At 73.1% G+C, this 914,640-nt stretch carries 847 protein-coding genes, 7 tRNA genes, 2 rRNA genes, 1 other RNA gene, 9 pseudogenes, 2 riboswitches and 1 other annotated feature (2 of these 869 only partly in view); of the genes and pseudogenes, 335 read left to right on the top strand and 531 right to left on the bottom strand.

What is annotated here, in order from left to right; all coding sequences use genetic code 11:
• Positions 1-333 carry the end of an N-acetylglucosamine kinase gene (locus ML5_RS20390; protein WP_013475961.1) on the top strand. 657 nt of this gene lie to the left of the window's left edge, so only the last 333 of its 990 coding nucleotides appear in the window; its start codon lies beyond the left edge, outside the window; its stop codon occupies positions 331-333.
• Positions 334-488: 155 nt separating this feature from the next.
• Here the strand turns inward: ML5_RS20390 and ML5_RS20385 are convergent, their stop codons facing one another.
• From ML5_RS20385 to ngcE, 4 genes are all read right to left on the bottom strand, one after another.
• Positions 489-1,181 carry a hypothetical protein gene (locus ML5_RS20385; RefSeq protein ID WP_013475960.1) on the bottom strand — a complete coding sequence of 231 codons (693 nt, stop codon included), beginning with the start codon at positions 1,179-1,181 and terminating at the stop codon, positions 489-491.
• A gap of 85 nt (positions 1,182-1,266) precedes the next feature.
• Positions 1,267-2,211: a carbohydrate ABC transporter permease gene (locus tag ML5_RS20380; protein ID WP_013287343.1), complete on the bottom strand. Its 945-nt coding sequence runs from the start codon at positions 2,209-2,211 to the stop codon at positions 1,267-1,269.
• Entirely contained in the window at positions 2,208-3,116 is a 909-nt protein-coding gene (locus ML5_RS20375; RefSeq protein ID WP_013287344.1) for a carbohydrate ABC transporter permease, read from the bottom strand. Before ML5_RS20375 ends, ML5_RS20380 begins: the two co-directional genes overlap by 4 nt.
• Positions 3,116-4,531, bottom strand: a complete 1,416-nt coding sequence (gene ngcE / locus ML5_RS20370) for an N-acetylglucosamine/diacetylchitobiose ABC transporter substrate-binding protein (protein WP_013287345.1) — start codon at positions 4,529-4,531, stop codon at positions 3,116-3,118. Before ngcE ends, ML5_RS20375 begins: the two co-directional genes overlap by 1 nt.
• Positions 4,532-4,694: 163 nt before the next feature.
• Here ngcE and ML5_RS20365 point away from each other — a divergent pair, with 163 nt between their 5' ends.
• Positions 4,695-6,119, top strand: coding sequence for an acyltransferase (locus ML5_RS20365; protein WP_013475959.1), 1,425 nt, complete (start codon positions 4,695-4,697; stop codon positions 6,117-6,119).
• Between the two features lie 3 nt (positions 6,120-6,122).
• Here the strand turns inward: ML5_RS20365 and ML5_RS20360 are convergent, their stop codons facing one another.
• Positions 6,123-7,418, bottom strand: a complete 1,296-nt coding sequence (locus tag ML5_RS20360) for an aspartate aminotransferase family protein (protein WP_013475958.1) — start codon at positions 7,416-7,418, stop codon at positions 6,123-6,125.
• A gap of 103 nt (positions 7,419-7,521) precedes the next feature.
• Between ML5_RS20360 and ML5_RS20355 the strand changes: the two genes are divergently transcribed.
• Positions 7,522-8,484 (top strand): hypothetical protein, encoded by a 963-nt coding sequence (locus tag ML5_RS20355; RefSeq protein WP_013475957.1) that lies wholly within the window; start codon positions 7,522-7,524, stop codon positions 8,482-8,484.
• Between the two features lie 57 nt (positions 8,485-8,541).
• Here the strand turns inward: ML5_RS20355 and ML5_RS20350 are convergent, their stop codons facing one another.
• Positions 8,542-9,228, bottom strand: a complete 687-nt coding sequence (locus tag ML5_RS20350; RefSeq protein WP_013287349.1) for a hypothetical protein — start codon at positions 9,226-9,228, stop codon at positions 8,542-8,544.
• A gap of 349 nt (positions 9,229-9,577) precedes the next feature.
• Between ML5_RS20350 and ML5_RS20345 the strand changes: the two genes are divergently transcribed.
• From ML5_RS20345 to ML5_RS20335, 3 genes are all read left to right on the top strand, one after another.
• Entirely contained in the window at positions 9,578-10,333 is a 756-nt protein-coding gene (locus ML5_RS20345) for a TetR/AcrR family transcriptional regulator (protein ID WP_013475956.1), read from the top strand.
• A gap of 183 nt (positions 10,334-10,516) precedes the next feature.
• Positions 10,517-11,146 (top strand): DUF6230 family protein, encoded by a 630-nt coding sequence (locus ML5_RS20340; protein WP_013287351.1) that lies wholly within the window; start codon positions 10,517-10,519, stop codon positions 11,144-11,146.
• A 1-nt stretch (position 11,147) separates the two neighbouring features.
• Positions 11,148-11,678 (top strand): DUF6114 domain-containing protein, encoded by a 531-nt coding sequence (locus ML5_RS20335; protein ID WP_013475955.1) that lies wholly within the window; start codon positions 11,148-11,150, stop codon positions 11,676-11,678.
• Position 11,679: 1 nt separating this feature from the next.
• Here the strand turns inward: ML5_RS20335 and murD are convergent, their stop codons facing one another.
• The gene (murD, locus tag ML5_RS20330) at positions 11,680-13,026 is read right to left on the bottom strand and encodes a UDP-N-acetylmuramoyl-L-alanine--D-glutamate ligase (RefSeq protein ID WP_013475954.1); all 1,347 of its coding nucleotides are present in this window, start codon (positions 13,024-13,026) and stop codon (positions 11,680-11,682) included.
• 83 nt (positions 13,027-13,109) lie between these two features.
• Between murD and ML5_RS20325 the strand changes: the two genes are divergently transcribed.
• Positions 13,110-14,459, top strand: a complete 1,350-nt coding sequence (locus ML5_RS20325; RefSeq protein WP_013475953.1) for a hypothetical protein — start codon at positions 13,110-13,112, stop codon at positions 14,457-14,459.
• Positions 14,460-14,602: 143 nt separating this feature from the next.
• On the opposite strand, the gene ML5_RS20320 is transcribed toward ML5_RS20325, so the two are convergent.
• The 3 genes from ML5_RS20320 to ML5_RS20310 all read right to left on the bottom strand — a co-directional run bounded on the left by ML5_RS20320 (position 14,603) and on the right by ML5_RS20310 (position 18,853).
• Complete coding sequence (locus ML5_RS20320; protein WP_013475952.1) at positions 14,603-16,402, bottom strand: PucR family transcriptional regulator; 1,800 nt, start codon at positions 16,400-16,402, stop codon at positions 14,603-14,605.
• 142 nt (positions 16,403-16,544) lie between these two features.
• On the bottom strand, positions 16,545-17,996 hold the full coding sequence (gene argG / locus ML5_RS20315) for an argininosuccinate synthase (RefSeq protein ID WP_013475951.1): 1,452 nt from the start codon (positions 17,994-17,996) through the stop codon (positions 16,545-16,547).
• Between the two features lie 44 nt (positions 17,997-18,040).
• Positions 18,041-18,853, bottom strand: a complete 813-nt coding sequence (locus ML5_RS20310; RefSeq protein ID WP_221488565.1) for an RNA methyltransferase — start codon at positions 18,851-18,853, stop codon at positions 18,041-18,043.
• Between the two features lie 102 nt (positions 18,854-18,955).
• Here ML5_RS20310 and ML5_RS20305 point away from each other — a divergent pair, with 102 nt between their 5' ends.
• The gene (locus ML5_RS20305; RefSeq protein WP_013475950.1) at positions 18,956-20,788 is read left to right on the top strand and encodes a thiamine pyrophosphate-requiring protein; all 1,833 of its coding nucleotides are present in this window, start codon (positions 18,956-18,958) and stop codon (positions 20,786-20,788) included.
• A gap of 4 nt (positions 20,789-20,792) precedes the next feature.
• Here ML5_RS20305 and ML5_RS20300 read toward each other — a convergent pair whose 3' ends face one another.
• Positions 20,793-21,353, bottom strand: coding sequence for a dihydrofolate reductase family protein (locus tag ML5_RS20300; protein ID WP_013475949.1), 561 nt, complete (start codon positions 21,351-21,353; stop codon positions 20,793-20,795).
• A gap of 121 nt (positions 21,354-21,474) precedes the next feature.
• Here ML5_RS20300 and ML5_RS20295 point away from each other — a divergent pair, with 121 nt between their 5' ends.
• Positions 21,475-22,137 carry a thymidylate kinase gene (locus ML5_RS20295; RefSeq protein WP_013475948.1) on the top strand — a complete coding sequence of 221 codons (663 nt, stop codon included), beginning with the start codon at positions 21,475-21,477 and terminating at the stop codon, positions 22,135-22,137.
• 14 nt (positions 22,138-22,151) lie between these two features.
• Here the strand turns inward: ML5_RS20295 and ML5_RS20290 are convergent, their stop codons facing one another.
• The 4 genes from ML5_RS20290 to ML5_RS20275 form a co-directional block, all read right to left on the bottom strand.
• Positions 22,152-24,353 carry a transglycosylase domain-containing protein gene (locus ML5_RS20290; protein WP_236619239.1) on the bottom strand — a complete coding sequence of 734 codons (2,202 nt, stop codon included), beginning with the start codon at positions 24,351-24,353 and terminating at the stop codon, positions 22,152-22,154.
• 102 nt (positions 24,354-24,455) lie between these two features.
• On the bottom strand, positions 24,456-25,259 hold the full coding sequence (locus ML5_RS20285) for a hypothetical protein (protein WP_013475946.1): 804 nt from the start codon (positions 25,257-25,259) through the stop codon (positions 24,456-24,458).
• Between the two features lie 129 nt (positions 25,260-25,388).
• Complete coding sequence (locus tag ML5_RS20280; protein WP_013287363.1) at positions 25,389-26,495, bottom strand: SPFH domain-containing protein; 1,107 nt, start codon at positions 26,493-26,495, stop codon at positions 25,389-25,391.
• A 5-nt stretch (positions 26,496-26,500) separates the two neighbouring features.
• On the bottom strand, positions 26,501-26,974 hold the full coding sequence (locus ML5_RS20275; RefSeq protein WP_013287364.1) for an NfeD family protein: 474 nt from the start codon (positions 26,972-26,974) through the stop codon (positions 26,501-26,503).
• 98 nt (positions 26,975-27,072) lie between these two features.
• On the opposite strand from ML5_RS20275, the gene ML5_RS20270 reads away from it, so the two are divergent.
• Entirely contained in the window at positions 27,073-28,383 is a 1,311-nt protein-coding gene (locus ML5_RS20270; RefSeq protein ID WP_013475945.1) for a serine hydrolase, read from the top strand.
• A 402-nt stretch (positions 28,384-28,785) separates the two neighbouring features.
• Here the strand turns inward: ML5_RS20270 and ML5_RS20265 are convergent, their stop codons facing one another.
• Complete coding sequence (locus tag ML5_RS20265) at positions 28,786-29,598, bottom strand: DUF3097 domain-containing protein (RefSeq protein ID WP_013475944.1); 813 nt, start codon at positions 29,596-29,598, stop codon at positions 28,786-28,788.
• A gap of 161 nt (positions 29,599-29,759) precedes the next feature.
• Between ML5_RS20265 and ML5_RS20260 the strand changes: the two genes are divergently transcribed.
• Complete coding sequence (locus tag ML5_RS20260; RefSeq protein ID WP_013287367.1) at positions 29,760-30,554, top strand: hypothetical protein; 795 nt, start codon at positions 29,760-29,762, stop codon at positions 30,552-30,554.
• 17 nt (positions 30,555-30,571) lie between these two features.
• On the opposite strand, the gene ML5_RS20255 is transcribed toward ML5_RS20260, so the two are convergent.
• The 7 genes from ML5_RS20255 to ML5_RS20220 form a co-directional block, all read right to left on the bottom strand.
• Positions 30,572-31,351 carry an HAD-IIA family hydrolase gene (locus ML5_RS20255; protein ID WP_013287369.1) on the bottom strand — a complete coding sequence of 260 codons (780 nt, stop codon included), beginning with the start codon at positions 31,349-31,351 and terminating at the stop codon, positions 30,572-30,574.
• 33 nt (positions 31,352-31,384) lie between these two features.
• Complete coding sequence (locus ML5_RS20250) at positions 31,385-32,416, bottom strand: ferrochelatase (RefSeq protein WP_013287370.1); 1,032 nt, start codon at positions 32,414-32,416, stop codon at positions 31,385-31,387.
• Positions 32,417-32,551: 135 nt separating this feature from the next.
• On the bottom strand, positions 32,552-33,319 hold the full coding sequence (fabI, locus tag ML5_RS20245) for an enoyl-ACP reductase FabI (RefSeq protein WP_013475943.1): 768 nt from the start codon (positions 33,317-33,319) through the stop codon (positions 32,552-32,554).
• Between the two features lie 23 nt (positions 33,320-33,342).
• The gene (gene fabG, locus ML5_RS20240; RefSeq protein ID WP_013287372.1) at positions 33,343-34,047 is read right to left on the bottom strand and encodes a beta-ketoacyl-ACP reductase; all 705 of its coding nucleotides are present in this window, start codon (positions 34,045-34,047) and stop codon (positions 33,343-33,345) included.
• Positions 34,048-34,614: 567 nt separating this feature from the next.
• Positions 34,615-35,565 (bottom strand): VWA domain-containing protein, encoded by a 951-nt coding sequence (locus ML5_RS20230; RefSeq protein WP_013287373.1) that lies wholly within the window; start codon positions 35,563-35,565, stop codon positions 34,615-34,617.
• On the bottom strand, positions 35,562-36,509 hold the full coding sequence (locus ML5_RS20225; RefSeq protein WP_041784230.1) for a DUF58 domain-containing protein: 948 nt from the start codon (positions 36,507-36,509) through the stop codon (positions 35,562-35,564). Before ML5_RS20225 ends, ML5_RS20230 begins: the two co-directional genes overlap by 4 nt.
• A complete protein-coding gene (locus ML5_RS20220; protein ID WP_013287375.1) occupies positions 36,488-37,594 on the bottom strand; it encodes a MoxR family ATPase in 1,107 nt (368 codons plus the stop codon). The genes ML5_RS20225 and ML5_RS20220 overlap by 22 nt, the downstream gene beginning before the upstream one ends.
• Before the next feature lie 254 nt (positions 37,595-37,848).
• Between ML5_RS20220 and ML5_RS20215 the strand changes: the two genes are divergently transcribed.
• The 3 genes from ML5_RS20215 (at position 37,849) to ML5_RS20205 (ending at position 40,338) form a co-directional block, all read left to right on the top strand.
• Positions 37,849-38,058 carry a hypothetical protein gene (locus ML5_RS20215; RefSeq protein WP_013475941.1) on the top strand — a complete coding sequence of 70 codons (210 nt, stop codon included), beginning with the start codon at positions 37,849-37,851 and terminating at the stop codon, positions 38,056-38,058.
• A 73-nt stretch (positions 38,059-38,131) separates the two neighbouring features.
• Positions 38,132-38,659: a PH domain-containing protein gene (locus ML5_RS20210; RefSeq protein ID WP_013287377.1), complete on the top strand. Its 528-nt coding sequence runs from the start codon at positions 38,132-38,134 to the stop codon at positions 38,657-38,659.
• 314 nt (positions 38,660-38,973) lie between these two features.
• Positions 38,974-40,338 carry a PH domain-containing protein gene (locus ML5_RS20205; protein WP_047893420.1) on the top strand — a complete coding sequence of 455 codons (1,365 nt, stop codon included), beginning with the start codon at positions 38,974-38,976 and terminating at the stop codon, positions 40,336-40,338.
• Positions 40,339-40,425: 87 nt separating this feature from the next.
• Here the strand turns inward: ML5_RS20205 and ML5_RS20200 are convergent, their stop codons facing one another.
• On the bottom strand, positions 40,426-41,496 hold the full coding sequence (locus ML5_RS20200; protein WP_013287379.1) for a phosphatase PAP2 family protein: 1,071 nt from the start codon (positions 41,494-41,496) through the stop codon (positions 40,426-40,428).
• Between the two features lie 115 nt (positions 41,497-41,611).
• Between ML5_RS20200 and ML5_RS20195 the strand changes: the two genes are divergently transcribed.
• Both ML5_RS20195 and ML5_RS20190 read left to right on the top strand, forming a co-directional pair.
• A complete protein-coding gene (locus tag ML5_RS20195; protein ID WP_013287380.1) occupies positions 41,612-42,016 on the top strand; it encodes a thioesterase family protein in 405 nt (134 codons plus the stop codon).
• Positions 42,013-42,840, top strand: coding sequence for an MBL fold metallo-hydrolase (locus ML5_RS20190; protein WP_013475939.1), 828 nt, complete (start codon positions 42,013-42,015; stop codon positions 42,838-42,840). The genes ML5_RS20195 and ML5_RS20190 overlap by 4 nt, the downstream gene beginning before the upstream one ends.
• 13 nt (positions 42,841-42,853) lie before the next feature.
• Here the strand turns inward: ML5_RS20190 and ML5_RS20185 are convergent, their stop codons facing one another.
• Both ML5_RS20185 and ML5_RS20180 read right to left on the bottom strand, forming a co-directional pair.
• A complete protein-coding gene (locus ML5_RS20185) occupies positions 42,854-43,756 on the bottom strand; it encodes an aminoglycoside phosphotransferase family protein (protein ID WP_013475938.1) in 903 nt (300 codons plus the stop codon).
• A gap of 7 nt (positions 43,757-43,763) precedes the next feature.
• Positions 43,764-44,264: a MarR family winged helix-turn-helix transcriptional regulator gene (locus ML5_RS20180; RefSeq protein WP_013475937.1), complete on the bottom strand. Its 501-nt coding sequence runs from the start codon at positions 44,262-44,264 to the stop codon at positions 43,764-43,766.
• An 82-nt stretch (positions 44,265-44,346) separates the two neighbouring features.
• Between ML5_RS20180 and ML5_RS20175 the strand changes: the two genes are divergently transcribed.
• A complete protein-coding gene (locus ML5_RS20175; protein ID WP_013475936.1) occupies positions 44,347-45,573 on the top strand; it encodes a multidrug effflux MFS transporter in 1,227 nt (408 codons plus the stop codon).
• A gap of 119 nt (positions 45,574-45,692) precedes the next feature.
• Here the strand turns inward: ML5_RS20175 and ML5_RS20170 are convergent, their stop codons facing one another.
• Positions 45,693-46,622: a carbohydrate kinase gene (locus tag ML5_RS20170; RefSeq protein ID WP_013475935.1), complete on the bottom strand. Its 930-nt coding sequence runs from the start codon at positions 46,620-46,622 to the stop codon at positions 45,693-45,695.
• Positions 46,623-46,950: 328 nt separating this feature from the next.
• On the opposite strand from ML5_RS20170, the gene ML5_RS20165 reads away from it, so the two are divergent.
• Positions 46,951-48,084 (top strand): lytic polysaccharide monooxygenase, encoded by a 1,134-nt coding sequence (locus ML5_RS20165; RefSeq protein WP_176739886.1) that lies wholly within the window; start codon positions 46,951-46,953, stop codon positions 48,082-48,084.
• A gap of 59 nt (positions 48,085-48,143) precedes the next feature.
• On the opposite strand, the gene asnB is transcribed toward ML5_RS20165, so the two are convergent.
• Positions 48,144-50,105, bottom strand: a complete 1,962-nt coding sequence (asnB, locus tag ML5_RS20160; RefSeq protein WP_041784229.1) for an asparagine synthase (glutamine-hydrolyzing) — start codon at positions 50,103-50,105, stop codon at positions 48,144-48,146.
• A gap of 113 nt (positions 50,106-50,218) precedes the next feature.
• On the opposite strand from asnB, the gene ML5_RS20155 reads away from it, so the two are divergent.
• From ML5_RS20155 to ML5_RS20145, 3 genes are all read left to right on the top strand, one after another.
• Positions 50,219-51,694 carry an aminopeptidase P family protein gene (locus ML5_RS20155; protein WP_013475932.1) on the top strand — a complete coding sequence of 492 codons (1,476 nt, stop codon included), beginning with the start codon at positions 50,219-50,221 and terminating at the stop codon, positions 51,692-51,694.
• A gap of 266 nt (positions 51,695-51,960) precedes the next feature.
• The gene (locus ML5_RS20150; protein ID WP_013475931.1) at positions 51,961-53,721 is read left to right on the top strand and encodes a hypothetical protein; all 1,761 of its coding nucleotides are present in this window, start codon (positions 51,961-51,963) and stop codon (positions 53,719-53,721) included.
• A gap of 284 nt (positions 53,722-54,005) precedes the next feature.
• Positions 54,006-55,892, top strand: a complete 1,887-nt coding sequence (locus ML5_RS20145; protein WP_013475930.1) for a hypothetical protein — start codon at positions 54,006-54,008, stop codon at positions 55,890-55,892.
• Positions 55,893-55,961: 69 nt separating this feature from the next.
• Here the strand turns inward: ML5_RS20145 and pulA are convergent, their stop codons facing one another.
• On the bottom strand, positions 55,962-61,457 hold the full coding sequence (gene pulA, locus ML5_RS20140) for a pullulanase-type alpha-1,6-glucosidase (RefSeq protein ID WP_013475929.1): 5,496 nt from the start codon (positions 61,455-61,457) through the stop codon (positions 55,962-55,964).
• A gap of 142 nt (positions 61,458-61,599) precedes the next feature.
• A complete protein-coding gene (locus ML5_RS20135; RefSeq protein WP_013475928.1) occupies positions 61,600-62,289 on the bottom strand; it encodes a cellulose binding domain-containing protein in 690 nt (229 codons plus the stop codon).
• Between the two features lie 153 nt (positions 62,290-62,442).
• On the opposite strand from ML5_RS20135, the gene ML5_RS20130 reads away from it, so the two are divergent.
• Positions 62,443-63,042 carry a GNAT family N-acetyltransferase gene (locus tag ML5_RS20130; RefSeq protein ID WP_013287393.1) on the top strand — a complete coding sequence of 200 codons (600 nt, stop codon included), beginning with the start codon at positions 62,443-62,445 and terminating at the stop codon, positions 63,040-63,042.
• A gap of 39 nt (positions 63,043-63,081) precedes the next feature.
• Here ML5_RS20130 and ML5_RS20125 read toward each other — a convergent pair whose 3' ends face one another.
• The gene (locus ML5_RS20125; RefSeq protein WP_013287394.1) at positions 63,082-63,735 is read right to left on the bottom strand and encodes a GPP34 family phosphoprotein; all 654 of its coding nucleotides are present in this window, start codon (positions 63,733-63,735) and stop codon (positions 63,082-63,084) included.
• 198 nt (positions 63,736-63,933) lie between these two features.
• On the opposite strand from ML5_RS20125, the gene ML5_RS20120 reads away from it, so the two are divergent.
• The gene (locus ML5_RS20120) at positions 63,934-65,445 is read left to right on the top strand and encodes an APC family permease (RefSeq protein WP_013475927.1); all 1,512 of its coding nucleotides are present in this window, start codon (positions 63,934-63,936) and stop codon (positions 65,443-65,445) included.
• A gap of 52 nt (positions 65,446-65,497) precedes the next feature.
• Here the strand turns inward: ML5_RS20120 and ML5_RS20115 are convergent, their stop codons facing one another.
• Positions 65,498-65,887 (bottom strand): hypothetical protein, encoded by a 390-nt coding sequence (locus ML5_RS20115; protein WP_013475926.1) that lies wholly within the window; start codon positions 65,885-65,887, stop codon positions 65,498-65,500.
• Positions 65,888-65,927: 40 nt separating this feature from the next.
• Positions 65,928-66,743: a hypothetical protein gene (locus tag ML5_RS32560; protein ID WP_013475925.1), complete on the bottom strand. Its 816-nt coding sequence runs from the start codon at positions 66,741-66,743 to the stop codon at positions 65,928-65,930.
• On the opposite strand from ML5_RS32560, the gene ML5_RS32050 reads away from it, so the two are divergent.
• Together ML5_RS32050 and ML5_RS20105 are read left to right on the top strand one after the other, a co-directional pair.
• Complete coding sequence (locus ML5_RS32050; protein ID WP_143766944.1) at positions 66,742-66,933, top strand: hypothetical protein; 192 nt, start codon at positions 66,742-66,744, stop codon at positions 66,931-66,933. The two genes, ML5_RS32560 and ML5_RS32050, sit on opposite strands and share 2 nt — an antisense overlap.
• Before the next feature lie 41 nt (positions 66,934-66,974).
• Positions 66,975-67,739, top strand: coding sequence for a hypothetical protein (locus tag ML5_RS20105; RefSeq protein WP_236619238.1), 765 nt, complete (start codon positions 66,975-66,977; stop codon positions 67,737-67,739).
• Between the two features lie 399 nt (positions 67,740-68,138).
• Here the strand turns inward: ML5_RS20105 and ML5_RS20100 are convergent, their stop codons facing one another.
• On the bottom strand, positions 68,139-68,792 hold the full coding sequence (locus ML5_RS20100; RefSeq protein ID WP_013475923.1) for a DedA family protein: 654 nt from the start codon (positions 68,790-68,792) through the stop codon (positions 68,139-68,141).
• Between the two features lie 24 nt (positions 68,793-68,816).
• The gene (locus ML5_RS20095; RefSeq protein WP_013287401.1) at positions 68,817-69,173 is read right to left on the bottom strand and encodes a VOC family protein; all 357 of its coding nucleotides are present in this window, start codon (positions 69,171-69,173) and stop codon (positions 68,817-68,819) included.
• 156 nt (positions 69,174-69,329) lie between these two features.
• Between ML5_RS20095 and ML5_RS20090 the strand changes: the two genes are divergently transcribed.
• Positions 69,330-72,185: an aconitate hydratase gene (locus tag ML5_RS20090; protein ID WP_041784228.1), complete on the top strand. Its 2,856-nt coding sequence runs from the start codon at positions 69,330-69,332 to the stop codon at positions 72,183-72,185.
• A gap of 66 nt (positions 72,186-72,251) precedes the next feature.
• Here the strand turns inward: ML5_RS20090 and ML5_RS20085 are convergent, their stop codons facing one another.
• Positions 72,252-72,566 (bottom strand): hypothetical protein, encoded by a 315-nt coding sequence (locus ML5_RS20085; RefSeq protein WP_013475922.1) that lies wholly within the window; start codon positions 72,564-72,566, stop codon positions 72,252-72,254.
• A gap of 88 nt (positions 72,567-72,654) precedes the next feature.
• Between ML5_RS20085 and ML5_RS20080 the strand changes: the two genes are divergently transcribed.
• Complete coding sequence (locus ML5_RS20080) at positions 72,655-73,422, top strand: DUF5753 domain-containing protein (RefSeq protein WP_013475921.1); 768 nt, start codon at positions 72,655-72,657, stop codon at positions 73,420-73,422.
• On the top strand, positions 73,413-73,598 hold the full coding sequence (locus ML5_RS20075; protein WP_013475920.1) for a DUF397 domain-containing protein: 186 nt from the start codon (positions 73,413-73,415) through the stop codon (positions 73,596-73,598). Before ML5_RS20080 ends, ML5_RS20075 begins: the two co-directional genes overlap by 10 nt.
• A gap of 6 nt (positions 73,599-73,604) precedes the next feature.
• Here the strand turns inward: ML5_RS20075 and ML5_RS20070 are convergent, their stop codons facing one another.
• Positions 73,605-74,120 (bottom strand): GNAT family N-acetyltransferase, encoded by a 516-nt coding sequence (locus ML5_RS20070; protein ID WP_013475919.1) that lies wholly within the window; start codon positions 74,118-74,120, stop codon positions 73,605-73,607.
• Positions 74,121-74,399: 279 nt separating this feature from the next.
• On the opposite strand from ML5_RS20070, the gene ML5_RS20065 reads away from it, so the two are divergent.
• Both ML5_RS20065 and ML5_RS20060 read left to right on the top strand, forming a co-directional pair.
• The gene (locus ML5_RS20065; protein WP_013287407.1) at positions 74,400-75,365 is read left to right on the top strand and encodes a serine protease; all 966 of its coding nucleotides are present in this window, start codon (positions 74,400-74,402) and stop codon (positions 75,363-75,365) included.
• Positions 75,366-75,447: 82 nt separating this feature from the next.
• Positions 75,448-75,654, top strand: coding sequence for a hypothetical protein (locus tag ML5_RS20060; RefSeq protein ID WP_013475918.1), 207 nt, complete (start codon positions 75,448-75,450; stop codon positions 75,652-75,654).
• Positions 75,655-75,824: 170 nt separating this feature from the next.
• Here the strand turns inward: ML5_RS20060 and ML5_RS20055 are convergent, their stop codons facing one another.
• Positions 75,825-76,055, bottom strand: coding sequence for a hypothetical protein (locus ML5_RS20055; protein ID WP_013475917.1), 231 nt, complete (start codon positions 76,053-76,055; stop codon positions 75,825-75,827).
• 96 nt (positions 76,056-76,151) lie between these two features.
• Between ML5_RS20055 and ML5_RS20050 the strand changes: the two genes are divergently transcribed.
• Positions 76,152-76,853 carry a TetR/AcrR family transcriptional regulator gene (locus tag ML5_RS20050; RefSeq protein ID WP_013475916.1) on the top strand — a complete coding sequence of 234 codons (702 nt, stop codon included), beginning with the start codon at positions 76,152-76,154 and terminating at the stop codon, positions 76,851-76,853.
• Positions 76,854-76,866: 13 nt separating this feature from the next.
• On the opposite strand, the gene ML5_RS20045 is transcribed toward ML5_RS20050, so the two are convergent.
• Positions 76,867-77,271, bottom strand: coding sequence for an SRPBCC family protein (locus tag ML5_RS20045; RefSeq protein WP_013475915.1), 405 nt, complete (start codon positions 77,269-77,271; stop codon positions 76,867-76,869).
• A gap of 82 nt (positions 77,272-77,353) precedes the next feature.
• Here ML5_RS20045 and ML5_RS20040 point away from each other — a divergent pair, with 82 nt between their 5' ends.
• Both ML5_RS20040 and ML5_RS20035 read left to right on the top strand, forming a co-directional pair.
• On the top strand, positions 77,354-77,830 hold the full coding sequence (locus ML5_RS20040; protein ID WP_013475914.1) for a YfbM family protein: 477 nt from the start codon (positions 77,354-77,356) through the stop codon (positions 77,828-77,830).
• Between the two features lie 111 nt (positions 77,831-77,941).
• Positions 77,942-78,721 (top strand): hypothetical protein, encoded by a 780-nt coding sequence (locus ML5_RS20035; RefSeq protein ID WP_013475913.1) that lies wholly within the window; start codon positions 77,942-77,944, stop codon positions 78,719-78,721.
• A 10-nt stretch (positions 78,722-78,731) separates the two neighbouring features.
• On the opposite strand, the gene ML5_RS20030 is transcribed toward ML5_RS20035, so the two are convergent.
• Positions 78,732-79,463, bottom strand: a complete 732-nt coding sequence (locus ML5_RS20030; protein ID WP_013475912.1) for an SDR family NAD(P)-dependent oxidoreductase — start codon at positions 79,461-79,463, stop codon at positions 78,732-78,734.
• A 95-nt stretch (positions 79,464-79,558) separates the two neighbouring features.
• On the opposite strand from ML5_RS20030, the gene ML5_RS20025 reads away from it, so the two are divergent.
• A complete protein-coding gene (locus ML5_RS20025; protein ID WP_013475911.1) occupies positions 79,559-80,407 on the top strand; it encodes a LysR family transcriptional regulator in 849 nt (282 codons plus the stop codon).
• A gap of 9 nt (positions 80,408-80,416) precedes the next feature.
• Here ML5_RS20025 and ML5_RS20020 read toward each other — a convergent pair whose 3' ends face one another.
• The 8 genes from ML5_RS20020 to ML5_RS19985 all read right to left on the bottom strand — a co-directional run bounded on the left by ML5_RS20020 (position 80,417) and on the right by ML5_RS19985 (position 88,725).
• Positions 80,417-80,896, bottom strand: a complete 480-nt coding sequence (locus tag ML5_RS20020) for a GNAT family N-acetyltransferase (protein WP_013475910.1) — start codon at positions 80,894-80,896, stop codon at positions 80,417-80,419.
• Positions 80,897-80,925: 29 nt separating this feature from the next.
• Positions 80,926-81,534: an ATP/GTP-binding protein gene (locus ML5_RS20015; RefSeq protein ID WP_013287415.1), complete on the bottom strand. Its 609-nt coding sequence runs from the start codon at positions 81,532-81,534 to the stop codon at positions 80,926-80,928.
• Positions 81,515-81,904, bottom strand: coding sequence for a DUF742 domain-containing protein (locus ML5_RS20010; RefSeq protein ID WP_013287416.1), 390 nt, complete (start codon positions 81,902-81,904; stop codon positions 81,515-81,517). Before ML5_RS20010 ends, ML5_RS20015 begins: the two co-directional genes overlap by 20 nt.
• Positions 81,901-82,326 (bottom strand): roadblock/LC7 domain-containing protein, encoded by a 426-nt coding sequence (locus tag ML5_RS20005; protein WP_013287417.1) that lies wholly within the window; start codon positions 82,324-82,326, stop codon positions 81,901-81,903. Before ML5_RS20005 ends, ML5_RS20010 begins: the two co-directional genes overlap by 4 nt.
• 66 nt (positions 82,327-82,392) lie before the next feature.
• Positions 82,393-84,879, bottom strand: coding sequence for a nitrate- and nitrite sensing domain-containing protein (locus ML5_RS20000; protein WP_013475909.1), 2,487 nt, complete (start codon positions 84,877-84,879; stop codon positions 82,393-82,395).
• Between the two features lie 80 nt (positions 84,880-84,959).
• Positions 84,960-86,519: a prenyltransferase/squalene oxidase repeat-containing protein gene (locus ML5_RS19995; RefSeq protein WP_013475908.1), complete on the bottom strand. Its 1,560-nt coding sequence runs from the start codon at positions 86,517-86,519 to the stop codon at positions 84,960-84,962.
• The gene (locus ML5_RS19990; protein ID WP_013475907.1) at positions 86,516-87,391 is read right to left on the bottom strand and encodes a terpene synthase family protein; all 876 of its coding nucleotides are present in this window, start codon (positions 87,389-87,391) and stop codon (positions 86,516-86,518) included. The genes ML5_RS19995 and ML5_RS19990 overlap by 4 nt, the downstream gene beginning before the upstream one ends.
• On the bottom strand, positions 87,388-88,725 hold the full coding sequence (locus tag ML5_RS19985) for a cytochrome P450 (RefSeq protein WP_176739885.1): 1,338 nt from the start codon (positions 88,723-88,725) through the stop codon (positions 87,388-87,390). Before ML5_RS19985 ends, ML5_RS19990 begins: the two co-directional genes overlap by 4 nt.
• 311 nt (positions 88,726-89,036) lie before the next feature.
• Here ML5_RS19985 and ML5_RS19980 point away from each other — a divergent pair, with 311 nt between their 5' ends.
• Positions 89,037-89,285 carry a DUF2630 family protein gene (locus tag ML5_RS19980; RefSeq protein WP_013287422.1) on the top strand — a complete coding sequence of 83 codons (249 nt, stop codon included), beginning with the start codon at positions 89,037-89,039 and terminating at the stop codon, positions 89,283-89,285.
• A 51-nt stretch (positions 89,286-89,336) separates the two neighbouring features.
• On the opposite strand, the gene ML5_RS19975 is transcribed toward ML5_RS19980, so the two are convergent.
• The 3 genes from ML5_RS19975 to ML5_RS19965 all read right to left on the bottom strand — a co-directional run bounded on the left by ML5_RS19975 (position 89,337) and on the right by ML5_RS19965 (position 92,028).
• A complete protein-coding gene (locus ML5_RS19975; RefSeq protein WP_013475905.1) occupies positions 89,337-90,266 on the bottom strand; it encodes a serine protein kinase RIO in 930 nt (309 codons plus the stop codon).
• Positions 90,267-90,478: 212 nt separating this feature from the next.
• Positions 90,479-91,123 carry an HAD family hydrolase gene (locus tag ML5_RS19970; RefSeq protein WP_013287424.1) on the bottom strand — a complete coding sequence of 215 codons (645 nt, stop codon included), beginning with the start codon at positions 91,121-91,123 and terminating at the stop codon, positions 90,479-90,481.
• A gap of 59 nt (positions 91,124-91,182) precedes the next feature.
• A complete protein-coding gene (locus ML5_RS19965; protein ID WP_013475904.1) occupies positions 91,183-92,028 on the bottom strand; it encodes a carbon-nitrogen hydrolase family protein in 846 nt (281 codons plus the stop codon).
• Between the two features lie 104 nt (positions 92,029-92,132).
• On the opposite strand from ML5_RS19965, the gene ML5_RS19960 reads away from it, so the two are divergent.
• The 6 genes from ML5_RS19960 (at position 92,133) to mug (ending at position 96,457) form a co-directional block, all read left to right on the top strand.
• Positions 92,133-92,705, top strand: a complete 573-nt coding sequence (locus ML5_RS19960; protein ID WP_013475903.1) for a TetR/AcrR family transcriptional regulator — start codon at positions 92,133-92,135, stop codon at positions 92,703-92,705.
• A 104-nt stretch (positions 92,706-92,809) separates the two neighbouring features.
• On the top strand, positions 92,810-93,727 hold the full coding sequence (locus ML5_RS19955; RefSeq protein ID WP_013475902.1) for a TIGR04222 domain-containing membrane protein: 918 nt from the start codon (positions 92,810-92,812) through the stop codon (positions 93,725-93,727).
• Positions 93,724-94,542 (top strand): DUF692 domain-containing protein, encoded by an 819-nt coding sequence (locus ML5_RS19950; RefSeq protein WP_013475901.1) that lies wholly within the window; start codon positions 93,724-93,726, stop codon positions 94,540-94,542. The genes ML5_RS19955 and ML5_RS19950 overlap by 4 nt, the downstream gene beginning before the upstream one ends.
• Positions 94,539-94,985 carry a hypothetical protein gene (locus ML5_RS19945; protein ID WP_013475900.1) on the top strand — a complete coding sequence of 149 codons (447 nt, stop codon included), beginning with the start codon at positions 94,539-94,541 and terminating at the stop codon, positions 94,983-94,985. The genes ML5_RS19950 and ML5_RS19945 overlap by 4 nt, the downstream gene beginning before the upstream one ends.
• 31 nt (positions 94,986-95,016) lie before the next feature.
• Positions 95,017-95,778 (top strand): SDR family oxidoreductase, encoded by a 762-nt coding sequence (locus ML5_RS19940; protein WP_013475899.1) that lies wholly within the window; start codon positions 95,017-95,019, stop codon positions 95,776-95,778.
• 58 nt (positions 95,779-95,836) lie between these two features.
• Positions 95,837-96,457 (top strand): G/U mismatch-specific DNA glycosylase, encoded by a 621-nt coding sequence (mug, locus tag ML5_RS19935; RefSeq protein WP_013475898.1) that lies wholly within the window; start codon positions 95,837-95,839, stop codon positions 96,455-96,457.
• Here the strand turns inward: mug and ML5_RS19930 are convergent.
• The 3 genes from ML5_RS19930 to ML5_RS19920 all read right to left on the bottom strand — a co-directional run bounded on the left by ML5_RS19930 (position 96,454) and on the right by ML5_RS19920 (position 99,607).
• A complete protein-coding gene (locus ML5_RS19930) occupies positions 96,454-98,436 on the bottom strand; it encodes an ABC transporter ATP-binding protein (RefSeq protein WP_030274200.1) in 1,983 nt (660 codons plus the stop codon). The genes mug and ML5_RS19930 overlap by 4 nt on opposite strands.
• Before the next feature lie 132 nt (positions 98,437-98,568).
• Entirely contained in the window at positions 98,569-99,336 is a 768-nt protein-coding gene (locus tag ML5_RS19925) for an enoyl-CoA hydratase/isomerase family protein (RefSeq protein WP_013287433.1), read from the bottom strand.
• A gap of 43 nt (positions 99,337-99,379) precedes the next feature.
• Positions 99,380-99,607 (bottom strand): helix-turn-helix domain-containing protein, encoded by a 228-nt coding sequence (locus tag ML5_RS19920; RefSeq protein ID WP_007072022.1) that lies wholly within the window; start codon positions 99,605-99,607, stop codon positions 99,380-99,382.
• Between the two features lie 304 nt (positions 99,608-99,911).
• On the opposite strand from ML5_RS19920, the gene ML5_RS19915 reads away from it, so the two are divergent.
• The gene (locus ML5_RS19915; RefSeq protein ID WP_230650820.1) at positions 99,912-100,514 is read left to right on the top strand and encodes a cadmium resistance transporter; all 603 of its coding nucleotides are present in this window, start codon (positions 99,912-99,914) and stop codon (positions 100,512-100,514) included.
• A 126-nt stretch (positions 100,515-100,640) separates the two neighbouring features.
• Here the strand turns inward: ML5_RS19915 and ML5_RS19910 are convergent, their stop codons facing one another.
• A complete protein-coding gene (locus tag ML5_RS19910) occupies positions 100,641-102,248 on the bottom strand; it encodes an ABC-F family ATP-binding cassette domain-containing protein (RefSeq protein ID WP_013475896.1) in 1,608 nt (535 codons plus the stop codon).
• Positions 102,249-102,495: 247 nt separating this feature from the next.
• On the opposite strand from ML5_RS19910, the gene ML5_RS19905 reads away from it, so the two are divergent.
• Positions 102,496-103,410, top strand: a complete 915-nt coding sequence (locus ML5_RS19905) for a neutral zinc metallopeptidase (RefSeq protein ID WP_013475895.1) — start codon at positions 102,496-102,498, stop codon at positions 103,408-103,410.
• Positions 103,411-103,480: 70 nt separating this feature from the next.
• Here the strand turns inward: ML5_RS19905 and ML5_RS19900 are convergent, their stop codons facing one another.
• From ML5_RS19900 to ML5_RS19845, 13 genes and pseudogenes are all read right to left on the bottom strand, one after another.
• Complete coding sequence (locus ML5_RS19900) at positions 103,481-104,698, bottom strand: RCC1 domain-containing protein (RefSeq protein ID WP_013475894.1); 1,218 nt, start codon at positions 104,696-104,698, stop codon at positions 103,481-103,483.
• 163 nt (positions 104,699-104,861) lie between these two features.
• Positions 104,862-105,500 carry an acVLRF1 family peptidyl-tRNA hydrolase gene (locus ML5_RS19895; RefSeq protein ID WP_049800103.1) on the bottom strand — a complete coding sequence of 213 codons (639 nt, stop codon included), beginning with the start codon at positions 105,498-105,500 and terminating at the stop codon, positions 104,862-104,864.
• A gap of 85 nt (positions 105,501-105,585) precedes the next feature.
• Entirely contained in the window at positions 105,586-106,434 is an 849-nt protein-coding gene (locus ML5_RS19890) for a hypothetical protein (protein WP_013475892.1), read from the bottom strand.
• A pseudogene (locus ML5_RS32860) lies at positions 106,435-106,536 on the bottom strand (hypothetical protein); the annotation flags it as partial. It lies immediately after the preceding gene.
• A 44-nt stretch (positions 106,537-106,580) separates the two neighbouring features.
• A pseudogene (locus ML5_RS31830) lies at positions 106,581-106,769 on the bottom strand (lysine transporter LysE); the annotation flags it as partial.
• A 695-nt stretch (positions 106,770-107,464) separates the two neighbouring features.
• Positions 107,465-107,917: a metal-sulfur cluster assembly factor gene (locus ML5_RS19880; RefSeq protein ID WP_013475891.1), complete on the bottom strand. Its 453-nt coding sequence runs from the start codon at positions 107,915-107,917 to the stop codon at positions 107,465-107,467.
• On the bottom strand, positions 107,914-108,387 hold the full coding sequence (gene sufU / locus ML5_RS19875) for a Fe-S cluster assembly sulfur transfer protein SufU (protein ID WP_013287442.1): 474 nt from the start codon (positions 108,385-108,387) through the stop codon (positions 107,914-107,916). The genes ML5_RS19880 and sufU overlap by 4 nt, the downstream gene beginning before the upstream one ends.
• Complete coding sequence (locus ML5_RS19870) at positions 108,387-109,691, bottom strand: cysteine desulfurase (RefSeq protein ID WP_013287443.1); 1,305 nt, start codon at positions 109,689-109,691, stop codon at positions 108,387-108,389. Before ML5_RS19870 ends, sufU begins: the two co-directional genes overlap by 1 nt.
• A gap of 8 nt (positions 109,692-109,699) precedes the next feature.
• Positions 109,700-110,473: a Fe-S cluster assembly ATPase SufC gene (gene sufC, locus ML5_RS19865; RefSeq protein WP_013287444.1), complete on the bottom strand. Its 774-nt coding sequence runs from the start codon at positions 110,471-110,473 to the stop codon at positions 109,700-109,702.
• Positions 110,473-110,817 carry a non-heme iron oxygenase ferredoxin subunit gene (locus ML5_RS19860; RefSeq protein ID WP_013475890.1) on the bottom strand — a complete coding sequence of 115 codons (345 nt, stop codon included), beginning with the start codon at positions 110,815-110,817 and terminating at the stop codon, positions 110,473-110,475. The genes sufC and ML5_RS19860 overlap by 1 nt, the downstream gene beginning before the upstream one ends.
• Positions 110,817-111,959, bottom strand: a complete 1,143-nt coding sequence (gene sufD / locus ML5_RS19855; protein ID WP_013475889.1) for a Fe-S cluster assembly protein SufD — start codon at positions 111,957-111,959, stop codon at positions 110,817-110,819. Before sufD ends, ML5_RS19860 begins: the two co-directional genes overlap by 1 nt.
• A 59-nt stretch (positions 111,960-112,018) precedes the next feature.
• Positions 112,019-113,449: a Fe-S cluster assembly protein SufB gene (gene sufB, locus ML5_RS19850; protein ID WP_013287447.1), complete on the bottom strand. Its 1,431-nt coding sequence runs from the start codon at positions 113,447-113,449 to the stop codon at positions 112,019-112,021.
• On the bottom strand, positions 113,446-114,222 hold the full coding sequence (locus ML5_RS19845; RefSeq protein ID WP_041784227.1) for a metalloregulator ArsR/SmtB family transcription factor: 777 nt from the start codon (positions 114,220-114,222) through the stop codon (positions 113,446-113,448). Before ML5_RS19845 ends, sufB begins: the two co-directional genes overlap by 4 nt.
• Before the next feature lie 98 nt (positions 114,223-114,320).
• Here ML5_RS19845 and ML5_RS19840 point away from each other — a divergent pair, with 98 nt between their 5' ends.
• Positions 114,321-115,283 (top strand): heme A synthase, encoded by a 963-nt coding sequence (locus tag ML5_RS19840; RefSeq protein WP_176921736.1) that lies wholly within the window; start codon positions 114,321-114,323, stop codon positions 115,281-115,283.
• Positions 115,284-115,356: 73 nt separating this feature from the next.
• A complete protein-coding gene (locus ML5_RS19835; RefSeq protein WP_013475886.1) occupies positions 115,357-117,024 on the top strand; it encodes a right-handed parallel beta-helix repeat-containing protein in 1,668 nt (555 codons plus the stop codon).
• Between the two features lie 25 nt (positions 117,025-117,049).
• Here the strand turns inward: ML5_RS19835 and ML5_RS19830 are convergent, their stop codons facing one another.
• Positions 117,050-117,766 carry a CPBP family intramembrane glutamic endopeptidase gene (locus ML5_RS19830; RefSeq protein WP_013287451.1) on the bottom strand — a complete coding sequence of 239 codons (717 nt, stop codon included), beginning with the start codon at positions 117,764-117,766 and terminating at the stop codon, positions 117,050-117,052.
• 62 nt (positions 117,767-117,828) lie between these two features.
• On the opposite strand from ML5_RS19830, the gene ML5_RS19825 reads away from it, so the two are divergent.
• A complete protein-coding gene (locus ML5_RS19825; RefSeq protein WP_013475885.1) occupies positions 117,829-118,422 on the top strand; it encodes a TetR/AcrR family transcriptional regulator in 594 nt (197 codons plus the stop codon).
• 40 nt (positions 118,423-118,462) lie between these two features.
• Here ML5_RS19825 and ML5_RS19820 read toward each other — a convergent pair whose 3' ends face one another.
• From ML5_RS19820 to ML5_RS19810, 3 genes are all read right to left on the bottom strand, one after another.
• Positions 118,463-119,380, bottom strand: a complete 918-nt coding sequence (locus tag ML5_RS19820) for a RimK family alpha-L-glutamate ligase (RefSeq protein ID WP_013475884.1) — start codon at positions 119,378-119,380, stop codon at positions 118,463-118,465.
• A 10-nt stretch (positions 119,381-119,390) separates the two neighbouring features.
• On the bottom strand, positions 119,391-119,723 hold the full coding sequence (locus ML5_RS19815) for a hypothetical protein (protein WP_013475883.1): 333 nt from the start codon (positions 119,721-119,723) through the stop codon (positions 119,391-119,393).
• 219 nt (positions 119,724-119,942) lie between these two features.
• Positions 119,943-120,902 carry a heme o synthase gene (locus tag ML5_RS19810; protein WP_013287455.1) on the bottom strand — a complete coding sequence of 320 codons (960 nt, stop codon included), beginning with the start codon at positions 120,900-120,902 and terminating at the stop codon, positions 119,943-119,945.
• 263 nt (positions 120,903-121,165) lie between these two features.
• Between ML5_RS19810 and tkt the strand changes: the two genes are divergently transcribed.
• The 6 genes from tkt to pgl all read left to right on the top strand — a co-directional run bounded on the left by tkt (position 121,166) and on the right by pgl (position 129,587).
• Positions 121,166-123,304 carry a transketolase gene (gene tkt, locus ML5_RS19805; protein WP_013475882.1) on the top strand — a complete coding sequence of 713 codons (2,139 nt, stop codon included), beginning with the start codon at positions 121,166-121,168 and terminating at the stop codon, positions 123,302-123,304.
• 16 nt (positions 123,305-123,320) lie between these two features.
• Positions 123,321-124,499: a transaldolase gene (gene tal, locus ML5_RS19800; RefSeq protein WP_013475881.1), complete on the top strand. Its 1,179-nt coding sequence runs from the start codon at positions 123,321-123,323 to the stop codon at positions 124,497-124,499.
• A gap of 101 nt (positions 124,500-124,600) precedes the next feature.
• A complete protein-coding gene (locus ML5_RS19795) occupies positions 124,601-126,169 on the top strand; it encodes a glucose-6-phosphate isomerase (protein WP_013475880.1) in 1,569 nt (522 codons plus the stop codon).
• Positions 126,170-126,219: 50 nt separating this feature from the next.
• Positions 126,220-127,734, top strand: coding sequence for a glucose-6-phosphate dehydrogenase (zwf, locus tag ML5_RS19790; RefSeq protein WP_013475879.1), 1,515 nt, complete (start codon positions 126,220-126,222; stop codon positions 127,732-127,734).
• The gene (locus tag ML5_RS19785) at positions 127,731-128,747 is read left to right on the top strand and encodes a glucose-6-phosphate dehydrogenase assembly protein OpcA (RefSeq protein WP_013475878.1); all 1,017 of its coding nucleotides are present in this window, start codon (positions 127,731-127,733) and stop codon (positions 128,745-128,747) included. The genes zwf and ML5_RS19785 overlap by 4 nt, the downstream gene beginning before the upstream one ends.
• A gap of 69 nt (positions 128,748-128,816) precedes the next feature.
• On the top strand, positions 128,817-129,587 hold the full coding sequence (gene pgl / locus ML5_RS19780) for a 6-phosphogluconolactonase (protein ID WP_013475877.1): 771 nt from the start codon (positions 128,817-128,819) through the stop codon (positions 129,585-129,587).
• A 67-nt stretch (positions 129,588-129,654) separates the two neighbouring features.
• Here pgl and ML5_RS19775 read toward each other — a convergent pair whose 3' ends face one another.
• From ML5_RS19775 to rapZ, 8 genes are all read right to left on the bottom strand, one after another.
• Positions 129,655-129,999: an RNA polymerase-binding protein RbpA gene (locus ML5_RS19775; protein ID WP_013287462.1), complete on the bottom strand. Its 345-nt coding sequence runs from the start codon at positions 129,997-129,999 to the stop codon at positions 129,655-129,657.
• 130 nt (positions 130,000-130,129) lie between these two features.
• Entirely contained in the window at positions 130,130-130,390 is a 261-nt protein-coding gene (gene secG, locus ML5_RS19770) for a preprotein translocase subunit SecG (protein WP_013287463.1), read from the bottom strand.
• Positions 130,391-130,485: 95 nt separating this feature from the next.
• Positions 130,486-131,277, bottom strand: coding sequence for a triose-phosphate isomerase (gene tpiA, locus ML5_RS19765; protein WP_013287464.1), 792 nt, complete (start codon positions 131,275-131,277; stop codon positions 130,486-130,488).
• Positions 131,278-132,477 carry a phosphoglycerate kinase gene (gene pgk, locus ML5_RS19760; RefSeq protein ID WP_013475876.1) on the bottom strand — a complete coding sequence of 400 codons (1,200 nt, stop codon included), beginning with the start codon at positions 132,475-132,477 and terminating at the stop codon, positions 131,278-131,280. It abuts the gene before it with no gap.
• A 52-nt stretch (positions 132,478-132,529) separates the two neighbouring features.
• Complete coding sequence (gene gap, locus ML5_RS19755; protein WP_013287466.1) at positions 132,530-133,534, bottom strand: type I glyceraldehyde-3-phosphate dehydrogenase; 1,005 nt, start codon at positions 133,532-133,534, stop codon at positions 132,530-132,532.
• A 264-nt stretch (positions 133,535-133,798) separates the two neighbouring features.
• Complete coding sequence (whiA, locus tag ML5_RS19750; protein WP_013287467.1) at positions 133,799-134,779, bottom strand: DNA-binding protein WhiA; 981 nt, start codon at positions 134,777-134,779, stop codon at positions 133,799-133,801.
• 54 nt (positions 134,780-134,833) lie between these two features.
• Complete coding sequence (gene yvcK, locus ML5_RS19745; RefSeq protein ID WP_013287468.1) at positions 134,834-135,838, bottom strand: uridine diphosphate-N-acetylglucosamine-binding protein YvcK; 1,005 nt, start codon at positions 135,836-135,838, stop codon at positions 134,834-134,836.
• Positions 135,835-136,746 (bottom strand): RNase adapter RapZ, encoded by a 912-nt coding sequence (gene rapZ / locus ML5_RS19740; protein ID WP_221488539.1) that lies wholly within the window; start codon positions 136,744-136,746, stop codon positions 135,835-135,837. The genes yvcK and rapZ overlap by 4 nt, the downstream gene beginning before the upstream one ends.
• 200 nt (positions 136,747-136,946) lie before the next feature.
• On the opposite strand from rapZ, the gene recQ reads away from it, so the two are divergent.
• Positions 136,947-138,800, top strand: a complete 1,854-nt coding sequence (recQ, locus tag ML5_RS19735; RefSeq protein WP_013475875.1) for a DNA helicase RecQ — start codon at positions 136,947-136,949, stop codon at positions 138,798-138,800.
• A 161-nt stretch (positions 138,801-138,961) separates the two neighbouring features.
• Here the strand turns inward: recQ and ML5_RS19730 are convergent, their stop codons facing one another.
• The 5 genes from ML5_RS19730 to rsgA all read right to left on the bottom strand — a co-directional run bounded on the left by ML5_RS19730 (position 138,962) and on the right by rsgA (position 147,246).
• Positions 138,962-139,612: a C39 family peptidase gene (locus ML5_RS19730; protein ID WP_013475874.1), complete on the bottom strand. Its 651-nt coding sequence runs from the start codon at positions 139,610-139,612 to the stop codon at positions 138,962-138,964.
• 764 nt (positions 139,613-140,376) lie between these two features.
• Positions 140,377-142,326 (bottom strand): excinuclease ABC subunit UvrC, encoded by a 1,950-nt coding sequence (gene uvrC / locus ML5_RS19725; protein WP_013475873.1) that lies wholly within the window; start codon positions 142,324-142,326, stop codon positions 140,377-140,379.
• 83 nt (positions 142,327-142,409) lie between these two features.
• The gene (locus ML5_RS19720; protein ID WP_013287473.1) at positions 142,410-142,898 is read right to left on the bottom strand and encodes a Rieske (2Fe-2S) protein; all 489 of its coding nucleotides are present in this window, start codon (positions 142,896-142,898) and stop codon (positions 142,410-142,412) included.
• A gap of 118 nt (positions 142,899-143,016) precedes the next feature.
• Positions 143,017-145,959 carry an excinuclease ABC subunit UvrA gene (uvrA, locus tag ML5_RS19715; RefSeq protein ID WP_013475872.1) on the bottom strand — a complete coding sequence of 981 codons (2,943 nt, stop codon included), beginning with the start codon at positions 145,957-145,959 and terminating at the stop codon, positions 143,017-143,019.
• A 207-nt stretch (positions 145,960-146,166) separates the two neighbouring features.
• Positions 146,167-147,246: a ribosome small subunit-dependent GTPase A gene (rsgA, locus tag ML5_RS19710; protein ID WP_013475871.1), complete on the bottom strand. Its 1,080-nt coding sequence runs from the start codon at positions 147,244-147,246 to the stop codon at positions 146,167-146,169.
• A gap of 237 nt (positions 147,247-147,483) precedes the next feature.
• On the opposite strand from rsgA, the gene ML5_RS19705 reads away from it, so the two are divergent.
• On the top strand, positions 147,484-148,200 hold the full coding sequence (locus tag ML5_RS19705) for a maleylpyruvate isomerase family mycothiol-dependent enzyme (RefSeq protein ID WP_013475870.1): 717 nt from the start codon (positions 147,484-147,486) through the stop codon (positions 148,198-148,200).
• 8 nt (positions 148,201-148,208) lie between these two features.
• Positions 148,209-148,862: an MBL fold metallo-hydrolase gene (locus ML5_RS19700; protein ID WP_041784581.1), complete on the top strand. Its 654-nt coding sequence runs from the start codon at positions 148,209-148,211 to the stop codon at positions 148,860-148,862.
• A 45-nt stretch (positions 148,863-148,907) separates the two neighbouring features.
• Here the strand turns inward: ML5_RS19700 and ML5_RS19695 are convergent, their stop codons facing one another.
• Both ML5_RS19695 and ML5_RS19690 read right to left on the bottom strand, forming a co-directional pair.
• The gene (locus ML5_RS19695) at positions 148,908-149,516 is read right to left on the bottom strand and encodes a DedA family protein (RefSeq protein ID WP_036311610.1); all 609 of its coding nucleotides are present in this window, start codon (positions 149,514-149,516) and stop codon (positions 148,908-148,910) included.
• Between the two features lie 98 nt (positions 149,517-149,614).
• The gene (locus ML5_RS19690; RefSeq protein ID WP_013475868.1) at positions 149,615-150,289 is read right to left on the bottom strand and encodes a methyltransferase; all 675 of its coding nucleotides are present in this window, start codon (positions 150,287-150,289) and stop codon (positions 149,615-149,617) included.
• Between the two features lie 180 nt (positions 150,290-150,469).
• Between ML5_RS19690 and ML5_RS19685 the strand changes: the two genes are divergently transcribed.
• Entirely contained in the window at positions 150,470-150,673 is a 204-nt protein-coding gene (locus ML5_RS19685; protein WP_013287480.1) for a cold-shock protein, read from the top strand.
• A 49-nt stretch (positions 150,674-150,722) separates the two neighbouring features.
• Here ML5_RS19685 and ML5_RS19680 read toward each other — a convergent pair whose 3' ends face one another.
• The 5 genes from ML5_RS19680 to ML5_RS19660 all read right to left on the bottom strand — a co-directional run bounded on the left by ML5_RS19680 (position 150,723) and on the right by ML5_RS19660 (position 155,916).
• Positions 150,723-151,997, bottom strand: a complete 1,275-nt coding sequence (locus ML5_RS19680) for an MFS transporter (protein WP_013475867.1) — start codon at positions 151,995-151,997, stop codon at positions 150,723-150,725.
• Positions 151,994-152,569 carry a helix-turn-helix transcriptional regulator gene (locus ML5_RS19675; protein ID WP_013475866.1) on the bottom strand — a complete coding sequence of 192 codons (576 nt, stop codon included), beginning with the start codon at positions 152,567-152,569 and terminating at the stop codon, positions 151,994-151,996. The genes ML5_RS19680 and ML5_RS19675 overlap by 4 nt, the downstream gene beginning before the upstream one ends.
• Positions 152,570-152,666: 97 nt before the next feature.
• The gene (locus tag ML5_RS19670; protein ID WP_013287483.1) at positions 152,667-153,575 is read right to left on the bottom strand and encodes a hypothetical protein; all 909 of its coding nucleotides are present in this window, start codon (positions 153,573-153,575) and stop codon (positions 152,667-152,669) included.
• A 170-nt stretch (positions 153,576-153,745) separates the two neighbouring features.
• Positions 153,746-155,395: a CocE/NonD family hydrolase gene (locus tag ML5_RS19665; protein ID WP_013475865.1), complete on the bottom strand. Its 1,650-nt coding sequence runs from the start codon at positions 155,393-155,395 to the stop codon at positions 153,746-153,748.
• A 2-nt stretch (positions 155,396-155,397) separates the two neighbouring features.
• A complete protein-coding gene (locus ML5_RS19660; protein ID WP_030274141.1) occupies positions 155,398-155,916 on the bottom strand; it encodes a MarR family winged helix-turn-helix transcriptional regulator in 519 nt (172 codons plus the stop codon).
• Positions 155,917-156,052: 136 nt separating this feature from the next.
• Here ML5_RS19660 and ML5_RS19655 point away from each other — a divergent pair, with 136 nt between their 5' ends.
• A complete protein-coding gene (locus tag ML5_RS19655) occupies positions 156,053-158,179 on the top strand; it encodes an MMPL family transporter (protein WP_013475863.1) in 2,127 nt (708 codons plus the stop codon).
• A 54-nt stretch (positions 158,180-158,233) separates the two neighbouring features.
• On the opposite strand, the gene ML5_RS19650 is transcribed toward ML5_RS19655, so the two are convergent.
• Positions 158,234-159,103, bottom strand: coding sequence for a lytic transglycosylase domain-containing protein (locus ML5_RS19650; RefSeq protein ID WP_013287487.1), 870 nt, complete (start codon positions 159,101-159,103; stop codon positions 158,234-158,236).
• A 32-nt stretch (positions 159,104-159,135) separates the two neighbouring features.
• Positions 159,136-160,608, bottom strand: a complete 1,473-nt coding sequence (locus tag ML5_RS19645; RefSeq protein WP_013287488.1) for a DedA family protein — start codon at positions 160,606-160,608, stop codon at positions 159,136-159,138.
• Positions 160,609-160,739: 131 nt separating this feature from the next.
• Here ML5_RS19645 and typA point away from each other — a divergent pair, with 131 nt between their 5' ends.
• Positions 160,740-162,608, top strand: coding sequence for a translational GTPase TypA (typA, locus tag ML5_RS19640; protein ID WP_013287489.1), 1,869 nt, complete (start codon positions 160,740-160,742; stop codon positions 162,606-162,608).
• 123 nt (positions 162,609-162,731) lie between these two features.
• Here the strand turns inward: typA and ML5_RS19635 are convergent, their stop codons facing one another.
• Positions 162,732-163,397 (bottom strand): class I SAM-dependent methyltransferase, encoded by a 666-nt coding sequence (locus ML5_RS19635; protein ID WP_013287490.1) that lies wholly within the window; start codon positions 163,395-163,397, stop codon positions 162,732-162,734.
• Between the two features lie 73 nt (positions 163,398-163,470).
• On the opposite strand from ML5_RS19635, the gene ML5_RS19630 reads away from it, so the two are divergent.
• The gene (locus ML5_RS19630; RefSeq protein ID WP_013475862.1) at positions 163,471-164,337 is read left to right on the top strand and encodes a serine hydrolase; all 867 of its coding nucleotides are present in this window, start codon (positions 163,471-163,473) and stop codon (positions 164,335-164,337) included.
• Between the two features lie 5 nt (positions 164,338-164,342).
• Here the strand turns inward: ML5_RS19630 and ML5_RS19625 are convergent, their stop codons facing one another.
• A complete protein-coding gene (locus tag ML5_RS19625) occupies positions 164,343-165,140 on the bottom strand; it encodes a tyrosine-protein phosphatase (protein ID WP_013475861.1) in 798 nt (265 codons plus the stop codon).
• A gap of 44 nt (positions 165,141-165,184) precedes the next feature.
• Between ML5_RS19625 and ML5_RS19620 the strand changes: the two genes are divergently transcribed.
• Positions 165,185-166,282, top strand: coding sequence for a mandelate racemase/muconate lactonizing enzyme family protein (locus ML5_RS19620; RefSeq protein ID WP_013287493.1), 1,098 nt, complete (start codon positions 165,185-165,187; stop codon positions 166,280-166,282).
• 57 nt (positions 166,283-166,339) lie between these two features.
• Positions 166,340-167,380, top strand: a complete 1,041-nt coding sequence (locus ML5_RS19615) for a C40 family peptidase (protein ID WP_013475860.1) — start codon at positions 166,340-166,342, stop codon at positions 167,378-167,380.
• 59 nt (positions 167,381-167,439) lie between these two features.
• Here the strand turns inward: ML5_RS19615 and ML5_RS19610 are convergent, their stop codons facing one another.
• Entirely contained in the window at positions 167,440-168,438 is a 999-nt protein-coding gene (locus ML5_RS19610; RefSeq protein WP_013287495.1) for a TerC family protein, read from the bottom strand.
• A gap of 390 nt (positions 168,439-168,828) precedes the next feature.
• On the opposite strand from ML5_RS19610, the gene ML5_RS19605 reads away from it, so the two are divergent.
• Positions 168,829-169,122, top strand: a complete 294-nt coding sequence (locus tag ML5_RS19605; protein WP_013475859.1) for an antibiotic biosynthesis monooxygenase — start codon at positions 168,829-168,831, stop codon at positions 169,120-169,122.
• Between the two features lie 108 nt (positions 169,123-169,230).
• On the opposite strand, the gene ML5_RS19600 is transcribed toward ML5_RS19605, so the two are convergent.
• From ML5_RS19600 to uvrB, 4 genes are all read right to left on the bottom strand, one after another.
• Positions 169,231-170,130, bottom strand: coding sequence for a DUF5753 domain-containing protein (locus ML5_RS19600; protein ID WP_013475858.1), 900 nt, complete (start codon positions 170,128-170,130; stop codon positions 169,231-169,233).
• 85 nt (positions 170,131-170,215) lie between these two features.
• Positions 170,216-170,584: a VOC family protein gene (locus ML5_RS19595; protein WP_013475857.1), complete on the bottom strand. Its 369-nt coding sequence runs from the start codon at positions 170,582-170,584 to the stop codon at positions 170,216-170,218.
• A 25-nt stretch (positions 170,585-170,609) separates the two neighbouring features.
• Positions 170,610-171,446, bottom strand: coding sequence for a helix-turn-helix domain-containing protein (locus ML5_RS19590; protein WP_013475856.1), 837 nt, complete (start codon positions 171,444-171,446; stop codon positions 170,610-170,612).
• 25 nt (positions 171,447-171,471) lie between these two features.
• A complete protein-coding gene (gene uvrB / locus ML5_RS19585; RefSeq protein WP_013287500.1) occupies positions 171,472-173,577 on the bottom strand; it encodes an excinuclease ABC subunit UvrB in 2,106 nt (701 codons plus the stop codon).
• A 297-nt stretch (positions 173,578-173,874) separates the two neighbouring features.
• On the opposite strand from uvrB, the gene ML5_RS19580 reads away from it, so the two are divergent.
• Complete coding sequence (locus tag ML5_RS19580) at positions 173,875-175,500, top strand: hypothetical protein (protein WP_236619236.1); 1,626 nt, start codon at positions 173,875-173,877, stop codon at positions 175,498-175,500.
• A gap of 51 nt (positions 175,501-175,551) precedes the next feature.
• On the opposite strand, the gene coaE is transcribed toward ML5_RS19580, so the two are convergent.
• Complete coding sequence (coaE, locus tag ML5_RS19575; RefSeq protein ID WP_013475854.1) at positions 175,552-176,730, bottom strand: dephospho-CoA kinase; 1,179 nt, start codon at positions 176,728-176,730, stop codon at positions 175,552-175,554.
• A 160-nt stretch (positions 176,731-176,890) separates the two neighbouring features.
• Complete coding sequence (gene rpsA / locus ML5_RS19570) at positions 176,891-178,417, bottom strand: 30S ribosomal protein S1 (RefSeq protein ID WP_047893869.1); 1,527 nt, start codon at positions 178,415-178,417, stop codon at positions 176,891-176,893.
• A gap of 312 nt (positions 178,418-178,729) precedes the next feature.
• Between rpsA and ML5_RS19565 the strand changes: the two genes are divergently transcribed.
• The 7 genes from ML5_RS19565 (at position 178,730) to ML5_RS19535 (ending at position 182,899) form a co-directional block, all read left to right on the top strand.
• A complete protein-coding gene (locus ML5_RS19565) occupies positions 178,730-179,533 on the top strand; it encodes a class I SAM-dependent methyltransferase (protein WP_013475853.1) in 804 nt (267 codons plus the stop codon).
• 107 nt (positions 179,534-179,640) lie between these two features.
• The gene (locus ML5_RS19560) at positions 179,641-180,192 is read left to right on the top strand and encodes a Uma2 family endonuclease (RefSeq protein WP_013475852.1); all 552 of its coding nucleotides are present in this window, start codon (positions 179,641-179,643) and stop codon (positions 180,190-180,192) included.
• Between the two features lie 41 nt (positions 180,193-180,233).
• Positions 180,234-180,452: a DUF2945 domain-containing protein gene (locus ML5_RS19555; RefSeq protein ID WP_013475851.1), complete on the top strand. Its 219-nt coding sequence runs from the start codon at positions 180,234-180,236 to the stop codon at positions 180,450-180,452.
• On the top strand, positions 180,439-180,786 hold the full coding sequence (locus tag ML5_RS19550) for a DUF3140 domain-containing protein (protein ID WP_013475850.1): 348 nt from the start codon (positions 180,439-180,441) through the stop codon (positions 180,784-180,786). Before ML5_RS19555 ends, ML5_RS19550 begins: the two co-directional genes overlap by 14 nt.
• Before the next feature lie 41 nt (positions 180,787-180,827).
• Entirely contained in the window at positions 180,828-181,694 is an 867-nt protein-coding gene (locus ML5_RS19545; RefSeq protein ID WP_013475849.1) for a CPBP family intramembrane glutamic endopeptidase, read from the top strand.
• Positions 181,695-181,734: 40 nt separating this feature from the next.
• Positions 181,735-182,484 carry an SDR family NAD(P)-dependent oxidoreductase gene (locus ML5_RS19540; RefSeq protein ID WP_013287509.1) on the top strand — a complete coding sequence of 250 codons (750 nt, stop codon included), beginning with the start codon at positions 181,735-181,737 and terminating at the stop codon, positions 182,482-182,484.
• A 7-nt stretch (positions 182,485-182,491) separates the two neighbouring features.
• Entirely contained in the window at positions 182,492-182,899 is a 408-nt protein-coding gene (locus ML5_RS19535; RefSeq protein ID WP_013287510.1) for a MerR family transcriptional regulator, read from the top strand.
• Between the two features lie 41 nt (positions 182,900-182,940).
• Here ML5_RS19535 and polA read toward each other — a convergent pair whose 3' ends face one another.
• From polA to ML5_RS19480, 11 genes are all read right to left on the bottom strand, one after another.
• Positions 182,941-185,640: a DNA polymerase I gene (gene polA, locus ML5_RS19530; protein ID WP_041784226.1), complete on the bottom strand. Its 2,700-nt coding sequence runs from the start codon at positions 185,638-185,640 to the stop codon at positions 182,941-182,943.
• A gap of 72 nt (positions 185,641-185,712) precedes the next feature.
• The gene (locus tag ML5_RS19525; RefSeq protein WP_168168232.1) at positions 185,713-186,465 is read right to left on the bottom strand and encodes an amino acid ABC transporter ATP-binding protein; all 753 of its coding nucleotides are present in this window, start codon (positions 186,463-186,465) and stop codon (positions 185,713-185,715) included.
• A gap of 53 nt (positions 186,466-186,518) precedes the next feature.
• Positions 186,519-187,496, bottom strand: coding sequence for an amino acid ABC transporter permease (locus ML5_RS19520; RefSeq protein WP_013287514.1), 978 nt, complete (start codon positions 187,494-187,496; stop codon positions 186,519-186,521).
• Between the two features lie 4 nt (positions 187,497-187,500).
• A complete protein-coding gene (locus ML5_RS19515) occupies positions 187,501-188,406 on the bottom strand; it encodes an ABC transporter substrate-binding protein (protein ID WP_013475846.1) in 906 nt (301 codons plus the stop codon).
• Between the two features lie 27 nt (positions 188,407-188,433).
• Complete coding sequence (locus ML5_RS19510) at positions 188,434-189,144, bottom strand: ABC transporter ATP-binding protein (protein ID WP_013475845.1); 711 nt, start codon at positions 189,142-189,144, stop codon at positions 188,434-188,436.
• On the bottom strand, positions 189,134-189,979 hold the full coding sequence (locus tag ML5_RS19505; RefSeq protein WP_013475844.1) for an ABC transporter ATP-binding protein: 846 nt from the start codon (positions 189,977-189,979) through the stop codon (positions 189,134-189,136). The genes ML5_RS19510 and ML5_RS19505 overlap by 11 nt, the downstream gene beginning before the upstream one ends.
• Positions 189,972-191,111: a branched-chain amino acid ABC transporter permease gene (locus ML5_RS19500; protein WP_013475843.1), complete on the bottom strand. Its 1,140-nt coding sequence runs from the start codon at positions 191,109-191,111 to the stop codon at positions 189,972-189,974. The genes ML5_RS19505 and ML5_RS19500 overlap by 8 nt, the downstream gene beginning before the upstream one ends.
• A complete protein-coding gene (locus ML5_RS19495) occupies positions 191,108-192,058 on the bottom strand; it encodes a branched-chain amino acid ABC transporter permease (protein WP_013475842.1) in 951 nt (316 codons plus the stop codon). The genes ML5_RS19500 and ML5_RS19495 overlap by 4 nt, the downstream gene beginning before the upstream one ends.
• 105 nt (positions 192,059-192,163) lie before the next feature.
• On the bottom strand, positions 192,164-193,324 hold the full coding sequence (locus ML5_RS19490) for a branched-chain amino acid ABC transporter substrate-binding protein (protein WP_013475841.1): 1,161 nt from the start codon (positions 193,322-193,324) through the stop codon (positions 192,164-192,166).
• 257 nt (positions 193,325-193,581) lie between these two features.
• Positions 193,582-194,799, bottom strand: coding sequence for a hypothetical protein (locus ML5_RS19485; RefSeq protein WP_013475840.1), 1,218 nt, complete (start codon positions 194,797-194,799; stop codon positions 193,582-193,584).
• 37 nt (positions 194,800-194,836) lie between these two features.
• Positions 194,837-195,457 (bottom strand): ANTAR domain-containing response regulator, encoded by a 621-nt coding sequence (locus ML5_RS19480; RefSeq protein ID WP_013287522.1) that lies wholly within the window; start codon positions 195,455-195,457, stop codon positions 194,837-194,839.
• Between the two features lie 104 nt (positions 195,458-195,561).
• Here ML5_RS19480 and ML5_RS19475 point away from each other — a divergent pair.
• A tRNA-Leu gene (locus ML5_RS19475) sits at positions 195,562-195,635 on the top strand.
• A 35-nt stretch (positions 195,636-195,670) separates the two neighbouring features.
• Positions 195,671-196,420 carry a hypothetical protein gene (locus ML5_RS19470; RefSeq protein ID WP_013287523.1) on the top strand — a complete coding sequence of 250 codons (750 nt, stop codon included), beginning with the start codon at positions 195,671-195,673 and terminating at the stop codon, positions 196,418-196,420.
• Between the two features lie 36 nt (positions 196,421-196,456).
• Here ML5_RS19470 and ML5_RS19465 read toward each other — a convergent pair whose 3' ends face one another.
• Positions 196,457-197,632 (bottom strand): PLP-dependent aspartate aminotransferase family protein, encoded by a 1,176-nt coding sequence (locus ML5_RS19465; RefSeq protein ID WP_013475838.1) that lies wholly within the window; start codon positions 197,630-197,632, stop codon positions 196,457-196,459.
• An 83-nt stretch (positions 197,633-197,715) separates the two neighbouring features.
• Here ML5_RS19465 and ML5_RS19460 point away from each other — a divergent pair, with 83 nt between their 5' ends.
• Complete coding sequence (locus ML5_RS19460) at positions 197,716-198,195, top strand: Lrp/AsnC family transcriptional regulator (RefSeq protein WP_013475837.1); 480 nt, start codon at positions 197,716-197,718, stop codon at positions 198,193-198,195.
• Between the two features lie 61 nt (positions 198,196-198,256).
• On the top strand, positions 198,257-199,252 hold the full coding sequence (locus ML5_RS19455) for an LLM class flavin-dependent oxidoreductase (RefSeq protein ID WP_174361724.1): 996 nt from the start codon (positions 198,257-198,259) through the stop codon (positions 199,250-199,252).
• A 167-nt stretch (positions 199,253-199,419) separates the two neighbouring features.
• Here ML5_RS19455 and ML5_RS19450 read toward each other — a convergent pair whose 3' ends face one another.
• The 6 genes from ML5_RS19450 to ML5_RS19425 all read right to left on the bottom strand — a co-directional run bounded on the left by ML5_RS19450 (position 199,420) and on the right by ML5_RS19425 (position 206,923).
• Positions 199,420-201,702 carry a cellulose binding domain-containing protein gene (locus tag ML5_RS19450; RefSeq protein ID WP_013475836.1) on the bottom strand — a complete coding sequence of 761 codons (2,283 nt, stop codon included), beginning with the start codon at positions 201,700-201,702 and terminating at the stop codon, positions 199,420-199,422.
• A 510-nt stretch (positions 201,703-202,212) separates the two neighbouring features.
• On the bottom strand, positions 202,213-203,274 hold the full coding sequence (locus ML5_RS19445) for a sulfite exporter TauE/SafE family protein (RefSeq protein WP_013475835.1): 1,062 nt from the start codon (positions 203,272-203,274) through the stop codon (positions 202,213-202,215).
• Positions 203,275-203,406: 132 nt separating this feature from the next.
• Positions 203,407-203,877: an Rrf2 family transcriptional regulator gene (locus ML5_RS19440; RefSeq protein ID WP_013287529.1), complete on the bottom strand. Its 471-nt coding sequence runs from the start codon at positions 203,875-203,877 to the stop codon at positions 203,407-203,409.
• Positions 203,878-203,948: 71 nt separating this feature from the next.
• Complete coding sequence (locus ML5_RS19435; protein ID WP_013287530.1) at positions 203,949-204,818, bottom strand: acyl-CoA thioesterase II; 870 nt, start codon at positions 204,816-204,818, stop codon at positions 203,949-203,951.
• Between the two features lie 11 nt (positions 204,819-204,829).
• Positions 204,830-206,278, bottom strand: coding sequence for a pyruvate kinase (gene pyk, locus ML5_RS19430; RefSeq protein WP_013287531.1), 1,449 nt, complete (start codon positions 206,276-206,278; stop codon positions 204,830-204,832).
• A gap of 279 nt (positions 206,279-206,557) precedes the next feature.
• Positions 206,558-206,923 carry a YciI family protein gene (locus ML5_RS19425; RefSeq protein WP_013287532.1) on the bottom strand — a complete coding sequence of 122 codons (366 nt, stop codon included), beginning with the start codon at positions 206,921-206,923 and terminating at the stop codon, positions 206,558-206,560.
• A 164-nt stretch (positions 206,924-207,087) separates the two neighbouring features.
• On the opposite strand from ML5_RS19425, the gene ML5_RS19420 reads away from it, so the two are divergent.
• The gene (locus ML5_RS19420) at positions 207,088-207,954 is read left to right on the top strand and encodes an aldo/keto reductase (RefSeq protein WP_013475834.1); all 867 of its coding nucleotides are present in this window, start codon (positions 207,088-207,090) and stop codon (positions 207,952-207,954) included.
• 90 nt (positions 207,955-208,044) lie between these two features.
• On the top strand, positions 208,045-209,637 hold the full coding sequence (locus ML5_RS19415; RefSeq protein WP_013475833.1) for a GMC family oxidoreductase: 1,593 nt from the start codon (positions 208,045-208,047) through the stop codon (positions 209,635-209,637).
• 82 nt (positions 209,638-209,719) lie between these two features.
• Here the strand turns inward: ML5_RS19415 and ML5_RS19410 are convergent, their stop codons facing one another.
• From ML5_RS19410 to ML5_RS19395, 4 genes are all read right to left on the bottom strand, one after another.
• Complete coding sequence (locus ML5_RS19410) at positions 209,720-210,523, bottom strand: alpha/beta fold hydrolase (protein ID WP_013475832.1); 804 nt, start codon at positions 210,521-210,523, stop codon at positions 209,720-209,722.
• Positions 210,524-210,690: 167 nt separating this feature from the next.
• Positions 210,691-210,954, bottom strand: coding sequence for a DUF6244 family protein (locus tag ML5_RS19405; RefSeq protein WP_013287536.1), 264 nt, complete (start codon positions 210,952-210,954; stop codon positions 210,691-210,693).
• Positions 210,955-211,112: 158 nt separating this feature from the next.
• Entirely contained in the window at positions 211,113-211,892 is a 780-nt protein-coding gene (locus tag ML5_RS19400; protein ID WP_013475831.1) for a hypothetical protein, read from the bottom strand.
• Positions 211,889-214,405 (bottom strand): FtsK/SpoIIIE domain-containing protein, encoded by a 2,517-nt coding sequence (locus ML5_RS19395; protein WP_013475830.1) that lies wholly within the window; start codon positions 214,403-214,405, stop codon positions 211,889-211,891. The genes ML5_RS19400 and ML5_RS19395 overlap by 4 nt, the downstream gene beginning before the upstream one ends.
• A 183-nt stretch (positions 214,406-214,588) precedes the next feature.
• Between ML5_RS19395 and ML5_RS19390 the strand changes: the two genes are divergently transcribed.
• Positions 214,589-216,001: an alkaline phosphatase PhoX gene (locus ML5_RS19390; RefSeq protein WP_013475829.1), complete on the top strand. Its 1,413-nt coding sequence runs from the start codon at positions 214,589-214,591 to the stop codon at positions 215,999-216,001.
• A gap of 271 nt (positions 216,002-216,272) precedes the next feature.
• Here ML5_RS19390 and ML5_RS19385 read toward each other — a convergent pair whose 3' ends face one another.
• Positions 216,273-216,854, bottom strand: coding sequence for a TetR/AcrR family transcriptional regulator (locus ML5_RS19385; protein WP_030271987.1), 582 nt, complete (start codon positions 216,852-216,854; stop codon positions 216,273-216,275).
• A 274-nt stretch (positions 216,855-217,128) separates the two neighbouring features.
• Here ML5_RS19385 and ML5_RS19380 point away from each other — a divergent pair, with 274 nt between their 5' ends.
• The gene (locus ML5_RS19380; RefSeq protein WP_013475828.1) at positions 217,129-218,589 is read left to right on the top strand and encodes an MFS transporter; all 1,461 of its coding nucleotides are present in this window, start codon (positions 217,129-217,131) and stop codon (positions 218,587-218,589) included.
• Positions 218,590-218,764: 175 nt separating this feature from the next.
• On the opposite strand, the gene ML5_RS19375 is transcribed toward ML5_RS19380, so the two are convergent.
• From ML5_RS19375 to ML5_RS19370, 3 genes are all read right to left on the bottom strand, one after another.
• Positions 218,765-221,236: a hypothetical protein gene (locus ML5_RS19375; protein WP_236619234.1), complete on the bottom strand. Its 2,472-nt coding sequence runs from the start codon at positions 221,234-221,236 to the stop codon at positions 218,765-218,767.
• On the bottom strand, positions 221,224-221,436 hold the full coding sequence (locus ML5_RS32850) for a hypothetical protein (RefSeq protein ID WP_013475826.1): 213 nt from the start codon (positions 221,434-221,436) through the stop codon (positions 221,224-221,226). Before ML5_RS32850 ends, ML5_RS19375 begins: the two co-directional genes overlap by 13 nt.
• Before the next feature lie 114 nt (positions 221,437-221,550).
• A complete protein-coding gene (locus ML5_RS19370) occupies positions 221,551-222,336 on the bottom strand; it encodes an SGNH/GDSL hydrolase family protein (protein WP_013287543.1) in 786 nt (261 codons plus the stop codon).
• A 197-nt stretch (positions 222,337-222,533) separates the two neighbouring features.
• On the opposite strand from ML5_RS19370, the gene ML5_RS19365 reads away from it, so the two are divergent.
• Positions 222,534-224,069 (top strand): M1 family metallopeptidase, encoded by a 1,536-nt coding sequence (locus ML5_RS19365; protein WP_013475825.1) that lies wholly within the window; start codon positions 222,534-222,536, stop codon positions 224,067-224,069.
• A 107-nt stretch (positions 224,070-224,176) separates the two neighbouring features.
• Here the strand turns inward: ML5_RS19365 and ML5_RS19360 are convergent, their stop codons facing one another.
• Both ML5_RS19360 and gltB read right to left on the bottom strand, forming a co-directional pair.
• Positions 224,177-225,682 carry a glutamate synthase subunit beta gene (locus ML5_RS19360; protein ID WP_013475824.1) on the bottom strand — a complete coding sequence of 502 codons (1,506 nt, stop codon included), beginning with the start codon at positions 225,680-225,682 and terminating at the stop codon, positions 224,177-224,179.
• Positions 225,675-230,342, bottom strand: a complete 4,668-nt coding sequence (gltB, locus tag ML5_RS19355; RefSeq protein WP_013475823.1) for a glutamate synthase large subunit — start codon at positions 230,340-230,342, stop codon at positions 225,675-225,677. Before gltB ends, ML5_RS19360 begins: the two co-directional genes overlap by 8 nt.
• A 145-nt stretch (positions 230,343-230,487) precedes the next feature.
• Between gltB and ML5_RS19350 the strand changes: the two genes are divergently transcribed.
• Complete coding sequence (locus ML5_RS19350; RefSeq protein WP_013475822.1) at positions 230,488-231,330, top strand: GNAT family N-acetyltransferase; 843 nt, start codon at positions 230,488-230,490, stop codon at positions 231,328-231,330.
• Positions 231,331-231,451: 121 nt separating this feature from the next.
• Here the strand turns inward: ML5_RS19350 and ML5_RS19345 are convergent, their stop codons facing one another.
• Entirely contained in the window at positions 231,452-232,639 is a 1,188-nt protein-coding gene (locus tag ML5_RS19345) for an NAD(P)/FAD-dependent oxidoreductase (RefSeq protein ID WP_013287548.1), read from the bottom strand.
• Between the two features lie 11 nt (positions 232,640-232,650).
• Positions 232,651-233,892, bottom strand: coding sequence for a prolipoprotein diacylglyceryl transferase (gene lgt, locus ML5_RS19340; protein ID WP_041784224.1), 1,242 nt, complete (start codon positions 233,890-233,892; stop codon positions 232,651-232,653).
• A gap of 102 nt (positions 233,893-233,994) precedes the next feature.
• On the opposite strand from lgt, the gene ML5_RS19335 reads away from it, so the two are divergent.
• Entirely contained in the window at positions 233,995-234,546 is a 552-nt protein-coding gene (locus tag ML5_RS19335; RefSeq protein ID WP_013475820.1) for an NUDIX hydrolase, read from the top strand.
• 202 nt (positions 234,547-234,748) lie between these two features.
• Here the strand turns inward: ML5_RS19335 and trpA are convergent, their stop codons facing one another.
• Genes trpA through trpC form a run of 3 tightly spaced genes read right to left on the bottom strand, consistent with a single transcriptional unit; the run spans position 234,749 to position 237,621 of the window.
• Complete coding sequence (gene trpA / locus ML5_RS19330; protein ID WP_013287551.1) at positions 234,749-235,552, bottom strand: tryptophan synthase subunit alpha; 804 nt, start codon at positions 235,550-235,552, stop codon at positions 234,749-234,751.
• A gap of 4 nt (positions 235,553-235,556) precedes the next feature.
• Positions 235,557-236,783: a tryptophan synthase subunit beta gene (gene trpB, locus ML5_RS19325; protein WP_013475819.1), complete on the bottom strand. Its 1,227-nt coding sequence runs from the start codon at positions 236,781-236,783 to the stop codon at positions 235,557-235,559.
• 34 nt (positions 236,784-236,817) lie between these two features.
• A complete protein-coding gene (gene trpC, locus ML5_RS19320) occupies positions 236,818-237,621 on the bottom strand; it encodes an indole-3-glycerol phosphate synthase TrpC (protein WP_041784223.1) in 804 nt (267 codons plus the stop codon).
• Between the two features lie 445 nt (positions 237,622-238,066).
• Between trpC and ML5_RS19315 the strand changes: the two genes are divergently transcribed.
• A complete protein-coding gene (locus ML5_RS19315) occupies positions 238,067-238,342 on the top strand; it encodes a hypothetical protein (protein ID WP_013287554.1) in 276 nt (91 codons plus the stop codon).
• On the opposite strand, the gene ML5_RS19310 is transcribed toward ML5_RS19315, so the two are convergent.
• From ML5_RS19310 to ML5_RS19295, 5 genes and pseudogenes are all read right to left on the bottom strand, one after another.
• Complete coding sequence (locus ML5_RS19310; protein WP_013475817.1) at positions 238,335-238,892, bottom strand: Trp biosynthesis-associated membrane protein; 558 nt, start codon at positions 238,890-238,892, stop codon at positions 238,335-238,337. The two genes, ML5_RS19315 and ML5_RS19310, sit on opposite strands and share 8 nt — an antisense overlap.
• Positions 238,889-240,442 (bottom strand): anthranilate synthase component I, encoded by a 1,554-nt coding sequence (locus ML5_RS19305; RefSeq protein ID WP_013475816.1) that lies wholly within the window; start codon positions 240,440-240,442, stop codon positions 238,889-238,891. Before ML5_RS19305 ends, ML5_RS19310 begins: the two co-directional genes overlap by 4 nt.
• A complete protein-coding gene (gene hisI, locus ML5_RS32845; protein ID WP_030271963.1) occupies positions 240,439-240,852 on the bottom strand; it encodes a phosphoribosyl-AMP cyclohydrolase in 414 nt (137 codons plus the stop codon). Before hisI ends, ML5_RS19305 begins: the two co-directional genes overlap by 4 nt.
• A gap of 180 nt (positions 240,853-241,032) precedes the next feature.
• Positions 241,033-241,683, bottom strand: a pseudogene (locus tag ML5_RS32840) (phosphoribosyl-AMP cyclohydrolase); the annotation flags it as partial.
• 162 nt (positions 241,684-241,845) lie between these two features.
• Positions 241,846-242,235 (bottom strand): MerR family transcriptional regulator, encoded by a 390-nt coding sequence (locus ML5_RS19295; protein ID WP_013287558.1) that lies wholly within the window; start codon positions 242,233-242,235, stop codon positions 241,846-241,848.
• Between the two features lie 110 nt (positions 242,236-242,345).
• Here ML5_RS19295 and ML5_RS19290 point away from each other — a divergent pair, with 110 nt between their 5' ends.
• Genes ML5_RS19290 through ML5_RS19280 form a run of 3 tightly spaced genes read left to right on the top strand, consistent with a single transcriptional unit; the run spans position 242,346 to position 244,413 of the window.
• Positions 242,346-243,068, top strand: coding sequence for an ABC transporter ATP-binding protein (locus ML5_RS19290; RefSeq protein WP_013287559.1), 723 nt, complete (start codon positions 242,346-242,348; stop codon positions 243,066-243,068).
• Positions 243,065-243,820, top strand: coding sequence for an ABC transporter permease (locus tag ML5_RS19285; RefSeq protein WP_013287560.1), 756 nt, complete (start codon positions 243,065-243,067; stop codon positions 243,818-243,820). Before ML5_RS19290 ends, ML5_RS19285 begins: the two co-directional genes overlap by 4 nt.
• A complete protein-coding gene (locus tag ML5_RS19280; RefSeq protein ID WP_013475814.1) occupies positions 243,817-244,413 on the top strand; it encodes a TetR family transcriptional regulator in 597 nt (198 codons plus the stop codon). The genes ML5_RS19285 and ML5_RS19280 overlap by 4 nt, the downstream gene beginning before the upstream one ends.
• Positions 244,414-244,477: 64 nt before the next feature.
• Here ML5_RS19280 and ML5_RS19275 read toward each other — a convergent pair whose 3' ends face one another.
• Positions 244,478-245,209 carry a DUF2470 domain-containing protein gene (locus ML5_RS19275; protein WP_013475813.1) on the bottom strand — a complete coding sequence of 244 codons (732 nt, stop codon included), beginning with the start codon at positions 245,207-245,209 and terminating at the stop codon, positions 244,478-244,480.
• Positions 245,210-245,276: 67 nt separating this feature from the next.
• Here ML5_RS19275 and rpsD point away from each other — a divergent pair, with 67 nt between their 5' ends.
• The gene (gene rpsD, locus ML5_RS19270; protein ID WP_013475812.1) at positions 245,277-245,885 is read left to right on the top strand and encodes a 30S ribosomal protein S4; all 609 of its coding nucleotides are present in this window, start codon (positions 245,277-245,279) and stop codon (positions 245,883-245,885) included.
• 28 nt (positions 245,886-245,913) lie between these two features.
• Here rpsD and ML5_RS19265 read toward each other — a convergent pair whose 3' ends face one another.
• Both ML5_RS19265 and ML5_RS19260 read right to left on the bottom strand, forming a co-directional pair.
• Positions 245,914-247,704 (bottom strand): ABC transporter ATP-binding protein, encoded by a 1,791-nt coding sequence (locus tag ML5_RS19265; protein ID WP_013475811.1) that lies wholly within the window; start codon positions 247,702-247,704, stop codon positions 245,914-245,916.
• Between the two features lie 55 nt (positions 247,705-247,759).
• Positions 247,760-249,628 carry an ABC transporter ATP-binding protein gene (locus tag ML5_RS19260; protein WP_225319626.1) on the bottom strand — a complete coding sequence of 623 codons (1,869 nt, stop codon included), beginning with the start codon at positions 249,626-249,628 and terminating at the stop codon, positions 247,760-247,762.
• 193 nt (positions 249,629-249,821) lie between these two features.
• Here ML5_RS19260 and ML5_RS19255 point away from each other — a divergent pair, with 193 nt between their 5' ends.
• The 3 genes from ML5_RS19255 to ML5_RS19245 all read left to right on the top strand — a co-directional run bounded on the left by ML5_RS19255 (position 249,822) and on the right by ML5_RS19245 (position 253,498).
• Positions 249,822-250,451, top strand: a complete 630-nt coding sequence (locus tag ML5_RS19255; RefSeq protein WP_013475809.1) for a TIGR03085 family metal-binding protein — start codon at positions 249,822-249,824, stop codon at positions 250,449-250,451.
• A 131-nt stretch (positions 250,452-250,582) separates the two neighbouring features.
• Positions 250,583-251,533 carry a terpene synthase gene (locus tag ML5_RS19250; RefSeq protein WP_013475808.1) on the top strand — a complete coding sequence of 317 codons (951 nt, stop codon included), beginning with the start codon at positions 250,583-250,585 and terminating at the stop codon, positions 251,531-251,533.
• 138 nt (positions 251,534-251,671) lie between these two features.
• On the top strand, positions 251,672-253,498 hold the full coding sequence (locus tag ML5_RS19245; RefSeq protein WP_013475807.1) for a long-chain fatty acid--CoA ligase: 1,827 nt from the start codon (positions 251,672-251,674) through the stop codon (positions 253,496-253,498).
• A 63-nt stretch (positions 253,499-253,561) separates the two neighbouring features.
• Here the strand turns inward: ML5_RS19245 and ML5_RS19240 are convergent, their stop codons facing one another.
• Complete coding sequence (locus ML5_RS19240) at positions 253,562-254,833, bottom strand: low temperature requirement protein A (protein WP_013475806.1); 1,272 nt, start codon at positions 254,831-254,833, stop codon at positions 253,562-253,564.
• Between the two features lie 111 nt (positions 254,834-254,944).
• Positions 254,945-256,396, bottom strand: a complete 1,452-nt coding sequence (locus ML5_RS19235; RefSeq protein WP_013475805.1) for a PLP-dependent aminotransferase family protein — start codon at positions 256,394-256,396, stop codon at positions 254,945-254,947.
• A gap of 59 nt (positions 256,397-256,455) precedes the next feature.
• Here ML5_RS19235 and ML5_RS19230 point away from each other — a divergent pair, with 59 nt between their 5' ends.
• Together ML5_RS19230 and ML5_RS19225 are read left to right on the top strand one after the other, a co-directional pair.
• Positions 256,456-257,091 carry a YitT family protein gene (locus ML5_RS19230; protein WP_013475804.1) on the top strand — a complete coding sequence of 212 codons (636 nt, stop codon included), beginning with the start codon at positions 256,456-256,458 and terminating at the stop codon, positions 257,089-257,091.
• Positions 257,092-257,207: 116 nt separating this feature from the next.
• On the top strand, positions 257,208-257,669 hold the full coding sequence (locus ML5_RS19225; protein WP_013475803.1) for a hypothetical protein: 462 nt from the start codon (positions 257,208-257,210) through the stop codon (positions 257,667-257,669).
• A gap of 8 nt (positions 257,670-257,677) precedes the next feature.
• Here the strand turns inward: ML5_RS19225 and hisF are convergent, their stop codons facing one another.
• The 12 genes from hisF to hisD all read right to left on the bottom strand — a co-directional run bounded on the left by hisF (position 257,678) and on the right by hisD (position 265,918).
• Entirely contained in the window at positions 257,678-258,445 is a 768-nt protein-coding gene (gene hisF, locus ML5_RS19220; RefSeq protein WP_013287573.1) for an imidazole glycerol phosphate synthase subunit HisF, read from the bottom strand.
• Positions 258,446-258,531: 86 nt separating this feature from the next.
• Positions 258,532-259,539, bottom strand: a complete 1,008-nt coding sequence (locus ML5_RS19215; RefSeq protein WP_013475802.1) for an NADP-dependent oxidoreductase — start codon at positions 259,537-259,539, stop codon at positions 258,532-258,534.
• Between the two features lie 52 nt (positions 259,540-259,591).
• Positions 259,592-260,017, bottom strand: a complete 426-nt coding sequence (locus ML5_RS19210) for an organic hydroperoxide resistance protein (RefSeq protein ID WP_013287575.1) — start codon at positions 260,015-260,017, stop codon at positions 259,592-259,594.
• Between the two features lies 1 nt (position 260,018).
• Positions 260,019-260,465 carry a MarR family winged helix-turn-helix transcriptional regulator gene (locus tag ML5_RS19205; RefSeq protein WP_013287576.1) on the bottom strand — a complete coding sequence of 149 codons (447 nt, stop codon included), beginning with the start codon at positions 260,463-260,465 and terminating at the stop codon, positions 260,019-260,021.
• A gap of 81 nt (positions 260,466-260,546) precedes the next feature.
• Positions 260,547-260,972: a Rid family hydrolase gene (locus tag ML5_RS19200; RefSeq protein ID WP_013475801.1), complete on the bottom strand. Its 426-nt coding sequence runs from the start codon at positions 260,970-260,972 to the stop codon at positions 260,547-260,549.
• Complete coding sequence (gene priA / locus ML5_RS19195) at positions 260,969-261,697, bottom strand: bifunctional 1-(5-phosphoribosyl)-5-((5-phosphoribosylamino)methylideneamino)imidazole-4-carboxamide isomerase/phosphoribosylanthranilate isomerase PriA (protein WP_013287578.1); 729 nt, start codon at positions 261,695-261,697, stop codon at positions 260,969-260,971. The genes ML5_RS19200 and priA overlap by 4 nt, the downstream gene beginning before the upstream one ends.
• 19 nt (positions 261,698-261,716) lie before the next feature.
• The gene (locus ML5_RS19190) at positions 261,717-262,037 is read right to left on the bottom strand and encodes a hypothetical protein (RefSeq protein ID WP_013475800.1); all 321 of its coding nucleotides are present in this window, start codon (positions 262,035-262,037) and stop codon (positions 261,717-261,719) included.
• Between the two features lie 31 nt (positions 262,038-262,068).
• A complete protein-coding gene (hisH, locus tag ML5_RS19185) occupies positions 262,069-262,689 on the bottom strand; it encodes an imidazole glycerol phosphate synthase subunit HisH (protein WP_013475799.1) in 621 nt (206 codons plus the stop codon).
• The gene (locus ML5_RS32390; protein WP_013475798.1) at positions 262,689-262,856 is read right to left on the bottom strand and encodes a hypothetical protein; all 168 of its coding nucleotides are present in this window, start codon (positions 262,854-262,856) and stop codon (positions 262,689-262,691) included. Before ML5_RS32390 ends, hisH begins: the two co-directional genes overlap by 1 nt.
• Before the next feature lie 58 nt (positions 262,857-262,914).
• Complete coding sequence (hisB, locus tag ML5_RS19180) at positions 262,915-263,526, bottom strand: imidazoleglycerol-phosphate dehydratase HisB (protein ID WP_013475797.1); 612 nt, start codon at positions 263,524-263,526, stop codon at positions 262,915-262,917.
• The gene (locus ML5_RS19175; protein WP_013287583.1) at positions 263,523-264,596 is read right to left on the bottom strand and encodes a histidinol-phosphate transaminase; all 1,074 of its coding nucleotides are present in this window, start codon (positions 264,594-264,596) and stop codon (positions 263,523-263,525) included. Before ML5_RS19175 ends, hisB begins: the two co-directional genes overlap by 4 nt.
• Entirely contained in the window at positions 264,593-265,918 is a 1,326-nt protein-coding gene (hisD, locus tag ML5_RS19170; protein WP_013475796.1) for a histidinol dehydrogenase, read from the bottom strand. The genes ML5_RS19175 and hisD overlap by 4 nt, the downstream gene beginning before the upstream one ends.
• A 108-nt stretch (positions 265,919-266,026) precedes the next feature.
• Between hisD and ML5_RS19165 the strand changes: the two genes are divergently transcribed.
• Positions 266,027-266,731, top strand: a complete 705-nt coding sequence (locus ML5_RS19165) for an LON peptidase substrate-binding domain-containing protein (RefSeq protein ID WP_013287585.1) — start codon at positions 266,027-266,029, stop codon at positions 266,729-266,731.
• On the opposite strand, the gene ML5_RS19160 is transcribed toward ML5_RS19165, so the two are convergent.
• From ML5_RS19160 to mraZ, 25 genes are all read right to left on the bottom strand, one after another.
• A complete protein-coding gene (locus ML5_RS19160; RefSeq protein WP_013475795.1) occupies positions 266,697-267,536 on the bottom strand; it encodes a DUF2567 domain-containing protein in 840 nt (279 codons plus the stop codon). The genes ML5_RS19165 and ML5_RS19160 overlap by 35 nt on opposite strands.
• A 48-nt stretch (positions 267,537-267,584) precedes the next feature.
• Complete coding sequence (locus tag ML5_RS19155) at positions 267,585-269,126, bottom strand: ATPase (protein WP_013287587.1); 1,542 nt, start codon at positions 269,124-269,126, stop codon at positions 267,585-267,587.
• Positions 269,127-269,266: 140 nt separating this feature from the next.
• Positions 269,267-270,112, bottom strand: coding sequence for a hypothetical protein (locus tag ML5_RS19150; RefSeq protein ID WP_013475794.1), 846 nt, complete (start codon positions 270,110-270,112; stop codon positions 269,267-269,269).
• A 1-nt stretch (position 270,113) separates the two neighbouring features.
• Entirely contained in the window at positions 270,114-271,058 is a 945-nt protein-coding gene (locus ML5_RS19145; protein WP_013475793.1) for an RluA family pseudouridine synthase, read from the bottom strand.
• The gene (lspA, locus tag ML5_RS19140; RefSeq protein WP_013287590.1) at positions 271,055-271,657 is read right to left on the bottom strand and encodes a signal peptidase II; all 603 of its coding nucleotides are present in this window, start codon (positions 271,655-271,657) and stop codon (positions 271,055-271,057) included. The genes ML5_RS19145 and lspA overlap by 4 nt, the downstream gene beginning before the upstream one ends.
• A gap of 66 nt (positions 271,658-271,723) precedes the next feature.
• Positions 271,724-272,143 carry a TraR/DksA C4-type zinc finger protein gene (locus ML5_RS19135; protein WP_013287591.1) on the bottom strand — a complete coding sequence of 140 codons (420 nt, stop codon included), beginning with the start codon at positions 272,141-272,143 and terminating at the stop codon, positions 271,724-271,726.
• A gap of 224 nt (positions 272,144-272,367) precedes the next feature.
• Positions 272,368-273,873 (bottom strand): potassium/proton antiporter, encoded by a 1,506-nt coding sequence (locus ML5_RS19130; RefSeq protein WP_013475792.1) that lies wholly within the window; start codon positions 273,871-273,873, stop codon positions 272,368-272,370.
• A 22-nt stretch (positions 273,874-273,895) separates the two neighbouring features.
• A complete protein-coding gene (locus ML5_RS19125; RefSeq protein WP_013287593.1) occupies positions 273,896-274,201 on the bottom strand; it encodes a DUF167 domain-containing protein in 306 nt (101 codons plus the stop codon).
• Between the two features lie 2 nt (positions 274,202-274,203).
• The gene (locus tag ML5_RS33195; RefSeq protein WP_276315987.1) at positions 274,204-274,812 is read right to left on the bottom strand and encodes a hypothetical protein; all 609 of its coding nucleotides are present in this window, start codon (positions 274,810-274,812) and stop codon (positions 274,204-274,206) included.
• A gap of 300 nt (positions 274,813-275,112) precedes the next feature.
• Positions 275,113-275,916, bottom strand: coding sequence for a DivIVA domain-containing protein (locus ML5_RS19115; RefSeq protein ID WP_013287595.1), 804 nt, complete (start codon positions 275,914-275,916; stop codon positions 275,113-275,115).
• A 41-nt stretch (positions 275,917-275,957) separates the two neighbouring features.
• Positions 275,958-276,263 carry a YggT family protein gene (locus tag ML5_RS19110; RefSeq protein WP_013287596.1) on the bottom strand — a complete coding sequence of 102 codons (306 nt, stop codon included), beginning with the start codon at positions 276,261-276,263 and terminating at the stop codon, positions 275,958-275,960.
• 28 nt (positions 276,264-276,291) lie between these two features.
• A complete protein-coding gene (locus ML5_RS19105) occupies positions 276,292-276,993 on the bottom strand; it encodes a cell division protein SepF (protein WP_013287597.1) in 702 nt (233 codons plus the stop codon).
• A gap of 193 nt (positions 276,994-277,186) precedes the next feature.
• Positions 277,187-277,933 carry a YggS family pyridoxal phosphate-dependent enzyme gene (locus ML5_RS19100; RefSeq protein ID WP_013475790.1) on the bottom strand — a complete coding sequence of 249 codons (747 nt, stop codon included), beginning with the start codon at positions 277,931-277,933 and terminating at the stop codon, positions 277,187-277,189.
• Positions 277,934-277,942: 9 nt separating this feature from the next.
• Positions 277,943-279,058, bottom strand: a complete 1,116-nt coding sequence (ftsZ, locus tag ML5_RS19095; RefSeq protein WP_013287599.1) for a cell division protein FtsZ — start codon at positions 279,056-279,058, stop codon at positions 277,943-277,945.
• A gap of 228 nt (positions 279,059-279,286) precedes the next feature.
• Entirely contained in the window at positions 279,287-280,105 is an 819-nt protein-coding gene (locus ML5_RS19090; RefSeq protein ID WP_013475789.1) for a cell division protein FtsQ/DivIB, read from the bottom strand.
• A complete protein-coding gene (gene murC, locus ML5_RS19085; protein WP_013475788.1) occupies positions 280,102-281,583 on the bottom strand; it encodes a UDP-N-acetylmuramate--L-alanine ligase in 1,482 nt (493 codons plus the stop codon). Before murC ends, ML5_RS19090 begins: the two co-directional genes overlap by 4 nt.
• A gap of 31 nt (positions 281,584-281,614) precedes the next feature.
• The gene (gene murG / locus ML5_RS19080; protein WP_013475787.1) at positions 281,615-282,721 is read right to left on the bottom strand and encodes an undecaprenyldiphospho-muramoylpentapeptide beta-N-acetylglucosaminyltransferase; all 1,107 of its coding nucleotides are present in this window, start codon (positions 282,719-282,721) and stop codon (positions 281,615-281,617) included.
• Entirely contained in the window at positions 282,721-284,223 is a 1,503-nt protein-coding gene (locus ML5_RS19075; protein WP_013475786.1) for an FtsW/RodA/SpoVE family cell cycle protein, read from the bottom strand. The genes murG and ML5_RS19075 overlap by 1 nt, the downstream gene beginning before the upstream one ends.
• Positions 284,224-284,375: 152 nt before the next feature.
• Complete coding sequence (gene mraY, locus ML5_RS19070; protein WP_013287604.1) at positions 284,376-285,503, bottom strand: phospho-N-acetylmuramoyl-pentapeptide-transferase; 1,128 nt, start codon at positions 285,501-285,503, stop codon at positions 284,376-284,378.
• Complete coding sequence (murF, locus tag ML5_RS19065) at positions 285,500-286,909, bottom strand: UDP-N-acetylmuramoyl-tripeptide--D-alanyl-D-alanine ligase (RefSeq protein WP_013475785.1); 1,410 nt, start codon at positions 286,907-286,909, stop codon at positions 285,500-285,502. Before murF ends, mraY begins: the two co-directional genes overlap by 4 nt.
• Positions 286,906-288,468 (bottom strand): UDP-N-acetylmuramoyl-L-alanyl-D-glutamate--2,6-diaminopimelate ligase, encoded by a 1,563-nt coding sequence (locus tag ML5_RS19060; protein ID WP_201766700.1) that lies wholly within the window; start codon positions 288,466-288,468, stop codon positions 286,906-286,908. The genes murF and ML5_RS19060 overlap by 4 nt, the downstream gene beginning before the upstream one ends.
• A gap of 52 nt (positions 288,469-288,520) precedes the next feature.
• Entirely contained in the window at positions 288,521-290,734 is a 2,214-nt protein-coding gene (locus ML5_RS19055) for a penicillin-binding protein 2 (protein WP_013475783.1), read from the bottom strand.
• Between the two features lie 3 nt (positions 290,735-290,737).
• The gene (locus tag ML5_RS19050; RefSeq protein WP_013475782.1) at positions 290,738-291,319 is read right to left on the bottom strand and encodes a hypothetical protein; all 582 of its coding nucleotides are present in this window, start codon (positions 291,317-291,319) and stop codon (positions 290,738-290,740) included.
• On the bottom strand, positions 291,316-292,425 hold the full coding sequence (gene rsmH, locus ML5_RS19045; protein WP_041784578.1) for a 16S rRNA (cytosine(1402)-N(4))-methyltransferase RsmH: 1,110 nt from the start codon (positions 292,423-292,425) through the stop codon (positions 291,316-291,318). Before rsmH ends, ML5_RS19050 begins: the two co-directional genes overlap by 4 nt.
• 204 nt (positions 292,426-292,629) lie before the next feature.
• Complete coding sequence (gene mraZ / locus ML5_RS19040; RefSeq protein WP_013287610.1) at positions 292,630-293,061, bottom strand: division/cell wall cluster transcriptional repressor MraZ; 432 nt, start codon at positions 293,059-293,061, stop codon at positions 292,630-292,632.
• A gap of 355 nt (positions 293,062-293,416) precedes the next feature.
• Between mraZ and ML5_RS19035 the strand changes: the two genes are divergently transcribed.
• From ML5_RS19035 to ML5_RS19025, 3 genes are read left to right on the top strand one after another with little or no spacing between them, the layout of a single operon-like run.
• Entirely contained in the window at positions 293,417-294,664 is a 1,248-nt protein-coding gene (locus tag ML5_RS19035; RefSeq protein ID WP_013475780.1) for a MurT ligase domain-containing protein, read from the top strand.
• Positions 294,654-295,376 carry a type 1 glutamine amidotransferase gene (locus tag ML5_RS19030; RefSeq protein WP_013475779.1) on the top strand — a complete coding sequence of 241 codons (723 nt, stop codon included), beginning with the start codon at positions 294,654-294,656 and terminating at the stop codon, positions 295,374-295,376. The genes ML5_RS19035 and ML5_RS19030 overlap by 11 nt, the downstream gene beginning before the upstream one ends.
• A 29-nt stretch (positions 295,377-295,405) precedes the next feature.
• Positions 295,406-296,089, top strand: coding sequence for a TVP38/TMEM64 family protein (locus tag ML5_RS19025; protein WP_369752291.1), 684 nt, complete (start codon positions 295,406-295,408; stop codon positions 296,087-296,089).
• Positions 296,090-296,134: 45 nt separating this feature from the next.
• Here ML5_RS19025 and leuS read toward each other — a convergent pair whose 3' ends face one another.
• Positions 296,135-298,975: a leucine--tRNA ligase gene (leuS, locus tag ML5_RS19020; RefSeq protein ID WP_013475777.1), complete on the bottom strand. Its 2,841-nt coding sequence runs from the start codon at positions 298,973-298,975 to the stop codon at positions 296,135-296,137.
• Between the two features lie 397 nt (positions 298,976-299,372).
• Between leuS and ML5_RS19015 the strand changes: the two genes are divergently transcribed.
• The 3 genes from ML5_RS19015 to ML5_RS19005 are packed head-to-tail and all read left to right on the top strand — an operon-like array spanning position 299,373 to position 304,210.
• Entirely contained in the window at positions 299,373-300,428 is a 1,056-nt protein-coding gene (locus ML5_RS19015) for a MoxR family ATPase (RefSeq protein WP_013287615.1), read from the top strand.
• A 1-nt stretch (position 300,429) separates the two neighbouring features.
• The gene (locus ML5_RS19010) at positions 300,430-301,728 is read left to right on the top strand and encodes a DUF58 domain-containing protein (RefSeq protein ID WP_013475776.1); all 1,299 of its coding nucleotides are present in this window, start codon (positions 300,430-300,432) and stop codon (positions 301,726-301,728) included.
• 16 nt (positions 301,729-301,744) lie between these two features.
• Entirely contained in the window at positions 301,745-304,210 is a 2,466-nt protein-coding gene (locus ML5_RS19005) for a DUF3488 and transglutaminase-like domain-containing protein (protein WP_013475775.1), read from the top strand.
• 794 nt (positions 304,211-305,004) lie between these two features.
• On the opposite strand, the gene ML5_RS19000 is transcribed toward ML5_RS19005, so the two are convergent.
• The 9 genes from ML5_RS19000 to ML5_RS18960 all read right to left on the bottom strand — a co-directional run bounded on the left by ML5_RS19000 (position 305,005) and on the right by ML5_RS18960 (position 315,595).
• Positions 305,005-305,406, bottom strand: a complete 402-nt coding sequence (locus tag ML5_RS19000; protein WP_013287618.1) for a DUF3040 domain-containing protein — start codon at positions 305,404-305,406, stop codon at positions 305,005-305,007.
• A gap of 115 nt (positions 305,407-305,521) precedes the next feature.
• Complete coding sequence (locus ML5_RS18995) at positions 305,522-306,781, bottom strand: DNA polymerase IV (RefSeq protein WP_013475774.1); 1,260 nt, start codon at positions 306,779-306,781, stop codon at positions 305,522-305,524.
• Between the two features lie 110 nt (positions 306,782-306,891).
• The gene (locus ML5_RS18990) at positions 306,892-308,067 is read right to left on the bottom strand and encodes an alkaline phosphatase family protein (protein WP_236619448.1); all 1,176 of its coding nucleotides are present in this window, start codon (positions 308,065-308,067) and stop codon (positions 306,892-306,894) included.
• Between the two features lie 44 nt (positions 308,068-308,111).
• Positions 308,112-308,843: a methyltransferase domain-containing protein gene (locus ML5_RS18985; protein WP_013475772.1), complete on the bottom strand. Its 732-nt coding sequence runs from the start codon at positions 308,841-308,843 to the stop codon at positions 308,112-308,114.
• A 31-nt stretch (positions 308,844-308,874) separates the two neighbouring features.
• Complete coding sequence (locus ML5_RS18980; RefSeq protein ID WP_013287622.1) at positions 308,875-309,054, bottom strand: hypothetical protein; 180 nt, start codon at positions 309,052-309,054, stop codon at positions 308,875-308,877.
• A 96-nt stretch (positions 309,055-309,150) separates the two neighbouring features.
• Positions 309,151-312,501, bottom strand: a complete 3,351-nt coding sequence (locus tag ML5_RS18975) for an error-prone DNA polymerase (protein WP_013475771.1) — start codon at positions 312,499-312,501, stop codon at positions 309,151-309,153.
• Between the two features lie 18 nt (positions 312,502-312,519).
• Complete coding sequence (locus ML5_RS18970; protein WP_013475770.1) at positions 312,520-314,193, bottom strand: DNA polymerase Y family protein; 1,674 nt, start codon at positions 314,191-314,193, stop codon at positions 312,520-312,522.
• The gene (locus ML5_RS18965) at positions 314,190-314,951 is read right to left on the bottom strand and encodes a hypothetical protein (protein WP_013475769.1); all 762 of its coding nucleotides are present in this window, start codon (positions 314,949-314,951) and stop codon (positions 314,190-314,192) included. Before ML5_RS18965 ends, ML5_RS18970 begins: the two co-directional genes overlap by 4 nt.
• Positions 314,952-315,091: 140 nt before the next feature.
• Positions 315,092-315,595 (bottom strand): SAV_6107 family HEPN domain-containing protein, encoded by a 504-nt coding sequence (locus ML5_RS18960; protein WP_013475768.1) that lies wholly within the window; start codon positions 315,593-315,595, stop codon positions 315,092-315,094.
• Between the two features lie 563 nt (positions 315,596-316,158).
• On the opposite strand from ML5_RS18960, the gene ML5_RS18955 reads away from it, so the two are divergent.
• The 6 genes from ML5_RS18955 to ML5_RS18930 are packed head-to-tail and all read left to right on the top strand — an operon-like array spanning position 316,159 to position 321,410.
• The gene (locus tag ML5_RS18955) at positions 316,159-316,647 is read left to right on the top strand and encodes a YbaK/EbsC family protein (RefSeq protein WP_013287627.1); all 489 of its coding nucleotides are present in this window, start codon (positions 316,159-316,161) and stop codon (positions 316,645-316,647) included.
• A complete protein-coding gene (locus ML5_RS18950) occupies positions 316,644-317,372 on the top strand; it encodes a monooxygenase (protein WP_013287628.1) in 729 nt (242 codons plus the stop codon). The genes ML5_RS18955 and ML5_RS18950 overlap by 4 nt, the downstream gene beginning before the upstream one ends.
• Positions 317,369-317,923, top strand: coding sequence for a GNAT family N-acetyltransferase (locus tag ML5_RS18945; RefSeq protein WP_013475767.1), 555 nt, complete (start codon positions 317,369-317,371; stop codon positions 317,921-317,923). The genes ML5_RS18950 and ML5_RS18945 overlap by 4 nt, the downstream gene beginning before the upstream one ends.
• A gap of 56 nt (positions 317,924-317,979) precedes the next feature.
• Complete coding sequence (locus tag ML5_RS18940) at positions 317,980-318,786, top strand: carotenoid biosynthesis protein (protein ID WP_013287630.1); 807 nt, start codon at positions 317,980-317,982, stop codon at positions 318,784-318,786.
• On the top strand, positions 318,783-319,910 hold the full coding sequence (locus tag ML5_RS18935) for a glycosyltransferase family 2 protein (protein ID WP_013475766.1): 1,128 nt from the start codon (positions 318,783-318,785) through the stop codon (positions 319,908-319,910). The genes ML5_RS18940 and ML5_RS18935 overlap by 4 nt, the downstream gene beginning before the upstream one ends.
• 12 nt (positions 319,911-319,922) lie before the next feature.
• Positions 319,923-321,410 (top strand): NAD(P)/FAD-dependent oxidoreductase, encoded by a 1,488-nt coding sequence (locus ML5_RS18930; RefSeq protein ID WP_013475765.1) that lies wholly within the window; start codon positions 319,923-319,925, stop codon positions 321,408-321,410.
• 110 nt (positions 321,411-321,520) lie between these two features.
• On the opposite strand, the gene ML5_RS18925 is transcribed toward ML5_RS18930, so the two are convergent.
• Positions 321,521-322,210 (bottom strand): CDP-alcohol phosphatidyltransferase family protein, encoded by a 690-nt coding sequence (locus ML5_RS18925; protein WP_013287633.1) that lies wholly within the window; start codon positions 322,208-322,210, stop codon positions 321,521-321,523.
• Positions 322,211-322,254: 44 nt separating this feature from the next.
• Positions 322,255-323,172, bottom strand: coding sequence for a methylenetetrahydrofolate reductase [NAD(P)H] (metF, locus tag ML5_RS18920; protein WP_013287634.1), 918 nt, complete (start codon positions 323,170-323,172; stop codon positions 322,255-322,257).
• A 226-nt stretch (positions 323,173-323,398) separates the two neighbouring features.
• Between metF and ML5_RS18915 the strand changes: the two genes are divergently transcribed.
• Both ML5_RS18915 and ML5_RS18910 read left to right on the top strand, forming a co-directional pair.
• Positions 323,399-324,847 (top strand): helix-turn-helix transcriptional regulator, encoded by a 1,449-nt coding sequence (locus tag ML5_RS18915; RefSeq protein WP_013475764.1) that lies wholly within the window; start codon positions 323,399-323,401, stop codon positions 324,845-324,847.
• 62 nt (positions 324,848-324,909) lie between these two features.
• The gene (locus ML5_RS18910) at positions 324,910-325,992 is read left to right on the top strand and encodes a polyprenyl synthetase family protein (RefSeq protein ID WP_013475763.1); all 1,083 of its coding nucleotides are present in this window, start codon (positions 324,910-324,912) and stop codon (positions 325,990-325,992) included.
• 161 nt (positions 325,993-326,153) lie between these two features.
• On the opposite strand, the gene ML5_RS18905 is transcribed toward ML5_RS18910, so the two are convergent.
• Complete coding sequence (locus ML5_RS18905; RefSeq protein WP_013287637.1) at positions 326,154-326,534, bottom strand: Rv2175c family DNA-binding protein; 381 nt, start codon at positions 326,532-326,534, stop codon at positions 326,154-326,156.
• A gap of 142 nt (positions 326,535-326,676) precedes the next feature.
• Here ML5_RS18905 and pknB point away from each other — a divergent pair, with 142 nt between their 5' ends.
• Positions 326,677-328,662 (top strand): Stk1 family PASTA domain-containing Ser/Thr kinase, encoded by a 1,986-nt coding sequence (gene pknB / locus ML5_RS18900; RefSeq protein WP_013287638.1) that lies wholly within the window; start codon positions 326,677-326,679, stop codon positions 328,660-328,662.
• A 23-nt stretch (positions 328,663-328,685) separates the two neighbouring features.
• Positions 328,686-329,528 (top strand): deoxyribonuclease IV, encoded by an 843-nt coding sequence (locus ML5_RS18895; RefSeq protein ID WP_013475762.1) that lies wholly within the window; start codon positions 328,686-328,688, stop codon positions 329,526-329,528.
• Between the two features lie 59 nt (positions 329,529-329,587).
• Here ML5_RS18895 and ML5_RS18890 read toward each other — a convergent pair whose 3' ends face one another.
• The 4 genes from ML5_RS18890 to ML5_RS18875 form a co-directional block, all read right to left on the bottom strand.
• Positions 329,588-330,607, bottom strand: a complete 1,020-nt coding sequence (locus ML5_RS18890; RefSeq protein ID WP_041784577.1) for a low specificity L-threonine aldolase — start codon at positions 330,605-330,607, stop codon at positions 329,588-329,590.
• Between the two features lie 28 nt (positions 330,608-330,635).
• Positions 330,636-332,042: a class II 3-deoxy-7-phosphoheptulonate synthase gene (locus ML5_RS18885; protein WP_013475760.1), complete on the bottom strand. Its 1,407-nt coding sequence runs from the start codon at positions 332,040-332,042 to the stop codon at positions 330,636-330,638.
• 57 nt (positions 332,043-332,099) lie between these two features.
• Positions 332,100-332,627: a hypothetical protein gene (locus ML5_RS18880; protein ID WP_013475759.1), complete on the bottom strand. Its 528-nt coding sequence runs from the start codon at positions 332,625-332,627 to the stop codon at positions 332,100-332,102.
• A 173-nt stretch (positions 332,628-332,800) separates the two neighbouring features.
• Entirely contained in the window at positions 332,801-334,435 is a 1,635-nt protein-coding gene (locus tag ML5_RS18875; protein WP_013475758.1) for a glycosyl hydrolase family 18 protein, read from the bottom strand.
• Positions 334,436-334,578: 143 nt separating this feature from the next.
• Between ML5_RS18875 and ML5_RS18870 the strand changes: the two genes are divergently transcribed.
• Positions 334,579-335,067 (top strand): glutathione peroxidase, encoded by a 489-nt coding sequence (locus tag ML5_RS18870; protein WP_013475757.1) that lies wholly within the window; start codon positions 334,579-334,581, stop codon positions 335,065-335,067.
• Positions 335,068-335,140: 73 nt separating this feature from the next.
• Here ML5_RS18870 and ML5_RS18865 read toward each other — a convergent pair whose 3' ends face one another.
• Both ML5_RS18865 and ML5_RS18860 read right to left on the bottom strand, forming a co-directional pair.
• Positions 335,141-335,944 carry an SGNH/GDSL hydrolase family protein gene (locus ML5_RS18865; RefSeq protein ID WP_013287645.1) on the bottom strand — a complete coding sequence of 268 codons (804 nt, stop codon included), beginning with the start codon at positions 335,942-335,944 and terminating at the stop codon, positions 335,141-335,143.
• 194 nt (positions 335,945-336,138) lie between these two features.
• Positions 336,139-336,489, bottom strand: coding sequence for a DUF2203 domain-containing protein (locus ML5_RS18860; RefSeq protein WP_041784221.1), 351 nt, complete (start codon positions 336,487-336,489; stop codon positions 336,139-336,141).
• A 215-nt stretch (positions 336,490-336,704) separates the two neighbouring features.
• On the opposite strand from ML5_RS18860, the gene ML5_RS18855 reads away from it, so the two are divergent.
• Complete coding sequence (locus ML5_RS18855; RefSeq protein WP_013475756.1) at positions 336,705-338,393, top strand: metallophosphoesterase; 1,689 nt, start codon at positions 336,705-336,707, stop codon at positions 338,391-338,393.
• Positions 338,390-339,316 (top strand): HAD family hydrolase, encoded by a 927-nt coding sequence (locus ML5_RS18850; RefSeq protein WP_013475755.1) that lies wholly within the window; start codon positions 338,390-338,392, stop codon positions 339,314-339,316. Before ML5_RS18855 ends, ML5_RS18850 begins: the two co-directional genes overlap by 4 nt.
• Here ML5_RS18850 and ML5_RS18845 read toward each other — a convergent pair.
• The 11 genes and pseudogenes from ML5_RS18845 to ML5_RS18795 all read right to left on the bottom strand — a co-directional run bounded on the left by ML5_RS18845 (position 339,274) and on the right by ML5_RS18795 (position 349,870).
• Entirely contained in the window at positions 339,274-339,894 is a 621-nt protein-coding gene (locus ML5_RS18845; protein ID WP_013475754.1) for an SLATT domain-containing protein, read from the bottom strand. The genes ML5_RS18850 and ML5_RS18845 overlap by 43 nt on opposite strands.
• Before the next feature lie 245 nt (positions 339,895-340,139).
• Positions 340,140-341,780, bottom strand: a complete 1,641-nt coding sequence (locus tag ML5_RS18840) for an ammonium transporter (RefSeq protein ID WP_013475753.1) — start codon at positions 341,778-341,780, stop codon at positions 340,140-340,142.
• A 13-nt stretch (positions 341,781-341,793) separates the two neighbouring features.
• A complete protein-coding gene (gene yut / locus ML5_RS18835) occupies positions 341,794-342,828 on the bottom strand; it encodes an urea transporter (protein ID WP_013475752.1) in 1,035 nt (344 codons plus the stop codon).
• 18 nt (positions 342,829-342,846) lie between these two features.
• A complete protein-coding gene (locus ML5_RS18830; protein WP_013475751.1) occupies positions 342,847-343,764 on the bottom strand; it encodes an urease accessory protein UreD in 918 nt (305 codons plus the stop codon).
• Entirely contained in the window at positions 343,761-344,390 is a 630-nt protein-coding gene (ureG, locus tag ML5_RS18825) for an urease accessory protein UreG (RefSeq protein ID WP_013287653.1), read from the bottom strand. The genes ML5_RS18830 and ureG overlap by 4 nt, the downstream gene beginning before the upstream one ends.
• A 29-nt stretch (positions 344,391-344,419) precedes the next feature.
• Complete coding sequence (locus ML5_RS18820; protein WP_223201363.1) at positions 344,420-345,097, bottom strand: urease accessory protein UreF; 678 nt, start codon at positions 345,095-345,097, stop codon at positions 344,420-344,422.
• 18 nt (positions 345,098-345,115) lie between these two features.
• Positions 345,116-345,679 (bottom strand): urease accessory protein UreE, encoded by a 564-nt coding sequence (ureE, locus tag ML5_RS18815; protein WP_013475749.1) that lies wholly within the window; start codon positions 345,677-345,679, stop codon positions 345,116-345,118.
• A gap of 59 nt (positions 345,680-345,738) precedes the next feature.
• On the bottom strand, positions 345,739-347,457 hold the full coding sequence (locus ML5_RS18810; RefSeq protein WP_013475748.1) for an urease subunit alpha: 1,719 nt from the start codon (positions 347,455-347,457) through the stop codon (positions 345,739-345,741).
• A 221-nt stretch (positions 347,458-347,678) separates the two neighbouring features.
• Positions 347,679-348,014: pseudogene (locus ML5_RS18805) on the bottom strand (urease subunit beta); the annotation flags it as partial.
• A 43-nt stretch (positions 348,015-348,057) separates the two neighbouring features.
• The gene (locus ML5_RS18800; RefSeq protein WP_013287657.1) at positions 348,058-348,360 is read right to left on the bottom strand and encodes an urease subunit gamma; all 303 of its coding nucleotides are present in this window, start codon (positions 348,358-348,360) and stop codon (positions 348,058-348,060) included.
• A 94-nt stretch (positions 348,361-348,454) separates the two neighbouring features.
• A complete protein-coding gene (locus ML5_RS18795) occupies positions 348,455-349,870 on the bottom strand; it encodes a sugar porter family MFS transporter (RefSeq protein ID WP_013475746.1) in 1,416 nt (471 codons plus the stop codon).
• 137 nt (positions 349,871-350,007) lie between these two features.
• Between ML5_RS18795 and ML5_RS18790 the strand changes: the two genes are divergently transcribed.
• Positions 350,008-350,736, top strand: coding sequence for a YoaK family protein (locus tag ML5_RS18790; protein WP_236619233.1), 729 nt, complete (start codon positions 350,008-350,010; stop codon positions 350,734-350,736).
• Positions 350,737-350,755: 19 nt separating this feature from the next.
• On the opposite strand, the gene proC is transcribed toward ML5_RS18790, so the two are convergent.
• The 4 genes from proC to ML5_RS18770 all read right to left on the bottom strand — a co-directional run bounded on the left by proC (position 350,756) and on the right by ML5_RS18770 (position 353,918).
• Positions 350,756-351,568, bottom strand: coding sequence for a pyrroline-5-carboxylate reductase (proC, locus tag ML5_RS18785; protein ID WP_013475744.1), 813 nt, complete (start codon positions 351,566-351,568; stop codon positions 350,756-350,758).
• A gap of 77 nt (positions 351,569-351,645) precedes the next feature.
• On the bottom strand, positions 351,646-352,674 hold the full coding sequence (locus tag ML5_RS18780; protein WP_013475743.1) for a 6-phosphofructokinase: 1,029 nt from the start codon (positions 352,672-352,674) through the stop codon (positions 351,646-351,648).
• A gap of 178 nt (positions 352,675-352,852) precedes the next feature.
• A complete protein-coding gene (locus ML5_RS18775; protein ID WP_013287662.1) occupies positions 352,853-353,356 on the bottom strand; it encodes a pyridoxamine 5'-phosphate oxidase family protein in 504 nt (167 codons plus the stop codon).
• A gap of 58 nt (positions 353,357-353,414) precedes the next feature.
• The gene (locus ML5_RS18770) at positions 353,415-353,918 is read right to left on the bottom strand and encodes a polyadenylate-specific 3'-exoribonuclease AS (protein WP_013475742.1); all 504 of its coding nucleotides are present in this window, start codon (positions 353,916-353,918) and stop codon (positions 353,415-353,417) included.
• Between the two features lie 247 nt (positions 353,919-354,165).
• Between ML5_RS18770 and ML5_RS18765 the strand changes: the two genes are divergently transcribed.
• Entirely contained in the window at positions 354,166-354,858 is a 693-nt protein-coding gene (locus ML5_RS18765; protein WP_013475741.1) for a Crp/Fnr family transcriptional regulator, read from the top strand.
• 78 nt (positions 354,859-354,936) lie between these two features.
• Here the strand turns inward: ML5_RS18765 and ML5_RS18760 are convergent, their stop codons facing one another.
• Positions 354,937-355,179, bottom strand: coding sequence for a hypothetical protein (locus tag ML5_RS18760; RefSeq protein WP_013287665.1), 243 nt, complete (start codon positions 355,177-355,179; stop codon positions 354,937-354,939).
• A gap of 139 nt (positions 355,180-355,318) precedes the next feature.
• On the opposite strand from ML5_RS18760, the gene ML5_RS18755 reads away from it, so the two are divergent.
• Entirely contained in the window at positions 355,319-358,786 is a 3,468-nt protein-coding gene (locus tag ML5_RS18755) for an adenylate/guanylate cyclase domain-containing protein (RefSeq protein WP_083816947.1), read from the top strand.
• Between the two features lie 2 nt (positions 358,787-358,788).
• On the opposite strand, the gene ML5_RS18750 is transcribed toward ML5_RS18755, so the two are convergent.
• A complete protein-coding gene (locus tag ML5_RS18750) occupies positions 358,789-359,484 on the bottom strand; it encodes a 1-acyl-sn-glycerol-3-phosphate acyltransferase (RefSeq protein ID WP_013475739.1) in 696 nt (231 codons plus the stop codon).
• Between the two features lie 186 nt (positions 359,485-359,670).
• Between ML5_RS18750 and ML5_RS18745 the strand changes: the two genes are divergently transcribed.
• Both ML5_RS18745 and ML5_RS18740 read left to right on the top strand, forming a co-directional pair.
• Positions 359,671-360,510, top strand: a complete 840-nt coding sequence (locus ML5_RS18745) for a DUF308 domain-containing protein (protein ID WP_013287668.1) — start codon at positions 359,671-359,673, stop codon at positions 360,508-360,510.
• Positions 360,511-360,680: 170 nt separating this feature from the next.
• The gene (locus ML5_RS18740; RefSeq protein WP_013475738.1) at positions 360,681-362,099 is read left to right on the top strand and encodes a trehalose-6-phosphate synthase; all 1,419 of its coding nucleotides are present in this window, start codon (positions 360,681-360,683) and stop codon (positions 362,097-362,099) included.
• Positions 362,100-362,114: 15 nt separating this feature from the next.
• Here ML5_RS18740 and ML5_RS18735 read toward each other — a convergent pair whose 3' ends face one another.
• From ML5_RS18735 to ML5_RS18710, 6 genes are all read right to left on the bottom strand, one after another.
• Positions 362,115-362,942 carry an alpha/beta hydrolase gene (locus ML5_RS18735; RefSeq protein WP_013475737.1) on the bottom strand — a complete coding sequence of 276 codons (828 nt, stop codon included), beginning with the start codon at positions 362,940-362,942 and terminating at the stop codon, positions 362,115-362,117.
• Positions 362,939-364,345, bottom strand: a complete 1,407-nt coding sequence (locus ML5_RS18730; RefSeq protein ID WP_013475736.1) for an NAD(P)/FAD-dependent oxidoreductase — start codon at positions 364,343-364,345, stop codon at positions 362,939-362,941. The genes ML5_RS18735 and ML5_RS18730 overlap by 4 nt, the downstream gene beginning before the upstream one ends.
• Positions 364,346-364,778: 433 nt before the next feature.
• Complete coding sequence (locus ML5_RS18725) at positions 364,779-365,477, bottom strand: endonuclease/exonuclease/phosphatase family protein (protein WP_013287672.1); 699 nt, start codon at positions 365,475-365,477, stop codon at positions 364,779-364,781.
• Between the two features lies 1 nt (position 365,478).
• Positions 365,479-366,426 carry an ROK family glucokinase gene (locus tag ML5_RS18720; protein ID WP_013287673.1) on the bottom strand — a complete coding sequence of 316 codons (948 nt, stop codon included), beginning with the start codon at positions 366,424-366,426 and terminating at the stop codon, positions 365,479-365,481.
• A gap of 73 nt (positions 366,427-366,499) precedes the next feature.
• Positions 366,500-367,135 carry a hypothetical protein gene (locus ML5_RS18715; protein WP_013475735.1) on the bottom strand — a complete coding sequence of 212 codons (636 nt, stop codon included), beginning with the start codon at positions 367,133-367,135 and terminating at the stop codon, positions 366,500-366,502.
• Between the two features lie 41 nt (positions 367,136-367,176).
• Positions 367,177-367,632 (bottom strand): SRPBCC family protein, encoded by a 456-nt coding sequence (locus ML5_RS18710; protein ID WP_013287675.1) that lies wholly within the window; start codon positions 367,630-367,632, stop codon positions 367,177-367,179.
• Positions 367,633-367,798: 166 nt separating this feature from the next.
• Here ML5_RS18710 and ML5_RS18705 point away from each other — a divergent pair, with 166 nt between their 5' ends.
• From ML5_RS18705 to ML5_RS18685, 5 genes are all read left to right on the top strand, one after another.
• Positions 367,799-369,601: a long-chain fatty acid--CoA ligase gene (locus ML5_RS18705; RefSeq protein WP_013475734.1), complete on the top strand. Its 1,803-nt coding sequence runs from the start codon at positions 367,799-367,801 to the stop codon at positions 369,599-369,601.
• A 14-nt stretch (positions 369,602-369,615) separates the two neighbouring features.
• Positions 369,616-371,310 carry a GAF domain-containing sensor histidine kinase gene (locus tag ML5_RS18700; RefSeq protein ID WP_013287677.1) on the top strand — a complete coding sequence of 565 codons (1,695 nt, stop codon included), beginning with the start codon at positions 369,616-369,618 and terminating at the stop codon, positions 371,308-371,310.
• Between the two features lie 7 nt (positions 371,311-371,317).
• Positions 371,318-371,986, top strand: coding sequence for a response regulator transcription factor (locus tag ML5_RS18695; RefSeq protein WP_013287678.1), 669 nt, complete (start codon positions 371,318-371,320; stop codon positions 371,984-371,986).
• 196 nt (positions 371,987-372,182) lie between these two features.
• The gene (locus tag ML5_RS18690; protein ID WP_013475733.1) at positions 372,183-372,995 is read left to right on the top strand and encodes an SAM-dependent methyltransferase; all 813 of its coding nucleotides are present in this window, start codon (positions 372,183-372,185) and stop codon (positions 372,993-372,995) included.
• Positions 372,996-373,071: 76 nt separating this feature from the next.
• Positions 373,072-374,748, top strand: a complete 1,677-nt coding sequence (locus ML5_RS18685; RefSeq protein WP_225319615.1) for a bifunctional diguanylate cyclase/phosphodiesterase — start codon at positions 373,072-373,074, stop codon at positions 374,746-374,748.
• A 141-nt stretch (positions 374,749-374,889) separates the two neighbouring features.
• Here ML5_RS18685 and ML5_RS18680 read toward each other — a convergent pair whose 3' ends face one another.
• The 4 genes from ML5_RS18680 to ML5_RS18665 all read right to left on the bottom strand — a co-directional run bounded on the left by ML5_RS18680 (position 374,890) and on the right by ML5_RS18665 (position 379,346).
• Entirely contained in the window at positions 374,890-376,014 is a 1,125-nt protein-coding gene (locus tag ML5_RS18680; protein ID WP_013475732.1) for a glycosyltransferase family 4 protein, read from the bottom strand.
• Entirely contained in the window at positions 376,011-377,270 is a 1,260-nt protein-coding gene (locus tag ML5_RS18675; protein WP_013475731.1) for a M48 family metallopeptidase, read from the bottom strand. Before ML5_RS18675 ends, ML5_RS18680 begins: the two co-directional genes overlap by 4 nt.
• A 246-nt stretch (positions 377,271-377,516) precedes the next feature.
• Positions 377,517-377,738 carry a hypothetical protein gene (locus ML5_RS18670; protein WP_013287683.1) on the bottom strand — a complete coding sequence of 74 codons (222 nt, stop codon included), beginning with the start codon at positions 377,736-377,738 and terminating at the stop codon, positions 377,517-377,519.
• Positions 377,739-377,948: 210 nt separating this feature from the next.
• Positions 377,949-379,346, bottom strand: a complete 1,398-nt coding sequence (locus ML5_RS18665) for an NYN domain-containing protein (RefSeq protein ID WP_013475730.1) — start codon at positions 379,344-379,346, stop codon at positions 377,949-377,951.
• Positions 379,347-379,473: 127 nt separating this feature from the next.
• On the opposite strand from ML5_RS18665, the gene ML5_RS18660 reads away from it, so the two are divergent.
• The 5 genes from ML5_RS18660 (at position 379,474) to ML5_RS18640 (ending at position 384,924) form a co-directional block, all read left to right on the top strand.
• A complete protein-coding gene (locus ML5_RS18660) occupies positions 379,474-381,228 on the top strand; it encodes a DEDD exonuclease domain-containing protein (RefSeq protein WP_013475729.1) in 1,755 nt (584 codons plus the stop codon).
• Between the two features lie 129 nt (positions 381,229-381,357).
• Positions 381,358-383,145 (top strand): bifunctional (p)ppGpp synthetase/guanosine-3',5'-bis(diphosphate) 3'-pyrophosphohydrolase, encoded by a 1,788-nt coding sequence (locus ML5_RS18655; RefSeq protein WP_013475728.1) that lies wholly within the window; start codon positions 381,358-381,360, stop codon positions 383,143-383,145.
• A gap of 39 nt (positions 383,146-383,184) precedes the next feature.
• Positions 383,185-383,712, top strand: a complete 528-nt coding sequence (locus ML5_RS18650; RefSeq protein WP_013287687.1) for an NUDIX hydrolase — start codon at positions 383,185-383,187, stop codon at positions 383,710-383,712.
• Entirely contained in the window at positions 383,709-384,584 is an 876-nt protein-coding gene (locus tag ML5_RS18645) for a sugar phosphate nucleotidyltransferase (RefSeq protein ID WP_013475727.1), read from the top strand. Before ML5_RS18650 ends, ML5_RS18645 begins: the two co-directional genes overlap by 4 nt.
• Before the next feature lie 52 nt (positions 384,585-384,636).
• Positions 384,637-384,924: an Lrp/AsnC family transcriptional regulator gene (locus ML5_RS18640; RefSeq protein ID WP_013287689.1), complete on the top strand. Its 288-nt coding sequence runs from the start codon at positions 384,637-384,639 to the stop codon at positions 384,922-384,924.
• Between the two features lie 61 nt (positions 384,925-384,985).
• On the opposite strand, the gene ML5_RS18635 is transcribed toward ML5_RS18640, so the two are convergent.
• The 5 genes from ML5_RS18635 to ML5_RS18615 all read right to left on the bottom strand — a co-directional run bounded on the left by ML5_RS18635 (position 384,986) and on the right by ML5_RS18615 (position 390,154).
• A complete protein-coding gene (locus ML5_RS18635; RefSeq protein ID WP_013287690.1) occupies positions 384,986-385,654 on the bottom strand; it encodes a DUF4142 domain-containing protein in 669 nt (222 codons plus the stop codon).
• 210 nt (positions 385,655-385,864) lie between these two features.
• Positions 385,865-387,496, bottom strand: coding sequence for a cytochrome b N-terminal domain-containing protein (locus ML5_RS18630; RefSeq protein ID WP_013287691.1), 1,632 nt, complete (start codon positions 387,494-387,496; stop codon positions 385,865-385,867).
• Positions 387,493-388,581, bottom strand: coding sequence for a ubiquinol-cytochrome c reductase iron-sulfur subunit (locus ML5_RS18625; protein WP_013287692.1), 1,089 nt, complete (start codon positions 388,579-388,581; stop codon positions 387,493-387,495). The genes ML5_RS18630 and ML5_RS18625 overlap by 4 nt, the downstream gene beginning before the upstream one ends.
• Positions 388,582-388,648: 67 nt before the next feature.
• Complete coding sequence (locus tag ML5_RS18620) at positions 388,649-389,482, bottom strand: cytochrome c (RefSeq protein ID WP_013287693.1); 834 nt, start codon at positions 389,480-389,482, stop codon at positions 388,649-388,651.
• Between the two features lie 72 nt (positions 389,483-389,554).
• Positions 389,555-390,154, bottom strand: coding sequence for a heme-copper oxidase subunit III (locus ML5_RS18615; RefSeq protein ID WP_013287694.1), 600 nt, complete (start codon positions 390,152-390,154; stop codon positions 389,555-389,557).
• A gap of 108 nt (positions 390,155-390,262) precedes the next feature.
• Here ML5_RS18615 and ML5_RS18610 point away from each other — a divergent pair, with 108 nt between their 5' ends.
• From ML5_RS18610 to ML5_RS18595, 4 genes are all read left to right on the top strand, one after another.
• Positions 390,263-391,216, top strand: a complete 954-nt coding sequence (locus ML5_RS18610; protein WP_013475726.1) for a cytochrome c oxidase assembly protein — start codon at positions 390,263-390,265, stop codon at positions 391,214-391,216.
• 104 nt (positions 391,217-391,320) lie between these two features.
• Positions 391,321-391,719, top strand: coding sequence for a hypothetical protein (locus ML5_RS18605; protein WP_013287696.1), 399 nt, complete (start codon positions 391,321-391,323; stop codon positions 391,717-391,719).
• Positions 391,720-391,800: 81 nt separating this feature from the next.
• Positions 391,801-392,847 carry an anthranilate phosphoribosyltransferase gene (gene trpD / locus ML5_RS18600; RefSeq protein ID WP_013475725.1) on the top strand — a complete coding sequence of 349 codons (1,047 nt, stop codon included), beginning with the start codon at positions 391,801-391,803 and terminating at the stop codon, positions 392,845-392,847.
• Between the two features lie 145 nt (positions 392,848-392,992).
• Positions 392,993-393,202, top strand: a complete 210-nt coding sequence (locus ML5_RS18595; protein WP_013287698.1) for a hypothetical protein — start codon at positions 392,993-392,995, stop codon at positions 393,200-393,202.
• Positions 393,203-394,056: 854 nt separating this feature from the next.
• On the opposite strand, the gene ML5_RS18590 is transcribed toward ML5_RS18595, so the two are convergent.
• A complete protein-coding gene (locus tag ML5_RS18590; RefSeq protein WP_013287699.1) occupies positions 394,057-394,485 on the bottom strand; it encodes a cytochrome c oxidase subunit 4 in 429 nt (142 codons plus the stop codon).
• Positions 394,486-394,495: 10 nt separating this feature from the next.
• Positions 394,496-395,467: a cytochrome c oxidase subunit II gene (coxB, locus tag ML5_RS18585; protein ID WP_013475724.1), complete on the bottom strand. Its 972-nt coding sequence runs from the start codon at positions 395,465-395,467 to the stop codon at positions 394,496-394,498.
• 171 nt (positions 395,468-395,638) lie between these two features.
• Between coxB and ML5_RS18580 the strand changes: the two genes are divergently transcribed.
• A complete protein-coding gene (locus ML5_RS18580; RefSeq protein ID WP_013475723.1) occupies positions 395,639-396,790 on the top strand; it encodes a cysteine desulfurase family protein in 1,152 nt (383 codons plus the stop codon).
• A complete protein-coding gene (locus ML5_RS18575) occupies positions 396,787-397,005 on the top strand; it encodes a sulfurtransferase TusA family protein (protein ID WP_013287702.1) in 219 nt (72 codons plus the stop codon). The genes ML5_RS18580 and ML5_RS18575 overlap by 4 nt, the downstream gene beginning before the upstream one ends.
• Positions 397,006-397,071: 66 nt before the next feature.
• Here ML5_RS18575 and ML5_RS18570 read toward each other — a convergent pair whose 3' ends face one another.
• From ML5_RS18570 to ML5_RS18555, 4 genes are all read right to left on the bottom strand, one after another.
• Positions 397,072-397,623 carry an ATP-binding protein gene (locus ML5_RS18570; protein ID WP_013287703.1) on the bottom strand — a complete coding sequence of 184 codons (552 nt, stop codon included), beginning with the start codon at positions 397,621-397,623 and terminating at the stop codon, positions 397,072-397,074.
• Positions 397,620-398,594 (bottom strand): carbohydrate kinase family protein, encoded by a 975-nt coding sequence (locus tag ML5_RS18565; RefSeq protein ID WP_013287704.1) that lies wholly within the window; start codon positions 398,592-398,594, stop codon positions 397,620-397,622. The genes ML5_RS18570 and ML5_RS18565 overlap by 4 nt, the downstream gene beginning before the upstream one ends.
• Before the next feature lie 179 nt (positions 398,595-398,773).
• Positions 398,774-399,142: an iron-sulfur cluster insertion protein ErpA gene (gene erpA, locus ML5_RS18560; protein WP_013287705.1), complete on the bottom strand. Its 369-nt coding sequence runs from the start codon at positions 399,140-399,142 to the stop codon at positions 398,774-398,776.
• Between the two features lie 140 nt (positions 399,143-399,282).
• On the bottom strand, positions 399,283-400,443 hold the full coding sequence (locus ML5_RS18555) for a glycerate kinase (protein ID WP_013475722.1): 1,161 nt from the start codon (positions 400,441-400,443) through the stop codon (positions 399,283-399,285).
• A gap of 43 nt (positions 400,444-400,486) precedes the next feature.
• Here ML5_RS18555 and nadA point away from each other — a divergent pair, with 43 nt between their 5' ends.
• The 3 genes from nadA (at position 400,487) to ML5_RS18540 (ending at position 403,952) form a co-directional block, all read left to right on the top strand.
• The gene (gene nadA / locus ML5_RS18550) at positions 400,487-401,662 is read left to right on the top strand and encodes a quinolinate synthase NadA (protein WP_030273033.1); all 1,176 of its coding nucleotides are present in this window, start codon (positions 400,487-400,489) and stop codon (positions 401,660-401,662) included.
• Positions 401,663-401,876: 214 nt separating this feature from the next.
• The gene (gene murA, locus ML5_RS18545) at positions 401,877-403,232 is read left to right on the top strand and encodes a UDP-N-acetylglucosamine 1-carboxyvinyltransferase (RefSeq protein ID WP_030273035.1); all 1,356 of its coding nucleotides are present in this window, start codon (positions 401,877-401,879) and stop codon (positions 403,230-403,232) included.
• A gap of 114 nt (positions 403,233-403,346) precedes the next feature.
• Positions 403,347-403,952 (top strand): DUF3043 domain-containing protein, encoded by a 606-nt coding sequence (locus ML5_RS18540; RefSeq protein ID WP_013287709.1) that lies wholly within the window; start codon positions 403,347-403,349, stop codon positions 403,950-403,952.
• 69 nt (positions 403,953-404,021) lie between these two features.
• Here the strand turns inward: ML5_RS18540 and ML5_RS18535 are convergent, their stop codons facing one another.
• Positions 404,022-404,330, bottom strand: coding sequence for an AzlD domain-containing protein (locus ML5_RS18535; RefSeq protein ID WP_013475721.1), 309 nt, complete (start codon positions 404,328-404,330; stop codon positions 404,022-404,024).
• Positions 404,324-405,112 (bottom strand): AzlC family ABC transporter permease, encoded by a 789-nt coding sequence (locus ML5_RS18530; RefSeq protein ID WP_013475720.1) that lies wholly within the window; start codon positions 405,110-405,112, stop codon positions 404,324-404,326. The genes ML5_RS18535 and ML5_RS18530 overlap by 7 nt, the downstream gene beginning before the upstream one ends.
• Positions 405,113-405,179: 67 nt before the next feature.
• On the opposite strand from ML5_RS18530, the gene ML5_RS18525 reads away from it, so the two are divergent.
• Positions 405,180-405,740: a helix-turn-helix domain-containing protein gene (locus ML5_RS18525; protein ID WP_013287712.1), complete on the top strand. Its 561-nt coding sequence runs from the start codon at positions 405,180-405,182 to the stop codon at positions 405,738-405,740.
• On the opposite strand, the gene ML5_RS18520 is transcribed toward ML5_RS18525, so the two are convergent.
• The 4 genes from ML5_RS18520 to ML5_RS32045 all read right to left on the bottom strand — a co-directional run bounded on the left by ML5_RS18520 (position 405,724) and on the right by ML5_RS32045 (position 409,971).
• On the bottom strand, positions 405,724-406,701 hold the full coding sequence (locus tag ML5_RS18520) for an ATP-binding cassette domain-containing protein (RefSeq protein ID WP_013475719.1): 978 nt from the start codon (positions 406,699-406,701) through the stop codon (positions 405,724-405,726). The genes ML5_RS18525 and ML5_RS18520 overlap by 17 nt on opposite strands.
• Positions 406,698-407,498, bottom strand: coding sequence for an ABC transporter permease (locus tag ML5_RS18515; protein ID WP_041784219.1), 801 nt, complete (start codon positions 407,496-407,498; stop codon positions 406,698-406,700). The genes ML5_RS18520 and ML5_RS18515 overlap by 4 nt, the downstream gene beginning before the upstream one ends.
• Before the next feature lie 28 nt (positions 407,499-407,526).
• Entirely contained in the window at positions 407,527-408,378 is an 852-nt protein-coding gene (locus tag ML5_RS18510) for an ABC-2 family transporter protein (RefSeq protein ID WP_013287715.1), read from the bottom strand.
• A gap of 1,152 nt (positions 408,379-409,530) precedes the next feature.
• The gene (locus tag ML5_RS32045; RefSeq protein WP_143766943.1) at positions 409,531-409,971 is read right to left on the bottom strand and encodes a hypothetical protein; all 441 of its coding nucleotides are present in this window, start codon (positions 409,969-409,971) and stop codon (positions 409,531-409,533) included.
• 2,451 nt (positions 409,972-412,422) lie between these two features.
• Between ML5_RS32045 and ML5_RS18500 the strand changes: the two genes are divergently transcribed.
• Positions 412,423-414,345, top strand: coding sequence for a WG repeat-containing protein (locus ML5_RS18500; RefSeq protein WP_236619446.1), 1,923 nt, complete (start codon positions 412,423-412,425; stop codon positions 414,343-414,345).
• Positions 414,346-414,425: 80 nt separating this feature from the next.
• On the opposite strand, the gene ML5_RS18495 is transcribed toward ML5_RS18500, so the two are convergent.
• Positions 414,426-414,905 (bottom strand): cupin domain-containing protein, encoded by a 480-nt coding sequence (locus tag ML5_RS18495; protein ID WP_013287719.1) that lies wholly within the window; start codon positions 414,903-414,905, stop codon positions 414,426-414,428.
• 80 nt (positions 414,906-414,985) lie between these two features.
• Here ML5_RS18495 and ML5_RS18490 point away from each other — a divergent pair, with 80 nt between their 5' ends.
• The gene (locus ML5_RS18490) at positions 414,986-415,645 is read left to right on the top strand and encodes a TetR/AcrR family transcriptional regulator (RefSeq protein WP_013287720.1); all 660 of its coding nucleotides are present in this window, start codon (positions 414,986-414,988) and stop codon (positions 415,643-415,645) included.
• A 44-nt stretch (positions 415,646-415,689) separates the two neighbouring features.
• Complete coding sequence (locus tag ML5_RS18485; RefSeq protein ID WP_013287721.1) at positions 415,690-416,688, top strand: aldo/keto reductase family protein; 999 nt, start codon at positions 415,690-415,692, stop codon at positions 416,686-416,688.
• A 52-nt stretch (positions 416,689-416,740) separates the two neighbouring features.
• Here the strand turns inward: ML5_RS18485 and ML5_RS18480 are convergent, their stop codons facing one another.
• Positions 416,741-417,535: a site-2 protease family protein gene (locus tag ML5_RS18480; protein WP_013475714.1), complete on the bottom strand. Its 795-nt coding sequence runs from the start codon at positions 417,533-417,535 to the stop codon at positions 416,741-416,743.
• Positions 417,532-417,732, bottom strand: a complete 201-nt coding sequence (locus ML5_RS18475; protein ID WP_013287723.1) for a hypothetical protein — start codon at positions 417,730-417,732, stop codon at positions 417,532-417,534. Before ML5_RS18475 ends, ML5_RS18480 begins: the two co-directional genes overlap by 4 nt.
• 269 nt (positions 417,733-418,001) lie before the next feature.
• On the opposite strand from ML5_RS18475, the gene ML5_RS18470 reads away from it, so the two are divergent.
• The 3 genes from ML5_RS18470 (at position 418,002) to ML5_RS18460 (ending at position 422,100) form a co-directional block, all read left to right on the top strand.
• The gene (locus ML5_RS18470) at positions 418,002-419,984 is read left to right on the top strand and encodes a bifunctional adenosylcobinamide kinase/adenosylcobinamide-phosphate guanylyltransferase (protein WP_013475713.1); all 1,983 of its coding nucleotides are present in this window, start codon (positions 418,002-418,004) and stop codon (positions 419,982-419,984) included.
• Positions 419,974-420,747 carry an adenosylcobinamide-GDP ribazoletransferase gene (gene cobS, locus ML5_RS18465; protein WP_013475712.1) on the top strand — a complete coding sequence of 258 codons (774 nt, stop codon included), beginning with the start codon at positions 419,974-419,976 and terminating at the stop codon, positions 420,745-420,747. Before ML5_RS18470 ends, cobS begins: the two co-directional genes overlap by 11 nt.
• Positions 420,748-420,810: 63 nt before the next feature.
• Entirely contained in the window at positions 420,811-422,100 is a 1,290-nt protein-coding gene (locus ML5_RS18460; protein WP_013475711.1) for a DUF2314 domain-containing protein, read from the top strand.
• Positions 422,101-422,110: 10 nt separating this feature from the next.
• Here the strand turns inward: ML5_RS18460 and gcvT are convergent, their stop codons facing one another.
• A complete protein-coding gene (gene gcvT, locus ML5_RS18455; RefSeq protein ID WP_041784217.1) occupies positions 422,111-423,235 on the bottom strand; it encodes a glycine cleavage system aminomethyltransferase GcvT in 1,125 nt (374 codons plus the stop codon).
• Positions 423,236-423,401: 166 nt separating this feature from the next.
• On the opposite strand from gcvT, the gene ML5_RS18450 reads away from it, so the two are divergent.
• On the top strand, positions 423,402-424,970 hold the full coding sequence (locus ML5_RS18450) for a leucyl aminopeptidase (RefSeq protein ID WP_013475709.1): 1,569 nt from the start codon (positions 423,402-423,404) through the stop codon (positions 424,968-424,970).
• Positions 424,971-425,044: 74 nt separating this feature from the next.
• On the opposite strand, the gene ML5_RS18445 is transcribed toward ML5_RS18450, so the two are convergent.
• Positions 425,045-425,374 carry a hypothetical protein gene (locus tag ML5_RS18445; RefSeq protein WP_013287729.1) on the bottom strand — a complete coding sequence of 110 codons (330 nt, stop codon included), beginning with the start codon at positions 425,372-425,374 and terminating at the stop codon, positions 425,045-425,047.
• A gap of 179 nt (positions 425,375-425,553) precedes the next feature.
• On the opposite strand from ML5_RS18445, the gene lpdA reads away from it, so the two are divergent.
• Both lpdA and sucB read left to right on the top strand, forming a co-directional pair.
• A complete protein-coding gene (gene lpdA, locus ML5_RS18440) occupies positions 425,554-426,945 on the top strand; it encodes a dihydrolipoyl dehydrogenase (RefSeq protein ID WP_013475708.1) in 1,392 nt (463 codons plus the stop codon).
• A 66-nt stretch (positions 426,946-427,011) separates the two neighbouring features.
• The gene (gene sucB, locus ML5_RS18435) at positions 427,012-428,853 is read left to right on the top strand and encodes a 2-oxoglutarate dehydrogenase, E2 component, dihydrolipoamide succinyltransferase (protein WP_013475707.1); all 1,842 of its coding nucleotides are present in this window, start codon (positions 427,012-427,014) and stop codon (positions 428,851-428,853) included.
• A gap of 62 nt (positions 428,854-428,915) precedes the next feature.
• Here sucB and ML5_RS18430 read toward each other — a convergent pair whose 3' ends face one another.
• On the bottom strand, positions 428,916-429,851 hold the full coding sequence (locus ML5_RS18430; RefSeq protein ID WP_013475706.1) for an SDR family NAD(P)-dependent oxidoreductase: 936 nt from the start codon (positions 429,849-429,851) through the stop codon (positions 428,916-428,918).
• A 147-nt stretch (positions 429,852-429,998) separates the two neighbouring features.
• On the opposite strand from ML5_RS18430, the gene ML5_RS18425 reads away from it, so the two are divergent.
• The 4 genes from ML5_RS18425 (at position 429,999) to ML5_RS18410 (ending at position 433,997) form a co-directional block, all read left to right on the top strand.
• The gene (locus tag ML5_RS18425; protein WP_013475705.1) at positions 429,999-430,565 is read left to right on the top strand and encodes a TetR/AcrR family transcriptional regulator; all 567 of its coding nucleotides are present in this window, start codon (positions 429,999-430,001) and stop codon (positions 430,563-430,565) included.
• Positions 430,566-430,609: 44 nt separating this feature from the next.
• The gene (locus tag ML5_RS18420) at positions 430,610-431,944 is read left to right on the top strand and encodes a low temperature requirement protein A (protein ID WP_013475704.1); all 1,335 of its coding nucleotides are present in this window, start codon (positions 430,610-430,612) and stop codon (positions 431,942-431,944) included.
• A gap of 83 nt (positions 431,945-432,027) precedes the next feature.
• Positions 432,028-432,975, top strand: a complete 948-nt coding sequence (locus ML5_RS18415; protein ID WP_013475703.1) for a TIGR03621 family F420-dependent LLM class oxidoreductase — start codon at positions 432,028-432,030, stop codon at positions 432,973-432,975.
• Between the two features lie 11 nt (positions 432,976-432,986).
• Positions 432,987-433,997, top strand: coding sequence for an aldo/keto reductase (locus tag ML5_RS18410; RefSeq protein WP_013475702.1), 1,011 nt, complete (start codon positions 432,987-432,989; stop codon positions 433,995-433,997).
• Between the two features lie 28 nt (positions 433,998-434,025).
• Here the strand turns inward: ML5_RS18410 and ML5_RS18405 are convergent, their stop codons facing one another.
• Positions 434,026-434,574 carry a PIN domain-containing protein gene (locus ML5_RS18405; protein WP_013475701.1) on the bottom strand — a complete coding sequence of 183 codons (549 nt, stop codon included), beginning with the start codon at positions 434,572-434,574 and terminating at the stop codon, positions 434,026-434,028.
• Between the two features lie 11 nt (positions 434,575-434,585).
• Positions 434,586-435,056: a helix-turn-helix domain-containing protein gene (locus ML5_RS18400; RefSeq protein ID WP_013475700.1), complete on the bottom strand. Its 471-nt coding sequence runs from the start codon at positions 435,054-435,056 to the stop codon at positions 434,586-434,588.
• Between the two features lie 123 nt (positions 435,057-435,179).
• Between ML5_RS18400 and ML5_RS18395 the strand changes: the two genes are divergently transcribed.
• Entirely contained in the window at positions 435,180-436,079 is a 900-nt protein-coding gene (locus ML5_RS18395) for a TIGR01777 family oxidoreductase (RefSeq protein WP_041784216.1), read from the top strand.
• A 28-nt stretch (positions 436,080-436,107) separates the two neighbouring features.
• Here the strand turns inward: ML5_RS18395 and ML5_RS18390 are convergent, their stop codons facing one another.
• Positions 436,108-437,349 carry a PHB depolymerase family esterase gene (locus ML5_RS18390; protein WP_013475698.1) on the bottom strand — a complete coding sequence of 414 codons (1,242 nt, stop codon included), beginning with the start codon at positions 437,347-437,349 and terminating at the stop codon, positions 436,108-436,110.
• Positions 437,350-437,522: 173 nt separating this feature from the next.
• Here ML5_RS18390 and ML5_RS18385 point away from each other — a divergent pair, with 173 nt between their 5' ends.
• The 3 genes from ML5_RS18385 to ML5_RS18375 all read left to right on the top strand — a co-directional run bounded on the left by ML5_RS18385 (position 437,523) and on the right by ML5_RS18375 (position 440,448).
• Entirely contained in the window at positions 437,523-439,334 is a 1,812-nt protein-coding gene (locus tag ML5_RS18385; RefSeq protein WP_041784215.1) for a DUF2079 domain-containing protein, read from the top strand.
• A gap of 74 nt (positions 439,335-439,408) precedes the next feature.
• Positions 439,409-440,050: a lipoyl(octanoyl) transferase LipB gene (lipB, locus tag ML5_RS18380; protein ID WP_041784214.1), complete on the top strand. Its 642-nt coding sequence runs from the start codon at positions 439,409-439,411 to the stop codon at positions 440,048-440,050.
• Between the two features lie 5 nt (positions 440,051-440,055).
• Positions 440,056-440,448: a VOC family protein gene (locus ML5_RS18375; RefSeq protein ID WP_013475695.1), complete on the top strand. Its 393-nt coding sequence runs from the start codon at positions 440,056-440,058 to the stop codon at positions 440,446-440,448.
• Between the two features lie 443 nt (positions 440,449-440,891).
• Here ML5_RS18375 and aspS read toward each other — a convergent pair whose 3' ends face one another.
• Positions 440,892-442,178, bottom strand: coding sequence for an aspartate--tRNA(Asn) ligase (gene aspS, locus ML5_RS18370; RefSeq protein WP_013475694.1), 1,287 nt, complete (start codon positions 442,176-442,178; stop codon positions 440,892-440,894).
• A 412-nt stretch (positions 442,179-442,590) separates the two neighbouring features.
• Between aspS and lipA the strand changes: the two genes are divergently transcribed.
• Positions 442,591-443,580 (top strand): lipoyl synthase, encoded by a 990-nt coding sequence (gene lipA / locus ML5_RS18365; protein ID WP_013287743.1) that lies wholly within the window; start codon positions 442,591-442,593, stop codon positions 443,578-443,580.
• Positions 443,581-443,640: 60 nt separating this feature from the next.
• Positions 443,641-445,485, top strand: coding sequence for a DUF423 domain-containing protein (locus tag ML5_RS18360; protein WP_236619232.1), 1,845 nt, complete (start codon positions 443,641-443,643; stop codon positions 445,483-445,485).
• Positions 445,486-445,653: 168 nt separating this feature from the next.
• On the opposite strand, the gene ML5_RS18355 is transcribed toward ML5_RS18360, so the two are convergent.
• Together ML5_RS18355 and ML5_RS32380 are read right to left on the bottom strand one after the other, a co-directional pair.
• Positions 445,654-448,578 carry an AAA family ATPase gene (locus ML5_RS18355; protein WP_236619231.1) on the bottom strand — a complete coding sequence of 975 codons (2,925 nt, stop codon included), beginning with the start codon at positions 448,576-448,578 and terminating at the stop codon, positions 445,654-445,656.
• Positions 448,579-448,790: 212 nt separating this feature from the next.
• Complete coding sequence (locus ML5_RS32380) at positions 448,791-448,961, bottom strand: hypothetical protein (protein ID WP_013475691.1); 171 nt, start codon at positions 448,959-448,961, stop codon at positions 448,791-448,793.
• A gap of 213 nt (positions 448,962-449,174) precedes the next feature.
• Between ML5_RS32380 and ML5_RS18350 the strand changes: the two genes are divergently transcribed.
• Positions 449,175-449,864, top strand: coding sequence for a DUF4191 domain-containing protein (locus tag ML5_RS18350; protein ID WP_013287747.1), 690 nt, complete (start codon positions 449,175-449,177; stop codon positions 449,862-449,864).
• A 61-nt stretch (positions 449,865-449,925) separates the two neighbouring features.
• On the opposite strand, the gene ML5_RS18345 is transcribed toward ML5_RS18350, so the two are convergent.
• Positions 449,926-450,381: an RDD family protein gene (locus tag ML5_RS18345; protein WP_013475690.1), complete on the bottom strand. Its 456-nt coding sequence runs from the start codon at positions 450,379-450,381 to the stop codon at positions 449,926-449,928.
• A gap of 129 nt (positions 450,382-450,510) precedes the next feature.
• On the opposite strand from ML5_RS18345, the gene glnA (ML5_RS18340) reads away from it, so the two are divergent.
• Both glnA (ML5_RS18340) and ML5_RS18335 read left to right on the top strand, forming a co-directional pair.
• Positions 450,511-451,935, top strand: coding sequence for a type I glutamate--ammonia ligase (gene glnA, locus ML5_RS18340; RefSeq protein ID WP_013475689.1), 1,425 nt, complete (start codon positions 450,511-450,513; stop codon positions 451,933-451,935).
• 164 nt (positions 451,936-452,099) lie between these two features.
• On the top strand, positions 452,100-452,639 hold the full coding sequence (locus ML5_RS18335) for an ATP-binding protein (RefSeq protein ID WP_013475688.1): 540 nt from the start codon (positions 452,100-452,102) through the stop codon (positions 452,637-452,639).
• Here the strand turns inward: ML5_RS18335 and mptB (ML5_RS18330) are convergent.
• Together mptB (ML5_RS18330) and mptB (ML5_RS18325) are read right to left on the bottom strand one after the other, a co-directional pair.
• Positions 452,629-454,110, bottom strand: coding sequence for a polyprenol phosphomannose-dependent alpha 1,6 mannosyltransferase MptB (gene mptB / locus ML5_RS18330; RefSeq protein WP_013475687.1), 1,482 nt, complete (start codon positions 454,108-454,110; stop codon positions 452,629-452,631). The two genes, ML5_RS18335 and mptB (ML5_RS18330), sit on opposite strands and share 11 nt — an antisense overlap.
• Before the next feature lie 11 nt (positions 454,111-454,121).
• Complete coding sequence (gene mptB / locus ML5_RS18325) at positions 454,122-455,534, bottom strand: polyprenol phosphomannose-dependent alpha 1,6 mannosyltransferase MptB (protein WP_013475686.1); 1,413 nt, start codon at positions 455,532-455,534, stop codon at positions 454,122-454,124.
• 36 nt (positions 455,535-455,570) lie between these two features.
• Here mptB (ML5_RS18325) and ML5_RS18320 point away from each other — a divergent pair, with 36 nt between their 5' ends.
• Positions 455,571-457,334, top strand: a complete 1,764-nt coding sequence (locus ML5_RS18320) for a hypothetical protein (protein WP_013475685.1) — start codon at positions 455,571-455,573, stop codon at positions 457,332-457,334.
• A 185-nt stretch (positions 457,335-457,519) separates the two neighbouring features.
• Here ML5_RS18320 and ML5_RS18315 read toward each other — a convergent pair whose 3' ends face one another.
• The gene (locus tag ML5_RS18315; protein ID WP_013475684.1) at positions 457,520-460,543 is read right to left on the bottom strand and encodes a bifunctional [glutamine synthetase] adenylyltransferase/[glutamine synthetase]-adenylyl-L-tyrosine phosphorylase; all 3,024 of its coding nucleotides are present in this window, start codon (positions 460,541-460,543) and stop codon (positions 457,520-457,522) included.
• 2 nt (positions 460,544-460,545) lie between these two features.
• Positions 460,546-461,313 carry a type 1 glutamine amidotransferase gene (locus ML5_RS18310; RefSeq protein ID WP_013475683.1) on the bottom strand — a complete coding sequence of 256 codons (768 nt, stop codon included), beginning with the start codon at positions 461,311-461,313 and terminating at the stop codon, positions 460,546-460,548.
• Between the two features lie 112 nt (positions 461,314-461,425).
• Here ML5_RS18310 and ML5_RS18305 point away from each other — a divergent pair, with 112 nt between their 5' ends.
• The gene (locus tag ML5_RS18305; protein ID WP_369752289.1) at positions 461,426-462,310 is read left to right on the top strand and encodes an LD-carboxypeptidase; all 885 of its coding nucleotides are present in this window, start codon (positions 461,426-461,428) and stop codon (positions 462,308-462,310) included.
• Positions 462,311-462,361: 51 nt separating this feature from the next.
• On the opposite strand, the gene ML5_RS18300 is transcribed toward ML5_RS18305, so the two are convergent.
• Positions 462,362-463,255, bottom strand: coding sequence for a streptogramin lyase (locus ML5_RS18300; protein ID WP_013475681.1), 894 nt, complete (start codon positions 463,253-463,255; stop codon positions 462,362-462,364).
• Between the two features lie 181 nt (positions 463,256-463,436).
• On the opposite strand from ML5_RS18300, the gene ML5_RS18295 reads away from it, so the two are divergent.
• Positions 463,437-463,985, top strand: coding sequence for a hypothetical protein (locus tag ML5_RS18295; RefSeq protein ID WP_013475680.1), 549 nt, complete (start codon positions 463,437-463,439; stop codon positions 463,983-463,985).
• 130 nt (positions 463,986-464,115) lie between these two features.
• Here the strand turns inward: ML5_RS18295 and ML5_RS18290 are convergent, their stop codons facing one another.
• The 5 genes from ML5_RS18290 to glnA (ML5_RS18270) form a co-directional block, all read right to left on the bottom strand.
• Positions 464,116-467,142, bottom strand: a complete 3,027-nt coding sequence (locus tag ML5_RS18290; RefSeq protein WP_013475679.1) for a carbohydrate binding domain-containing protein — start codon at positions 467,140-467,142, stop codon at positions 464,116-464,118.
• A 207-nt stretch (positions 467,143-467,349) separates the two neighbouring features.
• On the bottom strand, positions 467,350-467,715 hold the full coding sequence (locus ML5_RS18285) for a VOC family protein (RefSeq protein WP_013475678.1): 366 nt from the start codon (positions 467,713-467,715) through the stop codon (positions 467,350-467,352).
• A gap of 97 nt (positions 467,716-467,812) precedes the next feature.
• A complete protein-coding gene (locus ML5_RS18280; RefSeq protein ID WP_013475677.1) occupies positions 467,813-468,505 on the bottom strand; it encodes a YafY family protein in 693 nt (230 codons plus the stop codon).
• Positions 468,506-468,537: 32 nt separating this feature from the next.
• Positions 468,538-468,963, bottom strand: coding sequence for a DUF350 domain-containing protein (locus tag ML5_RS18275; RefSeq protein ID WP_013287762.1), 426 nt, complete (start codon positions 468,961-468,963; stop codon positions 468,538-468,540).
• Positions 468,964-469,043: 80 nt separating this feature from the next.
• The gene (gene glnA / locus ML5_RS18270) at positions 469,044-470,393 is read right to left on the bottom strand and encodes a type I glutamate--ammonia ligase (RefSeq protein WP_013475676.1); all 1,350 of its coding nucleotides are present in this window, start codon (positions 470,391-470,393) and stop codon (positions 469,044-469,046) included.
• A gap of 204 nt (positions 470,394-470,597) precedes the next feature.
• Between glnA (ML5_RS18270) and ML5_RS18265 the strand changes: the two genes are divergently transcribed.
• Complete coding sequence (locus tag ML5_RS18265) at positions 470,598-472,358, top strand: NAD+ synthase (protein ID WP_013287764.1); 1,761 nt, start codon at positions 470,598-470,600, stop codon at positions 472,356-472,358.
• 119 nt (positions 472,359-472,477) lie between these two features.
• Entirely contained in the window at positions 472,478-473,323 is an 846-nt protein-coding gene (panB, locus tag ML5_RS18260) for a 3-methyl-2-oxobutanoate hydroxymethyltransferase (protein ID WP_013287765.1), read from the top strand.
• An 86-nt stretch (positions 473,324-473,409) separates the two neighbouring features.
• Here panB and npdG read toward each other — a convergent pair whose 3' ends face one another.
• The 4 genes from npdG to ML5_RS18240 all read right to left on the bottom strand — a co-directional run bounded on the left by npdG (position 473,410) and on the right by ML5_RS18240 (position 476,704).
• Positions 473,410-474,108 carry an NADPH-dependent F420 reductase gene (gene npdG, locus ML5_RS18255; RefSeq protein WP_013287766.1) on the bottom strand — a complete coding sequence of 233 codons (699 nt, stop codon included), beginning with the start codon at positions 474,106-474,108 and terminating at the stop codon, positions 473,410-473,412.
• 66 nt (positions 474,109-474,174) lie between these two features.
• Complete coding sequence (locus ML5_RS18250; RefSeq protein ID WP_013475675.1) at positions 474,175-475,611, bottom strand: RNB domain-containing ribonuclease; 1,437 nt, start codon at positions 475,609-475,611, stop codon at positions 474,175-474,177.
• Between the two features lie 62 nt (positions 475,612-475,673).
• Complete coding sequence (locus ML5_RS18245) at positions 475,674-476,423, bottom strand: histone (RefSeq protein ID WP_236619230.1); 750 nt, start codon at positions 476,421-476,423, stop codon at positions 475,674-475,676.
• A 77-nt stretch (positions 476,424-476,500) separates the two neighbouring features.
• Positions 476,501-476,704 carry a hypothetical protein gene (locus ML5_RS18240; protein WP_030273123.1) on the bottom strand — a complete coding sequence of 68 codons (204 nt, stop codon included), beginning with the start codon at positions 476,702-476,704 and terminating at the stop codon, positions 476,501-476,503.
• A gap of 195 nt (positions 476,705-476,899) precedes the next feature.
• Here ML5_RS18240 and ML5_RS18235 point away from each other — a divergent pair, with 195 nt between their 5' ends.
• Positions 476,900-477,517, top strand: a complete 618-nt coding sequence (locus tag ML5_RS18235) for a M48 family metallopeptidase (RefSeq protein ID WP_049800102.1) — start codon at positions 476,900-476,902, stop codon at positions 477,515-477,517.
• Positions 477,518-477,534: 17 nt separating this feature from the next.
• On the opposite strand, the gene ML5_RS18230 is transcribed toward ML5_RS18235, so the two are convergent.
• Complete coding sequence (locus ML5_RS18230) at positions 477,535-478,500, bottom strand: hypothetical protein (protein WP_236619229.1); 966 nt, start codon at positions 478,498-478,500, stop codon at positions 477,535-477,537.
• On the bottom strand, positions 478,494-478,820 hold the full coding sequence (locus tag ML5_RS18225) for a PadR family transcriptional regulator (protein WP_013475671.1): 327 nt from the start codon (positions 478,818-478,820) through the stop codon (positions 478,494-478,496). Before ML5_RS18225 ends, ML5_RS18230 begins: the two co-directional genes overlap by 7 nt.
• Before the next feature lie 238 nt (positions 478,821-479,058).
• Here ML5_RS18225 and ML5_RS18220 point away from each other — a divergent pair, with 238 nt between their 5' ends.
• Both ML5_RS18220 and ML5_RS18215 read left to right on the top strand, forming a co-directional pair.
• Positions 479,059-479,430, top strand: coding sequence for a hypothetical protein (locus tag ML5_RS18220; protein ID WP_013287772.1), 372 nt, complete (start codon positions 479,059-479,061; stop codon positions 479,428-479,430).
• Entirely contained in the window at positions 479,427-479,912 is a 486-nt protein-coding gene (locus tag ML5_RS18215) for a roadblock/LC7 domain-containing protein (protein ID WP_013287773.1), read from the top strand. The genes ML5_RS18220 and ML5_RS18215 overlap by 4 nt, the downstream gene beginning before the upstream one ends.
• 189 nt (positions 479,913-480,101) lie before the next feature.
• Here ML5_RS18215 and ML5_RS18210 read toward each other — a convergent pair whose 3' ends face one another.
• From ML5_RS18210 to ML5_RS18195, 4 genes are all read right to left on the bottom strand, one after another.
• A complete protein-coding gene (locus ML5_RS18210) occupies positions 480,102-481,058 on the bottom strand; it encodes a threonine/serine dehydratase (RefSeq protein ID WP_013287774.1) in 957 nt (318 codons plus the stop codon).
• A gap of 179 nt (positions 481,059-481,237) precedes the next feature.
• A complete protein-coding gene (locus ML5_RS18205; protein ID WP_013475670.1) occupies positions 481,238-481,633 on the bottom strand; it encodes a VOC family protein in 396 nt (131 codons plus the stop codon).
• A gap of 69 nt (positions 481,634-481,702) precedes the next feature.
• Positions 481,703-482,047: a DUF6331 family protein gene (locus ML5_RS18200; RefSeq protein ID WP_013475669.1), complete on the bottom strand. Its 345-nt coding sequence runs from the start codon at positions 482,045-482,047 to the stop codon at positions 481,703-481,705.
• 185 nt (positions 482,048-482,232) lie between these two features.
• Positions 482,233-482,571 (bottom strand): immunity 51 family protein, encoded by a 339-nt coding sequence (locus ML5_RS18195; RefSeq protein WP_013287779.1) that lies wholly within the window; start codon positions 482,569-482,571, stop codon positions 482,233-482,235.
• Positions 482,572-482,701: 130 nt separating this feature from the next.
• Here ML5_RS18195 and ML5_RS18190 point away from each other — a divergent pair, with 130 nt between their 5' ends.
• Positions 482,702-483,049 carry a hypothetical protein gene (locus tag ML5_RS18190; RefSeq protein ID WP_013475668.1) on the top strand — a complete coding sequence of 116 codons (348 nt, stop codon included), beginning with the start codon at positions 482,702-482,704 and terminating at the stop codon, positions 483,047-483,049.
• Between the two features lie 387 nt (positions 483,050-483,436).
• Here ML5_RS18190 and ML5_RS32040 read toward each other — a convergent pair whose 3' ends face one another.
• The 4 genes from ML5_RS32040 to rnpB form a co-directional block, all read right to left on the bottom strand.
• A complete protein-coding gene (locus ML5_RS32040; protein WP_013475667.1) occupies positions 483,437-484,270 on the bottom strand; it encodes an RIP homotypic interaction motif-containing protein in 834 nt (277 codons plus the stop codon).
• Between the two features lie 111 nt (positions 484,271-484,381).
• A complete protein-coding gene (locus ML5_RS31565) occupies positions 484,382-484,768 on the bottom strand; it encodes a tyrosine-type recombinase/integrase (RefSeq protein WP_236619228.1) in 387 nt (128 codons plus the stop codon).
• A 112-nt stretch (positions 484,769-484,880) separates the two neighbouring features.
• Positions 484,881-485,114, bottom strand: a complete 234-nt coding sequence (locus tag ML5_RS18180; RefSeq protein WP_013475666.1) for a hypothetical protein — start codon at positions 485,112-485,114, stop codon at positions 484,881-484,883.
• Positions 485,115-485,509: 395 nt separating this feature from the next.
• An RNA gene (rnpB, locus tag ML5_RS31320) (RNase P RNA component class A) lies at positions 485,510-485,918 on the bottom strand.
• A 233-nt stretch (positions 485,919-486,151) separates the two neighbouring features.
• On the opposite strand from rnpB, the gene ML5_RS18170 reads away from it, so the two are divergent.
• On the top strand, positions 486,152-486,913 hold the full coding sequence (locus tag ML5_RS18170) for a sulfite exporter TauE/SafE family protein (RefSeq protein ID WP_013475665.1): 762 nt from the start codon (positions 486,152-486,154) through the stop codon (positions 486,911-486,913).
• A 24-nt stretch (positions 486,914-486,937) separates the two neighbouring features.
• Here ML5_RS18170 and ML5_RS18165 read toward each other — a convergent pair whose 3' ends face one another.
• Positions 486,938-488,161, bottom strand: coding sequence for an MFS transporter (locus tag ML5_RS18165; RefSeq protein ID WP_013475664.1), 1,224 nt, complete (start codon positions 488,159-488,161; stop codon positions 486,938-486,940).
• A gap of 56 nt (positions 488,162-488,217) precedes the next feature.
• Here ML5_RS18165 and ML5_RS18160 point away from each other — a divergent pair, with 56 nt between their 5' ends.
• Complete coding sequence (locus tag ML5_RS18160; RefSeq protein WP_013475663.1) at positions 488,218-488,685, top strand: MarR family winged helix-turn-helix transcriptional regulator; 468 nt, start codon at positions 488,218-488,220, stop codon at positions 488,683-488,685.
• Between the two features lie 55 nt (positions 488,686-488,740).
• Here the strand turns inward: ML5_RS18160 and mctP are convergent, their stop codons facing one another.
• The 7 genes from mctP to ML5_RS18125 form a co-directional block, all read right to left on the bottom strand.
• A complete protein-coding gene (gene mctP, locus ML5_RS18155) occupies positions 488,741-490,393 on the bottom strand; it encodes a monocarboxylate uptake permease MctP (protein WP_013475662.1) in 1,653 nt (550 codons plus the stop codon).
• Positions 490,393-490,635 (bottom strand): DUF3311 domain-containing protein, encoded by a 243-nt coding sequence (locus ML5_RS18150; protein ID WP_013475661.1) that lies wholly within the window; start codon positions 490,633-490,635, stop codon positions 490,393-490,395. Before ML5_RS18150 ends, mctP begins: the two co-directional genes overlap by 1 nt.
• Positions 490,636-490,762: 127 nt before the next feature.
• Positions 490,763-491,911, bottom strand: a complete 1,149-nt coding sequence (locus ML5_RS18145) for a bifunctional RNase H/acid phosphatase (RefSeq protein ID WP_013475660.1) — start codon at positions 491,909-491,911, stop codon at positions 490,763-490,765.
• A gap of 5 nt (positions 491,912-491,916) precedes the next feature.
• Entirely contained in the window at positions 491,917-492,654 is a 738-nt protein-coding gene (locus ML5_RS18140; protein ID WP_013475659.1) for a zinc ribbon domain-containing protein, read from the bottom strand.
• Entirely contained in the window at positions 492,644-493,516 is an 873-nt protein-coding gene (locus tag ML5_RS18135; RefSeq protein WP_013287788.1) for a Nif3-like dinuclear metal center hexameric protein, read from the bottom strand. The genes ML5_RS18140 and ML5_RS18135 overlap by 11 nt, the downstream gene beginning before the upstream one ends.
• A gap of 94 nt (positions 493,517-493,610) precedes the next feature.
• On the bottom strand, positions 493,611-494,192 hold the full coding sequence (locus ML5_RS18130) for a flavoprotein (RefSeq protein ID WP_013475658.1): 582 nt from the start codon (positions 494,190-494,192) through the stop codon (positions 493,611-493,613).
• Positions 494,189-495,418 carry a helix-turn-helix domain-containing protein gene (locus ML5_RS18125; protein WP_013287790.1) on the bottom strand — a complete coding sequence of 410 codons (1,230 nt, stop codon included), beginning with the start codon at positions 495,416-495,418 and terminating at the stop codon, positions 494,189-494,191. The genes ML5_RS18130 and ML5_RS18125 overlap by 4 nt, the downstream gene beginning before the upstream one ends.
• A 217-nt stretch (positions 495,419-495,635) precedes the next feature.
• On the opposite strand from ML5_RS18125, the gene ML5_RS18120 reads away from it, so the two are divergent.
• Positions 495,636-496,307, top strand: a complete 672-nt coding sequence (locus ML5_RS18120) for a bifunctional DNA primase/polymerase (RefSeq protein ID WP_013475657.1) — start codon at positions 495,636-495,638, stop codon at positions 496,305-496,307.
• 512 nt (positions 496,308-496,819) lie between these two features.
• Here ML5_RS18120 and ML5_RS18115 read toward each other — a convergent pair.
• The 5 genes from ML5_RS18115 to ML5_RS18095 form a co-directional block, all read right to left on the bottom strand.
• Positions 496,820-497,545 carry an FAD:protein FMN transferase gene (locus ML5_RS18115; protein WP_013475656.1) on the bottom strand — a complete coding sequence of 242 codons (726 nt, stop codon included), beginning with the start codon at positions 497,543-497,545 and terminating at the stop codon, positions 496,820-496,822.
• Between the two features lie 86 nt (positions 497,546-497,631).
• Positions 497,632-498,225 (bottom strand): FMN-binding protein, encoded by a 594-nt coding sequence (locus ML5_RS18110; RefSeq protein ID WP_013475655.1) that lies wholly within the window; start codon positions 498,223-498,225, stop codon positions 497,632-497,634.
• Positions 498,226-498,239: 14 nt separating this feature from the next.
• Entirely contained in the window at positions 498,240-499,655 is a 1,416-nt protein-coding gene (locus ML5_RS18105; RefSeq protein WP_013287794.1) for a ferric reductase-like transmembrane domain-containing protein, read from the bottom strand.
• A complete protein-coding gene (locus ML5_RS18100; protein WP_236619445.1) occupies positions 499,652-501,025 on the bottom strand; it encodes a DUF1501 domain-containing protein in 1,374 nt (457 codons plus the stop codon). The genes ML5_RS18105 and ML5_RS18100 overlap by 4 nt, the downstream gene beginning before the upstream one ends.
• A 14-nt stretch (positions 501,026-501,039) precedes the next feature.
• Positions 501,040-503,085, bottom strand: a complete 2,046-nt coding sequence (locus ML5_RS18095; RefSeq protein WP_013475653.1) for a DUF1800 domain-containing protein — start codon at positions 503,083-503,085, stop codon at positions 501,040-501,042.
• Positions 503,086-503,535: 450 nt separating this feature from the next.
• Here ML5_RS18095 and ML5_RS18090 point away from each other — a divergent pair, with 450 nt between their 5' ends.
• Positions 503,536-503,793, top strand: coding sequence for a DUF3040 domain-containing protein (locus ML5_RS18090; RefSeq protein WP_013287797.1), 258 nt, complete (start codon positions 503,536-503,538; stop codon positions 503,791-503,793).
• 82 nt (positions 503,794-503,875) lie between these two features.
• Here the strand turns inward: ML5_RS18090 and ML5_RS18085 are convergent, their stop codons facing one another.
• Positions 503,876-504,922, bottom strand: a complete 1,047-nt coding sequence (locus ML5_RS18085; RefSeq protein ID WP_013475652.1) for an SWIM zinc finger family protein — start codon at positions 504,920-504,922, stop codon at positions 503,876-503,878.
• Positions 504,919-508,329, bottom strand: coding sequence for a DEAD/DEAH box helicase (locus ML5_RS18080; RefSeq protein WP_013475651.1), 3,411 nt, complete (start codon positions 508,327-508,329; stop codon positions 504,919-504,921). The genes ML5_RS18085 and ML5_RS18080 overlap by 4 nt, the downstream gene beginning before the upstream one ends.
• Before the next feature lie 86 nt (positions 508,330-508,415).
• On the opposite strand from ML5_RS18080, the gene ML5_RS18075 reads away from it, so the two are divergent.
• Complete coding sequence (locus ML5_RS18075) at positions 508,416-509,276, top strand: carbohydrate kinase family protein (RefSeq protein ID WP_013475650.1); 861 nt, start codon at positions 508,416-508,418, stop codon at positions 509,274-509,276.
• A gap of 4 nt (positions 509,277-509,280) precedes the next feature.
• On the opposite strand, the gene ML5_RS18070 is transcribed toward ML5_RS18075, so the two are convergent.
• Positions 509,281-509,802, bottom strand: a complete 522-nt coding sequence (locus tag ML5_RS18070; RefSeq protein WP_013475649.1) for a DinB family protein — start codon at positions 509,800-509,802, stop codon at positions 509,281-509,283.
• Positions 509,803-509,887: 85 nt separating this feature from the next.
• Here ML5_RS18070 and ML5_RS18065 point away from each other — a divergent pair, with 85 nt between their 5' ends.
• On the top strand, positions 509,888-510,094 hold the full coding sequence (locus ML5_RS18065; RefSeq protein ID WP_013287802.1) for a hypothetical protein: 207 nt from the start codon (positions 509,888-509,890) through the stop codon (positions 510,092-510,094).
• Between the two features lie 9 nt (positions 510,095-510,103).
• On the opposite strand, the gene ML5_RS18060 is transcribed toward ML5_RS18065, so the two are convergent.
• Both ML5_RS18060 and ML5_RS18055 read right to left on the bottom strand, forming a co-directional pair.
• Positions 510,104-511,249: a polysaccharide pyruvyl transferase family protein gene (locus ML5_RS18060; RefSeq protein ID WP_013475648.1), complete on the bottom strand. Its 1,146-nt coding sequence runs from the start codon at positions 511,247-511,249 to the stop codon at positions 510,104-510,106.
• Positions 511,250-511,323: 74 nt separating this feature from the next.
• On the bottom strand, positions 511,324-511,902 hold the full coding sequence (locus ML5_RS18055) for a TetR/AcrR family transcriptional regulator (protein WP_013475647.1): 579 nt from the start codon (positions 511,900-511,902) through the stop codon (positions 511,324-511,326).
• Between the two features lie 92 nt (positions 511,903-511,994).
• On the opposite strand from ML5_RS18055, the gene ML5_RS18050 reads away from it, so the two are divergent.
• From ML5_RS18050 to ML5_RS18040, 3 genes are all read left to right on the top strand, one after another.
• Positions 511,995-512,570 (top strand): dihydrofolate reductase family protein, encoded by a 576-nt coding sequence (locus ML5_RS18050; protein WP_013475646.1) that lies wholly within the window; start codon positions 511,995-511,997, stop codon positions 512,568-512,570.
• A gap of 41 nt (positions 512,571-512,611) precedes the next feature.
• Positions 512,612-513,544 carry a phosphotransferase gene (locus ML5_RS18045; RefSeq protein WP_013475645.1) on the top strand — a complete coding sequence of 311 codons (933 nt, stop codon included), beginning with the start codon at positions 512,612-512,614 and terminating at the stop codon, positions 513,542-513,544.
• 395 nt (positions 513,545-513,939) lie between these two features.
• Positions 513,940-515,019: an IS110 family transposase gene (locus ML5_RS18040; protein ID WP_013473518.1), complete on the top strand. Its 1,080-nt coding sequence runs from the start codon at positions 513,940-513,942 to the stop codon at positions 515,017-515,019.
• Between the two features lie 48 nt (positions 515,020-515,067).
• On the opposite strand, the gene ML5_RS18035 is transcribed toward ML5_RS18040, so the two are convergent.
• From ML5_RS18035 to ML5_RS18015, 4 genes are all read right to left on the bottom strand, one after another.
• The gene (locus tag ML5_RS18035) at positions 515,068-516,282 is read right to left on the bottom strand and encodes an ROK family transcriptional regulator (protein ID WP_013475644.1); all 1,215 of its coding nucleotides are present in this window, start codon (positions 516,280-516,282) and stop codon (positions 515,068-515,070) included.
• Positions 516,283-516,425: 143 nt separating this feature from the next.
• Positions 516,426-517,304, bottom strand: coding sequence for a hypothetical protein (locus ML5_RS18030; RefSeq protein ID WP_013475643.1), 879 nt, complete (start codon positions 517,302-517,304; stop codon positions 516,426-516,428).
• A 14-nt stretch (positions 517,305-517,318) separates the two neighbouring features.
• Positions 517,319-519,502, bottom strand: a complete 2,184-nt coding sequence (locus tag ML5_RS32035; RefSeq protein WP_143766942.1) for a hypothetical protein — start codon at positions 519,500-519,502, stop codon at positions 517,319-517,321.
• Positions 519,503-519,609: 107 nt separating this feature from the next.
• The gene (locus ML5_RS18015) at positions 519,610-520,404 is read right to left on the bottom strand and encodes an adenylate/guanylate cyclase domain-containing protein (protein WP_013475641.1); all 795 of its coding nucleotides are present in this window, start codon (positions 520,402-520,404) and stop codon (positions 519,610-519,612) included.
• A 169-nt stretch (positions 520,405-520,573) separates the two neighbouring features.
• Here ML5_RS18015 and ML5_RS18010 point away from each other — a divergent pair, with 169 nt between their 5' ends.
• Positions 520,574-521,080 (top strand): hypothetical protein, encoded by a 507-nt coding sequence (locus ML5_RS18010; protein ID WP_041784207.1) that lies wholly within the window; start codon positions 520,574-520,576, stop codon positions 521,078-521,080.
• 122 nt (positions 521,081-521,202) lie between these two features.
• Positions 521,203-521,949, top strand: a complete 747-nt coding sequence (locus tag ML5_RS31560; protein ID WP_143766993.1) for a Crp/Fnr family transcriptional regulator — start codon at positions 521,203-521,205, stop codon at positions 521,947-521,949.
• Between the two features lie 71 nt (positions 521,950-522,020).
• On the opposite strand, the gene ML5_RS18005 is transcribed toward ML5_RS31560, so the two are convergent.
• On the bottom strand, positions 522,021-522,896 hold the full coding sequence (locus tag ML5_RS18005) for a universal stress protein (RefSeq protein ID WP_013475639.1): 876 nt from the start codon (positions 522,894-522,896) through the stop codon (positions 522,021-522,023).
• A 104-nt stretch (positions 522,897-523,000) separates the two neighbouring features.
• Between ML5_RS18005 and ML5_RS18000 the strand changes: the two genes are divergently transcribed.
• Positions 523,001-523,459 carry a MarR family winged helix-turn-helix transcriptional regulator gene (locus ML5_RS18000; protein ID WP_013475638.1) on the top strand — a complete coding sequence of 153 codons (459 nt, stop codon included), beginning with the start codon at positions 523,001-523,003 and terminating at the stop codon, positions 523,457-523,459.
• Between the two features lie 74 nt (positions 523,460-523,533).
• Entirely contained in the window at positions 523,534-525,063 is a 1,530-nt protein-coding gene (locus tag ML5_RS17995; RefSeq protein ID WP_013475637.1) for an MFS transporter, read from the top strand.
• Here the strand turns inward: ML5_RS17995 and ML5_RS17990 are convergent.
• Together ML5_RS17990 and ML5_RS17985 are read right to left on the bottom strand one after the other, a co-directional pair.
• Positions 524,985-525,782: an alpha/beta fold hydrolase gene (locus ML5_RS17990; protein WP_013475636.1), complete on the bottom strand. Its 798-nt coding sequence runs from the start codon at positions 525,780-525,782 to the stop codon at positions 524,985-524,987. The two genes, ML5_RS17995 and ML5_RS17990, sit on opposite strands and share 79 nt — an antisense overlap.
• A 52-nt stretch (positions 525,783-525,834) precedes the next feature.
• A complete protein-coding gene (locus ML5_RS17985; protein WP_013287812.1) occupies positions 525,835-526,419 on the bottom strand; it encodes a helix-turn-helix domain-containing protein in 585 nt (194 codons plus the stop codon).
• 80 nt (positions 526,420-526,499) lie between these two features.
• Here ML5_RS17985 and ML5_RS17980 point away from each other — a divergent pair, with 80 nt between their 5' ends.
• From ML5_RS17980 to ML5_RS17950, 7 genes are all read left to right on the top strand, one after another.
• Positions 526,500-527,456 (top strand): NAD(P)/FAD-dependent oxidoreductase, encoded by a 957-nt coding sequence (locus ML5_RS17980; protein WP_013475635.1) that lies wholly within the window; start codon positions 526,500-526,502, stop codon positions 527,454-527,456.
• 75 nt (positions 527,457-527,531) lie between these two features.
• A complete protein-coding gene (locus tag ML5_RS17975; protein WP_013287814.1) occupies positions 527,532-529,379 on the top strand; it encodes a glycoside hydrolase family 15 protein in 1,848 nt (615 codons plus the stop codon).
• A gap of 200 nt (positions 529,380-529,579) precedes the next feature.
• Positions 529,580-531,292, top strand: coding sequence for an ABC-F family ATP-binding cassette domain-containing protein (locus tag ML5_RS17970; RefSeq protein ID WP_236619226.1), 1,713 nt, complete (start codon positions 529,580-529,582; stop codon positions 531,290-531,292).
• A gap of 326 nt (positions 531,293-531,618) precedes the next feature.
• The gene (locus ML5_RS17965; protein ID WP_013475633.1) at positions 531,619-532,077 is read left to right on the top strand and encodes a hypothetical protein; all 459 of its coding nucleotides are present in this window, start codon (positions 531,619-531,621) and stop codon (positions 532,075-532,077) included.
• Positions 532,078-532,144: 67 nt separating this feature from the next.
• Positions 532,145-532,948 carry a hypothetical protein gene (locus ML5_RS17960; RefSeq protein WP_236619225.1) on the top strand — a complete coding sequence of 268 codons (804 nt, stop codon included), beginning with the start codon at positions 532,145-532,147 and terminating at the stop codon, positions 532,946-532,948.
• A gap of 131 nt (positions 532,949-533,079) precedes the next feature.
• The gene (locus tag ML5_RS17955; protein WP_013475631.1) at positions 533,080-533,433 is read left to right on the top strand and encodes a hypothetical protein; all 354 of its coding nucleotides are present in this window, start codon (positions 533,080-533,082) and stop codon (positions 533,431-533,433) included.
• A 55-nt stretch (positions 533,434-533,488) separates the two neighbouring features.
• Positions 533,489-533,887: a hypothetical protein gene (locus tag ML5_RS17950; protein WP_013475630.1), complete on the top strand. Its 399-nt coding sequence runs from the start codon at positions 533,489-533,491 to the stop codon at positions 533,885-533,887.
• A gap of 229 nt (positions 533,888-534,116) precedes the next feature.
• Here the strand turns inward: ML5_RS17950 and ML5_RS17945 are convergent, their stop codons facing one another.
• The gene (locus tag ML5_RS17945) at positions 534,117-534,347 is read right to left on the bottom strand and encodes a hypothetical protein (protein ID WP_221488010.1); all 231 of its coding nucleotides are present in this window, start codon (positions 534,345-534,347) and stop codon (positions 534,117-534,119) included.
• A 103-nt stretch (positions 534,348-534,450) separates the two neighbouring features.
• On the opposite strand from ML5_RS17945, the gene ML5_RS17940 reads away from it, so the two are divergent.
• Positions 534,451-534,783, top strand: a complete 333-nt coding sequence (locus ML5_RS17940; RefSeq protein ID WP_236619224.1) for a hypothetical protein — start codon at positions 534,451-534,453, stop codon at positions 534,781-534,783.
• A gap of 44 nt (positions 534,784-534,827) precedes the next feature.
• Here the strand turns inward: ML5_RS17940 and ML5_RS17935 are convergent.
• From ML5_RS17935 to ML5_RS17915, 5 genes are all read right to left on the bottom strand, one after another.
• Positions 534,828-534,902 (bottom strand) — tRNA-Val (locus ML5_RS17935).
• 83 nt (positions 534,903-534,985) lie between these two features.
• Positions 534,986-535,453 (bottom strand): peroxiredoxin, encoded by a 468-nt coding sequence (locus tag ML5_RS17930; protein WP_013287822.1) that lies wholly within the window; start codon positions 535,451-535,453, stop codon positions 534,986-534,988.
• Between the two features lie 81 nt (positions 535,454-535,534).
• Positions 535,535-535,969, bottom strand: a complete 435-nt coding sequence (locus ML5_RS17925) for a DUF3052 domain-containing protein (RefSeq protein ID WP_013287823.1) — start codon at positions 535,967-535,969, stop codon at positions 535,535-535,537.
• Positions 535,970-536,079: 110 nt separating this feature from the next.
• Entirely contained in the window at positions 536,080-538,545 is a 2,466-nt protein-coding gene (locus ML5_RS17920) for a transketolase C-terminal domain-containing protein (RefSeq protein WP_041784205.1), read from the bottom strand.
• A 62-nt stretch (positions 538,546-538,607) separates the two neighbouring features.
• Entirely contained in the window at positions 538,608-539,078 is a 471-nt protein-coding gene (locus ML5_RS17915; RefSeq protein WP_013287825.1) for a MarR family winged helix-turn-helix transcriptional regulator, read from the bottom strand.
• A gap of 186 nt (positions 539,079-539,264) precedes the next feature.
• Here ML5_RS17915 and ML5_RS17910 point away from each other — a divergent pair, with 186 nt between their 5' ends.
• Complete coding sequence (locus tag ML5_RS17910) at positions 539,265-540,908, top strand: alkaline phosphatase (protein ID WP_013475627.1); 1,644 nt, start codon at positions 539,265-539,267, stop codon at positions 540,906-540,908.
• Positions 540,909-540,949: 41 nt separating this feature from the next.
• Here the strand turns inward: ML5_RS17910 and ML5_RS17905 are convergent, their stop codons facing one another.
• Entirely contained in the window at positions 540,950-541,354 is a 405-nt protein-coding gene (locus ML5_RS17905) for a secondary thiamine-phosphate synthase enzyme YjbQ (protein ID WP_030271630.1), read from the bottom strand.
• A 189-nt stretch (positions 541,355-541,543) separates the two neighbouring features.
• Here ML5_RS17905 and aceE point away from each other — a divergent pair, with 189 nt between their 5' ends.
• Positions 541,544-544,288 (top strand): pyruvate dehydrogenase (acetyl-transferring), homodimeric type, encoded by a 2,745-nt coding sequence (gene aceE, locus ML5_RS17900; RefSeq protein ID WP_013475626.1) that lies wholly within the window; start codon positions 541,544-541,546, stop codon positions 544,286-544,288.
• 138 nt (positions 544,289-544,426) lie between these two features.
• On the opposite strand, the gene ML5_RS17895 is transcribed toward aceE, so the two are convergent.
• Positions 544,427-544,873: an SRPBCC domain-containing protein gene (locus ML5_RS17895; RefSeq protein ID WP_013287829.1), complete on the bottom strand. Its 447-nt coding sequence runs from the start codon at positions 544,871-544,873 to the stop codon at positions 544,427-544,429.
• A 202-nt stretch (positions 544,874-545,075) separates the two neighbouring features.
• Here ML5_RS17895 and ML5_RS17890 point away from each other — a divergent pair, with 202 nt between their 5' ends.
• From ML5_RS17890 to gltX, 3 genes are read left to right on the top strand one after another with little or no spacing between them, the layout of a single operon-like run.
• Entirely contained in the window at positions 545,076-546,389 is a 1,314-nt protein-coding gene (locus tag ML5_RS17890) for a GH1 family beta-glucosidase (RefSeq protein ID WP_041784204.1), read from the top strand.
• On the top strand, positions 546,386-547,663 hold the full coding sequence (locus ML5_RS17885; RefSeq protein WP_013287831.1) for an MFS transporter: 1,278 nt from the start codon (positions 546,386-546,388) through the stop codon (positions 547,661-547,663). The genes ML5_RS17890 and ML5_RS17885 overlap by 4 nt, the downstream gene beginning before the upstream one ends.
• 49 nt (positions 547,664-547,712) lie before the next feature.
• A complete protein-coding gene (gene gltX / locus ML5_RS17880; RefSeq protein WP_030271635.1) occupies positions 547,713-549,122 on the top strand; it encodes a glutamate--tRNA ligase in 1,410 nt (469 codons plus the stop codon).
• A gap of 169 nt (positions 549,123-549,291) precedes the next feature.
• Here the strand turns inward: gltX and ML5_RS17875 are convergent, their stop codons facing one another.
• Positions 549,292-549,894 carry a copper resistance CopC family protein gene (locus ML5_RS17875; protein WP_013475624.1) on the bottom strand — a complete coding sequence of 201 codons (603 nt, stop codon included), beginning with the start codon at positions 549,892-549,894 and terminating at the stop codon, positions 549,292-549,294.
• A gap of 192 nt (positions 549,895-550,086) precedes the next feature.
• On the opposite strand from ML5_RS17875, the gene ML5_RS17870 reads away from it, so the two are divergent.
• Positions 550,087-550,749: a hypothetical protein gene (locus tag ML5_RS17870; RefSeq protein WP_013475623.1), complete on the top strand. Its 663-nt coding sequence runs from the start codon at positions 550,087-550,089 to the stop codon at positions 550,747-550,749.
• A 55-nt stretch (positions 550,750-550,804) separates the two neighbouring features.
• Here ML5_RS17870 and ML5_RS17865 read toward each other — a convergent pair whose 3' ends face one another.
• Positions 550,805-551,134 carry a hypothetical protein gene (locus ML5_RS17865; RefSeq protein WP_013475622.1) on the bottom strand — a complete coding sequence of 110 codons (330 nt, stop codon included), beginning with the start codon at positions 551,132-551,134 and terminating at the stop codon, positions 550,805-550,807.
• Between the two features lie 105 nt (positions 551,135-551,239).
• On the opposite strand from ML5_RS17865, the gene ML5_RS17860 reads away from it, so the two are divergent.
• From ML5_RS17860 to fabF, 5 genes are all read left to right on the top strand, one after another.
• Positions 551,240-552,514 carry a CdaR family transcriptional regulator gene (locus ML5_RS17860; RefSeq protein WP_269635915.1) on the top strand — a complete coding sequence of 425 codons (1,275 nt, stop codon included), beginning with the start codon at positions 551,240-551,242 and terminating at the stop codon, positions 552,512-552,514.
• A gap of 97 nt (positions 552,515-552,611) precedes the next feature.
• Complete coding sequence (locus ML5_RS17855) at positions 552,612-553,781, top strand: acyltransferase domain-containing protein (RefSeq protein ID WP_013475620.1); 1,170 nt, start codon at positions 552,612-552,614, stop codon at positions 553,779-553,781.
• Positions 553,782-554,726, top strand: a complete 945-nt coding sequence (locus ML5_RS17850) for a beta-ketoacyl-ACP synthase III (RefSeq protein WP_013287838.1) — start codon at positions 553,782-553,784, stop codon at positions 554,724-554,726.
• Positions 554,727-554,809: 83 nt separating this feature from the next.
• Entirely contained in the window at positions 554,810-555,049 is a 240-nt protein-coding gene (locus ML5_RS17845; RefSeq protein WP_007072348.1) for an acyl carrier protein, read from the top strand.
• 2 nt (positions 555,050-555,051) lie between these two features.
• The gene (gene fabF / locus ML5_RS17840) at positions 555,052-556,278 is read left to right on the top strand and encodes a beta-ketoacyl-ACP synthase II (protein ID WP_013475619.1); all 1,227 of its coding nucleotides are present in this window, start codon (positions 555,052-555,054) and stop codon (positions 556,276-556,278) included.
• Between the two features lie 101 nt (positions 556,279-556,379).
• Here the strand turns inward: fabF and ML5_RS17835 are convergent, their stop codons facing one another.
• From ML5_RS17835 to ML5_RS17825, 3 genes are all read right to left on the bottom strand, one after another.
• Complete coding sequence (locus ML5_RS17835; protein WP_013287840.1) at positions 556,380-556,601, bottom strand: hypothetical protein; 222 nt, start codon at positions 556,599-556,601, stop codon at positions 556,380-556,382.
• A gap of 71 nt (positions 556,602-556,672) precedes the next feature.
• Positions 556,673-558,397 (bottom strand): glycoside hydrolase family 3 protein, encoded by a 1,725-nt coding sequence (locus ML5_RS17830; protein ID WP_013475618.1) that lies wholly within the window; start codon positions 558,395-558,397, stop codon positions 556,673-556,675.
• Positions 558,398-558,430: 33 nt separating this feature from the next.
• Positions 558,431-558,922, bottom strand: a complete 492-nt coding sequence (locus ML5_RS17825; protein WP_013475617.1) for a DUF3145 domain-containing protein — start codon at positions 558,920-558,922, stop codon at positions 558,431-558,433.
• A 327-nt stretch (positions 558,923-559,249) separates the two neighbouring features.
• Between ML5_RS17825 and ML5_RS17820 the strand changes: the two genes are divergently transcribed.
• The gene (locus ML5_RS17820) at positions 559,250-559,579 is read left to right on the top strand and encodes a hypothetical protein (protein ID WP_013287842.1); all 330 of its coding nucleotides are present in this window, start codon (positions 559,250-559,252) and stop codon (positions 559,577-559,579) included.
• A 37-nt stretch (positions 559,580-559,616) separates the two neighbouring features.
• Here ML5_RS17820 and ML5_RS17815 read toward each other — a convergent pair whose 3' ends face one another.
• Positions 559,617-560,240: a carbonic anhydrase gene (locus ML5_RS17815; RefSeq protein WP_013475616.1), complete on the bottom strand. Its 624-nt coding sequence runs from the start codon at positions 560,238-560,240 to the stop codon at positions 559,617-559,619.
• Positions 560,241-560,388: 148 nt separating this feature from the next.
• Between ML5_RS17815 and ML5_RS17810 the strand changes: the two genes are divergently transcribed.
• The 4 genes from ML5_RS17810 (at position 560,389) to ML5_RS17795 (ending at position 565,914) form a co-directional block, all read left to right on the top strand.
• Positions 560,389-561,303, top strand: a complete 915-nt coding sequence (locus ML5_RS17810) for an alpha/beta fold hydrolase (RefSeq protein ID WP_013475615.1) — start codon at positions 560,389-560,391, stop codon at positions 561,301-561,303.
• Positions 561,304-561,427: 124 nt separating this feature from the next.
• Positions 561,428-563,542, top strand: a complete 2,115-nt coding sequence (locus tag ML5_RS17805; protein ID WP_013475614.1) for an AAA family ATPase — start codon at positions 561,428-561,430, stop codon at positions 563,540-563,542.
• 104 nt (positions 563,543-563,646) lie between these two features.
• A complete protein-coding gene (locus ML5_RS17800) occupies positions 563,647-564,561 on the top strand; it encodes a cation diffusion facilitator family transporter (protein ID WP_013475613.1) in 915 nt (304 codons plus the stop codon).
• Positions 564,562-564,705: 144 nt separating this feature from the next.
• Positions 564,706-564,836, top strand: a riboswitch (cyclic di-AMP (ydaO/yuaA leader).
• Positions 564,837-564,840: 4 nt separating this feature from the next.
• On the top strand, positions 564,841-565,914 hold the full coding sequence (locus tag ML5_RS17795) for a hypothetical protein (RefSeq protein WP_013475612.1): 1,074 nt from the start codon (positions 564,841-564,843) through the stop codon (positions 565,912-565,914).
• A gap of 25 nt (positions 565,915-565,939) precedes the next feature.
• Here ML5_RS17795 and ML5_RS17790 read toward each other — a convergent pair whose 3' ends face one another.
• Both ML5_RS17790 and ML5_RS17785 read right to left on the bottom strand, forming a co-directional pair.
• Entirely contained in the window at positions 565,940-566,392 is a 453-nt protein-coding gene (locus ML5_RS17790; protein WP_013287848.1) for an SRPBCC family protein, read from the bottom strand.
• A 103-nt stretch (positions 566,393-566,495) separates the two neighbouring features.
• Positions 566,496-566,855 carry an STAS domain-containing protein gene (locus ML5_RS17785; protein WP_013475611.1) on the bottom strand — a complete coding sequence of 120 codons (360 nt, stop codon included), beginning with the start codon at positions 566,853-566,855 and terminating at the stop codon, positions 566,496-566,498.
• Positions 566,856-567,273: 418 nt separating this feature from the next.
• On the opposite strand from ML5_RS17785, the gene ML5_RS17780 reads away from it, so the two are divergent.
• The 4 genes from ML5_RS17780 (at position 567,274) to ML5_RS17765 (ending at position 569,620) form a co-directional block, all read left to right on the top strand.
• Positions 567,274-567,678 (top strand): hypothetical protein, encoded by a 405-nt coding sequence (locus tag ML5_RS17780; protein WP_013287850.1) that lies wholly within the window; start codon positions 567,274-567,276, stop codon positions 567,676-567,678.
• A gap of 160 nt (positions 567,679-567,838) precedes the next feature.
• Positions 567,839-568,513: a BON domain-containing protein gene (locus ML5_RS17775; RefSeq protein ID WP_013475610.1), complete on the top strand. Its 675-nt coding sequence runs from the start codon at positions 567,839-567,841 to the stop codon at positions 568,511-568,513.
• Positions 568,514-568,571: 58 nt separating this feature from the next.
• Positions 568,572-569,069 carry a redoxin domain-containing protein gene (locus ML5_RS17770; RefSeq protein WP_013475609.1) on the top strand — a complete coding sequence of 166 codons (498 nt, stop codon included), beginning with the start codon at positions 568,572-568,574 and terminating at the stop codon, positions 569,067-569,069.
• Positions 569,066-569,620, top strand: a complete 555-nt coding sequence (locus ML5_RS17765) for a thioredoxin domain-containing protein (protein ID WP_013475608.1) — start codon at positions 569,066-569,068, stop codon at positions 569,618-569,620. Before ML5_RS17770 ends, ML5_RS17765 begins: the two co-directional genes overlap by 4 nt.
• A gap of 3 nt (positions 569,621-569,623) precedes the next feature.
• Here the strand turns inward: ML5_RS17765 and ML5_RS17760 are convergent, their stop codons facing one another.
• Positions 569,624-572,419 (bottom strand): LuxR C-terminal-related transcriptional regulator, encoded by a 2,796-nt coding sequence (locus ML5_RS17760; protein ID WP_013475607.1) that lies wholly within the window; start codon positions 572,417-572,419, stop codon positions 569,624-569,626.
• 155 nt (positions 572,420-572,574) lie between these two features.
• On the opposite strand from ML5_RS17760, the gene ML5_RS17755 reads away from it, so the two are divergent.
• The 5 genes from ML5_RS17755 (at position 572,575) to serS (ending at position 578,255) form a co-directional block, all read left to right on the top strand.
• On the top strand, positions 572,575-573,018 hold the full coding sequence (locus tag ML5_RS17755; protein ID WP_013475606.1) for a hypothetical protein: 444 nt from the start codon (positions 572,575-572,577) through the stop codon (positions 573,016-573,018).
• Positions 573,015-574,151 (top strand): alcohol dehydrogenase catalytic domain-containing protein, encoded by a 1,137-nt coding sequence (locus tag ML5_RS17750; protein WP_013475605.1) that lies wholly within the window; start codon positions 573,015-573,017, stop codon positions 574,149-574,151. The genes ML5_RS17755 and ML5_RS17750 overlap by 4 nt, the downstream gene beginning before the upstream one ends.
• Positions 574,152-574,182: 31 nt before the next feature.
• Positions 574,183-575,358, top strand: coding sequence for a trans-acting enoyl reductase family protein (locus tag ML5_RS17745; RefSeq protein ID WP_013475604.1), 1,176 nt, complete (start codon positions 574,183-574,185; stop codon positions 575,356-575,358).
• A 31-nt stretch (positions 575,359-575,389) separates the two neighbouring features.
• Positions 575,390-576,544: a MerR family transcriptional regulator gene (locus tag ML5_RS17740; RefSeq protein ID WP_013475603.1), complete on the top strand. Its 1,155-nt coding sequence runs from the start codon at positions 575,390-575,392 to the stop codon at positions 576,542-576,544.
• A 427-nt stretch (positions 576,545-576,971) separates the two neighbouring features.
• Positions 576,972-578,255, top strand: coding sequence for a serine--tRNA ligase (gene serS, locus ML5_RS17735; protein WP_013287859.1), 1,284 nt, complete (start codon positions 576,972-576,974; stop codon positions 578,253-578,255).
• Here the strand turns inward: serS and ML5_RS17730 are convergent.
• Genes ML5_RS17730 through ML5_RS17715 form a run of 4 tightly spaced genes read right to left on the bottom strand, consistent with a single transcriptional unit; the run spans position 578,242 to position 582,988 of the window.
• Positions 578,242-579,225, bottom strand: a complete 984-nt coding sequence (locus ML5_RS17730) for a cytochrome c biogenesis CcdA family protein (RefSeq protein WP_013475602.1) — start codon at positions 579,223-579,225, stop codon at positions 578,242-578,244. The two genes, serS and ML5_RS17730, sit on opposite strands and share 14 nt — an antisense overlap.
• Complete coding sequence (locus ML5_RS17725; protein ID WP_013475601.1) at positions 579,222-579,809, bottom strand: redoxin family protein; 588 nt, start codon at positions 579,807-579,809, stop codon at positions 579,222-579,224. Before ML5_RS17725 ends, ML5_RS17730 begins: the two co-directional genes overlap by 4 nt.
• Before the next feature lie 15 nt (positions 579,810-579,824).
• Positions 579,825-581,291, bottom strand: coding sequence for an NADH-quinone oxidoreductase subunit NuoF family protein (locus ML5_RS17720; RefSeq protein WP_013287862.1), 1,467 nt, complete (start codon positions 581,289-581,291; stop codon positions 579,825-579,827).
• The gene (locus ML5_RS17715; RefSeq protein ID WP_013475600.1) at positions 581,288-582,988 is read right to left on the bottom strand and encodes a hypothetical protein; all 1,701 of its coding nucleotides are present in this window, start codon (positions 582,986-582,988) and stop codon (positions 581,288-581,290) included. The genes ML5_RS17720 and ML5_RS17715 overlap by 4 nt, the downstream gene beginning before the upstream one ends.
• A 290-nt stretch (positions 582,989-583,278) precedes the next feature.
• Here ML5_RS17715 and ML5_RS17710 point away from each other — a divergent pair, with 290 nt between their 5' ends.
• Together ML5_RS17710 and ML5_RS17705 are read left to right on the top strand one after the other, a co-directional pair.
• Positions 583,279-584,724, top strand: coding sequence for an alpha-amylase family protein (locus ML5_RS17710; RefSeq protein ID WP_013475599.1), 1,446 nt, complete (start codon positions 583,279-583,281; stop codon positions 584,722-584,724).
• Between the two features lie 73 nt (positions 584,725-584,797).
• Positions 584,798-585,688, top strand: coding sequence for a L,D-transpeptidase (locus ML5_RS17705; protein ID WP_013475598.1), 891 nt, complete (start codon positions 584,798-584,800; stop codon positions 585,686-585,688).
• A gap of 40 nt (positions 585,689-585,728) precedes the next feature.
• On the opposite strand, the gene ML5_RS17700 is transcribed toward ML5_RS17705, so the two are convergent.
• On the bottom strand, positions 585,729-586,472 hold the full coding sequence (locus ML5_RS17700) for an SDR family NAD(P)-dependent oxidoreductase (RefSeq protein ID WP_013287866.1): 744 nt from the start codon (positions 586,470-586,472) through the stop codon (positions 585,729-585,731).
• A 139-nt stretch (positions 586,473-586,611) separates the two neighbouring features.
• On the opposite strand from ML5_RS17700, the gene ML5_RS17695 reads away from it, so the two are divergent.
• The 3 genes from ML5_RS17695 (at position 586,612) to ML5_RS17685 (ending at position 588,177) form a co-directional block, all read left to right on the top strand.
• The gene (locus ML5_RS17695) at positions 586,612-587,463 is read left to right on the top strand and encodes an alpha/beta hydrolase (protein ID WP_013475597.1); all 852 of its coding nucleotides are present in this window, start codon (positions 586,612-586,614) and stop codon (positions 587,461-587,463) included.
• Positions 587,464-587,551: 88 nt separating this feature from the next.
• Positions 587,552-587,761 carry a type II toxin-antitoxin system VapB family antitoxin gene (locus ML5_RS17690; RefSeq protein ID WP_013475596.1) on the top strand — a complete coding sequence of 70 codons (210 nt, stop codon included), beginning with the start codon at positions 587,552-587,554 and terminating at the stop codon, positions 587,759-587,761.
• A complete protein-coding gene (locus ML5_RS17685) occupies positions 587,758-588,177 on the top strand; it encodes a PIN domain nuclease (RefSeq protein ID WP_013475595.1) in 420 nt (139 codons plus the stop codon). Before ML5_RS17690 ends, ML5_RS17685 begins: the two co-directional genes overlap by 4 nt.
• A 182-nt stretch (positions 588,178-588,359) precedes the next feature.
• On the opposite strand, the gene ML5_RS17680 is transcribed toward ML5_RS17685, so the two are convergent.
• Positions 588,360-588,614 carry a hypothetical protein gene (locus ML5_RS17680; protein WP_013287870.1) on the bottom strand — a complete coding sequence of 85 codons (255 nt, stop codon included), beginning with the start codon at positions 588,612-588,614 and terminating at the stop codon, positions 588,360-588,362.
• Complete coding sequence (locus ML5_RS17675) at positions 588,611-588,925, bottom strand: DivIVA domain-containing protein (protein WP_013475594.1); 315 nt, start codon at positions 588,923-588,925, stop codon at positions 588,611-588,613. Before ML5_RS17675 ends, ML5_RS17680 begins: the two co-directional genes overlap by 4 nt.
• A 366-nt stretch (positions 588,926-589,291) precedes the next feature.
• Here ML5_RS17675 and ML5_RS17670 point away from each other — a divergent pair, with 366 nt between their 5' ends.
• Together ML5_RS17670 and ML5_RS17665 are read left to right on the top strand one after the other, a co-directional pair.
• Complete coding sequence (locus ML5_RS17670) at positions 589,292-590,170, top strand: helix-turn-helix transcriptional regulator (protein ID WP_174361729.1); 879 nt, start codon at positions 589,292-589,294, stop codon at positions 590,168-590,170.
• The gene (locus ML5_RS17665) at positions 590,163-590,363 is read left to right on the top strand and encodes a DUF397 domain-containing protein (protein ID WP_013287873.1); all 201 of its coding nucleotides are present in this window, start codon (positions 590,163-590,165) and stop codon (positions 590,361-590,363) included. The genes ML5_RS17670 and ML5_RS17665 overlap by 8 nt, the downstream gene beginning before the upstream one ends.
• A gap of 55 nt (positions 590,364-590,418) precedes the next feature.
• Here ML5_RS17665 and ML5_RS17660 read toward each other — a convergent pair whose 3' ends face one another.
• Positions 590,419-590,700, bottom strand: a complete 282-nt coding sequence (locus tag ML5_RS17660) for a type II toxin-antitoxin system RelE/ParE family toxin (RefSeq protein ID WP_083395318.1) — start codon at positions 590,698-590,700, stop codon at positions 590,419-590,421.
• Positions 590,697-590,966 (bottom strand): type II toxin-antitoxin system prevent-host-death family antitoxin, encoded by a 270-nt coding sequence (locus tag ML5_RS17655; RefSeq protein WP_174361730.1) that lies wholly within the window; start codon positions 590,964-590,966, stop codon positions 590,697-590,699. The genes ML5_RS17660 and ML5_RS17655 overlap by 4 nt, the downstream gene beginning before the upstream one ends.
• 94 nt (positions 590,967-591,060) lie before the next feature.
• Between ML5_RS17655 and ML5_RS17650 the strand changes: the two genes are divergently transcribed.
• Positions 591,061-592,200 carry a site-2 protease family protein gene (locus ML5_RS17650; protein ID WP_013475593.1) on the top strand — a complete coding sequence of 380 codons (1,140 nt, stop codon included), beginning with the start codon at positions 591,061-591,063 and terminating at the stop codon, positions 592,198-592,200.
• A gap of 1 nt (position 592,201) precedes the next feature.
• Here the strand turns inward: ML5_RS17650 and ML5_RS17645 are convergent, their stop codons facing one another.
• On the bottom strand, positions 592,202-593,428 hold the full coding sequence (locus ML5_RS17645) for an FAD-binding protein (protein ID WP_013475592.1): 1,227 nt from the start codon (positions 593,426-593,428) through the stop codon (positions 592,202-592,204).
• Positions 593,429-593,495: 67 nt separating this feature from the next.
• Here ML5_RS17645 and ML5_RS17640 point away from each other — a divergent pair, with 67 nt between their 5' ends.
• Positions 593,496-593,951: a hypothetical protein gene (locus ML5_RS17640; protein WP_013475591.1), complete on the top strand. Its 456-nt coding sequence runs from the start codon at positions 593,496-593,498 to the stop codon at positions 593,949-593,951.
• 186 nt (positions 593,952-594,137) lie between these two features.
• On the opposite strand, the gene ML5_RS17635 is transcribed toward ML5_RS17640, so the two are convergent.
• Positions 594,138-595,067: an LLM class F420-dependent oxidoreductase gene (locus ML5_RS17635; protein ID WP_013475590.1), complete on the bottom strand. Its 930-nt coding sequence runs from the start codon at positions 595,065-595,067 to the stop codon at positions 594,138-594,140.
• An 87-nt stretch (positions 595,068-595,154) separates the two neighbouring features.
• Here ML5_RS17635 and ML5_RS17630 point away from each other — a divergent pair, with 87 nt between their 5' ends.
• Together ML5_RS17630 and ML5_RS17625 are read left to right on the top strand one after the other, a co-directional pair.
• On the top strand, positions 595,155-595,463 hold the full coding sequence (locus tag ML5_RS17630) for a metalloregulator ArsR/SmtB family transcription factor (RefSeq protein ID WP_013475589.1): 309 nt from the start codon (positions 595,155-595,157) through the stop codon (positions 595,461-595,463).
• Between the two features lie 3 nt (positions 595,464-595,466).
• Positions 595,467-595,997: an SRPBCC family protein gene (locus tag ML5_RS17625; RefSeq protein ID WP_013475588.1), complete on the top strand. Its 531-nt coding sequence runs from the start codon at positions 595,467-595,469 to the stop codon at positions 595,995-595,997.
• Positions 595,998-596,006: 9 nt separating this feature from the next.
• Here ML5_RS17625 and ML5_RS17620 read toward each other — a convergent pair whose 3' ends face one another.
• Positions 596,007-596,390, bottom strand: a complete 384-nt coding sequence (locus ML5_RS17620) for a hypothetical protein (RefSeq protein WP_013287882.1) — start codon at positions 596,388-596,390, stop codon at positions 596,007-596,009.
• Between the two features lie 80 nt (positions 596,391-596,470).
• Complete coding sequence (locus ML5_RS17615) at positions 596,471-597,232, bottom strand: GNAT family N-acetyltransferase (RefSeq protein WP_013475587.1); 762 nt, start codon at positions 597,230-597,232, stop codon at positions 596,471-596,473.
• Positions 597,233-597,392: 160 nt separating this feature from the next.
• On the opposite strand from ML5_RS17615, the gene ML5_RS17610 reads away from it, so the two are divergent.
• Together ML5_RS17610 and ML5_RS17605 are read left to right on the top strand one after the other, a co-directional pair.
• Positions 597,393-597,860: an SRPBCC family protein gene (locus ML5_RS17610; protein WP_013475586.1), complete on the top strand. Its 468-nt coding sequence runs from the start codon at positions 597,393-597,395 to the stop codon at positions 597,858-597,860.
• 369 nt (positions 597,861-598,229) lie between these two features.
• Positions 598,230-598,664 carry a hypothetical protein gene (locus tag ML5_RS17605; RefSeq protein ID WP_013475585.1) on the top strand — a complete coding sequence of 145 codons (435 nt, stop codon included), beginning with the start codon at positions 598,230-598,232 and terminating at the stop codon, positions 598,662-598,664.
• A gap of 144 nt (positions 598,665-598,808) precedes the next feature.
• Here ML5_RS17605 and ML5_RS17600 read toward each other — a convergent pair whose 3' ends face one another.
• Both ML5_RS17600 and ML5_RS17595 read right to left on the bottom strand, forming a co-directional pair.
• The gene (locus ML5_RS17600; protein ID WP_013475584.1) at positions 598,809-599,294 is read right to left on the bottom strand and encodes a hypothetical protein; all 486 of its coding nucleotides are present in this window, start codon (positions 599,292-599,294) and stop codon (positions 598,809-598,811) included.
• Complete coding sequence (locus tag ML5_RS17595) at positions 599,291-599,797, bottom strand: SigE family RNA polymerase sigma factor (RefSeq protein WP_013475583.1); 507 nt, start codon at positions 599,795-599,797, stop codon at positions 599,291-599,293. Before ML5_RS17595 ends, ML5_RS17600 begins: the two co-directional genes overlap by 4 nt.
• A gap of 136 nt (positions 599,798-599,933) precedes the next feature.
• On the opposite strand from ML5_RS17595, the gene ML5_RS17590 reads away from it, so the two are divergent.
• The gene (locus ML5_RS17590; protein WP_013475582.1) at positions 599,934-600,725 is read left to right on the top strand and encodes an aminoglycoside N(3)-acetyltransferase; all 792 of its coding nucleotides are present in this window, start codon (positions 599,934-599,936) and stop codon (positions 600,723-600,725) included.
• 24 nt (positions 600,726-600,749) lie between these two features.
• Here the strand turns inward: ML5_RS17590 and ML5_RS17585 are convergent, their stop codons facing one another.
• The gene (locus tag ML5_RS17585) at positions 600,750-601,190 is read right to left on the bottom strand and encodes a DUF732 domain-containing protein (protein ID WP_225319569.1); all 441 of its coding nucleotides are present in this window, start codon (positions 601,188-601,190) and stop codon (positions 600,750-600,752) included.
• 73 nt (positions 601,191-601,263) lie between these two features.
• Here ML5_RS17585 and ML5_RS17580 point away from each other — a divergent pair, with 73 nt between their 5' ends.
• A complete protein-coding gene (locus tag ML5_RS17580; RefSeq protein ID WP_236619223.1) occupies positions 601,264-601,734 on the top strand; it encodes a hypothetical protein in 471 nt (156 codons plus the stop codon).
• Positions 601,735-602,078: 344 nt separating this feature from the next.
• Positions 602,079-602,753 carry a hypothetical protein gene (locus ML5_RS17575; protein WP_013475579.1) on the top strand — a complete coding sequence of 225 codons (675 nt, stop codon included), beginning with the start codon at positions 602,079-602,081 and terminating at the stop codon, positions 602,751-602,753.
• 874 nt (positions 602,754-603,627) lie between these two features.
• Here ML5_RS17575 and ML5_RS17570 read toward each other — a convergent pair.
• The 4 genes from ML5_RS17570 to ML5_RS17555 form a co-directional block, all read right to left on the bottom strand.
• Positions 603,628-603,704: transfer RNA gene (locus ML5_RS17570), tRNA-Ile, on the bottom strand.
• A 120-nt stretch (positions 603,705-603,824) separates the two neighbouring features.
• A complete protein-coding gene (locus ML5_RS17565) occupies positions 603,825-605,060 on the bottom strand; it encodes an NAD(P)/FAD-dependent oxidoreductase (RefSeq protein WP_013475578.1) in 1,236 nt (411 codons plus the stop codon).
• A complete protein-coding gene (locus tag ML5_RS17560; protein WP_013475577.1) occupies positions 605,053-607,188 on the bottom strand; it encodes an MMPL family transporter in 2,136 nt (711 codons plus the stop codon). Before ML5_RS17560 ends, ML5_RS17565 begins: the two co-directional genes overlap by 8 nt.
• Before the next feature lie 176 nt (positions 607,189-607,364).
• Positions 607,365-607,437: transfer RNA gene (locus ML5_RS17555), tRNA-Asn, on the bottom strand.
• A gap of 267 nt (positions 607,438-607,704) precedes the next feature.
• On the opposite strand from ML5_RS17555, the gene ML5_RS17550 reads away from it, so the two are divergent.
• Both ML5_RS17550 and ML5_RS17545 read left to right on the top strand, forming a co-directional pair.
• Positions 607,705-608,091 carry a hypothetical protein gene (locus ML5_RS17550; RefSeq protein ID WP_013475576.1) on the top strand — a complete coding sequence of 129 codons (387 nt, stop codon included), beginning with the start codon at positions 607,705-607,707 and terminating at the stop codon, positions 608,089-608,091.
• Positions 608,092-608,187: 96 nt separating this feature from the next.
• On the top strand, positions 608,188-609,372 hold the full coding sequence (locus tag ML5_RS17545) for an ROK family transcriptional regulator (RefSeq protein WP_013475575.1): 1,185 nt from the start codon (positions 608,188-608,190) through the stop codon (positions 609,370-609,372).
• A gap of 4 nt (positions 609,373-609,376) precedes the next feature.
• Here ML5_RS17545 and ML5_RS17540 read toward each other — a convergent pair whose 3' ends face one another.
• The 17 genes from ML5_RS17540 to ML5_RS17460 all read right to left on the bottom strand — a co-directional run bounded on the left by ML5_RS17540 (position 609,377) and on the right by ML5_RS17460 (position 631,590).
• Positions 609,377-610,387 (bottom strand): sugar phosphate isomerase/epimerase, encoded by a 1,011-nt coding sequence (locus tag ML5_RS17540; protein ID WP_013475574.1) that lies wholly within the window; start codon positions 610,385-610,387, stop codon positions 609,377-609,379.
• 173 nt (positions 610,388-610,560) lie between these two features.
• Positions 610,561-612,669 (bottom strand): ThuA domain-containing protein, encoded by a 2,109-nt coding sequence (locus ML5_RS17535; RefSeq protein ID WP_013475573.1) that lies wholly within the window; start codon positions 612,667-612,669, stop codon positions 610,561-610,563.
• A 17-nt stretch (positions 612,670-612,686) separates the two neighbouring features.
• Entirely contained in the window at positions 612,687-615,521 is a 2,835-nt protein-coding gene (locus ML5_RS17530) for an RICIN domain-containing protein (RefSeq protein ID WP_013475572.1), read from the bottom strand.
• A 275-nt stretch (positions 615,522-615,796) separates the two neighbouring features.
• On the bottom strand, positions 615,797-616,864 hold the full coding sequence (locus ML5_RS17525; RefSeq protein WP_013475571.1) for a polyprenyl synthetase family protein: 1,068 nt from the start codon (positions 616,862-616,864) through the stop codon (positions 615,797-615,799).
• Positions 616,861-618,255: an alkaline phosphatase family protein gene (locus ML5_RS17520; protein ID WP_013475570.1), complete on the bottom strand. Its 1,395-nt coding sequence runs from the start codon at positions 618,253-618,255 to the stop codon at positions 616,861-616,863. The genes ML5_RS17525 and ML5_RS17520 overlap by 4 nt, the downstream gene beginning before the upstream one ends.
• Positions 618,252-619,439, bottom strand: a complete 1,188-nt coding sequence (eboE, locus tag ML5_RS17515) for a metabolite traffic protein EboE (protein ID WP_013475569.1) — start codon at positions 619,437-619,439, stop codon at positions 618,252-618,254. The genes ML5_RS17520 and eboE overlap by 4 nt, the downstream gene beginning before the upstream one ends.
• Complete coding sequence (locus ML5_RS17510; protein WP_013475568.1) at positions 619,439-620,290, bottom strand: TatD family hydrolase; 852 nt, start codon at positions 620,288-620,290, stop codon at positions 619,439-619,441. Before ML5_RS17510 ends, eboE begins: the two co-directional genes overlap by 1 nt.
• A gap of 1 nt (position 620,291) precedes the next feature.
• The gene (locus tag ML5_RS17505; protein ID WP_013475567.1) at positions 620,292-620,897 is read right to left on the bottom strand and encodes an EboA domain-containing protein; all 606 of its coding nucleotides are present in this window, start codon (positions 620,895-620,897) and stop codon (positions 620,292-620,294) included.
• 34 nt (positions 620,898-620,931) lie between these two features.
• Positions 620,932-621,828, bottom strand: a complete 897-nt coding sequence (locus ML5_RS17500) for a sugar phosphate isomerase/epimerase (RefSeq protein ID WP_013475566.1) — start codon at positions 621,826-621,828, stop codon at positions 620,932-620,934.
• Complete coding sequence (locus tag ML5_RS17495; RefSeq protein ID WP_013475565.1) at positions 621,825-622,733, bottom strand: SCO3242 family prenyltransferase; 909 nt, start codon at positions 622,731-622,733, stop codon at positions 621,825-621,827. The genes ML5_RS17500 and ML5_RS17495 overlap by 4 nt, the downstream gene beginning before the upstream one ends.
• Positions 622,730-623,878: an inositol-3-phosphate synthase gene (locus tag ML5_RS17490; protein WP_013475564.1), complete on the bottom strand. Its 1,149-nt coding sequence runs from the start codon at positions 623,876-623,878 to the stop codon at positions 622,730-622,732. The genes ML5_RS17495 and ML5_RS17490 overlap by 4 nt, the downstream gene beginning before the upstream one ends.
• A gap of 210 nt (positions 623,879-624,088) precedes the next feature.
• Positions 624,089-625,261 (bottom strand): Gfo/Idh/MocA family protein, encoded by a 1,173-nt coding sequence (locus ML5_RS17485; protein ID WP_369752285.1) that lies wholly within the window; start codon positions 625,259-625,261, stop codon positions 624,089-624,091.
• A 53-nt stretch (positions 625,262-625,314) separates the two neighbouring features.
• Positions 625,315-626,367, bottom strand: coding sequence for a substrate-binding domain-containing protein (locus tag ML5_RS17480; protein ID WP_013287910.1), 1,053 nt, complete (start codon positions 626,365-626,367; stop codon positions 625,315-625,317).
• A gap of 93 nt (positions 626,368-626,460) precedes the next feature.
• Positions 626,461-627,549 carry an ABC transporter permease gene (locus tag ML5_RS17475; RefSeq protein ID WP_013475563.1) on the bottom strand — a complete coding sequence of 363 codons (1,089 nt, stop codon included), beginning with the start codon at positions 627,547-627,549 and terminating at the stop codon, positions 626,461-626,463.
• Positions 627,546-629,114, bottom strand: coding sequence for a sugar ABC transporter ATP-binding protein (locus tag ML5_RS17470; RefSeq protein ID WP_013287912.1), 1,569 nt, complete (start codon positions 629,112-629,114; stop codon positions 627,546-627,548). Before ML5_RS17470 ends, ML5_RS17475 begins: the two co-directional genes overlap by 4 nt.
• On the bottom strand, positions 629,111-630,289 hold the full coding sequence (locus ML5_RS17465) for an ROK family protein (RefSeq protein ID WP_013475562.1): 1,179 nt from the start codon (positions 630,287-630,289) through the stop codon (positions 629,111-629,113). Before ML5_RS17465 ends, ML5_RS17470 begins: the two co-directional genes overlap by 4 nt.
• A 209-nt stretch (positions 630,290-630,498) precedes the next feature.
• Positions 630,499-631,590, bottom strand: coding sequence for a YihY/virulence factor BrkB family protein (locus ML5_RS17460; protein WP_013475561.1), 1,092 nt, complete (start codon positions 631,588-631,590; stop codon positions 630,499-630,501).
• A 1,026-nt stretch (positions 631,591-632,616) separates the two neighbouring features.
• On the opposite strand from ML5_RS17460, the gene ML5_RS17455 reads away from it, so the two are divergent.
• The 5 genes from ML5_RS17455 (at position 632,617) to ML5_RS17435 (ending at position 639,658) form a co-directional block, all read left to right on the top strand.
• Positions 632,617-634,908 (top strand): TRAP transporter fused permease subunit, encoded by a 2,292-nt coding sequence (locus tag ML5_RS17455; protein ID WP_041784203.1) that lies wholly within the window; start codon positions 632,617-632,619, stop codon positions 634,906-634,908.
• Positions 634,884-635,903, top strand: coding sequence for a TAXI family TRAP transporter solute-binding subunit (locus ML5_RS17450; protein WP_013475559.1), 1,020 nt, complete (start codon positions 634,884-634,886; stop codon positions 635,901-635,903). Before ML5_RS17455 ends, ML5_RS17450 begins: the two co-directional genes overlap by 25 nt.
• Before the next feature lie 64 nt (positions 635,904-635,967).
• A complete protein-coding gene (locus tag ML5_RS17445; protein WP_013475558.1) occupies positions 635,968-638,304 on the top strand; it encodes a nitrate- and nitrite sensing domain-containing protein in 2,337 nt (778 codons plus the stop codon).
• A complete protein-coding gene (locus tag ML5_RS17440) occupies positions 638,301-638,693 on the top strand; it encodes a roadblock/LC7 domain-containing protein (protein WP_013475557.1) in 393 nt (130 codons plus the stop codon). Before ML5_RS17445 ends, ML5_RS17440 begins: the two co-directional genes overlap by 4 nt.
• Positions 638,690-639,658 carry a TAXI family TRAP transporter solute-binding subunit gene (locus ML5_RS17435; protein ID WP_013475556.1) on the top strand — a complete coding sequence of 323 codons (969 nt, stop codon included), beginning with the start codon at positions 638,690-638,692 and terminating at the stop codon, positions 639,656-639,658. The genes ML5_RS17440 and ML5_RS17435 overlap by 4 nt, the downstream gene beginning before the upstream one ends.
• 15 nt (positions 639,659-639,673) lie before the next feature.
• Here ML5_RS17435 and ML5_RS17430 read toward each other — a convergent pair whose 3' ends face one another.
• A complete protein-coding gene (locus tag ML5_RS17430; RefSeq protein WP_013475555.1) occupies positions 639,674-640,213 on the bottom strand; it encodes a GNAT family N-acetyltransferase in 540 nt (179 codons plus the stop codon).
• A 78-nt stretch (positions 640,214-640,291) separates the two neighbouring features.
• On the opposite strand from ML5_RS17430, the gene ML5_RS17425 reads away from it, so the two are divergent.
• From ML5_RS17425 to ML5_RS17405, 5 genes are read left to right on the top strand one after another with little or no spacing between them, the layout of a single operon-like run.
• Positions 640,292-641,215 (top strand): ABC transporter ATP-binding protein, encoded by a 924-nt coding sequence (locus tag ML5_RS17425; RefSeq protein ID WP_013475554.1) that lies wholly within the window; start codon positions 640,292-640,294, stop codon positions 641,213-641,215.
• 36 nt (positions 641,216-641,251) lie between these two features.
• Complete coding sequence (locus ML5_RS17420) at positions 641,252-642,043, top strand: ABC transporter permease (RefSeq protein WP_013475553.1); 792 nt, start codon at positions 641,252-641,254, stop codon at positions 642,041-642,043.
• On the top strand, positions 642,040-642,597 hold the full coding sequence (locus ML5_RS17415; protein ID WP_013475552.1) for a TetR/AcrR family transcriptional regulator: 558 nt from the start codon (positions 642,040-642,042) through the stop codon (positions 642,595-642,597). The genes ML5_RS17420 and ML5_RS17415 overlap by 4 nt, the downstream gene beginning before the upstream one ends.
• A gap of 33 nt (positions 642,598-642,630) precedes the next feature.
• Positions 642,631-642,885: a type II toxin-antitoxin system Phd/YefM family antitoxin gene (locus ML5_RS17410; RefSeq protein ID WP_013475551.1), complete on the top strand. Its 255-nt coding sequence runs from the start codon at positions 642,631-642,633 to the stop codon at positions 642,883-642,885.
• Positions 642,882-643,256, top strand: a complete 375-nt coding sequence (locus ML5_RS17405; RefSeq protein ID WP_013287925.1) for a type II toxin-antitoxin system VapC family toxin — start codon at positions 642,882-642,884, stop codon at positions 643,254-643,256. Before ML5_RS17410 ends, ML5_RS17405 begins: the two co-directional genes overlap by 4 nt.
• A 3-nt stretch (positions 643,257-643,259) precedes the next feature.
• Here the strand turns inward: ML5_RS17405 and ML5_RS17400 are convergent, their stop codons facing one another.
• The 10 genes from ML5_RS17400 to ppdK form a co-directional block, all read right to left on the bottom strand.
• A complete protein-coding gene (locus tag ML5_RS17400) occupies positions 643,260-643,802 on the bottom strand; it encodes a hypothetical protein (RefSeq protein ID WP_013475550.1) in 543 nt (180 codons plus the stop codon).
• The gene (gene dnaG / locus ML5_RS17395; RefSeq protein ID WP_013475549.1) at positions 643,802-645,697 is read right to left on the bottom strand and encodes a DNA primase; all 1,896 of its coding nucleotides are present in this window, start codon (positions 645,695-645,697) and stop codon (positions 643,802-643,804) included. Before dnaG ends, ML5_RS17400 begins: the two co-directional genes overlap by 1 nt.
• Positions 645,698-645,770: 73 nt before the next feature.
• Positions 645,771-646,016 carry a helix-turn-helix transcriptional regulator gene (locus ML5_RS17390; RefSeq protein WP_013287928.1) on the bottom strand — a complete coding sequence of 82 codons (246 nt, stop codon included), beginning with the start codon at positions 646,014-646,016 and terminating at the stop codon, positions 645,771-645,773.
• Positions 646,017-646,026: 10 nt separating this feature from the next.
• Entirely contained in the window at positions 646,027-646,878 is an 852-nt protein-coding gene (locus ML5_RS17385; RefSeq protein ID WP_013287929.1) for an ABC transporter permease, read from the bottom strand.
• Complete coding sequence (locus ML5_RS17380; RefSeq protein WP_013475548.1) at positions 646,875-647,849, bottom strand: ABC transporter ATP-binding protein; 975 nt, start codon at positions 647,847-647,849, stop codon at positions 646,875-646,877. The genes ML5_RS17385 and ML5_RS17380 overlap by 4 nt, the downstream gene beginning before the upstream one ends.
• A 44-nt stretch (positions 647,850-647,893) precedes the next feature.
• The gene (locus ML5_RS17375) at positions 647,894-649,528 is read right to left on the bottom strand and encodes a BCCT family transporter (protein WP_013475547.1); all 1,635 of its coding nucleotides are present in this window, start codon (positions 649,526-649,528) and stop codon (positions 647,894-647,896) included.
• 57 nt (positions 649,529-649,585) lie between these two features.
• Positions 649,586-650,422, bottom strand: coding sequence for a siderophore-interacting protein (locus ML5_RS17370; protein WP_013475546.1), 837 nt, complete (start codon positions 650,420-650,422; stop codon positions 649,586-649,588).
• 48 nt (positions 650,423-650,470) lie between these two features.
• Positions 650,471-651,697, bottom strand: a complete 1,227-nt coding sequence (locus ML5_RS17365) for a deoxyguanosinetriphosphate triphosphohydrolase (RefSeq protein WP_013475545.1) — start codon at positions 651,695-651,697, stop codon at positions 650,471-650,473.
• A gap of 49 nt (positions 651,698-651,746) precedes the next feature.
• Positions 651,747-652,100, bottom strand: coding sequence for a VOC family protein (locus tag ML5_RS17360; RefSeq protein ID WP_013287934.1), 354 nt, complete (start codon positions 652,098-652,100; stop codon positions 651,747-651,749).
• Between the two features lie 115 nt (positions 652,101-652,215).
• Positions 652,216-654,924 carry a pyruvate, phosphate dikinase gene (ppdK, locus tag ML5_RS17355; RefSeq protein ID WP_013475544.1) on the bottom strand — a complete coding sequence of 903 codons (2,709 nt, stop codon included), beginning with the start codon at positions 654,922-654,924 and terminating at the stop codon, positions 652,216-652,218.
• 310 nt (positions 654,925-655,234) lie between these two features.
• On the opposite strand from ppdK, the gene ML5_RS17350 reads away from it, so the two are divergent.
• Both ML5_RS17350 and ML5_RS17345 read left to right on the top strand, forming a co-directional pair.
• Positions 655,235-656,959: a beta-N-acetylhexosaminidase gene (locus ML5_RS17350; protein WP_013475543.1), complete on the top strand. Its 1,725-nt coding sequence runs from the start codon at positions 655,235-655,237 to the stop codon at positions 656,957-656,959.
• A gap of 833 nt (positions 656,960-657,792) precedes the next feature.
• On the top strand, positions 657,793-658,440 hold the full coding sequence (locus tag ML5_RS17345) for a C39 family peptidase (RefSeq protein WP_013287937.1): 648 nt from the start codon (positions 657,793-657,795) through the stop codon (positions 658,438-658,440).
• Positions 658,441-658,512: 72 nt separating this feature from the next.
• Here ML5_RS17345 and dusB read toward each other — a convergent pair whose 3' ends face one another.
• The gene (gene dusB / locus ML5_RS17340; protein WP_013475542.1) at positions 658,513-659,676 is read right to left on the bottom strand and encodes a tRNA dihydrouridine synthase DusB; all 1,164 of its coding nucleotides are present in this window, start codon (positions 659,674-659,676) and stop codon (positions 658,513-658,515) included.
• 178 nt (positions 659,677-659,854) lie between these two features.
• Between dusB and ML5_RS17335 the strand changes: the two genes are divergently transcribed.
• Positions 659,855-660,817 carry a type IV toxin-antitoxin system AbiEi family antitoxin domain-containing protein gene (locus ML5_RS17335; protein ID WP_013475541.1) on the top strand — a complete coding sequence of 321 codons (963 nt, stop codon included), beginning with the start codon at positions 659,855-659,857 and terminating at the stop codon, positions 660,815-660,817.
• Between the two features lie 65 nt (positions 660,818-660,882).
• Here ML5_RS17335 and ML5_RS17330 read toward each other — a convergent pair whose 3' ends face one another.
• From ML5_RS17330 to ML5_RS17320, 3 genes are all read right to left on the bottom strand, one after another.
• Positions 660,883-662,262: a glycine--tRNA ligase gene (locus ML5_RS17330; protein WP_013475540.1), complete on the bottom strand. Its 1,380-nt coding sequence runs from the start codon at positions 662,260-662,262 to the stop codon at positions 660,883-660,885.
• A 113-nt stretch (positions 662,263-662,375) separates the two neighbouring features.
• Complete coding sequence (locus ML5_RS17325) at positions 662,376-662,849, bottom strand: hypothetical protein (RefSeq protein ID WP_013287941.1); 474 nt, start codon at positions 662,847-662,849, stop codon at positions 662,376-662,378.
• Positions 662,850-662,943: 94 nt separating this feature from the next.
• Positions 662,944-663,285, bottom strand: coding sequence for an antibiotic biosynthesis monooxygenase (locus tag ML5_RS17320; RefSeq protein WP_013287942.1), 342 nt, complete (start codon positions 663,283-663,285; stop codon positions 662,944-662,946).
• Positions 663,286-663,312: 27 nt separating this feature from the next.
• Between ML5_RS17320 and ML5_RS17315 the strand changes: the two genes are divergently transcribed.
• The 7 genes from ML5_RS17315 to ML5_RS32375 all read left to right on the top strand — a co-directional run bounded on the left by ML5_RS17315 (position 663,313) and on the right by ML5_RS32375 (position 667,431).
• A complete protein-coding gene (locus ML5_RS17315) occupies positions 663,313-663,576 on the top strand; it encodes a DUF6703 family protein (RefSeq protein WP_013287943.1) in 264 nt (87 codons plus the stop codon).
• Positions 663,577-663,664: 88 nt separating this feature from the next.
• Positions 663,665-664,612, top strand: coding sequence for a metal ABC transporter substrate-binding protein (locus ML5_RS17310; protein ID WP_013475539.1), 948 nt, complete (start codon positions 663,665-663,667; stop codon positions 664,610-664,612).
• Complete coding sequence (locus ML5_RS17305) at positions 664,609-665,373, top strand: metal ABC transporter ATP-binding protein (RefSeq protein WP_013475538.1); 765 nt, start codon at positions 664,609-664,611, stop codon at positions 665,371-665,373. Before ML5_RS17310 ends, ML5_RS17305 begins: the two co-directional genes overlap by 4 nt.
• A gap of 1 nt (position 665,374) precedes the next feature.
• A complete protein-coding gene (locus ML5_RS17300; protein ID WP_013475537.1) occupies positions 665,375-666,250 on the top strand; it encodes a metal ABC transporter permease in 876 nt (291 codons plus the stop codon).
• A gap of 43 nt (positions 666,251-666,293) precedes the next feature.
• Positions 666,294-666,596, top strand: coding sequence for a metalloregulator ArsR/SmtB family transcription factor (locus tag ML5_RS17295; protein WP_013287947.1), 303 nt, complete (start codon positions 666,294-666,296; stop codon positions 666,594-666,596).
• Between the two features lie 52 nt (positions 666,597-666,648).
• Positions 666,649-667,254 carry a hypothetical protein gene (locus ML5_RS17290; RefSeq protein WP_013287948.1) on the top strand — a complete coding sequence of 202 codons (606 nt, stop codon included), beginning with the start codon at positions 666,649-666,651 and terminating at the stop codon, positions 667,252-667,254.
• Between the two features lie 9 nt (positions 667,255-667,263).
• On the top strand, positions 667,264-667,431 hold the full coding sequence (locus ML5_RS32375; protein WP_013475535.1) for a hypothetical protein: 168 nt from the start codon (positions 667,264-667,266) through the stop codon (positions 667,429-667,431).
• Between the two features lie 57 nt (positions 667,432-667,488).
• Here the strand turns inward: ML5_RS32375 and ML5_RS17285 are convergent, their stop codons facing one another.
• From ML5_RS17285 to ML5_RS17270, 4 genes are all read right to left on the bottom strand, one after another.
• A complete protein-coding gene (locus ML5_RS17285) occupies positions 667,489-669,462 on the bottom strand; it encodes an acyl-CoA dehydrogenase family protein (RefSeq protein ID WP_013475534.1) in 1,974 nt (657 codons plus the stop codon).
• Positions 669,463-669,570: 108 nt separating this feature from the next.
• Positions 669,571-670,071 (bottom strand): DUF6328 family protein, encoded by a 501-nt coding sequence (locus ML5_RS17280; RefSeq protein WP_013287951.1) that lies wholly within the window; start codon positions 670,069-670,071, stop codon positions 669,571-669,573.
• A gap of 91 nt (positions 670,072-670,162) precedes the next feature.
• Positions 670,163-670,912 (bottom strand): sugar isomerase domain-containing protein, encoded by a 750-nt coding sequence (locus tag ML5_RS17275; RefSeq protein ID WP_013287952.1) that lies wholly within the window; start codon positions 670,910-670,912, stop codon positions 670,163-670,165.
• Positions 670,909-671,745 carry an alpha/beta fold hydrolase gene (locus tag ML5_RS17270; protein WP_176739780.1) on the bottom strand — a complete coding sequence of 279 codons (837 nt, stop codon included), beginning with the start codon at positions 671,743-671,745 and terminating at the stop codon, positions 670,909-670,911. The genes ML5_RS17275 and ML5_RS17270 overlap by 4 nt, the downstream gene beginning before the upstream one ends.
• A gap of 76 nt (positions 671,746-671,821) precedes the next feature.
• A riboswitch (TPP riboswitch) is annotated at positions 671,822-671,928 on the top strand.
• 75 nt (positions 671,929-672,003) lie between these two features.
• Here ML5_RS17270 and ML5_RS17265 point away from each other — a divergent pair.
• The 3 genes from ML5_RS17265 (at position 672,004) to ML5_RS17255 (ending at position 674,921) form a co-directional block, all read left to right on the top strand.
• A complete protein-coding gene (locus ML5_RS17265; protein ID WP_013475532.1) occupies positions 672,004-672,594 on the top strand; it encodes an ECF transporter S component in 591 nt (196 codons plus the stop codon).
• Between the two features lie 96 nt (positions 672,595-672,690).
• Positions 672,691-674,124, top strand: a complete 1,434-nt coding sequence (locus ML5_RS17260; RefSeq protein WP_013475531.1) for an ABC transporter ATP-binding protein — start codon at positions 672,691-672,693, stop codon at positions 674,122-674,124.
• Entirely contained in the window at positions 674,121-674,921 is an 801-nt protein-coding gene (locus ML5_RS17255; RefSeq protein WP_013475530.1) for an energy-coupling factor transporter transmembrane protein EcfT, read from the top strand. The genes ML5_RS17260 and ML5_RS17255 overlap by 4 nt, the downstream gene beginning before the upstream one ends.
• 266 nt (positions 674,922-675,187) lie before the next feature.
• Here the strand turns inward: ML5_RS17255 and ML5_RS17250 are convergent, their stop codons facing one another.
• A complete protein-coding gene (locus ML5_RS17250; protein ID WP_013475529.1) occupies positions 675,188-675,484 on the bottom strand; it encodes a hypothetical protein in 297 nt (98 codons plus the stop codon).
• Positions 675,485-675,850: 366 nt separating this feature from the next.
• Between ML5_RS17250 and gndA the strand changes: the two genes are divergently transcribed.
• Entirely contained in the window at positions 675,851-677,293 is a 1,443-nt protein-coding gene (gndA, locus tag ML5_RS17245) for an NADP-dependent phosphogluconate dehydrogenase (protein WP_013287958.1), read from the top strand.
• A gap of 27 nt (positions 677,294-677,320) precedes the next feature.
• Here the strand turns inward: gndA and ML5_RS17240 are convergent, their stop codons facing one another.
• The 4 genes from ML5_RS17240 to recO form a co-directional block, all read right to left on the bottom strand.
• Positions 677,321-677,545, bottom strand: coding sequence for a hypothetical protein (locus ML5_RS17240; RefSeq protein ID WP_013287959.1), 225 nt, complete (start codon positions 677,543-677,545; stop codon positions 677,321-677,323).
• A gap of 121 nt (positions 677,546-677,666) precedes the next feature.
• Positions 677,667-677,852 carry a hypothetical protein gene (locus ML5_RS17235; protein WP_013287960.1) on the bottom strand — a complete coding sequence of 62 codons (186 nt, stop codon included), beginning with the start codon at positions 677,850-677,852 and terminating at the stop codon, positions 677,667-677,669.
• Between the two features lie 68 nt (positions 677,853-677,920).
• On the bottom strand, positions 677,921-678,697 hold the full coding sequence (locus ML5_RS17230) for an isoprenyl transferase (RefSeq protein ID WP_030274649.1): 777 nt from the start codon (positions 678,695-678,697) through the stop codon (positions 677,921-677,923).
• A gap of 32 nt (positions 678,698-678,729) precedes the next feature.
• Positions 678,730-679,602, bottom strand: coding sequence for a DNA repair protein RecO (gene recO / locus ML5_RS17225; RefSeq protein ID WP_013287962.1), 873 nt, complete (start codon positions 679,600-679,602; stop codon positions 678,730-678,732).
• A 102-nt stretch (positions 679,603-679,704) separates the two neighbouring features.
• On the opposite strand from recO, the gene ML5_RS17220 reads away from it, so the two are divergent.
• Entirely contained in the window at positions 679,705-680,538 is an 834-nt protein-coding gene (locus ML5_RS17220; protein ID WP_236619222.1) for a DUF4097 family beta strand repeat-containing protein, read from the top strand.
• A 39-nt stretch (positions 680,539-680,577) separates the two neighbouring features.
• Here ML5_RS17220 and ML5_RS17215 read toward each other — a convergent pair whose 3' ends face one another.
• From ML5_RS17215 to ML5_RS17180, 8 genes are all read right to left on the bottom strand, one after another.
• Positions 680,578-681,753 carry an acyltransferase gene (locus ML5_RS17215; protein ID WP_013475527.1) on the bottom strand — a complete coding sequence of 392 codons (1,176 nt, stop codon included), beginning with the start codon at positions 681,751-681,753 and terminating at the stop codon, positions 680,578-680,580.
• Between the two features lie 150 nt (positions 681,754-681,903).
• The gene (gene era, locus ML5_RS17210; protein ID WP_013287965.1) at positions 681,904-682,800 is read right to left on the bottom strand and encodes a GTPase Era; all 897 of its coding nucleotides are present in this window, start codon (positions 682,798-682,800) and stop codon (positions 681,904-681,906) included.
• Positions 682,797-683,183 carry a hypothetical protein gene (locus ML5_RS17205; protein ID WP_013287966.1) on the bottom strand — a complete coding sequence of 129 codons (387 nt, stop codon included), beginning with the start codon at positions 683,181-683,183 and terminating at the stop codon, positions 682,797-682,799. Before ML5_RS17205 ends, era begins: the two co-directional genes overlap by 4 nt.
• The gene (locus ML5_RS17200; protein WP_174361814.1) at positions 683,176-684,585 is read right to left on the bottom strand and encodes a hemolysin family protein; all 1,410 of its coding nucleotides are present in this window, start codon (positions 684,583-684,585) and stop codon (positions 683,176-683,178) included. Before ML5_RS17200 ends, ML5_RS17205 begins: the two co-directional genes overlap by 8 nt.
• Entirely contained in the window at positions 684,561-685,034 is a 474-nt protein-coding gene (gene ybeY, locus ML5_RS17195) for an rRNA maturation RNase YbeY (RefSeq protein ID WP_013287968.1), read from the bottom strand. Before ybeY ends, ML5_RS17200 begins: the two co-directional genes overlap by 25 nt.
• Positions 685,035-685,073: 39 nt before the next feature.
• Positions 685,074-686,132, bottom strand: coding sequence for a PhoH family protein (locus ML5_RS17190; RefSeq protein WP_041784202.1), 1,059 nt, complete (start codon positions 686,130-686,132; stop codon positions 685,074-685,076).
• Positions 686,133-686,266: 134 nt separating this feature from the next.
• Positions 686,267-687,643: a serine hydrolase gene (locus ML5_RS17185; protein ID WP_013475525.1), complete on the bottom strand. Its 1,377-nt coding sequence runs from the start codon at positions 687,641-687,643 to the stop codon at positions 686,267-686,269.
• A complete protein-coding gene (locus tag ML5_RS17180) occupies positions 687,640-687,984 on the bottom strand; it encodes a histidine triad nucleotide-binding protein (RefSeq protein ID WP_013475524.1) in 345 nt (114 codons plus the stop codon). Before ML5_RS17180 ends, ML5_RS17185 begins: the two co-directional genes overlap by 4 nt.
• Positions 687,985-688,077: 93 nt before the next feature.
• On the opposite strand from ML5_RS17180, the gene ML5_RS17175 reads away from it, so the two are divergent.
• Positions 688,078-688,839, top strand: coding sequence for an SDR family NAD(P)-dependent oxidoreductase (locus tag ML5_RS17175; RefSeq protein WP_013475523.1), 762 nt, complete (start codon positions 688,078-688,080; stop codon positions 688,837-688,839).
• Between the two features lie 116 nt (positions 688,840-688,955).
• On the opposite strand, the gene ML5_RS17170 is transcribed toward ML5_RS17175, so the two are convergent.
• From ML5_RS17170 to hrcA, 3 genes are all read right to left on the bottom strand, one after another.
• Complete coding sequence (locus ML5_RS17170; protein ID WP_013475522.1) at positions 688,956-689,690, bottom strand: 16S rRNA (uracil(1498)-N(3))-methyltransferase; 735 nt, start codon at positions 689,688-689,690, stop codon at positions 688,956-688,958.
• A 1-nt stretch (position 689,691) separates the two neighbouring features.
• On the bottom strand, positions 689,692-690,837 hold the full coding sequence (gene dnaJ, locus ML5_RS17165; protein ID WP_030274641.1) for a molecular chaperone DnaJ: 1,146 nt from the start codon (positions 690,835-690,837) through the stop codon (positions 689,692-689,694).
• Positions 690,838-690,910: 73 nt separating this feature from the next.
• Positions 690,911-691,933, bottom strand: a complete 1,023-nt coding sequence (gene hrcA / locus ML5_RS17160; RefSeq protein WP_013287975.1) for a heat-inducible transcriptional repressor HrcA — start codon at positions 691,931-691,933, stop codon at positions 690,911-690,913.
• A gap of 232 nt (positions 691,934-692,165) precedes the next feature.
• Between hrcA and ML5_RS31555 the strand changes: the two genes are divergently transcribed.
• Positions 692,166-692,777: a DUF4870 domain-containing protein gene (locus ML5_RS31555; RefSeq protein WP_013475521.1), complete on the top strand. Its 612-nt coding sequence runs from the start codon at positions 692,166-692,168 to the stop codon at positions 692,775-692,777.
• A 39-nt stretch (positions 692,778-692,816) separates the two neighbouring features.
• Here ML5_RS31555 and hemW read toward each other — a convergent pair whose 3' ends face one another.
• On the bottom strand, positions 692,817-694,040 hold the full coding sequence (gene hemW, locus ML5_RS17150; protein WP_176739779.1) for a radical SAM family heme chaperone HemW: 1,224 nt from the start codon (positions 694,038-694,040) through the stop codon (positions 692,817-692,819).
• A 19-nt stretch (positions 694,041-694,059) separates the two neighbouring features.
• On the opposite strand from hemW, the gene ML5_RS17145 reads away from it, so the two are divergent.
• Both ML5_RS17145 and ML5_RS17140 read left to right on the top strand, forming a co-directional pair.
• Positions 694,060-694,845 carry an enoyl-CoA hydratase-related protein gene (locus ML5_RS17145; RefSeq protein WP_013287978.1) on the top strand — a complete coding sequence of 262 codons (786 nt, stop codon included), beginning with the start codon at positions 694,060-694,062 and terminating at the stop codon, positions 694,843-694,845.
• 111 nt (positions 694,846-694,956) lie between these two features.
• Entirely contained in the window at positions 694,957-695,817 is an 861-nt protein-coding gene (locus ML5_RS17140) for a hypothetical protein (protein WP_030274634.1), read from the top strand.
• Between the two features lie 13 nt (positions 695,818-695,830).
• On the opposite strand, the gene ML5_RS17135 is transcribed toward ML5_RS17140, so the two are convergent.
• The 7 genes from ML5_RS17135 to ML5_RS17105 all read right to left on the bottom strand — a co-directional run bounded on the left by ML5_RS17135 (position 695,831) and on the right by ML5_RS17105 (position 702,749).
• Complete coding sequence (locus tag ML5_RS17135) at positions 695,831-696,664, bottom strand: carbohydrate ABC transporter permease (RefSeq protein ID WP_013287980.1); 834 nt, start codon at positions 696,662-696,664, stop codon at positions 695,831-695,833.
• The gene (locus ML5_RS17130; protein ID WP_013287981.1) at positions 696,661-697,647 is read right to left on the bottom strand and encodes a carbohydrate ABC transporter permease; all 987 of its coding nucleotides are present in this window, start codon (positions 697,645-697,647) and stop codon (positions 696,661-696,663) included. Before ML5_RS17130 ends, ML5_RS17135 begins: the two co-directional genes overlap by 4 nt.
• A complete protein-coding gene (locus ML5_RS17125) occupies positions 697,644-698,936 on the bottom strand; it encodes a sugar ABC transporter substrate-binding protein (protein ID WP_013287982.1) in 1,293 nt (430 codons plus the stop codon). Before ML5_RS17125 ends, ML5_RS17130 begins: the two co-directional genes overlap by 4 nt.
• A 223-nt stretch (positions 698,937-699,159) precedes the next feature.
• Positions 699,160-699,444 (bottom strand): GlsB/YeaQ/YmgE family stress response membrane protein, encoded by a 285-nt coding sequence (locus tag ML5_RS17120; RefSeq protein ID WP_013287983.1) that lies wholly within the window; start codon positions 699,442-699,444, stop codon positions 699,160-699,162.
• Positions 699,445-699,698: 254 nt separating this feature from the next.
• Positions 699,699-699,986, bottom strand: a complete 288-nt coding sequence (locus ML5_RS17115) for a GlsB/YeaQ/YmgE family stress response membrane protein (protein ID WP_013287984.1) — start codon at positions 699,984-699,986, stop codon at positions 699,699-699,701.
• A gap of 222 nt (positions 699,987-700,208) precedes the next feature.
• A complete protein-coding gene (lepA, locus tag ML5_RS17110) occupies positions 700,209-702,086 on the bottom strand; it encodes a translation elongation factor 4 (RefSeq protein WP_013287985.1) in 1,878 nt (625 codons plus the stop codon).
• 126 nt (positions 702,087-702,212) lie between these two features.
• On the bottom strand, positions 702,213-702,749 hold the full coding sequence (locus tag ML5_RS17105) for a DUF4240 domain-containing protein (RefSeq protein WP_013287986.1): 537 nt from the start codon (positions 702,747-702,749) through the stop codon (positions 702,213-702,215).
• 75 nt (positions 702,750-702,824) lie between these two features.
• Here ML5_RS17105 and ML5_RS17100 point away from each other — a divergent pair, with 75 nt between their 5' ends.
• Both ML5_RS17100 and rpsT read left to right on the top strand, forming a co-directional pair.
• Positions 702,825-703,829 (top strand): aminoglycoside phosphotransferase family protein, encoded by a 1,005-nt coding sequence (locus ML5_RS17100; protein ID WP_083816945.1) that lies wholly within the window; start codon positions 702,825-702,827, stop codon positions 703,827-703,829.
• A gap of 205 nt (positions 703,830-704,034) precedes the next feature.
• On the top strand, positions 704,035-704,301 hold the full coding sequence (rpsT, locus tag ML5_RS17095; RefSeq protein WP_013287988.1) for a 30S ribosomal protein S20: 267 nt from the start codon (positions 704,035-704,037) through the stop codon (positions 704,299-704,301).
• A gap of 599 nt (positions 704,302-704,900) precedes the next feature.
• On the opposite strand, the gene ML5_RS17090 is transcribed toward rpsT, so the two are convergent.
• The 10 genes from ML5_RS17090 to pepN (ML5_RS17045) form a co-directional block, all read right to left on the bottom strand.
• Positions 704,901-705,398 (bottom strand): hypothetical protein, encoded by a 498-nt coding sequence (locus ML5_RS17090; protein WP_013475516.1) that lies wholly within the window; start codon positions 705,396-705,398, stop codon positions 704,901-704,903.
• Complete coding sequence (holA, locus tag ML5_RS17085; RefSeq protein WP_013475515.1) at positions 705,395-706,375, bottom strand: DNA polymerase III subunit delta; 981 nt, start codon at positions 706,373-706,375, stop codon at positions 705,395-705,397. The genes ML5_RS17090 and holA overlap by 4 nt, the downstream gene beginning before the upstream one ends.
• A gap of 122 nt (positions 706,376-706,497) precedes the next feature.
• Positions 706,498-708,849, bottom strand: a complete 2,352-nt coding sequence (locus ML5_RS17080; RefSeq protein ID WP_013475514.1) for a ComEC/Rec2 family competence protein — start codon at positions 708,847-708,849, stop codon at positions 706,498-706,500.
• A gap of 188 nt (positions 708,850-709,037) precedes the next feature.
• Positions 709,038-709,823, bottom strand: coding sequence for a ComEA family DNA-binding protein (locus ML5_RS17075; protein ID WP_262420820.1), 786 nt, complete (start codon positions 709,821-709,823; stop codon positions 709,038-709,040).
• 484 nt (positions 709,824-710,307) lie between these two features.
• Entirely contained in the window at positions 710,308-711,084 is a 777-nt protein-coding gene (locus tag ML5_RS17070) for an SDR family NAD(P)-dependent oxidoreductase (RefSeq protein WP_013475512.1), read from the bottom strand.
• Positions 711,085-711,093: 9 nt separating this feature from the next.
• Positions 711,094-711,948: a DegV family protein gene (locus tag ML5_RS17065; protein WP_013475511.1), complete on the bottom strand. Its 855-nt coding sequence runs from the start codon at positions 711,946-711,948 to the stop codon at positions 711,094-711,096.
• Between the two features lie 48 nt (positions 711,949-711,996).
• Entirely contained in the window at positions 711,997-712,644 is a 648-nt protein-coding gene (locus ML5_RS17060) for a histidine phosphatase family protein (RefSeq protein WP_013287995.1), read from the bottom strand.
• Complete coding sequence (rsfS, locus tag ML5_RS17055) at positions 712,641-713,045, bottom strand: ribosome silencing factor (RefSeq protein WP_013287996.1); 405 nt, start codon at positions 713,043-713,045, stop codon at positions 712,641-712,643. Before rsfS ends, ML5_RS17060 begins: the two co-directional genes overlap by 4 nt.
• Before the next feature lie 110 nt (positions 713,046-713,155).
• Positions 713,156-713,752 (bottom strand): nicotinate-nucleotide adenylyltransferase, encoded by a 597-nt coding sequence (gene nadD / locus ML5_RS17050; protein WP_013475510.1) that lies wholly within the window; start codon positions 713,750-713,752, stop codon positions 713,156-713,158.
• 82 nt (positions 713,753-713,834) lie between these two features.
• Positions 713,835-716,351: an aminopeptidase N gene (gene pepN / locus ML5_RS17045; protein WP_013475509.1), complete on the bottom strand. Its 2,517-nt coding sequence runs from the start codon at positions 716,349-716,351 to the stop codon at positions 713,835-713,837.
• Between the two features lie 66 nt (positions 716,352-716,417).
• Between pepN (ML5_RS17045) and ML5_RS17040 the strand changes: the two genes are divergently transcribed.
• Entirely contained in the window at positions 716,418-716,636 is a 219-nt protein-coding gene (locus ML5_RS17040) for a DUF397 domain-containing protein (protein ID WP_013287999.1), read from the top strand.
• A gap of 7 nt (positions 716,637-716,643) precedes the next feature.
• Here the strand turns inward: ML5_RS17040 and ML5_RS17035 are convergent, their stop codons facing one another.
• The gene (locus ML5_RS17035; RefSeq protein ID WP_013288000.1) at positions 716,644-717,030 is read right to left on the bottom strand and encodes a hypothetical protein; all 387 of its coding nucleotides are present in this window, start codon (positions 717,028-717,030) and stop codon (positions 716,644-716,646) included.
• Positions 717,031-717,268: 238 nt separating this feature from the next.
• On the opposite strand from ML5_RS17035, the gene ML5_RS17030 reads away from it, so the two are divergent.
• Together ML5_RS17030 and ML5_RS17025 are read left to right on the top strand one after the other, a co-directional pair.
• Complete coding sequence (locus tag ML5_RS17030; protein ID WP_013475508.1) at positions 717,269-718,552, top strand: cytochrome P450; 1,284 nt, start codon at positions 717,269-717,271, stop codon at positions 718,550-718,552.
• 129 nt (positions 718,553-718,681) lie between these two features.
• A complete protein-coding gene (locus ML5_RS17025; protein WP_013475507.1) occupies positions 718,682-719,767 on the top strand; it encodes a glycosyltransferase family 2 protein in 1,086 nt (361 codons plus the stop codon).
• Between the two features lie 64 nt (positions 719,768-719,831).
• Here ML5_RS17025 and ML5_RS17020 read toward each other — a convergent pair whose 3' ends face one another.
• From ML5_RS17020 to ML5_RS17010, 3 genes are read right to left on the bottom strand one after another with little or no spacing between them, the layout of a single operon-like run.
• A complete protein-coding gene (locus ML5_RS17020; protein ID WP_013288003.1) occupies positions 719,832-720,470 on the bottom strand; it encodes a DUF3618 domain-containing protein in 639 nt (212 codons plus the stop codon).
• Entirely contained in the window at positions 720,467-720,919 is a 453-nt protein-coding gene (locus ML5_RS17015) for a phage holin family protein (protein ID WP_013475506.1), read from the bottom strand. The genes ML5_RS17020 and ML5_RS17015 overlap by 4 nt, the downstream gene beginning before the upstream one ends.
• A gap of 31 nt (positions 720,920-720,950) precedes the next feature.
• On the bottom strand, positions 720,951-721,736 hold the full coding sequence (locus ML5_RS17010; RefSeq protein WP_013288005.1) for a hypothetical protein: 786 nt from the start codon (positions 721,734-721,736) through the stop codon (positions 720,951-720,953).
• 208 nt (positions 721,737-721,944) lie between these two features.
• On the opposite strand from ML5_RS17010, the gene ML5_RS17005 reads away from it, so the two are divergent.
• Together ML5_RS17005 and ML5_RS17000 are read left to right on the top strand one after the other, a co-directional pair.
• Positions 721,945-722,409: a DUF4383 domain-containing protein gene (locus ML5_RS17005; protein ID WP_041784560.1), complete on the top strand. Its 465-nt coding sequence runs from the start codon at positions 721,945-721,947 to the stop codon at positions 722,407-722,409.
• Positions 722,410-722,494: 85 nt separating this feature from the next.
• Positions 722,495-723,154, top strand: a complete 660-nt coding sequence (locus ML5_RS17000) for a DUF6766 family protein (RefSeq protein WP_013475504.1) — start codon at positions 722,495-722,497, stop codon at positions 723,152-723,154.
• Positions 723,155-723,157: 3 nt separating this feature from the next.
• On the opposite strand, the gene ML5_RS16995 is transcribed toward ML5_RS17000, so the two are convergent.
• The 10 genes from ML5_RS16995 to ML5_RS16950 form a co-directional block, all read right to left on the bottom strand.
• The gene (locus tag ML5_RS16995) at positions 723,158-723,607 is read right to left on the bottom strand and encodes a GNAT family N-acetyltransferase (protein WP_013475503.1); all 450 of its coding nucleotides are present in this window, start codon (positions 723,605-723,607) and stop codon (positions 723,158-723,160) included.
• A gap of 59 nt (positions 723,608-723,666) precedes the next feature.
• On the bottom strand, positions 723,667-725,118 hold the full coding sequence (obgE, locus tag ML5_RS16990) for a GTPase ObgE (RefSeq protein WP_013288009.1): 1,452 nt from the start codon (positions 725,116-725,118) through the stop codon (positions 723,667-723,669).
• Positions 725,119-725,208: 90 nt separating this feature from the next.
• Positions 725,209-725,463 carry a 50S ribosomal protein L27 gene (gene rpmA, locus ML5_RS16985; RefSeq protein ID WP_013288010.1) on the bottom strand — a complete coding sequence of 85 codons (255 nt, stop codon included), beginning with the start codon at positions 725,461-725,463 and terminating at the stop codon, positions 725,209-725,211.
• 11 nt (positions 725,464-725,474) lie between these two features.
• The gene (gene rplU, locus ML5_RS16980) at positions 725,475-725,789 is read right to left on the bottom strand and encodes a 50S ribosomal protein L21 (protein ID WP_013288011.1); all 315 of its coding nucleotides are present in this window, start codon (positions 725,787-725,789) and stop codon (positions 725,475-725,477) included.
• Between the two features lie 302 nt (positions 725,790-726,091).
• Entirely contained in the window at positions 726,092-729,361 is a 3,270-nt protein-coding gene (locus ML5_RS16975) for an Rne/Rng family ribonuclease (protein ID WP_013475502.1), read from the bottom strand.
• Between the two features lie 130 nt (positions 729,362-729,491).
• Entirely contained in the window at positions 729,492-730,211 is a 720-nt protein-coding gene (locus tag ML5_RS16970; RefSeq protein WP_083395316.1) for a TIGR03936 family radical SAM-associated protein, read from the bottom strand.
• Positions 730,212-730,544: 333 nt separating this feature from the next.
• Positions 730,545-731,987, bottom strand: coding sequence for a type VII secretion-associated serine protease mycosin (mycP, locus tag ML5_RS16965; protein WP_013475501.1), 1,443 nt, complete (start codon positions 731,985-731,987; stop codon positions 730,545-730,547).
• Between the two features lie 10 nt (positions 731,988-731,997).
• Entirely contained in the window at positions 731,998-733,473 is a 1,476-nt protein-coding gene (locus tag ML5_RS16960) for a hypothetical protein (RefSeq protein WP_013288015.1), read from the bottom strand.
• A gap of 13 nt (positions 733,474-733,486) precedes the next feature.
• Positions 733,487-733,924, bottom strand: a complete 438-nt coding sequence (locus ML5_RS16955) for a hypothetical protein (protein ID WP_013288016.1) — start codon at positions 733,922-733,924, stop codon at positions 733,487-733,489.
• A 169-nt stretch (positions 733,925-734,093) separates the two neighbouring features.
• Positions 734,094-736,079, bottom strand: a complete 1,986-nt coding sequence (locus tag ML5_RS16950; protein ID WP_013288017.1) for a TIGR03960 family B12-binding radical SAM protein — start codon at positions 736,077-736,079, stop codon at positions 734,094-734,096.
• 205 nt (positions 736,080-736,284) lie between these two features.
• Here ML5_RS16950 and ML5_RS16945 point away from each other — a divergent pair, with 205 nt between their 5' ends.
• Positions 736,285-738,153, top strand: a complete 1,869-nt coding sequence (locus tag ML5_RS16945; RefSeq protein WP_013475500.1) for a hypothetical protein — start codon at positions 736,285-736,287, stop codon at positions 738,151-738,153.
• Positions 738,154-738,157: 4 nt separating this feature from the next.
• Here ML5_RS16945 and ML5_RS16940 read toward each other — a convergent pair whose 3' ends face one another.
• From ML5_RS16940 to ML5_RS16930, 3 genes are all read right to left on the bottom strand, one after another.
• Complete coding sequence (locus ML5_RS16940) at positions 738,158-738,865, bottom strand: 1-acyl-sn-glycerol-3-phosphate acyltransferase (protein WP_013288019.1); 708 nt, start codon at positions 738,863-738,865, stop codon at positions 738,158-738,160.
• Between the two features lie 157 nt (positions 738,866-739,022).
• Positions 739,023-742,169, bottom strand: a complete 3,147-nt coding sequence (gene ileS, locus ML5_RS16935; protein ID WP_013475499.1) for an isoleucine--tRNA ligase — start codon at positions 742,167-742,169, stop codon at positions 739,023-739,025.
• 398 nt (positions 742,170-742,567) lie between these two features.
• Complete coding sequence (locus ML5_RS16930; protein ID WP_013475498.1) at positions 742,568-744,127, bottom strand: alkaline phosphatase; 1,560 nt, start codon at positions 744,125-744,127, stop codon at positions 742,568-742,570.
• 195 nt (positions 744,128-744,322) lie between these two features.
• Here ML5_RS16930 and ML5_RS16925 point away from each other — a divergent pair, with 195 nt between their 5' ends.
• A complete protein-coding gene (locus ML5_RS16925) occupies positions 744,323-744,763 on the top strand; it encodes a carboxymuconolactone decarboxylase family protein (RefSeq protein ID WP_013288022.1) in 441 nt (146 codons plus the stop codon).
• 60 nt (positions 744,764-744,823) lie between these two features.
• Here ML5_RS16925 and ndk read toward each other — a convergent pair whose 3' ends face one another.
• The gene (gene ndk, locus ML5_RS16920; protein WP_013475497.1) at positions 744,824-745,249 is read right to left on the bottom strand and encodes a nucleoside-diphosphate kinase; all 426 of its coding nucleotides are present in this window, start codon (positions 745,247-745,249) and stop codon (positions 744,824-744,826) included.
• 145 nt (positions 745,250-745,394) lie between these two features.
• Between ndk and ML5_RS16915 the strand changes: the two genes are divergently transcribed.
• Positions 745,395-746,819 (top strand): VOC family protein, encoded by a 1,425-nt coding sequence (locus ML5_RS16915; RefSeq protein ID WP_013475496.1) that lies wholly within the window; start codon positions 745,395-745,397, stop codon positions 746,817-746,819.
• Between the two features lie 72 nt (positions 746,820-746,891).
• Here ML5_RS16915 and ML5_RS31190 read toward each other — a convergent pair whose 3' ends face one another.
• From ML5_RS31190 to ML5_RS16900, 3 genes are all read right to left on the bottom strand, one after another.
• A complete protein-coding gene (locus tag ML5_RS31190; protein WP_013475495.1) occupies positions 746,892-747,497 on the bottom strand; it encodes a DUF4233 domain-containing protein in 606 nt (201 codons plus the stop codon).
• Positions 747,494-748,765 (bottom strand): folylpolyglutamate synthase/dihydrofolate synthase family protein, encoded by a 1,272-nt coding sequence (locus ML5_RS16905; protein ID WP_221488380.1) that lies wholly within the window; start codon positions 748,763-748,765, stop codon positions 747,494-747,496. The genes ML5_RS31190 and ML5_RS16905 overlap by 4 nt, the downstream gene beginning before the upstream one ends.
• Positions 748,766-748,833: 68 nt before the next feature.
• Positions 748,834-751,452 carry a valine--tRNA ligase gene (locus ML5_RS16900; protein ID WP_013475493.1) on the bottom strand — a complete coding sequence of 873 codons (2,619 nt, stop codon included), beginning with the start codon at positions 751,450-751,452 and terminating at the stop codon, positions 748,834-748,836.
• Positions 751,453-751,521: 69 nt separating this feature from the next.
• Here ML5_RS16900 and ML5_RS16895 point away from each other — a divergent pair, with 69 nt between their 5' ends.
• On the top strand, positions 751,522-752,199 hold the full coding sequence (locus tag ML5_RS16895) for a hypothetical protein (protein ID WP_013288028.1): 678 nt from the start codon (positions 751,522-751,524) through the stop codon (positions 752,197-752,199).
• A 671-nt stretch (positions 752,200-752,870) separates the two neighbouring features.
• Here ML5_RS16895 and rrf read toward each other — a convergent pair.
• Both rrf and ML5_RS16885 read right to left on the bottom strand, forming a co-directional pair.
• Positions 752,871-752,987: ribosomal RNA gene (gene rrf, locus ML5_RS16890) — 5S ribosomal RNA — on the bottom strand.
• 5 nt (positions 752,988-752,992) lie between these two features.
• Positions 752,993-754,919: a sequence feature (23S ribosomal RNA rRNA prediction is too short), on the bottom strand.
• Positions 754,920-755,294: 375 nt separating this feature from the next.
• Positions 755,295-756,810: ribosomal RNA gene (locus tag ML5_RS16885) — 16S ribosomal RNA — on the bottom strand.
• Between the two features lie 636 nt (positions 756,811-757,446).
• Here ML5_RS16885 and ML5_RS16880 point away from each other — a divergent pair.
• Positions 757,447-757,668, top strand: a complete 222-nt coding sequence (locus tag ML5_RS16880) for a hypothetical protein (protein ID WP_013288029.1) — start codon at positions 757,447-757,449, stop codon at positions 757,666-757,668.
• Between the two features lie 6 nt (positions 757,669-757,674).
• On the opposite strand, the gene ML5_RS16875 is transcribed toward ML5_RS16880, so the two are convergent.
• A complete protein-coding gene (locus ML5_RS16875) occupies positions 757,675-758,472 on the bottom strand; it encodes a carbon-nitrogen hydrolase family protein (RefSeq protein WP_013475492.1) in 798 nt (265 codons plus the stop codon).
• Between the two features lie 39 nt (positions 758,473-758,511).
• On the bottom strand, positions 758,512-759,345 hold the full coding sequence (locus tag ML5_RS16870) for an EamA family transporter (RefSeq protein WP_013475491.1): 834 nt from the start codon (positions 759,343-759,345) through the stop codon (positions 758,512-758,514).
• Between the two features lie 41 nt (positions 759,346-759,386).
• Between ML5_RS16870 and ML5_RS16865 the strand changes: the two genes are divergently transcribed.
• A complete protein-coding gene (locus tag ML5_RS16865) occupies positions 759,387-760,010 on the top strand; it encodes a helix-turn-helix domain-containing protein (RefSeq protein ID WP_013288032.1) in 624 nt (207 codons plus the stop codon).
• Between the two features lie 26 nt (positions 760,011-760,036).
• On the opposite strand, the gene clpX is transcribed toward ML5_RS16865, so the two are convergent.
• The 5 genes from clpX to ML5_RS16840 all read right to left on the bottom strand — a co-directional run bounded on the left by clpX (position 760,037) and on the right by ML5_RS16840 (position 764,620).
• A complete protein-coding gene (gene clpX, locus ML5_RS16860) occupies positions 760,037-761,329 on the bottom strand; it encodes an ATP-dependent Clp protease ATP-binding subunit ClpX (protein WP_013288033.1) in 1,293 nt (430 codons plus the stop codon).
• Between the two features lie 227 nt (positions 761,330-761,556).
• Positions 761,557-762,219, bottom strand: coding sequence for an ATP-dependent Clp protease proteolytic subunit (locus ML5_RS16855; RefSeq protein ID WP_013288034.1), 663 nt, complete (start codon positions 762,217-762,219; stop codon positions 761,557-761,559).
• Positions 762,220-762,233: 14 nt separating this feature from the next.
• On the bottom strand, positions 762,234-762,875 hold the full coding sequence (locus tag ML5_RS16850) for an ATP-dependent Clp protease proteolytic subunit (protein ID WP_013288035.1): 642 nt from the start codon (positions 762,873-762,875) through the stop codon (positions 762,234-762,236).
• A 175-nt stretch (positions 762,876-763,050) separates the two neighbouring features.
• Entirely contained in the window at positions 763,051-764,397 is a 1,347-nt protein-coding gene (tig, locus tag ML5_RS16845; protein WP_013288036.1) for a trigger factor, read from the bottom strand.
• 149 nt (positions 764,398-764,546) lie between these two features.
• Positions 764,547-764,620 (bottom strand) — tRNA-Pro (locus ML5_RS16840).
• Positions 764,621-764,872: 252 nt separating this feature from the next.
• Here ML5_RS16840 and ML5_RS16835 point away from each other — a divergent pair.
• Positions 764,873-764,946: transfer RNA gene (locus ML5_RS16835), tRNA-Gly, on the top strand.
• A 118-nt stretch (positions 764,947-765,064) separates the two neighbouring features.
• Here ML5_RS16835 and ML5_RS16830 read toward each other — a convergent pair.
• The 7 genes from ML5_RS16830 to ML5_RS16800 form a co-directional block, all read right to left on the bottom strand.
• Positions 765,065-765,577, bottom strand: a complete 513-nt coding sequence (locus ML5_RS16830) for an O-acetyl-ADP-ribose deacetylase (protein ID WP_085983666.1) — start codon at positions 765,575-765,577, stop codon at positions 765,065-765,067.
• A gap of 51 nt (positions 765,578-765,628) precedes the next feature.
• A complete protein-coding gene (locus ML5_RS16825; protein WP_041784201.1) occupies positions 765,629-766,042 on the bottom strand; it encodes a contact-dependent growth inhibition system immunity protein in 414 nt (137 codons plus the stop codon).
• A 35-nt stretch (positions 766,043-766,077) separates the two neighbouring features.
• Positions 766,078-766,665, bottom strand: a complete 588-nt coding sequence (locus tag ML5_RS16820) for a hypothetical protein (protein ID WP_013475488.1) — start codon at positions 766,663-766,665, stop codon at positions 766,078-766,080.
• Between the two features lie 126 nt (positions 766,666-766,791).
• Positions 766,792-767,562, bottom strand: coding sequence for a hypothetical protein (locus tag ML5_RS16815; protein ID WP_013475486.1), 771 nt, complete (start codon positions 767,560-767,562; stop codon positions 766,792-766,794).
• A gap of 107 nt (positions 767,563-767,669) precedes the next feature.
• Positions 767,670-768,095, bottom strand: coding sequence for a nucleoside deaminase (locus ML5_RS16810; RefSeq protein WP_013475485.1), 426 nt, complete (start codon positions 768,093-768,095; stop codon positions 767,670-767,672).
• 15 nt (positions 768,096-768,110) lie between these two features.
• The gene (locus ML5_RS32030; protein WP_013475484.1) at positions 768,111-768,581 is read right to left on the bottom strand and encodes a questin oxidase family protein; all 471 of its coding nucleotides are present in this window, start codon (positions 768,579-768,581) and stop codon (positions 768,111-768,113) included.
• Positions 768,582-768,674: 93 nt separating this feature from the next.
• Positions 768,675-769,322, bottom strand: coding sequence for an MOSC domain-containing protein (locus tag ML5_RS16800; protein WP_013288040.1), 648 nt, complete (start codon positions 769,320-769,322; stop codon positions 768,675-768,677).
• 130 nt (positions 769,323-769,452) lie between these two features.
• On the opposite strand from ML5_RS16800, the gene ML5_RS16795 reads away from it, so the two are divergent.
• Both ML5_RS16795 and ML5_RS16790 read left to right on the top strand, forming a co-directional pair.
• Entirely contained in the window at positions 769,453-772,389 is a 2,937-nt protein-coding gene (locus ML5_RS16795; protein ID WP_013475483.1) for an Hsp70 family protein, read from the top strand.
• A gap of 77 nt (positions 772,390-772,466) precedes the next feature.
• A complete protein-coding gene (locus ML5_RS16790) occupies positions 772,467-774,587 on the top strand; it encodes a M14 family zinc carboxypeptidase (protein WP_013475482.1) in 2,121 nt (706 codons plus the stop codon).
• Positions 774,588-774,664: 77 nt separating this feature from the next.
• Here the strand turns inward: ML5_RS16790 and ML5_RS16785 are convergent, their stop codons facing one another.
• The gene (locus ML5_RS16785) at positions 774,665-776,575 is read right to left on the bottom strand and encodes a propionyl-CoA synthetase (protein ID WP_255348700.1); all 1,911 of its coding nucleotides are present in this window, start codon (positions 776,573-776,575) and stop codon (positions 774,665-774,667) included.
• A 364-nt stretch (positions 776,576-776,939) separates the two neighbouring features.
• On the opposite strand from ML5_RS16785, the gene ML5_RS16780 reads away from it, so the two are divergent.
• Positions 776,940-777,419 carry a hypothetical protein gene (locus ML5_RS16780; RefSeq protein WP_013288044.1) on the top strand — a complete coding sequence of 160 codons (480 nt, stop codon included), beginning with the start codon at positions 776,940-776,942 and terminating at the stop codon, positions 777,417-777,419.
• Between the two features lie 54 nt (positions 777,420-777,473).
• On the opposite strand, the gene ML5_RS16775 is transcribed toward ML5_RS16780, so the two are convergent.
• A complete protein-coding gene (locus tag ML5_RS16775) occupies positions 777,474-778,013 on the bottom strand; it encodes a hypothetical protein (RefSeq protein ID WP_013288045.1) in 540 nt (179 codons plus the stop codon).
• A 98-nt stretch (positions 778,014-778,111) separates the two neighbouring features.
• Between ML5_RS16775 and ML5_RS16770 the strand changes: the two genes are divergently transcribed.
• Both ML5_RS16770 and ML5_RS16765 read left to right on the top strand, forming a co-directional pair.
• Entirely contained in the window at positions 778,112-779,332 is a 1,221-nt protein-coding gene (locus ML5_RS16770) for a GNAT family N-acetyltransferase (protein WP_236619221.1), read from the top strand.
• Between the two features lie 183 nt (positions 779,333-779,515).
• Complete coding sequence (locus ML5_RS16765; protein ID WP_041784200.1) at positions 779,516-779,929, top strand: hypothetical protein; 414 nt, start codon at positions 779,516-779,518, stop codon at positions 779,927-779,929.
• A gap of 15 nt (positions 779,930-779,944) precedes the next feature.
• Here ML5_RS16765 and ML5_RS16760 read toward each other — a convergent pair whose 3' ends face one another.
• The 4 genes from ML5_RS16760 to ML5_RS16745 all read right to left on the bottom strand — a co-directional run bounded on the left by ML5_RS16760 (position 779,945) and on the right by ML5_RS16745 (position 782,968).
• On the bottom strand, positions 779,945-780,415 hold the full coding sequence (locus tag ML5_RS16760; RefSeq protein WP_013288048.1) for a ribose-5-phosphate isomerase: 471 nt from the start codon (positions 780,413-780,415) through the stop codon (positions 779,945-779,947).
• A gap of 72 nt (positions 780,416-780,487) precedes the next feature.
• Positions 780,488-781,687, bottom strand: a complete 1,200-nt coding sequence (locus ML5_RS16755) for a DUF1015 family protein (RefSeq protein WP_013475478.1) — start codon at positions 781,685-781,687, stop codon at positions 780,488-780,490.
• Between the two features lie 133 nt (positions 781,688-781,820).
• Complete coding sequence (locus ML5_RS16750) at positions 781,821-782,165, bottom strand: hypothetical protein (protein WP_013288050.1); 345 nt, start codon at positions 782,163-782,165, stop codon at positions 781,821-781,823.
• Between the two features lie 179 nt (positions 782,166-782,344).
• The gene (locus tag ML5_RS16745; protein ID WP_013475477.1) at positions 782,345-782,968 is read right to left on the bottom strand and encodes a DSBA oxidoreductase; all 624 of its coding nucleotides are present in this window, start codon (positions 782,966-782,968) and stop codon (positions 782,345-782,347) included.
• A 227-nt stretch (positions 782,969-783,195) separates the two neighbouring features.
• Here ML5_RS16745 and pepN (ML5_RS16740) point away from each other — a divergent pair, with 227 nt between their 5' ends.
• Positions 783,196-785,742, top strand: coding sequence for an aminopeptidase N (pepN, locus tag ML5_RS16740; protein ID WP_030273313.1), 2,547 nt, complete (start codon positions 783,196-783,198; stop codon positions 785,740-785,742).
• Positions 785,743-785,881: 139 nt separating this feature from the next.
• On the opposite strand, the gene ML5_RS16735 is transcribed toward pepN (ML5_RS16740), so the two are convergent.
• The 3 genes from ML5_RS16735 to ML5_RS16725 form a co-directional block, all read right to left on the bottom strand.
• Positions 785,882-786,295, bottom strand: coding sequence for a DUF5130 family protein (locus ML5_RS16735; protein ID WP_013475476.1), 414 nt, complete (start codon positions 786,293-786,295; stop codon positions 785,882-785,884).
• Positions 786,282-786,566 (bottom strand): hypothetical protein, encoded by a 285-nt coding sequence (locus ML5_RS16730; RefSeq protein WP_026268244.1) that lies wholly within the window; start codon positions 786,564-786,566, stop codon positions 786,282-786,284. Before ML5_RS16730 ends, ML5_RS16735 begins: the two co-directional genes overlap by 14 nt.
• A 70-nt stretch (positions 786,567-786,636) precedes the next feature.
• A complete protein-coding gene (locus ML5_RS16725) occupies positions 786,637-788,109 on the bottom strand; it encodes an amidase (protein ID WP_013475474.1) in 1,473 nt (490 codons plus the stop codon).
• Between the two features lie 209 nt (positions 788,110-788,318).
• Here ML5_RS16725 and ML5_RS16720 point away from each other — a divergent pair, with 209 nt between their 5' ends.
• The gene (locus ML5_RS16720; protein ID WP_013288056.1) at positions 788,319-789,251 is read left to right on the top strand and encodes a dienelactone hydrolase family protein; all 933 of its coding nucleotides are present in this window, start codon (positions 788,319-788,321) and stop codon (positions 789,249-789,251) included.
• A gap of 45 nt (positions 789,252-789,296) precedes the next feature.
• Here the strand turns inward: ML5_RS16720 and ML5_RS16715 are convergent, their stop codons facing one another.
• From ML5_RS16715 to ML5_RS16665, 11 genes are all read right to left on the bottom strand, one after another.
• Complete coding sequence (locus ML5_RS16715; RefSeq protein WP_013475473.1) at positions 789,297-790,292, bottom strand: amidohydrolase family protein; 996 nt, start codon at positions 790,290-790,292, stop codon at positions 789,297-789,299.
• Between the two features lie 3 nt (positions 790,293-790,295).
• Positions 790,296-790,820 (bottom strand): 3-hydroxyanthranilate 3,4-dioxygenase, encoded by a 525-nt coding sequence (locus ML5_RS16710; RefSeq protein ID WP_013475472.1) that lies wholly within the window; start codon positions 790,818-790,820, stop codon positions 790,296-790,298.
• The gene (locus ML5_RS16705; protein ID WP_013475471.1) at positions 790,813-791,238 is read right to left on the bottom strand and encodes a RidA family protein; all 426 of its coding nucleotides are present in this window, start codon (positions 791,236-791,238) and stop codon (positions 790,813-790,815) included. Before ML5_RS16705 ends, ML5_RS16710 begins: the two co-directional genes overlap by 8 nt.
• Before the next feature lie 119 nt (positions 791,239-791,357).
• Positions 791,358-792,131, bottom strand: a complete 774-nt coding sequence (locus tag ML5_RS16700) for a 2-keto-4-pentenoate hydratase (RefSeq protein WP_013288060.1) — start codon at positions 792,129-792,131, stop codon at positions 791,358-791,360.
• Positions 792,128-793,183, bottom strand: coding sequence for a 4-hydroxy-2-oxovalerate aldolase (dmpG, locus tag ML5_RS16695; RefSeq protein WP_013475470.1), 1,056 nt, complete (start codon positions 793,181-793,183; stop codon positions 792,128-792,130). The genes ML5_RS16700 and dmpG overlap by 4 nt, the downstream gene beginning before the upstream one ends.
• The gene (locus ML5_RS16690; RefSeq protein WP_013288062.1) at positions 793,180-794,115 is read right to left on the bottom strand and encodes an acetaldehyde dehydrogenase (acetylating); all 936 of its coding nucleotides are present in this window, start codon (positions 794,113-794,115) and stop codon (positions 793,180-793,182) included. The genes dmpG and ML5_RS16690 overlap by 4 nt, the downstream gene beginning before the upstream one ends.
• Entirely contained in the window at positions 794,112-794,909 is a 798-nt protein-coding gene (locus ML5_RS16685; protein ID WP_013475469.1) for a 2-keto-4-pentenoate hydratase, read from the bottom strand. Before ML5_RS16685 ends, ML5_RS16690 begins: the two co-directional genes overlap by 4 nt.
• Positions 794,910-794,983: 74 nt before the next feature.
• Complete coding sequence (locus ML5_RS16680) at positions 794,984-796,465, bottom strand: 2-hydroxymuconic semialdehyde dehydrogenase (protein WP_041784551.1); 1,482 nt, start codon at positions 796,463-796,465, stop codon at positions 794,984-794,986.
• Positions 796,466-796,485: 20 nt separating this feature from the next.
• Entirely contained in the window at positions 796,486-797,814 is a 1,329-nt protein-coding gene (locus tag ML5_RS16675; protein WP_013288065.1) for an NAD(P)/FAD-dependent oxidoreductase, read from the bottom strand.
• Entirely contained in the window at positions 797,811-799,091 is a 1,281-nt protein-coding gene (kynU, locus tag ML5_RS16670) for a kynureninase (RefSeq protein ID WP_013475467.1), read from the bottom strand. The genes ML5_RS16675 and kynU overlap by 4 nt, the downstream gene beginning before the upstream one ends.
• A gap of 14 nt (positions 799,092-799,105) precedes the next feature.
• Positions 799,106-799,990 carry a tryptophan 2,3-dioxygenase gene (locus ML5_RS16665; protein WP_013475466.1) on the bottom strand — a complete coding sequence of 295 codons (885 nt, stop codon included), beginning with the start codon at positions 799,988-799,990 and terminating at the stop codon, positions 799,106-799,108.
• 142 nt (positions 799,991-800,132) lie between these two features.
• Between ML5_RS16665 and ML5_RS16660 the strand changes: the two genes are divergently transcribed.
• The 3 genes from ML5_RS16660 (at position 800,133) to ML5_RS16650 (ending at position 802,045) form a co-directional block, all read left to right on the top strand.
• Complete coding sequence (locus tag ML5_RS16660; RefSeq protein ID WP_013288068.1) at positions 800,133-800,573, top strand: Lrp/AsnC family transcriptional regulator; 441 nt, start codon at positions 800,133-800,135, stop codon at positions 800,571-800,573.
• 78 nt (positions 800,574-800,651) lie between these two features.
• Positions 800,652-801,161, top strand: a complete 510-nt coding sequence (locus ML5_RS16655) for a hypothetical protein (RefSeq protein ID WP_013475465.1) — start codon at positions 800,652-800,654, stop codon at positions 801,159-801,161.
• Between the two features lie 14 nt (positions 801,162-801,175).
• Positions 801,176-802,045, top strand: coding sequence for a class F sortase (locus ML5_RS16650; RefSeq protein WP_013475464.1), 870 nt, complete (start codon positions 801,176-801,178; stop codon positions 802,043-802,045).
• A 9-nt stretch (positions 802,046-802,054) separates the two neighbouring features.
• Here ML5_RS16650 and ML5_RS16645 read toward each other — a convergent pair whose 3' ends face one another.
• Positions 802,055-802,594: an HNH endonuclease gene (locus tag ML5_RS16645; protein WP_013288071.1), complete on the bottom strand. Its 540-nt coding sequence runs from the start codon at positions 802,592-802,594 to the stop codon at positions 802,055-802,057.
• A gap of 228 nt (positions 802,595-802,822) precedes the next feature.
• Here ML5_RS16645 and ML5_RS16640 point away from each other — a divergent pair, with 228 nt between their 5' ends.
• From ML5_RS16640 to ML5_RS16630, 3 genes are all read left to right on the top strand, one after another.
• Complete coding sequence (locus tag ML5_RS16640; protein WP_030273292.1) at positions 802,823-803,878, top strand: mechanosensitive ion channel domain-containing protein; 1,056 nt, start codon at positions 802,823-802,825, stop codon at positions 803,876-803,878.
• Between the two features lie 233 nt (positions 803,879-804,111).
• Entirely contained in the window at positions 804,112-805,485 is a 1,374-nt protein-coding gene (locus ML5_RS16635; protein ID WP_030273289.1) for an MFS transporter, read from the top strand.
• Positions 805,486-805,563: 78 nt separating this feature from the next.
• Positions 805,564-805,950, top strand: coding sequence for a globin (locus ML5_RS16630; RefSeq protein WP_174361815.1), 387 nt, complete (start codon positions 805,564-805,566; stop codon positions 805,948-805,950).
• A gap of 7 nt (positions 805,951-805,957) precedes the next feature.
• Here ML5_RS16630 and ML5_RS16625 read toward each other — a convergent pair.
• From ML5_RS16625 to ettA, 4 genes and pseudogenes are all read right to left on the bottom strand, one after another.
• Positions 805,958-806,541, bottom strand: a pseudogene (locus ML5_RS16625) (YbjN domain-containing protein).
• 131 nt (positions 806,542-806,672) lie between these two features.
• Positions 806,673-807,335, bottom strand: a complete 663-nt coding sequence (locus tag ML5_RS16620; protein ID WP_013288076.1) for a hypothetical protein — start codon at positions 807,333-807,335, stop codon at positions 806,673-806,675.
• The gene (locus ML5_RS16615; RefSeq protein WP_013288077.1) at positions 807,332-807,775 is read right to left on the bottom strand and encodes a thioesterase family protein; all 444 of its coding nucleotides are present in this window, start codon (positions 807,773-807,775) and stop codon (positions 807,332-807,334) included. The genes ML5_RS16620 and ML5_RS16615 overlap by 4 nt, the downstream gene beginning before the upstream one ends.
• 13 nt (positions 807,776-807,788) lie before the next feature.
• Positions 807,789-809,465: an energy-dependent translational throttle protein EttA gene (gene ettA / locus ML5_RS16610; RefSeq protein WP_013288078.1), complete on the bottom strand. Its 1,677-nt coding sequence runs from the start codon at positions 809,463-809,465 to the stop codon at positions 807,789-807,791.
• A gap of 379 nt (positions 809,466-809,844) precedes the next feature.
• On the opposite strand from ettA, the gene ML5_RS16605 reads away from it, so the two are divergent.
• Both ML5_RS16605 and otsB read left to right on the top strand, forming a co-directional pair.
• Positions 809,845-811,245 (top strand): trehalose-6-phosphate synthase, encoded by a 1,401-nt coding sequence (locus ML5_RS16605; RefSeq protein WP_013288079.1) that lies wholly within the window; start codon positions 809,845-809,847, stop codon positions 811,243-811,245.
• Positions 811,242-813,842 carry a trehalose-phosphatase gene (gene otsB / locus ML5_RS16600; protein ID WP_013475463.1) on the top strand — a complete coding sequence of 867 codons (2,601 nt, stop codon included), beginning with the start codon at positions 811,242-811,244 and terminating at the stop codon, positions 813,840-813,842. Before ML5_RS16605 ends, otsB begins: the two co-directional genes overlap by 4 nt.
• Positions 813,843-814,006: 164 nt before the next feature.
• Here the strand turns inward: otsB and cobA are convergent, their stop codons facing one another.
• From cobA to cobC, 3 genes are read right to left on the bottom strand one after another with little or no spacing between them, the layout of a single operon-like run.
• Positions 814,007-815,257 (bottom strand): uroporphyrinogen-III C-methyltransferase, encoded by a 1,251-nt coding sequence (cobA, locus tag ML5_RS16595; RefSeq protein ID WP_013475462.1) that lies wholly within the window; start codon positions 815,255-815,257, stop codon positions 814,007-814,009.
• Positions 815,254-816,327: a nicotinate-nucleotide--dimethylbenzimidazole phosphoribosyltransferase gene (gene cobT, locus ML5_RS16590; RefSeq protein WP_013475461.1), complete on the bottom strand. Its 1,074-nt coding sequence runs from the start codon at positions 816,325-816,327 to the stop codon at positions 815,254-815,256. Before cobT ends, cobA begins: the two co-directional genes overlap by 4 nt.
• A complete protein-coding gene (gene cobC / locus ML5_RS16585) occupies positions 816,327-817,409 on the bottom strand; it encodes an Rv2231c family pyridoxal phosphate-dependent protein CobC (protein ID WP_013475460.1) in 1,083 nt (360 codons plus the stop codon). The genes cobT and cobC overlap by 1 nt, the downstream gene beginning before the upstream one ends.
• A gap of 121 nt (positions 817,410-817,530) precedes the next feature.
• Between cobC and ML5_RS16580 the strand changes: the two genes are divergently transcribed.
• Entirely contained in the window at positions 817,531-819,663 is a 2,133-nt protein-coding gene (locus ML5_RS16580; RefSeq protein WP_041784198.1) for a transglycosylase domain-containing protein, read from the top strand.
• A 112-nt stretch (positions 819,664-819,775) separates the two neighbouring features.
• Here the strand turns inward: ML5_RS16580 and ML5_RS16575 are convergent, their stop codons facing one another.
• Together ML5_RS16575 and ML5_RS16570 are read right to left on the bottom strand one after the other, a co-directional pair.
• Complete coding sequence (locus ML5_RS16575; RefSeq protein WP_013475458.1) at positions 819,776-820,345, bottom strand: GNAT family N-acetyltransferase; 570 nt, start codon at positions 820,343-820,345, stop codon at positions 819,776-819,778.
• Complete coding sequence (locus tag ML5_RS16570) at positions 820,342-821,712, bottom strand: cobyrinate a,c-diamide synthase (protein WP_013288086.1); 1,371 nt, start codon at positions 821,710-821,712, stop codon at positions 820,342-820,344. Before ML5_RS16570 ends, ML5_RS16575 begins: the two co-directional genes overlap by 4 nt.
• A 134-nt stretch (positions 821,713-821,846) precedes the next feature.
• Between ML5_RS16570 and ML5_RS16565 the strand changes: the two genes are divergently transcribed.
• Positions 821,847-822,665, top strand: a complete 819-nt coding sequence (locus tag ML5_RS16565; RefSeq protein ID WP_013288087.1) for an SURF1 family protein — start codon at positions 821,847-821,849, stop codon at positions 822,663-822,665.
• A gap of 81 nt (positions 822,666-822,746) precedes the next feature.
• A complete protein-coding gene (locus ML5_RS16560; RefSeq protein WP_013475457.1) occupies positions 822,747-823,493 on the top strand; it encodes a hypothetical protein in 747 nt (248 codons plus the stop codon).
• Between the two features lie 4 nt (positions 823,494-823,497).
• Here ML5_RS16560 and ML5_RS16555 read toward each other — a convergent pair whose 3' ends face one another.
• The 4 genes and pseudogenes from ML5_RS16555 to ML5_RS16540 all read right to left on the bottom strand — a co-directional run.
• Complete coding sequence (locus tag ML5_RS16555; protein ID WP_013475456.1) at positions 823,498-825,081, bottom strand: ATP-dependent DNA ligase; 1,584 nt, start codon at positions 825,079-825,081, stop codon at positions 823,498-823,500.
• Positions 825,082-825,169: 88 nt separating this feature from the next.
• Positions 825,170-825,376 (bottom strand): hypothetical protein, encoded by a 207-nt coding sequence (locus ML5_RS16550; RefSeq protein WP_030273275.1) that lies wholly within the window; start codon positions 825,374-825,376, stop codon positions 825,170-825,172.
• A 78-nt stretch (positions 825,377-825,454) separates the two neighbouring features.
• Positions 825,455-826,819 carry a dipeptidase gene (locus ML5_RS16545; RefSeq protein ID WP_013288091.1) on the bottom strand — a complete coding sequence of 455 codons (1,365 nt, stop codon included), beginning with the start codon at positions 826,817-826,819 and terminating at the stop codon, positions 825,455-825,457.
• Positions 826,794-827,494 (bottom strand): annotated as a pseudogene (locus ML5_RS16540) (uridine kinase); the annotation flags it as partial. The pseudogene ML5_RS16540 and the gene ML5_RS16545, both read right to left, overlap by 26 nt.
• A gap of 111 nt (positions 827,495-827,605) precedes the next feature.
• Between ML5_RS16540 and ML5_RS16535 the strand changes: the two are divergent.
• Positions 827,606-828,007, top strand: a complete 402-nt coding sequence (locus ML5_RS16535; RefSeq protein WP_013288093.1) for a rhodanese-like domain-containing protein — start codon at positions 827,606-827,608, stop codon at positions 828,005-828,007.
• Here ML5_RS16535 and ML5_RS16530 read toward each other — a convergent pair.
• The 3 genes from ML5_RS16530 to ssb all read right to left on the bottom strand — a co-directional run bounded on the left by ML5_RS16530 (position 828,001) and on the right by ssb (position 831,503).
• A complete protein-coding gene (locus ML5_RS16530) occupies positions 828,001-829,545 on the bottom strand; it encodes a cobyric acid synthase (protein WP_013475454.1) in 1,545 nt (514 codons plus the stop codon). The genes ML5_RS16535 and ML5_RS16530 overlap by 7 nt on opposite strands.
• Positions 829,542-830,567, bottom strand: a complete 1,026-nt coding sequence (locus ML5_RS16525) for a cobalamin biosynthesis protein (RefSeq protein WP_013475453.1) — start codon at positions 830,565-830,567, stop codon at positions 829,542-829,544. The genes ML5_RS16530 and ML5_RS16525 overlap by 4 nt, the downstream gene beginning before the upstream one ends.
• Positions 830,568-830,654: 87 nt before the next feature.
• Entirely contained in the window at positions 830,655-831,503 is an 849-nt protein-coding gene (gene ssb / locus ML5_RS16520; protein ID WP_013475452.1) for a single-stranded DNA-binding protein, read from the bottom strand.
• A gap of 285 nt (positions 831,504-831,788) precedes the next feature.
• Between ssb and ML5_RS16515 the strand changes: the two genes are divergently transcribed.
• Together ML5_RS16515 and ML5_RS16510 are read left to right on the top strand one after the other, a co-directional pair.
• Entirely contained in the window at positions 831,789-832,199 is a 411-nt protein-coding gene (locus ML5_RS16515; protein WP_013475451.1) for an HPF/RaiA family ribosome-associated protein, read from the top strand.
• A gap of 153 nt (positions 832,200-832,352) precedes the next feature.
• Positions 832,353-833,369 (top strand): alpha/beta hydrolase, encoded by a 1,017-nt coding sequence (locus tag ML5_RS16510; protein WP_041784197.1) that lies wholly within the window; start codon positions 832,353-832,355, stop codon positions 833,367-833,369.
• A gap of 66 nt (positions 833,370-833,435) precedes the next feature.
• On the opposite strand, the gene ML5_RS16505 is transcribed toward ML5_RS16510, so the two are convergent.
• The gene (locus ML5_RS16505) at positions 833,436-834,170 is read right to left on the bottom strand and encodes a hypothetical protein (RefSeq protein ID WP_013475449.1); all 735 of its coding nucleotides are present in this window, start codon (positions 834,168-834,170) and stop codon (positions 833,436-833,438) included.
• Positions 834,171-834,340: 170 nt separating this feature from the next.
• On the opposite strand from ML5_RS16505, the gene ML5_RS16500 reads away from it, so the two are divergent.
• Positions 834,341-834,413, top strand: a tRNA-Arg gene (locus ML5_RS16500).
• Positions 834,414-834,497: 84 nt separating this feature from the next.
• Here ML5_RS16500 and ML5_RS16495 read toward each other — a convergent pair.
• Positions 834,498-835,058, bottom strand: a complete 561-nt coding sequence (locus ML5_RS16495; protein ID WP_013475448.1) for an AAA family ATPase — start codon at positions 835,056-835,058, stop codon at positions 834,498-834,500.
• Positions 835,059-835,695: 637 nt separating this feature from the next.
• Here ML5_RS16495 and ML5_RS16490 point away from each other — a divergent pair.
• Positions 835,696-836,163, top strand: a complete 468-nt coding sequence (locus ML5_RS16490) for an NUDIX domain-containing protein (RefSeq protein WP_013475446.1) — start codon at positions 835,696-835,698, stop codon at positions 836,161-836,163.
• 57 nt (positions 836,164-836,220) lie between these two features.
• Here ML5_RS16490 and ML5_RS16485 read toward each other — a convergent pair whose 3' ends face one another.
• The 3 genes from ML5_RS16485 to ML5_RS16475 form a co-directional block, all read right to left on the bottom strand.
• Positions 836,221-836,757, bottom strand: coding sequence for a barstar family protein (locus ML5_RS16485; protein WP_041784549.1), 537 nt, complete (start codon positions 836,755-836,757; stop codon positions 836,221-836,223).
• 107 nt (positions 836,758-836,864) lie between these two features.
• On the bottom strand, positions 836,865-837,419 hold the full coding sequence (locus tag ML5_RS16480; protein WP_162881447.1) for a GrpB family protein: 555 nt from the start codon (positions 837,417-837,419) through the stop codon (positions 836,865-836,867).
• A gap of 110 nt (positions 837,420-837,529) precedes the next feature.
• Positions 837,530-838,258, bottom strand: a complete 729-nt coding sequence (locus tag ML5_RS16475; protein WP_013475443.1) for an SDR family oxidoreductase — start codon at positions 838,256-838,258, stop codon at positions 837,530-837,532.
• A 75-nt stretch (positions 838,259-838,333) separates the two neighbouring features.
• Between ML5_RS16475 and ML5_RS16470 the strand changes: the two genes are divergently transcribed.
• Complete coding sequence (locus ML5_RS16470) at positions 838,334-838,693, top strand: MerR family transcriptional regulator (protein WP_013475442.1); 360 nt, start codon at positions 838,334-838,336, stop codon at positions 838,691-838,693.
• Positions 838,694-838,719: 26 nt separating this feature from the next.
• Here the strand turns inward: ML5_RS16470 and ML5_RS33100 are convergent, their stop codons facing one another.
• From ML5_RS33100 to ML5_RS16455, 3 genes are all read right to left on the bottom strand, one after another.
• Positions 838,720-839,568 (bottom strand): hypothetical protein, encoded by an 849-nt coding sequence (locus ML5_RS33100; RefSeq protein ID WP_013475441.1) that lies wholly within the window; start codon positions 839,566-839,568, stop codon positions 838,720-838,722.
• A 137-nt stretch (positions 839,569-839,705) separates the two neighbouring features.
• On the bottom strand, positions 839,706-840,116 hold the full coding sequence (locus tag ML5_RS16460) for a TIGR03618 family F420-dependent PPOX class oxidoreductase (protein WP_013475440.1): 411 nt from the start codon (positions 840,114-840,116) through the stop codon (positions 839,706-839,708).
• Positions 840,117-840,158: 42 nt separating this feature from the next.
• Positions 840,159-840,599, bottom strand: a complete 441-nt coding sequence (locus tag ML5_RS16455) for a hypothetical protein (RefSeq protein WP_013475439.1) — start codon at positions 840,597-840,599, stop codon at positions 840,159-840,161.
• 73 nt (positions 840,600-840,672) lie between these two features.
• Here ML5_RS16455 and ML5_RS16450 point away from each other — a divergent pair, with 73 nt between their 5' ends.
• The 5 genes from ML5_RS16450 (at position 840,673) to ML5_RS16430 (ending at position 845,487) form a co-directional block, all read left to right on the top strand.
• A complete protein-coding gene (locus ML5_RS16450; RefSeq protein WP_013475438.1) occupies positions 840,673-841,473 on the top strand; it encodes a class I SAM-dependent methyltransferase in 801 nt (266 codons plus the stop codon).
• Between the two features lie 148 nt (positions 841,474-841,621).
• Entirely contained in the window at positions 841,622-842,797 is a 1,176-nt protein-coding gene (locus ML5_RS16445; protein WP_013475437.1) for an ATP-binding protein, read from the top strand.
• Positions 842,787-843,983: a hypothetical protein gene (locus ML5_RS16440; RefSeq protein WP_013475436.1), complete on the top strand. Its 1,197-nt coding sequence runs from the start codon at positions 842,787-842,789 to the stop codon at positions 843,981-843,983. The genes ML5_RS16445 and ML5_RS16440 overlap by 11 nt, the downstream gene beginning before the upstream one ends.
• A complete protein-coding gene (locus tag ML5_RS16435) occupies positions 843,953-844,669 on the top strand; it encodes a response regulator transcription factor (RefSeq protein WP_013475435.1) in 717 nt (238 codons plus the stop codon). The genes ML5_RS16440 and ML5_RS16435 overlap by 31 nt, the downstream gene beginning before the upstream one ends.
• A 74-nt stretch (positions 844,670-844,743) precedes the next feature.
• Positions 844,744-845,487: a hypothetical protein gene (locus tag ML5_RS16430; RefSeq protein ID WP_013475434.1), complete on the top strand. Its 744-nt coding sequence runs from the start codon at positions 844,744-844,746 to the stop codon at positions 845,485-845,487.
• Positions 845,488-845,529: 42 nt separating this feature from the next.
• On the opposite strand, the gene ML5_RS16425 is transcribed toward ML5_RS16430, so the two are convergent.
• Positions 845,530-846,282: a 1-acyl-sn-glycerol-3-phosphate acyltransferase gene (locus tag ML5_RS16425; RefSeq protein ID WP_013288130.1), complete on the bottom strand. Its 753-nt coding sequence runs from the start codon at positions 846,280-846,282 to the stop codon at positions 845,530-845,532.
• A gap of 99 nt (positions 846,283-846,381) precedes the next feature.
• On the opposite strand from ML5_RS16425, the gene ML5_RS16420 reads away from it, so the two are divergent.
• A complete protein-coding gene (locus tag ML5_RS16420) occupies positions 846,382-847,041 on the top strand; it encodes an alpha/beta hydrolase (RefSeq protein WP_013475433.1) in 660 nt (219 codons plus the stop codon).
• A 9-nt stretch (positions 847,042-847,050) separates the two neighbouring features.
• Positions 847,051-847,440, top strand: coding sequence for a VOC family protein (locus ML5_RS16415; protein WP_013475432.1), 390 nt, complete (start codon positions 847,051-847,053; stop codon positions 847,438-847,440).
• A gap of 6 nt (positions 847,441-847,446) precedes the next feature.
• Here the strand turns inward: ML5_RS16415 and ML5_RS16410 are convergent, their stop codons facing one another.
• From ML5_RS16410 to ML5_RS16380, 7 genes are all read right to left on the bottom strand, one after another.
• On the bottom strand, positions 847,447-849,507 hold the full coding sequence (locus ML5_RS16410; protein WP_013475431.1) for a glycogen debranching N-terminal domain-containing protein: 2,061 nt from the start codon (positions 849,505-849,507) through the stop codon (positions 847,447-847,449).
• Positions 849,507-849,878, bottom strand: a complete 372-nt coding sequence (locus ML5_RS16405) for an SCP2 sterol-binding domain-containing protein (protein WP_013475430.1) — start codon at positions 849,876-849,878, stop codon at positions 849,507-849,509. The genes ML5_RS16410 and ML5_RS16405 overlap by 1 nt, the downstream gene beginning before the upstream one ends.
• A gap of 158 nt (positions 849,879-850,036) precedes the next feature.
• Positions 850,037-850,453 carry a CBS domain-containing protein gene (locus tag ML5_RS16400; RefSeq protein WP_013475429.1) on the bottom strand — a complete coding sequence of 139 codons (417 nt, stop codon included), beginning with the start codon at positions 850,451-850,453 and terminating at the stop codon, positions 850,037-850,039.
• 64 nt (positions 850,454-850,517) lie between these two features.
• Positions 850,518-851,186, bottom strand: coding sequence for a TMEM175 family protein (locus tag ML5_RS16395; RefSeq protein WP_013475428.1), 669 nt, complete (start codon positions 851,184-851,186; stop codon positions 850,518-850,520).
• A 101-nt stretch (positions 851,187-851,287) separates the two neighbouring features.
• The gene (locus ML5_RS16390) at positions 851,288-852,310 is read right to left on the bottom strand and encodes an aspartate-semialdehyde dehydrogenase (protein WP_013475427.1); all 1,023 of its coding nucleotides are present in this window, start codon (positions 852,308-852,310) and stop codon (positions 851,288-851,290) included.
• A 97-nt stretch (positions 852,311-852,407) separates the two neighbouring features.
• Positions 852,408-853,751, bottom strand: a complete 1,344-nt coding sequence (locus tag ML5_RS16385; RefSeq protein WP_013475426.1) for a pitrilysin family protein — start codon at positions 853,749-853,751, stop codon at positions 852,408-852,410.
• A complete protein-coding gene (locus ML5_RS16380; protein ID WP_013475425.1) occupies positions 853,751-855,040 on the bottom strand; it encodes a pitrilysin family protein in 1,290 nt (429 codons plus the stop codon). The genes ML5_RS16385 and ML5_RS16380 overlap by 1 nt, the downstream gene beginning before the upstream one ends.
• Before the next feature lie 85 nt (positions 855,041-855,125).
• Between ML5_RS16380 and ML5_RS16375 the strand changes: the two genes are divergently transcribed.
• Positions 855,126-855,839, top strand: a complete 714-nt coding sequence (locus ML5_RS16375; protein WP_013475424.1) for a hypothetical protein — start codon at positions 855,126-855,128, stop codon at positions 855,837-855,839.
• On the opposite strand, the gene ML5_RS16370 is transcribed toward ML5_RS16375, so the two are convergent.
• Entirely contained in the window at positions 855,814-856,035 is a 222-nt protein-coding gene (locus tag ML5_RS16370) for a hypothetical protein (RefSeq protein WP_013288141.1), read from the bottom strand. The genes ML5_RS16375 and ML5_RS16370 overlap by 26 nt on opposite strands.
• A 253-nt stretch (positions 856,036-856,288) precedes the next feature.
• Between ML5_RS16370 and ML5_RS16365 the strand changes: the two genes are divergently transcribed.
• From ML5_RS16365 to ML5_RS16355, 3 genes are read left to right on the top strand one after another with little or no spacing between them, the layout of a single operon-like run.
• Positions 856,289-857,386 carry a 3-deoxy-7-phosphoheptulonate synthase gene (locus ML5_RS16365; RefSeq protein ID WP_030271308.1) on the top strand — a complete coding sequence of 366 codons (1,098 nt, stop codon included), beginning with the start codon at positions 856,289-856,291 and terminating at the stop codon, positions 857,384-857,386.
• Between the two features lie 40 nt (positions 857,387-857,426).
• On the top strand, positions 857,427-857,660 hold the full coding sequence (locus ML5_RS16360) for a hypothetical protein (protein WP_018786980.1): 234 nt from the start codon (positions 857,427-857,429) through the stop codon (positions 857,658-857,660).
• A 27-nt stretch (positions 857,661-857,687) separates the two neighbouring features.
• Complete coding sequence (locus ML5_RS16355) at positions 857,688-857,897, top strand: hypothetical protein (RefSeq protein ID WP_013288144.1); 210 nt, start codon at positions 857,688-857,690, stop codon at positions 857,895-857,897.
• A gap of 58 nt (positions 857,898-857,955) precedes the next feature.
• Here the strand turns inward: ML5_RS16355 and ML5_RS16350 are convergent, their stop codons facing one another.
• Genes ML5_RS16350 through ML5_RS16340 form a run of 3 tightly spaced genes read right to left on the bottom strand, consistent with a single transcriptional unit; the run spans position 857,956 to position 859,146 of the window.
• Positions 857,956-858,495, bottom strand: a complete 540-nt coding sequence (locus ML5_RS16350; protein ID WP_013288145.1) for a DUF1360 domain-containing protein — start codon at positions 858,493-858,495, stop codon at positions 857,956-857,958.
• Positions 858,496-858,529: 34 nt separating this feature from the next.
• Complete coding sequence (locus tag ML5_RS16345) at positions 858,530-858,847, bottom strand: hypothetical protein (RefSeq protein WP_013288146.1); 318 nt, start codon at positions 858,845-858,847, stop codon at positions 858,530-858,532.
• The gene (locus tag ML5_RS16340; RefSeq protein WP_013288147.1) at positions 858,847-859,146 is read right to left on the bottom strand and encodes a DUF6158 family protein; all 300 of its coding nucleotides are present in this window, start codon (positions 859,144-859,146) and stop codon (positions 858,847-858,849) included. The genes ML5_RS16345 and ML5_RS16340 overlap by 1 nt, the downstream gene beginning before the upstream one ends.
• Positions 859,147-859,269: 123 nt before the next feature.
• Here ML5_RS16340 and ML5_RS16335 point away from each other — a divergent pair, with 123 nt between their 5' ends.
• Positions 859,270-859,728 carry a hypothetical protein gene (locus ML5_RS16335; protein WP_041784196.1) on the top strand — a complete coding sequence of 153 codons (459 nt, stop codon included), beginning with the start codon at positions 859,270-859,272 and terminating at the stop codon, positions 859,726-859,728.
• Positions 859,729-859,753: 25 nt separating this feature from the next.
• Positions 859,754-860,083 carry a DUF3817 domain-containing protein gene (locus ML5_RS16330; RefSeq protein ID WP_013288149.1) on the top strand — a complete coding sequence of 110 codons (330 nt, stop codon included), beginning with the start codon at positions 859,754-859,756 and terminating at the stop codon, positions 860,081-860,083.
• Between the two features lie 7 nt (positions 860,084-860,090).
• Here ML5_RS16330 and ML5_RS16325 read toward each other — a convergent pair whose 3' ends face one another.
• Positions 860,091-860,609: a DUF6232 family protein gene (locus ML5_RS16325; protein ID WP_013288150.1), complete on the bottom strand. Its 519-nt coding sequence runs from the start codon at positions 860,607-860,609 to the stop codon at positions 860,091-860,093.
• Positions 860,610-861,024: 415 nt separating this feature from the next.
• On the opposite strand from ML5_RS16325, the gene ML5_RS16320 reads away from it, so the two are divergent.
• Positions 861,025-861,990 carry a C40 family peptidase gene (locus ML5_RS16320; protein ID WP_013288151.1) on the top strand — a complete coding sequence of 322 codons (966 nt, stop codon included), beginning with the start codon at positions 861,025-861,027 and terminating at the stop codon, positions 861,988-861,990.
• 72 nt (positions 861,991-862,062) lie between these two features.
• On the opposite strand, the gene ML5_RS16315 is transcribed toward ML5_RS16320, so the two are convergent.
• From ML5_RS16315 to ML5_RS16305, 3 genes are all read right to left on the bottom strand, one after another.
• Positions 862,063-863,052, bottom strand: a complete 990-nt coding sequence (locus ML5_RS16315; RefSeq protein WP_041784543.1) for an RNA polymerase sigma factor RpoD/SigA — start codon at positions 863,050-863,052, stop codon at positions 862,063-862,065.
• Between the two features lie 482 nt (positions 863,053-863,534).
• Positions 863,535-864,482: an N-acetylmuramic acid 6-phosphate etherase gene (gene murQ / locus ML5_RS16310; protein ID WP_013288153.1), complete on the bottom strand. Its 948-nt coding sequence runs from the start codon at positions 864,480-864,482 to the stop codon at positions 863,535-863,537.
• Complete coding sequence (locus ML5_RS16305) at positions 864,479-865,393, bottom strand: MurR/RpiR family transcriptional regulator (RefSeq protein WP_013288154.1); 915 nt, start codon at positions 865,391-865,393, stop codon at positions 864,479-864,481. Before ML5_RS16305 ends, murQ begins: the two co-directional genes overlap by 4 nt.
• Before the next feature lie 257 nt (positions 865,394-865,650).
• On the opposite strand from ML5_RS16305, the gene ML5_RS16300 reads away from it, so the two are divergent.
• Positions 865,651-866,328: an SDR family NAD(P)-dependent oxidoreductase gene (locus tag ML5_RS16300; protein WP_013475422.1), complete on the top strand. Its 678-nt coding sequence runs from the start codon at positions 865,651-865,653 to the stop codon at positions 866,326-866,328.
• Here ML5_RS16300 and ML5_RS16295 read toward each other — a convergent pair.
• The gene (locus ML5_RS16295) at positions 866,313-867,059 is read right to left on the bottom strand and encodes a dTMP kinase (RefSeq protein WP_013475421.1); all 747 of its coding nucleotides are present in this window, start codon (positions 867,057-867,059) and stop codon (positions 866,313-866,315) included. The genes ML5_RS16300 and ML5_RS16295 overlap by 16 nt on opposite strands.
• A 150-nt stretch (positions 867,060-867,209) precedes the next feature.
• Here ML5_RS16295 and ML5_RS16290 point away from each other — a divergent pair, with 150 nt between their 5' ends.
• From ML5_RS16290 to ML5_RS16275, 5 genes and pseudogenes are all read left to right on the top strand, one after another.
• Positions 867,210-867,791, top strand: a complete 582-nt coding sequence (locus ML5_RS16290; protein WP_013475420.1) for a nucleotidyltransferase — start codon at positions 867,210-867,212, stop codon at positions 867,789-867,791.
• A gap of 56 nt (positions 867,792-867,847) precedes the next feature.
• On the top strand, positions 867,848-868,057 hold the full coding sequence (locus ML5_RS16285) for a hypothetical protein (protein WP_236619442.1): 210 nt from the start codon (positions 867,848-867,850) through the stop codon (positions 868,055-868,057).
• A gap of 10 nt (positions 868,058-868,067) precedes the next feature.
• A pseudogene (locus tag ML5_RS16280) lies at positions 868,068-868,848 on the top strand (metallophosphoesterase).
• A complete protein-coding gene (locus ML5_RS32370; protein ID WP_013288160.1) occupies positions 868,839-868,985 on the top strand; it encodes a GPGG-motif small membrane protein in 147 nt (48 codons plus the stop codon). The pseudogene ML5_RS16280 and the gene ML5_RS32370 overlap by 10 nt, the downstream one beginning before the upstream one ends.
• Before the next feature lie 151 nt (positions 868,986-869,136).
• Positions 869,137-869,634 carry a TspO/MBR family protein gene (locus ML5_RS16275; protein ID WP_013475418.1) on the top strand — a complete coding sequence of 166 codons (498 nt, stop codon included), beginning with the start codon at positions 869,137-869,139 and terminating at the stop codon, positions 869,632-869,634.
• 43 nt (positions 869,635-869,677) lie between these two features.
• On the opposite strand, the gene ML5_RS16270 is transcribed toward ML5_RS16275, so the two are convergent.
• Positions 869,678-870,454 carry a M23 family metallopeptidase gene (locus tag ML5_RS16270; protein WP_013288162.1) on the bottom strand — a complete coding sequence of 259 codons (777 nt, stop codon included), beginning with the start codon at positions 870,452-870,454 and terminating at the stop codon, positions 869,678-869,680.
• Positions 870,455-870,691: 237 nt separating this feature from the next.
• Here ML5_RS16270 and ML5_RS16265 point away from each other — a divergent pair.
• From ML5_RS16265 to ML5_RS16245, 5 genes and pseudogenes are all read left to right on the top strand, one after another.
• Positions 870,692-872,031: pseudogene (locus tag ML5_RS16265) on the top strand (ABC transporter substrate-binding protein).
• A 71-nt stretch (positions 872,032-872,102) separates the two neighbouring features.
• Positions 872,103-873,149 carry a carbohydrate ABC transporter permease gene (locus ML5_RS16260; protein WP_013288164.1) on the top strand — a complete coding sequence of 349 codons (1,047 nt, stop codon included), beginning with the start codon at positions 872,103-872,105 and terminating at the stop codon, positions 873,147-873,149.
• A gap of 1 nt (position 873,150) precedes the next feature.
• On the top strand, positions 873,151-874,110 hold the full coding sequence (locus ML5_RS16255) for a carbohydrate ABC transporter permease (protein ID WP_013475417.1): 960 nt from the start codon (positions 873,151-873,153) through the stop codon (positions 874,108-874,110).
• A gap of 61 nt (positions 874,111-874,171) precedes the next feature.
• Entirely contained in the window at positions 874,172-875,242 is a 1,071-nt protein-coding gene (locus tag ML5_RS16250) for a LacI family DNA-binding transcriptional regulator (RefSeq protein ID WP_013475416.1), read from the top strand.
• 41 nt (positions 875,243-875,283) lie between these two features.
• Positions 875,284-876,927: an alpha-amylase family glycosyl hydrolase gene (locus tag ML5_RS16245; protein WP_013475415.1), complete on the top strand. Its 1,644-nt coding sequence runs from the start codon at positions 875,284-875,286 to the stop codon at positions 876,925-876,927.
• 58 nt (positions 876,928-876,985) lie between these two features.
• On the opposite strand, the gene ML5_RS16240 is transcribed toward ML5_RS16245, so the two are convergent.
• From ML5_RS16240 to xylA, 3 genes are all read right to left on the bottom strand, one after another.
• Positions 876,986-878,419 (bottom strand): MFS transporter, encoded by a 1,434-nt coding sequence (locus tag ML5_RS16240; RefSeq protein ID WP_013475414.1) that lies wholly within the window; start codon positions 878,417-878,419, stop codon positions 876,986-876,988.
• Between the two features lie 109 nt (positions 878,420-878,528).
• Positions 878,529-879,971, bottom strand: a complete 1,443-nt coding sequence (xylB, locus tag ML5_RS16235) for a xylulokinase (RefSeq protein WP_013475413.1) — start codon at positions 879,969-879,971, stop codon at positions 878,529-878,531.
• 11 nt (positions 879,972-879,982) lie between these two features.
• Entirely contained in the window at positions 879,983-881,170 is a 1,188-nt protein-coding gene (gene xylA, locus ML5_RS16230; RefSeq protein ID WP_013475412.1) for a xylose isomerase, read from the bottom strand.
• 53 nt (positions 881,171-881,223) lie between these two features.
• Between xylA and ML5_RS16225 the strand changes: the two genes are divergently transcribed.
• The 3 genes from ML5_RS16225 (at position 881,224) to ML5_RS16215 (ending at position 885,312) form a co-directional block, all read left to right on the top strand.
• On the top strand, positions 881,224-882,483 hold the full coding sequence (locus ML5_RS16225) for an ROK family protein (RefSeq protein WP_013288171.1): 1,260 nt from the start codon (positions 881,224-881,226) through the stop codon (positions 882,481-882,483).
• Positions 882,484-882,562: 79 nt separating this feature from the next.
• On the top strand, positions 882,563-884,284 hold the full coding sequence (locus ML5_RS16220) for a PP2C family protein-serine/threonine phosphatase (RefSeq protein WP_236619422.1): 1,722 nt from the start codon (positions 882,563-882,565) through the stop codon (positions 884,282-884,284).
• Positions 884,281-885,312 (top strand): B12-binding domain-containing protein, encoded by a 1,032-nt coding sequence (locus ML5_RS16215; RefSeq protein ID WP_013475410.1) that lies wholly within the window; start codon positions 884,281-884,283, stop codon positions 885,310-885,312. Before ML5_RS16220 ends, ML5_RS16215 begins: the two co-directional genes overlap by 4 nt.
• A gap of 1 nt (position 885,313) precedes the next feature.
• Here the strand turns inward: ML5_RS16215 and ML5_RS16210 are convergent, their stop codons facing one another.
• A complete protein-coding gene (locus ML5_RS16210; RefSeq protein WP_013288174.1) occupies positions 885,314-885,829 on the bottom strand; it encodes a MarR family winged helix-turn-helix transcriptional regulator in 516 nt (171 codons plus the stop codon).
• Between the two features lie 94 nt (positions 885,830-885,923).
• Here ML5_RS16210 and ML5_RS16205 point away from each other — a divergent pair, with 94 nt between their 5' ends.
• Positions 885,924-887,054, top strand: a complete 1,131-nt coding sequence (locus ML5_RS16205; RefSeq protein WP_013475409.1) for a PP2C family protein-serine/threonine phosphatase — start codon at positions 885,924-885,926, stop codon at positions 887,052-887,054.
• A 10-nt stretch (positions 887,055-887,064) separates the two neighbouring features.
• Here ML5_RS16205 and ML5_RS16200 read toward each other — a convergent pair whose 3' ends face one another.
• The 7 genes from ML5_RS16200 to ML5_RS16170 form a co-directional block, all read right to left on the bottom strand.
• The gene (locus ML5_RS16200) at positions 887,065-888,546 is read right to left on the bottom strand and encodes a sugar transferase (RefSeq protein ID WP_013288176.1); all 1,482 of its coding nucleotides are present in this window, start codon (positions 888,544-888,546) and stop codon (positions 887,065-887,067) included.
• A 212-nt stretch (positions 888,547-888,758) separates the two neighbouring features.
• Positions 888,759-890,513, bottom strand: a complete 1,755-nt coding sequence (locus tag ML5_RS16195) for a substrate-binding domain-containing protein (RefSeq protein WP_049794844.1) — start codon at positions 890,511-890,513, stop codon at positions 888,759-888,761.
• Positions 890,514-890,690: 177 nt separating this feature from the next.
• Positions 890,691-891,725, bottom strand: a complete 1,035-nt coding sequence (locus ML5_RS16190; RefSeq protein WP_201766727.1) for a lactonase family protein — start codon at positions 891,723-891,725, stop codon at positions 890,691-890,693.
• A 101-nt stretch (positions 891,726-891,826) separates the two neighbouring features.
• Positions 891,827-892,429, bottom strand: a complete 603-nt coding sequence (locus ML5_RS16185; protein WP_013288179.1) for an ATP/GTP-binding protein — start codon at positions 892,427-892,429, stop codon at positions 891,827-891,829.
• Positions 892,410-892,799: a DUF742 domain-containing protein gene (locus ML5_RS16180; RefSeq protein ID WP_013475407.1), complete on the bottom strand. Its 390-nt coding sequence runs from the start codon at positions 892,797-892,799 to the stop codon at positions 892,410-892,412. The genes ML5_RS16185 and ML5_RS16180 overlap by 20 nt, the downstream gene beginning before the upstream one ends.
• On the bottom strand, positions 892,789-893,211 hold the full coding sequence (locus ML5_RS16175) for a roadblock/LC7 domain-containing protein (RefSeq protein WP_013288181.1): 423 nt from the start codon (positions 893,209-893,211) through the stop codon (positions 892,789-892,791). The genes ML5_RS16180 and ML5_RS16175 overlap by 11 nt, the downstream gene beginning before the upstream one ends.
• On the bottom strand, positions 893,211-895,559 hold the full coding sequence (locus tag ML5_RS16170; RefSeq protein WP_013475406.1) for a nitrate- and nitrite sensing domain-containing protein: 2,349 nt from the start codon (positions 895,557-895,559) through the stop codon (positions 893,211-893,213). The genes ML5_RS16175 and ML5_RS16170 overlap by 1 nt, the downstream gene beginning before the upstream one ends.
• Before the next feature lie 303 nt (positions 895,560-895,862).
• Between ML5_RS16170 and ML5_RS16165 the strand changes: the two genes are divergently transcribed.
• The 5 genes from ML5_RS16165 to ML5_RS16145 all read left to right on the top strand — a co-directional run bounded on the left by ML5_RS16165 (position 895,863) and on the right by ML5_RS16145 (position 900,117).
• On the top strand, positions 895,863-896,468 hold the full coding sequence (locus ML5_RS16165; protein ID WP_013475405.1) for a hypothetical protein: 606 nt from the start codon (positions 895,863-895,865) through the stop codon (positions 896,466-896,468).
• A gap of 13 nt (positions 896,469-896,481) precedes the next feature.
• On the top strand, positions 896,482-897,534 hold the full coding sequence (locus ML5_RS16160; protein WP_013475404.1) for a hypothetical protein: 1,053 nt from the start codon (positions 896,482-896,484) through the stop codon (positions 897,532-897,534).
• A 125-nt stretch (positions 897,535-897,659) separates the two neighbouring features.
• Positions 897,660-899,318: a sodium:solute symporter family protein gene (locus ML5_RS16155; RefSeq protein ID WP_013475403.1), complete on the top strand. Its 1,659-nt coding sequence runs from the start codon at positions 897,660-897,662 to the stop codon at positions 899,316-899,318.
• A gap of 17 nt (positions 899,319-899,335) precedes the next feature.
• Positions 899,336-899,659 (top strand): hypothetical protein, encoded by a 324-nt coding sequence (locus ML5_RS16150; protein ID WP_013475402.1) that lies wholly within the window; start codon positions 899,336-899,338, stop codon positions 899,657-899,659.
• Positions 899,660-899,733: 74 nt separating this feature from the next.
• Positions 899,734-900,117: a hypothetical protein gene (locus ML5_RS16145; RefSeq protein ID WP_013475401.1), complete on the top strand. Its 384-nt coding sequence runs from the start codon at positions 899,734-899,736 to the stop codon at positions 900,115-900,117.
• A 108-nt stretch (positions 900,118-900,225) separates the two neighbouring features.
• Here the strand turns inward: ML5_RS16145 and ML5_RS16140 are convergent, their stop codons facing one another.
• Positions 900,226-902,034 (bottom strand): glycoside hydrolase family 6 protein, encoded by a 1,809-nt coding sequence (locus tag ML5_RS16140; RefSeq protein ID WP_013288188.1) that lies wholly within the window; start codon positions 902,032-902,034, stop codon positions 900,226-900,228.
• A gap of 631 nt (positions 902,035-902,665) precedes the next feature.
• On the opposite strand from ML5_RS16140, the gene ML5_RS16135 reads away from it, so the two are divergent.
• Positions 902,666-903,898 (top strand): hypothetical protein, encoded by a 1,233-nt coding sequence (locus tag ML5_RS16135; protein ID WP_013475400.1) that lies wholly within the window; start codon positions 902,666-902,668, stop codon positions 903,896-903,898.
• Positions 903,899-903,977: 79 nt separating this feature from the next.
• Entirely contained in the window at positions 903,978-904,781 is an 804-nt protein-coding gene (locus tag ML5_RS16130) for a class F sortase (RefSeq protein WP_013475399.1), read from the top strand.
• Between the two features lie 64 nt (positions 904,782-904,845).
• Here the strand turns inward: ML5_RS16130 and ML5_RS16125 are convergent, their stop codons facing one another.
• On the bottom strand, positions 904,846-909,909 hold the full coding sequence (locus ML5_RS16125) for an NAD-glutamate dehydrogenase (RefSeq protein WP_013475398.1): 5,064 nt from the start codon (positions 909,907-909,909) through the stop codon (positions 904,846-904,848).
• 288 nt (positions 909,910-910,197) lie between these two features.
• On the opposite strand from ML5_RS16125, the gene ML5_RS16120 reads away from it, so the two are divergent.
• The gene (locus tag ML5_RS16120) at positions 910,198-912,165 is read left to right on the top strand and encodes a penicillin-binding transpeptidase domain-containing protein (RefSeq protein ID WP_013288192.1); all 1,968 of its coding nucleotides are present in this window, start codon (positions 910,198-910,200) and stop codon (positions 912,163-912,165) included.
• Between the two features lie 26 nt (positions 912,166-912,191).
• Here ML5_RS16120 and ML5_RS16115 read toward each other — a convergent pair.
• The 3 genes and pseudogenes from ML5_RS16115 to ML5_RS16105 form a co-directional block, all read right to left on the bottom strand.
• A pseudogene (locus ML5_RS16115) lies at positions 912,192-913,345 on the bottom strand (arginase family protein); the annotation flags it as partial.
• A gap of 58 nt (positions 913,346-913,403) precedes the next feature.
• Positions 913,404-914,321, bottom strand: a complete 918-nt coding sequence (locus tag ML5_RS16110) for a tetratricopeptide repeat protein (RefSeq protein ID WP_013475396.1) — start codon at positions 914,319-914,321, stop codon at positions 913,404-913,406.
• A gap of 180 nt (positions 914,322-914,501) precedes the next feature.
• Positions 914,502-914,640: the end of a methylmalonyl-CoA mutase gene (locus ML5_RS16105; protein ID WP_013288195.1), read on the bottom strand. 1,550 nt of this gene lie beyond the right edge of the window; 139 of the gene's 1,689 nt are visible here — the last part of the coding sequence; its start codon lies beyond the right edge, outside the window; its stop codon occupies positions 914,502-914,504.

Below are 914,640 nucleotides of genomic sequence, written 5' to 3'. Positions count from 1 at the left end.
CGGCTCGCGCCGCTCGTGGTGTCGTCGGCACGGGACGGGGAACCGGCAGCCGCCGCGCTGATCGCCGAGGCCGCGGCGCTGCTGGCCGAGAGCGTGTCCCGCATCCGCCCGCCCGGCGCCACCGAACCGGTGGTGCTCGGCGGCGGGCTGCTCACCGGTGACACCCCGCTGGCCGGCGCGGTACGCGCGGAACTGGCCGAACGGTGGCCCGGCGCACCGCTGCACGGCGCCGGGGACGGGGCGGCCGCCGCGGCCTGGCTCGCCGCCCGCGACCTGCCCGAGGTGACCGACCCGGCGGCACTGCACACCCGCCTGGTGCCCCCGCCCACCTGACCCGCCCTGCTGGCCGCCCCGCCGCGCTGGCCGCCGCGCTGCGGCGGCCGCTGTTGGGTGGAACGCCATGGGTGTCAAAACGGCGGTTTGACACCCATGACGTTCCACTCGCGGCTTCCGGCAGTTCTCGGCGTGAGCCGGGGCGCTCCGGCTGATCAGTATCGGTCCTGCGAACCCGGCTGAGCCTGGTGCCAGCCCTGCGGCGCGGGCTGACCCGGGTGCCCCTGCGGCGCGGGGCCGTACTGCGTGGGCTGACCAGGGTGGCCCTGGGGCGCGCTGCCCTGAGGCGCGGGCGGATTCGGGTACCAGCCCTGCGGGGCGGGCTGACCCGGGTGCCCCTGCGGCGCGGCGCCGTACGGTGCGGGCTGACCCGGGGCGTGCTGGCCCTGGGCGGGCGGGAACGCCGGGCCGGGCTGACCGTGCCCCGCCCCCGGGTACATGCCGGGCTGCTGCTGCCCACCCGGGTACTGCGGCGCGCCCGCGAACTGCTGCTGCCCGCCCGGGTGCTGCTGACCACCCGGGAACGACGGTCCGCCCGGGTACTGCTGGCCGCCCGCGAACTGCGGTCCGCCCGCGAACTGCTGCGCGGCGGCCTGCTCGCGCGCTTCCTTGCGTGCCTTCACCGCGCGCACGATCAGCAGGATCGGCAGCACGAAGACGTAGAAGAAGATCCGGTAGCTGTCGCCGTCGAAGAGGAACAGCAGATAGAAGCCGTACCCGAAGAAGGCCAGGCCGATCACCACGTTGAGGATCCGGGAGCCGGTCCCCTGTTCCTTGACCGCCACACCGACGGCGATCATCGCGATGCCACCGAGCAGCAGCAACAGCGTGTAGAGGAGGAAGAACATGAGATTCCTGTCGATAGATGAGCGTGCCGGCCCACCCTAGGTCAGCTCGATCTTCCCCACTGTCCCGTTGCCTGTGGCAACCACCTCACTTGAGCTGCCCGGCGGTCAGTCCGGACTGGACCTGGCGCTGGAACGCCACGTACACCACGAGCACCGGCAGCACCGCGATGGTCAGGCCGGCGAACAACTGGGCGTAGTCACCGGCGTAGCCCTGGCTCACCGCGAGCGAACTCAGCCCCTGGGCGAGCATCCGGTCCTGGCCGTCGCCGGGCAGGAGCACCTGCGGCAGCAGGAACTGGTTCCAGTGGCTGAGGAAGTTGAAGATCCCGACACTGATCAGTCCCGGTCTCGCCATCGGCAGCATCACCCGGAAGAACAGCCGGAAATGCCCGCATCCGTCGATCAGCGCGGCCTCCGCCACCGACGTCGGCAGCGTCCGGAAGAACGCGGTCAGGAAGAACACGGTGAACGGCAGCGAGTACGCGGTGTAGACCAGGATCAGGCCCGGCCAGGTGCCGAGCAGACCGACGCTGCGGACCACGAAGAACAGCGGCACCAGCGCCAGGAAGACCGGGAACATCATGCCGCCGACGAACAGGTAGTAGACGACCTGCCGGCCGCGGAACTCGTACCGCGCGAAGACGTACGCGGCGGTGGCGCCGAGCAGCATGGTCAGGCTCAGCGAGCCGGCCACCACGACCAGGCTGTTGAAGAAGAACCGGCCGATGTGGGCGCTGGTCCAGGCGCGCGACCAGTTGTCGAACCGCAGCGCCTCGGGCAGCCCCCACGGCTCGGCGATGATCTCGCCGTTGCTCTTCAGCGAGCTGAGCACCATCCAGGCCAGCGGCAGGACGGTCATCGCCGCCCAGAGCAGCAGGAAGCCGTGCGAGAAGACGTTCGCCACGCCCAGCTCGCGGCGCGGCGGCCGGTCGGCGGATCGGCCCGCGCCGGCCGGGTGGGTCGCGTCGTCCGGGCGGGTCGTGCCGGCGGTCGTGGCGCCGGTCGCCGCACCGGGGTCCACTGTGGTCACGAGTACTCGATCCGATCACGCCGGGCGGTGCGCAGCGCCAGCACCGCCACCGAGAGGGTCAGGAAGAACATCGCCACACCGATCGCCGAGGCGTACCCGAACTTGTTCTCGCTGCCGAACGACGTGTCGTACATCCGCAGCCCGATCACGTCGGAGGAGAAGTTCGGTCCGCCGTTGGTCATGAGCTGGACCAGGATGAAGCCGTCCAGCGCGGCGATGGCGAGGTAGATCCAGGCCACCTGGATGGTGTCCCAGAGCAGCGGAATGGTGATCTTCCGCAGCATCGTGGTGCGGGACGCGCCGTCGAGCAGCACCGCCTCGTAGATGTCACGCGGGATGGCCTGCATGGCGGCGCCGAAGAGCACCACGTAGAAGCCGACGTTGCTCCACACCATCACCGCCAGCACGCACCAGAACGCGAAGCGCGGGTCGCCGAGCCAGGCCGGGGTGGCCAGCCCGACGGCGCGCAGGGCGCCGTTGAGCAGGCCACTCGTCGGACTGTAGATCTCCTTCCAGAGCAGCGCGATGATCACCACCGAGAGCACCTGGGGGAAGAAGTAGACGAGCCGGTAGACCGAGGTGCCGCGCACCCCGGTCACACCGGCCCGGCCCTTGCGGCCGCCCATGGTGAGCATGCTGGCGAAGAACAGGCCCAGCCCGATCGTCACCACCGGCACCACGGCGAGCAGGATCGCATTGTTCTTCAACGCGTTCCACACGTACCCGTCGTGCAGCAGCGTGCGGAAGTTCGCCATGCCGACCGGGTCGGCCTGCGCGGAGTAGCCCATCCAGTCGGTGGTGGAGATCTGAAAAGCCTGGAGGTACGGCGACAGCACGAAGATGCCGTACAACGCCAGTGGTGGCAGCAGGAACGTGAGGATCAGGGGGAGGCGGCCCTGTCGCATCACGCGGACCGCTTGTACTTCTTGACCGAGTTGTCCTGGGCGATCGAGTCGGCGCCCTTCTGGCACTGGTCGAGGAACTCGGCCGGGGAGATCCGGCCGCTGAAGAACTCGCCGCAGGCCGCGTCGACCAGGTTGCGCTCCAGCTTGCGGTAGTAGTTGTTGTAGACCCAGTTGAAGCCGTTGGACCCGGACGCGTCGAGCGCCTTGACCACGGTGCTGAGCCCGTACGGCAGGTCGATGCCCTCGGTGGCGCCGGCGACCACGGGCAGGCTGGCGACCTTCTTGGTGAAGTCCTGGGCGCCCTTGCGGGACAGCATGGTGCGGAAGTACTCCAGGCCGCCGGCGACGTTGCGCGCCTTCGCCGGCACCATGAACGGCTCGCCCGCGGTGCCGCGGATCGCCTCGTACGGCAGCTTGTCGCCGCTGCCCAGGCTCGGCGTGGGCGCGACCGTCATGTTGAAGCCGGCCGGCGTGACGTCCTTCTGCTCGCTCTCCAGCCAGGAGCCGCAGGAGATGAACGCGGCCTTGCCCTGGCACCAGGCGGTCTGCGACTGCTTGTGGTCCAGGCCCGGGGAGCCGTCGAGGATGAACTTGTCCTTGACGATCTGGTGCCAGGCGTCGGCGGCGGTCTTCATGGCGTCCGACTTCCAGGCGTTGGGCTCCAGGTTGTCGATCGCCAGCGCGACGGACGGGCCGCCGAGCTTGATCGCGGTGGAGATCAGCGGCCAGCTCATGTAGCGGGGGTGCACACCGGCGTACGTCCAGGGGGCGATGCCCGCGGCCTTGATCCGGCGGCAGAGCGCGATGTGGTCGTCCCAGGTCTTGGCGTCCTCCCAGCCGCGGTCGGCGAACAGCTTGGTGGAGTGCCAGATGCCGTACACCGTGTAGGTGTAGTTGAGCACCAGGAACCGGCCGTCGTAGGAGCCGACCTCGACGGTGCCGGGCAGCAGCGTGTCCTTGACCGTCTTGCCGGGCGTGTCGAGGCTCGGCGCGGCGAGCAGCTCGCCCAGGTCGGCGAGCGCGTTCTGGGAGACCAGGCCGTTGAAGTCGATCTGACCGGCGCCGGAGTTGTTGACCACGTCCGGCGGGCTGCCGTCGACGAAGCGGGGCTGGAGCGTCTTGCTGATCTCCGCGGTGGCCGAGTGCTTGATCTCCGCCTTCGGGTAGCGCTCCTTGTACATGGCCTCGTGGGCCTTGGCGTAGTCCTCCCCGAACCCGCCGTTGAAGATCACCACCTCCAGCGGGGCGTCCTCGGCCACGCCGAGCGGGTTCTGCTCGCTCTTGGTGCCCTTGTACGCGCCCTTGTCGCCCTCGTCGCCCCCACCCGACGTGGCGCAGCCGGCGAGCAGCCCGGCGGCGGGGGTGGCCAGCAGACCGGCGGCGGCGCTGCGCCGTAGGATCTCACGCCTGTTCATCGCATCTCCTCGGTCCGGGTACGCGCGGTGAGCACCCTGTCGCTTGTCTTCACAAGACGCATTTCCAATGAAGAATTTCTACGACAGTGCGACGGGGACCACAAGACCTCTCGACCGATCCGTTATCCGTACCGGTCGGGCCCGGCTGGCCTAGCCTGAGCCCATGCGCCGCCTGCGGCAGCTCGCGCAACGCACGCCGCCGGGGCGGGAGCGCTACATCGACCTGCTCCGGGCGCTGGCCATCACCATGGTCGTGCTCGGCCACTGGGGTGTCACAGCCATCGGGTACGACAACGGCCGCCCCGCCGGCCACTCCGCGCTGGCCGACCTGCGCTGGGCCTGGCCGCTGACCTGGGTGGCCCAGGTGATGCCGGTGTTCTTCCTGGTCGGCGGCTACGCCAACGCCGCCTCGCTGGCCGCCCGCCGGCGCCGGGGCGGGTCGGCAGCCGGGTGGCTGGTGGACCGCAGCGCCCGGCTGGTCCGCCCCACCACCGTGTTGCTGCTGGTCCTGTCAGCGGGCGCGGGGATCGCCACGCTGCGCGGCGCCGACGCGGGGCAGGTGCGCACAGTGGTCTGGTTCGCCACCATCCCGCTGTGGTTCCTGGTCGCCTACGTCGCGGTGGTGGCGCTGACCCCGCCGATGTACGCGCTGCACCGCCGGTTCGGGCTCGCCGTGCCGACGGCGCTCGTGGTGCTGGTCGCGCTCGGCGACCTCGGCCGGCTCCTCGGCCCGGCCGCGCTCGCCGACGGCAACTACCTGTTCGGCTGGCTGGCCGTCCATCAGGTCGGTTTCGCCTGGTACGACGCCGCCCGGGCGGACGCCCGCCGCACCGGCGACGCGGCCGGCGCCGACGCGGCCGATGCTGGTGAAGCCGGACCTCGGGGCCTGTTCCGCCGCGGGCTGCCGCTGTCCGGCCGGGCCGGCGCGGTCCTGCTGGGCGGCGGCCTGGTCGCGCTGGTGCTGCTCACGGTGGCCGGGCCGTACCCGGTGGCGATGCTCCACGTACCGGGCGAGCGGCTGGACAACGCGGCACCGCCGAGCCTGGCGCTGATGGCCGCGGCCGCCGCCCAGCTCGGCCTCATCCTGCTGCTGCGACGCCCGGCCGGGCGCTGGCTGCGCCGGTCCGGCCCCTGGCAGGCGGTGCTCGCGGTCAACGCCGTGGTGCTCACGCTGTTCCTCTGGCACCTGACCGCCGCGGTGCTGCTCGTCGGCCTGTTGGACGCGCTCGGCGTGCTGCCTGCTCCCCCGGTCGGTTCGGCGGCCTGGTGGGCGTGGCGCGTACCGTGGCTGCTCGCGCTGGCCGCGGTGCTGGCCGTGCTGGTCGCCGTCTTCGGTCCGGTCGAGGCCCGCACCCGCCGCCCGGTCGCGACCGGGCCGGCCGGGGCGGGTGGCCGGCGGCTGCGCGCCGGTCTGGCCGTCGCCGGGTACGCGGGCGTGCTGCTCGGCCTGCTGCTGAACAGCCTCGCGCCCAAGACGGCGCCGGAGCCGCTGGGCCTGCCCGCCCCGGCGCTGGTGGCGTACCTGGCCGGGGCGGGTCTGCTGCGGCTGCTCAGGTCCGGACGGGCGGGACGGCGCCGGCCGGGTTGACGCTCACGCCTCGATCGAGGCGCGGATCGCGTCGACCATGATCGTCAGGCCCTCCCGGGCCTCGTCCTCGGTGAGCGTCAGCGGCGGGCCCATCCGGATCACGTTGCCGTAGAGGCCGCCCTTGCCCACGAGCAGGCCGCCGGCCCGGCACGCCTCGAAGACGCGGGTGGTCAGCTCCGCGTCCGGCTCGACGGTGCCCGGGTGGACGAACTCGACGGCGAGCATCAGGCCCTTGCCGCGTACCTCGGCGACCTGCTCCAGCCCGGCGACGGCGGCGCGCAGGCCGTCGCCCAGGATCGCGCCGACCCGGGCGGCGTTGCCCTGCAGGTCGTGGTCGAGCAGGTAGTCGAGCACCGCGTTGCCAGCGGCGGTGGAGACCGGGTTGCCGCCGAACGTGGAGAAGCTGATCGCCGGCACCGACTCCAGCACCTCGGCCCGGCCGACCACCCCGGCGAGCGCGAACCCGTTGCCGATGCCCTTGGCGAACGTGAGCAGGTCCGGCGTCACGCCGTGCGCCTGGTAGCCCCAGAAGTGCTCGCCGGTACGCCCCCACCCGGTCTGCACCTCGTCGCTGATCAGCAGGATGCCGTGCTCGTCGAGCACCTTCTTCCAGGCGGCGAAGAGCCCGTCCGGTCCGTGCACGAAGCCACCGACACCCTGCACCGGCTCGGCGATCAGGCAGGCCACGTCGCCCGCGGTCTGGGTGGCGAGCACCTCGCGCAGGTCCTCGACCGCCGCGTCGACCCGGTCGGCGGCGTCGAGCCGGGCCAGCAGTCCGCGCAGCCGTTCACCGGAGTGCAGCCAGGCCACCTGCAACGGGTTGAGGGCGCTGGCCGACCAGCCGCGGTTGCCGGTGACGCCCATCGTCGCGTACGACCGGCCGTGGTAGCTGTTGCGCACCGCGAGGATCTGGTGCGAGCGCCGGTGGTTCGTGGCGACCAGCAGCGCGGCCTCGTTCGCCTCGGTGCCGGAGTTGGTGAAGAACACGCGGGCGTCCGGGATGCCGGAGAGCCGGGCGATCTTCTCGGCCAGCTCGACCTGCTGCCGGATCAGGTAGAGCGTCGAGGTGTGCACGAGCCCGGTCCGCAGCTGTCGCTCGACCGCCTCCCGGATCTCCGGGATGTCGTGGCCGACCATCGTGGTCAGCACCCCGCCGAAGAAGTCCAGATAGGTCCGGCCGGCCGCGTCGGTGACCCGGCGGCCGGAACCGGCGACGAGTTCCAGCGGTTCGGCATAGTAGAGCGGCATCCAGGAGGGGAGCACGGCCCGGTGCCGGGCCAGCAGGTCGTCGGAGGTCATCGGCGCACCCTTCAGCGGAGGTGGATCCCCGCACGCTCCCACCGCGACCGGGGCAGAAACAACTGTCCCGGGCGGTAGCATCCGCCGGGTGCGGACGGATCAGGTGACGCTGCCGGGCGGCGCGGCGGGCACGACGCGGGCGCAACTCCTGGCCGGGGTCCGGTCCTGGGTGGAGTCGGCGCCGGTGCGGCGTCTCGTGGCGCACTTCGGCGGTGACTGGCCCGGCGGCGACCTGGCTGCGGTGCTGGCCGGGCTGGACGCGTTCTCCGCCCGCCGCTGGGACTTCCGGCAGGGACGGGAACGCCCGGACGCCCGGGAGCCGGCGTTCGACCCGGCCACCGCCGGACTGGTGCTGAGCGCCGCCGCCGCGCTGGGCCTGGTCCGCGCCGTCGCGCCGGCCCGATCCGGGTACGCGCACCTGCTGGTGCTCGGCGGGCTGGCGCACGCCTGCCTGCGGCGTACCGCGTACGCGGCGGTGCTGGCCCGGACGGCGGCCGAGGTGACCGGCGAGGTGGCCGTGCTCGGCAGCTTCCGGCCGCTGTCAGCGGCCGAGTCCCGCACGCTCGACGCCGCCGGCCTGTCCGGCTGCGCCACCGAGGTGGACGTCCTCGACGCCGGGGTGCGGCTGGCGTTCGGGGTAAACGAGCCGGACGACGAGCGCGGCGAGCCGGCCGATCATCCGCACCGGGCCTGGTCCTCGCGCACCTACCGGCCGGCCGGGCTGCCCCCGGTACGGGTGCTCGCCGCGCCGTCGAGCGAACCGGACCGCCGTCGCGCGCACACCGCCGACACGCAGCGGTTCTGGGCCGAGCATGTGCGGCTGCGCGCGGACGACCCGGTGCTGATGGTGACCGCCCCGATCTACGTGCCGTTCCAGCACTGCGACGCGCTGCGGACGCTCGCCGTGCCGTACGGGTGCGGCATCGAGACGGTCGGTGTGGACCCGGCCGCGCGTGCCGCGGTGGCGGTACCGGAGCCGACCCTGACTCCGGGCCGCTACCTCCAGGAGATCCGGTCGGCGCTGCGGTCGATGCGCGCGCTGCACGCGACGCTGACGGCCGGCTGAACCGGCGTGCGGGCCGGCGCCCGGCGAATCGCCGCGCACCGGCCCGAGAGCCGGGTGTCAGTTGACGTAGACCGCCGGGCTGCCGGTCTTGCTGGTGTCCTTCACCGGCGAGTACGACGCGGTGAAGTACGCGGTGCCGAAGCACAGCGACGGGCCGGAGAACTTGGTCAGGGGCTGGTTGGTGAAGCTGATCGAGTTGGTGGCGTTGGACGCCGTGCCGGTCAGCGAGTTCGTGCTGGTGCGGTAGACGCAGGTGATCGCGCCGAGCAGCGAGTTGAGCACGACTGTGCTCTGGATCGGCGCCGCCGTCGTCCCGGAGATCTTGACCACGCCGGCGCTGGTCACCGAGGTGGTGTACGGCAGGTTGTTGACCGTGACGCTCTGCACGCCGGTGGTGCCGAAGACGTTCGTCGTGCAGCTGGTGAACGACTGCGCGGTGAGGCTCTCGGTCGCGGTTCCGGGTGCGGTCGGGTTGGTCAGCACCTTGGCGCTGAAGCTGGACGCGGCGCACTTGATGCCGGTGGTGCCGCTGGTCGAGGAGTAGAACGTGGCGTTGGTGCCGCTGCGCAGGCTGGCCTGGATGACGTCGCCCACCGACACGGCGGTGCCGGCGACGGTCGGGTAGGTCAGCACGGCGCTGGCGAGCGAGGTGGAGGGTGCGGCGGTGGCGGGGGCGGCGCCGACCAGACCGGTCAGCAGCGCCAGGGCGGCGAGGCCCGCGCCGATGCGTCCGTACCTGGGCATGGTTGTTCCTTCCGGCGGTGGGACAGGAAACGGTGCCGGCGGCGTCCGGCATGGACGGAGCCGGTGGGTGCGGCGGCCGGGATCGGGCCGCCGCAGGTGGTGGTGCGCCGCTGCGGCCTCAGCGGGCCGGGCGGCGTGGCGCAGTGCGGCGACGCCGCGTCACCTGGATCTCTCCGGCCTTGGGGGGACGGGTGCGCGCGGCGATAATGGCAGCCATCCGGCCCTCCTTCGACGCGTTCGGGTGACCGACGAGAAGAGATCACCAGCGGTGACGAGGCGTGAACTGAGCGTGTCGAAAGTTATAAACCTCGGAGGGTCGTAAAGTCAACGCATCAAGAAAGGTCGATGAGTGACAGTCCCGAGCCCGCCGTCGCCGGCGCCCGTGCCCCTGCCGGGTGCCCGCCACGGCCGCGACCCGGACCGCGCCATCAAGCGCGGCCCGCGACGCGTGCCGGCCGAGGAGGTGGCGGCGACCCAGCGCGACCGCCTCTTCGACGGGCTGGTCCGGGAGGTCGCCACCCGGGGGTACGACAACGCCCGGGTCAGCGACATCTGCCACGCCGCCGGGGTCACCCGGCCCGCGTTCTACGCGCTGTTCAGCGGCAAGCAGGACGCGTTCCTGGCCGCGTACCGGCACGGCATCGCGGTGGTGTCGCACCTGATGGAGGACGCCTACCGCGACGCCGGCCCGGACTGGCCGGAGGCCGCCCGGGCGGCGCTGCGCACGCTGCTCGACGTGCTGGCGAGCGTGCCCGCCTTCGCCCGGATGGCGCTGGTCGAGGTGGACGCGGCCGGCCCCGACGCACGCCGGGAGCGCGACGCGCTGCTGAGCAGCTTCCGCCGGTTCTTCGCCGACGCCGGGCCGGATCCGGCCGGCGTGGACCGGGACGCACTGTTGTCCATTGTGGTCGGCGGCATCCACGCCACCATCCGTGAGCGGGTGGCGCAGGGGCGGGCCGAGGAGCTGCCGTTGCTGCTGCCGGCGCTCACGTACGCGGCCACCGCGCCGTTCCTCGGCCCGCGGGAGGCGGGCCGTGTCGCCCGGGCGGCCCGGGCGGACGACGGCCCGGCCGCGACCGCGCCCTGCGCGCCCAGCCAGCCCTGAGCGGTGGAAAACCGCAGCGGTTTTTCACTTTGGCCGCTTTTGGCAAATGCCGCCCAACGATCTGCTACAGGCAGTTGACCGCCCCTTTACTCAGCGGTAACTTCGGCCTGCGCCCCTCGGCGCGCACATCCTGCGAAGCCAATTCACATCGTCGCAGATGAATTGATCTCGAAAGGGGCCGGCATGTCGGAGCAGATCGAGCAGATCGAGACCGATCAACCGAGAAGCGGCGTACGCTGGCGCCGGTTCGCTGTCACGTTCGGCGCCGTGGCGGCCGGCGCGGCCGGCATGGTGGTGCTGACCGCGCAGGGTGTGCTCGGCGCGCAGTTCGCCATCTCGGGCATGCCGTTCACTGTCACCGCCGACAAACTGGAGGGCACCGGGTTCGAGCAGTTCGCCACGCTCGACCAGATGATCCCGGACAGCCCCAACCAGGGCGACACCGGCGGGCAGGTGCTCGTGATCGTCTCGGCGATCGACAAGGCCGAGCTGACCAATCTCTGCCAGAGCATCAACCTGGGCGGGACCAACCTGCGGATCACCGCCGGCAATTCCGGCAAGCCGGTGACCGCCCGCACGCTCGTGGTCGACGGCGACGAGATCGCCGGTAACGCCTCCTTCAAGAACATCGACGTCGGGCAGGACGCCAGCACCGTCGACAAGGTCCCCGGGGTCAAGGGCAACCCGGGCGTGTTCGCCCAGCAGGCCGACACCGTGACCATCACCAACCTGCGGCAGAACAACTACGCCACCACCGCCGCCGTCTTCACGCTGCCCAACCTGCGCATGGGCTTCAGCTCCGAAGGGTGCTGACGTGACCGCAGGACAGCACTCGGCGCCCGCCGCCGGCGTCCGTACACGCTGGCGGCGCTGGCGCCGGGCGCGGCCGTTCACCGCCGGGCTGCTCATCGCGCTCGGCGGCGCGGAGATGCTCGTGACGCTGCGCGCGCCGCTCGGGGTGCTGCTGCACGTCGGGCCGCAAGGGCTGGCCGCGTACCTGGTCCCCCTGATCCTGGTGATCTGCGGCGTGCTGCTGATCACCACGCCGCAGCAACGCGTCTTCTACGCGGTGCTCTCCCTCGTGCTCGGGCTGGTCTCCTGGCTCACCTCGAACCTGGGCGGGTTCCTGATCGGCATGCTGCTGGCGCTCGTCGGCGGCGCGCTCGCGTTCGCGTGGACGCCGGTCAAGCGGCGGGCGACCGACGTCGGCCCGGCGGCCGCGCCCACCGAGGTCGCGCCGGCACCGCGCGAGCCGGTCGACAGCTCGGCACCCACCGAGTCCCTCGACGCGATCCTGTCGGCCGAGCCGGGGCCGCCGCGGCACACGCGGGCGGAGCGCGGCTGACTCAGCGGGCGGTGTCGGCGACCGCCTGCGCGAACACCTCGGAGCGGTGCTCGAAGTTGCGGAACCGGCCGTAGCTCGGCGCCGCCGGGGACAACAGCACCACCCCGCCGGCCGGGGTGAGCTTGCGGGACAGCCCGACGGCGGCGACCAGGTCGTCGGCCAGTTCGGTACGCACCGACGGCAGCCCGGACAGCGCCTCCACGATGCGGGGGCCGCTGTCCGGCACGCCGATCACTGTGATCTCCCGGCCGGCCAGGTGCGCACGCAGCGGGCTGTAGTCCAGCCCTCGGTCGGCCCCGCCGACGATCACGGTCAGCGGCCGTCCCTCGTACGCGTCGATCGCGTGCATGGCCGCGTACGGGCTGGTGGCGAGCGTGTCGTCGACGAACGTCAGCCCGGACGGGTCGGCGATCTCGGTGAGCCGGTGCGCCAGGCCCTGGAACTCGGCGACCGCCACGGCGAGGCTGTCCTTGCGCGCCACCACATCGACGCCGAGCGCGTCCAGCACCGCCAGCGCGACGCAGAGGTTGCCCTCGTTGTGCCGCCCGACCAGCGGCAGCACGGCGCGCGGGAACAGCGGCGTGTCCCGCAGGTGGAACCACTGCGTGCCGTCCGGCCCGGTGGCCACATGCGTGGTGTCCGGCGAGCCGGCGCGTACCGCCGCACGGTCGCCCAGCTCCGCCGCCAGCCGCGGGTCGGCGCCGTTGACCACCACGGCGTGCGGGCCGTGCGCGATCAGGTTCAGCTTGTCCCGGTAGTACTCCCGCTCACCGCCGTGCGCGTCCAGATGCTCCGGGAACAGCGCGGTCACCACCGCCACCCGCGGCGAGTCGGTCAGGTCGGAGCACTGGTAGCTGGACAGCTCCAGCACGTACAGCTCCGCCTCGGGCAGGTCCAGCAGCGGCACCCCGATGTTGCCGCCGAACACGTTCGGCCGGTCCATCGCGGTGAGCAGGTGACTGATCAGGCTGGACGTGGTGCTCTTGCCCTTGCTGCCGGTCACCCCGACGGTCCGGTCCGCGTGGTCGGCCATCCACAGCGCGCTGCCCTGCGTGACGGGCACTGACCGGCGGCGCAGCTCCACCATCCACGGGTGGGTGTTCGGCACACCCGGCGAGCGGACCACCACGTCGGCGGCTGCGAGGCGCTCGAATCCCTCCTCGCCGGTGACGAGCGGCGCGGCGGCGGCCAGCGGACCGTCCCAGGGCAGGGTGAGGAAGTTGGCGCTGTCGTCGACGACGACCAGGCCGGCCGGCCCGTGCGCGGCGATCGCGGTCACCGCGGCCCGGCCCTCGCGGCCGGCGCCCCAGACGGCGACATGACGTCCGCGCAGATCAGACAGGCGCACGGGCTCTCCTCGGACTCGGTCGACGGCGGGCAGGGTCCGGCCCAGCCGGACACGGACGGACGAACCAGGGCCTAGTATGGCGTGTGCCCAACGAGCAGCTGCGGCGGATGGACGCCTTCACCTTCCCGTCCTACTCGATCGACTTCGCCACCGGCGAGGTCCTGTTCGACTACGCCCTGACCGGTCCCGACGGCGAGCAGCGGTTCACCGAGGTGATCACGCTTCCGCTGCCGGCCGAGCCCGTCTCCGACGCCACAGCGGCCACCCTGGCCCGGGTGCTGGAGCTGCTGCACGTGGTCGCCGGCGTCAGCTACTACAAGGCCGCCGCGCCGCCCCGGCTGGTGCTGCCCGCACCGCTGGGCGCCGCCGCCGTCGCGCTGGTCACCGCCGTCTACACCAAGGGCCTCGCCGAGTACGCGTACCGCAACGAGCTGCCGCACGTGCTGGAACTGCGTCCCGAGGTGCCGTCCGGCACCGTGGACCCGGCGGTGCCGGTGGACAACTCCGACCGTCGTCCGCTGTCGGCGGTGGGCGGCGGCAAGGACTCCATCGTCACGCTGGAGGCGCTGCGCCGCGCCGGCCTCGACCCGGTGCCGTTCTCGGTCAACCCGAACCACGTGATCGTGTCGGTGAACGAGGCGTCCGACCTGGTGCCGCTGGCCGCCCGGCGGCGGCTCGACCCGGTGCTGTTCGAGCTGAACGCGGCAGGGGCGCGCAACGGGCACATCCCGGTCACCGCGATCAACTCACTGATCGCCGTGGCCACCGCCGTCCTGCACGGGCTCGGCCCGGTGGTGATGTCGAACGAGCGTTCCGCGTCCGACCCGAACCTGATCTGGAACGGCCACGAGATCAACCACCAGTGGTCGAAGGGCGTCGAGGCGGAAGGGCTGCTGCGCGCGGCGCTGGCCGAGCACGCCGGGCTCACCGAGCCGTACTTCTCGTTGCTGCGCTCCCTGTCCGAGCTGCACATCGCCCGGCTGTTCGCCGAGATCGACCGGTACGACGCGGTGGTGACCAGCTGCAACGCGGCGTTCAAGCTGCGCGACGCGAGCGAGCGCTGGTGCCGCGACTGCCCGAAGTGCCGGTTCGTGTTCCTGGCCATGGCGCCGTTCATGCCCCGGGAGCGGCTGACCGGCATCTTCGGCGGTGACCTGCTGGCCGACGAGTCCCAGATCCCCGGCTACCGGGAGCTGCTCGGCATCGACGGGCACAAGCCGTTCGAGTGCGTGGGCGAGGTGGAGGAGTCGGTGGTCGCGCTGAGCCTGCTCGCCCAGCAGGACCAGTGGCGCGACGCCCCGGTGGTGCGCGCCCTGGTGGCGGCACTGCCCGACACCGCCTGGCAGGCGGCGGCCACCTCCGACGTGTTCACCCCCGGCGGCGACAACTACGTCCCCGCCCTCTACGCCAAGACCCTGACCGCCCTGACCTGACCGCCCACACGTCATCGATCTTGGAGTTGTGGCACCGCGCAGACCTCGCTTCAGGGGCATTACGGGCGCCACAACTCCAAGATCAACGCGGGACAGCGCGGAGGGGCGGAGGGCGGGACGGGCAGGGTTTGGCCCGGGCGGCGTCAGGGGGTGCGGATGGCGTCCAGGGCGAGCAGGGCCACGTGCAGGGACAGGCACCTGTCCACCGAGTCGAGGTCGGCGTCGAGGATGCGGCCGATGCGGGCCAGCCGTTCGTAGAACGCGGGCCGGGACAGGTGCGCGGCGGCCGCGCCGGCCGACTTGTTGCGCCCCTGCTCCAGGTACGCCCGCAGCGTGCCGAGCAACTGCTCCCGCGGGTGCTGGGCGTCGTAGGCGAGCAGCGGCCCGAGTTCACGCTCGACGAACGTCTGCAACCGGGGCTCGTCACGCAACAGGTGCAGCAGTCCGGCCAGCCCCACGTGCGGCAGCCGGTAGCAGGGCAGATCCCGGGGATCCCGCCGCGCCGCCTCCGCCACCTGCCGCGCCTCGATCAACGACCGGCGTGCCTCGCGCAGGCTGCCCACACCGGACCCGGCCGCCACCACGATCGCGGCTCGGGGCGGCGCGTCGACCGGCCGCGCGCTCCCCGACGCGGCGGCCCGTCCGGCGGGCCGGTCAGGCGACTCCGACGGGCGGGACGCCGGGCGGGCGGCGGGGGCGGCGTCGAGGCGTACCCGGCGCAACGCCGCGGCGAACGCGGACAGTGCCTTCTCCTCGGCGGCCGGGTCGGGGAGCGCCAGCAGCGCGCCCACGGCCTGGTCGTCGAGCGGGCTGGTCAGCGCGGTGAGCTTGGCGTCCCGGACGGCCTGGCTGACCGCCTCGGCGAGGTCGCGCAGCCGGGCCGGGCCGGCTTCCGGGTCCTCGGCGTCGGTGTCGCGGCGCGCGCCCCGGCGGGCGGCGGCCGGCTCGTCGTCGGGGGCGCCCGCGTCACCGGACGGCTCCTCGGCGCGGTGCCGGACCACGACGCCGACCAGGTGGCGGCGGTCCAGGACGACGCCGAGCGCCTTGGCGCGCAGCGCCACCTCGTCCACCGGACGGGTGTGGTCGATCAGGGCGGTCAGCAGCGTACGGTGGATCTGCCGTTCCAGGCCCTCGGCGTCGCGCCGGATCAGCCGGCCCAGCGCCAGCGTGGAGGCGGCCCGTTCGATCAGGATGGTCAGCCGGGTCGGCGGGGTGGACTCGGTCGCCGGCCAGCGCAGCAGCAGCCGTCCCCAGTCCTGTCCCCGCGCGCCCACTGTGGTGACGAGCCAGCCGCTGTCCGGGTCGTACGCGGTGCGCCCGGGCGGGCGGATCTGCCGCGAGTGCCGCTCCCAGCCGTCCAGCAGCAGTTGGGCGTTCTCCCCCGCCGGGTCGTACGCGAGCACCTGCCGGGACAGGTTCTCCAGCACCATCGGGCAGCCGGCCAGCTCGGCGGCCTGCCGCAGCACCTCAGCCGGTTCGGCGCCCTCCACCGACAGTTCGGTGAACCGCTGGTGGATCTCCTCGGTGGCGCGCAGCTCGGTGAGCTGGGCGTCCACGATCAGCGCGTGCACCGCCTCGGTGATCCGGACGAACGGTGTGCCCCGGCGCAGCTCGATCAGGGGCAGGCCACGTCGTTCGGCGGCGGCGGCCATCACGCGTGGTACTCCGCTGACGTAGCGGCGGCCCAGTTCGACCACCAGCCCGGAGACGCCGACGTCGGCCAGGGCGCCGATGAACTCGCGGAGCCCGGCGTCGTCGCCCGGCAGGCCGATCCCGGTGGTGAGGACCAGTTCCCCGCCGCCGAGCAGGGTGGCGATGTCGGGCACCTCGGCGATGTGCACCCAGCGCACCGACCGGTCCAGCCCGGCGTTCCCGGCGACCAGGCGCGGCGCGCCGTGGCGCACGGGCACCAGGTCCAGCACCTCACGCACGGTAGGGAACACGGGCGATACGCTACCCTGCGTCACCACCGTTGCCGAAAGCCACACCGCCCGCCGGCCCGCGGGGAGGCGGGACCGGCGGGCGGTCAGTGAGACGAGCCGCGGACCGCTGCCCGGAGGGACGACGGTCCGCGGACGGCGGCGATCAGTCGACGCCGAACTCCATCGCGGCCCGGTCGAGCGCCTCGTCCTCGGCGGTGGGCACGCCCCGGGAGGCGATGGCCTCCGCGCCGCCCTGCGGCATGGCGCCGATCAGCCCGGTCGAGGCCGCCTGGGCGGCGCCGACGATCCGCTGCGGGGTGCCGCCGCCGACCATGCCGACGGAGGCGTACTGCTCCAGCTTGGCGCGGGAGTCGGCGATGTCGAGGTTGCGCATGGTGAGCTGGCCGATCCGGTCGGCCGGGCCGAACGCCGAGTCCTGGGTGCGCTCCATCGACAGCTTGTCCGGGTGGTAGCTGAACGCCGGGCCGGTGGTGTCGAGGATCGAGTAGTCCTCGCCCCGGCGCAGCCGCAGCGTGACCTCGCCGGTGACCGCCGTGCCGACCCAGCGCTGCAACGACTCGCGCAGCATCAGCGCCTGCGGGTCCAGCCAGCGGCCCTCGTACATGAGGCGGCCGAGGCGGCGGCCCTCGTTGTGGTAGTTCGCGAGCGTGTCCTCGTTGTGGATGGCGTTGACGAGCCGCTCGTACGCGGCGTGCAGCAGCGCCATGCCGGGGGCCTCGTAGATGCCCCGGCTCTTGGCCTCGATGATCCGGTTCTCGATCTGGTCGGACATGCCCAGGCCGTGCCGGCCGCCGATGGCGTTGGCCTCCAGCACCAGGTCGACGGCGCTGCCGAACTCCTTGCCGTTGATCGTCACCGGCCGGCCCTGGTCGAAGCCGATGGTGACGTCCTCGGCCGGGATCTCCACGGACGGGTCCCAGAACTTCACGCCCATGATCGGCTCGACGGTCTCGATGCCGGTGTCCAGGTGTTCGAGCGTCTTGGCCTCGTGGGTGGCGCCCCAGATGTTGGCGTCGGTGGAGTACGCCTTCTCGGTGCTGTCCCGGTAGGGCAGGCCGCGCTCCAGCAGCCACTCCGACATCTCGGTGCGGCCGCCCAGCTCGGTGACGAAGTCGGTGTCCAGCCACGGCTTGTAGATCCGCAGCTGCGGGTTCGCCAGCAGGCCGTACCGGTAGAACCGCTCGATGTCGTTGCCCTTGAACGTCGAGCCGTCGCCCCAGATCTGCACGTCGTCGGCGATCATCGCGCGGACCAGCAGCGTGCCGGTCACGGCCCGGCCCAGCGGCGTGGTGTTGAAGTAGGCCCGCCCGCCGGAGCGGATGTGGAAGGCGCCGCAGGTCAGCGCTGCCAGCCCTTCCTCGACCAGGGCGGCGCGGCAGTCGACGAGGCGGGCGACCTCGGCGCCGTAGCTGAGCGCGCGGCCGGGCACCGAGGCGATGTCGGGCTCGTCGTACTGGCCGATGTCAGCGGTGTAGGCGCAGGGGACGGCGCCCTTGTCGCGCATCCACGCGACGGCCACCGAGGTGTCGAGGCCGCCGGAGAAGGCGATGCCGACACGTTCGCCGATGGGCAGGGAGGTGAGAACCTTGGACACAAGGAAGATTATGCACGGTCTCGCATGGTCATGCAAGCCGTACGTCAGAGCGCGTCGTCCCGCCCCAGCTCCCAGAACGCCACCGCCGCGGCGGCCGCCACGTTCAGCGAGTCCACGCCGCGCCGCATCGGGATCACCACCCGCACGTCGCTGGCGGCCTGCGCCGCCGCGGTCAGCCCCGGCCCCTCCGCCCCGAGCAGCAACGCCGCCCGCTCGCGCTGCGCCGGGGTCAGCCGCTGCATCGGTACGGCATCAGGCGCCGGCGTCATCGCGAGCACTGTGAACCCGGCCGCCCGGACCTGGTCCAGCCCGCCGGGCCAGCTGTCGAGCTTGGCGTACGGCACCGCGAACACCTCGCCCATGCTGACCCGTACGCTGCGCCGGTACAGCGGGTCGGCGCAGGTCGGGGACAGCAGCACCGCGTCGACGCCGAGCGCTGCGGCGCCCCGGAAGATCGCGCCCAGGTTCGTGTGGTTGTTGACGTCCTCCAGGATCACCACCCGCCGGGCGGCGGCGAGCACCTCGTCGGCGGAGCGCAGCGGCTTGCGGTGGAACGAGGCGAGCACGCCCCGGTGCACGTGGAAACCGGTGGCGCGCTGGAGCACGTCCGGCGTCGCCGCGTACACCGGCGCGTCACCGGTGTCCAGGTCGGCGAGCTGGTCCACCCGCTTGGCGTCGACCAGGTACGACCGGGCCGGGTAGCCGGCCCGCAGCGCCCGCCGCAGCACCAGCTCCCCCTCGGCGATGAACAGCCCGTGCGGCGGTTCCCAGCGGGTACGCAGCTCCACGTCGGTGAGCGCGCGGTAGTCGGCGATCCGGTCGTCGTCGGGGTCGGTGATCTCGTGGACGGGCACCAGGCGATTCTGCCCGGCCCGCCCGGTCGCTCCGGCGCGGGCCGGGTTTCCGTCGTCCCGGGCGGGGAACGGAGCCGGAAGGCCGACGGTGACGGAGGGACCACGATGGGCGCGGATCACGACGGCAACCTCCCCCGCGACGCCACCGTCGCCGACTACCTGGTGGCCCGGCTCGCCGAGTGGGGCGTGCACCGCTACTACGGCTACCCGGGCGACGGGATCAACGGCATGACCTCGGCGTTGCAGCGGGCCGAGGGGCGGGCCCGGTTCATCCAGGTCCGGCACGAGGAGACGGCCGGTTTCGCGGCCGGCGCGCACGTCAAGTACGGCGGCGGCCCGCTCGGATGCGTGGTGGTGACCAGCGGCCCCGGCGCGATCCACGCCCTCAACGGCCTCTACGACGCGAAGCTCGACCACCAGCCGGTGGTGGCGCTGCTCGGGCACACCGCGCTGCCCGCCGAGGGCGGCGGCTACTACCAGGAGGTGGACCTGCTCTCCCTCTACAAGGATGTGGCGTCGGCGTTCCTGGCCCAGCTCGACGACCCGTCGCAGGCCCGGCACCTGGTCGACCGGGCCTGCCGGACGGCGCTGGCCCGGCGTACCGTGACCGCCCTGGTCCTGCCCTCCGACGTGCAGGACCTGCCGGCGGTGCCGCACCCGCCGCACGCCCACGGCTACTACCACACCAGCGCGGTGCCGAGCAGCGAGCCGACGGTGCCGCCGGAGGCCGACGTGCGCCGCGCCGCCGAGGTGCTGCGCGGCGGCGAGCGGGTGGCGATGCTGGTCGGGCAGGGCGCGCTGGGCGCCGAGGACGAGGTACGCCGGATCGCCGACCGCCTCGGCGCCGGGGTCGCCACCGCGCTGCTCGGCTTCACCGCCGTCGACCACCGGCAGCCCTGGGTGACGGGCGCGATCGGCCTGCTCGGCAGCCGCCCGAGCTGGCAGCTCATGCGCGAGTGCGACAGGCTGCTGATCGTCGGCAGCCAGATGCCGTACTCGGAGTTCTACCCGCCGGAGGGCCAGGCCCGGGCGGTGCAGATCGACATCGACGGCACCCGGATGGGGTTGCGTTACCCGACCGAGGTGAACCTGACCGGTGACGCCGGGCCGACGCTGCGCGCCCTGCTCAAGGAGCTGGGCCCGGGGCCGGGCCCGACCGCCTGGCGGGCCACCCTCACCGACGCCACCGGCAAGTGGGGGGCCTCGCAACGCGAGGTCGCCGCCCAGCCGGCCGACCCGGTCAACCCGCAGTCGCTGTTCACCTCGCTCGACGACGCGCTGCCAGGCGACGCCATGCTCGCCGTGGACTGCGGCACCGCCACCGCCTGGTACGCCCGGCACGTGCGGGTCCGTCCCGGCATGCTGGCCAGCCTCTCCGGCACGCTGCTCTCAATGGGCGGCGGCATGCCGTACGCGCTGGCGGCGAAGTTCGCCCACCCGGACCGGCCGGTGATCGCGCTGCTCGGCGACGGCGCGATGCAGATGAACGGCGTCAACGAGCTGATCACGGTGGCGAGGTACTGGCGGGAGTGGGCCGACCCCCGGTTCGTGGTGCTGGTGCTCAACAACCGGGATCTGGCCTTCGTCAGCTGGGAGCAGCGGTCCGGCGAGGGCACGCCGATGTTCCCGGACAGCCAGGACCTGCCGGACGTCGCGTACCACAGGTGGGCCGAGGTGCTGGGCCTCGGCGGTGAGCTGGTCGACTCCCCCGACCGGGTGGACGGCCTGTGGCAGCGGGTGCTCGACGCGGACCGCCCGGTGGTGGTGAACGCCGTGGTGGACCCGGCCGAGCTGATGCTGCCGCCGCACTTCACCGTCGAGCAGGCCCGCAAGACCGCCGCCGCGGTGCTGCGCGGGGACAGCGACCGGGCCGGCATCATGCGGCGCGGCGTGCCGGCCGCGCTCGCCACGTACCGGCCCCGCCGCCGGGGCCGCTGAGGCGTCAGGCCCGCCCGTAGCGCAGCAGCACCGACCGTCCGTCGAACGTGCGCGTCTCGACCAGCCGCAGGCTCTGCCGGGCCAGGCCGGGCAGCACCTGCCGTCCGCCGCCGAGCACCACCGGGTGCACGATCACCTCGTAGGTGTCGACGAGCCCGAGCGCGGCCAGCGCCGTCGCCGCGCCGGTGCCGCCGGTGACCAGCAGGTCGCCGGGGAACCGCTCACGGACCTCGGCGAACTCCTTCGCCAGGTCGCCGCCGCCGACCACCACGGCGCCGTGGGAGGCCTCGGCGAGCGTGCGGGAGACCACGATCTTCGGGGTACGCCGCCAGATCGGCGCGAACGCCAGGTCGTGCGGGTGGTCGGAGATCGACTCGACCTGCGGCCAGTAGGAGGACATCATCTCCCACACCCGCCGCCCGTAGACGAAGGCGTCGGCCCGCTCGGCCAGCCCGATCGAGTACGCGGACAGCTCCTCCCCCATCTCCGGCCAGTCGAACTCACCGTTCGGGCCCTCGATGAAGCCGTCGACCGACACGTGCACCCCGTAGACGACGTTGCCCATGCGCTGCTCCTCCGCGTATCGGCGCGTCCCGGTCGGACACGCTCACCGGTGGGTCGGAGCCGCCCGGCCGGATCCGACACGTGCCGTGGAGAGTTGTCCGGGTGCGTTAGCGTCCGGGCCCATGGGCCGCCCCGTGATGATCGCGCTGATCGGCGTCGACGGCTCCGGCAAGACCACCCAGGCCAGGGCTTTGGCGGCGCGGCTGCGCGAGCAGGGCGTCCGGGCGCGGTACTTCGAGAACGCCGGTGGGCGGCCGCTGTGGAACCGGCTGGCGCGGGCGCTCGGCCGCGCCGACGGGATGGCGCTGTTCGGCCGTACCGTCTATCCGGCGCTGGAGGCGACGGTGCGCGCGGCGGCGATGGCCCGGACCGTCGCGGTGGCCCGCCTGACCGGACAGGTGGCGGTGCTGGACCGGTGGACCTGGTGCCAGGACGTGATCATGGCGGCCCGCGGCGACCGGGGACGGCGCGCGGTACGCGCCGTCTACGCGGTCTTCCCGCGCCCGGCGGTGGTGTGTTTCCTCGCCACCTCGCCCGGGGTGGCGCAGCGGCGGGTGGCCGCGCGGGGCATCGACACCGAGGAGCTGGCGCACCTGCGCGCGCTGGACGGTGCGTACCGGGCACTGCCGGAGTTCGGCTCGTTCGTCACGCTCGACGGCGACGGCACCCCGGACGAGGTGGCCGCCGCCCTCGACGCGGTCGTGGACGCGGCCGTCGACGCGGTTGCGGGTCCGGCGCCGCGGCGCGGCGTTAAGAAGGGGCCCTTCCTCTACCGGAGGCGTTAAGAAGGGGCCCTTCCTTACCCGCGGCCGCGCAGCCAGCGCAGCACGTCGGAGGGCAGCTCGCTCTCCTGGCGCTGCTCGCGGCGGTCCGGCTCGGTCCGGCGGGGCGGCTGCGGGCGCTGCGGGTCGCCGACCAGCGCCCGGCTCGGCGCGGTGAAGTCGGCCACCGGCTTGCCGGCGAGCGCCGTCTTGATGGTCCGGGCCACCGCGTCGATCACCTTGGCCTGCACGGCGGAGCCGACCAGGTCGGTGACGTCGTCCGGGTTGGCGGCGATGCCGGCGACCGCGACCTGCGGGGTGTAGCCGACGAACGTCTCGGTGGCGTTGCGCTCCGAGCTGCCGGTCTTGCCGGCCACCGGGCGGCCCACGATCCGGTCGACGGCGGTGGCGGTGCCGCCGTTGCACTGGTCGAACGCGGACTGCTGGCCGACCGGGCAGCGGGCCGCGTCGGTGGCGGCGCGGGCCACGTCGGGTTCGAGCACCCGCTTGCAGGACGGCTGCGCCACGTCGACGGCGTCGCCGTCCGGCGCGGTCACGGAGACCACCGGCAGCGGCGTGCAGTACGTGCCCTCGGCGGCCACCGTGGCGTACGCGTTCGCTAGGTCCAGCGGGGTCGTGGCGGCGACGCCGAGCGTGAACGCGCCCCAGTTGGCGGCGTTGTCGCGGGCGAACGCGGCGTCGGAGTCGGCCCGGAAGGTGATGCCGAGGCGCTGGGCCATCTCCACCACCTTGTCCTCGCCGACCTGCTCGGCCAGCCAGACGAAGTACGTGTTGACGGAGCGGCCGAAGCCGTCCCACATCATCCGGTAGCCGTTCATCCACTGCGGGTTGGCGTTCGCCGGGCACCACGTGCCGTCGCAGTTGCCCTCGTCGTCCGAGGCGTACCGGGTGGGCAGCCTGCTGGGGGCGTCGAAGCCGGTGGACAGCGGCTTGCCGGCCTCCAGCGCGGCCAGCATGGTGAACATCTTGAACGTCGAGCCGGCCTGGTAGCCGTCGACGCTGGCGCCGCCGGAGATCAGCGGGTTGACCGTGTTCGGGTGGTTGGCCTGCCCGTCCGGGTTGGCGTCGAGGCTGTAGTGCCGGTTCACCGCCATGGCGAGCACCCGGCCGGTGCCGGGCTCGACCGCCGCGATCGGCAGCGCCCGCTTGTTGCCGTACCCGTAGACCTTGGTGGCCTGCTCCTGCGCGGTCTGCTGGATCTCCGGGTCGAGCGTGGTGACGACGCGGTAACCGCCCCGGCGCAGTGCCTGCTCCCGCTCCTCGGGCGTGCTGCCGAAGGCCGGCTGGGTGAGCCACCAGCGGCGCAGGTAGTCGCAGAAGAAGCCCCAGTCGTCGTGTCCCTGGGCGGTGGCGGTGCAGCCGTTGGGCTGGGCGGTCGGGCGCAGCGTCAGCGCCTCGGTCTTCGCCGCGGCGGCCTGCTGCGCGGTGATCGCGCCGGTCTCGGCCATCGCGTCGAGCACGTACCCGCGCCGGGCCAGCGCCTGGTCCTTGTCGCCGTCGATCGGGCTGTACGCGTCGGGCGACTGGACCAGGCCGGCGAGCAGCGCCGCCTCGCCCAGCGTCAGGTCGGCCGGGGCCTTGCCGAAGTAGCGCTGGCTCGCGGCGGCGACGCCGTACGCGCCGGAGCCGAAGTACGCGATGTTGAGGTAGCGGTTGAGGATCTCGTCCTTTGAGAGCGACTGCTCCAGCGCGTTCGCGTACCGGATCTCCTGGAGCTTGCGCCCGACGGTCTGCTCGGTGGCGGCCTGCCGCTCCTCGGGGGTGCGGTTCGGGTCGGTCTTGAGCACGTTGCGGACGTACTGCATGGTCAGCGTGGAGCCGCCCTGCTCGGTGCCGCCGCCCTTGACGTTCGCCACCAGCGCGCGGGCGATGCCGCGCAGGTCAGCGCCGCCGTGCGAGTAGAACCGCCGGTCCTCGGCCGCGATGATCGCCTGCCGCATCACCGGGGCGATCTCGTCCAGCGACACGTCGGTGCGGTTCACGTCGTAGAACGTGGTGATCAGGGTGGTGCCGTCGTTGGCGTAGAGGTAGGAGCGCTGCGGCTGCACGGGGGTGCGCAGCGCGTCGGGCAGGTCCGCGTACGCGCCGAGCGCGGCCCGCGCGGCGAACCCGCCGAGCAGGCCGCCGGGAAGCGCGGCGAGCGCGAGGACGAGCCCGGCGAGCAGGCCGGCCAGCAGCACGGTGAACAGCCGCGACAGCGGCGACCTGGGAGACGGCATGGACGCAAGGATTGCCACGAAAGCCGCCTACCGGCCACCTCGCCAGGCAACTGTCAGTTACCTCACGGCAACCGTTCAGCTCCCGGCGGCCGGACGAACCGGTCATCCGGCGCCGAGCGGGCCCTTCGGTGACGTCGGCGGCACCGGTGCGGCGGCGACGCTGGCGGCTGCGGCGTCCCGGGCGATGGTCTCGGGCACCAGGCGGCCGCTGCGGTAGCCGATGCCGATGCCGGCGACCAGCACGAAGATCGCGCCGAACGTCTGGAGCGAGCCGATCAGCGCGCCGCCCAGGCCGAGCAGCGGGGCGGCGATCATCAGCATGGTCCCGTCGCCGTAGGAGAACATCCCGGACCGGGCGACCGACCAGCCGGTCAGGAACCAGCCCACGCTGTAGAGGGTGGCGCCGAACAACACGATGCCGCGCGCGGTCACGCCGAACACCGGCGTCTGCTCGGCCAGCCCGGCGAACGGCAGCATCAGCACCATCCCGCCGATGCTCGCCAGCAGCCCGGCCAGCGCGACGCGGCGGCAGCGGGTGGCGGCGAGCAGGCCGGTGAGCGCGAGCAGGGCGAGCAGCCCCAGCCACACCGAGGCGACCCAGCCGACCAGGTAGAGCGGCCGGCCGTCGGCCGGATACGGGTCGTTGCCCACACCGCCGTCGCTGGCCATCGCCACCAGGCCGTAGAGGACCGCGTACGCCGGGAGCAGCCAAACCGCCGCGCGGGCGAACCGGCGGATCGACCAGGCCCAGGTCGCGTCGGTCGCCGGCGCTCCCGGACCGGGTTCGGAGACGAACGGCAGGACCCCGAAACCCCCTCCGGTACGCCGGGAGCCGATCGGACCGGCGGGGTCGTGCGCGCCGGGGACCGGGGTACGGGAGAACAGCCGGTTCGCCGGGTCCTTCATGCCTCACCTCGTTCGCGCCACGGGCGGCCCGGGACGCGCAAACGGCGCTCCGGCCCTGCTCACCACCCGTCCTGGAACCGATGGTGGCAGTCGCCGGAGCGCCGTATGAGGGATTCTCGGATTTGCCGGTCAGCCCCGCTCGCGCTGGTCCGCCGGGTCGTTCACCAGGCTGGCCGGGGACACCGGCTCCGGCGCGGGCAGACCCTTCGGGTTGTTGCCGCCGGTGGCCTGCGCCTCCGCCACGCGTACCTCGTCGTGGATCTCCTGGGCCGCGACGGCCGCGGCCTGGGCGGCCTCGGCGGCCTCCCGCTCGACCTCGCCGGCGCTCTTGGCGGCCTCCGGCGACGGCACGTCGCCGGCCATGTTCGCGAGCCCGCCCAGCGCGCCGCCCATGCCCTCCAGGGCCTTGGTCAGCTCGGTCGGGACGATCCAGACCTTGTTGGCGGTGCCGTTGGCGATCTGCGGCAGCGCCTGGAGGTACTGGTAGGCGAGCACCTTCTGACTCGGGTTGGCGGTGTGGATCGCGTCGAAGACGGTACGGATCGCCTTGGCCTGGCCCTCCGCCTGGAGGATCCGGGCCTGCCGGTCACCGTCGGCACGCAGCACCGCGGCCTGCTTCTCACCCTCGGCGGTGAGGATCTGCGACTGCTTGTGCCCCTCGGCGTTGAGGATCGCGGCACGGCGGTCCCGCTCGGCGCGCATCTGCTTCTCCATCGAGTCGCGGATGCTCGGCGGCGGCTCGATCGCCTTGATCTCGACCCGGGTCACCTTGATGCCCCAGCGGCCGGTGGTCTCGTCCAGCACGCCGGACAGGTGCCGGTTGATCTCCTCGCGGCTGGTCAGCGCGCGCTCCAGGTCGAGCGAGCCGATCACGTTACGCAGCGTGGTGACGGTGAGCTGCTCGATGGCCTGGAGGAAGTTGGAGATCTCGTAGGTGGCGCGAACCGAGTCGACCACCTTGAAGTAGAGGACCGTGTCGATCGAGACGACCAGGTTGTCGGAGGTGATCACCGGCTGGGGCGGGAAGCTGACCACCTGCTCGCGCATGTCGACCTTGGTGCGCACCGCGTCGACGAACGGCACCAGCAGGTTGAGGCCCGGGTTCAGCGTGCGCTTGTACCGGCCCAGCCGCTCCACCACGTCCTGACGCTGCTGCGGCACGATCCGCACCGCCTTGAACAGCGTCACCACACCGATCAACGCCACCGCGATCATCAGGATCGCCAGAAACTCCATACCGTTCACCTTTTCGCTTCGGGCAGCTCACCCGGGGTGGAAATGTCGTCCTGCCATACCAGGGCGGTAGCGCCCCGGACCTTGATCACCTGCACCCGCTCACCCTCGGCGTACGTGCGCGTCGCGTCGTACGAGCGGGCCGTCCACAGCTCACCATCGATCTTGACCATGCCCCGGTCGGCGTCGACCGGCTCCAGGACCACAGCGGTGGCCCCCTCCAGCGCCTCGACCCCGAACGGCTGTTCCCCGGTCTCCAGCGTCGGCCGGGCGTGCCGCCGGACCACCGGACGGACCACCGCCACCGACAGCGCCGACACCGCCGCGAAGACCACCGCCTGGAGCGCCACCGGCGCACCGAGCGCCGCGGCGCCGGCGGCGGCGAACGCCCCGACCCCGAACATGATCAGGAAGAGCGTCGTCGTGAAGATCTCGGCGACCGCTAATACCACACCCAGAACGATCCAGAACACGGCGTCCACGAGAACAATCCTGACACGTCAACGCACGTGTCATCGAACTGTCATGATCGCTAGGCTCGGCACGGCGTACCGCGGCACCCGCCGACGAGGAGGACGACATGCCCCTGCTGCCCGAGACCGCGCGTCAGGTGGACCTGCTGGTCGCCCGGGCCCAGGCCGAGGGGCGCGGTCCCTCGCTCGCCCTCGGCGTGGTCCGCGACGGCCGGCTGGCGCACCTGGCGGTCGTCGGTGAGACGCCCCGCCCGGACGGCGACCTCCAGTACCGGGTCGGCTCGATCACCAAGACCATGACCGCGGTGCTGGTGATGCAGCAGCGCGACGCCGGCCGGGTGGCGCTCGACGACCCGCTCGACGCCCACCTGCCCGGCACCCCGGTCGGCGCGGTGACGGTGCGCCACCTGCTCGGGCACGTCAGCGGCCTGCAACGCGAGCCGGACGGCGACTGGTGGGAGCGCGCCGAGGGCACGGACCTGGACACGCTGCTGGCCGGGCTGACGCCGGACAAGATCGCCCATCCGCCGCACTTCGTCTACCACTACTCGAACCTGGCGTACGGGCTGCTCGGCGCCGTGCTGGAACGGATCACCGGCACCCCGTGGGCGGACCTGCTGACCGAGCGGCTGCTGACACCGCTGGGCATGCGCCGCACCACGTACCACCCCACCGAGCCGTACGCCCCCGGTTACGTCGTCCACCCCTGGCACGAGACGCTGCGGGAGGAGCCGCGTACCGACACCGGGGCGATGGCCCCGGCCGGGCAGCTCTGGTCGACGGTCGAGGACCTGGGCCGCTGGGCGGCGTTCCTGGCCGACCCGGACCCGGCGGTGCTCTCCCCCGCCACGCTCACCGAGATGTGCGCCCCAGTGGTGATCAACGACCTGGACTCGTGGACCGGCGGCCACGGCCTCGGCGTGGAGCTCTACCGGGTCGGCGACCGGGTGTACGTCGGGCACGGCGGCTCCATGCCCGGGTACGTCGCCGGCCTGGCCGTGCACCGGCCCACCCGCACCGCCGTGGTCAACTTCGCCAACGCGTACGGGCTGCGCGGCCACCACATCGGCGCGCTCGGCCGGGAGGCGCTCACGCTGGTGCTGGACGCCGAACCGGCCGCGCCCACCCCCTGGCGCCCGGCCGGCCCGCCCGCCGCCGACGTGGCCGCGCTGACCGGCCGCTGGTGGTGGATGGGCGGCGAGTACGAGTTCCGCGTCGACGCCGCCGGTGACCTGGTCGGCGGTCAGGTGGGCAGGCCGGTGCTCCGCTTCACCCCGGAGGGCCCGGACCGGTGGCGGGGCCGCTCCGGCTCCCAGGACGGCGAGATCCTCACCGTCATCCGAGACGGTTCCGGCACCCCGGTAGCCCTGGACATAGCCACCTTCGTCCTGACCCGCACCCCCGACGAACTCCCCTGACAGCCCCACCCGCCCACGCCCCACCCCACCCCGCCTCGCCTCGCCCCCGTCGATCTTGCACTTGCGGCCCGCACTTCGCCCCATATGCCCGATCCACACGGACCACAACTGCAAGATCGACGCACACTCCGGCCACCCCACCCCGGTGATCAAGGAGTTTGTGTCGGCGTTGATCTCCGATACGCCCACAAACTCCTTGATCAACCAGGCGAGAGCGCCCGGGACCGGGGACGAGGGGTTCGGGGCGGGCGGCGTTGGTGCACGGCGGGTCCGGGGGCGACCGTGACCGGCGCAGGGATCAAGCCTGACCGCCCGGAGCCGGGCACGGTCGCCCCCGGACCCCGACCGCAACCGCAACCGCAACCACAGCCCTGACAGCAACCACGACCGGGCAGCGACGGATCACCCGGGCTCGGTGACGAAATCGATCAGGCGCTCCATCGCGTTGATCAGCGGCGTCTCCACGTCGGCGAAACTGTCCACCCGGGACAGGATGTGCCGCCACATGTCGGCCGGCTCGCCCACCCCGAGCGCCGCGCAGACGCCCTCCTTCCAGGGCCGCCCCGGAGGCACCACTGGCCACGCCGCGATACCCAGCGCCGCCGGGCGTACCGCCTGCCACACGTCGACGTACGGGTGCCCGGTGACCAGCACGTGCGGCGAGTTGACGCGGGCCACGATGCGGCTCTCCTTCGAGCCGGGCACGAGGTGGTCGACGAGCACGCCGAGCCGGTGCCCCGGGCCGGGGCCGAACGCGCGCACCTCGTCGGCGAGCGCGTCGATGCCGTCCAGCGGTTCCACCACCACGCCCTCGATGCGCAGGTCGTCACCCCAGATCCGCTCGACCAGCGCGGCGTCGTGCACGCCCTCCACCCAGATCCGGCTGGCCTTGGCGACCTGCGCTCGTACGCCGTCCACAGCGATCGACCCGGACGCGGTACGCCGGCGCGCGGCGGGCACCGGGACGCGGACCGGCCGTCGTAGCGTGACCGGCTTGCCGTCGAGCAGGAACGCGGCGGGCAGCAGCGGGAAGTTGCGCCGCCGGCCGTGCCGGTCCTCCAGCACCACCGCGCCGGAGTCGAAGCCGACGACGGCGCCGCAGAATCCGGAGTCGGCGTCCTCGACCACCAGGTCGGGTTCGGCGTCGACCTCGGGGGTCACCTTCCGTCGTCGCCAGTCGCCGGCCAGCACGTCCCCGTCGTATCGCCCCGCCATGCCGCTGACGCTAACCAGTGCTCCGGCGTGTCGCCCGGCGACGCGCCGACCGGGCCGTCATCCGTCGGCACGAAACGGTGCGAAGGGGGTAGTTGGGGCCAGGTCGCGCCGCCGGTGCGGCAGCCGAGACAGCAGCGGCGCGGAGCACGTACCCTTTCCGCATGTCCTCCCCCGCAACGGGCGCGGCCACGCTGGCTGCGCGCCGGTCGAGCCGGTTCGTCGCCTGGGTGCGTGCCTGGCGAGCCGGTCTGGTGCCGTTCGACGAGGTGGCCGACGCCGTCGCCGGCGACGAGGAGCACCTCGTCGCCGACGCCCCCGGCACCTGGACCGACGTGTCGCTGCGGGAGGCCCTGCCCAGCCTCGCCAAGCATTCACCCGACGACATCCGCCTGGTGCTGCCCGCGCCCGGCGACCCGCGCGGCCTGCCCGGCCCGGGGGCGTTCGCCGGGGCGGCGCTGGTGGCGGGCGAGGCGGTGGTAGCGAGCGGGATGGGGCTGGTGCCCGAGGTCCGCACGCACACGTCCGGCTCGGGGATGACCTGGGAGACGGTGCTCTGGCGGGTCCATCCGCTGCCGGCGGACGCACCGAAGGCGTCGCTCGCCACCCCGGGTGCGGCGGAGGCCGAGGCCGAACTCGCCGCCGTGCTGGCCGAGACCACCGCGACGCTGACCCGGCTGGACGTCGCGCAGTGGCGGCCGGAGCTGGCCGGTGCGCTCGCCGCGCTGCGCCGCCCGGACGGCGCCACCGACCTGCCGCCCGGCTTCGATCCGCGGGCCCGCCGCCTGTTCGCCCGCGCCGCGGTCCTGGACCGGGTGCTCGCGCTGGCCGGCGAGAGCGCACCGGGCGGCGCGGTCAACACCTACGAGGCGCAGCAGCGGGACGCGGCGCTGCGTCCGCTCACCACCGCGTGCCGGCAGGCCCTGGTGGCCGCCTGCAACGCGCCGCTGCGGCTCTAGCACCGCAGGCCCCCGGCTCAGACCTCGTCGATCAGGTCGGCCACCGAGTCGACGATCCGCGACGGACGGTACGGGTACCGCTCCGCCTCGGTCCGGCTGCTGATGCCGGTGAGCACCAGGATCGTCTCCAGCCCGGCCTCCAGGCCGCACAGGATGTCGGTGTCCATCCGGTCGCCGATCATCGCGGTCGACTCGGAGTGCGCGTCGATGGTGTTCAGCGCCGAGCGCATCATCATCGGGTTGGGCTTGCCCACGAAGTACGGGTCGACGCCTGTCGCCTTCGAGATCATCGCCGCCACCGAACCGGCAGCCGGCAACGCGCCCTCCACCGACGGGCCGGTGGCGTCGGGGTTGGTGCAGATGAACCGGGCGCCGTCGTTGATCAGCCGGATCGCCTTGGTTATCGCCTCGAAGCTGTAGGTGCGCGTCTCCCCCAGCACCACGTAGTCCGGGGCGAAGTCGCTCAGGATGTACCCCACCGCGTGCAGCGCCGTGGTCAGGCCGGCCTCACCGATCACGTACGCGGTGCCGCCCGGCCGCTGGTCGGCCAGGAACTGGGCGGTGGCCAGCGCCGAGGACCAGATCGCCTCCTCCGGCACGTCCAGCCCCATCCGGGCCAGCCGGGCCTGGAGGTCGCGCGGGGTGTAGATGGAGTTGTTCGTCAGCACCAGGAACGGCTTGCCGGAGGCGCGCAGCTTCTTGACGAACTCCGGGGCGCCGGGCACCGGCTGCCCCTCGTGCACCAGCACGCCGTCCATGTCGGTGAGCCAGCTCTGCACCGGCTTGCGGTCAAGCATCGTGTCGTCCCCAGGGGTGTCGTCGGGTCGGGCTCAGGGCCGGCGGGCCGGGGGCACGCAGCACAACGCCGGGCAGGTGTCCCAGGCCGGCAGCTCGCCGAGGCGGCGGCGCAGCCGCTCCCCGTCCGGGGCGGTGCGCTCTCCGACCAGCTCGCGGACCATCGCCACGAACCGCGGGTCGACCCCCGGGGTGCCGGCGCGGACGAAGTCCAGGCCGAGCTGCTTGGCCGTCTCCAGCGCCTCGGTGTCCAGGTCCCACACCACCTCCAGGTGGTCGGAGACGAACCCGATCGGGCTGACCACCACGCTCGTCACGCCCTGCTCGGGCAGCGTGGCCAGGTGGTCGTTGACGTCCGGCTCCAGCCACGGCACCTGCGGCGGCCCGGACCGGCTCTGCCAGACCAGGTCGTACGCCAGGTCGGGCGCGGCCGCGGCGTGCACCAGCCGGGCGACCTCCTCGAGCTGGGCGGTGTAGCGGCCGCCGTGCGGGCCGGCGGTGGCCGCCGCCGACATCGGTACGGAGTGCGCGGTGAAGACCAGCCGGGTGCTGTCCCGCTTCGCCGGGTCGAGCTGGGCCAGCGCGGCGCGGACCGCGTCGGCGTGCGGCTCGATGAAGCCGGGGTGATCCCAGAACTGGCGCAGCTTCTCGATCAGCGGGGCGTCCGGGCCGACCGCGGCGCGGGCCGAGGCGATGTCCTCCTGGTACTGCCGGCAGGACGAGTAGCCGCCGTACGCGCTCGTCACGAACGCCAGCGCCCGGGTGATCCCGTCGTCGCGCATCCGCGCGACGGTGTCGGCGAGCATCGGATCCCAGTTGCGGTTGCCCCAGTAGACCGGCAGGTCGACGCCGTTGGCGGCGAAGTCCTCGCGGATCGCGGCGAGCAGGTCGCGGCACTGCTGGTTGATCGGCGACACCCCGCCGAAGTGCAGGTAGTGCTCGGCGACCTCGGCGAGTCGCTCCGGGGGCACCCCCCGCCCCCGGGTCACGTTCTGCAGGAACGGGAGAACGTCCTCGGGCCGCTCCGGGCCACCGAAGGAGACCAGCACCAACGCGTCGTACGCCATGAGGCCATTCTTCCTCGCCCGCCGTCACGGCGTGGCGACGCCCCCTGGTCGGTGTGGTGACCACCCGGGCCGCGACGTGTTAAGAAGGGCCCCTTCCGCTGCACGAGGCGTTAAGAAGGGGCCCTTCCTTACATCTCAGGCGCCGATGGCGTGGTAGCCGCCGTCGACGTGGACGATCTCGCCGGTGGTGGCCGGGAACCAGTCGGACAGCAGCGCCAGGCAGGCCCGCGCGGCGGGCTCCTGGTCGGTGAGGCTCCAGCCCAGCGGGGCGCGCTCGGTCCAGGCGTCCTCGAACCGGTCGAAGCCGGGGATGGACTTGGCCGCGATGGTCCGCAGCGGGCCGGCCGCGACCAGGTTGCTGCGGATGCCCTGCTTGCCCAGGTGCAGCGCCAGATAGCGGGAGGCGGACTCCAGCCCGGCCTTGGCCACGCCCATCCAGTCGTAGACCGGCCACGCCTTGGTGGCGTCGAACGTGAGGCCCACCACGGCGCCCCCGGCGGACATCAGCGGCAGCGCGGCCATGGCGAGGGACTTGTACGAGTAGGTGGAGACCTGGAGCGCTGTCGCCACGTCCGCCCAGGGGGCGTCGAGGAAACCGCCGCCGAGGCAGCTCTGCGGGGCGAACCCGATCGAGTGCACGACGCCGTCCAGGCCGTCGACGTGCTCGCGCACCTTGTCGGCCAGCCCGGCCAGGTGCTCCTCGTTGCTGACGTCCAGCTCGATCACGGGCGCCGGCTCGGGCAACCGCTTGGCGATCCGCTCCACCAGGGAGAGCCGGCCGTAGCCGGTGAGCACGACCTGGGCGCCGTTCTCCTGGGCGAGCTTCGCCACCGAGAAGGCGATCGACGCGTCGGTGATGACGCCGGTGACCAGCAGCCGCTTACCGGCGAGAAGTCCGGACATTGCGTGTCTCCTCCGTGCTCTGCTCAGTGGCCCATGCCGAGGCCGCCGTCGACCGGGATGACGGCGCCGGTGACGTATCCGGCCGCGTCCGAGGCGAGCCAGGTGACGACGCCCGCGACCTCGTCCGGGGTGGCCATCCGGCCGGCCGGGATCGACTTGCGGATCTCCGCCTTGCGCTCCTCGGGCAGGCCCGCTGTCATGTCGGTGTCGATGAAGCCGGGCGCCACCACGTTCGCGGTGATGTTGCGGGTGCCCAGCTCGCGGGTGATCGAGCGGGCCACGCCGACCAGGCCGGCCTTGCTGGCCGCATAGTTGACCTGGCCCGCGCCGCCGGAGAGGCCGACCACCGAGGAAATGAAGATCATCCGGCCCCAGCGGCCGCGGAGCATCTTCGTCGAGGCCCGCTTGGCGACCCGGAACGAGCCGGTCAGGTTGGTGTCGAGGACGCGCGCGAACTGCTCCTCGGACATCCGCATGATCAGCGTGTCGTCGGTGATGCCGGCGTTGGCGACCAGCACCTCCACCGGGCCGAGTTCGGCCTCGATCGCGGTGAACGCGGCGTCGACCGACTCGGCGTCGGTCACGTCGCACCGCACCCCGAACAGGCCGTCGGGAGCCTCGCCGCTCCGGTACGTCACCGCCACCCGGTCGCCCTGCTTGGCGAACGCCTGCGCGATGGCCAGGCCGATCCCCCGGTTCCCGCCGGTCACCAGCACGGTTCGGGCCACGGATCCCCCTCTGCTCCAGTGATCTCTCGGTCGGTCGGAGCCTAGGGGTTACCGACAGGTAAGCGCTAACCCGCGCAGGTCACAGGGCCCACCCCGGCCGACGTCGGCGGGGGTCCGGGGAGGCTGCCGGCCGCGCGCGCGACACCCACACCCCCGGTGTACGATGATCGCGTCTACGGGCCGCTCCGTGCCCGCTCCGGGCCCCGCCGACCGCAGGAGGTGATCGCTGTGCGAGATAGCGATCCTCCCAGTCGTGGCCGGGCCCACCGTCAGCCCCGCTGAGCCACGGCTCGGTCCACCCGGCTGACCCGCTTCCCGCCCTCCGCACCGCATCCGCTTCCCGGCGACCACGCCGGGGTGTGGCCTGCCGCGCGGCGGAGCACCCGGTCACGACTTCGTGCGCGTACGCCCCGACCCCCCACGGCCCTCACCGGCCGACCGTCGCCACGGAGCACACTCATGAGCCGTTACGTCGCCCCGCTGGGCTTCACCCTCGCCGCCGTCTGGGTGGCCGTCCTGTTCGTGCTGGCCGGCGGCGGTCACTGACCACCGCCGGCCGGTTCCGGCTCAGACCAGCCGGGACGTCCAGAGCAGACTCAGCCCGCCCGCGCACAGCGCCAGCAGCAACGCGATCCCCGCGTACCACTGGGTGATCTCGCGCGGCTCGGTCCGGTAGCCGATCGAGCTGCCCATGTCCTGGTAGACCTGCTTCAGTTCGCTGGCCGACGCGGCCTCGTAGAAGAAGCCCTGCGTGGTCTCCGCGAGCTGGGACAGCGCGGTGCGGTCCACCGGCACCCGCTGGAGCTGCCCGCCGATGTCGACCTGCCCGGAGTCGGTGCCGAACGCGATTGTGGACACCGGCACGTTCGCCGCCTGCGCCGCCGCGGCGGCCTCCTCGACCGAGCGGCCCGACGTGCGGTAGCCGTCGGACAGCAGCACGATCCGGGCCGGCGGGATGCCGGCGGCGCCGTCGGCCGGCACCGAGCGGATCGCCTCCAGGCAGGTGAAGACCGCCTCGCCGGTGGCGGTCGCCTCGGCCAGCACCAGCCCGTCGATGGCGGTGGTGACGGCGGCCCGGTCCTTGGTCGGCGGCACCAGGACGTTCGCCGACTTGGCGAACGAGACGAGTCCCAGGTTGTAGCTCTCCGGCAGCTCGCCGACGAACTGCTTCGCAGCCTCCTGGGCCGCCTCCAGGCGGTTCGGCGACACGTCGTCGGCCTGCATCGACAACGACACGTCGATGGCGAGCATCACCGTGGCCCGCTCCAGCGGCTCCCGGGTGTCGATCGCCGGCCGGGCCAGCCCGGTCGCCAGCACCAGCAGGCAGAGCAGGAACGCGGTGGCCGCGACGTGCCGCCGCCAGCCCAGTCCCTTGGGCGCGACGGTACGCAGCAGGTCGACGTTGGTGAACCGCAGCGCGTACTGCCGGCGGTGCAGTTGCCGCCAGACGTACGCGGCGGCGAGGGCGAGCACCGGCAGCACGGCGAGCAGCCACCACGGTTGCAGAAAACGGATCATCGCGTCGTCCCTCTGGTGCGGGCGTGCCGCTGCGCGGCGACGAAACGCACCATGTCCAGCAGCCAGTCTCGGTCGGTACGCAGGCGCAGGTGGGCCGCGCCCGCGGCGCGCAGCTCGGCGGCGATCGCCCCGCGCTGGGCGGCCGCCGCCTCGGCGTACCGGCGGCGCAGGCCCGGGTCGGCGGTCTGCACCTCGTGCAGTTCACCGCTCTCCGGGTCGACCACCGGCAGCACCCCCACGTCGGGCAGTTCCAGTTCCCGCGGATCGACCACCTCGACGGCCAGCACGTCGTGGCGGACCCGCAGCTTACGCAGCGGCCGGCCCCACTGCTGCGGCGGCGCGAGGAAGTCGGAGATCACCACCGCCACGCCGCGCCGCCGGGGCGGGCGGTTGAGCATGTCGACGAGCGCGCCGAGGTCGCTGCGGCCGGGCCGGATCTCGGCGCCGGCGACCGCACGCAGCAGCCCCTGGGCCTCCTTGCGGCCGGAGCGGGCGGGCAGCCGCAGCATCGTCCCCGGCCCGCCGGTGCCGACCACCGCGCCGATCCGGTTGCCGCCCCGCACGGTGAGGTGGGCCAGCGCGGCGACCGCGGCGACCGCCACGTCCCGCTTGAGCCACCGGCCGGTGCCGAAGTCCAGGCTGGCCGACATGTCGACGGCCAGCCAGGTCTCCAGTTCGCGGTCGGCCACCGTACGCCGGACGTGCGGCATGGTGGTGCGGGCGGTGACGGGCCAGTCCATCCGGCGCACGTCGTCGCCGGGCCGGTACTCCCGGGACTCCCCCGCCTCGCTGCCCGGTCCGGGCAGCAGCCCGGCGTAGTCGCCCTGGAGCAGCCCGTCCAGCTTGCGGGTGACCATGAGCTGGAGCCGGGCCAGCGCGGCCCCCGAGCGGTCGCCGGTGGCGCTCAGCGGGGTGGGCGAGGTCACGGCCGCTGCCCGGGCCATCCGTTGTGCGGGACGGCCGGCGGCGGCGGTGTGGCCTGCTGGCGGGGCGCGACGGCGGGCAGCGGGATGGTCGACATCACCCGGTGCACGATGTGGTCGGCCGGTACGTCGTCGGCGAGCGCGTCGTAGCTGAGCACCAGCCGGTGGCGCAGGATGTCCGGCGCGATGTCCTGCACGTCCTGCGGCAGCGCGTAGTCCCGCCCGCGCAGCAGCGCCAGCGCGCGGGTGGCCCGGACCAGCCCGAGCGACGCGCGCGGGCTGGCGCCGTACTGGATGAGCTGAGCCACGTCGGGCATGCCGTGCTCGGCCGGCGCCCGGGTCGCGAGCACCAGCCGGACCGCGTAGTCGACCAGCGCGTTGTGCACGAACACCTGGTCGGCCTTGTGCTGGAGGGCGACCAGGTCCGGGGTGTCGAACACCCGGGCCGGCTCGGGCGGTGCCACGCCCATCCGGTAGACGATCTCGCGCTCCTCGGCGTCGGTCGGGTAGCCCACGACGATCTTCATGAGGAACCGGTCCCGCTGCGCCTCGGGCAGCGGGTAGACGCCCTCCTGCTCGATCGGGTTCTGGGTGGCCATGACCAGGAACGGGTCGGGCACCCGGTGGCTCTCGCCGCCGATGGAGACCTGCCGCTCGCTCATCACCTCCAGCAGCGCCGACTGCACCTTGGCGGGCGCGCGGTTGATCTCGTCGGCGAGCAGGAAGTTGACGAAGACCGGGCCCAGCTCGACGTCGAACTTCTCGCTGGACTGCCGGTAGATCCGGGTGCCCATGATGTCGGCGGGCACCAGGTCGGGGGTGAACTGGACCCGGGCGAACGAGCCGCCGACGACCCGGGCCAGGGTCTCCACGGCGAGCGTCTTGGCCACACCCGGTACGCCCTCCAGCAGGCAGTGCCCCCGCGCCAGCAGCGCGACGAACATCCGCTCGACCATCCGGTCCTGGCCGACGATCACCCGCTTGGTCTCGAACAGCGCCCGCTCCAGCAGCGTGGCGTCCTGTGCCGGGGTGGTGCCCGCCGGGGGCGGCGCGTCCGGCGCCACCTCGGTCGGGTTCGGCACGTCGGGTGTGGTCGGCTGGGCCACCGGTCCTCCACAGCAGGTTCGTCGTCGCGGCGTGGTGCGTATCAAGACTGTCATGCCTCGCTGAGAGCCGAGGGTGGGAGAGGCACGATTTTCGCCGCGCCGTCCGGCCACGCCGTCCCGCCGCGCGGGAAACGCTGAACACGGGTGGACAACAAGGGGTCCGCAGTGTGTACGATTCACCCCGTCGCCGGGCGGCTCCCCCCGTGGCCGCCCGGCGCTAAAACTCCCGGCGTGCGGCCTCTAGACTCGCCCCGGTGACGACTCCCACCACCCCGGACGACACGCTGATCTGCTCGGCGCGGGGGTGTCGCGCGCCCGCCGCCTTCCAGCTCCGCTGGCACAATCCCCGCCTGCACGCGCCCGACCGGCGCAAGACCTGGCTGGCCTGCCCGGACCACCGGGGCTCCCTCGGTGACTTCCTCGACGCACGCGGCTTCCTCCGCGAGGTGGTCCCGCTGCCCTGATCGCCTACGCTCGAAGCGTGAGCGAGCAGATGACCCGAGCCCGTACCGGCGGCGAGCACGGCAGGTCCTCCCGGTGAGCGGTGACGGCCCGGCCGGCCTCCCGCCCGCCTCGCGCAGCGCGTTGGAGCCCTGGCCGGACACGGTCCGCTGGCAGCCGATCTCCCGCGACCTGATCTGGGTGGAGCTGATCCGGCTCGGCATCGGGCTGGCCGTGGCGCTCGTGGTGCTCGGCGTGGCCTGGGCGCTGTCCGGGCACTGGCTGCTCGGCGCCGCCGTCGGTGTGGCGGTGCTGATGGGCGTCTGGCGGTCGGTCACCATCGTGCGGGCGGTCCGCGCCTGGGGGTACGCCGAGCGCGACGACGATCTGCTCGTGCGGCACGGCCTGCTGGTGCGGCGGTTGTCCATCGTGCCGTACTCGCGGATGCAGTTCGTCGATGTGAGCGCGGGTCCGCTGGAGCGCGCCTTCGACCTCGCCACCGTGCAATTGCATACGGCCGCGGCCGCGAGCGACGCGCGGGTGCCCGGCCTGCGTCCGGCCGAGGCGTCCCGGCTGCGCGACCGGCTGACCGCTCTGGGCGAGGACCGGGCGGAGGGCCTGTGAGCGAACGGAGCGACTCCGGCGCCCCGCCGCCCCACGACGACCGGCCCGAGCCGACGCCCGGCCCGCCCACGCCGGCCGACGCGGCGCAGCCACCGGCTCCGGGTCAGCAGCCCAACGGGTATCCGTGGCCGCCCGCGCCGGGATACGGACCGCCGCCCGTCCCCGGACCACCGTCCGGGTACGGACCTCCGACCGGGTACGGGCCACCTCACGGGTACGCACCGCCGCCCGGCTACGGGCCGCCCGGCTCGGCGGCACCCGGGTACGGGCCGCCGCCCGGACCCGACGCGGCGCCCGGGCCGTGGCCCGCGCCGCTGCCGCCGTACCCGGGACCGTGGGGTCCGGCGGCCGGGCCGCCCGCCGGTGGTGAGGAGCCCCGGCAGCGGCTGCATCCGCTCAGTCCGGCGCTGCACGGCGCGAAGTCGCTGGTCGTGGTGATCGCCGGGCTCTCCTGGTCGACGCTGTCGCGGGTCGGGTTCGGCTGGTTCGCGGTGCTGGTCACCGTCTTCGTGCTCGGCGCCACGGTGCTGTCGGTGGTGAGCTGGTGGAACACCGGCTACCACCTGGTGGGCCGCGAGCTGCGGGTCTACGAGGGCCTGCTATGGCGGCGCACCCGGGCCATCCCGCTGGAGCGGTTGCAGGCGGTGGAGGTGGTCCGGCCGCTGCTGGCCCAGCTCACCGGCCTGGCCGAGCTGCGGCTGGAGGTGGTCGGCGGGGGCAAGACCGAGGCGCCCCTGGCCTACCTCAGCGTCGCCGAGGCCACCGCGCTGCGGCAGCGTCTGCTCGCGGTGGCCGGTCGCTCCGCCCCGGCGCCGGTTCCGGCGGCCGAGCCCGGCGCGCCGGTCGCGCCCGTGCCGGAAGGGCGCCGGCTGCACGCGGTACGCAACCAGGACCTGCTGATCAGCCAGTTGCTCACGCCGCAGGCGTTCCTGCTGCCGTTGGGCCTGGTGTTCGTCGGCGCCCAGTTCCTCTCCGAGGGCTCGTGGTCGTTCATCGCGGTGGCGAGCACGCTCACCGCGATGGCGGGCGTGGTGCTGCAACCGATCCGCCGGGTGCTCGACGACTGGAGCTTCCGGCTCGACCGGGACGACGGCACGCTGCGCGTGCACAACGGGCTGCTGGAGACGCGGATGCAGACCGTGCCGCTGCACCGGGTGCAGACCGTACGGGCGACCTGGCCGCTGCTCTGGCGGATGAAGGGGTGGTTGCGGCTGCGGCTGGAGGTGGCCGGCTACTCGGCCGGTGAGCCGGACGACCGCAACCGCCCGGACCGGCTGCTGCCGGTCGGCGACGCGGGCACCGGCGCGATGGTCGTGGCGGAGGTGCTGCCCGGCGTACGGCTGGACGCGCTGCCCGCCACACCGCCCCCGTCGCGGGCCCGGTGGCTGCGCCCGCTGAGCCGCAAGGTGGTCGGCGCCGGTCTCGACGAGCGGGTCTTCGTGGCCCGCTCCGGGCTGCTGACCAGGCAGTTGACGCTGGTGCCGTACGCCCGGATCCAGAGCGTGCGCGTCACCCGCGGCCCGGTGCAGCGGCTGCTGCGGCTGGCCACCGTGCACGCGGACACCGCCGGTGGGGCCGGGGCGGCGGCTGTCGACCGGGATCTGGCCGACGCGTGGGAGCTGGCCGCGGAGCTGACCGAGCGGTCGCGCGCCGCCCGCCGTACCGACAGCGGCCGCTGACCCCGGCGGCCGCGACGCCACGACGGCGGCGCGGCGAACCACGGCGGCGCGCAGACGACCCGGCCGCCCGTGACGGCGGCGGGGGGCCTACCGGCGCTCGGCGGGCACCGCGTCCCGGTCGTCGGCGGCGCGGTCCGGGGTGTCGGCGGCGGTGTCGCCGTCGGCGGACGGGGCACCTGCGGCGACGGCGGGCTCACCGGCACGCCGGGCCTGCCGCGCCGCCCACCAGCGCTCGGCCAGGCCGACCACGAGGAACGTCATGCCCACGTACGCCCAGCCGACCAGCACGTCGATCAGGTAGTGCTCGCCGCTGTACATCAGCGTGAACGTCATGGCCAGCGGATACGCCAGCATCAGCGGCCACCAGCGCTTGCGCACCGACCGCATGAAGAACAGCACCACGAACAGCGCGAACGCGGTGTGCAGCGACGGCATCGCGGCCACCGGGTTGGAGGCGATCTGCCCGGCGTTGAGCAGGTTGCCCGCGCCGTGCATGCCGATCTCCTTCCACCCCCGGGTGGAGATCCGCGCGACCTCGGTGAGCAGGCCGTTCTGCGCCGCCCACCACGGCGGCGCGGCCGGGTAGGCGAAGTAGGTGACCAGGCCGGCCGCGCACAGGAAGCCCCAGCGCGACATGTACGCGATCCAGCGCCGCCGGTTGCGCATCCACAGCACCGCGGCGGCGGCGAACGTCGCCACGAAGTGCGAGAAGTAGATCCAGCTCACCAGCACGTCCCACCAGCGCACCTCGGACGCGTCGTACAGGCGCTCCTGGAGCCAGATCGTCGGCACCTCGCCGCCGGTGAGCCACCCGGTGAGGAAGCGGTCGGCGACGATCAGCTCCATCGCGTGCGGGGTGGCGCCGTTGTCGGCGAACCCGCGGGACAGGTTGTACGCGGCGAGCAGCAGCACCACCGGGATCCAGTCCCGGGCGAAGCGCAGGTGGCTGCGCCACGGGCGGGCCGAGTTCCACGCGACGGTGCCGGCCCAGATCCACAGGAACGCGTACGCCGGGTCGGTGGGCAGGCCGATGGCGAGCCAGGCGACGACGAAGGCGACGCCCCAGATGGTCATCGCGATCACACGGCGGCGCCCACCGTCGGGCGATTCGGTGGTCGCGTCGGGGGCGGGGGTCGGAGATTGTGTCAGCTCGGCCATCGCGGACAAGGTTAACGGCGGGCGACGGGCGGGCATGCGGGCGGGCGGTGGCGACCGGACCGGCGGCGGCCCGGACGCCGGACGGCCGCGGGTCGGCTGCACTAGGCTCGGCCGCATGCAGGAGCAGCCGGAGTCGCCCTTCACGCCGGGCCTGACCGCCCGGGTCGAGCTCACAGTGACCGACGCCGACACCGCGCAGGCGGTCGGCTCGGGGGACGTGCCGGTGCTCGGCACACCCCGGGTGCTGGCGCTGGCCGAGGCCGCGACGGTGGCCGCCACCGCGACCCGGATGCCGTCCGGGTCGACCACTGTCGGCGTGCGGGTGGAGCTGGAGCACCGCGCGGCCACGCCGGTCGGTCGTACCGTGGCCGCCCACGCCGAGCTGGTGAAGGTCGACGGGAAGCGGCTCGTCTTCGACGTGACAGTCACCGACGGGCCCACCGTGGCGGCGCAGGGCCGGGTCGAGCGGGTGCTCGTCGACCGGCAGCGCTTCGTCGAGCGGGCCGTGCGCCAGTCATGACGGCCGGGTTCTCCGAGGTCGCCGCCGGGGTGCACGTGCTGCGCGAGCCGACGCTCGCGGTGAACGTCGTGCTGGTGGCCGGTGACGGCGCGGCGCTGCTCGTCGACACGCTCTCGACCGCCGGGCAGGCCCGGGAGCTGGCGGAGGCGGCGCGGGCGGTGACGCCGTACCCGTGGACGATCGTGAACACGCACCACCACTTCGACCACTGCTTCGGCAACGCCACGCTGGCCGGGCCGGACACGGCGATCTACGCGCAGGCCCAGGCCGCGGCGGCGCTGCGGGACCGGTCCGACGCGGTGCGCCGCGCCGCGTACGAGGAGATGCGTGCCGGGCACCCGGCGCTGGCCGAGGAGCTGGCGCGTACCGAGCTGCGGGCGCCGACGCACGAGGTGCACGAGGAGACGGTGCTCGACGTCGGCGGCCGGCGGGTGGTGCTGCGCCATCCCGGGCACGGGCACACCGACGCCGATCTGGTGGTGCACGTGCCCGACGCGGACGTGCTGGTCGCGGGCGACCTGGTGGAGCAGAGCGGGCCACCGGCGTTCGAGGAGTCGTACCCCCTGAAGTGGCCGGACGCGCTGGCCGACCTGCTGCGGCTGACCACGCCCGCGACGGTGGTGGTGCCCGGCCACGGCGAGCCGGTCGGCGTGGACTTCGTCCGCGAGCAGCACGCGCAGCTCGCGCGGCAGGCGTGGCTGATCCGCGCCGGGCACACCGGTAGCGCCCCGCCGGAGCGGGTGGCGGCCGAGTCGCCGTTCGGCGCCCGGCCGGGCCTGATCGCTGCCCGCCGCGGCTACGCGGAGCTGGACGGCACGGCCTGACCGGCGGCCGCGCTCAGCCGGCGTCGGCGAGGATCTCCCGGAGACGGTTGCGGCACTCGGCGACGAACGCCGGGAACGTGTCCCAGTAGTAGGAGACGCCGCTGGCCGCCACCCCGAGCGCCCAGGCGCGGGCCCGCGCCCAGGTCACGTCGTCCACGCCGAGCGCCTCCCGGTAGGCGTGCCGGGCCTGCGGCGGGAGGTCCCAGATCGGCGCGTGTTCGGCGTCGGGGTGCCCGACGGTCAGGCCGCCGAAGTCGATGACCGCCCGCAGCCGTCCGTCGTGCACCAGCAGGTTGGTGGGCTTGAGGTCGCCGTGCAGCCAGACGTGCGGGCCGTCCGGTTCGGGCAGGGTGAGGGCGTCCCGCCAGAGCCGGACCAGGGTGTCGACGTCCGTCTCGTCGCCGATCCGGCTCCGGCAGTCGTCGAGCGCCGCGGAGATCCAGGCGTCGCAGGGGTGGAGGCTGCCGCCGCGGTATCCGCTGAGCGGGCCCGCGCGGGTCGCGCCGAGCAGGTCGGTCGCGTGCAGGCGCCTGACGAATACGGCCAGGTCGGCGCCGAGGGCGGCCCAGTCCTCGACCGTGCCGGACCGGACCTCGTCGCCCGGTATCCACCGCTGCACCGACCACGCCAGCGGGAAGGCGTCGGCCGGGACGCCGGCGTACACCGGTTCCGGCACCCGGTACGGCAGCAGCGGCGCGAGCCGGGGCAGCCACTGCTGTTCCTTGCGCAGGGCACCGGCCTTCTCGGCGGTGCGCGGCAGCCGGACGAGCAGGTCGGCACCGAGCCGGTACATCGTGTTGTCGGTCCCGGCCCCGGCCGGCGTCAGCGGCAGCGCGGCCCACTCGGGGCGCTGGCCGGCCAGCAGCGCCCGGACGACCTGCTCGTCCACGGGTATCTCGTCCTGGTGCAGGGCCATCCGGTGATCATGCAGGGCGGGCCGGCGCCGCGGCCACCGGGTTTCCGGGGGCCGGCCCGGGGCGGGCGTGTCCCCGCAGGGCGCCGAGCAGCGCGTCGAGGTGCGGGGCGGCGGCCAGGATCGCCTCCCTCGCCGCCGGGTCCAGCTCGGCCAGTGCCTCGTCGAGCAGCGCGGCGCGGTTGGTCTCGTAGTCGGCCATCCGGGCCCGGGCGGCCTCGGTCACGCGCAGCCGCAGCACCCGGCGGTCGCCGGGGTCGCGGTCACGGGCCAGCAGCCCGGCGTCGGTGAGGTCGCGGACCAGCGTGCTCACCGTGTTGGGCGCGGTGCAGAGGCGCCGGGCCACCTCCTTGCCGCTGATCCCCGGCGTCTCCCGGACCAGCAGCAGCAACTCCACCTGCGCCTCGGGCAGCGGGTCTCGTCCGACGCGCGCCCCGGTCCGGCGGCGCAGGAGGCGGTGCAGCTCCCCCACGACCGCTCCGACGCGCGCGACCTGCTCGTTCGTCGCCACGGGGTCACCCGCCTCACATCGCAATAGTTCTGACTACAGATGTAAGGTACCCGGACGCACCGGATCCAGGGGGTACCCACTCGTGAGCAACGCCGCGCCGACCGCCGCGCGCCCGGCCGCCGACCGCACCACCGCGTCCACCGGCGGCGTGACGCTGCTGGTGCTGCTCGGCACGCTCACCGCGATCGGTCCGCTGTCGCTGGACATGTACCTGCCGGCGTTCCCGGCCATGACCCGCGACCTCGGCGCCGACCAGGCCGGCATCCAGCTCTCGCTGACCACCTGCCTGATCGGCCTCGCCCTGGGCCAGCTCGTCACCGGTCCGCTCAGTGACCGCTGGGGGCGCCGCCGTCCGGTGCTGGTCGGCGTGGTCGCGTACACGGTGCTGGCGCTGGCGTGCGCCGCGGCGCCGAACGCCCCGCTGCTGGCCGCCGCGCGGTTCGCCCAGGGCGTCGCCGGCGGCATGGGCGTGGTGGTCGCCCGCGCGGTGGTCCGCGACCTCTACTCGGGACGGGACGCCGCGAAGTACTTCTCCCGGCTCACCCTGGTCTTCGGCGTGGCACCGGTGGCGGCGCCGGGCGTGGGCAGCCTGGTGCTGCGGTTCGGCTCGTGGCGGGCGGTCTTCGTGGCGCTCGCCGTCATCGGGGCGGTGCTCGCCGTCGCCGTCGCGCTGCGCCTGCCGGAGACGCTGCCGGCCGAGCGCCGCAGCACCGGTGGCCTGGGGGCCACCGTCCGGACCATGCGGTCGCTGCTCGCCGACCAGGTCTATCTCGGGTACGCGCTGACGCAGGGCTTCGCGTTCGCCGGGCTGTTCGCGTACATCTCCGGGTCGTCGTTCGTGTTCCAGGACGTCTTCGGCGTCTCCGCGGCCGTGTTCAGCGTGATCTTCGGCGTCAACGCGCTCGCCCTGGTCGCGGTCGGGCAGGCCAACGCCCGGCTGCTCGACCGGTTCACGCCGCGCCGGCTGCTGGTCACCACGCTCGTGGTCGGCCTGGTCACCGCGGTCGGCGTGCTGAGCGGCGCGCTGGCCGGCAGCCTGGCCGTGACGGCGGTGGCGCTGTTCGCCTTCGTCGGCTCGCTCGGCATGGTGATGCCGAACAGCACCGCGCTGGCGCTGGACGCGCACGCCCGGCACGCGGGCACCGCTGCGGCGCTGATGGGCGGCATCCAGTCGGTGGTCGGCGCGCTCGCCGCGCCGCTGGTCGGGCTCGGCGGCGAGGGCAGCGCGCTGCCGATGGCTGTGGTCCTGGCCGGCGCCGCGTTCCTGTCCCTGACCGCCGTCCTGACGATGACCCGTCCGCGCGCCTGAGCTCGCCCCCGCGCGCGTGACGCCGGCCTCCGCGCGAGGCGCCGGCCTCCGCGCGGGGGGGGCGGGTGTTAAGAAGGGGCCCCTCCTCTACCGGAGGCGTTAAGAAGGGGCCCTTCCTTTCACGCGAAGCGGGCTTCGACCGCGGTGCGGGTGGGCATGGCTGTGGCGCCGCCCGGTGACTCGCACACCACCGCCGCCACCCGCAGCGCGAACGCGACCCGCTCCCGCCACCCGGCCGGGTCGGCCGGCTCGCCGGCGGCCAGCAGGTCGGCCACCAGCGCGCCCATCACCGAGTCGCCCGCGCCGGTGGCGTCCACCGCGTCCACCTTCGGCGCGGCCACGCGTACCACGTCGTCGGCGGCGGCGACCAGGGCACCGTCCGCGCCGAGCGTGACCACGACGGTGCTCGCCCCCAGTTCCCGCAGGTACGCGGCGACGCCCTCGACCGGCTCGTCCGGGTAGAGCAGCCGCGCGTCGGCGCTGCTGAGCTTCACCAGGTGCGCGGCGGCGGCGAACTCGGCGACCACCGCCCGCAGCCCGTCCAGCGCGCCCGGCGTGGTGAGCAGGCGGGGCCGCACGTTCGGGTCGAACACCCGCAGCGCGCCCGCGATCGACCAGGCGCGCCGGGCGGCGGCCAGCACCGGCGGGTCGAGCAGCACGATCGAGCCGCAGTAGAGCACGTCCGCGCCCTCGACCAGCGCCACGTCCAGGTCGTCCGGGCCGAGCAGCGCGTACGAGCGGGGTTCGCCGTAGAAGCGGAAGTCCGGCTCCGCGCCGGCGAACGTCGCCACGGCGAGCGCTGTGGGCGCCGGCACCGTGACAGTCCCGCTCACGTCCACACCCGCGTCGGTGAGGAACGCGCGGATCCGCCCGGCCAGCGCGTCGTCGCCGAGCGATCCGACGAACCGCGCGTCTCCGCCGAGCCGGGCGATCGCCACCGCCACGTTGAGCGGGCCGCCGCCGATCGCCTGCCGGTAGACGGGTTCTCCGTCGTGCTCGGCGTCGAGCAGGTCCACCAGCGCCTCGCCGAGCACCACCGCGTACCCCATCCTGGCTCCCCTCGTCGTCCTCCCCCGATCCTGGCGCATGGCGGGGTCGCGGCGCGCCGCGACCCGGACATCGAGCAGCACCTATTGCGGGCGGCGTCCGGACGTGGTGGGATGGCGATGCCGGGTAACGACGCGGGGGGCTGCCGCGTCACCGGCCGCCGGGTCGAGCCGACGCGAGGGCATCCACGGTCCGTGGCAACGGACCGCAGGCGGTGCGCGCCCGCCGACGGCCCCGGCCGCACGCCGACCGGGCGCGGGCACCGCGATCGTCGCATCCGCTCGTCGCAGCGGGGCGGGCCGAACCGGGCCACGCTCCGCGAGTCAGGAGATCCCCGTGCACCGATCCCGTACGGCCGCGTTGCTCACCGCGGCCGCCACCCTGGCCCTGGGCGCGTTCGCCCTGGCCACCAACTCCGGACCGGCGGCCGCACACGGCGCGGCCATGACGCCGGGCGCCCGCACCTACCTGTGCTGGAAGGACGGCCTCACCGGAACCGGTGAGATCCGGCCGAACAACCCCGCCTGCTCGTCGGCGGTGGCCACGAGCGGGGCGAACTCGCTGTACAACTGGTTCAGCGTGCTGCGCTCCGACGCCGGCGGGCGGACCGTCGGGTTCATCCCCGACGGCAAGCTGTGCAGCGGCGGTAACCCCGGCTTCAGCGGGTACGACGCGGCGCGCAACGACTGGCCGATCACCCACCTGACGGCGGGCCGGTCGATGGAGTTCCGGTACAGCAACTGGGCCCACCACCCGGGCACGTTCTACTTCTACGTGACCAAGGACAGCTGGAGCCCGAACCGGCCGCTGGCCTGGAGCGACCTGGAGGAGCAGCCGTTCCTGCAGGTGACCAACCCGCCGCAGCGCGGCGCGGTCGGCACCAACGACGGTCACTACTACTTCACCGGTAACCTGCCGTCGAACAAGAGCGGCCGGCACATCATCTACTCGCGCTGGGTCCGCTCGGACAGCCAGGAGAACTTCTTCGGCTGCTCCGACGTGACGTTCGACGGGGGCAACGGCGAGGTGACCGGGATCGGCTCGGGCGGCAGCCCCGGCCCGACCACCCCGGCGCCGACCACGCCCGCCCCGACGACGCCCGCGCCGACCACCCCGGCCCCGACCACGCCCGCGCCGACGACGAGCCCGACCATGCCGTCCGGCACCTGCATGGCGGTGTACAAGGTGGTCAGCGCCTGGAACGGCGGCTTCCAGGGCGAAGTGATGATCATGAACCACAGCACCCGGACGTACTCCGGGTGGACGGCCAACTGGACCTGGCCCAGCGGTCAGACCATCAACCAGGTGTGGAACGGCACGTTGAGCGGCAGCGGGGCGTCGGTGAGCGTCTCCAACGCCGCCTACAACGGCAGCGTCCCGCCGGAGGGCACCACGACGTTCGGCTTCACCGCGAACTTCTCCGGCACCAACTCCCTGCCGACGGTCACCTGCACCGGCAGGTGATCCCGCAGTGAGAAGGGCCCCCGGGGGCGTACCCCGGGGGCCCTGTCATGTCTGGCGGGTCAGCGGACCATGCTGCCGACGACCGGCTTGGTGAGCAGCGCGGACTGGTTGCGCTGGATGCCCGGGTCGAGCGTCTTGGCCACGAAGATGGCGTGCCAGATGCAGAAGATCAGCACGGTCCACACCTTGCGGGAGTGGTCGGCCTCCTCCCGCTTGTGCTCCTCCAGCAGGCGCATCGCGTACGACAGGTCGATCAGGTCGCCCGCGCCCGAGGTGGACAGCACGTGCCGCGCCCACTCGTACATCTCGCCGCGCAGCCAGACCCGGGTCGGGGTCGGGAAGCCCAGCTTCTTGCGGTTGACGATGGCCGGCGGCACGACGCCCTGGAGCGCCTGGCGCATCGCGTACTTGGTGGCCTCGGAGCGGGGCGGCAGCTTCAGGTCGACCGGGATGCCGGCGGCGACGTTGAACACCTCCCGGTCCAGGAACGGCACCCGCACCTCCAGCGAGTGCGCCATCGAGATCCGGTCGGCCTTGACCAGGATGTCGCCGCGCAGCCAGGTGTAGAGGTCGACGTACTGCATCTTGGTGACGTCGTCCAGCTCGGTGCACTCGGCGTAGATCGGCGCGGTCACGTCGGTGTAGCGCACCGAGGGGTCGTAGCGGCGCAGCAGGTGCTGCTTCTCCTCCTCGGTGAACATCCGGGCGTTGCCGTAGTAGCGCTCCTCGATCGGGGTGGTGCCGCGCTCCAGGAAGCTCTTGCCCTTGACGCCCTGCGGGATCGCCTTGGACACGGCGCGCAGGCCCTTCTGCACGCCGTCGGGCAGGCTGTTGACCGCGTTGAGCGACAGCGGCTCCCGGTAGATCGTGTAACCGCCGAAGAACTCGTCCGCGCCCTCACCGGAGAGCACCACTGTGACGTGCTCGGCGGCCTTCTTCGCCACGAAGTAGAGCGGCACCAGGGCCGGGTCGGCGACCGGGTCGTCCAGGTGCCAGACGATCTTCGGCAGCGCGTCGATCATGTCCTGCGGCCCGATCTTGGTCGGGATCGTGGTCACGTCGAGGTGCCGGGCCGAGTCCTGGGCCACGTCGATCTCGGAGTAGCCGGGCACGTCGTAGCCGACGGTGAAGGTGAGGATGTTCGGGTTGAACTCGCGGGCCAGCGCCACCACCGCTGTGGAGTCGATGCCGCTGGACAGGAACGAGCCGACCGGCACGTCCGAGCGCATGTGCATCCGTACGCTCTCGCGCAGCGTCTCGCGGATGTCGTGGTAGAGCCGCTGCTCGTCGGAGACCGGGGCCGGCCGGAACACCGGGCGGTACCAGCGGCGCACCTCGATCCGGCCACCAGGGGTCCAGGTCAGGTACTCCCCCGAGCCGATCCGGCTGATCCCCTTGTGCAGGGTGCCCGGCTCGGGCACGTACTGCAGCGTCAGGTAGTGGCTCAGGTTCGCGGTGTCGATACCAGCGTCGCCCTGGTACGCCGAGTGCGCGAACGGCAGCAGCGCCTTCTTCTCCGAGGCGAGGTAGAGGCCGTCCTGGGTCTGGAGGTAGTGCAGCGGCTTGATGCCGAAGTAGTCCCGCGCGCCGAAGGCCCGCCGCTCCTGCCGGTCCCAGATCACGAACGCGAACATGCCGCGCAGCTTGGTGAGCACCTGCTCACCCCAGTAGTGGTAGCCGGCGACGATCACCTCGCCGTCGCCGTTCGTGGCGAACTGGGCGCCGTAGTCGCGGATCAGCTCCTCGCGCAGCTCGATGTAGTTGTAGATCTCGCCGTTGAAGGTGAGCAGGTACCGCCCGCCCGCGTACGGCAGGGGCTCGTGGCTCAGCGCCACGTCGATGATCGCCAGGCGCTTGTGCGCGAACACGCCGTCCGCGTACCGGCCGGAGGCGTCGCCGACCACCTCGACCCCTGTCTCGTCCGGGCCGCGGTGGTGCAGGCACTCCAGTGCGCCGGCGATGTTGTCGCGGTGGGCGGCGGCGTCGCCGCGCGCGCTGAAGAAGGCCAGGAGTCCGCACATGGCCGCCATCTTTCCACGCGCCGGAAGCCACCGTCGCGGCACCGCAGGCACCTCCCGCTGTCGTGCGCGCGGTACCGTCGGGACCAGCGACGAGGCTCAGGGAGGGGCGGATCATGGCCGAGGAGCGGACCGGGCAGGGCAAGGCGGCGGACGGCACGGAGTCGCACGACCCGGATTTCCCGGAGGCGTTCCTGTCGTTCATGCGGCAGGGCTGGCGGGACACCGAACTGCCGGTCACACCGCGCGCCGAGGTGCCCAACCACGCCAAGCGCCGGGCCGCGCTGGCCGAGGCCTTCCCGGGCGAGACGCTGGTCATCCCCACCGGCAACGAGAAGGTACGCGCCAACGACATCGACCACCGGTTCCGGCCGGGCAGCGACTTCGCGTACCTGACCGGCGACCTGGAGCCGGACAGCGTCCTCGTGCTGCGGCCGGGCGGCGAGGCCACGCTGTTCATGCGGCCCCGGTCGTCCCGGGCGACCGACGAGTTCTTCCGCAGCCGCCACGGCGAGCTGTGGGTGGGCCGCCGGCCGACGCTGCGGGAGAAGTCGACCGAGCTGGGGCTGCCGACGGCCGACCTGAGCGAGCTGGACGCCGCGCTGGCCGAGCTGGCGCCGGGGCGTACCCGTGTGCTCCGCGGTTTCGACACCCGGGTGGACGCGGCGGTGCGTCAGTACGACGGCGCGCGCGCCGAGGGGCAGCCCCGCCGCGACCGGGAGCTGGCGATCGCGATCGCCGAGCTGAAGCTGGTCAAGGACGAGTGGGAGATCGCGCAGCTCCAGGAGGCGTGCGACGCGACGGTGCGCGGCTTCGAGGACGTGGCGCGGGCACTGCCCGCCGACCGCGGGGTCTCCGAGCGGCTGCTGGAGGGTGTCTTCGCGCTGCGTGCCCGGCACGACGGCAACGACGTCGGCTACGGCTCGATCGTCGGGGCCGGCGAGCACGCCACGATCCTGCACTGGGTGCACAACCACGGCGCCACCCGTCCGGGTGAGCTGCTGCTGATGGACATGGGCGTGGAGAACCGCAACCTCTACACCGCCGACGTGACCCGGGTGCTCCCGGTCGACGGCCGGTTCACGCCGTTGCAGCGTCAGGTCTACGACGCGGTGTACGCCGCGCAGCAGGCCGGCATCGAGATGTGCCGGCCCGGCGTGGCGTTCCGGGACGTGCACCTCGCCTCCATGCGGGTGCTGGCCGAGGCGTTGAAGGATCTCGGGCTGCTGCCGGTCAGCGTGGACGAGGCGATGGACCCGGCCTCCACGGTCTACCGGCGGTGGACGCTGCACGGCACCAGTCACATGCTCGGCATCGACGTGCACGACTGCGCCAACGCGCGCAAGGAGACCTACCGCGAGGGGCCGCTCGGCGAGGGGTACGTGCTCACCGTCGAGCCGGGGCTCTACTTCCAGCCGGAGGACGAGCTGGTCCCGGAGGAGCTGCGGGGCGTCGGCGTGCGGATCGAGGACGACATCCTGGTCACCGCCGACGGCCCGGTGAACATGTCGGCCGGGCTGCCGCGCGCCTCCGCCGAGGTGGAGACCTGGCTGGCCGAGCAGCGTGAGGCGGGCCCCCGCCTGCCTGGCTGATCCCCGCGGCCGCGAACTCCCTCGGGCCCCACCACCGCGCCTTTCCGGCAGGTGGTGGGGCCCGCCGCCGTACCGGGCCGTTCCCGTACCGCTCACGTGGTTGGTCACCGACCGCCGTTCGTGGGAGGAATGCGGGCTTTTTTCGGATAAGTCTTCCTCGCGAGGAACCTTCTCATACGGTGCTGATCGGAGGCTACAACCGGTTTGTAGCTGGTCGCCCGGCCTGGGGCGGTGCGACCCGTTTGGGAAGAACCGAAAGGGCTCTCATGTCGAACGACGTAACGACACCCGACGGCGGCGCGCCGATGGCGCCCCCGCCGCGGACGAGCAAGCGGCGGGCTCTCTGGGTCGCCACCGGCGTGGCCGGGCTGACCGGCGTCGTCGGGCTGGCGGCACTCGGCGGCCTCGCCGCCCGCGACGACAAGTCCGGCACCGAACCGGTGGCGGAGAACCACGCCGCCGCGCCGCAGAACGCCAGCGACGACTCCCGCGCCGAGGGCGGGAAGGGCGACGAGAAGGGCGAGGACGGGTACGGCAAGGACGGCCGCGACCGTGGCGAGTGGGGCCCGGACAAGGGCGAGTGGGGCAAGGACGGCAAGGACGACCACGGCAAGACCCGCGAGGTCCCCTGCAAGGACGACGCCCTGATCGACGCCCTCGAACTGGCCAACCGCGACCACGGCGGCACCATCAAGCTCGCCGAGAACTGCACCTACGAACTCGGCGTCAAGGACCGCAAGTTCGGCTCCGCCCTGCCCGAGATCAAGCAGGACGTCACCATCAAGGGCAACAACTCCACCATCAAGCGCGACGCCGAAGACACCTTCCGCATCTTCCGCGTCGTCGACGGCGGCGACCTCACCCTCAAGGACCTCACCGTCAAGGGCGGCAACGCCAACGAGTTCAAGTACCCCGGCGGCGGTGGCCCCGCGCCGACGGCGCTCGTCCCGGACGGCAAGGACGACGACAAGCGGTTCGAGGGTGACGGCGGCGCGCTCCTGGTGGAGCGTGGCGGCAGCGCGCACCTGTCGAACGTGAAGCTCGTCGACAACAACGCCGAGGGCGACGGCGGCGCCATCGCCAACTACGGCCGCACCTGGCTCAAGGAGAGCAAGGTCGTCGGCAACCACGCCCAGGGCGACGGCGGCGGCGTCTACAACGAGGGCATCCTCAAGGTCGAGGAGACCCACGTCGACGACAACACCGCAGGCGGCAACGGCGGCGGCATCGCCAACGGCGGCGGTGAGCACCACGACGGGCCGGTCGACCTGGCCTCGGCCGCGAAGCCCGGCAAGGGCGACAAGGGCGAGCACGGCAAGCACCACGCGGGCACGGTCGAGATCATCGGGGCGCACGAGGGCAAGGACGCCTCGCTGAGCACGCTGAGCCACAACCGGGCCGGCCACAACGGTGGCGGTCTGTTCAGCAGCGGCGGCTGGGTCACCGTCTCGTTCACCGCGATCGGCGGCAACGTCGCCTGCGAGAACGGTGGCGGCGTGTACGCCGAGAACACCGACCTGCTCCTGGAGAAGGTCCACGTGGCGGGCAACCACGCCGACGGCGACGGCGGCGGCGTGGTGACGACCGGCGGTCGGGACTGGGCCGGTAACGGCGCCGAGAAGGACGGCCTCGCGGGGAGCGCCACGATCGCCGACAGCGCCGTCGTGGACAACACGGCCGGCCGGTTCGGTGGCGGCATCTTCAACGGTGAGTGGCTCGTCAAGATCGAGGACGGCTTCATCGTCCGCGACCACGACAAGGACGACAACGCCACCCTCACCATCCGCGACACCGACATCAAGGGCAACACCGCCCTCAACGGCGGCGGCATCTTCAACAACAAGGCGAAGATCACCCTGACCAAGACCCACGTCACCAAGAACACCGCCACCGACTCCAGCAAGCTCCACCGGGTCGCCGGCGGCGTCCTCAACAACGAAGGACGCGTCAAGCTCGACGACAAGTCCCTCATCAGCAACAACGACCCCACCAACTGCGCCAACACCGTCGAGGACTGCTTCAACTGACGGAACCACCACATAACCGGGGAGCCCTCCTCGCGCCGTGTCGCGAGGAGGGCTCCCACCCCGGACAGCCCGGCTGGCCGTGGTGTCCCCCGCCGGGGCATCCGGGCCGCACTGCGCCCGCCCATCCCACCCGCACCCTTATGCGGGTTTTTTTCGTGTATGACCACGAGGCGAAGAAGGTTCTCATACGGTCATCTTCAGCAGCTACAACCGATTTGTAGCGAAGGCCGCCTCGCCAGGGCGAAGCGACCTTGTCAGGTACAAGGAGAGGGCAGAGAGCTCCGATGTCCAACTACCTTCGCAATAACGATGACGCCACCAGCAAGACCATCTCCCCGCTCCGGCGTCGCCGGATGTGGCTCGCCACCGGCGTTGTGGGCCTGACCGGAGCGGTCAGCCTCGCCGGCGTGGCCTACGCGACCACCGGGGCCACCGGCCCGCACCGGCTCGCCGACGTCAAGTGGTCGACCACGCAGCAGCTCAGCGACGGCGACTACGGCGACAAGGGCGCCGAGGGCGAGTACGACAAGGACGGGTACGACAAGGACGGGTACGGCAAGGACGGGTACGGCAAGGACGGCAAGGACCGCGGCAAGGACGGCCGCGACCGTGGCGAGTGGGGCCCGGACAAGGGCGAGTGGGGCAAGGACGGCAAGGACGACCACGGCAAGACCCGCGAGGTCCCCTGCAAGGACGACGCCCTGATCGACGCCCTCGAACTGGCCAACCGCGACCACGGCGGCACCATCAAGCTCGCCGAGAACTGCACCTACGAACTCGGCGTCAAGGACCGCAAGTTCGGCTCCGCCCTGCCCGAGATCAAGCAGGACGTCACCATCAAGGGCAACAACTCCACCATCAAGCGCGACGCCGAAGACACCTTCCGCATCTTCCGCGTCGTCGACGGCGGCGACCTCACCCTCAAGGACCTCACCGTCAAGGGCGGCAACGCCAACGAGTTCAAGTACCCGGGTGGCGGGGCTCCCGGCGGCGGCCAGCCGCCGGCCGCCGCTCCGGCTGTCGCGGCCCCGGCTGTCGCGGCCCCGGCTGTCGCGGCTCCGGCCGCGGCGACCACGGCCGCCGCTGTCACGCCCGTCGCGGACGGCATGAACGGCGGCAAGGACGACGACAAGCGGGTCGAGGGCGACGGCGGCGCGCTGCTCGTCGAGCGTGGCGGCAGCGCCTACCTGGACAACGTCAAGCTCGTCGACAACAACGCCGAGGGCGACGGCGGCGCCATCGCCAACTACGGCCGCACCTGGCTCAAGGAGAGCAAGGTCGTCGGCAACCACGCCCAGGGCGACGGCGGCGGCGTCTACAACGAGGGCATCCTCAAGGTCGAGGAGACCCACGTCGACGACAACACCGCAGGCGGCAACGGCGGCGGCATCGCCAACGGCAGCGGCCTGTCCGGTGGGCACGGCCCGGCGGCCTCCGCCGCGCCGAAGGGCTACGACCCGAAGGGCAAGCACCACGAGGCCGGCATCGTCGAGATCTTCGGCTCCGACCACGGCAAGGACGGCGTCAAGTCCACCCTGTCGGACAACCGCGCCGGCAAGAACGGCGGCGGTCTGTTCAGCAGCGGCGGCACCGTCACGGTCTCCTTCACCGCGATCACGGGCAACACCGCCTGCGAGAACGGTGGCGGCGTGTACGCCGAGAACACCGACCTGCTCCTGGAGAAGGTCCACGTCGCCAAGAACCACGCCGACGGCGACGGTGGCGGTGTGGTGGTCACCGGTGGCAAGCACTGGGGCTACCCGGACAACAAGGAGCACGCCAGCGCCACGATCGCCGACAGCAAGATCGTCGACAACACCGCCAACCGCTTCGGCGGCGGCATCTTCAACGGTGAGTGGCTCGTCAAGATCGAGGACGGCTTCATCGTCCGCGACCACGACAAGGACGACAACGCCACCCTCACCATCCGCGACACCGACATCAAGGGCAACACCGCCCTCAACGGCGGCGGCATCTTCAACAACAAGGCGAAGATCACCCTGACCAAGACCCACGTCACCAAGAACACCGCCACCGACTCCAGCAAGCTCCACCGGGTCGCCGGCGGCGTCCTCAACAACGAAGGACGCGTCAAGCTCGACGACAAGTCCCTCATCAGCAACAACGACCCCACCAACTGCGCCAACACCGTCGAGGACTGCTTCAACTGACCTGACGGCCCGGGGTACGCGACCGGCCCCCTGCCACGAAACGTGGCAGGGGGCCGGTCGGCCGTGCGGTCAGCTCTGGACGAACACCGCCACGCTGCGCGCGGGCACGGTGAACGTGCCGGCGGCCCGGTCGAACGACGCGGTACGCAGCGCCGGGTCGGCCGAGTTCCGCAGCACCGGGTGCAGTGCCACGTTCGCCCCGCGCAGCCCGGTGACTGTCTGCTTCGCCGTCTCCGGCGTGGCGTTGAAGACGACTGTCACCGACTTCCACCTCCCGTCCAGCCCTCGCGCGTCGAGGGTCATGGTGAGCACGCCCGGGGTCTCCTTCGTCCCGGACAGCGGGAACGCCACCCGCTTCTGCACCTGGGCGGCGGTGTCGAGCCCGAACACCGGCGAGGACCGGCGGACGCGCAGCAGCTCCGCGTACCGGGCGTCGGCCAGGTCGATCGCCGCGCAGTCCGGCACCAGCGACGGATCGGCCAGCAGCGGCTTCGCGTACGACCACTTGTCCTTGTTGTCGGCCTCCGGCGGCAGGCCGGCGCCGAACCCGTTGCCCTGGGCGCAGTCCCACCGGATCTGGTTGAACCAGTCACCGGAGTTGTACGAGTTGCGGTCCAGCGACTTCGAGCGCAGCCGCTCCGAGCCGGTGGTCACGAACCCGGCACCCTGCCCGAGCGCGGTGGTCGCCAGCGCGAGCACCTGCATCCGGGCCCGGTCCTGCGCCGAGGTCCCCTGCGGCAGCTTGTACGCCAGCGCGTCGTACAGGATCTCGTTGTCGTGCGCGTCGACGTAGGTGACCGCCTCGCCCGGCGCGGCGGTGTACCCGGCCGGGGCGCCGTTGTAGTCGACCTGCGCCCCGGTGACCCGCTTGCCGGTGGAGTCGGTGAACCGGTAGCCGCGCAGGTTCCCGGTCAGCCCCACCTTGATCAGGTCGTGCTGGTGCAGCAGCCGGGCCCGCTGCTCGGCCGCCGAACCGTTGACGTCGTCGCCGTTGGGGTCGGTGTAGAGGCCGGAGGCGAAGCCCTGCGCCCGCGGGTTGGCGTCGAACGGGCCGCCGCCGCGCACCGCGTCGCGGAGCCGGTCGTTGAACGTGCCGACGCCGGTGCCGGCCATGTTGGCCTGGGTGGCCTGCGTGAACCGGGCGTCGTCGGCGACCTCGCCGAAGTTCCAGCCCTCGCCGTACAGCAGGATCTTGCGGCCGTCCACGCCGTCGCGGGCGAGCGTGAGCTTGTCCAGCGCGGCCCGTACGGCGAGGATGTTCGCCTTCGGGTGGTGGCCCATCAGGTCGAACCGGAAGCCGTCGACCTTGTACGCCTTGGCCCAGGTCACCAGCGAGTCCACCACGAGCTTGCCCATCATGGCGTGCTCCGGCGCGGTGTTGGCGCAGCAGGTGGAGTTGGCGACCGTCCCGTCCTCCAGGAGCCGGTGGTAGTAGCCCGGCACCACCTGGTCGAGCACCGACTTCGGGTCGGCGCCGGCGGCCGAGGTGTGGTTGTAGACCACGTCCATGACCACCCGCAGCCCGGCCTTGTTGACTCCGGCGACCATCTGGCGGAACTCGGTGGTGCGCTTCGCGCCGTTCGGGTCGGTGGCGTACCCACCCTCGGGCACCGTGTAGTGCAGCGGGTCGTACCCCCAGTTGTAGCCGTCGGTGCCGGCGACCGCCGCGACGCACTTCTGCTGCTCGTCGGAGTCCGGCGGCAGCGCGGCCAGGTCGCAGTTCGGCCGGGTCTGGTCGGCCCGCTTCTCCGGGATGGTGGCGAAGTCGAAGGCCGGCAGCAGGTGCAGGTGGTTGACCCCGGCGTCGCCGAGCTTGCGCAGGTGCTTCATGCCGGCGCTGTTCGGGTCGGTGAACGCCAGGTACGTGCCCCGCCGGTCGGCGGGAACCGTGGTGTCGGCGATGGAGAAGTCCCGTACCGACAGCTCGGAGATCTGGACCTTGGACGCCGGCGGCGCGGCCGGCTTGCGCAGGTTCGCCCAGCCGGCCGGCGCGAGCGCCGGGTCGGTCAGGTCGACGATCTGGCTGTGCGTGGAGTTCGGCGCGAGCGCCACCGAGTACGGGTCGGTCACCGACGCGGTGACCATCTTCTGCGTGGCCGGCTGCCACGCCTGCACCCGGTAGCGGTAGTAGCGGCCGTTCCACGCCTTGGAGCCGCGTACCGACCAGACGCCGGTGCGGTCGTCGCGGCGCATCGCCACGGTGGCCGGCTGGGCCGTGGGCGAGTCGAACAGTTCCAGCGACACGGTCCGCGCGGTCGGCGCCCACACCGCCAGGGTGGGCACCCGGCCGGCGAACGTCGGCCCGAGCTTCGCGCCGGTCGCCGCCGCGTAGACGTCGTCGAGCACGCCGGGGATCTGCACGCCGGTGGCGGCGAGCAGCGCGCCCTCGGCGTCCCGCTCGGTCACCACGATCTGGCCGCGCAGCGCCGCCGGCACCCGGGCCAGGTCGGCGCGGTCCAGCGAGAAGGCGCGCGAGGCCCAGAGATGGGGGTACGCCTGCCGTTGCGCCTCGGTCAGCCCGTTGCGCTGCGCCCGCAGCGCGATGGTGGTGTACGTGCCGGTCAGCTCACCGTCGGCGAGGCCGATCCCACCGGCCGGGGCGACTGCCAGCGCGTACCGCCTGCCGTCGGTCGGCCCGGTCGCCCACGCCACAGTGGACCTGTCGATCCACTGCGCCTTCTGCTTGGTCAGGTCGAGATCCTTGGCGGCGCCGGACGTGGTGGTCGGCAGCAGCCGTCCCTTCACGCCGGCGAGCAGCCACACCTCGCGCCCGGCGGTGGCGAAGTCGAGCCGCTGGTCCTCGGGCTGATCCTTCTCGTCGCCTCGGTGGATGATGTAGCTCAGCCCGGTCGCCCCGGCGGCGAGGGGCACCCGGAACACCGCGCCGTACGCGTCGGTCTTCTCCGGCTTGAGCGGGGCGGCCCAGTCGGTCGGGTTGGCCGCGCCGTCCCACAGGTGCAGGCCCCAGCCGTCGTAGTTCCCGTCGGCCTTGCGCCAGTGGATCAGCGCGGTGTCCTGGGCGACGGGCGGGTCGGGTTCGCCGGTGGCGGCCTGCCGCGTCGGGTAGACCGCCGGGTCGCCCTGCTTGACCCAGATCTCGCCGGTCGCAGTCACGTCGATGGTGCGGTCGTTCGCGACGTCCTTGTTGCCGTCGCCGTCGATCACGAGGAACCCGACCGTCTTCGCACCGGGCTTGAGCTTGACCCAGGCGAACCGGCCGTACGAGTCCTCACCGGCGAACGGCTGCCCGGCGGGCCACTGCGTCACGTACGCCGGGTCGATGTCGCCCCAGGCGTAGAGCCGCCAGTCGTCGTACCCGCCGGCCGGACGCTGGTAGTGCACGATCGCCCAGTCCCGCGACGCGCCCTGGGCGGGGGTGCCGACGGTGCCGGTGGCCCGGGCGGTGGCGGTGCGGCCCTTGCCGTCGCGGACCACCGCCTTGTACTCCACGCGGGTGCCGCCGGGCAGGCCGGTCAGGTCGTGGTGCACGGTGTACGGCGCGCGGTGCGCGGTGCCCAGCAGCGTCCACTTGCCGCCCGCGACCCGGGCGGCGAACGTGACGGTGGCGAGCGGGTCGCCGGTCACCTGGGCGGTGACGGCGGCCTTGCCGGGGACCGGGGTGTCGCCCGGCTCGGTGATCGTGATCGTCGGTGCCCCGGCCTGCGGGATCGCCCGGTCGGCCTTGAGCACCAGCGCCGACATGGCCGGCACGGTGACGCTCAGCTTGCCGTCCGCGCCGGCGGTCGCGCCGGTGGCGCCGCCGTACACGCCGGTGAAGCGGGCGCCGGCCGACCAGGTGTCCACTGTGACAGTCTGCGGCGTCGCGGCGTTGTTCACCGCCGCCACGTACTCGATCCGGTCGGCGGGCAGGACGCGGGAGAACGCGAAGACGCCCGGCCCGTCGGCCGCGTACCGGGTCACCTGCACGCCGTCGCGCAGCGCCGGGTGCGCCGTCCGCAGCTCGCCCAGCTCGGCGATGGTCCGGTAGAGCGGGTGGCGGGTGTCGTACTGGTCAGCGGCGTGGGTGCGGGTGGTGCCGATCAGGTCGTCGTCGAGGTAGTCGGCGGTCCGCGAGGCGAACATGTCCTGCCGGGCGTCCTTGTCGCCGCCCGGTCCGGTGAAGCCCTGCTCGTCGCCGGAGTAGACGACCGGCTGGCCGCGGGTGAGGAACATGAGCTGGTGGGCGAGCCGGCTGCGGTTCAGCTGGGTGGCGTCGTCACCGCCGGCGGCGGCGACGAACGAGCCGATCCGGCCCATGTCGTGGTTGCCCAGGAACGTGGTGAGCCGGTTGGCGTTCGTGTCCCGCGCGGAGTACAGGTCGTCCTTGGCGTAGACGTCGGCGAGCGACTTGGCCGAGCCGTCGGCGGCGGCGTACCCGCGTGCCGCCTCCTGGAACGAGAAGTCGAGCGTGGCGGGCAGTCCGCCCTGCCGCACGTAGGTGGACTGGATCTCCTGCTCGGCGCTGTAGACCTCGCCGAACATGAAGAAGTCCTTCTTGCCGGCCTTCGCGGCGGCGGCGTCGATGCCGCGGGCGAACTGCGGCCAGAAGTCGAGGTTGGCGTGCTTGACCGTGTCGAGGCGGAACCCGTCCACGCCGGCCTTGCCGATCCACTGGGCGTAGATGTCGGTCATGCCGCGGACCACCTCGGGACGCTCGGTCCACAGGTCGTCGAGGCCGAAGAAGTCGCCGTACTCGCTGTTCTCCCCGGCGAAGGTGGAGTCACCGCGGTTGTGGTACATGGTCGGGTCGTTCAGCCACGCCGGTACCTTGACCTTCGCGTCGGCCGGGGTGGCGAACACCGGGGTGTACGGGAACGACGTCGAGTTCACCGCCGGGAACTTCCGGGTGCCGTCGGCGTAGTTGCGGTCCTCGAAGGGACGCCCCTGCGCGTCGCGGTACGGCGCGGTCTTCTTGTCCACGTAGCCGTACTTGTCCTCGGCGTACCGGATGACGTCGGCGGTGTGGTTGACGATGATGTCGAGGTAGACCTTGATGCCCCGCCGGTGGGCCAGGTCGACCAGCTTCTTCAGCTCCGCGTTGGTGCCGAAGTGCGGGTCGACCTGGGTGAAGTCGGTGATCCAGTATCCGTGGTAGCCGGCCGAGACATCCGCGCCGGTGCCCTGCACCGGCCGGTTCTTGAAGATCGGCGCAAGCCAGATGGCGGTGGTGCCGAGCCCCTGGATGTAGTCCATCCGGTCGATCAGGCCCTTGAGGTCGCCACCGTGGTAGAAGCCCTTGTCGGCCGGGTCGAGGCCGGTGGTGAGCCGGCCGCCGGTCAGACCGCCGGTGTCGTTGCGCTTGTCGCCGTTGGCGAACCGGTCGGGCAGGACGAAGTAGAACTGCTCGGCCTTGGCGGTGCCGGTGCCGGCCTTGAGGAGCGCGTCGGGGGACGGCTCGCGGTTCCACTGCGGAGCATTGCCGGCGGCCAGGACGTCGGGGGTGGCGGCCGGGGCGGTGGCGTCGGCGCCGAGCTGGTGGAGGGCCACCGGCACGCCGACGAGAGTGAGTACGAGGGAGGTGACCAGGGCGAGCAGCGCCTTGGGGGATATCGGCGGCGGTTTCATCGACGGCCTTTCTCTGGTCGCTGATTCGCCCGCACGCTAGCCCTTGCCGAAACATTCTGCAATACCTTGCAAACCATGCCGCAACAAAGCAGTCACCTTGCAAGAGGAGACACTCGCACCGGCCCCGACCGGGCCGCCGGATCTAACGGTCGGTGCAGGGCGTGCCGTCGACAGTGCAGCTCACCGGCCGGGTGCCGGCCCGCTCGATGTGGAACCGCACCGGCACGGACTGCCCGGGGGCCAGGTCGAACCCGCTGCGGTAGGTGAACACGCCGTCGTCGAAGCGGAACACGCCCTGCTCGGCGCCCTCGACCCAGGCGGTGACCAGCCGGCCACCGGGGAACACCGCGCGCACCGTCCAGCCCTGCGGCATAGGCGCGGTGTTGACCAGCAGCACCTCGCCGATGAAGCCGCCGTCGAAGGCGCTCATCACGCTGTACCGGCCGGTCACCGCGGACGGCGGCGGCGCGGGAGGCGGCGGCGGGGGCAGCACCGGCCGGGCCACGCCCCGAGGGCTGGGGGTCGGCGCGGCCGGCGTCGGCCGGGCGGGCAGCACCGTGGACCGGGGAGACAGGCCCGGCACCACCGGAGCGGTGGCGGCCACCGGCGACGGGCCGGTGGCGCTGACCGCCGTGGGCGTCAGCGGGACGTGCGGCAGCGACATCACCGGATCCGCCGGACCGGCCGCCGGGAACGTACGCCGGCCCCGCACCGAACCGAGCGCCACCACCAGCAGGACCACCATCACGACCACGCCCGCGGCGACGAGGATCCAGGGGGACGAGGTCATGGCGGTCCCGGGCTGCGGGCCGGGACGACGCGTGCGGGACATGGTCCTCCTGTCGGGGTCCGGGCCAGCGTAGCCACACGGACCGGGTCGCGGCGAGCACTCCGATCGGGGCCTGCCGCACGGCGTGGACACCTGATACCTTGCACGCCGATCAATGACCACAATGGCTCGTCGAGCCGGTAGGACGGTTGGCCAGTGAGTGAGTGGCAGGGCAACATCCGGCGGGCGTCCACGGCGGACGCAGCCGTCGTGACCGCGATCCTCGCCGAGGCGTTCATGCGGGATCCGGTGAGCGGCTGGGTCTTCCCGGCCGACGACCACCGCGCCCGGGTCCATCCCGCCTTCTTCGGACCGTTCGTCGCGCTGGCGCTGCGCACCGGTGAGGTGCACGTCGCCGGCGACGGCCTGGGCGCCACGCTCTGGCTGCCCACCGGCGAAGGACACGACGCCGACGAGGGCGACGAGTTCGACGAGATGGAGGCCGCGATCGGCGCGGAGGCCATGAAGCGGTTCGGTGTGCTGGACGAGATGATGAGCGCCCGGCACCCGGCTGAGCCGCACTGGTACCTGCCCTTCATCGCGGTACACCCCGACCATCACGGCAAGGGCGTCGGCTCGGCGCTGCTGCGTAACAAGCTGGCCGAGCTGGATCAGGCCGGCACCGCGGCGTACCTGGAGGCCAGTTCACCGCGCAACGCCGCGCTCTACGAGCGGCTCGGATTCCGGCGCCGCCCGCTCACGCTGGACCTGCCGGAGGGCCCCAGCCTCTACCCGATGTGGCGCGACCCGGCCTGACCGGTACCGTCCCGCCCCGGCTCGGCCCGGGGCGGGACGTCATCGCCGTACCGTCGTGGTGGTGACGTCGAGCGCGCCCACGACGGCGGCGAGCAGCCCTTCGAGCTGAGCCGGCAGGAACCGGCGGCAGTCGCGCATCCGCGTGGCCACCTGCGGATCGAAGATGTGCGTGGCCAGCCCGACCGCCTCGGCGAGGGTCGCCAGCAGCAGCGTGCCCGGGTCCAGTTCGGCCGGGGACGAGTGCATCAGCATCGCGGTCAGCCGCACCCGCGGTGAGGCCGCCTGGTTCGGGTCGATGGCCGGCCAGCGCACCATCCGGCCGATCAGCTTGCCCTGCTCGCGCCGGAGCACGCCGGCGGTGACCAGCCGGGTGCCCACGCGCTCGTTGATGTTGAGCTGGGTCCGCAGGTAGCGGATCCACAGCCGGGCCGGATGCGCACCCTCGCGGCGCAGGATCTCGGTGATCAGCAGGTCGGTGAGCGGCTCCTGCCACAACCGCGGATCGACAGCGGCGATCCCCCCTCCGTCGAGGGCGATCCGGCCCTCGAACATCAGCTCGGCGAGCGCGGCGCCGGCCAGCCCGCACTCCAGCCGGTCGACGGCGACATGTGGCTTGCCGGTGAACTCGTCGTGTCCGATAAGGAACAGCGCATCCGCAAGCCGGTAAGTGGCCTGCGCCCCGGGGTAGGTCATGGTCCATCCTCGAACGGTGGCCGTGATCGTCGACACGGGACGGTACGGCATGACCACGCACAGCTCAATTCCGGCCGATCACGCGCACCCCAATCGATATCGAAGCGGGGTTGTCACGATCAGTGATCACCAATACCCTGCTTCAGGTTGTTCCGAAGTAGACACCTCAATCCCCTCACCCCCTCCCCTGGAGAAGCCTTGTCCTCCGATCCGTTCTTCTCCGACGGTGGGCTGCGCCGCGGTCGTCTCGGCACCGCCCACCTCGTTTTTTTCACCGTCGCCGCGTCCGCCCCGCTGACCGTTCTCGGCGGTGGTGTCACCACCATGTACGCGGTCAGCGGCAACATCGGCGCCGCGCTCGGATACGTGCTCCTCGCCGCCGTGCTGGCCGTCTTCGCCACCGGCTACGCCGCGATGAGCCGGTACGTCGCCAACGCCGGCGCGTTCTACGCGTACATCGCCAACGGTCTCGGCCGGGCCGGCGGGGTGGCCGGCTCGGCTGTCGCACTGGCGGCGTACAACGCGATCCAGATCGGTCTCTACGGCCTGCTCGGCGCGATCCTGGGCGACTTCATGGACGCCAAGACCGGCATCAGTCTCGACTGGTGGGTCTGGGCGCTGCTGGCCTGGGTGTTCATCGGCGCGCTCGGCGTCCTGCGCATCGACCTCAACGCCACGGTCCTCGCGGTGCTGCTCATCCTCGAGTGCGTGGCCGTGCTGATCTTCGACCTGGTCGCCTTCGCCAACCCCGACGGCGGCACCGTCACCACCGCCGGCATCAGCCCCGGCCATTTGTTCGGCGCCGGCTTCGGCGCGGTGCTCGCGTTCACCATCGCCTCCTTCACCGGCTTCGAGAGCGGCGCCATCTACAGCGAGGAGGTCAAGGACCCGCGGCGCACGGTCGCCCGGGCCACCTACATCGCGGTCGCGTTCACCGGCCTGTTCTACGCCTTCTCCGCCTGGGCGCTGACCGTGCTCACCGGTCCGGAGAACGCCCCGGCGGCCAGTGCCGAGGCGGGGCCGGGCATCATCTTCGGCGCACTCGACCAGTACACCGGCGCGGTCGTCGCGGACATCGCCAACGTCCTGTTCATCACCAGCGTGCTGGCCGCCCTGCTGTCGTTCCACAACGGCGTGGCGCGTTACCTGTTCGCCCTGGGCCGGGAGCGGGTGCTGCCGGGCTTCCTCGGCGCCACCTCCAGCCGCAGCGGCGCGCCCGTCGCGGGCTCGCTCGTGCAGAGCGTCCTCGCAGTGGTGGTGTTCCTGGCGTTCGCGATGACCGGCCGTGACCCGGTCATCGACCTGTTCACCTGGCTGTCCGGCGCCGCGGCGGTCGGCGTCGTGCTGCTGATGACGCTCACCTCGGCCTCCGTGGTGGGCTTCTTCCGGGGCCGCCCCGGCCCGGAGAGCGCCTGGCAGCGGGCGATCGCCCCGGCGCTCGGCACGGTCCTGCTCACCGCCGTGCTGCTGGTGCTGCTGTTCAACTTCGACGCGCTGCTCGCCCCCGACACGGCGAGCTACCTGAAGTGGCTGCTGCCGGCGATCCCGGTGGCGGCGGGCGTGGTCGGCCTGATCTGGGGCGCGATCCTGCGCACCAGCCGGCCGGACACGTACCGCCGGATCGGCCAGGTCACCGAGGAGGGCCTGCACGAGCCCGGCCTGCACCCGGCCCCCGAGGCCGACCGCTGGGCCGGCGCCCACCACCGCTGACGTCAGTCGGTGCGGCGGCCGGCCCGCGTGGCCGGCCGCCGCACCACCACGATCAGGCGGTACGGATGACGGTGCAGATCACCGGGCCGTCCTCGGTGGTTCGCAGCAGATAGCGGTAGCGCTCGCCGGGCACCGTGCCGCCCTGGCTGTCCAGGAACTCCCAGCGCACCGCCACCTCGGTGAGCAGCGCCGAGATCTGCTGCACGTCCTCGATCTGCGCGTTCGCGGCGACGAGTTCCCGCTCCTGGTAGTCCGGGGCGGCGCCGACGAAGCTGAGCGCCACCGCCGCTGGCGAGGTGAACGAGAAGCTGTAGGTGTCGGCGACCACCAGCCCGGGCAGGGCGTAGCAGCCGGCGATGGCCGGCACGTCGGCGGTGGTCAGCGCCACGCCGTACCGGTCGAAGAAGTCGGTGAGCGTGTCGAGGTCGGTGGAAGCCGTCACGACGCTCCTCATTACCGGCACGCCCCGGCGGCAAACCTGGTCAGCGCGGCGGGATCCGCACCTCGATCTCGGCACCGAGGTGCGCGCCGCCGTTGAGGGCCAGGTCGTCGCCGCTCCAGAACCGCCCCGGGTCGTACCAGTTGGGCCGTCGCCCGGCGGGCAGCAGGCCCATCGCCTCGTAGGTAACAGCGACCACCTCGGCGCAGTACGCCGTCTCCAGTGCTGCGGCGTTCTCCCTGCTGGTGTCGCCGATCCTGCTGGTGTCGGCGGCCCTGCTGGTGTCGGCGGTCCTGCTGGTGTCGGCGGTCCTGCTGGTGTCGGCGGTCCTGCTGGTGTCGGCGGCCCTGCTGGTGTCGGCGGCCCTGCTGGTGTCGGCGGCCCTGCTGGTGTCGGCGGCCCTGCCCCGGAGGCCGCCGAGGCTCAGGCGGGGCGGGTGCGGCAGCCGCCCCCGGGCCCACCGCCAGGCGAGCTGCGCGGTGGACGGGAACGGTGTCCCGTCCAGACGAGCCACGGTACGCAGCACCGCCTCCTCCATCGCCGTGTCGGCCGGCGGTTCGAGCTGGCGCAGCCAGCCCCGCTGGCCGTACCGGTTGCCCCAGACGCAGACCGCGTCCCGGAGGTCGTGCAGCTGCACGCCGCGCTGGTGGGTGCCGGTCCACATGTCCGGCAGCGAACGGCCCAGCTCGGCGTGCCACATCAGCGGCGGCATGTCGTCGAGCACCACGGCCATGCCCACGTGGTTCACCGGGCTGTTCGTGGTGAGCTGGATGGCCCGGTCGGGCACGCTGCGTCCGCGGAACACCCACAGATCGCCGGTGCGGGTCAGCTCCACGGCCTCGTCCAGGCTGATGCTCATGAAGGACTACCCTATGCGGATGCGGCAACGGATGCGGTGGTGGAAGGTACTCGGGCTCGCGGGTCTCGCCGGCGTCGCGGCGACCGGAGTGGTCGTGGCGCGGGCCGAGCGGCGGCGCCGGGCGTACACCCCGGAGGAGATCCGGGACCGGCTGCGCGAACGGCACGCCAAGGCGTCCTCGTCGTCCTGACCGGACAGTCGCGGGCGGCGGATTCTCCTACCATCGCCATGATGGGAACCGTTTTCTGGGAGAGCCCGTTCGTGCTCGATCCCCCGCCCGCCGCCGTGGAACGGCACGGCGACGTCGACCTGCACGTGCCCGCCGGCGACGGCCGGCATCCCGCTGTCGTCGTCGTGCACGGCGTACCGGGGCCGCCCGAAGCACCCGACGCGCGGGACTGGCCGCTCTACCGCGGCTACGGCGCGCTGCTCGCCGAGGCAGGCGTGCTGACCGCGATCCCCCGGCTCACCGTCGCGAGCCCGGACGACCTGTACACGGTCGCCGCGCGGGTCGCCGCCGCCGCCGAAATGCTCCGCGCCGACCCGCGCGTCGACGCCGACCGGCTCGGTCTGTGGTTCTTCTCCGGCGCCGGCCTGCTGCTCGGCGACTGGCTCCGCGACCCGCCCGCCTGGCTGCGGGGCGTGGCCGCCACCTATCCCCTGCTGGCGCCGCTGCCCGGATGGCCGCCGGTGGACCCGCGCTTCCGCCCGATCGACGCCCTCGACCTGCCCGCCGGCGCAGGTGTCGGAGCCGCGCAGACGGAGGACGCGGCACGGCCGACGCTCGTGCTGACCCGGGCCGGGCGGGAGCGGCCCGAGGTCGCCCCGACGATCGAGGCGTTCACGGCTGTCGCGCGGCGTCGCGGCATCCCGCTGTGCGTGGTGGACGTGCCGAACGGGCAGCACGGGTTCGACGCGCTGGACCACACCGAGGAGTCCCGCGACGCAGTCCGCACCGCCCGCGACACCCTGCTCACCCTGCTCACCGCCCCCTGACCACCGGCACGCGCCCCGCCCCGCCCCGCCCCGCCCCGTCGATCATGAAGTTGACGGCGTTTCCTGTCCGTTCTGTCGCCGCCAACTTCATGATCGACGCTCTGGAGTGGTCGGGTCGGGTGCGGCCGGTCCACCGTGACCCCGCACTGCTCGCCGCCCCACCCACCCACATCGGTGATCAAGGAGTTTGTGTCACTGCGGGAGCCGCTGCAGGACACAAACTCCTTGATCAACCGGGTGGGGGCGGGCAGCGCAAGGGTGAGGCGGGGCCTGGCGAGGGCAGGCAGCGCAAGGGCGAGTGCCGGGCCGGGCGAGAGCGGGACCAGGCGAGGGCGGCGGCGCAGAGGCGAGGGCACGCCGGGGCAGAGGCAGAGGCGAGGGAAGGCGCTGGGGCGGGGGTCAGCGGTCGGCGGCGGGGACCGGGGTGGGCTGGTCGGAAGGCTCGGACACGTGCAGGCGCTTGGCTCGGCGGCGCAGCCAGGTGGTGCTGACCACGCCGGCCAGCACGGCCAGCACCAGCCCGGCCCAGGAGATGTCCTTGAGCCAGTGCTCGGCGGCCTGCCCGAGGTAGAACAGCAGGTAGGTGGTGCCGAACGCCCACACCAGCCCGCCTGCGGCGTTCGCGACGAGGAACCGGCGGTACGGCACGCGCAGCGCCCCGGCGAGCGGCCCGGCGAGGATGCGCAGCAGCGCGACGAACCGTCCGAAGAACACGGCCCAGACGCCGTGCCGGGCGAAGCTCAGCTCGGCGCGGGCCAGGTGTGCCGGGCCGAGGTGTTTCGGGAAGCGCCGGCCGAGCCGTTCCAGCAGGGGGCGGCCACCACGGCGGCCGACGGCGTACCCGACGGAGTCGCCGATGATGGCGCCTGTCGCCGCGGCGGCGGCCACCCACTCGGGCCCGACGGCGCCTGTGGCGGCGAGCAGGGCGGCGCTGACCAGCACGATCTCGCCGGGCAGCGGGATGCCCATGCTCTCCACGCCGATCACCCCGCCCACGAGCAGGCAGATCAGGGCCGGTGGGAGCGCGGCGAGCCAGTGCTGTACGTCGACCACCCGCCCGACCCTACCCGCGCCGGGTCAGCCTGCGGGGGCCAGAAACTCCAGCCGGTTGCCGTGCGGGTCGTACGTGTGGAACCGACGCATGCCGGGAATCTCGTCGTCGCCCCAGGTCACTGTGTGTCCGGCGGCGTCGAGGCGGGCGGCCAGCTCGTCCAGGTCGGTGCGCAGCAGCGCGGGGTGCGCCTTGCGGGCCGGGCGGAAGTCGTCCTCGACGCCCAGGTGCAGTTCGGCGTCGTACCCGGTGAACCAGCAGCCACCGCGGGCGGCGAGGGCCGGGGGTTTGGGCTTCTCGGTGAGGCCGAGCAGGCCCGCGTAGAAGGAGCGGGACGCGTCCTCGGAGCCGCGGGGGCAGGCGAGCAGGACGTGATGGATCATGGTGGCACCTCCTCGTCCCGCAGCGTGGCACGAGGTTGCACGAATAGCAAGACGGACGTACGGTTTTGTAGAGACCGACGCAGGTAAGTGTTGCCTAAGCACGGCAGCGCCCCGGCCGGTGCGACAAACTGCTCAGGACTACTCACGGTCGCTGGTGTGAAGGAGTACGACGTGGCGAGCCTCGACACCTTCGGTGCGAAGACCCAGCTACGCGTCGGAGACGCGAGCTACGAGATTTTCAGGATCGACAAGGTGGAGGGCCACGAGCGACTGCCCTACAGCTTGAAGATCCTGCTGGAGAACCTGCTGCGGACCGAGGACGGCGCGAACATCACCGCCGACCACATCCAGCAGCTCGGCGCGTGGGACGCCACCGCCGACCCGAGCGTGGAGATCCAGTTCACCCCGGCCCGGGTGCTGATGCAGGACTTCACCGGCGTGCCCTGCGTGGTCGACTTGGCCACCATGCGCGAGGCGGTCCGTGACCTGGGTGGCGACGCCACCAAGGTCAACCCCCTCGCTCCGGCCGAGCTGGTCATCGACCACTCGGTCATCGCCGACCTGTTCGGCCGCGAGGACGCCTTCGAGCGCAACGTCGAGCTGGAGTACGAGCGCAACAAGGAGCGCTACCAGTTCCTGCGCTGGGGTCAGACCGCGTTCAACGAGTTCAAGGTCGTCCCGCCGGGCACCGGCATCGTGCACCAGGTCAACATCGAGTACCTGGCCCGTACGATCATGGAGCGCAACGGCCAGGCGTACCCGGACACGGTCGTCGGCACCGACTCGCACACCACCATGGTCAACGGCCTGGGCGTGCTGGGCTGGGGCGTCGGCGGCATCGAGGCCGAGGCCGCGATGCTCGGCCAGCCGGTCAGCATGCTGATCCCCCGTGTCGTCGGCTTCAAGCTCTCCGGTGAGATGCCGGCCGGCACCACCGCCACCGACCTGGTGCTGACCATCACCGAGATGCTGCGCAAGCACGGTGTGGTCGGCAAGTTCGTCGAGTTCTACGGCCCGGGCGTGAGCGCGGTGCCGCTGGCGAACCGCGCCACCATCGGCAACATGTCGCCGGAGTACGGCTCGACCGTGGCGATCTTCCCGATCGACGCCGAGACCGTCCGCTACCTGGAGCTGACCGGCCGCGACGCGTCTCAGGTGGCGCTGGTCGAGGCGTACGCCAAGGAGCAGGGCCTCTGGCACGACCCGGAGCGCGAGCCGGAGTACTCCGAGCGCCTGGAGCTGGACCTCGGCACCATCGAGCCGTCGCTGGCCGGCCCGAAGCGCCCGCAGGACCGGGTGCCGCTGGGCAGCGCCAAGACGCTGTTCCGCGCCGCGCTCAGCGACTACGTGGCAGCCGACGAGACCGGTGGCGACCCGGGCCGCAAGCCGGGCGTGCCGCAGCAGGAGAAGCCGTTCGGCGCCGACGGCCCGGCCGACGAGGCGTCGGCCGAGTCGTTCCCGGCAAGCGACTCCCCCGCCAACGGCGTGAACGACCCGGCGGACGCGCCGCGCGACCTGGAGACCGCCGCGGTGGGCGCGGGCGGCCGGGCCAGCAATCCGGTACGCGTGACCGGCGCCGACGGCGTCGAGTACGAGCTGGACCACGGCGCCGTGGTGATCGCCGCGATCACCTCCTGCACCAACACCTCGAACCCGCAGGTCATGATCGGCGCCGCGCTGCTGGCCCGCAACGCGGTGGACAAGGGCCTGGCCCGCAAGCCGTGGGTGAAGACCACCCTGGCGCCGGGTTCGAAGGTCGTCATGGACTACTACGACCGCGCCGGCCTCACGCCGTACCTGGAGAAGCTCGGCTTCAACCTGGTCGGCTACGGCTGCACCACCTGCATCGGCAACTCCGGCCCGCTGCCGGAGGAGGTCTCCGCCGCCGTCAACGACGGTGACCTCGCAGTCGTGTCGGTGCTGTCCGGCAACCGCAACTTCGAGGGCCGGATCAACCCGGACGTCAAGATGAACTACCTGGCGTCCCCGCCGCTGGTGGTCGCGTACGCGCTCGCCGGCACCATGGACATCGACCTGGCGAACGAGCCGATCGGCGAGGACGCCCAGGGCAACCCGGTGTTCCTGCGGGAGATCTGGCCGAACAGCGCCGAGATCCAGGACGTCATCGCCTCGGCGATCGGCGCGACCGGCTTCAGCGCCGCGTACGCCGACGTGTTCGCCGGTGACGAGCGCTGGCAGTCGCTGCCGACCCCGACCGGTGACACGTTCTCCTGGGACGGCGAGTCGACGTACGTGCGCAAGCCCCCGTACTTCGAGGGCATGCAGCAGGAGCCGGCCCCGGTCCAGGACATCGCCGACGCGCGGGTGCTGGCGAAGCTGGGCGACTCGGTGACCACCGACCACATCTCCCCGGCCGGTTCGATCAAGGCGGACTCCCCGGCCGGCAAGTACCTGGCCGAGCACGGCGTGGCCCGGCACGAGTTCAACTCGTACGGCTCCCGCCGCGGCAACCACGAGGTGATGATCCGGGGCACGTTCGCCAACATCCGGCTGCGCAACCAGCTCGTCCCGGGTGTCGAGGGCGGCTTCACGGTCAACCACCTGACCGGCGAGCAGACCTCGATCTACGACGCCTCGATGGCCTACCAGGAGGCGGGCGTCCCGCTGGTCATCCTGGCCGGCAAGGAGTACGGCTCGGGCTCGTCGCGTGACTGGGCGGCGAAGGGCACCATGCTGCTGGGCGTGAAGGCGGTCATCGCCGAGTCGTACGAGCGGATCCACCGCTCGAACCTGATCGGCATGGGCGTGCTGCCGCTGCAGTTCCCGGGCGGCGAGACCGCCGAGTCGCTGGGCCTGACCGGCACGGAGACGTTCTCGATCAGCGGCGTCACCGCGCTGAACGACGGCGACACCCCGCGCACGGTGAAGGTCACCACCGACACCGGCGTGGAGTTCGACGCCGTGGTCCGCATCGACACCCCGGGTGAGGCGGACTACTACCGGCACGGCGGCATCCTGCAGTACGTGCTGCGCCGCATGATCGCCAGCTGAGTTCTTCATGTAAGGAAGGGCCCCTTCTTAACAGACGTCTGTTAAGAAGGGGCCCTTCCTTACATCTCAGCGGAGGCGGAGCGCGACGGCGCGTGCCTCGGCGTCGGTGAGCGGCAGGAACCACAGGAAGCGCCGCACGATCGCGATCGGGTCCGGGCCGTCGGGGCGGCCGCGCAGGTCGCGGATGGCCTGCCGGGTGAGCCGGGAGAACTCGGGGATCATCGTGGCGCGGCGGGCCGCGTCGGTGGGCGCGGCCCGCAGGGTCGGGCACGGCCAGGGCTCGCCGCAGCGGTCGCAGCGCCAGGCCGGACCGCACGCGCGGTGGCCGGTCAGCGGCAGCACCACCCGGGGGTACGCCGATGTGGGTGTCGGTTCGGTCATGCCTCCACCGTGCCGAGGGTGCCCGAACAATCACACAGCGTTGTGTAATCTCCTTCGGACGGTTCTTTTGCTCCGGGGAGGAATGGGCATGAACCATGCCTTCGTCACCGCGCTGGCCGGCGCCGGCCACACCGCCGAGAGCCTGGCGGAGCGGCTCGGCCTGCACCCGAAGACGGTGGCCCGGTGGGCGAACCCCGGGCACATCCCGCAGAGCCGGCACCGCGCGACTGTGGCGAACCTGCTGGGCCAGCCGATCGAGGCGCTCTGGCCCGACGCGGTCCGCCGCCGCGAGCCCGTCTGGTTCCGCCCGTGGGTGGACATCGAACGCGAGGCGGTCGCGCTGCGAGCCTTCCAACTGGCGTGGGTGCCGGGCCTGTTGCAGACCGAGGCGTACGCCCGGGCCACGTTCATCGGCCAGCCGCTGACCGCCGACGAGATCACCGACCTGGTCACCGCCCGGCTGGACCGGCAGGGCATCCTCACCCGGCCGCGCGGACCGCTGTACGTCGTGGTGCTCGACGAGCAGGTGCTGCGCCGCGCCGCCGCCGGCGACCGGGCGCTGATGGCCGCACAGGTGGCCCACCTGCTCGCCTGCGCCGAGCTGCCGAACGTGCAGCTCCACGTGGTGCCGGCCGACACGCCGACCTATCCCGGGCTGGACGGGCCGTTCGTCATCGCGGAGCTGCGCGACGGCAACCGGGTGGCGCATGTGGACAGCCAGGCCCGCGCGCAGATCATCGAGCAGCCCTCGGAGATTGCTACCCTGGAGCGTCGGTGGGAACGCATCCGGGGCGAGGCGCTGCCCCGCGCGCGGACCCTGGAACTGCTGAGGGAAGTGGCGGCGGCATGGACCTGAGCGGCGCCCGGTGGCGCAAGAGCACCCGCAGCGGCGGCAACGGCGGCGACTGCGTCGAGGTCGCCGGCAACCTGCCCGGTGTGGTCGGCGTCCGCGACTCGAAGGACCCGGCCGGGCCGGTGCTCACCTTCACCCCGGCCGCGTGGACCCGGTTCGTGACGTCGGCCCGCCGCTGAGCCCGGTCAGGCCAGGCGCGCGGCGTACACATGCACCGGATCCCCCGATTCGGACGTCGTCGCACGCTCGAAGCTCAGCCCGATCCGCTCCGCGACCCGCTGTGAGGGCGTGTTGTCCGGGTGGATGATCGCGACGAGACGGTCGACGCCCAGCCGGTCGCGCGCGTGGTCGCGACACGCGGCCGCCGCCTCCGTGGCGAATCCGCGGCCCTGCATCCCGGTCCGCAGGTGGTAACCGACTTCGACCTCCATCACCCCGCCCACCGGCTGCGGAGTGAGACCGCAGTCGCCGACGAACTCGCCTGTCGCCCGTGACCTGAGCACCCACAGTCCGAAGCCGTGGCCGCGGTAGAGGCCCTCGTTCCAGCGGATCCAGTCCAGTGCCTCCGCCCGGATCTTCGGTCGCCGGTAGTAGCGCATCACAATCGGGTCGCCGAGAAGGGCGGCCATGTCGTCGAGGTCGTCGACGGTCATCTCGGCGAAGGTCAGTCGTCCGGTGGCGGGCGGCGGATCAGCAGTCATCGTGGCCCGGCCCCTTCGTCACGGCTTCGAGGCTACCGAGGCCGAGCGCCGCTCACGAACCGGCGGCAACGAACGACCGCTGAAGCCGGCATCCCACTCATCGCGAAATTGCAATTCGGTGATGTCCCTCGCCCCCCGATCGCACATCCGACACCGCAAACAATCGACGTCCATGATTCGTTGACACGCTCCGAAGCCCGTCGATACGTTGCCGATATCGCGATGCACAACGGGGGCGCTCCAGTTTCGATCCGGGAATCGAACACTGGGAAGGATTTCATGAAGACGACGATCAGACTTCTGGCCCTGCCGGCCCTGATCCTGCCGGCGATCCTCGCCGGCACTCCGGCACTGGCCGGCACCGGCACCGCCGCAGGCACGGCCGCTCCGGCTGCTGTCACGTCGATCGAGCGCAAGGCGGGGTCGTCCTCGCAGGCCAGGGCCTACTGGACGGCCGAGCGCATGGCGGCGGCCACTCCCGCCGACGAGGTGGAGAAGGCCGCCGGCCCGGTCACCCAGAGCCCCACCGCGGAGCGGGTGCGGCGCTTCGCGGAGGCGGTGGCACCGAAGGACGGCAGCGGCTTCGGCACCCAACTGAACGAGTCGATCACGGTCGGGAAGATCTTCTACACCAGTTCCACCGACGGTCTCGGCCACTACTGCTCGGCGAGCGTGGTGAACAGTCCGGCGCGCAACATGGTCTTCACCGCCGCGCACTGCGTGCACGACGGGCCGGGCCGGGACTGGCACACCGCGAACTGGATGTTCGTGCCGTCGTACCGCAACGGCGCGCAGCCGTACGGCACCTGGGACTGGTCCACGCTCGCGGTGCCGAGCGGCTGGATCAGCACCCGTGAGCGGCAGTACGACGTGGCCGTCGCGCTCGTCTACGGCAGCCGGTCGATCGTGGACGCGGTCGGCGCCAACGGGCTGCTCACCGGCGGTGGCCGGGCATACCACTACGACATCTTCGGCTACCCGAGCAACAAGGACAGCGGCGAGATCCAGTGGGTCTGCTCGGGCACGTCGAGGGACGCGGGCAGCAACCGGATCGAGATGAACTGCGGCTTCGGGGGCGGTTCGAGCGGCGGCCCGTGGTACTACAGCTACGACAACACCACCAGGCGTGGTGACGTGCACGGGGTGATGAGCTACTCGAGCGGCTCGAACACGAACGGCTCGCCGTACTTCTCCGCCGCGGTGGTGGGGACGCTCTACAACACGTACGCGAACGACACCTGGTGAACGACGGTCCGCCTGGTGTGCCACCCGGCGCACCAGGCGGGCCGGCACCAGGCGGACCGGCACCCGGCCCGGAGGAGGCGACATGTCACATCGTGTGCTGCTCGGCGCGGCCGCCGTCGCGGCACTCGCCGTCGCCGCGGCCGTCGTGGTCCTCGCGGCGCGCGAGGGCGACGCGGGGCGACCGGCGCCGCCCGGCCCGGTGGTCGCGACGCACAATCCGAGCCCCTGCGCCACCGACCCGTCCGAATACTGGACGAGGGAACGAATGCGGGACGCCATCGGCGACTGAATCACCGAATTGCATTCGCCGGACTGCGTGAGCCGGACTGCGTGAGCCGGATTGCGTGAGCCGGATTCGAACGCCGGCGCACCGGTGCGCCGAATTCCCTCCCGCTCACGATCTCCGGCCGAGCCCGGCCGCAATTCCCATTTCAGCGAACATGCGTGCCGGCGAGCCGTTCACGGACCGGTGTCGGAGTAGACCTCGACGTCGTAGAGCAGTTGCACGTTGCGGCGCCCGTTGGTGATGCCGACGAAGACCGGGTCACCGGCCGGGGTGCGGCCCTGGCGCCACACCTGTTCCCGGGCCGCTTCCCGCGACTCGTGATGGACGCCGCCCTCGCGATGCAGGTGCAGGACTCGGCGGGCCGTGGCCGGGTCGCTGTCGAGGTGGACTCGCAGCAGAGGCATGGCGTGCCCTCCTTGCCCACTGTCGAGGCCGGACTTTCGTCTGTTCAATGAGCTTACCGTTGTTAAGCTGCCTGTCCAGCGAACTAGAGTGGCTCCATGACCGCGACAGATCCCGTTGCGCCGACGACACCGGTGTGGCTGCGGGCAGGGCCGCCGCGGGCGCGGCGCAAGCCGCCACTGACCCTCGAACGCATCGTGGAACTCGCGGTGACGGTGCTGGACGAGCACGGCGTCGAGGGCCTGACGATGCGCCTGCTCGCCCAGCGGCTCGACGTGACCGCCACCGCCCTGTACTGGCACGTGAAGACGAAGGACGACGTCCTGGACCTGGCCGTCGACCGTGTCTTCGGCGACGTGCCGGTTCCGGATGCCGGCGACGACTGGATGGAGGACATCCGCGTCCTGGTCCGGGCCTGGCGCGGCGTCATGCTGCGCCATCCCTGGGCACCGGAGCTGGTCGGACGTCCGATGCTCGGGCCCAACGTCCTGGCCCGTACCGAGTTCCTGCAGTCGGCGCTCGTGCGGGGTGGCTGTCACGGACTTCGGCTCGCGGTGGCCACGCGACTGCTCGCCAACTACGTCATCGGCGCCTCGCTCACGGAAGCCACGTGGCACCGGAGCGCGGACCCGGACGCGAGAGCCGCAGCCCGCGACCACATCGCCGCGAACGCCGACGCCTATCCGACCCTCGACGCCTCCGGCCATCTCGACGACACCCGATGGGACGACGACCTGCTGTTCGACGAGGGCCTCGACGGCATCCTCCGGACGGCGGCACGGACAGGCACGCCGGAATGACCACGGGCGCCGGTCAGCCGGTGGCGCTCTCCAGTACGGCCTTGAGCCGGGCCAGGTCCGCCTCCACGAGCGCGGTGTCCCGGTCGAAGTCCGCGTCGCTCATGCCGGGCATCCGCCGCAGGCTGAACACCACCTCGGTGGCGTCGCCGTCGGCGATGGCGCGCAACGGCACGTACACCGTCTCGCCCGACGGCGTCCGCACCTCGTGGTCGAGCACGCCGTACTCGTTGGCAGGGGCGAACGTGAGCCGCGCCCGCCCTTCGGGTGTGTCCACGAACCAGTGGCCGTCGACGGACACGACCGAACCGCCGAGGCCCGGCGCCCAGCGGGTCAGGTTCGCCGGGTCGGCGGCGAAGGCGTAGACCTCCGCCACCGGACGATCGATGTGGACGCTGAGGTGCCGGGTGTCAGTGGCCATACGCCGATGATCACACGGCTGTCGGACGCCTGCGTTACGCTGCCGCCGATTTCCACAGACACCCCCCCGGGGAGACGACCACATGGGCATGGTGTTCACCGCACGCCGGCTGTCCGGCGCGGAACTGGCGACGGTGCTGGCCGATCCGGACACGGTCGGCACGCTGTTCCAGGGCGGTCCGGACGAACTCGACCTCGACAAGGCGTGGCACGGGCTGCACTACCTGCTGACCGGCACCACGTACGAGATCCGGGGCGACGCCGGGCCGGCGATCGTCGGCGGCGAACCGATCGGGCCGGATCTCGGCATGGGCCCGGCCCGGCTGCTCATGCCGGACGCGGTCCGCACCGTGGCCGCCGGGCTCGACGCGGTGGACGACGCGACGCTGCGGGCCCGCTTCGACCCGGAGGCCATGTCGGAGGCCGAGATCTACCCGCACATCTGGGACGACGGCGACGACGAGTTCGACGGCTACCTGCTGCCGTACTTCACCGCGCTGCGCGACTTCTACCGCGACGCGGCGGCGAGCGGCGACGCCGTGCTGCTCGCCGTCACCTGAGCCGCCGCGAATCGGCGCGCGGGCACCCGAGCGGTCGCGAGCCGGTGCGCGGGCACCTGAGCCGCCGAAACCGGCGCGCGGCGCCGGGGCGGGCGCCGGTAGCGTGCCGGCGTGGGACTCGACGCGTTCGTGTACTGCCGGTGCTGGCAGGACGGCCTCGCCACGCCGTGCCCGATCGGGCCGGTCGGCTACGACGAGGACGGGTGGCTCGCGCTGGTGCAGGCCGGCGAGTACGACGGGGCCGCCGACAACGCCTTCTACGCGTGGATGACCGGGGACGCCTGCCCGCACCGGCACATGGAGCTGGTCAGCGAGCGCGTGTCCAACTGGGCCGGCGTACGCCTGTTCCAGCAGGCGTTGCGCGCGGCCGGCGAGCACCGTTTCCCGACGCTCGCCGCCGCGCTGCCGGACGCCAACGGCGGCTCGCTGCCCGCCGACCGGGCAGCGGTCGCACTCGCCGAGCTGGACGCGATCGCAGGCACCGACCGGATCACCGACGAGGTGGAGCTGATCGACGAGGCGACCGGCGCGGTCGTGATGCAGTACGTCGAGGCCTACCGCGGGTTGTTCATGTTCGGCCCGGGCTTTCAAGCGGGCGTCGACCCGGACGGCTTCTTCGTCCTCGACCGCGCCGACCCGCCGGTGACGCTGTTCCGGGCCGTCCGGTTCGGCCAGCGGCCGCTGCCCGGCGACCGGGTGGAGTTCACCGCCGGCGGGACGCGGACGGTGGTGGCGATGCGGCCGGTGGGCGAGCACGGCGAGCCGCCGCCCGAACGGCTCGCGGTGCGGACCCGAAGCCGGTCGGGCGACGACTTCGCCTACATCGTGGAGCCGCTGCGCCGGCTGTGCGCGGCGTCGGTGGCCACCGGCAACCCGGTCATGTGGTGCTGACGGGCGGCGCTCACCACGGGATCGTGCCCGCGTCCTCGACGTAGCCGCCGGTCGGCCCGTCGTCGGGCAGCGTCGCCAGCTTGATCGCGACCGCCGCGCCCTGCTGTGGGGTCCGCACGCCCCGGAAGTTGTTCAGGTCGGTCGCGGTGAAGCCGGGGCAGCCGGCGTTGACCAGGATGCCCGTGCCGGCGAGCGCCCGCGCGTACTGGATCGTCACCGCGTTGAGCATGCTCTTGGACGGCGCGTACGCGACCGACAGCGGACCGGTCTGGTCCTCGCCGGTGGAGGCGCTCTGCCTGGTCAGCGAGCCGACGCCGCTGGACATGTTGACGATCCGCGGCGAGGCCGAGCGCCGCAGCAGCGGCAGCATCGCCTCGGTCACCCGGACCACCCCGATCACGTTCACCTCGACGGCGGCCCTGATGGTCGCGACGTCCACGTCACCGGGGTGCTGGGGCACGCCACCTGTCACGCCGGCGTTGTTGACGAGCACGTCCAGGCCACCGGCCTCCGTCTCCAGCAGCCGGGCGGCGGCGGTCACGCTCGCGTCGTCGGTCACGTCCAGCGGTACGCCGAACGCGTCCACGCCGCCCGCGCGCAGCTTCGCCACCGCCTCGGCGAGCCGCTGCCCGTCCCGGGCGCCGACGCCCACCCGCCAGCCGAGCGCGCCCAGGCCGGCCGCGATCTCGTACCCGATTCCCTTGTTCGCGCCGGTCACCAGCACGATCGTCCGTTCACTCATGGTGTCGATCCTGTCCGCGCGGCGGGCGGGCCTCCAACACCACCTCGGTAGCGGGCGATACCCGACGGGTATCGATCCGGCGGTACGGTGACGGGATGGAGACGCGGGAGCTTCGCTACTTCGTCGCGGTCGCCGAGGAACTGCACTTCGGCCGCGCCGCGCGACGCCTCGGCATCGCCCAGCCGCCGCTGTCGCGGGCGATCCGCCAGCTCGAACGGCGCCTCGGCGTGACGCTGCTGGAACGGGACAGCCGCCGCGTCGCGCTCACCGGGGCCGGATCGGTGCTGCTCCGTGAGGGCCGGGCGGCCCTGGAAGCCGTGGACGCCGCGGACCGCCGTACCCGCCGCGCCGGTGAGGCCGCGAACGGCGGCGCCGGACTCGTGCTGGCGACGAAGGCGGGTGCGTCGAGCGAGCTGCTGCCGAAACTGCTCGACGCGTACGCCGCCGAGCCGGACGCGGTCCGGGTGGAGGTGCTGCTGTCCGGCATCGGTGAGCAGGAACGGCTGCTGCGCGACGGTCGGGCCGACGTGGCGCTGCTGCACCTGCCGTTCGACTCGACGACCGGACTGGACACCGAGGAACTGGTGACGGAACAGCAGGTGGTGGTCCTGCCGGCGGGGCATCCGCTGGCCGGGCGGGCGCAGCTGCGGATGGCCGACGTCGAGACGCTGCCCGGCCTGCCGCTGCCGCGCTGGCCGCTGCGCGACGGCACCTACCCGGACGGGCCGGGCCCCGAGGTGCGGGACCACTCCCAGTTGCTCCAGCTGGTCGCGCTCGGGCGTACCGCGGTGCTGCTGCCGGAGTCGTGCCGGTCGCTGCTGTGGCCGGACATGGCCGCCGTGCCGGTGCCGGACGCGCCGACGGTGACCACCGTGATCGCCTGGCCGCCGCACAGCCGGTCCCGGGCCCTGGCCGGGCTGGTCCGCACCGCCACCCGCCTGTGAGGACCGGCGTTAGGACAGGTCCTTGCGCATCTGCTGGGTGACCACCCTGTAGCCGGACGTCTCGTACAGCTTGCGGGCCGTCTCGTTGGCGCCGAAGACGTTCAGCTCCAGCGCCTGGGCGCCGTGCTCCCGGGCCGCCCGCTCCCCGGCCGCGAGCAGCGCCCGCCCGAGGCCCCGGCCCCGGTGCCCGGCGGCCACCTCGATGTCGTAGAGGAACGCGCAGTCGGCGAGACCGCGCGGGTGGGTCAGGCCGATCCACAGCCGGCCGACCGGTGAGCCGTCTGCCAGCTCGCCGACCAGGAACAGCATGCCGGGCGTGGCCATGCCCTGCGGCAGAAAACCGGCGGTGGCCTCCCGGGCCCGGTCGAGCGCCTCCTCGGGCGTCCAGTTGCCGGCCGTGACGTGCTCCCGCGCGTACCCGGCGGCCAGCTCGTCCTGCCATCTGTCGAACTCGTCCGGGTTCATCGCCCGGACCGTCACCTCGGTCATCGCCACTCCCCCGTCGATGTTGTGACCGCTCAGTCCTCGGCGGCGCGGCGGCGCGCCTCCCGCAGCTTCATGGCGTGCTCCAGCAGCGTGATCAGCACCTCCTTGGCCGACTCCCGCTTGCGCGCGTCGCACAGCACAACCGGCACACCCGGGTCCAGGTCGAGCGCGGCCTGCACCTCGTCCAGACGGAACGTCTTGGCGCCCTCGAAGCAGTTCACCGCCACCACGAAGGGCGTACCGCGCCCCTCGAAGTAGTCGATCGACGGGAAGCAGTCGGCCAGCCGGCGGGTGTCGGCGAGCACCACCGCGCCGAGCGCGCCGAGCGCCAGCTCGTCCCAGACGAACCAGAACCGGTCCTGCCCGGGCGTGCCGAACAGGTAGAGCACCAGGTCGTCGCTGATGGTGATGCGGCCGAAGTCCATCGCCACGGTGGTGGTCGACTTCTCCTCGATACCGGACAGGTCGTCGATGCCGATCCCGGTCTCGGTCAGCACCTCCTCGGTCCGCAGCGGGCGGGTCTCGCTGACCGCGCCGACCATTGTGGTCTTGCCGACGCCGAACCCGCCCGCGATCAGGATCTTGATCGCGGTGGGCAGCGGCGCGGCGCCCGCCGGCCGCTCAGAGCGCCCGTAGTCCATTGATAACCGCCTCGAAAACGTGCTCGTCGGGAAGGCCGGCGGTGGTCGCGCGCGGCTCGCGTACCTGTACCAGGCTGCGGGCGGCCAGGTCTCCGAGGAGGACCCGGACCGTGCCCACCGGCAGGTCGAGATGGGCGGCGATCTCGGCCACGGAGAGGATCCGCTGGCAGAGGCCGACGATCGCCACGTGCTCCGGGCCCAGCCCGGACTCCGACCCGACATCGGTGCGGGTCGAGGTGACCAGCGAGATCAGGTCGAACGTGCCGGTGACCGGGCGGGCCCGGCCTCCGGTCACCGCGTACGGGCGCACCACCGGGCCGGCGTGGTCGTCCACCCACTCCTGCTCCGCGGAGTCCCCCCGGCCGGTCATCGTGCCGCGTTCTCGCCGAGGGGCTGTTCCCGGGTCGGTGACGCGACGAACCGGCCGACCCGGGTGACGAGCATGGCCATCTCGTACGCGATCAGGCCGACGTCCGCGTCCTCCGAGGCCAGCACCGCCAGGCAGGCGTTGCGCCCGGCCGCCGTGACGAACAGGAAGGAGGACTGCATCTCGATGATGGTCTGCTGTACGTGCCCGCCACCGAACCGCTTGCCCGCGCCACGGGCCAGGCTCTGGATGCCCGCCGCCATCGCGGCCAGGTGCTCGCCGTCGTCCCGGCTCAATCCGCGGGACGAGGCCATCAACAGTCCGTCGGTGGAGAGCGCCACGGCGTGCTCCGCCTGCTTGACCCGGCCGACCAGGTCATCCAGCAGCCACGTCAGATCCGCGCTCGAAGCCGTCTTCTGCGCCACTCGTCGTCCTCATCTTCCCGGCTGGTGTGCCGTCAGCTTCCGGTTTCCGTCGCGTCGACGTCCCGGTCAGGTAACCTGCTCGTCCGCGTCGGCCGGCCCACCGCCGGCCCCCTGCGCTCCGCCGAGCAGGCGCGCGGCATCGGTACGGCCGCGTCGGGTGCCGCTCTGGTAGGAGCTCATCATCCGGCGCACCTGCTCCGGTGCACGCGCCGTGTCGTCGTCGGCGGCGTCGTCGTCCGCCCCGGTCTGGTCGTGCCGCAGCTCCGGCACGAGGCTGGCCTGGCGTACCCGGACCGGCAGCCCCGCGTCGGTGACCGGCGCGGTCTCCGGCTCGGTGTCCGGCTCCGTCGCAGGCGACGCCTCTGCCGCGTCGGTCGTGGCGGCGGGCCGACGCTCCACCACCGCGAGCTCCGTGGTGGGCCCCGCCACCGCGGGCTGCCGCTTACGGGTACGGGCGGGCAGCCCGGAGGGGGTCAGCCGAGGTGCCTGGGTCACCGGCTCCGGCGCCTGCGGGGCGGGCTCGGCCGGCTGGTCCGGTTCGGCGCCGCCGTCCGGGCCGGACGGGATCGCCGGCCCGTCGCCGTCGCCGGCCGGCGTGCTCCGTGCCGGATCCGGCGCGGGCGCCGCGGGCAGGGCCGTCCCGGGGGCGGGAAGGGCGTCGGCCTCGTCGGCGCCCTCGGCGGTGATCAGTTCACGCGGGATCAGCACCACTGCGGTGGTGCCGCCGTACGCGGACTCCTTGAGCTGCACCTTGACGCCGTGCCGCTCGGTGAGCCGGCTGACCACGAACAGGCCGAGCCGGGCGGCGTCGGCGAGGTTCAGCTCGGACCGGTCGACGATGCGCGCGTTGGCGGCGGCCAGCTCGTCGGCGCTCATGCCGAGGCCGCGGTCCTCGATCTCGATGGCGAAGCCGTTGACCACGAGCTGACCGCGGACCTCCACAGTGGTCTGCGGCGGCGAGAAGGAGAGTCCGTTCTCGATCAGCTCGGCCAGCAGGTGGATCACGTCACCGACGGCGCGGCCGGTGAGCGACACCTCGCCGAGCGGGAACACGGTGACCCGGGTGTAGTCCTCGACCTCGGCGACCGCGCCGCGGACCACGTCGACCATGGGGACGTTGCGCCGCCAGGCCCGGCCCGGCGTCGAGCCGGAGAGCACGATCAGGTTCTCCGCGTTGCGCCGCATCCGGGTGGCCAGGTGGTCGACCCGGAACAGATCCTCCAGCTCCTCGGCGTCGTGTTCCCGGCGTTCCATCGCGTCCAGCAGCGTCAGCTGCCGGTGCACGAGCGCCTGGGTGCGCCGGGCCAGGCTGAGGAACACGTCGCGGACGCTGCGGCGCAGTTCGGCCTGCTCGACGGCGGTCCGGACGGCGGTCTCCTGCACGACGTTGAACGCCTTGCCCACCTGGCCGATCTCGTCGTCGCCGAACTGCAGGGGTGGCGCCTCGCGGGCGACGTCCACCTCCTCGCCGCGGCCCAGGCGCTCCACGACGCTCGGCAGCCGTTCGTGCGCCAGCTTGAAGGCGGCCTCGCGGAGCCGTTCGAGCTGGCGGACGAGCGCCCGCGCCGTGGTGATCGACACGACCACGGAGGCGATGACGGCGATCAGGCCGAGACCGGCGGCGAGCACCAGCCGCACGATGACGCCCACCGCGACCGGCGTGGCCCGGGAGACGATGTCCTCACCGCCGGCGAGGATCACCTCGCGCAGGTCGGCCATCGCCTTCTCGGCGGCGGCCTGCCAGGCCGCGGCGGTCACCGGCGGGCGCACCTCGGCGCCCTTGGCCGCGAGCACCTGGTCCTGGAGCGTGCGGAGCTGCTGGAACGCGTCGCCCTCGACCATCCGCTCGAAGCGGGCACGGTCGCCGGGGGCGAGTTCGCGGGCGGTGCGGTCGGCGAGGAACCACTGCGCGCCGACCAGGCGGGCGAACGCGGTCTGCTCGCCGACGGTGATCCGGTTGGCCGCGATCGCGCCGGTGAGCAGCGCGTCCTGTTGGGACAGCAGCTCCCGGGACCGGTTGAGGTCGATCAGCGCGGCGGTGTCCTCGGCGATCTCGTCGTCGTCGAGGCCGCCGAGGGCGTCGAAGACCGCGAAGATCCCGTCGACCGCGTCGTCGTACGCGATGAGCGTGGTGGTCCGGTCGATGGTCTTGCGGCTGACGTCGGCGCGTACCTGGCCGAGCTGGTCCAGCTCGGCCTTCAGCTCGTCGAGCCGCTGCATCAGCTCCTCGCTGGCCGGGATCTCGGTGCGCCAGTCCCGCACCGAGCGCCACAGCGCGCCGGCGGTCTCGTCGGTACGCGCGCGCTGGGCCTCCAGCTCCTGCAACCGGCTCGGGTCGGACTCGCCGAGGTAGCGCAGCGACAGCCGCCGCTCGGCCTGCAGCTCCAGAAGCAGCGGGTCGCTCGGTTCGAAGACGCGCGCGTTGAGCGTCTGCACGCCGAGCAGGTTGAATCCGTCCCGTACGGTCACCCATGCGGCGAACGCCCAGAGCGCGGTCAGCGACGCCAGCAGCGCGATGATCTTCGTACGGAGATTCGTACCGCGGGAACCCATCACACCGTCCTGGCCCGGTCTTCGGTCGGTCCGAAATCCGATCGACTCCGGCGCACGCTAGCAGCCGTCGGGAACCTCATTCAAGCGATCCTGATCATGGTAGGTGCGGCCCCGTGCCGGGTCGCCCCGGCACGGCCGGAGGCCGCCAGCACCGCGGCGCGCACGATCCGCGTCGGGCGGTAGAGGTCCTTGTCGTGCCATAGTGCCGGTTCACCGTCGCATCCGTCCAGCTCGGACAGTCGACGGCGCCCCCGCGCCAGCGCCGACGTGATCCGGGAGTCGCCGGACCGGCCCGCGTCGGCCAGGGCGAGCACCGCGTACGCGGTCTCCTCGGCGGTGCCGTCCCACCGTCCCCAGGAGCCGTCCGGGCGCTGCGTGTCCAGCAGCCAGGCCACCCCCCGCTCGACCGCGGCGCGCGCCGCGCCGTCCGGCGCGTGGTCGGCGAGCGCCAGCAGCACCGCGTAGGTGGCGTAGTACGGCGAGGCGTGCCAGCGGTCCTCCCACCGCCCGTCCGGCTCCTGCCGGCCCAGCAGCCACTCGGTGACCCGGCGCCGGGCGCCGGTGACGCCAGGCGCGCTCGGTTGCTCGCCGAGCGCGTCGAGCACGTGCGCGTTCGTGGTCAGCGACGCCCCGTCCTCCCCCGGCCAGGTGCAGAAGTGCCGTCCGGTGTCGAACCCGGCCAGCGGCGCGACGCCGGGCGCGCGGCCCAGCCGGGCCAGCGCGTAGAGCGTGACCGCCGTGGTGTCGGCGTCGGCGGGCAGGCCGGGCGCGGTGGCCGCACCGGCCGGTCCGACAGCGGCGCGCAGCTCGGTCAGCACCGGCTCGGGCGCGCCGACCGGCACGCCGGCCCGGACCAGGATGCCGAGCACCCAGGCCCGTTCGAAGACGGTGATCGGGCTCGCGCAGGGCACCGGACCGGGCCGGGCGACAGCGTTCAGGTAGTCCAGTGCCGGCCCGGGCTCCGGACCGCCCAGCCAGGCGGCGGTCGCGGCGGGTGAGGCGCCGACCGCGCCGCTGGCCGAGGGACGCACCCCGGGCGCGCGGTACGCCAGCTCGCCCGCCACCTCCAGCGCGTGCGCCAGCTTCTCCGGTACCGGCCTCCCGGTGGCGAGCAGTCCGCGTACCCGGGTCAGCCGGGCCGGGTCGAGACCGGCCGGCAGCGGCAGACGGGGCCGGCCGGTCCACTCGGCCAGCCCGGGTGGCGGACCGGCCGGCCCGTCGAGATGCCGGTCCACAGCGGTCAGCAGCGCCGGCACGATCAGGTCGGTGGCCGGCAGGTCCGGCGGGGCGCCGGCGCGCAGCGCGCCGGTCAGGTACGCCAGCCCTCGGTGCGCGGCGGCGGCGGGCGCGGCGGCCGGGCCGTCGCGGTGCAGCACGGTCAGCAGCGCCTCGACCGCGCTCAGCGTCGGCACCAGCGCGTACCCGCCGGCACCGCCCCAGCCGCCGTCCGGACGCTGCCGGTCCAGCAGCCAGGCCACGCGCCGGTCGTGGCCGTCGAGCCAGGGCGCGAGCGCGACCAGCCGTCCGGTCTCGTAGACCGACGGCGACGTCTGCCCCTCCGGTTCACCGCCGAGCGCCGTGATCAGGTCGTGCGTGGTCCCGGACCGGGTGGCGGGCACCGATCCGGCGGTGAGCGTCACCGCACGCCCCAGAAGTCGGTGTTCCGGTAGAAGCCGGTGGTGAAGCCGAGCTGCCGGGACAGGAAGTCGGCCTCCCGCGGCACCTCGCCGGCCAGCTTCGCCAGCAGGACGCGGCAGTGGTCGACCTGCTCGGCGAAGCGCCGCTCGACCTCGGCCGGGTCGTCGACCAGCAGCAGCGCGTTGAGGTCGCCGGACTCGGCGTCGCGGCGGTGGGTGCCGAGGTCGTTGACCAGCCGCAGGGCCCGCTGGACCTCGTCGCCGACCTGGATCAGCCGCTCCAGCGTGCCGGCGTCGGACACCGATCCGGTGTGGATCCAGTGCGCCACGTTCACCACTGTGGCGGCGAGGTTGTCAGCGTTGGCCAGATAGTCGTCGAGGGTGGGGCGGCCGGTGCGCCGCCAGTCCCACTCGCGGGCCATCGCGTCGAGGGTGCGTGCCATCGTGTCCCGCCAGTGGCCGCGCAGCGCCGGATAGGCGGGCGCGGCGGCGACGTCGTCCCGCAACTCGGCGAGGAACCGGCCCAGCGGGTCGGCGGACTCGCCGCCGTCGAGCACGTCCAGGCAGACGCCGGTGATCCGGTCGACCTCGGCCCGGCTGGTGGCCTGGTGGTCGACCAGCCAGTCGACGGCGAAGCCCCAGAGGACCGCGCGGTTGGTCACCGCGAGTTCGGCGGCGGTGTGCCAGGGGGCGCTGAACGCCATCGCCTGCGCGATGCTGCTGAACAACGTCGCGTCGAACGGGTCGCCGGGGAACAGCTCGGGGTGCGCGGCGGCGGCCCTGCGCAGGCCGCGCTGGCCCTGCGCGGCGAGCGCGCAGACCCGGCCCTGCTCCGCGGCGACCGCAAGCGGATCGGGTGTCGGCCCGTCGGTCATGCCGGCTCCGTCCGCCCGGCGGCGACGAGCGTCAGCTCGACGCGTTCGCGCGGCCGCAGGGCCGCGGCCAGCCGCAGTCCGGGTACGCCGGGGCGGTGCAGCCGGAACCGGTAGCGGCTGAGCATGGTGGCGAGGATGAGCTGGGCCTCCAGGTAGAACAGGTACATGCCGAGGCACTGGTGCGGGCCGCCGCCGAACGGGAAGTGGGCGTACCGGTGCCGGGCCCGGACCCGCTCGGGGCGGAACCGTTCCGGGTCGAACTCGTCCGGACGGTCCCAGAACTGCCGCATCCGCTGGGTGATCAGCGGGCTGACCGCCATCGTGGCGCCGGGCTCGATCGGCACGCCGTCGATGACGTCCTCGGCGACCGCGCGGCGCGGGATGATCCACCCGATCGGGTAGAGCCGCAGCAACTCGTCGAGCACCATCCGGGTGTACGTGAGGCGGCTCAGGTGCTCGCGGCGTACCGGCTCGCCGCCGACCACCTCGTCGATCTCGGCGTAGAGCCGCTCGGCCACCTCGGGGTGCTGGTCCAGGTGCGGCCAGGCCCAGGTCAGCACGTTGATGGTGGTCTCCGTGGTGGCGGCGAACATCGCCACTGTGTCGTTGCGGACCTGCCGCTCGTCGAGCTGCCGCCCGTCGTCGGTACGGGCCTGCCAGAGCGTCGAGATGACGTCGTCGCCCTGGTCGGCGGACTCGCGCGTCTCGCGGACGATCGGCACCAGCACGTCGTCGACGATGCGGACGGCGCGGGCGAACGTGCGGTCCCCCGGCATCGGCAGGGACAGAGGCGCGAACGGCACGATGATCCGGGGGATGACGGCGGTGGCGATCCGGTCCTGCGCCTCGATTACGCGCATCGCGTCCGGCACCGAGATCCGGTCGGCGAAGAGCACCTTCATGATCGCGCGGCTGACGATCCGCGCCTGCTCCACGCCGATGTCGACCGGCTGCCCGGCGCGGGCCGGCTCGTCCAGTTCCCCGACGGCGTCGCGGATCGCGTCGGCCATCCCGTCGACGAGCGCCTCGACCCGCTTGGCGGTGAACATCGGCTGGAGCATCCGGCGGCTGGCCGACCAGATCTGCCCCTCGCCGAGGATCCCCTCGCCGAACAGCCGCTTGACCGGGCGCCAGAACAGCCCGTCACCGGCCCGTTCGTAGTTGTCCGCCCGGTCGCGCAGGACGTGCTGCACGTGCTTGGGGTGGGTGACCAGGTAGGGGCGGAACGAGCCGAGGTTGAGCCGGACCAGGTCGCCTTCGGTACGGTTACCGATGTCGATGAGGGCCCGGGCGGGGTCGCGGAGCACCGCCGGCAGGATCTGCCGCAGCGGCACGGTTCGGGGTCGGCCGGTGGGCCTCGGTGTGTCCGTCGGTTCGGGCACCTGAACGCTCCCTCGGTTGACTCAGGGTCGCGACTCCGTATCGACCCGTGACGTTGCTCGCGAGCATGCCATCCTGAGCCGCAGATCAAAAGGCAGGTCGGAGGATATTTCACGTAGCAACAATCTCTTTGTCGAGAATGGAGCCGGTGGGATATGCGTCACTCGCGTACACAGTGGCCGTTGCGGAGAGCGAGCAACGCTCACCTCCGGCGGACGGCGGCAGAACGCGGGCGCGGGCCCGTCCGCTGTGCCAAGCTTCGGGCATGGACGACAAGACCATCCTCAGCCGGATCTCGGAACTCGTCGACGAGGAGCACCGGCTGCGTGCCGACGCGCAGCAGCACGAGGCCGGCACCGACGACGAGGCGCGGGAGCGGCTGCGCGCGCTGGAGGAGTCCCTGGACCAGTGCTGGGACCTGCTGCGCCGCCGGCGGGCCGCCCGCCAGGCGCACGGCGACCCGGACGCCCAGGGCGAGCGCCCGGTGCCGGAGGTCGAGCGCTACCTCCAGTGACCCGGACCGGCGGGCGTCCCGGGCGGTCTCCCGCCCGGGACGCCCGCCGGGTCAGCGGATGCCCGCCTCCCGCAGCAGCGCCTCGGTCAGCGCCATCGGGTCGGTCACCGTCGCGGGCATCCCGCGGGCGGTGAACCAGGCGGCCACCACCCGCACGTCGCGGGCCAGGAAGTCGGCCCCCTGCGGGTTGGCCACCACGTCGACCACCTGCGGCAGGTCGATCATCACCAGCCGGCCCGCGTGCACCAGCAGGTTGTACGGCGACAGGTCGCCGTGTGCGTACCCGGCCCGGGCGAGCACAGTCAGCGCCTCCACGAGCTGGTCCCACAGGTCGCGCAGCTCGCCGTCGTCGGGCCGGACCTGGGCCAGCCGCGGCGCGGCCTCCCCCGCCTCGGCGTCGCCGACGAACTCCAGCATCAGCTCGGTGCCGAGCAGCTGCACCGGGTAGGGCACGGCGATCCGCCCGGAGGCGGCCCCGATCTCCCAGAGCTGGGACAACGCGGCGAACTCGGCCGCCGCCCACTGCCCGGCGATCATCTGCCGGCCGAACGCGGTGCGCCCGGTCATCGCCCGCATCTCACGGGACCGGCGTACCCGGCGGCCCTCCAGGTAACCGGCGTCCCGGTGGAACAGCCGGTGCTGGGCGTCGCGGTACCGCTTGACCGCCAGCAGGCACGCGCGGTCGGTGCCCGGCACGGCGCGGCGGACCAGGTGGACGTCCGCCTCCTTGCCGGTCTTGAGCACCCCGAGCTCGGTGTCCCGGGCGGCCAGTTCGGTGACCAGCCACTCCGGGTGCGGCTCGGGGCCGTGGACGGCCTGGTCCCAGGAGGACCAGGCGTCCTCCGCCTCGGGCTCGGCGTCCGGGTCGGTGAGGGTCGGCGGGGTGTGCCGCCCCCGCTTCAGGAAGTCGGGTTCGTCGTCGTCGAAGCGGCTCTTGCCGCGGCCACGGCGCTGCGGCGCCGGGATGTCGGGATCGCGCACGGGTGGATCTGTCCTTCGATCGAGGCTGGTGGAGGCAGGTGGTACGACCCTGCGAAAACGGCCATGACCGACCCCCTCTCCTCGACCGGGCACACCCGGCTGCGCACTCGCGCGGCACCATGCTCGTGCCCCGCCCGCGGCGGGTCAACGGATTTTCCGCGTGGTGCGCCGCTGTGCCGCCGCGCTGCCTGCCGGCCGCGCCGCTGCCGCCGTCAGCCGGCCAGTACGGCCGCGACGGCCGCGATCAGACCGTCCTCGATCCGGGTGGGCGCGAACCTCGGGTCGGACCAGCGGCGTCCCCGGTGCAGCCAGACGCTGGGCAGGCCCACGGCGGTCGCGCCGCCGATGTCCGCCTCCGGACTGTCGCCGACCACCCACGCGCCGCGCAGCGGCATCCGGGCCCGCTGGGCGGCGAGCGCGAAGATCCTCGGGTTCGGCTTGCTGACGCCCGCCTCCTCGGAGATCACCCAGTCGGCGACGTACCGGTCCAGGCCGGTCTTGCGGATCTTGGCGTCCTGTTGACGGGACGCGCCGTTGGTGACCACCACCGGCACCCAGCCGGCGTCGGCCGCGATCCGCAGCGCGCAGGCCACCAGCGGATCGAGCCGCATGTGGGCCACCACGCCGTCGTGCAGCTCGTCGACCAGGTCGATCGAGGGGATGCGCAGCGCGTACCGGTCGCGGATCGCATCCGCCACGTCCCACCTGTTGGTCAGCCCGTCCGCGTCCACGGACACCAGCCAGTCGAGGTCGGCCCGGGGCGCGCCGATGCCGTCCAGGAAGCGTTCTCCCCAGGCGCGGAACGGCCCGTCGCGGTCCAGCAGGGTGTTGTCCAGATCGAGCAGGAGCAACGGCACCTGGGCACCCTACGGGAACGGCTGGAGCACCGACAGGGCCGAGGGCCCCGCCACGGCGATCAGGCGACGAGGACGGCGCGATCCGCCCCGGCGTCGAGCGGGCGGTCCAGCAGCATCGTGTGCGCCGCGCGGGTGGCGGCCAGCGCGTCCGGGTCGAGCGTGGCCACCAGCACGTCCTCGCCGGTGTCGGCGCCCCGGGCCAGCGGCCGGCCCTCCGGGTCGTACACCGCCGCACCGCCGTTGAACCGCCACGGATCGGTGCCGCCGACCGAGTTGGCGAACACCACGTACATCGTGTTGTCCAGCGCCCGGGCGGCGTAGTAGAGGTCGCGGCGGTGCGCCGAGCCGGCCAGGTAGCCGCTCGGGCAGAGGTAGCCGTGTGCGCCGTCGCCGGCGGCGGCCCGCGCGTGCTCCGGGAAACAGCCGTCGTAGCAGACGCCCAGACCCAGCCGCCACGTGTCGACCTCGATCGTGGCGCCCCGGCGTCCGGCGTCGAACAGCTCCCGCTCGCCGCTCCAGAGCTGCTGCTTGTCGTACGCGGCGGTGACAGTGCCGGCCGGGTCCACGACGAGCGAGGAGATGGTGCGCCGCCGGTCGGGGTGGCGGACGGCAGCGCCGATCACCACTGCCGCGCCCGCGGCGGCGGCGGCGGAGCGCAGCGGGTCGAGCCGGGCGTCGGTCACCCGGCCGTCGGCGTCGGCAGCCACGTCCGTGGCGTCCGGATCGGCGCCGAGCGTCGGCGGGTGGTACGCCGGCAGGAACAGCTCGGGCAGCACCACGACGCGGGCGCCCTCGGCCCGGGCGACGAGGCGGGCGGCGGCACCGGCGTTGCCGGCGACGTCGCCGGGGACCGGCTGGGCCTGGACGGCGGCGACGGTGAGCGGGCGCGCGGGAGGGGCGGTCACCCGCCGATCGTAACCACCGGACGGCGACAGATGATCAAGCGTCGGAGCATCTCAAGCCGTACGTACGGTTTGCATCGGCCGCTTCCACCTGCGACGATCCGTTCGTGCCCAGAGTAAGTCAGGACCAGCTCGACGCGCGCCGGCAGGAGATCCTCGCGGCGGCGCGGGCGTGTTTCGCCCGGCACGGCTACGAGGGCGCCACCGTGCGGCGGCTGGAGGAGGCCACCGGCCTGTCCCGGGGCGCGATCTTCCACCACTTCCGGGACAAGGACTCCCTCTTCCTCGCCGTGGCCGAGGACGACGCCGCCGCGATGGTGGAGACGGTGGCCCGCAACGGCCTCGTGCAGGTCATGCGCGACCTGCTGGCCCGGGCCGTCTCGCCGGACACCACCGGCTGGCTCGGCAGCCAGCTGGAGGTCTCCCGCCGGCTGCGCACCGACCCCGCCTTCGCCAAGCGCTGGGCGGAGCGTTCCGAGGCCGTCGCCGGGGCCACCCGGGAGCGCCTGCTGCGCCAGCGCGAAGCCGGCGTGCTCCGCGACGACGTGCCGATCGACGTGCTGGCCCAGTTCCTGGAGCTGGCCTACGACGGGCTGGTGCTGCACCTGGCGATGGGCCGTCCGGCCGGCGACCTGGCCCGGGTGCTCGACCTGGTCGAGGAGGCCGTCCGCCGGCACTGAACCGGCGCCGGTCTCGGTCCGGTAACTACCCCGCTCCAGGAGATCGACTCTGGCGCGCCTGCTCCACAATGAGCCGCGACCCCTCCGCGCGACAGGAGCAGACGATGACCCCTTCCGACACCTGGGGCATCCCCGGCCCCGTCTTCCTGCGCTGGTACCTCCTGCTCGCCGTCGTCCTGGTGGTCGGCGCGATCGTCTACCGGCGGCGCATGCTGGCGGGCACGGCGGTGACCGCGTACGGCGACCTGGGTCCGCAGCAGGTCGCGTACCTCAACGGTGGTGACCAGCTCGCCGTCTGGGCCGCGCTCGGCGGGCTGCGCCACTCCGGCGCGGTCGGCGTACGACCGGACCGGCGGCTCACCACGGGCGGCCCGCTGCCGGCCGGGGCCACCCCGCTGGACCAGGCGGTCCACCACGCGGCGAGCCGGGGTCTGCGTACCCGGGAGCTGGCCGCCGACGAGTGGGTCCGGCGCGCGCTCGACGACCTGCGCGACGGCCTGGTACGCCGGGGCCTGGCACTGGACCAGGAGCGGCGCCGGACGCTGCGGCGCGGCGCGCTGCTGGTCGGATTCCTGCTGGCGATCGGCATCGTGCGCGCGGTCTCCGGGCTGCTCAACGACCGGCCCACCGGCTGGCTGCTGCTCAGCCTGTTCCCGCTCGGCCTGGCGTTCGTGCTGCTCAACCGCGTGCCCTGGCGTACCCGGGCGGCCACCGCCGCGCTGAACGACATGCGCCGCCGGCACGCCTGGCTGCGGCCGGCCGCCGGGCCCGCGTACTCCACGTACGGCGCGACCGACGTGGCGCTGGGCGTGGCGCTGTTCGGCACCGCCACGCTCTGGACGATGGACCCGGGCTTCGCGGAGCAGGCCGAGATCCAGCGGCAGGCGATGGGCAACGCGGGTGGCGCCAGCTCCCGCACCTCGTGCGGCGGCGGAGCGACCGCCGGCGGCGGCTCCTGCGGGGGCGGCAGCTCGTGCGGCGGGGGTGGTGGCTGCGGCGGGGGCGGCGGGTGCGGCGGATGAGCGGCCCGTCCGGCGTCGGCATCGGCTGGCGCCCCGAGATCGCCGGTTTCGTCGCCGGGCTGCCGGGGCTGCGCTTCGTCGAGGTGGTCGCGGAGGCGGTCGCCCCGGCCGGGCCGCTCCCGGACGGGCTCGCCGAGCTGCGCGGACGCGGCGTCGACGTCGTACCCCACGGGGTGCGGCTGTCCCTCGGCGGCGCCGAGCCGGTCGACCCGGCGCGGGTGGCGCACCTGGCCGGGGTGGCCGCGGCCCTGGACGCGCCGCTGGTGAGCGAGCACATCGCGTTCGTGCGGGCCGGCGGCCTGGAGGCCGGTCACCTGCTGCCGCTGCCGCGCAGCCGCGAGGCTGTGGCAGCGGTGGTGGCGAACGTCCGGCGGACGCAGGCGGAGCTGCCGGTGCCGCTGGCCCTGGAACCGATCGCGGCGCTGTTCGACTGGCCGGACGACGAACTGGACGAGGCGGACTTCCTCACCGAGATCCTCGACGCCACCGACGCGCTGCTGCTGCTCGACATCGCGAACGTGCACGCCAACGCCCGCAACCGGGGCGGCGACCCGGCCACGCTGCTGGACCGGCTGCCGCTGGAACGCATCGCCTACGTGCACGTCGCGGGCGGCGCCGAGCACGGCGGCTTCTACCACGACACGCACACCGATCCGGTGCCCGCCGCCGTGCTGGACCTGGTCCGCGAGCTGTGCGCCCGGCGCCGGCCGCCCGCGCTGCTGCTGGAACGCGACGGGCACTACCCGCCCGCCGCCGAGCTGCGCGGCGAGCTGGACGCGCTCGCCGCCGCCTCCGGCCACCCGGTGGTCACGTGAGCGGCGACCTGGCGGCCCGGCAGGCCGAGCTGGTCGCCGCGCTCGTCGCCGGTGGACCGCTGCCGCCCGGCTTCGCCCCGGCCCCGGTCGAGGCGGCCCGCCGGGCGCTGCTGCGCAAGCGGGCCGGCGACGTCGCCCGGCACTGGCCGCTGGTCGCCGCCGGCTTCGGGTCCGCCTGGCCGGCCACGTTCACCACGTGGGCCGACGGCCGTCCCACGAACGGATCGCTGCGCGACGGCTGGGACCTGGCCCGCGACCTGCGCGACCGGGACGCGCTGCCGCCACTGGGCACGGAGGAGCTGGCCGTGCGCGAGGCCGCAAGCCGCTACGACGGCCGCCGCCCGCCCCGGCCACGCCGGCTGCCGGCCCTCGCCCGCGTCGGCGGCGCCGTCGCGGTCCAGGTCGCCGGCCGGGTACGCCTGGTGCGGCCCGCCCCGCGCTGACAGGCACCCGCCGGTACGGCAGGATCGGTGCATGGATCTCGGACTCGCCGACCGGGTGTACGTGCTCACCGGCGCCTCCGGCGGCCTCGGCTTCGCCACCGCCGAACAACTCGTCGCCGACGGCGCCCGGGTGGTCGTCTCCGCGCGTACCCCGGAACGGGTGGCCGCCGCGATCGAGGCGCTCGGCGACCCGCAGCGGGCGATCGGGCTGACCGCCGACCTCGCCGACCCCGCCACCCCGGAACGGCTCGTCGCCGCCGCCCGCGAACACTTCGGCCGCCTCGACGGCGCGCTGATCTCGGTCGGCGGCCCGCCGCCCGGCACCGCCGCCACCGTCACCGACGAGCAGTGGCGGGAGTCGTTCGAGACGGTGTTCCTGGGCAGCGTCCGGCTCGCCCGCACGGTGGCCGGAGCGCTCACCGACGGCGGCGCGATCGGGCTGGTGCTGTCCACCTCGGTACGCGGACCGCTACCAGGGCTCGGCATCTCCAACGGCCTGCGGCCGGGTCTGGCAGGCGTGGCCAAGGACATGGCCGACGAGTTCGGCCCGCGCGGCGTACGCGTGGTCAGCCTGCTGCCGGGACGGATCATGACCGACCGCAACCGGGAGCTGCTGGCCGGTTCCGGCGATCCCGAGCGGGCCCGCGCGCAGGCCGAGGCGGCGATCCCGCTCGGGCGCATCGGCGACCCGGCGGAGTTCGGCAGGGTGGCCGCGTTCCTGCTCTCCCCCGCCGCCGGGTACGTCACCGGGATCACCGTTCCGGTCGACGGCGGCGCGCTGCGCGGGCTGTGACGGTGGCTGCGGTGGTCGGGCTTCCCGCGGCGGGCCGGTCACCCGGGACGGTGGGCCGGTGAGCGATCGACGGCGGCCGGCCGGTGGGCGGCCCGAGGCCGCGCCCGGACCGGGCACGCCCGCCCGCCGCCACCCCCGGCCCAGCCGCCAGCAGCTCGCCGCGGCGGCCGACCGGCTGCTGCCCGACGTGATCGCGCCCGGCCTCGACGTGCTGTTCGTCGGCATCAACCCGGGCCTGTGGTCGGCGGCCACCGGCTGGCACTTCGCCCGCCCGGGCAACCGGTTCTGGCCCGCCCTGCACCGGGGCGGCTTCACACCACGCCTGCTGCACCCCAGCGAACAGGACACGCTCCCGGCGCTGGGCCTCGGGATCACCAACATGGTGGCCCGGGCCAGCGCCCGCGCCGACGAGCTGACCGCCGACGAACTCGTCGACGGCGCCGCCACGCTCACCGCGAAGGTCGAGCGCTACCGGCCGCGCTGGGTGGCTGTGGTCGGTGTGACCGCGTACCGGATCGGGTTCGCCCGGCCGAAGGCCGGTTTCGGGCCGCAGCCGGAGACGCTCGCGGCGGCCCGGCTCTGGGTGCTGCCCAACCCGAGCGGCCTGAACGCCCACTTCACGCCGGAGACGCTCGGCGCCGCGTTCGCCGAGCTGCGCGCCGCGGTCGCCGCGGGCTAGTTGGCGGCCGCCGGGGGCATGGCCTCGTGGGCGACGTAGGTGCCCATCGGCACCGTGGTCACCACCGGCTCGGGCTGCTCGGCCTCGGTGTGGGGCGCCGGCGAGTCGGTGACCGCGAACTGGGTGCGGTACAGCTCGGCGTACAGGCCGCCGACCGCCACCAGCTCGTCGTGCCGGCCGCGCTCCACGATCCGGCCCTCGTCGAGCACGAGGATCTGGTCGGCGTCGCGCACTGTGGAGAGCCGGTGCGCGATCACCAGCGCGGTACGCCCGGTCAGCGCCACGGACAACGCCCGCTGCACCGCGGCCTCGCTCTCCGAGTCCAGGTGGGCGGTGGCCTCGTCGAGGATCACGATCGACGGGGCCTTGAGCAGCAGCCGGGCGATGGCGATGCGCTGCTTCTCGCCGCCGGAGAAGCGGTAGCCCCGCTCGCCGACCGTCGTGTCGAGCCCGTCCGGCAGCGCCCGGACCAGGTCGGCGACCTGCGCGCCGGCCAGCGCCGCCCAGATCTCGTCGTCGGTGGCGTCGGGCTTGGCGTAGCGCAGGTTCTCCCGGATCGTCTCGTGGAACAGGTGCGAGTCCTGGGTGACCACGCCGATCTCGTCGCGCAGCGAGGCGAGCGTCGCGTCCCGCACGTCGACGCCACCGACCAGCACCTGGCCGTCGCTGACGTCGTAGATCCGGGAGATCAGCATGGACAGCGTCGACTTGCCCGCCCCGGAGGGGCCGACCAGGGCCACCATCTGCCCCGGCTCGACGGCGAACGAGACGCCCCTGAGCACCGGCTCGTTCACCGTGCGGTCGAGGGTCGAGACCTCCTCCAGGGAGGCGAGCGACACCTCGGCGGCGCTCGGGTAGCGGAAGCGCACGTCGCGGAACTCGACCCGGCCGTTTCCGCGCGGCACCGGCACCGCGTCGGGCTTCTCGGCGATGGACGGGCGCAGGTCGAGCACCTCGAAGACCCGGTCGAAGGAGACGAGCGCGCTCATCACGTCGACCCGGACGTTGGACAGCGCGGTCAGCGGGCCGTAGAGCCGGGTCAGCAGCAGCGCGAGCTTGACGACGGTGCCGGCGCTGACCGCCCCGGTGACCGCCAGCCAGCCGCCCACGCCGTACGTCAGCGCCTGGGCCAGCGACGCGACGAGCAGCATCGCGACGAAGAACGTCCGCGAGTACATCGCGGACTGGATGCCGATGTCGCGTACGCGCTCGGCCCGGCGGGCGAACCGGTCGGCCTCCACCTCCGGCGCGCCGAACAGCTTGACCAGGAGCGCGCCCGCGACGCCGAACCGCTCGGTCATCGTGGCGTTCATCTTGGCGTCGAGGTTGTACGACTCGCGGGTGATCTCGGCCAGCCGCCGGCCGACCCGGCGGGCCGGGATGATGAAGATCGGCAGCAGCACCAGCGCCATCACGGTGATCTGCCAGGACAGCACGAGCATCGCCCCGGCGGTGAGCACGAGCTGGATGACGTTGCTGACCACGCCGGACAGCGTCGAGGTGAACGCGCGCTGGGCGCCGAGCACGTCGTTGTTGAGCCGGCTGACCAGGGCGCCGGTCTGGGTGCGGGTGAAGAACTGCAACGGCATCCGCTGGACGTGGTCGTACACCCGGGTGCGCAGGTCGAGGATGATGCCCTCGCCGATGCGGGCCGAATACCACCGCTGGACCAGGGAGAACAGCGCGTCGGCCACGGCGAGCGCGGCGATGATCAGGGCGAGCCGGACCACTGTCGAGCGGGCGTCCGGGCCGCCCCCGGCGATCGCGTCGATGACGTCGCCGGCGAGCAGCGGCGTGGCCACGCCGATCACAGCGGCGACGATCACGGTGATCAGGAAGACGACGATGTCGCGCCGGTAGGGCCGGGCGAACGCGACGATCCGCCGGGCGGTGCCGCGCTTGAGCTCGTGGGCGGAGACCTCGTCACGGTTGCGCAGCGACCGGAGCATGCTCCAGCCGCCCATGCCGCCGCCGGCCATCGGGTGGGACACTCGTCACCTCCGGGTCGTCGGGGCAGCATGAACCGTCGGAGTCCATTCTCCCGACGCCTGTGACAACCTCGCGAGTAACCCGGATCTTCCCGAACGGTCCTTACGAAATCGCCGTACCGGCTATTCGCCCCGCCCGGCCAGGTCCCGGATCCGCCGGGTCTGCGCCTCGCGCTCGGCGCGCTGCTGCTCGGCGTGCGAGCGCACGGCCGCGCCCGCGAGCAGCGCCTTGATCTCGATGATCGCGTCCCGGTTGTTGGCGAGCAGCCCGGCGGAGAGATCACGCACGGCGCCGTCCAGCTCGTCGTTCGGCACCACGAGCGTGGCCAGGCCGATCCGGTCCGCCTCGGCGGCGTCCATCCGCCGGCCGGTGGCGCAGATCTCCAGCGCCCGGGAGTAGCCGACCAGCTCGACCAGGCGGCGCGTGCCGGCCAGGTCGGGAACCAGGCCGAGGGTCACCTCGGCCATGGAGAGCTTCGCGTCGGCGGCGAGCACCCGCATGTCGCAGGCCAGCGCCAGCTGGAAGCCGGCGCCGATGGCGTGGCCCTGAACCGCGGCGATCGACACCACGTCCGGCCGGTGCAGCCAGGTGAAACCGTCCTGATAGCCGGCGATCCGGTCGGCGCACTCCGCCTCCGGCATCGCGGCCAGCTCGGCGAAGGAGCCCGGCCCGGTCGCACCGGCGACCGCCAGGTCCAGGCCCGCGGAGAAGGCGCGCCCCTCTCCGCGTACGACGACGACGCGCACGTCGCCGGGCAGGTCGCGGGAGAAGTCGCTCATCGCGCGCCACATCGCCGGGGTCTGGGCGTTGAGCACGTCGGGCCGGCACAACGTCACCGTCGCGACCGGCCCGTCGCAGTCGAAGCGCACTCCGGTCGTCTCGGCGGTCACCGGACGCCCCGGAACGCGCTGATGGACGACGCTGGGGGGCGGGTCACGCCTTCTTCCGGCGCCGGGCGCCGCCGCGCTGCCGCAGCTGCACCCCGGACTCGGTGAGCACCCGGTGGATGAACCCGTAGGAACGGCCGGTCGAGGCCGCCAGAGCACGGATGCTCTCTCCGCCGGTGTACCGCTTTACCAGGTCTTTGGCGAGCGTCTGACGCTCGGCCCCGACGATCCGGCGACCCTTCTCAGTGCTGGTGGCTGTGCCGGTGGCTGCCATGCTGATTCCTCACGTCCCAGACTGTGCGGTTCGGATACGGTCCCACCTATTAGACCGCCTCGGACGATCATGCGCCAGATATCAACTATTCGCCAACCGACACGCTACGCAATGTCAGCTTCCCGATAGAGTGATCCTTCCGGCCGGCTGATCCGTACCGGCCCGCCGGACGAACCCGCCGGACGAACCCGTCGGCGCCACTTCGGCGAAGTGGCGGCATCGCCGCGCTCCGGACACCTCCACTTCGGCGAGCTGGTGTGGATCATGCGGATGACGGGTGCGCGGGGGCCGTATCGTGCCCGGGGTGTTCGACGTGATCACGGCCGCGGCGGGTGCGGCCGGCGTGTTCGCCGCCACCAACCTCGACGACATCGTCGTGCTCACCGTGCTGTTCGTGGCGGCCCGGCACAACGGCCGGCCCCGGCCCTGGCAGATCGTCGCCGGGCAGTACGCGGGCATCGGCGCGCTCGTCGCGGTCGCGGTGGTGGCCGCCGCCGGGCTGCTCGTGGTGCCGGATCCGTGGCCCGGCCTGCTCGGGTTGCTGCCGGTCGCGCTCGGCGTCCGCGCGCTGCTGACCCGGCGCGACGACGACGAACCGCCGGCGGTGGTCGGCAGCCTGCTCGGCGTCGCCGGGGTGACGATCGCGAACGGCGCCGACAACATCGCCGTCTACGTGCCGGTGTTCCGCGCCCTCGACCCGGTCACCGGGCTGATCTGGCTGCTGGTGTTCGCCGTGCTGGTGGCCGTGTGGTGCGCGGTCGCCGCCGCGCTCGGCGGGCACCCCCGGGTGGTGGCGCTGGTCGGCCGCGCCGGCCACTGGCTGGTCCCGGCGATCTTCATCGCCATCGGCGCGACCATCCTGCTCACCTCCGGCGTCCTCCCCCACCTGGCCGCCCTCCTGCCCTGACCGCCCGCCCCACCCCGCCGACCCACCCCGTCGCCCACCCCGTCGATCATGAAGTTGACGGCGATCTGGATCTCCAGAAGTGCCGTCAACTTCATGATCGACCGGCAAAAAAAGGGGGGGTGGAGGTCAGGCCAGCTCCACCAGCTCCAGCAGGTCGTCGGACCAGGCGTCCTCGTCGCCGTCGGGCAGCAGGATGGCGCGGTCCGGCTTGAGCGCGGTGACGGCGCCCGGGTCGTGCGTGACCAGCACGATCGCGCCCGGGTAGCGGGCGATCGCGTCGAGCACCTGCTCGCGGCTGACCGGGTCGAGGTTGTTCGTCGGCTCGTCCAGCAGCAGCACGTTGGCGCCGGAGCAGACCAGCGTGGCCAGCGCCAGCCGGGTCTTCTCGCCGCCGGAGAGCACACCGGCCGGCTTGTCCACGTCCTCGCCGGAGAACAGGAACGCGCCGAGGATCTTGCGCAGGTCGGTGTCGGTCTGGTCGGACGCGGCGCTGCGCATGTGCTCCAGGATCGTCCGGTCCACGTCGAGCGTCTCGTGCTCCTGGGCGTAGTAGCCCAGCCGCAGCCCGTGCCCGGGGCGTACCTCGCCGGTGTCCGGCTCCAGCAGCCCGCCGAGCATCCGCAGCAGCGTGGTCTTGCCGGCGCCGTTGAGGCCGAGGATGGCCACCCGGGAACCCCGGTCCACAGCCACGTTCACGTCGGTGAAGATCTCCAGCGACCCGTACGACTTGGACAGGCCGGTCGCGGTCAGCGGCGTCTTGCCGCACGGCGCGGGGCTCGGGAACCGTACCTTCGCGACCTTGTCCGCGACGCGGACCTCGTCCAGGCCGGAGAGCAGGCGCTCGGCGCGCCGGGCCATGTTCTGCGCGGCGACGGTCTTGGTGGCCTTGGCCCGCATCTTGTCCGCCTGCGCCATCAGCGCGCCGGCCTTCTTCTCGGCGTTGGCCCGCTCCCGGCGGCGGCGCCGCTCGTCGGTCTCCCGCGCCTCCAGGTACGCCTTCCAGCCCAGGTTGTACGTGTCGACCACGGACCGGGTGGCGTCCAGGAACCAGACCTTGTTGACCACCGCCTCCAGCAGCGAGGCGTCGTGGGAGATCACGATCAGGCCGCCCTTGTGGTTGGCGAGGAAGCCGCGCAGCCAGGTGATCGAGTCGGCGTCGAGGTGGTTCGTGGGCTCGTCGAGCAGCAGGATGCCGCCGCCGTTCTCGCCGGCGTCGCGGAACAGGATCCGGGCCAGCTCGATGCGGCGGCGCTGACCGCCGGAGAGCGTGCCGATGGTCTGCGCCAGGGCGCGGTCGGGCAGGCCGAGGTTGGCGCAGATCCGGGCCGCCTCGGCCTCGGCCGCGTAGCCGCCGAGCGAGGCGAACTGGTCCTCCAGCGCGCCGTAGCGCCGGACGAGCCGCTCGTCGTCGGCGCCCTCGGCGAGCTTGTCCTCCAGCTCCTTCATCTGCGCCATGAGCACGTCCAGGCCGCGGGCGGAGAGCACCCGGTCCCGGCCGGTGACGTCCAGGTCACCGGTACGCGGGTCCTGCGGCAGATAGCCGATGGCGCTGCGCCGGTCGATCTGGCCGCCGTACGGCTGTCCCTCCCCGGCGAGCACCTTGAGCGTGGTGGTCTTGCCGGCGCCGTTGCGGCCGACCAGGCCGATCCGGTCCCCCGGCTGCACCCGCAGGGTGGTGTCGGACAGCAGGATCCGGGAACCGGCGCGCAGTTCCAGGCCGGTGGCAGTGATCATCTCGGAGTACTCGCTCTCGGGTCCGGAAGGGCTGACTCAGGGCACGCGAAAGCGCCGGCGGGTGGTGATTTCCCGTCGGCGCGGGGCCGTTCAGCCTTCGCAGCGCAGCACGGGGGCAAGTGTACCGGGCTCCGCGGGGCCACTCCCCCGGATTACCGTGCAAGATCATCGGGTACGGAAACCGCCGTCCGGACCCGGTCCGGTACCGCAACCACCACATACGGACACATCGGTGATCGGGGTCAACATGGAGCTGAACGAGAACGCGCGGGTCGACACCAGCCAGGTGGACGACCGGCGAGGGTCCGGCGGAGGCGGCGGGATGGGCATTCCGATCCCGATCGGCGGCGGCCGGGGCGGGATCGTGGGCATCATCATCGCCGTGCTCGTCGCCCTGGTGGGCGGCGGGTTCGGCCTCAACGCCGCCACCAACGGCGGCGGTTCCGAGCAGGGCGACAACACCTCGCTGGAGCAGAAGTGCTCGGCGCAGGACGCGCTGAAGCAGCTCGACTGCCGCAACGCGCTCTACGTCAACTCGATCCAGGCGTACTGGCGTACCGCCATGCCGGAGGTGTTCGGCGAGCAGTACCGGCCGTCGAAGACGGTGTTCTTCAGCCAGAACGTGAGCACCGCCTGCGGCGCTGCCGACTCGGGCGTGGGCCCGTTCTACTGCCCGGCCGACGACCTGGTCTACATCGACCTCAGCTTCTACAAGCTGCTCGCCGACCAGCTCGGCGCGGAGGGCGAGTTCGCCCAGCCGTACGTGCTGGCCCACGAGTACGGCCACCACGTGCAGGACCTGCTCGGCACCGAGGCGCAGATGCGCCGCCAGCAGCAGCGCGACCCGCAGAGCGCGAACGCGCTCTCGGTCAAGCTGGAACTCCAGGCCGACTGCTACGCCGGGGCCTGGGCGAAGAACGCCACCGGCACCGCCGACGACAAGGGGCAGAAGATCTTCACCAGCATCACCGAGCAGGACATCTCGCAGGCCATCGACACCGCCGAGAAGATCGGCGACGACGCGATCCAGCAGCGGTCCGGCCGGCCGGTGAACCCGGACGAGTTCACCCACGGCAGCTCGGAGCAGCGCAAGCAGTGGTTCACCAAGGGCTTCACCACCGGCGACCCGAAGTCCTGCGACACCTTCGGTTCGGGGGCCTGAGCCGCTCCGCGCACCGGCCCGCACCGCTGACCAGGTCAGCGGTGCGGGCCGGTCCCGTTGACCGGGCCGGTCAGGCGGGCAGGGTCACCTGACCCGGGGCGGACCGGTTGACAGTCGTCCCGTCGCCCAGCTGGCCACCGCTGTTGTCACCCCAGCACCACAGGCCGCCGTCGGTGCGGATCCCGCAGCCGTGGTCGGTGACCGCGAGGCCGCCGGTCCAGGTGGTGGCCGTGCCGACCTGGGCGGGCGCGGACCGGTGGGTGGTGCTGCCGTCGCCCACCTGTCCGGCCGAGTTCTTGCCCCAGCACCACACGCTGCCGTCCGTACGCGACGCGCAGGACGTGTCGCTGCTGGCGGCGATCCGGCTCCACGTGGTGACGGTGCCGATCTGCACCGGCGCGGTACGGTACGTGCCGCTCACGCCGAGCTGCCCGTATCCGTTCTCACCCCAGCACCACAGCGCGCCGGAACGGACCCCGCAGGTGTGCGCGTACCCGGCCGCGACGCCGGTCCACCCGGTCGTGGTGCCGACCTGCGCGGGCGCCGTCTGGGGCGCCAGGTTGCCCAGGCCGAGCTGGCCGTCCGAGCTGGACCCCCAGCACCAGAGCGTGCCGCCGGTCCGGATACCGCAGGTGTGCCCGAAGCCGGTCGAGACGCTCACCCAGTCGGTCGCCGTGCCGACCCGCAACGGGGTGTTGGCGACGTACGGCGAGGCGCCGACGCCCAGCTGCGTGGTCCGGTTGAATCCCCAGCACCAGAGCGTGCCGTCGGTGCGGATCCCGCAGGTGTGCGAGGGGCCGGCGTCGACTCTGGCCCAGGTGGTCGCGGTGCCGACCTGCACCGGGGCGCTGCGGCTGGTGGTGGTGCCGTCGCCGAGCTGGCCCCGGAAGTTCGAGCCCCAGCACCACAGCGTCCCGTCCGTGCGGACCGCGCAGGTGTGCCCGGAGCCGGCGTCGACATTCGTCCAGGTGGCGGTGCCGACCCGCGCCGGGGCGCTGCGGTTCGTGGTGGTCCCGTCGCCGAGCTGGCCGCCGTAGTTCGAGCCCCAGCACCACAGTCCCCCGTCGGTGCTGATCGCGCACGTGTGCGCGCCGCCCGCGGTGACGCTGGTGACGGTGGGCGCGGCGAGCGCGGCGCGCTCGACCGGGCCGGCGGCCGCGTTCGCCGTGCCGGCCGTCAGTGTCGCGGTGAGCACGAGGCTTCCGGCGCTCATCGCCGCCGCCGCGACGAGGAGCCTCGTCGCACGGCGCCACCGGGCCCGCAGCCGGCCGTCCTGATATCCGCTCATGAAGTTGTTCTCTCCCAACGATGTCGGCGTGATGGCGGAGGCGAAGCTGGCCCTGCGGGTCGCCCGGAGACCCGCCGCTTCATGACACCGACCTTATGCATCGAGTCGATTCGATGCATCATCGACGAGCGGGATTGCGCCGTCTTGAGGTGATCTTTCCTGTTCAGCGGACCAGGATGTGGACCGCCCGGGCGGCGGCGACTGCCGCCACCAGCACCGCGTGCCGGGGCTCCGGCACGTCGAGCAGGCGCGGCGCGCGCAGTGCCGCGAGCGGGGCCAGCCGCCGGTCGGCCAGGACCGTGTCCACCGCGCGCCGGTCGCCGCCGCACACCAGCGCCGCCAGCGTGCCCGCCTCCGGCAGCAGCAGGCGTACGGCCAGCTCGGCCGCGTCGCCCAGGGCGGCCTTCGCCTGGTTGTCGCGCCGCCTGGCGAACCGCTGCTGGGACCAGCCGCCCGCCGCGGTACGCCCCTGCACGTACCGGGTGTCAACCTTGGAGACCACCAGGTCGGTGCCGTCGGCGACACCGACCGCCACCGCGCCCTTGCGGGCCAGGAGCAGACCGAGCCGGCGGGCCGCCGTGGCGGAGGCGACGAATCCGGGTACGTCCGGCGACGCGCTCGCGCCGGGCGGGGTGTGCAGCTCGGCGGTGGCGTCGTCCGGGGCGGTGAGCAGGAGCCCGTACTCCTGCGCGGTCGTCGTCGGCGGGCCGTGCCGGCCGGTGAAACCCTCGACCCAGCGGGCGACGCGGCCGGGGTCGACCTCGACCCACCGGCCGCCCCCGGCGGCGGGTCGGCTGCTCATGGCCCGACGGTACGCCATCCACGGACCCGGGAACGCAACGCGGGAGGACACCGCTGCCGGTGCCCTCCCGCGTCTACCGCGTGGATCAGTGGACGGTGAGGTTGCCGCCCTTCAGCTTGACCTCGGCGGTCGCGCTGCCCGTCCAGTCGGACGACAGGAGCAGGGAGCCGCCCTTCCACAGCGTGACCCCGACGGTGTCGTTCCTACCGGGGGCGCCCCGGTCGGTCACCGTCACGGCCAGGGTCAGGCCGGAGGCCACCGGCTTGCCCTTGTTGTCGTACAGGGCGGCCTGGTAGCGCACCTGGGCGGTCCGGCCCGCCGAGGTGACGCCGAGCGCGTCGACGGTGCCGGCCTTGATCGTGTACGACTTCCCGCCGGAGCGGAACTCGACCTCGGCCCTGCCCGTGGCGGGCTTGTTCGCCTTGCCCGGCTTCGCGTTCAGCTCCACCTCGACCGTGGAGTTCACGTCGGCCGGGTAGGTCCCCGCCGAGCGGGTGGCGGTGAACTCGCCGCCGCCGGTGAGGAACCCGCCGTCGGAGACGGCGACCGTGACCTGGGCGGTGGTGCCGCCCGTGTAGTTGCCGCCCACCGTCGCGGTGACGGTGTGCGTGCCCTTCGGCAGGGTGGCCGTGCACGCCGCGGACGCGGTGGTGGTGGCCGTGCCGAGCAGAGCCGGCACGGCGGTGCACAGCGTCACGCCGTCCCTGGTGAAGGTGACTGTGGCGGTACGGATGTCACCGGCTGTGGTGTCCGTGGCGCCGGGCAGCACCGAGCCGTCCCGGAGCACGGCCCGCAGCAGCGCCTGGCCGGACGCACCGCCGGTCGCGGTGTTCACGAGCGTGTCACCGGCCCAGCTGACCGCCGCGTCCTCGGCGGCGACGGTGACGGTGAACGAGGTGCCGCCGGTCAGCCCGGAGCCGTCGGACACGGTCACGGTGACCGGGTAGTCACCCGGGGCCGCCGTGGTGGTGCCGGCGACCGTCCAGGTACGCGTACCCGGACGGGCGTCCGTCGCCGAGGTGCTCGTGACGGCCAGGGACAGGCCGGCGGGCAGCCCGGTGGCGGCGGCGGTCAGGTCCGCACCGCGGCCCCGCCGAGCGCCGCCAGCGCCGCGTAGAGACCGTCGGCGCCGGCCACACCGAGTGCCGCCGCCGCACCGACCTGGAACGAGGTACGCGCGCTGAGTCCGAGAATGAGGATCGCGATCGCGCCGACCGGGATGGCGACGCCGTAGCCGGCGACCAGGCCGGCCAGGAACGCCCCGGTCACGACGACGGGTGACGGGTCGAGGCGGCCGAGGGCAGGGTGCGCTGTCGACGCGCGGCGGTGGCCGCACGGACAGGAGCCTGCTTCGGGTACGCCTCGATCACCCGCTCATCCTGCACCCGGCTCCCTCACTCCGCGACCGCTTTTCCCGCGCGCCCGCACGCGCACCCCGCGGCTGGGCTGGGCTGGGCTGGGCTGGGCTGGGCTGGGCTGGAGATCTTGGTACGAATCTGCCTCCTCGGGGGCGATCTCATACCAAGATCTCGCCGTTCCTCGCCCCGCCGCCGGGGGCAGTGCCGTCAGCCCAGCTTGATCGACACCACTACGCCGAGGTGGCGGCATCAAAGCGACTCCGACCACACCACTTCGGCGTAACGGTGTCGATCAAGCCGAAAAGGCGGACGTTTCCCACAACGAGGGGGCCGGATCCCGGCATGAGGGAGGCGAGGAGGTCTCAGGAAGGAAACGGCCACCCAAGGGGCGATTTCGTACCAAGATCTCGCCGTTCCTCGCCCCGCCGCCGGCGGCAGTGCCGTCAGCCCAGCTTGATCGACACCACTACGCCGAGGTGGCGGCATCAAAGCGACTCCGACCACACCACTTCGGCGTAACGGTGTCGATCAATCCCGCAGACACTACGGGCGCGGCAACCCCTTGGCAGGGGTGTGCCGCGCCCGTTGACGGTGACCGGAGAACGGTCAGACGTTGAAGCCGAGCGAGCGGAGCTGGTCGCGCCCCTCGTCGGTGATCTTGTCGGGGCCCCACGGCGGCAGCCAGACCCAGTTGATCCGGATGTCGTTGACCAGGCCGCCGCCGGGACCGGTGGTCAGCGCCTGCCGCGCCTGGTCCTCGATCACGTCGGTCAGCGGGCAGGCCGCCGAGGTCAGCGTCATGTCCAGGGTGGCGACGTTCTCGTCGTCGACGTGGACGCCGTACACCAGGCCGAGGTCGACCACGTTGATGCCCAGCTCGGGGTCGACGACGTCCTTCATCGCCTCCTCGATGTCACCGATCGCGGCCTTGCCGCCGGTCGGCGCCGCCGCACCCGCGGCCGCGCCGTCAGCGACAGCTCCGTTGACGGCCGCGCCACCGGCAACCGTGCCGTCGGTCGCCACCGCGCCGGTCTCCGAGGTCATGTTCTCGTCGCTCATGCCTTCACCTCCGGGCTCACGCCCACCCCGGCGCGTGCCGCGGCGTCCTTGAACGCCATCCACGACAACAGCGCGCACTTCACCCGGGCCGGGTAGCGCGCGACACCCGCGAACGCCACCCCGTCTCCGAGCACGTCCTCGTCCGGCGTGACCTGGCCCCGCCCGGACATCAACTCCACGAACGCCTCGTGCACCACAGCAGCGTCGCTCGCGGCCTTGCCGCGCAGCAGCTCGTGCAGGATGCTCGCCGACGCCTGGCTGATCGAGCAGCCCATCCCGTCGTACGAGATGTCGGTGAACACGCTGCCGTCTGTCGCCACCCGCACGGTGATCTCGTCGCCGCAGGTCGGGTTGACGTGGTGCGCCTCGCCGACCCGGGCGGCCGGATCCGCCGCCTCCCGCAGGCCACGGCCGTGCGGGTGCTTGTAGTGGTCCAGGATGATCTCCTGGTAGAGGGATTCGAGCTGCATCACTGGAACACCTTCCGCACCCGCTCCAGACCCGCCACCAGGGCGTCGATCTCCGCGGTGGTGGTGTAGAGGTAGAACGACGCCCGAGTCGTGGCCGGCACCCCGAAGCGGGTGCACACCGGCTTGGCGCAGTGGTGGCCCACCCGCACCTGCACGCCGAGCGAGTCGAGCACCTGCCCGACGTCGTGCGGATGCACGTCACCGAGCGCGAACGAGATCGTCCCGCCCCGGCCGACAGGCACCGTCGGGCCGAAGATCCGCAGGTCCGGCACTGTGGCGAGGGCATCGAGCGCGTACGCCGTCAGTTCCTTCTCGTGCCACTGAACAGCCGGCATGCCGATCGCGGTGAGGTAGTCCACGGCCGCGCCGAGCGCCACCGCCTCGGCGATCGGCGGGGTGCCCGCCTCGAACCGGGCCGGCGGCGCGGCGAACGTCGAGCCCGCCATCGTCACCGTCTCGATCATCGAGCCGCCACCCATCACCGGTGGCATCGCGGCGAGCAGCTCGCCCCGGCCCCAGAGCACGCCGATGCCGGTCGGCCCGCACATCTTGTGCCCCGTGAAGACGATGAAGTCGGCGTCGTAGCCGACCACGTCCATCGGCAGGTGCGGCACCGACTGCGAGCAGTCGAGCAGCAGCAGCGCGCCGACCTCGCGGACCCGCGCGGTGATCCGCGAGGTGGCGTTGACGGTGCCCAGAATGTTCGACATGTGCACCAGCGAGACGATCTTCGTCCGCTCGGTGACCAGGTCGTCCAGGCCCGACTCGTCGAGCCGGCCCTGGTCGGTGACGGGGAACCAGCGCAGCGTCGCGCCGGTACGCTCCGCCAGCAACTGCCACGGAACGATGTTCGAGTGGTGCTCCATCTCGGAGATCACGATCTCGTCGCCGGGGCCCAGCCGGAACCGCGGGTCACCGTCCGCGCGCAGCGAGGCGTTGGAGAACGCGTACGCCACGAGGTTGATCGCCTCGGTGGAGTTCTTGGTGAACACCACCTCGTCAACGCTCGGCGCGTTGATGAACGCGGCGATCTTCGCCCGCGCGCCCTCGTACGCCTCGGTCGCCTCGGTGCCCAGCGTGTGCACCGAGCGCGACACGTTGGCGTTGTGCAGCGCGTAGTGCTCGGCGAGCACGTCGAGCACCTGCCGCGGCTTGTGCGAGGTGTTCGCGCTGTCCAGGTAGACGAGCGGGTGACCGTTGACCTCCCGGTCGAGGATCGGGAAGTCGGCCCGCACCTTCGCCACGTCGAAGCGCGGCACGTCGTCGTACTGCGGCATGCCCGCCGGGATGGCCATCGAGGTCATGTCGAGTCTCAGGCCCGCGCCGCGCCGGCCCCGGCGACGTACCGCTCGTAGCCCTCTTCCTCGAGCTTGTCGGCCAGCTCCCGGCCGCCCTGCTCGACGATCCGGCCGGCCACGAAGACGTGCACGAAGTCCGGCTTGATGTAGCGCAGGATGCGCGTGTAGTGAGTGATCAGCAGCAGGCCGGTGTCGCCGGTGTCGCGCACCCGGTTCACGCCCTCGCTGACCACGCGCAGCGCGTCCACGTCCAGGCCGGAGTCGGTCTCGTCGAGGATCGCCATCTTCGGCTTGAGCAGCTCCAGCTGCACGATCTCGTGCCGCTTCTTCTCGCCGCCGGAGAAGCCCTCGTTGACGTTGCGCTGGGCGAACGCCGGGTCCATCTGGAGCTTCTCCATGGCGCCGCGCAGCTCGCCGGCCCAGGTGCGCAGCTTCGGCGCCTCGCCGTCGATGGCGGTCTTGGCGGTACGCAGGAAGTTGGCCACCGACACGCCGGGGACCTCGACCGGGTACTGCATGGCCAGGAAGAGGCCGGCGCGGGCCCGCTCGTCGACGGACATGGACAGCACGTCCTCGCCGTCGAGGGTCACCTCGCCGCCGGTGATCTCGTACTTCGGGTGACCGGCGATCGAGTACGCCAGCGTGGACTTGCCAGAGCCGTTCGGGCCCATGATGGCGTGCGTCTCGCCGGAGCGCACGGTCAGGTCGACCCCGTGCAGGATCGGCTTGAGCTCACCCTCGGGCAGCTTGACCGACACCTTCAGGTCGCGGATCTCCAGGGTGCTCATCAGCGGGTCACTCCATTGCTCGGCAGCGGACGGCCGTCGCCGTCCACGGAAAGGTAGATGTCGCCGTCGCGGACTTCGACGGGATAGACGGGTACGGGTTCGGTCGCGGGCAGCCCGGTGGGCTCACCGGTACGCAGGTCGAAACGGGAGCCGTGCAGCCAGCATTCCAGCGTGCAGCCCTCGACCTCGCCCTCGGACAGCGCCACGGCAGCGTGCGAGCACTCGTCGTGCACCGCGTAGAACACGTCGTCCTCGCCGTGCACGATCGCGACCTGCACGCCGTCCACGTCGGCGCTGATCGCGGTGCCCTTCGGCACGTCCTCGGTGGAGCAGATCTTGAGCATCAGGCGCCCGCCTTGGCCAGCCGCGCCTCGATGGCGTCGCCGAGGCGCTCGCGCAGGTCCTCGACCGGGATCTTGTTGATCAGCTCGGCGAAGAAGCCGCGCACCACCAGGCGCCGCGCCTCGGCCTCCGGGATGCCCCGGGCCATCAGGTAGAACAGCTGCTCGTCGTCGAACCGGCCGGTCGCGCTGGCGTGCCCGGCGCCGGCGATCTCGCCGGTCTCGATCTCCAGGTTGGGTACGGAGTCGGCCCGCGCGCCGTCGGTGAGCAGCAGGTTCCGGTTGATCTCGTACGTGTCGGTGCCCGTCGCCTCGGCGCGGATCAGCACGTCGCCGACCCAGACCGTGTGCGCGTCGTCGCCCTGGAGCGCGCCCCGGTAGCCGACGTTGCTGCGGCAGTCCGGCACGGTGTGGTCGACCAGCTGCCGGTGCTCCAGGTGCTGGCCGGAGTCGGCGAAGTAGACGCCGTACAGCTCGGCCTCGCCGCCGCGCTGGGTGTACTCCACCGACGTGTACTGCCGGACCAGGTCGCCGCCGAGGCTGACCTGCACGTGCAGGATCCGGGCGTCGCGGCCCAGCCGCACCTTGAGGTGCTGCGCCTGCACCGCGTCGTCGGCCCAGTCGGCGACGGTGACCAGGGTCAGCTTCGCCCCGTCGCCCACAGTCACCTCGACGTTGTCGGCCAGCGTGGCCGAGCCGACGTGCTCGATCACCACTGTGGCCTCGGCGAACCGGTCCACCTCGACGAACGTGTGACCGAAGGCGAGCGCCTCGGCGTTCTCGCCGACCACCCGCAGGCGCACCGGCCGCTCCACCACCGCGTCGCGGTCGACGCGCACCAGCAGCGCGCCGTCGGCCCCGCCGTACGCGAGCGCGCTGACCCGGTCGAACGGGGTGAGCACGCTGCCCACCCGGGGGTCGTCCCGGCCGATCCGGTCGACGGTGACGCCCTCGGGCAGGTCACCGTACTCGTGCCTGACCGCGCCGGTCGCGCCCTGCGCCGACGCGGTCAGGCCGCGCAGGCGCTTGAGCGGGGTGAAGCGCCACTCCTCCTCCAGGCCGGTCAGGGCCGGGAAGTCGGCGACGTCGTACGAGCGGAGCGCCTGCGACTTGGTCGTGGGCGGCGCGGAAGCCTGGGTAGTCATCTCTTCCTTGGTCTGTTCTGCGACGAGGTGTCAGTGAGTCGGAGGGCGGGTGGCCGGCGTCAGCCGACCGCGCCCTCCATCTGCAGCTCGATCAGGCGGTTGAGCTCCAGCGCGTACTCCATCGGAAGCTCCTTGGCGATCGGCTCGATGAAGCCGCGCACGATCATCGCCATCGCCTCGTCCTCGCTCAGGCCCCGGCTCATCAGGTAGAAGAGCTGGTCCTCGCTGACCTTGGAGACGGTCGCCTCGTGCCCCATCGACACGTCGTCCTCGCGGATGTCGACGTACGGGTAGGTGTCGGAGCGGGAGATCGTGTCGACCAGGAGCGCGTCGCACTTGACGGTGCTCTTGCTGCTGGTCGAGCCCTCCAGCACCTGCACCAGACCGCGGTACGAGGTGCGGCCGCCGCCCCGGGCGATCGACTTCGACACGATGGTCGAGGAGGTGTGCGGCGCGGCGTGCACCATCTTGGCGCCGGCGTCCTGGTGCTGGCCCTCGCCGGCCATGGCCACCGAGAGCACCTCGCCCTTGGCGTGCTCGCCGGTCATGTAGACCGCCGGGTACTTCATGGTGACCTTGGAGCCGATGTTGCCGTCGACCCACTCCATGGTCGCGCCCTCGTGGCACACGGCGCGCTTGGTGACCAGGTTGTAGACGTTGTTCGACCAGTTCTGGATGGTCGTGTACCGGCACCGGGCGTTCTTCTTGACGATGATCTCCACGACGGCGCTGTGCAGCGAGTCGGAGGAGTAGATGGGCGCGGTGCAACCCTCGACGTAGTGCACGTACGCGCCCTCGTCGACGATGATCAGCGTCCGCTCGAACTGGCCCATGTTCTCCGTGTTGATCCGGAAGTAGGCCTGCAGCGGGATGTCCACGTGCACGCCCTTCGGCACGTAGATGAACGAGCCACCGGACCAGACGGAGGTGTTCAGCGCGGCGAACTTGTTGTCGCCGACCGGGATCACCGTGCCGAAGTACTCCTTGAACAGGTCCTCGTGCTCCTTGAGCGCGGTGTCCGTGTCCAGGAAGACGACACCCTGCTCCTCCAGGTCCTCACGGATCTGGTGGTAGACCACCTCGGACTCGTACTGCGCCGCGACACCGGCGACCAGGCGCTGCTTCTCCGCCTCCGGGATGCCGAGCTTGTCGTAGGTGTTCTTGATGTCCTCGGGCAGGTCCTCCCAGGAGGTGGCCTGCTTCTCGGTGGACCGCACGAAGTACTTGATGTTGTCGAAGTCGATCCCGGTGAGGTCGGCGCCCCAGTTCGGCATCGGCTTGCGGCCGAACAGCCGCAGGCCCTTGAGCCGCAGGTCGAGCATCCAGGCCGGCTCGTTCTTCTTGGCCGAGATGTCCCGCACCACCGCCTCGCTGAGGCCGCGCTGGGCGGACGCCCCGGCGACGTCGGGGTCGGCCCAGCCGTACTCGTAACGGCCGAGGGCCGCGAGCTGCTCCTCCTGGGTCAGGGGCTGGACGATCTGCTCGGTCATCTATCTGTCCTCACAGTGGTGACGGTGGAACCGGACTGGGCGGGAATGTGCGTGGTGCACACGCCGTCGCCGTGCGCGATGGTGGCCAGGCGCTGTACGTGAGTGCCGACCAGACGGGAGATCACTTCGGTCTCGGCCTCGCACAGCTGAGGGAACTCGGCGGCCACGTGCGCCACCGGGCAGTGGTGCTGGCAGAGCTGGCCGCCGGAGGCGATCGTGGACGCGTTGGCAGCGTAACCCTCGGCGGTCAGCGCGCCGGCGAGCGCCTCCGCCCGCGCGAGCGGGGCGTCTCCGGCGTCCTCCATGGCCGCCCGGCAGCGGGTCTCCAGCGCGGAGACCTGCTCGGCCGCGAACGCCGCGACCGCCTCGGTGCCGCCGGTGCGGGCGATCCACCGCAGCGCGGCGGTGGCCATGTTGTCGTAGTGGTGGGTGCCGCAGCGACCGCGGCCCGCCTCGGTGAGCGCGAAGACCTTGGCCGGGCGGCCGCGCCCGCGGCTGCCGCGGACGGTCTGGTCGCGGGCGACCACGTCACCGTCGGCGAGCATCGCGTCGAGGTGGCGGCGGATCGCGGCCGGGCTCAGGCCGAGCGCCGAGCCGAGCTGCGCGGCGGTGGTGGGGCCGCGCTCCAGCAGCAGCTGGGTGACCCGGTCGCGGGTCGACAGGTCGGCCGGAGCGGTCTCCCGCTCGCCGGGCCGCACGCCGCGACGTGCACGCGAGCCACCGGCGACCGGACCGGTCACCGGCGTTCGGGAGAGCGCCGCCGCGTTTTTCACAACGGCAACGTTACGTAATTCGCCGAGGGCCTGCAAACCCGGGGTCCGGTGATTCCGACCACCGGGGTGCCGGAGTCACCCGATCGGGATCAACTACGGTGCGTAGGATTCGCTTCGTGAAGCGATCCGTCCGGTTTCCGGTCTCCGCCACGCTGCTGCGCCGCCTCGCGCTCGCCTCGATCATCGCGAACGTCGCGATCGTGGTCACCGGCGGGGCCGTCCGGCTCACCGCCTCCGGCCTCGGCTGCCCCACCTGGCCCCGGTGCACCGAGGACTCCTACACCACGACACCCGAGATGGGCGTGTACGGGGTGATCGAGTTCGGCAACCGGCTGCTCACCTTCGCGGTCGGGATCATCGCGCTCGCCGTGGTGCTGGCCGTGCTGGCGCACCGCCCCCGCCGCCGCGGGACGCTGCCGCTGGCCGTGGGCGTGCTGTTCGGCATCCCGGCCCAGGCGATCATCGGTGGCATCACAGTGCTCACCAACCTCAACCCGTGGGTGGTCGGGCTGCACTTCCTCGCCTCGATGGCGGTGATCGCGGTCGCGTACGCGCTCTGGCGGCGCATCAAGGACCCGGACGGGCCGGTGGCGCCGACCGTGCCGGCGCCGCTGCGTACGCTCGCCTGGATCACCACGGCGGTGAGCGCGTCGGTGCTCGTCGTGGGCACCTGGGTGACCGGCAGCGGACCGCACGCCGGTGACCACGGCGCGGCCCGCAACGGCCTGGACCCGGCGGCGATCTCCCAGGTGCACGCCGACGGCGTCTTCCTGCTGATCGGCCTGTCGGTGGCGCTGTACTTCGCGTTCCGGGCGGTCGGCGCGGCGCGGGCGGCCCGGGCCGCCGCGGTGCTGATCGCGGTCGAGCTGGGCCAGGGCGTGATCGGCTTCGTCCAGTACTTCACCCACCTGCCCGCCGTGCTGGTCGGCGCGCACATGCTCGGCTCCTGCCTGGTGCTGCTGGCCACCCTCGGCGTGCTCTGGGCCACCCGGGAGCGGCTGCCGGCCGCCCCGGAGGCCCCGGCCGCGCCCTCCGCGCAACGGGTGGGCGCCGCCGCCTGAGCGCGGGCGTTACCGCGCGGCGGGAGCGGGAAAGCGGCACGGGCCACCGACAGTCGCCCGAGGGGAGCTCCCCGTGTCGCGCAAGAGCCTCTCCACCACCACCCCGCAACGGCTGACCCCGGTCGCCGGCGCGCCGCTGTGGTGCGACGCCCGCGAGCACGGCCTCACCGGCGACGGGGTCACCAACGACCAGCCCGCCCTGGCGGCGCTGGTGGACCGCCTCGGCTCCGGGTACGACGCCGACGGCCGGGCCCGGGTGATCTACTGCCCGCCCGGCCTGTACTCGATCCGCGACGCCGGCACCGTCTGGCGCAGCGGCGTCTCGCTGATCGGCGCCGGACCGGCAGCGACCCGCTTCCTGCTCAGCAACGAGGGCAACCGCAGCGCACCGGTCCCGCTCGCCTTCTGGACCACCGTGCAGCACGGCGCGGACCGGGACCGGCACATCGCCGACTGCTCGTTCGCCGACTTCGAGATCGACGGCTCCGGCGTGGCCCAGACGTCCTACGACTACCTGGCCAAAGGGCTGGGCCTGCAGTACGTGGTGCGCGGCGTGTTCCGCAACCTCTACATCCACCACACCGGGGCGACCGGCCTGGGCTGTGACTTCCTCCAGGACAGCCTGATCGACGGCGTGGTCGTGGTGGGATGCGGCCGGCTGGACAACGGCGACCAGATGGGCGGCGCGGGGATCGGCGTCGGCATCGGCGGCTGGGGCGACGTGGAGCGCCTCACCATCGCCAACTGCACCACCATCGGCAACGGCACCAACGGCATCTTCCTGGAGCTGCAGAAGGACTACTGGACCCCGCCGCGCGGCATCCGGATCGTCGGCTGCCACAGCCAGGCCAACCGGTTCGGCATCTCCGACTGGGGAGCGGACGGGCTGATCGTCTCCGCCTGCACCATGACCAACAACCTGGAGGCCGGCTTCGACGTGTCGGGCAACGGCACCGCCGGGGTCGCCGGGCGCGGCGGCCTGGTCACCGGCTGCGTGATCGACTACAACGTCGGCGACGGCATCAGCATGGGCAACACCCCCGGCCCGTACGCGGTGCAGGCTAACCGGATCAGCCGCAACGGTGGCTTCGGCTACCACGAGCACGACCTGGGCCACGGCTACCGGGGCGCGGCGGCCGACGTGGTGATCCAGGACAACGACATCCGGGAGAACGCGCTGGACGGCATCCGGATCGACCGGCCGATGCTCGACACGTCGATCGTCGGGAACCGGATCCGGGACAACGGCCGCCGCTCCGCCCCGGCCTGCTCCGGCTCCGGCGAGGCGGTGCGGTACGGCCCGCGCGAGGTCGCCGACGGCAACGCCGACTGGCCGGCCGGCGGGCACCGGGGCAAGGTGGTCCGGGTCGGCTCGCGGGACGCGGTGGTGTCCGACAACAGCGCCACCGGGCTCTCCCTGGCCGAGGTACGCCCGGACGGCTCCACCGGCTGGAGCGCGGACACACCGGGGCCCGGCACGGCGTACGAGCTGCCCGACTCGCCACCGGCGTGCGGCGGCATCACGATCGCCGCGCCGTTCGACTCGGCCACCGTGCGCGGCAACCGGATCTGGCACCGGGACGCCGACACCCAGGCGTACGGGATCTGGGTCACCGAGGCGGGCAGCTGCGTGTCCTGCGCGTTCGAGGACAACGACCTGGCCGGCACCGAGGCCGCGCTGCGGCTGGACACCCCGCCGATCGGTGGTCGCTGGGCACGTAACCACAGCGACCGCGACTGAGCGGGCTGTCGCCGCCTCCGGGCGGTCAGGCGGACGCCTCGGCGGCGAACGCCAGGGCGACGAGCGTTCCGTTGCTGACGGCATGGGCGAGGATCGGCACCCAGAGGTTGCGGTGGCGGTGCAGCAGCCAGGCGAACAGCAGCCCGGCGAAGAGCGCGCTGACGGTGTTGAAGACCCGGGGCAGGTGTACGACGGCGAAGAAGGCCGCCGACAGCACCACGGCGGCCACGGCGGGCAGCCGCGCGGCCAGTCCCTGGTAGAAGACACCCCGGTAGAGGATCTCCTCGTAGAGCGGGGAGACGACGGCGCCGAAGGCGAACGCGAAGGCGAACTGCGCGAGCAGGCTTCCGGCGGGGTAGCCGCCCTCACCACCGCCGCCCTCGACGAGCGCCGCGGGCAGCGCCACCACGAGCACGAGGGTGAGCGCGGCCTTGGCCAGGCCCCAGCCCACCGCGGCGCCCACCTGGCGGCCCGCCGGGCGGACGAGCCGCAGCGGCCGGGCGATCTCGCCGAAGCGGTGGCGCACCACCGCGAGGCCGACAGCGAGCTGGGTGCCGTTGATCAGGGCCCAGGCGATGGTGGACGCCGCCGTCTCCGGCATGCCCAGCCGCGCCGGTCCCCGGGCCAGCAGGTCCGCGACCGCCGAGTTGGCCAGGCCGACGCCGACGGCGAGCACGAGCGCCATGTCGAGGTAGCTGAACCGGCGGGTGTCGCGTGCGGTGTCGGTGAGGGGTGCGGTCATGCCGGGCAACGTTAGGCGGCCGACCTATATCGGTCAAATGACCGACCATCTATGATCAGCTCGTGCCCAAGGTTGTGGACCACGAGGAGCGGCGGCGTCATCTCGGCGCGGCGGCCTGCGTCGTACTGGCGCGGGCGGGGTCGGCCGGGATGACGGTGCGGGCCGTCGCCGCCGAGGCCGGCATGCCGCTGGCGACCGCGCAGCACTACCTGCCGGCTCGGGAACTGATGGTCCGGGCGGCAATGGACCACCTGGCCGGACGCGTGGTGGCGCGGGCCCGGACGATCCCCGCCGACCCGGTCACGCCGGAGGTGATCCGGCAGGCGGTGCGCCAACTCGTCCCGCTGGACGCCGAACGCGCCTTCGAGGCCCGCGTCTGGCTGGTCCTCACCGCCGAGGCGCTCGTCGACGAGCAGGTCGCGGCGATCCTGGCGGAGAGCGAGGCGCAGATGCGGGCCAACGTCGAGCGGCTGCTCACGCTCGGCCGGGCCGCGGGTGGCATCGCCGGGCACGTGGACGCGCGGGCCGAGGCCGCCGCGCTGGCGACGCTGCTGGACGGCGTCACGGTACGGATCCTGACCACCGGCCTGGATCCCGCGGACGCACGCGCGGAGATCGACGCCCACCTGGCCCGGCTCACGACGGCCGGCACCTGATCGGCCGGCATCCGCGACCCGGCTCGGCCGGGCCCCGGGGTCAGCGGCGGCGGGCCAGGTGGGTGAGCACCGCGTCGGCGAGCCGGTCCGGGGCACCGTCGGCGTACCCGACGAACAGGCTCGGCTCGGTCAGCTCCAGCTCGACCAGCACGGGCTCGCCGTCCGGGCCGGGGATCAGGTCGACCCGGGCGTAGAGCAGGCGGTCCGGGCCGCCGGGCACCACCGCGAGCACCTTGTCGGCCACCGCGCGCTGCTCCGCCGTGGCGACGCGGGCGTCGATCCGCTCCTCCTTGTAGAGCGCGGCCTCGCCCAGGTCCGGCCCGGTCAGCATCGGGCCCTTGCGGATCGCGTGGCTGAACGCCAGGCCGCCGGGCCCGGCCAGGAACAGCAGCGCGGTCTCCCCGGCGGTGTCCACCGCGTCCAGGTACGGCTGGACCATGGTGGCCCGCGCGGCGTCGGAGAGCCGCCGGACGTGGGCCACCGCAAGCTCACGGTGCTCCCTGTCGGTCAGGTCGTAGCGGCCGGTGTCCTGGCTGCCCGCGCTGACGGCCGGCTTGATCACGTACTCGCCCCCGGACGGCGGCGTCCACGCCTGCCCCGGCTCGACCCACTCGGTCGGCACGGTGGGCACTCCGGCGGCGGCCAGCTCGGACAGGTAGCGCTTGTCGGTGTTCCAGGCGACCACGTCGGCCGGGTTGACCAGGGCCGGCACGGTACGCGCCCAGGTCACGAACTCGTCCCGCCGCAGGGCGTAGTCCCACGGGGAGCGGAGCACGACCAGGTCGTACCCGGACCAGTCGACTGCCGGGTCGTCCCAGACGGCGATCTCGGCGGTGACGCCGCGGGCGGTGAGCGGGCCGAGCGCGAGCCGGTCGTCCGGGTCGAGGTCGGGCAGCTCGGCGCAGGTGACGAAAGCGACCCGGGGTCTCCCCCGGGTCGACTGGTGGTGGTTGGTCATTCGGTATATGTCAACGGGCCATCGTGCGCCGGGCCATCGACCGCCACAGGTCGTTGCTCGGACGCATCTGGTCCATCAGTTCACGCTCCCAGGCGTTCTCGACGTCGACCCCGGCCTTGGCGCAGGCCCGGCGTGCGACGTCCGTGCCGTCGGCGAACTGGTCCGCCCATACCCCGTCGGAACCCACGAGGACGATCCGTGCGCCGCGCTTGCCGACGTACTCGATGACCGCCTTCGCGCCGCCGTGTCCGGCGGCGAACGACTTGATGCCCGCGACCAGGCCGTTGGGGGCCTGCTCGGCGGTCTTGTCAGCCGTCAGCGTCGTATCGGAACCATCTGCCATGACGCGAAGCCTAAGCAGAGTTCCACCCGGATGTGCGAGAACCATGAACTGAATGTGATGCCAATTACCCATCGGTTTAAGAAGAACCACAGGTAATTTGCCTGCATATGTCGCTTATATCTGGGCGAAGCGGACGGGCGGGATCGTCACAATCTGTCCGGGTTGAACACGTCCGGGGAAGCCCGAAAAAAATTTCTGATGAACCGCCGGACGGGCGGGTCAGAGCAGCGCGTCGAGCGCGACGGCCGCGAAGAGGATCGTGAGGTACGTGGTGGACCAGTGGAACAGCCGCATCGGCTTGACCGCCTCGCCGCGCGTCGCGCGCCGGCACAGCTTGTGCGCCTCGACGAGGAAGATCCCGCCGACCACGAGCGCGGTGACGCCGTAGATCGGGCTCATCCCGAGCGGCCACACCGCCAGCGAGGAGAGCACCGTCAGCCAGGAGAAGCCGATGATCTCCGCGTTCACCCGCCGGACCGAGGCCACCACCGGCAGCATCGGCACACCGGCGCGGGCGTAGTCGGCCTTGTACTTGATGGCCAGCGCGTAGAAGTGCGGCATCTGCCAGAAGAAGACGACAGCGAACAGGCCCCACGCGGCCGGTGCCAGCGTGCCGGTGACAGCGGCCCAGCCGATCAGCACCGGAGCGGCGCCGCAGATGCCGCCCCAGAACGTGTTGGCGGCGGTGGTCCGCTTCAGCCACAGCGTGTAGACCAGGTCGTAGTAGGCGATCGCGGCGACCGTCAGCACCGTCGCCAGCCAGTTCGTCGCCACCGCCATCAGCGCCACCGACACGGCCGCCAGCACCAGGCCGAAGACCAGCGCGCTGCGCGGCGACACGGTGTGCGCGGGCAGCGGGCGGCGTTTGGTGCGCCGCATGAGCTGGTCGATGTCGCGGTCGATGTAGCAGTTGATGACGCTCGCCGCGCCGGCCGCGAGCGACCCGCCGACCAGCACCACGGCGACCAGCCACAGCGACGGCATCCCGCCGTGGGCCAGCATCATCGCCGGCACTGTGGTGACCAGAAGCAGCTCGACGATCCGCGGCTTGGTCAGCGTCACGTACGCCGCCACCACGGCGCGTACGTCCCGCCGGCCGCTCGCCGGCGCCTCCGCCACCGCGCCCACCGGCGACTGCCCGGCAGGGTTGCTGACGGGGCGCTCGGTGATCATGCTCACGGATTGCCACCTTCCGGCATCGGCGGGGGAGGTCGTTCGGCCCGGACCGCTGCGGGTCCACACACCGCCCCACACACTACGCGGCGTCGTTTTCGCTGCCCCGTGGACCCGGCAACGGTGCGAGCCGTCACACCTGGGGTTGAACGACCGGACGTACGCGATCCGTACAGAACAGCATGCTGAGATCCCCGGGCGGACGTTTAGCACCGCTCGATAGGGTCATCAGTGAGGGTTCCGCCCATCTGCCGAGGAGCACAACCATCGTGGCTGCCAACCGACCCGAGCTTCCCGCTCTCAACTGGTCCGACCTCGACCGCAGGGCCGTCGACACGGTCCGCGTGCTGGCCATGGACGCCGTGGAGAAATCCGGCAACGGCCACCCGGGGACGGCGATGAGCCTCGCCCCGGTGGCGTACCTGCTCTTCAACCGGGTCATGCGGCACAACCCCGCCGACCCGAACTGGGCCGGACGCGACCGGTTCGTGCTGTCGGCCGGGCACTCCAGCCTGACTCTCTACATCCAGCTCTTCCTCTCCGGCTACCCGCTGGCGCTGGACGACCTCAAGGCGCTGCGCCAGTGGGGCTCGCTCACCCCGGGCCACCCGGAGCACGGCCACACCCCGGGCGTGGAGACCACCACCGGTCCGCTCGGCCAGGGCCTCGGCAACGCGGTCGGCATGGCGATGGCGGCCCGCCGCGAGCGCGGCCTGTTCGACCCCGAGCCGGACCGCGCCGACTCGCCGTTCCGGCACGACATCTGGTGCATCGCCTCCGACGGTGACATCGAGGAGGGCATCACCCACGAGGCCAGCGCGCTCGCCGGTCACCAGCAGCTCGGCAACCTCTGCGTGATCTACGACGACAACGAGATCTCGATCGAGGACGACACCCGAATCGCCAAGAGCGAGGACGTGGCGGCCCGCTACGAGGCGTACGGCTGGCACGTCCAGACCGTCGACTGGCGCCGCGGCGACGCCGACCAGGGCGACTACCACGAGGACGTGGAGGCGCTGTACGAGGCGCTACTGGCCGCCAAGGCGGAGACCGGCCGGCCGTCGTTCATCGCGCTGCGCACGATCATCGGCTGGCCCGCGCCGAACAAGAAGAACACCGGCAAGATCCACGGCTCGGCGCTCGGCGCGGACGAGGTGAAGGCCACCAAGGAGATCCTCGGCTTCGACCCGCAGCGCACCTTCGAGGTCGACGAGGAGGTGCTCAAGCACGCCCGTCAGGTGCTGGAGCGCGGCGCGCAGGAGCAGGCCGAGTGGACCACCGGGTTCGACGCCTGGGCGCAGGCCAACCCGGAGCGCAAGGCGCTGTGGGACCGGATGGCCACCCGTACGCTGCCGACCGGCTGGACCGACGCGCTGCCGACCTTCCCGGCGGACGCCAAGGGCGTCGCCACCCGGGCCGCCTCCGGCAAGATCCTGGAGGCCCTGGCGCCGGTGCTGCCCGAGCTGTGGGGCGGCTCGGCCGACCTGGCCGAGAGCAACAACACCACGATGAAGGGCGAGCCGTCGTTCGTCCCGGCCGCGCACGCCACCAAGGACTTCCCGGGTGACGAGTACGGCCGCACGCTGCACTTCGGCATCCGCGAGCACGCCATGGGCGCGATCCTCAACGGCATCGCCCTGCACGGCGGCACCCGCCCGTACGGCGGCACGTTCCTGGTGTTCAGCGACTACATGCGCCCGGCGGTGCGGCTGGCCGCGCTGATGAAGCTGCCGGTGACGTACGTCTGGACGCACGACTCGATCGGCCTCGGCGAGGACGGCCCGACGCACCAGCCGATCGAGCACCTGACCGCGCTGCGGGCCATCCCCGGCCTGGACGTGGTCCGCCCGGCCGACGCCAACGAGACGGTCTGGGCGTGGCGGCAGGCGCTGGAGCACACCGACCGGCCGACCGCGCTGGCGCTCAGCCGCCAGGCGCTGCCGACGTTCGACCGCACCGACCTGGCCGGCGCCGAGGGCGTCGCCAAGGGCGGGTACGTGCTGGCCGAGGCGTCGAACGGCAAGCCGCAGGTGATCCTCGTCGGCACCGGCTCCGAGGTGCAGCTCTGCCTCACCGCGCGGGAGCGGCTGGAGGCCGACGGCACCCCCACCCGGGTCGTCTCCATGCCCTGCCAGGAGTGGTTCTTCGCCCAGGACGAGGCGTACCGGGAGTCGGTGCTGCCTCGCGGGGTAAAGGCACGGGTGAGCGTGGAGGCGGGTATCGCCATGTCGTGGCGCGCGATCGTCGGCGACAGCGGCGAGTGCGTGAGCATCGAGCACTACGGCGCCAGCGCGCCGCACACCGTGCTCTTCGAGCAGTTCGGGTTCACCCCCGACCGGATCGTGGCCGCCGCGCACGCGGCGCTGACCCGGGTGGGCGACATCACCGGTTTCACGACCGGCAACTGAGGGGAGCGTGGACGGCATGACGGACAGGCTGAAGGAGCTCCAGGGCGCCGGTGTGGCGATCTGGCTCGACGATCTCTCCCGGGTACGGCTGACCTCCGGCGGGCTGGACAAGCTGCGCCGGGAGAGCCACGTAGCCGGGGTGACCACCAACCCGACGATCTTCGCGAAGGCGCTGAGCGACGCCGACGAGTACGACTGGCAGCTTCGTGACCTCGCCGTACGCGGCGTGGACGTCGAGGAGGCGGTCCGCATGCTCACCACGTACGACGTGCGGTGGGCCTGCGACGTGATGCGCCCGTCGTACGACGTCAGCGGCGGCGTGGACGGCCGGGTGTCGATCGAGGTGGACCCGCGCTCGGCGCACGACGCGGCGAAGACCGTCGCCGAGGCCAAGGCGCTGTGGTGGCTGGTGGACCGGCCGAACCTGTTCATCAAAATCCCGGCCACCGAGGAGGGCCTGCCCGCGATCACCGCGACCCTGGCCGAGGGGATCAGCGTCAACGTCACGCTGATCTTCGGTCTGGACCGGTACTCGCAGGTGATGGACGCCTTCCTGGCCGGCCTGGAGCAGGCGCAGGCCAACGGGCACGACCTGTCGAAGATCGGCTCGGTCGCCTCGTTCTTCGTCTCCCGGGTCGACACCGAGGTGGACAAGCGGCTGGAGAAGATCGGCTCGGACCAGGCCAAGGCGCTGCGCGGCAAGGCCGCGGTCGCCAACGCCCGGCTGGCGTACGAGCGCTACGGCGAGGTGTTCTCCTCGGCGCGCTGGCAGAAGCTGGCCGACGCGGGCGCCCACCCGCAGCGTCCGCTGTGGGCCTCCACCTCGACGAAGAACCCGGACTACCGGGACGTCATCTACGTCGAGGAGCTGATCGCGCCCGGCACCGTCAACACCATGCCGGAGCCGGTCGTCCACGCCTACGCCGAGCACGGCGAGACGAAGCCGGACACCGTCACCGTCGCGTACGACGACGCCCGCAAGGTCTTCGACGACCTGCTGGCGGTGGGCGTGGACCTGTCCGACGTGATCGCCACGCTGGAGCGCGAGGGCGTGGAGAAGTTCGAGGCGAGCTGGGTGGAGCTGCTGGAGGGGGTCAAGAAGTCCCTCGCCGAGGCGGCCAAGGGCTCGGGCAGCCCGCACCGGGCCGCCGGGAAGAACGCGCAGGCGGCGCAGCAGGCCGGCGGCAACGCGTGACCGACGGCGTCCGACGCGTCCCGGGGCCCGGCCCCGGGACGCGTCGCGCCGTACCGTGGACCGGGTGAGGTGGTCTGCCTTGAGCGAGCCGAGGTGGCGCGGTGAGTGACCTGCTGGCCGGGCGGGCGGACATGGCCGCCGGCCTGGCCGTGCGCGGCGCGGACGCTCTCGGCGCGTCCACGCGCGCCACGCTCGTCTCCCACGACGTCCCGGCCCGGCTCGCCGCCGCGGACCCGGCCCTCTGGGGGCCCGCCGCCGAGCCGGCGGCCCTCGACCGGCTGGGCTGGCTGCACGCTCACCGGCGCAGCCGGGACATGCTCCCCCAGCTCGCCGAACTGGCCGCCGAGCTGGGCGACCTGGACCACGTGGTGCTGGCCGGCGCACACGACGACACGCTCGCCGCGGAGGTGCTGGCCGAGTGCCTGGGCCGGCCGCTGACGGTGCTCGACACCGCCGACCCGGGACCGATCCGGGCCGCGCTCGCCGACCGTCCGGCGCGTACCCTCCTGGTGCTCGCCGCCCGGCACGGCCTCGACCCGGCCACCGACGCCCACCTGCGCGCCTACCGGCAGGCGTGGGCGGACGAGGGCCCCGACGCCGCCCGGCACGTCGTGGTGGTCACCGAACCCGGCTCGGAACTCGCGGCGCGCGCCGACGAGCTGGGCGCGATGGTGATCCCGGCCGAGCCCGGCGTGTCCGGGCCGTGGGCCGCGCTCACCGCGTCCGGCCTGGTCCCGGCGGCGCTGGCCGGCGCCCCGGTGGCCGAGGTGCTGGACGAGGCCGAGGCGCTCACCGGCGCGCTCGACCGGGACCGGGACAATCCGGCCCTGGCGCTCGGCGCGGCACTGGGCGCGGCGCCCGGCTCCGGCCGGCACACGATCGCGCTGGTTCCCGACGGCACCGGCCTCGACGGTCTGGGCCGCTGGGCCGGCGCGATGCTCGCCGACGCCACAGGTGGACGGCTGCTGCCCGTGGTCGCGGAGTCCCCCGACTCCCCCGGCGCCACCGGGCCGGGCGTGCTGACGGTCGGTCTCGGCGGCGCCCTCGGCGCCGGTGTCGGACCGGGCGTATCCGCCGACGTCGCGGTCAACGGACCACTCGGCGCGCACCTGCTCACCTGGGCCTACGCGGCGGCGACCGCCGCGGTGACGCTGCGGACCGACCCGTTCGCGGCGCCCGCCGCCGCAGTGGCCGGCGACGCGCCGGAGAGCGGGCCGCCGTCGTCGGTCGAGGGCGCGATCGAGGTGTACGCCCCGAGCGGCGCCCCGGCCGACCTGACCGGCGCGCTGCGCTGGCTGCTCGACGGGCTGGGTGAACGGGAGCACCTCGTGGTGACCGCGTACCTCGACCGGCACGCCGACGCGGCGGTCGCCGGGCTGCGCCCGCTGCTGGCGCGGGCCGCCGGACGGCCGGTCACCTTCGGCTGGGGACCGCGCCGGCCGCAACACACCGACATCCACGGCCGGCACCTCCAGATCACCGGTGCGGTCACCGATGATCTGGAGGTGCCCGGTCGTCCGTACACCTTCGCGCAGCTCCAGGCGGCCCAGGCCGCCGGCGACCGGCGGGCCCTGGCCGGCCGGGAGCGACCGGTGCTGCGACTGCACCTGACCGAGCGGGCGACGGGCGTCGCCCAGCTCCTGGAAACGGCCGGACGGACACGCACGTGACGATCAACGACCTGGAATCAGCGGACCGAGACGCAGGAGGAGGTGGCCCGGTGAACCCGCTGCGCGATCCGCAGGACCGGCGGCTGCCCCGGATCCCCGAGCCGTGTGCCCTGGTGATCTTCGGGGTGACGGGTGACCTGGCCCGCAAGAAGCTGCTGCCGGCGGTCTACGACCTGGCCAACCGAGGGCTCCTGCCGCCCGGCTTCGTGGTCCTGGGCTTCGCCCGCCGCGACTGGGGCGACGGCGACTTCGAGTCGGTGGCGCACGACGCGGCCAAGAAGCACGCCCGCACACCGTGGCGGGAGGAGGTGTGGGCCCGGCTCGCCGGCAACATCAAGTTCGTCGGCGGCTCGTTCGACGACGACGCCGCGTTCGACCATCTCGCCGCCACGCTCGACGAGCTGCGCGGCTCGCACGGCATCCCCGGCAACGCGGCCTTCTACTTCTCCATCCCCCCGGCGGCCTTCCCGGTGGTGCTCAAGCAGCTCGCCCGCACCGGCATGGCGGACAACGCCAAGTCCGGCGGCTGGCGGCGGGTCGTGGTGGAGAAGCCGTTCGGCAACGACCTGCCCTCGGCCAAGGCGCTCAACGACCTGGTCGACGACGTCTTCACCCGCCAGGACGTGTTCCGGATCGACCACTACCTGGGCAAGGAGACGGTCCAGAACATCCTGGCGCTGCGCTTCGCGAACAACCTGTTCGAGCCGCTGTGGAACTCCAAGTACGTCGACTCGGTGCAGATCACCATGGCCGAGGACGTCGGCATCGGCACCCGCGCGGCCTTCTACGACTCGGTCGGCACCGCCCGCGACGTGCTCCAGAACCACCTGCTCCAGTTGCTCGCCCTGGTCGCGATGGAGGAACCGACGAGCTTCGACGCCGACGAGATCCGGACCGAGAAGCTCAAGGTGCTCAAGGCGATCACCGTGCCGCGGGACGTCTCCGAGGACACCGTGCGCGGCCAGTACCTGCCCGGCTGGGTGGGCGGCGAGCGCGCCAAGGGCTACCTGGAGGAGGAGGGCGTCCCGGAGGGCTCCACCACCGAGACGTACGTGGCGGTGAAGCTGGGCATCCAGAACCGCCGCTGGGCCGGGGTGCCGTTCTACATCCGGGCCGGCAAGCGGCTGCCCCGGCGGGTCACCGAGGTGGCCATCATGTTCAAGAAGGCGCCGCACCTGCCGTTCAACGCCGCCGACATGGAGTCCCTCGGCCCCAACCAGCTCGTCATCCGGGTACAGCCGGACGAGGGCGTGGTGCTGAAGTTCGGCTCCAAGGTACCGGGCACCACGATGGAGGTCCGCGACATCGCGATGGACTTCCAGTACGGCGAGGCGTTCACCGAGTCCAGCCCCGAGGCGTACGAGCGGCTGGTGCTGGACGTGCTGATCGGCGACCGGACGCTGTTCCCGGACGCCGCCGAGGTGGAGCAGAGCTGGCAGGTCGTCGACCCGCTGGAGCACGCCTGGGAGGGCACGACCCCGGAGCCGTACCGGGCCGGTGAGTGGGGGCCCCGGGCCGCCGACGAGATGCTGGCCCGCGAGGGCCGGGCTTGGAGAAGAGCATGATCGGGCTGTGGGACACCACCGGCAACGAGGTGGTCAAGGCGCTGGCCGCGGAACGGCGCAGCGCGGGCGGGGTGGCCAGTGGCATGGCGCTCACGCTGATCGTGGTGGTGGACGAGAAGCGGGTACGCGAGGCCGAGGCGGCGGCCACCATCGCCGCGGCGGCGCACCCGTGCCGGCTGCTCGTGGTGGTCCGCTCCGACGTGGAACGCGACCGCAACCGGCTGGACGCGGAGATCGTCGTGGGTGGCCGGCTCGGGCCGTGCGAGGCGGTGGTGACCCGGATGTACGGGCGGCTCGCGCTGCACGCCGAGTCGGTGGTGATGCCGCTGCTGGTGCCGGACGTACCGGTGGTGACGTGGTGGCACGGCGAGCCGCCGGAGGAGATCTCCACCGACTTCCTCGGCGTGGTCGCGGACCGGCGGATCACCGACGCGGCGCAGGCGGCTGACCCGATCGCCGAGCTGCGGCAGCGGGCCCACGACTACGCCCCGGGCGACACCGACCTGGCGTGGACCCGGATCACCCCGTGGCGCACGCTCGTGGCGGGCGCGTTCGACACCACCCAGGCCCGGGTCACCGAGGCGAGCGTGGTGGCGCCCCCGTCGGACCCGACGGCGGCGCTGATGCGCGGCTGGCTCAAGGCCCGGCTCGGCATCGACCCGGTCCTGACCGCCGCCGAGGAGTTCCCGCGGATGCGCCAGGTGCAGCTGCGCTGCGCCAACGGCGACGAGCTGACGCTCACCCGGGACGACAGCGTCGCGGTGTTCCGGCGTACCGGGCAGGAGGACCGCACGCTGCCGCTGGTGCGCCGGCCGCTCGGCGACGAGCTGGCCGAGGAGCTGCGCCGCCTCGACGCCGACCAGGTGTACGCGGAGGCGCTCGGCGCTGCGGCCGGGATCACCGGCCTCGACCAGCGTCCGGCCCAGCGGGTGCACGTGTGGAAGGATCCGGCGACCGCCCAGCGGGCCGAGGCCGGCGTGACCGCGCACGCGGGCGCGACCGCGAACGAGTGACCGCCCGGACCGGGTGGTCGGAGGCACAGGTGACCGCCGGTGGGCGGTCGGAACACGAGGGCTCGACGGATGACTGAGGCGAGTGTCGCCGTACACGCCGACCCCGACCTGCTGGCGCAGGCGGTGGCGGCCCGGTTGGTGGTGAAGCTGCTCGACGCGCAGGCCGAGCGCGGCCAGGCGTCGGTGGTGCTGACCGGCGGGCGGATCGCCGCGGCGGTGTACCGGGCGGTCGGGCAGCTGCCCGCCCGGGACGCCGTCGACTGGTCCCGGGTCGACGTGTGGTGGGGCGACGAGCGGTTCCTGCCCGGCGGCGACCCGGAGCGTAACGAGACGCAGGCACGGGCGGCGCTGCTGGACACGGTGCCGCTCGACCCGGCCCGGGTGCACCCGATGCCGGCGTCGGACGGCCCGGCCGGTGACGACCCGGAGGCGGCTGCCGCCGGGTACGCGCGGGAGCTGGCCGCCGCGGCCCGGCCCGGGAACGCGGTGGTGCCGCACTTCGACGTGCTGATGCTCGGCGTCGGCGAGGACGGGCACGTCGCGTCGGTGTTCCCGGAGCACCCGGTGCACCACGACAACCGGCCGGTCAGCGCCGTGCGGGGCAGCCCGAAGCCGCCGCCGGTGCGGACCACGCTGACGCTCCCGACCATCAACACGGCCGAGGAGGTCTGGCTGATCGCCGCCGGAGCGGACAAGGCCCGGGCGGTGGGCATGGCGCTGGCCGGGGCCGGGCCGGTGCAGCTGCCTGCCGCCGGGGTGCGGGGCGTCTCCCGTACCCTCTGGCTCCTCGACCGGGCCGCGGCGGCCAGCGTGCCGCCCCGGCTGCGCAGCCTGCGCTGAGCATTGTAAGGAAGGGCCCCTTCTTAACGTCTCCGGTAGAGAAGGGGCCCCTCCTTAACACCTCGGGTCAGGCGCGGCCGCGGCGACGCCGCAGCGCGTCGAGGGCCTCGGCGAGCAGCGCCTCCCCCTCCTCCGGCGTACGCCGCTCCTGCACGTACGCCAGGTGGGTCTTGTACGGCTCGGCGCGCTGGCGGCCCGGCGGGTCGCCCGGGTCGGGGCCGGCCGGCTCGCCGCAGCGGGGGCACTCCCAGGCGGCGGGCGTCTCCGCCTCGGCGGCGATCAGGAACTCGACGCGGTGCCCGTGGCGGCACCAGTAGACGACCGGCCGGCGCGGCGCGGGCTCGACCCGCTGGTCGAACCGCTCGGGGGCGGACCCGATCCGGGTGCCGCGGATGACGTTGTTGCTGGGCACGGTTGCTCGCTCCCTGTCGTCGGAGGGGACCGCCGCCGGAGGGGGTGGGCGACGGGCGACGTGCGGAGAAACAAAACTGCGCGCGGTCCGTGACGGACCGCGCGCAGATTGTACGCTTCTCAGCGTCGGCTCAGGTGCCGCTGGCCATCTGCAGCCGCAGCCAGAGCCCGAGCCCGACGATGCACGCGAACCAGACGATTCCCACCAGAACGGTGTAGCGGTCGAGGTTCTTCTCGGCCACCGACGAACCGGCCAGGCTGGAGCTGACGCCGCCGCCGAACATGCTCGACAACCCGCCGCCCTTGCCGCGGTGCAGGAGGATCAGCAGGGTGAGCAGGACGCTCGTGATGACCAGCAACACGATCATCGTGTAGGCGAACCAGATCGGCATGGCGGGGGTCAGTCCTCTCGTTGCGATCACTGCCCGGACCTGTCGGGCACGGCGGCACCGACCGGTGGACGGGCAGCGTCAAGGATAGCGAGCGATCAGCGGGTGATGTGCTCCGGGAACCGGCAGATCTGCGCGAACTCCTCCGCGTCCAGGCTGGCGCCCCCGACCAGAGCCCCGTCCACGTCCGGCTGCGCCATGATCGCGGCGACGTTCGACGCCTTGACCGACCCGCCGTACAGGATCCGGACCTGCTCGGCGGTGCCCTCGTCGTAGGTCTCGGCGATGCGCTTGCGCACCGCGCCGCAGACCTCCTGGGCGTCGTCCGGGGTCGCCGTCTTGCCGGTGCCGATCGCCCAGACCGGCTCGTACGCCACGACGACCTTGGTGACCTGCTCGGCGGTGAGCCCCTTCAGCGCGCCGTCGAGCTGGTCGCAGCAGTGCCGCACCTGACCCGACTGCTCCCGGACCTCCAGGCCCTCACCGATGCAGAGGATCGGGGTGAGCCCGTTCGCCAGCGCCGCCGACACCTTCGCGTTGACGAGCGCGTCGTCCTCGTTGTGGTACTGCCGCCGCTCGGAGTGCCCGACCACCACGTAGCCGCAGCCCAGCTTGGCGAGCATCGGCCCGGCGATGTCACCGGTGTACGCGCCGGACGGGTGCGGCGACAGGTCCTGCGCGCCGTAGCCGATCAGCAGCTTGTCGCCGTCCACGGCGGTCTGCACGGTACGCAGGTCGGTGAAGGGCGGCAGCACCACGCACTCGACGTCGGTGAGCTGCTTCTCGTTCAGGCTCGCGGCCAGCTTCTGCACCAGCAGGTTGGCCTCGAGGTGGTTCAGGTTCATCTTCCAGTTGCCGGCCATCAGCGGCCGGCGGGTCGTGCTCGCCATTCAGTTCTCCAGGGCCGCGATGCCGGGGAGGGTCTTGCCCTCCAGGTATTCCAGGGAGGCGCCACCACCGGTGGAGATGTGCCCGAACGAGGACTCGTCCAGGCCCAGCGCGCGCACCGCCGCGGCCGAGTCGCCGCCGCCGACCACGCTGAACGCGTCGGCCTTGGTGATCGCCTCGGCCACGCCGCGGGTGCCGTTGGCGAACGCCGCCATCTCGAACACGCCCATCGGGCCGTTCCAGAAGACGGTCTTCGCCTGCGACAGCGCGGCGGCGAAACCGGCCACCGTCTCCGGGCCGATGTCCAGGCCCAGCCGGTGACTCGGGATGCCGTCGGCGGGCACGGTGTCGTGCGCGGCGTCCGGCGCGAACGCGTCGGCGACCACCACGTCGACCGGGAGCATGATCTTGCCCGGCGCGCGCTCCATCAGGTTGCGGCAGGTCTCGACCATGTCCTTCTCCAGCAGCGACGTGCCCACCTCGTGGCCCTGGGCCTTGAGGAAGGTGAAGCACATTCCGCCGCCGATGAGCAGCCGGTCCACGGTCGGCAGCAGCGCCTCGATCACTGCGAGCTTGTCCGAGACCTTCGAGCCGCCCAGCACCACCACGTACGGCCGCTCCGGCTCGCCGGTGAGGCGGCTGAGCACCTCGACCTCGCGCAGCACCAGCCGGCCCGCGTAGTGCGGCAGCCGGGCCGGTACGTCGTGCACGCTGGCGTGCTTGCGGTGCACCGCGCCGAACGCGTCGTCGACGTAGGCGTCGCCGAGCGCGGCGAGCTGGTCGGCGAACGCGCCCCGCTCCGCGTCGTCCTTGCTGGTCTCGCCGGCGTTGAAGCGCAGGTTCTCCAGCAGCGCGACCTGGCCGTCGGCCAGGTCGGCCACGGTGGACCGCGCCGAGTCGCCGACGGTGTCCTCGGCGAAGTGCACCGGGGCACCGAGCAGCTCACCGAGCCGCCCGGCGACCGGGCGGAGGCTGAACTGCGGGTCCGGCGCGCCCTTCGGGCGGCCCAGGTGCGAGCAGACGACCACCTTCGCGCCGGCCTGCACCAGCGCGCTCAGCGTCGGCAGGACGGCCCGGATCCGGCCGTCGTCGGTGATGTCCCCGGTCTGCTTGTCGAGCGGGACGTTCAGGTCGGCGCGCACCAGCACGCGCCGACCCGACACCCCCTCGGCGAGCAGGTCGTCGAGGTTACGGATCGTCACAGAGCTAGCCCTCCGTTCGTGACTGCGGGGCTCGCAAGCTCGCTCCTCGCACTCACAGGGACTGACCGACCAGCTTGACCAGGTCGACCAGGCGGTTCGAGTAGCCCCACTCGTTGTCGTACCAGCCGACGACCTTGACCTGGTTGCCGATCACCTTGGTCAGCGGCGCGTCGAAGATGCACGACGCCGGGTCGGTCACGATGTCGGCGGAGACGATCGGGTCCTCGTTGTAGGTGAGGATGCCCCGCAGCGGGCCCTCGGCGGCGGCCTTGAGCGCGGCGTTCACCTCGTCCACAGTGGTCTCCCGGCCGACCTCGACGGTCAGGTCGGTGGCCGAGCCGGTCGGGATCGGCACGCGCAGCGCGTAGCCGTCCAGCTTGCCCTTGAGCTCCGGCAGCACCAGGCCGATGGCCTTCGCGGCACCGGTCGAGGTCGGCACGATGTTGAGCGCGGCGGCGCGGGCCCGGCGCAGGTCCTTGTGCGGCGCGTCCTGCAGGTTCTGGTCCTGCGTGTACGCGTGGATGGTGGTCATCAGACCCTGCTTGATGCCGAACGTGTCCTGCAGGACCTTCGCCATCGGCGCGAGGCAGTTGGTGGTGCAGGAGGCGTTCGAGATGATGTTGTGCTTGGCCGGGTCGTACTGGTCCTGGTTGACGCCCATGACCACTGTGACGTCCTCGTTCTTCGCCGGAGCGGAGATGATGACCTTCTTGGCCCCACCGTCGAGGTGCGCCTTCGCCTTGGTGCCGTCGGTGAAGAAGCCGGTGGACTCGATGACCACGTCGGCGCCGACCTCGCCCCACGGCAGCTTCGCCGGGTCCTTCTCGGCGTACGCCTTGATGGTCTTGCCGCCCACGGTGATCTCGTCGGCGGTGGCCTTCACCTCGTGCGGGAGGCGGCCCAGGATGCTGTCGTACTTGACAAGGTGGGCGAGCGTCGCGTTGTCGGTCAGGTCGTTGACCGCCACGACCTCGATGTCAGCGCCGGACGCCAGCACTGCCCGGAAGAAGTTGCGGCCGATCCGGCCGAAGCCGTTGATGCCAACCCGGATGGTCACAGGTCCCATCTCCTCGCGTTCTGGTCCGCCGGCGCCAGACCGCTGCCGGCGGAGGTGTGTGCGCCGACCGTTGGAGCCGGCCGTCGACATGTCATCTCGGCCACCCCGCCGCGGTCACGGAGACCTGACCGCCCGAGGCGGTGAGCACGGCGAGGAGCGCCTGTTCCGGCCCCCTTGCCGTACGCAGCGACCATATCCGAGCGCGCGGCGTCGCGCTGCGGCGGGTGGTGATCCCGCTCGCGGTGCACTGCCGCCCGAGTCCTATCAGACCACGAGCATGTCCGGCGTGACTGCCGCTTCCGTATCCGGGATGCCCAGGTCACGGGCACGCTTGTCGGCCAGCGCGAGCAGCCGGCGGATCCGGCCGGCGATGGCGTCCTTGGTCAACGGCGGCTCGGCGAGCGCGCCCAGTTCCTCCAGCGAGGCCTGACGGTGCTCCAGGCGCAGCCGTCCGGCCGAGGTCAGGTGGTTCGGCGCGTCGTCGGCGAGGATCTCCAGCGCGCGGGTCACCCGGGCGGCGGCGGCCACCGCGGCACGGGCGGAACGGCGCAGGTTGGCGTCGTCGAAGTTGGCCAGCCGGTTCGCTGTGGCGCGCACCTCCCGGCGTACCCTCCGCTCCTCCCAGGCCAGCACGCTGGAGTGCGCGCCTATGCGGGTGAGCAGCGCGGCGATCGCGTCACCGTCCTTGACCACCACCCGGTCCACGCCGCGCACCTCGCGGTTCTTGGCGGTGATGCCGATCCGGCGGGCGGCGCCGACGAGCGCCAGCGCCGACTCGGGACCGGGGCAGGTGATCTCCAGCGCGCTGGAGCGGCCCGGCTCGGTGAGCGAGCCGTGCGCCATGAACGCGCCCCGCCACGCCGACACGGCACAGCAGACGTTCGCGGCCACCACGTGCGGCGGCAGGCCGCGCACCGGGCGGCCCCGCACGTCGAGCAGGCCGGTCTGCCGGGCGAGCGCCTCGCCGTCCTTGACCACCCGCACGATGAAGTGGCTGCCCTTGCGCAGCCCGCCGGAGGCGAGCACGTGGATCTCGCTGGAGTAGCCGTACACCTCGGCGATCTCCCGCCGCAGCCGGCGCGCGACCGCGCCGGTGTCCAGCTCCGCCTCGACCACCACGCGGCCCGACACGATGTGCAGGCCGCCGGCGAAACGCAGCAGGGCGGCCATCTCCGCCCGCCGACAGCAGGGCTTGGGCACGTCGACCCGACTCAGCTCGTCCTTGACCGCAGCCGTCATCGCCATAGTGCGCCCCCTCACGGACCGGTTCCGGCGTGTCGCCGGTGATTACGTACGTGTCTAACGATCGGCGCGCAGGACAGGCACCAGCGCGGCGCCCAGGGCGGCTGGATCATGACGGGGCGTGCCGTCCAGGACGGCGACGGGAGCGAGGACCAGCCGGGCACCCAGCGATTCTGCCGCACGTTCGACCGCCGCGGGATCACCCACCGCCGTGGAGTCGGCGAGCACCCGGTCCACCTTCAACTCGGGCAGATAGCGCCGCAGTGTGTCCAGATGGTCGGGCAGGGAGAGCCCCGAGGTCTCCTTCTCGGCCACCAGGTTGAGCGTCACCAGCCGCCGCGCCGGGCTGGACACGATCGCGTCGGCCAGCCCCGGCACCAGCAGGTGCGGCAGCACGCTCGTGTACCAGCTGCCCGGCCCGAAGATCAGCCAGTCCGCGGCGCGTACCGCTGTCACCGCCTCGGCGCACGCGGCCGGCGCCGACGGGTTGAGCCGCAGCGACTCGACGGTGCCCGGGGTGACCGCGACCTGGTGCTGGCCGCGCACCGTGGACACCTCGTCCGGGTGCTCCGGGTCGGCGCCGCGGACCCGGGCCTCGATGCCCACCGGCTGGCGGGACATCGGCAGCACCCGCCCCACCGCGCCGAGCATCGCCCCGGCGTGGTCGAGCGCGGCCACCGGGTCGCCGAGCAGCTCGGTGAGCCCGTGCAGCAGCAGGTTGCCGACCGCGTGGCCGGCGAGCGAGTCGCCGACCGCGACCGGCACCGGCGCGGCCGGCGTCGGCGCCTGCGGCACGGCGGCGGCGAAGCGGTGCTGGAACAACGCCGCGCTGCGCCGGGTGGCCGGATGGTCACCGGCCAGCGCGACGAGCGCCTGCCGCAGGTCGCCCGGCGGCAGGCCGCCGCGCTCGGCGCGCAACCGGCCGCTGGAGCCGCCGTCGTCACCGACGGTGACCACCGCGGTGATGTCCAGGTCCAGTTCGGGTACGCAGTGACGCAGCGCCCGCAGCGACGCCGAGAGCCCGTGCCCGCCGCCGAAGGCGACCACCCTGGTCAGGGTCACTCCCGCCCCAGGTCCCGGTGCTGGGCGTTGGCGGCGATGCCGGAGTGGCGCAGCCGGGAGGCCAGCTCCTCGGCGATGGCCACGCTGCGGTGCTTGCCGCCGGTGCAGCCGACCGCCACGGTCAGGTAGCGCTTGCCCTCCCGCTCGAACCCGGCGGTGGTGGCGTTGACCAGGTCGGCGTACCCGGCCACGAACGCGTCGGCGCCCTCCTGGCCCAGCACGTACGCGCTGACCGCCTCCTCGCGGCCGGTGTGCTCGCGCAGCTCCGGCACCCAGTACGGGTTCGGCAGGAACCGGGCGTCCATCACGAAGTCGGCGTCCGGCGGCAGGCCGTACTTGAAGCCGAACGAGATCACGGTGATCCGCAGCCGGCGGGCGTCCTCGCCGCCGAACAGCTCCTCGACCCGGCGGCGCAACTGGTTCACGTTCAGGTGGCTGGTGTCGATGATCACGTCGGCCTGCTCGCGGGCCTCCTCCAGCAGCGCCCGCTCGACAGCGATGCCGTCGGCCAGCCGCCCGTCGCCCTGCAACGGGTGCGAGCGGCGCACGCTCTCGAACCGCCGGATCAGCACCTCGTCGTCGGCGTCGACGAAGACCACCCGGGGCTGGAAGCCGCGCTCACGCAGCTCGCGGATCGCCCCGGCCAGGTCGGTGGAGAACGCGCGCGAGCGCACGTCCAGCACCATCGCCGTACGCCGGGCCGCGCCACCGGCCTTGAACGCCAGCTCGGCCATGTCCAGCAGCAGCGCCTGCGGCAGGTTGTCGACCACGTAGTAGCCGACGTTCTCCAGCGCCCGCGCCACGGTGCTGCGCCCGCCGCCGGACAGGCCGGTCACCACCACCAGGGAGGTGTCCGACTCGGCCGGCGCCGGTCGCACCGGCGTCGTCTCCGCCTCGGTCGGCCCCAGGTCACCCGCTGTACGCGCCTCGCTCACCCGCTACCCCCAGCCGTGGCGCCGCGGCCCGGTCGGCCGCGCATGGTCAATCAGCGACTCTAACGGCTGCGACCCGGCCCGGGATTCCACGGGGTGACGACCGGAACAAGTCGCCGCGCTCGTGACGGCTCGCCGGGACGGTCGGTGTCGGGGGACGCTCGTAGACTGCGCGGATGGTCTCCCCCACCGACGAGCGGACCACCTCCCCACCGGCCGGCGACGCGCTCGACGTGTTGCGCCGGGTCTTCGGGTACGACGCCTTCCGCGGCTTCCAGCAGGAGGTCGTCGAGCACGTGGTGACAGGCGGCGACGCGCTGGTGCTCATGCCCACCGGTGGCGGCAAGTCGCTGTGCTACCAGATCCCCGCGCTGGTCCGCGACGGTGTGGCGGTGGTCGTCTCGCCGCTGATCGCGCTCATGCAGGACCAGGTCGACGCCCTGACGGCGGTCGGTGTCCGGGCCGGGTTCCTCAACTCGACCCAGGATCCCGCGCAGCGGCGCCGGGTCGAGGCGGCCTACCTCGCCGGCGAGCTGGACCTGCTCTACCTCGCCCCGGAAGGGCTCGCGGTGCGGTCCACGCTCGGCCTGCTGGAACGCGGCCGGGTCGCGTTGTTCGCGATCGACGAGGCGCACTGCGTCTCGCAGTGGGGGCACGACTTCCGCCCCGACTACCTCAACCTGTCGATGCTGCACGAACGCTGGCCGGACGTGCCGCGGATCGCGCTGACCGCCACCGCGACGCAGGCGACCCGCACCGAGATCGCCACCCGGCTGCGGCTCACCGAGGCCCGGCACTTCGTGGCCAGCTTCGACCGGCCCAACATCCAGTACCGCATCGTGCCCAAGCGGGAGCCGCGCCGCCAGCTGCTCAGCCTGCTGCGCGACGAGCACTCCGGCGACGCCGGCATCGTCTACTGCCTGTCCCGCGCCTCGGTGGAGAAGACCGCCGAGTTCCTGGTCGCCAACGGCATCCCCGCGCTGCTGTACCACGCCGGGCTGGACGCCTCGACCCGCGCCGCCAACCAGCAGCGTTTCCTGCGCGAGGACGGTCTGGTCATGGTCGCCACCATCGCCTTCGGCATGGGCATCGACAAGCCCGACGTGCGCTTCGTCGCCCACCTGGACCTGCCGAAGTCGGTGGAGGGCTACTACCAGGAGACCGGCCGCGCCGGGCGCGACGGGCTGCCGTCCACGGCCTGGCTGGCGTACGGACTCCAGGACGTCGTGCAGCAGCGCAAGATGATCGAGACGTCGGAGGGCGACCTGGCGCACCGGCGCAACCTCGCCGCCCACCTGGACGCCATGCTGGCGCTCTGCGAGACGGTCCGCTGCCGCCGCTCCCAACTGCTCGAATACTTCGGCGAGACCGGCGTGGCCGACTGCGGCAACTGCGACACCTGCCTCGAACCACCGGAGTCCTGGGACGGCACCGTCGCCGCGCAGAAGCTGCTGTCCACCGTCTTCCGGCTCGACCGCGAGCGCAACCAGCGGTTCGGCGCCGGGCACAGCATCGACATCCTGCTCGGCAAGCACACCGACAAGATCGACCAGTACGGCCACGACGCGCTCAGCACGTTCGGCATCGGCACCGAGCTGCGCGAGGCCGAGTGGCGTGGGGTGGTGCGGCAACTGCTGGCCGAGGGTCTGCTCGCGGTCGAGGGCGACTACGGCACGCTGGCGCTGACCGAGGCGAGCGCGGACGTGCTCGGCCGCCGCCGTACCGTCACGCTGCGCAAGGAGCCGGAGCGCCCGGCCAGCCGGTCCGCCAAGCCGCGGGGCGCGGCCACTGTGGTCGCCGACCTCTCCCCCGCCGCCGCGCCCGTCTTCGAGCGGCTCCGCGCGTGGCGCGCGGCCACCGCCAAGGAGCAGGGCGTCCCGGCGTACGTCATCTTCCACGACGCGACCCTGCGGCAGATCGCCGCCGAGCCGCCCACCTCCCTCGCCGAGTTGTCCCGGTTCAACGGGGTCGGCGAGAACAAGCTCGCCAAGTACGGCGAGGCGATCCTGGCCGTCCTCGCCGAGTCCTGACGACGCACGCGAAAGGGCCCGACCCCGTGGTGGGGGTCGGGCCCTTCCGGTGTGCTGTGGCCTCGCTGGGGTTCACGCGGTGGTGCTCTGGTCCGTGAGGTCGTGCTGGCCGCGTTGGCTGCGTTTTCTTGCTCTGCAGCCATCGGCGCGGCGGTGTTGTCTTAGCTGGTGCTGTAGCCGCGGGTGGCGATCCAGTCGGCGAGGTTGTCGATGTTCATGCGGTAGGTGGCGGTGGTGGGGTCGGCGCTGTCGGCGATGGTGACGGTGTTGCCGTTGTCGCGGTAGCCGATGACGCTGATGTAGTGGCCGCCTTCGAAGGAGTGGGTGGTGCCGTCGGTGTCGGTGGCGGTGCCGGCGATGTTGGCGACCACGGCCCGTCCGGCGTCGACGGTCTTGACGACGTCGGCGCGCAGGGTGTCGGTCTGCTTGTCGTCGGCCTTGGGGGTGCTGATCTCGACCGACTTGTAGGCGTCCTTGCTGCCGGTCTCCTTGTTCAGTACGGGGGTGATGTCGTTGATGCTGTTGGTGCCGGCCTCGGTGGTGCCCATCTCCTTGGCCATGGTGTGTACGTCGATGTTCTTGCCCTGCACGCTCAGGGCGTTGCGGGCGGCGGCGGGGCCGCAGAAGTAGAAGTTGGGCTGGGCTTCGTAGCGGACGTCGAGTTCCCGCTCGCCGTGGCCCTTGCGGTCCGCCACCACGCTGGTGGTGGTGGGGGCGGCGTGGGCGGCGATCGCGGGGCCGGCGATGCCTCCGGCGGTGGCGGTGATACCGGCAGCGGTCAGAACGGTCTTACGCAGCAGAGTGGTAGCCATGATGGTTGCCTCCCTGAAGTGGGGGATGACGCGGCGGGGGATGCCGCGAAGGGGGGAAAGTCTTGGGGGTGCCCGTCGAAACCGGGCTGGCGCGCGGGCGGCCCTGGGGGTCTGCTCCGCGGCTCGGGGATGTAACGACGACCGGGCCGGGCCGATTCCCTGACCTGGCGATCCGCTCCCGGGTGCCGGGCGGGCCGGTGTCCGGCGCTCGACCCGGTTCCTCGGCGGTCAGCCATGTACAACGCCCCGCGCCCGCCACCGATTCCGCGCTGACGATGGCACCGACCACAGCCAGGCTCCCGCCCATCGCAGCGAACCGGACACTGCCTACCAAACCCACCAGTCGGGGAGGGGATCCGCGAGATCACGGGCCCCAGTAACAAGATCCACCCCTGCCGCGCGTGATCTTGCACTTTGATGCCGGACATGCCTCGCGAAACGGGCATCCCACGGGCCCAAAGTGCAAGATCGCGGAGGAGGGCGGGGCCGGGGCGGGGACGAGGGCGGGGGGCGGGGGCGGAGGGCGAGGGCGGGGGGCGGGGACGACGGGTCACCCGCCCTCGCGTGGCGACACAACCCGCATCGAACCACCCGCGGAACCCTCCCAGGGGGCGGGATAACGCTTCCGCCCATCGGGACCAGCGCCGTCGGTGGAACGTCATGGGTGTCAAATGCGGGCGGAGACACCCATGGTGTTCCACTCGGGCGTTGCCGGCGGGCCGGACAACGGGCGCGAGCAGGAACGGGCAGGAGCGGGGAACGGGTCAGGGGCGGGGGGCGGCTTCGGTGGTGGTGGTGGAGCCGTCCAGCGCGGCCAGGATCGCCTCGGCCGTACGCCTGCCCACCCCGGGCACCTCGGTGATCTCCTCCACTGTGGCGGACGACAGCCGCTTCAGTGAGCCGAAGTGCCGCAGCAGCGCCTTGCGGCGTACCTCGCCGAGGCCGGGGACGTTGTCCAGCGCCGACTCGGTCATCCGCTTGGAGCGCCGCTGCCTGTGGAACGTGATGGCGAAGCGGTGCGCCTCGTCGCGGACCCGTTGCAGCAGGTAGAGCGCCTCGGAGGTACGCGGCAGGATCACCGGGAACTCGTCGTCGGGCAGCCAGACCTCCTCCAGCCGCTTCGCCAGCCCGCACAGCGCCACGTCGTCGATGCCCAGCTCGGCGAGCGCCTTCGCGGCGGCGGCGACCTGGGGCGGACCACCATCGACCACGACGAGCTGCGGTGGGTACGCGAACTTGCGCGGCCGCCCGGTGGTCGGGTCGATGCCGGGCCGGTCGGGGTCGGAGGCGGTCTCCTCGCCCAGCTCACCGGTCTCGGCGCGGGCGTCGAGGTAGCGGGCGAAGCGCCGCCGCAGCACCTCGGACATGGCCGACAGGTCGTCGGTGGCGCCGCGCACGATGAACCGGCGGTATTCGCTCTTGCGGGGCAGCCCGTCCTCGAACACGACCATGCTGGCGACCACGTCGGTGCCCTGGATCTGGGACACGTCGAAGCACTCGATGCGCAGCGGTGAGGTGTTCATGGCGAGCGCGTCGGCGATCTCGTCGAGCGCCTGGCTGCGGGTCGTCAGGTCACCGGCCCGCTTGAGCTTGTGCCGGGCCAGCGCGTCCCTGGCGTTGCGCTCGACGGTCTCCAGCAGCGACCGCTTGTCGCCGCGCTGCGGCACCCGCAGCGACACCCGGCTGCCCCGGCGGGCGGTGAGCCAGTCGGCGAGCGCGTCGGCGTCGCCCGGTAGCTCGGGGACGAGCAGCTCGCGGGGCACGTCGGCCTCGCCCTGCTCGCCGCCGTACACCTGGGTGCAGAAGTGGTGCACGAGGTCGCCGGTGGTCAGCTCCTCGGTCTTCTCCACCACCCAGCCGCGCTGGCCGCGCACCCGGCCGCCGCGGACGTGGAAGACCTGCACGGCCGCTTCGAGCGGGTCGTCGGCGAACGCGACCACGTCGGCGTCGGTGCCGTCGCCGAGCACCACCGTCTGCTTCTCCATCGCCCGGCGCAGCGCCGCGACGTCGTCGCGCAGCCGGGCGGCCCGCTCGAACTCCAGCTGCTCGCTGGCGTCGAGCATCTCCTTCTCCAGCCGCCGGACCATGCTGTCGGTGCGGCCGGCCATGAAGTCGCAGAAGCCGTCGACGATCTCCCGGTGCTGTTCTGCGGTGACGCTGCCGACGCACGGCGCCGAGCACTTGCCGATGTAGCCGAGCAGGCAGGGCCGGCCGACCTGGCCGGCCCGCTTGAACACCCCGGACGAGCAGGTCCGCGCCGGGAAGACCCGCAGCAGCAGGTCGAGCGTCTCGCGGATGGCCCAGGCGTGGGAGTACGGCCCGAAGTAGCGCACACCCTTGCGCTTCACGCCGCGCATCACCTGCAACCGGGGGTATTCCTCGTCGAGCGTGACCGCGAGATAGGGGTACGACTTGTCGTCGCGGTAGCGGACGTTGAACCGGGGGTCGTACTGCTTGATCCAGGTGTATTCCTGCTGGAGCGCCTCGACCTCGGTGGCGACGGTGATCCAGTCGACCGACTCGGCGGTGAACACCATCTGCCGGGTGCGCTGGTGCAGGCCGACCGGGTCGGCGAAGTAGGAGTTGAGCCGGCTGCGCAGGTTGCGCGCCTTGCCGACGTAGATCACCCGGCCGGTGCCGTCGCGGAAGCGGTAGACCCCTGGCGACTCCGGGATGGTGCCGGGCGCGGGACGGTAGGTCGAGGGGTCAGCCACGGCGTCAAGCCTAGTCCGCACCCCTGACACGCGACCGTCACCGCGCCCCCGCCGACGACCGGCCGGCGGGGGCGCGGAACGGGTCAGGCCAGCGTGATCTGGTCGCCGTCGACCTTGATCTCCTTCGCCGCGAGCGGCTTGGTGGCCGGGCCGCCCTTCACCGAGCCGTCGACGATCGAGAACCGGCTGTTGTGGCAAGTGCAGTTGATCGTGCCGCCGTCGACGTTCGACACCGGGCAGCGCTGGTGCGTGCAGATCGGGTCGAACGCCTTGAACTGGCCGGCCTCGGGCTGGGTGATCACCACGCCCTGGCTGGCGAAGACGGCGCCGCCGCCCACCGGGATGTCCGAGGTGCGCGCCAGCGCGCTGCCGCCGTCACGGTCGCCGCCGCCGGCGTCGCCGGTCGCGGTCGCGCCGGGCGGGCCGCCGCTGGTCGGGGCGAGCCCGGGGGACGCGTCGTCGTCGCTGCCGCAGCCCGCGAGCACCACGGCCGCGCCGATCGCTCCGGCTCCGGTGAGCAGGGTACGGCGGCTCTGGGTGACCGGTCGGGTCAGCGCCTGATCATCACTCATATCCGGCCTTTCTCTCGGCTTACTGCGGAAACACGCACCAGCGTGGGGCACGGTTCATACTGGCGCGTCACAGACCGGGCACCGACGGCCCGGCCTGCGAAAACGCGTACCGGATGGGTCAGCGCGCCCCGGCGGGGACCTTGCGGGTCCGCGACTTGGCGCTGCCGTTGGCCTTGGCCGCCCGGGTGGTGGCCGCCTTGGCGCCCTTGGCCTCGCCGTCGAGCTTGAGGATCGGCCGCAGGAACTGCCCGGTGTGGCTCTCCGGCACCTCGGCGACCTCCTCCGGCGTGCCGGTGGCGAGCACGGTGCCGCCCCGGTGGCCGCCCTCGGGGCCCATGTCGATGAGCCAGTCGGCCGTCTTGATCACGTCGAGGTTGTGCTCGATGGTGATGACCGTGTTGCCCTTGTCGACCAGGCCCTCCAGCACCATCAGCAGCTTGCGGATGTCCTCGAAGTGCAGGCCGGTGGTGGGCTCGTCGAGCACGTAGACGGTGCGGCCGGTGGAGCGCTTCTGGAGTTCGGAGGCGAGCTTGACGCGCTGCGCCTCGCCGCCGGACAGCGTCGGAGCGGGCTGGCCGAGGCGGACGTAGCCGAGGCCGACGTCGACGAGCGTCCTGAGGTGCCGGTGGATGGCCGGGATGGCGGAGAAGAACTCGGCCGCCTCCTCGATCGGCATGTCCAGCACCTCGGCGACCGTCTTGCCCTTGTAGTGCACCTCGAGCGTCTCGCGGTTGTAGCGCGCGCCCTTGCACACCTCGCAGGGGACGTAGACGTCCGGCAGGAAGTTCATCTCGATCTTGATCGTGCCGTCACCGGAGCACGCCTCGCAGCGCCCGCCCTTGACGTTGAACGAGAACCGGCCCGGGCCGTACCCCCGGACCTTGGCCTCGGTGGTCTCGGCGAAGAGCTTGCGGATGTGGTCCCAGACACCGGTGTACGTGGCGGGGTTGGAGCGCGGCGTCCGCCCGATCGGCGACTGGTCCACGCCGACGACCTTGTCCACGTTCTCCAGGCCGGTGATCCGCGTGTGCCGGCCGGGCACCAGCCGGGCGCCGTTGATCTGGTTGGCGAGCACTGTGTAGAGGATGTCGTTCACCAGCGTCGACTTGCCCGAGCCGCTCACGCCGGTGACCGCGATGAGCTGGCCGAGCGGGAAGCTCACGGTGAGGTTGCGCAGGTTGTGCTCGCGCGCGCCGTGCACCACCAGCTCGCGCCCCGGCGTCTGCGGCCGGCGGGCGGCCGGCGTCGGGATGGACTTCCGCCCGGCCAGGTACGCCCCGGTGACCGACTCGGTGTTGTCCAGCAGCGCCGGCACCGACCCGCTGTGCACGATCTTGCCGCCGTGCTCGCCCGCGCCCGGGCCGATGTCGACGATCCAGTCCGCCACCCGGATGGTGTCCTCGTCGTGCTCGACCACGATCAGCGTGTTGCCCAGGCCGCGCAGCCGCAGCAGCGTCTCGATGAGCCGGTGGTTGTCGCGCTGGTGCAGGCCGATCGACGGCTCGTCGAGCACGTAGAGCACGCCGACCAGGCCGGAGCCGATCTGGGTGGCCAGCCGGATGCGCTGGGCCTCACCGCCGGAGAGCGTGCCGGCCGGGCGGTCCAGCGAGAGGTAGTCCAGACCGACGTCGAGCAGGAACTTCAGCCGGGCGTTGATCTCCTTGAGGACCCGCTCGGCGATCATCTTCTGCCGGTCGGTCAGCTCGATGCCGGCGAGCAGGTCGGCCGCCTCGCCGACGGAGAGGTTGCAGACCTCGGCGATGCTCTTGCCCGCCAGGGTGACCGCGAGCACCTCCGGCTTGAGCCGGGTGCCGCCGCAGGCCGCGCAGGGCACGTCCCGCATGTAGCCCTCGTACTTGTCCCGGGACCACTCCGACTCGGTGTCGGTGTGCCGGCGCTCGATCCACTGCACCACGCCCTCGAAGCCGGTGTAGTAGGAGCGCTCACGGCCGTACTTGTTGCGATAGCGCACGTGCACCTGGTCGTCGGAGCCGTGCAGGATCGTCTTCTGCGCCCGCGACGGCAGCGCCCGCCACGGCGTGTCGATGTCGAAGTGCTCGGCCTCGCCGAGCGCCTCCAGCAGCCGCAGGAAGTATTCGAGGTTGTGGCCGGTGGCCCAGGGCTGGATCGCGCCCTCGCGCAGCGTGCGCTCCGGGTCGGGGATGACCAGCTCGGGGTCCACCTCCTTCTTCGTGCCGAGTCCGGTGCACTCCGGGCAGGCGCCGTACGGGGCGTTGAAGGAGAAGACGCGGGGTTCCAGATCCTCGATCGCGAGGGGGTGGTCGTTCGGGCAGGCCAGGTGCTCGGAGTAGCGGCGCTCCCGGGCCGGGTCGTCCTCCGGCAGGTCGACGAAGTCGAGCAGCACCAGGCCGCCGGACAGGCCGAGCGCGGCCTCGACCGAGTCGGTGAGCCGCTGCTTGGCACTCGGCTTGACGCTGAGCCGGTCGATCACCACCTCGATGGTGTGCTTCTCCTGCTTCTTGAGCTTCGGCGGCTCGGTCAGCGGGTGCACCACGCCGTCGACCCGGGCGCGGGCGTAGCCCTTGGCCTGGAGTTCGGCGAACAGGTCGACGTACTCGCCCTTGCGGCCGCGCACCACCGGCGCGAGCACCATGAACCGGGTGCCCTCGGCCATGGCCAGGACGCGGTCGACGATCTGCTGCGGGCTCTGCTTGGAGATCCGCTCGCCGCAGATCGGGCAGTGCGGCTCGCCGATGCGGGCGAACAGCAGGCGGAGGTAGTCGTAGACCTCGGTGATCGTGCCGACGGTGGAGCGCGGGTTGCGCGAGGTGGACTTCTGGTCGATGGAGACGGCGGGACTGAGGCCCTCGATGAAGTCGACGTCGGGCTTGTCCATCTGGCCGAGGAACTGCCGGGCGTACGACGACAGCGACTCGACGTAGCGGCGCTGGCCCTCGGCGAAGATGGTGTCGAACGCCAGGCTCGACTTGCCCGAACCGGAGAGCCCGGTGAAGACGATCAGGGCGTCCCGGGGCAGGTCGAGACTGACGTCACGCAGGTTGTGCTCGCGCGCGCCACGGATGATCAGTCGGTCGGCCACGGTGCGTGTGCTCCCGGAAGAAGAATATGAGGCGGATCTGTGCACCAGACGCCGGGTCTGGGTGGTTTTCACAGGTTGTCGGGCGCAGAAAAGACGCCTCGGCAACTCTAGCCCCGACGTATGACAACTTCCGTCGCGCGAACATTCCCCCAGCTCAGGCCGGTCGGGCGGGAACCACGCAGGTCCACCCGACCGGCCCGGGCCGGCTCAGAATGCCCCTGGTGCGGGCGGGGTCGCCGGACGTCCGGTGCGTCGCCGCCCGGCCCGCCATCCGCCCCGCCGTTCGGCCGCCAGCCGGGCCGCGCGGCGACCGCCCTCGTGCTCGATCTCCCGCTGCAACCGGCGCCAGCTCTCCCAGCGGCGCACCGGCAGCTCGCCGTCGTCCATCGCGGCCCGCACCGCGCAGCCCGGCTCGGCGTCGTGGGCGCAGTCGGCGTACCGGCAGCCGGCCGCCAGCTCGGTGATGTCGGCGAACGCCCGGTCCAGGCCGGCCGCGCCGTCGAGCAGGCCGACCGCCCGTACGCCCGGGGTGTCCAGCACCGCTCCCCCACCCGGCAGCGGCACCAGCGACCGCCAGGTGGTGGTGTGCCGGCCCTTGCCGTCGACCCGGCGGATCGCCTGGGTGCGCATCACGTCCGCCCCGGCCAGCGCGTTGACCAGGCTCGACTTGCCGGCGCCGGAAGGGCCGAGCAGGCCGAGCGTGCGCCCCGGGGCGACGTGCCTGCGCAGCGGCGCCAGGCCGGTGCCCCGCTCCGCGCTGACCGGCAGCACCGGCACCCCCGGCGCGAGGTCGGCCAGTTGCCGGGCCACCGCCGCCGGGTCGGCGGCCAGGTCGGCCTTGGTGAGCACGACGAGCGGCTCCGCCCCGGATTCGTGCACCAGGGAGAGCAGCCGTTCGATCCGCGCGGCGTCCGGTTCCGGGTGCACCGGCTCGACCACCGCGGCGGCGTCGAGGTTGGCGGCCAGCACCTGGCCGCTGGCGTCCTTGCCCGCGGTACGCCGCACCAGCGCGGTACGCCGCGGCAGCACCGCCTCCACCGTGACCGGGCCGTCCGGCCAGGTGGACAGCAGCACCCAGTCACCCGCGCAGGGCAGCGCGGTCAGATCGCGGGCGGCGGCGGACAGCACGCCGCCGCCGAGGCTGGCCCGCACCGGCCCCTGCGGGCACAGCACGGTGCAGACGCCCCGGTCCACCCGGGCGACCCGCCCGGGACGGTGGCCGGCGCGCCGGTCGAGATGGGCCGCCCAGCCGGCGTCCCAGCCGAGGGCGGTCAGATCGAGAGTCATGGTGTCCTCATCGGTGTCGAGGGGAGGTACGGCGGAACACACGCGCTGCGACCGGCATGCGCACCACCTCCCCTCCGACTCCCGGTGCCGCGTACTCGACGACGTGGAGCCCGGCGCGTCCGGCGCCGGCCCTATGTCGTCGGCCCCGACGGTAGGTGGCACGCCGACGCGCCGAAAGCGATTTCCCCCCGGGCACGGCCCGGTCCGGCCCGCTAGGGTCGGACGGGTGAGAACGCGATGACCGCCGACCCCCTGCTGCTGACCGGCCCGCTGGCCGAGGCGAACGACCGGCTGCTGCGTACCGTGTCCGGTCTGACCGCCGCGGACGTCGCGGCGCCCTCGCTGCTGCCGGGCTGGACCCGCGCGCACGTGCTCACCCACCTGGCCCGCAACGCCGACGGGTTCGTCAACCTGCTCACCTCGGCGCGCACCGGCGAGGAGATCCCGATGTACGCCTCGGCGCAGGCCCGCGCCGACGCCATCGACGCCGGCGCCGACCGCGGCCCGGCCGACCTGCTGGACGACGTACGCCGCAGCGGCCAGCGCTTCGACGCGGCGGTCGCGGCGATGCCCGTGGACGCCTGGGGCGCCACGGTGCAGACCCGGCGCGGCCCGTGGCCGGCGGCGATGCTGGTCTGGGGGCGGCTGCGCGAGGTCGAGGTGCACCACGTCGACCTGGCGGCCGGTTACCGGCCCGCGGACTGGCCGGAGGCGTTCGCCCAGCGGCTGCTGCACGAGGTGGTGACCGGGCTGGCCGGCAACCCGGCCGCACCGGCCATGGTGCTGCGTTTCGACGGCGCGGCGTCCGAACTCGTCGTGGGTGACCCGGAGGGGGCGCCCACGGTCACCGGCCCCGCGCCGGAACTCGCCGCCTGGCTGACCGGCCGGGGCGCGGGCGAGCTGCTCACCGTCGAACCCGACGGCCCCCTGCCGAACCCACCGGAATGGATCTGAACATCGTCATGACCTACACCGGAGACGTCACGCCCGGCGGTCCGCCGGCCGTGCGCGAGCTCGACCGGCTCACCGTCACCAAGCTGTCGGTGGGCCCGATGGACAACAACGCCTATCTGCTGCGCTGCAACGCCACCGGCGAGCAGGTGCTGATCGACGCCGCGAACGAGGCGCCGCGCCTGCTGGAGCTGGTCGGCGACGGCGGGCTGGCCGCCGTGGTGACCACCCACCAGCACATGGACCACTGGGTCGCGCTGGAGGAGGTGGTGGCCAAGACCGGGGCGCGCGCGCTGGTGCACGCCGACGACGCCGAGGGCCTGCCCATCGAGGCCGAGCGGCTCGCCGACGGCGACACGGTGCCGGTCGGTGACTGCGGGCTGGAGGTCATCCACCTGCGCGGGCACACACCGGGCTCGATCGCGCTGCTCTACCGCGACCCGGCCGGCACCCCGCATCTCTTCACCGGGGACTCCCTCTTCCCGGGTGGCGTGGGAAACACGGACCAGGATCCGGAGCGCTTCGGCCGGCTCATCGACGACGTCGAGGCCAAGCTGTTCGACCGGCTGCCGGACGACACCTGGTTCTACCCGGGCCACGGCAAGGACAGCACCATCGGCGCCGAGCGGCCCGCGTTGCCGCAGTGGCGCGCCCGCGGCTGGTGAGGACGCCCGGCCCGGCCTCCCCCGTGACGGCCGGGCCGGGCGCGGTCAGGCAGTGAGCGCCCGCAGCCGGCGCCGGGTGGCGAGCAGCACCGGGCCGGCCAGCAGCAGCCCGACCGCCATGGTCAGCACCGTGGGGTTGAGCGCCCCGGGGAGCAGGCCGGTCAGCGCCCGCGCGGCGAGCCCCAGCGCCACGTAGAGCCCGGCCCACGCGGTCGCCCCGGCCGCCGCGCAGACCAGGAACCGCCGGTACGACATCCGCAGCCCGCCCGCGGCCAGCGGCAGCAACGCGTTGAACACCGGCAGGAACGGCGCCACCAGCACGATCCGTCCTCCGCCGCGGTGCAGCAGCGTCTCGGCTGCGGCCCAGCGGGACTCGCCGATCCAGCCGCCCACCCGGCTGTCCCGCAGCCGCCCGCCCCAGCGCCGGCCGGCGAAGAAACTCAGCGACCAGCCGGCCAGGCAGCCCGCGACCACCGCCGCGACGGTGAGCGCCCCACCGGCCGGACGACCCGCGCCGACCGCGGCCAGGACCGCGGCGTCGCCGGGCACCAGCACCCCGATCAGGGGTACGGCGTCGGCGAGCATGACCACGCCGAGCAGCCCCATCAACAGGGTGGTGGGCAGCTCACCGGCGGCGGCCACGAGTTCGTTCATGAGCTGCACGCTATGCGGCGGCGGCACGCCGGCGCATCGGGCATGATCCCCCAGTGGTCCCCGACACCCGGCCGGGGAGACCCCTAGGGTCAGCCGGCTCATCGGGGCCGGAGCACCTGCACCCGGCGTACCGGGGAGTCGACCGAGGGTTCGGTGGTCGGCACCGGGTAGCTCGCCACCAGTTCCAGCCCGTCCGGCGGCAGGTGGCCCCGGTCCGGGTCACCGACCAGCACCTGCACGCCGTGTGCGGCGCAGCGCCGCAGGTAGGGCAGGACCCGGGCGGCCAGGCCCGCGTCGTAGAGCGCGTCCCCTGCTACCAGCAGGTCGGCGCCGGTCACCCCGTCGAGCAGGTCGGCGCCGTCGGCTGTCACCCGGACCCGGTTGGCCCGGGCGTTGACGGTGACCGCCGCCACCGCGTACGGGTCGATGTCGTTGGCGATGACCTGGTCGGCACCGGCGAGCGCGGCGGCGATGGCGACCAGCCCCGAGCCGGCGCCCAGGTCGAGCACCCGCCGCCCGGCGGCCAGCTCCGGGTGGTCCAGCAGGTGCCGGGCGAGCGCCTGGCCACCGGCCCAGACCGACGCCCAGTACGGCGGCGGCAGCGACCGCCCGGCGGCGGCCTCCATCCGGGCCCACCACAGGATGGCGTCCTCGGCCAGGTACAGGCGCACCTCCGGCACGAACGGCGTACCGACCAGGCGCAGGCGGTCCGGGCCCCCGCCGGGCGCCGCGATCTCCTGCTCCAGGTCGGCCAGAGCCGTCTGCCTGCTCATCGGGGCAAGCATGCCGTGCCCGGCCCGACGGCGGGGTCTTTTTCCGGTCGCGCACGTATTCACGGGCGCGCCGCGCGCTTCCGGCAGCGGATTCCGGTCCGGACGGTTACTGTCAGGGTGGTACAGGGCGATCACCGGCCGCGGAGCCGGTGCTCGCTCGCATTGAACAGGGAGAGACGCATGGCAACCGGCACGGTCAAGTGGTTCAACTCGGAAAAGGGCTTCGGCTTCATCGAGCAGGACGGCGGAGGCCCGGACGTGTTCGTCCACTACTCGGCCATCCAGAGCAGTGGCTACCGCGAGCTGAACGAGGGCCAGAAGGTCGAGTTCGAGGTGACCCAGGGGCAGAAGGGCCCGCAGGCGGACAACGTTCGTCCGATGTAACGCGTGCCGGTGGCGGCGGTCGGGCTCCGACCGCCGCCGCAGTGCATCCTCAAAACGGCGCGGCCGGCAGGTCGCGCCGTTTCCGTAGTGGCCCGGCCAGCAGGATCAGCGGGGTCAGCGCCAGCCAGGCGGTCATCACCCGGATCGCGCCGCCCGGCCCCCACGCCGCGCCCAGCGCCCCGGCGAGCAGTGCGGCCAGCGGAATCGTCCCGTAGTTGAGCAAGTGCATGCTCACCGTGACGCGGCCGAGCAGCCGGTGCGGCGTGTACGTCTGCCGGAAGCTGCCCTTGACCACGTTGCCGACGGCGACGCCGAGGCTCACCAGGATCCCGCCGAGCACCAGCCAGCCGGTGCGCGCGCCGGGCCCGGCGAGCGGGATCAGCAGCGCGGGCGGGCCGGTGAGGGCACCGGCGACCAGCAGCGTCCGGGCGCTGCCGAGCCGCCGGGACAGGCGCGCGGCCAGCGCGGCGCCGATCACGCCGCCGAGGCTGGCGAGTCCGATCAGGAGGCCGACCAGCCCGGCGGGCAGCTCGGCCGAGCGGACCAGGAACACCACGAGCACGGCCTGGTAGCCGGTGAGCCCGATGTTGCTGGCCGCCCCGAAGACCGTCAGCACCCGCAGGTACGGGTCGCGGACGACGAACCGCAGCCCGGCGGCGACCTCGCGGCGCAGCGACGTCGTCCCGGCGGGACGGTGCGGCCGGGGTTCGGCCGCGCGGATGCGGCGCAGGCACAGCGCGGAGAGCAGGAAGCTCAGCGCGTCCAGCGCCACCGCGGCCACCGCGCCGACGAGCTGGGCGACCAGCCCGGCCAGCCCGGGCCCGACCAGGTAGCTCGCGGTCTGGGTGGCGTGCAGGCGGGCGTTGGCCTCGGGCACCTGCCCGGGACGCAGCAGCGTGGGCAGGTGGACCTGGTCGGCGGTCTCGAAGAAGACCCGGGCCAGTCCGGCGCCCAGCGCCACGACCAGCAGGTGGCCGACGGTGAGCAGGCCGAGCAGGGCGGCCACCGGCACGCTCGCGAACAGCGCGGCGGCGACCAGGTCGGCGGCGATCATCACGGGCCGGCGGCGGACGCGGTCGACCCACGCGCCGACCGGCAGCCCGGCGAGCAGCCACGGCAGCCACGCCGCCGCGGTGAGCACCGCCACCTGGAACGTGGTCGCGTCGAGCACCGCGACCGCGACCAGCGGCAGCGCCACGACGGTCATGTTGTTGCCCACGGCGCTGACCGTGTGGGCGGTCCAGAGCAGCCGGAAGTCGCGGTGCCGGAACAAACCGCCGGGCGGCGCGTCGACCGGGCCGGACGTCCGCGCGGTGGCGGTCACGGCCGGCCCGGGACGCCGTGGGCGAACACGAAGACCGGTTCGCGGCGCTTCCCGTCGTCGGGCACCGTCCGGTCGGCCCACCGGGCCAGCAGCTCGATCACCTCGCGGCTGAGTTCGGCCAGCTCGTCCGGGGTCAGGTGCAGCCACTTGTCGGTGCTGAACGGCCCTTCGCCCCACGCGGCGTGCGCCTCGTCGGGCGCCGCCTGCCAGGCGCGGACCAGCTCGGCGTGCCGCTCCAGGTTGAGTGAGCTGGCCGCGTCGGCCACCACCCGGGCCGCCGGGTCGTCGTCGAAGTCGCTGTTGGACCAGCGCACCCCCCGGTCGCGCAGCCGCCACCAGCGTTCCCGGCGGTCGCGGGCCAGCTCGGGCGCCTCGACCAGCAGGTCCGCGGCGGCGAGCACCTTGAGGTGGTGGCTCACGTTCGCCGGCGCCTGGCCGGTGTGCTCGGCGAGCATGCCGACTGTGCACGGGCCGTACACCTTGAGCACGTCCATGAGCCGGCGGCGCAGTGGGTGGGCGAGCGCGGCGAGCACCCGCGAGTCGGTGACCTGCCGGACGGTGGGCTGTTCCATCCGGCGAGTCTGACATTCGCAAGAGTTGTTGCGCAATATCTCTTGCCGAATGAGCCGGACCGGGGCGCCGCGACACGACGGTCGCGGCGCCGGACGGTCAGGCGGTCAGCCGGCGGGACAGTTCGTCGGCCACGTCCCGGGCGATCTGCGGCGGGATGGCCTCGGCGATCTTCTCCGGCGGCAGCCCGGCCAGCACCCCGGAGACGATCTGCTGCTCGTCGGTGAAGTCCTTGCCGGACAATTCGTTCACCTGCGCCACGAGTGCCGGCCAGGCGCGCAGCATCGCCAGCATCTGCTGCAACGGCGAGTTCGCCATGGGCGGGTTGACCAGCCCGGTGGTGTTCGCCGGCGAGATGAGCCAGTTGCGCAGGTTCTGCAGGTCGGCCAGGACGTCGCCGACCGTACGGCTCTTCGAGCCGGTGTTCCCGATGAGCTTGTCGGTCTGTTCCATGTCGTCCTCCGGTTTCACGACGGCGATCATCCCGATCGCGGTGAGGTAGCGGCGGAACAGCGGGGTCTGGTCCCGCCCCGCCTTTGTGGAGTCGCGGAAGAAGCTGAAGTGGGTGTGGAACAGGTGGCTGCTGTCGCCGCCGGTCCGCCGTCCCAGCCGGTCCCAGCGGCGCACCGTCCGCCCGTCCGGGGAGTAGATGATCTCCCGGATGTCCCGGGTGTCGGCCGCGTTCGCGGCGCACTGCGCCACCATCCAGGCGGAGAAGGTCCGCAGGTTGTGCGTGCCGCCGCCGGAGCGGACCGAGAACGTGCCGACGTCCAGCGCTGACGCGTACAACGTGAGCCCGGACCGGTCCCGGCTGGACTCCACCACCGAGTAGTCGTTCGTGACGACCCGGTCGGAGCCGCAGTGGTAGCCGCCACGGTGGTTCACGTCGCCGACGATGCCGACCTCCGCCGGTTCCAGGTCGTCGGCGCGTACGGCGTTCTTGTCGACGTTGAGATAGGTGAGTAACAGGTTCCGGACGGCCAGCAGGTTCGCCGGGGCCGACGTCATGGCAGCTCCCCTTCCGATCGATGACCGGCGAGGGCACGACAATCACACCGCGTGATGACATGCGATCCGCGGACGCGCCCCGCCGGATAACTGCACGGCACCGGGCACTTGCTCCGAGCTTAACCACGGTTAGGCAGAAGTGCCCAGCTCAGGGGCGCTTTTTTGAACTATCAGCCCGCTGTGGACGGTGTCGGCACGAGCGGCAGCACCAACGCCGAGGGATGCTCACGATCGTGGAGGATCTCCCGCCAGCCAGCACGGAGGGTCACAGCGGTGCCGAGCGGCTCACCGGTGCCGGGGTTGCGCGCGTAGCGGGGGTGGGCGCCACCGGAGACCTGCACCCGCAGCCGGTGCCCGGACGCGAAGCGGTACGCCGTCGGCCAGAGCGTCACCGGCACGGTGACCACTCCGGACGGATCGCGCGGGAACCGCCCGGGCTCGACGCGGACCAGGCCGTCGCAGACGTTCCAGGAGCGCCCGCGCCGGTCCACGTCGCACAGACGCACGAACACGTCCAGGTACGACAGTTCGCTGCGCAGGTGGATCTCGGCGCGTACCGGCCCGGCCACCTCGACCGGGTCGCGCAGCGCCTCGCTGGTGTAGGTGAGCACGTCCGGGCGCGCCTCGACCGGCCGGTTGTCCACCGCGCCGGCCCGCTGGGCCACCAGCAGCGGGCCACCGAGCGACGGGGTGGGGTCGGCCGGGTCGTACCAGATCCGGTCCGGTGCGCCGTGCTCCTGCGGTTCCGGGGCCAGCCCGCCGGCGGATCGCAGGTGCCATCGCGCGGGTGTGGCCGGTGGCGGCCAGTCCGGCAGGTCGCGCCAGCCGCCGCCGTCGCCGCCGACGTGCACCCGTACCGGCGCGCGTTCCGGCCCGGGTCGCCCGGCCAGGTGGGTGTCGAGCCAGTCCAGGCCCTCCCGCAGCGACGCCAGGAGCAGCCCCGGGCTGCCGTGCGTCCACGGCCCGACGACCAGGCGGGTCCGCGTCCCGGCGGCCCGCAGACGGGCGTAGTCGTCGAGCTGGGCCGGCAGGAAGATGTCCTGCCAGCCGCTGACCATCGCCACCGGGGCCCGGACCTCGGTGATCCGGTCGCCGAAGACCCGGGTACGCCAGTAGTCGGCGTCAGGCGTGTGGTGACGCAGCCACTCCTGGAAGAACGGCACCGTCACGCCGGTGGCGACCCGGTCCGCCTCGGCCAGCGGCAGGTGCGCCAGGGCGCGGGCGAGCCGGGGCTGGCCGCGCTTGAGCTCCCACTGCCGGGCCAGCCAGGGCACCGTCTGCGCCTGGAGCAGCTCGGCCCAGGTGAGCACCGTGTCCAGCGCGAACGACTCCCCCGCGTACGTGGAGTCGCGGGTGGCCGACGCGGTCACCACGGCGACCATCGCGCGCAGTTCGTCGCCCGCCTCGGCGGCGAGCGCCCACTGCACGAAGCCCTGGTAGCTGGCGCCGAACATGCCGAACGCGCCGGTCCACCACCGCTGGCGGCGCAGCCAGTCCAGCGTGTCCAGGCCGTCGTCGCGCTCGTGCACGAGCGGTGCGAACTCGCCGCCGGAGCCGAACGTGCCGCGGCACGACTGGATCACCACGTGGAAACCCCGCTCGGCGATCAGGCGACCCAGCAGCCGGATCGGCCCGCCCCGCCCGTACGGGGTGCGGATCAGCACGCACGGCGCGGCGGGCAGACCGGGCGCGTAGTGGTCGGTGCGCAGCGTCACCCCGTCGCGTACTCGGACCGGGATGTCCCGGGTGACGGCGACCCGCCCGGTGCGGGCGGCGGGCAGTCGCAGCGCCGCGGTGGCGGCCCGGGTGACCAGCCGCATGATCAGTCGGCCGGGCCGGAGGCGTCGCCGCGACGGGGAGCCGCGCGGATCTCGTCCCGGTGGGTACGCATGGAGTGCACCATCTCGGCCATGAACCGGTGCACCACGGCCAGCTCGTCGTCACTGAAGCGGTCCATCACCTCGTCGGTACGGCGACCCAGCGGCCCGAAGAAGCTCTGCGCCAGCGTCGCGCCGCGGTCGGCGTAGTGCAGGAGGATCTTGCGACGGTCGGCGGTGTCCCGGTCGCGCCGGATGTGGCCGCCGCGTTCCAGCCGGTCGACCAGCGCGGTCACCGAGCCGGAGGAGAGGTTGAGCGCCTCGCCGAGCCGGCCGGGGGTGATCGGGTCGCCCACCAGCTCGGCCTCCATGACCGCGATCAGGGCGTACAGGTCGGTGGCGTTGAGCCCGTGCAGCCCGGCGAACGCGTGCCCGATGTGCTGCGCGTCGACCGAGTAACGACGCAGGTCGTTGGTGATGTCGGCCACCATGCGCCCGCGTGGGTCGTCACGTCGCCGGTACATCCTGTGCGCCGCCACCGCTTGCCGCCACCCCCTGTCGAACAGTTCCGGTTGCAGCATAGAACCACCGCGGATAATCTCGCTCATCAAGATACTCGTTAAGAGAGAATCCCCCGCGACCAATATGTGAGGGCATCAGATGTCTCTGTTCACCCGCGTCGTCCGGGGCCGGCTGGCCGCCTGGCTCACGCTGGCCGCCGCACTCGTCGTCGGCGTGGTCGCCTTCGGGCTACCGAAGCCGGACAATCCGGCGCCCGTCTCCGACACCGGCCTGTCCGTGGAGTGGCAGTCGACGCAGGTCGAGCGGCTCCAGGAGCAGTTGCCCTCCAAGGACGCCCAGACCGCCCTGGTGGTGGTCAGCCGCGCCGACCGGGCCCCGTTGAGCGGGGCCGACCGCAGCGTGCTCGACGGCCTCGGCGGCGAGTTGAGCTCGCTCGCCGCCAGCGGGCGGGTCTCCCCCGCCCAGGTCTCCCCGGACGGCACTGTGGCGCTGGTCGCGGTGCCGCTGTCCACCGAGGGCGGCCCGTCGGCGGTGGTCGACGAGGTGGAGAAGCTCCGCGAGGCCGTCGGTGACCTGCCCGGCGAGCTGACCGTCGAGGTCACCGGCGGGCCCGCGTTCACCGCCGACCTGGGCAAGGTGTTCCAGGGCGCGGACACCACCCTGCTGCTGGTCACCGCCGCCGTGGTGGCGGTGCTGCTGCTCGTCACCTACCGCAGCCCGTTCCTGTGGCTGGTGCCGCTGCTGGTGGTGGGCGCCACCGAGCAGATCACGCTGCGCGTGGTGGAGTCCCTCGTCCCCGCCTTCGGCATCTACCTGCCCAGCGGGCAGGTGACGGGCATCGCCAGCGTGCTGGTGTTCGGCGCCGCCACCAACTACGCGCTGCTGCTCATCGCCCGCTACCGGGAGGAACTGCGCCGCGAGGAGGACCGGTTCGCCGCCATGCGGTCGGCGCTGCGCCGCACCGCCGAGCCGATCCTGGCCAGCGGCAGCACCGTCGTCCTCGGCGTGCTCACGCTGCTGCTGTCCGAGCAGGAGACCAACCGGGCGCTCGCCCTGGCCTGCGCCACCGGTGTGATCCTCGCCATGCTCTCCGCCCTGTTCGTGCTCCCCGCCGCGCTGCTGCTGTTCGGCCGGGGCCTGTTCTGGCCGTTCGTCCCCCGCGTCGGCAGCGCCGCCCGCGAGGGCCGGATCTGGGGCCGCCTCGGCGAGCTGGTGGTCCGCCGGCCGCTGCCGGTCGCCGCGCTCGCAGTCCTGCTGCTCGCCGGCCTCGCCCTCGGCGGCCTGGGCATCCGCACCGGGCTGTCCGAGACCGAGCAGTTCAGCGAGAAGCCCGAGGCGGTCGCCGGAGCCGAGACGCTCGCCCGGGCGTTCCCGGCCGGCAGCACCCAGCCGGTCGCGGTGCTCACCACCCCGCAGGCCGCCCAGGCGGTCCTCGCCGCGGCGAGCGGCGTCGACGAGGTCGCCTCGGCGCGGCCCGGCGCCGCCGGGGACCGGGTCGCCCAGATCGACGTGGTGCTCACCGCCGAGCCGGGCAGCGCCGCCTCCGACCGGGCCGTGGTGGCGCTGCGCGACGCCGTGTCCGCCGTACCGGACTCGGCACCGCCCGCCGTGGAGGGCGCGGACGCCCCCGACGGTGCCCTGGTCGGTGGCTCGGTCGCCGCCACCTACGACTCGAACGAGGCCAACACCAAGGACCTCCAGCTGATCCTGCCGCTCATCCTGCTGCTGGTCGGCGCGGTGCTGGTGCTGCTGCTGCGCGGGCTCCTGGCGCCGCTGCTGCTGGTGCTCACAGTCATCGGCTCGTTCTTCGCCAGCCTCGGCGCGGCCTGGTTGCTCTTCGACCACGTGCTGGACTTCCCGGCGCTGGACAGCGGGGTACTGCTGCTCGCGTTCGTGTTCCTGGTGGCGCTCGGCGTCGACTACAACATCTTCCTGGTCACCCGGGCCCGGGAGGACGCGCGCCGCACCGGCACCCGCGACGGCATGCTGTCGGCGCTGCGGGTCACCGGCGGCGTGATCACCAGCGCCGGCATCCTGCTGGCCGCGGTGTTCGCGGTGCTCGGCGTGCTGCCGCTGATCACGCTCACCCAGATCGGCATCATCGTCTGCATCGGCGTGCTGCTGGACACGCTGCTGGTCCGTACCGTCCTGGTGCCGGCGCTGGCGTTCCTGCTCGGCGACCGGTTCTGGTGGCCCGGGCGGATCACCCGGGACGCCGACGCGCCCGCCGCGACGCCGGCCGAGCCGGTCACCGCACGGGACTGACGACACGGGCGGGGGCCGGCGCGTACGCCGGCCCCCGCCCGTTCGTCCGGTCGCTCAGAAGCTCAGGCACTCGCACTCGGTCATCAGCGCCCGCACGTTGCGCACGTACTGCGGGTTGGGGATGGTCAGCGGCTGATCCTCCCGCGCGACCGCGCCGTGCCCGTAGTTGTAGGCCGCGATCACGGCGTTGAGCAGGCAGGAGTTCAGCTCGGCGGTGCACAGCGAGGCGTCGAGCCGGTAGTCGGACTCGAAGTACATGTCGCCGATGTACTTGGTCAGCCAGGCCAGGTAGGTGCCGCCCAGATAGGCGTTGTCCCGGTAGGCGTCGATGTCGTACGACTGGCCGAAGCGCTGGTTCATCCACTCCGCCGTGGCCGGCATGACCTGCATCAGCCCGACCCCGCCGTCACAGGCGATGATGTTGGACTGCCACCCGCTCTCCTGCCAGGCGGTGGCCTTCAGCAGCGCCGACGGGATGCGGATGTCCGGCGCCGACGTCGGCCAGTACGTCCGCGCCGCCGCGTCGGCGAGCGCCGCCTTCACCTGACTCTGGCTGGCCTTGGTGCCCCGATAGCTCGGCTTGCAGCCGTCGTCCACCGGCTTCGGCGGCGCCGGTGGCACCTGGGTCTCGGTCGGCGGCTTCGGCCGGGCCAGCGGCGCCGTGGTCGTGCGCGACGGCTTCGCCCGCGGCTTCGGTTTCGCCGACGCGCTCGGGCTGGGCCGGCCGCCCATCGCCGCGACCGCCGGCGGCTCCTCGCTCGGCGCGTCGGCGGGCGCCTCCTGCGGTTGCTCCGCCGGGGCCGCCGTGGGCAGGTCCGCAGCGACCTCCCGGACCGGCCGTTCCTCCTCGCCGCACGCCGTCAGCGTGGCCGCCGCGAGCAGCGCCACCACTGTCACGGCCCACCGGCCGAGTCCTCGCCGCATCGGACCTCCCCGTAGTCCCCCGTCGGCGCACCCTAGCAAGGATCGACGGGTCCGGGGGGTACCCGCGACGCGGACCGGCGGCGCCGGGGCCGGGGCGGCGACTCCCCCGCCACCGCGTCGGCCGGCCGTTCGCCGCGGTCCGCGCCGGCCGGTCGCTCGTCCCGGTCGGCCAGCCGGTCCCGGGTCGCCCACGCCACCACGAAGACGGTCGTCCACGCGAGGCCCAGCAGCACCGCCGTGACGGTGCCGCTCGCCGTACTGAAGCCCAGGTAGAGCCGCGCGCCGGTGACAGTGACCACCCCCGCCGACGCGGCCGTCCACACCGCCGCGCCCACCGGCCAGCGGGCCCCCCGCGACAGCAGCCAGGCGAGCGTGCCGAAGCTCGCGGTCACCACCGCGTTCTGGGTCGGGAACAGGTCACCGGGGCGGTCCGGGCCACCCGGGCCGGTCAGGTCCGCGACGACGACGAGCAGGACCAGCGGCACGGCGGCGCCGACAGTACCCAGCACCCCGAGCGGGTCGGCCCGCCACGACCGGCCCCGCCGCGCCACCACCGCGGCGACCAGGGCGACCGCGGCGATCAGCACCCAGCCGCGCAGTACCGACACCGCCAGCAGCGCCGTGTCGACCACCCCGGGGGTACGCCGGGCGGCGAACCAGTCGGCGACCAGCCCGTCGAGGACACCCAGCCCGCTGTGCGCGACCACCGCCTCCAGCAGGACCGCCACGGCCAGCCCGGCGACGAACAGCAGCGCCAGCCCCAGCGCCAGGTTGATCAGCAGCGTCCACGCCGGGCCGACCCGCATGGCGACCAGGAAGAACAGCACCCCGTACCGGGCCCGCACCCAGCGCAGCGGCGGCAACGCGGCGGCCCGCGCCGTGAGCGCGCGTACCGGGTCCGGGTTGCGCCCCAGCCAGCGGCCAGCGAGGACCACGGCGAGCAGGCACAGCAGCAGGGCCAGCACCGCGCCGGTGGCCCGGCCGAGCAGCTTCGACACCCGCTCGTACGACTCACCGGCCAGGTAGCCGGCCAGCACCGAGGCGCCGACCCAGCTCGCGACCCCGGCGAGGTTCCACGGCGCGAACCGCCGGTACGGCATCCCGGCCGACCCGGCCAGCCGGGGCGCCAGGGTGCGGGCGAACGCGATCCAGCGGGCCGCGAGGACGCCCCGGCCGCCGAGGCGCTCCAGCAGCGAGTCGGCGCGCCGCCACCGGTGCGCGCCGATCCGGGCACCCACGCCCGAGGCGCGCAGACGGGGGCCGTACCGGCGGCCCGCCCGCCACGCGAGTGTGTCTCCGATCACGGCGGCGGCGGTCATGGCCACCAGCACGGGCGCGAGGCGCAGCGTCCCCGCGTACGCTAGGAAGCCGACCAGAAGCAGGGTCGCCTCGCCGGGCATCAGCAGCCCGACGATCACCGCGGTCTCCGCCGCGACGATCGCCGCGGCGGCCACGTAGATCAGCAGGGGCGGCAGCTCCTGCAGCCAGCTCAGCAGGTCAGGCATCGGACACCCCGCACGGGTGTCAGCATGCCAGTCGCTGGAACGGTCGGCACAGCACTTTCGACGCAGATCCGGGTTGTCTCGGGGTGACCCCGAGGCGTGCCCCGGCAACCGCAGACAGGAGTATGGAGGGTATGCAGCTACGCACCGACCTCCGCAACGTCGCCATCATCGCCCACGTCGACCACGGCAAGACGACCCTGGTCGACGCCATGTTGCGGCAGGCCGGCGCCTACGGCGCCCGTGGTGAGACCACCGAGCGGGTCATGGACTCGATGGACCTCGAGCGCGAGAAGGGCATCACCATCCTCGCCAAGAACACCGGCGTGCGGTACCTGCCGGCGGACGGCTCGGAGGCCGTCACCATCAACATCATCGACACCCCCGGTCACGCCGACTTCGGCGGCGAGGTCGAGCGCGGCCTGACCATGGTCGACGGTGTCGTGCTGCTCGTCGACGCCAGCGAGGGTCCGCTCCCGCAGACCCGGTTCGTGCTCCGCAAGGCGCTGCGCGCCCGGCTGCCGATCATCCTGGTGATCAACAAGGTGGACCGTCCGGACGCCCGGATCAAGGAGGTCGTGGACGACACCTACGAGCTGTTCCTCGACCTGGACGCCGACGAGGAGCAGATCGACTTCCCGATCGTCTACGCCTGCGCCCGCGACGGCATCGCCTCGCTGACCCAGCCCGCCGACGGCGCGGTCCCGGACGACAGCAGCAGCCTGGAGCCGCTGTTCCGCACCCTGCTGGACACCATCCCCGCGCCCGCGTACGACGAGGGCGCGCCGCTGCAGGCGCACGTCACCAACCTCGACGCCTCGCCGTTCCTGGGCCGGCTCGCGCTGTGCCGGGTCCGCCAGGGCACGATCAGCAAGGGCCAGACCGTGGCCTGGTGCCGCACCGACGGCAGCACCCAGCGGGTACGCATCTCCGAGCTGCTGATGACCGAGGGCCTGGAGCGCAAGCCGGCCGAGTCCGCCGGGCCGGGCGACATCATCGCCGTCGCCGGCATCCCGGAGATCATGATCGGTGAGACGCTCGCCGACGCCGAGAACCCGGTGCCGCTGCCGCTGATCACCGTGGACGAGCCGGCCATCTCGATGACCATCGGCACCAACACCTCGCCGCTCGTCGGCCGGGTCAAGGGCGCCAAGGTCACCGCCCGGATGGTCAAGGACCGGCTCGACAAGGAGCTGATCGGCAACGTGTCGCTGCGGGTGCTGCCCACCGAGCGGCCGGACGCCTGGGAGGTGCAGGGCCGCGGCGAGCTGGCCCTGGCGATCCTGGTCGAGCAGATGCGCCGCGAGTCCTTCGAGCTGACCGTCGGCAAGCCGCAGGTCGTCACCAAGGAGATCGACGGCAAGACCTGCGAGCCGGTCGAGCGGCTGACCATCGACTCCCCGGAGGAGTACCTGGGTGCGATCACCCAGCTCCTGGCCACCCGCAAGGGCCGGATGGAGCAGCTGGTCAACCACGGCACCGGCTGGATCCGGATGGAGTGGCTGGTCCCGGCGCGCGGCCTGATCGGCTTCCGGACCGAGTTCCTCACCGAGACCCGCGGCACCGGCATCCTGCACCACGTCTTCGAGTCGTACGAGCCGTGGTTCGGCGAGCTGCGCACCCGCAACAACGGGTCGCTGGTCGCCGACCGGGCCGGGGCGGTCACCGCGTTCGCGATGACCAACCTCCAGGAGCGCGGCCAGCTCTTCGTCGAGCCGGGCACCGAGGTGTACGAGGGCATGATCGTCGGCGAGAACTCCCGCTCCGACGACATGGACGTCAACATCACCAAGGAGAAGAAGCTCACCAACATGCGCTCGTCGACGGCCGACGAGACCGAGAAGCTGATCCCGCCGCGCAAGCTGTCCCTGGAGCAGGCGCTGGAGTTCTGCCGCGAGGACGAGTGCGTCGAGGTCACCCCGGCCGCGGTGCGCATCCGCAAGGTGGTGCTGGACCAGACCCAGCGCGGCCGGATGGCCGCCCGCCGCAAGCACGCCGGCTGACCCACCAGCTCACCAGCCCCACCCGGAGCCCGGCCCGCCCTAGGCGGACCGGGCTCCCCCCCCGTCCCCACCGTCCCCATCGACGGGGTGGGCGCGAGGCGGCGGTGCGGCGGGGGGGTGGGGTCAGTGGGGTTTGGTGGCCTCCAGGGCCAGGACGTCGGGGATCGGGCCGGAGCCGGACTCGACCACCCGGGTCAGCCGCAGGCCGGCGGCCGCCACGGCGTCCAGCAGGCCGGCCAGGGGCAGGTGCCACGCGCCCACCCGCGCCCGGACGCCGGTCGCGTTCCACGAGCGGACCGTGCGGTCCCGCGAGGCGTACCCGCCGTCGATCACGATCCGCTCCGGCTCGGACCGGTCGGCGAACGCGCCCACGAAGCACGGGTGCACCCCGACGTGCAGCAGCCGGCCGCCGGGCGCCAGCACCCGCGCCGCCTCGGCGACCGCCGCCGGATAGTCCGGCATGTCGGTGTGCGCGAGCACGCAGACCACCGCCGGTACGGCGCCGGTGGCGAGCGGCAACGCGGTCGCGTCGGCGCGGGCCACCGGCAGCCGGGCGCGGGCGTGGCGTAGCTGCCCGCCGGACAGGTCCACTCCCACCGGTGTCCACCCGAGACGCCGCAGCTCGGCCGCGTGCGCCCCGGTGCCGCAGCACAGGTCCACGCACCGGCCCGGGCCGTCACCGAGCAGGTCGGCCAGCACCGACCGGACCCGGTCCATGTAGACCGACGAGGTCTCGCTGGCGTACTCCTCGTACCAGTCGGCGATGTCGTCGTACAGCGGGGTCGTCATCTCCGCACGCTAGCCCCGCCCCCGTGGTCGCCGCTGCCCCGCGTACGCCCCGAAGATCGGCTACGGTGCGCACATGATCTGGGAGGACCTCGACGCGCACCTGGACCGGGTGCCCGGCACCGTCTCCGCGTACGTGGGCCGCCCCGGCGCGCGGCCCACGTGGACGCGGCGGGCCGACGCCACCCACTACGCGGCGAGCACGATGAAGCTCGCCGTGCTGGTGGCGCTGTTCCGCGCCGCCGAGGCCGGCCGGCTCGACCTGGACGCGCCGGTGCCGGTGCGCAACTCGTTCGACTCCGCGCTGCCGGGCGTGCCCCGGTTCGCCAACGACCGCGACTACGACAACGACGAGGCGGTCTGGGACCGCGTCGGCGGCGCGGCGCCGCTGCGCTGGCTCGCCGAACGGATGATCATCCGGTCCAGCAACCTCGCCACGAACATCTGCATCGGCCAGGTGGGGCTGCCCGCGGTGGCGCAGGCGTGGGCGCTCGCCGGGGCGCGGCACAGCGTCACCGGTCGCGGCATCGAGGACTTCGCCGCCCGCGACTCCGGCATCGACAACCTGGTCACCGCCGCCGACCTGGCCGCCGTGCTCGGTGAGCTGGCGCTCGGCGCGACCCGGCCCGGCCGGCTCGCCTCGCCGGCCGGCTGCGCCGCCATGCTCGACGTGCTCGTCGCGCAGGAACACCGCGAGGACCTGGCCGCCGGGCTGCCCGACGGCACCCGGATCGCGCACAAGAACGGCTGGGTACGCGGCGTACGCCACGGCGCGGGAGTGGTGTTCCCGGACGACGCGCCGCCGTACACGATCGTCGTCTGCACCACCACCGACCTGGCCGACGGCGGCGCGGACGGCGACGAGGTCTCCGACGACGCGTGCCGGCTGATCGCGCACGTCTCCGAGCGGGTCTGGGCCGCCCGGCACGACCTGGCCGGCTGACCCGGCTACTCCAGCAGCCGCTCGCGCAGCGCGGCGCGGTCCGCGTCGGTCACCCCCAGACCGTCCCGCAGGTACGCGTCGAACGAGCCGTGCGCGCGGCGCACCTCGTCGTAGGCGGCGTCCAGGTATTCCGGGCGCACCTCCAGCAGCGGCCGGGCCACCGCCGGGTCCAGGTCCGGCCGGCGCTGGATCATCGCTGACAGCAGCACCTCGCGCAGGCTCTCGGTCAGCTCGTTGTGCACCAGGTAGTCGGCGCGGATCGCCTCATCCTCCACGCCCAGCGCGGTCAGCAGCACCACCGACAGCCAGCCGGTGCGGTCCTTGCCGGCCGAGCAGTGGAACAGCAGCGGCAGGTTCGCGCCTTCGGCGGCCAGCCGCACCGCCGCACCGAACCCGGCCCGCGCCGACTCCCCGGTGACGAACCAGCGGTAGATCGCCGTCATCGCCCCCGGCATGCCCTCGCGGGCCAGCGCCGCGTACGCGTCCAGGTCGTGGCCCTGCAACACCGCCGAGACGTACGTGAACACCGGGTGCGCCGCGTCGTAGACCGGCAGGTGCACGGTGCGGGGCTCCCCGACCAGCCGGTCCGGCGGGGCCACCGCCTGCTCGTGGACGTCACGCAGGTCCACCACGCACGCCGGTCCCAGCTTGCCCAGCACCGGCAGGTCCTCGTCGGTGAGCCGGCCCAGCGCGGGCGTGCGGATGAGCCGCCCCGCCCGTACCCGCCGCCCGTCGGTCGTCGGCAGTCCACCCAGGTCACGCGCGTTCGGCGCGCCCACCAGCTCCCATTCCCGCCCGGCCATCGGCCCTCCCCTGCTCGCCGCCAGTTGGCTATAGGGTGCCCCACATGACGATCGCCGCGGTACGCACCCACCGTCTGTCGGCCCCCTTACACACCCCGTTCGTCACCGCGCTGCGCCGCACCACCACCGTGGACACCCTGGTCGTGGAGGTGGTCGACGGCGACGGCCGGTCCGGCTTCGGGGAGGCGCCGCAGGTCTGGCAGGTCACCGGCGCGTCGGTGGCGGGCGCCGAGGCGTGCGTACGCGAACTGCTCGCGCCGCTGCTGATCGGCCGCGACGCCGACGACCTCCAGGCCGCCTGTGCCCTGGTGCACCGCGCCGTGGTGGGCAACGAGTCGGCGAAGGCGGCGCTCGACGTGGCGCTGCACGACCTGGCCGCGCGGCGGCTCGGCGTACCCCTGGTGCGTCTGCTCGGTGGCACGGCGCTGCGCGTGCCGACCGACGTCACGCTGGCCGCCGGTGACGCGGTCGACCTGGCCGCGACGGCGGCGCGGCGCGGCGCCGAGGGGTTCACGGTGCTCAAGCTCAAGGTCGGCACGGACGCCCGCGGCGACCTGGACCGGGTCCGCGCGGTGCGCGCCGCGGTCGGCCCGGACGTACGGATCCGGCTGGACGCCAACCAGGGCTGGACGCCCCGGGAGGCGGTGCGGGTGATCCGCGCGATCGAGGACGCGGGGCTCGACGTGGAGCTGGTCGAGCAGCCGGTGCACCGCCGCGACCTGGACGGGCTGGCCTGGGTCAGCGACCGGGTGGACCTGCCGATCCTGGCCGACGAGTCGGTCTTCGACGTGCGCGACCTGGTCGAGGTGATCCGGCGGCGGGCCGCCGACATGGTCAACGTGAAGCTGGCCAAGTGCGGCGGCCTGCAACCGGCCCGCACGCTGCTCGACCTGGCCGCCGCGCACGGCATGGGCACCATCGTCGGCTCGATGATGGAGGGCCCGGTGGGGGTCGGCGCCGCGGCCAGCCTGGTCGCCGCCTACGGCACCACTGCCGTGTCGGACCTCGACGCCGCCTGGTGGCTGGCCTGGTCGCCGGTCAGCGGCGGCATCCGGTACGAGGGCGCGAGCGTGCTGCTGCCGGACGCGCCGGGCCTGGGAGTCACCGGACTGCGTGAAGCTAAAATTCAGACACATGCTTGAGCAACGTCAGAATTTTTCATATGGTCGCCCCGACGACCACCGCAGAGAGGGGTACGCGTGGCGCCTCAGCCCGGCCGCCGGGCCGTCGTACGGGTACCGGTGGCGACCCTCTGGACCGCGCCCGAGGCGGTACGTCCGATCGACTGCCCCGCCCTCGCCGGCTCCCCCGACGTGGCCGCCTGGATCGCGGGCATGGACCGCGACCAGCTCGTCGGCGACTGCGTCCTGACCCAGCTGCTGCTCGGCGAGCCGGTGCGCGTCACCGAGACCCGGCCGGACGGCTGGGTGCGGGTGGTGGCGCTGGGCCAGCCCGCGGCGAAGCTCGGCGCCGACGGCTACCCGGGGTGGCTGCGGGCCGCCCACCTGGCCGATCCGGCCGACGCCGACCCGCCCTCCCCTGATCCGACCGACCTCGACCCGGCCGGCCCCGCTCTGTCCGGACCCGCTTCGCCCGCACCGGCACCGGTCGGTGCTGGTCCGGCCGGTTCTGGTCCGGCCGGTTCCGGCTCGGCCGCCGACGCCCCGCTGACTGTCGACGTCGCCCACACCGCGTTGCGCGCCGAGCCGGACGGCGACGCGGCGCTCACCGGCGTGGTCCTCGGCACCCGGCTCACCCCGGCCGGCCCGCCGGTGGACGGCAGACGCCCGGTCCGCGTACCCGGGCGGGCCGACCCGCTCTGGGCCACGGAGGACGACCTGGTGCCGCTGCCCGCCGAGCGTCCCGAGGCCGAGAAGGTGCTCGCGGTCGCCGAACGGCTGCGCGACCTGGTCTACGTCTGGGGCGGCATGTCCACCGACGGCATCGACTGCTCCGGGCTGGTGCACCTGGCCTGGCGGCGGTACGGGATCACGCTGCCGCGCGACGCCGACGACCAGGCGGCGGCGACCTCGCGGGTGCCGCTGGACGCCGAACGCCCCGGCGACCTCTACTTCTTCGCCCGGCCCGGCCGGCGCATCCACCACGTCGGGATCGTGTCGGCCGAGCCGCGCGGCGGCCGGCGCCGGATGCTGCACGCCTGCTATCTGACCCGCCGGGTGGTCGAGGAGGAACTGCCGGCCGACCGGACCGCCACCCTCGTCGGCGCCTACCGCGTCTGACCCCTGACACGCCGCGGGGCGCCCCCCGGGGATGGGAGCGCCCCTACGGTACGGGTGGGTCAGCGGCGGGCCTGGGCCAGTTCCCGGCGCCGGTCCCGGGACGACTTCGCCAGGCTGGCAGCGGTGGCCACGGCCAGGGTGCCGAGGATGACAGTGAGCGAGAGCCAGATCGGGATGTGCGGGGCCCACGCCACGTGCTCGCCGCCGTTGATGAACGGCAGGTTGTTCTCGGCCAGCGCCTCCAGCACCAGCTTCACGCCGATGAAGCCGAGCACCACCGCCAGGCCGTAGCTGAGGTAGATGAGCCGGTCCAGCAGGCCGCCGAGCAGGAAGTAGAGCTGCCGCAGTCCCATCAGCGCGAACACGTTGGCGGTGAAGACCAGGTACGGCTCCTGGGTGATGCCGAAGATCGCCGGGATCGAGTCCAGCGCGAAGATCAGGTCGGTGGTGCCGATCGCGATCATCACGATCAGCATCGGGGTGAACAGGCGCCGCCCGTGCTCGTGGGTGGTCATCCGCGCCCCGTCGTAGTCCCGGGACAGCGGGAGCGCCTTGCGGCTCCACCGGATCAGCAGGTTCTCGCTGAACTCGTCCTCGTCCGGCTCGCCCTGCCGGGCCAGGTTCACCGCGGTGTAGATGAGGAACGCGCCGAAGATGTAGAACACCCAGGAGAACTGGGAGATCAGCGCCGCGCCGGCCGCGATGAAACCACCACGCATGATCAGCGCCAGGATGATGCCGACGAGCAGCACCTTCTGCTGGTACTGCCGGGGCACCCCGAACCGGGCCATGATGATCACGAAGACGAAGAGGTTGTCCACCGAGAGGCTGTACTCGGTGAGCCAGCCCGTGTAGAACTCGCCTGCGACGCGGCCCCCCGCGGTCAGCCAGAGCACCACGCCGAAGAGCAGCGCCAGGCCGACGTAGAAGCCCACCCACAGGCTGGACTCGCGGACGCTCGGCTCGTGCGGCCGCCGGCCGATGATGAACAGGTCGGCGAGCAGGACCGCGATCATCGCGATCAGCGTTACCGCCCACACCAATGCGGACACGTTCAAATCCATCCTCCGGCAGACACGCTGCGTCGGGCACACCGTACGCCGGTGTTGGTGCCGGGGTGCGTCGACGCTGACAGGGGTGACTGTCGGAGGTCTCTTCCGCCGGAGCCCGGGTGCCGGGTTCCGACCGGCGGAGCCGGGTCGGGCCACCGGGGGTGCCGGCGCTCTTCCGTGCTGACGACTCCGTCGCGGGGGAATACTCCCCTCCTCGGCCGCCATTGTTCACCATCGCACCCAGGTGGCGCATCTCCGGGCCGCCCGTCGATCTCTCGACGTGCTGCGGCTCACGTCGCGCGGCGCGTCCTAGGAGGCTAGCCATCCCTCGTGGGCGGCGCGCCGGGACGTCACCCGGGACGTACCGGCGGCGGGCCGGCATGGCAGGCTGCCTGCATGGTTCTTGAGGTCGCGCTGATCGATGTCATGCCCGGACACGAGGACGAGTTCGCCGCCGCCTACGCGCAGGCGCGGCCGATCCTCGCCGGCGCCGAAGGCTGCCGCTCCGTGCGGATGACCCGGGGCGTGGAGTCGCCCACCCGGTTCGTGCTGCTCGTCGAGTGGGACTCGGTCGAGGCGCACGACGTGAACTTCCGCCAGACCGAGCGGTTCGCGCAGTGGCGCGGGCTGATCGGCCCGCACTTCGCCGGCCCGCCGCTGGTCGAGCACTTCATCGACGTTCCGGCCTGAACTGTCGTACCCCTGCCGTAGCCTGCGCGCTGCGCGGCCACCGGTCCCGACGGGCATCGGGGGCGCCGGGCCCGGTGGTCGCGCCTCGCCGGCGGCGGGCCGTGCGGCTCACTCCAGCTCGTGCGGATCGCGCGGCCGGGGCACCGGCGCCGCGCCGAGCCGCCGGGCCACCAGCTCGGCGGAGGCGTCCGCCGGCAGCGCCGCCGCCAGCAGCCGCTCGATGACCCGCTCGTAGTGGGCCACATCCGCCTCGGCGACCAGCCGTAGGTCGGTGGTGAGCGTCTCCACCAGCACCGTGCGCGGGTCCTCCGGATCCGGGTAGGCGTAGTACGAGAACGGCGCCAGCGGGTGCGGCCCGCCGCCGCTCGACGCCGCGGAACGCAGCACCCGGACGGTGACGCGTGGCCGTTCGGCGAGCGCGAGCAGATGCCGCATCTGGTCGCGCCACACGTCCGCGGGCAGGCCGTCCGGGTCGCAGACACGCTCGTCCAACAGTGCGGTGTAGTGCGGCGGGTCCGGCCGGATCAGCAGTTCCTGGCGTGCCACCCGGGCGCGCACGTCGGCCTCCACGTCCACCTCCCCGCCGAGTGCCGCACCGGCCGACACGCGCAGGCGGGCGTACGCCGGGGTCTGGAGCAGGCCGGGCACCAGCACGCACTGGTACTCCACGATGCGCTCCGCGCCCGCCTCCAGCTCGGCGTACGCCCGCTGGCGCTCCCCCATCTCGCCGAGCGCCTTCGACCAGCCCCGGCCGGTGGCGGCGTCGCGGGCGATGACGATCAGCTCGTCGCGCTGCGGTGACGGCACCTCGTAGACGTCGAGCAGGTCGAGCACGTCGGCCAGGTCGGGCCGGCTCTGCCCCAGCTCGATGCGGGACAGCTTCGACGTGGACGCCCAGCCCAGCCGGGCGCAGACCTGTTCGAGCGTGAGCGACTCGCGACGACGCAGCCGGCGCAGCTCCACGCCGAGCCTCGCCCTCCGGACCACAGGACTTGCTGACAACGGCATGCACGCCTCCCGGGAGGGAGCGTACGCATCACCGTCACGCTCGGCAATACCTCGCCCACACAGCGCTACCGTGCGGGCGGCGCGCTCAGGGGCGGTACGTGCCGAACGACCAGACCAGCCCGGCCAGGTCGCGGGCCGCGTAGTCGCGGGAGCCGTAGTCGGTGTGGAACGGCGCCCGGACGATCTCCGCCCCGGCCGACCGGGCGCGCTCGTGGTGCGCGTCGACGTCGTCGAGCGCCACGTAGACGCGGTAGTCGTCGTCGGCGGGCCGGGACCGCGGCGCCGGCCCCGGGCCGAGCATCACCAGGTCGTCGCCGTACGCCAGCTCGGCGTGGCCGATCGTGCCGTCGGGGAGTTCGTGGGCCTCGCGCACCGTGAAGCCGAACGCGGAACAGAGGAAGTCGGCGGCGGCTCGCACGTCGGGATACCGCAGGACCGGATAGATGCTTCGCATGACCGTCAGTCTGCCGCCGGGGCGGTCAGGCCGGATTGGACGAATGCGATCCGGGCGCGGTCAGCGCGGCCGGAGTGGCGCCGGCGAACTCGCGGAACTCCCGGATCAGGTGCGACTGGTCGTAGTAGCCCCACCGGGCGGCCCGCTCCGCCCACCCGGAGTCGTCCGGCACGGCGGCCTCCGCGGTGAGCAGCGTCCGGCCCAGGCTCGCGTACGCCCGCTCGAAGCGCAGCAGGCGGGCGACGGTCTTCGGCGGCAGGCCGAACTCCCGCCGGAACCGGACCGACAGGTGACGGCGGGACCAGCCCAGTTCCCCGGCGAGCGTGGTCACGCCGACCGCTCCCCCGCTGCCGTCCAGACGCCGCCAGGCCGCCAGCAGGTGCGGGTCCAGCGGCGCGGTCGCCGCCAGCCGTGCGGCCAGGGCGGCGTCGAGCCGGGCGAAGCGCTCCGGCCAGCCCGGCTCGCCGGCCAGCTCGTCGCGCAGCCGGGCCAGCCAGCCCGCCACCGCGTCGAGAGGCACCGCCCGGTTGGTCAGCTCGGCCAGGGGCAGCCCGAGCAGGCGGCGTGCCGCCGGGGCGGTGAGCAGCACCTGCACCCCGGTGCCGGTTCCGGCCGTCCGGGTGGCGCACCAGCCGTCGAACGGGCCGGCCAGGAAGGCGTTGGCGGCATACGCGCCCTCACCGGGGGCACGCGGGTCGGTCACGTCGAGGGGGTCGCCCCAGCCGAGGATCAGCACCACGAACGCGCCCGCCACCTCCCGGCGTACGAGCGGGACGGGCGCGTCCTCGCGGTAGCCGAGGTAGCGGTCCACCCACTGGCGCAGCCGCGGGTCGGGCCGCCCGATGACGGCCTCGGTCAGCATCGCGCCGCCTCGGCCGTCACGCCGGTCACCGGACCCCTGCGGCGTCCATCCCGCGCAGCTCCTTCTTGAGGTCGGCCACCTCGTCGCGGATCCGCGCGGCCAGCTCGAACTGCAGCTCGCGCGCGGCGGCGAGCATCTGGTCGTTGAGCTCCTGGATGAGGTTGGCCAGGTCGGCCCGGGCCATCCCCTCCCGCGACGGGGTGGCCGCCGCGCCCCGGCGGCTGCGGGTCTCCTTGACCGGCGCCTTGCCCCGCGACAACTGCCGCACCGCCCCGCCGACGTTGCTGTTCTCGGTGTCCTCCGCCTCGCGGTAGATGTCGTCGAGGATGTCGTGGATCTTCTTGCGCAGCGGCTCCGGCTTGATGCCGTTCGCCTCGTTGTGCGCGATCTGCTTGGCCCGGCGCCGGTTGGTCTCGTCGATCGCGTCCGCCATCGACGGCGTGATCTTGTCGGCGTACATGTGGACCTGGCCGGAGACGTTACGGGCCGCGCGACCGATGGTCTGGATCAGCGACCGGCCGCTGCGCAGGAAGCCCTCCTTGTCGGCGTCGAGGATCGCCACGAGCGAGACCTCGGGCAGGTCGAGACCCTCCCGGAGCAGGTTGATGCCGACCAGCACGTCGTAGTCGCCCTTGCGCAGCTCGCGCAGCAGCTCGACACGGCGCAGGGTGTCGACCTCGGAGTGCAGGTAGCGCACCCGGATGCCGTTCTCCAGCAGGTAGTCGGAGAGGTCCTCGGCCATCTTCTTGGTGAGCGTGGTGACGAGCACCCGCTCGTCCCGCTCGGTACGCAGCTTGATCTCGTGCATGAGGTCGTCGATCTGCCCCTTGGTCGGCTTGACCACCACCTCGGGGTCGATCAGGCCGGTGGGCCGGATCACCTGCTCGACGAACTCGCCCTGCGCCTGCTCCAGCTCCCACGGGCCGGGGGTGGCGGAGAGGAAGACCATCTGGCCCACCCGCTCCAGGAACTCGTCGAAGCGCAGCGGCCGGTTGTCGGCGGCGCTGGGGAGCCGGAAGCCGTGGTCGATGAGCATCCGCTTGCGGGAGGCGTCACCCTCGTACATGCCGCCGATCTGCGGGATGGTCACGTGCGACTCGTCGACCACCGTGAGGAAGTCGTCGGGGAAGTAGTCGAGCAGGCAGTGCGGCGGGCTGCCCGGCAGCCGGCCGTCGATGTGCATGGAGTAGTTCTCGATGCCGGAGCAGAAGCCCACCTGGCGCATCATCTCGATGTCGTAGGTGGTGCGCATGCGCAGCCGCTGGGCCTCCAGCAGCTTGCCCTGCCGTTCCAGCTCGGCCAGCCGCTCGCCCAGCTCGGCCTCGATGTCGCGGATCGCCCGTTCCATCCGCTCCGGACCGGCGGCGTAGTGCGTGGCCGGGAAGATCATCAGGCTGTCGACCTCACGGACCACGTCACCGGTCAGCGGGTTGAGGTAGTAGAGCTTCTCGATCTCGTCACCGAACAGCTCGATCCGGACCGCCAGCTCCTCGTACGCCGGGATGATCTCCAGCGTGTCGCCGCGGACCCGGAAGGTGCCGCGCTGGAAGGCCATGTCGTTGCGCGCGTATTGAATGTCGACCAGCCGGCGCAGCAGCTGGTCACGGTCCAGCTCCTGCCCGACCTTGACCCGCACGGCCCGGTCGAGGTACTCCTCCGGCGTGCCCAGGCCGTAGATCGCCGAGACGGTGGCGACCACGATGACGTCCCGCCGGGTGAGCAGCGACATCGTGGCCGAGTGCCGCAGCCGCTCCACCTCCTCGTTGATCGAGGAGTCCTTCTCGATGTAGGTGTCGGTCTGCGGGATGTAGGCCTCGGGCTGGTAGTAGTCGTAGTAGGAGACGAAGTATTCGACCGCGTTGTGCGGCATCAGCTCGCCGAACTCCTTCGCGAGCTGGGCGGCGAGGGTCTTGTTGGGGGCGAGCACCAGGGTCGGCCGCTGGAGCCGCTCGACCAGCCACGCCGTGGTGGCGCTCTTGCCCGTGCCGGTCGCGCCGAGCAGCACCGTGTTGCGGTCGCCGCGCCGCACGCGACGCTCAAGCTCGTCGATGGCAGCCGGCTGGTCACCGGCCGGCTGGAACTCACTGACGACCTGGAAGCGGCCGTCGAGCCGGGGAATGTCGAGCGCCATGACACCAACCGTACGCCCGGGGTCCGACACTTCCGGCCACGACCACGGACCGTCCCTGATCGGCTTCGATATTCCCATTGTGTGGCTCATCTCACCGGTCTACCCTCGTACCGTAGGCCGCTCGCGGCGGCCGACCGGGCCGGTGATCGCCCCACGCGGGGCCGGTCGCCCCCGGCGCCAGGGCCGCAGCACCCGGGACGACCGGCGTGCGCGCCGACGGTGGTCGCGCGCAGCGCTGACCGGCCGCCGCGAGCGCCCCTGCTCGTCACCGAAACCCCGCTCTCGCGTTCTCCACTCGTGGGGACCTCTCCCGAGCGCCGGCCGCGACGCGAGCCCGACACCGGCACGCCCCCGCCCGCCGACGAGCCGGGCCGCCAGCGCGGCGTGAGCCGCCCCCATCGGCTCTCCGCGCGGGGCGACGGCGACCAGGCCGTACCCCGGGAACCGGGTCGCGGCCACCGGCGCGGCCGCACCAGCACACCGACCCGGCCCGCCACCGTGGCCGGCCGGCGCCGACGGGCCGGCCTGTTCGACGGCCGCCGTCCCCCGCTCACCACCCGGCCGGACGGCGACCCGGAACTGGACGGCGCCGACGACCCGCCGGACGGTCCGGACCGGCGCCGGATCGCGCTCGCCGCGCTCGTAGCGGCCGCCGCGCTCTCCGCCGCGACGCTCGTCGCCGGGCTGCTGACCTGGGTGCCCGGCCGCGGCGACGACGCCGGGACGGCACGCCCGCTCACCGCCGCCGAGGCCGACCGGGTGGCCGCGCTGCGGGTCACCAACCTGCGCGACGTACGCGCCGGCGTCCGGGTCACGGTCGGCGCCGGCGGCGCCCGTACCGAACTGGTCGGCTGGGTCGACTGGGCCCGCCCCCTGGTCTATCTGGACGTCGGCGGCCCGGGCGCGGGCGACGACAGGGGCCTGGTCCAGGCCACCGCGTCCGCGCTGCTGGTGCGGCCCGACCCCGGCGCGCTGCCCACCCCGGCCCGGCCCCCGCTGGTGCCGCCGGCGGACCGGTGGCGGATGCGGTCCCCGGCCGGCGGGCACAGCCTCGGCGCGGTACGCGACCTGCTGATCGGGCTCGGCGCCGACCGGGTCGACAGGCCCGCCGCGGACGGCCGGTGGCTACGCGCCGACCGGGTCGGCGGCATCCCGGTGGACGTGCTCCAGGCATCCCTCGCACCGCCTGGTGACCCGCGGCCGACGCTGTGGGTGGACGCCGACGCCCGGCTGCACCGGCTCACCGGCCGGCTGGCCGACGGCACACCCGTCACCGTCGACCTGACCCGCGCCGACCGGCCCACACTGCATCCGGTGGACGCCCTCGGCGGCCGGCCCGGGCAGCCCCGGGCGCTCACCGATGACGAAGTCGCCCGGCTGGCCGCGCTGCCCGCCCGGCTCCGGGCACTGCGCGGCGCGGCGGTGACGGTGGCCGCTCCGCTCGCCCCGTCGGCGAACCTGCGGGCCACCGGCACGGTGGACTGGACGAGCCCGTCGGCGTACCTCGCGGTGACCGAGGAGGGCAGCGGCAGGCGTACCCTCCGGTGGGTCCGGCCGGGACGGGTGGCCGAGGTGCAGCGGTCCCCCGACGGGCCCGCCACTCCCCCGGCACCGGTGCCGGCCGCGCTGCTCGCGGCCCCCGCGCGCCCGCCCGGCGACGACCTGGACCGGCTGTTCGACGCGGCGCTGCGGGCGGCCCGGCGCGCGCCCGCCGGTGACACCGTCCGGGTCCGGGAGGACCGGCTGGGCGACCGGACGGTCGACGTGTTCGAGGTGCCGGGCGGCAGACGCCTGTGGCTGGACCGGGGCGGTGTGCCGCACCGGATGGAGCTGCGGACCGGGCCGGGCGTGTGGATCCGGCTGGACCTCACGCCGGGTCGTGCGGCGGGCAGCGGCGGATCGTCGGCCTCGACGTCGCGCTGAACCGGCGCGGCCTCCGCGGTCCGCCGAACCGGCGCCGCCGGGACGGCCCGGTCAGGGCCGCCAGCCGGTCTGCGCGGCCCACTCCTCGGCGCGCAGGTGCTCCTCGTCGAACCAGGGATCGGTCACCGTGCCCCAGGCGGCGTGCTCCGGCGCGGCGGCCGCCAGCTCCCGCTTCACCTGGAGGTAGTCGGCCCGCCGCGCCGGGTCGGCGCGCAGGTGGTCGCGCATCAGCAGCGCGTACCGCCAGCCGGGCGAACCGGCCTCCCGCAGGTGCAGGCGCACCGGGCGCGCCGGGTCCGCGCCGCCGTGCAGCCGCTTGGCCCAGCGCACCGGCTCCGGCTGTCGCGGGGCGTCCCACCACTCGCCCGGCAGCCGCGGGAAACCCGCCTCGGCCAGCCGCTGCGCGAGCGGCCCGTCCGCCTCGTTCAGCGAGGACACAGTCACCTGGATGTCGATCACGTCCGGCGCGGCGAGTCCCGGCACGGCGGTGGAGCCGACGTGGTCGACCCGGATCTCACCGCCGGCCGCGTGGCGGATCCGGGCGGCCAGCCGGGCGTACTGCTCGGGCCAGGTCGGGTCCGGTCCGGCGAGCGCCGCCGGGTCGGGCGGGACGGCGCGGCGTTCGCGGACGTTGCGCTCGTAGGGCGACAGGCGGTCCCGCCAGAGGGCGTCCACGGCGGCGTGCAGGTCGGTGAGCGTGCCGTCGTTGGTCAGGAGCACGTCGGCGATCGCACGGCGGGTGGCGTCGTCGGCCTGCGCGGCGATGCGCCGCTGCGCCTCCGCCGGGGCCATCCCCCGGTCGCGGGTCAGCCGGGCCATCCGGGTCGGCACGGCCGTCTGCACCACGACCACCAGGTGGTACGTGGGCGCGAGCCCCACCTCGGCCAGCAGAGGTACGTCGTTGACGACGATCGCGTCGGCGGGGGCGGCGGCGACCAGCTCGGCGCTGCGCGCGCGTACCCGGGGGTGGGTGATCCCTTCGAGCGTGCGGCGGGCCGCCTCGTCGCCGAAGACCAGCGCGCCGAGGGCGGCCCGGTCCAGCGCCCCGTCGGCGTCCAGGACCTTCTCGGAGAAGGCGGCGACGACCTCGGCCAGCCCGTCGGTGCCGGGCGCGACGATCTCGCGGGCGATGCGGTCCGAGTCGACGATCACCGCGCCGAGCGTGGCGAGCCGGCTCGCCACCGCGCTCTTGCCCGATCCGATTCCGCCGGTCAGCCCCACCTTCAGCACCCGGACAGTCAACCGGATCCGGCGTCCGCATGCCAAACCCGCCGGCGTACGACGCGGGCCCCGCCCCCGGCGCTCCGCTGGTGCGGAACGCGGGGACGGGGCCCGTCGTCAGAGGCAGTCGCCGGTCCGTCCGGTGGGACGGACAGGCGTCAGCGTCCGGTCACTTGCCGCCGGCGAGCTTCTCCCGCAGCGCGGCGAGAGCCTCGTCGGTCGCGAGCGTGCCGGCCGGCTCCTCGGCCTGACGGCTCGGGGCCGAGGTCGAGGTGGTGGTGCCGGTGGTGGCCGGAGCCGGGTTGGCGGCGGCCTCGGCGTCGGCGGCGCGGGAGGTCTGCACCTGCTTGGTGTGGGCCTCCCAGCGCTGACGCGCCTCGGCGTACTGCTGCTCCCAGGTCTCGCGCTGCTTGTCGTAGCCCTCGAGCCACTCGCCCGTCTCCGGGTCGAAGCCCTCCGGGTAGATGTAGTTGCCCTGGTCGTCGTACGTCGCGGCCATGCCGTAGAGGGTCGGGTCGAAGTGCTCCTCGCCCTCGACGAAGCCCTCGTTGGCCTGCTTGAGCGACAGCGAGATCCGGCGGCGCTCCAGGTCGATGTCGATGACCTTGACCATGACCTCGGAGCCGACCTGCACGACCTGCTCCGGGATCTCCACGTGGCGCTCGGCCAGCTCGGAGATGTGGACCAGGCCCTCGATGCCGTCGTCCACGCGGACGAACGCACCGAACGGCACCAGCTTGGTGACCTTACCCGGCACGATCTGCTGGATCGCGTGGGTGCGGGCGAACTGACGCCACGGGTCCTCCTGCGTCGCCTTCAGCGACAGCGAAACCCGCTCGCGGTCCAGGTCGACGTCCAGGACCTCGACCTCGACCTCCTGGCCCACCTCGACGACCTCGGACGGGTGGTCGATGTGCTTCCAGGACAGCTCGGAGACGTGCACGAGGCCGTCCACGCCGCCCAGGTCGACGAACGCGCCGAAGTTGACGATCGAGGAGACGACGCCCTTGCGGACCTGCCCCTTCTGGAGCTTGTTGAGGAACTCGGTGCGCACCTCGGACTGCGTCTGCTCCAGCCAGGCACGGCGGGACAGGACCACGTTGTTGCGGTTCTTGTCCAGCTCGATGATCTTGGCTTCGAGCTCGCGGCCGACGTACGGCTGCAGGTCACGCACACGCCGCATCTCGACGAGCGACGCGGGCAGGAAGCCACGCAGGCCGATGTCGAGGATGAGACCACCCTTGACGACCTCGATGACCGAACCGCGGACGACGCCGTCCTCGTCCTTGATCTTCTCGATCGTGCCCCAGGCCCGCTCGTACTGCGCCCGCTTCTTGGAGAGGATCAGCCGACCCTCCTTGTCCTCCTTCTGGAGGACGAGGGCCTCGATGTGGTCACCCACCGAAACGACCTCGGCCGGGTCCACGTCGTGCTTGATCGACAACTCCCGAGAGGGGATGACACCCTCGGTCTTGTAGCCGATGTCGAGCAGGACCTCGTCCCGATCGACCTTGACGACGGTGCCTTCGACAATGTCGCCGTCGTTGAAGTACTTGATGGTCTCGTCGATCGCGGCGAGGAAAGCTTCCTCAGAGCCGAGGTCGTCGTGGGTGACCTTGTTGGCGCTCGAGGTGGCCTCGATGCTGCTCGTCATGTGGGCGGTTGCTCCGGTCGGATGGGTTGTCACAGCGGGCATGGGTGTCGCGGTGACTCTGCCGCGCCAACGGATCCGTCGCCGGGCACACCGAACGATCGACGCGAGAAGATCATTAGTGGCTCCGGTGACCGCGCACCTGCTCCCTGCCGAGGCACACGATCCGCGAGCGCATCATCTAGCCTACCCGCTGCATTACCACAGCGTGCAAGCCCTCCCGGGTCCGTGCGAACTCATCCGCTGCGAAAGCGGAGATTTGCCGCGGTAAGGTGCCACAGCTGTCTCGTCCGTCACATCCGCCCCAGCCACCACCCCACCGCACCGGGTCCGGTCCGCCGGACCTAGCGTGAACCCGTGGACGACGACAGGGTGACCCGCCGACGAGTCGACGCCGGGGAGATCCGCCGCGCGAACCGCGGATGGTGGGACACCGACGCCGACGCGTACCAGGCCGAGCACGGCGCGTTCCTCGGCGACGCCGACTTCGTCTGGTGCCCGGAGGGGCTGCGCGAGGCCGACGCCCGGCTGCTCGGCGACGTGACCGGGCAGCGGATCCTCGAACTCGGCGCCGGGGCGGCCGCCGCCGCCCGCTGGCTCGCCGCCCAGGACGCCCGGCCGGTCGCACTGGACCTGTCCGCCGGCATGTTGCGGCACGCCGCCGAGGCCGCCGGGCGCACCGGGGTACGCGTGCCGCTGGTGCAGGCCGACGCGCTCGCCCTGCCGTTCGCCGACGCCGCGTTCGACACCGTCTGCACCGCGTTCGGCGCGATCCCGTTCGTGGACGACTCGGCGGCGGCGATGCGCGAGGTGGCCCGGGTGCTGCGGCCCGGCGGCCGGTGGGTCTTCTCGGTCACCCACCCGATGCGCTGGATCTTCCTGGACGACCCGGGCGAGGGCGGGCTGACCGCCGTGCACTCGTACTTCGACCGCTCCCCGTACGTCGAGCAGGACGAGCACGGGGTGGCCACGTACGTCGAGCAGCACCGCACCCTGGGCGACCGGATCCGGGAACTGGTCGGCGCCGGGTTCCGCCTGCTGGACCTGGTGGAGCCGGAGTGGCCGGCCGGGCACGAGGGGATCTGGGGCCAGTGGAGCCCGCTGCGCGGACGGCTGTTCCCCGGCACGGCGATCTTCGTCGCGGAGAAGCCGACGGACTGAGCGCGTCGCACGTCCGGTGCGACACGGGCTCCGGCGCCCGGCGGTACGCTCGCCGCATGAGCGCCGAGCCCATCCCGACATCACCTGGCCCCTGGTGTCCGGACCCGATGCGGCAGCAGCGTGCGGACTACACGCTGGAGGATCTGCTCACCCTGCCGGACGACGCCCCCCGCGTCGAACTCGTCGACGGAGTCTTCCAGGTGACACCCTCCCCCACCCTGGGCCACCAGACAATCTCCAGCCTGCTGTGGCTCTGGCTTCGATCGCACGCACCGGTTCACCTGCGGGCGTCCCAAGCCGTCGGGGTCGGGCTCAGCCCCAACACCAGCCGCCAACCGGACGTCCTGCTCCACCACGCCGGGCTGCCGAGCGACAGGTCCCTCCTGCGACCGGCGGACGTCGTCCTGGCCGTCGAGATCGTCTCCCCCGGCACCCGGCGGGTCGACCGGTTCGCCAAGCCGGGCGAGTACGCCGCCGCGGGGATCCCGTTCTACTGGCGGATCGAGCAGGATCCGGTGCACCTCTACGCGTACCGCCTCGGTGACCGGATCGGCCCGGGCGGCGAACGGCAGTACGAACTGGTGGACGACAGCAGCGAGGTGATCGAGCTGTCCGAGCCCTTCGCGATCAAGCTGCCGATCGCGGAGATCCGGCCCTGACGACGCCGTTACTCGGTATCCACTCCGGGTAACCGGGCGGCATGGCCGAGAAGGAGTTCCGCACCGGCGACCACGTCTCCTGGGCCAGCCACAGCGGCCGGGCGTACGGCGTCGTCAAGGAGAAGCTGACCGAGCGCACCCACGTACGCGGGCACGCGGTGAACGCCTCTCCGGAGCAGCCGCAGTACCGGATCACCAACGACGACTCGGGCCGCGACGTCGCCCACCGCCCGGAGGTGCTGCGCCATGAGTCGCGCTGACGATCCGCAGCAGACGTACCGGGAGTTCACCGACGCGGTGAACATGAAGCCGGGCGAGCTGACCCGCTGGCTGGAGACCGAGGAGTCCAAGCACGTCGGCTGGCACAAGAAGGGCACCAAGGGCGGCGAGTCGGTCGGGCACGACTCCGGCCGGCGCATCGTCGACCTGCTGCGCCGCAAGCGCGCCGACCTCACCGCCGCCGACTACAAGCACATGCGCAAGGTGATCGGGTACGTCCACCGCCACCTGGCCCAGCGCCCGTCCGGTGACGTGCGGGACACCAGGTGGCGCTGGTCGCTGATGAACTGGGGGCACGACCCGCTCAAGGGCTGAGCCACCCGGTCCGTTCGCCGCGCGTTGGTACCGTGCCGGCGATGACGACAGACGTCTCGACCGCCGGCCGTCATCCCCGCGCCGGACGGGTCGTCCTCCTGGTGGGCCTCGGCCTGATCGCCGTCGCGGCCCTCCTGCTGGTGCTGACCGGGAACACCGGCATCCGGTACAGCGCCGACCACGACGGCACCGTACCGATGTGGAGCCGGTGGATACCGGCGCTGGCCGGGATCGCGCTGATCCGGCTGATCCCGCCCGCACCCGACCCGAGGTGGCCGGACCCGGTCGCGCCCTACCGCGAGGCGGCGCCGCTGCTGCTGGCCGGGATCGCGTTCGCCGCCGTCATGCCGCTGCTGGGCGGCGAACCCGCGTACACCGTGGTGAAGCTGGCGCTGCTGCTCGGCGTACCCACAATGGTGTTCCTGGCCGCGCGCCGGCGGCCGCCGCGGTGGCAGCCGGGGCCGGCCCCGGCGGACGCCGCCCACCGGTGGGGTCCGGCGCTGCCGGTGGCGGTGTGGCTGGTGCTCAGCTACGCGACGCCGCTGGCCGTGCCCGCGAGCGACTGGGGGCGGACCGTCACGCGGGTCGAGCTGGCCGCCACGCTGCTGGTGGCCTTCGCGGTGAACGCGCTGCTGGAGGAGGTCTTCTACCGGCGGTGGCTGCAGACCCGGTGGGAGTCGCTGCTGGGGCGCTGGCCGGCGATCGTGCTCGCGTCGCTGGTGTGGGCGGCCTGGCACGTGGCCATCCAGGGCAGCGGCCGACCGGCCGTCGACCTGGCGTCGGTGATCGTGAACCAGGGGGTCGCCGGGCTGTTCCTCGGCTACCTGTGGTCCCGGTACCGCCGCATGTGGCCGCTGCTCGTGGTGCACGGCGCGGTCAACGCGATGCCCGTCCTGCTCGGCCTCTGACTTGACCCTGCCGCCGGCGGCACTGTCGGACGATGCCGGCATGGAACGCCGCACGCCACGCGTCGCCGTGGTCACCGGTGCGGGCACCGGCATCGGCCGGGCCACCGCACATGCCTTCGCCACCGCCGGGTACGCCGTCGTCGCGGTCGGACGGCGCGCCGCGCCGCTGTCGGACACCGCCGCCGGCTGGCCGGACATCACCCCGCTGACCGCCGACGTCACCGCGCCCGACGGTCCCGGCCGGATCGTCGGCGCCGCGCTCGACCGGTACGGCCGCCTGGACGTCCTGGTCAACAACGCCGGAGTGGCCGGCGGCGGGCCGCTGGCGGACCTGGACGAGGACGCCGCCCGGCGGCAACTGGAGACGAACCTCCTCGCACCCGTTCGGCTGGCGCACGCCGCCGTCGAGGCGCTCGCCGCGACACGCGGCGTGCTGGTCAACGTCACCACGTCCGTCGGCCTGCGCGCCTGGCCGGGCAGTTCGGTGTACGCGGCCGGCAAGGCCGCGCTGGACTCGCTGACCCGCAGCTGGGCGGTGGAACTCGCGCCGCGCGGCGTCCGGGTGGTGGCCGTGGCGCCCGGCGCGATCGACACCCCGATCGGCGTGCACAGTGGCCTGTCCCCCGAACGGCGGGCGGCGGTGCGGGACTGGCAACTCGCGCACACCCCGGCGGGCCGGATCGGCCGCCCGGAGGACGTAGCCTGGGCGATCCGGCGGCTCTGCGAGCCGGAGGCGGGCTTCGTCACCGGCGTGGTGCTGCCGGTGGACGGGGGCGCGGTGGTCGCGTGAGAGGACGGTGACGGCGGTGCGGATCGGCGCGGTGGCGAAGGCGACGGGCTGCACGCCGCGTGCCCTGCGGCACTACGAGGAACACGGTCTCATCGCCTCGGCCCGGGCGGCGAACGGCTACCGCGAGTACGACGACGCGGTGGTCACCCGGGTCCGCAACATCCGTCACCTGCTCGACGCCGGGCTGACGCTCGACGACGTGCGGGTCTTCCTGCCCTGCCTGGACGGGGACGTGGCGTCCGCGCCGCCGTCTCCGGCCGGGCTGCGGGTCGGCCGGGAGCGGCTGGCCGTGCTGGACGCCCGGATCGCCGCCCAGGTGGCCGTCCGCGACCGCCTGGCCGCCGCCCTCCAGGCTGCCGCCCCTGCGCCCCCGCCCCTCCTCTCGCCGCCGCCTCCTCGTGTGCGGGACGGGTGAGCGGGCGGGTGGTGGCCGGCGCGGGTGGGGCGGCGGTGGGGTCAGTGGTCGGCGCTGTTCCAGTCGTGGCCCTCGCCCACCGACACCTCCAGCGGCACCGACAGCGGGTACGCCTCACCCATCTGCTTGCGCACCAACGCCTCCAGCGTCTCGCGCTCGCCCGGGGCGACCTCGAAGACCAGCTCGTCGTGCACCTGCAGCAGCATCCGGGACCGCAGCCCGGCGTCGCGCAGCGCGCTGTCGACGTGCAGCATCGCGACCTTGATGATGTCGGCCGCCGAACCCTGGATCGGGGCGTTCAGTGCCATCCGCTCGGCCATCTCCCGGCGCTGCCGGTTGTCGCTGACCAGGTCGGGCAGGTAGCGGCGGCGGCCCAGGATGGTGGAGGTGTAGCCGTCCTGGCGGGCGCGGGCCACCACCTCCTGGAGGTAGTCACGCACCCCGCCGAAGCCGGCGAAGTAGTTCTCCATCAGCCCGCGCGCCTCCTCGGCGCTGATGCCGAGCTGCTGGGACAGGCCGAACGCGCTGAGCCCGTACGCCAGGCCGTAGTTCATCGCCTTGATCTTGCGACGCTGGTCGGCGGTCACGTCGCCGACCTCGACCGTGAAGACCGACGACGCGGTGGCGGCGTGGAAGTCGTGCCCGGAGTTGAACGCCTCGATCAGCGCGTCGTCCGACGACAGGTGCGCCATGATCCGCATCTCGATCTGGCTGTAGTCGGCGGTGAGCAGGCACTCGTAGCCCTCGCCGACCACGAACGCGCGCCGGATCCGCCGCCCCTCCTCGGTGCGGATCGGGATGTTCTGCAGGTTCGGCTCGGTCGAGGACAGCCGCCCGGTAGCCGCCACCGTCTGGTTGAACGTGGTGTGGATCCGGCCGTCGTCGGAGACCGACTTGAGCAGCCCGTCGACTGTCGACTTGAGCTTCGCGACGTCGCGGTGACGCAGCAGGTGGTGCAGCAGCGGGTGCTCGGTCTGCGCGAACAGCCACTGGAGCGCGTCGGCGTCGGTGGTGTAGCCGGTCTTGATCCGCTTGGTCTTGGGCAGGCCCAGCTCGGTGAAGAGGATCTCCTGCAACTGCTTCGGCGACCCGAGGTTGAACTCGCGGCCGACCACCTCGTACGCGCCCTGGGCGGCGGCCTTCACCTCGGCGGCGAAGTGCGCCTCCAGCTCGGAGAGGTAGTCGGTGTCGGCGGCGATGCCGGTGCGCTCCATGGTGGCGAGCACCCGCATCAGCGGCAGCTCCACGCCGGCCATCAGCCGGGCCGACTGCTCGCCGTCGCGGGACAGCTCGGCGTCGATCGCGTCGGCCAGGTCGAGCGTGGCGCGGGCCTGGAGCATGAGGTTCTGCTCGGCCACGCCCTCGTCGCCGAGCCCGTCGAGAGTGAGCTGACCGGTCTCCGGCGCGTCGACGCGCAGCTCCCGGTGCAGGTAGCGCAGCGCCAGGTCGGTCAGGTCGTAGGAGCGCTGGTCGGGGCGGGCCAGGTAGGCGGCGATCTGCGTGTCGCGGGCGATGCCCTGAAGCTCCCAGCCGTGCGCGGCGAACGCCAGCACCGCCGGCTTGCTGTCGTGCAGCACCTTCGGGCGCTCCGCGTCGGCCAGCCAACCGGCCAGCGCGGCCTCGTCGTCGGCGTCCAGCCGGCTCGGGTCGAACCAGGCGCCCGCGCCGGCGGCGGTGGCCAGCGCCATCGCGGTCACGGTGGCGGTGTGCCGGCGGTTGGGGCCGGTGTCGAGCGTCACCGCCAGGCCGACCGGTGCGCCCGCCGGGGCGTGCGTGCCGAGCCAGCCCGCGAGCGCGCCCGGCTCGGTGAGCACCTCGCCTGCGAGATCGAAGCCCGCCTCGGCCTCCGGCTCGACCGCTTCCAGGTATTGGTAGAGCCGGTCACGCAGGATGCGGAACTGGAGCGTGTCGAAGACCTGGTGCACCGCTTCGCGGTCCCAGCCCTGCCAGCGGGCGTCCTCGGGACGGACCGGCAGCTCCAGGTCGGAGACCAGGCAGTTGATCTCGTAGTTGCGGATCACGTCGGCCAGCCGCTCGCGCAGGCTGTCGCCGGCCTTGCCCTTGATCTCGTCGGCGCGGGCCACCACGCCCTCGACGCCGCCGTACAGGTTGATCCACTTGGCGGCGGTCTTCGGGCCGACGCCGGGCACGCCCGGCAGGTTGTCGCTGGTCTCGCCGACCAGCGCGGCCAGGTCGCGGTAGCGGTCCGGGGTGACGCCGTACTTCGCCTCGACCGCGGCCGGGTCCATCCGGGCCAGGTCGGAGACGCCCTTGCGCGGGTAGAGCACCGTCACCCGCTCGCCGACGAGCTGGAACGCGTCCCGGTCGCCGGTGGTGATCAGCACGTCCATGCCCTGGTCGCGGGCCTGGCAGGCGAGCGTGGCGATGACGTCGTCGGCCTCGTAGCCCTCCTTCTCGACCACCGGCACGCGCAGTGCGGCGAGGACCTCCTTGACCAGGCTGACCTGGCCCTTGAAGTCGGTCGGGGTCTCACTGCGGCCGGCCTTGTACTCCGCGTACCTGTCGGTGCGGAAGGAGCGGCGGGAGACGTCGAACGCCACGACGATGTGCGTCGGCTGCTCGTCGCGCAGCACGTTGATCAGCATCGAGGTGAAGCCGTAGACGGCGTTGGTCGGCTGCCCCGTGGTGGTGGAGAAGTTCTCCACAGGCAGGGCGAAGAACGCCCGGTATGCCAGGGAGTGTCCGTCGACGAGGAGCAGGCGCGGCGTCGTAGCTGTCACGGCTGCGACTCTAGTCCGTACGCCCGACAACTCCGGCCTCCGGTGCGGCGCGCGCCGCACCGGAGGCCGAGGTCAGAGAACCTTGGCCAGGAACGCCTTGGTCCGCTCGTGCTTCGGCGCCGAGATCACCTTGCGCGGGTCGCCCTGCTCGACCACCACGCCGCCGTCCATGAACACGAGGTGGTCGCCCACCTCGCGGGCGAAGCCGATCTCGTGGGTCACCACGATCATCGTCATGCCGTCGCGGGCCAGGTCCTTCATCGTGTCCAGCACCTCGCCCACCAGTTCCGGGTCGAGCGCGCTGGTCGGCTCGTCGAACAGCATCAGCTTCGGCCGCATCGCCAGCGCCCGGGCGATCGCCACCCGCTGCTGCTGGCCGCCGGAGAGCTGACCGGGGTACGCGCCGAGCTTGTCGCCCAGCCCCACCCGGTCCAGCAGTTGCGCGGCGTGCTCGCGGGCCTCCGTCTTCTTGGCCTGGCGCAGCAGCACCGGGGCCTCCATGACGTTCTGCAGCACGGTCATGTGCGGGAACAGGTTGAACCGCTGGAACACCATGCCGATGGCACGGCGCTGCGCGGCGACCTCCCGGTCCCGCATCTCGAACAGCTTGCCGCCGCGCTCCCGATAGCCGATCAGGTCGCCGTCCACCCGGATCCGGCCGGCGTCGATCTTCTCCAGGTGGTTGATGCAGCGCAGGAACGTCGACTTGCCGGAGCCCGACGGCCCGAGCAGGCAGCACACCTCGCCGGAGCGGACCTCCAGGTCGATGCCCTTGAGCACCTCCAGCGGCCCGAACGACTTGTGCACCTGCTCGGCCCGCACCATCAGCCCGGACTCCGCGGTCGGCGAGGTGGCCTGCGCGGGCACGATCAGCTCGGTCACTTCACCACCCCCGCGCCGCCGCCGGCCTCAGCCGTCATCCCCCGCAGCTTCAGCCGGGCCCGCCCGGTGACGCCGTAGCCCTTGCCGAAGTGGCGTTCCAGGTAGTACTGGCCGACCAGCAGGATGCTGGTCAGGAACAGGTACCACAGACACGCCGCGACGTACATCGGGAAGATCTGGAACGTCCGTTTGCCGACCGCGTCGAGCTGGAAGAACAGCTCCACGCTCACCGGCACGTAGAGCAACAGCGACGTGTCCTTGAGCATGGCGATGGTCTCGTTGCCGGTCGGCGGGATGATCACCCGCATCGCCTGCGGCAGCACCACCCGGCGCAGCAACTGGGCGCGGCTCAGGCCGAGTGCCTGGGCGGCCTCGGTCTGGCCGGGATCGACCGACTGGATGCCGGCCCGGACGATCTCCGCCATGTACGCGGCCTCGGAGAGCGCGAGGCCGAGCAGACCGGCCATGAAGCCGGTCAGGATGTCGCGGGAGGAGAACCCGAACAGCCGCAGTTGCAGGTTGTCGATGCCGAACAGCTGACCGATCTGGGTGTCGAACGGCACCCCGAACTCGACCCGGCTCCACAGGATGCCGATGTTGCCGAAGACGGCCAGCAGCACCAGCCGGGGCACGGCCCGGAAGAACCAGGTGTAGAGCCAGGCCACGCCGCGCAGGATCGGGTTGTCCGACAGCCGCATCACGGCGATCACCACGCCGAGCGTGACGCCGATCAGCATCGCGCTGACGGTCATCAGGACAGTGCCGCGCAGCAGGCCCTCGATGATCGGCGGCCGGAACATCTTGTCGACCATGAAGGACCAGTTGAAGGCCTCATTGGTCACCAGCAGGTGGACGAACATCGCCGCCAGGACGGAGAGCACCGCCACCGCGACCCATCGTCCGGGGTGCCGCACGGGCACGGCCTTGATCGGTTCCGGCCGTGCCCGCGCGGTTGTCGCTTCCTCGGTGGTCATGTCGTCACGGGTTGATCGCGGGGTCCGTGATCGCGCCGTCTCCCACCTTCCACTTGTCGAGCACCTGCTTGTACGAGCCGTCGGCGATCACGGCCTTGGTGGCGTCCCGCACCGCCTCGGCCAGCTGCGTCTGCTCCTTGGCCAGCACGTAGCCGTACGGCGCCGCCTCGTACTGCTTGTCCAGCAGCTCCAGGGCGTCGTTGGACTGCGTCACCGCGTACACGCCGACCGGGTAGTCGGCGAGCATCGCGTCGTCCTTGCCGGAAACGACGGCGGCGGTGGCGGCGTCCTGACCCGGGAACTGGTCGATCGTGATAGCCGGCTTGCCGGCGTCGGTGCACGCCTTGGACCGCTTCTGGATGTCCTCGACCTGGACCGTGTCCTTCTGCACAGCGATCTTCTTGCCGCAGGCGTTGTCCAGCGCGACCCCGGCCGGGTTGCCCTTCTTGGTCACCCACTGGGTGCCGACCTGGAAGTAACTGACCATGTTCGCCTGGCCCTTGCGGTCGTCGTTGATGGTGAACGACGAGACGCCCGCCTCGTACTTGCCCGAGTTGACGCCGTTGATGATGTCGCCGAACGGCGCCGAGACGAACTCCGCCTTGAGGCCCAGCTTGGCCGCCACGGCGGTGAACAGCTCGACGTCGAAGCCGATCACGGTCTTGCCGTCGGTGTCCAGGAACTCCGCCGGGGCGTAGGTGGAGTCGGTGCCCACCACGATCTTGCCGTCCGACTTGATCGCGTCCGGGACCTTCGCGGCCAGCGCGGCGTCGACCGACGACGAGACGCTGGGCCCGCCACCGGGCTGGTCGGTGCTCTCCTCCTCGCCGCACGCGGCGAGGGAGAGCAGCAGGACGGCCGCACCGGCGACGCCGAGCGCCGCCCGCCGTCCGGGGTTGGGGTGGAACATGGCTGTACTCCTTTTGCGAGGGGTCGGTCAGGCCACGCCGAGGTAGGCCTCTTTGACCGAGGGGTCGTGCAGCAGGTCCGCGCCGGAACCGCTCTTGACGATCCGGCCGGTCTCCAGCACGTACGCCCGGTGGGCGCGCGCCAGCGCCTGCTGGGCGTTCTGCTCCACCAGCAGGATCGTGGTGCCCTGCTGGTTGATCTCCGTGATGATCGTGAAGATCTGCTGGATCAGCATCGGCGCGAGACCCATCGACGGCTCGTCGAGCAGCAGCAGCTTCGGCCGGCTCATCAGCGCCCGGCCGACCGCGAGCATCTGCTGCTCGCCGCCGGAGAGCGTGCCGCCGGGCTGCTTGCGCCGCTCGGCCAGCCGCGGGAACAGGTCCAGCACCCGGGCCAGGTCCTGGGCGATACCGGCCTTGTCCCGCCGGGTGTACGCGCCCATGTCCAGGTTCTCCAGCACCGACATGCCGGGGAAGATGCCCCGGCCCTCGGGCGCCTGGCACAGCCCGCGCCGCACCCGAAGGTCGGCCCGGAGCTTGGTGATGTCCTCACCGGCGAACTTGATCCGGCCGGATGCGACCGGCCGGATGCCGGAGATCGCCCGCATGGTGGTGGACTTGCCGGCGCCGTTCGCGCCGATCAGCGCGACGATCTCCCCCTCGTCCACGGTCAGGCTGATGCCGTGCAGCGCCTGGATCCGCCCGTAGAGCAGGCTCACGTCCTCGATCTCAAGCAGCATCGTCCGGCACCCCCAGGTACGCCGCGACCACCTTCGGGTTGTCCCGCACCTCGGCGGGCAGCCCTTCGGCGATCTTCTTTCCGAACTCCAGGACCACGATCCGGTCGGTCACGCCCATCACCAGGCGCATGTCGTGCTCGATCAGCAGCACCGTCACGCCCTGGTCCCGGATCTGCCGGATGAGCTGGAGCAGCTCCTCCTTCTCCGCCGGGTTGAAGCCGGCGGCCGGCTCGTCCAGGCAGAGCAGCTTCGGGTCGGTGGCCAGCGCGCGGGCGATCTCCAGCCGGCGCTGCTCGCCGTAGGACAGGTTGCGGGCGAACTCGTGCATCCGGTTGCTGATGCCGACGAACTCCAGCAGGCGCTCGGCCTTCTCCCGGCCCTCGCGCTCCTCCTTCCAGTGCCGCGGCAGGCGCAGCAGGGCGGAGATCACGCTGGTCTTGTGGTGTGCGTCCGCACCCACCTGGACGTTCTCCAGCGCGGTCATCTCCGGGAAGAGACGGATGTTCTGGAACGTACGGGCCATGCCCATCCGGGTGATCTGGTGGCGCTTCTTGCCACTGATCTTCTGGCCCAGGAACCGGATCTGCCCCTCGGTGGGCTGGTAGATGCCGGTCATCGCGTTGAAGCAGGTGGTCTTGCCGGCGCCGTTCGGGCCGATCAGGCCGAGGATCTCACCCTTGTAGAGGGTGAAGTCCACGTCGTTGAGGGCCACCACGCCGCCGAAGCGCAGCGTGACGTGGTCGACCTCCAGCAACGGCTCCCGCTCGGCGACCGTCTCGACGGCGGGGGCCGCCGCCTGGGCCGGAACGGCCGGGGTCTGCTCGGTGTCACTCACCGACGATCACCTCCTTGCGGCGGTCCTTGAACTCCGCCGCCCGTCGCCGGTTCGGGATCAGGCCCTGCGGCCGGAAGATCATCATCACCACGAGCACCAGGCCGAAGAAGAGGAACCGGTACTCGTACAGCTCCACGCCGAACAGCTCGATGCCGCGGAACCGCTCGATCATGTACGCCACCAGGCCGCCGCCGACGATCGCGCCGACGATGTTGCCCGAGCCGCCGAAGATGACAGCGGCCAGGATGATGATCGAGTTGAGCAGCTCGAAGTTCTGCGAGTTGACGAAGTTCTGCTTACCGGCGAACAACGCGCCGGCCAGGCCGGCGATGGCCGCGCCGGAGGCGAACGCCCACAGCTTGAACTTGAACGTCGGCACGCCCATCAGCTGGGCGGCGTCCTCGTCCTCGCGGATCGAGATCCAGGCCCGGCCGACCCGGCTGTGGGTCAGGTTCCGCACCCCGATCACCACCAGGATGATCAGCGTGAGCACCAGCCAGTAGTACGGGCGGGCGTCGAGCACGCCGAACCACGGCCGGCCGTCGGCGTACTGGCCGGGCGGGTGCGGGATCTGGTTGAAGCCGCGCTGTCCCTTGAGGAACTCGGAGCTGACCGCCGCGATCCGGATCATCTCGGCGAAGCCGAGCGTCACCAGCGCCAGGTAGTCGCCGCGCAGGCGCAGCGTCGGCGTGCCGAGCATGACGCCGGAGACCATGGTCAGGGCGATCGCGATCGGCACCACCAGCAGCCACGGCCACAGCGTCTTGATGTCGCTGCTCGGCGAGGTCAGCACCGCTACCGTGTACGCGCCGACGGCGAAGAAGCCGAAGTAGCCGAGGTCGAGCAGGCCGGCGAAGCCGACCACGATGTTGAGCCCGACCGCCAGCAGCACGTAGATCGAAACCGTGAACATCACCTGGGTGAAGTTCGCTCCCGGGGTCGGGATCGGCCCGAGGTACTGGTAGAACTCCTTGTTCGGCAGCGCGTAGAAGAACGCGATGACCGCGACCAGCAGCACCCAGCGCACCCAGCGCGGCGCGTGGTGCCAGCGCTCCGAGATCGCGTGCCGGCCCTGCCGCAGCTTGTCCGCCGCCGTCTCCCGCCGCTCCGGCGGGTCGATGGTGGTCGTCATGCGCGTGCCCTCCCCAGTGATTCGCCGAGCAGACCGGTCGGCCGGAACATCAGCAGGACGACCAGCACCGCGAACGCGGCGAAGTCCTTCCACTGGCTGCCGAACAGGCCCGCGGCGTAGTTCTCCACGACGCCGAGCAGCAACCCGCCGACGAGCGCGCCGCGCAGGTTGCCGATACCGCCGAGCACCGCCGCGGTGAACGCCTTGAGGCCCAGCAGGAAGCCGACGCTGTAGGTGAGCGTCTGGATCCGCACGTCGTAGAGCAGGCCCGCGACGCCGGCCATGGTGCCACCGGCGATGAAGACCATCAGGATGATGCGGTCCTTGTTGACGCCCATCAGCGCCGCCGTGTTGGCGTCCTGAGCCACCGCCCGGATGCCGCGGCCGGTACGGCTGCGGTTGATGAACTGGTCCAGCGCGAACATCATCACCAGCGCGGAACCGATCGTGAGCAACTGCACCGCGTCGATCGGCACCCCGGCGACGTGGAACAGCGGCTCCGAGCTGACCAGGATCGGCGCACCCTCCGGCCGCCGCCGGGTGTAGACGCCGAACGCCTCCGAGATGGCGATCGAGGCACCGATGGCGGTGATGAGGAACGCCAGCGGCGGCGCGTTGCGCTTCCGCAGCGGCCGGTACGCGACCCGTTCGATCACAGTGGCGGTGCCCGCCGAGGCGATCGCAGCCACGATCATCGCCACCAGCAGGTAGAACATGATCGAGCCGATGCCGCTGACCTGCGAGTTCTGGTCGAGTCCGAAGCCGTTCCAGGTCCAGATCGCGGCGAACGCGCCGGCGATGAAGACCTCGGAGTGGGCGAAGTTGATGAGCCTGAGCACGCCGTACACAAGCGTGTAGCCGAGCGCGACCAGGGCGTAGATGGCGCCCTGCGTCAAGCCGGTCGTGGTGAGTTCCCCGAAGTTGGAGAACAATCCGTCGAAGTCCAAGGGAGGGACGCTCCGTCGCTCAAGAGAAAAAGAGGGTGCGGCCGGGAGCCAGCTCCCGGCCGCACCCGCGATCACTACTCAATCGCCAGTCCAGCGATCGAACGATCAGGACTTGGGGATCTCCTGGTCCGGGACGACCTTGCCGCCCTGCACCTTGAACGCCCAGACCTTGACCTGCGCCGGGTCCAGCTCGCCGCCCTCGACGAACTTGTAGCTGGCGGCAACGCCCTCGCCGCTGTAGCCCTTCACGAACTCCAGCAGGTCGGCACGGGTGCTCTTGCCGGCCTTGATGCCCGCCAGCAGGATGTTCGCCGCGTCGTAGGCGGTGTCGCTGTAGGTGCCCGGCTCGGTGCCGTTGAGCGCCTTGAAGTCGGCGGCGAAGGTGCCGCGGGCCTCGGTGGACGGAGCGCAGGGGCAGGTGAGGATGGTGCCCTCGGCGGCGGCCGCACCGGCGGAGGTGATGTACGCGCCGTCGTTCACGCCGTCACCGGCGACCAGCGGAGCGGTGACCCCGGCAGCGGTGAGCTGCTTGCGGATCAGGCCGGCCTCCTGGTAGTAGCCGCCGTAGAAGACCGCCTTGACGTTGGCGGCCTTGACCTTGGTGACCACACCGGAGAACTCGACCTGCTTGCCCTCGCCCTGGACCTTGTCGCTGCCCACGACCGAGGCGCCGAGAACCTTCTTGACCTCGTCGGCCAGGCCGGCGCCGTACGCGGACTGGTCGTCGATGACGTAGACCCGGTCGGCCTTCATCACGTTCTTGATGTAGTTACCGGCGGCGGGGCCCTGGCTCAGGTCGTTGCCGACCGCCCGGAAGAAGGTCTTCCAGCCCTGCTCGGCGAGGCTGGGACGGGTCGCGGAGGGGGTGATGGTGACCAGACCGGCCTCGCTGAACAGCGGGCCGGCGGCCTCGGACTCGCCCGAGTAGGCCGGACCCACGACACCCAGGATCTTGGTGTCGTCGATCGCCTTCTGGGCCAGACCCGGCGCCTGGTCCGGGCTGCCCTGCGAGTCGAGCTCGGCGAGCTCGACCTTGCAGTCCGCGTTCTCCTTGTTGTACTTGTCGACGGCCAGCTTGACGCCGTTCTTCTCGTTGATGCCCAGCGCGGCCGAGCTACCGGTCAGCGCGCCGAAGAAAGCGATCTTGCTCCCGCAGGCGCTGCCCCCGGAACCCTCATCGTCGCTGCCGCTGGAACAAGCGGTGCCACCGGCGACGAGCGCCAGCATGGCGACCCCGCCGATCACGCGTGCGAGCTTCTGCCTCAAGGCCCGAACCCTCCTCCGTCCATGATCCGAACCACCCGCCGCTGATTGGCCCTTGCGGGGTGGACGAACCAAGACCGTCGTCGCCGGTCTGGGGCGGGACGTTATCCCACCGTGAGCGGTGGCGTAAGACCTGGAAAGCGGGGTTGACCGAACCGTTACACGCCGTGGCGGATTCAAGCCCATCGGCGTAAGAACCGAAGGCCGGGAAAGGCATTCGCCGACTATTCCTCGGTAACGAGCCATGCCCTCTCCACCCGCTACCGATCGACGGTTGGCAACGCCCCCCACCAGGCACGGGACGTCCTCCCGTCATCGGCGATCACGAGCAGCCGGTCGTCGCCGACCGCCACCGCCAGCGCCGCGTCGCCCCCGTCCGGCACCGGCACCGGCGTGATCACCGGAAGCCACGACGCGCCGCCGTCACGCGACATCCAGAGCCGTCGCTGAGCCCCGTCCCCGGTCACCGCGACGAGCCGCCCATCCGACGCCGCGAGCGCGTCCACCGACGACACCCCGGGGCCCGCCGAGCCGAACCCGCCGACCCGCCGCCACCCCTGCGCCGCACCCGCCGAACCGGCGGACGGCGAGCCACACTCGTCGCACCCGCGCCACACCGCGAAGCGGTCACCCACCGGACCGACTGCCACCGGGCCGCCGTCGGGCGACACCACCCGCTCGGCCGCCCCGGCGACGCCCGCCGGCACCGGCAGGACCACCCGCCGCCACACCCGGCCGTCGGACGAGAACCACGCGAGCGGCGTCCGGGCCGTCCCGCCGGGCGGCAGCAACGACCCCACCACCAGCCAGCCCGGTCCCACCGACGCCACGTCGTACGCCGCCGTCCGGCCCCGGCCGTCGCCGGCCAGCTCCGCGACCCCCTCGCGCAGGACGAACCCCTCCGCGTCGGGCGACGACCACACCGCCGCGCCGTCCGCGCGCGCCCCCGCCACCAGCCAGCCGTCCGGCCCGGCCGCCAGCCGCGACGCGCTCACCGCGCGCGGGCCGCCGAACAACTCGAACGCCGCCGGCACCTCCCGCAACGGCCCGCCCGGACGCCACACCCACGTTCCGGTACGCGGATTGCCGTGCACGCCACCGGTCTTCGCACCCAGCGCCGCCATCCCGTCGTCGCGGCAGGCCACCGCGTAGAGCACGTGCTGACGGCCGTAGAACGTCTGCGCGCGCACCGGAATCGGCGACCAGGTCACGCCGTCCGATGAGGACCAGGCAGCCGGGCGGGTCTCCCCCGCCGGATCGACCAGCCCGCCCACCACGTACCACCGGCCGGCGCACCGCGCGACGTCGCGCAGCACCGGACGTCCGGCGGCGCCGGCGGGAAGGGCCAGATCGACGGACTGCCACTGCGGTCGTACGGGGGCGGGCTCGGGCAGCGGTCGCGGAGTCGCGTGGCAGGCCACCAGGAGCAGCGCGGCGACGACGGCGACGAGGACCGGCCGGGCGCGCGCGGAAGGCATGGATCCGATCCTATCGATCGGACGCCTCCGCGGGAGGTCAGGACGCGGGCTGCTCCACCTCGCCGCCGGCGGTCTCCGCGAGGATCCGCTCGGCGACCTCCTTCATGGTCATCCGGTGGTCCATCGCGGTGCGCTGGATCCACTTGAACGCCTGCGGCTCGGTCATCCCGTACGTGGTCATCAGCGCACCCTTGGCGCGCTCGACGGTCTTGCGGATCTCCAACCGGTCGGTGAGACCGGCGACCTCCGACTCCAGCGCGGCGATCTCGGAGTAGCGGGACAGCGCGATCTCCACCGCCGGCACCAGGTCGCTCTTCTGGAACGGCTTGACCAGGTACGCCATCGCGCCGGCCGCCCGCGCCCGCTCCACCAGGTCACGCTGGCTGAACGCGGTCAGGATGATCACCGGGGCGATGCGCGCGCCGGCGATCCGCTCGGCGGCGGCGAGCCCGTCCATGATCGGCATCTTGATGTCGAGGATGACCAGATCCGGCTTGAGCTCCTCGGCGAGCTTGACGGCGGTCTCGCCGTCACCGGCCTCGCCGACCACCTCGTAGCCCTCTTCGACAAGCATCTCGGCCAGGTCCAGCCGGATGAGCGCCTCGTCCTCGGCGATCAGAACGCGCTTGCGCTCGGCGTCCGCCTGCATCTCGCCCACGAGCCACTCCCACCGGTTCGAGCCCGACACCCGCCGTGCCGGGTGTCGCCGCCCCTAGCGTAGTAGGTAACCTATGGCACGACGCGAGAGCGTCGCGCGAGCCTGTCCCCGTATTCCAATCGGCAGAGAAACGGAGCTCAAACCTCCGACAGTGTGGGTTCGAGTCCCACCGGGGACACCGAAGTTGTCGTACGGGCGTTCGAAGATGCTCTCGTGCACCCACCCGAGATCCGCGCCCGAGCACGTCAGGCCTTTTTGTCCGGGGCGACCGTCGCGGAGGCGGCCCGCGCCGTCGGCCTCAACTACCGCACCGTCTGGCACTGGTGCAGAGACCGCCCGACCGCCGCGGTTCTAGGCACCGCACTGCGGTGTTTCCGTTGCCGCGACGATGTCAGCGTTCCGACAGATCCGGCGGCCTACGCCTATCTTCTCGGGCTCTACCTTGGCGACGGGCATCTCGTGACCAGGGCGCGGGTGCCGGTGCTCCGGATCTCCTGCAGCAACAGCTGGCCCGGACTGATCGAGGCGTGCGACGACGCCATGCGCGCGGTGCTGGCGGAGAAGGTGCAGCGCGTCCGGCATCCGGGGTGCGTCAGCGTGCAGAGCTACGGCAAGCACTGGCCGTGCCTGTTCCCCCAGCACGGCCCTGGCAAGAAGCACCAACGCCCGATCGTCCTGGCCGACTGGCAGCGCCCCATCGTCGAGGCCCACGCGGGCGACTTCCTCCGCGGCCTCTTCCATTCCGACGGCTGCCGCTTCGCCAACCGGGTCGTCGTCCGGGGCAAGGAGTACGTCTATCCCCGTTACATGTTCCACAACGAGTCGGGCGACATCATGGGTCTGTGCCAGCAGGCCCTCGACCGGCTCGGCATCGCCTGGCGGATGAACCGCCGCAACTCCCTGTCGGTGGCCCGCCGGGAAGCCGTCGCCGCCCTCGACCGGCACGTCGGCCCGAAGTCGTGACCCGGCGACGCCGCGCACGCGGCCTGCCGACGGGCGTCAGATCCGCGCCAACGCCCGCGCGAGATCCGCCCGCAGGTCCTCCGGGTCCTCCAGGCCGACCGAAACCCGCAACAGCCCGCCGCACGGCTTGGCGTCGCCCTCGACCGGCCGGTGGGTGAGCGAGGCCGGGTGCTGGATCAGCGTGTCGACGCCGCCGAGCGACACGGCGTGCGTGATCAGCTCGCAGGCGCCGGCGACCTCGGCCGCGGCGGGCGCGCCGCCGCGTACCTCGAAGGCGAGCAGGCTGCCGGTGCCGGACATCTGGCGGCCGACCAGTCCGGCCGGGTCGTGCAGCGACGGGTGGTGGACGCGCTCGACGGCGGGGTGCCCGGCGAGCCAGGCGGCGAGCTTCTCCGCGCCGGCCTGCTGGGCGCGGACGCGCAGCGGGAGGGTCTGGATGCCGCGGTGCAGCAGGTACGCGCCGAGCGGGTGCAGGATGGCGCCGGTGACCGCGCGGACCTGGCGCAGCCGGGCGGCCCACTCGGGTCCGCAGGCGACGACGCCGGCGAGGACGTCGCCGTGGCCGCCGATGCTCTTGGTGGCGCTGTGCAGCACGAGCGCGGCGCCGTGGCGGGCGGGCTGCTGGAGCACCGGGGTGGCGACGGTGTTGTCGACGAGCAGCGGGACGTCACCGGCGGCGTCGGCGAGCGCGGCGATGTCGACCAGGTCGAGGCTGGGGTTGGCAGGCGTCTCGACCACGACCAGGGCGGTGTCGGGGCGGATCGCGGCGGCCACGTCGGCGGTGGTGGCCCAGGTGACAGCGGTGCCGAGCAGGCCGGTGGCGAGGACGTGGTCGGTGCCGCCGTAGAGGGGGCGGACGGCGACGACGTGACGCTTGCCGTCGCGGGTGGCGGCGAGCAGGGTGGCGGTGAGCGCGGCCATGCCGCTGGCGAACGCGACGGCCTCGGCGGTGCCTTCGAGCTCAGCGAGGGCGGTCTCGAACCGGGCCACAGTGGGGTTCCAGAGGCGCTGGTAGACGGCGCTGCCGCCGGCCGGGAGGGTGCCGCCGGTGGCGAGTGTCTCGTAGTCGTCACCGCCGCCGGCCACCGAGGGCAGCGGGTTGGTGGTGGACAGGTCGATCGGCGGGACGTGGACGCCGAGCCCGGCGAGGTCGGCGCGCCCGGCGTGTACGGCTGCGGTGTCCACGGAAGTCATGCCGGAAGCGTCGAACATGACGACGGCTAGAGGCAATAGCAGCGAACAAGATTCTGACGATCACGCTTTCGCCCGGCTGTGATTCGGTGAAAGATGGTCGCATGCCTGCCGCACCGAATGATGTACGGCCGTTCGCCGGCCTGGACGACATCGACCGCGCGATCCTCACCGAGCTGGCGGCCGACGGCCGGCTGCCGAACAACGCGCTGGCCGAGCGGGTCGGGGTGGCGCCGTCGACGTGCCTGACGCGTACCCGGGCGCTGCGGGAGTGCGGGGCGATCCGCGGGTTCCACGCCGAGGTGGACCCGGCGGCGGTGGGCCTGCCGTTGCAGGCGCTGGTGTCGGTGCGGCTGACCGCGCACGAGCGGGCCGCTGTTGACGCGTTCCGCGCCCGGTCGGTACGGCTGCCCGGCGTGGTGTCGGTGTTCCACGTGGCGGGCGCGGAGGACTACGTGCTGCACGTGCGCGCCGCCTCCGGCGACGCGCTGCGGGACTTCGTCCTGGATCATCTGGCTGTCGATCCGGCGGTGCAGCACACGCAGACCAGCCTGATCTTCGAGCAGGCCCGCGGTATGGGGTAGCGCACCCGGCGGAACAATTCCGGCACGTCGCGGGTTGCACCTGCCTGTGATCGACGTACCCATGTCTGTTCTTGATCTTGCCCCGGTGGCGGCGACCGGCAACGCCGGTGAGGCGCTGCGGTACACCACGGAGCTGGCCCGCCGCACCGAGGAGCTGGGCTACCGCCGGTTCTGGGTGGCCGAGCACCACAACATGCCCGCCATCGCGAGTTCCGCCCCGGCGGTGCTGCTCGCGCACCTGGCGGCGAACACCAGCACGATCCGGCTCGGCTCGGGCGGGGTGATGCTGCCCAACCACGCGCCGCTGGTGGTGGCCGAGCAGTTCGGCACGCTGGAGGCGCTGCACCCGGGCCGGATCGACCTGGGCATCGGCCGGGCGCCGGGCACCGACCAGGTGACCGCGCTGGCGCTGCGCCGCACCATGGAGGGCCTGTCCGCGGAGCACTTCCCGCGCGAGCTGGCCGACCTGATGAACTACTTCTCCGGCGCCGAGCCGGGCCCGATCACCGCGACGCCGGGCCGCGGCCAGTCGCCGCAGGTGTGGCTGCTCGGGTCCAGCGGGTTCAGCGCGCAGCTGGCCGGTCTGCTCGGGCTGCCGTTCTCGTTCGCGCACCACTTCAGCTCGCAGAACACGATCCCGGCGTTGCAGCTCTACCGGCAGAACTTCCGGCCGTCGCAGTGGCTGGACCGGCCGTACGCGATGGTGGCTGTCAACGCGGTCTGCGCGGAGACCGACGAGCGGGCCGAGTGGCTGGCCGGGCCGTCCGGGCTGTCGTTCCTGAAGCTGCGGTCGGGGCGGCCGGAGCCGCTCGTCACGCCGGAGGAGGCGGCGGCGTACCCGTACTCGGAGTTCGAGCGGGAGTTCGTCGCCCAGCGCCGCGACGGCCAGGCGACCGGTTCGCCGGAGACGGTGGCCCGGCAGCTCGGTGAGTTGCTGGAGCGCACCGGTGCGGACGAGCTGATGCTCACCACGATGGTGTACGACGTGGCGGACCGGGTCCGCTCGTTCGAGCTGATCGCCGAGAAGGTGGCGGGCGGGCTGCGCCGGGAGGGCTGAAACACGCTCTTCATAGCGACGTCACCGCACCGTCGCGTGGGACGCATAACTTTGTCCCCGGTGGTGGTACGGCATTCCCGGTCGGGACGGGTCGGGAATGCTGCGGTGTGGTGCACCGGGTCGCCGGCGGAGCGGATTCCGCGGCCGGCGACCCGGTGCCTGCCGTTTCAGCGCAGGTAGATGTTCGGCGCGGGCGGGGTGCTCATGCCGTCGCCCAGGAAGTAGCCGGGGTGCGGCGGCTGGTTGTAGGCGGTGTTCTGCCAGGCCACCGCCACCCGGTACTGCGGGTCGTGCATCAGCGTCGGCAGGCGCAGCCCGGTGGTCACAGGCGTGCTGTAGATCCGTAGCGCCGTGCTGTCGGAGGTGCGCCAGACGACCTCCTCGCGCCAGTCGCCGAGCAGGTCCGCGGAGAGCGCCGGGGTGGACTTGGTGCCGTTGTTCGAGGCGACGCCGCTGCCGGTGAGCAGCCGGGTGTCGCCGCCGGTGCCGTACTTGTCGATCTTCGTGGCGTCGAGCAGCTCCCGGACCGGGTCGCCGTCCCACCAGATCAGGAAGTTCGCCGACGACGGTTTCCGCCCGACGTTCTGGCCCCGGGTGTTCCGCAGCCCGTCGACAGCCGACGACCAGGACTCGGCACCCGGGCTGCCCGCCCAGACGTCGCCGGAGACGCCGCGGCCGTTGTCGCCGCTCGGCGCGGTCTGCCAGATGATCTGCCCGGTGCGCGCGTCGGCCATCCAGGAGCTGGGCTTGCTGCCGTCCTCGTCGACCTTGAACACCTCCAGGCCGGAGCGGGACGGGTCGAGGTCGCCGACGTGCAGCGCGTCGCCGTGGCCGTTGCCGGTGGAGTACAGCAGCCGGCCGTTGTCGTCGATCGTGGCGGCGCCGTACACGATCTCCTGGCGGCCGTCGTTGTCCACGTCGGCCACCGAGAGCTGGTGGTTGCCCTGGCCGGCGGCGGCACCGTTGCCGGAGGCGTTCGAGTCGAACGTCCAGCGCTTGCGCAGCGTGCCGTCGCGGAAGTCCCACGCCGCGACGACGGCCCGGGTGTAGTAGCCGCGCGCCATGATCAGCGAGGGGCGCTGCCCGTCCAGGTACGCGGTGCCGGCGAGGAACCGGTCGACCCGGTTGCCGTACGAGTCACCCCAGGACGAGACGGTGCCGCGCGGCGGGTCGTAGTCGACAGTGGACAGCGCCGCGCCGGTGCGGCCGTCGAACATGGTCAGGTACTCCGGTCCGGCGAGCACGTAGCCGCTGGAGTTGCGGTGGTCGGCCGAGCCGTTGCCGATCACCTGGCCGGTGCCGGAGCGGGTGCCGTCGGCGGTCTTCACGGCCACCTCGGCGTCCCCGTCGCCGTCGTAGTCGTACACCTGGAACTGGGTGTAGTGGGCGCCGGCGCGGATGTTACGGCCGAGGTCGATGCGCCACAGCCGGGTGCCGGTGAGCGTGTACGCGTCGATGTAGACGTTGCCGGTGTAGCCGGACTGCGAGTTGTCCTTGGCGTTCGCCGGATCCCACTTGAGCACGAACTCGTAGCGGCCGTCGCCGTCGAGGTCACCGACGCTCGCGTCGTTCGCCGCGTAGCTGTACCCCTCCCCGGACGGGGTGGTGCCGCCGGGCGGCGACTGGATCGGCACGTCCAGGTAACCGTTGGCGAACTGGAGCGCCGGGGCGGACGCCGCCTGCTCGGCGCCGTTCACCACGGCCCGCACGGTGTACGCCGATCCGGCCGCCGCGCCGCTGTCCAGGTACGTGGTGGCGCCGGTGATCGGACTGCCGTTGACCTTGGTGCCACCCCGGTAGAGGTTGAACGAGACCCCCGTCGTCTCGGTGCCGAGCAGCCGCCAGGAGACCAGGTTCCCGCTGCCGGAGCGGACGCTGATCAGGCCTCGGTCGAGGTCCTCCATCTGCTTCGCGCCGGCCGGCGGGGTGGTCGGTGGCGGGGTGGTGGGCGGGGGTGTGGACGGCGGAGGCGTGGTGGGCGCGGGCGTGCTCGGTGGTGGCGTCGACGGTGGCGCGCTGGTGGACGGCGCGCCGGTGCAGGCGGTGCCGTTGAGCGTGAACGCGGCCGGGACCGGGTTCGACGCGTTGTTCCACGAGCCGTTGAAGCCGAAGTTCGCGGTGCCGCCGGTGCCGATGGCCGCGTTGTAGCCGGCGTCGCGGGCGCTGACCTGCGCGCCGGACTGGCTGACAGTCGCGTTCCACGCCTGGACGACCTGCTGGCCGGCGGCGAAGCTCCAGCCGAGGGTCCAGCCGTTGACCGGATCGCCGAGGTTCGTCACTGTCACGTCGGCGCCGAAGCCGCCGCTCCACTGGTTGGTGATCCGGTAGTCGACCCGGCAGGCGGCGGCAGCCGCCGCGGCGGTCATCGTGGTGAGCGCGCCGGCCGACAGGGTGACCGCCGAAGCCGCGGCGAGCAGCGCGATCCGACGGCGTGGGGTGGTGAGGTGCACGGGGAATGCCTTTCGCGGAGGTCAGGCACGGGGCGAGCGCCGGCCTGCCCGGACCGGCGAATTCGTGCCCTGACGCGACGAGCGACGTCAACACATCGACGTCCATGATTCGGCTCCGCGCTCCGTCAGCCTAGGTCACCGCTGGACACGCCCACAAGCGCCGGACTCACCGAGCATGTCGCACGCGCCCTTCACCCCGTCCCGTCGCGGTGGCGGCCGGCGCGGCGGCACGGCGGGTCGGCGGCACGGCGGGTCGGCGGCACGGCGGGTCGGCGGCACGGCGGGTCGGCGGCACGGCGGGTCGGCGGCACGGCGGGTCGGCGGCACGGCGGGTCGGCGGCACGGCAGAGTCGCGGCGGGCGGCGAGAAGGGACAGCCGACAACCGATATGCCTCTCGGTCATAAATATGACCGAGAGGCATATCGGTTGGAGGGCTTGTGTCTCCGGAGGGCGACACGCCGAGGAACACCCATCGCGGGTGCGGGCGCGCCCCGGGAAGGCCCAGAGGCTCAGCCTTCGACGGCGGCGGCGAGCTTCCGCGACTCCGCGGCCTCGGCGGACTCCCCCGACGCCGCGGACTCCCCCGACGCCGCGGGCTCCGCCGGCGCGGCGGACTCACCCGGCTTGGCGAACTCCGCCGGCTCCGCCGACGCGGCAGGCTCTCCCGCCGGAGCAGGGCCGTCGGCGAGGGCCGCCTCGACTGTGGCGCGTGCCCGGCGGGTACGGCGCAGGGCGCGCACCGCCAGCCCGACGGCGACCAGCCACGCGACGCCGAGCAGCACGTACACCACCACCGGCACCGAGCCGCCCACGCCGCCGGCGCTCAGCAGCGTGCGGGCGTTCGTCAGCACGATCACGCCGCCGATCACGGCGCCGAGCAGCTGGGCGGGGACGATGCGGACCAGCCAGGCCGCGATCGGCGCGGCGATCAGGCCGCCGACCAGGAGAGCGGCCACAGTGGGCAGCAGGAAACCCTCGGAGCCCAGGCCGATGAGGAAGCCGATGCTGGCCGCGCCGGCCACCACGAACTCGGAGGTGTCCACCGAGCCGATGACCTTGCGGGGTTCCATCCGGCCGGAGACGAGCAGCGCCGGGGTGGCGACCGGCCCCCAGCCACCGCCGCCGGTGGCGTCGACGAAGCCGGCGACCAGGCCGAGCGGGGCGAGGAAGCGGCTGCGCAGCCGGCCGGCCGCGCGGTTGGCGCGCAGCGGCCGGGAGAACCGCACCAGCAGGTACGCGCCGAGCGTGAACAGGATGGCGGCCATCCACGGTGCCGCGGCCTCGGTGGAGATGGAGCTGAGGAACGTCGCCCCGGCGAACGCGCCGATCGCGCCGGGCAGCGCGATGCGGCCGACCACCCGCCAGTCGACGTTACCGAATCGCCAGTGCGAGACGCCCGCGGCGAGCGTGGTGCCGATCTCGGCCAGGTGCACCGAGGCGGACGCCGCGGCCGGTGCCACACCGGCGAACAGGAGAAGCGTCGAGGAGGTCAGCCCGTACGCCATGCCGAGCGCGCCGTCGACGAGTTGCGCGGCGAGCCCGACGAGGGCGAGGACCAGCAGCTTGCGCACGAGCGCCCCCTGACTTTTCGGTATCTCCTATCAACTTGGTCGACAATGCGGCACGGAGGCGCCCCGGGTCAAGTCCCCCATCCGGTTGGTAGGAGACGCCGGACGGTGTGCCGGGGTGTGCGGAAGCCGGCGTCAGCTCCAGGCGCGCGGGTCGGCGGCCAGCTCGTTGACCCGGCCGGGCAGCGCGCCGGCGGCCACGTCGGCGATGGTGACCAGCTCGAGGATCTCCCGCTCGCTGGCCCGAAGCGCGATCCAGACGTCCTGCAACGCGCGGGCCGCACCCTGGTAGCCGAGCTGTTCCGGGCGCTGCCCGCGTACGTGCGCGAGTGGACCGTCGATGACGCGGATCACCTCGGCCAGGGAGATCTCCCCGGCCGGCCGGGCCAGCCAGTAGCCGCCCTCGGGGCCACGCTGGGCGTGCACGATGCCGCCCCGGCGCAGTTGCAGCAGGATGCTCTCCAGGAACTTCGGCGGGATGTCCTGCGCGCGGGCGATCTGCTCGGCGGTCACCGGCCGGCTCCGCCCAGTGGTCCCCCCGACCGCGACCGAGGCCAGCTCAGCGGCCGCGCGGAGGGCATAGTCGACCCGGGCGGAGAGACGCATACGGCCAGGTTAGTCCGCTGCGGTGCGGGCCGGCCCCCCGACCCGCACCCGGACGATCACCGATCGGGCTCTCAGCCGCCGACGCGCCGCAGCAGCCCCTCCTGGACGGCGCTGGCGATGTGCCGGCCGTCGGTGGTGAACATCCGGCCCGTGGCCAGGCCGCGGGCGCCCGATGCGGACGGGCTCCAGCAGTCGTACAGGAACCACTCGTCGGCGCGGAACGACCTGTGGAACCACAGCGCGTGGTCGAGGCTCGCGCCGACCACACCGCCCGGGCCCCACACCTCGCCGTGCACCGACAGCACCGAGTCCAGCAGGGTCAGGTCGGAGGCGTACGTGAGGGCGCACGCGTGCAGCAGCGGATCGTCCGGCAGCTTGCCGTCCAGACGCATCCACACCCGCTGGTGCGGTTCGGCCGGGCGGTCGCCGGGGCGGACCCAGCCGGGCTCGCCGACGTAGCGCACGTCGATCGGGCGCGGGATCATCCCCCAGATGCCGAGGCGCTCCGGGTAGCGGGAGAGCCGGTCGGTCATGGTCGGCACGTCGTCCGGGCCGGGTACGTCCGGCGGGAGCGGGGCGTGGTGGTCCAGCCCTTCCTCCTGCCGCTGGAACGACGCCGACATGAAGAAGATCGGCTTGTCGTGCTGCAACGCCACCGAGCGACGCACCGAGAAGGAGCGGCCGTCACGGACGTTCTCCACCTGGTACTCGATCGGCTCGGCCGGGTCGCCGGGGCGCACGAAGTAGCCGTGCAGGGAGTGCACGGCCCGCTCCGCGTCGACTGTGCGGCCTGCTGCGACCAGGGCCTGGCCGGCGACCTGCCCGCCGTAGACCCGCTGCGGGCCCACCTGCGGGCTCATCCCCCGGAAGGTCATCTCCCCGGTACGGGCGAGGTCGAGCACCTCCAGCAGCTGGTCGACCGCCGCCTGCCCGGTCGCCACTGCGCCACCACTCACTGGAGCGCCCGGGCCGAGGCCGCGTCGACCAGCGAACCGAGCTGGTGCACGCGCAGCGTGTTGGTGGAGCCGGGGGTGCCGGGCGGGCTGCCCGCCACGATCACCACGTAGTCACCCGGGTTGGCCCGGTTGAGGCCGAGCAGCGCCTGGTCGACCTGGCGGAACATGTCGTCGGTGTGCTCGACGAACGGCATCAGGAACGTCTCCACGCCCCAGGAGAGCGCGAGCTGGTTGCGCACCTCCGGCACCGGCGTGAACGCCAGCAGCGGCAGGTCGCAGTGCAGCCGGGCCAGCCGCTTGACGGTGTCACCGGTCTGCGAGAACGCGACCATGGCCTTGGCGCCGATGGCCCGGGCGATCGACGAGGCGGCGACCGTGAGCGCGCCGCCGTGCGTACGCGGGTCGTGCTGCAACCGGGGGACGGCGATCGAGCCGGCCTCGGTGGTGGTGATGATCTTCGCCATGGTGCTGACGGTGAGCACCGGGTACTTGCCGACGCTCGTCTCGCCGGAGAGCATCACCGCGTCCGCGCCGTCGAGCACCGCGTTGGCCACGTCGGAGGCCTCGGCGCGGGTCGGGCGGGAGTTCTCGATCATCGAGTCGAGCATCTGGGTGGCCACGATGACCGGCTTGGCGTTCTCCCGGCACAGCTGCACGGCACGCTTCTGCACCAGCGGCACCTGGTCCAGCGGCAGTTCGACGCCGAGGTCGCCGCGGGCGACCATGACCCCGTCGAAGGAGAGCACGATCGCCTCCAGGTGGTCGACCGCCTCCGGCTTCTCGACCTTGGCCAGGACCGGGCGGCGCACGCCCTCCTCGTCCATGATCGAGTGGACGAGCTTGATGTCCTCCGGCGAGCGGACGAAGGAGAGCGCGACCAGGTCGACGCCGAGGCCGAGGGCGAAGCGCAGGTCCTCGGCGTCCTTGTCGGACAGGGCCGGGACGCTCACCGCGACGTTCGGCAGCGAGACGCCCTTGTTGTTGGAGACCGGGCCGCCCTCGGTGACCAGGCACCGGATGTCGTTGCCGGTGACGTCGCTGACCTCGACCGCGACCCGGCCGTCGTCGATCAGCAGCCGGTCGCCCGGCTTCACCTCCTGCGGCAGCTTGCGGTAGGTGCAGGAGACCCGCTCCTTGGTGCCCACCACCTCGTCGCCGGTGATCACGACGGAGTCGCCGGTGCGCCACTCGTGCGGGCCGTCGGCGAACCGGCCCAGCCGGATCTTGGGCCCCTGGAGGTCGGCGAGCACGGCGACCGGGCGCCCGGACGCCTCGGCGGCCTCCCGGACCAACCGGTAGACCGATTCGTGGTCGGCGTGACTGCCGTGGCTGAAGTTGAGCCTCGCCACGTTCATGCCGGCTTCTACGAGCCCGCGGATACGCTCCGGGGAGGCGGTTGCGGGGCCGAGAGTGCAGACGATCTTCGCGCGGCGTGTCACGCCCATCAGGCTAGTCTCTCCTCCGGATCGGCCTCCCGGCCGACCCCTTGCGGACTGCGGAACATTTGTCCAACGACGCGCGTCAACCGCGTGGGCGGGCGGTAGGCGTACCGCACCGGAACGTCGTGTGGCGGGCATCGGCGACCGCGCGGTGAGAAATCGTACCGCTCCCCGTCACGGGCCGGCCGGGGGCACTGTGGGGCCGCCGCGCCCGGCCGTCCGGCCGTGGGCGGGCACTGGGTACGCGGCAGCGGGCGGTGCCGTCGGAGGGGCTCGCGCGGAGCCTCAGCTCTCCGTCTTGACCAGCGGGAACTCCAGTGAGCCGGCCGGGCAGAGGAAGGTGAGCACCTCGACCCGGTAGAGCCCGGCCTGCACCGCCGGGTCGGCCTCCATGACGCTGCGGACGTCGTCCACCGAGCCGGTCCGGGCCAGGCCGAAACCGATCGGCGGGTCGGGTTCCCGGGCCGGGCCGTCGACCGACCCGTCCACGAGCACGATGCCGCGCCGTTGCAGCGCCCGCATGTGCTGGAGGTGCTCGGCCTGCAACCGCTGCACTGTCTCGTCCGGCAGGGCCCGTCCCGAGGGCCCCGGGTAGAGCACGATGCACTCGTACGTGTCCAGCGCGAAGTCGAGCCGTGGCGTCGCGGCCATGCGCACCTCCTGACCACCGTCCCGCCCAGCCTCCCACGGCGGCCCGGTGCGCCGGGGCCGCTCGCCGCAACTGCCAGTGCTTCGCCGCCACGATTCGGGGAATGTCCAGGGGTCGGGGCGCAGCACCGCCCCGCGAGGTACGTACGAGCACAGGAGGACCGCGAATGGCCACCAGCACCCAGCCCGCCAAGGCGTCGGGCAGCTACCGGATCGGTGGCGACCTGCCGGTCGACCGCCTCGGCTACGGGGCGATGCAGCTCACCGGCCCCGGCGTGTGGGGCGACCCGAAGGACCCGGCCGAGGCGGTGCGGGTGCTGCGCCGCGCGTACGAGCTGGGCGTCACGTTCATCGACACCGCTGACTCGTACGGGCCGTTCGTCAGCGAGCTGCTGATCCGCGAGGCGCTGCACCCGTACGCCGACGACCTGGTCATCGCGACGAAGGCCGGGCTGACCCGCTCCGGCCCGGACGACTGGCGGCCGGTGGGCCGCCCGGAGTACCTGCGCCAGCAGTGCGAGCTGAGCCTGCGCCACCTGGGCCTGGACTGCATCCCGCTCTACCAGCTGCACCGCATCGACGCGAAGGTGCCACTGGCCGACCAGCTCGGCGAGCTGGCGCTGCTGCGCCAGGAGGGCAAGATCCGGCACATCGGGCTGTCCCAGGTCAGCGTCGAGGAGATCGAGGCGGCCCGGGCGATCGCGCCGATCGTGTCCGTGCAGAACCTCTACAACCTGGCCGACCGCAGCGCGGAGGACGTGCTGGAGCACTGCGAGCGCCACGACCTGGCGTTCATCCCGTGGTTCCCGATCGCCACCGGCAACCTGGCCCGGCCCGGCGGCCCGCTCGACGCGATCTCGACCTCGCACGGCGCCACCCCGGCGCAGCTCGCGCTGGCCTGGCTGCTGCGCCGCTCGCCGGTGATGCTGCCGATCCCCGGTACCTCGTCGGTGGCGCACCTGGAGGAGAACGTGGCGGCGGCCGGGGTGGAGCTGACCGACGACGAGTTCGAGGCGCTGGCCAAGGCAACCTGAGCCGGCCGCCGCACCTCCGCCGACCGACCCTTTCGCGGACTGTGATCGAGCAACTACTGTCAGAGGGATTCTCGCGAGTGGGGGTCCGCTGTGGAGGAGTTCGACTACGTCATCGTGGGGGCCGGTGCGGCGGGGTGCGTGCTGGCGAACCGCCTCACCGAGGATCCGGGGACGCGGGTGCTGCTGCTGGAGGCGGGCGGCTGGGACCGCAGCCCGTACGTGCGGGTGCCGAAGGCGTTCTCCCGGCTGATGGACGACCAGCGCACCGCCTGGCACTACCCGGCCACCACCGGGCCGGGCCGCCAGGAGATCTGGCAGCGCGGACGGATGATCGGCGGCTCCACGTCGGTGAACGGCATGATCTGGAGCCGCGGCGCGGCCCGGGACTGGGACGCCCTCGAACCGCTGGGCTGGGGCTGGTCGGCGATGCGGCGGGTGTTCCCGCAGTTGGAGGACCACCCGCTCGGGCCCGCGCCGCACCGGGGCACCGGCGGCCCGGTGCGGCTGTCCGTCACCACCGGCACCGACCCGCTCGCCGAGGAGATGGTGGCCACCGGCGCCGAGCTGGGCTGGCGCCGCGCCGACGACCTGGACGCCCACGACGACGAGCGGATCGGCTACCCCACCGCCACGATCCGCGCCGGACGCCGGGTCAGCGCCGCGGACGCGTTCCTGCACCCGGTGCGGCGCCGGCCCAACCTGACCGTCGAGGTCGGCGCCGTCGTCCTGCGGGTGCTCGTCGAGGGCGGCCGCGCCACAGGTGTACGGGTGGCGCGCGGCGGCGGGGAGACCACGTACCGGGCGGCGGGTGAGGTCATCCTCGCCGCGGGCGCCCTCGCCACCCCGCACCTGTTGCAGGTCTCCGGCATCGGCCCGGCGGACACGCTGCGCGCGGCCGGGGTGCCGGTGCTGCTCGACCGGCCCCGGGTCGGCGCAGGGCTGCGCGAGCACCGGTCGATCGTGCTCCAGTACCGCCTCGCCGAACCCGGCGGCCACAACATGACCATCGGCAGCCCGCTCGGGCAGGCCCGGGCGACGCTGCGCTGGCTGCTCACCCGGGGCGGACCGCTCGCCCTGCCGGTGCTGGACGTGGCGGCCCACCTCAAGTCCCGGCCGGAGCTGGATCGCCCGGACGCGCACCTGCTGATGGCGCCGTTCTCGGCCGCCCCGCCGCGCCCTGGCAAGGCGCTGGAGCTGGAGCGGGAGCCGGGCCTGATGTGCCTGGGCACCGTCACCCGGCCGGACAGCGAGGGCAGCCTGACGATCACCGACGCGGACCCGCGTACGCCGCCGGCCATCGTGGCGAACTACCTCACCACGGAGCACGACCGGCGGGTGGCGGTGGACCTGTTCCGCCGGATGCGGGAGTTCTTCGGCACCGGCCCGATCGCGAAGCGCATCCAGGCCGAGACGGTGCCCGGAACGGCGACCACCACCGACGCGGAGATCGTCGAGGCGGCTGTGGCACGCGGCTACTGCGGCTACCACGCGATCGGCACCTGCGCGATGGGCACCGGCGACGAGCACGTGGTCGACCAGCGGTTGCGGGTACGCGGCGTGGACGGGCTGCGGGTGGTCGACGCGTCGGTGCTGCCGGTGATGGTGGCCGGCTGGACCAGCGCCCCGGTGACCGCGCTGGCCTGGCGGGCCGCCGACGTGATCAGGGGACGGGACGCGGACTGACCGCCCGGACCCGGCCGGCGCCCGCACCGGGGCCCGGCCGGACGTGCCCGGACCCGCGCGACGGCGGGTCCGGGCACGTGGCTCAGACCGCGAAGCAGTTCGGCTGGACCGGGGCGCCGGCGAGCACCTGGCGCACCGCCGTGTACGTGGTGCCGTCCAGCACCAGCCCGAGGTGGCCGACGACCCGCAGCGGGCACCAGGCCTGCACCAGGATGTTCGTCGCGCCGTCGGCGAGCACGGCGTTGTCGACCGGCCGGACCAGCTCGTCCTGCCAGGTGCGCACGGTGGCCCAGCGGACCGGGCCGGGCGTGTCGTCCCCGGCGTTGAGGTCGGCGAGGAAGCTCGACCCGATGGTCATCTGCTGGCAGGCGATCACACCGGCGCAGCTGCCCAGCCCGAGGACGGCGACCAGATTCGCGACGTAGGTGCCGTACTGCGGGCTGCCCAGGCTGACGTACTGGTCGACGGTGGCCGCGCCGCCGAGGTACTTGACGTACCAGCGGCTGACCAGCCCGCCCTCGGAGTGGCCGACCAGGTCGACGCGGGCCGCGCCGGTGGTGGCACGCACCCGGTCCACGTAGGACGACAACGCCCGGGCGGACTCGCGGATGTCGCCGAGACCGAGGTTCGGCAACTGGAAGATCGAGACCCGGTAGCCGTCGGCGCGCAGCCGGGCGGCGATCGGCTCGTACGCGATGGAGATTCCACTCAGGCCACCGACCACGATCACCGGGTCGGCGGCCGCGGCGGCGGCCCGTTGCGCGGCGGTGGCGACGGCGGCCGTGTTCGACGGGGTGGCGGGTTCGGCGGTGGCGGCCTGGGCGGCGGCCGGGACGAGCAGGACGGTGGCGGCGGTGGTGGCGGCCAGGATCGTTCGGAGCAGCATGGGCTGCACCTCCGGGGGGAGGCACCCGGGCGGACCCGGGGGGACGGGTGGGATCCGATCGATCGTGGTCACGATGATGCGTGTCCGATTTCACACACGTCAATGAAAAGTTACGCGGCGGTAACCCTTGTCGCGCCCTCAGCACAAACCGGCATGCCGGACCGGGCTCAGTTGCCCAGCGCCTGCACCTTCGCGATGGTCTCCTGCACGTGCTGCCGGGCCGGTTCCCCGCCCTGCGCGGCCTGCGCCAGCGCCTGCCGGTAGGAGTCGATGACCCCGATCAGCGGGCCCGCCGTGGCCCCCTCCAGCGCGCCCGCCACCAGCGCCCGCGCCTCGGCCGCGTCCTGCGCGGCAGCGGCGGTGCGCGCCTTGGCCTCGTCCAGCTTCTGTGCCGCCGCCGCCAGCCTGGCGATGATCTCCGCCGCGCTCACACGCCCTCCCCCAGCTCACCGACCCCGGAAGCCTACCGCCCCGCCCCACCGCCTTCGCGATCTTGCACTTTCCGCCCGCCCGAAAGCCACAATTAGCGCGCCCTTGGGTCCAAAACTCCATGATCGACGGAGCGGTGGAGCGGTGGGGCAGGGCCGGGTCAGCGGAGGAGGCGGAACAGGAGGAGGTAGAGGCAGAAGAAGGACGGGGAGACCAGCGCGCAGATCACGAAACCCAGCGGCACGTACCGTCCGGCCGGGGGCGCGTCGCCCTCCACCGCCGGGCGGCCCCAGCGGGCGAGCACCACCTGACCGGCCACGAAGGACATCAACGGCACGCCCGCGCAGCTCAGCGCCGCCACCAGGTCCAGCCCGCTCACCGGCAGCGACGAACCCACTATCGCGATCAGCATCAGCAGCGAACCGGCGAGCGCGCAGCCCGCGTACACCACCACCGCCCGCGCCGGCGCGGACCAGGTGGGCAGCAGCACCGGCGTGCGGGCCAGCGCGTCGGCCTGCTGCCCGAACACGTCGGCCTCCTCGGCGAGCCGCCCCGCCGCCGCCAGCTCCCCCGCCGGGTCGCCGGCCCGCGGCGCCGGAACACCACCCGATGGGTACGCCCCGACCTCCGGCCGCCCCGGCGCGTCGGCTACGCCGCCGGTCACCCCGTCCCCCGGTCCGGGCGCGGGACCTGGTGCTCCCCCACCGGCCACCATCGCCGGTGCCGGCTCCTCCGCCGGGACCGAGGTCATCGGCACACCGATCGCCTGCCCGAGCCGGTCGAGGTGCTGCCCCTGGGCGGCGAGCCGCTGCCCGACCGAGTCGACGGCGGCCTGGAGGCCGCGGCGGCGCTCCGCCTCGGCGGCGATCTCCCGCTCCCCGCCCCGCTGCCGGGTGGACAACTCCCGCAGCAGCGCCGCGTACTCGTCGAACCCGCTCATGGAACATCACTCCCGGCGGCGAACGGCACGATCAGCGCGGTGCGGTGCTCGTGCCGGTCGACGAGCAGGGCGCGTCCCTCGCGCGGGACGTACGCGAGGTCGTGCACGCCGAGGTGCAGGCCCAGGTCGGCGGCGGGGACGTTCAGCGCGACCAGGCCGGTCACATCGTCGCGGTGCCCACTGCCGCCCAGGTCGTCGGCGAGCCGGCGCAGCCCGCGCCACCAGCCGAGCACGTGCACCCCGCGCGACGGTCCCTGGCGCAGGACGGCGCGCAGGTCGTCGTACCCGGATCGGAACGTCGCCGGGTCGGAGGCGGCGAGCGTCGTGGCGGCGGCGTCCATCCCGAACACCACCAGGTAGGTGCGCCCGGCCGCCGGGGCGTCCCCGGCTGCGGCCTCGGCGAGCTGGGCGCGCAGCGCGCCGGCGTCGAGGCGCCGGACCGGATGCCCGGCGGCGGCCAGTGTCATGGCCAGGTCGTCGGCGGCGTCGGTGGTGCCCGGTGCCAGCGGCGCGAACAGGAACCGGGCGGTGCCGGGGGCGTGCTGGCGGGCCAGGGACAGGGTCGCCGACCGGAGCACGTCCGCGCCGGCCGCGGCGGTGCCGACCACCGCCAGGTGCCGGCCCGGGCTGGCGTCGAGCGCGAACCCGGCCGGGCTGCCGGGGACGTCGACCACGCGGCCGACGAGCGCGTACGGCGGGTCGGCGCCCGGCGTCAGCGCCGCCCAGGCGGGGTCGTCGGTGAGCCGAGGCGTCTCGTGTCCCCGGAAGACGGCAGGCGGGCGTGACCCGGCCGGGCGGGCCGCGTGCAGCTCGTGGCGCAGCGCCGCGAGGTCGGCCGAGGCGGCGTGCGCGTCCGGGAACCGCACCTCGGCGTCCGAGCCGGGCGCGCCCGCGCCGGTGTTCACCACTGCGGTGCCGACGGTGAGCCCGCGTGCGGCGTCGTTGCGCGGATCCAGCACGGCGTCGCCGCCGGGCAGCGCGATCCGCAGCGGGAACTGCCCGAAGATCGCCTCGGCCCGGCCGTAGAGCGCCTCGATGCCGGTGGTGCTCTGGCTCGCCAGCACCAGGTGCAGGCCGTACGAGCGGCCCTTGCGGGCCAGTTCCTCGATCAGGTCGACGGCCTGCCGGGCCAGCGCGTCGTTGCCGGCGAACAGCACGTGGAACTCGTCGACCACTGTGACGATCCGGGGCGGCCGGGCGTTGGGCGGCAGGTCGGCCAGGCGGCTGACGCCGTGCCGCTTCAGCAGGTCGGCGCGGCGGCCCAGTTCGGCGCGCAGCTCGCGCAGCACCGCCACGCCGTACTCGCGGTCGGACTCGATGCCCACCGCGTCGGCGTGCGGCAGCCAGGACGGGTCACGGTCGGTGGGCACGAACTCGGTGAAGCTGACGCCCTCCTTGAAGTCGAGCAGCATCAGCCGCAGCTCGGCCGGGGAGTAGCGGGCGGCCAGCCCGTACAGCACGTCGAGCAGCAGCACCGTCTTGCCGGCGCCGGTCCGCCCGCCGATCAGCCAGTGCGGGGTGGCGTCGTCGAACGCCACGCTCAGCGGACGGCGGCCGGCCCGGCCGAGCACGGTACGCAGCCCGGAGGCGGCGGACCCGGCCCAGCGCTGCGCGGGCAGCAGGTCGGTGAACGTGACGCCGTCCTGATCGGCGGCCTCGGCGTACCGGCGGGCCAGCGCGGTGACAGTGGCGTGCGACGGGTCGCCGTCGAGCACCACCGGAGCGGCCAGCCCGCTGCCGTCGGTGCTGAACGGACGCCCCGGCGGATCACCGACGAGCGTGTACCGCTCGGTGACGCGCAGCTGGGTGGTGGCGCCCAGCGGCGGAGCCGCGCTCGGCCCGGCCGGTGGGTGGCCGGCCAGCAGCACGCAGACGGCCGCGGCCGGGCCGGCGTGGGTGAGCGCGGCCAGCCGGGCCAGTTCCCGGGGCGGTGGCGCGGACGCGGCGACCACCACCAGCAGCTCGCGGTCCTCCGGCGCGGACCGCTGGGCGGTACGGGCGTGCCGCTCGGCCAGGTCGAGCAGGGCCGTCGTCTCCGCCTCGGTGGTCGCCGCCGCGGCGAGCACCCCGGCGTCCTGGAGCGGGCGCAACGGCAGGAACGCCGCGCCGAAGGCGGCCTGGTCGATGCCGGCCACCCGGATCGCGCCGGCCGGAGCGGCGGTCAGCAGCCGCACCACCACCGCCCGCAGCAGCTCGCCGACGCGCGGGTCACGGGCGTCCGCGTCGACGGCCAGGTGCGCGCCCGCGCCCACCGGCACGAGCACCGGGAACGCGCCGTCGACAGTGGTCGCGGCGCCGAGGCGTACCGGAACGGGGTGGGTCGCGACGCGGGCGGTGCCGGGCACCGCGGCGGCCAGCTCACCGCCGAGGCGGGCCAGCCGCGCCACCAGCTCCGGGCTGCCCACCGGCGCCGGGCCCGCGGCGCCCAGCAGCCGCCGGGCCGCCTCCCAGTGCCGCACCGCCTGCCGATGCCGATCGACCGCCTGCCGGTACGCCGCCGCGAGTCTGCCCACCGTCCGCCCTCCGACGTTTGCGATCGAAGGGAACCCTAACGGACGCGCGCCGCACCGGCACGGGGCGCTCCGCACCGGGGATTCGTCCACTGTTCACCCGGCTACGGACGGGCGCGCCGCACGCCGTTCCCCCGGCCCGGTTTGCCTTCCCCCAGGCAATCGTGCGCACAGGAAGGCGACGACGTGACCACCTCACCTCTCTCCCGGCGGTCCCTGCTGCGCGGCGGCGTGGCCGGCGGACTCGGCATCATGGTGGCCGGCAGCCTGGAGGCGATCGCCGGACCGGCAGCGGCCCGGCCCGCGTGCCGCCCCGCCGTCGGCTACGGCGACCTGGTGCCGGACCCGGCCGGCCTGCTGGCGCTGCCGCCGGGCTTCTCGTACACGGTCGTCGCGCAGGCGGGCGCGACGCTGCTGGAGTCCGGGCAGCCCACCCCGAGCGACGCGGACGGCACCGGCTGCTTCCGCGGCCCGCACGGCTCGGTGCTGGTGAACAACCACGAGATCGGCGGCGACGAGCCGTACCCGGTGCCGGCACTGCCCGGCCTCACCTACGACCCGGGCGCCCGCGGCGGCACCACCACCATCGAGGTGGACCGGCACGGGCGGCGGCTGCGCGAGTACGTGAGCGTGGCCGGCACGCACAACAACTGCGCCGGTGGCATCACCCCGTGGGGCACGTGGCTGACCTGCGAGGAGACCGAGCAGCGGGCCGGTGGGCGGTTCCTGAAGGACCACGGGTACGTCTTCGAGGTCGACCCGCACGACCGGTCCGCCAACACCGACCCGGTGCCGCTGACGTTCCTCGGGCGGTACTCCCACGAGGCGGTGGCCGTCGACCCGTACACCCATTCGATCTACCTGACCGAGGACGCGAGCGGGCCCAACGGCCTGTACTTCCGGTGGACGCCGCCGCCCGGCTTCCGGGCCGGCAAGGGCGCGCTGCGGGCGCTGGCCCAGCGACCCGACGGCGGCACCGCCGGCAGCCTCGCGGCGATGCGCTGCCTGCGCGGCGACGACCACGTGGCCGACCTGTCCGAGGCCACCACGCCCGGCACCCGCTACCGGGTGGAGTGGGTCGAGGTGCCGGACCGCGACGCCCGGACCGTGTCGGTACGCAAGCAGTTCACCGACGCCGAGGTGACCCGCAGCCGCAAGCTGGAGGGCGCCTGGTGGGGCGACGGCGGCGCGTACTTCGTGGCCAGCTACGCCCGACACGACGACGGCAGCGCCAACGAGCACGACGGGCAGGTGTGGTTCTACGACCCGCGCCGCCAGACCGTGACGCTGAAGACCATCTTCGGGGTGAACACCGACCCGGAGGCCGACACCGGCAACTACGACGGGCCGGACAACATCACCGTGTCGCCGTACGGCGGGGTGATCCTGGCCGAGGACGGCGAGGGCGTGTCGCACCTGGTCGGCGTCACCGAGCAGGGCAAGGCGTACCCGCTGGCCCGCAACGAACTCAACGACAGCGAGTTCACCGGGCCGACGTTCAGCGCGGACGGAAAGACGTTGTTCGCCAACATCCAGTCACCGGGGTACGTGTTCGCGATCACCGGACCGTGGGGGCGGCCTGGTAACGGGCACCGCTGAGCGGGTGGCCGGCGGTTCCCGGGCGGGAGCCGCCGGCCGATCCGCCTCTCCTCGGCGATCTTGCACCTGCGGCCCCGAAGAATGGGTGCATGAGCCGCATTTCGCCGCCCGAAAGTGCAAGATCGGCGCACTGGACCGCGCCGACGGTTGTCCGCGCGACGCTCTCGGCGATCGCGGAGTACGGCGGGGTCGGCTGAACCCGGCCGCACCCGCCCCTTCCTCCCGCACAGAGCAGCCCTTGATGCGTCACGTCAACAAACGGCCGGACGTATCAATTCATGCCCGCCGGCGGGCGCAGGCCGTCCAGCGCGATGGCCAGGACGCGGTCCCGCTGGGCCGGGTCCGGGAACTGGTACGCGGCGAGGCCGCTGATCAGCCGGATCACGTCGTCGAAGCCGGCGTCCGGCCGAGCTTCCCCGGCGGCCTGGGCGCGGCGCAGCAGCGGCTCGCCGGTCGCGTAGATCTCGGTGCGGCAGCTGCGGAACACCTCGGAGTCGTGCACCAGCTCCTCGGCCAGCGCCCGCTTGGTGGCCACGTAGGCGACGAACCGGTGCAGCCAGCCGACCAGGGCGTCCCACGGGGGCTCGTCGGCCAGGTCGGCGGCGGAGGCGCTGAGCGCGCGCACCTCCTCGACGTAGACCGCCTCGAAGAGGTCCCGCCGCTGCGGGAAGTTGCGGTAGAGCGTGCCGATGCCCACGCCCGCCCGGCGGGCGATCTCCTCCAGCGACGCGCCCGCGCCGTGCTCGCCGAAGACCTCGCGAGCGGCGGCGATCAGCGCGTCGTAGTTGCGGCGGGCGTCGGCCCGCTTGGGGCGGCGCGCGAAGACCTCGCCGGACACGTCGGCGTCAGCCATGAGGCGCGTCACCCCTCCCGCCTTGCAACCGGAGGCACCCCTCCGCTAGGTTAATGGAGGCAAGCCTCCGGTTACTGACCGGAGCCACCCCTCCGGATAGCTTACTCCGGACTTCCGGCCGCCCTCCGGCCACGCGATCCTCGCGCCACGACACGGACCCGGGAGGTCCCACCATGCCCGCCGACCGCTGAGCGCCCGCACGACCCGGCCGCCACCGCCGCACGACTGCGCGAGCGGCCACCAGTCTCGTACCGACAACGGGGAGTTCTCCCACATGATCCACTCATCAGGGCGCGGCTCGCGCCGACTCACCTTCCTCGTGCTGGCCGCCGGCACCGGATTCTTCGCGATGCTCCAGTCGCTGATCACGCCGGTGCTGCCCACCATCCAGCACGACCTGCACACCTCGCCCAACACGGTGACCTGGGTGCTCACCGCGTACCTGCTCTCCGCGTCCGTCTTCACGCCGATCGTCGGCCGCATCGGCGACATGGTCGGCAAGGAGAAGACGCTCGTCTTCTCGCTCGCCGCGCTCGCGCTGGGCTGCCTGCTGGCAGCCGTCGCCCCCAGCATCGGCGTGCTGATCGCCGCCCGCGTGGTGCAGGGCATCGGCGGCGCCGTCTTCCCGCTCTCGTTCGGCATCATCCGCGACGAGTTCCCGGCCGCCCGGGTCAGCTCGGCGGTGGCCTCGATCTCCGCGGTCGTGGCAGTCGGCGGCGGGCTGGGCGTGGTGCTGGCCGGGCCGATCGTGGCCACCCTGGGCTACCGGTGGCTGTTCTGGATCCCGCTGGTGGTGGTCGGGCTGACCGCGCTCGCCGCGCACCGGTTCGTGCCGCGCTCGCCGGTACGCACCCCGGGCCGGATCAACTGGCTCAGCGCCGTACTCCTGTCCGGCTGGCTGGTGGCGCTGCTGCTGCCGGTCAGCAAGGGCGCCGCGTGGGGTTGGGGCTCCGGCCGGGTGGTCGGGCTGCTGGCGCTGGCCGCGGCGCTCGCGGCCGCCTGGCTGGCGACCGAGGCCCGGGCCGCGAACCCGCTGATCGACCTGCGGATGATGCGCCTGCCCGCGGTCTGGACCACGAACCTCGTCGGGCTGCTCTACGGCGCCTCGATGTTCGCCGTCTACGCGTTCCTGCCGCAGTTCGCGCAGATCCCGACCAGCGCCGGCTACGGCTTCGGCGCCAGCGTCACCCAGGCCGGACTGCTGATGCTGCCGATGCTCGTCGGCATGTTCGTGGCCGGCCTGCTGGCCGGACGGCTGCAGTCCCGGTTCAGCGCCAAGGCGCAGCTGAGCACCGGCGCGGTGTTCAACGTGGCGGCCGCCGCCATGCTGACCGTCGCGCACGACACCCGCTGGCAGGTCGGGATCGCCGGCGGTCTGGTGGGCGTCGGCATCGGGCTGGCGTTCGCCTCGATGGCCAACCTGATCGTGGCGAACGTGCCGGCCGGGCAGACCGGCGCGGCAACCGGCATGAACGCCAACATCCGTACCATCGGCGGCGCGATCGGCGCGGCGCTCGCCAGTGCCGTGATCACCGCGAATCCGCAGCCGAGCGGGCTGCCCCGGGAGGCCGGTTTCACGGCGGGCTTCCTGCTGCTCACCGGCATCTCGGTGGCCGCGGCGCTGGCCGCGCTCGCCGTACCCTCCGGTCGCCGCCGGTGGCCCCGGCGGCGGATCGGGCCGGCGGTGCCGGACCTGGCGCCGGTGCCGGCCGCGGAGCTGGTCCCGGCCCGCTGACCTCAAGGGGTACGAGCAGACGAGAGCCCCGCCCGGCGCGTGCCGGGCGGGGCTCCGCGGTGCCGGCCGCCTTCGCGGCTACGGTCCGAGCGGCGCGAGAAATGATCCTTGCCTGCCTGGCTGCCCAGCACGGCGACCTCGAACCCCAACCATGATCACGAATGGCGGCTGCGCACTAGCGTGGTGCGACGCGGCAGCCGGGGTCGGGGCCGGTGTCGGCCACGCCGCAGTGGAACACCTCGACCGGGGCGGCGTCCACGTCGGGCACCTTCGCCACGGTGAGCAGCGCCAGCCGCTTCGCCACCGGTTCGCCTGAGTCCGGGGCGTACCGGATGAGGCCGCTGACCCCCGGGTAGCCGCCGGCGGCGTTCTGCCGCAGCACCTCGGCGTGCACCCCGACCGGGTTGACCGAGCGGGGTTCCCAGCGGCGGCCGGTGTCGGCGTGGCGCAGCCGGGCGGCGAGGCTCTCCAGCGCGCGTACCGTCATCATGGTGGCGTCGTAGGCCAGGCTGACCCGCTCGCCGACCGGCGGGCCGGTCCCGGCGCGGCATCGGGGCGGGTCGAGCAGGCCGTCCGCGCCGATCCAGGTGAGGAAACTGCCCCGGGCGTCGTCGCGCCCGGCCTGCGCGGCCCGCAGCGACGCGCAGGTGGCCAGCGCGGCCTTCGACACGTACGTGACCGGCAGGTTGCCCGGCGCGCTGGCGCGCAGCCCCGGGTTGGCCATGTAGCGGTTCACCGAGTCGTCGGCGACCAGGTGCCGGGGCGGATTCGCGCCGCACTCCTTGAGCGCGCGCATGAACCCGTCGAACTCCGACCAGCGGCCGGCGAAGAAGAGCATCCCCGGGTAGCCGCACTCCTGGGTGAGCCGCCGCCCGCTGCGCCACTCGTCGAGCCGGGTGATCCGGTCGCCGAAGCGTTCCCGCAGGCCGTCGACGAGGGTGGCGACGTACAGGTCGTCGGTGAGCGAGCTGCCCTCGCCGGTGGTCCAGTAGACGTGCGCCTCCCCCGCCCGCAGCACCTGCCGGGCGTACGCCTCGACCATCCGGGCCTGGTCCCGGTTCGGCGCCGACATGGCCAGGTAGAGGCTGGAGTTGGCGTCCATCCGGTCGGCCGACAGCGTGGGGGCGAGCACCGGCAGGCCGACCCGGTTGAGTTCGCGCAGCGCCGCCGCCGTGCTGGTGCGGCTGTCCACCAGCCCGACCACGCCGAGCACTGTGGGGTCGTCGCGGGCCAGCCCCTCCAGCATCCGCACCGCGTCGTCGGCGTGCCGCATCTGCCGCCCGGCGTTCGCCACCACGATGTGCAGCAGCGCCGCGTCGTCCGCTGCCGCCGACTCCTGGAGCAGGGCGTACTGGGCGGTGGCCATGCCCTCCAGCTCCTCCCGCTCGGAGACGTAGGACTCCTCGTCCGCGCGGGTCCGGTTGCCGGTGAGGCTGCCCAGGTAGACAAGCGTCAGGTAGGGGCGGCGGTGCTCGCTGCGCCGCCACACCTCCTCGGCGGCCCGGTTCTGGGCGAAGATGCGCCGCTGCACGGCGCGCAGCCGGTCCTGCCCGGGTTCGCTGTTGAAGACCTGCCCGGCGGTGTCGCTGTAGCCGACGCACTCGCCGCCGACGAGCCGGACGGTGACCCGGTCGGTGGGCCAGGGGCGGCAGTCAGGCGCCCACCGCCCGTGCGCCCACACGCCCAGCCCGGCGACGAGCGCCAGGGCCACCGCGGCGGGCAGGAACCGCCGCGCCCACCAGGGCGGGTCGGGTGCGACAAGGGCCGGCGGGACGCCTCCCACCGGGGCGTCGACGTCCCGGTCGTCCGCCTCCAGCAGCATCAGCCAGGCGCCGGAGCGACGCAGCCGGCGGTTCTCCGGCAGCGCCTCGGCCCACTCCTCGTACGCCTCCTCGGCCTCGGTCAGCGGCCGGGAAGCGGCCGGTTCCGGCGGCGGGTCGGCGGCGACCGCGACGACGAGCAGCGGGTCGTTGCGGCCGGTCTCGTTGCGGACCTCGTCGACGAGCCGGACCAGCGTGTGCCCGACGTTGTCCGGCCGCGCGCCGTCGAGCACCAGCAACGGATAGGCGGTGCGGCGCCAGTCCCCGGGCCGCCAGAACCGCCGCCGGTACGCCAGGCGCAGGTCCTCCAGGAACGCGTGCAGCAGCAGCTTCTCCACCTGGGCCGGGTGTTCGCCGTCGCGCCAGCCGGCGGTGAGCCGCTCGGCGAAGCCGAGGAACGTCACCGACTGCCGGGGCGCCAGGTACTGCTGGCGCATGAACCAGCGGTACTGCCGTCCGACGAGCGGCACCCGGCCGGAGACGGCGATCCGGAACACGACGCCGGGCACGGCCCGCCACAGCAGCCAGAGCAGCAGGTGCAGCGCGGCGCCGAGGCCGGAGTCGCCGCCGACCTGGGGGTCGTCACCGGTCCGCCGTCCCCGCCAGTCCCGCAGCCGGCGGACCAGCGCGGCCCGGCCGCTGTCGGCGGCGTCCAGGTCCACGGCGAGCGTCTGGTGCATCAGCCAGTCGGCCAGCGGGTAGTGCCGGAACCGCAGCCGGGGCGCGCCGAACGCCTCCACTGAGAGTTGCCGGTGCAGTTCGCGCAGCACGGCTGCGACGTCGTCGCCGGCCGAGCGGCCGGTCAGGTCCAGCACTACGTGCGGCACCCGGCCCGGCGCGCCGCGAAACGCCGTAGCAGGGCCGCGACCGCGCCGTCCCCGGTGGGCCGGACCAGCCAGAGCAGCGGGAGCCGGCGGTCGCCGCGGCGTGGACGCCGCAGCAGCCGGGCCAGCAGGGTGAGCAGTTCCGGGCCACCGGCCGGGAGTTGCTCGCGGACCGGCCGCGGCCGGGTCGCCGGTTCACGCATGGTCACCTCCGGGTCGCATGCGGTGTCGCACCATTGTCGACGTTCGATGCAACCCGGCACGGCGGGGCCCCGCTCGACGGACGGGTGTCGAGCGGGGCCCTCCTCGCGTGCGGATCAGCCGATGGCGGCGGTCAGCGCGGCCAGGTAGCCGTAGCGGTAGCCGTTGGCGTTCGGGTGGTACGCCTCGATGACGCCGCTGACGTCGCGGATCCACGGCTCGGCGGCGCACACGCCGTGCCCGGCGAAGAACGGCCGCGCGTCGACGAAGGTGCCCCCGGCGGCGGCGGCCCGGCCGGAGATGACGCCGTTGAGCGTGTCGGCGGCCTGGTTGAGGATGGTGCGCTTGTAGCTGCTCATGGCGAGCAGTCCACAGGAGCCGGTCTCGAACAGCCGCGGGTAGCCGAGCACCACCAGCCGGGCGTTCGGGGCCCGGTTGCGGATCGCGGTGTACGTGGCGTCGAGCCGGGCGGGCAGCGTGGCGGTGGCGAACGCCTTCGACTCGTTCACCGCGCTCTCGCAGCTGGACGTGCTGCCGAAGCGGCAACTGGTCATCACGTCGGCGAAGCCGGCGTCGTTGCCGCCGATGGTGATGGTGACCAGCGTGGTGCTGCTGCTGAGCTGGCCGACCTGGTTGGCCAGCACGTCGGCGGTGACCGCGCCGCCGCAGGCCGGGAACTTGAAGCTGGTGACCGAATGGGCGGCCGCCCAGAGCGGGGCGTACGACTTCTGGCTGCGCAGGCAGGTCGACAGGTCGTACGGGCCGGCGCCGACCCCGGAGGAGTAGGAGTCGCCGAGGGCGACGTAGTTGACGGTGGCCGCCCGGGCGGCGCCGGGCAGGAGCACGGCGCCGAGTACGGCCGCCAGGAGGGCGGCGAACACGGTACGGACGCGACGGGGCATGGCAGAGCCTCCACGGGGCAGGGGTGGTGGAGCCCGTTGACCGCGCGCGTGGCCGAGGGATCGGTGCTGTTACTGGTCGGTAATGCTATCGAAACATTCGTCGAAATTGAATAGCCCCGATCGGCCGGACAGGACAGATACGTTCACATGTGTCGATTAGTTTGACGGTGACGACACCCGACGGAGGGAGTCCCACCGTGCGACGCGCACTCACGGCGGCCATCGCCGCCCTGACCCTCACCGCAGCCGGCACCACAGTGACCGGTGCCCCCGGCCAGGCTGCCCCCACCGGCTGGGGCCGGCCGCAACCCGCGGCGGCCACCCCGACGCCGGGCAGTCCCGGGCTGGGCGACAGCTACTTCCCCGACTACGGCAACGGCGGCTACGACGTCGGCCACTACGACATACGGCTGCGCTACGAGCCGGCCACCGACCGGCTCAGCGGCACCACCACGATCCTCGCCACCGCCACGAAGGACCTGTCCCGGTTCAACCTGGACTTCGCCCTCGACGTCGAGTCGGTGCGGGTGAACGGGTGGGTCGCCGGGTTCGCCCGGGCCGGCGACCACGAGCTGGTGATCACTCCGGCCCGGCCGCTGACGAAGGGCCAGCAGCTCACCGTCGTGGTGAGGTACGCCGGCGTGCCGTCGCAGACCACCGTCTACGGCTACACGGCGTGGACGCGTACCGCCGACGGGGCGCTCGCCGTCAACGAGCCCGAGTCGGCCTGGTGGTGGTACCCGAGCAACGACCACCCGAAGGACAAGGCCACCTGGGACGTCTCGGTGTCGGTGCCGACCGGCGTCGAGGCGATCAGCAACGGCGTGCAGCCGCGCGACCCGCTGCCCGAGGCCGGCAACCGCACCCGGTGGAGCTGGCGCAGCGTCAAGCCCGGCGCCACATACCAGGCGTTCCTGGCCATCGGGCAGTACGACATCGTCACCGGCACCGCGCCGAACGGGCAGCCGGTGGTCAACGCGTACAGCACCACGCTGGGCGAGCGCCTGCCCGCCGCCCGGGCCAGCATCGAACGCACCGCCGAGATCGTCGACTGGGAGAGCGGGCTGTTCGGCCCGTACCCGTTCGAGGCGCAGGGCGGCGTGGCCGGGCCGGTCGACGGCATCGGGTTCGCGCTGGAGACGCAGACCCGCCCGGTCTACGGCCCCGGCTTCTGGCGGCGCGGCGCCAACACGTACGTGGTGGTGCACGAGAACGCCCACCAGTGGTTCGGCGACTCGGTGTCGGTGGCGGACTGGCGGCACATCTGGCTCAACGAGGGCTTCGCCTCGTACGCCGAGTGGCTCTGGTCGGAGGAGGAGGGCGAGGGCACCGCGCAGGAGCTGTTCGACTTCACCTACGACAGCTACCCGGCCGACTCCGAGTTCTGGCAGGTGCGCCCCGGCGACCCGGGGCCGAGCGGGATCTTCGACGCCGCCGTCTACGACCGCGGCGCGATGGCGCTGCACCAGATCCGGCTCGCCGTGGGCGACGCCGCGTTCTTCCGCATCCTGCGCACCTGGACCGCCAAGCGGCAGTACGGCAACGGCACCGTCGCGCAGTTCCAGGCGCTCGCCGAGCGGATCTCCGGACGGGATCTCGACGCGGTGTTCACCACCTGGCTGTTCACGCCCGGCCGGCCCGACGTGGCGACCGCCGCGCGGACGACAGCCGCACCGGCGCAGCCGGCCTCGTGGGCGAAGATCCGGGCCGCGCACGACCTGCTCGGCCGCTGACATCCGCCGCCGCGCTGCGCGTCGTCCGCGGACAGCGCGCCGCGCGGCGGCGGATGTTAAGAAGGGCCCCCTCCTCTACCTGAGGCGTTAAGAGGGGGCCCTTCCTTTCACCTGGCGGCGAGCGGCTGGCGGGCCGGGTCGACAGGGGCGGGCAGCTCGCCCACCCCACCCAGGTACGCGTGGATCGCCGCCGCCGCGGCGCGTCCCTCGGCGATCGCCCAGACGATCAGCGAGGCCCCCCGGTGCATGTCACCGGCGACGAAAACGCCGTCGGCGGCCTGCCAGTCAGGGCCGGAGTCGATCGCGCCCCGGCGATTGCGGGTCACCCCGAACTGGGCCAGCAGCGGCTGTTCCTCGGTGCCCTCGAAACCGATGGCGAGCAGCACCAGGTCGGCCGGGATCTCCCGCTCGGAGCCGGGCAGCGGGGTGACGATGCGGCGACCGTCCACCTTCTCCACGGTCACCTCGGCGATCCGGACCGCGCGCACCCGGCCGGTGCCGTCGTCCACGAACTCCTGCACCGCGACGGCGAAGACCCGCTCGCCGCCCTCCTCGTGCGCCGGGTAGTTGCGCAGCACCCACGGCCAGGTCGGCCACGGGTCGCGCTCCGCGTCCCGCTCCGACGGCGGCTCCGGGTAGAGGTCGAGCTGGTGGACGCCGGCCGCGCCCTGCCGGTGCGCCACACCGAGGCAGTCCGCGGCGGTGTCGCCACCACCGATGATCACCACGTGCTTGCCGGCGGCGTCGATCGGCGTACCGTCGGGCAACGTGGCGAGCGCGGGCCGCCCGTCCCCGGCGGCGGCCACCACCCGGTTAGCGGCGACCAGGTGCGCCATCGCCTGGTGCACGCCGCGCAGCTCCCGGCCGGGCGTCTCCGGGGTGTCCCGGCCCTGCAACGCGCCGCAGGCCAGCAGCACCGCGTCGTGCTCGGCGCGCAACTGCTCGGCGGTCACGTCGACGCCGACCTCGACACCGGTCCGGAACCGCACACCCTCGGCGGTGAGCTGGGCCAGCCGCTTGTCGATGTGCTGCTTCTCCAGCTTGAAGTCGGGGATGCCGTAGCGGAGCAGGCCGCCGATCGCGTCGTCGCGCTCGTACACGGTGACCGTGTGACCGGCGCGGGCGAGCTGCTGCGCGGCGGCCAGCCCGGCCGGGCCGGAGCCGACCACCGCCACCGACCGGCCGGTCGGGGCGGACGCGGGCCGGGGCCGCAGGCCGTCGCGGGCCACCGCCGCGTCGGCGATCTCCACCTCGACCTGCTTGATGGTGACCGGCTGCTGGCCGCCGAGGCCGAGCACGCAGGCCGCCTCGCACGGCGCCGGGCAGAGCCGGCCGGTGAACTCGGGGAAGTTGTTCGTGGCGTGCAGCGACTCCACCGCGGCGTCCCAGTTGCCGGTGCGGACCAGGTCGTTCCAGTCCGGGATGCGGTTGCCCAACGGGCAGCCGTCGTGGCAGAACGGGATGCCGCAGTCCATGCACCGGGTGGCCTGCTCGCGGATCAGCTCCTCACCGGCCGGCGGGTAGACCTCGCGCCAGTCGGAGATGCGCACCGGCACCGGACGGCGGGCCGGCAGCCGCCGGTCGTAGCGCAGGAAACCGTTCGGGTCAGGCACGAGCCACCTCCTGGGCGACCGCCCGGGGCGCGGGCGGTACCGGCGCGGCCGACGGCACGCTGAGCGCGCTCATCACCGCGTCGTCGACGTCTCGGCCGGCGGCTTCGGCGGCCCGCATGATCTCCATGACCCGGCGGTAGTCGCGGGGCACCACCGCGGTGAACTCCTCCACCGCCTGCGGCCAGCGCTTGAGCAGGTCCTCGGCGACGGCCGAGTCCGTCTCGGCGAAGTGCCGCTGGACCAGCTCGTGCAGCCGGTCGCGTTCCTCGTCGCGCAGCGGCGACAGGTCGACCAGCTCGGCGTTCACCAGCCGCTGGTCGAGCCGGTGCACGAACGCGGTGCCACCGGACATGCCGGCGGCGAAGTTGCGCCCGGTCGGCCCGAGCACCACGACGGTGCCGCCGGTCATGTACTCGCAGCCGTGGTCGCCGAGGCCCTCGACCACCGCGACCGCGCCGGAGTTGCGCACCGCGAACCGCTCCCCCACCCGGCCGCGCAGGAACACCTCGCCGCCGGTGGCGCCGTACAGGATGGTGTTGCCGGCGATGATCTGGTCCTCGGCGCGGCGGCCCGGCGTGGCGTCCACGCCGACGAACGGCGCGTCGGCGTCCGGCCGGACCACGATCCGGCCGCCGGACAGTCCCTTGCCGACGTAGTCGTTGGCGTCGCCGTACAGGCGCAGCGTGACCCCGCGCGGCAGGAACGCGCCGAACGACTGGCCGGCGGTGCCGCGCAGCCGGAACTCGATCGTGTCGTCGGGCAGCCCGTCGCCGCCGAAGCGGCGGGTCACCTCGCCGCCGAGCATGGCGCCGACGCTGCGGTGCTCGTTGCGGACCTCGACCTCGACCCGCACCGGGGTACTGTCGCGCAGCGCCGGCCCGGCCAGCTCGATGAGCCGGTTGTCCAGCGCCGCGTCGAGGCCGTGGTCCTGGGCGCGTACGCCCCGGCGGGCCGCGCCCTCGGGCAGCTCCGGCAGGTGCAGCACACGGCTCAGGTCGAGCCCGTGGCCCTTCCAGTGGTCGATCGCGCCGGCCACGTCGAGCAGCTCGGTGTGGCCGATCGCCTCGTCGATGCTGCGGAAGCCCAGCTCGGCCAGGTAGCCGCGGACCTCCTCGGCGAGGAACAGGAAGAAGTTCTCCACGAACTCCGGCTTGCCGGTGAAGCGCTCACGCAGCACCGGGTTCTGGGTGGCGATGCCGACCGGACAGGTGTCCAGGTGGCACACCCGCATCATCACGCAGCCCTCGACGATCAGCGGCGCGGTGGCGAAGCCGAACTCCTCGGCGCCGAGCAGCGCCGCGATGAGCACGTCCCGGCCGGTCTTGAGCTGGCCGTCGACCTGCACCGTCACCCGGTCGCGCAGCTTGTTGAGCAGCAGCGTCTGCTGCGCCTCGGCCAGGCCCAGCTCCCACGGGGTGCCGGCGTGCTTGAGCGAGTTGAGCGGGGACGCGCCGGTGCCGCCGTCGTGCCCGGAGATCAGGATGACGTCGGCCTTGAGCTTGGCCACGCCCGCCGCGACGGTGCCCACGCCCACCTCGCTGACCAGCTTGACGTGCACCCGGGCGGCCGGGTTGACGCACTTCAGGTCGTGGACGAGCTGGGCCAGGTCCTCGATGGAGTAGATGTCGTGGTGCGGCGGCGGGGAGATCAGGCCGACGCCGGGGGTGGCGTGCCGGGTCCGGGCGATCCACGGCCAGACCTTGTTGCCTGGTAGCTGCCCGCCCTCGCCGGGCTTGGCGCCCTGCGCCATCTTGATCTGGAGGTCGTCGGCGTTGACGAGGTATTCGCTTGTCACGCCGAACCGGCCGCTGGCGATCTGCTTGACCGCGGAGCGCCGCGCCGGGTCGTGCAGCCGCTCGACGTCCTCGCCGCCCTCGCCGGTGTTGGACTTGCCGCCGAGCCGGTTCATCGCGATGGCGAGCGTCTCGTGCGCCTCCGCCGAGATCGACCCGTACGACATGGCGCCGGTGGCGAAGCGCTTGACGATCTCGGAGGCCGGCTCGACCTCGTCCAGCGGCACCGCCGGGCGTACGCCGGTGCGCAGCGTGAACAGCCCACGCAGCGAGCCCGCCTGCGCGGCCAGCTCGTCGACCTTGGCGGTGTACTGCCGGAACACGTCGTACTGGCGGCTGCGGGTGGCGTGCTGGAGCAGGAAGACCGTCTCCGGGTTGAACAGGTGCAGTTCGCCCTCGCGGCGCCACTGGTACTCGCCGCCGACCTCCAGCCGGTCGGTGGCCTGCGCGCCCGGTGCCGGCCAGGCCCGCGCGTGCCGGGCCGCCACCTCGGCGTGGATCTCGTTCAGGCCGATGCCGCCGATGGTGCTCGGGGTGCCCCGGAAGTACCTGTGGACCAGGCGGGTGTCCAGGCCGACCGCCTCGAAGACCTGCGCGCCGCAGTACGACGACACGGTCGAGATGCCCATCTTGGACATGATCTTCAGGACGCCCTTGCCGAGCGCCTTGACGTAGTTGCGGACGGCCTTGACCCGGTCCACGCCGGCCAGCACGCCGGTGGAGATCATGTCCTCCACCGACTCGAAGGCCAGGTACGGGTTGACCGCCGCCGCGCCGTACCCGATCAGCACCGCCGCGTGGTGCACCTCGCGGCAGTCGCCGGACTCGACGATCAGCGCCACCTGGGTACGGGTCTGCTCGCGGACCAGGTGCTGGTGCACCGCGGCGGTGAGCAGCAGCGACGGGATCGGCGCCAGGTCGGCGTTGGAGTCCCGGTCGGAGAGCACCAGGATGCGGACGCCGTCCTCGATCGCCTCGGACACGTGCCGGCAGATCTCGGTCAGCCGCGCCTTGATGCCGGCGCCGCCGTCGCGCAGGCGGTAGAGCCCGGAGACCCGGACCGCCTTGAAGCCGGGCAGGTCGCCGTCCTCGTCGATGGACAGGATCTTGGCCAGCTCATCGTTGTCGATCACCGGGTACGGCAGCACGATCTGCCGGCAGCTCGCCGGGCCCGGGTCGAGCAGGTTGCCCTCCGGCCCGATGGTGGACGCCAGGCTGGTCACCAGCTCCTCCCGGATGGCGTCCAGCGGCGGGTTGGTGACCTGCGCGAAGAGCTGATGGAAGTAGTCGTAGAGCAGACGCGGCCGGGTGGACAGCGGGGCGATCGGCGTGTCCGTGCCCATCGAGCCGATCGGCTCGGCGCCGCTGCGGGCCATCGGGCCGAGCAGGATCTTCAGCTCCTCCTCGGTGTAGCCGAACGTCTGCTGGCGGCGGCGTACCGAGTCGTGGGTGTAGACGGTGTGCTCGCGCGGCGGCAGGTCGTCCAGCTCGATCAGGCCGGCGTGCAGCCACTCCTGGTACGGCTGCTCGGCGGCCAGCTCGGTCTTGATCTCGTCGTCGGAGACGATCCGGCCGTTGACGGTGTCGACAAGGAACATCTTGCCCGGCTGGAGGCGGCCCTTGGCGACCACGGTGGCCGGGTCGAGGTCGAGCACGCCCGCCTCGCTACCGAGCACCACCAGGCCGTCGGCGGTGTGCCACCAGCGGCCCGGCCGCAGGCCGTTGCGGTCCAGCACCGCGCCGACGATCTCGCCGTCGGTGAACGCGACCGACGCCGGGCCGTCCCACGGCTCCATCAGGCTGGCGTGGAAGCGGTAGAACGCGCGCTTGTCGGCGCGCATGTCCGGGTCGTTCTCCCACGCCTCGGGGATCATCATGAGCACCGCGTGCGGGAGGCTCCGCCCGGCCAGGTGCAGCAGTTCGAGCACCTCGTCGAAGTTGGCCGAGTCGGACGCCGCGGGTGTGCACACCGGGAAGACCCGGCGGATGTTGCCCGGAATGCTCGGGCTCCGGAGCAAGGCCTCGCGGGCCTGCATCCAGTTCCGGTTGCCGCGGATCGTGTTGATCTCGCCGTTGTGCGCGATGAAGCGGTACGGGTGCGCCAGCGGCCAGGACGGGAACGTGTTCGTGGAGAAGCGCGAGTGCACCAGCGCGATGGCGCTGACCACCCGCTCGTCGGTCAGCTCCGGGTAGAACGCCGGGAGCTGGTCCGGGGTGAGCATGCCCTTCCACACCATGGTGCGGCCGGACAGCGACGGGAAGTACGCCGGCACGCCCCGCTCGGCGGTCTCCCGCTCGACCTGCTTGCGCAGGCAGAACGCCACCCGGTCCAGGTCGAGCCCGGTCAGCGGGGAGCCGGCCGGGCCGTCCGGCGAGCCGGTCAGCCGGTGCGCGGCCACGAACAGCTGCCGGACCCGGGGCATCGCCGCGAGCGCGGTCGCGCCCAGGCCGGACGGGTCGGTCGGCACCTCGCGCCAGCCGAGCACGTCGGCGCCCTCGACCAGCGCGTACTTGTCGACCACCTGGCGGGCGCGGGCCTCGGCCGCGTCGTCGTCGGGCAGGAACACCAGGCCGGTGGCGTACTGGCCGGCCGGGGGCAGCGGGAAGTCGACGGTGCCGCGCAGGAACGCGTCCGGCACCTGGATCATGATGCCGGCGCCGTCCCCGGTGTTGTGCTCCGCGCCCCGGGCGCCCCGGTGGTCCAGCCGGCACAGCGCCCCGAGGCCGTTCGCGACGACCTGGTGCGAGCGCCGCCCGTGCAGGTCGGCCACGAAGGCCACACCGCAGGCGTCGTGCTCGTACGCGGGGTCGTAGAGCCCGGTCGCCTGTGGGGCCGACTGCGGGCTGTGAGGGTACGGAAAGGCCACCGGGCCTCCTGTCGTCACTCAGGATGGATCATGATGGGGACGACGTCGGCCCTCTGCGGTTTATTGAGTCTACGTTAGGGCTTCCGGCGCAAGGCCAGTTCAGATTGATCACACTTCCAGATGCTGGGACGTGTAGTCTCGCGCGGTGGATCTCGCACGCGCTGACGTACTCGACCGGTTGGAGCGGTTCTACGACGCGGTGCCCCGCGACGGGGCCCGGACCGAGGATTACGGCACCCTGGTGCTGTTCGTCCGCGACGGGGACGGCTGGCCGTTCTACGCCCGGCCCCGGATCGACGCCACCGAGCATCCCACGCTCGCCGACGTGACAGCGGTCCGCGCCCGGCAGCGGGAGCTGGGCCTGCCGGAGGCGTTCGAGTGGGTGCACGAGCACCAGCCCGACCTGCTGGCGGTGGCCCGCTCGGCCGGGCTCAGCGTGCTGGAGGCGCCGCTGATGCTGCTGGAGCCGGAGCGGCTGCCCGAGCCGGGGACGTTCAGCGACGTACCGGTGCGGGTGCTGGACCCCGGCGACGCCGGCTTCGCGGGGGACATCGCGCTGCGACGGGCCGTCGCGGCGGTCGGCTTCGCCAACGGCGGCACCGCGCGCGGCGACGCCGGACCGGCCGAACGGGACGCCGCCCTCGCCCAGCTGGACGTGGCGGCGCTGGAGGAGGAGGCGACCCGGGTCGCCGACGGCCGGCGCATCTCGGTGCTCGCCGAGACGCTCGACGAGGGCGCGCTCGCCAGCGGGATGGCGATGCGGGTCGACGACGTGGCGGAGATCGCCGGGGTGGCCACGCTGCCGTCCGCCCGGCAGCGCGGACTGGGCGCGGCGGTGACCGCCACGCTCGCGCGGGAACTGCGCGCCGCCGGCACCGACCTGATCTTCCTGAGCGCCGGCAGCGAGGACATCGCCCGCGTCTACCTGCGGGTCGGATTCCGCCGGATCGGCACCGCCTGCATCGCCGAGCCCGCCGCCGTCATCTGACTACCTACCCGGCTGTCGGGCCGGGCCGATCGCCCGGGGATCGCGCCGACTGAGGGCCGGGCCGCCGGGGAGCCGGGCCGCCCGAGGGACGTCCGCACGCGGACAGGCCGCGCGCGGACGGTCAGGACGGCGGCTGCCAGGCGGCGGCCGCCGCGGCGGCGGTGTTGCGCAGGCGCGGGCTGATCGTGCCCAGAGCCGCGTCCCGCGCGCGCAGCGCCAGCCGGCCCCGGGCCTGCAGGACCGCCGACATCCGCCGGGTCTGCCGGACCATCGTGGCCGCGCGGGGGCGGCGCAACCTGTCGTACGCGGTCACCGCGTCAGGCAGCCGCGACTCCCGTAGCAGCCCGGCCAGCGTCGCGGCGTCCTCGAACGCCAGGCAGGCGCCCTGGCCGAGGTGCGGCGGCATGGCGTGCGCGGCGTCGCCCAGCAGCACCACGCCGCCCGGACCGGCCGGAAAGCCGTACGCCTTCGGTAGCGGGCGCAGCTCGCGGATCTCCTGCTGGACGACGTCCTCCGGGTCGGTCGCCTCCAGCAGCGTGCCGATCGGGGCGGGCCAGCCCGCGAACCAGCGCTTCAGCAGCGCGAGCTGGATCTCCGGCGGCTCGGGGCGGGGCGCGCCCGCGGCGGTGGCGACCCAGTAGACGCCGCCCCGGCGGGACGCGCCCGCGGTGCCCCGCTCGCCGAGCGAGGCGGCCAGGAAGCGGTATCCGGCGCCGAGCGTCTCGCCGTGCACCGGCTGGTCGTCGGGCAACTGCGGGGCCCGGTACCAGGGGATGACCGCCCGCCAGGCCGCGCACCCGGAGCTGACCACGGCGGTCTCCGGGGCGAGGTGCCGCCGGATCTCGCTGTCGGTGCCGTCGGCGGCCACCACCAGGTCCGCCTCGTAGGTGTGCCGGCCGTCGCCCACCGCCGGACGCTCGCCCGACGCCGCGCGTACGGTCCGCACTGTCACCCCGGTACGCAGCTCGACCCGGTCACCCAGGCCGGCGATCAGCGCGTCGTGCAGGTCCTCCCGGTGCACCACCACCGGCATCCGCTCGGCCGGCGTGGACCGGGCCTGCACCAGCCAGTGCCCGTCCGGGCGGCGCACGCCACCGTCGGGCAGCGGGGTGGCGATCGCGTCGAGCCCGTCGCCCAGACCGAGGGCGCGCAGCGCGCGTACCCCGTTGGGCCAGAGCACCACGGCGGTCGCCTCCGGGCGGACCCGGTCGGCGCGTTCCAGCAGCGTGACCTGCCAGCCCGACCGGGCCAGCACACCGGCCGCCGCCATTCCGCCGAGGCCGGCGCCGACCACCACCGCGCTGCGCATGACTCCCCCGCTCAGCTGTCCCGGTCCGCCGGGCGCCCGCCGCTGTCGGCCCGGCCGGCGTTCGTGCGCTCCGCGTCGGCCCGCTCCGGGTCCGTGTCGTCGCCGTCCGCGTCCGCGCGGCCGGTGGCGTCCGCACCCTCAGTGGCGGCGGAGCCGGTGCTCGCGCGTCCGGCCTCGTCCGCGTCGTCCGTGGCGGCGTCGGCCCCGGTGGTGACCTCCGGCCGTTCGTCGTCGACCGGGGGCAGCACACCGGTCTGCCGGTACGCGTCGAACTGTTCCTCGGTCACCACCCGGTAGCCCTCGGGCGCGGCCGGCCGTTCGGCGGCCTCCCGGGCGGAGAGGTCCACCTGGGACACGTCCCCGGCCGGGCCGGTCGCGGGGGCCGGCTCGCCCACCGGCACCAGGTATTCGCGGGGACCGCGGACCCGGATGAAGTAGGCGAGCGCGCCGAGGAAGACCAGCGCGGCGGTCCAGACGTTGAGGCGTACGCCGAGGATCAGGTTCGCCTCGTCGGTGCGCATCAGCTCGATCCAGAACCGGCCCGCCGTGTAGCCCATCACGTAGAGCGCGAACGCCCGGCCGCGGCCGAGCCGCAGACGACGGTCGAGGAACAGCACCAACGCGGCGACGCCGACGTTCCAGAGCGCCTCGTAGAGGAACGTCGGGTGGTAGAGCCCGGGCTGGAGCACCGGGTTGCCGGCGTCGTCACGCAACGCGTGACCCGGGTTGTCCGGGTCCATCACGTGCACTTCCAGGCCCCACGGCAGCGTGGTCCGCCCGCCGTACAGCTCGTTGTTGAACCAGTTGCCCAGGCGGCCGACAGCCTGCGCCAAAGGCAGCCCCGGCGCCAGCGCGTCGGCGATGACGGTGAACGGGATGCCGAGCTGCCGCGCGGCGAGCCACGCGCCGACCGCGCCGCCGGCCACCGCACCCCAGATGCCGAGACCGCCCTCCCAGATGTAGAGCGCCTTGATCGGCTCACCGCCGGCGCCGAAGTATTTCTCCGGCGAGGTGATCACGTGGTAGATCCGCGCGCCGATGATGCCCGCGGGCACGGCCCAGACGGCGATGTCGAGCACCGCGCCCGGCGCCACACCGCGGCGGCGCAGCCGGTACTCGGTGACCACGCAGGCCACCACGATGCCGAGGATGATGCAGAGCGCGTACGCCCGGATCGGAACCGGACCGAGCTGCCAGACGGCGGTGCTGGGGCTGGGCATGGCCGCCAGTGGGGTCATCGGGGCGAGGGTCACGGGTGCACACGGTACCGGTGCGGACTGTGTGTGCGGCACCCCGGGCCGCCCGCCGCGCGGGTCGGATGACTTCTGTTTTGCACGGTCGTAGGCTGTTTGTCCATGAGCCCGCTCACCTGGGCGGTCGCCGCTGTCGTCACCGACGGGTCCGGCCGGCTGCTGCTCTGCCGCCGGTCCGAGGGGGCCCGCCGCTGGGCGTTGCCGGGCGGGCGGCTGCGTCACGACGAGAGCCCGGCGGACGCCGTCGTCCGGGCGGTCCGTGCGGAGACCGGCTGGGCGGTGACGCCGGTCGACCTGGTCGGCCTCTACCGGGTGATCGGCCCGCAGGCGCCTCCGCCGCCGGCCGGGCGCTGCGGCGGGCGGCCGGACGTGCTGGTGCACGTGTTCCGCGCCGCGCCGGTTGATGCCGGGCCCGCGGGCGATCCGGTGGCCGGGTGCCTGCCGCGGTGGTGGCCGCCGCAGGAACTGCCCGACGTGCTGACCCCCGCCACGCGCGCGGCGATCGCGGACGCGCTCGCCGGCCGCGCCGGCGTGCTGCGGCACACGACCGCCGCCGACGCGCTCACGCCACCCGGCGACGGACAGCCCGGCGACGGGCCGCCCGCCCCGCCCGGCCAGCGCGCTTCCGAGCAGGCCGACAGCAGTAGCCGCTGACCACCCTCCCGCTCACGCGGAACGCCTTCAAGATCTTGGTAGGTTTCGGCCCCTGTGAGGGCCGTTTCGTACCAGGATCTCGGGCGGCCGGGTCGCGCTCGCGCATGATCGACACCAGTTCGGCGAAGTGGCGGGGTCCTGGCGTCTATGACCACGCCATCTCGGCGTAATGGAGTCGATCAAGGGCATGGCGAGCCGGCGGTCAGCGAGCGGGGTTGCGGACGCCCTCGGCGAGTTCGGCGCTGAGCTTGCGCAGCGCGGTCAGGCCTGCAGCCTGGTCCGGAGCGTCCAGCACGCAGCGGACCAGCGCGCTGCCCACGATCACCGCGTCGGCGTACCCGGCCACTGTGGCGGCCTGCGCGCCGGTGCCGACGCCCAGCCCGACGCCGACCGGGATGTCGGTGACCTCGCGCAGCCGGGAGACCAGGATCGGCGCCGCCTCGGAGGTCTGCGCGCGGGCGCCGGTGACGCCCATGATCGCGGTGGCGTAGACGAAGCCGCGGCAGTGCTCGACTGTCATCCGCAGCCGCGCGTCGGTCGAGGACGGCGAGACCAGGAACGTGCGGTCCAGGCCGTGCGCGTCGGAGGCGGCCAGCCACTCGGCGGCCTCGTCCGGGATCAGGTCCGGCGTGATCAGGCCGGTGCCACCGGCGGCGGCCATGTCGCGGGCGAACGCGTCCACGCCGTACTGCTCGATCGGGTTCCAGTAGGTCATGGTGACCACGCTCGCCCCGGTCGCCGCGACCGCCTCGACGACGCGCAGCGCGTCGGCGACGCGGACACCGCCGGCGAGCGCGATGTCGCTCGCCTTCTGGATGACCGGGCCGTCCATCACCGGGTCGGAGTACGGGATCTCCACCTCGATGACGTCCACGCCCGCCTCGACCATGGCCTTCATGGCGGCGATGCTGCCCTCGACGGTCGGGAAGCCCGCCGGCATGCAGCCGACCAGCACCGCCCGCCCGTCCGCCCGCGCCTTGTCGAAGGCGACCCCGATGCGGCTCACGCTGTCACTCCTTGTCGAGGATGCCGAAGTACGCGCCGGCGGTGTGCACGTCCTTGTCGCCCCGCCCGGACAGGTTGACCACGATCACCGGCTCCCGGCCCAGCTCCTCGGCGAGCCGGGGGGCGATCGCGCGGGCGCCGGCGAGCGCGTGCGCGCTCTCGATCGCCGGGATCACGCCCTCGGTGCGGCAGAGCAGCTCGAACGCGGCCATCGCGTCGGCGTCGTCGACCGGCAGGTAGGTGGCCCGGCCGGTGTCGTGCAGCCAGGCGTGCTCCGGCCCGACGCCCGGGTAGTCCAGGCCGGCCGAGATCGAGTGCGACTCGATGGTCTGGCCGTCGGCGTCCTGGAGGACGTACGTGCGGGTGCCGTGCAGCACGCCGGACGAGCCGCCGGTGATGCTGGCGGCGTGCCGGCCGGTGTCGACGCCCTCGCCGCCGGCCTCGAAGCCGTAGAGCCGGACCCCGGCGTCCGGCACGAACGCGTGGAAGATGCCCAGCGCGTTGGAGCCGCCGCCGACGCAGGCCGCCACCGCGTCCGGCAGCGCGCCGGTCAGGTCCAGGCACTGCCGGCGCGCCTCCTCGCCGATGCCGCGCACGAAGTCGCGGACCATCTCCGGGAACGGGTGCGGCCCGGCGGCGGTGCCGATCAGGTAGTGGGTGCTGTCGACGTTGGCGACCCAGTCCCGCATCGCCTCGTTCATCGCGTCCTTGAGCGTGCGCGAGCCGGTGGTCACCGGGACGACGGTGGCGCCGAGCATCCGCATCCGCGCCACGTTCAGCGCCTGCCGCTCGGTGTCCACCTGGCCCATGTAGACGACGCATTCCAGGTCGAACAGCGCGGCGGCGGTGGCGGTGGCGACGCCGTGCTGGCCGGCGCCGGTCTCCGCGATGACCCGCCGCTTGCCCATCCGCTTGGTGAGCAGCGCCTGGCCCAGCACGTTACGGACCTTGTGCGCGCCGGTGTGGTTGAGGTCCTCCCGCTTGAGCAGGACCCGCGCGCCGATCTGCGCGGAGAACCGCCGGGCCTCGTAGAGCATCGAGGGCGTGCCGGCGTAGTCGCGCAGCAGCGCGTCGAACTCGGCGAGGAAGTCCTCGTCGCCCATCGCCTTCCGGTACGCCGCGTCCAGCTCGTCGAGCGCGGCGACGAGCGCCTCGGGGACGAACCGGCCGCCGAACCGGCCGAAGTGACCGGCGGCGTCGGGGACCTGGCCGGTTGCGGGTGCGGCGCTCATCGCGGGCGTCCTCTCGGATCGGGTGCCCGGCGGCTCAGCGCACCGGGCGGGGCGTGGCCGGGTGGTTACCGGCGTTGACCAGCTCGGCGACGGCTTCGCGCGGGCTCTTCTGGGTGACCAGGCCCTCGCCCACCAGCACGGCGTCGGCGCCGGCGGAGGCGTACCGGATCAGGTCGTGCGGACCGCGCACCCCGGACTCAGCGATCTTGACGACGCTGCTGGGCAGGCCGGGCGCGATCCGCTCGAACACGGAGCGGTCGACCTCCAGGGTACGCAGGTCGCGGGCGTTCACGCCGATGACCTGCGCGCCGGCCTCCAGGGCGCGGTCCGCCTCCTCCTCGGTGTGCACCTCGACCAGCGCGGTCATGCCGAGCGGCTCGATCCGCTCCAGCAGCCCGACCAGCACGTTCTGCTCCAGCGCGGCCACGATCAGCAGCACCAGGTCGGCGCCGTGCGCGCGGGCCTCGTGCACCTGGTAGCTGGAGACCACGAAGTCCTTGCGCAGCACCGGCACGTTCACCGCGGCCCGCACCGCGGCGAGGTCGTCGAGCGACCCGCCGAACCAGCGGCCCTCGGTCAGCACGCTGATCGCCCGCGCGCCACCGGCCGCGTAGTCACCGGCCAGGTCGGCCGGGTCGGCGATCTCGGCCAGCCGCCCCTTGGACGGCGACGAGCGCTTCACCTCGGCGATCACGGCCACGCCGGGGCGGCGCAGGGCCGCGTACGCGTCGAGCGGTGGCGGCGCGGCGGCGGCCAGTTCACGGATCCGCTCCAGCGGAACCTGCTCCTGGCGCCGGGCCACGTCCTCGCGCACGCCGGCCAGGATCTCGTCGAGCACCCCTGCGGACGGCGCCGCTCCGGCGTCGTCCCCCTCCGCGTGCGCATGCTCAGCAGTCACCAACGGACTCCCCTCTCCGGGCGTCATGGGCCGATGCTAGGGGGCGCCACCTGGCGACGAGTGCCGGGGGGTATGGCGCACCTCACGACATGGGCTGTGGCATGATGGCCGACTTCCGGTGAACGCCATGTCACGCAGCGCCACCGCTGGCATCGACCGTCACCCATCCCCTATCTCACCACGATCGTTCCGGCCCCGCAGGACGGGTTCCGGCCGTGGGCTGTGACCAAGCTCAAGGACCTCCGGCCCTGCCCAGGTCGTCCCCGGTGCGACAGCGTTGACCTGTGCTTCACGGCGGCGAAACGTCCGCCCGGAAGCATCGTCGTCGGGCACACTCGACGGCGGCGGCTGCCGACCGTCGCCAACGATCTCGTATGGGGTGACCATGAGCGCCAACGGGCCGACCCAGACCATCGGCTTGACCACCATCTCCCGTACCGTCGCCTCCCTCGCCGTCGGCGTGGTGGACACGCTCGAACGCGCGGTCGCCGGCGACGGCCGGACGCGTACCGCCCGCGGCAACGCCTGGGAGGCGGTCTGCGCCGACCGGGCCCGCGCCGCCCAGCGCCGCGAGCTGGAGCGGCTGGTGGCCGAGCTGGCCGCCGCGCGGGCCGCGGCCCGGCAGCGGCGCGACGCCCGCGAGGCGCAGCCGGTCAGCTGACCGTCGGGTCCTCGCCCCGGTCCAGCGCGTCCCACGCGTCCCGGGTGCCACGCTCGACGGCCGGCCGGCCGGGCTCGTCCGCCGGGGCGGACCGCCGCTCGTACCGGGCGCCCATCGCCGGCCAGCCGTCGCCGCGCAGCGCGGTGAACGCGCCGCCGGCCGCCAGCGCCAGGCCGCCGGCCAGCACCAGCGCAGGCCACTGCCGGCTCACCCCGGCCTCGGTCAGGCCGATCCCGCCGCCGACCGTCACGGCCACGCCGACACCGGCCAGCAGCACACCCAGCAGCCGGCGCAGCCAGCCCCGGGTGGCGAGCACCGCGCCACCGCCGGCGAGTCCCACGTAGGTCAGCGCCAGCACCCAGGGCAGCAGGTCCGTGCCGGTGCGCTCGGCCCGCCCGGACGGCAGCGACCCCCGGGCGGTCACCTCCACCGCCCAGGTCCGGGTCACCGCCCAGCAGGCCAGGCCCGCGCCGGCCAGGCAGAGCAGCACCGCGTACGCGAGTTCGCGCCGGCCGCGGGCCGCCGGCGCGGTGGTGCCGGGCGCGCTCACCGGGCCGCCCGCAGCGTCTCGGCGGCCGCGATGGCGGCGAGGACGGCGGCGGCCTTGCTCCGCGTCTCCTGGTCCTCGGCGGCGGGGTCGGAATCGGCCACGATCCCGGCGCCGGCCTGCACGTACGCGCGGCCGTCGCGAATCAGCGCGGTCCGGATCGCGATGGCCATGTCCAGGTCGCCGCCGAAGGCGAAGTAGCCGACGGTGCCGCCGTAGACGCCGCGCCGCACCGGCTCCAGCTCCTCGATGATCTCCATGGCGCGCACCTTGGGCGCGCCGCTGAGCGTCCCGGCCGGGAACGTCGCGGCCAGCGCGTCGAACGCGGTGCGGTCGTCGCGCAGCTCGCCGACGACAGTGGAGACGATGTGCATGACGTGGCTGTACCGCTCGATGGTGGCGAACTCGGGCACCTCGACGGTGCCCGGCCGGCACACCCGGCCCAGGTCGTTGCGGCCCAGGTCGACGAGCATCACGTGCTCGGCGCGTTCCTTGGGGTCGGCGAGCAGCTCGGCGGCGAGCTTCGCGTCGCCGTCCGGGGATCCGCCGCGCGGCCGGGTGCCGGCGATGGGGTGCAGCAGCGCCCGCCGCCGCCCGTCCGGTCCGGCGCTGACCTTGAGGTGCGCCTCGGGGGACGAGCCGACGATGTCGAAGCCGTCGAAGCGCAGCAGGTACATGTACGGGCTGGGGTTCGTGGTGCGCAGCACCCGGTAGACGTCGAGCGGGTCGGCGTCGGTGGGGCGCTCGAAGCGCTGGCTGAGCACGATCTGGAAGCACTCGCCGGCCCGGATCGCCTCCTTGGCCGCCTCCACCGCCTCCGGGTAGCCGCCCTCCGGGGTGCGGCTGACCACCTCGCCGACGCCGGGCCGGCCGACTGTCGAGACCATGGGCGGAATCGGTCGGGACAACGCTGTGGTCATCGCGTCGAGGCGGCCGACGGCGTGGTGGTACGCGGCCTCGACCCGCTCCGCCCGGTCGGGGTCGTCCAGCGGCGGCAGCACCGCGTTGGCGACCAGGATCGCGGACCCCTCGTAGTGGTCGAGGACCACCAGGTCGGTCGCGAGCATCATGCCCAGCTCGGGCACGTCCAGCTCGTCCTCGGTCAGCTCGGGCAGGCGCTCGAAGCGGCGGACCAGGTCGTACCCGAGGTAGCCGACCAGGCCGCCGGTCAGCGGCGGCATGTCACCGGCCGGATCCCAGCCCGGCCCGGCGAGCGCGGCGACTGTCTCGCGCAGCACGGTGACCGGGTCGCCGCCGGTGGGCACGCCCGCCGGTGGCGTGCCGGTCCAGCTCGCCGCGCCGTCGCGCTCGGTGAGCGTGGCGCTGCTGCGGACGCCGATGAACGAGTAGCGCGACCAGGCCGTGCCGGCCGAGCCGACGCCCTGCTCGGCGGACTCCAGCAGGAACGTGCCGGGGCCGCCGGCCAGCTTGCGGTAGACCCCGACCGGCGTCTCCGCGTCGGCGAGCAGCCGCCGGGTCACCGGCACGACCCGCCAGCGGGCGGCCAGGTCGGCGAAGGTGGTCCGGTCCGGGCTGACCGTGCCGTCGGTCACGGGGTCGCCTCCGGGGAGCTGACCGGCAGTTCGGTGAAGAAGCAGGTGCGCTGCCCGGTGTGGCAGGCCGCCCCGACCTGCTCCACGCTGACCAGCAGCGCGTCGCCGTCGCAGTCGAGCGCCACCGAGCGGACGTACTGGTGGTTGCCCGAGGTGGCGCCCTTGACCCAGTACTCGCCGCGGCTGCGCGACCAGTAGGTGGCCCGGCCGGTGGTGAGCGTCCGGTGCAGCGCCTCGTCGTCCATCCAGGCGACCATCAGCACCTCGCCCGAGTCGTGGGCGCGGACCACGGCGGCGACCAGGCCGTCCGGGGTGCGGCGGAGCTTGGCCGCGACGGCCGGGTCGAGCCGGGACGGACGGGCCGGTCCGGGAGCGGGGGCGCCGGTCAGCGGCGCGTCAGGGGCGGGCACGGTTGACCATTCTCCCGCACGCGGCCCGGGCACCGCCGACGTGTCCCGGGAGGCGGGCGTCACCGTCCCCAGCGCCCGGCCCAACCGGCCGAGGTAGCGGTCCACCCGGCCGTCGACCAGCGCCTCGGCCAGGTCCGCCCCGTGGGTGGCGGCGATCTCGTCGGCGTACGGGCGGATCAGCGGCAGGATGCCGGTGACCAGCCGTCCGGCGGCGGCGCCGACCTCGGCCGGGTCACCGGCGCGCAGCCCGAGGCAGAGCAGCATGTCGTGGCGGTAGCCGGGCGGGGCGACCGGCAGGTCCAGCGCGGCGGTCAGGGCGGCCCGGCGGGACACCACGCGCACGCTCGGGTTGGCCGGCCGCAGCACCGAGGGGCAGAGCCGGGCCAGGTCGGCCGCGGCGAGCCGGACCCCGACCGGGTCGTCGGCCACACGGGCCGCGGCGACCTTGCCCAGCGTCGCGATCAGCTCCTCCAGGCGCGGCTCGTCGGCGGGCTGGCAGAGCACCGGCAGGTCGATCCGGCGGCGCCATTCCGGTACGGCCCACAGCAGCCGGGCGGGCGCGGTGACCGGGAGGCCGAACGCCCAGTCGGCGGGCTGGCCCAGCCGGCGCACCCACGAGCGGACGTCACGGGCGGCCACCGACACGTGCACGAGGCGACCGGCGAACTCGGTCAGGTACGCCCGCCGGGCCGCGTACGGCGTGCCGCGGCGGGACGCTGCCTGCCGGGCGCCCGTGCCGGCGGTCCGTCCGTCGTCGGCGACCACGAGCACGTCCACGTCCACGTCGCTGTGCTCGGTGGCGGCCCGCCGGGCATGGCTGCCGCGCAGCATGATCCCGACGACCGGCCGGTCGGCGGCCTGCCGCAGGCGGGCGGCCCAGTCGTCGAGGAACGCGGTGTCGGGCAACTGCGCTGGACCCACGGCGCCATGGTGCCGAAATCCGATCTTCACCGCAATGACCGTTGCCGGACCCACTGTCCGCCACTGGGGCGTTCAGCCTGATTCCTCCTCGGCCCGGCGGTACGCGTCGATCTTGTGTTCGAGGACCTTCAGGTCCTCCTCCAGCTCGGCCATCCGGGCCAGCACGCGGGCCCGGTGCGCCTCGAACAGCGCCCGCCGCGCGCCGAGCGTGCTGTCCCCGTGCCGGGCCAGTTCGGCGTAGCGGCGCATGTCGCGAACCGGCATCCCGGTGCGCCGCAGCCGGGTGAGCAGGAACAGCCAGTTGACGTCGGACTCGGTGTAGCGCCGGCGGCCCGACGAGTCCCGCCCGACGCGGCCCACCAGGCCCTCCTGCTCGTACCAGCGCAGCGTGTAGGTGGTCAGGCCGACCCGTTCCGCCGCCTCACCCACGGTGAGGCTCATCTCCCGCGTGCTGATGTCCACGCCCTCCAGGCTTCCAGTTCGAGCGCACTCGAAGTCAAGTCCCTCATTGCCAGGCGCACGCAATTCACCTACCGTTGAGTTCAACGGGTGATGAATTGATGGAGGCGAGCATGGACGACGCGGTGTCGGTCCGCGAGCTGGTGGTCGACCGGGGCGGGCGGCGGGTGCTGCACGGCATCAGCTGCGAGGTGCCCCGGGGCACGGTGACCGGGCTGCTCGGGCCCAGCGGCAGCGGCAAGACCACGCTGATGCGCGCGGTGGTCGGCGTGCAGACGGTCGGCTCCGGCACCGTCGACGTGCTCGGCCGCCCGGCCGGCTCGGCCGACCTGCGCCGCCGGGTGGGCTACCTGACCCAGGCCCCGAGCGTCTACGCCGACCTGACGGTGCGGGAGAACGCCCGCTACTTCGCGGTGCTCCAGGGCCGGGGCCGCGCCGAGGCCGACCGCGCGGTGGCCGACGTAGGCCTCGCCGAGGCGGCCGACCAGCTCGTCGGCACGCTCTCCGGCGGCCAGCGCAGCCGCGCCTCGCTCGCCTGCGCGCTCGTCGGCGAACCCGAGCTGGTGATCCTCGACGAACCGACAGTCGGCCAGGACCCGGTGCTGCGGGCCGACCTGTGGGCCCGGTTCCACGCCATGGCCGCGAACGGCACCACGCTGCTGGTCTCCAGCCACGTGATGGACGAGGCCGCCCGCTGCGACCGGCTGCTGCTGATCCGCGAGGGACGGCTGGTCGCCGACGACACCCCGGCCGCGGTCCGCGCCGCCACCGGGACCGACGACCTGGAGGAGGCGTTCCTGCGCCTGATCCGCGACGCCGAGGGAGAGGCGCGATGAACGGACGGATCCTGGCCGCCACCACCGGGCGCATCCTGCGCCAGCTCCGGCACGACCGGCGGACCGTGGCGCTGCTCGTGGTGGTGCCGTCGGTGCTGCTCACGCTCGTCTACTTCATGTACGTCGACCAGCCCGCCCCGCCCGGCGGGCCCAGCACGTTCGACCGGGTGGCCCTGATCATGCTGGGCTTCTTCCCGTTCATCATCATGTTCCTGGTGACCAGCATCGCCATGCTCCGCGAGCGCACCACGGGCACGCTGGAGCGCCTGCTCACCACGCCGCTGGGCAAGCTCGACCTGCTGTTCGGCTACGGCATCGCGTTCGGCCTGGCCGGGGTGCTCCAGTCCACAGTCGCCTCGGTCGTCGCGTACCGGGTGTTCGGGCTGGAGACCGCGGGCAGCGCGTGGCTGGTCGTGCTGATCGCCGGGGTGAACGCGGTGCTCGCGGTGGCGCTCGGGCTGTTCTGCTCGGCGTTCGCCCGCACCGAGTTCCAGGCGGTCCAGTTCATGCCGGTGGTGGTGGCGCCGCAACTGCTGCTGTGCGGCCTGTTCGTGCCGCGCGGCGAGATGGCCGGCTGGCTCCAGGCGGTCAGCGACGTGCTGCCGCTGTCGTACGCGGTCGAGGCGTTGCAGGAGGTCGGCGCGCACGCCGAACCGACCGGGACGATGTGGCGGGACCTGGCGATCGTGGCCGGGGCGGCGGTGGCGGCGCTGGTGCTGGCCGCCGCGACGCTGCGCCGGCGCAGCGGGTGAACGCGCGGCGCACCGGGCGGCGGCCCGGCACTCCGGACACCCGCGAGGCCATCCTCGCCGCGGCGCGGGAGGCGTTCGCCGAACGCGGCTTCGACGCCGCGTCGATCCGGGCCATCGCCGCCGCGGCCGGCGTGGACCCGGCGCTCGTGCACCACTACTTCGGCGGCAAGGAGGAGCTGTTCCGGGCCGCGACGGCGTTCCCGGCCGACCCGGGACGGCTGCTGCCGGCGGTGCTCGCCGGCGGCCCGGACGCGCTCGGCGAGCGGATGGTCCGGGTGTTCCTGGAGGTCTGGGACTCCCCCACCGGCACGGCGGCGGTGGCGCTGCTGCGGTCGGCGGTGAGCAACGACTGGACCGCGCGCCTGCTGCGCGAGTTCCTGGTCACGCAGGTGCTGCGCCGGGTGCTCGACCAGCTCGACGTCGACCCGGCGCAGCGCGCGCTGCGCGGCGGGCTGGTCGCCACGCAGCTCGCCGGGCTGGCCATGATGCGGTACGTGCTCCGCCTCGACGCGGTCGCCACCGCCGAGCCGGCGACGCTGGTGGCAGCCATCGGCCCGACGGTCCAGCGGTACCTCACCGGCGACATCACCTGAGCCGGCCCGGCCGACGGCTCCGACGGCCGGGACCGAACTGCTCGGGCAGCCGGGCCGGCGCTGCTCAGGCGGCGGCCCGGGGGCAGAGCATCGGGTGCAGCAGGCGGGACAGCTCCGCCACGTCGGCGACGGGCCGGGGGAAGGCCAGCCGGGCCCGCCGGGTCGCGCCGGGCCGCCCGTGCGCGACCAGCAGCCCGTACCTGTCGATCCGGACCACCTGCGGCGTCTGGTCGCCGGGCAGGTCCAGCCGCCGCCGCAGGTAGTCGCCGACCTGATCGGCGTGGTGGTCGGCCAGGTCGGCGAGGAGGTCGGCCTCGACCGGGTGCAGCGGGTCCGGCTCGGCCTCCGCGTACGCCTCCGGGTCGACCCGGCGCACGCGCCCGGCGCGTTCCCAGCGGGCCTCGGCCACCTCGAAGCGGTGCAGGTGGAAGCGGCTGCCCACGTCGAGCAGGTCGCCGACAGGGTCGGTGGCGGCGAAGTCGACTGCCGCGTCGCGCGCCTCGTCCCCGTCCAGCCGCTCGGCCCAGCCGGACACCCAGGCCCGGCCGAGCGAGGGCGCCCCGGCCGCCGGCGGCAGGTCGAGCACGTCGAGCACGGTGGCCACGTCGGTGTCGCCCGCCGGCGGCACGAGCGCCGCGGCGAGGTCACTGACCACGGGTACGAGCAGCAGCACCCGCCCGTCGGGGTCGACGGCGTGCCGGACCTGGTGCGGGCCGGGGTGCCGGGCCAGGTGGACGAGGGCGGGCAACCGGCCCGCGACAAGGGTTCGCACGATCTCCGCCGGGCTGGGCCGCATGATCCCGATCTCCTCAACATAGGTTAGGCTTACCTAAGAAGCAGGCTAGACGATCGGAGACGTCGACGTGAACCACCCCCGGCCCAAGGCCCGGCTCTCCCGCGCCCTCGGTATCCCGCTGACCCGCAAGTGCGTGCGGTACTTCGAGCGGCGCCCCTATCCCCCGGGTGTGCACGGCCGGTCCCGCCGCACCACCTCCGACTACCAGGTGCGGCTGCTGGAGAAGCAGCGGCTGCGCCACCAGTACAACGTCAGCGAGGCCCAGCTGCGCCGCCTGTTCGACGAGGCCGCCCGGGGCGCCGGCAAGACCGGCGAGACGCTCGTCGCGCTGCTGGAGCGACGCCTCGACGCGGTCGTGCTGCGGGCCGGGCTGGCACGCAGCATCTACCAGGCCCGCCAGCTCGTCGCACACGGCCACATCACCGTCGACGGGCGCAAGGTCGACCGGCCGTCGCACCGGCTGCGGCCCGGCCAGGTGGTCGGCGTACGCGAGCGCAGCCGCGCGCTGCCGCCGTTCCAGCTCGCCGCCGCCGGCGCGCACGCCGACGCGCAGCCCCGGCCGTACCTGTCGGCGCAGCCGGCCGAGCTGCGCGCCACGCTGGTGCGCGAACCGGCCCGGCACGAGGTGCCGGTGGTGTGCGACGAGCAGCTGGTGGTGGAGTTCTACTCCCGCTGACCGCCGCTCCCGAGCAGACCCGCCAAGATCAGCGGGTCTGCTCCAGCCAGGACGCGTACAGCAGGGCGTACACCGAGTCGGCGTCGCGGACCAGTTCCTCGTGCGGGCCACGCTGCACGATCCGGCCCCGGTCCACCACGATCACCTCGTCCGCCGCCTGCGCGGTGGACAGCCGGTGCGCGATGGCGAGCGTGGTCCGGCCCCGGGTCACCGCGTCGAGCGTCCGTTGCAGGCGGACCTCGGTGGCCGGGTCGACAGCGCTCGTCGCCTCGTCCAGCACCAGCAGGTCCGGGTCCGCGACGTACGCCCGGGCCAGCGCCACGAGCTGCCGCTCGCCGACGCTCAGCGCCTCCCCGCGCTCACCGACCGGTGTGTCCAGCCCGGACGGCAGGCCGTCCAGCCAGTCGGAGAGGCCCAGCTCGGCGAAGGCGGCGGTGAGTCGCTCGTCGGTCAGGTCGGGGCGGGCGAAGCGGACGTTCTCCCCGACCGTGGCGTCGAACAGGAAGCCGTCCTGCGGCACCATCACCACCCGGGAGCGCAGCGAGTCGAAGCGCACCTGCCGCAGGTCGACCCCGGAGAGCAGGACCTGCCCCTCGGTGGGGTCCATCAGCCGGGTGAGCAGCTTGGCGAAGGTGGTCTTGCCGCTTCCGGTCTCGCCCACCACCGCCACCCGGCTCTTGGCCGGGATGTCCAGCGTCACGTCGTGCAGCACCGGGGGCCCGCCCGGATAGGCGAACGTGACACCGGCGAAGCGGGCGTCCAGCGGCCCGGGTGGCAGCTCCCGCCCCTGCTCGCCCGGGTCGGCGACGTCCGGGGAGACGTCCAGCACGTCCAGCACCCGGCGCCAGCCGGCGATCGCGTTCTGCGCCTCGTTGAGCACCTCGGTGGCGATCTGCACCGGCTGGATGAACAGCGTGACCAGGAACAGGAACGCGGTGAGCTGGCCGACCGTCAGCGTGCCGTCGACGCCCAGGCTGACCCCGACCACCACCACGCCCGCCAGCGCCAGGCCGGCGGCCAGCTCCCCCACCGAGCTGCCCATGATGCTGATCCGGATCGCCCGCTGCTGGGCCACCCGCTGCCCGTCGATGGCCGTGTCCAGCCGCCGCGCGGTGCGCCCGGCGATGCCGTACGCCCGGATCACCGGCGCGCCCACCACGCTTTCGCCGATCGCGCCGAGCAGCGTGCCGGTGCGCTGCCGCACCAGCCCGTACGCACCGGCGAGGCGGCGCTGCAACTGCCGGATCACCAGCACCGCGGGCGCGAACGCGACGAGCACCACGAGCGTCAGCTGCCAGGAGTACGCGAGCATCACGGCGGTGGTCACCAGCAACTGGCCCAGGTTGACGATGAGGATCACGCCGCCCCACTGGAGGAACTGGGTGATCTGGTCGACGTCGCTGGTGACCCGGGAGACGAGCGACCCGCGCCGCTCGGACTGCTGGTGCAGCATGGACAGGTCGTGCACGTGCCGGAACGCCCGGGTGCGCACCCCGGCCAGCGCGGTCTCGCTCACCGTGAACAACCGGCGCATCATCAGGTACCCGCAGGCGGTGGTGACCACCAGCACGCCGGCGGTGATCGCCACGGTCAGCGAGATGACGTTCAGGTCGAGGCCGCCGACGATGCCGTGGTCGATGCCGCGCTGCACCGCCACCGGCACGGCCACCCGGCCGACCATGTAGACCAGCGCCAGCGCCAGCGTGCCGGCGAGGCCGGTGCGCAGCTCCGGGGAGAGCGCCAGCCCGCGCCGCAGCGTCCGCCAGGTCGACTCGGTGGCCTCGGTGGTCTCGGTGGTCTCGGCCGTGGTCGTACTCACCGGGCCCGCCGTTCGTTCGCGACTGCGGGGCTCCGCTCCGCTGCACTCCTCGCGCTCACCGGTCCACCTCCAGGCCCGAGGTCAACGGCGTGACCTCGTCGTACGTCCGATTCTGCTCGCGTTCCTGCTCGGCCTGCTCGTACGCGGTGACGAGGTCGGCGTAGCCGGGCACGGTGGACAGCAGCTCGGTGTGGGTGCCGCGGGCGACCACCCGGCCCTGCTCCACGTAGATCACCTCGTCGGCGAGCGCGATGGTGGCACGGCGGTACGCCACCACCAGGATCGACGCCGGGGCGCCGCCGTCGGCGGGCGCGCGCAGCCCGGCCAGGATGGCCGCCTCGACCCGCGGGTCGACAGCGCTCGTGGCGTCGTCGAGCACCAGCAGCCGGGGTCGCCCGGCGAGCGCCCGGGCCAGCGTCAGCCGCTGGCGCTGGCCGCCGGACAGCGACGTGCCCCGCTCGCCGACCATGGTGTCCAGCCCGTCCGGCAGCGCGGCCACGAAGCCGTCCGCCTCGGCCAGCCGCAGCGCCGCCCAGACCTCGTCGTCGCCGATGCCGGCCCGGTCGAGAGCGATGTTGGCCCGGACCGTGTCGTCGAAGACGAACGGCACCTGCGCCACGAGCGCCGCCGTGGCCGCCAGCGAGGCGGCGGTCAGCTCCCGCACGTCCACGCCGTCCAGCGTGATCCGGCCGGCGCCCGGGTCCACCAGGCGCACGGCGAGCGACGCGATCGTCGACTTGCCCGCGCCGGTGGGGCCGACCAGGGCGACCGTCTTCCCGGCCGGGACTGTGAACGTCACCTCGCCGAGCACCTGCGCGCCGGGCAGGTGCGCCTCGGCCGGCTCGTACGCGAAGTGCACGTCGTCGAAGGCGAGCGTGGCCGGCTCGCGGGTGGCCGGGTCGAGCGTCGTCGTGCCGTACGGCATCTCGCCGGTCGCGTCGAGCACCCGGCGGACCCGGTCCCACCCGGCGACGCTGCGCGGCAGCTCGGCCAGCACCCAGCCGATGGCGCGTACCGGGAAGGCCAGCACGGTGAACAGGAACGCGACGCTGACCAGCTCGGTCACGGTGATCGCGCCCTCCCGCAGCCGCAGCGCGCCGACCACCAGCACGGCGAGCGTGCCGAGGCTGGGCAGCGTCTCCAGCATCGGGTCGAACACGCCACGCAGCCGGCCGACCGAGATCAGCGCGTCGCGCAGCTCACCGGCGCGGGAGGCGAAGCGGGCCGTCTCCTGGGCCTCGCGGCCCATCGTCTTGACCACCAGCGCGCCGTCGAAGCTCTCGTGCGCGATGCCGCTGACCTCGGCCCGCAGCCGCTGCGCCCGGGCCTGCCGGGGCGCCATCCGGCGGGAGTAGACCACGTTGAGCGCGAACAGCGCCGGGAACACGGCGAGGCCGACCAGGGCCAGCGCCCAGTCGGTGAAGAACAGTGAGGCCACCGCGCCGACGAGCATCACCAGCGTGCCGACCGCGAACGGCAGCGGTGCGATCGGGTACCAGGCCGCCTCCACGTCGGAGTTGGCGTTCGACAGCAGCGTGCCGGTGGAGTTGCGGTGGTGCCAGGCCAGCGGCAGTTCCAGGTAGCGGCGGGTGACCCGGCGGCGGTAGGCGGCCTGGAGCCGGTACTGCATGTAACCGGCGCCGAGCCGGCGGCCGAAGATGCCGACGACACGCAGCACGCTGATGCCGAACAGCGCCGTCGCGGCGAGCGCCAGCGCCCCGCGGGCCACCTCGCCGCGCTCCACGGCCGGCACGACGACGTCGCCGACCACCCCGCCGACCACGTACGCGCTGGCGATCACCAGGAGGCCGAACAGCACGCTGCCGCTGACCGCGACCGCGAAGATCCGTGGCTGTTCCCGGATGGCCCGGCCGAGCACCCGTAGCCCTCTGCCGAGCACGTCCCGACTTGTCCCGCTCGCCACGCTCTCCCCCGCCGTAAGCCGCAGTTTTCTCCCCCATCCTTACCGCTCGCCGCCCGTCCCGCCGACCCGGCCGGGATATGTCCGCCGTCACGTTCCCGCCGGAGCTGGGCCGACGGCGACCGGAGGCGGTCCGGCGGCGTGGTCGCGCCGGGCGTGGCGCGCCGATCGGCCGGGACCGGCCTACGATCGGGCCATGCCGCGGTACGCCCGAGCGGAGCGCGAGGCGCTCGCCGATCTGATGCTGGAAGTGGGACCGGACGCACCGACTGTGAACGAGGGGTGGACCACTCGTGACCTGGCGGCGCACCTGCTGGTGCGGGAGCGCCGGCCGGACGCGGCGGGCGGGATCCTGCTGCCGCCGCTGCGCGGCTACGGCGAGTCGGTCCGTCGGCGGATCGCCGCCGGGCCGTACGCAGGCCTGATCGCCCGGGTACGCCGTCCCCCGGTGTGGAGCCCGGTGAGCAACCCGCTCACCGACGAGCTGGCGAACGGGATGGAGTTCTTCATCCACCACGAGGACGTGCGGCGCGCCCGTCCGGGCTGGCATCCGCGCGACCTGCCGGCCGGGCAGCAGGCGGTGCTGTGGAAGCGGGTCGCGCTGCTGGCCCGGATGGCGCTGCGGCGGTTCCCGGCCGAGGTGCTGGTGCAGGCGCCGGGCTACGGCGAGCTGCGGGCCGGCGGCGGCGGCGAACGGCTGCGCCTGGTCGGTGCGCCGGGCGAGCTCGTCCTGTTCCTCACCGGACGGCAGCGGGTGGCCCGGGTCCAGGTGGACGGTCCGGCCGACCGCGCCGAGCGCCTGCGCACCGCCGAGCTGGGACTCTGACCGAGGGTGTGTAGCCGGTCGCTCGCTCACTGTGGAAAGTGGACGGACCGGCTTCGATAACGGTTACGTCCTCCCGTACGCTCCTGCGCACCGGCCCGACCCCGCGGGGCGGCGGACAGGGGACGACGACGATGCGCGACTTCGCCCTCTCGGCACTGCACGAGCCACCCTTTCCCTCCCGGCGCCACCCCGCCGTCGACCAGACGGCCGCGGAGAGCGCGGCCTGGGTACGCGACTTCGGCCTGGTGGAGGACCAGGCCGGGCGCCGGCGGCTGGCCGGGGCGCACGCCGCGGAGCTGGCCGCTCGCGCCTGCCCCGAGGCGTCGCCGTCCGGGCTGCGCCTGCTCACCGACCTGGTCAACTGGCTGTTCGTGGTGGACGACGCCTGCGACGACGACGGGCTCGGCGCGACGCCCACGCTGCTGGCGCCCACGCTGGCCGCGCTGCTGGCGGTGCTCGACCGGCACGGCGACCCGGAGGCGCCCGCACCGGCCGACGGCGGGCCGATCGCCCTGGCGCTGCACGACCTGTGCCGGCGGGCCCGCGACCGGGGCCGGCCGGCCCACCTGCTGCGCCTGGTCAGCCAGTTGCGGGAGTACCTGCTGGCGCTGCTCTGGGAGGCCGCCAACCGGGAACGCCGGCGGGTGCCGGGGGTGGCCGAGTACACGCAGATGCGCCGCCATACCGGCGGGGTGCGCCCCAGTTTCACTGTGACCGACCTGGCCCGCCCGTCCGCGCCCCGCGCCGACCAGCGGGTCGCGCCGGCGCTCACCGTGCTGGACGCCCTCGCCACCGACCTGATCTGCTGGTGCAACGACCTGTTCTCCTACGGCAAGGAGCGGGGCGCCACCCCGGAGGCGCACAACCTGGTCACCACGATCGCGGGCGAGACCGGGCAGGACGAGTCGGCGGCGCTGTACGCGGCGGCGGACCGGTTCAACAAGACCCTCGCCACGTACGCGGAGCGGGACGCGGCGCTGAGCGCCGTGGCCGATAAGGGGATGCGGGCGTTCCTGGACACCCGCCGGGACTGGATCCGGGCCACCTACGACTGGTCCCGCGCGGCCAGCCGGTACGCCTGAGCGGTTCCAGCAGGCGGGACCGCTGACGACTCGGCCGATCGGGGCTAGCCGCTGGCCGGGTGCACGCAATACCCTTCGGTAACCGCAGACCGGCGTGACCCCCGTCACGTCCCTCCACCCCTGAAGGCGGCTACAGCGATGGCTCTCGATGTACCGTACCGTTCCGTACCGGACATGTTCCTCAAGCGTGTGGCGGACTCCCCCGACCGGCACGCCTTCGCCCACCCCGCCCCCGACGACTCGGGCCCGGTCTGGCTGACGTGGGAGCAGGTCGGGCAGCGCGCCAAGGCGATCGCCGCCGGGTTGCACGGGCTCGGTGTCGGCCTGGAGAACCCGGTCGCGATCCTGGCCAACACGCGCCTGGACTGGGTGCTCGCCGACTTCGGCATCATGTGCGCCGGTGGTGCCACCACCACCGTCTACCCCACCACCGAGCCCGAGGACGCGGTCTACATCATCGCCGACTCCGGCTCGAAGGTGCTGTTCGCGGAGAACCAGGCCCAGGCGGCGAAGATCGCCGGGGCGGACCTGCCCGCGCTGACCCACGTGGTGCTCTTCGACGGCACGCCCGACCCGGCGGCGGCCGTCCCGCAGCTCACCCTGGCCGAGCTGGAGGAGCGGGGCGCCGCCGCGCTGAGCGCCGAGCCGGACCTGATCGACATGCTCGTCGCCGGCATCGGCCCGGACCACCTGGCAACGCTGATCTACACCTCGGGCACCACCGGCCGCCCGAAGGGCGTGGAGCTGCTGCACGGCGGCTGGTGCTGGGAGGGCGTGGCGCAGGCCGAGCTGGGCCTGCTGCGCGTCGACGACCTGCAATACCTGTGGCTGCCGCTGTCGCACTCGTTCGGCAAGACTCTGCTCTGCGGCGCCACCCACGTCGGCCTGCCCACGTACGTCGACGGCCGGGTGGACAAGCTCGTCGAACTGCTCGGCGTGGTGCAGCCGACGCTCATGTGCGGCGCGCCCCGGGTCTTCGAGAAGGTCTACAACAAGGCCGTCACCACCGCTCAGGGCGCCGGCGGCGCCAAGGCCAAGATCTTCGCCTGGGGCGTCGGGGTCGGCAAGGAGAAGGTCGCGCTGGAGCAGGCCGGCAAGCCGGTCCCGGCCGGGCTGCGGATGAAGTACGCGCTGGCCGAGAAGCTCGTGTTCAGCAAGCTCCAGGCCCGGCTCGGCGGCCGGATGCGGGTGCTGGTCTCCGGCGCGGCGCCGCTGAGCAAGGAGATCGCCACCTTCTTCGCCGCCGCCAACCTGCCCATCTCCGAGGGCTACGGCCTGACCGAGACCAGCGCGGGCGCGTTCGTGAACCCGCCCGACGGGCTGAAGATCGGCAGCGTGGGCCGGGCCATGGGCGACCTGGAGTGCCGGATCGACACCGACGGCGAGGTTCTGCTGCGCGGCAAGCCGGTCATGCGCGGCTACCACAACCTGCCCGAGGAGACCGCCGCCGCGTTCACCGAGGACGGCTTCTTCCGCACCGGTGACATCGGCACGCTCGACGCCGACGGCTACCTGCGCATCACCGACCGGAAGAAGGACCTGGTCAAGACGTCCGGCGGCAAGTACGTCGCGCCGTCGCACATCGAGGGCATGTTCAAGGCGGTGTGCCCGTACACCTCACAGGCCGTGGTGATCGGGCAGGCGCGCAACTACTGCACCATGCTCGTCACGCTGGACCCGGACGCGATCAAGGGCTGGGCCGCCGGCACCCCGCTGGAGGGCAGCGACTACACCACGATCGTCACCTCCCCGCAGGCACGGGAGATGGTCGAGGGGTACGTGGCCGAGCTGAACGCCAAGCTCAACCGCTGGGAGACGATCAAGAAGGTGACGATCCTCCCCCGCGACCTGACCATCGAGGACGGCGAGGTCACGCCGTCGCTGAAGATCAAGCGCCGCAGCGTGGAGACGAACTTCGCCTCCGAGATCGACAAGATGTACGAGGGCACGCTCGCCGAGCTGTAGCCCGTACCGCCACACGGTCGCGCCGGCCGTGCCCCACCGTCCCGGGGCACGGCCGCACGCCGTTCACAGGTGCCCCCGCCGCCACCGGCTCTGTTCGGCCTCGGCGGCGATCTGCTCCTCCAGCGCGAGCCGGCGTACCCGGCGCCGGAGGCCGTCCTCGCGGCGCGTCTCCCAGGTGACACCGACGCCGGTGATCACCGCGAGCACACCGAGCGCGATCAGCTCCGGGATACGGAAGACGAACGGGCCGACCACCACCAGCGCCACCACCGTGAGCAGCAGCGGCCGGTGCACCTCGCGCAGCGCGAGCCACCAGCACCCGGCGAGGCTGAGCAGGTGCAACGCCACCCCGCCGAACAGGATCGCGCCCCAGAAGTCGCCCAGCGGCAGCCCCCAGGTGGGCGTGGCCGGGTCGGCGGCCTCGGCCAGCAGATCCTTGAGGCCGAGCGCGTAGAGGATGATCCCGGCGACCATCGGCAGGTGCATGAACGTGTAGACGTCCCTGGCCAACCGGAGCCGGGTGGCCTCGTCCCGGGCGTGGTGCAGCGCCTGTTCCAGCGCGAACGCGAGCGTGTCGAAGTACGCCCACCACAGCGCCGCGACGACCACGATGCCGAGCAGCGCCGACACCGCCACCGGCCCGGTCAGCGGCAGCCCGTGCTTCGGGCCGAAGCCGAGGGCGATGATCGACTCACCGAGCGCGACCAGCACGATCAGCGCGTGCCGTTCGGCCCAGTGCCCGGCCGAGACCACCACCCACCACTGACGGGCGAGCGTCACCCCGCCGACGTACTCGACGAGCAGCGCCAGCGTCCAGAGCGCCAGTTGCAGCGGGATCGCGAACCGCTCCTGCGGCAGCCGCGTCGGCACGGTTCCGGCGATGACCAGCAGCACCGTGGCGGCGGCCGGGAACGCGGCGCGCAGCAGCAGCCGGCGGCGCCGGACCGGGTCGGCGCGGTCCACCCAGCCGAAGACGGTGAGCTGGGCCATCCGGATCACGAAGTAGCAGCCGGCGAAGACCAGCGGGCCGGGCAGCCCGCCGGGGAGGTCCTCGAACGCGCTGGGCTCGCTGAGCACCAGCAGGAACGTCGCCGCCACCGTGACGAAGCCGACCAGCGGCAGCACACCCTGGTCGGCGCGGAAGAAGTTGCCCATCCGGGCGAAGCCGGTCCACGACCACCAGAGCAGCGCCAGCACCAGCAGGAAGCGGTAGAGGTTGGCCGGCGTGAGCTCCGAGGCGGTGAGCGTGGTGACGTTCAGGAACGCGAAGACGAAGACCAGGTCGTAGAAGAGTTCCAGCCGGGTGGTGCGGGAACCCGGGGCGGCGGACCGCACGGTCCACGACCGCCGGACACCGCTCCCGTTCCCCACTGGGGCAGTGTGCGGGCACCGTCCGTCCCGCAGCCGTCGTTCGACGCATTCACCACCGGAACGGGCACCGCGCGCTCAGGCGATGACGCTCGGCTCCCGCCACTGCGTGCGGCTGGTGCGGTCCAGGTCGTAGCGGACCGCCGCGAGGCGCCCGACCGCCTCCACCAGCTCGTCAGCGGGCAGGGTGAAGGGCAGCCGCAGGAAACGCTCCAGCGTCCCGTCCAGGCCGAACCGCGGTCCGGGCGCCAGCCGTACGCCGACCTCCTCGGCCGCGCGGGCCAGCGCGCTGGAGATCGGGCCGTCCAGCTCGGCCCAGAGCGTGACACCGCCGCTCGGCACGCGTACGCGCCAGTCGGGCAGCCGGTCGGCGAGCGCCGCGACCAGGGCGTCCCGCTGGGCGACGAGCTGGGCCCGGCGGGCCGCCACGATGGCCGGCGCCTCGGTGAGCAGGTGCACGGCGACGAGCTGGTCGAGCACCGGGCTGGCCATGTCCACCCCGACCCGGGCCGCGGCCAGCCGCTGCACCTGGGGCGCGGAGGCGCGGACCCAGCCGATCCGCAGCCCGCCCCAGTAGGGCTTGCTCATGCCGCCGATGCTGATCACCCGGGAGTGCCTGTCGAAGACGGCCACCGGCGGCGGCAGCGTGGTGTCGTCCAGCGGCAGGTCGACGAAGGACTCGTCGACCACCAGGTCGGTGCCGGCCGCGTGGGCCGTGCCGACCAGCCGCTCGCGCAGGTCGGCGGCCATGAGGTGGCCCGTCGGGTTCTGGAACTCGGGGATCACGTACGCCAGCTTCGGCCGGGTCTGCCGGAGGCTGCCGAGCAGAAGTTCGGCGTCCCAGCCCTCGTCGGACAGGCCGTGCGTGGCGATCCGGGCCCGCCGGGCGGACAGCGCGGCCAGCGCGTTGGGGTAGGTGGGCGACTCGACGAGCACGGCGCCGCCGGGCGACAGGGCCAGCCGCAGCACCAGGTCCAGCGCGTGCTGGGTGCCGCTGGTGACCATGATCTGCTCCGGGCTGGTGGGCAGACCGCGTTCGGTGTAGGCGCGGGCCACCGCCTCGCGCAGCTCGATGATGCCGGTCGGGTGGTAGCCGGCGCCGCCGAGGTAGCGGGGCAGGTCCTCGGCCGCGGCCCGGGCGGCGGGGACGAGCTGCGGGGGCGCGGACAGCGCGGCCACGCCGAGGTCGATCATGTCGCGGTCGTCGAGCGGCGTCCACAGGCCGGTGCTGGCCACCCGGTGCCCGCCGGGCAGCATGGTCCAGCTCCCCGCGCCACGGCGGCTGGCCAGGTGGCCGCTCTCCCGCAGTTCCCGGTACGCGGCGGTGACAGTGGTCCGGCTGATCCGCAGCGCCTCGGCCAGCTCCCGCTCGGCCGGCAGGCGTACCCCGAGAGGCAGCCGCCCGTCGGCGAGCAACCCGCGGACGGCGCCGGCGAGCGCGGCGTAGTCGGGGCTGCGCCGGCGGCCCGGCAGGGCATGCCACTGGCCGAGGAGTCGCGCCAATTGGACGCCGCGCACCTGGCTGGTCATGGCCACACCTCCGAAATTGGCACCCTTGATAGCCGCGATTGGCCCCTAGGGTGGCATGCATGGCACAGCTTGGCAATCTCCGGCACCGACCGGTGCGGCGGCTCACCCAGCTCTACGCCGGGCTGGTCCTCTACGGCGTGAGCATGGCGCTGATGATCCGGTCGGAGCTGGGGCTGGACCCGTGGGACGTGTTCCACCAGGGGCTCGCCCGGCAGACCGGCCTGTCCTTCGGCACCGTCACCATCGCCGTCGGCGCCCTCGTGCTGCTGCTCTGGATCCCGCTGCGGCAGCGGCCCGGCCTCGGCACGGTCAGCAACGTCGTGGTGATCGGACTGGTCGTCGACGCCACCCTGACCGTGCTGCCGCCCGGAGAGGGCATGCCGGCACGCGTCGCGCTGCTCGTCGCCGGGATCGTCGCCAACGGCGCCGCCACCGGCCTCTACCTCGGCGCCGGGCTCGGCCCCGGCCCGCGCGACGGGCTGATGACCGGCTTCGTCGCCCGCCACCCCCGCTTCTCGGTCCGGCTCGTCCGCACCGTCATCGAGATCACCGTGCTGGCGCTCGGCTGGCTGCTCGGCGGCACCGTCGGCCTCGGCACGGTGGCGTACGCGCTCACCATCGGCCCGCTGGCCCAGTTCTTCATCCCGGTCTTCGCGCTGCCCGCACGGCCGGCGGCCGGTGCGTACGCTACGTGACCGCAGCCGGGCCGACCGCCACGGCCCGGTACCGACCGCAGCGCGCTGAGCTGCGACGACGCACAACCGGGAAACCAGGTGTTTCCTCCGCCGTCGCGGCCGGGCATCATTCCTGCATGGGGGAGAACGGATGGCGTTGGAGCGACGCCTGGATCTTCGTCGCGCTTGTCATCGCCAGTGGCGCCGGCCGGCACCGGCGGGCCGCCGCGACACGCCGCCCCGAAGGCGTACGGCTGGCCGACGTCCTCTCCACAGCCGACCACCTCAACCAGGCCATCCCGGAGCGGCACGAGGTGGAGGGCGCGGTCCGGCGGCTCGTCGGCGCGGGCCTGGTCAGCGTGGCCGACGGCTGGTTCCGGGTCACCCCGGACGGTGAGCGGCTCTGGCGCACCCGGCCCAGCGCCGGTCTCGGCACCACAGTGGACACCGTGCAGGGCGTGCTGACCCGGCGGCACCCGCCCGCCGAGTCCGAGTGGCACCTCGACCAGGACGACCACGCCGCCGCCGTGCAGGAGTACGTGGTCCGGTCGATCCCGATGCCGCGCCGCTCCCCCGAGGGGCACTCCGGCCGGCAGTGACCGCCGCCTCAGCGCACCGGGTGGCCCGCGCCGCGCAGCGCGTCCTTGACCTCGCCGACTGTGAGTTCGCCGAAGTGGAAGACGCTCGCCGCGAGCACCGCGTCCGCCCCGGCGCCGACGGCCGGTGGGAAGTGGGCCACCTCGCCCGCGCCGCCGCTGGCGATCACCGGCACGTCGACCACCTCGCGGACCGCCTGGATCAGCGGCAGGTCGAACCCGGCCTTGGTGCCGTCGGCGTCCATCGAGTTGAGCAGGATCTCGCCCGCGCCCAGCTCGGCGCCGCGCGCCGCCCACTCGACCGCGTCCAGCCCGGTGCCCCGCCGGCCGCCGTGCGTGGTCACCTCGAAACCGCTCGGCGTCGTGCCGTCCGGTGCGCGGCGCACGTCCAGCGAGAGCACCAGGACCTGCCGGCCGAACCGGTCGGCGATCTCGGCGATCAGCTCCGGCCGGGCGATGGCCGCGGTGTTCACGCCGACCTTGTCCGCACCGGCGCGCAGCAACGTGTCGACGTCGGCGACCCGGCGGACACCGCCGCCCACTGTCAGCGGGATGAAGACCGACTCGGCGGTGCGCCGCACCACGTCGAGCATGGTGCCCCGGTCGCTGGACGAGGCGGTGACGTCGAGGAAGGTCAGCTCGTCCGCGCCGGCCCGGTCGTACGCCGCCGCCAGCTCCACCGGGTCGCCGGCGTCACGCAGGTCGAGGAAGTTGACCCCCTTGACCACGCGCCCGGCGTCCACGTCCAGACACGGGATGACCCGTACCGCCACCGTCATGCCCCGAGCCTAACGAACGCGCGGGCGGTGGTGACCCGCCGGTGAGGCCGGTCACCGCCGCCCGCGGTGGAGTGCGTTCGCACCGGTCAGAGACGGACCAGCATCTTGCCGAGGTTCTCGCCGCGCAGCAGGCCGAGGAACGCCTCGGGGGCCTGCTCGATGCCGTCGACGATCGTCTCGTCGTACGACAGCCGACCCTCCCGCAGCCAGCCCGCCACCTCCTGCACGAACTGCTCCCGCAGGTGACCGTGGTCACCGACGAGGAAGCCACGCAGCGTCAGCCGCTTGCCGATCACCAGCGCCAGGTTGCGTGGCGCGGCGGGCGGCTCGGTGGCGTTGTACTGCGCGATCATGCCGCAGATGGCGGCCCGGCCGTGCAGGTTCATCGCCCCGATCGCGGCCTCCAGGTGATCGCCGCCGACGTTGTCGAAGTACACGTCGACGCCGTCCGGGGCGGCCGCTTTGAGCTGCTTGTACACCGGGCCGTCGTGGTAGTCGAAGGCGGCGTCGAAGCCGAGCGCGGTGAGTCGTTCCACCTTCGCCGCGGAACCAGCGCTGCCGATCACCCGGCCGGCGCCGCGCAGCTTCGCGATCTGGCCCACCATGCTGCCCACCGCGCCGGCCGCGCCGGAGACGAACACGGTCTCCCCCGGCTTCATCGCCGCCACGTCGAGCAGCCCGGCGTACGCGGTCAGCCCGGTCATGCCGAGCACGCCCAGGTACGCGGTGACCGGCGCCAGGCCGGGATCGACCTTGCGGACGCCCTTGGCGTCCACCAGCGCGTACTCGCGCCAGCCGAGCCCGTGCAGCACCGTGTCGCCGGGCTTGACGCCACCGGCCTCGCCGGCCACCACCTCACCGATCGCGCCGCCGTCCAGCGGGGCGTCGAGCGCGAACGGCGGCACGTACGACTTGACGTCGTTCATCCGCCCGCGCATGTACGGGTCGACGGACATGAACCGGTTGCGGACCACTACCTGTCCCGGGCCCGGCGTCGGCACCTCGGTGGTGACCAGCCGGAAGTTCTCCGGCGTCGGCCAGCCGTCCGGCCGGGACGCCAGGTGGATCTCCCGGTTGACGCGCGCCTCACTCATCGGGCCTCCTCGGTTCGCACTGCGGGGCTCCGCTGCGCTGCACTCCTCGTGCTCACAGGGCCTCGCGGACCGTGCGGGTCACCTCGACGTTCCCACGGGTCGCGTTGGAGTAGGGGCAGACCTGGTGGGCCGCGTCGACGAGCTGCTCGGCGGCCGCGCGCTCGACAGCGGGCAGGTCCACCACGAGCGTCACGGCCAGGCCGTAACCGCCGCTGCCGTTCGGGCCGATGCCCACCTCGGCCTCGACGACGGAGCCGGAGACGTCCGCCTTGGCCTGGCGGGCCACCACGCGCAGCGCGGAGTGGAAGCAGGCCGCGTAGCCGGCCGCGAAGAGCTGCTCCGGGTTGGCCGCGCCGCCGGCGCCGCCCATCTCCTTCGGTACGGCGAGGTCCAGCTCGACCGTGCCGTCGGAGGTCCGGACGTGACCGTCGCGGCCGTCGCCGGTGGCGCGGGCGGAGGCGGTGTAGAGCACCTGCATGTCACTGCTCCTTCTGTCGGTGGATCGTCTCGGTGACCCGGGTGAGGATGCCGTGGAGGAAGACCAGCTCGGCCTCGGTGAGCCCGGTGGCGGATGCCACCTGCCGCGGCACGTCACCCATCCGCTCCCGCAGCGCCCGGCCCCGGTCGGTGAGGCCCACCTCGACCCGGCGCTCATCCGCCGCCGAGCGGGTACGCACCACCAGACCGGCCGCCTCCAGCCGCTTGAGCAGCGGGGAGAGCGTGCCGGAGTCGAGCCGGAGCGCAGCGCCGAGCTCGGAGACCGTGGGGGCGTCGTCGTCGTGCTCCCAGAGCACCAGCAGCACCAGGTACTGCGGGTAGGTCAGCCCGTGCTCGTCGAGGATGGGCCGGTAGACGTCGGTCAGGGCGCGCGACGCCGCGTAGAGCGCGAAGCACACCTGCCGGCGCAGTACCAGATCATCGGTCACGCCCTGAACCGTAGCGTGCAATCAAGTTGTGCACAACTTATCGGGGCGTGGGGCGGTGCGGCGCCGGTCACCCGGCACCGCTCAGCGGTCCGGCAGGTACGCCTCCAGCTCGACCTCGACCAGGAGATCCGGGTCGATCAGCCCGGCCACCACCACCATCGTGGCGACCGGGCGCACCGGGCCGAACACCGCGTTGTGCGCCCGGCCCACCTCGTCGGCGTAGATCCGGTCCGTCACGTACATCCGGGTCCGCACCACGTCCCCCGGCCCGGCGCCGACCTCGGCCAGCGCGTCCAGGCCGATCCGGATCGCCTGCGCGGTCTGCGCCGCCGCGTCACCGGCGTGCGCGACCCGGCCGTCGACTGTGGACGTGCAGCCGGCCGTGATCGCCAGTGTGCCGGCCCGGACCACCCGCGAGTAGCCGTAGAGCGCCTCCCACGGGCCGCCCGAGCCGAGCCGGGTCACCACCCCGGCGTCCACCGGCCTCTCGGCCGGCTCGGCCGTCACGCGCCGGCCCGCAGGGCCGCCAGCGCCTCGGCGACGGTGAACGCGCCCGCGTAGAGCGCCTTGCCGGCGATCACGCCCTCCACCCCCACCGGCTCCAGCGTGGCCAGCGCCCGCAGGTCGTCCAGCGTGGACACACCACCGGAGGCGATCACCGGGGCGTCGGTGCGGGCGCACACCTCGCGCAGCAGGTCCAGGTTCGGCCCGCGCATGGTGCCGTCCTTGGTGATGTCGGTGACCACGTACCGCGCCGCGCCCGCGGCGTCCAGCCGGGCCAGCACCTCGTAGAGGTCACCGCCGTCGCGGGTCCAGCCGCGCGCCGACAGGGTACGGCCGCGCACGTCCAGCCCGATCGCCACCCGGTCGCCGTACTCGCCGCAGATCCGGTCGCACCACTGCGGATCCTCCAGCGCGGCGGTGCCGATGTTGACCCGGGCCGCCCCGGTGCCGAGCGCCGCCCGCAGCGACTCGTCGTCACGGATGCCGCCGGACAGCTCCACCTTCACGTCCAGCTTGCCGACCACCTCGGCGAGCAGCGCGGCGTTGGAGCCCCGCCCGAACGCCGCGTCCAGGTCGACCAGGTGGATCCACTCCGCGCCGTCGGACTGCCAGGCCAGAGCCGCGTCCAGCGGGTCGCCGTACGCGGTCTCGCTACCGGCGGCGCCCTGCACGAGCCGGACGGCCTGGCCGTCGGCGACGTCCACGGCGGGCAACAGGGTGAGGCTCAACGCTTCTCTCCTCGGATCCTCAACGACGGTCCAGCGCGATCACCACAACCGCGGGCAGGACCAGCAACAACAACACGACCAGCACCAGCCGCAGCGCGAGGTCGTCCACCAGATTCCAGATGGCGACCACCGCCACCACGGTGAGCACCAGGATCGTCGCCCGCTCGCGGCGGGTGTGCCGGCGCAGCCGGCCGGTACGGCCGCGCCGCAGCGACGGCGTCAGCCGGCGTACCAGGGAACGACGCCGCTCCCGGCGCGCCACCCGGCGGGCGCGGACGGCGCGCGCCCGCTCCTGCTCGGCCTCGCGCGCCGCGCGGCGGCGGGCCCGCTCCTTGCTCACGCGGACGCCCGCGTGCCCGCCAGCGGGCCGGTCACAGCGTGCCGAGCCAGTTGCGCAGCAGCGCGGCACCGGCGTCGGCCGACTTCTCCGGGTGGAACTGCGCGGCCGACAGCGGCCCCCGCTCCACCGCCGCGACGAAGTCCGCGCCGTGGTGCGAGGTGGTCACCGCGGCACCCGCCTCGGCCAGCGCCGCCGGGTCGGTCACGCCGTAGGAGTGGACGAAGTAGAACCGGGTGTCGTCCGGCAGCCCGGCGAACAGCGTCGAGCCGGCCGGTGGCCGCACGGTGTTCCAGCCCATGTGCGGCAGCCGCCGCGCGGGCAGCCGGGTCACGCCGCCCGGCAGCAGCCCGAGCCCCTTGGTGACCACGCCGTGCTCCTCGCCGTGCCCGAACAGGATCTGCATGCCGACGCAGATGCCCAGCACCGGCCGCCCGGCGGCGACCCGGTCGGCGATGACCGGCCCGGCGCCCAGCGCCTCGATCCCGGCCATGCACGCGGCGAACGCGCCCACGCCCGGCACCACCAGACCGTCGGCCGACGCGGCGGCGTCCAGGTCGTCGGTGACAGTCACCTCGGCGCCGGCGCGCGCCACCGCGCGCTCGGCCGACCGCAGGTTGCCCGAGCCGTAGTCGAGCACCACCACCCGTGCCATCAGCTCTCCCCCGGCAGCAGCCAGAGCACCCCGGCAGCGGTCGCCAGCAGGGCCAGCAGGCCGGTGATCACCACGGCGGCGCGGGGCGCGCCCTGCTTGAGCAGCGACCACGTCCCGCCGACCAGCAGGCCGGCCAGGATCAACAGAAGCGTGGGCAGCACCTTCATCAGAGCCACCTTCCATTCGCGACTGCGGGACTCCGCTGCGCTGCGTTCCTCGCGCTCATCAGAGAGCGCCCTTCGTCGACGGCACCACACCAGCGTTACGCGGATCCAGCGCGGTGGCCTCGCGCAGCGCGCGGGAGACGGCCTTGAACTGCGCCTCGACCACGTGGTGCGCGTCCGGGTGGCCGCCGGGACGAGCCGCGCGCAGCACGTCCACGTGCAGCGTGATCCGGGCCGACTGGCCGAACGACTCCCAGATGTGCCGGGTCATGCTCGTCGGGTAGACCGGCCCGATGTACGGGGCCAGCGCCGGCTCGTCGTGCACCACGTACGGGCGGCCGGACAGGTCCACCGCGGCCCGGACCAGCACCTCGTCCATCGGGACGGTCGCCGAGCCGTACCGCCGGATGCCGGCCTTGTCGCCCAGCGCCCGGTCGAACGCCGCGCCCAGCGCGAGCGCGGTGTCCTCCATCGTGTGGTGCGCGTCGATCTCCAGGTCACCGACGGTGTGCACGGTCAGGTCGAAGCCGCCGTGCCGGGCAATCTGGTTGAGCATGTGGTCGTAGAAGCCGACGCCGGTCTCGATTTCGGCCTTGCCGGTGCCGTCGAGGTCGATCTCGACGAGCACCTTCGTCTCGTTTGTGACCCGCTCGATCCGGGCGATCCGGCTCATGAAACTGTCTCCATCGCGGTGAGGAAGGCGTCGGTCTCGGTCGGGGTTCCGGCGGTGACGCGCAGCCAGCCGGGCAGGCCGACGTCGCGCACCAGCACGCCGGCATCGAGCAGGGTACGCCAGGCCACCGCCTGGTCCCCCTCGACGGCGAACAGCACGAAGTTGGCGTCGCTGTCGGCCACCCGGTGGCCCCGGGCGCGCAGCTCGGCGACGATCCGGTCCCGCTGCTCCTTGATCGCGGCCACGGTGCCGAGCAGAGCGTCCCGGTGCGCCAGCGCCGCGCGGGCGGCGGCCTGGGTGAGTGCGGACAGGTGGTACGGCAGCCGGACCAGCTGCACCGCGTCCACCACCGCCGGGTCGGCCGCCAGGTAGCCGAGCCGGCCGCCGGCGAACCCGAACGCCTTGCTCATGGTGCGGGTCACCACCAGCCGCGGGTGACCGGGCAGCACGGCGAGCGCGCTCACCGTGCCGGGACGGGCGAACTCGGCGTACGCCTCGTCCACGATCACCATGCCTGGTGCCTCGTCCAGCACGGCGGCGACCACCGCCGGGTCGAGCGCGGTGCCGGTCGGGTTGTTCGGCGAGCAGAGGAACACCACGTCCGGCCGGTGCTCGCGGACCTGGGCCACCGCCTCGCCGGCGGTGAGCCCGAAGTCCTCGCCGCGCCGGGCGGGCACCCACCGGGTGCCGGTGCCGAGCGTCAGCAGCGGGTGCATCGAGTACGCCGGGGTGAACCCGAGCGCGGTGCGCCCCGGACCGCCGAACGCCTGGAGCAGCTGCTGCTGGATCTCGTTGGAGCCGTTCGCCGCCCACACGTGGTCGGCGGTGAGCCCGTGGCCGAGGTAGGCGGCCAGGTCGGCGCGCAGCGCCACCGCGTCCCGGTCCGGGTAGCGGTTGAGGTCGCGCAGCTCGGCGGCGACCGCCTTGCCGATCGCCTCCACCACCGGCTCGGGCACCGGGTAGGAGTTCTCGTTGGTGTTCAGCCGCACCGGCACGTCGAGCTGCGGCGCCCCGTACGGCGTCCGTCCGCGCAGGTCGTCGCGGATCGGCAGGTCGTCGAGCGTGGTCACGACGGGCCGCCCCCGGGGAACCGGACGCTGACCGCCTGGCCGTGCGCGGGCAGGTCCTCCACGGTCGCCAGCGTGACCACGTGCGGCGCCACGTCGCGCAGCGCGTCCTGGGTGTATTCGACCAGGTGCACGCCGCGCAGGAACGACTGCACGGACAGCCCGGAGGAGTGCCGGGCGCAGCCGCCGGTGGGCAGCACGTGGTTGGAGCCCGCGCAGTAGTCGCCGAGCGACACCGGCGACCAGGCGCCGACGAACACCGCCCCGGCGTTGCGGACCCGCAGCGCCCAGTCGCGGGCGTTCTCGGTCTGGATCTCCAGGTGCTCGGCCGCGTACGCGTCGACCACCCGCAGCCCTGCCTCCAGGTCGTCGACCAGGACCACGCCGCTCTGCTCGCCGCGCAGCGCGGTGCCGATCCGCTCGGCGTGCTTGGCCGCCGGCGCCTGCCGGGCCAGCTCCGCGTCGACCGCGTCGGCCAGCGCCGTGGACGGGGTGACCAGCACGCTCGCGGCGAGGGGGTCGTGCTCGGCCTGGCTGATCAGGTCGGCCGCGACGTGCGCCGGGTCGGCGGTGTCGTCGGCCAGGATCGCGATCTCGGTCGGGCCGGCCTCGGCGTCGATGCCGACCACGCCGCGCAGCAGCCGCTTCGCGGCGGTGACCCAGATGTTGCCCGGACCGGTGATCATGTCGACCGGCTCGCAGCGCTCGTCCCCGGCCGGGTCGACGCCCGCGCCGTACGCGAGCATGGCGACCGCCTGGGCGCCGCCGACCGCGTACACCTCGTCCACGCCGAGCAGCGCGCACGCCGCGAGGACCCGGCGGTCCGGCAGCCCGTCGTTGTCCTTCTGCGGCGGGCTCACCACCACCAGGGAGCGCACCCCAGCCGCCTGGGCCGGGACCACGTTCATCACCACCGTCGACGGGTACATGGCCAGGCCGCCGGGCACGTAGAGACCGACCCGGTCGACCGGCACCCACCGCTCGGTCACAGTGCCGCCGGGCACCACAGTCGTGGTGTGGTCGGTGCGGCGCTGGTCGGCGTGGACCTTGCGGGCCCGGGTGATCGACTCCAGCAGCGCGGCGCGTACCTGCGGGTCCAGCTCGTCCTCGGCGGCGCGGATCGTCTCGACCGGCACCCGCAGCCGCTCCGGCGAGACGCCGTCGAACCGTTCGCTCGCCTCCCGGATCGCCGGGTACCCATGGTCCCGGACCGCCTCCACGAGCGGGCGGATCCGCTCGACCGCCACGGAGACGTCGAGCTGGGCACGGGGCAGCAGGCGGCGCGGGTCACGGGCCCCGCCGCGCAGGTCGATCCGATTCAGCACGCCTGCGAGTCTAGGCCGCCGCCGGTGTCACCGGCCGGGGCCGCCCGCACGCCGGGACGGTGAGCCGGGACACGCGCGGGCGGGCGGGTTGGCGATACGCTCGATCACGTGAGCGCACGGCTGCCGGTGTTCCCGCTCGGGACCGTCCTCTTCCCCGGGCTGGTCCTTCCGCTGCACATCTTCGAGGAGCGCTACAAGGCGCTGGTGCGCCACCTCGTGGGCCTGCCCGAGGGCGCGCCGCGCGAGTTCGGCGTGGTGGCGATCCAGGCCGGCTGGGAGGTCGCGCCGGCCGGGCCGCCGGGGCGTTCCGGGCCGCCCGGCGGCGACGTCACGCTGCACGAGGTCGGCTGCACCGCCGAGCTGCGGCAGGTCACCGAGCTGGCCGACGGCGGCTTCGACATCGTCACCGTCGGGCGGCGGCGGTTCCGGGTCGCCGAGGTGGACGCCTCCGCCGAGCCGTACCTGACCGCCGAGGTGGAGTGGCTGCCGGAGCCGGACGGCCCGGACGAGGTCTCCGACCTGCTGGCGGCCCGGGTGATCTCGGTGTTCCGGCAATACCTGGGCCTGATCCGGCCGGACCAGCAGGAGATCACCGAGCAGCTGCCGGAGGATCCGACGGTCCTGTCGCACCTGGTCGCCGCGACCGCCGCGCTGACCGTCGCCGACCGGCAGCGGCTGCTCGCCGTCGACGACACCGCCGGGCGGCTGCGCGCCGAGCTGCGCCTGCTCAACCGGGAGACGGCGTTGCTGCGGCAGGTGCGCGCGGTGCCGGTGCCGCTCAGCGAGCTGGCTGGTCCCCCGGCGCCGAACTGAACCCGGGCGGGGGCGGCGGCCAGGCCGCGTCGGGCTCCGGCTCCGGCCGCAGCGACGGCCACCGTGACCAGCCCGCCAGCAGCGTGTACGTGACGGCGGCGCCGAACGCGGCGAGCAGCAGGTTCCCGTGCGGCACCGGCAGCGGGCCGTACCAGTCGACGCCGCCTGCGCGCAGGTCGACGGGCTTGGTGAAGGCGGTGCCCGGCGGCGCGGTCTCCACCAGCCGCTGGAACGTCGACAGCCCGATCCGGCGGCCGACCTGCCAGGCCACCACCGCCGCGCCGAGACCGCCGAGCGTCACCGCGAGCAGGCCGGCCGGGCCGCGCCGGCGGCGCAGCAGCACCCACAGGGCGATCGCGGCGAGCACGCCGAAGCCGAGCGTCAGGAGGCTGAACCAGCCGTCCGCGGCGATCGGCTGCTCCGGCTGCGTGGTCGCGTAGACCGTGCCGGCGGGGGTCTGCCGGACCGGGGTGGCGGGCGCCGCCCATGCCCACAGCAGGCCCAGCGGCGCGCCGAGCGCGGTGAGCAGCGCGACCACGCCGAGCGTGGTGAGCAGCGGGCGGCCGGATCGGGTGGCGTCGGCGCCGGGTAGCTCCGCCACCACGCCCGGGTATCCGGCGAGCGGGTCGGCGCCGGGCGCGGTGACCGGCGTGCCGGCGGGTACCGGCAGACCGCCGGGCCAGCCGGGCGGCTGCTCGCGCTCGGGCCACGCGTCGCCGGGACGCGGGGCCGCGTCGCCGGTACGCGCGTCGGTGCCGTCGGTGCGCTCGCGCGCCCGCTCGGGCTCAGGGGTGTCCGGACTCACCCGTTGATCCTCTCAGGCCCGGGCACGGCGCGGGGCGGTGGTCGGCGCTCAGCGCGCGAACGGTTCCAGCATCACCGCTGCCGCCTTGAGCCAGGCGTTGCGGGTCTCGGCCTGGAGCTGGTGGTACTCGATCGAGGAGCCGGTCTCCAGCGCCGGGTCGTAGGGCACCACGGCGACCGCCCGGGTCCGGGTGGCGAAGTGCCGTTCCAGGTCGTCCTGCAACGAGGTACGCCCCGGCGTGGGGCAGGAGATCAGCGTGACCGCGTTGTCGGCCAGCTCGCCCATGCCCACCTCGTGCAGCAGGTCGAGCATCCAGTCCGCGCTGAACGCCGCGTCCTCGCGCGGCACGGTGGTCACCACGAGCTGGTCGGCGGCCTGCATGACGGTGCGCCAGTTCGGGCTCTCCACGTTGTTGCCGGTGTCCACGCAGACCACCTCGTGGGTGCGGCGCAGCAGCTCCAGCACCCGCTTGACGGTGAACTGGTCGAGCCGCTGGGCGAAGCGCGGGCTCTCCTCGCCGGCCAGCACGTCGTACGAGCCGTCGGAGGCGTGCCGCAGGTAGTCGTCGAGGTGCGACAGCAGCGTGTTGCCTTCGAGGATCTCGATCTGCGCCAGGTCGTGGATCAGGTGGCGGATGGTGCGGGCGTGCCGGGCGCTGCCGGCCCGCAGACCGAGCGTGCCGCGCAGCTCGTTGTCGTCCCAGGCGAGCACGCCGCGCCCGCGGACGCTGCCCACCGTCGCGGCGGCGAGCACGGTGGCTGTGGTCTTGTGCACCCCGCCCTTGGGGTTGGCGAAGGCGAGCACCCGCGGGGTGCCCAGCTCGCGGCGCAGCACGCTGGTGGCCCGTTCCAGTTCCGGGTCCGGCTCCGGGGCGCGCCACTGCACCTGGGCCGCGTCGACCCGGCCGGAGCGGCCCTCCAGCGGGCGGCGGGGCGCGGGCACCACCGGCTCCGGGGCGGGCGGCGTGTCCGGCCGGTAGCGGCCCCGGTCGAGCAGCGCGTAGCGGGACTCGGGCGGGGGCGGCGCGGGCCGGTAGCCGCCGTCGAGAAGGGAGTACCGGGACTCGGCCGGCGCCTCGGCCCGGCCGCGCGGCTCCGGACGGGCCGGGTCGGGCCGCCAGGACGGTTCCGGGCGCGGCTCGGCGGTGAACGGCTGCTCGGGGCGCGGGTCGGGCGCGAACGACGGGTCGGCGCGCCAGGACGGGTCGGGCGGATAGGGCTGCCCGGCGCGCCAGGACGGCTCGGGGTCGCTGCGGTAGGCCGGTTCGGCCTGGTAGGCCGGCTCGCCGTCGTGCCGGGGATCGGCGCGGAAGGCCGGGTCGACCCGGAACGTGGCCTCGGCCCGGTAAGCGGGCTCCGCGCCGTACGACCCGTCGGGGGCCCGGCCGACGGCGGTGGCGCGGCCGGTCCACCCGGTGCCCGCGCCACGGCGGGGCAGCGGGTCGGGCGGCGGCGCCGGTTGCTCCTCGACGTGCCGGTCGGCGTCGGCGTGCTCCGCGCCGCGACCGCCGAGCCGGGCCCGGTCGAGCAGCGCCCGCCACCGCGGTGCCGGCTCGCCCTGCCGACCCCAGCCGGTCTCGCTGCCGTCCAAGGATTCGCCCTCCCCCAGCCCATCGATCTCCGCCTGACAGGCTACGAACGAAACCCTATTCGGACCACTCCCCGCGCCGCACATCGCCCGGTGGCCCGCCGCACCATGGGATCGGCCCGGTCGCCGCGTGCCCCGATGTCTCAGGAGGTGGGAGCGGGATTGGGCGCCCCGGAGCCGGTGACGGACCCGGGGGCGGTGGGTGAAGGTCCGCTCACCGTCCGTGCGGCTTCCGACGAATCGCCCATTCCGCCTGCCTCGGCCGGCCCGGTGTCGGCCGGCGGCCGGACCACGTCACGCTGCTCGGGAAGCGGCGGGGTGAACACGGTCCGGTCCAGACGTGTCACCTCCGGCGCCGGGTCCACCACCCGCACGCCCGGACGACCGGCCAGCCCGCGCAGGGCGTCCGGCGGGGCACTGACGACCGCGGCGTAGACGCAGGCGCAGCCGGTCCGGTACGCCTCCGCCTCGCGGGCGGCGACCTCGGCGCCGCTGTCGTACACCCGGCGCAGTTCCGGATCGGCGGTGGCGGCGGCGCGGGACCGGTAGTCCGCGGTCTCCCGGTCCTTGCGTGTCGCGACGCCGGCCATCCCGGCCACCACGTCCCGGGGCAGGGTCAGCGCCGCGATCCGGACGATCTCGGTCTGCCGGCCGGGCAGCGGCACCCGTGCCACCACCGCCGAGACCCGCGTGCCGTCCAGCGTGGCGGCCGCCCGCGCCGGGGTCAGGTAGCCGTCGAACGAGACCAGCGCGTAGCCGTCGGGCGCGTCGAGGCGGGCCAGTTCGTCCCCGGCGGCGCGCAGGTACGCCGGGATGCTCGCGCCGTCGGTCACACCGACCCGGGTCACCTCGCCCACAGTGCGGTCGCTCACCGGGCGGTCCCGCCGCTGTGCCACCGCCACCACGAGCACCACCAGCGCGCAGGCCAGCGCGAGCCAGGTCAGCGCGGCGGACCGGGACCGGCGGGGCCGCGCGGCGTCGTCACTCACGTCAGTCGCGCAGGATCTCCAGCGCCCGGGCCAGGTCGTCCGGGTACTCGCTGACGAACGTCACCTCGTCGCCGGTGCCCGGGTGCGCGAAGCTCAGCGAGCGGGCGTGCAGCCACTGCCGGGACAGCCCGAGCCGGGCCGACAGCGTCGGGTCCGCGCCGTAGGTCAGGTCGCCCACGCAGGGGTGCCGCATGCTGGAGAAGTGCACCCTGATCTGGTGCGTACGCCCGGTCTCCAGCCGCACGTCGAGCAGGCTGGCGGCGGGGAACGCCTCGAGCGTGTCGTAGTGCGTGATGCTCGGCTTGCCGCCGGAGACCACGGCCCAGCGGTAGTCGTGGTGCGGGTGCCTGTCGATCGGCGCGTCGATGGTGCCGCGCAGCGGATCCGGGTGACCCTGCACCACGGCGTGGTAGCGCTTCTCCACCTCGCGGTACTTGAACGCCCGCTTCAGCGCGGTGTACGCGCGCTCGCTCTTGGCCACCGCCATGATCCCGGTGGTGCCCACGTCGAGCCGGTGCACCACACCCTGCCGCTCCGCGGCGCCGCTCGTGGAGATCCGGTGGCCGATGCCGGCCAGCCCGCCGATCACTGTGGGGCCGGTCCAGCCCGGGCTCGGGTGCGCCGCCACCCCGACCGGCTTGTCGACCACCACGATGTCGTCGTCGGCGTACACCACTGTCAGGCCGGGCACGGCCTGCGGCACCACGGCGGGCGGCGCGGCCGGCGCGGGCAGCGTGACCTCCAGCCACGAACCCGCCTTGACCTTGTACGAGTTGGGCCGGGCCACGCCGTCGACGAGCGCGTCGCCCGCGTCGATCAGGCCGGCGGCGGCGGTACGGGAGAGCCCGAGCAGGCGGGACACGGCCTGGTCCAGGCGCATGCCGTCGAGGCCGTCCGGCACGGGCAGGGAACGGGTGTCGCCGTCGGCGGCGAACGCGGAGGTCACGCGCTCTCCCGCTGCTCGGCCGGGGCGGCGTCGTCGCGCTTCTCGTCGCGCAGCCGGGAGCCGTCGCGCTGCCGGCCGGTCAGCTCCAGGAAGACCGCGAGCACCACGCCGCACACCAGTGAGCTGTCGGCCAGGTTGAACACCGGCCAGACCTGGCCGTACGGGTCGAAGAGGCTGATCATGTCGACCACGTGGCCGACGAAGTGCCCTGGAGCGCGGAAGATCCGGTCGATCAGGTTGCCGAGCGCGCCGCCCAGCACCAGGCCCAGCGACACCGCCCACGGCAGCGAGCGCAGCCGCAGCGCCATCCAGGCGATCCACCCGATCACCACGAACGTGATGATCGGGAAGATCCAGGTGTGGTCGGAGCCGATGCTCCAGGCCGCGCCGCTGTTGCGGGTCAGGCTGAGGTAGACCGCGCCGCCGAGCAGCGACACCGGCTCCCGGCCGGTCAGCTCGGCCAGCGCGAGCTGCTTCGTGCCGAGGTCCGCCAGCAGCGAGAACAGGGACACGCCGAGCAGCAGGCCGACGGCCTTACGGCGGGGCGCGCCGGCGCCCGTCTCGGTGGTGCCGGACCCGGCGGGCGGTGCTGCGGTCATCTGCTCCCCATCGACGCTTGCGACGGCGTGGTCACCGTCTGCCGTACGGCCGCCGGGGAGCGGTGATCAGCGCCGCTCCGCCAGCTGCTTGCACGTCACGCAGAGGGTGGCCGACGGGAACGCGGCGAGCCGCTCCACCGGGATCGGGTTGCCGCACCGCTCGCACCAGCCGTAGCCACCCTCGTCGAGGCGCTCCAGCGCGCGCTCGACCTGCGTGATCCGTTCCTTGATGCTGTTGGCGAGAGAGATCTCCTGCTCCCGCTCGAACGTCTTGGTGCCGGTGTCGGCCTGGTCGTCCCCGGCCGAGTCGGTCAGCCGGTCGCGCTGCAGCTCGGTGATCTCGCTCAGCGTCTGATCGTACTCGGCGTTGAGCTCGTCCCGCCGTGCCGCCAGGGCGGCCCGGATCTTCTCGGTCTCCGCCGCGCTGCGGGTGGCCTTCGCCACCGGCTTGCGACCGGCGGTCCTGGTGTCGGCTGGCTTCGCCATCGTCAGCTCCCTCAGCCGCGTGGCGCGGCGGTCAGCGGTGCGTGGGCGGGACGCCGTCGTCGGCGTCGTCCGCGTACGGAAGGGTGCACGGCGAGCGGGCCCGCCGTGCACTCCGGAGGTTGGCAAGAATACGGAACGTACAGGCGTCCGACAACGTGCCGCACCGTCGTCCCACGTATCCGCCCCGGACTACCTTCAATCGGGGCAAAAGGAACGGTAGCAGATCAGCGGGCCGGCTCCTCGCCGTACTCCCCGAACCACCTCGCCAGCCGGCCCCGGCGGCTCACCGCCCGCAGCCGCCGCTCGGTCTCGTCCCGTACGCCCGCGGTGGCGACGATGAGCAGGCTATCCCCGACCTTGAGCCGGGTGTCGGCGCCCGGCACGAAACCGGCACCGTCGCGCAGCACGAGCGTCACCGCCGCGCCGACCGGCAGCCGCAGCTCGTCCACGTGCACCCCGGCCAGCCGCGACCCGGCCGGCACCTCCATCTGGAGCAGGTCGGCGCGCATCCGTTCCAGCGGGGCGGTCTCCAGCAGGATCTCGCTCGCCTCGGCCGGCGCGGTCACCCCCAGCCGGCGGGCCGCCGGCGCCAGTGTCCCGGCCTGGAGCAACGTGAAGATCACCACCAGGACGAAGACGGCGTCGAACAGGCGGGCCGCGCCCGGCACGTGCAGCGACAGCGGGATGGTCGCCAGCACGACCGGCACCGCGCCGCGCAGCCCGGCCCAGGACAGGAACAGCTGCTCGCGCAGGTTCACCCGGAACGGCAGCGCGGAGACCGCCACCGACAGCGGACGGGCGAGCAGCAGCAGGGCCAGCCCGGTGATCACGGCCGGCAGCACCGCCGCGTCCAGCCGGCTCGGCGAGACCAGCAGGCCGAGCAGCACGAACAGGCCGATCTGGGCCAGCCAGGCCAGCCCGTCGGCGAAACCGAGGATGGCCTGGCGGTGCGGCAGCCGCGAGTTGCCGAGCAGCACGCCCGCGACGTACACGGCGAGGAAGCCCGAGGCGTGCAGCACCGAGCCGGCCGCGTACGCCAGCACGGTGAAGCCGACCACCGCGATCGGGTACAGGCCGGCCGACGGCAGCGCGGCCCGGCGCAGCGCGTACCGGCCGGCCAGGCCCGCGCCGACACCGACCGCCGCGCCGGCGCTCAGCTCGTAGCCGAGCAGCAGCACCTCGTACCACCAGGGGTGGGCGGCCTCGACCCCGGCGCGGGACAGCAGCAGCACCAGCAGCACGACCGGGGCGTCGTTCACCCCCGACTCGGCCTCCAGCGCGGCCACCAGCCGGGGCGGCAGGCGCAACCGGCGCAGCGTGGCGAACACGGCCGCCGCGTCGGTGGAGGAGAGCACCGCGCCGTAGAGCAGCGACAGCCGCCAGTCCAGGCCGAGCAGCAGGTGCACCACCACGCCGACGACCACGATGCTGACCACGACGCCGACCGTGGACAGCGCCGCGGCCAGGCCCAGCACCGGCCGCAGCGTGCTCCACCGCGCGGTCAGCCCGCCCTCCGCGATGATCACGATGAGCGCGCAGAAGCCGAGCACCCGGGTCAGTTCGACGTCGTCGAACCGGATGCCCAGGCCGGCCTCGCCGAGCAGCACGCCCAGCGCCAGGTAGACCAGCAGGCTCGGTACGCCGAGCCGGGTGGAGAACCGCACCGCGCCCACCGCGACCAGCAGCACGGCAGCGCCCACTAGCAGCGCGACGTCGAGCCCCGGGGTCATCGCCGGCCGGCCGGACCGGACCTCACGCCGTGCTGCCGTCGCGCAGCCGGCGCAGCACCTCGGGCAGCCCGTCGTGCGGGCGCTCGACGAGGAACAGCTTGTCCCGGCTGGCCGCGCCGGACCGCAGCGACACGGTCGCCGGCCGGATGCCGAGCGCGTCGGCGAGCGCGCGCCGGGCCGCCTCGGTGGCGCGGCCGTCCACCGCGGGCGCGTGCACCGCGACGACGAGCGCCGGACCGTACGGCCCGTCGAACCGCCCGCCTACCCGGGCGCGGGCCGCCCCGGGCTTCACCCGCACCGCGACGGTGAGTGTGTCCGCGATCGTCATGGTCAGCGCGGCCGTGCCTCGGTGAGCAGGGTGGTGGCGGCGGCGCAGTGCGCGCACGGGGTGAAGCCCAGCGCGACCGCCTCGGCGACCGGCAGCGGTTCGTCCTCCCGGCCCACCAGGTGCGGGCAGCCGGGCAGGTGGAAGCGGGGATGGCCGTCGACCACCAGGACCTCGTCGGGCAGCCGGACCAGCCGGGCGACCTCACCCGTGGAGAGGAACTCGGCCGGCGGGTCGCCGTCGAACGCCTCGCCCGGTGCGGGGGAGGTGGGCCGTGCGGTCTCCGGCACGCGCGGGCCGGGCGGCGAGTAGGGCGCCGCGTCCGCGACCACCGGATCCGGCGCCGCGTACGGCCCGGCGGCGGGCTCGCCGTCGAACGCCGTCGCGTACGGCCCGGCAGCGGGCTCGGTGCCGGACGCCGTCGTGTACGGCTCGGCGGCGGGCTCGGTGCCGGACGCCGGCGTGTGCGGCCCGGCGTCGAACGGCTCGGCCGGCGGCGAGTACGCGGCCGGCGGCGGGGCGTCGTCCGGCTCGGTCACCGGCGACCCGGGCGGTTGCCGCCACCCGGATCCGCCGGCGCCGAACGTGGACGTGTGGTGCGGGACCGGGCTCACCGGCTCGTCCGGGGACGGGACGGTGTGCGCGGTCCGCAGTCGCGGCCCGGTCTCCCGGCCGGCCGTGGCCCGCGCCGCGGCGGCCTGGCGGGCGAACGCGACGAAGGCGACGGCGGACAGCAGGCTGGCCGCGATCGAGACGATGAGCAGGAGGCTGGATCCGCCGGCGAGGCCGGCGATCAGCAGCACGACCGCGACGAGGATGAGCAGGATGCTGGCGGCTACCACGGCTCACCCCCGGCCGCGTCGTGTCGGTCTGGGCGGTCGGTGGCCGTCACGGGGACGGCCACCGACGCGGGATCAGCGGCCGGACTCGAGCGAGCCCGCGCGGCCACCGCCGTAGGAGCCGGCGAGACCGGCCGCGGCGAGACCGTTGCTGCCGGCGGCACGGGTGCCCTCGGCGCGGTTCATCTCCACCTCGAGGCCCTGGCCGCGACCGTCGAGGTCACGCAGCTGGCTCTCCAGGTACGCCTTGAGGCGGGTGCGGTACTCGCGCTCGAACTGCTTGAGCTCCTCGATGTGCTTCTGCAGCGCGGTGCGCTTGGCGTCCAGGCCGCCCATGGCCTCCTGGTGCCGCTGGCGGGCGTCCCGCTCCAGGGCGTCGGCCTTGGCGCGCGCCTCCCGGGTGACCTCCTCGGCCTTCGAGCGGGCCTCGGAGAGCAGCTGGTCGGCCTCGCGACGGGCGTCGGAGACGTGGTCGTCGGCGGTGCGCTGGGCCATCATGAGCACCCGCAGCGCCTGCTGCTCGCCGTCACCGGTCACGCCGGCCGGGCCGCCCTGCGTGCGGACCTGCTCCAGCTCGGCCTGCATCGCGCGGGCCGCCTGCTCAGCGGCGGCCTTGTCGCGCTGCACCCGGTCGAGCTGGGCCTTGACGTCGTTGAGCTCCGCCGCGAGGCGGGCGTCACCGCCGGGGCCGGCGGGAGCGCCACCCCGACCGCCGCGCTCCACCTGGGCGCGCAGCTCGTTGTTCTCCTCGATCAGACGGGCCAGCTCGCGCTCGACCTCGTCCAGGAAGGCGTCGACCTCCTCCTCGTCATACCCCCGCTTGCCGATCGGCGGCTTTTTGAAGGCGACGTTGTGAACGTCGGCCGGGGTCAGCGGCATCGAAACTCCTCGGGTCAGTTGCGGCCGCGAAAGCGCTCTGGTCAGGCAAACGCGAAGATCAGGCGCCTAAACACGAACTCCATCAGCACGAACAGGATAACCAGGAGCACAAGGGAGGCCAGGTCGATGCTCACGGTACCAATTCGCAGTGGCGGGATCACACGCCTCAACGCTCGCAGGGGCGGATCAGTGACGCTCCACACGACTTCCAGTCCCGCCGACGCTCCCCGCCCCGGTTGCCAGCGGCGACCATAGGCCAGCACCGCCCCGAGAACAAATCGCGCCAAAAGGACAATTAGGAAGATGTACAGCAGCAGGTAGAGCACCTGGAACAGGATCGACAACACGGCAGGCGACGTCCCTCGGTCGTGCGGCTCAGCTCAGGCTGAAGAAGCCGCCCTCAGCGATCTTGGCCTTGTCCTCCGCGGTGACCTGGACGTTGGCCGGTGAGAGCAGGAACACCCGGTTGGTCACGCGCTCGATCGTACCGCGCAGACCGAACGCGAGCCCGGCGGCGAAGTCGACGAGCCGGCGGGCGTCCGCCTCGTCCATCTCGGTGAGATTGATGATCACCGGTACGCCGTCGCGGAAGTGCTCGCCGATCGTCCGCGCCTCGCGGTACGTGGTCGGGTGCAGCGTGGTGATCTGGTAGCGCTGCTCGTCCTCCGGCGCCACGCGCTCCCGCTCCCGCGGCTGGGCCTGCGGCGCGAGCGCGAGGTTGTCCCGGGTGTGGTAGGTCAGCGCGCCCGAGGTGTCACCGGCGGAGGACCGGGTGATCGACCGGACGCTGGACCGCTCGGCCCGCTCCGGGCGCTCGGCCTCGGCCCGGTCGGCGTCGACCGCGCGGCTGGAGGCGCGCTCGGACAGCCGGCCCCGGTCGCCGAGCCGGCTCCGCGTCGTCGGCGGCTCCTCGGCCTCGTCGTCGTCCTCGTCGGCGAACTCCTCGGCGTACCGGCTCGACCGGTAGCGCGACGATTCCCGGTAGCCACCCTTGTCGTAGCCACCGTCCTCGTACGCCCGCTCGTCGTCCTCCTCGACGAGACCGAGCCAGACCCCCGCCTTGCGCAGTGCACCCATCCCCGCGCCCTTCCGTCCGCCGTGCGGCACGCGCCCCCGTGCCGTGTCGCTTGATCACGAGTGGACGATCATGCCCACCGGACCGGATCGGCAATCCCCTGACGCGCGGTTCGCGGTCCGCCCGTCACGGCCCCCGGCTACGGGAACGCCGTCCTGAACAACACTGATGTAATTTGCTTCCGTCGTGGTGAGGCTACCGCAGCGCAGGGCGCATTCCGAGCAACGCGCTGCCGACACGGACATGTGTCGCGCCGTGCCCGATCGCGCTCTCCAGGTCTCCGCTCATGCCCGCCGACAGCACCGTCGCGTCCGGATGATCGGCCCGCAGTGCCGCTGCCACCTCGGCCAGCCGGGCGAACGCCCGGTCCGGCTCCCAGCCCAGCGGCGCCACCGCCATCAGGCCCGCCAGCCGCAGACCGTCGGCGCCGGCCACCGCCGCGGCCACCGGGTCGAGCCCTCGCTGCGGATCGGCTGCGCCCGGCAGCGCCCCGCCCCGGGCCGGGTCGCCGTCGATGCTCACCTGCACCAGCACGTCCAGCGGCCGGTCCCGGACCGCGCCGGCGGCGGCGTCCAGCGCGGCGGCCAGCCGGACGCTGTCCACCGACTGGACCACGTCGGCGTACCGGACCACCGAGCGGGCCTTGTTGCGCTGCAACTGGCCGATGAAGTGCCAGCGCGGCGCGGCCCCGGCGGCGGCGACCGCCTCCGCCTTCGGCGCCGCCTCCTGGTCGCGGTTCTCCCCGACGTCGCTCACGCCGAGCCCGGCCAGCGCGACCACGTCCGCCGCCGGGTACGTCTTGGTCACCGCGACCAGTGTGACCTCGTCGCGCTGCCGCCCGGCCGCCGCGCAGGCGTCGGCGATGCGGGCCCGGACCCGGGCCAGGCCGACCGCGAGTTCGGCACGCCGCTCGGGCCGCACCGCCGTCTGTGACTCCGTCATCGGCGCGGCTCAGGACCCGTTCTTCAGGAAGTCGGGCACGTCGACGTCGTCGAAGAGCACCCGGCGCGACGGCTGCTGCGGAGCCGGCATGGTGGCCGGCGGGCTCACCGGCGCGTTCGGCTGGGCCGGCGGGTTCTGGTTGCTCTTGCGCGGCGCTTCCACCGCCTTGTACGCCGGCGTGCCCCCGTCGAAGCCCGCCGCGATCACGGTGACCCGCACCTCGTCGCCGAGCGCGTCGTCGATGACCGCACCGAAGATGATGTTCGCGTCCGGGTGGGCCGCGTCGGTGACGAGCTGCGCCGCGTCGTTGATCTCGAACAGGCCGAGGTCCGATCCGCCGGCGATGGACAGCAGCACGCCGCGCGCGCCGTCCATGCTCTGCTCCAGCAGCGGGCTGGAGATGGCCGCCTCGGCCGCCTCGACGGCGCGGTTCTCGCCCCGGGCGCTGCCGATGCCCATGAGGGCACTGCCGGCGCCGCTCATCACGCTCTTCACGTCGGCGAAGTCCAGGTTGATCAGACCCGGCGTGGTGATCAGGTCGGTGATGCCCTGGACACCGGAGAGGAGCACCTGGTCCGCGGTGCGGAACGCGTCCATCATGGAGATGTTGCGGTCGCCGAGCGCGAGCAGCCGGTCGTTCGGGATCACGATGAGCGTGTCGCACTGGTTGCGCAGCTCCTCGATGCCCGCCTCGGCCTGGACCTGCCGGCGCTTGCCCTCGAACGAGAACGGCCGGGTGACCACGCCGATGGTGAGCGCGCCGAGCTTGCGGGCGATGTTCGCCACGACCGGCGCGCCGCCGGTGCCGGTGCCGCCACCCTCGCCGCAGGTCACGAACACCATGTCGGCGCCCTTGAGGACCTCTTCGATCTCGTCGCGGTGGTCCTCGGCGGCGTTCTTGCCGACGTCCGGGTTGGCGCCCGCGCCCAGTCCCCGGGTCAGCTCCCGGCCCACGTCGAGCTTGACGTCGGCGTCGCTCATCAGCAGCGCCTGCGCGTCGGTGTTGATCGCGATGAACTCGACGCCCTTGAGCCCAACCTCGATCATCCGGTTGACGGCGTTGACGCCGCCGCCCCCGATGCCGACGACCTTGATGACCGCCAGGTAGTTGTGCGGAGGTGTCATCTCCGGTCCTTTCCCTTCGAGATTGGCATGGGCCGACCCCACACGGCTTGGCCGGATCAGCGGCCTCCGACGGCTGAACCCTCACCCTCTACTAGAGGCTTAGAGTTATGTCAACCACTGATCTCTTCGGGGCAACGTATGCGCCGCCGCGCCAGGAGCCAAGGACCTGTTCCGGCGTGTCGCCGACCGAGCGACAGGGGACACATCACCCGCTCGCTGAGCCACGGGTCACTCGAACGTGACCACGTCCGGCGCGCTGACGTCGATCCGGTCCGCCTTGCGGCTCAGCAACGCGGTGGCCACTGTCGACTTGTCGGTGCCGCGGGAGGCGTCGCCCCAGAAGACCTCACGCTCCCCGCGCAGCACCAGCGTGATCCGGGCCAGCCCGGCCACGTCCACCGCGACCAGCTCCGCGCGCAGCTTCTCCCCCAGCGCGGCGAGCACCGCCAGCCCGGCCCGCGTACCCGGGTCGTCGGGGCCCGGCCGGGCCACCCTGACCAGCGGCAACCCGTCCGGCACCCGGTCCAGGCGCTGGAACACCACGCCCGAGCCGTCGACGACCACGAAGCCCTCGCCCTGCGGCACCGCCGCCACCGGGGTGCGCTCCTGCACCCGGATCACGAGCGTGTCCGGCCACTCGCGCTCCACCGTGGCGCGGGCCACCGGCGGCAGCGTGCCGACCTTGCGCGCGGTCGCGTCCAGGTCCACCCGGGCCAGCGGCGCGTTGTCCGGCACCGCGGCGGCGTCGCGGATCTGCACCGGGGTGACCAGCCGCGCGCCGACCACCCGTACCTCGCGCACGCCGAACAGGCCGGTGCCCAGCACCGTCCACGCGACCAGGCCCACGACGGCGAGCACCGCGGCGGCGACCGCCCAGGGCAGCGCCGCCCGCATCCGCCGCTGCCGGGCCCGGGCCATGAACCGGCGGGTCGACGGCGGCACGGCGTCCGCGTTCGCCCGCACGAGCTGCCAGCGCCGGGCCGGGCTGCGCCGCCCCGCCCCGCCGTCCGGTCCGGGGGTACGGCCGCGGGCCGGACCGGGACTCATCCGGCGGGGGTCGCCGCGCCGTCCGGGTCGACGCCGGCGCCGAGCCCCGTGCCCCCGGCGGAGCGGGCGAGCAGGGCGTCGAGCAACTGGTCACCCATCAGCGAGATCGGCGGCGCGCCCATCGTCACCACCACGTCGCCGGTCCGCGCCCGCCGGGCCACCTCGCCCGGCACGTCGTCCCACGCCTCGACGAACACCTTGCGCTCGGCCGGCAGCGGCACCTCCTGGATCAGCGCGGCCGAACCCTCGCCGGGACGGCGCGTCTCGCCGGGGCCGAAGACCTCCAGCAGCACCACCTCGTCGGCGATGCCGAGCGCGGCGGCGATCTCCGCCTGGTTGTCGCGGGTGCGGTAGAGCCGGTACGGCTGGAACACCACGATCAGCCGGCCGTCGCCGGCCACCTCGCGCAGCGTCTGCAACGCCAGCGTCATCGAGGTCGGGTGGTAGGCGTACTCGTCGTAGACCAGCACACCGTCCGCCGCGCCCTTGCGCTCGAAGCGGCGCCGCACGCCGGGGAACGCGCCGAGCGCGGCCTCCGCCGCGGCCACCGGCAGGTCCAGCAGGTACGCGGCGAGCACCGCGGCGGCGCTGTTGAGCGCCATGTGCCGGCCCGGTACGGGCAGCCGAATCTCACCCAGCGGCCGGCCCTCGACCTCGGCCTGGTAGCGCACCCCGTGCGCGGACGAGACGACCTCGCTCATCCGCAGGTCCGCGTCGGCGGACTCGCCGTACGTCCAGACCCGGCGGCCCTCGGCGCGCAGCGTCTCGGCCAGCCGGCACCCGCCCGCGTCGTCGGCGCAGGTGATCACGAAGCCGGCCGGGTCGGTGAGCCGGGCGAACTCGGCGAACGCCGCCTCCAGCGTGGCCAGGTCGCCGTAGGTGTTGAGGTGGTCCGCCTCGATGTTCGTGATGATCGACACGAACGGGCGGTAGATGAGGAAGGAGCGGTCGCTCTCGTCCGCCTCGACCACGAAGTGCTCGCCGGTGCCGTGGTGCGCGCCGGAACCCACCTCGGAGATCTCGCCGCCGATCACGAACGACGGGTCGGTGCCGGCCTGCTGGAGCACCATGGTGACCATCGACGTGGTGGACGTCTTGCCGTGGGTGCCGGCCACCGCCACCGTGCGGCGCCCGGTCATCGCGGCGGCGAGCGCCTCGGAGCGGTGCAGCACCCGCAGGCCCCGGCGACGCGCCTCGACCATCTCCAGGTGGTCCTGCGGGATGGCGGAGGAGTAGACCACCGTGTCCACCCCGTCGAGGTTCGACGCCTCGTGGCTGGAGTGAATGGTGCCGCCGAGCGCCCGCAGGCCGGCCAGCGACGGCCACTCCCGCAGCTCGCTGCCGGAGACCGGCAGACCCCGGGTGAGGAAGAGCCGGGCCAGCCCGGCCATCCCGACCCCGCCCACCCCGATCAGGTGGATCCGGCCCAGGTCCTCCGCCGTCATGGTGCCGGCGGGCGTGAACTGCGCGGTGTTCATCAGACGTACCTTCCCGTCGCGGTTCCGCACATCAGCGGGCCACCGCCTCGTAGACGAAGTTCAGCAACGCCACGTCGCCGTCGCGGCGGCCGTACCCGGCGGCGGCGGCGCCCATCGCGTACAGCCGCTGCGGGTCGCGGATCAGCGGGATCACCGTCCGCTCCAGCCACGCCGGGGTCATCTCGGCGTCGTCGACCAGCAGACCGCCGCCCGCCTCCACCACCGGCAGCGCGTTGCGCTTCTGCTCCTGGTTGCTGTGCGGGTAGGGCACGTAGATGGTGGGCAGGCCGATCGCGGCCACCTCGGCGCAGGTCATCGCGCCGCCCCGGGCCAGCATCAGATCGGCCGCGGCGTAACCCAGCTCCATCTCGGACAGGTACGGCAGCGTGACGTACGGCACCGGCAGGTCGGTCGGCACGGAGACCGGCTCGTTGCGGGCGCCGATGACGTGCAGCACCTGCACACCGTTGCGGGCCAGCTCCTTCGCCGCGCCGGACACGGCCAGGTTGATCGAGCGGGCGCCCTGCGAGCCGCCGGCGACGAACAGCACCGGCAGGTCGGGACGGAGTCCGAAGTGGGCGCGGGCGGCGTCGCGCAGCGCGGCCCGGTCCAACCCGGCGATGCCCCGGCGCAGCGGCACGCCGACCACGCGGGCGTCGCGCAGCGCCTCGGCCTGGGCCGGCTGGTGCGGGAAGCCCACCGCGACGTTCTTGGTGAACTTCATCCCGAGCCGGTTCGCCACGCCCGGCGGCACGTTCACCTCGTGGATGACGATGGGCAGCTCCCGCCGCCACGCGGCCAGGTAACCGGGCACCGAGACGTACCCGCCGAAGCCGACCACGGCGTCGGCCTGGACCTCGTCGATCACCTTGCCCGCGGCGCGCGCCGCCTTCCACATCCGGTCCGGGGTACGCACCAGGCTCATGTTGACCGACCGGGGAAGCTGGTAGGCCGGGATCTGCCGCAGGTCGTAGCCGGCCGGCGGGATCAGCTCGTTCTCCAGCCCCTTGGGTGTGCCCAGACAGGTGATCCGGACGCTCGGGTCGTGTCGGCGCAGGCAGTCGGCGAAGGCGAGCAGCGGGTAGATGTGCCCGCCCGTACCCCCTCCGCAGAGCACCACCGAACGCAGCGGACCCATCAGCGTCTCCTCTCGCTCGCCGCGCCGGTGCGCGCCCGGTCGGACCGGGCGCCGCGGGGCGCGGCCTGATCGTCCTGCCGCCGCTGCCGGGACCGGGGCACGGACCCTCGGTCGGCCGGGGGCGGCGCCGGTCTGCGGCGCCGGCCGGGAAGCGGCGGCAACGGGGCCCACACTAGTCGGACCCATCGGGCGGGCGGACGGGCATGCAGCGCTCGCGCCGCGTCCGGCTCGGCGCGGGCGAACGAGGCGAGCATGCCGATCGCGGCGAGCGTCACCACCAGGGCGCTGCCGCCGTCGGAGATGAACGGCAGCGGTACGCCGGTCAGCGGCAGCAGCCCGGTGACGCCACCGATGTTGATGACGGCCTGGCCGACCAGCCAGGCGGTCACGCCGGCGGCGGCGAGCCGGCGGAACGGGTCCTCGACCCGGCGGGCGATCCGCATCCCGGTGTACGCGAGCACGGCGAACAGCGTCAGGACCACTGTGCAGCCGACCACGCCCAGTTCCTCGGCGACGATGGCGAAGATGAAGTCGTTGTGCGCCTCGGGCAGGTAGTTCCACTTCAGCGAGCTCTGGCCCAGGCCGACGCCGAACCAGCCGCCGTTGCCGATCGCGTAGCGGGCCTGCACGAGCTGGTAGCAGTAGTCCAGCTTCTGCTCGAAGCAGGTCTTCGGATCCGGCGGGTCGAGCCACATGGTGAGACGGCCGAGCCGGTAGTTGTCCGCGTCCCGGGAGCCGGAGCCGGCGCCGAGCGAGGCGGCGGCCACCAGCAGGCCGATGCCGGCCAGGCCGATCGCGGAGAGCGCGGCGAAGACCCGGCCCCGCACGCCGGCCGCCCAGAGCAGCCCGACCACGAGCGCCAGCAGGCAGAGCATGCTGCCCAGGTCGTTGAAGCCGACCAGCACGAACAGCAGGCCCACCACCGGGAACAGCGGTGTCGCCAGTTCCTTCCACCAGCCCAGCGCGGCGCCCTTGCGGGCCAGCACGTGCGCCGCCCACAGCACCAGCGCGAACTTCGCCACCTCGACCGGTTGCAGCGAGATCGGTCCCAGGGAGAGCGAGAGGAGTTCGGCCCGCAGCGGCCCGATCGACGTCACCCCGAACAGCGAGTTCAGCGCGACGAACAGGTTGAGCGTGAGCAGCAGCGCCACCGCCACGCCGAGCGCCGGGCGGCTCACCGCCCGGAACGTGCGCGCGGGCAGCCGCTGGCAGGCCCAGAACGCGCCGATGCCGATCACCGCGAACACGGCCTGTTTGGTCAGCGACGCGGACGCGTCACCGCCCTCGGCGAAGTCCTTCACGCTCGTGGCGGAGAAGACCATGGTGAGGCCGATCAGCAGCAGCAGGCCGGCGCTGGACAGCAGCAGGTAGTAGGAGGCCAGCGGCCGGGCCAGCAGGCCGCGCAGCGCGGCCAGGCCACCGGCCGGATCCCAGCGCGCCGCGGGCGGGTCGGCCGGTGGCGTCGCCGCCGGGGCACGGCGGGCCGGCGGGTCGCTGGTCACCTGGATGTCTCGTCCCTCCCCCACAGGCCCATCATGGCCGCTCGACCCGCCCGCCCGTGGCGCAACCGCCCGGTCGGCGTGTCGGATCTGAAGGAAGGGCCCCTTATTAACAGACGTCTGTTAATAAGGGGCCCTTCCTTACACCCGAGGCGTCAGCTGACCGCGGCGAGGAACTCGCTGTAGAACAGGCCCAGCGCGATGGCCACGCCGATACCGGCGATGATCCAGAACCGGACCACGATGTTGACCTCGCTCCAGCCCGCCAGCTCGAAGTGGTGCTGCAACGGCGACATCCGGAACACGCGCTTGCCGGTGGTACGGAAGGAGATGATCTGGATGACCACGGACATCGTGATGATCACGAAGAGGCCGCCCAGGATCGGCAGCAGCAGGATGGTGCGGGTGGACATCGCCATGCCGGCGATCAGGCCGCCCAGCCCGAGCGCGCCGGTGTCGCCCATGAAGATCCGCGCCGGTGACGTGTTCCACCACAGGAAGCCCACGCAGGCGCCGGCCGCCGCGCCGGCGATCAACGCGATCTCCAGCGGGTCGCGCACGGTGTAGCAGTACGACTCGGTGTAGTTCGGGTCGGCGCACCAGTGCCGGTACTGCCAGAACGCGATCAGCGCGTACGCCGCCAGCACCATCACCGAGGCGCCGGTGGCCAGGCCGTCCAGGCCGTCGGTGAGGTTGACGCCGTTGGTGGCCGCCATGACCACCATGATGATGACGATCACCGCGCCGATCTTGCCGATCTCCAGCGCCGGGATGTCCCGGATGAAGCTCAGCGTGGTGCTGCCCACGGTCTCGGTGTTCGTCGCGTTGCCGCCGGCGTCGGTCATGCTGGACGGGAAGTAGACCGCCACCGCGCCGAAGACCGCGCCGACCAGGATCTGCCCGGCCAGCTTGCCCCGCTTGTTGAGACCGCCGCTGTGGCGCTTGCGCACCTTCAGGAAGTCGTCGATGAAGCCGACCGCGCCGGAGAACACCATCAGCCCCAGCAGCACCAGCGCCGTGATGGTCGGCTCGACCTGGGCGATCTGCGCGTCCGGCAGCGTGGTCAGAGCCAGGTGCCCGGCCACGTACGCGATGACTGTGGCCAGGATGAAGACCACGCCGCCCATGGTCGGCGTGCCCTTCTTGCCCTCGTTGCTGGCGAGCCCGAGGTTCGATCGGATCGGCTGGCCGGCCTTGAGCCGGGCGAACACCTTGATCGCGATCGGGGTGCCGAACAGCGAGATCAGGAACGCGACCCCGATGGCGACGATGACCGCCCTCATGCGGCGCCGCCCTCCGTCGCACCCTCCCGGGCGTCCGCGCGCAGCGCGTCGGCCACCTCCCAGGTCCGGTACCGGGAGCCCTTCACCAGCACCACGTCTCCCGGACGCAGCTCGCTCCGCAGCACCTCGACGGCCGCCGCCTGATCGGTGAGCAGCACCGACTCTCCTCCCCAATTACCTACCGCTGTCGCGCCCTCGTGGATCGGCGCCGCCGGCTCGCCCACCACGAGCAGCCGGTCCACTCCCAGTTCGGCCGCGAGCCGGCCGACCTGCTGATGCCCCTGAAGTTCGAAGTCACCCAGCTCGGCCATGTAGCCGAGCACCGCGACGGTACGCCCCTCGCCACGCATGCTGGCCAACGCCCGCAGCGCCACGCCGGTGGAGGCGGGGTTGGCGTTGTACGAGTCGTCGATCACGGTCACCCCGTCGGGACGCTCGAAGACGTCCATCCGCCGGGTCGAGACGAGGCCCAGCTCGTTCAGCGCCGCCGCCAGGTCCGGCAGCGGCAGGCCCAGCTCCCGGCCGACCGCCGCGGCGGCGAGCGAGTTGGACACCTGGTGCCGGCCGGTCAGCCCGAGCCGCACGGGCGCGCTGCCCTCCGGGGTGACGAGGGTGTACGAGGGCCGTCCCCGGCCGTCGAGTGTCACGTCCACGGCGCGTACGTCGGCGTGCTCCGACTCGCCGTAGCGGACCACCCGGGCCCGGGTACGCGACGCCATCGCGTCGACCCGCGGGTCGTCGGCGTTGAGCACCGCCAGCCCATCGTCGGGCAGCGCCTCGACCAGTTCGCCCTTGGCCAGCGCGATGGTCTCCACCGAGCCGAACTCGCCCAGGTGCGCCACGCCCACGTTCAGCACCACAGAGATCCGCGGCGGCACCACGTCGCACAGGTAGCGGACGTGCCCGACCCCGCGGGCGCCCTTCTCCATCACCAGGTAGCGGGTCTCCGGCGTGGCCTGCAACGCCGTGTACGGGTGCCCCAGCTCGTTGTTGAACGAGCCGGGCGGCGCCACCGTCGGGCCGAGCCGCACCGCGAGCTGGGCGATCAGGTCCTTGGTGGTGGTCTTGCCGGACGAGCCGGTCAGCCCGATCACGGTCAGCCCGGGCAGCCGGTCCACCACCGCGCGGGCGAGCCGGCCCATCGCGTCGAGCGCGTCACCGACGAGCACCATCGGCACGCCCGGCACCTCCCGGGTGCCGAGCACCGCGACAGCGCCGGCCGAGATCGCACCGGCCGCGTAGTCGTGGCCGTCCACCCGTTCGCCGGGGAAGGCGACGAACAGCCCGCCCCGGTTGACCTTGCGGGAGTCGAACTCCACGGTGCCGGTGACCCGGGCGTCCGGGTCGGCGCCGACGAGCCGGCCGTCGACAGCGGCGGCCACCTCGGCCAGCGTCAGCGGGATCACCGCTGACCCACCAGGTCACCGAAGCGGGCGCGCAGCGCCGCCGCCAGCTCCACCCGGTCGTCGAACGGCAGCACCTCGCCGCCGATCTCCTGGCCGCGTTCCTGGCCCTTGCCCAGCACCGCCACCACGTCACCCGGTTCGGCCATCCGGACCGCCTCCTCGATCGCCGCCCGCCGCCCGGGCACCTCGATGACGCGGGCCGGGGTCGCGGCGGCGTACGCGCCGGCGAGCACCTCGGCCCGGATCGCGGCCGGGTCCTCCGTCCGCGGGTTGTCGTCGGTCACGAGCACCACGTCGGCGCCGCGCGCGGCCACGCCGCCCATCACCGGCCGCTTGCCCCGGTCCCGGTCGCCGCCGGCGCCCAGCACGCAGATCAGCCGGCCTTCGGTCAGGTCGCGCAGCGCGATGAGCACCGCCTCGATCGCGTTGGCCTTGTGCGCGTAGTCGACCACGCCGCGCACCGGGGCGTCGCCGCTGACCAGTTCCAGCCGGCCGGGCACGCCACCGCAGGCGGCTACGCCGCGCGCCGCGGTCTCCGGGTCCACCCCGACGGCGACCAGCAGGGCGACCGCCAGCAGCGCGTTCGCCACGTTGTGCCGGCCGGGCAGCGCCACGCCGGTGGGCAGCGCCAGACCGTCCGGCCCGTGCAGCGTGAAGCGCTGCGCGTAGCCCTCGCCGTCGATCCCGTCGGCCCACCAGGTCGCGTCCGGGTCGCCGGCCGCCGAGTAGGTGACGGTGCCCGGCTTGTGCAGCGGACGCAGCGCCGGGTCGTCGTGGTTGAGCACCTCGACCCGGCAGCGGCCGTCGAACAGCTTGGCCTTGGCCGCGAAGTAGTCCGCCTCGTCGGCGTGGAAGTCCAGGTGGTCGGAGCCGAAGTTGGTGTAGCCGCCGACGTCGAACCGGACGCCGCCGACCCGGCCCATGGCGAGGGCGTGGCTGGACACCTCCATGACCACGGTGTCCACCCCGTGCTCGCGGGCCACCGCGAGCATGGCGTGCAGGTCGGTGGCCTCCGGGGTGGTCCGGACGCTGTCGATCACCAGGTCGCCGAGGCGGGTCTCCACGGTGCCGATCAGCCCGGTGACGTGCCCGGCGGCCCGCAGCCCCGACTCGACCAGGTAACTGGTGGAGGTCTTGCCGGCGGTGCCGGTCACCCCGATCACGGTCAGGCCGGCGGTCGGGTCGCCGTAGACGGTCGCGGCCACCTCGCCGAGCGCGTCGCGCGGGTCGGCGACGACGAGCACGGGCAGGCCGGTCCCGGCGGCCAGCGCCACACCGGCCGGGTCGGTCAGCAGGGCCACCGCGCCCGCCTCCGCCGCCGCTGCGGCGAACTCCGCGCCGTGGCGCCGGGCACCGGGCAGGGCGGCGTACAGGTCGCCGGGGCGCACCTCCTGGCTGGCGTGGGTCACGCCGGTGACGGCCAGGTCGGCGGCCTCCTCCGGCGGGGTCGCCGCCACGCGGTCGGCGAGGTCGCCGAGCCGTACGGGACGCACGGTTGTGGGACGTGGATTGCCGGGCACGGCGTCAGACCCTACCCGGTCGTCCGGTTCCGACCGCACAGCCGCCCCGGTGGTTCGTCGCCACTCACCGATGATGTCCCGCCGTCCCCGCTCAGCGCGGAAAGACCTCGAACTTCGGGGACTTGTTGGTGAGCGACGGCGGCACCCGGTAGTGGCGGAGAGTGAAGCCCATCATCTCCCGGAAAGCCGGCGCGGCGACCGCGCCGCCCCCGCCGCCGGGGCTCCACACGAACACCGCGACCACGTACCGGGGGTTCTCCGCCGGGGCCATGCCGATGAACGAGCCGACCTCGCCGGGCTGCTGCTTGCCGCCGTCGTAGCGCAGACCGGTGCCGGTCTTGCCGGCCACCCGGTATCCGGGTACGGCGGCGGCCAGACCGGTCGCCCGGCCGTCCGGGCCGTCGACCGTGGTGACCGCCTCCATCATCCGGCGCAGCGCCGCCGCGTTGGCCGGGCTGAGCACCGAGCGGGTGGTGGGCGCCGCGGCGGGGCTGCGCTCGCCGTCCGCGCCGATGGTCTCCTTGACCAGGTGCGGCTGCACGTACGTGCCGTTGTTGGCGATGGTGGCGTACGCGGCGGCCATCTGCAGCGGCGTGGCGTCCACGCTGTGCCCGATCGGCACCGACCCGTACGCCGAGCCGCTCCACTGGTCCGGCGGCAGCAGCCGGCCGGCCGCCTCGCCGGGCATGCCCTCACCGGTGGCCTGGCCCAGCCCGAACCGCTTCTGGTAGTCGAACAGCCGGTCCTTGCCCAGCTTCTCGGCGATCTCGATGGTGCCGACGTTCGACGAGAAGGCGAGCATGCCGGGGATGCTCATGGTGCGGCCACCGACCGGGTGGGTGTCGCGGAAGGTGACGCCGCCCCGGACGATCGTGTCGGCGACCGGGAACGCGGTGTCCGGCGTGATCACGCCCTCCTGGAGAGCCGCGCCGTACGTGATCGCCTTGTGGATCGAGCCGGGGTCGACCACGAACGTGGTGGCCGCGTCGTCCCGGTCGGCCGGGGAACCGACCTTGGTGGGGTTGGCCGCGTCGTACGTCGGCTGGCTGGCCTGCGCCAGCACCTCACCGCTCGGCACCTCGATGATCACCGCGGCGCCGACGCTGCCCTTCACCTTGGCCGTCTGCTTCGCCAGGATCCGCTGCGTCATGAACTGGAGGTCCCGGTCGACGGTGAGCTTCAGCGAGCTGCCCGGCTGCGGCTGGGTGGTGCGGCTGTAGCCGCCGGGGATGGGCGCGGCCAGGTCTCCGAGGCCCACCTCGTAGGTCCGCTTGCCGGCCTGTCCGCGCAGCACGTCGTCGTACTTGGCCTCCAGCCCCTCCAGGCCGTTCATGTCCTGGCTGACGAAGCCGATCAGGTTCGCCGCCAGGTCGCCGCCGGGCACCTCGCGCCGCTCGTCGCGGTGCACGTTGATGCCGGCCAGGTCGAGTTCCATGATCCGCTTGGCGGTGCCGATCTCCACACCGCGGGCCAGGTAGACGAACTGCAACGGGGTGTCGGTCCCGGGCAGGGTGCGCTTGCGCATCTTCTCGGCCAGGTCGGACACGGGCACGCCGAGCAGCGGGGAGAGCAGGCGCGCGGTGGCGAACCGGTCCTTGACCCGGGTGGGGTCGGCGAACACGTACCGGGCCTCGACGCTGTGCGCCAGCGGCTCGCCGCCGCGGTCGAGGATCGCCCCGCGCGGGGCCGGCAGCTCGACCACGGCGAGCCGGTTGGGCAGGCCGCCGTCGGCGTACGCCGGGGTGTCCACGGTCTGGAGGTAGACCAGCCGCACGCCGATGCTGGCGAACAACGCCAGCGCCAGCACCGTGCCGAGCCGCAGCCGCCGGCGCGGGTCGCCGAGTCGCGGCGGCCGGCGCGGCTTACGTACCGGGCGGCGGGGCTGGGCGGCGGGGCGGCGCGGCTGGGACCGGCGGCGCGGCGGCGGCGCGTCCTCGTCGTCGTCGAACGGTTCCCGCACCGGCCGGGACGAGACGGTCCGCACCACGCCGGCCCGGCCGCCCGCGGCGGTGGACCGGCGGCCGGACCGGGCGCCGTCGGTCGCGGGCTCGCGCGTGCCGGTCCGCCCGGCCCGGCCGCCGTCGAGCACCTGCAACGCGGGCCGGAACGGGTCGCCGGACCGGTTGCTGCGAGGGGTACGCCGTTGCTCGGCGCCGCCGCCCTCGCGCACGGTCCGCCCGCGCGGGGTGTACGCGCGGGCGTCGGAGATCCCGCCGAGGCCCGCCTCGCGCGGCTCCGACCCCCGCGACGATCCGCGCCGGGAGCCCGTGGCGTCCCGGCGCGGATCATCCGATCTCGGCGGCATGACTCAGCCTCCGTTGCCCTGCTGGCTGGTGACCGACGGGGCGCCCTGCGCGGGGTGCGGCACCCCGATGGTCTGCCCGTCCGGCAGCCGGATGTAGGCCGGGTCCTCGGACTCGACCAGGCCGAGCCGCCGGGCGTTGGCGGTCAGGTTGCCGGGCGCCTTCTGCTCGGCGATCTCCTTCTTCAGCTCCTGCTCGTCCACGTCCAGCTTGGCCTGCTGCTGGTGGAGCTTCTCCAGCTTGAACGCGTTCTCGTTGATCTTGGTGTTGACCGCCAGGATGCCCAGGACCCCACCGACCACCAGCACCAGGATCAGCGCGACGAACGGAGCCCGGGGCACCCGGATCGGCGCCGGCGGGGCGACCCGCAGGCGCGGCGCCGGCGCACCGGTGACCCGGGTGCGCTCGGCCGGCCGCAGGGCGGCGCTGCCCTGCGTCGGGAACTCGCGCGTCCCCCGGGCGCGAGTCGCCTCCCGACGGTCGGTCGCTGTCGTGTCCCGCGTGGTGCGCTGCGCCGCGGTCCGGCCCCCCGACCGCGGTGCGCGCTGCCCGACGGCTCCCCGGCCGTCGCGCTTCTCGACGTTCATGTCCCCTCCCCCTCCTCGTCCGTCCCGTTCGCGTCCCCCGGGGCCGACGCGGGATCCTTGCCGGACCCCGGTGACCCCGTCCCCGGTTGGTGCATCGCCTTCACCCGGCGGCGGTACCGTTCGCGGTCGGTACGCCCCCGCCGGGCCGCCTCCGGGTCGAGCCGTTCCGCGGCCCGCAGCCGCACCGAGGCGGCACGCGGGTTCGCGGCCACCTCCGCCTCCCCGGGCAGCTCGGCGCCCCGGCTCAACAGCCGGAACGTCGGGCCCGACCCGGGCAGTTCGACCGGGAGGTCGACCGGGCCCTTACTTCGGACCCGGTCGGCGAGCGCCTGCTTGGTGAGCCGGTCCTCCAGCGAGTGGTAGGACAGGACCACCATGCGGCCGCCCACTGTGAGCTTGTCCAGAGCAGCCGGCAGCGCCGTCTCCAGCGCTGCCAGTTCTCTGTTTACCTCGATCCGCAAAGCCTGAAACGTTCTCTTTGCCGGGTGTCCACCGGTTCGTCGGGCCGGTGCCGGAATGGCGTCCCGGACCAGCTCGGCCAGCCGGGCCGAGGACGTGATCCGGTTGCGCTCCCGTTCCCGGATGATCGCCGAGGCGATCTTCCCGGCGAACTTCTCCTCGCCGTACACCCGCAGCAGGCGGGCCAGGTCCGGGTGGGAGTACGTGTTGACCACCTCTTCGGCGGTCACCCCCCGGGTCTGGTCCATCCGCATGTCCAGCGGCGCGTCCTGCGCGTACGCGAACCCGCGGTCGGGCGCGTCGAGTTGCAGGGACGAGACGCCGAGGTCGAACAGCACCCCGTCGATCGCCGGGTAACCGAGCCGGTCGAGCACCTCGGGCAGCTCGTCGTAGACGGCGTGCTCCAGGTGAATCCGGTCGGCGAACCGGGCCAGGCGGACCCGCGCGTGGGCGAGCGCCTCGGTGTCCCGGTCCAGGCCGATCAGCACCGTGTCCGGATGCGCCGAGAGCACTGCCTCGGCGTGCCCGGCCAGGCCGAGCGTGGCGTCGACGTGGACGGTGCGACCGGGCCGGCCCAGTGCGGGGGCCAGCAGCTCGAGACACCGCTCGAGCAGCACCGGCACGTGCGTGCCGCGTAGCTCCCCCATCTCGACCCCCACCCCGTTCGCCAACCGTTCCGTCACGTGTCCGTCGTCGCCACGACGCCTCGCCATACCGCCAGATCCCCATCCGCTCCCGCCCGCCGGAGGCCGCGGCCCTCCGTGTCGGATCGTGCGCCTGGCACCGGGGAAGGGGTGCCAGGAACTCGAAAGCGGCTGGAGATCTCGCAGTACGTCGGGCGCCGTCACGCCCTACAGACCGCCGGGCAGCACCCCCTCCTCGATGTCGGCGAAGTCGTCTTCGCTCTCCGCGAGGTAGGCCTCCCAGGCCGCCTTGTCCCAGATCTCCACCCGGGTGCTCGCTCCGATCACGACCAGATCCCGGTCCAGTGCCGCGTACGACCGCAGGTGGCCGGGTATGGTGACCCGCCCCTGCTTGTCCGGCACCTCGTCGTGCGCGCTGGCGAAGAAGACCCGGCTGTAGGCCCGGGCCGCCTTGCTCGTCATCGGCTGCGCGCGCAACTGGTCCGCGATCCGCTGGAACTCGGGCATCGGGAAGACGTAGAGGCAGCGCTCCTGCCCTTTGGTGATCACGACACCCCCCGCCAGTTCGTCCCGGAACTTCGCCGGCAGGATCAACCGGCCTTTGTCGTCCAGGCGCGGAGTGTGGGTGCCGAGGAACATCGGCCCAACCCCCTCGCCCTGAGCGGCGTTCGCGGCGCCGCTGACCCCCCGGGCCGGTGTGGCCCTCCCGGCCTCACCATCGCGCCCCACTCTACTCCACTTCCCTCCACCTGCAACCAGAATCGCCCGCGCGGCGTGGCGTTTCCGCGCGCAAAACCGCACGTCAACGCGGGTGGGGCGGAGTGGAGGGGGTGGGGCGCGCCCCACACCGTCCGCTACCCGACATCGACCGCCGCCGTCCGGCCCCGCGCGCTCCGGCCGTCCGCCGGGTCCTCCCCGGCCGAACGGTTCGCCGTCGGCGGCGATCTGGCGGAGGTGGTGGTCCGGTAACCTCGCTCGGGTGACGGACGCGAAGATGCCCTTGCGGGCAAAGGTGGCCAGCTCCGTGTCGCGCACCGCCGCGGCGCTGTCGCGGGCCGCGGGTCGTGGCGACGGCTCGGTGATCGGCGGCTGGATCGGCCTCAAGATCGACCCGGACCTGCTCGCCCATCTCTCGGCCGGGCGCGCCATCGCCCTGGTGTCCGGCACCAACGGCAAGACCACCACCACCCGGCTCACCACCGCCGCGGTCGGCGTGCTGGGCCGGGTCGCCACCAACTCCTTCGGCGCGAACATGCCCACCGGCCACACCTCGGCGCTCGCCAAGGCCGGCAGCACGCCGTACGCGGTGCTGGAGGTGGACGAGCACTACCTCGCCCAGGTGCTGGAGGCGACCGAGCCGCACGTGGTGGCGCTGCTCAACCTCTCCCGCGACCAGCTCGACCGCGCCAAGGAGGTCGCCATGATGGCGCAGCTCTGGCGCGCCGCCCTGGTCCGGCACCCGCGGATCCGGGTGGTCGCCAACGCCGACGACCCGATGGTGGTGTGGGCCGCCTGCCCGCCGGCCGACCCGGCGCAGGGTCACGTGCCGCCGCACGTCACCTGGTTCAGCGCCGGGCAGCGCTGGCACGACGACTCCTGGGTCTGCCCCGAGTGCGGCTCCACCATCCAGCGCTCCGGCGAGCAGTGGTGGTGCACCGGCTGCCCGCTGCGCCGCCCCGAGCCGAACTGGACGGTCGAGGACGACGGCGTGCTCGACCCCACCGGCGCCTGGCACAAGATCCGGCTCCAGCTCCCCGGCAAGGTCAACCTCGGCAACGCGGCCACCGCCCTGGCCGTCGCCGCCGAGTTCGGCGTACGCCCGGTGGACGCGGTGTCCCGGCTCGGCACCGTCACCTCGGTGGCCGGCCGCTACGCCCAGGTTGACCGCGACGGGCGCAACATCCGGCTGCTGCTGGCGAAGAACCCGGCGAGCTGGCTGGAGGCGTTCGACATGGCCGACGTCGCGCCGACACTGCTGTCCATCAACGCCCGCGACCCCGACGGGCTGGACACCTCCTGGCTGTTCGACGTGGACTTCTCCCCGCTGACCGGCCGGCAGGTGCTGATCACCGGCGACCGGGCGTACGACCTGGCGGTGCGGTTGGAGGTCAACGGCGTGCCGTTCCGGCACGTCCGCAGCTTCGACGAGGCCGTCCGCGCCGTGCCGCCGGGCCGGCTGGAGGTCATCGCCAACTACACCGCCTTCCAGGACATCCGAGCGGAGCTGGACCGTGTCAACTGAGAGCCTGCGCATCGTCTGGATCTATCCCGACCTGCTGTCCACTTACGGCGACCGGGGCAACGCGCTGATCCTGGCCCGCCGGGCCCAGCTGCGCGGCATGCCGGTCGAGGTGCTGGAGGTCCGCTCCGACCAGCGGCTGCCCGCCACCGCCGACATCTACCTGATCGGCGGCGGCGAGGACGGCCCGCAGGCGCTCGGCGCCCAGCGCCTGATCGCCGACGGCGGCCTGCACCGGGCGGTGGCCCAGGGTTCGGTGGTGTTCGGCGTCTGCGCCGGCTACCAGCTTCTCGGCACCTCCTTCTTCGCCAAGGGCACCCGCTGCGCCGGCCTGGAGCTGCTCGACCTCTCCTCCGACCGCGGCCCCACCCGGGCGGTGGGCGAGCTGGCCGGTGAGGTCGACCCGCGGCTGGGCATCCCGCACCTGTCCGGGTTCGAGAACCACGGCGGCCGCACCCACCTCGGCCCGGGCGTGTCCCCGCTGGCCCGGGTCACCACCGGCGTCGGCAACGACGGGGCCACCGAGGGCGCGTGGCGGGGCAAGCTGCTCGGCACCTACTCGCACGGGCCGGCGCTGGCCCGCAACCCGGACCTGGCCGACCTGCTGCTGCGCTGGGCGACCGGCATCCACCAGCTCCCCCCGCTCGACGACACCTGGGCCGACCGCCTCCGCTCCGAGCGCCGCGCCGCGGTGGCCGCCGCACCGAGGCCGTGACCGACGCCGCCCGGCCGGGGCGGCGACCGGTGGCCCGCCGGCTCGCCGGGTTGCTGCGGCAGCCCTCGGCGCGCCGGTTCGGGCTGCTCCTGCTGCTGCTCGCCGGGTTCGGCGTGACGCTGCTGCTGGTGCCCCGGCCGGACCCGGCCGACCTGCCCCGGCTCGCCGACTCGCTCGGCGGCTACGGTCCGCCCGCGGCGGTGGTCGGCGGCGCGCTGCTGCTGGTGGCGCTGGTGCCGCGGACGTTCGTCACGCTGGCCGCGGGCGCGATCTTCGGCCCGGTGCAGGGCGCCGCGTACGCGCTCGGCGCGGCACTGCTCGCGGCGGCCATCGGCTTCACGGTCGGCCGGGTGCTCGGCCGCGACTTCGTCGCCGAGCGGGTACGCGGACGGCTGGCCCGCCTCGACGGCTGGTTCGCCCGGCAGAGCGTCTTCGGCGTGGTGACCGTACGGCTGCTGCCGATCGCCGGGTTCGGTCTGGTCAGCTACGGCTACGGCACCACCGCCGCCCGGGTGCTGCCGTTCCTGGCCGGCAGCGTGATCGCCTCCGCCCCGACCGCCATCGGCTACGCGGCGCTCGGCGCGGCCGTGACCACGCCCGGTTCGATCAACTGGTACGCGGCCGCGCCGGCCAGCCTCGGCCTGATCGCCAGCGTGCTGATCATCCACCGCTGGTGGCGGGCGGAACGGCGGCGCCGGTCCGAGCCGGCATGACCGGCGGTGGGCGCGTCCCCGATGTGGACACGCCCACCGGCCGGGTCAGGCGACGACCGAGACCATCCGGCCCTTCACCACGATCACCTTGCGCGGCTCCTTGCCGGCCAGCGTGCCCGCGACCGCCTCCAGCGCCGTCGCGCGGACGGTCTCCTCGGTCGCGTCGGCCGGCACCTCGATCCGGCCGCGGACCTTGCCGTTGACCTGCACCGGGTACGTGACCGACTCGGCCACCAGCAGGGCCGGGTCGGCGACCGGGAAGTCGGCGTACGCCAGCGAGGTGCCGTGGCCCAGCTTGCGCCACAGCTCCTCGGCCATGTGCGGGGCGAACGGGGCGACCATCAGCACCAGCGGCTCGGCCACCTCGCGCGGGGTACGCGCCAGCCGGGTCAGGCCGTTGGTCAGCTCGATCAGCTTGGCGATGGCGGTGTTGAACCGGATCCCGTCCATGTCGGCGCGGACCCCGTCGATCGCCTTGTGCAGCAGCCGCCGGGTCACCTCGTCGGCCGGCTCGTCGGTGACCCGCAGCTCACCGGTCTGCTCGTCGACGACGCTGCGCCAGACCCGCTGCAGGAACCGGTACGAGCCGACGACCGCCCGGGTCTCCCACGGGCGGGACACCTCCAGCGGGCCCATCGACATCTCGTACACCCGGAACGTGTCCGCGCCGTACGCCGCGCACATGTCGTCCGGGGTGACCACGTTCTTCAGCGACTTGCCCATCTTGCCGTACTCGCGCCGGACCTCGGTCTCGCCGTGGAACCAGCGGCCGTCGACCTCGACGACCTCCTCGGCGGGCACGTACGCGCCGCGCGCGTCGACGAACGCGTACGCCTGGATCATGCCCTGGTTGAACAGGCGGCGGAACGGCTCGAACGACGAGACGTGGCCCAGGTCGTACAGCACCTTGTGCCAGAAGCGCGCGTACAGCAGGTGCAGCACGGCGTGCTCGGCGCCGCCGACGTACAGGTCGGTGCCCCCGCAGTCGCCGTCGCGGCGCGGACCCATCCAGTACGCCTCGTTCTCCGGGTCGGCGAAGCGCTGCGAGTCGGTCGGGTCCAGGTAGCGCAGCTCGTACCAGCAGGAGCCGGCCCACTGCGGCATCACGTTGGTCTCGCGGGTGTAGCGCTTGGGCCCGTCGCCCAGGTCCAGCTCGACCTCGACCCAGTCGCGCCGCCGTGACAGCGGCGTCTCCGGGTTGCTGTCGGCGTCCTCCGGGTCGAACGTCTTCGGCGAGAAGTCCTCCACCTCGGGCAGCTCGACCGGCAGCATCGACTCGGGCAGCGCGATCGGCGCGCCGGTGGAGTCATAGACGATCGGGAACGGCTCGCCCCAGTAACGCTGCCGGGAGAACAGCCAGTCGCGCAGCCGCCAGGTGACCGCGCCGGTGCCGTGCCCGTTGGCCTCCAGCCACTCGATGATCCGCGCCTTGGCGTCGGTCACGCCCAGGCCGTCCAGGTCGATGCCGCGCTCCGGCGCGGCGCTGTTGATCGCCGGGCCGTCACCGGTGTACGCCTTGCCGTCGAAGCCCTCCGGCGGCTGCACGGTCCGCACGATCGGCAGCTCGAAGACCTCGGCGAAGTCCCAGTCCCGCTCGTCCTGCGCGGGCACCGCCATGATCGCGCCGGTGCCGTACCCGGCCAGCACGTAGTCGGCGATGAAGATCGGGATCTGCCCGCCGGTCACCGGGTTGGTGGCGTAGGCGCCGACGAAGACGCCGGTCTTCTCCTTGCTGTCCGCCTGCCGCTCCACGTCCGTCTTGGCCGCGGCGGCCTTCCGGTACGCCTCGACGGCCTCGCGCGGGCCGGCGTGCCCGCCGGTCCAGGCGTCCCGGGTGCCCTCCGGCCAGGTGGCCGGCGTCAGCACGTCGACCAGCTCGTGCTCGGGCGCCAGCACCATGTAGGTGGCGCCGAAGACGGTGTCCGGCCGGGTGGTGAACACCCGCACCGGGGCCGCCTCGGTCGGGAAGTCGATGTGCGCGCCGGTCGACCGGCCGATCCAGTTGCGCTGCTGCAGCTTGATCGGCTCCGGCCAGTCCAGCGTGTCCAGATCCTCCAGCAGCCGGTCCCCGTACGCGGTGATCCGCATCATCCACTGCTTCAGGTTGCGCTTGAAGACCGGGAAGTTGCCGCGCTCGGAACGGCCGTCGGCGGTGACCTCCTCGTTGGCCAGCACGGTGCCCAGCCCCGGGCACCAGTTCACCGGCGCCTCCGAGACGTACGCCAGGCGGTGGTCGTCGACGACGCGCCGCCGCTCCCCCACTGACAGCTCGGCCCACGGGCGTCCGTCCGGGGTGGCGCGGGTGCCGCCCTCGAACTCGGCGATCAGCTCGGCGATCGGCCGGGCCTTGCGCGCGTCCGCGTCGTACCAGGAGTTGAAGACCTGCAGGAAGATCCACTGCGTCCAGCGGTAGAAGTCGGTGTCGATGGTCGCCACCGAACGCCGCTCGTCGTGGCCCAGCCCCAGCCGGCGCAGCTGCTCCCGGTACCGCTCGATGTTGGCCTCGGTGGTGGTCCGGGGGTGGGTGCCGGTCTGCACCGCGTACTGCTCGGCGGGCAGGCCGAACGCGTCGAAGCCCATCGCGTGCAGCACGTTGCGCCCGGCCATCCGCTGGTAGCGGGCGTAGCAGTCGGTGCCGATGTAGCCCAGCGGGTGCCCGACGTGCAGGCCGGCGCCGGACGGGTACGGGAACATGTCCAGCACGTACAGCTTCTCGGCGCCCGCCCGCGGGTGGCCCGGGTCGGCCAGCGGACCGACCGGGTTCGGCGCGTGGAAGGTGCCCTCCCGCGCCCAGGTGTCCTGCCAGCGGTGCTCGATCTCGTCGGCCAGGGCGGCGGTGTACCGGAACGGGGGGATGTCGGTCGCCGGTGCGGCTGCCTCACTCATGGCGTCTCCTCGGCGCGGATCGATTCGAAAAAATTGTGGGCGGTCTGCTGCGGGCACAAAAAAGCCCCTCGCGCAGGAGGGGCGGCCGTGCTGTCGCGCGTTCAGCGCATCAACACGGCTCGGTAAGAAGCAGGAAGAACCCGGCCATGCAGGCAGTGTACCTCGCACCCCTCGGCGGCGGCGCGCCCGTTCCACCCGCGGCGGCCGGTCCCCCGGTCCGGCGAATATTCCGGGCGTAACCGACCGACCACCTGCGGGAGTCGGCAGTAACGACAAACATGGTTAGCCTGAGATACCAATGAGATTTCTGCGGCAGACGAGGCTCGGCGTCGCGAACCCAACGGCGGGTCCAGGTGCTCTATAAAGAGCTGCCGTCCAGGCGACGAGGAGGAGGCCCGTGACACAACAGACCTGGGACGAGGTGGGCGGTCTGCTGCCGCACGACGAGTTCCGCGCCGCCAGCGAGGCCATCGTGGCCAACATCGAGCAGGTCATCGAGGGCAAGACCGCCACCGTCCGGCTCGCCCTGGCGGTGCTGCTGGCCGAGGGTCACCTGCTCATCGAGGACGTGCCCGGCGTCGGCAAGACCAAGCTCGCCAAGGCGATGGCCCGGTCCATCGACTGCTCGGTCCGGCGGATCCAGTTCACCCCCGACCTGCTTCCCAGCGACGTCACCGGCGTCAGCGTCTACAACCAGGAGACGCACGACTTCGAGTTCCGCCCCGGCGCGGTCTTCGCCAACCTGGTGGTCGGCGACGAGATCAACCGGGCCTCGCCGAAGACCCAGTCGGCGCTGCTGGAGTGCATGGAGGAGCGGCAGGTCACGGTCGACGGGGTCACCTACCAGTTGCAGACGCCGTTCATGGTGATCGCGACGCAGAACCCGATCGAGATGGAGGGCACCTACCCGCTGCCCGAGGCGCAGCGCGACCGGTTCACCGCCCGCATCGCCATGGGCTACCCGGACCCGCGCGCCGAGCTGGCCATGCTCGACGGGCACGGCGCCACCGACCCGCTGCCGGGGCTGCGGCCGGTCTCCGACGCGGCCACCGTCCGCCGGCTGATCGGCCACGTCCGGCAGGTGCACGTCGCCGACGCCGTCAAGCAGTACGCGATCGACCTGGTCACCGCCACCCGGGAGGCGCCCGACCTGCGCCTCGGCGCGTCCCCCCGGGCCACGCTCCAGTTGCTGCGCACCGCCCGCGCGGTGGCCGCCCTGGAGGGCCGCGACTACGTCCTGCCGGACGACCTCCAGGTCCTCGCGGTGCCGGTGCTGGCGCACCGGATCATCCCGACCGCCGACGCGCAGCTGGCCCGGCGTACCACCGACGCGATCGTCTCCGAGCTGGTGCACCGCCTGCCGCTGCCGCACGACCGGCAGCGGTCGCCGTACGACACCCGCCCCGGCGGCGGCAACAACGGCCGCGGGCCGTACGAGCCGCGGAGGCCGTGACGTGCGCGACGGCCTGCGTGGGCTGACCACCCGCGGCCGCTCCTTCCTGGCGGCCGCGGTGGCCGCCGCGATCTCCGCCGGCATCCTCGGCGAGAAGGACCTGCTCCGGGTGGCGGTCCTGCTCGCCGTGCTGCCGCTGCTGGCCGCCGCGTACGTCGGGCGCAGCCGGTACAAGCTGGCCTGCAACAGGTCGCTGGAGCCGCACCGGGTGCCGGTCGGCGCCAGCTCCCGGGTGGTGCTGCGGCTGCAGAACCTGTCCCGGCTGCCCACCGGCACGCTGCTGCTGGAGGACCGCCTGCCGTACGCGCTGGGCAGCCGGCCCCGGGTCGTGCTGGAGCGGCTCGGCGCGCACCAGGCCAGCTCGGTGGCGTACACGGTCCGCGCGGACGTGCGCGGCCGCTACGAGGTGGGGCCGCTGGTGATCCGGCTGACCGACCCGTTCGGCCTGTGCGAGCTGACCCGGTCGTTCCCCAGCACGGACCACCTCACGGTGATCCCGCAGGTCACCCCGCTGCCGTCGGTCCGGTTGCCCGGTGAGTACGCCGGCAGCGGCGACAGCCGGGCCCGCTCGGTGGCGGTGCACGGCGAGGACGACGCCGCCACCCGGGAGTACCGGATGGGCGACGACCTGCGCCGGGTGCACTGGAAGTCCACCGCCCGCACCGGTGAGCTGATGGTGCGCCGCGAGGAGCAGCCGTGGGAGAGCCGGGCGACGGTGGTGCTGGACACCCGCGCCGCCGGGCACCGGGGCGAGGGCCCGACGGCCAGCTTCGAGTGGGCGGTCTCGGCCGCCGCCAGCATCGCCGTGCACCTGCGCGAGGCCGGCTACAAGCTCCGGCTGGTCACCGGCAACGGCGCCGACGTCGGCGCCGCCGAGGCAGGCGGCGAGGGACTGCTGCTCGACCACCTCGCCGACGTGCACCTGGACCGGCGCGGCGAGATCACCACGCTGGTGCAGCAGGTCCGGCAGCGGGCCGACGGCGGTCTGATCATCGCGCTGATCGGCACGCTCGGCACCGCCGAGGCGGAACTGCTGGCCGGGCTGCGCGGCAACGGGGCCACCTGCGTGGCGTTCCTGCTCGACAGCAACACCTGGCTCAACCTGCCCCCGAACGCCCGGACCGAGGCGGAGCGGGCGCACGGCGCCGCCGCGCTCGCGCTGCTGCAGAGCGGCTGGCGGGTCATCGGGGTGGAGCACGGCACCCGCCTGCCGATGCTGTGGCCGCAGGCCGGGCGGGGCTCGCAGGGCTTCGCGCTGCGGGCGGCCATGGCCGAGACGGTGGCCGGCGGACGACGATGACCGGAGGGATGGTCCTGTGACCCCGCACCGCAACATCGGGTTCGTCGCCGCGGCGGCGACGCTGCTGGCGGCGGCCCCGCTGTCGGCGATCTTCGAACGCTGGACCTGGCTGATCCAGGCCGCCGTCGTGGTCGCCGTGGTGGCCGGCTCGGCCGCGTTGAGCCGGCTGGGCCGGATGCCGCTGTGGGGGCAGGTGCTGGCCATGCTGGCCGGGCTCACCCTGGGCCTGACGTGGGTCTTCCCCGGCGGCACCGAACTGCTCGCGTTCGTACCGACCCCGGCCACGTTCGCCCACTTCGGCGACCTGCTCCAGACGTCGTTGCAGGACATGCGCTCGTACGGCGTGAAGGTGCCGGACGTCGACTCGCTGCTGTTCCTCGCGGTGCTCGGCATCGGCGCGGTCGCTGTGGTGGTGGACGTGCTCGCGGTCGGGTTGCGCCGGCCGGCGCTGGCCGGCCTGCCGATGCTCGCCATCTACTCGGTGCCGGTCGCGGTCTACGTGGACAGCGTCCCGGCCACCCCGTTCGTGGTGGGTGCCGCCGGTTACCTCTGGCTGCTGGTCACCGACAACGTCGACCGGGTACGCCGGTTCGGCCGCCGGTTCACCGGCGAGGGTCGCGACGTGGACGTCTGGGAGGCGTCCCCGCTGGCCGCGGCCGGACGGCGGCTCGCAGTGGTCGGCGTGATCGTGGCGGTGGCGCTGCCGCTCGCAGTGCCCGGGATGACCGGCGGGCTGCTGAACAACGTCGGCGCCGGGCCCGGCGACGGCAGCGGGCGGCCGGGCCAGGGCGGCAGCTCCGGCCGGGTCGACCTGTTCGCGGCGCTCAGCGGCCAGCTCAACCAGAGCGAGGAACTCGATCTGGTCAAGGTCAGCACCAACGAGACGACGCCGTTCTACCTGCGCCTGGGTGTCGTCGACGATCTGCGCCCCAGTGGCTTCCAGGCACGCGTGCCGACCGGGCGGCCGATCACCCGCCCGCTGCCCGACCCCGGGGAACGCGCCCCGCGCGGCGTCGACCAGCAGCGCTACCGCGCCACGGTCGAGGTGACGAAGAACCTGAACATGCCGTTGATGCCGGTCTACGCCGAGCCGGTCAAGACCGACGACCTCAACGGCAACTGGCTGTACGACCCGAACCAGCAGGTCGTCTTCTCCAACCGGGACAACGCCCGCGGCAAGAGCTACTCGTTCGACTACGTACGGTCCACATTCAGCCCGGCGGCGCTGCGCGCGGCCCCGTCGCTGCCCTCGGACAGCCCGGTGATGCGGCAGCAGACCGAGCGGCCGTCCGTCCCGGCCGTCGAGGAACTGGTCGCGCAGCTGGTCAAGGGCAAGTCGAACGACTACGACAAGGTCCGGGCGATCTACGACTACTTCTCCGTGGAGAACGGCTTCACCTACGCGCTGTCCACCCGCAACGGCAGCAGCGGCGAGGACATCACCGACTTCCTCGCCACCAAGGTCGGCTACTGCCAGCAGTACGCCGCGGCGATGGCCTGGCTGGTCCGGGCCGCCGGCATCCCGGCCCGGGTCGCCGTCGGGTTCACCAACGGCAGCAAGGCCGACAGTGGCACGTACGTGCTGACCAACCGCAACCTGCACGCCTGGACCGAGGTCAACTTCAGCGGGATCGGCTGGGTGCCGTTCGACGCCACCCCGGCGGCGGCCGTGACGGGCTCGGTCCGCTCGGCCTGGGCGCCGGACATCGACGCCCCCGAGGAGGTCACCCCCTCGACCGGCAGCACCAGCGCTCCCGACGCGGCCGGCCCGTCGGCCGGGCCGAACGAGGCGGACCGGCTCGACAAGGACACCGACCAGGGCCTGACGCTGAACCAGGGCGGCCCGGCCGAGGAGAGCCCGGTCTGGCCGTGGTGGCTGGCCGGTGCGCTGGCGCTGCTGGCGCTGCTCGCCGTACCGGCCCTGCGCCGCTCCGCCCTGCGCCGCCGCCGGCGCGTCCGGGCGGTCACGCCCGCGGCCACCGCGCTGCCGGTGCCGGGCCAGCGCGGCGAAACACGGCAGGTCGTCGTCGGTGTGGACGCCGAGGCGGCCCGCGCCGACGCGCACGCCGCCTGGGACGAGCTGCTCGACACGCTCGTCGACTTCCACGTCCGGGTGGACCGCACGGAGACCCCACGGGCCACCGCCGAGCGGCTGGCCCGGGAGGCGCTCGCCGAGAGGGGGGACGCCGCAACGGGGGTACGCCTGCTCGGCCGCGCCGAGGAACGAGCCCGTTACGCCCGTGACCCGCTGACCGACACGGAGTTGCAGCCGGCGCTGCGTACGGTCCGGGGCGCGCTGGCGGCGGGCGCGGACCGCCGTACCCGGCTGCTGGCCGCGCTGCTGCCCCCGTCGGTGCTGCAGCGTTGGCGTACCGGCCTGGCCGAGCGGTCGGCGAGGGTGGTCACCACGAGCGGCCAGGTCCGGCAGCGCATGTCGCGCTGGAGCCCGCGCCGCCTCCTGGCCCACCGCCCCGCCCGCTGACCCCCGCCCGCCCCTCCCTCCCCTCCCCGCCCCGCCCCTCCCACCCCCACGGCGTTGATCAAGGAGTTTGTGTCCAAATCCAGCCCTGCTGAAGACACAAACTCCTTGATCACCGCTTCTGGGCCGGATGCGCCCGAGATCTTGGTACGAAACGGCCCCCATAGGGGCGCTTTCCTTCCAAGATCTACGGCGGCTCCCGGGATACGGGAAGCGCATCCCGCCTGCCGAGCGAGCATGGCTGATCAGGCGAGCTGGGCACCCGCCCCGCCTCGGCGATCTTGCAGTTTGTGCCCAGGTGAACGGGACATCCCGGGCACCGCTCTGGCCGAAAGTGCAAGATCGCGGGTGAGGGCGGGTGTGCGCCTGCTGGTGAGCGGCGGGGAGGTGCTCGCCGTGCGCTGAGGCGGGGAGGCTTGGGCACGAGGGGGTGAGCTGCCCCGCCGCGACCCGGGGCGCGGTGCACATGCTGACGTGGCGGGGCGACCCAGGCCCGGTGCACGCGCTCATGTGCGGGGCGACCCGGGCGCGGTGCACACGCTCACGTGCGGGGCGACCCGGGCACCACGTGCTGACGGAGGCGCCGGCGGTGTGCAGAGGAGGCGGACCGCCGGGGGCGCGCCGAGCGGCGGTCCGGACGGTGAATGGCGGGACGGTGGGATCGATCGCGGGCATGGCTGAGCGCGGGCTCTCGCCCGCGTTGCCACGGCGACCGGCAGCAGGTCACCCCGGCGGCGCTTGCCGGCCTGTTACGGAGGCGCCGCCGGTTTCCCGCCCCGGTCAGGGGCGGGACGCGGTCAGCGGTGGCCCTCCGGGCGCTGCCGCCAGCGGTCCTCCATCCGGTCGAGGAAGGAGCCCCGGCGACCACCACCACTGCGGCCACGGGGACGACGCCGGCTCGTTGTGCCGCCGACCACGTGCAGGTCGGGCGACTGGGATCGGCGGTGCGACTGCACCGCGTAGCCCAACGAGCCCAGCATGACGACGAAACCCGCCACGGCCACCGCGGGAATCTTGATCACGGCACCGTAGATCAACAGGGCCAGACCAGCGACGACCACGCCGGCAGCGACGAGCACGCGACGCCGCGCGTGGAAACGCGGGTCGCTGGCGCGCACGGCCGAGGCGAACTTGGGGTCCTCGGCAAGCGACCGCTCGATCTGCTCGAACAGCCGCTGCTCGTGCTCCGAGAGCGGCACGGCACTCCTCCCCGGTCACGTTGGTCGGCCCGGGCGGGCCGACAGACCGTGGCAGCCAACCGGCTGCTTACCCGCAAGTCTACGAGGGCCCCCGCGCGTCGGAAAGCGGGACGACCTACGGCCGGGTCGGTTTTTCGACTTGTCGTGTATCACGACGGCCGAGAAGACTGGCCGGACCTATGACGGACCGCCCGAATCGGGCAGCCGCCGCATCGGCCGCCGCCTCCGCCTCGCGCCAGCCTCGCTCGGGCGCACCCAGGGTGAGCTGCTGCGGGGTCTCCCCTGCGGGGGCGAGACCTTCCATCCGGACCCCGACCAGCCGAACCGGCTCGCCGGGGGCCAGCGCGCCCCACAGCGCCCAGGCCGTGTCGAACATCTCCCGGGCGGTGTCGGTGGGCACGGCGAGCGTGCGGGAGCGGCTGATCGTCCGGAAGTCGGCGAAACGGACCTTGAGCGACACGGTACGGCCCACCTGCCCGGCCGCCCGCAGCCGAGCGCCGGCCTTGTCGGCGAGCGCGAGCAGGGACCGCCGGATCTCGTCCGGGTCGCTCACGTCGGTGTCGAACGTGACCTCCGCGCCGATCGACTTCTCCACCTGCTCGGGCGTGACCCCGCGCGGGTCACGCCCCCAGGCCAGCTCGTGCAGGTGGGCGGCGGACGCCTCGCCCACCGCCCGGCGCAGCAGGCCGGCCGGTGCCTCGGCGAGGTCGCGCACGGTGCGCAGACCGAGGCGGCGCAGCGCGTCCGCGGACCGCTCCCCCACGCCCCACAGCGCGGACACCGGCAGCGGGTGCAGGAACTCCAGCACCCGGGCGGCCGGGACCACGAGCAGGCCGTCGGGCTTGGCCCGGGTGGAGCCGAGCTTCGCCACGAACTTGCTCGGCCCCACGCCCACCGAACAGGTCAGCCGCTGTTCCTCGGCGACCCGGCGGCGGATCAGCGCGGCGATGTCGGCGGGCCGGCCGAACAGCCGTCGGGCGCCCGCCACGTCGAGGAACGCCTCGTCCAGAGACAGCGGCTCGACCAGCGGCGTGACGTCCCGGAAGATCCGCATGACCGCCCGGGACGCCTCGGTGTAGGCGGTGAAGTCGGGCGGGAGGTAGACCGCGCCGGGGCAGAGCGCCCGGGCGCGGGCGGTGGGCATCGCGCTGCGGACGCCGTACCGCCGGGCCTCGTAGCTGGCGGAGCTGACCACGCCGCGCGGGCCGACGCCGCCCACCACCACCGGCCGGCCGCCCAGCTCGGGGCGGCGGCGCACCTCCACGGAGGCGTAGAACGCGTCCATGTCGACGTGCAGGATGGTGCAGCCGGTGTCGTCGGCGTCCGGCCCGAAGCGGGGGTCACCGCCTCGGGGCAACGACTGGCTGCGGCCCATGCCAGCAGGCTAGCCCGCCGGTCCGACAACCCCACCGCCCGCCGACCCCGCACGAGGCGGGGCCGACCCGGACCCGCGGCCACCAGCGCACCAGCACGGACGAACCGGTATCAGCCCCGGACCACCAGCAGCGGGACCGTCATCTCGGCGGCGGTGTCCGCGCCGTGGTACGCCACCAGCCGCGACGCCATCGGCGGTTCGGACCGGGTGGCGACCACCGCGTACGTGTCCCGGCAGACCACCACCACGTCGCCGATCCGGGTCAGGTGTGCCTCGGGCACCGGCCCGAACCAGCCGGTCGCCACCGCCTCGGCCCGGGTCAGCACCTGCGCGGCCGGGCCCAGCACCTCGGTCCAGGCTGCCACCACGTCGGCCTCGGCGCCCGGCTCGACGTGCAGGTAGCGGACCCGGGGCTCACCGGCGACCACCCGTACCCCGGCGCGCAGCCGGGGGTCGGTGTCCAGGTCGATCCGGTGCCCGGCGGGCACGTCGAGCTGGCCGTGGTCGGCGGTGACCAGCAGCGCGGCGTCCGGCGGCAGCCCGTCGACGAGCCGGGCCAGTAGTACGTCCACCTCGGCGGCGGCGGTCCGCCAGGGCGCGGAGTCGACGCCGCTGAGGTGCCCGTGCCGGTCCAGGTCGGGGTGGTAGCCGGAGACGAGTGCGGGCCCGTCCCCGGCGGCCAGCGCCGCCAGCATCCGGGCGGCGAGCGCGTCGACGCCTGCCGCACCCCGGTAGTCGCCGCCCCGGTTGGCGGCGAGCGTGAGGCCGCTGCCAGCGAACTCGGGTCGGCTGACCACCGTCACCGCGACCCCGGCGGCGCGCGCCCGCTGGTACCAGGTGGGCACCGGCTGCCAGCTCGCCGGATCGGGGTCGCCGGTCCAGTCGACGTGGTTGAGCACCCGATCGGTGCCGGGCACCCGGACCGTGAAGCCGAGCACGCCGTGCGCGCCCGACGGGGTGCCGGTGCCGAGGCTGACCAGGCTGGTCGGGGTGGTGGACGGGAAGCCGGTGGTGAGCGGCCGGCCGACGGTGGCGGCGAGGCCGGCGAGCGTCGGGGCGTACGGGGCGGCGGTGGGGATCTGGTACCAGCCGAGGCCGTCGACGAGCAGCACCGCGATCCGGCGTACCCCAGCCAGGCGCGGGGCCAGGCCGAGCCGGTCGGTCGCGCCCGGTACGCCGAGCAGCGCCAGCGCGCTGGGCAGCACGTCGATCAGGCTGCCGCCGTCGTAGCGCGGCGCCACCCGGTCGAGCGGACCGGGCGTCGGACCGGGAGCCGGGCCGGGCATCGGATCGGGCGCCGGGCCGAGCATCGGATCGGGAGCCGGGCCGGTCATGCCGGGCGGCGGGCGAACAGGTGCAACTGGGCGGCGAGATCGCGGTACGGGGACCGGGCGGCGAGGGCACGCTCCAGCTCCACCAGTGCGGCCTGCTGGCCGTCGGCCACCGCGGCCGGGAGCAGGTCGGCGAGCACCCGTACCCCGTGGATCTCCTCCACGACGAGGCCGGCGGCGGTGAGCAGCGCGCTCGCGTCGGCGGCGTCGTAGCGGCGGCGCAGCGTGTCCCGGCCGCCGGTGGTGCCGTGCGGGTCGGCGGCGAGCGCGGCGGCGGCGTCCAGTTGCCCGTTCATCGCCCGGCCGAACACGGCGGCGGCCCGGCCGGCGACCAGCACACTCGCCGCACCATCCGGGCGCAACGCGGTGACCAGCGCGGACATCACCGGTTCCGGGTCGTCGACCACCTCGAGGACGGAGTGGCAGAGCACCAGGTCCACGGTGGCCGGCTCGACCAGGCCGGTGAGCGCGTCGGCGTCGCCCTGCGTCGCGCGTACCCGATCGGCGACCCCGGCCTCGGCGGCCCGGCGGGTCAGCGCGGCGAGCGCGTCGGGGCTGGCGTCGACGACTGTGACCCGGTGACCCGCCTCGGCGAGCGGGACGGCGAAGCCGCCGGTCCCGCCGCCGACGTCGAGCACGGAGAGTCGTTCGCCGGCCCGCCGGTCCAGCTCGGCCCGGAGCACCGACCAGATGACGGCGGTGCGGGGGGTGAGGGTTCGGATCTGCTCCACGCGCCGAGCCTAGTCACCCCCCGGCCCGGGTTCAGGACTCGCCGCCGCCGGCGGGGTCGTCCTCGGCGCGGGAACGCTGGTGGTTGGCCACCGGGCCGTCGGTCACCTGGTATTCCCGCGGCTCGGCCTCGTGGGTGGGCGCCCAGTCGGCGCCGAGGCGGGTCCGTCGGGCGTTCGCCACGCCACCGGCGTTCGTGCGGTGAAAGGTCATCGGTTCATCCCCCATACCCCGGGTGGGCCACTCTGCCCACCCGCGTCGGGAGTCTCCCGCCTCCGGCTCGGAGAAACCGTAATGTGGATCACTCCATCAACGGAAATCCCTGGATGCCGGTGTGACGGGGGGCTCGATCGCGTCCAGCCGGTCCGCGGTGAGGTTCGTGACGCCCTCGTGCCGCTGCAGCCGGCCCCGCACCACAAGTGCTCCGCTGGTGCGGGCGACTCGACGGTATCTCTGCCACAACCCCGGGGAGCAAGTGACATTGAGCATCCCGGTCTCGTCCTCCAGGTTGAGGAACGTGACGCCGCCGGCGGTCGCCGGGCGCTGCCGGTGGGTGACGATCCCGCCGACCCGGATCCGCTGCCCGGGTGGCACCTGGCCGAGGCGGGCGATCGGCACCGCGCCCAGTTCGTCGAGGCGGTCCCGGATGAACCGGGCCGGGTGGCTCTCCGGGGACAGGCCGGTGGCCCAGACGTCGGCGACCAGGCGGTCCACCGCGGCCATGCCGGGCAGGGTGGGCGGGTCCGCGCCGGTCACCGTGCCGGGCAGCCGGCCGGGCCGGTCCTGAGCCGCCGCGCCGGCGGCCCAGAGGGCCTGCCGCCGGGTCAGCCCGAAACAGGCGAACGCGTCGGCGGTGGCCAGCGCCTCCAGCTGCGCGGCGGTGAGACCGACGCGGCGGGCCAGGTCCGGCATGTCCCGGTACGGCCCGTGCGCGGCGCGTTCCGCCTCGATCCGCTCGGCCACGTCCTCGCCGAGGGTACGGACGCTGCCCAGCCCGAGCCGTACCGCCGGGCCGCCCAGTCCCCAGGCGTGCGGCGGCTCGCCCGGCACGCTTCCCCACCGGGTCTCCGGGGTGGACTCCAGCACCGCCTTGGCGCCGCTGGCGTTGATGTCCGGCCGGCGTACCTCGACGCCGTGCCGGCGGGCGTCGTCGGCGAGCGTCTGCGGCGAGTAGAAGCCCATCGGCTGGGCGTTCAGCAGCGCGGCCAGGAACGGGCCGGGGTGGTAGCGCTTGAGCCACGAGCTGGCATACACCAGGTAGGCGAAGCTCATCGCGTGGCTCTCCGGGAAGCCGTAGCTGGCGAATGCGGTGAGCTTGCGGTAGACGTCGTCGGCCAGTTCGCCGGTGATGCCCCGCTCGGCCATCCCGGCGTAGAGCCGGTCGGCGATCTGCGCCATCCGCTCCACCGACCGCTTCGCCCCCATGGCCCGGCGCAGCTGGTCGGCCCCGGCCGCGTCGAACCCGGCCAGGTCGATGGCGAGCTGCATGAGCTGCTCCTGGAACAGCGGTACGCCGAGCGTCTTCTCCAGCGCGTTGCGCATCAGCGGGTGCGCGTACGTGACCGGTTCCTGGCCGTTCTTGCGCCTGATGTACGGGTGCACCGACCCGCCCTGGATCGGGCCGGGCCGGATCAGCGCCACCTCCACCACCAGGTCGTAGAACTCGCGCGGCTTGAGCCGGGGCAGCGTGGCCATCTGGGCGCGGCTCTCCACCTGGAACACGCCCACCGAGTCGGCCCGGCAGAGCATGTCGTAGACCTCGGGGTCGTCCAGCGTCATGTCGCCCAGGTCGAGGCGGGAACCGATCAGGTCGTAGCCGTAGTGCAGCGCCGAGAGCATGCCGAGACCGAGCAGGTCGAACTTGACCAGGCCCACGGCGGCACAGTCGTCCTTGTCCCACTGGAGCACGCTGCGGCCGGGCATCCGGCCCCACTCCACCGGGCACACCTCGATCACCGGCCGGTCGCAGATCACCATGCCGCCGGAGTGGATGCCCAGGTGCCGGGGGAACGTCTGCAGCTCGTTGGCGTACGCGACCACCTGCTCGGGGATGTCCGCCACGTCGACCGCGGCGACCGAACCCCACCTGTCGATCTGCTTGCTCCAGGCGTCCTGCTGGCCGGGTGAGAAGCCGAACGCCTTCGCCACGTCCCGCACCGCCGACCGGGGCCGGTACGAGATGACGTTGGCGACCTGGGCGGTGTGTTCCCGGCCGTAGCGGGCGTAGACGTGCTGGATCACCTCCTCCCGGCGGTCGGACTCGATGTCCACGTCGATGTCGGGCGGGCCGTCGCGTTCCGGGGCGAGGAAGCGTTCGAACAGCAGCCGGTGCCGGACCGCGTCCACGTTGGTGATGCGCAGCGCGTAGCAGACCGCCGAGTTGGCCGCCGATCCCCGGCCCTGGCAGTAGATGTCCTGCGCCCGGCAGAAGGCGACGATGTCGTAGACCACCAGGAAGTAGCCGGGGAAACCGAGGTCTTCGATCATCCGCAGCTCGTGTTCGAGCTGCGCGTACGCCTCCGGGTGCGCCTCGGGCGGGCCGTAGCGCTCGCGGGCGCCGTCCATGGTCAGCCGGCGCAGCCAGCTCATCTCGGTGTGCCCGGGCGGCACCGGGTACGCCGGCAGCCTCGGCGCCACGAGCTGAAGGTCGAAGGCGAGTTCCGCGCCGTACTCGGCGGCCCGCGCCACAGCACCCGGGTACGCGGCGAACCGCGCCGCCATCTCCGCGCCGCTGCGCAGGTGGGCGGTGGCCGCGGCGGGCAGCCAGCCGTCGATCTCGTCGAGGCTGCGCCGGGCCCGGACCGCCGCCACGGTGGTGGCCAGCCGGCGCCGTCCCGGGGTGGCGTAGTGCACGTTGTTCGTGGCGACGGTGGGCAGCCCGGCCGCGGCGGCCAGGTCGGCGAGCGCGTCGTTGCGGTCGGCGTCGACCGGATGGCCGTGGTCGGTCAGCTCCACCGCCACCGTCTCCGCGCCGAACAGCGCGGTGAGCCGGTCCAGTTCCCGGGCCGCCGCGTCGACGCCCTCGGTGAGCAGCGCCGCGGGCACGTGCCCCTTGCGGCAGCCGGTGAGCACCAGCACGTGGTCGCGCAGCTCGGCGGCGAGTTCCTCCAGCTCGCCGTAGACCGGGCGGCCCTTCTCCCCGCCGCGCAGCTGGGCCCGGGAGATGGTGGCGGCCAGGCGCGCGTACCCCTCGTGGCCGTGCGCGAGCACCAGCAGGTGCCGGCCGAGCGGGTCGGGTTCGCCGTTCTGCGGGCCGGGCAGCCCGAGGGACAGCTCCGCGCCGAAGATCGTCGGCAGCCGCAGCGCGCGGGCCGCCTCGGCGAAGCGCACCACGCCGTAGAAGCCGTCGTGGTCGGTGACGGCGAGGGCGGTGAGCCCGAGCCGGGCCGCCTCCTCGGCCAGTTCCTCCGGGTGGCTGGCCCCGTCGAGGAAGCTGAAGTTGGAGTGCGCGTGCAGCTCCGCGTAGGGCACCACGCCGTCCGGGCGGGCCAGTTCCGGCGGCCGGTATTCCTGGCGCTTGCGGCTCCAGGCCGGTGAGTCGCCGCCGTCGGCGTCGACCGCGAGCGGGTCGACCACGTGCAGGTGCCGCTCGCCCCCGGCCCGGCCGGAGAGCACCTGCTCCAGCTTCGACCAGGGCATCTTCGGGTTGTGGAAGCTCACCCCGCGCTCGCCCGGCGCTCAGTCATAGATCGCCTCCACCAGCCACTGCCCGCCCTCGACCGCGAGCAGCAGGGCGGCGCCGTCGGCCAGGCTCACCTGGAACCGGGCCCGGCGGCGCGCCTCGGCCGGCGCCCACCAGCGTTCGTCCACCGGCCACGGGCCGGCCCACCCGGTGATCTCGGCCGGGCGGCCGTCGCCGACTGTGAGCCGGGCCGGCGCCGCGCTGACCGCCAGCCGGGCGCTCACCACGACCGGCTCCCCGGCGGCGTCGCGCACGTCGGCCGGCAACGGGGTGGGCAGCACCACGGCCGGCGCGGGCGGCGGGATCCGGCCCGGCCACGGCGGCTCGGCCACCGCCCGGCCCCGGCCGGCCCGTCGCCCCGCACCACCCCCGGCGGGTACGACGACAGGGGCGGACGCGGCACCCGGAGCGGCCCCGGCGGGCGGCAGGGGTGGCGGGCCGGGACGTGCGGGCGCCCGCTCGTCGCCCCACGGGACCAGGCGCACCTGGTCGGCCGGGGACCGCCCGCCGCCGAGCACGGCGGTGACCACCGCCTCGGGGCCGAGGATGCCCTGCACCCGGCTGAGCGCCCGGTGCGCCCGCTCCCGCTCCTCACCGGTCTCCCCCCACAGCCCGGGTTGCAGGCCCGCCTGGGCGAGCACCCCGTCCGGCACCAGTCGCAACCGGACGATCCCGGCGGTGGGCCGGGCCGGACGCGTCCCGCCCCGGCCGTTGCTGCCGGAGAGCCAGCCGTCGAGCTGCCAGCGGACCCGGTCGGCGATGGCCGCGGCGGTGAGCAGGCCGTCGTGCCGCCAGACCCGGTGCAGCTCCTGGCCGTGGGCGGTGACCGCCTCGATGCCGAGGCGGGTGCAGGCCAGCCCGTACCCGGCCAGCCGTTCGTGCAGCCGCTCGGCGAGCATGCGGGCGGCGAACGCGGCGGCGTCGACCCGGTCGACCGGCTCGTCGTAGTCGGCGGTGACGGTCAGGTCGGCGGGCGGCTGCCGGACCGCCAGCGGGCGGTCGTCCCGGCCACCGGCGAGCCGGTGCGCCAGCGCCCCGTCGAAACCGAACCGGGCCAGCACGTCCCCGGCCGGCAGCGCCGCGAACTCGCCGAGGGTACGGACGCCGAGCCGGCGCAGCAGGTCGGCCAGCGCGGGCCGGCCGAGCGCCTCGACCGGCCGGGCGGCCAGGAACTCGCGGGTGCCGCCGGGGGCCACGATCCGGCCCTCCCGGGCGGCCAGCCCGGCCGCGAACACCCCGTCGGCGATGCCGGCCTGGCTCTCCACCGCGCAACTCTGCGCGACGTGCTCCACGATCCGCTCGGCCGCCGCCTCCTCGCCGCCGAGGTAGCGGCTCGGCCCCCGGGCCGCCGTGGCGCAGGCGCCGGGCCGGATCACCTCGACGCCGGCGACCACCTCCTCCACGGCGGCCACCACCGGCTCGAACGCCCGCACGTCCCGGCCGGGGTCGTGGTCGACCACGGTGAGGTGCGGGCAGCGCCCCTGCGCCTCGCGGCGGCGCAGCCCGCGCCGGATCCCCTCGGCGCGGGCCCGCTCGGAGCAGGCGATCACCCGGTTGGCGTGCAGCACCACGACCGGGTCGGTGGCGGGCACCCCGTCGACGATCTCGGCGGCGAGGACCGGCCAGTCCGGGCACCAGAGCAGCAGCGTCCGCTGCGGTTCGCCGCTCATGCCGGACCGGCCGCGGCGAGCGTACGGGCGGGTGGGGCGACCACGCGCAGCCGGCGCGACGGCGCGGCGGACGGGGCGCCGAGCCCGGCCGAGCGGGGGATCGCCCGGGTCAGCTCGTCGCCGGGCAGCCACACCTTGATCTCCTTGGGACGGGCGGCGGCGCCCCGGCCCCGGGCCGAGACGGTCACCTCGCGGCGGCGCAGCCGCCCGCGACCGGCGCCGAGCCCCTGCCAGACGCCCCGGACCACCTGGAGTGTGACGTCCGCGCCGTCCCACCGCCCGTACGGGACGAGCACGCTTCCGCGCTGCCGGGCGCGGGCGGCCAGCCGGGTGGCGACCGAGGCGGAGACGGTGGCCGGCACGGCGGTGACCACCACGTCGACCCCGTCGATGAGCGCGGCGACCACCGTGGGCCACTCCGGGCCGGGGTCGGGCACCAGGGCCAGCCGGTCCAGGGCGATGCCCGCCTCGGCTGCGGCGCCCGCCCCGAATGTGGGTACGCCGACCACCGCGCACCACGAGCCGGCCCGGGACGCCTCGGCGAGCAGCGCGAGGATCAGCGAGGTGGCGCCGCTGCGCCGGGGCTGGCCGGCGCCGACCGCCACGGTGCTGCCACGCCGCAGACCGCGGTTGGGCAGCAGCCCGGTCAGCTCGGCTCGGACGGGCAGCACCCGGTGACCGCCGGCCGGGTCGGGCGCGCTCGCCGGACGGACCAGATCGGCCAGGGCGGCGGAACCGACCACCATGCGGCCCGCCATCGGACCAACCCCCCGTCGTGTTTCGCCACGGGCCTCGCCCGTGGATGGTGCTGTGGATCGTGTCGTGCGCGGCACGCGTGTGCCGTGGGTGCGGCGCCCGGCCACCCGGGGTCCCGCCGGTGGTGGCCGGGCGCCACGAATCAGGCGGCGGCTGCTCCGGGGCGGGGCGGTGAGTCGGAGGCGCCGAGCCGCAGCGGGCGGGGCAGGCCGTCGAGTGCCGGCTGGTGGGCCAGGCCGAGGGCGGTCTCCACCACCGTCACGAACTCCTCGGCGGCGCGCAGCAGGTCGTCGGCCTCGCGGGCGGTGACCACGCGGGGGATGCCGGCCTCGGCGGCGGCTCGCTTGCTCGCGCCGGCGGCGAAGTAGGCGGCCCACTCGTCCAGTTCGGGGGCGACGGTGGCGAGCAGCACCCAGACGCTGGTGATCCGGTGCCGGCGGGTGGGCGCGGGACGGGCCCGGGCGGCGAGCACGGCGGCGGCGGCGCGCAGCGCCGCCAGGTGGGCGGCGGCGTACCGGAGTCCGTCGGGGCGGGTGCGGGCGGCCTCTGCCAGCCCGTCGCGGGCCACCGCGAGCAACTGGGCGGGGGTGCGGTGCGGCAGCACGTGCGCGGGCACCGTGGGCGCCTGGGCCGGACTGGTCGGCATGGGTCTCTCCTCCGCGTGTGGCCGGGGCGGGCGGTCGCGCGACGGGGAACGTCGCCCGGTCGCCCGGAGCGGTCGGTGCGGAGGAAGACGCACCTTTCAGGTGGCGGCCGGCCGGATGTGGACGCTTCCCCACACCCACACCCGGCCGGCGTGCCGGCGGGTCCGTCGCCCGCCGCCCGGGGGTCGTGGGCGGCGGGCGACGACCTGCCTGACGGGCCCGGACTCGCGACTGTCCGAGACCCGGTGCGGCCCGCGGTGCCGCACCTCCCGGAAGCCGGTGCCGCGAAACACCGCTTCCGGAGCGTTCGACGAGTGCGCGACCGGCTCGGATCAGGCCGGGCCAGCCGGGGAGCTGAGCCGCTTGCCGTTCGGGTCGAACCGAACGTCGAGCCGAACCTGACTTCGAGCCGAACCTGACTTCGAGCCGGAATCGAACACTCGTTCTAACTACCCTGACAGTACACCTCCCCACCGACGAAAACGCAACGTGTGACGCGCCGGGGACGCACGGGAGGGCGACGGCCCCCGGCGGGGCCGTCCCGGGGTGGGGGAAGAATGGGTACATGCAGCCACACCCGAACGTGCAGGCGGTGCAGCGCGCGCTCGACGACGCGGGCGCGCGGAACGGATCGGGCGAGGCCAGCCTCGTCCGACTGCTGCCCGACGCGGTGCACACCGCCGCCGCGGCGGCCGAGGCGCTCGGTGTCGCCGTCGGTGCCATCGCCAACTCGCTGATCTTCGACGCGGACGACGCGCCGCTGCTGGTGCTCACCTCCGGCGCGCACCGGGTGGACACCGCCGGGCTGGCCGCCACGCTGGGCGTGACCCACCTGCGCCGGGCCACCCCGGAGTTCGTCAAGCAGCACACCGGGCAGGTGATCGGCGGCGTCGCACCGGTCGGCCACCCCGCTCCGCTGCGCACCGTCGTGGACACCGCACTGGCCGGGTACGACGAGGTGTGGGCCGCAGGCGGCGTACCCCGGGCGGTGTTCCCCACCACGTACGCGGAACTGCTGCGGATCACCGCCGGCACCCCGGCCGAGGTGGCGTGAACCCCGGACTCGTCACGCTGCACGTGTGGCGTGTGCCCCGCCGGGCCGTACCCGGTGTGCTGGGCCGGATGGCCACCCACCCGGCACGGCTGCGCCGGCTGCCGGGCGTCCGCTTCGCCAAACTGCTCGGCACCGGGACCGGCACCGGCTTCGGCCCCGGCGACGCCGACCTGACCCGGTGGGCCGCACTCGTGGTCTGGGACTCCCCCGCCGACGCGGCCGGCTTCGACGCCTCCCCGGTCGCCCGCTCCTGGGCCCGGATCGCCCGCGCCGCGGTACGGGTGGACCTGCGCCCGCTGACCAGCCGCGGCCGGTGGTCCGGCCGCGAGCCGTTCGGCACGCCGTCCGGCGGACGGGTCACCGGGCCGGTGCTGGCGCTGACCCGGGCCCGGCTGCGGGCCCGCCGCGCGGCCACGTTCTGGCGGGCGATCCCGCCGGTCGCCGGCGCCCTGCACGCCGCGCCCGGCCTGCTCGCCCGGTTCGGCGTCGGCGAGGCACCGCTGGGCTGGCAGGGCACTGTGAGCGTGTGGCGCGACCCGGCGGACCTGGTCGCGTTCGCGTACCGTTCCCCGGAGCACCGCGCCGCGATCACCCGTACCCCCACCGAGGGCTGGTACGCGGAGGAACTGTTCGCGCGGTTCGCGGTGGGCGACGTGGTCGGCGACCGTACGGTGCTGGGCTGGGCCGCCGAGGGCGCCCCGGAGACGGCGAGAGGGCACGCATGAGGCTGGTGCGGTGGACACCGGACGACCTGGTCCGGCGGCTGGACGACGTGGTGGCCGTCTACGGCGAGGCGATGGGCTACCGGCCCGACCTGCTGGAGGCCCGCCGCGGCTACATCGCCACCCACGTCCGCCGGCCCGGCTTCCGCGCCGTCGCCAGCCTGACCAACGAGGGACACCTGGCCGGTTTCGGGTACGGCTACCGGGGCGCCACCGGGCAGTGGTGGCACGACCAGGTGCACCGGGCGCTGAACGCGCAGGCCCGGCAGCGCTGGCTGGCCCACCCGTTCGAGGTGGTGGAGCTGCACGTCCGCCCGCCCGCGCAGGGGCACGGCCTGGGCGCCCGCCAGTTGCGCGCGCTGCTCGCCGTGGCCGAGGGCGACACCACGCTGCTGTCCACGCCGGAGGCCGACGAGGAGAAGTCCCGGGCCTGGCGGCTGTACCGCCGGTTCGGCTTCGTCGACGTCCTGCGCCACTTCCACTTCCCCGGCGACGAGCGGCCGTTCGGCGTGCTCGGCCGGGACCTGCCGCTGCCCCCGCCGGGCGCCCCGTGAGCGCGAGGAGTGAGCCGGGTTTGCGAGCCCCGCAGTCGCGAACGAAAGGCGGCACAGTGAAAGCCGCCCGGCTGCCCTGGGCGCTGCTGGCCGTGCTGGTGCTCGCCCAGATCTGCTACCCGCTCACCGGCGGCGCGACCCGGGCCGGGCTCACGGTGGCCACCGTGGTGCTCGGCTGGCTGCTCTCGGTCGGCCACGCGCTGCTCACCCGCGGCGTCCGTACCGCCGTCGCGCTGGTCGCGGTCGTCACCGGCGGCGGGTTCGCGGTCGAGGCGATCGGCGTGGCCACCGGGTTCCCGTTCGGCAGCTACGACTACTCCGGGGAGCTGGGCCCGAAGCTGGCCGGGGTGCCGCTGATCATCCCGCTCGCCTGGACCTGGATGGCCTGGCCGGCCTGGCTCACCGCGGTCCGGCTGGTCCGTTCCCGCATCGCGCGGATCGCGCTCTCGGCGGTCGGACTGGCCGCCTGGGACCTGTTCCTCGACCCGCAGATGGTGGCCGAGGGCTACTGGACCTGGCTCGACGCCACCCCGGCGCTGCCCGGGCTACCCGGCATCCCGGTCAGCAACTACCTCGGCTGGCTGGGCTTCGCGGTGCTGCTCGCAGTCGCGCTGCGCCCGCTCGCCGGGCCGTCGGCGGACCGGGTCGACGGCCGGGACGCCCCGATGTTCGCGCTCTACCTCTGGACGTACGCCTCCAGCGTGCTGGCGCACGCGGTGTTCCTGCGGCTGCCCGCGTCGGCCCTGTGGGGCGCGGCCGGGATGGCGGTGGCGGCGGTGCCGCTGGCGGTGACGCTGTGGCGGGCCCGTCAGGACCGGACCGGCACGCCGGAGCCGGCGCCGCGCGTCGACGCCCCGGCATGATCGCCGCCCTCGCGCTGGCCGTGGCGGTCGCCGCGCTCACCGGGCACACGCTCGTCAACGCGCTCGCCTGGCTGCGCCGCCCGGCCACCGGCCCGGCCGAGGTGGACGAGCCGGTGGCGGTGCTGCTGCCGCTGCGCGACGAGGCCGAACGGGTCACCCCGTGCCTGCGCGCGCTGCTGGCCCAGCGCGGCGTACCGGACCTGCGGATCGTGGTGCTCGACGACGGATCGACCGACGGCACCGCCGACGTGGTCCGCGCGGTGGCCGGTGACGATCCCCGGGTCACGCTGCTCACCGGCGTCGCCCCGCCGCCGGGCTGGCTGGGCAAGCCGCACGCCTGCTGGCAGCTCGCCACCCGTACCGGCCCGGAACCGGCAGTGCTGGCCTTCGTCGACGCCGACGTGGTGCTCACCCCGTACGCGGTGGCGGCGGCCGTGACCGAGTTGCGCGCGGCTGACGCGGCGCTGCTGTCGCCGTACCCCCGGATCGTGGTGCGGACGGTGGGCGACCGGCTGGTGCAGCCGCTGTTGCAGTGGTTGTGGCTCACGTTCCTGCCGCTGCGCGCGATGGAGCGCTCGCGGCGGCCCTCCCTCGCGGCGGCGGGCGGGCAGTTCCTGGTCGTGGACCGGGCCGGCTACCTGCGGGCCGGCGGGCACGCGGCGGTGACCGACAAGGTGCTGGAGGACATCGAGCTGGCCCGGGCGGTGAAGCGGGCCGGCGGGCGGATCGCGCTGGCTGACGGATCCCGGCTGGCGTCCTGCCGGATGTACGACACCTGGCCGCAGCTGCGCGACGGCTACACCAAGTCGCTGTGGGCGACGTTCGGGCACCCCACGGCGGCGGCGGCCGTGCTGGCGCTGCTGGTCGCGCTCTACGTCGCGCCGCCGCTGCTGGCCGCCGGGGCGCTGCTCGCCGGCACGCCGGCGGTGGCCGCCGTGGCGTTCCTGGCCTACCTGGCCGGCGTCGCCGGGCGGGTGGTCAGCGCCCGCGCCACCGGCGGGCGGGCGTGGCCCGACGCGCTGGGCCACCCCGTGTCGGTCGTGGTCCTCGGTTGGCTGACCGTCCGGTCGTACCATCTGCGGAAGCGACGCCGGCTCACCTGGCGGGGTCGCCCGGTCACCTAGGAGGGGCACGCCATGGCGCGCATCGTGGTCATCGGCGCCGGGGTGGGCGGGCTCGCCACCGCCGCCCGGCTCGCGGTCACCGGGCACGAGGTCACCGTCCTCGAACGGGCCGGCACGGTCGGGGGCAAGCTCGGCCGGTACGCCCACCACACCCCGGAGGGGGTGTGGCACTTCGACACCGGGCCGAGCCTGTTCACCCTGCCGCAGGTCTTCCACGACCTGTTCGAGGCGACCGGGGCGAAGCTCGACGAATACCTCGACCTGGTCCCGCTGGACCCGATCGTGCGGCACGTCTTCCCCGGCGGCGGGCAGGCGCTCGACTCCTGCGCCGACCCGGACGAGTTCGCCGCCCGGATCGGCGCCGCGTTCGGGGACCGGTCCGCCGCCGACTGGCGCGGGCTGTGGCGGCGCGCCGACCGGGTGTGGGCGGCCTCGCACCGGGACATCCTGCGCCGTACCGTCGACTCGCCCCGCGACCTGGCGGCGCTGGCCTGGCGGCTGGGCGACCTGGCCGCCATCGGCCCCGGCCGCAGCCTGCGCGGGCTGGGCCGCCGGCACCTGTCCGACCCGCGGATGCGGATGCTGCTGGACCGGTACGCCACGTACACCGGCGCCGACCCGCGCCGCGCCCCGGCCGCGCTCGTCGCCGTCCCCTACGCCGAGCTGGCGTACGGCGGCTGGTACCTGCGCGGCGGGCTGGGCACGCTCGCCGACGCGCTGCTGTCGCGCTGCCTGGACCTGGGCGTGGTGGTGCGCACCGACGCCACCGTCACCCGGATCGACGCCGCGGGCGGGCGGGTGCACGGGGTACGCGTGGCCGGGGCGGCCGCACCGATCCCGGCCGACGTGGTGGTGGCAAACGTGGACGCGCTCACCGTCTACCGGGACCTGCTGCCCGACCCGCGTCGCCTGGCCGCGCTCACCGACCGCAGCCTGGCCGGGTTCGTGCTGCTGCTGGGCGTACGCGGCGACTCCGGGCTGGCCCACCACACCGTCTTCTTCCCCCGCGACTACGACGCCGAGTTCGACGCCGTGTTCGGTGACCCGGGTCGCGGGGTGCGGGCCCGCCCGGCGCCCGACCCGACCGTGTTCGTCACCGCCGCCGACGACCCGGCGGTCCGCCCGGACGGCCACGAGGCGTGGTTCGTGCTGGTCAACGCGCCCCGGCACGGCACCGCCGCGAGCGCCGTGAACTGGCGGCGGCCCGGCCTGGCCGAGGCGTACGCGGACCGGATCCTCGACGTGCTGGCCGAACGCGGTGCCGACGTGCGGGACCGGCTGGTGTTCCGAGAGATCCGCACCCCGGCCGACCTGGACGCGGCCACCGGCGCGCCGGGCGGGGCGATCTACGGCACCGCGGGCGGGCTGCTGCGCCCGGCCAACCGGGGTCCGGCGGCCGGGCTCTGGCTGGTCGGCGGCTCCAGCCACCCGGGCGGCGGGCTGCCCATGGTCACGTTGTCCGCGGAGATCGTCGCCGAGGCGGTCGGCCCGGCCTGGTGAGGGTGTAAGGAGGGGGCCCTTCTTAACGCCTCCGGTAGAGGAAGGGCCCCTTCTTAACACGGGCTGACCGCCGCGCCCGCTCCCCGGCTACGCGGGCGCGGGCGTGGCGGTCAGCCGGCGTCGACCAGGGCGCGGCGGACGGCGGAGAGCAACTGCCCCAGGCCGAACCCGGCGAGCAGCACCCAGACCGTGGTGGCCATGGTGATGGTGCCGGCGGTCAGGTCGGCGTCGATCAGCCCGGTGAGCCCGGCGACCAGCAGCCCGACCAGCGCGACGCAGACCCGGGTCGGCCGCTCCCCCACAGTCACCGCGCCGATCTCCCGCATCCCGGCCGAGACCGCGCGCGCCCGCACGTACTCGTGCAGCCAGGACAGCCCACCGGCCGCCGCGACCAGCGCGCCCGGCGCGCCGAGCAGCCAGAACGCGACCAGCCAGGCCACCTCGCCGAGCCGGTCGGCGACCGAGTCGTACACGTAGCCCAGCCGGGTGGTGCGGCCGGTCGCCACCGCCACCGCGCCGTCGACGCTGTCGGCCACGGCCGCCAGCAGCACGAACAACGCGCCCAGGAACGGCCCGTTGCCGGGCCGCTCCACGAACAGGGGTACGCAGAAGCAGAGCAGCACCCCGAACACGGTCACCGGGGTCGGGCCGACGCGCAGCCGGCCCAGCACGTAGCCCACGTGGTAGGCGAAGCGCAGCCAGGCGCGTACCACCGGCGCGGCGGTACGCGGATCGAAGCCGCCGTGCAGCCGCGCCCACGCGGTCGCGTACTGGTCCCAGTTCAGCTGTGTGCCCACCACGGATCAACCGTAGAAGCACGGCGCGGGTGTCGTGTGGCGGGTGGTCACACCCGTGCGGCGGCGCGCAGCCGCTGCCACACCTCCCGGGTCGCAGTGGACCGGTTGAGCGTGATGAAGTGGATCCCCGGCACGCCCTCGTCGAGCAGCTTCTCGCACATCTCGCTCGCCTGCTCGACGCCGAGGCGGCGGACCGCCTCCGGGTCGTCGGCCACCTGCTCGAACCGCTCGGCCAGCGCCGGCGGGAACGGCGCGCCGGACAGCTGCACCGAGCGTTCGATGGTGCCGATCTGGGTCACCGGCATCACCCCGGCCAGGATCGGCGTGTCGCAGCCGGCGGCTGCGACACGGTCGCGCAGACGCAGGTAGTCGTCGGCGTCGAAGAACATCTGGGTGATCGCGAACTCCGCGCCGGCCCGGCACTTGCGGACGAAGTGCGCGGTGTCGCTGTCCACGTCCGGCGAGCGCGGGTGCTTGTACGGGAACGCGGCCACGCCGACGCTGAAGTCGCCGCTGTCGCGGACCAGCCGGACCAGGCCCTCGGCGTACCGGACGCCCTCGGGGTGGGCGATCCACTCGCCGCCCGGGTCGCCCGGCGGGTCACCCCGCACGGCCAGCACGTTGCGCACCCCGACCGAGGCCAGCCGGCCGATCACGTGCCGCAGCTCGGCCACCGAGTGGTTCACCGCGGTCAGGTGCGCCATCGGCAGCAGCGTCGTCTCGGTGGCGATCCGCTCGGTCACCGCGACAGTGGTGTCGCGGGTCGAGCCGCCCGCGCCGTAGGTGATCGACACGAACGAGGGCCGCAGCGACTCCAGCTCGCGGATGGCCTGCCAGAGCAGTTTCTCCCCGGCCGGGGTCTTCGGCGGGAAGAACTCGAAGGAGAACGTGGGGCGGCCGTCACGGATCAGCTCCCCGATGGCCGGCTGGGGATTGGGAAGGACCGAGGGAAGACCGAGCGCCACAGACCGACTGTAACCGGGACGGCACGCCGCATCGGGAATCTTCCCAGCCCGCGAACACCTGTCCCGGCGCGACGTCGTACCCCGGGGGTAGAAATGCGGCAGCGCGGTGGGGCGGCCGACGGCCGTTCCGGGGGCCCGCGCGGGGGTCGCCACGACGGCGACGCGCCGGCGCCACCACTGGCCGGGCGTCCGCGTCGCCATCCGCGCCGTCGCCCCGGAGGTTCCGATGATCCCGTCCCCGCCGCCGGGCCCGCGCCTGCTCGGGCCGCTGCTGGCCGAGTTGCGGGCCGCCCGTGGCTGGAGCCAGCAGCGGCTGGCCGCCGAGCTGTGCGCCGCCTCCGGCGTGCCCACGCTGACCCGCAACGAGGTGTCCCGCTGGGAGCGCCAGCTGCGGCTTCCCGGCGACTTCTGGTCCGCCTGGCTGGCGACGGTCCTGGGGGTGCCGGGCGAGGTGCTGGCCGGGGCCGCCGCGCGCAGCCGCCGGCTGGGCGTGGCGCCTGCGGTGGTCGACCCGGCCGGGTCCAGGGCCCGGCTGGCCCTGCTCACGCTCGCGTACCGCTGGGCGGCCGACCCGGGCGGCCGCACGCCGGCCGGCCCGTTCGCCGCCGCGCCAACGCCGCTGCCCGGCCGTCCCGGACGGGACGACGAGCACCGGACCGGCCGTCCCGCCCCGCGCATGTCCGTCGCGGACGAGTCCGGGCCGCTCGGCGTCCACGTCCTGCGCGGGCCGGACGACGAGCCCACCGGTTCCGGTCGTGGTCACCCGGCGGACGGGGTGACGCTCGCCACGCTGCGGCGCTGGGACGACCTGCTCGGCGGCGGCGACCTCGCCGGGCACGGCGCCCGCCGGCTGCGGCAGGCGGTCCGCGGCTACCGGCGCGCCGGGCCCGCCGGCCGTCGCGCGATGCTGCCCGCGCTCGCCGAGTCGGCGCAGTTCGCCGGGTGGCTGGCCGCCGACGCGGGCGACCTCGGCGGGGGCCTGGTCGCGTACCGGCTGGCGCTGCGGGCGGCGGTGGCCGCCGGGCAGGCGCCGCTGGCCGGGCACGTGCTCGCGTCGGCCAGTCACCTGCTGGCCGACGCCGGCGACCCGGCCGGCGCGCTGGTCCTGGCCCGGATCGGGTACGCCGCCGGCCGTGCCACCGCCTCGCCCGGCCTGCGGGCGCTGCTGCTGCACCGGGTGGCGCTCGCCGCCGCGCTCGCCGGGCGTCCCCGCGCGGCCGGGCAGGCGCTGGCCGGTGCCGATCGGGCCGGCACGCCGGAGCCCGGCCGGGAGCCGCCCTGGCTCTACTGGCTCGACGCGGCCGAACTGGCGGCGATGACCGGGCGCACGCTCGTCGCGCTGGGCCGTCACGCCGCCGCAGTGCCGCTGCTGACGCCGGCGGTGGGCGCGCGGGGCCGCCCGCGCCGGTCGGCCGTGTACGGCGGCTGGCTGGCCCGCGGGCACCTGGGCCTGGGCGCGGTGCCCGAGGCGTGCGCGGTGGCCGGCGAGGCGCTGCTCGACGCGGTCCGGTCCGGATCCCCGCGGGCCGTCGGCCAGCTCACCGCGTTCCGTCGCGGCCTGGCGCACGCGCCGCCCGGTCCTGCGACCCGGGGGTACGCGCGACTGGTCACCGCGGCCCGCCCCTACCTGCCGTCCGGCGTGCCGCGCCACCTGCGCGACAGTCCGCGCCGGTGAGCCACGAGGCACGCCGGGGCGGGGGCGCGGCGGGAACGGGTGCGAACCGCTAGCGTCGTGGCGTGACCCACGCTGCTCCCGTATCCCCCGTCGACCGTGCCGGCCTGCGCCAGCGGATCGACAAGGCGCTCACCGAGTTCCTCGCCGGCCAGCGCGGCTGGCTGACCGCCGTCGACGACGGCCTGCTGCCCGTCGCCGAGGCGATCGAGGCGTTCGTGCTGGGCGGCGGCAAGCGGCTGCGTCCGGCGTTCGGCTACTGGGGTTACCGGGGCGCCGGCGGGGTCGACTCCGACCAGGTCGTCGCCACCCTTGCCGCACTGGAGTTCGTGCAGGCCAGCGCGCTGATCCACGACGACCTGATGGACCGGTCGGACACCCGGCGCGGCGAGCCGGCGATGCACAGGCGGTTCGCCGCCCGGCACCGCACGGCCGGCTGGGGCGGCGACGCGGACTCCTTCGGCGACGCCGCGGCGATCCTGCTGGGCGACCTGTGCCTGGTCTGGTCCGACGAGCTGCTGCACTCCTCCGGCCTGCCGCCGGCCACCGTGGCCCGGGCCCGGCCGGTCTTCGACGAGATGCGTACCGAGGTGACCGTCGGGCAGTACCTGGACGTGCTGACCCAGGCCACCGGGGACACCTCGCTGGACCGGGCCGCCAAGGTGGCCCGGTACAAGTCGGCGAAGTACACGGTCGAGCGTCCGCTGCTGCTCGGTGCCGCGCTGGCCGGCGCGCCGCCCGAGGTGCACGCCGCGTACTCGGCGTACGGGCTGCCGCTGGGTGAGGCGTTCCAGCTCCGCGACGACGTGCTGGGGGTGTTCGGCGACCCGGAGCGCACCGGCAAGCCGGCCGGCGACGACCTGCGCGAGGGCAAGCGGACGTACCTGGTGGCGGCCGCACTGGAGGCGCTCGACCCGGCCGGCCGGGAGGCACTGCTGGCCGGTCTCGGCGTACCGGACCTGGACGCGGCCGGGGTGGACCGGCTGCGTGAGCTGATCACGACGAGCGGCGCGCTGGATCGGGCCGAGCGGCACATCACCGCGCTCACCAAGAGCGCCCTGGCCGCGCTCACCGCTGTCGACCTGGACACCGAGGCCCGCCAGGCCCTGGTCGACCTGGCCATCGCCGCCACCCGCCGCCCCGCCTGACCGCCCCCTCGCCCCCTCGCCCCCTCGCCCCCTCGCCCACCTGCCCCACCCGCCCCGCCCCCGCCCCCGAAGCGGTCGATCATGAAGTTGGCGGCATTTTCGGAGATCGACTCCGCCGCCAACTTCATGATCAACGAGAACGGGTGGGGCGGTCCTCGGGGTTAGAAGGCGACTGCCTGGGCTCGGCGTTTCACCTCTCGGGCCAGGTCGCCGCCGAGGGCTACGGCGGGGGTGCCGGGAAGAGTAGGGTCCTCCCGGTAGAGCCAGCGCAGCGCCTCCTCGTCGTCGTAACCGGCGTCGGCGAGCAGGTTGAGCACTCCGGGCAGGTGCTTGAGCACGGTGCGGTTGGCCACCAGGTCGGCCGGGATCCGGCGGACGCCGTCGCGGCGCACCGCGATCAGCTCACGGTCGCGGATCATCTGGTGCACCTTGCTGATCGACAGGTCCAGGCGCTCGGCCACGTCGGGCAGCGTCAGCCATCCGGCCGGGTCGGCCGGTCCGGCCAGCTCGGGGCCGGTCTCGGCGGGTACGGAATCGGTCACCCGACCACCCTGCCACGTGCCCGCCGGACCCGGTGCACGGCACCCCGCACCGCCGCCGGGAGCGCGGCGGTCCCCCCTTGTCGCAACCCGGCGGTAGCATCCTGTTCTACCTTCATCCCTCCGACACATAGACTGCCTGCCGATGGACACACAGGTCGCCGACACGTTGCTGGGCTCGCTGATCGAGGGGCGCTACCGCATTCGCGGGCGCGTCGCCCGTGGCGGCATGGCGACCGTGTACACCGCCACCGACGAGCGCCTGGAGCGCACCGTGGCGGTCAAGATCATTCACCCGACCCAGGCGCCGCAGGCCAAGGCCCGGATGGCCGGCTTCGTCGAACGCTTCACCGACGAGGCGAAGACGATCGCCCGGCTCACCCACCCGAACGTGGTGGCGGTCTACGACCAGGGCATCCACGCCGGCCTGCCGTACCTGGTGATGGAGTACGTCCGCGGCCGCACGCTGCGCGACGTGCTCGCCGAGCGCCGCCGGCTGAACCCGGACGAGGCGCTCGCGATCACCGAGCAGATGCTCGCCGCGCTCGCCGCCGCGCACCGGGCCGGCCTGGTGCACCGCGACGTCAAGCCGGAGAACGTGCTCGTCGCCGAGGTGCCCACCGGCGGGAGCCGCAACCTCGTCGACAGCGTGGTCAAGGTGGCCGACTTCGGGCTGGCCCGGGCCGTCGAGGCCAGCGCCGAGGACGAGAACGGCAACCAGCTCATGGCGACGGTGGCGTATGTGGCGCCGGAACTGGTCACCCAGGGCCACGCGGACCCTCGCACCGACGTCTACTCGGCCGGCATCGTGCTGTTCGAGATGCTCACCGGCCGGGTGCCCTACGACGGCGACCGTCCGGTGGAGGTCGCGTGGCAGCACGTCGACCGGGACGTACCGGCGCCGTCGACGCTGGTGCCGACGCTGCCGCCGGCTCTCGACGCGCTCGTCGCCCGGGCCACCCGGCGCGATCCGGCCGGCCGGCCGGCCGACGCCGCGGCGCTGCTGAGCGAGGTGCAGGCGGCCCGCGAGGAGTTGGGCAACCCGCACGCGCACACCACTGTGCTGCGGCAGCTCAGCGACGACACGGCGGTCCTGAGCCAGCCGACCCAGGTGGTGGCCGCGCTCCAGCCGGTCGAGCGCCCGGCGTGGGCACGGCTGCCCGAGAGCGGCGCCGCGCAGCGCCCGCACCGGCGCCGCGCCGTCGAGGAGGACGGCCCGGGGACCGGGTTCGCCGCCCTGCGTACCCGGATCATGGGCTCGCCGCGCGGACGGCTGGCCGTCGCCGCGGCGGTCGTGGTGCTCGGCCTGGTCGCCGCGGTGGGTGGCTGGTGGTTCGGCGTGGGCCGCTACACGGTGGCGCCGCAGATGGTCAGCTTGACCAAGGCCGACGCGGAGGCGCAGGCCCAGCGCGGCGGCTTCACGCTGAAGTACGCCACTCCGCGCCACGACGAGAACGTCCCCAAGGACACGGTGCTCGGGCAGTCCCCGGGCTCGGCCGCGCGGATCGTCAAGGGCGGCACGATCACGCTGACCCTGTCGCTCGGTCCGGAGCGGCTGCCGGTGCCGGACGTGGTGGGCAAGGACTACGCGCTGGCCCAGGCCGAGCTGGAGGGCGCCAACCTGGTTGTGGCCAAGGGCTCCTCCCGGTACGACGACACGCTGCCCGCGGGTGTGGTGCTGGCCACCGACCCGAAGGTGGGCACAGTGGTCAAGCCCGGGGCGAAGGTGACGGTGATCCTCAGCAAGGGCCGCGCCCCGGTGACGGTGCCCAACCTGGTCGGCAAGAGCCTCACCGAGGCGCGCACCATCCTCGCGCAGCTCGGGCTGAAGCCGGTGGAGAACGTCAAGGACTCCGACAAGCCGAAGGACGAGATCCTCGGCCAGAGCCCGGCCGACGGCACCGGCGTGGAGAAGGGCGCCCAGGTCAAGCTGGAGATCAGCAAGGGCCCGCCGCAGGTGGCCGTCCCCCGGGTGGTCGACATGCCCTGCCAGCAGGCCAAGCAGACGCTGGAGAGCCAGGGCTTCCCGGTCAACGTCCAGCTCAACCCGAACGGCATCGTCCGGATCCAGAACCCGGTCGAGAACACGCCGGTGCCGCCGGGTACGACGATCACTGTGACGTGCCTGTGAGCGGATGTGACGGACGCCGGCGGGTGGGGTCGCACACCCCCACCTCCGGCGGTCTGGCCCGGGCGGCCCTGCCGTACGCAGACGCGGCCGAGTCCGAGGTGGTGCAGGTCTACGTCTCGAACTCGCGCGGCTGGGCGCTGCCGGCCGGCGACCCGGCGCAGGACGCGTTGTTCCGCGACGGGTGCCGCGAGCGCGGGCTGCCCGTGTTCATCCACGCCTCGCTGCTGGTCAACCTCGGCTCCCCCACCCCGGCGACCGTGACCCGGTCGGCGGAGACGCTGGCGCACGCGCTGCGGCGGGGCCGGGCGATCGGTGCCGAGGGCGTGGTGTTCCACGCCGGCAGCGCTGTCGACGCCGGTCACGCCGAGGCGGCCCTGCGGCAGGTCCGCGCGGCGCTGCTCCCGCTGCTCGACGAGATCGCCGCCACCGGCGGGCCGATGCTGCTGGTCGAGCCGAGCGCCGGGGGCGGCCGGTCACTGGCGTCCCGGGTCGAGCACCTCGGCCCCTACCTGGACGCGGTCGACCGGCACCCGATGCTCGGGGTCTGCTTCGACACCTGTCACGCCTGGGCGGCCGGTCACGACCTGGCCGCCGAGGGCGGCATGACCGCCACGCTCGACACGCTGGTCGCCACGGTGGGCGCGGACCGGCTGCGGCTGGTGCACGCGAACGACTCGAAGGACCTGTGCGGCTCCACCCGGGACCGGCACGAGAACATCGGCAAGGGCACCATCGGCGAGCCGGCGTTCGCCGAGCTGATGCACCACCCGGCGACCGCCGGGGTGCCCGTGCTGGTGGAGACCCCCACGGAGAAGCACATCGGCCACGCCGCCGACATAGCCGCCCTCAAGCGCCTCCACCCCTGACGGGTCCGCCCGCTCTCTCCCCCCTCGCGGGGAGCGCGGGGCGCAGTGGGGCCCGCGGGTCAGGCGCGCAGGGCGGTGTTCAGGATGGTGGCGGCGCGGTCGATCTGCGCGTCGGTGACGTCCAGGTGAGTGACCAGCCGGGCGGTACGCGGGCCGAGCACCGAGATCAGCAACCCCTCCGCCCGCGCGGCAGCCGCCAGCGCGTGCGCGTCCAACGGGTGCTTGGTCAGGTCCAGCGGCACGATGTTGGTCCGCACCACCGACGCGAGCACGCCGTGCGGGGCGACCGCCTCGGCCAGCCGGGCCGCCTTCACGTGGTCGTCGGCGAGCCGCTCGACGTGGTGCGCCAGCGCGTACCGGCCGGCGGCGGCGAGGATGCCGACCTGCCGCATGCCTCCGCCCATCCGCTTGCGCAGGAACCGCGCCCGGGCGATCTTCTCGGCACTGCCCACCACGAGCGAGCCGACCGGCGCGCCGAGGCCCTTGGAGAGGCACACCGAGAGCGTGTCGAACAGCACGCCGTACTCGGCCAGCGGCACCCCGTCGGCGATGTGCGCGTGCCAGATCCGCGCGCCGTCGCAGTGCAGGGCCACCCCGTGCTCGTCGGCGACCTCACGCATCCGGCGCAGCGTCGGCAGCGGGATCACCCCACCGCCGCCCCGGTTGTGGGTCTGCTCCACGGCGATCGCGCGCGTGGGCACCGCGAAGTAGCCGTCCGGCCGGATCATCCCGGCGACCACGTCGGGGTCCAGCTCCGCGCCCACCGCGGGCCAGGTCCGCGAGGAGATCCCGCCGTACGCGGCGGCGGCGCCGACCTCGTACGTGACGACGTGCGCGTCGGCGTCGCAGAGCAGCTCGTCGCCGGGTGGTACGTGCAGCTGGAGCGCGATCTGGTTGGCCATCGAGCCGCTCGGGGCGAACAGCGCCGCCTCGTGGCCGAACAGCGCGGCCACCTCGGCCTCCAGCGCGGTGACCGTCGGGTCCTCGCCGTAGACGTCGTCGCCCACCTCGGCGGCGGCCATCGCCTCCCGCATCCCCGGCGTCGGCCGGGTCACGGTGTCCGTCCGCAGATCGATCAGTTCGGGGCTCGCAAGCTCACTCCTCGCGTCAGCCACGGAGCATCTCCGCCACCAGGAACGCCAACTCCAGCGACTGCTGGGTGTTCAGCCGGGGGTCGCAGGCGGTCTCGTACCGGTCGGGCAGGTCGAGATCCTCGATGCCCTGGGCACCGCCGAGGCACTCGGTGACGTCCTCGCCGGTCAGCTCGACGTGCAGGCCGCCCGGGTGGGTGTCCAGGCCCCGGTGCACCTCGAAGTAGCCGAGCACCTCGTCGACGATCCGGTCGAAGTGCCGGGTCTTGTAGCCGTTCGAGGACTCGTGCGTGTTGCCGTGCATCGGGTCGCACTGCCAGACGACCTTCGCCCCGGCGGCGGTGACCTTGGCGACGATCGGCGGCAGCGCGTCGCGGACCCGGTGGTTGCCCATCCGGCTGATCAGCGTGAGCCGGCCGGGGATGTTGTCCGGGTTGAGCTTCTCGCAGAGCTCGATCGCCTCGTCCGGGGTGGTCGTCGGGCCGAGCTTGACGCCGATCGGGTTGGCGATGCGGGAGATGAAGTCGATGTGCGCCCCGTCGATCTGCCGGGTCCGCTCACCGATCCAGAGGAAGTGCCCGGACAGCCCGTACGCCTTGCCGTTGGAGATCCGGGTCAGCGCCCTGTCGTACTCCAGCGCCAGCGCCTCGTGCGAGCAGTGCAGCGTGACGGTGCGCAGCGCCTCGTCGTCGGTCATGCCGCAGGCGCGGATGAAGGCCAGCGCCCTGTCGATCTCGCGGGCGATCGCGTCGTAGCGCTCGCCGGCCGGGGACCGCCGGACGAAGTCCTTGTTCCAGTCGTGCACGGCGTGCAGGTCGGCCAGCCCACCGGCCAGGTACGCCCGGAGCATGTTCATCGCGGCGGCCGAGTTCGCGTACGCCCGGATCATGCGCTGCGGGTCGGCGACCCGCGCCTCCGGCGTGGCCTCCAGGGAATTGATCATGTCGCCGCGGTAGGCCGGCAGGCCCCGGGCGTCGGTCGGCAGCGACCGGGGCTTGGTGTACTGGCCGGCGACCCGGGCGACCTTGACCACCGGCAGCGACGCGCCGTAGGTGAGCACGATGGCCATCTGGAGCAGCGTGCGGGCGTTGGCGAGCAGGTGACTCTCGGTGTTGTCGGCGAAGGTCTCCGCGCAGTCACCGCCCTGGAGCAGGAACGCCTTGCCCTCGCAGACCAGCGCGAGCCGCTGCCGCAACTGGTCGACCTCGTAGGGCGCGACCACCGAGGGCACCGTGTCCAGCACCCGGCAGACCTCGGCGACCTGGGCCGGGTCGTCCCAGGGCGGGGTCTGCGCGCGCGGCAGCTCCCGCCATCGGTCGAGGCCGAGGGCCGCGTCCTCGGCGGAGTCGGCGGTCGGGCGGCTGGTCTGCAGACCAGGGCTGCCCACGGCGGGGTGACTCAGCTGATGCCACTCATGGCGCATGAAGGAAAGCGTACGGCGACCGTCGCGATCACTCACCGCCGAGGGGGATGGTTCCGGTCACTGGGAGGACACCGGTGAGGGCGCCATCGCCGGCGGCGGCCCCGCCGGATCGGCGGTCGGCTCGACCGCGCGCTCGCCGGGCGCCTCACCGGAGATGCACCAGTCCGCCCCGTTACGGGTGACGGTGAACAGCAGCGACCGGGCGGCCTTGCGCGAGCCGGCGGCAACAGTGATCGAGGCGCTGACCTCCTGACCGTTCGGGCCGGAGCGGACCTCGGTGATCGTCGCCTCGGGCACCGTGAAGTGGTCGGCGAAGTCGCCGTTCGGGCCGGTGGCGGCGGAGTCGAAGGCGGCGTGCATGGGCGCACAGAGCTGGCTGCGGCCGGCGGCGGCGTCGCGGGCGGTGAGCGCGTCCAGGTACGCCTGCACCCGTTCCCGGCTCTTGACCGCCGCCTCCTCGGCCGGAGCCTTCCCGGTGGGCGGGGTGTCGCCGCTCTGGCTCCCGGATCCGCAGGCGGTCAGGGCGGCCGGCAGGAGCGCGAGGAGGGCGAGCCCGGTGAACTGGCCCCGGTTGCTGCGACCCATCTGTCCTCCCGTCGCGTGGACTCGTCGAGCGGCGAGTGTGCCACATCCGGCCAGATCGGTCGGATGACTCCCCATCCTGACCCGGATCGGCGCGCTCGGCCAGGACGGCACGCGGGCGGGGAGGGGCCGGTGCGGCCCCTCCCCGCCGGGTGGGTGGTGCGTCGGCCCTCGGCTCAGCCGAGACCGCCCTTGATGGCGCCGATCAGCTCACCGTTGCTGGTGTCACCGGAGAGCTCCCAGAAGAACGCGCCACCGAGGCCCTGGCTGTTGGCGTAGCTCATCTTCCCGCCGATGGTCGACGGGGTGTCGTAGCTCCACCAGTTGCTGCCGCACTTGGCGTACGCCGTGCCGCCGACGGTGCCGGTGGCCGGGCAGCTGTTCTTGAGCACCTTGTAGTCCTCGATGCCGGCCTCGTAGGTGCCCGGGGCCGCGCCGGTGGCGCTGCCGCCGGGTGCGGCCTGGGTCACACCGGTCCAGCCGCGTCCGTAGAACCCGACGCCGAGCAGCAGCTTGCTGGACGGTACGCCCTTGGACTTGAGCTTCTGGATCGCCGCGTCCGACCAGAAGCCCTGCTGCGGGATGCCCGCGTAGGAGTAGAGCGGCGAGTGCGGCGCGGTCGGCCCCTGGGCGCTGAAGGCGCCGAAGTAGTCGTACGTCATCGGCATCAGCCAGTTGAGGTTGTTCGCGGCGCCGGCGTAGTCGGTGGCGTCGATCTTGCCGCCGTTGCTGCCGTCGGCGGTGATCGCCGCGGTGACCAGGAAGCTGGAGCCGAACTTGCCCCGCAGCGCCGAGATCACGTTCTTGAACGCGTTCGGGCCGCTGCTGTCGCACTGGAGGCCGCAGGCGTTCGGGTACTCCCAGTCGATGTCGATGCCGTCGAAGACGTCCGCCCAGCGCGGGTCCTTGACCAGGGAGTAGCAGGAGTCGGCGAACGCGGCCGGGTTCTGCGCGGCCTGGGTGAAGCCGCCGGACCAGGTCCAGCCGCCGAAGGACCAGAGCACCTTCAGGTTCGGGTACATCTTCTTCAGCTTGCGCAGCTGGTTGAAGCTGCCGCGCAGCGGCTGGTCCCAGGTGTCGGCGACGCCGTCGACGCTGTCCGCCGCGGTGTACGCCTTCTCGTAGTCGGCGTAGCTGTCCCCGATGCTGCACCGGCCGCCGGTGGTGTTGCCGAAGGCGTACAGGATGTGGGTCAGCTTCGCCGCCGAGCCGCTCGTGTGGATGTTCTTGACGTGGTAGTTGCGGGCGTAGACGCCCCACTCGGCGAAGTAGCCGACGATCTTCTTGCCGCCGGGCGGCGGCGTGGTCGGCGGCTGCGTGGTCGGCGGGGTGGTCGTCGGCGGCGTGGTGGTGGGTGGCGTGGTGGTCGGCGGCGCCGTGGTCGGCGCGGTGGTCGTCGGCGTGCCGCCGCCGGTGCAGGAGCCGCCGTTGATCGTGCAGCTCACCGGCGCCTTGTACGCGCCGGTGCCGTTGTAGCCCCAGCTGAAGCTGGCGCCGGGGGCGAGCGTCGACGCCCAGCTCTTGTTGACCGCCACGTAGCGGTCACCGCTGCGGGTGATGTCGGCGTCCCAGGAGCTGCTGATCGAGGTGCCGGAGGGCAGCGTGAACTCGATGCGCCAGCCGTTGAGGGTGGAGCTGGTGCCGTTGGTGACTGTCACCCGCCCCTCGTGGCCGGTCCCCCAGTCCTGCACCTTGGCGAACGTGGCGGTGACGCTGCCGGCGGCCGACGCGGTGGTCATGGGCACCGCGGCGACCGCGAGCGCGACCACGGCGCCGGTGGCCCACAGGGCCCGGCGGAGCGATCTCTTCATACGGCGTCCCTCCAATAGTTAGGAAACTTTCCAAATTGATTGCTGAGACGCTACTCACGCCGTCACCACTTCGTCAAGATGTAGATGCATCGATTTCACGGGTGACGCGGGACGGTGGGCGCGAGGGGTCGTAGCCTCGTCCCATGACCGTTTTCGACGTCCAGATCGACGCCCTCACCGGCGGCCCGGCTGACCTCGGCCGCTACCGCGGCCGCGCCCTGCTCGTGGTCAATGTGGCCTCCCGCTGCGGCCTCACCCCGCAGTACGCGGGCCTTCAGGAACTCGCCGACACGTACGCCGGACGCGGGCTGACGGTGCTCGGGGTGCCGTGCAACCAGTTCGCCGGCCAGGAGCCGGGCAGCGCCGCCGAGATCGAGGAGTTCTGCCAGGTCAACTACGGCGTGACGTTCCCGCTGACGGAAAAGGTCGATGTCAACGGGCCGGACCGGCACCCGCTCTACGCGGAGCTGGTGTCCACGCCGGACGCCGAGGGGCACACCGGCGACGTGCGCTGGAACTTCGAGAAGTTCCTCGTCGCGCCGGACGGCACGGTGGCCGCCCGGTTCGGCCCGCAGGTCACACCCGAGGATCCCGAGCTGCGCGCGGCGATCGAGAAGGCCCTGCCGGCCTGACCGGCGCACCCGCCGCCGGGCACGGCGAAGCGGCACGCCCCCGGGGGGAGGCGTGCCGCTGCCGCGGATCGGGTCAGCCGGCGGCGGCCCGGAAGACCGGGTAGTAGCCGCCGGACTGCCCAGCGGCCGTCGGGTGGTACGACTTGCTCAGGCTCAGCACGTTGAGCGCGTGCAGCCACTTCGTCCCGTAGCTGCACAGCTGGTGGCCGACGAAGATGGAGCGCACGTCGGCGAAGGTGAAGCCGGCCGAGACGGCGGCCGTGCGGGTGATGTCGTCGAGCAGGTTGATGCCCTCGTTGATCTTCGCCCGGGACGTCGCGCTGAGCCCGACGCAGGGAGTGCCGAGCTGGTAGAAGACCGGGTAGCCAACCACCACGACGCGGGCCGAGGGCGAGCGGCTCTTGATGCCGTTGTAGACGTTGGCGAGCCGGCCCGGCATCGAGGTACGGGCCACGTTCATGGCGGACTGCACGGCCGCCACGCACTGGGTCTCCCCCTGGAGCACGCAGGTGCTCATGATGTTGGCGAAGCCGACGTCGTTGCCGCCCACAGTGACGCTGACCAGCGTGGTGGTCGACGAGAGCGCGGAGAGCTGACTGTTGATGACGTCCGCCGTGGTGGCGCCGGAGCAGGCGACCGAACGGTACGACGCGGGCTTGATGTTGGTGTTGTAGAGCGCCGGGTAGGCGTTCGTGCTGCGTAGACAGTTACCGCTCTCGGAGGTGTAGCTGTCGGCGCCGACGCCGGAGGCGTACGAGTCGCCGAGCGCGACGTAGCGGTCGGACGGGGCCGCCTGGGCGGGGGCGGCCAGAGACAGAGTGACCCCGACCGAGGCGGCCAGAGTCAGGGCGAGGGTGGCAAGACGGGATCTCCGCACGTCGCACTCCTGGAGGCGTGAAGTGGTGGTGAGAGATAGATATCAATAAGATCACGGGGGATGGAAGATCACCGATTTGCGGGCCGGCGCGCATAGCGACTTACGCCTACAAATCGTTGCCGGTTTCGCGGAGCGGGCTGAAGGATTCCGCCAGTGGGGGCAGATCGACGCAGATCAGGCGCGGACGGGTCGACTCAGACCGGACGGCGGCCGGCGAAACCGCACTCGACCCGGTGATACCACCGGATGTCGGTGTCGCCCTCCAGCCAGCACCAGAGCACCGCCCGGCCGTCGCGCTCACCGGGGAAGTCGAGCAGCACCGGGGCGATCCCCTTGACCGCGATCTCATGCTGGTGGAACTCGTCCACCACCACGTGCAGCCGCGCCTCCAGCGCCTTCACCTCGGCGAGCCCGCCGAGCGCGCTGACGCCGTGGTCGGCCAGGTCGACCCGCAACTCGGCCAGGTCGGCCCGCAGCCGGATCAGCTCGTCGACGCGCGGCCGCAGCGTGGCCACCAGGTGACGCGCCTGGGCGAGAGTGAACACCGGGCCAGTATGCGGCACGACCGTCCAGAGGGAAGCTTCCACACGGCACACGCCGCACCTCGATGCACGTCGTCAAACGCCGGGGCCTGGGCGTCACCGCCGCAAACCGGCGCCGGGTATCGGGCATGGTCGCGCTCGGGTATACAGATGGTTCCTCCCGGATCGGCCATCGGCTTGCCCGGACCCCCCTCGCCCGTCGTCGGAGGCTCACTGGCATGAGCGATCGTTCGCCCAGCTCCAGCACCCCGGACCCGCGGTACCTGTTCCGGTACCGGGACCTGGTCGCCGACACCCTGCCCGAGCATCGCGCCGTCCTGCGGGAGCGTGGTTGGTGCTGGTGGGGCTGGTGGAAACGACCCAACGAACCCGGCCGGCTGGAGGTGTGGAAGGCGCTCGAACGCGAGACGCTGGAGGGACGTCGGGTGCCGATCGGGCTGTTCCACTCCGGGACGGGCCTCGTTCATCCCGCCATCGTCGAACGCGTGATCCTGCCGCAGCCGGACGAACTCGGGGCCTTCACCTCGCTCAGTCCGCCCGACGCCGAACGGGACGGCGTTCCACCCTATTATCGGGCGAGTCGGCACAGCCGGGGCTGGCTACGGCTGGTGGCCCTGGCCGAGGAGCCGATGGAATTCTTCGGGAGGTTCTCCTTCGCCTCCGCACCGCCGTTGCCCCATCATCCACGGAGCCAACTGGAGCGGCTGGTGGGTAAGCGGATCCTGGACGCTGACGAGCTGCGCGCGATGGACACCACCATCTGGGAGATCCGGCCGGCCCAGCCGGCTGACTCCAGCGAGCGGTTCCTGACCGCGTCGCCACGCCAGGACGGCGCGCTGTCTCCCGAGCCGATCGCCTGCCCGGGGCCGTGGCTGCTGCACCTCACCGATCCGCACTATGCGACGGGGCGGTTTCGGTCGGAGCATCAGTGGCGGCTGGAGACCGAGGACGGCGCTACCCGCCCGACCATGGTCGACGCGATCTCCGATGCCCTGGCTCGTGACCAGCGGCCGGTCGGAGCGGTCCTCGTCACAGGCGATCTCACCTATGTCGCCCACCGCGACGAGTTCGCGGCGGCGCGGGCTGGCCTCTTCAAGCTCACCAATGGGCTGCTCGGGCTGGGCATGGAGCACCTCGTCGTCATACCCGGCAATCACGACATCGCCTGGACCCGCGGTGACTCGTACGAATATGGAGCACCGGTCGAGGTGGCTCCGGCGGCGGCAACGGCCAACTACCGGGAGTTCTTTCGAGCGCTCTACGGATACCCGGCCTCGCCCCACCTCTCGATGGCTCGCCGTTTCATCTTCCCTGGCGGCAACCTTGTCGACATCGCCGCGGTCAACTCCAGCTCACTGGAACAGGGGCAGTCGTTCCTGGCGGGCATGGGCCGGGTGCAGGAGTCCGCGTACCGCGAGGTGACCAGCGCGCTCGCCTGGTCGAACCCTGGATCAGCCCTGCGCGTGCTCGCGCTGCATCATCATCTCGCGCTGACCGAGGACCTCGAATCGCCCGACGAGTACGCGACCGGTTTCGGGATCGCCATCGACGCACCCAGGATCCAGCGCCTGGCCGCCCGTGACGGGGTGCACCTCGCGGTGCACGGGCACAAACACCGCGCGTTCGTCTGGCGTACCGAGGCGTACCATCTCCCCGAATACAGCAACGAACGCTGGGACCTGGGACGCTTCAACATCGTCGGTGGTGGGAGCAGCGGCTCGAGATCGTCAGACGGGCGGCGTAACTTCTTCAACCTGATCCGGATGGCGGGTCCCGTCGTGGAGTTGGAAATGTACCGGAGTCAACAGCAGGGCTCATTCGAGCGCTTCATGACCTGGCGGGCCCCGCTGGTAACCGGGGCAGACGGCCGACTCGAGATTGCTCCCTGGAAGGTCGTTTCCCCATGACCACCAGGCGCCCGGTCGTGCACGCCCTCATCCTCGACATGGACAACACGCTGTACGACTGGGTGGCGTACTTTGTGCCCGCAGTGCGGGCGATGGTGGCCGTGGCCGCCGAGATCCTCGACGTGTCCGAGGACGAGTTGCGGAGCGACCTCCAGGCCGTGCACCGCAACCACGGCAATACCGAGCACCCCTTCGCGCTGCTCGAGACCTCGGCCGTCGAGCGACGCCTGCCCGGGATGAGCCAACGAGCACGACACGAGCACCTGCTTCCGGCCTTCGCCGCCTTCAACGAGGTCCGGCGACGCCACCTCCACCTCTACCCGGACGTGGAGAGCACGCTCCAGACCATCAAGGCCACAGGTTGTCACGTTGTGGGGCACACCGAGGCCAAGGACGTGAACATCAGCAGTCGAGCGAGGTCGCTCGGGTTGGACGCGATGTTGGAGGCGATCTACGCGCCCCGGTTCGTCGGGCCGCCTCACCCTTTGGGCGCCGATCGACGGTCTGTTCCGGCCGCAATCGAGGTTCGGGTACTGCCACCGACGGCACGCAAGCCCAATCCGGAGATCGCCCGTCAGATCGCCGAGCAGCTAGGCGTTCCAGCCGCCCGCTGTCTGTACGTGGGCGACAGCTTGAGCAAGGACGTGGCAATGGCCAAGCGAGCGGGGATGCTCGCCGCCTGGGCCCGCTACGGCACCCACCACGATTCCGACCTCTGGCGCGGCTTGGTCGCGCTGTCCCATTGGGACCCCGCGGCCGTCACCGCAGCAGAAGCCAAGAGCGATGATCCGCCGCAATACGAGCCGGACGTAACGCTTGACGCATTTCACGAGTTACGCGAGCACTACACCTTCCGTGCAGCATCGCAACCGAGGCGGCCTCAAGTGATATCGGCCTGCTTGCCGTCAGGGCCGGCCGATTGACCCGCTCCGACAGAGGGGTGACCCGTTGCGGGCGACCATCCGTTCCGCCGGTTCAGGTCGCCGATGTTGCTCCGGAACTCACTCAGCCACTCCCCGGTCTCCGCCTCGACCAACTCGGCCGTCCGCAGCACGAGCACGCGGATCAGTTCCTCGCGCCGCCGTAGCACCGCTTCCTCAGTGGCTGAGGTGCGCAGTTCCGTGGTCGCCCAGTCCAGCCGGAACTCGGTGAGCGCCCGCTGAAGCGCCTGCGCGGTAGCGATGTCGCGCATCCAGGCCGAGGACAGGCCGAAGAAGTGATCGAAGGCCAGACAGCCACCGGCCATGGCGAGCAGGACATATCCCCAGCTGGCGCCGCTCCCAGCGCTCGCCGCGCTAACCAGGGGTACGACTCCGCCGGCGATCCCCAGCAGGATGGCGCAGCCGCGCAGCAGGCGAGAAATCCTGCGGCGCACCGCCTTGTCGCGCAGGTACCAGGCAACCGCGTCCTCGGCCTGCCCCTCCGCCCACCCACGCAAGCGATCCAGGACGGCCTCAGGCTGTTGGTCCGCCGCCAAGACGGGGAATGGGCGGATGATCATGTCCCGCCGCGGGACTCGACGGCTTGACCTGTCGACGTGGCCATTGCTCGTTACCACGAGCCGTCCGATCCCAGCGCACGGCGAGGGCCGTATCCGGGTGGCGGGTCGAGGTTCGGCAGATGCTGTCGCCCCATACGCACAGCCTGCGTCATCCCGTCCCAACACTCAAGGATCAGACGTCTCGATGTGCTTGCCGAGTGAGGGGACGGGTTACCAGACTCGAATCGATGGCAGGCACCCGCCTGTCAGGGTTGGACGCGTTCCGCCTCCTGCACGAACGTGTCGCTCCGGCGCGCCCCCATCCGGTCCAGCTCATCCAGCACCGCCCCCACCCCGTCCGCGCCCACCAGCACTGTGACGCGCAGCCGGGCCGACAACGGCTGGTCCTGCCAGTAGCCACGCGGCAGCAGGCTCGCCTGCGGCGTCGTGGTCGCCACGGCGGCGTCGCTGACGATGACCGAGATCGCGCCCGCGCGCAGCAGCGCGTCGCGCAGGTCGGCGCTGTTCGCGGCCGGGTCCGGTTCCAGCAGCGCGGTGACCACCCGTACCCGCTGTCCGGGTGGCACGGACGGTTCGCCGGCCGGCGCCGCGGCGGTACGACGCCGGGGCGCGCCCGGCGCGGTCAGGCTGGTCACGCCACCAAGGTGGTACGCGTCGGCGCCCTGCTGCGCCTGGTCCAGGCGTTCCTGATCGGCCGGCGGCACACGCAGGCCGATGAGCGCCTGCACCCCGGCGGCGATCAGCCAGGTCAGGACGAAGGAGAACGCGACCACGCTCACCACGCCGACGAGCTGGCGCCACAGCAGGCCGCCTCCGCCGCCGAGGAACAGCCCGTCGGCGCCGAGCGGGTTGACCCCGCGGTTGCCGAACAGGCCGAGCAGGAGCGTGCCGAGCATGCCGCCGACGAAGTGCACGGCGAGCACGTCGAGCGCGTCGTCGAGGCGCAGCAGGTACTTCAGCTTCAGCGCGAAGTGGCAGACCAGGCCGGCCAGCGCGCCGATCGCGACGGCCGATGCCGCGTTGACGTACCCGGCGGTCGGGGTGACCGTGGCGAGGCCCGCGACCGCGCCGGAGACCGCGCCCACGACTGTGCTGTGTCCGTCGGTGACGCGTTCCAGCGCCAGCCAGACGAGCATCGCCGCGGCGGCGGCGAGGTGCGTGTTGAGGACGGCCTGGGCGGCGAGACCGTTGGCCTGGAGGCCGTCGCCGCCGTTGAAGCCGAACCAGCCGAACCAGAGGATGCCGGCGCCGACGATGGTCAGCGGGATCGAGTTCGGTGGCGCGGCGGTGTGCGGCCAGTCCCGGCGTCGGCCGACGACGAGCAGGACGGCGAGGACGGCGGCGCCGGCGCTGGCGTGCACGACCAGCCCGCCGGCCCAGTCCTGGGTGCCGAACTTCGCCAGCCACCCGCCGGGGTACCAGAGCCAGTGCGCGATCGGCGCGTAGACCACTATCGACCAGACCGCGAGGAACAGCACCCAGCCGCCGAACTTCAACCGGCCCGCGGTGGCGCCGGTGACGAGCGCGGGTGTGATCACCGCGAACATCATCTGGAACAGCACGAACGCCAGCGTCGGGATGGTGATCCGGCCGTCGACCACGTGCAGGTTGGGTGCGGGCGGCACCTTCAGGTCGGTGAGCCCGAACAGTTCCAGGTTGCCGAACAGCCCGCTGCCGGCGTCGTCGCCGAAGGCGATCGTGTAGCCGACGAGCACCCAGGTCAGGCTGACCACGCCGAGCGCGATCATGTTCTGCTGCAGCATCGCCAGCACGTTGCGGGTGCGGACCATGCCGCCGTAGAACGCGGCGAGCCCCGGCGTCATGAACAGGACGAGGCCGGCGCAGACGAGCACCCAGGCGGTGTCACCCGCGTTCGGAGCGGACACGGTTTCCCTCCTTCTATCGCAGGTTGACGGAGTCGCGGACGGTGTGCAGCACGGTGTCCTTCACCCGTTCGTGGTTCGGTACCGGCGCGAAGTGCCGGTCCGGCAGCAGCAACAGCCAGGTCGCGATGTTGAACGGCCCGGTCAGCACCGGGATGCCGAGCGGCGTGAGCATGGTGGTCAGCGCCATCTGCACGAACAGCGTCAGCGCGATGCCGAACAGCGTGTAGACGGTCACCAGCGCGCCGGGGCGGTTCGCCACAGCGCCCACCACGATCGCGGTCAGCACCGCGTTGAAGGCGAACAGCCCCTTGTCCAGGGACGCGCCGTCGGCGCCGAACCAGAGCGCCAGCAGTGTCGCGCCGACGGCGCCGATCACCGCGAACAGCGCCGACCACCGGGAGTTGATCAGCAGGGCGACGAGGATGAGCAGGCCGGTGACCCAGCTCTCGATCAGGTAGACCTGGGACACGCCCTTGAAGAAGACGGGGATGAGGCCCCAGTCGAACGTGCCGCCGGTCAGCGATCCCTCACCGGGGAACTTCGGCGTCAGCTTGGTGAGCACTGTGAACCTGTCGAACTGGTACGCCGCCATCAGCAGGAACCAGGTCGTGAGCACGAACGGGAACGTGTAGGCGGTCAGGTTCCAGCGTTTGAAGACGGCGTTGAGGGCGAGCGTGACCACCACCGTGCCGATCGCGCCGAGCACGAGGTAGAGCCACATCAGCGGGCGCTGATCGAGGAACGTGGGCACCGCGAGCCCGGTCAGCAGCGGGCTGAAGCCGAACAGGCCCTTGCGCCAGCTGGACATGTCGACCCGCAGCGCCAGCGCGGTCGCGGTGCCCACGACCAGGCCGAGCACGCCGCCGCCGAACACGCGGGGCGTCCCGTTCTCGAACGCGCCCCAGGCGAGCGCGATCAGGATGAGCAGGCCGCTGAGCGGGTTGTTCTGGAGCACCACCTGCGCGGCGCCGCGCAGGCCGGCGTCGACGAACCGGACCAGCGGGTTCCGGTCGGCCAGCTGGCGCCAGCCTCGTCCGATGTCGGCCATGTCGCTGCCCTCCTCGCCTCAACGCCAGCTGAAGACCGGCGGGAAGGTGCAGCCGGTCACCTCTTCGCGGGCGGCAGTGCAGAACGCGCGTACCGCGGCGCGGACCGGTTCGGTCTCCTGACCGAGCACCTTGAACACCAGGCCGGCGTCGTTCGGCAGCCGGCTGACCGCGGTGGCCAGCGGTGTCTGCTCGTCCCACACCGGTGTCGCGGTCCGCTCGAAGACCCGGGCCGCCCGGTCCGGGTCGGTGAGCAGCACGACGTTGCCGAAGACGTGGAAGCGGTCCATCATCCCGATCCGCGACACCGGGAACCGGCCGGGCGTGATGACGAACTTCTCGACGAACAGCGGCCGTCCGTCGGGCCGCTGCGCCCGCAGGGTGGTGGAGAACAGGTCGTACGCGAAGATCTCGCCGTCGCGGTAGTACTTGCGGCCGGGCTGGAGCACCTCGGCGTACAGCATGGTGGCGGTCTCCGGCAGCCGGACCACGGTGTCGGAGACGAACCGGCTGCGCCGGAACGGGATCACCGGCTCGGGCAGGAACTCCAGGTAGGCGTCGTCGGCCAGGGTGAAGCTCTGGGCCTGGGTGCCGTAGTTGGCGTCCATCTCCTGGATCTTGGTGGCGGCCTGGGTGACCAGGTGCGCCTGCGCGCCCGGCCCCAGGTCGACGTCCATCCGCAGCCGGTCGCCCTGGAGCACGCCGCCGGAGGTGGTGAGGATCATGACACAGGGCAGGCCCGGCATCTCCTCGTCCCAGTACAGCGCGCGCTGCACCAGCAGCGGGGACTGCCGGAAGACGTCGCGCATGATGGTCCGGTCCTCGCGCCGCTCGAACCCCAGCCGGAGGATGCCCACCTTGCCGTTCGCGGCAGCCGGCAGCTGCGCCGGCTGGTCCTGGTACGGCGCGAGTTCCCGGACGGAGTCCAGAGTGGTCATGCGAGGACTTCGGCGTCGAAGAGCGCGTTGCGGCGGACCAGGTCCACCAGGTCGTCGATGCCCTCGCCGGTCTTGCAGTTGGTGAAGACGAACGGCTTGCCGCCGCGCATCAGCTCGGCGTCGCGGGCCATCACGTCCAGGTCGGCGTCGACGTACGGGGCCAGGTCGGTCTTGTTGATCACGAGGATGTCGGACTTGGAGATACCCGGGCCGTTCTTGCGCGGGATCTTGTCGCCGGCCGCCACGTCGATCACGTAGATGAAGTAGTCGACCAGCGCGGGGCTGAAGGTGAGCGTGAGGTTGTCGCCGCCGCTCTCGATGAGCACGACGTCGCTGTCCGGGAACCGCGCCTCCATGTCCTCGACCGCGGCGAGGTTCATGCTGGGGTCCTCGCGAACGGCGGTGTGCGGGCAGGCGCCGGTCTCCACGCCGACGATGCGTTCCTCCACCAGCACGCCGGTCAGGGCGCGGCGGACGTGCTTGGCGTCCTCGGTGGTGACCACGTCGTTGGTGATGACCAGGATGCGCAGGCCCTGCTCGACCAGGCGGGGCACGACGGCCTCGATGATGGCCGTCTTGCCGCTGCCCACCGGGCCGCCGACGCCGATCCGACTCGCTGATTTCATTTCCGAAAGCCCTTCAGGTGGGTGAGCGCTCAGCTCATGAACATCCGTACGTGTGCGTGCTGGTGCGCGCCGGCCAGCACGTCGAGGTGCGGCGCGAAGCTCTGCATGTCGTCGAGCCCGGCGGTGCGCACCTCCTCGTAGTCCTCGCCGACCCGCTCGTTGACCGCGAAGAGGATCGACTGGGTGTCGAGGTGGTCCACCCGCATGAGCCGGACCGCCGCGCCGAGCACCATGGAGGCCGCGCCGTACTGGTGGGCGGCGAACGCGTCCGCCTCGCCCACGCCGAGTTCGGCGAAGAGCACGCCGAGCGCGACCGGGTAGGTGACCGGGACGCCGCCGCCGCTCTCCGCGACGCGCTTGCGCAGCAGGGACTCCCCCACCACCCGTTCGGCGGCCTCGGCCAGCTTGCGCCCCATGCGGACGGTCATCGTCCGCGTCTCCTCGTTGATCTTGCGCAGGTGTACGGCCTCGTCGGCCGCCCGGATCCGGTCGAGGTCACCGGCGCGGGCGGCGCGGTGCGCCACGAGCAGCGCCACCCCGTCGCCGGTGGCGGCGGCGCGCGTGACGGTACGCACGAACTCCTGCAACGTGGTCCGGTCGTGCACCGCGCCCTGCTCGACCGCCGTCTCCAGCCCGTTGGAGAAGGAGAAGGCGCCGACCGGGAAGACCGAGTCGCCGAACTGGAGCAGTTTCAGTGCCTCGGTCACCGTGGACACCCCGGCCCCTCAGTTCAGGTCGGCGGGCAGGTGTGTGTGCGGGGTCGAGTCGGCCCCGCCGAACAGGCGCCGCGACTCGTGCGGGGCCAGGTACGCGATGATCTCGGTGCCGGGGATGAACTCGTGGGTGAGACCGGTGAACGCGTGGGTCCGCATCACCGAGTCCATGACCTTGCGGTCCACAGTCAGCGGGACGTACATCTTGGTGCCCTTCACCACCGCCGGCCAGTGCTGGTTGCCGATCGCGTGGCCCAGTTCGACGGCCGAGCGGATCACCATGTCCAGGGACTCCCCGTGCAGCGTGTCGAGGTGCACGACCATGACCTCGCCGAGCGCGATCCGGGCCACCACCGCGGTCGCGGTGGCGTCGTCCCAGGCCAGCACGTCGCCGTCGCGCAGCCGTACGCCGCGGGCCAGGGACAGCGCCAGTTCGGTGCCGAGGCTTGTGGTCCGGCGCAGCCGGCTCTTCTGGGCGTCCCACTGGTCGAGGACCAGGTCGTCGACCTTGGCCTCCCGGAGCCGCTCGGTCCAGGCCGGCTCGTTCACGTTGCCGAGTACCGTTTCGACGAGCATGTGTTCTCCTTTCACGCGACCCCGCCACCGGCCCGGCCGGGAGCGGGCGCCGCGCCGGGTCAGCTGAAGAAGTAGAGCTGGCTGAGGGGGAGGTTCTTGGCCGCCGGCACTGTCGCGTGCACGCCGTCCATCTTCACGGCGAAGGTCTCCGGGTCGACTTCGAGCTTCGGCGTACGGTCGTTGCGCACCATGTCGCGCTTGGTCAGGTTGCGGCAGCCGTAGACCGGCATGACCTGCCGTTGCAGACCCAGCTGTTCGGCCACGCCCGCCTCGTGCGCGGCCCGGGACACGAACGTCACGCAGTTCTTGGCGACCTGGGAGCCGGTGGCGCCGAACATGGGCCGGTAGTAGACCGGCTGCGGGGTGGGCAGCGACGCGTTCGGGTCGCCCATGATCGACCAGGCGATCATGCCGCCCTTGAGCACCATCTTCGGCTTCGTGCCGAAGAACGCGGGCTCCCAGAGCACCAGGTCGGCGAGCTTGCCCGGGCTGACCGAGCCGATGACGTGCGAGACGCCCTGGGTGATCGCCGGGTTGATGGTCATCTTGGCGACGTAGCGCAGGACGCGGAAGTTGTCGTTGGCGTCGGAGTCCTCGGCCAGCTTGCCGCGGACGTTCTTCATCTGCCCGGCGAGCTGGACGGTGCGCAGCCAGGTCTCCCCCACCCGGCCCATGGCCTGCGAGTCGCTCTGCATCATCGAGATGACGCCCTCGTCGAGGAGCACGTCCTCGGCGGCGATGGTCTCGGTGCGGATCCGGCTCTCCACGAAGGCGACGTCCGAGGGCACCTTCGGGTTGAAGTTGTGGCAGACCATGATCATGTCGTACAGCTCGGACTGGCTGTTGATGCCGTACGGCACCGTCGGCGTGGTCGAGGCGGGCAGCACGTTCATCTGGCCGGCGACCTTGATGATGTCCGGCGCGTGCCCGCCGCCGGCACCCTCGGTGTGGAAGGTGTGGATGGTCCGGCCCTCGAAGGCGGCGATGCTGTCCTCGATGTAGCCGCTCTCGTTGAGCGTGTCGGTGTGGATGCTGATCTGGACGTCGTACTCGTCGGCGACGGCCAGGCAGGACCGGATCACCGCGGGCGGCGCACCCCAGTCCTCGTGGATCTTGAAGCTGGGCACCCCGGCCATGATCTGCTCGACGAGCGGCGCCCGGCCACTGCTGTTGCCCTTGCCCAGCAGGCCGATGTTGATCGGCAGGTTCTCGAACGACCGCATCATGTTGTGGATGTTCCAGGGACCGGGCGTGATGGTGACGCCGTTGGTGCTGTCGGTCGGTCCGGTGCCGCCGCCCCAGAGGGTGGTGACGCCGTTGCTGAGCGCGGCGTACACCTGCTGCGGGGTGACCAGGTGGACGTGCGCGTCGATGCCGCCGGCGGTCAGGATCAGGTGCTCACCGGAGATCGCGTCGGTGCCCGGACCGGTCACCAGGCCCGGGGTCACCCCGTCCATGATGTTGGGGTTGCCGGCCTTGCCGATCCCGGCGATCCTGCCGTCCTTGATCCCCACGTCCGCCTTGACCACGCCGAGCAGCGCGTCCACGACGGTCACGTTGGTGATCACCAGGTCCACCACGCCCTCGGCGCTCGTGGCCTGGCTGGCACTGCCCATGCCGTCGCGCAGGGTCTTGCCACCGCCGTACATGACCTCGTCGCCGAGGACCCGCAGGTCCTTCTCGATCTCGATGTAGAGGTCGGTGTCACCCAGACGGATCTGGTCGCCCGTGGTCGGGCCGTACATTCCGGCATATTCCTGCCGTGAGATCTGACTCATGCGTTGTCGCTCCAGCTCTGGCACGTCGAAGGATTGCCGGGCTACCTGTCGCCCTTGCCGCTCTTGTCCTGGCCCTTGCCCTGACCCTTGCTCTGGCCCTTGCTCTGGCCCTTGCCCTGGTCCTGCTGCTGCGACGTGGTCTTGAAGCCACGCGTCTGGGCCTGGTGGAGCGCCTCGGCCCGGTCCGGCCGGTAGCCGGGGATCGGCCCGTCGCCGGTCCAGCCCTGGACCAGGCCGTTGAAGCCGTACACCCGCTGGGAGCCGCCGTACGGGACGAGCTGGACGGTCTTGCGGTCGCCTGGCTCGAACCGGATCGAGGTCGTGGCCGGGATGTTCAACCGCTTGCCGAACGCCGACGGACGGTCGAACTCCAGGAAGCGGTTGGCCTCGAAGAAGTGGAAGTGGGAGCCGACCTGGATGGGCCGGTCACCGGTGTTGTGCACGACCACCTCGGTCACCGGCCGCCCGGCGTTGAGTTCCAGAGGTTGGTCGCTGAGCTTGTAGCCGCCGATGGGCCGAAGGTGCTTGGAGTTCGGTCCCGGGTGTTGCTTCGCCATGTCGCCCCCGCTCTGCCGGAGACCGTGGCCTCCGGTCGCTGCTCTACTGGATGGGTGAGTGGACGGTGATCAACCGTGACCCGTCGGTGAAGACCGCCTCGACCTGGAGCATCGGGATCATGTCCGCCACGCCGGGGATCACGTCGTCGGCCGTGAGCACGTGGCTCGCGTCGTTCATGACCTCCTCGACGGTCTTGCCCTCGCGCGCGCCTTCGAGCGCCGCGGCGCAGATGACCGCCACCGCCTCGGGGTGGTTGAGCTTGACCCCGCGCGCCTTGCGGGCGTTTGCCACCATCGCCAACGAGTGGATCGTCAGCTTGTCGAATTCCTTCGGCGTGAGATGCACTTCGCGATCCCTTCGTCCGCACCTTATGTACGGTTTCAGCTATTTCGTCACGGTAAGAGCGGTTTGGTCCGCCCGCAGCCCGTTCAGGGAGATTTCAGGAACCGGTGTGGGCCCGCTCGCGCCGGTGGTAGTCGGCGACCCACATCTGCTGGATCTGCTCCAGCGTCCGGCCCTTGGTCTCCGGCAGGTAGCGCCGGACGAACAGGAAGCCGAGCACGCACAGCCCGGCGAAGAGCGCGAACACGCCCGACCGGCCCAGCGCGTCGAGCAGGCTCAGGAAGAACTGCGTGATCAGGTACTCGGTGCCCCAGTGGGTCGCGGACGCGATCGCCACGCACCGGCCGCGGATCGGACCGGGATAGATCTCGTTGATCACGGTCCACGCGCCCGGCCCGATCGACACCGCGTAGAACGCGACGAAGAAGACCACTCCGACCAGCAGGAAAAGGCCCGAGGTGGTGATCCGGCCGTCGCCGCGCCCGGTGCCCGCGCCCAGGAAGCTGACGCTCACCACGGCGAGCGAGACCGCCATCCCGGCCAGGCCGACCAGCAGCAGCGGCCGGCGGCCGACGCGGTCGAGCAGGCCCACCGCGACGAGCGCGAACGCCGCGTCCACCGCGCCGATCGCCCAGGTGGTCGCGGAGAGCTGTGCCTCCGGGGTACGGAATCCGGCCGCCGAGAAGATCGAGTCGGCGTAGTAGATGATGCCGTTGATCCCTGTCGTCTGCTGGAACAGCGCCAGCCCGACGCCGAGCGCGAGCGGACGCCGCCACTGCGGCGACAGCAGCTCCCGCCAGCTCGCCGTGCGGCCGTGCAGACTCTTCTCGATCTCGCCGAGGCGCTGCTCCACCCGCTGCTCGGGAACGGTGCGGCGCAGCGACTCCCGGGCGCGGCGCCGGTCGCCCCGCTTGAGGTACCAGACCGCCGAGTCCGGCACCACCACTGTCACCAGGATCAGCGCCACGCCCAGCACGACCGCCGCGCCGAGCAGGTAGCGCCACGACTCGCCGCCGGTGAACAGCTCGTCCGCCAGGTAGCCGATGAAGATCGCGAAGGTGGTCGAGAACTGGTAGACCGCGAGCAGGCCGCCGCGGATCCGTTCCGGCGCCGCCTCGGCCGCGAACATCGGCCCGGCGACCGAGGCCACGCCGATGCCCACGCCGAGCAGCAGCCGCGCGCCGAGCAGGGCGCCGATGGTCGGCGCCGCGGCCTGCACGATCGTGCCGACGACGTACGCCCCGGCGGCGACCCACAGCGCGCCCCGCCGGCCGATCCGGTCGGCGAGGTGACCACCGGCGAGCGCGCCCGCCAGCGCGCCGAGTGTCACCCAGCTCGCCGCCACCTCCACCTCGAAGGTGTCCACGTCGAACGTGTGCCGGATGTCGTGCAGCGCGCCGCTGATGACGCCCTGGTTGTAGCCGAAGAACGCGCCGGACAGGACGACGATCGACACGATCGCCACGAGGTTGTGGCGGGGCGGCCGGCCGGCCGCGCGTCCGCTCGCCGCCATGTCACCCCGTCCGCCGGCGACCGCCCACCGAAACGGCCGAAAACCTACATATGCGACATATAGTAGGTTCGCCGCAGCGGTCCGACAGCGAAACGATGACGCTGCCGGGGTCGCTCCTGCACACGGACGGGGGAAGGGTGAACCGGTCGGCGCCGTACGGCCCCGCGGACTCCTACCGCGAGTTCCGGCACCCGCTCGCAGCGCTCGTGCTCGCCGTCGTCACCGCCGGCGCGCTGGACGCCTTCGCGTTCCTGCGGTACGGCGCGTTCGTCGCCAACCAGTCCGGCAACGCCATCTTCCTCGGCATGGGGCCGGCCGGCGGGCATCCCACGTGGCCGGTCTCGGCGGCCTCGATCGTCGCGTTCGCCACCGCCGCCGGGCTGGTGAATCTGCTCCGCCGCCGAACCCGGCCGACGGTGGCGCCGCTCGTCGACATCGCGGTCACCGAGGCCGCCATGATCGTCTGGGCGGTGCTCAACCTGGTGCTCGCGTACGGCCGGCACGGCACGGCGTCCCGGGTGCTGCTCGCCGCCGCGGGCGCGGTAGCCATGGGCAGCCTCACCACCCTGGCGAGCCGGACCGCGGGCATCGCGACGCCGATCACGTACCAGTCGGACACCACGACGAAGACCGGTGAGCGGGCCGCCCGCTGGCTGCTCGGCCCCACCGCGGGCCGGGGCCGGGCCCGGCGGGGCACCCTGCTCGGACTGCTCGCCCTGGTCAGCTACAGCGTCGGCGGCGCGGTCGGCACACTCGCCCAGCACCGGCCCCGCTGGGTGCCGCTGTGGGGGACGCTCGCGCTGGCCGTGCTGATCCTGCTGCTGCGCCGGCACCGGCGACCAGGACCGGCGTCGCGGCCCGGCTGAGCGTCAGTCCGCCTGGGCGTCAGTCGGCCTGGGCGGCGAGTTCCCGCGCCCGGTCCCGGGCCGCCTCCAGCGCCGCCAGCATGGCCGCGCGTACGCCGTGGTTCTCCAGCTCGCGGATCGCCGAGATGGTGGTGCCCGCGGGCGAGGTGACCGCCTCGCGCAGCTTCACCGGGTGCTCGCCGGAATCGCGCAGCATCACCGCCGAGCCGATCGCGGTCTGCACGATCAGCTCGTGCGCCACCTGGCGCGGCAGGCCGAGCAGGATGCCCGCGTCGATCATCGCCTCGACCAGGAGGTAGAAGTAGGCCGGGCCGGAGCCGGACAGCGCGGTGACCGCGTCCTGCTGCGACTCGGGCACCCGGACGGTGGCGCCGAGCGGGGAGAACATCTCCTCGGCCAGGGCCAGGTGCTCGCCGGTGGCGTACGCGCCCGCCGAGATCGCGCTCATCGCCTCGTCGACGAGCGCCGGGGTGTTCGTCATGACCCGGACCACAGGGGTGCCCTCGGGCAGCCGGCGGTTGAAGAAGGCGGTCGGCAGGCCGGCGCAGAGAGAGATGACCAGCTTGTCGGCCGGCACCTTCGGGCCGATCTCGTCCAGCAGCGCGGCGGCGTCCTGCGGCTTGACCGACACGGCCAGCACCTCGGCCTCGGTCACGGCGGCGAGGTTGTCCACCACCCGTACGCCGTAACGGTCGGCCAGTTCCCGCGCCCGCGCCGGCCGCCGCGCGGTGGCGAGCAGCCGCTCCACCGGCCAGCCGGAACGCAGCAGCCCGGAGAGCATCAGCTCACCGATCTTGCCGGCGCCGATCACCGCGACCGTGTGCCCGCCCACCCGTGCCCCCTTCTCCGACTGTTAAAAGGGGGCCCCTGCTATGCACGAGGCGTTAAGCGGGGGCCCCTCCTTACACATCAGCTGCCGAAGAAGACCTCGGCCTCGGCGTACCGCTCCAGCGGCACGGTCTTCAGCTCGCGGGTGGCGTCGGCGAGCGGGACGCGGACGATGTCCGTGCTCTGCATCGCGACCATCTTGCCCCAGTCGCCCTCGTGCGCGGCGTCGATCGCGTGCAGGCCGAGCCGGGTGGCCAGCACCCGGTCGAACGCGGTCGGCGTGCCGCCGCGCTGGATGTGGCCGAGCACCACGGTGCGGGCCTCCTTGCCGGTCTTCGCCTCCAGCTGCTCGGCCAGCCACTGGCCGATGCCGCCGAGACGGACGTGACCGAACGCGTCCAGCTCCTGGTTGTGCAGCACCGTCTGGCCGTCCAGCGGCTGGGCGCCCTCGGCGACCACGACGATCGGGGCGTACTGGTGCTGGAAGCGCTTCTCGACGTAGCCGGCGACCTGCTCGACGTCGAACTGCCGCTCCGGCAGCAGGATCACGTTGGCGCCACCGGCGAGACCGGCGTGCAGGGCGATCCAGCCGGCGTGCCGGCCCATGACCTCGACCACGAGCGTGCGGTGGTGGCTCTCCGCCGTGGTGTGCAGCCGGTCGATCGCCTCCATGGCGATGTTGACGGCGGTGTCGAAGCCGAACGTGTAGTCGGTCGCACCGAGGTCGTTGTCGATCGTCTTCGGCACGCCGATGACGTTGACGCCCAGCTCGTGCAGCTTGGTCGCGACGCCGAGCGTGTCCTCGCCGCCGATCGCGATCAGCGCGTCCACGCCCTGGGCGGCGAGGTTGTCCTTGATCCGCTCCACGCCGTTCTCGATCTTGAACGGGTTGGTGCGGGACGAGCCGAGGATGGTGCCGCCGCGGGGCAGGATGCCGCGCACCTCGGCGATGCCGAGCGGCTTGGTCAGGCCCTCGAGCGGGCCCTTCCAGCCGTCGCGGAAGCCCACGAACTCGTGACCGTAGGTGGCGACGCCCTTGCGGACCACCGCCCGAATCACCGCGTTGAGACCTGGGCAGTCGCCGCCGCCGGTGAGCACGCCGATACGCATGATCTGCTCATCCTCCTGGAGCATCAGGTGAAGCCCGGATAAGCCCCAGGATATGTGTCAGATCAGACCATCGGCGCCGTTGCCGGCCCGGGGCGGGCCGTCACTGCGCACTGTAGTCGGCGCAGGTGTACGCCGGCACCGCACCCCGGGCCGTTCCGGACGGCGGACGGGCTACCCGTCAGTAGCCGACCTCGTGGTTCTCCCCCGCCTTCGGCGGCTTGCCGGTCACCGCCGCCTTGGCGAAGCCGAGCAGGTTGACCACGGTGCTGCCGGGCGAGTCCCAGTACTCCGCCGACCCGGCGTGCACCTTGATCAAGGTGATCCCGGGCGTGTCCAGCCCGTCCGGGAACCACGCCTTGAGCAGCGGGCTCCACAGCTCCTTCGCCCGGCCGGCGTCCCACTCCTCGGTGGCGGTGCCGGCCACCGACACCCAGGCGTGGTGACGCTGGTCGGAGAAACCGACGTTCACCTGCGGGTTCACCCGGATCTGCCGGACCTTCGCCGAGTCGGCGTACGCGAAGAACCACAGGTCGCCCTCGAAGTCCGCCTCCTGCAACCCCATCGGACGGCTGACCAGACGCCCGTCCACGCCGGTGGTGGTGAGCAGGCAGATCCGGGCGTCCCGGATCAGCTCGGTGACCCGGCGGCGGGCGTCCGCGGCGTTGGTCGGCTCATTGCTCATGGGGCACTCCTGTCTCGGATCGGCGCAGATGCCGCTCCCGTGCCCTGGGCGGAACCGGTCAAACCTCCCGCGCCGTCATCGCCCGCCACCGCGCCAGGTTGTGCCGGGCGTCGACCAGCGCGTCGTGCCGGTCGGCCTCGGCGTCCGGCAGCCGGGGGCGCCCCAGGTCGTCCCAGAGCTGACGCAGCTCCTTGGTGAAGCGGGGGATCTCCCGCGGCAGCGCCGGCATCGCGCCCCAGAGCTGGGCCAGCACGACGTGGTCGTAGGCGGCGTACCAGGCCCACAGCTCCAGCTGCTCGCCCGGCCGGTCCCGCACCGGCTCCAGCAGGAACTCGTGCAGGTCGTCGCGGATGCGCGCGCGGGAGCGCCAGGCCCGGTCGGCCGGCGACGGGAGCTTGTCCAGCACGTTGCGCCGCACCCAGGGCACCGCCCGGGAGTCGTCGAACTCGGTGGAGACCGCGTAGAACTCGCGGCCGTACTCGTCGACGACGCCGATCGACACCAGGTCGACGATGCGGCCGTCCTCGATGAATTCGCAGTCGTAGAAATAGCGGTAGACCATCGCCCCCATCCTCACCCATCACCGGCACGCGCCGGTCGCCGGGGCGTCCGCCGAGGTCGGCGGGCGTGCCGTCGGCGGCCGGGCATGGTCACGGAAGTGTTTCCGGGGGTGTACAGCACGCGACGAGAGCGTCATGATCTGATGTGTACCGCCGTCGGGCGCCGAACCGGTTGAGCTGCCTCGTACCGGGACTGACAGCTTCACCCGGTGTGCGAGTCGTGACTTCTGACCGGGGAGGGGTTGAGCCGTGGAGTCTCGCCTGCCGGAGCCGGGTGACGCGCTCACGGGTGTGGAGATGTTCGCCGGGCTTGAGCCGGGGGTGCGGCAGCGTGTCATCGCCGCGGCCGTACCGCGCACCTACCGCAAGGGCCAGCTGCTCTTCGTCGAGAACGACCCCGGCGAGTCGCTGATCGTGCTGCGCCGCGGCGCGGTGGCGGTGTTCCGCACCGCCCCGACCGGCGAGCGCGCGGTGCTGTCGGTGATCCGACCCCCGGACGTGCTCGGCGAGGTGTCCCTGTTGGACGCCTCCACCCGCTCGGCGTCGGCCGAGGCGATCGAGGACTGCGCCGCGCTCGCGCTGTCGCGGCCCGCGTTCATGGAGCTGGTGCACTCCAACCCGCGCATCCTGGACGCGGTGATGCGCTCGTTGGGCCAGCTGATCCGCCGGCTCACCGAGCAGAACGCCGACCACGTCTTCCTCGACCTGCCCGGCCGGGTGGCCAAGACGCTGGTCCGGCTGGCCGGCGAGAGCCAGGCCCCGATGATCACGATCGAGCTGAACCAGAGCCAGCTCGCCGAGATGGCCGGCGGTTCCCGGCAGAGCATCAACCAGGCCATCGGCTCGTTCGCCAGCCGGGGCTGGCTGCGGACCGAGGGACGCCGCATCGTGGTCACCGACGTGGCGGCGCTGCGCCGCCGGGCCGGCATGAACGACCGCTGACACGACGACGGCGGGGGCCGGCGGTCGTCCCGCCGGCCCCCGCCGCGTTCGTCGTACGCCCGTTAGTCGTACGCCCGGTCAGTCGTTCGTGGTGTCGGCCGGGGGCGAGCTCGGCCCCGGGCCGATCTTCGACGGGTCGGTCTTCTTCGGCGGGGTCGTCGTGGTGGTCGTGGTCTCGGTCGATCCGCTACCCGCGGGCTGCTCCACCATGCCTTTTTCCTCCAGTTCGGCGAGGGTGACAGCGTCCACGTCGACCGTGTCACCGACGGCCCACACCGTCCCCCGTGGATCGGTCCATGAGGCGGACAGCCGGACGTGCACGGCAATCTCCCTGTCGACGGGACTTCCTGCTAGGGGAGACTAGACCCGGCCGAACAGCCGTGACGTCCCGCCGACCCGTCGGGTACCCGACTGCGCGGCCGCGCGGGACACTGGGGACCTCACGCGTACGGAGCCGGACATCGACCTCACCTGTGGACACTGCGCCCGGACCGCCGGGCCGGACGACCGTTTCTGCGGTGGGTGCGGCCGTCCGCTGGCCGCGGCCTGCCCAGGCTGCGGCCACGCCAACGACACCGGCGCCAACTTCTGCACCAACTGCGGTCAGCCGCTGCGCGACCACGCGGTCACTGTGCAGGAGGACCGCCGCCAGGTCAGCGTGCTCTTCATCGACATCGTCGACTTCACGACATACGCCGAGCGGGCCGACCCGGAACAGGCCCGCAGCCTGCAACAGGTCTACTTCGCCACGGTGCGCCGGCTGGTGCACCAGTACGGCGGCGTGGTGGAGAAGTACATCGGCGACGCGGTCATGGCGTTGTTCGGCGCGCCGGTGGCCACCGACAACGACGCGCTGCGCTGCGTACGCGCCGGGCTGGAGCTGCAACGCAGCCTGGCCCGGCAGCCGGCCGGACCGCATCCGCCGCTCGGGTTCCGGGTCGGCATCGCCACCGGCGAGGCCCTGGTCGACCTGGCCGCGGCGCGCGACGGCGGCCAGGCGTTCGTCACCGGCGACGTGGTGAACACCGCCAGCCGGTTGCAGGGGCTCGCCCCGGTCGGCGGCGTGGTGGTCGACGAGAGCACCTGGGCGGCCACCCGGCGCGAGATGGAGTACGACGACCAGCCACCGGTGACGTTGCGCGGCCGGTCGTCGGTGAGCCGGATCTGGCTGGCCGTACGGGCGCGGCCCCGGCGCGACGGGCAGACCGCCGAGCTGACCCCGATGGTCGACCGGGACCACGAGCGGGGCCTGCTGGTCAGCGCGTTGCACCGCACGCTGACCGAGCGCACCTCGCAGCTGCTCACCGTCTTCGGCCCGGCCGGGGTGGGCAAGAGCCGGCTGCTGCGCGAGCTGGCCCGGCACGCCGCCAGCCTGCCCGGCACCCGGGTCACCTGGCTGACCGGCCAGTGCCCTCCGTTCGGCGAGAACGTCACCTACGCGGCGCTGGCCGACATCGTCCGGAGCTGGGCCGGGCTGACCGGCGCCGACGACCCGGCCACCATCCGGGACCGGTTGCGCGAGCGACTGGGCCACCTCGCCGACCCGCACGCGGTACGGCTGGCCGAGGCGCTGGGCCCGCTCGTCGGCGTCTCCGGCGAACGGCTCACCTCGGCCGAGACCGAGGCGGCGTGGCGGCGCTTCCTGCTCACCCTGGCCGCGACCGGTCCCACGGTGCTCGTCTTCGAGGACATGCACTGGGCCGACGAGGCGATGCTGTCCTTCGTCGAGCAGCTCGGCGCGGCGGCCCGCAACGTGCCGCTGCTGGTCGTCGCGACCGCCCGGCCGGAACTGCGCGAGCGCCACCCGGCCTGGACCGGCACGATCAGCGGGGCGATGTCCATCTCGGTGCCGCCGATGCACGACGGGGACATCGACACGCTCTACTCGCTGCTGCTCGGCCAGGCCACGCTGCCGCAGGACGCACGGGCGCCGCTGATCGAGTTCGCCGACGGCAACCCGCTCTACGCCCAGGAGTACGCGCGGATGCTGCTCGACGGCGGGCTGGCCGAGCGGACCGCCGGGCTGGCGCTCGTCGACCCGGCCGGGGGCGCCGAAATGCCGCGTACCGTGCAGGCGGTCATCGCCAACCGGCTGGACCTGCTCGACCCGGCCGACCGCGCGGTGCTCCAGGCCGCCTCCGTCGTCGGCGTGCAGTTCTGGGCCGCGCCGGTGGCGCTGGCGCTCGGCCGCCCGGCGGAGTGGGTCGAACGCGCGCTGCACCACCTCCAGCGCCGTGACCTCGTCTACGAGCTGCCCGTGTCGACAATGCCCGGACAGGCGGAGTACCGGTTCCGGCACGTGCTGGTCCGGGACGTCTGCTATCAGCGGCTGCCCCGGGCCGAGCGGGTCGCCCGGCACCAGCGCACCGCCGACTGGCTGGAGCAGCTCGCCGACGGCCGGCAGCACGACCTGGCCGAGGTGCTGGCCAACCACAGGTGGGCGGCGCACGAGATCGCCCGTACGGTCGGGCTGGACCAGACACCGCACGCCGCCGCGACCCGGTCCGCGCTGCACCGGGCCGCACGCCGGGCGTACGACCTGCACGCGCTGGAGACCGCGGCCACGCTGGTGGACCGCGCGTTGAGCGTGGAGTGCGGTCCGGACCCGGCGCTCGAGCTGTTCCAGGCCGAGCTGGCGTTCTACCGGGACCGGGACGGCTTCCTCGACGGCGGCGGGACGGCGCTGCTCACCACCCTGGCCGGCCGGCTGGCCGGCGCGGGTGACCGGCCCGGTGCGGCGAAGGCGTGGCGGCTGCTGGCCACTGCCGCCTTCGCGCGGGCCGACCGCTCGGAGTTGATGCGCTGCCTGGACCGGGCGATCGGGCTGCACGCCACGCTGCCGGACAGCGAGGACAAGGTGGGCGTGCTGCTGGAGCTGGCGCGGGCGCACATGCTCGACGCGGAGACCGAGCCGGCGTGCGTGGCCGCGCGCACCGCCGCCGAGCTGGCCGAGCGGCTGGAGCTGCGCGAGGCGCGGGCGAACGCGCGCATCACGCTGGCGGTGGTCCGTTACCAGGCCGGCGCCGAGGAGGCGTACGCCGAGCTGGCCGACGTGACCGAGGAGTGCCGGGTGGAGCGGCTGACCAGCCGCCGCCGCGCGGTGCACAACCTGGCCTGGGTGCTCCAGGAGGAGGGCGACCTGACCGGCTCGGCCCGGCTGGTCGACGAGCAGCGCTCGCTGGACCTGGCCGGCGAGCACGCCCTCACGGTGAGCTTCAGCGACCAGTGGGCCCGGTCGTACTACAGCGGGGACTGGACGTCGGCGCTGCGGATGGCCGAGGGGTCGACGCGGCGCCCGACCGACGAGTGGGACCTGCACATCGTGGCCGTGTCCGGCTGGATCCGAGCGCTCGGCGACGACCCGGCCGGGCCGGGCACCGGCGAGGACCTGGTGGACCAGGCGCTCGTCGCGGCCCGGCGCAGCGGCTTCCAGCGCGTGCTGCGCTCCACGCTGGCGCACGCCGCGCTCTGCCGCGCGGTGCAGGGCCGCCGGGACGAGGCGATGGCGCTGCTGACCGAGCTGGACGAGGACTGGCGGCAGACCAAGATGATCCCGTTCGCCGAGTGGGTGCCGGCGGTCGGTCACGTCGCCGCGCTGCTCGGCGGCGACGCCGCGGTGCTGGTGCGCGACCTGCTGGCCCACGCGCCACGGGTGACCCGCTGGGCACGGGAGGCCGGGCGGTCGGCCGAGGCGGCGCTGGCCCGGGGCGACGGGGACGCCGCGCGGGCGGGCCGGCTGCTCACCTCCGCCGCCGAGGGGTACGCGGAGATGACCGACGTCACCGACCAGATGATCGCGTCCGCGCTGGCGGTCGGGCCGCTGACCGAGGCGGACCCGCCGGCCGCGGCGGCGACGCTGGCCCGGGTACGCGCGTTCGCCGGCCGGCACGCCGCCACCGGGCTGCTCCGGATCGCCGGGGCGGGCTGAGGTCAGGCCGGGACCGGCTGCCCCACCGCGGCGCTCTTGGCCTTCTGGGCGTACGTGTCGACGTACTCGCGGCCGGACAGCTCCATCAGCTCGTACATGATCTCGTCGGTGACCGCCCGCTCGACGAACCGGTCGCCGGCCATCCCGGCGTAGCGGGAGAAGTCCAGTGGCGGGCCGAAGCGGATCCGCACCCGGCCCAGGTTCGGGACGATCTGGCCGGTGGGCTGGATCGCGTCGGAGTTGAGCATGGCCATCGGGACGACCGGGGCGCCGCTCTCCAGCGCCAGCCGCGCCACGCCGGTCTTGCCCCGGTAGAGCCGGCCGTCGGGCGAGCGGGTGCCCTCCGGGTAGATCCCGGCGATGCCACCGGCGCGCAGCACGGAGAGCTGGGTGTCGAGGGCGGCCCGGGCGGCCCGTCCGCCGGAGCGGTCGACCGGGATGGTGCCGGAGCCGACGAAGAACATCTTGGTGAGCCGGCCCTTGAGGCCCTTACCGGTGAAGTATTCGGCTTTCGCGATGAATGTGACTTTTCGCTTGACGATCAGCGGTGTGAAGATCGAATCCGAGAAGGAGAGGTGGTTGCTGGCCAGGATCACCGGCCCGGTCTCCGGAACGTGCTCCAGCCCTTCGACCTGCGGGCGGAAGATCAACCTCAGCAGTGGGCCGAGAACGACGTACTTCAGCAGCCAGTACAGCACCGGCGTCCTTCCCGTGTCGGTGGCGGCGGACGGGTCGCCGCGTGGCCCCGGAGGCGCCGGCGGCGCCCACGGGAGTCCGGGAAGAGGGTACGAACGACGAGCGGCACGCCACAACGCACTCCCGGAACCGGGTGCCGACGTGTCACGATTCAGGGCACGGGCAGGGATCGGCGAAGGGGGTGTCCGGTGTCAGGGGGCGGGCCCCGTCGGGGACGACGGGACAACGGGCTCGACGCGGCCGAGTACGCGATCGCGGGCGACGTCGATCCACGCGTCGGCGAGCACCTGCTCGACGTGCTCGCCGCCGGTGGCATCGCGGCCTACCTCCAGCCCTCGGCCGACCTGAACCCCGTGACCCGCACCACCACCGTCCCGGCCCGCCCGGTCGACCGGCTCTACGTCGACAGGTCGCACCTGACCACCGCCCGCGACTACCTGACCCAGCTCGCCGACGAGGGCGGGGGCGACCCGCCGCGCGCCGACGAGCCGGACATCGAGGCCGAGTGGGCGAAGATCGTCGCCGGTTTCCACACCGCGCCGAGCGCCGGCAGCCACCCCTGGCCCGCCGCCGAGGACGTGGACGACCCGCCCGCGCCGGGCACCGCCGCCGGCGGCCGGGCCGAGGAGCCCGCCGGCCCGACCGCCACCGACGTGCGCCGGCTGCCGTACGCCGCCGACGTCTCCGGTGTCTCGCTCAGCCGGGACCGGCACGACGAGCCCTCGCTGCTCGACGGCCTGGACACGTTCGGCGCAAACCTGCCCGACGAGGCGTCGGACGAGGAGCACTACACCCCGCCCCCGCCGCCCCCGCTGCCCCGCTTCTCCAAGTACGCGGTGCTCGGCGTGGCCTGCATCGTGCTCGGCTTCCTGCTGTTCCTGTCCCCCACCGTGGTGTCGCTGGTCGACCCGTCGGTGGTCACCCTGCTCGGCTTCACCGGCATCCTGGCCGGCTTCGTCATGCTGATCTGGCGGCTGCGCCCGGGCGACCGGGACGACCACGACCCGGACGACGGCGCGGTCGTCTGACGCCGCGCCGGGCGCTGCCCGGATGGCGGGACGCCGCCCGCCCTGGGCGGGGGCGTAACAAGCGTGTAACTTACAGTCAGTAGGAATAGGCCGAACGTCACGTCCCGCACCGGCTGTCCGGCTTGCGACTCCTCCGGGTTGCCGGTCCCCTGCTGAGCGGAATGCCCGAGATGCGACAGAGCCCCCTCGTGGTGGTGGCCAACCGCCTCCCCATCGACGACAGCGTGGCGCCCGACGGCGCCTTCGAGTGGCGCCGCAGCCCCGGCGGCCTGGTGAGCGCCCTGCACCCGCTGCTGCGGCACACACCCGCCACCTGGGTGGGCTGGGCCGGCGGTACCGGCCCCGCGCCCGACCTGCCGGACGTGGACGGCGTCCGGATGCACACCGTGCCGCTGAGCGCCGAGGACTTCCGCGACCACTACGAGGGCTTCGCCAACGCCACCCTCTGGCCGCTCTACCACGACGCCGTCGAGCAGCCGGAGTACCACCGGCGCTGGTGGGAGGCGTACCAGCGGGTCAACCAGCGGTTCGCCGAGGCCGCGGCCCGGGTGGCCGAGCCGGGCGGTCTGGTCTGGGTGCAGGACTACCACCTCCAGCTGGTGCCGGGTCTGCTCCGCGAGCTGCGCCCCGACCTGCGGATCGGGTTCTTCCTGCACGTGCCGTTCCCGCCGCCGGAACTGTTCATGCAGCTGCCCCGCCGGGCCGAACTGCTGCGCGGCATGCTCGGCGCCGACCTGGTCGGCTTCCAGCGGGCCCAGGCCGCGCACAACTTCGCCCAGCTCGCCGCCAAGGTGCTCGGCCTGCCCGCCACCGACCGGCGGATCGGTGTGGACGGCCGGGTGGTGCGCATCGGCGCCTTCCCGGTCGCCATCGACACCGCCGAGATGTCCGCGCTCGCCGCCCGCCCCGAGGTCGCCGAGCGGGCCCGCCGGCTGCGGCAGGACCTCGGCCGGCCCGAGCAGGTGATCCTCAGCGTCGACCGGATGGACTACACGAAGGGCATCGAGCAACGCCTCAAGGCGTACCGGGAGCTGCTCGCCAACGGCGACATCAAGGTCCGCGACACGGTGCTGGTCCAGGTGGCGGTGCCCAGCCGCGACCGGGTGGCGCAGTACCAGATCCTCCGCGACCGGGTGGAGCACCAGGTCGGCCGGATCAACGGTGAGTTCGGCCGGGTCGGCGAGCCGGCGATCCACTACCTCACCCAGCCGTTCGACCGCGCCGAGCTGGTGGCGCTCTACCGGGTCGCGGACGTGATGGCGGTGACGCCGCTGCGCGACGGCATGAACCTGGTCGCGAAGGAGTACGTGGCGGCCCGGGTCGACGGCACCGGCGCGCTGCTGCTGAGCGAGTTCGCCGGCGCCGCCTCCGAACTGGAGCAGGCGTACCTGGTCAACCCGCACGACCTCGACGGCCTGAAGCAGGGGCTGCTGGCCGCGCTGCGCGCCGGCCCGGAGGACGTCGCGACCCGGATGCGCGCGATGCGCGAACACCTGGCCCACAACGACATCCACGCCTGGGCGGCGTCCTACCTCAGCGCGCTGGAGGAGAGCGGAACGCTCGTCGGCCGCCGCCCCGCCACCCGGTGACCCGAGCCCCGGCGCTCACCCCTGGGCGGGCGCCGGGTCCTTGTCCAGCCAGTCCAGGATCGCGTCGATCGGCTCGCGCCAGCGGGCGTCGAGCATCAGGTCGTGCCCCATGCCGGGGAACAGCAGCGGCGCCGAGGCGTACCGCCGGGCGGCCCTGGTCAGCGCCGCGGCCGGCAGCACCCGGTCGTCCGGGCTGCCGAGCACCAGCACCGGCGGGCGGCCCACCGCAGGCTCCGGCGACCGGCCGGTCAGCAGCTGCCACTGCGCCCGCCGCCCGGCCCGGCCCAGCCGGGCCAGGTGCCGCCGCGCGTCGGCGTCCGGCAGCTCCCGGCTGAACAACTGCCGCCGGTTGAGTCGCAGTCCGGCGCCGAAGACCGCAGGCACCGTGCCGACCGGGTTGCGCCGCAACGCCGTCCCGAACGTGCCCCAGCCGCCGAGCACCGGCGCCACCAGCACCGCGGCCCGCGCCGGGTAGCGGGCCATCGCGTGCGCCACGACCCGGGCGCCGGCGCCGTGCCCCACCAGCACCGCCTGCCGCGGCAGGCTCGCCGCCACCTGCGTCACGTCATGGGTGTACGACCGCAGCGTCGCCTCCGGCGCCGGCTCGCTGCCGCCGTGCCCGCGCAGGCTCAGCGCGTACGCCGGGAAGCCGCGACCGGCGGCGTGCCCCAGCCAGTGCTCGGCGAACGCCCACGCCCCGTGCCCGAACCCGGGCACGAACAGCAGCGGCGGCTTCGCCTCCTCCCGCTCCGGCAGGGCGGCGAGCACCTCGCGGCGGGCGGGCCGCTCCGGCCGGGCCCACTCCCAGGACCGGACCACCCGCACCCGCTCGGCCGCCGTCATTTACCCTCCTCCAGCTCGTGCAGCGCCCGCTGGAGCGCGCGCAGGTAGTCGGCGTGCCCGACCTCGAACCAGTGCCGGGTGCTGTCCTTGACCTTCGCCGAGTACCGCTCGCCCAGGCCGGCCCGGACCTTGCGGTCGAACGCGGCGGCCCGCTCCGGCCGGGTGGCGCGCAGCGTGAGCAGCCGGGCGAACAGCACGCTCTGCCAGTGCGAGATCGGGAAGATGCCGGAGTCCGGCTGCACCAGGCCGACCACCGCGAGCGTGGGATGACCGGCGGTGAACGCGTTGAGCCACAGCCGGGGCCGTCCGGAGCCGTCCTCGTCGCCGAGCACCCGGCCCTTGAGGAACTCGAAGCGCGGCAGGTAGCCGGTGGCGAAGACGACCAGTTCCGGGTCGATCCGGCGGCCGTCGGTCAGCTCCACCGCGCGGTCGTCGAACCGGGCCACGTCCGGCACCGGCGTGACCTCGCCGTGGCCGACGTAGTAGACGAGCTGGCTGTTGGCGATCGGGTGCGTCTCGTAGACCCGGTGGTCGGGCTTGGGCATGCCGAACCGGGTCAGGTCGCCGACGGTCAGCCGCAGCGTCCAGTGGTAGAGCCACTGCCGTACGCGCAACGGCACCCGCAGCGCCAGCAGCGTGTCGTTCACCTGGTCGGCGGGGCGGCCGAGGACGTACTTGGGGGCGTACCAGTAGCCGCGGCGGGTGGAGTGCCAGCAGTGCGACGCCTGCTGGGCCGCCTCCACCGCGATGTCGCAGCCGGTGTTGCCCGCGCCGACCACGAGCACCCGCTTGCCGCGCAACTGCGCCGGGTCCTTGTAGGACGAGGCGTGCATGACTTCGCCGCGGAACTCCTCCAGCCCCTCGTAGCGGGGCAGCTTCGGCGACCAGTTGTGGCCGTTGGCGAGCACCACGGCGGCGTACCGGGAGGTGCGCTCGGGGCCGTAGCCGCCGGTGCTGCGCGTGGTCACGTCCCAGCGGTCCCCCTCGACCGGCTCGACGCGGACCACCTCGGTGCCGAACCAGACGTGCTGGCGCAGGTCGAAGTGGTCGGCGTACCGCTCGAAGTAGGACAGCAGCTGGCTGTGGTGCGGGTAGTCCGGCCAGTCGTCGGGCATCGGGAAGTCGGGGAACTGGGTGAACGGCCGGGACGAGATCAGGTGGGTGCTGGCGTACACCGGGCTGCGGTCGTGCCGCCAGTTCCAGGCGCCGCCGACGCCGGTCTCCCGCTCGTAGCAGTCCACGCCGAAGCCGGCCTCGCGCAGGTTCTTCACGGCGGTCAGGCCGCTGGCGCCGGCGCCGATCACGCAGACCGTGTCGCCCCGGTCGGAGACCGGGCGGTCGTCGCGGACCGGGACGTCCGTCCGGTCCGGATCGGGGCGGCCGGGGTCGGTGGAGGAGGACACCGCGAATTCTCCTTTGTGCGGCACGCGTGCCGGGTCGGAGCGAAATCCTGCCGAGAATGCCCGCCGTTGTCCAGCCATCGGATCCGGCACCCGGCGCCCGCTCGGCTCCCCTGACTCAGCGTCACCGCAGAGCCGGTCACCGAGCGTGAGTGGACCGGCGGCGCGGGAGGCGTACCCTCTTTGGCCCTTTGCTCTGCAGCCACGGACGCAGCACCGCCGGGAGCTGCGCCGATGTCTCGCGGCCGTCCGGCCGGGACACGGCCCGCCGGTCACGGCGGGTAGCTGGTGCGCATATGGCGGCAGAGCAAAGGCGGCGAAGCGGTTGTCCTACCGGCCGCCGGGCACCTGACCGTGCGTCACGGCCCGGCGGTCCGGCCGCTGCGCAAGCGCGGGCGGCCCGCCGGGCACGGTGCGGCCCGGCGGTCCTCGCCGGTCAGGCGGTGGGCAGCAGCAGGTCGACCAGGACCGGGAAGTGGTCGCTGGCCCGGCGGGCCGCCGGCGTGTCCACCACGTCGTAGTCGACCACCGTGATCCGGGGGTCGACGAACAGCGCGTCGATGCGGCGGCGCGGGTCGGCGCAGGAGAACGTGTGCCGGTCGGCCCGGTCGGCGGCGAGCGCCGTGTCGGTGAGCCCTTCGGCGAGCGTCTGCCAGGCCGGCCCGTCCGGGCCCTCGTTGATGTCCGCGCCGGCCACCACGGGCAGCGTGGACGCGGCCAGCTCACGCTTGAACGCCGCCGCCTGGGCGGGCCGCTCGGCCGGGTCGGTGGACAGGTGCGAGCCGGCCAGCAGCACGTCGACGCCGCCCACACGGCAGTGCGCATACGCGGCGCCGCGCATGTGCCGTCCCGGCGTCAGCGGGTACCGCTGGCAGCTGGTGTCGACGACCCGCAGCCGCAGGCTGGTCAGCAGCACGTTGCCCAGCGACGGCAGGCCACCGGCCGCCACCACCATGCCGAACGACTCGGCCAGCGCGGCGGTCTTCTGCCGCCACCGGAACCGGCGCGGTCCCTCCTGGACGATCACCACGTCCGGGGCTGCCGTCCGGACCACCTCGGCCAGCGCGGCCGTGTCGTCGCGCTGGCTGTGGATGTTGTACGACACGACCCGCAGCGGCACACCCGCATCAGTCATGTCAGATCCGCCGGGCCAGGTCGGCGGCGCCGATCACACCGGCGGTGTTGCCCAGCTCGGCCGGGCGCACCTCGGCGACGGGCAGGCGGCTGCGCTGGGCCAGCGCGTCGGCGAACGACCGCCGGGTCGGGCCGAGCAGCAGGTCACCGGCGTCGATCACGCCACCGCCCACCACCAGCACCTGCGGGTCGAGGATCTGCGCCATGTCGGCGAGGCTGGTGCCGAGCCAGCGGCCGACCTGGGCGAACGCCTCGGTGGAGACCGGGTCGCCGCCCTTCGCGGCGGCGGTCACCATCGGACCGGTGATCGTCTCGGCCTCGCCCCCGGCCAGCTCCAGCAACGCGGCCGCCCGATGCGGCTCCTGCCGGGCGGCGGCGCGGGCGAAGCGGACCAGCGCGCTGCCGCTCGCGTACTGCTCGATGCAGCCCAGCCGGCCGCAGCCGCACTGGTGGCCGTCCGGCACGGTGAGCATGTGGCCCAGCTCGGCGGCGATGCCGTTGGCGCCGCGGACCAGGCCACCGCCGAGCACGATGCCGCCGCCGACACCGGTGCCGATGGTGAACATGACCATCGAGTCGTCGGCGTCGCGGGCCGCGCCGTAGCGGAACTCCGCCCAGGCGGCCACGTTCCCGTCGTTCTCCACGATCACCGGCAGGCCGGTGGCGTCGCCGACGTACGTGCGCAGCGGCTCGTCCCGCCAGGCCAGGTTCGGAGCGAACAGCACGGTGGAGCGGGAGGCGTCGATCCAGCCCGCGGCGCCGATGCCGACCGCCTCCACGGCGTGACCGGCGGCCAGTTCGGTGACCACCTCGATGATGACGTCGCGGGTCTTGGCCACGTCATCGGCGGGGGTGTCCCGTCGCGTCTGCACGAGTACCGTGCCGGCGTCGTCCACGACACCGCCGGCCACCTTCGTGCCACCGACGTCGACTCCGATGGTCAGCGTCACCGCTGCCACTCCCCTCTGCTGTGCTGCCCGGGGACCGGCCGAACCGGCCGTACGGTCCCGGGATGTCCGGTGGTCAGGCCCCGTCGCCTGGTGCGTCCGCGCCCACCTCTCCGGACGCCCGCGAGGCGGGCACCACGGGACGGCCGGCCGGTGTCCGGCTCGTGTCCGGCTCCGGCGGCCCGGCGGCGTCGGCGGTGGCACCCGAATCGGCCGCGCCCTCCCCCCGGGTGGCGGCGGACCACACGTCCTGCTCGGGTGCCGGCTGAGAATCATGCCCGGTACGGGTCGCCTCGCGCCACACGTGGTCCCCGGATCCGGCCGGTGCGGCGGTGCCGGCGTCGGCGGTTCGCTCCGGCTCGGCCGGGGTGAACGCGCGCAGCAGGCTGGCCACCCCGGCTGCCAGGTCCCCGGCGCCGGTGGCAAGCCGCTCGGCGAACTCGGGACTTGGATCCCGCAACGCGGCGATACCGCGACAGACAGGGCAGACACAGCATTCCGGCGAGCCGGTGGCGAAACCGGCGGGCGCGGGCGTCTCCGGAGCGGGGCCGGCGCCGGGCGGGGTGTGACCGAGGACACCGGAGAGGATCCCACCGAGCGGACCCCAGGCGCCGGAGCCGGGTGCGGCGGCGGCCATCTTCGCGCCGGCGAGCAGTGTGGCGACGAGGCGCTCGGCCTCTTCCCGGGCCGAACCCGGATCAGTGGTGCCCATGGTTCGGCTCCTCCAGCGTGACTACCGGGACGACGGTCGGGTCATTGCGCCGCACCGGGTGCTTCTACCCGGCGCTTGAGCTGCTTCAACGCCGCGTCCATGATCATTTTCTCGGCCTTGCGGCGGAACATGCCGAGCATCGCCACGGACAGCTCCACCTCAAGGGTGTACGTCACCGTGGTCGTCCCGTCCGGGTTGCCCACCAGGTCGTACGACCCGCGCTGGGAGCGCTGCATCTTCGACGGGGCGACCAGGTGCCACTCGATCCGGGAGATGTCCTCGGCGTACTCGTAGGCCAGCACGTACTCGTCGGCCATCACGCCCGCGTCGAGGGTGAACCGGACCTGGCTGGCGTAGCCGTCCTCGTACTCCTCGATCACCTCGGCCCGGCGTACCGCCTCGGCCCACTCGGGATAACTCGGGAAGTCGCAGATGACGGCCGCCACCCGGTCCGGTGACGCGCCGACGATGATCGACTGGGTGGAGGAGTCCGCCATGTGGGGAGGCTACCCGGCCGCCTCCCGCCCGGTCCCGCTCCACCCGCCGGACGGCGTCCCACCAGCCGGGCGGGCAACCTCCCTGGCAGACCCCCCGGGGTGTGCGGGTAGGTTTCGACAGAGCCGACCAGGCCGGCCCCCGCCGGTAGAGCACGAGGGAGTGCAGGTGCGCGAGTTCTCCGTCCCGCCGATCGTCACCGTCGGCGACGCGGCCAACCTGACCGACCCGGTCTGGGAAAACGCCGAGGTCGCCCCGGACACCGTGCAGTTCGTCCGCCCCGGCGCGGGAACGGACGCGCGCGAGGATGTCACCTGCCGCCAGTTCCGCGACGAGGTGGTTGCGGTGGCGCAGGGCCTGATCGCCGCAGGCGTCTCCCCCGGCGACCGGGTCGGCCTGATGAGCCGCACCCGCTACGAGTGGACCCTGTTCGACTACGCGATCTGGGCGGCCGGCGCGGTGACCGTGCCGATCTACGAGACCTCCAGCGCCGAGCAGGCCGCCTGGATCCTCGGCGACTCCGGCGCCGTGGCGGTGGTGGTGGAGAGCACCGCGCACGCCACCATGGTCGCCGGCGTCCGGGACCGGCTGCCCGAGCTGCGCGAGGTGTGGCAGATCGACCTGGGCGCCGTCGACGACCTGGTCGCCGCCGGTGCGTCGGTGGACCGGGCCGAGGTGGAGACCCGCCGCTCGCTGCTCAAGGCCGACGACGTCGCCACGATCATCTACACCAGCGGCACCACCGGCCGGCCCAAGGGCTGCGTGCTGACCCACCGCAACATCTACTCCGACATCGCCAACGCGGTGCCGGTGCTGCCGAACCTGTTCCGCCAGGGCGCCTCCACCCTGCTGTTCCTGCCGCTCGCGCACGCCTTCGCCCGGCTCATCCAGGTCGGCGTCGTGCACGCGCGGGCCACCATGGCGCACTGCGCGGACACCAAGAACCTGGTCGCCGAGCTGCAGGACTTCAAGCCGACGTTCGTGCTCTCCGTACCCCGGGTCTTCGAGAAGGTCTACAACGGCGCGCGGCAGAAGGCCGAGTCCGAGGGGAAGGGCAAGATCTTCGACCGCGCGGAGAAGGTCGCCATCGCGTGGAGCGAGGCCCAGGAGCTGCCGGGCGGTCCCGGCCTTGGGCTGCGCGCGCAGCACGCCCTCTTCGACAAGCTGGTCTACCGCAAGCTGCGGGCGGCGATGGGCGGCCGGTGCCGCGACGCCATCTCCGGCGGCGCGCCGCTGGGCGCGCGGCTCGGGCACTTCTTCCGCGGCGTCGGGGTGACCATCTGCGAGGGGTACGGCCTCACCGAGACCTCGCCGGCCGCCGCCGCCAACCTGCCCACCGGCACCCGGATCGGCACCGTCGGCCGCCCGCTGCCCGGCGTGACCATCCGGATCGACGACGACGGCGAGGTCCTGATCGCCGGCGACATCGTCTTCCAGGGCTACTGGCACAACGACGCGGCCACCGCCGAGGCGATCAGCACCGACGGCTGGTTCCGCACCGGCGACCTCGGGCACCTGGACGACGACGGCTACCTGAGCATCACCGGCCGCAAGAAGGAGATCATCGTGACCGCCGGCGGCAAGAACGTCGCCCCGGCGGTGCTGGAGGACCAGGTGCGGGCGCACCCGCTGATCAGCCAGTGTGTGGTGGTCGGCGACCGGCAGCCGTTCATCGCCGCGCTGGTCACCATCGACGAGGAGGCGCTGCCGAAGTGGCTGGCCGGGCAGGGGCGTCCGGAGACCACGAGCATGGCCGAGCTGCGCGACGACGCGGCGCTGCGCGCCGAGGTGCAGTCCGCGATCGACCAGGCCAACCAGGCGGTCTCCAAGGCCGAGGCGATCAAGGTGTTCCGGATCCTGCCGCATGACTTCACCGAGACCACCGGCGAGCTGACCCCGTCGCTGAAGGTCAAGCGTCAGGTCGTGCACAAGACGTACGCCTCGGAGATCGCCGAGATCTACCGGGGCTGACTACCATCCGTCACGTGCCCGCCTCCACATCCCGCCAGCCGTCGACGCAGCCCCTCGCGGCGGCGGCTCGCGCGGTCCTCCTCGCGCTGGTCGCCGCCCTGACCCTGTTCGCCACCCGCGACGCCACCCAGCTCTGGTGGATCGCGCTGCTGGGCGTCGCCGGCCTGCCGGCCGTGCTCGCCCCCCAACACCGGCTGCTCGCCCCGATCAGCCGCTTCGCCGAGGTGGTGGTGCTCGGGCTGGCCGCCAGCCAGGTCGCCGCCGACACCCATCTGTCCGGCGTGACCGGCGGGGTCGGCGCCTCGGCGGTGCTGCCGTACCTCGCCGTGCCGGTCACCGTGACCGCGCTGAGCCGCCGGTTCCGCGAGGGCGCCGCGCTGCTCGCCGTGGCGGCGGCGACGCTGCTGGCCAGCGCCGCGTTCACGCAGGTCGACGGCGGGCCGCAGCTCGGCCAGGTCGGCTACCTCGCGGTCTGCGCCCAGTGGCTGATCCTCGCCGGGCTCGGCCTCTACACCGCCGGCACGCTCCAGCGCGTCATGCGGGTGCGCGGCGAGGGCAAACCCCAGCCGTACGCCGAGGCGACCCGCCTGCTCACCCAGCTCCGTACGGTCGCCCGCCAGCTGCCCGGCGCCACCCTCGACCCGGGCGGCATCTCCGAGCACCTGCTGGAGGAGCTGCGGGTGGTGGCCAAGACCGACCGGGGCGCGGTGCTGTCCGCCAGCGGCGGCGGCCGGCTCGTGGTGCTCGCGCAGATCGGCGCGGACCGGGTCGACTGGGAGACCACGCTCGACGCCGACTCCGCCATCGCCGACGCCTGGGCCAGCCAGCAGCCGACCGTCTCGGCCCGCTCGCAGGCCCGGTCCCGGCGCTCCGGCGAGGTCTCCGCGCTGATCGTCCCGCTGGTGGCGGGCGTACGCACTGTCGGCCTGGTGGTGATCGAGGCGGACACCGCCGCCGCGTACCCGCCGCCCGTGGTGTCCCGGGTGACGGCGCTGACCGGCCCGGCGGCGCTGCGGCTCGAAGCCGCGCTGCTCTTCGACGAGGTGCGCTCGCTGGCGACCAACGAGGAGCGGCAGCGGCTGGCCCGGGAGATCCACGACGGGGTCGCCCAGGAGCTGGTCATGGTCGGGTACGGCATCGACAACGCGCTCGCCACCGTGCACGAGGACGCGGAGGAGACCGCCGACTCGCTGCGCACGCTGCGCCAGGAGGTCACCCGGGTGATCACCGAGCTGCGGCTGAGCCTGTTCGAGCTGCGCAGCGAGGTGGACCGGCACGGTGGCCTGGCCGCCGCCATCGCCGAGTACGCCCGCACCGTCGGCGCGTCCGGCGGCCTGCGGGTGCACCTGTCGCTGGACGAGTCCACCGCCCGGCTGCCGGCCGCCACCGAGGCCGAGTTGCTGCGCATCGCGCAGGAGGCGGTGACGAACGCGCGCAAGCACGCCGGCGCGTCGAACCTGTGGGTCACGTGCGAGGTGGATCCCCCGTACACCCGAATCGAAGTGTCGGATGACGGTCACGGCATCGGTGACCAGCGCCCGGACGGGCACTATGGCCTTGCGATCATGGCCGAGAGGGCGGAACGTATCCGAGGCCGGTTGGAGATCAGGCCGCGGCAGCCGAGTGGGACGACTGTGGCGGTGGTGCTCGGTTCGTCGCCCCGGCGCGATAAGGTGCGCGGCAGCGCCGCAGCAGCAGAAGGGGAGTAACCCGAGGATGACCAGCAGTCCGACACCGGCCACCCGTACCAAGGTTCTCCTGGTCGACGACCACGACCTCATCCGCAAGGGGCTGCGTCACGCGTTCGAGCGCGACCGTCAGTTCGAGGTCGTGGGCGAGGCGGCCACCGCTGCGGAGGGCGTGCGCCAGGCCGGCGCGCTCCAGCCCGACGTGGTGATCATGGACCTCCGCCTGCCCGACGGCAGCGGCCTGGAGGCCACCCGCGCCCTGCGCAAGTCCAGTGCGTCCATGGGCATCGTCGTGCTCACCATGTACGCCGGTGACGACCAGCTCTTCGGCGCCCTGGAGGCGGGTGCGAGCGCGTTCGTGCCGAAGACCGCCCCGGCCGACGAGGTGGTGGCCGCCGCCCGGCACGCCGCCTCCTCCCCCAGCGCGTTCACCGCCGCCGACCTGGCCGAGGCGATGAAGCGCCGGCTGGCGCCGTCCGGCCCGCAGCTGTCCCCCCGTGAGGGCCAGGTGCTGCGGCTGCTCGCCGACGGCATGAGCGTGGCCGGCATCGCCAAGCAGCTGTTCGTCAGCGAGTCGACCGCCAAGACCCACATCTCCAAGCTCTACGAGAAGCTGGGTGCCGCCAACCGGGCGCAGGCGCTGATGACCGCGCTGCGGCTGGGGCTGCTGGAGGCCCCGGACGCGCCGAAGTTCTGAGGCGTACCGCCGGAAGAGGCCCCGTCCACCACGGACGCGGGCCTCTCGGCGTTCCCGGCCACGTGTGGTCGCGTACGGTGAGCAGCCGGACGCGTAGCGACGGCGGTCTTTGCACCGCGACGGCGGAGGGGCAGAATACCCGGGTGATCCGCGCGGCGGTGACGACCGCGTGTCGCCGACACCCGAGGGGCAGGACATGCAGCGGCCGGACTGGGCACCCGAGACGATCGACATCGAGCGCCCCAGCGTCGCCCGCATGTACGACTACTACCTCGGCGGCTCGCACAACTTCGCCGCCGACCGGGCGGCCGCCCGCGCGATGGTGGAGGCGGTGCCGGAGGCGCCGCTGATGGCGCAGGCCAACCGCGCGTTCCTGCGCCGGGCGGTGCAGTACCTCGCCCAGGCCGGCATCCGGCAGTTCCTCGACATCGGCTCCGGCATCCCGACCGTCGGCAACGTGCACGAGATCGCCCAGCGGATCGACCCGGAGTCGCGCGTGGTCTACGTCGACGTGGACCCGGTGGCGGTGGCGCACAGCCAGGAGATCCTGGCCGGCAACGCGCACGCCGCGGTGCTCGAGGAGGACCTGCGCAACCCGGAGGCGATCCTCGCTCACCCGGAGGTCACCCGGCTGCTGGACTTCACCCGGCCGGTCGCCGTGATGGTCGTGGCGGTGCTGCACTTCATCCCGGACGCCGACCGCCCGGAGGAGATCCTGCGGACGCTGCGCGGGGCGCTGGCGCCCGGCAGTCACCTGGTGCTCTCCCAGGCCAGCGAGGACGGCCGCGCCGGCACCGGCGAACGGGCCGAGGCGGAGCGGGTCTACCGGCGTACCGACAGCCAGCTCTGGATCCGCAGCCGGGCCGAGATGACCGCGCTGTTCGACGGCTTCGAGCTGGTCGACCCGGGCGTGGTGTGGGTGCCGCAGTGGCGGCCGGACTCCCCCGACCAGGCGGAGAACGCCGAGCGGGCCGTCTTCATGGGCGGGGTCGGGCGGCTCGGTGGGTGACGACGCGGCCCGCAGCAGGCCCGGCGTCTTCGCCCGGGCCTGGGCCAAGGCGGTGTCCGGCACCAGCTACCTGCCGATGACCCAGTCGCAGCTGGAGGAGATGCTGCAACGGCTCACCGACCGGCTGGCCCAGGCGCTGCGCGCCGAACCGTTCGACCTGCGGATCGGCCAGCAGGTCGGCGCGGAGCTGGTGCAGGCGCACATCGCCTCCGCGGAAGGGCTGGGCCGCACCGTCGAGGTGATCCAGCTGCGCCTGGTCCGCGACCTCGACCTGGTCGTCGACGACGTCGAGGATCGGATGGCCCGGCTGCTCGCCACGGTCGCCACCGGGTACGCCCGCGCCCTGCGCGACCGCACGCTGGACGAGCAGGAGTCCATCCGCCGGGCCGCCATGATGGCCCGTGCGCAGGCGGAACGGGCGCTGCGCGACAGCGAGGCCCGGTTCCGGCACCAGGCCACCCACGACCCGCTCACCGGCCTGCCGAACCGCACGCTGTTCACCGAACGGCTGACCGCCGCGATCACCGCGCCGGGGCGGGGCGCCGACCGGGTCGGTGTCTGCTTCCTCGACCTGGACCGGTTCAAGGTCGTCAACGACTCCCTCGGCCACCAGATCGGCGACTCGCTGCTGGTGACGGTGGCGCAGCGCCTGCACCGGGCGCTCGGCGAGCACCTGGTGGCCCGGCTCGGCGGCGACGAGTTCGTGATCCTGGTCGAACGCACCGCCGGCACCGACGACGCGGTGAAGGTCGCCGAGGCGGCCCTCGCCGCGGTACGCGAACCGGCGCTCGTCGACGGCCACGAGCTGACCGTCTCCGCGAGCATCGGCATCGTGGAACGCCCGGTCGCGGGCACCTCGCCGATGGACCTGATGCGCGCGGCCGACAGCACGCTGCACTGGGCCAAGGCCGCCGGCGGGGCCCGCTGGTCGCTGTTCGACGCCGACCGCAACCGCCGCGACCTGGCCCGGTACGCGCTGTCCGCGGCGATCCCCGCCGCGCTGGACCGGGGCGAGTTCTACCTCGACTACCAGCCGCTGACGTCGTTGCGCGACGGGCGGGTGCTCGGCATGGAGGCGCTGGTGCGCTGGCGTCACCCGGAGCTGGGTGTGCTGCGGCCGGACAGCTTCATCCCGCTGGCCGAGGAGACCGGGTTGATCGTCCGGCTCGGCAGCTGGGTGCTGGCCGAGGCGTGCCGCGAGGCGGGCACCTGGCCGGACGCGGAGGGCGACGCGCCGTTCGTCAGCGTCAACCTCGCCGTCCGGCAGTTGCACCGCACCGACCTGGTGACCGAGGTACGCGGCGTGCTCGGGCGCACCGGCCTGCCGCCGCACCGGCTGCAACTGGAGATCACCGAGAGCACCATGATGAGCACAGTGGTCGAGCCGGTGCGGGCCCTGCGGGTGCTCGGTGACCTCGGGGTCCGGGTCGCCATCGACGACTTCGGCACCGGCTACTGCAACCTCGCGTACCTGCGGGACCTGCCGGTCGACGAGCTGAAGGTGGCGGGCGAGTTCGTGACCGGCCTGCGCGCGCCGGGCAGCGGCACCGACGAGCGGATCCTCGCCTCGCTCGTGTCGCTGGCGCACGCGCTGGACCTCACAGTCACCGCCGAGGGCGTGGAGACGGCCGACCAGGCCGACCGGCTGCGCGCGATCGGCTGCGACGCCGGGCAGGGCTGGCACTTCGGCCGTCCCGGCCCGGCCGCGCCGCACCTGGGCCGGGTGCCCGCCCACGTCGACGCGGCCTCCTGACGCGGCCGCCGCCCTGACCCGGCCGCCGCCTGACCCGGCCGGCCCGCAGTTGCCCTGATCCGGCCCGCACGCGGCCTCCCGGCCCGGCCCGCGCGGGGTTCCGTGGCCCGATCGTGGTGGTCCGCTTCGCCTGACCTACCCTCAGCCGGCCAGCAGGGCGGCCATCCGCTGTGCCTGCGTCTCCCAGCGCCACTCCCGCTCCACCCAGGCGCGGCCGGCGGCGCCGAACTGCCGGGCCAGATCCCGGTCGGCGAGCAGCGTGGCCACCCGGTCGGCGAGCTGGGCCACGTCCCGGCCCCCGACCACGTACCCGGTCTCCCCCTCGCGGACCGCGTCCGGCGCGCCGCCGGAGTCTCCGGCCACCACCGGCAGCCCGGTCGCGCTCGCCTCCAGGTAGACGATCCCGAGGCCCTCCACGTCCAGTCCGCGGTTGCGGGTGCGGCACGGCATCGCGTACACGTCGCCGGCCGCGTAGTGGGCGGGCAACTCGGCCGAGGGCACCGAGCCGGTGAAGACCACGTCGCGTTCCAGCCCGGCCTGCCGGGCCAGCTTCTCCAGCGTCGAGCGGTACGGGCCGCCGCCGACCACGAGCAGCGCGGCGTCCGGCACCCGGCGGCGGATCTCCGGCAGCGCGCGGATCAGCATGTCCTGGCCCTTGCGGGGCACCAGCCGCGACACGCACACCACCACCGGCCGGTCGGCCAGCCCGAGCCGTGACCGGACCCGCCCGCCGTCGACGTCCGGGTGGTAGGTGTCCACGTCCACGCCGGGCGCGAGCCACCGCAGCTCGGTGAACCCGTCCAGCACGCGGGCCAGCCGCGCCCGGGTGTACTCGCCGAGGTAGGTGGTCACGTCCACGCCCCGCCCGATCCGGCGCAACGCCGACCGGGCGCCTGGGAGCGCCGCCCAGCCGACCTCGTGGCCGTGGGTCAGCGCCACCGCCCGGCGGATCCCGGCCCGCCGCCGCAGGCCCGCGGCGAGCAGCCCCAGCGGGGCCGCCGCGCCGAACCACACGGTGTCGCAGTCGTACGCGCGCGCCAGCCGCGCCGCCCGCCGGGCGATCAGTGGGGTGGGCAGCAGCACCCGGGTCCGCTCCCGGACCACCTCGAACGGCTGGTCGGCGTCGAACTTCTCCGCCCCGCGCCAGCTCGACGCGTACACCACCACCGAGCCGGGCTGCTGGCGTACCGCGAGGTTGTGCACGAACGACTGGATGCCGCCGGGGCGCGGCGGGAAGTCGTTGGTGATCAGCAAGGTACGGCTCATCGGCCGGACTCCCTGGCGTAGGCGCGGGCGGCGGCCATCCGCTCCACGGTGGACGGGTGGGTCGCCGACCAGAGGCGCTCCCAGCGCGGCGGGTCGGGGTCGGCCAGGTTGACCCCGGCCAGTCGCCGCTGCATCGCCTCGAACGTCGCCGGGTCGCCGGTGAGGGCCAGCGCGTGGGCGTCGGCGCGGGCCTCGATCCGGCGGGAGACGAGCGCCTGCACCGGGGTGGAGAGCAGGCCGGCGACCGTGACCAGCACGATCAGCAGCGGGAACGCCCGCGGCTGGGCGATCGAGTCGACGCCGGCGAGCCGCAGCAGCGGCGTCCACGAGCCGATCAGGTAGAGCGCCACCACCGCGGCGGCGGCACCGAGCGCGCCGAGCACCGTGCCGGTCCACACGTCCCGGTCCTTCGCGTGCCCCAGCTCGTGGGCGACCACGCTTGTCACCTCGGCCGGTTCCGCCTCGCGCAGCAGCGTGTCGTAGACGACCACCCGCCGGGTCGGGCCGAGCCCGGAGACGTACGCGTTCACCGCATTGGTGCGCCGGGACGCGTCGGCGACGAGCACGTCGCGCACCGGTACGCCGTCCCGGGCGGCCATCGCGGTCAGCTCGCTGCGCAGCGGGCCCGGCTCCATCGGGGTGAACCGGTTGAACACCGGCTCGACCAGCACCGGCAGCACGAACGACAGCACCACCACCAGGACCGCCGCGCCGGCCGCGCCGAACGCCCACCACCAGCGCGGGGCGAGCCGTACCACTGTGTAGAAGCCGAGCAGGACCAGCGCGCCGATCACCGCGCTGACCGCGTACGACTTGAGCAGGTCGACCGCCCAGCCGCCCCAGGTCTGGGTGCTCAGCCCGTAGCGGACCAGCACGGTCCGGCGCCAGGCCGCGAACGGCAGCGTGAGCAGGTCGGCGAGGAACATGACGGCGAGCCCGCCGAGCACGGCCTGCGCGATCCAGTGCCCGCCGAAGGGCCGGCCGGCCAGTTCGACAAGGCGCCCGCCCAGCGGGGTCAGCCCGAGCAGCAGCGCCACCACCAGCCCTACTGCGAGCGCCGACCAGGCCGCCGGGCGCAGCGCGCCGTGGAACGCCCGGCCCCGGGTCACCTGCTCGGCCGGGAGGTCTCGCAGTGCCGCGAGCTGGTCGGCGCGGGGCGCCGGCGGGCGGCTCCACGGCACCAGCAGCGCCACCGCCACGAGCAGCGCGACCACCAGGCCGCCCAGGGTCAGCAGCGCCCAGGCGCGCGGGGTCACCGACCCACCCCGCCGTCGTGCCCCGTCCGCGTCATGCCGCTCCCCTCCCGCCGTGACCGCCCATCCTATTGCCCGGCCCTCGACCGGGACCGCCGTGCCCGACGCGCGACCCGACAGCGTGGCCCGGCATCAGTCGGGCAGGGCTCAGGCACGGCACCGGGGCCGGGGCCGAGGGCCGGGGCCGAGGACCGGGGCCGAGGGCCGAGGGCCGCGAACGGCCGACAGAGCCCGGGCAGGCAGGCGGTGTCAGGCGATTCGGCGACGGCCACCACGGCGGGGCGCCGGTGCCCGTGTCTCAGCCGGTGGGGACGGCAGCACCTCCACGTCGAATCCGGCCCGCGCGAACACCTCGATCGCCCGGTGCTCGGCCGGGCCGAGATCGGCCGGGCCGGAGTCGAACAGGGCGGTCACCAGGCAGCCGGAGCAGCCGGCACCACGGTTGCCGCAGGTGTCGCAGTCGATCAGCATCAACGCCTCCTGACGGGTCGCCGGCGGCGGCCGGGGAAGGAGCCACCACCGTCGGTCACCACGACGCTAACGCTCGGGTACGACAGAACCGGACATCGAGGCAGCAGCCGTCGCGAACCCGAACCAGTACGCCGAAGTGGCGCGATCAGCACGCGCGCGACCCCGCCACGTCCCCGAACTGGAGTCGATCAAGCGGCAGAAAGGACGGGCTCAGGAACGCGCCAGGCGCCGCAGCAGCGAGTCCGCACCCAGCGGGTACGCGCCGTGCCGGCGTACCCCGTCGGCGACCTCGCGGTCCGAGGAGACCACGACCACCGGCCGCCCGGCCGGCTCGGCCCGGACCAGCCGGCGGATCAACTCGTCGGCGGTCTCCCCCTTGCGGGAGAACAGCACCCGCACGCCGCGCGGCGCCGGTGGCAGGCCGTGGATCCGCTCGGCGCCGTCGAAGACGACTGTGACCTCGTCCCCGGTCTGCGCGGCGATCCCGCCCAGCCCGGTGATGAGCCGCTTGCGCTGCTGCTCCAGCGACATCTCGCCGAAGCCGCGCTTGGTCACGTTGTAGCCGTCCACCACCAGGTGCGCCCGCGGCAGCGCGAGCAACTGGTCGAGGCGGGCCGGGTCGTCGGTGTCGCGGGCCCGCGTCGACGGGCCGGCCGGTGCGGCGCCCGGCTGCTCGGCGAACGCGTCGGCGACGAAGTCGGCCGGGAGCTTGTCGACCGGGTCGAGCGCCAGCTCGCGGCGCAGCCCCACGGCGGCCTGGCCGATCGTCTCCAGCAGCAGCCACAGCCGCGCGTCGTCGACCGAGCGGGCCTCCTTGGCGCTGGCCCGGGCCACCCCGGCGGCGGCCTCCGCCTCGGCCAGCCGGGCCCGGGCGCGGCGCAGCTCGGCGTCCGCGTCGGCGGCGGCGCGGGCTGCCCGCCCCCGCTCGGTGGCGAGCATCTCGGTGGCCTTGCGCTCGCGGGCCTGGGTCTCCCGCAGGGTACGGGTCAGCTGGCGGGCCTCCTCGCGGAGCTGCCCCAGCTCCTCCCGGACCCGGGCCAGCTCGTCGCGCAGCTTCTCCGCCTCGACCCGGGCCACCGCGCGGTCGTGCTCGGCGCGGGCGGCCCGCTGCTCGGCCTCGCGGACCAGTTCGGCCACTACCGCGCTGTCTGCTTCGGCGCGTACCGCCTCGCCGCTGGCGTCGATGAGTTCCCGCCAGCCGCGGGGCCGGGCCAGGTAGGCCAGGGCGGCCACCTCGACCGGGTCGGCGGCGGCCGGCGCGGTGCCCTCGACCACAGCCGCGCCCAGGTCACCGGCGTCGGCGAGGACCCGGGCGGTGATCCGCTGCCGGAACAGCGGGTCGGCGGTGAGCTGCGCGGCGATCGCGGGCGCGCCGAGGCGGGCGCGGCGGTTGGGGGCGAACTTGGCGACCCGCCGCAGCGGCACCGGCACCTCGTCGGCGGGCAGGCCGGGCAGCACGGCGGCGGTCAGCGTGACGATCCGCTGCCGGACCGGCTCGGGCAGCACGGGCTCGGGCTCGATCGCGGGTGGCGCGTCCTCATCGGCGGGCACGCCGACCACCGGCTCCTCCACGGAGGAGTGGTCGTCGTACGGCTCGGTGAGGGGCATGAGGCAAGTCTCCCACCCCGAACGGGCCCACCGCCCGGTGAGTGAGCCGATCTCTCATCGTACCCCCGTGGTATCTCCTGGGGCGGCAGTGACAGGAGTGTCGGACCGTGCCGCTAGCGTCCCGCGGGTGACACGAGCGGAGTACGTCCAGGAGTCGCTGGCCGGCCTGGACCCGGCGGGCAGCGGTGTCGACCCGGCGCTGCCGCTCTACGCAACCACCTTCGTGGTGGTCGACCTGGAGACCACCGGCGGCGCGCCCGACGGCGGCGGGATCACCGAGATCGGCGCGGTGAAGGTCCGTGGCGGCGAGGAGCTGGGCGTGCTCGCCACGCTCGTCAACCCGGGCGTGCCGATCCCGCCGTTCATCACCGTGCTCACCGGCATCACCCAGGCCATGCTGCTGCCCGCCCCGCCGATCGAGCAGGTGCTGCCGAGTTTCCTGGAGTTCATCAGCGACGCCGTGCTCGTCGCCCACAACGCGCCGTACGACGTGGGTTTCCTCAAGGCGGCCTGCGCGAAGCACGGCTACCGCTGGCCCAACCCCCGGGTGCTGGACACGGCCGCGCTGGCCCGGCGGGTGCTCACCCGCGACGAGGTGCCCAACCGCAAGCTGGGCACGCTCGCCGCCTACTTCCGCACCGCGACCCAGCCCACCCACCGCGCGCTCGACGACGCCAAGGCCACAGTCGACGTGCTGCACGGGCTGATCGGCCGCCTCGGCGGGCACCGGGTCGGCACGGTCGGCGAGGCGATCGAGTTCGCCCGCGCGGTCACCCCCACCCAGCGCCGCAAGCGGCACCTCGCCGACGGGCTGCCGAAGGTGCCGGGCGTCTACATCTTCCGGGCCGCCGACGACCGGCCGCTCTACGTCGGCACGTCCGGCGACATCGCCACCCGGGTCCGCAGCTACTTCACCGCCGCGGAGAAGCGCGCCCGGATCTCCGAGATGCTCGCCGCCGCCGAGCGCGTCGAGGCGGTCGAGTGCGCCCACTCGCTGGAGGCGGAGGTCCGTGAACTGCGGCTGATCGCGGCGCACGCGCCGCCGTACAACCGCAGGTCGAAGTATCCGGAGCGCCAGGTGTGGCTGAAGCTCACCGACGAGGCGTACCCCCGGTTGTCGATCGTGCGTGCCCTCGCGCCCACCGACACGGCCTACCTGGGGCCGTTCCGGTCCCGGCAGGCGGCGGAGCTGGCCGCCGCCGGTTTCCACGACGCGGTGCCGCTGCGGCAGTGCACGCACCGGCTCTCCCGGCGCACCACCATGCCGGCCTGCGCGCTGGCCGAGCTGGGTCGATGCCCGGCGCCCTGCGAGCACAAGATCACCCCCGAGGAGTACGACGACGCAGCGGCGACGCCGTTCCGCACCGCCACCAGCGACGACCCCGGAGTGGTGGTGGACGCGCTGCTCGCCCGCATCGAGGTGCTGTCGGCCGCCCGGCGGTACGAGGAGGCGGCTGTGGTCCGCGGCCGGCTGGTGGCGGTGCTGCGCGCGGCGGTCCGGATGCAACGGCTGGCCGCGTTGACCGGCATCGCCGAGCTGGCCGCCGCCCGTCCGGCCGCCCGGGGCGGCTGGGAGCTGGCGCTGGTGCGGCACGGCCGGCTCGCCGGGGCCGGGGTGTCCCCGCCGGGTGTCCACCCGCGACCCACGATCGCGGCGATCCGCGCCACCGCCGAGACGGTGCTGCCCGGGCACGGTCCGGTGCCGGCCGCGACCGCCGAGGAGACCGAGCGGATCCTGTCCTGGTTGGAACGACCGGAGACCCGGCTGGTCGAGACGACAGACGGGTGGGCCTCGCCGGTGGCCGGTGCGGGGCGTTTCCGCGACCTGCTGACGAAGGCGGAGAACGGCGGATCCGCCAAACTCTCGACCGAACGCTCATGACCAACTGACCGATCGGACTACCTCGACTCCCTTAGTCTGTTAAAGGAGTGCAGACCTGCCCGATTCGCGGGCTCTGCTCCCGGTCGCCGGTTCCCGGTGGCCGAGGGCCGGGGTGAGGAGGTGTCCCAGGTGGACGTCGACGCCGGACACGGCGCCGCCCTGGGTGGCGCGCTCCCGACCCAGGGCGAACTACCGCTCACCCGCCGCCTGCGTTCCCTGCTCACCTGGCCGACGGCCGACGGCGACCCGGTCACCACACTGGTCCGCGCCCACCGTGGCATCCACGCGAGCGCCGACACCTCGGTGCTGCGCCGGGCCTACACGATCGCCGAGAACATGCACCGCGGCCAGTTCCGCAAGAGCGGCGAGCCGTACATCACCCACCCGCTGGCGGTGGCGCAGATCTGCGCCGACCTCGGCATGGACACCATCACCCTGGTCGCCGCGCTGCTGCACGACACGGTGGAGGACACCCGCTACACGCTCCAGGCGCTCCAGGAGGACTTCGGCCGCGAGGTCGCCCACCTGGTCGACGGCGTGACCAAGTTCGACAAGGCGTTCTACGGCAAGGCCGCCGAGGCGGAGACCGTCCGCAAGATGATCGTGGCGGCCGGCAAGGACGTCCGGGTGCTGGTGATCAAGCTGGCGGACCGGCTGCACAACATGCGTACGCTCGGCGTCCGCTCGGCCGCCTCCCGGGAGCGGATCGCCCGCAAGACCCAGGAGGTGCTGGTCCCGCTCTGCGACCGGCTGGGCATCCAGACGCTCAAACGCGAGCTGGACGACGTGGTGCTGCTGCACCTGCGGCCGGAGGAGCACGCGCGGATCGCCCGGTTCGTGCACGACCGGCCCGGCTGGGACGCCTACCTGGCCGACGTGGTGGCCCGCACCCGGGCGGCGTTGCGCCGCAACCGGGTCGACGCCGACGTCTCCCCCCGCCCCCGGCACCTCTACTCGATCTGGAAGGACACGGTCGCCGGCGACCACGCCGCCCCGTTCGACCTGCCCCGCATCGCGATCGTGGTGGACGGTCCGGCGACCGACTGTTACGCCGCGCTGGGCGCCGTGCACGGGCTCTGGCGGCCGGTGCCGGGCCGGTTCAAGGACTTCATCGCCTCCCCGAAGAACAACCTCTACCGGTCGTTGCACACGAGCGTCTGCGGCCCGCAGGACCGCACGGTCGAGGTGCTGATCCGCACCACCGAGATGCACCGCTCCGCGGAGTACGGCGTGGCCGCCCACTACCGCTTCCCCCGGGCCGCGGGCCGGGGCGCCGACCGGGCGGACGAGCTGGCCTGGCTGCGCCGGGTGCTCGACTGGGAGCAGGAGACGGTCGACCCGACCCAGTTCATGGAGTCGCTGCGCTGTGACCTGTCCGAGGCGCAGATCCAGGTGGTGGCCGACGGCCGGCAGGTCGTGCTGCCGGCCGGGGCGACACCTGTCGACCTCGCGTACGAGCTGGGCACCGAGCGCGGCGACCACTGCCTGGCCGCCCGGATCAACGGCCGGCTCGCGCCGCTGTCCTCCGAACTGGAAGAGGGCGACGTGGTGGAGATCTTCACCGAGAACGACGCGGAGAGCGGCTTCGAGGCGGACGTGGCCCCGCGCGGCCCGCGCCGGGAGTGGCTGGGCTTCGTGAAGTCCCCGCACGCCCAGATGCAGATCAACCGCTGGTTCGCCGAGCACACCGAGCCGGGCATCTCGCTCGCCGACAAGGTCCGGCTCGGCCGGGCCTCGATCGGCCTGGCGTTGCGCAAGCACAACCGGGGCCTGGCCAGCGACCTGCCGCTGCTGCGGCTGTCCGAGGAACTGGGCTACCCCGACCTGGAGACGCTGCTGGTGGCGGTCTTCGACCGCACCGTCGAGCCGGACACCGTGGTCCAGCAGTTGATCGATCTGGTCGACCACAGGCAGTAGACGGAGCCGGTCCGCGCCGGGACCACTAGCCTGGACGGCATGATCCCCCGCGCGCGTGCCACCGGACGGGCCCTCGGCTACCAGATCTTCTACCGGCTTCCGGTCCCGCTGCGACGGCGGCTGGTCCGGCTGGCCGTACCGAAGTACATCGTCGGCGCGGTCACGCTGGTCAAGGACACGGAGGCCACCGGCGCGGGCCGGATCCTGCTGCTGCGCCAGCCGCCCGGGTACAGCTGGACGCTGCCGGCCGGGCTGCTGCAACGCGGCGAGGCCCCGGTGGTCGGCGCCGCCCGCGAGCTGTACGAGGAATCAGGCGTCCGTCTGTCCCCCGACGCGCTGCGCCCGGCGGTGCCCAACGCGGTGGTGCACGCCAAGGGCTGGGTCGACGTGGTCTTCGAGGCGGAGGTGCCGGCGTCGACCACCGAGCTGAAGGTGGACGGCGCCGAGGTGTTCGAGGCCGCCTTCCATCCGCTCGACGACCTGCCCCGGCTCAGCCGCGCCACCGCCAATCTGCTCGGCTACTACGGCATCGGCCCGCGCGCCGGCGAGCACCCACCGGCCGCGTGAGCACCCCGTACGCGGTCACTGCGGCACCCGGGGTCGAGGTGTGCGCGGTGGTGCTGGCCGCGGGCGAGGGCACCCGGCTGCGCCCGCTCACCGAGCGGGTGCCGAAGGCGCTCTGCCCGGTGGGAAACGTCCCGCTGCTGGACCGGGCGCTGGCCCGGCTGGCCGGGCTCGGCCTGACCGGCCCGGAGCGGGTCGCGGTGAACGCCTGCTACCTGGGCGACCAGGTGGTCACGCGGGTGGGCGACCGGGCCCACCTGTCGGTCGAGCCGGGCGCTCCGCTCGGCACCGCCGGGGGTGTGGGCCGGCTGCGGGACTGGATCGACGGCCGGGGCGTGCTGGTCGGCAACGCCGACGCGTACCTGGCCGACCCGCAGGCCCCGCCCGGGCCGGACATCGCCGCGCTGCTGGACGGGTGGGACGGGCACGGCGTACGCCTGCTCGGCCGTCCCGCCGACGACCCGCACGCCCCCGGGACCTTCGACGGCCACGAGTTCGTGGGTTTCTCGCTGCTGCCCTGGCGGCTGGTCCGCGACCTGCCACCCACGTTCGGCGACCTGGTCCGGGCGGTGTGGCGGCCCGCGGAGGCCGCCGGGGCGCTCACAGTCGTGCCCTACCGGGGGACGTTCTACGACACCGGCACCCCGGCCGACTACCTGGCCGCCAACCTGCACGCGGCGGGACCGGACGGACTGGTGGACCCGGCCGCGACGGTGGACGGCCGGGTCACCGGCTCGGTGATCGGCGGGGGCGCGCGGGTGCACGGCGACGTGGACCGGTCGGTGGTGTGGCCTGGTGCGACAGTCGCGGCCGGGGAACGCCTGCGCGAGGTGATCCGGGCCGGGGACGACCTGACCGTCCCGGCGGCGCGGTGAGGGGCGCGGGCTCTAGCATGGGCCTCGTCGCCGACGAACGGAGAACCGTCCCGTGATCACCGCGATCGTGCTGATCGACTGCGCCACCGACTCCATCCCCGAGGTGGCCGAGACCCTGGCCAACCTGCCCGGCGTCAGCGAGGTCTACTCGGTGGCCGGGCACGTCGACCTGATCGCCATGGTCCGGGTCCGGGAGTTCGAGCAGATCGCCCAGGTCATCGCCGGCAGCATCTCGAAGGTGCCGGGCGTGCTCAACACCGAGTCGCACATCGCGTTCCGCGCCTACTCCCAGCATGACCTGGAGGAGGCGTTCGCGATCGGGCTGGCGAACGCCGACTGACACGAGCCGGTGACCGGCCTGCCCTCGCGGGCGGACCGGCCACCGTCGACCGTGCGGTACGTCAGCTCTGGCTGGGCACCGGGGTCTCCGTGGTGCCCGGAGCGGGCTCCTCGGTCTCGGTGCCGCCCGGAGCCGGCGACTCGGTGCCACCCGGGGACGTGGTGCCGCCCGGGCTGGGCGTGCCGCTGGCGCTGGTCTGCGGAACCGGGACGCCCAGGGTCTGGGCCAGGGCCACGAGCGCGTCGTAGTGCGCCTGGAGGACCGGCAGCGCGTCCTGCGCGATCTGCACCACCGACTGCTCCGAGCCCTGCGAGATCTCGGTCTGGGTGGCCTGGATCGCCTGGACGTGGCCGGCGAGCTGCGCGGTCACCCACGCCTTGTCGAACTCGGCCCCGCTGAGGTTGTTCAGCTTGTCCAGGACCTTCTGCTGGTCGGCGGTCGGGTCGGCCGGCAACTGCACGTTGAGCTGCTGCGCGGTCGACTGCACCGTCTGGTCCAGCTGGGTGTGGTCCGTCACGAACATCTTGCCCAGGTCCTTGACCTGCTGGTTCTGACCCTTCTGCTGGGCCAGGTTACCGGCGGTGATCTCGAACAGGTTGACCTGGTGAACCGCCTGCAGGTACTGCGTGTCCTGCGTCGACGGCTGTGCCGCCGCCTGCGCCGCGGCGGCGGGCGCCAGCCCCACGACCACCAGCGCGGCCAGCAGGCCCAGGCGTTTGATTCCCAACATTCGTTCCTCCCCCATGAGACGTCGGACCGCACGGATACCCGGCTGACCGGGGTTATTCCTGCGATTCCACCCGTCCGTGTCGGGGGCGACGGCCGTCGGCGCACCGGCCTCCCGCCGTACGCGGGAGGGAACGGGACGACCGGTGCGGAAACGGCAGTGGCGCCCGCCGGAAGATCCGGCGGGCGCCACTGTCAGTCGTACCGGGGAGGGTCAGCGACGGCTCTCGCCGCTGCCGATCTCCTCCCGCTCCGGCCGGGCCTCGACCGGCGGGTGCCCCGGCGAGACCGGCGCCTCGGCCGGCTTCTCGATCGGGTAGAAGAAGCCCCGGATCGCCGGGCCGAGGGCACCGAGCCGGTTCATCTTCTTCGGCACCACCCAGCCGACGTAGTCCAGCGCCGGCGGGTGACCGTCGTGGCCGTCGGCCGAGGTGAGCGGCTGGTGGACCTCGACGAACCGGCCGTCGGGCAGCCGCTTGATGATGCCGGTCTCCACGCCGTGGGCCAGCACCTCCCGGTCGTGCTGCTGCAGACCCAGGCAGATCCGGTACGTGATGTAGTACGCGATCGGCGGCAGGATCAGCAGGCCGATCCGGCCACCCCAGGTCATCGCGTTCAGGCTGATGTGGAACTTGTCCGCGATGACGTCGTTGGCGCCGGAGAGGGTCAGCACGACGTAGAAGGCGAGCGCCATGGCGCCCACGGCGGTCCGGGCCGGAACGTCCCGGGGCCGCTGGAGCAGGTTGTGGTGCTTGTAGTCCTTGAGGCGGCGCGCCTCCAGGAACGGATACATCGTCGACAGGCCGACCAGGATTCCGGGCAGCACCACAGTCGGCCAGAACAACGGTGGGATGACGTACCCGTTGCCGATCGGGATGTGGATCTCCCAGCCCGGCATGAGGCGGGTCGAGCCGTCGAGGAACATGACGTACCAGTCGGGCTGGCTGGCCGCCGAGACAACCCACGCCTCGTACGGGCCGAACAGCCAGATCGGGTTGATCTGGAACATGCCGCCCATCAGCGCGATCACGCCGAAGACGACCATGAAGAAGCCGCCCTGCTTGAGCGCGTAGCGCGGGAACATCCGCTCGCCGACCACGTTGGAGTTGGTCCGGCCGGGGCCGGGCCACTGGGTGTGCTTCTGCTTGAACACCAGGCCGAGGTGCACGCTGATCAGCGCCACCAGCAGACCCGGGACGAGCAGCACGTGGGCGATGAAGAAGCGGCTGATGATGATGGTGCCGGGGAACTCCCCGCCGAAGATCGACGAGCTGACCCAGGAGCCGATCACCGGGATCGACAGGATGATCGCGGAGGCGATCCGCAGACCGGTGCCGGACAGGCCGTCGTCCGGCAGCGAGTAGCCGGTGAAGCCGGCCAGGAAGCCGACCCAGAACAGCAGCGAGCCGATGATCCAGTTGGTCTCACGGGGCTTGCGGAACGCGCCGGTGAAGAAGACCCGCAGCATGTGGACCACGATGGCGGCCATGAACAGCAGGGCCGACCAGTGGTGCATCTGCCGCATGATCAGACCACCGCGGACATCGAACGAGATGTCCAGGCTGGAGGCGTAGGCGGCCGACATCGGGGTGCCCCGCAGCGGCGCGTAGCTGCCGTTGTAGATGACCTCGGTCATCGCCGGCTCGAAGAAGAACGTCAGGAAGACGCCGGTGAGCAGCAGGACGATGAACGAGAACAGCGCGATCTCGCCGAGCAGGAACGACCAGTGGTCGGGGAAGACCTTGTTCAGCAGCTTGCGCAGGGGCGTGGCCACCTGGAAGCGGTCGTCCACCGCCCGCGCGCTCTTGGCCGGCAGCGCTGCTGCATCAAACTTTCGGCGCTTCATGGCCGCTCCCAGAAGTCGGGACCGATGGTCTCGGTGTAGTCGGACTTCGCCACGAAGAAGCCCTCCTCGTCCACCTCGATCGGCAGCTGCGGCAGCGGCCGGTTCGCCGGGCCGAAGATCGGCTTGGCGTTGTCGGTGATGAGGAACTGCGACTGGTGGCAGGGGCAGAGCAGGCGGTTGGTCTGCTGCTCGTAGAGGCTGGCCGGGCAGCCGGCGTGCGTGCAGATCTTGGAGAACGCGACGTAGTTGCCCCACATGTAGTCGCCGTGGCCCTTGCGCTCGTTCGCGGCGCGCGACTTCTGCGCGTCGTCCTCCCGCAGGTGGATGAGCAGGGTCGGCGAGTCGGCGTGCAGGTTGCTCACGCCGCCGTCGATGCCCGGGAACACGGTGAGCTGGCCGCCGACGCTGACGTCGGCCGGGCGGATCGGGCGGCCGTCCTCACGGATCAGCCGGATCTTCTTGCCGCCCTCGCCCGGCTGGAAGCCGGTGGTGAACATCTGGTTGTTCTTGTGCGGCTGCTCGATCAGGCCACCGATCAGCGGGGCCGCGGCCACCGCGCCCACCGGCGCCAGGCCGGCGAGCAACGAGATGCCGAGCAGCGGCCGGCGACGGACGCCCATCTCGTCGGCCAGGTAGAGCATGGTCTCGCCGGTGATCTTGCGACCCTCCGGGTCGTCGGCCTGGTCGTGCCGGTCCTGGATCGAGACCTCCTTGGGCAGCAGCTTCTTGCCCCAGGTCAGGATGCCGAAACCGATGCCCAGCAGCGCCAGGCCCAGCGTCACGCCGAGCAGCGGCGTGTAGAGCTTGTCGCCGCCGGTACCCGGCTCCCACTGCCACGGCCACCAGATGTAGACCACCAGGAAGGCGGTCGCGAAGACGCCGGTCAGCAGGAACATCAGGGCGACCGTGCGGGTCAGCCGGCGCTCGGCCTTGCTGCCCGGGACCACCTGCGGCTCGTAGTGGACGATCTCGATGTCGTCCCGCCGCGCGCCCTCCTGGACGATGTCGAACCGGGAGAGCCGGGGGTCGTTCACGTCGAGCGGCTCCGGGCCCTGCTGGGCCTGGTGCTCGGTGTGGGTGCTCATGCCGTCACCTCGCTACGGGTGACGCCGGGGGTCGGCGCCACAGCACTGGAAGCATTGATCCGTCCGGTCACGACTTGCCCGCGATCCACAGGCTCGCGAAGACCAGCGCGACGATGCCGACCAGGAAGATCGCGAGACCCTCGGTCGACGGGCCGTAGCGGCCCAGGTTGAAGCCGCCCGGATCGCCGTCGTGCTTCAGCGTCTCCTGGATGTAGGCGATGATGTCCGCCTTCTCCTCGGGCGTGATCTGGTTGTCGCCGAACACCGGCATGTTCTGCGGGCCGCTCAGCATCGCGGCGTAGATCTGCCGGTCGCTGGCCGGCGCCAGGCTCGGCGCGTACTTGCCGGAGGACAGCGCGCCGCCGCCGCCGCTGAAGGCGTGGCACTGCGAGCAGTTGATCCGGAACAGCTCACCACCGGTGGACAGGTTGGCGCCCTCACGCAGGTCGCCGTTGGGGACCTCCGGGCCGCCGCCGAGCTCCTGGATGTACTGCCCGAGCTGGCGCACCTGCTCGTCGGTGAACTGCGGCGGCTTGCGCATGGCCTGGGCCTCCTGCCGGGCCATCGGCATGCGACCGCTGCTGACCTGGAACTCGACCGAGGCCGCTCCGACGCCGATCAGGCTCGGACCGCGGCCCTCGACGCCCTGGGCGTTGCGACCGTGACAGGTCACACAGCTCACGTCGAACAGCGCCTTGCCCTCGTTGCCTGCGGCGGTCAACGGAGGGTTGTCCTGCGCCTGCACGCCGGGGGCGAAGACGGTGTAGGCACCGCCGGCCAGCATCAGCGCGGCGAACAGCCGGACCGCGGCACCCAGCCGGCGGCGGCCCCTGCTGCGCGCTACGGGCCGCCCGCGCAGCCGCGCGAGCAGACCGCGTCGGCGGTCGTTGTCAGAAGTCATGACCTGTGTCCTTAACCGGTTGGACCTTGTCTCAGGGGACGGAGCAGCGGCGCGGTTCGTGACGCGCCAAGATCACTGGAGCCAGTAGATCATGGCGTAGAGCCCGATCCACACGACGTCCACGAAGTGCCAGTAGTAGGACACGACGATCGCCGAGGTCGCCTGGGCGGGGGTGAACCGGCCCATCGTGGTACGGATCATGAAGATCACGAAGGCGATGAGGCCGCCGGTCACGTGCAGACCGTGGAAGCCGGTGGTGAGGTAGAACATCGACCCGTAACCGTCTTCGTTGATCTTCACACCCTCGTGCACCAGGGTCCGGTACTCGTTCAGCTGACCGAGCACGAAGATCAGACCCATCACGAAGGTGATCGTGAACCACCGGCGCAGAGCGTGGACGTCACCGCGCTCGGCCGCGAACACGCCGATCTGGCAGGTGATCGAGGAGAGCACCAGGATCACCGTGAACGTGGTCGCGTACGGGATGTTCAGCACCTCGGTGTGCTTCTCCCACTGCTCCGGCGCCGCCGCGCGGATGGAGAAGTACATCGCGAACAGCGCCGCGAAGAACATGAGTTCGCTGGAGAGCCACACGATCGTCCCGACGCTGACCATGTTGGGTCGGGTCAGGGAGTGGATCCGGCTCTTGTCAATGGCTGGGGCCGCAGTCACGCGGTCATTATTGCCCCTGACCGGGACCGACGATCAGCGGGGTGCCAAACCGGTCCCTTCCGTGGCCCGATCGTGGTGGTCCGCTTCGCCTGACCTACCCTGAAAAGCGTGCTGCACGTCGATCAGATCCGCGCCGTCACCTCGGCTGTTCCGGCGACACTGGCGGCGGGAGGCGAGGGCGCCCCGCCGCCGTTCACCGTGACCCGGGTCCTCACCGAGACCCGGCTGGACAGCTGGCTCACGCTGGGCATCGTCCTGGCCGCCGGCCTCTACCTCTACGGGGTGCACCGGCTGCGGCTGCGCGGCGACCGCTGGCCGGTCGTCCGTACCGTGTCGTTCCTCGGCCCCGGCCTCGGCGGCATCGCCCTGGTCACGCTCACCGGCCTCGGCGCGTACGACACCGCCCTGCTCTCGGTGCACATGGTGCAGCACATGGTGCTGTCCATGATCGCGCCGATCTTCCTGGCGCTCGGCGCCCCGGTGACGCTGGCGCTGCGCACGCTGCCGGTGCGGCCCCGCAAGCGGCTGCTCGCGATCGTGCACAGCAAGGTGATCCGGATCTACAGCTTCCCGCTCGTGGCGTTCGCCATCTTCGTGGTGAACCCGTTCGCGCTGTACTTCACCGACCTCTACGAGTTCACCCTGCGCCACGAGTGGGCGCACGAACTGGTCCACGCGCACTTCATCGCCACCGGCTGCGTCTTCTTCTGGCCGCTGCTCGGCCTGGACCCGCTGCCCGGCCGCTGGCCGTACCCGGGGCGCGCGCTGCTCATGCTGCTCTCGGTGCCGTTCCACACCGTCCTCGGCCTGACCATCATGCAGAGCACCACGCTGTTCGGCGGCGACTGGTACCCGTCGCTCAACCTGTCCTGGTCCGACCCCTGGAACGACCAGGTGGTCGCCGGCGGCATCCTGTGGGCCGGCGGCGAGTTCGTCAGCGTCACCATGCTCGCCGTCCTGGTCGTCCAGTGGGTCAAGCAGTCCGAGCGCGAGGCCCGCCGGCTCGACCGCGAGCTGGACCGCCAGGAGGCCCGCCAGCGCGCCGCGGAGGCGAGCACCTGACGGCACGTTCCGGGGTACGCCCCGAGCCCGCCGGGCGGGGCGACGGCCCGGATGTGACGACCGCTACGATCAGCGGGCAGCTACGAGGTGGGAGCCACGTCACGATGAGCGATCGTCTTTGCACCGTCCTGCTCTACAGCGACGACCCGAAGGTCCGCGACCGGATGCGGCTCGCCGTGGGCACCCGGCCGGCGCCCGGGATCGAGATCGAGTTCGTCGAGGCCGACGACTACAACGCCTGCATCCGGCTGGTCGACGACTACGAGATCGACCTGCTCCTGCTCGACGGCGAGGCGACCCCGGGCGGCGGCATCGGCATCGCCCGCCAGATCAAGGACGACCGGGACGACGCGCCGCCGACCTGCGTGGTGCTGGCTCGCGCCGCCGACCGCTGGCTGGCCGCGTACGCCGAGGTCGACGCCACGCTGACCCACCCGCTGGACCCGGTGGTCGCCGGCAGCACCGTGGCGGAGCTGCTGCGCCGCACCCACGCCGCGGCCTGACCCCTCCGGTCCTCGCGCGCCACGGCGACGCGGCCGTGGCGCGCCCCAACCGCATTCCTCACGCCGCTCGGGAGGCCCGCCATGGGCGAACGGACCTGGCCGCTTCTGCTCAACGCGCTGCTGCGCGGCGAGGAGCTCTCCACCGCCGACACCGCGTGGGCGATGGGCGAGATCATGGCCGGCTCGGCCACCCCGGCGCAGATCGCCGGGTTCGCCGTGGCGCTGCGCACCAAGGGTGAGACCCCCGCCGAGCTGGGCGGCCTGGTCGAGGCCATGCTGACCCGCGCGGTGCCGGTGCACCTGCCCGAGGACGTACGCGCGACCGCGCTGGACGTGGTCGGCACCGGCGGAGACCTCGCGCACACGGTGAACATCTCCACCATGGCGGCGCTGGTGGTCGCCGGGGCCGGGGTCCGCGTGGTCAAGCACGGCAACCGGGCCGCCTCCTCCTCGTGTGGCACCGCCGACGTGCTGGAGCAGCTCGGCGTACCCCTCGACCTGGCACCGGAGCAGGTGGCCCGCTGCGTCACCGAGGCCGGCATCGGCTTCTGCTTCGCCGCCCGCTTCCACCCCGGCATGCGCCACACCGGCCCGGTCCGGCGCGAGATCGGCGTACCCACCGCGTTCAACTTCCTCGGCCCGCTGACCAACCCGGCGCGGCCCCGCGCGGGCGCGGTGGGCTGCTTCGACAAGCGGATGGCCCCGGTGATGGCCGCCGTCTTCGCGGCCCGTGGCGACTCCGCGATCGTGGTACGCGGCGAGGACGGCCTGGACGAGTTCAGCACCGGCGCCCCCACCCGGGTCTGGGTGGCGCAGCAGGGCAGCGTCACCGAGGCCGTGCTGGACGCGACGGACCTCGGCGTGCCCCGGGCCACCCTGGCCGACCTGCGCGGCGGGGACGCGGTCTACAACGCCGACGTCGTCCGCCGCCTGCTCGCCGGTGAGACCGGCCCGGTGCGGGACGCGGTGCTGGTCAACGCCGCTGTCGCGCTTGCCACCCAGGGTCCGCTCGACGGCGATCTGCACGAGGTGCTGCGGGCCAATCTGGACCGGGCCGCCGAGGCTGTCGACTCGGGCGCCGCCGCGGCCGCGCTGGAGCGCTGGCTCGAGGTGGCGCGCGCCGCCTGACGGCGGCCTGGCGCGGGTGTTGTCGTACCCGCGTGCCAAACTACACGGGAGTTATTTTCCGTTTTCGGTCTTTCGTTTTCGGTCTCTGGTCCGCCGGCCGGCGTCTCACCGCCTGGGCCGGTGCCCGGAGCGAGAGGAGCCTCCCGTGTCTGACCGCGAGCTGCACTGTGACACCTGCGAGGGCGTCGTGCTGTTCGAGGCGCCGCCGTGCGGCGACGGGCACGGCGCCGACTGCCCGGAGCTGATCTGCACCGGTTGCGGCGCGGCAGTGGTGATCGCCACGTTCACGTTCCGCGAGACCCGCCTGGCGAGCCGCCGCACACCCCGCCGGCCGTCCCACCCCCGGGCCGCCTGACCGCCGCTCCCTCCCGCTCCCTCCCGCCCTCCCGCCCGTCCGCGCCCTGTCTGCGCGCCGCGCCTGTCCGCGCCTCTTGGCGCCCCCGCGCCTGTCCGCGCCTCTTGCGCCCTCGCGCCTCTTTGCGCCCCCGCGCCGCGAGCGGCCGCCCACCCTTCTCCACTCCGCCCCGCACCGCCCCACCCCGCCCGACAGCCCAACCGTCCGCCGCTCGTGATCAAGGAGTTTGTGTCCCCCACGGTCGCCCCGGTGGACCCAAACTCCTTGATCACCGCTTGGTGGCCGGGGTGGCGAGGGCTCTCCCCGGCCGAACCGGTGATCAAGGGGTTTGTGTCATCGACGGCGCGCGAAAGTGCCTCAAACTCCTTGATCAACGAGGCCGGGCCGGCGCGGGAGCGCACGGTGGCCGGCGCTCGCCTGGGCGGTCGGCGGTGCGCGTAAGGCGTGAGGGCGGGCGTCGGGCCTTCGGGCGTGAGTGTCGGCCCTGCCCCCGTCACGGCACCCGGCCTTGAACGCGGACGAGCGGTGCGGTGAGCGAGATCTTGGAAGGAAAGGGCCCCTATGAGGGCGCTTTCCTTCCAAGATCTCCTGTGGTCCTGGCAAGTGGAACGGCGCTTCCGGTGAATGGAACGGCCCGGTGAGCGAGAACCCGGGTGGTGCGTGTCGGAGGTGGAGCGGGCACCAGGCCGACCGCACGGGCGGCGATCATGAGGTTGGCGGGGACAAAAAGGACCGCCAGCGCCGTCAACTTCATGATCGACGGGGACGGGCGGAGGGTGGGGGCGGAGGGTGGGGGGAAAGCGGCAGGCCCGCCTCCCCCGGTGGGGGGTGGCGGGCCTGCGGCGGTGGGTCTGTCAGTGCTCGGCGGTACGGCGGGTGCCCGAGTAGTACTCGAACAGCAGCCCGCAGGTGGCGAGGACAACCGCCACCAGGCCCAGTCCCAGCAGCCAGAACTGCCAGAACACCAGGCCGAGACCGGCGATCGCGGCGGCCAGCGCCAGCCCGAACGGCCAGTAGCTGCCAGGGCTGAAGAAGCCGACCTCACCGGCGCCGTCGGCGATCTCGCCGTCCGGCCGGTCCTCGGGGCGCAGGTCGATACGGCGGGAGACGAACCAGAAGAAGCCGCCGCACATCGCGCAGAGCAGGAAGGACAGCAGCAGCGCCACCGTGCCGATCCACTCGACGTGACCGCCGCTGTCGGCGTACGTCCAGGCGCCGTAGAGGATCGTCGCGCCGAGGAGGAACGTGGCGATGGTCAGGAAGATCTTCCACTCGGTCTTCATGCCGGACCCCTCAGCTTCCCGCGCCGGTCGTCGCGTCGGACGGGTTGAAGTTGTTCACGTCGCGCCGGGTGTCGAACGGCTTCGTCTCGGTGGCGTACTCTTCCTCACCGATCGCGCCGAGCGCCTCCTGGGTCGACTTGCCGGCCTTCTTGGCCGCCAGGAACTGGTCGTACTTCTCCGGCGAGACGACCCGCAGCTCGAAGTTCATGAAGGCGTGGTAGCTGCCGCACAGCTCGGCGCAGCGGCCGACGAACGCGCCCTCCTGGTCGATGCTGGAGACCTCGAACGTGTTGCGCACGTTGCCCGGCATGACGTCCCGCTTGAACAGCAGCTCCGGCACCCAGAACGAGTGGATGACGTCGCGGCTGGTCTCCTCGAAGCGGATCGAGCGGCCGCTGGGCAGCACCAGCACCGGGATGACCTCGCTGGTGCCGAGCACCGAGGCGACGGTGTTGGCCTCGGGGCCCTGGCCGTCGCGGTAGTTGAACTGCCAGTTCCACTTGAACGCGACGACCTCGACTGTGACGTCCGGGTTCTTCGACTGCTTGTTCACGTCGGTCTGCACGACCGCCGTGTAGTAGAAGAGCACGGAGACCACGAGGATCGGCGCGATGGTGTAGAGGAACTCCATCGGCAGGTTGTAGCGGGTCTGCACCGGCAGCTCGTTGCCGCGCTTGCGGTAGCGGACCACGCACCAGAAGATCAGGCCCCACACGAACACGCCGACGGCGAGCGCCGCGATGCAGGACGCGATCCACAGGTCGTACATGCGGTGCGACTCGGGCGTGATGCCGCCCTGCGGCCAGCCGAACCCGCCGAACGCCTTGCCGACGTCACAGCCGGTGAGCGAGACCAGCAGCGCCGCCGCGCCGAGACCGAGCCCGGCGATTCGACCAGCACCACGCCGCCGGCGTCCACCGGCCCCCGGGGAAGCGCTGTGCCGTACGGCCGAGCGCCGTACCTCCGAACTCCTTGCGACCACCTGGTCCTGCCTCCCTAGCGCGCCGCGGCGGTTGTTCTCCTTGACACCGACGGCAAAGGCGTCACCGACGGTCGCAGATTACTCGACCATGACCGGCCAGGCCGTCTTGGGGTCGCTGTCCACCCCCATCGGGGGGATCTTGGGCGTAACCGGGCGATAGCGTGGAGCCTCATGAGCGTCTCCCCGGTCTACCTGGACGCCGCCAGCGCGGCGCCGCTGCATCCGGTCGCGCGGCAGGCGATGCTGGCCGCACTGGACGACGGCTGGGCGGACCCGGCCCGGCTCTACTCGGCGGCCCGCCGGGCCCGCCAGCTCCTCGACGCCGCGCGCGAGGCCGCCGCGCAGACGCTCGGCGTCCGCGCCGACGAGCTGTCCTTCACCCCCAGCGGTACGGCGGCAGCGCACGCCGCCGTACTCGGAGGCTTGGCCGGGCGGCGGCGGGCCGGGGCGACGCTGGTGCACTCGGCGATCGAGCACTCGGCGGTGCTGCACGCCGCGGAGCGGCACACGGCAGGTGGCGGCGCGGCGGTGTCCGTACCCGTGGACCGGTCGGGCCGGGTGGACCTGGACGCCTGGGCGGCGGCGGTGGCCGCGCCCGGCGTGGCCCTCGCGGCGTTGATCGGGGCCAGTCACGAGGTGGGCACTGTGCAGCCGGTGCCCGCGGCGGCGGAGCTGTGCGCCGAGGCGGGCGTGCCGCTGTACGTGGACGCGGCGCAGCTGGCCGGCCGGGCGCCGCTGCCGTCGGGCTGGTCGGTGCTGACCGCCAGCGCGCACAAGTGGGGCGGACCACCCGGTGTCGGACTGCTCGTGGTGCGCAAGGGCACCCGGTGGGAGTCGCCGTACCCGGCCGACGAGCGGGAGTCGGGGCGTACCCCCGGGGTGGTGAACCTGCCGGCGGTGGTCGCGGCGGCGGCGAGCCTGCGCGCGGCGGCGGCCGACGCCGCGGCGGAGGCGGCCCGGCTGGGTCCGCTTGTCGACCGGATCCGGGCGCGGGTGCCGGCCGAGGTGCCGGACGTGGAGGTGGTCGGCGACCCGGTGGACCGGTTGCCGCACCTGGTGACGTTCTCCTGCCTGTACGTCGACGGTGAGGCGTTGCTGCACGCGCTGGACCGGCGCGGGTTCGCGGTGTCCTCCGGCTCGTCGTGCACGTCGTCGACGTTGCGCCCGTCACACGTGCTGGAGGCGATGGGGGTGCTGTCGCACGGCAACGTGCGGGTGTCGCTGCACCGGGAGACCACCGAGGCGGACGTGGAGCGGTTCCTGGCCGAGCTACCCGGGATCGTGGCGGACCTGCGGGCGGAGGCGGGGGCGACGGACCTGTGAGCGAGCCGGACGAGGTGCTGGACTGCCGGGGGCAGCGCTGTCCCCTGCCGGTGATCAATCTCGCCCGGCTGGTGCCCGGGCTGCCGGCCGGCGCGGTGGTGCGGGTGCTGGCCGACGACCCGGCGGCGGCGGTGGACATCCCGGCGTGGTGCCGGATGCGGGGCCACGAGTTCCTCGCCGAGCGCCCGGGGCCCGCCTACGACGTCCGGGTGTAAGGAAGGGCCCCTTCTTAACGCCTCAGGTAGAGGAAGGGGCCCTTCTTAACACCGGCCGACCAGCAGTCAGCGCAGGTACGCGAGGATGCCCGGCAGCGGGTCGGCGGCCACGGCGGTGTCGACCACCAGGCGCGGGCCGATCAGCGGCTCGTACTCGGCCCGGCGGCGCAGCGTCTGCTCCCAGGTGCCGTGTTCCTCGGGCGGGCGGGCCTCGACGCGGCGGCGGTGCTCCGCCTCGTCGCCGCAGTGCACCTCGATCACCCGCAGCGGCACGCCGGCCCGTTCGGCCACGTCGTGCCAGAGGCCCCGGGCGCTGGCGACCGGGTTCACCGCGTCGACCACCACGCTGAGCCCGAGGCCGAGCTGCACCTCGGCCAGCCCGGCGACCGCGCCGTAGGCGGCCATGCCGGGTACGTCGCCGGTGAGACCGTAGCGGTGCAGGGCGCGCTCGACCGGGTCGACCGGCAGGACCGGGGCGCGCAGGGCGGCGCCGACCCGGGCGGCGAGCGTGGTCTTGCCCACGCCCGGCAGCCCGGCGAACGCGACGAGCACCGGACCGCCGCCGCCGGGGCGGACCTCCGGGTCCACCCCTCCGGCCGGGGCCGCCGGGCCGGTCACAGCAGGTGCGGCCGGACGTCCTCGGCGGCCGCGTCACCGTACGACTCGGCGAGTCGCTTCACGAACAGGTCGCGGCGGACCTCGTACTCCTGGCCGCCGAAGTTCTCCAGCACGAGCGTGGCCAGCAGGCAGCCGACCTGGGCCGCCCGCTCCAGGCCGACGCCCCAGTCGAGCGCGGCGAAGAAACCGGCCCGGAAGCCGTCGCCGACACCGGTCGGGTCGACCGCCTGCATCTCCCGCGCGATCGGCACCCGGATCGTGCCGATCTCCCGGCCGGCGATCTCCACACCCTGCTTGCCCAGCGTGGTGACCCGCACCTTGACCCGGTCCAGCAGCTGCTCGTCGGTGAGGCCGGCCTTGCTCTGGAGCAGCGACTTCTCGTACTCGTTGGTCATCAGGTAGTCGGCACCGTCGATCAGGCCGAGCACGTCCTCGCCGTCCATCCGGGCCAGCTGCTGCGACGGGTCGGCGACGAAGGAGTAGCCGCGGTCCCGGCACTCGCCGGAGTGCCTGATCATCGCGGCCGGGTCGTTGGCGCTGACCAGCACCAGGTCCAGACCGCCGAGGCGCTGCGCCACCGGGGCCAGCTCGATGTTGCGGGCCTCGCTCATCGCCCCGGCGTAGAAGGAGGCGATCTGGCACATGTCGGTGTCGGTGGTGCAGACGAAGCGTGCCGTGTGCGCGACCTCGCTGACGTGCACCGAGTCGCAGTCGACGCCGTGGCGCTCCAGCCAGGAGCGGTAGTCGGCGAAGTCGGCGCCGACCGCGCCGAGCAGCACCGGGCGCAGCCCGAGCTGGGCCATGCCGAAGGCGATGTTCGCCGCGGTGCCGCCGCGGCGGAGCACCAGCTCGTCGACGAGGAAGGACAGCGAGACCTTGTCGAGCTGGTCGGCGATGAGCTGGTCGGCGAATCGGCCGGGGAAGCTCATCAGGTGGTCGGTCGCGATCGAGCCGGTCACGGCGATCTTCATGTCAACCCTCGGGGTCGGGAGCACGGCGCGGTCAGCCTACCGGCCCCCGGGCCGCACGGACGGCGGTCGGTCACCAACCGGTCGATCAGCGCACATCCGGACGTCACGCGCAGGGGGTACGACGAAACGGCGGGCCGCCCCACCCGGGACGGCCCGCCGTTGTCGGTCGGTCTGTCGACTCAGCTGAAGGAGTCGCCGCAGGCGCAGGAGTTGCCCGCGTTCGGGTTGTCGATGGTGAAGCCCTGGGCGTCGATCCGGTCGGCGAAGTCGATGGTGGCGCCGGCCAGGTAGGGGGCGCTCATCCGGTCGACGACGACCTCGACACCGTCGAAGTCGGTGACGACGTCACCGTCGAGCGAGCGCTCGTCGAAGAACAGCTGGTACCGCAGGCCGGAGCAGCCACCCGGCTGCACGGCGACCCGGAGCCGCAGGTCGTCGCGGCCCTCCTGCTCGATCAGGGCCTTGACCTTCTGCGCCGCGACGTCGGTGAGGACGACGGTGCTGGGGGCCTTGGCCTCGGTCGACTCGGTCTGCGCTGGCGTGGTCACGTGGAAGTCTCCCTGCGCGGTATGAGGTCCGGACGTCCTGGCCAACGCCGCACGTCCGCCAGTGATTCCCGGTGTGGTCCGTCTTTCGATCGTACGCCGCCTCCGGCGTCACCACCCGGCGGCGTGACCAGCGGAACCGGTCAGCGGCTCCACTGCCGCGCCAGGCGGGCGCCGAGCGCGCGCAGCCCCTCGGCCGGGCGGGCCATCGCCGCGTCCACTCCCCCGTGCTCCTCGCCGCCGAAGTGCTCCACGAGGCTGTGCGCCTCGGTGACACCGGCCGCTGCCGCCTCCCGCCGCCCGGTGCTCACCCGTCCCGCCAGCACCACGCAGGGCACGCCCCGGTCCCGGGCCGCCCCGGCCACACCGGCGACCACCTTGCCGCGCAGTGACTGGTGGTCGAACGAGCCCTCGCCGGTGATCACCAGGTCGGCGGCGTCGAGCGCGGCGTCCAGCCCCACCGCGCGGGTGACCAGGCCGATGCCGGATTCGCACCGGCCGCCGAGCGCCAGCACCGCCGCACCGAGGCCGCCTGCGGCGCCGCCGCCGGGCAGCGCGCCCAGCCCGGACGGGCAGCCGGGCAGGCGCTCGGTCAGCACCTCCGCCCAGCGGGTCAGCGCGGCGTCCAGCAGCAGCACGCCGGCCCGGTCGGCGCCCTTCTGCGGGCCGAAGACGCTGCTCGCGCCGTGCAGCCCGAGCAGCGGGTTGTCCACGTCGGTGGCGGCGACGAGCGTCGCGCCGCGTAGCCGGGGCTCCCCGTCGAGCGCGGCCACCTCGGCGAGCGCCGCGCCGCCGTACGGCAGGGCCCGGCCGGCGCCGTCCAGCGGCGTGACGCCCAGCGGGACGAGCATCCCGGCGCCCCCGTCGTTGGTGGCCGAGCCGCCCAGCCCCACCACCACCGTCCGCGCGCCCGCCTCGACCGCGGCGGCGACGAGCAGCCCCAGCCCGTACGAGGTGGTGGCCTTCGGGTCGCGTTCGGCGGCGGTGAGCAGGTGCAGTCCGCACGCCTGCGCGCTCTCCAGGTACGCCGTGCCGTCGTCGGTGAGCAGGATCTCACCGGCGGCCGGGCGGCCCAGCGGGTCGACCGTGGGCACCGGCACCCGGCGTCCGCCGAGCGCCCCGGCGAGCACGTCGACGAACCCCGGCCCGCCGTCGGCGAGCGGCCGGGCCAGCAGGTCGTCGCCGGGCGCGACGTCACGCCAGCCGTCGGCCACCGCGGCGGCCACGTCGGGGGCCGACAGCGTGCCGGCGAACTTGTCCGGACAGAGCAGCACGCGCATGCGCAGCAGTGTGGCAGGCCACATCGGGGACGGCTGCGCGGTGGTCGCACTGTGGGACCATGGGGGCGTGACTTCGACCTGGGTTGAGCCGTCCAACACCGCCACGGCGCTGCTGCTTCTCGGCCGCGGCAGCGACCCCGCCACCGAGCGTGGCGTGGAGTGTCCGGGTGATCTCCCCGCGCCGAGCGACCCCGACCTGGTGGCCCGTGCCGCCGCCGCGAAGGCCGCGCTCGGCACGAAGGTGTTCGTCCTGGGCCACCATTACCAGCGCGACGAGGTGATCCAGTTCGCCGACGTGACCGGCGACTCGTTCAAGCTGGCCCGGGAGGCGGCCGCCCGCCCGGACGCGGAGTACATCGTCTTCTGCGGCGTGCACTTCATGGCCGAGAGCGCGGACATCCTCACCTCGGACGCGCAGAAGGTGATCCTGCCCGACCTCGCCGCCGGCTGCTCGATGGCCGACATGGCGGTGCTGTCGCAGGTCGAGGCCGCGTGGGACACGCTCACCGATCTGGGCATCGCGGCGGAGACCGTGCCGGTGACGTACATGAACTCCTCGGCGGACATCAAGGGCTTCGTCGGCCGCAACGGCGGCGTGGTCTGCACCTCGTCGAACGCCAAGCGGGCCCTGGACTGGGCCTTCGAGCAGGGCCGCAAGGTACTGTTCCTGCCCGACCAGCACCTCGGCCGCAACACCGCGGTGCTGGAGATGGGCTTCTCGCTCGACGACTGCGTGCTCTACGACCCGCACAAGCCGAACGGCGGGCTGACCCCGGAGCAGCTGCGCGACGCGAAGATGATCCTGTGGCGGGGTCACTGCTCGGTGCACGGCCGTTTCACGCTCGACAGCGTCAACGACGTACGCGAGCGGGTGCCGGGCGTGAACGTGCTGGTGCACCCGGAGTGCCGCCACGAGGTGGTGAACGCCGCCGACCTGGTCGGCTCGACCGAGTTCATCATCAGGACCATCGAGGCGGCCCCGGCCGGCTCGGCGTGGGCGGTGGGCACCGAACTGAACCTGGTGCGCCGGCTCGCGCTGGCCCACCCGGACAAGCAGATCATGTTCCTCGACCGGGCGGTCTGCTACTGCTCGACGATGAACCGGATCGACCTGCCGCACCTGGTCTGGGCGCTGGAGGAGCTGGTCGCCGGGCGCGTGGTCAACCAGATCACCGTCGACCCGGAGACCGCCCGACACGCCCGGTCGGCGCTGGACCAGATGCTCGCCCTTCCGGGAGCCTGATCACCGTCGGTGACCCCGCTGGCACGGAAACGCACCGGACACCCCGGTTCGTGCCCTCGCTGGCGATGTGACCGATTCCATTCCCGTCACGGAGGGCTATGCTGCCGGGGCGACGACACACGCGGCCCGTTTTCCCATGACCGCGTTCCGGGTAGCGATGAACTTCGTGCACCCATCACTAGACACGGCAGCACCCAACGCGCTGGAGGTTGCGTTGACCGACGACGTCCTGGTCGTACACGGAGGCACTCCGCTTGAAGGGCGGATCCGCGTGCGCGGCGCGAAGAACCTGGTGTCCAAGGCGATGGTGGCCGCCCTGCTGGGCGACACACCGAGCCGGCTGTTCGACGTGCCGCGTATCCGTGACGTCGAGGTGGTCCGCGGTCTGCTCGGCCTGCACGGCGTGAAGGTCAGCGACGGCGTGGAGGAGGGCGAACTCGTCTTCGACCCCACGAACGTCGAGAGCGCCAGCACCGACCAGATCAACGTGCACGCCGGGTCCAGCCGCATCCCGATCCTGTTCTGCGGCCCGCTGCTGCACCGGCTCGGCCACGCCTTCATCCCCGACCTGGGCGGCTGCCACATCGGCCCGCGCCCGATCGACTTCCACCTCCAGGCGCTGCGCGAGTTCGGGGCCACCGTCGAGAAGACGCCGGAGGGCCTGCACCTGTCCGCGCCCAACGGGCTGCACGGCACGAAGTTCGCGCTGCCGTACCCGAGCGTGGGCGCCACCGAGCAGGTGCTGCTCACCGCGGTGATGGCCGAGGGCGTCACCGAACTGCGCAACGCGGCGGTCGAGCCGGAGATCATCGACCTCATCTGCGTGCTCCAGAAGATGGGCGCGATCATCAAGGTGCACACCGACCGGGTGATCGAGATCCAGGGCGTCAAGAAGCTGCACGGCTACACCCACCGGCCGATCCCGGACCGGATCGAGGCGGCCAGCTGGGCGGCGGCGGCGCTGGCGACCCGCGGTCACGTCGAGGTGCTGGGCGCCCAGCAGGCCGACATGATGACCTTCCTGAACATCTTCCGGTCGGTCGGCGGCGAGTACGAGGTCACCGACCTGCGTCCGCCGCGCGGCGGCAGCCCGGGCCAGGAGGGCGGCATCCGGTTCTGGCACCCGGGCGGTGAGCTGAACGCGGTGGCGCTGGAGACCGACGTGCACCCCGGTTTCATGACCGACTGGCAGCAGCCGCTGGTGGTCGCGCTCACCCAGGCCCGGGGCCTGTCGATCGTCCACGAGACGGTCTACGAGCAGCGGCTCGGCTACACCGAGGCGCTGAACACGATGGGCGCCAACATCCAGGTCTACCGGGACTGCCTCGGCGGCACCCCGTGCCGCTTCGGCCGGCGCAACTTCAAGCACTCCGCGGTGATCGCCGGGCCGAGCAAGCTGCACGCGGCCGACCTGGTCATCCCGGACCTGCGGGCCGGGTTCAGCCACCTGATCGCGGCGCTGGCCGCCGAGGGCACCTCCCGGGTGTACGGCGTGGACCTGATCAACCGCGGCTACGAGGACTTCGAGGCCAAGCTGGCCGACCTCGGCGCCCACGTCGAGCGTCCCTGACCGTCCCGTTCCGCGTCGCGACAGCGCCCCTGTCGCGGCGCCGCGACCGGAAGCGGCCGCGCCCGGTGCACCCGTGATGTGCACCGGACGCGGCCGGTTGGCTACCCTTGCCGCGTGCCGTCGCTGTTTCGCCGCAAGCCCGCCGACCTCGTCGAGGATTCCGTCACCACTGTGACGACCGACGAGGAGTCCGCCGCCCGCCCTCGGGGCTACACGCCCAGCAAGAAGGAACTCGGGCAGGTCACGCCGAAGCGTCCGGTCGCCGGTCGCCGGCCGACCGCGCCGGCGAAGCCGCTGACCAAGGAGGAGGCCCGCGCGCAGCGCCGCGCCGCCCGCGCCGAGGCCGCCGCCGAGTTCCGCCGCGAGGGCGGCCCGCGTGACCGGGGCCCCGAGCGGCTGCTGGCCCGCAACGTGGTCGACTCCCGCCGTACGATCGGCACCTGGTTCTTCGGCGGCGCGCTGATCGTGCTGTTCGGCTCCAACCAGGCCATGCCGCCGATCGTGCGGCTGCTGTCGAACGTGCTCTGGGGTGCGCTGGCGCTCGGCGTGCTGATCGACTCGATCCTGATCTCCCGGAAGATCAAGCGGCTGGTCCGCGAGCGCTTCCCCAAGAGCACCGAGAAGCTCGGCTCGCTCTACTTCTACGCGATCATGCGGTCGATCACGTTCCGCCGGATGCGCGCTCCCGCACCCCGGGTGAACATCGGCGACAAGGTCTGACCGGACCGGCCCCGAATCGGCCCCTCCCCGCCCCGGCGGTGAGGGGCCGTTCTCGTGCGAGGACCGGCCTCAGTCCACCCCGAGCAGGCGCAGCACCGCGGTGGTGGCCGCCGCCGCGACCACGACCAGCACGAACGGCGCCCGGCGCCAGGCGAGCAGCAGGCCGACGAGCACACCGGCGGGCCGGGCGTAGCCGGCGAAGCCGCCGGCCTCGGTGAGCGCCGCGGTGGCGGCGAGCGCGGCCAGCAACGTGGCAGCGCCGATCGGCAGCAGGTGACGGGACCACTCCGGCAGGTCCAGCCGGTCCCGCAGCAGCACCCCGGCGACGCGGAACCCGTAGGTGCCGGCGGCCAGCGCGAGGATCACGGCGATCAGCACGAGACCTCCCCGGCCCGCACACTCCGGCCGTCAGCCGCCTCGTCAGCGGTCCCGTCCGGCGCGGCATCCGGATCGGGCGACGCAGCCGTCACATCGGACGGCGCGGCGGGTAGCCGGCGGCGGGCCAGCAGCGGCAGGGCCAGCGCGGCGAGCGCGAGCAGCACCGGCAGCCCGGCCGGCAGCAGCGGGGTCGCCAGCACGGCGAGGCCGGCGCCGAGGAGCGCCACCCGGCGGGTCTCCCGGTCGCGCAGGCTGGGCAGCAGCAGTGCTGCCAGCCCGGCGGGGAACGCGGCGTCGAGTCCCAGCGTCGCCGGGTCGCCGGCCGCGCCGCCGGCGAGCACGCCGAGCGCGGTGCCGGCGTTCCAGGCCAGGAACAGCAGCACCCCGGCGAGCCAGAACGCCCGGCGCCGCTCCGGCCCGGCCGGGCGGGCCAGCGCGAACGCTGTGGCCTCGTCGGTCATCAGATGGCTGCCGAGCAGCCGATGCGCGCGCCGCGAACCGAGCGCACCACCGAGGGCCAGGCCGAACGGCAGGTGCCGGGCGTTGAGCAGCAGACCGGCGAGGACCGCCGCGAGCGGGCTGCCGGCCGCGACGAGCCCGACGGCCATGAACTGGGCGCCACCGGCGTAGACGACCGCCGACATGGCGAGCGTGGCCCAGACGGGCAGGCCGGCGGCCACCGCCACGGCGCCGAACGACGCGCCCACGGCGAGCATCGCCGCGCCGATGGCGGCGACGTCGCGGAGCACCCGGGCGTCGCCCGTTCGGTATGCCGTACGCATGTCCATTATCCTGAACGGAAGCACGCTGGTTCGTCAAACCGAACAAACCGACCGATGGAGCGAACATATGGCGATCGACCCCGCTCCCCCGCTCGCCACCATCGCCGCCGCGCTGCGCCGCGAGCGCGAACGCGCGGGCCTGTCGCTGACCGAGCTGGCCCGCCGCGCCGGGATCGCCAAGTCCACCCTGTCCCAGCTGGAGTCCGGGTCCGGCAACCCCAGCGTGGAGACGCTCTGGGCGCTCGGCGTGGCGCTGGACGTACCGTTCAGCCGCCTGGTCGAACCACCCACCGCCGCCGTCCGCGTGGTCCGGGCCGGGCAGGGGCCCCGGATCCGGTCCGAGCACGCCGACTTCTCGGCCACCCTGCTCGCGGCCGGGGCGCCGCACGCCCGGCGCGACGTCTACGTGATGGAGCTGGAACCCGGCGCGGTACGGCTCGCCGAGGCGCACACCCCGCGCAGCGTCGAGCACGTCGTGGTAGCCGCCGGGCGGATGCGGGTCGGCCCCGAGACCGACCTGGTCGAGCTGGAGCCGGGCGACTACGCCACCTTCCCCGGTGACACCCCGCACCGGTACGAGGCGCTGGCCCCCGGCACCTTCGCCGTACTCGTCATGGAGCACCCGTGACCGCGGACGGCGCGCGGTAGAGCCGGGTCACCACCTCCTCGATGTCCGGCTCCACGATCGAGATGTCCCGCAGCGTGGTCAGGCCGGCCAGCCCGGCCACCACCTCGGCGACGCTCGCCCGTTCCAGCGCGAAGACCAGCCGCCGCCCGTCCGCCTCCACCCGCTGCACCGGCGCGCCGGGCAGCACCGGCGGCTCGGGCAGCGCCGCGTCCAGCTCGGCGACCACCATGCGGCGCGAGCCGTACCGGCGGTGCAGCTCCGCGATCGACCCGTCGTGCACCACCCGCCCGTGGTCGATCACCACGAGCCGCCGGCACAGCCGCTCGATGTCGGCCAGGTCGTGCGTGGTCAGCACGAGCGTGGTGTCCCCGGCCCGGCCCAGCTCGGCCAGGAAGCCGCGCACCGCCTGCTTGCTCACCACGTCCAGGCCGATCGTCGGCTCGTCCAGGAACAGCACCTCCGGGCCGTGCAGCAGCGCCGCGGTCAGCTCGCCGCGCATCCGCTGACCCAGCGAGAGCTGCCGGACCGGCGTGTCCAGGAACCCGTCCAGGTCGAGCAGCTCCCGGCAGCGGGCCAGCCGGGACGCGTGCTCGCCGGCCGGCACCCGGTAGACGTGCCGCAACAGGTCGAACGAGTCCCGCAACGGCAGGTCCCACCAGAGCTGCGAGCGCTGCCCGAACACCACCCCGATGCGCAGCGCCAGCCGGGTCCGGTCGACCACCGGACGCAGCCCGCACACCCGGGCCCGCCCCGCCGACGGCGTCAGCACGCCGGTGAGCATCTTCAGCGTGGTCGACTTCCCGGCGCCGTTCGGGCCGATGTAGCCGAGCATCTCGCCGCGCTCCACCCGCAGGTCGACCCCGTCGACGGCGGTCACCGTCCGCTTCTCGCGCCGCAGCGGCCCGGCCTTCACCCGTACCGTGAACTCCTTGCGCAGCCCGTCCATCTCGATGACGCTCATGACCCCGTACTCCGGTAGTGACGGACCCCGACGCGCCAGGCCAGGGCAGCCAGCGCCGCGGCGACCACCGCGACGCCCGGCGCGGCCCACCCCGTCCAGGGCGGCAGGCCGAGCGGGTCGGCGCGGCCCAGCAGCGCCAGCGCCGGGTGGTAACTGACGAAGGCGAACCCCATCCCGTACGCGAACAGCGCGCGGAACCAGCCGCCGTACACCGTGATCGGGTACGAGGTGAAGTCGCGCCCGCCGTAGGTGACCGCGTTCGCCAGCTCGCCCGAGTCGACCCAGTAGAACGACACGGTCGCGGTCAGCACGAAGACCGAGCCGAAGAAGACCACGGCGGCCAGCGGGGCGACCACCGCCAGCGCGACCCGCCCCGGCGTCCAGTCGATGCCGGCCGAGACGAGCGCGAACAGCAGCACGGCGAGCCCGAACACGGCCCGGGACAGCTTGCGCAGCGGCAGGTCCATCAGCAGCAGCTGCGGCAGCGCACCGAGCGGGCGTACCAGCACCGCGTCGAAGAGGCCGGTGCGCACGTACCGGGGAAGCCGTTCGATGTTGCCGACCAGCAGGTCGGCGGTGGCGAAGCCGCACGACGACAGGCCGACCACGACGAGCGTCTCGCGCAGCGTGAAGCCGCCCAGCTCCCGCGTCACGCCGAAGATCACCAGGACGGTGACCACGTCGAACACGGTGGCGCCCACGTTGCCGACCAGGTCCACCACGAACGACGTGCGGTACGCCGCCTGCGAGCGCGCCTGCGCACCGAGCAGCGCCCGGTACGCGCGTAGTTCACCCACCTCAGCCACCCTGGGGGCGCTCGCGCGCTCAGCCACCCTGGACCACCAGGCGGCGCTCGGCGCGACGCTGCACCAGCCGGCACAGCGCCAGCAGCAGCACCGCCCAGCCGGCCTGCACCGCGACCAGGGTGAGACCGGTGGCCATCGGCTCCCGCTCGACGAGCACGTCCAGCGGCACCTGGAGGATGCTGGGGAACGGGGTGGCGTACCGCAGGACGGTCTCCAGCGGGCCGGGCAGGAAACCGAGCGGGAAGTAGAGCCCGGCCAGCACGCCGGAGCCGAGCGTCCACAGGATCATCGGGCCCCGCACGTCCTGCAACCAGTACGCGGTGGCGTTGACCAGGTAGCGGCAGCCGAAGCAGACCACCACCGCGAGCAGCGCGGAGAGCAGGAACAGCGGCACCGTGGCCCAGTGCCGGGGCACGTACACCGCGAAGAAGAACGGCCCGACCACCAGCGGCGGCACCAGCCGGGCCAGCGACGCGAACCCGGCCCGGCCCAGGTCGGTGGCGAGGTAGCTGGTCACCGGATGCACCGGCCGCAGCAGGTCGGCGGCCACCTCGCCGGTACGGATCCGGTCGGCCAGATCGGTCCAGCCCCAGATGGCGATGACCGCCAGCAGCCCCTGGCCGGCCCAGACGAACGTGGCGAGCTGCGCCCTGTCGTAGCCGGCCACGGTGCCCGCCGCACCCGTCGCCGCGAGGAAGATGTAGCAGCGCAGGAAGCCGAACACGGTGTTGGTGCACAACCCCGCCACGGCGGCCTGCCGGTAGGTCGCGTGCCGCCGGAACCCGGCCGCCGCGATCGCGCCGAATGTCCGAAACCATGGGGTAACGTGTGCGCCGGTGGGTGGTGCCACAGTGGCGGTGACCGAGCCCACGCCGTTACCCTCCTTCCGCAGCCACGACGTGCTGGACCGGGCGACTGTACCGGCACGTCCGGCGCCCCAGCGCGAGAATTTCCAATGAGGTGACACCGCCGTGAGCGAGCGACGCGAGCCGGCCCCGGGGCCGTCCCGCGCGAGCGGCCGGAGGGGTTGCCGATGAGTGGCTGGGGCAGCTGGCGCGAGCCGGCCGAACCGGCCTGGGCCGCCGAGCCAACCCACGAGTGGCAGCCGCAGTTCCCCGGGCAGCGCTACCCGGGTGACATCGGCATCGAGAACCTGACGCCGCGTCCGCGCCCCGTTGTCGGCCGCGCCGAGGTACGGCCGGTCAGCCCCGCGCCGGACGAGGACACGTACCCGGTGAGCCCCGCCGGTTTCCGGCCCCCCGGGCACGAGGGCGGATGCCCGGCGGGTCCGGCCGGCCCACGCGACGCCTACCCGGTCAGCCCGGCCGGCGGTCATCCGGTCAGCCCGGCCGGCCCGCGCGGCGGTGAGACCGTCAGTCCGGCCGGCCCGCACGGCACATACCCGGTCAGCCCGGCCGGTCCGCACGGCGCATACCCGGTCAGCCCGGCGGTCCCGCGCGTTGGGTACCCGATCAGTCCCGCGGCCCCGCCCGGGGTGCACCCGACCAGCCCCGCCGGGCCACGCGGCGGGCACTCGAACACGCCAGCGCCACGCGGCGTGCATCCGGGCGGACCGGCAGGGCCGCGCGGCGGGCACTCCGACGGGCCGGCAGGACCACGCGGCACGTACCTGGACGGGCCGGCCGCCTCGCGCGGGGCGTACCCGATCGGTTCCGCCAGTTCCGGCGGACAGCGCCCCGCGGGGCCGGACGAGCGGCGCGGGCATCCCGACGGCCCCGGCGCGGACGGCCGTCGGCCCCACCGCCCCGGTCCGCCTCCGGAGCGGCTCGACCAACGCTGGGTACGCCCCGACGGCCCACCGCGCCAGGCCGTCCAACCGGGCTGGATGCCGGAGCCGAACGAGACCCCGCACCCCGCTCCGCGCAGGCACGCCCCGGCCGACGGTCGTCCGGCGGCTTCCGGTGAACGATGGGGCACGCCACCCGACGCTCGCCAGGACCACTCCCCCGGCGGACGCCGCGAACCCCTGCCCGATGGTCGTCGCGGCCCCTTCGTGGAGCCGTCACCGGACGATCCGGCCCGTGGTCGGCGCGGTCCCGGCGTCGACGGGCGTGACCAGGCCGTGCCGCCGTCGGAGCGGAGCACTGCCGGCCGGGGCGAGCCGGGCCGACGTGAGCCAGGCCGGGCCGAGCCCGGCCGCGACGGTCGGCGCGAACCAGGCTGGAGCGAGCCGGGCCACGACGGCCGGCGTGAACCCGGTCGGGCCGGTTCGGGCCACGACGGCCGGCGTGAGCCCGGGCGTGACAGCTGGCGCGAGCCCGGCCCACGTCCCCCGGCGGACCGGCGCGACCCGGCCGGTGGCCGGTGGGACGATCGTGCGCCGGGCCGCGAGGCCGCCGCGTACCCCGAGACCCAGCGCCGGGCACCCGAGAACGGGCGGCCCGCGCAGCAGGGCGAACCCGGCCGGTACGGCGCGCAGGGGCACCGTCCGGCTGACCCGCAAGCCTCCGCCCCCGTGCGGCCGGGCGCCGACCAGCGTTGGCAGCGCCCGCCGGCCGATCGTCCCCGCCCGCACCAGGGCGAGTGGCCCGTCATCGAGCCCCGCCCCCGGCCGGAACCCGACGCGTACCGGCCGGACGACCGGCACCGCCCACCCGTGGACCGGCCGATGCCGCCCCGGCACCCGATGCCGCCCCCCGACGGTCCACGCCCCGACGCGCGCCGTCCCGAGCAGGACGGTCCCGTCCGTCCGGACCCACGCGACGCTCGGCCCGCCGGTCCGGGCGCGCAGCCCGACGGCACCGGTCCGCGTCCCCACGCCACCCGGCCGCCCATCGCCCCGACGCGCCCCGACGCCGCCCCGTCGCGCCCGGAAGCCGCCCCGACGCGCCCCGACGCCGCCCTGTCGCGCCCGGAAGCCGGTCGAGCGCAGCCGGAGCAGGACCGTCGCCGGCCGGACGAGGTCGCCGCGCGTTCCGACGATTCCCGGACGGCGCGGCCGGACGAGCGCCGGACGCCGCCGGACGCACCGGGGACGACGCGGCCTGGGCGATGGCCCGATGCTCATCCGGTCCGAGGCGCCGAGGGCAGGAGCACGGCCGGGTCGGCCGGGCACCCGCGCCCCGACGACCGTCCCCGCCCTGCCCCGGCGGTGCCGGATCCGCTGTCGACACCGCGCACGCCCGCGCACTCCGGTGACGGCTCGCCGTCGACCGGCCAGGCCCCGCTGCGGCCCGTGCCACCAGCTGGTACGGACGAGCAGCACCGGATGCCGGCGCCGGGTCGGTACGAGGCGACCCGTCCGCCGGTGACCGAGCCCGGCCGACGCGTCGCCGACGGCGGTTCCGCACCGGCCGTTCCCGTCCGAGACGAGCCCGGTGCGCCCGCCTCGGGTGCGCCCGCCTCGGGTGCGCCCGTTTCCGGCGCACCGGTCTCCGGCGGGGTCACTCCCCCTGCGCCGGCTGTCGGCACGCCCAGAGGCGATGCGCAGGCTCCGACCGGCACGGGACGAGCGGAGCCCGTCCACCCCACGCCGCCGCATGGGCGGACCGAGGAACGTCAAGAGCCTCCTTCGGCCGGTCCCGTCCAGCCGACCGAGGCCGCGCCGGCTCGTCCCGCACCGCCCACCTATCCGGGCCCTGCCCCGGCCCGGCCGACCACGCCACCACCGGTCGTCCCGGCGATGGGCCCTGCCGCCCCGGAAGCACAGGCGGCTCGGCCCACGACAGGCACGGGCAGCCGACCCGCTCCGCACACGGACGCCAACCGTCTCGAAGCCGACGCCGGAGCGACCTCCGGAGTAGGCATCCGACCCGCGCCGGGCACGGATACGGGCACGAGCACGGGCACGGGCACGGGCACGGGCACGGGCACGGGCACGGGCACCAACGGTCCCGGATCCGGCGCGTACTCCGGAGCGACGCCCGGCACGAGCACCCGTGCGGTCTCGGGCGCGGACGCCGATCGCCCCGTAGCCGACCCGCGTCCCCGGACCACGCCCGGCACCCCGATCACGCCGAGCACGGACGCCGACCGTCCGGTGGTCGACGCGCACGCCGGGACGACGTCCCGGACCGCCGCCCACGCCACGCCGACCACCGGCCGGCAGGCCGATGCGGACGTCCCAGCAGAGGAGGGCGGCCGGGGAGCCGACGCAGGCATACGGCCCGAGTCCCGCTCGGACGGAAGCCGGCCCGATGCCGGAGTGGACGTCCAAGCTGTGTCCGGGGCGAACATCGTCCGTCCGGAAGCCGACACGGACACCCGGCCCACACAGGGCACGGAACGCCTCGGAGCCGGCACTCCCTCTGACCGGAGCGACAAGCCGTCGGAGAACGGCCGACCGGCGGAGACGACGCCTCCACCGTCCCCCGGCGCCGAGGCGTGGTTCCGCCCGAACCAGCCCGCGGAAGCCCCGAAACCGCCGGAGATCTTGGACGATTTCGGCCCCTCTGGGGGCCCTTTCGTACCAAGATCTCTACTCGGCCAGGACTCGATCGCACCGTCGGGTGGCGAGCGCAGTGGGGTGCCGTCCGTCGAGACGTCGACGGCATCCCTCGGCGCGCCAACGCTGGGCACGCACCCGACCGTTGACGACGGGTCTCCAGCGGCGGCGGAGGCTCCGGAAGCGGCGGCGAAGGGGCCGGAAGCCGCAACGACCGCAGTGGAGACGAACGCAGCGGACGCGAGGAAGGCGCCGGAACTCGATGCCGCGGTGCCGCCAGGCGCTGCCGTGCTCGCCGTGCCCGGTGCGAGCGGCGGTCCAGCACCGGCGTCCACTGCCGATGCGAACGCACCCGCATCCACCAGCACCAGCGAACCCGCGGGCACCCTCGACGCACCGCCGGCACCCGAACTGACGCAGGCACCCGCACCTGAACCGGCGCCGGCACCTGCACCCGCACCGGCACCGGCACCGGCACCGGCACCGGCACCTATCGTCACCGCCTCCGCCGTGGACGCGTCGACCGTCGGCGCATCGGTCGATGCCGCAACGACCACCGGCGCACCGGCCGTACCCGTGCACGCGCCGATCACCCCGCCGCCGGCCGAGCCGACGACGGCGGACACCAGCGTTCCCGTACCCGACGGTCCGCGCGCCGAGCCCGAGCCGCACGGCGCGATGGCTGCCGCACCCGAGCGGCTCAGCCCTGCGCCGGAGCGCACTCCGAACGATGTCGCCGCCTCCGGCACCACCGAGACCCGGCAGGACGACGCGGCACCGGAGAGCACTGCCGACGAGACGACGCGCGAGACCATCGCCGACGGCTCAGCCCAGGGACCAGCGGCGGCCGACGGCACCGGCCACTCCGCGCCCACACCGTCCACCTCGGAGCCGGTCGACACGGCCGCTGATACGGACGCCACCGTTGCCGCACCCGCGCAACAGGCGCAGGCCGACGACGCCGAACCGACCCCGACAAGCACCGAGCACGACGCCGACCACGCCGGCGGTGCCGAGCACACCGAGCACGCCGACGCCGACGACGCGCAGGATCGGCGTACCCCCGAAGAAGCCGGAACCGACGACGGCGCCGGACCTGCGGCTGACGCCGAGCCGCCGCCTCCTGTCGACCCGGAGCAGGCCCTCGCCGCGGTCGGCTGGGAGCTGGATCCGCTGACGCTGCGCGAGCAGGCCCCCGACCCGGCCCAGTTGCGGGTCATCCGGGACGGGCTCACCGGCAAGCTCGACACCACGCTCGACAACCGCAGCCGGGCCCGGCTGCTCAGCCTGCGCGCGGTGGCGTCCCGGGTCCTCGGTGACCTGGACGACGCGCTCGGGGACGCGCGGCTGGCCGTCACGTACGCGGAGGCCACCGGCGAGTTCCGGCGGACCGCGCTGGCCCGCGCGCGTCTCGCCGAGGCGCTGCGGTGGCGGGGTGAACACGCGGAGGCGGACCGGCTCTTCGCGGAGGCGAACTCGCCGGAGCTGCCGGACCGGCTGCGTGCGCTGCTGCACGAGCACGCCGGGCGGTGCTGCTACGACCAGGGCCGGCTGACCGAGGCGTGCCTGCACTTCGAGCGGGCGCTGGACCTGCGTCACGGCGAGGACGCGCAGCTCAACGCCCGGGTCGAGGTCGCGCTGGACGCGGTCGCGGAGCGGGCCGCCGCCGACGGCTTCGGGCCCGCGCCGCGCCGGTCCGAGGAGGTGCTCGGCACGCCGCGTCCGCCGGTGGCGACGTTCGACGAGGAGCAAGAGCTCTGGGGGTACGCGGACGCCGACGGCGAGATGGTCATCGCGCACCGGTACGCCGAGGCGCAGCCGTTCCACGAGGGAATGGCCTGGGTACGCCGGCCGGAGGCGTCCCGGTGGGCGCTCATCGACACGTCCGGCGCGGCGCTGATCGAGGCGAACAACGGCTACCGGGCGGTGGTGCCCTTCTCGGAAGGGCTGTCCTGGGTGTCGATGGACGGCAAGGGCCGGTGGATGGCCGTCGACCGGATGAACATCGTGAAGATCCCGCCCGGGTACGAGGAGGCCAGGCCGTTCCGCAGCGGCCTGGCGGCGGTACGGCAGAACGGCGGCTGGGGTGCGGTGGACCTGACCGGCGAGGTGGTGGTGCCGACCCGCTACCACCGTCTCGGCACGCCGCTCGCGGACGGTCGCGAGGTCGACGGGTTCACCGCCGACGGACTGGCGGTGGTCGAGCTGGCCGGCCGCCGGGGCGTGGTGGACCGGGCCGGCCGGGTGGTGGTGCCACCGGCGTACCCGACGGTGGTGGTGCATCCGGTGGCGTTCCTGGTCGCCACCGAGTCGGGCCGGTGGGGCGCGCTGGACCGGCGCGGCGAGCCGCTCATCGACCCGGTGCATCCGGGGCGCGCGGCGGTGGTCGCGGAGATCGACCGGCTGCTCGCCGACGCCAGCCCGGTGCTCTGACCCGCGCCCGGCACGCCACCTTGCGCGGCGGCGACCCGGCCCGTCAGCGTCTGGCCGCCCCGGCGACCCGGCTCGGCCGCTCACGCCGTCGGCGGAGGGCCCAGCAGTTCGATGCCGTTGCGGGCTGCGGCGTGCCCGAGCGCTGCCGGGTCGATCGGCGCCGGGTCGGGCAGCCGGCGGTGCGGAGCCGGTACGCCTGCTTCCGCGGCGAACCGCTCGAACCCGGCCGGGGTGGTGATCTGGAGCGCGCGCAACGGCTCGTCCGGGCCGACCACGAACGTGTGCGCCAGGCCCACCGGCAGCAGGACGAAGTCACCGGGACCGGCGGTGAGCGTCTCGCCGTCGCAGTGGAACCGGGCGGTGCCGGAGAGCAGGTAGAACATCTCGTCCTCGACCTGATGGCGGTGCAGGGGCGGGGCGAAGCCCGGCGGGTTCACGAACTCGGCGACGGTGAGGCGGTCCCGGGTGTGCCGGCCACCGGCCTTCAACGTGCACAGGTTGCCGAGGAACCAGTACGCCTCGCCGTCGTCGGGGCCGAGCAGGTAGGGGCGGACGGACATGGGTGGCCTCCGATTTCAGTGAACGCGGGAACATTCGATAGCCGGGAGTCTAGTGAATAGATTGTTAGTATCGCGAGGTCATGGCTGGAGTCAAGGACGGCAAGTCGACGCGCCCCTACCGCTCGGCGGTGCGCGAGGAGAGCGCCCGGCGTACCCGTCAGGCGGTCGTGCGGGCGGCGACCGACCTGTTCGTGACGCGCGGCTACGCGGCGACGTCACTGGCCGACGTGGCCGCCGAGGCGGGCGTCGCCCGGCCCACCGTGTTCGCCGCATTCGGCTCCAAGGCCGCCCTGCTGCGCCAGGTGCTCGACGAGGCGCTCGCCGGCGACGACGAGCCGGTGCCGGTGGCGCGCCGCCCCTGGTTCCAGCCGGTCTGGGAGGCGTCCGACCAGGGCGCGGTGCTCGACGCGTACGCCGGGGTCTGCACGCTGATCGGCCACCGCGCGGCCGGCGCCTTCGAGACGGTCCGCCGCGCGGCGGACGAGGCGCCCGAGGTGGCCGAACTGTGGGAGACGCTGCTGCGCAACCGCCGCGCGGGCGCCGCCATGGTGGTCGACCGGCTGCTCACCCTGGACGGCCCGCTCCGGCCGGACGCGGGCACCGACCGCGCGGTCGACGCGCTGTGGTTCTACAACGACCCGGCGCACTACGCGGCGCTGGTGCAGCGGTGCGGGTGGACGGAGGAGAGTTTCCGGCAGTGGCTCGCCGTCCGGATGCGCGACGCGCTGCTGGGGGCGTGAACGCCGGACGGCGTCCGCGACCGGGCGGGTCTAGGGTCGGGAGCATGGAATTCCGTCACCTGGGCCGCTCCGGCCTGATGGTCAGCGAGATCTCGTACGGCAACTGGATCACCCACGGCTCGCAGGTCGAGGAGGACGCGGCGGTCGCGTGCGTCCGGGCCGCGATCGACAGCGGCATCACCACCTTCGACACCGCCGACGTGTACGCGGGCACCCGCGCCGAGTCGGTGCTCGGCCGCGCGCTCAAGGGCGAGCGTCGCGAAGGGCTGGAGATCTTCACCAAGGTCTACTGGCCGACCGGCCCCGGTCGCAACGACAGGGGTCTGTCCCGCAAGCACATCATGGAGTCGATCGACGGCTCGCTGCGCCGCCTCCAGACCGACCACGTGGACCTGTACCAGGCCCACCGCTACGACTACAGCACTCCGCTGGAGGAGACGATGGAGGCCTTCGCCGACGTCGTACGCTCCGGCAAGGCGCACTACATCGGCGTCTCCGAGTGGAAGGCGTCCCAGCTGCGCGAGGCGCACGCGCTCGCCCGTGAGCTGCGCATCCCGCTGATCTCGAACCAGCCGCAGTACTCGATGCTGTGGCGGGTCATCGAGACCGAGGTGATCCCCACCAGCGAGGAGCTGGGCATCGGCCAGATCGTCTGGTCGCCGATGGCCCAGGGCGTGCTGTCCGGCAAGTACCTGCCGGGCCAGCCGCCGCCCGCGGGCTCCCGCGCCACCGACGAGAAGTCCGGCGCCGGGTTCATCGCCCGGTTCATGACCGACGACGTGCTCACCCGGGTGCAGCGGCTCAAGCCGCTGGCCGAGCAGGCCGGGCTGACCATGCCGCAGCTCGCCGTCGCCTGGGTGCTCCAGAACCCGAACGTCTCCTCGGCGATCGTCGGCGCGTCCCGGCCGGAGCAGGTGCACGACAACGTGAAGGCGGCGGGCGTGAAGCTCGACGCCGACCTGCTCAAGGCGATCGACGAGATCGTCGAGCCGGTCACCGAGCGGGATCCGGCGAAGACCGAGAGCCCGGCTCAGCGCCCGTGACGTCGCGTCGTTCCCGGGCCGGCTCGGACCGGCCCGGGAACGACCGGGCCGGCTACTCCCAGAAGCGGATCAGGGCGTAGCCGATCTGGTACAGCTCGCGCGGCAGGCCGAGCGCGTCGCCGACGGCGAAGACCGCGCCGAAGAACACCCGGTTGATCTGCGGGCTCCACAGCAGCGCGAAGAGCAGAATGAAGCCGTACGGGGCGAACAGGTCGTACATCCGCCGGTAGGCGGGGCTGAGCCAGGGCTGGAGCATGTTGCCGCCGTCCAGGCCCGGCACCGGCAGCAGGTTGAGCACGCTGGCGGTGAGCTGGAGGAACGCGAGCAGCCCGACGCCGGCCCAGAACTCCAGCGGCCCGCCCAGTTCCGGCCCCCATGCCACCGCCGCGACCAGCACCAGCGTGAACAGCACGTTGGTGGCCGGACCGGCCAGGCTGACCAGCGTGTGCCGCAGCCGGCCGGGGATCGCGTGCCGGTCCACCCAGACCGCGCCGCCGGGCAGGCCGATGCCGCCGAGCAGCACCACGACCACCGGCAGCACGATCGACAGCAGCGGGCTGGTGTACTTCAGCGGGTTGAGCGTGAGGTAACCCCGATGTGCGATGTCCCGGTCACCGGACCGGTACGCGACCACGGCGTGCGCGTACTCGTGCAGGCACAGCGAGACCAGCCAGCCCGAGACGACGAAGAGGAACACGTCGAAGCCGACGTTGCCGTACCGGTTCCAGGTCATCACCCCGGAGGCGACGAAGAGTGCCACCAGGGCCAGGAAGATCGGGCTGGGCCGGAACGCCGCCCGGGGCACGCCGAGGATCAGCGGCTCGCCCGGGCGGTCGTAGCCCGTCATTCGGCCGGGGGTTGCAGGCTCATCCGGTAGTCCACCCGGTCGTCCTCGACCAGCACGACTGTGGTGACGCCGGATGCCGCGAGCTCCCGCCAGGCCTGGCCGATCCACGACTCGGCGTCCGCCTGGCTCGGGAACGACTCGGCCGGCCCGTCGGCCGCGTCGCCGTTCGTGCCCTCGTACCGCCAGCTCCACGCCATGCCGCGTCTCCCCTCGCCGCCGTCGTCCCGTGGGACGCCAAACCTCCGCAAGCCTAGTCGGCCCCGCCGACGACGGCCCGCCACCACATGGATCATGCCCACCCCCACCGCCGGGCCGCACCCGCGATCTTGCGGTTAGTGCCCCGACAGAGCGGTCCTTCCCGGCATCCCGGGGGCCACAAGTGCAAGATCAGCGCCGCGAGAGGGCGGGGCGAGGGCGGGGAGGGGCGAGCTGCCCGGAACGCGGGCGGGCGAACTAAGGTACGGGCATGTCCGTTGACGGGTGGCACACCCTCCTGGTGCTCGGCGGTATCCGCTCCGGCAAGTCCGAGTTCGCCGAGTCTCTGGTCGCCGACGCGCCCACGGTCCGGTACGTGGCCACCGCCCCGGCCGGGGATCCGGAGGACACCGAGTGGGCGACCCGCCTCGCGGCGCACCGCGCCCGCCGCCCGGGGAGCTGGAGCACCGAGGAGACCGCGGCGGATCCGGGCCGGCTGGTCGAGGTGATCGCCGCCGCCGGGCCGAACGAGACGCTTCTCGTGGACGACCTGGGCGGCTGGGTGACGGTGCTGCTCGACCCGGCCCACCAGCCGGCCGACGACACCGCGACGATCGCCGAGCTGGCAGCGGCGGTGCGCTCCAGCACGGCCCGGCTGGTGCTGGTGAGCCCCGAGGTGGGCCTGTCCCTGGTGCCCACCACGCCCCTGGGCCGGGCGTTCACCGACGCGCTCGGCGCGACCAACCGCGCGGTCGCCGACGCCTGCGACGCGGTCGCGCTCGTGGTGGCCGGTCAGACGGCGTGGCTGAAGCCGGCCACTTCGGCCCCCGCGCACGCCGTGCCGCCCGCGACCACGTCGCCCGAGACCGAGCCCGGCCGCGCCGCCGCGCCCTATCACGCGGCACCCCAGACCGCGCCGACCCAGGCCGTACCGGCCGACCTCGGCGCCGGGGACGTGACGCTGCCCGAGGTGCTCACCCCGGCCGCCGCCCCGGTGCCCGCCCCGGCCACATCCGACGAGCCCGGTACGGGCGACTGGGCCGCCCCCACCATGGCTCTGCCGATGATCGCCACCGGCCTGGTCATCCAGCCGGGCATGGAACTGCCGATGCCCGACGACTACACCGGACCGCAGGCGGTCGACCGGCTCGCCACCCTCGACATCCCCGGTGCCGGTCTCGGCGTGCTGGAACAGGTGGTCGGCTTCGCGGCCGCCACCCAGGGCACCTCGACGCCGCGTCCGTGGGACTCGGTGCGCGTCCTGCTGATCCAGGGCGACCACGAGGGCGGCGCGTCGGCCGGCGCGACGCCCGGTGAGTCGGGTCGTCGCGCCCGGCAGGCGCGGGCCGGCCGGGGCGCGCTGGCCCGGCTCGCCGCCGAGAACCGGGCCGGCCTGCAGATCGTCGAGGCGCCCGTCGCGGCGCCGATGGAGGACGGCCCGGCCCTGTCCGCCGACGAGGTCGAGGCGGCGCTGCGCTACGGCTGGCGGCTCGCCGAGCAGGCCGCCGATGCGGGGGTGCAGCTGCTGGTGCTCGCCGCGTGCGGTGCGGGGGCCGAGGCCGCCGCCGCAGCGGTGCTCGCGGCCACCGCTGGCGCGGAGCCGCCGATGGTGCTCGGCCGGGTGGTCACCGAGCAGGGCGAGATCGACGACACCGCCTGGATGGTCCGCTGCGCGGCGGTGCGGGACGCGCTGCACCGCACCCGGCGCTCCGCCCGGGAGGCCAAGGACGTCCTGGCCGAGCTGGGCGGTGGCGACATCGCGCTGGCCACCGGCGTACTGCTGGGCGCCACCGCCCGCAAGGTGCCGGTGCTGCTGGACGGGCCGGTCGGCACCGCCGCCGCCATGGTCAGCCGCGACCTGGCCGGGCAGGCCCGGCACTGGTGCCTGCTGCCCGACCACGGCGGCCGTCCGGGTGTACGGCTCGCCGCCGACGTGCTCGGTCTGACCCCGCTGGTGGACCTGCGGCTCGACCTGGGCGAGGGGGCGACCGCGCTGGCCGCGCTGCCGCTGCTGCGCTCCGCGTTGACGCTCGCCGCCACGCTGCCGGTGCACCCATCGCTGGGCGGCCCCGACCACAGCAGCACCGACGACGACAGCGGCACCGACGACACCGCCGGCGACCGCACCGGCACCGGCACCGGCGAGCCCACCGGCGACGACGAACCGGACTTCGCCGAGCCGGAGCCGGCCGGGCCGGGACCGACCACGATCGGGTCGGACGAGCCGGTCTCCCCCGGCCGACGTGCCGACTGAGGCGCGGCTCGCCGACGGCATCCGGCTGGCGCTCACCACGTTCACCACCCTCCCGGTACGCGCCGGACGGGTCGACCGGGCCGCCGCGGGCATCGCGATGGCGCTCGCGCCGCTGGTCGGGGCGCTGCTCGGCGCCGTACTCGGTGGGGTGCTGCTGCTCACCGGCGCGCTCGCGCCACCGCTCGTCGCCGCGGTGGTCACAGTGGGGCTGGGCGCGCTGCTCACCCGGGGCCTGCACCTGGACGGGCTGGCCGACACCGTCGACGCGCTCGGCTCGTACCGGCGTGGTCCGGCCGCGCTGGAGATCATGAAGCAGCCGGACGTCGGCCCGTTCGGGGTGGTCGCGCTGGTGGTCGTACTCCTGCTCCAGAGCGCGGTGCTCGCGGAGCTGGCCGGCCGGGGCGCGCTCGCCGCGTTCGCCGCCGTGGTCGCGGCCACCGCGGCCGGGCGGCTGGCCGTCGGCCTGGCCTGCCGGCGCGGCGTGCCGGCGGCCCGGCCCGAGGGCCTGGGCGCGCTCGTCGCCGGCACTGTCGGGTGGACCGCGCTGACGCTCGGCGCGGTCGCCGTCGCGCTGGCGGCGGTGCCCGCCGTCGCGGACCGTCCGTGGCAGGGGCCGCTCGCCGTCCTCGCCGCGCTCGCCGTCGCGGCCGGGCTGCTGCGGCACCTGGTACGCCGCTTCGGCGGCATCACCGGCGACGTGCTCGGAGCGCTCGTGGAGATCGTCACCACGCTGTCCTACCTGGGACTGGTGCTGACCGGCTGAGCGTCACCGGTCCGGGCGGGTAGCGTTCGGGGCGAGTGCACCGGCGCGGTCGAGGGGGACGGCATGCTCATCACGGACGACTTCCTGCCGGTACCGGTGCCCGAGTCGCTCGACGCGACGTACCTGGTACCGATCACCGGGCTGCCCAAGGTGAGCCCGAAGACAGCCGTGGAAGGGCTGGCCGGCCGGCTCGCCGAACCGGTCCACGGGCTGGCCAAGCAGATGCTCGACAGCCCGCTGATGACCGTGGACACCCGCACCGTCGACGAGTTCCCCGAACTGCCGCCGGACCTGCTCACCGCGTTCGGCGCCACCGAGGAGCAGCTGGCCCGGCTGGCCGCCGCCACCCACCTCGTGGTGGTGCAGGCCGAGTACCGGCCGGGCTGGCCGCCCGCGCACGAGTGGGCCGCCCGCGCCGTGGCCGCGGCGGTGGCCGAGACGGTCGGCGGGGACGTGGTGGACGTCTTCGGGCTCCAGTTCCTCGACCCGGCGGCGGCGCTGCGCTCGCTGCCCGACGAGCAGGGCCGGATCCGGCTCGTCGACTGGGTGCTGGTGCCCTACTCCTCGGACTCCGACGGGCTGTGGTTCACCACCAAGGGACTGCGCCGGTTCGGGCTGCTGGAGTTGCAGGCGCAGGGCGTACCGGACCACCTGACCCGGGCGTGGGGCGCGGTGATGACCGGCGCGGCCCGGCGGCTGCTGCGGGACTGGACCGACGGGCTGGCAGGCGAGGAGGTGCCGGCGTTCGTGCAGCTTCCGGTGCTGGCCACGGTGACCGGGCACGACATCGCCGTGGCGTACGGCAATCCGGAGCAGCACGGCGCGACCGCGCCGGTGCTGCTGCGGCTGGAGCTGGACCCGGCCACCGACCCGGACGCCGACTCGTTCCTGAGCCTCAACCCGCCGCCCGGGCATCCGGGTCCGCCCGGCCGCTACTTCGCCGCCGCCTGCGCGACGCTGTTCAACGGCATTCAGCCGGACGTGCGCTACACCCGCACCGGGGACGCGATGAGCCGCGCGGTGGAGACCGCCCGAGAGGCGCTCGGCGACATCCGGGCCCGGTTCCTGGCCGGGCGGCTGCCCGAGGAGAGCCAGCTCGTGGTCAAGTACGGCCTGCCCGGCGACGACGGCCCCGAGTACGTCTGGGCCGGGGTGACCTCGTGGGACACCCCGGAACGGATCGTCGGCGCCAGCGCCAGCGACGCCAACACCGACCCGGGCGTGCGGATCGGCTCGCCGGTGGTGGTGGAGGCGTCGGACGTGGTCGACTGGGCCGTGCTGGACGGCACCGGCGTGCTGGAGGGCGGCTGGACGCAGGCAGTCCTCGACGCCGGGGAGCGCGGCGAGGACTGACCCGCGCGGCTCAGCGCACCGAGGGCTTGACGAACGGCGGCCTGGTCAGGCGCATCCGGGCACGGCGGCCCCGGATGTCCACCTCCAGCTCGTCGCCGTCGGCCAGCTTCGGGTCGGTGTCGACCAGCGCCAGCGCGACGCCGTGCTTGAGCGTCGGGCTGAACGTGCCGCTGGTGACGGTGCCGACCTGCCGGTCGCCCGCGTACACGGCCATGCCGGGGCGCGGGATGGCCCGGTCGACGGCGGTGAGGCCGCGCAGCGTACGGGCCGGGCCGGCGGCCTTCTCGGCGCGCAGCGCGTCGCGGCCCCAGAACGCCGGCTTGTCCCAGCCGACCGCCCAGCCGGAGCGGCCCTGCACCGGGGTGATCTCCGGGGACAGGTCCTGCCCGTGCAGCGGGTAGCCCATCTCGGTGCGCAGCGTGTCCCGGGCGGCCAGGCCGCAGGCGCGTACGTCGTCTGCGGCGGCGAAAAGCGCGTCCCAGACGGCGACCGCGTGCTCGGACGCCACGACCAGCTCGTAGCCCAGCTCGCCGGTGTAGCCGGTGCGGCACACGGTCAGCTCCACCCCGTCGAGCGTGGCGGTGGAGAAGCTCATGTAGTCGTGCCCGGTGGGCAGGCCGAGCGCGCCCAGCAGCTCAGCCGAGCGCGGTCCCTGCACGGCGAGCACCGCGTACGCCTCGTGTTCGTCGGTGACTGCGACGCCGGCGGGCGCGGCGGCGCGCAGGCGGCGGGCCACCTCGGCGGTGTTGGCCGCGTTGGGCACCAGGAAGACGTGGTCGTCGGCGTGCAGGTAGGCGATGATGTCGTCCACCACGCCGCCGGTGGCGTCGTCGCAGCAGAGCGTGTACTGCGCCTGGCCGGGGGTGATCCGGCCGAGGTCGTTGGTGAGGCAGGCGTTGACGAAGTCCGCCGCGCCCGGCCCGGTGACCCGGATCTTGCCCAGGTGCGAGACGTCGAACACGCCGACGCCCTCGCGGACTGCCGCGTGCTCCTTGAGCACGCCGCCACCGGCGTACTCCAGGGGCATCTGCCAGCCCCCGAAGGGGGCGAACTTCGCGCCGAGCGCGGTGTGCCGCTCGTGCAGCGGGGATCGGCGCAGCCGGGTCTCGGCGGCGTCGGAGGTCACCTCGGTCATGGGTGGCAACTTACCGGCCCGGACCGCTGTGGTTAGCATCGGCGGGATCCCGTCGGCACGCATCGGCGGGACAGCCACGCCTCCCGGCGGGTAGGTTGCCGCCGGAGAGACCTTCATCGCCGGTACGCGACGACGCGGCCGGCCCGGCCCGCCCGGAGTAGCTTTCGTGACATCGCCCCGCACCACCCTCAGCCTGGTCGACACCGACCCCGCCGAACTCGCCGTCGACGCGATCGTGATCGGCGTGCACAGCCAGACCACCGAGCCGGGCAACGGCGCACCCGCCCACGCCCTGCTGCTGGCCACCGGCGGGGAGAGCATCGCCGCCGCGTTCGACGGAAAGCTGACCGAGACGCTGGCCCTGCTCGGCGCGACCGGTGGCCCGGGCGAGGTGATCAAGCTGGCCACGCTGGGTACCGTGACCGCGCCGCTGGTCGTGGCGGTCGGCCTCGGCCCGGAGCCCTCGGGCGCCGCTCCGGCCCCGGAGTCGCTGCGCCGGGCCGCCGGTGCCGCGGTGCGGGCGCTGGCCGGTGCCCCGCGCGTCGCCCTGGCCCTTCCTCTGCCCGACGACGCCGACGCCCCGGCCGCGCTGCGCGCGGTCGCCGAGGGCGCGCTGCTGGGCGGCTACCGGTTCGCCGGCTACAAGACCAAGCCGCAGCCGGCCCGGCGCGAGCCGGTGGCCGAGGTGCTGGTGGCGGTGCCGGACGCGGCCGACGCGACCGCCCAGGCCGAGATCGCGCGGGCACAGGCGGTGGCCGGTGCGGTGCGGACCAGCCGGGACTGGATCAACACCGCCCCGAACGAGCTGCGTCCCCCGGCGTTCGCCGACGTCGTCTCCGCCGCCGCCCGCGAGGCGGGGCTGGAGGTCGAGGTGCTGGACGAGGCGGCGCTGAAGGCCGGCGGCTACGGCGGCATCCTCGCCGTCGGTCAGGGCTCCGAGGCCCCGCCGCGGCTGGTGAAGCTCACCTACACGCCCGCCGGTGGCGGCAACGGCAAGCGGGTCGCGCTGGTCGGCAAGGGCATCACGTTCGACACCGGCGGCATCTCGATCAAGCCGGCGCAGGGCATGTGGGAGATGAAGTCGGACATGGCCGGCGCGGCGGCGGTCGGCGCGGCCATGCTGGCGGTCGCGGCGCTCAAGCCGTCGGTCACCGTCACCGGCTACCTGCCGATGGCGGAGAACATGCCGTCGGGCACCAGCTACCGGCCGGGTGACGTGATCAGCATGTTCAACGGCAAGAACGTGGAGGTGCTCAACACCGACGCCGAGGGCCGGATGGTGCTGGCCGACGCGATGGCGCGGGCCTGCGCGGACGGCGCGGACTACCTGTTCGAGACCTCCACGCTGACCGGCGGCCAGGTGATCGCGCTGGGCAAGCGGATCGCCGGTGTGATGGGCACCCCGGAGCTGTGCGAGCGGGTGCGGGTGGCCGGTGACGCGACCGGCGAGCCGGCCTGGCCGATGCCGCTGCCCGACGACGTGCGCAAGGGCATGGAGTCGGACGTCGCGGACATCTCGCAGGTCAACGCCGGGATGGACCGGGCCGGGCACATGCTCCAGGGCGGCGTGTTCCTGCGCGAGTTCGTGACCGACGACGTGGCGTGGGCGCACATCGACATCGCCGGTCCGGGCTACCACTCGGGCGAGGCGACCGGTTACTGGACCAAGGGCGGCACCGGCGTGCCGGTGCGCACGCTCGTGCACCTGGTCGAGGACGTCGCCACCAACGGCTGACGGGTAAGGAAGGGCCCCTTCTTAACGCCTCGCGTTGTAGAAGGGGCCCTTTTTAACACCCGCGCGCAGCCGGCTCAGAACAGCTCGGGGCGGCGCTTGCGGCGCTCGTTGTAGTCGCGCATGCGCTGGGGATAGCCCATCAGCCGCACGTCGTAGATCGGGATGGCGATCCGGTGCGCCCAGCGGCGTGCTTCGTCCGGCCCGCCGACACGCCGCCGGGTCCACTCGCCGTCGTCGGCGATCAGCATGATCGTGGTCTCGGTGACCGTCGTACGGGGCTCGATGTACGCCTCGACGCCCTTGCGGGTCCGGACGAAGTTCTCCAGATGGTCCAGATCGGCGCGGTCGGCGGCGCGGTCGCGGCTCGCCGGGGCCGCCCGCTTACGTCGTCGGAACAGCCCCACCGAATCCACTCCTCCCCCAGCGCCGTCATCGAAGACGGTGCCAAGGGTACGTGTCACCGACGTGTCGTTGGGCACCTCGGTACGCGCTCGGTCCGTGGTGGTGACAAGATGACCGAGGTGGGGTGTGCCTGTTACTCCGCCGTAACCCCCGATGCAGTGACGCGACCTGGGAGTTGGATGTGAGCGAGCCGAACGACACGACCTTCGACATCGTCATCCTCGGAGGTGGTAGCGGCGGCTACGCGGCGGCGCTGCGTGCCGCCCAGCTGGACCTCTCCGTCGCCCTCATCGAGAAGAGCAAGCTGGGCGGGACCTGCCTGCACAACGGGTGCATCCCGACCAAGGCGCTGCTGCACGCCGCCGAGATCGCCGACCAGACCCGCGAGTCCGAGCAGTTCGGCGTGAAGGCCGAGCTGGTCGGCATCGACATGAAGGCGGTCAACTCGTACAAGGACGGCGTGATCTCCCGCCTGTACAAGGGCCTCCAGGGCCTGGTGGGCGGCAACAAGAAGATCACCTTCGTGGCGGGCGCCGGCAAGCTGGTCGGCAAGAACGTCGTCGAGGTCGACGGCAAGCGCTACACCGGCCGCAACGTCGTGCTGGCCTCCGGCTCGTACGCCAAGAGCCTGCCCGGCCTGGACGTCGACGGCGAGCGGATCATCACCAGCGACCACGCGCTGACGCTGGACCGGATCCCGTCGTCGGCGATCGTGCTCGGTGGCGGCGTGATCGGCGTCGAGTTCGCCAGCGTCTGGAAGTCCTTCGGCGTGGACGTGACCATCGTCGAGGCGCTGCCCCGCCTGGTCGCCGCCGAGGACGAGGAGTCGTCGAAGGCGCTGGAGCGGGCGTTCCGCAAGCGGAAGATCAACTTCAAGGTCGGCAAGCCGTTCGAGAAGGTCGAGAAGACCGACAAGGGCGTGAAGCTGACCATTCAGGGCGGCGACACGGTCGAGGCCGAGCTGCTGCTGGTCGCCGTGGGCCGCGGCCCGAACACCGCCGGCCTCGGCTACGAGGAGCAGGGCGTCAAGATGGACCGCGGCTACGTGCTGACCGACGAGCGGCTGCGCACCAGCGTGCCGAACGTCTACGCGGTCGGCGACATCGTGCCCGGCCTGCAGCTCGCGCACCGCGGCTTCCAGCAGGGCATCTTCGTCGCCGAGGAGATCGCCGGGAAGAACCCGGCCGTGATCGACGAGGCCGGCATCCCGCGCGTCACCTACTGCGACCCGGAGCTGGCGTCGGTCGGCCTGACCGAGGCGAAGGCCAAGGAGCAGTACGGCGCCGACAAGATCAAGACCTACAACTACAACCTGGGCGGCAACGGCAAGAGCCAGATCCTCAAGACCGCCGGCCACGTGAAGCTGGTCCGGGTGGACGACGGCCCGGTGGTCGGCGTGCACATGGTCGGCGCCCGGGTCGGTGAGCTGATCGGCGAGGCGCAGCTCATCTACAACTGGGAGGCGTACCCGGCCGAGGTGGCGCAGCTCGTGCACGCCCACCCGACGCAGAACGAGGCTCTGGGCGAGGCGCACCTGGCCCTGGCCGGCAAGCCGCTGCACGCGCACGCCTGACACGACAACCGCGGCGTCCGGCGACGGGCGATGATCCCACCAGGGGAATGAAGGAGTCTGGAGAACATGCCGGTATCGGTCACCATGCCCCGGCTCGGCGAGAGCGTCACCGAGGGCACCGTCACGCGCTGGCTCAAGCAGGAGGGTGACACCGTCGAGGTCGACGAGCCCCTGCTCGAGGTGTCGACCGACAAGGTCGACACCGAGATCCCGTCCCCCGCGGCGGGCGTGCTGAGCCGGATCGTGGTCGGCGAGGACGAGACCGCCGAGGTCGGCAGCGAGCTGGCGGTCATCGCCGGCGAGGGCGAGGACGCGGGCGCGGCTCCCACGGAGAAGGCCGAGCCGGCCACCGAGCCGACGGCCGCCGCCGAGGGCACCGGCCCCGAGCCGGAGCAGGCCCAGGAGGCCGAGGAGGCCGCCGCCGAGCCGGGCGCCGAGGCCGAGCAGCCGGCCGTCGAGGAGCCGGCCGAGCCCGCCGCGCCGTCGGGCGAGGGCACGCCGGTGACCATGCCGGCCCTGGGCGAGAGCGTCACCGAGGGTACTGTCACCCGCTGGCTCAAGCAGGTCGGCGAGACCGTCGAGGTGGACGAGCCGCTGCTGGAGGTCTCCACCGACAAGGTCGACACCGAGATCCCGTCGCCGGTCGCCGGCACGCTGCAGGAGATCAAGGTCGCCGAGGACGAGACCGCCGACGTCGGCGCCGTGCTGGCGATCGTCGGGGTGGCCGGCGCCGCGCCCGCGAAGGCGGAGCCGAAGCCCGAGCCCAAGCCGGAGCCCAAGGCCGAGGCGAAGCCCGAGCCGAAGCCGGAGCCGAAGGTCGAGGAGCCCACGCCGGGCGCGTCCTACAACGAGCCGGCCGCCGAGGCGGAGCAGGCCGCGCAGCCGGCCAAGGCCGAGCAGGCGGCCCAGCCGGCCGCGCCGGCCGCCGCGCAGCGCCCGAGCGTTCCGTCCGAGTACGGCGAGGACGCCGCCGGGTACGTGACGCCGCTGGTGCGCAAGCTCGCCGCCGAGCACGGCGTGGACCTGGGCTCGATCAAGGGCACCGGCGTGGGTGGCCGCATCCGCAAGCAGGACGTGCTGGAGGCGGCCGAGAAGGCGAAGGCCGCCAAGCCCGCACCGGCCGCCGCCGCTGCCCCGTCCGCACCCGCCCCGGCCAAGCCGGCCGCCAAGCCGGAGCCGAGCGCCAAGCGGGGCACCACGGAGAAGCTGCCGCGGATCCGTTCGATCATCGCCAAGCGTCTCCAGCAGTCGCTGCACGAGACGGCGCAGCTGACCACCGTCGTCGAGGTCGACGTCACCAAGGTCGCCAAGCTGCGGGCGCGGGCCAAGGACTCGTTCCAGGCCAAGCACGGCGTGAAGCTGTCCTTCCTGCCGTTCTTCGCGGTGGCCGCGATCGAGGCGCTCCAGACGTACCCGATCATCCAGGCCAGCATGGACCTGGACGGCGGGACGATCACCTACCCGGGCGCCGAGCACCTGGGCATCGCGGTGGACACCGAGCGCGGGCTGCTCACGCCGGTCATCCACAACGCCGGCGACCTGAACATGGGTGGCCTGGCCAAGCGGATCGCCGACCTGGCCGAGCGCACCCGGGCCAACAAGATCACCCCGGACGAGATGGCCGGGGCGACGTTCACGCTCACCAACACCGGCAGCCGGGGCGCGCTGTTCGACACCCCGATCGTGCCGTCGCCGCAGTCGGCGATGCTCGGCACGGGTGCCGTGGTGAAGCGTCCGGTCGTGGTGAACGACGCGGAGCTGGGCGAGGTCGTGGCGATCCGGTCGATGGTCTACCTGGCTCTGTCGTACGACCACCGGCTGATCGACGGCGCCGACGCGGCCCGCTTCCTCACCGCGGTGAAGGAGCGGCTGGAGGGCGGCAACTTCGAGGCCGAGCTGGGTCTGTAGATCCGAGACGGCGAGGGGGCGCGCGGCGACATGCCGCGCGCCCCCTTCCTCGTTTCCGCGGGTCAGCCGCGCAGGTGCGCCTCGGAGACGGTCCAGAGCTGCTCGGCGGCCTCCGGGTCCCGGGCGTACTCGGCCCAGCCGGTGCGGGTGCCCGGCTGGTTCGGCCCGGCCTCCTGGCAGTCCTCGAAGTACCGGCCGCCGACGCCGTCGAGCAGCGGCGAGGTGGCAACCAGCACCGAGGTCGCCGCGCCCTGCTCCGGGGTCTTGAAGGCGGCCGCGTTGCCGCTGCGCATCCGCGCCAGCTCCTCCTCGCTGATGTAGCGCTGGAGGTTGGTCCGGATCGCGCCCGGCATCAGCGCGTTGGTGTAGATACCGTCGTCGGCCCAGCGGCGGGTCGCCTCCACCGCGAACAGCACGTTCGCGGTCTTGGACTGCCCGTACGCCAGCCACGGGTCGTACGGCCGCTGCCGGAAGTGGATGTCGGAGAACACCACCGGTGAGCGCAGGTGCGCCGCCGAGCTGACCGAGACGATCCGCGCGCCGTCGGCCGCGGCGAGCGCCGGGCGCAGCCCGGTGGCGAGCGCGAAGTGCCCGAGGTGGTTGGTCGCGAACTGCATCTCCCAGCCCTGCTCGGTGCGCATCTCGGGCGAGGCCATGATCCCGGCGTTGTCGACGAGCATGTGCAGCGGCCCGTCCCAGGTGCGGACGAACGAGGCCACCGAGGCGAGGTCGGCGAGGTCGAGCGGGGCGACCAGGATCCGGTCGTTGCCGGTGGTGCCGATGATGTCGTCGGCGGCGCGCTGTCCGGCCTCGGTGTTGCGGACGGCGAGTGTGACGTCGGCTCCGGCGGCGGCGAGCGCGCGGGCGGTCTCCACGCCGATCCCGGAGGCGCCGCCGGTGACGACGGCCCGCCGGTCGGTCAGGTCCAGGTCGCGGACCACCTCCAGGGCTGTTGTCTCGGCGGAGAACGGGGTGGTGACTGGTGTCGAGCTGGTCATGGTCCATCCTTGTCGACGGCGACGCGGACCGATGTCCGCCCGCTACGATGAGAAGCGGAGGATCCTCCGTTACTCCGCCAGCATAATCGGAGGGGGCTCCGGTTACCATCGTGCCGGGCCGGCGACCCGGTCGAGGGAGGAGTGCCCGTGCCCGACCGACAGCTGCGCGCGGACGCGCTGCGCAACCGGCAGCGGCTGCTGGACGCCGCGGTCCAGGCGTTTTCCCAGGACGGCCCGGAGGTAACGCTGGACCGGGTCGCCAAGGACGCCGGCGTCGGCATCGGCACGCTCTACCGCCACTTCCCGAGCCGGGAGGCACTGATCGAGGCGGCGTACCGCAACGAGCTGGAGAAGCTCTGCGACGCCGCTCCGGCGCTGCTCGCGGCCCAGCCCGCCGACGCGGCGCTACGCGCCTGGATGGACCGGTTCGTCGACTACCTCGCCACCAAGCGGGGCATGGCCGACGCGCTGCGGCTGGTGATCGCCTCCGGCGCCAACCCGTACGCGCAGAGCCGCGACCTGCTGCTCGCCGCGCTCGGGGCGCTGCTCGCGGCGGGCGCCGCAGCGGGCGTCGTACGCGCCGACGTGGCCGCCGCCGACGTGCTCGCCAGCCTCAGCGGGGTCTCCCTGGTGGCGGGCGAGCCGGACCAGCGTGCCCAGGCCGGACGCCTGCTCGACCTGCTGATGGACGGGTTGCGCCACCGGCCGGGCTGACCGGAATCGGCCCGCGGCCCGGACCGCGCTGACAGACTCGGCCGGTGGGCTCGTACGGGTGGCGGGGACGCCTGGGGCCGGCCGTGCCGGTGGCCCCGGGCGCCCGGGTCGACCGGTTCGAGATCTTCTTCGACCTGGTCTTCGTCTTCTCGTTCTTCATCATCACCCGGGCCACCGCGCTCGAGGTGACCGGCGGGGCGCTGCTGCACGCGCTGCTGGTCCTCGCCGTGCTCTGGTGGTCGTGGGTGGTGCACAGCGTCGTCGCCACCCGGGTACGCCTCGGCGAGGGCTTCGTCCCGGTGCTCATGACAGTCGGCATGGCCGCGCTGTTCACGTTCGCGCTGTCGCTGCCGCACGCGTTCCGCGACCCGCGCGGCAACGAGGCCGGGCCGATGGTCGCGGCGCTCAGCTACACCGTCCTGCGGCTGGTGCACCTGCTGCTCTACCGGCACGCCGTCCGGGACAGCCCGAACGAGCGCCGGCAACTGATCCGGTTCGCCCCCGAGGTGGTCGGCAGCACCGCGCTGCTGCTGGTCGCCGCGCTGCTGCCGCCGAGGATCGACGACCTGTTCTCGGCGGCGGTGCTGCGGGACGTGCTGTGGGCCGGCGTCATCCTGCTCCAGTACGGCACCGGCATCCTCGCCGGCACGTGGGGCTGGGGCGTCGCGTCCGCCGAACACTGGACCGAGCGGTACGACCTCATCCTGATCATCGCGCTCGGCGAGTCGGTCATCTCCGTCGGCGTGGGCAGCAACCTGCTCGGCCAGCCGCCCACCTGGCCGGCCGTGGCGGCGGCGGTGCTCGGCATCTTCTTCACCGCCGCGCTCTGGTGGGCGCACTACGACATGGTCGGGCCGGCCGCCCGGATCGCCCTGCACGTCGCGCAGGACGGTCCCCGGGTGGCGATGGCCCGGGACGCGTACGCGTACCTGTTCCTGCCGATGATCGCGGGCATCATCCTGTTCGCGCTCGGCGCCGAGACGATCGTGCACGGGATCGCCGACCCGAACGTGCCGCCGAGCGAGCCGGCACACGGTCCGGGCGTGCCGCTGCTGTACGGCGGCGTGATCTGCTACCTGTGCGGCAACATGCTGTTCCAGCTGCGCACCCTGCGCACGGTGAGCTGGACCCGGGTCGGGACGGTGCTGCTGCTCGGCGTGGCCATCCCGGTCGCGGAGCGGGTGCCGGGGCTGGCCGCGCTGGGCATCCTGACCGCCCTCACAGTGGGCATGGTGGCCGTCGAGGTGATCGTCTTCGCCGAGGGCCGGCAGGCGCTGCGCAAGCTGGTCTTCGAGGAGCGCGCCAGCCACGAGGCGCACGAGGCGGCCTGGCGGGCCCGGTGGCACGAGCAACCCGAGGACCGCGACACGAACGGATGAACGCCGCCGTGTGACGTTCGGCCGTCGGCAGAATCGGCGCGTGCGGGGTGGCCGGCGGCGCGGCGTGCGCCGATGCTGAGGCGATGGCGACCTTCTCCGTACAGGCGCAGCCCACCGACGCGGCGAGCTGGACCGAGCTGGCCCGTACCGTCGAGGCGGCCGGCTTCGACGCGCTGTTCGCGGCCGACCACCCCGGCTCCTGCGCGTCGCCGTTCGTCGCGCTGGCCGCCGCGGCGGCCGTGACCAGCAGGCTGGGCCTCGGCTCGTACGTCTCCAACGCCGGCGTCCGCGAGCCGATCCTGCTCGCCGCCGACGTGGCCACCCTGGACGTGGTCTCCGGCGGGCGGGCCCGGCTCGGCCTCGGCGCCGGCCACACGCCGGCCGAGTGGCGGGCCGTCGGGCGCGAGCGCCCGGACGTCGCCGGCCGGGTACGCCGCTGCGTCGAGGTGGCCGAGGCGGTCCGGGCGCTGCTGGCCGGCGACGAGGTCACCGTGGACACCGGGGACCTGACGACGTACGCGGCACGGCTCGACCGGCCCCGCCCGGTCCAGGACCGGATCCCGCTGACCGTCGGCGCTTCCAACTCGACGCTGCTGCGCTGGGCCGGAAGGCACGCCGACGTGGTCGGCCTGGCCGGCTTCGGCCGTACGCTGCCCGACGGCCACCAGCACACCGTCCGGTGGCGGGCCGACCAGATCGAGGCGCAGCTCGCGCACGTGGCGGCCGGAGCGGCCGGCCGGGAAACGCCGCCGGTCCTGGAGGCGCTGGTCCAGCACGTCGCCGTCACCGACGACGCGGAGGCGGCCGCCGCCGGGACGGCCGCCGAGACCGGGCTCACCCCGGCGGAGGTGCTGGCCACCCCGTTCGTGCTGGCCGGGACGCCCGACGAGATCGTCTCGGCCGTGGCCGGGCACCGGCGCCGCTGGGGCGTCACCCGCTTCGTGGTACGCGCCGGGGCCGTCGACGCGCTCGCCCCGCTCCTGCCCCGGCTGGCGGGAAAAGAGCTGGACTTCGAGCACACTCGAAAGTGAACACTGGGCGCATGACGACGACACGACGGCTGGGCCGCAGCGGCATCGAGGTCAGCGCGATCGGCATGGGCTGCTGGGCGATCGGCGGCCCGCTCTGGGACGGCACCCAACCGCTCGGCTGGGGCGAGGTGGACGACGACGAGTCGGTGCGTACCGTCCACCGGGCGCTCGACCTGGGCGCGACGCTGTTCGACACCTCCAGCAACTACGGCGCGGGGCACAGCGAGCGGGTGCTCGGGCGCGCGCTCGCCGGCCGCCGGGACCGCGCGGTCATCGCCACCAAGTTCGGCTATCCCACCGACGAGGAGACCCGCCAGGCGCTCGGCGAGGACGCCAGCCCTGAGTACGCACGGCGCAGCCTGGAGGGTTCGCTGCGCCGGCTCGGCACCGACCACGTCGACCTCTACCAGCTCCACCTGGGCGGCCTGCCGGTGCCGCGGGCACTGGACCTCGTCGGCACCCTGGAGGACCTGGTCGCCGAGGGAAAGATCCGGGCGTACGGCTGGAGCACCGACGACCCCGCCTCGGCGCGCGCCTTCGCCGAGGCCGGACCGCACTGCGCGGCGATCCAGCACGACCAGTCGGTGCTGCGGGACAACGCCGCCATGCTCGCGGTCTGCGCTGAGTTCGACCTGGCCGCCCTGAACCGGGGGCCGCTGGCGATGGGCCTGCTCACCGCGAAGTACCAGGATGCTCCCACCGCACGGGGCGACGACGACGTGCGCGGCGTGGCCCCGGAGTGGCTGGACTGGTTCACCGGCGGCGTACCGCGCGCCGAGTGGGCCGAGCGGGTGGCCCGGGTCCGTGAGGCGCTGACCACCGACGGCCGCACGCTCGCCCAGGGCGCGCTGGGCTGGCTGCTCGCCCGCAGCCCGCACACCCTGCCGATCCCCGGCTGCCGGACCGTCGGGCAGGCCGAGGAGAATCTCGGCGCGCTGGCGTACGGGCCGCTGCCGCAGGACGCGTTCGCCGAGGTGGAGCGCCTGCTCGCCGACCTGCGCACCGCCCCCGCCGACGCCTGACCGCCCGGGTCTCGCCGCGGGGGACGCCTCAGAGGTGTCGGCGGACCTCCGCGGCGAACCGGGGCAGGCCGGTGCGTCCCAGCAGTACGAGCAGACCCGGTACGGTCGTCGGCTCCCTGCGGTAGGCCGCTGCCTGCCGGTGCAGGACGTCGAGTGTCTGCCCCGGATAGAGGTCCAGCTGATCGAGCAGGAAGTCGTCCGGATGCACCGCCACGATGTCGAAGGACTTGAGCGACGGCTCGGGGAAGTCACCGACGTTGTACGTGACCAGCACCTCCGCGTTCGCCCGGACGGCGGCAGCCAGCACGTGCCGGTCCTTGGGATCGTTGGACATGCCGTCGATCAGCGACTCGTACCCGCTGACCATGGCGTCCGGAAAGGCTTCGGCCATCTGGCCGATTCGGCGGTCGACCCGCTCCTCCGCGATGCCTCGTACGATCAGGTTGCGTCGCAGCTCGTCCAGGACGTCCTTGGACCAGAGAGGTCGGTAGGCGGCGACCTCGGCCAGCCGCAGCAGGGTGTCGCAGAGATGCGCCGGGTAGAGGACGCAGGTGTCGAGAAACGCCGGGAACGCCACTCAGGTCACGCTCATCTCGTCCTGCGCGGTGTGGCCGTCGCGTCGTACAGGCCGTCTTCCTCGGCTTCGGCGGTCATCCGGTCGAGTGTCCGGCGGCGCGCCTGCCGGGTCCGCTCCTGGTAGTCGAGAACGTCCCGGAGCATGACTCGCCGGTGACGGCCGCGCATCGTGTACGGCATCTCGCCCTCGGACAGCAACCGGACCAGCGTGGGCCGGGAGATGTTGAGCAGGTCTGCCGCTTCCTGGGTCGTCAGCATCGTGTTGTGCGGCGCGATGGAGATCGCGAGCCCTTCGGACAGTGCCGTCACCACGTCCCGCAGCACGCCGTACAACTCGTCGGGGATCTCGATCTCGGACCCGTCCGGCCCGACCAGCCTGGCCCGCGCACGACCGCCGGCGCTCCGCAGTTCCTGCACGAACCGGGCCAGCTCAGCCGGGTCGTCCGGGGGAAGGACCGTACGTTCACGCAGGGCGTTGCTCATGACGCAAGCGTATCTCTATTCGAAAAAAACGCAACGCGTTTAGCGTGCGTGACCGGCGGGCGTGACGAGTGAGTGATTTCGCTCAACGCATCCGAATCGCGCCGCGTACTCGAAGATGTGAGCATGCGGATCCTCATGGCCGGCGCGTCCGGTTTCCTCGGCACCCGACTGGTCGACTGCCTCACCGCGGACGGCCACCAGGTCACCCGCCTGGTCCGCCGCCCGCCACGCACCCCCGTCGAACGGCAGTGGAACCCGTCCGCCGCACAGCTGGACCCGCAGTGTGTCGCCGACGCCGACGCGGTGGTGAACCTGGCCGGCGCGGGGGTGGGCGACAAGCGCTGGAACGACGAGTACCGGAAGGTGATCCGGACCAGCCGGGTGGACAGCACCACCACGCTCGCCATCACGATCGCCGGTCTGCCCGCCGCCGACCGGCCGACGGTGCTGCTGAACTCCTCCGCCGTCGGCTGGTACGGCAACACCGGCGACCGGACGGTAACCGAGGAGGCACCTGCGGGTGAGGGGTTCCTCGCCGATGTCTGCCGCGTCTGGGAGGCCGCGACCCGCCCGGCCGAGGACGCGGGCGTACGGGTGGTGCGCCTGCGTACCGGACTGCCGCTGCACCGCGACGGCGGCCTGCTCAAGCCGCAGCTGCTGCCGTTCCGGCTCGGCGTCGGCGGCAAGCTGGGCAACGGGCGGCAGTGGCTGCCGTGGATCTCGATGCGGGACTGGCTCGACGCCGCGACGTTCCTGCTGAACCGCGACGGCATCGCCGGCGCGGTGAACGTGGTCGGCCCGGCGCCGGTCACCAACGCCGAGTTCACCAGGGAACTGGCCCGCCAGCTGCACCGCCCGGCGATCATGCCGATCCCGGCGGTGGCGCTGAAGGTGGCGCTCGGCGGTTTCGCGCAGGAGGCGCTGACCAGCGCGCGGGTGCTGCCCGCCGTGCTCGACAAGGCCGGCTTCTCCTGGGCGCACCCGGACCTGGCGGGCGCGCTGCGCGCCGCCCTCTCCGAGTGACCGGCCGAGGGCGGCGCGACGCGGCGGATCAGCAGCCGATCACCCAGTACGCGGGCCCGGTCTGCTTCAGCGTGCTCTTGTAGAAGGTGTTGTAGAGGCCCATCCGCTGCCCGCTGCCGAGCGCGTAGGCGTAGCCACCGGACTGGTAGGCCCGCCCGGCCACCGCGTGCGCGTAGTTGCTGGCGGTGACGCAGACCGGCGCGCTGGTCGGCGTGGGCGAGGCGGTCGGCGTGGGCGAGGCCGTCGGCGTGGGTGACGCGGTGGCCGTCGGGGTCGGGCTCGGCGAGGCGCCGCCACCGCCGAGCCCGAAGAAGACCGCGTCCCGGTACGTCGAACAGATGGTGTCCAGGAAGTACGCCCCGGCGGTGCCGCACTGGTCCGCGCCCGTACCCGGGTCGACGGGGGTGCCGTGGCCCATCCCGGAGACCCGGTAGAGGCGGACCTGGTCGGCGCCGTAGACCTCCAGGCTCGTGCCGGCCGGCAGCGTGGACGTGCTGGTCGGGGTGGTCGACACGCCCAGCACGTTCGTCCACTGGTCCCGCGACTCGGCGGCGTTCGCGGTCGCCACGGTGGTGTCGCTGGTGCCGTGCCAGATCGCCACGCGGGGGCGCTTGCCGGTGTACCCGGGGTACGCGCCGCGGACCAGGTCGCCCCACTGCGCCGGGGTCTTGTCCACGCCCGGGTTCATGCAGCTGAACGCGGTGACGGTGCTGGTGGCGCAGCGGTACGGGATGCCGGCGATGATCGAGCCGCCGGCGAAGACGTCGGGGTAGGCGGCGAGCATGGCCGCGCTCATCGCGCCACCGGCGGAGAGGCCGCTGACGTAGACGCGGGCGCCGTCGGTGCCGTAGGTGGTCTTGGCGTAGTCGACCATCTGCTTGATCGACAGCGCCTCGCCCTGGCCGCGTGCGGTGTCACCGGTCTCGAACCAGTTGAAGCAGGAGTTGGCGTTGTTGCCGCTGGGCTGCTGCGGCGCGATGAGCGTGAACTTCCACTGGTCGGCGTACTTCTGCCAGCCGGAGTTGGTGACGTACGTCGAGGCGTTCTGCACGCACCCGTGCAGCAGCACCACGGCGGGCGCGCCGGTGGGCAGGCCGTCCGGGCGGTACGCGTACATGGCCAGGTTGCCGGGGTTGGAGCCGAACCCGGTGACCTGGGTCAGCGAGGCGGCCTGGGCGGGAAGGGCGGCGACCAGCGCGGTGGCCGCGGCCAGCACGACCCCGGCCGCCGCCCCGGCGACGCGGGCGATGAGGGATGAGGAGCGGGGCACGGGGACCTCCCGATCGTGGAATGTGAACTGAGTCACCTCCGAGTTGCCGAGACGTTACGGCCGCGTTTCGTCACACCGGAATGGCCGCCACTCACACATTCACGGCCACCGAAGTGTGCGGCGAGTTCCGTGTCCGGGCGGTCTGCCCAGGTCCGGTTGGTAACGTCCGCTGCGTGCCCTCCTCCCCGTCCCCGGCCGCCGGCCCGGCGCCGACGCGCGTCCGCGACCGGCGCGCCGACCTGCTGGTCACGCTCGCCGCGCTGGCCCTGGCCCTCTGGGTGACGAGTGGCATGTGGCGGGATCCGAACAGCCGCGCGATCACCGTCAACTCCAGCGACCAGGCGCTGTTCGAGTGGCTGCTGGCGTTCGGCGGGCACGCGCTGACCCACGGGCAGAACCCGCTGTACACCACCTTGATCAACGTCCCGGACGGGGTGAACCTCGCGGTCAACACCTCGATCACCGTGTATGCGGCGGTCTTCGCGCCGCTGACGTACCTGATCGGGCCGCCCGCGACGTTCCTGGTGATCCTCACGCTCAACCTGGCCGCGACGGCGGTGGCCTGGTACTGGCTGCTCAGCCGGCATCTGGTCCGCAGCCGGCTGGCCGCCGGGGTGGGCGCGCTGTTCATCGCCTTCTGCCCCGCGATGGTGTCGCACGCCAACGCGCACCTGAACTGGACCGCGGGCTGGCTGGTGCCGCTGCTGATCTGGGGCGTGTTCCGGCTGCGCCGGCCGGGCCGGGCGGTCACCGGCGGGATCGTGCTCGGCCTGCTGGTGGCTGTCGCGTTCTCGATCGCCGCCGAGGGGCTGTTCTTCACCGCGCTGGCGCTCGGCGTGTTCCTCGCGGTGTGGGCGCTGCACCCGGCGCGCCGGTCCGAGGTACGCGCCGCGCTGCCCCGGATGGCGGCCGGGCTGGGCGTGACAGCGCTCGTCGCCGGGGCACTGCTGGCGTACCCGCTGTGGCTGCACTTCCTCGGACCGCAACGGTTCCACGGCACCGGGTTCGACCCGTTTATCCACTCCGAGGACATCGCCGCGTACGGGTCCTATCCGCGCCGGTCGCTCGCGGGCTGGGCCGGGTGGGGCACCTCGCTCGCGCCCAACCCGACGGAGGAGAACTCGTTCTTCGGCGTACCGCTGCTCCTGCTCGCCGCCGCCTGCTTCGCGCTGCTGTGGCGGCGCGCGGACCGCGCGTTCCGGGCCACCCTCGCGGCGCTCGGGGTGACCGCAGTGGTCTTCGCGGTGCTGTCGTGGGGGCCGACTGTGAAGTGGAACGGCCGTCGCTTCGACCAGACGCTGCCGTTCGGGGTGCTGGACAACCTGCCGGTGATCAACGCGGCGTTGCCGTCCCGGCTGGCGCTCGTGGTCGCGCCGGTCATCGGTCTGCTGCTTGCGTACGCGATCGACTCGCTGCGTGCCCGGCCGCCCCGGCACCCGGTGAGCGGGCTCGCCTGGGCGCTGGGCTTCGCCGCGGCGCTGCTGCCGCTGGTGCCCACGCCGCTGCTGACCAGCGTCCGCGAGCCGATCCCGCAGTTCATCACCAGCGGCGCCTGGCAGCGTTACGTCCCGCCCGACGGGGTGCTGACGCCGCTGCCGCTGACCGTGGACGTCTACCCGGACGGGCAGCGCTGGCAGGCGTACGCGCTCGCCCACCGGCAGGGTGAGTTCCGGATCCCGTCCGGCTTCTTCCTCGGGCCCGGCGGGCCGGAGGGCCGGGGCCGGATCGGCCCGGTGCCGCGCACCTTCGACTCGCTGATGGACCAGGCGGGCCGGACCGGGCTGGTGCCGATCATCACCGACGGCAGCATCCGCGAGTCCCGGGCGGACCTGCGCTACTGGGGGGTCCAGGCGGTGGTGCTGCCGGACCGGGTGCACGGCGCCAAGTTCGACGTCGACGAGGAGGCGCTGCGGCGCACCGCCACCGCGCTGCTCGGCCCGCCCGAGCGGGTGGAGGACGTCTGGCTGTGGCGGGTGCCGGCCTGACCGTCGCCGTGTCCCCCGCGATGGCGACGAGGCTCACGGGTCCGGTTCCCGGAGGGCGGGACTAGGCTGGACGGGTGAGCGTGACGACTTCCGGGCTGACCGCCGTCCGCGCAGGCCTGCTCGACTACCAGGCCGCCTGGGACGAGCAGCGCCGGCTGCACGAGGCGGTGGTGGCCGGCGAGCAGGGCGACACGGTGCTGCTGCTGGAGCACCCCAGCGTCTACACCGCCGGCAAGCGCACCGAGCCGTGGGACCGGCCGATGGACGGCACCCCGGTGGTGGACGTGGACCGCGGCGGGAAGATCACCTGGCACGGTCCGGGGCAGCTCGTCGGCTACCCGATCGTCCGGCTGCCCGACCCGGTCGACGTGGTCGCGTACGTCCGGCGCACCGAGCAGTTGCTGATCGACGTCTGCGCCGAGTTCGGGCTGTCCGCCGGCCGGGTCGAGGGACGCAGCGGCGTGTGGGTGCCGGAGGACGACCGGGGGCCGGCCCGCAAGGTCGCCGCCATCGGCATCCGGGTGGCCCGCGGCGTCACGCTGCACGGCTTCTCCGTCAACTGCGACTGCGACCTGGGCTTCTTCGATCGGATCGTGCCCTGCGGCATCCGCGACGCCGGGGTCACCTCGCTGACCGCCGAGCTGGGCCGGTCGATCACCGTCGCCGACGTGCTGCCGGTGGTCGAGCGGCACCTGCCGACGTTGACGCAGGTCTGAGCCCCGTGCGGCTCGACCTGGTCACGCTCGTCGTGACCGAGTACGACCCCGCGATCGCCTTCTTCACCGAGGTGCTCGGGTTCGAGCTGGCCGAGGACAAGCCGTCGCTGACGAACGACGGCCGGCCCAAGCGCTGGGTGGTCGTACGCCCGCCGGGCGGCGGCACCGGCCTGCTGCTGGCCCGCGCCGACGGCGAGCACCAGGCCGGCGCGGTCGGCGACCAGACCCACGGCCGGGTGGGCTTCTTCCTCCAGGTCGACGACTTCGAGGCGGTGTACCGGCGGATGGTCGACGCGGGCGTCGAGTTCGTCCGGCCGCCCCGCACCGAGCCGTACGGCCGGGTCGCGGTCTTCCGCGACATCGCCGGCAACTCCTGGGACCTGCTCGGCCCGGCCTGACCGCTCGGCGGCGCGGTGGCCGACCGGTCCGGATCGCCGCCCGCCCAGGGCCACCGCCCGCCCAGACCCGCCGCCCACCCAGACCCCGCCTCGCCGTCGGTCACGGTGAGTCACAAGGCTGCGCCCGCAGCATGTGGCCTCCCGCCGACTTTGCTCTGCAGCCGGATCCGCAACGGTCACTCCCGGTCAGCCGCTGCGCCCGTGGCTGCAGAGCAAAGGGCGCAGACACCCTTCCCTCCCTCCCGAGGCCCGTCCGCCATAACCCCAGCTCAGCGCAATGCGTCGGCGTCGAGGGCATCCCGACTACCCCGAACCACCCTCACTTAGCGTGATCACAGGACTGAGCGACCTCTCGTCACGCTCAGTGGCAGATCCGAGCCGATTCGGGAGGGCGGCTGCGGCGGCAAGACCGACGGTCCCGATGGCGAGCCCGCGCCCCGCCGTCAGGGCGTGAGGCGGTGCAGGTCGCGCGGGAAGGCGGTCACCTCCCGGACGTTCGCCGCCCCGGTCAGCCGGGCGACGAACCGCTCCAGCCCGATCGCGAAACCGCCGTGCGGCGGCATGCCGTGCCGGAACGCGTCCACGTACCCGGCGTACGGCTCCACCGGCTCGCCCCGCGCCGCCAGGGCGGCCAGGTAGTCGGCGTGCCGGTGCAGCCGCTGCCCGCCGGTCACCAGCTCCACGCCCCGGAACAGCAGGTCGAAACCGTTGGAGTACGCGGGCCGGGCCGGGTCCGGATGGGTGTAGAAGGGGCGCTTCGCCATCGGGTACCCGGTGACGAAGAGGAAGTCGCAGCCGTGCTCGCGGAGCGCCCACTCCCCCAGCGCCCGCTCGTGCGCCGGCGCAAGGTCGGGTTCGTCCGCCGGCGCTCCGGCGATCTTCAGCGCGTCGGTGAAGTGCACCGCCGGGATCTCGGCCGGCACCTCCGGCACCGTCACGCCGAGCGTCGCCAGCGCGCCACCGGCCCGCTCGCCGACCGTCGCCACCATCCCGGCCAGCGTCTCCCGCAGCACCGCCATGACGTCCCGGTGGTCGGCCACGAAGCCCAGCTCCACGTCGAGCGACGTGTACTGGGCCAGGTGGCGCACCGTGTCGTGCGGCTCGGCGCGGAACACCGGCCCCACCTCGTACACCCGCTCGAAGACGCCGACCATGAGCTGCTTGTAGAACTGCGGCGACTGCGCCAGGTAGGCCGGCCGCCCGAACCAGTCCAGCGCGAACACGTTAGCTCCGCTCTCGGTGGACGAGGCGACCACCTTCGGCGTGTGCACCTCGACGAAGCCCCGCCCGTCGAGCGTGGCCCGGAAGCCGGACACGGCCGCCGCCGAGATCCGCAGCGCGGCGGAGCGGACCGGGTGCCGCAGCGCGACCGGCGCGTGGTCGAGCTGGGTGGGCAGGGTGGCGGTGAGCACCGGCCGGTACAGGTCGAACGGGGGCGGGACGGCGGGCGGCCCGAGCGGACGTACCGTCGGCTCGACGACCTCGACCCCGGCGGGTGCGGTGGGGTTCGCGACCACCGTGCCGACGACCTCGACGACAGTCTCCTCGGTGAGCGCCTCGACCTGCTCCCGCACGGCGGGCGCGGCGACCACCACCTGGGCGAGCCCGGCGGCGTCCCGGACGATCAGGAAGGCCACCGACTTGAGCAGCCGGCGGCGGTGGACCCAGCCGGCGAGCCGCACTGTGGCGCCCACACGGGCGGGGAGTTCTGTGGACAGGATGCGTTGCACGACGACTACCTCCTTGACCAATCGCAACGCGATCCCCAGGGAGGTGTGGGCGAGCGGGAACCTCGCGGTGCCACCACACCTTCGCCCCCGCCAGGGCGGGAGCCTCGTTCGTCGCCTTTTCACCGGGGCCGGCCGGGCGGGCTCTACTGGGCGCGAAACGCCGTTCTTCCCGCAGCTCGGGAGGGTCTTCACGGACCGGCGCCAGACCGCCTCACAGCAACCGGCGGCTCTCTCGACTGGCGGATCGGCCCGTTACTCGGCTCCGTCACAGCTCTGCCCGGCACGCTAGCACCGCACGCGCCGCGCTGTGACCGGGTTTTCTCGCCCCTGGTGTCCGGTGTCACAGCCATTCCGGCGTGACGGCCGTCGCCCTCGTTCATCGACCGGCACCGACCGGCGTACGCTCGGTTTTGTGACGATCGAGCAATCCGCGCCGACGACTGAGCAGCCAGCGCGCACCGCGACTGTCGCCCCGGAGGGGCGGCGGATGCTGCGGATCGAGGCGCGCAACGCCGAGACGCCGATCGAGCGCAAGCCGCCGTGGATCAAGGTCAAGGCCAAGATGGGCCCGGAGTACACCCAGTTGCGCGGGCTCGTCTCGCGCGAAGGGCTGCACACCGTGTGCCAGGAAGCCGGCTGCCCCAACATCTACGAGTGCTGGGAGGACCGGGAGGCCACCTTCCTCATCGGTGGTGACCAGTGCACCCGGCGCTGCGACTTCTGCCAGATCGACACCGGCAAGCCGGCCGAGTTCGACGCCGACGAGCCGCGGCGCGTCGCCGAGTCGGTCGCCGCGATGGGCCTGCGCTACGCGACCATCACCGGTGTCGCCCGCGACGACCTGCCCGACGGCGGGGCCTGGCTCTACGCCGAGACGGTCCGGCAGATCCACGCGCTTCAGTCCGGCTGCGGTGTCGAGCTGCTGATCCCCGACTTCAACGCCGTGCCCGAGCAGCTCGCCGAGGTCTTCGGCTCGCGGCCCGAGGTGCTGGCGCACAACGTGGAGACCGTGCCGCGCATCTTCAAGCGGATCCGCCCGGCGTTCCGCTACGAGCGTTCGCTGGACGTGATCCGCCAGGCGCGGGCCGACGGCCTGGTCACCAAGAGCAACCTGATCCTCGGCATGGGCGAGGAGCGCGCCGAGGTGTCCCAGGCGCTGCGCGACCTGCACGAGGCGGGCTGCGAACTGATCACCATCACGCAGTACCTGCGCCCCTCCCCCCGGCACCACCCGGTGACCCGCTGGGTCAAGCCGGAGGAGTTCGTCGAGCTGCGCGAGGAGGCCGAGGAGATCGGCTTCGCGGGCGTGATGAGCGGTCCCCTGGTCCGCTCGTCGTACCGCGCGGGCCGCCTCTACCAGCAGGCGCTCGACGCCCGCCGGGAGGTCACCGTCGCCGGCTGAGGCCGGCCGACCACCGCGTCACCCGCCGCCGGCCGCCTGCCGGATGCCATGATCACAGGCATGACCGCCGGGGTACGCGAGGAGCCACGCGAAGCCGTGCGCCCTCGTACGCCCCGGCGGCTGCCGTTGCCGACGCTGCTCGCCCTGCTCGTCGGGTTCGCCGGTGTGGGCTACCGGCTGGCGCTGCTGTTCGCCGACGCGCCGCCCACCAACAGCGACGAGGCGACGATGGGGCTGGCCGCCCTGCACATCGCCCGCGGTGACGGCTTCCCGGTGTGGTTCTACGGCCAGGCGTACATGGGCACGCTGGAGGCGTACCTGGCCGCGCCGCTGGTCGCGCTGGCCGGGCCGTCGGTGCTCGTGCTGCGGGTGCCCACGCTGACGCTGTACGCGTTGTTCCTGCTGCTGTCCTGGCGGCTGACCCGGCGGCTCGGCGGTGACCGCTGGTACGCCCTGCTGGTGGTCGCCGTGCTGGCGCTCGGCGCGGACCGGGTGGTGAAGAACCAGCTGATCGCCGGTGGCGGCTACCCGGAGCTGAACCCGGCCGGTGCCGCGCTGGCGCTGCTGACCGTCGGGCTCTGCGTGACCGGGGCGGGCGCGCGGCTGCCCCGCTGGGCGGCCTGGGGACTGATCTCCGGGGTGCTGCTCTGGGTGGACCCGCTGATCCTGCCGTACGTGCTGACGCTCGGCGCGCTGCTCGTGGCCCGCCGGTGGCGGGAGCTGGCCGGCCGGGCCGGGGTGGTGCTGGCCGGCGCGCTGCTGCTGGGCGCGGCGCCGATGCTCGTGGACAGCATCCGGCACGGCCGCAACCCGGTGACCGCGGTACTGGCGGCCGGTGGCACGGGCACACCTGCCGACTGGGCGGACCGGCTGCACGGCGCGCTGGTCCTCGGGCCGCCGCTGGCGATGGGTTTCTGCTCCCCCGGCCGGTGTGCCACCTGGCAGCTCTGGTGGGCCGTCGTCTTCCCGGTGCTGCTGGTGCTCGCCGCGTTCACCGCGTGGCACACGCTCCGCCGTACCTCGGGCGGGCAGGGCTCGCCGGAGCGGGTGCCGGCCGGGGTGCGGCTGGCGCTGCTCGGCGGCGCGGCGGGTGTGCTCGGCGCGTACGCGGTGAGCAACGCGGCCGGGCAGACGCCGATCGAGAGCAGCCGCTACCTGTCGTGCCTAGCGGTCGCCGTGCCGGCCCTGCTCTGGCCACTGTGGCAGGCCGCCCGCCCGCTGGTCGCCCACCCGTTCGCCGCCCGCCGGCTGACGGCGCGGCGCCAGCTCGCCGAAGTGGCGGTATCAGACCGGCCCGCCGAGGGCCAGCTCGCCGAAGTGGCGCCATCAGACCGGCCCGCCGAACGCCAGCTCGCCGAGGTGGCGCCATCAGACCGGCCCGCCGAACGCCAGTTCGCCGAGGTGGCGGCATCGGAGGAGGGTGGATACCGCCATCTCCCCGAAGTGGAGTCGATCAAGGCGGCGGGCGGGCGGAGGGCCCGGATGGCGGGGGTCGGGGCGCTGGCGGTTATCGCGGGGGTGCTCGGCACCGGCGTGGCGGCCACTGTGGACGTGGCGCGGACCGTGCCCGGCGTGCACGCCGAGGCCGACCGGCACCGGTCGCTCGTGGACACGCTCGGCGCGCTCGACGTGCGGAACGTCCGCGGCGGCTACTGGACGTGCAACCGGCTCACCTACGCGACAGGCGAGAACGTGCTCTGCGCCGTGGTCGACGACGACCTGACCCCCGGGTTCGACAGGCTGCCCGCGTACCGGCGGGAGGTGTCGGCCGACCCGGGCACGGCGTGGGTGGCACCGGCCGGCTCGCCGCTGGCCGCGCGGCTGGACGAGCGCCTCGGCGCCGAATCGGACGCGCTCGACGTGGTCGCGGTGGCCGGCTGGCGGATCTACCTGCCCCGCCGCTGACGCAAGCCCGGCCGGCTACCGGCCCGGCCCGGCGCTCGGCTGTGGCGCTCGGCTGTGGCGCTCGGCTGTGGCGCTCGCTGGCCCGGCGCCCGGCCGGCCCGACGCCCGACCGGCCCGACGCCCGACCGGCCTGACGCGTCCTGACGCGAAGCGGGATGGTCCGGCGCGCTACCTGGCGCGGCGCTGTGCCGGGACGGGCGGCGGAGGGTCGAGCAGGCCGAGGCGGTGAGCCAGCGCGGCGGCCTCCACCCGGTTGGTCACGTCGAGCTTGGCGATGATCCGGGACACGTGCACGCTCGCCGTCTTCGGTGAGATGAACAGGCGCTCGGCGATCCGGCTGTTGCTGTGCCCCTCGGCGACCAGCCGCAGCACCTCCTGCTCCCGGCTGGTCAGCAGGTCCGGCCCGGGTCGCCCGGTGCCGCGCAGCCCGACCCGGCGGGCAAGCGTCGCCGCCTGCTCGCCCAGCGGGGTGGCACCCAGCCGGGCGGCCAGCTCGGCCGTCTCCCGTACCGCGGCGGCCACCTCGTCCCGCTCGCACGCTGCCGCGGCCGCCTCGGCCAGCCCGAGCAGCGCCCGGCCCAGCGGGTACGGCTGCCCGGCCGTCCGCCACGCCGCCACCGTCGCCCGCCACGCGGCGAGCGCGTCGGCGGGACCGGTGGGCGCCGTCCCGCCGAGGATCGCGGTGACGTGGGCGGCGTGGGCGTGCTCGGCCGGGTGCCGGGCCGGCAGCGCGGCGGCCACCGCCGACACGTCGGCGGCGAGCGTCGCGTCACCGGTCAGCGCGGCGGTACGCGCCAGCGCGTTCAGCACCGGCCAGCCCTCGCGGGGCAGGTCGGCCAGGTGCGCGTCGGCCAGGGCGGCGCGCGCCGCGCGTACCGCCTCGGGCTTGTCGTCGGCGGCGAGCGCGGCCTCCACGCGCAGCTCGTGCAGCGGCAGCCGGTGGTTCGGCCAGAGGTACGGGCGGCCGAGGAACGCCAGCGCCCGCCCGACGACCTCGTCCGCGCCCGGATGGGCGCGGGCCAGGTGGAGCCCGGCGCGCAGTTGCAGCCAGTGCAGCCCGGACACGCCGGGCGGGTCGATGCGGGCGGCCTCGGCGCAGGTGGCGTCCGCCTCGTCCCAGCGGCCCAGCGCGATCAGTGCCTCGGCCCGGTTCGACAGCAGGTACGCCCCGATCGAGCGGCTGATGCCGACCCGGCGCGCCTCGCTCACCCCGGCCGCGGCTGCCTGTTCGGACTCGTCGTATCGGCCCAGCTCGTAGAGCACGTCGGAGAGGAAGACCAGTGCGCTGACCAGGGCCCACGAGTCGTCGGCCGCACGGGCCCGCGCCTCCACCCGGCGCAGCTCGGCCAGCCCCAGCTCCGGCGTGCCGTCGATGCGGTGCAGCAGGGCGATCCGGGTGGGCAGCAGCACCAGGTCGGTGCCGACCTCGGACGCGCCGGCCGCGGCCTCGGTGGCGACCGAGGCGGCCTCCCGAGGGTCGACCTTCATCAGGTGCGACGCGATGTCGGCGAGCACGCCGAGCCGTTCCGGGCCGTGCGGCGCACCCGCCGCCAGCCGGTACGCCTCGCGCAGCTCGGCCGCGCCGTCGCTCTTGCCGAGCAGCGCGAACAACCGGCCCCGGTGGTCGAGCAGGCGCGCGGCGCGCAGCGGTTCGGCGTCGGCGTCGACCTCGGCCAGCGCGGCCCGGGTGAGCGTGAGCGCCCGGCTGAGGTCTCCGGCGGTCACCGCCGCGGTGAGCGTGTCCTCCAGCACCCGCAGATGGTCCATGCCGAGCCGGTCGGCGGCGTCGGGCACCTGCTCCCAGAGTTCGAGGACGCGCTCCAGCAGCCGGCTCTGCTCGGCGTACGCGTACCGCTCGGCCGCCGCCTCGGCGGCGACCCGGGCCGAGGTGAGCGCGCGCGGGTGGTCGTGTGCCGCGTACCAGTGGTGGGCGATCTCGGCCGGCGCGCGACCGGCGGCGACCAGGTGCGGGTTGGCCTCGATCGCCGCGGCGTACCGGGCGTGCAGCCGCGCGTGCTCGCCGGGCAGCAGGTCGTCGTGCACGGCCTCGCGGACCAGCGCGTGCCGGAACTCGTAGTCGCCGTCCGGGTCGGCCACCACGAGCTGACCGGCGACGGCGGCGCGCAGCGCGTCCTCCAGTTCGGCCTCGGGCAGGCCGGCCACCTCGGCGAGGAGCTGGTGGGCGAACCGGGTGCCCCCGGCGGCGGCGATCCGCAGCACCCGCTGGGCCGGCTCGGGCAGCCGGTCGACGCGGGCCAGCAGCAGGTCGCGCAGCGTCTCCGGGATGGCCGCGCAGCCGACCGGGCCACCGGCGGCGGCCAGCTCCTCGATGAAGAACGGGTTGCCCTGGGTGCGTTCGTGCACGTCGTCGACGGTCCGGGCGACCTGCTCGGTGCCGAGCAGGTCGGCCAGCACGGCGGCGGTGCCGTCGCGGTCGAGGCGGCCCAGCTCGATCCGGTCCACGCCGCGGACCCGGTCCAGCTCGGCGAGGAACGGCCGCAGCGGGTGCCCCCGGTGCAGCTCGTCGGTGCGGTACGTGCAGACCACCAGCAGGCGGGTGGCGCGGGCGGCCCGCACCAGGAAGCCGATCAGATCCCGGGTGGACCGGTCGGCCCAGTGCAGGTCCTCGATCACCAGCACCAGCGGGCGTTCCTCGGCGATCCGCCGGAACAGCTCGGCGACCAGGTCGAACAGGTAGCCGCGCGGGGTGTCGGCGAGGGCCGGCCCGGCGGGCGCGGCGACGCCTGCGGGCATCCGGGCCAGCTCCGGCAGCAGCCGGGCGAACTCCGCCTCGTAGCCGGCGAAGGCGGCCGGCCCGTCGTGGCGCAGCACGTCGCGCAGCGCGGCGGCGAACGGGGCGAACGGGAGGCCCGCCTCGCCCAGCTCCAGGCACTGGCCGACGAGCAGGCGCGCGCCGGCGGCGTCCACCTGCGTGCCGAACTCCTCCAGCAGCCGGGTCTTGCCGACGCCCGCTTCGCCGCCGACGAGCACCGTCGCCGGCTCGCCGGTCCGGGACCGGGCCAGCGCGTCGCCGAGCGCGGCCAGCTCGGGCCGGCGGCCGACGAGGACGGTGCTGGCGGCGCGTACGGTCACGCCGTCGAGCATGCCACGGCCCTCCGACGGCCCTACCGGGCCGATCGGACGGCGGATGGCCGCCGGTCCGGCCGCCCCCGTGACGGCCGGACCGGCGAACTCCCCCACGGCACCGGCCGCGCCCACATTCCCGGGGACGGCCGGACCGGTGAACTCCCCACGACCCACAGCACCGGCCGCACCGGCGAGCCCGGCGACGGCCGCCGGTGCGGTCACCGGCGGGCGTCGGCGGGGTGGGCGTTGTGCTGGCGGCGGCTGAGCCAGCCGCGCGGGTGCCGACGGGGCAGCGACCGGGCGAGCCGGTCCTGGGCCGCGTCGGCCTGCAGCTCGGCGGCGTGGCTGCGGTGGATGCTGAGGATGAGGTCTGCGTCGTTGCCGAACATCTCGGATCTCCCTGTCGTGCGGTGTGTCCCTGTCGAGATCGACTCTCCGCGCGAAGGTGCCCCCGGGGCATGGGTACGCCGCCTGATCTTCGGCCGTCCGGCCTCCTTACCGGCGGGCCGATTCGGGACGGCGCGGCGGTAAGGTACTCAGCCCTCGGCGCAGGGGGCGGCCACGGATCAACGGGGTGCGCGCCGACCACTAGACTCTGCGGTATGGCAAAGCCCCAGGAGAAGGTCTCGTTCGGCCAGCGGCTGAAGCAGATCGGGATGGTGTTCCGGTTCACCGCCAAGCAGGACAAGTGGTTCGCGCCGCTGACCGCGGCGGCGGTGCTGATCCCGCTCGCGCTCACCGTGGTCGCGGTGATCGCCTGGGGCTGGATCTGGTTGCCGATCGGCATCCTGCTCGCCCTGCTCGCCGTGCTGATCGTGCTCAACCTGCGGTCCAACAAGGCGATGATGAACGCCGCCGAGGGGCAGCCGGGCGCGGCGGCGCAGATCATGGAGAGCATGCGCGGCGACTGGCGGGTCACCCCGGCGGTCAGCTCCACCACCCAGATGGACATGGTGCACCTGGTGGTGGGCCGGCAGGGCGTGATCCTGCTGGCCGAGGGCAACCCGCAGCGCGTACGCGGCCTGCTCGGCCAGGAGAAGCGCCGCCTGGCGAAGGTGATCGGCACCGCTCCGCTGCACGACTACGTGATCGGGCAGGGCGAGGGTGAGCTGCCGGTCCGCAAGCTGCGGATGACGCTGATGCGGCTGCCCCGCGCCCTGTCCCCCAAGGACGTCAACGCGCTCGACAAGCGGCTCAAGGCGCTCACCGCGCGGCCGCAGATGCCCAAGGGCGCGATCCCGAAGAACATGCGGCCGGCGCGTGGCGCGTTCCGGCAGACCCGGGGTCGCTGACTTCCGGCGTACGCGAGAAAGGAGCCGGTCCCGTGCGGGGCCGGCTCCTTTCTCGTGCGGGTCAGCGGCGCGGGGCGTCGGTGACGACGGACCCGGCCAGCCGGTCGTGCAGGCCGCGCCGGTGCTCGTCCATCAGCAGCGCCGGCACCACGAGGGCCAGCAGGAAGCCGCGCAGCAGTCCGCGGAGCGGCCCGATCCGGCCGCCGTCGGCCCAGGACACGCAGCGCAGCCGGGTCAGGTACATGCCGGGGGTCTGGGCGAACAGGCCGATGAAGAAGCCGTACTCCAGGATCAGCACCAGGACCGGCGGCCAGCCGTCGCGGACCGGGTCGGAGAAGGCCCGGGCGACCATCAGGCACAGCACCCAGTCGATGATCAGGGCGCCGAAGCGGCGGCCGAGGCTGGGCGGGGTGAACGCGGGGTCGGTGGCGGGCGGCACCGGTGTGGCGGCGGTATCGGTCACAGCGGCCAGGGTAGCGCCGCCGCGACCCTTGACGAAAAATACGACATTCGGCATCAGAGGGTGCCGGGATGACGCTCCGCAAGCGACGTAACACGGCGGAAACAGACGAGACACGGCCGGGCAACCCCCCGGCCATAGCGTCGCCAGTAGCCAGCTAACGGAGTGGACCTGCCAGGAGGACGTGTGTTCGCCAATTCCGAGGAACTCCTGCGATACCTCGCCAACGAGGACGTGAAGTTCGTCGACGTACGTTTCTGTGACCTGCCCGGCGTGATGCAGCACTTCAACCTGCCGGTCGAGTCGTTCGACGACAGCGTCTTCACCGACGGCCTCGCCTTCGACGGATCCTCGATCCGCGGCTTCCAGGCCATCCACGAGTCCGACATGCTCCTGCTGCCGGACGTCGCCACCGCCTTCATCGACCCGTTCCGGGCCCAGAAGACGCTCGCGCTCAACTTCTTCATCCACGACCCGTTCACCCGCGAGGCGTACTCCCGCGACCCGCGCAACGTGGCGAAGAAGGCCGAGGCGTACCTGGCGGCCAGCGGCATCGCCGACACCGCCTACTTCGGCGCCGAGGCGGAGTTCTACATCTTCGACTCGATCCGCCACGAGACCTCGGCGCACCAGTCGTTCTACTACATCGACTCGATCGAGGGCGCCTGGAACAGCGGCCGGATCGAGGAGGGCGGCAACCGCGGCTACAAGACCGCCTACAAGGGCGGCTACTTCCCGGTGCCCCCGGTCGACCACTACGCCGACCTGCGCGACCGGATCGTGCGGCGTCTCGTCGACGGCGGCTTCACGGTCGAGCGGTCGCACCACGAGGTCGGCACCGCCGGCCAGTCGGAGATCAACTACAAGTTCTCCACCCTGCTGCACGCCGCCGACCAGCTCCAGCTGTTCAAGTACATCGTCAAGAACGAGACCTGGGCCGCCGGCAAGACCGCCACGTTCATGCCGAAGCCGCTGTTCGGTGACAACGGCTCCGGCATGCACACCCACCAGAGCCTGTGGCGTGGGGGCGAGCCGCTGTTCTACGACGAGACCGGCTACGCCGGGCTGTCCGACACCGCGCGCTGGTACATCGGCGGCCTGCTGCACCACGCCCCGTCGCTGCTGGCCTTCACCAACCCGACGGTGAACTCCTACCGTCGTCTGGTGCCGGGCTTCGAGGCGCCGGTCAACCTGGTCTACTCGCAGCGCAACCGCTCCGCGTGCACCCGCATCCCGGTGACCGGCAGCAACCCGAAGGCCAAGCGCGTGGAGTTCCGGGTGCCGGACCCGTCGAGCAACCCGTACCTGGCATTCTCGGCGATGATGATGGCCGGCCTGGACGGCATCAAGAACAAGATCGAGCCGCCGGCGCCGATCGACAAGGACCTGTACGACCTGCCGCCGGAGGAGTGGGGCGACGTCAAGCAGGTCCCGGGTTCGCTGCCCGAGGTGCTCAACGCGCTCGAGGCCGACCACGACTACCTGCTCGACGGCGGCGTGTTCACGCCGGACCTGATCTCCACCTGGGTCGACTGGAAGCAGGCCAACGAGGTCGACCCGGTGCGTCTGCGCCCGACCCCGCACGAGTTCGCGATGTACTTCGACTGCTGAGGTAGATCAAGGCGCCGACCCGCACGAATCGGGTCCGACCTGACGGACGGCGGTCATGCCGGCTCACAGCCGGCGTGGCCGCCGTTTCGTGTCGAGCGGTTGCGTGTTGATCGTGGCATGGCCGGATGTCAGCGATGATGAGGCGACCGCTCGTAGGGGTAGTGATGACAACACGACCGACGCTGTTCCTGACCGTAGGACTGCCGGGCACCGGGAAGACCACGGAGGCGCGGCGCATAGAGGTCGAGGAGAAGGCCCTTCGTCTGACGAAGGACGAGTGGGTGAAGGCCCTCTACGGGCTGGCGAACCCGCCGTCGGCTTCGGACGTCATCGAGGGACGGCTCATCGAGATCGCGCTGCGGGCGCTCGAACTCGGCGTCAACGTCGTCATCGACTTCGGCCTCTGGGGCCGAGATGAGCGCTCGGCTCTACGACAGGCAGCAGCCGACCTCGGAGCGTCGGTGACGATGCGCTACTTCCAGCTCACACCGGCCGAGCAGCGGCAACGGCTTGACCGGCGGCAGGCCGAGGAGCCGCACACGACCTGGCACATGTCCGACGAGGAACTCGCCACGTGGGCTGCCGTCATGAGCATCCCGACGCCGGGGGAACTGGACGGCAGTGAACCTGTCGACGATCCACCGGCCGGGTTCGCCACCTGGGACGAGTGGCGCAGGCACCGCTGGCCCGCCTTCATCTCCTAGAGCCGCGTGGGAACGTCCACGCGACCGCCACGACCACCACCAGCGCCGTCATCAGCACCGCGCCCGGCGCCTTGCTGAACCGGGCCAGGTTGGATCCGTCCGGCAGGGTGAGCGCCGAGGCGACCGCGCAGGGCGCCACGAACCAGACCTGCCGGGCCAGCGGCACCGCCGCGACCGCGAGCACTGTCAGCGGCCAGATCGCGTACCAGGGGTGGAAGACCGGGGCGAGCAGCACCGTGGCGGCAAGCGCCAGCCCCGCGCCGAGCAGCGCCACCCGGGGGCGGGCCAGCGTCAGCCGGGCCACCCGCTGCCGGGCGTCGTTGAGCCGCCGCAGCGCCGTCCACGCCTGCCACCAGAGCGCGACGAGCGTCCCGGCGAGCAGCACCAGCGCGACCGCCCGGGCCACCGGCACCGCCGCGGGCCGCTGCCCGGCCAGTTCACCGGCGTAGTCGATCACGAAGCCGATCGCTGTGGGCGGGGAGGTCCACTGCTGCGAGTCGCCGCTGTGGCCGAGCCCTTCCACCCAGCCCAGCCCGAGCCCGGTGGCGAGCGAGACGACCAGCAGCGTGCCGAGCACCGAGGCGGCCAGCTGCCCGCCGTCGCGCAGCAGCGCCCGCCAGGTGTAGCGGCCGAGCACGGCGGCGAGCGCCGCGAACGGCAGCGCCACGACGGCGACCGCCTTCACCGCCACGGCCAGGCCGAGCAGCACCCCGGCCACCAGCAGCGCACGCGGCTTGCCCGGCAGGCGGACCAGCACCAGCAGGCCGAGCAGGAGCAGCCCGAGCGCGAGCGCGTCGTTGTGCGCGCCCGCCACGAGGTGGATCCCGACCAGCGGGCACGCGAGCACCAGCCAGGCGGCGCGGCGGGTGGGCACCCCGGCGGCGCGGGCCAGGCCGGGCAGGCAGAGCGCGGCCAGCAGTACCCCGGCCACCGCGACCAGCCGCAGCGCCACGATCGTCCCGATCAGGCCGCCACCGGCGAGGACTGCGAGCCCGGCCAGCAGCACGAAGAACGGCCCGTACGGCGCCGGGGTGTCCCGCCAGATCGGCGACACCGAGTCGGTCCACGGGCAGCCGGCCGCGGCGACCCCAATCCGGTACGGGCTGAGCCCCTGCGTCCACGTCCAGCCCTGGCAGGCGTACGAGTAGACGTCGCGGCTGCCGATCGGCGGCGCGGCGAGCAGCGGCAGCGACCAGAGCCCGGCGGTCACGTACGCCCACCGGCCGGACGGGGCGCCCCACCGCAGCGACCACCAGGCGCCCAGGAGCAGCAGCGTCCCGGCCAGCCAGCAGCCGAGCGTCACCGGCCCGTGCGGTGCGGCCCAGATCGCGGCGAGCGTGCCGCGCGGTGGTGTGCCCGGTAGCGCGCCGCCGAGCCATCCGGCGACGGTGAGCAGTACGGCACCGGCGAGGCCGGCGTAGCGGGCGAGACCGGCGGCGATCGGCCGGACGGGTCCGTCGGGCTCGCTCACCGGCACACTCCTCAGTCCACGGGAACCGGCTGCCGGCCCTTGCGAGCCGACCGTACCAACCACACGACCACCCCGATCACGAACAGGGTCATCAAGGGCGCACCGGGCATCTTGGTGTACCGGGGTAAACCGGTGCCGTCGGCCAGCACCAGGAACGACGACACCACTGTGACGATCGAGAACCAGAGCGTGCGGTGCGCGGTGGCGGCGAGCACGGCCAGCGGCCACAGCCAGTACCAAGGGTGGAACAGCGGGGAGAGCGCGACGGTGGCGGTCAGCGCCAGCCCGGCGTGCCAGAACGGCTCACCGCGACGGAACGACCGGAACCAGAGCCAGATCAGCACGGCGACCAGCACGACCATGCCGATCGCCCGGGTCACCGGCAGCGCGTCGACGTGCACGCCGAACGGCGCGAGCAGGTAGCCGACGGTCTGCCCCACCGCCGTCGGCGGCGACGTCCAGGCCACCACCAGCCCGCCCTGTTCCAGCCCGCCGACGAACCCCAGCCCCAGCCCGGAGGCGAGGGTCACGGCGGCGAGCGCGGCGAGCGAGCCGCCGACCACCCACCCGCCGTCGCGCACCAGCGTCCTGATCCGGTACGCCCCGACGATCGCGGCCAGCGCGGCGAACGGCATCACGACCAGCGCGGTGACCTTGACGGCGGCGGCGAGTCCGAGCAGCACCCCACCGGCGAGCAGCGGTCCGGGCCGGCCCGGACGGGCCGCCACCACCGCCAGCCCGGCGACCAGTAAGCCGATCATCAGCGCGTCGTTGTGCGCGCCGGAGACCAGGTGCACGGGCACCAGCGGGCTCGCCAGCGCCAGCCAGAGCGCCCGCCGTGGCGGCACCCCGCAGCGGCGGGCCAGCACCGGCAGCGCCCAGGCGGTGAGCGCCACCCCGGCCACGGCCAGTACCCGGAACAGCGCGACGGCGGCGAGCAGCGAGCCGGTGGCCTCCACCACCGCGCCGGCGAGCAGCACGAACAGCGGCCCGTACGGCGCCGGGGTGTCCCGCCAGATGTAGGAGATGGTGTCCAGCCAGGGGCAGGGCAGCGCCGACACGCCCTGCTCGTAGGGGTTGATCCCGGCGGAGAAGCTGGCGCCCTGGCAGGCGTACGCGTACACGTCGCGGCTGCCCAGCGGCGGCGCGACCAGCATCGGCAGCAGCCACAGCGCGACTGTGACAAGCACCCAGCGGGACGACGGCACCCGGTCCCGCAGCGACCACCAGGCCCACGCCAGCAGCGCGGTGCCGACCAGCCACAACCCGATGATCAGCGGCCCGTTCGGGCCCTGCCAGATGCTGACCGGCGTGGGACGCAACTCGCCGTCGGGCAGGGCGCCGCCGAGGAACGCGGCCACGGCGAGCAGCACCGAACCCGCCAGGCCGATCCAGCGCGAGAGGTGGTGAGGCACGTCCGACATGCTGCCAGTACGGTGGTTCGCGATCAGGAGGTGGGCATGCGGGGCGGTCGGGTGGTGGCGGTCTCCGCCGTGTCGGCGCTCGTCCTCGCCGTGCTCTACCTCACGCTGCCGGCCACCGGCTCGGACCTGTCCGCGCAGGTCGCCCGCGCCGGGTTCTTCGCCGAGCACGGGGCCGCCCTGGTCGACCTGCGCTGGTACGGCGGCGTGCACCCGTGGGGCTACAGCCTCGTCTCGCCGCCGCTGATGGCACTGCTCGGGGTACGCGTCACCGGCGCGCTCGCCCTGCTCGCCTCCGCCACCGCGTTCGCCGCCCTGCTGGTACGGACCCGGGTGCCCCGCCCGCTGCTCGGCAGCCTGGTCGGCGTGGTCACGATCGCCGGCAACCTGGTGTCCGGCCGGGTCACGTACGCCCTCGGCGTCGCGTTCGGCCTGGCCGCGCTGCTCGCGCTCACGCTGCCCGCCCGCCGCACCCGATTCGCCGCCGCCGCTGCCGATGGTGTCGCTGCCGGGCCGGCCGGTCCCGGCGCTGCCGGTGGCGGCCGGAACGTCTGGGCGGCCGTCGCCGCCGGTGCCGCCGCGCTGCTCGCATCGGCGGCCAGCCCGGTGGCCGGGCTGTTCGTCGGGCTCGCCGGCGTCGCGCTGCTGCTGTCCCGCCGGTACGCCGACGGCCTGCTGCTCGCCGTACCGGCCGCGGTGCCGCTGGCGGTGACCGGGCTGCTGTTCGGCGAGGGCGGCTGGATGAACATCAGCACGGCCGACACAGTGCACGCCGTGGTGACGAGCCTGGTGGTGGCGGCTCTCGTGGCGTACCGGCCGGTGCGGGTGGGCGCGCTGCTGTCCGCGGCCGGGGTGCTGGCGTCGGCGCTGCTGCACACACCGGTCGGGCTGAACGCCACCCGCCTGGTGGTGATGTTCGCGCTGCCGCTGCTGGCCGCCGCGGCGACGCCCCCCGCATGGTTCACCGCGAGCCGCCTCGGCGGCCGACTCGGCGGTCGACTCGGCGGCCGACTCGGCGCGGGCCGTCTCGGCGCGGGCCGACTCGGTGCGGGCCGTCCCGACAGCGACGCGCATGGCATTGGCCGGCTCGGCCAGGGTCGGTCCCGCCGGGCTGTCGGAGCGGCCGGGCTTGCCGCCCTGCTCGCCGTCGTCTGCTGGTGGCAGCCGCCGGTGGTCACCGCCGACCTGCGCAGCGCCGACGATCCGACGGCCGACCCGGCGTACTTCGCTCCGCTGCGCGCGGAACTGGCCCGGCGCGGGCTCACCGGACGGGTGGAGGTGCCGCCGACCCGCAACTACTGGGAGGCGGCCCGGATGGGTGAGGTGCCGCTGGCCCGGGGCTGGCTACGCCAGGCCGACATCGACCGCAACCCGCTGTTCTTCACCACGGTGCCCGGCGCGGACGGCACCGGCATTCCGCTGACCTCCGTTACCTACCGGGACTGGCTGGCCGACAACGCGGTGCAGTACGTGGCAGTGCCCGATGCCGAGTTCTCCTGGGTGGGGCGATCCGAGGCGAAGCTGGTCGAGCTGGGCCAGCCGTACCTGACCGAGGTCTGGTCGAACCGGCACTGGAAGCTGTACGCGGTGGCCGAACCCACCCCGATCGTCGGCGCGCCGGGTGAGCTGATCAGCCAGGACGGCGCCTCGATCACGTTCCGCGCCCTCGCCCCCGGCCCGATCCCGATCCGGGTACGCCACGACCGCTGGCTCACCGTCTCCAACGGCGCCACGGTCACCCGAGCCGGCAAGTGGACCACCGTGACGGTCCCCCAACCCGGCACCTACACCCTCACGAGCTGACCCGGCTAGAGATCTTGGTACGAATAGGCCGCCATAAAGGCCGTTTGCTACCAAGATCTCTCGGCGCTCCCGAGATGCGGAACGCATGGCTCGCGTGTCGGGACAAGCCTCGGTAGAGGAGCAGCGAAGGCGGTCAGCGAGGCCCCGGCACGCCGCGGCACCCGGGCCGGCATCCGGGCTCGGGTCTAGAGGGGGGACTCCAGGATGCGCTGGACGACTGTGCGGGAGTGGCGGCCGGTGCGCAGGTACTCGTCGAGGAACTCGCCCTGGTCCTCGCGCCCCAGCAGCCGCACCACACCTGCCAGCTCCACCCCGTGCCGGGGCAACTGGTCACCGGCCCGGCCGCGTACCAGCATCAGCGCGTCGCGCACCTCGGCGGCGAGCGTCCAGCCGGCCGCCAGCTCGGCGGCGTCGGAGGCGTCGAGCAGCCCGGCGTCGCGGGCGGCGGCGAGGGCGTCGAGCGTACGGGTGCCGCGCAGGGCGGGCACCTGACCGGCGTACCGGAGCTGCAGCAACTGCACCGCCCACTCGACGTCGGCCAGCCCGCCCCGGCCCAGCTTGGTGTGGGTGGCCGGGTCGGCGCCCCGGGGCAGCCGCTCGGTCTCCACCCGCGCCTTGATCCGGCGGATCTCGACCACCTGCTCGCGGCTCAGCCCTTCGGCCGGATAGCGCACCGGCTCGATCATGGCCTCGAACTCGGCGCCCAGGTCGGCGTCGCCGCAGACGAACCGGGCGCGCAGCAGTGCCTGCGCCTCCCACACCCGGGACCAGCGCGCGTAGTACTGCGCGTACGCGGCCAGGCTGCGGACCAGCGGGCCCTGCCGGCCCTCGGGGCGCAGGTCGGCGTCGACGCCCAGCGGCGGGTCGGGGGCGGGCGCGGACAGCAGCCGGCGCAACTCCTCGGCGACGGCGTGCGCTGCTGCGCTCGCCGAGCTCTCCTCCACCCCGGGCGGCGGGTCGTAGACGAACAGCACGTCGGCGTCGGAGAGGTAGTTCGACTCGTACCCGCCGAGCCGGCCCATGCCGATCACCGCGAAGCGCAGGCCGGACGGTCCGGGGTGGACGGTACGGGCGGCGCGCAGCGCGGCGGCGAGCGTGGCGTCGGCGACGTGCGACAGCGCGGTGCCGACAGCCGTCACGTCCACCACTGTGGGCCGGCGTTCCCCGCCGCCGACCGGGCGCGGGGTGAGCGGGGCGAGCGAACCGGCGCGGCTGAGCACGTCGGCGGCGGCGATCCGGACCAGTTCCCGGCGGCGCAGCGCGCGGACCGCCCGGATCGCCTCGACCGGGTCGTCGTGGCGGGCGGCAGCGGCGGCGAAGCCGTCGACGAGCGTCTCCCGTGGACGCGGGGTCAGTTCGCTGTCCTCGGCGAGCAGCCGCAGCGCCTCCGGTTCGCGGGCCAGCATGTCGGCCGCGTACCGGGACGAGGACAGCACCCGGGCCAGCCGGCGCGCCACCGGGCCGGAGTCGCGCAGCAGGCGCAGGTACCAGGGGGTGCTGCCGAGCTTGTCGGAGACCTGCCGGTAGTTGAGCAGTCCGCGGTCCGGTTCGGGGGCGTCGGCGAACTCGTCGAGCAGCACCGGCAGCAGCGTGCGCTGGATGGCGGCGGTCCGGCTGACCCCGCCGGTGAGCGCCTGGAGGTGCCGCAGCGCGCCGGCCGGGTCGGCGAAGCCGAGCACCTCCAGCCGGTGCCGGGCCGCCTCGGGCGTGAGGCGCAGCCCTTCGGCCGGTACGCGGGCCACGGATTCGAGCAGCGGCCGGTAGAGCAGTTTGGCGTGCAGCCGGCGTACCTCGGTGGCGTGGGTGACCCACTCGGCGCGGAACTCCTCGACGGCGCTGCGGCCCGGCGTGGCCGCGTAGCCGAGCGCGGCGGCGAGCCAGCGCAGCGCGGCCGGTTCGGTCGGCACGGTGTGGGTGCGGCGCAGGGCCTGGAGCTGGAGCCGGTGCTCGACGGCGCGCAGGAAGCGGTAGCCGCGCAGGAGCGCCTCCCCGTCGGCGCGGCCCACGTAGCCGCCGGCGACGAGCGCGCGCAGCGCCGGCACGGTGCCCGGCACCCGCAGCGACTCGTCGCCCCGGCCGTGCACGAGCTGGAGCAGCTGGACGGCGAACTCGATGTCGCGCAGCCCGCCCGGGCCGCGCTTGATCTCGCGTTCCAGCTCCTTCGGCGGCACGTTGTCGAGGATCTTGCGGCGCATGGACCGGACGTCCTCGACCGCCTCGGGGCGTTCGGCGGCGGTCCACACGAGCGGGGCCAGCGCGTCGATCCACTCCTTTGCGAGTTCCAGGTCCCCGGCGGCCGGGCGGGCCTTGAGCAGCGCCTGGAACTCCCAGGTGCGCGCCCAGCGCTTGTAGTAGGCGAGGTGGCTGGCGAGCGTGCGCACCAGCGGCCCCCGGTTGCCCTCGGGACGCAGCGCCGCGTCGACCGGCCAGGCCACCAGCCCGCAGATCTGGATCAGCCGGGTGGCGATCTGGGTCGCGGCGGGCAGGTCGTCGTCGGTGGCGGAGACGAAGATGACGTCGACGTCGGAGACGTAGTTCAGCTCGTCGCCGCCGCACTTGCCCATCGCCACCACTGCCAGCCGGGGGCGCGGTGTGCCCTCCGGCAGCTCGTCGGCGGCGATGTCGTAGGCGGCAGCCAGCGTGGCGTCGGCCAGCCCGGACAGCGCCGCCATGGTCTGCTCCAGGCCGCGCCCGCCGGTCAGGTCGGCCGCCGCGATCCGCAGCAGCGCGAGCCGGTACGCCTGCCGCAGCAGCGGGACCGCGCCGGTGACGGTGGTGAGCCGGGCGGCGACGCCGAGGTCGAGCCGCCCTTCCGCGGTGGGGGCGAGCCCGTCCGGCTCGGTCGCCAGCACCGCCCACTGCCCGGGGTTGGCGACCAGATGGTCGCCGAGCGCGGACGAGGCGCCGAGCACCGCGATCAGCCGGCGGCGCAGCCCGGGGTCGGCGGCCAGGGCGTCGCGTACGGCCACCTCGTCGCCGGAGCGCCGCTCGGACTCGACCAGCCGGTGCAGCTGACGCAGGGCCAGGTCCGGGTCGGCGGCGCGGGACAGCGCGGCGAGCAGTTCGGCGGCGCGTTCGTCGGCGGGTTCCTGGGTGTCGGGCCGCCACAGGGCTAGCCCGTCCGGGCCGAGCAGGTCCGCGGCGCGGGTGGCGCCGTCACCCTCGGCGAATCCGTAGCGGGCCAGGCGCCCGCGGGCCGGCCGGGTCACAGTCAGGCCCCGAGCAGCGGCAGGCTGCGGCGCGGGTTGTCGTCGCCGAGTTCGCCGAGCGCGAGCGCGGCGAACCGGATCGCGAACGGCTGCCACGCCTCCTCGACGTCGGCCATCACCCGGTCGCAGGCCGCCACCACCAGCTCCGGGTCGTAGCCCAGCTCGGCCAGCACGGCCGAGTCGCGGGACCACCCGGCGATCATCGCGGTGTCGCACTCGATGTGGAACTGCAGGCCCCAGGCCCGGTCGCCGAGCCGGAACGCCTGGTGCGGGTAGCGGGTGGACGCGGCGAGCAGCGTCGCGCCGTGCGGCAGCTCGGTGATCTCGTCGGCGTGCCACTGGAGGACGTCGGGCATCAGCGGCACGTACCGGAACAGGGGGTCGTCCTCGGCGGCGTCGCGCCGCCCGACGAGCGCCGGACCGACCTCCGGACCGGACGGGCTGCGTTCGACCCGGCCCGCGTGCGCGGTGGCCAGCAGTTGCGCGCCGAGGCAGACGGCCAGCGTGGGCACGCGCCCGCGAACCGCCTTGCGCAGCAGCCCCTCCAGCGCCGGGAACCAGGGCGCGCCGGGGCCGCCGTCGGGCCCCGGGTATGCCTGCTGGTCGCCGCCGAGCACCACGAGCGCGGCGTACCCCTCCAGGTCGCCGGGGAGCGGGTCACCGGCGTGCGGACGCAGCACGCGCAGCTCAAGGCCCCCTTCGGTGAGCCACTCCCCCAGGCGGCGGAGGTCGTCGGTCGGGTCGTTCTCGATCACCAGCGCGGTCGCCACGACGTCGAGGCTAACCGGTACGCCCGACAGGGCACGGTCCGGCAGGCCCTAGGCTCCGATCGTGCCTGACGACCGCCTGCGCCCACCGGCCCTGCGTCCCGGCGACGCGGTGATGCTGGTGTCCCCGTCCGGGCCGACCCGTCCCGAACGGGTGGCCCGCGGCATCGAGCTGCTCACCGGCTGGGGGCTGCGGCCGGTGCCCGCGCCGAACGCGTACGCCAGGCGGGGTTACCTGGCCGGCGACGACGCGCTGCGGGCCGCGGACCTGAACGCGGCGTTCGCCGACCCGGAGATCCGCGGGGTGATCTGCACCCGGGGCGGCTACGGCGCGCAGCGGGTGGTCGACCTGATCGACATGGCGGCGGTACGCCGGGATCCGAAGGTGGTGGCCGGGTTCTCCGACATCACCGCGTTGCAGTTCGCGCTCTGGCGGGGCGCCCGCCTGGCCGGGGTGCACGGGCCGGGCGCCGCGTGGCGGGACGAGCGCACGCCGATCCGCTCGGCGGAGTCGCTGCACGCCGCGCTGACCAGCGCCGAGCCGGTGACGGTGACGGCGGTCGAGGCGGAGGAGACGTTCCCGGTGCGGGTGCCCGGCCGGGCCGAGGGCCGGCTGCTCGGCGGCAACCTGTGCCTGATCACCGCGTCCATCGGCACCCCGGACATGCCCGACCTGACCGGGGCGATCCTGCTGGTCGAGGAGGTGCAGGAGCCGCCGTACAAGATCGACCGGATGCTCACCCACCTGCGCCGCTGCGGTGCGCTGGACGGGATCGCCGGGGTGGCTGTCGGCCAGTTCACCGAGTGCGCGGACGGCTGGGACACCACGGTCGTGGACGTGCTCACCGACCGCCTGGGCGACCTGGGCGTGCCGGTCCTCGGTGGCCTGCCCATCGGCCACGGCCCCAACCAGCTCACCGTCCCGGTGGGTACCCCCGCCACCCTGGACGCCACCACAGGCACCCTGACGGCGACCGCCGCCGTCCGCCACCCGGGCTGATCATGAAGTTGACGGCAGTTCAGAGATCCACAACTGCCGCCAACCTCATGATCAACGCGGCGAGGGCGTGAGGTGGGCCACGGCGCCGATCTCCAAGGCGGCCCAGACCGCGCCGTCGGGGGTGACCGTGAGGCCGTGGGGTTCCGAGGCCGGGGTGGGCAGGGTGTGGGCGGTGATGTGGCCGTCCGGGTCGACGTGGCCGATGCGGTTGGCGCCCCACTCGGTGAACCAGCAACCACCGGCCGGATCGGCGACGATCGCGTGCGGGCGCGCCGCCCGGTCCGGCAGCGGGAACTCGTCGATCCGCCCGTCCGGCGTGATCCGGCCGATCTGCCCGGCGACGATCTCGACGAACCAGAGCGCGCCGTCACCGCCCCGGGTGATGCCGACCGGCCCGGCCGCCTCGGTGGGCAGCGGATGCACAGTCACCGACCCGTCCAGGCCGACCCGGGCGATCGCGTTCGCCTGGTTGAGCGTGAGCCAGAGCGCGTCGTCCGGCCCGGCCGCCAGCATCGACGGGAAACCCCTGGTCACCGGCAGCGGGAAGGACGTCACCTCCCCGTCGACGCTCACCCGGCCGATCGTGTCGTCGCTCATGCCGGCGTACCAGAGCGCGCCGTCCGCACCGACCACCAGCCCGCAGGGGCCGCAGCCGGGCGGCAGCGCCACCGAGCCGGTCTCGCCGTCGACTGTGATCCGGCCGAGCCGGTCGTCGCCCGAGCGGGTGTACCAGAGCGCGCCGTCGGGGCCGCCGACGATGATCAGCGGGCGGCTGCCGGGCGGGTCGTCGCGGTAGGTCCGTACCTCACCGTCGAGGCCGAGCCGGGCGACGCCGCCGGAGCCGGCCAGCGCCAGCCAGAGCGCGCCGTCGGGCCCGACCGTGATCGAGTACGGCCCGGAGCCCGGCCCGGTGAGCGGGATCTCGCGGATGGCGGACTGTGTCATCGAGTGGCCTTTCGTCGGGTTTCGCCCAGCCTCGCGGGCGCTCCGGCACCCCGGCAACACGAATAATTCGGGCTTTCCGGACGGGATTGCCAGCTCGCTGACAGGTTCGCCACGGGTGGCCCTCAGTTCCGGCGACCACTGTCGGTGACGTCATCGCACCACCACCGAACAGGAGAATCGCATGATCCGCACGATGTCGAAGAAGCACCTGCTGGCCGGCCTGGCCGCCGCCGGCGTGCTCGGCGTCGGGATCGCCGCCCCGACGGTGGCGCTCGCCGACGACAAGAGCCCGAACCCGTCTTCGAGCGCCAGCAGCACCACCGACCAGGGTGACGACCGCCGCCAGAAGCACGCCGACCGGCAGGCCGAGTTCGCCGAGGCGCTCGCCAAGGAGCTGGGCGTCTCGACCGACAAGGTCACCGCGGCGCTGGAGAAGCTGCACGAGCAGCGCCAGGGCGATCGCCCGGAGCGGCCGGAGCGGCCGTCGACCGAGGACCGGCAGGCCGCGCTGAAGGAGCGGCTTGACCAGGCCGTCACCGACGGCAAGCTCACCCAGGAGCAGGCCGACGCGGTGCTCAAGGCCGCCGAGGCGGGCGTGTTCCCGGGCCCGGGCAAGGGCGGCCCGGACGGCAGGCCCGGCCACCACGGCAAGGGTGGCGACAAGGGCGGCCCGGAGGGCAAGGCCGACCAGGGCGCCGAGGCCGAGCAGGAGGGCCAGGGCGGCAAGTGACGCGGTGGCCCCGCCGCCCCTCACCGGCCGTTCCCTCCTCCTGGCCGGCGCCCGGCGGGGCCACCCACGCCTGATCCCCTCGGAGGGCGGCGGGGTGGTGCACTCGCACCGCCACCCCGCCGCGCCCGTGTCAGCGCAGGTACGGCCCGTCCGCGCCGATCTTGCCCGGCGCCGGGTTGCCGGGCAGGTCGAGCACGTAGACCCGGAGATTGCCCTTGCCGCCGGCCGCGGCGGTGAGCGTGCCGTCGGTGACCGTCTTCACGTCGCCGGTGACCGCGTCCACGTACCGGCCGTTCGGCACCCCGCGGAACGTGGCGCCGCCGGACACGGTGACCAGCGCGAAGCTGTCCACCGCGCCCTGGGTGAAGCGCCGCTTGTACGCCATCGCGCCGCTCACGCCCTCGGTCGAGTACTGCCCCTTCTGCAGGGCCGGCACTGCCCGCCGGATCAGGTTGAGACGCTGCACGTGCTTGACCAGCGGCTGGGCGAGCGTGGTGGCCACCGCCCCGCCGGCCGAGCCGACCACCCCGAAGTCGGCGGCGGTGACGCTGCCGGCCAGGTGGTCGCCGTAGTAGGCCCGCCCGGTGGTGGCGAGCGGGCAGGTCGGCCCGCAGTCGATCCGGGCGCCCTTGCGGAACTCGATCTCCGAACCGTAGTAGAGCGTCGGGATGCCGCGGAACGTCCACATCAGGCTCATGTTCTCCGCCCAGGCGTCGGTGCCGCCGGTGTACCGGGTGGAGGACTTGTTCGGCCCGTAGTCGTGGCTGTCGACGTAGACCACGTTGTACGTGGCGTCGTTGTAGCTGTCGTCGGAGTCCTTCCCGTTGCCGAACGCGTTGCCGGCGTCGGAGAAGTTCATGTGCATCCGCATGTCGATGACGTTCATGCCGGAGAACTGCGAGCGGTCCGGCGCGTGGTACGTGTTGCCGCGCAGGAACGCGTTGTCGGTGGTCGGCTGCCCGTTCGGGCCGAGCAGCTGCTCGTGGTCGTACTGCTCGATCGCGGCGCGTACGTCGTCCGGGCTGTACTCCTTGCGCTCCTTCCAGGTGAAGAACTGCGCGGAGTGGTTGACCGAGCCGCGGTTCCACTTGTCGTTGACGAACGCGGCCACCTCGCCGAAGACGTAGAAGTCCTTGCCCTTCTCGCCGAACCGGGCGACCGCGTGCTGCTGGATGGCGGGCAGGAAACGCCGGTTCCAGGTGACCCGGGGGATGTGCACGGCGGTGTCGATCCGGAAGCCGTCCACGCCCATGTCGATGAACCGGTTGTACGCGTCGATCAGGTACTGCTGCACGGCGGCGTTCTCGGTGTTGAAGTCGGCCAGGTCCTCGTGCAGCCAGCAACTGCGTGAGTCCTCACCCTCCCAGTTGCCGATCCAGCACTGGTGGTACTTGTCGGCGGGGAAGAGCTTGCTGGTCGGGACCGGCCACTGGCACTGGTAGAGCGTGTAGCCCTCGGGGCTGCGCCCGCCGGTCGGCGTACCCCAGTTCAGGCACTGGTTTCCGGCCGGCGCGGCGGACGACCACACGTCGCCGTTGTAGGGCCGGCCCTTGGCCTTGGCGTTCTGCGCCGGGGTGAGCGCCGGGTCGTTCCCGGTCGCCTCGACCATCGGGTCGTACTCCCGGCCGGCCTGCGGCTGGTCGTAGTACCACTTCCACTGGTCGTCGCGGGTGCCGTAGACGGTGGGCGTGAACAGGCCCTTGGCGCCCCACCGGGAGCTGTGGTTGTAGACCACGTCCTGGAAGATCTTGATGCCCTTGGCGTGCGCGGCGTTGATCAGGTCCTGGTAGGAGGCGCCCGCGCTCTCCAGCCGCGGGTCCACCCGGTAGAAGTCCCAGCCGTGGTAGCCGTGGAAGTCGTAGTCGGACCGGTTGAGCACGACCGGGGTGATCCAGAGCGCTGAGAAGCCGAGCGCCTTGATGTAGTCGAGCTTGTCGACCAGCCCCTTGAAGTCGCCCCGGAACATCGGGTCGTCGTTGGCCGCGTTGCCGGAGGCGACGTGCTGGCTGCCGCCGCGGTTGTTCGTGGGATCGCCGTCGGCGAACCGGGCGGTCATCACGAAGTAGATGGTGTCCTCGCGCGGGTCGCCGCCCAGCGGGGTGCCGCCGGTCTGCGGGGTGCCGGTGGTCGCGGAGGCGGGCGCACTCGCCGCCGACCGGTTGCCGGCCGCGTCCAGGGCCCGCACGGTCCAGGTGTACGCGGTGCCGGGCCGCAGGTCGTACGCGACGTGCCGGGTGGTGGCGCTGGTGACCGTGGTGCCGCCGGCTCCCCCGGTGCGGGTCAGCTCGTACCCGGTGACGCCCCGGTCGTCGGTGGCGGCGGTCCAGGTCAGGGTGACCGCCAGACCGTCGGCGACGGCGGTGAGGCCGCCCGGCGTGGACGGCGGGGTGGTGTCCGGGGTGACCGGCGCGCACGGGTCCGCGGCGGCGGCGGTGACCCGGCCGTTGTCGACGACGCTGCGCCCCGCGCCCAGGGTGTAGTCCGCGCCGCCGTTGTTGTCCCAGGCGCCGGCGGTGTTGTTGAACGCGGCGGTCAGGCCGGTGGCCGTGCCGAGGTCGACGATCCGGCGGGCCCAGCCGGCGCAGCGCGTCTCCATGGCCACGCCCGGCGCGGTGGTCCAGGTGCCGCCGGTGGGCCGGTAGTGCAGGTTCGCCGCAGTCCAGCCGCGCGGGGTGAGGTGGTACCAGACCTCGGCGGTGTTCCCCGGCGTCGGGCTCGGCGCGACAGTGGCGGACGGGCTCGGAGTCGGGGTGCCGGACGGCGACGGGGTGGCACACGGGTCGCCCGTGCCGATCCGGCCGGCGGCGACGGTCACGGTGCCGGCACCGAGGCGGTAGTTGGCGCCGTTGTTGTTGTCCCAGACGCCGCTGCCGTTGGTGAAGACGACCTGGGCGCCGGTGGCAGCGCCCAGGTCGACGGTCTTGCGACGCCAGCCGGCGCAGGCGGTGTCCATCGACACGCCGGGCACGGCCGTCCAGGCCTGCCCGTCCACGCCGTAGTGGATGTTGACGGACGCGCCCCAGGCGGCCGGTGGCTGGTAGTAGACGGTGACGGTGTTCGCCGCCGCGGCGGCGGTGAACGGCAGCAGCGCGGCGAGCACGCCGGCGGCGAGCGCGAGCGCTCCCCACCGGCGGCGGTTGGTGGTGGTGCCCCTCATGGCGCTCTCCTGACACCCACGCCCGCACGACGGGCGCAAGGGGATGAAGGCGTTGCAAGAACTTGCGACGCGTGGTGCCAGGAAGTTACCAGCTTCGATTCCACGAAACCAGTGGTTCACAGTAGACACGGGCGTAACGGATTGCACGGCCCGCAACGACTTGCTCCCGGCCGGCGACCGGCCGGGCCGGGAGCAGGGGCGCGGCGCTCAGCCCTCGGCGGGCGGGGTGAACACGCCGAGCAGGTTGCCCGACGGGTCGCGCAGCAGGGCACGCACCAGACCGGTCGGCGTGGTCACCGGCGCCGTCAGAACGGTGCCGCCGGTCGCCTCCGCCCGGCGGCAGGTCTCCGGCACGTCCGTCACCTCGGCGTAGAAGATCGCGTAATTGCCGGTGTCGGTGTCCCGGATCGCGCCGCCGATCCCCCGCTCACCGCCGGCCGTCGTCTGCCGGTACGGCAGGCCCGGGCCGCCCTGCTCGTCGAAACTCCAGCCGAACAGCTCGGAGTAGAACCGCTGCGCCTCGTCCGGGCGGTCGGAGCCGATCTCGAACCAGGTCACGGGCGTGCTGGACATGCATCCTCCTGAGGTTCGCGCCGGCGGTCGGCCGGCGTCGTCAGGATTCAGCCTCGTATCGGGCCACGACAGCGTCCTGTCGGTGTTTCCACCCGGATCAGACCAGGGTGAGCGGGCGCACCCGATCGACCGGCACGTCGAGGTCGCCGGGACGCAACTCCCGGGTCACCGGCTCGGCCAGCGGATGCACCGACAGGATCCGGTCGGTGCGGAAACAGCGCAGACCGTCGCGCAGCCGGCACCAGGCGACCAGGTACCAGTGCACCGAGTTGCCCAGGTAGGCCAGCGGCTCCACGTCGCGCGCCGAATCGGCGCCGCCGCGGTCGGCGTACCGCAGGCGCAGCACCCGCCCGGCGGCGACCGCGTCGGCGACGGCGGCCGGGACGGGTGTGCCCGGCCCGTCGCCGACCAGGTGCACCCGGCCGGCGAGCCGGTGCGCCTCGGCCACCGCGGCCGGCGGCATCACCGCGACCAGCTTGCGCAGCGCGGCGCCGGCCGCCGGGGCGAACGGTGAGCCGCCGAGCCGGTGCAGCGCGACGGCCATCGCCACCGCCTCGGCCGGTGTCAGGTTGACCGGCGGCAACGTGCGCGCCCGGTCGACCACGTAGCCGCCGGTGCGGCCCGGCTCGGCCCAGATCGGCACCCCGGCGCCCTGCAACGCGGAGATGTCGCGCTCGACGGTGCGGGTGCTCACCTCGAAGCGGCGGGCCAGCCAGGTCGCGCTGCGCGGGCGCGGCGAGACCGCCCGCAGCTCCTCGACCAGGGCGTAGAGACGGTCGGTGCGGTTCACCCCCGGACGCTAACCCGGGGGTACGACACCCCTCAGGCGATGCAGGCGCAGACGATCAGCGCGGCGCCGAAGTGGGTGGCGGCGCTGACCCGGGCCGCCGGGTGCGGCTCGTCGGCGGCGATGACGTCGCCCAGCTTGCCCGGGGTGAGCAGGTCCAGCACCAGGAACGCCAGCGCCATCACCAGCAGGCCGACCAGCCCGAACACCACAGTGGACGCGAGCCCCTTGGTGAACGAGCTGTAGCTGGTCAGCACGGCGGTGAAGACGATGCCGGCGATGCCGAGCTGGTTGGCGGCGAGCAGCAGCGCGGCGTTGCCGTTGCGGCGCACCCAGATCAGCTCCCGCAGCTTGCCCGGGGTGAGCAGGTCGACGAGCAGGAATCCGGCGGCCATCAGGGCGACCCCGACCATCCCGAACACGATGCTCTGCCACGCCCCGTCGAGCAGATCTCCCAGCACCAACGCCTCCCCGGCTCACGCCGCCCGGCGGTGGTGCCGGGGCGGTGCCGCAGACGATAGCGGCACCGCGCCAGCGTGATCTAGAGCGAGAGGTAGCGCTGCCGCTCGTACGGGGTGACCTCGCGGCGGTACTGCTCCCACTCGGAGCGCTTGTTGCGCAGGAAGAAGTCGAAGACGTGCTCGCCGAGCACCTCGGCCACCAGCTCGGAACCGGCCATCACGTCGATCGCCTCGGCCAGGTTCTCCGGCAGCGCCTCGTACCCCATGGCGCGGCGCTCGGCGCTGCTCAGCGACCAGACGTCGTCCTCGGCGCCCGGGGGCAGCTCGTAGCCCTCCTCGATGCCCTTGAGGCCGGCGCCGAGCATCACCGCGAACGCGAGGTAGGGGTTGGTCGCGGAGTCCAGCGAGCGGACCTCGACCCGGGCCGAGTTCGGCTTGCCGTACGCGGGCACCCGCACCAGCGCGGACCGGTTCAGGTGACCCCAGCAGACGTACGCGGGGCTCTCGGTGATCCGGTCCGGCAGCGCCTGCGGGAACAGGCGCTTGTACGAGTTGACCCACTGGTTGGTGACGGCGGTGTACTCCCGGGCGTGGGTGAGCAGCCCGGCGATGAACGACTTCGCGACCTTGGAGAGCTTCATCGGGTCGCCGGCGTCGTGGAACGCGTTGCGCTCCCCCTCGAACAGCGACAGGTGCGTGTGCATGCCGCTGCCCGGCTGGTCGGTGAACGGCTTCGGCATGAAGCTGGCCTGCACGCCGGTGGAGAGCGCGACCTCCTTCACCACGTGCCGGAACGTCATGATGTTGTCGGCGGTGGTGAGCGCGTCGGCGTAGCGCAGGTCGATCTCCTGCTGGCCCGGGGCGACCTCGTGGTGGCTGTACTCCACCGAGATGCCGATCCGCTCCAGCGCCAGCACGGCCTGGCGGCGGAAGTCCCGCGCGACGGCGTGCGTGGTGTGCTCGAAGTAGCCGCCGGTGTCCACCGGGGTGGGCACCGAGCCGTCCTGCGGACCGTTCTCCAGCAGGAAGAACTCGATCTCCGGGTGGGTGTAGAAGGTGAAGCCCTTGTCGGCCGCCCGGGAGAGCATCCGGCGCAGCACGTGCCGCGGGTCGGCCCAGGACGGGCTGCCGTCGGGCAGCATGATGTCGCAGAACATCCGGGCGCTCTCGCCGCTGACCCCGCCCTCGAACGGGAAGACCTGGAACGTGGTCGGGTCCGGCATGGCCACCATGTCCGACTCGAACACCCGGGCGAAGCCCTCGATCGCTGAGCCGTCGAAGCCGATGCCCTCCTCGAAGGCCGCCTCCAGCTCCGCCGGGGCCACCGAGACGCTCTTGAGCGTGCCGAGCACATCGGTGAACCACAGCCGGACGAAACGGATGTCCCGCTCTTCCAGCGTGCGGAGGACGAACTCCTGCTGACGGTCCACTTCCACCCCTCGTGACACGTACGTCCGCACCGGTCGGGCCGGCCCGGCCTGACCGCCCAGTCTCCACCGGGCTCGTTACGCCGACGTTACGCCTTCCCCGGCCGGCCGTCCCGCCGTGTCCGGACGGGCGGGACGCGCGCTGCGCCGCCCCGGTCTCCCGCGACCTGTCGGATTCGGCCCGGACGGCTGGGGGAAGATAAACGCATGCCCACCCTGCGTCTCGCCCTGTGCCAGGTCAACCCGACGGTAGGCGACCTCGCCGGAAACGCCGGCCTGGTCCGCTCGTGGACCCGTCAGGCCGCCGACGCCGGCGCCCAGCTCGTCCTGTTCCCCGAGCTGATGCTCACCGGTTATCCCGTCGAGGACCTGGTGTTCCGCCGCTCGTTCGTGGCCGCGTCCCGCGCCGCGTTGCACCGGCTCGCCGCCGACCTGGCCGCCGACGGCCTCGGTGACCTGCCGGTCCTGGTCGGCTACCTGGACGCGGACGGCCCGCCGCAGGTCAGCTCGGACGCGGAACCGGGCCGGGGCGCCCGCAACGCGGCGGCGGTGCTGCACCGGGGCGAGGTGGTGGCCACCTACTTCAAGCACCATCTGCCCAACTACGGCGTCTTCGACGAGGACCGCTACTTCGTCTCCGGTGACACGCTGACAGTGGTGCGCGTCGGCGGGGTGGACGTGGCGCTGACCATCTGCGAGGACCTGTGGCAGGCCGGCGGGCCGTTCGCGGTGGCCCGGGAGGCGGGCGTCGGGCTGGTGCTGAGCATCAACGGCTCGCCGTACGAGCTGAACAAGGACGACGTGCGGCTGCCGCTGGTGCGCCGGCGCGCCGCCGAGGCCGGGGCCGCCATCGCGTACGTGAACATGGTCGGCGGCCAGGACGAGCTGGTCTACGACGGCGACTCGATGGTCGTCGCCGCGGACGGCACGCTGCTGACCCGGGCGCCGCAGTTCGTCGAGCACCTGCTGGTGCACGACCTGGAACTGCCGGCGGCGACCGGGGCGCCCGGCGGGACCGTCGCGCCGGCCGACGGGATGCGGGTGGCCCGCCACGAGATCCCGGCGATCCCGGCCGCGCCGTCCGGTCCGGCTGCGGACGGCGGGATCATCGAGCCGGTCGCCGACGAGGCCGAGGTGTGGCACGCGCTGGTGCTGGGCCTGCGCGACTACATCGACAAGAACCGCTTCCCCTCGGTGGTGCTGGGCCTGTCCGGTGGCATCGACTCGGCGGTGGCGGCGGCCATCGCGGTGGACGCGGTGGGCCCGGAGCGGGTCGTCGGCGTCTCGATGCCCAGCCAGCACTCGTCCGAGCACTCCCGCACCGACGCCGAGGACCTGGCGAAGCGCACCGGCCTGGACTACCGGGTCGAGCCGATCCAGCCGATGGTGGACACGTTCCTGGCGAACATGTCGCTGTCCGGGGTGGCGGTGGAGAACCTCCAGGCCCGGGTACGCGGCGTGATCCTGATGGCGCTGTCGAACCAGGAGGGCCACCTGGTGCTCACCACCGGCAACAAGAGCGAGCTGGCGGTGGGCTACTCGACGCTCTACGGCGACTCGGTGGGCGGATACAACCCGGTCAAGGACGTCTGGAAGACGCTCGTGTGGCGGCTGGCGAAGTGGCGCAACACGGACGCGGTGCGGCGCGGGCAGACGCCGCCGATCCCGGAGAACTCGATCGGCAAGCCGCCGTCGGCCGAGCTGAGCCCCGGCCAGCTCGACAGCGACACGCTGCCCGACTACGACGTGCTCGACCCGATCCTGATCGGCTACGTCGACGGCGACCTGGGCCGTGACGGCCTGGTCGAGTCCGGCCACGACCCGGCCGTGGTGGACAAGGTGCTGCGGATGGTGGATACCGCCGAGTACAAGCGACGGCAGTCCGCGCCCGGCACCAAGATCTCCATGAAGGCGTTCGGGCGGGACCGGCGGCTGCCGATCACCAACCGGTGGCGCGAGGACGGCTGACCGCTCCCCCGGCCGGGGAGTGACATCCTCCACTCCGACCTGCCCGCGGCCCGCCGCCCGGTGCGACGATCGCGGGGAACCCGGGGACCGCGTGCGCGGCCTCGAGGAAGGAGATTGTCATGGTGGAGTCCACCCCGGCCGAGGTGGCCGCCCTCTACGGCGGGCCGGCCACCCGGCGGGTACGCACCCGCGACCTGATCGCCGCCAAGGAGCGCGGCGAGCGGTGGGCGATGCTGACCTCGTACGACCAGTACACGGCCTCGATCTTCGACCAGGCGGGGATCCCGGTGCTGCTGGTCGGCGACTCGGCGGCGAACAACGTCTTCGGCTACGAGACCACGCTGCCGGTGACCGCCGAGGAGCTGCTGCCGCTGGTGCGTGCCGTGGTACGGGCCACGAAGCACTCGCTGATCGTCGGTGACCTGCCGTTCGGCTCGTACGAGGAGGGGCCGGCGCAGGCGCTGCGCACCGCTGTGCGGTTCATGAAGGAGGGCGGCTGCCACGCGGTGAAGCTGGAGGGCGGGCGACGCTGCGCCGCCCAGATCGAGGCGATCACCGGTGCCGGCATCCCGGTGATGGCGCACATCGGCTTCACCCCGCAGAGCGAGCACACGCTCGGCGGCTACCGGGTGCAGGGCCGGGGCGAGGCCGCCGAGGAGGTGCTCGCCGACGCGCGGGCGGTGGCCGAGGCGGGCGCGTTCGCGGTGGTGCTGGAGATGGTGCCGGGTGAGGTGGCCAAGCGGGTCACCGCCGAGCTGCCCATCCCCACCGTCGGCATCGGGGCCGGCCCGGACACCGACGGGCAGGTGCTGGTCTGGCAGGACATGGCCGGGTTGCGGACCGGCCGGGCGCCGCGCTTCGTGAAGCGGTACGCCGACCTGGCGGGCGCGCTGACCGACGCCACCCGCCGGTTCGCCGACGAGGTACGCGGCGGCGAGTTCCCCGCGGCCGAGCACACCTTCTGAGGTGTAAGGAAGGGCCCCTTCTTAACGCCTGGCGTAGAGAAGGGGCCCCTTTTTAACACGCGCCGCCGCGACGGCGGCGCGACGCGTCAGAGGTCGGTGACCCGGATGCCGGCGTGCGCCTTGTAGCGCTTGTTGATCGCGATCAGGTTCGCGGTGAACGCCTCGATCTGGTGGGCGTTGCGCAGCCGCCCGGCGTAGATGCCCCGCATGCCGGGAATCCGCGCGGCCAGCGCGCCGACCACGCCCACCAGTTCCCGGTCCTCGGTGCAGATCAGCACGTCCAGGTCGATCCGGTCGATCTCCGGGTCGGCCAGCAGCGGCGCGCTGACGTGGTTGAACGCGGCGCAGACCCGGGACTCGGGCAGCAGTGCGGCGGCCTGCTGAACGGCGCTGCCCTCGGCGACGGTGAGCGCGTACGGGCCCTGCTTGTCGAAGCCGAGCGGGTTGACGCAGTCCACCACGATCTTGCCGGCCAGCGGTCCGGCGAGCGCGGCGACTGTGGCCGCGTGCCCGTCCCACGGCACCGCCACGATCACCACGTCGCTGCGCCGGGCGACGTCCTCGTTGTCGCCGCCGGAGACGACGGCACCCTCCGGTACGTAGGGCAGGGCGGCGATCTCGGCGGCGGCCTGGGTGGCCCGCTCGGCGGTGCGGGAGCCGATCAGCACGGTCTGCCCGGCCCGGGCGAACCGGTAGGCGAGACCCCGTCCCTGGTCGCCGGTGCCACCGATGATGCCGACGGTCAGCCCGGAGACGTCGGGCAGCGTGGTCGCGTCGTAAGCCATGCGCTCATCCTCGCAAAGCGGGGCCGCGAGCGGTGCATCCCGATGCTGTGACAATCGCCGCGCTGGTCACGCCCGTTCGAAGGCGACCCGGCGCTGGGCCGGGTCGGCGGCGGTGAGGCGTACCCGGACGCGTTCGCCCAGCGGCAGCTCACCGGTACAGCGGGCGCGCACCGGCGGCTCGTCGAGCGCGATCGTGCCGCCGGGCGGACGGCCGGGACGGCCGTTACCCGCCGGACGCGGTTCGTCCACGTCGAGCACCGCCGCCTCGAACGTCTCCCCCACCCGGTGCGCGAGCAGCACCGCCTCGGCCAGTTCCACAGCGCCGCGGGTGGCGGCGCCCGCGGTGCGATCGGTCGCGGCCATCACCTCGGGCAGCTTCGGCAGCGCGGCCCGGACCTGCTCGGGCACCTCGCGGCCCTCGTGCAGCGCCAGGCAGACCTCGGTGGCGTAGCGGTCGGCGAGCCGTCGCAGCGGCGCCGTGACGTGCGCGTACGCGGACGCCACCCCGCCGTGCTCGGGCTGCTCGGGCAGGTCACCGTCGAACGAGGTGTACGCGGCGCCGCGCATCAGCTCGGCGGCCTGGTCGACGAAGGCGGCCACCCGGGGGTGGGAGGTGTCCAGCCCGTCGAGCACCTGACCCACGGGTGTGCCGTCCGGCCAGGGCACGCCGAGCGGGCCGGCGGCGAGCCGCAGCCGTTCGACCGCCTCCGGGCGGGGGCGCGGCATGGTGCGCAGCAGCCCGATCCGGCCGGCCAGCATGATGTCGGCCGCGGCCATCCCGGTCAGCAGCGAGATCTGCGCGTTGTGCTCCTCCATCGGGCCGGGGCCGCGCAGCACCAGCCGCCACCCGTCGCCGTCGGGCTCGACGTCCTGCTCGGGCAGCGGCAGGTTGATCGCGCCCCGGCTCAGGCCCCGCGCGGTGAGCAGCGCCCCGATCTCGGGCAGCAGGGCGATCGGCTCGGGCAGCCGGCCGGCGTCGGCGTCGCGCTGCACGCCGCCGTAGTCGAGCTTGGCCCGGCTGCGCACCAGCGCCCGCTCCAGCGTGACCGCGGCGGTGCTGCCGTCGGCGTCCAGGTCGACGGTCCAGAGCACGGCGGCCCGGTCGACGTCGGGCAGCAGGCTGGCCGCCCCCTCGCTGAGCGTGTGCGGGTGCAGCGGCACGTTACCGTCGGGCAGGTAGACCGTCTGCCCGCGGCGCCACGTCTCGGCCTCCAGGTCACCGCCGAGGCGTACGTGGGTCAGGACGTCAGCGATCGCGTACCGGACGCGGTAGCCGCCGCCGGGACGGCGGGTGAGGTGCATGGCCTGGTCGAGGTCGCGTGAGGTCGCCGGGTCGACGGTGACGAACGGGATGTCGGTCCGGTCGGCGACTGCGGGCGGCGGCGCGGCGGCCGCCAGGTCGGCCTCGCGCTGCGCCGCGGCCGGGAAGCCCTCGGGCAGTCCCAGCTCGCGGCGCAGCGCGCCGAAGTCGATACGGGGCGCCAGTACGCGTCGGATCACCACGCGGTCAATCCTGACAGCGCCCCGCACGTTCCGCTCCCCGGGAGGGAGCGGTGTCCGCGGCGTCAGGCGCGGCGGGCCGGCGCCTTACGTGCGGTGGTGCTCTTGGCTGCGGTGCTCTTGCGGGCCGGCGCCTTCTTCGCGGCGGTGGTCTTCTTCGCCGTCGTGGTGGTCTTGCGCGCGGTGGTGGTCTTGCGGGCGGGCGCCTTCTTCGCCGCCGCCTTGCGCGCCGTGGGACGCGTCGAGGCTGTGGTCTTCTTCGCCGCTGTGGTCTTCTTGGCGGCGGTCGTCTTCTTCGCCGCCGAGGTGACCTTCCGCGCGCCGGTGGTCTTCTTGGCCGCCGTCGTCGTCTTCTTCGCCGCCGTCGTCTTGCGGGCCGGCGCCTTCTTCGCGGTCGCGGTGGTCCGGGGCGTCGCGGTGGTCCGGGGCGTCGTGGTCTTCCGGGCCGCTGTGGTCTTCTTCGCCGCCGTCTTCTTGGCCGCTGTGGTCTTCGTCGCGGTCGCCTTCTTCGCCGTGGTCTTCTTCGCCGGCGCGGTCTTGGCGGTGGCCCGGCCGGCCGGCGCCGTACGAGCGGCGGTCTTCTTCGCCGTCGTCCTGCTGGTGGTGGACTTGGTGGCCGGCGCCTTACGAGCCGCCGACACGACCTTCCTGGCGGCCGCCTTCTTGGCCGCCGCCTTCTTCGCCGGTGTCCGTCCGGCGCCGGCGCCCGAGGCGTTCGGCGACGCCTTGGTGACCGTCGTCGTCCTGCCCGCGGCGGTCCTCTTCGCGGTCGTCCGTTTCGCGGCCGGGCGGGTGGCCTGCTGTGCTTCGGCCATCTCGGTTCCCTTTCCTGGGGACGTGCTCTCGCCCTCGCGGAGCACGGATCACCTCGACGCGGGCCCTCCCGCGCCGTCTAGCGGCCCTCCCCGGCCCAACGGGCGTCCTCGGCGTCCCACGCGTCGTTACGCTCCCGCACTGTCTGCAGGGCGTTGTCCGCGTCGGCGGCTGAGGCGTACGGTCCGAGAACGTGCTTGGCGGGGCACACGTCGGCATCGGTCTCGACCCGGTGGTGTCGCGTGCACCAGTAGTAGTGCCCACCACTTCCGTCGTCGCTCATGCGATCACTGTGCACCGGGAACCGCCCGGCCGCCACCGGAACGGCACAAATAGTCACGTCCTTCTCCACATTAGACCTGGTCGGGGCGGTTGCGGCGGGGAACGGCGGAAGACCCCGGACATGCCCGCCCTCGTCCGAACGGGGTGTGGCTGCGGATCGCGTACCCCTTCCCGAACCTCGCGGTGGTCGGTCGGCGTGGCGCTCATCGCGCTCGCGGTGGCGCTGCGGCCGCGTTTCGGCCGGCTCGACCGCGACCTGGACGTGCTCACCGAACGCGAGGCGCCGGAGCTGCACGCCCTGGTCCGGGGAATGGCCACGGCGGTGGGCGCGCCGATGCCGCACGTGATCGGCGTCGACGGCGGCATCAACGCGTACGCAACGTCGGTGGGGCTGCGCCGGCGGCGTGTGCTCGGCCTCGGGCTGCCGCTGTGGGGCGCCCTGGACGGGCCGGCGCGGGTCGCGCTGCTCGGCCACGAGCTGGGCCACTTCGTCAACGGCGACGTCCGCCGTGGGCCGGTGACCCAGCCGGCGCTGACCATGCTCGGCAACGCCGCCGACCTGTTCCGGCCCCGGGGCGGGTCCGACGGCGGCGGGCTGCTGGTGATGGTCGGCGAGTGGCTGGGGCACCTGGCGTCCTGGGCGCTGTCGCGGCTGCTGGACACGCTGCTGCGGACCGGCTCGGTGGCCACGGCGGTACGCAACGCGGTACGCGGCGGCCACGGGCCGGGCACCTGGCGGGTGGAGACGGGACGCGCGCCGCGCGGCTCGACGCCGAACTGGCCGGGCACTACGAGCGGGCCGGCCGGGCGCTGAGCTGGAACGCCTGACGCTCAGGCGGGTGCCGGGACGGGCTCCGGACCGGGTACGGCGGCGGGCGCCGGGCGGGCCGCCGCGATCGCGTACGCGAGGGCGTAGGGCGTGCAGGCCAGATGGAACATCGGCTCGACGAGCACCCGGTCGGTGATGAGGAACCGTTCCCACCCGGTCGGCCGGGGCAGCCCGAACGACGAGTCGGTCCAGCAGGTGAACAGCCAGATCGGCGCGGAGATCCGGTCCACCGCGTCTCGCGGCAGGCCGTCCGCCACCGGCGCGGTGGCCGGGATCGAGGTGACCACCGCGAGCACCACCGCCGCGTCGGCCGCCACCAGCGCGCCGAGCAGCCCGGCCGACCACGCGAGCCGGACGCGGCCCCGGCGGGCCAGCGCCCCGGCGGTCCAGAGCGCCGCCGTCAGCAGCGCCAGCCAGAGCAGCAGCCCGGGCACCGTCTCCCACACCCGGCTCTCACCTCGCGCGGCGAGCAGCGCGAGCGTCGCGGTCACCGTCGCGGCGATCGGCAGCACCACGCCGAGCGCGGTGGGCAGCGCCCCCACGCGTACGGTCCGGCGTGCGGCCCGGGTGACTCCGAGCGCGAGCGCCGTACCGAGCAGCGCGGTGAGCGCCGACCAGGTCGGCAGCTGCGCGGCGGCGGCCCACGGCACGCGCATCTCCAGCCACCCGTGGGTCAGGGCCATCACCGCGCCGGCGAGCACGAGCACCGCGACGCAGGCCGGCGGCGCGAGCAGCAACACCCCTGCGGTACGCCCCAGCTGCCGCGACCCGGCCCGGCCGGTCAGTGGTGTGGCCGCCCGGCGCGCCGCCAGGCTCGCGGCGAACCGGAGCATCCCCCAGCGGCGGCCGGTGCGGGCCAGCTCGTGCAGTTCGGCGGCCCACTCCCGGGCCAGGTCGGCACGCAGCTCCGCCGGCCACCGGCGTACCGCGACCCGCAGCAGCAGCGCCGCCACCCGCCGGGTCACCACGCCGGCGCCCCGGCCGGGTCCGCGCCGCCGGCACGTTCGGAGGGTACGAGGGCACGCAGCTCGGCCAGCGCCAGCCGGGCCGACCGGATGCCCTCGCCGGTGAGGCGGTAGTAGCGGCGGGCCGGGCGGCCAGCGATCACCGGGTCGACGTCCTCCCAGTCGGCGGCGAGCCAGCCCGCCGCCTGGAGACGGTGCAGCACCGGGTAGAGCGTCCCGCTGGGCAGGCCGGTGAGCCGCATCAGGTCGAGGCCGTAACGCGGCGCCTCGGGCTCGGCGAGCAGCGCCGAGAGCACCTTCGCCACCGGGATGGTCAGTCGCACAGCGGCACTCTATCGGAACTCTACATAGGGCGGGTGCACCCGAGGTAGCAGGACGAACGGTGATCGACAATGGGACGGTGTGTCCCCTTCGGCGGAACCGGTGGCCGGTCCGGCAGGGCCCGCTCAGGTGGATCACCGGTGGCCCGGGTGCATCGCGCGACTCCATATGCGAGCCTCGACGGACGAATCCGCTGTCGCGCTTCCAGCGGACAGCGACCCGAGCTGGGGAGAGAAAATCGTGGGCAACCTTGACATCGCGCTGAAGAACGCGATGAACATCGACGGCGCGATCGGGGCCGCGCTCGTCGACTACACGAGTGGCATGACCCTCGGCGTCGCCGGCGGCACCGGCGAGATCGACCTGACGGTCGCCGCCGCCGGCAACACCGACGTCGTACGCGCCAAGCTGCGCACCATCGAGATGCTCAAGCTCGACGACGAGATCGAGGACATCCTGATCACGCTCGGCAGCCAGTACCACCTGATCCGCCCGCTGAGCAACCGCACCGGCAAGGGCCTGTTCCTCTACCTGATGGTCAGCAAGAGCCGGGCCAACCTCGCGATGGCGCGGCACCAACTGCGCACGATCGAGGAGAGCCTGGAACTGTGAGCCGGGTGGACGACCTCCCCCGCCGTACGCGCGCCCAAGCCGGCACCCTGCCGCCACCACGGGCGCTTCCACAGTCGCTGGCCGGCAACCCGGCGCTGCCGTACCCGGCCATCGCCCAGGAACTCTCCGCGCTGCGGTTGCAGATCCCCGGCGTGCACGGCTGCGTCCTCGGCGGCGTCGACGGCCTGCTCGTCACGCACAACCTGCAGAACGGCGCCGACCCGGACGACCTGGCCGCGCTCGCCGCCACCACGTACGGACTCGGCCGCCAGGTCGGGTTCCGGCTCGGACAGGGCGACTTCCAGCAGTCCACGGTGCGCAACGCCGGCGGCTACCTCAGCGTGTACGCGATCAACGGAGAGGCGCTGCTCGCCGTGGTCGGCACGGACAGCATCAACGTGGCGCGGCTGCACCTGCACGCCCCGACCACCGCGGCCCGGCTCGCCGAACTGCTCGACGGCGTCAGCCCGGCCACGTCCTGACGTACGCCGGTCGTCCCGGTCCCACCCGTCCGGACCGGAGGCGGCCGGCGTACCCCCGGGTTCTGTCGTTCGTGTGGCGCGGCGGTCGCGCGGCGCGGTCGCGCGCTTGCCGCGGCGGTCGCGGTGCGGCGGTCGTGGCGCGGCGGTCGCGGCGCGGCGGTCGCGGCGCGGCGGCCGCGGCGCGGCGGGTCAGAGGCCGAAGCGGCCGGCCCACGCGGTCACGTCGGCCACCGTGGCGTTGCCGCCGCAGACCACCAGGCCGATCCGGGCGTCGGCGCCCACCCGCTCGACCACCCGGCGGGCGGCAGGCAGCAGGCACCCGGCGGCGGGCTCGGCCCACACCTTGGCGTGCTCGGCCAGCTCCAGCGTGCCCCGCACCGCCTCGGCGTCGGACACCACGAGGACGTCGCTGACCAGCGCGGTCACATGGTCATAGGTGAGCTGCGAGACGCTCGGCGCGCTGAGCGTGGTGACGATCGACGACAGCGGCACCTCGACCGGGCCGCCCTTCGCCAGCGCCTGCGACATCGCCTGCGCGCCCTCGGTCTCGACGCCCCAGATCCGTACCCCCGGCCGCCGCGCCCGCAGCGCCGCCGCCACGCCCGAGATCAGCGCGCCACCGCCGATGCTGACCAGCACGTCGGTCAGCTCACCGGCGTCGTCGGCGAACTCCAGCCCGACAGTGCCCTGCCCGGCCAGCACAATCGGGTCGTCGAACGGGTGCAGCAGCGTGACGCCCTCATCCCGCAGCCGGTTCATCAGCGCGAACGCGCCGGCCATGTCCTCGGTCAGGCGCACGTCCGCCCCCGCGGCGCGGGCCACCTCGACCGCGCGGGCGGGCGCCGTCCGGGGCATGACCACTGTCGCCGCCACCCCGAGCGCGCCGGCCATCACCGCGACCGCGATGCCGTGGTTGCCACCGCTGACCGCTACCACCCCGGCCGCCCGCTCCGCGTCGTCGAGCGCGAGCAGCTTGGCCGCCGCACCACGGGCCTTGAACGAGCCGGTACGTTGCAGCAGCTCCAGCTTGGCGGTGACCGGTACGCCGAGCAGCTCGGTCAGTCCCGGGCTGGGCACGGTCGGGGTGTGTACGACGACGTCGGCGATCCGGTCGGCGGCCGCCTGGATGTCCGCAAGCTCGATCACCCCCGCAGCGTCCCACACCGGCCCCCGTGCCCCGCGCCGTGCCACCGCGCGGCGCCCCGCCGCTCCGCCGTCCCACGCTCCGGCACTCGTCGATCTTGGAGTTGTGGCACCTCGCAAACTGCGCGGAAGGGCCGTTCCGGGCGCCACAACTCCAAGATCGCTGGAGTGGGACGGACCTGTCACGGTCGGCTGGCGGCCACCTCGGCGTCGCTGCGGAGGATGCAGAACTCGTTGCCCTCCGGGTCGGCGAGCACCACCCAGCCGGTGCCGTCGCTCTCTCGCCGGTCGGCCACCACTGCCGCGCCCAGCCCGGTCAGCCGGGCCAACTCCTCGTCGCGCGTGCAATCGACCGGGCGCAGGTCGAGGTGGATGCGGTTCTTGACCTGCTTGGCGTCCGGTACCTCGATGAAGAGCAGGCGGTGCCGCCCGTCCCGCGAGTAGATCATGCACTCCTCGTGGCCCGGCTCGTTCGGATCGTCCGGGTCCTCCCGGTAGTCGAGGACGGCTTCCCACCAGCGGGACAGGGCGTAGGCGTCGGCACAGTCCACGGTGGTGTGGGACACGTAGGAGGTCATCACCGGATCATCGCAAGTCCTGATGGCCCCCGGGCTACCCAGCCGTTCCCGGACCGGCCACCGGGCTCCCTAGGTGTCAGCACCGCTCACGGACGCATCCCCGGCAGCCAGTCCGGCGTCGAGCGCGGCCAGGAAGTCCAGCAACTCACGCCGCGCGGCCTCGTCATGCGTGCGGTGGTTCAGGACGTCCGACGCGACGCAACGGGAGCGGTCCTCGACCACCTCGATCAGCTCGATGAGTTGAAGCCGAGCCTCGATCACCGCGGCCGAGCCCACCTGGCGACACCATTCCTCGATCAGGTCGGGGTCCGTGGAGACGGCATCGATCCCGCAGCATCCGACAACGCACTCGACCTCGCAGAAGGCGATGCACTTGCGCAGGGGCGACGGCACATCGACCGATACGTCCGCCATCGCCTCTCCTCCCCTGAGCCCGCCGCGACAGTGACGGGTGGCCGATGCTAGCGCCACGACCGCCTGGCACTCCTACGAATTCGGCGGCCACTCCGGAGCCAGAGTCTCGCGATCGTCGAGGAGGTTGCCGGGGTGGACACCGCGTGGAGCGCTACGTCTCCCTCGTCAACCGCCCGCTTCCGCTGTCAGTCGTCGAACTCGAACCCGCGCGCTTCGGCGTCGTTGACCAGCCGCCGCATACGTTCGCCGCCGGTGGCTACCACCTTCATCAAGGCCTCCAGCTCTTGCAGCGCGCCTCGATCGGTGCCGTAGGCGCAGAACATGCCGGCCTCAGGGTCATAGGCGAATCGACCTTCGAGCGTCGGGGCCTCGGTGCTGACAAGAACCTCCGCGACGCCTGCCCAGAAGTACCCGTTGGGCTCGTGACCAAGCTCCCCGATCACACTGTCGACTGGAGTGGTCCCGGCATCCAGCAGCAGCGAATACTGTCCGGGAGTGGTCTCGATCAGTCTGAGCAAGGTCATCTTCGAAGCCTGACAGTGGTCGGTGCTCGTGGCAAGATCCGAAGTCTCCGTCACGCGCTCAGTTCCGCTCCTCCATTCGATCCGGCGAGACTGTCCGGTATGACGACCGACCACGGCAGCGGGGGGCGACGTGAGCAGCGACGTAACCACAGTGCTGTGGCGTCCCCTGGGACAGCAGGAGCTCGACCTCGTCCGCGAGGCAGAGGGGCGCAGGTGGCCGCCACTCTCGCCGGAGCAAACTCACTTCTTCCCGATGCTCGACGAGGACTTCGCGGTCAGGGCTGCGCAGAACTGGAACCTGTTCGGACCCGTGCGCTACGTGGCCCGCTTCCACGTCGAAACGGGTTTCCTGGGCCGCTACTCGACACGGTCCTTCGGTGGATCCGCCGCTCCGATGCTGTGGGTTGCAGCCGACGAACTCGACGAGTTCAACGCGCACATCGTCGGTTCGATCGAGGTCATCCACGAGTTCCGATAGCGGGTGACCGGTACAGACGGCGGCCATCGGAGGATCCCGACGACGTGCGGCCGGTTTGGCTGGACGACGCCGCGGGGAGGCAGCACCGCCGGGACGACGGGCGACGTCGGCACCGCGAGAGCTTGCTGACCAACGACAACCATCGACGCTACTAGAACCAGTTCAGAACCTTGATCAAAGCTCTGAGCTGGGTGGGCGACGGACGAGTCGACCTCTACGCCGGATTCTGAACGAGGCACATACCTTGAGCAGCGCTTTAACTCATACCGCGCCCCGCCAGGGCGCCGCTAGGGCGCCGCGCGTTTGGGTCGAGGTCGAGCAGGAGAGCGACCCTTGCCCTCTTCTTGACGCGCCCATATGGCTCCGCAAGCCTGAGCTGTTCGTTGATCACCGCGTCTCAGCCGCTTCGTACAAGCTTCTCAATTGATTGTCGGAGCCCACCTGTACGGCATGCGCATCGTTGACAACAACATTGTATTCCGGTTTCTGGGCCAGGAAACGGCCCAACACACGCACCACAGCAGGTGCCTTGCTTGAGACATGCGCCCCGACCAGAAGAACCATTCCGGCAGTCAGAAAATTTAGAATCGGCGGCGCCACAACAGTTAGAGAGAGGAAAGTTATCAACATCGCTGAAGATCTCAAGAACGGCACCACCTCCTCCTCATCCTCTCTCGCGCGCACGACGTCTCGCCGCTGAAATTCAACCCCACCTTCTTCGTTGAAGGGGTGCACACCCGCCCAACTCCGCCACTTTCCACCATCGGAGACGATGCGATACCTAACGCTTTGCCCAACCTCAAGGTGCGCGATTAGATATCGTCGGTCAAGATCGGAGGCCTTTTCGTTTCCCACTTCAGCGACGCCCAACTCCGGCTCAGGTTCGGGATCTAGCGCGACCTCCAAGATTTTAGATTCGTCGGGGAAGCGAAAGCGCAGGTACTGGTTCTTGATTACAGAGTTTCCCGTATTCTCGAACGAAGCGAGCACCTGGGTCAGGTTTTTAACTTCCACGTCTCCATAAGAGACGGTAATTCTCTCAGCACTACTTCCTTCACCCACCTGAAGCAATCGGTCATCGACCCGAACATCCCACGACAATTGCTTACGCGATGCCTTGCGGGACTTGATCCGCTCGGCGATGAGAGCAAAAAAGAAGCCGCATGCTGCAGTGAATACCGCCAGCAAGAGCTTGTTTTCCGTCAGATCGCTCCAGGTCACATTCTCTCCTACGATGGCATCAGGCTCGATCGATAACTTGCTAACCGTACGACACCACTACAGAAGTCGCAGTCCTCCAGTTGGAGGGCGCGGGGAGGGATGCTTGGCTACCTAGACGGACCACCTGGGTTGTGGTGATGATCGGCCCCTCTGATGAGCTGCAGGCCAGGCGTGACTGGGGGCGCTCGACGTCTTCTTAACGACGAATATTTCGTCGATGGCCTGCCGGGTGCGCTCCTCACTGGCCGGCATCAGGTGTGTGTAGACCCGGAGCGTGAAGCCGGGCTCGGCGTGACCGAGGTACAACGCGAGGGCCTTGATGCTCTCCCCTGCGTCGAGCAGGGACGAGGCGTAGAAGTGGCGTAGCGCGTGCATTCCGGTGGCCCGGGTCGGCGTGATGCCGGCCGCCCGTACGGCGGGGCGCCAACTCTTGTCGTCGAAGGTGTGCCGGTTGATCGCACCCCGGCGGGTGGTGGTGAACAGCAGCGGCACCGTCACCCGCTCCTCATCGGCCGGCGGCAAGCCCGGCCGGCGGCAAGCCGCCCGGCCGCCTACGGCGCCGGGGCGGTGAGCCACCGACAGCCGCCGAGAGACCGCCCCACAGTCGGACTCAGCTCAGCGCGAGTTCGTCCGGGAAGCGCTCGTGAAGCGCGGCGACAGCCTGCTTCAGGCAGTAGTCGAGGCTGTGGCCGTCGACCCTGATCGACGCACCATCGAGCCGCTGACCAGAGATCACCACGGTCCAGGGCTTGCGCTCCCGCTCCCCGTCAATCTTGACCAGCCCGACCAGGCCCATCTCCCCCAGGTGCGCCAGCAGCTCCGGCACGCACTCATCCCACCTCATCCACGAATGGGATCACCGAGGCCGCTACGGAAGCCAGCGGGTCGGCCTGGTCGTGCGTCAGGGCTTCCGGCTGCCGCGCCAGTCCAACCCCGGGACTGGCTTGCCACCGTGCCGCAGAGTCACGGCACCAGCTCCACCGCCAGGACGTGCCCGACCCCTTCCCACAGCCGTCGGCTCCGCTCCGAAACGATCGAGCAAAGGCCCCTCAGACGGCCCACAGCGGCACAGCAGCCCGACCCGAGAAGAGGTCACTGAGCTGGCGCTCAGGGCGTCTCCAGGGCGTCAGGGCGTCGTCAGGGCGTCGAACGCCGGCCAAAGTTGACCAACGACGACCATCGACACCCGGACATAGAAGCAGCTCAGAGCCTTGATCAGGTCTCTGAGCTGGTGGGCGACGGACGAGTCGACCTGTACGCCGGATTCTGTGCCCGGCACGCCCATAGGCGCACCGGCGGCGGCCATCCATCTCGACCTGCCGTTGCCGGCAGGCTCCAGCGGCCTACCCGCAGACATCGGGCGGGCAGCCCTCAAGCGTCTGCGCGGGTCGTCATCTTGCGGTGACGGCCCTTTCTTGGCCTTGCTCCGGGTGGGGTTTACCGAGCCACCCCGGTCACCCGGGGTGCTGGTGGGCTCTTACCCCACCGTTTCACCCTTACCGTCCCGTTACGGGCCGGCGGTCTGTTTTCTGTGGCACTGTCCCGCGGGTCACCCCGGGTTGCCGTTAGCAACCACCCTGCCCTGTGGAGTCCGGACGTTCCTCGGCGACGGGCCGGAGCCCGTCGACGCGACCGCCCGGTCGACTCGTCCGTCGCGCCCTCATCCTAACGACGGACCCGCCGCGCCCATTTCCACCCCGCCCACCATCTCGTCCACCACTTCGGGGAGGTGGCGGCATCAACCGGCCCGGGATACCGCCACTTCCCCGAACTGGCGCGATGCGCGCCCGAACTGGCGCGATGCGCGCCCGAACTGGCGCGGTGCGCGCCCGAACTGGCGCGATGCGCGCTCGCCGCCCGACCGACTAGCCTCGGGGGACCATGGATCTCTCCGACGCCGCGCTCCTGCTCGCCGCCGGTCTCGCCGCGGGCACTGTGAACGCGGTGGCCGGTGGTGGCTCACTGATCACGTTCCCGGCGATGATCGCCACCGGCCTGCCGCCGGTGGCGGCCAACGTCTCGAACTCGGTGTCGGTCTTCCCGGGGTACGTGGCGAGCGTGGCGGGCAGCCGGGTGGACCTGCCGCGCGGGCGGGAGCTGTGGTCGCTGATGCCCACCGCGGTCCTCGGCACGATCGCCGGGTGCGCGCTGCTGCTGGCGACTCCGGCGCGCGCGTTCGAGCTGGTGGTGCCGTTCCTCGTGCTGGGCGCTACCGCCGTACTCGCGTTCCAGGGTCCGCTGCGCCGGCTGGTCGGCCATCCGGAACGGTTGGGCGCGCGCCGCCGTACCGTCACGGTCCAGACCATGGTCGCGCTCGGCACGGTGTACGGAGGCTACTTCGGCGCGGCCCTCGGGGTGATGCTGGTGGCCGGGTTGGCGCTGGTGCTCGACGCGACGCTGGCCCGGGTGTCGGCGATGAAGAACCTGCTCTCGGCAGTGGTGGGGCTGACCACGCTCGTGGTGTTCGCCCTGTTCGGCCCGGTGAACTGGGCGGCCGTCGCGGTGGTCGCGCCGGCCACCCTGTTCGGCGGGTACGCGGGCGCGCGGCTGGCCCGCCGGCTTCCGCAGGTGGTGTTGAAGACGGTGATCGTGGTGTTCGGCACCGCCATCGGGTTCTACCTGCTGTGGCGCGCGCTGACCTGACGCCACCCGGCAAGACCGGACCCGTCAGTAGGCCTCCCCCACCGGCTCCTCCGGTGCGTACTCGGCGCGGCGGGCGGCCCGGTTCCAGATGACCCGTTCGCCGTAGCCGGCCGCCATCAGGTGCCCGAACGCGAGGTACGCGAGCACGCCGGCGGCGAGCACCCCGAAGCCGACCCAGAACGGCAGCGCGAGGCTGTGTTCGGCCAGTTTGCCGGAGATGATCGGCGCGGGCGCGGCGGCGCCCCAGCGGACCAGGTTGAACGCGCCGGTGGCGACGCGCCGGTCGGCGGAGCCGAGCCCGAGCGCCAGGTCGGTCAGGTTGGCGTTGGCGAGGCCCATGAACAGGCCGGCGACGACGAGGACGACGAGCGACATGGCGGTGCCGGTGGAGGTGGCGAACAGGACCATGCAGACCAGCAGGCCGAGCATTGCGACGCCGACTGTCTGCACCGCGCCGATGCGGTGGGCCAGCCGGTGCCCGATCAGCAGGATGCCGGCGGCCAGGCCGAGGCCCCAGCCGGTGAACGCCAGGCCCAGCGGGATGACGTCGAGGCGCAGGAACAGCGGCGTGTAGCCGAGCACGACGAAGAAGACGAAGTTGTACGCGGCGGTGACCACGCACAGCGCCACGAACGCGGGTCTGCGGTAGGTGGCGAAGATCTGGCCGAGGCGTACCGGCTGTTGCTTGTTCACCGGTTCGCGCAGCTTGCGGGCGGCGACGCCGAGCGCCAGCACCATGAACACGCCGCAGACGAAGAACGGCAGCCGCCAGCTCACCTCGCCGAGCAGGCCGCCGATCAGCGGGCCGACCGCGAAGCCGAGCCCGAGGGCGGTCTCGAACAGGCCGACCACCCATTCCCTGTCGTTCGCGAGGTTGACCAGCACGACCATGGCGGTGGCGAAGAACATCGCGTTGCCCAGGCCCCAGACGCCGCGCAGCACGGAGAGTTGCACGATGTCGTTGCTGAACGAGGCTCCGATGGCGGCCAGGCCGACGACCGAGACTCCGGTGACGAGCACCGGCTTGAAACCGAACCGCCCGCTGGCGAGCGTCGCCGGGATCATGCCGACGGCCATGACCGCGATGTACGCGGTGAAGAGCAGCTCGACCTGCCAGGCGGTGACGCCGATCGCCTCGCCGATGGCGGGCAGGATCGGGTCGACCACGGCGATGCCGGCGATCGCGAGGAACGCCACGAGCGTGGTGGCGTAGATGGCACTGCGGTTGGGCTCGGATCGGCGATCCACTCCGCAACCTCCCAGATAGCTGTATCGTACAGGTATTTTTCTTGTATCATACAGCTATGAGTGACGACGTCCACGCTCCCGAGGTCACCCTCGGCCGGATCGAAACCGAGGTCGCGTTGCTGATGCGCCTGGGTGAGGCCACCCGCCGGGGCACCGGCACGATGGAGCACCGGCTGCTGGACCGCGCCGCGTACGTGATCCTGCGGCACCTGGACGCGGCAGGCCCGCAGAACGTCTCGGCGCTCGCCGCGCGGCTGAACCTGGACGGCTCCACCGTCACCCGGCAGGTCTCCGCGCTCCAGCGCGACGGGCTGATCTCGCGTACCCCCGACCCGGCCGACGGGCGCGGCACGGTGATCTCCGCGACGGCGGCCGGGCTCCAGCGGATGGCCGCCGTCCGGGCGGCCCGCACCCGGTTGTACGGCGACATCCTCGCCGCCTGGCCCGAGGCGGACCGGGAGACACTGGCGGACATGTTGCACCGCCTCAACGAGGCGCTCGACACGCGCAACCGCCGCCGCTGAGGTGTTAGGAAGGGCCCCTTATTATGCAGAATGCGTTAATAAGGGGCCCTTCCTTTCACGCCACCGGCTCCCGCGCGGAGTCTCCGCGGTCGGCGGTCGCCGTCACGCGCGGGTCGCCCTCGTCGGCGAAGTAGTCGTCCGGCGTGGTGCCGTCCGGCCCGTCGGCCACCCTGGCGGCGCGCAGCACCAGCGTGAGCAGCGCGGCCACCACCAGGTTCACCAGCACCGCAACGATGCCCACGTAGATGGTCTTCGGCGTGTCGAGACCGAACTTCTCCAGCGGGAACGCCGATCCGGCGAAGTGCTTCTTTCCGGTCGCCGGGTTGCCGATCTGGTAGAGCATCCACATGCCCAGGCCCATGCCGGCCGCCCAGCCCGCGATCAGCGCGCCCCTGTGGAACCAGCGGGTGTAGAGGCCCAGCGCCACCGCGGGCAGCGTCTGGAGGATGATCACGCCGCCGATGAGCTGGAGGTCGATGGAGAACTGCGGGTCGAGGAAGACGATGCAGGCCACCGCCCCGACCTTCACCACCAGCGAGGTGATCTTCGAGACGTTCGCCTCCTGCGCCGGGGTGGCGTCCCGCTTCAGGTACTCCTTGTAGATGTTGCGGGTGAACAGGTTCGCCGCCGCGATCGACATGATCGCCGCCGGCACCAGCGCGCCGATGCCGATTGCGGCGTACGCGACCCCGGCGAACCAGTCCGGGAACTGCTGGTCGAACAGCAGCGGCACCACAGTGTTGCCGTCGGTCGTGCCCTCCTTCGCACCGGGCAGCGGCTTCACGTTCGCCGCGATGGCCATGTACCCGAGCAGCGCGATCAGACCCAGCAGCAGGCTGTACGCGGGCAGCGCGGACATGTTCCGCTTGATCACGTCGCGGTTCCGGCTGGCCAGCACGCCGGTGATGCTGTGCGGGTAGAGGAACAGCGCCAGCGCCGAGCCGAACGCCAGCGTCACGTACTGGATCTGGTTGTTCTGGTTGAGCAGGATGCCGTCGCCGGGCGCGGGTGACGCCTGGAACTTCGCGTCGGCGGCGTCGAAGATGGCGCCCCAGCCGCCGAGCTTGTACGGCAGCCAGATCACCGCGACCAGGATCACGATGTAGATCAGTGAGTCCTTGACGAACGCGATCAGCGCCGGGGCGCGCAGCCCGGACTGGTACGTGTACGCGGCCAGGATCGCGAACGCGATGATGATCGGCAGGTGCCGGGCCAGCGCGCTGTCCCCTGTGACGCCCATGGTCTTGAGCACCGCCTCGATGCCGACCAGTTGCAGCGCGATGTACGGCATCGTGGCGACGATGCCGGTGATCGCGACCAGCAGCGCCAGGATCGGCGAACCGAACCGGTTGCGGACGAAGTCGGCGGGGGTGACGAATCCGTGCCGGTGCGAGACCGACCAGAGCCGGCACAGCACCAGGAACACCAGCGGGTAGATGACGATCGTGTACGGCACCGCGAAGAAGCCCGCCGCGCCGGCCCCGAAGATCAGCGCCGGGACCGCCACGAACGTGTACGCGGTGTAGAGGTCACCGCCGACCAGGAACCAGGTGATCCAGCCGCCGAAGCTGCGCCCGCCCAGTCCCCACTCGTCCAGGTGGGCCATGTCCGTCGGTCTGCGCCACCGTGCAGCCACGAAACCCATGGCGCTGACCAGCAGGAACAGCAGCGTGAAGACGATGATCTCGGTGAGGTGGTCCCGCCACATCAGTGGTCACCCCGCTTCTTGGTCATCTGGTAGACCAGCGTGGTGGTGCCGACGCCGAGCAGGATCCAGGCCAGTTGCAGCCAGTAGAAACGCGGGAAGCCGAACAGCCGGGGCGAGTCGGCGTTGAACAGTGCCGGGATCAGCGGCACCACGATCGGGATGAAGAGCAACCAGTTCCAGGGACTCTTGTCCTTCGCCCTGGATCGCGCCGTGTCGAGCGCCTCCGGTTCCGGTGCGGACATGTGACACCCCTCCGGGCATTCGTAGCGGGCCATGTGACGGCCGGAGGCTACGACCCTGTGACGGGGGTCACGTCCGATCGGGTGATGTCGATGCGCCGAACGGCCGCCGGCATGCGCCGAGCGGCCGTCAGACGTCCGCGAGGTGCGAGGTGTCGTTGACCGAGCGGACCGCGACGCCGCCGTCCGGGTACAGGTCCAGCACCGAGATGCCGGCCGTGTCCAGGTAGAGCCGGTGCAGGAACGCGTCGCCGGCGGCGAGCGCGTCGCGCAGCACCAGCTTGATCGGCGAGACGTGGGAGACCACCACGACCGTCTCCCCCGGGTACGCCGACCGCAGCCGGTCGACCGCCCGCCCGGTCCGCTCGGCGACTGTCACGAACGACTCGCCCCGCGGCGGCGCGACCCGGGTGGAGGCGAGCCAGGCGTCCAGCTCGGCCGCCCAGCCCTCGCGTACCTCGGCGAACGTGTGCCCCTCCCAGACGCCGAAGTCGCACTCGATCAGGTCGTCGTCGGTGCGTACCGGCGGGTTGCCGACCTGCGCGGCGACCGCCTCGGCGGTGGCCGTACACCTCGACAGCGGGGAACTGACCACTGCGGCGACGGACGGCGCCAGCGCGGCCACCCGGGCGGCGGTGGCCCGGGCCTGGGCTCGGCCGCGCCCGGTGAGCGGCACGTCGCCCCGGCCGGAGTAGCGCTTCTGCACGGTGCGCTCGGTCTCGCCGTGCCGCACCAGGATCAGCCGGGTGGCCTCCTCGGTCGGGCGCGGCTCCCAGGAGGCGGGCGTGGTGGCCGGGTCGGTGCCGGTGGCGCGCACGACAGTCGCCTCCCGCGCCTCGGCCGCCGCCGCTGCCGGTGCGGCGCCGGACGCGGCGGCGTCCATCGCCGCGTTGGCGAGCGCGTCGGCGTGCCGGTTGCGCTCCCGGGGCACCCAGGTGAATCGTACGGCGGCGAACCGGCTGACCAGCCCGGCCGCCTGGGCGGCGAGCGGACGCAGCCCGGGGTGCTTGATCTGCCAGCGGCCGCACATCTGCTCGACCACCAGCTTGGAGTCCATCCGCGCCTCGACCTCGGCCGCGCCCAGCTCGGCGGCGGCCTCCAGCCCGGCGATCAGGCCCCGGTACTCGGCCACGTTGTTCGTCGCCGTACCGATCGACTCGGACCGTTCGGCCAGCACCTCACCGGTCTCCGGGTCGCGGACCACGGCGCCGTAGCCGGCCGGGCCGGGATTGCCCCGGGAGCCGCCGTCGGCCTCGATCACGACCGCGCGCGCCGCCACGACGGCTACAGTCCCGACTCGTTGGTCCGGACCATGATCCGCCGGCACTCCTCGCAACGGACCACGTCGTCCGGGTCGGCCTTGCGGATACGGGCCAGGTCGGCGCCGGACAGCTCCAGCCGGCAGCCGCCGCAGCGGCCACCGGTGAGCAGCGCGGCGCCCATGCCGGTGTCCTCGCGGATCTTGTCGTAGAGGCCGATCAGGTCCGCCGGGAGGTCACCGGCGAGCGGCTGGCGGGAGGTGCGCTTGAACTCCTCCTCCTTGGCGATCTCCGCCAGGGTCTCGTCGCGGCGCTGCTCGGTCGCGGCGCGGCGCTCACGGGCCTCGGCGAGCCGGCTCTCGATGCCGTCGAGCACACCCTGCGCGGTCTCCCGCTGCTCCATCAGCTCCAGCTCGGCGTCCTCCAGGTCGCTCTGCCGGCGGTTCAGCGAGACCAGCTCGTGCTGGATCGCCTCCAGCTCGCGGGCCGGGCCGCTGCCCGAGGCCAGCCGGGCCTCGTCCTTGCTCTTGCGCGCCCGCACCTGGTCGACGTCCTTCTCGATCCGGGCGATGTCCCGGTCCAGGTCGTCGACTGCCACCTGGGCGCGGACCCGCTCGTCCTCCAGCGCGGACAGCTCACGCGCGAGGGCCTCCAGCTCGGCGCGCTCCGGCAGGGTGCGGCGGCGGTGCGCGAGCTGGGCCAGCGCGGTGTCGATCGCCTGGAGGTCGAGCAGGCGGCGCTGCACCTTCGGGTCAGCCTTCACGTCGGGGCTCCTTGTCGTCCGGCCGGGGCGCGGCGGCGTGCACGGTCCACGGGTCGGTGTCCAGGTCGGACACCACGGTCTCGACGTCCAGCTCGGCGGCCAGGTAGGCGGCCAGGTCGTCCAGCCAGGGTCGCTCCGTCGCCCAGTGGGCGGCGTCCAGCAGCGCCGGGCCACCGGCGGCGAGGTGTTCCCCGGCCGGGTGGTGGCGCAGGTCCGCGGTGAGGAACGCGTCCACCCCGGCCGCGGTCGCCTCGGCGAGGAAGCCGTCCCCCGAGCCGCCGCTGACGGCGAGGGTACGAACCATACGCCCGGGATCCCCGGCGGCGCGAACTCCCCAGGCGGTGACCGGGAGCACGGCGGCGGCCAGCCGGGTCAGCTCGGCGAGCGTCATCGGGGTGGGCAGCTCGCCGATGCGGCCGATGCCCCGGCCGGGCCCGGCGGCGGGCGAGCCGGGGCGGGGCGGGTGCAGCGGACGCAGCCCGGTGAGCCCGAACCGGGCGGCGAGCGCGTCGGAGACCCCCGGGTCGGCCACGTCGGCGTTGGTGTGCGCCACGTGCAGCGCGACGTCCGCCTTGATCAACCGGTGCACGATCCGGCCCTTGTACGTGGTGGCGGCCACCGAGGAGACGCCACGCAGCAGCAGCGGGTGGTGCGCGACGATCATGTCCGCGCCGGCGTCGAGCGCCTCGTCCACGGTCTCCGGGACCACGTCCACCACGCAGGCGACCCGGCGTACCGGGTGGTCGGGCTCGCCCAGCACCAGGCCGACCCGGTCCCACTCCTCGGCCCACGCGGGCGGGTAACGGCGGTCCAGGGCGGCCACCACGTCGGCGACGGTGTGCGGCGATCCGGTTGTGCTCACGGGCGGCCAGCTTACCGGCGTCCGGGCCGGTACACGCCGACCGTCGCCGGGCGCGGCCCCCGGCGTCTGCCGAGGGCCGTGCCCACCGCGCCTCTCAGCCGACCGGGGCGACCGGCCGGGCCGCGCCGCGCAGGGCGGCCAGGCCGGCGTCCCAGGGGAAGGCGTCCGCGCGCCGGTCCCCCGTGCCGGGCGGGTGCAGGCGTACGACGTGGTCGCCGAAGACCATCCGGACGCCCCACTGCACGAGCCGGTCCAGGCTGGCCCGGAACGCCGGGTGCGCGGCCATCGCCTCGTTCGTGTACGGGACGGCAGCGATCGGCACCCCCATCCCCTGCGCCTCGATCAGCAGGCCCAGCGCCAGGGTGTCCGTGATGCCGACCGCCCACTTGTTGATCGTGTTGACGGTGGCCGGGCACACCAGCATGGCGTCGGCGGGGGGCAGCACGTCCGGGTCACCCGGGTTCTTGTAGTGCGTACGGACCGGGTGGCCGGTTTGCCGGGCCAGCTCCGTCCGGTCGACGAACTTCGCGCCGTCCGGCGTGGTGACCACGCAGACCGTCCAGTCCTCCCGCTGGGCGAGGTCGACCAGCCGGCCGACGTGACGGGCCAGCGGCGAACCGCAGGCGATGACGTAGAGCACCCGCCGGTGCCCGTTGGCGGTCTTCGGACCGCTCATACTCCGACTCCCATGTGTTCAGCCAACTCCGCGATCGGCGGAGGCGGCGCACCACGTGTGCGACGGAGAATCTCGGACATCAATTCGTGCGCTATCGGCCGGCACCGGATCTCGGAGGGCGCGAGCCGGTCACCGCGCAGCAGCATGTCCCCGGCGTTGGCGACGTCACCGATCTGGGAGTAGCCGCGGGCCAGGTCGAGCAGGTGGTGCGCGCGCCGCTCCGGCAGCAGCGCGTTGAACGCCGGCTCGGACAGCCGCATGTGGGTCTCCACCGCCCGGCCGCCGTCGCCCAGCTCGACCGCCGCCGCCGCGCGGTGCAGCTCCAGGTTGGTCGGGCCGAAGGAGGTCCAGTAGTGGTTGTGGTCGCCGCCGAGCATGGTGGCCGCCTCACCCGCGCCGGCGAGCAGGTCGTCCACTGTCGCCGAGTCACCGATCCGGGCGGCGGCCATCGCGCCCTGGAGCAGCAGCATCCCGTACACGGAGAGCCGTTCCGGCCGGACGTCGTTGTCGCCGCCGGGCGCGAGCCGCCCCGCGATGCGGACGTTCAGCTCCAGCGCCGGGCGGGGGCGGCCCATCGCGACGAGCGCGTTGCAGACGCGCGTGGTGGCGATGCCGGCCAGCAGCGGGTCGTCGGCCCGCTGGGCCACCGCCATCGACCGGTCGGCGGCGAGCCAGGCGAGGTCGCACTCGCCGAGCTTGCGCAGCACCGAGGAGGCGATCTGGTAGACCTGCCCGAGCAGGTGGGCGGCCTCGCGTACCTGGTCACCGGCGGCGTAGCCGGCGTCCGCCGCCTGGGCGTCGCGCAGCAGCTTGGGCAGCGCGCGGGTGAGCATGCCGTAGCGGCCGTACTGGTAGGTGAGCCAGGCGTGGTTCACCGCCTTGCGCATGTCGGCCAGCGGCGGAGGGTAGGGCGCCGCGTCGAAGTAGGCGCTCATCGAGTCGTACCGCTCCAGGGCGGTGCGGATCTCCTCCACCTCGACCTGGTCGATGCAGTTGAGCGCGTCGGTACGCCGCTCCGGGTCCTTGCCGTGCAGCAACTGCACGTCGATCTGGAGGATGTCGGCGATCTCGTAGAGCACGGAGAACTTGTCCAGCCGGCGGACGCCGCGCTCCACCTTGTCCACCCAGCTCTTGGACTTGCCGAGCCGGTCGGCGAAGACCTGCTGGGACATCTTGCGGCGGCTCCGCCAGTACGCCACCCGCCGGCCTATGGGCAGTTCGTCCATTCCCGCTCCCTCCCCCTCACGGCGCCGGCCGGTCCCCCCACGTCCCTCAGGCTCGCGCCGATCGCACAGGTTGTGCGTCCACCGTCCAGCCAGTTCTCGTAGTTTTCGTGCAAGTTGCACCGACCGTTAGTCACCTCAACGAGCGTGGGTTACGGCAGTGACGGCTTTCGACGTGTGGCTTGTGGACGGTTCGGCGGGACCAGAGGGGACGACAGACATGTGGAGGAACGTCCGACCGCGCGTCGCTCACCTCTCGCCGCTGGAGCGGGTCCGGCTGCGCCGCGTCGCGGTGCGGTACGCGCTGCACGGCTGGCCGGTCACCCCCGGCGCCTGCCTGGCGAACAGCCGCTTCGTCTGCGGGCGGGCCGGCTGTCCCACAGTGGGCTGCCACCCGGCGCTTGAGGACTGGGAACACGCCGCCAGCGCCGACCCGGCCCGGGTGGCCACCTGGTGGCGTAACCGCCCGCACGGCATCCTGCTGCCCACCGGCCGCGCCTTCGACGTCCTGGAGGTCGCCACCCACCTGGGCCGGCAGGTCCTGGAAGCGGTCGCCACCCACCCCGCCGGGTTCGGCGTACGCGGCCCTGCGCTGGTCACCCCGACCGGCCGTTGGATGTTCCTGGTACGCCCCGGCGACCCGCTGCGGCCCGAGCTGGAGCACTGCTTCCACGTGGTACGCCACGGACCCGGCTCGTGGATCCCCGCGCCACCGACCCGGCTGCCCGAGGGGACGGTGCGCTGGGTGGTCGCGCCCGAGCAGGCCCGGTGGCAGCTACCCGACTCGTACCTGGTGCAGAACGCGCTGATCGCCGCGTTACGGGCGGCCGGGGTGACGCTCGGCGCCGACCTGTTCCCCGGTCATCTCCCGCTGCCCCGCCGCGGCCGCTGACCTCCCAGCACCCGGCCGGTGCTTCCGCAACGCGTGCTCCGACGCCGAGCGTTCTCCCTGGTCACAGCGGGTCCGGTGACCCGGACGGGTGGCCGACAGCGACCTCCCCGGCACCGGGCTCGTTGTTCCTGGCGAGGGCGCGTCCGCGCCAGAGCGGGGGTTTGACCATGTCCAGGGACGACGCTGCCCGCCACACCGGCGGTACCGAGCCGGCGCGGCCCCGCCGCCGCCTGCACCCGTGGGCCTTCACCCGACCGCTGGGCGTGCGCCCCGGCCGTCCTCGCCCCACCGGCTCCCGCCCCGCCATCCTCCACCGCCCCCTCCGCTGACCCCGCCTGCACCCTTCCCTCCCCCCCTCTCCCTTCCTCCCCCACCAGCCCACCGCCGGTTGATCAAGGAGTTTGCGTCCGCCCAGGACGCTCTGGAGGACACAAACTCCTTGGTCACCGCACCAAGGGCGGGCGGAGGGAAGGGCAGCACGCAAACGCACCGGCGGGGGCGGGAGGCGGCGGTCAGGGCAGGGTGGGGAGGGTTCGGGAGTGGTGTTGGTGGGCCTCGTCCGTGACCACGGCGTGCTGCCACGGGGACGCTAGGCGGTCCAGCCAGGCCAGGCCCGATGCGCCCATCGCCACCGCCGCTGTCGCATACGCGTCGGCCACGCCCAGGTCCGGCCCCACCACAGTCACCGAGCGCAAACCCGTCGCCGGTACGCCCCGGCGCGGGTCGAGCACGTGGTGGCCGCGCTCGTACACGCCGGAGGTGGCGACCGCCATGTCGGTGCCGGTCAGCACCAGACAGGTCGCCGCCGCGTCCCACGGATGCCGCACCCCGATCCGCCACGGCTCGCCGGCCGCGTCGCGGCCGCGTACGCGCACGTCGCCGCCCGCGTTCACGCAGTGGTTCGGCGCGCCCGCGGCCACCAGCCGGTCCGAGGCGACCTGCGCCGCCCAGCCCTTCACGTAGCCGGACGGGTCGAGGCGACCGGTCGCGTACGCGTCGAAGAACCCGTCGGTGACGGTCCACAGGTCGGCGCAGGCGGCCAGCACGGCCCGCAGGTCGGCGGAGGCGTCGGCGACCCGCAGGTCGCCCCGGTCGATCCGGCACACCTCGCTGTCGTCGCGGTACGTGCTGAACCGCGCGTCCACCTCGCGCAGCCAGCCGAACGTGTCCTCGGCCAGCTCGTGCAGGGCCTCCCCCGGCAGGTCGTCGGCCAGGTCGAGGCTGATCGCCGTACCCATGATGTGTTCGACCCGGCGAAGGCCGCGCCGGGCGGACGGACCGGGACCGACGGCACCGGCACCGGCACCGGCATGAGCCGGCACGGTCACGCCTTGTCCAGCGCGGCCTGCAACGACCGCTTGTACGCGGTGCTGGTGTAGGTGGCTCCGGACACGGTGCTCAGGTTGGCGCTCTGCCGGGCCACGACCTCGCCGGAGGTGCCGCTGTAGCGGGCCTGCACGTCGTCGCTGCGCTGCCCGGACTGCCCGCCCAGCGGCAGCCCGATCGCCGTGGCGTCGACGATCCGGCTTCCACTGAGCGTGATCCGGACCTGGAGCGAGCCGTACTCATAGGTGACCGACGGCCCGGTCACCGTGCGGGTGGTGGCCTTGGGCGCGCTGGTGGTGGTCCGCGGTGCGGCCGGTGTGGTGCGCGTGCGGGTGCCACCGCGGCTGGCCGCGCTGCGGTCGGCGGACGGCTTCGGGGTGGGCTTCGACGAGGCACGCGGCGACGGGGTGACGCCGGGCGCGGAGCCGGTGGGCGACGGCGGCTCGGGCGCGGCGGAGCCGCCCGGGGCGACCGGGGCCAGCGCGGCCGGTACATCCGCTCCGGCCTGCCCGGCGCCCGGCGCGCCCTTGAGCACCACCAGTGCGGTGGTGCCGGCGGCCAGGCCGGTGATCGCGAGCAGCGCGCGACGCATGGGCGGTGCCTCTCCTACAGCTCGAACGCGGTCAGGTGGATCTGGCGACGGGGCACGCCTGCCGCACGCAGCGCGGCGACTGCCTCGTCGACCAGACCGCCGGGGCCGCACAGGTAGACGTCGCGGCGGGTCAGGTCGGGCACGAGCCGGCGCAGGCCCTCGGGGTTCATCACCTGGCGGGGGCCGGGGTCGTCGCGGCGGCCGACGACGTACCAGACGGAGGTCTGCCGGGCCTGCGCGAGCCAGTCCAGCTCCTGGTGCAGCAGCACGTCGGCGGGGGTACGCGCCCGGTAGATCAGCGCCGCGCCGGGCGGCAGCTCCTCCAGCATCGCCCGCAGCGGCGCGATGCCGCTGCCCCCGGCGATGAGCAGCGCCCGTTCCCGGGTGCGGTGCGCGGCGGTGAACGTACCGGAGGGGCCCTGCGCCCAGACCCGGGTGCCGGGCGTGAGGTCGCGCAGCTCGGCGGTGTACCCGCCGACGACCTTGACGGTGATCCGCAGCCACCTGTCGTTGGCGGCGGCGGAGACGGAGAACGGGTGCGACTGCCACCAGCAGCCGGGGTTGAGGAAGCGCCAGCGGAAGAACTGGCCGCCGAGCAGGTCGATCTGGTTGAGCCGTTGCCCGGTCAGGTAGACCGAGACGGTGTCCGGGCTCTCCGCCACCACGTCGGCGACGCGCAGCCGGTGCCGCAGGTTGAACACCAGCGGCGCGAGCATCCGGCCCCACACCAGCGCGGCCACCACCAGCAGGTACGCGGCGATCCAGCCGGTACGCACCGGACCTGGTTCGTAGAGCTGCGCGCCGTTGCTGAACTGGTGCGCGTACCCGAGCAGCAGCGTGAGGTAGCTGGCGGCGTGCAGCAGGTGCCACAGCTCGTACGGCAGGCGGCGGCGCACCGCGCGTACCGCGGTGAACGCGACAGCGACCAGGATGCCCGCGGCGACGAACGCGGAGACCATGTCCTCGTAGTCGGTCAGCAGCGCGCCGACCTCGCCGAGCACCGTCTTGCGTTCCTGGCGGGAGTAGCCGACCACCAGCAGCGACATGTGCGCGAGCACCGCCACCAGCAGCGTCGCGCCGAGGTCCCGGTGCAGCCGGGAGATCCGCTCGCCGCCGAGCGCGCGTTCCAGCACGCCGAGCCGGCTCATCATCAGCACCTGGACCAGCAACAGGTAGCCGGCGAGCAGCCCGGTGATCCGGCCACCGGCGGTGAGCAGGTCGGCGGTGTCGGCGAGCGATCCGGCCGGGGTGTCCAGCCACCACGGCAGGACCGCGGCGACCAGGCCCAGCCAGAAGAGCGCGGCCAGCGCACGCCGGCCGCCGGGTCCGCGGCGCGGACGACCCGGGGGTACGGGGGCAGCCGGACGGCCGCCGTACGGGGCGGGATGCCCGGTACGGCGGCCGGCGGCGCGGGTGTCCTGGTACGTCACGCGTAGATCTTGACCGGGGTGAACTTCTGCCGGGGGAAGACCTTGTCCACCTGGGCGGTGGTCAGGCCGAAGCGTCCCTGCGCGACCGATCCGTAGACGTTGAACATGTTGTTGTACTCCGGCACGTCGCCGCTGTCCAGCTTGTCCAGTCCGTTCCAGGTGCCGAGCAGCGAACCGGCCAGCTTGCGGCCGGACAGCACGGTGACCACACCGCCGTGCCCGTGGTCGGTGCCGCCGCCGTTCGAGCCGACCCGCCGGCCGAACTCGCTGGACACCATGATGGTCACGTCCGCCGACCGGTCGCCCAGGTCGGTGAAGAACGCGGCCATCGCGTTCGCCAGTTCGTTGAGCCGCCGCCAGAGCTGGCCGCCCTCGCGGGTGCCCTGGTTCTCGTGGGTGTCGTAGCCGCCCATGCCGACCGTCGCCACCCGCACGTTCGCGCCGCCCTTGATGAGCTGGGCGAGCTGCTTGAACGCGTTCCCGACGCCCTGGTACTCGACGCCCTCGGCGGCGGCGTACGGCTTGGCGGCGAGCTTCTGCGCGGTGGCCAGCGCGCCCATCCCCTCCTGCACCGCCTCCTCGACCGGGTGGTTGATGCCGGTGAACAGGCCGCGGATCGCCTTCTCGGTGGCCGCCCGGAACTTGTCGTCGCCGTTGAGCCGCAGGTCGCCGACGCTGTTGAGGGAGATCGCGCCGTTCACGCCGACGAGCGAGCGGGGCAGCGTGCTGCCGATGCCGACGCTGCGGAACGCGGTGCCCTTGCCGAGCGAGTCGACCAGGCTGTCCAGCCAGCCTCGGCCGCCGGTCTCGCCGGGCAGGCCGCCCAGGTTGCAGGCGTCGGCGGCCTGGAAGTGGCTGCGGGACAGCCGCGGGTCCGACACGGCCGGCACGAAGCCGAGCTGCCCGGCCTTGAGCCACTTCTCCAGCGGCGCGAACGCGCTCGTCAGCTTGAAGCCGCGGGCCAGCGCCAGCGAGTCGTCACCGAGCAGCAGGTCGGGGCGCGCCTTGGCGAGCACCGGGTCGTCGGCCGGTGCGACAAGGCTCAGCCCGTCCAGCCCGCCGTAGAGGAAGACGTGGATCAGCGTGCCGGTCTTGGTCGCGGCGAACGACGCCGAGGTGGTGACGAACTGCGCCGTCGCGAGCGCGGTCGCGGTCGCGGCGGCGCCGGCGACGAAGGTACGCCGGGTGACACCCCGGCCGTCCTGCTGCGCCTCCTCGATCTCCTCCAGCCGGCGGTACCGGTCGGTCTCGGCCGCGTTCTCGGCCGCGACGATGTCCGCCTCCGCGCGCAGCAGCGCCTCGGCCGGGTTGTCGGCCAGCCGCCGCAGGTCGGGGCACTCGGGGTGCAGGGGGTACGGGTTCACGGTCATCTCCATCGAATGCCTCACCGGAGGTGGTGCTGGGGGGACGCGAGGATCGTCCGCGCGACAGCGGCGATGGCCCCGTTGAAGGTGGCGTCGACCTTGGCGCTCTCGGCCACACCGGCCACGGCGAGCACGAGCTTCTTCTCCTTGGCGCTGAGCTTCTGCTGCACCAGCCGCTGAGCCAGCGCGTCCACGTACGCCCCGGCGGTGGCCGGCGGCTTCGCGACCAGCTTCTCCGGCTTGATGAAAGTGAACTGCTTGCGCCAGCCGCCGATCAGGTCACCGGCCTCGTTCCAGCCGTCGATCATCGTCCCGGCCGAGGTCCAGGCCAGGTAGACGTCGGCGTAGCCGTCCGGGGTGGGCTTGCCCATCGGGTACTGGCCGAGTTCGCGCATCTTGTCCTGGATCTGCCGCAGGCCCTGCGCGAACGGGGTGCGCCGGTTGTCGCCGGTGAAGCCGGGGGCCGCGTCCGGCGAGACACCGAGCACCCGGTACGTGGCGACCAGGTACTCCATCGGGCGGCGTACCTTCTGGCCGATCGCCGCCCAGAACTCCGAGGAGCTGAACAGCGTCGCCAGCACCGGCCGGATCTGCCCCTTGTTCGTGGTGTACGCCTTCGCGAGCCGGTCCACCACGGACTTCGGCGGGGTGTCGGAGACGAACCGGGTGGCGAGGTTCTGTGCCACGTACCGGGCGGTCGACGGGTGCATCGCGATGTAGCGGATGTACGAGTCGATGACCTTGTCGGCGGCCACCGGGTCGTCGGAGTTGTTGGCGTGGCTGAACCCGAGGATCTTCACCTTGCCGAGGTAGTGCCGCTCGGCGAAGAACTTGTACTTGCCGTCGGCGACACCGCGTCCGGTCTGGAGCAGCGCGGCCTGGCGGACGTCCTTCTCGGTGTAGCCGCCGTCGACGCCGACCGAGTACAGCTCCAGGTTCTCCCGGGCCAGGTTCTCGTTGACCGCGTCCTTACGCGAGTCGACCTGGTTCAGGTAGAGCAGCAGCGCCGGGTGCTTGTTCGCGGCGACGAGCATCTCCGGGTAGCTGCCCAACGCGTGCTTGCGGATGACGTCCCGGTCGAACGCGTTGCGGTAGTTCTCCCCGCCGTCGAAGTCGGCGGCGACGTGCAGGAAGTCGTTCCAGAAGTCGACCATCACCTCGAAGAGCTGCCGGTCCGACCAGATCTGCCGGGCGATGGTGGCGTCCACCGTCTCCCGGGCCGGGTCGACGCCCTTCTCGTTGAGCTGCTCGCGCTGGTCGCGCAGCTGCGTCGGGCTGAGCTTGAGCGACTGCAGCTCGGCCAGCTTCAGCTCGGCCTTCGTCGGGGCGATCTTCTCCGGTTCGAGCTGCTGGCGCAGCCAGTCGTCGATGCCGAGCCGCTTGATGTCGGCCATCACCTTCGGGGTGGCGGCGAACGTGGTGCGGGTGGCGAGGTGCCGGATCGGGTCCTTGGCGAGGACCGTCTTCACAGTCACCTTGGTCGCCTCGGCGGCGGCGGCCGGGCTGCCGTAGAGCCGGCCACCGGACGGCGCGTTGCGCTTGAGCGCCTCGCCGGCCCGGGAGCCCATGTAGCTCTCGTTCTGCTCGGTGTAGGTCCGTACCGTGCTGGGCTGCTGGCCGCTGGGCCGGGCCGCGTTGCCGTCGGTGGTCACCGTACCGGTGGCGTCACCGGCCGGCGCGTCACTGAACAGGCCGCGCACCTGCGGGGACATGGCCAGGGCGGCGCCACCGGCGACCACCACGGCACCGCCGAGGGTGGCCAGCGCCCGGCGCCGGCCCCGCTTCGGGGCCTCGTCGCCGTCGTCGTCCAGGTCGGGCAGTCCGCCACCGGGCGGCGGGCCGTACCCGCCGGCGGGCTGGGCGTAACCGCCGGACTGGGGGTAGCCGGCGGGGGCCGGCGCGGCGGGGGCGAAGCCGTTCGGCCCGACCCACTGCGGGCCCTGGGCGGGGTGGGCGCCGGGGTGCGGCGCGTGCGGGTCGCGGTACCCGTCCGGATGGGGGTGCTGGTATCCGTCCCAGCCGCTGTCGTCCCGGGGTCGACGCGGTGGCACGTTCAGGTCGGCCATGTACCTATCCCGTTTTCTTCGAGCGCCGGCACGCCTGCCACCCGATGGGGGTCGGGGTGGCGCAGGGGCGGCGACGGTTGCCGGAGAAGTTGCCTACGGGAAAGTAGCCATGCCGTCCCGGCCGCTCAAGGCGCGCCGAACGCGCTCGTGAGCGCACTTAAGACGGTGCTCAGGCCCGCCGCGGAGGGCCCGTCGCGGCGGCGGGGGCGCGGCGGCGTCCGGAGCAGGGCCGACCCGGACGCGCACTGCCCGGATGCGAGGTTTCGCACAGCGGCGACGCCGCCGGGGGCGTTCATCGCCTCACCGAAAATTAAGGTACGGATAAGCCTGCGCTGAGAACCTCGTTCCGCCTGTCCGGTCCGGCGAAACAGCAGCAGCGGCGGCGCGTGACCGGCCTCCGATCCGGGTATGCCGCCGAACCGCTGAAGCCGTGAGGGGAAGGGCACCGCCATGCTCAGCCAAGAGGATCAGCGCAGGTTCGAACAGATCACCCGTCATCTGCGGGAGAGTGATCCACGCTTCTTCGCCCGGTTGGACAACCGGATCAAGGGCCGCCGGGGCCGGTACATGATGCTGTTGACGATCGTGCTGTGGGCGTCGCTGCCGGCGATGACAGTGCTCGTCGGACGGCTCGCCGGGGCGATCTGCGCGGTGGTGCTCGTCGCCAACGCCGCAGTGATGTGGCGCTTCCGCCGCCGCCTCCTTTAGGTGCAAGGAAGGGCCCCTTATTAACGCTTCCGGTAGAGGAAGGGCCCCTTATTAACGCTTCCGGTAGAGGAAGGGCCCCTTATTAACGCTCGCCTGCGGCCTCGCCGCGGCTGAACTCCCTGGGGGACGCGGCTTCGCCGCGACCGAACTCCCGGTACGCCCGGCGCAGCCGCTCGGCCAGGCCCGGCCCACCGATCATGGCACCGGGTGAACCGAGCTGGCGCAACAGCAGCTCCGAGCCGGTGGCGAGCGTGGGCGGCCGGTCCGGCAGCGGCACCGGTGACAGCCAGAACCGGTCCGGTTCGGCTTCCGCCTCGACCGGCGGCAACCCGGCCAGGGCCCGCGCCGCGCCGACCACCGGCACACCGGTCGTCCCGGCCGGCTCCGGCCCGGCGCCCGACTCCGGCCCGGCACCCGGGCCCGGCTCCGCGCCCGCACCGCCGTTTCCGCCCGCGCCACCGGCTCCGCCCGCACCACCGGCCCCGCTCGCACCACCGGCTCCGCCGGCACCGCCGGTTCCACCTGAGCTGCCGGCGTCGGCGCCGCGCAGCGTACGCAGCCGGTCGAGCAGTTCGGCGCGGGACCGGCCGCGCCAGTGCAGCAGGTGGAACGGGTCGGCGTCGAACGCCTCGGCGAGCAAGTAGAACGTGGCCGCCAGATGTTTGCACGGCACCGCGAAGTCAGGGCAGCCGCAGCGCTGGTCCAGCTCGCCGATCGCGGCCGGGAACAGCGGCGCGCCCGCCTCGGCGAACAGTTCCTCCAGTTCGGCCGGCAGGTCACCGGCGAGCAGCCGGGCGCTGAAGAACGCCTGCCCGGCCAGTTCGGCCTCGATCCGCCGCCACGTCTCCTCCGGGTACGCGGCCAGCCCGATCCGCACCGGGTAGGGCCGCGGCCGGGATCCCTGCACCTCGGCGGTGACAGTCCCCGGCGACACGTCCAGCCGGAGCACCTGCCCCCGCCGCGCGTACGCCCGGCCGCGGGTGAGCCGGGAGCCGAGCGCGAACGACTCCAGCACCTCGACGAACCGCCGGGACCACCAGGACTGCCCGATCGCGCCCCGGGTGCTGCGCGCCCGCAGGCCACCCTCGACGCGCACCGGCGGACCGTAGTCGTCAAACCCGGGGCTCACTCGACCACCGACCCGGACTCCAGCCGGAACAGGTCGCGCAGCGTGTCCGTGGACAGCTCGGTGACCCACTGCTCGCCGCTGCCCACCACCGACCGGGCCAGGCTGCGCTTGTCGGCGATCATCGCGGCCACCTTCTCCTCGACCGTGCCGGCGCAGACGAACTTGCGTACCTGCACGCGGCGGCGCTGTCCGATCCGGAACGCCCGGTCGGTGGCCTGGTCCTCGACGGCGGGGTTCCACCACCGGTCCACGTGCACCACGTGGTTGGCGGCGGTCAGGGTGAGCCCGGTGCCGCCGGCCTTGAGCGACAGGACGAACAGCGGCGGACCCTGCGGCGTCTGGAACCGGGTCACCATGGCGTCCCGTTCGGCCTTGCCGACGCCGCCGTGCAACAGCAGCACCTCCCGGCCGGTACGCGCCGACAGGTGCCCGCGCAGCATGCCGCCGAACTCGGCGTACTGGGTGAACAGCAGCGCCTTCTCCTCCGCCGCGAGCACCTCGTCGACGATCTCGTCGAGGCGTTCCAGCTTGCCGGATCGGCCGTCCAGCGCGGAGCCGTCGTGCAGCAGCTGGGCGGGATGGTTGCAGACCTGCTTGAGCCGGGTCATGGTGGCGAGCACCAGTCCGCGCCGCTCGATCCCGTCGCTGGACTCGATCTTCGCCATCATGTCGTCGACCACTGCGCGGTAGAGCGCGGCCTGCTCGGCGGTGAGGTTGCAGACCACCTCCATCTCCAGCTTCTCCGGCAGGTCGGTGATGATCGACGGGTCGGTCTTGAGGCGGCGCAGCACGAACGGGCCGGTGATCCGGCGCAGCCGCTCGGCCACCTCGGCGTCGCCGTGCCGCTCGATCGGCTCGGCGAAGCGCTTGCGGAACGTCGCGGCCGGTCCGAGCAGCCCCGGATTCGCGAACTGCATGATCGACCAGAGGTCGGCGAGCCGGTTCTCCACGGGCGTACCGGTGACCGCGACCCGGTGCCGCGCGGGCAGCGACCGGACCGCCTCGGCCTGGCGGGTCGCGGCGTTCTTGATCGCCTGCGCCTCGTCCACCACCACCCGGTGCCAGTCGACGCCTGCCAGCTCGAACGCGTCCCGGGCGGCCACCGAGTACGTGGTGAGCACCAGGTCCGCCTCGCCCACCGCGGCGGCGAAGCCCTCGCCCCGGGTGCGCTCGGCGCCGTGGTGCACGTGCACGCGCAGCGCCGGCGCGAACTTCGCGGCCTCCCGCTGCCAGTTGCCGACGAGCGACATCGGACAGACCAGCAGTGTGGGCCCGGCCTCCGGCGGGTCACCGGCGAGCAGCGCGAGCAGCTGCACGGTCTTACCGAGGCCCATGTCGTCGGCGAGGATCCCGCCGAGTCCGAGCGACTGGAGGAACGCCAGCCAGGCCAGCCCGCGCCGCTGGTACGGCCGCAGCGTCCCGCTGAAGCCCGGCGGCGGGTCGGCCGGGGTGAGACGCCGTTCCGCCTCACCTGCCAGCAGTTCGCCGAGTGCGCCGTCGGCGACCACGTCCAGCACCGGCAGCTCACCGGCCCGGTCGTCACCGGACAGTCCCATCCGCAGCAGGTCGGCCACTGTCAGCTCACCGGAGGAGCGCAGCAGCTTCAGCCCGGCCTCCAGCCGCTGCGGGTCCAGCTCGACCCACCGGCCGCGCAGCCGGACCAGCGGCGACTTCAGGTCGGCCAGCGACGCCAGTTCCTCGGCGGTCAGCGGCTCGTCGCCGAGCGCCAGCTCCCAGCGGTAGTCGACGAGCGCGTCCAGCCCCAGCTTCCCGGCGGTGGTGGCGACAGCGCCCGGGGCGGTACGGCTGCGTGCCCGCAACCGCGCCCCCAGCCGCGACGAGGAACGCCGCCACCACGACGGCAGCAGCACCCCGAACCCGGCCGCGTGCAGCACCGGCGCGCCCTCGCGCAGGAACCGGTGCGCGCCCTCGGCGTCCAGCTCCATGCCCTCGGGCGCGGCGGTACGCAGCGCGGCGTCCACCTCGGGCCACAGCCGGCTGGCCCGGCCCAGCTCGGCGAGAAGCGTCTCCTGCGGTTCCACGCCCCGGGCGGCGAGCGCCGGCGCCGGCCGCTGCCAGATGTGTGCGGCGTCCACCACGAGCCCCGGCTCGTCGGCCGGGTGCAGGCCGAACTCGACCCGCCAGGCGGCGTCCTCGACCAGTTCGGCGACCGGGTCGACGGCCGGCTCGACGAGGCGGAACGTGGCCCGTACCGCGCCGCCCGCGGCGTCGCGCTGCCAGGCGTCCAGCTCGTCGCGCAGCGTCGCCAGCGCGTCCGGCTCGGCCGGGAAGGCGCGCTCCGGGCCGGTCAGCGCGGCCAGCCAGCGCGGCACCGCGCCGACCGGACGCATCCCCCGGTGCAGCCGGGTGTCGGTCAGCGCCACCCGGGCGGCGGCGTCGACGAGCGCGTCCAGCGCCTCCGCGACCAGCTCACCGGCCCCGATGTCGTCGGCCCGCCCGGCCCACGCGCCGCCCGTCGGACCGCCCGCACCGGCCCACGCGCCGCCCGTCGGACCGCCCGCACCGGCCCACGCGCCGCCCGTCGGACCGCCCGCACCGGCCCACGCGCCGCCCGTCGGACCGCCCGCACCGGCCCACGCGCCGCCCGTCGGACCGCCCGCACCGGCCCACGCGCCGCCCGTCGGACCGCCCGCACCGGCCGACGCCGCCGCGACGGCGGCAGGTGCATCCCCGGGCTCGGGCCGCCACTCCCGGGCGGCGCGGGCCGCCGGTGGCAACGCCGTCGCCAGGTCACGCGCCCAGCCCGCATCGGTGCCGGTGAGCAGCGGCCGCCAGAGCGCCCACCCGGTCGCCACGTCGTCCACCCCAACGGCCCGCAGCCGCCGCCCGGCCCCCGCGACACCCGCGCCCGAGGCCGCCGGTGACCGCCGCGCCGAGGTCCGCCCGCCGGTCGCGGCCGATCCGCTGTCGGGTCCACCACCACCGGGGTACGCCTCGAGCACGACCGGCAGCAGCCGGCCGCGTACGACCAGGTCGGCGGCGAAGCCGGCCAGCTCGCACAGGTGACGCAGGCTCGCCCCGACCGGGCCCGGCATCGGGGCGCGCAGCAGCGCGTACGCGTCGTCCGGGGCGTACCCCAGGGCGGGAGCGCGCCATCCGGCGCGGGTGACCGGGCCGCGGACCGGTTCCCCGACGGTGGCCCGGACCAGTTCCGGCGAGTCCAGCGGCGAGCCGGCCCGGGTCGGCAGGTCCAGCAGGACGGAGATCGGCTCGCCCGGCATGCCGTCGAGCGCGGCGGCGAGCGCGGCGTGGCCGGCGGCGAACGGGTGCGGGCGCTCGCGCGGGACGCGGCCGGGACGGCGGGGCGCGCGGGCCGGAAGCGTGCTGTCCTCGGCCCACAGGGCGAGCCCGGCGCCGGGCAGCCACAACCCGTGGATGACCAGCACTGTTCCCCCTCGACGACGTCCCCGGGGCCGGAAGACGGCGCCCGGGGAGCCAGGATAGGCCGCCGGACGCCGCTATCGTCGGCGCCATGGTCGACCTTCTCGTGATCGGCGGGCTCGGCGTGGACATCCGCGCCCGGGTGCCCGCCCTGCCGCCGCCCGTCGCCGACTCGCTGCTGGTGCCGCCGATCGACCTGCGGATCGGCAACACCGGCGCCGGGGTCGCGCTGGCCGCGCACGCGCTCGGCCTGCGGGTGGCGCTCGTCGACGTGCTGGGCGCCGACCCGGCCGGCGACGTGGTGCGGGCGGCGCTGGCGCGTACCTCGATCCGGACCACGCTCGCCGACGCGCCGGCCGGCACCCGCCGCTCGGTGAACCTGGTCGACCCGGCGGGCCGGCGGATGTCGCTGCACGACCCGCGTCCCTGGTCGGGTGCGGCGCCGTTCGGCGAGGCGGAGCTTGCCGCGCTCGTCGCCGAGGCCACCCACGTCCACCTGTCGATCATGGATTGGGCACGGGACTCGCTGGCGGTGCTGCGCGCCGCCACGTCGATCTCCACCGACCTGCACGACTGGGACGGCGAGAACGACTACCACCGCCCGTTCGCCCGGATCGCGGACCTGGTCTTCGTCAGCGACACGCGGCTCGGCGAGCGGGCCGCGAAGGAGACGGCCGAGCTGGCGCCGCGCACGGTGCTGGTCACCGGCGGGGCGGCCGGCGCGACGGTGCACACCCCCGGCGTGCCGCCGACGCACGTGCCCGCCGCCACCCCGCCAGGGCCGGTGGTGGACACCAACGGCGCCGGGGACGCCTTCGCGGCCGGGGTGATCGCCGCCCGGCTGCGCGGCGCGGGCATCCTCGACGCGGCCCGGTACGCGGCCCGGGTGGCGGCTGCCGCGTGCACCCACGACGGGATGGAGTACCCGGACGGGCTGCTGCCCCGCGAGTGACCCGTCAGATCGAGCCGGTCTCGCCGTCGGTCAGCTCGCGCAGGATGTCGGCGTGCCCGGCGTGCCGGGCGGTCTCCTCGATCAGGTGCACCAGCACCCAGCGCAGCGACACCTCGCCGAGCTGCGGGTGCGGCACCACGTGGTCGAGGTCGAACCGCTCGGCGACCCGGCGGGACCGGTCGCAGGCCGCCTCGTACGCGGCGGCGAGTGTCTCGACCGTCTCGCCGGCGCCCAGCGTGAAGCTGGCGTCGGCGTCGGCCTGGGAGGTGACGTAGACGTCGCCCGGCTCGGGGGCGAACAGGCAGCGGAACCAGTTCCCCTCGACCAGGGTCAGGTGCTTGAGCAGCCCGGCCAGTGTGGTCAGCGAGGGCACCAGGCGCCGGGCGGCGTCGGCGTCGGTCAGGCCGCGCGCCTTGCGCAGCACGTTGGCACGGTGGAAGTCGAGGAACGCGTCGAGGATCGCCCGTTCGTCGCCCGTGCGGGCGAGGACCGGACCGAGTGCCGGATCGATCGTCGGGTGCGCCATCCCCGGACCCTAGTACGCGGTGTGTACGGTCCGCTGCCCCGCGTGATCCCCTGCGCGAGCGGGCCGGCCGGGGCAGGATGGGCGCATGGCTTCCTCGGTGCAGATCCCTCTGGTGGGCGGCGCGGCCGACGGCGAGACCGTCACCGTCGAGCTGGACGTCAACGGCCGTCCGCCGCTGACCCACCACCACCTCGGGTCGAACGGCCTCGCGGAGGCGCAGATCTACGAGCTGGAGTCGGACGACCAGCCGGGCCGGGAGTGGGTCTACGCCTGGCGCGGCCCGGCGGTCTGACGGCCCGGCTCACACCGCCGGCGTCAGCGTGCGGGCCCGGATGCTGTCCAGCACGCTGCGGGTCACCTGCGAGGTGCCGCGCGCCTGCTCGCAGACCTCAGCGACCCGGCGTGCGGTCTCGTCGGCCCGGGCCGCCCGCTCGTCCCACAGCCGGTCCACCTCGGCCAGCAACGGGCCCTCCACCTCCCGCTCCACGCCGCGCAGCGCCGGCACACCGAGCCGCTGGGCCAGGTCGAAGACCTTTCCGGCGTACGGCAGCGGCAGGAACGGCGTGCCCATCATGGCCGCGAAGATCAGGAAGTGCAGGCGCATGCCGACCGCGAGGTCGAAGTGGCGCATCAGGCCGAGGATCTGCGCCGGACGGTAGTCGCCGTGCAGGATCCGGCCCCGATCGGCGGCGGTCATGTGCGACAGCACGCCGTGGGAGTGCCGGATGTCGTCGCGTTCCATCGGCACGAACAGCACGTACGCGTCGATCCGGTGCACCAGGAAGTCACCGATCTGGGCGAGCAGGCGGTGGTAGCCGTCCACGTCGAGCCGTTCGGCGGCCCGGCCCGGCTCGCGCACGCTCAGCCCGACCAGCCGGGAGCCGGCCGGTACGCCCTCCTCACGCAGCCACTGCTGGGGGAACTCCTCCGGTTCGAGCAGGAACGCCGGGTCGGCGGTGACGGTGATCGGGTTGACCAGGCCGGCCTCCTCCAGCACCATCCGGGACTCCTGGTCGCGGACTGTCACCTCGACGGCCTGCGCCAGCGTCTCGCGCACCATGCCGCTGTCCAGCGTGTCGGTGAGCGGGCCGACCCCTACCGCGTACGTGATCAGCGGCAGCCCGCGCTCCTGGGCGACCCGGACCACCCGCAGGTAGCGCCGGGCCTCCTTGTCGTAGAGGATCCCGCCGCCGCCGAGGATGAGCAGGTCGAGCTGGTTGAGCACCGGGGACGAGTCGACCCGGCTGACGCCCTCCCACGGCACCGCCTCGACCTCGGGGTGGGCCAGCGCGGTGTGCGCCGGGTTGCGGGAGAAGACGATGATCCGGGCATGGGGCTCGTGGCGGCGCAGATCGTCCAGCAGACCCGTGAGGATCGCCTCGTCGCCGAGGTTGCGACCGCCGTAGGAGCCGAGCACGCCGATGGTCAGTCCGGTGCGTTCCCTCATCCGTTGCTCCTTCCCAGGGGCGTCCGCGCCAGCGTTCCCGCTGGCCGCCCCGGGTTAACGCACGGCGAGGAGGCTCAACCGGTGGCTTCGCCGACCAGACGGGAGACGAGGTCCGAGACCACCTGATCGGTGTCGAACCCGGCGTCGATCGAGGTGGTGAGCAGGTCGAGCAGGAGCCCGTCGACCGCGAAGTGCAGCAGCGCCACCTCGTACGCCCCGCCCGGCAGTCCGGCGGCGGTGTGGTGGGCGACGTCGTCGGCGTACCCCTGGCGCAGCACGCCGCCGAGCGCGGCCCGCAGCTCCGGGCGGCGGGCGGCCTCCAGCCGCAGCTCGAACAGCGCCCGGGTGAGGCCCGGTTCGCGGGTGGTGCGGGCGACGATGTCGCGCAGGTAGTCGGTCATCAGCGCGAGCGACGGCTCGCGGCGGCCGAGGTCGGCCAGCACGGCCGGGTCGGGCGCGATCCGGTCGAAGATGCGTTCGGCCAGTCCGGCGAGCAGCGCCGCGCGGGACGGGAAGTAGTTCGAGGTGGTGCCGGTGGGCACGCCCGCCTCGGCGTCGACCGCCCGGTGGGTCAGCCCGCGCGCGCCCGCCTCGGCGAGCACCCGCAGGCCGGCGTCGGCGAGCAGGGTACGGCGTTCCGGATTCCTGGCCACGCGAACACACTAGCAATAACCACGACAGGTGTTGTACATTCATCGCCGAACCACGACAGCCGTCGTGGATCACCTCGGACATCGGAGCCGGTTTGCGCAAGCTCGTCTACTTCGTCGCCAGCACCCTCGACGGCTTCATCGCCGCACCCGACGGGTCGTTCGACTTCCTCCCGCTCACACCCGACCTGGCGCCCCACCTGGTGGCCGAGTGGCCCCAGACGCTGCCCACGTTCGCCCACGCCCAGCTCGGCATCGACTCCCCGCCGAACGGCCGCTTCGACACCGTGCTGATGGGCCGCGGCAGCTACGAGCCGGGTCTGCAGCTCGGCGTGACAAGCCCGTACGCCCACCTCGAGCAGTACGTGTTCAGCCGCTCCCTGCCCCCTGCCGACTACCCGGACGTGCACGTCGTCGACGGCGACCCGGCCGCCCTCGTCCGGGAGCTGAAGACCCGGCCCGGACGCGACATCTGGCTCTGCGGCGGCGGGCAGCTCGCCGGTCAGCTCCTCGACGAGATCGACGAGCTGGTGGTCAAGCTCAACCCGGTGGTCGTCGGCAGCGGCATCAAGCTCGTCGACAGCGGCTTCGATCCGCGCCGGCTCACGCTCACCTCGGCGCGGCCGTTCGACGCCGGCGTGGTCGTCCTGCACTACACGCGCAACGGTTAACCCGGTTGCCCCGGACGGCGGGCGGCACGCACCGTGGAGCGGTGACGAAGACCCGGCTGCACTGGCACGAACTGCCCGCACACGTCCGCGACGGCGTCGAGGCCGTCCTCGGCGACCGGGTGGTGGCGGCGCGGTCCCAGTCGGGCGGCTTCTCCCCCGGCACCGCCGACCGGGTCCGTACCGCAGGTGGTGGCCGGGCCTTCGTCAAGGCGGTCAGCCCGGCGCAGAACGACCGCAGTCCCGACCTGCACCGCGCCGAGGCCCGGATCGCCACGGCCCTGCCGCCGGACACGCCCGCGCCCCGGCTGCTCGGCAGCTACGACGACGGCGACTGGATCGCGCTGGTCTTCACCGACGTGGAGGGCCGGCACCCGGTCACCCCGTGGCGGGCCGACGAGCTGGCCGCCGTGCTGTCCACGCTGGAGACGATGGCCGGCGCGCTCACCCCGGCGCCGGCCGCCGCGCCCACCCCCACCGCCGCCGAGCGGCTCGCACACGACTTCGGCGGCTGGCGGCGCCTCGCGTCCGACCCGCCGGCCGACCTCGACCCGTGGGCCCGGTCCCACCTGCCCGAACTGTGCGCCGCCGCCGACCGGGGACTGGCCGCACTCGACGGCGACACGCTCTGCCACGTCGACGTGCGCGCCGACAACCTGCTGCTCGGCCCGGACGGATCGGTCACAGTGGTCGACTGGCCCTGGGCCTGCCGGGGACCGGCCTGGTTGGACACGCTGCTCACCGTCGTCAACGTGCAGGTGTACGGCGGCCACGACCCCGACGCGCTGCTGGCCGCCCGGCCACTGACCGCGAATGTCGACCCGGCCGACCTGACCGGTGTGCTGGCCGGCCTCACCGGGTTCTTCCTCGACGGCGCCCGCCAGCCCCCGCCACCCGGCATCCCGACCGTGCGCGCGTTCCAGCGCCTCCAGGGCACTTCCCTGCTCCCTTGGCTGACCCACCGCCTCAAGACCTGACCCGCCGCCGCCCCGCCCGGCCCCGGCCCGGCCCGCCCCGGCGATCTTGCAGTTTCGGCCCCTGGGATGCCCCTTTGGCGCGCTTTGTCAGGGCCGGAAGTGCAAGACGCTTCTATGTCTGTGGTGATCGGTTCGGCTGATTGCCGTTAGGGTTCGGCGTTGGTGATCACTTGGGTGGCTCTTCGTTGATCCGGCCGCCTGTGGTGTGGGTGTGCCTTGTGCAAGACCTGTCCCCGGGTGATCGTCGGCGCCGGCCCGGCCCACCCTGCTGGCCTGATCAGAAGCCTGCCCGTGCGAGCACACGTGGCCCATCACAGATTTGCCGCCGAGGTGATGTCTTCCCGAGCCGACGCCGACTGTCCCGGTCGTCGCTGGCAAAGGAGCAACAATCCGAGATGAGAAGGATCGTAGAACGGGTCGCGGATCGCTATGACGTGGTGGTGGGGGTCGATACTCACACCGATACGCATACCGCCGCCGTGGTGGACCGACTCGGTGGGGTGTTGGCGCAGGTCACGGTGTCCACTGACCCGGACGGGTTGAGCCGGTTGTTGGCCTTCGCCGTCGCGCACACCCCACCGCAGGGGCGCCGGTTGTGGGCGGTGGAGGGCACCCGGTCACACGGGCAAGGGCTGTGCCGGCTGCTGACCGCTGCTGACGAACCCGTCTGCGAGGCACCCAAGCCCCCCGCTGCGGCCCGTCGTCGGGGCGGCAAGTCCGACCAGCTGGACGCGGTCGCCGCCGCCCATACGGTGCTGGCGCTGCCCGCTGAGCGCATCGCCGTGCCCCGCAGCGACGGCCCACGCGAGGCCCTGCGTCTGCTGCTGATCTGCCGCCGGCACCACACCGATGCCCGCACCGCCGCGGTCAACCTGGTCAAAGCGTTGATCCTGACCGCTGACGACACTCTGCGCGAGGCGCTACGCGGGCTGTCCACCACCATCCAGATCGCCCGCCTGGCCGCCCTCGAACTGCCCGAAACCACCGCCCTGCCCTGCGAGGAACACACCCGCCGCCGCGAACTGGTCACCCTCGCCCGGCACATCCACATCCTCGACGCCACACTGGCCGACAACCACCAGCGCCTACGAGCCCTCGTCACCGAACTGTGCCCGCCCCTGCTCGACCAACCCGGAGTCGGACCCGTCACCGCCGCGATCGCCCTCACCGCCTGGTCCCACCCCGGCCGCGTCCGCTCAGAAGCCGCCTACGCCACCCTCGCCGGCGCCGCCCCCATCCCCGTGGCCAGCGGCCGCACCGACCGACACCGCCTCAACCGCGGCGGCGACAGAACCCTCAACAGCGCCCTGCACACCATCGCCCTGACCCGCCGACGCATCCACCCCGAAACACGCGACTACATCACCCGACGCCACGCCGAAGGCCGCACCACCAGAGAAATCACCCGCTGCCTCAAGCGCTACATCGCCCGACAGCTCTACCGCACCATCACCACCCACCACCAAACCCCTTGACAACCCCACTCACAGATCAACGCGCTCAAGGGGGCTGGACGCGCGGCCTCAGCTGGGAGCGGGGACTCCGAGGGGGTCGGCGAACAAGGGTGAGAAGCCCAGTTCGGCGGCGCCGATCAGGGTCGCGTCGTAGCCGAGCGCGGACACGCGCAGGCGGGCCTTGTCGCGGGAGATGGGCAGCACGTTGGCGGCGATCCGGCTGCGGACGTGACCGGCGCAGCCCGGGAAGACCTCGCTGAGCGTGCCCCCGAAGATCACCACGCCCGGGTTGAACAGGTTGACCACGTTCGCCACGCCGATGCCCAGCCAGTCACCGATGTGCTGCAGCGCCTCCTGCGCTGCCGGCTCCCCATGAGCGCCGGCGGCGACCACCGCGCGGACCGCCTCGCGCCCCTTCTCGTGCGCCGGGCGGCCCGCGACGTCGAGCAGCGCCCGCTCACCGACCTCGGCCTCCAGACAGCCGCGCGAGCCGCAGCCGCAGGCCCGCCCCTGGTACGGGTTCACGAGCATGTGCCCGACCTCGGAGGCGTACCCGCCGTCACCGTCGAGCAGTTCCCCGCCCACGATGATCCCGCCGCCGACACCCACGTCACCGTGCAGGTAGACGAGGTTCTGCACGCCGACTCCGGCGCCGCGCTGATGCTCGGCCAGCGCCCCGAGGTGCGCCTCGTTGCCGACCAGGACAGGGAGGCCCAGGTCCAGCCGCCCGGCCAGCTCGGTGCCGAACGCCTGGTCCACCCAGCCCATGTCCGGTCCGAACCGGACCATCCCGTCCCCCGGCCGGATCATGCCGCAGTAGGAGGCGCCGACGCCCACGCACGCCGACCCGGGTGGCGCGGCGTGGTGCAGCGCCCGCCCGAAGTCGGCGAGCACCGAGACCACCGAGTCGAGGTCGGCGCCGGCCCGCGGCCGCTCCGCCTCCAGCCGTGCCGAGATCACCCCGCCGAGCCCGACGCGGGCGGCCACGAGCCGGTCCACCGCGATGTCGAACGCGAGGACGTAGACGGTGTCGGACGCGGGACGCACCACACGCGACGGACGCCCGGCCCGCCCGCTGCCGCCGGCCGCCACCTCCCGGACCAGGCCGGCCGCCGCCAGTTCCGCGGTGAGCGCCATGACCGTGCTGCGGTTGATGCCCATCCACTCGGCCAGCTCGACGCGCGTGACCGGGCCGGTCAGGTGGACGCGGCGCAGCAACGCGCCGAGGTTGAGCCGGCGGCTGTCCCCCTGCGCGTGCCGGTCCGCTGCCAGACCTTTCAGCATCGACCACTCCGTCGGATGGCGACTGGCTCGTGGCCCCAGGGTAGTGGCCATACATCGACCGCTGCCAGCGCCGACATCGCGAAGGGTAACGCCTTGGCCCGCACTTCCCGCCACCGGATCGAGCGCACGGGCTGCACCTGAGCTCATTGCGGCTTGGCGCCGTTTGCGGTCGGGCGATAGGTGGTCGACAGGAAGTCGGGCATGTCGGTCAGGACATCGTTGAGCATTTTGATGACCTCGTCAGCTTCGTGCGCCTCCAACGGCTGCCCGACCCTCCCGCTACGTCGGAGAACCTCGTCCAGGCGGCTGGCGAGGAGGTCGAGCTTTGACTTCTCATCTGCCGCGATGTACTGCTCGATGACGTCGGCAAGGGACTTGTCGGTCAGATGAGCTGCGGCATGCGCATGAGGACTGCGGCGCAGCCGATCTATTATCGCGATCCAACGTTGAGTCAGCTGGTGAGTCCGCTGGGCTCGGCGGAGATGTAGCTCGTGTTCGCCTTCCTCCTGTATCCGCTGCAAGTGGACCGCGCGGAGTTGTTGGCGTACCTCCGGGTCCAGACGGACCCTGACCTCCGGTCGACAGTGGAGCACGATGCCGCGCCTTTCATAGGTGCGGTGGCGTCGCGAAAGTTCACGGTTCAGGCGGTACTCGAACTCGCTGGCCTGCTGGGGGTAAAAATTCCGCGCAAGCTCTACGCAGCACCGCTCTACATCCCTTCGCGCAATATCCGCGAATTGCAGTGACCAGGCGCCCAGCAGTTCCTCGCTGAGCTCTCTTGCCCGCCAAGTCAGCAGCACATCGATCTCGAACGTGAAAACAGAACCACGAGCCGACACGACGATGGGTTGGGACAGCCGGCGTCGCTGGCTGACGCTCTCCCGAACGGGCTCTTGGGCTGACGGCGCCGGTCCGACGAAAGCGCGGCGCACTGCTGTCCAGAGCCGGATGAGCCACGCCTGAAATATCCTCCAGCCGCGGGCCGGGGTCTTCGTTAGAGCAGCCGCGTTATGTGCGTTCATGAGCACTCCTGATCTCAAGCAGCCGACGTAGAAGGGGATGACGCACCAGCTCGCGACAGCCAGTAGGTGAATCGCGGCCGCACCGTCGGATCCAGGACGAGCTTCCGGAGCATGGTCTGAAAGGCCTCGGCGGTCGGCGCGTAGGCCCGGAAGGACCGGAGCCAGTGGCCCAGTTGGCGCCAGCCGTTCTCGGCATGGTCAGGATCCAACAGGACCAAGCGCCAGAGGGTCACAACGTCTTCCAAGGCTTGCGGCGATACGCCAGCCAGGGAGAGCAGGGGAAACTGACCCGGGAGGGGGAGCTCCGACATGATCAATCGACTGAACGCGCGGCTGGCTGCGACCTCCAGGGTGAGATCCTCACTCAGTGCCCACCTCTTGAGCAGCACCAATATCGGAGCATGACCGAGATCCCCGGCAAGCCCTGCAACAGCACCGGTGATCTCATAGCCGAGGTAGCCATGGGCGTTTCGTGCCACGTGGGTCAGTTCTTGTAACAAGCGGTTGTGGTTCGCAGGCCGGAAGCCCATCGACCAGGCCTTGGCGGCTGTGTCGCGCTCAAATGCAGCGCCGGACCGGGCGAGGGAGGAAATTTCCGCGCTCACGCGGCTGCTGATCCGATGGCTAGCCAACCGATCAGGAGGCCCCGAGTCGGCAAGGTTGGCCACGGCTACCAATGCAGCCGCAGCAGCTCGACGAAGTGGCGGCCTCCGGTCCTTCGCCCAGTTGCCGATCACGCTGTCGTAGACCTGTTCGAAGTCGTGACGGGCGAATCCGGCGGCAGCAACCGCCGCGCAGTGCTTGAAATCCTCAGCCGGATGAGCGGCCAGCGCGTTCAACCAGCCGATGAGCGCACCTCGACTGTTGTCGAATTCGTTCCAGGCGACGTCCAGAAGCGCCCGGACCATGTCCGGCTCGACCTGCGCCTTGCGGGTCGCCAGGCCAGATTTGAAACTATCTATTTTCTCTTCTTCGCTGTCCCAGTGCCGGGCAAGATCGTCGCCGAGCAGCTCGGGGAAGCTGTACACCAGCGCCGGTCGACCAATACTGGAATGAGCGAAGAGCCCGTCGAGCCCTTCCAACAGAAGCCCGGCGGCGTCCGTCACGTGAGCGATCGGATGGCCGGAGAACACCGCATAGGTCACTCGCAGGGCACGGCGGTGCTGGAGCTGGCGGTGTTGATAGCTGCCATCGACAGGTGCCGTCTCCAAGATGGCGCGGGCCCGCACACGTCGCCGAATTTCTCCGGATGGAAGCAGCGCAGCTATTTCCTCATCGCTTTGCGGCAGTCGGGTCGCTATCATCTCCGCCTGCTGAGCGCACTCACGAGGACGATGTAGAAGCGTCACTCCACGGCGAACAAAATCCTTGCTTAGCAGGCGAAGGGCATAGCGGCTCCCGCACCTTCTGTCACCGCATCTGACGCTGTGGACGCAGCGACCGTGGAGGTTGTAGAAGAGGTGCCGGCGGAACACGGCAATCGGGTCGATACTGAGGTGGTGAAACACCTCCGCGTGATGGAGCGCGCCGCCAGGCGTGTCCAGATCGCGGACCATGATGGCACTTGATTCGCGTTGCTCGAATGTTCGCTCCAAGGCGCGGATGAGCCCGGCAGTGGCGTTAGGACCGAGCCGGATGACATACCCGTGCCCTTTCTGCAGCAGATCGGGATGATTTCGAATCTGCAAGGGGTCACTGGACTCGGTGAGCATGATCTCCCGAACGTTTTCTCCGCCGTAGCGAGCCGCGAGCACAGCGCAGGCTGTCGTTAATCGCCCGGTGCCGGACGGGCCTGCGAGACCAGCTACCGGGCTCCGATGCAGGCGTTGTGTCAGATCCCTGAAGCACGCGGGCTTGACCAAGGTCGCTACCTTGAGCTTAATCCGGCTCACGGGGTCGATGCTGAGCCGGACGCGGTCGTCCTGCGCCACGTTGATGATGCTTCCGATGACGTGCGCATAATCGCCATATACGGCTGGCCCATCGTTCCGAACGTCGTCAAAACGTATATGGTTACCCTGCCCTGGCAGCCAAGCTCGAAGCGTTGGGTTGGCTTGGACGAAGTCGGCCGAGTCGCCGGACTCATCGCCCTCCGCTTGGGCGTCCGACTGCCTTTCATCCTCCTTGTTCTCTTCACGGCTCTTGGTGTCTTGCACGCCTGCGCCCGCATCGCCCTCGTTACTCTCCGGTTCCGCCACCTCAACCGGCTTCTTCGAGTCCTCTGCCTTGTGCGCTGCGCCTTCCGGTGGCGTGCCAGGCCCTCCGTCAGCGGGTGCCGGCTCGCCTACGGGGGGAGGCTGGGGAATCACGACTCCCCCTCCTCGTCCTCGCACCACGCCGCATGCAAGCCGTAGGCGCGGCCGTTGTCGCCGTACACCGTGGGCCCGTTGTTGGTCACGGTGCCGAAATCGAACCTGCTACCTGTGGCCCGACCTCCCGGCGGCTGCTTGACCTTCCCGACACGTCGGCGAGTGCCGCTGTGACGATCGACAGCGGGGACCATGGGCGAGCAGTTGACGTTCTCATCCGGCACGAATATCCAGGCCTCGCTCACGAAGGACTTCACCTCGACGAGAACTCGACGGAAGCGGTCCGGCCGGATACCGCTGTAGGACTGGGAGACGACGTCGCGATAGATTGCATCCGATACGATCAACGCCACTGCGGCGTCAGGGAACGAGCCCAGCGCATCGCGCAACGGCTCGGCGTTAACAAGCCTGGCGGCCGTTACGACTGCCTTGCCGGCGAAGCCGTTCTCGGCCGGAGCCACCAACCCTTGATGCATGGCGACGCGCATGCGGATACGCGCGTGATCTGCGGCTTGACGATTGTGGTCACGCAAGACCCGGTCCATGGCCGGGACGAGTTCGGCAACGATCCTCGGCTCCGAGGTCCCGGGCGGAAAGATGGCGAATTCACCGTCTCCTGTCGCCTGAACCGTCCAGCCTCTCCGATCAAGTCCACAGAGATCTGCAGCTTCGCGCATGACCTTTTGGAAGTTTTTTTGCGCATGGAACTGCCCGACGTCGTCATTCCTGCTGTAGCTCTCCATATCCACGAACATGATCAGTCGCCGCTGAGACTGGACTACCGGTGCCATCTCACCCTCCTCGCGCCCCGCCCTGCCTACGAGACAATGTCACTTATAGCGACGCGCGACCTTGGGAATGCCATCAAAGTACGGGTTTCGGTTATGAGCTTGTCGTCGTATTCGCGTCAATCCCTACTTCGAAGGCGCAGCACGGAGAAGCTCCGACTTGACTTGGGCCATGAGCACCCCTCAGACTCCGGCGCCGTTCAGCACCTCAGAAGTGGAACGCGCGTTGGCGACCGCCCGGATGCATCAGGACTCGATCCAGCACGCCGATGCCAAGATCGCCCGGCTCGCCGGCTTGTATGGAGCGCTGGCAAGCCTCATCGCCAGTAGTCTGCCTACGCGATCCGGCATAGCAGCCAATCCCGGTCTCGGCCTGGCCCTCGGCCTGCTCTGCGCCGTCTTCCTCTGCTGCTCGGCCGTGGGTACTCGACACCTGGCACTCGGCTTCCGGCCGGTGGTGACCGGACCCACGGAAGCGAACCGGTTCGGCTTCACGGAGCCTCGATCAGCACCACTTGCAACGGACGCCGGGCAGGAGACCACCGAGGCGTGGCAGCTCGTGATGCTGCTCGGCCAGATCGCACGTGACAAGCATCGTCGAGTGCGCTCCGCACTTCCGTGGACCTTAGCTACGATCGCCTCTGCAACGGCTTGGCTGATCCTTGCCTCCTTCGTGTAGCCGCGCACCCTTGCCGCTTGGACATCTTCTGCATGCCGACCGCATCGACCACAATGGTTCCTGGGCTGATGCAGCCTCAACCAGGGCGCATCGTCATGTCTCACGGCGAACGGGGTGCTGACATGCGACAACACCAGGAACATCCGCAGACCTCGTCACAGTGGCCTCCGGGGTCACTCCTCAACTGCTTGGCCCCGCCCGTGCGCGCCGCTCTCCTCTCCATCGGTACAGCCATCGAGGTGGAAGCCGGGGACCGCATTCTTCGCGAAGGTGATGAGGGCAGCCATATGGTGCTGCTCCGACGAGCATTGACCAAGGTAACCGTCAACCTGGCTGATGGTCGTCAAGCCCTGCTGGCGATCAGGGTTTCGGGCGACGTCGTCGGTGAGATATCAGCGCTGGCCGGTACGTCCCGCACCGCCACCGTCACGAGCTGCAGCAACGGCATGATCAATGTCATCCATCGACGTGATTGGTACCCCTTCTTGCAGAATCACCCGGAGGCGGCGCTTGCGCTGGCGGGGACCACTGCAGCCCGTTTTCGCTGGGCCAATCAGCGGAGGGTCGATTTCGCCTCCTACCCGGCGAAGGTTCGACTGGCTCGGGTTCTGGCCGAACTTTCAGCCACCCATGGCGAGCCGGTGCCGGGCGGCAGAACCCTTGGAGTGATGCTCACTCAGACCGAGTTGGCGACGCTGAGTGGTGCGGCGGAGCCGACCGTAGAGAAGGCACTCCGCGAGCTTCGACAGGCCGGAACCCTTGAGACGGGGTACCGCCAAATCACCATCCGGGATCTTGCAGCCCTGCGGCGGATCGGGCGCTTGCCAAACGCACGCCAAGAGTGGCGCGTAGGGAGGAGCGAGCGGTAAGCGTACGGCTGGGTGGAACGCCACGGGTGTCTCCCCGGCCGGGGAGACACCCGTGAGGTCGGCGCGGAGGACTACTCGGCTTCGCGGACCGGGCTCTGCGGCACCACCATCACCGGCCGGTGGGCGCGGTGCAGCGTGGCCATGGCGACGCTGCCGAGCAGGATCTTGCGGACCGCCGTGCGGCCGCGCGAACCGACGACGACCACGCTCGCCTTGCGCTCGGTGGCGACGACGGAGAGCGCGTCGGCCACCGCGCGGCCCGGGGCGCCGCCTCCGGCGCGGACGCGCACCGTGGTCACCGGCTGCCCATCGACAGTCTCCGGCGCATCCCCCTCGTCGCCGTCGACGGCGACCAGGACGACCTCACGCTCCGGGAAGAGGCGACGGGCGGCGGCGAGCGCGGCCTCGGATCCGGCCGAGGCGTCCCAGCCGACCACCACCGGCCCGGCGGCGAGCGCGTCGTACTCGTCGGTCAGCAGCGGGTGCGGCACGACCAGCACGGGACGCGGGCTGTAGTGCACGGCCATGTCGGAGACGCTGCCGAGCACCGCGCGGGCGCCGCCGAGGCCCCGCGAGCCGAGCAGCAGCACGTCGGCCTGCTTCTCGTCGGCAAGCTCGGCGAGCCGGAGCCCTTCGCCGCCGTAGCTGCGGCACACGAGCGGCTCGGCGTCCCAGCCGGCGGCCCGGCCCAGCATCACGCCGACCGCCGTCATCCGGTCGGCCTCCCGGCCGCCCTCGCGCTCGATCGCCTCCACGAACACGTTGATGTTGCGGGTGCCGGTCCAGAGCCGCTTGCGCAGTTCCTCGCTGGCGAACGGGGGCGTCCACAGATGCCCGATCCACGCGTGCGCGCCGGGGAACAGCAACGCGCCCACCTCGATGGCGGCGCTAGCGGCCGGAGACCCGTCGTAACCCACCACCACTTGCCTGCCGTGCTCGTCGCTCACCGCACCCAACCTCTCTCACCGACGACATCTCACAAGATCGTATCCGGGCCCGGACCGGATCCGAGCCGGATCATCCGCCACGGAATCATCGGTACGCTGGGCGGATGAGCACCCCGGACCTGTCGTACCTCCTCGACCACACCAGCCACGTGTTGCGTACCCGGGTGGCGGCGGCGCTCGCCGAGATCGGGCTGACCGCACGGATGCACTGCGTGCTCGCGCACGCGCTGCCCGAGGAGCGTACGCAGATCCAGCTCGCCGAGATGGGCGACATGGACAAGACGACGATGGTGGTGACGGTGGACGCGCTGGAGCAGGCCGGGCTGGCCGAGCGGCGTCCGTCGCGTACGGACCGGCGGGCGCGGATCATCGCGGTCACCGAGGAGGGCGCCCGGGTGGCCGCGCGCAGCCAGGAGATCGTCGACCGGGTGCACGCCGAGGCGCTGGCGAGCCTGCCCGACGACGAGCGGAAGGTCTTCCTGCGCGCGCTGGAACGCCTGGCCGCAGGCCACCTGGCCACGCCTGTGCAGAGTCCGAAGCCGGCCCGCCGGGCCCGCCAATAGTCCCTCAATAGATTGTCTGTAACGGAACTATCCGCTACGGTCTCTCCTGTCGCACCTCTCGACAGGAGGACTCCATGTCCGCTCCCCGCTCCCGGCGGCTCGCCCTCGGCGTACTCGCCACCGGCGCCCTGATGACCATCCTCGACGGCAGCATCGTCACCGTGGCGATGCCGGCCATCCAGCGCGACCTGCGCTTCTCCCCGGCCGGCCTGAGCTGGGTGGTGAACGCGTACCTGATCGCGTTCGGCAGCCTGCTCCTGCTCGCCGGCCGGCTCGGCGACCTGATCGGGCGCCGGACGATGTTCCTCGGCGGCACCGCGCTGTTCACCGCCGCCTCCGTGCTGGCCGGGGTGGCGGCGAACAGCGCCACGCTCGTCGCGGCCCGCTTCCTCCAGGGCGTCGGCAGCGCGGCAGCCACGGCGGTGAGCCTCGGCATCCTGGTCACGCTCTTCCCCGACGCCGCCGGGCGGGCGCGGGCGTTCGCCGTGTTCGCGTTCACCGGCGCCGCCGGCGCGGCGATCGGCCAGGTCGCCGGCGGCCTGCTCACCGACGCGCTGGGCTGGCACTGGATCTTCCTGATCAACCTGCCGATCGGCCTGGCCACGATCGCGCTCGCGGTCCGTACGCTGCCCGCCGACCGGGGCCTGGGCCTGGCCGCCGGCGCCGACGTGGCGGGCGCGCTGCTGGTCACCGCCGGGCTCGTGCTGGGCATCTACACGGTGGTCACGATCGAGCGGTACGGCGCGACGTCGGCCCACACGCTCGGCCTGGGCGCGCTCGCCGCCGCACTGGTCGCCGGGTTCGTGCTCCGGCAGGCCACCGCGCGCCGCCCGCTCATGCCGCTGCGGCTGCTGCGCTCGCGCGGCGTCGCCGTGGCGAACGTGGTGCAGATCCTCACCGTGGCCGCGACGTTCGCGTTCCAGGTCCTCGTCACGCTCTACCTCCAGCAGGTGCTCGGCTACGACGCCACCCGCACCGGGCTGGCGCTGCTCCCGGCGGCTGTCGTCATCGGCGCGGTGTCGCTCGGCGTCTCGGCCCGGCTCAACGCCCGCTTCGGCGAGCGGGCCGTGCTGATCGCCGGGCTCGTGCTGCTCGCCGCCATGTTCGCGCTGCTGGCCCGGGTGCCGGTGGACGGCCGCTACCTGCCCGACGTGCTCCCGGTGATGCTGCTCGCCGGCGGGTTCGGGCTGGTGCTGCCGGCGCTCACCGCGCTCGGCATGTCCGCCGCCCGCGCTCGGCATGTCCGCCGCCCGCGCCGAGGACGCCGGTCTCGCCTCCGGGCTGTTCAACACCACCCAGCAGCTCGGCATGGCGTTCGGCGTCGCGGTGCTGTCCACGCTGGCCGCAGCCCGTACCGCCGACCGGGTCGCGCTCGGCGACGACAGAGCAACGGCCCTGACCAGCGGCTTCCACGCGGCGTTCGCGGTCGGCGCGGGGCTCGTGGTGGTCGCCGTCGTGCTCGCGTACGCGCTGCTGCGCCCCCGCACGGCCGAGCGCGCCGAGGCTCCGGCGCTCGTGGGGTGAGTCAGCCGGGGGCGCGCGCCGGATGGGTGAGGAAGGGCAGCACCGCCGCCGGCAGCGCGGGCGAGGCCACCACGTCGTAGTGGGTGAGCCCGGGCAGCACCGCGAGCCGGGACGCGGGCCGGGCGGCACCGTCGCCGCCCGCGTCCCGGTGGCCGCCGCCGAGCAGGCCGAAGAACTCCGCCGCGTGACCGACCGGGATCTCGTCCGCGTCGGCGAAGACCAGCAGCACCGGCATCGGCAGCGCGGCCACCTCGGCGGACCAGTCGTAGTCGCGCCGCAGCAGGTCCCCGCTGCGGGCCCAGAGCAGGGGCCAGTCCTGCGGGCGGGGCGCGACCCGCGCGTACCGCTCGTAGGGCGGGGTGCCGCGCATGCGTTCGGCGGCGCGCTCGTCGTGGGCGGACATCGCGGCCAGCGTCTCCGGGTACCAGCCCTGCCGCCGGAACGGCGTGGAGACGAGCACCAGGCGGCGGACCAGCGCGGGGTGCTGGATCGCGGTACGCAGGGCCACCCCGCCGCCGAGCGAGTAGCCGAGTACGTCGGCGCGCGGCAGGCCGAGGTGACGCAGCAGCCCGGCGACGTCGTCGGCCATCGACTCGTACCGCAGCGGCCGGTCCAGACCGCCGGTGCGGCCGTGGCCCCGCAGGTCCACGGCGATCAGCCGGCGGCGCGCGGCGAGCGCCTGCCGTACCGGCGCGAACGTCTCCGTCGAGCCGTATCCGCCGTGCAGCAGGACCAGCGGCTTGCCGGTGCCGTGCTCCTCGTACCAGATCCGCAGCCCGCCGACGTCCGCATAGGTCACCCGCCGATCGTCGCGCCCCCGGCGCCGCGGCGGGCGCGTTCGCGGACGCCGCTCAGCGGGACGCGCGGGGGCGGGCGCGCAGGTGGGCGCGTTCGCCCTGGCTGCCGAAGAGGCTGAGGAACTCCACCCCCTCGCTGTCGGCGCGGCCGAACCAGTGCGGTACGCGGGTGTCGAACTCGGCCGCCTCACCGGGTTCGAGCACCAGGTCGTGTTCGCCGAGCACGAGCCGCAGCCGCCCGTTGAGCACGTAGACCCACTCGTACCCCTCGTGCGTCTTCGGCTCGGGCTCGGACCGCCCGCCGGCCGGAATGATCAGCTTGTACGCCTGGATGCCGCCCGCGCGGCGGGTGAGCGGCAGCATGGTCATCCCGTACGCGGCGACCGGCCGCAGGTGGACGCGCGGGTCGCCGGTGGGTGGGGCGCCGACCAGCTCGTCGAGCGTGACGCCGTGCGCGCGGGCCAGCGGAAGCAGCAGTTCCAGCGTGGGCTTGCGACCGCCGGACTCCAGCCGGGACAGCGTGCTCACCGAGATGCCGGTGGCGGCGGAGAGGTCGGTGAGGGTGGTCTCGCGCTCGCGGCGGAGCGCGCGCAGCCGGGGGCCGACCGCGTCGAGGGCCTGGTCGAGGTCGTCGTCCATGCCAGCCAGTTTGCCACATCAGCAACGGAGTTTGCAGTTCTGCCGGGTCCGGCCGCAGTCTGGTCGCGGAGGTGGTCACGATGACCGAGAACTACGAGGTACTGGTGATCGGCGGCGGCGCGGCCGGGCTCAACGGCGGGCTGATGCTGGCCCGGGCACGCCGCTCGGTGCTGGTGGTGGACGGGGGCGAGCCCCGCAACGCGCCCGCCGACGGCGTGCACGCGCTGCTGGGGCACGACGGCGTGCCGCCGGCCGAGCTGCTGGCGCGCGGCCGGGACGAGGTGCGCCGCTACGGCGGGCACCTGACCGAGGGCCGGGTCGAGACGGTGGACCGCGACGGCGACGGGTTCGCGGTGGCGCTCGCGGACGGCCGCCGGGTGCGCGCCGGGCACGTGCTGGTCGCCACTGGCCTGGTCGACGAGCTGCCGGACGTACCCGGCCTGCGCGAGCGCTGGGGGCGGGACGTGGTGCACTGCCCGTACTGCCACGGCTGGGAGGTGCGCGAGCGGCCGATCGGGGTGATCGGCAGCGGCTCGATGTCGGTGCACCAGACGCTGCTGTTCCGGCAGTGGAGCGACGACGTGGTCTACCTGCGGCACACCGCGCCACCGCTCACCGAGGAGCAGGCCGAGCAGCTCGCCGCGCGCGGCGTGCCTGTGGTCGAGGGCGAGATCGCGGCCGTCGAGACGGCCGGGGACCGGCTGACCGGGGTACGCCTGCGCGACGGCCGCACCGTCGACCGCGAGGTGCTCACAGTCGCGCCCCGGATGGTGGCGCGCGCCGGGTTCCTGGCCGGGCTGGGCCTGCGTCCGCAACCGCACCCCAGCGGGATGGGCGAGTACCTGCCGGCCGACGAGTCGGGGCGTACCGATGTGCCTGGGGTGTGGGTCGCGGGCAACGTGACGAACCTGTCGGCGCAGGTCGGCGCCGCCGCGGCGGCGGGCGCCCGGACCGCGGCGATGATCAACGCGGACCTGGTGCAGGCGGAGACCCAGCGGGCGGTCGAGGCGCACCGTGGCGCGCGGGCGGGTGGGTGACCACGAATCACCCCTAACCTGACAATTCTTCCCCTAGGTTGAGTCGGAGAGGGCAGTCGGAACCTGGGGGGCGATGTGAAGGGCTATCCGGCGATCGAGGATCACGGGCTCATCGGCGACCTCCAGACCGCCGCGCTGGTGACCTGTGACGGCACGATCGACTGGTTCTGCGCTCCGCGCTTCGACTCGCCGAGCATCTTCGCCGCGCTGCTGGACAAGGAGAAGGGCGGCTTCTTCCAGATCGCCCCGCACGAGGTCCGGTACGTCACCAAGCAGCTCTACCTGCCCGGCACGCCGATCCTGATCACCCGGTTCATCAGCGCGGACGGCGTCGCCGAGGTGATGGACTTCATGCCGGTCACCGGCGAACGGGTCACCGACTCGCACCGCATCGTGCGCATGGTCAACATGGTGCGCGGCAGCATGCGCTTCCGGGTGGAGTGCCGGCCCCGGTTCGACTACGCACGCGAGCGCCACGACCTGGAGCGGCACCGCAACGGCTACCTGTTCCGCAGCCCGTCGGCGACGCTCACCTTCAACCCGATCGACCCGGTGCGGCAGCTCTGGGCCCAGACCGGCGAGATCCGCATGGAGGGCGGCGACCTGATCGCCTACGGCACCCTGAAGGAGGGCGACACCGGCGGGGTGATCCTGGAGACCGGCAGTGAGGAACCCCGGATCATCCCGCCGGAAGAGGTCCAGGGCATGTTCGAGTGGACCCGGGACTACTGGCGGCGCTGGGTCGAACGCTCCCGCTACACCGGGCGCTGGCGGGAGATGGTCGAGCGCTCCGCCATCACGCTCAAGCTCATGACGTACGCGCCGACCGGCGCGATGATCGCCGCACCGACCGCCGCGCTGCCCGAGCTGGTCGGCGGCTCCCGCAACTGGGACTACCGCTACACCTGGGTACGCGACACCTCGTTCTCGGTGCACGCGCTGCTCGGTCTCGGGTTCACCGAGGAGGTCAGCCGGTACATGGACTGGCTGGACGAGCGCATCCGCGAAGCAGGCGACCACCAGGACCCACTGAAGATCATGTACCGGGTGGACGGGTCCTCGGACCTGCACGAGGAGGTGCTCGACCACCTGGAGGGATACCGGGGCTCCCGCCCGGTTCGGATCGGCAACGGCGCGGCCGACCAGCTCCAGCTCGACATCCACGGCGAGGCGCTCTACGCCATGCACCTCGCCGACGAGCAGGGCATCCGGGTGTCGCACCAGGTGTGGAAGAGCACCGTGCGCCTGGTCGACTGGCTCTGCCACAACTGGGACAAGCGCGACGCCGGCATCTGGGAGAGCCGGCACCACCCCCGCAACTACACGTTCGGCCGGGTGATGTCCTGGGTGGCGCTGGACCGGGCCATCCGGCTGGCCACCCGGACCGGCCGGCCCGGAGACATGAGCTGCTGGACCGAGCAACGCAACCGGATCTACAACCAGGTCATGGCCCGCGGTTTCCACCGGGAACGCGGCAGCTTCGTGCAGGCGTACGACGAGAACGTGCTCGACGCCGCCCTGCTCTACATGCCGGCGGTCGGCTTCGTCACGCCCAGCGACCCGCTGTGGCTGTCCACCCTGGAGTCGATCGAGCGGGATCTGGTCTCGGACAGCCTGGTTCACCGGTACGACCCGCTGCACTCCCCCGACGGGCTGCCCGGCCACGAGGGCACGTTCAACATGTGCACCTTCTGGTACGTCGAGGCGCTGGCCCGCTCCGGCCGGCTGGACGACGCCCGGCTCACCCTGGAGAAGATGTTCACCTTCAGCAACCACCTCGGCCTCTACGCCGAGGAGATCGCCTCCACCGGTGAGCAGATCGGCAACTACCCGCAGGCGTTCAGCCACCTCGCGCTGATCAACTCGGCGCTGGCGGTGAACGACCTGCTCGACGCCGAGGCCGACGCCCGCCTCCGCCGGTAACTCCGGTGATCTCCGGCCCGGTCCCGGGTAGCCTTGACCGCATGAGGTTCCACGCCGCCGTCATGAAGCCCTGGTCCCTCCGCTGACGGCGGCAGGGTGACCGGCTTCTTCTGACGTACCAGCTCTGCTCCGCCGTCCTGGCGTTCCCGCCGGGCGGTGTCCTCGCGCTGCCCGGCTCCACGACGAGCCGAGAGCGGACTGTGAACAACCTCGACCACGTACCTTCATCCCCATCCACCTCAGGCGGTTCGCTGCCCGCCGGGCACCGGGCGCACGTCCGGGCCGACGGCGTCCGCGTCGTACGCGGCGGCCGGGTCGTGCTGTCCGACGTCGGCGTGACCGTCTCCGCCGGATCCCGCCTGGCGGTCGTCGGCGAGAACGGCCGCGGCAAGACCACCCTGCTCCACGTGCTGTCCGGCATCCTCGTGCCCGACCAGGGCACCGTGGAACGGCTGGGCACGATCGGCGTCGCCCGGCAGAACCTGGAGGCGCGCAACGGCGAGACGGTGGGCACGCTCGTCCACGGGGCGATCCGGGAGTCCGAACGCGCACTGCGGGCGCTGGACGACGCCGCCGACGCGCTGGCCGAGGGCCGGGCGGGCGCGGACGACGCGTACGCCACAGCGCTCGACGCGGCGACCCGGCTGGACGCCTGGGACGCGCAGCGTCGCGTCGACGTGGCGCTGGCCGGTCTCGACGCCTGCCCGGACCGGGACCGCCCGCTGGCGACGCTGTCGGTCGGCCAGCGCTACCGGGTCCGGCTGGCGTGCCTGCTCGGGGCCCGGGTCGACCTGCTGATGCTGGACGAGCCGACCAACCACCTCGACGCGGCCAGCCTGGCCTTCCTCACCGCGCGGCTGCGCGAGCACCCGGGCGGCGTGGTGCTGGTGACCCACGACCGCGCCCTGCTGCGGGACGTGGCCACGGAGTTCCTCGACCTCGACCCCAGCGCGGACGGGCGCCCGCGCCGTTACGCCGGGGACTACACCGCCTGGCAGGACGGGCGCCGCCGCGACTTCGCGCACTGGGTACGCGACCACGAGGCGCAGCAGGCCGAGCACCAGCGGCTGGCCGACGCGGTCCGGGAGGCGCAGGGCCGGCTCAGCACCGGCTGGCGTCCGGAGAAGGGCCACGGCAAGCACCAGCGCCAGTCCCGCGCCCCCGGCCTGGTGCAGGCGCTGCGACGCCGGCAGGAGGCGCTCGACGAGCACCGGATCACCGTCCCGGAGCCACCGCAGCCGCTGCGCTGGCCGCCGCTGGACACCCGGGCCGGACTGCCGATCCTGCGGTGCCACGACGTGACGGTGACCGGGCGTCTGCGTACCCGGGTCACGCTCACGCTCGACGGCGGGGACCGCCTGCTGGTGACCGGGCCCAACGGCGCGGGCAAGTCGACGCTGCTCTCCGTGCTGGCCGGCGACCTCGTGCCGTCGACCGGGGAGGTCCGTCACCCGTCCGGGGCGCGCGTCGCGTACCTCGGCCAGGAGGTGCCCGACTGGCCGCCCCTGATGCTCGCCCACGACCTGTACGAGCAGCACGTGGGCCGGCTGCGCTCCACCGGGCGCCTCGGCTCCGGCACGGCCCTGCCGCTGGGCGCGACGAACCTGCTCGACGCCGAGGCCCGGCGTACCCCGGTCGGCCGGATGTCGCACGGACAGCAACGGCGGCTGAACCTGGCGCTGCGCCTGGCAGAGCGTCCCGACCTGCTGATCCTCGACGAACCCACGAACCACCTGTCCGCGCCGCTCGTCGACGACCTCACCGCCGCCCTGCTGACGACCAGGGCCGCGGTGGTCGTCGCCACCCACGACCGGCAGATGCTCCAGGACCTGGCGGCCTGGCCCACGCTGCCCCTCACCGCCGACGACGCCGGGCCGTCCGGTCACACAGGGTCATGCCTGCCTGAAGGTTGATGACTTCGAGCGATATGACTGAGAGGCATATTTATGCCTCTCAGTCATATCGCTCGTGCGGACGGGGCCTCCCGGGTCCACCCGACGAAGCGGCGGTGCAGTGCGCCGGCCGGCGCAAGGCCAGACCCGGCATGACCGGGCCGTGGGTGGTCACCGCGCGTCCTCCAGGAACCGCGCGGTGACCGCCCGCGCCTGCCGGCTGGTCGCCCATTCCACCTGCCAGCAGGGGTACGGAGTCAGCCGCGCCCACCACGCGCATCCGCTGACCCCGCGCTACGCCGCACCGCGACGGCCGACGCCCCCGTACATCGCCTAGCCTCTCGGGCGTGGAGCACCTGCGCGACCTCGCCGTCCGGTTGGCGATGGACGAACCGGTCGGCGACGACCTGCCGATGGCGGCTGCTCACGCTCTGACCCGAGGCGTCGACTCGCCGGGCCTGCGTGAGCTTGCCGGCCTGTCGAAGGGCCAGTCGCGGGAGGCAGTCGATCTGTTCCGGCAGGCGATGGACGAACTCGGCTCGCCGGTGCCGGACGAGCGCGGCGCTCGGCTGCACCTCATGCGTCAGGCAGCGGCGGACATCGTTGCGGGAGACGGTGACGCCGAGGACCTGGCGTACGAGATCTACTGGCACGCGGCCTATTCCCAGTTGCCGGAACTGCGACCCGTGGCCGATCGTTTCCTGGAGCTGTACGTCGGATGGGGCCCGGCCTTCGACCAGACGGAGGAGGCGATTGCGGCCGCTAAGGTGGCGGCCCAGTCGTTCCTGCGCGACCATCCAGCCTGAGCGGCTCCCGCGTGTCTCGTCTACCGCAGCGACCGCGCACGGGCAAACGCCAGACGTGATGAGCCATATGCTGCACCCCGAGTGGAAGCGGGGATTCGTGAGGATCGTTGATCGGGTTCGCGGCGGATCATTTGTCGCCGGCGTACTGGTGGTGCTGGGCCTTGCCGGCTGCGTCACACGAGGCGACCCGCCACCGCCTCCGGCGCCCTCCGTGAATCCCGCGCCGTCGGCATCGCCCACCGAGCAAGAGGCGCTGATGGCGACGATTCGCCAGCTGGTCGAGCGGGCCGACGTCGGCGACGACATCCGGGAGCGCACGATCGAGGTCGGCGAGCCCTATGAACCCTGCGACCTGCTCATTGCCGACCCCGACCGGTCGAACGGGGGCGGGTTGGAGTTCGATCAGGTGTGGGGCGCGGGTCTGGAGGTCAACCCCGTAGGGACCTTCGTCGACGTCCAGCCCCCGACAACCCTTCTGAACGTCACAGTGATCGGTTTGCGCGATGCCTCCGCGGCATCCGCGGCCGCACGTACGGCGCGCACCGCACGTTGCTCGAGGAACGATTTCCGCCTCAACATCGGCATGGCCACCGCCCGGTGGGCCGCACGCACGATGACCATCGGATCGACGAGCGCGCGGCTGACCACGGCGACGGTGAGCCGGGTGAACCTGGAAAGCGCGGAAGGAATGCCGTTCCTGCCCGGCGACGCGCGGCTGATCTTCGCGCACGGCTCGCTGCTCATCAGTGTCGAGGCGCTCACCTTCTGGCCGCCCAAACGGAGCACCGCCGCCGACGTCACCGCAATCGCTCAGGAGAAGGCGACGTCCCTGGCAACGGCGATCGTCGAGACCGTCTCCACGCCAGGTTAGAACCGAGCCGCCCCGCCGCCGTCGACACACGCCGGCCGGGCGACTGGCATCAGCGACTGTCATCTATGTTCGCTCAAAAGACCGCAACCCCGAACCACAAGGTGCATTCTCAGCCCACGGCAGAAGACGAGATGGACAACCGTACCGACCCGATCGAAATCATCGCCCGGGTATCAGAGAACCAGGGCATGCAACGGGCCTTAGAGGTCTGGCTCTACAAGACCCACCAGGAAGGCTGGCCTGTGACAGTGGAGTCGTCCTCCGTCGACCAGCCGCGCAACGACTGCGGAGTGGTGGCCGTCGAGGGCCTGGAGTACCGGATCCGTCACACGAAGCGAGTCCGGCGACGGGTCGCCATCGTGCCCGCAGGGCAGCATCTGATCGCCGCTGCCGTCGACTCGGCCACGGGCAGGTCCGACGGCATCACCTGGACCTGGGAGTTCGACCACGCCGCGTGGGCCGAGCCGATGATCGACGATCACTAGCGCGGGCGACGCACGAACAGGCATGAGGATGAGCCGGGAGCGATGGAGATTCCGCATGAAGATCCTTTTCTATCCAGCGTCCGGTGAAGTCGACATCTCCGGAACCGCCGGTGAATACCACGCCTTGGCCGCGCTGATCGTGGCCGGAAGCGGAGGCCATGCTGCGGAGCCTGACGCCACGGACGACTTCGGCGGCACCGCACTCTCCGGTCTCCAGGTCTCGACCGCAGCCCACCGCATGGCCCTCATCTCGATAGACGACGCACGCGGTCTTCTCCAGATTTCCGGCGCCTCCGCCCCGCTGGCCGTCCTCGCGTCGAATGTCGAGGCAATGGCGGCCGACCAGGGCGGCGGCCACCTGCACATCGACTACTTCCCGGATCACCCCTACCTAGCCCCGACATCGGTCAGCTTGATCGTCAACAGCCCTCACGGTGGCATGCCGACGCGGTAGCCCCACAGCCTGGGCCAAATAGGAGCATCGGGGATTCTGGTGAGGTGTTCCCCGCTGCCCGGGCCTGACCCGAGTTCGAACCGGCTCCGTGCCTTGAAGTCGACCCGTCGACCCAGCAGGCGGGGCACCGTTCTCGGCACACCGCCGGCGACCGATGCCACCAGCACTTGGTCGTCGACTGAGCCCTTCTTACGCCTGCCCGTGCTGTAGCGACTCCCAGGGCGGGGACTCAGATCCGGCGACGAGGTTCTCTGCCGCTGACACCACCGTACGGAAGCGGGACGCCCAAGGCTCGCCAGAGGTCACGGAGCACCCGTCCGAGCCGCTCGCTGTCGTCCATCGACAGCTCAGCGATGGCCATGCCGGCGGCCTGGTGCTCCCCGACGTTGTAGATCAGGTCGGCAAGCGCCGTCGCTGACGGTCGGTCGAGACGAAGAACGACTTCCTCTTCCTCAGGCATGTCCGGCACCCTACGGCTCCAGCAGCATTCGACGCTCGTCCGTCGTCCCACCAGAGGTGTCTCGTGCGGCCAAGGTCCCCACGTGATGTGGAACCATGACCGCATGGACCAGGAGGCTGCGCCACAGGGGTGGATGCAGCAGCACATGGCCTCCTGGCTCCGCCTCGCCACCACCTTGCAAAGCGAGGGCTGGGAGGCGCAGATGACGTGTGAGGCAGCTCCGGTGCAGATGGAAGGTCACTTGCCGAGTGGCGAGCGGTTCTACTTCCGTGCCCGTCACAGCGAGGTATCGCTCGGCATCGGAGGCGAAGACCCTTCCGACATCCCTGAGTGGGAAGAGAGCGAATCACACGAGGAAGCAAGCTGGCTACCAGCTACCGACGGGGAGGCCATCATCCGACGACTCGCGCTCCGATATGCGGGGCGGAAGAGTTGAGGTGTGGCCGGGATTCGCCTCGCGTGGTGGCACCCTTCCCTTGATGGTGGGCGCGGCAGGTTTCGAACCTGCGACCCCTCGCTTGTAAGGCGAGTGCTCTCCCACTGAGCTACGCGCCCGGAACGCCCGTACGGCGGGCCGGAGCGGCCAGCTTACCTGCCCGCCTCCGGCCCCGCGCAACGACGTGCCTGGGGTGTGGGACTCAGGCGGCGACGGCCTCGGCCAGTGCCTTGCGCCAGCCCTGCTGGTCGCGCGCCTCGCCGGGCATGTTCATCTCGGCGAACCGGACCACGCCGGCCTTGTCGATGACGAAGGTGCCCCGGTTGGCGATGCCCGCGACGTCGTTGAAGACGCCGTACGCCTGCGCCACCGCGCCGTGCGGCCAGAAGTCGGACAGCAGCGGGAACTGGTAGCCCTCCCGGTCGGCCCAGATCTTGTGGGCGTACACGGAGTCGACGCTGACGGTCAGCACCTGGACGTCGTCGTTGACGTACTCGTTGAGGTTGTCCCGCACCTCGCACAGCTCGCCCTGGCAGATGCCGGTGAAGGCGAGCGGGTAGAAGACCAGCAGCACGGTCTTGCTACCGCGGAGGTCGGAGAGCCGGACCTCCTGGTTGTTCTGGTCCTTGAGCAGGAAGTCGGGCGCCTCGGCGCCAACCTCGATGGGCATGCATGCTCCCTCGGGATCGGGTCTGGAGATGATCAGCCTGCCACACCCGGCGACCGTGGTCGCCGGGTGTGCGGCGCCGCCCTACTTCTTGCTCTTGGACCCGCGACGCATGACGAGGCGGGCCCCGCTCCAGTCGCGGCCGGCGTTGATGGTGGAGGTCTGCTGGAGCCCGGCGGTCTGCGCGCTCTCCGCGACCTCGCTCGGCTCGACGTGACCGTCGCGGCCGGCCTTCGGGGTCAGGAGCCAGACCACGCCGTTGTCCGCGAGCGGCCCGAGGGCGTCGACGAGGAGCTCGAACAGGTCACCGTCGCCGTCGCGGTGCCAGACCAGAACCGCGTCGACCACCTCGTCGGTGTCCTCGTCGACGAGTTCCCCACAGCGGTCGGTCAGGGCGTCCCGGAGATCGGTGTCGACGTCGTCGTCGTAGCCCATCTCCATGACGACCATGCCCGGCTCGATACCGAACCGGTCCGCCAGGCTGCGTACCCCGTCGGCCTGGCCAGCGGTCGCGCTCACTGTCGAGTGCCTCCTCATCTATCCCTGCTCGTGGCGTCGGGTGACACCGTCGGGCTCAGTCCACACAGTTGCGGCTCGCCGCGCAAGTGGCGCACCGGGTGGAACGGAATTTACCGTGCCAGCAGCGTACGGGCACCCTGGGTGATGGCTTCCGCGGAGACCAGAACCTGACGGGCAGCCGGACCTAATGGTACAAACGAGTCAAGTGCGGCTACGCGGCGTGCAGCGCCCACGTACCCGGTGTCGACGAGCGCGGACAGGACGCCCTCGCCCACCCCGCCGGTTCGCCGCGTCTCGTCCACCACCAGCACCCGGCCGGTCGCCGAGGACTCCCTGATGATGTCGGCCACCGGCAGCGGGGCCAGCCAGCGCAGGTCCACCACCCGGCTGCCCACGCCCTCCTCGGCCAGCGTGGCCGCGGCGCGCAGCGACATCCGCACCCCGTTACCGAACGTGATGATGGTGAGGTCCTCGGCGGAGCCGATCCCGTAGACGCGGGCCCGCCCGATCGGCACCTGCCGGTCCGCCCAGGCGCCCGGCTCGGCGTACTCGGCAGTCCACTCGTCGTCACCGTCCGTGTACAGGTCACGCACGTGGTAGAGCGCGACCGGCTCCACGAACACGCAGACGCTGCCGTCCACCCGTGCCGCCGCCAGGCAGGTCCGCAGCATCGGCGCGGCGTCGTCCGGCCGGGCCGGCACGGCCACCACCAGCCCCGGTACGTCCCGCAGCGCCCCCAGCGAGTCGTCGTTACGGTCGTGGCCGCCGAGTCCTTCCGGGCTCGCCAGGCCGGGCACCCGCACCACCATCGGGTTGCGGAACGCGCCCCGCGACAGGAACCGCATGGTAGCCGCCTCGCCGCGGAGCTGGTCCTCGGCACCGTGCAGCAGCGTCAGGTGGCGGATCTCGGGCACCGGCAGCAGGCCGGCCAGCCCGGCACCCAGCCCGAGCCCGAGGATCGAGGTCGCGTCCGGCAGCGTGTCGAACACGCGCGCCGCCCCGAACCGGTCCCGCAGCCCCTCGGTCACGCCGTACAACCCACCCTGTGCGGCCACGTCGTGGCCGAACACCGCCGTCCCGGGGTGGTCGAGCATGCCGTCGGCGAGCGCGGCGTTGATGCTCTGCGCCAGCGTGAGCGGGCCGGTCAGCTCCGGCGGCTTGCCGCCGAACGCCTCCGCCCGCGCTCCGGCGCCCGGCCCGGCCGCGTGCGCCGCCGCCTCGGCGACCGCGCGGGACACCCGCACCGGCCGGCGCGGCGCCAGCTCCCGCACGATCTCGACCGGGGAGGCGAGCTTCGGCTCGTCCAGCACCTCCTCGGCGACGCGGCGCAGTTGCCAGCCCCGCTCGTCGTAGCGGGCCAGCAGTTCCTCGCCACTGGCGTACCCGGAGGTCACCAGCAGCCGCGCGGTGGCCAGCAGCGGGTCGCGGGCCGCGTCGCCGTCACCCTGCTCCATCAGGCGGACCGCGCTCAGGTGCAGCACGGCGGGCCGGCGCTGGCGGCGTACCCAGTCCGCCGCCTCCGCCGCGACCCGGTAGGTCGCGGCCACGTCCGTGCCGTCGGCGGCGAAGTACCTGATGCCGGGCCGGGCCCGCAGCGTGGCGGCCACCCAGCCCTCGGCGGAGGCGCCGCCGTCGGCGCAGACGAACAGCACCGGGATGCGCAGGCCGGTGTGGTCGTACCAGCCGGTCGTGTTCAGCGCGGCCGTGGCCGCGGCGTGGTCGGCCGCGCCGTCGTCGAAGGCGCAGACCACCACGGCGTCGGCCGGCCAGGGCGCCGCCTCGGCCTCGCCGTCGGCGGGCCGCGCGCCGCGGCGCAGCCGCTCCAGCGCGAGCCCCAGGCCGACGGCGCGCGGCAGGTGCGAACCGGCGGCCGACGTGGTCGGCACGACCGCCAGGTCGGCGCGGCCGAAGACCTTCGCCCGCCCGCCGGCCGCGGGCTCCTCGGCGGAGGCGACGATGCCGCGCAGCACGTCGCGCGCCGCCGCCGCGAACGCGTCGTCGGGCGCGGGCTGCGGCAGATCGGGTACGACGACAGTCGCGTCCCCGTCCGCGTCCACGACGATCCCGGCGCCCACGGGGAGGCTGGCCGCCTCCGGCTCCCCCGGGTCAACGTCGAGATCTTGGTGGGAAACGGCCCCCGGAGGGGCGCTTTCGCTCCAAGATCTTCCCGGTTCCGGGGTGGTGGGTGGGGCGTCGGCGCCGGTCGCGGGCGGCAGGTCCGGCGGGGCTGCGGGGAAGGCGCCGGCGGCCTGGGCGGCGCGCAGGCAGTAGAACGCGCCGGAGCGGGCGTGCAGCAGCGCGGGATCGGTCGGCCGCAGCGCGGCTGCCACCGCGGCGTCGCCCTCGTGACCGGCCGACTCGACAGTGAAGTACCCCTCACCGAAGCCCGACAGCCACCGCCCGGCCAGGTCGAGCAGCCGGCTGGTCAGCTGCGCGTCGAACAGGGCCAGCGCCTGCGCCCCGGTCAACGCACCGCCGTCGGGCAGCGGTTCGCCCAGGTCGCGCCGCTGGTCGGGCGCCCCGAGCGCGGCCAGTTCGGCTCGGAGCCGGTCGTCGAGATCGTGCGGGGTGGTCACGCGGACAGCATTACCGACTCGGGCCCGCCTCGCCCAGTCGGACACGTTCCGCCCGGCGTGGCTCAGACCTGGCCACACTCCTGCGGGCAGCCTCCGTCGGAGACCTTGAGCACCAGGTCCCGCAGTGTGGCCAGTTCGTCGGTGCTCAGGGCGTCGAGGAGTCGGGAGTCCGACATCACCTGGCGGACCCGGTCGCGTACCTGCCGCCCCCGCCCGGTGACCACGAGCGCCTTCTGCCGCCGGTCGGCCGGGTCGGTACGCCGTTCCACCAGCCCGGCCTGCTCCAGCTTGTCGGCCAGGCCGGTGACGTTGGACCTGTCGCAGCCGAGCTGCTCGGCGAGGTCACGGGCCGGGAGCGGGCGGTCCGGGTCCAGCTCGTGCAGCGCCCGGGCGACCGCCGGGGTGAGGCCCAGTGCCGCGATCCCCTCGTCCTGGTGGTGCCGCAACGCGGCGGCGACGTGCAGGATCCGGCGCACGGTCTCCCCGGCCAGGTCCGCCCGGTCACGGACGGTGGGAACGGTGGATTGCGCCATCCGATCATCGTATGGGCGAGTCGATCTTCGATCAGCCGAACGGTCAGGCACCTCCTGCAACCGATTGCCGATCATGAAGCGCTGTTCGGCGGAAATTCCCGGCCGGTCGTCCGCCCTTCACCTGACGGCCATCGACGTCCGTGAGGCTGCCGGGAGTCGACGAACCGGACTCCGGGGAGGAAAACCGTGGCTCTGTCCCGACGTACCATCCTGCTCAGCGGCGCGGCGCTCGGCGCCGCCGGCGCGGCAGCCGGCCTGCCGGTCGCGGCCGCCGCGTCGCCCGGCCCGCTGCGCCGCGACCCGTTCACGCTCGGCGTGGCCTCCGGCGACCCGGACCACGAGGGCTTCGTGCTCTGGACCCGGCTGGCGCCGGAGCCGCTGGCCGAGGACGGCCTGGGCGGCATGCCGTCGCGGGTCGTGCCGGTGTCCTGGGAGGTGGCCGTCGACGAGCGCTTCCGGCACGTGGTGCGCCGCGGCGTACGGCTGGCCCGGCCGGAGTCCGCGCACAGCGTGCACGTCGAACTGGACGGCCTGCTGCCCGGACGGGAGTACTTCTACCGGTTCCGGGCCGAGCGCTGGGCGTCCCCGGCCGGGCGCACCCGCACCGCCCCGGCGCCGTGGTCGATGCCCTCCGCGCTCGCCATGGGCTTCGCCTCCTGCTCGCAGTACGAGCACGGCTACTTCACCGCGTACCGGCGGCTGGCCGAGACCGAGCCGGAGCTGATCCTGCACCTCGGCGACTACCAGTACGAGTACGCCAAGGACACGTACAACGTCCCCGGCGGCAACCCGCGTGACCACGAGGGCCCGGAGACCCGGACGCTGGCGAACTACCGGCAGCGGCACGCCCAGTACAAGACCGACACCGACCTCCAGGCGGCGCACGCGGTCGCGCCCTGGGTGGTGGTCTTCGACGACCACGAGGTGGAGAACAACTGGGCCGACGAGGTGCCCGAGGCGCCCGACCCGGACTTCCCCGCCCGGCGGGCGGCGGCGTTCCAGGCGTACTACGAGAACATGCCGCTGCGCCGCACCTCGATCCCGCGCGGCATCGACATGCAGCTCTACCGGCGGGTGCGCTGGGGCCGGCTGGCCACCTTCCACATGCTCGACACCCGGCAGTACCGGGACGACCAGGCGTGCGGCGACGGCTACAAGAGCTGCGCGGAGGCGTCCGACCCGGCCCGCTCGATCACCGGCGCCGCGCAGGAGGCGTGGCTGCTGGACGGCTTCCGCCGTTCCGAGGCCCGCTGGGACCTGCTCGGCCAGCAGGTGTTCTTCGCCCAGCGGGACAACAACTCCGGTCCGCTGACGGTGACGAGCATGGACGCCTGGGACGGGTACGTCGCATCCCGGGACCGGATCACCCGGGGCTGGACGGCCGCCGGGGTGCGCAACCCGGTGGTGCTCACCGGCGACGTGCACGCGCACTGGGCCAGCGACCTGAAGCTGGACTACGCCGACCCGACCTCGCGCACCGTCGGCAGCGAGCTGGTCTGCTCGTCGATCACCTCGACCGGGGACGGCGCCGACTCGCCGACCGGCTCGCACCCGTGGCTGGCGTTCAACCCGCACCTGCGCTTCCAGAACAACCTTCGGGGGTACGTCCGCACCACGATCACCCCGACCGAGCTGACCGCCGACTTCGACGTGCTGCCGTACGTGAGCCGGCCGGACGCGCCCGCGTACACCCGGGCCACGTTCGTGATCGAGGACCGCGTACCCGGGCTGAACCTGACCCACGACCGGCCGCCGGCCGCGGCGCGCACCGCCGCCCCCGGCGTCGACCAGGGCCGGCAGACGGTGGAGGCGGAGACGGTCCGACCGTGACGGCGCGGCCGGGCCGGGCGTCGCACGCCCGGTCCGGCCGGTCAGCCGGCCAGGAACGAGAAGCGCACCTGACGGTCGGGGTTGTCGCCGTTGGTGTCGACCAGGCAGATCGACTGCCAGGTGCCGAGCTGGAGCCGCCCGCCGAGCACCGGCAGCGTCGCGTACGGCGGCACGAACGCCGGCAGCACGTGGTCGCGGCCGTGCCCGGGTGAGCCGTGCCGGTGCCGCCACCTGTCGTCGGTGGGGAGCAGGTCGTCGAGCGCCCGCAGCAGGTCGTCGTCGGAGCCGGCACCGGTCTCGATGATCGCCAGCCCGGCGGTGGCGTGCGGGACGAAGACGTGCAGCAGGCCGTCGCCGGCCCCGGACACGAACCGCTCGGCCTCGCTCGTGATGTCCCGGACGGTCGGCCGGGAGCCGGTCCGGACGGTGATCACCTCACTCCGCATACGGCGCATTCTGCCGCAGTGCCCGGTTCACCGCCCCGCCCGCCGATAGCGCATCCGGTGATAGCGCAAAGTTACTGATGGGTACCTGTGTTCAGCGTCGCGTCTGGGGGTGGGAGAGGTGACGGCACACGCCACCAGGGGGCAGGATGGCGCTAGAGACCTATCCCACACGAAACCGAGGGAACGCCTGTGGCTACGGAACGCAAGCGCCCGGTGATCACCGCTGGTCTGCCGAGCCAGCTTCCGGACATCGACCCTGAAGAGACCAGCGAATGGGTCGAGTCACTCGACGGTGTCATCGACGAGCGCGGGACAAAGCGAGCCCGGTACGTCATGCTGCGCCTGCTGGAGCGGGCCCGCGAGCGGCAGGTCGGGGTGCCGTCACTGACCACCACCGACTACATCAACACGATCCCGCCGGAGCGCGAACCGTGGTTCCCGGGTGACGAGCACGTCGAGCGGCGGCTGCGGGCGTACATCAGGTGGAACGCCGCGATGCTGGTGCACCGGGCGCAGCGCCCGGAGATCGGCGTCGGTGGGCACATCTCCACGTTCGCCAGCTCGGCGTCCCTCTACGAGGTGGGCTTCAACCACTTCTTCCGGGGCAAGAACCACCCGGGCGGCGGCGACCAGATCTTCTACCAGGGTCACGCCTCCCCCGGCATGTACGCGCGGGCGTTCCTGGAGGGCCGGCTCAGCGAGAGCCAGCTCGACGGCTTCCGGCAGGAGCTGTCGCACCCCGGCGGCGGGCTGCCGTCGTACCCGCACCCGCGGCTGATGCCGGACTTCTGGGAGTTCCCGACCGTCTCGATGGGCCTCGGCCCGCTGAACGCGATCTACCAGGCGCGGTTCAACCGCTACCTGCACCACCGCGGCATCAAGGACACCTCCCAGCAGCACGTCTGGGCGTTCCTCGGCGACGGCGAGATGGACGAGGTCGAGTCGCTCGGCGCGATCGGCGTGGCTGCCCGCGAGGAGCTGGACAACCTCACCTTCGTGATCAACTGCAACCTCCAGCGCCTGGACGGACCGGTCCGCGGCAACGGCAAGGTCATGCAGGAGCTGGAGGCGTTCTTCCGGGGCGCCGGCTGGAACGTCATCAAGGTGGTCTGGGGCCGCGAGTGGGATCCGCTGCTCGCCGCGGACACCGACGGCGCGCTGGTCAACCTGATGAACACCACGCCCGACGGTGACTACCAGACCTACAAGGCGGAGTCCGGTTCGTACGTGCGGGAGCACTTCTTCGGCCGCGACCCGCGGACCCGCAAGATGGTCGAGCACCTGTCCGACGACGAGATCTGGAACCTCAAGCGGGGTGGCCACGACTACCGCAAGCTCTACGCGGCCTACAAGGCGGCGATGGAGCACACCGGCCAGCCGACGGTGATCCTCGCCAAGACGATCAAGGGCTGGACGCTCGGCTCGCACTTCGAGGGCCGCAACGCCACCCACCAGATGAAGAAGCTGACGCTGGAGGACCTGAAGCTCTTCCGCGACCGCCTCTACCTGGACATCCCGGACAAGCAGCTGGAGGAGAACCCGTACCTCCCGCCGTACTACACCCCGGGCGAGAAGTCCGACGAGATCGCGTACCTGAAGGACCGGCGTCAGCAGCTCGGCGGCTACCTGCCCACGCGCAGCACCGCGCGCAAGGCGCTGGCCATCCCGGGCACCGAGCGGTTCTCCGACGTCAAGCGCGGGTCGGGCAAGCAGAAGGTCGCCACCACGATGGCGTTCGTCCGCCTGCTCAAGGACATCATGAAGGACAAGGAGTTCGGCAAGCGCTGGGTGCCGATCATCCCGGACGAGGCCCGTACCTTCGGTATGGACTCGCTGTTCCCGACCCAGAAGATCTACTCGCCGCACGGCCAGCGCTACACCTCGGTGGACCGGGAGCTGTTCCTGTCCTACAAGGAGTCGACCACCGGCCAGATCCTGCACGAGGGGATCAACGAGGCCGGTTCGGTGGCCTCGTTCACGGCCGCGGGCACGGCGTACGCCACCCACGGCGAGCCGATGATCCCGCTGTACATCTTCTACTCGATGTTCGGCTTCCAGCGCACGGGCGACGGGTTCTGGGCGGCGGCGGACCAGATGGCGCGGGGCTTCGTGCTCGGCGCGACCGCCGGCCGGACCACGCTCAACGGTGAGGGCCTCCAGCACGAGGACGGCCACTCGCTGCTGCTCGCCGCCACCAACCCGGCGGTGGTCTCCTACGACGCGGCGTTCGCCTTCGAGCTGGCGCACATCGTGGAGAACGGCCTGCACCGGATGTACGGCGAGGCGCCGGAGAACATCTTCTACTACCTCACCATCTACAACGAGCCGATCTTCCAGCCGGCCGAGCCGGAGGGTGTGGACGTCGAGGGCATCCTCAAGGGCATCCACCGCTACTCCCCCGCGCCGCAGGTCGGTGACGACGCGCCGAAGGCGAACATCCTCGCGTCCGGCACCGGTATGCAGTGGGCGCTCAAGGCCCAGCAGCTGCTCGCCGAGGACTGGGGCGTGTCCGCCGACGTGTGGTCGGTGACGTCCTGGACCGAGCTGCGCCGCGACGCGGTGGAGTGCGAGGAGCACAACCTGCTCAACCCGGGCGAGGAGCCGCGCGTGCCGTACATCGCGCGGAAGCTGGCCGACGCCGACGGGCCGAAGGTCGCTGTGAGCGACTGGATGCGCGCGGTGCCGGACCTGATCGCGCGCTGGGTACCCGGGGACTACACCTCGCTCGGCACCGACGGCTTCGGCATGTCGGACACCCGGCACGCGCTGCGCCGCCACTTCCACGTGGACGCCGAGTCGGTGGCGGTCGCGACGCTGCGCCAGCTCGCGCTGCGCGGCGTGGTGCCGGCGCACGTGCCGGCCGACGCGGCCCGCAAGTACGCGCTGGACGACGTCAACGCCGCCCCGGTCGGCGAGACCGGCGGCGACAGCTGAAAGGAAGGGCCCCTTCTTGACGCCTCCGGTAGAGGAGGGGCCCCTTTTTAACACCTCGGGCACAGACGATGACGGCCCGGCGTCCCTGGCGGGAACGCCGGGCCGTCACCATCGCGGGCGACGCCGGGACGGGCTCGGTCAGCCGACGGCGGCCAGGTCGGTCAGCCGGGCCAGCGAGTCCTCCAGGTCGGCGCCGACCCGGCGCAGGCCGAGCCGGAGCAGGGCCGCCTTGACGGGTCCGGCGGGCCACCGCACGACGATCAGGCGTACGACGGTGCCGCCGCCCTCCTCGTCCGGGGTGAGCTGGACGTAGATCTCGGTGCGCGCCTCGGCCCGGGCGCCGGCGCCCTTCGCGCGTTCGCGCCAGCCGATCAGGGTCGGCTCCTGGAAGGCGATCACCTCGGCCTCGTGCGCGGCGCCGCGTCCGGCCTGGACCAGCTGCCGCCGCCCGAATCCCTCCCCGGACAGGACCTCGGCCGCGCGGACTCCCGCCAGCCAGGCCGGCAGCTGCTCGGCGCGCTGCACGACGTCCCAGACCACATCCACCGGCGCCGCCACGTGCGCGCTTCGTTCCACGAGGATCATGAGTATCTTTCCCCCACTTAAATCACATCCGCGATATTTGGCACTCTATGTGTAAATCGGACTTAAGCGGACGGGTTCGGAAAAGACACGCCGAACTCCCTTGCGTCATCCACCCATGACGGCCTATGGCGCGTCGGTCCGCAGAGCCCTAGAGTCGCGAGCACGCTTCACGTTCCTGGAGGGTGACTTGACGACCGCGCCGATGCCCGAGTTCCCCGCCGGCTTCCGCTGGGGGGTCTCCACCTCCGCGTACCAGATCGAGGGTGCGACCACAGTCGACGGGCGTGGTCCGTCCATCTGGGACACGTTCGCCCACGACCCGGGCCGGATCGCCGACGGCAGCACCGGCGACCAGGCGTGCGACCACTACCACAGGTACGCCGAGGACACCGCGCTGCTGGCCGGGCTGGGGGTGTCCGCGTACCGGTTCTCGATCGCCTGGCCCCGGATCCAGCCGGCGGGCACCGGCCCGGCGAACGCCGCCGGGCTGGACTTCTACGACCGGCTGGTGGACGGACTACTCGCCGCCGGTGTGGACCCGGTCGCCACGCTGTTCCACTGGGACCTGCCGCAGGCACTGGAGGACGCCGGCGGCTGGCTCAACCGGGACACCGCCGCCCGCTTCGCCGAGTACGCCGACCTGACCGCGGCCCGCCTCGGCGACCGGGTGAAGCTCTGGATCACGCTCAACGAGCCGTTCATCCACATGAGCCTCGGCCACGGCATGGGCGAGCACGCGCCGGGCCGCACGCTGCTGTTCGACGCGTTCCCGGTGGCCCACCACCAGCTCCTCGGGCACGGCCTCGCGGTCGCCGCGCTGCGCGCCCGCAGCACGTCCCCGGTGGCGATCGCCAACAACTACTCCCCGGTGCGCCTGGCCGGCGACACCGACGCGGACCGGGCCGCCGCCGCGGCGTACGACGCGCTGCACAACCGCCTGTTCACCGATCCGCTGCTCGGACGCGGCTACCCGGACGCGCTCGGCCCCGACCTCGCAGTGGTGCGCGACGGCGACCTGGACGTCATCGCCGCCCCGATCGACGTCCTCGGCGTCAACTACTACAACCCGACCGGCATCCGGGCGCCGGAGGCGGACTCGCCGCTGCCGTTCGAGATCGTGCCGCTGGAGGGCTACCCGCGCACCGCGTTCGACTGGCCGGTGGCCCCGGACGGGCTGCGCGAGCTGCTGCTCCTCCTGCACGAGCGGTACGGCGACGCGCTGCCGCCGATCCAGGTCACCGAGAGCGGCTGCGCGTACGACGACGCGCCGGACGCCGACGGCCGGGTGCACGACCCGGAGCGGATCGCGTACCTGGACGGGCACATCCGCGCGGTGCGCGAGGCGATGGCCGGGGGCGTGCCGGTGACCGGGTACTTCGTCTGGTCGCTGCTGGACAACTGGGAGTGGGCCGAGGGCTTCACCAAGCGGTTCGGCCTGGTGCACGTCGACTTCGACACCCAGCGGCGGACGCCGAAGTCGTCGTACACCTGGTTCCGGGATCTGGTCCGGCGGTGACCACTGTGAACCCGACGCCGGCCTCGCTGCCGGCGGCGCTCGCCGAGCCGACCGTCCCGGTACGGCGGAGCTGGATCGCGCTGATCTTCGCGGCCAACCTGGGCGTCTGGATGGCGTTCTTCACCCCGATCCAGGTGCTGCTGCCGCAGCAGGTGGAACGGATCGCCCCGGCCGACAAGGAGGCCATGCTGGCGGTGGTCACCGGCATCGGCGCGCTCGCCGCGGTGCTGGCGAACCCGCTCGCCGGGGCGCTGTCCGACCGCACCTCGCTGCGGCTGGCCAACCGGCACTTCGGCCGCCGCCACGTCTGGACCGCGCTCGGCGCGGTGATCGGCGCGCTCGCCCTGGTGCTGCTGGCCCGGCAGAACACCATCGCCGGGGTGGCGGTGGCCTGGGTCGCAGCGCAGGTCTGCTTCAACGCGATGCTGGCCAGCCTCACCGCCGCGATCCCGGACCGGGTGCCGGTGGCGCAGCGCGGCGGCGTGTCCGGCTGGGTGGGCATCCCGCAGGCGCTGGGTCTGGTGCTCGGCGCGGTGCTGGTCACCGCCGTGGTCACCGGAAACGCCGCCGGGTACGCGGCGATCGCGCTCGCCGTGCTGCTGCTGTCGCTGCCGTTCGCGCTGCTGACCCAGGACGACCACCTGCCCCGGGAGCACCGCTCACCGCTGCGGCTGCGCTCGCTGTTCGCCTCGATGTGGATCAGCCCGCGCCGCCACCCCGACTTCGCCTGGGCCTGGTTCACCCGGTTCCTGGTGCAGACCGGCAACGCGCTGGGCACGCTCTACCTGCTCTACTTCCTCACCGACGGGGTACGGGTGGCCGACCCCGAGGGCTCCCTGCTGGTGCTGATCCTGCTCTACACGCTGGGCATGATGCTCACCGCGGTGGTCGCCGGGCGCATGTCCGACCGCTCCGGCCGGCGCAAGGTCTTCGTGATCACCTCCGGGCTGATCATGGCGGTGGCGGCGGTGCTGCTGGCGGCGGCGCCCACCTGGCCGATGGCGATCGTCGCGGCGCTGCTGCTCGGCGCGGGCTACGGCGTCTACCTGTCGGTGGACGCGGCCCTGATCACCCAGGTACTGCCCGCCGCGACCGACCGGGCCAAGGACCTCGGCGTGATCAACATCGCCAACTCGGCGCCGCAGGTGCTCGGGCCGGCGCTGTCCGCGCCGATCGTCGTGCACCTCGGCGGCTACCCGACGCTTTACGCGGTCACCGCGGCGGTCACCCTGCTCGGCAGCGCCCTGGTCGTGAAGATCAAGTCGGTGCCCTGACCCGGCCCCCTGCCGGAAACCCCTCGCGGCCCGCCGTAGGCTGGGGGGCGTGACGGTACGTGTACGCTTCGCCCCTTCCCCGACCGGTATGTTCCACGTCGGCGGCGCCCGTTCGGCGCTGCAGAACTGGATCTTCGCCAAGCAGCAGGGCGGGGTGTTCGTGCTGCGCATCGAGGACACCGACGCGGCACGCAATCGGCCCGAGTGGACCGAGGGCATCCTGTCCGCGCTCGACTGGATCGGCATCGCCCGGGGCAGCTACGAGGGCCCGTACTTCCAGTCCTCGTACGCGGGCGAGCACCGGGCCGCCGCGCAGCGGCTGTACGAGGGCGGCCGGGCCTACTACTGCGACTGCACCCGCGAGGACGTGCAGGCGCGTACCGGCCCGCAGCAGCGCGGCTACGACGGCTTCTGCCGGGACCGCGGCCTGGAGCCGGGCGAGGGACGGGCACTGCGTTTCCGGACGCCGGACGAGGGCGAGACAGTGGTGGTCGACCTGGTCCGCGGCGAGCCGACGTTCGAGAACAAGCTGATCGAGGACTTCGTCATCGCCCGTGGCGACGGCTCCCCGGTGTTCCTGCTGGCGAACGTGGTCGACGACATGAGCATGGGCATCACCCACGTGATCCGGGCCGAGGAGCACCTGCCGAACACCCCGAAGCAGCAGCTGCTGTGGGACGCGCTCGGCGTCAAGCCGCCGATCTGGGCGCACGTGCCGGTGGTGGTGAACGAGAAGCGGCAGAAGCTGTCCAAGCGGCGGGACAAGGTCGCGCTGGAGGCGTACCGGGACGAGGGCTACCTCGCCGACGCGATGCGCAACTACCTGATGCTGCTGGGCTGGGCGCCGTCGGGCGACCGGGAGATCGTGCCCTGGTCGGTGATCGAGGAGGAGTTCCGGCTGGACGAGGTGAACCCGTCCCCGGCGTTCTTCGACGAGAAGAAGCTGCGCGCGTTCAACGGCGACTACATCCGGGCGCTGCCGGTGGAGGACTTCGTCGAGGCGTGCCGGCCGTGGCTCACCGGCACCGAGACCATCGCCCCGCCGCCGTGGCAGCCCGACGAGTTCGACCCGGCCGCGTTCGCGGCGGTGGCCCCGCTGGCGCAGACCCGGATCGCGGTGCTCAGCGAGATCGTGCCGAACGTCGACTTCCTGTTCCTGGCCGACCCGCTGATCGACGAGGCGGCATGGGCCAAGGCCATGAAGGAGGGCGCCGCCGACCTGCTGGACGCGGCGATCGTGGCGTTCGAGGCGCTGGAGTCCTGGGACGCCGAGTCGCTGAAGGCCACGCTGGAGGCGGTCGGCGCGGAGCGCGGGCTGAAGCTCGGCAAGGCGCAGGCGCCGGTACGCGTCGCGGTCACCGGACGCACCGTGGGCCTGCCGCTGTTCGAGTCGCTGGAGGTGCTCGGCCGCGACCGTACGCTGACCCGGCTGCGCGCCGCACGCGTACGCCTGGTCTGAGCCGCGGCACGGCGCCCGTTCCCGACGCTCGGGCGTGTCGTGGCCAGAAAGCGGTTCCTCTATTGGCCGGTATGCCTCTGAGTCATAATTATGACTCAGAGGCATACATGTTTTCGGCGATCATTGCGCCGGCAGTGTCACGCAGAGTGGTCCCGCGCACTGGCCACGATCACCGGCGGGTGGCCCGGCGGCGCAGCAGCAGCCCGCCGCCCAGCGCCGCGAGCACCACCACCGTGCCGGCCGCCCACAGCCAGCCCGTACCCCCGTCATCGTCCGCCCCGGCGGCGGCCGGGGTGGGGCTCGGCACCGCGCTGGTGGGCAGAGCGGCGGAAGTGGCGGGGGCGGCGCTGGCGGGCGGCACCGTCGCCGACGGCGACTCGGCCGGGGTGCCGGTGGTCAGGGTGAACCGGACCTCCCCCTTGATCGGGTGGCCGTCGTCGGAGGCCAGCCGGTAGGTCACGATGTAGAGGCCGGCCGCGCCCGGCCGGAACGGCACGATCACGCGCTTGCCGGAGAACGTCGGCGCGCCGCCGGTAGCGGCCACGTTGTCCGGGCCGGTGACTGTGACCTCGGTCGTCGCCTCCTTCGGCGTGGCGAGGAACCGCAGCTCGATCCGCTCCGGCGCGGCGGCCAGCCGGGCCCCGTCGCGCGGATCACTGCCGGTCAGCGAGTTGTGCGCGGCGGCGGGCGCGGCCGACAGCAGCGCGAACGCCGCGACCACCCCGAGCACCACCGCCCAGGTACGCGCCACACGGGCGACCCTGCCCCCCATGGTTCCCTCCGTCCGGGTAGGATCCGGCCGATGATCATCGACCGCTCATTGGTCGGTCTCAGCTCGCAGATAGTTCCAAATACTCTTCCACCAGCTGCAACCGAGCGCCGTTCTGCGGAGTCTTTGTGGTGGACACCGGTCCAGTGTGACCTGCAGCGGAAGCCAGCCATCGAACGGGGCGAGGAGGCGGCGATGATCCGAAGGGTGAAACGGCTGCTGGTCGCCGTGACCGGGAGCGTGGCGGCCCTGGCGTGCGCGCTGGCCCTGACCGGCACCGCGGCGGCGCAGGCGGCGCCCAAGCCGAAGCCGGCCCCGACCGGTGTCGACATCAGCGGCGAGCGGCTCGACGCGCCGCTGAAACTGCGCGCCGACACCAGCCCGAACGAGGTCAACCTGGTGATCGACCAGGTCAAGTGGCTGGGCACGACCGGCCAGCTGCGCGGCCCGGCCGCGAAGGATCTCGGTCCGAAGTACACGGTGGTGGTGCTCGCCGCCGCCGGCCCGCAGCGCACCTACGACCTGTTCCCGCTGGCCAAGGGCGGTCCCCGGATCTACCGGCCGGGCAAGCAGCCGGACCTGAGCAGCACCCGGGCCGGCTGGTTCTTCGGGCGGCTCAACATGCCCGAGACGCTGCGCTCGGTCGGCGTGCCGATGCCGGCGCAGTTCGACACGCTCGCTGGAGGCGTCGGCGGCGGCGAGCGGGTGCTTCCGGAGGAGGCGCTCGACCCGGTGCAGAACATCGACACCGCGCTCGGCGAGCTCCAGCGGCTGCTGCTGCTCAACGTGGGCATCGTGCTCGTCATCACCGCCGGGCTGGCCGGCATCGCGCTGCTGGTCCGCCGCCGCACCCGCTGAGCCCGGCCGCACCCGCTGAGCCCGGCCGCACCCGGTCAGCCCGGCAGGCGGCGCGTCAGCACCAGCGGCGCGGCGGGCGCTCCCGGCGTGTGGTGCGGTTGCGCGGGCGTACCGCGCCGTGACGGTGGGCTCCCGCCCAGCCCGACAGGTCGCTGCGGCAGCTCCGGTCGGCCGGCTCGTCGTCGGCCAGGTGCGCCGGCTCCGCCGCCCGCTGCCGGGGCACGCCCGGCTCGTCCTCGGCACGCTCCGGCACCCGGCCGGCCGGCTGCTCCCCCTGGTGGTTCAGGCACGGCCGGCGCGGATGCGTGGCAGTCGCCGGCTGATCGTGGCCCCGCCGGCAGGCCTCACCCTGGGCGCAACCGTGCTCGGCCTCCCCCTGCGCCATCCCCGGCCCCCCTCACGCGTCGCCCTCGCCCGCCCGGCCGGAGTCTGGCCCGGCGTGCCCTGACACCGTACTGGCCCGGCCGGACGAGATCGTCAGCGCGTACCGGTGGAGATCGTCACGCCGCGGCGAGGGCGTCACCTCGAAGTGGATCCGCTGGTCACGCCGTGTCAGGCTGGTGCGGTGAGCGAACCGGGCGGAACGGAGACGTCGGCGACGCTGCGTCGCATCGAGCGGGCGGCGGGCGGCCTGGCCACCGCCAGCGTGGCGCGGATGGACGAGACGCTGCCGTGGTTCCGTGAGCTGCCCGCCGACCAGCGCTCCTGGGTCATGCTCGTCGCCCAGGCCGGCGTGCGCTCGCTGGTGCTGTGGCTGCGCCAGGGCGGCGGCGCGACCGACCGCACCCAGGAGGTGTCGGACGAGGTCTTCGCCGCCGCACCGCAGGCGCTGGCCCGCTCGATCAGCCTCCAGCAGACCGTGGCGCTGATCAAGGTGACCATCGACGTGGTCGAGGAGCAGGTGTCGGAGCTGGCCGTACCGGGCGAGGAGCAGTCGCTGCGGGAGGCGGTGCTGCGCTTCTCCCGGGAGATCGCGTTCGCCGCCGCGCGGGTCTACGCCCGGGCCGCCGAGAGCCGCGGCTCCTGGGACGCCCGGTTGCAGGCGCTGCTGGTCGACGCGCTGCTGCGGGGCGACTCCCCGGACGTGCTGGCCAGCCGCGCCGCCGCGCTGGGCTGGACGGACGCGCCGCCGGTGGCGGTGGCGGTGGGCCGCTCCCCCGGCGGCGAGGTGGCAGCCGTGCTGCACACCGTCTACCGGCAGGCCCGGCGGATCGGCGTCGAGGTGATCGGCGGCGTGCACGGCGACCGCCTGGTCATCGTGCTGGGCGGGGCTGCCGATCCGGTGGCGGCCACGGAGAAGCTGCGTACCGCCTTCGGTGAGGGGCCGGTGGTGGTCGGGCCGGCGGTGCCCAGCCTGGACGAGGCCACCGAGTCGGCGCGGGCCGCGCTGGCCGGGTTCCGGGCCGCGCCGGCTTGGCCGACCGCGCCGTGCCCGGTCGCCGCCGACGAGCTGCTTCCGGAACGCGCGCTGGCCGGTGACACCGAGGCCCGCCGCCGGTTGCGCCACGACGTGTACGCGGCACTGGCCCGCTCCGGCGGCGAGCTGCTGGAGACGCTCGACGCGTTCTTCGCCGCCGGCGGCACGCTGGAGAGCGCGGCCCGGGCGCTGTTCGTGCACCCGAACACCGTGCGCTACCGGCTGAAGCGGATCGCCGAGGTGACCGGATTCTCGCCGCTGGCCCCGCGCGACGCGTTCGCGTTGCAGGTCGCGCTGACAGTGGGACGCCTCGACCCGGTGGTGCCGACGGTCTCCGACCGGCGATGATCGCCGACAATCTTTGTAGGATTCCTCTAAAGGTTCTAGTGCGGTTTGGTGCCGTACGTTACAGCGCGGCACGCCGGTATCCGTCAGAGTCGTACACGTGCTCGCCGTACTCTCTCCCGGACAGGGTTCGCAGAAGCCCGGCTTCCTCGCGCCGTGGCTCGACCTCCCCGGCGCCGAGGCGCGTCTGCGCTGGTGGTCGGCGCTGGCCGGGGTGGACCTGATCCACCTGGGCACCCGGGCGGACGCGGACGAGATCAAGGACACCGCCCGTACCCAGCCGCTGCTGGTCGCCGCCGCGCTGCTCGCCGCCGAGCACCTGCCGATGCACGACGTCGGGCTGGTCGCCGGGCACAGCGTCGGCGAGCTGGGCGCCGCCGCGCTGGCCGGGGTGCTGCCGGCCGAGGCCGCCGTGACGCTCGCCGGCGTACGCGGGCGGGAGATGGCCGCCGCCTGCGCGCTGGAGCCGACCGGGATGGCCGCCGTGCTCGGCGGCGACCCGGACGAGGTGCTCGCCGCGCTGACGGCGCACGGGCTGCACCCGGCCAACCGCAACGGCGCCGGTCAGATCGTGGCCGCCGGCGCTGTCGACGCGCTGGACAGGCTCGCCGCCGAGCCGCCGACCCGCACCCGGGTCATCCGGCTCCAGGTGGCGGGCGCGTTCCACACGCCGTACATGGCTCCGGCCGAGACCGCGCTCGCCGCGGTCGCCGCCGGTGTCCCGGCCTCCGCCCCGGCCCGGATCCTGCTGTCCAACCTCGACGGCGCACCGGTCGGGCACGGCCCCGAGACGGTACGCCGGCTGGTCCGGCAGGTGACCGCTCCGGTCCGCTGGGACCTGTGCACGCGTACGCTGGCCGACCTCGGCGTCACCGGCGTGATCGAGCTGCCACCGGCCGGCACCCTGGCCGGGCTGGTCAAGCGGGAGCTCAAGGGCGAGGGCGCGCCCGAGATCGTCACCCTGAACACGCCGGCCGACCTGCCCGCCGCGCGCCGCCTGATCGCCCGGCACGCCGGTCCCGCCGCGCGGCCGACCGCGCCGTCGTTCCGGGTGGTCGTCTCCCCCGCCGCCGGCCGCCTCGACCGGTCGGCCGGACCGGCCGAGGGCGCCGGGGTACGCGCCGGACAGGTCCTCGGCCACGTCACCACGGGCCGGGGGCCGGTCGAGGTGACCGCGCACGACAACGGGCCGCTCGTCGAGTGGCTCGCACACCACGACGACCCGGTCGCACCGGGCCAGCCCCTCGTCCGTATCGGAGGAACGCACTAAATGGCCGGCAGCCGGATCGTCGCGATGGGGCACTACCAGCCCTCCCGCGTCGTCACGAACGACGAGATCGCCCAGATGGTCGACACCAACGACGAGTGGATCCGGGACCGGGTCGGCATCGTCACCCGCCGGATCGCGGGCGACGAGACGGTGGCCGACATGGCCACCGCCGCCGCCGGCAAGGCGCTCGCCAACGCCGGGCTGACCGCCGCCGACATCGACCTGGTCGTGGTGGCGACCTGCACGTCCGTGGACCGCAGCCCCAACGTGGCCTGCCGGGTCGCGGCCAAGCTGGGCATCAACGCGCCCGGGGCGTACGACCTCAACACCGCCTGCTCCGGTTTCGCGTACGCGCTGGGCACCGTGGACCACGCGATCCGGGCCGGCGCGGCGCGCAACGCGATCGTCATCGGCGCGGAGAAGCTCTCCGACTTCACCGACTGGACCGACCGCTCGACCTGCATCATCTTCGCCGACGGCGCCGGGGCGGCGGTGGTCAGCGCGACCGCCGACGACGAGCCGGCCGGGATCGGGCCGGTGGTCTGGGGCTCCGCGCCGGAGAAGAGCGACGCGGTCCGGATCGAGGGCTGGCAGCCGTACATCACCCAGGAGGGGCAGTCGGTGTTCCGGTGGGCCACCACCGCGCTGGCCCCGCTCGCGCTCCAGGCGTGCGAGCGCGCCGGGGTGGACCCGTCGGAGCTGGCCGCGTTCGTGCCGCACCAGGCCAACGCCCGGATCATCGACGGCATCGCCAAGCGGCTGAACATCCCGGACGCGATCATCGCCAAGGACATCGTCGAGTCCGGCAACACGTCGGCGGCGAGCATCCCGCTGGCCCTGTCGAAGCTGGTCGAGCGGCGGGAGGTGCCCTCGGGCGCCCCGGTGCTGCTGTTCGGTTTCGGCGGCGGCCTGACCTACGCCGGTCAGGTCGTGCGCTGCCCCTGAGACCCCCTCGGGCGCGAACGCGCCGAGGTGTGTGACCGGCGACGCCGGTCACCGGTAACCCCCGATGAGAGGAACCAACCGCAATGACCCGTGACGAGATCACCGCCGGCCTCGCCGAGATCCTCGAAGAGGTTGCCGGGGTGAACCCGGACGACGTGGCCGAGGGGAAGTCCTTCACCGACGACCTCGACGTCGACTCGCTCTCCATGGTCGAGGTCGTGGTGGCGGCCGAGGAGAAGTTCGGCGTCAAGATCCCGGACAACGAGGTGCAGAACCTCAAGACCGTCGGGGACGCGGTCAGCTACATCGAGGCGCAGTCCTGATCATGAGTCGTCCCGACGTCGTCGTCACCGGGCTCGGCGCGACGACCCCGCTCGGCGGGGACGTCGCGTCGACCTGGGACGCCATGCTCGCCGGCCGCTCCGGGGTGGGTGCGCTCACCCAGGAGTGGGCCGCGCAACTGCCCGTCCGGATCGCCGCCGAACTGGCGGTCGACCCGTCCGAGGTGCTGGACCGGGTGAAGCTGCGCCGGCTGGACCGCTCGGAGGCGATCGCCATCATCGCCGCCAAGCAGGCGTGGGCAGACGCCGGTCTGGACGAGGCCGGGCCGGACCCGGAGCGCCTGGCGGTGAGCGTCGGCTCGGGCATCGGCGGCGCCACCACCCTGCTCGCCCAGGACGACATCCTGGAGGCGTCCGGACCGCGGCGGGTCTCCCCGCACACCATCCCGATGCTGATGCCGAACGGCCCGGCCGCCTGGGTCGGTCTGGAGCTGGGCGCCAAGGCCGGGGTGCACACCGTGGCCAGCGCCTGCGCGACCGGCGCGGAGGCGATCGCGCTGGGGCTGGACATCATCCGCGCCGGCCGGGCCGACGTGGTGGTGGCCGGCGGCACCGAGGCGGTCATCCACCCGCTGCCGATCGCCGGCTTCAGCTCGATGCGGGCCATGTCGACCCGCAACGACGAGCCGGAGCGGGCCTCCCGGCCGTGGGACTCGGGTCGCGACGGCTTCGTGCTCGGTGAGGGCGCGGGCGTGGTGATCCTGGAGCGCGCCGACCACGCCGCCGCCCGGGGCGCCCGGGTGTACGCGCGCCTGGCCGGCGCGGGGATCACCTCGGACGCGTACGACATCGTGCAGCCGCACGCCGAGGGTGAGGGCGCCATCCGGGCCATCGCCCGGGCGGTCGCCGACGCGGACGTGGCCCGTACCGACATCGTGCACGTCAACGCGCACGCCACCTCCACCCCGGTCGGGGACATGCTGGAGATCGGCGCGCTGCGTCAGGCGGTCGGCGATCACCCGGTGCTCACCGCCACGAAGTCGATGACCGGGCACCTGCTCGGTGCGGCCGGCGCGCTGGAGTCGATCGCCACCATCCTGGCCATCCGGGACGGCGTGATCCCGCCGACGATCAACCTGGACGACCCGGACGAGGGCCTGACCCTGGACGTCGCGGCGCACAAGGCACGTCACATGGAGATCCCGGCGGCGCTGAACAACGCGTTCGGCTTCGGCGGGCACAACGTGGCGCTGGTCTTCACCCGCCCCTGAGGTTCCGCCCTGAGGTAAGGAAGGGCCCCTTCTTAACAGTAACTGTTAAGAAGGGGCCCTTCCTCTACCGCTGGCGTTAAGAGGGGGCCCTTCCTTACACCTCAGCCGCGGTTGCGGGGGTGCTGCCGGGCGGTCCGCTCGTTGCCGCGCCGGTAGTTGCCGGTCCACCGGGCCATGGCCAGCTGCGGGTCGTCGCCGACCTCGGCCAGGAACTGCGCGGCCCGGCCGCCGCGCAGCGTGCCGGCGACCCGGCCGTGATGCGTGATGACCACCGTGCCGTCGGCGCGCTCGACGTAGCGGAAACCCTGTGCTGCCTCTCCCATGGGCGCCACCCTGCCAGCCGGGGCCGCCCGGACGCATCCGGGTTTCGGCGCGATCCGGGCGGGCGGCCGGGTCAGGTGCGGCAGGTGGTGGCCGGCAGGCCGGAGACCGGCACCGGGGAGCGGCCGGCCGGGCGGGCCTTGCCGGCGAGCACCGCGGCGAGCCCGGTCATCGAGGCCCGGGTGGAGGAGTAGGTCGCCATCAGCGTCGGGGACTTCGCCCCGGACAGCACGTACGGCGTGTCCATCGCCACCGTCACGGCGGCGCCGGCGCTCAGGTCCTTCGCGCCGTCGCCGTAACCGACCAGGTGCACCACCGTGCCGCCGGAGGGCACCACCTTGACCCCGGCCGCGGTGAGCGCCTCGGTCAGCAGCTTGCGGGTGCGCTCCCGGCCGCCGGAGGAGGTCACGCTCACCGGGCCGGTCACCGCCCCGCCGCACTTGCCGCGCAGCACAGTCACGGCGGCGGTAGCCAGGTCGTCGGCGGCCTTGCGGTGGGCTGCGCCGTCGAGCGTGGACAGCGCCGGGGTGTCCCGCCCGGCCAGCCGGAACTTCATGGTCAGCACCCGGGTGACCGCCTCGACCAGGCGGGCGCGGGGCAGCGAGCCGTCCTTGAGCGCGGCGCGCAACCCGTCGTACGCCTGGGTGACGTTCGGGGTCATCAGGATGAGGTCGTTGCCGGCGTTGAGCGCGCGTACGGCGGCCTCGCCCGGCGACCACTTCTTCGCCGGGGCCATGTTCATCCCGTCGGTGATCACCACGCCCTGGAAGCCGAGCTGGCCGCGCAGCACGTCGGTGAGCAGCTTGCGGGAGAACGTGGCAGGGGTGCCCGGGTCGACTGCCTTGACGTCCAGGTGGGCCGACATCACCGCCATGGCCCCGGCGCCGATGCCGGCCCGGAACGGCGGGAACGCGAGGCGGTCCAGCTCGGCGCGGGACTGCTTGATCACGGGCAGTTCGGTGTGCGAGTCCTCGGCGCTCAGGCCGTGCCCGGGGAAGTGCTTGACCGCGGCGCCGACGCCCTCGGCCTGCAGGCCGCGTACCGCGCCCGCCACCTGGGGGGACGCGGTCGCCGGGTCGGCGCCGAAGGACCGGGAGCCGATCACCGCGCTGCGGGTCGCCAGCACGTCGGCGACCGGCGCGAAGTCGAGGTTGACGCCCATGGCGGCCAGCTCTGCCCCGGCGGCCCGCCAGGCGGCCTCGGTCAGCGCCGGGTTCCCGGCGGCGCCGGCGGCGAGCGGGCTGGGCAGCAGCGTCACCCCGTCGGTGATCCGGGTGACCACGCCGTACTCCTGGTCGGTGCCGATCAGGAACGGCGCGGCACCCGCGGGCAGCTTGCCGGCGGCGGCGCGCAGTCCGTCGGTGAGCGCACGGACCTGCTCGGGGTTGTCCACGTTCGTGGTGGCCTGGTTGCCCGAGGTCGGGTCGTCGGCGCTGAAGCCGACCAGGATCAGCCCGCCGAGCCGGTACTTCGCCACCATCTCGGCGGGGGTGTCGACCCCTGCCAGCGCCCGGTTCCCGGCCGCCGACCCGGCCGACACCTCGGTGGCCGAGCTGCCGTACGCGTACGGCATCAGCACCTGCCCGACCAGGTCCTCGTCGCTCAGCGTGCCGACGAGCGCGGCCGCGCGGTCGGCTCGATCGGCGGCCGGCGGGTCACTCGGCGCGGGCGCTGCGGACGACGGCGCCGGGCTCGTCGGGGCAGGTCGGGGCCGGTCCGGCCCGTCCGAGCACCCGGAGACGAGCAGCGCGGTCAGTGCGGCGAGCGCGACGGCGGAGCGCCGCGGGGAAATCGACACGCGGCCCACCGTATCGGGGCAACTCGGCCGCCGTCACCCGACCCGGGTGAGCAGCGTCACCGGCGCACCGTCCCCGGCGTACCGGTAGGGCTCCAGTTCGGCGTCCCAGGCGGTGCCGAGCGCCTTGTCCAGGGCGTGGGCCAGCGCCTCCGGGCTGCGTGCGGCGGCCATCAGGCTGCGGAGCCGGTCCTCGCCGAGCTGGATGTCGCCGGCCGCGCCGACAGTGGCGCGGAACAGGCCGCGGCCCGGTACGTACATGAAGCGCTCGCCGTCGACGCCGGGACTGGGTTCCTCGGTGACCTCGAAACGGATCATGGGCCACTGCCGGAGGGCAGCGGCCAGCTCCGCGCCGGTCCCCGGGCTGCCGGTCCAGCCGCACTCGGCGCGGCGGGCGCCCGGGTCGGCGGGCTGCGCCGTCCAGTGCAGGTTGACCGGCGCGGCGAGGACGCGCGCGATCGCCCACTCGACGTGCGAGCACACGGCGAGCGGGGTCGAGTGGACGTATACGACGCCACGCGTTGGCACGGTGACCTCCCGATGAGCCGAGGTGCGTCTTCCCCTACGACCTCGTCCTACCGAGTGGTACCTGGCACACATGATGACCCGTGTGACTGGTGGTGCGCCAGCGAATCGGAAAATTCGCCGGGCCCCGGAGCGGGAAATACCCGGGTGGTGGACCTGGTTGTGCCCTCTGACGCCGCGACGACCAGCCAGGTGTCGTGGTCGTGTACAGTTCTCTGGGCGGTTCTGTGCCGCCGTACATCTTCGCGGGCCGGCGCCCACCCGGGCGTCATCCGCATACAGCCCCCGGACGGCTTCCGTCCCCACCGTACGTCTGCAAGGAGTACCTCCGTGGCGAGCAACACCTCTAAGACCGCGCGCGCGTCCGTCCGGGCCGGCCAGGCTGGCCAGGGTGGCGCCCTCAGCGTGCTGGGCGAGTTCAAGTACCTGATCCCGCTCAACGGCGGCAAGCACGCCTACGTGCGCAACCTGACCAACGGCAAGACCGCGCACCTGCGCACCGACTCCGACGCCTTCGTCGAGGAGATCCGCGTGCTGGCCGCCGCCGGCCACGCCGCCAAGATCCGCGCCGAGATCAACGGCCTGGCCGCGTCCTACCCGGACCACGGCTGGGACGCCACCGAGAAGCGCCTCGTCGAGGCCGGCGTCTTCGAGGGCTGAGCGCTCTCACCCGCACCACCGCGACCGCCCGCCGGGATCACCCCGGCGGGCGGTTTCGCGTCTGCTCCTGCGGCAACAGCGTCACCTCGCCCGTGGCCAGGTCGTAGAGCGCGCCCTCCACTGCCAGCTCACCTGCGTCCACCGGCCCGGCCAGCCGGTCGTCGCGGCGCAACGCCGCCACCGTGCGCCGGACGTGGCGGCGGATCGCCAGCGGATGCGCGTCCGGGTCGTCCACCCCGACGTCGGTGACCGCCGGGGCGATCCGGTCCACCACGTACGCCAGGTCCCCGCCGGGCCGCCGTCCGGTGCGCAGCGCCTCGACGGTCGAGCCGACCGCGCCGCAGCGCTCGTGGCCCAGCACCATCACCAGGCGTACGCCCAGCTGCTCCACCACGTACTCGATCGAACCCCGGACGGCCCGGTCCAGCACGTGCCCGCCGGTGCGGATCACGCAGATCGAACCGAACGTCTGGTCGAAGATCGCCTCCAACGGCACCCGGGAGTCGATACAGCCCAGCACGACCGCGTACGGCTGCTGGTCGCCGGAGGCCACCGCCGCGGCGGCGGTGACGTCGTGCCCGTGCACCGGCTGCCCGCTGACGAAACGGCGGTTGCCGGAGAGCAGCTCGGCCAGCGCGGCGCGCGGGCTGGTGGACGGCATGCCTCCCAGCCTGGTCACCGATCCGACCTCGTGGGGCCGGACGGGAATCTTCTCTCCGGGCCGGTTGCCGTGGTCTCATGGCGGGTAACGCCGGTGTCACCGCCGGGTCATCCGGTGGACATACATCGGCGGGCCCGGGAGGTGGACGATGCCGGACCTGGAACTGCGGCTCCCCGACGACGTACGCCTGCACGTCAGCGTCACCGGGCCGGTCGACGCCGAGGTGACCGCCGTCCTGCTGCACGGCTGGACGCTGGACGGGCGCAGCTGGCACCGTCAGGTCGCCGAGCTGCGGGAACGCTTCGGCGGCCGGGTCCGCCTGGTCACGTACGACGCGCGCGGCCACGGCCGGTCGAGCTGCCTGGCGCTGCGCGACGCCACCCTCGCGCAGCTCGGTGACGACCTGGCGGCGGTGATCGACGAGATCGTCCCGTCCGGTCCGATCGTCCTGGTCGGGCACTCGATGGGCGGGATGACGGTGATGGAGTACGCCCACCGGCACCCCGACCGGTTCGCCGCGCGTACCGCCGGGCTGGTCTTCGTCTCCACCACCGCCGAGGGGCACACGCACACCGCGTACGGCCTCTCCCCCCGGATCACCCGGCTGATCCGCCTGGCCGAGACGACAGGCGCCGGGGTGCTGGCCCGCTGCGGCGGCTGGCGGCCCCCGCACGCGCTGCTGCGCGCGCTGCGCCCGAGCATCCGCTGGATGCTGTTCGGCGACCGCTGCGACCCGGCCGACATCCGGCTTGTCACCTCAGCGGTGGCCCGGGCCACGCTGCGCTCGATCGGCGGTTTCCGCGCCTCGATCGGCGCCCAGCACCGGCTGGAGACGCTCGCCGCGCTCGGCGGGCTGCCGGCCGCCGCGCTGGTCGGGGACCGGGACCGGCTCACCCCGCCGCCCTGCGCCGAGTCGATCGCGGCGGCGCTGCCCACCACGGAGCTGACCGTCTGCCCGGGTGCCGGGCACATGCTCATGATGGAGCGCCCCGACGAGGTGAACGCCGCCCTCGCCGGCGTGCTGGACCGGGTGCTGGCCGGCCGGCCGGCGACCCGCCTCTGAGCGTCTCCCGCTCGCGAGCGGCACTGACGTACGCCACGTGCGCGGCATGCCCCGGCGTGGCGGTTGCCGGCGGCCCGTACCCTCATTCAGCCCGTCGTGCCCTCCGAACACAGGAGCATCCGCGTTGACCGACCAGACCACGCTGGACCGGGAGATCGCCGCCGAGCAGCGCCACCTCGACCGGGTGTACGCCCGGCTGGCCGAACTGCGCCGGTCGGCGGCCGACGCCGAGCGGGAGGGCTACCGGCTGGCCCGGGTCGGCAACTTCGGCGCGCTGGTCGAGCGGGACGCGATGGTCTTCCACGCCGCCCAGCGCCGGCACGTGCTGGACGCCGAGCACGAGGGGCTGGTGTTCGGCCGGCTGGACCTGCGTACCGGGCAGGTGCTGCACGTCGGCCGTCTCGGCGTGCGGGGCGTGGACGCGGAGACGCTGGTGGTGGACTGGCGGGCCCCCGCCGCCGCCGCGTTCTACCAGGCCACGCCCGCCGAGCCGCGCGGTGTGGTGCGCCGGCGCACGATCCAGTCCGCGTCCGAGAAGGTCACCCGGATCGAGGACGACCTGCTGGACCCGGAGGCCGCGCCGCCGGACATGGCGGTGGTCGGTGACGGGGCGCTGCTGGCCACGCTGTCCCGGGCCACCGGCCGGGGCATGCGCGACATCGTCGCCACCATCCAGCGCGAGCAGGACGAGGCGATCCGTTCCCCCGGCAACGGCGTCACGATCGTCTCCGGCGGCCCCGGTACCGGGAAGACGGCGGTGGCGCTGCACCGGGCCGCGTACCTGCTCTACTCCGACCGGGCCCGGTACGCCGGCGGCGGCATCCTGGTGGTCGGCCCGTCCGGCGTGTTCGTCGAGTACATCGCCTCGGTGCTGCCGTCGCTGGGCGAGGAGACCGCCACGCTGCACTCGCTGGGCTCGCTGTTCCCCGGCCTGTCCGCGTCCCGGACCGATCCGCCGGACGTGGCGGCGGTGAAGGGTTCGCTGCGGATGCGCCGGGTGCTGGAACGCGCGGTACGCGACGCGGTGCCGGACTCCCCCGCCGAGCTGCGCCTGCTCTACCGGGGCGAGCTGCTGCGCCTGGAACGCCCCGCGCTGGACGCGATCCGGGACCGGACGCTGGCCCGTGGGGCACGCCGCAACGAGGTACGCCGGGCAGCGTTCGACGCGGTGCTCGCCGCGCTCTACGCGCAGGCCCGCACGCTGCGGGTGGGCCGGCTGCCGGAGCAGCCCGCGTTCGAGGACGAGATCATCGAACGGCCGGAGTTCCGCGAGTTCCTCAAGGCGTGGTGGCCCCGGCTGCACCCGCGGCACGTGCTGGACTGGCTGGCCCGCCCGGACCGGCTGCGCCGCTACGCCGGTGGGATCCTCTCCTCTGCGGAGATCCGGCTGCTCGGCGACGCGTACCGGAGCCTCGCGACCGAAGGGCTGACGGTGGCCGACATCGCGCTGCTGGACGAGCTGGACGCGCTGCTCGGCAAGCCGGTGCGGCGGGCCCGCCCCAAGCGCGACCCGTACCAGCTCGCCGGTGGCGTGCGCGAGCTGAGCACGTACGCCGATCGGCAGCGCGCCGCCCGCGCGGCGGCGCGGGAGCGTCCGGACGACTACCGCGACTACGCGCACGTGGTGGTGGACGAGTCGCAGGACGTCTCGCCGATGCAGTGGCGGATGGTCGGCCGGCGCGGGCGGCTGGCGTCCTGGACGGTGGTCGGTGACCCGGCGCAGACCGCCTGGACCGGCGACCCGCAGGAGCTGGACCGGGCCCGGGACCAGGCGCTGGGCCGGCGCAAGCGGCACCGCTACGAGCTGACCACCAACTACCGCAACTCGGCGGAGATCTTCGCGGTGGCGGCGGCGGAGATCCGCCGTCTCTACCCGGATCTGCCGCTGCCCGACGCGGTGCGGTCCACGGGCGTGCCGCCGGTCGAGCGCACGGTGCCCGCCGCCGACCTGCCGGCGGCCACCGTCGAGGCGGCCGAGGCGCTGCTCGCGCAGGTGGAGGGCACCGTCGGCGTGATCACGCCGGTGCCGCGCCGGGACGAGGTGGCCGGCTGGCTGGGCGGGCTCGGCGCGGGCCGCCTCCAGGTGGTGACCAGCCTCCAGGCCAAGGGCATGGAGTACGACGGCGTGGTGCTGGTGGCGCCGAGCGAGATCCGGGCCGACCCCGGCTCGGGTGTCCGCACGCTCTACGTGGCGCTGTCCCGGGCCACCCAGCGTCTCACCACGCTCGACCCCTCCTGACGGACACCCGACCGTGACCCGGCTGTCACCCATCGTTCAGTTGCATACATAGCGATGTGAACATACATTGGGCCTGGCCGGTACGGGGCAGGAAGGGTGTTGGCGTGGGCGCAGGTCATGACCACAGCGGCGCGGTGACCAACGCGGCGCACCGCCACCGGGGCCGCCTCTGGGCCGCCTTCGCGCTGCTCGCCGCCCTGATGGTGGTCGAGGCGGTGGCCGCCTTCACGACCGGCTCGCTGGCGCTGCTCTCCGACGCCGGGCACATGTTCACCGACGTCCTCGGCATCGGCATGGCCCTCGCGGCGATCACCGCGACCCGCCGCGCCGGCACCGACCCGCAGCGCACGTTCGGGCTCTACCGGCTGGAGGTGCTCGCCGCCCTCGCCAACGCCGTTCTGCTCGGCGCCGTCGCCATCTACGTCCTGGTCGAGGCGGTACGCCGGTTCGGCGAGCCGCCGGAGGTGCTGGCCGGCCCGATGCTCGTGGTGGCGGTGCTCGGCCTGCTCGCCAACATCGTCGCGTTCGCGCTGCTGCGCGCCGGGTCGAAGGAGAGCATCAACCTGCGCGGGGCGTACCTGGAGGTGCTCGGCGACCTGCTCGGCTCGCTCGGCGTGATCGCCGCCGCGCTGGTCATCGCGGCGACCGACTGGTGGTGGGCGGACCCGCTGGTCGCCGTCGGCATCGGCGTGTTCATCCTGCCGCGCACCTGGCGGCTCGGCCGGGCCGCGCTGCGCATCCTGGTGCAGGCCGCGCCGGAGCACCTGCAGGTCACCGCCGTGCACGACCGGCTGGCCGCCGTACCGGGCGTGGCCGAGGTGCACGACCTGCACGTCTGGACGCTCACCTCGGGCATGGAGGTGGCCTCGGCGCACCTGACCACCGATCCGGGCGTGGACCCGGGCGTGGTGCTGGCCGCCGCGCGGGCCGCCCTGCACGAGGACTTCTCCATCGATCACGCCACGTTGCAGGTCGAACCCGGAGCGTCGGCCGGAGTGTGCGGACAGACCGAGTGGTGATTAGGACACACTTAAATCACTGTGGCTAATGTAGTCTTATGCCGGTTTTGCCCCGCCTAGTGGCACTGCTCCACGGAGCCGTGCCCGGGCAGCGCCGGTAGTCTCGGTCGCGGCCGCACCCGCGGGCGCCACCCGGCCCCGGTGGGGCGGCCGTCGCCTAATCGTCCGCAGGGACGAGCCGGGGAACCACGTACGTGGGGTGCATCCGCGTCAGCGGTAGGGATCTTCCGTCCCGAACCCGTCAGCTAACCCGGTCGGCGTTGACGGAAGGACGTGTGAATGCCCCCAGTGGCACCTGTACGACGGACGGCCGCCCGGTTGGCGGCCCTGCTCGTCGCGACGCTGACCCTCGGCGTCGCGACCGTTCCGGTCTCCCCCGCCTCGGCGGCGCCGGCGACCGGCCTGCTCGCCGCAGCGCCCGGCGACGACGAGGGTGGCACTCCCGAACTGCGTGCCCAGCTCGACGCGGCCAGCAAGGGCTGGCTGGAGGCGAAAGCCGCGCTGAACCGGTCGGTGAGCCGCCAGAAGCAGCTGAACGAACAACTCAAGACGGTCGGCGCCGAGCTGGCCGTACGCGACGCCAAGGTCGGCGAGATCGCCGCCGTGGCGTACCGCAACGGCCGTCTGGGGACCGCCGGGGCGCTGCTCGGCAGCAGCAGCCCGGAGGGCTTCATGGACCGGGCCGCCGCGCTGGAGCAGGTCGCCGCGCACGAGGACCGTACGCTGCGCGACCTGATCACCACCCGGGACGAGGCCACCCGCACCCGCGCCCAGCTCGACGGAGAGATCCGCGAGCAGCGCAAGCAGGTGACGGTGATGGCCAAGCGCAAGGAGCAGGCCGAGCGCGCCCTGGAGGTGGCGAACGACCGGGCCTCGCGCAGCAGCAGCGGCGGTGGCAGCGTCCAGGGCACCTCCAGCAAGAACGCGAAGCCGGCACCGCGCAACTCGGACGGCTCCTGGCCGTCGGAGTCGTGCAGCGTCAACGACCCGACCCCGGCGAACGGCTGCATCACCCCGCGCACGCTGCACGCGCTGCAACAGGCCAAGGCGGCGGGCTTCACCCGGTACGTCTCGTGCCACCGGCCCAGCGGCTCTGGTGAGCACCCGAAGGGGCGGGCCTGCGACTTCGCCGCGCAGAAGAACGGCTTCGGCGGCGTGGCCACCGGCGGTGACCGGACGTACGGCAACAACCTGGCCGCGTACTTCGTGCGCAACGCCGACCCGCTCGCCGTGCTCTACGTGATCTGGTTCAAGCAGATCTGGCTGCCCAGCAGCGGGTGGAAGTCGTACAGCGGCGGCAACGGCGACCCGTCCAGCGACCACACCAACCACGTGCACCTGTCGGTGTACTGAGCGCGCCCCGAGAGGGCCGGCCGGATCAGGCCGGCCGGCCCTCCAGGGTCGCTCCGAGACGAGCCGCCAGGCCCAGGTGAGCCGCCCGGGCCTGGCGGAACGCGTACCCGAACAGTGGCGCCGGAGCGGTGAGCGTGATCTCCACGTCGATGCGTACCGTGCCGTCCGGCTCGTCGCGCAGCCGGGTGTGGTTGCGGACGGTCGTCGCGGGCTGCTGACGCGCCACTGTGACGACCTCGTCCTCGCCGGCGATCAGCACGTCCGCCTGGTACGTGACCGGGAAGTGCAGCGGGCCGAGTTGCAGCCGGTCGGTGATCGCGTAGCTGGCCAGCGCGCCCGGCCGGGCCGGCAGCTTCCGGACCCGGACGATCAGCGGATGCAGCTCGCCCTGGCGACTCAGGTCACCCAGTAGCGCCACCGCTTCGGCCCGGGTGCACCGGGCCTGCACGGTGTAGCTGAAGCTGTCGCTGCTCTGCAAGCGGGCCCCCTCGCCGTCGTGCGTCGCGACGATCGTCCCGTACCGACGCCGGACTGGCAACGGGTAGAAAGTCCCCTGGCTGCAGGGGGTGTGGACGGCGCGCTCAGGCGCCGGGCAGCACCTCGGGGGTGTCGTCGGCGAACCACGGCTCGGGCGCGCCGAACAGGCCGAGCAGGCCGGTCACCCAGAGCTGCCGGTGCACGAACCGGCTCGGCTCGGTGACCACGAGCTTGACGCCGCTGACCTCGCAGGTCTGGAAGCCGGCGACCATGGCGCTGATGCCGACCGAGTCGATGAACGTGACGAGCCGCATGTTCAGCTCGATCCGCGCGGGGCGGCCCTTGGCGAGCACTTCGGCGATCGCTTCCCGCACCTCGTACGCGGTGTCGACGTCGATCTCCCCACGGGGCGCGATCTGGACGACACCACCCGGCCGCACCGACTTCACGATCGACAGGCTCACGCGAGCACCTCCACTCGCCCATGACGGGCGCCTCATCAGTACGCGGGCCGCGACCGAGAGTATTCCTCCAACGGCCCGGTCGCCACCCCCCGGGATGAGCAATTCGCGAACTGGGCACACCTGGGCGTACCCAATCCGGACCTCCGGGTTCCAGTTTCCCCTGTATGGCGGGTCGCGGCCAACCGTGCGACCGGGCGGGCCCGCCGATCCGCCGACCAGGGTAGCGGGCGCACGCACGTCCCGTCGGCACCGGTCCCGGCGCGTTCGGGTGGTTCGTCCCGTTCGCTGCTCACGGCCGGGAACCACGGCGTGGTTTGCCACGCGCCCCGGTTGGGCACTGCCCGAGACAGTGAACCCGCCGGATGGACACCGGAGTCCGAAGTGGCCGCCGGCCTTCGGCACCCGAGGAGGTAGAACGATGTTCGGATCCAACCTGCTGGACCGCCGGGGCAAGGCCGAGCGGGTCGCCGACCAGGCGTGGCAGAACCTGCTCTCCGCCGCCGGTTCCGCCGGTGACAGCGTGCGCGACGCCACCCGGACCGCCCGCCGCAGCTCCTCCGGCCTGGCCGACGACGCCACCGACCTGGTCGGCTCCGCCGCCGACGAGGCACGCCGCCGGGCGTCCCTCGCCTTCGACGCGCTCGCCGGCCGCCGGCCCGCCCTGCCCTGGACGCTGCTGATCGCGGCGGCGCTGGCGGGCGCGGCGATCGGCTGGGCCGCCGGCACCGCGGCGCGCGCCGCCGGCAGCCGGGACCGCGCCGCGGACGAGATCGAGTTCGTGGACGTGGACCGGCCGAACTCGCCGGCCGGCCTGGACGGCTGACCCGCCCGTACGACACGACGACGGCCGCCCCCGGGACTCCCGGGAGCGGCCGTCGTGCTGCCTCACCCGCCCCGGGTGAGGCCCGCTCACCCGGGGCGCGCGCAGGATCGCGGGTGCGGGACCACGTGCCCGCGCCGCGATCGACGGGAGGGGGAGCCGGATGGCCACCGACACGATCACGCGTACCGACCGGGACATCCAGTCCGCCGTGCTCGACGAGCTGACCTGGGAGCCGCGGGTCGGCCCGGACGAGATCGGGGTGACCGTCACCGAGGGCGTGGTGACGCTCACCGGACGGGTGGACAGCTACGCCAAGAAGTGGGCCGCCGAGCGGGCCGCGCACCGGGTCGCCCGCGTCCGCGCGGTCGCCAACGACATCGCCGTCCGGATCGACACCGCGGCCGGGCGGGAGGACCCGGAGATCGCGGTCGCGGCCGTACGGGCGCTGGAATGGGACGCGTTCGTGCCGATCGAGGCGTTGCAGGTGACGGTGGCCGACGGCTGGGTCACGCTGCACGGCGAGGTCGAGTGGGAGTACCAGCGGCGGGCCGCCGAACGCTCGGTCGCCCGGCTCACCGGCGTGTGCGGGGTGAGCAACGGCATCGCGGTACGCCCCGCCGTGCGCGCCGACGGCGGTGACCTGGCCGAGCGGATCGTGGATGCGCTGGCCCGCAACGCCGCCACCGAGGCCGAGGAGGTCGACGTGCGGGTGCACGGCGACACGGTGCTGCTGGACGGGCAGGTCCACTCCGCAGGCGAGCGCGAGGAGATCGAGCGGGTGGTGTGGAACGCCCCGGGCATCCGGAAGGTGCGCAACCACCTCGCCGTGCGCTGACGGAACCACCCCGCCCGGGTGAGCCCGCCTCACCCGGGCCGCGGCCATGGTGGGAGGCATGAGTGATCCGAACGGGCTGATCACACCCGGGCGGGCCGCGCCCGGGTTCACGCTCCCGGCGGCGCCGGACGGACGGGAGGTGGGCCCCGGGCAGTTCCGGGGCCGTCCCGTGGTGCTGGCCTTCTACCCGGCAGACTGGTCACCTGTGTGCGGCGAGCAGATGACCCTGTACCAGGCCGCCCTGCCCGAGCTGGAGCGGTACGACGCGGTGCTGCTGGGCATCTCGGTGGACAGCGTCGACTCGCACCGGGCGTTCGCCGAGAGCCGAGGTATCCGGTTCCCGCTGCTCGCCGACTTCGAGCCCAAGGGCGAGGTGTCGCGCCGGTACGGCGCGTACGCGCCGCACGGGCAGTCGGACCGGGCACTCGTGGTCCTCGACCCGGACGGCCGGGTGGCCTGGAGCCATCTGTCCCCGCCCGAGGTGAACCCGGGCGTGGACGGGATCCTCGACGCACTGGAACAGCTGGACGCGGATCGGCGGGTGAGTACCGGATGACCACGCCCCTTCAGGTCACCACCGCGCGGCTGCGGATCCCGGTGACCGAACGCGACCATGTCCGCGGGCCGGTGGACGCGCCGGTCACCGTCGTCGAGTACGGCGATTTCCAGTGCCGGTTCTGCGGCGCCGCCTACCCGAACCTGGCAGAGGTGCTGCGCCAGCGGGCCGACATGGTGCGTCTGGTGTACCGGCACTTCCCGATCACCAACGTCCACCCGTACGCGGAGACCGCCGCGGAGACCGCCGAGGCCGCCGCCGCCCGGGGCCGGTTCTGGGAGATGTACGACTGGCTCTACCAGCACCAGGACCAGCTCGACCAGGTGCACCTGTCGCTCGGCGTCGAGCAGATCGGCCTGTCGCCGGAGGAGATCGCCGCGGAGGTCGGCCGGCAGGAGTACGCCGACCGGGTCCGGCAGGACTTCGTCGGCGGCATCCGCAGCGGCGTCAACGGCACCCCGACGTTGTTCGTCAACGACGTCCGGCACGACGGCGGCTACGACCTGGCCGAGCTGCTGGCAGTGGTGGACGCCGCCACCGACGACGGGTGACTGTCAGATCAGCCGCAGCTCGCGCGCCCGCCGGACGGCGTCCCGCCGGCGGGTCGCGTCGAGCTTGCGGTAGATGTTGCGCACGTGCGTCTTGACCGTGTTGACCGACAGTGACAGCTCGGCGGCGATCTCCACGTTGGACAGGATGCTCTGGAGATAGCGCAGGATGGTCAGTTCCCGCTCGGTGAGCGGCTCGTCGAGCGACCGGGCCGGACCGTCGGCCGGTGCCGCTGCCGGTTGCGCGTCCACGCCCCGGACCAGCTCGCTCACCGTGGCCCAGTACGCGGTGCCCGAGTCCAGACGCGCGGCGAGCAGGTCCCGTACCCCCGGGTCGGCCCGGGTGAAGACGCGCCGGAAGCCGTCCGGCTCGGCGAGTGCCAGCACCTCCTCCAGCAGCCGCCCGGCGCGCCGAGCGTCACCGGAGGCGTCGGCGAGCGCCGCGTCGAGCAGCCCGGCGCCCAGCCGCACCGGCAGCGGCCAGTCCGCCGCGCCGGACGCGGTCCAGTCGGGCAGCGCACGCTCGGCCGCGCGGGCGTCACCGGCGCGCAGCCGCAGCCGCGCGGCCACCAGCGCCGGCGCCGGCCCGTCACCCGCCGCGTCGAGCAGCGTCCGGGTACCGTCGACGTCGCCGACGGCGGCGCGTACCTGGGCCTCGTCGGCGGCGAGCCATTCGCCCAGCTCCGCGCCGGGCGCGACGGCGCGCGCCCCGGTGAGCGTGCGCAGCGCGCCGCCCGGGTCGCCGCCGTCGGCCAGCAGCCCGGCCCGGCACAGCGCGGTGAGCGCCGCGCCGCCCGGCTCCGCACCGGCCGGCCCGGCGAGCGCCAGGTGGGCCGTGGCCTCCGCCGGCCGGTCCCGCTGCCAGTCCACGAACGCCAGCGCCAGGTACGCGTAGCCGCAGTCGGACCGCGACGACCAGCCCTGACACGGCGGCATCGCCAGCGCCTCCCGGGCCAGTTGCTCGGCGGCCCGCAGCGCGCCCCGGGCCGCCTCCAGCAGCGCCGAGCGGCTGACGCAGAGCAGTTCGGTACGCGGCCGCCCGGCCCGCCGCGCCGCCTCCCGCGCGGCGGCGAACCGGGCCCGGGCGGTGGACAGCTCCCCCTCGGCCAGCGCGACCAGCCCGTGCGCGGCGCCGGCCACCGCGCGCACGTCGTCCCGCTCGGCCGTCCCGGCGCGCGGATCGCCGGCATCACCGGCAACGGCACTGTCGGCGTCCGGGCCGCCCGGGGACTCGTCAGCGGCGATGGTGGCCAGCAGGCGGTCGGCGGCCCGGCGTACCTCCTCGTGGTCGCCGCCGAGCCGGGCGAGGCTCAGCTCCACGGCGGCGGCCAGCCGGCCGAACCGGTCACGGCGGGGCGCGGGCAGGCCGGCGGCCTCGGCCAGCGCCCGCCGCAGCTGCGCGTCGGCGGCGGCCCGATCCCCGGCGTACGCCCGTTCGGCGGCGGCGGCCAGCGCCAGCTCCGGATCCCGGCGGACCGCCTCGGCGGGCGGCTCGGGCGGAGCGGGTACGGCGGCCGGTTCGTCCGGCGCCAGCTCGGGCCAGCGGGTGACGAGCAGTTCGGTGGCGTCGGCCCACTCACCGGCGAGAAGCGCGTGCCGCAGCGCCTCGGCCGGACGGTCGTGGGTGCCGTACCAGCCGGCGGCCCGCCGGTGCAGTTCCCGCACCTCGTCGGCGGGCAGCCGGTCCAGCTCGTCGCGCAGCACGTCGGCCAGCAGCGGGTGCGGCCGGTACCAGGGTGGGCTGCCGCCGTCCTGGTGGAGGAAGCCGCCCTCCCGGGCCGCCTCGGCGAGCAGCTGCCCGGCGTCGGGCCGCCCGGTCAGCGCGGCCGCCAGGTCGGCGTGGACCGCGACGGCCACCGCCACCCGGCGCAGGACGTCGCGGGTCGCCGGTTCCAGCGGGGCGAGCACCTCGTCCCGCAGGTACGCGGCGACGTCCGGCTGGTCACCGGCGAACCGTTCCACGGTGCGCGCCGGGTCGGCGCCGTCGCCGAGCGCGAGCGCGGCGAAGCGCAGCCCGGCCGGCCAGCCGGTGGTCCGTTCGACGAGCCGGGTCACGGCCGGGGCGGGTACGGCCACGCCGTGCGCGACGAGCAGGTCGGCCACCTCGTCGGCGGTGAACGCCAGGTCGTCGGCGCCGATCACGGTCAGCTCGCCGGCCAGCCGCCAGCGGTGCAGCGCCAGCGGTGGTTCGCCCCGCGCGCCGGCCACCAGCCGCAAGCGGCCGTCGGAGTGCCGGAGCAGGAACTCCAGCCCGGTCAGGGCGGCCGGGTCGGTGACCCGGTGCAGGTCGTCCAGGACCAGCAACACGGGTCGTTCACGGGTGGCGAGCGCGGCGGCGAGCGTTTCGAGCTGCTCGGGCCGGGGCGGCCCGTCCGGCATCGGTGGCGGCCCGTCGTCCGGATCGTCGGCGGCGGCGGTACGCAGGGCCGCCGCGAGGTAGCCCCAGAGCCGCCGGGTGGTCTCCCCCTCGGCCACCGTGACCCAGGCCGGCGCCGGCCCGTCCCGCTCCCCCTGCGCCCAGGTCGACAGCAGCGTCGTCTTGCCCCAGCCGGCCGGCGCGCAGACGAGCGTCACCGGCCCGGACGCGCCCTGTTCCAGCCGGTCGAGCAGCCGGGGACGCAGCAGGACCGGCTCGGGCGGCACGGGCGGCGTCAACCGGGACGCCAGCAGCGGCGGGCCACCCGGCAGCGCACCACCGGCGACATCGGGCGAATCGAGGCCGGTGGTGAGCAGATCGGGCGTACCGGTGATGTCGCTTGTGCCGCTCGGTGCGGTGACGACCTGGTCTGCCTCCTCCGGCATGCGTCCCTCCCCCCGTCGGTGCGGGCAGCGGTTACCCGCAGCGCGCCGGTTCACCCCTTCGGGGCGAACCCCGCTCACCCGGGCGGCGCGCACCCTGTAGGCACGCGGGGTGGCCGGCCGGGTTGGCCGGCCACCCGGGGACGGCGGGAGGTCAGGTGGCGCGGAGCGGGCGGCTGGCGGCGGGCGTGCTGGTGCTGGCGGGGGTACGGGTGCTGGCTCCGGCGGGCGCGCGGGTGCTGTCCCGCCGCCGGGCGCGGCGGTCCGGCGCCGACCCGCGGCCGGGCCGGTGGCAGGTGGTGACGATCGCCGGGGCGCCCGAGCAGGTGCTCCCGGCCGGGCGGTGGCCCGAGCCGCTGCGCCGCCTCGACGGCGCGGTCGAGCTGTGGGCCCGTCCGGCCCCCGGCGGTCGCGGTACCGAGCTGGCGGTCCGCCCGCTGGGCGGGGAGTGCACGCTCCCGGGGTTCGCCGCACACCTGGTCGGCGACGACCCGGGCCGGTTCCTGCGCCACGTGCTGCGGCAGACCAAGCAGCTCCTGGAGACCGGCGAGGTGCTGCGGGCGGACCGTTCGCCGCTGGACCGGCCGGGGACCGTGACGTGAGGGCGCTGTGCTGGGCGGGAGCCGGTCTCGTGGAGGTGCGCCGCGTCCCGGACCCGGAGCTGCGCAACGCCCAGGACATGATCGTCCGGGTCCGGCGGAGCACGACCTGCGGCGCGGACCTGCCGCTTCTGGCCGGGCAGGTGCCCGAGGCGTCCGCCGGGGAGGTGCTCGGACGCGAGTTCCTCGGCGACGTGGTCGAGGTCGGTCCGGAGGTACGCCGGCACCGGGTCGCCGACCGGGTGGTGGTGGGCGCGGCGGTGGCCTGCGGGGCGTGCTGGTTCTGCCGCCAAGGGCTGCCGGCGTGCTGTGACAACGGCACGAGCGGCGTGGTGGCCGAGCCGGAGTGGGGGCAGCCGCCCGCCGGCGGGTACGGCCGCCCGGCCCGGCTGGGCGGCTTCGCCGGTGGTCACGCCGAGTACGTGCGGGTGCCGTACGCCGATGTGGGCGCGTTCGCCGTGCCGGAGTCGGTGAGCGACGAGCGGGCGGTGTTCGCCGCCGACGCCGCACCGGCCGGCTGGTACGGCGCCGAGCTGGGCGAGGTCGCCCCCGGCGACGTGGTGGCGGTCTGGGGCGCGGGCGCGGTCGGCCAGCTCACCGCCGACGCGGCGGTGGCCCGGGGCGCGGACCGGGTGGTGGTGGTCGACGACCGGGACGACCGGCTGCGGATGGTCACCGGGCACGACGGCGTGGAGGCGCTCAACCACAGGTACGTGGACGTGCTCGCCGAGCTGCGCGAACGCAGCGGCGGCCGGGGCCCGGACGTGTGCGTCGACGCCTCCGGGGCGCCGGCCGCGCCGGGCCGGTGGCCGGTGGCCGAGCCGGACAGCGGGGCGGCGCTGCGCGAGGCGGTGCACGCCTGCCGCAAGGGCGGCGTGGTGGTGGTGCTCGGCGCCCGGCCCGGATTCGTGGACCGGTTCCCGCTCGGCGCGTTCGCCGACAAGGGGCTCGCCGTCCGCGCCGCCCGGCGCCGGGGCAGTGCCGCGATCCCGGCGCTGCTGGAACGGATGGCCCGCGACGAGCTGGTCACCGAGCACCTGGCCACCCATCGGATGCCGCTGGAGCGCGGCGCCGAGGGGTACGCGTTGTTCCGGGACCGGGCCGACGGCTGCGTCCGGGTGCTCTTCACCCCGTGAAGGTGAGCGCTGTGGATGGCACACTCGGCGGATGCGCGCAGACCGTCCGTACGACCTCGTCCTGTTCGGCGCCACCGGCTTCACCGGCGGACTGACCGCCGAGTACCTGGCCCGGCACGCGCCGGACCGGCTGCGCTGGGCACTCGCCGGGCGCAACCCGGACAAGCTGGCCGCGGTGCGGGACCGGCTGGCCGCGATCGACCCGGCCCTGGCCGACCTGCCGCTGCTCACCGCCGACGTGACCGACCCGGCGTCGCTGCGGGCGGTGGCGGAGAGCGCCCGGGTGGTGGCCACGACAGTCGGCCCGTACGTGCACCACGGCGAGCCGCTGGTGGCCGCCTGTGCCGCAGTCGGCACCGACTATCTCGACATCACCGGCGAGCCGGAGTTCGTCGACCGGATGTACGTGCGGCACCACGCCGAGGCGGTGCGCACCGGGGCACGCCTGGTGCACGCGTGCGGCTTCGACTCGATCCCGCACGACCTGGGCGTCTGGTACACGGTCAAGCAACTGCCGGCCGACGGGCCGATCGCCGTGGACGGCTACGTGCGGGCCGGTGGCCGGTTCTCCGCCGGGACGTACCACTCGGCGCTCACCGCGTTCTCCCGTACCGGTGAGATGAGCCGGGCGGCGCGGGCCCGCCGGGCGATGGAGCCCGGCCCGGACGGACGCCGGGTCCGCGCGGTGCCGGGCAAGGTCGGCCGGGTACGCGAGTTCGGCCAGTGGGCGGTGCCGCTGCCCACCATCGACCCGCAGGTGGTCCGCCGGTCCGCGGCGGCCCGCCCGGAGTACGGCCCGGACTTCCGCTACCGGCACTTCGCGGCGATGAAGCGGCTGCCCACTGTGCTGGTCGCCGGCGTCGGACTGGCCGGTGTGGTGGGGTTGGTGAAGGTGGCGCCGACGCGGCGCTGGCTGCTCGGGCGGCTCGCCTCCGGGCAGGGCCCGACCGCCGAGCAGCGGGCCAAGTCGTGGTTCCGGGTGCGGTTCGTGGGCACCGCCGGCGACCGGCGGGTGGTGACCGAGGTGGCCGGCGGCGACCCGGGTTACGACGAGACGGCCAAGATGCTCGCCGAGTCGGCGCTGTGCCTGGCCTTCGACGACCTGCCGGAGACCGCCGGGCAGGTCACGCCGGTCGCGGCGATGGGTGACGCGCTGCTGGACCGGCTGGTACGCGCGGGCATCACGTTCCGCACCCTGCCGGCGTGAGGTTGACCCTCGACCCGCTTGAGGTCACAGGATGACGGCCGTGGAGAGCGAGCTTCGCAGCATCGGCGAACTGGCCCGGGCCAGCGGGTTGACGGTCAGTGCGCTGCGGTTCTACGACCGTTCCGGCGTGCTGGCCCCGGCCCGGGTGGACCCGGTGACCGGCTACCGCTGGTACACCGAGGAGCAGGTGGACCCGGCCCGCCTGGTAGCAGGGCTGCGCCGGGTCGGAATGCCGCTGGCCGGCATCGCCGAGGCGCTGCGGAACCGGCACCGGCCGGCCGAGGTGCACCGGCTGCTGGACGCGCACCTGCGCCGCCTGGAGGACGGCCTGGCCGACGCGCGTCGCGAACTCTCCCGGATCCGTAGCCTGATCGACCCGGAGGAGACCATCGTGACCACCCGCCTCGTGCTGTCCCGCACCGACCTCGCCGCCGCCGTGGACGCCGTACGCTTCGCCGTCGGCGCCGACCCCGGCCTGCCGGTCCTGTCCGGCGTGCTGGTGGAGGTCGAGCCGGACGGCGTCCGGCTGGTCGCCACCGACCGGCACCGGCTCGCCGTGGCCCGGGTCGGCGGCACCGTCGACGGCCCGCCGGTGAGCGCGCTGCTACCGGTGGTCGCCGTCGACGAACTCCGCGCGCTGCTGGATCTCGACGGCGCCGACTCCGCCGAGGTCGTCGTCGCCACCGACCGGGTGACTGTCACGGTGGCGGGCCGGCCGCTGACCGCCGTCCCGTTGCCGTACGACTTCCCCGACTACCGGCGGCTGCTGCGGGCGCAGCTCGGCGACGTGCCCACGTACCGGATCCCGTTCGACGGCGCGGCGCTGCGCGCGGCGCTCACCGCCGACGGCGTCCCGGTCTGCCACCGCGCGCACGAGGGAGTCGAGCACGAGGTGGTGGCGCTCGGCCTGGACGGCCGGGGTGAGCTGCGCCTGGTCGACCCGAACGGCGTGGTCGCCGCCGGGGGCGTGGCGGGCGTGGAGGGCGTGGAGGGCGGGGCGGGCGCGGCGGGCGCGGGCGGGCCGGATGCGCTTCGGGTGGCGGTGAACCGCGAGTACCTGCTGGACGCGCTGGGGTCCGGCGACGGCCAGCTCGTGCTGGAACTGGACGGCCCGATCGCCCCGCTGGCCGTACGGCGGGCCGACGACGCGCACGCCTTCTCGGTCCTGATGCCGGTACGCCTCTGACGTTCCGCGCTCGCCGGCGTCGGTACCGCCCTGCGGCAGGCATCCGTGACTGTACGTGACGCCGCCGCCCTCCTGGGTGCGTCACCCCTCGCGCACTTTGCTCTGCAGCCATCCGCGCGACGCTGACGCTCCGTCGAACGCCGCGTCGGTGGCTGCAGAGCAAAGTCGCCGGAGGGGCATGTCCGCCGGAGAGCGGATCCGCGAGATTGACCAGGTCAGCGAGCTAGCGAGCCGCAGTGGGGCGGCACGAGCACCGGAGCACCATCACGGAAAGTAAGAACGGCGCACCGACGGCGGCACCACCACGCACCGTCACCGGAAAGGGCCTCGCGGCGGCGGGCTGCGCGGGCCGGGCCGGGGCGGCGGGGGCGCGACGGTAGCATCTGGAGGTCCCACCTGACTGCCTGGACGGAGGCGTACGAGCAGCATGCTCGACATGGAGTTGATCCGGAAGGATCGCGAGGCGGTGGCGACCGCGCTGGCGAAGCGTCTGGATCCCGCCGAGGTCACCCGGGCGCTGGACGACATCCAGCGGCTCGACCAGGAACGACGCGCCCTGATCACGGAGATCGACGCCGAGCGGCAGCGCCGCAAGGCCGAGGCGCGCGCGTACGCGGAGGCGAAACGGTCCGGCGGCACGCCGCAGCCGGTCGCCCCGGAGGCCGAGCGCAAGCAGCTCGCGGAGCTGGAGTCCCAGCTCGACGAGGTGCAGTCCCGGCTCCGCTCGGCGATGAGCGAGCTGCCGAACCTGCCCGCCGAGGACGTGGTCCCCGGCGGCAAGGAGGCCAACCGGGTGGTGCGGACGTTCGGCGAGGCGCCGGCCATCGAGAAGGTACGCGACCACGTGGAGCTGAGCCGCGCGCTCGGCCTGGTCGACCACGAGCGGGGCGTGAAGCTCGGCGGCTCGGGCTTCTGGATGTACACCGGTCTGGGCGCCCGGCTGGAGTGGGCGCTGGTGAACTGGCTGATCGAGCAGAACATCCAGGCCGGCTACGAGTTCCTGCTCCCGCCGCACCTGCTGCTGGACAGCGCCGGTTTCGCCGCCGGGCAGTTCCCAAAGTTCCACGACGACGTCTACCACATCGACAAGCAGTCGTCCTCGCGCGGCCAGTTCCTGCTGCCCACCGCGGAGACGGCGATCCTCGGCGCGTACCAGGACGAGATCCTGGAGACGCCGAAGCTGCCGTTGAAGGCGTTCGCGTACACGCCGTGCTACCGGCGCGAGGCGGCCGGCTCGCACTCCGACGAGCGCGGCACCGTACGCGGCCACCAGTTCAACAAGGTGGAGATCTTCCAGTTCACGCTGCCGGAGCAGGCGGGCGAGGCGCTGGAGGCGATGGTCGGGCACGTCGAGGGCCTGGTCGGCAAGCTCGGTCTGCACTTCCAGACCAGCCTGCTCGCCGCCGGTGACGCGAGCGCCTCGATGAAGAAGACGCTCGACGTCGAGGTGTGGATGCCGAGCACCGGCAAGTACAAGGAGGTGTCGTCGGTCTCCTGGGCCGGTGACTACCAGGCCCGCCGGGCGGCGATCCGCTACCGCGAGCCGGGCGCGAAGCAGACCCGTTTCGTGCACACGCTCAACGGCTCGGCGCTCGCCACCAGCCGCCTGTTCCCGGCCATCCTGGAGCAGTGCCAGCAGCCCGACGGCTCGGTGGTGGTCCCGGAGGTCCTCCGCGACAAGCTCGGCACCGACCGCCTCACCCCGCGCTGACCCGCGTCCCCGCCCCCGTCCCCGCCTCTCCCCCGCGATCTTGCACTTCCGGCCCGCGAGAAGTCCGCTTCACCCCTTCCGCCCGGGCACCAACTGCAAGATCGCGGGAGAGGGAGCGGGGGCGGGAGCGGGAGAGGGGGCGGGGGCGGGGGCGGCGGGTGAGGGCGGCGAGGAGCAGCGCGGCTAGGAGCAGCGCCGTGAGGACGGCGGGGCCTAGCGTGTCGACTGTGCTCACCACTGACTGCTGGATGCGGGCGGCGGTGCGGATGACCGGGTCGGTGAAGGCGTCGTAGCGGCCCTGGGCGAGGCGTACCTCGTACCAGCCGTACCAGGCGACGTAGCCGCCCGCTACCAGCAGCACCAGGCCGCTCAGCCGCGGCACCCACGCGCCCGCGCCGCGCAGCCGCGCCACGACCCGGCCGCGCAGCAGCGCCACGGCGAGCGCGGCCACGCCGACCACGAGCGCCATCCCCAGCGCGTACGCCCCGAACAGCGCCAGGCCGCGCAGCGGCGACCCGGCCCGCAGGCTGGTCACCACGATCGCCAGGAACGGCGCAATCGCGCAGGTCAGCGACGTGAGCGCGTACGCCGCGCCGAACAGCGCCATGGACGGCCAGGTACGGGTGAGCCGGGGCGCGACACGCAGCGGGCGCGGCGTTGGCAGCCGCCGGCCGGCGAGCAGCCAGCACCCGGCCAGCGCCAGCAGCACGCCGAGCGTCACCGTCAGCCACGGCAGCCGGGGCCGCAGCCAGTCCGCCGCCGGTGCCAGGGCGAGCCCGAACGCGCCGAACACCAGCACGTACCCGAGGGTGAGACCGGCCGTCGCGGTGAGCGCGCGGCCGACCGCGCCGCGCCCGCCGTCGGGGCCGGCGACGAGCAGCGAGAGGTACGCGGGCAGCATCGCGAAGCCGCACGGGTTGACCGCGCCGAGCATGCCCGCGGTGAGCGCGAGCAGCAGCGCGCCGGTCATCCCCGGGCCAGCGTCTCGACCTGCCGGGTCAGTGCCTCGCCGTCCAGGAATCCCTGGTGGACGACCCGGCCGGTGCGGTCCAGGACGACGAACGTGCTCTGCTCGGCCACCTTGAACCGGCGCCACAGCGCGCCCGCCCGGTCGTCGATCTGTGTCGTGCCGCCCAGGTCGAACTCGGTGACGAACGACTTCATCGCCTTCTGCTCGCCGAGTCCGGCGACGCCGACGATGGGGACCGTGTCGCGGTAGGTGGGCGCGATCTCGGCCACCGTCCACGCCTGGCTGGCGCAGGTGGCGCACCAGGGCGCCCAGAACCAGAGCACGACCGGCCGCCCGGCCAGGGCGGCGGCGTCGAACGCCGTACCGTCGAGGGTCTTGCCGGTGAACGACAGCGCGGCCGGCACCACGGCCGGTGACGCGGACGCCGGCGCGGATGCCGGCCCGGACGGGGACGCGGCGGCCGAGGGTGCCGGTGCGACCGCTCCGGCCCGGTCCCCGGGCTCGGGCCCGGCGGCGCAGGCGGTCGCGGCGGCGAGCGTGGCGGCCAGTACGGCGGCGGCTGTCACACGAGCGGCGGTACGCATCGGCGGCTCCTGGTTCTACTCGGCCCGGACCAGGCGGAGCGCGAGTTCGGGACAGACCTTGACCGCCTTGAGCGCGCCTTCGCGCAGCCACGTCGGCACCGGGGTGGGCGGGAACGCCGGGTAGCCGTTGCCGTCGAGCCGGATGAAGTCCGGTACGACGTGCGCGCACAGCCCGTGGCCGTCGCAGCGCGACCAGTCCAGGGTGAGCTTCTGCGGGTTGGCGTCCGGCGCGCCGGGCAGGCCCATCATGCCCTTGACGCGTTTGCCGCAGCCCTCGCCGGTGGCGTGCAGCCGCAGGTCGTCGGCGAACACCTCCATGGCGGACAGCGCGAACCGGGCGGTGCCGTCCGGGTGGCTGCACGCGCCGCGTCCCTTGACGTCACCGGCGGCGGCCCGGACCAGCTCGACGGGTGCGCTGCCGGAGACCGCGAGGTCGACCGAGCGGGCCAGGTCGGGCAGGCCCATCTTGCACGGGCCGCACTGCCCGGCGGACTCGCCCGCCAGGTAGCGCACCACCTGCGCGGCCTCGCCGAGCGGGCAGGTGTCGGCACCGAGCGGCACGATGATGCCGGCACCGAGCGTGCCGCCCACGGCGGTGAGCCCTTTGCGGGACACCTCGGCCCGCTCGGCGGCCGCCGCGGTGATCCACTTGCCGTGGTAGCCGCCCATCAGGATGCCCGGGCCGGGCGGCACCTCGCACAGGTCGAGGATCTCCCGCAGCGGGGTGCCGGCCGCGCACTCCACCACGGCGGGGCGCTTCGCCGACCCGGTGACTGTGAGCAGCACGGTGCCCGGCTCGTCGTCGGTGCCGAGCGCGGCGTACTCGTACGGGCCGATCCGGGCGGCGACGGCGAGCTGGGAGTACGTCTCGGCGTTCGACAGCAGCGTGGGCAGACCGCCGACGCCGGAGTCGCTGGAGCGCTTCTTCGTGCCGGGCGGGATGTGCGGCAGGCCGTTGATGCCGTTGACCAGCGCGCCGCCCTCACCGGAGATGAACCGGTGCGGCACCGTGACAATGGTGGTCGGCACCGGCATCCGCCGTTCCTGCAACGCCTCGGTCAGCGAGGGCCGGCCCACGTCGTCGTCGGCCACCCCGATCACGATCTCCTCGGCGTCGAGCGCGAACGCGGCGAGCGCGGCGCCGTCCAGGATCAGGTGCGGGGCGCGGGTGAGCAGCACCTTGTCCTTCCAGCTCGCCGGCTCCCCCTCGGTGGCGTTGACCACCACCACGGCGCCGAGGTCCTGCCGCTCGCAGGACTCCAGCACGGCGCGCAGCTTGCGGGCGAACGGGAAGCCCGCGCCGCCCTTGCCCTTGAGGTCGATCGCCTCGGCGAGTCGCAGCAGCGCCGCCGGTTCCATCGGGCCGATCGGGCCGTGCACCTCCTCGTGGGCCAGCAGGTCGAGCCGGCCGAACTCGGCGAACCCGGCGGTCAGGCGGGGCTCGCCGACACAGGCGACCGGCGGGACCGTCGTGCGCGTCACCGGGCCTCACCTCGCAGCCCGGCCCAGTACGCGCCGTCGACCGCGTCCGCGTCGGCCCGCTTGCGACGGCCGGACCGGCTCTCCTTGCCCGCGCGCATCGCCCGGCGGGAGGCGAGGTCGACGAGCGTCGGGGTGTCGTCCACGAACGCCTCGTCGGCGGCGTAGCGGGCCGGCGGGCGCCAGTAGTCCGGCTCCTCCGGCACGTCCTCCTCGTCGCGGTAGCGGCGGCCGGACCCGCTGAGTGGTTCGGCCGAGAGCGGGGTGCCGGAGATCGGGCCGGCCGAGATCGGCTCACCGGAGACCGGGCGGCTCTCCCAGCGGCGCGGGCTGTCCCACGGCTCCTCCGGCTCGTCGGTCGCGCGCGGTGGCGCGGAGTAGCGGGCGACCTCGGCCGCGGTGGCGTACCGGCTGCTGTCCGGGGGTGCGGAGTGGCGACCGCCGGTGTCCGGCGGCGCCGAGTGCCGGCCGCCGCTCTCCGGCGGAGCCGAGTACCTGGCGACCAGATCCTCGTCGTCGCGGGACCGGCGGCTCACCCGCTCCTCGTTCCGGGACCGGCGGGTCACGCGCTCCTCGTCGTCGCGGCGACGGCGGCGGGGCCGCTCGCCGTCGGTCCGGCGGGCCGGCGCCGCCTCCTCGTCGCGGGCGCGGACGACGGGCTCGCGCTCCTCGTCGCGGCGGCGGGCGGGCGCCTCCTGGGTGCGGGCGCGCCGGGCAGGCGCGTCCGGTTCGGCGTCGCGCCGCCGGGCGGCTGCCGCGCGGACCGGCTCGCGCAGCGACCCGGGTTCCGGCACCACGGGTACGGCGAACCGCTCCGGGTCGCGCCGCCGGGCGGTGCCCGCCGGTGCGGTCCAGGTGGCTGTCGCCTCGGCCCAGCGGCCCCGGCCGGCGCCGCTGTCCTCCTTGTCCGCGGCCTTCTTCCGGGTGAGCGCGGCGAACACGCCGGTACGCTCCTCGCCCTTGCCGGCCATCGCCTTGTTGAGCGCGACGGCCTGGTGCTGCTCGCGGCTGCGCTTGCCGAGGTGGACCGAGACGCGGACCAGCAGCGCCATCACCACCAGCACCACGCAGGCGAGGTAGCTCAGCACCACCCAGCCGGCGGCGGGCCGGCCGGCGTTGAGGCCGTGCACGAGCGCGAACGGCCAGGACACGTACGCCATCGAGTGCAGTCCGCGCCAGAACCACTTCGGGCCGACGCCGGCGAACCGGACCCGGATCAGGCCGGTCCAGAGCACGCCCACCATGAGCAGCGCGGCGACGGTGCCGAGCCCGATGTAGAGGCCGCTGCCGCTGATGAACGGCACCACCGCGTCGGTCGGCCCGGCCCGGCCGATCGCGACCTTGGTGATGACGTGGAAGACCAGCCCGGCCACGCCGAGCACGCCGGTGGCGCGGTGCGCCGACTGGAGCAGCACGCGGTGCCGGATGAGCAGCACCAGGCGGTCGGTGGCGAGCAGGCCCAGCATCACGGTGATGCTGAGCGAGACCAGGGCGACCACCCCGGCGAAGAACTCGGTGAAGAAGAATCCGTACGAGTACATGACGCCGCCGGCGCCGGCCAGCTCCACCCCGGCCCACGCGAGGCCGAGCGCGGAGGCGGTCAGCGCCACCATCGCGGACTTCGACATCGTCCGGGCACCACGACTGGTGGTGGTGGTCCGGACGGTCGTCGCCTTCTCGTTCTGCTGTGCCCGGGCCATCTGCTCCTCGATCGTCTCGCGGCGGCGCCCCCACCGGCCGACCCTGCTCCCACCTCAGGTACGGAGGGACGGCGCGGACGGATCACCTCCGGTGGCGAATTTCTCGGCCGGATTCTCGAACCGTCCGGACCGGACGCGCGTGTAGCGCCTGACGCAACGACGGATGCCCATGCGTTGACAGACTTTGCAACAGGCTCGTAACCTTGCCGCAAAATTTCAGGCTGGTTGCAAGAAGCCGGCACTGATACAGGCTCCACTCCCCCGCATCCCCGCACCCCGCAGGAGTCCTGATGCATCGACGCCGATGCCGCGCCGCCGCGCTCGCCCTGGGTCTGGCCGCGAGTCTGCTCGTCCCCCTCACCGCGGCGGCACCCCCGGCCGCCGCCGCCACCCCCGGCGCCAAGAAGGTCATCGTCCAGCTCTTCGAGTGGAACTGGACCTCGGTTGCCGCCGAGTGCACCAGCACGCTGGGCCCGAAGGGCTACGGCTACGTGCAGGTGTCCCCGCCCCAGGAGCACGTCAACAGCAGCCCGTGGTGGGTGTCGTACCAGCCGGTCAGCTACCGGATCGAGTCCCGCAAGGGCACCCGCGCGCAGTTCCAGTCCATGGTGAACACCTGTCACGCCGCGGGCGTCAAGGTGATCGTCGACGCCGTGGTCAACCACATGTCCGGCCAGGAGAACGGCGGCACCGGCTGGGCCGGCTCGTCGTACGGCCACTACAACTACCCGGGCGTCTACTCGGCGCAGGACTTCCACTACTGCGGCCGCAACGGCAACAACGACATCGCCAACTACAACGACCGGTACGAGGTGCAGAACTGCGAGCTGGTGAACCTCGCCGACCTCAAGACCGAGTCGGAGTACGTGCGCGGCCGGCTGGCCGCGTACCTCAACGACCTGCTCTCGCTCGGCGTCGACGGTTTCCGCCTGGACGGCAGCAAGCACATGCCGGCCGCCGACATCGCCGCGATCAAGGCCAAGCTGAACCGCAGCGCGTACCTGGTGCAGGAGGTCATCTACGGCGCCGGTGAGCCGATCCAGCCGACCGAGTACACCGGCAACGGCGACGTGCACGAGTTCCGGTACGGCAAGGACCTGGCCCGGATGTTCAACAACGAGCGCCTCGCGTATCTGCGGAACTTCGGCGAGTCCTGGGGCTACCTGTCGAGCGCGAAGGCGGTGGTCTTCACCGACAACCACGACACCCAGCGCGAGGGCGGCGTTCTCACCTACCGCAACCGCGGCACGTACGCGCTCGCCAACGCGTTCATGCTGGCCTGGCCGTACGGCACCCCGGCGGTGATGTCGAGCTTCACGTACAGCGGCCGGGACCAGGGCCCGCCCGCCGACGGCAGCAACCGGATCACCAACGTCACCTGCTACTCGGGCTGGGAGTGCGAGCACCGCTGGCCGGTCATCGCCAACATGGTCGGCTTCCGCAACGCCACCGAGGGCGCCGGGGTCTCCAACTGGTACGACAACGGCTACCAGCACATCGCGTTCAGCCGTACCGGCAAGGGCTACCTGACGATCAACGACGAGGACGGCGCGGTGAACGGCCGGTCGTACTACACCGGGCTGCCGGCGGGCCGCTACTGCGACGTCATCCACGGCACGTTCAGCAACGGCTCGTGCAGCGGCCCGGTGATCACCGTGGACTCGTCCGGCTGGTTCGCCGCGAACATCGCCGCGCACGACGGGATCGCCATCCACATCGGCGCGAAGCTCAGCTGAGCCACCCGGGCCGCGAAGCCCCCGTACCCGCAGTACCGGGTACGGGGGCTTCCGGTCGGTTACAGTCGGTTTCGTGCTTTTCGACCGGTTCGCCACGCGCCGGCCTCCCGGCTGGCTGATCGCCGCGCTCGCCGTACCGCTGCTGCTCGTCACCGCGCTGCTGGTCGGCCGCGCGCTCACCGCCGCGCCCGCGCGCCAGGCGGCGCCGCCCGCCGCCGCGCCCCCGGCCACGACCGCCGCGCCGAGTCCGTCGCCGGTGGAGTCGGTGCCGCCCGCCGCGCCGGCACCGGACGACCTGCCGGTGGTCACCTACGACCCGGCGCCCCGCGGCTTCCCGCCCGACCCGGACCCGGCCGACACCCGCCCGCTGAGCGAGGGGCTGCGCCCGAACCGGAACGTGGCCGCCTACGACGCACCGGGCGGCCGTCCGCTGGCGTTCCTCGCGCCGACCATCAGCGGCGTACGGCTCACCGTGCCGATCGTCGACCGCCGCTCCGGCTGGACGGCGGTGCTGCTGCCGTCGGCGAACCGCACCATCGCCTGGCTGCCGTCCGGCGGCTGGACCACTGTGGTGCTGCGCGACCAGATCGTGGTGGAGCGGCGCACCCACCGCCTCACCTGGAACCGGGACGGGCGCGCGATGCGCACCTGGCCGGTCAGCCTCGGCATGTCCGGGCAGCTCACCCCGCTGGGCCGCACGTTCGTGCTGGGCCGCACCCCGCCCCCGGAGGCCGTCTACGGCGGCGTCGACATCTTCGCCCTCGGCGCGATCCCCGACGACCCGGGCGCGGTGCCGACCGGGCTGCGCGGGGCCCACATCGGCCTGCACAGCTGGTACAACGACGACACGCTCGGCAAGAACGTCACGAACGGCTGCATCCGGCTCACCCGCAGCGCCCAGCGCCTGCTGCTGACCGAGGTCGAGCCGGGCACCGCCTTCGTGGTGGTCGACCGCCTGCCCTGACCGGGCTCGGCCCAGCAGCCGGCCGTCGGCCCGGATCCGCTCAGGCCGTCGCGCCGCCGTCGACCGCGATCGACGCGCCGGTGATGTGCCGTCCGCCGGCGCCCACCAGGTGACTGACAGTCGCCGCCACGTCGTCCGGATCCGCGTACCGGCCGAGGGCGATGTGCGACCGCTGCCCGTCCGCGCCCGCGCTGTCCGCCGGGTTCATGTCGGTGTCGGTCGAGCCGGGCAGGATCAGGTTGACGGTGATCCCACGCGGACCGAGCTCGCGGGCGAGCGCCCGGGTCAGCCCGTTCACGGCGCTCTTGGTCATCGCGTACGCGCTCACCCCGGGTGCCGGGACACGGCTGGCGAAGCTGCTGCCGATGTTGACGATCCGCCCACCCGCACCCATGTGGCGTACCGCCGCCTGGGTGACGAGGTAGACCCCGCGCACGTTCACCGCGATCGCCCGGTCCAGGGCCTCTAGGCTGACCGACTCGATCGGCCCACCCGCGAACACCCCGGCGTTGTTGACCAGGATGTCCAACCGCCCCAACTCGGCGACGGTCCGCTCCACGGCGCCGACCACGGCCGTCGCGTCGGTACTGTCCGCATTGATCGCCAGCCCGGTCCGGCCGTACGCCTCGATCTGGCTCACCACGGACTTCGCGCTGTCCTCCGCGGTGCGGTAGGTGAACGCGACGTGGATGCCGTCCTCGGCCAGCCGGCGCGCGACGGCGGCGCCGATACCCCGGCTCCCGCCCGTCACCAGGGCAACCCTGTCGGCAAGTCTGACCGTCATGCCGTCATCCTGACAGTCGACTCAGGACGCTGATCATCCGGGCCACCCGTCCGTTCCCTGTCCGTTCGATCAGACAGGATTGCCGGCACCCAGTCCGGGTACGCGCGGGCCGTCCAGCGGCGAAACGGGGAGACTAGACATGAGCGTACCGACGGGACGGGTCGACACGATCGTGCTCATCCACGGGCTCTGGATGACCTCGCGGAGCTGGGAGCACTGGGCGCAGCGGTACGCCGCGCGCGGCTTCCAGGTGCTCACGCCCGCCTGGCCCGGCATGGACCGCGAGGTGGAGGAGCTGCGGGCCGACCCGGCGCCGATCGCCGCGCAGCGCATCGCCGACATCGCCGACCACTACGAGGCGATCATCAGGGACCTGCCGCGCCCGCCGATCATCATGGGCCACTCGTTCGGCGGCCTGATCGCCCAGTTGCTGGCGGACCGCCGCCTCGGCGCCGCGGTGGTCGCCGTGCACCCCGCGCCGGTACGGGGCGTGCTCAAGCTGCCGCCCAGCACGCTGCGCTCCGGGTACTCCATCCTGCACAACCCGGCGAACCGGCACCGCGCCGTGCCGTTCACCCCGGAGGACTTCCGGTACGCCTTCGGCAACACCATCAGCCAGGAGCAGTCCGACGCGGCCTGGGAGCGGTACGCCGTACCGGGCGCCGGACACGTGCTGTTCGAGGCGGCGTTCGCCAACCTGGATCCGAACTCGGCCACCGAGATCGACAAGAAGCGCAGCGACCGCGCCCCGCTGCTGATCACCTCGGGCGGCGAGGACCACGTGGTGCCCGCGTCGCTGGCCACCAGCATCTCCAACCTCTACCGGAGTTCGACGGCGCTCACCGGCTACCGGGAGTTCCCCGGCCGGTCGCACTTCGTCGGCGGCGAACCGGGCTGGGAGGAGGAGGCGGACTTCGCGCTGGAGTGGGCGGTGGAGGCGGCGAACGAGTTCTCCCCGACAGTGGTCGCCGAGGCCCCTCGACGACGCTGACCACGCCCGACACCGCCGCAGACGTATATCAAGAAGCCGAGAAATTGATATCATCGCCTCGTTCGCCTGCTGGACGAGGAGGCACGCCATGTCCCGCACCATTCTCGATGTCGACGACGACCTCCTGGCCGAGGCCGCCGAGATCCTCGGCACGGGCACCAAGAAGGCCACTGTCAACGCCGCGCTGCAGGAAGTGGTCAACCGGGAGAAGCGCCGGGAGTTCGCCGACTGGCTCAAGAGCGGCGGCCTGCCGGACCTCACCGACCCGGGGCAGGCGTCGAAGCCCGAAGCGGCATGACGCGGGAGCGCTACCTCCTCGACAAGTCGGCGCTGGCCCGGTGGCCGAAGCCCGCCGTGGCGCCGGTCCTGGACGAGTTGTCCGATCGCGGTCTGCTGGCGGTCTGCGGCGCCATCGAGATCGAGGTCGTACACAGCGCCCGCTCGGCCAAGGACGCGAAGCGCGCTCGATGGCTGCTCCGCGGTTTCGACTGGCTCGCCATGCCCGACGACATCTGGGATCGTGCGATCGACATCCAGGTGCAGGCGCTGCACAAGGGCAACCACCGCGCGCTCTCGATGGCCGATCTGCTGATCGCCGCGACGGCCGAACGGCATGGCGTGACCGTTCTGCACTACGACGGTGACTTCGACCTGATCACCGCGATCACCGGCCAGCCGACGACGTGGGTCGTCCCGGCCGGGAAGGCCGACTGACCGACTCCGGCCCTCGATGCCGGGTGGGCCGCCGGGAGCAGCGCCGAGGTGTCCAGGACGAGCCCGTTCACGCGCCGGCCGCCCCGTCGCCCCCGAACTGGCGCAGCCACTCACGTTCTCGACCACGGCTCGTGCATATTCCGCTTCCGGTTGCGGGCGTCCGACGCTGCTCCGGCGCATGCTCATCGCGGCCGGAACCGCCGGGAGCACTCACCGTCGTGTCCGGGCCGGAGCAGACACCGCTGCCCACCGGGCAGCAACCGGTCGCAGAACACCCAGTGGCGGACGTTCTGGTCGTCCTCCGCCGAGACAGTGGTGCCGCCGGGCTCGGTCTGTGGCAGGACGTGGGTCCAGTGCGCCACCACCCGGGCCAGCCGCTGAGCGGAGAGCAGGTCGTTGACGACGACCGGCAGGTGGATCACCCAGCGCTCGGTCACCTGTCGTATCCCCGTTCGTTGCGCGCCCGGGCCTGCTCCGACTGCCAGCGGCGCAGCGCGTTCTTGATTCGGTCCGTCTCCCGGCGGCTCTGCGCCAGCGCGTCGTAGACGGCGGCCAGGTCACCGGCGACGCGGTCGAGGAACTCCCGGACCTCCTGCGGGTCGAGCCCGCGCCGTCCCAGCGGGGTCGGCCGGAAGCTCCGCTCACGCACCTGCCAGGGACGCAGCGGGTGGTACGCCGACGAGCGGTAGCAGGTCGATCCGAGGACCGACCGCCGGCGACGCCGGACACGCCGGAGGAAGACGCGCATGACAGGACCTGCCTCTCACCATCGAGATCGAACCGTGGAAGGGCGGGTCCGCCGGCCCGCCCCGCACCGGCGGACCCACCCCGGCACCTGCCACCGCAGCCTTCGACCAGCAGTACGTCAGCAGGGCTCACATGGCCACTGAGCAGCAATAACTCCACAGTGGCCGCAGAGGCAGTGAAGCACCGCATCGGATCGAATGCAACGTCTAACAAGAGGTGTACTAGCAGCGCTGGACATCATTCATAGAACTCAGCGTGACGTGTCTATTGTTTCTGATACATGGGGGGCGCTAAATTGAGCGAACGCGCGTCAACCGCTACCTGACCATCGGAGGCAGGGGTGTCACAGGCCGTAACGGGATCCACGATGCTTCGACGGCAGCTCGGCAGGAAGCTCGAATCACTTCGCAAGGCTGCCGGGCTGACGATGGAGAAGGCGGCCGAAGAACTGGACCGGGCGCGGGCAACCCTTTACCGCATTGAGAGCGGTGCCGAGAACGTCCGCTTCCGCGCAGCGGACGTCAAGGAGATGCTCAAGCTCTACGGAGCTTCCGAGGAAGACACCGAACTGGTCCTCGCGATGGCATCGGCCACGCGAGAGAACAAGAACTGGTGGCACGACTACATCGGCTCGGGCCTTCCGCGCTGGTTCCAGCTCTACATCGGCCTTGAAGCAGCGGCGTCCAGCATCCGGCAGTACCAAGCCGAGTTGGTTCCCGGCCTACTCCAGACCCGCGCCTACGCAGAGCAGCTCTTCCGGATGCCCGGCGGCGCCATCGAGGCAGGTGACCGCGAGGGCCAAGAGCGAGCCATCCAGCTCCGCGTGGAGCGGCAGGCACTTCTCACCCGCTTCTCCGCCCCACAACTCAGCGTGATAATCAACGAGGCGGTGTTGCGGCGTCCGGTTGGTGGAGCGACCATCATGACCGAGCAGCTACACCAGATCCTGAAGGCCGCAGAGCTACCCAACGTAACCGTGCAGGTTCTAGCTTTTTCTTCCGGGCTGCACGCCGGAGCGATGGCCGGGGCTTTCTCGATCCTGGAATTTCCGCGAGACAGCAGCGGCAAGGAGGTGGAACCGCCGGTGACATACCTGGAAGCCGCTACCGGTGCCATCTACCTCGACAAGCCACACGAGACCGACGCCTACAACACCATCTGGACTGACATAGCGAGCCGCGCGCTGAGCGAGTCCAAGTCGAAGAGCCTGATCCAGCATGTCGCAGAGGAGTACTCCCGTGCCTGACCTGACCGGCGCCGCCTGGCGCAAGTCGACCCGCAGCAACAACGGCGGGGAGTGCGTGGAGGTGGCCGACAATCTCCCCGACGTGGTCGGCCTGCGCGACAGCAAGAACCCCGCTGGCCCGGCCCTCGCTTTCCCGCCGGGCACTTGGGCCGCCTTCATCCGGGCCGTCAAGAGCGAGACGCTGAGCCGCTGACCGTTGCCCGCGCCTACACCGGAGCGGCGGCATCATGATCTCACCGGACTCAGGCTCAGAGCGTGTCATAGACATCGCCACGATGGCCGAGGTGAACCACGAGGACGATCAGTTCACGATCGCGGACGGTGTAGATAATGCGGTAGTCACCGACCCGTACGCGCAGTAGACCGGGATGCCCGGCTAGCGCCTTCACCCCGGCCGGACGGGGCTCGATGGCCAGCGAGGCGAGGGCGTCGACAAGGCGGGCCTGCACGGGTCTATCGAGTTTGCGCAGCAGCTTGGCAGCGGCTCGATCGACCCGGACGGCGAAGACCGGCTCCGGTGGCAGCGTCACAGGCCGAGCTCGTCGCGCAGGTCGGCCAGCGGGACGGGGGTGTCGCCGGCGTCGATACGGGCCAGGGCATCGCGGGCCGCCGAGACATCTGCGGCGTCCTCGGCTCGCTCGATCGCTTCGGCAAGCTCGGCGGGGACGATGGCCGCCAAGCGCTGCCCCCGGCGGGTCACGTAAGTGATCCGCCCGGCGTAGTGGGCACGCGACACGACATCCGCGAGGCTGTCTCGGGCATCGGAGATCGGCAGTTCGGCGGCGGGCTCACTCATATCCCGATCGTACAGCTCGTACGACTCGTACAAGTGCAAAAGTGCCGCCTGCCGGCCCTGGTGTGCGGGTGGGTGCGCCGGGTATGACGGGAACATGAGGGCGAGTTTCCGTCTGGGTCGAATCGCCGGCGTACCGGTCGGCGTCAACTGGAGTGTCCTGGTCATCTTCGTGCTGATCGCGTGGGCGCTGTCGGCGAGCCTGTTCCCTTCCTCGTACCCCGGTCACTCCCCCGTCGCCTACATCGCGGCCGGCCTGGCCGCCGCTGTGGTCTTCTTCCTCGGCCTGCTGGCCCACGAGGTGGCGCACGCGGTGGTCGCCAAGCGCAACGGCATCGAGGTCGAGGGCATCACGCTGTGGCTGTTCGGCGGCGTCGCCGAGCTGAAGGGCGAGGCGAAGGACCCGGGCGCCGAGCTGCGGATCGCCGGGGTCGGGCCGCTGGTCAGCCTGATCATCGGCGTGGTCTTCGCGGCTATCGCGGTGGCGGTCGCCGCCGCGGGCGGGCACGGGCTGCTGCTCGGCGCGCTGGCCTGGCTCGCGGGCATCAACGTGCTGCTGGCGATCTTCAACGTGCTGCCCGCCGCCCCGCTCGACGGCGGGCGGCTGTTGCGCGCGGCGGTCTGGAAGTTCACCGGCGACCGGACCAAGGCGTCTGTGGTGGCGGCCCGCGCGGGCTGGGTGCTCGGTGTCGTGCTGATCGGGCTGGGGCTGTGGCGGTTCTTCACCGGCGCCGGGTTCGGCGGGCTCTGGCTGGCGCTGATCGGCTGGTTCCTGCTCGGCGCCGCCGGCCAGGAGGAACGCGCCGCCCGGATGGGCGACGCGCTGCGCGGCATCCGGGTGGGCGACGTGATGACGCCGCAGCCGCAGACCGCGTCCGGCGACCTCACAGTGGCCGACTTCGTCGACCACTACCTCTTCGCGTACCGGCACTCGGCGCTGCCGCTCACAGTCGACGGCAGGCCGGTCGGTCTGGTCACGCTCGATCGGGTACGCGGCATCGCGGCGGACCGCCGCGCCTCGACCACGCTGGCCGAGGTGTCCTGCCGGGCCGACGAACTGGTGCTCGCCCGCCCGGACGAACAGCTCACCGACCTGCTCCCCCGGCTCAACGAGTGCTCCGACGGCCGGGCGCTCGTGGTGGTCGACGACCAGCTCGTCGGCATCGTCTCGCCCAGCGACATCAGCCGGGCGGTCCAGCGTGGCAGCCTCCGCCAGCAGGTGCCGGTCGGGCGGTAACTCAGTCCCGGGGGAAGTAGCGGTCCATCTCGGCGGTGCGGAACTTCCCCTTCGGGTCGAACTCGCGCAGCAGCGCGGCGAAGTCGGCGTGCCGGGGGTACGCGGCGGCGGGATCGCGCTCGAACAGCTTGCCCCAGTGCGGGCGCGGCGCGAACGGGGCGAGCCGCTCCTCCACCTCGGCCAGCACCGGCGCGACAGCCATCGGGTCACCGATCCAGGTGAAGTGCAGCGCCAGCGAGTCGCGCCGGAAGTTCGGGCTAAGCCACAGCTCGTCGGCGGCGATCGTCCGCAGCTCGCAGATCTGGAGCACGGCGGCGATCCGGTCGGCGACCGGGTCGAGCGCGGCGAGCGCCGCCGACGCGTCGGACCGGGCCACGTGCCACTCCGACTGCAACTCGTCGCCGCTGCTCGGGGTGAAGCCGAGCCGGAAGTGCGGCAGCCGCTCGTGCCACGGCCCCGGCTCACCGAGCTGCGCGGTGCAGTGCTCCGGCGACATGCCGGGCACCGGGTGCCGGGGCGAGTCGGCGGCCACCGTGTCCAGCCAGTCGGCGGGCGGCGGGGCCTGGTCGGCGTACTGCTTGACCCACACCTGGTCGAAGCGCTCCGAGCGCCACGAGGTGAAGACGCTGACGCTGTACGCGGCGTCCAGCGCCTCGTCCAGCGCCGCGCGGGGCAGGCCGAGACGGACGTGCTGGCGCACCGCGTACGTGGGCACCACGTCGAGCGTGAGCCGGGTGACCACGCCCAGCGCGCCCAGGTTGACCACCAGCCCGGCGAACCGCGGGTCACCGCGGTCCACGGTGATCAGGTCGCCGTCGGCGGTGACCAGTTCCAGCGCGGCGACGGCGGCGGCGAGGTTGCGGTTCCGCGCTCCGGACCCGTGGGTGGCGGTGGCGACCGAGCCGGCCACCGAGATGTGCGGCAGCGAGGCGAGATTCGCCAGCGCGTACCCCTGAGCCTGGAGCGCGGTGGCCAGGTCGCCGTAGCGCAGGCCGGCCGCGACGGTGACCGCGCCGCGGTCGGGGTCGAGCGCGACGGTGGGCGGCAGGCCGTCCAGCGCGACCTGGGTGCCGGTGGTGTCGCCGAGCCGGTTGAACGAGTGGCCGGTGCCGACGGCCCGGACCAGGTCGGCCTCCGCGACCAGCCGGCGCAGCTCGTCGGTCGAGGTCGGCCGCGATCGGGTACGCGCCGACCAGCTGACGTTTCCGGCCCAGTTGGTGTCCGTCATGCGCTGCATCATCCGCCATCATGCGGCGGCAGGGTTGCCCCGGCCACTCGGCGGGAATCCTGGCGGGATGAGCAGCTACCGCGACCCGAGCCTCCGCGGCGACGTGTACCCGTCGGAGGAGGAGATCGACCCGACCGGCGTGGACCCCGACGCTGCGGAGATGCCGCCCGCCGCTGTGGGGATGGCGCCCGCCGCTGCGGGGATGCCGCCCGCCGCCGTGGGGGTGACGCCTGCCGCTGTGGGGATGGGGCCTGCCGCGACCGCGCCGGTGCCGGGGCCCACGCCGGAGCCCGAGCCGGACCCGGTGCCTCATCCGGGGCCGCCGCCACGCCAGGCTTCGGGCCGGTCGATCGTGACCCGGCACCTGGACGGTTCCGTCGAGGTGGTGACCGACCTGGACGGCGACGGCGTGGCCGACGTGGTGCAGGTCGACCTGGACGGCGACGGTGTGCCCGACGTGACGTACCTGGACAGCGACCGCGACGGCCGCCTCGACACCGTCCGCCGCGCCACAGCGAGCTGACCCGTCCGCCGCCCGCCCTCACGCCCCGCCCCGCCCCGCCCGGCTCGGCCCGCCCCGGCTCGTCGATCTTGGAGTTGTGGCGCCCGGATTGTCGCTCAGGCGAGGCTTGTCAGGTGCCACAACTCCAAGATCGATGGGGACGGCCGGGCGGCGGGGCCGGGCCGCAAAGGGGCGGGCGAGCCCGGGTCAGAGCTGGGGCATCACCTCGGCGGCTACCAGCTCCAGGTGGTCCAGGTCGGTCAGGTCCAGCACCTGGAGGTAGGCGCGCGAGCTGCCCGCCTCGGCGTACCGGCCGAGCGTGTCGACCACCTCGGCGGGCGTGCCGGCGGCGCCGTTGGCGCGCAGCTCGGCCGGGTCGCGCCCGATCGCCTCGGCGCGGCGCTTCACCTCGGCCTCGTTGCGGCCGCAGCAGAGCACGAGCGCGTTGGACCAGGTCATCGTGGACGGGTCGCGGTCGATCTGGGCGCACGCGTCGCGTACCCGCCCGAACTGCGCGACGGTGTCCTCGACCGAGGCGAACGGCAGGTTGAACTCGTCGGCGTACCGGGCGGCCAGGCGGGGTGTGCGCTTCGGTCCCATGCCGCCGAGCAGGATCGGCGGGCGGGGGCGCTGCACCGGCTTGGGCAGCGCGGGCGAGTCGCTGACCGGGTAGTACGTGCCGGGGAAGTCGAACGTGGAGCCCGCCGGGGTGGACCAGAGCCCGGTGATGACGGCGAGCTGTTCCTCCAGCCGGTCGAACCGCTCCCCCAGCGACGGGAACGGGATGCCGTACGCGGTGTGCTCCTCGGCGTACCAGCCGGTGCCGATGCCCAGCTCGACCCGGCCGCCGCTCATCTGGTCGACCTGCGCCACGGTGATCGCCAGCGGGCCCGGCAGCCGGAACGTGGCGGCTGTCATGAGCGTGCCGAGCCGGATCCGGGTGGTGTCGCGGGCCAGCCCGGCGAGCGTGGTCCACGCGTCGGTCGGGCCGGGATCACCGCTCACCGAACCCATCTTGAGGTAGTGGTCGGAGCGGAAGAACGCGGCGAAGCCGGTCTCCTCCGCGCGGCGGGCCACGGCGAGGAGCTGGTCGTATGTGGCCCCCTGCTGGGGCTCGGTGAAGATCCGCAGTTCCATCCCCCGAGCATATGGAGCCCGCCGGGCCGGGGCAGCGCGACCTGTCATTCCTTGCCAGGCATATAACCGGTGAGGCATATTGCGAGGGTGACCGTCGACGCCTTCACCGTGCTGGCCGAGCCCTCCCGGCGCCGCATCCTCGACCGGCTGCGCCGCGCGGAGAGCAGTGTCGGCGAGCTGGTGGACGCGCTGGGCATGAGCCAGCCGGCGGTCTCCAAGCACCTGCGGGTGCTCCGCGACGCCGGCCTGGTCACCTGCCGTACGGCGGCGCAGCGGCGGATCTACCGGGTCGACGTGGCGCCGCTACGCGCAGTCGACGACTGGCTCGGGCCGTACCGGTCGATGTGGACCGCGCATCTCGACGCCCTGGAACGCCATCTCGACAGTCAGGAGTGACAGATGGACCGCGACACGTTCCGTCCCGGCCCGCTCGCCCGGGTGAATCTGGAACCCGCGAACGACAGGTGGGACCTGGTCTTCGTCCGCGCCCTGCGGCACCCGCCGGAGACGGTGTGGGCCGCGCTCACCGACCCGGATCAGCTCGCCGCGTGGGCGCCGTTCCTGGCCGACCGCGACCTGGGCCGCACCGGTGACGCCGTGCTCAGCACCGTCGACGGCGAGCAGGCCCACCCGGCGCCGGCCCAGGTGCTGCGCGCGGACCGGCCGCACCTGCTGGAGTACACCTGGGGCGACGACCTGCTCCGCTGGGAGCTGGCCCCGACCGGCGACGGCACCACGCTCACGCTGCGGCACCGGGTCGACCGGCCCGACCTCGCCCCGATGACTGCTGCCGGCTGGCACCTCTGCCTGGACGTCGCCGCCCATCTGCTCGACGGCGACCCGGTCGGCCCGATCCGGGGCGCGGAGGCGAAGGACTTCGGCTGGGCGGAGCTGCGCGACGCGTACGCCGAACGCCTGAACCGCGGCTGACGACGGTCGTCACGCGGTCCGGCGGCGCAGCCACCCGGCGGCGCCGCCGACCAGCGTCGTCCCGATGGTCGTGCCGATGGCCACCAGCGCCGCCCCGACCGCCCACAGGCCGGTGTCGTCGGTCGAGGCGGCGTGCACCGCCCACGGGACGGTGAACGCCACTGTCATCACCGTTGCCACCAGCCAGATGTTCAGCCACCAGCCGCCTACCGCGGCCAGCGCGCCCAGGGTCAGCACCGCGGCGGCGACCTGCCAGACCGCGTACGGCCCGCTCATGTCGCCGGTCTGCGGGTCCACGGTCCAGCCGGACTCCCAGCTCAGCCACGCCACCCAGGCACCGGCCGTGGCCAGTGCCAGGAGCAGACCGCCGAGCAGCGTACGTCTCGTTGTCACGCATTCGATCCTGCCCGGCCGGCGGGCAGGGCGAATGAGCACGCGTACTCGGTTCGCCACCTCGGGACGCATCGAGCGGGCTACGCGTCGGGGATGCGGACCGTGAGCACCCGGGTGAGGACGCGGAAGCCGGCCGCGTCGTACATGCGGCGGGCCGGGTTGCCGTCGACCACCGACAGGCCGACTGACGGCAGCCCGACCTCCCGCGCGCCGCGCAACGCGTGCACGAGCAGCGCCCGGCCGAACCCGCGCCGCTGTGCGCGGGGCGCCACACCCAGGTTGAGGATCCAGACGCAGTCGTCGTCGGTCCACGGCACCGGCCCGGCGCACAGCACGTGCCCGGCGCTGCGGCCGTCCGGGTCGATCAGCCGGGCCGAGGCGGGCACCAGGGGTGGCACCGGCTCGCCGGTGTCGAACATCGCCCGTACCTCGTCGGTGTCGCTCGGCTGCCAGCGGCCGTCCGGGTGGTCCGGGCCGTACGCCGCGTCCAGCCCCGCGGCGAGGTCGTCGTCCCAGCCGGGGGCACCGAGCGACCAGCCGTCCGGCAGCGCCACCGGTTCGGGTACGCCGGTCAGGTCGTGTCGCATGTCGGTGGCGGCCCGGTCCAGCTTCAGCCCGTCGGCCACCAGTGCCGCCGCCAGCGCCTCGTCCGGCGTCTCCAGCCGGTGCCCGGCCAGGTCGCGCCGCACCTGCGCGACGAGCCGGGTGAGCGGCGCCTCGGGCAGCGGCCGGACGTCGGCCGCGACCGCCGTGCCGTCGTCGTCCCGCAGCCGCATCCGGGCCAGCGGGGTGTCGTCGTCACCCAGCAGCAGCGAGTCGTGGAGGTGTTGTCGTACCGGCATTCGCGGCAGCGTACCGGGCGCGCCCCGCTCCCGCTCCCCGCCGATCTTGGACTTGTGGCGCCTGAATCGCCCTTCTCAGCCGCATTCGTTCACGACCACAACTCCAAGATCGACGAGGAGCACCCGCGGGCGGGAGGGCGCGGGCCTAGGGTTGGGGGGGGTGAGCAGGATCGATCGGGGCAGCAGGACGATCGCCGCGCCACCGGCGGCGGTGTACGACGCGCTCGTCGACCGGGCCGCCCTGGAGGCGTGGTTGCCGCCGGACGGGATGCGCGGGCGGATCGAGCGCTGGGATCCACGGCCGGGCGGCGGGTTCCGGATGGTGCTCACCTACCTCGACCCGGCCGGCAGCCCCGGTAAGACGTCGGACGCGACGGACGTGGTCGACGTCGGGTTCGCCGAACTCGTACCGGCGCTCCGGGTGGTGCAGACGGCCGTGTTCCAGGCCGACGATCCGGCGTACGCGGGCACCATGACCATGACCTGGCACCTCGCGGCGGCCGGCGACGGCACCGCTGTGACGGTCACCGCCACCGGCGTGCCGCCGGGCATCGACCAGAGGGTGCACGAGGAGGGCATCGCGTCGTCGCTGGCGCACCTGGCCGCGTACCTCGAACCGGGTGCCTGACCTCGACGGAGGCCGGGAATGGCGGCGGCTTTTGCGGGTAGCCGCCGGCGGTGACCGGGCAGCGTGCGGGTCGCGGCGGCCGGCGGGGGTCGTCGCGGCGCGCCGGCCTGGACGCGGAACGGTTCGACGAGGCGTGGGAACGCGTGAACGAGCGCGGCCGCGCGGCCGGGCGGGACCGGATGCAGCAGTTGCGGATCAAGTCCGTACTCGCCGTGCAGGCCGGACTTGCGGCGGCGCTGGCCTGGGCCGCCGCGCGCTGGCTCACCGGCATGCCGAGCCCGATCTTCGCCCGCGGACGCGGGCGTGCAGGTGCATGTCGTGCCGTCCGCCGTCGTGCACTGCAGCGCTGCGCTCGGCTAGGGTGCGCCTGTGGCAGTGACGGCAGCGGGCGTCTTCCGGCGTACACCGCAGGAACGGGCCGACCAGCGACTCGCCTGGGATCGCGCCGACCAGCCGTTCTTCGCCGCCGGGGCCTGCCACATCCTGGCCTGGGTGTGCCGGGACACCTACCCGGATCGGCCGATCGGTCTCGCGGGGTTGCGGTTCGCGGGTCAGAGCCAGGTCTTCCACGTGTACGCGACCTGGGCGGACCGGGCGTTCGACCACGCCGGCTGGAACCCGGAGGCGGACCTGCTCGCGGCCAACCGGGAGTTCGAACGGCGTCCCCTGGAGCGGATCGCGATCGTCGACGATCTCGCCACCTTCTGCCGGGAGCACTTCTCCCGCATGCCACACCAGTACTGGGGTGATCCGCTCCCCCGCGCCCGCGACTACGTGAACCGGCACGCCCCGCCGTGGGACTGACGCCGAACGTCGGTAGGGCCGTCTCCACCCGGCTCGGATCGGTCGGGCGTACCCACATGGACTGACCGCGCCGAGGGCCGGGCCCGCCACGGTCGGGGCAGGCCCGGCTCTCGCACCGGCCCGGAGGGTGCCGGCGTACGACGGTCAGCGCCTGATGGGGCTGGGCGACGGCATCGCACCGCCCGGCGGGCTCGTGCCCTCCGGACCCAGCGGGACGGGTGACGGGACCGCGCTGTCAGGCGGGCTCGTGCCCTCCGGGCCTACCGGGACGGGCGACGGTGCGCCCGGGCGAGTCGGGTCCGCGCCGTCCGGCATCCGCCGGCCGTCCGGGCCGACCGGGACGGGCGACGCCAGGCCCGGCGGGGCCGGAACGGGCTCGGTCCGGTCCGGCTGCGGGGCGCTCGTGCCCGGCTGCGGCGAGATCACCGGGTCGTCGCCGCGGCCGGCGTAGGCAAACGGCGCCCCGATCACCAGCACCGCCAGGATGCCCGCCGCACCTGCCGCCACCGTGTTGCGTCGACGGTTACGCACGCGCCGTTCCGCCCTGGTCAATGAGTCCTGCACAGTCGGTGCCTCCTCGGCGATGTCGGTGAGGGTGGAGCGGAGCAGACCTTCGAACGGATCACTCATCGCCGCATCTCCAGAAGCTCGCTGTCCGGCAGGATCTGACGCAGTCGGGTGACCGCCCGGTGGGTCCGGCTGCGCACCGTCCCGACCGAGCAGCCCAGCAGTTCGGCGACCTGGGCCTCCGGCAGGTCCTCGTAGTAGCGCAGGACCACGACGGTGCGCTGCGCGGGCGGCAACTCCCACAGCGCCGCCCGCAACGCCAGCCGGAGATCCGTACCGCCGGCCGGGTCGGCCACCACCGGCTCCCGCACACCGGCCGGGGACTCCCGGCGACGACGCAACCGCCGCCACCAGCTCACCTGCTCCCGGTACATGACGGCACGGAGGTAGCCCTCCGGGTCGGCGTGCCGGATGCTCCGCCACTTCGGAATGATCTTCGACAGCGCCGACTGGAACAGATCCTCGGCACTGCTGCGGTCACCGGTGAGCAGGTAGGCGACCCGTATCAGCGCCGGGGCACGGCTCGCCACGAACTCGGCCAGCACCGCCCGCTCGTCCTCGTCCACCGCACCACCCTCGTCTCCTCGTTCACCAGTGACAGACGCCGGAAGGCACCGCCGCTATCCCGGGATCGGCGAAACGGTTTCCGCGGGCGTCGGCACCGTCCCCGGTCCAGGCTCGGCCCCGCCTACACTGCGGCGGGTGGACCAGGCCGCACCGCACACCGTCAGCTCGATCGCGTACGACCTGCGCGCGCTCGGCATCGTCCCGGGTGACGTTCTGCTGCTGCACTCGTCGTACCGGAGTCTCGGGTTCGTCGCCGGTCGCACCGAGGCGGTGGTGCGGGCGCTGCTGGCGGCGCTCGGGCCGGAGGGCACCCTCGTCGTGCCGACGCACACCCCGGAGAACACCGACCCGGCCGAGTGGCGGCATCCGCCCGTACCCGAGGCGTGGTGGCCGGTCATCCGCGCGCAGACGCCCGGCTTCGACCCGGCGTGCACGCCGAGCCGGTGGATGGGCGCGGTCGCCGAGACGGTACGCACCTGGCCGGGCGCCCGCCGCAGCGACCACCCGCAGGTGTCCTTCGCCGCGCTCGGCGCGCACGCCGCCGACGTCGTGGAGGGACACCGCCTCGACGACGCGCTGGGCGAGCACTCACCGCTCGGCGCGGTGTACCGGCTCGACGGCAAGGTGCTGCTGCTCGGCTGCGACCACAGCTCCAACACCTCGCTGCACCTCGCGGAGTGGCGGCAGGCGTCGCCGCCGCGGGCGGTGACGGGCTCGGCGGTACGGCTGCCGGACGGCACGAGCCGGTGGACCACGTGGACCGACGTCGTCACCGACGAGGAGGACTTCGACCGGCTGGGCACCGACTTCGAGGCGACAGGCGGCGCGACGACCGGCCAGGTCGCCAGCGCGACGGCACGGCTGATGCGCCAGCGCACCCTGGTCGACTTCGCCACCGCCTGGATGGCCACGAACCGCGCGCACTGACCGCGCCTGCGGCGCGCTGGGCGTTCAGTCCGGCGGCTTGGGGGCGAAGGGGTTACGGCGGGGCTGGCGTAGTTCCCACTCCGCCGGGCAGAGGTGGGTCCACGCGGCTCCCGTCACCGATCGCCGGTCGGGCAGCTCGTCGCCCCAGGCCGGCAGGCGGTTCTCGACCTGCCGGACGTAGCGCTCGTAGACGACAAGCTCCCGGTACTCCGGATCGTGCCGCCAGAGCGCGTACGGCTGCTCGCGCAACCAGTCGCATGCCGCGTCGCCCTCGGCGACCAGATCCGCGGTCGGCGGCAACACCGCCAGCGGCCGACCGTTCTGCCGGTCGCCGTACTGCTTCAGGTACGCCAGGTATCCGTCCTCGTCCCGAGGGTGGGTCACGTGGACGCCGACGACGGTCACCGGCAAGGCGAGCAGCGCGGTCACGGCCAGTGCCGACACCACCCACAGGCGTCTGTTCACGCCGCAACCATAGACTGCGGTGCATCTGCCCGCCGCCCCCTGGCAGCGGCGCGCCACGCCTACGATCTCGCGCATGAACTCGCCGCGCCTGCGCCTTCTCAGCTGCCTCGCCGTTCCGTTGCTGGCAGCCTGCGCCGCCGAACCGTCCGAGATGGTGGCGGAGGTGCCGCCGCCGTACACCTGCTGCGAGGACCTAAACGTCGACAGGCCGTACCAACCGGGCCAGACCCTGACCGTCCACTGGACGGTCGAGTCCCCGGACGAGCCGGGCTCCACCTCCCCGCAGGTCGAGTTGACCGCACGACTGACGGGCCCGTACGGCACTGTGGACGACCTCAAGGCCGCTTCGGCGGTCCCGGGGCTCGTCACCTTCACGGCGACACCGGTCCGGCCGACCGGCACTCCGGGCGAGCGTCCCGCCAGCACGATCGTGATCGGCCCCGACGCCGAGCCGGGCTTCTACGACCTGGTCACCTCAGTGATCGACGGAGGCAACGCCACGTCCAGTGGCAGCAGCATCGTCCGGGTCGTGCCCGAGCAATGAGCGCCGGCTTCCAGGAGCGGGCATCTCCCGAGGCGGCCCCGGCTCGGCGCGGCACCAACCGCAGGCGTGAGTTGGGTAGAGCGCTCCCGACGGGCCCGGCCCTCGCCGTGGTAGAGGTCCGCCCGGTCCTGGAAGCCCATGACCCGGGCGAGTTCATCAGTGGAATGCGCGGGGCCACCCCACTCGGCCAACCCGCGCCGTAGCAGGAACCGCTGATCCGAAGTGAGATCAACCGTTACGACGTCAGCAGCGCTCATGCGCGCGATTGTCACCCGGGCGGTCCATCTGGTTGATGGCCGCCACTGCGTGCGACATGTATCGTCACGCTCCCGCAAGATCGCGAGATGGGATACGACGTGACGGTACGACGGTTCGGGCTCTGCGTGGCGGTCGCTGCGATGCTGCTCACCGCCTCGGCGTGTGGCCGCGCCGACGAGACGCCGGGCACGCCCACCGCCGTGGCGGCGAGCACCGATACGGAGTCACCCACTCCCATGCCCTCGGCGCCGACGGCCACACCGAGCCTCGCGCCCGAGCCCTCGCCGACCCCCCGCCCCTCGCAGACCTCACGGTCCTCGGGGACTCCCCGGTCCTCGACGGCCCCCGCGGCCGCGCCCACGACCAGGAAGGCCACGCAAGTGGCCACCACCAGCAGCAAGGCGGCCTGCACCACCGTCAGAGGTCCGTTGGAGAAGGCCATCGCCGGCCTGATCATCCTGGTCGGGGTCGCCTCCACTTCGACAGTGGAGGCCGAGCTCGTCAACGCCCGGGCGGAGGCGTCCACCCGATTGGTCAACCTCGAGGCGGTGGCGAACAGGGTGGCCGGCGAGCAGACCGACCGCACGCTGCGGAAGAAGTTCCAGGTGCTCACCATGGCCGCAGGCCGGAAGGACGTCGAGGTCCGCTCGATCAAGCCCAAGCTCGAATATGCGGAAGCGATCGTGAAGGTGGCGAGCGACACGGGCGACCTGGAGAGCGCGGTCGACAAGCTCGAGCCGACCTGCGGCAGGTACTGGTAGCTCGGCTGCGCAGGGCGTCTCGCGTGGCAGGGCGGGCGGCATCGAACGCATCCCGCCTTTCGGTACGGTGACGCTTCACGGGTCGCGCCCCAACCGTCGAAGGCCTCGCCGTTCAGGAGGTGACGCGCGTGCGATGGACCAGCCGCATGTTGTGGTGGCCGCTCAGCGTCTGCCTGATGGTGACGCCAGCAGCCTGTACGTCCTCAAGCGGTTCCGGCCAGGGTGAGGCCCGACCACCCGCACCAACTGCATCTCTGGGTACTGACCCGAGCGCGTCCCCGTCAACTGACGGGAGCGCCAGGCAGGAGTCATGCACTGTATCGGTCGATGCGATGCAGGAACCGCCGGCGGGTTATCGGCTCGTGGGAGAGGACGTCGCGGTACCTGACCGGCCGGTGCTCCAAGCAGAGGAATCGGGGCAACCGGACCCGGCAGCCCGGCTGTTCGCCAAATGGGGATTGGTCGTACGCGGCGGCGCAGTGGTCGATCTTCGGGTGGCACCCGGCTGGGAGGACAGGGCGCGTCTCGGATGGGGCTCGTCAGTGGTGCCGGCCGTGCGCGCCCGTGTGCGCGCCTGCGCACCTGTCGACGACCAATCTCAGTGGCTGGCCTTCGTCGGCGGCACGTGGGTTGCGCGGGCGACCTGCCTACCGCTCACAATTCGGTCGCGGGGGCAGACGGCGCAAGTACAGCTAGGTATCGGTGTCCCGTGCGACGGAACCGACCCGCCAAGTTCCTAGGAAGGCTCGCCAGGAACTTCGCTGTCTCCTCGTCGCAGTCGTAGACCGGCCTCAGTGCGGACTGAGAGCGTCGAACCGGACCTCGACGCGGTGCGTGCGGGTCGCCACCAGCATGGCCGACCAGGGAAAACGGGTGGTGGGGCGGGCGGGGTTCGAACCCGCGACCGAGGGATTATGAGTCCCCTGCTCTAACCGGCTGAGCTACCGCCCCGTGACCGCGCCGGATCGTAACCCGCCGATCGCTGCGCGGACCACCACCTACCGGGCGGAAACACGGCCGCGACAGCACGATGGGCAACGCGAGGATAACAACGCGCTACCCGCCGATGGCTCACCCGCGCCGCAACTCCGCGAGGACCGCGCCGACCGTACGCCACCCGCTGGCGAGCGCGCCCTGGATGGACGGGCTGTCCCGGTGGTCCCCGGCCACGTACAGGCCGTCGCCGAGCGCCACCGGCTTGCGCAGCCGGCCCTGTGGTGGCGGTGTCGCCGGGAGCGCGTCCGGCACGGCGACTGTGGTGAGGTGGGTCCAGTCGGCGGCGGAGCGGCCGTAGAGGCGGTCCAGTTCGCGCCGGATCACCGGTTCGGGCGGCGCCTGCGGGCCGACCACCGAGGTGGCGACGAGGTGCTGGCCGTCCGGCGCGTACGTGGGCGCGGCCCGGCTCACCACCACCGTGTTGGCGATCAGTTCCCGCCGGTCGCCGTCGAGCAGCAGGATCGGCTCGTCCAGCGGCGCCGTGTCGGTGCGGTGGTAGTAGGTGGTGTACGCGTGCATGCGTACCTTCGACAGCCCTGGCAGCAGCGTGGCCGCCGCGGGCGGGTCCACCGCGACCACGACGGCGCGGCAGGTGATCTCGCCGGACGGGGTGCGGACCCGGCCGGGCGCGACGTCGGTGACCGGGGTGTTCAGTTCGATCAGCTCGGCGGGCAGCGGCGCGGCGAGCGCCTTCGGCAGCGCCTGCATCCCGTCCGCGGGCAGGCCGATCCGGCCGCGGGCGAAGGAGCGCATGACGACCGCGAGGACGTGGCTGGAGGTGGCCAGCTCGCGGTCGAGCAGCACGCCGGACAGGAACGGCCGGAGCAGTTCCTCGATGATCGCGTCGGAGAGCCCGGCCCGGCGTAGCGCCTTCTCGGCGCTGGTCTCGGGTGTGTCGAGGAGCCGCCCGACCGGCACCGTGGCGTAGCCGGCGGCGAGCGTGGCGAACCGCAACCGATCGGTCAGCGATCCGATGCCCGCGGTGAGCGTGCCGGGTGCGCCGGTGGGTTCGCGCAGCGGGTTGACCAGGCGTTCCAGCCGGTCGCCGCGGCGCACCAGCACGCCGGAGGTGAACCAGCCCATCGTGAGAGTGCCGACGTCGACCAGTCCGGTGAGCCGCGGGTAGGCGGTGTTGAGCACCTGGAAGCCCCGGTCGAGCAGGAACCCGTCGACGCGGTCGGTGGCGACCCGCCCGCCGAGCCGGTCGCCCGCCTCCAGCAGCCGCCACGGCACGCCGGCGCGGTGCAGCCGCCGGGCGGCGGCGAGACCGGCCAGGCCGCCGCCGACGATCACCACGTCCGTGTCAGGCACGGTCCACCCCCGCCCCGGCCCGGTCGCCCTCGCGGTGCGACCGCGACAAGCGGCCCGGCCACCAGACCTTCGGCCCGATGTCGTACGCGAGCGCGGGCACCAGCAGCGAGCGGACCACGATGGTGTCCAGCAGTACGCCGACAGCGACCGCCACGCCCAGCTCGACGAGCACCACGAGCGGCAGGACGGCGAGCGCGGAGAACGTGGCGGCGAGCACGATGCCGGCGGAGGTGATCACGCCGCCGGTGACGGCCAGCCCGGCGAGCACACCGGCGCGGGTGCCGCGGCGCACCGACTCCTCACGGACCCGGCTCATCAGGAAGATGTTGTAGTCGATGCCGAGCGCGACCAGGAACACGAACGCGAACAGCGGGAACGACTGGTCGACGCCGGGGAAGTCGAAGACGTACCGGAACAGCAGCGCGCACAGGCCCAGCGTGGCCAGGAACGACAGCACCACGGTGGCGATCAGCAGCACCGGGGCGACCAGGGCGCGCAGCAGCAGCGCCAGGATGACCGCGATGACCAGCAGCACCACCGGGATGATCACGTCGCGGTCGCGTACCGAGGCGTCGGCGGTGTCCACGTTGATCGCGGTGAAGCCGCCGACCACGGCGTCGGCGCCGGGTACCCGGTGCACCGCCTCGCGCAGGTCGCGGATGGTGCGTTCGGCGCCGTTGCTGTCCGGCGGGTCGGCGAGCGTGACGTTGAGCTGCACCCGCCCGTCGACCACCTTGGGGGGCGCGTTCGGGTCGGGCGGCGCGTTCTCGCCCCGCTCGCCGAGCGGCAGCACCGAGGCGACTCCCGGTACGCCCTGCGCCACCTGGGCGACCTGCCGGGCGGTGCCCTGGGTGGTGAAGATGGTGGCGGGGCTGCCGGTGCCGGCCGGGAAGTGCCTGTCGATGACCTCCTGCCCGGCCACCGAGTCGGTGCGCTGGGTGAACAGCTGGGACTGGCCGAGCGTGGTGGCGCCGAGCTGGGTCACCCCGATCGCGAGGGCGGCGAGCACCACGGCGGTGACGCCCCAGACGGTACGCGCACGGCGCGCCACGAAGCCGGCGATCCGCCCCCAGATGCCGTGCTCGGTGCGCGGGTCGGCCTGGTCGTAGCGGGGTCGCCGGGGCCAGAACGCCCACCGGCCGCCGAGGACCAGCAGCGCGGGCAGGAAGGTGAGCATGACCAGCAGCGTGGCGGCGATGCCGACGGCACTGACCGGGCCGAGCGCGCGGTTGGAGTTGAGGCTGGACAGCAGCAGGCAGAGCAGGCTCACGATGACTGTGGCGCCGGAGGCGATGATGGCCGGGGCGGCGCCCTTCCAGGCGGTCCGCATGGCGTCCCACGGGCGCTCGTGCCGGTGCAGTTCCTCCCGGTAGCGGGCGATGAGCAGCAGCGCGTAGTCGGTGCCGGCGCCGAAGACGAGCACGGTGAGGATGCCCTGTGCCTGCCCGTTGAGCTTGACGATGTCGTGGTCGGCGAGCAGGTAGACGAAGACGGCGGCGAGCGAGTACGACATCCCGGCGGCCAGCAGCGGGAAGATCCAGAGGACCGGGCTGCGGTAGACGACGAGCAGGATGACCAGCACCACTGTCAGCGTGACCAGGAGCAGCGGCCCGTCGATCGCGCCGAACACCTCGATCAGGTCGCCGAGCAGCCCTGCGGGTCCGGCCACGTCGACGGTGAGCCCGTCGCGGTCCGGGCCGGCGATGTCGCGCAGGCGTTCCACAACGGACCGGATCTGTTCGCCCTCGGAGCTGTCGATCGGCACGATCACCTGGGCGGCCTGCTCGTCCTGGCTGACGACCGGTGGCGGCAGCGGACCGACCACGCCCGGCACCTCGGCGAAGCGGGCCGCGTCGGCCCGGATGCGCTGCTGGTCGGCGGGGGTGAGGCCGCCGGGTCGTTCGTAGACCACGAGTGCCGGGGTGGTCTCCCGGTCGACGAATCCGGCGGCCAGGTCCTGCGCCCGGGTGGCCTCGGCGTCGGCCGGGAGGAAGGAGGCGTTGTCGTTGGTGGAGACCTCGCCGAGCTTGCCGGAGTAGGGGCCGGCGATGCCGCCGACGATCAGCCAGCCGAGCACCACCGCCACCGCGATCAGCGTCGCGGTCCAGCGGCTGCGTCCTGCGGCCATCTCCACCGTCCTCGAATCGACGCATCAATCGACGCAGCGGGAGTCTAAGTCGACGCCGACCATCCTGCCGGGCGAACGAGGACTCGGGGGCGGAAACCGGGCAGCCAGGCACGCGAAGGGGGCCAGCGACGACTAACGCCCGCCGGCGATGCCGACGGGCGTGACGTGGAGCGAAGCTCCCCCGATTGGACTCGAACCAATAACCTGCCGGTTAACAGCCGGCTGCTCTGCCAATTGAGCTACAGGGGACCGTGCACCGCTCGGTTCGGATCTCTCCGCTCCGTGCGACGGGGACAAGAGTACAGGACATCGGGGGGTGGTGCGCCAGGGGGTTACCGGAGGAGGACCGGACCGGCTGACGCGCCAGGATTACGGACAAATCGTCATCTCGGCACAGGGAGGCATGAGCGGAGAGCAGGATGGGTAGTTAGCCGTCGACAGAGAAGCAGGCGCGAGACGGTCATTCCGCCGAGCTGGCGGAAACCGGCGAGAGCGTCAGGTACGGAAGGAGCCGCCATGCGCGGAAAGATCATGTTTCTTGGCGGGCTGGCTGCGGGATTCGTCCTGGGCGCCCGTGCCGGCCGGGAGAAGTACGAGGAGCTGGTGGTCCGCGGGCGCAAGGTGCTCGACCACCCGACCGTCCAGGAGGCGGCCGGGGTCGCGCAGGCCCAGGCGACCCGGCTCTACTCGGAGGGCAAGGACAAGCTGGGGCACACCAAGCTCGGTGAGAAGCTCGCCACCAACGGCGGCAAGCCGGGCATGACCGACGCCGACAAGCCGTTCGCCGGCACGCCGGCCGCGGTCGGCAGCCGCAGCGCCAACGGGACGGGCTCGACCAGCGCGTCCGGCTCGACCACCACCGGCACGAGCACCAAGCCGTCCAGCACCGGCAACACGCTCTGACACCAGCGGACAGCGGGCCGGTCACCTCCGGGTGACCGGCCCGCTCCCGTGTGCGCGGGCGGCGATGTGGCACATTCTCCGTGGGGAGGTGACCAGATGCCGATGGTCGGACCGGAGACGGCGGATCAGGCACGACTGCTGCGCCTGCTGCGCGACGACGGCCCACGCTCCCGGGTCGAGCTGGCCGACCTCCTCGGCCTGCCCCGGGCCCGGTTCGCCGCCGAGGTCGACCGGCTGACCACGCTCGGCCTGGTGGAGACCGCCGGACCGGCCGCGTCCCGGGGCGGACGCCGCTCGTCGCTGCTGCGCATCGGCGCGCAGGTCCGGTTCGGCGCGGTGCTCGTCGGCGACGGCCTCCTGCGGGTCGCGCTCACCGACGGCGAACTGAACCCGCTCGCCCGGCACGACGAGCCGGTGGACGTCCGGCTCGGCCCGGACGTGGTGGTCGGGCGCATCGTCGAACTGCTCGGCAAACTGCGTGTCGAGGCGGGACTGTCGTCGCTCACCGGCGTCGGCGTCGCGCTGCCCGCGCCGGTCGAGGTCCGCGACGGCACGCCGGTGTCCGCGCCGGCCCTGGCCGGCTGGCACCGCTTCCCGGTACGCGACACGCTCGCCGCCGAGCTGGGCTGCCCGGTGCAGGTCGACAACGACGCCAACGCGATGGCCCTCGGCGAACGGCACGCCGGCACCGGCCGCCCGTTCGACGACTTCCTCTACGTCAAGCTGGGCGAGGCGATCGGCTGCGGGCTGGTGCTCGCCGGCGCGCTCTACCGGGGTGCGGCCAGCGGGGCCGGCGACATCGGCCACTTCCAGCTCACCGAGGACGGGCCGCTCTGCGGCTGCGGCAACAACGGGTGCGTCGAGGCGTACTGCGGGGATGTCGCACTGGTGCGCGAGGCGGTGAGCGCCGCGCGGGCCGGGCGCTCGACGGCGCTGGCGGACCGGCTGGCCGCGGCCGGGACGCTGTCGGTGGCCGACGTGGCGGCGGCGGCCACCGAGGGCGACCCGGCGGCGCAGACGCTGGTGCGCGACGCCGCCCGCCGGCTCGGGCGGGTGCTGGTCGGGCTGGTCAGCTTCGTCAACCCGGCCATCGTGATCATCGGCGGCGCACCCGGCGGGATCGGGCCGGTGCTGCTCGCGGAGATCCGGGGCGTGGTCTACCGGCGGTCCACGCCGCTGGCCACCGGCAGCATGCCGATCGTCCTGTCCGACCTCGGCGACACCGCCGGCCTGGTCGGGGCGGCGCGCCTGGTCAGCGACCAGGTCTACGCCGCCCGCTGACCGGTCAGTCGCGGCTGCTGCTGAAGGCGGCGTCGAATGCGGCGCTCGGGGCGTCGAACGCCAGGCGGCGGACGAACTGGAGCGCCTCCGGCGCGCCGACCAGGCGGTCCATGCCGGCGTCCTCCCACTCGATCGAGATCGGGCCGTCGTAGCCGATCGCGTTGAGCGCCCGGAAGCAGTCCTCCCACGGCACGTCGCCGTGGCCGGTGGAGACGAAGTCCCAGCCGCGCCGCAGGTCGGCCCAGGGCAGGTGGGAGGAGAGCCGGCCGCGCCGCCCGTCGCCGGTACGGACCTTCGCGTCCTTGCAGTCGACGTGGTAGATCCGGTCGGCGAAGTCGAAGATGAAGTTCACCGGGTCCAGGTCCTGCCAGACGAAGTGCGACGGATCCCAGTTGAGCCCGAACGCCTCCCGGTGCCCGATCGCCTCCAGCGTGCGCTTCGTCGTCCAGTAGTCGTAGGCGATCTCGCTGGGGTGCACCTCGTGCGCGAACCGCACCCCCACCTCGTCGAACACGTCGAGGATCGGGTTCCATCTGTCGGCGAAGTCCTGGTAGCCGCGCTCGATCATGGCCGGCGGCACCGGCGGGAACATCGCCACCGTGTGCCAGATGGACGAGCCGGTGAAGCCGACGACGGTGTTCACGCCGAGCTTCGCCGCCGCCCGCGCGGTGTCCTTGATCTCCTCGGCGGCCCGCTGCCGCACCCCCTCCGGCTCGCCGTCGCCCCAGATCCGGGCCGGCAGGATGTCCTGGTGCCGCTCGTCGATCGGGTGGTCGCAGACGGCCTGCCCGACCAGGTGGTTGGAGACGGCGAACACCTGGAGGTTGTGCTTGGCGAGGGTGGCCCGCTTGCGCTCCACGTACGAGTCGTCGGCGAGCGCCTTGTCCACCTCGAAGTGGTCGCCCCAGCAGGCGATCTCCAGCCCGTCGTAGCCCCACTCGGCGGCGAGCCGGCAGACCTCGTCGAACGGCAGATCGGCCCACTGGCCGGTGAAGAGCGTGATGGGTCGCGCCATTGTCCTTCTCCCCTGTGGTGATGGGGGATTCCGTCGCGGACCGGGGCGAGGACGACCGGAGGCGGCGGCGCGTGGGAACCGGTGGACGCCGGAGCGTCTGCTCCCGGGCGGGTTGCGCCTCCCGCCGGGTCACCGGCCACCTCGCGGTCGCCGCCTCCACTCTATGGCCTCCGTCAGGGCAGGGTCCAGCGCTGGTTCGCCGCGCCGGTGCAGGTCCACAGATGCACCGCCGTGCCGTCGGCCGAGTTGTTGCCGGACACGTCCAGGCACTTGCCCGACTGCGGGTTACGCACCGTGCCGTCCGCCTGCGCGGACCAGTTCTGCGCGCCCGTGCCGTTGCACGTGTAGAGCTGGATCTTCGTGCCGTCCGCACTGCCGCCGCCCGACACGTCCAGGCACTTGCCGAGCGCCTTCACCGGCCCGTTCGGCGTCACGGTCCACGACTGCGCCGACGAGCCGTTGCAGGTGTAGAGCTGGATCTGGGTGCCGTCGGCCGACGATCCGCTCCGCACGTCCAGGCACTTGCCGGCGAGGCCCTTGATCGGGCCGGCGCCGCCGGTGCCGGTCGAGCGGACCAGCGTGAAGTCGTCGACGTCGAACAGCCCGGAGCCGCTGCCGGTGAACGTCAGGTGGACCGTCTGCGTACCGGACGGCACGCCTGTGAGCGCGGTGCTCACGTCGGCGAACGTGGTCCAGCTACCGGTGTTCGGCACCGCCACCTGGCCGAGCACCGGGCCGGTCGGCGAGCCGGTCCGCACCTGGAGTGTGCCGCCCGGGCCGCCGGAGACCACCCGGGCGCGCAGCGACGTCACACCGGTCAGGTCCAGACCCGGGTACGCGGCCCAGTCGCCCGGGTCCACGTACCCCAGGGTCTGGCCGCCGTTGGCGCCGGCCTTGGGGTACGCGCTGACGCCGCTCGCCGAACCGAACGCCTCGGCCTGGACGGTGGTGTTGCCGGTCGGCGGCGGCGTGCCGCCGAGTTCCTTGATCCGGATGTTGCGGAACGACACGTCGTCGCCGGTGCCGTGGTTCTGGATGCCGACGTGCCCGGCGAGCGACCGCACCGGGTCGGTGTTCGTGAAGTCGTTGATCCGCACGCCGTTGAGGAAGACCTGGAGCCGCTCGGACTCGACCAGGATCTCGTAGGTGTTCCACTCCCCCGCCGGGTTGAGCGCCGCGTCCCGGGCCGCCAGGTCGGCGGACTTGAAGCCGTAGACCGCGCCGGTGGTCCGGTCGGCCGCGTCGGTGGGGTCGATCTGGATCTCGTAGCCGTTGTTCACCGCCGAGTTCGGGTCGCTCGACGGCGGGAAGCCGACGAACACGCCCGAGTTGTCGTCACCGGCCAGCCGCCAGTCCAGCTTCAGCGAGTAGTTGGTGAACTGCTTCGCGCTGTACCAGTACAGGCCCATGCCGCCGACCGAGGTGAGCGTGGCGTCGGCGTTGGTGAAGCTGCCCGGCCCGGCCTGCGACCAGCCGGTGGTGCCGCCGTTGTAGAGCGCGGTGTAGCCGGTCTCCGGCCGGCAGTCGGCCTTCGTGCGCCCGGCGGCGTAGCGGATGCCGCCGAGCAGGTGCGCCCGGAACGCCGCGTCGGCGTAGGACGCCTGGGTGTGGCCGCCGCCGGTGTAGAAGGACCGGCCGCCGCTGTACGTCTTGCACCAGGCGTGCGGGTGGTCGCCGCCCATCGAGCCACCGGAGTACGTGGACTCGTCCAGGCTGGCCAGCACGTGCGCGGTGGAGCGGGCGTTGGTGCGGTAGTCGTACCACTCGTCGGTGCGGTTCCACCGCTGCGGCAGGTGCGCGGTGGCGGCGTGCGCCCGGTCCTCCACCTTCACCGTGGCCGGCTGGATGGCCGGGTGGGACGCGAACCAGGCGCCGACGAGGTTGCCGTAGAACGGCCAGTCGTACTCGGTGTCGGCGGCGGAGTGCACGCCGACGTACCCGCCGCCGGCGCCGATGTACGCCTCGAACGCCGACTGCTGGGTGGCGTTGAGGACGTCCCCCGTGGTGTTGAGGAAGATCACCGCCTCGAAGCGGGCCAGGTTGGCGGTGGTGAACTGGGCGGCGTCCTCGGTCGCGGTGACGGTGAAGTTGTTCGCCGCGCCCAGCTCCCGTACGGCCTGCGTGCCGACCGCGATGGAGTCGTGGCGGAAGCCGGCGGTCTTGGAGAAGACGAGCACGTCGTAGGGGGCGTCGGCGGCGGCTGCCGGGCCCGCGGGGACGGTGCAGGCGATGGTGGCGAGGACGGCGGTCACCGCCCCCAGTGCGGTACGCACGAGTTTCATCTGGTTCTCCTTCATCCTCACGGCAGGGTCCAGCGCTGGTTCGCCGCGCCGGTGCAGGTCCACAGGTGCACCGCCGTGCCGTCGGCCGAGTTGTTGCCGGACACGTCCAGGCACTTGCCCGACTGCGGGTTGCGCACGGTCCCGTCGGCCTGCGCGGACCAGTTCTGCGCGCCGGTGCCGTTGCACGTGTAGAGCTGGATCTTCGTGCCGTCCGCGCTGGCCCCGCCGGATACGTCCAGGCACTTGCCCAGCGCCTTCACGGTGCCGTTCGGCGTCACGGTCCACGACTGCGCCGTCGTGCCGTTGCAGGTGTAGAGCTGGATCTGGGTGCCGTCGGCGGTGGCGGCGTTGCGCACGTCCAGGCACTTCCCGGCCAGGCCCTTCACCGGGCCGGTACGGACCGCCGACGTGGTGAGCGTGAACGCGTCCAGGTCGTAGAGCGCCCCGGTGCCACCGGCGAACGTCAGGTAGAGCGTGGTGGTGCCGGCCGGCGGATTGGCGATCGTGCCGGTGACTGTGGTGAACGTGTCCCAGGCGCCGGTGACCGGGACGGTGGCCGAGCCGAGCACGGTGCCGGTGGCCGAGCCGGACCGCACCTGGAGCGTGCCGCCGGCTCCGGCGGACGACACCCGGGCGGTGAACCCGGTGGCGTCGGCGAGCAGGTACGGCTGGAACGCGATCCAGTCCCCGTTGTGGATGTCGCCGACGGTCTTGCCGCCCTCGGCGGTGGCCTTGTCGAACGTGTTGATCCCGGACGAGGTCTTGAAGTGCTCGGCCTGCCGGTGCCGGGGCTGGAGCGTGTGCTGGGTGTGCGTGGTGAGGCCGCCGGAGTCGGTGTACTCGGCGTCGAAGACGGCGAAGATGTTCGCCGCGTCGTCGTGCTCACCGTCGACGGGTACGGCGATCGAGCCGGTGCAGCCGGTCGCCGAGGTGATCTGGTGGCCGTGCTGGTCGTGGCCGAGCACGTAGGTCATCTTGACCTTCGTGCAGTCGATCGTGGCGTCCTCCGGGTCGGTGACGGTGATCCGGAACGGCACGGTGTCGCCGAAGGAGAACAGCTTGCCGTTGCCGGGCGTCTCGATGACGACTGTCGGCGCGGTGTTGCCCACTGTGATCGTCACGCTCGCGGTGCCGGTGGCGCCCTGCGGGTCGCGCACGGTGAGGGTGGCGGTGTACCTGCCGTTGGTGGTGTAGGTGTGCGAGGGGTTCGCGGCGGTCGAGGTGCCGCCGTCGCCGAACGTCCAGGCGTACGTCAGCGCGCCGCCCTCCGGGTCGGACGAGCCGGCCGAGGAGAAGGCCACAGTCAGCGGCGCGGCGCCGGAGGTCCGGTCGGCCGCGGCGCGGGCCACCGGGGCGCGGTTGGCGCCGCCCAGGTAGTCGAAGCGGTACAGCGCCGAGTTGGCGTCGCCGTTGAAGTAGCCGGTGCCGTAGTCGAGCACGTAGTACGCGCCGTCCGGGCCGAACGCCGAGTCCATCACCTGCTTGCCGGTCCACGGGAAGCTGTCGATGGTGCCGGGTGAGCCGTCCGCGCCGACGTGGATCGGCTTGATCCAGCCCCGGCCGAACTCGGTGGCGAAGAACTGCCCGTCGAAGGACTGCGGGAACTTCGTGGTGGACGGGTTCGCCGCGTCGTACCGGTAGACCGGGCCGCCCATCGGCGACTCGGAGCCGCCGCCGAACTCGGGCGGGCTGCCGGCGTCACCGGCGTAGCGGATCCAGGACGGCTTCGCCGCCGGCAGCGTGGCCAGGCCGGTGTTGCGGAACGAGTTGTTCGTCGGCCCGCCGGTGCAGTTGAACTTCGGGCCGGCGGTGCCGGCGGCGAAGTCCCACTCGGCGTACGTCTCGGTGGCGGTGTTGGTGCCGGTGCAGTACGGCCAGCCGTAGTTGCCGGGCGCTGTCACCCGGTTGAACTCGACCTGCCCGGACGGGCCGCGGGCCGTGGTGGTGCCGGCGTCCGGCCCGTAGTCGCCCACGTAGACGACGCCGGTGGCCTTGTCGACGCTGATTCGGAACGGGTTGCGGAAGCCCATCGCGTAGATCTCCGGGCGGGTCCGCGCGGTGCCGGGCGCGAAGAGGTTGCCGGCCGGGATCGAGTACGTGCCGTTGGTGTTCACCTTGATCCGCAGGATCTTGCCCCGCAGGTCGTTGGTGTTGCCGGCGCTGCGCTGCGCGTCGTACCCGGGGTTGCGGTTGGTGCGCTCGTCGATCGGCGCATAGCCGGCCGAGTCGAACGGGTTGGTGTCGTCGCCGGTGGACAGGTAGAGGTTGCCCGCGGCGTCGAAGTCGATGTCGCCGCCGACGTGGCAGCACAGCCCCCGGTCGGCCGGTACGTCGAGCACGTCGACCTTGCTGGCCTGGTTGAGCGTGAAGTCGGCGTTGAGGGTGAACCGGGAGAGCCGGTTGACGCCCTGCCAGGCGGAGAAGTCGGTGCCGGTGGCGGGCGCGTCGCCGGCCGGGGTGGACAGCGGCGGCGCGTAGTAGAGGTAGATGTGCCGGTTGGAGGCGAAGCCGGGGTCGACGCCGACGCCCTGGAGCCCCTCCTCGTCGTGGGTGTAGACAGGCAGCGTGCCGATGACCGTGGTGGCGCCGGCCGCGTCGGTGCGGCGCAGCGTGCCGTTGCGGGCGGTGTGCAGGACCGACCGGTCGGGCAGCACCGCGAGCGACATCGGTTCGCCGGTCTCGGCGACACCGCGGGCGAGTTCGACCTGCTGGAAGTCGCTCGCCGGGATCGGGTGGGCGGACGCCGGGACGGACGCCGCGGCCACTGTGACGGTGCCGGCGGTGGCCGCGAGCAGCAGCGCTGCGGCAGCGGCGAACGGTCGTCGGGCACGGGGGTGGTGGTGGCTGGACATGCTGTGCTGTCCCTTCCTGACGCGCGCAGCCAGGAACGGGCGCGCGTCGCGCCGGATGCCGAGCAGGGGGATGCTGCGCCGGCCTGCCGGGGAGGTCGGCGGGCCGCGACCTCCGGTCGGGACCGGAGGTCACCTCGCCGAGGCGGGCGGTGCGGGGCGGTCGCCTCGGCGAAACAGCGTTGTGCTGTGCACGACATTAAGACCTTTCGATCAGCCTGTCCATAGCTTCTGATCGATTGGCTTTGACTTTCGGCGCTCAGCGACAAAAGTAGGTGTCACTCGTGGCGGTCGACCGCCCGCTCCGCGAGCGCCGCCAGCACCCGCCGCGCCGGTTCCGCCAGCGGCAACGCGTCCAGCGCGACAAGTGCCGCGTCGGCCCGGGTACGGATCATCCGCTCCACCGCCTCCCGGGCACCGGACTCCTCGACGATGCCCCGCACCTCGGCCGCGGCCGACTGGTCGAGGCCGGGATCGCCGACCAGCTCCCCCAGCCGGGCCGCACCGGCCGGCGAGGCGGACGCCCGGGCCAGCGCCAGCAGCACCGTCGGCTTGCCCTCACGCAGGTCGTCCAGGTTGGACTTGCCGGTCACCGACGGGTCACCGAAGACGCCGAGCAGGTCGTCGCGCAGCTGGAACGCGTCACCGAGCGGGTCGCCGAACCCGGCCAGCGCGGCCACCTCCTCCGGCGCCGCACCGGCGAGCGCGGCACCGATCTGCACCGGACGGGTCACCGTGTAGCGGGCCGTCTTCAGCCGTACCACTGTGAGCGCGTTCGCCACCGAACCGTCCCCGGCCGCCCCGACCACGTCCAGGTACTCCCCCGCGATCACCTCCGAGCGCATCCGGGCCAGCAGCACGTGCCCCCGGCGCAGCCGCTCGGGCGGCAACCCGCACCCGTGGAACATCTGCGCCGACCAGGTGGCGCAGAGGTCGCCGCAGAGCACCGCGGCCTGCCGCCCGTACGCCGCCGGGTCGCCCGGCCAGCCGGACGCGGCGTGCAGCTCGGCGAAGAACCGGTGCAGCGTCGGCGCGCCCCGGCGGCGGTCGCTGCGGTCCACGATGTCGTCGTGGATCAGCGCGAACGCGTGGAACAGCTCCAGCGAGGCGGCGGCGACCACGATCGGCGAGGCGTCCGGGCCACCGAACCCCCGCCAGCCCCAGTAGCAGAACAGCGGCCGCATCCGCTTACCGCCGGCCAGGACGAACCAGCGCACAGCGGTGTGGACGGCCCCCGTACCGTCGTCCGGCCGATCCGGCTCTCTCGCGTCCAGGAACGCGGCTAGCGCGGCGTCGAAGCGGCCCCGCAGCAGGGCCGGATCGGTCGGTGCGACGGTTACGGTCATGGTGCCTCCCTGGCCAGTCCGGCGAGTTCGAGCAGCAACGCCTTCACATCGGTGGCCTCCACCCGGGGCCGGATCGCGGCCCGGTCGGAGCAGAGCAGCACCGGGCCGTCCGCCGGGTCGGCGGGCAGGCGCCCGTGTGAACCACGCACCGCACGCGCGCCCGCGTCCAGCCCCACCACTGACATCAGGTAGCGCAGCCCGAGCTTCTTGCGGGCCAGCGCCACCGCGGCGCGGCGCTTCGCCGCACCCGGCGCGGCCGGGTCGAAGAACAGCTCGGCCGGGTCGTAGCCGGGCTTGCGGTGGATCTCCACCAGCCGGGCGAAGTCGGGCGCCCGCGCGTCGTCGAGCCAGTAGTAGTACGTGAACCAGGCGTCCGGCTCGGCCACCAGCACCAGCTCACCCGAGCGGGGGTGATCCAGCCCGTACCCGGCCTGCCCGGCGGCGTCGAGCACCTCGGCCACGCCCGGCAGCGACGCGCAGAGCTTCGCCACCGCCGGCACGTCCGCCGGATCCTTGACGTAGACGTGCGCCACCTGGTGGTCGGCCACCGCGAACGCCCGCGACGTCCACGGGTCGAGATATTCCATCCCGGCCTGGGTGTAGACCCGCAACAGCCCCTCGGCGCGCAGCATCCGGTTCACGTCCACCGGGCGGGACACGTCGGTGATGCCGTACTCGGACAACGCCACCACTGTGGCGTCCCGCTCCCGCGCGGCGTCGAGCAGCGGGCCGAGCACGGTGTCCAGCTCCGCCGCCGCGGCGGCTGCCTGCGGGCCGGACGGGCCGAAGCGTTGCAGGTCGTAGTCCAGGTGCGGCAGGTAGACCAGCGTCAGGTCGGGAGCGTGATCGGCGAGGATGCGCTGCGCGGCCCGGCTGATCCACGCCGAGGACGACAGCCCGGCACCCGGCCCCCAGTAGCTGAACAGCGGGAACGTGCCGAGCGCGTCGGTGAGGGTGTCCCGCAGCTCGGGCGGGTCGGTCCAGCAGTCGGGCTCCTTGCGCCCGTCGGCGTGGTAGACCGGGCGCGGCGTGACCGTCCAGTCCACGTCCGCGCCCATCGCGTACCACCAGCAGACGTTCGCCACCCGGTAGCCCGGCTCGACGCGGCGGGCCGCCTGCCACACCTTCTCGCCGCCGACGAGCCCGTTGTGCTGCCGCCAGAGCAGCACCTCGCCCAGGTCGCGGAAGTACCAGCCGTTGCCCACCACGCCGTGCCCGGCGGGCAGCTCGCCGGTGAGGAACGTGGACTGCGCCGAGCAGGTCACCGCCGGCAGCACGGTGCCCAGCTCGGCGGCGAACCCGGCGTCGGCCACCGCGCGCAGCCGGGGCATGTGCGCCAGCAGCCGCGGCGTCAGCCCGACCACGTCGAGCACCACGAGCCGCCGGCTCATGAGGGCGCCCCCACCGTCGTGGCCAGGCCGAGCGCGGTCAGCTCGTCGCGGGCGAACGCCAGCTCGGCGGCGATGCCGGCGGCCAGCTCCGCGTCGCCGCGCGGCCGCCGCGCCTCCGGCAGCACCCCCCAGGTGTACGTCTCGACGTCGAGGTGGTCGCAGCCGGCGACGGGACCGGCGTACAACGCGGCCAGCGCCTCGCGCAGCACCGGCGCTGTGGAGCGCAGCGGCGGCTCGGGCGGTGCGTGCAACGGCACGTGGTAGTGCACCCGCCACGCCCCGGGCAGCCGCGCGTCGAGCGCGGCGTCGAGGTCGTCGGCCGCGTACGCCGGATCGGCCGGATCGGCGGCGCCGGCGCAACCGGCAGCCCGCGTCTGGTGCAGGAAGCGCGGTTCGACGAACCGGCGCAGCGCCGCGTTCGCGGCGGGCGGGTCAGGGGCCTCGACCGCTGCGGACACCTGGACCTTCACCACGGGGAGACCGGCGGCACGCAGCCCGGCCAGGGCATCCGCCGGCTGCTCCCAGGCACACGCCAGGTGCGCGAGATCCACGCAGATCCCGAGCCGGTCGGTATCCATGTCTGAGAATACCTCGCGTGCTTGTCCCGTCGACTCCACCAGACAGCCCGGTTCCGGTTCGAAGCCGACCCGGATCACCCGGCCCGTCTCCCGCTGCACGGCGGCCAGGCCCTCGGCCAGCGCGTCCAGGCGACGCCGGGCGGTGGCGGCCCGCCCGGAATCCCACGGGGTGCGCCAGGCGATCGGCAGCGTCGAGATCGAACCCCGGACGGCGTCGTCCGGCAGCAGGTCGGCGAGAACCCGGGCCAGGTCCAGCGTGTACGCCGACCGTTGCGGCGTGGTCCAGTCCGGGTGGTACACCGCGCCCTTGACCACAGGGGCCTGGAACGCGGCGTACGGGAAGCCGTTGAGCGTGACCACCTCCAGCCCGCGTACCGCCAGCTCGTGGCGCAGCCGGCGCCGGGCCGGCGGGTCGGCGGCGAGCGCGGCGGCGACCGGCGCGGCCAGCCAGAGTCCGAGCCCGAGCCGGTCGGTGTCGAGCGCCCGGCGGACCGCCACCGCGTACGTGTCGAGCTGGGCGACGATGCCCGGCAGGTCCTCGGCCGGGTGCACGTTCGTGCAGTAGCCGAGATGGACGGTCGTGCCGTCGGCGTGGCGCAGCCGCATCACTGCCCCCCACGGGCGATCGAGTTGCCGGCGAAGGTGGGGTCGCTCGCCTCCAGGTCGGTCAGGTCGAGCCGGCCGGACTGGCCGTAGAACTCGACCGGGTTGCGCCACAGCACCCGGTCCACGTCGTCGGCGTCGAACCCGGCCAGCAGCATCGCCTCCCCGGTGGCCCGGGTCAGCAGCGGATCCGACCGGCCCCAGTCGGCCGCCGAGTTCACCAGCATCCGCTCGGTGCCGTACCGCTTCAGCAGCCCCACCATCCGCGGCGGCGACATCTTCGTCTCCGGATAGATCGAGAAGCCCAGCCAGCAGCCGGTGTCCCGGACCAGCTCGACGGTCACCTCGTTGAGGTGGTCGACGAGCACCCGTCCCGGCGGGATGCCCGACTCGGCGACCACCGCAAGCGTCCGCTCGACGCCGCGCGCCTTGTCCCGGTGCGGCGTGTGCACCAGCGCCGGCAGGTCGTGCGCGACGGCCAGGGCGAGCTGACCGGCCAGCGCGGCGTCCTCGGCCGGCGTCATCGCGTCGTAGCCGATCTCGCCGACCGCCACCACGCCGTCCTTGTCCAGGTAGCGGGGCAGCAGGTCGAGCACCGGGCGGCAGCGCGGGTCGTTCGCCTCCTTCGGGTTCAGCGCCACAGTGGCGTGGTGCCGGATGCCGAACTGGCCGGCCCGGAACGGCTCCCACCCGATCAGCGAGTCGAAGTAGTCCACGAAGCTGTCCACGCTCGTACGCGGCTGGCCCAGCCAGAACGCCGGCTCGACCACCGCGCGGACGCCCGCGGCGGCCATCCGCTCGTAGTCGTCGGTGGTGCGGGACGTCATGTGGATGTGCGGGTCGAAGATGCGCATGTCACGCCTCCGTGGTGGGGATGGTCAGCCGGCGCAGCACGTCGGTCGCGTCGGCGGGCATGTCGCGGCCGGCGGCGTGCCGTTCGGCGGCGAACGCGGCGAGCATCCGGGCCAGCTCGCCGTCGGCCCGCTCCGGCAGGCCGTCGACAACCGCCAGCGGCACGCCGGTGAACACGCACTTGAGCACCGCCTGCCGCCAGGTCGCCTGCTCCAGGTGCCGGGCGTACGGGCCGAGCGCCGCGGCCACCAGCCGGGTGTCGTTGGTGCGGATCGCGTCGTGCAGCAGCGGCACGCACTCCGCGCCGATCGGCAGCAGCGGCAGCGCGCGCAGCACGCCGCGTTTCTCGGCGGCGTCGCCCTGCCGGTACAGCGTCTCCGCGGCGGCGGCGTGGCCGTGCGGCAGCGCGGTCAGCAGCAGCGCCCGGGCCGCCTCGTCCGCCGTCCAGCCGGGCGGGTCGGGCACCGGCAGGCGACCGCACCGCCGGGCGGCGGCGGCGAAGAACCGCCCGATGGCCGTGGGTTCGGTCGCGACGCGGCGCAGCGCCGCGTCCAGCCACTGCGGATCGGGTACGCCCCGAAGCGCGGCGCGCAGTCGGTCGGGTGTCATGCCGTCTCCCCTCTGCCGGGTGGAAGGTGGTGGGTCACCGCCCCTCGCCGCGCGAGGCGGCGGCGCACAGGAAGTCCAGTGAGCGGGCGGCGACGGCCGGTGCGGCGTGCGAGTGGCGGGGCAGTTCCACGGCCACCAGCCCGCGGTAGCCGGCGTCGGCCAGGGCGCGCAGCACCGGCGGGAAGTCGATCTCGCCGGTGCCGAACTCCAGGTGCTCGTGCACGCCCCGGCGCATGTCGTCGATCTGCACGTTGACCAGGTGCGCGGCGACCGCCGACACGCACTGCGGCACCGGCATCGGCTCCAGGCAGCGACAGTGCCCGATGTCGAGCGTGATGCCGAAGCCGGGCGGCGCGCCCAGCGCCTCGCGCAGCCGCCACCACCCGGCGATGTCCTCGACGAACATGCCCGGCTCCGGTTCGAAGCCCAGCGGCACGCCCGCCTCCGCCGCCGCGGCGCACACCGTCGCGCAGCCCGCCACCAGGCGGTCGGCGGCGACGCCGGGTGGTACGCCGGGTGGGCGTACCCCGGCCCAGAAGGAGACCGCCTCCGCGCCCAGGTCGGCGCCGATCCGGACGGCCCGGCGCAGGAACTCCACCCGCCGGGCCGGGTCGTCGTGCAGCAGCGTCGGCGCGTGCTTGTGCCGCGGGTCGAGCAGGTACCGGGCGCCGGTCTCGACCACCACGGCCAGCCCCAGCGCGTCCAGCCGTCGACTGACGGCGGCGACCCGGCGGGCCAGGCCGGGGGCGAACGGGTCCAGGTGGTCGTGGTCGAGGGTGAGCGCGACGCCCACGTAGCCGAGGTCGGCGAGGACCGCGAGCGCGTCCCCGAGCCGGTGGTTGGCGAAGCCGTTGGTGCCGTACCCGAAGCGCAGCGCGCCCGGCCCGGACAGCGGGCCGGCGGTGGGCCGGGTGGCCGGCGCGGCGGTCATGTCGGTGAGATCAGTCGGGCCAGGCGGCGGCCGAGCGGCGCGGCGCCGGCCACGGCGAGGCCGAGCAGCCGGGCCCCGGCGCGGGCGGTCAGCGCGCCCTGCAACGCGGGCAGCCCGGTGATCCCGGCGCCCACTGCGGCCCGGACCCGGGCCGGTGACGGGTCGGCGAGCACGCGGGCCTGCGCCCGGCCGTACCGGGCGGCGTACCCGGCGGCGAGCACCGCCGGAACCAGCTCCCCGAGCCGAAGGAAGGGCCCCCTCTTAACGCATCCGGTAGAGGAGGGGGCCCCGCTTAACACGGTCGGCCGGGCCGGGGTGGTGAGCACGATCAGCGCGGTGCCGGCGAGCGTGAGGCCCGGCAGACGCCGGTCCGCGCCGGTCACCTCGCGGCGGGACAGCGCGGTCACGGTCCAGGTGTGCGCGGCGACTGTGAGCGCGGCCGGGAGCGCCCGGACCACCCGCCCGCCGGACGCGCCGAGCAGCACGTCCAGCCCTCGGCACGCGGCCATCACCGCCGGCCCGGCGGCGGTGTTCTTCGCGCGCAGGTCGTACCCCCAGATCGTGGCCGCGAGCGGCAGCGCGACTGCCGCCGCCCGGCGGCCCCCGGCGGCGGTGGCGACCGCGAGCCCGGCGGCGGTCAGGCCGGACGCGACGCCGAGCGCGACCGACGGGCGCACCCGGCCGGACGGGATCGGCCGCTCCGGCCGCTCGACCGCGTCCAGCCGCCGGTCAGCCCAGTCGTTGGCGGCCATCCCGGCCCAGTACAGCAGCACCGACGCGCCGGCCAGGGCCGGTGTACGCGGACCGAGCGCACCGGCGGCCGCCGCGCCGGAGAGCACGTCCCCGGGTACGGAGAGCGCGGCGGGCGCCCGGACCAGCTCGGCCAGGTCGGCCAGGCGGGTCACGGCGTCACCCGGGCGTGCAGGCCGGCGGCGAACTCCCGCAGCACCGTCCACTGTTCACCGAGCGCGTGGCCGGTCGCGCCGAGCGGGTCCTTGAAGAAGAACGCCAGCTCGGTCAGCGGGCCGTGGCGGCCGGCGGCGTGCGCGGCGGCGGTGAGCCGGGCCAGGTCCAGCACGAGCGGCGCGGCGAGCGCCGAGTCGCAGCCGTGCCAGGTGAACTCCATCCGCATTCCGGTGCCCAGGAAACCGGCGAACGTGACCAGGTCCCACGCGGTCTTGAAGTCGCCGAGTTCCTCGACGTACTCGATCCGGGTGTGGCCCTGCGGCAGGTAGCCGAGCGTCTCGGCGAGCACCCGCTGTTTGCTGCCCACCTTCGCGGCGTTGGCGGCCGGGTCGGCGAGCGTGGCGCCGTCGCCGCCGCCGAGCAGGTTCGTGCCGGACCAGGAGCGCACGGCCAGGTGCCGCATCGCGAACATCGGCGCGAGCACCGACTTGAGCAGCGTCTCGCCGGTCTTGCCGTCGTGCCCGGCGTACGGCAGCTTTCGTTCGGCGGCGAGCGCGGCCAGGGCCGGCAGGCGGGCGCCCGTCGACGGGGTGAAGTCCACGTACGGGCAGCCCGCGGTGAACGCCGCGTACGCGTATCCGGAGCTGGGCGGCAGCACGTCGGCCGGGCCGGTCAGCGCGTCGCGCAGCGCGGCCAGGTCGCTGTGGGCCGGGTGCGGGGCGGGCGCCGGTTCGGTGGCGGCGACGTTGACCACCACCACCCGGTCCAGCCCGTGCCGGGTGCGGAACTCGGTCAGGTCGCGCACCACGGCGGCGATCCGCTCACCCTGGCCGCCCTCGGTGGGCGCGGGCCGCAGCGACGCCTCGACGGCGGCCAGGTCGGGCGCCACGGCGTCGGCCAGCCGGGCGGGCAGCACGCCTGCGGCGGCGAGCGCCTCGGCGCGTTTGGTGAGCGGGGTGGCGACCACGTCGTGGCCGCCGAAGACGAGATCGGCGAAGCCCGGCAGGGCGGGCCCGCGCAGGTCGGGCAGCTCGGTCACGCAGCCGGTCGGCGCGGTGAGCCCGGCCCGCAGGGCCAGTCCCCCGACCACGCTCGTGGTGGCGACCGAGCCGCGCGCACCCACCAGCCAGACACCCGTACGCATTCGCGCTACCTCCCCAGGTAAGGCCGGTCCACCGGTGCGGCCGGGGAATCCCGGTCCGGCCGCACCGGAGGGCCGTGCTGGTCGTGCCGGCGGACACCGGCGGCACGCTCCCCGGAGCCGGCCTCGTCCCCGCCGCGGGGCGCAACCGCGGCGGGCCCTCGCCGGCCGGCGCCGGTGAGTGTCGACGGACCCCGTAGGGGCCGTCTCGGGTCAGGCGGAAGCTTCGGCCAGAGCGGGCTCCACCTCCGTCCAGGCGGCCCGCTCGGCCGAGCGGGTCACCGCGTCGAGCACGAGCTGGACCTGCAACGCGTCGGCGAACGACGGGGCCGGGTCGGCGCCGGTGGCGACCGCCTCGACGAAGTCGCGCGCCTGGTGGGTGAAGGAGTGCTCGTAGCCGATGATGTGGCCGGGCGGCCACCACGCACCCAGGTACGGGTGGTCCGGCTCGGTCACCAGGATCCGGCTGAAGCCCTGCTCGGCGGCCGGCCGGGTGGCGTCCAGGAACTCCAGCTCGTTGAGGCGTTCCAGGTCGAACACGACACTGCCGCGCGAGCCGTTGATCTCGACCCGCAGGGCGTTCTTGCGGCCGGTGGCGAACCGGGTCGCCTCGTACGTGGCCAGCGCTCCCCCGTCGAGCCTGGCCACGAACACCGCCGCGTCGTCAACTGTCACCTGGCCCGTCGCGCTGCCGTTGCCGTCGGCCTGCGCGGCCAGGCCGCTCGACCCGGCGACGAGCGGCCGCTGACGCACGAACGTCTCGGTGAGCGCGCTGACCCCGGTGACGAGCTGGCCGGTGACGTACTGGGTCAGGTCGATGATGTGCGCGCCGATGTCACCGAGCGCGCCGGAGCCCGCCCTGTCCTTCTGCAACCGCCACACCAGCGGGAACTGCGGGTCGACGATCCAGTCCTGGAGGTAGGTCGCCCGGACGTGCCGGATCTCGCCGATCCGCCCGTCGGCCACCAGCTGCCGCATCAGGGCGACAGCGGGCACCCGCCGGTAGTTGAAGCCGCACATCGCGCGTACCCCGGACTCGCGTGCCCGGGCCGCGGCCTCGGTCATCTCGCGGGCCTCGGCGACGCTGTTCGCGAGCGGCTTCTCGCACAGCACGTGCTTGCCCGCGGCGAGCGCGGCGAGTGCGATCTCGCGGTGGCTGTCCCCCGGCGTGCAGATGTCGACCACGTCGATCTCGTCGGACTCGACGAGCCGCCGCCAGTCGGTGGTGTAGCCGTCCCAGCCGAGCCGGTCGGCGGCCTCGGCCACCTTCGGCTCGTCGCGGCCGCAGACGAGCGCCATCCGCACCCGCGCCGGCAGGTCGAACACCCGGTTCACGGTGCGCCACGCCTGGGAGTGCGCGGCGCCCATGAACGCGTAGCCGACCATGCCGACCCGCAGGATGCTGTCGTGACTGGACAAGGTGGGTCTCCCCCCGTGTGTCAGAACCCGAGCTTCAGGTAGTCGCTCGCGTTCTCCTTGGTGATCGTCTCGGAGGCGAGCACGATCTCCTTCGGTACCTGGAGTTCGACCAGGTCGGACATGCCCTTGCCCTGGCCGATCAGGCGGGCCAGGGAGATGGCCGAGGAGGCCATCGACGGGCTGTAGGTGACTGTGGCCTTGAGGACCGTGTTGTCGGCGGCGATGTCCTCCATGGCCTTCTTGGAGCCGGCGCCGCCGACCATGACGAATTCCTTGCGGTTGGCCTGGTTGACCGCCGCGAGCACGCCGATGCCCTGGTCGTCGTCGTGGTTCCAGACGGCGTCGATCTTCGGCAGCGCCTGGAACAGGCCGGTGGCGGCCTGCTGCCCCGAGTCCACAGTGAACTCCGCGGGCCGCCGGTTGGCGACCTTGAACCCGTACGAGGCGAGCGTGTCGGCGAACCCCTTCGAGCGTTCCTGGGTCAGCTCCAGCGACTCGATGCCGGGGATCTCGCCGATCACCGGGTTGCTGACGCCCTTGGCCTTGAGCTGCTCGGCGATGTAGGTGGCGGCGGCGACCCCCATGCCGTAGTTGTCGCCCTTGATCTGCAGCCGGTAGGCCCGCGCGTCCGGGAAGGCCCGGTCCAGGTTGACCACCGGGATGCCGGCCTTCATCGCCTCCAGGCCGAACGCGTTGAGTTCCTTGCCGTCGTGCGGCAGCAGCACGATCACGTCGGGCTTCTGCGAGATCAGCGTGGACAGCGCCGCCCGCTGGGCCGCCGCGTCCGCGCCGGCCTCGACCGACTTCAGCTCCACGTCCTGGTACGCCCCGGCCTGCGCCTTGGCGTTGTTGGTGATGGCGGCGATCCAGCCGTGGTCGGCGGCCGGGGCGGAGAAGCCGATGCTCACCTTCTTGCCCGTCTCGGTGTTGGCGCCGGAACCGGCCGCCTTGGTCTGCGCCTCGGTCGGGTTCTGCTCGTTGCTGGTGCAGCCGGCGAGCAGCACCCCGGCGGAGACGGCGGCCCCGCCGAAGAGCAGCCGGCGGCGGGACAGGTCATGGCGCGGTGTTCTCATGACGCCTCCTGGGATGAGGTGGTGGGGTGGTTTCGGGTGTGGCGGGCCGGACCACAGTCGGTACGACGGCAGCCGGGGTGTGCGCGGGTGGGGTCAGGTGGTGGTGGCCCGGTTGCGGGCGAGGAACTGGGTGAGACTGCCGAACTGCACCTGCTGGACCAGGACGGCGGCGACGATGATGCCGCCCTTGACCATGTTCTGGGCCTCGGCGGAGAGGTTGTTGATGGCGAACAGGTTGGTGATGGTGGAGAAGATGATCACCCCGAGCAGGGAGCCGATGATCGTTCCCCGCCCGCCGCTGAGCAGCGTGCCGCCGATGATCGCGGCGGCGATCGCGTCCAGCTCGTAGAGGTTGGCCATCGCCGCCTGCGCGGAGGTGGCCTGTGCGGTCAGCATGACCGCGGCGATGCCGCAGCACAGGCCGGACAGCGCGTAGAGGAGCACTGTGTGCCGGCGGACGTTGATGCCTGCCAGCCGGGCCGCCTCCGGGTTGCCGCCGACCGCCACCGTACGGCGGCCGAACGTGGTCCGGTTCAGCAGCACCCAGCCGGCCGCCACCACCGCCACCAGGATGTAGACCAGCAGCGGGATGCCGAGCACGTTCGTGCTGGCGATGCCGTTGATGAACGTGTTGCCCGACACCTGGGTCTGCTTGTCGGAGATCTCCGCCGCCAGCCCCCGGGCGGCCACGAGCATGGCGAGCGTGGCGATGAACGGCACCAGCCGCCCGTACGAGACGAGCAGCCCGTTCACCACGCCGACGGCGAGCCCGACGGTGAGCGCGGTGAAGATCATGCCGCCCGCGCCGTAGCTCTGCGTGGCCACTGTGGTGCACCAGACCCCGGCGAGGGCGACGATCGCGCCGACCGACAGGTCGATGCCCCCGCCGATGATCACGAAGGTCATGCCGACTGTGACCACGCCGACCACCGAGGCGAGCTTGAGGATGGTGAGCGTGTTGCCCCACACCCAATTCGGGTCGCCGTAGAGGTCGGGGCGGGTCAGGACGCCGATGACCACCAGCACGACGAGCGTGGCGAGCAGGCCGAGGTTGCGCTTGACGCCCTCCCCGCCGTCACCGCGCCACCAGGAGAGCTTCGCCGGCGCGCCGACCTTCGCGGTCTCCGTCCGCTCCACCGGCGGCGACTGCGCGGGCAGCGAGGATTCTCTGACATCGCTCATGCCGGTGCGCCTTCCATGAGAGACCCCGCCATGACGAGGTCGAGCACTGTGTTCTCGTCCAGTTCGCCGGCCGGGGCCTCGCGGACCACCCGGCCCTCCCGCATCACCAGCACCCGGTCGGCCAGGCCCAGCACCTCGGGCACCTCGCTGGAGACCAGCAGCACCCCGACGCCACGGGCGGCCAGATCGCGGATCACCTGGTACAGCTCGGCGCGGGCGCCCACGTCCACGCCCCGGGTCGGCTCGTCGAGCAGCAGCAGCCGGGTGTCACCGAGCAGCCACCGCCCGACCACCACCTTCTGCTGGTTGCCGCCCGACAGCGTGCGCACCGGCCGGCGTACGTCCCGGGGCCGCAGCTCCAGCGACGCGGCGATCCGGTCCGCCTCGGCGCGTTCCCGTCCGGTGTCGGTGAAGCCGAGGCGGGCGTACCTGCTGAACGTGGCGAGCGTGACGTTGCGGTAGATCGGTTCGCCGAGCAGCAGCGCCTGACTCTTGCGCTCCTCCGGCGCCATGCCCATCCCGGCCCGTACCGCCGCGCCCACACTGCCGGGACGCAGCGCACGGCCGTCCACCCGGACCGTCCCGGCGTGCGCCCGGCGCGCGCCGAAGATGGTCTCCAGCAGCTCCGACCGGCCGGAACCGACCAGCCCGGCGATGCCGACGATCTCTCCCGCCCGGACCCCGAGCGAGACGTCGGCGAACTCGCCGTGCCGGGTCAGCCCGTCCACCCGCAGCAGCTCCGCGCCGCCCCCGTGGTCGGCCGGGCGCTGCGGGAAGACGTACTCGATGGTCCGCCCGGTCATCCGGGCGACCAGGTCGCGGGTCGGCGTCTCGCGGGCCGGCAGGCTCGCCGCCGTGGTCCGGCCGTCCTTGAGTACGGTGACCCGGTCGCCGATCTCGCGGATCTCCTCCAGCCGGTGCGAGATGTAGATGACCGCGATGCCCTGCGCGGTGAGTTCCCGGATGATCCGGAACAGGTTCGCCACCTCGTCGTGGGCCAGCACCGCGCTCGGCTCGTCCATGATGATCAGCCGCGCCTCGTGGGACAGCGCCCGGGCCATGCTGACGATCTGCTTCCCGGCGGCGGGCAGGTGCCGCACCAGCCGTCCCGGCGGGATCTCCGGGTGGCCGAGCCGTGCCAGGATCTGCCGGGTACGCCGGGCCATGTGCCCCCGCCGGACGAAGCCGAACCGGCGCGGCTCGTGGCCGAGGAACGCGTTCTCCGCCACCGACAGGTCGTCGACCAGGTCGAGTTCCTGGTAGATCGTGGCGATGCCGGCACGCATGGCGGCCTGCGGGTTGGCGAACGAGGCCGGCTCGCCCCGCCAGAGCACCTCGCCGGAGTCCGGCCGGTGCACCCCGGCCAGCACCTTGATGAGTGTGGACTTACCGGCGCCGTTCTGCCCCAGCAGGCAGTGGACCTCTCCGGCCCGCACCTCCAGTTGCACGCCGTCGAGCGCGCGTACCCCCGGGAACGTCTTGACCACGTCGGTGAGGCGCAGGACCACCTCGCCCGCGACGGCGTCCGCGGGCGCCTCGACGAGCGGCTTGCCGGTGTCGTTCACGCTGCCTCCCCGAATGCGAGGTCACTGGCCAGCACCGCCGCGCCGGCGACGCCGGCGCGCGGGCCCAGCTCGGACAGGACGACGGGCAGGTTGCCGGTGGCGAGCGGCAGCGAGCGGCGGTAGACCACGCTGCGGATCTCGGCCAGCAGGATGTGCCCGAGCTGGGCGAGCCCGCCGCCGATCACGATCATCGACGGGTTGGTGAAGCTGACCAGCCCGGCCAGTACGCTCCCGACCCGCCGGCCGCCGTCGCGGATGAGCTGGATGCAGGTGACGTCCCCCTCGATCGCCCCCTGCGCCACGTCCAGCGCGGTCACCACCCCCCGGGCCGCGAGCCGCTCGGCCAGTGCCGGGGACACCTCGGTGCGGGCCGCGACTGTCGCCTCCCGGGCCAGCGCGGCGCCGCTGAACACGGCCTCCAGGCAGCCGACGTTGCCGCAGCTGCACATCGGGCCGTTCGGGTCGACCTGGATGTGGCCGATGTCCCCGGCGCAGCCGTCGGTGCCCCGGTAGACCTCGCCGTGCAGGTAGATGCCGCAGCCGATACCGGTGCCGATCTTGATGAACAGGAAGTCGTCGACCGAGTGGGCCACGCCGCCGTGCCGCTCGCCGATCGCCATGATGTTGACGTCGTTGTCGACCACGGCCGGGCAGCCGTGCTCACGGGTGAGCAGCTCGCGGACCGGGAACCGGTCCCAGCCGGGCATGATCGGCGGGGAGACCGGCACGCCGTCGCGGAAGCTGACCGGCCCCGGTACGCCGATGCCCACCGCGTCGAGCCGCTCGTACGCGCCGTCCACCTTGGCCTTGTGCAGCAGCTCGTTGACCCGCTGGAGCGTCACCTTCGGGCCGGAGCGGATGTCGGCGGTCTCGGTGTAGGCGGCCACCGTCTCCAGCCGGCCGTTCACCACCTCCACGTCGATCGAACTGGCGCCCAGGTCGACGGCGGCGAACCGCAGGTGCGGGCTCAGTTCGACGAGGGTGGAGCGCCGCCCGCCCCGGGAGGCGGCCAGCCCCGCCTCGGCCACGTAGCCGAGGGAGACCAAACGTTCCAGCTCGGCGAGCAGGCGCGGGCGGGGCATCTGGAGCCGGTCGCCGAGTTCGGCGCGGGACACCGCGCCCTCGTCCCGGAGCAGTCGCAGAAGCCGTACGTGCAGGGGGTCGACCGTCCGCACCGGCAGTCACCTCCGCATCGGAAGTCCGTCACATCGACGACAGCGATGTGTGTTGTGTCCGACACAGTAGGAGCCTTCCGGGCCGCATGTCCATAGCTTCGGCACGTCTGATGCAAACTTTTGTCCATACGAACAAAAGCGAGTTCCGGATCATGAAAACGCATCGCCCCGCCGGGGATTCTTCCGGGCGGGGCGATGCGTTCTGGGGGTCAGCGGGAGTGCGCGCGGCCCTTCTTGCGCAGCTTGCGGTCGTCGCGCAGCTCGACGTAGGGCTCCTCGTCGGCCGGGTGCCCGGCCGCGATGGCGCGGCTGCGCTCCAGCTCGGCGTCGAACTCGGCGCCGAGCAGGATGGCGACGTTGCTCAGCCAGAGCCACACCAGGAAGATGATCACGCCGGCCACCGCGCCGTACGTCTTGTTGTACGAGCCGAAGTTGCTGACGTAGAGCGCGAACAGGCCGGAGACCACCAGCCAGAGCACCACCGCGAGCACGCCGCCGGGGCTGACCCAGCGGAAGCCGCCGTGCCGGGCGTTCGGCGAGGCCCAGTAGAGGATCGCGAACATCAGGCTCACCAGCACCAGCAACACCGGCCACTTGGCGATGTTCCACACCGTCACGGCGGTCTCGCCCAGCCCGATCGCGTTCCCGGCCTGCTCGGCAAGCCCGCCGGTGAACACCACGATCACGGCGCTGATCAGCAGCATCACGCCGATCACCGCGGTCACGCCGAGGCGCACCGGCAGCGTCTTCCAGATCGGCCGCCCCTCCGGCACGTCGTAGATGCTGTTCGAGGCGCGCATGAACGCGGCGACGTAACCGGACGCCGACCAGAACGCCGCCACCAGACCGACGATCGCCGCGATGCTCGCCAGCCCGCCGGACTGGCCCGCCTGGTCGATAGCGCTCTCGATGATGCGGCGGATGTTCTCCTCCGGCACCGCCTGCCCGACGGTGTCCCGTACCCCCTCGGTGGCCCGGTCCCCGAGCAGGCCGAGCACCGAGATCAGCACGAGGACGCCCGGGAAGATGGAGAGCACGCCGTAGTAGGTGAGCGCGGCGGCCCAGTCGGTCAGGCTGTCGTCCTGGAACTCCCGCACGGTCCGCTTGAGGGTCGCCATCCAGCCCGTCGCCGACAGGTCGGCCGGGCTGTCCGGCCCGTCGTCCGGCCCCACCGGTCCGGCGTGCTTCCGCCCGTCGGGCCGGTCGTGCCCGGCGCGGGCGTCGCCGCGCGTGGTGGGGGCGTCCTCACGCCCGTCGCGGGTGTCCTCGTGGACGTCGTGGGCGTCGTCGCGGGCGGCCATGGCACCTCCTCGTCGTCGTGTCGTCCCGCACGACATGCCCTGACGAGGGCAGCGATAACCACCGCACCCGCAAACCGGCCACTCGACCGCCGGCGACCGTCCCCACCCACCTCCCTGCCGGCCCCTTCCACGGCCGCGCCCTGCCCTCAACCCCCACCCGCTCCACTGCCCGCGCCCTGTCGCCGCCTCCCCCGTCGGCAGCTTCCGCCCGCTCGCCACCTCGGCTCTGCAGCCACGCGCGCGACAGACACGCTCCGTAACCATGTGCGCCGATGGATGCAGAGCAAAGGCGGCGGGGGCAGCGCTCCCACCGCCGCCCCGCCACTCCCCACCCGAAATCCCGGCGAGCCGTCGCTCCGCCGCGACCACCGATCGCCACCATCACGACGACCGTCACGACGAGTGGAACGTCATGGGTGTCAAACGGGGCCGGAAGCACCCATGACGTTCCACTCACCGAGGGTCGGCCACCGGTCGACCGGCCACCGCGTGCGGAAGCGAGAGCGCGGGGTACGGGCGGCGAAGGCCAGGGCGCTGAGGTAACGCGTGATCCGTCTTCCGATGCCACCACCTCGGCGAAGTGGAGTCGATCGTGGAAACGCGAGACGGCGAACACGCTTTCCAGCCATTTCCCAACCGGGTGAGCGTGGCGGGCGCGAGCGCACACAGCACGGCGCGAGCGGGGCGCTACGGGCGCCGTCCGCGCGAGCCGCCACGAAAGACGCACCCACCTCAGTGGACACGTTGCGTGACGACAAGCATCCCGGGCACGTTCATTCTTCATCGTTGTAAGCGATATCGGGAGAGAGCCGAGAGAGCCCTTCTCCCGCCATTGCGAAACAGTTTCAAGAAATAAGTGACGCGAGTGAGCGAAGCTCCATTCCGTCACTCATTGCAATCACGATCGGCAATGTTCCCAACATGCGCGCTATTCGCGTATCGTGCCCCCTCGTGCCGCCCGTTCGCCCCTCCGACGCGACTCCCCCCAAACCCCGGCCGCCGTCCGGCGGACGACCGGGGTCCGACGTGGACGCCGAGGTGGTGTCGCTGCCGCCGGACGACGGAAGCGTCGCCGGACCCGAGTGGGCCGACGACGGGCCGGGCGAGACCCACCACCACAGCCGAGCAGCGCACCACACCGCAGGCGAGCACCACACCGCGGACGAGCACCACACCGCAGGCGAGCACGACACCACGGGCGAGAACGAGACCCGCGACAAGAGCGAGAGCCCGGAACAGACCCAGGACGCCCGCGAACTGGCCGCCCGGTTCGAGGAGGAGAAGCCGGGACGCGTACTCGCCGGACCGGTCGGTGTCCTCTTCACCGGCATCACCGTCGCGGTCGGGCTGCTGACGCTCTGGCAGGTGTTCTTCCCGCTGGCCCAGGGCAGCAAGTACTACCTGATCTTCTTCCTGGCCGGCGTCCTGCCGATCGTGTTCCTCGCGTACCCCTCGGGGGTGCGGCTGCGACGCGCCAAGGCTGACGCGGCCGACGCGGACGACCGGCGCGGACCGACGCCCGTGGACTGGCTGCTGGCCCTCGCGGCGCTCGTCGTCTGCCTCTACCCGGTGCTGCCGGTCACCATCGGCGCCGGTGGCGGCGGGTACGACGCCTTCCTCGACCGGCAGGGCCTGCTCGATCCGCTGGACGTGGCGTTCGGCACCGGGCTGCTGCTCCTGCTGCTGGAGGCGTGCCGGCGCACGACCGGATGGATCCTGCCGGCGGTCTGCGTGCTGTTCCTCGGGTACGGCTACTACGGCGGGCTGCTGCCGCAGTCGTGGCCGGTGGCGCACGCGGGGCTCGACTTCGGGCAACTCGTCGACGCGTTCTACAACTCCGACAGCGGCTTCTACGGCACCCCGCTGGACGTGGCCGCCTCCTACATCGTGCTGTTCACCATCTACGGCGCGGTGCTCAACCTGTCCGGCGCGGGCCGGTTCTTCGTGGAGCTGTCCGCCGCCGCGTTCCGCCGCTCCCGGACGGCCGCCGGGCGCACCGCCGTCGCCTCGGGTTTCCTGCTCGGCACGGTCTCCGGCTCCGGCGCCGCCACCACGGTCAGCATCGGCGCGGTGACCTGGCCGATCCTGCGCCGCGCCGGCTACCCGGCCGAGCGGGCGGGCGGCATGCTCGCCGCCGCCGGTGTGGGGGCGATCCTGTCGCCGCCGACGCTGGGCGCCGCGGCGTTCATCATCGCCGAGTACCTGGGCGTCTCCTACCTCCAGGTGCTCGGCTGGGCGACGGTGCCGACGATCCTCTACTACCTGGGCATCCTGCTCTCCGTCGAGATCGACGCCCGGCGCTCCGGGGTCCGCCCGGTGGTCATCGACACCGGCTCGGCCTGGCGGCTGCTGGCCCGCTTTGGCTACCACTTCCTCTCGCTCTTCGTGATCATTGTGGTGCTCGCACTCGGCGCGTCGGCGATGCGCGCGGTCGTCATCGCCACCGTGCTCGCCGCCGTGCTGTCCTTCCTGGACCGGCGGCACCGCCTCACGCCGGCCCGGCTGGTGGAGGCGCTGCGCGACGGCGTACGCGGGGTGCTCGCGGTGAGCGCCGTCTGCGCCGCGGCCGGCATCATCACCGCCACCACCACGAAGACCGGCCTCGGGCCGCAGGCCGCAGCGCTGCTGATCGACGGGGCGCAGGCGGTCAGCTCCGAGCCGGCAGTGGTGCTGGCGCTGACCGCGGTGCTCGCCGCCGTCGCGCTCAGCCTGCTCGGCCTCGCCGTGCCGGTCACCGCCTCGTTCGTCATCGGCTGGGTGATCATCGGTCCGGCGCTGCTCAACCTGGGCGTCGAAGCGCCCGCCGCGGCCATGTTCGTATTCTACTTCGCGGTGCTGTCCGAGGTCTCGCCGCCGACCGCGCTCGCAGCTGTCGCCGCCGCCGCGGTCACCGGCGGCCGGCTGGTGCCGACCATGTGGCAGACCCTGCGGTACGCGCTGCCGGCGTACCTGATTCCGCTGGCCTTCGTGATCACACCGACCGGTCTCGGCCTGCTCGGCATCGGCGGGGCCGGGCGGATCGTGACGGCCGGCCTGGTGTCGGCACTGGGTGTCGCGGTGCTGGCGGTCGCGGCCGGCGGCTGGCTACCCGGTGTGGGCCCGGCCGGCGTGCCGGAGCGGATCGTCGGCGCGATCGCCGGGCTGGTGCTGCTCTGGCTGGAACCACTGCCCATGGCGATCGGCGCGGCGCTCGCCGCGCTCGCGGTCGCGGGCGTGTACGTCCGACGTGGCGCCGCCGGGCACGCCGGCCGCCCGGCGGTCGAAGAATCCGTGGACCTTGGGGAGGAGAGAGAGTGGGACGGATCGACGCGAGGATAGTGGCGGGTGTCGGGGCACTGGTCCTGGTCGCCGCCGGTGCCGCCGGCTGCGGGGGCCGTCAGGACGGCGCGGCGAAGGACGACGCCGCCCGCGAGGTCAGCTGCAAGGTCACCAAGGATACCCGGGTCGGCATCGCCACCGGCAACGCCACGGGCGTCTACTACGTGGTCGGCAACGCGCTCGCCGGTGAGCTGAGCAAGTCCACCGACGGCAAGCTCACCGGGACGGCCGCCGAGACCGGCGCCTCGGTGCAGAACGTCGAACAGCTCGTCGCCGGCCAGTACGACGTGGCGTTCTCGCTGTTCGACACCGCCGTCAACGCGGTGCAGGGCAAGGGGAGCTTCAGCTCGCCGCAGCCGGTGAAGGCGCTGGCCCGGATCTACGACAACTACACGCAGGTGGTGGTCCGCGCCGACGCGGGGATCACGTCGGTGGCCGACATGAAGGGCAAGAAGATCTCCACCGGCTCGCCCAAGTCCGGCACCGAGGTCATCGCCAACCGGCTGCTCACCGCCGCCGGACTGGACCCGGCCAAGGACATCCAGGCTCAGCGGCTGGACCTCACCAAGACCGTCGACGGCATGAAGGACGGCAGCATCGACGGCTTCTTCTGGTCCGGCGGCGTGCCGACCGGCGGGGTCACCGACCTGTTCACCACGTCGGGCGACAAGGTGAAGTTCGTCGACATCAGCCCGCTGCTGCCGAAGATGGCCGAGCTGAACCCGGCGTACCAGGCGGGCACCATCGGCAAGGACATCTACCGGACCCCGGCCGACGTGCCCACCATCGTGGTGCCGAACGTGCTGCTGGTGCGGGACAACCTGGACGCCGACGTGGCCTGCGCGATCACCCGGACGGTGTTCGACTCCAAGGACGCCCTGGCCCAGGCGAACCCGGCGGCGAAGGGCATCGAGCTGGGCAACGCCCGCAAGACCGACCCGGTGCCGCTGCACCGCGGCGCGGAGCGGGCGCTGAGCGACCTCGGCGCGAGCTGACCCGAACGGGCCGGGCCCGGACGCGCGTCCGGGCCCGGCCCACCGACCCGACCCGGAGACCCCCGTGCCGCTGCCCCACCCGGCCCGCGTACGCCGGCATCACCGCTCCGCGGACCGCACCGGACGCCTCCGCTCGGTCCGCGTCCAACTGCTGGCCCCGATCCTGGTGGCCACCGCCGGTCTGGTCGTGCTGGGGGCGGCGCAGACCGGCGCCGCGCTCGACGCGTCCGCCGACGCCGACCGGGCCCGCGTGCTGGCCGGCACCGCCACCGCGACCGTACGGCTGGTGCACGAGCTGGAACGCGAACTGGCCGAGACGGCCGCGTTGCGCCAGCGCGGCGGTACGTCCGGCCGCCCGCTCGTGGACGCGCAGCGCCGGCGGGTGGACACGGCGGTGGAGCGCTACCGCTCGGCGCAGGGTGACGCGCGCCGGGCCGCCCCGGATCTGGCCGGGGTGCTCGACGACGTGGGCGGGCGCCTGGCGCAGCTCGCACCCACCCGGGACCTGGCGTTGGCCGGTGAGCGCGGCGACCCGGCGTACGTGTCGCTCGTGGAGTCGCTGCTCGCGGTCGCGGACGCGCTGCCGAGTCAGCTCCGCGACGCCGACCTGGCCAACCAGGCGCGCGAGGTGGCAGCGGTGGCCGCCCAGGAGCACCTGTCCGCGCTGGAGCGCGACCTGCTGCGGGCGGTGTTCGTCAGGGGTGGACTGCAGAGTGGCGAGCTGGCCCGGCTGGGCCGGCTGCGGGGTGCCCGGGAGCAGCGGCAGGCCGAGTTCCTGCGGATCGCCTCCGCCCCGGCGAACAGGGCCTGGTACCGGCTGGTCGACGGCACCGACGTGACCACTGCCCGCCGGATACGTGACGCCGTGCTCGACTCCGACGGCGCGCCGGGCACGGTGAAGACCGACGGTGACGCCTGGTACGTGGCGCAGAGCGGCGCGATCCGCCGGTACAACCTGCTCGGCCGGGACCTGACCGACGGACTGGACCGGGACGCGGCGGACCTGGCCGGGACGGCCCGGTTGCGTGCGGTGCTGACCGCCGGCGCGACGAGCACCGTCGCACTCGGCTCGCTCGTCACCGCAGTGCTGCTGGCGGTACGCACCAGCCGCCGGTTGCGCCGGCTGCGGGTGGCCGCGCTCACCATGGCGAACCGGGAGCTGCCGGAACGGATCACCGCGATCGCGGCGGGCGAGCGGACCCCGGCGGAGGGTCCGGCGACCCGGATGACCGACGGGATCAGGCGCGGCAAGGACGAGGTGGCGCAGGTCGCCGAGGCGTTCGACACGGTGAACCGGGCCGCGTTGCGGCTGGCCGGGCAGCAGGCCGAGTTGCGGCTGGACGTGACCCGGATGGCGGAGGCGCTGGCCCGGCGCATCCGTACGCTCATCACCCGGCAGCTGCGGCTGCTCGACGACTTCGAGCGCGAGGAGACCGACCCGGACGCGCTGGCCCGCCTGTTCGCGCTGGACCACCTCGCCGCCCGGTTGCGCCGCAACGGCGAGAACCTGCTGGTGCTCGCCGGTGGCGAGCCCGGCCGGGGGCACGAGGGCGCGTTGCTGCTGGACGACGTGGTGCGGGCGGCGGCCTCCGAGATCGAGGACTACCCGCGGGTCGAGATCGACGTGCCGACCGCTGCGGTGCACGGCGCGGCGGCCGGCAACCTGGTGCACCTGCTGGCCGAGCTGCTGGAGAACGCCACCGTCTACTCGCCACCGGAGGCCCGGGTGCTCGTCGACGGGCGGCGCACCGTCGACGGGCTGGTGCTGCGCGTACACGACCAGGGCATCGGTGTCAGCGAGAGCCGGCTGACCGAGATCAACGATCGGCTGGCCGCGCCGGCCACGCTGTCCAGCGCGGCGGCGGGCAGCATGGGCCTGCACGTGGTGGCCCACCTGGCCGCCCGGCACGGGATCCGGGTGCAGTTGCACAACCCGGGCACCGGCACTGTGGCGCAGGTCGACGTACCGGAATCGGTGCTGACCCGGGTCGAGTCGGTGGCGTCCCGGCCGACGGCCGAGCGGCGACAGCGCGCCGCGGCCTGGTTCAAGTCCGGGCCGGCCGGTGGCCGCAGTCTCGTCACCAGCGCCACGACCGTCGGCCCGGTACGCGGCGTCGCCGCCGTCCGCACGCCCGGTGGCGCGCTGCTGGCGCCGAGCGCGGCGCGGATCCGGCCGGTGAGCGTGCCGCCGACGCCCGTCCCGACCACCGCCGCCGGGCTGCCACGGCGGCAGGTGGGCGGCCACCTGCCCGAGCCGATGCCGGACACCACCGCGCCGCCGCCGGCGATCGACCTGCTCGACCCCGAAGTGGTACGCGCCCGGCTGTCCGCCCTCGCCGAGGGGGTGGCCAGCGCGACCCGCCGTGCCCCGAACACCACACCCAACGGGAGAAGACCATGACCTCACCGTCCTCCGCCGGCCTGGACTGGCTGCTGGCGAACTTCGCCGAGCAGGTGCCGGACGTCTCGCACGCGCTCGCGGTCTCCGAGGACGGGCTGCGGCTGGCGTCCTCACCCGACCTCGCCCCCGACCAGGTCGACCAGCTCGCGGCGGTGATCAGCGGGCTGGCGAGCCTGACAGTGGGCGCGGCCCGGCTGATGTCCGCCGGCCGGGTACGTCAGCAGATCGTGGACATGGACGGCGGGGTGATGCTGGTGATGGCCGTGGGTGAGCGGGCGCTGCTCGGCGTGCTGGCCGCGCCCGGCTGCGACCTGGGGCAGATCGGCTACGAGACGGCGACGCTCGTGCAGCGGGTGGCGGAGGCGCTGGAACCGGCGGTGCGACGGTGACCGGCCGCCCGCTGCGGCTGCTGGCCGCGCTGATGACGGCGGTGCTGGTGGTCGGCTGCGCGGCCGAGGACTCCGCCCCGGAGGCGTGGCACGGCGGGCGGATCTTCCTGGCCACCGGCAACACCACAGGCGTGTACTACCAGCTCGGCGGCGGGTACGCCGACCTGATCACCCGCCACCTGCCCGGGTACGAGGCGCGGGCGGAGCCGACCGGCGCGTCGGTGGAGAACATCACCCGGGTGGCGAGCGGGGACATGGAGATCGCGTTCAGCCTGGCCGACACGGCGGCGGACGCGGTCGACGGGCGAGGGGCGTTCGACAAGCAGCCGCAGCCGGTACGGGCGCTGGCCCGGGTCTACAGCAACTACACGCACGTGATCGTCCGCGCCGACGGAAAGATCGGCAGCTTCGCCGACCTGCGCGGCAAGCGCATCTCCACCGGTTCGCCGAAGTCCGGCACCGACATCATCGCCGGGCGCCTGCTCACCGCCGGTGGCATCGACCCGAACCGGGACATCCAGCGGTTCAACCTGTCGCTGCCGGAGACCGTCAAGCGGATGCGCGCCAAGGGCCTGGACGCCATGTTCTTCTCCGGCGGCCTGCCCACTCCCGGTGTCAAGGATCTGCTCTCGTCCGCACCGGGCACGTTCCGGCTGCTGCCGATCGACGAGCTGATCGAGCCGCTGAGCGCCCGCTTCGGCGCTGTCTACACCACCGCGACGCTGCCGAAGGAGGTCTACGGCACGCCCGAGCCGACGCCGACCATCACCGTGTCGAACGTGATCCTGGTGGCGGCGGACATGCCGGAGCAGCTCGCGTACGACCTGACCCGTGTGCTGTTCACCTGGCAGGGCGAGTTGATCCAGGTGCACCCGGAGGCGGCGAACTTCAACCGGTCCAGTGCTGCGGCGACCCGCCCGATCCCGTTGCATCCGGGCGCGCAGCGGTTCTACCGCACCGGCTGAGCGCGGGACCGCCTGCTACGGCGTCCAGTCGCGCCGCAGCAGGCCGTAGATCACCAGGTCGGTGAAGCCGTCGCCGTCGTACTCGCGGTCCCGCTGGGTGCCCTCGTGGACGAAGCCGCACCGCTCGGCGGTACGCCGCATGGCCGTGTTGCCGGCGAGCGTCTCGATCTCCAGCCGGCGCAGGTTGCGGTTGCGGAAGCCGTACCGGCAGAGCAGCCGGATCACCTCGGTGCCGTAGCCCTGGCCGCGCGCCTCCGGCAGCAGCGTGATGCCGAGGTGGGCGTACCCGTTGAAGGCGTTGATGCCCCAGAGCACGCCGGTGCCGAGGAACGTGCCGTCGGCGACGGTCTCGGCCAGCAGCGACACCGGAGCGGCGGCCTCCGGCTGCTCGGCGGCACGCTTCTCCAGCCGGGCCCGGACCTGCCCGACGTGGTGCGGCAGGAACGGCTCGTCGTCGGTGACCAGGTGCAGCTCCGGGTCGCTGTGCAGCCGGAACATGTCCGGCGCGTCGTCGGGGGTGGGCGTACGCAGGCGGACCCGGTCGGTGGCGAACATGCCGCGACGCTAACGGCGGACGGGTGGGCCGACAACCGGATTTGGCCTCCCTACCGACCGGTCGGTAGGGTGGTGCGTATGACCCCGCTCGTGCTCGCCACCGCCCTGACCAAGACCTACGGGACGCGCGACGCCCTGCGCGCGCTCGACCTGACAGTCGCGCCGGGCAGCCGGTTCGTCGCGCTCGGCCACAACGGCGCCGGCAAGTCCACGCTGCTGGAGATCATCGCGACGCTGCGCACCCCGACATCCGGCTCGGTACGCGTCGGCGGCTTCGACACCGTCACGCAGGCGCGGGACGCCCGGCGCCTGATCGGCCTCGCGCCGCAGTCGAACGCCCTGGACCCGCTGGCCACCCCGACGGAGGTGCTCGACTTCCATGGTGTCGCGCTCGGGCTCGGCCGCCGTGAGCGGACCCGCCGTACGCGGGAACTGGTCGACCTGTTCGGCCTGGGCGAGCACCGCGCGGCCCGGGTCGCCACGCTCTCCGGCGGCACCCGCCGCAAGCTCGACCTGGCCGTGGCGCTCGTCGCCGAGCCCGCCGTGGTGATCCTGGACGAGCCGACCACCGGCCTGGACCCGCTCGCGCGCATCGACTTCTGGACCGAGCTGACCCGCCTCAACCAGGCCGGCACGTCGCTGCTCATCTCGACCCAGGACCTGCACGAGGCGGACGTGCTCGCCACCGAGATCGCGGTGCTCCGGGAGGGCAGGGTGGTCGCCCAGGGTTCACCGGCGTCGCTCAAGCAGCGCGTCGGCGCCCGTACGCTCACGCTCGACCTGTCCGGCGCCGCCGCCGCTGCCGCGTTCGCCGCCGCGTCCGAGGCCGGGTTCCGCGCCGACCCCGACCGCCCGGACCGGGTACGCCTCAGCGTCCCCGACGATCCGCGCGCCCTGGCGAAGGCCCTGACCGAGGCCGGAGACGCCGCCGCCGACATCACCCGGCTGCACCTCGCCGAGCCCTCCCTCGACGACGTCTTCGTCGCCCTCGCCGCCCGCTGAGGCGTGATCCCACCGCACCCCGAAAGGCCCGAACCCGTGCTCCCGCTCGCCGTCGCCCCGCCCCGCCGCTCCCCGGCCCCTGTCGTCCTCGCGGCGATCAGACGCTCCACGCGCGCCGTGCTCCGTACGCCCGCACTGCTTGTCGCCCCGGTCGCCCAGTCCCTGTTCTTCCTGCTCGTCTACGCCGGGCAGCTCGACGCCGTCGGCAGCACCTACCTGGACGGGACGAGCTTCATCGCGTTCCTGCTGCCGCTGATCCTGCTCACCGGCGTCGCCACCGGCGCGGGCGCCGCCGGCACGCTGGTGCTGGGCGACCTCAGCAGCGGATACCTCGACCGCCTGCGGCTCGCCCACGGCACCACGACACCGTTCCTCGTCGGCCCGGTCGTCGCCGCGCTGATCGCCGTCGTCCTCCAGATGGCGGTGACAGTGGCCGGGGCCGCGGCGATCGGCTACCGGCCGGCGAGCTGGTCCGGCGTCGCCGGGATGCTGCTGCTGATGCTGGCCCTGGGCGTCGGTGTCGCGCTGCTGAGCACGGCGCTCGCGATCCGGTCGGCCTCGGCGTCGGCCACCAACCTGGTCACGCTCGCCGTGTTCGGCCTGTCGTTCTTCACCGGCGTGTTCGCGCCGGTCGACGAACTCGCCGGCTGGATGCGGGTGATCGCCGTGGCCAACCCGCTCACCTATATCGTCGACACCGCCCGCCAGCTCGGCGGCGACGCGGCGCTCACCGCGGCCCCGATCGGCGTGGCGGCGATCGTCACCCTCGCCGTCGCCGGGACCGCGGCCTGCGCCCTCGCCCTCCACCACGCGAGGAAGAACCGATGAGCCCAGCCGACACCCGCACCCAGATCATGGACGCCTTCGCCGAGCAGCTCGCGGCGACCGGCTACCGGGGCATCTCCCTGGTCGGCGTGGGCCGCAACGTCGGCATCCAGAAGCCGTCCATCTACCACCACTTCCCCGGCGGCAAGGAGGATCTCTACATCGCGGTGGCGGAGCGGTACATCCGGGACGTCGGCGCCCGGATCTCGGCGGCGCTGGCCGGCCCCGGCGACGTGCCGCACCGGCTGCACGCGCTCGCCACCGTCGCCGCCGGTCAGCACGGCGACGCCGTCACGTTCGAGCAGCGCATCTACGACACGCTGCCGCTCGTCTCCGCCGCGACCAGCGAGCGCGTCTCGGGACTCTACGTCGCCCTGATGCTGGCGCCGGTGACCCGGTTCTTCGCCGACGCCCGGGCCGAGGGCGTCGTCACCGGCGAACCGGAGTTCCTGATGAACGCGTTCCTGCACCTGGCCCGCGCCGCCGACCTCACCGACGAGACCGGACCCGCCCGGATCGTCGCGCTCTTCCTCGACGGCGCCCGCCCACGTGCCTAAACTAAGGACTTAGCTAACCGAGGAGGTCGCGCAATGTCGGCTGAGGCTGCGCACTACAACATGCATGACGCCAAGACCCACCTGTCGCGCATCATCGAGCGGGTGGAACGCGGCGAAGAGATCATCATCGACCGGGCGGGCACCCCCGTGGCGAAGGTCGTGCCGCTCGTGCGCCGCGCCAACCGCACGGCGGTCGGCTCCCTCGCCGGGCAGGTGGACCTCTCCGGTGACTGGGACTCGCCACAGACCAACGCCGAGATCGCCGCCGACTTCGGAATCGGCGCATGACCCTGCTGCTGGACACCCACGTCGCGCTCTGGGCCATCACCGGCGACGCCACCCTCGGTGTCGAGTTCCTCGACCGGCTACGCCACGACCCAGATGTCTTCCTCTCCCCGGTCAGCCTCTGGGAGATCACCATCAAGCAGCAGGCGGGGAAGCTCTCCGGCCCGCCCGATCTGGCCGAACGGGTACGCGACATGGGTTTCCGTGAACTACCGGTGACCCACGACCACGCCATCACCGCGGGCCGCCTGCCGCCGCATCACCGTGACCCCTTCGACCGCATGCTGGTGGCTCAGGCGATCACGGAGAATCTGACCCTGGCCACGCGCGACGCTTCCATCCCGCTCTACGAGGTCGACGTCCTCAAGGTGTAGGTGTCAGGCGTCGGCGGGGGTGGTGGCGGCCCGCGCCGCCGCGACCAGCCGGGCGGTCTCGTCGGTCACCGCCTGGTCGTCGGTCGGCGTCCCCGGGTCGTAGCGGACCGTCCAGGTCAGGCCGTCGACCCCGGGCACCCGCCGGGCCGCGATCCGCCCGGAGCCGCCGGGCACCTCGTGGTGCGAGGTGTACGCCACCGAGCCGGTGACCCGGGCCCGGACCTGGTGCGGCAGGTCGCCCGGGTCGACGAGCAGGTACGTCTCGGGGAGGCCGTCCGCGACCACCAGGTAGCCGTCGCGCTCGGCGACCGGCTCGGCCGGGGTGACTGTCAGCTCGCGGCCGGACCAGACCGCCTTGAGGATGTCGTGCCAGCCGAGGCGATCCACGCGGCCGGGCAGCCAGAGCCCGCGGTTGCTGGCGACCAGCACGCCGTCGTTGCCGCCCTCGCCGGTGCCGGCGGCGGCCCAGGCGAGCACCCGCTCGTCGGCGGCCAGCGGCGGCCGGTCGGCCGAGGGCAGTTTCGGCCGGCGGTTGAACAGACCCATCACAAACCTCCGGCGGCCTGCTCGCGCAGTGCCCGTGCGTGCTGTTCCAGCGAGAGCAGTTCTCCGAACAGGGCGAAGTACTCGTCCTTGTTGCTCACCGGGTTGACTCGCTGGATCTTCGACTTCAGGTCGCGGATGCGGCCCGTGACCGAACTCCACTGGAGCCGGGCCATGGTGATCGAGACGTACCGCGGGTCGGGCTCGCCGTCGATGCGCAGCGGCTCCACCGCCAGCTCACCGATCAGCGCCTGCCCGGCCAGGTCGTCGCAGGCGTCGCGGACCCGCTCGATCCAGACGGCGCCGCCGGTGGCGCCGGACGCGCCGCCGGCCGCTGCGACTGCGGCGCGTACCGCGACGTGCACCGGGTGCTGGTAGTCGGTCGCCTCGACCGCGTCGAACATCGGGCCGGCCAGGACCGGCTCCTGCAACGCCAGCTTCAGCGCCTCCCGCTCCACCATGGACCGGGGACTGTCCACGCTGGGCGCCCCCTGACGAGGGCGCGCGGGTGCGGCGGGCGTACCGGGCGCCGGTTGCCCGTTCGCGGCGGTGAGCACCGCGCGCTGCACCGGCTCGATCTCCATGCCGAGGTCACCGGCGAGCTTGCGCACGTACTCCGGGCGCTTCTCCCGGTCCTTGATCTTCGCCACCAGCGGCGCGGCGCGGCGCATGGCCTCGACCCGGCCGTCGACGGTGTCGAGGTCGAACCGGCTGATCACGTGCCGGAGGGCGAAGTCGACGAGCGGCTCACGGCGGGCCACCAGGTCACGCACGGCCAGGTCGCCCTTTGCCAGGCGCAGCTCGCACGGGTCCATGTTGTCGGGGCTGACCGCGATGAAGGTACGCCCGACGAAGCGCTGGTCGTCCTCGAAGGCGCGCAGCGCCGCCTTCTGCCCGGCCGCGTCGCCGTCGAACGTGAAGATGATCTCCCCCGCCCGTTCGTCGCTGTCGAACAGCACCCGGCGCAGCACCGAGATGTGGTCGCCGCCGAACGCCGTGCCGCAGGTCGCGACCGCTGTCGGCACGTCGGCGAGGTGGCAGGCCATCACGTCGGTGTAGCCCTCGACCACCACCACCTTGCCCTGCTTGGCGATCTCCCGCTTGGCCTGGTCGATGCCGTAGAGCACGTGCGACTTCTTGTAGATCGGCGTCTCGGGGGTGTTGAGGTATTTCGGGCCGTCGTCGTCGTCGAAGAGCTTGCGGGCGCCGAAGCCGATCACGTCGCCGGTGATGTCCCGGATGGGCCACATCAGGCGGCGGCGGAACCGGTCGATCAGCGAGCCGGAGCGGGCCGGGCGGGACAGGCCGCCGGTGACCAGCTCGTCGTGGGTGAAGCCCTGCTGGCGCAGGTGCTTGGTGAGCAGGTCCCACCCGTCGGGGGCGAAGCCGCAGCCGTACCGCTCGGCGGCGGCCCGGTCGAAGCCGCGCCCGGCGAGGAACTCGCGGGCCGGGCGCGCGCCGGCGGTGGTGAGCTGGGCCCGGTAGAACTCGACGGCGGCGGCGTGCGCGGCCACCAGACGCTGCCGCTGCCCCTGCTGCGGGCGGGTACGCGGCGTGGACCGGTCGTCCTCGACGTAGCGCAACTGGATGCCGGCGCGGGCGGCGAGCCGCTCGACGGACTCGACGAAGCTGAGGTGCTCGGCGTCCATCAGGAACTTGATCGCGTCGCCGCCGACCCCGCAGCCGAAGCAGTAGAACACGTTGCGGGCGGGCGAGACGTTGAACGACGGGCTCTTCTCGTCGTGGAACGGGCAGAGCCCCTTGAGGTTGCCGCCGCCGGCCGACTTGAGCGTCACCACCTCGGAGATGACGTCCGCGATGGCGGTGCGCTCGCGGACGAGCGCGATGTCCTCGTCCCGGATCCGCCCCGCCATGACCGCCACCCCCTCGGCGTACATCCTGCCCTGCCGGACCGACGTTGCGGCGGCCGGGGGGACGGGCGTGCGGCCGGCCACGCCCGTCCCCGCCGGCTCAGGCCGAGCGGGCCGCCGCGGGATCGCCGATGCGCGGGAACGGCTCGATGGAGAAGACCACCTCGACCGGCACCTCGAAGTACGCGGCGATGCGCAGCGCCAGGTGCAGGCTGGGCCGGAACTCGCCGCGCTCCAGGTAACCGACGGTCTGGTAGTGCACACCGAGCGCGTCGGCCAGTTGCCGGCGGGAGATGCCCCGTTCGGCGCGCAGCACCGCGATCCGGTTGTGCACGGTCTCGCTCATCGACGCCCTCTCATCCGACCCGCTGCATGGCCCGTTCCCGCCGGGCCGCGACCCGCGAGCCGGACTCCCGGCGGGCCATCCGGCGCAGCACCACCGGGGCCAGCACGAGCCCGAGCACCGCCCAGGCTCCGAGCACGCCGACCGTCTCCAGGTGCCGCCAGGAGCCGCCGAGTTCGACAGCCGCCAGGTCGCCCGGGAGCAGCGCCGAGCGCATGCCCAAGCCTAGCCAGTAGAGCGGGAAGACCTGGGCGACGCCCTGGAGCCAGCCGGGCAGGCCGTTGATCGGGTAGAAGATGCCGGACAACGCGATGAGACCGAAGATCGGCATCACCACCAGGCCCATGTTGCGCGGGTTCTCGACCAGCGAGCCGATCACCGCGCCCAGCGGCAGCGTCGCCACCAGCCCGAGCGGCACCACCCAGGCCAGCGTGAGCCAGGCGCCGGGGTCGCCGAGCCGCAGCCCGTCGAGGAAGAACAGGCCGGGCGTGAGCTGGATGACGACGCCGATCAGCGCGACCGCCGACACCAGCACGATCTTGCCGACCAGGTAGCCGAGCATGCCGTCCGGGATGGCCTTGGCGCGCAGCAGCGTGCCGTCCTCCCGGTCGATGACGAGCTGGTTGGCCAGCCCGAGCAGGCCGCCGAAGAGCAGGCCCATGCCGAGCGCGCTGGGCAGCGTACGGGCGCCGAGGGAGAAGTCGGTGCCGGGCACCGTCGAGCCGCGCATCCAGAACACGGCGACCAGCAGCACCACTGTGGGGAAGAAGTAGGTCCAGAGATCCTGGCCGTTGGTGAACGTGGCGCGCAGCTCGATCACGCCGCGCCGCAGCCCGGCCCGCAGCGCGTTGGTGGTCGGGTTCATCGGTTCGCCTCCTGCTGCCACACCCGCTCGGCCCGGCCGGTACGGATGCCGGTCTCCTCCTCGTGCACCAGCGCCAGGTACGCGTCCTCCAGGCTGGCCCGGCGCACCTCCAGCTCGCGTATCCGGTCGCCGTGCTCGCGGAGCAGGTCGCGCAGGAACGCGGTGGCGTCGCCGGTGGCGTGCACGTACCGCTCGCCGTCGCGGGTCCAGCGCACCTCGGCGTCCCCCGCGACGCGCCGGGCGAGCTGGTCGGGCGACCCCTCGGCGATGATCCGGCCGCCGGCCAGGATGAGGATGCGGTCGGCCAGCTTCTCCGCCTCGGCCAGGTCGTGCGTGGTCAGCACGATGGTGGTCTCGTCCAGGTCGGCCAGGCGGTGCACCAGCTCGTGGAACTCGCGCCGGGCGGCCGGGTCGAACCCGACTGTGGGCTCGTCCAGGAACAGCAGTTCGGGGCGGCCGACGATGCCGACAGCGACGTCGAGCCGGCGGCGCTGACCACCGGAGAGCCGGGCCACCCGGCTGCCGGCGTGCGCGCTCAGGCCCACGGTCTCCAGCAGCTCGTCGACCGGCCACGGGCGCGGGATCCGGTCGGTGGCGTACGGCGCGTAGAAGTCGCCGAGGTGTGCGAGCAGCTCCCGCACCCGCCACTTGCCGTGGTCGCGCCAGGACTGGAGCACCACGCCGAGCCGCGCGCGCCACCGTTCGTCGCCGCGGGCCGGGTCGGTGCCGAGCACGCGCACCGTGCCGGCCGAGGGCAGCCGGAAGCCTTCGAGGATCTCGATGGTGGTGGTCTTGCCCGCGCCGTTGGGCCCGAGCAGCGCCACCACCTCGCCCCGCCGGGCGGTCAGGTCGACGCCGTGCAGCACGTCGACGGCGCCGTAGCGCATACGCAGATCCCGCACGTCGAGGACGAGATCCTCGTCGGGAGGTCGGGGGGACGCGACGGCCCCCGGGAGTTCGACCGCAGTCATGCCCCGGAATGTAGCATCCCTACTACAAGACGAGGTACCCCCACTCAGGGGCGGGGGCGATGGAACCAGCGCGTGACGGGAGCCGGATCCTCCTCCTCGTACGACCGGGCCGCGTTCACCGCGGCGGCCAGGCCGGAACGGCGGGGCCGGGGCCCGGCGCGCAGCATCGGATCGGCGGCCATCTCCCGGAGCACCGCGACGGCCAGGCCCAGCATCACCACGACGAACGGCAACGCGACCAGGATGGTCGCCTGCTGCAGCGCGGCCAGGCCACCGGCCAGCAGCAACGCCGCCGCGACCGCGCCGATCAGCACGCCCCAGAGCACCACCACCCCGCGATGTGGCCGCAGCGCGCCGCGCGAGCTGAGCGAGCCGAGCACCAGCGACGCGGAGTCCGCGCTGGTGACGAAGTAGAGCGCGATCAGCACCATGGCGAGCACGCTCGTCAGCGTGGCCAGGGGCAGCGCGTCGAGCAGCCCAAACAGCGCCTGCTCGGAACCGGCGCCCACGTCCGCCACCAGGTCCCGGGTGCCAGTGGTCTGCGTACGCAGGGCGGTCCCGCCCATCACCGCGAACCAGACGGTGCTCGCGCCGCTGGGTATCAGCAGCACCCCGATCAGGAACTGACGGACCGTACGGCCGCGCGAGATGCGGGCGATGAACGTGCCCACGAACGGCGCCCAGGAGATCCACCACGCCCAGTAGAAGACGGTCCACGAGCCCAGCCAGGCCGGGTCGGAGAACGCCCCGGTACGCGTCGACATGCGCACCAGGCCGCTCAGATAGTCACCGACCGAGGCCGGCAGCACCTCCAGCGTGTAGACGGTCGGACCGACCACGAACACGAACAGCATCAGCGCGACGGCGATCAGCACGTTCGTGGTGGACAGCCACTTGACGCCCCGGTGCAGTCCGGAGAAGGCGGACACGACGAAGGCGAGCGTGAGCGCTCCGATGATCGTCAACTCGACGGCCCGGCTGTCCGGCACCCCGGCCACCAGGTCGAGGCCGGCCGCCACCTGGAGCGCACCCAGCCCGAGACTGGTCGCGGAGCCGAACACGGTGGCGAAGACGGCGAGCAGGTCGATCCCGCGGCCGAGCGGGCCGTCGGTCCGGTCCCCGAGCAGCGGCGCGAACGCGGACGAGATCCGGTTGCCCCGCCCCTTGCGGAACGTCGAGTACGCCAGGGCCAGCGCCGCGATCGCGTAGATGCCCCACGGGTGCAGCGTCCAGTGGAAGAGCGTGTACTGCATGGCCGCCGAGGCGGCGGCGCCGGTCTGCGGCTCGACTCCGGAGGCCGGCGGCGGCGTGGCGTAGTGCTGCATCGGTTCGGCGACGGCGAAGAACACCAGGCCGATGCCCATGCCGGCGCTGAACATCATGGCGACCCAGGCCAGGGTGTTGAACTCCGGCTCGTCGTCGTCGGCGCCCAGCCGGATCCGGCCGAACCGGGAGGCGGCCACGACGACCGCCAGCACCAGAAAGGCGTCGGCCGCGACCACGAAGAACCAGCCGAACGTGCTCACGGCCCAGGCCAGGCCGGACTCACCGAACCGGGCCAGTGAACCCCGGGCGAACACGCCCCACAGCACCACCGCGAGCACACCGGCTACCCCGGCGCCGAGCACCACCCGGTCTACCCGCTGGGCAACGGCCCGCCGCCCCGATTGTCCCGTCATGCCTCCATCGTCGGCGGGCCGGGCGCACCGCCGCGCCGGAATGCCGCAGGAACCACGTCAGGACACGACGGCGGCTGCCTCCTCGGCCTCCACTGCGGCGTTCCAGGCCGGCTTGGTGGACCGCCAGCCCTCGTCGTCCATGCCACGCCGCCAGTAGCCGGAGATGGACAGGTCGCCCCGGGGCACGCCGCGCTCGACGCGCAGCAGCCGCCGCAGCTCCTTCATCGCCCCGGCCTCACCGTGCACGAACGCGTGCACCCGGCCGGGCGGGAACGCCAGCGCCCGGACCGCCTCGACCAGCGGCTCGCCGTACGGACGCCCGTCGCGGTGCAACCAGCACACCTCGACCTCACCCGCGCTGGTCAGGGGCAGCTCGTCGGCCGGGCCGCCGACCTCGACGTACACCTTCGCGGGCGCGCCCACCGGCAGCCGTTCCAGGGCGGCGGCGATGGCCGGCAGCGCGCTCTCGTCGCCCGCCAGCAGGTGCCAGTCGGCAGCCGGGTCCGGCGCGTACGCGCCGCCCGGCCCGGTGAACAACACCCGGTCGCCGGGACGCAGCGCCGCCGCCCACGGCCCGGCCAGACCCTCGTCGCCGTGGTGCACCACGTCGACAGTCATCTCACCGGCCGCGGCGTCCCAGGCCCGGACCGTGTACGCGCGCAGGCGCGGCCACTGCTCCGCCGGGAACTCCCGCTTGATCGTGGCCAGGTCGACCGGGTCCGGGTAGGTCACCCCGGCCGGCGGGAAGACGAACTTCACGTAGTGGTCGGTGTACGCGCCCACCGGCAGCCCGGCCAGCTCGGCGCCGCCCAGGACCAGGCGGATCAGGTGTGGGGTGGGCCGCGTGGTCCGGACGACCGTGGCGGCGGTGAGCTTCTTCGGGCGATCCGTCATGCGCTTAGGCTAGCCTAAGTTCGATGGCTCGCCCCGGGCACGATGCGGTCAGCTCGGCGACACCAGGCGGGCGTGCCAGGCCAGCGCGGCCGGATCGGTGAGCGAGGCGACCTGGTCGATCACCACGCGCAGCCGCGCGGCGTCGTCCGCCGCGTCACGCCACAGCGGCGCGAACACCGGGTCGAGCGCATCCGGCGCCCGGTCCAGCAGCGCCGCGACCAGCCCGGTCAGGACGTCGCGCTGCCGCGCGTAGCGGTCCCCGGCGCCGGGGCGGCGCATCACGTACCGCAGCGCGATGCCCTTGAGCAGCGCGCACTGCGCCCGGATCCGGCGCGGCACCTCCAGGTCGGCGTCGTAGCGGCGGTGCGGGCCGGGACCGTGGCGCTGCTCGGTCGCGGCCACCACGCCGGCGACGAACCGGCCGGTGAGCACGCTCGTGGTGGCCTTCAACGCGGCGAGCGCGCGGTGGCTGCCGTCGTACGCGGCAAGCGGGGCGAGCACCGGATCGGCCAGCAGGCCGGCGAGCACCTCGCCCAGATCCTCCGGCGCCTCACCCGAGTAGGCGGCGGCCACGTCGGCGCAGAGCGCCCGCCGCTCGTCCGCGTCGGCCAGCAGCGGGCGCAGGTCGACGTACCCGCCGTGGATGCCGTCCTCGACGTCGTGCACCGAGTACGCCACGTCGTCGGCCCAGTCCATCACCTGGGCCTCCAGACAGCGCCGGTCGCCCGGCGGGGCGCCTTCGCGCAGCCAGTCGAAGACCGGGCGGTCGTCGGCGTACACGCCGAACTTGCGCTCGCCGGGGCGGCGCGGCCACGGGTACTTGCTCACCGCGTCCAGCGCGGCCCGGGTCAGGTTCAGCCCGGCCGAGCGCCCGTCCGGGGCGAGCACCTTCGCCTCCAGCCGGGTGAGCACCCGCAGCGTCTGCGCGTTGCCCTCGAAGCCGCCGCAGTCGGCGGCCAGCTCGTCCAGGGCGTACTCGCCGTTGTGCCCGAACGGCGGGTGGCCCAGGTCGTGCGCCAGCCCGGCGGTGTCCACCACGTCCGGGTCGCAGCCCAGCCGGGCGCCCATCTCGCGGGCGATCTGCGCGACCTCCAGCGAGTGGGTCAGCCGGGTACGCAGGAAGTCGTTCGTCCCGGCGGTGTGCACCTGGGTCTTCGCGGCGAGCCGGCGGAACGCCGCCGAGTGCAGCACGCGGGCGCGGTCCCGCTCGAACGGCGACCGGCCGTACCCGGTGTCCTTGGGCGCCTCGTCGACCAGCCGCGCCGCGTCGCTCATTTCTCCCGGACTGGCAGAGGGTCGCGACTGCGGGGCTCGCAAGACCGGCTCACTCCTCGCGCTCCCGGAGCACGCAGAACTCGTTGCCCTCCGGGTCGGCGAGCACCGTCCACTCCACGTCCCCCTGGCCGATGTCGACGTGCCGGGCGCCCATGTCGACGAGGCGCTCCACCTCGGCCTCCATGTCGGCCGGGCGCAGGTCGATGTGCAGCCGGTTCTTCCCCTCCTTCGGCCCGGAGACCGGGACGAAGACGAGACCGGGCGTCGTGTCGGGGGTCCGGCGGATCTCCACTTCGTCCGGCTTGTCGGTGATCACCTGATAGCCGAGGGCCTCCGCCCACCAACTGGCGAGCCGGGACGGATCCCGGGCGTCGATGGTCAGGTTCTCCCAGACGGCGGTCATGCGGCCACCCCTCCTGATCGACACGTGGCGGAAGCTCAGGCTACGCCGAGGAGGCCGGAAAGGCGCGCCGGGCGTACGCGGGGCCGCCGGCGAGCACCGGCGGCCCCGCGCCGCGTCAGCGGGAGTCCGAACCGGTGGTGGTGATCGACGCGCGGCCTGCCTCCAGCCGGGCCACCGGCACCCGGAACGGCGAGCAGGAGACGTAGTCCAGGCCGACCTCGTGGAAGAAGTGCACCGAGTCCGGGTCGCCGCCGTGCTCGCCGCAGACGCCGAGCTTCAGGCCCGGACGGGCCGCCCGGCCCTCCTCGGCGGCGATGCGCACCAGCCGGCCGACGCCGTCGGTGTCGATCGACTCGAACGGCGAGATACCGAAGATGCCCAGCTCCAGGTAGCGCCAGAAGAACGCGCCCTCCACGTCGTCGCGGGAGAAGCCCCAGCCCATCTGGGTCAGGTCGTTGGTGCCGAAGGAGAAGAACTCGGCCGCCTCGGCGATCTGCCCGGCGGTCAGCGCCGCCCGGGGCACCTCGATCATCGTGCCGATCAGCACCTCGACGCCGCTGTCCCCGACCACCTCGGCGATGATCCGCTCGGCCTCGGCGCGTACCGTCTCCAGCTCCTGCACGGCCCCGACCAGCGGCACCATGATCTCCGGACAGGCCTTGCCGCCGTCGCGGACGACCGCGACGGCGGCCTCCGCGATCGCGCGGACCTGCATGGCGAACAGGCCGGGGATGACCAGGCCGAGCCGGACGCCGCGCAGGCCCAGCATCGGGTTCTCCTCGTGCATCCGCCGCACGGCGGCGAGCAGCGCCTCCTCCTTGGCCACGTCCTCGCCGCGCTCCTGTGCCACCGCGACGTTGACCGCGAGCTGTTCCAGCGGGGGCAGGAACTCGTGCAGCGGCGGGTCGATCAGCCGCACGGTGACCGGCAGGCCGTCCATCTCGCGGAAGATCTCGATGAAGTCGGCCCGCTGCAGCGGCAGCAGCGCGGCGAGCGCGTCCTCCCGCTCCTGCTCGCCGGAGGCCAGGATGAGCCGCTCGACCAGCTCGCGCCGGTCGCCGAGGAACATGTGCTCGGTGCGGCACAGGCCGATGCCCTCGGCGCCGAAGCGCCGCGCCCGGGCCGCGTCCGCGCCGGTGTCGGCGTTCGTGCGCACCCGCAGCCGCCGCGCGGCGTCGGCGTGCGTCATGATCCGGTGTACGGAGCGGACCAGCGCGTCGTCGGTGTTCTCCGGGTCGAGTTCGCCCTCGAAGTACTGCACCACCTCGGACGGCATGACCGGCACCTCGCCGAGGTAGACCTTGCCGGTGGTGCCGTCGATCGAGACCACGTCGCCCTCGTTCACCACGTGGTCGCCCACAGTGAACTTCTTCGCCGGTACGTTCACTTCCAGCTCGTCGGCGCCGGAGACGCAGGTCTTGCCCATGCCGCGGGCCACCACGGCGGCGTGGCTGGTCTTGCCGCCCCGGGAGGTGAGGATCCCCTTGGCGGCGATCATGCCGTTGAGGTCGTCCGGGTTGGTCTCCCGGCGGACCAGGATCACCGACTCCCCCTCGGCGGCCAGCTCGACCGCCCGGGCCGAGGTGAAGACGACCTTGCCGGACGCGGCACCCGGGGAGGCGCCGATGCCCTTGGCCACCGGCTCGAACTCGTGGTCGAGCTGGAAGCGCGGGAACATCAACTGGGCGAGCTGCGCGCCGTTGACCCGGTGCAGCGCCTCGTCCAGGTCGATCAGACCCTCGTCGACGAGCTGCCCGGCGATGACGAACGCGGCGGCGGCGGTGCGCTTGCCGACGCGGGTCTGGAGCATCCAGAGCTTGCCGCGCTCGATGGTGAACTCGATGTCGCAGAGGTCCTTGTAGTGCTCCTCCAGCCGGGCCATGATGCCGAGCAGTTGGTCGTAGGAGGTCTTGTCGAGCTGCTCCAGCTCCTGCAACGGCACCGTGTTGCGGATGCCGGCGACCACGTCCTCACCCTGGGCGTTGGCGAGGTAGTCGCCGTAGATGCCCTGCGCGCCGCTGCCCGGGTCGCGGGTGAACGCGACGCCGGTACCGGAGTCGGGACCGAGGTTGCCGAAGACCATCGTCACCACGTTGACGGCGGTGCCCAGGTCGGCCGGGATGCGCTCCTGGCGGCGGTAGAGGATCGCCCGTTCCGCGTTCCACGAGTCGAAGACCGCGCGGATGGCGAGGTCGAGCTGCTCGCGCGGCTCCTGCGGGAACTCGCGGCCGGTGTGCTTCGCGAAGATCTGCTTGTACGCGTCGACAAGCCCGCGCAGGTCATCGGCGTCCAGGTCGAGGTCGTTGTGCGTGCCCTTGGCGCGCTTGATCTCGTCGAGCGCGTGCTCGAACTCCTCGCCCGGCACCTCGCAGACGGTCTTGCCGAACATCTGGATCAGCCGCCGGTACGAGTCCCAGGCGAACCGGTCGTTCCCGCCCGCCTGGTTGCTCAGGCCGACCACGCTGCGGTCGTTGAGGCCGACGTTGAGGACGGTCTCCATCATGCCCGGCATGGAGAACTTGGCGCCGGAACGTACCGAGACCAGCAGCGGGTCGTCCGGGTCGCCGAGGCGCCGGCCCATCTCGCGCTCCAGGGACTCCAGGTGCGCCTCGATCTGGGCGGCCAGGCCGTCCGGCTCGCGCCCGGTCGTCAGGTACGCCTTGCAGGCCTCGGTGGTGATCGTGAAGCCGGGCGGAACCGGCAGGCCGAGATTCGTCATCTCGGCCAGGTTGGCCCCCTTGCCGCCGAGCAGATCCTTGAGATCCTTGTTGCCCTCGGCGAAGTCGTAGACGTACTTCTGCTCGACCGGATCGTGCGCTGCCACCGGAGCCTCCCACGCGCGCCATTGACACTTAACGAAGGTTCAGTTCGGACATACCCCGGTAGTGACCACCGGTAATCCCGGCTCGTCAGCGTCGGTGGGGCGAAGGCTAGGCGAGTTTCGAGAAACCTGGGAGCGTTCGGTGACTTTCGGCACAACGGTCACCACAATCCGCGTTCGTACGGGTTTTTGGGAACGCTTCCACGAGCACGATCACGCAATTCCGATTCCCCTCGTACTCTTGACGTCACTGCATCTCGCGGAACCTGACCTTTGCCATATCCCGCGCGAATACACCCTCGGAGCCGTCGCCGTGCCGACCAACCCCGCCGCCCCGGAGACCGGGCCGGAGCCGACCGACACCCGTCCCACCAGCCCTTCCAGCGACGTACCCGCTGTGCCGCTGCCCGGTGTGCCGGCACCCGCGGCCGAGCTGGCCCGCGACGCCGCGGGCCGGGCCGCCGAGGCGCTCGCCGGACCGGCGCCGGTCCGGCTCGGCGACGTGGTGCCGGCGCCCGAGCACGTGCGCCCGGACCCGGCCGACGACTTCACGCTGAGCGCGGACGCGGTGCTGCGGGTCAGCCCCGCCGGGCGGGACGTGGCCGAGCAGCTCGCCGGCTGGCTGCGCCCGGCCACCGGCTTCCCGCTCCCGGTCGCCGACACCGGCGAGGACGGCCCGCTGACGCTCACGCTGTCCGCGGCGGTTCCCGCCCGGCCCGGCGAGCCGGACGACGCGCGGCTCGGGGACGAGGGCTACCGCCTCGACGTGACCACCGGCGGCGTCCGGATCACCGCCGCCACCCCGGCCGGGCTGTTCCACGGCGCGCAGACGCTGCGGCAGCTGCTACCCGCGCCGATCGAGAGCCCGACCGCCGTCGCCGCGCGCTGGGCGGTACCCGGCGGCACGATCGTCGACCGGCCGCGCTTCCCCTACCGGGGCGCGATGCTCGACGTCGCCCGCCACTTCTTCGCGGTCGAGGACGTGCTGCGGGTGGTCGACCACCTGGCCCGCTACAAGCTCAACCACCTGCACCTGCACCTCACCGACGACCAGGGCTGGCGGATCGCCGTCGACTCCTGGCCACGGCTCGCCGAGGTCGGCGGCACGACAGCGGTCGGCGGCGGCCCCGGCGGCTGGTACACACGTGACGACTACCGCCGCATCGTCGCGTACGCCGCCCGCCGCCACGTCACAGTGGTGCCCGAGATCGACCTGCCGGGCCACACCAACGCGGCGCTGGTCGCGTACCCCGAACTGGCGCCCGGCAAGATCGCGCCACCGCCGTACACCGGCACCGAGGTCGGCTTCAGCTTCGTCGACCCCGCCGACGAGCGGACGTACGCCTTCGTCGCGGACGTGGTCGGCGAGGTGGCCGCGTCGACGCCCGGGCCGTGGCTGCACCTCGGCGGCGACGAGGCGTTCAAGGTGCCGGCCGACAGCTACCGCTCCTTCGTGGAGCGGGCGCAGCGGCTGGTGGCCGCCACCGGCAAGACCGTCGTCGGCTGGCACCAGCTCGCCCCGGCCGCACACGTCGACGGGCGCGTCCTGCAGTGGTGGGGCACGAACGGTGACGACCCGGAGACCGCCGACGCGGTACGCCGTGGCGCCCGGCTGATCCTCTCCCCCGGCAACCACGCGTACCTGGACATGAAGTACGCCCCGGACACCCCGATCGGACACGACTGGGCCGGTCTGATCGACGTGCGCCGGGCGTACGAGTGGGATCCGGGCAGCCACGTGCGGGGCGTACCGGCCGAGGCGGTGCTGGGTGTGGAGGCGCCGCTGTGGACCGAGTCGATCACGACGCCGGCCGAGGTCGAGTTCATGCTCTTCCCGCGCCTGCCCGCCGTCGCCGAACTCGGCTGGTCACCGCGCGAGACGCACGACTGGTCCCGGTTCCGCAGCCGGCTGGCCGCACACGGCCCGCGCTGGTCCACAGCCGGCATCGCCTTCCACCCCTCCCCCGAGATCCCCTGGCCCACCACCCCAGCCCAGATCCCCACCCAGCCCACCCCCACCCCCACCACCACCCCCTGACCGCACACCGGGGCGCCGAACCCCGTCGATCATGAAGTTGACGGCGACAAACCGGACACAAAACGCCGTCAACTTCATGATCGACGCCCTCATCCCCGGGCCGGCGACATCCAGCCGCCCCTCGCCGTCGCGCACTCCATCCCGAGCGCCCCGAGCGCCCCGAGCGCCCCGAGCGCCCCGAAGATCTTGGTACGGAACGGCCCTCGGAGGGGCGCCGATCTACCAAGATCTCGAAGCTCACCCGCCCAGAGCCCGACATCGGGCACCAAGGCGACTCACTCCCCTCCCATCGGACCGGTGATCAAGGAGTTTGTGCCCGGTGCGCGGCCTCAGACGGACACAAACTCCTTGATCAACGGGGTGGGGGGTTGGGGGGAGCCCTTGAGGTGGCCGGGGCGGGGTGACTGCGGCGAGGGCGGGCGGGGTTCGGTGTCGGCGGCAGCCCTGATGAGCTCGGTGTCCGGATTCGGGGTGGTCGGGGTCACCCGTGGGGTGGAATCGGGGGTGGGTGCGGGGCGTTGTACATGGCAGACCGCGCCGCACCCGCCGACCGCCCGCCCCCTCGGGCCGGGAATCAGGCCGGGACGCCGGTCGTTACATCCCCGGAGCCGCCGAGCAGGCCGACAGCGCCTGTCGAGCCGGCCCCACCGCCGGGCAGCACTCCCCGGGAATCACCCCGGGGCCCCCGGTCGTTACATCCCCGAGCCGCCGGAGCAGGCCACCCCCCCTGGTCGCCCGAGCGAGCCACCGGCCCGACGCACATACCGGGCCACCTGATCTTTATTCGCGGCATCCCCCATCGCCGCGTACCCCCGACAGAGAGGCAACTGATCATGGCTACCACTCTGCTGCGCAAGACCGCTCTGACCGTCGCCGGTATCGCCGCCACCGCCGGTGGCATCGCCGGCCCCGCCATCGCCGCCCAGGCCACCCCGGCCGAGCGCGCCGCCCAGGTCGTCACCACCGACCGCAAGCACGGCGAGCGTGAGCTGGACGTGCGCTACGAGGCGCAGCCCAACTTCTACTTCTGTGGCCCGGCCGCGGCCCGTAACGCGCTGAGCGTGCAGGGCAAGAACATCGACGTGGACGCCATGGCCAAGGAGATGGGCACCACCGAGGCCGGCACCAACTCCATCAACGACATCACGCCGGTGCTCAACAAGGAGACCGGTAAGGACGTCTACAAGTCGACCGAGATCCCGGTGGACAAGGTCGGTGACAAGGTGGAGAAGCTGCGTGCCGACGTGGTGCGCACTGTGGACGACGGCCGGGCCGTGGTGGCGAACATCGCCGGCACCGCGACCGACACCGACGGCACCACCCACTCGTTCGAGGGTGGCCACTACATCAGCGTGGTCGGCTACCGCGACGGCGGCAAGGTCGTGACGATCGCCGACTCGGCGAACCCGGACCAGGCCTCCTACCGGATCGACGTGGACGAGCTCGCCCGCTGGATCGCCAGCCGCGGCTACAGCTCCTGACCGAGTGACAATGACGAAGGGCCCGACCCCGGAACGGGGGTCGGGCCCTTCGGCGTGTCCCGGGGTCAGCGGTCAGCCGCCCGAGTCGTCCAGCTCCGCGCCGTCGGGCGGGGTGTCGTCGTCGCGGCTGGCCAGCCAGCCGTCGGGCAGGAAGACCTTGCCCGGGGAGTTGGTGCGGCCGCGCGGCTGGCCGAGGTTCTCCACCGGGAACGGTACGGCCGGGTCGAGCTTGCCGAGCAGGTCGTCGAGCTGCGCCAGGCTCTCGATCATGGCGAGCGAGCGGCGCAGTTCGCTGCCGATCGGGAAGCCCTTCAGGTACCAGGCGACGTGCTTGCGGAAGTCGGTGCAGCCGTCCCGCTCGCCACGGGCCGGGTTGCGCGCGCCCGCCACGAACTGCTCCACCAGCAGCTCGGCGTGCCGCCGCATGGTCACCGCCACCTCGCCGAGGCTCGGTAGCCGCCGCTCGGCGCTCCCGTTGAACGCGGCCTCCAGGTCGGCGAACAGCCACGGCCGGCCCAGGCAGCCGCGCCCGATCACCACGCCGTCGACGCCGGTGTGCGCGACCATCCGCAGCGCGTCGTCGGCCTCCCAGATGTCGCCGTTGCCGAGCACCGGCACGTCGAGCGCCGCCTTGAGCGTGGCGATCGCGTCCCAGTCGGCGGTGCCGGAGTAGCGCTGCGCGGCCGTACGCCCGTGCAGGGCGACCGCCGCGACGCCCGCGTCCTGGGCCGCCAGCCCTGCCTCGACGTACGTCAGGTGATCGTCGTCGATGCCCTTGCGCATCTTGACGGTGACCGGCACCCCGGCGGGTGACGCGGCGTCCACCGCGGCCCTGACCAGCCGGGCGAACAGCCGGCGGCGCCACGGCAGGGCCGAGCCGCCGCCCCGGCGGGTCACCTTGGGCACCGGGCAGCCGAAGTTCAGGTCGATGTGGTCGGCCAGGTCGCGCTCGACCACGATCCGCACGGCGGCGGCGGTGATCTCCGGGTCGGTGCCGTAGAGCTGGAGGCTGCGGGGCTTCTCCTCGGCGCCGAAGGCGATCATGCGCAGCGTCTTCGGGTTCCGCTCGACGAGCGCACGGGTGGTGATCATCTCGCAGACGTAGATGCCGCCGCCCTGCTCACGGCAGAGCCGGCGGAAGCCGACGTTGGTGATCCCGGCCATCGGCGCGAGCACCACCGGCGGCCACACCCGGTGCGGGCCGATGGTCAACGCGGGCAGGGTCGGGGCAGTCACCGCACAAGTGTAAGGAAGGGCCCCTTCTTAACGTCTCCGGTAGAGCAGGGGCCCCTTGTTAACAGGGCACATATCACAGCCGGCCAGCCCGGCGGGCGTTCTCCACAACCGGGGCGGCTGTCCACAGGACGGGCGGACGGGCAGGAGGAGCAGCGGTCGAGCCCGCACGCTGCCGGGCATGCGCGAACAGCCACCCGAACTCAGCGACCTGGCCGAGCGCCAGCAGCAGATCGTCACCCGGACGCAGCTACTCGGCGTCGGATACGACGACATGTACCTGTACCGGCAGACCCGGCGCGGCCTGTGGCAGCGCGTGCTGCCGGCCACGTACGCGCTCGTCACCGGCACCCTCACCGACGAGCAACGACGAATCTCGGCGGCGCTCTACGCGGGCGCCGACGCCCAGCTCACCGGCCTGGCCGCCCTGATCTGGTACGGCTTCCGGCACAGTCCGCGCACCGCTGACGTACACCTGATCCTGCCGCACCACGTGCGGCGCCGCTCGGCCGGTCACGCGGTGATCGCGCGGGCCCTGGAGCTTGATCCGCGGGCCCGGCGGACCGCGCTGTACCCGGTGTGCTCGCCGGCCAGGGCGGTCGTGGACGCGGCCCGCGACCTGCGCCGGCTGCGGCCGGTACGGGCGACGGTGGCCGAGGCCGTGCAGCGCGGTTTCACCGACCTGGACAGCCTGGACGCGGAGATCCGCCGGGCCCGGCGGAGCCGCACCGCCCTGATCCGGAAGGCGTTCGCGGAGATCACCGATGGGGTCCGCTCGGCGCCGGAGACGGAGCTGCGGGAGTGCCTGGGCGCCAGCGGCGTGCTCGGCGGGATCCTGTGGAACCCGCGGCTGTCGGCGGCCGACGGCACCCGGCTGCCGACGCCGGACGGCTACCTCGCCGAGTGCGCGGTGGCGCTGGAGGTCGACTCGCGGGAGTACCACCTCAGCCCGAACGACTGGGCGCGGACGCTGGACCGGCACAACGAGCTGAGCCGGTACGGGGTGCTCATCCTGCACTTCACGCCGGCGCAGATCCGCAGGGAGCCGGGCCGTGTGCGGCGCATGGTGGAGGACGCGTACGCGGCCCGGCGCGGGCTGGGCGCCGGGACCGGCGTACGGGCGGAGCCGATCTCCCCCGGATGAGGGGTGTTAAGAAGGGGCCCCTTCTCTACGCGAGGCGTTAAGAAGGGGCCCTTCCTTACATCAGGTCAGCAGCCGGGCAGGCGCTCGATCAGGTAGCGCTCGACCTGGTCCAGCGAGACGCGCTCCTGGGCCATCGTGTCCCGGTTCCGGACCGTGACCGCGTTGTCGTCGAGCGTGTCGAAGTCGACTGTGACGCAGAACGGCGTGCCGATCTCGTCCTGCCGGCGGTAGCGGCGGCCGATCGCCTGCGAGTCGTCGAACTCGACCACCCAGCGCTTGCGCAGGTCGGTGGCGAGCTGCTTGGCCTTCGGCGACAGCGCCTCGTTGCGCGACAGCGGCAGCACGGCGACCTTGACCGGGGCCAGGCGCGGGTCGAACCGCATGACGGTGCGCTTGTCCACGCCGCCCTTGGTGTTCGGCGCCTCGTCCTCGTCGTACGCCTCGAGCAGGAACGCCAGCACCGCGCGGGTGAGGCCGGCGGCCGGCTCGATCACGTACGGCATCCAGCGCTCGCCCTTGCCCTGGTCGAAGTACGACAGGTCGACGCCGGAGTGCTTGCTGTGCGTGGACAGGTCGAAGTCGGTGCGGTTGGCGATGCCCTCCAGCTCGGCGAACTCGCTGCCGCCGAACCGGAACCGGTACTCGATGTCGACGGTGCGCTTCGAGTAGTGGGAGAGCTTCTCCTTGGGGTGCTCGTAGAAGCGCAGGTTCTCCTCGGACAGGCCCAGGTCGAGGTACCAGTTCCAGCGCTCGGAGAGCCAGTACTCGTGCCACTGCTCGTCGGTGCCCGGCTCGACGAAGAACTCCATCTCCATCTGCTCAAACTCGCGGGTCCGGAAGATGAAGTTGCCGGGGGTGATCTCGTTGCGGAACGACTTGCCGGTCTGCGCGATGCCGAACGGCGGCTTCTTGCGGGCGACCGTCTCCACGTTCTTGTAGTTGACGAAGATGCCCTGGGCGGTCTCCGGGCGCAGGTAGTGCATGCCCTCGTCGCTCTCCACCGGGCCCAGGTAGGTCTTCATCAGGCCGTTGAACATCTTCGGCTCGGTGAAGGTGCCCTTGTTGCCGCAGTTGGGGCAGTTCAGCTCCGTCAGCGAGGTCAGCGGCTTGCCGTGCTTGGCCTCGTACGCCTCTTCCAGGTGGTCGGCCCGGAACCGCTTGTGGCAGGACTGGCACTCGGTCAGCGGGTCGACGAACTCGGCGATGTGGCCGCTGGCCTCCCAGACCTTGCGGGCCAGGATGACCGCCGAGTCGAGGCCGACGACGTCGTCGCGCTGCTGCACCATGGTCCGCCACCACTGCCGGCGGACGTTCTCCTTCAGCTCGACGCCGAGCGGACCGTAGTCCCACGCCGACCGGGTGCCCCCGTAGATCTCGCTGGAGGGAAAGACGAAGCCCCGGCGCTTGGCGAGGCTGGTGACGGCGTCGATACGGTCGGCTGGCATGTTTCCTCCTACGCCGGCTGGCGGTCGGCGCGGTTGAGATGGATGGAACCGGGCTGTTCGGGACAACGGTACGACCGTGTCCGTCCCGAGCCCAGCAGAATACCGGGGGCCGGTCAGCTCACCCCGCAGACCTCCACGCCGCCCGTCTGCTGGTCCGGCGCGAGCGTCACGGTCTGCGCCTCCCGCCGGCCGCCGGCGAGCGTGACGTCCACCGGCACGGTGAGCGTGGTGAGGTCGACCTCGCCCACCCGGTAGCCGGAGATCTGCGGCTCGGTCGCCACCCGGCGCTCGAACTCGCGTCGGGGCTCGCGTCGCCGGATGTCGTCGCAGAGCGTGTCGTACGCCTTGGACCACTCCCGGGCCACGAGCGCCTGGTAGTAGTCGTTCGTGACCGCCCGGCCCTGCTCACCGATCGCCTGGGCGTTGCTCACCGCCAGGCCGACCACTGCCGCCCCGCCCCCACCGCAGCAGATCAGCACTGCGAGCGCGCCCGCGCCGAGGCCGAGCCAGAGCCGTGTCCGCCCGCCCTCGGTGGGCGGGGCGGCGAACGGCGGCGCGGCGCCGGGCCCCTGCGGCGGCGCGGGCACCCCGTGTTCCGCCGGCAGCGCGGGCGGAACGGATGACGGGGGTGGCGCGGCCGGTCCGGGAGCGGTCATACGCGCCAGGGTAGTGCCCCGGCACTCAGCGATACGGACCTGCGGCGCGATCGCTGGCGACGACGACGATCTCACCCTCGGGGGCGGCGCTGGCGAGCGTCTCGTACGCCGACGGCTCGTCCACCGATCGGGCGAGCAGCGGCACGGCGGTGACCTTGACGTCGAATCCGCCGAGCGCCCGCCGGTACGCACCGACCGACTCCCACTCGGTGATCAGGACCCAGTGGTCCGGGTCGTCGAGCGCCCGCAGCAGTTCACCGCGCAGGTAGCCGGGGCGGGCGGCGAGCGCGGCCAGCGCGGCGTGCGCCGCACGGGTGAACTCGTCCACCGTTTCGGCTTCCACCACGAAGCGGTTGGTGACCAGCACGGGGTTCCTCCTCGTAGAGTTTGTGGCATGCAGCGTACGCAGAGTCCTGTGCTGTCCCGGTTGGCACGGCTCAACCCGACGGCGGTGTTCCTGGCCGCGCTGGCCCTGGTGCTTGTCGGCCTCTTCGCGCCCGGCCCGGCGGGCGGCGTCCTGCTGCTCGTGCTGGCCGGCGTGCTGGTCTGGCTGATGTCGGTCACCTGGCCGGTGCAGGCCCCGGCGACCCGGATGCTCCGGCTGGTGATGCTCACCTTGTTGATCGCGGTGGCGCTGGCGAAGCTCATGGTCGGCTGACTCGGGCAAGCAGAACCGAGCTGACCTGCGCTGACATGCAATCATGCGTTTTTGACAATAGTTTTCGTTGTCGCGGACAGTTGAGCCCATGACCGTTCGTACACCTCGCCGTATCCTGACCGCCGCAGCCGCCGCCCTGCTCGCCGCCGCCGGCCTGACCGCCTGCGCGGACGGCACAGGCGGCGCGAGCGAGCCGGGCAGGGTCGACGTGGTGGCCGCGTTCTACCCGCTCCAGTTCCTGGCCGAGCGGATCGGCGGCGACACGGTCGCGGTCAGCAACCTGACCAAGCCCGGCGCCGAGCCGCACGACCTGGAACTCAACCCGCGGCAGGTCGGCCAGGTCGTCGACGCCGACGTGGTCGTCTACCTCAGCGGCTTCCAGCCGGCGGTGGACGAGGCGGTGGAGCAGAACGGCGGCGACCGCGCGTTCGACGTGGCGGGCGTGACGCCGCTGCGGGACGCGGCCGCCGGTGGCCACGACCACGATCACGAGGGCGAGGCCGGGCACGCCGAGGAGGGCGGCGGCAAGGACCCGCACGTCTGGCTCGACCCGACCCGGCTGGCCACCATCGGCGACAAGCTCGCCGAGCGCCTCGGCAAGGCCGACCCGGACCACGCCGCCGACTACACCGCCCGCGCCGGCGCGCTGCGCACCGAGCTGACGAAGCTGGACACCGAGTACGCCGACGGCCTGCGCACCTGCCAGCGCCGGGAGATCGTCACCAGCCACACCGCGTTCGGCTACCTGACCGAGCGCTACCAGCTGGAACAGATCGGCATCAGCGGGCTCACCCCGGAGTCCGAGCCGTCCCCGAAGCGCCTCGCCGAGGTCGCCGAGGAGGCCCGGGAGCACCAGGCCGGCACGATCTTCTTCGAGACCCTGGTCAGCCCGAAGGTCGCCGAGACGATCGCGCGTGAGGTCGGGGCGAAGACGGCCGTCCTGGACCCGCTGGAGGGCCCGCCCGCCGACGGCGACTACCTCTCCGCGATGCGCACCAACCTGCAGACCCTGCGAACCGCTCTGGACTGTTCATGACCTCACCCGTGATCGAGATCGCGCACGCCACAGTCGGCTACGACGGCCGCCCGGTGCTGCGGGACGTCTCGTTGACAGTGACCGCCGGCGAGGTGGTCGCCGTGCTCGGCGCCAACGGCTCCGGCAAGTCGACGCTCGTGCGCGCCGCGCTCGGCCTGGTGCCGGTCGGCGCCGGGTCGGTCGCCCTGTTCGGCACGCCGCAGCGCCGCTTCCGGCAGTGGCACCGCATCGGGTACGTGCCGCAGCGGCTCGGCGCGGGCAGCGGAGTACCAGCCACCGTGCGCGAGGTGGTGGCGTCCGGGCGGCTGGCCCGCCGGGGCGTGCTGCGTCCCTCCGGGCGGGCGGACCGGGAGGCGGTGGCGGCGGCACTGGACGCGGTCGGGCTCGCCGACCGGGCCGGTGAGCCGGTGTCCACGCTCTCCGGCGGCCAGCAGCAGCGCACCCTGATCGCCCGCGCGCTGGCCGGCGGGCCGGAGCTGCTGGTGCTGGACGAGCCGACCGCCGGGGTGGACGCTGCGAGCCAGGAGGCGTTCGCCGGGGCGCTGCGCGCGTTCCGCGACGGCGGCGGCACGGTCCTGCTCGTCGCGCACGAGCTGGGCCCGCTGCGCCCGCTGATCAGCCGGGCCGTGGTGGTGCACCAGGGCGGGATCGCCCACGACGGCGCGGTGCCCGAACCGGCCGGCCACCACGCCGACCCGGACCACGAGCACGTGCACCCGCACTGCGACGAGGAGCCCGCCCGGCTCTGGACAGGCATCTGAGATGGATCTCTTTCAGTACGACTTCATGCTCCGCGCCCTGGTCGGCGCGCTGATCATCGGGCTGGCCGCCCCGGCGCTCGGCATCTACCTGGTGCAGCGCCGGCTGGCGTTGATCGGTGACGGGCTCGGGCACGTGGCGCTCACCGGCGTCGGCGCGGGACTGCTGCTCAACCGCTCCCCCGTGCTGGTGGCGGTGATCGCCGCGACGCTCGGCGCGGTCGTGATCGAGCTGGTCCGCGCGTACGGGCGCACCTCCGGCGACCTGGCGCTGGCGTTGCTGTTCTACGGCGGCATCGCCGGTGGCGTGATGCTGGTCGGGCTGTCCGACGCCAGCAGCGGGTCGCTCAACGCGTACCTGTTCGGGTCGCTGACCACCACCTCCCGCACCGACCTGATCACCATCGGGGTGCTCGGCGCGGTGCTGCTGGTGACCATGCTGGTGCTGCGCCAGGCGCTGTTCGCGGTCTGCCACGACGAGGAGTACGCCCGGGTGTCCGGCCTGCCGGTGCGGGCGCTGAACCTGCTCATCGCGGTCGGCACCGCGGTCACGGTGACCATCGCCATGCGGGCGGTCGGGGTGCTGCTGATCAGCGCGCTGATGGTGGTGCCGGTGGCGACCGCGCAGCAGGTGACCCGGGGCTTCCGCTCCACCATGACGGCGGCCATGGCGCTGGGCCTGTTCGCCGCCGGCACCGGGGTCTGGGTGGCCGCGACCGCCGACACCGCGCCCGGCGCATCGGTGGTGCTCGTGGCGATCGGCTCGTTCCTGCTGGTCGCGCTGGCGGCGGCCGGTCTGCGGGCGCTGCGGCGGCGGGTGCGGGCCGACCGGGCCACGCCCCCGTCCGAGCCGGTCGAGCACGAGGTGCTGCTGCGGTGAGGCCCTACCCGCCGGCGCAGCTGGGATTGGTTACCGTTACAGGGTGACCGGCACGAACGGGTACGACGCCTTCGAGGGTGCGGGTGACCTGCTGCGCGCGCTCTCGGCCCCGATCCGGCTCGCGATCGTCAGCGAGCTGGCCGAGGGCGAACGCTGCGTGCACGAGCTGGTCGAGAAGCTCGGCGCGCCGCAGCCGCTGGTCTCCCAGCACCTGCGGGTGCTGCGGGGCGCCGGGGTGGTGCGCGGGTCGCGGCGCGGCCGGGAGATCGCGTACGCGCTGGTCGACGACCACGTCGCGCACATCGTGGCGGACGCGGTCAGTCACGCCGGTGAAGGGTCGCACTGAGCGGGAAATCGGCCACGTGCCGACGCGCCCCTGCCGTGGGACGCTGTCCGGCGTGAAGATCTACGCCGACCGTTTTCCCACCGCCGTCCGCCAGTTCCTCACCGACCTGCTCGTGGTCGTCTGGGTGTACGCGGCGATCCGCTTCGCGCTGTGGCTGCACGACGTGGTCGAGAAGCTCGCCGTACCGGGGCAGAAGCTGGAGGGGGCCGGCGGCGGACTCGCCGACAACCTGGCCGACGCCGGCGGCAAGGTCGGCCGGGTGCCGATCGTCGGCGACGAGCTGACCGCGCCGTTCACCCGGGCCGCCGACGCCGCCCGCTCGGTCGCCGAGGCGGGCCGCGACCAGCAGGAGCTGGTCGGGCAGCTCGCGCTCGGGCTGACCGTCGCGGTGCTGGTGTTCCCGCTCGGCCTGGTGCTGTTCGGCTGGCTGCCGCTGCGCCTGCGCTGGATGCGCCGGGCCGGCGCGGCGAAGGCACTGGCGGGCGTCCCGGCCGGCCGGGACCTGCTGGCGCTGCGCGCGCTGGCCGGTCAGCCGCTGTCGAAGCTGACCCGGATCGCGCCCGACGTCGCCGAGGCGTGGCGGCGCGGCGACGACGCGACTGTCGACGCGCTCGCCGCGCTGGAGCTGCGCGAACTGGGGCTGCGTGGCGGCCGGTAAGGTGTGCCGGTGCTGTACTTCCTGATCGTCGTCGCCGTGCTGCTGCTGGGGTACGCCGGCGTGCTGGTGAGTTTCGTCCGCAAGGGCCGCAAGATCTCGCCGTCGGCGTACCTGGTGCTGGCCGGCCTCAACGGCCTGATCCTGGCCGGCATCCTGGCCTGGGCGATCGCGCGCTGACCGCCCGGCGGCCGCGCTCGGCGGCCGTCCGGGCGGCACGGCCGCCTGGTGGTCCGGTCAGCCGGCGGGCGGGATGCGACGGCGTACGTCCTGCTCGGTGGACGGCCCCGGCTCCCAGCGGGCCACCCAGGGCAGGTCGGCGGGCGGGGTGACGACACCCTCCTCCACCGAGGCGTACCGGCCGGCGACGATCCGCTTGGCGGCGGCCACGTCGACCGAGTCGGTGTTCGACCACAGGCCGGTGAACAGCTCGTCGACGCGCAGCCGCGCCTGACGGCAGAACAGGTCGGCCAGCTCGACGTTCTCCGGGTGCGCGTCCCGCTCGGCGTAGGCCCGGACGCAGACCGCGCTCATCGCGAACAGCTCCGCGCCGATGTCCACCACCCGGCCGAGGAACGCCTGCTTGCGCTCCATCTTCCCCTGCCAGCGGGACATCGCGTAGAACGTCGACCGGGCCAGCTTGCGGGAGGACCGCTCGACGTGGCGCAGGTGCCCGGCCAGCGGCCCGAACTCCTGGTACGCCCCGGGCGTCTGCCCCTTGCCGACGGCGAGCGTGGGCAGCCACCTCGCGTAGAAGGCGCCGGCCCGCGCGCCCGCCTTCGCCTTGCGGCCCAGCCCGGCGTCGGGGTCGATGATGTCGCCCGCGACGGACAGGTGCGCGTCGACCGCCTCGCGGGCGATCAGCAGGTGCATGATCTCGGTGGAGCCCTCGAAGATCCGGTTGATCCGCAGGTCGCGCAGGAGCTGCTCGACAGCGGCCGGCCGTTCCCCCCGGGCTGCGAGCGAGTCGGCCGTCTCGTAGCCGCGGCCACCGCGGATCTGGATCAGCTCGTCGGCGATCCGCCAGGCCATCTCGCTGGCATAGAGCTTGACCAGCGCCGCCTCGATCCGGATGTCGTTGCGGTCGTCGTCGGCGAGCATGCAGGACAGGTCGAGCATGGACTCCATGCCGTACGTGGTGGCGGCGATGAAGGCCAGCTTCTTTGCCACCGCCTCGTGCTCGCCCACCGGGCGGCCCCACTGGACCCGGTCCGCCGCCCACTCGCGGGCCACGTTGAGCGCCCACTTCCCGGCTCCGACGCACATGGCAGGCAGCGAGAGCCGGCCGGTGTTCAACGTGGTCAGCGCGATCTTGAGGCCCTTGCCCTCACCGCCGATCACGTTCTCCTTCGGCACGAACACGTCGTGGAACCGGGTGAGGCTGTTCTCCAGGCCGCGCAACCCGACGAAGGAGTTGCGCCGCTCCACGGTGATGCCGTCGCTGTCGCCCTCCACCACGAACGCGGTGATGCCGCCGCGCCGCCCCTCGCCGGCCGGCACCCGGGCCATCACCACCAGCAGCGTGGCGAGCGTGCCGTTGGTGGCCCAGAGCTTCACCCCGTTGAGCCGGTAGCCGGTGCCGTCCGCGGTCGGCTCGGCGGTGGTGGCGAGCCGGGCCGGGTCGGAGCCGACGTCCGGCTCGGTGAGCAGGAACGCGGAGACCTCACCGGCGGCGAGCCGGGGCAGGAACCGTTCCTTCTGCTCGGGCGTGCCGAACATCTTCAGCGGCTGCGGCACGCCGATCGACTGGTGCGCGGAGAGCAGCGCGCTGACCGCCGGGTTCACCGAGCCGACGAGCATCAGCGCCCGGCAGTAGTGCAGGTTGCTCAGACCCAGCCCGCCGTACTTACGGTCGATCTTCATGCCGAACGTGCCGAGCCCGGCCAGGCCGTGGAACACCTCGTCGGGGATGCGCGCGTCCCGCTCGATCGCCTCGCCGTCCACCTCGGACGTCAGGTACGCGCGCAGCGAGCCGAGGAACTCGTCGGCGCGGGCCACCTCGGCCGGATCGGGGCGGGGCCACGGGTCGATCAGGTCGAGCCGGAAGCGGCCGAGGAACAGTTCCTTGCCGAAGCTGGGCCGGTCCCAGGCCGACTCGCGGGCGGCCTCGGCGACCTGCCGGGCCTCCTTCTCGGAGACCTGGCCCGCCTCGGCGGGCAGCGGCCCCGCGCCGTCTGGTGACTCGGGCCGGCTGTTCTGTGTCGTGGTCACGGCTGCCTCCTCGTCGGTCCGGCTGCGTCGACGCGTTCGACGAAAACGACGCTACCCCCGGGTGTTACCCAGGGGTAGCGCTGCGTGCACGTCCGATTTGGCGGACGGTCAGTCGGTGAGCGTCTGCGGGTTGTCGTCCTCGTCGTCGATGTCGTCCTCACCCCAGTTGCGCCGGCTGAACGGCAGGATGGCCCAGAAGATCAGGAACCAGAGGCCGGTGAGCGCGCTGAGCAGGAACGCGATCGGCCGGTCCAGCACGAAGTCGGTGACCAGCAGGACCGAGCTGACCATCGCGATCAGCATGAAGAACAGGCCGCCGGTGGCCATCCGGTGGGCGAACCGGACCAGCTCCGGCTTACGCCCCTGCCGGAACAGCGCCCGGTGGAACGCGACCGGAGAAATGATCATCGCGGCGGACGCGGCGGCGGTCAGCAGCGCCACGATGTAGACGTCGCGCTGGAACTCCGTGGTCCGGCCGAACCCGTTGCTGAACGGCAGCGTCAGCAGGAAGGCGAAGAGAATCTGCACGCCGGTCTGCGCGACCCGCAGCTCCTGCAACAGATCGGCGAAGTTGCGCTGCCAGCGCTGCTTCTCGGATTCCTTGGACACTCGCGGACCTCCCCGGGAGACGGCACGGCCGGCGGGTGAACGCCCACCGGCAGGACCGCCTGTGCCCCGTACGGATGATCACGAAACCGGTTCAGGAACCGCGGCGGATCCGGCCCGCGTACCGTGCCTCCAGCTCGGCGTTGTGCTCGTCGCCGCCGGTGATGTTCGCGGACAGGTAGACCGGCGGGCGCTGCCCCGCCGCGACCAGCCGGGCCACCACCTCGGCGACGATCTGCTGGGCGAGCAGCGCCGCGGTGATCGAGGAGACCGCGCCGACCGCGCCGCCGCCCGGCAGCGGCAGCGTGGCGTCGCCGTACGGGGCGCCGTTGTCCAGCACCACGTCGGCGAAGTCGGCCAGCTTGCGGCCGGACGGGTGCCGCGAGGTCATCCGCGCCGAGTGCTGTGCCGACGTGATCGCCACCAGGCCGTGCCCGCGTTCCTTCACGATGGACGCGAACTCGACCATCGCCCCGTTCACGCCCGAGTTCGAGGCCAGCACGAACACGTCCTGCGGCCGGATCGGCGCCAGCTCGTAGAGGCGGTGCGCCACCGCCGGGTCGCGTTCCAGCTTCGGGCCGAGCACGTCGGCCGGGTCGCCGCCGATCAGCACCAGGTCACGCAACGCGATCCGGTTGGTGGGCACCAGCCCGCCGGCCCGGCCGGCGATCTCCATGGCCAGCGCCTCGGAGTGCCCGGTGCCGAACGCGTGCACCACACCGTCGGCGCGCAGCGCCGCCGCGATCAGGTCGGCCGCGTCGGCCACGTTCTGCCGCTGCTCGGCGGCGACCCGGCCGATCGTCTCGGTCACCACCGCCAGGTACGCCTCGGCGCTCACCGTCATGCCTCCTCCGTTCCCGCGCATCGGGCGAGGATCGCCTCGGCCAGCGGGCCGGGCGCCTCGTCCGGGATCCAGTGGCTGACGCCGGACAGCGTCACGAACCGGTAGTCACCGGTGACGTGCGCGGCGCACGCCTGCGCGGCCGTCCGGCCGATCGCCACGTCCTTGTCGCTCCACACGAACGTGGTCGGCACCCCGACCGGGGCGACCGCCTTCATGTCCGCACCGGTCATCGCGCGGTACCAGTTCAGCGCCGCCGTCAGCGCGCCCGGCTCGCGCATCGGCTCGGCGTACCGGGCCACCACGTCGGCGTCGCCCACTCCGCTCAGCAGCTTGCGCAGCGTGGCGCCGTTCCACGCCAGCAGCACCTTCTCCGCCGTACCGGGCTTGCGGAACAACGCGATGTAGGCGGACTTGGCCTTCTGCCGCGGGTCGGTGGCGAGCGCGTGGCCCATCGCGGCCGGGTGCGGCACCGACACCGCGGTCAGCGTCCGCACCCGCTCCGGGTGCGCCGCCGCCAGCCCCCACGCCACGATCGCGCCCCAGTCGTGGCCGACCACGTGCGCGCCGGTCACCCCGAGTGCGTCGAGCACCGCGGCCGCGTCGGCCACCAGCTCCGGAATCCGGTACGCCCCGACGTCGGCCGGACGCGCGCCGGGCGAGTAGCCGCGCTGGTCGAGCGCGTACGTGCGCAGCCCGGCGGCGTGCAGCGCGGGCGTGACCGCGTCCCACTCACCGGAGTGCTGCGGGAAGCCGTGCAGCAACAGGACCGGGTCACCGTCCTCGGGGCCGCCGGCGCGTACCTCGAACGTCAGTCCCCGCGCATCCACCAGCATGATCGCCACCATACCGACACTCGCCCTGCTGGGCCGGGGCCCGTGGTCGGTGCTAGCGTCTGCGACGAGACAACTTCACATCCGACAGGGGAGCGCACAGCGCTGAGAGTGCGGGCCGGTGCCCGCAGACCCTCGAACCTGATCTGGGTAATGCCAGCGCAGGGAGTTCGGTCGACCTCCAGCCGCGTCGCCGTCCGGTGACCACCGGGCGCGGCGTGCGTCTTCTCCTGGTTCACCTCGACGAACTGGGAGCCAACCGTGAACCACACCGACAGCAACCGCTGGCGTACCGTCGACATCGTCGTCGCCTCGGTCATCGCCGTCGCCTTCGGCGTCGTCTTCTGGGCCTGGGGCCTGCTCTGGAGCGCCACCGACGCGGCGTTCGCGTTCTTCCCGCCGGCCCAGGCCGTGCTCTACGGCGTGTGGCTGATCCCGGCGGTGCTCGCCGGCCTGATCATCCGCAAGCCGGGCGCCGCGCTGTACTGCGAGACGGTGGCCGCGATCATCTCCGCCCTGCTGGGCAGCCAGTGGGCGAGCATCGTGATCCTCCAAGGGCTGATGCAGGGCATCGGCGCCGAGCTGGCCTTCGCCGCGTTCCGGTACCGCTCGTTCCGCCTGCCGGTGGCGGTGCTGGCCGGCGCGCTGACCGGCCTCGGCGCGGCGATCTTCGACTTCGTCTACTGGAACAAGGCGTTCGACTTCGCCTCCTACCGCCTCCCGTACGCGCTGATCACGATCGTCAGCGCCACGATCGTCGCCGGTCTCGGCGCGCACGTCCTCACCCGCGCGCTGGCGAACACCGGCGTCCTGGACCGCTTCCCCGCCGGCCGCGACCGAGCCCTGGTCTGACGCCTCCATCGTGTCGATCATGAAGTTGGCGGCCGTTTCGGCACCCGTCATCGCCGTCAACCTCATGATCGACGGAGAAGAGGGGGTGGGTGGGCGGTGAGCGGGGTGGTGCTGCGGGGGTTCGGGTGGCGGCACGGGGGACGGAAACGCTGGGCTCTGCGCGGGGTGGATCTGCGCGTGGAGAGCGGCGAGCGGGTGCTGCTGCTCGGACCCTCCGGCGCCGGTAAGAGCACGCTGCTGGCCGCGCTGGCCGGGCTGCTGCCGGAGGACTCCGGCGAACAGGAGGGCACCGTCGAGATCGACGGGCTGGACCCGCGCAAGGCCCGCGAGCGCGTCGGCATCGTCTTCCAGGACCCGGAGACCCAGCTCGTGATGGCCCGCTCCGGCGACGACGTGGCGTTCGGGCTGGAGAACCGTGGCGTACCCGCCGGGGAGATCTGGCCCCGCGTCGACGAGGCGCTGCACCGGGTCGGCTTCCCGTACGACAGGGACCGCCCCACCGCAGCGCTCAGCGGCGGCGAGCAGCAGCGGCTGGCGCTGGCCGGCACGCTCGCGCTGCGCCCCGGGCTGCTGCTGCTCGACGAGCCCACCGCCAACCTCGACCCGGCCGGCGCCACCCTGATCCGCCGCGCCGTCGCGAACGCGCTCGACCCGGACACCACGATGGTCCTGGTCGAGCACCGGGTCACCGAGGCACTGCCGCTGGTCGACCGCGTCGTCGTGCTGGAACCCGGCGGCGGGGTGCGCGCCGACGGGCCGCCCGAGGCGGTCTTCGCCGCGCACGGCGACGCGCTGGCCGCCGCCGGGGTCTGGGTACCCGGCCACGTCGCGCCACCCCGGCACGCCACCACGCCGCCCGGCGACGTGCTGCTCACCGCGAAGCGGCTCGGCCTGCCGCCCCGGCTCGACCCCACCGATCTCCGGGTACGCGCCGGCGAGGCGCTCGCCGTCCTCGGCCCCAACGGCGCCGGCAAGTCCACACTGGCGCTGCTCCTGGGTGGCCTGCTGAAGCCCGGCACGGGCGCCGTCACCGCGTCGGCGGAACTCGCCGGGCGGGACGCGCGTACTCCCCCGCACCGCTGGCGGGCACCCGCGCTGGTACGCCGGATCGGTTCGGTGTTCCAGGACCCGGAACACCAGTTCGTCACCGCCACGGTCCGCGACGAGCTGGCGCTCGGCCCGCGCCGCACCGGCCGGCCCGAGTCGGCGGTGACCGCCACCGTCGACGAGCTGCTGCACCGGTTGCGGCTGGACCGGCTGGCCGGCGCCAACCCGTACACCCTCTCCGGTGGGGAGGCGCGGCGGCTGAGTGTGGCGACGGCCCTGGCCACCGCGCCCCGCCTGCTCATCTGCGACGAGCCCACGTTCGGCCAGGACCGGCGGACCTGGCTGGAGCTGGTCGACCTGCTCGCCGAGCTGCGCGACGCCGGGCACGGCGTGGTCGCGGTGACCCACGACGAGGACTTCGTCGCCGCGCTGGCCGACACGACGCTCACCCTGCACCGCTCCCCCGACGGGGTGGCCACGTGATCGGCCTCGAACCGGTCGCCGCACCCGGCGCCCCGCTGGCCCGGCGCAACCCGGTGGCGAAGCTGGCCGCCGCTGTGGTCTTCACGCTGATCCTGGTGGCGACGCTCGACCCGGTCGCACCGGCCATCGCCATCGCCGTCGAACTCGCGGTGCTGCCGCTGTTCGGGGTCCGCTACCGGGTGCTGGCCCGCCGGGCCTGGCCGCTGCTCGCCGGTGCCGCCGGCATCCTGATCACGCTGGTGCTCTTCGCGGCCGACCGCTCCGGCCGGGTGCTGGTCGAGGCCGGTCCGGTCCTGGTCACCGAGGGCGTTCTCGTCACCGCGCTGGGCCTGGTGCTGCGGATGCTCGCCGTGGCGCTGCCCGGCATCGTCGTGTTCGCCACCACCGACCCGACGGACCTGGCCGACGCGTTGATCCAGAACGCGAAGACGCCCGCCCGGTTCGCCATCGGGGCGCTCGCCGCGTTCCGGATGGTGCCGCTGCTGGAACAGGAGTGGCGGATGATCAGCATGGCCCGCCGGGCCCGCGGCGTGGACGCCGGCCGCAACCCGGTGGCGAAGCTGCGGCTGTTCGCGTCCACCGCGTTCACGCTGCTGGTGGGCGCGATCCGGCGGGGTACCCGGCTGGCCGTGGCGATGGACGCCCGGGGCTTCGACGCGGGTCCGCCGCGCACCGTGGCCCGCCCGCAGCGCTTCACCCGCGCCGACGCCCTGCTCGTGGCGGGCGCCGCGCTGCTGGCCGGCGGTGCCCTGGCCACAAGCATCGCCCTGGGCACCTTCCGCCCCTTGATCGGCTGACCCCGGGCCCGCCCCGCCTCCCCGTCCCCGCCGCCCTCCCCCGCCCGCCCTCGCCCCGCCCACCCTCGCCCCGTTGATCATGAAGTTGACGGCACCGGTTGCCCGTTTTGTCGCCGCCAACTTCATGATCGACGGGGCTGGGGGAGATCTTGGTACGGGATGGCGCCTCTAGGGGCCGGAATCGTCCAAGATCTCCGGGGGACGCCCGGGCAGGCCCCCGATGAGGGGCCTGCCCGGTGAGCGGCTGACCGGGAAAGGGCTGTCGGTCAGCTGCGGCGGAAGGCGTAGAACCGGGTCTGGCCGGCGCGCTGACTACGCCCGGTGATCCGGGCCTGCCGCCCTGCCGGTGGGCCGGACCGGGGCGGCGTCGCGGATGCGCCCGGCAGGACCGGGGTCTCCAGGGACTCCGAGGGCGGCACCGTGTCCGGGGGCACGGCGGACGCCACCGGCTCCGTGGGGAGCACCACCGCGGGTGGCGTCACCGTGAGCGCGTCGAGCTTCGGCGGGGTCACCTGCGGCGACGACTGCTTGCGGGACTTCTTCGGATTGCGCTTCGCGGGCATTCGCGGGCCTCCTGTCGTGCGGGCGCGCCGACCGGGACGCGCCGAGCGGGGGCTCCGGTGCGTTCCGATCACGACAGACACCGCGACCGACGGTGGCGGGGAAGGAATGCGGACGCCCGGAGCAGGACGGGTCCACGGCACTGGCGGCGGTGGACCGGGCTCGGAGGTGGGGCGTCACTTACGCATGCGGCAACGCTATCCCGCCGCCCGGAGACCCGCACCCGATTTACCGGGAGAGAACGCGAACGCGCCCGCGCGAGACGCACGGCCACCCGGCGATCACGCCCTGTCGACGTCCCGGCCCGCTCCCCCGGCGACCGCGATACGGTCGCAGAACGGCAGCACGAACGAGAGGTGGCGGTACGCATGGCAGAGCAGGCGACGGCGCAGATCGGGGTCACCGGTCTGGCGGTGATGGGCCGCAACCTGGCCCGGAACCTGGCCCGCAACGGCTTCGCCGTGGCGGTGCACAACCGGTCGCCGGAACGTACCCGGAGCCTGGTCGCCGAGCACGGCGACGAGGGCACGTTCGTGCCGTCGGAGTCGCTCGCGGACTTCGTCGGCTCGCTGGAGCGGCCCCGCGCGGTGATCGTGATGGTGAAGGCCGGCGCGCCCACCGACGCGGTGATCGACGAACTGGTCCCGCTGCTGGAGGAGGGCGACATCGTCGTCGACTGCGGCAACGCGCACTTCGCCGACACCCGCCGCCGGGAGGAGGCGCTGCGCGCGCACGGGCTGCACTTCGTCGGCACCGGAGTGTCCGGCGGCGAGGAGGGCGCGCTGCTCGGTCCGAGCATCATGCCCGGCGGGTCGGCCGAGTCGTACCGCAAGCTCGGGCCGATCTTCGAGAAGATCGCCGCGCAGGTGGACGGTGAGCCCTGCTGCCGGCACATCGGGCCGGACGGCGCGGGCCACTTCGTGAAGATGGTCCACAACGGCATCGAGTACGCCGACATGCAGCTCATCGCCGAGGCGTACGACCTGTTGCGGGCCGGTCTGTCGGCGAGCCCGGCGGAGATCGCGGAGATCTTCCGGGAGTGGAACGGCGGCGAGCTGGGGTCGTTCCTCATCGAGATCACCGCCGACGTGCTCGGCCACACCGACGCGGCCACCGGCCAGGCGTTCGTGGACATCGTGCTCGACCAGGCCGAGCAGAAGGGCACCGGCCGCTGGACCGTGCAGAGCGCGCTCGACCTCGGCATCCCGATCACCGGCATCGCCGAGGCCACATTCGCGCGGTCGCTGTCCGGGCACGCCGACCAGCGCGAGGCAGCCCGCCGGGTGTTCGCCGACGCGGGTGAGAAGTGGCAGGTGGACGACCGGGACGCGTTCGTCGAGGACGTGCGCCGCGCACTGCTCGCCAGCAAGATCGTCGCGTACGCGCAGGGGTTCGACCACATCCGGGCCGGCAGCCGGGAGTACGACTGGGACATCGACCTGGGCGGTACGGCCACCATCTGGCGGGGCGGCTGCATCATCCGGGCCGGTTTCCTGGACCGGATCCGGGAGGCGTACGACGCGGAGCCGGACCTGTCGACGCTGCTCGTCGCGCCGTGGTTCGCCGAGCGGGTCAGCGACGGCGTACCGGCCTGGCGACGGGTGGTGGCCGACGCGGCCCGGGCGGGCGTGCCGGCCCCGGCCTTCGGGTCGTCGCTGGCCTACTTCGACGCGCTGCGGGCGCAGCGGCTGCCGGCCGCGCTGATCCAGGGCCTGCGGGACGACTTCGGAGCGCACACCTACCACCGGGTGGACCGGGCCGGCTCGTTCCACACGCTCTGGGCGGGCGACCGCTCCGAAGTGGAGGCGTGAGCCGCGCAGACAGCCCCGCCGGACGGTTCACCAGGCCCGCTGACCGTCCGGGTCGGGCGCCCAGCCGGCGGCCGGCTCACCCGACGCCAGTTCGCCGATCTCACCGGAGCGGACCGCCGGGGTGTGCCCGAGGTCGGCGCACCACCGCTGGGCGACGTCGGCGCACAGTGCGGCCACCGCGTCCCGGCGGGCCGGCTCCACCAGGTCGGCGGCGGCCAGGGCAGCAGTCATCTCGTACCGGAGATCGCGCATCCTCCACCCCCGTGGTGGGCGCGCACCCGGCGGCGCGCCCTGCGCCGATCGTAGAGCGGAACGCCCCGCGCCCGGCGGGAAAGCCGGATGCGGGGCGTCACGGTCGGGCCGGACGGCGCGGTCAGAAGAACCGGCGACGCCTGGCCTTCTGCGGCCGGATCAGGTCGGCGCCCTTGGTCAGCAGACGGCTCACCCCGGACGGGCCACGACGGGCCTCCAGGGTGTGGCTGAGCCGGCGCGCGCCGGCCGCCGCCAGCGGCACGGCGACCGCCATGACCGCCCACTGCGCGATCCGCTTCTGAATCATGTGGTTCACCTCCGCGTTTGCTGTCTGGAGGTATCGGTACCCAGCGCGGCCCGTCGGTAAGCGTGACCTCAGGCGCCCGGGGCGACCGGGTTGGGCAGGGCGCCGCCGAAGCGGCGGTCGCGCTGGGCGTACAGCTCGCAGGCGTACCAGAGGTGACGGCGGTCGAAGTCGGGCCAGAGCGTGTCCAGGTAGACCAGCTCGGCGTACGCGGTCTGCCAGAGCAGGAAGTTGGAGATGCGCTGCTCGCCGGAGGGGCGCAGGAACAGGTCGACCTCGGGCACCTCGGGGTGGTAGAGGTAGCGCGCCACCGTCTTCTCGTTCACCTTGGCCGGGTCGAGCCTGCCGGCCGCGACGTCGCGGGCGATCCCGGCGGCGGCGTCGGCGATCTCCGCCTGGCCGCCGTAGTTGACGCAGAACTGCAGCGTCAGCGTCGAGTTGCCGCGCGACATCTCCTCGGCGGTCTGCAACTCGGAGATGACGCTCTTCCACAGCCGGCCGGCACGGCCCGACCAGACCACCCGGACGCCCAGGTCGACGAGCTGGTCGCGGCGGCGGCGGATGACGTCCCTGTTGAAGCCCATCAGGAAGCGGACCTCGTCCGGCGAGCGCCGCCAGTTCTCGGTGGAGAACGCGTACGCCGACAGGTAGGGGATCCCCATCTCGATCGCGCCCTCGACGGCGTCGAACAGGCTGTGCTCGCCCTGCTCGTGCCCCTTGGTGCGGGGCAGCCCGCGCTCCTTGGCCCAGCGGCCGTTGCCGTCCATCACGATGGCGACGTGCCGGGGCACCGCGGCGGGCGGCAGCGCCGGCGGACGGGCGCCGGAGGGGTGCGGGGTCGGCGGCACCGGCTCGCGGCGGGTCGCCCTCGTCGATCGGATCACTCGGTCATCTCCCTGTTCACTCCGGCGACGGGCCCGGCGCCGGAGCGCGGCGGGACCACATCCGGCCCCGCGCCGCCGGGCGACGGGACCGCGCCGGCCGCCGGGGCACCCCGGTCGACCAGCGGCAGCGAGCGTAGCGCGCGCTCCAGATGCCACTGGAGGTGCGCCGCGACCAGTCCGCTGCACTCCCGGCGTACGCCGGTCTCTGCGGCGTCGGCGTACCCCCAGTCGCCGGAGGTCAGCGCGGACATCAGCTCCAGCGTGGCGGGCGCGGGGTGGGCGGCGCCGGGGGGCCGGCAGTCCGGGCAGACGGCGCCGCCGGCCGGTACGGAGAACGCGCGGTGCCGGCCCGGCTCGCCGCACACCGCGCAGGCGGCGAGCGCCGGCGCCCAGCCGGCGAACGCCATGCCGCGCAGCAGGTACGCGTCGAGCACGAGCGTGGTGGCGTGTTCGCCCCGGGCCAGCGACTTCATCGCGCCGAGGGTGAGCTGGAACAGCCGCAGCGACGGCTCGCGCTCGACCGGGGTGAGTCGCTCGGCGGTCTCGGCGATCGCACTGGCCGCCGTGTAGCGGGGGTAGTCGCCGAGGAACCGCTTGCCGTACAGCTCGATCGCCTCGACCTGGCTGACGGTGTGCAGCGAGCTGCCCTGGTTGCCCTTGGGATCACCGGCGAGCTGGAGGTCGACGTGCCCGAACGGCTCCAGCCGCGCGCCGAACCGGCTCGTGGTGCGCCGCACGCCCCGGGCGACCGCGCGCAGCCGCCCGTGCCGGCGGGTGAACAGCGTGATGATGCGGTCGGACTCGCCCAGCTTCTGCACACGCAGCACCACCGCGTCGTCGCGGTAGAGCTGTCGGCGGTACCCGGCCATCAGGCCATTCTCCCTCCGGGTGCGATCTCAGGGTCGGCTCGGGGTGGACGGTCGGGCGATCCCCGATGTGCCGGGCGTCGGGCCGGACCTAGTGTGCTGGCCATGGCTTCGCTCCGCACCGCTCCCCGGCTACGCAGCGCTTTCCGGCTACGTGGCGCTTTCCGGCTACGTGGCGTGGTGGCCGCCACCGCGGCCACCACCCTCATCGTCCTCGCCGGGTGTGACACCCTCTCGTTCCGCCGCCTCGACTTCGACCAGACCGAGCGGACGAAGATCACGAAGATCACGGTGGACGACGACGGCGCCGGCGACGTCGTGGTCCGGGCGAACGGCCCCGCCGACCAGGTACGCATCAAGCGCGTGGTCCGCTACCAGGGCGACGAGCCGACCAGCCGGTACGAGATCAAGGGCGACGAACTCGTCCTGCCCACCGACTGCGGGCACCGGTGCAGCATCTCCTGGGAGGTGACCGCGCCGCCCGGCGTGGTGGTGCGCGGCGGCACCGGCTCGGGCAACGTCGACCTCAGCGACGTCGGCGCGGTGGAGTTCACGCTCAGCTCCGGCGACCTGACCATCAGGGGCGCCACCGGCGAGGTCCGCGCCTCCACCACGTCGGGCAACATCCGGGTCGTCGAGGCGGCCGGCCCGGTGCGGCTGCGTGCCCGCTCCGGTGACATCGAGGCCCGCCGGCTCGCCTCCGCGATCGACGCCGAGACCACGTCCGGCAACATCGTCGTCGAGCTGGACCAGCCGGCACCGGCCCGGGTGCACGCCACGAGCGGAGACGTGGACCTGGCCGTGCCGGCGGGCCGCTACCGGGTGCGCGCCACCGCGACGTCCGGCGACACCGACGTGCGCGTCACCGACGACCCGACCGCGTCGGTGCAGCTCGAAGCGTCCGCCACCAGCGGCAACGTCACGGTCAGCACCCGCTGAGCGGACGGCGCACCTGGGCGGGCCGCGCCCGGTGGCCGCTCAGTCGCCGCCGGGCGTGTCCCGCCGGGCCGCCCGGACGCCGTCGCCCCGGCCGGGGTCCTCGGCCGGGCGGCGCGGCGCCGGCACCCGCGCCCCGACGCTCACCAACGCGTCCTCCGCCCCGGCGGGCGCCGGGCTGGCCGGGGCGGCCGCCGCCCGGTCGGCCACGGTCCGCCGCGGCCTGCCGGGGACCAGTTCGGGGGTACGCCGGGCTGCGACGTCCTCGGCCCAGCCGACCAGAAGCGTCACCAAGCCGACGAGCGCGAAGACCAGCCCCACCCGCAGCCACAGGCCCACCGGGTCGCGCGGCGACCAGCCGACCAGGCCGACGAGCGGGGTGAGGAGCACCACGAACGGCATGTGCCAGAGGTAGATCGTCAGCGCACGCCGGTTCACCACCGTCACCGCCCGGCCGAGCGCCGGCACGCGGTCGACCCAGGTCACCCCGGCCGGGGCCCGGCCGATCGCCACCAGGATGAACGCGGCCGACCAGAGCGCGTTGCCCAGCGGGATGTCGTTGATGTCGAATCCGCGCGGGCCCGGATGGGTGACGATCCAGGCCAGCCCGGCGGCGCCGACCGCGGCGGCCACCGGCAGCAGCACCCGGTTGCGCATCCGGCGCAGCAGCCCGTCGTGGTGGGCGAAGCCGAGCAGCCAGGCGCCGAAGTAGAGGCCGAACTCGCGCAGCACCGTCGGCGGGTTCGCCAGGACGCCGATCTCGATCGCGACCAGCAGCAGGTACGGGGCGGCGAGCGTGGGCAGCGGCGCCCGGCGGAACAGCCAGAGCACGAACGGCGAGGCGAGCACGAACCACAGGTAGTCCCGCAGGTACCAGATGGGGCTGAGCGCCAGCCCACCCCAGTAGTTGGCCGGCGGGTCGCTGATCGGGAAGAGCCAGAGCAGCACCTTCGGGCTGAACGTCAGCCCGGTGAGCAGCATGGCCGGCACGAAGACCGCGGCCACCACCCACAGCGACGGCAGGAGGCGGCGCAGCCGGCGCCCGACCGCGCGTACCCCGCTGCGGTCGAGTGACGCCGCCATCAGCGACCCGGCCAGGGCGAACATCACCGACATCGCCGGAAACACCAGCGTGAGCGTGGCGTAGCCGGTGACGTGGTAGGTGACGACTCGCAGGATGGCCAGGAAGCGGAGCAGGTCCAGATAGCGGTTTCGCATCAGCTCACGGCGGGTCCGGGGGCAGAGACAATGGTCCCTACCCTGCTCCGGGACGCTGTGAAACAGCCAAGAACACCTATGGAAAGTGAGATGTCCCATAGGTCTGGCTGATCCTGATCACCGACCCCCGGGGCCCGCCCCGGCCGCCTGTCAGAAGCCCAGCTTGCGCAACTGCTTCGGGTCGCGCTGCCAGTCCTTCGCCACCCGTACGTGCAGGTCGAGGTAGACCCGGGTGCCGAGCAGCTCCTCGATCTGCCGCCGGGCGGTGGTGCCCACGTGCTTGAGGCGGCTGCCCCGATGGCCGATGACGATGGCCTTCTGGCTCGAACGCTCCACGTACACGTCGGCGTAGATCTTGGTGAGGTTGCCCTCCGGGATCATCTCCTCGACCACCACGGCGATGGAGTGCGGCAGCTCGTCGCGTACGCCCTCCAGCGCCGCCTCGCGGACCAGCTCCGCCACGAGCACCTGCTCCGGGTCGTCGGTGAGCATGTCGTCCGGATAGAGCTGCGGCGAGGGCGGCAGGTAGCCGGTCATCACGTCGACGAGCGTGTCGACCTGATGGCCGGAGACCGCGCTGACCGGCACCACGTCGGCGAACTCGCCCAGCTCGCTCACCGCGAGCAACTGCTCGGCCAGCCGCTTCTTGTCGACCAGGTCGGTCTTGGTGACCACAGCCAGCACTGTTGCCTTGAGGCTGGCCAGCTCGCCGGTGATGAAGCGGTCACCCCGGCCGACCGGCTCGTTCGCCGGTACGCACAGGCCGATCACGTCGACCTCGCTCCAGGTCTCCCGGACCAGGTCGTTGAGGCGCTCGCCGAGCAGCGTGCGGGGCCGGTGCAGACCCGGGGTGTCGACGAGTACGAGCTGCGAGTCCGGCCGGTGCAGCACCGCCCGGATGATGTGCCGGGTGGTCTGCGGCTTGTTCGAGGTGATCGCGATCTTGGTGCCGACGATCGCGTTGGTGAGCGTCGACTTGCCGGCGTTCGGCCGCCCGACGAAACAGGCGAAACCGGCCCGGTAGGGGCGCGCCTCGGGGGTGGTCACTCGACCACCGTGCCGAGGACGGTGCCGTCCGGCGCGGCCACGTGGACCGGCGCGTCGGCGGAGAGGTCACGCACCGCGGCGTGCCCGGCCCCGTCCAGCGTCGACGCCTCGGTCACCACCACAGCGGCCTCCAGCCGGCTCGCGCCCGCCGCCACCGCCGAGGCGACAGCGAGCTGGAGCGCGGTCAGGGTCAGCGACGGCAGCGCCACGCTCGCCGCCGCGTACGTCCGGCCGTCCTGGTCGCGGACCGCGGCGCCCTCCACGGCCGCCACCCGGCTCCGCGCCCCCCGGGCCAGGACGACCAGCTTGGCGTCCTCGGCGCTCAGCTCGGCCGGGTCGGCGGGGGTGGGCATGGCGGCCGGTACGGCGGGTGACTCAGGCATCGGCGGGTTGCCTCTCCTCGGAACGGTTGTTGTCGCCACGGGAATCGGGCGGATCGCTTCGGTTGGTGCCCTCCGGCGCGTCACCCCGGTCGACCCGGCTCACCAGAACCGTGTCTATCCGGTTGCGCCGGCCGGTCGTGCCCTCGGCCACCAGCCGCAGGCCGGCCACCTCGGCCTCGGCGCCCGGGATGGGCACCCGGCCGAGCGCCTGGGCGAGCAGGCCACCGACCGTCTCCACCTCGTCGGTGGGCAGCTCGGTGTCGAACAGCTCGCCCAGATTCTCCACCGGCAGCCGCGCGGTCACCCGCACGGCCCCGTCCGGCAGGTGCTCGACCGGCGGGCGCTCGACATCGTACTCGTCGGTGATCTCCCCGACGATCTCCTCCAGGATGTCCTCGATGGTGACCAGCCCGCCGGTGCCGCCGTACTCGTCGACCACGATGACCAGGTGGTTGCGGGCCGCCTGCATCTCGGAGAGCAGGTCGTCCACCGGCTTGGACTCCGGCACGAACGTGGCCGGGCGCATCAGCTCGGCCACCGGCATCTGCCGGGCGGCCTGGTCGCCCTGCACCCGCCGGATCAGGTCCTTGAGGTAGAGCACACCGAGCACGTCGTCGACGTTCTCGCCGATCACCGGGATGCGGGAGAACCCGGAGCGCAGGAACAACGCCAGCGCCTGCGCGAGCGTCTTGCGTTCCTCGATCCACACCATCTCGGTACGCGGAACCATCACCTCGCGGGCGATGGTGTCGCCGAGCGCGAAGACCGAGTGGATCATCTGACGCTCGCCGTGCTCCACCACGCCGCGCTGCTCGGCCAGGTCGACCAGCTCCCGCAGCTCCACCTGGGTCGCGAACGGCCCCTCACGGAAGCCCTTGCCGGGGGTGACCGCGTTGCCGATCAGGATCAGCAGCGAGGCCAGCGGGTTGAGCGCGCGGCCCAGCCAGCGCACCAGCGGCGCGACCGCGCGGCCGACCGCGTACGCGTGCTGGCGGCCGATCGTCCGCGGGCCGACACCGACCACGACGAAGCTCACCACTGTCATCGCGCCGGCGGTCACCAGCGCCGCCCGCCAGCCCGCGCCGAACGTGTCGACAGCCACCAGCGCGACGAGCGTGGTGGCGGTCAGCTCGGCCAGCAGACGCAGCAGGAGCAGCAGGTTCAGATGGCGGACCACGTCACCGGCGACCGCCTGGAGAGCACGCCCGCCGCGGGCACCGTCCCGGGTCAGCTCCGCGGCACGGGCCGGCGAGACCGCTGCGAGCGCCGCCTCGGTCATCGCGATCAGGCCGGCGAGCACCACCAGCCCGGCGGCGAAGACCAGGAGTTGAAGATCAGGCAGACCGGCGGGGGTGCGGACCGCCGCCAAGGTGTCCATCACCGCGACCGGGTCGACCGCCAGCTGGCCAGCAGCCGGGCCTGGAGACCGAACATCTCCCGCTCCTCCTCGGGCTCGGCGTGGTCGTAGCCCAGCAGGTGCAGCACGCCGTGCACGGTGAGCAGGTGCAGCTCGTCGGCGGCCGAGTGCCCGGCCACGGCGGCCTGCTTGGCCGCCACCTCCGGGCAGAGCACGATATCGCCGAGCAGGGCGGGCTCGCCGCCGGCCGGGTTGCTCTCCCCCGGGCCGTGGTCGACGCTGCCCTCGTCCATGGGGAAGGCGAGCACGTCGGTCGGGCCGTCGCCACCCATCCAGCGGTGGTTCAGCTCCGACATGTATTCGATGTCGACGAGCAGCACGGACAGCTCGGCGAGGGGGTTGACCCCCATCTCGTCGAGGGCGTGCCGCGCGACGGCGAGCACGGCGTCGGTGTCGACGTCGACACCCGACTCGTTGGCGATCTCGATGGACAACTGTCTTCCTCTGATGATGTGACGGCTTCCGCCGGTGGGTCAGCGGCGCCGGCCGGCCCGGCCGCCCTGGGCGGTCCGCCCCGGTACGGCGTGCACGCTCTGCGCCTGCTGGGTCTCCCGCTCGGCGTCCCAGCGGGCGTACGCGTCGACGATGTCGCCCACCAGCTTGTGACGCACCACGTCGGAGCTGGAGAGCTGGGCGAAGTGCACGTCCTCGACGTTGTTCAGGATCTCCCGGACCACCCGCAGGCCGCTGGTCGTCCCGCCGGGAAGGTCCACCTGGGTGACGTCACCGGTGACGACGATCTTGGAGCCGAAGCCGAGCCGGGTGAGGAACATCTTCATCTGCTCGGGCGTGGTGTTCTGCGCCTCGTCCAGGATGATGAACGCGTCGTTAAGGGTGCGGCCCCTCATGTATGCCAGCGGCGCGACCTCGATCGTGCCGGCGGCCATCAGCTTGGGGATGGTCTCCGGGTCGAGCATGTCGTGCAGCGCGTCGTAGAGCGGGCGCAGGTAAGGGTCGATCTTCTCGTTCAGGGTGCCGGGCAGGAAGCCCAGCCGCTCCCCCGCCTCGACCGCCGGCCGGGTCAGGATGATCCGGTTGACCTGCTTGGCCTGGAGCGCCTGCACGGCCTTCGCCATGGCCAGGTACGTCTTGCCGGTACCCGCCGGGCCGATGCCGAAGACGATGGTGTGGGCGTCGATCGCGTCGACGTACTTCTTCTGCCCCAGCGTCTTGGGACGGATGGTGCGGCCGCGCCGGGAGAGGATGTTGAGTGTCAGGACCTCGGCGGGCCGCTCGGCGCCGCCCTGTTCGAGCATGCCGACGGTACGCCGTACCGCGTCTGTGGTCAGGGTCTCGCCTTTCTCGATCAGTTCGAGCAGCTCACTGAAGAGACGCTCGGCGAGGGCGTTCTCGGCGGGGGCGCCGGTGATGGTGATCTCGTTGCCGCGGACGTGGACGTCGCTGTCGATCGAGCGCTCGACGAGCCGCAGGATCTCGTCGCCCGCGCCGAGCAGGTTCACCATGATCTTCTGGTCGGGGACCGTGATCCTGGTCTGCACACGCGGCGTGCCGGGAGGTGGGGTGCCGGTCATAGGTCGGGCCGTCGGGCCCTGCGCCACCTGCTCTCCGCTTCTCGGGCGCCGGGCCCTGCCGGCGCGGCGTTCGGTTACCTCCATCGTATCGGGTCGGCACCGTACGCACCGCGCCCATTTCCGGTGGCCGGCGGTCAGTCGCCGGCGCGGAAGTCGTACCCGTCGAAGGTCTCCTGGGTGCGGGTGAAACGGTAGGTCGCCCAGTGCATCCGGACCACCACGCCCCGTTCGTCGCGGGTCAGCCGCAGCAGCTCCCCCACCTCGCGGCCGGAGACCGTGCGGAACACGTCCGGCCGGTCCGGCAGCGGCGCGAACACCGCCGGCGGCTTCCCGGCCGGATCGTCCGCGCCACGCGCCCGCAGCGTCCCGTCGTGCCAGGAGAAGACGTACTCGAAGCCCTCACCCCACCAGCGGCCCGGCACGCCACGCAGGTGGTCCGGCGCGGGCGGGCCGGGACGCCACGGCTCGATCTCCGCCGGGTCGTGCTCGGCGGCGGCGGCGAGCAGCCGGTGTGACAGGTCGAACACCTCCACGCCGGTGCCGGACGAGCCGAGCACCGCGACGCCCATCGCCCCGGCGGTGCCCTGCCCGCCGCGCCGCCCGTAGACAGCGGCGAGGAATCCGGGCATCGCGCCGTCGTGGCCCACGTGGATCACCCGCTCCGGCTGCGGGATCAGGATCAGCCCCAGCCCGAAGCCGGCCGACCAGACCGACTCGTCGGTGGGCGTGAGCGGCCAGCGCATCTCCTCGACAGTCGTCGCGGCGAGCACCGCGCCGTCCGGGTCCACCGCCGCCGGGTCGGCCAGGAACGCGGCCCACCGGGCCATGTCCGTCGCGGTGCTCCAGAGCTGCGCGGCGGGGGCCACCGCGCCGAAGTCGGCGGGTGGTTCCGGGTGGGCCTCGTCGGAGTACGCGTCGACCAGGAACCCGGTCGCGGCCCGCTCGGTCGGGTACGGGCCGGTGGCGGTCAGCCCGAGTGGGGTGAGCACCCGGTCGGCCAGCACCTCGGCCCAGGTGCCGCCACGCAGCCGGGCGACCGCCTCGCCGAGCAGCGCCAGGCCGAGGTTGGAGTAGTGGAAGCGCCGGCCGGTGGGCAGCACCCGCTCGACCCGGGCCAGGTCGGCCAGCAGTTCGTCGACGGCCGGGGCGCGCAGGCTGTCCCACACGTCGCCGTGCGGCTCGCGTTGCAGGCCGGCGGTGTGCGACAGCAGCCGGCGTACTGTCGCGTCGCCGTGCGCGGGCAGGTCGAGGTGCCGCCCGATCGGGTCGTCCAGGTCGAGCAGGCCCTCGTCGCGGCACTGCATGACGAGCACCGCGGTGAAGGTCTTGGTGACCGAGCCGATCCGGAACACCGTCTCCGGCCCCAGCGGGGTGTCGTTGCCGGTGTCGCCCACGGCGCAGGTCCATAGCGGCCGGTCGGCCCGGTGCAGGGCGGCCGACACCGCCGGGATCCGCCCGGTGGCCTGCGCCTGGCGCACCATCCGGCCGAGCCGGTCGGAGACGTCGGTCATCGGCAGAGCATCGGGCCGAGCGGCGCGCCGCCGAGCAGGTGGGCGTGCACGTGGAAGACCTCCTGGCCGCCGTACGGGCCGGTGTTGAACATCAGCCGGAACCCGTCCACGGTCAGGCCCTCCTCCTCGGCGACCACGGCGGCGGTCTGGAGCACCTCGCCGGCCAGCTCGGGCGCACCCTGGGCCAGCGTGGCCACGTCCGCGTAGTGCTCCTTCGGGATCACCAGCACGTGGGTGGGCGCCTTCGGGTCGATGTCCCGGAAGGCCAGGGTGGTGGCGGTCTCGCGGACGATGGTGGCCGGAATCTCCCCGGCGACGATCCGGCAGAAGAGGCAGTCCATCGCAGCAGTGTAAGGAGGGGCCCCTGCTTAACGCCTCCGGTATGGGACGGGGCCCTTTTTAACAGTCTGGCCCGGTGCGGCAGGATGGCCGCCATGTCGGGACGGGCGGTGCTGGTGACGGGGGCCTCGCGGGGCATCGGGCGGGCGGTGGCGCGGGCGTTCGCCGCAGGTGGAGACCGGGTGGCGATCCACCACCGGGACTCGGCCGAGCTGGCCGAGCGGCTGCGCGCCGAGTTGCCGGGCGACGGGCACGTGGTGGTCCGCGCCGACCTGGCCGACGCCGACGCGGTACGGACCATGGTGGACGAGGCGGCCCAGCGGCTCGGCGGCCTCGACGTACTCGTGAACAACGCCGGGGTGTTCGGGCCGGCCGATCCCCCGCACCCGGTCTTCGAGAGCAGCTACGAGCAGTGGCGGGCGCGCTGGCGGGAGGTGCTCGACACCAACCTGGTCGGCGCCGCGAACGCCGCCTGGTGCGCCGCGCAGCACATGCGCGAACGCGGGGGCCGGATCGTGAACGTCTCGTCCCGGGGCGCGTTCCGGGGCGAGCCGGCCAACCCGGCGTACGGGGCCAGCAAGGCCGGGATGAACGCGATGGCCCAGTCGCTGGCGGTGGCCCTGGCGCCGTACGGCATCGCTGTGGCGTGCGTGGCGCCCGGCTTCGTCGAGACCGACATGACGAACGAGCACCTGAAGAGCGAGCGGGGCGAGGCGGTACGCGCCCAGTCCCCGTTCCACCGGGTGGCCCGGCCGGAGGAGATCGCGGCGGCGGTGCACTGGCTGGCGAGCCCCGAGGCCGAGTGGGCCGCAGGCACCATCATCGACATGAACGGCGCCTCCTACCTCCGCTCCTGACCCCACGCCCTCCGTGATCTTGCAGTTTCGGCCCCGACAAAGCGTCGCAAAAGGGGCGCGACACGGGCCGAAACTGCAAGATCAACACGGAAGGGGGGCGCGGAAGGGGCGCGGGTTCACCAGTGGGTCAGGCGGGTGGCCAGGACTGTCAGGGCTGCCACGCCTGCCGTGGACGTGCGCAGGACCGACGGGCCCAGGCGGACCGTACGGGCGCCCGCGTCGGCGAACGCGGCCAGCTCGTGGTCGGCGATGCCGCCCTCCGGGCCCACCACCAGCACGATCTCGCCGGTGGCCGGCAGGTCGACTGTGGTCAGCCGGTCGTGGGCACCCTCGTGCAGCACGAACGCGCCGGCCGCACCGGCGATCCGGCGGGCCACCGAGGCGGTGGACTCGTCCGGCGCGCCGGCCACCACCGGCAGCCACGGGCGGCGGGCCTGCTTGGCCGCCTCCCGGGCGGTCGCGACCCACTTCTGCCGGGCCCGTCCGCCCCGGTCGCCGCGCCACTGCGCCACCGAGCGGGACGCCGCCCACGGCACGATCTCGTCCACGCCGACCTCGGTCATCGCCTGCACGGCGAGTTCACCCCGGTCGCCCTTGGCGATGCCCTGCACCACGACGAGCCGGGGTACCGGCGCGTCCGCGTACCCCCGGCTGGTGACCCGCAGGTCGAGCGTGCCGCGGCCGACGGCGGTGACCACCGCGGCGGCGGTGCCGCCCCGGCCGTCGGCGAGCACCAGTTCCTCGCCGGTGCGCAGCCGCTGCACGGTGGCCGCGTGGTGGCCCTCCGGGCCGTCCAGCGTCAGCGTGTCACCGGTGGGCAGCGCCTCGACCAGGAACAGCGGGGCGGACACCTCAGGCGTGCCCGTTGAAGGCGTCGCGCATCCGGGAGAAGAAGCCGCCCTGCTTGGTCAGCTCGGCGACCTCCTCGCCGCGGGTCTTGGCGAAGTCGCGCAGCATCCGCTCCTGGTCGGCGTCGAGCTTGGTCGGGGTACGCACGTCCAGGTGCACGTAGAGGTCACCCCGGCCGGTGCCGCGCAGGTGCGGTACGCCCCGGGCGCGCAGCCGCATCGTGCTTCCGGGCTGGGTGCCGGGCTTGACGTCGACCGTCTCCTCGCTGTCCAGCGTCTTGATGGTCAGCCGGGTGCCCAGCGCGGCCGCGGTCATCGGCACGGTGACCCGGCAGTGCAGGTCGTCGCCCTTGCGGGAGTAGACGTCGTGCGGCCGCTCGTGGATCTCGACGTAGAGGTCACCGGCGGTGCCGCCACCCGGGCCGACCTCACCCTGCTGGGCCAGGCGGATCCGCATGCCGTCCTCGACCCCGGCCGGGATCTTCACGGTGAGCGAGCGGCGGGTGCGCACCCGGCCGTCACCGGCGCAGGTCGGGCAGGGGTGCGGGATGGTGGTGCCGTAGCCCTGGCAGACGGTGCACGGCCGGGCGGAGACCACCTGACCGAGGAAGGTCCGCTGCACCGACTGCACCTCGCCCCGGCCGCCGCACGCCTCGCAGGTGGCCAGGTGGGTGCCGGCGGCGGTGCCGGCGCCGGAGCAGGTGGTGCAGAGCACGGCGGTGTCGACGGTGATCGGCGCCTCGACGCCGAACGCGGTCTCGTTGAGGTCCAGCTCCAGGCGCAGGATCGCGTCCGCACCGGGGCGGGTGCGCGGACGCGGCCCCCGGCTGCCGCCCGCGGCGCCGCCGAAGAACGCGTCCATGATGTCCTGGAAGCCGACGAACGGACCGGCGCCGCCCGGGCCGCCGGGACCGCCCATGCCGCCGCCGCCCGGGGCGAGCGGGTCGCCACCCAGGTCGACGATCTGCCGCTTCCGGTCGTCCGAGAGGACCTCGTACGCGGCGTTGATGTCCTTGAACTTCTCCTGGGCCTCCGGGTCCGGATTGACGTCCGGGTGGAACTGCCGCGCCAGCTTGCGGTAGGCGCGCTTGATCTCGTCGTCGGAGGCGTCCCGGCTCACGCCGAGAATGCCGTAGTAGTCCCTGGCCACTGCGTTAGGTGTCCTCATGTTCGTCTCGCGTCGCTCCGGTCGTCGGCCGGAACCGGCCGTCGGCCCTGACTGGTCAGTTCTGGGCCAGCAGTTCGCCCACGTAGCGTGCCACGGCCCTCACCATGGCGATATTGCCGGGGTAGTCCATCCGGGTCGGCCCGAGCACGCCGAGTCCACCGACGATCGTGCTGCCCGGTCCGTAGCCGGTGCTGACCACCGAGGCGGCCCGCAGGTTGTCGAATTCGTTCTCGTCGCCGATGAGCACCCGGGTGGTGCTCGGCTCCGTCTCGCCGATCAGCTTGAGCAGCACGACCTCTTCTTCGAGCGCTTCCAGGATGGGCCGCAGCGAGCCCTGGAAGTCGAGCAGGCCACCCCGGGTGAGGTTGGCCTGTCCGGCCAGCGCGAGGCGCTCCTCGTGCCGTTCCACGAGCGTCTCCAGCAGCACGGTGGAGAGCGTGGTCATGGCCGGGCGCAGATGCGGCGCGGACTCCTCGACGAGCGCCTGCACCAGCGGCGGCGTCTCGGCGAGCTGGCTGCCGACGAGTTTCTCGTTCACCAGCCGGCGCAGGTCGGTCACGTCGTCGGCGGGCACCGGGGCGGGCAGCTCGACCAGCCGCTGCTCGACCCGGCCGGTGTCGGCGATCATGACGACCATGAGCCGGGTGGTGGAGATCGGCACCAGCTCCAGGTGGCGCACCTTGGAGCGGGCCAGGCTCGGGTACTGCACCACTGCCACCTGCCGGGTGAGCTGGGCGAGCAGCCGGACCGTGCGGTGCACCACGTCGTCCAGGTCGACGGCGCCGACCAGGAAGCGCTCGATCGCCCGGCGCTCGGCCGGGCTGAGCGGCTTGACCCGGGACAGCCGGTCGACGAAGAGGCGGTAGCCGCGGTCGGTGGGCACCCGGCCGGCACTGGTGTGCGGCTGCCGGATGTAGCCCTCCTCCTCCAGCACCGCCATGTCGTTGCGCACGGTGGCCGGCGAGACGCCGAGCTGGTGCCGCTCGACCAGGGCCTTGCTGCCGACCGGTTCCTGCGTGGCGACGTAGTCCTCGACGATCGCGCGCAGCACGGCGAGTTTGCGGTCGTCGAGACCCATTCCCCACCTCCTGACGCACCTCGGCCGGGCCGGCACGCGGCATCCGCCGGGCGGCTGGCACTCGACTGTAGCGAGTGCCAGTCTATGTCGGCACCCCCGCCGGCGCGATGATCGCCTGACGGACCTGCGGTGCGGCCCACCACACAGCGCCGCCCACCAGGGCCGAACAGCCGGTCATCGTCGGTCTGTGTCGCTCTGGTGCGAGTTGACCGGTGCCCCTACCGTGGCGACCATGACAGAACCTCCTCGCCCTCCAGGGGCAGGGGACTCCGGCCCCCAGCCCGACCCGTCGGCGCCCTACGGCTCGTCGCCGGGCAGCGAACCGCCCACCGCTCCACTGTCCGGGGCGCCGGGCGCCGGCGGGTATCCCCCGCCCGGTGACTATCCGCCTCCGGGCGGCTACCCGCCCCCCGGTGGTTACCCTCCGCCGGGCGGCACGCCCGGCTACGGCGCCGGCTACCCCGCCGGTGGCGGGTACGGCCCCGCCGCGTACGCCAACAACGACGAGAAGACGTGGGCCCTGGTGGCGCACTTCGGTGGCGCCGCGGGTGTCATCGTCGGCGGCGGTCTGCTCGGCTGGGTCGCCCCGCTGATCGCGATGATGACCCGCGGTCAGCAGTCGCCGACGGTCCGCGCCCACGCGGTCGCGGCGCTGAACTTCCAGATCACCTGGACCATCGCCAGCGTGCTCGCCTGGGTGATCACGGTCATCACCTGCGGGATCCTGTTCTTCGTCCCGATGCTGGTCTGGCTGGTGCCGCTGATCTTCGGAATCATCGGCGGGGTCAAGGCCAACGAGGGTGTGCTCTACCGCTACCCGATGACCTACAACTTCATCAAGTGACACCGCCGGCCGGCCGAGGGGGCGGCCGGCCGGTGCCGGTCACGGCAGCAGGTCGCGTACCACCGCGTCGGCCAGCAGCCGGCCGCGCAGCGTCAGCACCACAAGCCCTCGCGCGTACGCCCCGGCGTCGAGCAGCCCGGCGTCCCGGGCCCGCTCGGCGCCCGCCCGGCCGGGCTCGTCCAGCACGTCCAGCGGCAGCCCGGAGGCGAGCCGCACCCGCAGCATCACGTCCTCCATGTGCTGCTCGTCCGGGGTGAGCTGCTCCCGGGCCAGCGCGGGCGAGGCGCCCTCGGCCAGCCGGGCCGCGTACGCGCTCGGGTGCTTGACGTTCCACCACCGCACGCCGCCGACGTGGCTGTGCGCCCCCGGGCCCAGGCCCCACCAGTCGGCGCCGGTCCAGTAGAGCAGGTTGTGCCGGCACGCCGCCGCCGCCGACCGGGCCCAGTTCGACACCTCGTACCAGGAGAATCCGGCCTCGCCGAGCGCGGCCTCCGCAGCCAGGTAGCGGTCCGCCGCCACGTCGTCGGAGGGGTACGGCAGCTCGCCGCGGCGCATCCGCCCGGCCAGCCGGGTGCCGTCCTCCACGATCAGGGCGTACGCGCTGACGTGGTCCACGCCCGCGTCGACCACCTGGGCCAGCGAGGCGGCGAAGTCGTCTGCGGTCTCGCCCGGCGTGCCGTAGATCAGGTCCAGGTTCACGTGCTCGAACCCGGCGTCGCGCGCCTCCAGCGCGGCGGCGGTGGCCCGGCCCGCGCTGTGCCGCCGGTCCAGCACCGCGAGCACCCCCGGCGCGGCGGACTGCATGCCGAGCGAGATCCGGGTGTACCCGGCGGCCCGCAGCGTCTTGAGCGACTCCGGGCTCACCGACTCGGGGTTGGCCTCGGTGGTCACCTCGGCGTCGGCGGCCAGCCCCCAGACGCGGTCGATGCCGTCGAGGATCCGGGCCAGGTCGTCGGCGGGCAGCAGGGTGGGCGTGCCGCCGCCGACGAAGACCGTGTCGACCCGGGGTGGCGGCGAGTCGCCCAGCACCCGGGCGGCCAGCGCCAGTTCGGCCAGCACCGAGTCGGCGTACGTCTCCCGGCTCGCCCCGCCGCCCAGCTCCGAGGCGGTGTACGTGTTGAAGTCGCAGTAACCGCACCGGCTGGCGCAGAACGGGACGTGGACGTACACGCCGAAGCCGCGCGCGCCGACGGCGCGACGGGCGGTGGCGGGCAGCGATCCGTCGCGCGGGACGGGTTCGCCTTCTGGAAGGACGCCGGGCATGGCCACTAGTGTGCCCGGCATGACCTCTCCGGACGCTCTCGTGCGAGTCGCCACGGCCCGTGGGGTGACCACCCTCACCCTGGACAGTCCGCACAATCGCAACGCGCTCTCCACGCCCCTGATGACCCAGCTGCTGGCCGGGCTGGCCGACGCGGTCGCCGACGACGCGGTACGCGCGATCGTGCTCGACCACACCGGCCCGGTCTTCTGCTCCGGCGCCGACCTGAAGGAGACCGCCGCCGCGTACGCCAGCGGCACGGTGCCCGCCGGGATGCTCGGCGACGTGCTGGTGGCGGTGCGGGAGTGCCCGAAGCCGGTGGTGGCGAAGGTCGCCGGGCCGGCCCGGGCCGGCGGGCTGGGCCTGATCGCCGCCGCCGACCTGGCGGTCTGCGCGCAGGAGGCGACGTTCGCGTTCACCGAGGTGCGGATCGGCGTGATCCCGGCGGTGATCTCGGCGACCGTGCTGCCCCGGCTGGGCCAGCGGGCCGCCGCCGAGCTGTACCTGACCGGCGACACGTTCGACGGCCGCCGCGCCGCCGAGATCGGCCTGGTCACCGCGGCGGTGCCGGCCGACGAGCTGGACGCCGCCGTCGAGCGCTACTGCGCCTCGCTGGTGAAGGGCGCCCCGGGGGCGCTGGCCGGGGCGAAGGAGCTGCTGCGCCGGCCCGCCGGTCCCGACCTGCGGGCCGAGATCGCCGAGTTGGCCGCCCTGTCGACCGGGTACTTCCTCTCCGACGAGGGACGCGAGGGCGTCATGGCGTTCCGGGAGAAGCGTCCCGCCGCCTGGGTGCCCGCCGGAGACTGAGGTTCGCGGCGGGCCCCGCGGGAGCCATTGCGGCCGAGGTGGGGCCCGCCGGTCGGCCGAGACCCGCCGTGGCGGGTGGGACGTACGCTTGTCGGACTGTCGGGACAGGGGGTGCGGGTGCGGACGCGAGCGGCGATCGTGGCATCTGGGGTGGCGGTGTGCGTGCTGGCACTGCTCGCGGTCTACGTCGTGACCAAGCAGTTCGGCGAGCACCTGCGGCTCCCCCTGGCCAGCCGGACCTGCACCGTGAAGGCCGACGGCGAGGTGGTGCTCGGCGCCGACCAGATGGCGAACGCGGCCACCATCGCAGCCATCGGGATGCAGCGCCGGATGCCCGAGCGGGCGGTGGTGGTGGCGCTGGCGACCGCCTACCAGGAGTCGCACCTGCGCAACATCGCCCACGGCGACCGCGACTCGCTCGGCCTGTTCCAGCAGCGCCCGAGCCAGGGCTGGGGCAGCCCGGAGGAGATCCAGGACCCGCGGTACGCGGCGAACAAGTTCTACGCCGCGCTGAAGAAGGTCAAGGGCTGGGAGCGGATGCGGATCACCGACGCCGCCCAGCGGGTGCAGCGGTCGGCGTTCCCCGAGGCGTACCAGAAGTGGGCGGACGAGTCGGAGGTCCTCACCCGCGCGTTGCTCGGCCACGCGACCGGCGCGGTGGCCTGCACGGTCAGCTCGCCGCCGACGATGCGCGGGCCGGCTGCCGCCAGCGCCGTGCTGGAGAGCCTGTCGCTGGACTGGGGGCTGCCCCGGCTGGCCACTGCGACGGACCTGACCGCGCTCACCGTGCCGGCGGGCGACGACCGCAACGGCTGGCGGTACGCGCACTGGCTGGTCTCGCACGCCGACGATCACGGCGTGAAGAAGGTCCGCTTCGGCAACCTGGAGTGGACCGCCGCGCAGGGCTCCTGGGCCCGGGTGAAGGGCGACCCGGCCACCGAGGTGCGGGCCGAGGTGTTCGCCGCGGCCTGACCGGCCCGCCGGGTCAGCCCTTCACGGCTCCCGCGACGAGGCCGGAGACCATCCGGCGCTGCACCAGCAGGAAGAAGACGATCACCGGCAGGGTGAACAAGGTGGACGCCGCCATCACCGAGCCCCAGGCGGTGTCGTCCCGGCCGAAGAAGAACGTCATGGCCACCGGCAGCGTGTACTTCTGCTGGTCGTTGATGAAGGTCAGCGCGAAGATCAGCTCGTTCCACGCGGTGATGAACGAGAAGATGCTGGTGGCGACCAGGCCGGGCGCGACGAGCGGGAACAGCACCTTGCGGAACGTCTGTGCCCGGCTGGCGCCGTCGATGGCGGCGGCCTCCTCCAGTTCCTTCGGCACCGCGGCGACGAAGCCGCGCAGCATCCAGACCGCGAACGGCAGCGAGAAGCCGAGGTACGTGAGGATCAGGCTGGGCAGCGTGTTGTAGAGGCCGAGCCGCTGGATCATCAGGAACAGCGGGATGACCAGCGCCTCCAGCGGGATCATCTGCACCACCAGCAGCATGATCAGGAACGTGGTGCGCAGCTTGAACCGGAACCGGGCCACAGCGGTCGCGGCGAGCAGCGCGACCAGCCCGCTCAGCAGCACCGTCGCCAGCGCGACGAGGGCGCTGTTGAGGAAGAAGTCGGCGAACGTGACGCCCGGGATCAGATTGCCGGTGAGGATCTCCCGGTAGTGCTCCAGCGTCGGCTCCGCCGGCACCGGCCGGGGCGTGGACGAGAAGATCTCCCGGTTGGGCTTCAGCGAGGTCGCCACCATCCAGTAGACCGGGAACGCGGCGAAGAGCGCGACCAGCAGGCCCGCGCCGTTGAGGGCGATCTTCTTCATCATTCGTCCTCCTGCCGCAGCACCATGCGGACGTACAGGGCGGTCACCACGAGCAGGATCACGGTGAGGATGACCGCGATGGCCGAGCCGAGGCCGTACTTGGGCGGTGGTGAGAACGCCTCCGCGTACGAGTAGATCGACAGCATGAACGTGGACCGGTCCTGGGTGCCGCCGGCCAGCACGAACTGCTGGGTGAAGACCTTGAAGTCCCAGATCGTGGAGAGCACCACGAGGATGCCGAAGACCGGCCGCAGGACCGGGAACGTCACCGACCAGAAGACCTTCCACGGCCCGGCGCCGTCGACCCGGGCCGCCTCCTGCAACTCCGTCGGCACGCTCTTGAGCCCGGCCAGGACGCTCACCGCGATGAACGGGAACGAGTGCCAGACCACCACGAGCGTCAGGATGGCGAAGAACAGCAGCGGGTCGTTGAACCAGCCGTACCCGGTCCAGTCGCTGCGCCCGAACAGCGCCGTCGAGAGCCCGTCCGGGAGCTTGTTGAACAGCCAGGTGACCAGGCCGCTCGTGTCGTCGAAGATCCACTTCCAGACGATGGTGCCGGTCAGCGCCGGGGTGGCCCAGGCGAGCATCACGCAGCTCGCCACGAACGTGGCCATCTTCTTGCCCAGGCGGTTGAGCAGCAGCCCGACCAGCGTGCCGAGGATCATCGTGAGCGCCACGTTGGCGAGCGCGAACAGCACCGTGTTGCGCAGCACCGTACGGAAGAACGGGTCGCCGAGGATCTGCGCGTAGTTGGCCAGGCCGACCCACGGCCACTCGCGGTCGCCGCGCAGCTGCCGGACGCTGTCCAGCTTGTGGAAGGACATCCACACGACCTGGCCGAGCGGCCAGAGCAGCAACACGGCGATGATCGCCAGGCAGGGCAGGAGGAGCAGGTACGGAAGGTGGTCCACCCGGCGACGGCGCCGCCGCGCGGGGGTCTCCCGCGCGGCGGCCTCGCCGGTGGCCTCGGTCAGCGTGGTCACTTGGCGTTGAGGATGCTTTCCATCTCGGTGGCCGCGTCGGCGGTGGCCTTCTCGACCGTCTTCTGGCCCTTGATGACCGAGCTGTTCATCGCCTGGGTCACCGTCTTGGTCCGGCTGACCTCGACCCACTTCGGGGTGAGCGGGGTCAGCTTGGTGTTCTGGATGGCGGTGGCGAACGCGGCCATCACCTTGTCACTGGCGTAGTCGCCGCTGCTCACCAGATCCTGGTAGACCGGGAAGAAGCCGAGGCTGCTGGCGAACTCCTTGTCCTTCTGCTTGCTCAGCAGCACGGTCATGTAGTCCCAGGCCAGCGCCTGCCGCTCGCTGTCCTTCCAGATGGCGATGTCGGAGCCGCCGGCGAACGCCGGGGCGGGCTTGCCGTCCGGGCCGGGGATCGGGAACGTGCCCCACACCTTCTCGATGTCGGGGTTGTCCTTCTTCATCGCGCCGCCCTGCCAGCTACCGGCGAACGCCATGGCGGCCTTGCCGGTGGCGAACTGGGTACGGGCGTCGACCTCGTTCCACCCGGCGGCGGCCGGCGGGGCGACCTTGTGCACTGTCACCAGGTCGGTCCAGAACTTGACCGCCTTCTGCGCCTCGGGGGTGTTGTAGCCGGACTTCCAGCTGTCGCCCTCCTTGGTCGCGATCTCCCCGCCGGCACCCCAGAGGAAGGAGTAGAACGGCAGCTCGGAGTTGCCGGGCAGGGCGATGCCGTAGGTGCCCGGCTTCTTGGCCTGCACGGCCTTCGCGGCGGCGACCATCTCGTCCCAGTTCGTCGGCGTCTTCACGCCCGCCTCGGCGAACCAGTCGGTGCGGTAGTAGACGGCGCGGACGCCGGCGTACCACGGCACGCCGTACTGCTTGCCGTCGAGCTGGGCGTTCTTGACCAGGTCGGGCAGGATGTCCTTGCCCTCGGACCAGCCGTTGAACTTGTCCGAGACGTCGGCCAGGGCCTCCTGCGCGGCCCAGCCCTGGGTCTCGGTGTTGCCCAGCTCGGTGACGTCCGGGCCCTCCCCGCCGGCGAGCGCGGCCTGGAACTTCTTCGGCGCCTCGAGCCAGGGGATGTACTGCACCACGACGTCGGTCTCGGGGTGCTTCTTCTTGAACTCCGCCTCGACGCTGTCGAGGAACTTGGTCTGGGCGTCGCCGCCCTCACCCATCATCCACACAGTGAGCTTGCTGTTGTCGGCGGCCTTGTCGTCGTCGCCGGAGCCACCGCATGCGGTCAGCACCAACGCGGCCGACGCCACGATGGCGGTGACCGGAGCCAGCCGCTTCCACCTGTTCACGCCATATCTCCCTCAGGGCCGTTTGGCACTAACCTTCTCCGCCGCACCTTAGTAGGAAAATTTCCTTTACAACAGGGGGTGTTCGTGACGGAGGGCACAGGCGACCGTATCGCAGCCGGAGGCCCGGCCGACATCGATGCCGTCCGGGCAGTTCAGGGCTCACATACGCCGACGGGCGCCCGGCCGGTGAGGCCGGGCGCCCGTCGAGGCGCGTGGTGCGGGGTCAGTAGCGCGAGACGCCGCGGCGACGGCCGACGCCGGCCACCAGGGCCACGCCGATCGCGGCGAAGAGCACCTGCAGCATCAGCTCGCGCCAGTCGATACCGGCGGTCTCGGCGAAGCCGGAGGCCCGGGCCACGATCGTGCCCAGAAGCGCGGCGCCGACACCGATCAGCATGTGCAGCCAGATCGGCATGTTCTGACGGCCCGGCACGACCAGCCGGCCCAGCGCGCCGACGATCAGACCAACGACCAGCGCGGTGATGATGCCCCAAACGGTGAGCTCCATGGTCGCCCTCCTCCTTAAGATCCGGTCACACGTTTTTGTGTGTTCACTGTCGTGATCGCTAAGTTCCCGACCGCCCGGAAATCCAAACCGACTCCGATGACGAATTGTGCAGACGTACCCTGACCTGCTGCTTCTCCCCGAAACCCGGCGCGGCGGGCAGCCCCGGCACACCGACGGGGTTCAATGCCCCGAATACGCCGACGGGCGCCCGGCCGGTGAGGCCGGGCGCCCGTCGAGAGCGCGTGGTGCGTCGATCAGTAACGCGAGACGCTGCGGCGGCGGCCGACGCCGGCCACCAGGGCCACAGCGATGGCGGCGAGCACGACCTGCACGGCCAGCTCGGCCCAGTCGATGCCGGCGGTCTGCGTGGCGATGCCGAGCGCGCGGGCCAGGACGGTGCCCAGCAGCGCCGCGCCGACACCGATCACCATGTGCAGCCACATCGGCATGTTCTGCCGGCCCGGCACGACCAGCCGGCCCAGCGCGCCGACGATCAGACCCACGACGAGCGCGGTGATGATGCCCCAGACGGTGAACTCCACGGTCGGTCCTCCTAAAGCGATTTCGCACGTTCTGTGCGTTTGCTGTCGTGCCCGCTAAGTGCCCGACGCATCGAAAACCGAAACCGGCGGCATCGGCCGCCGCTCCCCCGGCCGGGACGAACCCGCAGGTGGGAGCGCTGCCAGCAGCTGAAAATTTCCTGGGTACGCGAACGGCCGGCGCCCTGAAGAGGAGGACGCCGGCCGGTTCGTGGGCTCTGGCGGCTACTTCTTGCCGGCGGGCTTGCCGTCGCCGGAGTCGGACGAGAGCGCCGCGATGAACGCCTCCTGAGGGACCTCCACCCGGCCCACCATCTTCATCCGCTTCTTGCCCTCCTTCTGCTTCTCCAGCAGCTTGCGCTTCCGGCTGATGTCACCGCCGTAGCACTTGGCGAGCACGTCCTTGCGGATCGCGCGGATGGTCTCCCGGGCGATCACCCGGCTGCCGATGGCCGCCTGGATCGGCACCTCGAACTGCTGGCGCGGGATCAGCGTGCGCAGCTTCGCCGCGATCGTCGTGCCGTACGTGTACGCCTTGTCCTTGTGCACGATCGCGCTGAACGCGTCGACCGGCTCGCCGTGCAGCAGGATGTCGACCTTCACCAGGTCGGACGCCTGCTCGCCGGAGGGCTCGTAGTCGAGCGAGGCGTAGCCCTTGGTGCGGCTCTTGAGCTGGTCGAAGAAGTCGAAGATGATCTCGGCCAGCGGCAGCGTGTAGCGCAGCTCCACCCGGTCGGCGGAGAGGTAGTCCATGCCGAGCAGGCTGCCCCGGCGACCCTGGCACAGCTCCATCACGGCGCCGACGTAGTCGTTCGGGGTCAGCACCGTGGCCCGCACCGTCGGCTCGTACACCTCGGCGATCTTGCCGGTCGGGTACTCGCTCGGGTTGGTGACCACGATCTCCTCGCCGTCCTCCTGGATGGCACGGTAGACCACGTTCGGCGCGGTGGAGATCAGGTCGAGGTTGAACTCCCGCTCCAGCCGCTCCCGGATGATCTCCAGGTGCAGCAGGCCGAGGAAGCCGCAGCGGAAGCCGAAGCCCAGCGCGCCGGAGGTCTCCGGCTCGTAGACCAGCGCGGCGTCGTTGAGCTTGAGCTTGTCCAGCGCCTCACGCAGGTTCGGGTAGTCCGAGCCGTCGATCGGGTAGAGCCCCGAGTAGACCATCGGCTTCGGGTCCTTGTAACCGCCGAGGGCCTCCTTGGCCGGGTTGTTGTTGATGGTGACCGTGTCACCGACCCGGGACTGGCGCACGTCCTTCACGCCGGTGATCAGGTAGCCCACCTCGCCGACACCGAGCGCGTCGGCCTTGACCATCTCGGGCGAGATGACGCCGATCTCCAGCAGCTCGTGGACGGCGCCGGTGGACATCATCTTGATCCGGTCCCGGGCGGAGATCCGGCCGTCGATCACCCGGACGTACGTGACCACGCCCCGGTAGACGTCGTACACCGAGTCGAAGATCATCGCGCGGGCCGGCGACTCGGCCTCGCCCACCGGCGGCACGAACTGCCTGACGATCTCGTCCAGGAGGTAGGGCACGCCCTCGCCGGTCTTGCCGGAGACCCTGATGCAGTCCGCCGGGTCGCCGCCGATCAGGTGGGCCAGCTCCTCGGCGTACTTCTCCGGCTGGGCGGCCGGCAGGTCGATCTTGTTGAGCACCGGGATGATGTGCAGGTCGTTCTCGAGCGCCAGATAGAGGTTTGCGAGCGTCTGCGCCTCGATGCCCTGCGCGGCGTCGACCAGCAGGATCGCGCCCTCGCAGGCGGCGAGCGAACGGGACACCTCGTAGGTGAAGTCCACGTGGCCCGGGGTGTCGATCATGTTGAGCACGGCGGTCTCACCGGCCCGGTCGCCCTCGCGGATCGTCCACGGCATCCGCACGGCCTGGCTCTTGATGGTGATGCCGCGCTCGCGCTCGATGTCCATCCGGTCCAGGTACTGGGCGCGCATCTGCCGCGGGTCGACCACACCGGTGAGCTGCAACATCCGGTCGGCCAGGGTCGACTTCCCGTGGTCGATGTGGGCGATGATGCAGAAGTTCCGGATGCGCGCCGGGTCGGTGGCACCAGGAGCGTTCGCGCCGGGATCGAGCGTCGGTGGCACAGCGGTCCGTTCTGGTCGGCTGACGTGAGCGGGCCGGCGCGTCGCCGGCCCCCTCCATGGTCCCACGTCGCCCGGGGCGCGCCCGGGCTCCCCCTTCACTCCACCGCTATTCCAGGGGTGGCCCGACTATTCCGCGGGTGGCTCGACAAACAGCGCGGCCAGCCTCGGCAGGCGGCGGCGGGCCTCCTCCTCGTCGTCGAAGTCCCAGAAGTCGTTCAGATCGGGCACCGGGACCGGGTCACGCTCGGCCGGCAGGTCGGACGCGGTGGCCTTCCGGTACGCGTCCCACGGCACCGCCAGCATCTGCTCGCACTCGAACTCCTCGCCGCTGAGCGCGGCGGCCCGGACCTGCGGCAGCTCGGCCAGCGCGTCCGGGTCGCCGACCGCCCGCGCGAACACCGCCCGCCCCTGGGTCATCAGCCAGCCCCGGAAGTACTCGAAGCCGTCGTCCGAGGCGCCCCCGTTGATCAGGTAGGCCGCGCCCCAGAGGTCGACCTTGTAGGAGGCGGCGAGCACCCGCCGCTGGTGGTGGGCGTATCCGACGATCTCCTCCGGGTCGCACTCGGCCAGCAGCGCGACCGCCCGGGCGGCGACCGCGTCGGGCTCTCCCCCGGCGCCGGCGCGGGCCTCGTCGATCAACTGCCAGAACTCGTCGGTCCTCATGGTGGGCAGTCTGGCAGAGCCCACCGACGTGCCGGTGCGACGTGCGGCGGTGCGGCGGTGCGGCAGCATGGTGCGGTGCGCGCGATCTCCCTACCGCCCGTTCCGTACGGGTCGACAGCCGTACGGCCCGGCTGGGCCGACCTGCCGGCCGGGCTGCGGGACGCGCTGGCCGCCCGGATCGGCGGCCCGCCGGCGGCGGTCCGGGTGGCAGGCGGCGGGTTCACCAGCGGCTTCGCCGCCGTGCTGACCGGCCCTGCCGGGGAGAGCGTGTTCGTCAAGGCGGCGGCACTCGACGGGCAGCGGCACCTGGTCGACTGGTACGCCCACGAGGCGGCGATCCTGGCCCGGCTCCCGGCCGGCCTGCCGGTGCCCCGGCCGCGCTGGGCGCTCACCGAGTCCGGCTGGTACGCACTCGCGCTCGACGCGATCGACGGTCACACCCCCCGGCTGCCCTGGGCGCCGGCCGAGCTGGACGCCGCCCTCGCCACGTACGCCCAGGTGGCCGCCGCGCTCGCCGAACCGCCCGCGGAGCTGGCCGCGCTCCGGCTCCCCCGCCTCGCGGACCTGGCCCGCGACGACATCCTCTGGTGGGGCGAGGTGGCCGCCCGGCGCGAGCCGCTGCCCGAGCAGGCCGCCGGCACCCCGCTCGCCGAGCTGGTCGCGCTGGAGTCGCGCCTGCCCGGGTACGCCGACGCCGCCCCCGGACTGGCCCACGGCGACCTGCGGGTGGACAACCTCCTGATCGACTCCGACGGGCGGGCGTGGCTGTGCGACTGGCCCTGGCTCTGCCACGGGCCGGCCTGGTTCGACCTGGCCGGGCTGCTGCTCACCGCGTACGCCGGCGGCCTGGACGCGGACGCCGCGTTCGCCGGCCACCCGGCGGCGGCAGGTGCGCCCGCTGATGCGCTGGACGTGACGCTCGCCGCGCTGGCCGGCTACTTCCTCACCGGCGCCGCCGCCGGACCGTCCACCGCCTCCCCGCACCTGCGCGCCCACCAGCGCTGGAGCGGGGAGCAGGCGCTCGGCTGGCTGGCCGAGCGCCGGGGCTGGTCCTGGACACGCCCCACCGCTACCCCTTGATCCACACCAGTTCGGCGAGGTGGCGGCATCCCACGGGCCCTGACCCCACCACCTCCCCGACGTGGCGCGCCGCTCGACCAGGCTGGGCGGAGGCGTTTTGGCTCGTCCGGGGCCGACCTGGTAGCGTGGCTTTTCGCGCGGCGATGACGCATGCTCGTCGTGCGCGTAAGCAGACCAACCCGAGCTATCAAGACGAGGCTGTCGCGTGGCGAACATCAAGTCCCAGATCAAGCGCAACCGGCAGAACGAGAAGCGCCGGCTGCGTAACAAGTCGGTCAAGTCGTCGCTGAAGACCGCCATCCGGAAGTTCCACGAGGCTGCCGAGGCGGGCGACACCGAGAAGGCCACCGTGCTCATGCGTGAGGCCACCCGCAAGCTGGACAAGGCTGCCAGCAAGGGTGTCATCCACTCGAACCAGGCGGCCAACCGGAAGTCGGCGATCGCCAAGCGCGTCGCCTCGTTCTCTGCCTGACCAGCGCTACAGATTTCACCGGAAGCCCCGGGGCCACGAGCCCACGGGGCTTCCGCCTGTCCGCACTCTCCCGCAGCGCGCGGTGCTGCGGCACCGCGCGGTGCGCGGTGCGCGGTGCGCGGTGCGCGGTGCGCGGTGCGCGGTGCGCGGTGCGCGGTGCGCGGTGCGCGGTGCGCGGTGCGCGGTGCGCGGTGCGCGGTGCGCGGTGCGCGGTGCGCGGTGCGCGGTGCGCGGAGATCTTGGACGATTTCGGCCCCTCTGGGGGCCGTTTCGTACCAAGATCTCGGGGTGATCCGGCCCCGGCGGTGTCTTCGGCGGTCGGTCGCTCCGGCGGGACAGCACGGGGCGTCCGGAGGGCGCGGTGCGCGGTGTCGGGCGACGAGGTGCGAAAGCTGCACCCTGCGGGGCAAGGCGCGACGCGAGGCATCCGGGAGAGCGCGGGGCGCGGTGTCGGGAGACCCAGCGCGGGGCGCGGTGCCGGGAGGCGCAGCGCCGGGCGTCCTCCGGAGGGCGCAACGCGGGGCGTCGGGAGCGCGGGGCGTCGGGAGCGCGGGGCGTCGGGAGCGCGGGGCGTCGGGAGCGCGCAGCGCGGGGGGCCGCTACTGCTCGTTCGGGTGGTCGAATGTCGCGCGTTGCGGGTGGTGGTAGCGGACGCCCCGGGAGTCTGTGGTCGCGCCGCCCGGCCACGCGCGGGCGCTCGGCGGCACCGCGCCGCGCGGCAGCGACCCGACGCTCGTCGCGCCGCCCGGGAGTGCGCGGGCGCTCGTGGGCACCCGGGCTCGCCCGACCACCGGCTCCATCTGGCGGCGGAAGCGGTCCCGTTCCTGCTCGGGCACCTGCGCGGCGGTGCGGACGACCATCTCGGCCACCACGTCGTTGAGCTTGACCATCGCCGCCACCGCGATCGGCAGCACCAGCACCGCCCACCAGCTCACCAGTTCGGCGAGCGCGAGCAGCACGGCCAGCGCCACCGCGCCCTCGAAGAAGAGGAAGCAGAGCACCCCACCCGGGTTGACGAAGCGCAGTCCCAGCACCCGGGCGTAGAGCGGACGGTATCGCTCCTCGTCCGTGGCCACCGTCGACCACGCTCGGGTCACCGGGCGCCGCCCTGCCGGGCCGCGGCCACCGAGAACACGGCCCGCTCCAGCGCGTACGCCCGGTCGTCGGCGCCACCCTTGACCGCCGCGTTGCACTCGGCTGCCACCCGCATCGCCTCGACCAGGCCCTCCGGCGTCCAGCCCCGGGCGCGCACCTGGGCCTTCTCGATCTTCCAGGCCGGCATGCCGAGCGTCTTGGCCAGCTGGAACGCGCTGCTTCGGCCGGCGGCGGCGACCCGGGCGACGGTCCGTACGCCGTCGGCCAGCGCATCGGCGATCGGCACCGGGTCCACGCCGACGTGCAGCGCCCACCGCAGCGCCTCCAGCGCGCCCGGCACGTCACCGACCATCGTCGCGTCGGCGACGGTGAAGCCTGTCACCTCGGCCCGTCCCCGGTAGTAGCGGGCGACAGTGTCAGCGCCGATCCGCCCGTCGGTGTCGGCGACCAGCTGCGAGCAGGCGGCGGCCAGCTCACGCATGTCGTTCCCGACGGCCGCGACCAGGGCGTCGGCCGCGTCGGGCGTGCACTTGCCGCCGATGCGGCGGATCTCGTCCCGCACGAAGGCGGCCCGCTCGCGGTCACCCTTGAGCTTCACCGCCGGCACCACAGTGGCGCCCGCCGCCCGCAGACCGTCGGCGAACGCCTTGCCCTTGGCCCCGCCCAGGTGCAGCACCACGAGCTGGACGTCCGGGTCGGGATTCTTCGCGTACGCCAGCAGCGCGGTGGACAGGTCCTTGCGGGCGTCCTGGCCGGAGCGGAGCACGAGCACCCGGCGACCGCCGAACAGCGACGGGCTGAGCATCTCGGCGATCTCGCCGACGGTGAGCGTCCCGGCCTGGTATTCCCGCACGTCCACGTCGGGGTCGACCTCGCGGGCCCGGGCGACGGCTTCGGTGACCGCTCGCGTGGCGAGCAGCTCCTCGTCGCCGAGGACGAGCACAATAGGAGGCAGGTCGGCGGGGGTCACGTCGCCCATACTCGCACGCCCTCCGACCCGGCCGGGCCTGCTCATCGGGGACTGTGACGGCGCAGCCCGCACACAGCGCAAATCCAGACATTTGACTCGATTCCTCATCTACCGCAACAAGATCCCCTGGTTCAGCGTGGCGCTCCCGACTCGGCGCCGCGCCTCACCACCGCGAGGCGGGTGCCCGTCCGGACCGCCGCCACGTCCCCGTCGGTGTCGGTACGCAGCACCCGCGCACCGCCCCGGGTCAGCCGGTCCAGCAGCCCGGCGTTGGGGTGCCCGTAGTCGTTGTCGACGCCCACGCACACGAGAGCCACCGCCGGGCGTACCGCGGCCAGGAACTCCGGCGCTTGGTACGCCGACCCGTGGTGGGCGACCTTCAGCACGTCGGCGCGGATCGCGGCGGCCTGTGTGGTCTCCAGCATCGCCCGCTGCTCCTCCGTCTCGGCGTCACCGGTGAGCAGGATCCGTACCCCGCCCACAGTGGCGGCCAGCACCAGCGAGTTGTTGTTCGGATCCGACCGGCTGCCCCGCAGCGGGTACGGCGGCCCGACCGCGACCAGGTCCACCGCGCCCGCCCGCCACCGCCAGCCCGCCTGCACCGCAGCGAGCGACGTACCGGCCCGGCGGGCTGCCTCGCGTACCTGGGCGGCGCCGTAGGGGGGCTCGGACCAGGACGGACCCACCACCGCGCCCACCCGCCGGCCCCGGAACACCCCGGCCACGCCGCCGACGTGGTCGACGTGGAAGTGGCTGACCACCAGCAACGGCACCTCGCGTACGCGCAGGCGGCGCAGGCAGGCGTCCACGCCGGACGGCTCCGGGCCGGCGTCCACCACCACGGCCCGGCCGGCGGCGACCGGCAGCACCACCGCGTCCCCCTGCCCCACCGCGCACGCCACCACCACCCAGCCGCGCGGCGGCCAGCCCGAGGCGAGCAGCCGCACCGGTACCGCGCCAAGCACCACCGCCACCACGACGACAGCGATCAGCCGCCGCGCCCGGCGTCGCCGGAAGGCGAGCAGCAGCGCCACGCTCACCGCCGCCAGCAGCAGGGCCCCTGCCACCCCACCCGCCCACGGTAGGTTCCCGGCCGGCAGGTCCGCGCCGTACGCGGCCACCGCCACCAGCCAGCGCGCCGGCCAGCTCGCCAGCCAGGCGAGGAACTCCGCGCCGCCCGGCCACAGCGGCGACAGCACCGCCGCCAGCACGCCGAGTACGGTGGCCGGCGCGACGGCCGGCACCGCGAGCAGGTTCGCCGGTACCGCCACCAGGCTCACCGTCGCGGACAGTCCAGCGATCACCGGGCCGCAGGCCAGTTGCGCGGCGGCAGGCACCGCGAGCGCCTCGGCGAGCCCGGCCGGTACGCCCCGGCGCCGCAACGCGTCCCGCCATCCCGGCGCGAACAGCAGCAGTCCCCCGGTGGCGCAGACCGACAACGCGAAACCCGGGTCGCCCGCGAGGTCGGGGTCGTACAGGACCAGCCCGGTGACAGCGGTGGCGAGCGCAGGCAGCGCCGACCGGGACCGCCCGGCGGCGAGCGCGGCGAGCCCGATCGCGCCCATCGCGGCGGCACGCACCACGCTCGGCGAGGGCCGCACCAGGATGACGAACCCGACGAGCGCGAGGACGCAGAGCACGGCGGCGGTACGCGGACCGGCGCGCGCCCAGCGGGCCAGCAGCAGCACCGCCCCGACGACGATCGCCACGTTGGAGCCGGACACCGCGTTGAGATGCGTCATCCCGGTGGCCCGGAAGTCCTCCTCCACCTCCGGCAGCAGCCGGCTGGTGTCGCCCACCACCAGACCCGGCAGCAGCCCGCCCGGCGCATCGGGCAGCGGCTCGCAGGCCCGTTGCAGCCCGGCCCGCAGTACCCCTGCCGCTCGTTGCGGCCACGATGCGTCGCCGCGCAGCGTGGGCGGGTCGGCGGTGGAGAGCACGGCGGCAGTCAGGTCGCCGCCGCGCGGGGCGGCCAGCCTCCCCCGGCTGGTGACCCGCTGCCCGGGAAGCAGTGGACGCCAGGCCGGGTCGGTGGCGAGCACCAGCGCGCGTACGGGGCCGGTGACGCGGACGCCGTCGGGTCCGGTGAGCCGGATCAGATCCACACGGACCAGCAGCATCGGTTGCCGGCCGGGCGCGCCGCGTACCGGGCGGGGATCGTCGCGCAGCACCAGCTCGGCGGTGACCGGGGCACTGTCGGTGACGAGCGCGCGGATCGGGGCGGCGTCGCGGACCGCGACCCGCGCGCCGGTGGCCGCCGCGCCGCAGAGCACACCGAGCAGTACGGCGACCGCGATCCAGCCGTAGCGGCGGGCAGTCGCGCTCGGCCGGCCCAGCACGCCGCCCAGGTGCAGGCCCGTGAGCAGAGCCAGCGCGGCGGCGACAGCGGCCACCCCCACGGTCGACCGGACACTCAGGTGCAGCCCGGCCAACGCGGCGAGCCACGCAGCCACCGCCAGTCCGGCCAGCCGCAGGTCGGGCACGTCGCGGTCCGGCGCATTACCGTCGGTGGTGCCGGAGGCTGCGGAAACGACCCGGCCACGCTCACCGCCCGCCGCAGCGCCGGGCAACACCCGCTCCGCCCCGATCGCCGCAGCACCCACTCGATCCGGGACGCTCTCACCGGCGAGGCCGGGGCGATCCGGCGCCCGGCGCGGTCCGCGACGGGCGGTCACACCGTCACCAGTTCCTTGAGCTGCTCGTACCGGGCGTCGCCGATGCCGTCGACCTGCCGCAGGTCGGACACGGACCGGAACCCGCCGTTGCGGTCGCGGTGGTCGAGGATCCGCTGGGCGAGCACCGGGCCGACGCCCGGTAGCGCGTCGAGCTGGGCCAGCGTCGCGGTGTTGAGGTTGACCGGGCCGGCGGGTGCCGCCGAGCCGCCCGGCGCACCGCCGCCGGCCGCCGGGCCGGGTGCGGCCTGCCCGGGTGGGGCGGTGACGCCGACCAGGATCAGCTCCCCGTCCGTGACCTTGCGGGCGGGATTGAGCAGCGCCACGTCGACGCCGGGCAGCGCACCGCCCGCCGCCTCGATCGCGTCGGCCACCCGCGCGCCGGCCGGGAGGCGGACGAGGCCGGGGCGCCGGACCTTGCCAGCGAGCGCGACGACCACCTGACCGGGTGAGCCCGCCGACATCGGCGCTCCGGGAACCGCGCCGGTCGTGGCACTCACCGGCGCCTCGGAGGACGCCGCGACCGGCTGGACGGGCTCGGTGCTGGGACGCGCGCGCCACGCCCAGACGGCAGCCGCCACGACCACCACTGCGGCCACCGCCGCGAGCGCGCGTACGCCCCGGCGGCCGGGATCGAACGCCCCGGGGCCGGGCAGCCGCGACGCGAGCCCACGCTCGGTCGCCGGAGCGTCGCCTATGCCGTCGGCGTCCGGATCGGCGGGGGCCGGCTCCGTCCCGAACGAATGCTCCCGCCCGCTGTCGTGCTCTGGAAATCCGGGGCGCAGGCCGGGAACCGGCTCGATCTCGTCCGTAGCAGGCCCGGGCCGAGCTCGGAGATCGGGCCAGGGGGCGCCGAGGGCGGGCCCGGCGCCGGCACCGGCCCCGAAGACCGGCCCGGCTTCCCCGAGACCGGACACGCGACCGGGCCCGGAGACGCGGCCGAGACCGGACACGCTGCCGGACCCGGACAGGGACGGCCCCGGCCGCCGCGAGGACCGCTCCGCCCTGCCCGACTCGCCCAAGCTGTCGGCGGGGATCGGCGGAACAGCAGCGGCATCCGTGAACCCGAACAGCCGGGCGAGCCGCCGCCGTACCGTCGTCTCCTCGTCGTCTGGCACGGCTCGGGACGCTACGGCGACGGCTCGACCCGCATCGGCCGGTGAGTCCTCGCCTGTGGACAGCACGGGCACTGTGGACAGCCACCCGATCAAGCCCCGACTCTGCTAAGTGTGCCCGGGTGACGGATCGCCGGCAGAGGGCATGGTCACGTCAGCGTGCCTCCGGGTCCAGCCCGAGCACCGCCCGTCCCCCGTCGACCGGCACCGTCGCGCCGTTGACGAACGAGGCGCGGTCGGAGAGCAGGAACGCGACCACCTCGGCCACCTCGTCGGTACGCCCGATCCGGCCGGCCGGGTGCAGCCGGGCCATCTCCGCGTCGACGTGCGCCGCCTCCTCCGGGTCGAGCCCGGCGAGGTAGGCCGCGTGCCGTTCGGTGTGGATGGAGCCCAGCGCGACCGCGTTGGCGCGGATTCCGCGGGGACCGTAGTCGACGGCGAGCGCCCGGGTCAGCCCCTCCAGCGCGGCCTTGGCGGTGGCGTACGGCAGGGCGCCCGGCACCGCCCGGCGGGCCTGGTGGGACGAGACGTTGACGATCGCGCCGCCGGACCCGGCGGCCAGGAAGCGGCGTACGGCGGTGCCGGCCCCGGCCACGGCGGGGCGCAGGTTGAGCGTGATCAGGTCGACGACCTCGGCCGCGGGCGCGCGGTGCAGGTCGGCGTCGCGGAAGACGGCGGCGTTGTTGACCCAGCCGGCCAGCGGCGCGGACGCCTCGGCGCGGTCGGCGGCCCGGCCGGTGACCGTCTCGTCGCCGGCGTCCCCGGTCACGGCGTGCAGCCGGTCGGCCAGCGGATGCCGGGCCAGCCAGTCCAGCGCGCCGGTGTCCCGCTCGACCACGACCACTGTGCCCCCGTCGGCGGCCAGCCGTTCGACGACGGCCCGTCCGACGCCGCGTCCGCCGCCGGTGACGACGTACGACAGTGGGCTCATCCGGCCACCCTAGGCCGTGCGGCGGTGGACCACCACGCACGCCAGCCCCGGTCCGGCGTGGGCGGCGACCACGGCTCCGGCCTCGGTGACGTACGTGTCGCGCAGGCGGTCGCCCAGCCGCTCGGTCAGCGCCGCCAGCAACTGCTCGGCCCGCTGCGGCGCGGCGAGGTGGTGCACCGCGATGTCCACAGGGGCGTCGCCTGCCGCCTCGACTGCGAGGTCGACCAGGCGTGCCACGCCCCGGCTGGCGGTACGGACCTTGTCCTTGACCACGATCGCGCCGTCCGGCATGTGCATGATCGGCTTGACCGAGAGGGCGGTGCCGAGCAGTGCCTCGGCCGCATTGATCCGGCCGCCCCGGCGCAGGAACTCCAGGGTGTCGACGTAGAAGTAGATGGTGGTCCGGGCGACCGCGTCCAGCGCCGCGTCGCGTACCCCGGTCAGGTCGGCGCCCCGCGCGGCGGCCGCGGCGGCGGCGAGCGCCGGGAAGCCGAGGCCCATGCCTGTGGATCGGCTGTCCACGACTGCGACGCGGTCGTCGCCGACCTCGGCGGCGGCCAGCCGGGCGGCTTCGACGGTGCCGGACAGTTCGGCGGACAGGTGCACCGACACCACGCCGTCGGCGCCCTCGGCGAGCAGCGCGCGGTAGACCTGCGCGAACTGTTCGGGCGCGGGCCGGGACGTGCTCACCGAGACCCGCCGGTCGCTCAGCGCGCGGGTGGCGTCGGCCGGGGAGGTCTCGACGCCCTCCAGCCCTTCCGCGCCGTTGAGGACGACTGTGAGCGGGACGACTGTGAGCCCGCGTGCGCGGACCAGGTCGGGGGGCAGGTAGGCGGTGGAGTCGGTGACGACCGCGACGGGCATGACCGGCACGCTAGCCGATGGCGCTGTGACGTGCCGGGGCCGGAGGTGTCAGACCGCGTCGGTGAGCGCCGGCTGGGTGATCAGCCCGACGTTGTGGGCACGCAGGTGCCAGCCCGGGCGGGTGCGCCGCTCCACGCCGTCGTTGTGGCGCAGCTCGGTCCAGTGGCAGTTCGCCAGCGAGCCGAGGCTGCGCAGCACCGTGTGGTCCCAGCCGAGCAGGTGCCCGACGCCCTGCCGCGCGCCGCCGCCGTGGGTGGTCACCACGACGGTGCCGCCGGTGGCGAGGTCGGCCGCGTCCTGGAACCCGGCGCCGAGCCGGGCGCCCAGGTCACCCAGGGGCTCGATGCCGGCGCCGGGGTCGGGGTCGCCGGCCCGCCAGCGGGCGTACTCGTCGGGGAACCGCTCGGCCACCTCGGTCAGGGTGAGGCCCTGCCACTGGCCGAAGTGCCGTTCGCGCAGCCGGGCGTCGGAGCGGACCGGCAGCCCGGTCAGCGCCGCGAGCGCGGCGGCGGTGTCGGCGGCCCGGCGCAGGTCGCTGGCGACGATCGCGTCCGGGCGCAGCGCGGCCAGCACCGGCGCCGCGGCGCGGGCCTGCTCCCGGCCGAGGTCGTTGAGCGGCACGTCGGTCTGACCCTGGACCCGGCTCGCGGCGTTCCAGTCGGTGTTGCCGTGCCGCCAGATGATCAGGCGGGTCATTCCGCGGTGGCGGTGCCGGCGGCCGAGTCGGCCAGGTCGCGATCGGTGAACGGGATCTGCGGGCAGTCCTTCCAGAGCCGGTCGAGCGCGTAGAACTCGCGCTCCTCGGTGTGCTGGACGTGGACCACGATGTCGACGTAGTCGAGCAGCACCCAGCGGCCACCCCGCTCGCCCTCGCGGCGCACCGGCTTGGCCTTCTCCGGCAGCTCCAGCAGGCGCTCCTCGATGGCGTCGACGATGGCGAGCACCTGACGCTCGTTCGGAGCGGCGGCCAGCAGGAACGCGTCGGTGATCGCGAGCTGGTCGCCCACGTCGATGATGACGATGTCCTGTGCCTTCTTGTCGGCCGCGGCCTGGGCGGCGGCCATCGCCAGCTCGTGCGCGCGTTCGGAAACTGTCACCGTTCTCCTTCGATCAACCGTGCGACCCACCAAGCCTCTCACACCCGGCGGTGTGCCGACTTGTCAGTTCTGGTCGATTTCAGGCATGAACCGGGACGTACGGGCGCGAATCACCGCTGGTAGAGGCGCCGTTTCGCGATGTACTGCACCACACCGTCGGGCACCAGGTACCACACCGGCTCCCCCCGGGCGACCCGCGCGCGGCAGTCGGTCGAGGAGATGGCCATCGCGGGCACCTGCACCAGGCTCACCGAGTCGGCCGGGAGGTGCTTGTCGGTGAGTTCGAAGCCGGGCCGGGTCACGCCGATGAAGTGGGCCAGTTCGAGCGCCTCGTCCAGGTCCTTCCAGGAGAGGATGCGCTCCAGGGCGTCCGCGCCGGTGATGAAGAACAGCTGCGCCTTCGGGCCGTACTCGGCGTGCAGGTCGCGCAGCGTGTCGACGGTGTAGGTGGGACCGCCCCGGTCGATGTCGACCCGGCTCACCTGGAAACGCGGGTTGGAGGCGGTGGCGATCACCGTCATGAGGTAGCGGTCCTCGGCCGGGGTGACCGCTTCCTCCGCCTTCTGCCACGGTTGCCCGGTCGGCACGAAGACGACCTCGTCCAGGCCGAACCGGTCGGCCACCTCGCTCGCCGCCACCAGGTGCCCGTGGTGGATCGGGTCGAACGTGCCGCCCATGATGCCGACCCGCCGGATGTCTTCCTCCACCCAGCGATCGTAGGCCGCGCGCCGGACGGGCCTGGGCGGGGTCGGCCACGCCGGGCGGATCAGCCCGCCCGGCGTGCCCCGGTCAGGCCGACGCGGCGGCCACAGCCGTCCGGGCCACGAGCGCCCGGCGCATGTCGTCGTCCAGGTCGGTCACCCATCGCCGCAGGCCGGGCGTGAGGTCGTCGCGGACCAGCAGCGCCGCGGCCATCTCCCGGGTGGGTTGCGACACGGCGTAGCGGGGGTACGCGGCCACCGTGACCGCGTCGGCCACCCACGCGGTACGCAGACGCGCCGCCGCCGGCATGTCGGTGAAGTAGCGCTCCACGTACCCGGCGGTCAGCTCGGCCTGCTCGGGCTGCCAGAAGCCCTCGGCGGTCGCCTCGACGATCCGGTTGGACAGCTCGGTGCTGCGGGTGACGATCTCCCAGGCGGCCCGTTTCGCGTCGGCGTCGGGCAGCGCGGCCCGGCACGCGGCGGCCTGCTCGGCGCCGGTGGCGCTGCGGTCGCCGTCCGCCTCGGCGTCGATCTCCGGCGCACCGGCGGCACCGAGCACCACGAGACGGCGCAGCACCGCCCAGCGCAGGTCGGCGTCGACCGCGAGCCCCGGCGGCACGTCCTTGCCGGCGAGCCAGCCGGTCAGCATGGCCGTGTCGGTGGTGGCGCCGATCAGACCCCGCACCGCCGCCAGTTGCAGGGAGCCGCCAGCGGGCGCCGAGTCGAGCAGCGCCCCGCAGGCGGTCGCCACCCGCAGCAGCGCCGCGTCCCGGGCGAGCGGGCCGAGGTAGCGGTCGATCAGCCGGCGGCTGAGCAGCAGCACGTCCTCGACGATCGTCACCTCGGTCTCGGCGGGCAGCGCCGCCGCGATCAGCCCGGCGAGCGCGCCGGCCGGCCGTTCCCCGTCGGTGACCGCGTCCAGCGTCTCGGCCCAGAGCAGCGCCCGGGCCAGCGGGTCGGCGAGCCCGGGTAGCAGCAGCGGCACCGCGGCCGCCGAGGCCGGGTCGAGCCGGATCTTGGCGAACGTCAGGTCACCGGCGTTCGGCAGCACGAGCCCGGTGGCGGGCCGCCCGACCAGCTCCGGCAGCGGCGTGCGACCGCCGTCGGCGTCGGGGTCGAGGTCGACCTCGAACCGGTACGCCGGGCCGTCGGCGGTGTGGTGGGCCACCCCGATGCGGTGCGGCCGCTGCACCGGGTGGCTCGCCGGGGCGGTCTGCACGATCGCCACCTCGGTCCACCGCCCGTCGGCGTCCACAGCGGTGTCGACCCGCAGCGTGTTCACCTGCGCGCGGCGCAGCCAGCGTTCCGCCCAGCCGTCCAGGTCGCGGCCGCTCGCCGTACCCAGGGCGGCCAGCAGGTCGGCGAGCGTGGCGTTGCCGAACCGGTGCGCCGCGAAGTGTGCGTTCAGCCCGGCCAGGAACGCCTCGTCACCGAGCCAGGCGACGAGCTGGCGCAGCACGCTGGCGCCCTTGGCGTACGAGATGCCGTCGAAGTTGAGCAGCGCCTGCGCGGCGTCGGCCACCTCCTCCGGTGCCACCGGGTGGGTGGAGGGACGCTGGTCGGCGGTGTAGCCCCACGCCTTGCGGCGGCTCGCGAACGTGGTCCACGCCCGGTCGAACCGGGTCGCCTCGGCGGTGATCCGGGTGCCCAGGTATTCGGCGAAGGACTCGTTGAGCCAGAGGTCGTCCCACCAGCTCATGGTGACCAGGTCGCCGAACCACATGTGCGCCATCTCGTGGGCGATGGTGGTGGCGCGCAGCTCCCGCTGGGTGTCCGTGACGGCGGAGCGGAAGACGTAGTCGTCGCGGATCGTGACCAGGCCCGGGTTCTCCATCGCGCCGGCGTTGAACTCGGGCACGAACGCCTGGTCGTACTTGCCGAACGGGTAGCGCTCGGCGAACAGCTCGTGGAAGCGGTCGAAGCACTGCCGGGTGACGGTGAAGATCTCCTCGGCGTCGGCGTCCAGGTGGGCCGCGAGCGAACGCCGGCAGTAGAGGCCGAGCGGGATGCCGTCGTGCTCGGCGCGCAGCACGTGCCAGGGCCCGGCGATCAGCGAGACGAAGTAGGTGGCCAGCGGCTCGGTGGTGGCGAACTCCCAGCGCCCAGGCGCGGGGCGGTCGGCGAGCGGCCCGTTGGCGGCGACAGTCCACTCCGGCGGCGCGGTGACCGTCAGCGTCACCGGCGCCTTCAGGTCGGGCTGGTCGAACGCGGCGAAGATGCGCGGCCCGTCGTCCAGGAAGGACATCGCGTAGAGGTAGGTCTCGCCGTCGGCCGGGTCGACGAAACGGTGCAGCCCTTCGCCCGTGTTGGAGTAGGCCATCTCGGCCTCGACTGTGAGCGTGTTCGTCGCGGCCAGGCCGGTCAGCGGCAGCCGGTCGCCGGCCAGCAGGGCCGGGTCGAGGGCGCGACCGTTGAGGCGGGCGGCGAGGAGTCGGCGCGGCTTGACGTCGACGAAGGTCTCGGCGCCGGGGGTGGCCCGGAACCGGATGGTGACGGCGGAGCGGAACCGCTCGGCGTCGCCGGTCAGATCGAGGTCCACATCGTAGGACTCGACGGTGATCGACGCGCGGCGCGCGGTCGCCTCTGCACGGGTGAGGCTCGGCATCCGCTTATCCTGCCCGATGAGGTCCGCTCGGGCCGTCTCGTTACGCATGGCGATGGAGGAACAGCGATGGGTCAGCACCCCAAGGGCGATTTCGACCTCTCCCGGGCGGTTTGGCAGCGGGCTGAGGGCGACACCTCCGAGGGAGCGGTCGAAGTGGCCTTCGTCGACGACCTGATCGGTATGCGCAACTCCGCCGAGCCGGACGGGCCGGTGCTGGTCTTCACGCAGGCCGAGTGGGACGCGTTCGTCGCGGGCGCCCAGGACGGCGAGTTCGACCTGGACTGAGCGCGCCTCAGTCACCGTCGCCCCAGCCGAGGCCGCCCGGACCGGGCGCGTGGTGGAAGCCGGGGTGACCGGCCACGTCGGCGCAGCGCTCGCCGTCGGGCCCGGCGGCGTCGCAGAACAGCCGCTCGGCGCGGTGCCAGGCGTCCGCCGGGGACAGCGCCGCCGCGCCGAGCGCCAACTCCGGGCGGAGCAGGCCGAGTGCTTCGGCGTACGCCACGGCGTGCTCCCGCGCGACGGCGGGATCGGTGGCGGCGAAGCCCAGGTGCACGGTGAAGTAACGCGGCGGGCGGCCGGCGGCGCGCCGGGGCGTGCCGATCAGCGGCCCGTCGCGGCCGTCGCCGCGCAGCCGGGCCGGTGCCTCGCGGTGCCGTCGTGCCGCCCTGTCGTCACGCATCGGTGCCCTCCCCCGTGGTCGGTGACGCCCGCCGTACGTCGCGGCGGCGGGCGGCGGGCCGATCGCCGCCGGTCCGCGAACCCGAGCCAACCAGCTTTTCCGTGCCCGGGGAGGGGCCAGCACCGGCTCGCGTGGCCGGCCCCTCCCCCACGGGGCCGGAGCTGCTGGAATGGAGGGTTCGGCCGCGCCGACCCGGGTAGGTAGGCAGCGCCGCCGAACCGCGTCAGGAGCAGCCGAGATGAGTACCATGCCGAGCGACCGGAGCCCGGACAGCACGCTGGCGTTCCTCCGGGAGGGCTACCGCTTCGTCGGCGACCGCTGCGACCGCCTCGGCACCGACGTCTTCCAGACCCGGCTGCTGCTGGAGCCGACGATCTGCCTGCGCGGCCGGGAGGCCGCCGAGCTGTTCTACGACGAGGAGCGGTTCGTCCGGCGCGGCGCCATGCCGATGCGCGGGCAGCGCACGCTCACCGGCGTCGGCGGCGTGCAGGGCCTCGACGGGCAGGCCCACCTGGTCCGCAAGGCGATGTTCATGTCGATCATGACGCCGGCCGCGATCCGCCGCCTCGGGGAGATCTTCGACGAGCAGTGGCGGGCCCGGATCCCGGTCTGGGCCGAGGGCGGCCCGGTGGCGCTCTACGACGAGGTGGGAAAGATCCTGACCCGTACGGTCTGGGCCTGGGCCGGGGTGCCGCTGGCCGAGGCCGACGTGCCGCGCCGCACCGCCGAGATGCACGCGATGATCGAGGCGCCGGCCGCGCTTGGCCCCCGGCACTGGCGCGGACGGCTCGGCCGCCGGCACGCGCAACGCTGGGCCGGCGAGCTGATCGAGCGGGTGCGCGCGGGCGCGGTGCCCGCACCGGAGGGCACCGCGCTGGCGGTGGTGGCCGGGCACCGGGACGAACGGGGCCTCCCGCTCCCCCGCCGGATCGCCGCCGTGGAGCTGCTGAACGTGCTGCGCCCCACCGTCGCGGTCGACCGGTACGTGGTCTTCGCCGCGCTGGCGCTGCACGACCACCCGCACTGGCGGGACCGGCTACCCGGCGACGACGCCGCGACCGAGCAGTTCGTGCAGGAGGTACGCCGCTACTACCCGTTCTTCCCGGTCGCTGCGGCCCGGGTACGCCGCTCGTTCCAGTGGCGGGGGTACTCGTTCCCGCAGGGCCGGCGGGTGCTGCTCGACCTGTACGGCACGAACCACCACCCCGACGTGTGGCCCGAGCCGGAACGGTTCCGCCCGGAGCGTTTCGCCGGCTGGCGCGACGACCCGTTCGGCCTGGTCCCGCAGGGCGGCGGCGACCACTACACCGGCCACCGCTGCGCCGGTGAGTGGATCACGATCGAGCTGATGAAGCGGGCGGTGACGAACCTGACCGGCGCGATGAGCTACCGCGTACCGCCGCAGGACCTGGCGCTCGACCTCGGCTCCATGCCGGCGTTGCCGCCCGCCGGGCTGGTGCTCGACGGGGTACGCCCGGCCGACGGCGCACGCCCGGCCGGTGGGGTACGCCCGCCGCGCTGAACCGGGCCGAGCCGGGGTCGATCTCGCCGGCCGCGATATCCGGCTGCGCTACCCGACACAGCCCGCCCGAAACGGTTTCAGCAGCCGCATTCCGGGCAAGTCGCGTCACCCGGCACGAGGGGAGACGACATGACCCGACCGACCGCGGCGCCGCCACGCGACGAGGGCGCCGCGTCCGCGCCGGTCCGGCTGCCGATGGCGTACGTCCTGCCGTTGCGCGCCCACGACGACGGCGGCCTGGACGAGCTGACCGGGTACCTGCGCGAGCTGAGCCGCTGGGTCGACGTGGTGGTGGTCGACGGATCGGCGCCGGAGCTGTTCGCCCGGCACGCCGAAGCCTGGCGCGGACTGGTCCGGCACGTACCGCCGGACCCGGCGCTGCGCGGGCGCAACGGCAAGGTGCTCGGCGTGCTCACCGGCGTCGCGCTGGCCCGGCACGAGCACGTGGTGATCGCCGACGACGACGTCCGGTACGACCGGGCGGCCCTGTGCGCGGTGCACCAGCTGCTGGACGGGGTGGACCTGGTCCGGCCGCAGAACCACTTCGACCCGCTGCCCTGGCACGCCTGGTGGGACACCGGCCGGACGCTACTGGCCCGCGTGTTCGGCGGGGACTGGCCGGGCACGCTCGGGGTGCGGCGGAGCACGTTCCTGGCGATGGGCGGCTACGACCCCGACGTGCTCTTCGAGAACCTGGAGCTGGTCCGGACCGTGCGCGCGTACGGCGGCAGCACCGCCACCCCGGCGTGGCTGTACGTGCGGCGGCTGCCGCCGACCGCCGCGCACTTCCTCGGGCAGCGCGTCCGCCAGGCGTACGACGAGACGGCCCGGCCGGTGTGGCTGCTCGCCGCGCTGGCGGTGCTGCCGGGGACGGCTGTCGCGCTCGCCACCCGCCGGCCCGGGCTGCTGCTGCGCGCCGGGCTGGCGACGGTGGCCGTGGCGGAGCTGGGCCGGCGACGGGCCGGCGGCGCCCGGGTCTTCCCGGCGCACACGAGCCTGGCGGCTCCCGCCTGGGTGCTGGAACGCGGCCTGTGCGCGTGGCTGGCGGTGGGCCGGCGGCTGCGCGGCGGCGTGCCCTACGCGGGCGCCCGGCTGCGGACGGCGGCCCACCCCACACGTGTCCTGCGCCGGCGGATGACGCGGCGCCGCCCCGACGATCTGGTGCTCTGGGTGGAGACCGGGGCGCTGCCCCCACCGTTGCGCGCCGAGGTGTAAGGAAGGGCCCCTTCTTATCGCCTGGCGATAAGAAGGGGCCCTTCCCAACCGAGAGCGCGGACCTTCAGGACCGCACCTGCTCGGCGCTGTGCCGGACGTCGTGGGCGGCGGCGCGGCCGTCGTCCTTGACGGTGTGCGCGGCGTCCTGCGCGGTGGCCTTCACCGACTCGGCGGCGTGCTGCGCCGGCTCGCGCAGCTCCTCCTTCAGCTCACCGGCGACCTCGCCCAGCTTCTCCTTCACCACCCCGCCGTGCTCGGCGGCCTTCTCCTTGACCTGCGCGGCGACCTGCTGCTCACGGCGGGTGGCCGGGATCAGCGAGGAGACCAGCATGCCGACGCCGAAGGCGATCACGCCGGCGGCGATCGGGTTGCCCTCGGACTTGCGCCGCACCACCTGCGGCGCCCGGTGGGCGGCGTCACTCACCGTGGCGGCGGCGGACTGCGCCTTGTCGCCCACGGAGGAGGCCATCGAGGAGGCGTGGTCGCCCACCGAGTGGGCGGCGTGGCCGGTGCTGTGGCCGAGGTCCGAAGCGGTTCCCATCACCTTGTCCTTCACGTTCGTCAGCGCGCTGCGCACACGCTGCTTGCGGTCGTCGACGATGCGGCTCGGGCTGACCTTGTACGCCAGGGCGTCCACGTCCGAGCTGAGGTTGTTGCGGGTGGCTTCGATCTCGCGGCGGATCTGCTCGGGATCGGTGCTCATCGGATGACTCCCTCCGGGTGCGGCTTGAGCGCGTCGGGGATGCGCTGCACGCTGTCGTTTGTCTGCTTCAGGCCGCGGATCCGCTCGGCGTTCTTCTTGCCCATCGAGTACAGGACCGCCGCGACAGCGGCCCAGATGACGGCCACGATCAGCGCGGCCAGCCCGGAGTCCATGACGTTGTCGAGGAACTGCCAGATCGCGATCGAGACGAAGAGCGCCACCATGTAGCCGCCGAAGCCGGCGCCGCCGAACAGTCCGGCGGCCTTGCCCGCCTTCTTGCCCTCCTGGCGGATCTCCGCCTTGGCCAGCTCGACCTCCTGGCGCATCAGCGTGGACAGGTCGGTGGTGACCTGGCGCATCAGATCGCCGAGCGAGCTGCCGCGCACCTCGTCGGCGTGGGGCGGGGCACCAGCCGCCTGATAGCCGGGGTCCTGCGTGGGTGCGGTCATGCCGTCGCCTCCCTTCTGCCGGTGCGGCCGGTCACGGGCGGGGAGCGCCGGTCGACGGGACACCCGGCAGCGGGTCGGTGCGCTCCGGCGGCGGCAGCGGCTGACCGGTGCCACCCGCCGGGTCGGCCCAGGTGTTCGGGGCGCCGCCGGCCGGGTAGGTCGCGCCCGGCGCGGAGTAGCCCGGGTCCGGCTCGGCGTAGCTGCCCGGCGTCGGGTCGAGGTAGCCGCCCGGCGGGACCTGGTCCGGCACCTCACGCGCGGTCGGGATGACGGCGGTGCGGTCCGGGTCGTACGCCGGCCGCGCCGTGCTGTCGTCGCCGATCGCGGCGATGTTGCGGGTGAGCCGCCCGGCGACCACGCCGAGCAGCGCCGCCCCGACGAGGAACGTGCCGGGGTTGCGGCGGGCGTAGGTCTTCACCTCGTTGAGCAGGTCGCCCGGCTCGCGCTGCTCCAGCCAGCCGGCCACGCCGTGCACGCGCTCGGCCGCCTGGTGGGCCAGCTCGGTGACCGGTCCGGAGCCGCCACCCTGCTGCGCCATGGTGCGCATCTCGTCGGCGAGCGACCGCAGTCCGCTGGCGGCGCGCTGCTGCTGCTGACCGGCCTGCGCGGTGACCTGGCTGCGGGTCTCGCCGTAGAGGTCGCGGGCCTGCCGCTTGGCCTCGCCCACCACCTCCCGGCCCTGCTCCTTGGCGGTCTGCGCGACGGCGCCGCCCGCGTTCGCGGCGTCGGAGCCGACCTGGCGGGCCTGGTCACGCACACCGCCACCACCGTTCGTCGACTGGTACGTGGCCGAACTGGGGGAAAGATCCTGAGTCATGGTGTCCCTTCCGCTCGTACTTCCCAGCGGGTGTCTTCGGGGGGTACGCGGATTTGTTTCCGCGTGACAAGTGCCCTACCCCAGGTCGGCGGCTCCATGCCTGATTCGTGAATTCTCTGCGGGACCGGCCCGCCCCGGTCAGACAATGAGGTGCCCGCCCGCCCGGGCGGCGGCGAGTTCCACGGGGGTGACAGGGATGGCACGTGACGTGCGCGAACACGCGTCCGCCCGGCCTGCGGTGCAGAAGGTAGCCCTCGCGGCGGCGGCTCTCTTCGCGCTGATCGGCGTGCTCGGCTTCGTGCCCGGCATCACCACGCACTACGGCGAGATGACGTTCGCCGGGCACCACTCCGAGGCGAAACTGCTCGGGGTGTTCCAGGTCTCGGTGCTGCACAACCTGGTGCACCTGCTGTTCGGGCTGGTCGGTCTGGTGATGGCCCGGCGGCTGGCCGGGGCACGGGTGTTCCTGGCCGTCGGCGGCGCGCTCTACCTGGTGCTGTGGCTGTACGGCTTCGCCATCGACCGGGACACCTCGGTCAACTTCGTACCGGTGAACGACGCCGACAACTGGCTCCACCTGGCCCTCGGTTTCGGCATGCTCGCCGCCGGCCTGCTGCTGAACAACAACCTCGGCACCGGCACCCGGGTGGAGGCCCCCTTCGACCGCCCCTGACCAGGCGCGACACGCCGGTGCGGCGTTTGCCCCGGCCCGACGCCGGGCAGGAGGGCAACCGCGAGCGGGTCGAGGAGGTCCGGCGATGCCACGGTGGTTGCGCGACAACATGCTCTCGGTCGCCATGCTCGGCGTGTTCCTGGTCTTCCTGCTGCTCCAGAGCGTGTTCGGCTGGCAGGTGCACAACGAGGAGCTGAGCCGGTACGGCGCCGAGCCGCTGAGCTGGTGGGCCTATCTCGGCACCGGGCACTTCGCCGAGGCGGTGTTCGAGAACTGGGAGTCGGAGTTCCTCCAGATGGGCGGCTACGTGCTGCTCACCGCGTACCTGGTGCAGAAGGGCTCGGCCGAGTCGAAGCCGGAGGACCAGACGGACCGCCCGGAGGACGACCGCGACCACGCCCGCCCCGATTCACCGTGGCCGGTACGCGTCGGCGGGCTGCCGCTCGTGGTCTACCGCAACAGCCTCGCCGTCGCGCTTCTGATGATCTTCGGGGGCGCGTTCCTGGGGCACCTGTTCGGCGGCGTGGCCGCCTACAACCAGGAGCAGGCGCTGGAGAGCGGCGCCGCCCCGATCAGCGCGTGGCAGTTCCTCGGCACCAGCGACTTCTGGTTCCAGTCGATGCAGAACTGGCAGAGCGAGTTCCTCGCCGTGGGCGTGCTGATCCTGCTCAGCATCGTGCTGCGCCAGCACGCCAGCCCCGAGTCGAAGCCGGTCACCGCGCCGCACGCCCAGACCAGCGCCTGAGCGTCAGGCCGCCACCGGCAGCCGCTTCGCGAAGCAGACGCTGTACGGGTTGTCCACGTACTCGCCGTAGACCGGGATCGGCTCGTAACCGCTGGACCGGTAGAGCCCGATCGCGGCCGGCAGGTAGGTGCCCGTCTCCAGGCACACAGTGCGGTGCCCCTGCTGGAACGCCAGCTCCTCCAGCGCCACGAGCAACTGCCGGGCGATGCCCCGCCCCCGGTACGCCGGCCGTACGTACATCCGCTTCAGCTCGCCGGTGTCGGCGTCGAGCGCCTGGAGGCCGCCGCAGCCGACCGCCCGGCCGCCCACCACGGCGGCCAGGTAGTGGATGTCGGTGTGCACGACTGTGACCTGTCCGTCCAGCCCGCCGTCCGCGTCCCGCAGCTCACGCTGCTGGGCGACGACGAGCGCGGCGATCTCCGGATCGGTGGCGGGACGGGACTCGATCAACATGCCCGTACGCTAGATCGGCCGGATTTCGCGCAGGTTTCCCGCCACCGACCCGCAAACGGCTACTCGGCGTCCGCTTCCGCCGCGGGCGCGGCCTCGACCTCGTCCTCCGGCCGGACCCGGCGGGCCTTGCGGGCCGCCAGCCGGTCGGACGCCGACGGACGGTTCGACTTCTCCTCCAGCCGTACGTCGGTGCCCCGGTTACCGGGCACGAAGTCGACACCGGCGTAGAGCGTCGGCTGCCAGTCGAACTCCCGGTCGCCGATGCGCACCAGGTCACCGGCCTGCGCGCCGGCCTTCGCGAGCTTCTCCTCGACGCCGAGGCGGGCCAGCCGGTCGGCCAGGTAACCCACTGCCTCGTCGTTGTCGAAGTTGGTCTGCTTCACCCAGCGCTCCGGCCGGCTGCCGCGCACCGTGTACGAGCCGTCCGGCTCGGCCTCGATGGTGAAGCCGGCGTCGTCGACCGCCTTCGGGCGGATCACGATCCGGGTCGGCTCGGCCGGTGGGGCGGCCCGGCGGCCCTGGTCGACCAGCTCCGCCATCGCGTACGTCAGCTCCCGCAGGCCCTCCCGGGTGGCGGCCGAGACGTCGAACACGCGCAGGCCGCGCGCCTCCAGGTCGGGGCGGACGATGTCGGCGAGGTCCTTGCCGTCCGGCACGTCGACCTTGTTGAGCGCGACCAGCCGGGGCCGGTCGGCCAGGCCGCCGTACTGGGACAGCTCCGACTCGATGGCGTCGATGTCGGCGAGCGGGTCGCGGCCGGGCTCCAGCGTCGCGGTGTCGATCACGTGCACCAGCACGGCGCAGCGCTCGACGTGGCGGAGGAACTCCAGGCCCAGGCCCTTGCCGCTGGCCGCGCCCGGGATCAGGCCCGGCACGTCGGCGACGGTGAAGGTGTGGTTGTCCACCCGCACCACGCCCAGGTTGGGCACCAGCGTGGTGAAGGGGTAGTCGGCGATCTTCGGCTTGGCCGCGGAGATCACCGAGATCAGCGACGACTTGCCCGCCGACGGGAAGCCGACCAGGCCCACGTCGGCGACGCTCTTGAGCTCCAGCACGACGTCCAGCCGGTCGCCGGGCTCACCCAGCTCGGCGAAGCCCGGCGCCTTGCGGCGGGCGTTCGCCAGCGAGGCGTTGCCGCGCCCGCCCCGGCCGCCCCGGGCCGCCTCGAACGTGGTGCCGACGCCGACCAGGTCGGCCAGCACCTCTCCGTCGAGGCTCTGCACGACGGTGCCGTTCGGCACCTTGATGACCAGGTCACGGCCGTTGGCGCCGTCCCGGTTCGAGCCGGCGCCGCCCTTGCCGTTCTCGGCCTTCAGGTGCGGCCGGAAGTGGAAGTCGAGCAGCGTGGTGACCTGCGGGTCGACCACCAGCGACACGCTGCCGCCGTGGCCGCCGTTGCCGCCGTCCGGCCCGCCGAACGGCTTGAACTTCTCCCGGTGGATCGAGACACAGCCGTGCCCGCCGTCGCCGGCCTGCATGTGCAGGACGACCCGGTCAACGAACGTCGTCACGACGCCAATCCTTCCAGCGGGGTCCGCCCCGCACGGGGAAAAGCGAAGCGGGCCGGGACTCGAGGTCCGCGGCCCGCAACGCTTACAGAACTACTGCTGAGGCACGATGCTGACGGTCTTGCGACCGCGCTTGGTGCCGAACTGCACCGAGCCGGCGGCCAGCGCGAACAGCGTGTCGTCGCCGCCACGGCCGACCAGGTCACCGGGGTGGAACTTGGTGCCACGCTGACGGATGAGGATCTCACCCGCGCTGACGACCTGACCACCGAAGCGCTTCACGCCGAGCCGCTGGGCCGCGGAGTCACGGCCGTTACGCGAGCTGGACGCACCCTTTTTGTGAGCCATTGGAGGACGACCTACTTCCCGCTGGAGATGCCGGTCACCTTGACCTGGGTCAGCGGCTGGCGGTGACCCTGGCGCTTGTGGTAGCCGGTCTTGTTCTTGAACTTGTGGATCCGGATCTTCGGGCCCTTGGTGTGCGCGGCGATCTCGCCGGACACCGCGACCTTGGCGAGCTTCGCCGCTTCGGTCACCAGGTCGTCACCGTCGACGAGGAGCACCGCGGTGAGCTTCACCGCGTCGCCGGGGGCACCGGCGAGCTTCTCGACCTCGATCACGTCGCCCTCGGCGACCTTGTACTGCTTGCCGCCGGTCTTGACGATCGCGTACATCGGAGGCGGACTCCCTGTCGTTGAGGCTGCTGGCGTCTATTGCACCGTTGCCGGCTGTCACACCGTCGACGGTCGTTCCCACGGCGTCTCGCCGGGAGCCGTGACACCGGCGGCGCGGGCACGCGGGAACTCGGCACACCAAAGTGCGCCGCAGGCAAGCGTACGCCATACCCGGCCCGCCCCCCAAACCGGGCTGCCGGTCGGTGCCTCTCCGCCCTGCTCGGCGGACACGACAGGGCCCCCGCCCCGCCTCTTCCCGGCGGATCGGGGGCCCTGTTCGCGCAGGTCAGCGCGCTAAAGCCTCACGGCCGCGTACGCCGCCGGGCACCACCACGGCGCGCCCGCCGGCGCGGGGCGCCGCTGTCGTCGTCGTTGTCTCCGTCACCGATCGCGTCCGGGTCGTCGGCGGCGGCCAGCCGGGCCGAGTCGCCCTCCTGGCTGTCCGCGATCGCCGGGGCGGCGGGCGTGTCCGTCTCGAACCGGGACAGGTCGTAGCCCTGGGTGTCGTAGTAGTCGTCGTCGGTCTCGACCACCTCGGCGACGGTCCGCTCCGGGGCGGCCGGCGCCTCGGTGACTGCCTGCGGCTGCGCGGAGGGCTGCTCCGGCGCGGCCTCCACCGCGGGCTTCTCCGCGGCGGCCTTGCGGCCCCGGCGGCGGCCCTTCTCCTCGGCCGGCGCGGCGACCGCCGAGGCGACCGCCTTGACCTTCTCCCCCGCCCCGCCGCGCGGCTTCTCCGGCACCGGCTCGGTGTGGATGATCACGCCCCGGCCCTTGCAGCACTCGCAGGTCTCGCTGAACGCCTCCAGCAGGCCCGCGCCGATGCGCTTACGGGTCATCTGCACCAGGCCGAGCGAGGTGATCTCGGTGACCTGGTGCTTCGTACGGTCCCGGCCGAGGCACTCGGTGAGCCGGCGCAGCACCAGCTCCCGGTTCGACTCCAGCACCATGTCGATGAAGTCGATCACCACGATGCCGCCGAGGTCGCGCAGCCGCAGCTGGCGCACGATCTCCTCGGCCGCCTCCAGGTTGTTGCGGGTGACCGTCTCCTCCAGGTTGCCCCCGGAGCCGGTGTACTTGCCGGTGTTGACGTCGACGACAGTCATCGCCTCGGTGCGGTCGATCACCAGCGAGCCGCCCGAGGGGAGGAAGACCTTGCGGTCCAGCCCCTTGAGGATCTGCTCGTCGATCCGGTACTCGGCGAACACGTCCGCCACCCCGGCGTGCCGGCGCAGCCGCGCCACCAGGTCCGGCGACACGTGCGACAGGTACGACTCGACCAGGTCGTACGCGGGCTCGCCCTCGATGACCAACTCGCGGAAGTCCTCGTTGAAGAGGTCCCGGACCACGCGGATGACCAGGTCCGGCTCCTCGTAGAGCAGCACCGGAGCGCCGCCCTCGGTCGCCTTGGCCTGGATGTCCTCCCACTGCGCCTGGAGCCGCTTGACGTCGCGCGCCAGCTCGTCCTCGCTGGCGCCCTCGGCCGCGGTCCGGACGATCACCCCGGCGCCGTCCGGCACCAGCTTCTTCAGCACGTCCCGCAGCCGCTTGCGCTCGGTGTCGGGCAGCTTGCGGCTGATCCCGGAGGCGTTGCCGTTGGGCACGTAGACCAGGTGCCGGCCGGAGAGCGCGATGTGGCTGGTCAGCCGCGCGCCCTTGTGCCCGATCGGGTCCTTGGTCACCTGCACCAGCACCGAGTCGCCGGAGCGCAGCGCCTGCTCGATCGAGCGGGCCCGGCCCTCCAGGCCGGTGGCGTCCCAGTTGACCTCACCGGCGTACAGGACCGCGTTGCGCCCGCGCCCGATGTCGACGAAGGCCGCCTCCATGCTCGGCAGGACGTTCTGGACCTTGCCCAGGTAGACGTTTCCGGCCATCGTGCCGGACGAGTTCCGCGTGACGTAGTGCTCCACGAGCACGCCGTCCTCGAGCACCGCAATCTGGGTGCGGTCGCCGCGCTGGCGGACCACCATCACCCGGTCCACCGCCTCGCGGCGGGCCAGGAACTCCGACTCGCTCAGGATCGGCGGGCGCGTACGCCGCTGCTCGCGGCCGTCCCGCCGACGTTGCCGCTTGGCCTCCAGCCGGGTCGAGCCGGAGACACCCTGCACCTCGTCGACCGGCTTGCGCGGCTCACGGATCTTGACGACGGTCGGCACGCCGTCCTCGGCGGCGGTGTCCGCCTCGCCGGCGCCCCGGCGGCGACGACGGCGACGGCGACGGGTCATCCCCTCGCCCTCGGCCTCCTCGTCCTCCGCCGGCTCCTCGGCCTCACCCTCGGCCTCGGCCGCGGCGGGCTCCTCGACGTCCTCGTCGTCGGCCTCGTCCGCGCCGCCCTTGCCCCGGCCACGACCCCGGCGGCCCCGGCGGCGGCGACGCCGGCCCGCGGCCGTCTCGTCGTCCTCGTCCCCCTCGGCGGTCTCCTCGGCCTCGGCGGCGAGCTCCTCCTCGGCGACCTCCGGCTCGACCTCGGCCTCGACCGGCTCGACCTCACGGCGGCCGCGACGGCGGCGCCGGCCGGTCTCGACCGCTTCCTCGATCGGCTCCTCGGCGGCCGGGTACGTCACCTGGACGGCCGGCGCCTCGTCGGGCTGCGGCGCCATGAACAGGACGGTCGGCGCGGAGAGCGCGGCACGACGCCGGCGGCTGGTGGCCGGCGGCGTCTCGGCCGGCTCCTCGGCCGCGCGCGGCACGGCGGCACCCGTCGACACGACGCCCGTCGCGTCGGCCGGGCCGCCGCTGCGGGCCAGGTTCACCTCTTCGGTACGCGCAGCCGCGGCGCTCGCGTCTGCCACGGCCTCGGCCTCGGCGTCCTCGACGTCCTCGCCAGTGGTCTCACCGATGCCGCCGGTGCTCGCCTTGCCGGCGCCGGCGGCCTTGGTCCTGCTGGTGGTGGCCCTGCGCCGGCCGGTGGGGGCCTGCGGTGCAGTCTCGGCGGCGGTACCCGCGGTGACGGCCTCGCCCGGTGCGGCGGTCTCGCCGCCGTCGATGTCGGCGCGTCCCTCGGCGATCAGGTCGCCACCGGGCGCGGAGACCGGTCCGTCGATCACGCCGTCCGCGGGCGCCTGCCCCGCGGCGGCGGTCTCGTCCGGCGCGACGGTCTCGGCAGCCGGCGTGGCCTTGCGACGGCGGGTCCGGGTCACCTTGACCGGCGGCACGACCTCCTCCGAGGCGGCCTCCACACCGGCCGCGGCCACCGGCTCCTCGACCGCCTTCGCCGGCGTCGCCTTACGACGCCGCCGGGTGGTCTTCGGCGCGGTGTCCAACTCACCGGCCACCGGCGCGAGCACCTCGGCCTGCGGCGACTCGCCGCTGCCGGTCACCGTGGTGGACGCCTCGACCGGCGCGTCGGTCTGCTCCGGCTGGTTCAGCGGAGCGGCCTTGCGGCGGCTGGCCCGCTTACGGGCGGGCGGCTTGGTCTCCGCGACGCCCTCCACGGTGCCTTCCGTGGTGGCTCCCCCGGCGCCGGCAGAGGTCGCGCTCGCGGCGCTGCCGGAGGCGGTGGTGGCGCTGTCGGCGGTCGTCCCGGCCGGCTCTGCGCCGGTCCGTTCGCCGCCCTCGGGCTCGTTCTCGAGCATGGACGTTCTCCAGTTCTGGCCGCCCCGGGCGCGGGTGAGCGCTGCCACGCAGGGTTGCCGCAAAGGTGTTTCCGCCGGGCGCGCAAACGCGCGACCGCCGAAGTCTGCCTGCCAGAGCGTTGACCGACGGTCAGCGCTCTCCGATGGTTGCCCCGTCGCGATCCGCTTCCAACGGATCGACGATCTCGCCCTGCGCGGTCAGCGTGCCCTGCGCCAGCCGGATCACCTTCGGGGTGACCGGCGGCTCCAGGGCGGCCACCGCACGGAGGCCGGACAGGACGTCATCGGGCCGAACGGACGGGGTGACCTGCCGCACGACCAGTTCGAGTATCGCACACGGTACGGCCGCCGCCCCGGAAGGCGTCTCAGCCGGAGCCATGGCATCGATCGACACCACTGCCGCACGGGCGTCGAAGGTACGCCGCCCCTGCTTGGTCATCCGCTCGACCTGGATCTCCTCGGCAGCCGTGAAGGCCGCCACGGCCTCCGCGAGCACCTTCGGGTCGACCTCGGGCAGTTCGATCCGCCAGTACGACGCCTCGATCCGGTCCGCCAGGCTGCCGCCGACGGCCTCCACCGCGTCGATCACGTCGAGCCCGGGCGAGAGAGCGGCGTCGAGCGCCTCACGCAGCCGTGCCGGGTCGACCGGCTCACGGAGCCCGATCTCCAGGTACTCGGCCTCGCTCGCCACTCCCGTCGGGGCGGCCGAGGCGTACGAGATCTTCGGGTGCGGGGTGAACCCCTGAGAGAAGGCGATCGGCACGCCGGCCCGGCGCAGCGCGCGCTCGAAGGCCCGGGCGAAGTCCCGGTGCGAGGTGAACCGCAGCGGCCCACGCTTGGCGTACCGGATACGGACCCGCTGGACGACGGGGGCCTGGCCGCCCTCGGGTTGAGGCTTTCTGGCGATCGTGAGCTCCTCGGCTGTGCCTGCGTATCGGTCTCATCCTGACGCAGCGCCCACCGCGCCCCACACCCGGGGCCACCCCACCCACCCCAAACCCCCACAAACCCCGCCCCCCGCCCCCACCCACCCCATCTCCACCCGGTCGATCATGAGGTTAACGGCGAAATCGGAGATCAACTTCGGCGTCAACTTCATGATCGTCGGGTTGGGCGGTGCTGGGGTGGGGGTGGGGGTGGGCGCGAGGGCTTGTGGGGCGGGTCGGGGTGCGGGGTCGGTCGGTCAGGGGCGGGGGTCGCCGGGTGGGGCGTACGGGCTCTGGCCGGGTGGGGTGTGGGCCTGGCCCTGGGGCGGGTAGGCGCCCGCGCCGGGCTGGGGGTACCCACCCGGCTGCGGGTATCCGCCCTGCTGGGGGTATCCGGCCGGCTGGGAGTGCGCGCCGGGTGGCGGGTAGCCGCCGGGTGGGCCGTAGCCGGGCGGCGGGGCGGCGTGACCGGCGGGCACCGGCGGGCCCTGCCCACCGGCGTCCATCCGGTCCAGCGCCTCGTCCGGGATCGAGCCGACCTTCGCCAGCTCACGCCGGTGACGGCGGCGGTTCCAGATCAGGAACACCACGAGCGCCAGCAGCACCACGAGCGCCACGGCGATGCCGATGCCGATCACCATCACCTGCTGGTCGGTGGGGCCGCCCCGGTCGCCGTACTTCGTCACGTCGAAGTTGTCGTCCTCGGCGGCGGCCGGTGGCGCGGACGCGCTCGGCGCGGCGGCCCCGAGCAGCGGGTTCGCCGACACCGACGGCACGTCTGCGGTGAGCGCCGCCACCGGGTCGATCCGGCCGAAGCCGAACCGCGGGTCGCGGCCGGGCGGCCCGGCGTCCCGGGCGGTACGGATCATCCGGTTGATCACGTCGGGCGCGGAGAGCTTCGGGTGCTTCGACCGGATCAGCGCCGCGACGCCGGAGACGACGGCGGCGGCGTCGGATGTGCCGTCCCCCCAGCCATAGCCCCGGTCCGGGCCGATGTTGTAGACCTCGTCGCCGGGCGCGGCGATCACCGCTTCCGGGCCCTGGGCCGATCCGGACCAGAAACCCCCGCCCCGGACCGTGCCGGTCACCGCGATCACGCCGGGGATCTTGGCGGGTGAGACGACGTCCGGGCCGGCCTGCCGGACGTTGCCGGCGGCGGCCACCACGACCACGTCGCGCTCCAGCGCGTACCGGATCGCGGCCTCCTCGACCTCCTCCACGGGCCCGGCGCCGCCGTACGACAGGTTGAGCACCTTCGCACCGCCGTCGACGGCCATCCGGATGCCGGTCGCGGAGTCGTCCTTGGTGGCCGCCGCGCCGACGGGCTTCCGGATGGGCAGGATCCGGGCGTCGGGCGCGATGCCGACCACCCCGGTCCCGTTGGCCGCGATGATCCCGGCCATGTGGGTGCCGTGGCCGTCCGGGTCGCGCCGGCCGTCGCCGGAGTCACGGGTGCTGCCCCCGGCCAGGACCCGGCCCCGCATGTCGGGGTGCCCGGCGTCCACACCGGTGTCCAGCACGCCGACGACGACGCCCCGCCCGGTGGAGATCTGATGCGCCCGGTCGATCCGCAGCTCGTCCAGATACCACTGCTCGGCGCGGCGCGGCGCGGCGACCGCCGGCTGGGCGGCACCCAGCAGCATCAGTCCGGCAAGCAGACCGGCCGTCACCGGCCGGAGCGCGCCGACGTGCACCTTCATCCGTCCGTCCTCATCGCAGGATGCCCGGGGACGCACCGTCACCGGCGCCCCACGGATCGTCGTCCTCAGTCAACCATGACGAGTGCCCCGCCGCGTCGCCGCCGTGACCGGCGCCGCCGTGACCGCCCATCATTCCGCCGCCCATCATCCCGGCGCCGGCCATCCCGCCACGCGCGCCGCCCGCGCCGCCCGGTCCCGCCGCGGCCGCGGCCTTCAACGCGCTGGCCGCGCTGGTCAGTGGCGGAACCTTGCCGTTGCCGCCGCCGACCATGCCGGGCAGGCCGCCCATGGCCATGCCGCCGGCCGCGCCGATCCCACCGCCGCCGATCCCGCCGGCCGAGCCCAGGCCGGCGCCACCACCGCCGAAGCCGCCGCCACCGGCGCTCAGTCCACCCGCGCCACCGCCGCCCAGACCGAGCGTGCCCGGCCCGCCTGCGGTGATCGTGCCGGGCCCGCCCGCGCCGGCCAGACCACTGCCGTACTCCGGGGTGCCCGAGCCGGGGGCGCCACCGAGCTCGGGGATCCCCCCGGTGGTCGGCGGGGTGTAGGAGCCGCCGCCGGGGATGCCGCTGCCGGGCCCACCCGGGGGCGGCGTGAACGAACCGCCGCCGGGCGTGCCACCACCGATGCCGGTGCTGCCGATGGACGGCATGGGGCCGCCACCGCCGGGCATGCCGCCGCCGGGCGCACCGCCACCCGGCAGGCCGCCGCCGGGCACACCCGTCGGGGGAACGCGCGGGTCGCCGCGGTAGCCGTCGCCCAGTTCGCTGTCCGTGGGACGGGGTACGGCCAGCTTGGGGCGCTCGGCCTCGACCGCTGCCGGCAGCGGCGACATCGCCTTGTTGGCCGCCTGCTGGTTGTCGCGGTACCAGTTGTCGAGGTGCGACTTGGTGTCCCACCAGCCGCCCCGCTTCTGGTCGCTGGCGTTGCCGTCGATCTTCATGGTGGCTTCGAGGTCGTCGGCCTTGTCGCGGAACGCGCCGTCGGCGTACAACGCCTGGTTGCCCTGGTAGTCGCTGCGCAGCGCGGCGAGGAAGCCGGACTGGCTCTCACCGTCGCGCGCGTCGTCCAGCTCGGTGCCGCCGGGCAGGCTCCACTCGTTCCAGCCGAAGTTGTCCATCAGCGGGATCGGGATGCTCGCCACCGCCGTACGGATGTCGCCCTCGATCCGCGACAGCGCGCCGCTGACGTTGCTGGCGTGCGTGATGAGTTCCTCGATGTCCTTGCCGATCTCGGACAGGTGCTCGCGGTACGCGTCGCCGCCGCTGCCCTTCCAGCCGGCGAGCATCCCGGGCAGGCCGCCGGTGTGCGGGCGCTCCTGGCCGGCCGCGATCGGGCCGACGAACGAACGGCCCACCAGCGAGTCGCGTAGGTGGCCGAGCGCCGTGGAGAGGTTCTTCCAGCCCGCGCCGACCGATCCGACGGTTTCCGGGTCCGCCGAGAGCGTCACCTCACGGACGCAACGCTCCCAGGTGCCTCCTGCCATGACCGTCTCCCCCTCAGGCCGTGTACGGGTAGGTGGGCTGCTGCCCGGCGTCCGGCGGCGGGGCCGCGGACTCCAGCAGACGCTCGATGTCCTTGCCGTTGGCCGCGTTGCGGGCCTCGGCGTCGCGGAACGCCTTGGCGATGTCCTGTGTGCCCTGCTTCAGGCCGGCCAGCTTCATGGAGATGGCCTTGAGGTGGGCCTCCATGCTCGCGGTGGACGTGGTCAGCGCCTGCCACTGCATCCGGGCGTCCTCGTACGCGCCGAACGGGGTGCCGTTGGGCACCGTCTGCGCGTTGCCGCTGTCGCCCTTCATCCGCTCCTTGATGCGCTCCATCTCCCAGGAGATGGTGTCCTCGACGTACTGCTTGAGGCGCTCGATGTACTCGGCCGCCGCATCCAGGTCCTCGACGCTGACGTGCAGATCGCCGGTGTCCGGCGGATTGATGCCCATGCTGCCTGTCCTCCCCGCTGCCGGCCCCGGCCGGTCCATTACGGACGCAGCGTATCGAGGAAGGACCAGTCGGGGCACCCCCACCCCGCGTACCGCGACGGTCACCGGGAAGGACGACGGAGCGCGGGAACCCGGTCGGGTTCCCGCGCTCCGGTGAGTGCGGGCGGCGTCAGCCCTGGGCGGCTGCGGGCAGCTTCAGCCCGTTGACCGGGGTGAGCGGCAGCAGCTTGCGGCCGGTCGGGCCGATCTGGATCTCGGTGTCCATGGACGGGCAGACGCCGCAGTCGAAGCAGGGCGTCCAGCGGCAGTCGTCCTGCTCGTACTCCGACAGCGAGTCCTGCCAGTCCTGCCAGAGCCAGTCCTTGTCCAGGCCGGAGTCGAGGTGGTCCCAGGGCAGGACCTCCAGCTCCTCGCGCTGCCGGGTGGTGTACCAGTCGAGGTCCACGCCGTACGCCGGCAGTACCTCGGTGGCGGCGTCCACCCACCGCTGGTAGGAGAAGTGCTCGCTCCAGCCGTCGAACCGGCCGCCGTTCTCCCAGACCTTGCGGATCACCGCGCCGACCCGGCGGTCGCCCCGGGAGAGCAGGCCCTCGATCAGCGACGGCTCGCCGTCGTGGTAGCGGAAGCCGATCGCCCGGCCCAGCGACCGGTCGCTGTTGATCGCCTGCTTGAGCAGCTTGAGCCGGCCGTCGATGACCTCCGGCCGCTCCATCGAGGCCCACTGGAACGGGGTGTGCGGCTTCGGCACGAACCCGCCGATGGAGACCGTGCAGCGGATGTCCTTCGACCCGGTGGCCGCGCGGCCGGCCCGGATCACCTCGTGCGCCATGTCGGCGATCTCGAGGACGTCCTCGTCGGTCTCGGTGGGCAGGCCGCACATGAAGTAGAGCTTCACCTGCCGCCAGCCGTTGGAGTACGCGGTGACCACCGTACGGATGAGGTCTTCCTTCGACACCATCTTGTTGATCACCTTGCGGATCCGCTCCGACCCGCCCTCGGGCGCGAAGGTCAGACCGGTCCGCCGCCCGTTGCGGGACAGCTCCTGGGCCAGGTCGATGTTGAACGCGTCCACCCGGGTCGACGGCAGCGACAGCGAGACGTTCGTGCCCGCGTACTGCTCGGCCAGGCCGGAGCACATGTCGCCGATCTCGGAGTGGTCGGCCGACGACAGCGACAGCAGGCCCACCTCGTGGAAGCCGGAGAACTCCAGCCCTTCCTTGACCATCTGGCCGACGGTGGTGATCGACCGCTCCCGCACCGGGCGGGTGATCATGCCGGCCTGGCAGAAGCGGCAGCCGCGGGTGCAGCCCCGGAAGATCTCCACCGCGTACCGCTCGTGGACCGTCTCGGCGAGCGGCACCAGGGGCTTCTTCGGGTACGGCCAGGCGTCCAGGTCCATGGTGGTGCGCTTGTGCACCCGGAACGGCACGTCCGGCCGGTTCGGCACGACCCGCTGGATCCGGCCGTCGGGCAGGTAGTCGACGTCGTAGAAGCGCGGCACGTACACGCTCTCGGTGCGGGCCAGCCGCAGCAGCAGCTCGTCGCGGCCGCCCGGGGAGCCCTCCGTCTTCCACTCCCGGACGATGGCGGTGATCTCCAGCACCGCCTCCTCGCCGTCGCCGAGCACCGCGGCGTCGACGAAGTCGGCGATCGGCTCCGGGTTGAACGCGGCGTGCCCGCCGGCCACGATCACCGGGTCGGCGTCGGTGCGGTCGGCGGCGAGCAGCGGGATGCCGGCCAGGTCGATCGCGGTGAGCAGGTTGGTGTAGCCCAGCTCGGTGGAGAACGAGACGCCGAACACGTCGAAGTCACGCACCGGGCGGTGGGCGTCGACGGTGAACTGCGGCACGCCGTGGGCGCGCATCAGCTTCTCCAGGTCGGGCCAGACCGCGTACGTCCGCTCGGCCAGCACGTCGGGCAGCTCGTTGAGCACCTCGTACAGGATCTGCACGCCCTGGTTGGGCAGGCCCACCTCGTACGCGTCCGGGTACATCAGCGCCCACCGGACGGTCGCGGCGTCCCAGTCCTTGACCACCGCTCCCAGCTCTCCACCCACGTACTGGATGGGCTTGGTCACCTGCGGCAGCAACGGCTCCAGCCGGGGCCAGACCGAGTTGGCGGCGGCGGGACGCGGGGTCGTGGACGGGGCACTCATGATGCCCAAGCGTACGCGGTGCCCCCGCCTTCTCCCGCGCCCGCGCCCGTGTCCGCCGCGTTGATCAAGGAGTTTGTGTGCTGTCCGGCGCTTCCACGGGCACGAACTCCTTGATCACCGGAGTGGGGCCGGGGACCGGGGCGGAATTCGTCCCGGGTGGCGGGGCGGTACTAACCTCGCAACGGGCCGAGAGGAGATTGCCGCGATGCCGCAGCCGCAGCCGGGGGCGGACCGGCCGGCCGACGGGGCCGAGATGCCGTCCGTCACCGAGCCGGCGACCGCCGCCGACACCGAGGACGCCACGGGCGCCTCGGCTCCGGCGTCCCCACCCGGCACACCGGAGGCCGCCGACGACCGGACATCCGGCGCGACGGCGGCCGACCAGCCGTCCGGCGCCGCTGACAGCGAGCCCAGCGAGCAGCCGGAGCAGGCCGGACCCGCGCGGCCGGACGAGCCGGCCGAGCAGGCGCTGCGGGACGACCGCCCGGAACCGTCCGAGCAGGCTGAACCGGCACGGCGGGACCAAGCAGCCGAACCGGCGGACCCGGCCAGCACCGCCCCGCTCGACAGCGCGAGCCCGCACCCACCGGCCGACGACGCCGCCGCCCCCACCGGCAGGGCCGGCCCCCAGGCGAGCGCGACGATCGCCGACGCCCTCTCCGGCAACGCCGGAATGCCGGCCGACGCGCCTACCGGCGACGAGGCTCCGACTGCCGACGCCGGAGCGCCGGGCGGCACTCCGCCCGTACCGGTCACCCGGGCTCGGGGATCCGCGGCGGTTCCGGGCCGCACCACACCCGTACCCACTCCCCGGACCGGGCGGCAGCCGGATCCGACCCGGATCGACGTCGCGCCGCAGCCGCCCCGGGCCGCGGCCACGCCTGACCCCACCAAGGTCGAGAACGCCCAAGACCGCATGCCATCGGCGAACACGCCGGACCCGACCCGCGTGGAGAACACCCCCGATCCGACCCGGGTCGACGCGCCTGCGCCCCGCTGGAGCGGTTCCGCCGCGGTCCCGCCACCGCCGCCGCGACGGCCCGCCTGGGGCGAGTCCGCCGAGCCCACGCCGGTGCCGCCGCTGGCATCGCCGGAGCACGCCACGCCGGTCGACCCGTGGGCCGGGGTGGACACCACCGGCTGGGAGCTGCACGCCCCCGAACTGCCGCCGCCGACGCCGACGCTGCCCTACACCGCGCCCTGGGCCGCGCCGGACAACCCCCACCCGGCCCATCCGGCGCCACCGGCGGCCCACCCCGCCCCGCAACCGGCGCCACCGGCCCGTCCCGCGCCGCCCGCAGCCCGGCCGGTCTCACCACCGCCGCACAGCCCGCCGTACCCCGGACCGGCCCGGCCGGTCTCGCCGCCGCACCACCCCGGTCCGCCCGCCGCCCGGCCGCTGCCGCCCGCGGCGCCCGTCGCTCCGCCGGCGAAGCCCGGACGGCCGCCGAAGCAGCGCCGGGGCAAGGCCGGGCCGCCTGTCGCACCGCCGCCGGGCTGGCAGCAGCCGCCGAAGCGGACCCGCCGTCGGCGCCGCTGGCCCTGGGTGCTGCTGCTCTCCGTCGCCTGCTGCTGCGGCCTCCCGCTCTGGTGGTTCCAGCCGATCTCCAGCCAGTACCCGGCCAGCGCCACCCTCCCGGACCAGATCGACTCGATGCGGCTGCGCCAGGACGAGAGCAGCCGGACCGCCGCCGAGGAGCTGAAATCCCAGGTACGCGAGGCGAACCTGCTCGCCGAGGACACGTTCGCCGGCATCTACAGCACGAGCGACGGCAAGCGCGTGACGTTGTTCGGCAGCACCGGGCTGCGGTTCAGCCCGGAGTCGGACGCCAAGGCGGAACTCGACCGCCTCGCCGGGGACTACGCCCTGAAGGAATCGGTGGCCGTGGACACCGGCGTACGGGGGCGCCACGAGCGCTGCGCCGTGGGCCGGGCGGACGGCGACTCGGTGGTGGTCTGCGTCTCGGCCGACCACGGCAGCCTCACCACGGGTGTGTTCACCCGGCTGTCGGTGGACGACAGCGGGCGGCTGCTGAACGACCTGCGCCAGCGCGTGGTGGTGCCGAAGTCCTGACCGCTCAGGCGGTCTGCTCGCCGCCGGCCTGGTCGCCTGCGGTCTGGTCGGCGCGCTTCGGGGCGTAGCGCGGGACGTACTCCTGGCCGCTGAGCTTCTGGATCTCGGCCATCATCTCGTCGGTCATCGCGCGCAGCGAGGTGCGGTCGTCGGGGCGGCCGGTGAAGTCCAGCGGCTTGCCGAACTTGATGGTGATCTTGGCGCGGCCCGGTCGCGGGATCCGCGTACCGATCGGCTGGGCCTTGTCGGTGCCGGTCACGCCGACCGGGATGATCGGCACGCCGGCGGCGATCGCCAGCCGGACGGTGCCGGTGCGCCCGCGGTAGAGACGCCCGTCCGGGGAGCGGGTGCCCTCCGGGTAGACGGCGACCAGGTCACCGGCCTTGAGCACCGGGATCGCCGCGTCGAACGCGGTCAGCGCGGCCCGGCCGCCGGCCCGCTCGACCGGGATCGCGCCCAGCCCGGTGAGCACGAACTTGGAGAAGCCGCCCTTGAGCCCGGTGCCCTTGAAGTACTCCGACTTGGCCCAGAACGCCAGGTGGCGGGGCACCACGGTGCCGAGGAGCAGTTCGTCGGCGACGGAGAGGTGGTTGCTGGCGAAGATCGCGCCGCCGGTCGCCGGGATGTGCTCCAAACCCTCCACGTGCGGACGGAAGGCCAACCGGAGCGCGGGCGCCACGGTGAGCTTGCCGATGGTGTAGAGCAGGGGCACGGGTCCTCCGGCGGTCGTACGTGAAACAGGCGCTGTCACGGTAGCCGACGCGGCCGTCCGCCACCGAGCGGGTGGTCCGCAGTCCACTCGCTGGGTGCGGGTGTTAAGCAGGGGCCCCTCCTCTACCTGAGGCGTTAAGAAGGGCCCCCGCCTTACATCACACCTTGCGGACCGTCACTGTCACGCGCTCGCCCTCGCCGGCCTCGCCGTCGAAGCCGTCGAGGCCCTCGGCGAAGTCGATGCTGTCGGCGAGCACCTCCCGGGCCACGAACCCGGTGTACGCGGCGACGGCCGCGCGCACCTCCTCCGAGGCGGAGACGGCCACCGTGATCCGGTCGGACACGTCGAGGTCGGCCTCCCGGCGGGCCTGCTGAACGACCCGGACCACGTCCCGGGCCAGCCCTTCGGCTGCGAGTTCCGGCGTGACGTCGGTGTCCAGCACGACCACTCCCTCACCGCCGGGCAGCGGCGCGGAGTGCTCGGCGTCGGCGGCGACCAGGCGCAGCTCGTACTCGCCCTCGGCGAGCGTGACACCGGCGGCGACCGGGGCGCCGTCGCGCAGCTCCCACTCCCCCGCCTTGACCGCCTTGATGACCTGCTGGACGGCCTTGCCGACGCGCGGGCCGAGCGCCCGCGGCACCACGGTGAGCACCTGCTGGCAGTACGCGGACACCTCGTCGGTGAGCACGACCTCCTTGACGTTCACCTCGTCGGCGACCAGGTCGGCGAAGGGCCGCAGCTGGGCGGCGACGGGCGACGCCACTGTGAGCTTCGCCAGCGGCAGCCGTACCCGCAGGCCCTTGGCCTTGCGCAGCGACAGCGCCGCCGAGGCGACCGCCCGGACGTTGTCCATCGCGGAGACCAGCTCGTGGTCGGCCGGGAACTCCTCCGCCTGCGGCCAGTCGGTCAGGTGCACCGACCGTTCGCCGGTCAGCCCGCGCCAGATCTCCTCGGCGGTCAGCGGCGCCAGCGGCGCCACCACCCGGCAGAGCGTCTCCAGCACGGTCCAGAGCGTGTCGAACGCGTCCGCGTCGCCGGCCCAGAACCGGTCCCGGGACCGGCGCACGTACCAGTTCGTCAGCGCGTCCAGGTAGGACCGCACGGTGGCGCACGCGCCGGAGATGTCGTACGCGTCCATCTGCGCGCCGACGGTCGCGACCAGCTCGTTCGTCTTCGCCAGCACGTACCGGTCGAGCACGTTCGTGGAGTCGGTACGACGACGCGCGGTGTGGCCGTCGGCGTTGGCGTACAGCGAGAAGAAGTACCAGACGTTCCACAGCGGCAGCAGCACCTGGCGCACCGCGTCCCGGATGCCCGACTCGGTGACCGCCATGTCGCCGCCGCGCAGCACCGGCGAGGACATCAGCATCCACCGCATCGCGTCCGACCCGTAGGAGTCGAACACGTGGTAGACGTCCGGGTAGTTGCGCAGGCTCTTGGACATCTTGCGCCCGTCCGAGCCGAGCAGGATGCCGTGGCTCAGGCAGTTGCGGAACGCCGGCCTGTCGAACAGCGCGGTGGCCAGCACGTGCATGGTGTAGAACCAGCCGCGGGTCTGCCCGATGTACTCGACGATGAAGTCACCCGGGTAGTGGTGCTCGAACCACTCGCGGTTCTCGAACGGGTAGTGCACCTGGGCGAACGGCATCGAGCCGGACTCGAACCAGCAGTCCAGCACCTCCGGCACCCGGCGCATCATCGACTTGCCCGTCGGGTCGTCCGGGTTGGGGCGGACCAGGTCGTCCACCGCCGGCCGGTGCAGGTCGGTCAGGCGTACGCCGAAGTCCCGCTCGATCTGCTCCAGCGAGCCGTACACGTCCACCCGCGGGTGGTTCGGGTCGTCGGACTTCCACACCGGGATCGGCGAGCCCCAGAACCGGTTCCGGCTGATCGACCAGTCCCGGGCGTTCGCCAGCCACTTGCCGAACGAGCCGTCCTTGATGTGCCCGGGGGTCCAGTTGATCTGCTGGTTCAGCTCGACCATCCGGTCCTTGAACGTCGACACGGCGACGAACCACGACGACACCGCCTTGTAGACCAGCGGGGTGTCGCAGCGCCAGCAGTGCGGGTAGGAGTGGGTGTAGGTGTCCTGCCGCAGCACCACCCCCCGCTCCTTCAGCTCCCGGATCACCGGCTTGTTCACGTCGAAGACCTGCTCGCCCTGGTACGGCGGCACCAGCGCGGTGAACCGGGTGTGGTCGTCCACCGTCACGACGGTGGGGATGCCGGCGGCGTTGCAGGTGTTCTGGTCGTCCTCACCGAAGGCGGGCGCCAGGTGGACGATCCCGGTGCCGTCCTCGGTGGTCACGAAGTCCGCGCCGAGCACCTGGTACGCGTTCGGGCCGGCCGGCTCGACGAGGAAGTCGTACAGCGGCGTGTAGCGGCGTCCGACCAGGTCGCGGCCGTACACGGTGCCGACCTGCTCGTACCCCTCCAGCTCCTTGGCGTACGCGCCGAGGCGCGCGGCACCGACGACGTAGCGCTCACCGTCGCGTTCCAGCAACGCGTACTCGATGTCGGGGCCGACGGCGAGCGCCAGGTTCGACGGCAGCGTCCACGGCGTGGTCGTCCAGACGCCCAGCTTGACCGGCCCGCGCAGCGGCTCCGGCGCGTTCTCGTCGGCGGTCAGTTCGAACCAGACGGTGAGCGTCGGGTCGTGCCGGTCCCGGTAGACGTCGTCCATCCGGGTCTCGGTGTTCGACAGCGGCGTCTCGCACCGCCAGCAGTACGCGAGCACCCGGAAGCCCTCGTAGACCAGACCCTTGTCGTGCAGGGTCTTGAAGGCCCACATGACGCTTTCCATGTAGTCCAGGTCGAGCGTCTTGTAGTCGTTGGCGAAGTCGACCCAGCGGGCCTGCCGGGTGACGTACCGCTCCCAGTCGTGGGTGAACTCCAGCACCGACGTGCGGCAGGCGTCGTTGAACCGGGCCACGCCGAGGTCGAGGATCTCCGCCTTGGTGGTGATGCCGAGCTGCTTCTCGGCCACCACCTCGGCGGGCAGGCCGTGGCAGTCCCAGCCGAACCGGCGCTCGACGTGCCTGCCACGCATGGTCTGGTAGCGCGGCACCACGTCCTTGACGTAGCCGGTGAACAGGTGGCCGTAGTGCGGCAGGCCGTTGGCGAACGGCGGGCCGTCGTAGAAGACGTACTCGTTCTCGCCGTCCCGGCCGGCGTCGCGGGCCTCGACTGACGCCTCGAAGGTCTTGTCGGCCGTCCAGTGCTCCAGCACCCGGCGCTCGACCGCGGGCAGGTCCGGGCTCGCCGGTACACCGGCGCCGGTCGGGTCGTGCAACGGATAGGCCATCGCCTGTCGCTCTCCCTCAGCAGCTCACTCGTCCGTGGTCTGCGAGGACGAGCCGAATCCGGTACGCCGTGACCGGCGCCCGGGTGTGGCCCGCGGTACCACCCCGCTTGGCGGCCGAGGTGCGACCGCCCGCTCGTTGGCCGGCTGTGACGGGCCGGTCCCGTCCGGTTCTACTGAGCCGGTGACCCGGCCGTTCTTCCGGAGGCTCGCCGGTGATGGCCGGGTCGTCGCCTGTGCCCGTCAAGCGTACTCGACCCCCCACCCACCGCGCCGCCGAGTATCACCCGCCCCGCCTCTCCCCGCCCCGCCCCTGCCCCGTCGATCATGAAGTTGACGGCCAGATCCGAGATCCACATCGCCGCCAACTTCATGATCAACGCATCCAGGGCGGGGTGGGGTCAGCGGGAGGTGGGGGCGGGGAGGGTGGTGGTCCAGAGGGAGGCGCCGGTGCGGTCGCGGAGGTGGACCGTGAGGGCCCGCGACGGGCCGTCGATGGTCACCTCGCCGAAGTGCTGGAAGCCCTCGGCCGGGGAGGTGTTCGCGCGCGGCGGGGCGTGCACGAACACCGCCTTCGGGCCGAACGTGCCGTCCAGCGCGTTCGGGCCGAACGCGCCGGCGTGCGCCGGGCCGGAGACGAACTCCCAGAACGGGCTGAAGTCCCGCACCGCGGCGCGCGCCGGGTCGTAGTGGTGGGCGGCGGTGTAGTGCACGTCGGCGGTGAGGAACACCAGCCCGGTCACCCCGGCCCGGTGCGAGGCGCGCAGCACCTCGGCGAACTCCAACTCCCGGCCGGCCGGCGCGCCGTGGTCGCCCTGCGCGACGCCCTCCTGCGCGGCGGAACCGTCCGGCACCACCAGGCCGATCGGCAGGTCGTTGGCGATCACCTTCCAGGTGGCCCGGGACGCGCGCAGCTCCCGGATCAGCCACTCCCGCTGCGCCTTGCCGAGCAGGCCCCGGTTGCGGTCGGCGTACGTGTTGCCGTCGTTGGGGTCCTTGTAGGTGCGCATGTCCAGCACGAACACGTCCAGCAGCGGCCCGTACGACAGCTTGCGGTACATCGGCCCGCCCGACGGCACCGGCAGCCACTCGTGGAACGCCTGCCGGGCCCGGGCGGCGAGCACGTCCACGCGCTTCTCGCCGTACCGCTCGTCGGTCAGGATCTCCCCCGGGTACCAGTTGTTCACCACCTCGTGGTCGTCCCACTGGTTGATCTGCGGCACCTGGGCGGCGAACGCCCGCAGGTGCTCGTCGAGCAGGTTGTACGCGAACTGCCCCCGGTACTCGGCGAGCGTCTCGGCCACCTTGCTCTTCTCCGGCGTCACCAGGTTGCGCCAGGTCCGGCCGTCGGGCAGGACCACGCTCTCGGTCAGCGGCCCGTCGGCGTACACGGTGTCGCCGCTGCACAGGAAGAAGTCCGGGCGGCGCTCCCGCATGGCCCGGAAGATCGCCAGGCCGTCGAAGTCAGGGCTGATCCCCCAGCCCTGCCCGACGATGTCGCCGGTCCACACGAACCGCACGTCACGCCGCTGGTGCCGCCCGGGGGCGGTGGCGAACGAACCGGTCAGCGGCTCGCTGCACAGGCCGTGCCGGTCCAGGCTCTCCACCCGTACCCGGTAGTGCAGCCGCTCCCCCGCGGGCAGGCCGCGCAGGCGGACCTTGCCGGTGAGGTCGCCGGTGGGGTCGACCACCGGGCCGCGCACCAGGCGGGCGCCGCGCAGGTCCGGCCGGCGGCTGACCTCGACCAGCATCCGGCCGGGCCGGTCCGCGCGGGTCCAGACCAGCGCCGAGTCGGCGGTCACGTCGCCGCTCTGCACGCCGTGGGTGAGCAGCGGCCGGCCGCTGCGCCGCAGGCCGGGTGCGGCGGGCGCGCCGGGCGCGCCGAGCAGCGCGCCGCCGGCGACTCCGGCACCGGCGACCAGGCCGGCGCGGAGCAGGGTACGTCGATCGAAGTGCGTCATGGGTTCTCCCGGTCTCGGCAGTGTCGCCAGCCGGTCTACCGGCCGCAGGTGGCCGGGAACTCCGGTCGAGGTGACCGGCACGTCAACGACTGCTGTCCAGCGCCCCGGCATGACCACCGTCACACCGCCGGGCCGTCACACCGCGCCCGCCGTGCCCCGTCCTGTGCGCGTACCCGAACCCTCAAGGAGGCGGCGATGAGCCGGATGGACATGGCGGCAGTGGCGCCCGAGGCGTACCAGGCCGTGCTGGGCCTGGAGAAGTACGTCCGGGCGAACGTGGACCACACCGTGCTGGAGCTGGTGAAGCTGCGGGCGTCGATGCGCAACGGCTGCGCGTTCTGCGTCGACATGCACAGCCGCGAGGCGCTGGCGGCCGGGGAGGACAGCCGCCGGCTGTTCGCTGTCGCGGCGTGGCGCGAGGCGCCGTTCTTCGACGAGCGGGAGCGGGCCGCACTGGCCCTCACCGACGCGGTGACCCGGCTCGGCGAGCACGGCGTGCCGGACGACGTCTGGGACGCCGCGGCGAAGGTGTGGTCGGAGAAGGAGCTGGCGGACCTGGTGATGGCGATCGCCACCATCAACGTGTGGAACCGCGTCGCGGTGACCTGCCGGACGCAGCCGCCGGCGCAGGTCTGATCGCTGACACACGACGGCCCCGGTCCCGCCAGGAGCGGGCCGGGGCCGTCGGCGCGTCGGTCAGGCCAGCTCGGGGAACCAGAGCGCGATCTCGCGCTTGGCGCTGTCCGCCGAGTCGGAGGCGTGCACCAGGTTCTCCCGGTTCGACAGCGACAGGTCACCGCGGATGGTGCCGGCGGCGGCCTTGCGGCCGTCGGTGCTGCCGATCATCGCGCGTACCACCTCGACCACCTGGTCGCCGGAGAGCACCAGCGCCACCAGCGGGCCGCTGGTCATGAACGTCTTCAGCGGCGGGTAGAACGGCTTGTCGACGTGCTCGGCGTAGTGCTGGTCGGCGAAGCCGCCGTCCATGGTCCGGCTCACCATCGCGTCGATCCGCAGGCCCTTGCGCTCGAAACGGGACAGGATCTCGCCCACCAGACCGCGGCGCACCGCGTCGGGCTTGATCAGTACGAGCGACCGCTCGTCCGGGCTGCTGCTGGACACGCTGGGTTCCTCCTGCGCACTCAAACGGGGTTCGGCTGGGTACGGTCAGCGTAGCGACCCGGTCCCGGCGCCGGCGCGGCGGCTGCGTCTTCCCTGGCCCGCCGCGGCGGCCTAGCCTGGCCCTGGAACCCCTGGGAGGTCCACTGTGGCGAATGGCGGGAACCGCACGATCGCGCCGGTACGCAAACTGATCGGCGCGGTGCTGGGCACCGTCGCCACCTTCGTGACCGTGTTCGGGCTCGGCATGACCAGCTGGGCCATCGTGGCCCTCGGCGTCGCGCTGCTGGTGCTGGCGATCGCCCTGGCCACGGTACGCGGCGGCGGCCGCACCTGGGTGATCGGCCTCGGGCACGTGCACAGCGCCTCCGAGCCGCCCACCCAGTACGCGTTCGGCCGGTGCGAGCTGCAACTGGTCATCGACGCGCCGGGGCTGCCGCCCCGCTCCAAGAAGATCATCGAGCCTCGGGTTCCGGTCGCCAAGTGGCCCTCGCTGGGCCAGGCGCTGCCGGTCCGGGTGGCGCTGGACGACCAGCGGCACGTACGCGTGCTCTGGGACGAGGTGCCCACGCACGCGGAGAGCGCCGCCGCGGTGGCCGACCTGCCGCCCGAGTACGCCGCCGAGCCGGACCCGCTGGACGAGCCGCTGATCGCGCAGGAGGCGCCGCCGTGGGCCGGGCGCGCGCCGGAGGACGACTTCCGCGACGACTACCCGCCGGCGCCGGACCCGTACCTGGACGACGTCCCGCCCCGGGCCGAGGAACGCGAGCCGGTGGTGCTGCACCAGAGCCCCGGCGGCCCGGTGGTGCTGGAGGGGCAGCTCGTCGAGCGTGCCGAGCGCGCGGCCGGCCCCGGCCCGCTCCCCCGCCGCGCCCCGGCCCCCCGCACGCCGGCCGAGGAGCCGGTCGACACCGTGCCGGTCGAGACCGTGTTCGTCGACTCCGGACCGGCCGACTCCGGACGGTCCGACTCCGGACCGGCCGACCCCGGACGGTCCGACACCGGACCGGCCGGCCCCGGACCGGCCGGCCCCGGACCGGCCGACACCGGACCGGCCGACACCGGACCCGACCCGATCGACGTGGCGCTGGACGACCCCGCGGACGCGCCGCGGCGCTCCGACGCGCCGCCGACCGCCGAGGAACTGGACGAGGCGATCTTCGGCCCGTCCGGCGCGGCCGAGCCGGACGAGCTGGCCAGCCCGATCAGCGGCGTCGGCATCACGCTGCTCGTCACCGACCTGGACCGGTCCCTCGACTTCTACCGGGAACTCGGCTTCGACGAGCTGGACCGGGGCGAGGGCAACGCCGTGCTCTCCTCCGGGCCGACCCGGCTGGTGCTGCGCCGGGTGACCGGCGCCGCCCCGATCAGCCGTCGCCTGGTGCACGTGAACCTGGAGGTGGACGACATCCAGGGGGCGTACGAGCGGTTGCGCGACTCCGGCGTCCGGTTCACGTACGCCCCGCGCGTCGTCAACCGCGGCACCAAGCTGGAGGTGTGGGCGGCTGCCTTCCGCGACCCCGACGGCCACGGCGTCGCGCTGACGCAGTGGCGCACGCTCGCCCAGGTGTAAGGAAGGGCCCCTTCTTAACGCCTCAGGTAGAGGAAGGGGCCCTTCTTAACACGCGCAACCGCGCGACGGCGCTCAGCCGAGGATGACCCGCCGCACGTGCAGCGCGTACGCCCACACCAGCGCGAACATCACACCCAGCGCGAACAGCGACCAGTGCAGCAGCCCGGAGAGCAGCAGCAGTCCCTGGATCACGGTGCCGGCGTGCCACGCCCACGGGCGGCGCATCATGCCGGCGAGCACCACACACGCGACCGCCAGCGCCACGATCGCGCCGATCGCCGCGCCGCTCAGGTCACCGCCGACCACCCGGATCGGCTGGATGGCCAGCAGCAGCACCAGCGCCTCCAGCGACATCGTGCCGGCGCCGAGTCCGCGCACTGCCTTGTCCGGGTTCCGCAGCCCGGACCGCCGCACGCCGCCCAGCGGCTCCGAGCCGCCCACCGGCTCCGAGCCGCCCACCGGCTCCGAGCCGCCCACCGGCTCCGAGCCGCCTGCCTGCTCCGAGCCGCCTGCCTGCTCCGAACCGGCCGCCTGTTCCGGACCGACCGGCCGCTCAACGCCGCCCGCCTGCTCCGGACCGGACAGCTGCTCCGGCCCCGTCGCCTGCTCAGCGCCGGTCGGCCGCTCAGCGCCGGTCGGCCGCTCAGCCCCGGTCGGGCGCTGCTGCGGGCCGGTCATCGCTTGAGCAGCCGGCGGGCGTCGGCCACTGTCACCACCGATCCGGTGATCAGCACGCCCACCCCGGACAGTTCGCCCGGCACGTCCGACTCGGTCTCCGCCACTGCCGCCTCGATGGCGTCCGGCATGTCCCGGGCAACCTGCACCCGCTCCGGCCCGAAGATCTCCCGCGCCAGCGCGGCCAGCTCGTCCACCGGCATCGCCCGGGCCGAGCTGTTCTCCGCCACCACGATCGAGTCGAGCACCGGTTCGAGCAGTTCCAGCAGGCTCGCCGCGTCCTTGTCGCCGAGCACCGCCAGCACGCCGACGAGCTTGCTGAACGCGAACTCCTCCTGCACGGCGGCGACCGTCGCGGCCATCCCGTGCGGGTTGTGCGCGCCGTCGAGCAGCACCGTCGGGGCGCTACGCACCCGCTCCAGCCGGCCCGGCGAACTGGTCGCGGCGAATCCCTCACGGACCGCCTCGATGTCGAGCTGCCGCCGGGCGCCGGCACCGAGGAACGCCTCCACGGCTGCCAGCGCGACCGCCGCGTTCTGCGCCTGGTGCGCGCCGTGCAGCGGGATGAAGATCTCCTCGTACACCCCGCCCAGGCCCTGGATGGTCAGCACCTGGCCGCCGACCGCGACCGCGCGGCGCAGCACGCCGAACTCGGCGCCCTCGCGCGCGACGGTGGCGTTGACCTCGGCGCAGCGTTCCAGGATCGGTCGGGCCGCCTCCTCCTCCTGCGCCGCCGCGATCACGGTGGCGCCGGGGTGGATGATGCCCGCCTTGTGCAGCGCGATGTCCTCGATCGTGTCGCCGAGCCACTCGGTGTGGTCCAGCCCGATCGGGGTGATCACGGCGACGCCGGCCTGGATCACGTTCGTCGCGTCCTCCGCGCCGCCGAGCCCGACCTCCACCACCGCCACGTCGACCGGGGCGTCGGCGAACGTGGCGAACGCCAGCGCCGTGGTCATGTCGAAGTACGTCAGCGGCTCGGCGAACCGCTGGTCGACCAGCTCGGCCAGCGGCGCGATCTCACGGTACGTGGACACGAACCGCTCCTCGCCCACCGGCTCGCCGTCCAGGCTGATCCGCTCCCGGACGGTCTCCAGGTGCGGGCTGGTGTAGCGGCCGGTGTGCAGCCCGAACGCCCGCAGCAGCGAGTCGATCATCCGGGCCGTCGAGGTCTTGCCGTTGGTGCCGGTCAGGTGGATCGACGGGTACGCCCGCTGCGGGCTGCCCAGCAGGTCGAGCAGAGTCTCGATCTTCTCCAGCTCGAAGTGCATCCGGGTGAAGCCGCGCGCGTTGAGCGCGGCCTCCACCTCGGCGAACTCGGTGCGGTCGGTGCGGTCACTCACGAGGGCAACGCCTCCAGGGCGGCGTCGATCCGGACCAGATCCGCCTCGGCCACCGCCAGCCGTTCGCGGATCTTCGCCACCACCGGCTCGGGCGCCTTGCCGACGAACGCCGGGTTGTCCAGCTTCGCCCGCGCCTGGGTGGCCTCCTTCTCGGCCGCCGCCCGGTCCTTGGTGAGCCGGGCGCGCTCGGCGGCCACGTCGATCGAGCCGCGGGTGTCGAGCGCGACGCTCACCGCGCCGGGCATGGCCAGCGTGGCGCCGGCCTGGAAGTCGTCGCCGGGCGCGTCGAGCCGGGCCAGCGAGCGCACCAGCGGCTCGTGCGCCGCGATGCCCGCGCCGGCCAGGCCGTCGAGGCGCGCGGCGACCCGCTGGGTCGGCCGCAGCCCCTGGTCCGACCGGAACCGCCGGACCTCGGTCACCACCCGCTGGAGGGTGCCGACTTCGCCCTCCGCGGCGTCGTCGATCAGGGTACGGTCGGCGACCGGCCAGGACGCCGTCAGTACGGTCTCGCCGCCGCTCAGCGCGGCCCACAGCTCGTCGGTGACGAACGGGATGACCGGGTGGAGCAGCCGCAGGAGCTGGTCCAGCACGTGGCCCAGCACGCGGCGGGTGGCGTCGGCGGCGGGGCCACCCTCGGCCAGCACCGGCTTGCTCAGCTCCACGTACCAGTCGCAGACGTCGTCCCACGCGAAGTGGTAGAGCAGGTCGCAGACCTTCGCGAACTCGTACGCCTCGAACTGCTCGTCGACCTCGGCGGTGACGTGCGCCAGCCGGGACAGGATCCACCTGTCGACGGTGGAGAGGTCACCGGCGGCCGGCAGCGGTCCGTCGGTGTGCGCGCCGTTGAGCAGCGCGAACCGGGTGGCGTTCCAGAGCTTGTTGCAGAAGTTGCGGGAGCCCTGGCACCACTCCTCGCTGACCGGCACGTCCTGGCCGGGGTTGGCGCCCCGGGCCAGCGTGAACCGGGTGGCGTCGGCGCCGAACCGGTCGATCCAGTCCAGCGGGTCGACCACGTTGCCGAACGACTTCGACATCTTCTTGCCGTGCTCGTCGCGGACCATGCCGTGCAGCGCCACCACGTCGAACGGCTGCACGCCGTCCATCGCGTACAGGCCGAACATCATCATCCGGGCGACCCAGAAGAACAGGATGTCGTAGCCGGTGACCAGCACGCTGGTCGGGTAGAACTTCGCCAGGTCCGGGGTGCGCTCGGGCCAGCCGAGCGTGGAGAACGGCCACAGCCCGCTGGAGAACCAGGTGTCCAGTACGTCCTCGTCCTGCCGCCAGCCCTCGCCGGACGGCGGCTCCTCGTCCGGGCCGACGCAGACGATCTCGCCGTCCGGGCCGTACCAGACGGGGATGCGGTGGCCCCACCACAGCTGGCGGGAGATGCACCAGTCGTGCATGTTGTCGACCCAGGCGAAGTAACGCTTGGCCAGCTCGGCCGGCTCGATCTTCACCCGGCCGTCGCGCACCGCGTCACCGGCGGCCTTCGCGAGCGGGGCGGTGTTGACGAACCACTGCAACGACAGCCGCGGCTCGACAGTCGTCTTGCACCGCGAGCAGTGCCCCACCGCGTGCAGGTACGGCCGCTTCTCGGCCACGATCCGGCCCTGCTCGCGCAGCGCCGCGACGATCGCCGGGCGGGCCTCGTACCGGTCCAGGCCCTGGAACGGGCCGGGCGCGGTGATGACGCCGCGCTCGTCCATGATCGTCAGCGACGGCAGGTCGTGCCGCTGGCCGATCTCGAAGTCGTTCGGGTCGTGCGCCGGGGTCACCTTGACCATGCCGGTGCCGAAGCTCGGGTCGACGTGCTCGTCGGCGACGATCGGGATCCGCCGGTCGGTGAGCGGCAGCTCCACCTCGGTGCCGATCAGGTGCCGGTAGCGCTCGTCGTCCGGGTGCACCGCCACCGCGGTGTCGCCGAGCATGGTCTCCGCCCGGGTGGTCGCCACCACGACCTCGTCGCCGTAGCGGATCGAGACCAGCTCGCCCTCGTCGTCGGTGTGCTCCACCTCGATGTCGGACAGCGCGGTGAGGCAGCGCGGGCACCAGTTGATGATCCGGTTGGCCCGGTAGATCAGCCCGTCGTCGAAGAGCTTCTTGAACATGGTCTGCACGGCCCGGGACAGGCCCTCGTCCATGGTGAACCGCTCGCGGTCCCAGTCGACCGCGTCGCCCAGCCGGCGCATCTGGCCGAGGATCGCGCCGCCGGACTCGGCCTTCCACTGCCAGACCCGCTCGACGAACTTCTCCCGCCCGAGGTCGTGCCGGGACAGCCCTTCACCGGCGAGCTGCCGCTCGACCAGGTTCTGGGTGGCGATGCCGGCGTGGTCCATGCCCGGGAGCCAGAGCGCCTCGTAGCCCTGCATCTTCTTGCGCCGGGTGAGCGCGTCCATGAGGGTGTGCTCGAACGCGTGACCCATGTGCAGCGAGCCGGTGACGTTCGGCGGCGGGATGACGATGGTGAACGGCGGCTTCTCGCTGTCCGCCGACGCCCGGAAGTGCCCGCCGGCTACCCACTGCTCGTACCGTCGCTGCTCTACCTCGCCGGGCTGGTACTGGCCGGCGAGGGTCGGGGCGTCGGGGCGTCGGGCATCCAGTCTCTCGGTCACCCTGAAAGTCTACGGAGCGCTTTCGGGGACCCGGCGTGCACCACCTGTGATTCGCGTACGGTGGCGGTCATGTCCGACGCGCATCTCACCGAGCGCCCGGTCGACGGGGGTTCCGATCCGTTCGAGCTGACCGAAGAGCCGATCGAGCTGAGCCGCCGCGATCCCGCGCAGGAGCCCGAACGCCGTCCCGTCTCCCGACGCCGGAAGATCGTCATGGCCGCTCTCCTCGCGGCCGGGCTCGCCGGCGCGGGCGCGCTCGGGCTGGGCGGCTGGCGGGTGCTCCAGCAGAAGGACACGACTCTCGGCCAGCCGGCCGAGGTGGCCGGGCTGGTACGCGACGACAGCGAGCGGGCCCGCAGCACCGCCGACTACCTGCGCGACGGACTGGCCGCCGACATCGAGCTGGACCGCGGCTACGGCGCCGTCTACTCCGACGGCGGGGACGCCAAGCGTTCGGTGCTGCTGTTCGGCGGCACCACGCTGCTCTGGCAGCCCGAGCGTGACCTGGACACCCTGTTCGGCCTGATGGCCGACGAGACAGGCCGGGTGGCAGGGCTGCGCGAGGTGGACGCGGGCCGCCTGGGCGGCGTGATGAAGTGCGGTACGACGAGCGGCGACGGTGGCGACTTCGCGGTGTGCGGGTGGGCCGACCACGGCAGCGTCGTGATGGGCATGTTCCCGGGCCGCCGGGTCGACGACGCCGCGGCCCTGTTCCGCGACATCCGCGAGTCCGTCCAGAGCCGCTGACCCGCGACCTCGGCGCTCACTCGTCCACGCCGGTACGACGAGGTGCCCACTCACGCCTTGCCCCGCCCCCGCCACGTCGCGGTGTCGGCGACCCCCTGTCCCCTCCCATGCCACCAGTTCCGGGGTAACGGCTCCCAGCCCTCCTGTTCGCGGGAGGTGGCTGGATGCCGGGCAGTCCGTCCCGCCACTTCGGGGAAGTGGTGGGCCGGTTCGCCAGTTCGGGGTAGTGGCTGGATCCGGGGTATTCCGTTGCCGCCACTTCGGCGTAATGCTGACCGGCACACCAGTTCGGCGAAGTGGCTAGGTCCGGGGTACTCCGTTGACGCCAGCTGGGGGAACCTGCTGCTGGTTCACCATCTCGGCGAGGTAGCCGGATGCCGGGCAGTCCGTCGCCGCCACTTCGGGGAAGTGGTGGGCCGGTTCGCCAGCTCGGGGAAGTGGCTGGATCCGGGGCACCTCACCACCGCTACTTCGGGGAAGTGGCGGCCTGGTTCGGCGTTTCCGGAAAGTAGCGGGCGGTATGGCTAGCCGGTGCAGTGCCGGCAATGGGGTGGGCGGTCCATCGCTCACGCGCGTCCGGGGCCGGCTTTGCGGCCGGTCTGGTGGTGTTTTCCGGGGGGTAACGCAATTCAGGGCCACCCCGGTTGGGGGTGGCCCTGAATTGGAAGATTGTCCGGCGGTGTCCTACTCTCCCACACCCTCCCGAGTGCAGTACCATCGGCGCTGGAGGGCTTAGCTTCCGGGTTCGGAATGTGACCGGGCGTTTCCCCTCCGCCATGACCGCCGTAACTCTATGAACATGTCAACCAACCCTGATGGGTGGTGGTTTGTTCAGAGTTGCACAGTGGACGCGTAGCAGCTTAGTAGTCAAGTCCTCGGCCTAACCTGACCACCTGTGTCGGTTTGGGGTACGGGCCGCTAAGAACTCGCTAGAGGCTTTTCTCGGCAGCATAGGATCACTGACTTCACCTGAATCGGCTCGGCATCACGTCTCAGCCTACATGCGCCGCGGATTTGCCTACGGCACGGCCTACACGCTTACCCCGGCACAACCACCGGCCGGGCTCAGCTACCTTCCTGCGTCACCCCATCGCTTGACTACTACCCGCCAGGTTCCCACGCTCCCCACCATTGGTCCGAAGACCGCCGGCAGTTCGGGTGGTTAGCACAACGAGGTTCGTCAGGGTCGCTCTTTCGCGGGTACGGGAATATCAACCCGTTGTCCATCGACTACGCCTCTCGGCCTCGCCTTAGGTCCCGACTCACCCAGGGCGGATTAGCCTGGCCCTGGAACCCTTGGTCATCCGGCGGAAGGGTTTCTCACCCTTCTTTCGCTACTCATGCCTGCATTCTCACTCGTGCCGCGTCCACAACTGGGTCACCCCGCTGCTTCACCCCCGGCACGACGCTCCCCTACCCATCCACACACCTGCATACCCCATCAAGGAGGCACGAAGTTAAAATGTGAATGCCACAGCTTCGGCGGTGTGCTTGAGCCCCGCTACATTGTCGGCGCGGAACCACTTGACCAGTGAGCTATTACGCACTCTTTAAAGGGTGGCTGCTTCTAAGCCAACCTCCTGGTTGTCTATGCGACCCCACATCCTTTTCCACTTAGCACACGCTTAGGGGCCTTAGCTGGTGATCTGGGCTGTTTCCCTCTCGACTACGAAGCTTATCCCCCGCAGTCTCACTGCCGCGCTCTCACTTACCGGCATTCGGAGTTTGGCTGATTTCGGTAAGCTTGTGGGCCCCCTAGACCATCCAGTGCTCTACCTCCGGCAAGAAACACGCGACGCTGCACCTAAATGCATTTCGGGGAGAACCAGCTATCACGGAGTTTGATTGGCCTTTCACCCCTAACCACAGGTCATCCCCCAACTTTTCAACGTTGGTGGGTTCGGCCCTCCACGCGGTCTTACCCGCGCTTCAGCCTGCCCATGGCTAGATCACTCCGCTTCGGGTCTAGAGCATGCGACTAAAAACGCCCTATTCAGACTCGCTTTCGCTACGGCTCCCCCACACGGGTTAACCTCGCCACATGCCACTAACTCGCAGGCTCATTCTTCAAAAGGCACGCCGTCACCCCGCAAGGCTCCGACGGATTGTAGGCGAACGGTTTCAGGTACTATTTCACTCCCCTCCCGGGGTACTTTTCACCATTCCCTCACGGTACTTGTCCGCTATCGGTCACCAGGAAGTATTTAGGCTTACCAGGTGGTCCTGGCAGATTCACGGCAGATTTCAGGAGTCCGCCGCTACTCGGGAACACCCACAGAAGACCAGCAGCTTTCACCTACCGGACTATCACCGTCTACGGTCAGCCATTCCAGACTGTTCGACTAGCCACTGGCTTTGTAACTTCTCCAACAGATGTCAGTCTGTTGAGCAGGGTCCCACAACCCCGACCACGCAACCCCTGACAGGTATCACACGCCGCCGGTTTAGCCTCAATCCGCTTTCGCTCGCCACTACTCACGGAATCACTATTTGTTTTCTCTTCCTACGGGTACTGAGATGTTTCACTTCCCCGCGTTCCCCCCACACACCCTATGTGTTCAGGTGCGGGTGACATCACATGACTGATGCCGGGTTTCCCCATTCGGACACCCTGGGATCACAGCTTGGTTGACAGCTCCCCCAGGCCTATCGCGGCCTCCCACGTCCTTCATCGGCTCCTGGTGCCAAGGCATCCACCGTTCGCCCTTGACAACTTGACCACAAAGATGCTCGCGTCCACTGTGCAATTCTCAACAAACAACCAACCCACAACCCACAGCCCCACACCTGCAACCACCACATGGTCACGGTTTGCGAGACCAGGCCATGCCTGGCGCCTGACAGACCCTTCGGTCCGTCTCAAGGCTCTGAAAGACAACCACTCGGGTTGTTCTTTCAGGACCCAACAGGGTGCTTACATCCTTCACCAGCCGCACCACAGTCTCGTTCCCACCACCCCGAAGAGCAGCTGTACTAGAGGAACCACGGCCGTTGCCGGCGCCGAACTTGCCAGTGTCTCCGCCATCTGAGCACCCCACCACCACGTTCGGGCGGTGTGGGCTCCATGCCACCTTTCGGTGGATGGTGCTCCTTAGAAAGGAGGTGATCCAGCCGCACCTTCCGGTACGGCTACCTTGTTACGACTTCGTCCCAATCGCCAGCCCCACCTTCGACGGCTCCCTCCACAAGGGTTGGGCCACCGGCTTCGGGTGTTGCCGACTTTCGTGACGTGACGGGCGGTGTGTACAAGGCCCGGGAACGTATTCACCGCAGCGTTGCTGATCTGCGATTACTAGCGACTCCGACTTCACGGGGTCGAGTTGCAGACCCCGATCCGAACTGAGACCGGCTTTTTGGGATTCGCTCCACCTCACGGTATCGCAGCCCATTGTACCGGCCATTGTAGCATGCGTGAAGCCCTGGACATAAGGGGCATGATGACTTGACGTCATCCCCACCTTCCTCCGAGTTGACCCCGGCAGTCTTCGATGAGTCCCCGCCATAACGCGCTGGCAACATCGAACGAGGGTTGCGCTCGTTGCGGGACTTAACCCAACATCTCACGACACGAGCTGACGACAGCCATGCACCACCTGTGACCGCCCCCGAAGGACCTGCCATCTCTGACAGTTTTGCGGCCATGTCAAACCCAGGTAAGGTTCTTCGCGTTGCATCGAATTAATCCGCATGCTCCGCCGCTTGTGCGGGCCCCCGTCAATTCCTTTGAGTTTTAGCCTTGCGGCCGTACTCCCCAGGCGGGGCGCTTAATGCGTTAGCTGCGGCACAGGGAACCGGAGAGGCCCCCCCACACCTAGCGCCCAACGTTTACAGCGTGGACTACCAGGGTATCTAATCCTGTTCGCTCCCCACGCTTTCGCTCCTCAGCGTCAGTATCGGCCCAGAGACCCGCCTTCGCCACCGGTGTTCCTCCTGATATCTGCGCATTTCACCGCTACACCAGGAATTCCAGTCTCCCCTACCGAACTCTAGCCTGCCCGTATCGACCGCAGGCTTGGGGTTGAGCCCCAAGTTTTCACGGTCGACGCGACAAGCCGCCTACGAGCTCTTTACGCCCAATAAATCCGGACAACGCTCGCGCCCTACGTCTTACCGCGGCTGCTGGCACGTAGTTGGCCGGCGCTTCTTCTGCAGGTACCGTCACTTACGCTTCGTCCCTGCTGAAAGAGGTTTACAACCCGAAGGCCGTCATCCCTCACGCGGCGTCGCTGCATCAGGCTTCCGCCCATTGTGCAATATTCCCCACTGCTGCCTCCCGTAGGAGTCTGGGCCGTGTCTCAGTCCCAGTGTGGCCGGTCGCCCTCTCAGGCCGGCTACCCGTCGTCGCCTTGGTAGGCCATCACCCCACCAACAAGCTGATAGGCCGCGAGCCCATCCCAAGCCGAAAAACTTTCCACCACCAACCATGCGGTCAGAGGTCATATTCGGTATTAGCCCCGGTTTCCCGGGGTTATCCCAAAGCCTGGGGCAGGTTGCTCACGTGTTACTCACCCGTTCGCCGCTCGAGTACCCCGAAGGGCCTTTCCGCTCGACTTGCATGTGTTAAGCACGCCGCCAGCGTTCGTCCTGAGCCAGGATCAAACTCTCCAACAAAAACTTGTCGAACAGCATCCTGACAACAAAAGTGTTGCCAAAGGAATCCCAACCAGCCAAACCAAAAGGCCTGACCAGTACGGGGTATAAAACAATTGGCACTGGCTTTACAAGCACCCTGTTGAGTTCTCAAAGAACAACCACACACCAACCAGAAGCACCGCTACCAGCGGAACCCCTGTTTGGGGCAACCTCTCCAACCTACTCGGCCTTGCTTCCGTCGTCAACCTCGCGTTCGAGGTCATCAACTTGGCTCGACCAGACCCACGCTGACGCTCACCGTTTCCGGTGGTCGTTGCTTTCGTGGGTTTCGGCGGACCGGCCGGCGTCGCTCTCGCGACCACCCGCCCGGCTCCCTGCCGGCTTTCGAACTCTACCCGGTCGGCTTCGCGTTCGCAACTCCGTGTCCCGGAGTGTCGAGCACCGCCCGAATCTCAGTCTGGCTCGGCGTCACCGCCACCAGCCTGGCGCCCGTTCTCGGCCGGTTTGCCCGGCCTCCCGCGTGCAGAGAGAAAGTTACGCGGACCCGCCCCGGAAGGCAAATCAATGATCGTCATTGGGCGAGCGTGACGGGTCCACAGGAATGCCGGCGTCGAAGAGAGCGTTCCTGAGCGGTCCCGTGCCAGAGTGGTCGGCATGGATGATCCGTCCCCGGTCCCGGCCGTCGCCGAGGACGCTCTGCTCGGCCTCCTGCTGCCGTTCTGGCAGTTGGTGATCGGGGCCGTCGTGCTCGCCGTACTGGTGCTGTCGATCAGGCGCCTGGCCCGACGCGGCCCCTCCCGGATGACCACCGCTCTCCTGGTCACCGCGGCGGCGATCGCCGGTATCGCCGCCCTGGGCCTGCTCTTCGGAGGCTGACCGCGATCAGAGCCGGCGGTTGGCCAGGCTGGGCAGCTCGGCGCGGATCGTCCGCAGCCGCTCCAGGTCGATCTCGGTGACCGCCAGTCCCGGACCGTCGGCGACCTGGTTCAGCACGGTCCCCCACGGGTCGACCACCATGCTGCGCCCGAAGCAGGTCCGGCCCGGGTCGTGGTCACCTGTCTGTCCGGCCGCCGCCACGAAGCACTGGTTCTCGATCGCCCGGGCCCGTAGCAGCACCTCCCAGTGGTCCCGCCCGGTGTGCATCATGAACGCCGCGGGCACCACGAGCAGTTCGGCGCCGCCGTCGGTCGCGAGCTGCCGGTACAACTCCGGGAACCGCAGGTCGTAACAGATGGACAGGCCGACCCGCAGACCCTCGACGTCGACCACCACTGGCTTTTCGCCCGGCGCGACGGTTGCCGACTCGAGGTAGGAGACGCGGCCGGGGATCTCCACGTCGTACAGATGGATCTTGCGGTAGGCGGCGGCGAGCGCGCCCTCGCGGTCGAAGACCAGGGAGGTGTTCCAGGTGTGCGCCGGGTCCGGACCCGCCTCGTGGAACGAGCCGGCGATCACCCACATGCCCAGCCGGCGGGCGGTCTCCGCGAAGAACCGCCCCACAGTGCCGTCGACCGGCTCGGCCGGCGGCATCCGGTCGGCGTGACCGAGGTAGTCGACGTACTCCGGAAGGAGGGCGAGGTCCGCGCCGGCCGCCGCGGCCCTGACCAGCAGGGCCTCGGCGGCGGCGAGGTTCGCCGCCCGGTCGTCGCGGGCGTTGAGCTGGCAGACGGCGACGCGCATGACCCGAGGGTACGGGCGGAAGCAGGCGCGCGACAGGGCTCAGACGCTGGACAGGACGAGCGCCGCCGCGGCGAAGCCGAGCCCCGCGACCTGTGCCGGCCGGAGTCGTTCCCGGTCGACGGCGAGCGCGAGCAGGACGGTGCTCGCCGGGTAGAGCGAGGCGATCGCGGCCACCACGCTCAGGTGCCCCCGCCCCGCCGCGGCGAGGAAGAGCGCGTTCGCGGCGGAGTCGAGCAGGCCGGCCGTCGCAGCCCAGCCGAGGACGCGCCGCCCCAGTCGCAGGCGTGCGCCGGTACGGACGGCGAGCGCGAGGCCGAACGCGATCGAGCTGACGCGTACCGCCAGAACCGGCCACATGCCGGCGGCCTCGTCGGCCTGGCCGAGCAGCGCGAAGAAGACGCCGAAGAGCAGTCCGGCGGCCAGTGCCATGCCGATCACGCGGCCGGAGACGCGGCGTGCCGCGCCGCGCTCCCCCAGGCTGACCAGCCCGATGGCGACCACGGCGAGCCCGGCGCCGCCGAGCGCAACAGCACCCGGCGAGTGCGCGAGGACCAGGCCGGCGACGATCGGCACGATCGCCGCGGTGATCGCGGTGACGGGCGCGACGACAGCCATCACGCCGGTGGCGAGCGAGCGGTAGAGCAGCATGACGCCGCCCGCGCCCGCCACGCTGGCGAGCAGTCCCCACCCCAGGTCGAGCGGGCTCGGCGTGCCGGGCACCACGAGGACGAGGACGAGCAGCAGCGGAACGCTGAGGATCTGCGACACGACAGTCACGGCGATCGGGTCGGCGCGTCGGGACGCCTTGCCGCCGGCGAAGTCGGCCGTGCCGAAGGCCAGCGCGGACACGGCGGCGAGGACAATGGGGAGCATCCCGCAGTCGTACCATAATAGTGACCGTGAAGGACAGTGTGATGACCGATACCGGTGGACGGGTCGGCGCGGTGACCTCAGCGGTCGCCCGCCAGGTACGTGACCTGCGAGCAGCACGCGGCTGGTCGTTCGAGGAACTGGCCGGCCGGTCCGGAGTCAGCAAGGGCATGCTGGTGCAGATCGAGGGGGCGCGCACCAACCCGAGCATCGGCACGCTCTGCCGGGTCGCCGACGCGTTCGGCGTCAGCATCGCCCGGCTGCTGGAGCCGGCCGAACAGAGCACGGTGCGGGTCAGCGCGGCCGACGAGGCGCCGGTGCTGTGGCGCGGCCCGAACGGCGGCCTGGCGCGTCTGCTCAGCGGCCTCGGCGAACCCGACCTGGTCGAGCTGTGGGACTGGCGGATGGAACCCGGGGAGGCGTTGCGGTCCCCCGACCACGCCCACGGCACCCGGGAGATCCTGCACGTGCTCGACGGCGTCGCCACTGTCACAGTGGACGGCGTCGACCACGACGTACGCGCCGGCGAGACGGTCGAGTTCCACGCCGACCGGGAGCACGGCTATCGCACGGCCGGTGACGGGCCGGTGCGCCTGATGATGGTGGTGGTCACCCCGTCGGGCGAGTGGGACCGGCGGACCCGCTCACGCGGACCGCGCCCGAGCTGACCCGGGCGCGGTCGCGAACGGCGGTATCAGGCCGACTTCTCCTCGCGGTCCCGCCGGCGCCGGCCGGTGAACTCGCGGGGCACGATCGTCGGGTTGACGTTCTCCAGGACGACCTCGCGGGTGATCAGCACCCGGGCGGCGTCGGGGTTGCTCGGCACCTCGTACATCACGGAGAGGAGCACCTCTTCCATGATCGCCCGCAGGCCGCGGGCGCCGGTGCCGCGGAGCATGGCCTGGTCGGCGATGGCCTCCAGCGCGGGCTGCTCGAACTCCAGCTCGACGCCGTCCAGCTCGAACAGGCGCTGGTACTGCCGGACCAGCGCGTTGCGCGGCTCGGTCAGGATCCGCACCAGGGCGCTGCGGTCGAGGCTGCGCACGTTGGTGATCACCGGAAGCCGGCCGATGAACTCGGGGATGAGCCCGAACTTCAGCATGTCCTCCGGCATGACCTGGCTGAAGATGTCGTCGGTCGACCGCTCGGACACCGACCGGAGCCGGGCGCCGAAGCCGGTGCCGCCGGAGCCGGTGCGGGCCTCGATGATCTGGTCGAGCCCGGCGAACGCGCCACCGCAGATGAACAGCACGTTCGTGGTGTCGATCTGGATGAACTCCTGGTGCGGGTGCTTGCGCCCGCCCTGCGGCGGCACGTTGGCGACGGTGCCTTCGAGCATCTTCAGCAGCGCCTGCTGCACGCCCTCGCCGGAGACGTCACGGGTGATCGACGGGTTCTCCGACTTGCGGGCGATCTTGTCGACCTCGTCGATGTAGATGATGCCCGTCTCGGCGCGCTTGATGTCGTAGTCGGCGGCCTGGATCAGCTTCAGCAGGATGTTCTCGACGTCCTCACCGACGTAGCCCGCCTCGGTGAGCGCGGTGGCGTCGGCGATGGCGAACGGGACGTTGAGCATCCGCGCGAGCGTCTGCGCCAGGTGCGTCTTGCCGCAACCCGTCGGGCCGAGCAGCAGGATGTTGGACTTGGCCAGCTCGACGCCGTCGGTGCCGGAGCCCGGCGCGCCTGCGGCCTCGGCCTGGATCCGCTTGTAGTGGTTGTAGACCGCGACGGCGAGCGCCTTCTTGGCCTGCTCCTGACCGACGACGTAGTTGTCGAGGAACTGGCAGATCTCCATCGGCTTGGGAAGCTCTTCCCACTTCACCTCGCCGGACTCGGCCAGCTCCTCTTCGATGATCTCGTTGCAGAGGTCGATGCACTCGTCGCAGATGTAGACACCAGGGCCCGCGATGAGCTTCTTGACCTGCTTCTGCGACTTGCCGCAGAACGAGCATTTCAGTAGGTCGCCGCCGTCACCGATCCGTGCCACCTACGTTCTCCCTGCACTCGTCGGCCGGAACGCCGGCCCTGACCTGCGAGCGCCGGAGCGCCCGTCCGTCCTGTCGTCCCACCATGCTGTCGGCTCCACCTGATCCGACCGGCGGAGCGGTACAGACCCGACGTTACCCGGTGGCCGGGTTTTCTCCGACCCCCAAAACGGGTGTGTCAGAGGTCGACCGGGAACGATACCCCGACCGACCTCCGACCACACGTTGCTCAGCCCGCGGCGTGCGACGCCAGCAGACCCTTCTTGCGGCTGGTCAGGATCGTGTCGACCAGCCCGTACTCCTTGGACTCCTCGGCCGTCATGATCTTGTCACGGTCGATGTCCTTGCGAACCTGCTCGATCGGGCGGTTGCAGTGCCGGGAGAGCATGTCCTCCAGCTGCGTCCGCATCCGCAGGATCTCCCGCGCCTGGATCTCGATGTCCGAGCCCTGGCCGTAGCCGCCCTCGGTGGCCGGCTGGTGGATGATGATCCGGGAGTTGGGCAGCGCCATCCGCTTACCCGGCGTGCCCGCGGAGAGCAGCACCGCCGCCGCGCTCGCCGCCTGCCCGAGGCAGACGGTCTGGATGTCCGGGCGGACGTACTGCATGGTGTCGTAGATCGCCGTCATGGCGGTGAAGGAGCCACCGGGCGAGTTGATGTACATGATGATGTCGCGGTCCGGGTCGGTGCCCTCCAGCGTCAGCAGCTGGGCCATCACGTCGTTGGCCGACGCGTCGTCCACCTGGACGCCGAGGAAGATGATCCGGTCCTCGAAGAGCTTGTTGTACGGGTTGGACTCCTTCATCCCGTACGACGTGCGCTCGACGAACGACGGCAGAACGTAGCGGTTGTGCACGGCCGCGAACTGGGGCGGCAGGCTCAGGTCGGTCATCGTCAGCTCCTCGGTCAGCTCAGGGTCCCGGCGCCATCCGGAACCTGCGCGGCCCCGATGATCACCTTGTCGATGAAGCCGTAGTCCATGGCCTCCTGGGCGGTGAACCAGCGGTCACGGTCCGAGTCCGCCTCGATCTGTGCCTGGGACTGGCCGGTGTGGAACGCGACCCGCTCCTGGAACATCCGCTTGGTGTAGAGCATCTGCTCGGCCTGGATCGCGATGTCCGACGCGGTGCCGCCGAGGCCACCCGAGGGCTGGTGCATCATGATCCGCGCGTGCGGCAGGGCGTAGCGCTTGCCCTTGGTGCCCGCGCAGAGCAGCAGCTGGCCCATGGAGGCGGCCATGCCCATCGCCACGGTCGAGACGTCGTTGTCGATGTACTGCATGGTGTCGTAGATCGCCATGCCGGAGTAGACCGAGCCACCCGGCGAGTTGATCCAGAGGAAGATGTCGCGGTCCGGGTCCTCCGCCGCGAGCAGCAGGAGCTGCGCGCAGATGCGGTTGGCCACCTGGTCGTTCACCTCACTGCCCAGGAAGATGATCCGTTCCTTGAGCAACCGGTTGTAGACCGAGTCGTCGAGGTTGCCAATGGAGTCGCCACCGCGGGCCTCGTTCACCCGGAGCGACTTCTTGGGGATGTGCATGTCGGTCATGGCAGCCCTTCGCTCTCCGTACCGTCCTACCCGACACTAACCGCTCAGCCGGGAGGCGTACTCCCGGTCGGGGCACTGTTCGCTCTCAGCGCAGTCACCCGCACGGCGTACCCCGGAAAGGGTTTCGGCCGCCGCCCGGCGCGCAGCGCGGGACGGCGGCCGACACCCCCGATGGTCAGTGCTGGTGGTCGTGCTCGGCCTCGTTCTGGGCCCGCAGCGCGTCGAGGGAGACCTCGTTGCCCGCCGAGTCCTTGATCTTGATCTTCTCCATCACCGCGGCGAGCGCCTTGCCCCGGCGGACGTCGCCGAAGACGGCCGCGGCGGCGCCGGAGCGGACCAGCTGGTCGTAGTACTGCTGCGGGGCCATGCCGGCGCGCTGCGCACGGTGCACGATCTCGTGACCGAACTCGTCGTCGGAGACCTGCACGTCCTCGGCGTCGGCCAGGGTGTCCAGCAGGAGCTGGATCTTGACGCCGTCGGTCGCCGCCTCGGTCAGCTCGGTGTCGATCTGCTCCTCGGTCTTCTCCTCCGCCGCGAGGTATTCCTCCAGGGAGGCGCCGATGCGCTCGAGCTGGTCGACCATCGCGGCCTTGCGGCTCTCGACCTCCTCCTTGACGACGCCCTCGGGCGCCGGCACCTCGGCGGCGGCCACCATCTGCTCCAGGGCCTTGTCACGGGCGGCGTAGATCTGCTCGACCTGCTTGCCCCGGGTGACCCGCTCCCGCAGGTCGGCGCGCAGCTCGTCGATGGTGTCGAACTCGCTGGCCATCTGCGCGAAGTCGTCGTTGAGCTCGGGGAGCTCCTTCTCCTTGACCGTGCGGACGGTCACCGCCACGTCGGCGTCACGGCCGGCGTAGTCGCCGCCGACGAGCTGCGTGGTGAAGGTGGTGCTGTCGCCGGCGGCCAGGCCGACCAGCGCCTCGTCCAGACCCGGCAGGAGCTGCTTGCTGCCCACCTCGTGCGAGATGTTGCTCGCCGAACCGCCCGGGACCTCCTCGCCGTCAACAGTGGCGTTCAGGTCGATCTGCACGAAGTCGCCCTCCTGGGCGGCCCGCTCGACGGTCTTCAGCGTGGCGAACCGCTCGCGCAGGCTGTTGATCTGCTCGTCGATCTCGCTGTCGGCGATCTGGATCTCGTCGACGGTCACCTCGATGGTGGCCGGGTCCGGCAGGGTGATCTCCGGCCGGACGTCCACCTCGGCGGTGAAGTTGAGCGAGTCGCCGTCGTTGAACTCCGTGATGTCGACCTCGGGACGGCCGAGCGTCTTCAGGTCGTGCTCCCGGACCGCGGCGAGGATGTTCTGCGGGATGGCCTCCTGGATCGCCTCGTTGAGGACGGTCCCCCGGCCCACCCGCTGGTCGATCACCGCGCTGGGGACCTTGCCCCGGCGGAAGCCGGGAACCTGGACCTGCTGGCCGATCTCCCGGTACGCCTTCTTGAGGCTCGGCTCGAGCTCGACGAACGGCACCTCGATGGCGAGCCGCACGCGCGTCGGGCTCAGAGTCTCGACGGTGCTCTTCACAGGCGTACTCCTTGACGGATCTGGGTGTTGAGTCTGGGGCGTGATTGCGCGCATCGAGTGTAGGCGAGCCGGCCGACGGCATCGGCAGGGCCCGGGTACCGCGCGGAAAAAACCGGCGGTTCCCGGGACGATCCGGTCGCGAACGACAGTCGGGGTGGCGGGATTTGAACCCACGGCCCCTCGCTCCCAAAGCGAGTGCGCTACCAAGCTGCGCCACACCCCGGTGGCGACGAAGAGTGTATGCCGTCCGGCCCCTCGCGCGGGTGACCGGGGCACGGCGCGCGGTGTGGCGGGTGGCGTCGGGTGGCGTCGGGCGCCAGTTCGGGGAAGTGGCTGGGTCCGGGGGCGCAGGAAGGCGCCACCTCGCCGAAATTGTGTGGATCTTGACGGTCGGCGGCGTGCGCGGGGTACGCGCTGCACGGCGGCGGGGGTGATTCGGTACGCTGTCGGCGCGCCCTGCTGTGGTGGGGCGCTCGCGGGCGTAGCTCAATGGCAGAGCTTCAGTCTTCCAAACTGACGGTGCGGGTTCGATTCCCGTCGCCCGCTCCACGGCCTCCGGCCCCGGTCAGACGCATCCCCCGAGCCTGGGCCGGTCGGCGACTCCCTCGCTCGGGCCAGCCGTGGCCATCAGCTGCTCCGGCCGCCTGCGAGGATCCGCCTCACGAACTCAACGGCCGTGCCCCTGGAGCGCCGAAGCCAGCAGTTCGTACGTGGCCTGGTCGAAGGCGACCAGGCGGACGTACTCGACGTTCGTCGGTGTCGCTCTGATGGTCGAGATCGCGATCTTCGCTGCCTGGTCGGTCGGGAACCCGTACACACCAGTAGCGATGGCGGGGAAGGCGACGCGGCGAGCGGCGATCTCATCGGCAACCTCGAGGCTGCGCCGGTAGCACGACGCCAGGACATCGGCCTCACCGTAGCCGCCGCCTTCCCACACCGGGCCGACGGTGTGAATGACATGGCGTACCGGTGGGTCAAGATCGAACGCCGGCGTGGCGACCGCGTCGCCCGGATCGCACGGTGCCAGGGCAGCACCCGCCTGGGCCAGCCGCGGTCCGGCTGCACGATGAATCGCCCCGTCCACACCGCCGCCACCCAACAGCGACTCATTCGCCGCGGTGACGACGGCATCGACGTCCTCTCGGGTGATGTCACCGAGGACAACTTCGATCACAGGCACGGATCGATGATGCCACCAGAGCACCTCGCCGGCAGATGACCCCCGCCGCTCTCATCGACCGAGGAACCCCACGACGGCGTCGCGCAGATGCCGGTCCGGCTCGCGAGGTTCAAGGTCCGGGTCGGAGAACGGGCGATCGGCGACGAGTTCGGCCAGAACAGATCGCAGCCGCTCCCGTTCGGGTCGCAGGCCCGACCACGCCGGCTCGGGGAGCCGCAGCACGTTGGCGAGCAGGTCACCCGGGTAGTAGTCGCCCTCCGCCAACGGATCGCGAAGCAGGACCTGCAACGCGAGAGGTAGCAGAGCCGGCACGCCGATTTCTTGCCCGAGCATGATGCGCAGGTCTTCGACCGTGAACTCAGCCAGCGGTTTGCGTCGTAGCTCCACGCAGCGCCTCACGAGAGACGTGGCCTCCGGGCCGGGGTCCGGCCAGACGTCCCGTTCACGCTGCTCGATCGACGTCACAGCGGTCAGGCTAGCCCGCACCCTGGGATCGCGTTCTAGTTCCCGGGCCGCTCCCGGTCTTCGCCGGGAACGTAGCCGCGCGGCGAATGGACGAACAAGCGGAAACCCATCGGCACCCGCTGGTGGCGAGGCAGGCCGAGCACCTCGTAGCCGATCGCGAGGTCGTCGAAGACGAGTCCTCCCCCGGGCGCCTGCTCGACGTCCGGAATCGTGATCGTCACGAAGACCGGCAGCTCCCTTCCCGGTCCTACTTCGGTCGACCGGAGGGGTGACGCCGTAGCCGGATCGAACACGAGAGCAGCGGGCTCGCCGGCAGGACTGCCCGCTGCCAGTCGAGCGACCTTGAACACGTGCCGGTCGGCAGGACCGTCGTCGACCGCGACCCCCGTGATCGTGACGGGCCACGGCCCGGGATTGCGGATGGACACACCGAAGGTGATCTGCCCGCCAGGGCTGAAGGCGAAGCGCACTTCGGTCGTCGACCCTTCCGTGCGAGACGCCGCGTCGGCGCCGTGCCACCACGAGCTGCCGTGGTCAAGGCGGTGACCCAGGGTGCTCACCAGATAGCCGGTGCACAGCATGACGGCCAGCGCGGCGGCCAGGAACCGACGACGGCGCTTCATAGGAGCTCCATGCGCGTGCAGCGGGTGGGCGATGTCGTGCTGTCCCGGCCGGTGTTCGCGGTCGTCCGCGGGCGTGCGAACACCCTCCGGGACTGCGTGCCGTACGACGAGTCGGGCGTCCACTGATCAGCCCGCACGACCAGTAGCGACCGGATCGGTGACGGGCACGGCCGGATCCCGTCGCTTCGCGAGGACGATCACGCCGATCAGAAGGAGCACGAGCCAGAGCGGCACCAGCACGGGAGCGAGCCCGCGCCAAACGGGCCACACCGGCTCGGCGAGCCGATGCGCGGCCAGATCCGTCCAGGTGAGGGCGGCCCCAGGGAACAGGGCGACGGTCACCAGGGTGCCGACCAGCAGGGGTACGGGCCGACGACTCCGCGCCACCACCCAGAACAGCACCGCACCGGCGACGGCGCCGAGCAGGGTGCCGGTGATCGTGGCGGCGCGGAACCCTCCGGGGGCGGACTGCGTGATGCTCAGCCTCGACCCGTGCGCCGGGTGGGTGAGCGTGACCGTCATCCCGTCTCGCTCGGCCCGCCAGCCGTCGCACGAGGCGCCCGGCACCCGACGGAGTTCCCGCCATCCGCGCGTCTCGGCGGCCCGCCGCATCTGCTCGGACAGCGCGCAGGCGGCGCCGTCGCCGTACTGGAACTCGATCCGGCTCCCGCCGACCTCGTCGGCGGTCAGAGAGACGCCGTACCGGTAGCCCTGCACTGTCGTCGAGCCGCTCGGCTCGACACCGGGCAGCAGTTCGCCGGCCGCGCTCCGAGTTGCCTCGGCGCTCAGCGGCTCGGCGCCCCGGCCGCCGTACCAGGAGCCGAGGGCCAGGCCGGCCGTGCCGAACAGCAGCGCGCCGAGCAGCGCCATCGCGACGTGCCCCAGCCAACGCCCCACCGGCCCACCCCCTGTCGCCGTGCGGCACAGCGTAGGCGTCGCACGCCGTCCGCGGTGCCCCGCAGCGGAGGCGATCTCGGCGCTCAGGCGGAGAAGCGCCGACGTGCCTAGTAGTGGTCCTCGATCGGCCGGCGTGCCTCGTCGAACAGCGCCGGCCCGTCGTACCGCACCGGGCGCGGCGCGGGCGTCGCAGGCTTGACCTGCTCGAACTGCTCGGTGGACAGCGCGTACACGACCCGGCCGAGGCCTGATGCGTTGATCGCGACTGTGCACATCGGGCAGGGCTGGCAACTGGTGTACATGGTGGTGGCGACGGCCGCCTCGGGGGCGAGCTGCCGGGCGGCCCAGCGGGCCAGCTTCAGCTCCGGGTGGGCGGTGACGTCCTTGTCGGAGACCACAGTGTTGTGGTCCTCGATCAGGACGGTGCCGTCCGCGCCGACGAGCAGCGACGCGAACGGCCGCTCGCCGGACGCGCCGGCCCGGTCGGCGAGTTCCACGGCGCGGCGCAGGAACGCCTCGTCGTCGGGTGTCATCAGCCCTCCACGTGTTCAGTCTGCGGCGATCTGCTCGACGGATCGGGCGGCCACGGCGAGCAGGGCCGGGTCGCCGCTGCGGGCGTACGCGTCGCTCAGGGTGTCGATGAATTTGATCGCGTGCGCGTCCCCGGTGTCCAGCGCCCGCGCCATGACACCGTCGAGTTCCGGCCCGGCGGCCGGCGGGAGGGCACGGGCCCCGGCCGGGGCGTAGGCGGCGGTGACGGCGGCGGTCGCCGCCCAGGCGGCGGCCAGGCTCGGCTGCCACAGCGCCGGCGGCAGGGCCGGCAGCGTACGCAGGACGGCGTTCGGCGCGGTGGCGGCGTGCACGAGCATCACCGGACCGGCGTACCCGTGTGTGCCGTGCCGGACCACGGCGGCGTCGACGACAGCGGCGAGCCGGGCAGGCACGTCGCGCCACGGGTCGCCGGCCAGCTCACGGTCGAAGAGGTCGAGCCAGTCACCGGCACGTGGTTGGACAGCCACCCGTCGCGCTCGGGACCGGTGTGGCGTACGCGCTCGTACGCCTCGTCGAGTACGGAGTTCAGCACACCGGGAGCGTCCGACCTGAAGTGCGGTTCAGGTCAAGCGGCGGCGGATCCGCGCCATGTCCTCCTCGGGGAGCGCGTCGGCGACCAGCAGCCGGGGCAGCAGCTCCGTCTCCAGCGTCGTGGCCCGGAACACCAGCGCCACAGTCACGTCGTGGTCGGGCCGGTGCACGACCTCGACCGGGTCTCCGGCGCCGACGCTGCCCGGCGTGACCACCCGCAGGTACGCCCCGGGCCGTACCTCCTCGGTGAACCGCTTGATCCAGCCGCGTTCGCCCAGCCACCCCTGGAACGTGCCGCAGGGGATGCGCGGGCAGGAGACCTCCAGCACCAGGTCCGGCCCGATCCGCCACCGCTCGCCGATCAGCGCGCCGTTGACGTCCAGCCCGGTGGTGGTCAGGTTCTCGCCGAAGCTGCCATCGGCGAGCGGGCGGCCCAGCTCGGCCTCCCAGTGGTCGAGATCCTCCCGGGCGTACGCGTAGACCGCCTGGTCGGTGCCGCCGTGGTGGGCCACGTCGTAGACCCGGTCACCGGCGAGCCCGACGTCGCCGTTGCCCTTGGGGCCGGGCGCGGTGACGGCGACCCGGCCGTCCACGGGCCGCTTGTCGATGCCGGTGGCGCCGATCCCCTTCCACGGGTTCGGTTGCGGTCGGCCCACGTTGACGGAGATCACCCTCATGACGGCGACGGTATGCGACCGGGCGCCGGACCGGCCAGTCCATTCCCCCGGGCCGGGTGCGCGGCGAGGCGGCGCGGCCTGCGTACGATGCGGGCCGGACATCCTCGTCGGGTGGTGGAGGTAGCCGCGGATGGCAGGCCAGCAGGACGGTTTCGCCCTCGGCGTGGACCTCGGCACCTCGAACACGGTGGCGGTGCTGCGCTGGCCGGACGGGCGGACCCGGCCGGTGCTCGTCGACGGCCACCCGATCCTGCCGTCCGGCGTGTACGCCGACGCGGACGGTCACCTGCACGTCGGGCGGGACGCGCAGCGCCTGGCCCAGGCCGACCCGGCCGGCTACGAGCCGAACCCGAAGCGCCGGGTCGACGAGGAGACGGTGGAGCTGGGCGGGCGGGCGTACCGGCCGGCGGAGCTGCTGGCCGCGACGCTGCGCGCGGTTGCGGACGCAGCGGTGGCGGCGGTCGGGATGCTGCCCCCGGCGGTGGTCACCCACCCGGCGGCCTGGACGCCGGCCCGCCGTCAGGTGCTGCACGACGCGCTGGAACTCGCCGGCTGGCCGGCGGCGGCCGAGCACACGCTGGCCGGGCCGATCGCGCCCGGCACCCGCCTGCTGCGGGAGCCGGTGGCCGCGGCGCGCTACTTCACGCAGGTGCTGCGCCGGCCGGTGCCGGTGGGCGGCGCGGTGGCGGTGTTCGACTTCGGCGGCGGCACGCTCGACGTCGCGGTGCTGCGCAACGAGGGCGCCGATCCGTGGGGAGACTCCGGCTTCCAGCTGGTCGCCACCGGCGGGATCCCCGACCTCGGCGGTCTCGACCTGGACGCGGCCCTGCTCGGGCGGCTCGGCGAGCTGGTCGGCCCGGCCCATCCGGGCGAGTGGGCCCGGCTTACCGACCCGGCGACCACCGCGGAGCGGCGGGACCGCCAGCAGCTGTGGGACAACGTGCGCGGCGCGAAGGAGATGCTGTCCCGGGCCATGGTCGCGCCGGTCGCCGTACCGGGGGTCGAGGCGGCGGTGCCGCTGTCCCGGGAGGACTTCGAACGCCTGGCCGCGCCGCTGCTGGCCCGGGCCGTGACGGAGACCCGCGAGGTGACCGCCGCCGCCGGGCTGCGTCCGGAGCAGCTCTCCGGTCTGTTCCTGGTCGGCGGGTCGACCCGGGTGCCGCTGGTGGCCCGGCTGCTGCACGCCGAGCTGGGCATCGCGCCGACGGTGCTGGAGCAGCCGGAGATGCCTGTCGCCGAGGGCGCGCTCACCGACCTGCCGCTGCCCCGGCGGTCCGGCCGTCCCGGCGTGCCGGTCCAGGCCGCGCCGGCACCACCCGCGCCGGCCCAGCCCGAATCGACACGGCCCGCGCCGCCCGCGGGCGGGACCGACGCCGGCACGGCGAGCGCCGCCACGGTCCCGGCCGGTGCGACGAGGCCGAACCCGACCGCGCCGCTCGGCGGTCCGGACGCGGCGTCCGCCGGACCGCACGGCACGCTGGTAGCCGACGGCCCCGTCCCGCAGACCCCCGCCACGAGGTACGACGGCACGCCGGGCCCGGTTCCGCCACAGCCGACGAGGTACGACGGCATGCCGGCCGCCCACGGTCCGGTTCCGCCGCACCCGGCCGCGGGCTACGGCGTACCCGGACCGTCCGCTCCCCCGCCCGGCGGCTGGCAGCCCGGCGTACCCGGAGCGCCCTTCTCCCCCGCGCCGGGCGGTGTCCGGCCCGGCGGCGGCCGGCCACGGCGCGGCCGGTGGATCGCGCTCGGCGCCGGCCTCGTGGTCGTCGCCGTGGCGGCGTCGGTGCTGCTCTGGGTGTTCCGGGACCGGCACCCGGCGCTGGACTTCCACACCGCGGAGCTGGTGAAGACTGTCTCCGCCGGTGACACGCGGCCGGACCAGATGTTCACCGCGACGCTCGGGGAACGCGCCTACCTGGCCCGTTCGCTGCCCGACGACCACCTCCACGTGACTGCCGTCGAGGCGGCCACCGGCAAGACGGTATGGGAGAAGCGGACCGACGCGACAGCACAGCGGTGGGCGGGGATCCGGGCGCTGCCCGACGGGCTGCTCGTCCTCGGCGACGCCACCGGAAGCGACACCCCCCGCGTGCTCGCGGTGCTCGACGGCGATTCCGGCAAGCAGCGCTGGCGGACCGACGTCGGCCGCGACGACACCCTGTACCTCGGGCCCGACACGATCGTCCGGCTGGACCGCACCGGCGAACGCCTGGTCGGGCTGCGGCTTGACGACGGCCGGCAGCGGTGGGAGCGGCCCAACCCGCGCACCGAGTACGGCGACGCGCGCACGAAGGTGGTACCGGTCGGCACCGGCGCGGCGCTGGACGGGCCCGGCAACGCCGAGGGCTCGCCGCTCGCCCCGTGGGCGGGGAAGGCGGACCGGCTCGTGCAGGTCGGCGCGGACCGGTCGCTCCGGGTCGTCGACATGCGCAGCGGGAAGATCCTCAAGGACCGGGGCAACGTCGCCGGGCTCGACGATCCGGTGGCCGCCCGCGACGACCGGCTGTACGTGGCGGAGAACGAGCGCGGCCTGCGGCTGCTCGCCTACGACCTGGGCGGTCTCGGCACGCCGAGCGTGCTGTACGAGGCGCCGGAACAGGGCGGCCGGGTGAAGGATCTCGTCACCTGCGGGGAGCGCCGCGTGTGCCTGCTGGAGACGCCCGGCAGCGGCGCCGACGACACCCGGGTGGTGGCGGCGACCGAGGGTGAGGGCACCCGGCAGTGGCCGGCGCCGCGCGCCGAGTCGCTGGTGCCGGTCGGTGAGCACGTGCTGGCCGGGCGGGACTCGCCGGACGCGGTGACGCTGTTCGCGCCGGACGGCACGGCGATGCTGCGTGACCGGGACGGGACGGCGGTCCGGTTGGACGCCGGCAACCTGCTGATCTTCTCCGAGGCGCCGAGCGCGTACGAGGACGACCGCGTCCTCGCCGGGACGGCGGTGGACGGCAAGCCGGTCGAAATGGGGCAGCTCAAGCAGATCCGCAGCGAGTCCTGCTCGTGGAACACCGAGATGCTGGTGTGCGGCGCGGCGAAGGAGTTCCGGTTGTACCGGTTCGCCGGCTGACCGGAAGTGAGCTTGACAGCGATCGATGCCTCGGCTGGTGTGAACGGCAGAGAGATCGACGTTCGTCAGGAGGCCCCGTGTTCGTCCGACGACGGTGGACCGCACTCGCCACCACCAGCATCCTGATCGCCGCGGCGCTGGCCCATCCCGGGCCGGGCGCCGCCGCACCGCCCTCCCCCGCGATCACGCTCGCCCCCACCGAGACCGCGCTGGTCCGCGTGCGGCTCGCCGACCGGGCGCAGCTCGACCGCCTGGTCGCCGGCGGCGCCGACCTGGCCAACCGTCCCCGCTCGCGCGACGGCGAATGGACCGCCGACCTGGTCCTCACCGGACGGCAGCTCGCCGACCTCACCCGGCAGGGGGCCACCGCCGTGCAGGTGGTGCAGCGCGCCGACGACGGGGCCCGGCACCTGGCCGAGAGCCGCCGCGCCGCGCAGGAGCGCACCCGCGCCGGGCTGCGTACGAGCGGCGCCGCCGCTGTCGACACGCTCCAGTTCCTCCAGGCGTACTGGTGGACCACCGGCGGCCGGACGTTCCTCCAGGCCCAGGTCGCCACCACCGCCACCGACGACCCGGACGTGGAGATCACTGTGAGCTGGCGGACGGCCGACGGTGCCACCGGCTCGTTCCCGCTGTACCGCTTCGAGGACTCGGGCGAGTACCAGTACCACTACGCGCTGCCGCAGCCCGTGCCGAGCCGTCCGGTGCAGCTCACTGCCACCTCCACGCTGGGCGGCACGAGCCGGCCGGTGACGCCGTCGCTCTGGCCGAACGCGACCCCGCCGCCGCAGCCGGCCGGCTATCAGAAGGACTTCATCGACGCCTACCTGACGCCCGTCGACATCAAGGCGCGCATCGCCCGGCTCGGCCGCCAGTACCGCGACCTGGTGGACGTCATCGACCTGCCGAACAAGACCCAGGGATACCGCCGGACCGCCGCCGCCTACCTGGGCGACCCGGCGGCCGCCGCCGTGGTGGTGGAGTCGGTCCGCTTCGGCGACCAGGGCATGAACGGCGTGCAGGTACGCACCGTCGACCCGGGCCGGCCGAACCGGCCGCTGAACATGCGCTACCGGGACCGGGTGCTGACCATCTCGCTGGCCACCGACGGCGCGGGCAAGGTCACGAGCACCACCGACGACGTCGCCGCCCTGATCAACGCCCCGCGGGGCGCCCGCTTCCGGGCCAGCGTGGAGGACGGCTCGGCGGGGCTGCCGATGCCGGTGGCCGGGCCGGTACGCCTCGACGACGGCTTGCAGGGCACCGAGGTGCCGGCCCGGCCGTGGACGGTGCAGGCGCTGCGGATCGGCAAGCACCGCGACGGCTCCCGGATCGGTGTGCTGGCGTACTCGCAGGAGCACGCCCGCGAGTGGGCGACCCCGCTCGTCACGCTGGAGTTCGCCGAGCGGCTGCTGGCGAACGCGCGTACCGACGCGGCGACCCGCAAGCTGCTGGAGCAGGTGGACGTGTTCGTCATCCCGACTGTGAACCCGGACGGCGCGAACTACTCGTTCCACGACTACAACTTCCAGCGCAAGAACCTGGTCAACCACTGCACCGGCGCCTCCCGTGACCCGAAGAACCGCACCATGTGGGGCGTCGACGTCAACCGCAACTACACGGTCGGATCCCTGTTCGACGGGTACGTGGGCGCGAGCGCCAACTGCCTGTCCGGCAACTACGCGGGCACGGCGGAGCTGTCCGAGCCGGAGAGCCGCAACGTGATCGACCTGGCCAAGGCCCACCCGAACATCAAGTTCGCGATGAACGTGCACTCGTACGGCGGCTACTTCATGTGGCCGCCCGGGGCGTACAAGGCCGACGGGCGGGTGACGCTGCCGCGCCCGTCGATCGACGAGTCGACACTCTTCCTGGGCAGCGCCCGGCGCATCGTGGGCGCGATCGCGGCCGAGCGCGGCACCGTCACCTGGCCGTCGCAGACCGGCCCGGTCGCCGACGTGCTCTACTCGGCGGCCGGCAACTCGGCCGACCAGCTCTACTACGAGCTGGGCATCTTCGCCTGGGACTTCGAGGTCGGGAACGACAGGTGGAACGAGACCACCGGTCAGTGGGACGGCGTCGGCTTCCAGCCGCCGTTCGACGAGGCGCACGCCGAGGCGCAGGAGTACGCCGGCGGCCTGGTGGAACTGGTCCGCGTCGCCCGCGACTACGCCGCCGGCAACCCGGTCCGGCGCTGACCGCAAGCGGTCCCCGGCCGGTGGAGTCCGGCCGGGGACCGCTTCAGCTCGTCCGGGGCGGGTCGGCCCTGCCTGGCTCAGTCCGCGGTGCCGAGGTCGCGGAACACGGCGAGCGCGCCCGGGTCGTCGATGGTCGCCGGGACCGGCTCGTCGCGCCCCTCCACCAGGCCCCGCATGGTGCGGCGGAGGATCTTCCCGGACCGGGTCTTCGGCAGTGCCGGGACCACTGTCACCCGGCGGAACGCGGCCACCGGGCCGATCCGCTGCCGGACCAGCGCGACCAGCTCGGCGGCGAGCGCGTCCGGGTCCACGTCGGCGCCGGCCTTGAGCACCACGTACCCGCTGGGCACCTGCCCCTTGAGCGCATCGGCCACGCCGATCACCGCGCACTCGGCCACCGCCGGGTGCGTCGCCAGGACCTCCTCCATCGCGCCTGTGGACAGGCGGTGCCCGGCCACGTTGATGACGTCGTCGGTGCGGCCCATCACGTACAGGTAGCCGTCCTCGTCGAACCGGCCGCCGTCGCCGGTCAGGTAGTGACCCGGGAACGTGGACAGGTAGGAGCGGACGAACCGCTCGTCGTCACCCCAGAGCGTGGGCAGGCAGCCGGGCGGCAGCGGCAGCCGGATCACGATCGAGCCGTCCGTGCCGGGGGGCACGTCCCGGCCCGCACCGTCGACCACGCGCACGTCGTAGCCCGGCACCGGCACCGACGGCGACCCCGGCTTGATCGGCAGCGGCTCCAGGCCGCGCGGGTTGGCCGCCACCGGCCAGCCGGTCTCCGTCTGCCACCAGTTGTCGACCACCGGTACGCCGAGCCGCTCCCCCGCCCAGGCCCAGGTGTCCGGGTCCAGCCGCTCACCGGCGAGGAAGAGGGTACGCAGCGCACTCAGGTCGTACCGGGAGATGTGGCTGCCGTCCGGGTCCTGCCGGCGGATCGCCCGGATCGCGGTGGGCGCGGTGAACAGGGCGGCCACCCGGTGCTCGGCGGCGACCCGCCAGAACGCCCCGGCGTCGGGGGTGCCGACCGGCTTGCCCTCGTAGAGCACGGTGGTCGCGCCGGTGAGCAGCGGCGCGTACACGATGTAGGAGTGGCCGACCACCCAGCCCACGTCGGAGGCGGCCCAGAAGACCTCGCCCGGCTCGATGCCGTAGACGTTGCGCATCGACCACCGCAGCGCCACCGCGTGCCCGCCGTTGTCCCGCACCACGCCCTTGGGCCGGCCCGTGGTGCCGGAGGTGTAGAGGACGTAGAGCGGGTCGGTGGCGGCCACCGGCTCGCACGGCGCCGGTTCCGCGTCCGCCATCACCTCGGCCCAGGTCAGGTCGCGGCCGGGCACCAGCGGGGCCGGCTCCTGCGGGCGCTGCACCACCACGCAGCGCTCCGGCGCGTGCGCGGCCTCGTCGAGCGCAGCGGCGAGGATCGGATGGTACGGCACCACCCGGTCGGCCTCGATGCCGCAGGAGGTCGCCACCACCACCTTCGGCCGCGCGTCGTCGATCCGGACGGCCAGCTCGTGCGCGGCGAAGCCGCCGAAGACCACCGAGTGCACCGCGCCGATCCGGGCGCAGGCCAGCATGGCGATCACGGCCTCCGGGACCATCGCCAGGTAGAGCAGCACCCGGTCGCCCCGGCCGACGCCGAGACGCCGCAGCGCCCCGGCGAACCGGGCGGTCTCGGCGAGCAGTTCGGCGTAGGTGAGGGTACGTACCGCGCCGGTCACCGGGCTGTCGTGGATCAACGCGGGCTGGTCGCCACGCCCGGCGGCGACGTGCCGGTCCAGCGCGTTGTGGCAGGTGTTCAGCACCCCGTCGGGGAACCAGCGGTACAGCGGCGCCGCCGAGTCGTCGAGGATGCGCTCCGGCGGGATGACCCAGTCGATGTCGGCCGCCGCGTCCCGCCAGAAGCCGGCCGGGTCGGCGATGCTCCGCTCGTACGCTGATCGATACGCGCCCATGCCGTCATGCTGCTCCGCGGCGACGCGCAGGCACGACGGCCGGACGGGTCCGGTGCGCCGGAAGCACACCCCGGCTCGCTGAACGGCCGCTCACGGCGGTGGGCGGTACCCGTCGCCTGTCGTTCCGGCGGCCCGGGCGTCGAGGACCCGGCGGCCCGGGTCGCGTCGCCGAAGGCCGACGAGCAGCGGCGACGGCTCAGCCCAACGGGCGACGGATGAAGCCCGCGGGGCGGGGTAAGGCAGCACGGTCCTGGTGGAGCGACGACCGGTGTCGCGGCGTACCGCGGCCGGGCACGCGGGCGGGCGGCGCGAATGCCGCCCGCCCGCGCATCCCGGGGCCGACCGGGGCAAACCGAGTTTGATCAATGACGGGCATCGACTAGCGTGCCCAGACGTGAAAACGAACCGGATCTTCCCGATCCTCCTGACCTGTGCCGTGCTGGGCCTCGCCGCGTGCGGCGACGAGAAGCCCTCGACCACGGCCGGGCCGGCAGCCACCTCGGCCTCCGCCGCACCCTCCTCGGCGGCCCCCTCGCCGTCGGCGGCCGCGATGAGCGACAAGGAACTCTGCACCGCCGCAGAGAAGATCAACAAGGACATGCGGGCGAAGCTCATGACCGTCGTGCAGGCGGGCGGCGACCTGACGAAGAAGACCGGCGCGATCCTGACCGAACTCGGTGACCGGGTGACCGAGCTCGCCGCGACCGCCGGCGACGGCAAGGCGGCCACGGCCCTGAAGGAGTTCGGCGCGGAGGCCGGCAAGGCGGGCGCGGCCGCCGACCCGGGCACCGCCGCCGACAACCCCGCCATGGAGAAGGCCAGCAAGGACATCAACGCCGCCTGCCAGACGGCTGGCGCGCCGACCACCTTCTGACACCGACGCCCCGGGTCGTCCGTCCGGCGCGTACCGGACGGACGACCTGTCGGCTCAGTTGCCGGTCACCCAGTTCCAGGCGGAGACCACCCACTCGGTCTGCTGGAGATACGCCACACCGACGCCGACCAGGAACAACGCGGTGACCAGGTGGGCGCCCCGGGCGCTGCGGCGCACCCGGCCGAACTGCCGCTCCAGGATCAGCCGGCCGAGCAGCCGGGCCAGCGCGAACAGGCCGACCGCGGTGAGCAGGCTGAGCACGAACGTCAGCAGCGGGGCGACCAGGTTGCCCCGGCCGGAGATCGCCCAGATGCCCCAGCACACGAACGCGAACAGCGCACCGGCGGCGCTCAGCTCCCCGCCCTTGCGCGCCTGGGCCAGGTGCCAGCTCATCGGCCGGCGGGGCGCCGGCTCCGCCGCCCAGTCGCCGTGCTCGACGGTGGGGAACTGCTCGGTACGGGGCGTACGCGACGGGCGCGGCTGACCGACCGCCGCCACCCCGCGCTGGAACGCGTCCCGCTGCGGGGGCACCACCCCCGGCTGGGGCGGCACCTCCACGGTGCGCTCGGCCCACGGCTGTGTCTGGTCCGCCATCTTCGTCCTCCCCCTCGACCGATTCCGGCCTCGGTTCCGAGGGTAGCCAGCCCGCAAATAGGGTGCCGACCCCCATCGCGGTGCGATACACACGTGCCGTGACTGACGTGGTGGTATCCCGGGCCGAGGACTTCGACGACATCGCGGCGCTGCTGGCGCTGGCCTTCCACGGCGATCTCGACCCCGAGGTGCAGGCGCTCGAACGCCCGATCTTCGAGCCGGACCGGTCGCTGCTGGTCCGCGACGGCGGCACGGCGGTGGCGCACGCCGCCGCGTTCAGCCGCGACCTCGCGGTGCCCGGCGCGGACCTGCCGGCCGCGCACGTGACGATGGTCGCGGTCGCGCCGACGCACCGGCGGCGCGGCCTGCTCACCACACTGATGCGGCGCCAGCTGCGGGACGTCCGCGACGCCGGCCGCGAGCCGATCGCGGTGCTCTGGGCCAGCGAGGGCCGCATCTACCCCCGCTTCGGCTACGGGTCCGCGGCCCCGCGCTACGTGCTGTCGGTGGACACCACCGGCCTGCGGCTGCCCGCACCGGCGCCCGCCGAGGGCAGGCTGCGACTGGGCCGTCCGGACGCGCACCGGGACGAGCTGGCCCGGCTGTACGAGCGGGTCCGCACCGAGCGTCCCGGCTGGTCCCGGCGCGACGAGCGCTGGTGGTCGTACGTGCTGGCGGACCTCAAGGCGCACCGGGGCGGTGCCACCGAGCGCCGGGTGCTGCTGCACGAAGGCGCCGAGGGCCTCGACGGGTACGCGCTCTACCGGACGAAGGACAGCTCGTCGGCCACCGGGCCGCAGGCCGAGGTGCAGGTCGGCGAGGTGGTGGCGGCGACGCCCGAGGCGTACACGGCGCTGTGGCGGCTGCTGCTCTCGGTCGACCTGACCCGCCGGCTGTCGTTCCCGATCGCGGCCCTGGACGAGCCGTTGCTGCGGCTGGTGGACGAGCCCCGCCAGCTCTCCCCGCAGCTCGCCGACGCGCTCTGGGTACGGGTGGTGGACGTGCCGGCCGCGCTCGCCGCCCGGCGCTACGCCACGGACGTCGACGTGGTGATCGAGGTCACCGACGAGCTGCTGAAGGAGAACACCGGCCGCTGGCGGCTGGTCGGCGGACGCGACGGCGCGCAGTGCACGCCCACCACCGCCCCGGCCGGGCTGGCGTGTGACGTACGCGCTCTCGGCGAGCTGTACCTCGGCGGCGCGAACCCGTACGCGCTGGCCGCCGCCGGCCGCGTCCGGGAGCTGATCCCGCACACGCTGGCCGCGCTCACCCCCGCCTTCACCTGGCACCGCACCCCCTCCCCCATGGAGGTCTTCTAGCCCTCACCCCCGCCCCGCCCGCCCGGCCGCCCCGCCCGCCCGGCCGCCCGGCCGCCCCGGCGATCATGAAGTTGGCGGCATGAACCGTCCGGTTTGTCCCGGCCAACTTCATGATCGCGCGGGTGGGGGCACGGGTGCGCCCGGAGGGGGTGCGGGTGGGTGTGGGGGCGGTACGGTCGGGGGATGGGTGAGGCGGAGCGACGGCGACGGCGGCTGCGGCATCACGGCGAGGCCGCCCCGCCGACGGAGACCGCCGGAACCGGTGCCGGTACCGGTGCCGACGGCACGGGCACCGGCGGCACCACTGCCAGTACGACACCGGTACACGACGACGTGGCGCCCCGGTCACCGCGCGGCGGCCGGCCGGGCGAGCCGGAGCCCCGGGGACGCCGCGCCGCCGCGCCCGCCGAGGAGGGCGAGCGCGGGCTGCGCGGGCTGGTCGGCTCCGGTTCGTCGCAGGTGAGCGTGACGGCCGCGCTGCGGGCACGGGACGCCGCCCGCCCCACCGAGGACGACCTCGCCGAGGCCGAGCAGCGCGTGGTGCTCATCCGCCGCAACTGGGTGCCGCGCGAGGAGCTGCCCCGCAACGGGCGGTGAGCCGGAGGCGTCCGCTCAGGCGGGCAGCTCGGGCAGGCGGCGGCTCTGCTCGTAGGCGGCCACCTGCTCGATGCGCCGGCTGTGCCGGGGGTTGCCGGAGAACGGCGTGGTGAGGAACGCCTCGACGAGCGCTGTGGCCTCGTCCAGCGTGTGCTGCCGGGCGCCGATGGCGACGACGTTCGCGTCGTTGTGCTCGCGGGCCAGCTGGGCGGTGTCGACGTTCCAGGCGAGCGCCGCCCGGACGCCCGCGACCTTGTTCGAGGCGATCTGCTCGCCGTTGCCGGAGCCACCGATCACCACGCCGAGGCTGCCCGGGTCGCCGACCACCCGGTCACCGGTGTGCAGGCAGAACGCCGGGTAGTCGTCGTCCGGGTCGAAGACGTGCGGTCCCACGTCGACCACCTCGTAGCCCTGCTTGGCCAGGTGGTTGGCGAGGTGCACCTTCAACTCGAAACCGGCGTGGTCGGATCCCAGGTAGACGCGCATACCGCGCAGTCTGACAGGCCCGCCTCCGGGCCGGCGCGCGGGCGGCGACCCGGAGGCGGATTCGTCACACGGTCAGTGCGGCAGCTCGGCCACGACCAGGCCGGCCCGCGCCTTCGGGGTGAACCAGGTGCTCTTGCGCGGCATCTTCTCCCGGGCCAGGTTCACCGCGACGAAGTCGTCGACAGTCACCGGCGCGACGAGCACCGCCAGCTCGGCCCGGCCGGCGTCCACCTCACCGACGAGCCAGCTCGCCGGGTAGTCGCCGCCCACGTACGTGATCCGCTTGTCGCCCGGGTCGAGGCCCAGCGCGTCGCGCAGCAGCAGGCGCTCGACGAGCGCGTGGTCGAGGTTCTCCAGCCGGGCGGCGCCGACGTGCGGCAGCGTCACCGCGTACCCCCGGCCGCCGAGGTAGAGGTGCACGACGCCGCCGGTGGCCGGCACGTCGACCGGCCCGTCCACCGGGGTGACCTCCGCGCCCGCCGCGCGCAGCCGGTCGAGCAGCTCGTCCGGCGTGGTGGTCAGCTCGCTGACCAGCCGGTTGTAGGGCTGGATGGCGACCGACGCGGGCGTGGTGATCACCGCCAGGAAGCGCGGAAAACCGCCGGTCTGCGCGGCCAGGCTGCGGTGGTTGCCGTCCGCGACCACCAGCTCCCCGCCGCCGGCCAGCGCGGTCAGCTCGTCCTGCGCCGGGCCCGGCCCGAGCAGCCAGATCGCGTGCGTCCGGCCGGACTGGTCGACGTCCGTCGCGGCGGGCGCGCCGGCCGCGTCGGTCGCCGCCGCGAGCGCGGCGTGCAGCTCGTCGCCCCTACCGGTCTGGAGCAGGAGTACGGGCGAGAGCAGGTGACCGAGCGCCTCGGCCAGGGCGACGCGCTCGCGCACCTTGGCGATGAACACGTCCTCGTTGCGGATCACCAGGCCCGGCTCGTCGGCGCGGGTGGAGATCTGGTCGGTGTCGACCATGGCCCACAGCCCGTACGCGCTCTCCTCGCCCGGCGCGCTGATCCGGTAGAGCACCACCACCTGCTCGGCGGGCGTGTAGCTGCCGTCCGCCTTCGCCTCGGCCAGGCGCGCCACCGCGTCCGGCAGCGCGTCGAGGAAGGACTTCCCGAGGCTGCCGGGCGCCCGGTGGGGCATCTCGATGCCCAGGGCGCTGTGCGGATTCGCCTCGACGATGGAGGTGATCTCCGCGTCGTCGGCGAACTCGTCGTAGTTCTGCGCGCCGGTGCCGCCAGTGGTGATCCAGGCCCGGGTGATCGGATGCACGACCGTCATGTCCGCTGACGCTACCCGGGCCCCGATCGGCGCCGCCGCCGGACTCACCCGCTTACCACCAGGTGAAAGGAAGGGCCCCCTCTTAACGCCTCCGGTAGAGGAAGGGCCCCTTCTTAACGCCGGGAAGGGCAGCTCAGGCGGTGGAGTTGCGGTGCCGGCCCGGGGTCGGGCGGCGGGTCGCCGGGGCGGGGCGGGAGCCGGCGTTGAGGCGTACCGTCGTCGCCCCCGCGGCGGCCGGGTGGGCGGCGGCGCCGGGCCGCGACGGCGCGCGGCCGGGGCGGCCGGTCTCGCCCGGCGGTGTCATCCGCGAGGTGGCCACCACCCGGGCCACGCCGACCACGATCGGCGGGGCCAGCAGGTCGGCCACCTCGGCCGGGCCGGCCGGCCAGTGGCTCTCGGTCACCGACCAGTACGTCGCACCGGAGTCCTCGGTCGCCTGCCGCGGCGCGTCGTCGGACATGTGGCGGTGCTTGGCCATGGGAACGCCTCCAGGAGCTGCCGTGTTGCGGCCCCGCGGGCCGTCGGCTGGGACACCCGGTGAAACGAGCCCCGCACCGGCCCGGTGACGGGCGGGTGCGGGGCTCGGGGCGTGCTGCCGGTGTTAAGAAGGGGCCCTTCCTCTACCGGAGGCGTTAAGAAGGGGCCCTTCCTTACCCCTCAGTCGAAGATGGGGCCCTGCTCCCGGGTGCGCTTCAGCTCGTAGAAGCCGGGGGTGCCGGCGACGAGCAGCACGCCGTCCCAGAGGCGGCCGGCCGCCTCGCCCTTCGGCGCCGGGGTGATCACCGGGCCGAAGAAGGCGACCTGCCCGCCGTCCGGACCCGGGGCGTGGATCACCGGGGTGCCCACGTCGGTGCCGACCGGCCGCATGCCCGCCTCGTGGCTGGCCCGCAGCGCCTCGTCGTACTGGGTGGACTCGGCCGCGTCGGCGAGCGCCGGGTCCAGGCCCACCTCGGTGAGCGCACCCACCAGCATGTCCCGGCCCAGGCCCTCCTTGCCGAGGTGGATCCGGGTGCCCATCGCGGTGTAGAGCTTCGCCAGCGCCTCGGCGCCGTGCGCCTGCTCGACGGCGATGCACACCCGCACCGGGCCCCAGCCGTCGCGCATCAGGTCCCGGTACTCCTCCGGCAGCTCCCGGCCGTCGTTGAGCACGGACAGGCTCATCACGTGGAACCGGATGTCCACATCCCGGACCTGCTCGACCTCCAGCAGCCAACGGGAGGTGATCCACGCCCACGGGCACAGCGGGTCGAACCACATGTCCGCGGTGACACGTTCGGTCACGGTGTTTTCCCTTCACGGCATCGTCGCGCCGGGGACCCGGCGCGGTCACCTCCGATCCTCACCCCGTACCCCGTCGACCGGTACCGGAATGAGAGCGTGACCTCGACCACCGGGAGCGGTCCGTGCATGGAAGACTCGGTTCTCGACGGGCCGTCACGAGCGGCCGGGCAGAACCGGCGCCGCGGGGCGCGGCGAGACGAGTGGGATGGAGACGAACAGTGCCGGGAGTGCGCAACCTGACCCAGGTCGAGGCGACGGAGCGGGCCCGCCTGCTCGAGGTGACCGGGTACGACATCAGCCTTGACCTGTCGACCGCGGTGCAGCCCACCGGTCGCACGTTCCGCTCGGTGACCGAGGTCCGGTTCCGCTGCGCCGAACCGGGGGCGACCACGTTCATCGAGACAGCCGCCGAATCGGTGCGGTCGGCCACACTCAACGGCGAGCCGGTGGACCTGTCCGGCTGGTCCGCCGAGAAGGGACTCACGCTCAGCGGCCTGGCCGCCGAGAACGTGCTGGTGGTCGACGCCGACTTCGGCTACTCCAACAGCGGGCAGGGTCTGCACCGGACCGTCGACCCGGTGGACGGCGAGACCTACCTCTACAGCCAGTTCGAGACCGCCGACGCGCAGAAGGTCTACGCCTGCTTCGACCAGCCCGACCTGAAGAGCGTCTACACCTGGCACGCCACCGTCCCGGACCACTGGCGGGTCGTGTCGAACATGCCGGTGGCCCGCGAGGAGGCCGCCGGTGAGGGCCTGAAGACGGTGCACTTCACCGTGTCGGAGCGGATGAGCACCTACATCACCGCGCTCTGCGCCGGGCCGTACCACGAGGTGCGGCGCACCCACGACGGCATCGACATGGGCTACTTCTGCCGGGCCAGCATGGCCCCGCACATGGACGCCGACGACCTGCACCTGATCACCACGCAGGGCTTCGACTTCTTCCAGGAGAAGTTCGGGGTGCGCTACCCGCTGCCCAAGTACGACCAGCTCTGGGTGCCGGACTTCAACGCCGGCGCGATGGAGAACTTCGGCTGCGTCACGCACGCCGAGTCGCACTACATCTTCCGCTCGCAGGTCACCGACTTCGAGTACGAGCAGCGCGCCAACACGATCCTGCACGAGCTGGCGCACATGTGGTTCGGTGACCTGGTCACCATGCGCTGGTGGAACGACCTGTGGCTCAACGAGTCGTTCGCTGAGTGGGCCAGCCACTGGTGCAACACGCACGCCACCCGCTTCACCGACGCCTGGACCACGTTCCTGTCGATCCGCAAGAACTGGGGTTACCGGCAGGACCAGCTCTCCTCCACCCACCCGGTCTACTGCGAGATGCCGGACCTGGAGGCCGTCGAGGTCAACTTCGACGGCATCACGTACGCCAAGGGCGCGAGCGTGCTCAAGCAGCTCGTCGCGTACGTGGGCGAGGAGCCGTTCCTGGCCGGCCTGCGCGCCTACTTCGGCAAGTACGCCTGGGGCAACGCCACCTTCGACGACCTGCTGTCCGAACTGGAGGCGGCCTCCGGCCGGGAGCTGCGCAAGTTCGCCGCCCAGTGGCTGGAGACCGCGCAGGTCAACACGTTGCGCCCGGAGGTGACCATCGGCGCCGACGGCACGTACGAGCGGGTGGTGGTCCGGCAGGAGGCGCCGTCGGCCTACCCGACGCTGCGTACCCACCGCATCGGCGTCGGCCTGTACGACCTGACCGACGGCCGGCTGGTGCGCCGCGAGCTGATCGAGACGGACGTGACCGGCGAGCTGACCGAGCTGTCCGAGCTGCACGGCAAGCCGGCCGCCGACGTGCTGCTGCTCAACGACGAGGACCTCACGTACGCCAAGCTGCGGCTGGACGAGCGGTCGATGGCCACTGTGGTGCAGCACATCGCCGGCTTCGACTCGTCGCTGGCCCGGGCGCTGTGCTGGACCGCGGCCTGGGACATGACCCGCGACGCCGAGCTGTCGGCCCGCGACTACGTGGCGCTGGTGCTGGCCGGGCTGACCGCCGAGACCGACATCAACCTGGTGACGGCCACGCTGCGGCAGGCGACCACGGCGCTCACCTTCTACGCCGACCCGGCGTGGGCGCCGACCGGCTGGGCCGACCTGGCCCGTACCGCGCGGACCGCGCTTGCGGCGGCCGAGCCGGGGAGCGGCTTCCAGCTCGCCTGGGCCCGGTCGTACGCCTCGTCGGCCCGCTCCGGTGAGGACCTGGCCACGCTGCGCGGCTGGCTGGACGGCAACGGGGTGCCGGAGGGGCTGACCGTCGACACGGAGCTGCGCTGGACGGTGCTCCAGTCGCTGGTCGCCAACGGCGCAGCCGGTGCCGCCGACGTGGACGCGGAGCTGGCCGGCGACCGTACCGCCAGCGGCGAGCGGGAGGCCGCGTACGCGCACGCGCTGGTGCCGACCGTCGAGAACAAGGCCGCGGTGTGGGCGCTGCTCACCGGCCCGGACGCGCTGCCCAACTGGCGCAACCGGGCGCTGTTGCAGGGCTTCACCCACGCGGCGCAGGTCGAGCTGACCGCGCCCTACCGGGAGCGGTACTTCGCCACGGTGGACCAGGTGTGGGCGCAGCGCGACAGCGAGCCGGCGCAGGAGTTCGTGCAGCTCGCCTACCCGGCGCACCTGGTCGAGGAGGACACCGTCGCGGCCACCGACGCGTGGCTGGCCCAGGACGGCCGGCCGGCGTCGCTGCGGCGGCTGGTCGCCGAGGGCCGCGACGGCGTGGTCCGCGCGCTGAAGGCCCGGGAGCGGGACGCGCGCAGCGCCTGAGTGAGGCACGTCGGCCGGGGCCGGCGCGGGTGGCATTCCGCGCCGGCCCCGGCCGTCGTCGTGGGCCAGCCCCGCTGACACGAGAAAGCCCGGCCCACGCGTACGCGGGGCCGGGCTTCGTCGTGTGTGCGGGCGGGGATCAGCCCTTGCCGGCGTGGCTGGCGAGCTGGTCGAGGCCCTGGATGATGCCGCCGGCCAGGTCGCCGCCGCCGAAGGAGGCCACCATGGAGAGCGCGGCCAGCTTGGCGTACGTGTCCGGGATGCGCTTGCGCGCGTACTTGCCGGTGACGATCTCCAGCTGCCGCTGGTTGGGCGACACCGCGATCAGCACCGAGCGGTCCGGGTCGGCGAGCTGGCGGTGCAGCCGCTCGGCGTGCTCCCGGATCGGCTCGTCGAGGCCGCCGACGTAGACCGAGAAGACCAGACCGGTGCCCTGGTCGGCGAGGCGCAGGGCCTCGTCGATGCGGAGCAGCTGACGGGTCGAGAACGGTCCGTCCAGCACCTCGGGCGGGGTGCCCGTCCCCGTCGTGGGCCGCGCTTCACCAACGGTCACTTGCGCCTCCGGTTCCACCGGCCGGCGCCTCCCGGCCGGCCTGCTCCTGCTTGCGGCTGGTCAACGCCGGCGCCTGCGCCCCGGCGGCCAGCGCCGTGCCGGCCGAGTCGGCCAGCTGCTCCGGACGGCCCAGGAACCAGACCGGAGTGAAGTCGAAGGGCCGGCCCGGCCGGTAGCGCTTGGCGCCGCCACCGTTGCCGCGGCTGCCGACGGCCGCCAGGGCGGCGATCAGCAGCACCGCGGCGGCCGGGATGCCGACGAAGACCACCAACGTCTCGGTAACAGACAATCCCAACGCCCCCAGGCGGAAAGAGAGACCAGGAATGGTGCGGGTCGGCCGGTCAGGACCGGTCGCGCCCCACGTCACTTGTGATGTTCACGTTAGCGGAGTCGGCGGCCCGCCAGATTGCGGGGTGCTGATCCCATCCGTCACTCCGGTACTCCAGTTGCGCGGCAGTGGCGAGCAGTGTCGCGTCGTCGCCGTACCGGCCGGTGAGGAGCACACCGACCGGAAGCCCGTCGGTGGTCCGTCCGAGAGGTAACGAAACGGACGGATCACCCGTGACGTTGAAGACCGCGCAGTACGGCGAGAAGCGCCGCTGCCGGTCGAAGTCCTCTGCCGGTTCGAGGGCGGCGAACGCGCCCACCGGCGCCTGCGGGGCCGCGAGCGTCGGGCAGAGCAGCAGGTCACACCCGGCGGTACGGCGTACGCCACGGCGTACCTGCGCCTGGAGTTCGCCGAGCGCGGCCATCAGCTGGGCCGCGCCGAGCGCCTCGCCACGCTCGCGCAGGTAACGGGTCAGTGGCAGCAGGTCGCCCTCCCGCCCGGCCGGGACCGGGGTGACAGCCAGCGCGTACCAGACGGTCTCGAACAGCGGCCACACCTCGGGGCCGAGCGGCGCGGGGACGTCGACCACCTCGTGGCCGGCGTCGGTGAGCAGCGCGGCGGCCCGGTCGACGGCGGCCACGCAGTCCGGGTGGACCGGTTCGTCGGCGAGCATCGGCGTGGTGAAGCGGCCGACGCGCAGCCGGCCGGGGCCGGTGACGCGGGCGGCGCGGGTGACGCCGAGGTAGCCGCCGGCAGGCGCGGCCGGCGGCAGGTACGGCTCGCCGGGCACCGGGCGGGCGAGCACGTCGAGCAGCGCGGCCACGTCGGCGACGGTGCGGCCGATCGGCCCGTTCACCGGCAGCCCGAAGCCGCCGAAGCCGAGCGGCCCGCCGGAGACCATGCCCCGGCTGGGTTTGTAGCCGACCAGGCCGCAGAGCGCGGCCGGGATGCGCAGCGAGCCGCCGCCGTCGGAGCCCTGCGCCACCGGCACCAGCCCGGCGGCGACCGCTGCTGCCGCGCCGCCGCTGGACCCGCCCGCGGTGTACGCGAGGTCCCACGGGTTTCGGGCCGGCGGCGCCACCAGCCCTTCCGAGTAGAGCGAGCAGCCGAGTTCGGAGGTGGTGGTCTTGCCGAGGCTGACCAGGCCGGCGTCGGCCAGGAGGCGGACCACGTCGGCGTCGACGGGTGGGACGAAGTCGGCGAAGGCCGCGGAGCCGAAGGTGGTGCGGACCCCGGCGGTGAGCGTGAGGTCCTTGATCGCGGTCGGCACCCCGTGCAGCGGGCCGCGTCCCTCGGCCGCGAGCGCGTCGGCGGCACGGGCGGCGCTCCGGGCCTGCTCGGCGGTGACTGTGACGAACGCGCCGACGGTGTCGCCGAGCCCTTCGACCCGGCGCAGGTGGTGCTCGACCAGTTCCAGGCTGGACAGCTCGCCCCGGCGGATCGCGGCGGCCTGCTCCAGCGCGGTCAGGTCGTGCGGCTCGGCCATGCCGTCCATCCTGCCGGTCCGGCGGCCGGGAGGCCGGGCGACACGTCCGGCGGCAGGTCCACATCCGGGTGATCCGGCCCGCGGCGGCCGGTCCATATGCGGGTGACATGACCGGTTCGGGATGGTCCGCCGGGCGGGCGTGACGCGCAGGATGTGGAGATCGACGCAAGTCGATTGAAGGCCGCCCCCACCACCCCGAGGAGCACGCTGTGCACCACGCACCCGGCACACCGGACCGCCCGTCCCGGCTTCCGCGCGCCCTGCGCCCCCTGCTCGCCCTCGCCCTGACCGCCGCCGGCCTCGCCGCCCTGCCGGTGACCCCGGCCGGCGCCGGTGACGGCGGGCCGGCGGCAGCGCTGGCCGCGAACCCCTACGAGCGCGGCCCCGCGCCCACCACCGCCTCCATCGAGGCCACCCGGGGCCCGTTCGCGACCGCCCAGACCACCGTCTCCGCATCGAGCGTCAGCGGCTTCCGCGGTGGCACGATCTACTACCCGACCAGCACCGCCGAGGGCACGTTCGGCGCGGTCGCGATCTCCCCCGGCTTCACCGCCGGCCAGTCGGCAGTCTCCTGGCTCGGGCCGCGGCTGGCCTCGCAGGGCTTCGTGGTCATCACCATCGACACCCTCTCCGTCTACGACCAGCCGGCCAGCCGCGGCACCCAGCTCCTGGCCGCCCTGGACTACCTGACCAACACCAGCGCGGTACGTACCCGGATCGACCGCAACCGGCTCGCCGTGATGGGGCACTCGATGGGCGGCGGCGGCAGCCTGTCGGCGGCGAACGCCCGGCCCGCGCTCCAGGCGGCGATCCCGCTGACCGGCTGGCACACGACGAAGAACTGGTCGTCGGTACGCGTGCCGACGCTCGTCATCGGCGCCGAGAACGACTCGGTGGCACCGGTGTCGTCGCACTCGGAGCCGTTCTACACCAGCCTGCCGGCCACACTGGACAAGGCGTACCTGGAGTTGAACGCGGCCAGCCACTCGGCGCCGACCTCGCCGAACGTGACAGTCGCGAAATACAGCATCTCGTGGCTCAAGCGGTTCGTCGACGACGACACCCGCTACGAGCAGTTCCTCTGCCCGGCGCCTCGCGGCACCGCGATCGAGGAGTACCGGGACACCTGCCCGCACTCCTGAGCCGTTCCGGGTGCGTCTGCCCTCGGCAGACGCACCCGGAGTTCGTCAGCGGCCGAGGAACCGCAGCGCGTTGCCGCCGAGCAACGCGTCCCGCTGCGCGTCGGTGAGGAAGTCCGCCCGGTGCACCACCTGGCCGACCGGCCGCTCCCCCAGCGGGTACGGGTAGTCGCTGCCGAGCAGCACCCGCTCGGCGCCCATGGTGTCCACGAGCAGCCGCAGCGCGGCCGGCTCGAAGACCACCGAGTCGACGTGGAACCTGTCGACGTACGAGCTGGGCGGCGCGCTGGACGCGCCGCGCACCAGGTCTCCGCGGCGGTGCCAGGCGTTGTCGGCGCGGCCCAGCCAGAACGGGAAGCTGCCGCCGCCGTGCGCGAAGCAGATCCGCAGCGTGTCCGGCACCCGGTCGAACACGCCGCCGAGGATCAGCGCGAGCACCGACAGGTGCGTCTCGGCCGACATCCCGGTCAGCCAGCGGGCCATCCACCGGTCCAGCCGGGGGCCGCCGGGCATGTCCCACGGGTGCACGAACACCGGCGCGCCGACCTCGGCGCAGTGGGTCAGGAACTGCACGATGCCCTCGTCGTCCAGGTCCCGGTCGCCGACGTGGTTGCCGATCTCCACGCCGGCGTGCCCCGCCGACAGGCAGCGGTCCAGCTCGGCGCAGGCCGCGTCCGGGTCCTGCAACGGCACCTGGCAGAACGGCACCAGCCGGCCGTTGCCGGCCGCTGTGACCTCCAGCGTGAGGTCGTTGAAGATCCGGGCCACCTTGACCGCCTGGTCGGCCGGTCGGTCGTAGCTGAAGAACACCGGGGTGGGCGAGACGACCTGCACGTCCACGCCGTCGGCCTCCATGTCGGCCAGCCGGGTCGGCGCGTCCCAGCACTGCGCGCCGATCGGGCGGAACTCCGTCTCCCCCACCATGACCATGGCGGCGCGCTCGGAGTCCACCCGCAGCCAGGGCCAGCCGGACCCGCCGCACGCCGCGGCGAGGTCCGGCCACCCCTTCGGTACGACGTGCGTGTGCACGTCCACGACCGGCACGCGTCAGCCCTTGCCCGGGTGCAGCGCGCCGCAGTTGTCGCAGGTACGGGCCTTCTCGTCGGCGTAGAAGGCGGCGAAGACCGGGGGCAGGTCGGCGGCGATGTCGCGGACCTGCAACTCCACCTCGTGCACCTCGTGGTGGCACTCGCCGCAGTACCACTGGAACTTCTCCAGCGTGCCCTCCTCGCGGACCCGCTCGATCACCATGCCGATCGAGCCGGCCTCGGGACGCTGCGGCGAGTGCGGCGTGTTGCGCGGCAGCATCCACATCTGCCCCTCGCGCACGTGCACCGTACGCGGGCCCTCGGGCAGCATCAGGTTGATGTGCATGTTGCCCTTGACCTGGTAGAAGAACTCCTCGTACGGGTCGACGTGGAAGTCCGTGCGCTGGTTCGGGCCGCCCACCACCATGACGATGAAGTCGTCGCTGCCGGGCAGCATCTCCTTGTTGCCCACCGGGGGCTTGAGCAGGTGCTGGTTCTCGCCGATCCAGCCGGAGAAGCTGAACGGCTCGGCGATCTCACTCATGGGAACCTCCCGACGGAAGTAGGGCGACGGCCTGCATCTCGATCAGCAGATGCGGATGCGGAAGCTGGTGCACGGCGACTGTGGTCCGGGTCGGCCCGGTGACGTCGAAGAACTCCGCCCACACCTCGTTGTAGCCGCCGAAGTCGTTCATGTTGACCAGGTAGCTGGTGACCTGCACCAGGTCGTTCAGGTCGGCGCCGACCGAGCGGAGCAGGTCGCGGATGTTCTCGACCACGGCCCGGGTCTGCTCCCGGATGTCCAGGTCGGTGGTGCCGAACTCGTCCACCGACACCCCGGCGAACGTGTTGTCCGTCCGGCGCGACGACGTACCGGAGACGTAGACGAACCCGCCGGCCACCTTGACGTGCGGGAACGCGCCCCGCGGCACGGCCTTCCCAGCCACCACCCGGGCGGTCACGGCAGAACCGCCTTCCGTTCGCGACTGCGGGGCTCGCAGACCCGGCTCACTCCTCGCGCTCACCGGGCCGCTTTCCGTTCGCGACTGCGGGGCTCGCAGACCCGGCTCACTCCTCGCGCTCACGAGAGAGCCTTCAGAGAGGCGGATCCCAGCTTCTCCACAGTGGCGCGGACGTGCGCACCGGGGCGCAGCGGCACCGCGGCGGTGGCCGCGCCGGCCAGGAACACCCAGCCCTTGCGCAGTCGTACGCCGTGCCGGCCGGCCAGCCGCAGCCCCTCGTCCAGCGCGCGGCGCGGGTCGCCGAGGATGGCAGCGGTCGAGCCGACCTGCGCCACCCGCCCGTCGATCTCCAGCAGCACGCCGAGGTTGTCCAGCCCGTCCGGCACCGGCGACCACGGCCCCACCACGAACGCGGCGGCCGAGGTGTTGTCGGCGATCACGTCCGGCAGCGAGAAGGTGAAGTTCGCGTACCGGGAGTCGATCAGCTCGATCGCCGGGGCGACCGCGCGGACGGCACGGGTGAACGAGCCGACCGGTTCGCCCGGGTCGGGCAGCCGGTCCAGCAGGAACGCCACCTCCGGCTCGACCCGGGGGTGGATGAAGTCGCCGACGTCGACGCCGCCGCCGTCGGGCACCCGCATCACGTCGGTCAGCCGGCCCCAGATCACCTCGTCCACGCCGACCTGCGCCATCTTGGCCTTGCTGGTGAGCCCCATCTTGAGGCCGACCAGCCGCTCACCCCGGTCGAGGCGGCGCTTGACCAGCGCGGTCTGCACCGCGTACGCGGCGTCGACGTCGAGGCCGGTCTCGGCGGCCAGCTGCGGGATCGCGGTGGCGTCGTCGGCCGCCGCGCCCAGCTTCTCCGCGATGCCGGCGATGTCCGGCCCGATCATGAGTTCTCCCTACCCGCCAGGTCCAATGCCACGTCCACGATCATGTCCTCCTGGCCGCCGACCATCCGGCGACGGCCCAGCTCGACCAGGATCGAGCGGACGTCCACGCCGTACTTGGCCGAGGCCCGCTCGGCGTGGCGCAGGAAGCTGGAGTAGACACCCGCGTACCCCAGGGAGAGCGTCTCCCGATCCACCTGGACCGGCCGGTCCTGCAACGGGCGGACCAGGTCGTCGGCGGCGTCCATCAGCGCGAACACGTCGCAGCCGTGCTTCCAGCCGTGCAGCTCGGCGACCGCCACGAACACCTCCAGCGGCGCGTTGCCCGCGCCGGCGCCCATACCGGCCAGCGACGCGTCCACCCGGACGGTCCGTCCGGACGGCGAGCCGAGCGGGCCGTCGCCGAGGATCCGGCCGTGCTCGACCGCGAGCACGCTGTTCGCCACACCCAGCGACAGGTTGTGGTGCGCGTGGATGCCGATCTGCGTCTGGGGTTCCAGCACCTGCCGGTACGCGTCGACGCGCTGCGCCACGTCCGACATCAGCAGCCGCCCGCCGGAGTCGGTGACGTAGACGCAGTGCGCGCCGTACGACTCCATCAGCTTGGCCTGCGCGGCCAGCCCGGCCGGGTCGTTGAGGTGCGACATCATGAGGAACCCGGAGACGTCCATGTCGTTCTCCCGGGCCCAGGCGATGTGCTGGGCGGAGATGTCCGCCTCGGTGCAGTGGGTGGCGATCCGGACGCTGGTCACGCCGAGCGCCTTCGCCGCCTTCAGGTCGGCGATGGTGCCGATGCCCGGCAGCAGCAGCGTGGTGAGCCGCGCGGTGGTCAGCACCTCGGCGGCGGCGGCGATCCAGTCCGCGTCGGCGGCGGCGCCGTGCCCGTAGTTGACGCTGGAACCGGCCAGGCCGTCGCCGTGCGCCACCTCGACCGCCGCCACACCGGCCGCGTCGAGCGCGGCGGCGATGGTACGCACCTGATCGACCGTGTAGCGGTGGGCGACGGCGTGCATGCCGTCGCGCAGCGTCACGTCCTGGATGTAGAGGTCGGTCATCGGGCACTCACCTCCGGGGAACGCAGCGCCACCAGCCGCTCCGCGGTACGCAGCGCGGCCGACGTCATGATGTCCAGGTTCCCGGCGTACGCGGGCAGGTAGTGCCCGGCGCCGGAGACCTCCAGGAACACCGACACCTGGAGGCCGGTGAAGTGCCGGCCCAGCACCGGCGCGTACGTGTCCACGGCGTCGAACTGCACGTCCTGCTTGAGCCGGTAGCCGGGCACGTACTCCTGCACGGCCTTCACCATGTCGGCCACCGAGGCGGCGATCGCGCCCCGGTCGGCGTCGGCGTCCGGGCACAGGCAGTAGACCGTGTCACGCATGAGCAGCGGCGGGTCGGCCGGGTTCAGCACGATGATGGCCTTGCCGCGCTCGGCGCCGCCGACCACCTCGATGGCGCGGGCGGTGGTCTCGGTGAACTCGTCGATGTTGGCCCGGGTGCCGGGCCCGGCCGACTTCGAGGCGATCGAGGCGACGATCTCGCCGTACGCGACGGGGGTGACCCGGCCGACCGCGTGCACGATCGGCACCGTGGCCTGGCCGCCGCAGGTCACCATGTTGACGTTCGGCTCGCCCAGGTGCTCGTCGAGGTTCACCGGCGGCACCACGTACGGGCCGATCGCCGCGGGCGTCAGGTCGACGACGGTACGGCCGTGCGCCCGCAGCACCTCGTCGTGACGCTTGTGCGCGCCGGCCGAGGTGGCGTCGAAGACGAGCTGGACGTCCGCGAACTCGGGCAGCGCCACGAGGCCGTCGACGCCCTCGGCGGTGGTGGTCACGCCGAGCCGGCGGGCCCGGGCCAGACCGTCCGAGGCCGGGTCGATGCCGGCCATCGCCACCATGCGCAGGCTCTCACTGAGCCGCAACACCTTGATCATCAGGTCGGTGCCGATGTTGCCCGACCCGAGCACCGCCACTCCGACAGTCATGACGTTCCCTCCGAGGAGAAACAGGTACGCACCGAGCCGAGCCCGGAGATGCGCGCCTCGTACGCGGCGCCGGGCGTGACCGGCACCATCGGGCCGAGCGCGCCGGAGAGCACCACGTCACCCGCCTTGAGCGGGTCGCCCGCCCGGGCCATGGTCGCGGCCAGCCACTGCAACGCGTGCAGCGGATTGCCGAGGCAGGCCGCGCCCGCGCCGACCGAGACCGGCTCACCGGCGTGCTCCAGCACCATGCCGCACAGCCGCAGGTCCACGTCGGCGAGCCGCCGGGGCGCGGTGCCGAGCACGAACAGCCCACTGGAGGCGTTGTCAGCCACCGTGTCCACGATGGAGATGTCCCAGTCGGCGATCCGCGAGTCGACGATCTCGATGGCCGGCAGCACGTGGTCCACCGCCCGGATCAGGTCGACTGTGGTGACCCGCTCGTCCGGCAGGTCCGCGCCGAGCACGAAGGCGATCTCCGCCTCCACCCGCGGCTGGAGCAGCCGGCCGATCGGCACCTCGACGCCGTCGCCGACGGCCATGTCGTCGAACAGCACCCCGAAGTCGGGCTGGAAGACGCCGAAGCTCTCCTGCACGGTCCGCGACGTCAGGCCGATCTTCGCGCCGACGCGGCGGTGTCCCTTGCCCAGCCGTTGCCGGGTGTAGACCTGCTGCACCTGGTACGCGGCCTCGATGTCGCCCTCGGGCAGCAGCCGGCCGCGCAGCGGCGGGCAGGGTTTCCCGTCCTGCCGGGCCACTGCGAGTTCCCGGTTGGCGGCCTCGATGTCCACGGTCATGGCGGCTCCTCGCTTACGTCGCTGGGGATTCCGGCCATTCTGCCCACCGCGCGCGCCCGCGCCAGTCCGCGCGCTCATGTGAGGTCCACGCAGACGTTGGTGAGTTCGGAGTAGAAGTCGAGCGAGTGCACGCCGCCCTCGCGGCCCACACCCGACGCCTTCACCCCGCCGAACGGGGTGCGCAGGTCGCGCAGGAACCAGGTGTTGACCCAGACGATGCCGGCGTCGAGCCGGGCGCCGGCCCGGTGCGCCCGGCCCACGTCCCGCGTCCACACCGTCGCCGCCAGGCCGTAGGCGGTGCCGTTGGCCAGCGCGAACGCCTCGTCCTCGTCGTCGAACGGCGCGACGTGCACCACCGGGCCGAAGATCTCCTCCTGGTTGGTGCGGGCGTCCGGGCCGAGTCCGGTGAGCACCGTCGGCTGCACGTACGCCCCGCCGTCGCGGGCGTCCCCGAAGCGCGGCGTGCCCCCACCGGCGCGCACCTCGGCGCCCTCGGTGCGGGCCAGCGCGTAGTGGCCGAGCACCTTGTCCCGGTGCCCGTGCGAGATGAGCGGCATGTTCGCCGTGGCCTCGTCGTCCGGCCAGCCGTACGCCAGCTCGTCGGCGCGCTTGGCCAGCCGCGCGGTGAACTCCTCGAACACCGGCCGCTGCACGTAGATGCGCTCGGTGCACAGGCACACCTGGCCGCCGTTGGTGAAGCTGGACCGCACCGAACCGGCGACCGCCGCGTCCAGGTCGGCGTCGGCGAACACCAGGCCGGCGTTCTTGCCGCCCAGCTCGAAGCTGACCGCCTTCACCCCGTCGGCGGCGGCGCGCATGATCGCGCTGCCGGTCGCCGACTCGCCGGTGAACGTGATCGCGTCCACGCCCGGGTGCCGGGTCAGGTGCTCGCCGGCCGAGCCGGGGCCGAAGCCGTGCACCAGGTTGAACACGCCGTCGGGCACGCCCGCCGCGGCCATCACCTCGGCCAGCAGCGTGGCCGACGCGGGGGTCTCCTCGCTGGGCTTGACCACCACGGCGTTGCCGCAGGCCAGCGCCGGGGCGACCTTCCAGGTGAGCAGCAGCAGCGGCAGGTTCCACGGCACGATCACCGCGACCACGCCGACCGGCTTGCGGACCGCGTAGTTCAGCGCCCGGCCACCGGCCGGGGTGACAGTGGTGAACGACTCGGTGGGCGCGGTGGCCACGATCTCGGCGAACGCCCGGAAGTTCGCAGCGCCGCGCGGGATGTCGAGCGTACGGGCCTGCGAGATGGCCTTGCCGGTGTCGGCGACCTCGGCGGCGACCAGGTCGTCGAAGCGCCGCTCCAGCTCGTCGGCGACCCGGCGCAGCACCTCGGCGCGTTCCCGCTCCCCCATCCGGCCCCACGGGCCGCGCAGCGCCGACCGGGCCGCGGCGACCGCGTCGTCCACTGTCGACTGGGACGCCTCGACCACCTCGAACACCGGCTCGCCGGTGACCGGGCTGCGCTTGGTGAACCGGCTGCCGACGTCGACGAACTCGCCGCCGACGAAGTTGCGCAGCAGGCCGGGACCGTCCGGCGCGTGGCCGGTCATCAGGCGGGGATCCCAGAGCGTCATCGCCGCCTCCCCAGCGCCGCGCGGACACCGCCGGCCAGCAGCGCGACCGCGCCGGCCGCTACCGCGCCGACCACCGCGTACTGCGCGCGCACCCGGCGGCGCACCTGCGCGTACGGGGTGGTGGAGAACGAGACCAGCTCGTACTGGGAGACGTAGCGGCCGGGCAGCGCGCGCTCCAGCGCGTGCTCGACCTGCTTGCGGGTCCGGAACACCGGCGAGGCGACCTTGTCCCGCATCTCCACGAAGTTCGCCAGCGCCATCCGGGCGATCGCCTCGGCGTTGTCCTGGCGGCGGTGCTGGAACAGCGGCAGCGCGGCGGCCCACTCGTCGTCGCACTCGTCGAGGCAGCGGTCCAGCTCGACCACGTCCTCGAACGCGCAGTTCGCGCCCTGGCCGTAGAACGGCACGATGGCGTGCGCGGCGTCGCCGATCAGGCCGACCCTGCCTGCCACCTGCCACGGCGTGCAGCGCACGGTGCCGAGCACACCGACCGGGTTGTGCTGGTAGTCGTCGACCAGGTTCGGCGCGAGCGGGACCAGGTCCGGGTAGTGGGTGGCGAAGAACTGCTCGATCGCCGCCGGGCTGCTCAGCGAGGCGAAGCTGCGGGTGCCGTGGGTGGGCCAGAACAGCGTGCAGGTGAAGGAGCGGTCCGGGTTCGGCAGCGCGATCATCATCGAGGTGCCGCGCGGCCAGATGTGCAGCGCGCCCGGGTCGAGCGCGAACTCCCCGCCCAGCGGCGGGATGGTCAGCTCCTTGTAGCCGTAGTCGAGGAAGTCCAGGCTCTCGGTCAGGCCGCCGTACGCGAGCAGTTGCCCACGCACCGCGGAGCCGGCGCCGTCGGCGCCGAGGACGACCGAGGCGGTGGCGGTGACCTTGCCCTGCGGGGTCTCGAACGTCATCTCGCCGCCGAGCGGGTCGAGCCCGACCAGCCGGTGGTCGAACGCGACGCGCACGTTCGGCAGCGCGGCGGCGGCGTCGAGCAGCGCGTTGTTCAGCGCGCCCCGGCTGATCGAGTTGATCGCCCGGTCCCCGGATCCGCTGTAGGACTGGAACTCCGGCTCGCCCTCGACCGGGTGGATCATGCGGCCGCGCATCGGCAGCGCGTCCGCCATGACCTCGTCCTCCAGGCCGATGCGGCGCAGCGCGTCCAGGCCACGCTCGGACAGCGCCAGGTTGATCGACCGGCCCCGCTCGGCGGTGCCGGTACGCGGGTCGGGCCGCCGCTCGTAGAGGGCCACCGGGTAGCCGCGCCGGGCCAGGTAGCAGGCCAGCAGACAGCCGGCCAGCCCGGCGCCGACCACGGCGATCTCGTCGCGCTCGCTCACGAGCCCTCCTTCTCAAACGTTGCCGCCAGCGCCTCGGCGACCCGCCAGCAGTCGTGGTACGAGGAGTACAGCGGCACCGGCGCGAACCGGACGATGTCCGGCTCCCGGGCGTCGGCGACCACGCCGTGCTCGTGCCGCAGCCGCTTGGTCAGCTCGTTCGCGCTGCCCACCCCGATCCGCACCGAGAGCTGACAACCGCGGCGGGCCGGGTCGCGCGGGGTGACCACTGTCAGCGGGCGGCCCGGCGTCACCTCGTCGAGCAGCTGCTCCAGCCAGGCGGTGAGCCGCAGGCTGCGCTCGCGCAGCGCGGGCATGCCGACGGAGTCGAACAGCTCCAGCGAGGTACGCACCGGGCCCATCGCGAAGATCGGCGGGTTGGAGATCTGCCACGCCTCCACTGTGGCGGGCGGCCGGGACACCGGGGTCATCTCGAACCGGGTGGCCGCCTCGGTGCTCCACCAGCCCTCGAACCGCGGGATCGACGGGTCGCCGAGGTGCCGCTCGTGGACGAAGACGCCGCCCAGCGCGCCAGGGCCGGAGTTGAGGTACTTGTACGAGCACCAGGCGGCGAAGTCCACGTCCCAGTCGTGCAGCGCCAGCGGCACGTTGCCGGCGGCGTGCGCCAGGTCCCAGCCGACCACCGCGCCCGCGGCCCGGCCGGCAGCGGTGATGGCGGGGATGTCCATCAGCTCGCCGGTCAGGTAGTTCACGCCGCCGAGCATCAGCAGCGCCACCGTGTGGCCCTCGCGGGCCAGGAAGTCCAGCACGTCCTCGGTGCCGAGCGTGTCCGAGCCGGGGCGCGGCTTGAGGCGTACCACAGTGGTGTCCGGGTCCAGGCCGTGGAAGCGGGCCTGGCTGCGCACGGCGTAGCTGTCCGAGGGGAACGCGCTGTCCTCGATGACGATGCGGGTGCGCTCGCCCGCCGGCCGGTAGAAGCTGACCATCAGCAGGTGCAGGTTCACCGTGAGGGAGTTCATCACCACGGTCTCCGCGGGCAGCGCGCCGACCAGGCGGGCGGCCGGTGCGGTCAGCAGCTCGTGGTACGGCAGCCAGGGCCGCTCCGACTCCAGGTGTCCCTCGACGCCCAGGCGACTCCAGGCGTCCAGGTCGGCGAGGAGTTCGTCCCGGGTGGCCCGGGGCTGCAGGCCGAGCGAGTTGCCCGCCAGGTACGCCGTGTCGGGGTAGCGCCCGCCGTCGGCGGGTGGGATGTGGAACAGGTGCCGGTGGCCGGGGTCTGCGGCGTCGCGGCGGAGGGCTTCGTTCTCGGGGGTGTGCATGCTGTTCTCTCTCGTCACATCGCGGTGCGGGCCGACCACAGCTCCGGGAAGACCACCCGGGCCATGCTGCGCTGCAACCATGCCAGTCCGGCGGAACCACCGCTGCCGACCTTGGCGCCCATCGTGCGCTGGACGGCCTTGACGTGGTTCCAGCGCCAGTCGCCGAACTCCTCGGCGATCTCGGTCAGCGCGTCGCCGAGCAGGCGCAGGTGGTTGTCCGGGCCGTTGTCGCCGTAGATCCGGACCCAGGCCGCCTCGATCGCCGGGTGCGCCTCGTGCTCACGGTTCACGTCCCGCGACAGCAGCTCGGCCGGCACGTCGAAGCCCTTGCGGGCCAGCAGCGCCACCACCTCGTCCCAGAGGCTCGGCGTGGCCAGCGCGGCGGTCAGCTCGTCGTACACCTCGGTCTGCCGGCGGAACGGGCGGATCAGCGCCCGGTCGCGCAGGCCGAGCAGGAACTCCAGCTGCCGGTACATGGCGGACTGGAAGCCGGAGCCCTCGCCGAGCCGGTCGCGGAAGCGGTTGAAGTCGGCCGGGCTCATCCAGCGCAGGCCGTGCCAGGCGGCGTTGAGGCCCTCCAGGTGCAGGGCGGCGCGGCGCAGCGGAGGCAGGGCCTCCCAGATCCGGTCCTCGCGCAGCTCGCGCTTGGCGTGCCGCAGCTCGTGGCAGGTCAGGCCGAAGTACAGCTCCATGATCTGGCTGACCATCAGGAAGGACATCTCGCCCGGGTCGTCGCTGAGCGGCTCCTGGAGCCGGTGCAGTGTGCTGGCCCGTACGTACGCGTCGTACGGCACGCGGTCGGCGAACTCCAGCGTCGGCTCGCCGCCGTTGCGCGCCGCCCGAGCCGCCCGTTCCTGGGGGGTTACCGGGCGCACCGCCGTCGTCTGTTCCACAGTCATTCTCCGTCCGTGCGCGGGGTAGAAGTCATGATCCCGCTGGTGGACGGCCGAATGGAATGCCTGTTCAACGGCGGTATGGTGGTCTCACTTCGCGAACCGAAACCATCTCGCGTCGCTGTCTTTACGGAAGGAAGGTCCGCGCGTGGACGACATGGACTGGGCGCTGCTGCGCGAGCTCCAGGCCGACGCCCGGCTCTCGTACAGCGAGTTGTCCCGCCGGGTCCACCTGTCGCCGCCCGCTGTGGCCGAGCGGGTACGGCGGCTGGAGGAAGCCGGCGTGATCACCGGCTACCACGCCCACGTCGACCTCACCCGGGCCGGACGCACAGTGCTCGCGCTGATCCGGATGTCCTGCTACGGCGCGCGCTGCATCCTCAACGACCCCGACGTCGCGGGCTGGCCCGAGATCATGGAGATCCACCGGATCACCGGGGACGCGTGCAGCATGCTCAAGGTCGCCGCCACGAACATGGGCGAGTTCGAGGAGGTCATCGACCGTCTCGCGCCGTACGGGCAGCCGTCCAGCACGATGGTGCTGTCCACCCCGCTGGCCTGGCACCCCGTGGTCAAGGCGCCCCGTTAGCTACCCCCGCCCTCCGGGAAAGCAGGCGCCGCTGCCCGTCAGTGGTCCGGCGCATCGTCGCGCCGGGAGGGGGGAACCATGCGAGGGCTCGTGTCACATCGTGCGTTGTCGTCCCTGTTGGGCCTGCTCGGCCTGGTCGCGGCGTTCGTCCTGACCACCGCGCCGCCGGCCCGGGCCGGGGAGAGCGTGTTCATCGAGGTGACGCCGAACAGCGTCCAGGCCGGTTCCCGGGTCAACCTGCGGGCCGGCTGCGACAACAGCAACAACCGCCAGGCGCAGGTCACCTCGGACGCCTTCGGGCGGGTGACGCTGCGGTCCGACAACGGCTTCCTCACCGGCTCGGTCACCGTGCCCGGCAACAAGGCGCCCGGCGACTACCCGGTGAACCTGGACTGCTCCAACGGCAACACCGCCTCGACCATGCTCACAGTGCTCAACATGGCGCAGCCGAGCAAGGGGCCGGCGACCGGCGGCGGTGGCACCGCGGGTAGCCGGGGCACGGGCTCGCTGCTGCTGGTCGGCGGCCTGGTCGCGGTGGCAGTGGTGGCCGGTGTGAGCGCCCGCCGCAAGCCCGGCGGCCGCGTCTGACGAGAGGTGCCGCAATGGCCCGCTCATCGCGCCGCCGGGACCGTACCGGCCCGGCGGCGGACCGCACCCGCCGCGCCGCCGCCCGTCCCGGTCGCCGGTCGCCGGAGCGCGCCGGCCGGCTCCGGGCCGCGCTGCGGCTGACGTCCCGGGCCGCGCGCCGGTTCGCCCACGTCGCCGGGCACGCGTTCTCGGCCAGCGTCGCCACCGCCGACCCGCAGTCCCGGCCGGTCGAGACCCGCGCCGGACGGACCACCACCCGCCGGTACGCCCCGAGCCGCAGCCCCGGCGTCCCGGTGCTCGTGGTGGCGAGCGTGATGGCGCTGATCGTGGCCATGCTCGGCGTGGAACGGGTGACCGGGGTCAGCGTGCTGCCGGACCGGATCGTCGCCGGCCTGCGCCCGCCGCCGAAGAAGTTCCCGGTGCTGCCGGCCAGCCCGCCGACGGACCTGAGCATCGGCAAGCTGAACCTGCGCGCGCCGGTGCACCGGGTCGGCATCGCGCCGGACGGCAGCATCGCGGTGCCGGACGTGGAGCGCGCAGGCGAGGTCGGCTGGTACGACCAGGGCCCCACCCCCGGCCAGTACGGACCGGCCGTGCTCGTCGGGCACGTCGACACCACCACCGGTCCGGCCGTCTTCCACGGGCTGAAGGAGCTGGACGACGGCGACCGGATCGAGGTGACCCGCGAGGACCGGTCGGTGGCGGTGTTCGAGGTGACCTCGATCGAGCGGTACGGCAAGGAGAAGCTGCCTGTGGAGGACGTCTACGGCGACTTCAGCCGGCCCAACCTGCGGCTGATCACGTGCGGCGGGCGCTGGGTGGGCGGCGAGACCGGGTACGCGGACAACCTGGTCGTCTACGCCGCGCTGGTCAAGGCGCGCTGAGCGGGCCGGTCAGGCCGCCTCGGGCTCGGGTTCGCGCAGGTCGAGCCAGTCCGCCCAGCGCGGGTCGGGGGCGCGGTGCCCGAGCACCCGCCACGCGGCTCCTTTGGGCGCGGCCGGCAGGTGGTGCAGCCGCCAGCCCAGCTCGGCGGGCGTCTTGTCGCCTTTGGTGTGGTTGCACCGCGCGCACGCGGCGACCACGTTCTCCCAGGCGTGCCGGCCGCCCCGGCTGCGCGGGAAGACGTGGTCGATGGTCTCGGCCGGCCCCCGGCAGTACGCGCACCGCCACCCGTCGCGGGCGAACACGGCCCGCCGGGACAACCCGACGTGGGTGCGGTACGGCACCCGGACGTAGCGGGTCAGGCGCACCACCGAGGGCACCGGTAACGCGTTGCGCGCGCTGTGCAGGATGCCCTCGCCGTCGGCGACGCAGACCGCCTTGGCGGAGAGGACGAGGATCGCGGCACGACGCACCGACACGACGCACAGGGGCTCGTAGGTGGCGTTGAGAACGAGTGCACCGGAGCCCGCCGTGGGTCGTATGTCAGGCATCGCGCTCACCCTCCCGGTCCAGTCGCTCCCGCCTCGTCTGCGCCGGAACCGCCCCGCGGACAGCGCGGGACGGCTCCGACGCCGGCCGGATCACCGACGTCCGTTGCGCCAATAGTCCCTGATCGCGCCCCGGATTGCACGTACTAATCCGGGGCTACCCCCCGGGTAGCGACACTTCGCCGAGGTGGCGGTGTCCGCCGCCCGCCAGGCGTGCGGTACGAAAGCAGAGTGAACGTCTCCGACCTGATCTCCGCCGTGCTGGCCGCCGTCTCCGACCGGAAGCCGGACTGCCAGGGCAGCAGCTCATGCGAGTGGGTGTACCGAGTGACGAACTCCGCCTGGTTCGCCGAGAGCAGCTACTGGATCCTGTTCAAGCCGCTGCGGGTGGCGCTGATCCTGCTGCTCGCGGTGGCCGCCCGGTGGGCGCTGCACCGGACCATCAACCGGCTGGTGCGGACCACCACCGACGGCGCGGTGCCGACCATGCTCCGCCCGCTGCGCGAGCGGATCCCCAGCGCCTCGCTCGACCCGGACCAGTTCGTGCCGGAGCGGCGGCGGCAGCGGGCCGAGGCGATCGGGTCGGTGCTGCGCAGCATGGTCACCGCGTTCGTCTTCGGCATCGCGCTGCTGATGGTGCTCAAGGAGTTCAGCTTCGACCTGGCCCCGCTGCTGGCGAGCGCGGGCATCGCCGGCGTGGCGCTCGGCTTCGGCGCGCAGAGCCTGGTCAAGGACCTGATCGCCGGCCTGTTCATGCTGATCGAGGACCAGTACGGCGTCGGCGACACGGTCGACCTGGGCGAGGCCACAGGCGTGGTCGAGGCGGTGGGGCTGCGGGTCACCACGGTCCGGGACGGCCGCGGCGTGCTCTGGTACATCCGCAACGGCGAGATCGTCCGCGTCGGGAACAAGAGCCAGGGCTGGGCGCTCGTCGTGGTCGACCTGCCGATCGGGTTCGCCGGCACCGAGGAGGCCACCGCCGTGCTGCGTACCGCGGCGGCGTCGGTGGCGCTGGACCCGGAGCTGGCGCCGAGCATCGTGGAGGAGCCGGAGGTCCTCGGCGTCGAGCAGATGACAGTCGACGGCGCGGTGATCCGTACCGTCGTCAAGACCACCGCGGACGGGCAGTTCGCGGTCGGCCGCGAGCTGCGCCGCCGCCTCGCGGAGGCGCTGGAGAACTCCGGCATCGTCGCGCAGATCGCGGCCGCACGGCTGTTCCCGGGCCTGCCGGTCCAGCCACCGGCGCCGCCCGCTGCCGAGGGTACGGGCACCGGCGGACCCACCTGAGTCGCCGGACGAGCCGGACGATTTCCGGGGTTCCGCACCGCGCGGCCCCTCGGGTATCGTCCGTTCGTTCAGTCGGAGATGCGACGATCAATCCGTTCGCCCTAGCCAGTTGTCAGACGATCGGGCAGAATCCGGTGCACACGCTCCACCGGGGGGCGTGCTCGTGTCCTCGCTGATCGGTTGATCTGACGACGGTTCCCGGTCGGGCCATCACAAGTGGTCGACCAGGAACGATGGAGGCGACGGTGTCCGACGCGCGACCCGCCCGGGAGGCCCCGGCCACCTTCCGGGACGTCTTCGGTCAGTCGGAGTTCCGCGCCATCTTCGCCGCCAACACCCTCTCCTGGGTGGGCGACTACCTGGCCCGCGCCGCGGTCACGGTGCTCGTGCTGCGCGAGACCGATTCGGTCGCGCTCTCCGCCGCCGCGTTCGCCGCCAGCTACCTTCCCTGGCTGGTCGGCGGCCCGCTGCTCTCCGCGCTCGCCGAGCGGCACAACTACCGCCGGGTCATGGTCGTCTGCGACCTCCTCCGGATGGCGCTGATGGCGCTGGTCGCGATGCCCTGGATGCCGACCTGGTCGATCTTCGCGCTGATCTTCCTGGCCACGCTCGCGAACCCGCCGAGCCAGGCGGCGCGGTCGGCGCTGATGCCGCATCTCCTGACCGGCGACCGGCTGGTCGTGGGCCTGGCCGCGTTCACCAGCGCCGGCCAGGCAGCCCAGGTCGTCGGTTACCTGATCGGCGCCACGGTGGCGGCGCTCAACCCGAACACCGCGCTGCTCGTCAACGCCGTGACCTTCGCCGTCTCGGCCGCGCTGGTCCGCTTCGGCGTCCGCGAGCGGCCACCGGCGATGGCCGAGGTGCACCGCAGCCACCTGCTGCGGGAGACCGTCCAGGGCTTCCGGATCGTCTTCGAGCGGCCGGTGCTGCGCGCCATCGCGGTGCTGGTGTTCAGCGCGATGCTCTTCTCGATCGTCCCCGAGGGACTGGCAGCGGGCTGGGCCGCCGACCGGACCGACGGCCGGATGGACGCCGGCACCGCGCAGGGGCTGATCATGGCCGCCGTCCCGGTCGGCTACATCCTCGGCGGGCTGACCATCAGCCGGCTCGTCGGCCCGGAGCGGCGGCTGACGCTGATGCGACCGTTGATGATCATCGCGCCGGCGACACTCGTACCCGCGTTGTTCAACCCGCCGCCGACGGTGGTGGCGCTGCTGGCCGGGGGGTGCGGTTTCGCCGTCGCCGGGCTCGTCCCGGTCGCCAACGGCCTGTTCGTGCAGGCGCTGCCGGACGGCTTCCGGGCCCGGGCGTTCGGCGTCATGGCCAGCGGCACGCAGATCATCCAGGGTGCCGCGGTGCTGGTCACGGGCGCGCTCGCGGAGCGGTTCTCGGTCCCGTCGGTGGTCGGCGTCTGGAGCGCCGCCGGTGTGCTGATCATGACGGTCGCGGCGCTCGCCTGGCCCCGGCCACAGGTGATCCACGAGGCCGTCGCGGCCGCCCGCGCCGAGTCGGCGGCCGGTGGCGGGCCGGCGCACGCGCACGCGCCCGGCCCCGCGTCCGGTGACCGGAACCGCGAGCACGGGCGACACCGGCACGCGGTGACGTGATCCGCGCCGCCCGGCGGGCGGGCGCGGGTGCCGGGCCGCACCTGGCAGGATGGAAGCGTGACTTCCCCAGGCGAGTCGATGACCCTCTTCGAGGCGATCGGCGGTGAACCGGCCTTCCGCAAGCTGGTGGACGAGTTCTACGCCGGTGTGGCCGACGACCCGCTGCTGCGGCCGATGTACCCGGAGGAGGACCTGGGCCCGGCGGCGGACCGGCTGACCCTGTTCCTCATCCAGTACTGGGGCGGACCGCACACCTACTCCGAGCAGCGCGGCCACCCGCGGCTGCGGATGCGGCACGCCCCGTTCCGGATCGGCGCGGCCGAGCGGGACGCCTGGCTGCACCACATGCGCCGGGCGGTGGACACGCTCGACCTGCCGCCGCAGCTCGCCGCCGCGCTCTGGGACTACCTGGAGCGGGCCGCGTACTTCATGGTGAACGTGATGGAGGACCCGGCCGCGGGCTGAGCCCGGCTCAGAGCAGGGCGCCCTCGTCGTGCAGCCAGTCGACGAACGTGACGGCGACCGCGGCGCCGCAGTCGAGCATCTCGACGAGCAGCGCGTCGTGGGCGCCGGCGCCGAGCGGGACCTGCAACTCGGCGTAGATCGGAAGCTGACCGCGCTCGGTCGGGTCGCCGATGTACGCCTTGCAGAAGCGCCGGGTGTGGTTCCACTCGTTCACGACGCGGTAGGCCCGGTCGGCCCAGTCCGGCGGGACCGTCGCGTGCGGGCGGGCCCGCATCACCAGGATCTCGTCGTCCGGGCCCTCCAGCGCGACGAGCACGGCGTGCCGCTCCCACATGGCCAGCAGGTTGCCGTCGCCGTCGGCCAGATAGCGGACGTCGAGCAGGTCGAGCGCGTCGCAGACCCGGCTCAGGGTGACCGGCGCGACGGTGGCCGGCATGTCCGCGAGGACCGGCCGCTCAGGTGGCGCCGGTCGTCCCCCGGCTGGCGAGGGGTCGGTGGGCCGACCCGGATGGTGTCATCCACTGTGGTCCCGCTTCGAGTCTCCGGCTCCCCGCCAGCGGCGGGACCAGGGCGCCATGACCACCACGGCATCGCTCGCGCACCTCACTCCCCAGCGGATCCGGACGCCTACGGTGCGTTGGATCCGAGGATGGACGGTACCCGGACAGACGGCGTGAGGCATCCCCCCAACGACCGCCCCAAACCGGAAGGACGAAGCGGGGTCATCCGTTCGGATGACCTACCGTCGGCCTGAGTGCAAGATCGGCGACGGTACGCGACCAGGCCGCCCCGAACGGTCCGACGAGTCCGACCCATCGACCAGCCGTACGCACCTGAACGTCGTCCGCGCCCGCGCCGAGGAAACCCATCCGGACCAGGGCCTGCACCAGCCGCTGCGACACCTCCACGGGTGTGCGAGGCGCCTCGTCCGGGGTCACCACCACGGCGACGTGGTCCAGCAGCGCGTCCCGCAGCACCCGCTGCCCGACCGCGCGGCCCGCCACGCCGTGCGTGGCCGCCTCGCGCAGCGTCCCGGCCGCCGCCTCCGCGATCCGGAGCAGTTCGGCGCCGGGCAGCGCCTCCACCGCCCGGCTCGCGGCCGGTGGGAGCTGCCACCGCCAGCCGTCGTCCCGGCGTACCGGAAGCGCGGCGCCCCCGGCGGAGAGTTCGGCCAGCAGTTCCCCCGCGGCGACCGTGACGTCCCCGGGAGCGGCGCCCGGCACGGTTCGGACCACGAGCACCCCCCACGGCAGACGCGCCCAGAGGGCGGTACGGCCCGCCCCGGGCACCGGCCGCAGCCGGACCAGCGTGGCCGGGTCGAACCGGACCAGCCGGGCCAGGAAGGCCCCGGCGTCGGCCGTCCCGGTCAACCCGTGCCCGGTCATCCGCTCAGCCCCGGCGCGTAGCGGAGCAGGAACGCCCGCTCCTCCGGCGAGATCCGGCGCGGGCGCTGCGCCGTCAGGTCGAACGGCACCAGCAGCGACCGGGCGGTGCCGGCCAGCGTGTCGCCGTCGTACAGCTCGTACGCGACCGAGAAGGAGGCGGCCCTGATCTGGTCCACCCACAGCTCGATCCGTACCGTCGGGGCGGCCTCCGCGCTGGCCCGGCCGAGCGCGTAGTCGACCGGGCGCAGGTAGTCGACCTCGTGCCGGCGGATGACCACACCGTCGGCGAACGAGCCCACTCCCCACGCCCGGCCGCCGGCGAACATCATCGCCACCCGGGCCTCCTCGTAGAGCGTGAGGAAGCGGGCGTTGTTGACGTGGCCGTACGCGTCCAGGTCGGACCAGCGCAGCGCGCAGTGGTAGACGAACCGGTCAGACAAGGGTCGGCCCCGGTCAGTCGCGGGTGAGCTTGCGGTAGGTCACCCGGTGCGGACGGGCCGCCTCGGCGCCGAGCCGGTCGACCTTGTTCTTCTCGTACGCCTCGAAGTTGCCCTCGAACCAGAACCACTTGGCCGGGTTCTGGTCGTCGCCCTCCCAGGCCAGGATGTGCGTGGCGACCCGGTCCAGGAACATCCGGTCGTGGGAGATGACCACGGCGCAGCCGGGGAACTCCAGCAGCGCGTTCTCCAGGCTGGACAGCGTCTCCACGTCCAGGTCGTTCGTCGGCTCGTCGAGCAGGATCACGTTGCCGCCGATCTTGAGCGTCAGCGCCAGGTTGAGCCGGTTGCGCTCGCCGCCGGAGAGCACCTTGGTCGGCTTCTGCTGGTCCGGCCCCTTGAAGCCGAACGCGGCGATGTACGCCCGGGACGGCATCTCGACCTTGCCCACCATGAGGTGGTCCAGCCCGTCGGAGACGACCTCCCAGACGGTCTTGTCGCCGTCCAGACCCTGCCGGTTCTGGTCGACGTACGACAGCGAGACGGTCTCGCCGACCCGGACCGAGCCGCCGGTCGGCTGCTCCAGCCCGACGATGGTCTTGAACAGCGTGGTCTTGCCGACGCCGTTCGGGCCGATGATGCCGACGATGCCGTTGCGGGGCAGCGAGAACGACAGGTCGTCGATCAGCACCCGGTCACCGAACGCCTTGGTGAGGTTCTGCGCCTCGATGACCGTGTTGCCCAGACGCGGGCCCGGCGGGATCTGGATCTCCTCGAAGTCCAGCTTCCGGGTCTTCTCCGCCTCGGCGGCCATCTCGTCGTAGCGGTCCAGGCGGGCCTTGGACTTGGTCTGCCGCGCCTTGGCGTTCGAGCGGACCCACTCCAGTTCCTCGGACAGCCGCTTCTTCATCTTGGCGTCGCGGCGTCCCTCGACGGAGAGCCGGGCGGCCTTCTTCTCCAGGTAGGTGGAGTAGTTGCCCTCGTACGGGTAGGCCCGGCCGCGGTCCAGCTCCAGGATCCAGTTGGCCACGTTGTCCAGGAAGTACCGGTCGTGGGTGATCGCCAGGACGGTACCGGCGTACTTGGCCAGGTGCTGCTCCAGCCACTGCACGCTCTCCGCGTCCAGGTGGTTGGTGGGCTCGTCGAGCAGCAGCAGGTCCGGCGCCTCCAGCAGCAGCTTGCACAGCGCCACCCGGCGGCGCTCACCACCGGAGAGCTGGGTGACGTCGGCGTCCGGCGGCGGGCAGCGCAGCGCGTCCATTGCCAGTTCGAGCTTGGAGTCGATGTCCCACGCGTCGGCGGCGTCCAGCTCCTCCTGGAGCTTGCCCATCTCCTCCATCAGCTCGTCGGAGTAGTCGGTGGCCATCTGCTCGGCGATGGCGTTGAACCGCTCCAGCTTGGCCTTGGTCTCGGCGACCGCCTCCTCGACGTTGCCGAGGACCGTCTTCTCCTCGTTGAGCGGCGGCTCCTGCGCGAGCATGCCGACGGAGTAGCCGGGCATGAGCCGGGCCTCGCCGTTGCTCGGCCGGTCGAGCCCTGCCATGATCTTGAGGAGGCTGGACTTACCGGCGCCGTTCGGACCGACCACCCCGATCTTGACACCCGGCAGGAAGTTCAGCGTCACGTTGTCGAGCACGACCTTGTCGCCGTGCGCCTTGCGCGCCTTGTCCAGGACGTAGATGAACTGGGCCACGGTGCGGGCTACCTCCGTCGGTTGCGATCGCGGGCTTGTCGGGTGCGGGGCGCGGGCGTCGATCTCCGCCTGCCGCCGCCGGCCGGGAGCCGGCCGCGCGCACGCCGCCGTCAATCCTGACAGGTACGGACCGCCACGCCCACATCACCCCACCCCAGGGGTACGGCGGCGAGCCTCGTCGCCGACACCGGTAGCACTCGTGGACGTCTCCGGTACGACCGGGAAGAGCAGAACTGCGGCCCCGGGTGTCGACAAGATCACGCGTTGGGTTCGGCGGTTCTGGGACGGGTAGGTAACTCCGGCACGGGGGATCAGACGCCGCAGCTACGCTCAGTACGCTCATCGCGGTGGACCCGTCAGTACCCGGAGGTGGCCGATCGTGACCGTCCGTAGCTCCTTTGTCGTAGTGGCCAACCGTCTGCCGGTCGACGAGGTGAGCACACCCGAGGGGCGGCAGTGGCGGCGCAGCCCCGGCGGGCTGGTGACCGCGCTGCACCCGGTGCTGGCCGAGCACCAGGGCACCTGGGTGGGGTGGGCCGGCGGCACCGGCGCCGCGCCCGAGCCGTTCGACCTGGAGGGCATCCGGCTGCACCCGGTGCCGTTGAGCGCCGAGGAGCTGGAGCGCTACTACGAGGGCCAGTCGAACGCGACGATCTGGCCGCTCTACCACGACGCGGTGGAGACGCCCGCCTACAAGCGGCGCTGGCGCGAGGCGTACCGGCTGGTGAACGCCCGGTTCGCGGAGGCCGCGGCGGACGTGGCCGCCGAGGGCGCGACGGTCTGGGTCCAGGACTACCAGCTCCAGCTCGTGCCGGCGATGCTCCGCGAGCTGCGGCCGGACCTGCGGATCGGCTTCTTCCTGCACATCCCGTTCCCGCCGATCGAGCTGTTCATGCAGATGCCGTTCCGCACCGAGATCCTCCGTGGACTGCTCGGCGCGGACCTGGTCGGCTTCCAGCAGCGCCTGGCGGCGCAGAACTTCGTCCGGCTGGCCCGGCACCTGCTCGGCCTGCGCTACGAGGGCCAGATGATCCAGGTCGACGGCCGGCAGGTGAAGGCCGGCGCGTTCCCCATCTCGATCGACACCAAGGAGATGGAGCGGCTGGCCGAGGACCCGGCGATCCAGGCCCGGGCCAAGCAGATCCGCGAGGAGCTGGGCAACCCGAAGACGATCATCCTGGGCGTCGACCGGCTCGACTACACCAAGGGCATCGAACTCCGGCTGAAGGCCTTCCGAGAACTCCTCGCTGACGGAAAGTTGACAGTTCCGGACGCGGTTATGGTGCAGGTCGCCACGCCCAGCCGCGAGCGCGTGGAGCACTACCAGGCACTTCGGGTGAAGGTGGAACGCGAGGTTGGCCGGATCAATGGTGAATTCGGCCGGGTCGGCGTGCCTGCAGTGCATTATCTGCATCAGTCGTACAGTCGCTCCGAACTGGCCGCGATGTACGTCGCGGCCGACGTGATGATGGTGACCCCGCTGCGAGACGGAATGAATCTGGTGGCCAAGGAGTACGTCGCATCGCGCGCCGACCAGGGCGGCGCGCTCGTGCTCAGTGAGTTCGCCGGCGCCGCGACAGAGCTGCGCCAGGCGTTCCTGTGTAATCCGCACGACCCGGACGCGGTGAAGGACGCGTTGCTGCGGGCCGTGCATGTCGAAAAGCCCGAAGCCCGCCGCCGGATGCGCGTCATGCAGCGCCATCTGCGCAGCCACGACGTGGGCCACTGGGCCAAGTCGTTCCTCAGCGAGCTCGGCGTCCCCGATACGGAGGCTGCGTGACCTCGCCCGCCCCCGCCGCCGCCCACGGCGGCGTGCTGGATCCCGAACTGCGTGCCGCCATCGGCCGTATCGCCCGGGTTCCGCAACTCCTGGTCGCCTGCGACTACGACGGCACGCTGGCGCCGATCGTCGAGGACCCCAGCAAGGCAGTGCCGCTGCCCGAGTCGGTGGCGGCCGTACGCGCGCTCGCCGCGCTGCCGCAGACGAGCGTCGCCGTCGTCTCCGGCCGGGCGCTGCGCGACCTGGCCACGCTCTCGCGGCTGCCCAGCGAGGTGCACCTCGTCGGCAGCCACGGCTCGGAGTTCGACATCGGCTTCGTCGAGCGGCTCACCCCCGAGCTGATCGCGGTCCGGCACCGGCTCCGCGAGGCGCTGCGCGAGATCGCCGCCGAGCACCCGGGCATCCGCCTGGAACGCAAGCCGGCCAGCGTCGCAGTGCACACCCGCGGTGTGGACCCGCACGTCGCCGCCCGGGCCGTCGAGGCGGTCCGCAACGGCCCCGCGACCTGGGAGGGCGTGACAGTCACCCAGGGCAAGGAGGTCATCGAGCTGTCGGTGGTCGTCACCAACAAGGGCACCGCCGTCGACCAGCTCCGCACCCAGCTCGCCGCGAGCGCGGTGCTGTTCATCGGCGACGACGTCACCGACGAGAACGCCTTCGGCAACCTGACCGGGCCGGACGTCGGCATCAAGATCGGTCCCGGGGAGACCCGGGCCGACTACCGGGTGGCCGAGCCGATCGAGGCGGCCCGGGCGCTCGGGCTGCTGCTGGAGACGCGGCGGCACTGGCTGTTCGGCGAGCGGGCGGTGCCGATCGAGCGGCACTCGATGCTCGCCAACGGCCGTACCGTCGCGCTCGTCACACCGGAAGCCAAGATCACCTGGCTGTGCCACCCGAAGCCGGACTCGGCGGCGATCTTCGCCGACCTGGTCGGCGGCAGCCCGGCCGGGCATTTCACGGTCGGCCCGGAGCGGGGCGGCATCCCGCTGGGCCAGCGCTACCGCAGCAACACGATGACGGTCGAGACCCGCTGGTCCGGCCTGACCGTGACCGACTGGCTCGACCTGCCGGTACGGGAGACCACGCCGGACGACCCCGCAGTGGTCAGCGGCGACTCGACACTGGTCCGGGTGCTCAGCGGCACCGGGCGGGCCCGGGTCGAGTTCGCGCCGCGCCCCGAGTTCGGTCAGGTGGCGGTGCAGCTCCAGCCGCTCGACGACGGCCTGCTGGTGCTCGGCTCCAACGAGCCGGTCGCGCTGCACTCCCCCGGCGTCGAGTGGGAGGTCACCAACGACGCCGGCTACGAGACCGCGAAGGCGGTGGTCGACCTGTCCGCCGCCGGTGGCCAGGTGGTGCTGGAGCTGCGCTTCGGCACGCAGAGCCTGGAACCGCACCGGCTGCCGCTGCACGAGCGGCAGGCCGCCGCGGAGCAGCCCTGGAAGGACTGGGTGTCCTCGCTGCGGCTGCCCGCGACCGCCCGGGACCTGGTCGCCCGCAGCGCGCTGACGCTGCGCGGCCTCTGCCACGAACCGACCGGCTCGATCCTCGCCGCGGCCACCACGTCGCTGCCGGAGGAACTGGGCGGTGTCCGCAACTGGGACTACCGCTACTGCTGGCTGCGGGACGCCGCGATGACCGCCCGCGCGCTTGTCGACCTCGGCTCGACCGAGGAGGCCGAAGGGCTGCTGCGCTGGATCGACGGCGTGGTCGAGCGCACCGGCGGGCACCCGGAGCGGCTGCACCCGCTCTACACGGTGGACGGCTTCGAACTGGGCGCCGAGGCGGTCATCGACACGCTGCCCGGCTACGCCGGCTCCCGGCCGGTACGCGTCGGCAACCTCGCCAACCACCAGCTCCAGCTCGACGTCTTCGGCCCGGTCGCGGACCTGATCGCGGCGGTGGCCGACGCCCGGGGCTCGATCCGCGACGACGAGTGGCGGGTGCTGGAGAACATGGTCGAGGCGGTACGCCGCCGCTGGCACGAGCCCGACCACGGCATCTGGGAGGCCCGCCTCCCCCCGCGGCACCACGTCTTCTCCAAGGTCATGCTCTGGATGACGGTGGACCGCGCGCTGCACGTCGTACGCCGCCACGGCGGCGAGGACCGGCCCGAGTGGGTCGAGCTGCGCGACCGGATCGCCTCAAACGTGCTGGAGCACGGCTGGCACCCGGAGGCCGAGGCGTACAGCGTCGCCTACGGGTACGAGGAGATGGACGCCTCGTCACTGTGGATCGGCATCTCCGGGCTGCTCGCCGGCGACGACCCGCGTTTCCTCTCCACCGTGCTCAAGATCGAGGCGGAGTTGCGCAGCGGTCCGGTCGTCTACCGGTACCACTGGGACGACGGCCTGCCCGGCCGGGAGGGCGGCTTCCACATCTGCACGTCGTGGCTGATCGAGGCGTACCTGCGCACCGGCCGCCGCAGCGATGCCGAGGAGCTGTTCACCCAGATGGTCGACACGGCCGGGCCGACCGGGCTGCTGCCGGAGCAGTACGACCCGCTGGCCGAGCGCGGGCTGGGCAACCACCCGCAGGCGTACAGCCACCTCGGCCTGATCCGCTGCGCCCTGCTGCTGGACAACATGCTCAAGCAGTGACCTGACCGAAGCACCAGACGGCGGCGAGGACCCAAGGTCCCCGCCGCCGTCCCCGTCCCACCCCAGCCCCAGCCCCGCCCCCAGCCCGGCGATCTTGCACTTGCTGCCCCGGCGAAGGGGCCATAACGGGCACCGGGCGGGCACCAAGTGCAAGATCGGCGCTATCAGGGGGCGGCGGGCGGGGTCAGGGCGTGGACCACGTCGCCGAGCACCACGATCGCGGGTGGGCGCAGCGCGGCGGCCTCGACGTCGGCGGCGACCCTGCCCAGCGTGGAGCGCAGCATCCGCTGGGCGGCTGTGGTGCCCTCCTGGATCACCGCGGCGGGAGTGTCAGCCGGCTTGCCGTGCGCGATCAGGGTGGCACCGATCGCGGCGAGGTTCTTCAGGCCCATCAGGATCACGAGCGTGCCCCGCAGCCCGGCCAGGGCGTCCCAGCGCACCAGCGACGCGGGCGCGTCGGGCGCGAGGTGCCCGGAGACCACTGTGAACTCGTGCGCCACGCCCCGGTGGGTCACCGGCACCCCGGCCACCTCGGGCACCGCGATCGCGCTCGTCACGCCGGGCACCACAGTCACCGGCACGCCCGCCTCGGCGCAGGCCAGCAACTCCTCGCCGCCACGGCCGAAGACGTACGGGTCGCCGCCCTTGAGCCGTACCACCACCTTGCCGGCCCGCGCCCGGTCCACCAGGATCCGGTTGATCTCCTCCTGGGCACGGGACGGCCCGTACGGGATCTTGGAGGCGTCGACCAGTTCGACGTCCGGGCGCAGTTCGTCCAGGAGCAGGCCGGGCACGAGCCGGTCGGCGACGACCACCTCGGCCTCGGTGAGCAGCCGCCACCCCTTCACGGTGATCAGCTCCGGGTCGCCCGGTCCGGATCCGACGAGTGCGACGCGCCCTCCGGTGTTAAGAGGGGGCCCTTCCTCTACCGCAGGCGTTAAGAGGGGGCCCTTCCTTCCGAGCAGGGCGCGGATGGCGTCGCGGGTCGCCATCGCTCGGCGGGGGTCGCCGCCGCCGAGGACCGCCACTGTGACCGGGCCGTGCCGGGTCACCGCCGGGGTCCACGCGCTCGCCGCCGTCCGGTCGTCGGCGCGTACGCAGAAGATCCGCCGCTCGGCCGCGGCGGCACTGACCGCAGCGGCGGCGGCCCGGTCGTCGACCGCCACCTGGACCAGCCACGCACCGTCCAGGTCGCCGGGGACGAACCGGCGCGGCTCCCAGTGCAGCCGCCCGGCGTCGACGTGCGCGCGCAGCGCCGGGGTCAGCTCGGGCGACACCAGCAGCACGTCCGCGCCGGCGTCGAGCAGCGCGGGCACCCGCCGGGTCGCGACCGCTCCCCCGCCGACGACGACCACGCGCCGCCCGCCCAGCCGCAACCCCAGGGGGTACGGGCTCGGCGGCGTCGGCCCGGTCACTTCTCCGCCACCCCGGCGGAGTCGAACGTCGCCACCTCGTGCAGCACCCGGACCGCGCCGGTGACCACCGGCAGGGCGAGCAGCGCTCCGGTGCCCTCGCCGAGCCGCAGCCCCAGGTCGATCAGCGGTTCCAGGCCGAGGTGCCGCAGCGCCGCCGTGGCGCCCGGCTCGGCGCTGCGGTGCCCGGCGACCATGGCGCCCACGGCGTCCGGCGCGAACGCGGCAGCGGCGAGCGCGGCGCTCACCGCGATCACGCCGTCGAGCAGCACCGGCACCCGGCGCGCGGCGGCGCCGAGGATCAGGCCGGTCAGCGCGGCGTGCTCCAGCCCGCCGACGGTCGCCAGCACGCCCAGCGGGTCGGCCGGGCCGGGCTCGTGCCGGGCCAGCGCGGCCCGCACCACAGCCACCTTGCGGGCGTACGTCTCGTCGTCGACCCCGGTGCCCCGGCCGGTGGCCGCCTCGGCGTCCACGCCGGAGAACGCGGCGATGAGCGTGGCGGACGGGGTGGTGTTGCCGATGCCCATGTCGCCGGTGAGCAGGATGCCCGCCCCGGCGTCGATCAGCTCGCCGGCGACCCGGATGCCGGTCTCGACGGCCGAGCGGGCCTCGTCCCGGGTCAGCGCCGCGGTGACCGTCATGTCGCGGGTACCGGGCCGTACGTTCGCGGCCACCAGGCGCGGCCCGGCCGGGTCACCGGGCTCGTCGGCACCGGGGATCGGGGTGGCCACGCCGACGTCCACCACTGTGACCGAGGCACCGGCCTGGCGGGCGAACGCGTTGACCACCGCGCCGCCGGCCAGGAAGTTCGCGATCATCTGGGCGGTGACCTCCTGCGGCCACGGGGTCACGCCCTGGGCGTGCACGCCGTGGTCACCGGCGAAGATCGCCACCGCGGCCGGTTCGGGCAGTGGCGGTGGGCAGGCGCCGGCCAGCCCGGCGAGGCGTACCGAGAGCGGCTCCAGGGCGCCGAGCGAGCCGGCGGGCTTGGTCAGCCGCCCCTGCAACTCGCGGGCCGCCGCCATGGCGGCCTCGTCCAGCGGCCGGATCGCCGCGACTGTGGACTCCAGCATCATGCCTCCAGGATCCGTGCCAGCGTCTCGATGAACGCGTCGGTGGTGCGCCGGTCGCGTACGGCGATCCGGAGCCAGTCCGGGCCGAGCCCGGGGAACGTGTCGCCCCGGCGTACCGCCCAGCCGTGGGCGCGCAGCCGCTCGCGTACGTCGGCGGCGCCGGCCACGTGGATCAGGACGAAGGCGGCGGCCGGGCGGCCCGCCACGCGTACCCCCGGCAGGCCGGACAGGCGGGCCACCAGGTGGTCGCGGTCGGCGGCGAGTTCGGCGGCGATGGCGCGTTCGGCGGCGACGGCGGCCGGCGCGGCGCAGGCGGTGGCGGCGGCGAGCGCCGGGGTGGAGACCGCCCAGAGCGGCTGCGCGGCGGCGAACCGGGCCAGCAGCGCGGCGTCGCCGAGCAGGTAGCCGATCCGCAGCCCGGCCAGGCCCCAGGTCTTGGTGAGGCTGCGGACCACCACGAGGCCGGGGAGGTCGCGGCGGGCGGCGAGCGACTCGGGCTCGCCGTCGACGCCGGGCGCGGCTGTGGTGTCGGCGAAGGCCTCGTCGACCACGAGCACCCGGCCGGGACGGGCCAGCGCGGCGATGGTGTCCGCCGGGTGCAGGACCGAGGTCGGGTTCGTGGGGTTGCCGATCATGACCAGGTCGGCGTCGCCGGGGACGCGGGCCGGGTCCAGGCGGAAGCCGTCGGCCGGGTCGAGCAGCACCCGGTCGACCCGGTGCCCGGCGGCCCGCAGCGCGGCCTCCGGCTCGGTGAACTGCGGGTGCACCACAACGGGGTGGCGGACGCCGGACAGCGCGCGGGCGATCAGGACGAAACCCTCGGCGGCGCCGGCGGTGAGGAGTACCTCCTCCGGGGGTCGCCCGTGCCGGTGAGCGACGGCGGCGCGGGCCGGGGCCGGGTCCGGATACGCGGCCAGGTCGCCCAGCGCCGCGGTGATCGGGTCGGCCAGCCAGTCCGGCATCGGGGCGCGGCGCACGTTCACCGCCAGGTCCACCAGGCCGGGAGTGGCCTCGGCGTCCCCGTGGTGGCCCAGGTCGGGCTCGTCGAGCGCGGCGGCGCTCCCGGTCGGTGCTGCGGGCATGTCCGCGATCCTGCCGGGTAGCCGCCGCCCGGGACAGCGCATCCCGGCGTGGGTCGCGTCACGGTCCGCTGGTTTATGAGTTCTTCTCATTTTTGAATCGGAAATGTCATAGCTTGACCCCGTGAGCAGTCGTCCCCTTGCTTCCGCTGGCCGTCTCGTTCCCCTTCTCCGCGCCGGGCTGATCGCCGGCATCGTGGTCGCCGCCGCCCTGTATCCACTGGTCGCCGTCACCGGCATCGGGGCCAAGGCCACCGCGCACGCGATCGAACAGAAGACGAGCATCCTCAAGACCGCGCTGCCGGCCGAGACCTCGTACGTCTACGCGCCGGACGGCAAGACCGTGCTGACGATGTTCTACGAGGAGTACCGGCAGTACACCAAGATCGAGAACATGTCGCCGAACATCCAGCAGGCGATCGTCGCCGCCGAGGACAACCGCTTCTACCAGCACCACGGCGTCGACCCGAAGGGCGTGGCGCGTGCTTTCGTGTCCAACGCCCGATCCGGCGGCGTCTCCCAGGGCGCCTCGACGATCACCATGCAGTACGTGCGGATGGCGCTGCGGGACAGCGCGACCACGCCCAAGGAGGTCCAGGAGGCGACCCAGCAGACCAGCCTGCGCAAGGTCAAGGAGATGCGCATGGCGCTGGACATCGAGAAGCACCTGAGCAAGGAGCAGATCCTGGAGCGCTACCTCAACTCGGCCTACTTCGGTCACCGCGCGTACGGGATCTACGCCGCCTCGCAGATCTTCTTCTCCAAGACCCCGGCCACGCTCACCCCGGTCGAGGCGGCCACGCTGGCCGGGCTGGTGAAGTCGCCGTCGGAGTACGACCCGATCACCTCGGACCAGAAGGACGCCACCGGCCGGCGCAACTACGTGCTGGACAACATGGCCCGCCTCGGCTACCTGTCGCCCGATGCCGCCGCCGCGGCCAAGGGCCAGCCGATCAAGCTGAAGCTGACCACCCCGCCGAACGACTGCGCCGCGATCGACGGCGGCCACCGCAGCTGGGGCTTCTACTGCGACTACCTGAAGAACTGGTGGAGCTCGCAGCCCGCGTTCGGCGAGAACCGGCTGGAACGGATGGACAAGCTGCGCCGCGGCGGCTACCGGATCGTGCTCGCCGTCGACCCGAAGACACAGGCGGCGGCGGAGAAGAACGTCGGCGCCAAGGACAACACCGGCAGCCCGTTCGCCAACGGCATCGTGGTCGCCGAACCCGGCACCGGACGGATCAAGGCGATGGCGGTGAACCGGAACTACTCGCTCGACCTGGCCGAGAACCCGAACAGCTCGAACCCGGAGGCCGGCCCGAAGGTCAAGGCGAACTACCCGAACACCGTGGCGCCGCTGCTCGGCGGCGGGACGCTACCGGGCTACCAGGCCGGTTCGACGTTCAAGATGTTCCCGATGCTCGCCGCGCTCAACGCCGGGATGCCGCTGTCCACCGCGTACGACTCGCCGCACACGTACAAGTCGGCCGTCTACGACGGGTGGGCCCCGTCCAACGCCAGCGGCGCGATGACCGGCCGGCAGACCATGTGGTCCGGGTTCGGCAAGTCGGTGAACACGTACTTCGTCCAACTGGAGGAGAAGATCGGCGCGGACGCCGGGGTGCGCCTGGCCGAGCAGCTGGGGCTGCGCTGGCGTACCGACGTGGACAAGGAGCAGGCGTCGCCGGGCAAGGCGAAGAAGTGGGGCGCGTTCACGCTCGGCGTCTCCGACGCCACCCCGCTGGAGATGGCGAACGCGTACGCCGCCATCGCCGCCGACGGGCGCTACTGCGAGGCCATCCCGGTCAACGCGATCATGAACCGGGACGGCACGCCGGCCACGTACACGACGGCGGGCGGGGTGCAGCGGGAGGTCGCCAAGCCGCGGTGCCGGCAGGTGGTGAACGCCGACGCGGCCCGCGCCGCCACGGACGCGGCGCGCTGCCCGACCGGCGACACCCCGGCCAGGGGGAGCTGCGGCGGCTGGTCGACAGCCGACAGCGTGCGGGGCACCGTGGGCCGCCCGGTCGCCGGCAAGACGGGTACGACGGACAGCACCCGGTCGGCGTGGTTCGTCGGCTACACGCCGGAGCTGGCGGCGGCGAGCTTCATCGCCGACCCGGACAATCCGTTCAACGCGGTGGGTGACGGCCAGTCGCAGATCCCGGTGAACGCGGTGGCGCAGACCCTGCGGGACTCCCTGAAGGGCCAGCCCACCCGCCAGTTCACCCCACCCTCCGACCAGATGGTCGGCTGACCCACCTGATCCGCCCGGGGGTGCGCCCGGGTAGTTGATCAAGGAGTTTGCGTTCCGGATCGGCCGATCCGCCGACGCGAACTCCTTGATCGACGTTGTGGGGCGGGAGCGGTCAGCGGAGGTCGGCGGCGACGAAGGACCACAGCTCCAGGTCGACCCGGGCGCCGCGGACGATACCGGCGTTGCGCAGCAGGCCCTCGTAGCTGAAGCCGGCCTTCTCGGCGACCCGCCGGGACGCCACGTTGCCGGCTGCCACCCGCAGCTCCACCCGCTGGAACCCGTGCTCCAGGATCAACGCGATGGCCACCGCGTCCACCGCCTCGACCGCCAGGCCGTAACCCCGGGCGTGCGGCGCGATCGCGTACGACAGCTCGGTGAGCCGGGCGCCCCAGTCGGTACGGCGGGCCCAGAGCGAGCCGACCACCCGCTGGTCCTCCCGGCGGACCACCGCCCAGTGGTCGCCGTCGCCGCTGTCACGCCGCTGCCGGGCCAGCTCGGTGCACCACGCCCGCCCGTCGATCTGCCCGGACGCCTCGGCCAGCGGCAGCCAGCGCTGCGTCTGCCGGTCGGCGAACACCTCGTCCACCGCCTCCGCGTCGGCGACGACGAGGTGCCGCACCTCGATGCGCGGGGTCGAGACGGTGAGCGCCGGGAACCGGCGTACCGCCACCTGCCCGATCACGCCGGCGCCCCCACCGGCGCCAGCGCGGCGGCCACCAGCCGGGCCGCGATGTCCGGATGCGCGGCCCAGTGCGGCACGAGCTGCGAGGCGTGCACCGCCTGCCGGACGAAGCCCTCCGGGTTGCCACCCTCCCAGCGCCAGGCCGGACGGTCACCGGCCCGCGGAGTGAGCACTGCGGCGTGCTGCTTGTGCCCGGTCACCGTCGTGCCGGCCGCGGCCACCACGCTGTCGGTGACAGCGGTGGCCGTGCGGTAGCCGACCACCAGGCCGTCCCGGATCGTGCCGACCGCGTCGAGCACCCCGCACATGGGCAGGCCGTCCAGCTCCCGTGCCAGCCAGAGCAGGCCGGCCCCCTCGGCGATCACCGGGCGGCCCGAACGGGCCAGCTCGGCCACCGCGATGCAGAGGCGGCGGTTGGCGGAGAGCTGCTCCGCGTACGTCTCGGGCAGCCCGCCGCCGACGACGAGCGCGCGCGCCCCGGCGGGCAGCGCCTCGTCGCGCAGCGGGTCGAGCGTGACCACCTCGGCGCCCGCGGCGCGCAGCAGCTCGGCGGTCTCGGGGTGGCTGTAGGCGCCGGCCGGTCCGCCGGCGAGCGCCACCACCGGCCGCTCCCCCGACGGCTGCGGCGCGTCGGCCGGCTCCGGCGACCACGGCTCCACGGTGAGCGCGGGGGCGGAGCGGGCCAGCGCCAGCAGCCGGTCGAGGTCGACGGTGGCGGCCACCGCCTCACCGAGCCGGCGTACGCCGCGTTCGGCGTCCGCGTCGGCACGCACCACGGGACCGGTGCCGTACCGGCGGGCGGGCAGCACCGGGGGCAGCTCGTGCCGGCGCAACGCCCCGTAGACCGGCACGCCCACGTCGTCGAGCGCCTCGCGCAACAGCGCCTCGTGCCGGGGCGAGGCCACCCGGTTGAGGATCACGCCGCCCAGCCACAGCTCGTCGTCGTACGCCCGGAAGCCGTGCACCAGCGCGGCCACCGACTGGCCCATCGCGGCCACGTCCACCACGAGCACCACCGGGCTGCGCAGCGCGGTGGCGACTGCTGCCGTGGACTCGCTCTCCGGTCGTCCGCCGACCGAGTCGTAGAGGCCCATCGTGCCCTGCACCAGCGCGAACCCGGCGCCGGCCGCGCCGTACGCGAAAAGGGGGGCGATCCGCTCCGGGCCGACGAGTCTCGGGTCCAGCGTGCGCCCGGCGCGCCCGGCGGCGAGCCCCAGATACGCCGCGTCCACCTGGTCCGGCCCGACCTTGAACCCGGCCACCGGGATTCCCCGGTCGGTGAACGCCGCGAGCAGGCCGAGGGAGACGGCGCCGGTGCCGTGCCCCGAGGAGGGCGCACTCAGCACGACGCGCGGCACGTCGGTCATCATCGACTCCTGATGTGGGTGGTTTCCGCCCGCGTGACCATACCCGTCCGGCCCGGCGCGCGAGAGCCGCGCACACCGCCGTTTCTGCCTGGCAGCGGCGAGTGGCATCGCTCATACGGGTAGCCTTGGCCAACGTGTACCGGTTCCTGCTGACCCCGCGCTGGCTCGGCTACCTCGCGCTCACGCTCGTCGCCGCCACGGTGATGGTGTTCCTGGGCAACTGGCAGCTGGACCGCTACCGGGGCCGGACGGCCGTCAACGAGCGCATCGACGCCGGGGCCACCATGACGCCCGCGCCGCTGCGCGACGCGCTCCCCGCGCCCAGCGGCGGCGACGTCGGTCCCGCGCCGTCCGAGGAGCTCACCTGGAGCCGGGTCACCGCCACCGGCCGGTACGACAGCGCGAACACCGTCCTGATCCGCGGCCGCACCGTCGACCGGACCGTCGGCTTCGAGGTGCTCACCCCGCTGGTGCTGGCCGACGGCACCGCGGTGCTCGTCGACCGGGGCTGGATCCCGCCCGTGCCGGGCGCCGGTGCGACAGTCCAGCCGGAGGTCCCGGCGGCGCCGGCCGGCGAGGTGACGGTGACCGGCCGGGTGGTCGGCAGCGAGAGCGGCGGCGGCGCGGTCAGCCGGCGCGACGGCAAGCTGGAGGCCCGGCGCATCGACATCCCCCGCCTGGCCGAGCAACTCCCCTACCCGGTGACCGGCGGCTACGTGCTGCTCGACGGCCAGACGCCGGCCGCCGACCCGGCCTTCCAGGCGGTCCAGATCGGGCACACCAACAACTGGCAGAACTTCGGCTACGTGTGGCAGTGGTGGATCTTCGCGGTGATGAGCCTGTTCGGCTACGGCTGGGTGGCGCGCCGGGAGGCCCGCCGCCGGGCCGGGCTGGACACCCCGGGTGAGCCGGTGGACCGCGCCGCCGAGCCCGCCGCCCCCACCTCCGCCTGAGTACGTCGCCCTCCCGGTGGGCACACCTGGGGGCGGGGACGTTGTAGGGTCCGCGGATGATCGTCAATCGTGGGGGTCGCGGTGACCTCTGACGCCACGACGCCCCCGGCCGCCGAGCCACCCGCGTACGACCCGTGGTCGGCCATGCCGCCTGCGGTCGCGCCGCCCACCGAGCAGTTCCCGGTGATCGCCGCGCCGGAGGCACCCGTCACCCCCGCCCCCACCGCGCAGCTCCCCGCCCCGCCGGTGGCCCCGCCTTACTCCGCGCCGCCGTTCTCGGCCCCACCGGCGCCGCTCTCCGCGCCGCCGGCCACCGCGCAGTTCCCGGCCGCGCCGCAGTTCCCGGCCGCGCCGCAGTTCTCCGCGCCGCCCGCGCAGTTCTCCGCGCCGCCCGTACCGCCGGCCGGGGTGGTCGCGCCGTACTACGGGCCCGCACCCGGGGCGTATCCACCGCCCGGGCCGGTGCCGCCCACGCAGTCGGCGGTAGCCGTGCAGATCGCCGAGATCATGGTGACGCCGCCTGTCATCCGCACCCCGGCCGGCGTCCTGCCGCTCGCCGGCGCCTCCTGGTACGTGACCGACTACTGGCAGAAGGAGGAGAAGATCGCCCAGTGGGCCATCGTCGCCGCGATCCTCGGCTTCTTCTGCCTGACCGTGTTCAGCCTCCTCTTCCTGCTGGTCAAGGAGACGCGGCACTACGGCACCGTGCAGGTGACGGTGAACAGTGGCGGGCACCAGTACGTCGCGCGGATCCCGGTGACCGACCAGTTCCAGGTGCAGCAGCTCAACAACCAGGTCAACTACGCCCGGTCGTTGTCGGCCGGCTGAGCCGTCAGCCGGTGACCCGGCCGGCGTGGATGGCGCGGACCGCGTCGATGGTGTCCGCCTCGGCGGCGGTCTTGTCGTCGCGGTAGCGCAGCACGCGGGCGAAGCGCAACGCCATGCCGCCCGGGTACCGGCTGCTCGTCTGCACCCCGTCGAACGCGATCTCGACCACCTGCTCCGGCCGGACCCGCACCACCCAGTCGCCCTTCTCCACGGCGAGCGACAGGAACCGTTCGGTCTGCCAGCGCAGCAGCTCGTCGGTGAGCCCCTTGAACGTCTTGCCGAGCATGACGAACTCGCCGGTGCGCGGATCGCGGGCGCCGAGGTGCAGGTTGGACAGCCAGCCCTCCCGCCGGCCGCTGCCCCACTCGACCGCGAGGACCACCAGGTCGAGCGTGTGCCGCGGCTTGACCTTGACCCAGGCCGAGCCGCGCCGGCCGGCGTCGTAGGGCGCGGCCGGGTCCTTGACCACCACGCCCTCCTGACCGGCGTCGACAGCCGCGGCGAACGCCGTGGCCGCCTGCTCCACGTCGTCCACCTCGATTCGGTCGACGAGCAGCGAGGCGTCGACCGCGCCGGCCAGGGCCGCCCACCGCTCCCGTCCGGGCGCGTCGATCAGGTCGGTGCCGTCGAGGTGCAGCAGGTCGAAGAAGTACGGCGTGAGCACCGGTTCGCCGGTGCGCTCGGCGGCGGCCAGCACGGCGGGCGCGACCGGTGCCTGCCCGGTGGTGCTGGGCGTGGTGCGCCGGGCCGCCCGGCTGGACGTCTCCTGGAACGGCAGCGGCCGGCCGGCGGCGTCCAGCCCGATCGCCTCGCCGTCGAGCACCAGCTCGCGGGCGGGCAGCGCGCGGACGGCGGCCACCACCTGGGGCAGCCGGCCGGTGATCTCGTCCAGGCTGCGGGTGAAGACCGCGATGTCCGGGCCGGAGCGGTGCACCTGGATGCGGATGCCGTCGAGCTTTACGTCGACCACCGCCGGCACGCCGGTGGCGGTGAGCGCCTCGTCGACCGAGGGCGCGCTCTGCGCCAGCATCGGCGCGAGCGGCCGGCCCACCTGGAGCCCGAACCCGGCCAGCGCGGCGGCGCCGCCGGTGAGCGCCGCGACCGCCACCGCCCGCAGGTCACCGGCGAGCAGCAGGGCCCGCCGGACGGCCGTGACCGGGACGTCGGCGGCGCGCGCGACCGCGTCGGCCAGCAGCCCGGCCTGCGCGCCCTGGCGCAGCTCGCCCCGGAACAGGCCGGTCAGCAGGCGCTGCTCGTCGGCGGTGGCGGCGGCGAAGAGACGGCCGACCAGTTCCCGGCGCCGGGCCTGCGAACCGGCCCCGGCGACGCGGGAGATCTCCTCGATCGCCGCGTCGACGGCGGCGACGGTGAGCGTCGGCTCGGCGGCCGGCGGGGGCAGGTCACGCAGGCCCGCCCAGCCGACACCGGTCTGACGCTGACGCAGCTCACCGGCGAGATAGCCGGCACCGGCCGGGATCTCGCCCGGCTCCAGCCCGCGCAGCGCGGCGGCCAGCAGCTCCACCTTGGCCCGTCGGCCGCTGGTGGCCCCGACCGCGGCCGAGGTGGCCGCCAGCTCCGCGAAACGCACGCCCACATCCTGCCAGTCGCGTGTGACATCGGGGTGGATCCGGCGGCCCGGCACACCGCACGGGTGCGCCGGGCCGACGGGCCGACGGTCAGGCCGAGACCGGTTCCTCGATGCGCAGGCCGCGCCCGCGCACGCCCTCGGCGACCCGGGTGAGCAGCGCGTCGAGCGTGACCAGGGCGGCGGAGAGCTCGCCGATCTGTTCGTTGAGCGTGTCCTCGGACCACGCGGAGACGTCGACGTCCCCCAGAGCACGGACGGCGGCCTGGAGCCGCTCCATCTCGTCGTTCGTACGCATGTTCGAAAGGCTATAACACCCCGCCCGCCGACACACCACAAACTCCGACATCCGCCCCGAAGTTACGGTTTCGACACCTCAGGCGCGGTTTCCGGCCTCGGCCACCCGGGCCAGCAGCAGCGCCTCGGCCAGGCACACCCGCGCGAACTCGCCCAGGTGCAGGCTCTCGTTCGGCCCGTGCGCCCGCGCGTGCGGGTCCTCCACACCGGTCACCAGGATCGCGGCCCGCGGGAACATCTCCTGGAACGTGGCGATGAACGGGATCGACCCGCCCACCCCGATGTCGACCGGGTCGGTGCCGTCCCAGGCCGTCCGGAACGCCGACCGGGCCGCGTCGAACATCGGCCCCGAGGCGTCGATGACGCAGGGCGCGCCGTCGTGCTCGAACGTCACCGACACCTGAGCGCCCCACGGCGCGTGCCGCTCCAGGTGCGCGGTCAGCGCCGCGTACGCCTTCTTCGGGTCGTCGCCCGGCGCCAGCCGTACGCTCAGCTTCGCCTTCGCGGACGGCACCAGCGCGTTCGGGGCCTCGCCGGTGGACGGCGCGTCCACGCCCAGGATCGCCAGCGCCGGCTTCGTCCAGAGCCGGTCGGTGATCCGGCCGGTGCCGAACAGCCGCGCGCCGTCGACCAGGCCGGCCTCGGCGCGGAACCGGTCCTCCGGGTAGTCGACGCTGGCGCCCTCGCGGGCGGCCAGCCCGTCCACCGCTACGTCACCCGCCTCGTCGTGCAGCGTGCCGAGCAGCTTCACCAGCGCGGTGAGCGCGTCCGGCACGGCGCCGCCGAACATGCCGCTGTGCACCGCGTGGTCGAGCGTGCGCACCTCCACGAAGCAGTTCACGATGCCGCGCAGCGAGGTGGTCAGCGCCGGCACGCCGACGTCCCAGTTGGTGGAGTCGGCGATCACGATGACGTCCGAGGCCAGGTCGTCACGGTGCTCGGCGAGCAGCCGCTCCAGCGAGTCCGAGCCGTACTCCTCCTCGCCCTCGATGAACAGCACCACGCCGACCGGCAGCCGGTCGCCGAACGCGCGCAGCGCGGCGACGTGCGCCATGATGCCCGCCTTGTCGTCGGCGGCGCCCCGGCCGTAGAGGCGGCCGTCGCGCTCCACCGGCTCGAACGGGTCCGACTCCCACAGCGACAGGTCGCCGACCGGCTGCACGTCGTGGTGCGCGTACATGAGCACTGTGGGCGCGCCGGCCGGGGCCGCCTTCGTGCCGATCACCGCGGGCTGGCCGCCGGACCGGACGATCCGCGTGTCGAGGCCGCAGCCGCGCAGCAGCTCCGCCACCGCCTCGGCGGAACGCTCCACGTGCGAGTGGTCGAAGCCCTCGAAGGCGATGCCCGGGATGCGGACGAGTCGCTCGAGGTCGGCACGGACGCCGGGGAGTTCCCGCTCGACGGCGGCCCGCACCTCGGACTCGGAGAGGATCGGAGTGGTCATGACCGGAATCGTATGCTGGCCTTACCCCGCCACGTCGCCCGAGCCCGGTCGCCGCCCCACGCGCACGTAGTAGCGGTCCGCGTCGTGCGGCAGGTCCGGGGCGCCGTCGACGACCAGGTCCACAGCGGCCTCGGTGCCGTCGGCGGCGAAGTGCGACCGCTCCCCCGCGTGCCAGCAGCGCAGCTCCGGCAGGATCTGCTCGCCGTCGCGGGCCAGCGCCCGGCGCAACCGCAGCTCGGCCGGCGCGGTGACGAGCACCGACAGCGTCAGCTCGGGGCGTACCGCGGCGCGGGCGGCGCTCACCCCCTCGACGATCAGCACCGGACCGGCCGGCACCGGCACCACCCGGTCCAGGAAACGACGGCGCACCCAGCTGTAGCGGCGGTAACCGCCCGTCCGGCCGGCCCGCAGCGGGCCGAGGACCTGCTCCTCCAGCCGGGTCCAGAACGTGAGCTGGTCGTCCCAGCCGTCGAGCAGGTCGTCGGTGTGCACGAGCGGCGGGCGGACGCCGCCCGCCCCCGCCGCCAGGGCGTCCGCGAGGCGCGTCGCGAACCGGCTCTTGCCCGCGCCGCTGGGCCCGTCGACGGCGACCAGCCGGGTACGCCCCAACCGCGCCGGCCCGGCCAGCACCCGACGGGCCAACCCGGCGTACGCCTCGATCAGGGCAACGTTCACCCGACCGACGCTAACGTTCCCCCGTCCGCTGGAAACTGCGACCCGGGCGGACCGTTTCGCCGAGCGGCGGCGCGGCGCGCTGGGCATCATCGGGGGGTGCTCCATGACGTGATGTGTCCGGGCGTCGACGCCCTCCTGGAACAGGCCCGCGCCGGTCTCCGCCGGCTCACCCCGCACGAGACCGTCGAGGCGGTCCGTGGCGGCGCGCTGCTGATCGACACGCGTACCGAGGCGCAGCGCCGCGAGGAGGGTGAGCTGCCCGGCGCGATCGTCATCGACCGCACGGTGCTGGAGTGGCGACTCGACCCGGCCAGCGCGTGGCGCATACCCGAGGCCACCGGGTACGACCGCGAGATCGTCGTGGTGTGCCGGGAGGGGTACAGCTCCAGCCTGGCCGCCGCCAGCCTCCAGACGCTGGGGCTGCGGCAGGCCACCGACATGATCGGCGGCGTGCAGGGCTGGCGGGAGGCCGGACTGCCGATGTCCGACCGCCCGGCCGACGTGCGCTACTGAACCGGTGGCGCGCCGGGTGGCACGAACGGCAGTCCCGGCGGTGGGCCGGACTCGATCAGCCGCCACAGCGCGTCGGTGTCGAGGTGCTCCTCCACCAGGTCGCCCAGCAGGTCCAGCGTCCGTTCCCCGGCCGCCGCGAAGGACGTGTCCGGCGCGACCTTGAACCCGGTCCGTCCGGCCGCCTCCGCGACCTCGGTCAGGAACCGGCGGCGGAACGCGTCCGAGGAGAAGGCGCCGTGCCAGTGCGTGCCGTACACGGTGCCGAGGCGCGCGCCCTCGCCGGTGCCGTCGGCGTAGCGCAGCAGCGGCGCGAGGCCCGGGTCGGCGGCCGTGACCCGGCCGTGGTGGATCTCGTACCCGTGGACCGGCACGTCGCCGGCGGCGGTGCCCTCGGCCCGGCGGACCGTCTTGCGGGGCTCGAAGGTGATCTCGACGGGCAGCAGCCCGAGGCCGGGTACGGTGCCCCGGCGGCTCTCCACCGCATCGTGGATCGCCCGGCCCAGCATCTGGAAGCCGCCGCAGATGCCGAGCAGCGGCCGTCCGGCGGCGGCGTGCGCCCGGACCGCGTCGGCCAGGCCGGTCTCCCGCAGCCAGGCCAGGTCGGCGACTGTCGACTTGGTGCCGGGGAGCACCACCAGATCGGCGGCGGCGAGTTCGGCCGGCTCGACGGTGAGGCGGACCCGCACACCCGGCTCGGTCGCCAGCGCCTCCACGTCGGTGGCGTTGCTGATCCGGGGCAGCCGGACCACTGCGACGTCGAGCCAGTCGGTGCCCCGGGGCGCGGGCGGCCGGCCGAGCACCCGCCCGTACGCGAGCGAGTCCTCCGCGTCGAGCCACAGGTCCAGTGCCCAGGGCACCACCCCGTACGTCGGGCGGCCGGTGACCCGGCGCAGCATGTCCAGCCCCGGCTGGAGCAGGCCGCGGTCACCCCGGAACTTGTTCACCACGAACCCGGCCAGCAGCGCCTGGTCGGCCGCGTCGAGCAGGGCGACGGTGCCGAACATCGAGGCGAACACGCCGCCCCGGTCGATGTCGCCGACCACGATCGTGGGCAGCCCGGCCTGCCGCGCCAGCCCCATGTTGACGTAGTCGCCGTCGCGCAGGTTGATCTCGGCGGGGCTGCCCGCGCCCTCGCAGATCACCACGTCGTACTCGGATCGCAGCTCGGCCAGCGCCGCGTACGCCGTGGTGGCGAGCCGGGACCGTACCTCGTGGTAGTTGCCGGCGGTGACCGTGTCGACGGCTTCGCCGAGCAGCACCACCTGGCTGGCGTGGTCACTGCCAGGCTTGAGCAGCACCGGGTTGAAGCGCAGGTCGGCGTCGAGCCCGCAGGCGGCGGCCTGCATCGCCTGGGCCCGGCCCAGTTCGCCGCCGCGACCGTCCGGGCCGACCACCACGGCGGAGTTGTTCGACATGTTCTGCGCCTTGAACGGGGCGACCCGGACACCCCGGCGGCGCAGCCAGCGGCAGATGCCTGCGGTGAGCACGCTCTTGCCGGCGTCGGAGGTGGTGCCGGCGACCAGCAGCCCGCCGCTCACCGCCCGCTCCCCCGGCCTGAGCCACGGGCCGCTCGGGTGACGGCGCCCAGGGCGGCCCGGCCGGCAGCGCCGACCAGGCGACCGACTGTCACCGGGTAGAGCGCGGCCAGGCCGAGCGCGGCCACACCCACCGCGCCCGAGATCCGGGCGGCCCGCTTCAGGTGCCGCGCCTCGGGGCGGGGCCCGTCACCGAGGAAGGGCCGGGTCTCGGCGCGGCCGAAGTAGACGTTGCGCCCGCCGAGCCGGACGCCGAGCGCGCCCGCCATGGCCGCCTCGCACTGACCGGCGTTCGGGCTCGGGTGGTCGGCCCGGTCCCGTCGCCACACGTGCCAGGCGGCGGCGCGGTCCCCGTGTGCCACCGGCGCGACGGCCACCGTGAGCAGCCCGGTGAGCCGGGACGGCACGAGGTTCAGCGCGTCGTCCAGCCGGGCCGCCGGGGTGCCGAAGCGGGCGTACCGGAGCGAGCGGTGGCCGACCATCGCGTCGAGCGTGTTCGCCGCCCGGTAACCGAGCAGGCCGGGCAGGCCCGCGACCGCGCCCCAGACCAGCGGGGCGACCACGGCGTCCGAGGTGTTCTCGGCGACCGACTCGACCGTGGCGCGGGCGAGTTCGGGCTCGTCGAGGGCCGACGGGTCGCGTCCGCAGAGGTTGCCCAGGCGGGACCGGGCGGCGGGCAGGTCGGCCCGGCCCAGTGCCCGTGCCATCACCCGGGACTCGTGCCGCAGCGTGCGCCCGCCCAGCACCGTCCAGGTGCCGGCGGCCACCAGCGCGGCCCGGGCCACCGGACGGCGGCGGGTCGCCAGCGCGGCGGCGGCGCCGAGCAGGACCGGCGCGCCGACGGCGAGCGCCGTGAAGGCGGTGCCGGCCGTCCGGTCGGGGCGGTAGACCCGCCGTTCCAGCGCGCCGGCCGCCGTGCCGAAGCCGGCCACCGGATGCCACCGGCGGGGGTCGCCGAGCAGGGCGTCGAGCGCGTAGCCCGCCACCAACCCGGTCGCGTTCGCCATGGCGGTCGCCTGCCGCACCCGTCACCACCTCCGGCCGGCCAGCCTAGTCGTACCGCGGGGTGGTGACGCCGACGTCACCACCCCGCGCCCCCGTCGGACGAAGGGTCAGGCGGGCACCGGGGTACGCCGCCGGCCACGACGCCCCGACGCGGTCCCGCCGGTGCCATCGGTCCCGCCCGGGCTCGCGCCGCCCGGCTCGCCCTCACCCGGCCCGGAGCCACCCGGCCCGGAAGCACCCGATCCGTCGACCTCCGAGGGCGGGACCTCGCCCAGCTCGTCGTCCTCGGACGTGACCGGCCCGTCGTCCTCCGTGTCGCCCAGCTCGTCCTCCTCCGGACCGCCCGGCCCGCGGTCGTAGTCGGTGGCCCGTGCACCGGGCCGGGTGTCGAACGGGTCGGGCTCGCCCACCCGCTCGACGGTGCCGACCAGCCCGACCCGGCTGCCCCCGTACTCCGACGGCGGGAAGTCGTCGTCGAAGGGCCGGTCGTCGAACGTCGTCGGCGCCTGGGCATCAGGCACCGGCTCGGTCGCCTCGCCGTGCACCCGCTGCTCGGCCTCCGCGTCCTCGACCGTGCTGGTGGCCGCGCGGGGCTGGTTGCGCAGGAAGCGGGCGCGGCCCCGGGACAGGTCGTGCCCGACGGCGACCGCCTCCAGCTCGTAGAGCGTGCGGTGGGTGCCCGCCTCGTCGGTCCAGTCCCGGGTGTAGAGGCGCCCGGCGACGATCACCGGATCACCGACCGCCACCGAGGCGGCCACCCCCTCGGCGAGGCGGCGCCAGCAGTTGACGCGCACCCGAAGGCTGTTGCCGTCGACCCAGCGGCCGCTGTCGCGGTCGAGCCGGCGGGCGGTCGAGGCGACCTTGAAGTTGGCCACCAGCGTTCCGCTCTGCGTGGTCCGACGCCACTCCGGCGCGGTCAGCACGTTGCCGACGATCGTCACGTACGTATCGAACATCGCCCCTCCCAGGGATCGACTTGTCCCGGTGAGCGTCGGCCGGTCGCCCGGCCCGGACCACCCGCCGGCTCGGACCTGTGGACGACGGGCCGCCCTGTGGACAACCACCTGATCAAGGTCCCGATCTGCTAGGCCGACCGGCCCTACGTGCCTGACCTGCGGCGACGCATGATCGAAAGGAACCGGCAAGCAGGCGTTCCGGAATCCCGCCGGTTGGGTAAGTACTTGATCAACCGAGAGAAAGGGAGCTCCCATGCTTCTCCGAGACGTCCGCGAGGCAGCGCGATGAGCGCCGTGGCGAACCCCGCGACCGTGGCCGAGTGCCTGCGGGTCGGCGCCGGGTTCTCCCAGGGCGACCGCAACTGGATCGCCGAGCAGTTCGCGACCCTGGACGCCCGGCTCGCCGGCTTCCACGCCGACGCCACCGAGCTGGAGGTGTCCGTCAAGGACCGCGAGGCCCGGGGCCAGAAGGTGACCCTGGAGTGCTGGGTCGCCGGGCGGCAGAAGATCGTCACCACCTCGACCGAGGAGGATCTGCACGCCGCGCTCAACGACGTCCGGGACGACCTGCGCCGCAAGCTCAACGACGCGAAGACCCGGCAGGAGCCGCGCCACAACAAGCACCTGCGCGCCGTCGACCAGCCCGAGGGCACCCCGTTGCAGGACGCCGAGCGCGAGGACGCCGAGACCGCCTGAAGTCCGGCACGGCCCGCCCGCACGGTGCCGGCGGGCGGGCCGTGCCGTTTGTTAACAAGGGGCCCTTCCTCTACCGGATGCGTTAACAAGGGCCCCCTCCTTACAACCCAGCACCCCTACCGCCGGGTAGCAAGGCGGCGTACCGTCGCGGTCGTGGAACCGGACGTGCTGGGCGCCCCCTACGAGCGGCGGACGATCGAGCTGGGCACCGACGACGAGGGGCCGGTGGTCGCGACCCTGGTGCGGCGGCGCGCCGACCGCCCGACCGGCCGCGCCGTGCTCTACGTGCACGGCTTCGTCGACTACTTCTTCCAGACCCACGTGGCCGACTTCTTCGCCGAGCGTGGCTGGGACTTCTACGCGCTCGACCTGCGCAAGTACGGCCGCAGCCTGCTCCCGCACCAGACCCCGAACTTCTGCCGCGACCTGAGCGACTACTTCCCCGAGCTGGACGCCGCCGCGGAGATCATCCGCGCCGAGGAGGGCCACGACACCCTGCTCGCCATGGGCCACTCGACCGGCGGCCTGATCATCTCGCTGTGGGCGCACGACCGCCGCGACACCGGCCTGGTCGACGGCATCGTGCTCAACAGCCCCTTCTTCGACATCAACGCGCCCTGGATGGTCCGTCGACCCCTCGCGGCCGCCGTCTCCCGCCTGGGCCGCAGGGCGCCGCAGCGTGTGCTGCCGTTCGGCCTGGGCACCGTGTACGGCGAGAGCCTGCACGCCGACCACCGGGGCGAGTGGCGGTACGACCTGGCCTGGAAGCCGCTCGCCGGGTTCCCGGTGCGGGCCGGCTGGATCAACGCGATCCGCGCCGGTCAGCGTCGCCTGCGGGCCGGGCTGGACATCCCGGTGCCGGTGCTGCTCGCCTGCTCGACGCGCAGCTTCCGGGGCACGAAGTGGCACGACAGCGCCACCGGCGCCGACGCCGTGCTCGACGTCGAGCACATGGTGCGCTGGGCACCGCGCCTCGGCCGGCACGTCACGCTCGCCCGCTTCGACGGCGGGCTGCACGACCTCACACTGTCCAGTCCCGGCGTACGCGAGAAGGTCTTCGCGGAGGTCGGACGGTGGGCGGAGGGATTCCTCCGCGCCGGGCCGACCGAGCCGGAGCCCACGACGCCGCCGGCCCCCCGGCGGCCGGCCGACGCGACCGCCGAGGGCTGAGGCCGGTCCGCCCCCGCCGGCGGGACGCCCGGCTCGGTCGGCCGTCCCGCCGCCGGGGCGGCCGGTTCAGTCGGCGACGACCGCCGTGAGCGCGGCGCGGATCCGGTCGAACGTGGCGATCGGATGGCCACCGGCCTGCGGCGGCAGCACCACGCCGAGACAACGCAGCGCGGGCCCGCCGTCCGGCCCGGCCTCGACCGCGAACACCGGCGCGCCCACGTAGCCCGCGGGCAGCTCTGTCGTGACCCGCACCTCGCCGCCGTCCCGGGCGACCCGCTCGACGACCGCCTCCAACGGCCGCGCCCCGCCGTCGCCGACGCCCAGGGCCAGCACGAACGCCGACGCGGGCGCCGCGCCGATCCGGGCGACCGAGTCGGCCGGCGCGGCCACCGCCTCGGTGACATGCTGGGTACGCCAGCGCCAGCCCCGGTCGTCGGCCCAGCCGTGCAGACCGCCGGTCGGCATCGCGGCGAGCCCCAGTTCCGGCAGGTGCAGCCAGTGGTCGGAGAAACCGGGCAGGTCGATCGGCTCGTCCGCCCCTTCGGCCGGGTCGGTGACACTCGGCCGCAACCCGATCTCGCCGTACGCGCGGTCGGTGAGCGCGTCGGCGGTGAGCAGCCACTCGTGCGCGACCTCGCCGTCGTCGGTGGCGCCGACCAGCTCGCTGTAGAAGAAGGCGGTGCCGAGGACGTCGGGCGGTGTGCCCGGGCCGTCCGAGCCGGTGAGGGGCAGGATGGCCCGTCCGAGGAGCTGACACAGCTCGAAGACGATCTCGTTCTCGGTTTCCTGGTCGAGCTGCATCCGACGAGGGTACGGATCGCGTCCCGCCCGGCCCGCGCCGGACCCGCCGCAACTGTGGTGCCGGTCCGGGCCCCGGCGTGGGACGCTGAGGGGCGGAACGGACGCGCCGACCCGTACCCCCGGGCACGCGGGGAGCGGCGGTACCCTCTTGGCGCGACGACCGTCGGCGCGCGCCCGTAGCTCAGCGGATAGAGCAGGGGACTTCTAATCCCAAGGCCGCAGGTTCGAATCCTGCCGGGCGCACCCTCACCACCCAGGTCAACGGGTTGTGGCTTCCGGTCGAGACGATCACCACGGCCCGTACAGCGGTGGCCGCAGCAACGACCGTCAGTAGCAGTCGTCAGGTCTTGCCACGACAGTTCCTGAACCGCGGCCGGTAGCTCGAAGGACGATCTGCCGGGCTGCTTGGGCGGGCGTGAGGTGCGTGGTGTCGACGACCTCGGCCTCGGCATGCAGCCACGTGCGGGCCGCCTCGGCGTAGGGCTCGAGGTACTTGAGGCGGAACGGGGAGGGGACGGGATGTTCCCTCTCGATACGCCTGCGGAGGGTGTCCTGGTCGGCGTGGAGGACGAAATGCCTTACCGGTATGGCGTGTCGGGCAAGGCCCCCGCTGATCTCGCGCCAGTACTGCTCCACCAGGACGGTCATGGGCATCACCAGCGTGCCGCCGGTGTAGTCGAGCACGCGGCGGGCGGTTTCGACGACGAGATGCCGCCACGGCGGCCAGTGCTGGAAGTTGTCCGTCGCGGGCAACCCCGGCGTGATGTCCATGAGTGCCTCGCCGACCTTCTCGGCGTCGAACACCCGTGAATCCGGGATCAGTTGTTGCACGAGCACACTGGTCGTCGTCTTGCCCGCGCCGTGGGTGCCGTTGAGCCATACGATCACGGGGCACGTTAACGCGGGCGAGCAACCGGGCGGCGCTGACGTGGCCCCGGCTGAACGTCGGGTAGGTGGGCGCTCGGCGCAGGCCACTACGCTCCACACCAGAAGTGTGGGACTCGACTCTCCACCTCCCGGGCTCTGGAGGTAGTGGTGCCGGTCGTGCTTGGGCCATACCCGCTGTGTCCGACGTGCCAGAAGACGAACGGCGGCCTCATCGCCGCCAAGCACCGCCAGATTCACCTCCGGGCGCACGGCAGGGAGGCGTGTGTCGATGCGGGCCTTGCCGGACTCATGGCCAGCCTCTGGGCTGTCTGCGACACGCGTAGCTGTTGCGAGAACGACCGCGGGCGGGCGTACGTCGTACCGACCGCGGATACGTGCGACGCAGCGGAACACCTGCTGACCAGGCTCGGACTGCGCCCGACGAATCTCGACGGGATCCTCTGTTTCCACAAGCCCAGCTCATTTCGACTGGACGACGCCGGCCAGGTGCGACGCGTGCTGGAACAACCAGGCGGTGCCCACTCGCGCTGGCGGGTGAACGAGAACGGGGTGTTCGAACCCGTCCGCCCGGCAGACGAATCCGCCGGCTCTGACGCCGGTCCATGACGAGCGTCCCCTCAGCGACTACCGTGCCCTGATGGCCGTCTCGTCGTACGTGGCCCGGCTGCGGGCGGTGATCGGCCACGAGTTGATCCAGATGCCGTCGGTGTCGGTCGTCGTCGTCGACGAACGCGCACGGATCCTGCTGGTACGTCATGCCGAGGACGGGAACGGGTGGGCGGTGCCCGGCGGCGCGGTCGACATCGGAGAGTCGCCGGCCCAGGCGGCCGTGCGTGAGATCCGCGAGGAGATCGGCGTTCGGATCAACCGGCCGCGGCTGCTGGACGTGCTCGGCGGCCCCGACTACGAGGTGACCTACCCGAACGGCGACCGCGTCGCCTACGTCACGGCGGTCTACCAGGCGACCATCGCCGACGGAGAGCCGGTCCCCGACCACGACGAGATCGGTGAGCTGGACTGGTTCACCCCACCGCAGCTAGCCGGTGCCGATCTCAACCGCTTCTCCCGGGCGCTGCTGCGGGCCACCGGTCACCTCGCCGGTTGACGGCGACCGCTTCTCGCAGGCCGCTCCGCCACCGACGGTCGAAAGGAAGCTTCCCGGTCAGGCCGGTCGGCGGTTGGCGTCCGCCCACTCCGCGTCGTTCCAGAGCGCGGGGACCGCGCCGACCGGCTGGAACCGGATCTGCGGATCGTTGCTCTGCACGAGACACATGAGACGGCGGCCGATCAGGCTTGCGCTTCGGGAGTGGCGCGCCATCGTGTCCAGCACGATCTGGGCGGACCGCGGGCAGTGCGTGGCGAACGTGTCGTAGCCGGTGAACACGAGGACGAGGCCGGCCGCCTGGGGCGTCCACCCGTACTCCTGGCTCACCACGTCGCGCATGCAGTCGTTGAGGGCGTCGAGGTTGTGCCCGTAGTAGCCGGGGAACCCGAGCACGGCGGCCGTGTCCCGGTGCATGGCCTCCTCGGTCGTCCAGCCGGAGGCGTCCAGGTGGGTGACCTGGTAGCCGTGATCGCGTAGCCATCCGGTCGTCCGATCGAGGATCGGCGAACGCCAGAACAGAGTCACCGGCGTATTGCTCATGAGGCGGAAAGCCCAGTCCCCGCTGAGATCGGCTTCCGCGTCGAAGGCGGTCACGACCGGGAGAGTACAGCCGCGACCGGTACGCGAGCGCCATCGCTCCTCGACGGCGACGGACGGGCCGACCGTCCACCGCGGGCCGTGCAGGCGCACCCCGTCCAGATCTAGCCCTCTGCCGACTGGCGACCTGCGGATCGGCTCCACAGCCGGGCCTCGGCCGACAACTGCGCAAACACCTTCTCCTTTGCTGCGCCGTACTGGGCCCGACTGTGGGGATGCAGCGCGGCTGCACGCCTCTTTGCCGCCTCGTAGCGACGGGCAGCGTCCGGGGTGGCCGCGAGGTAGGCGCGAAAGACTCGGTTCGCCTCCGGCACCTGCGACGTGACTCCGAAAACGTGCAGGTGGTGGCTTCGCTTTCCGGCCGTGTCCTTCGCGAAGAACAAGTGCTCATCGTCGTCCGGGAAGGCCAACGGACGATAGGCGTACCCGAGTTGCTCAAGTGGCCGGACGTCGGCGACCACCGCACCTACCTCAGGCACCACCACCAGGATGTCGATGACGGGTTTGGCAGCCAGGCCGGGGACGCTGGTGGAGCCGAAATGCTCGACGCTCAGCGCCGCGGGAAGCGCCTCCGACAACAGCCGTTCTTCGATCCTGAATCGCTCGGGCCAGGCCGGGTCGTAGGGCACCACCTCGACTACAGGCACGTCGTCGCTCACGTCGGCCACCGTAGCGGCTGGCACCTTCTTCCGACCGAGGCTACAACCCGGCTGGGGGCAGAACACGAGGCACATCAGGCGCCCACCGAACAGGGCGGGCTGAACCTCGCTCAGGCCGCCGTCAGCGCCGCCAGGGCCCGGTCCATCGCGGCGTTGAACTCCTCCGGCGTCAGCGTCAGCCGGGACTTGACGTCGCGGCTCCACTGGTCGGCGAGGACTTCGGCGGCACCCGCCTCGACGCCGTCGAGCGCCGCGTCGGCCAGGTCGGACGGCGCGATCTTGTCCACCGGCCAGCCGGCGGACATGTCGGTGTCGGCCAGGCCGAGGTGCACCGCCGTCACGAGCGTGCCCTGGTCGGCGAGTTCCAGGCGTACGCCGTTCGTCATCGCCCACGCGGCGGCCTTGGTCAGGTGGTACGCGCCGGCGCCTCTGGTTCCGAACCACGACATGGCGGAGAGCACGTTGACGATCGCGCCCCCGCCGTTGCGGCCGAGCGCCGGCGCGAACGCCCGGATCATCTCCAGGTGGCCGAGCACGTTGGTGTCCACCTCGTGCCGCAGCGCGTCCAGCGAACCGGCCACCAGGTCGGTGCCGGTCTGGATCCCGGCGTTGTTGACGAGCAGCGTGACGTCCGGGGCGGCAGCGGCGACGGCACGCACCGATGCGGGACTGGTGATGTCGAGCGCCAGCACCTCGACCCCTGGCAGGTCGACGGTTTCCGGCCGGCGTGCGGTCGCGTAGACCTTGCGGGCGCCGCGTTCGAGCAGGCGCTGGGCGAAGGCGCGGCCCAGGCCGCGGTTGGCGCCGGTGACGAGGGCTACCGAGTTGGTGATGTCCATGCCCGGTACGCTAAAACCTGACGTTGACGTCAGAGGCAAGTGTTGATCGCCGAGACCGGGGTGAGAGGAGTCACCGTGCCCGAGCCGCTGATCCGCATCGGGGAGGTGGCTCGCGGCGCCGGTGTCTCGGTGCGCGCGGTGCGCTACTACGAGGAACAGGGTCTTCTCTTCCCCAGGCGCAGCCCGTCCGGCCAGCGCCTCTACCGGCCGGACACGGTCACGCTGGTCCGCTTCATCCAGCAGATGTACGCGGCGGGCCTGACCAGCAGCCGGATCGCGGAACTCCTGCCGTGCTGGGACTCCGGGCACACCGACCCGGCGCAGCGGGCCATGCTGCGCGCCGAGCGCGAGCGCATCCAGGCCAGGGTCGACGAGCTGCGGGCCGCGCTGGACCGCCTCGACGAGGTCATCGCGATCACCGACACCCACCCGTAGGCGCGGCCCGCCGGACGCCGCAGGTCTCAGCGGCCCTCGGTCTCGCGGTGGGCACGCAGTGCGCCGGCGACGGCCAGCCCCGCGCCGCCCAGAGCGACAGCCATCTCCACGGCCGAGGAGACCTCGATGGCACTGGCCGCCGGAGCACCCACGCTGATCATGAGCCCCGGTTGCAGGAAGGCGTCCTCGGCGGGCTCGACCAGGGTCCACCAGGTCGCCCACGCGGAGGCGAGAGCCGAGCAGGCCCTCACGGCGACCAGCGCCAGCAGGATCATCCCGGTCGGGAGGAGTCCGTGCCGGTCGCTCCGCCACCCGGACGACGCGAGCAACCCGGCGGTGACGAGCACGGCGAGCAACCCCGGCCACACGGCGGCGAACAGGTCGAGCAGCGGCGGTTCGCCGGGCTTCGACGCCACGCTCAGCCCGCACCAGACGACCACTGCCACCGCCAGGACCGTCGTCGCCACACCCAGCCGCCCGCCGCGTGCCGGCAGCGCCGACACGGCGACCGCGAGCAGGAGTACGCCGAGAACGAGGCCCCACGCGATGAGCCGCTGCCGGTCCATGCCGTCCTGCCAGTGCTCCAGCAGGTACGCCCTCGCCGCCGCCTGGCCCCGGGCCAGGTCGCCCGCGTCCGTCCCCCATCCCCGATGCCGGAGCAGGTTCGCCGCCACCAGGGCGAACACCCCGGCACCGGCCGCGACGCCCCGCCGCACCCGGGGCGTACCGGAGGTGGTGAGCGCGTGGCCGCACAGGGCCGCCAGGGTGACCGCTGCCCACAGCAGCGACGCGTCCGGCATGGCGAGCAGCGCCGCCCCGACCGACAGCAGGCCGGCCACGACCGCGGCGGCTCCCAGGCTCGACGACAGACGCATGGCGCAGAGAGTGGCACAGGAATCCCGACCGCGGTGACCCGCCGGTTTCGTCGGTGGTCTCGGGCATGATCGCGTGCGTCGCTGGACTACGAGGCGGGTGCCCGGAACGAGATCTCCTACTGGGGGTTCTCCGGGGACTAGCGTGCCGTTCCGGCGAGCAGCCACCGCCGGACGGGCACCTCCAGCAGCACCCGCTCACCGTCCGGCGTGACCGGCTGCCGGATGTCCCATCCGCCGTACTTCTTCGCGAACGCCGCGACGACCTCGGGCGGGAAGCCGGTGCGGTGTACACGGGCCTCGCCCTCCGCTACGACCGGGTGGACGCCGTCCTCCAGGGCGAGCGAGACGCGGGGGTCGGCCGTCACGTTGCGGGCCTTGACGCTGCGCCCCTCGCAGCCGATCCACCAGACGCCGTCCGCGTAGACGAACCACACCGGCGTGACGTGCGGGGAGCCGTCACGGCGCAGCGTGCAGAGCCAGACGTTGCGCTCGCGGGCGAGCCGGTCCTCGACGGCCGGCGGGAGCGGTGTGGCGGGAGATGAGGCCATGCGACAAGTGGATCAGGTGTCACGCGGCGGCACGCGACCGGCTCACTCGCAGATCCGCCACTCGCCGTCTTCCTTGACCATCGGGAACGACTGGGTCACGTTCGTGCCGACCGAAGGCGTGAAGCGGATGGTCGTCGACCCGCTCACCCGCCCGTTGTTGTTCGACACGTTCAGCCCGGTGATCTCGTAGCCGGTGAACTCCGGCTGGGAGGACTGCTGCCGGGTGAAGTCCGCCTCGCTGACCCGGTCGCGCACCGAGGAGCAGAACTGCCGGTATGCGGCGGGATAGTCGCGGTCGACGATCGCCTCGGCGTAGGTCTCCGCTGTGGACCGGGCCGGGCCGGTGGCTTCCTGCACGGCCCGGAAGAGGAAGAAGCCGGCGAGCACCCCGCCGGAGCAACAGATCGCCAGCACCACGCCGAGCACGATGAACAAGGTTCGCTTGGACTTCTTCGGCGGCACCATGGCCGGCTGGTATGCCATACCCCGCAGGGTAGGAAACACCGGCAACCGTAAACCGGATGCTGCGGCTCCGCTTCTCGGCGACCATCGATCGATGCCCGCACACCGCCCAGCCGAACCGGACATCAGTCGCTACTACACCGAGGTCTACGCCGAGGCCGACCGGCTGGACGGGTCGCCGCAGGGCCGGCTGGAGGCACGGCGTACCCGGGATCTGCTCGCCCGGCTGCTGCCCGCCGCACCGGCGGACGTGCTGGACGTCGGCGGCGGTCCCGGGGCGTACGCGGGTCCGCTCGCGGCGGCCGGCTACCGCGTGCACCTGGTCGACCTGGTGCCCGCGCACGTGGCGGCGGCACGGTCGGCGTACCCGCTGGTCACGGCGTCGGTGGGTGACGCCCGCGCGGTGCCGTCGCCCGACGCGGCGGCGGACGCGACGCTGCTGCTCGGCCCGCTCTACCACCTTCCCCGGCAGGCCGACCGGGTGGCGGCGCTGCGCGAGGCGGCGCGGGTGACCCGGCCGGGCGGGACGATCGTGGCGGCGGCGATCAGCCGCCACGCCGCGCTGATCGACCTGAGCGTGCAGGGCCGCCTCGACGAGGACAACCGGCGGTCGTTGCGCGCCCAGTACGAGACCGGGGTGAACGACCCGGCCACCGGCTTCACCACCGCGTTCTTCCACCGGCCGGAGGAACTGGTCGCCGACTTCGTCGCGGCCGGACTGCCCAACCCGGAGGTGTACGGGGTGGAGGGTCCGCTGTGGCCGCTGCTGAACGCGCTCGGCACCGGGCCGCACGAGCGGTTGTTCGCCGACGCGGTGGCCTGCGCCGAGACGTTCGAGCGGGACGCCGCGATCCTCGGTGCCAGCGCCCACCTGCTCGCCGCCGCGCGCCGCTGACCGACGGGCCGGAGAGCCGGCTGCTTTACGCCGGAGCGAAACTCGTCAAGCACCAAGGGTGACCAGTTGCGACAAACCATGTTATTCTCCAGCGTCAATCTATGCCGCGCGGACCCGGCCGGGTCGCTGCCGGAAGGACATCCCCCCGATGCCGGTCGCTGCCGCCATGCCTCTGTCACGGGCCCCGCTGGCCCGCCCGGCGGGTGACGCGTTCAGCCTGATCTTCACCACCCTGCCGGCGCTGCTGCGGCTCACCTGCGGCCTGGTCGGCGCGGTGGTCGCGCTGGCGGTGCGTACGCCGCCGGTGCGGGTGGCGCTGCTGATCCCCGCGGTCGTCGTGCTGACCGCCTGGTCGGTCTGGTACGCGTTCCGCGCGTTCCGGCACGGCATCGGCGGCGCGCTGGTCGCCGGTGACGTGGCGCTGACCACCGCCGCCGCGCTCGCCGTCCCGTGGCTCGTCGCGCCGGAGGTGCTGCCGGGCGAGGCCAGCTGGGTCGCGGTGCTGGCCAGCTCGACAGTCATCAACGCGCAGGCCACCGCCCCGGCCCGCTGGTCCGTGCCGGCCGGCCTGCTGGTCACCGCCGCGTACGTCACCGGCACCACGCTGGCCGGCAACCCGGTCGAGGCGCGGGCGCACGCCGGGACGCTGCTGGTGCAGACCGGCAGCGCGGCGGTGATGACAGCGGTGATGCGCCGCCGGATCGCCCGCGCCGACGCCGCGTTCGCCGACTACCAGCGGCTGTCCCACGAGGCGGTGGTGGCACGCGCCGCCCGCGAGGACGAACGGCGGCAGAACCGCGACCTGCACGACACCGTCCTGGGCACGCTCACCATGGTCGGCCTCGGCGCCGTACCCGACTCGGCGACGTTGCGCGAGCGGTGCGCGGACGATCTGCGTACCCTCACCGCCCTGGCGGGCGCGCGGACCGCGACCGCGCCCGGCGAGACCGACCTGGACGAACGGCTGCGCGAGGTGCTGGCCGGGACGCCCGGGCTCGCGGTGACCGCGACGCTCGCGCCGTGCCGGCTGCCGGCGGAGGTCGCCACGGCGCTCGCCGACAGCGCCGCCGCCGCGCTGGCGAACGTGGCCCGCCACGCGCCGGGCGCGGCCACGTCGCTGCGCCTGGCCCGCGAGGGCGGCACAGTCGTGGTCGAGGTGGTCGACGACGGTCCCGGTTTCGACCCGTCCACGGTCCCGGCCCACCGGTACGGGCTGCGCGAGTCGATCCACGGGAGGATGAGCACTGTGGGCGGTCGGGCGGTGGTGACTTCCGCCCCTGGCACCGGCACCCGGATTCGGCTGGAGTGGTCCGATGGCGAGTGAGTCGGGTACGGCCGTGACGGCCGGCTCCGCGCTGCGCCCGCTGCCCCGGCCGCGGACGGCGACGCGCTCCGCGGCGGCCACGGCCCCGCCGGAGGCGCACGCGGTGGCCGACGCGTCCGACGGCGGCGCGCGGATCGCCGCGATCGTCATCGCGGCGGCCTGGCACCTGGCGGTGGCGCTGCCGGCCGTGTTGCGGGCCGGGCCGGGGATGGCCTTTCCGGCCGTGGTGGCGACGGGCTGGCTGGTGACCGCGATGGTCGGGGTCGGGGCCGGCGTACGGCTGCTGCGCGGCGGGCTGCCGGCGGCCGGGCCGCTGGCCGCGGTGCTGCTGGTGGTCGACGCGGCGGTGGTCGCGGGTGCCGGCGACCGGTTCCTGTTCAGCACCGCCAACTGGGTGTGGGGCGGTCTGGCCTGGTTCTTCCTGCTGGTGCTCTGGCAGCGGCCGGTGCGCTGGCTGCTGCTCATGCTCGCCGCGCACGGCACGATCGCGCTGGTCGCGGTGGTGCTGTACGGGGCGACCGCCCCGGCCGACCTGAGCCGGGCCGCGATGTACGTCTACGGCACCTCCACCCTGCCGGTGGCGGTCTTCGTCGGCGCGGCCGCGCTCACCGCGCAGGCCCGGAACCGGGCGGCCACCGCCGCGGCGACGCTCGCCGTGGCGGCGGAGCAGGAGGCGGCCGAGCGGGCCCGCACCGAACGGCAGGCACGGCTGGCGCTGGTCAGCGGCACCGCCGAGGAGGTGCTGGCCGAGCTGGCGGCGGGCGACGCCGACCCGGCCGACCCGGCGGTACGGCGGCGCGCGGTGCTGGCGGCGGCCCGGCTGCGCCGGCTCATCGCCGAGTCGGACGACGTGCCGGACGCGCTGCTGCACGAACTGCGCGCGGCGGCCGACCTGGCCGAACGCAACGGACTGCCGATCGACCTGGTGTCGGTCGGCACGCCGCCGGAGTTGCCGGTGGAGATCCGGCGCGGGCTGGCCGACCCGCTCACCGCGGCGCTCGCCGCCGCCGAGGGTTGGGCCCGGCTCACAGTGGTAGCAGGCCAGGACGAGGTGGTGGTCAGCCTGGTGACACCGGATCACGACGGCCCGGACGAGCCGGCGACCGGCGGGGACGGGCCGGTGGAACACCTGCACGAGCGGGACGGGGAGATCAGATGGACGCAGACCCGCTGGCGGCGGACGTGAACGCCGGAACCCCGATCGGGGTGGCGATCGTGGACGACCATCCGGTGGTGATCGACGGGGTGCGCGCCTGGCTGGCCCGCGAGCCCCGGTTGCGGGTGCTGGCCACCGGCGACGACCCGGACGAGGTGCTGCGGGCCGCGCCGGACGCCGAGGTGGTGCTGCTCGACCTGCGCCTGCACGGCCGGATGGTGCTGGACAAGCTGGCCGAGCTGAGCGCGGCCGGGCGCCGGGTGGTGGTCTACTCCGAGCACAGCGACCCGCAGACCATGCTCGCCGCGCTCGACGCCGGGGCGGTCGCGTTCCTGGCCAAGCACGAGGGCCGCGAGCACTGCGTGGCCACCGTGCTGGCGGCGGCGAGCGACCGGCCGTACGTGCCGCCGGCGCTGGCCGGTGCGATGGTCGGTGACGCCCGCCCGGATCGTCCGTCCCTGTCGGACAAGGAGCGTGAGGCGCTGCTGCTGTGGTTCCAGTCGATGTCGAAGGCGTCGGTGGCGCGCCGGATGCAGATCAGTGAGCACACCGTGAAGCAGTACGTCGACCGTGCGCGGATCAAGTACACCCGAGCGGGGCGTCCGGCCGCCACGAAGGCGGCACTGCTCGCCCGGGCGATCGAGGACGGACTCGTCCGACCGGAAGATATCGGCATCTACCGGTCGCAGGCGTCGGCCGACCGGCCGACCCCCTAACAGGCGTCATGACAGTCACCCCAGGAATCGGGCAGGCTCGCCGTTACCGCCAACCGTCATCGGGAGGTCGTACCGTGCCGGAGGACGCCACACCCTTCTTCGTCGGACCGCACCGGTTCGACGCCGACGACGACCCCACCCGTCCCGTGCTCGACCGGCGCTACGAGCTGGTGCCCGAGCCGGGCGAACGTCTGCTCGGTCAGCACTGCCTGCGCGTCGCCGGGCACCTGCTCGGCCCGAGCGAGGACGTCCGCTGCTGGTCGCTGCCCGCCCCGGCGACGATCACCGTGACCGACCGCCGCCTGGCGTACGTCTGCACCGGCTCCGAACTGTCGGTGGTGTCCGGGCGGGACAGCCGGGCAGGTGCCCGGCACCGGCGTCCGGCCCGGCTGTCCCGCCTGGTCAGCGGCCAGATCCGCTGGCAGTGGCCGTCCCGGCTGGAGCTGGCCGAGGTGGGCGACGGCATCGCCGAGCTGCGCATCGTCTGCGACGCGCTGCGCACCATCCGGCAGCCGGCGCTGGCGCTGACCGGGCCGGTCGGTCTGGTCGCCGCGCTGGCCCGGCAGGTACGCCGCTCGGTGGCCGGTTTCCGGCTCGCCAACGCCGAACTGGTGGACCTGTCCCCGCCGGAACGGGACGTCCTCGCCGTCCGGGCGGCCGCCTCCCCCGGCCCGACGCTGGGCACCGTGACGCTGCCGGGCTCGCTGCCGGTGGAGTTCCTGTCCCGCGACGACTACTACCGTCCGCCGGAGGACGAGGCGTCGCCGTGGGCGTGGTCCGGCTTCCCGGCCCACGGCCAGCCCGGCTCCGCCTGCTGACGGCCCCCCGTCACGAGCGGCCGGCCGGGCGCGCGGGCGCGGTCAGGAGGCGCTGCGGGTGCGGCGCTCGGACCGGTCCAGCTCGACCGCCTCCTCCGGGGTCGGCGCGCTGCCGCCCAGGTGGGCCGGCTGCCACCAGGTGTCGTCCGGGCCGGACGGCTTGTCCGGGTACTCCCGCTGGGCCCGGTCGACGAGCGCCGACAGGCGGGTACGCAGGTCGGCGGTCATGGCCGTGGCGTCCGGGTAGGCGGACGGGTCCATCGGCTCGCCGACGATGATGGTGATCGGCGTGTGCCGGCGGGTCAGCGTGCGCGGGCGGCCCTTGGTCCACAGCCGCTGGGTGCCCCAGAGCGCGACCGGCAGCAACGGCACGTCCGCCTCCTGCGACATCCGGGCCGCGCCGTTCTTCAGGTCCTTGACGGTGAAGGAGCGGCTGATCGTCGCCTCCGGGAAGACGCCGACCACCTCGCCCCGGCGCAGCGCGCCGACAGCGGCGGCGTACGACCCGGCGCCGGCGGCCCGGTTGACCGGGATGTGCTTCATGCCGCGCATCAGCGGACCGGAGACGCGGTGCCGGAAGACGCTGTCCTTGGCCATGAACCGGACCAGCCGCTTGGCCGGGTGCGCGCCGTAGCCGCAGAAGATGAAGTCGAGGTAGCTCACGTGGTTGGACGCGAGCACCGCGCCGCCGGTGTGCGGCACGTGCTCGCTGCCGGACACGTCCAGGCGCAGGTCGAGGAGCCGGAACATCGTCTTCGCGGCGGTGATCACAGGGGGGTACACGAGTTCCGACATGTCGAAACTTTACCCCGAGTAGGTTACGCGACCGTAGGGCCGATCTGCCCTCGGCAGACCCGGGTCGCGCACCGGCCCGGGCCCGGCGACGATGGCCTCATGACCGAACGCGCGGTGCTGCTCTGGATCCACGGCGGAGGCTGGCGGGCCCGCGCCGAGGAGGACGGGGCCGCGCTCGCGTCCCTCGGGCTGCGCGTGGTCGAGGCCACGTACCGGTTCTCCCACCAGGCGCGCTGGCCCGCTCAGCTCGACGACGTCCGCGCCGCGGCCCGGGCCGCCCGGGCCGCGGCGGGCGGCCTGCCGCTGCTGGTGGCCGGTGACTCGGCCGGCGGGATGCTGGCCCTCCAGCTCGGCCTGCGCGGGGTGGACCGGCCCGGCGACGTGGCGGGCGTGCTCGCGTACTGGGCCCCCGTCGACCCGCTCGACCCGGAGCAGCGGCGCCGGCGCGCCCCCGGCGACGACCCGTGGACGGACCTGCTGGGCCATCCGCCGGCCGCCGGTGACCCGGCCACCGTCGACGCGACGGTCGCCACCCACCTCGGCTCCGGCGTGCCGGTGCTGCTGGTCCAGGGCCGCGACGACGTGGCGGTGCCGGCCGCCCAGCCGGTCGAGCTGGCCGGCCGGCTGCTCGCCGCCGGGCACCCGGCGCACCTGTGGCTCACCCACGGCGGGCACGCGCTCGACCTGGCCCGGCCCGACCTGCGCGCGGCTGCCGCCGCGTTCCTGGACAGCGTCCTGCCCGCCGTCGCGGGCGACTAGGTTCGAGGCATGCCCGATCTCGCCGCGATCGTCATCCACTGCCGCGACCCCTACCTGCTGGCCCCGTTCTGGAGCGCGGTCACCGGGCTCCCGGTGGTCGAGGCGGACCGGGTGAAGCTCGCCGAGGGCACGCTCGCGCCGACCGAGGCGGTGCTGCTGCGCGATCCGCACGGGCGGCGTCCGGACCTGTGGATCAGCCCCGCCGACGTGCTGCCGGAGCCCGGCCGGATCCACCTCGACCTGGTCGGCGACGCCGAGGAGCGGGCCGCGGTGCTGGAGGCGGGCGCGACAGTCGTCCGCGAGCTGCCGCGCTGGACCGTGCTGGCCGACCCGGAGGGCAACGAGTTCTGCCTGCTCCCGCCGAACGAGGCGCACACGGCGTCGCCGCCCGGGCACTGAGCCGGCTCAGTCGGCCAGCTCCTCGATGTTGAGCCGGCCCCGGGCGAACGCGTCCACCCGGCCCCAGCGACCAGGGATGTCCAGCACCTCGATCCGCCCCATGCCCACCGGCAGCCGCGGGTCGACAGCCAGGTGCTGCTCGTGCGGCTCCAGACCGAGCATGGTGCGCAACAGCAGCAGCGGCGCCCCTGTGGACCAGGCCTGCGGGCTGCACGCGGTCGGATACTCCACCGGGAACTTGGTCAGCTCGCGCGGGTAGCCGCCGAACGCCTCCGGCAGCCGGCCGTCGAAGTAGGTGGCCGCGTCGAGGATGCCGTTGGCCACCGTGGCGGCCTCCTCGGCGAAGCCGTACCGGCGCAGACCCCAGGCGACGAACGAGTTGTCGAACGGCCAGATCGTGCCGTTGTGGTAGCCGATCGGGTTGTAGCGGACCTCGCCCTCGGCCAGCGTCCGCACCCCCCAGCCCGACCAGAGCCGGGGACCGACCAGATGCTCGGCGACCTTCGCCGCCCGCTCGTCGTCCACGATCCCGCTCCACAGCAGATGGCCCATGTTGGAGCTGAGCACGTCGCACTGACGCCCGTCCGGGTCCAGCGCGAGCGCGTAGAAGCCTCGGTCGGCGACCCACCAGTCGTTGTTGAAGCGCCGCTTCAGCTCCGCCGCCTCGCGTTCCAGCTGATCGGCGTACGCGGGGTCGTCCCAGAACAACCGGGCCATCCGGGCGGCCCGCATCTTCGCGTCGTACGCGTACCCCTGCACCTCGCAGGTGGCCCGCGGGAACGGCGGCAACGTGCCGTCGGCGTACGAGATGGAGTCCCACGAGTCCTTCCAGCACTGGTTCTCCAGGCCGGTGTCGGTGTTGCGCCGCTCGTACCAGATGTAGCCGTTGCCGAGCAGGTCGGCGTAGTCGTCGACCCACTTCAACGCCGCCCGGCACTCCCGTTCCAGCTCCTTGACCAGCGCGCCGTCGCCGCTCCACCGCTCGTACTCGTCGAGCAGCACCACGAACAGCGGCGTCGCGTCCACCGAGCCGTAGTACGGCGAGTGCGGCTGCTCCTCGAACGCGGCGGTCTCGCCGTACCGCATCTCGTGCAGGATCCGGCCCGGATCCTCGTCCCGGAAGTCGTCGAACCGGGTGCCCTGGAGCGCGCCGAGGATCCGCAGCGTGGTCTTCGACATCTCCGGCGCGAACGGCAGCACCTGGAGGCAGGTGAGAATGCTGTCCCGGCCGAACATGGTCATGAACCAGGGCAGGCCGGCCGCGGGCACCGTCTGCCCGCCGAGCGACAGCGGCGAGAAGCGCAGCGCCGCGAGGTCGACGAGGCTCCGCCGGTACGTCGCGGCGAGTTCCTCGTGCTCGCTGTTCAGCTTCGGTGCCCGGCTGATCCACTCCTCCAGGTCGTGCTGGAGCGCGAGCCGCTCGGTGCCGTGCGCGCGCAGCCCCATCCGCAGGTCCCGGCCGCCGGGGCCGATCGCGAACGTCTGCACGTCGATGACCGCTTCCCACTGCTCGTTGGGTTCCAGCCGGATGCTCCAGGCGAAACCGCGCTGGTCGTAGCGGGCCGGCTGGTTGGCGGAGACGAGCGTCTCGCGCCGGAAGTTGCCCCGCCGGTAGCCCAGGCGCAGCCGGTCCGACTCGGCCTCGGCGTAGTGTTCGCCCTTCTTGTTCAGGATCTCGTCCTTGACCTGGAACAGGTCGGCGAAGTCCGATCCGGCGTCCATCCGGATCTCCAGGTCGACCGGCTTCTCGTCGTGGTTGAGGATGGTCAGCGTCTCGCGGAAGCTGCCGCCGACCGCCCGCTCCCGGATGACCGACAGCTTCGCGTCGATGTAGTGCGTGGCCATGCCGGGCACCAGGAAGAACCGGGCCTCGTAGTACTGGAGGTCGTCGTAGGACAGCGCGTTGAGCCGCTCGCCGTTGATCGTGAGCACCCATTTCGACAGGTACCGCGTGTCGAGCGAGAACAATCCGGTCGGCTCGCTCGGTGTGGCCTCGATGTCGCCGGTGTCCTCGCACACCACGAACGTGTTGCCGTCCAGGATCCGGACGGAGTTGCTGCCGGGCATCAGGCACCCCTCCCGCTGAACGTGTGATGCGGTCCGCGGGAGTCCGGCGGGCCGGGGAAGACCCGCTCGACCTGAAGCACGAGCCGCAGGTCGCCGACGACTGTCATGTCGCCGCGCAGCAGCGCCGCGATGGCGTTCTCCTCGCCGCCGACCAGCTCGGCGAACAGGCGCGGCTCGGTGCCGACCACCGTGTCCGCCCCGCCGTCCTCCTGCCGGACCCGCAGGTTGCCCCGATCGATCTCCAGCAGCCAGTGCGTGGTGTGCGGGCCCTCGTGCAGGTCGAAGCGGAGCGTTCCGGATGTCTTGACCAGCAACGGCTCGAACCCCCGCCGGTCCAGGTCCTCGAAGAATCTCGTGGTCATGTCCACCATCCGGGCCACTCCTCCCGCGATCCGCGGTCCACCTGTCGAAGCTCCGTGTCCCCACCCGGTCCGGGGCCAACCTCGCCCGAACCGGGTGAGGGCGGCACCGTCGCGACGCGCGACGCCGGCCCCCGAACCGGGGGCCGGCGTCACCGCGGCGGACAGGTCTAGTTGTTGGGGTCGTCGGCGCTGATGTCCGCGAGCACCGACTGGGGTTCCCGCTCCACCGCCAGGTCACCCATGGAGATGAGGCCGACCAGCCGGCCGTCGTCGACCACCGGGAGGCGGCGGACCGCGTACGTGCGCATCAGGTCGGCGGCGGCCACGGCGTCGTCGTTCTGGCTGACGGTCACCACGTCCTTGCTGGTGATCTGGTTGAGCCGGGTGGCGGTGGGGTCCATGTTCTCGGCCACGCCCCGTACCGCGATGTCCCGGTCCGTCACGATGCCGACCACGTTGTCGCCGTCGGTCACCACCACGTCGCCGATGGCGCTGTCGCGCATCTCCTGCGCCGCGGCGATCAGCGTGTCGTTGCCGTCCATCGTCACCAACCGGGTCGTCATGAACTCTCCGACCGTTGTCATGGTGCTCCCCTCTCGGTGTCGGCACCGCCGTCTACCCGCCGCCACAGGCGGGGTAACGCGGGCGTCACCGCCGGTGGCGCAGGCGCCGGCGCAGGTCGTAGAAGCCGTTGCTGGACAACCCGTAGAAGAGCGGCAGCAGCAGGAGCACCACCAGCGCCGCCGGCACGCTCAGCAGCGCGCCCACCAGACCGGCGATGGCGTACGCGAGGACGCCGAGCAGCGCCCGGACGCGTTCGGCCTCGAAGAACCGGGCGGGGACGTGCGGCTCCAGCAGCTCCCGGTGCCGGCTCAGGTAGTGGTAGAGCCACAACCAGGTGATCGACAGGATCACGCCGACCAGCGCGTACGCGGACACCGCGACCCGCTCGTCGAAGACGTCGCCCTCCTCCACGGCCCGGGAGACGAGCGCGGTGACGAACGGAAGCAGCGCCACGCTGAACAGCACGCCGAGGTTCGCCCAGTGCAGTCCCCGGTCGGCGCAGCGCACCCGGTGGAACGTCCCCTTGTGGTTCAGCCAGTTGACCGCCACGTACAGGTAGGACGTGACGTAGGCGAGGTAGACCGGCCACTGGTCGAGCAGCGCGCGCAGCATCCCGCCCGGCGCCGTCTCGGGCACCCGCAGGTCCAGCACCAGCAGCGTGATGACGATGGCGAAGACCGCGTCGCTGAACCCGATCGCCCGGCCGGTGTCCGGGAGGATCCCGGCGTCACCGGTGTCTCCTTCGGCCGTCATCGGCACCCCCCGCCCTGCCGGCGCGGGGCGGCCGGCGACGCGGGTGCATACCCGCTGCGGGGGCGTCCGTGCCGGGTGGTCCGGCACGGACGCCCGCGGGGTCAGCGCTCGGCGGCGACCAGCTCGGCGAGCTGCACGGCGTTCAGCGCCGCGCCCTTGCGCAGGTTGTCGTTGGCGCAGAACAGCGCGAGCCCGTGCTCGACTGTCTCGTCGGCCCGGATCCGGCCGACGTACGTCGGGTCCTGGCCGGCCGCCTCCAGCGGCGTCGGCACGTCGCGCAGCGCCACGCCGGGCGCGCCGTCGAGCAGCTCGCGGGCCCGGGCCGGGTCGATCGGCCGGGCGAACCGGGCGTTGATCTGCAACGAGTGGCCGGTGAAGACCGGCACCCGCACGCACGTGCCGGAGACCTTCAGGCCGGGGATCTCCAGGATCTTGCGGCTCTCGTTGCGCAGCTTCTGCTCCTCGTCGGTCTCGTCGGAGCCGTCGTCGACGATCGAGCCGGCGAGCGGGAGCACGTTGAAGGCGATCGGGCGGGCGAACGAGCGCGGCGCCGGGAACTCCACCGCCGCGCCGTCGAAGGCGAGCCCGGCGGCGTCCTCGGCCACCTTGCGGACCTGCTCGTCCAGTTCCGCCACACCGGCCAGGCCGGCGCCGGACACCGCCTGGTAGGTGGCGACGACGAGGCTGACCAGCCCGGCCTCGTCGTGCAGCGGGCGCAGCACCGGCATGGCGGCCATCGTGGTGCAGTTCGGGTTGGCCACGATGCCCTTCGGGCGGTCCGCGATCGCGTGCGGGTTGACCTCGGCCACCACCAGCGGCACCTGCGGGTCCATCCGGAACGCCGAGGAGTTGTCGATCACCACGGCGCCGGCCTCGGCGACCCGGGGAGCCAGCTCCTTCGCGGTGCCCTTGCCCGCCGAGAAGAGCACGATGTCCAGACCGCGGTAGTCCGCGGTGGCAGCGTCCTCCACGGTGACCTCGCCGTCGCGCCAGGGCAGCGTGCGCCCGGCCGACCGGGCCGAGGCGAACAGGCGCACCTGCTCCGCCGGGAACTCGCGCTCCGCCAGCACCTGCCGCATGACGCCACCGACCTGGCCGGTGGCTCCCACAATGCCGATCCTCATGCCCGCGAGGCTACCCAGCCGGGCGGCACGGGTGGGAAACGTTTCCCACCGCGCGGATGCGGGGCGACGGGAATCACAGGCCCGCCGCCCCGTCCGGTCACGTGTGGTCGACCACCTCGCCGAGACCGCTGGCGACCAGCTCGTCCCGGATGACCGCCGCGTCCCCCTCGATCACCATCGTCAGCGACTCGGGGTGCAGGTAGGTCGCGGCCGCGGCGGAGACGTCCTCGACTGTCGCCGCGAGCAGTTGCTCCCGCAGCCGGGCGTGGTAGTCGTCGGGCAGGTCGTGCACCACCAGCGTGCTCAGGGCCGCGGCGATGGCCCGGGGGCTCTGCAACTCGACCGAGAGCTGCCCGGCCCGCCAGGAACGCGCCACCTCCAGCTCGTCCTCGCTGACGCCGGTGAGCTGGGTACGCGAGATCTCGCCCACCGACTCGACGAGCGCCGGCGCGGTCACCGCGGTCTGCACGCCGGAGCTGACCGCGAACCGGCCGAACCGCCGGGACGAGGCGAAGTCGCCCCGGATCCCGTACGTGTAGCCGCGCACCTCGCGGATCAGGTGGTTGAGCCGGGACGTGAACGCGCCGCCGAGCACGGTGCCGGCGAGCGTCATCGGCACGTGGTCGGGGTGGGCGCGGTGCGGGGACGGATGGCCGAGCCGCAGCGTGGACTGCACCGAGCCGGGCCGGTCGACCAGGATGATCCGCCGCTGCCCGGCCAGCGGCACGTCGATCGGGCCGCCGCGTTCCACCGGGCCGCCGCCGGCGCCGGCGAACGCCGTCGCGGCGAGCGCGTCCAGGTCGATCCGCTCCAGGTCACCGGCGACGACGAGCGTGCCGGGGCGGATGAACCACTCGGAGTGGAAGACGGTGACGTCGTCCACCTCCAGCGCGGCCACGCTGTCCGGGTCGCCGTAGAGCGGGCGGCCCCACCGGTGCTGCGCGCCGAACAGCTCGGCCCGCAGCACGGCGTCGGCACGCGGGCCGGGGTTGGCCCAGTCCATCCGCAGCGCGGTGGCCTCGTCGTCGCGTACGCGCAGCACGTCGGCCGGGTCGAGCCGGGGCGTACGGACCGCCTCGGCCAGCAGCTCCACGGCGGCGGTCAGCCGGTCCACCGGCACCTGCACGCTCACCTGGAACGAGTCCCAGTCGAGCCCGGTCGCCAGCTCGGTGCCGAGCGCCTCGATGGCCAGCGCGTACGCGGTGGCGTCCCGCTGCGCGGTGCCCTCCTCCAGCGCCTTGGCCAGCACCGCGCCGAGCCCCTCCTTGCCGACCGGCTCCCGGCCCGCGCCGCCGTCGAGCAGCAGCAGCGCGACGGCGAGGTTCTGCCCGGGCAGGTGCGCGGCGACCACCTGGCCGCCGGCCGCCGTACGCCGGACCACCTGCGGGAACCGGTAGGCGCGGGCGGCGCCGGGGCCGGGACGGGTGGCGATCAGCGACATCAGTTCTCCTCGGGCAGGTAGGTCAGGATCACCCGGTCGGCGGCGCCGAGCAGCTCGGCGGCCTGCTCGGCGATCTGCTCCGCGGTCACCGCGAGCCAGGCCGGCAACCGGTCGGCCGCGCGGGCCGGGTCGCCGAACTGGGTGGCGTACCGGCCGAGCGTGTCGGCCCGCCCGTCGACAGTGGACATCTGCCGCCACCACATGGTGCTCAGCAGCGCCTTGGCGCGGTCCAGCTCGGCGGCGGTCACCGGCACTGTGGCCAGCTCGTCGACCACCTCGGCCAGCCCGTCGCGCAGCCGCTCGGCGCTCACCCCGGGGCGGGCCGTGGCGGTGGCGATCAGCGGGGCGGGCGCGTGCGCCAGGTCCACCCCGTACGCGCCGACCAGGTCCGGCTGGGCGATCCGCTCACCGTCGGCGAGCCGCTGGTAGAGGCGGCTGCCCCGCCCGCTGCCGAGCACGGTGCCCAGCACCGTCGTCACGTCGTACCCCTGGGTGCCGAACGGGTGGGTGCGGTGCGCGACGTAGACGCGGGGGGCGGGCACGTCGGCGGTGACCGTCTCCACCGCCGGGCGGCCGGTGGCCGGCACCGTGCGGCCGTCCGGCGCGGCCGGGATCTCGGCGCGCGCGGCGAGGCCGCCGAAGTACTTGTCGGCGAGCGCGAACACCTCCGCCGCCTCTGTGTCGCCGACCACCGTGAGGACCGCGTTGTTCGGCGCGTAGTACGTGCTGTGGAACTCCTGGAAGGTGGCCAGGTCGGCGGCGTTCAGGTCGGCCATCGACCCGATCGTCGCGTGGTGGTACGGGTGGCCCGGCGGGTAGAGCAGCGGCAGCAGCCGCAGCCACGCGTCGCCGTACGGCACGTTCTCGTAGCGCTGACGGCGCTCGTTCTTCACCACGTCACGCTGGTTGTCCAGCGTCTCCTGGGTCAGCGCCGGCACCAGCCCGCCCATCCGGTCGGCCTCCAGCCAGAGCGCCAGTTCCAGGTGCTCGGCCGGGACCGTCTCGAAGTAGTTGGTCCGGTCCGGGTTGGTGGTCGCGTTGAGCGAGCCGCCCGCGCCCTGGATCAGCTTCATGTGCTCGGTCTTCGCCACGTTCACCGAGCCCTCGAACATGAGGTGCTCGAAGAGGTGGGCGAAGCCGGTCTGTCCCGCCGGTTCGTGGCGTGAGCCCACGTCGTACCAGAGGTTGACCGCCACGGCCGGGGCGGTGCGGTCCTCGCTCACCACCACACGCAGGCCGTTGTCCAGTCGGGTCGTCTCGATCGGCCAGGGGAAACCGCTGTCGGGCATGAGACGACGCTATCCGATCTCGGAGGCGGAAAGGTGACACGCGCGCCGGAGCATCGTCGGTGCGCGCCGGGGTACCCGTGCGGGCATGGCCGCCACCACACCCTCCGTCGTCGAGCGCGCCGCCGCCGCGCTGGCCCGGCTCCGGCACGCCCGGCTGCTGCACCCGGCCGGGCGCACGTTCGCCGGCGAGACCCGGATCTGGGGTACGCCGGGACCGCCGACCGGGGTGCCGCTGCTCGACCTGCCGGGCCGGTGGCCGGCCACGATCCGCCTGTCCAAGGGCGTGCCGACGCCGGGTGGCTGGCCGGACGTGCTGGGCGTGGCGGTACGGCTGCACCGCGATCCGGAGCCGCCGGTGGACCTGCTGTGGAGTTCCAGCGCCGCCGCGCCGGTGCTGCGGAACCTGCCGCTGCCCCGGCGGCGCTTCACCGGGACGTACACGTCGATCATGCCGTTCCGGGCCGGCGGGCGGCGGCTGTTCCTGGCCGTGCTGGCCGACCCGGAGTCACCCGACCTGGGTCGCGGCCTGGCCGAGGCCGGCGCGGCGGTGGCCGGCGACGAGCCCCGGCTGGTGCTGGCGGTCGCCTCGGCGGTGGGCCGGTGGCGGCCGTTCGGCGAGGTACGCCTCGACGACGAGCGCGGCGCCGCCGAGGACGCCGCGCTCGCGTTCGATCCGATCGGCAACGTGCCGCCGGGGTTGCGTCTGGCCGGCCCGCTGGCCCGGCTGCGGGACGACAGTTACCGGGGTTCCCGCCGGGCCCGGGGTGCCGGGCTCAGTCGGGCGGCTCGACGGGGGTGACGGTCTGCTCGGAGGTTCGGTGCTCCAGCACCGTGTCGGGGGCGGCGTTCTGGTCCGCCTCGCGGATGTCGGACTCGGTGAGGATCGCGTCGGCCTGCGCCTCCGCGTCGTCGCTGCCGGCCGCCGCCTCCTCCGGCAGCAGATGCGCTCGGGACTCGATCCGTTCCTGGTCGCTCGGGTCGTGGCTCGTGGTCATGCCGATCACATACCCCGCGTTCCGCACTTCGGAACGACAGCGGGCTTTCCGCCGCGCGTCGGGTACGCTGGCCGACGTGACGCGGTCGTATCGATGGTTTAGGCAGCCGGCTGGAGGAGCCGGTGACTCGACCATGAGCTGACGTCACCACCTCTTCGAGCCGGCGGGCAGGGATCGATTTCCCTGCCCTTTCGTATGCGAGCAGCCGGCTCGATCCCCCGGACCCGGCACGGGGGCACGGTCGGCGGAAGGAATCCCCACCGTGACCACGTCCCAGGACGCCCATCGGGTCATCGACCAGCGCATCGACCGTGTGGTGCCGCTGACCACCCCGGCCCTGCTGCACCACCACCTGCCGCTCGAGACCCCGCTGGCCGAGGCCGTCGTGGCGGGCCGCCGTGCCGTCGGCCGGGTGCTGGACCGCGACGACGACCGGCTGCTCGTCGTCGTCGGCCCCTGCTCCGTGCACGACCCGGCCGCCGCCCTGGAGTACGCGGGCCGGCTGCGCGAGGCCGCCGCCCGGGTCGCCGACGACCTGCTCGTGGTGATGCGTGTCTACTTCGAGAAGCCGCGCTCGACGGTGGGCTGGAAGGGCCTGATCAACGACCCGGCGCTGGACGGCTCCGGCGACGTGAACACGGGTCTGCGTACCGCGCGGGCGCTCCTGCTCGACGTGCTGCGCCTGGGCCTGCCGGTGGGCTGCGAGTTCCTCGACCCGATCACCCCGCAGTACATCGCGGACACGGTGGCCTGGGGCGCGATCGGCGCGCGGACGGTGGAGAGCCAGGTGCACCGGCAGCTCGCCTCCGGGCTGTCCATGCCGATCGGCATGAAGAACCGCCCGGACGGCAGCATCGCCACCGCCGTGGACGCGATCCGGGCCGCCGGGGTGCCGCACGTCTTCCCCGGCATCGACGTCTCCGGCACCCCGGCGATCATGCACACCCGGGGCAACGCGGACGGGCACCTCGTGCTGCGCGGCGGGGGCGGCCGGCCGAACTACGACGCGGAGTCGGTGGCCGGGGCGCTGGAACTGCTGCGGGCCGCGGGCCTGCCGGAGCGGGTGGTGGTCGACGCCAGCCACGCCAACAGCGGCAAGGACCACCGCAACCAGCCGCTCGTCGCCGCCGACGTGGCCGCGCAGCTCGCCGCCGGCCAGCGCGGGATCGCCGGCATCATGCTGGAGAGCTTCCTGGTGCCGGGCCGGCAGGACCTGGACCCGACCCGGGAGCTGGCGTACGGCCAGTCGGTCACCGACGCCTGCATCGGCTGGGACGCCACCGCCGAGGTCCTCGACCACCTCGCCCAGGCCGTGCGGGCCCGCCGGGCCACGCTCCCGGCACCGGCCTGAGCGGGGTTGGGGCGAGTTTGACCGGTTCGGTGCCGGGTAGGTGGTCGGCGTGACCGATGACGCGCCCGTGACCGAGCAGCCCGACACCAGGCCGCTCGACGACCTGCTCGACGACATCTACCACGGCCAGGAGCGGATCACCCAGGCGGACATCTACCGCCGGGCGGTGGCCGCCGAACTCCCCGCGGAGCTGCTCACCCGGATCGCCGCACTCCCCCAGGGCGAGTACGCGGCGGACGAGGCGGCGGATCTGCTGGGCGGCACGGTCGCCTGAGCCCCCGGAAGACCGAGAGGACGCGAGATGACCGATCGCAACCCCGACCACGAGCACCTGGCGGCGCTCGGCCAGCCCCCGGAGGGCGTCGACACGCTGCCGGAGCCGGACTTCGCCAACGAGCACGAGCGCACCGCTGTGGACCGGGACGTCGTCACCGGGGAGGACGAGGACGAGCGGGAGCCGGAGGCGTCGCGCGGCTGGGCCGGCGAGGACCACGGCACCACCCCCACCTGACCGTGGGAGACACGGAAAAGGGGGCCGGCGCGCGCCGGCCCCCTTTCGTGTCCTCGGGTCACGCCTCGTGGCGACCGCCCTCGGCCGCCTGCTGGGCGACCGCGTACCCCATCTGGAGGAAGTCGGAGGCGGCCACCGCGGTCAGCGCGGTGGCGACCAGCCGGGTCAGCCGGGGCGCCAGCACCAAGCCGCCGGTGAGCCCGGTGGCCACCCAGACCGCCAGGCAGAACGGGCAGCTCACCAGCTCGCCGAGCGCGTGCCGGGTCGGGCTGCCCTCGTCGCGGACCTGCTCCATCACCTCGCCGCTGCCGATCGGGTGGTCGTAGCGGGTGAACGGCGCCCGCAGCGGGCTGGTGATCGCGTCCTTGGACAGCAGCCGGCTGAGCTTGTGCGTGGCGATCGAGAGCAGCACCACGTCCGCGGGCGTGGGCCGCTCGGGCACCGGCCGGCCGGTCGCGCGGACCAGGCCGACGAGCGCGGCTGTGACACCGGCGTACGTGCCCATCGCCTTCAGGTAGCCCTCCAGCGGCCGGTGCTCGTGCGGTGCGTACGCCTGGCGCAGGCGCGCCACCTTCTGCTTCAGGCCACTCCCGGTCAACCCGGCCTCCTCGTGCTCGTCGTGCGGGCCGGGCTCAACCGGCGGTCAGGTTGTCGGCCACCTCGCGGTCGAGGTTGGCCAGGATCTCGTCGGCCAGGTCGTGGTCCGGCCCGGCCAGGTCCAGCCGCACCCGGGCGCCGCCCGCGCCGGCCGGCTCCACGTCGATCTCGGCGGACCAGTCCGCGGCACTCCACCGGGCCCGCATGTCGTCGGCGTCGACGACCTCGACCCGGCATGTGCCGGAGCTGCGCAGCCGCTCGGGCAGCCAGGCCGAGGAGCGGTCGGGATCGGTGGCCGTGTTGAACACCACCTCCGGCGGCGCGGACATGCCGCGCTCGGCGTGGCTGGCCATCAGGCGTCCCGCAGCCGGCTCGGGTCGACCTCCCGGCCGGGGTGCCGGGCCAGGTACTCCGTCTCCAGTTCGGCGGTGCGCCGCAGGTGGTTGGCGAGCGCCGAGTCGGTGGCGTGCCGCAGCGTGTCCAGCCGGGTGCGGTGCAGGCTCTGCATCTCCCGGACCAGGTCGTCGTCACCCAGCTCCACCGGGTCCACCCCGAGCTGCTCGCCGTCCGCGTCGACGGTACGGGCGTGGTCGCCGTCCCACTCCGCGACCCGCTGTTCCGGGCTCGCGTCCCGGCGTACCGATTCGGTCATCGTCGCCCCCTCGTCTCGTTCGGGTTGGCACCTGTTCGGATGCCCAGCGGGCGTGTCACCAAACCCCGCCCGGACTACGACGCCGTGTCGGAGACGACCGGCGGCCCCGGTACTCTCGTTGGCATGAATCGGCTCTGGACACCGGCGTGGATCGTCCGCCACGTGGCCATGGTCGTGCTCGTGGCGGGTTGCCTCGGCATGGGCTGGTGGCAGGTCACCCGCGCCGCCGGGGGGAACGCGATCAGCTTCGGTTACGCGATCGAGTGGCCGGTCTTCGCCGGTTTCGTGATCTTCGTCTGGTGGCGTGAGGTCCGCCAGACGCTGCGCGCCGCCGACCCGGCGTCGTCGGCGGACCCGGCGGCGTCGGCCGGTCCCGCGCCGTCGGACCGACCCGCGCCGTCGGACGCTCTCGCGCCGTCGGTGACCGCCGGCACCCCGGCGGTACGCCGGCCGGTGCGCGTCGTGCGGGCGCCGTCCGCCCCGGCCGACGGGGCGGACGACGCCGAGCTGGCCGCGTACAACAGCTACCTATCCTGGTTGAACGCCAATCCGGGCGCCCGGCCCGGCGACTATCCCGGCTGAGGCCGGTGCGGAAGGACGGACGACGGTGGGCGGAGCCTTTACCCGGTACCGCGTGATCGCCTGGATCGTGGGCGTGGCGCTCGTGGTGCTGGTCCTGATCGGCATGCCGCTGAAGTACGGCTTCGACAACCCGAGCGTGGTGGCCGTGGTCGGCGTGGCGCACGGCTGGCTGTACATGCTCTATCTGGCGCTCACGTTCGACCTGTCGCGCCGGGCGAACTGGCCGCTGAAGCGGATGCTGCTGGTGATGCTCGCCGGCACCGTGCCGTTCGTCTCGTTCTACGCCGAGCGGCGGGTGAGCCACTGGGTGGCCGCCGAGGCCCGGCCGCGGACGCCGGAGCCGGTCGCGGGCTGACCGCGTCTCACCGGGCCGGCCGCCACGGCTCGGCCGCCGGCGGGTCGGCCCAGCCGCCCAGCCGCGCCGCCTCCCGGGCCCGCCCCAGCGCGCGGGCGACCTGGCCGAACTGCCGCTCGTCGTCGCTGCTGAACAGCAGCACCTCGGTGCCGCGCACCCGTCCCCACAGCTCGTGCGAAGGGGGCCGCACGCGGTCGCCGATCAGCACGAGCAGCAGCGGCACCAGCCCGACCGCGCCGAGCATGAGGTACGCCCCGGCGGTGAGCCGGTGCAGGCCGCCGGTGAAGCCGAGCAGCAGGCCGACCGCGGCGATCATCGCGGCGGACACGGCGACCGCCCGGATCGCGAGCCGGTCGTGCGGCCCGCGGTCGGTCCGGAGCTGGGTGATCTCAGCCACCGGCCAGCTGTTGCGGCCGACGGTGAAACGCTCGGCGGTGACGACGATGCCGGGCCGGGCGTAGAGCAGCCTGGGCGCGGCCGGTCGCGGCGAGCGGGGCGGCTGGGCGGCGGAGCGGTCGGTCTGCACGGCGGCCTCCCGGGAGCAGGGATCCCGTGGTGGGATTTCCCGTCCGGGCTTCATTGTGTTGGCCTCGCGCCACCTGACCTCGGGGTTTCGGCGGTCGCGGGGGGCATCGGCCCGGCCCTGCCCGCCGGAAACAGAGAACGATTTCCGTCTTTGTCATGACTTTGCCTGGCGCTGCCTGGCGACATCCGCCCAGAACGACGAATCGGGCGAGTCGCCTCATCCACCCACCGGTTCCCCCTCATCACTTTCCGCCACTTTGCCAACTTTCGCCCCTGCTTGAACTCCCGACTACTGCGATCACGGGTTAGGTTGTCCAGGTCGGCCCGGTCGACAGCCGTCCACCCGGACGGCCCCGGGCCGGTGTCGCCGGGTCGCGAACGCGCCCGGCGACCGGTGGGAGAGGAGCTTTCCGCTCTTGTCGTCCTTACGGATGCTGCTCCGCTCGCTGGCGGTGGCCGGCCTCTCGGCCGCGTTGCTCGCCCCGGCGCAGGTGGCCCGGGCCGAGCCGACCCCCGCCGAGCTGACGAAGCAGATCGAGAAGTCCTCGACTGAGCTGGAGCGAATCGTCGAGTCCTACAACAAGCTCAACGAGGACATCAAGACCAACAAGGCCACCGCGGCCAAGTTGGAGGCCCGGATCGGGCCGCTGCAGGAACAGGCCGAACGCAGCCGCGCCGACGTGGGCGTGCTGGCCGCGACGGCGTACAAGACCGGTGGCATGCGCACCGCGGCGGCCCTGCTGGACCCGGGCGGCCAGGCCACCCTGCCGGAGCGGCTGGGCACGCTCGACCAGCTCACCCGCCAGCGGCAGCGCACCATCAACAGCTTCACCGCCGACCAGAAGCGGCTGATCGACCAGAAGACCGCGCTGGACGTCACGCTCGCCCGGGAGGCGGCGCAGGCCAAGCAGCTCAAGTCCGCGAAGACGCGGATCGAGGCGGACCTGTCCGACCTCTACGAGATGCGGCGCAAGGCGTACGGGCGGGCCACCGAGGCACCCGGCAACCCCAGCTCGGCGGGCAAGCCGCCGGCCGTCTCCGGCGACGCCGGCACGGCGGTGCGGTACGCCTACGGCGCGGTCGGCAAGCCCTACGGCTACGCCCAGGACGGCCCCGGCAGCTACGACTGCTCCGGCCTGACGCTCGCCGCCTGGCGGGCGGCCGGGAAGTCGCTGCCGCACAGCGCGGCGCAGCAGTGGGGGGCCACCACGCGGATCAGCCGCAGCCAGCTGCAACCGGGTGACCTGGTGTTCTACTCCGGGCTCGGGCACGTGGCGCTCTACGTCGGCAACGGCCAGATCATCGACGCGCCCAGCGCCGGACGCAACGTCAGCAAGCGCGGCATGAACATCATGACGATCGCCGGCTACGGCCGGGTCTGAGCACCGCGAAGACGGCGAACGGCCGGCGTCCCCCTGTCGGACGCCGGCCGTTCGCCGTTCATTGTTACCAGGTCAGGCCGCCTGGAGCCCCTCCGCGCGAGCCAGCTCACGCAGCCGGCCGAGAGCCTGGATCTCCAGCTGGCGGATGCGCTCGCGGGACAGCGAGAACCGCGACGCGACCTCGGTCAGCGAGTGCTCCCGCCCGTCCTCAAGGCCGTACCGCGCCCGCATGATGCCGGCGGAACGGTCGTCGAGGTGGTTGAGCAGGCCCTCGATCCGCTGCCGCTCCAGGCCGGTCAGCACGATCTCCTCGGGCGACGGCGCGTCGCTGTCGGCGACCAGGTCACCGAGGTTGGTGTCACCGTCGTCACCCACCGGGGTGTCCAGCGAGACGGTGTCCTGCGACCAGCGGACCAGCTCGTTGACCCGCTCGACGGTCACGCCGAGCGCGGTCGCGATCTGCTCCGGCTCCGGGTCGCTGCCCAGCTCACGGGTGAGCTGCCGGGCCACGTTGCGCATCCGGTTGACGTCCTCGACCAGGTGCACGGGCAGCCGTACGGTCCGCTCCTGCTGGGCGATCGCCCGGCTGATGGCCTGACGGATCCACCAGGTCGCGTAGGTGGAGAACTTGAAGCCCCGCTCGTAGTCGAACTTCTCGACCGCCCGGACCAGGCCGGTGTTGCCCTCCTGGATCAGGTCCAGCATGGGCATCCCGGAGCGCACGTAGCGCCGGGCGATCGACACGACCAGTCGCAGGTTCGCGCGGATGAACAGGTCCTTCGCGCGCTCACCCTCGGCGACCAGCCGCTCCAGGTCCTCCCGGTCGACGCCGTCGGGGATCCGATCCTCGTCGAGCAGGTGCTCGGCGTAGAGGCCCGCCTCGATCGCCTTGGAGAGGTCGACCTCCCGGGCGGCGTCGAGCAGCGGCGTCCGGGAGATCTCGTGCAGGTAGACGCCGACCAGGTCCCGCTCCTCGGCGACCTCGTCGGTACGCATGCCGATGTTCTTGTCCACGATTGCCACGGTCCCCTCGCTCGCGCCGGTTGCCCGGTTCCTTGCCATCCCCACGTTCATCAGCCCTCCCCGTAACCTCCGCTGTGCCCGTAGGTGCTGACACCTACACAACAGATGTGACGCGTCGGGGATTCCATGTCGTGAGTCGAAACTGTCACGAATGCCTGAGTAGTAGCTGAGAGCCCGGTCCATGTTTCCTGTTACCGGCCCGGTTCGGGCGGCTCGCGGGCGCCGTTTTCGGCGCACACCGGAGCTGCGAAATCGCCGTTCGCCCATGGAATGGCACCATTGCCTGTTCCATGAACACAGCGAGCCGCGTCACCGAGTCGTTGCGATCCTGGTCACTGCGAGATACGCGCCTGCGGACCGGTCGGTTCAGCCGTGCTCAAGGATTACCCTCCGCCTCGTTGAACAATCCGTGCGGGAGGAGTCGTCCCCTCCCTGCACGTGATACGCGTCGCACCCGCCTGGCGGATGCGCCGGGCGGGTGGATCGGCGGTACGGGGCCGGCCCGCGGGCGGGCCGGACGGTCAGGAGGCGAGCAGTTCGAGCGCGCCGCGTACCTGGTGGGCGGAGCGGGCCAGCGCGGCCCGGGCGGCCGGCACCTCGGCGCCGGAGACGAGCGCGACGAGCGCGGTCTTGAGGTCGCCGTCGGCCTCCCGCAGGGCGACCCGGCACACCTCCTCGGCGCAGCCGGTGGCCTCCATGAGAATCGAGATCATGCGGCCGCGCAGTTTGGCGTTGGTCGCCACCATGTCGATCATGAGGTTCGAGTAGACCCGGCCCAGACGCACCATCACGGCCGTGGAGAACGTGTTGAGCACCAGCTTCTGCGCCGTGCCGGCCTTCATCCGGGTCGACCCGGTGACCACCTCCGGCCCGGTGTCCACCCCGATGAAGACGTCCACCGACGCGGCGGCCTCGGCCTCCGGATTCGCGCAGAGCAGCACCGTACCGGCCCCCTGCGCCCGGGACGCGGCGAGCGCCCCGAGGACGTACGGGGTGCGCCCGCTGGCCGCCAGGCCCACCACGAGGTCGCCGTGGCGTACGCACTCGGCGGCGTCGGCGGCGCCACCGCGCTCGTCGTCCTCGGCGTCCTCGACGGCCCGCCACATCGCGTCCGGGCCGCCGGCGAGGTGCGAGCAGAACCAGTGCCGCGGCGAGTTGAACGTCGGCGCCAGTTCGGCCGCGTCCAGCACGCCGAGGCGACCGGAGGTGCCGGCCCCGAAGTAGTGCACACGGTGCCCGTCGCGCAGCGCGGCCACGGCCAGGTCGACCGTCTCGGCGATCTCGTCCAGCACCGCGGCGACCGCGGCCGGCACCCGCCGGTCCGCCTCGTTGATCACGGTGAGCACGTCCCGGGTGGACATCAGGTCGAGGTCGACGCTGTGCGGGTTGCGCCGCTCGGTCGGCGCGCCGACGCGCACCACCGGTCGCACCGCCGCCACGCCGTCCCGCTCCACCCGACCCGCCGTCATCCCCGCCTCCGCCCGGGGCCGACCCGGTGCGACTGGACCGCCTCGGCGGTGGCCTCCAGGGCCTTCTTCGTCCGGGCCCGGCTGCGGGCGGCCACACCGACGAAGAGGCAGTCGACCACCGTGAGCTGGGCCAGTCGGCTGGCGGTCGCGCCGGAGCGGTATGTCGTCTCCCGGGCGGCAGTGGTGAGCACGTGGTCCGCGACCTCGGTGATCGGCGAGCGCGGGAAGTTGGTCAGCGCCACTGTCGTGGCACCGCGCGCCCGGGCCTGCTCCAGCACCTCGATGACGTCGGACGTGGTGCCGGTGTGCGAGATGCCGACCGCCACGTCGCCGCGGCCCAGCAGGGCGGCGGAGGTGAGCGCGGTGTGCACGTCCGGGAAGTAGAACGCGATGCGGCCGATGCGGTGCAGCTTCTGCTGGAAGTCGGAGGCGACGAAGCCGCTGGCGCCCGCGCCGTAGACGTCGATCCGGCCGGCCGCGCCGATCGCCTCGACCACTCGCTCGCAGACCGCCGGGTCGAGCTGCTCGGCGGTCTCCTCCACGGCCCGGGCGTCGTTGAACGCGATCGTGGCGATGATCTGGGCGAGGTCGGCACCCGGCGGGATGTCGCCGCCGACCACCCGCGCGTCCGGCGGCTCGATCCGGCGGGCGGCCTCGGCGGCGAGCCGGATCCGCAGCTGGGGGTAGCCGTCCATGCCGACCGAGCGGCAGAAGCGGATCACTGTCGCCTCGGACGTCTCGGCGGCGGTGGCGAGGTCGGTGATCGTACGCCGGGCCGCGTCCGCCGGATCGGCGACGACCAGCCGGGCCACCCGCTGTTCGGCCGGGGACAGCGAGGGCAGCAGGCCGCTGATGTGGACGATCAGTCCACCGGGCTCGTGACTCGCAGAAATCTTCGAGCTCTTCGCCACGGATGAAACTTACTTTCACACGGCGTGAGCGTCAACCATGACACCGCGTATCGGGAAATTTACCGTCTTCCGTGCCCGCCCCCGGGCCAAGGATCCCATTGTCGCAGCCCCGCCGCCTCATCCGCTCCGGTCGAGTCACTCCTGCCGCCCGACGTGCCGGTCCGCCGTCGCGCGGCGGGGCCTGCCTGGTCGGCCTCGACCGGACGGGCCGGACGGCCCACCGGTCCGTCGGCAGGGCGGTTGGCTAGCGTGTGTCCATGACGGAACGCACGGTGCTGGTGACCGGAGGCACGGGTGGGCTCGGCGGCGCGGTCACCGCCGCCTTCCTCGACGCGGGCTGGCGGGTGGTCGTACCCCAGCGGGAGCCCGGGACGGACGACGGCCCGGTCCGGGTCGTGGCCGACCTGCTGACGCCCGAGGGGGCCGCGCGGGCGGTCGAGGCCGCGACCGCCGAACCGGCCGCGCCGCTGCGCGCGGTGGTCAACCTCGTCGGCGGGTACGCCGCCGGCGCCCTGGTGCACGAGACCCCGGTCGAGGACTTCGAGCGGATGCTGCGGCTCAACCTGCGCCCGACGTACCTGGTCACCCACGCGGCGCTGCCGCACCTCATGGCGTCCGGCGACGGCGCGGTGGTCTGCGTCTCGGCCCGGGCGGCGGTCACGCCGTTCCCCGGCGCCTCCGGCTACGCCACCGCGAAGGCCGCGGTGCGGGCGTTCGCCGAGACGGTCGCGGTCGAGTACCGGCAGCGCGGCGTGCGGTGCAACACCGTGCTGCCGAGCGTCATCGACACCCCGGCCAACCGCGCCGCCCAGCCCGACGCCGACCACGGGCGCTGGGTGCCGCCGGCCGAGATCGCCGAGGTGATCCGCTTCCTGGCCTCCCCCGAGTCCGCGCCCACCAGCGGCGCGAGCGTCCCGGTCTACGGGCGGGCCTGAACCGGCACCGGCCCGTCCCGCCCGGCGCCACCGACCGGGCGGCGCGGGCCGGCCGGAGCCGGGCCGGCCGGAGCCGGGCCGGGACCGGCTGACGGGTCGTCGGGCAGCCACTCGCTCAGGTGCGCCCGGATCCGGCGGGCCACCTCCTCCGGCGGGCCGTTGCCGTCCACCACCACGAAGCTGCCGTACTCCGGCAGGTCCCGGTACGCGGCGGCCGCGGCGGTCAGCCACTCCATGGTCTCGTGGTCGGTGCCGCGCCGCTCGATCCGCCGGTACGCCTCGGCGGGGTCGACGGTGAGCAGGAACGTCACCCGGGGCGCCGGGAAGATCCGGTACCCGGCCCGGGCCAGCCGCTCCCACCGCTGCCCGCCGTGTGCCCGGATGCTGGCGTACTGGCAGGCGGACCACCTGTCCATCACCGCGGTACGCCCGGTCACCAGACAGCTGAGCAGCGCGAGCGCGATGGCCAACCATCGCAGCACCGACTCGACCACGAGCAGGCCGTCGCGCCCGACGAGCCGCTGCGCGTCCGGACGGCCGACCCGCTGGGCGATACGGCCGAGCCAGCGTCGGCCACCGGCGTTGCGGTGGTACGTGGCGGGACGGCCGGCCGCGGTGAGCGCCTGGGCGAGCCGGTGGGCCTGGGTGGTCTTACCTGAGCCGTCGATGCCGATCAGGGCGACGGTGCGCAGTCGGGCCCTGCCCCGCCGCGTCCGCAGTGAGCTGGCCACCCTCCCGAGGTTATCCGACCGATGCTCACACCGGCCCGTATGTCGCTTTCCTGCCCTGGCGGGCCGATCGCGCCGCAACAGGTGTGACCGGAGCGTCCGCCGGGTACGCATCGTGGTCCCACCGCCCACATGACGACGAGGGAGCCGCAGATGGCCGAGCGCGGGGACGAGACCCTGGTGCACACGCTGAAGAAGGTCGCCGCCGTGCTCAAACAGTCCGAGATCCCGTTCGCGCTCGGTGGCAGCTTCGCGGTGTACGCGCACGGCGGTCACTCCAGCGACCACGACGTGGACTTCCTGCTCCGCGAGGTGGACGTCGACCGGGCGCTGGAGGCGCTGGTCGAGGCCGGCTTCACCGCCGAGCGCCCGCCGGAGGACTGGCTGGTCAAGGTCTACGACGAGGACCGGATGGTGGACCTGATCCACCGGCCGGTGGAGACGCCGGTGACCGAGGAGACGTTCGCCGACACGATCGTGCGCCCGGTCGACGCGATCCACATGCCGGTGCTCTCGGCCAGCCAGCTCATGGTGCACAAGCTGCTCAGCTTCTCCCAGCACTACTGCGACTTCGCCCGCGCCCTGCCGCTGGCCCGCTCGCTGCGGGAACAGATCGACTGGGAACGGGTACGGAAGGAGACGCAGCACTCGCCGTACGCGGAGGCGTTCCTGGTGCTGCTCGACCGGCTGGACGTGCTGCCCGGCGGCGCGTCCGGAGGAAGGGAGACCCTGTGACCGGACTGTCCGGCGACGTTCCCCCCGACGAGTACGTCGAGGCGGAGATCCAGAGCATGCTGGCCGAGGACCCGACCGTGGCCGAGCAGGGCATCACGGTGGTGCGGCGGGAGAACGGGCTGGTGCTCTACGGCGAGGTGGAGAGCCCGCACCGGCGGGAGGAGATCCTGCGGCGGGTGGCCGAGCGCTTCCCGGGCACCCACGTGACGAGCGACATCGGGGTGATCCGCACGCAGGCGCCCACCCAGGTCGAGGAGTTGCCGTGAGGGAGGTTCGATGGTGATCCGGATCGCCGCCGTGGGCGACGTGCATCTGGACGAGGACGTGGTGGGCCGGTTCCGCCCCGCGCTGGAGGAGTTGCCCGGCTGCGCCGACGTGCTCCTGCTCGCCGGTGACCTGACCCGGCACGGCACCGAGGCCGAGGCGCGGTGCGTGGCCCGGGAGTTCGGCGACCTCGGCGTACCGGTGATCACCGTGCTCGGCAACCACGACCACCAGTGCGACGAGGTGCCGCAGGTGGTGAAGGTGCTGGAGGACGCCGGGATCACGGTGCTGGAGGGCACCGGCGTCGTGGTGGACACCCCCGGCGGACGGCTCGGGGTCGCGGGCGTGAAGGGGTTCGGCGGCGGGTTCGCCGGGCGGTGCGCCAGCGACTTCGGGGAGCCGGAGATGAAGGCGTTCGTGCGGACCACCAGGGAGAGCGCCGACGCGCTGACCGACGCGCTGCTCTCGCTGGACTGCGACGCGCTCGTCGCGCTCACCCACTACTCCCCCGTACCGGACACGCTCGCCGGCGAGCCGCTGGAGATCTACCCGTTCCTCGGCTGCTACCAGCTCGGTCAGGCGATCGACTCCGCACCTACCGCGCTGGCGCTGCACGGGCACGCCCACCACGGCACCGAGCGCGGTACCACACCGGGCGGGGTCCGGGTCCGCAACGTGGCCCACCCGGTGATCAAACAGGCGTACAGCGTCTTCCACCTGGGCGGTGATCAGCTCGACTGAGCGGGAGGTTTCCGGTATCGGGCGCACGGGTATCCAGCCGACATGGAGCTGATTCTCTGGATTCTCGCAGTCGTACTGGTGGTCGCCGGAATTCTCGCCCTGTTCCGCCGGCAGATCCTCTGGGGCATCGTCCTCATCGTCGTCGGCCTGCTGGTCGGCCCGGGTGGCGTCAGCATCTTCAACACGTAACAGCGGTTCTCGTACCCGCCGGGGTCGCCGGGCCCGGGTGTTCCGTCCTGCCGGACCGGAACGTCCGGGCCGGGTGACTCCGGCTTTTCCGCGTCCGGGTCCGGCGGCGCCCGGGCGTTTGCCGGGCCGGTCGAGCGGAAACATCTCGGCCATGGAGATGTCGCAGAGTGTCACCCGGCGCACCGCCGGAGCCCGCCAGTGGTTGGCGTTGCTCGGCTTCGGCGCCGCCACCTTCGCCGCCGCCGCGATCGGCGGGCTGGGTGTCCAGGGCACCTCCGCCGAGTACCAGGGCCTGGAGCAGCCCGCCTGGGCGCCGCCGTCGTGGCTGTTCGGCCCGGTCTGGACCGTGCTCTACGTGCTCATCGCGATCGCCGGCTGGCTGATCTGGCGGCGGGTCGGTTTCGGCCCCGCACTCTGGGCCTGGGTCGTGCAGCTCGTGCTGAACGCGATCTGGACCCCGCTGTTCTTCGGCGCCGGGGCGTACGGGCTGGCGTTCGCCGAGATCGTGCTGATGTGGCTGGCGATCGGGGTGACGGTGGCCCTGTTCCGGCGCGTCTCCCGGCCGGCCACGCTGCTGATGCTGCCGTACTGGGCCTGGGTGACGTTCGCGTCCGCGCTGAACTTCGCGGTGTGGCGGCTGAACTCCTGACCGGTACGGGCGCGGGAGCCGCTCGCCCCCGCGCCCGCCGGGTTCAGCAGCGGGGTACGCCCGGGATGTAGCCGTCGTACCCGGTGTAGACGTACGCGTCGGAGATGAACCGGCCGGAGCCGATCCGGTCCCAGATCGAGCTGGTGCCGTAGGTGCCGGTGACGCTGGTGCCGCTGGTCTGGCACTGGATGGTCACCTTCGCCCCGTCGGCCACCGTGCCGACCGAGCTGTAGCCGGTGCCGGGGCCGGAGCGGACCGTCAGCGGGGAGCCGGCCGTGTTGACGGTGCCCTCGCCGGTGTTCGTCCCGCCGCAGCCGTTGTCACTGGTGTAGGTCTTGGTGCCCCAGTAGAGCGCCTGGACGCCGTTGAACTTGATCTTCACAGAGCTGCCGTTGAGACGCTGCTCGTAGTGCAGGTGCGGGCCGGTGGAGCCGCCGGTCGTGCCGACGTACCCGATCACCCGGCCGTAGCCGACGGTCTGCCCGACGGAGACGTTGAAGGCGTTCAGGTGGGCGTAGTAGGTGGTGTGACCGCCGCCGTGGTTGATCCGGACGTACTTGCCGTAGCTGGTGTCGCCGAGATTGGTCACCACGTCGACAGTGCCGGGTGCGCTGGCGACCACCGGGTCGCCCAGGTCGTCGGTGCGGTTGAAGTCGATCGCGTTGGCCGGGCTGTGGTTGGTCCGGGTCTGACCGGACCAGGACTGGTTGCACGGGAACGGGACCTTGAACGTCGGGGCGGCCATCGCCGGCGCGGCCGGTACGAGGGTCGCCGCCAGGACCGCGGCGCTCGCCCCGAGGGCGAGCCATCGCTTACGCATCCACTGCCTCCAATGTTGAAAGTCTTCAATGCGATGCGGACATCCTGACAGAAAGTTCCGTTCCCGGGAAGATTCGTGGGAGCGCACCCATCACCGGTGGTCAGGGTTTCGGGATTGTTACCGGGCCGTGTCCGGCCAGGGGTGGACCCGGCACGATGCAAGCGCTTACATGTGAGGACGACCATCGGACCGGCGCGGGTTCGATCCCCCCACGCGCCGGCAAGGAAGGAGATCGGCATGGCGTTTGCCAGATCGCGCCAGGCGCTCGCGGTCGCCAGCGTCCTGGGGCTGGCGCTCGGCGTCGCCGCCTGCGGCACCGGCAACGACAAGAAGAGCAGCAACGCGGGCTCGGCCGAGTGCGGCGCATATGAGAAGTACGACGGTCACGACGGCAAGAAGGTGACCATCTACTCCTCGATCCGTGACATCGAGGACGAGCGCCTCCAGCAGTCCTGGAAGGAGTTCGAGGACTGCACCGGCATCGAGATCGACCACGAGGGCTCCGGCGAGTTCGAGGCGCAGCTGCCGGTGCGGGTGGACGGCGGCAACGCCCCCGACCTCGCCTTCATCCCGCAGCCGGGTCTGCTGAAGCGGTTCTCGACTCGGGCAAGCTCAAGCCGGTCGGCGCCGACACCAAGGCGATGGCCGAGCAGAACTACTCCGCCGACTGGCTGAAGTACAGCACCGTCAACGGCCAGCTCTACGGTGCCCCGCTCGGCTCGAACGTGAAGTCCTTCGTGTGGTACTCGCCGAAGACCTTCAAGGAGAAGGGCTGGACGGTCCCCACCACGTGGGACGACATGATCAAGCTCTCCGACCAGATCGCGGCCAGCGGCACCAAGCCGTGGTGCGCCGGCATCGAGTCCGGTGACGCCACCGGCTGGCCGGCCACCGACTGGATCGAGGACGTGCTGCTGCGTACCGGCGGCCCGGACGTCTACGACAAGTGGACCACCCACGAGATCCCGTTCAACGACCCGCAGGTGGCTGACGCCCTCAACCGGGCCGGCAGCATCCTGAAGAACGAGAAGTACGTCAACGGCGGCTTCGGCGGCGTGAAGAGCATCGCCACCACCTCCTTCCAGGAGGGCGGCACGCCCATCACCGCCGGCAAGTGCGCGCTGCACCGCCAGGCGTCCTTCTACGCCAACCAGTGGCCCGAGGGCACCAAGGTGGCCGAGGACGGCGACGTCTTCGCGTTCTACTTCCCGGCCATCGACCCGTCGAAGGGCAAGCCGGTGCTGGGCGGCGGCGAGTTCGTCGCGGCCTTCGCCGACCGTCCCGAGGTCCAGGCGGTGCAGACCTACCTGGCCTCCGGCGAGTACGCCAACAGCCGCGCCAAGATCGGTGACTGGGTCTCCGCGAACAAGAAGCTGGACCTGAACAACGTCCCGAACCCGGTGGACAAGCTCTCCGTGGGCATCCTCCAGGACGAGAAGACGGTCTTCCGCTTCGACGGTTCGGACCTGATGCCGGCCGCGGTCGGCGCCGGCACCTTCTGGAAGGGCATGGTGGCCTGGATCAACGGCAAGGACACCACCGCCGTCCTGAACGACATCGAGGGCAGCTGGAAGTGATCTAGCAGGTGGCCCGGTCCGCGGACGCGGACCGGGCCACCTCTGCTAGCCGAACCCTTGAGGGAGGGTCGATGGAGTTCGACTTCGCGGCGGAGCAGCCGAAGTTCCTCATGCTCATGTACGGGCTGATCGCCTTCGTCGCGGTGGTGGGCGGGCTGCTCCTGCTTCTCGACGTGGTGCCGTCGTTCTTCGCCCGGCGCCGGGAGGCGCAGCTGGTCGCGGCCTCCGCGAGCGGCGCGCCGCTGCCCCGCCGGCGCAAGCAGCGCGAGGGCACGTTCGCGTTCTTCTTCCTGTTGCCGACGCTGCTGCTGCTCGCCGTCGGGCTGGTGGTCCCCGCCATCCGCACCACGCTGCTCTCCTTCATGGACTCCGGCAGCAACAACTGGGTGGGCCTGGACAACTACCGCTGGATGTTCGCCGAGGACTCGATCGTCCGGGTCCTGATCAACACGCTGATCTGGGTGCTCCTGGTGCCGCTGGTGGCCACCGGGTTCGGCCTGATCTACGCGGTCCTGGTGGACAAGGCCCGGTTCGAGGCCGTGGCCAAGTCCCTGATCTTCCTGCCGATGGCGATCTCGTTCGTCGGCGCCTCCATCATCTGGAAGTTCGTCTACGCCTACCGGGGCGAGGGCGACCAGATCGGCCTGCTCAACCAGATCGTGGTGAGCCTGGGCGGCGAGCCGAAGCAGTGGCTGCTGGACTCGCCGCTGAACACGTTCCTGCTCATCGTGATCATGGTGTGGATCCAGGCCGGTTTCGCGATGGTGGTGCTCTCCGCCGCGATCAAGGCCATCCCGGCCGACATCGTCGAGGCGGCCCGGCTGGACGGCACCACCCCGTGGCAGATGTTCTGGCGGATCACCATGCCGAGCATCCGGCCGGCGCTGATCGTCGTGGTGGTGACGCTGTCCATCGCGACGCTCAAGGTCTTCGACATCGTCCGGACCGCCACGAACGGCAACTACGACACGAACGTGATCGCGACCGAGATGTACAACCAGGCGTTCCGCTACCAGGAGAACGGTCAGGGCTCGGCGCTGGCGGTGTTCCTGTTCGTCCTGGTGATCCCGATCGTGATCTACCAGATCCGCAACCTGCGCAAGCAGCGGGAGGGCTGAGATGACCACCGCCACGCCCACCGTCGGAGTCGGCGCCCAGGCCACCGCGCCGACCACCCGGGGCGCCCGGGTGCGCAAGCGCCTGAACAGCCGTACCGCCACGCTCGTGTCGATCGTGATCGCGGTGCTCTGGACGATCCCGACCTTCGGCCTGTTCATCTCCTCGATCCGGCCGGAGAACGAGATCAAGACCACCGGGTGGTGGACGTTCTTCAGCAACCCGCAGATCACGCTGGAGAACTACCAGGAGGTGCTGTTCAGCCGCGGCTCGTCCGGGCAGCTGGCCAGCTACTTCATCAACTCGCTGGCGATCACCATCCCCTCGGTGCTCTTCCCGCTGGCCTTCGCGTCGCTCGCCGCGTACGCGCTGGCGTGGATGAACTTCAAGGGGCGGGACTGGGTCTACATCGGGATCTTCGCGCTGCAGATCGTGCCGTTGCAGATGGCCCTTGTGCCGCTGCTGCGGTTCTTCTCCACCGGCGTCACCATCGCCGGGGTGCAGATCCTCCCCGCGTGGGACCTGGTCGACGAGCAGAAGTTCGCCCAGGTGTGGTTCGCGCACACCTGCTTCGCGCTTCCGTTCGCCGTGTTCCTGCTGCACAACTTCATCTCGCAGCTCCCCGGCGACCTGATGGAGGCGGCCCGGGTCGACGGGGCCACCCACCCGAAAATCTTCCGCACCATCGTGCTGCCGCTGATCACGCCCGCGCTGGCGGCGTTCGGCATCTTCCAGTTCCTCTGGGTCTGGAACGACCTGCTGGTCGCGCTGATCTTCGCCGGCGGCGGCGACGAGACCGCCCCGATGACAGTCCGGCTCGCGGAGCTGGCCGGCACCCGCGGCAACGAGTGGCAGCGGCTGACGGCCGGCGCGTTCGTGTCGATCGTCGTACCGCTGATCGTGTTCCTGTCCCTCCAGCGCTTCTTCGTGCGAGGTCTGCTCGCCGGCAGCGTCAAGGGTTGATCCGGCGCCCCGCCGCCGGCACGGCCGGCGGCGGGGTCCGGGTCACAGCGGGGAGCTCACGATGACCAGGATTGACGACGTCGCCCGTCTGGCCGGGGTCTCCACGGCCACCGTCTCCCGGGCGCTGCGGGGCCTGCCGACGGTCTCGGCCGCGACCCGCCGCCGGGTGCTCGCCGCCGCCGAACAGCTCCAGTACGCGGTGTCTCCCAGCGCGAGCCGCCTGGCCGGCGGCCGGACCGGCACCGTGGCGGTGGTGGTGCCCCGGATCACCAGATGGTTCTTCGGCACCGTGGTCGAGGCGGTCGAGGAATTCCTCCAGGACAGCGGCTACGACCTGCTGCTCTACAACCTCGGCGGCCGGGAGCAGACCCGGCAGCGGGTGCTGCGCACGGCGAGCCTGCACAAGCGGGTGGACGCGATCATCCTGGTCGCGACCCCGCTGCGCGCGGCCGACGTGCACGCGCTGACGAAGCTGGACCTGCCGGGCGTGACGATCAGCTCCGGCAGCGAGGTGCCCGGGTGGCCCTGCGTCCGGATCGACGACGTGGCCGCTGCCCGGACCGCCACCCGCCATCTGCTCGACCTCGGCCACACCCGGATCGCGCACATCTCCGGCGACCCGGACGACGAACTGGCCTTCACCACCCACCTGGACCGGCGGCGCGGCTACCAGGAGGCGTTGCGGGCCGCCGGGCTGCGGCCCGACCCGAGCCTCGACGTCGAGTCGCGCTTCACCATCGACGGGGGCACCCGGGCCACCACCGAGCTGCTGGCCCGGGGCGAGCCGCCGACGGCCATCTTCGCCGCCTGCGACGAGATGGCGATGGGTGCGATCACCGCGCTGCGCGACGCCGGGCTGCGGGTGCCGGAGGACGTGAGCGTGATGGGCATCGACGACCACGACCTGGCCGGCGTGCTCGGGCTCTCGACGATCGCCCAGCCGGCCGCCGAGCAGGGGCTGCTCGCCGCCCGCATCCTGCTCGACCCGCTCGGCGTACGAGCCGCCGAGCCGTACCCGGGCCTGGTGCCCGCCCCGCGCGGCGCCGACACCGACGACGGGACACCGCCCCCGGTGATCCTGCCCACTCGCCTGGTGGTGCGCGAATCGACAGCGCCGCCCCGGGCACACTGAAGAACTCGCTCGTCCCGCACCACCCAGACAGGAGTAAGGCGCTGAACACCGACGCGACGCAGCAGGCCCCGGGCACCGGCTGGTGGACCGAGGCGGTCATCTACCAGGTCTACCCGCGCTCGTTCGCCGACTCCGACGGCGACGGGATCGGCGACCTGCCGGGCATCACGTCCCGGCTCGACCACCTCGCCGAGCTGGGAGTCGACGCGCTCTGGCTGTCCCCGTTCTACCCGTCCCCGCAGGCCGACGCCGGGTACGACGTGTCCGACTACCGCGACGTCGACCCGCTGTTCGGCACGCTCGCCGACGCCGACAAGCTGATCGCCGAGGCGAAGGCCCGCGGGCTGCGGGTGATCGTCGACCTGGTGCCCAACCACACGTCGTCCGCGCACCGCTGGTTCGAAGCGGCAGTCGCCGCCGCGCCGGGCAGCCCGGAACGGCAGCGCTACGTCATCCGCGACGGCAGGGGCCCGGACGGCGCCGAGGCGCCGAACGACTGGGTGAGCGTGTTCGGCGGCCCCGCCTGGACCCGGCTGCCCGACGGGCAGTGGTACCTGCACCTGTTCGACTCCGGCCAGCCCGACCTGAACTGGGACAACCCGGAGGTGCGCGAGGAGTTCCTCGACGTGCTGCGCTTCTGGCTGGACCGGGGCGTGGACGGCTTCCGGGTGGACGTGGCGCACGGCCTGATCAAGCAGGCCGACCTGGCCGACTGGCAGGAGCCGCAGGAGATCCTCTCCGGCAGCGAGGTGGACAAGCCGCGCCCGCCGATGTGGGACCAGGACGGCGTGCACGAGATCTACCGGGAGTGGCGGCGGGTGCTCGACTCGTACCCCGGTGAGCGGATCCTGGTCGCCGAGGCGTGGGTGGAGCCGGCCGAGCGCCTGGCCCGGTACGTGCGCCCGGACGAGATGCACCAGGCCTTCAACTTCGAGTACCTGCTGGCCGCGTGGACCGCGCCGGCCCAGTACGCGGTGATCACCCGCTCGCTGGAGGCCACCGACTCCGTCGGCGCGCCCACCACCTGGGTGCTGTCCAACCACGACGTGGTCCGGCACGCCTCCCGGCTCGGGCTCGGCACCGCCGGCGGCCGGGCCAACGGCGTCGGCGTGGACGACCCGCAGCCGGACGCCGCGCTGGGCCTGCGCCGGGCCCGGGCGGCCAGCCTGCTGATGCTCGCGCTGCCCGGCTCCGCCTACCTCTACCAGGGTGAGGAACTGGGGCTGCCGGAGCACACCACGCTGCCCGATGAGGCACGCCAGGACCCGACCTGGAAGCGCAGCGGGCACACCGAGCGCGGCCGGGACGGCTGCCGGGTGCCGATCCCGTGGGAGGCCGACGCCCCGTCGTACGGCTTCGGGCCGACGGACGCGAGCTGGCTGCCCCAGCCGCCGGTGTGGGCCGAGTACGCGCTGGACCGGCAGCGCGGCGTGCCCGGCTCGACGTACGAGCTGTACCGGACCGCGCTGCGGCTGCGCCGCGAGCACGCGCTGGCCCGGGGCCCGCTGCGGTTCCTGACCTCCGGCGACGAGGTGCTCACGTTCACCAACGGCGACCTCACCGTGCTGACCAACTTCGGTGCCGACCCGGCGCCGTTGCCGGCCGGCGCGCAGGTGCTGGTGTCGAGCGCGCCGCTGGACACCGCCGCGGTCCCCACGGACGTCACGGTCTGGTTCCGGGTGTAAGGAAGGGCCCCTTCTTAACGCCTCCGGTAGAGCAGGGGCCCCTTCTTAACACTCACCGTTAAGAAGGGGCCCTTCCTTCCTCCAGGCGGTCGGCGCGGGCGTGCAGCAGGTCGTGCACCTGCGCGATGTCCCGCGGCGACGTACGCGCGGCCAGCCAGTACATGATCCCGGTCGGGATGAAGAAGAGCTGGAACGCGGCCAGCCCGACCGCGTAGTTCAGCGGCGGCGGGAAGGCCGCCCGCAGCCCGGCGAACGCCACGCCGACCAGCCCGTTGCCCGCCGCCCGGCCGACGCCGTTGACCAGGTTGCCCAGGCTGTAGACGGTGCCCCGGTGCTCGGGCGGGTTGACGTCGGCGATCAGGGCGAACCAGTTCGGCGAGTTCGCCGACGTCAGCGCCAGCGCCACCACGGCGGTGAGCAGGCTCAGCCCCACCGACGGCTCGGTCAGCACGCTGGACAGCACGGCCGTCACCACCGCGCCGGAACCGGCGCCGTCGGGCACGTCGATGCGGATCGGCACGAAGAACAGGACCAGGTAGAACGGCAGCGCCGCGAGGATGCCGACGGCCGCGACCATGGCCCGGCCGCTCGGCGTACGCCGTTGCAGCGCGTCACCCACCAGACCGCCCACGATGGACAGCACGCCGCCGAGCTGGAACAGGGTGGCGAAGACGCTGCCCACCACCACGGCCGTGGCCGGTGAGTAGCCCTGCGCCTCGGCCCGCTGGCTGAACAGCACCGGCAGCCATACCAGCGAGCCGAACGCGGCCTGGGCGGTCAGCCCCTGCATGATCAGCCAGCGGTTGGTCCGGCGGGCCAGGATCCGGGGCAGGTCGGCACGGCTGATCCGGTAGTCGTACTCGTTCCCGGCGTCGATCGCCCCCGCCAGCTCCGGTTCGCTCTGCCCGCGCCGGATGTCGTAGGTGAACAGGTACGCCACAGTGGCGGCCAGGCCCACGCCGGTCAGCAGCAGGAACGGCCGCCGCCAGTCGGTCGCGCCGAGCACGCCGCCGAGCAGCGTCCCGGCCAGCGTGCCGACGCCCTGGGACAGCCCCCAGAAGCTCATCACCAGGCCCCGGCGGCGCGGTGAGATCAGGTCCGTGACCACCGAGAAACCGACCGAGCCCACCGCGCCGAGCCCGACCGCGCCGACGAACTGCGCGACCAGGAACGTCGCGTACCCCCCGGCCAGCGCGCTGCCCCCGGTGCCGGCCGCCCAGAGCAGCGTGCCGACCATGAGCAGCGGCTTGCGGTTGGTGCGGTCCCCCACGTAGGCCCAGGCCACCGCCGCCACCGCGCTGACCAGGAAGCTGACGGCGGTGACCAGGCCGAGCATCCGCTGGGGTACGTCGAGGGCGGTGGAGATCGGCCCGTACAGCGGGGGCACCAGGCCGATCGCCACATTGTCCAGCGAGGCGAGCACCACGAAGACCACGACGCTGTAGAACCGGTGTGCCGTGTTCCCGCGCCGGGAGATCCTCGTGCCCTTCATGCAGGGCAGCCAATCAGGTGCGGGCCGGATCCGGGACACCGCCCCCGGCCGGCGCGCGTGTTAAGAAGGGGCCCCTCCTCTACCGCAGGCGTTAAGAAGGGGCCCTTCCTTACCCCCGGGCGTGGGCGTAGCGCTCGCGGATGGCGGGGACCGCCTCGCCGGTGTACTCCTCGGTGTCGCCGATCGACCAGGCGGGCGGGGTGTCGCCGCCGAGCGCCACCCAGGCGGCCTGCCGGGCCGCGCCGTCGGCCACGTACTCGCCCGGCGGCGGCACCACCACCGGGCGGCCGAAGACCTGCGGCGCGATCCGGCGCACCGCCGCGGACCGGGCGCCGCCGCCGACCAGGATGATCCGGTCGGCGCGGGCACCCTGTGCGATGAGCGCGTCCAGCCCGTCGGCCAGCCCGCAGAGCATGCCCTCCACCGCGGCCCGGGCCAGGTGCGCCGGGGTCGAGGTGCGCAGCGTCAGGCCCCTCAGCTCGCCGGTGGCATGTGGCCGGTCCGGCGTCCGCTCCCCTTCCAGGTACGGCACGAGCACCAGCCCGTCCGCGCCGGGCGGGGCGGACAGGGCCAGCTCGCCGAGCCGGTCGAGGTCGACGCCGAGCAGCGTCGCGGCGGCGTCCAGCACCCGGGCGGCGTTGAGCGTGCACACGAGCGGCAGGTACCGGCCGGTGGCGTCGGCGAACCCGGCCACCGCGCCGGTGGAGTCGGCGGCCGGCGTGTCCGCCACCGCGAAGACGGTGCCGGAGGTGCCGATCGAGACGACCACGTCGCCGGGACCGGCCCCGGCGCCGAGCGCCGCGGCGGCGTTGTCCCCGGTGCCCGGCCCGAGGAGCACCGGGCCTCCGGACGGACCGGCCGCGCCGGACGCCGCGCCGCCGCCGAGCACGGCCGGGTCGAGGTGCCCGGCCACCTCGGCGGGGCCGAGCACGACCGGCACCTTCGGGCGCCGGCCGAAGGCCCGCTCCAGCAGGTCCAGCCGGTACTCGCCGGTGCGCGGCGACCAGTAGCCGGTGCCGCTGGCGTCGCCCCGGTCGGTACGCAGCGCGTCCAGCCCGGGCGCGCCTGCGAGCCGCCAGGTGAGCCAGTCGTGCGGCAGGCAGACGGCGGCGACCCGGTCGGCGTTGTCCGGCTCGTGCCGGGCCAGCCAGCGCAGCTTCGTCGCGGTGAAGCTGGCCACCGGCACCGCGCCGGTCGCCTCGGCCCAGAACCGGCGGCCGGTCTCCCCGCCGCCGGCCTCCTCGACCAGTTCCCGGGCCGCGTCGGCGGAGCGGGTGTCGTTCCACAGCAGCGCCGGGCGGACCACCTCACCGGAGGTGTCCAGGCAGACCATGCCGTGCTGCTGGCCGCCGACCGAGACGGCGGCCACGTCGCCCAGGCCACCGGCCTCGGCGACCGCCGCCTGCAGGGCCTCCCACCAGGCGTACGGGTCGACCTCGGTGCCGGGCGGGTGCGGCGCGCGGCCCTGCCGGACCAGCGCGCCGGTCTCCGCGTCCCGGACGACCACCTTGCAGGACTGGGTCGACGAGTCGACCCCCGCGACGAGCGGCATGGCGGGCCGCCTCAGCGCGCGCCGAGCACGTGCTCGACGGCGAGCTGGTTGAGCCGGACGAAGCCGAAGCCCTTCGCCCCGGCGGCCTCCGGGTCGAACTCCTCGAACGCGGTCCGGTCGGCCAGCAGCTCGCGGTAGCCCTCACCGGGGTTGAGCGTCGGGGTGGCCAGCTCGGCCACCCGGGCGGCGGCGAGCGCCTCGACCACCTCCGGGTCGGCGCGGAACGCCGCGGCCCGCTCCTTGAGCAGCAGGTACGTCCGCATGTTCGCCTCGGCGGAGGCCCACACGCCGGTCATGTCCTCGGTGCGGGACGGCTTGTAGTCGAAGTGGCGCGGGCCGTCGTAGGCCGGGCCGCCGTTCGGGCCGCCGTGCTCCAGCAGGTCGACCAGGGCGAACGCGTTGAGCAGGTCGCCGTGGCCGAAGACCAGGTCCTGGTCGTACTTGATGCCGCGCTGGCCGTTGAGGTCGATGTGGAACAGCTTGCCCTGCCAGAGCGCCTGGGCGATGCCGTGGGCGAAGTTCAGCCCGGCCATCTGCTCGTGCCCGACCTCCGGGTTGAGCCCGACCATCTCCGGGCGGGCCAGCGTGGAGATGAACCCGAGCGCGTGGCCGACCGTGGGCAGCAGGATGTCGCCGCGCGGCTCGTTCGGCTTGGGCTCCAGTGCGAAGCGCAGGTCGTAGCCGTTGTCGACGACGTACTCGCAGAGCAGGTCGACGGCTTCGCGGTAGCGGTCCAGCGCGGCCTGGACGTCCTTCGCCACGTCGTACTCGGCGCCCTCCCGGCCGCCCCACATGACGAACGTCTTCGCGCCCATCTCGGCGGCCAGGTCGATGTTGCGCAGCACCTTGCGCAGCGCGTACCGGCGCACGTCGCGGTCGTTGCTGGTGAAGCCGCCGTCCTTGAACACCGGGTGGTTGAACAGGTTGGTGGTGACCATCGGCACGACCAGGCCGGTCTCGTCGAGGGCCTTGCGGAAGCGGCTCAGCCGGGCGTCGCGGGTGGCGGCGTCCGCGCCGAACGGGACCAGGTCGTCGTCGTGGAAGGTGATGCCGTACACGCCCAGCTCGGCGAGCCGGTGCACCGCCTCGACGGCGTCCAGCTCGGGCCGGGTGGCGTCACCGAACGGGTCACGGGCCGGCCAGCCCACCGTCCAGAGACCGAAGGAGAACTTGTCCGCGGGGGTGGGGCGGGGTGCCATGGCAGACCTCCAGGTGGTGGTGTCGTCCGCGATTTGTTCAGCGGTTGAATTAAATGGCGGCGATGTGGCAGTGTCAAGAGGTGACAAGCGCCAGCACCGCCGGGGCGGTCCGGCAGGGCAGCCTGCGCGAGTTGAACCTCGCGGTGGTGCTGCGGCGGATCGCCGCCGCCGACCGGCCGCCCTCGCGCGCCGGGATCGCCGCCGACACCGGCCTGACCCGGGCCACCGTCTCCGCCGTCGTGGACGACCTGATCGCCGGCCGGCTGGTCGCCGAGGCGGAGCCGGAGCCGCGTACCGGTGCGGGCCGTCCCGCCCGGGGCCTGGTGCTCGCCTCCGACGGCCCGGCCGGGCTCGGCCTGGAGGTGAACGTCGACTACCTGGCGGCCTGCGTCGTCGACCTGACCGGCACGGTCCGGCACCACCTGGTCCGCCGCGCCGACCTGCGCCCGGTCTCCCCCGCCGACGCGCTCGCCCGGCTCGCCGCGCTCGCCGCCGAGGCGCGCGCTGCCGCCGTACGCGACGGGCTGACACTGGCCGGCGCGGCGCTCGCCGTGCCGGGCCTGGTGGGCGACGGCGGCCTGGTCCGGCTCGCGCCGAACCTGGGCTGGCGTGACGTGGACGTGCCGGCGCTGCTGGCCGGGCACCCGCTGGCCGAGCCGGTCGACGGGGTGCCGCCGCTGGTGGTCGACAACGAGGCGAACCTGGCCGCGCTCGGCGAGCTGTACGCCGGCCCGCCCGGCCCGCGCAGCTTCCTGCACGTCACCGGCGAGATCGGCATCGGCGCCGGGATCGTGCTCGACGGCGCGCTCTACCGGGGCGCGCGCGGCTGGAGCGGAGAGATCGGTCACTTCCCGGTGCAGCCGCAGGGGCGGCCGTGCCGCTGCGGCGGCCAGGGCTGCCTGGAGCGGTACGCGGGCCAGGAGGCGATCCTGGCCGCCGCCGGGCTGCCCGGCGCGGAACTGCCGGCTGATACCGCCGCCACCCGGCTCGCCGACCTGGCCGAGGCCGGTGACCCGGCCACGCTGACCGCCCTGACCGACGCCGGCACCGCCCTCGGGGTGGCGGTGGCGGGCGTGGTGAACCTGCTGGACCTGGACACGGTGGTGCTCGGGGGCGGATACGCCCGGCTCGCGCCCTGGCTGCGGCCGACTGTGGAGGCGGAGGTCTCCCGCCGGGTGCTCACCGCCGGGTGGGCGCCGGTCACTGTGCGGCCGGCCGTGCTCGGCGCGCAGTCCGCGGCGGTCGGCGGCGCCGGGTCGGTGGTCCGCCGGATCGTCGACCGGCCGGTGGGCTGGCTGGCCCGGACCACCTGACCCGGGATGATCCTCGACGGGCATTCCGTGCCTGCGCTCGGTACGCTTGCCGCCGGGCAACAAGTCCGCCGAGCGAGGGGTGCACCGACAGCATGCGCAGGGGTCGACCGACCGAAGCGCCCGGCCACCGGAGGTGACCGCCGCGCGCCGGGGCGGTGTCGCGGGGCCGGTCAGCGGCGGTGGACACGCCTCGCGGAGACGGCCCCGGCGGGTTGCCGAGGCCGCGCTACCGGCTGACGACCGTCTGGCCCGGGAGCTGCTGGACGGGCTCGCCGAGGCCGTCGTGACGGTCGACCACGCAGGCGTGGTGACGCTCGTCAACGCGATGGCCGCCGACCTGCTCCCCGAGGTGGCGCCCGGCGTCGACCTGGCCGCGTGCCGGGTACCGGTGCTGGCCGACGCGGCCGCCGCCGGATCGGACGCGTTCGAGACCGAACACCACGGCCGGCGGCTGCGCGGCCTGCGGCGTCCCCTGGCCGACGACCGCAGCGCCTGGTACGTCCGGGACGTCACCGAGGAACACGCGCGCACCGACGCGCTGCTGGCCGAACGGTCGCGCACCGCGTTCCTCGCCGAGGCGGGCAGCCGGCTCGGGCTGTCCCTGCACCGCGAGCAGACGCTGCGTACCGCCGTGACGCTGCCGGTGCCCTACCTGGCCGACGCGGCAGTCGTGGTGCACCGCCCGCCTCCGCCCGCCGAGGACCAGCCGCACTGGATCCGGTACGCCACCGGCGATCCCGGCCCGGTCACCGGCCAGGCCGGCTGGCACACGGTGGAGTCCGTCCCCGGCCTGGTCGAGGCGCTCGAAGGCGACCTCACCGAACCGAGTCCCTGGCTGGACGCCGAGCTGGCCGACCTGGCCGAGGTGCTGCCCGCCGGGTTCGGCCGCCCGGGCACCGTGTTGATCAGCCCGATGCCCAGCGCGGGCGGCCCGGCCGGCGCGCTGGTGCTGGCCCGCCGCCGGGAGCGGCCCGGTTTCGACAAGCGGGAGATCGGCCTGGCCCGGGAGTTCGCCGGCCGGGCCGGCGCCGCGCTGGCCGCAGCCGAGCTGTACGGCGAGCAGGCGCACCTGGCCCGGGTGCTCCAGAACAGCCTGCTCCCGCCGGCGCTGCCCCGCCTGCCAGGGATGACGCTCGCCGGCGGTTACCGCGCCGCCGGGGACAGCCTGCGCATCGGCGGCGACTTCTACGACCTGTTCCCCACCGGCGACGGCGGCCTGTTCGCGCTCGGCGACGTCTGCGGCAAGGGCGTCGGTGCGGCCGTGCTGACCGGCCGGGTCCGCCAGTCGCTGCAGACCCTGCGCCTGGTCGAGCAGCGTCCCCGGGAACTGCTGGAGCTGCTCAACCGGGCGCTGCTGGACGCTCCCGACGCGGCCCGCCGGGCCCAGTTCACCACGCTCCTGCTCGGCGCGCTGCGCCGTGAGCCGGACGGCGGGCTGCTGATCCGGGTGGCGGGTGGCGGGCACCCCGCTCCGCTCGTCGTCCGTGCCGGCGGCGGCGTCGAGACGATCCGGGTGGGCGGCATGCCGGTGGGCGCGCTCACCGACGCCCGGTTCGCCGACGCCGAGGTCCGGCTGGCCCCGGGTGACCTGCTGCTGGCGTACACCGACGGGGTGACCGAGGCCCGGGGCGGCCCGACCGAGCCGGCCATGTTCGGCGACGCCCGGTTGCGTCAGGCGCTCGCCACCGGCACCGGGCTTCCGCCCGCCGCGCTCGTGGACCGGGTACTCCAGCTCGTCGACGAGTGGCTGGACGGGCAACCCCACGACGACATCGCCATGCTCGCCGTGGCGGCCGGGTGACACCACCGCCGCCTGACCGCCCCACCCCCGCGGCCGGGCGCCGGATCGGGCCGGAGACGCTCGCCGCGTACCTCGACCACCTGGACGCCGCCGACCGGTCCGGCGCTGTGGCGCTGGCGCGCGGCCTGCTGGCGGACGGCTTCTCGGTCGCGGACGTCCTGGTCGACCTGGTCGCGGTGGCGCAGCGGGAGGTCGGCCGGCGCTGGCTCACCGGCTCGTGGAGCGTCGCCCAGGAGCACGCCGCCACTCACGTCAGCGAGCAGGTGGTGGACGCGCTGGGCGCGACGGTCGGCCCACCGCGACGCGGGCACGTGGTGATGGCCTGCGTGGAGGGCGAGTGGCACGCGCTGGCCGCCCGCATCGTCACCGAGGTGGTCCGGGCGGCCGGCTGGCGGGTGACGTTCCTCGGTGCCAGCGTGCCGGCCCGGCATCTGGTCTCGTACCTGCACCAGACCGGCCCGGACGCGGTGCTGCTGAGCTGCGTGCAGCCGAACCGGCTGGTCCGGGCGGCGCGGATGGTGGAGGCCAGCCGCGCGGCCGGTGTGCCGGTGCTCGCCGGTGGTCCCGGCTTCGGCCCGGACGGCCGGTGGGCCACCGCGATCGGCGCGGCGGGCTGGGGCGCCAGCGCCCGGGACGCGGTGGCGCTGCTGGAACGGCCGTTGTCGGCCGCGCACACCGGGTCGCCGCCGCCCCCGCCCGACGACGCGTACGTGGCGGTACTGCACCGGCGGCGTGAGCTGGTCGGGCTCGCGCTCGCCGCGGTGGACCCGCCGCAGGAGAGCGCCGAGGAGGTCGCCGCCGGCATCGCGCACCTGGTGGACGCGCTGATCGCGGCCGTGCGGGTGGACGACGACCGGCTGCTGCGCGACTTCGTCGGGTGGCAGGAGGAGGCGCTGACCTCCCGGGGCGGCCGGGCGCTGCTGGACGAGGTGCTCGGCACGCTGGAACGGGCGCTCACCGAGCATCCCCGGGTGGTGGCCCGGCTGCGGGCCGCCCGCGAAGCCGCGCCGGACGGCCGTTCAGGCTGAGTCAGGCGGTACGGGCCACCGGCGGCTCACCGGACGGCCGGGCGGGGTCGCCGATCCGTTCCCCGGACGGTTGCAGCATCGGCCAGCCCTCCGCCACCGGGGCCTCGCCTCGCCGGCCCACCTCGTCGAACTCGCGCATGCCGCGTACCAGCGCGGCCCGGCCCTCCGGGCTCATCCCGGCCAGGATCCGCTCCAGCCGGTGCCGCCGGTCGGCACGCAGCTCGGCGAGGAGCCGGAGGGCGGCGGGCGTGAGGTGCAGCGAGATCTCCCGCCGGTCGTAGCGGCCCGGCTCGCGTTCCAGCATCCCGGCCGCGACGAGCCGGTCGCACAGCCGGCTGGCGGAGGAGAGCAACATGTCGGTGAGGGTGGCGAGCCGGCGGAGGTTGATGCCGTCATACTGCTCGACGACCATGATCGCGCGTAGCTGGGCACTCGACAGCCGGCTGGTGGTGCGCTCCCGGGCCGCCTCCCAGACGGCGAGCAAGGTGCCTGCCGCCTCGTCCAGTGCGGCGGACATACTCGTTTCAGGTTCCCGGGGACTGCGCTCTTCGGTCATGGTGGCCCGAGACTACTCCCCGGATCTGCCCGGCGACCTGTGCAAAGGAGCAAAGATGAGCGGAGCGGAGGGCCGCGCGCGCCAGGTCCTGACCGAGGCGCCGACGGATCTCATCGTGGACCGGCTCGCCGCCGAGCTGGCGCGCACGTACGGCGTCGCCCGCACCGAGCTGTACCAGGTCGACTACCGGCTCGCCGAGCTGCTGCCGCTGGATGACGGCCCGTCGGTCACCGGCCCCGGCCACCCGGCCTGGCGCGCCTTCGATCACCAGGAGCCGGTGATCGCCGACGGCGTCGGCTGGTTCCCGGTGGGCATGCGCGGCGAACGCCGGGGCGTGCTGAAGGTCTCGCCGGTACCCGCCGACCCGCACGCCCGCCGGGAGCTGGACACCATCGCCACTGTGCTCGGGCACGAGCTGAGCGCGGTCACGGCGACCACCGACATCTACCGCACCGCCCGGCGCAGCCGGCGGCTCACGCTGGCCGCCGAGATGCAGTGGGAGCTGCTGCCCGGGCGCAGCCGGATCCGGCCGTCGTTCAGCCTGGCCGGACAGTTGGAGCCGGCGTACGCGGTGCGCGGGGACAGCTTCGACTGGTCCGACGACGGTCACCGGCTCTGGCTGGCGGTGCTGAACGGCTACGGCGAGGGGGTTGCGGCGGCGCTGCTCGCCTCGCTGGCCACGTACGCGCTGCGCAACGCGCGCCGGGCCGGGCTCGACCTGGCCGACCAGGCGGCGCTGGCCGACCAGGCGATCTACGCCCAGCACCGGGGCGAACAGCACGTCTCCGTGCTCCTGATCGAGCTGGATCTGGCCACCGGCGAGATGACTGTGGTCGACGCCGGTTCGCCGCGGCTGCTGCGGCTGCGGGCCGGTGAGGTGACCGAGCAGGAGCTGGACAAGCAGTTCCCGCTCGGCATGTTCGAGGGCACCGACTACCGCCCGCAGCGGTTCCGGCTGGAGCGCGAGGACCGGCTCTTCGTGGTCAGCGACGGCGTGATCGACGCCACCACCGAGCAGGTGCGCTACGGCGAGGTGGCGCTGGACCGGTTCCTGCGCCGGACCGGCCCGATGGAGCCGCTGGACGCGGTCCGGTCGCTGATCGGCGACCTGCGGGCCTTCGTCGCCGGTGACCTGGTGGACGACGCGGTGGTGGTCTGCCTGGACTGGCTCGGGCCGCAGCCCTGACCCGCCCCCCTCAGTACGCGCCGCGGCTGTTGAGCACCGCGCCGAACGTCTTCCAGAGGATGGTCAGGTCCGCGGCCAGCGACCAGTTCTCCACGTAGTAGAGGTCCAGCCGGATGCCGTCCTCCCAGCTCAGGTCCGACCGGCCGCTGACCTGCCAGAGGCCGGTCATGCCGGGCTTGACCAGCAGCCGGCGTGCCACGTCGCCGTCGTAGCGGGCAACCTCGGACGGCAGCGGCGGGCGCGGACCGACCAGGCTCATCTGGCCGAGCAGCACGTTGGCGAGCTGGGGCAGCTCGTCCAGCGACCACTTGCGCAGCAGCCGGCCGACCCGGGTGACGCGCGGGTCGTCGCGCATCTTGAACATCAGGCCGTCGGTCTCGTTGCGCGCGGCCAGCTCGGCGAGCAGGGCGTCGGCGTTGACCACCATGGTGCGGAACTTGAAGACGCCGAACTCCTCGCCGCCCTGGCCGACCCGGGTCTGCCGGAACAGCACCGGGCCGCGGCTGTCGATCTTGATAGCCAGCGCGATCACGATCAGCAGCGGCGCCAGGACGAGCAGGGCGATCAGCGAGAGGGACCGGTCGACGAAGCCCTTGACCAGCTTGCGGGCGCCGCGGAACTCGGGCGCCTCGACGTGGATCAGCGGCAGGCCGGCGACCGGACGGGTGTGGATGCGGGGGCCGGCCACGTCGGTGAGCGCCGGCGCCACCACAAGGTCGACGCCGGTGCCCTCCAGCTGCCAGCCGAGGCGGCGCAACCGGGTCGCGGTCAGCTCGCCCGAGGCGGTGACCGCCACCGTGTCGGCGCCGATCGCGGTGGCGGCCTCCGGGATGCCCCGGAAGCTGCCGACCACCGGCACGTCGCCCAGCCGCTGCGGCACCGGGGCGAGCAGCGCGTCCGGGATGCACGCGCCGACCACCTGGTAGCCGGCGTACGGCTCCCGGCGCAGCGTGTGCACCAGCTCCAGCACGTGCGCGGTGTCGCCCACCACGAGCACCTTGCGGGACCAGCCGGCGCCCCGGTCGCGGGCCCGGTGCAGCCGCTTGCGGGCCGCGAACCGCGCCACCTCCAGGCCGATCGTGCCGACCGCGAAGGAGATGGCCAGGAAACCCCGGGAGACGCCGACGTCGGCGATGTACCCGGCGATGGCGATGCCGCCGGCGAGTCGCATGCTGGCCGCGCTGACCCGGCGGTACTCGTCGGCGCCGTAGCCGAGCACCTGGTCGTCGTAGCAGCGCATCGCCTTGAGCGAGACGAGCCAGACCAGCAGGAGCGCCGGGGCGACCACCACGTACGGGATCTCGGACCCGGTCGGTTCCTCGTCGCCGAACCGGGCCAGGTAACCGACCAGGATGGCCACGGCGAGCACGGCGGTGTCCAGCACCACCAGGACCCGGATGTAGGCCCGCTCCGCGGCTCGTGTCGTCTTGCCGGGGCGTTCACCACCGGGTCGCGACGACGTGGCAGGGGTCAACAGCGTCGCCGAGGTCACCGGCCCTCCCCACTTCGCTCAGGACCGCCCCGTCGCCGCCCGGCTCCGGTGTGGAGCCCGCGGTCGAGGCACCCGGTCATCATGCCTGGACAATTATGGTTACCGATTGATTCGGACGCATTACCGTCAGTTCTCATCCCGTGTCTTGACCCGGGAAGCCTTCCGCCGTACCGGATTTCCGGTACGGCGGAAGAGTAGCGCTGAGCTTCAGGTCAGCGGGGGGCGGGCGGCCGCAGCGCGATCGCCCGGAGGAAGATCTCGCCGATCTTGCTGGGGTCGGTGGTGACGAAGGCGCCACCGCCGGTGACCTTGGTGATCGACTCCAGCTCGGCCCGGTTCACCTCGGTGCCGATGCCGATGATGATGACCTGGACCGGCTGCTCGTCGTCCTTCAGCTTGTTCAGCTGGTCCAGCAGCGCCTTCTGCGAGATGCCGTCGTCGTCCTCGTTCTTGCCGTCGGTGAACAGCACGATCGAGTTGACCTTGCCCGGCTCCCAGTCCTGCTGCACCTTCTTGTACGCCGCGAGCATGGTGTCGTACAGGCCGGTGTTGCCGCTGGAGGGCTTGATCGAGGCCAGGCCGCGCTGGAGCGAGCCCCGGTTGCTGGACAGAGGCTTTATTCCGACCAGCTCGCTCCAGTCCTGCGAGCCCTGGAGGTTGGTGGAGAACGTCCAGAGGCCGATCGACCAGGAGTCGTCGAACAGCCCGAGGCCCTGGCTCGCGGCGGCGACTGTGACCTGCTCCCGGCTCGCGCCGTTGGCGGTCGCGACCGGCTTCTTCATCGAGCCGGACACGTCGATGACGCAGAGCATCCGGCCCGACTGCGTGGCCACCGACCAGGTCGTGGTCGCGGTCGAGATGGCACCCGGGTCGAGGTCGGCCGCGCCGCCCTGGCCCGACGGCGGCACCTGGCTCGCGCCGCCGTTGGCCGGGCTCGGTGCGCCGGTCGGCGCCTGGAAACCCCGGCCCCAGTTGCCGTCCGGCGCGCGAAGCGCCTGCGAGGCGAGCCGGTCCTTGAAGCCCGGCGTACGCAGCACCTCGAAGAGGACCCGGGCGGCGGACGCCTTGGTCGGCTCGATGCCGGGCAGCACCGCGAACGGGTAGTCCAGCGGGATCGGCGCCGGCTCCAGGTAGAGCGCGGCGAGCCGGATCGGCGGCTTGGTGCTGTTGTAGGCGATCACGTCCTCCTCGGACAGCGCCGCCGCCCCCAGCCCGTTGGCGATCGCCGTCGGGTCGGACGAGCGCGGGAACCGCGCGAGGAGGTCCTGCCGCAGCGAGGAACGGTTGGTCGCCAGCGCCCGCAGTGCGCCGACCATCGCCTCCTGCGCCTTCGGCGAGCCGGACTCGCCGGTGGAGCTGGCCGCGGCGGTCAGCGACAGCAGGCCGGACAGGCCGGCCGCGTCCTGGGTCGGCTCGACGATCCCGGCCCGCAGCGGCTTGCTGGCGGTGACCTGGGTCAGCAGGTCGGACCAGCGGAGCTTCTTGTCCGGCCACCCTATGCGCGAGGCCACCGGCTCGGGCAGCGCCACCACGACCGGGCTACGGGCGATCGAGGCGCCGTTGGTCGGCGCGAACGCGCTGGCCCCGCCGCTCTTGAGCCGGACCAGCCAGGTCGACGAGTCCGGCACCCAGACGTCGGGGGTGACAGCGGTGCCGCTGGCCTGCCCGACGCCGGCGAGCGTGGCGCCGTGCTTGCTCGCCACCGCGGCGGCCACCTCGACCGACTCGGACGAGGAGACGTTCACCGCGATGCAGGTCCCGCCCACCGCCGCACCGTCGGCGACCCACTGGTCGGCGGCGGCGCGCACCGCGGGGGCGATCTCCGGGGCGGTCGCCACCGACAGCTCGATCCGGCCCGAACAGTTCGGGCCGGCCAGCTGCTGGTAGCCGAACCACGAGCCGGCTACGACGGCGACCAGGGCGGCCGCCACGGCGGCGGCACCTGCTCCGCGGAGGTGAGAACGCATGCGATGGCGGCCAGACACGGTGACCATCTTGCGTACCTCGTGGGGTTACCACCACAACCGTTCGGACGAAAGTTACGCAGCAGAAACAGTTGATCAGCTAACTCATACGCTAAGTTACTGGTCAGTCATTTATGGTGATGTCAATCCACTTCGGACCGCCAATTGGTAACCGTCCGGTCACGGTAGGACGCACGTCGGGCTCGCCACCGGCACCGGCTCCCCCACCGGCTCGGGCACCCCGCCGTCCGGATCGACCCGGAAGATCCTGATCATGTCGGCCCGCTCGTCGGCCACGTACAGGTGCTCACCGGCGAACGCGAAGTGCCGCGGCCACTCACCGCCGGTGTCGACCTCGGCCACCAGCTCCGGCGCGGCGCCGTCCAGCGCGAAGACAGCGATCGTGCCCACGCCGCGGTTGCCCACGTAGAGGAAACGCCCGCCCGGCCCGACGGCCACCTCGGAGGGCTGGACGTGGCCGGTCCGGCCGCTGGCGTCGACACGCGTCGACTGACGCGGCCCGTCCGGCGTCAGCTCGTACGCGGTGACAGTGGCGTCCAGCTCACCGACGAGCCAGCAACGCCGCCCGTCCGGGTGCCGGGCGAGGTGCCGGGGACCGGTCCCGGGCGCCGTCCGCAGCCGGGGCTCCCGCTCGGCCAGCCGGCCGGTGGACGCGTCGACGTCGTACCGGTAGACGGAGTCGGTACCCAGGTCGACCGCGAGCAGCCCACCCCCGGCCGGGTCGGGCGAGACCATGTGGCAGTGCGCGTGCTCCTGCCGCTGCGGGTCGGCGCCGTGGCCGGAGTGCCGGACCAGGTCGGTGCGCTCTCCCGGCGCGCCGTCGGCGTCCAGGCCGAACACCGCCACGCTGCCGCCGCCGTAGTTCGCCACGAACAGGTGCCGCCCGTCCGGGGCGACCGCCAGGTGGCACGGCTCCGCGCCACCTGTCTCGCGGACGGCCAGCGGCGTGAGGTCGCCGTCCGGGGCGAGCCGGAACGCGCTCACCAGCCCGTCGGGCAGCTCGTTGCACCCGTACAGCACCGGCAGCGCCGGATGCCGCACCAGGAACGACGGCGACGGGGTGACCGCCACGACGCCCAGCGGGGTCAGTTCCCCGGTCGCCCGGTCCCGCCGGGCCGCCACGACGCCCTCGGCCCGCCCACCCGTCTCCGCCGTGTAGCCGCCGATGTGGACGATCTCGTCCTGCCCGGTCACCGCTCCCACCTCTCGTCGGTCCTGACTGCGATCCAACCAGAGGCTTCCCGGTGACGCGCCCGGTCAGTCCTGCCAGACCCGACGGATCGGGCGTCGAGGGCTCAGCCCACCGGCACCGGCTCGCCGCGCTGCCGCGCCACGTGCTCGACGAGCGAGATCAGCACCAGCTTGCCCGACTGCCGGTCCCGGGCGTCGCAGAGCACGAGCGGGACGTCCGGGTCGAGGTCCAGGGCGTCGCGGACCGCCTCCAGGCCGAACCGGCGGGAGCCCTCGAAGCAGTTGACGCCCACCACGAACGGGATGCCCCGCTGCTCGAAGTAGTCGATCGAGGGGAAGCAGTCGGCCAGCCGCCGGGTGTCGGCGAGCACCACCGCGCCGAGCGCGCCGAACGCCAGCTCGTCCCAGAGGAACCAGAACCGGTCCTGGCCCGGGGTGCCGAACAGGTAGACCTGGAGGTCGTCGTTGATGGTGATCCGGCCGAAGTCCATCGCCACCGTCGTCGTCGACTTCTGCTCGACCCCGGAGACGTCGTCGGTGCCGAGCCCGGCCCCGGTCAGGACCTCCTCGGTCTGCAACGGCCGGACCTCACTCAACGCGCTGACCAGCGTCGTCTTTCCGGCGCCGAAGCCACCGGCGATGAGGATCTTCAAAGCCAGCGGCACTCGCGGCGCCCCCGGCTCCCGGTCATAGCGCACGGAGTCCACTGACCACCGCCTTGAGGATGTTGTCGTCGGGCAGGTACGCGGTGGCCGGTGGCCGGTGCACCGCGACGAGCCCATGGGCGAGAAGGTCGCCGAGCAGCACCCGGACCACGCCCACGGCGAGGTCCAGGTCGGCGGCGAGGTCGGCCACGGCCTTCGGCCGCCGGGCCAGCTCGATCAGGCGGCGGTGCTCCGGCTGCAGACCGGGCGTGCCGGCCGGGTCCGCGTCAGGGGTGGCGAGCACGAACGCCAGCAGGTCGAAGCCGTCGACGGGTGGGCGCACCCGGCCGCCGGTGAGCGTGTACGGACGCACCACCGGCCCGGCGTCGGCGTCCAGCCACTCGTGCTGCGGCCCCGGCGACTCAGCGCGCATCGGTCCGCTCCCCCGCCACCCGGCTCGGCGCGGCCAGGTTCTCCCCGACCCGGATGACGAGCATCGCCATCTCGTACGCCACCAGGCCGATGTCGGCGTCGGCGTCGCTGGCCACCGCCAGGCAGGCGCCCTGCCCGGCGGCGGTCACGAACAGGTAGGCCGACTCCATCTCCACCACCGTCTGGCGGACCGCGCCGCCGCCCAGGTGCCGGGTGGCGCCCTTGGCCAGCCCGGAGAAGCCGGACGCCAGCGCGCAGAGGTGTTCCGCGTCGGTGCGGTCCTGGTCGGTGGAGGCGCCGAGCAGGAGCCCGTCCGCCGAGAGCACCACCGCCTGGCGGGCGGCGGGGACACGCTCCACCAGGTCGTCGAGCAGCCAGTCGAGATCGGCGTTCTGCCGCGTCGTGTGCACCACTAGGCGTCCCTCTCAGTCGCGGTTCGTTGGTCCGGCGCCGGCGGGGCGGGCTGAACGGCCGGCCCCGCGGTGGTGGACGGCGTACCGGTGTCGCGCGGTTCGGTGGTGGGGGTGGTCGGATCGGTTCCGGCGGCGCGCGAGCCGTCCCGGCGTCCCCGCGCGGTGCCGACCTGCAACGCGGACATGGCCCGGCGGGCCTCCTCCGGGGTGCGGTGGGCCGGGGTGTCGGCGACCGCCGCGCGGGGTCGCGCGGTCGCGCCGCGGCGCCGGATCCGGCGAGGCAGGCCGTCGCCGTCGGCGGGTGGCTCCACAGTCGAGGCGCGGGCCGACTGCAACGGGACGACTGTGTTCTCCGACCGGTCCCGGCCCGGCCGGGCCGGCCGCCCCGGCCGGGGCACAGTGGTCAGCCGGGTCACCTTGGCCAGGCGCCGCCGTTCCGGCCCGGCGGAGGCGTCCGCGCCCACCGGCGGCTCGTCGGTGATCAGTTCCGACGGTACGAACACCGCGGCGACGATCCCGGCCGGGCGGGACGGCCGCAGCTCCACCCGTACGCCGTGCCGGGCGGCCAGGCGGGCCACCACGAACAGCCCGAGCCGGGCACTGCCGGCCGGGTCGAACTCCGGCGGCTCGGCCAGCTTGCGGTTGGCCTCGGCCAGGGCCGGCGCGGACATGCCCAGCCCCCGGTCGGTGATCTCGATGGTGTAGCCGCCCGGGACGCTCCGGCCGCTGACGTCCACCCGGGTGCCGGGCGGGGAGAACGTGGTCGCGTTCTCGATCAGCTCGGCGAGCAGGTGGATCACGTCGCCGACGGCCCGGCCCAGCACCCCGGCCGGCGCCACCTCGCCCACGTCGACCCGGTCGTACGCCTCGACCTCGGAGATCGCGCCGCGCATCACGTCGACAGCCGCGACCGGGCGGCGCCAGCCCCGTCCGGGCGCGGCACCGGCGAGGATGACCAGGTCCTCGGCGTGCCGCCGCAGCCGTGTCGCCAGATGGTCGACCTGGAACAGCCCGGCCAGCTCGTCCGGGTCCTCGGTCCGCCGTTCCAGCCGGTCCAGCAGCGCCAGCTGCCGGTGCACCAGCCCCTGGCTGCGCCGGGCGAGGTTGAGGATCACCTCGTTGAAGCCCCGGCGCAACGTGACCTCGTCGACGGCGGCGCGGACAGCGGTCCGGCGCACCTCGTTGAAGGCGCGCGCCACCTGGCCGATCTCGTCGCCGCCGTGGTCCAGCTCGGGCGCCTCCCGGGCGACGTCGACCTCCTCGCCCCGGCGCAGCCGCGCGACCACGTCGGGCAGCCGGCGTTCGGCCACCTCGGTCGCGGCGGCGCGTACGCCGGTCAGCCGCTGCGCCAGCGACCGGCCGACCCGCAGCGCCACCAGCACGCACACCACGATCGCGATCAGGCCCAGGACACCGGCGGCGGCGAGCTGCACGAGGATCCGGGTGGCCATCGGCACCGACCGCTCGGCCAGGGCGTCCGCGCCGCGCAGCTCGAAGTCGCGCAGGCTCTGCCAGACCTCGGCGTGACCGGTGTCCCACGCCCGCATGTCGAACCGAGCGGGCAGCGCGGACGAGCGGATCAGGCTGTCCTGGAGCGCGCGCAGCTTGAGGAACCCGGCACCCTCGGTCATCCGCTGGTACGCGGTCCGCTCTCCCGGCGGCAGGTCGGCGACCGCGATCTCGGCCAGGAAACGCTGGTTCTCGACTGTGCGTACCAGTTGCTCGTGCTCGCCCTCGGCGTACCGGCCCGCGGTGACGGCGCCGGCCAGCAGCGCGTCGGCCTGGCCGAGCAGCTCCCGGGAGCGACCCAGCGCGGTCAGCGCCGTCGCCTCCCGGTTGAGCTGCGCGTCGGGCAGCGCGGCCATCGCGCCGAACGCCTGGAACGCCGAGCCGATCATGCCGCTGTAGAGCCCGACGGCGCCGGCCCGGTCGACCTTCCGGTCGTCGATGAAGGCGCGCCCGGCGGGCAGCGCGTCGAGCGCCGAGACCAGTTGGTCGAGCCGGTTGTCGAGCTGGGCGTCGGCGACGTCGCGCAGGTCCCCGCCGTCGACCTTGCGGCGCAGCTCGACGATCGCGTCGTCGGTGCGTACCCGCTGCTCGGTCAGCTCGGGGAGGGCGCGGTCACCGGCGAGCTGGACCACCGACAGCCGCCGCTCCCGTTGCAGCTCGGCCACCACGGCCTCGCCGGGACGGCCCAGATCGTAGAGGAGGGTACGCGCGGAGAGCAGGTCGAGCGCGGGCCCGAAGGTGAGCGTGGTGGCGAAGATCCACAACGCCAGCAGCCCGGTCACCGGGCCGATGACCAGCGCGGTCAGCTTGGCGCGGATCGGCCAGTCACGGGTGTTCAATCAGACCTCGCCCGGGAAGGTGTCGCTCGGTGGCGCCGGCAGCGGCCGTCACGTTCGGCGGCCACGACGCCGGGCCCCGGCCCGGACGCCTTGGGCAGGATACGTAATCCGGGGCGGATGCACTACCGGCCGTCTCGGCTCTCGCTACGGTCCGAGACGGGCAGGAGGGCCTCAGTCGGACATCGGCCCGGCACCGGACGGCGGTCGCGACATCGCGCCTTTTCCCGGCCGGGGCGGAAAGTACGGCACAACGGGATTGGCGATCACCCGCGCGAGGGAATACCAGCGTGCGAAGGAGGAGCCATGTCGTCCACCCAGGTAGTCGTCATAGTCATCGTCGTCGCCGTCATCGCCGCGCTCGTCGCGGTCGCCGTGGTCGCCAGCCGCCGCCGGGCGCTGCGCGAGCGCTTCGGCCCCGAGTACGACCGGGTCGTCGCCGAACAGGACAGCCGCAGCGCCGCCGAGCGTGAGCTGCGGGAACGCGAGCGCCGGCACGCCGAGCTGGAGCTGACCCCGCTGAGCCCGGAGTCCCGGGCCCGCTACGCCGCCGCCTGGGAGGAACTCCAGGTGCGCTTCGTCGACTCCCCCGCGGAGACCGTCGGCGAGGCCGACGAGCTGGTGAGCCGCCTGATCGCCGAGCGCGGATACCCCACCGGGGACTTCTCGGACCAGATCGCCCACCTCTCCGTCGAGCACGCCCGCACCCTCACCCACTACCGCGACGCCCACGAGATCCGGCAGCGCAACGAGCGCGGTGAGGCCGGCACCGAGGACCTCCGGCAGGCGCTCGTGCACTACCGGGCCCTCTTCGCCGACCTGCTCGGCGAGGAGCCGGTGCCCACGTCCACGCAGCAGCCGGAGCAGCGCCACCCCGACCACGACCACGACCACGACGTCCCGAGCCGCTGAGGAGGCCGCCGCCATGCGCCAGGAGGAACAGCAGGTCACGCAGGACCACCCCGAGGCCGTCCGGTCCGCACCGGTGCCGGTGCCGCAGCCGGGTGAGCACACCGACGCCGGCCGGCGCGACGCCGACCGGGCCGACGTACCCGAGGACGCACTGGACGACCGGGGCACCTTCGACGACCCGGCGGTCGCCGACGAGCGGCGCGACGCCGAGGTCGACGAGACCCGCGCCTACGACGCCGGGGAGCTGCGCGACGCGGCCGACCGGACCGACGACGACGGGCGGGCCCCGTACCACGAGCCGGCGCCGCTGCCGACGGCGTTCGGGGCGGCCACGGTGGGCGACGCGGTCGCCGCCTCGGCCCTGGCGGGCGGTCGCCCGCAGGACGAGCGCGACGCGCGCGACGAGGACACCGCGGCGCCGGGCGACGGCGCGCCGGGACGTACCGACCCGCTGGACGACGAGCGGGCCGACCCGACGGCCGGGGACCGCCTGCACGACCGCGACCGCTGGGACGCCGAGCACACCGACGGCGCCGACCGCGACGGCGTCGTCCGGGACGACCGCACGGTCGACGGCATGGTCCGGGACGACGCGGCGGCCGACGGCGCGGTCGGGTACGGCAGCGCCGAGCCCGGCCTGGTCGACCCGGACGCCGAGGCCGTCCCCGCGGCCGACGGCGCCGACCGGCGGCACGACCGGGTGGACACCGACACCGCCACCGCCGCGGCGGGCGCGGCAGCCGCCGGCGCGGCGCTGTCCGGCGCGGAGCGGCCCACGCCCGGCGCGGTACCGGCCGACGCGGCGACGCTGTTCGCGCCGGAGGCCGCGCAGGGTTTCCGGGACCGCTGGCGCGACGTGCAGCTCCGCTTCGTGGACGACCCGCGCGCCGCGGTCGGCGAGGCGGAGTCGCTGGTCGAGGAGGCGATCGAGGCGCTCTCCACCGCCCTGCGGGAGCAGCGCACCCGGCTCGGCGCCTGGCAGGAGTCCGGCTCCACCGACACCGAGCAGCTCCGGGTGGCCGTACGCGGCTACCGCGACTTCCTGGACCGCGTGCTGGGCCGCTGAGAAACCGCCACGAAGCCCCGGCCGGTGACCGGCCGGGGCTTCCGCGTACCCGGACCGAACAGCAGGTATGAAACCTCGCAATCCGGGTAGGTGCGGGCAGCGGTGCACACGAGGGGAGCACGGGCATGGGCGGCGGCGGCCTGCGGTTGAACATGAACGCCCTGGACTATCTGATCCTGGCGCTCTACTTCGTCACGGTGCTCGGCGTCGGTTTCGCCGCCCGGCGCGCGATCCGTACCAGCGTGGACTTCTTCCTCTCCGGCCGCTCGCTCCCCGCCTGGGTCACCGGCCTGGCGTTCGTCTCGGCCAACCTGGGCGCGCTGGAGATCATCGGCATGGCCGCCAACGGCGCCCAGTACGGCATCATGACGGTGCACTACTACTGGATCGGCGCCGTGCCGGCGATGGTCTTCCTCGGCATCGTGATGATGCCGTTCTACTACGGCTCCAAGGTCCGCAGCGTCCCCGAGTACCTGCGGCTGCGCTTCAACCGCCCCACCCACCTGCTCAACGCGATCAGCTTCGCTGTCGCGCAGGTGCTCATCGCGGGCGTGAACCTCTACGCGCTGGCCCTGATCATGCAGGCGCTGCTGGGCTGGCCGCTCTGGTTCGCGATCGTCGTCGGTGCGGTGATCGTGCTGGCGTACATCACCGTCGGCGGGCTCTCCGGCGCGATCTACAACGAGGTGCTCCAGTTCTTCGTGATCATCGCCGGTCTGGTGCCGATCACGGTGATCGGGCTGGTCAAGGTCGGCGGCGTCGGCGGCCTGATGGACGCGGTCCGCGACTCCAGACTCGGCGAGGCCGGACTGCACGCCTGGGAGGGCACCGGCAGCACCGGCAACCCGCTCGGCGCGCACTGGCTGGGCATCGTGTTCGGCCTGGGCTTCGTGCTCTCCTTCGGCTACTGGACCACCAACTTCGCCGAGGTGCAGCGCGCCCTGTCCGCACGGAACATGAGCGCCGCCCGGCGTACGCCGATCATCGCCGCGTACCCGAAGCTGCTCATCCCGGCGGTCACCGTGATCCCCGGCCTGATCGCCCTGGTCACCGTGAAAGGGCTGGGCGCCGACGAGGGCGACCTGGTCTACAACAACGCGATCCCGCTGCTCATGCGCGACCTGCTGCCCAACGGCGTGCTCGGTATCGCGGTCACCGGCCTGGTGGCCTCGTTCATGGCCGGCATGGCGGCGAACGTCAGCGGGTTCAACACCGTCTTCACGTACGACATCTGGCAGGCGTACTTCCGGCGGGACCTGCCGGACGAGCACTACGTGAAGGTGGGCCGGATCGCCACCGTCGGCGCGGTGGTCATCGGCATCGGCACCGCGTTCATCGCGGCCGGGTTCAGCAACATCATGAACTACATCCAGGCGCTGTTCTCGGTCTTCAACGCGCCGCTGTTCGGCACGTTCATCATCGGCATGTTCTGGCGGCGGATGACGCCGCTGGCCGGGTTCTGGTCGCTGCTGTCCGGCACTGTCGTCGCCACCGCCACGTACCTGCTCTACAAGGGTGGCGTGATCAGCTTCAACTCGGACCTGGAGGAGAGCTTCTGGGGCGCGGGCCTGGCCTTCGCCACGGTCGCTGTGGTGGCCGCGATCGTCACGCCGCTGACCCGGCCGAAGACCGACGACCAGCTGACCGGGCTGGTGTACGGCCTCAGCGACACCACGCTCGCCGACGACTCGCTGGCCGGCGACACCGCCTGGTACCGCTCCCCGGTGCTGCTCGGCGTCGTCGCCGTGATCCTCGCCGCCCTGTTCTACATCCCGGTCTTCTGAAGGAGGGGACGCACGCCATGGCAGACAACGCGGACCGCCACTACCAGGGCGGCGAGGCGCACGACCCGCTGGTCGACGAGACCGAGGACGCCCGGGAGGAACGCTCCGCCGCGGCCCGGCTGTTCGACATCCGCCGGGTCATCGGCGGCCTGTTCGTGGTGTACGGGCTGATCATCGGCCTGATGGGGCTGTTCGACACGTCCGCCGAAATCGACAAGGCGCAGGGCGTCCGGATCAACCTGTGGGCCGGCGCGGCGATGCTGGTGTTCGGCCTGCTGATGCTGCTGTGGCAGCGGCTGCGCCCGACCGAGACGCCGGAGCCGCACCGCGACGAGTCCTGACCCCTCCGCCCGCATGGCGCGGCCCGCACCGGGTAGGCCACGGGGATCACGCGAAGGGACAGGAGGGCAGCAGCATGACCGATCGTGACCGCGGTGGCGAGCGGCCGCTGGAGGAGACCCCCGAGGTGGCCGCGGCGGTGGACGACGACAGCACGGTGCCCCAGTTGCGCAACGACGGCACCGACCCGGACAACCCGACCTTCACCAAGCCCGACGGCGCGGTGCCGGACACCGGGTCGCCGAACCTCATCGGTGACCCGTACGCGGCCGGGACCGGCGCGACCGGCACCGGTACCGGCGCCGCCCCGGACGACATCCGCACCGGCGCCGAGCAGCCCTGGGATCCGGAGGACCTGGTGCAGGCCCGGGGTCAGGACGTGACGCCGGAGAACCTGGAGCGGGCCCGCCGCGACCTGGCCGAGCTGGGCCGGGCGGCGATCGAGCGCACCGTTCCCTGACACCGGAACGGCCGAGGGCCCCTGGCCGACGTGGGCGTCGACCAGGGGCCCGGGGAACCCGCGCGGCGGTGCCTCACTCCCGCCGCCGCGGGTGGTCCTCACCGCGGCTCAGGAGAGCGGCGGGTACGCGTTCTGCATGAGCTGCTGGAACTGGGCCGGGAACCACGCGCCGGAGATCGGCGCGTCCGGCAGGGCGCCGGACATGCTGTTGCCGTTGCGGGCGTTACCGGTGTAGGTCGGGTCGCACATCCGGTCGAAGCCCTTGCCCTCGTTGTTCGGGATCTCCTTGCTGGAGCCGTCCGACTCACCCGGGGGCTTCACCCAGACGTAGGCGTCGATCCCGGTCTCCGGGTTGGCCCGCGGCCGCTCGCCGAGACCCGCGCCGGCCTGGTTGCACCAGTTGCCGGCGTGAATGCGCCGGTCGACCCGGCCACCGTCGACGTACGCGTCCACGCTGGTCATGGGGCCCGGGCCGGTCGGCCGGGCGGAGCCGCCCCAACCGTTACGGGAGGTGTCGATCAGCATGCCGATGTTGCTGTCGAAGCCGACCGAGACCAGCTTCTGCCGGAACGCCTGGGCGAACGACAGCTCGTCGACGTACTGGTTCCAGTCGATCCACTTGGACTGCCGGACCGTCTGGCCGTTCACCGAGTCGGTGACCTTGACGTACGGCTCCTTCAGGGCGGAGTAGTTCGCCGTGTTGACGATGAAGCCCTGCACGTTGGCGACGGTGCTGCCGGACGCGACGGCGGCGGCCTTGAGCTGGTCGGCGACCGGGCCGAAGTTGCTGTCCCAGCCGATCCAGCCGTGGTGGGCGGCGTCGATGTAGTTGTAGACGTTGCCGATCGCGCCCAGCTTCGCCAGGGCGTAGCCGACACCGTTCACGTACGCGCCGTTGGCCTTCACCGTGTCGCACATGACCGTGCCGCCCGGGTTGCCCGAGGTGTTGGTCACCAGGTTGGGCAGCGAGTCGATCTCGATGATGTTGACGATGCGCAGGTTCCGGTACTTCGAGTCACCCTGGATCGCGGCGATCGGGTCGATGTACTCGGCCTTGTAGCGGGGCAGCTCGTCCGGGCCCAGCTCGCCGTTGGAGGCCAGCGCTGCGCAGTCCCGGCCGGGCAGGTTGTAGATGACGAACTGGATGTAGCCGGCGCCCTGGGCGAGCGCGGCGTCCAGGTGGTCACGGACGCCCATCGCGCCGTTGGAGCTGCTGTCCGGCGTGCCGTTGATGGCGGCGATCCGGTCGATCCAGACCGCGGTCGGGTTGTTCGACACCCGGCTGCCGCCGGACACCGACTCGGCCTTGGCCTTCCACTCGGGGTTCACGTACCCCTTCACACCGACGTACGGGTTGTCGACCCGCTGCCCGGGCGGCGGGGTGCTCGTCGGCGGCGTCGAGGTCGGCGGGGTCGACGTCGGCGGCGTGCTCGTGGGCGGCGTGCTGGTCGGCGGCGTGCTCGTCGGCGGCGTGCTGGTGGACGGCGTGCCGCCGTTGCACACAGTGCCGTTGAGCGTGAACTGGGTCGGCTTCGGGTTGCTGCCGCTCCAGGAGCCGTTGAAGCCGATGGTGGTGCTGGCGCCGCTGGCGAGCGACCCGTTGTACGACTCGTTCTGCGCGGTGACGTTCTGGCCGCTCTGGGACCACCTCGCGGACCAGCCGTTCACCACCCGCTGCGAGCTGTTCGGGAAGGTGAAGCCGAGGTTCCACGAGCTGAGCGCGTCACCGATGTTCTTGATGGTCACGGTGCCGGTGAATCCACCGGGCCAGTCGCTGGTCGTGTACGTCACGCTGCACTGGGTGGCGGCCTGCGCCGCGGTGACCGGGAGGGTCACCAGTCCACCGGCTACCAGGACGCCGGCGCCGGTGAGCGCGAGCGTCCGGTTCCGGCCGGACAGCCTTCTCCACAGATTCATGCCACTGATCTCCTTGGGCGAGACCGGATCCGCGTACGGCCCGGCGCAAATGGCGGCGGCGGTCGTCCTGCGGGAACGACCGTGCGCGCCACGGGTTTCTTCGGGGGACGCCCGACCCGGACGGGCGTTGTGGGGGTGGTGGTGCCGACCGGTCCGCAGACCGGCCGATGGAGCCGGACGTCGGCCGGTGGTGCCGGCTGCCCTCGACGTCTGAGCTCGCGGTGTGGCTCCCCGAACCGCGTGCAGCGATTCTTGCATGGGAGCGCTTCCATGGCAATGGCTCGATACGCCTGCCGCCCACCCTACCGGCGCCCGGCGCCACCACACCCCCACTCCCCGCCGCCCACCGGTGCCCTCAGCTCGGGTGGAACGTCATGGGTGTCAAAACGACCCGGAGACACCCATGACGTTCCACTCGGTACGCGGACCGCACGGAGGGGCGCCGACAGCACGAGTGGGACCGGCGTCGCGGGACCGCCGTGGAGAGCCTGATCGGCGCTACCGGTCGGGCAGCACGCGCCGGGGCCACATCACTGGCAAATCCCTAAAAGCGAATCTTTCCCCGGATAAGTCGCGAAAAGGTCTAACGTCAGCCTTAGCTCGACTGACGTCGGGCTCAGGACGAACAGGGATGGAGACGCTGGTCATGGCTAAGAAGATGCTCGGGAAGGTGGTCGCGGGCGCCGCCCTCGGCGGAGCCGGCCTTCTCGCGTTCACCCCGGGAATGGCCTACGCGGGCGGGCACGACGAGGGCAAGGTCATCGCCAAGCCCCACGTGGTGAAGGCGGGGGACACCGTCGAGCTGCTCGCGATCTGCTCCGAGCCGCAGAAGCACGCCACCGTCTGGTCGAAGGTGACCGGCAAGGTCGACCTGCACCCGGCCCGCGACGGCGAGCACGGCGACTGGGCCGACCGCGGCGGCGACTGGGGCGGCGACCAGGACTGGGGCTGGGACGACAAGGGCCCGGACGGCAAGGACGACCACGGCAAGGGCCCCGACGGCAAGGACGAGCACGGCAAGGGCCCGGACGGCCGCGGCGAGCCGGGCGGGGAGGGGCACGGCCCGGACGGCAACGGCCCCGGTGGCAACGGTCCGGGTGGGAACGGCCCCGGTGGCAACGGCCCCGGTGGCGACGGGCCGGGCGGGAACGGGCCGGGTGGCGACGGCATGCCGCAGCCTCCGGCGAACCAGCCCCAGCCGCCCGCCGGCCAGCCGGAAGGGCAGCCGCAGCCGGGTGGCGCGGGCGCCGGCGCGGCCGTCGACCCGGGCGACTGGCAGGGGCACGACGAGTACGGCCAGGACGCCGAGCCGGGCTGGGAGAAGGAGAAGGCGGGCGCGCCGGACTGGACCAAGGACGAGCACGGCCCCGACGGCAAGGACCGGTACGGCAAGGACGCCAAGGACGAGCACGGCAAGGACGACCGTGGCGGCCGGCCGGACGACAAGGGCAAGGACGGCAAGGACGAGCACGGCTCCTGGCAGGACGGCAAGGACGACTGGCAGGGCGGCAAGGACGACTGGCAGGCGAGCGGAGGCGCCTGGCAGGAGGACAAGGGCGACTACGGCAAGGACGCCGAGCGCGACTACGGCAAGGACGAGTGGGAGCACGGGAAGGACTTCGTCTACTACGGCGAGGCCACCGTGTCGCACGACGCCCGGCCGGGCCGGTACGAGCTGCGGGGCACCTGCGGTGAGGGCGAGCTGGTGGTACTGCCGCGCGGTGGGGTCGACGGCGGCGACGGTGGCATGACGACCACCGGCGTGGACCGCAACCTCGCCACCGGCGGCGCGGGCATGGTCGGCGCCGCGGCGCTGGGCGGCCTGGTGCTGCTGCGTCGGCGGCGGGCCGGTGGCCTGGTCTGACCGGACGACGACCCGGGCCGGCGGCCGTCACGGAAGTCCGTGGCGTGCCGCCGGCGCGGCCGTCGTCGTCCTGCTCGCCATGGCCGGGGCCGGTCTGATCGGCGCGTCCGTCCGGACCGCCCCGCCACCGTCCCCACCGCAGCCGATCTCGCAGGCGGCTCCCGTCACCACCGACCCGCTGAGCGATCCCCCCGGCGCCTACGCCGACCCGGACGCCGAGGGCCGACCCGCACCGGGCACCGAGGGCCAACCGGCACCGGGCACCACCGGCCAGTCCACACCGGGCGGCACCGGCCAGCCGGCAGCGGACGCCGCCGGGGGCGGCCCGGCGACGCCGGGCCCACTGACCGGCGCACCCGGCGCCACCCCGGGCGCCGCAGCCGTCCCGGGCACCCCGGACACGACGGGCGCCGCCCCGGCTCCACTTCCCCGGTCGGCGCCGGTCACCATCTCGATCCCCCGCATCGGGGTGCAGGCGCCGATCATGTCGCTCGGCACGAACCCGGACGGCACGGTCCAGGTGCCCCCGCTGGACCAGGCCATGAACGCCGGCTGGTACTCCCCCGGCGCCAGCCCGGGCGAGGCCGGCAACGCGGTGATCGTCGGTCACGTCGACTCCGCCCAGCTCGGCCCGGCGGTGTTCTTCAACCTCGGCGCGCTGGTGGCGGGCGACACGATAGTGGTCGCCCGGCAGGACGGCTCGTCCGCCACGTTCACCGTGCGGGAGGTCGCGTCGTACCCGAAGACCGCCTTTCCCGCCGCGCAGGTCTACGGTCCGTCGGACGTCCCGGCCCTGCGCGTGGTGACCTGCGGCGGGGTGTTCGACAAGACGGCCGGGAGCTACCTGAACAACATCGTCGTCTACGCCCCGATGACCAGCTGAGGGCGCCAACGGCAGTGGCCCGGTGGTCGGGGAACCGACCACCGGGCCACTCGTGCGTCAGCGGTCAGGCCGCCGCCGAGGTCCGGACCAGGGTACGGATCTGGCGCAGCAGCACCGACAGCGCGGACAGGTCGGCGCGGGACTCGTCGAACTCCCCCATCGCCCGGTGCGCCCGGTGGATCGAGGTGGCGTTCGCCTGCTCCCACTCCTGCACCCGCTCCACCGGTGGCACGTCCTCCGGCGTGGACCCGAGCACCTCGGCGGTGAGCGCGGCCAGCGCGGCGTACAGGTCGTAGCGCAGCGCCATCCGGGCCAGCGTCTGCCACCGGTCCTCGCGGGGCAGCAGGGAGATCTTCGACAGCAGCGCGTCGACCCGGAACCGGTCGGAGAGCACGAAGTAGACCGAGGCCACCTCGCTCACGTCCCGCCCGGTGCCCTGCGCCGTCTCCACGATGTCCAGCAGGCCGAAGCTGTACATCAGGCGGGTCGCCTGCTCGGCCAGGTCACGCGGCAGCCCGCGCTCGACCAGCGACTCGATGTGCGCCGCGATGGCCTCCCGCTCGGTGCCCCAGAACCGGTTCTCCAGGTCCGGCAGGAGCCGGGCCACACCGTCGCGCAGCCGGGCGATCTCCGCCGGCACGTCGATCGGTGACCTCCGGTTGGTGACCAGCCAGCGCACCGCGCGGTCGAGCAGCCGCCGGGTGTCCAGGTAGACGGCCGTCTGCAACTCGGGCGAGACCTTGTTGTCCAGCGCCTCGACCGCGTCCCACAGGTCGCGCAGGCCGAACACCTCGCGGACCACCACGTACGCCCGGAGCACGTCCGCAGCGGACGCCGCCGTCTCCTCGACCACCCGGAAGACGAACGAGATGCCGCCCCGGTTGATCGCCTCGTTGACGAGGACGGTGGTGACGATGTCCCGGCGCAGCCGGTGCCGGCCCATCCGCTCGGCGAAGCGCTGCCGCAGCGGCGTCGGGAAGTAGTTGACCAGGACGTCGGTCGTCCACTCCTCGTCCGCCAGGCCCTCGCCGACGATCTCGCGCTCCAGCACGATCTTGACGTACGCGAGCAGCACCGCGAACTCCGGCGCGGTCAGGCCGCTCTCGGTGCGGACCGCCAGTTCCTCGTCCGACGGCAACGCCTCCAGCGACCGGTTCAGCGCGCCGGACCGCTCCAGCTCGTTGATCATCCGCCGGTGCACCGGGAGCAGCGAGGCGGCCTGGGCCTGGGCGTTGTTGAGCGCCCGCGCCTGGTCGTAGTTGTCCCGCAGCACCAGCTCGGCGACCTCGTCGGTCATCTGGGCCAGCAGCTCGTCGCGCTCCGGCCGGTCCAGCTCGCCGTCGGCGACGGCCGTGTTGAGCAGGATCTTGATGTTGACCTCGTGGTCGGAGCAGTCCACACCGGCCGCGTTGTCGATGAAGTCGGTGTAGATGCGGCCGCCGGTCGAGGCGTACTCGATCCGGCCCTGCTGGGTGAAGCCCAGGTTGCCGCCCTCGCCGACCACCCGGCAGCGCAGGCCCTTGCCGTCCACCCGGATGGCGTCGTTGGACTTGTCCCCCACCTCGGCGTTGGTCTGGCTGGACGCCTTGACGTAGGTGCCGATGCCGCCGTTCCAGAACAGGTCGACCGGCGCGGTGAGGATCGCCTTCATCAGCTCCTGCGGGCTGATCTGCGTGACGTCCTCGTCGAGGCCGAGCACCGCGCGGACCTGCGGCGAAACCGGCACCGACTTCGCCGTACGCGGGTAGACGCCGCCGCCGGCGGAGATCAGCTCGCGGTCGTAGTCCTCCCACGACGAGCGCGGCATGTCGAACAGCCGCTTGCGCTCCTCCCACGACCGGGCCGAGTCCGGGTCCGGGTCGAGGAAGATGTGCCTGTGGTCGAACGCGGCCACCAGCCGGATGTGCCGCGACAGCAGCATCCCGTTGCCGAACACGTCACCGGACATGTCGCCGACGCCGACCACAGTGAAGTCCTGCGTCTGGGTGTCGTGCCCCAGCTCCCGGAAGTGCCGCTTGACCGACTCCCAGGCACCCCGGGCGGTGATGCCCATCTTCTTGTGGTCGTAGCCGGCCGAGCCGCCGGAGGCGAACGCGTCGCCCAGCCAGAAGCTGTGCGCCTCGGAGATCTCGTTGGCGATGTCGGAGAACGTCGCCGTGCCCTTGTCGGCGGCCACCACCAGGTACGGGTCGTCGCCGTCGTGCCGGACCACGTCCTCGGGCGGCACGATCTCGCCGCTGACGATGTTGTCCGTGACGTCGAGCAGCGCGGAGATGAACTCCTTGTAGCAGATCACCGCCTCGTCCCGGTCACCCGGCTTCTGCTTGAGCACGAAGCCACCCTTGGCGCCGACCGGCACGATCACGGCGTTCTTCACCATCTGCGCCTTGACCAGGCCGAGCACCTCGGTCCGGAAGTCCTCACGCCGGTCGGACCAGCGCAGGCCGCCGCGGGCCACCGGCCCGTAGCGCAGGTGCACGCCCTCGAACCGGGGCGAGTAGACGAAGATCTCGAACTTGGGTCGCGGCGCCGGCAGGTCCGGGATGGCCTGCGGGTCCAGCTTGAACGCCACGTACGCCTTGGGCCGCCCGCCCACCGGCTTCTGGTAGAAGCTGGTACGCAGCGTGGCCTGGATCAACGTCAGGTACGACCGCAGGATGCGGTCCTGGTCGAGGCTGGCCACCTCGTCCAGCGCCTCGCCGATCGCGTCGACCAGCTCGCCGCTGCGCTGCCGGCGCTCGTCGAGCGTGGTGGCGCCCGGCGCGAACCGGGTCTCGAACAGCTTCACCAGCAGTTCCGCGATCTGCGGGTACGCGATGAACGTCTGCTCCATGTACTCCTGGGAGAACACGGTGCCGGCCTGCCGCAGGTACTTCGCGTACGCGCGCAGCACGACGACCTGCCGCCAGGTGAGCCCGGCCCGGAGCACCAGCTCGTTGAAGCCGTCCACCTCGGCCTCGCCCCGCCAGGCGGCGGCGAAGGCGTTCTCCACGTGCGGGCGCACCTCGGCCAGGTCCTGGTGCCGCTCGGGCAGCTCCAGACCGAAGTCGTAGAGCCAGATCCGGCCGTCGACACGCTCCACCTCGTACGGGTGCTCGTCGACCACCTTCACGCCGAGCGAGTGCAGCACCGGCAGCACGGCGGAGAGCATCATCGGCTCGCCGTACCGGTAGACCTTGAACCGCACGTCCATCGCCTCGTCGGCGTCGGCGGCGCGGGCCGCGTACGGACGCGGCGGCGCCTGCTTGCGGAACAGGTGCATCTCCAGCTGGCCGGGCTCCTCCAGCAGCTCCAGCTTCGCCAGGTCCTTCATCGCCTCGTACGGCGTGTGCCCGTCCTTGTAGCCCTCCGGGAACGCGTCGGCGTACCGGGCGAACAGGTGCTTGGCCTGCTCGTCGCCGAGCTTGCGTTCCAGCACCAGCCGGTAGTCGTCGTCCCAGAGGCGGGTCGCGTCGGCCAGCTCCTCGGCGAGCAGGTCGGCGTCGATGTCGCCGGGCGGGTTGTTCGGGTCGGTACGCACGATGAAGTGCACCCGGGCCAGCATCGACTCGGTCACCCGCGTGGTGTAGTCGACGCCGACGCCGTTCAGCTCACGCAGCAGGATGTCCTGCATGCGCAGCCGGTTCTGCGTGGTGAACCGGTCCCGCGGCAGGTAGATCAGGCAGGAGATGAACCGCCCGTACGCGTCGCGGCGCAGGAACACCCGCAGCTGCCGGCGACCCGCCATCCGCAGCACGCCGATCACCGCGTGGTAGAGGTCGTCGGTCTTGATCTGGAACAGCTCGTCGCGCGGGTAGGTCTCCAGGATCTGCAACAGGTCCTTGCCGGAGTGGCTGCGCAGGCTCAGGCCCGAGCGGTCGAGCACCTCGGCGACCTTACGCCGGACCACGGGCAGCTCCTGCACGCTGGTCCGGTACGCGGCGGTGGAGAACAGGCCCAGGAAGCGCCGCTCCCCGACCACCTCACCGGCCTCGTTGAAGATCTTGAAGCCGATGTAGTCGAGGTACGCCGAGCGGTGCACTGTGGCACGCGAGTTGGCCTTGGTGATGATGAGCAGGCGCTTCTCCAGCACCTTCTCGTGCGCCTCGGGCGTCATCGAGTTCAGCGACCGGGCCTCCGGCGAGTCGGAGCGCAGGATGCCCAGCCCGGTGCCGAGCACCGCCTCCAGGGCCTGCCCGCCGCGCGCGCCGTCGGTGTCGACCAGCCGGTACTCCCGGTAGCCGAGGAACGTGAAGTGGTCGTGCGCCAGCCAGCGCAGCAGCTCCACCGAGTCGGTGATGTCCTTCTCCGGCACCGGCGGGCGGTTGTCCGACGTCCGGGCGGCGGCCAGCTCGTCGGCGAGCGCGAGGGCCCGCTGCCGCATCTTCGGCCAGTCCTCGACCGCCTCGCGCACGTCGGTGAGCACCCGCTGCAACTCGCGCCGCAACGTCTCCCGCTCGGCCGGGTCGCGGACCGGGTCGATCTCGATCCGCATCCAGCTCTCGACCAGGTCACCGGCGATCGCGTCGTCCGGTTCCACGTCCGCCGACACCTCGGTGAGCCGGCCCAGCGGCTCGCGCCGCACCACGACCAGCGGGTGCACGAGCAGGTGCACGTCCAGGTGGCGGGAGTTCAGCAGGGCGGTCACCGAGTCGACCAGGAACGGCATGTCGTCGGTGACGATCTCCACGACCGTGTGGTGCTGCTCGGCGTCCGGCTCGTGGATGCGGAGCTTCAGCTCGCCCGGCACCCGCTGCTGGGCCAGGTCCCGGTGGGCCCGGGCCGCCTCCAGCATCTCCTCGGCGGTGAAGCCGATCAGCTCCTCGTCCGGCGCGAACCGCCAGAAGCGGTCCACGAGTGTGGCCGCGTCGTGGTCGTCGCCTGCCAGCGCGACCGCCTGGGCGACCAGCCGCTCCGCGTTGGGAACGGGCTCGTCCAGCTCGGCGTCCTCCGACTCGTCGGCCAGTGCCTGCGCAGGCAGGCCCAGGTCGTAGAGGGTGTCGATGCTGGAACCGGTCATCCCGGTCACTCCTGTGTCGAGACGGCTGAAACCGTCTCCGTCGGTCGCCGAATCGAAGCTGTCGTCGTCCCGGCCGGTGTCAGCCTGCCGGAGGTCGGGTCCCGGTTTGATCGCCGGACGCCGGTCCATCGGTGCCACTCCCCTCGACCCACCGCGTTGTGGGTCACTCTGCCGCCCAGCCTAGGCCCTACCGCGCGGTACCTCCCGCGGCGGACCACTGGCCGGACGTCCGGATCGGGACTCTGTCCTTTCACCCGTTGCGGGTCCGTGGTCGGCCGCTCGCGGAGTACCCCGACTGGCGATGTTCATCACACTGCCACACGCCGCTTCTGGCGCTGCCGGAGGCCGTGGCGGGGCGGTGGGGAACGCCGGGCCGTACTAGCGTGCAGGGCAGTTGAGCACCGGAGGGACTGCTTCATGCCCGTGTCGTACCCCGTCCGCCCCCGCCGTCACACCCGTCACCGCGCCCTCGCGGCGCTGACCGCCGTCCTGGTCACGGCCGGCGCGCTGACCGGATGCTCCGGGGACGACGGCCCGGAGACAGCCGTCGAGGCGTTCCTCGGCGGCTGGCGCTCCGGTGACCTCCAGGCGGTCGGCTTCGTCGAGCCGACCGGCGGGCGGCTGCCCGCCGGTGAGGTGACCAAGCAGATCCAGGCACTCGCCGGCGCGCTCGCGGCCGACCCGCCGGAGCTGGCCCGCACCGGCGACATCACCACCAAGGGTGACGTCGCCACCGCCCGGGTCAAGGTGAGCTGGGCGCTGCCCGGCGGCGGCACCTGGGCCTACGAGAATCCGGTACGCCTCAAGCGCGGCGGCGACGACCGGTGGCAGGTGATCTGGGAGCCGTCGGTGGTGCACGAGAAGCTGGAGAGCGGTGACAAGATCGCGCTGCGGCGGGAGCCGGCGCAGCGCGCCGGTGTGCTGGACGCGGCCGGTCAGCCGATCGTCGCGCCACGCCCGGTGGTCCGGGTGCAGCTCGTTCCCGGCGAGGTCGACGACGTCCCCGGCATGGTCCGGAAGCTGGACGCCGCGTTCAAGGCGATCCGGCCCGCGCTCACCCCGCCGGTCGACCTGGGCGACCTGCCGAAGCGGCTCAAGGAGGCCAAGCCGGACGGCCTGGTCGAGGTGGTGACGTTGCGCGACGAGGCGTACCGGCAGATCAAGCCGCGCATCTACGACCTGCCCGGCACCCGGTTCGTCTCGGAGCAGCTCATGCTGGCGCCGACCCGCGAGTTCGCCCGGGCGCTGCTCGGCTCGGTCGACCAGGCCACCGCCGACGACCTCCAGGCCCACCCCGACCGGTACGCGCGCGGCGACCTGGTCGGCCACGGCGGTCTCCAGGGCCGGTACGACGAGCGGCTGCGCGGCGTCCCCGGCGTCACCGTGATCACCCAGCGGACCACCCCGGACGGCAAGGTGGAGCCGACCGGCACGGAGCTGTTCCGCGCCGACCCGAAGCCCGGTCAGCCGGTGAAGACGACAATCGACGCGGCCACCCAGAACGCCGCCGACGCCGCGTTGCGCGGGCAGACCCGCCGCTCCGCCCTGGTCGCCGTACGGATCAGCGACGGCGCGGTGCTGGCCGCCGCGAACGGCCCGGGTGCGGCGGGCGACAACCTCGCCTTCACCGCCCAGGTGCCGCCCGGCTCGACGTTCAAGATGGTCAGCGCGCTCGGCCTGCTCGACCGGGGCGCGGTGACGCCGCAGACGACAGTGGACTGCCCGAAGACGTCGACAGTCGAGGGCCGGGTCTTCAAGAACTCGGACAACTTCGAGCTGGGCCCGGTGCCGTTCGCCACCGACTTCGCCAAGTCGTGCAACACCGCGTTCACCGCGCTGGCGCCGAAGCTCGGTCCGGACGGGCTGGCCCAGGCCGGCCGTACGCTCGGCCTGGAGGCCGCGTGGGATCTGGGCACCGACGCGTTCACCGGCAAGATCTCCGCCAACGGCTCGGCCACCGAGCAGGCCGCCGCCGCGATCGGCCAGGGCACCACGCTGGTGAGCCCGCTGGCCATGGCGAGCGCCACGGCGGCGGTGGCCCGGGGCAAATTCGAGCAGCCGAAGCTGCTGCTCGACCCGGCGCCGGCCAAGCCCGCGCCGGCCGGCGAGGCGCTCAAGCCGGAGTCGGTGACGGCGCTGAAGTCGATGATGCGCGGGGTGGTGACAGCGGGCAGCGGCAGCGCGCTGGCGGACGTGCCGGGCGAGCCGGTGCACGGCAAGACCGGCACCGCGGAGTACGACAACAATCCGGCGCACACGCACGCCTGGTTCGTCGGCTGGCAGGGCGACGTGGCCTTCGCCGTCTTCGTCGAGCAGGGCGGGGCGGGCTCGAAGGTGGCGGCGCCGATCGCCGAGAAGTTCCTGCGCGGCCTGGCCGCGAGCTGAGGCGTACCGGTCAGGCGATGTCGATGCCGGAGCGGGCCGGGTCCGGCTCGTCTCCGGTGGGGGCGCGGCGCAGCAGGCCGGGCCCCAGCGGGTCGTCGCCGAGATCGTCGTCGGCCGTCGGGTCGGGGCCGATCGGCTCCACCGCGACCGCCGGCGCCGGTACGGCCGCCGGGGCGGGCAGCGGCTCGGGCTCCGGCCGGCTGTCGGCGGCGCGGGGCGCCGGTGCGACAGGCCCGGCCGGCAGCAACCGGGGCGGCACGGCGCCCGGCGCGACCACAGGGGCGAGCCCGGCCACCACTGTGTTCACGATCTCGGCCGCGTACGCCCCGTCCGGGTCGTAGTCGGGGTCGAACACGGTCAGCTCGACGCCGAGGCAGTGCGGGGTGTCGACCAGCCCGGCGAGCAGGATCTCCAGCTCGGCGAAGGCGATGCCGCCCGGGTCGGGCGCGTCCACGGCGGGCATCACCGCCGGGTCGAGCACGTCCACGTCGATGTGCACCCAGTAGCCGGCGCAGTCGACGAGCTGCTCGTGCGCCCACTGAGCGGTACGGGCGGCGCCCTCGGCGCGCAGCGCCGGCACCGGCCGGGTGGTGATGCCGGCGGCCTGGAGGTCGAGCCGGTACTCGTCCTGCGCGCGGATGCCGAGCACCACCACGTCGATGTCCCGGAAGTACGGCCTGCGGCCCTCGATCGCGGCCAGGTCGGGCTGTCCCCGGCCGGTCACCAGGGCCAGGTCCTCCCCGGCGGCAGCGCCGACGTAGGAGGCGTTGCCGGGGTGCCGGAAGTCGGAGTGGCCGTCGACGAACACCAGCCCGATCCGCCCGCCGACCGCCTCGCCGAGGCGGTGCATGGCCAGCGCCGAGCCGAGCAGCACCGAGCAGTCACCGCCGAGCACCAGCGGGAACTCGCCCCGGTCGATGATCGCGCCGATCCGGTCGGCGAGCGCCACCGAGTACGCGGAGATCTCCGGCGCGTGGCAGACGCCGTCGCCGGGCCGCCAGTCGCCCGGGTCGTACCGGGGCGGGGTGAGGCAGCCGGCGTCGCGGGCCCGCAGCCGCGCGAGCAGGCCGTGGTCGCGCAGCGCACCAGGCGCCTTGCCGCACCCGGGGACGGAGCTCGCGGTGGGCGGGCGCAGTCCGAGGTTCGTCGGCGCGTCGAGGACGGCGATCCGGCGCATCATGGGCTCCCGTCCTCGGCGGTCGGGCGGGCCGGCGGTGCGCCGGCCCGCGCGGGTTGACTCAGAACAGCGCGCCGGCCAGGGCGCGTCGGGCGGAGGCCACGGCGGGGTCGTCCGGGCCGGCGATGGTGAACAGGCCGAGCAGGTGCTGGCGTACCCGGTCCCGGTCGTCACCGGCGGTGCGCCGGACCAGGCCGACCAGCCGCTTGTACGCCTCGTCGGCGAGGCCGCTGAGCACCTCGATGTCGGCGGCCAGCAGCTGGGCGTCCACGTCGTCGGGGGCGGCCGCAGCGGCGTCCAGCGCGCCCTGCGGGTCGGCGCCCGCCACCCGGCGGGCCAGCCCGACCTGCGCCAGGCCCGCCTCCGCAGCCGCGTCCGCCGGCGACTCGGCCAGGATCTTCCGGTACGCCGCCTCGGCCGCGTCGAGGTCACCGCTCATCAGCGCGTCGTCGGCGGCGTCGAGGCGCGGGTCCTCCGGCTCGGCGACTGTGACGCCACCGGCCTTGAGGACCGCCTGGAGCCACTGTCGCAACTGCGACTCCGGCACCGGGCCGGGGAAGGCGTCGATCGGACGGCCGCCGACGATGGCGTACGTGGTGGGCAGCGTCTGGAGCTGGAACATCTGCGCGAGCCGCGGCTGCTGCTGCACGTCGACCCGGGCCAGCAGCCACGCTCCGCCGCCCTCGGCGGCCAGCCGCTCCAGCACCGGGGCGAACTGGTCGCTCTCCGGGTAGCCGGCGGCGCCGAAGAAGACCACCACCGGTGTGGTGAGCGAGCGTTCGAGCACCTCGGACTGGATGTTCGCCTCGGTCACGTCGATCACTGCGGCGGAGCCGGCGGGGCTGCCCGGCAGCCCGGTCGGCCCAGCGCCCTGGGACGGTGTGGCGGAGGAGGTGTCGGCCGGTGCGGGGGTGCGCAGCGCGCTGAGGTCGACCGCGCCGCGGGTGAAGATCGACGAGGTGATCCGTGGGTCGCTCATGGTTGTCTAGTCTCGCACGTACGCGACGGATCTCCGACCAGCCGCGACGGCGACAGTCACCACTCTCCCCCAGCTCAGCCCGCCCGCAAGGAAGGGCCCCCTGTTAACGCCTCCGGTAGAGGAAGGGCCCCTTCTTAACAGCAGCTGTTAAGAAGGGGCCCTTCCTTGCAGAGCGGCGGGTCAGAAGCGGGCGGGCTCGCGGTAGACGCCCCACTCGGCGCGGAGGGCGTCGCAGATCTCGCCGAGGGTGGCCTCGGCGCGGACCGCGTCGAGCATGGCGGGGATCATGTTCTCGCCGGTCCTCGCCACCTCGACCATC

Origin of the sequence: Micromonospora sp. L5 (assembly GCF_000177655.2) — a bacterium.
In the GTDB taxonomy this organism is placed as follows: Bacteria; Actinomycetota; Actinomycetes; order Mycobacteriales; family Micromonosporaceae; genus Micromonospora; species Micromonospora aurantiaca.
Note: the sequence above shows the minus strand (reverse complement) of the source record. Positions and strands in the feature narration are given on the sequence as shown.

Excerpts from the sequence above, each read along its gene's own strand:
- ML5_RS18125 (WP_013287790.1), bottom strand. The coding sequence starts at position 495,418 with ATGGACGAACTGCCCATAGGCCGGCGGGTGGCGTACTGGCGGAGCCGC.
- ML5_RS19940 (WP_013475899.1), top strand. The coding sequence starts at position 95,017 with ATGGATCTCGGACTCGCCGACCGGGTGTACGTGCTCACCGGCGCCTCC.
- ML5_RS18945 (WP_013475767.1), top strand. The coding sequence starts at position 317,369 with ATGAGGCTGGTGCGGTGGACACCGGACGACCTGGTCCGGCGGCTGGAC.
- ML5_RS19255 (WP_013475809.1), top strand. The coding sequence starts at position 249,822 with ATGCCGCGGTACGCCCGAGCGGAGCGCGAGGCGCTCGCCGATCTGATG.
- ML5_RS16450 (WP_013475438.1), top strand. The coding sequence starts at position 840,673 with ATGCCCGCACACCGCCCAGCCGAACCGGACATCAGTCGCTACTACACC.
- ML5_RS17700 (WP_013287866.1), bottom strand. The coding sequence starts at position 586,472 with ATGACGGTCAGACTTGCCGACAGGGTTGCCCTGGTGACGGGCGGGAGC.
- ML5_RS17650 (WP_013475593.1), top strand. The coding sequence starts at position 591,061 with ATGAGGGCGAGTTTCCGTCTGGGTCGAATCGCCGGCGTACCGGTCGGC.
- ML5_RS19230 (WP_013475804.1), top strand. The coding sequence starts at position 256,456 with ATGGCACAGCTTGGCAATCTCCGGCACCGACCGGTGCGGCGGCTCACC.
- ureG (WP_013287653.1), bottom strand. The coding sequence starts at position 344,390 with ATGAAATCAGCGAGTCGGATCGGCGTCGGCGGCCCGGTGGGCAGCGGC.
- ML5_RS16370 (WP_013288141.1), bottom strand. The coding sequence starts at position 856,035 with ATGACCACGAGCCACGACCCGAGCGACCAGGAACGGATCGAGTCCCGA.
- ML5_RS18485 (WP_013287721.1), top strand. The coding sequence starts at position 415,690 with ATGGAATTCCGTCACCTGGGCCGCTCCGGCCTGATGGTCAGCGAGATC.
- ML5_RS18605 (WP_013287696.1), top strand. The coding sequence starts at position 391,321 with ATGAGCGATCGTCTTTGCACCGTCCTGCTCTACAGCGACGACCCGAAG.
- ML5_RS17815 (WP_013475616.1), bottom strand. The coding sequence starts at position 560,240 with ATGCCGTCCACCAGCCCGCGCGCCGCGCTGGCCGAGCTGCTCTCCGGC.
- murC (WP_013475788.1), bottom strand. The coding sequence starts at position 281,583 with ATGAACACCGCGCAGTTCACGCCCGCCGGCACCATGACGGCGGAGGAC.
- ML5_RS16550 (WP_030273275.1), bottom strand. The coding sequence starts at position 825,376 with ATGCGTACGAACGACGAGATGGAGCGGCTCCAGGCCGCCGTCCGTGCT.
- ML5_RS16810 (WP_013475485.1), bottom strand. The coding sequence starts at position 768,095 with ATGACACCCGACGACGAGGCGTTCCTGCGCCGCGCCGTGGAACTCGCC.
- ML5_RS18980 (WP_013287622.1), bottom strand. The coding sequence starts at position 309,054 with ATGACCTTTCACCGCACGAACGCCGGTGGCGTGGCGAACGCCCGACGG.
- ML5_RS19920 (WP_007072022.1), bottom strand. The coding sequence starts at position 99,607 with ATGGCAGCCACCGGCACAGCCACCAGCACTGAGAAGGGTCGCCGGATC.
- sufC (WP_013287444.1), bottom strand. The coding sequence starts at position 110,473 with ATGAGCACCCTGGAGATCCGCGACCTGAAGGTGTCGGTCAAGCTGCCC.
- ML5_RS18360 (WP_236619232.1), top strand. The coding sequence starts at position 443,641 with ATGACCGCCGGGGTACGCGAGGAGCCACGCGAAGCCGTGCGCCCTCGT.
- ML5_RS17310 (WP_013475539.1), top strand. The coding sequence starts at position 663,665 with ATGACCGTTCGTACACCTCGCCGTATCCTGACCGCCGCAGCCGCCGCC.
- ML5_RS19685 (WP_013287480.1), top strand. The coding sequence starts at position 150,470 with ATGGCAACCGGCACGGTCAAGTGGTTCAACTCGGAAAAGGGCTTCGGC.
- ML5_RS20135 (WP_013475928.1), bottom strand. The coding sequence starts at position 62,289 with ATGTCCCGCACGCGTCGTCCCGGCCCGCAGCCCGGGACCGCCATGACC.
- ML5_RS20075 (WP_013475920.1), top strand. The coding sequence starts at position 73,413 with ATGGACCTGAGCGGCGCCCGGTGGCGCAAGAGCACCCGCAGCGGCGGC.
- ML5_RS18935 (WP_013475766.1), top strand. The coding sequence starts at position 318,783 with ATGATCGCCGCCCTCGCGCTGGCCGTGGCGGTCGCCGCGCTCACCGGG.
- ML5_RS19590 (WP_013475856.1), bottom strand. The coding sequence starts at position 171,446 with ATGCTGACCGAGGCCGTCATCGGGCGGCCCGACCCGCGGCTGCGCCAG.
- tal (WP_013475881.1), top strand. The coding sequence starts at position 123,321 with ATGACGGACAGGCTGAAGGAGCTCCAGGGCGCCGGTGTGGCGATCTGG.
- hemW (WP_176739779.1), bottom strand. The coding sequence starts at position 694,040 with ATGCCCGGCGTCCTTCCAGAAGGCGAACCCGTCCCGCGCGACGGATCG.
- ML5_RS16125 (WP_013475398.1), bottom strand. The coding sequence starts at position 909,909 with ATGGACCGGCGTCCGGCGATCAAACCGGGACCCGACCTCCGGCAGGCT.
- ML5_RS20280 (WP_013287363.1), bottom strand. The coding sequence starts at position 26,495 with ATGGAGTTTCTGGCGATCCTGATGATCGCGGTGGCGTTGATCGGTGTG.
- ML5_RS17485 (WP_369752285.1), bottom strand. The coding sequence starts at position 625,261 with ATGGTCGGCTACGCGTTCATGGGCGCCGCGCACTCCCAGGCGTGGCGC.
- ML5_RS17600 (WP_013475584.1), bottom strand. The coding sequence starts at position 599,294 with ATGAGTGATCCGTTCGAAGGTCTGCTCCGCTCCACCCTCACCGACATC.
- ML5_RS19370 (WP_013287543.1), bottom strand. The coding sequence starts at position 222,336 with ATGCCCCGTCGCGTCCGTACCGTGTTCGCCGCCCTCCTGGCGGCCGTA.
- ML5_RS17145 (WP_013287978.1), top strand. The coding sequence starts at position 694,060 with ATGACCTCTCCGGACGCTCTCGTGCGAGTCGCCACGGCCCGTGGGGTG.
- ML5_RS19880 (WP_013475891.1), bottom strand. The coding sequence starts at position 107,917 with ATGAGCGACGAGAACATGACCTCGGAGACCGGCGCGGTGGCGACCGAC.
- ML5_RS16700 (WP_013288060.1), bottom strand. The coding sequence starts at position 792,131 with ATGATCGGGCCGGACATCGCCGGCATCGCGGAGAAGCTGGGCGCGGCG.
- ML5_RS19500 (WP_013475843.1), bottom strand. The coding sequence starts at position 191,111 with ATGACGACCACCATCGACCCGCCGGAGCGGCGGGAGACGGCGGCGGAC.
- ML5_RS18620 (WP_013287693.1), bottom strand. The coding sequence starts at position 389,482 with ATGACTTCTGACAACGACCGCCGACGCGGTCTGCTCGCGCGGCTGCGC.
- ML5_RS17480 (WP_013287910.1), bottom strand. The coding sequence starts at position 626,367 with ATGAGAACACCGCGCCATGACCTGTCCCGCCGCCGGCTGCTCTTCGGC.
- ML5_RS18875 (WP_013475758.1), bottom strand. The coding sequence starts at position 334,435 with ATGAAGAGATCGCTCCGCCGGGCCCTGTGGGCCACCGGCGCCGTGGTC.
- ML5_RS16340 (WP_013288147.1), bottom strand. The coding sequence starts at position 859,146 with ATGACCGAATCGGTACGCCGGGACGCGAGCCCGGAACAGCGGGTCGCG.
- ML5_RS18740 (WP_013475738.1), top strand. The coding sequence starts at position 360,681 with ATGCGACAGAGCCCCCTCGTGGTGGTGGCCAACCGCCTCCCCATCGAC.
- ML5_RS16795 (WP_013475483.1), top strand. The coding sequence starts at position 769,453 with ATGGCAGGCCAGCAGGACGGTTTCGCCCTCGGCGTGGACCTCGGCACC.
- ML5_RS17780 (WP_013287850.1), top strand. The coding sequence starts at position 567,274 with ATGTTCGGATCCAACCTGCTGGACCGCCGGGGCAAGGCCGAGCGGGTC.
- rpmA (WP_013288010.1), bottom strand. The coding sequence starts at position 725,463 with ATGGCTCACAAAAAGGGTGCGTCCAGCTCGCGTAACGGCCGTGACTCC.
- ML5_RS17940 (WP_236619224.1), top strand. The coding sequence starts at position 534,451 with ATGGACCAGGAGGCTGCGCCACAGGGGTGGATGCAGCAGCACATGGCC.
- ML5_RS18095 (WP_013475653.1), bottom strand. The coding sequence starts at position 503,085 with ATGGCCGACCTGAACGTGCCACCGCGTCGACCCCGGGACGACAGCGGC.
- ML5_RS17875 (WP_013475624.1), bottom strand. The coding sequence starts at position 549,894 with ATGGGGGGCAGGGTCGCCCGTGTGGCGCGTACCTGGGCGGTGGTGCTC.
- ML5_RS17250 (WP_013475529.1), bottom strand. The coding sequence starts at position 675,484 with ATGCCCGCGAAGCGCAATCCGAAGAAGTCCCGCAAGCAGTCGTCGCCG.
- ML5_RS19275 (WP_013475813.1), bottom strand. The coding sequence starts at position 245,209 with ATGCGGCCCAGCCCGGCGGAGATCGTGCGAACCCTTGTCGCGGGCCGG.
- ML5_RS20255 (WP_013287369.1), bottom strand. The coding sequence starts at position 31,351 with ATGCTTGACCGCAAGCCGGTGCAGAGCTGGCTCACCGACATGGACGGC.
- ML5_RS17895 (WP_013287829.1), bottom strand. The coding sequence starts at position 544,873 with ATGATCCTCGTGGAACGAAGCGCGCACGTGGCGGCGCCGGTGGATGTG.
- ML5_RS16140 (WP_013288188.1), bottom strand. The coding sequence starts at position 902,034 with ATGAATCTGTGGAGAAGGCTGTCCGGCCGGAACCGGACGCTCGCGCTC.
- typA (WP_013287489.1), top strand. The coding sequence starts at position 160,740 with ATGCAGCTACGCACCGACCTCCGCAACGTCGCCATCATCGCCCACGTC.
- ML5_RS17760 (WP_013475607.1), bottom strand. The coding sequence starts at position 572,419 with ATGCCGGAGGAGGCAGACCAGGTCGTCACCGCACCGAGCGGCACAAGC.
- ML5_RS18470 (WP_013475713.1), top strand. The coding sequence starts at position 418,002 with ATGTCCGTTGACGGGTGGCACACCCTCCTGGTGCTCGGCGGTATCCGC.
- ML5_RS16685 (WP_013475469.1), bottom strand. The coding sequence starts at position 794,909 with ATGACCGTGGACATCGAGGCCGCCAACCGGGAACTCGCAGTGGCCCGG.
- rsmH (WP_041784578.1), bottom strand. The coding sequence starts at position 292,425 with ATGGGGGAGCTACGCGGCACGCACGTGCCGGTGCTGCTCGAGCGGTGT.
- ML5_RS20250 (WP_013287370.1), bottom strand. The coding sequence starts at position 32,416 with ATGGCGTACGACGCGTTGGTGCTGGTCTCCTTCGGTGGCCCGGAGCGG.
- ML5_RS17410 (WP_013475551.1), top strand. The coding sequence starts at position 642,631 with ATGTCGGCTGAGGCTGCGCACTACAACATGCATGACGCCAAGACCCAC.
- ML5_RS17890 (WP_041784204.1), top strand. The coding sequence starts at position 545,076 with ATGCCCGAGTTCCCCGCCGGCTTCCGCTGGGGGGTCTCCACCTCCGCG.
- kynU (WP_013475467.1), bottom strand. The coding sequence starts at position 799,091 with ATGCACACCCCCGAGAACGAAGCCCTCCGCCGCGACGCCGCAGACCCC.
- hisF (WP_013287573.1), bottom strand. The coding sequence starts at position 258,445 with ATGACGGTGGCGGTACGGGTCATCCCGTGTCTGGACGTGGACGCCGGG.
- ML5_RS18775 (WP_013287662.1), bottom strand. The coding sequence starts at position 353,356 with ATGAGCAATGAGCCGACCAACGCCGCGGACGCCCGCCGCCGGGTCACC.
- ML5_RS18205 (WP_013475670.1), bottom strand. The coding sequence starts at position 481,633 with ATGACCTCCTACGTGTCCCACACCACCGTGGACTGTGCCGACGCCTAC.
- ML5_RS16975 (WP_013475502.1), bottom strand. The coding sequence starts at position 729,361 with ATGCTCGAGAACGAGCCCGAGGGCGGCGAACGGACCGGCGCAGAGCCG.
- ML5_RS20305 (WP_013475950.1), top strand. The coding sequence starts at position 18,956 with ATGGGCGCGGATCACGACGGCAACCTCCCCCGCGACGCCACCGTCGCC.
- mctP (WP_013475662.1), bottom strand. The coding sequence starts at position 490,393 with ATGTGGCGGGACCACCTCACCGAGATCATCGTCTTCACGCTGCTGTTC.
- ML5_RS17060 (WP_013287995.1), bottom strand. The coding sequence starts at position 712,644 with ATGACCCGCCTGATCATCTGGCGGCACGGCAACACCGACTGGAACGCC.
- ML5_RS18200 (WP_013475669.1), bottom strand. The coding sequence starts at position 482,047 with ATGGCGGACGTATCGGTCGATGTGCCGTCGCCCCTGCGCAAGTGCATC.
- ML5_RS20070 (WP_013475919.1), bottom strand. The coding sequence starts at position 74,120 with ATGACTGCTGATCCGCCGCCCGCCACCGGACGACTGACCTTCGCCGAG.
- ML5_RS17300 (WP_013475537.1), top strand. The coding sequence starts at position 665,375 with ATGGATCTCTTTCAGTACGACTTCATGCTCCGCGCCCTGGTCGGCGCG.
- ML5_RS19560 (WP_013475852.1), top strand. The coding sequence starts at position 179,641 with ATGCGGCAGCAGCGTGCGGACTACACGCTGGAGGATCTGCTCACCCTG.
- ML5_RS19905 (WP_013475895.1), top strand. The coding sequence starts at position 102,496 with ATGGAGCTGAACGAGAACGCGCGGGTCGACACCAGCCAGGTGGACGAC.
- xylA (WP_013475412.1), bottom strand. The coding sequence starts at position 881,170 with ATGGCACCCCGCCCCACCCCCGCGGACAAGTTCTCCTTCGGTCTCTGG.
- ML5_RS17535 (WP_013475573.1), bottom strand. The coding sequence starts at position 612,669 with ATGAAACTCGTGCGTACCGCACTGGGGGCGGTGACCGCCGTCCTCGCC.
- ML5_RS20195 (WP_013287380.1), top strand. The coding sequence starts at position 41,612 with ATGCAGGAGCAGCCGGAGTCGCCCTTCACGCCGGGCCTGACCGCCCGG.
- ssb (WP_013475452.1), bottom strand. The coding sequence starts at position 831,503 with ATGTTCGATACGTACGTGACGATCGTCGGCAACGTGCTGACCGCGCCG.
- ML5_RS17670 (WP_174361729.1), top strand. The coding sequence starts at position 589,292 with ATGCTTCGACGGCAGCTCGGCAGGAAGCTCGAATCACTTCGCAAGGCT.
- ML5_RS18010 (WP_041784207.1), top strand. The coding sequence starts at position 520,574 with ATGAGCACCCCTCAGACTCCGGCGCCGTTCAGCACCTCAGAAGTGGAA.
- ML5_RS16680 (WP_041784551.1), bottom strand. The coding sequence starts at position 796,465 with ATGACCGGCCACGCGCCGGACGGTCCCGGCCTGCTGCGCAACTTCGTC.
- ML5_RS19665 (WP_013475865.1), bottom strand. The coding sequence starts at position 155,395 with ATGCGGCTGGTCACCCGGGCCGCCACCGCGGCGCTGCGACTGCCCGCC.
- ML5_RS16270 (WP_013288162.1), bottom strand. The coding sequence starts at position 870,454 with ATGCGTAAGCGATGGCTCGCCCTCGGGGCGAGCGCCGCGGTCCTGGCG.
- ML5_RS20155 (WP_013475932.1), top strand. The coding sequence starts at position 50,219 with ATGGCCGAGGAGCGGACCGGGCAGGGCAAGGCGGCGGACGGCACGGAG.
- ML5_RS19695 (WP_036311610.1), bottom strand. The coding sequence starts at position 149,516 with ATGAACGAACTCGTGGCCGCCGCCGGTGAGCTGCCCACCACCCTGTTG.
- ML5_RS18180 (WP_013475666.1), bottom strand. The coding sequence starts at position 485,114 with ATGAGGTGGGATGAGTGCGTGCCGGAGCTGCTGGCGCACCTGGGGGAG.
- ML5_RS18115 (WP_013475656.1), bottom strand. The coding sequence starts at position 497,545 with ATGGGTACGGCGATCAGCCTCGACCTGGCCGACGACCTGCCGGGGGAG.
- ML5_RS16875 (WP_013475492.1), bottom strand. The coding sequence starts at position 758,472 with ATGCGCGTCGCCGTCTGCCAGCTCAACGCCCGCGACGACCGGGCGGCG.
- ML5_RS17425 (WP_013475554.1), top strand. The coding sequence starts at position 640,292 with ATGACCCCGCTCGTGCTCGCCACCGCCCTGACCAAGACCTACGGGACG.
- ML5_RS20085 (WP_013475922.1), bottom strand. The coding sequence starts at position 72,566 with ATGACCGAACCGACACCCACATCGGCGTACCCCCGGGTGGTGCTGCCG.
- ML5_RS18395 (WP_041784216.1), top strand. The coding sequence starts at position 435,180 with ATGCGGATCCTCATGGCCGGCGCGTCCGGTTTCCTCGGCACCCGACTG.
- ML5_RS16300 (WP_013475422.1), top strand. The coding sequence starts at position 865,651 with ATGACGGAACGCACGGTGCTGGTGACCGGAGGCACGGGTGGGCTCGGC.
- ML5_RS16925 (WP_013288022.1), top strand. The coding sequence starts at position 744,323 with ATGAGCCGGATGGACATGGCGGCAGTGGCGCCCGAGGCGTACCAGGCC.
- ML5_RS17185 (WP_013475525.1), bottom strand. The coding sequence starts at position 687,643 with ATGACCGACGTCTCCGACCGGCTCGGCCGGATGGTGCGCCAGGCGCAG.
- ML5_RS17305 (WP_013475538.1), top strand. The coding sequence starts at position 664,609 with ATGACCTCACCCGTGATCGAGATCGCGCACGCCACAGTCGGCTACGAC.
- ML5_RS18075 (WP_013475650.1), top strand. The coding sequence starts at position 508,416 with ATGGTCGACCTTCTCGTGATCGGCGGGCTCGGCGTGGACATCCGCGCC.
- hisH (WP_013475799.1), bottom strand. The coding sequence starts at position 262,689 with ATGGCACGGGTGGTGGTGCTCGACTACGGCTCGGGCAACCTGCGGTCG.
- ML5_RS17035 (WP_013288000.1), bottom strand. The coding sequence starts at position 717,030 with ATGCGTGACGACAGGGCGGCACGACGGCACCGCGAGGCACCGGCCCGG.
- ML5_RS18650 (WP_013287687.1), top strand. The coding sequence starts at position 383,185 with ATGATCCCCCGCGCGCGTGCCACCGGACGGGCCCTCGGCTACCAGATC.
- ML5_RS18930 (WP_013475765.1), top strand. The coding sequence starts at position 319,923 with ATGGCGCGCATCGTGGTCATCGGCGCCGGGGTGGGCGGGCTCGCCACC.
- ML5_RS19090 (WP_013475789.1), bottom strand. The coding sequence starts at position 280,105 with ATGAGTCCCGGTCCGGCCCGCGGCCGTACCCCCGGACCGGACGGCGGG.
- ML5_RS19215 (WP_013475802.1), bottom strand. The coding sequence starts at position 259,539 with ATGAGTGAGGCGCGCGTCAACCGGGAGATCCACCTGGCGTCCCGGCCG.
- ML5_RS20025 (WP_013475911.1), top strand. The coding sequence starts at position 79,559 with ATGGAGACGCGGGAGCTTCGCTACTTCGTCGCGGTCGCCGAGGAACTG.
- murQ (WP_013288153.1), bottom strand. The coding sequence starts at position 864,482 with ATGACGGCGGGTCGGGTGGAGCGGGACGGCGTGGCGGCGGTGCGACCG.
- ML5_RS17135 (WP_013287980.1), bottom strand. The coding sequence starts at position 696,664 with ATGATGAAGAAGATCGCCCTCAACGGCGCGGGCCTGCTGGTCGCGCTC.
- ML5_RS16240 (WP_013475414.1), bottom strand. The coding sequence starts at position 878,419 with ATGAAGGGCACGAGGATCTCCCGGCGCGGGAACACGGCACACCGGTTC.
- ML5_RS19930 (WP_030274200.1), bottom strand. The coding sequence starts at position 98,436 with ATGGCCGGCGGCGGCATGGGCGGCTGGAGCATGCTCCGGTCGCTGCGC.
- ML5_RS18170 (WP_013475665.1), top strand. The coding sequence starts at position 486,152 with ATGGATCTCTCCGACGCCGCGCTCCTGCTCGCCGCCGGTCTCGCCGCG.
- ML5_RS16385 (WP_013475426.1), bottom strand. The coding sequence starts at position 853,751 with ATGTCGCTGATCGCCACCCGTCCCGGCCCCGGCGCCGCCCGCGCCTAC.
- leuS (WP_013475777.1), bottom strand. The coding sequence starts at position 298,975 with ATGAGTGAGGCAGCCGCACCGGCGACCGACATCCCCCCGTTCCGGTAC.
- ML5_RS31560 (WP_143766993.1), top strand. The coding sequence starts at position 521,203 with ATGCGACAACACCAGGAACATCCGCAGACCTCGTCACAGTGGCCTCCG.
- ML5_RS16850 (WP_013288035.1), bottom strand. The coding sequence starts at position 762,875 with ATGACCGACATGCACATCCCCAAGAAGTCGCTCCGGGTGAACGAGGCC.
- ML5_RS18090 (WP_013287797.1), top strand. The coding sequence starts at position 503,536 with ATGCTCAGCCAAGAGGATCAGCGCAGGTTCGAACAGATCACCCGTCAT.
- ML5_RS16945 (WP_013475500.1), top strand. The coding sequence starts at position 736,285 with ATGCCGCAGCCGCAGCCGGGGGCGGACCGGCCGGCCGACGGGGCCGAG.
- ML5_RS20145 (WP_013475930.1), top strand. The coding sequence starts at position 54,006 with ATGTCCAACTACCTTCGCAATAACGATGACGCCACCAGCAAGACCATC.
- ML5_RS16410 (WP_013475431.1), bottom strand. The coding sequence starts at position 849,507 with ATGCCCGGCAGCAACTCCGTCCGGATCCTGGACGGCAACACGTTCGTG.
- ML5_RS19645 (WP_013287488.1), bottom strand. The coding sequence starts at position 160,608 with ATGCCTGACCTGCTGAGCTGGCTGCAGGAGCTGCCGCCCCTGCTGATC.
- ML5_RS16275 (WP_013475418.1), top strand. The coding sequence starts at position 869,137 with ATGGAGATGTCGCAGAGTGTCACCCGGCGCACCGCCGGAGCCCGCCAG.
- pyk (WP_013287531.1), bottom strand. The coding sequence starts at position 206,278 with ATGGGCGTGACACGCCGCGCGAAGATCGTCTGCACTCTCGGCCCCGCA.
- ML5_RS32390 (WP_013475798.1), bottom strand. The coding sequence starts at position 262,856 with ATGAAGGTGCTGCCCACGCTTCTGTTGATCCTGGCCGGCCTGCTGGTC.
- ML5_RS16515 (WP_013475451.1), top strand. The coding sequence starts at position 831,789 with ATGAGCGCCGTGGCGAACCCCGCGACCGTGGCCGAGTGCCTGCGGGTC.
- ML5_RS18060 (WP_013475648.1), bottom strand. The coding sequence starts at position 511,249 with ATGAGGGAACGCACCGGACTGACCATCGGCGTGCTCGGCTCCTACGGC.
- ML5_RS17740 (WP_013475603.1), top strand. The coding sequence starts at position 575,390 with ATGACGGCCGTGGAGAGCGAGCTTCGCAGCATCGGCGAACTGGCCCGG.
- ML5_RS16725 (WP_013475474.1), bottom strand. The coding sequence starts at position 788,109 with ATGGCCGAGCCGCACGACCTGACCGCGCTGGAGCAGGCCGCCGCGATC.
- ML5_RS20095 (WP_013287401.1), bottom strand. The coding sequence starts at position 69,173 with ATGATCCATCACGTCCTGCTCGCCTGCCCCCGCGGCTCCGAGGACGCG.
- ML5_RS18965 (WP_013475769.1), bottom strand. The coding sequence starts at position 314,951 with ATGGCGGGCCGCATGGTGGTCGGTTCCGCCGCCCTGGCCGATCTGGTC.
- ML5_RS17865 (WP_013475622.1), bottom strand. The coding sequence starts at position 551,134 with ATGGCGCAGGGGGAGGCCGAGCACGGTTGCGCCCAGGGTGAGGCCTGC.
- ML5_RS18120 (WP_013475657.1), top strand. The coding sequence starts at position 495,636 with ATGTGGAGGAACGTCCGACCGCGCGTCGCTCACCTCTCGCCGCTGGAG.
- ML5_RS20010 (WP_013287416.1), bottom strand. The coding sequence starts at position 81,904 with ATGACCGGCCGGGGGGACTCCGCGGAGCAGGAGTGGGTGGACGACCAC.
- ML5_RS16930 (WP_013475498.1), bottom strand. The coding sequence starts at position 744,127 with ATGACGCACTTCGATCGACGTACCCTGCTCCGCGCCGGCCTGGTCGCC.
- ML5_RS19525 (WP_168168232.1), bottom strand. The coding sequence starts at position 186,465 with ATGGTGCGGGCCGAGCAGGTGCACAAGTCGTTCGGGCCGCTGGAGGTG.
- ML5_RS17775 (WP_013475610.1), top strand. The coding sequence starts at position 567,839 with ATGGCCACCGACACGATCACGCGTACCGACCGGGACATCCAGTCCGCC.
- rpsA (WP_047893869.1), bottom strand. The coding sequence starts at position 178,417 with ATGCCCGCTGTGACAACCCATCCGACCGGAGCAACCGCCCACATGACG.
- ML5_RS16865 (WP_013288032.1), top strand. The coding sequence starts at position 759,387 with ATGACCGATACCGGTGGACGGGTCGGCGCGGTGACCTCAGCGGTCGCC.
- ML5_RS17835 (WP_013287840.1), bottom strand. The coding sequence starts at position 556,601 with ATGGGAGAGGCAGCACAGGGTTTCCGCTACGTCGAGCGCGCCGACGGC.
- ftsZ (WP_013287599.1), bottom strand. The coding sequence starts at position 279,058 with ATGACACCTCCGCACAACTACCTGGCGGTCATCAAGGTCGTCGGCATC.
- ML5_RS18830 (WP_013475751.1), bottom strand. The coding sequence starts at position 343,764 with ATGACCACTCTGGACTCCGTCCGGGAACTCGCGCCGTACCAGGACCAG.
- ML5_RS19055 (WP_013475783.1), bottom strand. The coding sequence starts at position 290,734 with ATGCCGCCGAGATCGGATGATCCGCGCCGGGACGCCACGGGCTCCCGG.
- ML5_RS17905 (WP_030271630.1), bottom strand. The coding sequence starts at position 541,354 with ATGCGGAGTGAGGTGATCACCGTCCGGACCGGCTCCCGGCCGACCGTC.
- ML5_RS17475 (WP_013475563.1), bottom strand. The coding sequence starts at position 627,549 with ATGAGCGATGTCAGAGAATCCTCGCTGCCCGCGCAGTCGCCGCCGGTG.
- ML5_RS19125 (WP_013287593.1), bottom strand. The coding sequence starts at position 274,201 with ATGACGATCGCGGACACACTCACCGTCGCGGTGCGGGTGAAGCCCGGG.
- ML5_RS17120 (WP_013287983.1), bottom strand. The coding sequence starts at position 699,444 with ATGGAGCTCACCGTTTGGGGCATCATCACCGCGCTGGTCGTTGGTCTG.
- ML5_RS18295 (WP_013475680.1), top strand. The coding sequence starts at position 463,437 with ATGATCCGCACGATGTCGAAGAAGCACCTGCTGGCCGGCCTGGCCGCC.
- ML5_RS19510 (WP_013475845.1), bottom strand. The coding sequence starts at position 189,144 with ATGCTGCTTGAGATCGAGGACGTGAGCCTGCTCTACGGGCGGATCCAG.
- ML5_RS20265 (WP_013475944.1), bottom strand. The coding sequence starts at position 29,598 with ATGGCGGGGCGATACGACGGGGACGTGCTGGCCGGCGACTGGCGACGA.
- ML5_RS16180 (WP_013475407.1), bottom strand. The coding sequence starts at position 892,799 with ATGCGCGCTGAGTCGCCGGGGCCGCAGCACGAGTGGCTGGACGCCGAC.
- ML5_RS18130 (WP_013475658.1), bottom strand. The coding sequence starts at position 494,192 with ATGAGCGGTCCGAAGACCGCCAACGGGCACCGGCGGGTGCTCTACGTC.
- ML5_RS18000 (WP_013475638.1), top strand. The coding sequence starts at position 523,001 with ATGAGCACCCCGGACCTGTCGTACCTCCTCGACCACACCAGCCACGTG.
- ML5_RS18990 (WP_236619448.1), bottom strand. The coding sequence starts at position 308,067 with ATGCCCGGCCCGGCTCCCGGTCCGACGCCCGGTCCGCTCGACCGGGTG.
- ML5_RS16435 (WP_013475435.1), top strand. The coding sequence starts at position 843,953 with ATGGACGCAGACCCGCTGGCGGCGGACGTGAACGCCGGAACCCCGATC.
- ML5_RS16460 (WP_013475440.1), bottom strand. The coding sequence starts at position 840,116 with ATGGCCTCATCTCCCGCCACACCGCTCCCGCCGGCCGTCGAGGACCGG.
- ML5_RS17955 (WP_013475631.1), top strand. The coding sequence starts at position 533,080 with ATGGACAACCGTACCGACCCGATCGAAATCATCGCCCGGGTATCAGAG.
- ML5_RS17725 (WP_013475601.1), bottom strand. The coding sequence starts at position 579,809 with ATGCGTACCGCCGCTCGTGTGACAGCCGCCGCCGTACTGGCCGCCACG.
- ML5_RS17530 (WP_013475572.1), bottom strand. The coding sequence starts at position 615,521 with ATGTCCAGCCACCACCACCCCCGTGCCCGACGACCGTTCGCCGCTGCC.
- ML5_RS18855 (WP_013475756.1), top strand. The coding sequence starts at position 336,705 with ATGAGCGATCGTTCGCCCAGCTCCAGCACCCCGGACCCGCGGTACCTG.
- ML5_RS17655 (WP_174361730.1), bottom strand. The coding sequence starts at position 590,966 with ATGAGTGAGCCCGCCGCCGAACTGCCGATCTCCGATGCCCGAGACAGC.
- ML5_RS17360 (WP_013287934.1), bottom strand. The coding sequence starts at position 652,100 with ATGACCGCCGTCTGGGAGAACCTGACCATCGACGCCCGGGATCCGTCC.
- ML5_RS17765 (WP_013475608.1), top strand. The coding sequence starts at position 569,066 with ATGACCACGCCCCTTCAGGTCACCACCGCGCGGCTGCGGATCCCGGTG.
- ML5_RS20290 (WP_236619239.1), bottom strand. The coding sequence starts at position 24,353 with ATGCCGTCTCCCAGGTCGCCGCTGTCGCGGCTGTTCACCGTGCTGCTG.
- ML5_RS19675 (WP_013475866.1), bottom strand. The coding sequence starts at position 152,569 with ATGGAACAGCCCACCGTCCGGCAGGTCACCGACTCGCGGGTGCTCGCC.
- ML5_RS17415 (WP_013475552.1), top strand. The coding sequence starts at position 642,040 with ATGAGCCCAGCCGACACCCGCACCCAGATCATGGACGCCTTCGCCGAG.
- recO (WP_013287962.1), bottom strand. The coding sequence starts at position 679,602 with ATGGCCGGGTACCGCCGACAGCTCTACCGCGACGACGCGGTGGTGCTG.
- ML5_RS19225 (WP_013475803.1), top strand. The coding sequence starts at position 257,208 with ATGGGGGAGAACGGATGGCGTTGGAGCGACGCCTGGATCTTCGTCGCG.
- ML5_RS20295 (WP_013475948.1), top strand. The coding sequence starts at position 21,475 with ATGGGCCGCCCCGTGATGATCGCGCTGATCGGCGTCGACGGCTCCGGC.
- ML5_RS17275 (WP_013287952.1), bottom strand. The coding sequence starts at position 670,912 with ATGACGGTGAGCGCCGAGGCGTACCTGGCGGTGGTGACCGAGACGATC.
- ML5_RS16455 (WP_013475439.1), bottom strand. The coding sequence starts at position 840,599 with ATGGCATACCAGCCGGCCATGGTGCCGCCGAAGAAGTCCAAGCGAACC.
- ML5_RS18475 (WP_013287723.1), bottom strand. The coding sequence starts at position 417,732 with ATGGCGTGGAGCTGGCGGTACGAGGGCACGAACGGCGACGCGGCCGAC.
- ML5_RS17525 (WP_013475571.1), bottom strand. The coding sequence starts at position 616,864 with ATGACCGTAACCGTCGCACCGACCGATCCGGCCCTGCTGCGGGGCCGC.
- fabF (WP_013475619.1), top strand. The coding sequence starts at position 555,052 with ATGAGTCGTCCCGACGTCGTCGTCACCGGGCTCGGCGCGACGACCCCG.
- ML5_RS16150 (WP_013475402.1), top strand. The coding sequence starts at position 899,336 with ATGGCAGACAACGCGGACCGCCACTACCAGGGCGGCGAGGCGCACGAC.
- ML5_RS20360 (WP_013475958.1), bottom strand. The coding sequence starts at position 7,418 with ATGACCTCCGACGACCTGCTGGCCCGGCACCGGGCCGTGCTCCCCTCC.
- xylB (WP_013475413.1), bottom strand. The coding sequence starts at position 879,971 with ATGCCGCTCGTCGCGGGGGTCGACTCGTCGACCCAGTCCTGCAAGGTG.
- ML5_RS19460 (WP_013475837.1), top strand. The coding sequence starts at position 197,716 with ATGCCTGCCGCACCGAATGATGTACGGCCGTTCGCCGGCCTGGACGAC.
- ML5_RS16665 (WP_013475466.1), bottom strand. The coding sequence starts at position 799,990 with ATGACTGTGGAACAGACGACGGCGGTGCGCCCGGTAACCCCCCAGGAA.
- ML5_RS18625 (WP_013287692.1), bottom strand. The coding sequence starts at position 388,581 with ATGAGCACCCACACCGAGCACCAGGCCCAGCAGGGCCCGGAGCCGCTC.
- ML5_RS19650 (WP_013287487.1), bottom strand. The coding sequence starts at position 159,103 with ATGCGGCGAGGACTCGGCCGGTGGGCCGTGACAGTGGTGGCGCTGCTC.
- ML5_RS16420 (WP_013475433.1), top strand. The coding sequence starts at position 846,382 with ATGACCGAACGCGCGGTGCTGCTCTGGATCCACGGCGGAGGCTGGCGG.
- ML5_RS16750 (WP_013288050.1), bottom strand. The coding sequence starts at position 782,165 with ATGGCCAAGCACCGCCACATGTCCGACGACGCGCCGCGGCAGGCGACC.
- ML5_RS18150 (WP_013475661.1), bottom strand. The coding sequence starts at position 490,635 with ATGTCCGCACCGGAACCGGAGGCGCTCGACACGGCGCGATCCAGGGCG.
- ML5_RS20260 (WP_013287367.1), top strand. The coding sequence starts at position 29,760 with ATGTCCTCCCCCGCAACGGGCGCGGCCACGCTGGCTGCGCGCCGGTCG.
- ML5_RS16475 (WP_013475443.1), bottom strand. The coding sequence starts at position 838,258 with ATGGACATCACCAACTCGGTAGCCCTCGTCACCGGCGCCAACCGCGGC.
- ML5_RS20375 (WP_013287344.1), bottom strand. The coding sequence starts at position 3,116 with ATGCGACAGGGCCGCCTCCCCCTGATCCTCACGTTCCTGCTGCCACCA.
- ML5_RS16765 (WP_041784200.1), top strand. The coding sequence starts at position 779,516 with ATGGGTGAGGCGGAGCGACGGCGACGGCGGCTGCGGCATCACGGCGAG.
- gndA (WP_013287958.1), top strand. The coding sequence starts at position 675,851 with ATGGCAGAGCAGGCGACGGCGCAGATCGGGGTCACCGGTCTGGCGGTG.
- ML5_RS17335 (WP_013475541.1), top strand. The coding sequence starts at position 659,855 with ATGCGCGAACAGCCACCCGAACTCAGCGACCTGGCCGAGCGCCAGCAG.
- ML5_RS19605 (WP_013475859.1), top strand. The coding sequence starts at position 168,829 with ATGGTTCTTGAGGTCGCGCTGATCGATGTCATGCCCGGACACGAGGAC.
- ML5_RS17010 (WP_013288005.1), bottom strand. The coding sequence starts at position 721,736 with ATGACTCAGGATCTTTCCCCCAGTTCGGCCACGTACCAGTCGACGAAC.
- ileS (WP_013475499.1), bottom strand. The coding sequence starts at position 742,169 with ATGGCCTATCCGTTGCACGACCCGACCGGCGCCGGTGTACCGGCGAGC.
- ML5_RS17715 (WP_013475600.1), bottom strand. The coding sequence starts at position 582,988 with ATGGCCCGGGCACAGCAGAACGAGAAGGCGACGACCGTCCGGACCACC.
- ML5_RS17695 (WP_013475597.1), top strand. The coding sequence starts at position 586,612 with ATGAGCGTACCGACGGGACGGGTCGACACGATCGTGCTCATCCACGGG.
- ML5_RS19785 (WP_013475878.1), top strand. The coding sequence starts at position 127,731 with ATGATCGGGCTGTGGGACACCACCGGCAACGAGGTGGTCAAGGCGCTG.
- ML5_RS16290 (WP_013475420.1), top strand. The coding sequence starts at position 867,210 with ATGGCCGAGCGCGGGGACGAGACCCTGGTGCACACGCTGAAGAAGGTC.
- ML5_RS33100 (WP_013475441.1), bottom strand. The coding sequence starts at position 839,568 with ATGCGTCTGTCGTCGAGCCTGGGAGCCGCCGCGGTCGTGGCCGGCCTG.
- ML5_RS18100 (WP_236619445.1), bottom strand. The coding sequence starts at position 501,025 with ATGACCGTGAACCCGTACCCCCTGCACCCCGAGTGCCCCGACCTGCGG.
- ML5_RS20385 (WP_013475960.1), bottom strand. The coding sequence starts at position 1,181 with ATGTTCTTCCTCCTCTACACGCTGTTGCTGCTGCTCGGTGGCATCGCG.
- ML5_RS18305 (WP_369752289.1), top strand. The coding sequence starts at position 461,426 with ATGCTGGTGTCCCCGTCCGGGCCGACCCGTCCCGAACGGGTGGCCCGC.
- ureE (WP_013475749.1), bottom strand. The coding sequence starts at position 345,679 with ATGCTCGTCGAAACGGTACTCGGCAACGTGAACGAGCCGGCCTGGACC.
- ML5_RS18015 (WP_013475641.1), bottom strand. The coding sequence starts at position 520,404 with ATGGCACCGGTAGTCCAGTCTCAGCGGCGACTGATCATGTTCGTGGAT.
- ML5_RS18530 (WP_013475720.1), bottom strand. The coding sequence starts at position 405,112 with ATGCGTACGGCATACCGAACGGGCGACGCCCGGGTGCTCCGCGACGTC.
- trpB (WP_013475819.1), bottom strand. The coding sequence starts at position 236,783 with ATGAGCGCCGCACCCGCAACCGGCCAGGTCCCCGACGCCGCCGGTCAC.
- ML5_RS18580 (WP_013475723.1), top strand. The coding sequence starts at position 395,639 with ATGAGCGTCTCCCCGGTCTACCTGGACGCCGCCAGCGCGGCGCCGCTG.
- ML5_RS17215 (WP_013475527.1), bottom strand. The coding sequence starts at position 681,753 with ATGCGAAACCGCTATCTGGACCTGCTCCGCTTCCTGGCCATCCTGCGA.
- ML5_RS16110 (WP_013475396.1), bottom strand. The coding sequence starts at position 914,321 with ATGAGCGACCCACGGATCACCTCGTCGATCTTCACCCGCGGCGCGGTC.
- ML5_RS17405 (WP_013287925.1), top strand. The coding sequence starts at position 642,882 with ATGACCCTGCTGCTGGACACCCACGTCGCGCTCTGGGCCATCACCGGC.
- ML5_RS17520 (WP_013475570.1), bottom strand. The coding sequence starts at position 618,255 with ATGAGCCGGCGGCTCGTGGTGCTCGACGTGGTCGGGCTGACGCCGCGG.
- ML5_RS19315 (WP_013287554.1), top strand. The coding sequence starts at position 238,067 with ATGAGCGCCAACGGGCCGACCCAGACCATCGGCTTGACCACCATCTCC.
- ML5_RS19630 (WP_013475862.1), top strand. The coding sequence starts at position 163,471 with ATGATCTGGGAGGACCTCGACGCGCACCTGGACCGGGTGCCCGGCACC.
- ML5_RS20150 (WP_013475931.1), top strand. The coding sequence starts at position 51,961 with ATGTCGAACGACGTAACGACACCCGACGGCGGCGCGCCGATGGCGCCC.
- ML5_RS16165 (WP_013475405.1), top strand. The coding sequence starts at position 895,863 with ATGTCGTCCACCCAGGTAGTCGTCATAGTCATCGTCGTCGCCGTCATC.
- ML5_RS18030 (WP_013475643.1), bottom strand. The coding sequence starts at position 517,304 with ATGAACGCACATAACGCGGCTGCTCTAACGAAGACCCCGGCCCGCGGC.
- ML5_RS17870 (WP_013475623.1), top strand. The coding sequence starts at position 550,087 with ATGATCCGAAGGGTGAAACGGCTGCTGGTCGCCGTGACCGGGAGCGTG.
- ML5_RS18955 (WP_013287627.1), top strand. The coding sequence starts at position 316,159 with ATGCAGCCACACCCGAACGTGCAGGCGGTGCAGCGCGCGCTCGACGAC.
- ML5_RS16445 (WP_013475437.1), top strand. The coding sequence starts at position 841,622 with ATGCCGGTCGCTGCCGCCATGCCTCTGTCACGGGCCCCGCTGGCCCGC.
- ML5_RS17235 (WP_013287960.1), bottom strand. The coding sequence starts at position 677,852 with ATGATTCAGAAGCGGATCGCGCAGTGGGCGGTCATGGCGGTCGCCGTG.
- ML5_RS17795 (WP_013475612.1), top strand. The coding sequence starts at position 564,841 with ATGCCCCCAGTGGCACCTGTACGACGGACGGCCGCCCGGTTGGCGGCC.
- ML5_RS17675 (WP_013475594.1), bottom strand. The coding sequence starts at position 588,925 with ATGCGCGTCTTCCTCCGGCGTGTCCGGCGTCGCCGGCGGTCGGTCCTC.
- secG (WP_013287463.1), bottom strand. The coding sequence starts at position 130,390 with ATGCCGATCTGGTTCGCCTACACGATGATCGTGTTGCTGGTCATCACG.
- ML5_RS16315 (WP_041784543.1), bottom strand. The coding sequence starts at position 863,052 with ATGGCAAGGAACCGGGCAACCGGCGCGAGCGAGGGGACCGTGGCAATC.
- ML5_RS19210 (WP_013287575.1), bottom strand. The coding sequence starts at position 260,017 with ATGCAGGTGCTCTACACCGCCTCCGCCCGCGCCACCGGCGACGGCCGC.
- ML5_RS17030 (WP_013475508.1), top strand. The coding sequence starts at position 717,269 with ATGAGTACCATGCCGAGCGACCGGAGCCCGGACAGCACGCTGGCGTTC.
- ML5_RS19660 (WP_030274141.1), bottom strand. The coding sequence starts at position 155,916 with ATGTACCGGCGACGTGACGACCCACGCGGGCGCATGGTGGCCGACATC.
- ML5_RS20060 (WP_013475918.1), top strand. The coding sequence starts at position 75,448 with ATGTCACATCGTGTGCTGCTCGGCGCGGCCGCCGTCGCGGCACTCGCC.
- ML5_RS18160 (WP_013475663.1), top strand. The coding sequence starts at position 488,218 with ATGAGTGACGACGTCCACGCTCCCGAGGTCACCCTCGGCCGGATCGAA.
- ML5_RS19440 (WP_013287529.1), bottom strand. The coding sequence starts at position 203,877 with ATGCGTCTCTCCGCCCGGGTCGACTATGCCCTCCGCGCGGCCGCTGAG.
- ML5_RS18520 (WP_013475719.1), bottom strand. The coding sequence starts at position 406,701 with ATGAGCGTCATCGAGATGGACGGGCTGCGCAAGGAGTTCACGGTACGG.
- ML5_RS20105 (WP_236619238.1), top strand. The coding sequence starts at position 66,975 with ATGGGAACCGTTTTCTGGGAGAGCCCGTTCGTGCTCGATCCCCCGCCC.
- ML5_RS17950 (WP_013475630.1), top strand. The coding sequence starts at position 533,489 with ATGAAGATCCTTTTCTATCCAGCGTCCGGTGAAGTCGACATCTCCGGA.
- ML5_RS16995 (WP_013475503.1), bottom strand. The coding sequence starts at position 723,607 with ATGTTGATCGAGTCCCGTCCCGCCACCGATCCGGAGATCGCCGCGCTC.
- ML5_RS16710 (WP_013475472.1), bottom strand. The coding sequence starts at position 790,820 with ATGAGTGAGATCGCCGAGCCGTTCAGCTTCTCCGGCTGGATCGGCGAG.
- ML5_RS19345 (WP_013287548.1), bottom strand. The coding sequence starts at position 232,639 with ATGCGCAGCGCGGTGGTGGTCGGCGCCGGCCTCGGCGGAATGGCGGCG.
- ML5_RS19520 (WP_013287514.1), bottom strand. The coding sequence starts at position 187,496 with ATGACCACCGAGGAAGCGACAACCGCGCGGGCACGGCCGGAACCGATC.
- ML5_RS16135 (WP_013475400.1), top strand. The coding sequence starts at position 902,666 with ATGGAGACGCTGGTCATGGCTAAGAAGATGCTCGGGAAGGTGGTCGCG.
- ML5_RS19705 (WP_013475870.1), top strand. The coding sequence starts at position 147,484 with ATGACCGCCGACCCCCTGCTGCTGACCGGCCCGCTGGCCGAGGCGAAC.
- ML5_RS18480 (WP_013475714.1), bottom strand. The coding sequence starts at position 417,535 with ATGACGGGCTACGACCGCCCGGGCGAGCCGCTGATCCTCGGCGTGCCC.
- ML5_RS19895 (WP_049800103.1), bottom strand. The coding sequence starts at position 105,500 with ATGAGCAGCCGACCCGCCGCCGGGGGCGGCCGGTGGGTCGAGGTCGAC.
- ML5_RS18670 (WP_013287683.1), bottom strand. The coding sequence starts at position 377,738 with ATGCTGATCGACTGCGACACCTGCGGCAACCGTGGTGCCGGCTGCTCC.
- ML5_RS18725 (WP_013287672.1), bottom strand. The coding sequence starts at position 365,477 with ATGACTGATGCGGGTGTGCCGCTGCGGGTCGTGTCGTACAACATCCAC.
- ML5_RS16950 (WP_013288017.1), bottom strand. The coding sequence starts at position 736,079 with ATGAGTGCCCCGTCCACGACCCCGCGTCCCGCCGCCGCCAACTCGGTC.
- ML5_RS18430 (WP_013475706.1), bottom strand. The coding sequence starts at position 429,851 with ATGACCAGCTCGACACCAGTCACCACCCCGTTCTCCGCCGAGACAACA.
- ML5_RS17270 (WP_176739780.1), bottom strand. The coding sequence starts at position 671,745 with ATGCTGGTGGATGCGCGGGGACTGACGTTCGAGGTACGCGCCGGCGGC.
- ML5_RS20340 (WP_013287351.1), top strand. The coding sequence starts at position 10,517 with ATGTCGGAGCAGATCGAGCAGATCGAGACCGATCAACCGAGAAGCGGC.
- ML5_RS19335 (WP_013475820.1), top strand. The coding sequence starts at position 233,995 with ATGAGCCCGCTCACCTGGGCGGTCGCCGCTGTCGTCACCGACGGGTCC.
- ML5_RS19620 (WP_013287493.1), top strand. The coding sequence starts at position 165,185 with ATGACGATCGCCGCGGTACGCACCCACCGTCTGTCGGCCCCCTTACAC.
- ML5_RS17375 (WP_013475547.1), bottom strand. The coding sequence starts at position 649,528 with ATGACGGGACAATCGGGGCGGCGGGCCGTTGCCCAGCGGGTAGACCGG.
- ML5_RS18710 (WP_013287675.1), bottom strand. The coding sequence starts at position 367,632 with ATGGCGGACTCCTCCACCCAGTCGATCATCGTCGGCGCGTCACCGGAC.
- ML5_RS18735 (WP_013475737.1), bottom strand. The coding sequence starts at position 362,942 with ATGACGGCGGCCGAGCGGGTGCGGGTGGTCCGGTCCTGGGAGTGGGCC.
- ML5_RS16210 (WP_013288174.1), bottom strand. The coding sequence starts at position 885,829 with ATGTCCGCCGCACTGGACGAGGCGGCAGGCACCTTGCTCGCCGTCTGG.
- ML5_RS18565 (WP_013287704.1), bottom strand. The coding sequence starts at position 398,594 with ATGAAGATCGCCGTGACCGGCTCGATCGCGACCGACCACCTGATGAGC.
- ML5_RS18245 (WP_236619230.1), bottom strand. The coding sequence starts at position 476,423 with ATGGCCGAAGCACAGCAGGCCACCCGCCCGGCCGCGAAACGGACGACC.
- ML5_RS32380 (WP_013475691.1), bottom strand. The coding sequence starts at position 448,961 with ATGTTCGGCAACGACGCAGACCTCATCCTCAGCATCCACCGCAGCCAC.
- ML5_RS17105 (WP_013287986.1), bottom strand. The coding sequence starts at position 702,749 with ATGAGGACCGACGAGTTCTGGCAGTTGATCGACGAGGCCCGCGCCGGC.
- ML5_RS17385 (WP_013287929.1), bottom strand. The coding sequence starts at position 646,878 with ATGAACCCGACCACCAACGCGCTGCGGGCCGGGCTGCGGCGCGGCGTG.
- ML5_RS18665 (WP_013475730.1), bottom strand. The coding sequence starts at position 379,346 with ATGCCCCTCACCGAGCCGTACGACGACCACTCCTCCGTGGAGGAGCCG.
- ML5_RS16800 (WP_013288040.1), bottom strand. The coding sequence starts at position 769,322 with ATGAGGGTGATCTCCGTCAACGTGGGCCGACCGCAACCGAACCCGTGG.
- ML5_RS17390 (WP_013287928.1), bottom strand. The coding sequence starts at position 646,016 with ATGAGCGAGACCGTGCACAACCGGATCGCGGTGCTGCGCGCCGAACGG.
- ML5_RS19625 (WP_013475861.1), bottom strand. The coding sequence starts at position 165,140 with ATGGCCGGGCGGGAATGGGAGCTGGTGGGCGCGCCGAACGCGCGTGAC.
- ML5_RS16400 (WP_013475429.1), bottom strand. The coding sequence starts at position 850,453 with ATGACAACGGTCGGAGAGTTCATGACGACCCGGTTGGTGACGATGGAC.
- ML5_RS18885 (WP_013475760.1), bottom strand. The coding sequence starts at position 332,042 with ATGCGCCATGAGTGGCATCAGCTGAGTCACCCCGCCGTGGGCAGCCCT.
- ML5_RS20020 (WP_013475910.1), bottom strand. The coding sequence starts at position 80,896 with ATGACCGAGGTGACGGTCCGGGCGATGAACCCGGACGAGTTCGACAGA.
- sufB (WP_013287447.1), bottom strand. The coding sequence starts at position 113,449 with ATGACCGAGCAGATCGTCCAGCCCCTGACCCAGGAGGAGCAGCTCGCG.
- ML5_RS16390 (WP_013475427.1), bottom strand. The coding sequence starts at position 852,310 with ATGAGGATCGGCATTGTGGGAGCCACCGGCCAGGTCGGTGGCGTCATG.
- ML5_RS19420 (WP_013475834.1), top strand. The coding sequence starts at position 207,088 with ATGGCCACCAGCACCCAGCCCGCCAAGGCGTCGGGCAGCTACCGGATC.
- ML5_RS16195 (WP_049794844.1), bottom strand. The coding sequence starts at position 890,513 with ATGCGTTCTCACCTCCGCGGAGCAGGTGCCGCCGCCGTGGCGGCCGCC.
- ML5_RS18715 (WP_013475735.1), bottom strand. The coding sequence starts at position 367,135 with ATGGGCACCACTGATCCGGGTTCGGCCCGGGAAGAGGCCGAGCGCCTC.
- pepN (WP_013475509.1), bottom strand. The coding sequence starts at position 716,351 with ATGCCGAGCCTCACCCGTGCAGAGGCGACCGCGCGCCGCGCGTCGATC.
- ML5_RS19910 (WP_013475896.1), bottom strand. The coding sequence starts at position 102,248 with ATGATCACTGCCACCGGCCTGGAACTGCGCGCCGGTTCCCGGATCCTG.
- ML5_RS17015 (WP_013475506.1), bottom strand. The coding sequence starts at position 720,919 with ATGACCGCACCCACGCAGGACCCCGGCTATCAGGCGGCTGGTGCCCCG.
- ML5_RS18995 (WP_013475774.1), bottom strand. The coding sequence starts at position 306,781 with ATGGGCCGCAGCCAGTCGTTGCCCCGAGGCGGTGACCCCCGCTTCGGG.
- ML5_RS19235 (WP_013475805.1), bottom strand. The coding sequence starts at position 256,396 with ATGACCAGCCAGGTGCGCGGCGTCCAATTGGCGCGACTCCTCGGCCAG.
- mycP (WP_013475501.1), bottom strand. The coding sequence starts at position 731,987 with ATGAAGGTGCACGTCGGCGCGCTCCGGCCGGTGACGGCCGGTCTGCTT.
- ML5_RS20170 (WP_013475935.1), bottom strand. The coding sequence starts at position 46,622 with ATGGGGTACGCGGTGGTGCTCGGCGAGGCGCTGGTGGACCTGCTCGAC.
- ML5_RS18400 (WP_013475700.1), bottom strand. The coding sequence starts at position 435,056 with ATGAGCAACGCCCTGCGTGAACGTACGGTCCTTCCCCCGGACGACCCG.
- ML5_RS18690 (WP_013475733.1), top strand. The coding sequence starts at position 372,183 with ATGCAGCGGCCGGACTGGGCACCCGAGACGATCGACATCGAGCGCCCC.
- ML5_RS17915 (WP_013287825.1), bottom strand. The coding sequence starts at position 539,078 with ATGGCGCAATCCACCGTTCCCACCGTCCGTGACCGGGCGGACCTGGCC.
- ML5_RS17460 (WP_013475561.1), bottom strand. The coding sequence starts at position 631,590 with ATGGCCGCCCGCGACGACGCCCACGACGTCCACGAGGACACCCGCGAC.
- ML5_RS17640 (WP_013475591.1), top strand. The coding sequence starts at position 593,496 with ATGAGCAGCTACCGCGACCCGAGCCTCCGCGGCGACGTGTACCCGTCG.
- ML5_RS19690 (WP_013475868.1), bottom strand. The coding sequence starts at position 150,289 with ATGAGCAGGCAGACGGCTCTGGCCGACCTGGAGCAGGAGATCGCGGCG.
- ML5_RS19955 (WP_013475902.1), top strand. The coding sequence starts at position 92,810 with ATGACCCCTTCCGACACCTGGGGCATCCCCGGCCCCGTCTTCCTGCGC.
- ML5_RS19860 (WP_013475890.1), bottom strand. The coding sequence starts at position 110,817 with ATGCTCAAGATCTGCTCCACCGAGGACGTGCCGAAGGGCACCGCGATC.
- ML5_RS16395 (WP_013475428.1), bottom strand. The coding sequence starts at position 851,186 with ATGACGGCCGAAGGAGACACCGGTGACGCCGGGATCCTCCCGGACACC.
- ML5_RS18110 (WP_013475655.1), bottom strand. The coding sequence starts at position 498,225 with ATGCGTCGCGCGCTGCTCGCGATCACCGGCCTGGCCGCCGGCACCACC.
- ML5_RS17380 (WP_013475548.1), bottom strand. The coding sequence starts at position 647,849 with ATGACTGCGGTCGAACTCCCGGGGGCCGTCGCGTCCCCCCGACCTCCC.
- dmpG (WP_013475470.1), bottom strand. The coding sequence starts at position 793,183 with ATGACCGACCTCTACATCCAGGACGTGACGCTGCGCGACGGCATGCAC.
- ML5_RS19130 (WP_013475792.1), bottom strand. The coding sequence starts at position 273,873 with ATGACCCCGGGGCTCGACGTCGCGCTGCTAGTGGGCGCTGCCGTGCTG.
- ML5_RS20190 (WP_013475939.1), top strand. The coding sequence starts at position 42,013 with ATGACGGCCGGGTTCTCCGAGGTCGCCGCCGGGGTGCACGTGCTGCGC.
- ML5_RS17545 (WP_013475575.1), top strand. The coding sequence starts at position 608,188 with ATGCCGATGGTCGGACCGGAGACGGCGGATCAGGCACGACTGCTGCGC.
- ML5_RS18525 (WP_013287712.1), top strand. The coding sequence starts at position 405,180 with ATGGCGATCGACCCCGCTCCCCCGCTCGCCACCATCGCCGCCGCGCTG.
- ngcE (WP_013287345.1), bottom strand. The coding sequence starts at position 4,531 with ATGAACAGGCGTGAGATCCTACGGCGCAGCGCCGCCGCCGGTCTGCTG.
- ML5_RS19105 (WP_013287597.1), bottom strand. The coding sequence starts at position 276,993 with ATGGGTGCACTGCGCAAGGCGGGGGTCTGGCTCGGTCTCGTCGAGGAG.
- ML5_RS16620 (WP_013288076.1), bottom strand. The coding sequence starts at position 807,335 with ATGACCGGGCACGGGTTGACCGGGACGGCCGACGCCGGGGCCTTCCTG.
- ML5_RS17580 (WP_236619223.1), top strand. The coding sequence starts at position 601,264 with ATGAACTCGCCGCGCCTGCGCCTTCTCAGCTGCCTCGCCGTTCCGTTG.
- ML5_RS16960 (WP_013288015.1), bottom strand. The coding sequence starts at position 733,473 with ATGGCAGGAGGCACCTGGGAGCGTTGCGTCCGTGAGGTGACGCTCTCG.
- ML5_RS17190 (WP_041784202.1), bottom strand. The coding sequence starts at position 686,132 with ATGACCGGCACCCCACCTCCCGGCACGCCGCGTGTGCAGACCAGGATC.
- ML5_RS19540 (WP_013287509.1), top strand. The coding sequence starts at position 181,735 with ATGGAACGCCGCACGCCACGCGTCGCCGTGGTCACCGGTGCGGGCACC.
- ML5_RS19425 (WP_013287532.1), bottom strand. The coding sequence starts at position 206,923 with ATGGCCGCGACGCCACGGCTCGACTTCGCGCTGGACACGTACGAGTGC.
- ML5_RS16285 (WP_236619442.1), top strand. The coding sequence starts at position 867,848 with ATGCTGGCCGAGGACCCGACCGTGGCCGAGCAGGGCATCACGGTGGTG.
- ML5_RS17690 (WP_013475596.1), top strand. The coding sequence starts at position 587,552 with ATGTCCCGCACCATTCTCGATGTCGACGACGACCTCCTGGCCGAGGCC.
- ML5_RS19980 (WP_013287422.1), top strand. The coding sequence starts at position 89,037 with ATGGACGACAAGACCATCCTCAGCCGGATCTCGGAACTCGTCGACGAG.
- ML5_RS16425 (WP_013288130.1), bottom strand. The coding sequence starts at position 846,282 with ATGTCGGAACTCGTGTACCCCCCTGTGATCACCGCCGCGAAGACGATG.
- ML5_RS19870 (WP_013287443.1), bottom strand. The coding sequence starts at position 109,691 with ATGACCTCGATGGCCATCCCGGCGGGCATGCCGCAGTACGACGACGTG.
- ML5_RS17625 (WP_013475588.1), top strand. The coding sequence starts at position 595,467 with ATGGACCGCGACACGTTCCGTCCCGGCCCGCTCGCCCGGGTGAATCTG.
- ML5_RS16655 (WP_013475465.1), top strand. The coding sequence starts at position 800,652 with ATGCGAGGGCTCGTGTCACATCGTGCGTTGTCGTCCCTGTTGGGCCTG.
- ML5_RS17490 (WP_013475564.1), bottom strand. The coding sequence starts at position 623,878 with ATGCGTACGGGTGTCTGGCTGGTGGGTGCGCGCGGCTCGGTCGCCACC.
- ML5_RS18065 (WP_013287802.1), top strand. The coding sequence starts at position 509,888 with ATGGCTTCCTCGGTGCAGATCCCTCTGGTGGGCGGCGCGGCCGACGGC.
- ML5_RS19545 (WP_013475849.1), top strand. The coding sequence starts at position 180,828 with ATGACGACAGACGTCTCGACCGCCGGCCGTCATCCCCGCGCCGGACGG.
- hrcA (WP_013287975.1), bottom strand. The coding sequence starts at position 691,933 with ATGGGTCTCGACGACCGCAAACTCGCCGTGCTGCGCGCGATCGTCGAG.
- ML5_RS16870 (WP_013475491.1), bottom strand. The coding sequence starts at position 759,345 with ATGCTCCCCATTGTCCTCGCCGCCGTGTCCGCGCTGGCCTTCGGCACG.
- ML5_RS18780 (WP_013475743.1), bottom strand. The coding sequence starts at position 352,674 with ATGCGTATCGGCGTGCTCACCGGCGGCGGCGACTGCCCAGGTCTCAAC.
- mraY (WP_013287604.1), bottom strand. The coding sequence starts at position 285,503 with ATGAGGGCGGTCATCGTCGCCATCGGGGTCGCGTTCCTGATCTCGCTG.
- ML5_RS17710 (WP_013475599.1), top strand. The coding sequence starts at position 583,279 with ATGCATCGACGCCGATGCCGCGCCGCCGCGCTCGCCCTGGGTCTGGCC.
- ML5_RS19900 (WP_013475894.1), bottom strand. The coding sequence starts at position 104,698 with ATGAGCGGATATCAGGACGGCCGGCTGCGGGCCCGGTGGCGCCGTGCG.
- ML5_RS17635 (WP_013475590.1), bottom strand. The coding sequence starts at position 595,067 with ATGGAACTGCGGATCTTCACCGAGCCCCAGCAGGGGGCCACATACGAC.
- ML5_RS18285 (WP_013475678.1), bottom strand. The coding sequence starts at position 467,715 with ATGTCCAGCACGCCCGTGACCTGGTTCGAGATCGGCTCCGACCGCCCG.
- ML5_RS20300 (WP_013475949.1), bottom strand. The coding sequence starts at position 21,353 with ATGGGCAACGTCGTCTACGGGGTGCACGTGTCGGTCGACGGCTTCATC.
- npdG (WP_013287766.1), bottom strand. The coding sequence starts at position 474,108 with ATGGCTTACGACGCGACCACGCTGCCCGACGTCTCCGGGCTGACCGTC.
- tpiA (WP_013287464.1), bottom strand. The coding sequence starts at position 131,277 with ATGGCGAGCACGACCCGCCGGCCGCTGATGGCCGGCAACTGGAAGATG.
- ML5_RS17040 (WP_013287999.1), top strand. The coding sequence starts at position 716,418 with ATGGGTCAGCACCCCAAGGGCGATTTCGACCTCTCCCGGGCGGTTTGG.
- ML5_RS18850 (WP_013475755.1), top strand. The coding sequence starts at position 338,390 with ATGACCACCAGGCGCCCGGTCGTGCACGCCCTCATCCTCGACATGGAC.
- ML5_RS18555 (WP_013475722.1), bottom strand. The coding sequence starts at position 400,443 with ATGTGGCCTGCCACACTGCTGCGCATGCGCGTGCTGCTCTGTCCGGAC.
- ML5_RS20285 (WP_013475946.1), bottom strand. The coding sequence starts at position 25,259 with ATGAAGGACCCGGCGAACCGGCTGTTCTCCCGTACCCCGGTCCCCGGC.
- ML5_RS19035 (WP_013475780.1), top strand. The coding sequence starts at position 293,417 with ATGCCCTTGCGGGCAAAGGTGGCCAGCTCCGTGTCGCGCACCGCCGCG.
- ML5_RS18960 (WP_013475768.1), bottom strand. The coding sequence starts at position 315,595 with ATGCCGACCAGTCCGGCCCAGGCGCCCACGGTGCCCGCGCACGTGCTG.
- ML5_RS16145 (WP_013475401.1), top strand. The coding sequence starts at position 899,734 with ATGACCGATCGTGACCGCGGTGGCGAGCGGCCGCTGGAGGAGACCCCC.
- ML5_RS16650 (WP_013475464.1), top strand. The coding sequence starts at position 801,176 with ATGGCCCGCTCATCGCGCCGCCGGGACCGTACCGGCCCGGCGGCGGAC.
- ML5_RS17370 (WP_013475546.1), bottom strand. The coding sequence starts at position 650,422 with ATGACGGATCGCCCGAAGAAGCTCACCGCCGCCACGGTCGTCCGGACC.
- ML5_RS18810 (WP_013475748.1), bottom strand. The coding sequence starts at position 347,457 with ATGAGTCAGATCTCACGGCAGGAATATGCCGGAATGTACGGCCCGACC.
- ML5_RS17550 (WP_013475576.1), top strand. The coding sequence starts at position 607,705 with ATGCGCGGAAAGATCATGTTTCTTGGCGGGCTGGCTGCGGGATTCGTC.
- ML5_RS16760 (WP_013288048.1), bottom strand. The coding sequence starts at position 780,415 with ATGCGCGTCTACCTGGGATCCGACCACGCCGGTTTCGAGTTGAAGGTG.
- uvrB (WP_013287500.1), bottom strand. The coding sequence starts at position 173,577 with ATGGCGCTCGACATTCCCCGGCTCGACGGCCGCTTCCAGGTCGTCAGT.
- ML5_RS18685 (WP_225319615.1), top strand. The coding sequence starts at position 373,072 with ATGACCCAGTCGCAGCTGGAGGAGATGCTGCAACGGCTCACCGACCGG.
- hisB (WP_013475797.1), bottom strand. The coding sequence starts at position 263,526 with ATGAGCCGGATCGCCCGGATCGAGCGGGTCACAAACGAGACGAAGGTG.
- ML5_RS19655 (WP_013475863.1), top strand. The coding sequence starts at position 156,053 with ATGTCTCTGTTCACCCGCGTCGTCCGGGGCCGGCTGGCCGCCTGGCTC.
- ML5_RS19115 (WP_013287595.1), bottom strand. The coding sequence starts at position 275,916 with ATGCCGCTGACCCCGGCCGACGTTCACAACGTCGCCTTCAAAAAGCCG.
- ML5_RS16130 (WP_013475399.1), top strand. The coding sequence starts at position 903,978 with ATGGCCGGGGCCGGTCTGATCGGCGCGTCCGTCCGGACCGCCCCGCCA.
- ML5_RS18915 (WP_013475764.1), top strand. The coding sequence starts at position 323,399 with ATGATCCCGTCCCCGCCGCCGGGCCCGCGCCTGCTCGGGCCGCTGCTG.
- ML5_RS17430 (WP_013475555.1), bottom strand. The coding sequence starts at position 640,213 with ATGTTCGCCACCGACCGGGTCCGCCTGCGTACGCCCACCCCCGACGAC.
- sufU (WP_013287442.1), bottom strand. The coding sequence starts at position 108,387 with ATGCAGCTCGAATCCCTCTACCAGGAGATCATCCTGGACCACTACAAG.
- ML5_RS19550 (WP_013475850.1), top strand. The coding sequence starts at position 180,439 with ATGAGTCGCGCTGACGATCCGCAGCAGACGTACCGGGAGTTCACCGAC.
- dnaG (WP_013475549.1), bottom strand. The coding sequence starts at position 645,697 with ATGTACGCCGAGGGGGTGGCGGTCATGGCGGGGCGGATCCGGGACGAG.
- ML5_RS17575 (WP_013475579.1), top strand. The coding sequence starts at position 602,079 with ATGGGATACGACGTGACGGTACGACGGTTCGGGCTCTGCGTGGCGGTC.
- ML5_RS18335 (WP_013475688.1), top strand. The coding sequence starts at position 452,100 with ATGACAACACGACCGACGCTGTTCCTGACCGTAGGACTGCCGGGCACC.
- ML5_RS18350 (WP_013287747.1), top strand. The coding sequence starts at position 449,175 with ATGGCAAAGCCCCAGGAGAAGGTCTCGTTCGGCCAGCGGCTGAAGCAG.
- ML5_RS17945 (WP_221488010.1), bottom strand. The coding sequence starts at position 534,347 with ATGCCTGAGGAAGAGGAAGTCGTTCTTCGTCTCGACCGACCGTCAGCG.
- ML5_RS20185 (WP_013475938.1), bottom strand. The coding sequence starts at position 43,756 with ATGGCCCTGCACCAGGACGAGATACCCGTGGACGAGCAGGTCGTCCGG.
- ML5_RS18240 (WP_030273123.1), bottom strand. The coding sequence starts at position 476,704 with ATGAGCGACGACGGAAGTGGTGGGCACTACTACTGGTGCACGCGACAC.
- ML5_RS32050 (WP_143766944.1), top strand. The coding sequence starts at position 66,742 with ATGAAGGACTACCCTATGCGGATGCGGCAACGGATGCGGTGGTGGAAG.
- gcvT (WP_041784217.1), bottom strand. The coding sequence starts at position 423,235 with ATGACCGAGGTGACCTCCGACGCCGCCGAGACCCGGCTGCGCCGATCC.
- ML5_RS16415 (WP_013475432.1), top strand. The coding sequence starts at position 847,051 with ATGCCCGATCTCGCCGCGATCGTCATCCACTGCCGCGACCCCTACCTG.
- ML5_RS18495 (WP_013287719.1), bottom strand. The coding sequence starts at position 414,905 with ATGTCCGTCCGCCCCTACCTGCTCGGCCCCGACGACGGCGAGGCGTAC.
- ML5_RS19670 (WP_013287483.1), bottom strand. The coding sequence starts at position 153,575 with ATGACGTCGGCCCCGGCGAACCTGCTGGCCGTCCGGAACCTGTTACTC.
- ML5_RS18035 (WP_013475644.1), bottom strand. The coding sequence starts at position 516,282 with ATGCTGAAAGGTCTGGCAGCGGACCGGCACGCGCAGGGGGACAGCCGC.
- ML5_RS19830 (WP_013287451.1), bottom strand. The coding sequence starts at position 117,766 with ATGACCGCACCCCTCACCGACACCGCACGCGACACCCGCCGGTTCAGC.
- ML5_RS19730 (WP_013475874.1), bottom strand. The coding sequence starts at position 139,612 with ATGGCTACCACTCTGCTGCGTAAGACCGTTCTGACCGCTGCCGGTATC.
- ML5_RS19485 (WP_013475840.1), bottom strand. The coding sequence starts at position 194,799 with ATGCCTTCCGCGCGCGCCCGGCCGGTCCTCGTCGCCGTCGTCGCCGCG.
- ML5_RS17330 (WP_013475540.1), bottom strand. The coding sequence starts at position 662,262 with ATGCCAGCCGACCGTATCGACGCCGTCACCAGCCTCGCCAAGCGCCGG.
- ML5_RS19410 (WP_013475832.1), bottom strand. The coding sequence starts at position 210,523 with ATGCTGCTCCGAACGATCCTGGCCGCCACCACCGCCGCCACCGTCCTG.
- ML5_RS18630 (WP_013287691.1), bottom strand. The coding sequence starts at position 387,496 with ATGAAGCGCCGAAAGTTTGATGCAGCAGCGCTGCCGGCCAAGAGCGCG.
- ML5_RS17065 (WP_013475511.1), bottom strand. The coding sequence starts at position 711,948 with ATGCCCGTCGCGGTCGTCACCGACTCCACCGCCTACCTGCCCCCCGAC.
- ML5_RS31555 (WP_013475521.1), top strand. The coding sequence starts at position 692,166 with ATGACAGAACCTCCTCGCCCTCCAGGGGCAGGGGACTCCGGCCCCCAG.
- ML5_RS19635 (WP_013287490.1), bottom strand. The coding sequence starts at position 163,397 with ATGACGACCCCGCTGTACGACGACATCGCCGACTGGTACGAGGAGTAC.
- recQ (WP_013475875.1), top strand. The coding sequence starts at position 136,947 with ATGGTCTCCCCCACCGACGAGCGGACCACCTCCCCACCGGCCGGCGAC.
- ML5_RS18300 (WP_013475681.1), bottom strand. The coding sequence starts at position 463,255 with ATGACACAGTCCGCCATCCGCGAGATCCCGCTCACCGGGCCGGGCTCC.
- ML5_RS19555 (WP_013475851.1), top strand. The coding sequence starts at position 180,234 with ATGGCCGAGAAGGAGTTCCGCACCGGCGACCACGTCTCCTGGGCCAGC.
- ML5_RS17985 (WP_013287812.1), bottom strand. The coding sequence starts at position 526,419 with ATGGACGACGACCTCGACCAGGCCCTCGACGCGGTCGGCCCCCGGCTG.
- ML5_RS16570 (WP_013288086.1), bottom strand. The coding sequence starts at position 821,712 with ATGACCGACGTGCCGCGCGTCGTGCTGAGTGCGCCCTCCTCGGGGCAC.
- ML5_RS17770 (WP_013475609.1), top strand. The coding sequence starts at position 568,572 with ATGAGTGATCCGAACGGGCTGATCACACCCGGGCGGGCCGCGCCCGGG.
- ML5_RS16755 (WP_013475478.1), bottom strand. The coding sequence starts at position 781,687 with ATGACGGTCGTGCATCCGATCACCCGGGCCTGGATCACCACTGGCGGC.
- ML5_RS20045 (WP_013475915.1), bottom strand. The coding sequence starts at position 77,271 with ATGGCCACTGACACCCGGCACCTCAGCGTCCACATCGATCGTCCGGTG.
- ML5_RS19700 (WP_041784581.1), top strand. The coding sequence starts at position 148,209 with ATGACCTACACCGGAGACGTCACGCCCGGCGGTCCGCCGGCCGTGCGC.
- ML5_RS16160 (WP_013475404.1), top strand. The coding sequence starts at position 896,482 with ATGCGCCAGGAGGAACAGCAGGTCACGCAGGACCACCCCGAGGCCGTC.
- ML5_RS16895 (WP_013288028.1), top strand. The coding sequence starts at position 751,522 with ATGTCCGACGCGCATCTCACCGAGCGCCCGGTCGACGGGGGTTCCGAT.
- ML5_RS19950 (WP_013475901.1), top strand. The coding sequence starts at position 93,724 with ATGAGCGGCCCGTCCGGCGTCGGCATCGGCTGGCGCCCCGAGATCGCC.
- ML5_RS20080 (WP_013475921.1), top strand. The coding sequence starts at position 72,655 with ATGAACCATGCCTTCGTCACCGCGCTGGCCGGCGCCGGCCACACCGCC.
- ML5_RS16255 (WP_013475417.1), top strand. The coding sequence starts at position 873,151 with ATGACCACCGCCACGCCCACCGTCGGAGTCGGCGCCCAGGCCACCGCG.
- ML5_RS19245 (WP_013475807.1), top strand. The coding sequence starts at position 251,672 with ATGGCTCTCGATGTACCGTACCGTTCCGTACCGGACATGTTCCTCAAG.
- ML5_RS16820 (WP_013475488.1), bottom strand. The coding sequence starts at position 766,665 with ATGAAGCGCCGTCGTCGGTTCCTGGCCGCCGCGCTGGCCGTCATGCTG.
- pgl (WP_013475877.1), top strand. The coding sequence starts at position 128,817 with ATGACTGAGGCGAGTGTCGCCGTACACGCCGACCCCGACCTGCTGGCG.
- ML5_RS16905 (WP_221488380.1), bottom strand. The coding sequence starts at position 748,765 with ATGCACTTCGAGCTGGAGAAGATCGAGACTCTGCTCGACCTGCTGGGC.
- ML5_RS20065 (WP_013287407.1), top strand. The coding sequence starts at position 74,400 with ATGAAGACGACGATCAGACTTCTGGCCCTGCCGGCCCTGATCCTGCCG.
- ML5_RS16345 (WP_013288146.1), bottom strand. The coding sequence starts at position 858,847 with ATGGCCAGCCACGCCGAGCGCGGCATGTCCGCGCCGCCGGAGGTGGTG.
- ML5_RS31190 (WP_013475495.1), bottom strand. The coding sequence starts at position 747,497 with ATGACCGGCCCGCAGCAGCGCCCGACCGGGGCTGAGCGGCCGACCGGC.
- ML5_RS18070 (WP_013475649.1), bottom strand. The coding sequence starts at position 509,802 with ATGGCGCACCCGACGATCGATCCGGCACTCGGTCCGGTCCTCGCCCGC.
- ML5_RS18320 (WP_013475685.1), top strand. The coding sequence starts at position 455,571 with ATGCGGGGCGGTCGGGTGGTGGCGGTCTCCGCCGTGTCGGCGCTCGTC.
- mraZ (WP_013287610.1), bottom strand. The coding sequence starts at position 293,061 with ATGTTCCTCGGCACCCACACTCCGCGCCTGGACGACAAAGGCCGGTTG.
- ML5_RS18265 (WP_013287764.1), top strand. The coding sequence starts at position 470,598 with ATGCCCACCCTGCGTCTCGCCCTGTGCCAGGTCAACCCGACGGTAGGC.
- ML5_RS16490 (WP_013475446.1), top strand. The coding sequence starts at position 835,696 with ATGGCCGTCTCGTCGTACGTGGCCCGGCTGCGGGCGGTGATCGGCCAC.
- whiA (WP_013287467.1), bottom strand. The coding sequence starts at position 134,779 with ATGGCGATGACGGCTGCGGTCAAGGACGAGCTGAGTCGGGTCGACGTG.
- ML5_RS17845 (WP_007072348.1), top strand. The coding sequence starts at position 554,810 with ATGACCCGTGACGAGATCACCGCCGGCCTCGCCGAGATCCTCGAAGAG.
- ML5_RS16405 (WP_013475430.1), bottom strand. The coding sequence starts at position 849,878 with ATGGTGGACATGACCACGAGATTCTTCGAGGACCTGGACCGGCGGGGG.
- ML5_RS19100 (WP_013475790.1), bottom strand. The coding sequence starts at position 277,933 with ATGACGGAGTCACAGACGGCGGTGCGGCCCGAGCGGCGTGCCGAACTC.
- cobC (WP_013475460.1), bottom strand. The coding sequence starts at position 817,409 with ATGCCCGCAGCACCGACCGGGAGCGCCGCCGCGCTCGACGAGCCCGAC.
- ML5_RS19250 (WP_013475808.1), top strand. The coding sequence starts at position 250,583 with ATGCGCGACTTCGCCCTCTCGGCACTGCACGAGCCACCCTTTCCCTCC.
- ML5_RS16205 (WP_013475409.1), top strand. The coding sequence starts at position 885,924 with ATGAGCGGAGCGGAGGGCCGCGCGCGCCAGGTCCTGACCGAGGCGCCG.
- ML5_RS20040 (WP_013475914.1), top strand. The coding sequence starts at position 77,354 with ATGGGCATGGTGTTCACCGCACGCCGGCTGTCCGGCGCGGAACTGGCG.
- ML5_RS19135 (WP_013287591.1), bottom strand. The coding sequence starts at position 272,143 with ATGGCGAAGCCAGCCGACACCAGGACCGCCGGTCGCAAGCCGGTGGCG.
- ML5_RS20270 (WP_013475945.1), top strand. The coding sequence starts at position 27,073 with ATGCCCCTGCTGCCCGAGACCGCGCGTCAGGTGGACCTGCTGGTCGCC.
- ML5_RS16440 (WP_013475436.1), top strand. The coding sequence starts at position 842,787 with ATGGCGAGTGAGTCGGGTACGGCCGTGACGGCCGGCTCCGCGCTGCGC.
- ML5_RS17510 (WP_013475568.1), bottom strand. The coding sequence starts at position 620,290 with ATGCGCATCTTCGACCCGCACATCCACATGACGTCCCGCACCACCGAC.
- ML5_RS16120 (WP_013288192.1), top strand. The coding sequence starts at position 910,198 with ATGCCCGTGTCGTACCCCGTCCGCCCCCGCCGTCACACCCGTCACCGC.
- ML5_RS16855 (WP_013288034.1), bottom strand. The coding sequence starts at position 762,219 with ATGACCGACCTGAGCCTGCCGCCCCAGTTCGCGGCCGTGCACAACCGC.
- ML5_RS17180 (WP_013475524.1), bottom strand. The coding sequence starts at position 687,984 with ATGGACTGCCTCTTCTGCCGGATCGTCGCCGGGGAGATTCCGGCCACC.
- ML5_RS18195 (WP_013287779.1), bottom strand. The coding sequence starts at position 482,571 with ATGACCTTGCTCAGACTGATCGAGACCACTCCCGGACAGTATTCGCTG.
- ML5_RS17730 (WP_013475602.1), bottom strand. The coding sequence starts at position 579,225 with ATGACCGGCGCGCTGCTGCTCGCGCTCACCGCGGGCATGCTCGGCGCG.
- ML5_RS17500 (WP_013475566.1), bottom strand. The coding sequence starts at position 621,828 with ATGACCGCCGCGCCGGCCACCCGGCCCACCGCCGGCCCGCTGTCCGGG.
- ML5_RS16955 (WP_013288016.1), bottom strand. The coding sequence starts at position 733,924 with ATGGGCATCAATCCGCCGGACACCGGCGATCTGCACGTCAGCGTCGAG.
- ML5_RS17365 (WP_013475545.1), bottom strand. The coding sequence starts at position 651,697 with ATGAGCGACGCGGCGCGGCTGGTCGACGAGGCGCCCAAGGACACCGGG.
- ML5_RS20350 (WP_013287349.1), bottom strand. The coding sequence starts at position 9,228 with ATGCCCAGGTACGGACGCATCGGCGCGGGCCTCGCCGCCCTGGCGCTG.
- ML5_RS20015 (WP_013287415.1), bottom strand. The coding sequence starts at position 81,534 with ATGGACTACGGGCGCTCTGAGCGGCCGGCGGGCGCCGCGCCGCTGCCC.
- ML5_RS16225 (WP_013288171.1), top strand. The coding sequence starts at position 881,224 with ATGGCGGCGATGTGGCAGTGTCAAGAGGTGACAAGCGCCAGCACCGCC.
- ML5_RS17685 (WP_013475595.1), top strand. The coding sequence starts at position 587,758 with ATGACGCGGGAGCGCTACCTCCTCGACAAGTCGGCGCTGGCCCGGTGG.
- ML5_RS17000 (WP_013475504.1), top strand. The coding sequence starts at position 722,495 with ATGCCACGGTGGTTGCGCGACAACATGCTCTCGGTCGCCATGCTCGGC.
- ML5_RS20200 (WP_013287379.1), bottom strand. The coding sequence starts at position 41,496 with ATGGCCGAGCTGACACAATCTCCGACCCCCGCCCCCGACGCGACCACC.
- ML5_RS17175 (WP_013475523.1), top strand. The coding sequence starts at position 688,078 with ATGTCGGGACGGGCGGTGCTGGTGACGGGGGCCTCGCGGGGCATCGGG.
- eboE (WP_013475569.1), bottom strand. The coding sequence starts at position 619,439 with ATGCGGCTGCGCCACGCCGACGGCACGACCGTCCATCTCGGCTACTGC.
- ML5_RS16880 (WP_013288029.1), top strand. The coding sequence starts at position 757,447 with ATGGATGATCCGTCCCCGGTCCCGGCCGTCGCCGAGGACGCTCTGCTC.
- ML5_RS16335 (WP_041784196.1), top strand. The coding sequence starts at position 859,270 with ATGAATCGGCTCTGGACACCGGCGTGGATCGTCCGCCACGTGGCCATG.
- ML5_RS17345 (WP_013287937.1), top strand. The coding sequence starts at position 657,793 with ATGGCTACCACTCTGCTGCGCAAGACCGCTCTGACCGTCGCCGGTATC.
- ML5_RS16635 (WP_030273289.1), top strand. The coding sequence starts at position 804,112 with ATGGAGGCGACGGTGTCCGACGCGCGACCCGCCCGGGAGGCCCCGGCC.
- mptB (WP_013475686.1), bottom strand. The coding sequence starts at position 455,534 with ATGTCGGACGTGCCTCACCACCTCTCGCGCTGGATCGGCCTGGCGGGT.
- ML5_RS16155 (WP_013475403.1), top strand. The coding sequence starts at position 897,660 with ATGGGCGGCGGCGGCCTGCGGTTGAACATGAACGCCCTGGACTATCTG.
- ML5_RS16535 (WP_013288093.1), top strand. The coding sequence starts at position 827,606 with ATGTGTCCGGGCGTCGACGCCCTCCTGGAACAGGCCCGCGCCGGTCTC.
- ML5_RS16505 (WP_013475449.1), bottom strand. The coding sequence starts at position 834,170 with ATGCAGCTCGACCAGGAAACCGAGAACGAGATCGTCTTCGAGCTGTGT.
- ML5_RS18410 (WP_013475702.1), top strand. The coding sequence starts at position 432,987 with ATGACGACGACACGACGGCTGGGCCGCAGCGGCATCGAGGTCAGCGCG.
- ML5_RS17070 (WP_013475512.1), bottom strand. The coding sequence starts at position 711,084 with ATGAGCCCACTGTCGTACGTCGTCACCGGCGGCGGACGCGGCGTCGGA.
- ML5_RS20000 (WP_013475909.1), bottom strand. The coding sequence starts at position 84,879 with ATGGGTTCCCGCGGTACGAATCTCCGTACGAAGATCATCGCGCTGCTG.
- ML5_RS17850 (WP_013287838.1), top strand. The coding sequence starts at position 553,782 with ATGGCCGGCAGCCGGATCGTCGCGATGGGGCACTACCAGCCCTCCCGC.
- ML5_RS18345 (WP_013475690.1), bottom strand. The coding sequence starts at position 450,381 with ATGCCGAATGTCGTATTTTTCGTCAAGGGTCGCGGCGGCGCTACCCTG.
- yut (WP_013475752.1), bottom strand. The coding sequence starts at position 342,828 with ATGGCCGACATCGGACGAGGCTGGCGCCAGCTGGCCGACCGGAACCCG.
- panB (WP_013287765.1), top strand. The coding sequence starts at position 472,478 with ATGGTGGAGTCCACCCCGGCCGAGGTGGCCGCCCTCTACGGCGGGCCG.
- holA (WP_013475515.1), bottom strand. The coding sequence starts at position 706,375 with ATGGGCGACGTGACCCCCGCCGACCTGCCTCCTATTGTGCTCGTCCTC.
- ML5_RS20055 (WP_013475917.1), bottom strand. The coding sequence starts at position 76,055 with ATGCCTCTGCTGCGAGTCCACCTCGACAGCGACCCGGCCACGGCCCGC.
- ML5_RS19515 (WP_013475846.1), bottom strand. The coding sequence starts at position 188,406 with ATGTTCCACCCCAACCCCGGACGGCGGGCGGCGCTCGGCGTCGCCGGT.
- ML5_RS19385 (WP_030271987.1), bottom strand. The coding sequence starts at position 216,854 with ATGGCTGACGCCGACGTGTCCGGCGAGGTCTTCGCGCGCCGCCCCAAG.
- ML5_RS16645 (WP_013288071.1), bottom strand. The coding sequence starts at position 802,594 with ATGCCTGACATACGACCCACGGCGGGCTCCGGTGCACTCGTTCTCAAC.
- ML5_RS18880 (WP_013475759.1), bottom strand. The coding sequence starts at position 332,627 with ATGGGTCGCAGCAACCGGGGCCAGTTCACCGGGCTCGCCCTCCTCGCG.
- ML5_RS16355 (WP_013288144.1), top strand. The coding sequence starts at position 857,688 with ATGACCGATCGCAACCCCGACCACGAGCACCTGGCGGCGCTCGGCCAG.
- ML5_RS18770 (WP_013475742.1), bottom strand. The coding sequence starts at position 353,918 with ATGGTCTACCGCTATTTCTACGACTGCGAATTCATCGAGGACGGCCGC.
- ML5_RS17315 (WP_013287943.1), top strand. The coding sequence starts at position 663,313 with ATGCAGCGTACGCAGAGTCCTGTGCTGTCCCGGTTGGCACGGCTCAAC.
- ML5_RS18970 (WP_013475770.1), bottom strand. The coding sequence starts at position 314,193 with ATGAGCGGCGAACCGCAGCGGACGCTGCTGCTCTGGTGCCCGGACTGG.
- ML5_RS32560 (WP_013475925.1), bottom strand. The coding sequence starts at position 66,743 with ATGAGCATCAGCCTGGACGAGGCCGTGGAGCTGACCCGCACCGGCGAT.
- fabI (WP_013475943.1), bottom strand. The coding sequence starts at position 33,319 with ATGTCCGGACTTCTCGCCGGTAAGCGGCTGCTGGTCACCGGCGTCATC.
- ML5_RS16690 (WP_013288062.1), bottom strand. The coding sequence starts at position 794,115 with ATGACTGTCGGAGTGGCGGTGCTCGGGTCGGGCAACATCGGCACCGAC.
- sufD (WP_013475889.1), bottom strand. The coding sequence starts at position 111,959 with ATGACTACCCAGGCTTCCGCGCCGCCCACGACCAAGTCGCAGGCGCTC.
- ML5_RS19600 (WP_013475858.1), bottom strand. The coding sequence starts at position 170,130 with ATGCCGTTGTCAGCAAGTCCTGTGGTCCGGAGGGCGAGGCTCGGCGTG.
- ML5_RS17220 (WP_236619222.1), top strand. The coding sequence starts at position 679,705 with ATGGCTTCGCTCCGCACCGCTCCCCGGCTACGCAGCGCTTTCCGGCTA.
- ML5_RS19050 (WP_013475782.1), bottom strand. The coding sequence starts at position 291,319 with ATGAACGTCGAGAAGCGCGACGGCCGGGGAGCCGTCGGGCAGCGCGCA.
- ML5_RS17400 (WP_013475550.1), bottom strand. The coding sequence starts at position 643,802 with ATGGGTCTGTTCAACCGCCGGCCGAAACTGCCCTCGGCCGACCGGCCG.
- ML5_RS19285 (WP_013287560.1), top strand. The coding sequence starts at position 243,065 with ATGAACGGACGGATCCTGGCCGCCACCACCGGGCGCATCCTGCGCCAG.
- ML5_RS16380 (WP_013475425.1), bottom strand. The coding sequence starts at position 855,040 with ATGCCCGACAGCGGTTTCCCCTGGCCGATCGAGACGACCCGACTGGAC.
- ML5_RS19465 (WP_013475838.1), bottom strand. The coding sequence starts at position 197,632 with ATGTTCGACGCTTCCGGCATGACTTCCGTGGACACCGCAGCCGTACAC.
- ML5_RS20125 (WP_013287394.1), bottom strand. The coding sequence starts at position 63,735 with ATGACCTACCCCGGGGCGCAGGCCACTTACCGGCTTGCGGATGCGCTG.
- ML5_RS18490 (WP_013287720.1), top strand. The coding sequence starts at position 414,986 with ATGGCTGGAGTCAAGGACGGCAAGTCGACGCGCCCCTACCGCTCGGCG.
- ML5_RS18845 (WP_013475754.1), bottom strand. The coding sequence starts at position 339,894 with ATGATCATCCGCCCATTCCCCGTCTTGGCGGCGGACCAACAGCCTGAG.
- ML5_RS32850 (WP_013475826.1), bottom strand. The coding sequence starts at position 221,436 with ATGCGTGAACCGGCGACCCGGCCGCGGCCGGTCCGCGAGCAACTCCCG.
- ML5_RS19380 (WP_013475828.1), top strand. The coding sequence starts at position 217,129 with ATGATCCACTCATCAGGGCGCGGCTCGCGCCGACTCACCTTCCTCGTG.
- pulA (WP_013475929.1), bottom strand. The coding sequence starts at position 61,457 with ATGAAACCGCCGCCGATATCCCCCAAGGCGCTGCTCGCCCTGGTCACC.
- ML5_RS16260 (WP_013288164.1), top strand. The coding sequence starts at position 872,103 with ATGGAGTTCGACTTCGCGGCGGAGCAGCCGAAGTTCCTCATGCTCATG.
- ML5_RS19455 (WP_174361724.1), top strand. The coding sequence starts at position 198,257 with ATGTCTGTTCTTGATCTTGCCCCGGTGGCGGCGACCGGCAACGCCGGT.
- sucB (WP_013475707.1), top strand. The coding sequence starts at position 427,012 with ATGCCGGTATCGGTCACCATGCCCCGGCTCGGCGAGAGCGTCACCGAG.
- ML5_RS19820 (WP_013475884.1), bottom strand. The coding sequence starts at position 119,380 with ATGACCAACCACCACCAGTCGACCCGGGGGAGACCCCGGGTCGCTTTC.
- rplU (WP_013288011.1), bottom strand. The coding sequence starts at position 725,789 with ATGTACGCGATCGTCAAGACCGGCGGCAAGCAGTACAAGGTCGCCGAG.
- ML5_RS16630 (WP_174361815.1), top strand. The coding sequence starts at position 805,564 with ATGACCCTCTTCGAGGCGATCGGCGGTGAACCGGCCTTCCGCAAGCTG.
- ML5_RS19990 (WP_013475907.1), bottom strand. The coding sequence starts at position 87,391 with ATGACCGACGGGCCGACACCCGATCCGCTTGCGGTCGCCGCGGAGCAG.
- ML5_RS19720 (WP_013287473.1), bottom strand. The coding sequence starts at position 142,898 with ATGAGTGATGATCAGGCGCTGACCCGACCGGTCACCCAGAGCCGCCGT.
- asnB (WP_041784229.1), bottom strand. The coding sequence starts at position 50,105 with ATGTGCGGACTCCTGGCCTTCTTCAGCGCGCGCGGCGACGCCGCCGCC.
- ML5_RS18680 (WP_013475732.1), bottom strand. The coding sequence starts at position 376,014 with ATGAGCCGTACCTTGCTGATCACCAACGACTTCCCGCCGCGCCCCGGC.
- ML5_RS17995 (WP_013475637.1), top strand. The coding sequence starts at position 523,534 with ATGTCCGCTCCCCGCTCCCGGCGGCTCGCCCTCGGCGTACTCGCCACC.
- ML5_RS18415 (WP_013475703.1), top strand. The coding sequence starts at position 432,028 with ATGGCGACCTTCTCCGTACAGGCGCAGCCCACCGACGCGGCGAGCTGG.
- pknB (WP_013287638.1), top strand. The coding sequence starts at position 326,677 with ATGGACACACAGGTCGCCGACACGTTGCTGGGCTCGCTGATCGAGGGG.
- ML5_RS17960 (WP_236619225.1), top strand. The coding sequence starts at position 532,145 with ATGCTGCACCCCGAGTGGAAGCGGGGATTCGTGAGGATCGTTGATCGG.
- ML5_RS18460 (WP_013475711.1), top strand. The coding sequence starts at position 420,811 with ATGCTCATCACGGACGACTTCCTGCCGGTACCGGTGCCCGAGTCGCTC.
- ML5_RS19815 (WP_013475883.1), bottom strand. The coding sequence starts at position 119,723 with ATGGCAGATGGTTCCGATACGACGCTGACGGCTGACAAGACCGCCGAG.
- ML5_RS17020 (WP_013288003.1), bottom strand. The coding sequence starts at position 720,470 with ATGAGCACCGATCCCGAGCAGATCCGCCGCGAGATCGAAGCCACCCGC.
- ML5_RS18695 (WP_013287678.1), top strand. The coding sequence starts at position 371,318 with ATGACCAGCAGTCCGACACCGGCCACCCGTACCAAGGTTCTCCTGGTC.
- ML5_RS20050 (WP_013475916.1), top strand. The coding sequence starts at position 76,152 with ATGACCGCGACAGATCCCGTTGCGCCGACGACACCGGTGTGGCTGCGG.
- ML5_RS17205 (WP_013287966.1), bottom strand. The coding sequence starts at position 683,183 with ATGCCTGAGTCACCCGCCGTACCGGCCGCCATGCCCACCCCCGCCGAC.
- ML5_RS17930 (WP_013287822.1), bottom strand. The coding sequence starts at position 535,453 with ATGCCCATCGAGGTTGGCGCCGAGGCGCCCGACTTCCTGCTCAAGGAC.
- lspA (WP_013287590.1), bottom strand. The coding sequence starts at position 271,657 with ATGACCGCAGCACCGCCCGCCGGGTCCGGCACCACCGAGACGGGCGCC.
- ML5_RS17540 (WP_013475574.1), bottom strand. The coding sequence starts at position 610,387 with ATGGCGCGACCCATCACGCTCTTCACCGGCCAGTGGGCCGATCTGCCG.
- ML5_RS17810 (WP_013475615.1), top strand. The coding sequence starts at position 560,389 with ATGCCGGACCTGGAACTGCGGCTCCCCGACGACGTACGCCTGCACGTC.
- cobT (WP_013475461.1), bottom strand. The coding sequence starts at position 816,327 with ATGCTGGAGTCCACAGTCGCGGCGATCCGGCCGCTGGACGAGGCCGCC.
- ML5_RS18590 (WP_013287699.1), bottom strand. The coding sequence starts at position 394,485 with ATGAAGACCGAGTGGAAGATCTTCCTGACCATCGCCACGTTCCTCCTC.
- ML5_RS17025 (WP_013475507.1), top strand. The coding sequence starts at position 718,682 with ATGACCCGACCGACCGCGGCGCCGCCACGCGACGAGGGCGCCGCGTCC.
- ML5_RS19400 (WP_013475831.1), bottom strand. The coding sequence starts at position 211,892 with ATGAGCGGGTTCGACGAGTACGCGGCGCTGCTGCGGGAGTTGTCCACC.
- ML5_RS16375 (WP_013475424.1), top strand. The coding sequence starts at position 855,126 with ATGGCCGCCACCACACCCTCCGTCGTCGAGCGCGCCGCCGCCGCGCTG.
- ML5_RS18795 (WP_013475746.1), bottom strand. The coding sequence starts at position 349,870 with ATGGCGGCGAGCGGACGCGCGGCCGGCCGGCCGCCCCGCCACAACCTC.
- ML5_RS19595 (WP_013475857.1), bottom strand. The coding sequence starts at position 170,584 with ATGCGAAGCATCTATCCGGTCCTGCGGTATCCCGACGTGCGAGCCGCC.
- rsgA (WP_013475871.1), bottom strand. The coding sequence starts at position 147,246 with ATGACTCTCGATCTGACCGCCCTCGGCTGGGACGCCGGCTGGGCGGCC.
- ML5_RS18040 (WP_013473518.1), top strand. The coding sequence starts at position 513,940 with ATGAGAAGGATCGTAGAACGGGTCGCGGATCGCTATGACGTGGTGGTG.
- ML5_RS17615 (WP_013475587.1), bottom strand. The coding sequence starts at position 597,232 with ATGCCGGTACGACAACACCTCCACGACTCGCTGCTGCTGGGTGACGAC.
- ML5_RS17505 (WP_013475567.1), bottom strand. The coding sequence starts at position 620,897 with ATGACACCCGACCGACTGCGCGCCGCGCTTCGGGGCGTACCCGATCCG.
- serS (WP_013287859.1), top strand. The coding sequence starts at position 576,972 with ATGCTCGACATGGAGTTGATCCGGAAGGATCGCGAGGCGGTGGCGACC.
- ML5_RS20225 (WP_041784230.1), bottom strand. The coding sequence starts at position 36,509 with ATGGCCCGGGCAGCGGCCGTGACCTCGCCCACCCCGCTGAGCGCCACC.
- ML5_RS18635 (WP_013287690.1), bottom strand. The coding sequence starts at position 385,654 with ATGTTGGGAATCAAACGCCTGGGCCTGCTGGCCGCGCTGGTGGTCGTG.
- ML5_RS17980 (WP_013475635.1), top strand. The coding sequence starts at position 526,500 with ATGACCGAGAACTACGAGGTACTGGTGATCGGCGGCGGCGCGGCCGGG.
- ML5_RS16545 (WP_013288091.1), bottom strand. The coding sequence starts at position 826,819 with ATGACCACTCCGATCCTCTCCGAGTCCGAGGTGCGGGCCGCCGTCGAG.
- ML5_RS17745 (WP_013475604.1), top strand. The coding sequence starts at position 574,183 with ATGCGCGCAGACCGTCCGTACGACCTCGTCCTGTTCGGCGCCACCGGC.
- ML5_RS20030 (WP_013475912.1), bottom strand. The coding sequence starts at position 79,463 with ATGAGTGAACGGACGATCGTGCTGGTGACCGGCGCGAACAAGGGAATC.
- ML5_RS17560 (WP_013475577.1), bottom strand. The coding sequence starts at position 607,188 with ATGGCCGCAGGACGCAGCCGCTGGACCGCGACGCTGATCGCGGTGGCG.
- ML5_RS20230 (WP_013287373.1), bottom strand. The coding sequence starts at position 35,565 with ATGATCCGTTTTCTGCAACCGTGGTGGCTGCTCGCCGTGCTGCCGGTG.
- ML5_RS32370 (WP_013288160.1), top strand. The coding sequence starts at position 868,839 with ATGGAGCTGATTCTCTGGATTCTCGCAGTCGTACTGGTGGTCGCCGGA.
- murG (WP_013475787.1), bottom strand. The coding sequence starts at position 282,721 with ATGGGTCCGCTGCGTTCGGTGGTGCTCTGCGGAGGGGGTACGGGCGGG.
- ML5_RS18870 (WP_013475757.1), top strand. The coding sequence starts at position 334,579 with ATGACCGTTTTCGACGTCCAGATCGACGCCCTCACCGGCGGCCCGGCT.
- ML5_RS20365 (WP_013475959.1), top strand. The coding sequence starts at position 4,695 with ATGCGCCGCCTGCGGCAGCTCGCGCAACGCACGCCGCCGGGGCGGGAG.
- trpD (WP_013475725.1), top strand. The coding sequence starts at position 391,801 with ATGGGCGAACGGACCTGGCCGCTTCTGCTCAACGCGCTGCTGCGCGGC.
- ML5_RS16250 (WP_013475416.1), top strand. The coding sequence starts at position 874,172 with ATGACCAGGATTGACGACGTCGCCCGTCTGGCCGGGGTCTCCACGGCC.
- ML5_RS17240 (WP_013287959.1), bottom strand. The coding sequence starts at position 677,545 with ATGCGCGATCTCCGGTACGAGATGACTGCTGCCCTGGCCGCCGCCGAC.
- ML5_RS18290 (WP_013475679.1), bottom strand. The coding sequence starts at position 467,142 with ATGAGGGGCACCACCACCAACCGCCGCCGGTGGGGAGCGCTCGCGCTC.
- ML5_RS17645 (WP_013475592.1), bottom strand. The coding sequence starts at position 593,428 with ATGACGGACACCAACTGGGCCGGAAACGTCAGCTGGTCGGCGCGTACC.
- ML5_RS19290 (WP_013287559.1), top strand. The coding sequence starts at position 242,346 with ATGGACGACGCGGTGTCGGTCCGCGAGCTGGTGGTCGACCGGGGCGGG.
- ML5_RS17440 (WP_013475557.1), top strand. The coding sequence starts at position 638,301 with ATGACCTCACCGTCCTCCGCCGGCCTGGACTGGCTGCTGGCGAACTTC.
- ML5_RS16775 (WP_013288045.1), bottom strand. The coding sequence starts at position 778,013 with ATGGCGGACCAGACACAGCCGTGGGCCGAGCGCACCGTGGAGGTGCCG.